Origin of the sequence: Pantoea sp. B270, assembly GCF_018726825.1 — a bacterium.
GTDB classification, from domain to species: Bacteria; Pseudomonadota; Gammaproteobacteria; order Enterobacterales; family Enterobacteriaceae; genus Pantoea; species Pantoea dispersa.
On record NZ_JAHCSX010000001.1, the window covers coordinates 1419253 to 2341998 of the forward strand.

Consider the following 922746-nt stretch of genomic DNA (forward strand, 5'->3'; position numbering starts at 1 on the left):
ACACGGTGTCGCCGCTGATACGGGTGTGCAGGTTAGATAATTTATTCTGTTTATATTTAAGCGTAATTGATTTCCCTGGTGCCGGACTCAGTTATTGATGTGGATAAGGCCACGCATGATCGAGGCCGGTTGATGACAGGATGCCGGTGACGGCCAGCCAGGCGATCACCAGCGCGAAGACAATAATTGCTGTAATTTCAATTGATTTAATCAAATGACGCTTAGCCATAAATACCCCTTCTCAGTTCAGGTGTTTGTACACGCTTCTCTGAAGATAAGATGTTACCGGTAAAGCGCAAGCGTTGATCACATCATGAAACATAAAGCACAGCTTATTGATTATTTGCGGCGCGAAAATTTGGCATAGCCGTTTGCCCGTCTGCTGGCGTCCTGGTGCATCAGGGTTTTTCGTGGGGTGAGTGATGTGATCATTCAGACGCTGCGAGCACCGGGCTAAGCGCATCCGTTGCCGCTAACCCATTTTTGTGACGCACAATATCCGCCATGATTGCCAGCGCGATCTCCGCCGGGGTTTTGCTACCGATATCCAGCCCAACCGGTGCGTGAATGCGCTGCAACTGCGCTGGCGTCAGCTCCGCAATCGCGCTCAGGCGCGCTTTGCGTTTGGCGCTGTTGCGCTGCGAGCCCATCGCACCGAGATAAAATGCCGGCAGATTGACCGCTTCCATCATGGTGAGATCGTCAATACGCGCATCATGGGTCAGCGAGAGGATCGCCGTGGCGGCATGGCAGCCCTCGCGTTCCAGATACACCGCCGGAAACTGCTGCACCAGTTTGACGTCCGGCGCCAGTTCGGCCGCCATATTGCTCAGCACCTCTTCACGGTGTTCACAGACGATGGTTTCGAATCCCAGCGCCAGCGCGAAGTTGGCACAGTACACGGCGACGCTGGAGAGTCCGGCAAGGATCAGGCGCGGCGCGGCACTCAGGGTCAGAACGATTTCACCGTCAGTGACCTGGGTGCGGGTGCGACGGGTATAAGGCGCCGGTTCGAGCGCGTGACACGGCTGCGGCAGCGTCAGACGTTTGGTGATGGCACGCGCGCCGGTCAGCGCATCCTCCAGCTGCTGTAAATAGCGCAGCGTGGCGGCACCTGCAGGCAACCGTTCGACCAGAATATCCAGTACGCCGCCGCACGGAAGCGCGCGGTCAGGTGTGTCGCCCCCCTCACCGTAGCGCACCAGTTGACTGGCGGCAGAGAACGCCTGCTGCTGAACGCGGGTGATAAAATTCTCCTCGACGCAGCCGCCGGAAAGGGAACCGCTGTAGCGCCCATCGACGCGAATCACCATCATCGCGCCCGGCGGGCGCGGCGATGATCCGTACGTGCTGAGCACGGTACACAGCCACACCGGCTGCGCTTCCGCCCACTGCTGCGCCATCCTTACCACCTGCACATCAAGAGAGTGCATGACTTTCTCCGCTCATCGTTTCCGCCCTTTTTCTTCCCGTAAGCATAGCAATGAAAAACCCGGCCGCAGCCGGGTTGAGATTAGCTATTTTTTCAAGGTTAACTGTAAGCATGCAGCGTACGCTGGCACAGTGCCGAGCGAACGCAGTCGTCTTTACCGAAACGCACCACGCCAATCATCTCATCCTCTTCGAAGCGCGCCAGCGCATCGGCAAGGCCAGATTTGACGCTGGCGGGCAGGTCGCACTGGGTGACATCACCGTTGACAATGACCGTGACGTTTTCGCCCAGGCGGGTCAGGAACATCTTCATCTGCGCAGCGGTGACGTTTTGCGCCTCATCCAGAATCACCACCGCATTCTCAAAGGTACGTCCGCGCATATAAGCGAAGGGCGCGATCTCTACCTTGGCGATTTCGGGTCGCAGGCAGTACTGCATAAAGGAAGCGCCGAGACGTTTAACCAGAACGTCGTAAACCGGTCGGAAATAGGGAGCGAATTTCTCGGAGATGTCTCCTGGCAGGAAACCGAGATCTTCATCCGCCTGTAAAACCGGGCGCGTCACAATGATCCTTTCGATGTCCTTATTGATCAGGGCCTCGGCTGCTTTCGCAGCGCTAATCCAGGTTTTACCGCAGCCAGCTTCACCGGTCGCGAATATCAGCTGTTTCGTTTCTATGGCGTTAAGATAGTGCGCCTGAGCATCGTTTCTGGCCTCAATTGGTGACCGGTCACGCACATCGCGCGCCATGCCAATTGCATCCAGCCCACCCATCTGCACCAGCGAAGTGACCGATTCTTCTTCACGCTGACGATGACTGCGAGAGTCACTGCGAAGCACTCGGCGGGCTTCACGACGCGCTTTGATCACTGCTTTCTGTCTTCCCATAGTGGCACCTTACAGTTGGTTTCATTTATCGCGGCGGATCACCCGCGGCGATGATTTGAACGCTTTAGAGGTTTTGTTGGCTTCCTTGTAAGCCGTATCGAGCCAGTGAGAAAAGTGTGCAACAACGCCGAAACGCTGCCGCGCACCGGTAAACATCGGAAAAGAATTCGAAGGCGATAAAAGAAAAGTGAAGAGGATTCTCACGCGGGAGGCAATCCCCCACAGCGTACTGCGCTAGCTGAAGTGTATTTAACTGTCCGTATAAGGACCGGGCCATGCGCGAACTCCAGTGGACTTAGCCACACAACTGACAACGCTATGACTAAAGTTCATCATATTTCCGCCGATTTGCAACACTATTTTTACTTTACGGCAAAGAAAACCCGCGTGGCGCTGCATCAGCCCGGTGCGCTTAAATTAAATTAATATTAATATTCAGTAAGATAGGTAATTCAGCACTTAACAAACTGTTTCAGAAAATTCGGACATGACAGCGAGACAGGAGAAATTTAAGGCGGGCTTAACAGCAGCGCCTGGCACCGCGAACGGCGGACAAGCGCTGTACATTAATTAATCAGACTTCGAGCAACGGCTGCCCCAGATAATGATTTTTGTCCGCCACGCCGGGCAAAACAAAAAAGTATCCGCCGCCGATGGGACGAATATATTCTTCCAGCGCTTCGCCGTTGAGTCGTTTCTGCACGGTAATAAAGCCTTTGCTTAAATCGTGCTGATAACAGACGAACAGCAGCCCCATATCCAGCTGCCCTGCCCCGGTAATCCCCGAGGAATAGCTGTAGCCGCGCCGCAGCATCAGGCTGCTGTCGGTTTGCGGCGTGCGCGGATTGGCGAGCCGGATATGCGCATCCAGCGCAATAATTTCGCCGTCCGGATCGCCGGCGTAATCCGGCACGTCGTGCTCGTGCTGCATCCCCAGCGGCGCGCCGGACAACTTCTCACGACCAAAAATGGTTTGCTGCTCGCCCAGCGGCGTGCGGTCCCACATTTCAACGTGAAAACGGATGATGCGCACCGCCTGATAGCTGCCGCCGTGCGTCCACGCCGGTTCCTGCTGTTCCGGTGTCACCCACAACAGCTGGTCCATCAACTGCGCATTGTGGGTATCCGGATTGGCGGTGCCATCTTTGAAACCCAGCAGGTTGATCGGCGTTTCGCGCCCTTTGCTGCGTGCAGCGTGATCGGCGATAAAGCCGTCGCGCCGCCAGCGCACCGCCAGCAGATCCGGCGTGTGCTTGATGATATCGCGCAGCGCGTGAATCACCGTATCCTGGGTATTGGCGCAGATCTGAATCAGCAGGTCGCCATGACACTGCGCGGCGTCGAGCGAATCGTTGGGAAAGCGTGTCATCGTCTGCAGCTGGCTGGGTTTATGCGCGGCCAGCCCGAAGCGCTCGTCGAACAGTGAATGCCCCACCGACAGCGTCAGGGTCAGGTTATCGGGCGCAATGTCCGCACCCAGGATGCCGGAGTCGAGCGGCGGCAGCTGCGGATTGGGCACCGCCGGCGCCGGTCCGCCCTGGGTGAGAAAGGCAAAGCGCTGCGTCAGCAGCCGCAGCAGGCGTTCCAGTTCGGCTTTATCACTGGCCAGCACATCAAACGCCACCAGCATCATAGATGCCTGCTGCGGCGTCAGGATGCCGGCCTGATGAGCGCCGTAAAACGGTTGCGCCTGCTGGCGCGCATCGGGTGCAACCGTGCCGGGTGAGAAACTCTCTGCCGCGCTGGCGGCATGGAACGGACAGCCGCCGCCCAGTGCCGCCGCGCCACCCAGCATGCCCAATCCCTGTAACAGACGACGACGCGACGGTTGCGCCGCGTCATTTTTTTTACTCATGATTAATCAAGACCTAAAGTGCCGCGCAGCAGGGAGAGATCTTCCGCCAGCGTGGTGATGGGCCCTTTCAGCGCATTACGGTCGCTGGTGGTCAGCTTTTCATAGGAGGCAAAACCGTCTTTGGTACGGTATTTGCTGAGAATGCCATCCACCTTCTTAAAGTTCGCGTCCACTTTCGCCAGCAGCTGCGGATTGGCTTTTTGCAGCAGAGGACGCAGCAGATCAACGATTTTCTGTGCGCCGTCGATGTTGGCCTGAAAATCGGACAGATCGGTACGGCTGTAGCGATCTTCCTCACCGGAGATTTTGCTGGACGCCACCTCTTCAACCAGGCCCGCCGCGCCACCAACCACTTTCGCCGGCGGGAAGGCCAGCTCGCTGACGCGGGTTTGCAGATCCTGCACATCCTTATACAGCTGGTCAGCAAATGCGTCCGCGCCTTTGGTGGTGTTGTCGGCGAACAGCAGTTTTTCCAGCCGGTGGAAGCCGGTAAATTTCGGATCTTCCGCTTTTTTCTCGAAGTCATCTTCACGCGCGTCAATACTGCCGTCGAGGTCAGAGAACAGTTCGGCAATCGGCTCGATGCGCTCGTAGTGCACGCGCGTCGGCGCATACAGCGCTTTGGCTTTTTCCACGTCACCGGCTTTTACCGCGTCGGTAAAGGCTTTGGTGCCGGCCACCAGCGCTCTCACTTCTGCCATCACGTAGACTTTGTAATCGGCAATCGGCCCGACCAGCTGCAGCACGTCTGGCTTGCCGGTGCTGGCTTTTTGGCTGTCACCGCTGACCACCAGCTTGCCTTTCGGATTAGTGAGCAGGCCGCAGGTCATGTCATATTCACCCGCTTCCAGGTTGGCGGTGAGCTTCTGGCTGAAGCCGGGCGCGATGTTTTCGCGCTCCTCCACCACCATCACGCCTTTGAGGATTTCCCACTCCAGCGCTTTCTGGCTGCTGTTTTTGATGATGAACTGGGTTTTACCGGCCTGCACGTTGAGCGACATCGGCTCGCACTGCTTGTCAGTGACCGTCACCGTGACCTGCGGTACGGCAGCGGCAGAAGCGGCACCGGACAGCGCCAGCATGGAGAGCAACAGCGCCTTACGGCGGAAGCGAATCGTCATAGTCATATCCCTGTTACATGAAGGTACAGGCGCACGCGCGCCTGAGAAAAGTTAGCGCACCGACCGTGCGGCGCTGGGTGCCGGACGCGCCGGGAAGAAAAACAGCAGCAGCGCCGGGATCAGATAAATCAGCCATACCGCGACTTCGCTGACGCTCGGCGCTTCCTGATAACCCAGAATGCCTTCCAGCAGCGTGCCAAAGATCGAATGGGTAGAGAGCGTGTTGCTGAAGTCAAACGCGGTCGCCTGGAAGTGGTTCCACAGTCCCGCCTCGTGGAAGGCGCGGATCGCCCCCGCCGCCAGTCCGGCCGCCACCAGCAGGATGAACAGGCTGGTCCAGCGGAAGAAGTGCGCCATGTTAAGACGCACGCCGCCGTAGTAAATCAGCATGCCCAGCACGATGGCGGTCGCCAGACCCAGCACCGCGCCAATCGGTGGCGCATAGCCGACATCCTGGGTGAAGGCCGCCAGCAGAAAAAACACCGACTCCAGCCCTTCACGCGCCACGGCGAGAAACACCATCAGCACCAGCGGCAACCCGCTGCCGCCCGGCTTCTGCAGCGCCTGATCGACGGATTTTTCCAGCGTGGCTTTGATATTGCGCGACACCTTGCGCATCCAGAACACCATCGAGGTGAGGATCACCACGGCAATCACCGCCACGATGCCCTCGAACAGCTCCTGCTGTTTCTGCGGGAATTCACCGGTGGTTTCGTTGATGAAAATACCGAGCGCGAGGCACAGCGCCGCAGCGATAAACACGCCAGCCCACATCGCGGGGAACCACTGGCTGCGCTGCGTGCGTTTGAGATAGCTGGCAATCAGGCTGACGATGAGCGCTGCCTCGAGACCTTCGCGCAGCATAATGAGAAAGGGAACGAACATCACCAACCTCTTGAATGTTAAGGAGGGTAAACCTTAGGTAAAAATACGTAAAGTGCGAACGATATCGATTATCATTATCGCGGATGAAAATACAAGTCACCGCGCGAAATTAATTTTGCTTTTGCGGGTCAGGTAGCGATGCGGGAAAGTCAGGGCGGAGTGACAAATTGCGCGATAAATCGTGCGCAGAGGACGAGACATGAAAACTGCGGGGAACACGGCACACGCGCTCCCCGCTTTACTCAGGCCAACACCGTTATTTGGTGTTGTATTCCGCTTCGGCGGCATCGAAACGCTGCTGCGCTTCAGCCGACGGTTCGCGGCCGGCCAGGCTCACCACGACAATCGCGATGCTGGCGAACAGGAAGCCCGGGATGATTTCATACAGATTGAGCCAGGCGTACTGCTTCCAGATCAGCACCGTGGCGGCACCGATAATCATGCCGGCCAGCGCGCCGTTGCGCGTCATGCGCTTCCAGCACACGCCGAACAGCACCACCGGACCGAATGCAGCACCAAAGCCTGCCCAGGCGTAGCTCACCAGGCCGAGCACGCGGTTCTCCGGGTTGGAGGCCAGCGCAATCGACACCAGCGCAATCACCAGCACCATTAAACGGCCAACCCATACCAGCTCTTTCTGGCTGGCATTTTTACGCAGAAACCCTTTATACAGATCCTCAGTCAGCGCGCTCGAGCACACCAGCAACTGACAGCTCAGGGTCGACATCACCGCCGCCAGAATGGCCGACAGCAGAATACCGGCGATCCACGGGTTGAACAGAATGCGCGCCAGTTCGATAAACACGCGCTCGCCGTTTTCGCTTACGCCCGCCGCCTGCTCCGGATGGTTCTGGAAATAGGCGATACCGAAGAAGCCCACCGCAACAGCACCGGCCAGGCACAGGATCATCCAGGCCATGCCGATGCGGCGCGCGGTGCGAATAGAACGGTGCGAGTCTGCGGCCATGAAGCGCGCCAGAATGTGCGGCTGGCCGAAGTAGCCAAGGCCCCAGCCGAGCAGTGAAATCACCGCCACGAAGTTGAGGCCCTTCAGCATATCGAGGTTTTCCAGGCTTTTCGCTTCAATCACCGCCAGCGAATCATCCAGTCCGCCGACGGCGATAATCACAATCACCGGCGTCAGGATCAGGGCAAAAATCATCAGGCTGGCCTGCACGGTATCGGTCCAGCTCACCGCCAGGAAGCCACCCACCAGCGTATAAAGAATGGTTGCTGCCGCGCCGGCCCACAGCGCGGTTTCATAACTCATGCCGAAAGTGCTTTCAAACAGGCGCGCACCCGCAACGACGCCCGAGGCACAATAAATGGTGAAGAAGATCAGGATTACCAGTGCCGAGATGACGCGCAGAATTTTGCTGTGGTCTTCGAAGCGGCTGGTGAAAAAGTCCGGCAGGGTTAAGGCGTTATTGTGATGCTCGGTCTGCACACGCAGGCGACCCGCAACAATTTTCCAGTTCAGCCACGCGCCAATCGTCAGGCCGATGGCAATCCAGCTCTCAGAGATCCCGGAGAGAAAAATCGCGCCCGGCAGTCCCATCAGCAGCCAGCCGCTCATGTCCGAGGCCCCGGCCGACAGCGCGGTCACCACGCTGCCCAGGCTGCGACCGCCCAGTATATAGTCGTCAAAATTTTTGGTTGAGCGGTACGCGATAAAACCAATCAACACCATCCCGAGGATGTAAATGATAAATGTCACCAGCATCGGTGTACTTACTGTCATCTGTCTCTCCACTTATTATTTGATCTCTTAAGAGAAATCTTTTTTCCTGAGTTACCGGAACGGGATAACGTCAGGGCTTTACCGCATCCAGAGAAAGCGATTTCTCATAAGGCGCGGTATCCTGCCGCAAAGGTGCGACGCGCACAATGCATTTAACACAGCTGTTACCTGGGTTTCACCTGGCTTTGCATTTTTCATGCTCACAGGTTGCGCCTGTTCACATTTTAAGTTGCACCTGATGTCAACCAGGATGCGTTTTGTTGCGGTGGGTTGCAACTCTGGCGAGATTCTTGCAGCAAGTTCTGTGCCGCTTTTGCTGCGTTAACAAAAAAGCCGGTTAAAAACGTGCAACCGAGGTCACATTTAACACGGTTGCACAAAGTTGCAACATGAGTGATAGTGCAGCCCACGCTGAAGTTGATTCACACTTTGAGGACGAGGAAATCATGGGAACCACCACCATGGGGGTGAAGCTGGATGAAGCCACCCGCGATCGCATTAAACTGGCGGCGCAAAAGATTGACCGCACGCCACACTGGCTGATCAAGCAGGCAATTTTTAACTATCTCGGCCAGCTGGAAGCGGGAGAAACGCTGGCGGAGATCCCGCTGCAGCTGAATGATGCCGCAGACGATGAGCGTGTGCCGGAAGAGAGCTTCCAGCCTTTCCTCGACTTCGCCGAACACATTTTGCCGCAGTCGGTCAGCCGCTCGGCCATCACCGCCGCGTGGCGTCGTCCGGAGACCGATGCGGTGCCGATGCTGCTGGAACAGGCGCGTCTCCCTGCCCCGCTGGCAGAGAAAACCCACCAGCTGGCATACAGCCTGGCGGACAAGCTACGGCACCAAAAAGGGGCAACCGGACGCGCCGGTATGGTGCAAAGCCTGCTGCAGGAGTTCTCGCTCTCGTCTCAGGAAGGCGTAGCGCTGATGTGTCTGGCGGAAGCGCTACTGCGTATTCCTGACAAGCCCACCCGCGATGCGCTGATCCGCGATAAAATCAGCAACGGCAACTGGCAGTCCCATCTGGGCCGCAGCCCGTCGATGTTCGTCAACGCCGCCACCTGGGGCCTGCTGTTTACCGGTCGTCTGGTCTCTACGCACAATGAAGCTAACCTGTCTAAATCGCTGAACCGCATCATCGGCAAGAGCGGCGAACCGCTGATCCGCAAAGGCGTGGATATGGCGATGCGCCTGATGGGCGAACAGTTCGTCACCGGCGAAACCATCGCCGAGGCGCTGGCCAACGCGCGCAAGCTGGAAGAGAAAGGCTTCCGCTATTCGTATGACATGCTGGGTGAAGCGGCACTCACCGCCAGCGATGCCAAAGCCTATCTTATTTCCTATCAGCAGGCGATTCACGCCATTGGTAAAGCCTCCAACGGACGCGGCATTTATGAAGGTCCGGGCATTTCCATCAAGCTGTCGGCGCTGCATCCGCGCTACAGCCGCGCGCAGTATGAGCGGGTGATGGAAGAGCTTTATCCGATCCTGAAATCGCTGACGCTGCTGGCGCGCTCGTATGACATCGGCATCAACATCGATGCCGAAGAAGCCGATCGCCTGGAGCTGTCGCTCGATCTGCTGGAAAAACTCTGTTTTGAGCCGGAGCTGGAAGGCTGGAACGGCATCGGTTTCGTGATTCAGGCTTATCAGAAGCGCTGCCCGTTTGTGATTGATGCGCTGGTGGATCTGGCGCAGCGCAGCCGCCGTCGTCTGATGATCCGTCTGGTGAAAGGCGCTTACTGGGATAGCGAAATCAAGCGCGCGCAGATGGAAGGCCTCGAAGGCTATCCGGTTTACACCCGCAAGGTGTATACCGACATCTCCTACCTCGCCTGTGCGCGTAAACTGCTGGCGGTGCCTAACCTGATTTATCCGCAGTTTGCTACCCACAACGCCCACACGCTGGCGGCGATCTACCAACTGGCGGGCAACAACTACTATCCTGGCCAGTACGAATTCCAGTGCCTGCACGGCATGGGCGAACCGCTGTACGAGCAGGTGGTGGGCAAAGTGGCCGACGGCAAGCTGAATCGGCCGTGCCGGATTTATGCGCCGGTCGGTACCCACGAAACGCTGCTGGCCTACCTGGTGCGTCGCCTGCTGGAAAACGGCGCCAATACCTCGTTCGTCAACCGCATCGCTGACAACACGCTGCCGATTGACGAGCTGGTGGCCGACCCGGTGGCTGCGGTGGAGAAAATGGGGGTCGCAGAAGGCGCAATTGGTCTGCCGCATCCGAAGATCCCGCTGCCGCGCGATCTGTATGGCGACAAGCGTGTTAACTCTGCCGGTCTGGATCTGGCCAACGAACACCGCCTGGCGTCGCTCTCCAGCGCCCTGCTCTCCAGCGCCAGCCAGCCGTGGCAGGCTCAGCCGATCATTGATGGCGAGCTGGGTAGCGGCAGCAGCCGCGCGGTGATCAACCCGGCCACGCCGGCGGATATCGTCGGCAGCGTGCGGGAAGCCACTCCTGAAGAAGTCTCCTGTGCGCTGGATGGCGCGGTGAATGCCGGACCAATCTGGTTCGCCACGCCGCCGCAGGAGCGCGCCGCGATCCTCGAACGTGCCGCTCAGACAATGGAAGACCAGATGCAGCAACTGATTGGTTTGCTGGTGCGTGAGGCGGGTAAAACCTACAACAACGCCATTGCCGAAGTGCGCGAAGCGGTGGACTTCCTCTACTACTACGCCGGCATGGTGCGTGACGATTTCGATAACGAAACCCATCGCCCGCTCGGTCCGGTAGTGTGCATCAGCCCGTGGAACTTCCCGCTGGCGATCTTCACCGGCCAGATTGCCGCCGCCCTGGCGGCCGGCAACAGCGTGCTGGCAAAACCCGCCGAGCAGACGCCGCTGATTGCCGCGCAGGCGGTGCAGATCATGCTGGATGCCGGCGTACCGGCCGGCGTGCTGCAACTGCTGCCCGGTCAGGGCGAAACGGTGGGTGCGCAGCTGACCGGTGACGAGCGGGTGCGCGGCGTGATGTTCACCGGCTCAACCGCAGTCGCCACCCTGCTGCAGCGCAACCTGGCTGGCCGCCTCGATCCGCAGGGTCGCCCGACGCCGCTGATCGCCGAGACCGGCGGCATGAACGCCATGATCGTCGACTCTTCAGCGCTCACCGAACAGGTGGTGGTGGATATCGTGGCGTCCGCGTTTGACAGCGCCGGCCAGCGCTGCTCGGCGCTGCGTCTGCTGTGTATCCAGGACGATGTGGCGGACCACACGCTGAAGATGCTGCGTGGTGCCATGGCCGAATGCCGCATGGGCAATCCGGAGCGTCTGTCGACCGACGTCGGTCCGGTGATCGATGCTGAAGCCAAAGCCAACATCGAGCGTCATATTCAGGCGATGCGCAATAAAGGCTTTACCGTGTATCAGGCGGTGCAGGAGCATCCGCAGGACAGCAAAGAGTGGCATAGCGGCACCTTTATCAAACCGACGCTGATTGAGCTCGATCAGGTCAGCGATCTGGATAAAGAGGTGTTCGGTCCGGTGCTGCACGTGGTGCGCTTTGCGCGCAACAACCTGCCGCAGCTGATTGAGCAGATTAATGCCTCGGGCTATGGCCTGACGCTTGGCGTGCATACCCGTATCGATGAAACCATTGCGCAGGTGACGGCCGGGGCGAAAGTCGGCAACCTGTACGTTAACCGTAACATGGTCGGCGCGGTGGTCGGCGTACAGCCGTTCGGCGGCGAAGGCCTGTCGGGCACCGGTCCGAAAGCCGGCGGTCCGCTCTATCTTTACCGCCTGCTGGCCCATCGTCCGGACGGCGCCCTGCGCATCACCTTTGATCGTCAGGATGCCGAACGTCCGGTGGACAGCAGCGTGCGCACCTCGCTGCTGAGCGCGCATCAGGCATTGCAGAGCTGGGCACAGGATAAGCCGGAACTGCTGGCGCTGTGTCAGCGTTACGATGCGCTGAGCCAGGCCGGAACCGTGCGACTGCTGCCAGGCCCGACCGGTGAGCGCAACACCTTTACGCTGCTGCCGCGCAATCGGGTGCTGTGTATCGCAGATAACCAGCAGGATGCGCTGATTCAGCTGGCGACGGTCACCAGCGTCGGTAGCCAGGCACTGTGGCAGGATGACGAGCTGCACCGGACGCTGCGCCAGTCGCTGCCGGCCGCGGTGCAGGCGCGCATCACGCTGGCGAAAGATGTGCTGGCGGCGGAGTTTGATGCGGTGATCTATCACGGCGATGCCGATCAACTGCGCAGCCTGTGCGAACAGATTGCCGCCCGCGAAGGCGCGATTGTGTCAGTGCAGGGCTTTGCCCGCGGCGAGACCAATCTGCTACTGGAACGTCTGCTGATTGAGCGCTCGCTGAGCGTCAATACCGCGGCCGCCGGCGGCAACGCCAGCCTGATGACCATTGGTTAAGTAAAGCAGAATCGCCATGGATGGCGTAATGGAGATCGGTGAAGGACACCGCAAGTTGCAACAAGGCCGTAGCGGCGCCATTCATTGTGCGATGAATCGCGCTGCTACGAAACGTGCCCTCGTTTTTGTACCACTTTAAACCTTACCAGCGAACATCACGCCACCGACTTACTGCGTTTCAAACCAATCAGCGTCGGGAACACAAACAGCGACTGCCCCAGCCCGCGGTTGGTCAGCGACCACACCGCCACCGAACACAGCGAACAGATGCCGACAATTGCCAGCGGATAGAAGCACGCCCACAGCAGCGCAAACCACGCCTGCTCAAACAGATGATGGCGCTGCGCAAACAGAATCGCCGACATGCCGAAGAACTCAATAAAAATGCGGTGGATAACGTAGATCTGCAGCGTGTTGCGGCCAATCCAGTTGAAGTAACGCATGCTGAAGTGCGCGTTGAGCCAGCGGCATGCCGCCACGCTCACCAGCACCGCGATGATGCACATGAACAGGCTCTTATCGAGGCCAAAAATCACGTGCAGGCCGGACAGTGCGGCCAGCGCGGCCCACGGCAGAAGGTTCTCGCGGCGCAGCTGACTCAGGCGCAACATCAGCGGGCTCCAGAACGCGCCCAGCAGGAAGAACAGGAAATACTGTGCCACGCTCTGCGGTCCCCAGTAGGGAATGATCTTCTCCACCGCCAGATAATTCAGCACCACCGCCGCCACCAGCAGCGCCACTTTGTGCTGACGGAAGATTTTGGCGCACAGGAAGTAGATCGCCAGACCGTACAGGTACCACGAGGTGCTCATCGCCAGGAAGGTCAGCTTAAGGAACTCCAGCAGCGAACCGGCGTAAGCCGCGTTGAGGTTCTGCGAGATACGCTGGCCGGTGATTTCAGTCGAAATGCCGACAATCGACCACCACTGAATAAAGCCCCACAGCACGTAGAGATAGAACAGATTGGTAATGCGGCTGGTAAATACCTGTTTCCACGGCCGGTTGAGAATGCCGTTGGTGGCAAGCAGGCCGGAGACGAAGAAAAAGGCGGGCATACGCAGCGGTGATAACACCGTATTAAACTGTACCCATATTTCCGCCGGGATCCAGCCGGCGCTGAGATATTTAACCGTGCCTTCAAAGCCGGGTAATACGGTGTGATACAGTACCACCAGCAATATGCACACTCCTTTCAGGGTATTCACCCATGCAATATCTTCTTTCCTGGCGTTATTCATATTTTTTGACTCCTGCTGCGGTGTAGGTCTTAAAGGAGAAGAATGGAAAAACAGGCAGTGAAGCCTTTATGGTTATTCAACGATTATTCAACAAGCAGCAGGGGCTGACTCTAGCGAAACTCCTAAAATTTTTTCGCTGGTCCTGATATAACAATACTTTACAGTACCAGAGATAAATTGACCGCCCGGCGGGTTAGCCATGAATAGCTGTTATTTAAGCATTCATGGCATAATTTGACGGTGCGCCGCGCACGTAATGCCGCGCGGAAATTAAGAACATTCCGCAGCGAAGTAAACCAGCATTAATTATATCGCCGGAAAATAAATTTATTAATGCGTCAAAAAGGTAAGCGCGGTATTTAATATTTTGCTAGATGGAAAATAATTCGGGCCAGCGAACCGGCCCGGAGAGATTATTGATTGAGAAACTTGTCGAGAAATTGCCGGGTGCGTGCCTGCTGCGGATTGCTGAACAGCGCTTTAGCCGGGCCCTGCTCCACGATACGCCCCTGATCCATAAAGATGGCGCGATCGGCGACGTCGCGCGCGAAGCTCATCTCATGCGTGACGATCACCATAGTGCGTTTCTCCTGCGCCAGCGCGCGGATGGTGCTGAGCACCTCGCCCACCAGTTCAGGATCCAGCGCCGAGGTTGGCTCATCGAACAGAATCACCTGCGGACGCATCGCCAGCGCCCGGGCAATTGCGACGCGCTGCTGCTGACCGCCGGAAAGCCGGCGCGGGAAACTCTCTTCCTTACCGTGCAGACCGACCTTCTCCAGCAGCGTGCGCGCGCGCGCAATGGCTTCCGCCTTCGCTTCGCCTTTGACGATCACCGGCCCTTCAATGATGTTCTCCAGCACCGAACGGTGCGGGAACAGATTGAAGTTCTGGAACACAAAGCCGACCTGCTGGCGCAGCTGCCGCACTTTATCCTTCTGCTTGTGCAGGCCGAGGCTGGCGTCGATGCTGATGTCACCGACTTTGACCTGGCCGCTTTCCGGCACTTCCAGCAGATTAATACTGCGCAGCAGCGTGGTTTTGCCCGAGCCGCTCGGACCGATGATCGCCACCACTTCGCCGGGCGCGACATCGAGGTCGATACCGTGCAGCACCGTCTGGCCGTGAAACTGTTTCACCAGCTGACGGACTTCAATTGCACTCATCTTGCCTCCCGATCCTGACGATTGACGTGCGCTTCCAGCCGGTTTTGCAGCGCCGACAGCACCGTGGCCATCACCCAGTAAATCAGCGAAGCCGCCAGATACATGGTGAACACTTCCAGCGTGCGCGAGGTGATCAGCTGCGCCTGCCGGAACAGCTCCGGCACCTGAATGGTGGCCGCCAGCGAAGTATCTTTCACCAGGCTGATAAAGCTGTTACCGAGCGGCGGCAGCGCGGTACGCGCCGCCTGCGGCAGAATAACGCGACGCAGCGTCTGCCACGGCGTCATGCCGATACTGGCGGCCGCTTCCCACTGACCGCGCTCAATAGCCGCAATCGCACCACGCAGCGATTCCGAGGCATAGGCCGCGGTGTTGAGCGACAAACCAATCATCGCCGATGGAATCGGGTCGAGCTCAATGCCAAACTGCGGCAGACCGTAGTAGATCATAAACAGCTGGGCAATCAGCGGCGTGCCGCGAAAGATCGACACATAAAAACGCGCCAGCCAGTTAACCGGCCAGAAGCGTGACAGGCGCATCAGCGCCAGCACGAAGCCGAGTATCAGGCCGAAGAACATCCCGCCGATACTCAGCTGCAGCGTGAACAGCGCGCCTTTCAGCAGAAAAGGTGCTGAATCCAGCACCAGCTGTAAACTTTCCTGCATTATTTCGTGACGTCCGCGCCGAACCACTTCTCAGACAGCTTGCTCAGCGAGCCATCTTTCTGCATGTCGGCGATGGCACCATCAATCGCTTTCAGCAGCGATTCATTGCCTTTGCGCAGCGCCACGCCCGCTTCCAGACGGGAGAACGCCGGGCCAGCCACCGCCATGGTATTGCCGGTTTTTTTCACCAGATCCAGCGCGGCTAAGCGGTCAACCAGAATGGCATCAACGCGGCCTGAACGCAGATCCTGATATTTGGTTGGGTCATCGTCATAGGTACGGATATCGACGCCTTTGACGTTGTCGCGCAGCCACTGCTCATAGTTAGAACCGAGACCCACGCCGACTTTCTTGCCGGACAGATCTTCCGGTTTGGTGATAGAGCCCGCGTTCTTCTTCAGCGTCAGCGCCTGCACACCGGAGATGGTGTACGGCGTGGAGAAGTCATACTTCTTCTTGCGCTCGTCGGAGATGGTCACCTGGTTGATCACCACGTCGATACGTTTGGAATCCAGCGAGGCCAGCATACCGTCCCATTTGGTCGGTTTGAGATCCGCTTTCACGCCGAGGTGTTTTGCCAGCTCCTGGGCAAACTCGACTTCAAAACCGGTCAGCTTGCCGTTTTCATCCTGGAAGCTGAACGGCGGATAGGTGCCTTCCAGCCCGACGCGCAGCTCACCTTTGCTCTTGACCTGCGCCAGCAAATCTTCTGCCGCAAAGCTTTTTACGTTCACGCCCGCCACCAGTGCGACCGCCATCATTCCCATCACCAGCTGGCGACGAATCGGAGAGAAAGCCATGTTTACCCCATTATTGTGATGTGTTGTGTGCTTATGGTTAATTAACGCTCATTTTGGGCGCGGCGCTTTATCTCGCAATAAAGGGTGCCGCTCCGGCATGTGCTCTTTGTAATAACCGCTGGATTATAAACCTTTTTTTGCTGCTGTCTCATACCGAAGGATGATAAGCAAATAACGCCGGTGCGCCGCCGGTATGCACAAACAGCAGCGGCCCTTCCCGGCGGAAACGGTTCTGGCTGATGCCATCGATCAGACCCGCCATCGCTTTGCCGGTGTAGACCGGGTCGAGCATAATGCCCTCAAGCCGCGCCAGCAGGCGCACCGCTTCCATGCCTTCGTCATTGGGTTCGCCGTAGCGCGGCGCAAAATAGTCATCCCACAGGGTTACCGGCGCACGTGCTTCCAGCTCCAGCTGCTGTGCCAGCGCGCTGCGAATGCGCTCCACCACCGGCAGCTGCGCCTCGACCTTGCGCGACACCGTCACGCCCACCAGCTCGCTATTCGGCAGCAGCTGTTCCAGACCGACCGCCAGCCCGGCATGCGTCCCGGCACTGCCCGACGCCACCACCACCGCAGCGAAATCCACCACGCCTTCGCTTTGATGGGCGATCTCCTGCGCGCATTCGACGTAGCCGAGCGCGCCAAGCGCATTCGAGCCGCCCACCGGCACAATGTAAGGCCGGAAGCCCTGCGCTTCCAGCCGTTCTGCCTGCTCTGCCAGCTGCTGCGGCGGATTGTGCAGCGCATCAACCATCACGACCTCGACATCCATCAGGTCCAGCAGCAGGCGGTTGCCGTTGCTCAGGTAGTTGGCGGCGTCGGTGCCAATCGGGTTCTCCAGTAGCGCCACGCACTTCAGGCCCAGGCGCGCCGCCACGGCTGCCGTCTGGCGCACGTGGTTGGACTGGATCGCGCCGGCGGTCAGCAGCACATCGGCGCCTTTCCGCAGCGCATCGGCCGCGAGAAACTCCAGTTTACGCAGCTTGTTACCGCCCAGCGCCACCGGCGTGACGTCATCACGTTTAATAAAGATATCGCGTCCGAGGTAATCAGACAGGCGTGGCAAATGCTCTAACGGCGTCGGTGCGCCAAGCAGTTCAAGACGGGGAAACTGGTGCAGAAGATGTAAGGACAATGCAGCCTCCATTCGGGCAATGTGCAGTTATCCCTACAGTGTTGCAGAAGATGAGAAAAGTCGCATCCGGAATTGATCGCGACGCGCCCCGGTTGCTGGCATGCTCACCAGTAACCGGGGCTGAATCACCCTTAGCCGCGCTGCCAGCCTAAGAACTGGTCATATTTGCGCAGTGCAATACGGTAGTTATTGTTGCCCGCATCGGGCAGATCGTTTTGCAGACACTCATGCCAGCTGTTGCCCCGTAACCTTTCTGCCGGGAAATTTTTCGCTTTCAGCATGTCATCAAGACGACGCAGACGCACCACATATTCACGAATGGTACTGTGACTCATCTCGGTCTGCTCAAACAGATATTGTTTGAACGCCATGATATCGAAGTAATTCGGATGGGTATTACAAAAAATATCGCTGCAGAAACGGCACAGCGCCGTCAGTTCCGGCTGGAGTTTCATCCATACCTGATCGTCAATCATCTGGTCCATGCGTGCGATGGCCTCTTTATTGATGATCTGGCCGCGGAACACTAACGCCATACGGTCTAAAACTTTGCCACAGTGTGAACAGTTGCTTTGGCTGTGTTTGTAGTCTTTAAGGTAGCGACTTAACGGTCTGGCTTTAACTTTGGCTCCCATTGCTGAGTCCCCGGTTTTTTTATTTTTGGTTCCCCAGGAACTGAGTCTGTTAGCGCGCTCCCGTCAAACGGGCCCGCAGGCGTTTGATCGCCTGACTGTGCAACTGGCTGACGCGGGATTCCCCCACTTCCAGCACCGCGCCAATCTCTTTCAGGTTCAGTTCTTCCTGGTAGTACAGTGTGAGCACCAATTTTTCGCGTTCAGGCAACGCCTCAATCGCTTCAATCACGCGTTCACGCAGGTTTCCTTCCATTAACTGATGCAACGGGTTGGCTTCCTCATGCCCCTCCGTGACCAGTTCCGCACTGTCGCCGTGTTCTTCCCGATACTCGTCGTACGAGAAAAGCTGGCTGTTATTGGTATCCAGCAGAATCTGCCGGTACTCTTCCAGCGAAACATTCAACCGCTCAGCCACTTCCTGCTCGGTAGCCGCGCGCCCCAACGCTTGCTCTACCTGATGCATAGCGCCGGCCACCTCGCGCGCATTACGACGTACGCTGCGTGGTGCCCAGTCGCGGCTGCGCAGCTCATCCAGCATTGCGCCCCGGATACGCTGCACGGCGTAGGTGGTAAAGGCGGTGCCCTGCAGCGCGTCATAGCGCTCCACGGCATTCAGTAAGCCAATACCACCGGCCTGCAGCAGATCGTCAAGCTCAACGCTGGCTGGCAAACGCACCTGCAGGCGCAGCGCTTCATGCCGCACCAGAGGAACGTAGCGCTGCCAGAGCGAATGTTTATCCATCACGCCATCGGCGGTATAGAGATCGTTCACGTTGACTACCCTGCGTTAATAAAGTTATCGGCATGATTATCCAATTCTGTAGCGGTTTCGATTGGCAGAATAGGCAGGCAAAAGCGAGGTTATTTCAAATTTGTTATGGATGGCGGTGGATCGCACCGCCATTGTGCGCATGTTCAGCGCAGATTACGCAGCCGCTGCCTTGTGCCAGGCGGGACGGCGTCCCACAGCGCACAGGTTTTACCCTCAAGCGCCTGATAAAAAGGGCTAATGGACTCGTCGCATTCCAGCGCGGAATTAAACAGCACCTGACCGGTTTCTGCGTCAATGCTAATCATTTTGTTGATAAACAGCCGCTGCAGGTCGCTGCGCAGGAACAGGCCGTTGTCGACGCTGTTATCCGCCAGAAAGCCCTCTTCATTCTCCTGGGTGTCGATATGGCAGGCTTCCACCCACGGCCAGCTGTGGCGCTCGGTTAAGCGCGTGCCGGTAATAATGCAGGCACCATAGCGCGCCTTCACCGCCGCGCTGAACTCCGCCTGGCTGGCGCGCTGGAACACTTTTGCCTTGACGCGCCGCCCCACTTCAGTACCCGGCATCACCGCGCTGGGCATTTTCTGCTGCGGCGTGCTGAGCACCACTAAGAACTGGATCTTGCGCGACAGCGGGAAACAGGGATGCGCCTGCGGATCGAACAGCTGCCAGTACTCATCCTCTTCGGTCTGACGCATCAGCACCAGCTTGAAACCGCGGCTGTTGAGCAGGTTTTGCGCTTCCGCCGAGCGGGGATCGAGCATCGCATACACCCGGGTTTCGCCGATCACTTTCCAGCGTCCGCTTTTACGCGCTTCATCGTTACGACGAAAATAGAGAAACGCCTGCTGGTTTTTAAGGTAATGCTCGAAGCGGCGCAGGTAGTTTTTGCGCTCGTTATCGTCGGAGACGAACAGCAGATCCTCCAGCGGACTGTTCAGCTCCTCCTGCGCAAACAGTGCGCGGATCACCAGGTTGCGGTAGCTGGTTGACGGGCTGAGCAACCCGCGGGCGGTGAGCTCCTTCTCATCAGGATGCTGCTGCGCATAGCGCAGCGCGATCTCATCGAAGGTCAGTTGCTCACCCGGTAACAAGTCATAATTGAAGCGCATAAACACCCCAGAAACAGGAAAAATAGAGCGTAAAAATTGGAATGATTCTGAAGAGGGTTATCGGCAGTTCTGACCCAGGCTGTAACAGGATGGTTACTTTTTTGAGGTTATGATGCGCAAGGGGAAATCGTCTGCCGCACAAGAGCCCAATTTGATTTAGCTCAGCAGGAATGCCCACGCGCTGCTTTTCTCTCCTTCCGCTTATCCCCGGCAATGCCCGCTTTTTTATCGGTTATTCGCGCCATAAATTATTCCTGCGCGCTCGTATGCTCACAGCATGACTCTGTGGAGAGCAGAGACGCGTAATAAGGAAGGCAATGATGAAAGGTATAGTGCTGGCGGGCGGGACAGGTTCCCGCCTGCATCCTGTAACCTGCGGCGTATCGAAGCAGCTGTTACCGGTTTATGACAAACCGATGATTTACTATCCACTTTCGGTGCTGATGCTGGCAGGCATTCGTGACATCCTGGTGATTACTACCGCTGAAGATCTGGCGGGATTCCAGCGTTTGCTGGGCGACGGCAGCCATTTCGGCGTCAATCTGCAGTTCGCGGTGCAGCCATCGCCCGATGGCCTGGCGCAGGCGTTTATCATCGGTGAGTCTTTTATTGCCGGTGAGCGCTGCGCATTAGTGCTGGGCGATAACATTTTCTTTGGGCAAAGCTTTGGTAAAAAGCTCGAAGACGTTGTTGCGCGGCCTCAGGGCGCTACGGTATTTGGCTATCAGGTGATGGACCCCGAGCGCTTCGGCGTGGTGGAGTTTGATAAGCAGTTCCGCGCGCTTTCCATTGAAGAAAAACCGCCACAGCCAAAATCGAACTATGCCGTCACCGGCCTCTATTTTTACGATAAAAACGTCTGCGCCATGGCGCGGGAAGTTCGCCCTTCTCCCCGCGGCGAGCTGGAAATTACCACCCTCAATCAGATGTATCTCGACGATGGGTTGCTCAACGTCGAAGTGCTGGGACGTGGCTTTGCCTGGCTCGACACCGGTACCCATGAGAGCTTACTCGAAGCGTCACACTTCATTCATACCATTGAAAAGCGCCAGGGCTTCAAAATTGCCTGTCTGGAAGAGATCGCCTGGCGCAAGTGCTGGATCGGCAGCGAGTCGCTGCTGAAGCGCGCCGCCTATCTCGGCAAAACGCAGTATGGTCACTATCTGAAGATGCTGGTGGAGGAGTGAGATGGAGGTCATCACCACGAAAATTGCTGATGTCAAAATTATCCAGCCTAAAGTGTTTGGCGATGCCCGCGGCTTCTTCCTCGAAACCTTTGAGAAGCGGCGTTATCAGCAACTGCTGGATATCGACCTGGATTTTGTGCAGGACAACTACTCCCGTTCGGCGCGTAACGTGCTGCGCGGGCTGCATTTTCAGAAAACCCAGCCGCAAGGCAAACTGGTGCGCGTGGTACGCGGCGCGGTATTTGACGTTGCCGTCGATATCCGTGCGGATTCGCCCACCTTTGGCCAATGGACCGGGCTGGAGCTGTCTGAGGAGAACAAAACCCAGTTGTGGATCCCGCCGGGTCTGGCACACGGTTTTGTGGTGCTCTCCGAGGTCGCTGACTTCGAATACAAATGTACTGATTACTATAACCCACAGGATGAAGCCTGCCTGATGTGGAATGACGCTGAAGTTGCGGTGCAATGGCCGGTAGCGACGCCTCTGCTATCGGTAAAAGATCAACAAGGACTCTCCCTGCAGGAGTTAGTGCAATGCGCGTTTTGTTAACCGGTGCTTATGGCCAGCTTGGCCGTTGTTTACTGGATCGGGTGCCGGCAGAGTGGATCCTGCTGGCCTGTGGCTCTGCCGAGTTAGATATTACCGACCGCCCGGCGGTGGAACGGGTGGTGAAGAAATTCCGTCCCGATGTGATCATCAATGCCGCCGCATATACCGCGGTCGACAAGGCTGAAACCGACCGTATCCGCGCCATGAAGGTCAACGCCATCGGCCCGGAAAATCTCGCCATCGCCGCTCACCAGCAGGGCGCCCGCTTGATTCATCTCTCCACCGATTACGTGTTTGATGGCAGTAAAAAAACGCCTTACACCGAAAGCGATCTGCCCTGCCCGATTAATTTCTACGGCCTGAGCAAATGGGAGGGTGAGAAACGCGTATTCTCCGTGCTGCCGGACGCCGTAGTGATTCGCACCTCATGGGTGTTCAGTGAGTACGGTGCAAACTTTGTCAAAACCATGCTGCGGCTGGCGGAAACCCGCAGCGAAATCAGCGTGGTGAACGATCAGTGCGGCTGCCCGACCTATGCCGGCGATCTGGCACAGGCGATTATCACCCTGGCATCCCGCGCGGAAGCCGCCGGCGTTTATCACTACTGTGGCGATGTGGCGGTCAGCTGGTGCGAATTCGCCCAGGCGATTTTTGTGGCCGCGCAGCGGGATGTGCTGGTGAAAGGGATTGGCAGTGCGCAATATCCGATGGCGGCGGCAAGGCCGGCAAACAGCGAACTGGATACCGCGCGGATAGCGGCGCTGGGGGTTGAGGCATCGGACTGGCAAAACCGCGTGCAATCCGCCTGCTTAGCCGGTGATTCAGCCATCGTTCAGCCCGTTCCTGACATCACCGCCCTGCAATAAATATAAAACAAGGCGTCTCAGACGCCTTGTTATTATCCCACCAGAGGTAACGCGCGGCTCGTTAGCTTTTGCTCAGCCAGGCGGTGAATGATTTGCACAATATTGTCAACTTCGGCCAATGCTAAGCCAGGATAGACCGGCAAACATAACACGCGCTGAGACATTTGTTGTGCAATCGGTAAGGCCGCTTCATCAGCGCTAGGTAATCCACGATACATCGGGAAACTGGTGATCAGCGGATAGAAATAACGGCGGGCAATAATGTTGTGCTCACGCAGATGGGCATAAAGCTCATCACGACTCAGCGGAAAATCTTCCGTTACCATCACCGGCAAATAAGAATAATTCCATTCAACATCAGCCGGAATATGCGGCAGCGCAATGCCATCGATCTCCGCGAGCAAATCATAATAGTGCGCCTGAATACGCGCCCGCTCCGCTAATGCCTGGTCGATGTGCTTTAACTGCAGCAGGCCAAAGGCCGATTGCACCTCGTTCATTTTGCCGTTAATGCCGGTCGCCACAATGGTGGTTTCATCTGCAAAGCCAAAATTCTTCAGGTAATCGATGCGCTTTTTGGTTTTAGCATCCGGGCAAATAATTGCGCCACCTTCAATGGTATTGAAAACCTTCGTTGCGTGAAAACTTAAAATCGATAAGTCACCATAATTCAAAATGCTGTTGCCGTTTTTACGTACGCCAAAGGCGTGAGCCGCATCGTAAATGACTTTCAGCCCGTACAGGTCAGCGATGCGCTGAATATTCTCCACGTCGCACGGATTGCCGTAGCAGTGCACCGGCATAATGGCTGTGGTTCGCGGTGTAATGGCCTGCTCTATTTTGGAGGCATCGATATTACAGCTTATCGGGTCGATATCGACAAACACCGGGGTTAACCCATTCCACAACAGAGAATGCGAGGTGGCGACAAAAGAATAAGGTGTAGTGATGACTTCACCGGTAATACGCAGCGCCTGCAGCGCAGTCAGCAACGCCAGCGTGCCGTTGGTAAATAAGCAGAGATGCTCAACACCTAAATAGCGTGCCAGCTCCTGTTCAAGTTGCTGATGGAAGGGCCCGCCGTTGGTCAGGACTTTATTCTGCCAGATCTGTTCAAGGTAAGGCATGAACTCTTCCAGCGGTGGCATAAGTGGGCTGGTTACATACACAGGTTTATTATTCATAATCGTTCACCTCAGCAGAGTGCCTTTTCACACCAACTCACCTTTGAAGGTTGATAGCCGGGTCATTCCCTGCAGAACAGGTATTCGCCTCAGCCAGCGATGAGACGGTGCATGACCGCAGAGTGTGGTGTTATCCAGATAGATTGAAACTGCATTGACCTGCTGCGGTGCAGCAGGTCAAAAATTAACGCTTCAGCGTCCAGGCTTGTGACCAGCTTTGCAGGTTCTCGCCTTCCAGCATCCAGTCCTGGCGAATTTCCTGCTGCAGCCTGGCGCCCATTTGGGCACTCGCTGCGGGGTCCAGCAGATGCATATTGATGGCGTCCACCCAGTCTTTGTGGCGGTTCTTCACGCGCGTGACGGTTAAATCACCGCGATAACACGCCACATCACTGCAAATCACCGGAATGCCGCAGGCACCATATTCCATCAGGCGCAGATTACTTTTACAGGTGTTGAAAAAGTTATCTTCGACAGGCGCTAACGCGAGGTCGAGATTAAGCGAAGCCAGTTTGGCCGGATAACGCTCAATTTCTACACCGTGGTGATATTCATGAATAAAAGGCCGCAGCTTTGGCGGGCACATGCCAAAAAACACCCATTCCACGTCATTAGCAAAATGGCGCACCACATCGACAATCATTTCCAGATCGCCGGTATGACTGGAGCCCCCGGCCCAGCCAACGCGTGGTTTTTTCCCCTGATTGCGCAGCGACTGCAGCTTGCCCCACCAGTCATGCGAAAGACGGTTTTTACGCACCACAATATCGTGGTGCATATCCGCGAACGCTTCAGCTAAGGGTTCGGTGGATACGACAAAGCGATCCATATAACTCAGGCTGCGCCGCATCAGTTTTTTAACATCGTTGCCAAACTGTGAGCGATGATGATTTTTGAGCGGAATATTGGGCAGGTAGTCGTCGAGCTCATAAATTTTGAACGCCTGCGTATGCTTACTGACTTTCTCCAGCCATTCATGGAACTCCGCATCAATCCGGCGCTGGAAAATCAGGCTATCGGGCGCGAAGCGATTGAGCTCGGCAACATTAATCAGCGTGGAGGAGAGTTTGCCATCCACCAGGCCGGCCTCACGCATCGCCTCATAGGGCTTGATGATGCGATAGTAACCACAACCGGCAAAATCAGCCATGAAAGGCATAACCACCGGCAAAGGCCGCCACGAAAGCGGACGCCATGTCAGTTCGCTGTCGGAGGACACGCTAAAGTTGATGTTATTGAGCGTCAGGTTGGGGTTATACGCCGGATCCTGGGTCACGATGGCCTGCCATTTCTGCAGCTGACGATCTTCTTCCTGGCTTCGACTCTGCGTGTCGATCGTCAGTTCAGGATTAACCTGCCGCAGCATACGCACGTACGGTGTCCAGACCGTCATCAACCCGGCTTCGCGCACGCGCAGACAGAAGTCGACATCGTCGAAATGCTGCAGCGTCTCATCCAGACCCTCAACGGCGCGAAACACCTCGGTACGCACCATCATCAGATCGCCTGACACCGCGCTGTAGTTCTGGTCGGCTTGCAAACGCGCCATGTGTCCCGCGGTTTCATGGCTCTCACCGTAGAACGGCTCACCCACCAGACCGTTAATCCCCAGCACATAACCGGCGTGGCGTACCTGGCCATTTGCGTAGATTTGCCGGGCGCCAACAATAGCGACTTCCGGACGTTGTGCATGGTTAAGCAGGTTTTCCAGCCAGCTGCTATCAAGCATGGCTAAATCGCTACTCAGCAGCAGCAGGTAATCGCCTCTGGCCACAGCGGCGGCGGCATTGACCATTCTGGCGCGATGAAAACCGCCCTCAATCTGCAATGTGCGAATGCGTGCCGGGTCGATCTCAGCGATACCGCGCAGCCATTCGTCCTGGGCGGCGTTTCCGCCCTGAGCAGAAACAAGGAGCAATTCATAATTCTGTGAGGTGGTTTTTTCCATCAGCGAGGTGACACAACTCACCAGGTTCGCCAGGTGATTACTCACCAGGACGATGATGGAAACCGGGGCCGACTGCGGGTGACCATAATGCAGCTGATAAACATTGTGTGGGCTCAGGCTGACTTCGGCCTGTGCGTAGCCGCGGTGCTGCAGGTGGGTGCGGATGAGGGCGCGCTCTTCATCCACCGGCTGTCGTAATGAAGCGGTCTGCACTAACGGCTCAGCCAGATGCCCAATCACATTAAAAGGCTGGCTTTCGATGGTGCGCAGAATCATGTCCAGTTCAAAACAGCCCGGCCAGTGCGTGGCAAACCCACCAGTCTGTTGCAAAAATTCGCGGCGGAACAGCCAGTGGCAGGCCATTCTCGATGGGTTACTGAGCAGCAGGTCAAGGTTAAAGTCAGGGCGGAAGGATGCGCCAACCGGACGGCCATTGACCGGATACACCTCATCGGCATAAATCAACTGGCAATGACCGACCTCGGGCAGCACCGTTCCCAGCGCCTGCAAACCTGAGGTATACAGCTGACTGCCGGCCCGTAATACTATCAGCCAGTCGAAATGTCCCTCTTTGGTCAGCGTGTTGAGCGCAGCGACTACCTGATTGTCGCGCACATCAATACGCTGCACAGAGGCAGGGATAAACGATTGATACGGTGCCGCCAGCACCACCGGCAGCAGGCTCAGACCGGCCACGGCGACATCCAGACTGGCCTGTGTCAGCAGCCACTCGGTGTCAGTCGCGTCGCGCACATCAATCACCACGGCAATACGTGCGACCGGCTGACTGGCAAGATGCTGTGCAATCAGCTGTTGTTCGATGGGCCGCAGCGTGCGTTGACGGAACCACTCGGCAAAATGGCTCTCTACCCGCGCATTCTGCAGCGCCGTTGTCAGGTCAAACGGCTGGAAGTCCTGCTGGCTGCGCAGCGTGGCGTGACGAATCCAGCCCTGCGGCAGCTGCTCATCATACCAGCCCAGTTTTTTGATCTCTTCCGGAAAGCGCTGGTGAGACTGACTGGCTATATTGCCATCGAGGCGCGCTTCCTGACTGGTTTGCTCACGCGAGATACGAATCTGCGCCAGCACCTGCGGTAAATAGACCAGATGACCATGACGTAACAAGCGCAGGTAAATCACCAGATCGGCAATGAACGGTAACCCTTCATCGATCAACGCATGCAGCTCGCGCGGCTCCTCCACCAGCTTGTGCAGCGCCGCGCTGCGCACTAATACGGCACTGGGTTCACCGATAAAGTTGTTCAGGAAATCAGCCTGCCAGCGGGCCATATCCTGACCATGAAAAATCGTGTCTTCTAATACCGGCGATACGCTGTAAATCTCGTCTGCCATCGCCTTACCGACGGAATCAATGCGATTACGTCTGGCTGTCGCCATCACCGCTTGGGGTACCTGCGACAGCGCCGTGACTAATTGCGACACGGCCTGCGGCAGAAGTACATCATCATCATAAATGAATTTTACGTATTCGCCTTTGGCGCGACGTATTGCCTGACTGAGGTTGGCGATTTCGCCTAATGCGGGATGATGATGCTGGTAATAGATGGGAAATTTACTGTTTACCTGATACGCACTGACAATATCCTCGATTTTTGCATCAGGACAATCATCGCCAATGATGATTTCACAATGAGGGTAATCCTGTGCTAATGCACTTTTCAGCGCCAGTTCAAACCAGGTGGCTTTATAAGCAGGGATGATTATGCTTACCAGTGCGTTCGCGTTCATTGTCGGTTGTATCCTCAGCCTCGGCGATAACTCACGTCTGTGTGACGTCTCTTTCAGCTCAGAATACGCGGCGTGCCCGGAAACAATCGCGCCATTATCCAGTAAAAAAGCGGTTAATCCCGCCCATAAAAAAGGCCCCCAGTTGGGGGCCTGATCTGCGTATGAAAGAATTAACGCAGCAGAGACAGCATGGTCTGAGGCACCTGGTTGGCCTGCGCCAGCACCGAAGAACCCGCCTGCTGCAGGATCTGCGCGCGCGACATGTTCGACACTTCTGTCGCGTAGTCAGAATCCTGAATACGGCTGCGCGCAGCTGACAGGTTGTTCACGGTGTTGTTCAGGTTGGTGATGGTTGACTCAAAGCGGTTCTGTGAGGCACCCAGCAGGCTGCGCTGTGAGTCAACAGATTTGATGGCCGCATCGATGTCTGCCAGTGGCGTGGTGCCGGACGCTGCGCCAGACGCGCCGCCGGTGACTGCGCCTTTCAGCACGTCAAAACCAACGGCTTCAGTAGAGCGCGCGGTACCGTTAACGGTATCGCCTGAGGTCATCGCACGGGTGTTCAGTGCGGTGCCGCTGGTGCCCGCTTTCGCCAGGTTGTAACCATCGCTGGAGCTGATGGTGATAGCGATGGTTTCGCCATCTTTTGAACCCACCTGGAAGCTGTAGTCGGTAGAGCCGGAACCGGTGTTCAGCACTTTGATGCCGTTGAAGTCGGTCTGCGACGTTACGCGGTTGATCTCTTCCATACGCTGGTTAACTTCAGCCTGGATGGAGTCGATGTCTGAGGCAGAGTTCGAGCTGTTCTGCGCCTGTACGGTCAGGTCACGTACACGCTGCAGGTTGTTGTTGATCTCGGACAGCGCGCCTTCAGCGGTCTGAGCCAGTGAGATACCGTCGTTGGCGTTACGGGCAGCAACGGTCAGGCCGTTGATGTTAGAGGTGAAGCGGTTAGCAATCGCCTGACCTGCAGCGTCATCTTTTGCGCTGTTAATACGCAGACCAGAAGAGAGACGCTCAATAGCGGTACCCAGAGAAGCCTGAGACTTGGACAGGTTGTTCTGAGTCGTCAGCGACAATGTGTTGGTATTAATCACTGCCATAGCAAGTTTCCTTTATTAAGAGAGATAATTCAGCCCTTCAGGCCTGCGGTTCAACACCGTATTAAAGTTATCGACAGGCTGCGCAAAAACTTCACTCTTTTTAATATTGATTTTGTCGTCTTTGCTGACAAAAAATAGATGTTAATAATCAGAAAATTAGCAACGCCGCTGTGGCTACTCTCTTCCGGAAATAAAAAAAAACGGAGCCAGCTGGCTCCGTTGAAGGCTGCGTGTTTGCGATTAACGCAGCAGAGACAGCATGGTCTGTGGCACCTGGTTGGCCTGCGCCAGCACCGAAGAACCTGCCTGCTGCAGGATCTGCGCGCGCGACATGTTCGACACTTCTGTCGCGTAGTCAGAATCCTGAATACGGCTGCGCGCAGCTGACAGGTTGTTCACGGTGTTGTTCAGGTTGGTGATGGTTGACTCAAAGCGGTTCTGTGAGGCACCCAGCAGGCTGCGCTGTGAGTCAACAGATTTGATGGCCGCATCGATGTCTGCCAGTGGCGTGGTGCCGGACGCTGCGCCAGACGCGCCGCCGGTGACTGCGCCTTTCAGCACGTCAAAACCAACGGCTTCAGTAGAGCGCGCGGTACCGTTAACGGTATCGCCTGAGGTCATCGCACGGGTGTTCAGTGCGGTGCCGCTGGTGCCCGCTTTCGCCAGGTTGTAACCATCGCTGGAGCTGATGGTGATAGCGATGGTTTCGCCATCTTTTGAACCCACCTGGAAGCTGTAGTCGGTAGAGCCGGAACCGGTGTTCAGCACTTTGATGCCGTTGAAGTCGGTCTGCGACGTTACGCGGTTGATCTCTTCCATACGCTGGTTAACTTCAGCCTGGATGGAGTCGATGTCTGAGGCAGAGTTCGAGCTGTTCTGCGCCTGTACGGTCAGGTCACGTACACGCTGCAGGTTGTTGTTGATCTCGGACAGCGCGCCTTCAGCGGTCTGAGCCAGTGAGATACCGTCGTTGGCGTTACGGGCAGCAACGGTCAGGCCGTTGATGTTAGAGGTGAAGCGGTTAGCAATCGCCTGACCTGCAGCATCATCTTTGGCGCTGTTAATACGCAGACCAGAAGAGAGACGCTCAATAGCGGTACCCAGAGAAGCCTGTGACTTGGACAGGTTGTTCTGCGTGGTCAGCGACAAGGTGTTAGTGTTAATGACTGCCATGATGTTTATTCCTTAACTGATGATGAATTCAGGTCGAAAACCCGTGGCGTTCTCGCCGTCGCCAAAATTTATCGGCAGCCGCTGCGTAAGCTTTAATGATGATTTCATTAAAATTAAGCGGTAAGTAACGATCGAAGAAAATCTCAGCAGCAGAAATAAAAAAGGGCCCCATGCGGGGCCCGGTCTGTGCGCGAGAGAATTAACGCAGCAGAGACAGCATGGTCTGTGGCACCTGGTTGGCCTGTGCCAGCACCGAAGAACCTGCCTGCTGCAGGATCTGCGCGCGCGACATGTTCGACACTTCTGTCGCGTAGTCAGAATCCTGAATACGGCTGCGCGCAGCTGACAGGTTGTTCACGGTGTTGTTCAGGTTGGTGATGGTTGACTCAAAGCGGTTCTGTGAGGCACCCAGCAGGCTGCGCTGTGAGTCAACAGATTTGATGGCCGCATCGATGTCTGCCAGTGGCGTGGTGCCGGACGCTGCGCCAGACGCGCCGCCGGTGACTGCGCCTTTCAGCACGTCAAAACCAACGGCTTCAGTAGAGCGCGCGGTACCGTTAACGGTATCGCCTGAGGTCATCGCACGGGTGTTCAGTGCGGTGCCGCTGGTGCCCGCTTTCGCCAGGTTGTAACCATCGCTGGAGCTGATGGTGATAGCGATGGTTTCGCCATCTTTTGAACCCACCTGGAAGCTGTAGTCGGTAGAGCCGGAACCGGTGTTCAGCACTTTGATGCCGTTGAAGTCGGTCTGCGACGTTACGCGGTTGATCTCTTCCATACGCTGGTTAACTTCAGCCTGGATGGAGTCGATGTCTGAGGCAGAGTTCGAGCTGTTCTGCGCCTGTACGGTCAGGTCACGTACACGCTGCAGGTTGTTGTTGATCTCGGACAGCGCGCCTTCAGCGGTCTGAGCCAGTGAGATACCGTCGTTGGCGTTACGGGCAGCAACGGTCAGGCCGTTGATGTTAGAGGTGAAGCGGTTAGCAATCGCCTGACCTGCAGCATCATCTTTGGCGCTGTTAATACGCAGACCAGAAGAGAGACGCTCAATAGCGGTACCCAGAGAAGCCTGTGACTTGGACAGGTTGTTTTGCGTGGTCAGCGACAATGTGTTGGTATTGATAACGGCCATGATAAATTCCTTGAGTCAATGAGTTGAGATTCTATCGGGCTTTTGGCCCGAGGCCATTCAGCTTGCTTTGGTTATCGTCGGTGCCTGAGAAAACCTTAGCTATTTTTTTAAACCCCGAAAACAGGCCCTTATCCCTTCTTTATTTGCCTCATTGTTTTTTTATATTTTGTCTAATATTTTTCCGCTCACTGCCGATACCCTCCTCAGTGATTATCCACCTATAAAGGATTACAACATGGCAAGTGTAAGTAACCTCAATGCTGGTAATAGCCTGGGTTTGAGCGATCTGTATGACCAGCTTGAAACGGCAGAAAAAGCCAACCTGACGCCAATTACAAATCAGCAAACCTCTTATAAAGCCAAGCTGACAGCATGGGGCGTCGTGCAAACGGCACTGGCGAAAGTCCAGACAGCTGCCGCAGCGCTCAAAGACACATCTGCAATTGCCTCAACAAAAGTCAGCAGCACCAACACCGCGTTCACCGCCACGCTGGCCAATGATGCGGCGGCCGGTAACTTTTCGGTAGAAGTCACCCAACTGGCTAAAGCGCAGTCGCTGCTGTCGAAAAGCGCGACCAGTAAAGATGGCGATTTAGGCGATTCCAGCCTCGCCTCGCGCACCATCACCATTACGCAACCGGGTCAGAAAGACCCAATGACCATCACGCTGAGCAAAGATCAAACCAGCCTGACGGACATTAAAGATGCGATTAACAAACAGCAGGGCAGCGTTACCGCCAGTATTATCAAGTCCGATGACAATACCTATTATCTGGCCCTGACCTCGCGTGATACCGGCACCACCAACGAGATGACGGTTTCTACCGATGACAGCGCCCTGGCGCAGTACATTGGTTTTACCAAAGGTGGCAGCAGCAATGGTATGACGGAGCAGGTGGAAGCAGCCGATGCCAAACTGAGCATCAATGGCGTCGCCATCACCCGCAGCAGCAACACCATTACTGATGCGCCGGAAGGCGTCACGCTGAACCTGACTAAAACCAACACTGGCAGCCCGGAAACCTTATCCGTCACCAAGGATAATGCGCCGATGATCGCCGCGGTGCAGGCTTACGTTGACGCGTACAACTCGCTGCAGACCACCATCAGTAACCAGACCAAATACACCGCCGTGGATCAGGGCAGTACCTCGCAGGACTCCAGCAATGGCGATCTGTTAGGTGATGGCACGCTGCGTAACATTCAGACCAGCCTGCGCTCCAAGCTGTCCACCAGTGCCCAGAGCGGCGGCAGTATTTCTCTGCTGTCACAGATCGGCATTACCCAGGATGTGAATGGCAAGCTGACCGTCGACAGCACCAAACTGAACAAAGCGCTGGATGAAAAATCGGCGGATGTGGTCAGTTTCCTGTCCGGTGACGGCAAAACCACCGGCTTTGCGACGCAAACCAGTAACTATCTGGATCAGATTTTAGGCAGCAATGGCTCTGTACAGAACGCCACTGATGGCATCAATAAAACGCTGAAAAAACTGTCTGACGATTACGATCGGGTAAACGCACAGATTACCGCCACTATGGCGCGCTACAAGACCCAGTTCACGAACCTGAATACGCTGGTCTCATCCATGACCCAGACCCAGAACTATCTGACGCAGCAGTTCGCGAACATGAGCAGTTAACAGGAGTTAAATATGTACGCTAAATCGGGAACGCAGGCCTACGCACAGGTCGGTCTGGAAAGTGCCGTGTTAAGCGCCAGCCCACATCAGCTGGTGGTTTTATTGTTTGATGGCGCGCTCAGCGCCATGAAGAAAGCCACCATTCTGATGGATCAGGGCGACATTCCCGGTAAAGGCCAGGCGCTGTCGAAAGCCATTAATATCATTACTAATGGCTTACGCGCCGGGCTGAATCATGAAGCCGGTGGAGAGATTTCTGCCAATCTGGATAATCTTTACGAATACATGACCCGCCGTCTGCTGGAAGCCAACCTGCACAACGATCCGGCAGCGATTGCGGAAGTCGAGCGCTTGCTGAGCAACATTGCCGACGCGTGGAAACAAATTGGTCCTCACGCCGTTCAGGAAGCGTAACCATGACTTCAGATAACGACCTGCTGCAGGGGTATCAGCGTTTGCTCAGCCTGAGTAATCAGATGTTGAAACAGGCGCGCCAGGGGCACTGGGATGATTTAGTGGCCAATGAGGCAGTTTACGTGAGCAGCGTTACGCTCGTAGCGCGCGACCGTGATACCTCCGCCCTGCCTGCTGCGCTGCGTGTCCAGTTACGGCCTATGCTGAAGCAGGTGATGGACAATGAGCTTGAGATTAAGCAGTTGATGGCGACCCGCATGGAAGAACTGCGTTCGCTGGTCCAGCAAACCACGCAGCAACAGAAAGTCACCAACGCGTATGGTCGTTTTTCCAGTCAGGTGCTTTATCCCAGCGATTTATAATCCTCTCTGTCAGGGAGACGCTGTTCTCCCTGGATTCTTACCGCCCCCGCCATGCTAAGCGTTTAATTACCCCCTTAAACTGAGCCTTATTACCGCCTTGAATGATGGCAACTGTGGCACATTTAACGCAGACCTTTTCAGCCTTGCCGGCTGTATTCTCTCTTTATAAGGCAACGACATGCTCGATATCGCGGATTTAAAAGTTTTTTTTCAGGAGCCTGAAATACAGCAGCTCATCGATGACACCTGGGATAAGGTCGGTGATGCTCTGGCACAGGCGCAGGCAGAATTACCGGCAGAGCTGGCCATGGCGCGCCGTGAACTCTCTTTCCATAGCCATGTAAAATGCCTGGGTTATCTTTGCTGGTTACTCGAGCATAATAATGTGGCGGGTGACATCATTGAAATCGGCGTGTGGAAAGGGAAATCGACGGCTTTCATGAATGAAATTTGCCAGCATAAACGTCGCATTATCAGCATCGATCCCATGGAGCTGGCAAATCAGGAAAGTGAGCTGCGCTTTTATCACGAAAAGCTGTTTCCCCAGGTTAATCTCATCCGTGGCTACTCTGAATTAAGTATTGAGCGAGTGCAGGCCCTTAATCCGCGCACCGTATTACTGCATATTGACGGTGGACACGAAGGCCGCCATGTATTGCTCGATTTCCTGTTATATTCGCCCACCCTGGTGCAAGGCGGCTTTATCGTCTTTGACGATTATCGCGATCACCAGTATTCACCGCAGGTCGGTCCTGCTGTGGATTTATTACGCGCGGGTGGCTATTTTAATGGTTTCGATGTGATTGGCAGTTTGCCCGGCTTTGAAAACAGCTATTTATTGCAGAAGCGATAACCGTTCCAGCCTGATGAAATGTCCTCTCCCGCAGCCGGGAGAGGAAGAAAAGCATTTCAGCTCTGTCCTTTATTTCTCTGCCGTGACCGGCCTGAGAATCTGCGGCTCAATATCCTGAATCACCGCGTCGCCAGGACGCTTTGCCACTTCGTCCAGCGCCTGCTGGCACTCGACGGTTGGGCGATCCACTTTACGCAGCGTCAGGCCATCGTAGTGCAGTTCACCGTTCTCCAGCGAGAGCGGCATCACGCGCGCCTGACGGTTAACGTTAACCCAGTCATCATCCAGGCGCGTCAGCTTGCCCGGTTTGGCAATCACCCGCTGCCACTGGCGGCAGTCGAGGGTAGTGCCATCAGCGCTGACGATCAGGCTGGCCATAGCCTCGCTGCTGATCAGCTTGCTCTGCGGTCCCATCGTCTGCCAGTTACCCTGCAGTTCCAGCGGTGCCGGGGTTTTTACCGCTTCGTCATAACTGTTGATTTGCGCACAGCCGCTCAGCGCCAGCGCGGCCAGTACCATCCACTTTTTCATCTTCGGTCCCTACACTCGCATCAATGGCGGCTACGTTATAATGTTTTCCCGGCGTGACGCAAGGTATCTGCGGTGGAATCCCCCTTCTCTTTCTCCGGCGCCCTCAAGCTGTTCAACTCTTCGCCGATAACCTGTTGTGAAGTCTAAAGCACCTGCACCCATAACAATATTGACGACTTACTCACCCTGGTTTCGGAGAACGCTGTTATGCGATTGACCCTTCGTGCACGTCTGGCTGCGATTGTCAGCCTGCTGTGCCTGTTACTGATTATTGCTGCCGTCTGGGGAATTATCGGCCTGCGCGCTGCCGATCAGCGCGCGCAGAATGCCTATCAGAACGAGTTGCTCCCGCTGCAATACTCTTCACGCCTGTACCGCATGGTGCAGGAGCAATCCGCTACCCTGTTCGATGCGCTGCGCTACTGGACCGACAGCAGTGAAGTAGAAAAACGCCTGGCGCGCATTGCGCAGTACGGTCAGCAAATCAACGCCGATCGCCATACCTGGCAGCAGCTGGCGTTTGATGCGCAGACCAAACCGCTCAGCCAGCGCTTCCTGACCCATCTCGACGGCTGGCAGGGTGCGCTGCACGAAGCCGGTGAGCTGCTGAAAGGCGGTAACCCGTCCGCCGCACTGGTGGTCATCGAAACCCGCCTGCGCAGCGGTAGCCAGTTGCTGCAACAGGACATTGACCAGCTGGATACGCTGATGCGGCAGCATGCGCAGACGGCCTGGCAGCAGGGCAACCGCGACTACCTGCTGGCACGCAATAGCCTGATCGCCATCCTGCTGTTGGGTCTGAGTCTGGCGCTGGTCTCCGGCTGGCTGCTGATCCGCTCGATTAACCGTTCCATCGCCCAGGCGCGCGAACTGGCGGATGCCATTGCCGGCGGCGAGCTCAATCACCGTATCGGTACGGTAACGCGCGATGAGATGGGTGAACTGATGCAGGCGCTGCTGCGCATGGATGTGCGGCTGGCGGAGATCGTGCGCGAGGTGGGCGAAAGTGCCCATGCACTGAGCGATGCGGCACGGCAGATGGCGGATGGCAACGACGATCTGTCGGAGCGCACCCACGCGCAGGCCAGTTCGCTGGAGCAGACTGCGGCCAGTATGGAGCAGATGACCGCCACGGTGAAACACAACGCGGACAACGCCGCACAGGCCAACGAGCTGGCAAGCGATGTGCGCCATCAGGCCGAGCGCGGCAGCGGTGTACTGCGCGACGCGGTAAGTGCGATGGAGGAGATTGAATCCTCCAGCAAGCGCATCGCGGATATCAACCGCGTAATTGATGAAATCGCCTTCCAGACCAACCTGCTGGCGCTCAATGCGGCGGTGGAAGCGGCGCGCGCCGGGGAACAGGGACGCGGCTTCGCGGTGGTGGCGTCAGAGGTGCGACAGCTGGCGCAGCGTTCGGCCGGTGCAGCACAAGAGATCAAAGCGCTAATCGATGCCAGCGTGGGTAAAGTCGAAGCCGGCAGCGCGCTGGTGCAGCGCTCTGGCGAGATGCTCAACGACATCAACCACGGCGTGGCGCGCATGGTGGATATCGTTGGTGAGATCGCTGTGGCCAGCCGCCAGCAATCCAGCGGCATTGAGCAGGTGAACACCGCAGTAATCCAGATGGACGGCGCCACCCAGCAGAATGCATCGCTGGTGCAGCAGGCCAGCGCGGCCAGCCAGACGGTGAGCCAGCATGCCGGTTTGCTGGTGGAAAAAATGGCGTTCTTCCGCCTGCAGCAGCCATAAGGAGCCGCCATGAAGCGTACCATAATTGCGCTGCTGGCCGCGCTGCCGCTGCTCAGCCAGGCCGCCACCACGCTCAATATCGCCACCATTGCCAATGGTGACATGACTATCATGCAGCAGCTGTCGAGCCGTTACGAACAGCAGCATCCGGACGTGAAACTGCAGTGGCACGTGATGGATGATGGCGCCCTGCGCCAGGCGGTGCTGGCAGCCATGAACAGCGGTGACGCAAAATTTGATGTGATTACCGTGGGTACCTATGAAGCGCCGCTGTGGGGTAAAAAAGGCTGGCTGGCGCCGCTTAATAACCTGCCGCCAGAGTATGACAGCGACGATCTGCTGACGCCGGTGCGCAAAGCACTGTCCTGGCAGCAAACGCTGTACGCGCTACCGTTTTACGGGGAAAGCAGCATGACCTATTACCGCAAAGATCTGTTTGCGGCGAAAGGGCTGACCATGCCGGACGATCCCGACTGGACCGACATCAAAAATTTCGCGGCGAAACTCACCGATCCTCAGCACGGTATCTATGGCCTGTGCCTGCGCGGCCAGCCCGGCTGGGGCGATAACGTGGCCCTGCTCACCACCATGGCCAACGCCTATGGTGCGCAGTGGTTTGACGATCGCTGGCAGCCGACGCTGAATTCGCCAGAGTGGCGTGAGGTATTGACCGATTATCTGGCGATGGTGAAACAGGACGGTCCGCCGGATACGGCCAGCAATAGCTTTGGCCAGATCCTGCGTCTCACCGCACAGGGAAAATGCGCGATGTGGATCGACAGTACCGTCGCCGCCGGGCTGCTGATTAACCCGCAGATCTCGCTGGTAGCGGACAAGCTGGCGTTTGCGCCGGCGCCGGGCGGCATTACGCGCAACGGCTCGCACTGGCTGTGGTCGTGGGCGCTGGCAGTACCGGCTAACTCACCGCAGCGCGCCGCCGCCGTGGACTTCATCAGCTGGGCGACCTCGCGGCAGTATATTCAGCAGGTCGCGGATACCGTCGGCTGGGGAGCGGTGCCACCCGGCAGCCGCAACTCAACCTACCAGCAGCCAAACTACCAGAGCCTGGCGCCTTACGCCGCTCAGGTGCGCAGCGCGATTGAATCCGCCACCGTCGATCAACCGACATTGAACACCGTACCTTACACCGGTGTGCAGTACGTCAGCATTGCTGGCTTTGATCAGATGGGTAACGCCGTCGGGCAGAATCTGGCGGCGCTGCTGCAGGGCAAGCTGACGGTGGACCAAACGCTGGAAAAAAATCAGCAGGACGTGACGCGCCTGCAAGCCGCACAGCAGTAAACATTCGGGGTTCCTGACAAGTCGCCGTGTGCGGGTTACACTAACGCGCAATTTGACCGGCAGGAACCCCCGAATGAAAACCCCTGAAGAGTATTACGCCCTGGCCCGCAGCCTGTTTTTCACCGCCCACCCTGATTTTCAGTCCGCGCTGGATGAACTGAGTGAGAGTGATGCGGGCGCCGCCAATATGTCCCTGCGTGAACTGCGCGCGTGGCACGCCGAGCGCATTTATGCCGCGTTTCTGCGTCAGAAGAAGCTCGACGGCATGCTGTTCTCCATCCAGCTGGCGGAACCGGATAAAGCAGTTGCTGCACAAGCGATTGAAACCTATCTGAAATCTCACGCGGAAGCGTTAGGTATGACGTGGGAAGAGTTCTGTATTAAGAACGAGTTATAAGCGATGCACTGATAAAAAGGCGATCGGAGAGAAATTTCCGGGGAAAAAGTTGTACAAGATGGAAAAAGTTGTATAACTTATTACTCACGACGACTGTCGTCGATTGTCCTTGAACGAAAGGTGCTATTGCACCGCCTCTGGAGGTGTTGCTGGATTTCCACCTCCAGAGGTTCGATTTTTTGCGTGCGCCCTCTGCTTTTACCCGCTTTACTCCCCTGTCGTTGCATCTTTACGCCGCGCTGTTTCACCCGTATGAAAATAATTGCCGCCCTGCCGCTTGTCACTGGTTTTATTTACAGTAATATGACGCTCCCACTTTGATTACTGGAATGCCCTGATGTTTGTGGAGCTGATTTACGACAAGCGCAACGTAGCCGGTTTACCGGGCGCGCGCGAAATGATTTTGCAGGAGCTGGAGAAACGCGTGCAGCGCGTCTTTCCGGATCTGGAGGTGCGGGTTAAGCCGATGGAGCGAAACGCCATCGAAACCGATATGAGTAAAAACGACAAGGCGACGATTGCGCGTATTGTTGAAGAGATGTTCGATGAAGCCGAGATGTGGCTGGTGGCCGATTAGGCCACCAGCAGCCGCGCTTAGCTTTCCTGCTCGCTGTGATTGATGTCGATTTCCAGATCCTGAATCGCCTGATCGATATCATCCAGCAGCTGTCCCTGCTTGTTGATCAGCGCATCAAAACGCGTGGCGTACTCTTTATCCTTATACTCCCCGGCATCAAAGGCCAGCCAGTGGCTGGAAAGCGTCTCAGTGTTGGTCTGCGCATAGTGACGCATCTCTTTTAGCTGTGAGGTGACATCACGCAGGTAGTCAGTTTTGGTTTTGATTGCCTCTGTATCACTCATGCTATTTTCCTTTTTGCTGATAAAGCCAGTTAAAATAACGCCTGAGCAATTAAAGTTAGCAGATAATAGCGAAGCCGCCTGCAGAATTATCTTAACTTACTCTCCATTCCTGGCTGATTGCGATGAATTGACGTCAGATTTAGCGCTTTTCTTCCGCTACAGACTGTTGCCTTCGCACCTATAATGGCACACCAGCCCCGATCATCCGGAGAATGCACTGTGTCGACAGAACCTTTCAATCCTGGTTATTACACCGAACATGAGCTGAACAGCTTCGGCTTTAAACACGTCGGCAGGCAGGTCATGGTGGCAAAAAACTGCACCATTATTGGCCTGCAAAATATCACTCTTGGCGATCACGTGCGCATCGACGGATTCTCGACCCTCGTGGCTGCCGGCGATGGGTATCTGACGCTTGGCTCCTACATTCATATTGGCGGTTACTGCGCCGTACTGGCGGGTGCCGGTGTGGAAATGGCGGATTTTTCGGGGCTTTCGCAGGGCGTAAAAATCTACTCGAAAAGTGATGACTACAGTGGGGAATTCATGACCAATCCCACCGTGCCTGCCCACCTGACCGGCGTCACCTCGGGGAAAGTGGTGCTGGGCCGACATGTCATCGTCGGTTCGCAATCCATTATTATGCCGGGCCTTACGCTGGCAGAGGGAACCGCAGTAGGCGCCAATTCACTGATAACGCGCGATACCGAAGCGTGGTCGATCTACTTCGGCTCGCCCGCTAAAAAGATTAACAGCCGGCAGCGAAACCCGCTGGAACTGGAAAAGCAGATCTCGCGACCGAACGGGTGATCAGGGCATCCCTGCCCGTCTGAATTACAGATACTTCTTCGCCAGCGCAATAAGTTCATCCTTCGCGGCGCTGCCCAGCTTCAGCACACCCTGTTCAACAAAGCTGAAGGCCTGGACAAAGTCCTTCACCCCGGCGCTGATATCCTGCGCCACCGCATCGCTGGCGGCGGTCGCAGCAGCCGGCGCGTCGGGGACAGCAACCGGTGCGGCGGCCTGCGCATTGCGCACGCCAGGCGTGGCTGCCGCCGAGGCGCCTGCGCTGGCCGAGCCGTTCGCCAGCGTATCCTGCGTTGCCAGCTGCTGATCGAGATCGACCGGAGCATCCGCATGAAACGGTTGCTCAGCGCTGGCGGGCGCTGCCGGTTGCGCAGCTGGCGTTGCGGCTGCCGGCGGCGTTGCTGGCTGGGCAACGCTATCAGTTGCGCTGTCAGCGGCAGCTGGCGCGCTGGCCGTTTCGTTGGCAAAACTCTCCAGCGGTGACAATTCCTGTTGCGCCGCAGCGCTGGTTGGGTTGATGACAGTTTGATCGCTCATAATTTTCTCCTTATTGCTAAATAAAGACCGCAGTTGCTGCAAACGGACTGCGATCCGCTCAGTAATACGCATCAGGTCCTCCTTAGCGCCGCGGCTGTGGCGCGGTTTGCTGACCGGCCGGCGGCGTGGAGGGCGTTGAGGTGTGGCTGGTGCTGCGCGGCGGCTGGGCATCCAGCTTTTTCTGCAGCTCAACCAGCTGGCTGGTCAGTTCGGCGACCTTTGCTTCGCGTCGATCGGAGATCGCCCGGTACTGCTGGCGAATCTCCTCCACGCGCCGGTTGGCGTCGTTATTAACGTAAAGAAACAGAATGGTCATCGCCACACACAGCAGCGATAACAGCATCAGCAGGCCACCCAGCATCAGATGACGGCGGTGGCTTCGCACCAGCAGTTCACTGTTTATCTGCACCATCGCGGTTCTCCTCCAGAGTGGTGATCAATTGATTAATCTGGCTGCGAAACTTATCGCTGTGCTCGGCTTCGGTGGTCGCCAGCAGGATACCGAGTGCGTTCTTAATCAAACGCAGATCGGTCTCCAGCGATGAGATACGCCGCAGGTTTTTGTCGTGACGGATACGCAGTTCATCGTTTTCCTGGCGCATCAGCGCATGGCTCTCCTTGAGAAGCAGCACCTGCTCTTTGTAGCTGGTGATGATCTCGCCGCCCGCGCGATTGCTGGTGACGATAGACGCGATCCCCGCCATCAGGGGTTTCCAGAACACCGCTGCCGCGCCACCGCCAAGCAGCAGTGCGCCTACGCTGGTGACCAAACTACTCTCCATGCCCTACCTCTCTCACCTGGCGAGGGTTAGCCGGACACCCCGCTGACCTCCCTCGCCAGTATCACGGCCAGCGGCATATTTAAGTTTACTTTAAATAATGATTTTAAGTATACTTAAGTCAAGCCTGGAGGAGTTGTCAAGATGATGAAAAAAGAATCTGGTGGTGAGCGCATTCGCCAGCGCCGTAAGGCACTGAAATTAACCCAGCAGGCGCTGGCCAATGGCATTGGCGTGTCGCACGTTGCGGTTTCGCAGTGGGAGAAAGAAGAGACGGTGCCGCGCGGTGAGCATCTGCTGCGGCTGGCGGAGTTGCTGCAGTGTAGCGCGGCGTGGATTATTGATGGCGACGGCCAGCCGTTTGCCAGTACGCACGCTTCCCCCGCTCTCACTGCCGTGCCGCTGGTCACGCTGGTGCAGGCCGCGGACTGGCTGAATGAGCAGCGACTGCAGTGGCAGCAGCAGGCTGTCCGCTTTCTTTACAGTGACGAAGCACTGAGCGACGGTGCGCTGGCGGTAACGCTGGAAGATGACGCCATGAACCCGGCGTATCGCGCCGGCGACCGGTTGATCTTTGATCCGCAACGCGTGCCCCAGCCGGGTGATGTGGTGCTGGCGCGGGTAGATGACGCCGCGATGGTGCGAATTATTCGGATGCACGACGAGCAAATTTTCTCGTTACGGCCGCTGAACGAAGATTTTCCCGTGCAGCAGAGTCAGAAAAGTACGCTGGAACTGATTGGCACGCTGGTGGAAATGCGGCGGCGCGGCAGCCGCTGAAGCAGCAAAAAACCCGCCACGCGGCGGGTCAAATCCAACAAAGACTACGGCAAAAATCACAACGTGTCGGTGAGATGATCGACGATCACCCTTCCCTCGGGATCGGTTTGCGTTATACGGTAACTAACGCGATAAGAGCGACGGTTACTCAGTTTATCGAACAGCGCCACGCTGCCCTTTTGCTCACCGTTGGCACCGACAATGTGCCATTCGGTGACATCTTCCTGTCCACGGTTGTGCAGGCGTAACAAGCTCTGCTCAACTAAACGATCGCTTTCATCAATCTTCAAATAATCACGCAACATATTTATCACCTCCGGTTAACCCGGCTAACGATACGCTTTTCATTTATCCTTTCAATCGAATTTATTTATCGTTAACCTCGCTGGCCAGCGGTTGAGTAAAAATTCCCCCTGGCGTGAGCCGCCAGCCGCTTCGGTTAAGTGGAATTTAATAAAATAGTTAACGATTACGCGTCTCAGCGCTGGACAGATCCTGCCGTCTGGCTGTTAATGTAAGGCAAAATAACGATAGCGCCGGACAATCTCATGCTGACTACCATCCTTTACCGCAGCCATCTCTATGATCACGTTCCCATCAAAACGCTGGAGGATATGGTTGGCAAAGCCAATAAGAAAAACGAAGTTTCAGATGTCACCGGCATTCTGTTATTTGATGGACGGCATTTCTTCCAGCTGCTTGAAGGGCCCGATCAGGCCGTTCAGGGCATTTACGACCGTATCTGCCGCGACGCCCGCCATCACAATCTGGTGGAACTGATGCATGACTTCGCGCCAGCCCGGCGCTTTGGTAACGTCGGAATGGAGCTGTTTGACCTGCGCGAGCACGACAAATCCAGCGTACTGCAGGCGGTGCTGGATAAAGGCACGTCGCGTTACCAGCTGACCTATGACGACCGTGCACTGCAGTTCCTGCGCACCTTCGTTGAGGCGCGGGAAAAAGAGAACTATTTCGAGATCCCGCCGGCGAATACCTGGGAATTTATTACTGATGCGGAAAGCCAGCGTCAGCTGGAGAGTCTGCAACACTATGTACAGGATTGCCGGTTTGCGTTTCAGCCGATTGTTGATCCCTTCTCGCGGCGTATTACGGCCTATGAAGCGCTGATTCGCACGCCGGACGGCGGTTCACCGCAGGAGTACTTCTCTGCGTTTGGCGGCGATGCGATTTACCACGCCGATATTCAGTCCAAGAGTCTGGCCTTCAACCTGGCGAAAAATCTCGGCCTCGGCGAGCAGACGCTGACCATCAATCTGCTGCCGATGTCGCTGGTCACCGTCCCGAATGCGGTGGATTTCCTGCTACAGGAAATCGCGGCCAACGGTCTGGTACCGGAGCAGATCGTGGTGGAAGTGACGGAGAATGAAATCATCTCGCGTGCTGAAGAATTTACGGCAGAAGTAAGAAAACTTAAGGCGGCCGGTATCAGCCTGGCGCTGGATGACTTTGGTGCCGGGTTTGCGGGGTTGTCGCTGCTGTCTAAATTCCAGCCGGATAAGATCAAAATCGATCGGGAAATCATCAGTGACGTGCACAAAAGCGGCCCAAAACAGGCGATTGTGCATGCCATTATTAAGTGCTGCGCTTCGCTGGAGATCGCGGTGATTGCTGAAGGCGTGGAGAAAGCAGAGGAGTGGATGTGGCTGGAAGCGGTGGGTGTCAGTCAGTTCCAGGGCTATCTGTTTGCCCGTCCGCAGTTTAATGGTTTTCCGGCGGTGGCCTGGCCGGAGATCAAGTAACTGCACACGCTGACCGCCGTGATTACGGCGGTCACGCGCCTAACACTCAGTCTCGCGTGCCGGTTCCTCCAGCCGTTCACTGAGCACCACGTATTTCATCAGCTCAAACGTGCGCTGCGTCATTGGCACCGCGCTGCACGGGCGAAACCAGCCAAACTGCTTCTGGTACAGCCACACTTCCGGATAACGCTCGCCATCTTTAATCCAGTAATAACCATCATTCATAGGTTTGCCCAGCGGCCTGCGCCGCGAATCAGACATTCATGCGTGCCTGATAAAGTGATACGCCCTCTGGCGTAATGAGTAACCCTGCTTGCATGAAAGCTTACTCCAGCTAAATACTGTAGCAGAGAATAGAGGCAATTGTGCATTTCACGCTGGGCTTATTCAGGCAGGAAACGAGACGCGAAGAGAATAAATGCCCCTAAGCTAAGGGGCGAAACAAACAGGCAACTAAACGTCCGTGTTTCGGCAATGGAGTGGAGTACGACAGACACAGGTTTCAGGAAGCGATATCGTCAGGCGTGCGCTGAATAATAAGTTCCAGTGCCTGGCGATAAATATCCAGCTGAACCACGTCATGTTCAGACTCTAATCGCTCCAGCAGCGCCAGAATAATATCTTTATTGCTCACACGCAGTTTCACCGCCGCCAGCTGTTTGTAAATCAGCGCGATGACCTCTTTTTCACTGGCATATTCTGAACCCGCGTGCTGGAAATATTCTGACAATTGAGACTCTGCTGACGCCAATGCATTCTGTTCCATAACAAGCCTCATCGGGTGAGCTGCAGTGCAAACTGCAGTGATTAATCGGTTACTCAGGTTAAATTTTTGAATCAGCACAGGTAAAAAAGCAGCCTCTGAAAGTGGAAATCCACAACACCTTCAGAGGCGATGCAAAGCATCATTCGTTACGTGTGACTGACTGCCACAAGCGAGAAGTTATACAAAGATGGAAAACTTGTACAACAATTTAGTTAGCATTTCGTGTGGTCAGAGGAGATTTGCACAATAATTTCGCCATTCTCTTCAACAATAAATCACCATTTTCGCAGGAAAAATCATGCAGTTAACCTGAATAAAATATCAGACGCTGTGCTAAGCCTCTCTTTCTGCTCAACAAAATTATTTTTACTCCTTGCTGACGCGTGCACTTCTATACAGCCCCCATAAACTTGTACAACTTTGCAAAACTGTACAATTTAGCCGTTCTGCGTGTAGAGTGTGAAAACGATTACGGTCGCCAGAAACGGCCAGCGATCAGCTAAAATTCATCACAACAAAACCCCTGCTGGAGAGAAAGATGAAACAACACGAAACCAACAAGGAGCGTAAAAACGAGGGCGAGGTACACAAGGGTTTACCGGAAGCCGCGCCGCATGCAGGTAATGCTTATGAGGAAGATGATCATCCAGCCCATGATGATGCTCGTGAGCACGGCGAAATCCCGCGTACACGCGATGACAGTCAGGATGACAAAAAAGATCCTTATCAGGATCAGTAAAATACCTTCGATGATATCTGGACCGACCCACCGGATGTTATTTTCGTGGCCGCTGACTGCTGGCGTTAATAAGCGAAGCGGCAACCGAGATTGATCATTGAGTTTAATTAAGACATTATTTTGCGGAAATTAGAGAAGGCGTGCCTTCATTCATTTCTGGAGAGCACTGATGGATACGGGTTTTTACTGGGTAGGCAGCAGCACAACTGAGCCTGAGGTATGGTACTGGGATGCTGGACGCGGTTTTTATCGCCCGATGGAGCCGATACCGCTTTCTCTGCCTCGTTTTAAATCTGCAGGTTTTAAACTTCTCAGTGGCAAACTGATGCCACCGGAAGAGGTGCAATCTGCTTAGGTTTTCGTCTGCAGGTGAGAATATTGTCAGTTACGCTGTTAAGCGCAGCGTAGCTGAACTATATTCCTGTGAGGAGGACATGATAATGCAGGAAGGATTTTATTGGGTGCAGCGCGGCGCAGAACAGCCAGAAGTCTGGTTTTTCTCAACCAGTGGAGAAGGTGCCTGGTTTGAACCCACCAAAAACGATGCCATCAGCAAGCAACGCTTCGCTGAACAGGGCTACAGGACGATCAGCGAAAAACTGTCACTGCCCTGACCCTGACGAAACCGCCTCTCTCAGGCGGTTTTTTATTGCGCGCCGCTAGACCTGCATGCTCATGATCTCGCTGTAGGCATTCACCAGCTTGTTACGCACCTGAATCCCCATCTGCATCGAAATCGACGATTTCTGCAGATCGACCATCACATCATTCAACTGGATGCCCGGTTTACCCAGCTCAAAATCCTGCGCCTGACTGCGCGCAGCGGTCTGGGTGGCGCTGATTTTATCCAGCGCGGCTTTCATGATGGCACCAAAATCGAGCTGACTGGCGGACTCGGTCGGTTTGCCACTGGCCTGCAGTGACGTCAGCTGCAGCTGCTGCAGTACGCCATCTATTGCCTGAATTGACATTGCCTGTACCTCATAGATGAAGGGTTCTTTTTTTCACGGAGGAAAAGTTAACACACTGTCAATAGGACAAAGGCGCTAAATGACTGCAAAAAACCCGGCTTATCCAGCCATCGAAGTGACACGATTCATCAAATAATGCCAGGCATTAGATTGGAATTTCATTTTTTCCCCTACCCCGTCGGCCAGCTACACGGCATCAACGGGCGGGGATGCGTATCAGGGAGTCAGTTTTGTCACCTACATACACCCGGTCAATTATGTCAGGCAGGAATTGGTCATGAATGCGAGTGCAGCCGCCACACAGGATACAGCAAAGAAAGGCTTTAATGACCTTCTCGCCCGCCTGCGCGCAAATCCGCGTATTCCATTAATCGTTGCTGCCGCGGCCGCTATCGCCGTGGTTCTGGCGCTGGTGCTGTGGGCCAAAGCGCCCGACTATCGCGTTCTCTATAACAACCTCTCTGATGAGGATGGCGGCGCGATTGTTACCCAGCTCACCCAAATGAACATCCCTTACCAGTTCGCTGAAAACGGCGGCGCCCTGATGGTGCCCGCCGATAAAGTGCATGAGCTGCGTCTGCGCCTTGCCCAGCAGGGACTGCCGAAAGGAGGTTCGGTAGGCTTTGAGCTGATGGATAAAGAGAAGTTTGGTATCAGCCAGTTCAGTGAGCAGATTAACTACCAGCGTGCGCTGGAAGGTGAGCTGGCGCGCACCATCGAAACGCTCGGACCGGTGAAGAGCGCGCGCGTGCATCTGGCGATGCCAAAACCGACGCTGTTCGTGCGCGAGCAAAAATCTCCGTCTGCCTCAGTAACGCTGAACCTGCAACCGGGCCGTGCGCTGGATGAAGGCCAGATTCAGGCGATTCAGCACATGGTCTCCAGCAGCGTGGCCGGTCTGCCACCAGGCAATGTGACCGTGGTCGATCAGGCGGGTCGCCTGCTGACGCGCTCCGACAGCGAAGGCCGCGATCTTAACGATGCCCAGCTGAAATACGCCTCCGAAGTGGAAGCACGCTATCAGCAGCGCATTGAAGCCATTCTGAATCCGATTCTCGGTCAGGGTAATGTGCATGCGCAGGTGACCGCGCAGATTAACTTTGACCGCAGCGAGCAGACGGACGAGAAGTACCAGCCGAATGCGAACCCGAATAACACGGCGATTCGCTCACGCCAGACCAGCACCAGCGATCAGAACGGCAGCCCGTATCCGGGTGGCGTACCGGGTGCGCTGTCGAATCAGCCTGCGCCGGCCAATACCGCGCCGGTCACCAACCCGCAGCAGCAGAACAATAACAACGCTAACGGTCAGCAGAACAACAACAACGCGCAGAATGCCGGCACCTCGACCAGCACCGCGCAGAGCAGCGGCCCGAGCAGCTCCAGTCGCAACGACACGGTGAACTACGAGCTGGATCGCACCATTCGTCACACCAAACTCAACGTTGGTGACGTGCAGCGCCTGTCGGTCGCCGTGGTGGTCAACTACCGCGATGACGGCAAAGGCAAAGCGGTGGCGCTGAACGATCAGCAGATCAAGCAGATTGAAGATCTGACCCGCGAAGCGATGGGCTATTCGCAAACGCGTGGCGACAGCGTCAACGTGGTGAACTCGCAGTTTAACACTACCGAACCAACCGGCGGCGACCTGCCCTTCTGGCAGCAGCAGTCGTTCTTTGATCAGCTGATGACCGCCGGTCGCTGGCTGCTGGTGGCACTGGTTGCCTTCATCCTCTATCGCAAAATGGTGCGTCCGCAACTGCTGCGTAAACGTGAAGCCGAGAAAGCCGCCGCCGAAGCCGCCGCTGCCCGTGCTGCCGCCCGTGAAGAAGAAGCCGCTTACAGCGTCCAGATCAATAAAGACGAGCTGGACCAGGAGCGCAAATCTAACAACCGCATGAGCGCCGAGGTGATGAGCCAGCGCATCCGCGATATGTCTGAAAACGATCCGCGCGTTGTGGCGCTGGTTATCCGCGAATGGATGAGTAACGAACTATGAGTCTGACCGGTACTGAAAAGAGCGCCATTCTGATGATGACCATTGGCGAAGAGCGTGCGGCGGAGGTGTTTAAACACCTCAACCAGCGTGAGGTACAGCACCTCAGCGCCGCGATGGCCAGCATGAAACAGATTTCGCACAAGCAGCTGACCGAAGTGCTGCGCGAGTTCGAAACCGATGCCGAACAGTTTGCTGCGCTAAGCCTCAACTCCAACGACTACCTGCGTTCGGTGTTGATCAAGGCGCTGGGTGAAGAGCGCGCCTCCAGCCTGCTGGAAGATATCCTCGAAACGCGCGAAACCACCAGCGGCATGGAAACCCTCAACTTTATGGAACCGCAGGCGGCAGCGGATCTGATCCGCGACGAGCACCCGCAGATTATCGCCACCATTCTGGTGCACCTGAAGCGCGGCCAGGCGGCGGATATTCTGGCGCTGTTCGACGAGCGTCTGCGCCACGATGTGATGCTGCGTATCGCCACCTTCGGCGGCGTACAGCCGGCGGCGCTGGCAGAGCTGACCGAAGTGCTCAACGGCCTGCTGGATGGCACCAACCTCAAGCGCGCGAAGATGGGCGGCGTGAGAACCGCAGCGGAAATCATCAACCTGATGAAAACCCAGCAGGAAGAAGCGGTTATCGAAGCAGTACGCGACTTCGATGGCGAGCTGGCACAGAAGATCATCGACGAGATGTTCCTGTTCGAAAACCTGGTGGAAGTGGACGACCGCAGCATCCAGCGCCTGCTGCAGGAAGTGGAGTCCGAGCAACTGCTGATTGCCCTGAAAGGCGCCGAGCAGCCGCTGCGCGAGAAATTCCTCAAAAACATGTCGGCGCGCGCCGCCGATATCCTGCGCGACGACCTCGCCAACCGTGGCCCGGTGCGTATGTCCGCGGTGGAGAACGAACAGAAAGCGATCCTGCTTATCGTGCGCCGTCTGGCGGAAGCAGGCGAGATGGTAATTGGTGGTGGCGAGGAAACCTATGTCTGACGCCTTTTCCGCCCGTGCATGGCAGCGCTGGCAGCCTGATGATTTAGGCGCGCCGCAGCCGCCCGAGCCTGAACTGCTGCTGGCAGAGGAGCCGGACAGCGACCTCGTGCTGAGCGAGGAAGATGAACAGCAGCAGCAGCTGGAACGTCTGCAGCAGCAGATGCGTAAAGATGCGCAGACGCAGGGCTACAGCGAAGGTTATCAGAAAGGCTTCGCCGAAGCGCAGCAAAACGGCTATGACGCCGGGTTCCAGCAGGGACTGGCCGATGCCCAGCAGCAGCAGGCTCCGTTACAGGCGCGTATGCAGCAGCTGGTCACCGAGTTTCATCACACGCTGGAAGCGCTGGATAGCGTGATTGCGTCGCGCCTGATGCAGCTGGCGCTGGAAGCGGCGCGCACGGTGATTGGCCAGGCAACGCAGGTGGATGGCAGCGCCCTGCTGCGCCAGATCCAGCAGCTGATTCAGCAGGAGCCGATGTTCAGCGGCAAACCGCAGCTGCGCGTGCACCCGGACGATCTGCAGCGCGTTGAGCAGACGCTGGGCCCAACGCTCGATTTACATGGCTGGCGGTTGCTGGCCGACAGTTCGCTGCATCCCGGCGGCTGTAAACTCAGCGCCGAAGACGGCGATCTGGATGCCAGCGTCGCCACGCGCTGGCAGGAGCTGTGCCGTCTGGCGGCACCGGGAGCATTCTGATGACGTCACGCCTTTCGCGCTGGCTGGGCGCGCTCGACAGTTTTGAAGACCGCATCAGTCAGGTGCAGACGGTGCGCCGCTATGGCCGCCTGACGCGCGCCACCGGTCTGGTGCTGGAAGCCACCGGCCTGCAGCTGCCGCTGGGCGCCACCTGCATTATTGAGCGCCACGACAACGGCACAATTACCGAAGTGGAAAGCGAAGTGGTCGGCTTCAACGGCCAGAAACTGTTTCTGATGCCGCTGGAAGAGGTCGATGGCATTCTGCCCGGCGCGCGCGTGTATGCCCGCGTGCACGGCGATCACAGCGGTAAACAGCTGCTGCTGGGGCCGGAGCTACTCGGCCGCGTGCTGGACGGCAGCGGCAAACCGCTGGATGGCCTGCCCGCGCCGGAAACCGGCTACCGCGCGCCGCTGATCACCGCACCGTTCAACCCGCTGCAGCGTACGCCGATCCACGATGTGCTGGATACCGGCGTGCGGGCGATCAACGCCCTGCTCACCGTGGGCCGCGGCCAGCGTATGGGGCTGTTTGCCGGCTCCGGCGTGGGGAAATCGGTGCTGCTCGGCATGATGGCGCGTTATACCAAAGCCGACGTCATCGTGGTGGGCCTGATTGGTGAACGTGGCCGCGAAGTTAAAGAGTTTATCGAAAACATTCTTGGCGCCGAAGGGCGCGCGCGCTCGGTGGTGATCGCCGCGCCGGCCGACGTTTCGCCGCTGTTGCGTATGCAGGGGGCCGCTTATGCCACGCGCATCGCCGAAGATTTCCGCGATCGCGGTCAGCACGTGCTGCTGATCATGGACTCCCTCACCCGCTACGCCATGGCGCAGCGTGAGATCGCGCTGGCGATCGGCGAGCCGCCGGCCACCAAAGGCTATCCGCCATCGGTGTTCGCTAAGCTGCCGGCGCTGGTAGAACGCGCCGGCAACGGCATTCACGGCGGCGGTTCAATTACCGCGTTCTATACCGTACTGACCGAAGGCGACGACCAGCAGGACCCGATTGCCGACTCGGCGCGCGCCATTCTCGACGGCCACATTGTGCTGTCGCGTCGCCTGGCCGAGGCCGGTCACTATCCGGCCATTGATATTGAAGCGTCGATCAGCCGTGCCATGACCGCGCTGATTGATGAAACCCACTATGCGCGCGTGCGCCAGTTCAAGCAGTTGCTCTCCAGCTTTCAGCGTAACCGCGATCTGGTGAGCGTCGGCGCTTATGCCGCAGGCAGCGATCCGATGCTGGACCGGGCCATTAAGCTCTATCCACAGATGGAAGCTTTCCTGCAGCAGGGCATTTTTGAACGCAGCGATTATGACGATGCCTGCCTGCACCTGCAGGCGATGTTCGGCTAACGCCGCCCGACTTGAGGTAACGCGATGAAGACAGCCAATGCGATTGATACGCTGCGCGACCTGGCGGAGCAGGATCTGGAACAGGCGGTGATCCACCTCGGCGACATGCGTCGCGGTCAGCAGCAGGCCGATCAGCAGCTCAGCATGCTGCTCGATTACCAGGATGAGTACCGTAATAAGCTCAATCAGGATATGTCCGGCGGCATCGCCAGCACGCGCTGGAGCAATTATCACCAGTTTATTCAGACGCTGGAAAAAGCCATCGAACAGCATCGCCAGCAGCTTAATCAGTGGAACCAGCGGCTGGAACAGGCGCTGAGCAACTGGCGTGAAAAGCATAAAAAGCTGAATGCCTATCAGACGCTGATTACCCGCGCGGAAGAGAACGCATTACGACAGGAAAGCCGTCTCGATCAGAAACGGATGGATGAATTTGCCCAACGGGCCGCATTGAGGAAAGGCGAATGAACACGCTGCCAACACTGCTGACACAGCTTGCCAAAACCGGCAAAGCACAACCTTCAGCGGCAGTGGACAATCTGTCCGCTGCTGACACCCTGCCGCAGGGATTTATTACCGAGCTGGGCAACCGCCTGCTGACGCTGGTTAAGCAGCAGGGGAATGGCGCGCAATCCGCTGATCTGGCGGCAGAAATTGACGCGAAAAACGTCACAAAAGCGTCATTAAGCGCCCTGCTGCAGGCACTGGACAAACCAGAGGCGTTAAACGCACTTTTACAGCCGGAAAACACTAAAGCCGGGCTGAAATCAGCCGATGATAATGACAAGCGCGCAGCAAGTTCGTTAACTGCCAGCGACTTACAGAATGTGCAGGCGCTGTTTGCCATGTTGCCAGCGATGGTTGAAAACCGCAGCAGCCCGCCAGCGGATAACAGCACCACGCTGGAGACCCGGGGTGAGGCGCGCACCAGCCTAAACGCTGCGTTACTTAACAGTTCGCTGCAAAGTGCGCTGAAAGAGGAACAGGCGAAGCCGGATGGCCAGCCATCTAAAGGCAGCGATGCGCTGACCAGCCTGACCGGTGTCAGCCATAGCCCGGTGCAGAGCGCGGCCGCCAGCGGCACGCCGGCCAGCAACAGCGGTATGACGCTGGATGAGAGTTTTCAGCAGGTGCTGAGCACGCTGAGCAAACCGGAAGAGCGGCGCGAGATGCTCAGCAGCCATGACAGCAGCGCGCCGGCCATCAGCAGCCCGCTGAGCAGTACCAGTCCGCTGGTCAGCACCACGGCCAGCACCAGCAGCGCGCCTTCCACGCCGATGCTGAATGCGCAGCTGGGCAGCAACGAGTGGCAGCAGGCGCTGAGTCAGCAGATTGTGATGTTCAGCCGTAACGGCCAGCAGAACGCCGAATTACGTCTGCATCCGGAAGACCTCGGCGCGATACAGATCAGCCTGACGCTGGATAAAGATCAGGCACAGTTAACAATGGTTTCCAGCCACAGCCATGTGAGGGCCGCGCTGGAAGCGGCGCTCCCACAGCTGCGTACGGCGCTGGCGGAGAGCGGCATTAACCTGGGACAGAGTAACGTCAACAGCGACGCCTTCGCACAGGGCCAGAGTTATCAGGGCCAGCAGGAAGGACGTCGCGACGGCCAGTACGGCAGCTTTACCCTCTCCCAGGACAGTGACAACGAGATAACGCCTATTGCCGTCCCGGCAGCCCTCCAGGCGCGCGCGACCGGCAACGGCGCTGTCGATATCTTTGCCTGACAGCGACTAAACGCTGAAGGTAAGCGTAAAACCCGCGTCTTTTCTTCCCATTGTTTGACTTAAGACGCGGGATAATCTGTCCAGGTAAGCCGAGAGGCTTGCCCATAATTCACAGGAAGTAACTGCAAACATGTCTGATAACGCGAAAGCTAAAGGCCGCAAACGTTCATTACTAATTCCGGTGTTACTGATTGTAACGCTGGCCGCTTGCAGCGTGGCAGGCTATGCAGTCTGGCGAATGATGAATAAACACGAGGGTGACAAGCCGGAGGCTGCCAAAGTGGAGCCGCCGCCCGCCCCGGTATTTTTTGCAATGGATACGTTTACGGTTAACCTGGTCAATCCCGACAACGATCCCGATCGCGTGCTGTACGTAGGCTTTACCCTGCGTCTGCCGGATGAGGATACCCGTCGTCGGCTGAATGACTACCTGCCTGAGGTGCGCAGCCGTTTGCTGCTGCTGCTTTCACGTCAGAGCGCCAGCGCGCTGGCAACCGAGCAAGGCAAACAGGCCCTGGTTGAACAGATCAAACAGGTGCTGGCGCCACCGCTGGTAAAAGGTCAACCTGCGCAGGTAGTCAGTGACGTGCTGTTTACCGCCTTCATTTTGAGGTGACTTAATGGGCGATAGCATTCTCTCCCAGGCTGAGATTGACGCGCTGCTCAATGGCGACAGTGACAGTGCGGAAGTAGAGAACAGTTCCAAAGGGGCCGATGGCGATATCCGCCCCTATGATCCCAATACCCAGCGTCGCGTGGTACGCGAGCGTCTGCAGGCGCTGGAGATCATCAATGAGCGTTTTGCCCGTCATTTCCGTATGGCGCTGTTCAACCTGCTGCGCCGCAGCCCGGATATCAGCGTTGGGGCAATCAAGATTCAGCCGTACCATGAGTTTGCCCGCAACCTGCCGGTGCCAACCAACCTGAACCTGATTCACCTGCAGCCGCTGCGGGGGACTGCGCTGGTGGTGTTCTCGCCGAGCCTGGTGTTTATCGCCGTGGATAACCTGTTTGGCGGCGACGGTCGTTTTCCGACCAAAGTGGAAGGCCGTGAGTTCACCCACACCGAGCAGCGCGTGATTCGCCGCATGCTCAAGCTGGCGCTGGAAGGCTACAGCGACGCATGGAAAGCCATTTATCCGCTGGAAGTGGAATACGTGCGTTCTGAAATGCAGGTGAAGTTCACCAACATCACCACCTCACCGAACGATATCGTGGTCAACACGCCGTTCCAGGTGGAGATTGGCAACCTGGTGGGTGAGTTCAATATCTGTATTCCGTTTTCGATGATTGAGCCGCTGCGCGAGCTGCTGGTCAATCCACCGCTGGAGAACTCGCGTCAGGAAGATAACCACTGGCGCGACAATCTGGTGAAACAGGTGCAGCACTCGGAGCTGGAGCTGATTGCCCACTTCGCTGAAACGTCGCTGCGTCTGTCCCGTATTTTGCAACTGAAACCTGGTGACGTCCTGCCCATTGAGAAGCCGGACCGCATCATTGCCCACGTCGACGGCGTACCGGTACTGACGAGCCAGTATGGCACGCTCAACGGCCAGTATGCGCTGCGTGTAGAACATCTGATTAACCCGATTTTGAATTCGCTGAATGAGGAACAGCCCAATGAGTGACAGCAAAAAACCGTCCGATGATATCTCTGCGGACGATCTGTGGGCTGAAGCGATGAACGAGCAGGCGGCGACCAGCAGTGCGGCGGAGCCAGGCGATAACGTATTTAAGTCGCTTGAGGCCAGCGCCGCCAGCGGCTCGCTGCAGGACATCGATCTGATCATGGATATCCCGGTCAAACTGACCGTGGAACTGGGCCGTACCAAGATGACCATTAAAGAGCTGCTGCGCCTGACGCAGGGTTCGGTGGTGGCGCTTGATGGCCTGGCCGGCGAGCCGCTGGACATCCTGATCAACGGCTATCTGATCGCGCAGGGTGAAGTGGTGGTGGTGAACGACAAATATGGCGTGCGCATCACCGACATTATTACCCCGTCCGAACGTATGCGTCGTCTGAGCCGCTAATCATGTTAAAAAACGCGCAAACCGTTCAGCCCGCTCACGCCCAGCCGGTGGTGTCCACCAGTTCAGTCGTTGGGCAAGTCAGCAGCGTGCTGGCGGTGATCGTGCTGCTGATTCTGGCCTGCGGCTGGCTGGCGAAACGCCTCGGCTTTGCGCCGAAAGCGGTGAGCGGCCAGGCGCTGAAAGTCAGCGCCAGCGTGCAGGTTGGCCGTCAGGAGCGGGTGGTGATTGTTGATACCGCCGATGCGCGTTTAGTGCTGGGGGTCACCGGTCAGCAGATCACCCATCTGCACTCGCTGCCGCCGCTGCCACCGGAAGCGTCCCTGCCCGTCAGCGCGGCGCCGCAGGATTTTCGTCAGCTGTTTCAGAACCTGGTTAAACGTCCCGGAAAACCCCAATGATGCGTCGATTGCTCCCTCTTCTGCCGCTGCTGATGCTGCTGGCACCGGCTGCCCATGCGCAGCTGCCGGGTTTGATCAGCCAGCCGCTGGCCAATGGCGGCCAGAGCTGGTCGCTGCCGGTGCAAACGCTGGTCTTCATTACCTCGCTGACCTTTATTCCGGCGGTGTTGCTGATGATGACCAGTTTCACCCGCATCATTATTGTGTTTGGTCTGCTGCGTAACGCACTGGGCACGCCGTCCGCGCCGCCGAATCAGGTGATGCTGGGTCTCGCGCTGTTCCTGACCTTCTTTATCATGGCGCCGACCTTCGACAAGATTTACACCGATGCCTATCTGCCGTTCAGCCAGGACAAAATCAGCATGGACGTGGCGATCGACAAAGGTGCCCAGCCGCTGCGTGAGTTCATGCTGCGCCAGACGCGCGAAGCCGACCTGGCCCTATTCGCCCGTCTCGCCAACAGCGCGCCGATTCAGGGTCCGGAAGCGGTGCCGATGCGCATTCTGCTGCCCGCCTATGTCACCAGCGAGCTGAAAACCGCTTTCCAGATTGGTTTCACCGTTTTTATACCTTTTCTGATCATCGACCTGGTGGTCGCCAGCGTACTGATGGCGCTGGGGATGATGATGGTGCCGCCGGCCACGATTTCGCTGCCGTTTAAGCTGATGCTGTTCGTGCTGGTGGATGGCTGGCAGCTGCTGGTGGGATCGCTGGCGCAAAGTTTTTACTCCTGAGTGGCTTTCCGCCCTCACCTTTCTCTCGACAGGAGCGCAACATGACACCGGAATCGGTAATGGTAATGGGCCAGGAAGCGATGCGTATCGCCCTGATGATGGCCGCTCCGCTGCTGCTGGTGGCGATGGTGAGCGGTTTGCTGATCAGTATTCTGCAGGCGGCAACGCAGATTAACGAACAGACACTGTCGTTTATCCCGAAAATTCTTGCCGTTGCGGCCACTGCCGTGGTGGCCGGACCGTGGATGCTCAACCTGATGCTGGACTACATCCGTACCCTGTTCAGCAACCTGCCTTATATCATCGGCTAATGGTCACCCTCGACAGCAGCCAGCTGGTGCAGTGGGTGGCGCAATTCTTCTGGCCGATGGTGCGTTTGCTGGCGCTATTTGCCAGCGCGCCGCTACTGAATGAACGTTCGATTCCAAAACGGGTCAAAATTGGACTGGCGGTAGTCACCACCTGGATTCTGATGCCGCTGCTGCCGCCGGTCGAAGTGACGCTGTTTACCCCGGCCGGTTTCTGGATGCTGGTGCAGCAGCTGCTGATTGGCGTGGGGATTGGTCTGACCATGCAGCTGGCTTTTTCTGCCGTGCGGCTGGCCGGTGAGATGATTGGTCTGCAGATGGGTCTCTCTTTTGCCACCCTGCTCGACCCGAACAGCCGGATCAACATGCCGCTGCTGGCCCGTTTTCTCGACATGCTGGCGATGCTGCTGTTCCTGACCTTCAACGGTCACCTGTGGTTGATCTCGTTACTGGTGGACAGTTTTCACACGTTGCCGATTAACGATCAGCCACTCAACGCCAACGCCTTCATGGCGCTGACCAAAGCCGCCAGCTTAATTTTCCTTAATGGCATGATGTTAGCGCTACCCCTAATAATTCTGCTCCTCACGCTAAACCTGGCACTAGGTTTGTTAAACCGCGTTTCACCTCAGCTGTCGGTTTTCGCCATCGGCTTCCCAATCACCTTAACGGTAGGGATCCTGAGTCTGGGTATGATGATGCCGTTGCTTGCACCTTTCTGTGAACATCTGTTCGGTGAAGTCTTTGATTTACTCGCGCAGTTTGTATCAGAACTTTCCCCTGCCCGTTGATTAACGATACTGTTAACCTTCTTATACGATAGTTAAGTAATCAAAAACATTCTGTGCATTTTTCGAACCATATTTTTCAGAAATCAACTGAGGATATTCTGATAAATGCGCATTTATGGTGAAAATTATTCTTATTAAACGGCGCTTCGCGTATTTTAGTCAGACGATTCCTAAGCCGGTTAAGCCGGTGAATCGGTTGATAAAATGCTCAAAGGGCTGTTTTTAAACAAAAAAAATATTACAGCGATTTTTCTTGTCTAAATCCCTTTTTTCCGGCATTGTCAACACTCGCTGAAACGTCACACTTTCGCGATTCAAATGTTTTTAAGAATTGTCCTATCAGATTTGTCTGTGACTTGCGCGATAGTGACAGGGCTCTCAAAACAGAGCGAAAGAAACACATAAACCAAATTCCCGGCGATTCCCACTATCGCGGGGACAAGCGTGACGTGGAAGTAACACAATAAACTTCGCAGAACGGGTCAGGGACGAGTCAAGATGGCGCAGGAATGCATTACGCCAGTCTGCCGAGCAGAATAAAAAAGTGTCTTTGGAAATCTCTCTCGTACCGCAAACGCGTATTCATCGTTGATTTAAACGGATAACAAATTGGTGAGGGTCGCTATAATGCCAACGATTATTATGGATTCATGTAACTACACACGCCTGGGTTTGTCAGACTATATGTCGGCAAAAGGAGTCAAAAAGAAAAATATTACTTCCGTGTCTGACATCGAACAATTGCAACAACGGTGTGAGCAATTAAAACCGGGCGTAGTATTTATTAACGAAGAATGCTTTATTCACGAATCCGATTCCAGCGATCGCATTCGTTCTATTATCATGCAGCATCCGGATACGCTATTCTTTATTTTTATGGCGATCTCGAATATCCATTTTGAGGAATACCTCTACGTTCGTAAGAACCTGATTATTACGTCAAAATCGATAAAAACATCGACGCTGGACTCCCTGCTGGGCACCTACCTGCAAAAGAAACTCAATGCGTCACCACGCATTTCTGCCGGGCTGGATATTCATCCACTGACATTGAGCCAGACTGAATCGAATATGCTGAAGATGTGGATGTCAGGTCATGACACCATTCAGATTTCGGATAAGATGCAAATCAAAGCGAAAACTGTTTCGTCACATAAAGGCAATATTAAACGCAAAATTAAAACGCATAATAAACAGGTTATTTATCATGTGGTGCGCCTGACAGATAATGTTACCTCGGGCATTTATGTCAACGTGCGATAATTTCACCTTACGATAATACGCTTTGTGGTCAAGGCCAGTCCCCGCGACTGGCCTTGATTATTTTTGAGCGTTTTGCGAGCGCGATCCCACTTCCCCGCTAAGCCTTTATCCCCTGCTGCCGATGCTTGTTTTCAGAACCCCTTACCACTATGAGAGCAAGGAAATGAAAACAGCATCGATAGATGAGCAACATAAGCTCAGCATCTGGCAAAACCTACGCCTGATGCCTCTGTTCAGCATGATCTTTGGTGGCATTCTGCTGCTTTTTGCCCTGTGCATTGGACTCGCCAGCTACTTTCTGATTCAGAGTAATAATTCCCTCAATGACGCCACCGATGAGATTCAGGTGCGCATGGGCATTTCTAACAGCTCAAACCATCTGCGAACCGCACGCCTTAATGTACTGCAGTCGGGCGCGGCGGCGCGCATCGGTGAAATGGATGGCTATCGTGCCGATCTGGCGCGCACCGAAACGCGCATTAAGCAGGCGCGCGAAGGCTTCAAAATTTATATGGATCGCAAAATGAAGACGCCGGCTGACCTGGCGCTCGACGGTCCGCTCACCACCAGCTTCAACGCCTATATTGATAAAGGCCTGAAGCCGATGATCGAGTCGGCGAAACAGGGCAGCTTTGAAGGGATTGTCGCGCAGGAGACCGATGTCACCCGCAAGCTGGATGATGCCTATAATGCCGTGCTGCTGAAGGCGATTAAGATCCGCACCGAGCGCGCCGAAGCGATTAACGCCGAAGCGGCGCATCAGTCGCGCGTCGGTTTTATCGCGATGGCTGCGGCTTTTGCCGCCGCGCTGCTGCTGGTGCTGCTCACCTTCGTGTTCCTGCGCCGCGTGGTGATCAATCCGCTGCGCCTGTCGGTGGGTCGCATTGAGCGCATCGCGCAGGGCGATCTCACCGCCCCCGAGCAGGCCTATGGTCGCAACGAAATTGGCAGCCTGCTGCACAACCTGCAGCTGATGCAGGCGTCGCTGGTGCGCACCGTTGGCACCGTCCGTGAAGGCGCGGTGGCGATTTATCAGGGTTCCAGCGAGATCTCCGCAGGTAATACCGATCTGTCATCACGCACCGAGCAACAGGCTTCTGCGCTGGAGCAGACTGCCGCCAGCATGGAGCAGCTCACCGCCACGGTGAAGCAGAACGCCGAAAACGCCCATCACGCCAGCCAGCTGGCCGCCGATGCGTCAGGCAAAGCGCGCAGCGGTGGTGAACTGGTGAGCGGCGTGGTGAAAACCATGAATAACATCTCCGGCAGCTCGAAGAAAATTGCCGAGATTACCAATGTCATTAACAGTATCGCCTTCCAGACCAATATCCTGGCGCTCAACGCCGCAGTGGAAGCCGCACGCGCCGGCGAACAGGGCCGTGGCTTCGCCGTGGTCGCCAGTGAAGTGCGCAATCTGGCGCAGCGCAGTGCGCAGGCGGCGAAAGAGATTGAGTCGCTGATTGCCGAGTCGGTGGATTTGATCAGTAACGGCTCGCATCAGGTCGGCGAAGCCGGCAGCACCATGGGCGAGATTGTCGAGGCGGTGCGCCGCGTTACCGACATTATGGCCGAGATTGCGGCAGCGTCTGATGAGCAGAGCCGTGGTATTCAGCAGGTCAGCCTGGCGGTGACCGAGATGGATAACGTGACGCAGCAGAACGCTTCGCTGGTGGAGGAAGCCTCTTCAGCCGCGGCTTCGCTGGAAGATCAGGCCGGTAAACTGACGCAGGCGGTGGCGGTGTTCCGCCTGAATGATACGCCAGCCTCGCTGGTTGCTGCTGCGCCGCAGCCAGCGCTAAAAGCGCCAGCGCTCGCTCCACGTCCGACACTGGCTGCAGCGGGTAATGATAACTGGGAGACGTTTTAAGAGGAGTGAGGTGGGGTGCGGTATTTTTCCCTCACCCCATCCCTCTCCCGCTTGCGGGAGAGGGGGCCGTCCGTGCGGCGATTAAATATCGTCTTCACTTAACGCCATGCAAACAATGTATTTTAATCATCCACACTGAACGGTTCCCTCTCCCGCGAGCAGGAGCACTGAACGGTTCCCTCTCCCGCAAGCGGGAGAGGGTTAGGGTGAGGGTAATCTAATCGCAAAACCACACTACCCTTCCCCCGCATACGGCTCAACAAACACGCCTTCGGCGTGATCGCTCTCATTAAAGAACCAGATCCCCAGCGGATAATCCTCCAGCGCCACCAGATACATGGTGCCCTCATTAAAGCCTTCCACAGCCAGCACAGTACCGACGCGACGTGGGCCGCCGTCGGTTCTTACCGTTACCCGGTCATTGACCTTCATTGATTTCTCTCCAGAAACAGTCCTGCGCATAGTGTAACGGAAGATAGTCAGCGCTGCCTGATCGCGATCAGCGTCGGGCGATTACCCACACCGCATGCACGATGCCGGGGATGTAACCACACAGCGTCAGCAGAATGTTGAGCCAGAAGGCGCCGCCAAAGCCGACCTGTAAAAACACGCCCAGCGGTGGCAACAGAATGGCAATAATGATCCGAATTAAATCCATACTAACTCCCTGATAACCATAATAATCAACCAGCTGTAAGCATAGCTGCTTTACGCCAGAATGGGGAATGCAGCGGGTAAAGAAGTGTCAAAGCCGGGCTTTTCACTTTCTTAACGTTTCCCGGAAAGACTTTTGACGCGGCACCCTCGTACACTTGTCAGCACTGCACCAACCCCAAAGGGGCAGTCAACCTAAAAGTAACAAGGATTTTTGCCCGCGCAGCGCGGGCTTTTTTTTGCCCGTTTCCCGTCCACGTCCCTCGCCCGCTGTCACCGTCTATACTTGTCAGGAATCCGTTTGCCTCCGGGAGGCTGTCATGGCTACAGCAAAAGAGTACAGCGATAACGTGCAGCGCGAAGTGAACATCGACGTGGACGCGCTGCTGGAAGCGATTCAGAAAAAAACGTCAGGCGAAGTGCAGGAGTTTATGCAGGCTGAAGATGCACACCGCGTGAAGGTGAATGGCGAAGCGTTTGACTCCTACACCGAACTGGCCGAGGCGTTTGAACTTGATATTCGTGATTTCACCATCACCGAAGTGAACCGCTGAAATCGATTTCAAAAAAAGACCCGGCACGCTGGCCGGGTTGAAAAAAATAAATTCGTTACACCAGGAAAATCTTAACACCGCTTCAGAGTACGCCTTAGCTGAAGTAAGACAAGTCTCAATTCTGCACGCAATTCGAACAAATCTGCATAATCATGCACTGCTGTTACCGAAAACATCGCGCTACGGCTGACATTCTGCATGCACAAAACGTGCAGCCGCTTCGGTATCCGGGCGGTGTTTTAAGAATTATCCTGGATAGTGGCCGCGCCGGCGGCAAGGAAAAGTGTGATCGTGATTACGCTATTATACTGATTACACGTCGCTTTACGGATGCCTTTGGGCGTAAGGAGTGTATTGATGATCCCGTTAGATTCCTCCCTGCTGATCGTGACCGATCTCGATGGTTCGCTGCTCGATCATCATGACTATAACTGGCAGGCCGCCAGCGAGTGGCTGGCGCGTCTTAAGCAGCAACAGATTCCGCTGGTGATTTGTTCGAGTAAAACCGCGGCCGAAATTATTCCGCTGCAGAAGCGGCTGGGCATCGCCGGTGCGCCCTTTATCGCGGAAAACGGCGCCCGCGTCGCCTTCGGCAGGGAAGCGCAAATCGCCGAAGAACCCGGTGCCGATTATCTTGCGCTCTGTGCCACGCTCAGCACCCTGCAGGCGGATTTTCGCTTCACCGGCTTTCATGACTTTAGCGACGCAGAAGTGGCCCGTTTCACCGGCCTGACGCTGACGGAAGCCAGCCAGAGCCGACTGCGCGATGCGTCTGAAGTTATCGTATGGCGCGATGATGAAACGCGGCTCGACGCCTTCCGCGCGGCGCTGGCCGGGCATCAGCTGGCCCTAACGCAGGGCGGACGTTTCTGGCACGTGATGCCGGCGGGCAGCGGTAAAGGCGTGGCGCTGGAACAGTTATTGCAGCAGTTGCAGCAGCAGGAAGGCACGAAGCGCACCACGATTGGTCTGGGCGATGGCCCTAACGATGCGCCGATGCTGGAGCGCGTCGATTATGCCGTGGTGATTAAAGGTTTCAGTAAAAACCCGGTGGTGCTGCAACGCAGCGATCATCATAACGTTTACCACACCGCACACGTTGGCCCTGAGGGCTGGCGCGAAGGTCTGGATTACTTTCTTGCCCAACCTGAATAACGGCAGCTGACCAGAAGGATGAGACGATGAGTGATTTTTACCAGAACGGCGTAATTACCAACTTTCATAATCTCACCCACCGCAGCGTGGAGTCGCTGGAAAAAGAGATGGTGCGCTTTGCGCGCAAGCGCAAAATGGGGCTGATTCTGCCCTCGCTGTTTTCCGAGCTGGAAGGCCCGGCGCTGGATAATATTGTCAATGAACTGGCGAAAGTGCCCTATCTGGAGGAGATTGTGATTGGCCTCGATCGTGCCGATCGCGATCAGTTTCTCTTCGCGCGCGAATTTTTCTCGCGCCTGCCGCAGCGCCACCGCATTTTGTGGAACGATGGCCCGCGGCTGAAAGCGCTGGACGCCGAGCTGGATAAAGAGGGCCTGTCGCCCAGCCAGCCCGGCAAGGGGCGCAACGTGTGGTTCTGCACCGGCTACACGCTGGCCTCCGACCGCTCGCAGTGCGTGGCGCTGCATGACTGCGATATCGTGACCTATGAGCGCGGCATGCTGGCACGTCTGCTCTATCCGCTGGCCAACCCGGCCTTTCAGTATGAATTCTGCAAAGGTTTCTATGCGCGCGTTGCGGACGGCAAACTTAATGGCCGCGTCGGGCGTCTGCTGGTGGGCCCGCTGCTGCGCTCGCTGCAGAAAGTCTACGGCCATTCGGAGTATCTCGACTATCTCACCAGTTTCCGCTATCCGCTGTCCGGCGAGTTTGCCATGCGCACCCACGTGCTGAACGGCATTAAAATTCCTGGCGACTGGGGGCTGGAGATTGGCGTGCTGTCAGAGATTTATCGCAATTACACCACGCGGCAGACCTGCCAGGTGGAAATCGCGGACAACTACGATCATAAGCATCAGCCGCTTGCGGAAGAGGACGGCACCGGTGGCCTGAAACGCATGAGTAACGATATCGTGCAGTCGCTGCTGCGTAAGCTGGCGACAATGGGCGTGCCGCTCACCAGCGACTCGTTCCGCGTGCTGAAAGCCACCTATTATCGCAACGCGCTGGACATGATGGAGATCTACAACCACGAAGCCACCATGAACGGACTGAAGTTTGATCAGCACATTGAAGAAGCGGCGGTCGAGATGTTCACCCAGGCGATTCTCGACGCCGGCCAGTCGTTCATCGAGCGGCCAAACGAGAAACCGTTTATCCCCAGCTGGAGCCGCGTGCAGTCGGCGTTCCCTGATATCCTGCAGCGCATCTACCAGGCGGTAGAAGAGGATAACGAGGGCAAAGTCTAACCGGCCGCGCACACCCGATTGCGACCGCCGCTTTTCGCCAGATACAGGCGGCGGTCCGCTACCGCCTGCAGACTTTCTGCATGGTAACTGCCCTGCTCAGTACTGCAGCTGACACCTTCCGACAACGTAACGCTAAAGGTGGTGCTGGCGTTGACCAGAATGGTTTTGGCCGCCAGCCGGCTGCGGATACGCTCCGCCACGCCCTGCGCCTCAGCCAGCGTGGTGTGCGGCAGCACGATACAAAACTCCTCGCCGCCGATGCGTCCGGCCACGTCGTAAGGGCGCAGCGTATGTTTGATGACGCCGGCCACGCGCATTAGCGCCTGATCGCCCGCGTGATGGCCCCAGCTATCATTGACCTTTTTGAAATGATCGATATCGAGCTGGATCACCGCCAGCGGCTGTTGCTGCTGTTCGCAGCGCCGCGCCAGCGCGATAAACTGGTCGAAAAAGGCGCTGCGATTAAGCAGGCGCGTCAGGCCGTCATAGTTAGCGCGCCAGGCCAGTCGCGCCGAGAGATCCTCCAGCCGCCGTACCAGGCGGAAAATCACCTGATGCGCCAGCGCCAGTAACAGCACGAACAGCAGCCACATGCCCAACAGAAACAGCGCTACCCGCCCCAGCTCCTGCGCCAGCCCCTGGCGCAGGCTCTGCACGTTGATTAGCCAGGCATCGACATTTTTTAACTTAACCCAGCTGGCCAGCTGACTGCCCAACCACAGTGTTCCGGCCGGCTGCTGGTGAATCGCCTGTATCAGCTGGCCGCGCTGCGCGGGGGTCAATGCCACATCGTGCGGTGCCGGCAGCCGGGTGATCTCGTTGAGAGCGCGATCTTCGAGCACCAGCTTGCCCTGCAGCACGCTGTGACGCGACTGGTGCAGCAATGCATTTATTCGCTGCTGGGTGAAGTCCATCGACAACACGCCGTACCAGTGCTGATGGGCGATCACCGGTGCGCTCACCGTCAGCATCAACCCTTCGTTGAACTCCCCCTGATAGGCTTCGGTCCAGTGCCATCGCGTCTGCGCCGCCCGGCCCGGCTGCTGGTCGCGAAAATAGGGTCGCTGCGTCATGGTGGCGTAACTTTGCGCCAGCTCCTGCGCGTCGCGCGGCGGACGTGAGCTGATGTAATAGCCCGCGCGCGAGGTGTACCAGAAGCGTGAATGAAAGTCCTGCGCCTCATCGCTGAACTGCATGATAAAGCTGAACTCCAGCGCAGCGCGCAGCTCGGGCAGCAGATAAGTATCATCGCGCTGCAGCAGCGCATCACGCTGCAGCCATTCGTCGCTGACGCCGTTAATCGGCATGCTGCGCAGGTTAGCGATTTGCAACTGCCACACCGGCTGATGGCGCAACTGCTGAAAACGCTGCAGGGCGTGCTGACCATAATCGGCATTCAGCGGGTGCGTCAGCGCGTAGCTGAGCATCCGCTGATAGTAATTAAGCTCGTCCAGACTCTCCTGAAAGCGGCTGTCGAGGCTGCGCTGGATCTCCGACAGCTGGGCGCGCTGCCGCTGCTGATAATTATTTTTTAATTCCAGCGCTTCATGGACGGTGAGAAAAAGTGAAAATAGAAAGACCGCCAGAAAACAGAGATGCACGCGCAGCGCAGGCGTCATGCGGCGTGATGACAGTGGCGAGATTGGCATCAGTAGCCAGGCTCCGGATAACAACGAATTGAAGAAGTGTAGTCAGGCGGGAAAAAGGCGTACAGGCAGAGATCAGGAAAAACGTGAAAAGTGACAATGACATCGGGACGGCGCGCTGACCGTCCCGGGGGACTCAGCTGGCCAGCTGGCGCGCGGCCGACAGATGCGTCAGCTCATCACTGCGGAACGCTTCGCGGCGTACACTGTAGCCATCATACCAACGACACTCTACCATTCCGCTGGCATAGCCGGTCACCACCATGGTGGGTCCGCCCTGTTTGTGCTGAACTTCGTCACTGATTGCAAAGGTCATACCGCGTCCTCCCTTCTCACCGTTGAATGAACGGATTAAGGTATAGCAGCTGTGCGCGTTTTTTGCCTATAGGATATTGCTATTACTGTGACAAATTCGGAATAAGCAGTGAAAAATGCCGTAAATAAACAAAGCCGATAAAAGTTATTATCGGCTTTGAACGATTTTCCCGGGTGGAAAATCAGATTTTGCAACCTTCGCAGTCGGCTTCGTCGCTGATATCCGCCGGCACTTCGCTGGCTTTTTCTGCCGCTTTGGCTTCCGCCTGCTCCAGCTGTGCATCGATATCAAATTCAAACATATCGTCGTTCATCATCGTTCTCCTGACCCGTGATTAGAAATTTCCTGCGCTTTATACCGATTTACCGCGCAGCTTCGCAACCAGATTTACCACTAACAGCACAATCGACCCAACGATAAAGCCCAGCACCAGATTCGCGCCGTTGCTCAGCAGCATGGAAACCACGCCCGGGAAGCCGCTGCTGTACTCTTCAATGGCATGATGCAGCGGCGCGATACCGTGCACGATAATACCGCCGCCCACCAGGAACATCGCGACGGTGCCAACCACCGACAGGATTTTCATCAGCCACGGTGCCAGCGCCAGCAGCGCGCCGCCGGTGGCCTGCGCCAGCGTGGAAGACTTCTCACGCAGCCAGTAGCCGAGATCGTCAATCTTAACGATCATCGCCACAATACCGTACACGCCGATGGTCACCAGAATGGCAATACCGGCGAGGATTAACACCTGGTTGAGCAGCGGCGCATCCGAAACGATGCCCAGGGTAATCGCCACAATTTCGGCCGACAGAATGAAGTCGGTGCGCACTGCGCCTTTCACCTTATCTTTTTCGAACTGGCGCGGGTCCTGCTGCGCCAGATTATCCAGGCGCTTTTGCCGCGCTTCCGGGCTCTTCTCCGCTTTGTCGTGGTGCAGGCTGTGCAGCACTTTTTCCACCCCTTCAAAGCACAGATAGGCGCCGCCAATCATCAGCAGCGGCGTAATCAGCCAGGGCGCAAACGCGGAGATCAGCAGCGCCAGCGGCACCAGGATCAGTTTGTTGATAAACGAGCCTTTCGCCACGCCCCACACCACCGGGAGCTCACGATTGGCCTTCACGCCCGTCACCTGCTGTGCATTGAGCGACAGGTCATCGCCCAGCACGCCGGCGGTCTTTTTTGCCGCCACTTTGCCCATGACGGAAATGTCGTCGAGCAGCGTGGCAATATCATCCAGAAGAGTCAGTAAGCTGGTTCCTGCCAAAATGTCATTCCTTATTCCGGTTCGTGATCCTGACAACAGGGGCACCGCTCAATCGCCGTCACCGTCATATCGGCGATGCCCGCACAGTCCCATTCGACGCGTAACGTTTTCCCGTGCAGATCGTCGGCGTGCAGATACTTGCTCACCGGACTTTCTGTCATGCCGCTTATCTCCTCGGTGGCCACCAGCGTATCGTCCAGGTAAATGCGCGCCGTGGCATGCGCATTGACCATGCGCTCATCGCGCAGTTGATACAGGCGTCTGACCGTCAGTTTGATGCTGCTCATGGTGGTATTCCGCGTCCCAGAGAAAACGCTGATCTAAACTGTTATGGCAGGTAAAAGCAATCACCCTGCCTTAATCCGCCCGATAGTGATGCAATCCCTGATGATCGATCTCGCTGCTGTGCGTGGCAGCCAGCAGCCACTCTTCCAGCCGCTCCACCAGCGCCTCATCTTCCAGCCGCAGTTTGCCGCGCAGCGCGCATTCCCAGACGATCAGCACCTTCCAGCCACTTTCCTGCAGCTGCTGCACATAGCGCCGGTCACGCTCCACGTTACTGTTGATTTTGCCGCTCCAGAATTCGGTACGCGTGGCAGGCATTTTGAACAGATAACAGTGGTGACGATGCCAGAAACAGCCGTGCACAAAGATAATGGCTTTGTGCTGCGGCAGCACAAAATCCGGCCGACCCGGCAGCGCTTTGTCCTGTACACGAAAGCTAAAGCCGCGATCTTTCAGCAGCAGCGCAATACGCTGCTCAATCGCCGTATCCTGATTGCGAATGGCGCGCATATTTTTGCGGCGAATATCATGCGAGTGGACGTCTGCCATGGCGTCTCCTTTTTTCCGGGCTTCTTCAACTTTAGCGCGTTGAGGCAAAAGCGAAAGTTTGTGCGAAGCAGATTGCGAGACGCTGCGCAGCCATCGTTAATTTCCACGCCGCGCCAGGAGTGGTAGCATAGCCACTTCACTGTTAAGGAAAAACGCATGCTTGCACTCGATCCCGCCGCGACGGCTTCGCCCTCCCCGCACTCCGCTGATGATGACGCCACCGCGTTACTGCTGCAGGTACTGGATATCTACGCGGCCCGCGATCTGGTGGTCATCCTGAGCGAGGCCGGCGGCCGCGACTGGAGTATCACGCAGCTTAACCGTATTCGCGCGGGAAAAAGTGCCGCGCCCGCGCTGTCCGCGGCGGAGGTTGCCCGTTTGCAGGCACTGCTGCCGTCGCGACCGGCGCATTATGACAATCCCCGCTTTCAGTTTATCGATCTGTTTGCCGGCATCGGGGGTATTCGCCGCGGCTTTGAGCAGATTGGTGGCCAGTGCGTATTCACCAGCGAGTGGAATAAAGAAGCGGTGCGCACCTATAAAGCTAATCACTACAGCGATCCCGCCCGGCATCAGTTCAACAGTGATATCCGGCTGATTACCCAGCCGGCCGGTTTGCCGGATGAGCAGGCGATTTATCAGCATATCGATAAGACGATTCCCGACCATCAGGTGCTGCTGGCCGGCTTTCCCTGTCAGCCCTTTTCGCTGGCCGGCGTCAGTAAGAAGAATGCGCTGGGTCGCGCGCACGGTTTTGAATGTGAAGCCCAGGGCACGCTGTTTTTTGATGTGGCGCGCATCCTCGCCGCCAAAAAACCGCCGTTTTTCGTGCTGGAGAATGTGAAGAACCTCAAGAGCCATGATAAAGGCCGCACCTTTGCCATTATTATGGCCACGCTGGATGAGCTGGGTTACGACGTCGCTGACGCGGCTGACGACTTATCGCCGGATGCCAAAGTGGTCGATGCGCGTCACTTCCTGCCACAGCACCGCGAGCGCATCGTGCTGGTGGGGATCCGGCGCGATACCGGCCTGAGCGAGGGTTTTTCGCTGCGCGCGCTGGCGGCGCTCTATCCGCCTGAAGTTCCGCCGCTGCACAGCCTGCTGGAGCCGCAGCCGGCGGCAAAATATACCCTGTCGCCCACGCTGTGGCACTATCTGTACCAGTATGCGAAGAAGCATAAAGCCAAAGGCAACGGTTTTGGCTTTGGCCTCAACGATCCGCGCAATCCGCACTGCTGCGTGCGCACGCTGTCAGCACGCTACTATAAAGACGGGTCGGAAATCCTGATCGATCGCGGCTGGGATCACGCGCTGGGCGAGCAGGATTTTCAGCAGGCCGCGAACATGGCGCGCCGCCCGCGCCGCCTGACGCCGCGTGAATGTGCCCGCCTGATGGGCTTTGAAGCGCCGGGCGAAGCGCGCTTCCGCATTCCGGTCTCCGACACACAAGCCTACAAACAGTTTGGTAACTCGGTGGTGGTACCGGTGTTCGCCGCCGTAGCGAAACTGCTGCTGCCGCTGATTGAGCAGCACGCGCGTCAGCGCCGCTGAAAACGCAGCCGCGCTTCACGCCCCGGTTTTCCGCCCCGCAATTTGCTTTAATAACGCGCGATGTGCTGTTTTGCCGCCCATCGCGCGCACTGTCACCGGACTGTCACGCATCAAACCAATACTGCGTTTTATTTTTTGCGGAGCTGTTTGATGTCTCTCCTGTCTGTAATCTCCCTGCCGCTGCGGCTGCGACCTCGTTTTACTCTGCGTCTGCCCGTCTGGCTCTCCAGCCTGCGCAGCCAGTTCATGCTGTTTATTGTGCTGTTTTGTCTGCTGCAGTTTGCCGGGGTGCTGCTGCTAAACCAGCATGTGAATCAGACGCAACACTCATTGCAGCAGGCCAGCCAGCTGCGCGAACGGCTGGCCCTGCTGGATAAAGCACGCATTGAGTTACTCACCGCCAGCGACAACAGCCATCGTGCCGGTATTTATCTGATGCAGGACCAGCAAAGCGGTTCGGTCGACAGCTGGAAAAGCCTGGCGGCGGCAGCCACTACCTCATTGCAGCAGGCGCAGCAGCTGTTTGCTGCCTATCAGGCGAAAAGCGATAGCCCGCTGGCACAGGGCTTCGTGCTACTGGCCGGCGGGCTGCAGGAGCAGCTGAAAGGGCTGGCAGCCAATGATATCAACGCATTTTTTATGGTGCCGATGCAGGCTTTCCAGCAGCAGTTCAACGATGCCTGGTTTAGCGAAATTGAACAGGCCAATCAGCAGCTCGGCAGCGTCAACCAGCATTCGCTCAGCACGCTCAAGCAGAGCCGCAATCTGGCGCTGGCGATTGCCGCGTTATTAATGGCGCTGCTGCTGCTGGCCGCCGCGCTGCTGATGCGCGGCGTGTTGCTGCCGCTGCGTCACGCCAACGCCCAGCTGGCACAAATCGCGACGGGCGATCTGGTCGCCAGCCCGGCACCGACGCGCCGTCAGTCGCTGGAAACGCGCCAGCTGCTCCAGTCCATCGATACCATGCGTCAGGGTTTGCAGCAGATCGTAAGCGACATTACGACGGTAGCAACCCGGGTGGCGGCCGGCGCTGACGAGATGCAGCAGCATAATCAGCAGGTGATGCAGCAGCATCAGGCGCAAAATGCCAGCTTCCATCATCTGTCGCAGCGGCTGCATCGCGTGTCAGAAGAGGTGGAAAAAGGTGCACACTTCTCGCAACAGGCGACGCACGACGCGCAGTCCGCGGATGCGCTGATGCGTCACTGCGCCCATGAAGTCGACAATATGGAACACCAGATGCAGCAGATCGTCGCGGCCGCCGGCGATATCGCTGGCATCGTCGGCATGCTGGACAGCCTGTCGATGCAGACGCGTCTGCTGTCGCTTAATGCGGCGATAGAATCTGCGCATGCTGGCGCTTACGGGCGCAGTTTTTCGGTCGTCGCCAAAGAGATGGGATTGCTGTCGCAGCAGAGCGGCGCTTCCACGCGGCAGATCGACGGTTTAATCCAGCACACGCAGCAGCACGTACAGGATGGCTTTGCGAAGGTGCAGGCGCTGGAAGTGCTGTTTGCGCGGATTGGCCAGGCGGTATCCGGCGTGGTCAGCCAGCTCAATGAGCTACAGGATAACAGTACGGCGCAGAGCCATCGCGTGAGCAAAATTGCCCGGGAAGTGGTGGAAATGAGTCTTCAGCTCCAGCAAAACGAAGCCCTGACTGATCAGCAGGTGCAGGCAGCGGCGCAGCTGAGTGAACTTTCAGCGCGACTGACGCAGCGCGCGCAGCAGTTCCGCGTTAGCTAAGGTGCAGAAAGAAAAAACCCGTCAGCGACGGGTTTTGGTGTTATTTCTTTTTCTTGCTTTTCTTCAGCAGTGCACGCACCTGCTTCAGCTCGGCGGTGCTCAGTTGATCGCCCGCCTCTTCGGTATGCAGGCTGTCGACGGCCGGTGGCTCAACGGCATCTAAACTGGCCTGCAGGCGGTTAACGATCTCCTGGCTCATGGAGATTTGGTTATCAGCGGCTAACTGTTTAATGTGCTCTTTCAGCGCCGGGTCAATTTTAATGGTTAAGTTAACGGTCTCGGTCATCTTCACACTCCCTCTTGATTTACAACAACGTAGCGGAAGCAGATGAAAGTTAACAGACTGTCATAAAAATTTAATATTGTGCCGGTATGGGACTGAAATCGCGTAACACGGACTCATCAATATCGGTCAGATTGCCCTGCAGTTCGGCGCACAGCTTCGCCATATAGCGGACGAGAAAATCGGCGTTGTGTTCCGCCAGCAGACGGCCGGTTTCCGTCTGCATGGTCTGCGGCAGGCTCAGCAGTTTCTTCTGGAAATGATCCAGCGTCCACTTTACGTCATCCAGTTCACGATCTTTACCCAGCGGATCGTCGCTGTCGAACAACGGCCGTCCCAGCGCACCTGCGGTATAGAAAACGCGCGCAAGGCCAATCGCGCCTAATGATTCGAGACGATCGGCATCCTGAACGATCTTCGCTTCTAACGTTTTTGGCGTAATGCGGGCGCTGAAACTGTGGGCCTGCACCGCATGCGCCACGCTGTCCAGCAGCGCTGAGGGGAAGTCCGGAAAATCCTGTTGCAGAATGCGGCGCGTCTCTTCCGCCGCGTAAGTCGAAGCCAGATGGCGTTCCGGATGGTTTTTCGGCAGGTTCACCACATCGTGAAAATAGCAGGCGGTCAGCACCACCAGCGGATCGGCATTGGTGTTTTGCATAATGCGGGCCGCGCTCATCCAGACGCGGCGCAGGTGCGCGATATCATGGGCTTTATCATCGTGCAGCCAGTTCAGCTGCAGCCAGCTTTCGTAACGGTGTTGCCAATGGGTCAGTGACATCGTGCTTCTCCTGTTATTGCTATTATTTCGCACCGGGTACGGCTTGCGTCTCATCATAGCGGCCCGGTGATGACACTTTCTTTACACCCTTACCGGATGTCCAGCGCAAAAAAATGCGATCCCGATCATGTTATAGCGCTGTTAAAGCCGCTTGCCCAGCCGCGATACCGTTTTCAGTATTTCCTTAACCTGTTTTAGTTAAGCCACTCTGTTTAATTTCGGTGATGCATTTCCCGCTGGGTGAATTTTCAGCATCGCCAAAGGTCCAGTTTAGCCTGTCGCAACCCCAGCATTAAAACGCCCCTTTGCATAGCGACATAATCTGAAAAGATTCCCATTGCGACCGTTATAACGTACTGTATAGGGGAAATTTACGGCTCTCACCTGTACCCGGAGCCTTCGTCAGCACACTGTTTGCTTATGAGCCATTTTTAATACCGGAAGCGGCAGTTATTGCCCGATAATAAGGCGACAAATTATTAAGCAAATTGATTCAAACCCATTATGCTAATGCTCTCATCCGAGGATACGGATGTTTCGTCGAAGTTCTCCGGGTACGTGATACAACATGAGGTACATAATGAAAGAACGGCCGATTCTTTTTTCCGAACAGCGGGTGCGCGCCCTGCTGGTTGGCCAGCAAACTCAGACCCGGCGCATTATGAAAACTCAGGCGTTTGGCCCGGGACAGGATCATCATGAAGGCGTGCACGCGTTTGATGTCAGCGCTAACCATCTGCATGGCTATAAGCTGATGTCGATGGCGGACATTGGTGCGCAGTGCCCGTTTGGCCAGGTCGGCGATCGCCTGTGGGTGCGTGAAACCTGGCGGGGTCCGATTGTGCCTGAGGCGCAGCTGGCGGAATACGAGCGCGATCCGCTGCCGTTCCGCAATCCGGCATTTTGCCAGTATCGCGCCGACAGCCATGAACTTGGACAACAGGAAGAAAATCAGCAGGTCGCCGAGCAGTTTGGCTGGCAGACCGCCATCCATATGCCGCGCTGGGCCAGCCGCATCGATCTGGAAATCACGGCGGTACGCGCGGAGAAAATTCAGGACATCAGCGAAGACGACATCATGGCGGAAGGCGTGCAGACCGATTCGCACTTCCTCAATAATTTCTTCACTATGAACATGAATTCCGAATCGCCGAAAGAAGCTTACCGCAAGGCGTGGCAGAAGCAGTACGGCGCCACCAGCTGGGAGGTGAATCCCTGGGTCTGGGTCATCGCATTCCAGCGTGTGGAGCGTGAAGGCTAACCGTTTGCCCTCTTCCGCACAGAAGAGGGCGTCATCTTTTGCGCGATTCAGTGAATCATCAGCCCTTGCCCCCTCGCCGGCGGCACAGCGCGCCCCTTTCCCACCTTGCCAGTTTGCAATCCCTGTCACAGACAAATCCGCCGCTAACAGGTTGAATAAGCGGCTTTGATTCCACGCTGGCAATTTATCGTCTGCCGCGTCAGGATATGATTTCCGCCCTGCAGAGTGAGTGACGCAATGATCAAATGGCCGTGGCGTGCACAAAAAGATGCTGCCGTGACTGCCCTGCCCTGGCAACAGGCGCTGGGGCAGCCGATCTTTTCTCTGCTGAACAGCGACGAACAGCAGGCGCTGGTAGCGCTGGCGCAACGCTTCCTGCTGCAGAAAAAAATCACTCCGCTGCAGGGTCTGGAACTCAGCGAACTGCGTCTGGCTCGCCTGTCGTTGCTGTTTTGCCTGCCGGTATTAAAGCTGGGTCTGGAATGGCTCGACGGCTTCCACGAAGTGCTGATCTACCCGGAGCCGTTCAGCGTTGACGATCGCTGGGAGGACGACAGCGGCCTGGTGCACCACGCGCCGGCCGTGCATGCCGGCCAGAGCTGGACGCAGGGACCGGTGGTGCTGAACGCGCTGGACATCCAGGACTCGTATGATCTCTCTGGTTACAACCTGGTGATCCACGAAGTAGCGCACAAGCTCGACGCGCGCGGCAGCGGTTACACCAGCGGCATCCCGGCCATCGCGCTGCGCGATGTGGCCAGCTGGGAGAAAGATTTACTGCAGGCGATGGCCGAGATTGAAGCGGAAGTGGATCTGGTGGGTGAACAGGCCGCGACCCTCGATCCTTATGCCGCCAGCGATCCGGCGGAATGTTTTGCCGTGCTGTCGGAGTACTTTTTCAGCGCCCCGGACCTGCTCGCCAGCCGTTTTCCGGCCATGTATCGCCACCTGCAGCAGTTTTACCATCAGGATCCGCTGGCGCGTCTGGCGCAGCAGGCACCGGAATCTGCTTAAATCACGATCGCTTTGTCGCTTTGCTAGCCAGTTGAATACAAATGTGTTTTTAGCGGTTGACACCCACAGGGGCTGCCATTAATATTCGCCTCGTTCCAACGATTCCTCTGTAGTTCAGTCGGTAGAACGGCGGACTGTTAATCCGTATGTCACTGGTTCGAGTCCAGTCAGAGGAGCCAATTTCCTGTTTTCATGCATCCTTGCGAATCATTATATGATGTTGGTTCAACAGGTTAGCGTGAAAACTCTTCCCGGTGCATTTTGATTTTACCCTCCGCATCGGGAAAAATTGGTGGTCAAATCTGGGGTCAGGTTAGTTCGATAATGGAGTGACCCCCATATGTCCCTTACCGACGCGAAAATCCGCACTCTCAAGCCTTCTGATAAACCCTTTAAAGTCTCCGATTCCCACGGTCTGTATCTGCTGGTCAAGCCGGGTGGCTCACGTCACTGGTATCTCAAGTACCGTATTAACGGTAAAGAATCCCGCATTGCGCTGGGTGCCTATCCTGCCGTCTCCCTCTCTGATGCGCGACAGCAGCGTGAAGGTGTCCGTAAAATGCTGGCGCTGAACATCAACCCGGTACAGCAGCGGGCTGCTGAACGTGGCTCACGAACACCGGATAAAGCTTTTAAAAACGTGGCGCTGGCGTGGCATAAAACTAACCGGAAATGGTCGCAGAACACCGCTGACCGTCTGCTTGCCAGCCTGAACAATCACATCTTTCCGGTTATCGGGAACCTGCCTGTATCAGAACTTAAACCCCGTCATTTCATTGACCTGCTGAAAGGGATCGAGGAAAAAGGTCTGCTGGAAGTTGCGTCCCGCACGCGGCAGCACTTGAGTAACATAATGCGCCATGCGGTCCATCAGGGGTTAATCGATACTAACCCGGCAGCAAACCTTGGCGGCGTGACCACACCTCCTGTCAGACGGCACTATCCTGCCCTGCCACTGGAGCGGCTGCCTGAACTGCTTGAACGTATTGAGGCATATCATCAGGGCCGCGGACTTACCCGACTTGCCGTCCTGCTGATGCTGCATGTGTTCATTCGCTCCAGTGAACTGCGTTTCGCCCGCTGGTCAGAGATTGATTTCACAAACCGGGTCTGGACGATACCCGCGACGCGAGAACCCATTATTGGCGTGCGTTATTCCGAGCGCGGGGCCAAAATGCGAATGCCGCATATCGTCCCCCTCTCAGAACATGTCATCGCCATTCTGAAACAGATTAAAGATATCACCGGTAATAATGAACTGGTCTTCCCCGGCGACCATAACCCGTATAAGCCAATGTGTGAAAACACGGTCAACAAGGCATTGCGGGTGATGGGCTACGACACAAAAAAGGATATCTGTGGCCACGGCTTTCGGGCGATGGCATGCAGTGCGCTGATGGAATCGGGTTTATGGTCAAAGGACGCAGTAGAACGCCAGATGAGTCATCAGGAGCGCAATACCGTGCGCATGGCTTATATTCACAAGGCAGAACATCTGGAAGCCCGCAAGGCGATGATGCAGTGGTGGTCCGATTATCTGGATATATGCCGTGAAGCCTACGTTCCACCATATTTCCTTATCAGAAAATAAAGCATTACGCCAGATAGTTCATGAATTATCTGGCGTAACAAATCAACCCCATATCGGCGTCAATTGATATGGTTTTTTTTAGTTTAAATCCCATGACTGCGAAGGAGTAATGACTCCTGTAAGGTATTTGCCTTTGAAAAAGGCTATTGCGGATGTTCTCTACAGAACATTCCATAGTCTTAAAACGGCCGACAAAGGAAAACTCTAAGAAATGCAGATCAGGCTCCTGACGTATCGAACACGCTGCTGGTTTAGGGCGAGAAGGTACTCGGCTATTAACTTGACGTGAACATTACTGTGTTTGCTTCCCAGCCCCACTCATTCTCCCGGTAAAACCGGAATGTTATCAAGACTGATTAAATAGCAAATAAAAACAACTTTCTCGTGAAAGATTGCATTCACTTTAACGGAATTGAAAACATCACACGCAAAATATCATGTAACTTTCATGGTTTCATGTGATAAGCTAACTCATGTCCCTTGTAAAGTTACATGAGTTTATCTTTCCGATGCGAGTTTGCAACGTCTTATGGTGCGCACACATCACAAAGTAACGCAGGTAAACGCTGTGACATGTAGGGGCCAACAAACAACTTAACTTTACCTTTATAACCACATGATTTTTGGAATGATTTATGACTGTATCGTTCAAACTTCGCATGTTGTGCTTAACCGGTACACTGGCTGTCATCGGGCTGTTCCTTTCAAAACAGAGCGTCATACCCGGCGCGTATGCACTTGAGACATCAAACTTTAAAACGGTGCGAACTACGTCCGCAGTTGTTCATACGGTAAACGACTGGGTCGAATTCTCGGGAAAACTGGAAGCCACCGATGAGGTCACTGTACGTTCAAAAGTTACAGGCTCGATTGTGGATGTTAAGTTCAGGGATGGTCAGTTGGTCAGGAAAGGCGATATTTTATTTATTATCGATCCAGCCCCTTATAAGACTGAACTGGCCCGGGCTCGTGCAGCATACGCGCAGGCAAAAGCGAAGCAGGACTTGGCATTGCTGGATCTGTCCCGGGGTAAAAAACTTATCGGGACCCATGCTATCTCACAGCGCGATTATGACGTTCTAAACAATGCCGCCCGGGAATCGAAAGCAGCCAGGGAGATTGCCGAAGCTGAGGTCGAGAGCGCCAGGCTCAGCGAAAGCTATACCCGGATCACCGCACCGGTAACTGGCCGTATTTCCAGAGCAGAACTGACAGTCGGTAATCTGGTCGCAGCCGGTATTGACAGTCCGGTTCTTGCATCCATTGTTGCTCTTGATCCCTTGTATGTCGCTTTTAATGCGGATGAACGAACCTATCTTAATTATATCGACAAGCTTTCAAATAAAGACAAACCTGAAGTGCTGGTAGGACTGGCCGATGAAAAAGATTATCCACATAAAGCCATTCTTCATTCTGTGGATAATCATCTCAGTACTGAAACCGGCACTATCAGGATGCGCGCACTTCTTGATAATCCAACATCAAGGTTGCTTCCCGGTTTACAGGCTCGGGTCAGACTCCAGGCAAGCAAATCTTATACAGCAGTAATGATTGACCAGACACTGATCCGCACCGACCAGGACAGACGCTATGTGCTGGTAGTCGGAAACAGTGACAAAGTTGAATATCGCCCCCTCGAACTGGGAAACAGACAGGGGAAACTGATTGTTGTGAAAAAAGGCCTCAATAAGGGTGACAGAGTTATTTCCGGTGGGGCGCAGTTGGTCGGTCCCGGTGAAACAGTCATTGTCAGCAAAGACGAATCCCCTTCTTCAAAATCCCGGGAAGGAAATAAGTCATCATGAAAGTATCAAAATTCTTTATCGACAGGCCGGTTTTTGCTGGAGTACTGTCTGCGTTGTTCATTCTGGCAGGGATTATCGCCATATTTCGTCTGCCGGTATCGGAATACCCACCGGTTGTCCCCCCATCCGTTATCGTTCATGCCCAGTATCCTGGAGCCAATGCCACCACGATTGCACAGACGGTTGCAGCTCCAATAGAGGAAACTGTGAACGGTGTAGAGAATATGCTGTATATGCAGTCACTTTCAAATGAGGATGGCAATCTCTATCTGACAGTGACCTTCAAACTGGGCACAGATCCCGATCAGGCTCAACAATGGGTGCAGAACCGGGTGTCGCAGGCTCTGCCCCGGTTACCTGAAGATGTCCAGCGACTGGGTGTCACAACGAATAAAAGCTCGCCGAATATCACACTTGCCGTTCATATGATATCGCCTGATGGCAGATATAACGATAATTACATCAGTAATTACGCCATACGTAACATCAAAGACCAGCTCTCGCGTATTGAGGGAGTTGGCCAAGTATCAGTATGGGGCCCCGGTGGTTACGCGATGCGAATCTGGCTTAATCCTGATGCTATGGCTGCTCGCGGACTGACGACATCAGATGTCGCCTCTGCTATCCGTGAACAAAACGCCCAGTCACCAGTGGGAAGCGTTGGCGCAGCCCCTATGGCGGAAGAAACACCGTTACAGTTGTCAGTTAATGCCAGCGGTCGGCTTAAAACGGCTGAAGAATTTGGCAACATTGTGCTTCATGCCCGACAGGATACCAGAACGACATTATTGAAAGATGTCGCCCGTATTGAACTGGCCGCTGAAAATTATGCCATGCGTACTTACCTGGATAAAAAGCCTGCGGTAGCGCTGGCCATACAGGAGTCTCCGGACGCAAATGCTCTGGAAATTGCCTCACGGGTAAGTCGCACAATGGAAGAGCTGAAAAAACAGTTCCCCGAAGGACTGGATTACCAGATAGTTTACAATCCAACCAAATCAGTCAGGGCGGGTATAGAAGCTGTGCTTCATACTCTTTTTGAGGCCATACTCCTCGTGGTACTGGTTGTTTTTCTTTTCCTCCAGACCTGGCGCGCCTCAGTCATTCCTCTGCTGGCTGTTCCCGTTTCGATAACCGGCACAATGGCATTTCTGTACCTCTTTGGGTTTTCAATCAATGCCCTGAGCCTTTTTGGCCTCGTCCTGGCTATTGGCATTGTTGTTGATGATGCCATTGTGGTTGTTGAAAATGTAGAAAGAAACATAGAAAGAGGCATGACGCCATATCATGCCGCCTGCAAGGCTATGCAGGAAGTCAGTAGTCCCATTATTGCGATTGCGCTGACGCTGAGTGCCGTATTTGTTCCGCTGGCTTTTATGAGTGGCCTGACCGGGAGGTTTTATCAGCAGTTTGCAGTGACAATAGCAGTTTCAACGATTATCTCCGCTATTAACTCCCTTACGCTCTCACCGGCTCTCTCTGCCATGCTGCTGAAGCCACGTGATTCAGACAGCGACTGGCTTACGCGCATTATGCATCGTAGTTGTGGACGGTTCTTTACGGTTTTCAACCGCCTGTTCAACAGTAGTGCCAGGCGATATGAAAAAGGTGTTGGCGCGCTTGGCCAGCGCAAGATTCTGATTATGGTGATTTATGGCATTCTGCTGGCAATCACGCTGTTCCTGGGCAGGTCTGTTCCCGGGGGTTTTATCCCTGCTCAGGATAAGGAATACCTTATCAGTTTTGTGCAGCTTCCTGCTGGCGCATCATTGTCCAGAACAGACCGGGTACTGGAAAAAATGAATGAAATAGCACGAAGTGAGCCAGGAGTATCTTCCACATCTTCTTATGCTGGATTGTCTGTAAACGGCACCACCACAAGCCCTGGTTCCGGTCTGACATTTGTCCTCCTCAAGCCTTTTGAGCAACGGCCAGGCATCAGCGCAGATGATGTTGCCGCCTCTCTGAATGCCAGATATCGGTCACTTCCCGGCGCAGATTTTGCGGCCGTTTTCCCGGCACCACCCGTTATGGGTCTGGGTTCCCTGGGGGGATTCAAATTGCAGCTTGAAGACAGAGGAAATATCGGTTACGACGGAATGGCCGAAGTACTTCGACGCTTTCAGGCAGAAGCAGCTAAATCACCTGTGCTGACGCCACTTTTTTCAACGTACCAGAATAATTTTCCACAAATTAATGTCGATATTGACCGTAATCGCGCCAAACAACTTGGGGTGAACATCAGTGATATCACTGAGACATTACAAACCTATCTTGGCTCATATTACGTAAATGATTTCAATATAATAGGTCGTGTATATCAGGTAAGAATGCAGGCTGACGCAGAGTTCAGGGCAACCCCGGAGGATATACTGAAACTACAGACCCGAAATGCCGATGGCAATATGGTACCGCTGTCTGCCATAGCCCGTATTGAGCCGACACACGGTCCTGAGCTGGTTACCCGTTATAATGGTTTTACAGCGGTCGATCTTAGTGGCGCGCCTGCTCCGGGCTATTCTTCAAGTCAGGCGATGGAAGAGATTGAACGTATAGCAAAGAAAACGCTACCACCCGGCGTAGAGTATGAGTGGACAGACCTGACCTACCAGCAAATTCTTGCAGGCAACAGTGCCGTCTGGATTTTCCCACTCTGTGTATTCCTGGTATTCCTGGTGCTGGCTGCCCAGTATGAAAGCCTTACGCTCCCTTTGGCTGTCATTATGATTGTTCCAATGAGTATCCTTTCTGCACTTACCGGGGTGTGGCTGACTCATGGGGACAATAATATCTTTACGCAAATTGGATTTATCGTCCTGGTCGGGCTCGCATCTAAAAATGCCATTCTTATCGTTGAATTTGCCCGTGAACTTGAGCTTTCAGGTAAGTCTGCCTTTAACGCGGTGAAAGAGGCATGCCGTCTCAGGCTGCGTCCAATTCTGATGACCTCACTGGCTTTCATCATGGGTGTAATCCCCCTGATGGTATCGCATGGAGCAGGCGCTGAGATGCGTCAGGCTATCGGGATATCAGTATTCTCTGGAATGCTTGGCGTCACCCTTTTTGGCTTGTTTATGACCCCCGTGTTCTACCTGTTAGCCCGACAAATATCAGGGAAACCACTGCACTCGGCCTCATTACCGGACGCGCCTGAGGAACGGCCGGTAACAGAACAGGCTTCAGACTAAAAATTCATGATGACCTTTCAACAGCCGGACACTATATGATGCCCGGCTGTTGAATTTATTTATGTTTAAGGACTTCCGGCACAAGCCTGTCAAGAGTAAGTTCAGCAAAGCGGTTCGTAATCAGACATCTCGCCTCTTCAAGCGTATCACTTATTTCATTGTTAACTGCATCCTCTATCTGGCATTTGTCATGCTCAGTCGCCCAGCCTATTGAAAAAAGTTCAGTGCTGCCAATAGCGTGGAAAACCTGAAGGAGAGTGATGTCTCCGAGAGGTTTCTGGAGTGTCCAGCCACCTCCATGCCCTTTTTCAGAATGAATGATACCCGCCTGTTTGAGCCCCTGGAAAAGGCGTCTGACCACAACCGGATTCGTATTAATCATCAAGGCTATATCTTCGGAGGTAACGGGATCGCGGATTTTATCCATATGTATCAGCACGTGTAATGCACGGGACAGCCGGTGGTCTTTTCTCATTTTTAATCCTGTTTGCTGCGGAATTTCTTATGAAACTTTCGTTGTTGCATAAGTGGTGGGATATCATGTATCTTATACTATTACATGATATCCATACAGAGAGTATTTTTATGTCATTCGAAAATGTGTCAGAACAGTTATGGGTCTGCCTCGTCATTGCACTGATGTCCAGTTGCATTTCAATCACCGTCACACAGCAGGAAATGTTTCGCCCGTTGCGTGAATGGATGGTCAAAAAAAATGCCATGATAGGCTACCTTTTCAGTTGTTTTTATTGTTTTAGTCACTGGGTGGTTTTTGCCGGTGTTGCAATTTACAGGCCCGTTCTTGTCCATTCAGGCTTCTGGTTAATTGACCTTGCGGTTACGGCATTCTTTACCATCGGTTTAACGGCCATGTTCAGCGGGATCATTCTGAAAGTGATGAGAAACGCTATCGCCAAAGCAATTGAAGAAAAAGAAATGAAAGACAAGCTGGGTTTGTAAATCGAACGGAGCCTGAAAATCTGGTGATGAAAGCAGGACGGGTAGCCCGGTAATCTGCGCATATAAATGGCACTACTGCTTTACGCTTTCGCACCAGGTTTTGCGATGTCTTCCACGCAGTTCACAGAGGTACGGGTACATACTGGTTCTGGCTGCCGGTGTTGATGTGCCGGCAGGTGTAGCTGACATTTTTGTTACGAACGAAAATCCCACAGGTTATTCAGATAATCTTCATATCAGCATGAACTGTTAGCGTCCTGGCGTCTCAGTCGGGTTTACAGTGAACGTTTGCGCATGAATATCGACAGTTGCAAATTAGTGTGTCGACGTCGCTGCTTCGAGTTGCGCAGGTTCCATCAGTGCGAATGCTGTGCGCATTTTGCGCGTCTCCTCTCCGGGGCTGCGACCAAACAGTCTTTTGAACTCCCGATTGAACTGCGACGCACTTTCGTAGCCGACCCGCGCTGCTGCCCCTGCTGCAGTAACGTTGTCCCGTATCATCATCAGTCGCGCCTGATGAAGACGCACTGACTTGATGTACTGGATGGGAGAAGTCGCCGCAACGGCTTTGAAATGCGCATGAAAGGCCGGTACGCTCAGGCCAGCTTCGTGCGCAAGTGAAGCCACATCCAGTGGCCGGGCGTAATCGAGGTGGATACGCCGTAACGTACGCGCGATACGTCCAAAGTTGCCATGACAGGCCAGCGCAGCACGAATGGCTCCGCCCTGTTCACCCAGCAGAACACGAAAAATCAGCTCCCGCACAATCCCCGGCCCCAGAACCCGCGCTTCAAGTGGTGAAAATAATACCTTCAGAAGACGAACTGTCGTATCTGCCAGCGTGTCGTCAAGTGGTGTGGAGACAATGCCAACGGGTGAACCTGATGCAGTGGCATGGTGATCGACAGCCATAACCAGGTCTGCCACAGCTGTCATATCCAGACGAATGGACACAGCAAGCAAAGGCTCTGCCGGACTGGCATCTGTCTCGCTTGAAAATGGCAGAGGTACTGACAGCACCAGATAGTGCAATGGGTCGTAGTGGTAAACCCTGTCGGCCAGGTAACCTCTTTTGTGCCCCTGACAGACAATAACAATGCCTGGTTCGTACAACACGGGGGTACGCCCCAACGCGCCGTCAGCACGCATCAGACGCACGCCATCCAGCAACGTACGGGTGTGACCTTCATGAGGGGCGAGCTGGCAAATCATCGCCGCCATTTCGGACTGTTGAGATATGGAGGGCAATATTTCTGGCATACAGCAGACCTGCTAACTGAATTTAATGATTATATTTTCACTCCCTGCATGCTTAAAAATCAATAAAGAAAATAGGATTAGGCAATGATGCAAGAGTGTCAGGCCTGTCGTCGTATGTGCCCTCTCTTTATGATACCTGCCTGTTTGATATTCCCATGACATTCCCTGTCCCCCCCGGTGACAGGCAAGGAGGAGTGATGAAAACAGTGGTATCAGAAACGTCTAAGGTGGTCGTTCTTACCGGTGCCAGTAGTGGTATAGGTGAGGCCACAGCCCGTCATCTTTCCCGGAAGGGGCATCATTTGTTTATCGGTGCCAGACGTATTGAAAAACTGACCGCACTGGCGACAGAGTTGTGGGCAAGGGGGGGTAATGTTGATGCCATGGCAATTGACGTTACGCGACCAGAAGATTTGCAACGCATCGCAGCCAGGGCGCTGGAGAAGCACGGACGCATTGACGTTCTCATAAATAACGCTGGCGTTATGCCACTCTCACCGCTGGCAGCGTTGAAGGTCGAAGAGTGGAGCCGCATGCTGGATGTCAATGTTCGGGGCGTTCTGCACGGAATAGCCGCCGTCCTGCCGATAATGCAGGAGCAGGGTTATGGCCACATCATTAATATTGCCTCCATAGGCGCGTATACGGTCTCGCCCACAGCCGCTGTCTATTGCGCCAGCAAGTTTGCCGTGCGCGCTATTTCTGACGGACTGCGACAGGAGACCGACGCGATCCGGGTGACGCTGGTCAGCCCGGGAGTGGTTGAGTCAGAACTTGCCGATCATATTACGGACGAAACCGCCGGGGCTGCCATGCGCGAATTCCGGCGCATCGCCTTACCTCCAGAGCCCGTGGCGCAGGCAATCGCCTATACCATCGAACAATCCGCTGACGTTGATATCAGCGAACTCATCGTCCGCCCTGTGGCCAGTCCTCATTAACCGTAAGCATGTTTTCATTTATTCAGGAGTGTTCATGTCAGAGTCAGGCTCTTTTTCCAGGGCTATGCCCTTTGCAGGCCGTGTTGCGATCGTCACCGGTGCCGCCAGCGGTATCGGCCTGGCGACCGTCGAACTGTTGCACCGCCAGGGCGCTCGTATTGTCGCAGTTGGCCGGGGGGATAATGTCAATGCGCTGGCACGTGAAGGCATTGTCCCAGTTGTCGCCGACGTGACTCAGGAAGCCAGTGCGGAACTGGCCGTGCGGACTGCAACAGAACAGTTCGGTCGCCTCGACGTCTTAATCAACAACGCTGGCATCATCATCAACCAGCCGGTGGCAGAAATGACGCTCAGGGAATGGAACCAGGTCATGGCTGTTAATGCCACTGGCGCATTCCTTTTCTCAAGGGAAGCCATGCGCCCAATGATGGCGGCAAAATCGGGTGCAATTGTTAATATTGGTTCTTACGCCTGTTATCAGTCTTTTCCCGGTATCGCCGCCTATGCAGCTTCCAAGGGGGCGCTGGCACAGTTAACCCGTACACTCGCGCTGGAAGCTATCACTCACGGTATTCGTGTTAATGCAGTCGGCTCCGGAGATGCGGTGACAAACATCACGAATACAATCCAGCCCGACGGGCAGGCATATCTGGCAGAGCATGGTCGTAAAGCGCCTGTTGGTCGTGCAGCCCACCCCGATGAAATCGCAGAAGTCGCCGCCTTTCTGGCGTCAGACAGGGCCAGTTACATTGTCGGCGCAGTGGTTATGGCCGACGGTGGCATGAGTGTCGCCATTCAGTGATGCAATTCATTTTTCAACAACAGGAGTCTTCATCAATGCAACAACAAACCTCCCCTGCAAAAGTCTGGTTTATCACCGGCGCTGCTCGTGGTATTGGCCTTTCGCTGGCACGCCAGTTACTGGCGCGAGGCGATGCCGTAGCCGCAACCTCCCGCACCCTGACCAGTCTGCGTCAGGCATTCGGCGACGATAACGCGCGACTGCTGGCGCTGGAGGTGGACCTGGTGAACGAAGCCAGCGTTCAAAAAGCCATCGACAGCACCATTGCCGCCTTCGGGCGCATTGACTGTGTGGTCAACAACGCAGGCTACGGCCAGCAGGGCACCATTGAAGCATTAACTGACAGCGAATTGCGTCGCAATTTCGATGTTAATGTGTTTGCTCCCCTGCATGTACTGCGCCATGCCCTGCCGCATATGCGTACGCGGCGCAGCGGCCATATCTTCAACGTGGCGTCGATCGTGGGCTTTCAGGGCGGTTACGCGGGCTGGGGCAGCTATGTCGCCAGCAAATTCGCACTGGCCGGTCTGACCGAAACCCTGGCGGCCGAACTGGCCGAGCTGAACATCAGAGCCACAGTGGTCTATCCTGGACCGGTGCGCACCGGGTTCCTGTCGAAGGAGACGCTGGTCGTGGCCCAGCGCACAATCGCTGATTATACCGAAGCTCAGGCCTCGCTGGACCTCCATCTGAACGGTCTGGACGGCAAACAGGCGGGCAATCCTGATAAAGTCGCTTCTCTGATACTGCAGGCGGCCAGTGCTGACGCCCCACCCGTGCATCTTTTTGCAGGTAAGATTGCTAACACCCTTGCTGAACAAAAAATGCATGCAGTGAGTCAGGACCTTGATGTCTGGCGAAGAGCGTCAGACGCCACGGATTTTGAAGAGTAATAACCCATTCTCCGGGGACATGTGAACCACACGGTCCCTGATTTTCTTTCTGGAGGATATCTCATGCATGACAGCCTGCCTGCGGAAAAAGCGTACCGTATTCTTGAAGCTGGTCCCGTTATTCTGGTGTCCACGAGGGGGACAGATGGCCGAACGAATCTGATGACCGCAGGTTTCCACATGATGATGCAGCATGCCCCACCGCTGGTCGGTGTTATTATCGGCCCCTGGGATTACAGCTATCAGGCGCTGTCAGATACCGGGGAATGTGTTCTGGCTGTACCGCCAGCCGGGATGGCAAAGGCCGTTGTGGACATCGGTAATTGCTCGGGAGAAACAGACGACAAATTTGCGCGTTTCGGCCTGACCCCCGTTGCCGCGCAATCGGTCAGTGCGCCTCTGGTAGATGAATGCGTGGCTAACCTGGAGTGCAGAGTGGTGGATGACCGACAGGTGCGTCGCTATAACCTGTGGGTGCTGGAAGTTCGGCGGATTTGGCTTGACAGCGCATGGCAGGAACTGCGCCTGCTCCACCATCAGGGTGATGGCCGTTTCAGTGTCGACGGAGAGACGCTTGACCTCAGTGACAGGATGGTAAAATGGCGCGACCTGATGAACTGAATTTTTACTAGTGCTTGTTGGTAATACATTACCGGCAAAAGCCGGTAATGTATTACCATGAAAAAGGACGCCGGTCTTGTGATCCATCCCGTAGCAGGATCTGACGGCCAACAGAATGAAAATGTACGCTAAAAAAGTTAACTCTCTTTTTACTTTACTGACGATTATCCAGGTGACTTAACATCGTTCTGCTCCAGTCATAAAAAGCGCGAACTGACGGTGGTATATATCGGCTATAGGGGTATACCAGGGATAGCGGTAATTCAGAGGTGCTGTTCTCCAGACAGGAGACCAGTTCCCCGCTTTGCAGGTATGGCGTAGCCAGATAACTGGCGACACGGATCAACCCAACCCCCTGTATCCCGGCCTGAATATATGCATCGGTATCGTCAACGATTAGCGCCTCTCTCATACGGATCGCCCGCTCCCCATCATCAAGGGTAAAAAACCATTCAGTTGTGCGTCCGGTGCGGTGATTCAGATAGCCAACCGCGTGATGCTTTTCCAGTTCATCCAGTTTTTGCGGCTTGTCGAAAGCATCAATATAAGACGGCGCGGCCAGAACGACCCAGGTAAAACCAGGCAGTGGGCGGGCAACCAGGGTTGTTGAATCTTCGATCCTGCCAGTACGGATCACGCAGTCATACCCTTCCCTGATGATATCCTCAACATTATCGCTTGAGCACAGCATCACTTCCAGCCCGGGGTACTGGCGGAGAAACGACGGGAGCCCGGGGATAATGCAATGTCGGGCGAGGGAATGGGGCATCCCCACTTTGAAACGGCCTCCTGGCTGCTCAGATCGTGCGGGAAAAGACGACTCCATGGCGGCAATATCCGTCAGGATCCTTTTGCATTCGTCGTAGTAGCGCTGGCCCTCCGCCGTGATGCTGAGTTTGCGGGTAGTACGCTGCAAAAGCTGGATACCAAGCCAGGACTCCAGCTCCCGGATAACCCTGGAAACCGTAGAGCGTGGCAGGCCAAGCACTTCTGCCGCTCTTGCAAAGCCATGCGAGTCCACCACGCTGACATAGACCTGCATTGCTCCCAGTTTATCCATCCCGTCCTCTCTTGCCTGTACACGTCTATTATCCCATAACAGCGAATAGTCTAACCCGGTTCCGTGATCTTATCGAAGGTCCATCGCTGCCTTACTCTTACTCCCACTCAATGAACAAGTCTAACAGCGTATAAGGAACCAATATGGCAGAGCATAAATTACACTCAGGTGAAAAAGTACTGGTCCTGGGTGCCGGACAACTCGGGGCGGCTGTACTGCAGCATCTGCTCCCGGCAGTCACTCAGCGCGAGGGCACTGTGTGCGTTATCGTTTCGCCTCGTGCCTGGGATGAACAAGGTCAACTGAGAGCTTCCACGCATCAAAAATATGTGGATGCCGGTGCAAAATTAATCCCTCTGGATATCGCCGCCTGCACAACGGACTCCCTGAAGGATCAATTTAAAGAGTTTGATACCGTTATCAATTGCATGGGGTTTGTTGCAGGCGCTGGTACTCAGATAAAAATCACCCGCGCAGTGCTGGAAGCCGGAGTTAACCGCTACTTTCCATGGCAGTTTGGTGTTAACTACGATGTCGTTGGCAAAGGAAGCGGCCAGCCGGTCTGGGACGAACAGTATGATGTAAGAACCCTACTGCGAGAACAACACAATACCGAATGGATCATTATCTCCACCGGTATGTTTACCAGCTTTCTCTTCGAGCCTGCATTCGATGTGGTGAATTTATCCGAACGGACTATCAATGCGCTGGGGGGATGGGACACACAGGTTACAGTAACTTCTCCGGAAGATATCGGCCGACTCACCACCGACATTTATCTACATCAACCGCGTATTGCCAACGAAGTAGTGTTTGTTGCAGGAGAAACGACTTCCTATGGTGAACTGGCAGAAACGGTCGAGCGAGTGACACAACAAACCTTTGCAAAAAAGGTTCTGACCCTGCCAACCTTGCTGGAGGAATTACAGGCCAACCCGGATGACCAGATGCTTCGCTATCGTGCGGCCTTCGCCCGAGGAGACGGTATGTGGTGGCCGATGAACGACACCTGGAACGTGCAGAACAATATTCCCACGCAGAATATCGCAGCCTGGCTTAAGTCATCCATTTAATTATTAATCAAGGGATTATCAATGAAAACTACCATGACGTTGTTATTCGTCTCTATAGTCCTGCCTTTTTCAGTCTGTGCTCAAACCGTGACGGCAACAGGCGATACGGAGCAGACGGAAGAAAAAAATTCGCCAGCAGGCTGACAGGGATTATAAAATCACCGAAGCCCGCATGGGAAATAAAGTATATATCACAGCAGAAAAAGTCCTGCCGGAATAAATAGTTCTGGGTGAAACAGCCCCTTGAATTTACCAGGTATGGCTGTCGACGCAGTCAAGGATATTTATATCGTATTACATACTGGAGGTTTTTATTTTGATTCGTCAATAAATTTATAAAGTATAACGGGTGGGTAACTGAGAGTTTTACCGTACGTGTCAGGTAAAACTCCCCCACCATCATGTACAGCAACTCCAGTCTCCCCCCCTGCAGCAGTACTTGCGGATACCTAGTTCAGAAAATTGCGAATGACTTACACACCCGGCATATCTGAATGACCTGTTCTGAATGCCTGGGGACTGCTTGCAGGCAGATATCATTGCGTAACTAAAAAAGTCACATAAGATTTTGTCCTAAATAAAATCAGGATGTAAGGTGCCTGTTAAACAAAATAATGATTTAATGGAAACCAAATAATGTTTAGTTCTGTAATCTGATAATTTATAATAATTTGTACGGTTGTGAAATTTAAAAATTACCGTCAGGTAGAGAGGCGAGTAACTGGCGTGGCTACTCACCTCACACCCGATATATGAATACTACAGGATACTGATAGTATTTTTCTCGTGGCTCAAATTTTCAGCCAATTAAGTCCTGCAACTCACTGACCGTATTGTGGCTTGAGTACCTGTCAAGCAGACCAAACAACGGGTCCCATTCATGGATTTCAAGTTTAGCGATGAGACCTTCACGAGCAAAAGGGTCCGCACTGATCATGGACTGGACTTCATCGCGCGTCTCAGCCCTGAAAATAAGAAATCCCGCCCGCAGCGGCGTGTTTTTGAGCGGACCGGACGCTAACAGTTTGCCCTGTTCTATCAGACCTTTCAGATAAATCACATGCTCGCGCACAAAGGTATTCCACCCGGTGCCATCCGGATGGTCCATTCTGACAATATAAATGTGCATCGTTTTTGCTGTCCTGTTCATGAGACAAAAAATAAGCATAATAAGTATTAGCAGTTTTTAAAATTCGCCAATATTGAGTTCTGAAACAACCAGGAGTAGCGAATGCTGGATAAACTTACCGGAATGCGGGCCTTCGTTGTTGTGGTTCAGACAGGCTCTTTTGTTGCGGCCGCAGACCGGCTCGATATGTCGCCTCAGATGGTGGCCCGCCATATCGCCACACTTGAGAAGCAGCTTGAAACGCGCCTGCTTAACCGAACGACGCGCAGGCAAAGCCTGACGCCGGCAGGCTCGCTGTACTACAGGCGGTGTGAAACAATTTTACAAGCCATCAACAGTGCAGAACGGGAAGCAAGCAGTTCGAGTGCGATTCTTGCAGGTACGCTACGGCTGAATGCGCCGGTAACATTCGGCCGTTATGTCTTAGTGGATTTTTTGAGCATATTTCTTGAGCGTTATCCGCAAATGCGTATTGAACTTATTCTTTCTGATGACGTTATTAATCCTGCTTCAGAAGATTTTGACCTGGTGATACGCATCGGCGAGCTTGATAAGAAACTCAGACTTGCGGCAAAACCGTTGCCTGCGTACCGATTTATTGCATGCGCTGCTCCTCAATACCTGGCAAAGTACGGTCATCCAGAACAACCTTCTGATCTGAAACATCATGAGTGTCTGGTTTTTGCACCTTGGTCTGCGGGATTAAGCCATTACTGGCCTTTTTCCAGCAGTGAGGGATATGCGGAAGTGATGGTAAACTCTCGTCTGGCTATTAACGACTGGGGAGCAATCCTTGAGGCGGCATTAAGAGGTACTGGCTTGCTATTTGGTTATGAAAAGGGACTTGAACGATTTATTAAAATGGGAAAACTCGTTCCTGTTCTGGAAGATTTTAATATTCCTCCTCGGGAAATGCATTTATTGTATGACCCTTCTCGGGCTAACGAAAACCGGTATAAAGTTTTTATTGACGAATTGTATGAACATCTTAGCTAATTATTCCGCCAAGCCTTTTAATAACAGCAATCTCACTTAGGCATCACTGCTGTCAGTCAATTTCACTGCAGATGCGCAATAGCCTATCTCATTGGGTTATTTATTTTGCCATTAGGAACGAACATTCACCTAAAAGCTGAGATGAAATTTCTTTTTTATTTAAGACACCTGACTTGTCTTGAAGTAAGGCTATCTCCTCTGTTCAGGTGGTTAAATTCAATCTGCCATTACAAAACCAGCATAACGGTGTTAGAAGTGAGGGATTTTTGAAGTGCCCCCCTCCCTGGACATTCTCAGAATGGGCAGTACCTGCAATTTTATCCGTTGGAACAGACATCTGACTTAAACCGGATTCGTATTGATCATCAAGGATATATCTTCAGAGGTAACGGCACCTTGAATTGTATACATATGAATCATTACAAGTAATCCCAGAGTAGCCGGTTGACATTCCCGTTGTTAATACTCGATTGCTGCACTTTCACTTATGACACTTTTGTTGTTGCATAAGAATCTTGTTTTCATGTATCTTATATCATTACATGAAGGTTTTATGAGGGGTACATACTATGTCATTCGATAACGTTTTAGAGCAGTTCTGGGTTTGCATGGTACTAGCGCTGATGTCCAGTTGTACTTCAATCACCGTCACGCAACAGGAAATGTTCCGTCTTTTGCGAGAACGAATGGTCAAGATAAATGCCATGACAGGTTGTCTCCTCAGTTGCTTTTATTGTTTCAGTCACTGGGTGGTTTTAGTGGGTATGGCAATCTACAGGCCTGTTCTCCTTAATTCAGGATTTTGGTTAGTTGACCTCGCTGTTACTGTTTTCTTTACCATCGGTTTAACGTCCATATTCAGAGGTATTATTCTACTGATGATGAGAAATGCCATTGCCAAGGCGATTGAAGAAAAGGACATGAAAGACAACTTTGTTTATAGCATGTACAACACCATACGATATATTTTTCTTCGCAAGGATCGCCACCTCTGCGCCAGGTATGTTGAGTAATTAATAATAAATTGCTTTCACGCCAGTCTATAAACTCTTTTTTCCGCATCATCAGCGACGTCAGTATAGGCTTACTGCCGATGCTGAAATTCAATAGCTGCGTGACGATTTGGGATAAATGAGATCTGATACGTTTGGCATATATAATAATCTCCAACCCTATTTCATCTTAGAATGCTCTGAGTCAGTTTACATTATCGCTATATTCGCATGGAGTATTTCTTTGATTCTGGCAAAAGTAAAAATCAAAGACTGGACATATATCATTCAAATTAATAACCAACATACAGTATGAATGTTGTCAGCTTTTTCCCGTGTTTCTAAGGCGCGACCGGTCCCTCTTAAATATCATCCAAACGAGGTTTATTACGTGGAAACTCTTATTAATTGAACTTGAACTAGCATGCCTGAAGTAAGAGCACTGAGTAATGTTAACAGCATTTAAACCAAGTACCATTACCTTGCAATACAAGTGGAGCTTCATTATGAAAAAAGAAAATAATCGCACTGACATTAAATACCCGATGACTGAGTGGTTAACTATACCTGAAGCCATACAACTGGCTCAACACAAATTGAAGTTTAGATTAACAAAAAGTGATATCTACAAGAATGCGCTGAGAGGAAATATCATCCTTTCCATTTATTTTCAGTCACCTATTACATTAAGAAAAATTCAAAAATTAAAAAATAAATTAAAATTTAGACCTATAGAAAACTCATTAACCTCCCGCCTTTGCGCCCTCGAAAAAAAAGCTTTATCGAAGAAAACAATCTGATACTCAGCACAGAAGGAAGATATTTACGCACTGCGAAAAGAATTATAGATACCAGCCTGGCTGGGTATGAATATGTTCTTGTACAACGTCTACTATCACAATCACTTAAAATCCCAGCGCCGATAACTGGAGCTAATGAATTCAATTATGGGCTGACGGTTACTATTTCAGGAGAAATATATCAAATATTTATAAATTCCACATGGAATGAAAGAATACGACAACAAACAGCGTTGCTCCCCGAAGATATCATTCTGGATATTTCCGAAAAAATATCCCATATTGAAGTAAACAACACGCTGAGAAAAGCGTACTTTCCACTCTATAATTTACCTACTGATGCATGTTTTGTTATACGCCATTCAGAACTTGGAAAGCTTATAAACATCCCAACCAAGTCATTGGCCGTTAAACCCCGTATTTCAACGCCTCTATCACGTCTTTTCTGGCTTGCCTGTTATCATAATGAGGATATAAGGCCTTTACTTCGACAACCTTATAAACTCTTATCCATCTTCGAGCAATGGGCCTCAGACGATGGCATCACAGATCGACTCAGCGGAGACACACTAAAAACCGCGCTAGAACGAGGCTCCCCAGTTTCACCATCATCTAAGATAGCATGATATTTATCATGCTAAAGTTTAAATCCGTATTAAGGATAATAGCCTCCTTGATATGGATTTATTAACTTCCATCCTAATCTTTCCTGTGCTTCTTTTGAGAACGCCGGGCGTCCACCGGTTATTTAACCACAGGAGAAAACAATGACAGCACATCAGCTATTACGCCTGAAGCAAGTTGAAGAAAAAACTGGCCTGAAACGCTCTCAGATTTACCTGTATATGAAAAATGGAACCTTTCCACGTTCAATAAAAATTGGCCCGGCCAGTGTGGCCTGGCTCGAATCGGAAATTGATGAATGGATCAGCCTTAAATTGGCCGGACGTTCAATCAGTTAAAAATGTCCGTTTATTTGCTCAACTTTTCCATATAGATTGAGGAGATAACAGAATGATTCCATTAATTAATTACACCATCTTAACTGATGCGTTGCACGCTCTGAAAGTTGGGGATATTCGTCACTGCGAGTCCCTCGGATTCACTTTCGACGAAATGAATGCTCTTAATGAGTTATCACTCGATGAACTGTTTGCTGTCAGCCGGGCGGCGGCTCCCTTTGTTTCGGTCAGTGTCCGCCATGATGTTCTGCATCATTTACTGGCGCAGGCCCGACAGGAATACCGACAACAGCAGCAGATTAACCGGGCTATCCGGCTGGGCGGTTCTATCGCGTTGCTCAACCACTACTTTGGCCTGACGTCTAATGATGTCTGCCTTCGCCGACGGTTGCTGGGTGTCAGCGTGCCATATGGACGTACACCTGAGCCGGATGAAGAGACAGATGCCGAGATCTGGCGGCAATGGCAGAAGTGCCGGATGGAAAACCTTGAATCCCCCGACGCGCTGATGGCCATTATGCAGGTTACTGAACTCTTGCTACCAAGGTTCCTGGGACTGTCACTCACCATGGTATGGAGACGTATCACGCTTTGTGAAAAGGAAGTTGCCGCTAACAGGAGGGCACCCCATGCCGGATGAGATCGATCGCGATCAGGAATTTAATGAGCAGCGCCTGGAGGAGATGATTGAACATAGTCGTTTTAAGCCGGGGTCGACACCATCATTATTTCACTGTCGTGTATGTGGTAAACCCATTCCAGAAAAGCGACGGCAAGCACTGCCGGGTGTAACCACCTGTACGGAATGTCAGGAAAAACTTGAACGTAGTAGCCGCTGACAGGATAAAAAAGACGTGTAGAGATGTTATATCTCTGCACGTCTTTATTATTCACGGTGAATGTTAATACAACTCTCTCGTGTTTTTTAAATCCTCATTATTCTCACTGCATCTTAAATACTCCACTATTTTTCTCTCTTCTTTTTGTTTTGAGTTTCTCATTTATATCCCTCACCAGATATTCGAATCTGAGAACGCCATTACAGCATAGTCGCCCCTATGGACATTAATTCGTCCTGACAGGGTATTGCTCTTTAACAAAATGGATCGGGCTGTCACGTAACCACAATTCAGGGTGCCGCTGAATGTTCTCGCTGACCCGTTAAAACCGGAATGCAGAACCGGGATGTGACTGGTTTATTCCATTTACTGTTTTTGATCAAAGGAAATTCCATGAGAAAACCCACTTATCACGTTTTTGTTACCCAGGAAAGTCAGCCCGATTCTCAGGGCGAAAAAAACACGTACTGGACAAAAGCTGGTGTGGCCTTCGCACATAACGGCAAGCCCGGTCTGAATATCGTTTTGATACCCGGTATTGCCGTCTCCGGCAGGCTGGTGCTACTTGAACCGAGAGAAGAAAGTGACATTTCACAGGATGCCTCTGCCGCTTAATCCATTTTCTCTTCCTCTCCTCCGGCGGCGTATTTTTCTATAAGCCGCCGGTCTCTCTGTTACGAGGCCAGCATGCTTTCCACCACTGCCTTTCTGGCACTGGCGGTGCAGTGCGCCGCCAGTATTCACCCTTCCACGTCGCTTGATGTCGCACGGGTCGAATCCGGTTTCCACCCTTACGCCATTGCTGAAATCCTGCCAGACAGCCGGGGCGTGATTTCACATTTCCCCACGAGCCTGCCGGAGGCGATCCGCCTCACCAGACAGCTGGCGACACAGGAGCGACGCTATTCGGTCGGCCTGATGCAAATAACCAGTACTAATTTCCGCCATTACGGCGTCACGGCCAGCGACCTGCTTAACCCTTGTATCAATCTGTCGGTATTTGAGCGCATTCTCGCCGACTGTTACCGGCGCGGCGGCACCCTGAAACGGGCGCTCAGTTGTTACTACTCCGGCAACTTTGAAACCGGCCAGCGACCGGAATCCGCCTTTAACCGGACCAGCTACGTGCAGCGCATTGGCTATGTCGTCCCGTCCACCCGGGAAGACCGGCAGCGTGACCCTGACCGGAACGCGCAACCGCCTGTCCGTTATCCCGCCGTTGTGCTGCGTGGCGAGCCTGCCGGTGCCACTGCGCCGGTCCTGACTTCCCTGCATTATCCCGGTTCCGTCATTCGCGGCGCTATCCCTGTTATCCCTGTTATCCCTGATGAGGAGAAATGATCATGCGTAAATGCCGTTACTCCGTTGTTGCTTCCGTGCTGCTGCCTGCCCCGCTGCTGGCGGCAGACAGCGGATTTAACAAGGCCAATGAGACACTGAGCAATACCTCGACCGGCCTGCTGGGACTGGCCGCTGTCACTATCACACTGGCGACCATGTGGGTGGGCTACAAGGTGCTGTTCGACGGCAAGAGCCTGCACGACATGCGTAACGTCATCATCGGCGCGATCCTGATTGTCGGCGCGTCCGGCTTCGGTGCCTACTGGGCGTCATAAGCGAGGTAACGATGGCTACGCTGAATAAAGCACTCACGCGGCCTGCCGCCATTATGGGTATTCCTCTTGTGCCGTTCGTTCTCGTCAGCGGGGCCATCGTCCTGCTGGCGGTCTATGTCAGCTATTACCTGGCACTGTTGCTGATCCCGGCCTGGGCGGAAATGAAAAATAAAGCCCGAAAGGACATTCATTATTTCAGTCTGCTCTGGCTTGCGTTTAAAACCCGTGGACGACTTTTCACCAATACCCATTTTGGCGCGAATGCCCTTCTGGCGAATCAGTACGATAATGTTGATGTCTCGGAGTTTATTCAGAAAATGAAATTAAACGAGCGTATTACGCTGGATAAATATATTCCGTATTCCTCCCATATTCACCCTCACATCATCAGAAACCGTCACCGTGATTTTATTGCCACCTGGGAGCTGGGCGGCACAGTCTTTGAATGTGAAGACGAACATCACCTGACCCTGATGGCCACACATCTGAACAATATTATCCGCTCGTATGAAGGTCTGCCGGTAACATTTTATATTCACCGGCTCCGTGAAAAATACCATGATGCTTTTGAAGCCTGTTCGGGTATTCCCTTTTCCGATGACGTGACCCGGCGGTATTACCAGCCGGTAAAAGAAAAACCGTTCTGGCGGCACAGGCTGTTTTTCACCGTCTGCTACGCACCGTTCTCTCAGATCGAGAAGAAAACAATGAAAGCGCAGTCGCACGGTAAACGCCAGCCAGTTCTGGATGACGCGCTCAAAATCATGCTGGAATACCGTGAAGCACTGGGATCCTCATTATCCCGCTACATGGCAACGCCGCTGGGGATATATGAAGAAAACGGGCGGGTGTATTCCTCGCAACTGGCGTTCTTCCACCGCCTGATCACCGGACAGTGGCAGAAGGTGGCCGTAACGCGCTCGCCGTTTTATGAAACATTAAGCACGCCGGACGTGTTTTTCACCACCGACACCGGTGAATGCCAGACGGTCAGCGGTTCCCGCTTCTTCCGCAGCCTGGAGATTAAGGATTATTCCCCGGAAACCCATACCGGTATGCTGGATGCGCTGCTGTACGCCGAAAGCGAGTATGTTCTGACGCAGTCCTTTACCTGTATGGCACGGGATGAGGCGCAGAATCATATCCGGCTGGCGGAAAAACGGCTTAACTCCACGGACGACGACGCGATTTCCCAGCGCGAAGAGTTGATTGTCCTGCGCGACCTGCTTCAGTCCGGACATGTGTCGTGCGGTAAATTCCACTTTTCCCTGCTGATCTCCTCAGACAATGCCGGACAGGTGGTGAAGGACACTAACGTTCTGGCCCAACCCTTCGCCGATCTTGGTATTATGACGACGCTCTCCACCCTGTCACTGCCCGCCGCATATCTGGCGCAACTGCCGGGAGTCTATACGCTGCGTCCCCGACTGGTGGCCGTCAGCAGCCAGAATTTTGCCGATATGGCCTGCCTGCATAACTTCCATCCCCACAAACGCAGCGGTAATCCGTGGAGGGAAGCCATCGCCATCCTCACATCTCCCGGCGGTGGCGGGTATTACCTGAACCTGCACGACAGCCAGGCCGGACGGGATGACACCGGTGAGAAAACGCCGGGGAATGCGGCAATTATCGGGAAAACCGGCTCCGGCAAAACCCTGCTGATGACCATCATGCAACAACTGATGCAGAAGTACCGCAACCCGGCGTCGTTTGCGCCTTCTGCCACCATCAAACGGCTGACCACGGTGTATTTCGATAAGGACCGGGCGGCGGAGATGGCGATCCGTCAGATGGGTGGACGATACTTCCGCATCCGTACCGGCGAGCCCACCGGCTTCAACCCGTTTGCGCTGGAGCCAATCCGCCGTAACATCAGTTTCATCAAACGGCTGGTGCGCATGCTGTGCCGCCGCAACGGGAAGCCGCTCGATCCGCGCGATGAGGAGCGGATCAGTGCCGCCGTTGACACCATCATGCTGGACTACCCGCCGGAGTACCGCCGGTTCGGGATCACCCGGCTGCTGGAAGTGCTGCCGGAGCCGCCGACTGCAGATGCCCGCACAAACGGGCTGCGTATTCGCCTGAAACAGTGGGCGCAGGGGGGCGAGTTCGGCTGGGTGTTTGATAACGAGGCCGATACTTTCACCATCAGCGATGTCGATAACTTTGGTATCGACGGCACCGAATTTCTGGATGATGACGATATTCGCGGCCCCGTGACCTTTTACCTGCTGTACCGTGTGACCAGTCTTCTGGACGGTCGCCGCCTGGTGATGTTTATGGATGAGTTCTGGCGCTGGCTGGCCGATATCGAATTTTCCCGCTTCTCGCTCAATATGCTGAAAGTCATCCGCAAGCTGAACGGTATCTTCGTCCCGGCAACACAGTCACCGGATGAAATCGTCAGACACCCCATCGCCCCGGCGATTATTGAGCAGTGCGGTACACAGATTTACCTCGCCAACCCGAAAGCCAGCCATGCGGATTACGTGGAGAAAATGAAAGTGCCGGAAAGTGTTTATGACACGGTCAGAAACCTTGATCCGGGCGAGCATTATATGGTCATCCTGAAAACACCGTTACAGGCCGGAGAAACCCGCCCGTTTGTGGCAATGGCGAGAATGGATCTGTCCGGACTGGGTAAACTCACCCGGCTTCTCAGCGGCAGTGAGGACAACCTGAAAATATTCGATGCCATTTATCAGGACGGTATGCGACCTGATGAATGGAAAAACGCTTTCCTTGAGCGGGCCATCTGACAGTAGACCGGAGGTAATATTAATGCGTACCCGGGATCACCTTCTGGCATTATCGTTATTTTTCTCAACGCAGACATTCAGCGCCGGAATACCGGTTTTCGACGCTGTGCAGAATACCGAATCCATTAATCAGTGGATACAAAAACTACAACAATGGGAGGATACAGTTACCCATTATAAAAGTGAACTTGATGCATATAAGAAGCAACTGGCTACCGCAACCGGCGTGCGGGATATTCAGGGTTTTCTCAGCGATGCCCGAAGCCTGAAAACCGATATTGATAAACTCCGTAAGAGCGGTATTTCACTGGATGATCTGCTGACCACGCAGAACAGTTCATATTCTTCTGAACTGCAAAACCTTTACAATAAATACAAATCGTTCAGCGTATGCAGCGAGGAACAGGAAGGAATAAAATCTCAGGCCCTGGCCGACAGTTGTAAACAGATGATCCTCAATCAGGCAATGGCGATTGAGAATACCACTGGCGTTGAAAACAGGATCAACAGCACACTCAGCGACATATCAGACTTATCTGATCGTATATCGAATGCGCAGGACTCGAAAGAGTCTCAGGATCTGGCTAACGCCATCGCGGCGAAAAGCGTACAGTTAAATGCGCTGACGAATCAGTGGGAGATGTCTGTCAGACAGGCTGAACAGCGAACGACATTGCTGGAACAGCAAAGACAGAAAGCCTTTGAACAGCAGCAACTGACGGCACCTGTTGCTGACCTTAATAATTTATAAGGAGGTTATCCGTGCTCAGATCTTTATTCACCTTATGCACACTCTCAGGCGTGATATTACTGTCCGGCTGCAAGGAAACCAAATCCGAAGCCTGGTATAAGCAGCATCCTGACGAAACTTATGCGGTTTATACGCAATGCCTGAAGGATGGCGAGGCAAGCGATAACTGCGAATTTGCCCACCGGGCAGCACTTATGTTTGCACAGGAAGGCCAGCCCGGGGTTAAGGAGAAATTCGGGGCGATATTTCAGCAGGAAGCTGAAAAAAGAAATGCAGTGACACAGTAATTTCTCCTCCAGCGAAACAGGGAATCCTCTCTGTTTTCTATTTCCTTTCTTTATATATCAGGTGAGGCACCATGTCCGGTGGTATTTTTGTTGGTATGGACAAAAACATCATGGATGGACTGAATTCCGTACTGGAAGGTCAGTCTTCCACTTACGGCACGATGATCAGCGTCATCATCGTCAGCTCTTTTACCCTATTTATACTGTTTCGCGGTTATCAGACGCTGGCTGGCAAACTCCGGACCCCGGTTGAAGATGTCGCCTGGGATGTGGGGCGAATGTTGCTGATCACCACCTTTGCGTTAAACCGGGATGGCTGGCTGGATATGGCGGTAGCGGCTATCCAGGGACTCAAAGACGGTATCAGCGGCGATGATAACGTCTGGGCGCTGCTCGATACCGTCTGGGAAAAGGCACAGGCGCTGGGGCAAAAGTTATTTAATATGGACACCTCAACTTACGTCAAACTGAATGGTGGCCTTGCCGAAGTCCTGGTATGGGGCGGCTCTATTGTCCTGCTGATGGCAGCCACCTTTGTGAACCTGCTCGCCGAAATCACCATCCTGTTAATGACCACCACGGCGCCGCTCTTTATTTTCTGCCTGTTGTACGGTTTTCTTAAACCGATGTTTGATAACTGGCTGAAAACGATTTTCGCGGCAATATTAACGATCATGTTTTCTGCTTTATCCATCCGTATTGCCATTAATTACCTGAATAAAATACTGGATGCAGCAACAAAAACATCTGCTGAAACTAATATGGTCACGCTGGCGGCGCAGTGCCTGCTGGCCGGGGTCGCGGCGGGTGTGGTGGTCTGGTTTTCCGCGAAGCTCGCCAGCGCACTCAGCGGGGCCGCCGTACAGGCGGTGCTACAGGGGGCAGCCATGAGTGGTCTGAGCGGACTGGCGAATAAATCCGCCGACCTCACCGGTCCGGGTGTAAAGGGTGGTGCCCGCCTGGCTGCGAAAGGCGGCATGGCCGTCGCCGCTTCGACCGGCAGGCTCACCGGCGCAGGCGCGGGTAAAACCGTGAGCGCCTGGCAAAAACGCGCCGCCGCCATCGAAAGTATGAAACGCCTGAACCGGCAGCGTCACCGTTAATCCTCCCGTCTCTTAATTTCCTTTCCCCGTCACGCCGTGGCCTGCGCCACCGGTGCGGCATTCCTGCATCCATACGATAAGGGGCTTCCATGAAATTCAGCATCATCCTTCTGATGCTGTGCGCGCTCACGGGCTGCGCACGGCATCAGGGCGACCTTCCGCCGGTATCCGGCGAACCCGCACCAGTGAATTCCCCCGCCATCATTCAGGAGCTGACTCGCCATGTCTGATATTCAGAACATTGTTAATGTTTCCCGCTCTTTTGAATCCATCCTGCTGGAAAAGGAGGAGCGTTCCCGAAAAACCGCCTGGCGGGTGGCCGCTGCCGGACTGATTCTGGCCGCCATGGCGATTGCGACCATTATTATTCTGCTGCCGCTTAAAACCACCGACACTGAATTATGGTCAGTGGATAAACAGACCGGGCGCTATGAATATATGACCCGCGTGAAGGAGCGGGATATTTCTTCTGAAAAGGCACTGGCGCATTCATTGGCAGCACACTATGTCAGACTCCGCGAGGGATATAATTATTTCTCCCTTCAGCGTGATTATGACGACGTGCAGTTATTTAACAGCGACAGCGTGAACCGGGACTATCTGGACGGGTTTAACGGCGACCAGGCACCGGACGTGATTTTTAATAAGGCAGAATATGTCGTTTATATCGCCATTATTTCCAATGTACATGCGCCTGCCACCGGGCCGGATAATCTGGCAACACTGCGTATTAAGCGCACAATTCGCCGTATTGCTGATAATTCCGTGAAAACGGATGTGTGGAATATCCGCCTCACATACCGCTACGTCCCGCACCGGCAACTGACCGACAGCCAGCGCGAAGTGAACCCACTGGGCTTTATCGTCACCAGCTACCAGCGCGACAAAGAGCTGAGGGGGGAATGATGCTGAAACACATTCTGCTCCTCACGGGTTTACTGGCGTCATGCGTGGCATGGAGCGCGGCGACACCGCGCGGCAGCGCGTATGACAGCCGGATGCAGAACGTCATGTACAACAGCCAGAACGCCACGGTCGTCAGTACCCGCCCCGGCTACGTCACCATGCTGGTGTTTGACGATGATGAAACCGTTATCGATGCGCAGGCTGGTTTTCCCAGAGGCTGGACCGTGACGAAAAGCGACAACCGGGTGGGCATCAGCCCCAACCCGATTACCCAGCCGGTCACGGATGCCAGCGGCAACACCGTCAGCCAGGTGTTTCTGCCGACAGAGAAAGACTGGAAAACCAACCTCTTCGTGGTGACTTCGAAGCGCGATTACAGCCTGGAGCTGAACGTACTGGACCGCGACTCGCCCGCGCAGGCGTTCGTTATCCGTTACCACTATCCCGATGAGCTGCGGAAAAAATCAGCCGCTGCCAGCGCCACCCGCCAGCAACGGCAGCAGGAAGAACTGGACCGGCAGCGGATAGCGGCGGCATTCCGGCAACCGGGCTCGCCGCGCAACTGGCGTTACAGCAAGCGGGTGGCCGCCGGTTCAGCCTTTATCGCCCCGGATTTTGCCTGGGATGACGGTCGTTTTGCGTATATAGGTTTTTCCCCCACGAAAACCCTGCCTTCCGTCTTCCGGGTGGTGAACGGCCAGGAGCAGGCGGTCACGCCCGGAACGGTTAAACGGGGCAACTACACCGTGGTGGTGGTTCCGGCATCGCCGCAGCTGATTCTGCGTTACGGCACCTCGGTGGTGGGGATCGAAAACGACGGATTCGGGCGTATCCCACTGGCCAACAGTGACACCGTTTCGCCGTCCGTTACGCTGGAGGCAAAATGACCGACAAATCTTTCCCGGACGAACCGGAAAAAACCATCTCAGAACGGGAAGAAGAAGCCCGCGAACGCGCCCGCGCGGCAATGGCATATCAGGAGCCGGAGCAGAAAACGCCGCCCGGCCAACCGGAAGTGACCCGTTTCCGTAAGACGTCCGGTCACCGTACGCTGATCGTCAGCCTGCTGAGTCTGGTCCTGGTCATCGCGCTGGCATCCGGTGGCGATCGTCTTCTCAGCGCCCTGAAAAGGGGTGATGAGAAAGAATCTGACACCGCACCGCCGCCCTCCTCCGGGGCGGTGCAGCAGGAGCGTAAGGATCTGGGCATGGACAGTAACCCGTTTGGCCTGTTCGGGACAGGGAGGCACGAAAGCGCAGGCCCTGCCAGTCAGAGCGCCCCGGCCACTCCAGCTCTGCCGCCAAGGCCGACCGCCCTGAACAAGGCGGCAGCACTGGCAAACGGGCTGAACAGCGGCGGTACAACGGCTGGCGGCAATGCCCACACGTCCCGTCGTGAACCGCGTAACAGCGCAGGAACGTCAGACAGCCCGCCAGCCTCCACGGCGTACACATCCTGTCAGTCAGTACTGGTCAGAGGGGTGGATGGCCGCCTGCGCTGCCCGGATCCCGCCATACCGGAAACCGCATCGGATACGGCCAACAGCGACAATCCGGGCGTAGCCCGTGTCACTGGCGTCAGGCGGCTGGGCCTTGACCCCGATCTCTATATCCCGGTGGATCGCTATATTCCCTGTTCGATGATGCGGCGCTTCGTATCCGATGTTGGCGGTCATATCTCCTGCCTGATCGGTGAGAATGTCTGGAGCGCCAGTAACCATGTGAAGCTGATCCCGGCAGGAACGGTCGCCCGTGGCGTCTACCGCACCGGCGCACTGCAACACGGGCGCAGCCGGATGTCTGTGCTGTGGACGGAGCTGCGCACGCCGGAGCCCGGCAGCCTGCAAATCCCGCTCACCGATACGCAGGCCACCGGCCCGCTCGGTGAGGCAGGGATCGCAGGCTGGATCGACAGCCATTTCTGGGAGCGTTTCGGCAATGCCCTGATGCTCAGTACCGTGCAGGACGTGGCGGCAGCGGCATCAGATGCCGCGCCGGGTAAAGACCGCAATACCGACTATACCGAAAACACCCGCGCCGCCACGGCGGAAATGGCGAAAACGACGCTGGAAAACAGCATCAGTATCCCGCCCACGATGTACCTGAACCAGGGCGACGTGATCGGCATCATGACCGGCACGGATATTGATTTTTCCTCTGTTTATCAACTACGGCTGAAAAAGAAATGGTATGAGCGCTGAAAACCTGTCACTGGATTTTATGAAAAATCAGCTGTTCGGTGATTATCTGCCAGTCGAAGGGCTGACCGAAATCGCGATTAACCGACCGGGGGAACTGCACACCAAAATAAAGGGGGCATGGCAGCAGCGTGAATCCCCGGTCACGCTGCGTCAGTGTTACGCCTTTGCCAGAGCACTGGCGTCCTGGCATGACGATAATATTGACGATACGTCACCGATACTGTCGGCCACGCTCGAATCCGGCGAACGTATTCAGACGATTATTCCCCCGGCCTGTGAGCGTAATACGGTATCCATTACGTTACGCAAACCCTCGTTTGAGCAGATAAATCATCCGTCATGGATTGATGCAGGATTTTATCAGCGCGTGGCCGGTCAGGAAAAAACGGAAAGCCAGGATGATGCACTGATCCGGCTATATCACAGCGGGGATATTCCCCGTTTTATGGAAAAGGCGGTGGAATACGGCAAAACGATTTTTATTGTGGGTGAAACCGGCTCCGGCAAAACAACCTATATGAAAACGCTGCTGCATTATATTCCGCTGCATCTCCGGCTGGTAACGATTGAGGATAATCCCGAAATCCGTTTTTATCACCATGCCAATTATGTGCATCTTTTTTACCCTGCGGATCCCGGGGATAATGCTATTGTCACGCCCGGCAGGCTGATCCGTGCTAATTATCGAATGAACCCTGACCGGATATTACTGGCGGAAATTCGTGGGCGGGAAGCGTGGGACGCGCTGAAAATTGTCGGCTCCGGGCATGAAGGGTTAATAACCTCCCTGCATGCGGGCAGCCCGGAAGAATGTATTGAAGGCATCATTGACCGCTGCTATGAAAACCCGGACTGCCGGAACATTCCTTTTGATGTGCTGTTACGCAAGGTACTTAAAAGCATCGATGTCATCGTCAGCATTGATATACACGGCGATGTGCGACGGATGCGTGATATTTACTTTAAGCCAGTCCATTTAAATAGTATGAAAGAGGCTCTCAGAAAATAACTCCGGCAAACAATCTCACCCCAAAATACGTAACCTTTCATTAATCATAACGGTGGCTGAAATGAAAAAAACAATATTCTCCGTAGTAATACTCGGCGTTATGGCGTCATGTCCAACATCTGTACTGGCTGCTGATGCCTGCGAAGTGGTGTTATGTATGTACGGTAAAGCAACCGGGAATGGCGGCAGCAGTGAATGTCACACCGCTGAACGGGCATTTTTTAATATCGTAAAAAAGAACAGGCATGGTTTTCTGCCTGACCATACGGCTGATGCCAGAAAATTTTTTTTACTTGAATGTGATTCGGCAGACCCGGCGGCTATCCGTCAGATCATCAGTAAATATGGCCGCGTTCGTGGTTAATACTGGCGAGACGGCACAGAGCATGACGGTTTTCAGGTTTTTACGGCTTCTGTTTTTCGCGGATTAAGGAGCGAAGAAACAGGGGCCGTAAAAATGAGGCAGCGGACAGAAATATTTTCGCGGGTTAAGGAGCGAAAATAATTCAGGCACCGCGCCTCACCTGCAAACAGCCGCGCCCACGCGGATTTTGCAGGCCGGGGGGAGCCGGATAAATTTCGCCGCCCCGGCGAGCGAAAAGCTGTCGCCCACGACAGCGGTTTACCCGGGGGGCACAGCCCCGCACACCGTCGCGGCTAAGTCTCCGGCCAAAAGCCGGTAGCGTGGCGCGACCACCCTCTTTAAAGGTCAGCTTCCCTTTTATTCCCGCTGCGAGGAACGAGCAAAGGGAAGAAAAAGGCGAAAGCGACCGTCTTAAAGGGGGTGGTCGCGCGTAGCGGGCGACGGTGTGCCGCCTTTGCCCCTGGGGGTTTTGACGCGGCGTCCAGCCACGACATTACCCCCATGCGACAGGCAATAAGGGCGTCCAGCCCGCATGTACTGACGCACACCGTTTCGTGCAGGGAAGCATGCTTTCCTGCATATGGCCGCGCAGCGGCCACCTTCTTTGCCCCATACGCTCGCCCCACGTTTTCGCCCGACACCGTGGGGCGAACTGATGGGGCGATGTCATGGGGCGAATCGCTGACGAAGGAGGCATCATGATTTTAAATAAGCTTGCCGCTTCACTGTCGCCGATAGTGAACGGGATGCTGGCACTGCTCGCTTTTGTGCAACAGCAACAACTGATGCTGGCGTTATTAGCGGGGCTGACGATGCCGTTTTTTGTATCAATGAAAAGCGATGAACGGCAGAAAGCTCCACTCTGGAAAAAGCTGATTATTGCTTTTTCCCTGCTGTGTTTTCTCTCCGGTACACTGGCTCCGATAGTTATCGGATCCTTTCAGTGGCTGTATAACATCAGACTCACCAGTGATAATTCAGCACTGGCGTGGTCAGTACGGATTGCTTTCACTATTACCGGGATTATTTTTCATATTATGCTTCGCCGGGTATTAACGCCGGAGCTGGACAGGATAAAGAAACGCCTTGTTAAAAAGACCACCCTTGAACGGGAATTACGTACTGATGTCCGCACCGTAAAATCCCTTTTGCCGGAAACACTGCATTATGACCCGCTGCATTATATCGACCTGAGTAAAGGGCTATTTATCGGCATGGACAGGGAGAACGAACCAATGTATCTCCCGTTAAAAGACTGGCAGAAACAGCACGCGGATATTATCGGCACCACCGGAGCCGGTAAAGGGGTTGCCACCGGGATATTGCTTTATCAAAGTATTTTGGCCGGTGAAGGTGTGTTTGTTATGGACCCCAAGGATGATGAATGGGCACCCCACCTTTACCGCAAAGCCTGCGAGGATGCAGGCAAACCTTTTGCCCTGATTGACCTGCGTAAAACCCAATACCAGTTAAACCTCATTGAAGAGATCACCGCCGATGAACTGGAAGAGCTTTTTGTTGCCGGTTTCAGCCTGGCAGAGAAAGGTCAGGAGTCGGACTTTTATCGCATTGATGACCGAAAAGCCGCCCGTATGGCCGCACAATTTGTCAGTGATAACACATCTGCAACAATCCGTGATGTTTATAACGGTGACTACGTTCAGAGCATCGCCGAAAAAATCAAAGCCTTTTTCGGTAAGATTGAGGAACTGGCCTTACTCAATGCCATTAATTCACCGGAGGGTTTTTCACTCAAAAAAATATTTGATGAAGGTGGCTGCTGTTATGTTATCGGGTCCATGCGAAACAGCAAAATTATTACCGCCCAGCGCATGCTGCTGGTTCGCCTTTACCAGCTGGCAGAAAGGCGCGATCGAGTAACAGACGTCCCCCGCCCCATTGCTATTTATCTTTCCGAACTGAAATACCATTTATCCAGGCCAGCGCTGGAAGGTTTAGGCGCGGCGCGGGATAAAGGCGTACACATTATTATGGACCACCAGTCCATCGCCGATTTAAAAGACTGCCCGGCAGATTTGAAAGGTGACGCCGTTGTCGGTGCGGTCGTTGAAAATGCCAAATTCAAACTGGTTTACCGGGTTATGGACCCGGATACAGCGGACTGGGTAGCGAGAATGTCAGGCACGATCCTGGTGGATGACGAACTCCGTAAGGCCAAGACGGATAATATGCTGACGGAAACCATCGACAGTGAGCGCACAATCCGCCAGGCCGAACGTTTCTTTATTGACAGCAATATGATCCTGAACCTCCCCGATTTTGTCAGCTTTATCTTTACGACAAAAACGCAACCTTCTGCATCATTAATTTCACCGATAAAGATCAGAAAGCGTCAGCTAAAAATCTTCTCGGTTTCCCCTGATATTACCGCATCGGCGGCACCGGTGAAAATCGCACTGGATTTTGACGAGGATGATAAACCATCCATACAGGATGTAATGACAACGCACCCGGGTCTTTTCTTCAACGAAAGCGAAGTCAAACCGGCAGAGCCCCAACCTGATGAGGGAGAACACCTGTCCCCGCTGGATTTTTAAGGAGCGGTTATGCTGATTTCGACATATCAAGAGCGCCAGACACGCAACAGAGAAAAAATAAAACAACTGCTGAACTTCCTGAAAGAAGAAACCTACAGCGATTTCAAAACGCTGATGCTGCTATTTGGTTTCCGGGATCATAAATCGCTTTATTCGCTGCTGGCAAAAACTGAGCAAATGGGGTTAATCCAGAAGCATGTGCTTGAATCACGAACAATGAAGATTTCATTATGGGGGATCACCAGCGACGGGCTGGCGGTGGTGTTAACCCCGAATGATAAAATCTTTCCTGCGCGGTTTGAACCATCAAAAATCACCGGCTGGACGCTGGAGCACCATCTTGATAATCAGGCCGCCAGACTTATTCTGGAGAAGAAAGGCGCTTCGGGATGGATTAACGGCGACCGGGCCACCTTTCTCAGCCAGTATCAGGTAAAACATCGCCCGGACGGATTACTGACGCTGCCCGACGGTAACGTTATTGCCATTGAAACCGAGCGCCGCCTGAAAACCCGAGCCCGGTATCAGTCGATCATGGCAAGCCACCTGCTGGCCCGTACCCGCAAGCAGTGGATTTACGTTTTTTATGTTGTACCCGATCCACAGAAGAAGCGTGCACTTGAACTGCTGTTTGACAGCATCAGGCATGTCATCATCAACCATCAGCACGTCCCGCTGGAAGAACGCCACCGCCGGGTGTTTCGCATTTATAACCTTAATGAACTGAAACGCCTGTCATTAGACAGCTATACGTAAGCTTTTACACAGGCCATCATGGTGGCCTCACCGGCCTGGCGGCGATACCGCCAGGCCAGAAATTATTTATTCCACTGCGAGGCGCAGACTGTTCGGTACTCGCTGTGCTGCGTTCCGCCTCAGTCTGCGCCTTGCAGCGTTGCCGGTTAAAAACCATGTAACCGCATTCCCTTGCGGTTGTCCGGCTCCGGCCTCAGAGTTTATCCATCAGATAACGATGTGCTTTAGAGGCTGCGCTGGTCGCTTTGAAAATATAACGCTTGTCGTTTTTCAGCGCTTTCAGCCAGGAAGCAATATAGCTTTCATGTTGTACCTCTCCCTCAATCCCCAGATCCGCCATCAGAAAGGCACTTCCCAGCTCCGCCACCAGTTCTTCTTCTGCATAATCAGCACTGCCAAACTTCCCTTTCATTTCACGGCCCAGACGTTTTTTGCCACCACTCCAGTGAACCAGCTCATGCAGGCCGGTAGCGTAGAAATTCGCCGCATCAGAAAACAGATGGCGCTCCGGTAGCCAGACTTCATCTGTTGATGGGCTGAAAAAAGCATTTTGTCCTTTCTCGATGATGTTTGCGCCGCTCTTCCTTAACAAATTTTCAGCCTGCGGTAACGGGTCAAATGTCGCTTCCGGGCTGACCGTTTCCGTTGTCAGGGGCAAACCGTCGATTTGCTGAACGTTAAATACGGTGAAGGTTTTCAGCATCGGGATTTGGTCGATTTCTCCGGCGTCGTTTTCCTTCTCAAGTGTGGTGTAGAAAATAGCTGTTGTGCCATGCTCACCCTTGCGAACCTGTCCACCAGTTGCCTGTGCCTGTTTGTAAGTCACCCAGCGGGAATCGCTGAAACCTTGTTTAGATGCGCTGCACCATAACAGCATGATATTAATACCGCTATAGACTGTTCCGGTTGTGTAATTGGATGGCAGACCAGACATGCCGGATACACGCTGCCAAGGGCAGGACCAGGGTTTAACACCGGCTTCCAGTGCTGCAATGATGTTGTCGGTAACGGTCTGATAAATATCCTTTCTGGTTTTAGAAAATTTCGTTTTTGAGGAGCCTGACGGGTCCAGCGGGGATACGCTGGTCGCCGCTGCGGTGTTAGGGGCGCTTGTCCGGGGGTTAAGCAGGGAAATTGTCATGGTTTTTTCTCCGTCAGTGTGTGATTTTCGTCTTCGTATCGCCTGACGGTTCGCTTTCCCGGCATCGTTCTGTCCTGCAAGGGCGCAGCATGCGTGCCATTTACCCTTGCGGGACGGGTTGTGTTGGGAAACGATTAACAGGAAGCCGATACAGGAACGAAAAGCGCACAGGAGAAAAAACTTGCCCCTGCATATCCGGGCGTAGCGCCCTTGCTCCGCAGAAGTGAAATGGTTTTATTTTTTTGAGGGTATAGCGGTTTATTGAATTTAGGCATAAGGTAATTTTGTCGGGGCCACCCAAAACTGATCTTTGCTTCAAGATTTACCAGAAATTTTTTGTTGCATCCGGTTTAATTACAATCGCTGAAATTTCCTATGAGTGTAAGGCCACCTAGGCTCGCTAATGACTATACCCTTTAACAACTCTCTTTAAGGGCTGTATGGGATTAATGGCAGAATGGCTACCGTATTATTAACAACAAGTGGGTTCGCTTATCAATTCAATGGATAACTTGTACTGAGGGAGGAAGTAGAATGAAGCTTGAAGCAATTCGGTTATCTGGTTTCCAGTCTTTTGGCAAAGAACCAACTGAACTAAGCTTGGAAGATGTGACCTATCTCATTGGTCCTAATGGATCAGGTAAAACAGCAGCACTTCAGGCTTTATGCCGACTTTTTGCGTTTGATCCAACATTGCGTCGTGTCCAGCGAACAGATTTCCATGTCCCTTTTGATGAGGATGAATTTCCTCCTGAGAGACAGTTGTGGATTGAAGCTGACTTTCTGTTTCACGAACTTGCGGAGGACGAGGATAACAGTACTGTGGCTCCTTATTTTGGTCACATGCGACTTGATGAGCCAGAAGGTATTCCACGTGTGCGTTTTCGCCTCACTGCTACTATGGGAATAGATGGGGATATAGAAGAAAACTTAGTATATGTTTTGGATGTCAGTCCTGATAGCTCACCTCAAACCACAGCTCAAGTAACCAGGGCAGAGCGTAATAATATTCAAGTTCACTACTTACCAGCCAGACGGGACCCTGCAGACCATATTGCTTACGGTGCTAACGCTTTACTCGGACGTTTGCTCCGTGCTGTTCGTTGGGATGATGAACGTAATACGATTAGAGGATTAACCAACCAGATAAGCGACAGCCTAGCAGCTAATCCCTCCATCAATGCTTTCAGTGAAAGTTTGAAATTAACTTGGGCAACCCTACACAAAGGTAAATTTTTCTCAGATCCTAAAATTACATTTGTGGCTTCGGAGATTGAAGCATTGCTACGCCATTTATCGGTTTCATTTACTCCCGGCCATGATGGCTCGCTTGTCGATTTTTCTCGGTTGAGCGATGGTCAAAAATCGATGCTTTACCTTTCTCTTGTTCTATCATCTCAAGCGATCGGTAGAGCTGTTCTCGCAGAGGAAGATGTTACATTTGATCCCGACAAGTTGCGCCCTCCGATTTTTACGCTGGTCGCAGTGGAAGAACCAGAGAATAGCCTTTCTCCCCATTACCTGGGACGTATCGTCAGTGCCTTGAATACCATGGCAAAAAATATTGATGCTCAAGCCTTAATTGCTAATCATGCACCATCAATGTTACGAAGAGTTGATCCTAAATTTATACGTTATCTACGACTTACTGAGGAAAGAAAAACACGAATTACGTGTATCAAATTGCCCCCTAAAACAGATGAAGCACATAAATTTGTGAGAGAGGCTGTACAAGCATTCCCTGAGATCTATTTCTCACGCTTGGTTGTGCTTGGTGAAGGAGATAGTGAAGGAATCGTACTGCCTCGTTTGCTCCAAGTTAAAGGCACTCCTGTGGATGAATCAGCTATTACGGTAGCACCGTTAGGTGGCAGGCATGTAAATCATTTCTGGCGGTTGCTTTCAGCACTGCAGATTCCCTATCTGACTTTGCTTGATCTGGATGTAGCTCGGTATGGCGCTGGATGGGGGCGAATTAAATACGTTAACGATCAGCTTGCAACATTTGAGCCGGAGAAAGTACTTCCTACAGAATGGAAAATTACAAAATGGAATGATGAAACTACGCCAATAAGAACTCACCATTTTTTTAATAAAGGCACTCAAGACATTTTCAAAGAACTTGAAAACCGATCTGTGTTTTTTTCCTTTCCTATGGATTTGGACTTTACCATGTTGCTAGCTTATCCCGAAGCTTATGGAGTTGAAAAAGAGGAGCCGGATGAGTCAACAATAAAAGCAGTGCTTGGCAAAAGCTATAACAATATTTCTCAATATAGCGTAGATGAACAGAGTTTTTTCGCTACATATCATCTACGTTTTAAATTAGGTAGTAAGCCCGCCGCACACATTGATGCTCTAGCGAAACTAAGCGACAAAAAATTAATTGCGAATATGCCAGAGTCGCTTAATAGACTAGTTGATGCCGTTATTGCCAAACTTGGAGAATTACCTGAATGATTCCTATTGAAGCATGGCAACCCGCAGATGGATTAACGCTGGAACCAAATGCAAAACGAGCAGCAAAAGCCCGCAAACGTTGCTTAGCTCTTACCGCTGGACCGGGCGCAGGTAAAACTGAAATGCTTGCGCAGCGGGCAGATTTCCTGTTACGGACAGGGACATGTCGGTATCCGAAGCGGATTCTCGCTATCTCCTTCAAGGTTGATGCTAGTAGAAATCTAAAAGAGCGCGTCGAACGGCGCTGTGGTGCAGACCTTGCCTCCCGTTTCGATAGTTATACTTTCCATGCATTTGCCAAGCGAATAATTGATCGCTTTAGACCAGTACTGAAAGGAAGAGAGGCATTAGATTCAGACTATACGATCGTTGATAAGAAAATCAGTATTTCTCGTTCCCAAATCGAATTTAGTGATCTTGTTCCGTTGGCTATTAAAATATTGCAAAACTCAAAAATTGCTCGTAATTCTATTCGTCAGACTTACAGCGATATTTTCCTTGATGAATTTCAGGATTGTACAAATTTGCAATATGAATTGGTTAAACTTGCTTTTCTAGGGACTAAAATCCGGCTTACTGCAGTAGGTGATACCAAGCAAAAAATCATGGGTTGGGCGGGAGCGATGGATGGTATATTCCAAACATTTACTGATGATTTCAATGCAGTTCCACTTAACATGTACCGTAATTTCCGGTCAAAGCCACAATTGCTGCGAGTACAAAACGAAATAATTCGTCGGCTTGATCTTGCATCTGTCATGCCAGATGAACAATTTAATGGTGACGAAGGTGAGATTCATGTCGAGAGTTTCAGAAACAGTCAAGAAGAAGCCATTTATTTGGCAAATATTATTAATGACTGGATTAATAAAGAAGGATTGGCACCAACAGAAATTGCCGTCTTAGTTTCTAAGCAGTTAGATCTCTATGCTGACCACCTAATGATGGAGCTGGAATTACGAGGAATTCCATATCGAAACGAGCAGCAAATGCAGGATATTACTGTTGAGCCAGTTGCACGTTTAATCGTAGATTATCTTTCATGCCTCTATGGAAAGCGTGAACCCAAGGCTTGGATCCGTCTGATGAATCAGCTGATTCCTTTTGCTGATGAAGAAGTACAGTCCTGTGCGCGAAAGGACCTTGATCGTTTGTTAAAAAAACAGCGCAAAGAAGCAACTAGTGCTGAACAGCTTGATTCACCTTTTTCTTGTTGGTGGAAGTTTGTAAAGGAGTTTTTAAAACATATTGGCACTGATACAATCGTAGCCCTATCACCTGATTACGAATCACACAAGCGTCTACAGGAAGTTTTTCGTGATACCAAAGCAAAGATTGAAGAGTTGCTTGAAATTGAATCAGATTTGCCACAAGCTCTTGGACGGTTTACGGATGACCAAGCAGTCAGAATTTTAACCATTCACAAAAGCAAAGGGCTTGAGTTCGATTCTGTAATTATAATGGCGGTGGAAAACGAGATTTTCTTTGGTAACCAAGATGAGAATCGATGTGCATTCTTCGTTGGTGTTTCACGGACGAAGAGACGATTATTTTTAACTCATGCTGCACAGCGTGAACGGCCTGCTAATGCCAAACGTTGGGAAGTCCATCGAACTGTTCAATCCGAATATATTGGTTATGTTACACCATTTATTAAACGGTAATAATTAGCAGCGTTCAACTATTTGTTAAACGCCGTAGTAATTTTGAAAAGACCACTCTCCTCCTCACAGAAAGGTCATGAATAATTACTTAGCTCTACTATATAAAATTAGATCAGCGCTAAGTAAGATTCATATGGTATATAGCAATATACTCGCTACTATGCATAAAGTTACAAATAATATTTATTTTTTAATCATCATCCCTCGTTTCTCTTACAGCCAATTGAATGTTTTTATACTCAGATCTTAGAGAGTCATATTGGGAAGAATCCAATAACTTTCCAGAATTTAATGTAATAACATTGGCATCATGTTTAAATTCATTTAATGCATTATTCTCCATTGCACACAGTATTATCTGATAATCCTCTGGGATACTGCGCATTAGTTCTTTGATGACGGTTTCATAACGATGCCCCGCCTGTTCTTGCTGGTTGGGTGTATCAATGACGAAAGGAGGCACTATGCAAGTTTTAGCACTATGTATTTGTTGCAGTACGGAGAGTTGATAAGCAAGCAATCCCCTGGCAGCCTCAGCAGCACCGCCACCAAGTAACTGTTTATAATCAGTAGGTGATTTCACTTTGCTAAGATTTACTCCTGTTGAACCTAGTGCTTCAATATTTCCCAATAGCTTTGACATAAAAGAAGAATTCAGTTCTTCCTTATCCTTGTTTGAAAGAAGTTTTCTCTGATCTTTTTTCAATTCGGCGACAGAGTTATTGGCTTTGCTGATTTTAAGATCTTCATTATCAATTTTAACTTGAATACTTCTTGAGACCTTTTCTTTCGAAATAGCATCAATTACTTGTGTAATGAGTGTTTTTTCGCCCGCATTGTCATCGGTGAGATACTTCTTATTAATTCTTTCAATTTCATTAGTAGCAAATTGAGCTACCTCATTTAACTCAAATAATGAGGATCTAAGCGCCTCTATTTCTGATGCTATTGAGTTTGCCTCGTCAAGTAGCGAATCCTTCTCTGAAAGAAGCAATGCTCTGTTAGTCAGTGAGTTATCGTGAAGAGTACCACACAATGGGCACTCTAAATGATCTGTCGGTATAGACTCGACCGCAAACTTATAATCTTCTTCGAGTTCGTTTGCAGAACTGGTGGCTAATTCATACTGTTTTTCGAGATCATATATATTTGAGGTAATCGTAGCCTGAGCATCATAAAGCCTCCTTTGGTAATCGATAAACTCTTGAAGCTCAGTATTTATCTCTTTCTGAATTTCGCTAAATTTCTCATTATCTAATGCTATGGTGATATCAGCAGAATTATCAACTATGACGTCAACTGCGCTTTGAAATTTTTCTATTTTTGCTGTTGATTCTTTTTTTACCTCACTATATTCATAAATTTCTTCTTCTAATTCAAAATGTTCTGGTTTCAGATAGCCAGTAAAATACTTTATTAACGATTTTTTCCAGTTGGCATACTGACCTAAGTTTTCAAATGAATCCCAAGGTGAACTCCAGCTTTTTATCTGATCAATATAGAATGGTAAAAAATAATATGCTGGCGGAGGAGTCTCTAATTTCCCATCAGTCCGATTAGGAAGCTTCATTTTAAAGTTAACAAGATCTGATAGGTCTTGTGAAAAATCACCAGTTATATGTGTGTATCTTTTCGCTTCACCATCGATAGCGCCCAAAATTATTGAGTGGCTTCCACGGCAAGAAAAATATTCTTTATTATTTATAGTGAAATATAATATCGATTTAATGTCATTTGATTTCCATTCTTCGTCGATAACTGGATCGCATCCTAGCGACCATAGTAAACTCTTGGCTAGAGTGGACTTGCCGATACTGTTATCTTCTCCTGTAATTAGATTCAATCTCTTCGGGAACGTGAACTGATTCGCAAGTCTTTTCGAATCTGATATCAGAACCAATCGTTGAAATTGCAAGCTTTTCATTTTTCTTGTTCCTTAAATTTCTAATTAATAATTTATAATGTTCTTTTGTTATTTTTATATTATTCATGCATCACCTTCAAAAAACAGTAAATTATCTCGCAAAGTATATCATCATCTTCTGGGATTTGGCTTTCAATATTCAGTTCTTTAGCTTTCATAACAACTGCCTTAATGTAATCGCTTGTTTCAGTATAGTCTTCTTCCGGAACATTACTGAGCGCCTGTTGAGCTATTCTCATTATATTCATATCAAAAGCTGAAGCATACCCGACTCTACGTAAGTAAATTTGTTTTATTTTTTTTACCATCTTTCGATATGTTAAGGTATTCCATTTCATATCGCTTTTAGCTAAATACTCAAAGTCTTTCTCAAAGTCTTCAAATTTTGGACTCGTTGTATTTACAGCTATGACATCTTTTACCGTATGAGATGTGAGAGACTTATCCTCTACCATTTTCTCCCACATAGTAAAGTCGTAAGTATTCTGTCCTTTGCGATGAATCTCGTCGATAATTGCCCTATAAATATTGACAGCATTACAATGACTATTTGGAAATATTTCATTTACTAATTCAGCAAATCTGGCAATAACGAATTCTTCTTGATTTTCTAACTTTATTTTTGGAATGATGAACTTTAGATTTTCTGGAAAAATATCTATCCCAAGCTCGGACTTTAATTTCCCAGTTAAGCCCGATAGACAATCCACGCTAAGATCACCCGAAGTTATAATATCTAACTTTAACTTATTATCTTTCTGATCAAATGAGAAGCCACTAGAGGATACAAGACCTATTTCCGTAATACGTGTTTCATACTCAGTGCCTATACATGAGCTTAATAGTTTTCCTAGAATGGAGTTCTTAAGTCCCTCTGCACCTTTTACTCGTTTAGTTAAAGAGTCAACAGTGAAGGAATTCCCAGTATTTTTCACTTGAAAAAATTCAAATTTCGCCGAACTGCCAAACAATGAGTCTGCGATAACGACATCCTCATGATATTCAATTAATAATGCATAGTCTGCATTGGATTTATGTTTTTCAATTATTCTGCATAAAGCCCAATGATATTGGAAATTATATTTTCCAAATGTAGTTGCTCCTGAAGTTTCTCTCTGAGCATGACCTAAAATATTACTTTCCATTGATAAGTCCATCCTTCTAGTGGAGATGACTCGGCTCACCATTAATATTTCTTATCAATTTAATTTATGAAGGACACAAAGTCTATCAGATCATGCTTTTTAGCCCCTTCCACAGTAGATCCATCACATGGATAGAGTGCAGCCCATCAGATGCAACCTTGGGCGTTTCAATTTTCTTCCCTTGCGACCCTTTGAGTTACTAGGTTTTTATACAGTACTTTAAACAGAACGAGGGTATCAAATAGTATGGTATGAATCAGCTAACCTCAACAAATACACAGAGTAATGTGCGCTTGTCGCCACTGCTGTGTTAAGGATGCTAATCTGGGTATGCAGGGAAATTGTCATGATGTTTTCTCCGTTATATAGTGTGATTTTGTCTTCGTATTGCCTGATAGTTCACCTTCCTGACATTGTTCTGTCGTACAAGTGCACATAACGCCTGTCATTAATCCTAGCGGGACGGGTTGTGTTAGGAAACGATCAGCCGTAAGCCTAAAATTGAACGAAAAGATCACAGGAGACCCCAATGCAACATTGTTTGTATGGGCGCCTCTTGCGCGTCTAAAACAACAGGTTTTTTGACAGTGTTTCTTTTCATCAGTTTTAGGTGATCTGATGGTCTTTACCTGTGAATATGTTTGATAAGTATCACTCTTATTGAAAAAATTTTTTCAACCGTACGAAGCTCGCTGACAAAAACTAGGCTGTAAGGTATGCTGAATCTTAAAGCAGCTCGTGCCTTAATTTTTCTAACTGAATGGGGGAGTTCATGAAAAACTACTATACCATTGTTAAATCTGGCGCTGATTGGCGAATATTGTCGGCCAAAAATGAAAAGATAGCTACCAGTCAAAATTACAGGACACAAAAAGATGCTATAGAGGCAGCAAGAAATTTAATTAAGAATGGAGGGATTGTGTCCATTCATTCTGCAGATGGAAAAATACGTGATGTCATTAGCCAGAACAGCGAAAATTGGAACATTAAAAGGGCAAATACTAGCAACAGAATAGCTAAGAAAGAGATATTTAAAATCCTTGCTGACAACTTAGAAAAAAACAAGGCGTAAGTATGAGCTATGAGACTAATGTTTTTATAAACTGCCCATTTGACGATGCTTACACTGATTTTATTGATGCAGCATTGTTTGCAGTTTACCGTTGTAATTTTAAACCTCGATGCGCATTGGAAATAAATGACGCTGGTGATCAACGGCTCGATAAAATAAATCGCATAATCAAGGATTGTAAAATTGGAATCCATGACATATCTAGAACTGAATTAGATCACGTCAATAATTTGCCTAGATTTAACATGCCATTGGAACTAGGGTTATTTCTTGGTGCTAAAAAATTTGGCTCGAGTAAAAATCAAAAAAGCAAACTAGCAATTATTGTCGACAATGAAAAATATCGATATCAAAAATATATTTCAGATATTTCAGGACAAGACATTATGTCACATGACAATAGCCCTGAAAAATTCATAAAAATCATAAGGGACTGTTTATCCTCATACAGAATCGTTCAGAGAATCCCATCTGCAGCAATAATTATTGAAGACTACCGTAGATTCTTAGGAATTAAGCCAGCGCTGTGTGCTCAACTACAACTAGTTGAGCATGAGCTTACTTTTAATGATAAAACCAGCATTATTGAATGTTACATAGAGTTTTATGCAGCAGCAGCATAACTCTAAACAGGGGCAATCAATCCATATGCCCCTTAATGAAACATGAATAACAGCATTGCCTCCGAGATAAATGAAGATAGCCGGTTGTACTAATGGATTAAAATATCAGAATTTATATTCCTCTAATAAGGCCATTCGATATATTGTAATAACGCCAATAATAAATTATTCGTTTTAGCGTTTACTTACCCTCCCACCGCCACGATTCGACATCCACTACCCGGTCGAAGAAAGATCGCGAAGACGTCAATATCATGAGCCGCTCGATTGCCTTTGCCTCTATAGTCAATCAGAGCATTACATCCAAGACGTCTAAATACCTCTACAATGGCCTCCTGATAAACTCGCCAGTCCGTATAGCTCATGCAACTCTCCTATGGGGAGGCTATTTTTTTGTGTGTGCCATCCAGCTTGCGATGAATAAGCGAAACCAACGTAAGGATGTCCAGCGCATCCAGTTCAGACATGGGCCAATTCTTCTTAGGCGCATGGGCTAGTGGATTGCGCACAGCGCCGAATAGACCAATCAGTAGATTCGCAAAACCTTTCTGTTCGCTCTTTTCTGAGTCGGTGGTAAGCGATCCCAAAGTCAGAACAGGTTGTTGTCCGGTAAATGCCTTGTTCACCAAGTCAGCACCATCACCGCTCAACCCGGACAACTGACGAATACGTTCCGCAACCCCCTTCGTCGCCTCGAAGACGGCATGAAAATAGTTTTCGTCAAGAAGTTCGGCACGGCAATAGTTCAAAACTTCCGCATGCACAGCACGGCTTTCGAGTGCAGCCTTAAGTCGCCCGGCGCGGGCTCGAGCAGAATCCAGAGTCGTTACTTTAGCGGCGCTCGCGACCTTACCATCCTCACGGATATAAAAACCGGAAAAAGCCAGGACAACATTGAGTTCATCACGTCGCCAGGCAAACACCGATGGATCACGGGCATAATTAACCGGGTTCATCGCACGGTTAATGAACATAATAAGATGGTTGCCGACCTGATACTGGTTCTGCGCACCTGCGAGCGCATTAAACAGACGTTTCCACTTTGTCATTCCTGGCGATGTGTCAGCAACTTTAATTTCTTGTAGCAGTCGCTCGATCTGCGACCCACTCAAGCCACGTTCGGTATCAGCAAGGACGCGACAGGCGGCCTCAAGGTGCTGAGAGTTGAATGATGGAATACGTATCATGAATTATCTTTCTATCACCTCTCAGACCCACTCGAGCGCCGTGATGATCGATTGCCCTTCGGTGCCGACCTCCACAAACAGAGCGTGCTCGTAACCAAGCTGCTGCTTATAACCTCGAAGTTTTAGTAGATCGATCTCTCTATCTACGCGACTCGTTGATTTTTTGAACTCCAAGACCAAATGATTCTGTCGTGTACCTCGCCGATGCACGATCACATCAGGAAATACTGTCTTTGCCTCAACGTCTTCGCTGTCTGGATAAAGTTCCAAATGTCTGAGCCGTTTAGGGTCAATGCTGTCCCGGTTGTATTCGCAATCTACAGTCCAACCGGGGAAACATTGTTGGAGGTACATCGCAAAGCGAAAGGTAATCGACCGTTCGTTAGCATCGATACCGAGAAGATCATGATCAATGAATAGTAGCTCGGATAATGCATGTGACACAGCTTCGCCTGGTGCATATTGGTTGAGGTAGTGAATTTGTTCCGGGGTCAGTGCCATCATCACATTCGCATACTTAAGAAATTATATTGGGCTTTCAAGAAGAATGAGTACGCTGTAGGTTCCATTTTTCATTGCCTAACTAAGGCTCACACTGAAGGAAGTATACACTGATTGAAACGTCGTGAGGATTCTCTGTCTCGCGTCGTCTAGCTCGTCAGCCACGCGTTGCGTGAGCGTAAACGTGGGGCAATCGGGCTGACCACATCCACAAGGTCTGATTTCCCCTTCCTTAAGCCGAGTTACGAAGATGCGCCGCAGTTGGTCGACCTGACGAACCACTTTTCCCATCACTGTCTGGATGCGTTGATTTTTGAGATGGTGGATCGAAGGAATGCGCCTGATCTCGACGCCCTCACGCGTTCTCCACAAACCTGTATTTAGTGCGCCAATGGTATCTTCGATTGCCTTCTGAAAAGCAGGGAGAGAACTTTCTTGTTGAAACGGTGTGCGAAATGCTGGCCGGTCAAATACGGCAGCCATCAGTTGCAGAACATCGGCGTCGGAAAGGTCGGGAAAATCATCCGTGAATTTTTGAATATCAGCTTCAACATCAGGAAACTCGACGCCCTGGACAAAACGGTGCAGCAGATATTCAGCACGAAGACGCAAGTTTTCTTCGAACTCTACGCCCGACCATATCGTTACATGCCTGACGCCCAAGGAAGCTGCTGCTTGCTCGATGCGCGTTCTGCCAGCATCCGAGACCGCACCACGAGAGACGAACTTAAAGACGTCTGGGACACTGCCAGTTGCTTTAATCGACTTACTCATGTCGCTCTTGGCTTTTGCCAGTGTCAATGTGTCTCGGTTCGCGCATTGGATGATGGTCTTACGTGCTGGCTGGTCATCAAATGGTTCAATACCCGAGATATCTCGCCCTTGATCACCTCCTGATTGACCGTGCCAAATCAGATCATGCCAACCCGCGCGCAGGTGGTATGCAAAAACTAGGCGCTCGAACTGGATACCACTGTAGTCCTCAAAATGAACCGGAGAAACCGTTATCGTCGCCATACTCGCTCCTTTTCTGTTGCTATTAGTCTTCGGTAAACCTTACTACGTCCCTGTGAATTTCCGCCGTTACCCAATGAAAAGCACCAAATATTGATGGCAAACCTTGCTTCGCCAAATGCCCACGGAGTTTGAAATGCAGAATAACTTATTAGTAAACTGGACGCGACAGCAGCACTGTAGCTCGCGCACAAAACAAATCTCCGGATCGAGTGTCCTTAACGACCTGTCTCAATTAATCAAAAACGGCGTTCTGCTATTTCTTAACACAATCCGTCGCCAAGAGCTGAGGCAGATTGAGATTGGCCTTGTAGCCAAAACGACTATCTACGAGATGGGTGCGGAAGTGAATTTCCGCCTCGCTTTAATCTGACGCTACGATGCGTTGTGCGGGACCTGGCCGAGATGGAAGAATGACTCAAAGTGCTCAAGTAAGCCCCTCGTGTCAACATCTGAAAGCCAAAAGTCCGTCTAAAAATATGTAGATGATGCTACCCACTGATTGACTGTGTTTACCAAACAAATTTAGGGAAAAGACAAAGTCTATTAATTAGTTTGACTGCTCCGCGTTGAGTGACACATTACGCCGTTAGCAACGCCTACTGCGGGCACAAAGCGGCCAGTCCTGTTGGCTGTCAGATCCGCTATGAGCAAAAAGTGGAAGCTCATAATTGTTCTCACCTCCGATGGTGCAATACGTAACTTACAGCGCGATAATCTGCAACGAGCCGATCGCTTGGTTCTGCCCTTGGATTAATTTATAATGATTGATATTCACTTTGAATTTTGAAGACATTATACCGCTTGTAATTTCATAGCATAGTTGATGACAGATGATATTCCTGATGGTTTAATTAAGTGATTGCCAACAGTTTAAAAGAGGAATTATGGGCACGGAAATTTCACTTAAGGTTTCAGGTGCAACGCTAGATTGGAGTAAAAATAGCTTAGGTGTTGATCATGGTGCATTGTTCCAGTCAACCGACCACATAATGATACCTCAGCACGAACGCTATGATCTCGAAGAAACCGATGAAATTGATGAAGAAAGACGCCTTCAGTGGACCGTACTCAGGAAGCCTCTTGCAGCAGTAGCTGAACGGGTTGAGTTACTTGGTTTTTCTCTTACTGCTATTCGTGCGGAATATGAAAATCTTGTAAAGCATGAGGTTTATCAAAGAAACGAAATGATTGAAGCCTATCCCGATAATTGGGAACCTTTAGAAAATCTTTTTAGTTTTGATGAGTTTCTGGGCTTACTTAAGAGCTATGATCTGGGGGAGTTAAACGATAAAGATATCGACTTTGATAATTCAAAAAAAACAGAGAATGATAATTTCATTTTGAAGTTATTCCCTAACGACATTTTAAAAAGAATTCCTCTCTATGATCCTTATAACAACTTTTACTGGTCAGAAAAAACAGCGTTTTTCAGTGTCATAAACATACTTCATCCATACTCTATGATCAAACTTTTAAGTGAAAACAAACATAATCTTAGTGAGTATGTCGAGTGGGACTATGGGGAAATAGTCGCTAACGGATGGGTTCACATTAACCAAATAAAAACTGAAATTAACCGTGAAAATTCTTTTCTCATAGCAACTGAAGGTTCCTCGGACTCACATATATTACAAAAGGCATTTAAGCTAATTAAGCCTAGCGTTTGTGAATTTTTTCGTTTCATCGATGTAACATCTGGCCATCCATTCCCCGGCACTGGGGGATTATCAAAGTTTGCTGAGGGATTAGTAAAAATTGATGTACAGAACCAAATCATTTTTGTACTCGACAATGATAGTGAAGGGGTTGAAGCTTTCAAGAAAATCATAAAGATGAAGCTTCCTCATAATATGAGTTGCATATGTCTTCCGAATCTTAAGGAGTTTGAAAGTTTCCCTACTTGTGGCCCAGACGGCCTAACCTTATCCAATATTAATGGAACTGCTGCCGCTATAGAGTGTTACTTGGATTTAACATATAGTGAATATGACTCATACACTGTTAGATGGACTAACTATAAAAAAGAGACCGGGATGTATCAAGGCGCACTTGAATTTAAAGAGTATTACGCAAAAAGATATCTTGATACATCAGAAGCTAAGCTTATCGAAAGTAAATATGACACCTCCAAACTTGAGGCTTTGCTTAATGCGATCATTGATGCTTGTTCCAAATTATCTGGAGCAATACGTATTGAAAAAATAAAGAGTCACTATCCAAATATATGGACTGAAGAAAAAGTTTAACTCCATTGAATTATTTTTAACAACCTGAAAATAATATTGTGTATCACGTCATTCAAATATTACAATACGGCATATTGGGTGTCCGTTTCTGGCACAGAACAGACAGCCCTTATAGATGTGACAATAGTAGCGATCACCAAATGCACGAGACCGCTCTAATCAGTTTTATTTAATCAGTTTTGATTGGTGGTCATTCTGGTGGTCTTGACAGGGAGAGTTTTCAGGTTTAGCTTATTTATTAGCCAGTTACTGGCAAAGGCGATCCCAGTCAGAGGAGCCAGATTTAAAGAAGCCCGCTCAGGGAAACCTGAGCGGGCTTTTTGTTATTGCGTGACGGCTAAACTTCCGTCCAGCCGCGCAGCAGGTTGTGGTACATATTCAGCAGCGACAGCAGTTCTTCGCTGTCACCGTGGCGCGCTTTCAGGCTCTGAATGTTGCGGTCCAGTTCAAACAGCATCGCGCGCTGCTTATCATCGCGCACCATCGACTGAATCCATAAAAACGAGGCGACCCGCGCGCCGCGCGTGACCGGCGTGACGCAGTGCAGGCTGCTGGAGGGATAAAGCACCAGGTCGCCGGCCGGCAGTTTTACGCGGTGCTGACCGTAAGTATCCTCGATCACCAGTTCCCCGCCCTCGTAACTGTCGGGTTCACACAGAAACAGTGTGGCGGAGAGATCGGTACGCATCCAGCCGGCCGCGCCATTGTGGCGTACCGCACCATCAACATGAAAACCGTAGGTTTCCCCCTGCTGATAACGGTTAAACAGCGGCGCAGAAAGCGTGCGCGGCAGCGCGGCGGCAAAGAATAGCGGATGGCTATTCAGTGCCTGAAGCACTGTAGCCTGCAGCCGATCATAGAGTGGCGTGCCGGTGTCAATCTGCTGGTTATTTTTTACGGTCGCGCCCTGGCTGCCGACCGTCGCCCGTCCGTCAACCCAGTCAGCCTGCTGCAGCTGTGCGGTAAAGTGCGCCAGCTGTTCAGCGTTAAGCACGGCAGGAATGTGATACATCATCGCGGAGTTCTCGCCATTAAGCGTGGAGCGCGAACGCCCCACGGTTGACCATCAGAAATGCACGTTAGCCGTCAACAGGAAGGTACGCGGCTCGCCCGGATGATAGCGGTAGCCACTCTTGTTGATCGATGCCACATAGTTGGTATCAAACAGGTTATACACGTTGAGCTGCAGGTCGAGGTTATTGTTGACCTTATACCCAAGCTTCGCGTCAGCCACCCAGTAGCCTTCGGTGTGATCCGGCGTGCCCACGGCCCCATCGCTGCCGCGACGCAGGCTGCCAACGTAACGTGCGCCCGCGCCCACCGACAACGCATCAGTGGCCTGATAGTTGGTCCACAGCGTAAAGGCGTGCTTCGGCGTATAGGCCAGCGCAGATGAGCCATCCTGCGCCACGCTGGCACCTTCACGCACCGACGCGTGCTGCATGGTGTAACCGGCAATGATTTCCCAGTCCGGCGTTATGTTGCCGGTTGCTGAGAGTTCATAGCCTTCCACGCGCTTCTTGCCGGTTTGCGAGTAAGTGCCGTCATCATTGGCATCGACCTCATTTTCGATGTCGGTGCGGAACAGCGCGGCGTTCAGCAGCAGCCGCTTGTCCAGCACCTGCCACTTGGTGCCCACTTCGCTGGATTTGGCCTTCTGCGGTTTAAAATCGGTACGGTTGGCGCTGTTGCCGCTGCCACCCGCCGCCAGCGCGAAGCTGCTGCCACCCGGCGGCTGCTGGGAAATGGCGTAGTTCACATACAGGTTGCCCTGTTCGGTCAGACGATAGAGCGCCCCCGCTTTCCAGTTCACCAGATTGCCGGATTTCGCCGTGTCCACCGTGGTCACCGGCGTATTACGCGCCACGCCCGCCGGACAAGCCAGCGCGCCGCGTCCGGTGCCGCCACAGGCCGTCGCGCTGTCGTACTCGGTATGGTAGTTGTCGAGACGAATGCCGCCGTTCAGCTCAAAGTCAGAGGTAATCGCCAGCGTATCAAATGCATAGATGCCAAACGTGTCAGTCTGCCCGTTAGCGTTCGCACCGTTGCGGTCCAGACCGCCAATCGAAATGCTGCTGATGGGATGGTAGATATTCACCGCAGGTGGGGTCAGCGCGTTGACGCCATAGGTGGTCTGGTTTTCACGTGTGAACTCTACGCCCGCACTCACATCATGCCCGACGGAACCAGTGGCAAATTTCGAGGTGATATTGGTCTGGTTGGTGAGAATACGGTTGCTGATATCTTTGGTGTTTGCCAGGCGCGACCAGCGCCAGCTGCCAACATCGTTCGGGTTGGGCGCAGTAATGTTACTGGCTCCGCCCATCACCGCCGTCAGCAGATACTCCTGCTTCACCCGCGACCAGCGCGTGGTGTTGCGCAACGTGGTGTTATCGCTCAAATCGTGTTCAAAGCGCAGCGTGGCACTGTCGGTGGTCGATTTATCGAAATCAGAATCGGTGCCGTAGTAGTTGCTGGTGGCGACCTTGCCGGAATTGTTCAGCGCAGCATACGCGGCAGACGGTGCCGAATAGCCTGGCAGACCAACGGTCGGAATACCGCCGTCCGGTGTGTTGTTCTGGTGGACGTGCAAATAGTTGACGTACAGCCGCGTTGCGGTGTCCAGTCCCAGCGCCAGCGAAGGCGCGACGCCATAACGCTCGTTCTGGATGTTGTCACGCGCCGCATCATGGGTTTTCTCACCCATCAGGTTAAGGCGGAACGCCGCATTGTCGTTGATTGCCTGGTTGTAATCGAGCGTGCCGCGGCGCATCCACGCGCTGCCGGCGCTGACTGACGCGTCAAGCCCGGTGTCCAGCCGCGGTTGTTTGCTGATCATATTGATCGAGCCGGATGGTGCGCTGCGACCATAGTCGGTGCCGGAAGGCCCCTTCATCACTTCCACCTGCTGCGTGTTGAAGGTGTCACGCGTGACGCTGGCGATGTCGCGAATGCCATCCACGTAAATGCTGTTAGAGGTATCGACACCGCGCATGTACACCGCATCGCCGGTGGTTGAGCTGCCGTTTTCCCCGGCATAAAACGCCCCGACGCCCGGCACGTTTTTCAGCGCGTCGGTCAGATTGGTGACGCCCTGATCTTTAATAACCTGATCCGGAATCACCGTCATGGTGCGGGTGGTATCCACCAGCGGACGGGTAAATTTGGGATCGGCCGAGGCATTTGGCGCGTACAGCGAAGGCGTGCGCGCTTCAACCACTAATGTATCATCAGATTTTTTGCCGGAGTTATCGGCACCCAGCGCCGCAGCCGGCGAAATACCAATACAAAGCCCGGTGAACAGGGTCAGCGAATTGAAGCTACCAAACGGCAGCTGGCGATTTTTATCCATGTTAAAAGGTGAGTTTCTTATCGTTATTAACGCACTCATTGTCTTAACCGTACCTGCCATTCAGGCATAGCACTGAATCAACACGGTTTTCCCAGACAACACCTAAATGATAACGCAAATGGTTATCATTTACCTTTATATTCTTACACGCACGCTGCCGCTTGGGAATACTTTTCTTTACGTTAAAATTACGAAATCAATACAATTGAACAAACCGGCGGGAGGTTACGGCAATTTTTTCATCAGGCGGGCAAACAGCATAAAAAAACCCGCTCGGCGTGAGCGGGTTTTTAGTCTGGCGTGCACAGTTCATTCCAGTAGCAATAGCGCATGCGCTGGTGGCGGCGGTTATCGTTCATAGTAGCGATACACGGAAGGATGAAACTCCACGCCGTACAGCTGGCTGATCGGGATCAGCAGATCGATATGCTCACCGGGGTCGAATTCGCGCCCGTCAGGGGTGGCGGCTTTGCTGGCTGCCAGACGCGCCAGCCACTGCTGCAGGATCTTCTTCATTGTCAGCTTCTCCAAAAAAGGTTAACGCTGACAGTAAACCCCAGCCTGGACGTGGAACCAAACGACAAGTTATGCGTTGGATTACTGCATTTTGCATATCGGGGTGGTAAAGGTGGCTGCGCCATGACGGTCACCCTGAAGAGTGACCTTACGGGCTGGCAATGCCGCACGCTGTTTGCCTGATAGTCCCTGTGTCACCCCCGGCTTCCAAAGTCATCCCCCGCGAACCACAACCTAAATGAGAAGCATTGGCGGCCCGGGCGGGCCGCCAGACCTGTCATGCACGCGCCTCTTTCAGCAACTGCTGAATCACCCTCTCCTGCTCTTCATAGTTGCCTTCACCAAACGCGGTGTAGCGCAGCTGGCCGTGTGCATCGAAGATGTAGTGCGCGGGCCAGTACTGATTACCAAAACGGTTCCAGATGCTGTAATTGTTATCCGCCACTACGGTGTAGGGCAGCTGCCAGCGCGTAATCGCGCGCTTCAGCGCCTTTTCATCGCGCTCCCACGGGTACTCCGGCGTGTGCACACCCACAACGACCAGCCCGTCACGTTGGTACTTACTGGCCCAGTCGCGCACGTATGGCAGCGTATGCTGGCAGTTAATACAATCCCAGGTCCAGAAATCGACCAGTACCACTTTGCCCTTTAACGTGGCAGGCGTCACCGGCGCCCCGTTCAGCCACGCCGTGCCCCCCTCCAGCGACGGCAAGGCGCTGCTGGTTTGCGGCAGGCTAACCGGCTCCAGGCGCACTTTGGGTGCCGGCGTGGTCAGCCACTGGCTCAGCTGCTGCTCCAGCTTCAGGGCAAAAGCGGGCGCTGCCTGCAGCTGGCTCTGTGAGCCGGTAACAATCACGCCCACCGAGGCAAGCATCAGCACGCCCGCCGCCTGACGCAGCCGCGCACTCATCGCCAGCCCCGGGCGCAGTCGCGCCACCAGCGATCGTCCGGCGAAATAGAGCAGCGCCAGCATCAGCGCGGCACCGCTGCCATACGCCAGCAGCAACACGCCAACCGACAGGGGATGATCGCCCACGACGGCCAGGCTGAGGATCGCACCCAGCACCGGTCCGGCACAGGGCGACCACAGCAGACCGGTTGCCAGGCCCGCCAGCAGCGCGGCGAGCACCTCGCTACGTCGCTGGCTGGCATCGTTGAGGCGATTACCCAGCGCGACAAACGGCCGGGTGACGCGTTGGGCGATACGCGTGGAGATTAACGTCAGTGCGGCTATCGCCAGGAACAGCAGCGCCAGGTCGCGACCAATGCTGGTGACCTGACTGACCCAGTGGCTGGTAAGCGATACCAGCAGCGCCACCAGCGTGAACATCAGGACCATGCCGCTCAGCAGCGCCAGCAGCTGTCCGCGTCGGCCGCGGACGCTGGCAAATACAAAAGGAATAATCGGTAAGGTACAGGGGCTGAGCAGCGTCAGCATCCCGGCGAGAAAAGCGATAAGCAGTGTCATAAGGAACCTCATACGGTGGATAAACGTCTGCGCGTCCGGCAGTACGTCTATTACATCCACCGCATGTGTTCATGCTGTGTCGGGGAAACGCCGTTTTGTCGGGTTATGTGTGTAGCGGGCAGGCAGATACATCAGGTTACACATCCTGCTGCTGCAGGATGATGCACGCTTCCAGCCCTCCAGCTGCCCGGTTACGCAACTGCAGGCTACCCGCCATCTGGCTCACCAGCTGGGTGGCGATCGCCAGGCCGAGCCCGGTCCCGCCGGTGTGGCGATTGCGTGAACTCTCCACGCGGTAGAAGGGCTCCAGCACCGCCTGTAACGCTTCCTCCGGAATGCCGGGCCCGTTATCACGCACCCGAATCTCTACGCTGTCACCCTGGGGTGAACAGAGTTCAACCTCCGCTTCGCCGCCAAACTTAAGCGCATTGTCGATCAGGTTGGTCATGATGCGCCGGAGTGCCTGCGGCCGCACGGCGAAGGTGTCATGGCCGGTGCACGGCACAAAGTTCACCGCTTTACCGACATCCTGATAGTCACAGACTACGCTATCCAGCAGCGCGTTGAGGCTGACGCTCTGGCGCTTCTCCTCCAGCACTTCCGATGAGCGTGCATAGGCGATGCCCTCGCGCACCAGGCGGCTCATGTTATCGAGATCGCTCAGTAGTTTGTCGCGCAGCTCAGGCTGCTCCGCCATCTCCACTCGCAGCTTCATGCGCGTGATCGGGGTTTGCAGATCGTGGGAGATGGCCGCGAGGATTTGCGCACGCGCTTTGAGGTGATCCTGAATCCGCAGCTGCATAGCGTTAAACGCACGCGCCGCCTGCTGCACTTCATCCGGGCCATTCTCTGCCATCAGCTGTGCGTGGCTGGCGGCCGGTTTGAGCGCATCCACCGCCTGGGTAAAGCGCACAAACGGCCGCACTACCTGCCGCACCGCCAGCCATGCGCAGCACAGCAACAGCAGCAGCTGACCCATTAGTACCAGCGGCAGCCAGCGCGCAATCGCCGGCATGCGCGGCCAGAGATTGAGCGTGAGCGGCGCGCCGTCATGCAGCGTCAGATGCACCTGAATATGCTCCCGCGGCCCCGGAATCGCATGAATGCTCATCTGATAGCGCCCGCCAAGCGTCTCCTGCAGTGAGCGTACCGCGTCGCGCGTGCGCCAGCTGGAGGGATACGGCCCCGCTTCGCCCGGCGACAGACTGTAGCGATAGTTGCCGCGCGCCAGCTTCGCCAGCCAGCCCGGACGCTCGTCCGCCGGCAGACGATCGAGGATTGCCACGCTGGTCGCCACATCGTACTCCAGGTTGCCCAGCATCACGCTTTTAGCGCTGCTCATGCGCTCAATCAGCAGGCTTGCCAGCGTGAGAGTATTTGCCAGCAGCAGCCCGCCCAACACGATAATCAGCAGGCGTGACAGCAGCGATCGCGGCCATAGCCTCATTGATGCGCCTCTTTGATCACCACCGTGCTCGCCAGTACGTAACCTTCGCTGCGGACCGTTTTGATGTAGGCCGGTTCACGGGCATCTTCGCGTAACCGCTGGCGCAGCCGGCTAACCAGCAGATCGATCGAGCGTTCAAACAGCTCTGCGTCGCGGCCCTGCGTCAGGTTGAGCAGCTGATCGCGATTCAGCACGCGCTGCGGATGGTCGAGAAACACGCGCAGCAGGCGGTACTCTGCGCCACTCAGCGCCACAATCACGCCGTCGCTATCCAGCAGGTGGCGCGCGGAGGTATCCAGCTGCCACTCGCCAAAGGCAATGATGCGGCCGGCCCCGGTAATATGTAAATTTGGCGGCAGCGCCCGGGTACGGCGCAGGATCGCTTTGATGCGCGCCAGCAGCTCACGCGCGACAAAGGGTTTGATCAGGTAATCATCCGCCCCCATCTCCAGCCCGAGAATGCGATCGGTCTCTTCGCTGCGGGCAGTAAGCATCAGTACCGGCAGGTTCTGCCGGGGATCGCTGCGCAGCTGACGGCACAGCGTCAGGCCATCATCACCCGGCATCATGATATCCAGCACCACCAGATCCACCAGGCTGCTGCTCAGCACGGCGCGCATCTCGCGGCCATTGGCCGCACCAGTGGCGCGGTAACCGGACTTAATCAGATAGTCGGTTATCAGTTCGCGGATATCCCGGTCATCATCCACCACCAGAATGTGATCAACGTGCTCCAAAACAGCCTCCTGTCAGCCGCTTATGCAAAAAAGACCGGCACGCGATGGCCGGTCAGGGTCGTGAATTACTCCGCTACAGTGCGGCCGCATCCTCAACGGCTTGCACAAACGCCTGCGGTGCTTCCGCTGGCGGATTGTGTCCGATATTGCCCGTGAAGGTGCGATGCTGGTACCTGGCGCTGAACCTGGTGCGGTACGTCTCCGGTGCCGGGTGCGGCGCCCCGTTATTATCCCCTTCGATGGTGATGGTGGGGACGCGAATTGTCGGTAACGTGGCTAATGTTTTCTCATAAGCGGCATATTTTTGCTCGCCTTTTTCCAGGCCCAGGCGCCAGCGGTAGTTGCTGATAGTGATCGCCACCTGATCCGCATTATCCAGCGCTTTGGCGCTCTGGTTAAAGGTGGCATCGCTGAATTTCCAGCCGGGCGATGCCTGCTGCCAGATCAGTTTCGCAAAGTCGTGTGTATGGGCGGCATACCCCTGCTGACCGCGCTCAGTGGCGAAATAGAACTGATACCACCACTGCTGTTCGGCCTGTGGCGGCAGCGGTTTTTTACCCAGCTGCTGGCTACTGATCAGATAGCCGCTGACCGACACCAGCGATTTTACCCGTTCTGGCCATAGCGCCGCGACGATGTCCGCGGTGCGTGCGCCCCAGTCAAAGCCGCCCAGCACGGCCTGTTTGATATTGAGCGCATCCATCAGCGCCACGACGTCCGCTGCCATTGCCGAAGGCTGACCGTTACGCGGCGTTTTATCCGACAGGAAGCGCGTGCTGCCGAAGCCGCGCAGATACGGCACGATCACCCGATACCCTTTTGCCGCCAGCGCCGGTGCCACCTGAGCATAGCTCTGGATATCGTACGGCCAGCCGTGCAGCAGGATCACCGCCTGACCATCACGCGGACCGATGTCCACATAGCCTGTGTTCAGTACGCCCGCATTGATCTGCTGAACGTGGCTGAAGTCAGCGGCGTAATCGTGTGAGGCCGGGGTGGCGGCAAACGCGGTGCCTGCCGCCGTGAGAACCAGCGTTGCCAACAGAGTCTGACGTAACAGTGTTTTCATAATTTATCTCCGGGTAATCAGTGCGGTGCAATCTGTACGGGCACGTTAAAGGTGATGGTTTTGCTGTCGATTGGTTTATGCGTAGGATCGGCAAGAATGATGGTGACCTTGTGCGGCCCGACAGGCAGACCGACCAGAATCACCGGCTCACCGCTGGTGTCCGCCCAGTGCCACGGGTTGTCATCCACGATGACGTGAATGTGGCCGATGCGCGGCGTGATTTTCAGCGCTTCCTGGCCAAACACGGGCTCGATGCGCAGATTTTCTGCCCGGTACTGGATAAACACCGCGCCCTTGCGCAGCGGTCCGGCCAGCGGCGCATCCACAATTAATCGCGCAGGCGGCTGGGGATGATCCAGTGGCGCCACGGCCGCCGGGCCGAGCACGTCAGCAGCGCTCAGTCGCTCCGCCCAGGCGCAGGTCGCAGAGGCGCCCATCAGTAACGTTGAAATAAACAGTCGGGTTAACATCGTGGTATCTCCATGCATTCGGTTGATGCGTACAGAAGACCACGGCGATGTATAGCGGATATGTACAGACTGGCGGGTTATGCAACGGCGTGTGTGCTGTGTGGCGGGAGATACAGTGTGATACAAATTGATGTTTACCCCGCCCGGGGGAAAATCAAAGCAGGATTTTCACAGCCCCGGGGCGGGGAAATTAATGAGATAAGCGGCCCTTCGTCGTGGAAATAATTCGTCCGCCTTAATCACGCAGGCGGCGAAATGATATGGCGCGCAAAGCGGCACGCGCGAGAGCTTCGCTCGAATCAATTAACGTCATTTCCTGCCAGATCGCGCTGTGTTTTAGCAAACTCAACTCTGTGCAAGCCAGAATAATGTGCGTAGCACCCTGTTGCTTCCAGCTATTTACGGCGTCCGCTAACTGCCGCATTGAGAGTTCAGACACGCTTTTTGTGGCTTTTATCTCGTTAATGCAGCGTGTCACTAGCTGTTGGGTGGATGCAGCGACATTAACGATCTCGGCGTGCTGTTGCGTAAGCGCATCCTGATACAGCCTGCTCTGGTACAACATTTGCGAACCGAGCACAACGACCCGCTTGCCCTGAGGCGCAATATGCTCAAGTGTGGCATCAATAATCGCGCTGAATCATCGCAGCTGGATGTATAACCGCCACGACGAAGGCAAGCTTTGTGTACTGTATTGCCCGGCCCGCCTGCGTATGCGTGGCAAGGCGCACAGTTGTCGCATCACGTTCGAATTCACGAAAGCGCTGAGTTAGGTTGCCAGCGGAAAGGCAGCGGTCAGTCCGAAAATAGCCGTGTGGCTCGAAGCGGGGCCGGGTATGGCAGGCATAGGGTGCGATCTGTTTTTGCTGGCCCAATAATCCGATCATAAAACCCTGTGCCTGTCTTTACTTGTGGGGATTCCTCAGCCCTGTGGGCCACTGCTCTTCGCGAGCATTTTGCGGTAATTGTTCAGCCATTTGCCGCTGGTTAAACGCCACCAGAAACTGATACCGCGCACCGTCCAGTCGAGGAACATGCCGAGCCAGACGCCAGTCACTCCCATGCCCAGCACAATGCCGAGCAGATAACCGGCCACCACGCGCGCGCCCCACATACTGAACATCGACACATACATGGTGTACCGTGCGTCGCGCGCGCCTTTTAGCCCGGCCGGCAGCACCCAGGAGGCGGTCCAGATAGGCATAAAGGCGGCATTCAGCCAGATCAGGTGTTTGGTTACCTCAATCACCTGCGGATCGCGGGTATAGAATCGCGCCAGCGTGCCCGCCAGCGGCACGGTGATAAACGCCAGCGTGCATAGCCCAATCATCGCCAGCCAGAATACGTGCTTGATCTGCCGCTCCGCCTGCATCACCTGATTTTTCCCCAGCCGCCTGCCGGTGATAATGGTCGACGCCGAACCCAGCGCGTTGCCCGGCAGGTTGATCAGCGTGGCGATGGAGAAGGCAATGAAGTTACCGGCGATCTCATTGGTGCCCATGCCAGCGACAAAAATCTGCGTCAGCAGTTTACCGCCGTTGAACAGCACTGATTCGATACTGGCCGGTACGCCAATCCCCAACACTTCCATCAGGATGTTGCGATCCCAGCGGCGGAAATAGCTGGCCAGCGTAATTTTCAGCGCCGGGCTGATGCCGCGATACAGCACGTAAATGGCCGCCGCCGCGCCGATATAGCGTGAAATGGTTAATCCCAGCCCGGCACCGACAAATCCCATCCCTTCCCAACCGAGCGCACCGTAGATCAGCACGCTACTGATGATGATATTCAGGATATTCATGCCGCCGTTAATCAGCATCGGAATTTTAGTGTTGCCGGCACCGCGCAACGCGCCGCTGCCTATCAGCGCAATCGCCGCCGCCGGATAGCTCCACGCGGAGGTTTGCAGATAGCTGAGTGCCAGTTCTTTGACCTGCGGCTCGGCGTTACCGGCGATCACATCCACGATCAGATGTCCCCAGAACTCGATGGCAATGACCAGCACAAACGCCAGCACCGTCATCAGGCCCAGCGACTGCCGCGTCGCCGCACGCGCACGCTTGCCGTTGCGTTTGGCCAGGCTGAACGCCACCACCACCGTGGTACCGAGATCGATGGCGGCAAAAAAGGAGATGATCACCATGTTGAAGCTGTCGGCCAGCCCCACGCCCGCCATCGCCTCTTTGCCCAGCCAGCTCACCAGAAAGGTACTGAGAACCCCCATCAGCATCACGCACAGGTTCTCAATAAAGATGGGCACCGCCAGTGGGGTGATTTCACGCCACAACAGCGTGCGATAAGCACGGCGTTTGGGATACCACGCCGTGTTTCTGATCGCCCGCATTACTGCTACGCCAGGATTTTGCAAGGGAGTACCAAATCACTTTGGTTAAGAAGTAGAGTAATAATGATGATAGGCTGCTAACGATTATGCAAAGTGTTTCCCGTCACCATTTAATCATTATTACAAACTTTTTGCTGACTCCCCGCCCGCGCCGACGCTGCCGCCCAGATAGGCGCTGCGCACCTCTTCGTTGTGCAACAGTTCGCTGCCGCTGCCGCTCAGACGAATTTCGCCATTGACCATCACATAACCGCGATCCGCCAGTTGCAGCGCGTGGCGCGCGTTCTGCTCCACCAGAAACAGGGTCATGCCCTGCTGCGTCAGCTCGCGCAGGATGCTGAAAATCTGCTTTACCACCAGCGGGGCCAGTCCAAGGCTGGGTTCATCCAGCAGCAGCAGACGCGGCCGGCTCATCAGCGCGCGGGCGATCGCCAGCATTTGCTGCTCGCCGCCGGAGAGCGTCATTGCCCGCTGTTTCCGCCGCTCCAGCAGGCGTGGAAACAGCGTGTACATGCGTTCTTTATCCTGCTTCATGTAGCGCTCGCCGATGGCGATGGTGCCCATCAGCAGGTTCTCTTCTACCGTCATATCCGGAAAGATGCGCCGTCCTTCCGGCGCCTGGGCAATACCGCTGGCGGCGATAAAATGGGTCGACCGCTGGCTGATGGCTTCTCCGCGCAGGCGAATTTCACCGCTGGCAATGCGCGGCTGACCAAAAATCGACATCAGCAGCGTGGATTTTCCCGCACCGTTGGCTCCAATCAGCGCCACGGTTTCCCCTTCCGCCACGGTCAGCGACACCTGCTTCAGCGCCTGCACCGGGCCGTAAAACACATCCACCTGTTCAAACGCCAGCATTGCTTCAGCCATGCTCGCTCTCCTCTTCCACGCCGAGATAAGCGGCGATCACCTTCGCATCGTGTCGAATCTGCTGCGGCGTGCCCTGGGCGATCACGTCACCGTGATCCAGTACGACGATGTGATCGGAAATGCGCATCACCATCGGCATATCGTGTTCAATCAACAGCACGCTGATGCGGTGATCGGCGCGCAGCTGATGCAGAATCTGGCTCAGCGCCTCGGTTTCGACCGGATTAAGCCCCGCTGCGGGCTCATCCAGGCAGATCAGTTCCGGCCGGGTGCACATGGCGCGCGCAATCTCCAGCCGGCGCTGCTGGCCGTAAGAGAGCGTACCGGCCAGCCGGTTGGCACTGCTGACCAGATCAACACGCTCCAGCCAGTAAAAAGCGCGATCGAGCGCGCGACTTTCCGCCGCACGATAACCGCGGGTATTGAGAATGCCGGCCAGCAGCTGACGGTTGACCTGCATATGCTGCGCCACCAGCAGGTTCTCCACCACCGACATCTCGCGAAACAGGCGGATGTTCTGAAAGGTGCGCGCCAGACCGGCGCGGTTGACCAGATGTGCGCCGCCAAACATCTTGTACCAGATACGCGAGCCCAGCCGCGCCGGCCGCAGCCAGTCACCCGGCTGAATCTTCTGGCCCAGCACCTGGATCACATCGGTGCTGCGCTGATGGGCATTGAGCACAATGCGCCCGCCGCTGGCGCGATAAAATCCCGTCAGACAGTTAAATACCGTGGTTTTGCCCGCGCCGTTGGGGCCAATCAGCGCGGTGACCGAGCCGCGCTCTACGCGCAGGCTGACATCATTCAGCGCTTTGATGCCGCCAAAGCGCATCATCAGGTTATCCACCTGCAGGATGGCATCACTCATGGCGTACCCCTTTTCTCAGCGGCACCCCGACGCGCGCGGTGCGTACCAGGCCGCGCGGACGCCAGATCATCATCAGCACCATCAACATGCCAAACAGCAGCACGCGGTACTCGGCAAAACTGCGCAGCAGCTCGGGCGCCACCGTCAGCACAAACGCGGCCAGCACTACGCCGAGCGTCGAGCCCATTCCGCCCAGCACCACGATGGCCAGAATCAGTGCGGACTCAAAAAATGTAAACGAGGTGGGATTAACGAACCCCTGATAACTGGCGAAAAATACCCCGGCAATACCGGCGGTTGAGGCGCCGAGCATAAAGGCCGACAGCTTCACCAGCACGTGATTCAGCCCCATGGCGCGACAGGCGATTTCATCTTCACGCAACGCTTCCCACGCCCGGCCAATCGGCATGCGCGTCAGCCGGTGCTTGATAAACAGCACCAGCAGCACTACCAGCACCAGCACTACGTAGATAAAGATGAATTTCATGTTGGGGTTGTAATCGAGATGCAGAAACTGGTGGTACGGTATGCCGCCCTCTTTTGCCCGGCGGGCGAATTCAAGGCCGAGAAAGGTCGGTGACGGCACCGAGACGCCGTTCGGGCCCCCGGTGAACGACAGCCAGTTGTTCAGCACCAGCCGGATAATTTCACCGAAGCCGAGCGTGACGATAGCCAGATAGTCACCGTGCATGCGCAGCACAGGAAAGCCGAGCAGCGCACCGGCCAATGCCGCCAGCAGCGCAGCGATGGGGATCATGCTCCAGAAACCCAGCCCGAGATATTGATAGCCCAGCGCCAGCCCGTAGGCACCAATGGCGTAAAATGCCACGTAGCCCAGATCGAGCAGCCCGGCGAGGCCGACCACGATATTAAGCCCGAGTCCCAACAGCACGTAGATTAGCCCGAGAATCGCCACCGTCAGCAGATACTTGCTGGAGAGAAACGGAAACGCCAGAGCCACAACCAGCAGCAGCGGTATTATCCAGCGCAGGCGCGAGCGGTAACCGGGTTCACGCACGTATACGCCGTCATCGTTGCCCTCAAACTTGCGCAGAAAACGGCGCCCCACGGCGGTATGCAGAAACAGCCCCAGCAGCAAACGTCCTGCCATCACCACCGCCACCAGCAGCGCCACGCGCCGCGGCGACAGCGTAAAACTGTAGCCGCTGAGCACCACGCCCACTACCGGACCGAACACCACCAGCGCGACGGCACCGGCCAGCAGCGTGTCGAGCAGCACCTGACGGATGCCGCTTGTTTGCGTCATTGCATTCATTCTGGCTTCCTCACACTTTGGCGACCAGCGGCCGGCCCAGCAGTCCCTGCGGACGGAAGATTAAAATCACCACCAGCAGCGAAAACGAGAACACATCTTTGTAATCGGAGTTCACCAGCCCGGCGAACTGCGCTTCGGCCACGCCCAGCAGCAAACCGCCCAGCATCGCACCGGGCAGCGAACCGATGCCCCCCAGCACCGCCGCGGTGAAGGCTTTGATGCCGATAATGAAGCCGGCGTAGAAATCAAACGTGCCGTAGTTCATGGTAACCAGTACCCCGGCCAGCCCGGCCATCGCCGCGCCGATGACAAACACCAGCGAAATCACCCGGTCGGTATTGATACCGAGAATCGACGCCATGCGCCGATCCTGCTGGACCGCACGGCAGATACGGCCCAGTCTGGTGTACTGGATAATCCAGGTCAGCAGCGCCATCCCGCACAGCGCCGCCACCAGGATAAACACTTTGGTCCAGGTGATTTGCACCACGCCGCCGTCGATCTCCATACGCAGCACGCCACTGAGCAAGGTGGGAATGCCCTGCTGATTCGGTCCCTGACTAAGCTGCACATAGTTTTGCAGGATCAGCGACATGCCAATGGCAGAGATCAGCGGTGCCAGCCGGGTGGAATTGCGCAGCGGGCGATAGGCAATGCGCTCAATGGCCCAGCCGTAAGCGGCGGTGACCACGATGGTGAACAACAGCGTGCCAAAGATCAGCAGTGGAAAGGAGTGAATGCCAAAGTAGCTGAGCAGCGCCAGCCCGATCGCACACAGATAGGCGGAGATCATGTACACCTCGCCGTGGGCGAAGTTGATCATGCCGATAATGCCGTAAACCATGGTGTAGCCGATAGCGATCAGCCCGTAGACCGCGCCCAGCGTCAGGCCGTTAATCAGCTGCTGTATAAAGAAGGCGTCCATATTGTCTCTCGCAGGTGGAAGGCGTGCACAGGACACGCTCAGATGCGAACGGCCCCGCTGCGCGCGGGGCCGCAGAGCGAATTACAGCTGGTGATATTTGCCTTTGTCATCCCACTGATAGACCACGTAATCCGAGACTTTAAGGTCGCCTTTTTCGTCCCACGCCTTCTTGCCCATCACGGTGTCAACGCTGTTGGCCTTCAGCCAGTCGCTGGCTTTGGCATTGTCTTTACCTGCCGCTTTGTAGGCGGCGGCCAGAGCCTGAATGGAGGCGTAGGCGTACAGCGTATACCCTTCCGGCTCAAAACCGCTGGCGCGGAATTTTTCAATCACCGCTTTGCCATCCGCGATGGTGCGCGGGTCATTGCCGAAGGTCATGTACACGCCTTTAGTGAACTGCGGACCGCCGGCGGCAGTCACCAGTTCTTCCGTCACGATGCAGTCGCCGGAGAAGAAAGCCGCATTGACGCCCTGCTCACGCATCTGCCGCACCAGCGGACCGGCCTCCGGATGGCAGCCACCGAAATAGACCACATCCGGTTTCACCGCGCCGATTTTGGTGACCAGCGCGTTGAAGTCTTTTTCACCGCGCGACAGCCCTTCATACAGCACCTCTTTCACACCGCGCTTCTCCAGCGCCGCTTTGGTGGCATCGGCCAGCCCCTGACCGTAGGTGTCTTTGTCGTGGATCACCGCCACTTTCTTCGCTTTCAGCGTATCGAGAATATAGTTAGCGGCAATTGTCCCCTGCTGGTCATCCCGCCCGCACATGCGGAACAGGGTTTTCATGCCGCGCTCGGTGATTTGTGGATTGGTTGAACCGGGCGTAATCGCCAGTACGCCCGCCTCGTCGTACACCTCGGAGGCGGGCATGGTCGAGGATGAGCAGAAATGGCCCACCACCGCCATCACTTTGTCCTGATCCACCAGCCGGTTGGCAACGGCCACCGCCTGCTTGGGTTCGCAGGCGTCATCGCCCTGCACCAGCACAATTTTTTCACCGTTTATGCCGCCCGCCGCGTTAATGTCCGCCGCGGCCTGGCTGGCACCCTTCCAGTATTGCGTACCGTAGGTGGCATTCGGTCCGGTAAACGGACCGGCCACGCCAATCGTTATATCAGCCTGCGCGTAGAACGCCATGCTTAAACAACCTGCCATCACCACCTTCAATGGGTGTTTTATGAATTTCAAAGACATGCTTTCAATCCTCAACGGGTCAGGAACGGAGCCATACCACGGCCTGGGAGAAATCAATCTGAAACACTTCGAGAGCAGTGTGGTCAGCGCGACCACGGTTGAAATTTAAGCAAAAAGCTCGCCAGAGAAGACAATCGGTGACAATTTTTTTGCAGCGGCATCGCAGCCGGGCGGAAAACGTGCGATGTGGCCTCCCTGCACCTGATAAACATAGCCAGCCTTTTGCCGCCTACCAGCACCGTGATGGTGCAGAATGCGGTCGATCACAGATTCTTCATCGTGATGAGAGGTTTATCCGCTATGCTCTGGTCAAATCGGTCCAAATTGCTGAAGGAGAATCTATGAATACGCAACGGAACGGATTGACCACCGAACAGGCGCTGGATCAACTGGAGCGTCTGTATGACGACGCGGTTGAAGCGCTGCGCAACGCCATTCGCACGTTTACCGCCAGCGGCACACTGCCGGACGCCGGGCTGCGCCAGCAGGGGCTGTTTGTCTATCCGGAGCTGCGCATCACCTGGCAGGGTGAAGGCCCGCAGCAAAATCGCACCCGCGCCTGGGGACGTTTTACCCACACCGGCCGCTACAGCACGACCATCACGCGCCCGGCGCTGCTGCGTCACTATCTCAGCGAACAGCTGCAGATGATCGAAAAAGAGTACGACGTGCTGATTGAAGTGTGTCCGTCACAGCAGGAAATCCCTTATCCCTATGTGATTGATGGCTCCGACCTGTCGCTGGACCGCTCCATGAGCGCCAGTATTGCGCGCCATTTCCCGACGACCGAGCTGTCGCAGATTGGCGATGAAACCGCTGATGGCCTGTTCAACGCCGACGCGCTGTTCCCGCTGTCGCATTTCGACGCGCTGCGCACCGATTTCTCCCTGGCGCGCCTGCGTCACTACACCGGCACCGCGGTAGAACACTTCCAGCCGTTTGTGCTGTTCACCAACTACACGCGCTACGTCGATGAGTTTGTGCGCTGGGCGATTGAGCAGGTGCAGGACCCCAGCACGCCATACGACAGTCTCGCCTGCGCCGGCGATGTGGTGATCACGGCGGAAACGCAGGACCCAACGGCGATGATGTCGGATCTGGCGTGGAAGAAGCATCAGATGCCCGCCTGGCATTTAACCTCGCCCAATCGTCGCGGCATCACGCTGGTGAATATTGGCGTCGGCCCGTCGAACGCCAAAACCATCTGCGACCACCTCGCGGTGGTGCGCCCACATGCGTGGCTGATGATTGGTCACTGCGGTGGCCTGCGTGAAAGCCAGAGCATCGGCGATTACGTGCTGGCGCACGCCTATCTGCGTGACGACCACGTGCTGGACAGCGTATTACCGCCGGATATCCCGATCCCGAGCATTGCGGAGGTGCAGCGTGCCCTATACGACGCCACCAAAGCGGTCAGCGGTATGCCCGGCGAAGAGGTGAAGCAGCGCCTGCGCACCGGTACGGTTGTCACCACGGACGACCGCAACTGGGAGCTGCGCTACTCCGCATCTGCGTTACGCTTCAACCTGAGCCGCGCGGTGGCGGTGGATATGGAGAGCGCCACCATTGCCGCACAGGGCTATCGTTTCCGCGTACCGTACGGCACCCTGCTGTGCGTCTCGGATAAACCGCTGCACGGTGAAATCAAGCTGCCCGGCCAGGCCAACCGTTTTTATGAGGGCGCGATCTCGGAACATCTGCAGATTGGCATCTGCGCCGTTGAGCTGCTGCGCGCCGAGGGTGACAAACTGCACTCCAGGAAACTACGCACCTTCAACGAACCGCCCTTCCGCTAAATCCGCTGTTCCGGCCCATGGACGGGCCGGATTTCTGCTGGCAACCTTAAATTTTCAGCACCGCCACTTTTACAAACCATGCCAGTACGGCGAGGATAGCCGGCAACATGAGGGTCCAGATCAGTCTGTCATTTAACCGTTCGAACTTTTTATCGATACGCTTCTCCACCTGACCGATCTCATTCATCAGTTGATTGCACATCAGCCCCTGTTCGGTACGCACGCGTTCCACGTCCGCTCTGGTGGCAAAATTTTCAAAACGCGCGGTCAGGACCGCGATATCCTGCTGTAACAGCTGAGTGGTGTTCGCCAGCTGTTCCACGTGTTGGGTTAATCGTACCATTAGCGGTGCTCCCTGATTTCTTAACGCCAGAAGGCGAGGCGGCAACCGATGCGGCAGCGTGCAAACGGGATAATCCATTATCTTGTCCTTCTTCAGCAACCTTGTGTCATCGCCTCACTACACCGCTATTTAAGCAGAGCGGCAGCGATTAAACATTCCACGATCCCGCCACTGCAGGCAAAAAATTTGCGCATGGCAGAATTTACGGAGAGACAGTAAACAACAGGCCTGAAAGAGAAAAGTGGGGACGGGCAGGAATTGCGAGACATCACGCAAACAATGATTGCGCGAATGTAACAACTTACACGGAAGCCCGGGCGGGCTTCCGTTATACAGCATCAGGCACTCAGCCAGCCGAGTTTAATCACAAACAGAATCGACAGAATCACCAGCGCCGCATTGACCTCTTTGGTGCGGCCACTCAGCAGTTTCACCACCGTCCAGGTAATAAAACCAAAGGCGATACCGTTGGCGATCGAGTAAGTCAGCGGCATGGTCAGCGCGGTCACGGTGACCGGTGCCGCCGTGGTGACATCTTTCCAGTCAATTTCTGCCAGACCGGAAGCCATCAGCACCGCGACGAACAGCAGCGCTGGCGCCGTGGCGTAGACCGGCACGCTACCCGCCAGTGGCGAGAAGAACAGGCTGAGCAGGAACAGAATGGCGACCACAATCGCCGTCAGACCGGTACGACCGCCGGCGCTGACGCCCGCAGCGGACTCCACATAGCTGGTGGTGGTTGAGGTACCCAGCAGTGAACCGAACAGCGCAGCGGCGCTATCGGCGATCAGCGCACGGCCCATTTTCGGCACGTTGCCCTGCTCATCGGCCAGACCGGCGCGTTTCGTCACGCCCAGCAGCGTGCCGGTGTTATCAAACACATCGACAAACAGGAACGCAAAGATCACGCTCACCAGGCCAACGTTGAACGCGCCGGCGATATCCAGCTGCATAAAGGTCGGCGCAATCGACGGCGGCGCAGAGAACACGCCCGCGAACGGCGTCAGGCCAATGCCCATCGAGATAAAGGTAACAACCAGAATGCCGATCAGTACGGCTCCGGTCACGCGACGCGCTTCCAGCACCACAATGATAAAGAAGCCAAGCAGCGCCAGCAGCGGACCCGGTTTGGTCAGGTCGCCCAGACCGACCAGCGTAGCCGGGTTATCCACCACGATGCCCGCTCCTTCCAGCGCAATCAGTGCGAGGAACAGGCCAATGCCTGCTGCAATCCCGGCACGCAGCGGCAGCGGAATGCTGGCGATAATCCATTCGCGAATTTTAAAAATCGACAGCGCAAAGAAGATCACCGCCGAAAGGAACACCGCACCCAGCGCGATCTGCCAGGTGTAGCCCATATGCAGCACCACGGTGTAGGTGAAGAAGGCGTTCAGGCCCATGCCCGGTGCCAGCGCGATCGGATAGTTAGCGATCAGGCCCATCAGAATCGAACCGATGGCCGCGGCCAGACAGGTGGCAACAAACACCGAGCCTTTATCCATACCGGTCGCCCCGAGGATGCTGGGGTTCACAAACAGGATGTAGGCCATTGCCAGAAAGGTCGTGATACCGGCAATGATTTCGGTGCGCACCGTGGTGTGGTGAGCTTTTAACTTAAAAAGTTTTTCTAACATCATCATCTCTCATCAGCGGAGACGGCCCGCAGGCCTGCTCTCTCTTGCCAAGGCGTTTTCCCGCTATTCCGCGCGTGATGGCTAAGCTGACGCGGAAAAAGTGAGGAAAATTATTTTTTTATGCCGACGTTTTGCCACCGCTGGCAGCAGAACGTCGTGTGCTATCCCCTGTCCACATAGCAATTGCTATGCCACTCCCTGACGCAATCGTTTCCGTTTCAGCGTGCCGTTGCGGCTAAGAAAATTCTGAACCAGAACGAGGCGCGATTATGGTGCATTGCACCACCTGCGCGCAAACGTTTTCCCGCCGTGCGCAGCCGGGGGTGAAATATTGCGGTAACGCACGCTTTCACACTCTGCCAGGCGATGGCGCTCACGTTTCTGCTGCGCGTTTCAGCAGCTTAAAAACGCCGGGTTACACTGCGTTTAACCCTTTCGCAACAAAAGAGGCAGTGCAATGAAGCCCGCGATTCTGGTCGTTGATGATGATCGTGCCATCTGCGAATTGCTGCACGATGTGCTGAGCGAACATGTGTTTACCGTTTATAGCTGTCATCAGGGGCGCGACGCCCTGGCGCTGCTGGCGCAGCATCCGGAAATCTCCCTGGTGATGCTGGATATGATGCTGCCCGATACCAACGGCCTGCTGGTATTACAGCAGATGCAGCGTCAGCGCCCTGAACTGCTGGTGATCATGCTGACCGGCATGGGATCGGAAGCCGATATGGTGGTTGGACTGGAGATGGGTGCCGACGACTATATCGCCAAACCCTTTAATCCCCGCGTGGTGGTGGCGCGGGCCCGTGCGGCGCTACGCCGCTGCGGGCGACTGGCGCAGCCGGAAACGGTGATTGATGAGGGCTGGCAGTTTAATGGCTGGCGGCTGGATGATGTGCGTTGTCAGCTGTTCAATCCAAAGCGTGAAAGCGTGCCGCTCACTCAGGGCGAATACAGTCTGCTGCGCGCGCTGGTCGGCCACGCGCGTAAAGTCCTGACGCGCGACCAGCTGCTGGAGCTGACCCACAGCGAGAGCCTCGACGTGTTCGATCGCACCATTGATGTGCTGATTATGCGCCTCAGACGCAAAATCGAGGCTAATCCGCATCAGCCGATCCTGATCCGCACCATTCGCGGACTGGGCTATGTTTTTTCCGCCGATGTGATGCGTCCGTCCGCCGCGGCGCGCGAAACGCAAATCGCCTGATCCATCCAGCGCTGCATCTCGCTCAGTGGCCGGATGCCGTCCAGCGCGTTGGCCGCATGCAGATTAAAGCTGGCGCAGGTATGGGCCAGCTTTAACGTCTGCTGCAGGCTGTAGTTTTGATGGCTGGCGTACAGCACGCCGGCGCAGAAGGCATCGCCCGCCCCGACGCTGCCAACAATCTCCTCTGCCGCTAAGCACCAGGCGGGCTGCCACAGGCCGTCGCCCTCGGGCTGCTGGCCCCAGGCGCCTTCCGGTGCATGAATCACCACGCGCTGGCGCACACCCTGCGCCAGCAGCCAGCGTGCCGCCGCAGCAAACGCCGCCGGTGACGCCAGCGTACCACTGCTGCGCAGCTCGATGCCGGTGAGCGCCTGCGCTTCCAGTTCGTTAATCACCAGATAATCGAGCCAGCGCAGTGCCGGCTTCACCAGCGCCTGATACTCGCCGGCGCGCGAAACCAGATCGAGCGAAGTGAGATAACCGCGCTGCTGCATCTCCGCCAGCAGCCGGGCGCTGCGGGTACCGTACTGCGCATCGGGCTGGTCGAGCTTATCCAGTAACAGCAGATAGCCGAGGTGGAAGATGCGGTGCGCGGTGGCGAGGTGAGCGAAGTGCGCCACATCGAGCTGCGCATTAGCCCCGCGCGCGTGAAAAAAGGTGCGCTGACCGTCCGGCGCGGTCATCACCTGCGTCATCGCCGTGGCTGCCGCACCGGTACGCTGTACGTGCTGACGATCCACATGATGTTCATCCAGCAGCTGCAGCAGGTAATCGCCGTCGCTGTCCTCGCCCAGCATCCCCACGGCGGCCAGCGGCAGATCGACCTGCATGCGCGCCAGGGTAAACAGCACATTCAGTGCCGCACCGCCGCTGCATTTCTCGCTGTGGCTAATCTCGGCCAGCCAGCCCTGTTCTGGCCAGTGGCTGATGCGCTGCACGTGATCCACCAGCATATTACCCGCCGCCAGAATGCCGTTGCGTGCTGCCATGTCAGGCCCTCCCGGCGCTGCCAAACACCTGCATCTGCTGGGCCACAACGCTGGCGATGTCGCGTTCAACCGCCATTAACAGTTCGGCGAACGAGTCGTAGCGCGCGTCGCGCTGGGTGATTTGCGTTTCAATCGCCCCGAGCGCCGCCTGCGACATACCGGTGTAGAAGTTGATTTTGTGGATGCCGAGGCTGATGGCGCGGCGGAAATCGGCGTCGCTGATGCCGGAACCACCGTGCAGCACCAGCGGAATGCCGGCCGCTGCGCGAATCGCCGCCAGACGGTCAAAATCCAGCTTTGGCTCGCCTTTGTATTTGCCGTGCGCGTTGCCGATGGCCACTGCGAGGCAGTCGATGCCGGTTGCCTGGACAAATTCCGCCGCCAGCGCCGGGTCGGTGAATTTATTGCTGTCCGCTTCACCAAACAGCGCGCCCCCCTCATCGCCGCCCACGGCGCCCAGCTCAGCCTCGACCGAAATGCCCAGCGCGTGGCACATCTTCACCACTTCCCGCGTCTGGCGAATGTTCTCGTCATAGCTCAGGGTTGAACCATCGAACATTACCGAGGTGAAGCCGAGGCGAATTGCCCGCATCACCGCATCAAAATGCAGGCCGTGATCGAGGTTGAGCACCACCGGGATGGCGTGCAGCGCCGCTTCGGCACGGATAGCGGCGATCAGCGGTTCCAGGCTGACGTATTTAAAATGCACCTCGGCAATGTTGATGATAAACGGCGAACGCTGCTGCTCCGCCGCATGGAACAGCGCGCGCAGAAAGTGGGTGTCGAGAACGTTGAACGCGCCGAGCGCGTAACCGTGCTGCTGCGCATGGGCGAGGCCCTGCGCCAGAGAGATCAGTGCCATGGAACACTCCTGTTATGCCAGCCAGCGGTGATATTCGTTACACAGCAGCCAGCGCGGCGCTTCATCCTCATCAATCGGATTAAAGCGCGCCAGCGGGGTAAGAAAGACGTTGTCGTGCTCATCGTCATTGGGCATGGAGACTTCGCCCACCAGCACATCGCCGTAGCCGGTTTCGCCCCAGAAGCTGTGCCAGACACCGGGCAGTAACGTGACGCTCTCGCCGGGTGACAGCCGCAGTTGGGAACCGGCGGCATGGGTCTGGCAGATGCCATCCAGCGTGACCTGTACCGGCGAATCCGCCAGCCGATCGCCGTCGCGATTGTGCAGCGTGACAATCAGGTTGCCACCGCCGCGGTTGATAATGTCTTCCATTTTTTGCGGATGATAATGCATCGGCGTCACCTGCCCTTCGCGCACGTGCATGATCTTCTCCGCATACGGTTTGCCCCACGGTTGTCCACCGCGTGAACCGTTGCGCAGGGTAAACAGCGTCAGGCCGGTCTGGCTGAAATCATCGGCACCAAAACTGGTGACATCCCAGCCGAGGTGCAGCGCCAGTAGTTCGGCAGCGGCTGAGGTGTCCAGCGCGCGCCACTGGCTGAGACCGTAATCGGCCCACGGCGGCAGATGCACATCCTGCCGCAGAAAGAATTCACGGGTCAGTTGCAAAATCGCGTTAACTTCGGAACGTTGCATAGCTGCGTCTCCGGCGGGCGTCGCGGCGCGCAGTGTGCATCGCGACGCCCGTGTGGCTTATTTCACCGTCCAGCCTTTGTAGCTGCTGACATTGTTACGATCGATCAGCGTTACCGGAATCAGCACCGGCTTATCCGGCGCTGGCTTGCCCTGCAGGATGTCATAGCCAATCTCAACCGCTTTGGCCGCCATCACCTGCGGATCCTGGGCAGGTGTCGCGACAAACAGCGAGCCTTTGCGCTTCAGCGCCTCTTCGCCGTCTGGCGATCCATCGACGCCGACGATAAAGAATTCGCTACGCTGCGCCTGCTTCGCCGCCAGATCGGCACCGATAGCGGTAGGATCGTTGATGGCGAACACGGCATCAATCTTCGGATTGGCCGACAGCAGGCCGGTCATCACTTCCAGTCCGCCTTCGCGACTGCCTTTGGCGTTCTGGTTGTAAGAGAGCAGTTTGATATCCGGGTGGGTTTTCAGCTCATTCATGCAGCCTTCCACGCGGTTCTGCACCGCTGACACCGGTGGTCCGTTGATGATGACCACGTTGCCTTTGGCTTTCAGGCGGTCGGAGATGTATTTACAGGCCATGGCCCCGGCCTGGGTGTTGTCAGAGGTGATGGTGGCATTGGCACCGTCCGCAGCCACGTCCACCGCCACTACCACGATGCCGGCATCACGCGCACGCTTCACCGCCGGCGCGATGCCTTTGGAGTCGGCGGCGTTGAGGATGATCATGTCCACTTTAGCGGCAATGAAGTTGTCAATCTGCGCTACCTGCTGGCCAAGATCATAGCCGCTGGAGACCAGCGTCACGTTGACCTTATCGCCCGCCAGCTGACGCGCCTTGAGCTCCGCCCCTTTGGTGATCTGGACGAAGAACGGGTTAGCCAGATCGCCCACCGTCACGCCGATGGATTTCAGTTCTTTGGCCTGCACAAATGGCGCACTGAACAGCGTCGCGGCCAGCAGTCCGGTGATAATCGGATTAAAACGCATAGTCGATGTTCTCCTGCTTTTTTGGTTTTATGCCCTGATTGCCTTTGCCCTCACCCTGGCCCTCTCCCGCCCGCGGAAGAGTGAACCGTTCAGCATGGTGTTCAGGTGAAGCACTTTTTTTCTAAATCTTCTCTCCGGACAGCCCCCTCTCCCGCAAGCAGGAGAGGGAACCGTTCTGCGTGGTGTTCAGGTGAAGCACGTTAGTTACCTCTTCTCTCCGGACAGCCCCCTCTCCCGCAAGCGGGAGAGGGTTGGGGTGAGGGCCAAAGCCAGCGGCCGCCCCTCACCCCACGTGATGCCGCGTACGGTACTTATCGATCAGCACCGCAATGATGATCACCCCGCCCTTAATCACCAGCTGCCAGAAGTACGACACGCCCATCAGCGTCATGCCGTTGTTCAGCGTGGCGATAATCAGCGCGCCAATCAGCGTGCCGGTAATGGTGCCAATGCCGCCGACAAAGCTGGTCCCGCCCAGAATCACCGCGGCGATCGCGTCCAGCTCATAGCCCACGCCGAGGTTGCCGTTAGCGCTGTACAAACGCGATGCGCTCATCAGGCCACCCAGCCCGGACAGCAGGCCGCTCATGGCGTAGACGAACACCAGTACCGCGCCGACTTTAATACCGGTCAGGCGCGCTGCCTGCATGTTGCCGCCCACCGCATAGATATGCACGCCAAGCGTGGTGCGGCGCAAAATAAACCAGCACAGCGCAATCACCGCAAAGGCAATGATAATCAGCCACGGGATCGGGCCGAGATAACCGTTGCCTATCCACTCAAAGTTGATATCCGAGTTAATCACCGTGGTGCCGTTAGCCAGCAGATAGGCCGCCCCGCGCAGCGCGGTATAGGTGCCCAGCGTGACGATAAACGGCGGCAGGCCCGCCCAGGCGACCAGAATGCCGTTGAACAGCCCCATGATCAGCCCGGCTCCGAGCGCGGCGGGGATGGTCAGCCCGGCAAACGCCGGATCGAGCGACACCACCATCGCCACCACCGCCGTGGTGCCCAGCATTGAGCCAACCGACAGGTCAATACCGCCGGTGAGAATGACAAACGTCATGCCCGCCGCCAGCACAATGTTGATGGAGGCCTGACGCGTGATATTCAGCAGGTTAGCTTCGGTAAAAAAGTTCGGGGCGACAAAGCCAAATACCGCCACGATCAGGATCAGAATCGGCAAGATACCCACGGTTTGCAGCAGGTCACTCATCAACGCACGTTTTAGCGTTGGACTTTTTACGCGTGCGGTTTCACTGGTCATTCCCGTCTCCTCAGGCCTGGACCGGCTGCGCGCCGGTGGCCAGTGTCATTATGTTTTCCTGGCTAATCTGCTCGCCGCTCAGCTCGCCGGCGATGGTGCCTTCGCGCATCACGTACACCCGGTCGCTCATGCCCACCACTTCCGGCAGCTCGCTGGAGATCATCAAAATCGCCACGCCCTGCTGCGCCATCTGGTTCATCATGCGGTAGATTTCACTCTTGGCGCCGACATCTACGCCGCGCGTCGGCTCATCCAGAATCAGGATGCGCGGCGCTATCGATACCCAGCGCGAAATCAGCAGCTTCTGCTGGTTGCCGCCGGATAAACCGCCAGCGCGCACCTGGGCGTGCGGCACGCGGATATTCAGCGATTGAATCGCCTCGCTGGCGATTTTCTGCCCTTTGCGCCGGTTAAGCAGGCCGTAGCTGGCATCACGCTCAAGTGTGGCCATCACGATGTTTTCCTGCGCCGCCAGTTCCAGAAACAGCCCCTGCTCTTTGCGGTTTTCGGTCAGGAAACCGATGCCGCGCGCAATGGCGTCTCGCGGCGAGTGAATCTGCACTTTTTCCCCGTCGATCCAGATTTCCCCGCCGGCTGGCTGATGCACGCCAAAAATCAGCTGCGCCAGCTCGCTGCGGCCGGCGCCGACCAGCCCGGCTAGCCCGACAATCTCCCCGGCACGGACCGCCAGGCTGCTGGGATGCACTTTGCGGTTGTCGGTCAGATGATTTACCGCCAGGCGGATTTCGCCGAAGGTAATGACGCGGTCTTTGTTGAACAGATCGCTGAGCGGACGGCCAACCATCATGCGCACCAGTTCGCTGGCGTTCAGCTGTTCGCGCGTCAGGCTGCCAACGTACTGGCCGTCGCGCAGCACGCTGACGCGATCGGAGAGTTCATACACTTCTGCCATGCGGTGGCTGATGTAGATGATCGCCATGCCTTCGCTGCGCAGGCGTTTGATCAGCGCAAACAGCTGTTCGGTTTCGCGATTCGAGAGCGCTGCGGTGGGTTCGTCCATCACCAGGATGCGGCTGTTGCGATGCAGCGCGCGGGCAATTTCCACCTGCTGCTGCTCGGCGATGCTCAGGCGGCTCACCAGATCGGTGGCGCTGAACTGCGCGCCAAGGCGGTTAATCACCTGCTGCGCTTCTTCCGCCATCTGGCGACGCTTCACCAGCCCGCCACGGGAAATCTCACTGCCGAGAAAGATGTTTTCCGCCACCGTCAGATTCGGTGCCAGGTTGATTTCCTGATAAATCAGGGTGATCCCTGCCGCCAGCGCCTCTTTCGGGCCCCTGATGGCGTAGGGTTGACCATCGATAAGAATTTCCCCGCTGCTGGCGGTATACGCGCCGGCCAGAATCTTCATTAAGGTACTTTTACCGGCACCGTTTTCGCCCATCAGCGCGTGCACTTCACCCGGCCAGACCGTCAGGTCGACGCCTTTCAGCGCATAGAAGCTGCCGAAGCGCCGGGTAATTGCCCGCATTTCTAATATCGGTGTCGCCGCCATCTTCAGGCTCCTGCTGCCAGTGGATAGCCGCGAGTTAAGCAACGCCAGATAAATGGAAAATGTCAGACGCCGTTCATATTTGTCATATTGCGCTCCGGCCGCGCTTCTATACTCGCCGGAGTTGAGCGGTAAGGAGCGGCAGCAATGAGTCACAGTCTGCACTGGCACGCCGGCGCGCGCGGGCGCCTGCTGATGTTTAACCTGCTGGTGGTGAGCGTTACGCTGGCGGTGAGCCTGGTGGCTATTTTCGGTTTTCGCCACGCCGGTCACATTCAGGAGCAGGCGCAGGCACAAACGCTGGCCGATATGAACGGCAGCCTGGCGCTGGCGCGTGATACGGCCAATGTTGCCATCGCCGCGGTGCGGCTGGCGCAGGTGGTGGGCGCGCTCGAATACCAGAGCGAATCGGCGCGTCTGCAACAGACCCAGCAGGCGCTGCAGCAGTCGCTGAGTCAGCTGGCCAGCGCGCCGCTGGCCGCACAGCAGCCGGCGCTGCTGGCACGCATCCGCGAGCGCAGCCAGATGCTGGAGCAAAGCATCAGCCAGCTGCTGCTGGAGGGGCATCAGCGCCATTTACAGCGTAACGTGATGCTCAGCGGCCTGTGGCAGGCGCAGCTGCTGCTCAACCGTATCGACCTGCTGGCCAGCGACGATGCGTTTCTGCCGCTGCGCCAGCAGACGGCCGCGCTGTTAACCGTGGCAATTCAGTCCGCCACGCCGCAGGCCGCAGTGCAACAGCTCAACAGCGTGCTACCGATCTGGTCTGCGCTGCCGCTGCAGGGCGTGCTGGCGATGCAGCGCGCGCGGCTGGTCAGCACCAGCCAGCAGCTGCTGCCGGTGGCCGGTCAGCTGGAGCAGAGTGACATCGCCATCGCCTACGCCACGTATCGCATCAAGGCGCTGGTGGCGATGCTCAACGAAGACATCACCCACTACGTTCAGCTGGTAGCGCAGCAGAGCGATGCGCGCAGCGCCACCGCCCATCAGGAACTGGATTCAATCATCGGTTTCATCGGTCTGTTTATGCTACTGGCGCTGCTGATTACCGGTTACGCCGGTTACTACATCTACCGCAATCTTGGCTCCAGCCTTACCGCCATCGCGCACGCCATGACGCGGCTGGCGCAGGGGGAGAAAAGCGTCAGCGTGCCCGGCCTGGCAAGGCGCGATGAGCTGGGCGATCTGGCGCGCGCCTTTAACGTGTTCGCCCGCAACACCGCTTCGCTGGCGCACACCTCGCAGCTGCTGAAAGAGAAAAGCAACCAGCTGGAATCGACCTTCCTCGCCATGCGCGACGGCTTCGCGCTGTTTGATAACAGCGGTCAGCTGGTGGTGTGGAACGCGCAGTACGCCGAACTGCTGGGCTTCGCGCCGCGCGAGCTGCATCGCGGCATGCACTATCAGCGTTTGCTCGATCGCGTCGATGTGCAGCTCAGCAGCCTGCACGACGCGCAGGAAGTCAGGTTGCCGGATGGCCGCACGCTGGAACTGCGCTTCAGCCCGGTGCCGCGGCGCGGCATGGTCAACACAGTGCTGGAGCGCACCTCGCGTAAGGCGCTGGAAGCGGCACTGCTGCACAGCCAGAAGATGAAAGCGGTCGGTCAGCTGACTGGCGGCCTGGCGCACGATTTCAATAATTTGCTGGCGGTGATCATCGGCAGCCTGGCGCTGACCGTCGATCAGCTACCGCCCGGCACGCTGGCCAGCCGCATTGAGCGCGCGCGGCTGGCCGCCGATCGTGCCGCTCAGCTGACGCAGCGTCTGCTGGCCTTCTCACGCAAGCAGGCGCTTTATCCGCGTGCCGTTGCGGTGGTGGAGCTGGTGGAAAACCTGCAGTCGCTGCTGCAGCACTCCCTGCTGCCCGGCCAGCATCTGGTGGTGGATGCGCAGCGCCCCGGCTGGCCGGCGTGGATTGATGCCGGTCAGCTGGAGAACGCCCTGATGAATCTGGTGGTGAACGCGCGCGATGCCATGGAGCGCCAGAGCGGCGAGATCCGCCTGCGCATCTGGAATCAGCGAATTCAGGAGGCTGATGGCAAGCGCGACCGCGTCACCATTGAAGTGATTGACCACGGCTGCGGCATGTCCGCCGAGGTGCGGGAACAGGTGTTTGAACCCTTCTTTACCACCAAAGCCACCGGCAGCGGCAGCGGGCTGGGGCTGTCGATGGTGTACGGATTTGTGCGCCAGTCCGGCGGACAGATCGAACTGGAGACCGCGCCGGGCCAGGGCACCACGGTGCGTCTGCTGCTGCCGCGCGCGCCGGAAGCCGCGCAGCCGCTGGTGAGCGCGCCGGTGCTGACGCCGCGCGCCAGCCGCGATCGCCTGATACTGGTGCTGGATGACGAGCCGGCGGTGCGCCAGACGCTGTGCGAACATCTGCATCAGCTGGGTTATCTGACGCTGGAGTGTGCTGACGGCGAGAGCGCGTTGACGCTGCTGCGCCAGACGCCGGATATCGATCTGCTGATCAGTGACCTGATGCTGCCGGGTGCCCTGAACGGTGCGGATGTGATTCGTCAGGCGCAGCAGCAGTGGCCACAACTGGCCACCCTGCTGATCAGCGGTCAGGATCTGCGCCAGACGCCGGTGACGCTACCGCTGTGTGAACGGCTGGCGAAACCCTGGCAGCAGGCGCAGCTGGTGCAGGCGCTGGAGCGCGCCTGGCAGCGCAGTGAACGGCTCAGTCGCGCGCGGCAGGCTGCCACAGCGGCACCCCTTTCCCGGTGATGTAGCGTTTACGCAGCCGGCTGGAGATGGCGTCCATCACCATCACGACTACCACCAGAATCACGGTGAGGAACATCACCACATCCCAGTTCCAAAGGCGCATGTTTTCGGCGTAGACCAGCCCGACGCCACCGGCGCCGACAAAGCCGAGCACCGCGGCCGAGCGGGTGTTGGACTCAATCTGATACAGACTCAGCGCGAGAAAGGTGGGAAACGATTGGGTAAAAATGCCGTAACGGTGTTTTTGCAGGCTGTTGGCCCCCACTGCGCTCAGGCCGCGACTGGGTGAGCGTTCAACCGCTTCATGCCCTTCGGCATACAGCTTGCCCAGCAGGCCGATGTCCTGCATCACAATCGCCAGCACCCCGGCCAGCGGCCCCATGCCTACCGCCCGCACGAAGATCAATCCCCAGATGGCCATGTCGATGCCGCGCAGCACATCCAGCAGCCGGCGCACCAGCAGCGATATTGGCCGCGTCATCGGATCGTGCATCACATTGCGCGCCGCCAGAAAGGAGACCGGCAGCGCGATGACGGTGGCGGTGAGCGTGCCGGCAAACACGATAGCCAGCGTGATGCCGACCTGCGAGAAATAGTAGCCAAACGGCCAGTTGACGAAATCCTGCCAGACGAACATGCGCAGGAAATAGCGTCCGAGCTGCTGGCAGCCGATGACAAAGCGCTGCCAGTCGATGCCGAACACGCTGAAGAAGAACAGATAGTAGAGCACCAGCGCCAGTGCAATCAGCGCGATGCGCCGCAGATAACGGTTTTGCGCGGCAAACAGTGCAGCATGCTGCTGTTTCAGTTTCGCCACGTCGGGCGCTAAGGCGATCATTTTAAGTCTCCTTCTACCACACGGCGGCGCAGCCAGCCGGATAGCGTATCCAGCAGCGACACCACCACGATGATCAGCAGCAGCGTCATGCTGACCTGATCGTAGCGATCCAGTTTGATGTTGGTCATCAGCTCCTGACCGATGCCGCCGGCGCCCACCAGCCCGAGGATGGTGGAGGAGCGGAAGTTAATTTCCAGCCGCATAAAGCTGTAGGAGAGAAAGGTCGGTTTCACCTGCGGCCAGAAGGCGAAGCGCATACGCTGCAGCTTGCTGGCACCACAGGCGGCGAGACCGCGCACCGGTTTATCGGAGGCGCTCTCAATCGATTCGTAGAACAGTTTGGTCAGACTGCCGATGGTGTGCAGCGCCAGCGCCAGAAAGCCGGGGATGGCACCGATGCCGAACGCCATCACGAACATTACCGCCCATGCCAGCTCCGGCATGGTGCGCAGGAAGGCAACAAAGGCGCGAATCGCCATGCGCAGGCTGCGCGGCGTCTGGGTGTTATCGGCGGCGAAAAACGCCAGCACGGCGGCTATCAGCACTGCAATCAGGGTGGAGGACAGCGCCAGCTGCAGGGTTTCCCAGATCAGCGGCAGCTGAAAGTGCAGGCGATAGCCCCAGTAAGCCAGCGAACCTTCGGTTTTGACGTCCGCGAACAGCAGCGGCAGGTGCAGCACCGGCAGCGTCGCGCCGATGTAATCAAAGAAGTGGGGCAGCGATTGCCAGACCGTGACCAGGTTGAATTCCGCCACGTTGCCGGCCGCGAGATAAAGCGCCACCAGCAGCAGCGACCACAGCAGCGTGTCGCGCTTTTGCTGGCGGCGGATACGTTGGTAGTAGTGTTCGAAATCGGTCAAGGGAGAGATCCTTTGTTGATGGCGAGGGATTGCCCTCACCCTAACCCTCTCCCGCCAGCGGGAGAGGGAATTGTCCGGCAGAATGATGCAGGCTCGTGCGGCCCCTCTCCCGCCAGCGGCGAGGGAATTGTCCGGTAGCTCGTGCGGCCCCCTCTCCCCCCGGGAGAGGGCTGGGGTGAGGGAAATACCGCACAAAGCCACCCGCTCGTTACCCGCGTGCACCCTTCATCAGGTCGCGCTTCATATCGATGATATTCTGGTAATCCGCGACGCTGGCGGCGCCGATGTGCTGGGCACCGCCCACCGCTTTAACAAAGCAGCTGTGATCTTCTTTATCCAGCTTTTTGATCGCGGCCACCACTTTCGCTTTGAAGTCAGCGGGCAGGTTATTACTCACCAGAATCGGGCCGTTAGGAATCAGCGGCGACTGCCAGATGATGCGGATCTGCTTCATCAGATCCGGGTGATCCATACGAATCAGACGACCAAAGGCCCCCGAGGTATAGCCACTGTTGTAATCGCCAATCAGCGACGTCCAGGTCACCGCGCCGTCGAACTGGCCGTTCAGCACGCCGAGGATGTCCTGCTCGTGACCACCGGAAAACGTCACGCTGGAGAAGGTGTTGTTGTACTTATCATCCACCGTACCGCCAAACTCTTTCTTAAAGGCCTGATTCGGCATCAGGAAGCCGGAGGTGGAATCCGGATCGGCCATGCCAAACGATTTACCTTTCAGATCATCCAGCTTCTTATACGGGCTGTCGGCTTTGACGATCACCACCGAGTGGTAGCCTTTCGAGCCATCTTTGTCGTCCACCACGATACCGACGATATCCACGGCCTTCGGGTTTTGCAGATAGACCGAGGCATAAGACGCCGGCGACATGCTCAGCACCATATCGATCTTGTTGCCCAGCAGCCCCTGAATCACGCCGGCATAGTCAGACGAGTTGCGCAGCTGCGTATCCACGCCCAGCTCTTTGTCGAAGAAGGTTTTCACACACTGGTTATCGCCAATCTGCTGGGTGGCGTTCTGCCCGCCCAGAATTCCCAGGTTCAGCTGTTTCGGTGCATCCGCTGCGTTAACGCCAAAAGCCATCAGAGCGCCTGTCAGTAAAGCTAAAGCAGTCAGTTTCATTGTGAGATTTTCTCTTGCCGTGGGAGTTAGTGGAGCTGGTTAATTTCGTCGCCGTACAGCGCATGCAGCAGGCTGTCGGTCAACTGAGCAGGATGGCCGTCAAACAGCACTTTGCCGCGCTGGATGCCGATCACCCGGGTGCAATACTGCTGCACCAGTTCAATCGAGTGCAGGTTGACCATCACGCTGATGCCCTGCTCGCTCACCTGGCGCAGCACATCCATGATGCGTTTGGTATTTTTGGGATCGAGCGAGGCCACCGGCTCGTCGGCCAGCAGGATTTTCGGGCGCTGCATCAGCGCGCGGCAGATGGCGACGCGCTGCATCTGGCCGCCGGACAGATTCTCCGCCCGCTGCAGCGCCTGCGGCAGCATGTTCATCCACTGCAGCAGTTCAATGGCCTGCGCACGGTCGGTGTCGGAGAAGATTTTGAAAAAGGATTTCAGCGTTGAGGTCTGGCTGAGCCGGCCCAGCAGCACGTTGGTCAGCACGTCGAGGCGCGGCACCAGGCAGAAGTCCTGAAAGATCATGCCGCACTCGCTGCGCCATTCGCGCATCTGCCGGCTGTTGAGCGTCACCACATCGCGGTCCGCCTCGCCGTGACGCATGCTGAGAATCGCGCCTTCGCTGCTGGCAATGGTGCCGTTCAGCATATGCAGCAGGGTCGATTTGCCTGCGCCCGAGCGGCCGATTACCGCCACCAGCTCGCCCGCATGCAGATCGAAACTGACATCATCCAGCACGCGGTTATCACCGAAGGCTTTGCACAGCCCCTGCACCGACAGCACCTTGTCGCCATGGCGCTGGGCAGGATGTGCATTGTCGACGACGGTTTTGAGTAGTGCCTGTGCCATGTTGCGCTCCATCTCTTCTGAGGTGTTGATTGCCCGTTATTACGGACACTGGCGATGAAGGTCTGATGACAGAACCATGATTAAACGGTGACAGCGTCGCGCAAACCGACAGCAATCTGCTGGCCATCGAACGGTACGCTGACGTTTTCCGGTAACCCATTGTCCAGCAACCAGTTATCCATCTCATGTGACAGGTGCACCAGCCATGCCTGGCGCGGAGCCAGCCGGGCCACGATGTCCAGTGCGCGGGTAACGTCGTTGTGATTACCCACCGCGGCGCGCGGCGCATCGTTGCAGTCGATCACCAGCTGATCGAGCGGCTGGCCCTGCAGGAAATCGGCGGTGTCCGGCGGCAAACCACAGGTGTCGCACAGCCACGCCAGCCGCGTGCCATGCCAGTCGAACAGGTAGCCGTAAGTCAGCCGCGAATGCTGCAGTGGCAGCGCCGTCACCTGCAGGCTGCCGAAGCTGTGCGCGACAAAAGGCGTCAGCGCCGGGCGAAACGCCAGCAGGCCGGGATGCTTAAACAGATCGTCGCAGCCCTTTTCATCCGGTGGCGCCCACACCGGAATCGACGCGCCCCGGCCCCAGCGCAGACTGAACAGGCCGGCCACGTGATCCATGTGGAAATGCGTCAGCAGAATGCGGCTCAGCTCACCGGGCTGGAAGCGCTGATGCAGATCGGGCAGACCGGCATCGAGCAGGATGCGCTCGCGACCGGTGTCGATCAGCGCGCTGGTGGCGTGACGCGCATAGCGTGGCTGCTGCCGGGCGCGTTCACAGGCGCGACAGTCGCAGCCGAACAGCGGCGCGGCCTGCACGCCGCCCGTACCGAGAAAGGTCAGATTCATGGCGGATGCTCCAGTAACTGGCGCAGCTGATGGAGCGTGTCGATCAGCGCGCCGTCGTTGTTGAGCGCGTGGCAGTGGGCGGGCAGCGGTTCTGCTGCGCGCGCCAGCCGTCGCTGAATGTCGGCTTCACTTTCGCGTCCGCGCTGGCGCAGCCGTGCCGCCAGCACGGCCGGCGAGACCTGCAGTACCAGCGGCAGCAGCTGCTCGCCGTAGTGCTGGCGCACGACTGGCAGATGCAGACGTGAACCGTTGACCAGCACGTTGAGACCGCGCGCCAGCCAGTGGTCAATCTCCTCGCCGAGCGCGTAGCTCAGGCCGTGTGCGCGCCAGCTGATGGCAAACAGGCCGAGCGCTTCACGCCGGCGGAATTCGGCTTCGCTTAGCGCCACGTGGTTTTCACCGCCGGCATCGGCCGGTCGCGTGATATAGCGATGGGCAATCACCAGCTTGTCCGGCGGCGCCTCGCGCAGCGCGTTCAGCAGGCTGTCTTTACCCGAGCCCGAGGGCCCGGTCAGCCAGATGAGGCGCGCCATCAGAACACCAGCCTGCCCTGTGACCAGACGTGGCGAATGTGCACATGACCGTGATCGGTGTGTGCCAGCACCAGATCGGCGCGCAGCCCTTCCGCAATCGTGCCGCGATCGTGCAGGCCAATCGCCTGTGCCGGGTTACGCGTGACCAGCGCCGCCGCCTGCGGTAGCGTCAGCGCATTACGCTCGTCGGCCACCAGGCGGAATACCGCATCCAGCAGGCTGGCCGGATAGTAATCTGACGAGAGGATGTCCAGCAGGCCGTGGCTGGCCAGCTGCCACGCCGCGACATTGCCGGAGTGCGATCCGCCGCGCACGATATTTGGCGCGCCCATCAGCACCCGCATGCCGCAGTCGCGCGAGGCGCGTGCCGCTTCCAGCGTGGTGGGAAACTCGGCAATGGCGCTGCCCACCGCGTGTGACTCCGCGACATGCGCCGCCGTGGCATCATCGTGGCTGGCAACCGGAATACCGCGCGCCTGGCACAGGCCAGCGATGGCGTTGCGGTTCGGCGTGGAGAATTCGGCAGCCAGCGCCAGCTGTTCGCGCTCAAACTGATCCATCTGCTCATCGTTGAGCTGATATTTGCCCTGATAGTAGGTGCGGTACATCTCCAGCGATGCATACTGGCGCTGGCCGGGTGAATGATCCATCAGCGACACCAGCGACAGCTCCGGGGTGCTCATCAGCGCTTCAAACAGCGGCAGCGTGGTGTGGTGCGGCAGCTCACAGCGCAGGTGCAGCTGGTGGTCGGCGCGGTTGATGCCCTTGCGGTTGCTGTCCTGAATCGCCGTAATCATTTTGCTCAGGTTTTCGAGGCGATGACCGCCGTCGCGCACGTCACCGACGCCGATGGCGTCCAGCACCGTAGTGATGCCGCTGGCGACCATCAGTGCATCGTGACTGCTCATCGCCGAATGCGCCGGCCAGTCGACTTTGGGCCGTGGCGTAAAGAATTTATCGAGATTGTCGGTATGCAGTTCGACCAGCCCCGGCAGCAAAAACGCGTTTCCGCCGTCCAGCGCGCCCGGCTGCTGACTGCCGCTGTCGCTGAAGCTGGCGATCCGGCCACCGCGCATCTCCAGCGATCCGCTGACGACCTCATTTTCCAGCACCAGCCGGACATTATTCACGATCATGCCTGTTCTCCTGTGTGCAGCGGCTGCATGACGTGCAGGCGGTCGGCCACCCGGGCGCGCACCGCTTCGTCATGGAAAATACCTACGATAGCGGCCCCGCGGGCGCGCGCCTGTTCAATCAGCTCCACCACCGCCGCGCTGTTAGCGCTGTCGAGTGACGCTGTGGGTTCATCCAGCAGCAGCACCGGATAGTCAGCGATAAAGCCGCGTGCGATGTTGACGCGCTGCTGTTCCCCGCCGGAGAAGGTCGAGGGGGCCAGCGACCACAGGCGCTGCGGCACGTTAAGACGCGTCAGCAGTTCGCGGGCGCGCTGTTCACAGCGGGCGCGTTCGACGCCGCGCTCCAGCAGCGGCTGCATGACAATCTCCAGCGTCGGTACGCGCGGAATCACGCGCAGAAACTGGCTGACCCAGCCGACGGTGTCACGGCGGATCGCCAGCATCTGACGCGCCGGTGCCTGTGCCAGATCGACCCACTGGCCGTGATGCTGCAGCCAGATGTGACCGCTGTTGGCCTGATAGTTACCGTACAGCGCACGCAGCAGCGTGGATTTACCGCTGCCGGAGCGCCCGTGCAGCACCACGCATTCGCCGGCGGCCACTTCAAGGCTGGCGTGCTGCAGCACCGGCAGCTCGGCGCTGTTCTGGTTGTGCAGCACAAAGGTTTTGCTGAGATTCTCTACGCGCAAAATGGGTTGCATGTTGATGTCCTGAATGTTTTGACCACTGATCCCCGCAGCACGGTCGCCATACGGGTGACAGACCTGTAGGGTGCGCATTAATGCGCACCGCCAGCGCCGCACGGTCGCCATGCGGGTGACAGCCCTGTAGGGTGCGCATTAATGCGCACTGCCAGTGTGTACTATGCCAGCACCGATGAAACCAGCAGCTGGGTGTACGGATGGTGCGGATCGTCAAGTACCCGGTCGGTGAGCCCGCTCTCCACCACTTTGCCCTGCTTCATTACCAGCAGGCGGTGCGCCAGCAGACGCGCGACGCCCAGATCGTGGGTGACGATAATCACCGCCAGATTCAGTTCGCGTACCAGCGTGCGCAGCAGATCCAGCAGGCGCGCCTGCACCGAGACATCCAGCCCGCCGGTCGGCTCATCCATAAACACCAGCGTCGGCTGCGTCACCAGGTTGCGCGCAATCTGCAAACGCTGCTGCATGCCGCCGGAAAAGGTGGTGGGCAGATCGTCGATGCGGTTGGCCGGGATCTCAACGTCCTGCAGCCAGCGCAGCGCCTCGTTGCGGATGTCGCCATAATGCCGCTGTCCAATCGCCATCAGGCGTTCGCCGATGTTGCCGCCCGCCGTCACCTGCGGACGCAGCCCGTCCAGCGGATGCTGATGCACCACGCCCCACTCGGTGCGCAGCAGCCGGCGACGATCGCTCTCGCTCAGCTGATACAGATCGCGGCCGCGATAAAGAATGTTGCCCTGCTGGGGTGCCAGACGCGCCGACAGGCTGCGCAGCAGCGTGGTTTTCCCCGAGCCGGATTCACCGACAATCCCCAGCACCTCTCCGGGATAGAGCGCAAAACTGACGTCTTCAAAACCTTTGCCCGGCGCGTAGAGGTGCGTAAGGTTATTGACCGCGAGCAGCGGCTGTTCACTGTGCATGCTGTTGTTCCTGCTGCTGGTGGCAAAAATCGGTATCGGAGCAGACAAACATGCGCGTACCGGCATCATCCATCACCACTTCGTCGAGATAGCTGTGGCGCGAACCGCACAGCGCACAGGGTTGTTCCCAGCTCTGCACGCTGAACGGGTGATCGTCGAAATCAAGACTTTCCACTTTGGTGTAGGGCGGCAGCGCATAAATGCGTTTTTCACGTCCGGCACCAAACAGCTGCAGTGCCGGCATCATGTGCATCTTCGGGTTGTCGAATTTGGGAATCGGCGACGGATCCATCACGTAGCGATCGTTAACCTTCACCGGATAGGCATAGGTGGTGGCGATATGGCCGTAGCGGGCAATATCTTCATACAGCTTGACCTGCATGATGCCGTACTCCTCCAGCGCGTGCATGGTGCGGGTTTCCGTCTCACGCGGCTCAATAAAGCGCAGCGGCTCCGGGATCGGCACCTGGAAAATCAGCACCTGATCCTCTTCAAGCGGCGTCTCCGGAATGCGGTGCCGCGTCTGGATCAGCGTGGCGTCTTTGGTGGCTTCGGTGGTTGCCGCCCCGCTGACACGCTGGAAGAAGCGCCGGATAGAGACCGCGTTGGTGGTGTCATCCGCGCCCTGATCGATCACTTTCAGCACGTCGCTGTCGCCTATAATGCTGGCGGTGATCTGGATGCCGCCAGTGCCCCAGCCATACGGCATCGGCATTTCGCGGCCGGCAAACGGCACCTGATAGCCAGGGATCGCGACCGCTTTCAGAATGGCGCGGCGGATGGTGCGTTTGGTCTGCTCATCCAGGTAGCCGTTGTTGTAGCCGGTTAACTCACTCATCATTCTGCTCCTGATGCTGTTGGCGCAGCCGCTGCAGCAGCTCCAGCTCCGCCTGGAAATCCACGTAGTGCGGCAGTTTCAGGTGCGAGACAAAGCCGGCGGCTTCGACGTTATCGGCGTGCGACAGTACGAACTCTTCGTCCTGCGCCGGCCCGGCAATGCGCTCCTGATACTCGGATGCCTGCAGCGCACGGTCCACCAGCGCCATCGCCATCGCCTTGCGCTCTGCGCGCCCGAACACCAGGCCGTAGCCGCGGGTAAAATGCGGCGCGCTGTCGCCCTGGGTGGTGAAGCCGTTGACCATTTCGCATTCGGTCAGCAGGATCTCGCCGATTTCAATCTCAAAACCCAGCTCTTCGGGGCAGATCGACACGCTGAGATAGCCGGTGCGGATTTCACCGGCAAACGGATGGTTGCGGCCATAGCCGCGCTGGGTCGAATAGCCAAGCGCCAGCAGAAACCCCTCGTCGCCGCGCACCAGTTGCTGTAAGCGGGCAGCGCGTGACGCCGGATAACCGGGCGGCTGGCGCGTGATGTCGCACGGCTCGCTGCCGTCATCCTCTTCACGCGCTGCCAGCCCTTCACGCGTCATCATGCTGAATACGTGCGGACAGCGCTGCGCCAGCGCCTGATCGTCACGCGCGGCGGCCGGCGTTTCGCCGTTGGCCAGCAGGGTAAAATCCAGCAGGCGGTGGCTGTAGTCATAGGTCGGGCCCAGCACCTGGCCACCGGGCAGATCTTTGTAAACTGCCGAGATGCGGCGCTCGATGCGCATTTCCGCGGTTTCCAGCGCCAGGCTGTCCGCGAGGCGCGGCAGCGTGGTGCGGTAGGCGCGCAGCAGGAAAATCGCCTCGACCAAATCACCACTGGCCTGTTTGATGGCTAAGGCCGCCAGCTGTGTGTCATAGATGCCGCCTTCGGTCATCACCCGGTCCACCGCCAGCCCCAGCTGTTGCGCCACCTGGTCGCAGCCCAGCTCCGCGACGCTGCGGTCGCCACGGCGCAGATCGGCCTGTAGCTGATGGGCGCTGGCAATCGCCTTTTCGCCCCCTTTCACGGCTACGTACATCAGCACACCTCCACGTCGGTGGTGCGTGGCAGCGCCATCATCGCTTCACCGCAGGTGAAAATCAGATCTACCCCCTGCGGGAACGGATGCGGGCGCTCACGCAGATAGGTCAGAATGGCGGCCGGCAGTTGCGGCGCGATGGCGCGCGGCTCACGCAGGCCGGGCCCGGAGAGGCGCAGCGTCAGCCCGCCGTTGAGCGACGGCACTTCGACAATCAGCGTGGTGCTCTTCTCAGGGGACAGATTGTCACCGGCGGCGAAGCAGGCGGGATCGGGATTGGCCGCCGCGTGGGTCAGCGCAAACGGGGCATCGCGCTCATCGACAATCGGTACGCCGGTGTGAAAGCGCAGGTTGCTGCGCAGGATATCGCTGTCCACGCGGCGATCCAGCCACAGCGCGCTCTCCTGATCGACCAGCGTCAGCAGCACCGCCGTTGCTGCCGGGGAGAGATCGCCCCAGCCCTGCGCCAGCGGCAGCGAGACCATCACGCCCGGCTCGCTCATCGCTTTGAGAATGCGGCGGAAGGCGCGCTGGGCGTCGGCAACCGGATGGTTAAAACTTGCCAGTAATGTCATTCGTTATCTCCGCGAACCAGCGTAAAGAAATCCACTTTGGAGCTGGCGATTTCCCGCGCGCGCAGCTGGCGCTGCTCTTCACGCAGTGCCGCCAGCGGGGCAATAATTTTTTCCTGCAGCAGCGCCTGGGTTTCCGGCTGTTGCAGCAGCGCATCAATCAGCGCGCAGCGTTCGGCATGCGCCTTATCGCGCCCCAGCACATAGCTAAAACCCAGCGTGCCGTCGTGCAGTCTGATCACCGCGCGGGTGACGGTGGCATCGCCCATGACGAAGCGTTTCCCGCTGCCGCCCATGCGCGCCTGCAGACGGGTTAAACCGGTTTCCGCCGGGCGCAGGCGCTCGAAGGCGGGTGTAAGCTGTAGCGACTGCCAGTGGCTGGCCAGCGCGCTGGCTTCACTGTGCGCCAGCACCGAAAGCCAGTGCTGACGGGCGGTTTGCTGTTTCATTGGTGCTCCAGGGTGAGTTCAATCATGTCGCCACGCGTCAGGCTGACGGAGTACTCCGCCACCTGACCGTCCGGCTGTGTATTCAGGGTGCGCACGCACAGCAGCGGCGCGTGCAGCGTAATCTCCAGCTGTTTGCACTCTTTGGCCTGTGCGCGGCGGGTACTGATGCGGGTCTGACGGCGACTCAGCTGCAGGCCGAGCTGCTGCTGCATGAAGTCGTGCAGGGAACCGTGCTGGAACGTCTGCAGCGCCGGCCACCAGCGCAGGTCGGCCAGATAGTGATTGATCACGCACACCGGCACGCCGTTGACGCGGCGCAGGGTGCGTAAGTGAATGACGCTGGCACCCTCGTCACTGCCCAGCGCGGCGGCCACGTCACTGCTGGCTGGACGCAGTACCGCCAGCAGCCGTTCGCTGGTGGGATGACTGCCCTGCTCCAGCAGGTTCTGGCTAAAGCGCGCCTGGGCATGCAGCGGGTAGTCGTACGGGCGCATCAGCACCAGGATGCCGACGCCATGGCGCCGCTGCAGCAGGCCTTTGTTCACCAGCTCATCTACCGCCCGGCGCAGCGTGTGGCGATTGACGGCATAGTGATCGGCCAGCTGCTGTTCAGACGGCAGATAATCGCCGCAGCGATAGCGCTCCTGCAGCGCCTGCTCCAGCTGGGCGGCAACCGCCTGATAGACAGTGGTCGGATGTCTGGATATCTCCATCACGCTCAATACCTCATTCGCTTCAGGTTGAGGGGCGCAGCGGAAGAGGCTGCGGAATGGCGACTACAGTGCGGGAGACAGATGACAGTGCCGTGACGGCTCAGTGACGTGCGGATGAATTTGCTTTAAGGCAGCAGGATGGCAGCCAGACGGCAACCAATTCAATAAAATCCACTTAACTGTTACCTTTGTGACTATGCGCAAAAAAATCGCCTGCAGTTTCACGCCTTTAACGCTTCCCTTACCTGATGCAGGCTGCGTAAATTCTGCTAATTTAATCAGTAAGCCCTGCCCGGAGCGCGAAACCTTAAAATGATAAACACCTTCAAACTTTCGCACGGTTTTCGCCGCAATTTTTTGCGCGAAGTGATCCTGCCGCTGGTGGCGATTTTACTGCTGACTTTTCTCGGTGCCGGTTTCGGCCTGTTCTGGAGCACCTCGGCCACCAACCATGAGGCGCGCGAGCAGCAGCAGCGGATGATCGTCGCCTCGTTCAATCAGAGTCTGAGTGAACATCTGCGCCAGCTGCGCAGCCTGACACGCTGGTCCCCGCTCGCCGATCAACTGGCGCAGCCGCAGCCGGACAGCGACTGGCTGAATCAAAACGTCGGTAGCTGGCTGTACGATATGTTTGATCATCAGCTGATTGTGCTGCTTGACCGCACCAATCAGCCGACCGCCGTGTGGCGCAACGGCCAGCCGGTGGCGGATCTGCGCATCGGCCCGTATCTGCGCGATCTGTTGCAGACGCCACTGGTGCAAAGCAGTGATGAGGTACCCGGTCCGGCCGACCGCGCGGATTTTGTGCGCATCGGCCAGCGTGCGGCAGCGCTGGCGGTGGGCGATATCAGCAGCACGCGCGAGGCCGGGCGCTACCGGCTGGTGAGTATTAAGTTTCTTGATGATGGCTATCTGCGCAACCTGTCTGAACGCAGCCAGCTGCGGCAGCTCTTTTTTAGCGATGGCGTACCGCAGAACGAACACAAAGCGCGCTATCCGCTGACCTCGCGTCAGGGCGATATCGTCGGCTACCTCAGCTGGGATCCGGACAAGCCGGGCGCGCAGATGTTGCGTACCCTCGGCCCTTCCACGCTGATTTCGGTGCTGCTGATCACCCTGCTGTGTCTGTTTATGGTGCGGCGCATCTGGACTTCCTCGCTCGATTTATCGCAGTCGCTGCTGAAGCTCGGGGCCAGCGAGGCGCAGGCGCAGCATCTGGCGTTTCACGATGTGCTGACCGGGCTGCCGAACCGGGCGCTGGTTGAAGATCGGCTGACTCAGGCACTGGCCGCCGCGACCCGTCACGACCAGCGCGTGGCGTTGCTGCTGCTGGATCTGGATCGCTTCAAAATCATTAACGATACCTGGGGCCATCACGCCGGCGATGACCTGATTATCGAGGTGGCGCGCCGCCTGAGTCACCTGGTGCGCGCCAGCGATACCGTCGGGCGTATTGGCGGCGATGAATTTATCATCGTGATGCCGGAGGTTGAGAATATCGGTCAGGTGCAGGCGCTGGCGCAGCGCATCATCGCCGCGCTGGGCGAGCCGTATCAGCTGGTGGGCAACGAGCTATGGGTTGGCGTCAGCATTGGCCTGGCGCTGGCACCCCGCGATGGCATTGACCGGCTGGAGCTGATGCGCAAAGCCGACATAGCGCTATACGAGGCGAAAAATGGCGGACGCGGTCAGTATCGCCAGTTTGAAAAGGTGATGGATGAATCGCTGCGCACGCGCCAGCAGATAGCGGCGGATCTGCGTCAGGCGCTGGTTAATTACGACGGTCTGGCGGTGTGGTATCAGCCGCTGATGGAGATCAGCGGCCAGCAGATTGTCGGACTGGAAGCGCTGCTGCGCTGGCATCATCCGCAGCGCGGCGATGTGTCGCCTGCCGACTTTATCGCCATCGCCGAAGAGACCGGCATGATTATTCCGCTGGGCGAATGGGTGCTGCGCGATGCCTGCAAAACCGCCCTGAAGTTACCGCAGGTGATTGTGGCGGTGAACGTTTCGCCGGTGCAGTTCCGCGCCAGCGGGTTTGTCGAACGCATGATTGAGATTGTGCAGTCGGAAGGTGCCGATCCGCAGCGGCTGGAGCTGGAAATCACCGAAGGCGTGTTGATTGAGGATGAACACGAAGCGCGCAACAGTATCATCGCGCTGCGCGACGCCGGGTTCCGTATCGCGCTGGATGATTTCGGCACCGGTTATTCGAGCCTGAATTATCTCAGCACGTTTCCGGTCGACAAGATTAAAATCGACCGGTCGTTTACCCAGTCGCTGGGCATGGCGGAGAACTCCACCGCAATTGTTGAATCCGTGGTGCGCCTCGGCCACGCCATGGGCCTGACCGTCACCGCCGAAGGCGTCGAAACCGAGGGCCAGAAAAACGCGCTGGCCGATGCCGGGTGTAATGAACTGCAGGGATATTTGTTCAGCCGGGCGGTGCCGTTGAGCGAGATTGAGCGGATGGTGTGAGGGGAGTACGGCGTTCAATTCGTTTGTTTTTGTCCTGGTGCGCATAAATGCGCACCCTACAAAATCTTGTACCGTCCTGTGGGTTTGCCATTTACGGCGACCAAACACAACCCCGCGCCGTTCGATGGGGTCGCCATTTATGACGACCTGGTAAAAACCCGCACTCATCTAAAATTATCCTGGTGCGCATAAATGCGCACCCTACAAAACCTTGTACCGTCCTGTGGGTTTGCCATTTACGGCGACCAAATAAAACCCTGCGCCGTTCGATGGGGTCGCCATTTATGACGACCTGGTAAAAACCCGCACTCATCTAAAATTATCCTGGTGCGCATAAATGCGCACCCTACAAAACCTTTTACCGTCCTGTGGTTTTGCCATTTACGACGACCAAACACAATCCCTACCCTGTAGGGTCGCCATTTATGGCGACCTGGTAAAAACCCGCACTCATCTAAAAATAACCCATTCATCGCACTCTGAATATCTGGAATGTAACTCCCAACGTTCCCCTCTTCTAATGGCTTTCCGCAAATAAAAGGAGCACATTCTTTTTGCACAAGGAGGTCATAATGAAAAATCGCCAATATCCCCGCCTGAAGCATTATAATTATCGTTCGGCAGGCGCCTATTTTTTAACGCTGGTGTGTCATCAGCGTCGCTCCTTATTTGGCGATATACATCATGGCATAATGATAGCCTCGCCTTTAGGGAATATCGTTATCTCCGCCTGGAACGAGGTTCCGCGCCGGACGCGTTTCGCCACGCTTGATACATTTGCGCTGATGCCCAATCACTTCCATGCCATCCTGTGGTTACAGGAACGTAATGAACGATCCATCAATCAAATAATTAATTTGTTTAAAGGCGGCGTCACGCGCCAGGCAGGGTATCAAATCTGGCAACGCAGCTTCTACGATCGCGTTATCCGCAATGAAAACGAATTACTGCATATACGGCAATATATTATAGATAATGCAAAACAGTGGGAATCAGACCGATTGTATATTTCAGGTGCGCATTAACGCGCACCCTACAGTGAAACAGTAAATATGTAGCCCGGCGTTATCCCGGGCATAAACAGGACAGCGCGCTAACCCTTGCTGTGCAGCAACTGGCTGGCGGTGTCGCTAATCACCTGCGCCATGCCGCGGTCGCCCTTCGCCATTGACGACATAAAAGCTTTGGCCTGCTTAAGTGTGATATGCGGCGGCAGCGGGGCCACTTCCGGATCGGTTTTCACCTCCAGCACTACCGGTCGGGTGGCGCTGAGCGCCTGCTGCCACGCCGCCGCCAGATCCTCCGGCCGGTCGACATAGATGCCCTGCAAACCGAGGCTGTCGGCAAAGCGCGCATACTGCACATCCGGCAGCTGCTGCGAAGCTTCAAAGCGTGGATTGCCTTCCATTACCCGCTGTTCCCAGGTGACCTGATTGAGATCCTGATTATTGAACACGCAGACAATCAGGCGCGGATCGGCCCACTGCTGCCAGTATTTCTGAATGGTGATCAGCTCGGCCAGGTTGTTCATCTGCATCGCCCCGTCGCCCACCAGCGCCACCACTGGCTGAGTGGGAAAGGCAAATTTCGCGGCGATGGCAAACGGGACGGCGGCCCCCATACAAGCCAGCCCACCCGACAGCGTGGCGCGCTGGCCCTGCTTCACCCGATAATCGCGCGCAAACCAGTTGGCGCAGGAGCCCGAGTCCGAGGTGACAATAGCATCTTCCGGCAGCTGCGGGGACATCTCCCACACCACGCGCTGCGGATTGACCGGGTTGGCGGGCGCCATGGCGCGCTGTTCCATCAACGCCCACCAGTCGCGCACCTGCACCGCGATCGCCTCCTGCCAGTGGCGATCCGCTTTATGGGTCAGTAACGGTAACAGCGCGCGCAGGGTCTCTGCCGCGTCGCCGTGCAGGTTGACCTCGCACGGATAGCGCAGCCCCAGCATCGCCGGATCGATATCGATTTGTACCGCGCGCACTTTGCCTTCCGGCGGCAGAAATTCGGTCCACGGAAAACCGCTGCCAATCATCAGTAAAGTGTCGCAGTTCTGCATCAGCTCCCACGACGGTTTGGTACCGAGCAGGCCGATCGAACCGGTGACGAAAGGCGCATCGTCCGGCAGCACGTCTTTGCCCAGCAGCGCTTTGGCCACGCCCGCGCCGAGCACATTGGCAATCTGCACCACTTCAACCGCAGCACCGCGCGCACCAGCACCAATCAGTACCGCAACTTTTTTGCCGGCGTTAAGTACCTCAGCGGCACGGCGCAAATCCTCGTCGTAGGGCACAATCTTCGGCCGCTGATAGCCCGGCCCGGAATGGGTAAATCCGTGCGCATGCTGCGGTGGCTGCCAGTTCTCATCCTGCAGATCTTTCGGCAGGATGATCACCGCGACGCCGTTCTGCGCTTTGGCAATGCGCACGCCGCGATCGATCAGATGCTGAACCTGCGCCGGGGCTGCCGCTTCCTGCACAAAGTTCGCCACATCGGCGAAGATGCGGTCTAAATTCATCTCCTGCTGGTAGCTGGCACCGCGCGCGGTGGTTTCCGCCTGGCCAGCAATCGCCAGCACCGGCGCGTGATCCATTTTGGCATCATACAGGCCGGTCAGCAGATGGGTGGCACCGGGGCCGCCGGTCGACAGACAGACGCCGAGCTCACCGGTAAATTTGGCGTGACCGGCAGCCATAAAAGCCGCCATCTCTTCATGTCGCACCTGAATAAATTCGATGCCTGCACCGGCTTTATTGGCCCGCTGGATAGCGCCCAGCACGCCGTTGATGCCATCGCCCGGATAGCCATAAATGCGCGTGACGCCCCATGCCTGCAGGCGTTCAACAAAGAAATCGCTGGTTTTCTTGCTCATGACGGGCTCTCCCTTAGACGTTTGCAATAAACGTTAAGGGTAGCCGACGAAATGGAATGTGACAGATTACGCCTGTTCGGCGACGTTCGCCGCGTCTGGCTTAGAAATCACCGCCGTTACGCTTAGTTAACCCAGCGCAGGCGAGGCCAGCGCAAAGGTCTGAGGCCCGTTCGGTGCCGCCCGCCACGCTGTGCCGTGTACCATCGCGAAAGGCGCATCGACCTGCGCCAGCCCAAGGTTGAGCAGCCACGCGCCGAGCCGGGCATCGGGCGTGTCCAGCCGGACAAACTGCTGCGTCAGATCCTGCATCAGCTGCGACACCAGCGCCTGCGCCGCCGCAACATCGTCAGCAATCACCGGGCCGATGGTCCAGCCGTGCCCAAAGCGGCGGCGACTGGCAAACCCCTGCAACCTGCCCTGTGCATCCTGCAGCACCACGCTTTGCGCCAGCAGCTGCTGGTGCAGACGCGTTCGCCGCAGCCCGTTCGCCTGATAATCCAGTGCGTCGATGGCGGCGGCATCCGCCTCAACGGCCGGCCGCAGCGTCAGGCCATCCGGTACGATTACCGCAGGCTGCTGCGCCAGCGCGCGCGTCTGGTGCTGCGCCACGCGATCGCAGGCCTGGAAGCCGAGCTTCTCATACAGCACCTGCCCCATATCGGTGGCGTGCAGCCGCACGTTGCAGCCGGAGAATTTTTCCAGCATTGCCTGCATCACCTGGCGGCCAATACCGCGTCCGCGCGCCTGTTCGCTCACAATCACCAGACCAATAGTGGCGGCATCCGCTCCCCAGCGCCAGCCAATCGCCCCGCCGAGATAGTCGCCCTGCGCCTCAACCACCACGCCTTCACCCAGGGCGATGAGCTGCTGCCAGTCTTCGCGGCGGTGCGCCCAGCCCAGTTGCTGAGTCAGGCGATAACCCGCTTCGGCGTCCGCGAGGGTCATGGCGCGCAATATCGTATTCATTCTGTTCTCCCTGAGAGGCGTTCTGCCCGCCAGCTTGCCACGTCCGTTTGGGGAAGCAAATAAAAAAGGCCCGCACCGGGCCAGAGAGGAAACTCAGATTTGGAAATCGATGGCGGGTTCGTCGTCGGTTTCGTAAGAGAGCGCCTGCCGTTTGATCTCTTCCAGTGACAGGTTAGCGTTACACAGTTCAAGGAACTGCCAGACGTAGTTGCGCTGGAGCTGGCCGCGCTTCAGCCCGAGCCACACGGTGTTGGCATCAAACAGATGGTGAGCATCGATCTTCACCAGGTCTTCGCCATCGTAAATATCGCACGCCTGATCGGCGAGGATACCGACGCCCAGCCCGAGTTCGACATAGGTTTTCACTACGTCAGAATCCTGCGCGCTGAGCACGATATCCGGGCGGAGGCCAGCAGCCTGGAAGGCGCGGTCCACGCGCGAGCGACCGGTAATCCCCTGACGATAGGTGATCAGCGGATGGCGGCTGAGGCTGGCGAGCGTGACCGGCTGATTCGCCAGCAGCTCGTGATCGTGCGGTACCAGCAGCGAGTGGTGCCAGCTGAACCACGGGAACGCCGCCAGGCTGGTGTTATTCACCAGCTGCTCCGAGGCTATGCCGACATCGGCCTCACCGGCCAGCAGCATGGCGACGATCTCCTGCGGTGAACCCTGATTGAGTTCCAGCCGCACGTTGGGATAGAGCTGGCGAAACGCTTTGATGACGCGCGGCAGGCTATAGCGCGCCTGGGTGTGCGTGGTGGCGATGGTCAGCACGCCGCTGGTCTCATTGGTAAACACATCCGCAAGGCGGCGCACTTTGCCGGCCTCATCGAGGATGCGTTCAGCAATGGTCAGCAGCGCTTTGCCCGGTTCGGTCATGCCTAACAGCCGCTTGCCACGACGAATGAAGATTTCCACGCCCAGTTCATCTTCCAGATCGCGAATATGCCGGCTCACCCCCGATTGCGAGGTAAACAACGTATTGGCGACTTCTGTCAGGTTGAATTCGCAACGGGCCGCTTCGCGTATAATTTTAAGTTGCTGGAAATTCACACCCTTTTCTCCTGTTTCCTGCCCCTGTTTCGTCCATGTTATGAAGTTGGTGTGATTGCAACAAATAATAAAAAACGGTGTGTTATGCGGAATAGTAATAAGCATGAGGTTGGGGATGGGTGCGCTTTGCCGCCCTCACCCCGGCCCTCTCCCATAGGGAGAGGGAGCGGATCGCGCGATATTCAGATGGCGTGCCGGGATGGATGGCTGCGCCAGACGGTTCCCTCTCCCGCAGGCGGGAGAGGGTTAGGGTGAGGGAAAAAACCTCTCTCTATCAACCCACTAACATCAGCTCGCGCTCCTCCACCATCGGCTTGTTCAGCAGCGACAGCAGGATGTTTTTTACCGCCTGCGCCGATGGCGACAGCGGCAGGCGCGCTGAGACGTTCAGCGACAGCGGCAGATTCAGCGACGGACTGTTAATGCGTGCCATCCACGCATGCGTTGAACTCACCAGCGCGCGTGCCGCCGATTCCGGCAGTACGGTAACGCCCATGCCGCTCGACACCGCCGCGGTTAAAGTTGAGATCGACTCAATTTCACCGATGATTTTCGCACTCAGGCGACGCAGCGAGAACGCTTCGTCCACGCGTTTGCGCACGGCGCTGTAGTCACGCGGCAGGAACAGGTTCATCTGCGCCACGTCAGCCAGATCCACCGTAGCACCCGGACAGGCCGTCGCCCCTACCAGATACAGCTCCTCTTTCATCAGCGGAATGCTGTTGATACCGGCAGTCGGCGCGCGATCGTACAGCACGGCCATATCCAACTGGCCATTCATCACTTTCTCATTGAGTGAAGTGCCGCTGTTCTCGTGCAGATAGACCAGCACATCAGGATATTGCTCGCGCACCGTTTGCAGCAGCGGCATGGTGAGCGAAGAGGCCGCCGTGCCCGGCGCGAGGCCAATCGATACCTGACCATTGAGCGCCTGGCCAGCGTTGATCACCGCTGTCTGCGCCTGTTCGCACTGGCGCAGGATGGTGCGTGCGTGAGCATAAAGAATTTTACCGGCTTCGGTTGGCGTTACGCCGCGCTTGGTGCGGATCAGCAACTGCTGGTCGAGTTCGTTCTCCAGCGTCGCCACCTGTTGGCTGAGTGCAGGTTGTGCGATATGCAGGACTTCTGCTGCCTGCGTCAGGCTGCCGATATCGACGATTTTTACAAAGTATTTCAGTCGTCTTAAGTTCATATTGCCTCCGTCACGGATCCCCGAATGCCCAAATGATGAGTTCTCAGCCTGCTGGCTTGTAACAAAGAAATTGCAATATGCAGGCCAGGTTTGATCTTTACCCGGCGGGCACTGACCAGAATTTTCCTAACGAACGGGAAAATAAGCGTTTCTGATTACCCCGAATGGGTTAATAAGTGCCGCACATGACCCATAACGTTTATCCGCTGGTGATGACGCACCCTGATGGTGCAACATTTGCGAGGCAGATGTGCAAAAAAGTGATGACTGCGCGTGCTGCTGTGGTGCAAAACGGGCAGAAAATGCACGGATTGCGGGGGCAGAAAGGAGAATAAAGAGAAATTGCGCGGTGGCTATCAGTGGGAAAACTTATTGTGTCTGACGATGCCGGCAGCCCGGCAGCGTGCAATTACCGCCTTCACCCTGCTCCTCTCCCGGAAGAGAGGAGCAGAACGGGTTAGCGTTTTTTGCGGTTGCGGTGCATATCGATTGAAACCGCTGCGACGATGATCATCCCTTTGATGATGTCCTGCACGTAGGCATCGACGCCAACAAAGGTAAAGCCACTTTTGATTAAACCGAGGATCACTGCGCCGATCAGCGTGCCGGTAATCCGCCCGACGCCGCCCATCAGGCTGCTGCCGCCGATAACTGCGGCGGCGATGGCGTCGAGTTCATACGCCATGCCCATGCTCGACTGGCCGCTGCTGACGCGTGCCGCCAGCACCACTCCCGCCAGACCCGAGAGCGCCCCGGCGATGGTATACACGATGATCAGGTATTTATTAACGTTGATGCCCGATACTTTGGCGGAGGTCATGTTGCCGCCAATCGCATAGACATATTTGCCGTAGCGGGTGTGTTTGAGTGCGATGTGGAACAGGAAGGCGACCACCAGGAAGATAATCACCGGCATCGCGCCCTGACCGATGGAGGTGAAACCGTCCGACAGGAAGCTGATCGGGTTACCCTGGGTATAATATTGTGCCAGACCGCGCGCCGACACCATCATACCGAGCGTAGCGATAAACGGCGGAATGCCGGTTTTGGTGATGAGCACACCGTTGACCACGCCGCACAGCAGGCCGACGCCGATGCCGGCGACGATCGGGATGGCGGCGGGCAGATTGACCAGTGACGGATACATCGGCGACAGGCTGTCAGACGTCTGCGCCAGGCTGGCGGCAACCACCGCCGTCAGGGCGATAACCGAACCGGACGACAGGTCGATACCGGTAGTAATAATGACCTGGGTGACGCCGACGGCGATAATACCGATGATCGCTACCTGCAGCACAATCAGCACTAAACGGTTGGTGTTGAGCAGAAATGACTGGTCACGCACGTACCAGCCGGCTATTTCAAAAATCAGCGCAATGCCTAACATCACGACAAAGATGCCGGTGTCTTTCGGCAGTTTATGGCGCAGATTGCCGAAGAAAGAACTCTGTTCGGTGGCCTGCGGGGCCGTTACTTTTACGTTACTCATAGGGGTCTCGTGCCTCACTCGGATGCCAACGACAAAATGGTTTCCTGGTCGGCCTCTTCTTTATCGAGGATGCCGGTTATACGTCCGCCGTGCATCACCATCACCCGGTCGCTCATGCCGAGAATCTCCGGCAGCTCAGAGGACACCATGATGATGGCCACGCCACGGTTAGCCAGTTCACTGATCAGGCGGTAGATTTCGGCTTTAGCGCCAACATCAATGCCGCGGGTTGGTTCATCGAGGATCAGAATCTTCGGTTGCGCCAGCAGCCAGCGCGCAATCAGCACCTTCTGCTGGTTACCGCCACTGAGGTTATTGATGATCTGATCCATGGTCGGCGTTTTAATATTGAGTTTGCGGATCTGCTCCATGCAGTCCTGCGCCATCTTCATGTGGCTAACGAAACCGCTTTTGCCGATGTAATCGGGCATATTGACGATGCTCATGTTCTCCAGCACTGACAACACGAGAAACAGCCCGGACTTTTTACGGTCTTCGGTGAGAAATGCCATGCCCTTCTCAATCGCCGTTGAGGGCGAATCGATTTTCACCGGCACACCATCAATCAGCACTTCACCGCTGTCGAAGCTTTCCATGCCGAACAGGCTCTCCATCACCTCGCTGCGTCCGGCACCCACCAGCCCGGCCACGCCGAGGATCTCGCCTTTGCGCACGCTGAAGCTGACATCGGTAAAGCGATCTTTGCAGGTCAGATTGCGCACCGTCAGCACTTCTTCGCCGATGGCACTGTTGAATTTAGGGAACAGCTGCGTCAGTTCGCGTCCCACCATCTGGGTGATCAGCGACTGACGGGTAAAGGCGGTGGTGCTGTTGCTGCCGACCCAGGTGCCGTCGCGGAAGATGCTGATCTCATCGGTGATGGCAAAAATTTCATCCATTTTATGGCTGATATAGATGATGGCTTTGCCCTGGGCACGCAGGTCGCGGATGATGGTGAACAGATGCGCCACTTCGGTTTCCGTCAGCGCCGAGGTCGGTTCATCCATAATCACGATGTCGGAGTTCCACGACACCGCTTTGGCAATTTCCACCATCTGCTGGGACGCAATGCTGAGCTCGCCGACCAGCCGATCGGCTTTCAGACGGATATTAAGTTTGTTAAGCAGTTCCTGCGTCTGCTGATTGAGCTTGCCGTGATCGACAAAGCCGTATTTCATCGGTTCACGACCGAGCCAGATATTCTCCGCCACGGTCATGTAAGGCACCAGATTCAGCTCCTGGTGAATCATGGAAATGCCGGAACGCAGCGCGTCCATGGTGTCCTGAAACTGCACTGGCTCCCCTTTAATGCGGATAGTGCCCTTATCGGGACGATACATCCCGATAAGGCATTTCATTAAAGTGGATTTGCCCGCGCCATTTTCACCCATCAGGGCATGTACCGACCCCGGCTTAATACGCAGTGAGACATTGTCGAGTGCCTTCACTCCGGGGAAGAACTTGCTGATGCCTTCGGCTTCAAGCGCAAAAGCGGTCATACATCACCTCCGTACGGCTTAAGGGGGAGCGATTATTTCTGGTTACGGTTTTCGAACTGCGCCATGTTGTCTTTGGTGATCAGCTGGTAAGGGATGTTGATGATTTTTTCCACTTTTTCGCCGTTCGCCAGTTTCACCGCAGTCTGTACGGCACCTTCGCCCTGACCTTTCGCATCCTGGAATACAGTGGCAACCATTTTGCCATTCTTCAGCATTTGCAGCGCATCAGGCGTACCGTCCACGCCGGCAATCAGGATGTGGTTCGGGTTTTTACCCAGCGCCTGCAGCGCACCAATCGCCATTTCATCGTTGTTTGAGGCAATGGCCTGGATATCGTCACCGGCGGTCATCCAGTTGCTCACCACGTCTACCGCATCGTTACGCGTAAACTTCGCGGTTTGCTTCTGTACCACCTTAATGCCCGGATATTTGGCGACCACCGCTTCGACGCCTTTAGTACGGTCACGGGTTGATTCGTTCGCCAGGTCGCCCATCAGGATCGCCACGTTGCCTTTGCCGTTCATCGCTTTGGCCAGTGCTTCCATCTGCAGACGGCCCGCCAGTTCAGAGTCGGAGCCGACGTACGCCATCTTGTCGGTCAGCTGACCCGCCGGTTTGCGGTTGACAAATACCAGTGGAATACCGGCTTTGGTCGCGGCATCCATGATCGGTTTCACCGCGTTAGTATCGACCGGGTTAACGACGATGGCGTCGACGCCCTGGCCGATGAAGTTTTGTACCTGCTGCAGCTGCTGAGAGACGTCGCCTTTGGCATCTTCCACCTGGCCTTTCACGTTGTCTTTTTGCATCTCTTTTTGCATGGCTGTGCGCAGGATAGTGAGGAAGTTGTCATCAAACAGCGCCATAGAAACGCCCAGCTGGATATCTTTTGCCATCACAGCGGCAGGTAACATGCAAGCTAACAGGGAAGTCACTAACGCTTTTTTGAATTTCATAGGTAACCCTTCTTATTTGTTAACGTGCTCAGGTTGGCTGAGTGCGCGAATGAAAAATATCTTTTACATTCACTCAACGTCGCTGGCGTTTTTTTTCTGTTCGTAGAGGTAAGGCTTCTGGTCTGACGCTATCGGTACCGTGCTGCTCCTTTTTTCAACATCTTCCTTATCAATATGTTACTTTCGCAAGAAGCGTTGAGCGGACAAAACTCGTTTCGGGCGTGATGATAAGCAGTTCATTTGTTTCATCATCTCTTCTTTTGAAATTTTCATCATAAAAGCACTGAAACGATTGTTTTAAAATCGGCAAATAACAAAACTTTGACACGCATCTAACATCTCAAAGGAAATGCGTTTAAAGTGAGATCTTGCTGGCAGTTTGAAATCTGCCCATTCAAGGCAGAAAAGCAGCAATCCGCTGCTTTTACGCGCACTTAAACCAGAAGTGTGCGATCGGGCTTTGACAACGGGGATCGGCATCGCTAATATTCGCCTCGTTCCAACGATTCCTCTGTAGTTCAGTCGGTAGAACGGCGGACTGTTAATCCGTATGTCACTGGTTCGAGTCCAGTCAGAGGAGCCAGATTCAAAGAAGCCCGCTCAGGGAAACCTGAGCGGGCTTTTTGTTGTGGTGAGTTTGCTGGGCGATGGAGGGTGATACGGGCCGCTAAATCAAACCCGCCGGACTGATGTCAGCCAGCCCTTTATTTTATAACGTTTTGCCCAGGCAAATGGCCTCTTCCCGGCCGCGGTAGGGTCCGTAATTTTCTCTCTGCCGGTAACCCTGCCTGATATAAAAATCCACGGCGCGCTGATTAACATGCCGGGTTTCCAGCCACAGTTCACGATATCCCAACGTTTTTGCCGCGGCTTCCAGAGCGCTGAGCAAGGCGCAGCCGATGCCCGGCAAACTGCGGTCGGAGAACATCCTTTTCAGTTCAGCGATCCCGGCAGCCACCGGCCGTAACGCGCCGCAGCCGACGGCCGTGCCCTGCGCATCTCTCGCGATCACCCACAACGCGCCTTCACCCTGAAAGGTGTCAACGCTGGCGCGGCTGTTTCCGCCATCGCCAGTGATAGCCGCAAGCTCTGCGGAGAGTTTTTCAATCAGACACTGTGATTCCGCCGAGCGCGGGTCTGCGTGTTCAATCTTTACCATCGTGATACCTGTATTAAAGGAGGCTGCTGTGGCGCTATGGTGTTACGCTAATCTGAAGTAACGTTCCAGATCCTGCAGTAACCCCGGATGCGAAGGTTGCCAGCCGGTACGCTGCCGGGTTAATTGTCCTGATGCACGCATATCCATGCTAACAAACAGCGCCAGCCAGCCAAAGTGGGCACTGGCTTCTTCGCGGGTCAGTTGCACGACAGGAACACCCAGGCCCGCTCCGATGCCTGCGGCAATGTTGCGCAATGAAATGCCCTGTTCCGCAACGGCATGGTAACGCTGGCCAGGCAGCGCTTTCTCAAGCACTGTCCGATAAAGTGAGGCGACATCAGCAACATGCGCCGCAGCCCATTGATTGTTTCCCTCTTCCACATAGGCTGAAACGCCTTTTTCTCGCGCCAGCTGGATTAACGCTGAGACGAACCCCTGCTTTACCTCGTTATGCACTTGTGGCAACCGGATAATGGAAACATTGACGCCACTTTCTGCGACCTGGGCTGCTGCTATTTCGGTCGATTTGCGCGGATTTTGCGTCGATGGGTCGAAAAAATCCTCGCTGGCAAGCTGACCCGGTGCGCGACTGCCCATGGCAGCAACTGAAGTGATAAGTAAAGGTCGCGTCGAATCCAGTAACCCCTTACCTAAGGCTGCAATTGCCTGAGTTTCCTGCATTGCCGTGTCCTGTGGGTGAGCAAAAGCGTGGTCATAAGCGCAGTGGATCACCGCATCAGCGGCGCGGGCACCCACGGTCAGACTCAGAAGGTTCTTCAGTTCGCCCCGGTGCGCGTCCGCGCCAATACGATTGAGACGCTGAACAGTCTGCTCCGAACGAGCCAGTCCGGTGACATGATGGCCCGCCTGAATCAGCTCAGCGGCGATCGCCATACCGATAAACCCGCTTGCACCTGTTATGAACACTTTCATTACAATCCCCTTATCGATGGTCTGGGACAACAACGTCCCGGTAATAAGCAGATTAAAATATGAATAATGGTACGGTCTCTGCTATAACGAGGTAATTTTATGCAGATCGTACGGAATTTTATGGATCCACTTTCCGAAGTGCTTACTCTGCTCAGATTGCAGGGGGCTATCTCAGGCGGTTTTCCAGTGGAAGCACAGACCGCGCTGGTGTTTGCGCCTCATCAGGGCATCAAATGCTACTGTGTCGTGGAAGGTAGCTGCTGGGTAGCGGTTGACGGAATCCAGCAGCCTCTGTTACTGGAAACCGGCGACTGTGTATTTCTCACCTCTGGCAAATCCTTTAGTCTGGCCACCCATCCCGCGGCTAAAAGACAGCCTTTTGTACCGCCCGACAGCGAAACGGGCGCGCTGACGCAGGTCGCGCCCGATCAGGGTGCTTTTATTCTCGGCGGTCGATATACCTTCGATAGCGCACTGGCAGATATCCTGCTGCAGGCTCTGCCCGCGATTATTCCTGTCAGGCAGGGTACGGGAACCAACATTATGCGCAGTGCGATGGAATGCCTGAGAGAGGAGATACAAACTTCGCAGCCAGGCAGCGCTTTACTCTCGCAGCAACTGGTGCAGATCATGCTGGTGCAGGCGCTCAGGGTATTTCTTCAGCAGCAAGGTGAAGAGCGTATTGGCTGGCTATTTGCCCTTTGCGATCCCCAACTCAAAGCCGCACTAAATTTAATGCATGCCGATCCCGCGTCCCCGTGGACGTTACAGGAACTTGCCCATCGGACGGGGATGTCGCGTACGGTATTCGCGAAAAAATTTAAATCCCGGGTGGGGATGACGCCGATGCGTTACCTGTCGAGATGGCGAATGCTGCTGGCAGGCGAGCGCCTGAGAAACTCGCGCGAACCTATTTCGCAGATTTCATTTTCTGCCGGATATGATACGGAAAGCGCATTTGGACGCGCGTTTAAAAAAGAGTGGGGATGCTCTCCGCGAGAGCATCGTCAACAGCAACAAAACGCCACGTTGTGAGTAGATATTGCACTATCAGGCTTAATTATTTTGCCCCGCGAGGCGATCGTTAAACGCCTGATAAAAGGCAGTATAATCTCCGCGAGCGGCAAAGCGCTGAGGTTTAACCCTTTCAACCAGCACCTCGGCAGTGTCCGGCTGTTCCTGCAATATTTGCAGCGTTTCCTGCATATACTCCGCCAACGGCATCGCTGCCGGATTCGTTGCGTGCTGCCTGCCCATTAATTCAGTTTGTACCAGCGGCGGAACCAGTTCCGTTACCTGAATGGCGGTATCACGCAATTGATAGCGCAGACTCTGCGTCCAGGAGTGAATTGCCGCTTTGGTGGCACAATACGCAGGGGTAAGCGACAGGGGCACAAAGGCGAGACCGGAAGAAACGGTCAGAATAGCGGCGTGGGGTTGCGCCAGAAAATGTTCAATTAGCGCAGCCGTTAAGCGAATCGGCCCTAATAAATTGGTGGTGATTTCTGCTTCAGCCACAGTAACGTCACCCCTTTTCAGATCTTCCCTGCGCATGATGCCGGCGTTATGGATCACCACATTCAGTGCCGGCCAGCGCTGAATGACAGTTTGCGCACCGCTGAGAATTGCATCATGACTATCCATATCCATTACGATGGCGTGCATGCCAGGATTGGCTGCGATAGTTTCATCCAGTACCTCTTTTCGCCTGCCAGCAATAATAACCTGATTACCTGCAGCCAAAAGCGCTTCAGCCATAGCACGTCCTATGCCTGAACCGCCGCCGGTGATCAAAATGGTGTTACCGGTTAATTCCATAAAACTCTCCTTAACGTGCAATTAACGATCCGAACGGATATTTGCGATGCGATAAGGAGAGTATATTCAGGTTGCTGATCGGCTACTCTTCAGAAGGTACGTAATACTATGCTGAGAATACCTGCCTGACATGAAAATGTGCCCCGCGCAGAGGAAACGGAAAGATTCCGTTTACCGCCTGTCAATGCGCTGTACCAGCCGATCGCCGAGCCACTGGATACCGCACACCAGCACGATCAGTACGGCGATCACCGCCACCATCACCGCCGTGTCAAAACGCTGATAACCGTAGCGAATTGCCAGATCGCCCAGACCGCCCGCCCCGATGGCACCCGCCATTGCCGAGGCGCCGATCAGCGCCACCAGCGTGACGACAAAACCGGAAAGAATGCCCGGCAGCGCTTCAGGAATCAGCACCTCCCAGACAATACGTAATTTGCTGGCGCCCATGGCACGCACTGCATCAATCAGCCCGCGATCGACATCGCGCAGTGAGACTTCCGCTACCCGGGCAAAATAGGGCGTGGCGGTGATCGATAACGGCACAATTGCGGCCCAGGTGCCCAAAGAGGTGCCGACCAGCAGACGGGTAAAGGGAATCAGCGCCACCAGCAGAATAATGAACGGCAGCGAGCGAAAGCCGTTGATCACTACGCCCAGCAGGCGGTTGATGCTCCGGTTTTCAGCAATGCCGCCGGGGCTGGTGGTCACCAGAATCAGTCCCAGCGGTAACCCGGCCAGCAGCGAAAACAGGCCGGCCACCGCCGTCATCAGCAGCGTTTCACCCAACGCACTGAGCAGTAAATCAATCATCACTGGCGACATAACCGACCAACTCCACCTGTGCCTGCTGCGCACGCAGCCAGCTGAGAACCTGATACTCATCGGCAGCGTTGGCGGCCGGGAGCGCAATAAAGAAACGCACTACCGCGTAGTGCTGAATGTGGTCGATGCCCCCCTGCAGCAGGCGAAATTTACCCGGCAGAGCGCTGGCAAACTGCGTCAGCAAATCCCCCTGCGCCGCCACGCCAGCAAAGTGAACGCTATAGATCGCCTCACCTTCACGCTGTTCGCTGAGCCGCGCTGCGAGATTCTCCGGCAGCTGCGGCAGCAGCCCGCGCAGCAGCGTGCGCGTCAGCGCGGATTGCGGATGGGCGAACACCTGCCACACCGGGCCCTGCTCGACAATCTCCCCGGCGTCGATGACGGCCACGCGATGCGCCACGGATTTGATCACCTCCATCTCATGCGTGATCAGCAGAATGGTGATACCAAGCTGCTGATTGAGCGATTTCAGCAGCGCGAGAATCGAGCGGGTGGTTTCCGGATCGAGCGCCGACGTGGCTTCGTCACACAGCAGCAGCGCCGGGCTGGCGGCCAGCGCGCGGGCAATGCCGACGCGCTGTTTTTGTCCACCGGAGAGCGCCGCCGGATAGTGTCCGGCCTTGTCGCTCAACCCCACCAGCGCCAGCAGTTCCGCTACGCGCTGGTTGCGCTGTGCCTTTTCCATGCCAGCTATTTTCAGCGGCAGCGCCACATTCTGCGCCACGGTTTTTGCCGACAGCAGATTGAAGTGCTGAAACACCATGCCAACGCGACTGCGCACCGCCTGCAGCTGCTGTTCTGACAGACCGGTAATACGCCGCCCTTCAATCTCGATTACGCCTTCGTCGGGCTGCTCCAGCCCGTTGAGACAGCGAATCAGCGTCGATTTTCCGGCGCCGCTGCGCCCAATCAGGCCAAGGATTTCGCCTTTTTGCACCGTCAGTGAGACATTGCGCAGCGCCTGTGTCTGGCCGAAACGGCGCGACACGCCCTGCAAACGCACCACGTTGCTGTGCTGCGCCACGCGATCGCGTACCTGAGCCTCTTCGATCACGCCGCGCGCCACGGCGGTCAGGGGCACGGTGGCCTCGGAAAATAGCGTCATGGATGGGTTCCTTACCAGGCGGTTTCGCCCGTGCCTTTGTAGACCTTGTCAAACACCGTTTTGACGGCATCGTTCTGGTACGATGCCACCAGGGTTTTCACCCACGGGGCGCTGGCGTTCTCTTTTTTCACCGCGATAAAGTTGTTGTATGGATTGTCTTTCACCGGCTCCTGCGCGATACGATCCGCCGCGGTCAGACCGCTTTTCAGCGCCCAGTCGGTATTGACCACTGCCGCATCGAGATCCGGCACCGAGCGACCAATGATGCCGGAATCCAGCTCTTTGATTTTCAGGTGATGGGGATTGTCAGTGATGTCGGCCGTGGTCGCGGCAATGCCGACGCCCGGTTTGAGTTTGATCAGCCCCTGTTGCTGCAGCAGCACCAGACCGCGTGCCTCGTTCGACGGATCGTTAGGCACGCCGATTACCGCTCCGTCTTTCAGAGCGGCGGCGCTTTTCACTTTCTTCGAATAGAGACCGATCGGCCAGACGGCGGTATCGCCGACGCGCACGATATCGTAATGATTGACCTTGATTTGATTATTCAGGAACGGCTGATGCTGGAAGGCATTGGCATCCACTTCACCATTCTGTAACGCTTCGTTGGGCTGATTATAATCATTGAAAATCACGGTTTTCACCGTCAGCCCTTTCGCGGCGGCCTGCTTTATTACTTCACGCCAGACGTCTTCGTCCTCGCCGCTCATGATGCCGACCTTCACCGCGGTTTTATCCGCCGCCTGCACCACTGAAAACGGCGCGAACACGCTGCCGGCAACCAGTAACGCGCCGACGGTTAACAACAATTTATTTTTGGCTGATACAAAGCGTGTGTGCATAAATTATTTCCTGAGTGTTATTATTACGCGAGTCAAAATAAGCTGCCGTGATCGACAGATACGCGCAGTATACGCAGTTGCTTATTCCAGCATTATGATTTATCCGGGAATGCTATTCCTGAAATGAATAAAGCCATGCCGCCGCTCATCGCGCCAAAAGGCCCCGGGCGGCTGTGCTACCATGCCTGTTTGATTGACCGTTATTGAGCGCTATGTCGGATACCACACCCAAACGTAAAAATGACCCGGAAGGGTTGAAAAAACGCATCCTCGCGGGTGCGCTGCAAACCTTCGCCGAATACGGTATGCAGGGCGCGCGAATGGAGCAGATTGCTGAACTGGCACAGACCACCAAGCGCATGGTGGTGTATCACTTCATCAACAAAGAGAAGCTGTATATTGAGGTGCTGGAGCAGGTGTATCAGGCGATCCGCCAGCATGAAACCGGCCTGAATCTTACTACGCTGGAGCCGGAAGAGGCGATGATCAAACTGGTGGAAGCCAGTTTTGACTATCACGTCACGCATCCCGATTTTATGCGCCTGGTGTGTACAGAAAACCTGCTGCGCGGGCGTTACATCATGCAGTCGGATCGCATCAAAGCGATGAACAAAAGTACCCTCGATTTGCTGGATGACATCCTGTCCCGCGGCCAGCGTCAGGGCATCTTTATCGATGGCCTGGATACCGTGGACGTACACCGCCTGCTCAGCAGTATTTGTGTGCATCACGTCTCCAACCGCTACACCTTCCACACGCTGTTTACCCCCCACGACAGTGAAGAGGACAGTATTCGCCGCAACCGTCAGCTGGCGGTGACGGCCACGCTGCGTTATATCCGCAAAGCCCCGTAATCTGCGGGTTCGCTGTGATGGTCTACGCTTGATCAAATAAACGGGACCGTGACAGACCTCAGATTAAGGAACGCTGTAGTGAAGAAAGATGCTCTCCTCTATCCGTTACGCAACACGCAACATACCGATGACACGCCTGCGCTCTGGAACTGGGCGCAGAATTCGGTAGTTGGCCAGCGCCAGCAGTTGCATCAGCCGCGCAGTGAAGCTGAGTTGCAACAGCTGTTGCGTGACTCGCACGGCAAAGTGCGCGTGCTCGGCAGCCGTTTGTCGCCCGGTCGCATGCTGTGCGTACAGCCGCAGGACGTACTGCTGGATCTCAGTGCGCTGCACGGCATCCTCGCTCAGGATGAAGAGAGCATCACGTTTGCCGCGGGCACGCCGCTGCAGCAGGTGTATGACAGCCTGACAAAGATGGATCGCATGCTCGCCTCCTCGCCCGGCGTGATAGCGGTGCAGACGCTGGCCGGCGCGCTGGCAACCGGCACCCACGGTCAGGGCCTGGCACAGAGTTCGCTGGCGGACGAAGCGCTGCATATCCGCATGGTGCTGGCCGATGGCAGCGTGCGCGAGTTTCAGCGCGGTGACGCCGATTTCCCGGCGGCGATGGTGTCACTTGGCGCGCTCGGCATCGTCACCGCCATTACCTTGCGCACTCAGCCATTTCGCCTGTTTACCTGCCATAAATTCGCCGCGTCTGCCGATTCACTGGAGCAGGATTTGCTGACGTGGAATGAGCAGCACGAACTCAGCAAAGCCTGGTGGTTTGTCGATGACAACCTGATGCATGTCTGGAACGCCGATGTCGCCAGTGCGGAAGACAGCCAGGCATGGTACGACCATCAGCGCGAGGTGATTGAGCACGGCGATCAGGCCGACAGCAGCCTGAACGACACCATCGATCAGACGCTGGAACACATGCATCGCGACACGCAGATTCACGGCAAAGGCGGCAAACAGTTCCGTACCGTCACCCGCTTCCGTGATTTCACCGACATCAGCGGCGATATCTACCAGCTGTTTTGTCGTGGCATTGCCGTACCGCAGATCAACGTTGAGATTGGCGTGCCGCTGGCCAAAACGCCGGAAATTATCAGCAAGATCAAAGCCTGGTACGCACAGAATCGTCCGCACATGCACTATCCCATCATCCTGCGCTGCACCGGCGCTTCACAGGCGTGGATGAGCCCGGCGCATCAGCAGCCGACCTGCTTTTTTGGTTTCGTGGTGTATTACGCGGATGACGGCTCACTGTCGCAGGACGGACTGCATTTCCTCACCGAAGTGGAAAAATTGCTGGCGGCAGAAGGCGGACGTCCGCACTGGGGTAAATATTACGATCCGCAGCGCTATCAGTGGCGCGCCATCTATCCGCAGTGGGATGCGTTTCGTGCAGTGCGTGAACAGCTGGATCCGACGCACCGCTTTAGCAATGACTATGTCACGGCTTTGTTTGATTGAGTTTGATGGGGAGAATCTATGTACGCCTGGGTAACGCTGTTAACGCAGCCGGAATATTATGTCGGGGTGAAAGCGCTGCATCGCTCACTCAAACGCAGCGAAACGCGCTGGCCGCTGATTGTGATGGTCACCGATGCCATCGACCTGAACATGCGCGAAGCATTACAGGCGCTGGGCTGCGTGATCCATCCGGTCCAGCCGCTGATGCCGGACGCCGCGCTGGAGCAGCATTATGCCTCGGCACAGTTTGGTGAAGTATGGAGCAAGCTGCGCGCCTGGGAGCTGACCGGCTGCGAGCGCGTGGTGTTTCTTGATGCCGATATGCTGGTGCTGCGCAACATGGATGAGCTATTTACCCTCGACCTCGGCAAGCATGCGCTGGCGGCCTGTCACGCCTGCCGCTGCAATCCGAATCAAATCGCCAGCTATCCTGACAGCTGGCAGCCGGAGCATTGTCACTACACCTGGCAGGCGCGCGGTGAAACGCCTCCCGCCGATCTTGATAACTATCTCAACGGCGGCTTTCTGGTGCTGCAGCCGGATCAGGCGGTTTTCGACTGGCTGCAGCAGAAAGTGGCTGAGATTGGCGACCTGCGCCGCTATCCGTTCTCCGAACAGGATTTGCTCAATGAGGTGTTTGCCGGACGCTGGCTGCCGCTGCCGTACATTTATAACGCGCTGAAAACCCTGCCGTTCCAGCATGCCGGCTTATGGCATGACGATGAGGTGAAGAATCTGCACTACATTCTCGCCAAGCCGTGGAAACGCGACCTGAACCAGCCAGAGGCGCAGCGCGACCGTTATTACGCGCTGGATAAGCTGTGGTGGGAATTGGGCGCGGATTAATGGCTGGTCGCGGCGCGATTTATCGGGCAATAGTTGGTCGCCATAAATGGCGACCCTACAGAATCTAAAACGGGTCAAAGCCTTTGCTGAATTTCCCAGGGTGCGCATTTATGCGCACCTGGTAACGGCGCGATTTATCGCGCAATGGGTTGGTCGCCATAAATGGCGACCCTACAGGGTTGAATGCGGGTTACAAGGTCTGGGTGCGTTCGTGAAGGACGCGTTGTCGCAATCAATGGCAACCCTACAGAATCTAATACGCGTCAAAAGACCTTGCCGCATTTCGTAGGGTGCGCATTTATGCGCACCTGGTCGCGGCGCGATTTATCGCGCAATAGTTGTCCGCCATGAATGGCGACCCTACAGGGTTGAATGCGGGTTACAAGGTCTGGATGCATTCATGGCGGGCGCGTTGGTAGCCATCAATGGCGACCCTGCAGAATCTGATACATGTCAAAAGACCTTGCCGCGTTTCCCAGGGTGCGCATTAATGCGCAGCTGGTGGCGGCGCGCTTTATCGCGCAATGGTTGGTCGCCGCAAAAACTGCCAGCGTTTCGCCCTTCCTGCTTCAGCGCGTTTTTGCAATGCGCTCCAGCGCAACCTGCGCCAGAAATCCTGAACGGGTTTTAAATTCTGGATGCGTCGCTACGCAACGGTCGATGCGATCAATCAGTAACTTCGGCAGAGTGACATTGATTTTTTCCGAGCCGCCCAGAATTCGGGTCACATCAACATCCACCAGCACCCACACGTAACCAGCAAACTCCGCCGATTTCATCAGCGATTTAAGGTCCGAGACCGCCGGAATATCCTGGCCGAGTTCAACCATTAACTCCAGATGACCGGTAATCGCCTCTTTGGCGTTTTTTACGGCCTCTTCCAGCGTATCTCCCGCGGAAAAGCAGCCGGGTAAATCCGGCACCGTAACGCCGTACGCGGTGGTTTCATCTCCCGCTTCGATTGCGATGGGGTAAAACATAAGTGTGCCTCTTGCAAATTAATGGACGGTCAATCCGGCCTGTTTTCTGATACTTTTTACCGTTTTAATCGGCAAATCCTTTTTTGGATGCGGTATCGTGACCAGGCCTTTTTTCGTCGGATGGACAAAATGATGGTGGCTACCGTTAATTCGTATCAGCTCCCAGCCGTCGGCTTTGATTTCGGCCATTAGCGATCGGCTATCCATGCGCGTGTCCTGCTACGCCCTGAAAGCAATAAAATAACCCCAATAACCCTAAAATGCAACAGTCAGAGTTATTGGGGTTATTAAATTTCAATAATGGTGCGCTTCCCTGCGCACTGTCGCTTAACGCCAGCCGAGCTCTGGCGCGACGTGGGTCAGAATGCTGTCGATTACGTGCGCACAATAATCCACGCCAAGCTGATTAGGGATGGTCAGTAACAGGGTATCGGCTTCCGCAATCGCTTCATCCTGTGCCAGCTGTTTGATCAGCTGCTCCGGCTCTGCGGCATAGCTACGCCCAAAGATGGCGCGGGTTTTCTCATCGAGGAACCCGACGGAATCCTGCTCCTGTCCGCCGCGACCAAAGTAAGCGCGGTCGGTGTCGTTCATCAGGGCAAAAATACTGCGGCTGACCGACACGCGCGGCGCACGCTGATGCCCTGCCGCCTGCCAGGCTTCTTTATAGGCGCGAATCTGCTTCGCCTGCTGCACATGGAACGGTTCGCCGGTCTCGTCATCCTTGAGCGTCGAACTCTGCAAATTCATCCCCAGCTGGGCCGCCCAGATCGATGTGGCATTCGAGCCGGAACCCCACCAGATACGCTCGCGCAGGCCTTCGGAATACGGCTCGAGGCGCAGCAGCCCCGGGGGATTCGGGAACATCGGCTGCGGATTGGGTTTGGCAAACCCTTCGCCACGCAGCACTTCCAGCAGCTCTTCGGTGTGACGACGTCCCATATCCGCATCGGTTTCCCCTTCGCGCGGATTAAAGCCAAAGTAGCGGTAGCCTTCAATCACCTGCTCCGGCGAGCCACGGCTCAGGCCGAGCTGCAAACGGCCGTTGGCGATCAGGTCCGCTGCCCCGGCGTCTTCCGCCATATACAGCGGATTTTCGTAACGCATGTCGATCACACCGGTACCAATCTCGATGCGGCTGGTTTTGGCACCGACTGCCGCCAGCAGCGGAAACGGTGAACTCAGCTGGCGGGCAAAGTGGTGTACGCGGAAATAGGCACCGTCGGCACCCAGTTCTTCGGCGGCAACGGCCAGGTCAATCGACTGCAGCAGCACATCCTGCGCCGAACGGGTGGCCGAGTGTGGTGACGGGGTCCAGTGACCGAAAGATAAAAAGCCAATTTTTTTCATGCTAAATGCTCCTCGCGGGCCAGAACGGCGCCGGCGTCATCAATCAGAATTCGATGAGGTAAGGTTACGCCTGTGCGAAGAGGACTGATAGCCAATAGTTTTCGCGCGCTTCTTCAACTTTTTTGCATAACAAAGCAATTTTCCGTCTTTGTGTTTATCACGCGTATCGCGCATCGTGAGCGCATCTTTTCCCGTCTCGCTGACTGAATACATGAACATGGTCAAAGGAACCTCCGCCTACCTCAGTGCGCAACAGCGCGAAGTGGTGCATCAACTGGCGCGCAGCTGGCTATGGCGCAGCGAATTGCCGACCTGGCTGTTAATCATTACCGTTTATAGCGGCTGGTTCGCCAGCGTACTGTACTGGCAAACGCTGGGCCTGCCCCTCGCCACACTGCTGCTGATTTTGTTCACCACCTGGTATTTGTCGCTGCAGCATGAGCTGATTCATGGCCATCCGACGCGCCTGCCGCGCCTTAATCAGCTGTTTGGCATGCTGCCGCTGGCGGTGTGGTATCCGTATGGTCTCTACCGGGATTCGCACCTGGCACATCACCGCAACCACACCCTGACCGATCCGCATGATGATCCGGAAACCTATTATCTGTCGCCGGGGCACTGGGCTCGGCTCAAACCCTGGCAACAGCGCGTTATACATCTGCGCAACACCTTTCCGGGACGTCTGCTGCTGGGACCGCTGCTGGATATCCTCGCCACGCTGCGCGCGCTGACGCAAAGCGTGGTGCAGCGCGACGTGCCGGCGGCGATGATGTGGCTGGTGCATCTGCTACTGCTGGCCGGGCTGTTTTACTGGCTCAGCCTGCACGGCTTTTCCCCGCTGTGGCTGGTGCTGGCGGTGAGCTATCCGGCGCTGATGCTGACCAAGGTGCGCTCATTTTACGAACATCGTGCCGATGAGGCGCCGCTGGCGCGCTCGGTGAATAACGAAGCGGCCTGGCCATGGCGCCTGCTATTCCTGAATCTCAACTATCATTCTGTACATCACGATCTGCCCGGTTTACCCTGGTACGGTCTGCGCAAAGTCTATTTGCTCTACCGCGACGGCTACTATCAGCGTAATCAGGGTTTTCGCGTTGCCGGTTACGGCGAATGGATGAAGCGCTTCTGGCGTCAGCCGATCGACGTTAACGCCCACCCGGGACACCACAAGGACGCACAGAATGCACATCATCTCTTTACCGATGTACGACATCGACCACCCGAGCACGCTGGCCATGACCTCAGTGCTGACGCGGCTGCTGGCGAAGCGCGGCGTGCAGGCTGAGGTGCAGTGGCACGACGACCTGCTGCCACACTGGCGTGATGACAATCTGCTGCTGAGTCAGACCTGCGGCTACCCGCTGGTCGCGCTATTGCCTGACGTGCAACTGGTGGGCACGTTTCAGTCCAATGCGCCTGGCTGCCATGATCTGCGCTATCGCAGCTGGCTGGTGGCACGGCAGGAAGATGAGAACCTGAGCCTCGCCGATTTCCGCGGCCGACGCGCAGTGTGCAACAGCAATGACTCACACTCCGGATACAATTCGCTGCGCTACGTGGTCGCGCCGCTGGCCCAGGACGGCAAATTCTTCGCCACTACCCGGTTCAGCGGCAGCCACCGCCAGTCGCTGGCCGCGCTGCGCGCCGGACAGGCCGACCTCGCCGCGATTGATTGCATCACCTGGGCGCTGCTACGCAAATACCGGCCGCAGGAGCTGCAGGGCTTAGCCATTATCGGTGAAACCCCGCTGTGTGCCGCGCTGCCGCTGATAACCTCGGCGAAAACCGACAGTTTGCTGCTGGAAAAGCTGCGCAGCACGCTGTTTGAGCTGGCCAATGTGGAGGACTACAAGGATATGATGAAGGCCAACCTGCTGGCGGGCTTTTCTGTGCCGCAGCGCGACTGGTTTGACGAGGTTAAACGCTGGGAAGATGACGCCGCCGCGCTGGGCGTGACGGCGCTGTAAATAAAGCACTAACCGGCGGCATCCCTGCCGCCAGCGGACTTACTGTGCGCGAGCCGCGATAATCGCCTCCGCGACGTTACGCGGTGCTTCGGCGTAGTGGGCAAACTCCATGCTGTACGTGGCGCGGCCCTGCGACATCGAGCGTAGCGTGGTGGCGTAGCCAAACATCTCGGCCAGCGGCACTTCAGCACGGATAATGCGCGCGCCGAAACGCTCGTCCATGCCCTGCAGCGTGCCGCGCCGGGATGACAAATCGCCCATCACGCCGCCGGCATACTCTTCCGGCGTCTCCACTTCCACCTGCATCACCGGTTCAAGTATCACCGGATCGGCCTGCTTCGCTGCCGCTTTGAAGCCAAAGATCGCCGCCATGCGGAACGCCATCTCGGACGAGTCAACGTCGTGATAAGAGCCAAACGTCAGCGTAGCTTTGATGTCGACCACCGGATAACCGGCCAGCACGCCGCTGTTGAGCGCTTCGCGAATGCCCTTCTCCACTGAAGGAATGAATTCGCGCGGCACCACGCCGCCTTTGGTCGCATCTTCAAAGGCGAAACCGCTTCCGGCCGCCTGCGGCTCCAGCGTCAGCACCACGTGACCATACTGGCCCTTACCGCCCGACTGACGCACAAATTTCCCTTCCACCTCGCGCACCGTTTTGCGGATGGTTTCGCGGTAGGTTACCTGCGGCCGGCCAATATTGGCTTCCACGCCAAACTCGCGTTTCAGACGATCGACGATGATCTCCAGATGCAGTTCACCCATGCCGGAGATGATGGTCTGACCGGACTCCTCATCGGTGTGCAGCCGGAACGACGGATCCTCTGCCGCCAGCCGCTGCAGCGCCAGCCCCATTTTTTCCTGATCGCCTTTGGTCTTCGGCTCAATCGACAGCGAAATCACCGGATCGGGAAACTCCATGCGCTCCAGCGTGATTACCGCATTAGGATCGCACAGCGTTTCGCCGGTGGTGACCTCTTTCAGCCCGACGCAGGCGGCAATATCGCCGGCGCGGATCTCATCAATTTCGATGCGATCGTTAGCCTGCATCTGCACGATGCGGCCAATGCGCTCTTTACGCCCTTTTACCGCGTTCCACACGCTGTCACCTTTGCGCAGCACGCCAGAATAGACGCGCACAAAGGTCAGCTGACCGACGTAAGGATCGCTCATCAGCTTGAACGCCAGCGCCGAGAAAGGTTCCTCATCGTCAGCATGGCGTTCGTCGTGTTCGCCGCGCTCGTTGATGCCGGCGACCGGTGGCACGTCGAGCGGGGAAGGCATCAGTTCGATGACCGCATCGAGCATGCGCTGCACCCCTTTGTTTTTAAACGCGCTGCCGCACAGCATCGGCTGGATTTCGCCCGCCAGCGTGCGCTGCCGCAGCCCGGCAATCACCTCGTCTTCACTGAGATCGCCCTGCTCCAGATAGCGATCCATCAGCGCTTCGCTGGCTTCTGCCGCTGCTGCCACCATGTTTTCCCGCCACTCCGCCGCCTGCGCCTGCAGCACGTCTGGAATCGGCGCATAGCTAAAGCTCATGCCCTGGCTGGCATCGTCCCAGTAGATGGCGCGCATTTTGTTGAGATCGATGACCCCGCTGAACTGCTCTTCAGCGCCGATGGGAATGACAATCGGCACCGGATGCGCCTGCAGGCGATCTTTCATCATCTGCACCACGCGGAAAAAGTCCGCGCCCTGGCGGTCCATCTTGTTGACGAACGCAATGCGCGGCACGTGGTATTTATTCGCCTGCCGCCACACGGTTTCTGACTGCGGCTGAACGCCACCGACCGCGTCGTACACCATCACGGCACCATCCAGCACGCGCATTGAGCGTTCCACTTCAATGGTGAAGTCAACGTGTCCGGGAGTATCAATGATGTTGATACGGTGCGGCGTAAAACTGCCGTCCATGCCCGGCCAGTAGCAGCTGACCGCCGCCGAGGTGATGGTAATGCCGCGCTCCTGCTCCTGCGCCATCCAGTCGGTGGTTGCCGCGCCATCGTGCACTTCACCCAGCTTGTGGCTCATTCCGGTGTAAAACAGGATGCGCTCAGTGGTGGTGGTTTTACCGGCATCGATGTGCGCGGAGATGCCGATGTTGCGATAACGTTCGATGGGGAGGGGTCGGGGCATGATGCGTCCTTAGTCTGTTGACGAAAAAAACCGGCAGGCACCATTGCCCGCCGCTGTGCCCCAGCATAAACCCATTGTACGAATGAATACGAACAGTTTGAGCTTTTTTTGCTCATCGCTGAGATTGTCACGGTTTTCCGCATTTGCGGTGTGGCGCAGTGACGCGCAGCGCTTTAAGGTAAGGCTTTCATGCTTAACGGGAAAACAGTCCATGCGTATTCTGATTGTGGGAGCCGGTGCCACCGGCGGGTACTTTGGCGCGCGCCTGGCGCAGGCCGGCCGTGATGTGACCTTTCTGGTGCGCGAGCGCCGGCAGCAGCAGCTGCAACAGACCGGACTGGTGCTGCAAACGCCGGAAGGCAGCACGGTGCTGCAACCGCAGCTGGCGCTGGCCTCGACGCTGACCGGTGATTACGATCTGATTATCCTGACGGTGAAAAGCTTTGCGCTGGAACAGGCGATGGAAGATATCGCCCCGGCGGTTGGCGCGCAGACGCTGATCATGCCGATCCTCAATGGTATGCGTCACATTGATACGCTGCGCGCACGTTTCGGTGACAAGGTGATTGGCGGGCTGTGTAAGATTCACGCCACGCTGGGCGAGCACGGCGAAGTGATGCAGCTGTCGCCGCTGCACGTGCTTTACTACGGCGCGCTGGACGGCAACAACGATGCCCGTCTGGCGCGCGTGGATGCCGCGCTGCGTGATGCGCAATTTGATAGCGTGTTCGCCGATAACATTATCAGTGAGCTGTGGGAGAAGTGGCTACTGCTGAGCACGCTGGGTGCCGTGTGTTGTGTGGCGCGCGGCAATACGCAGCACATCCTGCGTTCAGCCGGTGGTGAAGCGCTGTTACAGGGCATTTTCGCCGAGGTGCTGGCGGTGATCACCGCCGATGGCTACCAACAGCGTCCGGCCGTGACGGCGAAGATTTATGAGACGCTGAACAATCCTGAGGCAGCGATGACCTCATCCATGTACCGCGATTTAACCCAGGGCTACGATATCGAAGCCGATCAGATCATCGGCGATTTGCTGGTGCGCGGCGCGCGCCATGCGGTGGCGACGCCGCTGCTGAACGCGGTGTATGTGAATTTGCAGGTGTATTTGCAGACGCGGTGATCGGTCCGGTGCGTGGCGTGCCTGGTGCGCATGAATGCCCCCCTACGGCCCGGTACGCGGTAATAACCTGGTGCGCATAAATGCGCACCCTACGATACTGTAGGGTCGCCATTCATGGCGACCGATATCACGCCGGAACCACCGGATTCACCCTAATCTCGGGAACGGGCTCAACCCAACCGCGACTGCACGCCGGGCAGCTGCATCAGGCGCTGCCAGGCTGCTTCGACCGCGTCGGGTACATCAACGTGCCCGAAGAACCCCTTGCCGTTCGGGCCGTAGCCGCTGGCGTCGTCACGCAGGCGCTGCACCTCGCCCATCAGCAGCGACAGGAAACGCTCCACTGACCACAACCCCTGCGGCGGCGCGCCAACGATGCGCAGCATGCCCGCATCCATCATCACCTGCGGCACAAACACCGGCCAGCTGATGAATTCCGGCGCATGCTCGCGATCGCGCCACTGCCAGCGGAAGGTTTCCCAGCTGCGGCGCTGCATCAACGGATCCTGCACCAGCAGCACGCGCTGCGGCTGCCACTGCTGCTCATCCAGCAGGCGCTGGCTCAGGGCGGCGTTTTCGCCACAGTTGCGTGAGGCGGTTTCCAGCAGCAGCTGATCGTCAGGCAGCTCAGCGAACACGCGCGCCATCTCGCCCAGCAGCTGCGCTTCGCCCTTGCCGGCGGTGTCGATCTGGCGATAGAGCGGATGGCTGGCAATCATCGCGGCCAGCAGCGCGGTTGAATGACCGATGCCGCCGCTGATCAGCAACGGCAGCTGATATTTCTTCGCCAGCGCAATTACCGCTTCGACGTTCGGCAGCACCGCATGTCCGGCAAGTATGGCTAAATCGACCTCCAGCGTACCGTCCTTTGGCAGCTGATCGAGCGCCAGCCAGGCGGCAATGGTGTTGATATCCTGAATTTGATGGTCATTGAGCTGCATCACTTTCTCCTTGCGTTATCACTGGCAGTGTAACGCCTTAATACCGCGACGGCAGGGAAAAATTTGCTACACTCGCCGCATTCTCATCAGGAGGGATCAATGACAGCGCGTTCCGTAACGCTTGACGATGTCGCCCGGCTGGCTGGCGTCTCCTATCAAACGGTTTCCCGGGTGCTGAACCATTCGGCGCAGGTATCACCCCGCACCCGCGCACGGGTGGAAGCCGCGATGCAGCAGCTCAGCTACGTGCCAAACCGGGTCGCGCAGCAGCTGGCCGGCAAGGCCACGCGCACGCTCGGGCTGGCGACCAGCGATCTGGCGCTGATGGCGCCGGCGCAGATTGCTTCGGCGATTCAGCAGCGCGCGGCGGCGCAGGGCTATCATCTGGTGATCGCCATGGCCAATGCCACCAGCCACGCGCAGGACACGGTGCATGAATTGCTGGCGCAGCGCGTCGATGCTCTGCTGATCAACCTGCCGCTGGATGCCGCGCAGGCGGCGCAGATTCAGCAGCAGTGCGGCAGCAAACCGACGCTGTTTCTGGATGTGGAGCGCAGCGCTGCCGTGGCGCAGTGTCAGTACCGGAGCACCAGCGGTGCGCAGCAGGCGGTGGATCATCTGGTGGCGCTCGGCCACCGGCAGATTGGCGTGCTGAACGGGCCTGTCAGCTCCGCGTCAGCGCGGGCGCGATTTAGCGCCTGGCAACAGGCGCTGGCGCGTCATCAGCTGGTGCCGGACTGCGTACTGAGCGGCGACTGGAGCGCAGCGTCCGGCTACCAGGCGCTGCTGACCCGGCTGCCCGACCAGCTGCCGCAGGCGCTGCTGGTGGCCAACGATCAAATGGCGCTGGGGGCGATGCGCGCGCTGCATCAGCATGGCGTACGAATTCCGGCGGAGATGTCGATCATCGGTTACGACGATACGGCGGAGAGCGCGTGGTATCAGCCACCGCTGACCACGGTGCGCCAGGATTTACAGCAGTTAGGCACGGTGAGTGTCGATCGTCTGCTGGCGCAGCTGGAGGGAGAGATGCCGGACAGTCAGCCGCTGGAGACCGAGCTGGTCCTGCGCGCCACCACGGCGGCACCGTTGCAGCAGCAGGTGGATGTGGCGGAGATTGCGCAGCAGTTACAGCAGCTGGCGCGGGCATTAAAAAGGTCGCCGTAAAGGGCGACCCTGGAGCAAAACGCGGCTATCAAGCCTGTTAAGCTTACTGCCCTTTCGGTTCGCCCATCGCTTTGAGCTTTTTCGACAGCTCGCGACGCTCTTTCGACAGATCGGCGTTTTTGATGATGTACTCATCTACGCGATCTTCATAATCCACGCGCATGCTGGCGATGATTTCCTGAATCGCTTCCACGCTCATACCAGGTTTGATGTACTCGCTCAGGTTGTCCAGCAGCAACACACGTTTCTGGTTATCACGGATTTTCTTTTCGTTGTCCGTAATTTCGCGCTGCAGTTTGTTTTTACGACGAAACATACGCACAAACTCCAGTACGTCCTGAAATGATTGCTTGGCATTTTCCATGTTGGCACCTTTCTTGTGGCCTGCCGCGGCAGGCAAAATAGTCATAAACCGGGAAGACATTTAGCTTAGCGGCTTATAAGCCGGGTTCGCAATTTTCACCGCTAAATTCGGACTGGCACTTATCTTAGCGCAAAGAAAGGGCAATTCGCACTAAGTCATTGCCTGAGAAAACTATTTGCGCAGCGCCAGACGCACCAGGTCTGTCATGCGCTCCAGCTGACGCGCCTGCTCCAGACTCAGCCAGACGTAACCGTAAATCGCGGTGGTCTCCAGCCGCGCGCTGCCGTTGGCGATCAGCGCTTCCAGCTCCTGGGTGATGGCTTCCAGCTCGTGGCTGTTGGCAATCACCTGTTCAGTCTCGCCTTTCACCATCAGCGCCGCCAGCGCGTTCAGGGTGTTCTCGGTCATCTGCTGCGTGCGGCGCAGCGTCGGCGCGTTAAGCAGAATCAGATGGCTTTCGCGCGACGCCCACCAGGCTTCAATCTGCATCTGCATGGTGTTAACCATATTACGGTTAATGGTCTGAATGGCTTCAAACACCGATTTAGGGATGCGCGTCTCTTTGCTCGCCGGCTCCAGCAGCGCGCGCATTTTGATCACGCTGGTGAGCAGCTTCTGGAAGCGCGGATTGAGGCGCGGCTTCTCCACCAGATTGGCAGAAAAGCCAGCGTGATGAATCTTCGCCATGTTGATAAAGGCGTCCGACAGCTGAATGCGCCAGTGGGTATAGGCGCGCTGCGCCCAGATGGCACTGAACAGCAAGGCCATCAGCGAGCCGAGAATCACATCGCCGCCGCGCCACAGCGCCACGGTGAAATCGCCGGCCGGCGCGCCGACCACCACGCCAAGCGTGATGCCGATCAGCAGCGCCATATACGGGTGTTTGCCCAGCGTCAGATAGCCGCAGACGATCATCACGATAAAGCACCACACCAGCATCAGCGGCAGTGACAGCAGCTCCAGCTTCAGCGCGATCAGCCCTGATATCAGCCCGGCAAAGGTACCGCTGATGCGCTGCACCACGCGCGGCAAAACGTTGCCCCAGGTGGAGATCGGTCCCATCACCACCACCAGCGTGATTAGCGGCCAGGTACCTTCCGGAATATCGGTCAGACGGACAAACAGAAAGCACAGCACAAAGGCGATAGCGATGCGTACGCCGTGCACGGCGCGGTAGTGGCGGTAAAACCAGAACTCAATCGGAGAGATGGGCTTGTCAGCGCGTAACATGGTGGTCCGGGTGCGGTAAAAATTTGCGCGCTATGTTACCCTGGCACAGCACGAACATTGAGGGGCTGGCGCAACTTTTTGCGCAATAATACAACTGCGCTACATCTTGTTTTCTCATTGCTCACAAGGATGTAACGCAGCGGTTGCTTATTGCCCGACGGCTTACAGTTTCTGTTTCACGTAATCGCTGATGCGCGTGATGATGCCTGCTTCATCGACCGACTGCAGCGCGTACAGCGGATAGCTGGCCAGCTGCTTGTCTTTATCCAGCACCTGAATTTCGCCCACCTGCTCGCCGGCTTTGAGTGGCGCTTCGAGGTCTTTACGATTGATCACATACTTCGCCATCACGTTCGACACTTCGCTGCGCGGCAGTGACAGATAGATATCTTCGGTGGTACCGACGTCCACTTTGTGCGGGTTGCCGTACCAGACGTTTTCGCTGCCGATCTTTTTCCCGGCGTGGAACAGCTGCACGGTGTCGAAGTTGTTCTGTCCCCACACCAGCAGTTTACGCGCCTGCTCTTCACGTCCCTTCGAACTTTTCCCGCCCATGATCACCGCAATCAGACGATGGCGACCGACAATGTTCGAGGCGACGATGTTGAACCCGGCGCTCTCGGTGTGGCCGGTTTTCATGCCGTCGACGTGCAGATTCTGATCCCACAGCAGACCGTTACGGTTGTTCTGGGTAATGCCGTTGAAGCTGAGGGTTTTCTCGCTGTACATGGCGTAGAAATCCTGCTCACCGTTGATGATGGCGCGCGACAGCACCGCCAGATCGCGCGCGGTGGTGTGCTGCCCCGGCGCATCGAGACCGTGCACGGTTTCGAAGTGGGTGTGCGTCAGGCCGAGTTTCTGCACGTAGCTGTTCATCATGTTGACGAAGCTCTCCTGGCTGCCGGCCACATAGTCGGCCAGCGCCACGCAGGCGTCGTTGCCGGAATCGATGATCACGCCGCGCATCAGGTCGCGCACGGTGACTTTATCGCCCGGCTTAAGAAACATCAGCGACGAGCCTTTAAACACCGGATTGCCGGCGGCCCACGCATCTTTGCCTACCGTGACCACATCGTCGCGGGTGATTTTCTTCTGATCGACCGCGCGGTCGACGACATAACCAGTCATCAGTTTGGTCAGGCTGGCCGGGTTGCGCTCCGCGTCCGGATTGCCCGCGGTGAGGATCTGCCCGGTGGTGGCGTCCATCAGCACCCAGGACGCGGCATCAATGGCCGGCGGCGTCAGGGGAAACGGCATGCTGTCATCCGCGTGCGCCAGCGATGCCCAAACAATCATTCCAGATACAGTTACCAACAGACGCCTTTTCAACACTTCTTCCTCAACATCAAATAAATGAATTTACCGCCGCACGTTTTACGGCAAATAGCGCTTTGATATCTGAATAAATTGAAAAAAAGTATGAACCGCGGACAAATGCTGCGCGCCCGCTCGCAGCGATGGCGATCGAGGTTGTGCTGTACCGGGCTGACGACTATTCTGTGCGTTGATTTTCCATAGCCAGGATAACGCCGTGCCCGCCTCTGAGTTCACTTTTCTGTTCCACGATTATGAAACCTTCGGCAAAAGCCCGTCGCTGGATCGTCCGGCGCAATTTGCAGGCCTGCGCACCGACAAAGCCTTTAACGCCGTGGGCGAACCGCAGGTGTTTTACTGCCAGCTCGCGGACGATTACCTGCCGCAGCCGGAAGCGGTAATGATCACCGGTATCACGCCGCAGGTGGCCAACGCGCGCGGCGTGCCGGAAGTGGAGTTTGCTCAGCGCATTCACGCGCTGTTCAGCGAACCGCAGACCTGTGTGATCGGTTACAACAACGTGCGCTTCGATGACGAAGTGACGCGCAATATCTTCTACCGCAACTTTATCGACCCGTATGGCTGGAGCTGGCAGAACGGCAATTCGCGCTGGGATCTGCTCGACGTGATGCGCGCCTGCTATGCGCTGCGCCCGGAGGGCATCGTCTGGCCGGAGAACGACGACGGTTTTCCGAGCTTTAAGCTGGAGCATCTCACCCAGGCTAACGGCGTGGCACACGAACAGGCGCACGATGCGATGTCCGATGTGTACGCCACGCTGGCGATGGCAAAGCTGGTGCAGGAGAAGCAGCCGAAGCTGTTTGAGTTTCTGTTTACCCATCGCAACAAGCAGAAACTGATGACGCTGATTGATATTCCGCAGATGAAGCCGCTGGTGCACGTTTCCGGCATGTTCGGCGCAGCGCGCGGTAATACCAGCTGGATTGTGCCGCTGGCATGGCATCCGGATAACAAAAACGCGCTGATCGTGGCCGATCTGGCCGGCGACATGACGCCGCTGCTGACGCTGTCGCCGGATGAGTTGCGCGAGCGGCTGTATACGCGACACAGCGATCTGGGCGATTTGCCGGCGGTGCCGATCAAGCTGGTGCACATCAATAAGTGCCCGGTTCTGGCTCCGGCCAATACATTGCGCCCGGAAGATGCCGAACGACTGGGTATCGATCGTCAGCACTGTCTGGCGAATCTGGCCCTGCTGCGCCAGCATGCCGAAGTGCGGGAAAATGTGGTGACGCTGTTTGCCGAAGCGGAGCCGTTCACGCCATCGGAGGATGTCGATGCGCAGCTGTATGACGGCTTCTTCAGCGACGCCGATCGCGCCGGCATGAACATCCTGCGCCAGACGCCGCCGCAGAACCTGCCTGCGCTGGATTTGACCTTTGAGGATAAGCGTATCGCGAAGCTGCTGTTCCGCTATCGCGCCCGCAACTTCCCCGGCACGCTGGATGATAAAGAGCAGCAGCGCTGGCTGCAGCATCGCCGCGAGCAGCTTAATGCGGAGCGGGTACAGGCGTTTTTGCTGGAGCTGGAGTCGCTGGCCAGTTTGCATGAGGGCGATGCAGAGAAGATGGCGCAGCTGAAAGCGCTGTATTTGTATGCGCAGGAGCTGGTTTCGTAGCAGGGTTTCGTGCGGGCTGATGCCCTCACCCCGGTGCTCTCCTGCGGGGAGAGGAGTAGTGCGTTTTGGTGCAGCTACCAGGCTGATACCTGACACACGCTCGGGCGGTTACCTCCCCCGCGGGCGGGAGAGGGTTAGGGTGAGGGAAAAGCCTTACACCTCTTCGCTAAACTGCGGTACCGGATTGCGGAACGTGCGGGTCACAAACGCCAGGTAAACAATACCAATCGCCGCCCACACCAGGCCGAGCACCATTGAGGTCTCTTCCAGGTTGATCCACAGCGCACCCACCGTCAGCGCACCCATAATAGGCAGCACCAGATAGTTGAGGTGATCTTTCAGCGTCTTATTACGCTTCTCACGAATCCAGAACTGGGCAATCACCGACAGGTTCACAAAGGTGAACGCCACCAGCGCACCGAAGTTAATCAGCGCCGTTGCGGTGACCAGGTCGAAGTTGATCGCCAGCAGCGCTACCGCACCAACCAGCAGCACGTTCAGCGACGGCGTGCGGAATTTCGGATGCACGAAGCCAAAGAAACGCTGCGGGAACACACCGTCACGGCCCATCACGTACATCAGACGCGAAACGCCGGCGTGTGCCGCCATGCCACTGGCCAGCACCGTCACCACCGAGAAAATCAGAATGCCGATCTGCAGCGCTTTACCCGCCACGAACAGCATGATTTCCGGCTGTGAAGAGTCCGGATTCTGGAAACGCGAGATATCCGGGAAGTACAGCTGCAGGAAGTACGAGACGCCAATAAAGATCACCCCACCAATCAGCGCGGTCAGGAAAATCGCGCGTGGAATGGTGCGCTCGGCATCTTTGGTCTCTTCCGACAGCGAGCTGATACCGTCAAAGCCAAGGAACGAGAAGCACAGAATGGTTGCACCGGTAATCATTGGTACCACCTGCGCATTTTCCGACCAGAACGGCTTCGTGCTGGTCAGCGTACCGGCGCCAATACCGTGTGCCACACCATACACCACCATACCGGTGATCACTGCCATCACCACTACCTGCAGCACCACAATGACGCTGTTGAAGTTGGCCACGGTTTTGATCCCACGCAGGTTGGAGATGGTCATAAACGCCACCAGCAGCACCACGAAAATCCACGACGGAATGCCCGGCACCAGCGACTCAAAGTAGCTTTTCGCCAGCAGGATGTTGATCATCGGCATGAACAGATAGTCCAGCAGTGATGACCAGCCCACCATAAAGCCGACGTGCGGACTGATAGCCTTCTGAGCATAGGTGTAAGCGGAGCCCGCAGATGGGAAGCGGCGTACCAGCTTGCCGTAGCTCACGGCAGTAAACAGTATCGCGATCAGCGCGAAAGCATAAGCGGTGGCGACGTGACCGTCGGTGAGGCCTGACACGATGCCGAAGGTATCAAACAGGGTCATTGGCTGCATATACGCCAGGCCCATCATGACGACCGGGATCAGAGTCAGAGATTTTTTCAGATGTGCACGCTGTGGTGCGGCAGAGGTATTAAGCGACATTGTTCAGGCCCCCTACAGCAACAACTGAGTTCAGTTGTACCACAGGGATACTGCGCAATGTGCTGCAGTGAGAAGTGATATTAGTGTTTGCGATTGTCGCCGCGCCATAATCATCACGGAAGCGAGAACCAGCCTGCGCTGGTGCAATTGTAAACAGTCCCATCTTTGTTCCTCAAATCTCACGCACAAGCGTGTTTCAGTGTCTATCTATCCGGATGCGTGTCCGGCCTCGTTCATGTAGTGAAAGCACCATGCAAAAAAATAACCGACGTAATAAGCGTCGGTTATGTTTTGTCTTTTGCAGGGCGCGTATTTTGCCCCAACTTAGGCCATCGACACAAGATGTTGGATCAATTCTTCTGTCGGTCAGGCGTTCTTTAACATCCAGTCAATTTCCGTGGCGGTGATCAGCCGTTCAAACTCGCGCAGCTCATACTGTTTGCAGCTGTGCCACACGCCGCTGAAACGCTCGCCGAGCAGCTTTTGCAGCGGATAGCTGTTTTCAAACTCATACAGCGCATCGCTCTGGCGAATCGGCAGTTCCAGCCCTTCCGCCTCGTGGCCATTGCCCTTCACCGGATGCGGTAAGGGTAGCTGATTATCCAGACCGTGCAAGATACCGGCAATAATTGCTGACACCACCAGATACGGATTGGCATCGGCGCCCGCCACACGGTACTCGACGCGATGGTTTTCTACATCGCCGCAGGGAATGCGCAGCGCCACCGTGCGGTTATTGTGTCCCCATGACGCCTGTAGCGGCACAAACGCCTCCGGCAGGAAACGGCGAAACGCGTTGACGTTAGGCGCCAGCAGCGCCATTGATGCCGGCATCAGATCGATCATGCCAGCCAGCGCGCGCTTCAGCAGCGGCGAATCGCTGCCATCATCCAGCGCAAAGGCGTTGTGGTCGGCGGCATCCAGCATACTGATGTGTACGTGCATGCCGCTGCCCGCATACTCCTCATACGGCTTGGCCATAAACGTGGCGGTCATGCCGTGATTCTCCGCCACCTGACGCACCAGCCGCTTCAGCAGAATGGCGTCGTCGCAGGCTTTGAGGATATCGCGCGTATGGTGCAGGTTGATTTCGAACTGGCCCGGCGAGGCTTCCGCCAGCGCGCCGTCGGCGGGGATATTCTGCAGTTTCGCCAGCGCGTCGATATCGTGCAGTACGTCGGCGAAATGGTCGAGATTATCCAGCGAATAGACCTGACTCTGCATGTTTCGTTCTTCACTACCCGGCGCACACGGCGGCTGAATATAGCCTTCGGCATCGCGCTTTTTGTCCACCAGATAGAACTCCAGCTCTACCGCTACCACCGGAAACAGACCGCGATTGCGCAGCTGTTGCCACAGCCGGTTCAGCACGTTTCGGGGTTCAACGTCAAAGGGAGTGCCATCTTGGTCGCACATGGTCAGCAGCAGCTGGGCGATGCGTTGCGGGTCAGAGGCGGAAGGAATTAAGGTCCCGGGGACCGGTATGCAGAGGTTATCAGGTTCGCCGAGCGCCTGTCCGAGGCCGGCTTCCTCGACGGTGTTGCCGAGAATGTCCATGGCGAAAACCGAGGCCGGAAAGTAACACCCTTTTTCCAGCTTAGCTAACGCGGAGACGGGAATGCGTTTACCGCGAAATACCCCGTTGAGATCGTTTAACAGAATATCGACATACTGCGTTTCCGGATGGCGTTCCAGCCAGGTTTTCACCTCCAGCTGGAACGCGCTGGTTCGTTTTTCTTCACTGTGTCGCGTGAAGTCTTCTACTTCCACGAGGTTCGTCATCTTCCCACCCGCCCTATACCGTTTAAGATGGTTTGCACATGCTCAAAATAACAGCCACACCTCTAACATAGCTCTAACGCAAATGGTGTGCAAATGTAACAATTCTGTTTGAAGAACAACCAGACGGTTGCTAGATTGACAATATATTGCACACTTTTTCTACTTAGCGCGCAAAACCGGCGAAAATATTGAACAGCAGCGTGGAGACGTAATGGGCATTATTTTTGACAAGCCTTTGATTGGCGTAGTGATGTGCCAGAACCCCATCGGCAACCACGTTGGGCAGACCGTGCATAACAAATACCTCGACGCCGTGGTGCTGGCTGGTGGCGTGCCGCTGCCTTTGCCGCATCAGTTAATGCACGCGCCGCAGCTATTAGAAAACAGTATGACGCTGCTGGACGGCATTTTGCTCACCGGCAGCCCAAGCAATATTGAACCCTGGCATTACGGTGAAGAGGGTCATGAGGCGCATGCCGATCCGTCGCGTGACCGCTTATCCTTTGCGCTTATCACCCACGCCAGCGGGAAAAAGATGCCGATGCTGGGCATCTGCCGCGGTTTGCAGGAGCTGGTGGTTGCCAACGGCGGCGCGCTGCATCGCCAGCTGCATCAGACGCACCTGTTTCAGGAGCACCGCGAAGATGACAGCCAGCCGCTGGAGCAGCAGTACGCGCCGGCGCATCTGGTGCAGCCAGAACCCGATGGCCTGCTGAGCCAGTTGCTCGACAGCGCTGCCGCGTTCGCGGTCAATTCGCTGCACGGCCAGGGCATCCGCGAGCCGGGTCCGCAGTTACGCATTGAAGCCCGCGCGCCGGATGGCCTGATCGAAGCCGTCAGCCTGCGCCAGCATCCGTTTGCGCTGGCGGTGCAATGGCATCCGGAGTGGCAATCCGATCGCGATCCGGTCTCGCGCCGTTTATTCGAGGCCTTTATCCACGCCGCAGCACGTTATCACAAGGAAAAGCAGCCATGAATGATGCCACTCTGGCGCCCGGACGACGCTTATCGCAAATCCGGCAGGAGTTGGGATTGTCTCAGCGTCGCGTCGCTGAGTTGTCAGGTTTAACACACAGCGCTATCAGCACCATTGAGCAGGATAAAGTCAGCCCGGCAGTCAGCACGTTACAAAAGCTACTCAAAGTGTATGGGCTGTCGCTGTCGGAGTTTTTCTCGGAGCCGAAAGTGAATGCCACGCCGCGCATCATCGTACGCCCGGATGATTGCGTTGAGATCGGCAGCCTCGGTGTTTCTTTACAGCTGATTGATAACGGTGCGGCGAAGCGCGCGCTGGCCATGCTGCTGGAGCGCTACGAGCCGGGGGCCAGCACCGGTGAAAAGCTGCGCCATCCCGGTGAAGAGACCGGCACGGTGCTGGAGGGGGAAATCACTCTGGTGGTGAACGGTCAGAGTTATCACCTAAACCGCGGCGAAAGCTACGTGATTGATACCGGTTTGCCGCACAGTTTTACCAATACGTCAGATCAGCCGTGTCGCATTGTCAGCGCGCATACGCCCGCCAATTTCTGAGTTCACGCGCTACAGGAGGTTATGATGCACCACGTGCAAAGTTATTACGCCGCGACCGCCAACGCGCACGCGCCGTGGCCGCAGCTGCAGGAGAGCATTCAGTGTGACGTCTGCATCATCGGCGGCGGGTTTACCGGGCTCTCTTCCGCGCTGTTTCTCACCGAAGCCGGTTACGATGTGGTGGTGCTGGAAGCGGCCCGCGTCGGCTTTGGCGCCAGCGGCCGCAACGGCGGCCAGGTGGTGAATTCTTACAGCCGCGATGTCGATGTGATTGAGCAGCGCTACGGCAAACAGACTGCGCAGATGCTGGGCAGCATGATGTTCGAAGGGGCGGAGATTATCCGCGACCGTATCGATCGTTACGCCATCGCCTGCGACTATCGCCCCGGCGGCATTTTCGCAGCGCTCAATCAGCGCCAGATGGGGCATCTGCGCAGCCAGCAGGCCAGCTGGGCACGCTACGGCAATAGCGATCTGGAGCTGCTGGACGAGCGCGGCATCCGCCGTGAAGTGGCCACCGACCGTTACGTCGGCGGCCTGCTGGACCGGCGCGGCGGCCATCTGCACCCGCTCAATCTGGCGTTAGGTGAAGCCGAGGCGATTCGCCGGCACGGCGGCCGTATTTATGAGCAGTCGGCGGCGCTGGCAGTGACCTACGGCGCACCCAACCGGGTCAAAACCGCACAGGGTGAAGTCAGTGCCACCTTTGTGATTTTTGCCGGCAACGCCTATCTGCCGTCGCAACTGGAACCGCGACTGGGGCGCAAAAGCATGCCGTGCGGCTCGCAGATCGTCACCACCGAGCCGCTGAGCCGCGATCAGGCGCTGGGGCTGATGCCCAATAACCACTGCGTAGAAGATTGCAATTATCTGCTGGATTACTTCCGCCTGACTGCCGACAACCGCCTGCTGTACGGCGGCGGCGTGGTGTACGGCGCGCGCGAACCGGAAGACATCGAGGCGTTGATCCGGCCCAAGCTGCTGCGCACCTTTCCGCAGCTGCGCGACGTGAAGATCAGCCATCGCTGGAGCGGTAACTTCCTGCTCACGCTGTCGCGCATGCCGCAGTTTGGTCAGCTGGAGAAGAATGTGTTCTTTATGCAGGGCGATAGCGGACATGGCGTGACCTGTACGCACCTCTCCGGCAAGCTGATTGCCGAAGTGCTGCGCGGCCATGCAGAGCGGTTTGATGCGTTTGCAAAGCTGCCGCACCTGCCGTTTCCCGGCGGAAGACGCTTTAAGGTGCCACTGACGGCGATGGGCGCGGCCTGGTATGCGTTAAGGGATCGGCTGGGGGTTTAGGTGGGTGCGGTTTGCTGCCCTCACCCCGGCCCTCTCCCACGGGGAGAGGGAGAAGGACGGTGCGTTCATCTGCAGGGAGAGGGAGAAGGACGGTGCGTTCATCTGTATGGAGAAGGAGAATGGCCGTGAGATCATCTGTCTGAGGTTAATGCTGCCGTTTGTCAAAATGACGAAACCAGCGAAATAAACGCTCGGGCGGTTCCCTCTCCCGCGGGCGGGAGAGGGTTAGGGTGAGGGCAACCCCGCACCGCCCCTACTCCAGCGGCATCTTCATCGGGTCATCGTAGCTGTACTCAAACCCCAGCTCGTGACAAATCTTCGAACCGTCAATCACCTTGCCGCTGGCGCGCACCGGCTCGGCAACAAACGTCGGTGGCACCAGGCCTAACTGCTTCGACACGCTCGGGTAAAAGCTATCGCGTGATGGATGTTTCGGGGCGCACAGGTTGTAAACGTGCCCGCCTTTTGGCGTTTGCAGCAGCAGCACAATCGCGTCGACCACATCATCAAGATGCACCAGGTTCACCGCGTGCGCGCCGTTTTCCAGGTTGGTTTTACCGGCGAGGAAACGCCCCGGATGACGATTCGGGCCGACCAGTCCGGCGAGACGCACGATATCCACGCTGGTGCCCGGCAGGTCATGCAGCCAGTTTTCCAGCTCCACCAGCGTTTTGCCTGCCACCGTCTCCGGCTGCAGCGCACTGCTCTCTTTTCTCACGCCGTCGCCGCTGCCGTATACCGAGGTAGAGCTGGTAAAGATGATGCGCGGCACTTTATTCGCCAGCGCGGTATCGACCACGTTCTGCACCGCCTGCATGTAATCTTCGCCGCCCTGCACGGTGCGGCTGGCGGGCAGCGTCACCACCAGCGCATCCACCGCCATCAGCGCGGCCAAATCGTCTGCTTCACACTCCAGCTCCGGTGACAGCACCAGCTGAAACGCATCAATACCACAGCGGCGCGCCGCATCGACGCCATCCGGTGAAGTTTTGCTGCCGGTCACCTGCCAGCCGCGCGCTGACAGCGCCATCGCCAGCGGCATTCCCAGCCATCCCAGACCTACAATCGCCACCTTTTTCATATCGACTCCTGCTCTCCCGCGCTAAGACACCCCATCTTAGTGCCAGCGCGCCAGCCAGACCAGCGCAAACTGTTGCCGAAGGTTGCGAAAACTGACGTTAAAAAAGGGTTGCCAAGCGCCGCCATCTTCGTTAGGTTAATCAGCACGCAAATGAATACTCATTCAGCAACGGAATTTTTTATGACACGCGTTCAGTTCAACCACCATCATCACCATCACCCTGACTAGTCTTTCAGGCGATGTGTGCTGGAAGACGTTTAGGATCTTCCAGTGGTGCGAGCGCAAAGAGAGCCCCCGGAAGATCATCTTCCGGGGGTTTTTTTATGGGCGAACGCAACCCAAGACGCTTCAGACAGGATTGAATAAGAGGACAGGAACCATGTTAGATAACACCCGTTTACGCATAGCTATGCAGAAATCTGGCCGTTTGAGTGATGAATCACGCGAACTGCTGGCACGCTGCGGTATTAAAATTAACCTTCAGCAGCAGCGTCTGATTGCGTTTGCGGAGAACATGCCAATCGACATCCTGCGCGTGCGCGATGACGATATCCCTGGCCTGGTGATGGATGGCGTGGTCGACCTCGGTATCGTTGGCGAAAACGTGCTGGAAGAGGAGCTGCTGACGCGCCGCGCGCAGGGCGAAGACCCGCGTTACTTTACGCTGCGTCGCCTCGATTTCGGCGGTTGCCGCCTGTCACTGGCAATGCCAGTCGATGCCGAGTACACCGGTCCGCAATGCCTGAATAATGCCCGTATCGCCACATCTTACCCGCACCTGCTGAAGAAATACCTTGATAAACAAGGCATCGCGTTTAAATCCTGCCTGCTGAACGGTTCCGTTGAAGTGGCACCGCGCGCCGGTCTGGCCGATGCCATTTGCGACCTGGTGTCTACCGGCGCCACGCTGGAAGCTAACGGCCTGCGTGAAGTTGAAGTGATCTACCGCTCTAAAGCGGTGCTGATTCAGCGCGATGGCGAACTGCCAGCGGCGAAACAGCAGCTGGTGGATACGCTGATGACGCGTATTCAGGGCGTGATTAAAGCGCGTGAATCCAAATACATCATGCTGCACGCGCCGAGCGAGCGGCTGGAAGAAGTCATCGCCCTGCTGCCGGGTGCCGAGCGCCCTACCGTGCTGCCCCTGGCCGGTGAAGTGAGCCGCGTGGCGATGCACATGGTGAGCAGCGAAACGCTGTTCTGGGAAACCATGGAAAAACTGAAGGCGCTTGGCGCCAGTTCGATCCTCGTGCTGCCAATTGAAAAAATGCTGGAGTAACCGATGAGCGCAATCATGCAACCTATCGACTGGCAGGCGTGTAGTGCCGAACAGCAGCAGGCGCTGCTGCAGCGTCCGGCAATCTCGGCATCGGCCAGCATCAGCGCCACCGTGCAGGACGTGCTGGTGCAGGTTAAACAGCAGGGCGACGCGGCACTGCGGGCGTTCAGCGCGCGCTTCGACAAAGCCCAGGTGGAGAATCTGCGCGTGTCCGCCGCTGAGATGCAGGCGGCCGGCGAGCGGCTGAGCGACAACTTAAAACAGGCGATGGCAGACGCCATGGCGAATATCGAAACCTTCCACAATGCGCAGATTCTGCCGCCGGTGGACGTGGAAACCCAGCCGGGCGTGCGCTGCCAGCAGATCACCCGTCCGGTGAAGTCGGTCGGGCTGTACATTCCCGGCGGCTCCGCGCCGCTGTTCTCCACCGTGCTGATGCTGGCAACGCCGGCACGCATTGCCGGCTGCGGCCGCGTGGTGCTGTGCTCGCCGCCGCCAATTGCCGATGAAATTCTCTACGCGGCGCAGCTATGCGGCGTGCAGGAAGTGTTTCAGGTCGGCGGCGCGCAGGCGATTGCTGCCCTCGCCTTCGGCACAGAAAGCGTGCCGAAAGTAGACAAGATTTTTGGCCCGGGCAACGCGTACGTGACCGAAGCGAAACGCCAGGTCAGCCAGCGTCTCGACGGCGCGGCGATCGACATGCCTGCCGGTCCGTCTGAAGTGCTGGTGATTGCGGACGAAGGCGCGACGCCGGCGTTTGTCGCCTCCGATTTGCTGTCGCAGGCCGAACACGGTCCGGATTCTCAGGTGATTCTGCTGACGCCTTCACGGCAGCTGGCCGAAGGCGTGGCGCTGGCGGTTGAACAACAGCTGGCGCAGCTGCCGCGCGCCGCCACCGCACGTCAGGCGCTGGAGAGCAGCCGCCTGATTGTGGCGCAGGATCTGGCGCAGTGCGTGGAAATCTCCAATCAGTACGGCCCGGAGCACCTGATTATTCAGACGCGCCAGCCGCGCGCGCTGGTTGAGGAGATCACCAGCGCCGGTTCGGTGTTCCTCGGCGACTGGTCGCCGGAATCCGCCGGTGATTATGCCTCCGGCACTAACCACGTGCTGCCGACCTATGGCTACACCGCGACCTGCTCCAGCCTTGGGCTGGCCGATTTCCAGAAACGCATGACGGTCCAGGAGCTGACGCCGCAGGGCTTCCTCAACCTCGCCGCCACCATTGAAACCCTCGCCGCCGCGGAACAGCTGGACGCGCACAAAAATGCCGTGACCCTGCGCGTCGCAGCCCTGAAGGAGCAAGCATGAGCAACAACGTTGAAGATTTAGCCCGCGCCAACGTGCGCGCGCTGACGCCCTATCAGTCTGCTCGTCGCCTCGGTGGCAACGGTGACGTATGGCTGAATGCGAACGAATTTCCGCTGCCGGTGCCGTTTGAACTGTCGCAGCAGACGTTGAACCGCTATCCGGAGTGCCAGCCCAAATTAGTCATTTCGCGCTACGCCGCCTATGCCGGCGTCCAGCCGGAGCAGGTGCTGGTGAGCCGCGGGGCGGATGAAGGGATTGAGCTGTTGATGCGCGCCTTCTGCGAGCCGGGCAAAGACGCCATTCTGTTCTGCCCGCCGACCTACGGCATGTACAGCGTCAGCGCCGAAACCATCGGCATTGAGTACCGCACCGTGCCGGCACTGGACAACTGGCAGCTCAACCTGCCCGCCATCGCGGACCAGCTGGACGGCGTGAAAGTGGTGTACATGTGCAGCCCGAACAACCCGACCGGCAATCTGATTAATCAGGATGACATTCGCCAGCTGCTGGCGATGACCGCCGGCAAAGCGCTGGTGGTCGCCGACGAAGCCTATATTGAGTTCTGCCCGCAAGCAACGCTGGCCGGCTGGCTGCAGGAGTTCCCGCATCTGGTGATTCTGCGCACGTTGTCGAAAGCCTTTGCGCTGGCTGGCCTGCGCTGCGGCTTTACGCTGGCCAACAAGCCGGTGATCGATCTGCTGCTGAAAGTGATTGCACCTTACCCGCTGGCGACGCCGGTGGCCGACGTGGCGGCGCAGGCGCTGAGCGAGCAAGGCATCGCGCTGATGCGTCAGCACGCGCAGCAGCTTAACGACAACCGCGCCTGGCTGTGCGAACAGCTGCCGCAGCTGAGCGTCGTGCAGCAGGTTTTCCCGAGCGAAACCAACTATATTCTGGCGCGCTTCACCGACTCGCCAAAAGTGTTTAAAACGCTGTGGGATCAGGGCATTATTCTGCGCGACCAAAACAAAAACCCTGGCCTGGCGGGATGTCTGCGCATCTCCATCGGCACCCGTGAAGAGTGCGAGCGCCTGATCGCCGCGCTGCAAGCCTTATCTGTGGAGCAAGCATGAGTCAGAAGATCCTTTTTATCGACCGCGATGGCACCCTCATCTCTGAGCCGCCGACGGATTTTCAGGTGGACCGTATGGAGAAGCTGGCGTTTGAGAAGAACGCCATCCCGGCCCTGCTGGCGCTGCAGGAGGCGGGTTATCAGCTGGTGATGATCACCAACCAGGACGGCCTGGGCACTGAACGTTTCCCGCAGGCCGATTTTGACGGCCCGCACAACCTGATGATGCAGATCCTGCGCTCACAGGGCGTGAACTTCAGCGACATCCTGATCTGCCCGCATCTGCCGGAAGAGAACTGCGACTGCCGCAAGCCAAAGACCAAAATGGTCGAAGCCTGGCTGGCCGACGGCGCGCTGGATACCGCCAACAGCTATGTGATTGGCGACCGTCTGACCGACATCCAGCTGGCGCAGAACATGGGCATTCAGGGCCTGCGCTACGGCGCGGAAGGCGAAGACTGGGACGCGATTCAGGCGCGCCTGACCAAACGCGATCGTCACGCGCTGGTGAACCGCAACACCAAAGAGACGCAGATCAAAGTGGAAGTGTGGCTGGATCGCGAAGGTGGCAGCAAAATCAACACCGGCGTCGGCTTCTTTGATCACATGCTGGATCAGATCGCCGTGCACGGCGGCTTCCGCATGAACATCGAGGTGAAAGGCGACCTGTATATCGACGATCACCACACGGTAGAAGACACCGGCCTGGCGCTGGGCGAAGCGCTGCTGAAGGCGCTGGGCGACAAGCGCGGCATCGGCCGCTTCGGCTTCGTGCTGCCAATGGATGAGTGCCTGGCGCGCTGTGCGCTGGATATCTCCGGCCGTCCGCACCTCGAATACAAAGCCGAGTTCAGCTACCAGCGCGTTGGCGACCTGAGCACCGAAATGGTCGAGCACTTCTTCCGCTCGCTGTCGTACGCCATGATGAGCACGCTGCACCTGAAAACCAAAGGCCGCAACGATCATCACCGCGTGGAAAGCCTGTTCAAAGCCTTTGGCCGCACGCTGCGTCAGGCGATTCGCGTTGAGGGCAACACCCTGCCGAGCTCGAAAGGAGTGCTGTAATGAACGTGGTGATTCTTGATACCGGCTGCGCCAACCTCTCTTCAGTTAAGTGGGCGATTGAGCGCCTCGGCTACACGCCCGCAGTGAGCCGCGATCCGGACGTGGTGCTGCGCGCCGACAAACTGTTTCTGCCCGGCGTCGGTACCGCGCGGGCGGCGATGGACCAGCTGCAGGAGCGCGATCTGATCGAGCTGGTGAAAGCCTGCACCCAGCCGGTGCTCGGCATCTGTCTCGGCATGCAGCTGCTCGGACGCGGCAGCGATGAGAACGGCGGCGTCAGCACGCTGGGCATCGTTGATGAGCCGGTATCGCTGATGGATACCCGGGGTTTACCGCTGCCGCACATGGGCTGGAACCAGATCACCGCGCAGGCCGGCAATCACCTGTTCCGCAACATTCCGGACGGCAGCTATTTCTACTTTGTGCACAGCTACGCCATGCCGGTGAATGCCGCCACCATCGCCCAGTGCGACTATGGCCTGCCGTTCACCGCCGCCCTGCAGAAAGATAACTTCTTCGGCGTGCAGTTCCACCCGGAGCGCTCGGGTAAAGCCGGCGCGCAGCTGCTGAAAAACTTCCTGGAGATGTGATGATTATCCCCGCATTAGATTTGATCGACGGCAAAGTGGTACGCCTGCATCAGGGCGACTACGGCCAGCAGCGCGATTACGGCAACGATCCCCTGCCGCGCCTGCAGGATTATGAACGCCAGGGCGCGGAAGTGTTACATCTGGTGGATTTGACCGGGGCGAAAGATCCGGCAAAGCGCCAGATCCCGCTGCTGACCACGCTTTTACGCGGCGTCAGCGTGCCGGTACAGGTTGGCGGCGGTATCCGTCATCGTGACGATGTGGCCGCCCTGCTGGCAGCCGGCGCCACGCGCGTGGTGGTTGGCTCCACCGCAGTCAAGCAGCCGGAAGAAGTGAAAGGCTGGTTCAGCGAATTTGGTGCCGACGCCATTGTGCTGGCGCTTGACGTGCGCATTGACGCCAGCAATCGCAAAGAAGTGGCGATCAGCGGCTGGCAGGAAGCGGCAGGCGTGACGCTGGAAGAGGTGATTGGCTGGTATCAGCCGGTGGGCCTGAAACATGTGCTGTGCACTGATATTTCGCGTGACGGCACGCTGAGCGGTTCCAATGTGGCGCTGTATCAGGAAGTATCCCAGGCGTTTCCTGACATCGCGTTCCAGTCTTCCGGCGGCATCGGTTCACTGGACGATATCGCTGCCCTGCGCGGCAGCGGTGCACAGGGTGTGATTGTCGGTCGCGCCCTGCTGGAAGATAAATTTACGGTAGCGGAGGCAATTGCATGCTGGCAAAACGGATAATCCCCTGTCTGGATGTGCGTGACGGGCAAGTAGTGAAAGGCGTGCAGTTCCGCAACCACGAAATCATTGGCGACATCGTCCCGCTGGCGCAGCGCTATGCCCAGGAAGGCGCTGACGAACTGGTGTTTTACGATATCACCGCCTCTTCCGACGGCCGCGTGGTGGATAAAAGCTGGGTATCGCGCGTGGCGGAAGTGATCGATATTCCGTTCTGCGTCGCCGGGGGCATCAAAACCCCGGAAGATGCGGCGCGCATTCTGCAGTTTGGCGCAGATAAGATCTCCATCAACTCACCGGCGCTGGCCGATCCAACGCTGATTACCCGGCTGGCGGACCGCTTCGGCGTGCAGTGCATCGTGGTGGGCATCGATACCTGGTTTGATGAAGCCAGCGGCAAGTATCACGTCAATCAGTATACCGGCGACGAAGCGCGCACCCGCGTTACCCAGTGGGAAACGCTGGACTGGGTAGAGGAAGTGCAGAAGCTGGGCGCTGGCGAGATCGTACTGAATATGATGAATCAGGACGGCGTGCGTAACGGCTACGACCTGGTGCAGCTGAAGAAGGTGCGTGACGTGTGTAAGGTGCCGCTGATCGCCTCCGGCGGCGCAGGAACCATGGCGCACTTCCTCGAAGCCTTTGAGCAGGCAAACGTCGACGGCGCGCTGGCGGCTTCGGTGTTTCACAAACAAATTATCAATATCGGCGAGTTGAAAAACTTCCTGATCGACAACGGTGTGGAGATTCGCGCGTGTTAACTGCAGAACAACTGGCCAGACTGGACTGGGCCAAAACCGCGGGCATGATGCCCGTCATCGTCCAGCACAACGTCTCCGGCGAAGTGCTGATGCACGGTTATATGAACGAGGACGCGCTGCACAAGACGCTGGCCGACGGCAACGTCACCTTCTTCTCCCGCACCAAAAACCGTTTATGGACCAAAGGTGAAACGTCGGGTCACTTCCTCAAAGTGGTCAGCATCACGCCGGATTGCGATAACGACACGCTGCTGGTGCTGGCCAATCCGATTGGCCCCACCTGCCATCTCGGTACCTCGAGCTGCTTTTCGCCTGCCGCACCGGACTGGACGTTCCTGTATCAGCTGGAGCAACTGCTGGCCTCGCGTAAAAGCGCCGATCCGGCCAGCTCCTATACGGCGAAGCTGTACGCCAGCGGCACCAAGCGCATTGCACAGAAGGTGGGAGAAGAAGGTGTTGAGACCGCGCTGGCCGCTACCGTCAATGACCGCCACGAACTGACCAACGAAGCCTCCGATCTGCTGTACCATCTGCTGGTGCTGCTGCAGGATCAGGAGCTGGACCTCAGCACCATCATCAACAACCTGCGCGCACGCCATAAGTAACAATTGTGCGCCATGCTGCTCAATACGGGCTTTCTGGCTCGATTTTGAGCAGCATACTTCGCAAAAGAGTGCGATCAATTGCGCTTCATCAGAATGGAAACCCTCATGACCACGCATGAAAAACTGCTCGCCCTGCTCGATCAGCATAACGCCCGTTACCGACTCATGGAGCATGAAGCGACCGGAAAGTGTGAAGCTGTGGCCGCGATTCGTGGCACGGAAGTGGGACAAGGTGCCAAAGCGCTGGTGTGTCACGTCAAGGGCAACGGCATCAAACAGCATGTGCTGGCGGTGCTACCGGCCGACCAGCAGGCCGACCTGAGTAAAGTGGCAGCCGCCGTGGGTGGCCGTCGCGCCTCGCTGGCCTCGCCGGCTGAGGTGGATGCGCTGACCGGCTGCGTATTTGGCGCGATTCCGCCGTTTAGCTTTCATGCGGATTTACAGCTGGTGGTCGACCCGCTGCTGTTCGAGCGCTACGACGAAATTGCCTTTAACGCCGGGCTGCTGGAGAAGTCGGTGGTACTGCAGGTGGAGGATTACCGCGCACTGCATAATGGTAACGTGATGAAAATAATACTCTAATTGCCATACACCACGCTGAGCGGTACTCTCGATGACTTATCATCACGACAAAAGAAGACCGCAACTATGGCAAGTTCCCGTTTTACCGCCCGTCTGCGCCAGACGCTGGCACTGGCTGTGCTGGCAGGCTGCGCGTTCGGCGCTCAGGCAAAAATCGATCAGGTGCGTTTCGCCGTTGATCCTACCTATCCCCCTTTTGAATCCAAAACGCCGCAGGGCAAGCTGGTCGGGTTTGACATCGACCTCGGCAATGCGCTGTGCACGCAGATGCAGGCCAAATGCGTGTGGGTCGAGAGCCAGTTCGACGGCATGATCCCGGCGCTGAAGGCGCGTAAGTTTGACGCCATTCTGTCGGATATGGGTATCACCGAAGAGCGTCTGAAGCAGATCGACTTCACCGTGCCGCTGTATGACACCCACACCCAGCTGATTGCGCGTAAAGGCTCCGGCCTGCTGCCCACTGCGGAATCGCTGAAAGGCAAAACCGTGGGCGTGGAACAGGGCACCGTGCAGGAGCGCTACGCGCTGGCAAAATGGCAGCCGCACGGCGTGAACGTGGTGCCATATGGCGATCAGGCACAGGTCGAGAGCGACCTGATTTCCGGACGCCTTGACGTGGTGTTCACCGATGCCGCACAGGCCGCAAACGGCTTCCTGAAACATCCGCAGGGCAAAGATTTCGAGCTGGCTGGCCCGATTGTGCAGGATCCGATTATCGGCCCTGGCACCGCCATCGGCCTGCGCAAAGGCGACACCGAATTAAAAACCGCGCTGGACAACGCCTTCGCGGAGATCAAAAAGAACGGTACCTTTGATACCTTGCAGAAGAAGTATTTTGCGACGGATATCTCTATTAAGCCGTGATCGATGGGGCGGCGCATTTGCCGCCCTTTTTCCAGCAGAACTATAATTCCCTTCATCAATTTCATGCGGCGCGGCCACGAGCGTGCCCCAGACACAGGACATCGACTGCGTTATGCAACAACAACATCATCCTTTGTTAAGCGCGACGCTGGGCACCCAGCGGGAAATTGTCAGCTTCCACTTCGGCACCGACTCACAGCAGCGGGTATATATTCAGGCGGCGCTGCACGGCGATGAACTGCCGGGCATGGCGGTGGCGTGGTATCTCAAGCAGAAGCTACTGGCGCTGGAGTCGGCGGGCAAGCTGAAAGCCAAAATCACTTTGGTGCCGGTCGCGAATCCGCTCGCACTGGGTCAGCACTGGCACGGCACTCACCTCGGACGTTTTCATACTCTTTCTGGTCAGGATTTTAACCGTCGCTTCCCGGCGCTGGGCGATACGCTGGCGGCAGAACTGGCGGGCTCGCTGACACAGAGTGAATATGAAAACAAACGACTGATTCGCGACGCCATCGATCGTCACTACCGCGACCGCATCGCCAAAAGCGAACTGGAGGCCCAGCGCTTCACCCTGATGCGCATGGCCAGCCAGGCAGACCTGATGATTGACCTGCACTGCGACTGGGATGCCTTGCCGCATCTTTACACCACACCGCACGCCTGGCCGGAGATTGAGCCGCTGGCGCGCTGGCTTGGCAGTGAAGTGCAGCTACTGGCGCAGATCTCCGGCGGAGAGCCCTTTGATGAGGCCTGCTGCGAACCCTGGCTGACACTAGCTGAGCGTTTTGGCAAGGACTACCCGATGCCGCGCGGCCTGCTGCCGGTGACGCTGGAACTGCGCGGCGTAGCCGATGTATCGCCGGAACAGGCGGAGAAGGATGCGGATGCAATTATCAATGCGCTGATTGAAGGGGGATATATTGCCGGAGAAACCGGAGACTCCCCTGCCCTGATCCATGCACCAACCCAGCTGGCAGGCTGTGAGTACATCCACGCACCTCACTCCGGACTACTGCTGAACCGCAGAAAATTAGGTGAGTGGGTTAAAGCGGGCGAAGTGGTGGCGGAGATTGTCGACCCGCTCAATGACTACGTGACACCGCTGGTGGCTGAGTTTGGCGGCGTGCTGTATGCACGAAACCTGACCAAGTTTGTCACGGCTGGGATGCTGGTGGTGAGGCTGGCGGGGGAAAATGCGGGACGCAGAGGGGATTTGCTGGTATAGGAAAAAAACGGCCTATTTAAAGGCCGTTAAAGATTAATGTTTTATAGATACTTCCTGTAAAGAAAGTCCTAACATTCTGTTATCCGTACCAAGACCTAACTCAGCTGGAGATTTAGCGTCCTTTACAAACAACTCTATCTTTTGGACCTTCTGAGAATGATCGATTGGAATTAAAACAATCGAAGCATCATTGGTTTTGGATGTAACTTCCTCTGTAACAATCTGATTATTTTGTGAAGTTTTAAACTCTATATCAACCGAATTTCTTACGTTTGATAATAAAACATTATATTTAAGCACATAAAAATTCGATGAGTCATTTGGCACTGGAAGTTGTAAAACTGCCTTATCTTTTGACCAAACATGACCCGGTTCTCTATAATACCATCCATCATCAAGTACAAAGTCAAGATTGAAATCTGTATCATTTATAACAAAAGGATAATGGATGTTTTCGGAGTTAAGATATTCGGTATATTTCTTTTCATCTAAACTAATAACAGCATAGTAATCTCTTTCTTTAACATTGAAGAATGGAATCTCATCTAATTTATAAATTAAAGACGAATAATTCTTTTTTATAACAGCGGGACACTTGAAATCCAGATCATTTTTAAGTGAAATCCGCTTTTCTGATGATAAAGGCAGTAGTGTATCCTCAGGGCATTCCCAATAATGGGCAGACCATAACATGTTAACAAAAGGAATTATGATATAATCAACGTCTTTATTTAATAACAACTGAGTTATATAAGGAATTTGAGCGTCAGAAACTGCTCCTTGTAGATTGAGCATAACCGGCGGCCAATGCAATTTAGCCACATCTAAATTCTTATCACCACCAATATTAAAGGTTTTGAAATTAGAATAAGGCGCTAAATAATTAGCAAAGAAATCATTATTCCATGGAATGAATGCCACTCGAGACGAACGATCGATATCAATTTTAAGATTGTCGACCATTTTCTTGTTAATATCCGCTACGGATAAAAAATTAGCTCTTCCATAGTTCCAGGCCTTAGATAAATGAGGAAGAAATAGAGCGACCAGTAGAATTGAAAATATATATTGCCTCTTTTTACTTACTCTTACCAACATACTTAAAGTTAGGACCCAAAAGCAAAAGGATGCTAAAGCGATCCACCTATATGAGGCTCGCATAACATTGAAGCCAGGAAGGTATTGCGATATAAAAGAATTACCAGTTGGAGCTAATGCATACTTCTCAGGCATTAGCATAGTATTAGCCATATCAGATGGCGCGATGTAATTATCAGGTTTAAATGAGAAAAGCTTTATCGATGGTCCTGGTGCCATATAAACAGAAAAAACACCCAAAATAAAAACACAATAAAACCAGATACTTTTTCTCTTGTTTTGATACCATCCAATTACACCTAACAATAAAAATGGCAAAATAAAGCTCGTATTCCATACTGAGGCATCACCAAAAAATTGTGATGCTGTTCGATGTTTCGATAAAGCTAATAGATCATAAAACCAAAACACACCTTGAGTAGGAATAAATAAAAAGCTTAAATCTAACCCCCAACCTCTAAAAAAATCTAAAGACTCTGGCTGATATGAACTTTTCCCTATGAAACAGGAATAAAGAAGGTAAGCACAGCAAAAAGCCACTAAATATCCAATTAATTTCTTGAGAAAGAATGATTTTTTATTGGCTGATTGAAGGAATGAGAATAAAGCTATTGCAGATGCTGCTACCGCAAACATGATAAAAGTATAGCCATCCATAAAAACGGATATAATTACAGAACTTAGAAAGGCTAAAAACTTTAATGAAAGCTGACTGAAATCATATTCAGATGCCTGAAAGAAAACATAGGTTATCCAACAATAAAATGGAATGAGAGCTATTCCAAGCATCAACATCGAATAGCCTGAGTGGCGTCCGATAACTGGTGTGATAAGCCAAAGTAATGAAAAAATAGATGCAATATTTTGGCTTGCATGAAATAACCTACTGATTTTATAGCATCCTAAGAATGCCAAGCCAATATATAAAGCAAAAACTAAGCTATAAGCAGCCTCGGGCAAAATGCCGAACTTAATTAACCAACTTAATGGTAAAACAGCGGATAATCCAAATGCGATAGCGGCAGGGTGTGGGAACCCTATATCATAAGCATATAAATTGAAAAAACCTTCGTTAGATAGAGATTTCGCATAACCCATAGCCCACAGCGCCTGTCCCATTGTAGGCAGTGATAAAAAAGGTATAACATTGTTGATTATTAATGCCAATAATAAGCATATTGTACAGAAAACAAAATTCCCAGAAGAGAATTTAACATCACCAACCATCATCTTAGTTGATTCTCCGAATATAAAAAGAAATAGTATAAAAAAACACATCACCTAACACAGTGACTATCCTGGAGATCAATACTGTTAAAATTATAATATCCTTATCGTATAATCCGCCCAATAAGTAAATAAGCACAACCTCTCTAATCCCCATTCCTGCCGGAGCTCCAGGGGTGACCAATCCTATTAACCAGGCTGTAACAAAGGCTGCAGGCACGAAAAAGAGGAAATGCATTTTACTAAAATCAAGAAAACCCTGTTCACTTACAATGCAAATAAGGAAATAAAAGATAAATCCTGACAAGGTTAGAAATATAACTTGCTGTATAAAAGCTTTACCTAACAACTCATTAAAAAAAACAGATAAAAAGTAATAGAAAACGACTGTTGTTACTAAAAAAACAGGCAAAGATAATACTGTCGCTATTTCAGGAAGATTAAAATAAGCGGGGGCTGCAATTATCAGAAAAACTGCTCCACTTATTGCTAACAAACCAAGCTCCCAAACAGTGGACTTAGCAAGGGCTACTCCTGATACGCCATCTTTCAAACCTAATGCCTGACGGCCTGCCAAATGAAATATATTGCCGGGTATATATTTTCCAATTTGGGCTAGACCATAAGTTGAAATTGCCCACTTAAGCTTTTTCTCAGAACCAGACATTGCCAAAATGTTTTTCCAGGCGCATCCTAACAATAGACTACCAAGTCCATAAAGAACAACCAGTATCAACACAATGAAAACATGCTTCAAATTAAAAAACGACAAGCTTTCACTTGTAAGATAGCTATTCAAACGCAATGCTACAAAGATAATGCTCAGTATTGCAATAAGGCCACCAATAAAATTCAACGCTTTTGCGTAATTTTTTTTATTAGCACTTACACTTGTGCTATTGTTTACAGGTATTTTACCGTTCATCTCATCCACACCCTAATAAAATACCGAATCACTCTTTTTCATCATGTAATATCTTATTTGTCTTAACACGAATATCTTCTAATAATTTCCGGTTGGCGGATAACAAATCAGCCAAAAATGAGACTAATATCGTTTGGAATCCCATCATGATTAAAATGGCGGAAAGAATCAGCGACTGAATATGCCCTTCACCATCACGGAAAAAGTAAAAATATAAATATCTTATACTAATCAAAACCCCGACTGACATCAATAAAGAACCAATTGTTAAAAAGAATCTGAATGGTCTATAGATGACAAATATTCTTATAATAGTAAATATACTTCTTTGAATATATGAGGGAATACTTTTTACTAGCCTTGATGGGCGAAGGTCATCATTAACGTCAACAGGTACAGAGCAGATTGAAATATCTTTTTGTCCCGCCTGAATTATGGTTTCTAATGTGTAAGTATATTCGCTAAAAACGATCAATTTCTGTGCAGCGCTTCGGCTTATTGCTCGAAACCCACTAGGTGCGTCAGGAATATTTGTTTTACTTGCTCCCCTTACAACCCAACTACCCAATTTTTGCAGAAACTTTTTTGCAGGTGAAAAATGTTCAATGGTTGCTATTGGTCTGGCACCGATAACCATTTCAGCTTTTTTTTCAAGAATTGGAGTTACTAAATCAGGAATATTATCAGCATTGTATTGATTATCTGCATCAGTGTTAATTATTACATCAGCACCTAATTTTAGACAGTTATCTATACCCGTCATAAAAGCTACTGCTAATCCTTTATTACCCATATGTTGAACAATATGATCAACACCGCATTCCTTAGCGACTTCAACAGTATTGTCCGTACTGCCATCATCAATTATAAGCCATTCGACTTTATCAAACCCCTTGACATGACGGGGTAACGCTGCCAAAGCAATTGCTAAAGTTCCAGCCTCATTGAAACATGGCATTTGAATAATAAGTTTCACTTTTTAAATCCCGAGATAATTTAATTGAATAATAAAAGAAAACAAAAAATCCCAGCAAGCTGGGATTTTTTACTAAAGATAAATGATCAAACTAGCCATTCAGTATGGAACACACCGTCTTTATCAATACGCTTATAAGTGTGCGCACCAAAATAGTCGCGCTGCGCCTGAATCAGGTTGGCAGGCAGCACTTCTGAGCGATAGCTATCGTAGTATGCAATTGCCGCTGAGAAGGTTGGCGTTGGAATACCGTTCTGGATGGCATAAGAGACAACATCACGCAGCGCCTGCTGATATTCATCAGCGATGTTTTTGAAGTAGGGATCCAGCAACAGGTTTGCGATGTTAGCATCGGTCGCATAAGCATCAGTAATTTTCTGCAGGAACTGTGCACGGATGATGCAACCAGCACGGAAGATCTTCGCGATTTCACCGTAATGCAGATCCCAGTTGTTCTCTTCTGAAGCCGCACGCAGCTGAGAGAAGCCCTGAGCATAAGAAACGATCTTACCCAGATACAATGCACGGCGCACTTTCTCAATGAACTCAGCTTTGTCACCGGTGAAGGCTTGCGCCTGAGGGCCGCTCAGCACTTTAGAAGCTGCAACACGCTGTGACTTGAGTGAAGAGAGGTAACGAGCAAATACTGACTCAGTGATCAGAGAAAGTGGCTCGCCAAGGTCCAGGGAGCTCTGGCTGGTCCATTTACCAGTACCTTTGTTGGCTGCCTCATCCAGAATCACATCAACCAGGTATTTACCGTCTTCATCTTTTTTGGTGAAGATATCTTTGGTGATGTCGATCAGGTAGCTGCTCAGCTCACCGTTGTTCCAGTCAGTGAAGGTTTTAGCCAGCTCTTCATTATTCAGACCGAGTGCGCCTTTCAGTAAAGCATATGCTTCTGCAATCAGCTGCATATCGCCATACTCGATACCGTTGTGAACCATCTTCACATAGTGACCAGCACCGTCCGGACCGATGTAAGTAACGCAGGCTTCACCGTCTTCTGCACGCGCAGCAATTTTATCCAGAATTGGCGCTACCAGTTCATACGCTTCTTTCTGACCGCCAGGCATGATCGATGGGCCTTTCAGTGCGCCCTCTTCGCCGCCGGAGACACCGGTACCGATGAAGTTGAAGCCCTGATCAGACAGTTCTTTATTACGACGGATAGTGTCTTTATAGAAGGTGTTACCACCATCAATCAGAATGTCGCCCTTATCGAGGTGTGGCGTCAGTGAAGCGATGGTTTTATCTGTCGCTTCGCCTGCCTGTACCATCAGAAGGATGCGGCGGGGTTTTTCTAACGACTCGACAAATTCTTCCACGGAGTAATAAGGAGCAAGTTTTTTGCCCTGATTTTCAGCGATAACTTCATCAGTCTTTTCACGTGAACGGTTAAAGATTGAGACTGTGTAACCGCGGCTTTCGATGTTAAGAGCAAGGTTGCGCCCCATCACTGCCATACCTACAACGCCGATCTGTTGCTTGGACATTACATACTCCTGTCTGTGGTCTCGCTAGGTGTTACCAGTAACACCATTCAGTAAGTGACCAATATGTTAACTCATGAGAGGTGATAAGAGGTAATTATTGATGCTTTTTGAGAAATGCAGCGAGTGATAAAATTTACTTATTTAACAGAGACATATATAAACCTGCATAACTTTCAATCATCTTGTCCGCTGTAAAAAGTTTTTCGAATCGTTGTTGAGCAGCCTGGCCAAAGGTATGAGCCTTCTCTGGGTTGAACCAGATCTCATCCATAGCTTCGCGTAAAGCCCTGGGGTCTGAAGGCGGGACAACCAGACCGGTAAGACCGTCAATATTGATGAAAGTAGTACCGGTTCCAATTTCGCTTGAAATCAGTGGTTTTGAGTACAAAGCCCCTTCAAGCAAAGAAATACCAAAAGCTTCTGAACGAAGATGTGAAGGAAAAACTAAGCAAGTGCAAAGCTGTAATAACGCAGATTTATCGTCATCCTGTAATGCACCAAGGAAATGAATATTGTCGATACCCAACGATTGGGCTTGCGCTTTCAGTTCAGATTCGATGGGTCCCGCACCAACAATGACAACAGGATAATCACTACCAGCGACAGCATCGATGAGTATGTGAAGCCCTTTATAGTAACGAAAAGTCCCAATGAAAAGAAAAAAGCCGTTAGGGAATCGCTGGGACCACTTTTCTAATACCTGGGGATCATTGTTTTGATAAAAACTTTCATTCAGACCATAGGGAATGACCTTAACTTTATCTTTAAATTTTTGCAGAATCGGGCTACTTTCGACATAATTTGGTGATGCAGCAACAATGCAATCTACACTGGAAAGGAACCTATTCATCAATGGTGTATAAAGTTTTAGCAAAGCCTTTTGTTTAACAATATCGGAATGATAGCTTACGATCGATGGCTTTTTTGTAAAATTTGAGAAATGCAGGACATCCATAAACGGATAGGGAAAATGATAATGAATAATGTCTGCCTGTGTTGCTAGCTTTTTAAACTCAGCAATAGCAGTAAATGAAATTGGCGTAGAAGCATACTCAAATAATGTTTTAACACGATGAATAGTATGATGATCCAACATTGAAATAGCATCATCAAAATCAGGACTATGCGTAAAAACCGTTGATTGGATATTTTCTTTCACACCGCCTTCAGCGAGCTGATAAATAACTTGCTCAATCCCACCAAAAGTATCCGGGTAATATGTTTTATAGCAGTGAAGGACTTTTATCATATTAATTTAGAAACCTGATCATACGCTTCTATCGTTTTATCGGCACAGAATGACCACGAATAATTTTGGGCTTGACTAAGACCAACCTGGATCATTTTCTGTTTCAACTCCTCATCATTAATCATCATTTTCAGATAATGCGTGAGCAATTCTATGTCTTCCGGTTCATGCATTAGCGCGGCATCTCCAACAACTTCAGGTAATGACGTTGCATTTGAACAAATAACGGGAGTGCCAGATGACATAGCCTCCAAAACTGGTAATCCAAACCCTTCATAAATCGAAGGAAAGAGGAAACTGTTAGCAGCACTAAAGAGCATGGGTAAATCGTTACCTGGCACAAAGCCTAAATATTTCAACCAGCCTTCCCGCTCGCCTTTATCAAAAAGACGAAAGAGCTCTTCATTTTCCCAGCCTTTATATCCGCTAATAACGAGCGGGAAATTGTTCTTCTCTTGTAATGACAAGCGATCATATGCACGTAGAAGCGTTAAAATATTTTTTCTGGGTTCGATTGTACCAGTATAAAGAAAGAAGCGACGCCATTTTAAATGATACTTATCCAATACTGCGTGAACATCCTCTTGAGTTCGCGAATGAAATTGGTGATTACACGCCAATGGTGCAACTGAAATTTTCTTCTCATCCAGCGAAAAAAATTCCATCAACTCATTTTTTGTATAATACGAATCCGTTATCAATACCGAAGCACGCTTTACAGTGTTACGCAACTCTTTCTGCATGAGATGTACTCTCCCAGCAGGATGGAACTGTGGCCAATGAAATACTGACAGATCGTGAAAAGTCGCAACGCAATTTTTAACACGCGGAGGGAGATAATAATTAGGACTATGGTAAATGTATTCTTTGAATTTTTTAAGTGCCCGGGACTTTAAATGAGGAAAAACAAGGCGATAAACTTCACTAACTATTTTGCTTTTTTGTAACTCTCGCTTAAGCGACTGAACGGATTGCGAAGATTCACTTGCAACCGCCAATGAATCTCTTATTCTTGTTCCATGCAAAAAAGTAAGTGAAAGTTTATCTTCCCGTTGCTGAAGTTGTTTCGCCAGTTCAAAAGCATAACGCCCGATACCCGTTAAAGGGTATTTTATGCAATCCGTCGAGAAAACAACCTCTAGCTTTTTGTTTCCAGCATCCATTTCAGAGTTTCCCTAAGTGGTACTTTTTGCATTTCATGGCCAATCAGACTATTCAGCAACGAAATATCACCGCACAACTCTTTGATTTCATTTGGTCTAACAAATCCAGGATTTACCTCAATGGTTATGGAGTGACCGGTAATATCTTCACAAAGGCTAATAACATCTCTAAGTGAATGCATCTCTCCAGTAGCAACATTGACCACTTCCCCAAAAGCTTTACACTTTAGTAATTCAGCATAGCATTTTACTAAATCTCGTACATCTGAGAAGTCACGCCATACATCTATATTACCAAGTTCAATAACGTCTTTGCGTTCGCGGAAATGTTTGACAATTTTAGGAATTAAAAAATTCTCAGCTTGCCCTACTCCCGTATAGTTAAAAGGACGGGTAATAATTAATGGCAACTTATCTTTAAACAGGTTAGCCATGTATTCCATAGCAAGTTTGCTAACGGCATAATCATTGGCAGGATTCGGAAGCGTTGATTCATCAAGCTTACCAGCAATATTATTTCCATAAACGTTTGCGCTACTTGCCACTAATACGGCTTCGGGCTTTTTCTTTGTTTCTGTTAACGCAGATAGCAAGTTGCGCGTGCCGGAAAGGTTGACATCATAGAATGCGTTCGGATTTGAGTGACCAACAAAAGCAATTGCTGCCAAATGAACGACCACATCGGGACTTATACAATCTACTGCGTTTTTAACTTGAATATTATCTGTGAGATCTACTTGAAAATAGTTATCGATATTATCCGAGGAAGCTGAACCCAGGCCATAAACATCATATCCAGCAGCGGAAAGTTCCGCTGCCATATAATGGCCGGTAAAGCCCTTGATCCCGGTGATCAATGCTTTTTTGCCATTAGTCATATTAGAAAGAGAATCCTTGTTCGTTACGGCGAAGGTCTTCTTTAACCATCATAGCACATAACTCTTCAAGAGTAGTTTTAGGTTCCCATCCAAGAATATCCTTAGCACGCTGGGGATTACCGATCAGTAATTCAACTTCGGCTGGACGGTAGAATTTCGGATTCACTTTTACAACAACTTTATTTGTTGCCACGTCAATTGCCACTTCCTGTTCGTCTTTACCTTCGAAACGTAATTCAATACCAGCAGCTTTAAATGCCATCGATACGAAGTCACGTACAGTTTCTGTTCGGTTGGTAGCAAGTACAAAGGTATCCGGTTCATCTGCCTGAAGCATCAACCACATTCCTTCTACATACTCTTTAGCAAAGCCCCAGTCGCGTTTCGCATCAAGGTTGCCCAGTTCAAGTACATCAAGCTTACCAAGTTTGATTTTTGCAACTGAATCAGTGATTTTGCGAGTAACAAATTCCTGACCACGCAGCGGGGATTCATGGTTAAACAAAATTCCGCTTGAAGCAAAAATGTTATAGCTTTCACGGTAGTTAATCGTCATCCAGTGCGCATACAACTTAGCCACGCCATATGGGCTTCTTGGATAGAATGGTGTGTCTTCTTTTTGAGGGATAGCCTGAACTTTCCCAAACATTTCGGACGTAGAAGCCTGATAGAACCGAATTGATGGATTAACAATTCGGATGGCTTCAAGCAAATTTACAGGGCCTACACCTGTTATTTCGGCAGTCGTCAATGGTTGTTCGAATGAGACACCAACAAAGCTCTGAGCCGCTAAGTTGTAAACTTCAGTTGCACCGCTAGTTTGAAGAAGGCGAATACTTGCTGATAGATCAGTCAAATCATATTCGATCAGATGCAAGCTTGGGTTGTTTTTAATTCCCAACTCTTCAATACGCCAGAAGTTCACGGAGCTAGTACGACGATATGTGCCATAAACTGTATAATTTTTCTGTAAGAGAAGCTCTGCAAGATAAGCACCATCTTGTCCAGTGATACCAGTTACGATTGCAACCTTGTTACTCATAAGAAATTCCACTTTTTTGGTTAAACATAAATACAGTTTTACTTTACTAATATAGATTCAGCGGTATCAGACCATTTGGTCGAACTATATTCTTTACTGATTCTTAACTCTTTCTGCCTTATAACATCCGGATTTTCAATAAGATACTTAATATTATTTGACCATGCGGGCACATCCCAGGGATCCACATAATCGAGCAAATCCCCAGCGATTTCTGGGATAGATGCTGCTGAAGAAGCCAGGCAGTATTTTCCAAACGCTAAACTCTCAGCAACAGGCAATCCCCAACCTTCATATAATGACGGATAAACTGTAAACCAACAATTTTTATAGAGCAGTGTTAATTCTGGATCGGAAACATTATTCAATTGAATAATATTACCTTTCACCCTTGGATCCAGATTCAAATCGGTAATAAAATCATTCATACCCCAACCTGGCATGCCAACAAATACAAGTAATGGCAGATCATGGACCTTGCTATCCACTAGTCTTGTATAGGCTTTATATAATACCTCATGATTCTTTCTTCTTTCAATCGTAGAAACAAATAATAAATATTTTTTGCCCAATAAAAATTGTACTTCATTAGAGATTTCTGGTTGCGTATCAACTTCACTAATTTCACAACCTAACTTAACGATAGTTAACTTTGGGATAGGCGTTCCAAGTTGCTCTAACAATTCTTTCAAATCATCCCTGGAGCATTTAGAAATACAAAATATTTCATCGGCACACCAGGCAACATCGGAAAAATAATGTGAAAATTTTCCAGCAACGTCCCCCACACAAAGATGAGGTAATTTTACAGGAATCACATCGTAACAGAAAAGCTTAACTTTAAGATTAAGTTCTTTTTTTAATCTATATAAATACTGAAAATCTTTTTGATCCCAATCCAGTCCCATTGATATGTATTCATCACCTTGGCTAAAAGGTGAATTCACATTATCAGAAGCCCTATGTCCAAGCTGCTGAACGTTTACGGGAGTTGCATTAGGTTTTAACAACTGCTGTAAAGCTAACTTTGCATATCTTAAGGAAGCTAACAAACTACTAGCCGCAATACGCCGTGGCAGAAGATAGTTTAAAACTCTTCTCTGTAAGCTCGTTGGTAACTTACGAATTAAATTAAGAATGAAACTTTTGAATTTTGCTTTATAATTAATCGTTGACGGTCCCGGCTGAGCAATTAAAGTTTCTTTCTTTTTAATATGTCCATTTATCCGCTTGATTGTTTCTTCGACAACTCCTTTCTCTACCTCATAATAACCTTTTGATGGATTATATGCGCAGAATTTAACAGAGGCTGATGAATTCATCTTTAAGGCATACGTGGCGCATTCAACTTCTGTTCTGACAATACCAACAGCAGATCTATGCCATCCTAAAATTGTTGTGACATCAATCCAAGTATTATGCATTTAGACTAGCCTCATATTCTTTTTCCACCTCGAGAATCAAACTATCCAATGATTTGTCCCATGTTAACTTTTCTAAGCTGGAAAGCTCTTTGGAATCTAAAATTGGTGAAATTCTTGTCAAAACTTGCCTGGTTGCTGAAAAGAATTCTTCAGGATTATTAATAATATTGATACGAGAGCTATCACAAAATTCTTCGAAACCTCTAAAAGCTGATAGAGTGCCTATTACTGGCTTGCCTGAGTAAAGAGCTTCAGCGGTTTTGAGATTTGAACCACCACCATGTTCAATAGGTAAAAAATATGCATGTGCTCTATTCTTAACTTCCGCTAAGTCATCATCATCTAACACATACAAAAACTCTAGACGGCTGATATTAATGCTAGCCCATTTCGATTTTAAAACTTCTTTATAAATATGTTCACAAACACTACCAGCAATAACAAGCTTACTATCAGGCGGAATACAAGCTAAACTCTCCCCAATAATTTTATTAAAACTGGTAAAGTTAGGTGGATGAGCACTGGCAACATAGAGCATCCATGGGGATTTAGGTAATTTACTTTCCCATTTACTGGTCAAAGTATCCGTTTTCCATGGTTCAATACCATTTGCTGCTAACGTAATGGATTCACGGCCCCAACCTTGCATAGACTTAACATCATTTTTTGTCACCGCAGCTACTACATCTGCTTCATGTACGGCTCTCATTTCCAGATGCTTGATGTCTTCAATTACATCGTCTCGGTCTGCAATATTATATTGTTCTAATATATCATTCTTTAATAAAAACTCTATATTTTGAGAACCAAAAACTACGATCGAGTTTTTATATTTTGGAATGCTCTTTATTTTTTCGACCAGATTCCAGAGCCAACATTGTTCAACGTGAATTACGTCAATTTCTGTCGGGAGGTTAGCTAAAATTTTACTGAACCCTCCTTCATCTGAAGTAGCATATGCGCCAGTTAAAAGATCATTAATTAGTGGAACGTGTCGTCCCTTGTAAGATCTAAATAAGGAATCAACAGGAAATGGGATATCATAGGGACCAAGTTCGTCACCCAAAAAACTTTCTTCCTCATATACTGCGATGGACCTAGTCTTCCAACCATTTCGCTCGAACTTCTTGACTAACTGGCTAAGTCTGATCTGACCGCCATGTCTTGGTTTGGCAAATGGATAAGTGCTCAAAAAAAGGATGTTTTTCATTATATTTATTTCCTTCTTAAAAATGCTGAAACACGTCTAAAAGGAGATGTTAGCTTCCATGAGTGGCTGCTGTAAACTTCACTCAATTTATTTTTCAAGATCATATTTTCATCCAAAAAAATACGCAACTCTTCATTCTTGTCTACTAAAAGCTCATTCAGAGAGCTAACCTCGTCATTCATTACTTGAAGATTATCTTGAAGCTCCGCGATAACTTCTTTATTCAAATGTTCAGCATAAGTAATAAATTCGTCAAAAACATTAGGTGGATTTTTAAAATTAGGAAGTAATTCCTCATGCTCTTTGCTAATATAAAATCTATTCAAACCATCAAAGTATGAAAATATATAATCGTTAGCAAGCAATATCTCTTCCCAACTAGTATGACTTTCATTTTGTGAGTTTGGTGCTGTCGATTCAATAACAAGAATCCAGGGTCGATACTTTGACCAATCGTTACTCATTACGACTTGCTCTTCAACTCCTTCAACATCAATTTTTAGAAAATGTATATCAGTAATATTAGCTGGCAACGATTCTTCGATTGTTTGTTTAAGAGTTTTTACTGGCGTTTTTCTCCAAACGCCCTTAAATCCATTTAACTCATGTTGCTCGACAACACTTTTATCCAGTGTCGCCCACCCTCTAATATCAGATTCCCAAATATCTAATTCGCTTGTGCAATTTGATATAGCACAGTTCAGATTTATATCTCGTTCTCTATTTTCAACTAATGCATCGTAATGTTTTTTGAGTGGTTCTATATTTATCCCACTCCATCCATTTAGGTAAAAAAGATTGGTAACAGAATCGATTAGCGGGTCATTAGCACCAATATCAATATAGAATCCATTAGTTATATCTTTTAAAGAACGCCACAACATCACGTCTTCAAAGTTTTGAGCGAAACTTACTATCGGCATTTCAATTTATCTCTATATCTGGATCAATCCATGCGCATCCGGCAAAGTGTGGTTTATTAATGTTAATGATGTTAAAAACCATCGCCAAGTCTCGCCACTCGTAATTGTTAACTAAGTGAGTATCCGTACTGACTAATGCTGTTTGAATTGAGTAGCTACCAGGACCTAAGTTAGCGTTAAATCTAATGTTAAACACATACTCTGACCCTTTTCTAGCCTCAATTATGGCTTGTTTTTTTAAGTCAGTATTGGTTCCGTATATTACTTGTCCCAGTCTGTCTTTAATACCGTAACCCAACACAAGTCTCGGCAGATTTTCATTAACAACCACTGTTATTTTGAGTGTAACAGCTTCACCTACATCGATAAATTCAATGCTGTCTCCTTTCTGATTTAATATCCGAATATCTTTGACGGTTGCTTCTCCACTGCCCGATACAGTTTGGATACTACCATCAGCAAGCTCAACTTGTTCTATTTTCTGATTCTGTTTATCAGCCAACAGAGCATTATAGTAATCCATTACAGACTCAGGATCCCCTTCCATCTCCAGCTTGCCCCTGTTTAACAAGATGGCTTTATCACAAATACTCTGGATGGATTGTTTATCATGCGAAACTATAAGGAGAGTCGTGCCTGCACGACTGAATTCTCTGATTCTATTGAAGCTTTTATGCTGAAAATAAGCATCACCAACAGAGAGTGCTTCATCAACAATAAGAATATCTGGTCTAACAGCTGTAGCGACTGAAAAAGCTAGTCTCATTTGCATCCCGCTCGAATACACTCGAACAGGCTGATCTATATATGCTCCGATCTCTGCAAACTCCTCTATCCCCGGCATCAGCTGATAAATTTCTTCAAGACTAAATCCTAAAAGCTGTCCAGACATAATTACATTTTGTCTACCTGTAAAATCTGGATGGAATCCCATCCCTAATTCCAGCATAGCTGCAACCCTACCTTCTAAACTAATTTTTCCAGTAGTTGGTTGCGTGGTACCAGTAATCATTTTTAGAAGTGTGCTTTTACCTGCGCCGTTAATCCCTATAATACCCAGCGCTTCTCCAGGATGGACCTCGAAGGAAATATTTTCTAATACCCATTTTAGCTTATGGCGTTTTCTTTTACCTGGTAGAAACCATTCCGCTAAACGACTCCACCTTGTGGGATACTGCTTATATGCTTTTCCAACATTATTAACTGTTATCTTACCCATTACAATTCATCCACCATTTCACCGGAATGCTTGCGAAACAACTTCAAGCCAATTACGCATAGAATAATCCCGATAAATAACGTAGGTATTAACTGGTGCAGTTGAGGCGATTCGCTTTTGACTAGAATATTCTGCGCTGCAGTAATTACTCCATACATGGGATTGTATGATAGGTATTGCTGAGCCTTAGCAGGCAATATGTCTGCAGGATATATGATCGGAGTTAGCCAGAACCAAAACTGGAGAGCTATTCCGAAAAATTGCCCAACATCTCGAAAAAAAACATTCAATACACCTAATGTGATACCCAAGCCAATTGCAAAGACCATTAATACTAAAAGCACTGGAATTAAGTAAAAATAACTTAACCCCGGAAAGTTGCCAGAAACCAACAAAAATAGTGTAAATAAGCTAAAAACTATTGAGAAGTTTAATAAAGCATTACATATAATTGTCACTGGCAAACATAAGCGCGGAAAGCTAATTTTTTTAAGTAGATTAGCATATTCAAGGAATACATTCTGACCTCTACCAACGACTTCAGCGAAAAGCCCCCAAGTCAAAATACCGGAGCAAAGGTAAATGCTATAGCCAAAGCTATTAGTAACTCCAGGCATCCTCGAATGCATCACTTGAGAAAATATAACTGTGTAAACCACTATCATGGATAGTGGGTTAAGTATATTCCACAGCGCACCTAATAGTGAGTTTTGATATTTCGCTTGAAATTCTCGCTTAACATTACCTAAAACGAACCCACGATAACCCCATAAGGATTTAAAAAGAGATAGATTCATTCCTGCGCCTTAATTAAATAAGAGATAGCCTCAAGCTTTTCTTTCACTAAACCATCATTTGATCTTGATTCAACGTTCAATCTTAGTAATGGCTCAGTATTTGATGTTCTAACATTGAATCTCCAATCAGTAAATTCAAAGCTCAAGCCATCAATAGTATCTGATTTAAAAGCATCCAGTCCAAATTCACTTTTTAAATTTTCAAGGATTTTTTTTGCATCATTAACTTTATAGTTAATCTCGCCACTGCACGGAAATGCTTTCATACGTTCCGCAACCAGTTCAGACAGCGTCATTCCTTTCACCGCCAGCAACTCTGCTACCAGCAGCCACGGAATCATTCCGCTATCGCAATAAGCAAAATCACGGAAGTAATGATGTGCGCTCATTTCGCCGCCGTACACAGCATCTTCTTCACGCATGCGCTCTTTAATAAACGCATGACCTGTTTTAGACATAACAGGTATGCCACCCGCTTTAGTGACGACGTCGATGGTGTTCCAGGTCAAACGGGGATCGTGAATGATCTTCGCGCCAGGCTCTTTTTTGAGGAACGCTTCGGCCAGCAGGCCAACAATGTAATAACCTTCGATGAACTCTGCATTCTCGTCAAACAGGAAGCAGCGATCAAAGTCGCCATCAAATGCGATGCCCATGTCGGCTTTGTTCGCTTTCACCGCATCGGAGGTATCTTTCCGGCACTCTGGCAGTAAGGGATTAGGAATACCATTCGGGAAGTTGCCATTCGCTTCATGGTGAACTTTAACGAAGGTGACCGGTGCATTCGCCTGCCGGAAGCGCTTTTCGATCTCATCGATAACATGACCGGCAGCGCCATTACCCGAGTTGATGACCAGCGTCATGGCTTTGGTGAAATTTGCCAGATCAATGTAGCCCATCAGGTGATCGACATAGGCATCCAATACCGAAATCTGTTTATAGCTGCCACGCTTCGCTGCATCGACCGGCGCAAAATCGTTAGCTTCAGCCAGACGCTGAACATCACGTAAGCCTGTATCGCCACTGATAGGACGGGAACCTTCACGCACCAGCTTCATGCCGTTATAGTTCATCGGATTATGGCTTGCCGTCACTTCGATGCCACCATCAATGCCTAAATGGAAGGTGGCGAAATAAATCTCTTCCGTGCCGCTTAAGCCGATATCAAGTACATTGGTACCCGCATCCATTAAACCATTGGCCAGGGCCATTTTCAGGCTTTCGCTGGTCAGCCGAACATCGCCGCCCACAACAATCGTTTCCGGCTTTAAAAATTCGCCATAAGCGCGACCAATACGATATGCAATTTCTTCATTTAATTCCGCGCCAAGCTCACCGCGAATGTCATAAGCTTTAAAACAGGTCAATGCTGCCATGATCTCGTCTGTCCTTACTTACTTGCAAATTGTTCTTTAATCAGAATTAAATCGTCATCGCCCAGATAGGAGCCTGACTGAATTTCCAGCAGCTCTAACGGAATCTTGCCTGGATTTTCTAACGTGTGCTGATGGCCAATCGGAATAAAGGTCGATTGGTTTTCCGTCAACAATAAGGTTTTATCCTGAATAGTCACTTTGGCAGTGCCGGATAAGATCACCCAGTGTTCAGTTCGGTGATAATGCATCTGTAATTCGAAACGTTCACCCGGTTTAACGGTGATACGATTTACATTAAAACGGCCGGTATTGACCACCAGATCGCAGCGTCCCCATGGCCAGTAAGTTTCACGATGACGACGATATTCCGTACGGCATTCGCTCTTCAGGAACTCCACCACGCGTTTGACGTCCTGAACCTGATCTTTGCGCGCCACCAGCACGGCATCTTTGGTGTTAACAATCACCAGATTTTCCACGCCGATAGCTGCCACTAACTGATCTTCGCTGTTGATGTAGCAATTTTTAGTGTTGTGCAGGAAGGTATCGCCTTTCAGCGAGTTACCGGCTGCATCTTTTTCATTCACTTCCCACAGCGCGGACCAGGATCCGACATCGCTCCAGCCCGCATCCAGCGGCACCACGACGGCTGCGTCCGTTTGCTCCATCACGGCATAATCAACTGACTCATCCGGGCAGGCAATGAAATCGTCTTTATCAATGCTGATGAAGTCGTTACCTTCTGCCACGTTCGCCATGGCACGGCGGCAGGCATCCAGGATATCTGGACGGAATTTTTCCAGTTCCTGCAGATAACGTTTGGCGCGGAACATAAACATCCCGCTGTTCCAGTAATATTCACCGGAAGCCAGATAATCCTGAGCCGTTTTCAGGTTAGGCTTTTCCACAAAACGCTGCACGCTAAACGGCGCATGTTCATCACCCGCCAGCTGCTCACCGCGATGAATATAGCCGTAACCGGTTTCAGGTCCGGTGGGCACGATGCCGAAGGTGACCAGATGCCCCTGCTTGGCATATTTCGTTGCGGTGGTGATGGCCTGGTGGAATGCCGCGCGGTTCTCAATGACATGGTCGGCGGCTAACACTAACAGCACCGGATCATCGCCTTGCTCAATCGCGTTAATCGCTGCCAGAGCAATCGCTGGCGCCGTGTTGCGACCAACCGGCTCAAGAATGATGTTATGGGAAAGTTTGTTGATCTGACGAAGTTGTTCAGCGACGAGGAAACGGTGCTCTTCGTTGCAGATGACCAGTGGAGCTCGCGCTTCAACACCGGTCAGGCGGTTGACAGTCTCCTGCAGCATCGAGTGCTGTCCATGCAAGCTGATGAACTGTTTTGGATACAATTCACGTGAAAGGGGCCACAAACGACTGCCGGTTCCTCCGGCCATGATTACGGGAAGTAACATTCCACAACCTCTAATGTGTCTTTTAGACTGCTCTATCATTTCCAGCGGGACAATTTTTCAGCAAAACAAAAAATAGCCACGCTACCGCCCTTGGCTTGCAGCAACCAATATGCTGTGTAACAAGTCAATCCTGTGCTTTCCGTCTCGGCTAATTATGGTCAATATTGCAGCATCAACCGCTTTGTCTGAGACCATCGCAAATAATACATTTTGTGCTGCCGAATTAACATGGTTATTGTCCGATGCCAGCGCGACGAATCTTAATTTTCTTTCACCGGTGCGTTTATCGCCAAGCTACTGAGCCGGAAAGAATATAGCTGGCGATTCGCAGAATGAAAGGCTGTAACGAGGTTTCACTAAATCAATATGATGAGCTGTGACGTTGATGCATTAGTCTGGTGCTGATTAGGATTTTTCTGCATCCCGCAAATGAATGCCTGACCAAAAAAACATCAAAGTAAATTATTTGCCCATAAAAAAACCCGGCATATGCCGGGTTTTTACTCATTACCTGCTTAATCACTTAAACCCATTCGGGTTCTTCGACTGCCAGTTCCAGGTATCGCGCATCATCGCATCGATACCGCGCGTGACGCGCCAGTCGAGCTCTTTGTTGGCCAGGCTGGCATCCGCCCAGAACGCTGGCAGATCGCCGTCGCGGCGCGGTTTGAACTCGAACGGAATCTGTTTACCGGATGCCTGCTCAAACGCCTTGATCATCTCCAGCACTGAGAAGCCTTTGCCGCCGCCGAGGTTGTAAGCTTTGTAGCCTTCAACTTTTGGCAGGTGATCCAGCGCTTTCAGATGCCCTTCCGCCAGGTCGACGACGTGAATGTAGTCGCGCTGGCAGGTGCCATCTGGCGTCGCATAGTCATCGCCAAATACGCCCAGCTTCTCCAGACGCCCAATCGCCACCTGCGCAATGTACGGCAGCAGGTTGTTCGGAATACCGGTTGGGTCTTCGCCAATCTCTCCGGATTCATGCGCGCCGACCGGGTTGAAGTAGCGCAGCGCGATGGCTTTGAAGTTCGGCTCGGCTTTGGCGAAGTCGCGCATCACGAACTCAATCATCAGCTTGGAGGTGCCGTACGGACTGGTGGTGCCACCAATCGGCGTCGTTTCAACGTACGGAACCGGTGCGTCAGCGCCATATACGGTGGCGGATGAGCTGAAGATAAAGTTCCACACGCCAGCGGCGCGCATCTCTTCCAGCAGCACCACGGTCCCGGCGACATTGTTTTCGTAATATTCCAGCGGCATGCGCGTGGATTCGCCTACCGCTTTCAGCGCGGCGAAGTGGATGACGGCTGAGATGTCATTGCTGGCAAACAGATCGCGCAGGCAGGCGCGGTCGCGGATATCGCCTTCAACGAAGACCGCTTTCTTACCAGCCAGCTTCTCAACGCGATTGATTGCTTCGCGCGAGGCATTGCAAAGGTTATCCAGGACTACAACGTCGTCGCCGCGCTCTAACAGCGCCAGCACCGTATGGGAGCCGATGTACCCTGCTCCGCCCGTTACCAAAATAGCCATGTGTACTCCTTTAAAACCGCGCAACCTGCGCGGCGGGGAAAGAGATTATTTTGCCAGAATTTTTTGGATTGCTTCGCGGAAATCGCGGCCCTGGGTGTTGTTGCGCAGACCGTAAGAGACGAAGGCCTGCATGTAGCCGAGTTTACGACCGCAGTCGAAGCTGGTGCCGGTCAGCAGCTGGGCATCAACCGGTTTTTTCTGGCTCAGGGAGGCGATGGCATCGGTCAGCTGGATACGGCCCCAGGCACCTGGCTCCGTGCGCTCCAGTTCACCCCAGATATCCGCAGAAAGCACGTAACGGCCCACGGCGGTCAGGTCTGAGTTCAGCTCGGACGGATGCTCAGGTTTTTCCACGAAGTTGGTGATGGTGCTGATATCGCCCGGGTTATCCAGCGGCTGCTCGGTGGTCAGCACGCCATACTCAGACAGGTCTTCGCCCGGCATGTGTTTCGCCAGAACCTGGCTGCGGCCGGTCTCTTCGAAGCGTGCCACCATCGCGGCAAGGTTGTAACGCAGGTGGTCAGCGGTGGAGTCATCCAGCAGCACGTCTGGCAGTACCACCACAAATGGGTTGTCGCCAATCATCGGACGGGCGCACAGTACCGAGTGGCCAAGACCCAGCGGGTTCGCCTGACGCACGTTCATGATAGTCACGCCCGGCGGGCAGATTGACTGCACTTCGCTCAGCAGCTGGCGTTTCACGCGCGCTTCTAGCAACGCTTCCAGCTCGTAGGTGGTATCGAAGTGGTTTTCCACTGCATTTTTGGAAGCATGGGTGACCAGCACAATCTCCTTGATGCCCGCCGCCACGCACTCGTCGACAATGTACTGAATCATTGGTTTATCGACGATAGGCAGCATCTCTTTCGGAATGGCTTTAGTCGCAGGGAGCATATGCATACCGAGACCCGCAACCGGGATTACTGCTTTAAGCTTGGTCATATTTATTCCATTTCATGAAGTGAATACGTGGGGTCGATTATGCAAGATCGGCCGATTGAGCAAGTATAATCTTTATCTGAAAAACCGGCACTAACTCTCTGTCAACACATAAAAAATCGTCAAAAAGTCCATCTGCCAGTCAGCGATGAGGTGGGAAAAAAAAGCGGCTAAATGGCTGAAAAACAGTGGAAGGCAGAGTGCAAGGCGATAACTAGTGAGGCCAGTGATTGTTGAGCGTTCAGACCGGCATTGCGGAAACATCATTGGGGCGAAGATGGAAGCGTATTTTTGGAAGGTCGCCATGAATGGCGCCCCTACAGGATCACAGCAGGTTTTTGTAGGGTGCGCATTGATGCGCACCGGCGGTTGCACGTCAGTCACCGATCACATCTGATGATGCCGGGCGGTCGCCGTTGCCAACGACCACTCCCGTCATCACCGCTTACAGCCAGCCCTCAAACCACTCGGGCATCACGAACAGGTTGAAATGATTCACCAGCAGCATCAGGCCGACAAACACCACCGACACCGACACCCACTGGCGCGCATACGGCATAAAGCGGATGCCAATCACCGGTTTGATGAAGAACGGATGCGCGAAGGCGGAGATCAGTACCTGTGAAATCGACAGCGTCAGCGCCACGTAAATCACGTTCGGCCAGATCCACGTAGTGGCCAGCACCACCACCACCACCAGGCTGGCGACGATATTCCAGTAGAACTCGACGTTGGTGCGTCCGTTCGCCTGGGAGATCGCGCCGGTCAGGCCGCCCATCGGGCGCAGCATACCGAACAGCAGCATCAGCGGGATCAGGTGATACACCTGCTCGTGCGAAGCGCCGTACAGCACACGCACAATCACCGGAGAGAGAATACCAATCGCCAGGTACATCGCACTGCTGAACAGCATGATGACGAAGGTGCCTTTGAGGAACAGTTTTTTCAGCTGCTCGGGATCGTGCTGCTTCTCGGCGAAGCGCGGCAGCGCCAGGCGGTTAATCACCGGCGACACCAACTTCAGCGGCTGCAGAATCAGCTCTTTCGCCAGCGAGTAAATCCCCAGCATCTCGGCACCCATCACTTTACCGACGATCAGCGCATCGGCCTGAGTGCGCAGCTGGTTAATGGTCTGCGAACCCAACTGATAGATACCGTAACGCACCGCGCTGACAAAGGTTTTGCCGTCGAACTCCCAGGTTGGCCGCCACGACTTCTCGCCAAAGTAGATCATGCAGAGAATGCGCGTGAAGGCGTTGATGAACAGCCCGAGAATCGCCGCCGCCACCGTCAGCGAGGTGAAATAGAGCATCGCCACCGTACACAGGAAGGCAAACAGCTTGGTGCCCATCTCAATCTTCGCCAGCGTCACCATGCGTTTGGTTTTCACATAGTGCGCCTGATACTGCGACAGGTGACCGAGCACGAGGAAGTTGAGGCTGGTGAGCATAATCAGCGCCGTCAGCTCCGGCAGATGGTAGAACCACGCCACCGGCCAGGCGATGGCCAGCATGATCAGACCGGTACAGAAGCTCAGCGAGACGTTAACCCAGTAAATGGTGCTCTGCTCACGACGTGTAATCTCCTGACGATGCACGATGTAGCTGCTCATGCCCATGTCCTGCAGCACGGTAGCTACCGCCAGAATGGCGTTGATGATCGCCAGCAAACCCAGCTCGTGCGCTTCCAGCTTGCGCGCCAGCACCGCCAGCTGCAGCACCTGCAGCAGCGCGGCAAAGCAGGTGCTGCCAAACAGCCACACCGCCTGTTTTTTTAATCCACTCACACCATGCGCTCCAGAATTTTCGCCAGCTCACCGTAAGCGATGTGCTGATTGAACTCGGTTTCCACTTTATGGCGCGCTGCGGCCACCACCGGCGCAACGTCAACGTCACCGCGCGACAGGCGCAGCAGCGTGTCCGCCAGCTCATCGGCATCATTTTCCGACACCAGCCAGCCGCTGACGTTATTCTGAATCAGCTCCGGGATGCCGCTGTGGTAGGTGGACACCACCGGTAAGCCGACCGCCATCGCTTCCATCAGCGCCACCGGAATGCCTTCCATATCGCCATCGGCGGCAGTTTTCGACGGCAGCAGGAAGATGTCAGCCTCGCTCAGCGCCTGACGAATCTCCTCCTGCGGCTTGAAGCCCGGCATGGTCACCATGTCTTCCAGGCCGGCACGCGCGATGTGCTCGCGCATCATGCCGTCCTGCTCGCCGTTACCAATGATGGTGAACTGGAACTGACCGCCGTTATCGCGCAGGATTTCACTGGCTTTGACCGCCACGTCCAGCCCTTTTTTCTCGGTCAGGCGCGCCACCGAAACGATGCGCAGCGGTTTGTGGAACGCGTCGCGTGGCTGGAAGTTAAACTTCTCCGGCTCGATGCCCATACGCGTGACGTGCACTTTCTCGCGCGGACAGCCCATCTCAATCAGCTTGTTCTCCCACAGATGGCTGATCGGCAGCATCAGTTCGCTCTGTCTGAACAGGTTGATGTAATCCTGTTTGTGCTCTTCAAGAATGTGGCGACGCGAGATGTCCGCACCGTGGAACACCGTCGCCTGCTTGCCCTTCAGTACCCCCAGCTCGCGCAGTTTATTCGCCAGCGCACCGGCATAGCCGAAGTGCACCAGGAACACATCGGCGGTAAAGGTCTGCCGGGCATTGGCGACAATGGCTGGCAGCAGCAGCTTTTTCGCCTGCGCACCGTAGCGGCCAACGTTAAGCGACTTCAGCAGCGCCGGTTTGGCGATTTTCGGCAGCATCAGCCCGATGCGCTGGGTCAGTTTGTCGAGGTTTGATACCTTCTCTTCCGGCAGCAGATAGTGGGTTTTCGCCGCCAGATTGTACTCATCGAACGCGGCATGACGGTTGATCATGTCGCCCGGAAACACCGAGATGATCTCGACGTCATAGCCGGCATCGATGAAATGCGTCACCTGATTGAGGACAAACGTCTCAGAGGCAACCGGAAAACGCATGGTGAAAAAGGTTAGCTTCATCACTTACCCCAGGACGTTGAGAATTTCTTCGGTGATGCGGTTGCCGATTTCACGCTCCTGCGCCACCGCGGTGTTCACTTTTTGCTTCACGTTGTCGTAGTCCGCCAGCACCGTCTGCACTTTGTCGATCAGCGAGCCGTCCATCAGGCTCTGCACGTCGGTGGCCATCTGCGGCAGACCCAGCTGGTTCATCACGCCGAGCGATTTGTGCTCGTAGTTGATGGCCACGGCTGGCGTGCCGAAGTTCATGGAGATGATTGCCGAGTGCAGGCGCGTGCCGATGGTGAGATGGCAGTGGCTGAGCAGGATGCCGAGCTCCAGGTCGTTGAATTCGTCCATGATCACATGGTAGTGCTCCGGCTGCTCAACGTGGTCGCGCAGCGTCAGCGCCACCATACGGTCATCTTTGGCATAGCTGTCAATGCCGGTACAGGTGGAGAACGCCACCACCTGATAGCCTTCGGCGATCATGGCGTTGATCACCCGGCCAAACGCGGCTTCGTACTCTTTCTGCGTGACGCCAAGACGTTTGTCGAACGGTGCCAGCTCACGCACGGTGATAGCGATGGTTTTGCGCGACTGAATGATGTTCTGCCAGTGCAGCAGGTTGTGGCTCGGATTTTCCACTTCGCGTGCCTGCACCAGGAACGCGGTGTCCACGCCCTTCTTCACCCGGCTGGTGGTCACGCCATCCTGCTTCAGGCGATCGAGGCTGACCTCTTCGCGCAGCACCAGGCTGTCGACGCGGTCAAACACAAAGTTTGCCAGCGCATTGACGCGCGGGTTTTCGAACGGGCCCACCGAGTGACCGATCATGTGCAGCGGCTTCTTCGCCATCAGCGCGCACAGCGCGTGATCAAACTGGGTAACGCCGTACAGATCGACGAAGAACGAGCCGCCGACCTGAATGATGGCGTCATATTTCGCCAGGCTGCGGGTGAATTCCGCCAGATGCGGCGGCACCGAGAAGGATTTATACACGCCACCTTTGCCAAGGTGCGCCATCATGATGTCCGGCATCAGACGGTTGGCGACTTTGCGCTTCAGGCTGCTGACCAGCCCTTTTGGCGCCTTACTGTTGTGCAGAAACAGCGAATCCTGCTGGATGTGCTGCTGCAGTAAATATCCGGAGCTGGTTGGATAGCGGCTGATGACATCGATATCCAGATCCCCACGCGCGGCCTGCAATGAATCAATCAGTCCACGTAAAATCGCGCCATCCCCACGATTTCCACAGGTATGGTTACCCACCAATAAAATCTTCATAAAAACTCCAGATAAATTTTTGTAATTTTTTACAAGCCGCCAGTTCCATACTGGCTAAGTGAACTCTGTAAGAAAAAACTGCTAATGGGCCAGCGGCCCGAAATTAACGACTGCCTGTTGTGACGTAATTGATACCTGCGACAGGTGTTACATGCGCGATAAATCGCGCCGCTACAGACTGTGCAAAGGGTCAGTGCAGAAATCTCCTCTGCACAAACCGTAGCGGCGCAATTTATTGCGCTTTGCCCGTCCTCGCTCGGTGCCGTTGTGGCCTCCGCGATAAATTGCACCGTTACCTGCGTTAAATCCTCACGACTTCAGCGCAAAATACGGCAGCGCCACCTGCTCGCCGTTGATCACCACTGAAACAAACCCCTTCGGCTGGCGCGTATCCACCTGTTCGGGCTTCAGCGCGCGCGACGCCAGCAGCAAATCGCCCTGCTCATTGCCGCCGATGCCGGCTTTACCGTTGTGCAGGCTAAACCGCTGCGGGGCCGGCTGGCTGCCGCTGGTCGGACTGCCCTGCGCCATGGTGGCGTCAACGCGCGCACAGCGGCCGGTGAGGAACCGGTCTTTGGCGGTGCTCTTAATCAGCACCACCGCCGTCGGCGTCCAGCCCGCCAGTTTGACGAACACTTTGCTATCGGTATCGCTGCGTGCATCGACGCGCACCTCCAGCACCGGCGAACTGCCTTCCGCGGACCAGCTGGCTTCCGCCTTGCTGGTTTTGCGCTGCAGATGAATCACCGCGCGGCCGCCGGTCTGTTTACCGCCCATCACATCGAGCAGCGGCTGCTTGTCGCTGCCGTTGCTGAACTGCGACTGACCAAACAGCTCGATCTCCCAGCTGTCACCCACGGTGGGCGAGTAAAAATTCCCCAGCTCGAACCAGGTGGCCTGATTGGTGTTGTTGGTCAGACGGAAACGCGATGTGATGTAGTTGTATTTCAGGCTGCCGTCGATGGCCACGCCGTAAGACTCTACCCGCGTTGAGCCCATCTCCCAGATATTCAGCCAGCGCTCGCCTTCCAGCGAGTTATCGATCCAGCTGCCAGACTGCAGATTGGTCTGGCGCATGTTAAGGCGGGAATTGCGCGCGTTCAGCGGGTTTTTGCAATCTTCCAGGCTCAGCGCATCAATGATCCACTGGCCGTTCGAGATATCGCCGGGGTGCTCGCTGTGCTCAATCCAGCCGTTATGAATGATCGACTGGCTGCAGCGCGGCAGGTTAAGTACCATGCCGCCGGTACAGCGCTGGGCGTTGAAGTTCGACAGCTCAATCGCCGTACTGTGGTCCCATGCACCCTGCTTCTGTCCGGACCAGCTGGCTTTGATCACGTCACCGGTACAGGTGTCGGCGTACCACTGGTCGATTTTGCAGTCCAGCGTATCCAGCAGGCTGATCGAGGTGCCGCCGACGCGGTTGAAGCGCAGGCAGGCACCGCGGAAGAACTGGCCGCCCGGACAGGTGTTGCGGAACAGCCCCTGTTTGTTTGGCCGCTTGTCGTTCTGACCGTTGAAGATCAGGTTGGAGATTTCGGTCCAGCGCGCATTCACCTGGAACAGGAATTCGGAACGACCGTCAGATACCAGCGTGGTCGCCGGGAAATAGCCGAAGTTAACCATCGCACCGGAAATGCGGAAGAAGCGCTGCTGCTGATCGCCAAAGTCACAGCCGGTCACGAAGAAGGTGCCTGCCGGGAACTGCACGCAGATCTGCTGGTTAGCCTTGAGCGACCACTGATACATGGCTTTGATCGCCGGTGCCGTATCGGTTTTGCCATCGGCGATGGCGCCGAAGTCAAACAGCGTCAGACGGTTGAAATCTTCCACCACGCGGCGCCAGTAGAACCCGTTGCCGCTGAAAATCACGCCGCCATCATCTTCGCCTTCGCCATACACGCCGACGAACTCGCCGCCGCCCACTTCCAGCCCTTCGTGCCAGCTTTTCAGCTTGATTTTCGCTCCGGCAAACAGCGGTCGGGTTTTACGCAGCTCTTCCACCGACGGTATTTCGCCGATCAGCTGATAGCCGTTCGGCTGCGCCAGGCGCTGGCTGAAGTTGCTGGCGTTCGGGCGCGACACGTCGCTGATGGAAAACAGCGTATTGCCCTGGTTATCTTCCACTACCATCGAGTGCGCGGGATTGGCAATTAACGCGGCATTATCGTGAATAAACTGGGCAAAGTTGCCTTTATTGAGCGCAATGGGCTGGCTCACCTGGGACACCTTACCGCTAGCGTCGCGCAGATACACCGGAATCTGGTTGCCGGCCTGGCTGGCATCTTTGCCTGCTGCGCCAATCCACAGTTTGCCCTCAAAATTCTGCCAGAACTGCGGTGGCATGGTATAGACGTTTTCCGGCGTCAGAATTGGCACATCGCCCGGCGGGACGCTGGAGGCGTCAACCGCTTTCAGCGCCGGCTGACCACTTTTGGCGGCGTAACTGGAAAACACGCTCACCGACAGCGCGGCAACAATGGAGGAGGCTGCAGTTTGCAAGACTTCTCTTCTTTTCATGCTAACAATCCCGTGGTCATGGAGCCGCATGGCGGCCGAAAAGGTATCCCCGAGGCACGATAAAAGTGGTTACACCAGCGCCAGCCAGCTCTGTTTGATCTGATTACCGTCAAACTTCAGCGCCGTCTCTTTGGTCTTTTCGCTCATGGCAAAGAACAGGCGATCGTCGCTGGCCAGCTGCTCCATGCGCGCCAGGAAAGTGGCTTTGTCGTTCATTGGCACCAGGAAGCCATCTTCGCCGTGGTTGATGATCTCCTGCGGTCCGGTCGGACAGTCATAGGCCACCACCGGCAGCGACCAGGATTTGGCTTCCAGCAGTACCAGCGGCAGTCCTTCATAACGTGAGGTCATCAGCGCCATGTCGCTGTCGCGGTAGTAATCATTGATATTGCTGACTTTGCCGACAAAGTTAACGCTGCCGGTGATGCCCAGCGCCGCGGCCTGATCGTGCAGCTGCTGGCGCAGTTCGCCGTCACCGGCGATCACCAGCTTCCACTCCGGGTGTTTTTTGCTGAAGTCGGCCCAGATATCCAGCAGCAGGTCAAAGCCCTTCTGGTTATCGAGGCGGCCTACCGCCAGCGCCTGACGGCTGCGCGTCTTGCGCTGCCAGGATTTGTACACTACCGGATTAGGAATTTGCTGGCTGGGGATATGCCAGCGGGTGAAGACCTGATGGTCTTTGTCAGTCAGCACGATCACCTGATCGTAGTAGCGCAGCAGCAGCCACTTCAGCAGTTTGATCGGCTTGCTGAACGAGTTAATAGCGATGTGCTCGCAGGCGTAGGCTTTGAAGGTTTTTTTCTTCATTGCCATCAGGTTCCAGAAGGCAAACATCACGCTCAGGCGCCCCATACTGATCAGGAATACGCTGTCGAAGCCCTCCTGATGGATACGCGCCACGGCACTTTTAATCGGGTTGCTGTGGCCTTCGAAGCTGACAATCTCTTTCACCCGCTCAAACGGGTAAAAGGTTTTGCCGTGCCCTTCCAGCGAGTAAATGGTGACGGCATGCTCCTCACCGAGGCACTCCGACATGAAGTTGCAGATGTTCTCCGTGCCTGCGTAGGAGTAGGCATCCTTAATAACCAAAACAATCTTTTTCATCTGATACTTTTCACCTCAAATTGCTCAAATCCAGACCCAAGTCATTTGCGTTGCCGCAAGGCGGCAAGTGCGTTCATTCCCGGGAGCTTACTCAGGTAAGTGACCGGGATGGACGTGCGCAGCCAACGTAGCGGCAGCGCGAAGGACACAGGGTCTTAGCGATGTTTAAGGGTGAAAAGAACCCCATTCACCATATACCAGCCGTAATAGTAATAGATTTTTAAAGGATTGTTTTTATAGATAATTCTTAATAATTCGAGGTGCCATTTCGCCGCTTTATTTTTGTTACGCGACAGCGAATCGCCCAGCTCGTAGTAGTTGACCAGCGTCTTCTGGATCACCCGGGCTTGTTTGTAGCGGAGGAACAGCTCATAGAGGAACAGGAAGTCTTCATGGCCTTTACGCTGGAAGAAGATGCCCTGTGGCGGACGACGGAAACACACCGAGGAGAAGCAGACGCGATACTGCTTCTTCACGAAGTTTTCCTGCTGCAGATAAGGTTTGTGGTAGTTGATGTCGTGATCGGCGGTTTTGGTTTTGTAGTGATAATGGGTGATCACGAAGTCGTCGCCGGCGGCCAGCGCCGCGGCCTGCTCGGCCAGTTTCTCCGCGTACCATTCGTCATCGCTGTCGAGAAACGCAATGATCTCCTCTTTGGCCGCGCGCAGGCCCACGTTGCGCGTTTCCGCCGCGCCGAGGTTGACCTCGTTGCTGAGGATAGTGATGCGCGCGTCCTGGCAGTGCTCGCGCACAAAAGCGAGTGAATCATCGGTGGATTTATCATTGACCAGGTAGAGATGCCAGTCGCTGTAGGTCTGATTCACGATCGACTCAACCGCACGCAGCACGGTGTTGCGCGCGTTGTACATCGGCATCACGATACCGATGGTGCCAACATGATTTGTCATTTGTATACCCGGAGTGTCAGGAACCGAAAAAATGCTCCCGCTGCGGGAGCAAGTGAAAGTCATAAATCGATCAGGAAACCGCTCTTCGCCCCGTGAAGCGCGACTTCAGCTTATCGACCAGGCGATTGATGAAGTAGGCGCGGTTATCACGGTTGGTGAGGAAGAAGTAGCGCGCAAAACTGACGCTGGCCAGCAGCGAATTGCCATCCATTTTGTAGCGCAGCGGCAGCTTGAACGCTTTGTAGGTATGGATATCGCGCGCCGTCAGGTGCGGCTTCATGGTGTCGAGCCAGAAGAAGGAGTACTTCACCGACTCGCCTTTGTGTTTGGAACCAAATTTGGTCACCAGATGGTAGGTCGCCAGCGGTTTGGCGATCATCACAAATTCATAGCCCATGCGGTCGGCGCGGATACAGAAGTCATAATCCTGATGGCGAATATAGCGCGCATCAAACTGGATTCTGGCGGCATCTTCGCGTTTCAGCACGATGGTACTGGTCTGGATAAAGCCGTAACAGCCAAACAGGTACTCCGCCACGGTCTCGTTTTTACCCGGCGGCTGCATCGGCATCACTTTGAGGAAGCTGCCGTCCTGATGAATATTGACCTGGCTGAAGATGACATAGCGCGATTTACCCTGCGCTTCCAGCTTGCGGATGGTATCGCACACTTCCAGCAGCTTGTCCGCGTGCCACTCGTCGTCGGCGTCGAGGAAGCTGATGAAGTCGCCCTGCGCCAGTTCAATACCTTTGTTGCGCGCGCCGGCGCCGTTGAGTTTGACCTCAGACAGCTCCAGTTTGATGTCCAGATCCTGATAGCGCTCGCCGCGCACCACCTGCGCCAGTTCCGCGGCATCAGCGGATTTGTCATCCACGATAATGACTTCAAAGTTGCGATAGGTTTGCGCTTTGACGCAATCCAGCGTCGTGACAATCGATTTCGACGCGTTATAAGCGGGAATTACAATTGAGAAGCGGATGTCCTGCATTGCCAGCACCTCTTAAACAGCTGTTCCAGATTCAACGGTAACGCGAGCGGCCTGTAGAAAGGAATCGGCTTTGTTCTGAAAAATCATGCCGTTAGTATTCTTTTTCAATAAGACTTTTCGTACCGTCACGGAAATACCTAAGATTGTGCTGTGTGTATGTTGGGTGGTGCAAAACGCACCGAAAAAATCGTTATTATGTTCGCGGTATCAATTTCACCGCCGCAGTTTTATGCGTTTAATCACCGCACGTTCCGTAGCGGCGCAATTTATTGCGCGATAAATCGCGCCGCTACAATACTCTGCGGTGTATCCGCATGTTTTGCAGAGGCACAAGGCATGGCGCTTAGCCAGAGACGCGCCATAAAAAGGGGCGGAAAATCCGCCCCCGATAGTGCTTAGCTTTTGCTCTCTTTGCCGTATTCGTAGTTGTAATAGTCGTAGCCATAACCATAGGCATTCGACGCTTTACGGACCACGGCGTTGAGGATGACGCCTTTAATCTCGATACCGTTTTGGGCGAAGCGCTTGTAGCTGACATCCAGCTCTTTGGTGGTGTTGGTTTCGAAACGCGCCACCATCAGCGAGGTACCGGCCAGCTTACCGATGATGGAAGCGTCGGTCACAGCCAGAATCGGCGGCGTATCGATCAGCACCAGGTCATAGTTCTTGCTCGCCCAGTCCAGCAGCTCCTGCATGCGACGATGCATCAGCAACTCAGACGGGTTCGGTGGCACCTGACCGCGCGGCAGGAAGTCAAAACCGTACACGCCCTTCTGAATCATCGCCGGCGAGAACTCGCTCTTGCCCGACAGCACGTTAGACAGGCCAGTCTTGTTGTCCGCACCCAGCAGCTCGTGGGTATAGCCGCGACGCATGTCACCATCGATGAACAGCACGCGCTGACCTGCTTTGGATACCAGCGTCGCCAGGTTGGCACAGATAAAGGTTTTACCAATACCCGGGCTGGCACCGGTGATCATCAGGATGTTGTTTTTCGCTTCCATCATGGCGAAGTGCAGGCTGGTACGGAGGCTACGAATCGCTTCGATGGAGAGGTCAGTCGGGTTACCCAGCGCCAGCAGCGTGTTGTGCGGATCCGACTTCTCTTTGCTGCCGCGTCGCGCCAGCGCTTCGGTGTCTTTCTTACGCTGCCACTCGGAGAGCGGTACGCTGGCGTAGACGTTCATGCCCAGCTCTTCCAGCTGCTCCGGGTTGTCGATACCGTGGTGGAACAGCGCTTTCAGCAGCACCAGACCAACCGACAGCATCAGACCAACAATCAGACCCGCGACAATAATCAGCAGCTTCTTCGGTGCCACCGGGCTGGTGCTGGTTTCGGCACGGTCGATGATGCGCACATCACCCACGGTGCTGGCCTTGCTGATGCCCAGTTCCTGTTGACGGTTCAGCAGCTGCATGTAGATTTCCTGACCGGCCTGCACGTCACGCGTCAGACGCAGAATCTCCTGCTGGGTCTGCGGCATGGCCGAGATTTTCTTGTTCAGCTGCGCCTGTTCCGCTTCCAGCGTTTTGCGTTTTTCCAGCAGCGCGCGGTAGGTCGGGTGGTCTTTGGTGAACAGCTGGGAAACTTCGGCTTCACGGAAGGTCAGCTCGTTCAGCTGGCTCTGGACGCTAACGGACGAGTCGAGCGCCGATTTGGCTTCCAGTGACATGTCGACCGACTCGTTCTGACGACGGAAGGTGTTCAGCTTGTCTTCCGCATCATCCAGTTTGGCACGCACGTTAGGCAGCTGGGTGCGCAGGAATTCGAGGCTCTTCTCTGCCTGCTCAGACTTGCGCTCAACGTTCTGCAGCAGATAGTTGTTGACGATCTGGTTCAGCACGCGGCTCGCCTGCTCCTGATCTTCATCCTGGAACTCCAGGCCCAGCACGCCGGTGGTTTTGCCTTTGTCAGCGACGGTCAACGCGCCGAGTACGGTTTTAATCGCCTGCAGGTCGCTCAGCTTGGTGACGCTGAAGCTGGTGCCTTCGTCAGCCTGAATGCCGCTCACCAGCATGGTGACGTCGCCATGCTGCTCCAGCTGACCGACGCGGCCTTTGAACAGCTCGTCGCCGTCTTTGCTCACGGTATAGGTCTGCGGACCGGTGACTTCCAGCTCAACGGTACGTTTGTCGATGCTGCGCGGAATTTCCAGGCGTGAAATGGCAATCTGCGCCGGCTTGTTGCCCATCAGGCGCGACAGACCTTTACCGATTACCGGGAAGTAGTTTTGCTGAATGACCGTGTCCAGACCGAGGTCGTTAACGGTTTTACCAATCACCATGCGGGATTCGATGATTTGAATCTCGGTGTCTGATGCTGGCGTGGTCGGAATCACATCCTGTAATTCGTTCAGCACCGAAGCGGTGTTTTTCTGCTCCACCTGCACCATAGCGTCCGCGCTATAGATTGGCGTAGCAAACAGTGTGTAGAGCGTTGCCATCAGCATAAAGAAAGCGGTGACCGCCACGATGATCCAGCGATGATCGATCAGCTGTCCCACAAGATGCGCCAGATCCCATCCATTCGAATCTTCTTTTGGCGCAGTCATAACCTTGTTTTTGATATTCATGGATATTCCCAACTATCGGCTTAGTACGTTAACCCATTTCTGGGTAGCGTTTTCCAGTAACCCGTAAACCTCTTCAAAGGCCTCACGGCTTTTTTTGTACGGATCCGCAATTTCCTGTTGGTTAAGCCAGTGGCCCAGCAGCATGGTCTTCCCCCGCGCGGCCGGATCGATGCGATTCACCTGCTCAACGTGGCGCTTCTCCATTACCAGAATCAGGTCAAAGTCACGGCACATGCTGGCCGTTAACTGCTGAGCCTCATGACCGTCCAGCGAAACGCCATGTTCAGCGGCGACGGCGCTGGCCGTCTTATCCGCCGGGTGGCCCTTCAGGGCGCCAAGACCGGCTGAGGCGATACGGGTATGCGGAAGTGCGCGTTTAAACAGACGCTCCCCGGTGGGGGAGCGGCAAATGTTGCCGACGCAGACGACTAACACTGACTTAATCATGGTAAAACCTTAGTCCGACCAGTTGCGGAAACGCAGCGCTGCGGAGCTTGCATCGTCGATACCCACGATGGTCGGCAGCAGTCCGGAAATCACGCGGTTCCAGCGGGTGATTGGTGTTGCGGTGACGTAGACAATGTCGTACGGCTCCAGTTGGAATTCGGTGCCCATCACCATCGACGCCGCATCTTTGGTGTTCAGCTGATAGATGTTGGCGATCTTGGTGCGGTTAGCACCGCGAATCGGACGAATGACGAATACGCCGGTGGCGTCAGAGGTGGTTTGATCCATGCCCTGTGCGTTACCCAGCGCTTCAGCCAGCGTCATGCCGCTGCGGTCCATCTTCAGCGTGGTCTGCTGTTTCACTTCGCCCATTACGAAGATCTTCAGATCGTCGTTACGCGGTACGTAAAGGATATCGCCCGGATAGAGCAGATGGTTCTGGCTCAGGTCGCCGTTTTGCATCAGCGCCTGCAGCGAAATGCGCTGCTCGCGGCCGTTGTGCGTCAGCACCACGTTGCGCCAGTCGGCGTCAGCGGCAAGGCCACCCGCGGCGTTCACCGCATCCAGCACGGTCAGCGGCACGTTGGTGATTGGCTGCTGGCCGGAGGTGGTGACCGAACCAGTCACGTAGGCTTTCTGCGAACGGAACGCGGCCACGTTGACATCCACCTGCGGACTTTCAATGAACTGCGCCAGACGACGCGCGATTTCACTGCGGATTTCCGTCACGGTGCGGCCTGCAACGCGCACTTTACCGATGTACGGATAGAAGATGGTACCGTCTGCCTGCACCCAGTTACCGGTGTCGCTGGCGCTACGGTACTGACCGGCCGGCGTGGTCAGCTCAGGGTGATCCCATACGGTGACGTTCAGTACGTCGCCGATGCCAACGCGGTATTGATAGCTCTGAATCTCGTTCTGCAGCAGCGGGTTAGCCTGAGCAACCAGCGGCTTCGGACGCATCTGTTCAACCAGACGCGGCGTCAGAGGGAAGACGTTAACGTATTTGTCGATGTCAAAATTGCTATCCTGTTGCTCAATGACATCTTTTCCGCTAGTGGAAAGGTGCGAACCTGGTTCGATGGTGCACCCGGAGAGGAAAGTCGCGGATACCAGTAACGGTATCAATTTAGTTTTCATTATCATCTGGTTCTTCGCTATCAGTTAATGATTGATAGAGGCGAAAACGCCGCTGTGTAAGCGTCTAACAAAAATAAAGGCAAGGAATTAAACACTGAAACTGAGGTTCATTATCATTAGCTCCCTGGTTTATGTTGTCATCCTGATTGCAGACGACTTCAATTAAAGTGGGTTATCGTTAAGCGGCTTAATAACCCGCTCTGTTCGGGCTCGATAATGGCAGTTATCAGTTACAGACACTCCCAGCACCGGCAGTTATCAGGCGGGAACGTTATTTCGTCCCCTGCCCTTGCTGTCTATCAATAAGCGCCGTCGCGTTTGAGTACCACGCCGACCGTCTTAAACAGAATCGCGATGTCATTCCACAGCGACCAGTTTTTGACATACCACGAATCGAAATAGACGCGCGTCTCATAGTCAACGTCGTTACGACCGCTGACCTGCCACAATCCCGTCATGCCTGGCTTTGCCATCAGGTAATAATCAACATCACCGGCATAACGGCAGAGTTCATCTTCAATCACCGGGCGCGGGCCAACGAGGCTCATGTCACCGCGCACAACGTTCCACAGCTGCGGCAACTCATCCAGACTGGTTTTACGGATGAAATGACCGACTTTGGTAATACGTGGATCGTTTTTCAGTTTGAAATCTTTGTCCCACTCGGCGCGGGCTACCGGGTCGGTGCGCAGCACCTCTTCCAGCACCTCTTTCGAGTTAATCACCATGGAGCGGAACTTCAGGCATTTGAACTTGCGGCCATTGAGACCCACACGTTCGTGACCGTAAATCGGTGGTCCGCCATCACGGCCAACCATGAAGCCGAGTACCAGCAGCGCAGGTGACAGCGCGATGATGATGCTGAGCGCGCCGACGATATCAAATGCCCGCTTCAGGACACGCGAGGTGCGTTTCGCCAGGTTGTTATTCACACGCAGAATCATCACTTCATGGCTGAAGATGTAAGCCATATCGGTGCCGTACAGCGGTACGCCGCGCAACGTCGGGATAACCGAGACCGAGCGACAGTTATGCATCGCCAGCATTTTCAGCCAGCGGTCGCGGTGCTGACTCTGCTCAAACTCAACCGCGACGATGAACTGGGTTTCGCTGTTGGTCAGCTGCCACAGCTCCTGCTCGTTATGCAGCACCGGTACACCGGAGATGCTGGCCTGCGGGCAGCTGCCATCGACGTCAAAGAAGGCGATCACATCAAAGCCCATCACCTCTTCGCTCTGCAGCGCCTGCCAGGCTTCCTGCGCGTTACGGTTGCTGCCAATAATAATGGTTTGCTTTTTCCACATACCGAAATGATTCAGTACGCGTTTGGAAATAGCGCGCGCCAGCGGAATCAGCACCAGCGCTAAAATCCACGTTAATACCCAGACAAAACGGGACATCTGCCATTGTGATAATGCTGAAATTGACAAATCGATGACAGAGAAAATGAGAACGGTACGAAAGATCTCTTTCAGCTCAAACCAGAAGGGTTTGCGATAGGTATAATGACGCAGGCGAACCCAGAACCAGCCTGTACAAATTAAGGACAGGCAGACATGGGTGGCGATTTTTAAGTTGAGGTCTTTTTCAGAAATATCTGCCAGTGGAGAATCGGCGAACGAATTAATCAGCGCGAGTGCAATAAACAATGCCGCGTTGAAACAAATTAAATCCGAGCACGCCAGTAAAATTTTTGTCAGAAGACTTTTATATGTAAATTCATTATCGCGCATATTTGACTCTTTTATTTTATTTCCCTTAATCCCTAACGCCTAAGCCTGAGTAATTAATGAGCGATGCACTAACTAAACCAGCGAGACAAACTGCGGCGAACTCCCCGGCATTTAGGCCAATTCTCTTTCCAGTTAAGCAAGAAAATTGTGATAAATACCAACAGATTAGTCTGACTTCCTTTTGCCGCAAGGCCAGACAATTCTTAACCTGTGAAAACCACATCAGGCACGCTACCGCCCTTGGCTGTCGCTGCCAATACCGCTTACAACACCCTATTTTTTGTCCGCGCTTTGTCGCCACGCCGGGAAATACCCGCCTTAACCCGTGCACGATCACAATTCACAACATTAAGAAGCTAAACAGCGCGCTATTAACAACATTGGCGCAGACATTAACTAACACGTTGCTATACTAGTTATTACTGGCTTGTTTACAAGTAGGCCCCGTCTTCCCTGCACTATTTTAGGAAAAAGACTACCAGCCATAAGTATTGATGCCAGCACCGCCAGGCAATTTCACGCCAAATTTCAGAATAATTCGATACCCGTCTTCAGATTAGTCGCATTAAAAATGTACGCTTTTGCCGCCGGATAAGAATAAATAGTGGTCTTCATCCACACAGGATGTTTATCCATACTTTTCACTTATCGCCCGGCTGAACAAGGTAAGATTAATCCTAATAAGCCGCCAGCCCGCGACATCCGCGCGGCCGGGGCGTATTTGTACCCTGTCTGACGATTAACTATCATCAGACTAAGCTCATTTTTAGACATTATGGTGATGAAAGTATGTGGGAGTGGATCATCGATCCGTCGCTCTGGGCAGGATTAGTCACGCTAATCGTTCTTGAGCTGGTGCTGGGTATTGATAACCTGGTTTTCATTGCCATTTTGGTGGAGAAGCTGCCGCCGACGCTGCGCGACCGCGCGCGGGTGTTCGGCCTGCTGCTGGCGCTGGTATCACGGCTGGTGCTGCTGGCGTCGCTGTCGTGGCTGGTTACGCTGACCCAACCGCTGTTCACCCTCTTCCAGCACAGCTTCAGCGCACGCGACCTGCTGCTGCTGGGCGGCGGTATCTTCCTGTTGTTTAAAGCCACCACCGAACTGAACGCCCGGCTGGAGGGCAGCGACGAGGAATCGGGTCAAAATAACAGCGGTGCTAAATTCTGGCCGGTGGTGGCGCAAATCGTGGTGCTGGACGCCATCTTTTCACTTGATGCCGTCATTACCGCCGTCGGTATGGTCAACGACCTGCCGGTGATGATGATCGCCGTGACCATCGCCATCCTGTTAATGCTGCTGGCCAGCAAGCCGCTGACGCGCTTCGTTAACGGCCATCCTACCATTGTGATTCTCTGCCTGAGCTTTCTGCTGATGATCGGCTTTAGTCTGGTGGCAGAGGGTTTCGGCTTCGTCATTCCGAAAGGCTATCTGTACGCGGCCATTGGCTTCTCGATTGTGATTGAGATCTTTAATCAGCTGGCGCTATTTAATCGCCGCCGTTTTCTTACCGCCGGACGACCGCTGCGCCAGCGCACCGCCGAAGCCGTGCTGCGCATTTTGCGCGGTGAAGCGCAGCGCGCCGATCTGGATGCCGACACGGCATCGCTGCTAAGCGATAACCAGGGCGCAGCGCTGTTTAACCGTCAGGAGCGGCGCATGATCATGCGCGTGCTGGGCCTGGGTCAGCGCCAAATTAACAGCATCATGACGTCACGCCATGACGTCGAGCATATTGATCTGAGCGAAGATCCACAGTCGATCATGGATAAACTCGACCGCAACCAGCATACGCGCCTGCTGATCACCGAACAGGGGCGCGAGCCGCTGGGCGTGGTGCATGTGATTGATCTGCTGCATCAGTCGCTGCACAGTAAATCGCTGGATTTGCGTGCGCTGATTCGCCAGCCGCTGGTGTTTCCCGAGCGCGTCACCCTGCTGCAGGCGCTGGAGCAGTTTCGCCATGCGCGCACCCATTTTGCCTTTGTGGTGGATGAGTTTGGTTCGGTAGAAGGCGTGGTGACGCTGAGCGACGTGATGGAGACCATCGCCGGCAACCTGCCCAATGAAGGGGAAGAGATTGATGCCCGTTACGATATTCAGCCCGCAGAGCATGGCGGCTGGATCGCCAACGGCCATATGCCGCTGGAAGATTTAGCGCTGTATGTGGCACTGCCGCTCGACGAGAGGCGCAATTACCATACGCTGGCGGGATTGCTGATGGATAGCCTGCAGCACGTACCGGCCGAAGGTGAGGAGTTGCGCGTCGGGGATTATCTGCTGCGCACCCTGCAGGTGGAGAACCATCGGGTGCAAAAAGTCGAGATTGTGCCGGTCGCGCCCGCACCGTTTATTTAACCCGGTGCCGGGGCGTGATTTATCGCGTGTTGCTTAGCTGGTCGCCATAAATGGCGACCCTACAAGGAAAGCATCGGTTTTTTGTAGGGTGCGCATTCATGCGCACCGGCATCGGGTTTTATTGCCGCGGTGCAGACTTCTGGCTATCCAGCCACTGATTAAGGCGCGTTTTGGCTTCGCCCTGCAACTGCTGGCGCACCACGTCATCCACCGGCAGCGAATACTGCAGATTGCCCCAGCTGCCGTACATGCGCAGCGGAATCGGCTGGCCGTTGAGTACTTTCGCCAGCCGGTCGTCGCCCTGCCAGCCGCGCAGAATCATATTAATGGTGACATCCAGCTGCTGCTTCACCACATCCACGTTGCCGTGGGTTTGCAGCGCCAGCCGGCTGCTGCCGCCCTGCAGATCCGGCAGCGTGACGTTGCCCTGCTTCAGGCTGATGCGCCCGCTTAACTGTTCAATTCCCTGATCATCCGGCTGATCGTTACTGACGCGATTGCTGACGCGCGCCACGGCGCGGCGCACCATCTGCTGTAAATTCAGCTGCGCCAGCTGCAGATTAGTCGCTTCCAGTTCTGAATTGCCCTGCCAGTTCTGTTTCGCCTCCGCCACGCTCAGCCCGGCACCGCTGATGTCGCCCTTGAGCGAGACCGTGCCCTGCAGCGAAGCCGGCAGTTCCAGCGCTTTAAGCAGCGGCGCGATGGCAATGCTGCTCAGCTCCGGCTGAAACGCCACCTGCGTGACCGGCTGACGGATATCCACCGAGCCGGGAATGGAAAAGTGGCCGTCACCAAATTTGCCCTGCAGCTTGTTGAGCGTCAGCAGCCCGCGCTGATTGCGGGCGTCAATTTGCAGATTGCTGAGCGTCAGACCGCGCCACACGCTGCTGTCAGCGTCGAGCGTCAGCTGTAAATCCATGCTGTTGAGCGGCGAGTCGGCATTATTGTGCGCGCGCGGCTCAGCGATCACCGGCGTGCGCATCACGTTAGCCTGCTGCGTGGTGCTGTTATCGCTGGCGGGCGCGCTGGCCATCAGGTTATCCAGATTGAGCGAGGTCGCGTGCAGCGCGAGGTTGAGCTGCTGCGGCAGGGCCAGCCGGCCCTCAGCGCTGCCGTCGAGGGCGCTGTCATTCGCGGTTAACTGCAGCTTGTTCAGCGCAAACTGCTGCTGGTCGCCATCCCACTGCGCCTGCCCGCTCAGCGTCCCTTTAATGCCCTGCGGCGGCAGGTTCGCGCCGTCCAGCGTGTAATCCAGCTCATCCAGCTGGCCGCTGATACGGTGCGGATAGTGCGCCACGTCCATCTGCCCTTTCAGGTTCAGGCTGAGATTGCGCTGATTGCGCGACACGCGTGTCGCCAGCTCAACGCTGGCCTGCCGGTTATCGTCCTGATTCAGATTGAGGTTGAGATCGCGGAAGTTGTACTCGTCACCGCCCGGCTGCTGCCAGATGAGCAGGCTATCGGCGATGCGCAGTTTACTGATGTTAAAGGTCCAGCCATTGCTGGCGGCGATGGCCGGTTCACTGTCGCCAGGCTCAATCGGCGCGCCCTGCGGTTTCTGCACCGCGCTGTCCGGCGTGGCGCGAATAATCGCGTTTTTCAGCATCACCTGGCTGACGCTCAGCTGATGCGACAGCAGCGGCCACAGATTGACGTCCAGACGCATATTATCGGCGGTCACCATCGGCTGGCTGGCGCCGGGCGCGGTCAGGCTCATGCGGCCCGCCAGAATGCTGAGCTGCGGCCAGACGTGCCAGCGCAGGTCGCCGCTCACTTCAAGCTGATAACCACTGCGCTGTTTTACCTGCTGTACCATATAGGTACGAAAGTCGTTGGGATTGACCAGCAACACCAGTGCCGTCATGCCCGCTACGACCACCACTAACAGGATGGCCAGCGTGGTTATCAGTCTTCTCATTGCATCCTCATCACCGTCAGATTTCAGGCCGCTGGCGCGAAATCACTCCAGGAGAAACGTTAGTCTTTATCAATACGGCTGGCGTCAGCGCCCTGCTGCCCGCGATATTTGGCGTCTTCGCGGCGATTGTAAGGACGCGCCGCCGGCCCGGACAGCGGTTCAAAGCTCAGTGCGCCAATCAGCATGCCGGGACGCAGCGCCAGCGGCAGCTTACCGGAGTTGTAAAACTCCAGCACGATGCGGCCCTGCCAGCCCGGATCGATACGGTGCGCGGTAACGTGCACCATCAGCCCGAGGCGCGCCAGCGACGAACGGCCATCCAGCCAGCCCACCAGATCGTCGGGAATGGTGACGGATTCCAGCGTTACCGCCAGCGCCAGTTCGCCCGGATGCAGAAAGAACGCTTCGCCTTCCGGCAGCACGATCTCATCGCTCATCACGCGATCCAGCGCCGCGCTCACTTCGTGTTTTGGACCACTCAAATCAATAAACGGTGCGGTGTGGCCGCTAAAAGTGCGGAACTGGTTACCGAGGCGCACATCCACGGTAGCACCGTTGATGCGCTCAACCGGCGGACGGGGATCGATGGCCAGCTTGCCGCTGTCCAGCCAGCTTTCAATATCGCGATCGCATAATCTCATCGCAGAAACTCCATGATTTAAGTGTAGCGAAAGGTGGTCAGGTTGTGACAAACCGTTCGCGTCACGTCCATCCGGACGCACGGTGTCCCGCTCCGGTCACGCTGAACCGGACGGGCGTCGTCAAAGATACTGGTTAATTTTGGCCTTGAGGATATCAATGGCGATGCGGTTTTTACCACCGCGCGGCACAATGATGTCGGCATACTGCTTGGAAGGCTCAATAAACTGCAGGAACATCGGGCGTACGGTCTTTTGGTACTGGCTCATCACCGAGTCCATCGAGCGCCCGCGTTCGTTGACGTCGCGCTTCATACGGCGCATCAGGCAGATATCCAGCGGGGTATCAACGAAGATCGAGAAGTTAAGCTCCTGGCGCAGCCGTGCATCGGTCAGCAGCAGAATTCCTTCCAGAATAATTACTTTCTTCGGCTTCAGGTGAATACACTCGTCGGTGCGGGTGTGCTCAACGTAGCTGTAAACCGGCAGGTCGATATCTTCGCCGGCCTTCAGTGCGCGCAGATGCTGCAGCAGCAAATCGTGGTCCATCGCGCTCGGATGGTCGTAGTTGGTTTTCACCCTCTCTTCCATGGTGAGGTGGCTTTGATCTTTATAGTAGGCATCTTCGGGGATCACACCGATATGCTCGTCACCGACCTGGTCACGGATTTCACGATAGAGCGTGCTGGCAATAAGACTTTTTCCGGATGCGGATGCACCTGCAATGCCAACGATCACGCACTGATGAGACTTGTCAGTCATACTTTTTTAAGACCTGATAACTGGAGCCGGTTTCTGTCTGCACAAAAACAGGCCGATTGAGAGGGTTAGTTGGCGGCAATTATAGGGATTTCACCGGGTTGATGCCAGTGAAAACCGGCGCGCCGCCTTTTCAGACTATCCCGTTTTGCAGCCAGCGGCTTAATCGATACACTGTTTCTCTACCCGCCGTGTGACTGGCGGGAGCCCGATAGTCGTTGCAAGGAAAAGTATGAGCTGGAGAACCCTGACCTATTTCGGCGACAGTATGTTGCTGATCCCCACTGCGGTGATCATCGCCCTGGTGCTGCCGTGGAAAAGCGACAACCGTCGCACCGTCTTGTACTGGCTGCTGGCGTTTGGCCTGGCGGGCCTGCTGGTCAGCATCTCGAAAATTATGTTTCTCGGCTTCGGCATTGGCAGCGCGCGTTATAACTTTACCGGTTTCAGCGGCCATAGCGCGATGTCAGCGACGCTGTGGCCGGTGATGATGTGGCTGATTTCCGGCCGCTGGCCTACGTTCTGGCGCGCCCTGACTATCGGTATCGGCTATCTGATTCCGTTGATGGTGGGATTATCGCGCCTGGTGATCCATGCGCACTCGGTAAGTGAAGTGCTGGCCGGACTGATGCTGGGCTTTACCCTGAGCAGCGCGTTCCTGCTGAGCCAGCGCCGCACCGCGCTGAAGGGGTTTAGCGTGGTGCAGGTGGCGGTGGCATTTCTGATTCCGCTGTTGCTGATGGGCCACGGCCGCGTCGCCACCACCCAGCAGTTCCTCGAGCGTTTTTCCGCTGACCTCGCCGGGCTGGAAAAGCCCTTCACCCGCGCCGATTTGTTCCGCTGAGTGTGTTGTACACCTGGTCGCCATGAATGGCGCCCCTACAACAGTTCTGGTGCAGGATGCCAACACCCTAAACCATTCACCGTCTTTGTAGGGTGCGCATTCATGCGCACCTGGTTTCGCTGAGTGCATTGTACAACCTGGTCGCCATGAATTGCGCCCCTGCGACAGTTCTGTTGCAGGATGCCGACCCCCTAAACCGTTCACCGTTTTTGTCGGGTGCGCATTCATGCGCACCTGGATGCAGGCCGCAAAAAAACATTTCCGCACAAAGATATCTGACAGATGTGCTAGCATGGATTAAGAGATTGACTGGCGCATTTTTCTTCGAGTAATCAATGCGCGCTGCTGGATTCGTGCATGACTCTTGAGATAGTAACCTCGCAGGATAATCCGCAAAAAAAGTGGCTCAGCGCCCTGCTGCTTTGCGCGCTGGCATTTTTACTGACGCTGTTCTGTCTGGAACTGATTGTCGTCAGCGGCCGCATTTCCCCGCTCTGGTACTCCACCGCGTTAATGACCGTCGTGGTGTTCCGCGCACCCTCGCGACAGGTACCGCTGCTGCTGGCCAGCTGCGTGCTCGGCACGGCGCTGGCCAATCTGCTGGTGATCGGCCCGGCCCTGAGCAATGTCAAATTCGCCATCCTTAATATGGTGCAGGCCATCCTCGGCGGGCTGATGCTGCGCGCGCTGCTGGACCGCAAAGCCCCGCTCAACTCACTGGCCGACTGGATACGCTTTGCGCTGGCTGCGGGCCTGATCGCGCCGCTGCTGGGCGGCGTCGTGGCGCTATGGATGCTGCACGTTGACGGCCACGCCTCGTTGCCGTTTTTCTCCACCTGGGTGATCTCTGAAGTGATTGGCGTGCTGGCCTTCGGTCCGGTGCTGCTGCTGTGGCCTGATAAACCGCTGCGCCAGCTGATCACGCCGGAACGTCAGCTGGAGACGCTGCTCACGCTGATCGTCACGCTGCTGGCCAGCTATCTGGCGCTGCGCTTCCTGCCGTGGCCGTTTACCTTTATCGTGGTGATTCTGTTCTGGTGCGCGGTGCGCCTGCCCAAATTCGAAGCCTTTCTGCTGTTTTTCCTCAACGCCAGCTTTATCTCGCTGCTGCTGGCGCTCGACTGGGTCAACCTGGCGCGCAACGATCTGCTGCTCGGCCAGGTCAGCACCTGGCTGCCGTTTCTGCTGGTGCTGCTGCCGAGCCACGTAATGTCGCTGGTGATGGATGCCTTCCAGCGTGAAAAGCACCACATCAGCGAAAGCGAAACCCGCTTCCGCAACGCCATGGAGTATTCCGCCATCGGCATGGCGCTGGTATCGCCGGAAGGCGGCTGGCAACAGGTCAACCAGTCGCTGTGCCGCACGCTGGGCTTCGCGGCGGAGGAGCTGAAAAAACTCACCTTCCAGCAGATCACCCATCCGGACGATCTCAACAGCGACCTGCAACAGCTGGAGCGGCTGATCGCCGGTGAGATCCTGACCTATACGCTGGAGAAGCGCTATTTCCGCAAAGATGGCGAGATCGTCTGGGCGCGCCTCACGGTCTCGATGGTGCGTGATGCGCAGCTGCACCCGCTCTACTTTATCGCGCAGATTGTGGATATCTCCGAGCTGAAGCAGAGCGAGCAGGTCAACCAGCGGCTGATGGAGCGCATCACGCTGGCCAACGAAGCGGGCGGCATCGGCGTGTGGGAGTGGAACCTGCTAAACGGCGAGATGTTATGGGACAAGCGCATGTACGAGTTATTCGCGCTGGAGCCGCACCGGGTGCCGAGCTACGACCTGTGGCTGCATCTGGTCGATGTTCAGGAACGTGAAGCGGCCGCGCTCACCATTCAGCAGGCGATTGAACGCCGCAGCGCCTTTCAGCTGGAGTACCGCATCAATCTGCCGCAGGGCGTGCGCTACGTGCGCTCCGAGGCCAATAGCATCATCAGCAAGGACGGGCAGATCGAACGCATGCTCGGCATTTGCCAGGACATTACTTCGCTGCGCACGCTGAATGAAGCGCTGTTCCAGGAGAAGGAACGCATGGCGATCACCCTCGACTCGATCGGTGAAGCGGTGATTTGTACTGACGATGAGATGCGGGTGACCTTCATGAATCCGGTGGCCGAGACGCTGAGCGGCTGGCCGCAGGCGAAAGCGGCTGGCGTGGCGCTGAGCGAACTGCTGACGATTACGCGTGGTGCGCAGGGGCCGCGCGTGGAGAATCTGTTGCTGTGCAGCCTGCCCGCCAGCAAAACCACACCGGACCTGGAAGAGGAGCTGGTGTTGCATACGCCGGATGGTGCCCAGGTCGAGATTCACTACAGCATCACGCCGCTGAAAACCCTGACCGGCAGCGACATTGGTGCCGTAATGGTCATTCATGACGTCAGCGAGTCGCGCCGCATGATGAAACGCCTGAGCTACAGCGCCTCTCACGATATGCTGACGCGTTTGCCGAACCGTCACAGCTTTGAACAGCAGCTGAAGCGACTGGTGAATGACGCCGCCGCGCATCACAGCGAGCACGTGCTGGTGTTTATCGATCTGGATAAGTTTAAAGCGGTCAACGATACCGCCGGCCATGCCGCTGGCGATGCGCTGCTGCGCGCACTGGCCGATCTCATGCAACAGCACCTGCGCAATAGCGATGTGCTGGCGCGCCTCGGCGGTGACGAATTTGGCCTGCTGCTGCCCTACAGCAATGTTGACCAGGTGCGCGAGGTGGTGCAGGGCATCGTCAGCGCGGTGCATGACTTTACCTTTATCTGGCAGGACCGGCCGTATCACGTCGGCGCCAGCGCCGGTATCACGCAAATCGATCAGCATAACTGCATCAGCAATGTGGTGATGTCGCAGGCCGATGTTGCCTGTTACAGCGCCAAACACGCCGGGCGCGGCCAGTATCAGGTTTACCAGGAAGTTCAGGGATAAACTGCGGCGCTGCCCATTGCCAGCCCGCGTTGGCTGCGCTAAAGTCGCCCCCTTTTTTCTGGCATGGGGGATACAATGTTTATCGGATTCGACTACGGCACGGCTAACTGTTCCATCGCGGTAACGGATAGCGGCACACCGCGGTTACTGACACTGGAAAACGGTCAGCGCCTGCTTCCCTCCATGATTTGCGCGCCCACGCGCGAAGCCATCAGTGAATGGCTGCACCGCCATCATCAGGTCCCCACGCCAGACAGCGAAAGCACCGCGCTGCTGCAGCGCGCGCTGCGTTATAACCGCGAAGAGGATATCGAGGTAACGCCTGCCAGCGTGCAGTTTGGTCTGACCGCGCTGCAGCACTATATGGTTGATCCGGAAGAGGTGTGGTTCGTCAAATCGCCGAAGTCGTTCCTCGGCGCCAGTGGCCTGAAACCCCAGCAGATCGCCTTCTTCGAAGATCTGGTGTGCGCCATGATGCTGCACATTCGCCAGCAGGGTGAAACCCAGCTCGATCAACCGATTGACCAGGCCGTGATTGGCCGGCCAATCAACTTCCAGGGACTGGGCGGTGAAGACGCCAACCAGCAGGCGCAGGGCATTCTGCTGCGTGCCGCACAGCGTGCCGGGTTCCGCGACGTCGAGTTTCAGTTCGAGCCGGTTGCCGCCGGTCTGGAGTTTGAAGCCACGCTGCAGCAGGAGACACGCGTGCTGGTGGTGGATATCGGCGGCGGAACCACCGACTGCTCCATGCTGCTGATGGGTCCGCAGTGGCGTAATCAGTCCGATCGCCGTGCCAGCCTGCTTGGCCACAGCGGCTGCCGCGTCGGCGGTAACGACCTCGATATCATGCTGGCGTTCAAAACGCTGATGCCGCTGCTGGGTCTGGGCGGTAACACGCTGAAGGGCACTGCCCTGCCCGCCCTGCCGTGGTGGAACGCGGTGGCGATTAACGATGTGCCGGCACAAAGCGACTTCTACTCGGCCGCCAGCGGTAAGCTGCTGCGCGATCTGGTGCGTGATGCCGAACAGGGCGATAAAGTCGCACATCTGCTGAAAGTTTGGCAGCAGAAGCTGAGCTACCGGCTGGTGCGCGCGGCGGAAGAGAGCAAGATTGCGCTCTCCGATCAGCGCGAGACCGCAGCCTCGCTGGCGTTTATTGCGCAAACGCTGCAGGCGGAGATCAGCGCCGCGCAGCTGGAAGAGGCGATCAATCAGCCGCTGGCGCGCATTCTTGAGCAGGTGCAGCTGGCGCTGGCCAGTTGTGACACCCGTCCGGAGGTGATTTACCTCACCGGCGGCAGCGCCCGTTCGCCGATCCTGCGCGCCGCGCTGCAGCAGGCACTGCCCGACACGCCCATCGCCAGCGGCGATGATTTCGGCTCGGTCACCGCCGGCCTGGCGCGCTGGGCCGAAGTGATGTTTAGATAATTCCCTCTCCCGCTTGCGGGAGAGGGTTAGGGTGAGGGCCAGATAGCTCTGTGCGATTTTCCCCTCACCCTGCCCTCTCCCAAAGGGAGAGGGAAAAGTCACACATTCTGCCAGATTAGAAATTCACGTTCGCACTGATCCCACCCACAAACGCATCTTTCACTTCGCTTACCGCACCCGGTGCCACCACGTATTGCAGGTTTGGACGCAGCTGCAGCCATTTGGTCAGCTGCGCATTGTAATAAACCTCGTAGTTGTACTCGGAACCATCCTGAATCGGCAGATAGGTTGGGCTGTCGAAATCAGTTTCGCCGTTGGCATCATTCTGCTGACGCAGCGAACGGGTATACGCGCTGTTGACGTGAATACGCGCCGCGCCGACGCCAATCTCATCCTGCGGACGCGCATCAAACGGCCCTTTCCAGGTAAAGCTGATCGACTGATAGTTGTCGGTTTTCGAGGTTTTGTGATCGTTCATCACTGCCTGCACCGTCACGCCGAGGCCACGGCTGGCATCGCCGCCCTGTGCGGTCAGCTGCTGCTGTAACAGCACGTAGCCGCCGTAGGCGTGGTCCTTGCTCTGATAAGCGCCATCGCGCCAGCTGCCGTAGTTATCGCCGTTGGCCGACGAGTAGTAGTAACCAATGCGGTAGTTACCCGGCAGGTTGGCCGGGCCGAAGGTCGGTTTCCAGCCCAGTTCCACCGGCACCAGGTTGCCTTCGGAGTTGCTGGTATCCAGACGGAAACCGTCACCGCGATCGTAGTTGGCACTGTTCTGGTTGTAGAAGCCCACCTGGAAGAACACTTCCGGCGTAAAGTTAACCTTCACGCGGCCGCCCCACTGGGAAACCGGCCAGTTAAACCAGCGGTCGCCGCGCCAGTTACCCGCCTGGCCGCTGCCGAATGCGAGGTTCTGGAACTTGCTGTCGAAGTTGTCGAAATCTTCCCCGACGGTGACGCGACCGGCTTTCAGGTTGACGGTGTTATCAAACAGCCCTTTGCTGAGCCAGAACTGCGTCAGACGCCAGGTCTGGCCACGTCCGTACACTTCCTGCACCGATGACAGCATGCCGGTACGGCGGTCTGCCACCTGATCGGAGATATTGCGACCGTTACGGTCGGTAATGGTCATCTGGAACTGCGCATCCTGCCAGTCGAGCAGTTTTTGCAGGTCAAGATTCAGGCCAAACGCCCACTGATCGCTGTAGCGCATCGAGGTGTTGGTATCGGCACCGCCGCCCAGGTTCGAGGCACTCTCCATGGTGTAGTTAACGTCGAACTTCACGCCGTCGTTTTCCAGCTGCGTTCGGTTACCGCCCCAGTCGCCAAACATATAGGGGGAATCGTAGCTGAACGCATCGGCTGCCACCGCCGACGCACTCAACATAGCAAACATCAGGGTGCCCGCTGCCAGGCGAGGCATATGCTGCACTGCTTTTTTTCTGTTCATGATGATTATTCTTCTGTGAATTTCCGGAGAGGAACGGGCAGAGAATAATGCTGAGGTTATGTCAATTTTTGCAAATCTGTGCGCAGTGAGTGCAAAGGTGACAGTGACTTAACGCAATTGTGACAGCGATCGATGAATGGATATCTTCTGGAGGAAAAAGGCATTTTTTGCGTGGCGAAAAAATTATTACGTGACGGGACGTCGCAGCGTCCCGCTTCGCGTTACGGCTTGCTGGCGCTGGCCAGCTCTTCAATTTCCTGCTTGCTGAGCTCCAGCTCGGTGGCTTTCACCAGCTCATCCAGCTGCTGCAGTGAGGTGGCACTGACAATCGGTGCCGTGATGCTCGGTCGCGCAATCTGCCACGCCAGCGCCACCTGGGTAGCAGAGGCGTCGTGCGAGGCCGCGACATCTTCCAGCGCTTCAATGATGCGCTTACCGCGATCGTTGAGGTATTTTTCTACAATGCCCTGGCCGCGCGCGCTTTTGCTGGCGTCTTCCGGCTTTTTGTATTTCCCGCTCAGGAAACCGCTGGCCAGCGAGTAGTAGTTAATCACACCGAGACCGTTTTTCACCGCCACCTGCTCCAGTCCGCTTTCATACTCCTGACGATCGTACAGGTTGTACTCCGGCTGCAGTGTTTCATAGCGCGCCAGTCCCTCCTGCTTACTGATGTCGAGCGCTTCCTGCAGGCGCTGCGCGCTGTAGTTGGACGCACCAATAGCCCGCACTTTGCCCTCTTTGATCAGCGAGTCGAAGGCTTTCAGCGTCTCCACCAGCGGCGTGCTGTCGTCATCACGGTGCGCCTGGTACAGATCGATGACATCCGTCTGCAGGCGGCGCAGCGAATCTTCCACGGCCTGGCGGATATAGGCCGGTTTCAGCCCGGTTTTCTCCGGCGTCAGCTCCATGCCTACCTTGGTGGCGAGCACGATACTGTCGCGCTTACCGCTTTTTTTCAGCCATTTACCGATGATGGTTTCCGATTCACCGCCGGCGTTGCCCGGCGCCCAGCGTGAGTAAACGTCTGCGGTATCAATGAAGAACAGCCCCTTTTCCACCAGCGCGTCGAGCAGTGAAAACGAGGTTTTTTCATCGACGGTCCAGCCAAAAACGTTGCCGCCAAACGTCAGCAGCGGCACGCTGATACCGCTGTCGCCCAGCTGACGGGTTTTGTGTTGACGCATGTGATCCTCCTTAGTGAAACGAGACTGGTCTGTCATTCAGCTTAGCAAAGGAAAAAGTCACGCTTATGCGTATTGCTGCCAAAATATTTACTGAATATGAATACTTAGCGTGCCCGGGGCGATATTCTTAATTCCTTCAATTTTTGCCCGGCCCGGGCGACTACAATCATTTCGTTTGCGCCGCGGTTCGTTTGCGCGCGCATGTGGGGAAAACGAAACCGCCGGAGAGCACACAGAGCAATGAATAAACGATTAAAAACAGGCCTGATTAGCGTGGTGGTGCTGGCTGCGCTGGCGGGCGCTTACTACTGGTGGCAGCATCCGGCCGAGCCTGCGCAGGCTACCCAGGCTGATGGCCAGCCGCATCACGGACGCGGTGGCAACAACAGCGGCGGACGCCGTCCGCTGGCACCGGTGCAGGCCGCAACCGCGACTACCGAAAGCGTGCCCTATTACCTCAGCGGACTCGGCACCGTCACCGCGGCCAATACCGTTACGGTGCGCAGTCGGGTCGATGGCCAGCTGATGGCGCTGCACTTCACGGAAGGTCAGCAGGTGGAGGCCGGCGCGCTGCTGGCAGAAATCGATCCCCGCCCATGGCAGGTAGCGCTCACCCAGGCGCAGGGCCAGCTGGCCAAAGATCAGGCGACGCTGGCTAACGCGCGCCGCGACCTCAGCCGTTATGAAAAGCTGGCGAAAACCTCGCTGGTGTCGCAGCAGGAGCTGGATACCCAGCGCTCGCTGGTCAGTGAAACCCTCGGCACCATCAAAGCCGACGAAGGCAATGTGGCCAGCGCGCAGCTCAATCTGACCTACAGCCGCATCACCGCGCCGATCGCCGGACGCGTCGGGCTGAAGCAGGTGGATGTCGGCAACTACATTACCGCCGGCGATACCAATGGTCTGGTGGTGATCACCCAGACGCACCCGATTGACGTGGTGTTCAGCGTCGCCGAGAACAACATCAGTCAGATCCTGAAAGCCCAGAAAAGCGGCCAGCCGCTGCCGGTTGAAGCCTGGGATCGCAGCAATAAAACCCTGCTGACCACGGGTGCGCTGCTGAGCATTGATAACCAGATCGACGTCACCACCGGCACCATTAAACTCAAGGCGCGCTTCAGCAATCAGGACGACGCCCTGTTTCCCAATCAGTTTGTTAATGCCCGGCTGAAGGTGGATACGCTGCAAAACGCGGTGGTGATCCCGACTGCCGCGCTGCAAATGAGCAACGACGGCCACTTTGTCTGGGTGGTGAACAGCGATAACAAAGTGAGTAAGAAACGCGTCACCGCCGGGCTGCAGGATAGCCAGAAAGTGGTGATTGATGCCGGGCTGCAGGCCGGTCAGCGCGTGGTCACCGACGGTCTCGACCGCCTGACCGAAGGCGCCACGGTGGAGATTGTCGCCGCACAGAGTACCGCCACGCACAGCACGCGCGCGGCGCAACCGGCTCGCGGAGAACGTCAATAATGCAGGTGATGCCTCCCGACGCCAGCGGCGGCCCGTCACGCCAGTTTATTCTGCGCCCGGTGGCCACCACGCTGCTGATGATCGCGATTTTGCTGGCCGGCGTACTGGGCTATCGCTTCCTGCCAGTTTCCGCGCTGCCGGAAGTCGATTACCCGACCATCCAGGTCGTCACGCTCTATCCCGGCGCCAGCCCGGATGTGGTGACCTCGTCGATTACCGCGCCGCTCGAGCGCCAGTTCGGGCAGATGTCCGGCCTGAAGCAAATGGCGTCGCAAAGCTCCGGCGGTGCCTCGGTGATTACGCTGCAGTTCCAGCTGACGCTGGCGCTCGACGTTGCCGAACAGGAAGTGCAGGCGGCGATCAACTCTGCCACTAACCTGCTGCCTAACGATCTGCCGAATCCGCCGGTGTACAGCAAAGTCAATCCGGCCGATCCGCCAATCATGACGCTGGCCGTTACCACCACCAGCATGCCGCTGACGCAGGTGCAGGATATGGTGGAGACGCGGGTGGCGCAGAAGATTTCCCAGGTCTCCGGCGTCGGTCTGGTCACGCTCTCCGGCGGCCAGCGTCCGGCGGTGCGGGTGAAGATGAACGCACAGGCGCTGGCGGCCCTCGGCCTCACCAGCGAGACGGTGCGCACCGCCATCAGCAACGCCAACGTCAATTCGGCGAAAGGCAGCCTTGATGGTCCAACGCGCTCCATCACGCTGTCGGCCAATGACCAGATGACCTCCGCGGAGGATTACCGCAAGCTGATCGTCAGCTATAGCAACGGCGCGCCGGTGCGGCTGGGCGACGTCGCCACGGTTGAACAGGGCGCAGAAAACAGCTGGCTGGGCGCCTGGGCCAACCGACAGCCGGCGATTGTGCTGAACGTGCAGCGCCAGCCGGGTGCCAATATTATCGCCACCGCTGACAGCATCCGCGCGCTGCTGCCGTCGCTGACCGCCACGCTGCCGAAGTCGGTTGACGTCAAACTGCTCACCGATCGCACCACCAACATTCGCGCCTCGGTAGCGGATACTCAGCATGAGCTGATGCTGGCCATCGGGCTGGTGGTGATGATCATCTATCTGTTTCTGCGTAATGTCCCGGCCACCATTATTCCGGCGGTCGCGGTGCCGCTGTCGCTGGTCGGCACCTTTGCCGCCATGTATTTTCTCGGCTTTTCGATCAATAACCTGACGCTGATGGCGCTGACCATCGCCACCGGCTTTGTGGTCGATGACGCCATCGTGGTAATCGAGAACATCTCGCGCTACATCGAAAAAGGCGAAAAGCCGATGACCGCCGCGCTGAAAGGTGCCGGTGAGATTGGCTTCACCATTATCTCCCTCACCTTCTCGCTGATCGCGGTGCTGATTCCGCTGCTGTTCATGGGCGATGTGATTGGCCGTTTGTTCCGCGAGTTCGCCGTGACGCTGGCGGTGGCGATTCTGATCTCGGCGGTGGTCTCGCTGACGCTGACGCCGATGATGTGCGCGCGTATGCTGAGCGCCGAATCGCTGCGCAGGCAGAACCGCTTCTCCCGCGCCAGCGAGGCGATGTTCGATAAGGTGATTGCCGGCTATGGCCGCTGGCTGACGCGCGTGCTGCGCCATCCGTGGCTGACGCTGTCGGTGGCGCTTGGCACGCTGCTGCTGACGGTGCTGCTTTGGGTGGTGATTCCGAAGGGCTTCTTCCCGCAGCAGGACAACGGCATCATTCAGGGCACGCTGCAGGCGCCGCAGTCGGTCTCTTACGCCAGTATGGCGCAGCGCACCCGCGACGTGGCGTCGATGATTATGAAAGATCCGGCGGTGCAGAGCCTGACCTCGTTCGTCGGCGTGGATGGCACCAACGCGGCGCTTAACAGCGCGCGGCTGCAAATTAACCTGAAACCGCTGGACCAGCGTGATGATCGTATTCCGGCAGTGCAGCAGCGGCTGCAGCAGGCGATTGATCGCCTGCCCGGCGTGTCGCTGTGGCTGCAGCCGGTACAGGACCTGACCATTGATACCCAGGCGAGCCGCACGCCGTACCAGTTTACCCTGCAGTCAGGTTCGCTGGAGTCGCTGGGCAGCTGGGTGCCGAAACTGCTGGCACAGCTCAACACCTTGCCACAGCTGCGCAATGTCAGCAGCGACTGGCAGGATCAGGGGCTGGAAGCCTTTGTGCGCGTCGATCGCGACAGCGCCAGCCGGCTCGGCATCAGCATGGCCGACATTGATAACGCGCTGTACAACGCCTTTGGCCAGCGCCTGATCTCAACGATTTACACTCAGGCCAATCAGTATCGCGTGGTGCTGGAGCAGGACAACACGCAAACCCCCGGTCTCGCCAGCCTCGACGCGATTCGCCTGAACAGCAGCGACGGCGGCAGCGTGCCGCTCAGCGCCATCGCGCAAGTCGAAGAGCGCCACGCTGCGCTGAGCATTAATCATCTCGACCAGTTCCCGTCGGCCACCTTCTCGTTTGACGTGGCGCACGGCTACTCGCTCGGCGATGCGCTGCAGGCGATCACCACGGCAGAAGATCAGGTCGGCATGCCGGCAGAGATGATGACGCAGTTCCAGGGCAGCACGCTGGCGTTTGAAGCGGCGCTGACCAGCACCATCTGGCTGATCGTCGCGGCGGTAGTGGCGATGTATATCGTGCTCGGCGTGCTGTATGAGAGCTTCATCCACCCGATTACCATTCTGTCGACGCTGCCCACCGCCGGCGTTGGCGCGCTGCTGGCGCTGATGCTGAGCGGCAACGAGCTGGATATCATCGCCATCATCGGCATCATTTTGCTGATCGGTATCGTGAAGAAGAACGCCATCATGATGATCGACTTCGCGCTGGCCGCCGAGCGTGAACAGGGCATGGCGCCGCGTGAGGCGATCTATCAGGCCTGTCTGCTGCGCTTCCGGCCGATTCTGATGACCACGCTGGCGGCGCTGCTTGGCGCGCTGCCGCTGATGCTCAGCACCGGCGTCGGCGCGGAGCTGCGTCGTCCGCTCGGCATCGCCATGGTCGGTGGCCTGGTGCTGAGCCAGGTGCTGACGCTGTTTACCACCCCGGTGATCTATCTGCTGTTTGATCGCCTTGCCCATGCCACGCGCCGGCGTCTGAAAGGCACGGAGGCGCAGTCGTGAAGTTTTTCGCCCTGTTTATCCATCGGCCGGTTGCCACCACGCTGCTGACGCTGGCGATTGCGCTGGCGGGCATTCTTGGCTTCCGTCTGCTGCCGGTGGCGCCGCTGCCGCAGCTGGATTTCCCGGTGATTCTGATCTCGGCCTCGCTGCCCGGCGCGTCGCCGGAAACCATGGCGGCCTCGGTCGCCACGCCGCTGGAGCGCTCGCTGGGCCGCATTGCCGGCGTCAGTGAAATGACCTCCACCAGCTCGCTGGGCAGCACGCGCATCATCCTGGTGTTTGATTTCGACCGCGACATCAACGGCGCGGCGCGCGACGTGCAGGCGGCGATCAATGCCGCCCAGAGCCTGCTGCCGACCGGCATGCCCAATCGTCCAACCTACCGCAAAGCCAACCCGTCCGATGCGCCGATCATGATCCTCACCATGACCTCGGATATTTATAATCCCGGTCAGCTGTATGATTACGCGTCGACGCAACTGGCGCAGAAGCTGTCGCAGATTGATGGCGTTGGCGATGTCACGGTGGGCGGCAGTTCGCTGCCGGCGGTGCGCGTCGACCTCAATCCGCAGGCGCTGTTTAATCAGGGCGTGTCGCTGGATGCGGTGCGCACCGCCATCAGCAACGCCAACCAGCGCCGTCCGCAGGGCGCCATCGACGATACCCAGCAGCGCTGGCAGGTACGGACCAACGATGAGCTGCAAACCGCCAGCGTCTACCAGCCGCTGGTGGTGCACTACAACAACGGCGCGGCGGTGCGGCTGAGCGATGTGGCGAACGTGCAGGATTCGGTGCAGGACGTGCGCAACGCCGGGATGACCAACGGCAAACCGGCGGTGCTGCTGGTGGTGCGCAAGTCGCCGGACGCCAACATTATTGATACCGTCGACCGCATCCGGGCGGAAATGCCGGAGCTGCATGAGGTGATCCCGGCGGCTATCGACCTGCAAATCGCCCAGGACCGCTCGCCCACTATCCGCGCCTCGCTGCACGAAGTGGAGCAGTCGCTGGTGATCGCCGTGGCGCTGGTAATTCTGGTGGTGTTTTTCTTCCTGCGCGACGGCCGCGCCACGCTGATTCCGGCGGCGGCGGTACCGGTGTCGCTGATTGGTACCTTCGCCGCCATGTACCTGTGCGGTTTCAGCCTGAATAACCTGTCGCTGATGGCGCTGACCATCGCCACCGGCTTTGTAGTGGATGACGCCATCGTGGTGCTGGAGAACATCGCGCGTCACGTCGAAGCTGGGATGAAGCCGCTGCAGGCGGCACTCACCGGGGTGCGCGAGGTGGGCTTTACCGTGCTGTCGATGAGCCTGTCGCTGATTGCGGTGTTCCTGCCGCTGCTGATGATTGGCGGTATTATTGGCCGCTTCTTCTCGGAGTTTGCCATCACGCTGTCGGTGGCGATTCTTATCTCGCTGTTTATCTCCATCACCCTGACGCCGATGATGTGCGCGTATCTGCTGAAACCGCAGGCGAAGCGCAGCCAGCCGCGCACACGTGGTTTTGGCCGCGTGCTGCTGGCGGTGCAGCAGGGCTATGCGCGCTCGCTGGGCTGGGTGCTGAACCACGCGATCTGGGTGCTGTTGCTGCTGCTCGGCACCGTCGGGCTGACCATCTGGCTGTTTATCACCATCCCGAAAACCTTTATGCCCGAGCAGGATACCGGCCGTCTCAACGGCTTTATCTCCGCCGATCAGAGCATTTCGTTTCAGGCGATGCGCGGCAAGCTGCAGGATTTCATGAACATCATCAAGGCTGACCCGGCGGTCGATAACGTCACCGGCTTCACCGGCGGCTCGCGCACCAACAGCGGCTCGATGTTTGTGTCACTCAAGCCGCTGTCAGAACGCAGCGAAAGCGCGCAGGAAGTGATCGCCCGCCTGCGTGTGAAGCTGGCGAAAGAACCGGGTGCCAACCTCTACCTCAATGCGGTGCAGGATATTCGCGTCGGCGGACGCGAATCGAACGCCAGCTACCAGTACAGCCTGCTGTCGGATAACCTCGCCGATTTACGTGAGTGGGAGCCGAAAATCCGCCAGGCGTTTGCCGCGCTGCCAGAGCTGGCCGATGTGAACTCGGATCAGCAGGACAACGGCAGCGAAATGGCGCTGACTTACGATCGCGAAAGTATGGCGCGCCTCGGCATCGACGTGTCGGCGGCCAATGCGCTGCTAAATAACGCTTTCGGCCAGCGGCAAATCTCCACCATCTACCAGCCACTGAATCAGTACAAAGTGGTGATGGAAGTGGATCCGCGCTATACCCAGGATGTCAGCGCGCTGGATCAGATGTTCGTGATCAACAGCGACGGCAAAGCGATTCCGCTGAGCTGGTTTGCCAAATGGCAGCCGGCCAACGCGCCGCTGTCGGTCAACCATCAGGGGCTGTCGGCGGCCTCGACCATCTCGTTTAACCTGCCAGAAGGGGTCTCGCTGTCGCAGGCATCGGAGGCCATTGACCGCACCATCACGGCGATTGGCGTGCCGTCCAGCGTGCGCGGCAGCTTTGCCGGCACCGCGCAGGTATTTCAGGATTCGCAGTCGAACCAGCTGTGGCTGATGCTGGCGGCGATTGCTGCGGTGTATATCGTGCTCGGCATTCTGTATGAGAGCTACGTGCATCCCCTGACGATTCTCTCTACCCTGCCCTCGGCGGGCGTCGGCGCGCTGCTGGCGCTGCAGCTGTTTAATACGCCGTTCAGCCTGATTGCGCTGATCGGCATCCTGCTGCTGATCGGTATCGTGAAAAAGAACGCCATCATGATGGTGGATTTCGCGCTGGAGGCGGAGCGCAACGGCAATCTGTCGGCGCGCGACGCCATTTTCCAGGCGTGCCAGCTGCGTTTCCGCCCGATTCTGATGACCACGCTGGCGGCGCTGTTTGGTGCGCTACCGCTGGTGCTGACCAGCGGGGACGGCGCGGAGCTGCGCCAGCCGCTGGGCATCACCATTGCCGGTGGGCTGGTGATGAGCCAGCTGCTGACGCTGTACACCACACCGGTGGTGTACCTGATGATGGATAAACTGCGCCGTCGGAAAAAGCAGCCGCGGTTGATAACGGAGCCATAACGTCATACCTGCACTAAGCGTAGCGGCGCAATTCAACGCGCGATAAATCGCGCCGCTACGCGACCTGCGGTTGATGAAACTGTTAACACGGGATGAGCATGAACGCACAAACCGCCACTGTCCGCTGGCAACTGTGGATTGTGGCCTTCGGCTTTTTTATGCAGACGCTGGATACCACGATCGTGAACACCGCGATACCGGCGATGGCCCACGATCTCAACGTCAGCCCGCTGCATATGCACTCGGTGATTGTCTCCTACGTGCTCACCGTGGCGGTCACGCTGCCGCTCAGCGGCTGGCTGGCGGACCGCTTTGGCGTGCGCAACATCTTCTTCTGCGCCATCGTGCTGTTCAGCCTCGGTTCGCTGCTGTGTGCCTTCGCCACCTCACTCGACCAGCTGGTGATGGCGCGCGTGGTCCAGGGCATTGGCGGCGCGATGATGGTGCCGGTCGGCCGGCTGACGGTGATGAAGATCGTGCCGCGTGAGCAGTACATGTCGGCCATGACCTTTGTCACCCTGCCCGGCCAGATTGGCCCGCTGCTCGGCCCGGCGCTGGGCGGCATTCTGGTGGAGTATGCCAGCTGGCACTGGATCTTCCTGATTAACATTCCGGTCGGCATCATCGGTGCCATTGCCACGCTGCTGCTGATGCCGAACTACACCATGCAGACGCGACGCTTTGACTTCCTCGGTTTTGTGCTGCTGGCGGTGGGCATGGCTACGCTGACGCTGGCGCTCGACGGCCAGCGCAGCGCCGGCGGCTCGCCGCTGCTGCTGTGTCTGCTGATTTTGCTGGGGGTGTTTTCCCTGCTGTTCTACCTGATGCACGGCCGCAACAACGATAACGCGCTGTTTAGCCTGAAGCTGTTTGATAACCGCATTTACGCCATCGGCCTGCTCGGCAGCTTCACCGGCCGCATCGGCAGCGGCATGCTGCCGTTCATGACGCCGATTTTTCTGCAGGTGGGCCTCGGCTTTAGTCCGTTCCACGCCGGGCTGATGATGATCCCGATGGTGCTGGGCAACATGGGCATCAAACGCGTGGTGGTGCGCATTGTAAATCTGTTTGGCTATCGTAACGCGCTGGTGGGCGGCACGCTGGCGCTGGCGCTGGTGGTGCTGCTGTTTCCCGTGGTGGCGCTGCTCGGCTGGATCTGGCTGCTGCCCGTGGTGCTGCTGTTGCAGGGCATGGTCAATGCCATCCGCTTCTCATCCATGAATACCCTGACGCTGAAAGAGCTGCCGGACGAGCTGGCCTCGAGCGGTAACAGCCTGCTGTCGATGATCATGCAGCTGTCGATGAGTATCGGCGTCACCGTGGCCGGTCTGCTGCTCGGCGCTTTCGGCCATGGCGCGGTGAGCGACAGCGCCGCGACCCATCAAACCTTTATGTACACCTATTTGTGCATGGCGCTGGTGATTGCGCTGCCGGCGCTGGTGTTCTGGCGCGTACCCGCCGATGTGAGTAAAAACGTGGACCTGAGAGGCAGGAGAAAAGGATGAAGCAGCCGGTAAAACTCGGCATCAGCGCCAAACTGTTTATGGCGATTTTTTCCACCTGCATGCTGGTGATCATCACCATGCACTGGGGCGTGCGCCTCAGCTTTGAGCATGGCTTTGTCGATTACATCAAAAAGGGCAATGAGCAGCGCCTGACGCTGCTGAGCGATGCGCTGGCCGATCAATACGAACAGCACGGTAGCTGGGATTTTTTGCGTAACAACGACCGGCTGATTTTCACCATTCTGCGCTCGCTGGAACAGAATCCCGGCAGCGGCACTCAGCTGCCGCCGCACGGCTGGCGCACCCAGTTCTGGATTATCGATCAGCAGTACAAAATATTGTCCGGCCCGCGCTCGCCGGTGCCGCCGGAAGGCTCGCGCCGCAATATTACCACCAGCAACGGCAAGATTGTTGGCTGGGTGATTGCGTCGCCCGCCGAGCGGCTGACGCGCAGCACCGATATCAACTTTGACCATCAGCAGCGTCAGACCAGCTGGCTGATTGTCGGCCTCACCACGCTGCTGGCCGCACTGGTCACCTGGCTGCTGGCGCGCGGCCTGCTGGCGCCGGTGAAACGGCTGGTGGACGGCACCCATCAGCTGGCGGCGGGCAAATTTACCACCCGGGTGGAGGTCGGCAGCAGCGACGAAATTGGTCAGCTGGCGCGCGACTTCAACCAGCTGGCGCGCTCGCTGGAGAAAAACGAGAGCAACCGGCGCGCCTTTATGGCCGATATTTCCCATGAGCTGCGTACGCCGCTGGCGATTTTGCGCGGTGAGCTGGAGGCGATGCAGGATGGCGTGCGCAAGCTGACGCCCGACGCCATCAGTTCGCTGCAGAGCGAAGTCGCGCTGCTGACCCAGCTGGTGGAAGACCTGCACCAGCTGTCGCTCTCCGACGCGGGCGCCCTCGCCTACCGCAAACAGCCGGTGGATCTGGTCAGTCTGCTGGAGGTAGTGGCGGGCAGTTTTGGCGAACGCTATCGCAGCCGGGGGTTGACGCTCAGCCTGATGCTGCCGGCGCAGGCCAGCAGCTTTGGCGATCCGGACCGGCTGATGCAGCTGTTTACTAACCTGCTGGAAAACAGCCTGCGCTACACCGATGCCGGCGGCACGGTGCAGCTCAGTATGCAGCTCAGCGGCGAGCAGTGGCAGCTGCAGTTTGCCGACAGCGCACCGGGCGTCGAGCGCCAGCAGCAGGCGCAGCTGTTTGAGCGCTTCTTCCGCGCCGAAAGCTCGCGCAATCGCGCCAGCGGCGGCTCCGGGCTCGGTCTGGCGATCTGCAAGAATATTGTTGAGGCGCATGACGGCAGCATTAATGCGGCCGACTCTGATTTAGGTGGGCTGAAAATCACGCTAAACTTGCCGTATGTTCCTCACTAGACACCCTTTATGAGCACGGAAAATAGCGATCCCCTGATTCTTGTTGTGGAAGACGAACCCAAACTGGCGCAGCTGATGATTGATTATCTGCAGGCGTCAAACTACCGCACGCACCACCTCGCCGATGGCAACGCGGTACTGAGTTACGTGCAGCAAACGCCGCCGGACCTGATGCTGCTGGATTTGATGCTGCCGGGCCGTGACGGCCTGACGCTGTGTCGGGAAATCCGCCGCTTCTCTGAGCTGCCGATTATCATGGTGACCGCACGCACGGAAGAGATCGATCGCCTGCTCGGGCTGGAGATTGGCGCTGACGACTATATCTGCAAACCCTTTAGCCCGCGTGAAGTGGTGGCGCGGGTGAAAACCATTCTGCGCCGGGTGAAACGTTCGCCAGAAGAGGCGCAGCTGGCCTCGCATCTGCTGATCGACGAAGGGCGTTTCCAGGCCAGCTGGCGCGAACAGCCGCTGGAGCTGACGCCCGCCGAGTTCCGCCTGCTGAAAACGCTGGCGCTGGAGCCGGGCAAAGTGTTTTCGCGCGAGCAACTTTTGAACCATCTGTATGACGACTATCGCGTGGTCACCGATCGCACCATTGACAGCCACATCAAGAACCTGCGGCGCAAGCTGGAGAACCTTGATGCCGAACAGCCGTTTATTCGCGCCGTGTACGGCATGGGATATCGCTGGGAAGCGGATGTTGGCCGCCTGCTGTAACCGCTTAGATTGATCCAGGTCAATTTACATCGGGAGTCGCCCTGCCTACAATTCCCCACCTTTTGCAGGGCCGCCTGACGCGGCCGCTGCACGTGCCATCCGTGATGGCATGCTGACCTGACATCAGTGAGAACTCCCCATGCTTAAACCCGAACTGCTTTCGCCGGCAGGCACGCTGAAAAATATGCGTTACGCCTTTGCCTACGGCGCCGACGCGGTGTATGCCGGCCAGCCGCGCTACAGCCTGCGCGTGCGCAATAACGAATTCACCCATGAAAACCTCGCCAAAGGCATCAGCGAGGCGCACGCGCTCGGCAAGAAGTTTTACGTGGTGGTGAACATTGCCCCGCACAACGCCAAGCTGAAAACCTTTATCCGCGATCTGACGCCGGTGGTTGAGATGCAGCCGGATGCGCTTATCATGTCCGATCCCGGCCTGATCATGCTGGTGCGCGAAGCCTTCCCGCAGATGCCGATTCACCTGTCGGTGCAGGCTAACGCGGTGAACTGGGCCACGGTGAAGTTCTGGCAGCAGATGGGGCTGACGCGCGTGATTCTGTCACGCGAGCTGTCGCTGGAGGAGATCGCCGAAATTCGCCAGCAGGTACCGGAGATGGAGATCGAAATCTTTGTCCACGGCGCGCTGTGCATGGCCTACTCCGGCCGCTGCCTGCTCTCTGGCTATCTGAATAAGCGCGATCCCAATCAGGGCACCTGTACCAACGCCTGCCGCTGGGAATATAACGTGGCCGAAGGCCAGCAGGATGAGGTCGGCAACATTGTTGGCTTCCATCAGCCGGTTGCGGTGCAGCCCGCGACGCTCGGCGTCGGTCAGCCCACCGACCGGGTATTCCTGCTGGAAGAGAAGATGAAGCCAGGCGAGGTGATGAGCGCGTTCGAAGATGAGCACGGCACCTACATCATGAACTCGAAAGATCTGCGCGCGGTGGCGCACGTCGAACGCCTGAGCCAGATGGGCGTGCATTCGCTGAAAATTGAGGGCCGCACCAAATCGTTCTACTACTGCGCGCGCACCGCGCAGGTGTACCGCCGCGCAATCGACGACGCGGCCGCCGGCAAACCTTTCGATCCGGCACTGCTGGAGACGCTGGAAGGGCTGGCGCATCGCGGCTATACCGAAGGTTTTTTGCGTCGCCACACCCATGACAGCTATCAAAACTACGAGCAGGGTTTTTCCATTTCGGAGCGTCAGCAGTTTGTCGGTGAATTTACCGGTGAACGGCGCGGTACGTGGGCGCAGGTGGCGGTGAAGAACAAGTTCATGCTGGGCGATAGCGTAGAGATCATGACGCCGGACGGCAATCTCAACTGCACGCTGCAGGCGATGCAGAATGACAAGGGCGCCGCGGTTGAGGTGGCTCCGGGAGATGGTCATCGCGTCTGGATCAGCGTGCCGGAGGGGGTCGATCTGGCCTATGCGCTGCTGCTGCGCAATTTTACCGACGGTAACAGCACTTACGATCCGCACGGTAAAAATCGCACTAAATGAAAAGAAAACGGCGAAGTTAGAACACGATCACAGACCGCCGCTTCGCCGCGCTTTAGAATCGCGCCTGCTGCTAACGAGTAACAACAAACAGCAGGTAATACCAGGAACCACCTCATTCACCCGCCCGGCTCCCCCGTGCGGGTTTTCTTTTTTTCATCGTTCGCCGATAAAGTTCCCGCCGCAGCTATGCTATAACCACAGCTCTGTCTTACTCATCAGGGAAGCGATAATGCAAAATAAACCCCTCACTTTGCTGATTTTGAATGGAAAAGGCGCAGGCAATGAAGAGTTGCGTGCCGCCGTGAATACCCTGCGCGACGAAGGCTTTAACCTGGCGGTGCGTGTGACCTGGGAAAAAGGCGACGGTGACCGCTACGTGCAGGAAGCGCTGCAGCTGCAGGCGGAAACCGTGGTGGCTGGCGGCGGCGATGGCACCATCAATGAGATTGCCACCGCGCTGGCCGCCCTGCCGCCAGCGCAGCGGCCGGTGCTGGGGATTTTACCGCTTGGCACCGCCAACGATTTTGCTACCAGCGCCGGTATCCCGGCAGAAATGGAAGCGGCACTGCGGCTGGCGGTGCTGGGCAAAGCCACGGCCATCGATCTGGCGCGGGTGAACGGCGACCGTTACTTTATCAACATGGCGACCGGCGGTTTTGGCACGCGCATCACTACGGAAACGCCGGAGAAACTGAAATCGGCGCTGGGCGGCGTCTCCTATTTTATTCATGGCCTGATGCGCGTTGATGCGCTGAAGCCGGACAGCTGCGAAATCAGCGGACCGGGCTTTCACTGGCAGGGTGACGCGCTGGTGATTGGCATTGGCAATGGCCGTCAGGCCGGTGGCGGACAGCGGTTGTGTCCGGAAGCGCTGATCAACGACGGACAACTTAATCTCAGCATCGTAACCGCCCAGGAGCTACTGCCAACGCTGCTGCACTCGCTGACGCGCGACGATGAAAACCCGAACATTGTCGCGGCACAGCTGACGTCACTGACCATCCGTTCACCGCATGAGATGACCTTTAACCTCGACGGCGAGCCGCTGTCCGGCAGTGAGTTTGTGATTGAGGTGCAGCCCGGCGCGTTGAGCTGCCGCCTGCCGCCGCAGTGTGCGTTGCTGGCGTAATCTTTGGAAAATTTCTGCATTATCCCGGTGCGCATAAATGCGCACCCTAAGAGGCTCGCCATCCCTGCACGCACCGTGTAGGGTCGCCATTCATGGCGACCGGTTACGTGCGTCTGCGGCTGACGCTCTGCATCACACCTTCATCCAGCGGCGCTCCACGGCGGAAATCGCCACCGCTTCCAGCACCTTCTGCACCTGCAGCCCTTCGGCAAAATCCGGCCACATGCGATCGCCGGCGGCGATGCCGTTGATCAGATCGCGAATCTCGACCGTTTTCTGATCGTTAAAACCGATGCCGTGGCCGGCCGAGACGCAGAAGCTGGCGTAATCGGGGTGCGCCGGACCGGTGAGAATGGTTTTAAAGCCCTGGCGACCGGCCGGATCGTCGTGCAGATACAGTTCCAGCTCAGCCATGCGCTCCTGCGTGTAGCGCAGCGTGCCTTTGGTGCCGGTCACCACATAAGTCAGCCCCATCTTGCTGCCGCAGGCGATGCGCGAGGTTTCAATCACGCCGTGCGCGCCATTTTTAAAGCGCAGCAGCGCGCTGGCCTGATCTTCATTTTCCACCGGCAGCATACGTGACGGCGCCTTCGGATCTGGTCGCTGTTTGATCACCGTCATCATGTCACCGCTCACCTCATCAATATCACCGACCAGATAGTGCGCCATGTTGACGATATGCGCCGCCAGATCGCCAAGCGCGCCGAGACCGGCCAGCGCTTTCTGGCAGTGCCAGTCGAGCGGCGTCTCCGCGCGCGCCAGGTAATCTTCGTTATGGGTGCCGTAAAAGTGCACCACCTCGCCGATCTCACCGCGCGCGATAATCTCCCGCGCCAGCTGGCTGGTTGGGTTTTTCATGTAGTTGAAGCCCACCAGGGTTTTCACTCCCGCCTGCTCTGCCGCCTGCACCATCTCTTCGGCATCGGCCACCGAGAGCGACAGTGGCTTTTCGGAGTAGACGTGCTTGCCGTGGCGAATCGCCTCCAGCGCCATCTCTTTGTGCAGGAAATTGGGCGCGCAGATATCGACCACGTCGATGTGCGGATCGCGCACCAGCTCGCGCCAGTCGCCCGTCGAACGGGCAAAGCCAAACGTCGCCGCCTGCTGCGCCGCCAGCGCCGGATTCACCTCTGCCAGCATCTCGCGCACAATCTCACCCTTCAGGGTGAACACCGTGGGTGCCTGCGCATAGGCAATCGCGTGACAACGCCCAATATATCCACTGCCAATCATACCGATTCTGACTTTGTTCATGCTGCACCTGCGGTTCACGGGGATGAGTTTCACGGAATATATGTTTCGTTTTGGGCGGCGACAACGGCGAAATGAAATATCTGTGATCATACATGCGAGGTATCTGACAGAAGCGACAAATCAGAATGTAATTTTGCATAGCATTGGTGACATCTCTCACAATCAGGCGCAGTGCTGGCGCTAATTCGCGCCATCGCGCGGGCCCGCGTCGGGCAATTGACGCTTTATTCAGCAGTCAGAAAAAATTGTGAAAAAGAGCTTTGACAAGCCACAGCCTGCCCGATAATATGCGCCCCGTTCCAAACGATTCCTCTGTAGTTCAGTCGGTAGAACGGCGGACTGTTAATCCGTATGTCACTGGTTCGAGTCCAGTCAGAGGAGCCAGATTTAGAAAAGCCTGCTTTTACAGCAGGCTTTTTGCTTTTCTGCGTTCTGACGTTTAGATACCGCCATACCACTCATAGCCGCGATCTTCCCAGTAGCCGCCGCGTCCGCCCCAAAGCTGGGCAAACGAATCCACCACTTTAATTTCCATCAGATACTTGGCGTGCTTGTAACCGAGCTGGCGCTCGACCCGGAGACGCAGCGGCGCGCCGTGCGCGACCGGTAACGGCTGATCGTTCATACGGTAGGCCAGCAACGTTTGCGGATGCCACGCATCCTGCAGATCGATACTTTCGTAGTAGCGCCCGCTGCCGTCCAGCGTCTGCTCCAGCTCGTCGGCACACAGGAACACTACGTAGCGGGCACCTGGCCGCAGGCGCGCCGCATCCAGCACCAGTCCGAGCGGTACGCCCTGCCATTTGCCAATCGCGCTCCAGCCCTCCACGCAGTCGTGCCGGGTAATCTGTGTGCGACTGGGGAACCGCTGCAGATCGCTGAGCGATAAACTCAGCGGCTGTTGCACCAGCCCGGTAACGCGCAGCCGCCAGTCGGCAAACCCGTTCGCCAGCAAACGCGCATATTCGTCGGAGTCGGGCATTTGCGTGCCGTTGGCGCGAAACAGCGGCGAAATATCGGCCTCGCTGAACTCCGGTGCCAGTCGCTGGCCGCCCAGCAGGCGCTGGCTGGCACGCGTCAGCCGCTCGGTCTGATTGAGCCAGCCGCTGACCGTGTCGTTTTGCGTCAGTTGATCGCAACCGCTCAGCAGCGCCGCGCCGGCGCCGGACAGCGCGCCCAGCAGCAGGCGGCGACGCGACAGCTCGATTTTCATGATGGGGTATCCTCTTTATCGATCGCGTAACGTCCGGTGATCATCGAACGCAGGTTATTGAACACGCCTGACACCAGCACCATCACTACATGCACCAGCACAAACAGCACCAGCAGCGTGGCGGTGACAAAGTGCACCGTGCGCGCCGTGGGACGGCCGCCAAACAGATCGGGTAAAAACGGCAGTGCCGCATCCAGCGCTGGCGACAGGGTTAATCCACTGAGCAGCATCAGCGGCAGCAGTATGAAGATCACCAGCAGATAGCTGAGTTTCTGCAGCGCGTTATAGCGCCGCGCCGCTTCACCGCGGGCAAAGCGTAGCCGGGCGTGGTCGCAAATCTCCTGCCACAAATGACGGGCGCCCAGTTGCTGACGGTCGGGCAACAGATCGCGGCGAAAGTGCCGGTGCCAGAAACCGTGCAGCAGATAAATCACGCCGTTGAACAGCAGCAGCCAGGCAAAAAAGAAGTGCCAGTGGCGACCGGCTCCCAAATCCTGCCACGACGGCAGCGTCAGCCAGCCGGGGAAGGCGCGCGCCGTCAGCGTCCCCTCCAGCTTCGAGACACCGAGCACGCCGGTGGTATTCAGTTGCAGCGAGCCGAGCCGGACAAATCCCTGCTGCTGACGATTGCCGATTTCAAACACCGGCTGCTCATGGTCCGCGCCATACAGGCCGACATACAGACGCGGATGCGCATTAAAGATTTGCAGTCCGCTCATCAGCAGAACGGCAAAACACAGGGCGTTGACCCAGTGCGTCACGCGCACCAGCAGTGAATGACGACGGATTAGCGTTTTACTGCGGGAAGGTGAAGGCTGTTGCATCATCGAGCCCCTTACCAGCCAGGCGAGGCCTGGCTGGAGCCGGATTACATCGGCGGCACTACGCCGTTTTTGCCGACAATGACATTGCCTGCGGTGAGCTTACCGTCGGCGCCCTTCTCGGCCGGAACAAACACCGTGGTGCCGGGTTTCAGGTCATCCGGGGTGGCCGCCGCCAGCGTCACCACCGGCGTACCGGCCGGAATGGCAATTTTTTTCTGATGGCCGTGGTAGCTCACCGTCACTTCACTGTTATCCACCGAAGTGACGCTATTGGCGACTGTGGCGTTGGTCATTGAGCTGCCCGGCTTCAGATCCCAGCTAAAGTTGCCCTCGCCTGCGCCTTTCAGCTGCGCCGGGAAAATCAGCACTTCGAGCGCGCCATCACCGCCGCCCGCTTTCGGCAGCGAGGCAATGCCTACGTAATCGCCCTTTTTAATGTCGCTGATGCTGGCCTTCGCCACCGCGGACACCATCGCGCCTGGCTTCATGGCCACGCTGACCTCCGATCCTTCGCGTGACTTGATAGTGAGCTGCTGCCCGTTTACCGATTCAACAACGCCACGTACCTGCACTTTTTGCCCTGCCATCTCTGCCGCCATCGCCGGCGACAGCGTGGCGCCGGCCAGCAGTGAACCGGCAATCAGCAGTGAAAGGCGTTTGTAATGTGATAAGACCGTCATGGAGTGTTCCTTTTGATGATAAGCGCTGCCTCAGCGGCAGCCCTGTGCCTGAAATCATTCAACCTGAAGCGCAATAACATTGCGGCAAAAGGCGCTGGAAAACAAACCTACTAGTTGGTAGATTAAAAAACAAGATAATTTTTCACCCTGTACTTTGTCATGTCATTATTTTGTCTTAGCCTGAGCCTCGCGCAGATCCAGCGCCTGGGTTGAACATTGGGAGCATCAGTATGGAAATGCAGTTACGATCGGCCACGTTAGCGCTGCTGATTTGCAGCTGTTCCGCCGCCGCGGCAGAACTCAGCAGTCCTTCGCCGGGCCAGCTTATTAACACGCGTTTGTCTTACATGAAGGATGTGGCGGGTTATAAAGCGCAGCATCATCAGCCGATTGAAGATTTGGGTCAGGAGCGTAAGGTGCTGGACAAAGCCCTGGCGGAAGCGCGTCAGCTGGGCCTGGACGATGCCACGGTGCAGCCGTTTATTCAGGCACAGATGGATGTGGCGAAAGCGGTGCAGTATCGCTATCGCGCCGACTGGCTGGCGACGCCGGAGCCGCACTGGCAGCCGCGTCCGCTGGACGAGGTGCGCAAAAGCATTGGTCATTACAGCGACGCGATTCTGACGCAGCTTGCCGCGCAGTTGAAACAGGGCGCGACGCTGCAGGCACCGCAAAAGGCCGAATTTATGCGCGACATTCAGCAGCGCAACGTGTCATCGCAGGATAAAGAGCTATTGTGGCGCACGCTCAGCGCGGTAACGCTACGGCAGCCGTGATGTTGCACGGCGAGCGTGCCGTCGATCGCAGCAGGCCTGTCATTTTACTGCGTTTATTCCGGTCGCCCTGAATGGCGACCCTGTAAACCAGGTAACGACTTTACAGGATGTGCAGTGATGCGCACCGCAACGCCATTCTGAAACTTCGCTTTGCAACTACCCCATCCGCTCTGTGATTGCGTTCACAACTCTGCAACAGCAACTTGTATGGTAGTATTATTGCGCGTATTTTTTCGTCATTACTGTCGCGTTATTACTGGTGTGCCGCGCCTTCAGGCCACCAGCCAGGAGTGAATGATGAAAAGTGTGGTGATTGAACAACCGGGTAAACTGCTGCTGGCCGAGCGCGCGCTGCCACAGCCCGCCGCTGATGAAGTACGGGTAAAAGTGAAATTTGCCAGCATCTGTGGCTCTGACGTGCACATCTGGCACGGTCACAATCCATTTGCCCGCTATCCGCGCGTCATCGGCCATGAGTTCTTCGGCGTGATTGACGCGGTCGGACAGGACGTTGATGCCAGTCGGCTGGGCGAGCGCGTGGCGGTCGATCCGGTGGTGAGCTGCGGCCACTGCTATCCCTGCTCCGTTGGCCGTCCTAATGTCTGTCAGTCACTGCAGGTGATTGGCGTCCACCGCGACGGCGGCTTCAGCGAGTATGCGGTGGCGCCAGCCAAAAATGCCCATCGCCTGCCGGCGAGCATTCCCGACCAACTCGCCAGCCTGGTTGAGCCCTTCACCATTGCCGCGAATATCACGGCGTTCCTCAAACCGCAGCCACAGGATGTGGCGCTGATTTACGGTGCCGGTCCGATGGGGCTGACCGCCATTCAGGTGCTGAAAGGCGTGTACGGCGTACAGCAGGTGCTGGTGGTGGACCGCCTGCCAGAGCGGCTGGCGCTGGCGCAGCAAAACGGTGCCGATCGCCTGTATAACAACAGCGAGATCCCGCTGGCGGCGCAGCTGGAAGGCGTTCAGCCGACGCTGATTATTGACGCCGCCTGCCATCCGGCGATCCTCGCTGAAGCGGCTGCGCTGGCCTCGCCGGCGGCGCGTATCGGCCTGCTCGGGTTTTCTGCTGAGCCGTGCAGCCTGACGCAGCAGGCGTTGACCAGCAAAGAGCTGTCGCTGTTTACCTCGCGCCTGAACAGCAACCGCTTCCCGCAGGTGATTGCGTGGCTGGAACAGGGGCTGATCCAGCCAGAGAAACTGGTTACCCACTATTTCCCGCTGGCGCAGATCGAGCGCGCCATGACGCTGTTTGAACAAGACCCGCGCACCTGCTGCAAAGTGATCCTGCAAATGGATTGAGTGAGGCGCCACACCAGATGTCCCTGATGCCGGTGCGTACCCGCCGGCCACAACAATAATCCCCTGCATAAATCAGGCGCAGCGCCGCGGTCATCAAGGTCATCTCCCCGTGACGCTGCAGCCTGAAGAAGAACAGGGAAACGGAGTTTCTATGCTGAAGAATCTACGCTGGACCCTCGTACTGCTGCTGTTCCTGGTGTATATGATCAATTACCTCGATCGTATTGCCCTGTCGCTCACCGTGCCGCTGGTGGAAAAAGATCTGATGATCAATGCCGAGCAGTTCGGCCTGATCTTCGGCAGCTTCTTCTTCGGCTACGCGCTGTTCAACTTTATTGGCGGTTTAGCCACCGATAAATTCGGCCCGACGATTGTGCTCGGCACCGCCGTCGGCATGTGGTCACTGTTCTGCGGCATGACCGCGCTGGCGACCGGTTTCTGGTCAATGATGATTCTGCGCGTGCTGTTCGGCATGGCGGAAGGTCCGATTTGCGCCTCGGCCAACAAAGCCATCAACGGCTGGTTCCCGAAAAAGCAGGCCGCCACCGCCATGGGCCTGCTGAGTGCCGGTTCCCCGCTCGGCGGCGCGGTCGCCGGGCCGATTGTCGGCTACCTGGCGCTCTCCTTCGGCTGGCGTCCGGCGTTTGTGGTGATCTGCCTGATTGGTCTGGTGTGGATGGCGCTGTGGTTCTTCTTCGCCGCCGATAATCCGGCGCGCAGTAAGCGCGTCTCGGCGCAGGAGCGCGCGCTGGTAGAGAAACTGAAAGCGGAAGAGCCGGCAGATATCATCGACGCGGACGGCAAAGCGCACGGCATGGGCTACTATCTGCGTCAGCCGATTATCCTCGTTACCGCGTTCGCCTTCTTCTGCTACAACTACATTCTGTTCTTCTTCCTGAGCTGGTTCCCGGCCTATCTGGTGCAGGCGCACGGGCTGGATATCAAAGCCATGAGCATCACTACCATGATCCCGTGGATTGTCGGCTTCGTTGGCCTGGCGCTGGGCGGCTGGATTTCCGATAAAATCTTTAATATCACCGGTAAGCTGCTGCTATCGCGCAAGATTGTGCTGGTAGTGTCGCTGCTGGCGGCAGCGATATGTGTGGCGCTGGCGGGCACCATCAAAGAGGTGAATTCAGCGGTGATCATGATGTCGATCTCCATCTTCTTCCTCTACATCACCGGTGCCATTTACTGGGCGATTATTCAGGATGTGGTGCACAAGAGCCGCGTCGGCAGCATCAGCGGCTTTATCCACCTTATTGGCAGCCTGTCCGGCATTATCGGCCCGATCGTTACCGGCTTCATCGTGCAGCACACCGGCAAATTTGACAGCGCCTTTGTGCTGGCGGGTGTGGTGGCGGCCCTTGGTGCGCTGCTGGTGCTGTTTGTGATTCGCAGCCCAAAAGCCAGCGACAAACCGGTTTCCGTTTAATCGAATGACTCTGCCGGGGCGCCGCGCGCCCCGTTTGCCACAAGGATTATGCATGTTACAACCCGATCGCCTTCCCGCTGACGTACAGCGCCCCCGTTACGACCGCAGCCAGCTGAAAACCCGCATGGTGCACATCGGTTTTGGTGCCTTTCACCGCGCGCATCAGGCGCTGGCCACTGACCAACTGGCGCAGCACGGCAGCGACTGGGGCTACTGCGAAGTGAATCTCAACAGCGGCGCGCTGATCGCCGCTCTGCGCCAGCAGGATTTGCTGTACAGCGTGACCGAAATGGCCGACGACAGCCTGCACACGCGCATTGTTGGCGTAATTACCCAGGCGCTGCACGCGAAAAGTGACGGTATTGAGGCGGTGATTGAAGCGATGAGCCAGCCGGAAATCGCCATCGTGTCGATGACGGTCACGGAAAAAGGCTACTGTTCGCTGCCGTCGAGCGGCCAGCTCGACCTGACGCATCCGGACATCGTGCACGATGTGGCGCACCCTGACGCGCCGCGCTCGCTGCCCGGCGTGATCCTGGCGGCGATTGAACGCCGTCGCCAGCGCGATCTGCCGCCGTTTAGCGTGATGTCGTGTGACAACATGCCGGAGAACGGCCACGTTACGCGCAATGTGATAACCCAGCTGGCGCAGCGTCGCAGCCCGGCGCTGGCGGATTACATTCAGACCCACCTCACCTTTCCCTCAACCATGGTGGATCGCATCGTACCGGCGATGACCGATGAGGCTTTCGCGACGCTGGAAGCGCGGCTGGGCAGTCGCGATCCGGTGGCGGTGGAGGCCGAACCTTTTTTCCAGTGGGTAATTGAAGATAACTTCGTCAGCGGCCGCCCGGCGTGGGAACAGGCCGGTGCAGAGCTGGTGCGTGATGTGCTGCCGTATGAAGAGATGAAGCTGCGCATGCTCAACGGCAGCCACTCGTTCCTGGCTTATCTCGGCTACCTGGCCGGGTATCAGCACATCAGCGATTGCATGGCCGATGCCAATTTTCGTCAGGCGGCGCGCGCGCTGATGCTGCAGGATCAGGCACCCACGCTGCGCACGCAGGATGTCGATTTGGTCGCCTATGCCGACTCGCTGATCGCCCGTTACGAAAACCGGGCGATTAAACATCGCACTTATCAAATCGCCACCGATGGTACCCAGAAGCTGCCACAGCGCCTGCTGGATAGCGTGCGCTGGCATCTGCGTAACGGGACGGCCTGTGATTATCTGCTGCTGGGCGTAGCAGGCTGGATGCGCTATATCAGCGGCGTCGATGAGCAGGGTGCGGCGATTGAGATTCGCGATCCGCTCAGCGCACAGCTGGCCAGCATTGTTGCCAATAGCGAGGATGGCCCGCAGCGCGTTGAGGCCTTACTGCGCCTGCAGGCGGTGTTCGGCGACGATTTACGTTATCACTCAGTGTTTGTTACGCGGCTTACCGAGCTGTATCAGCAGCTGCGGCTTACCGGTGCACGCGCCACGGTGCAGGCGCTGGTCACAGAAGGCTAAGCCGCCTGCACAAATGTGTAGCGCAGACGCAGCGTGCTGATTAGACTGACGCTTTCTCATCGGGCTGGCGGCGGCCAGCCGTAATACGGATATTGCTGCATGTCGATTGCCTATACCATAACCACCAGCGAACCGGTAAATCAGCAGATTTATCGCTATCTGCGGAAGGATATCGTGACCTGCGTGATCCATCCGGGCTCGCTGCTGTCGGAGAAAGAAGTGTCGGCGCGCTTCAACGTGTCGCGGCAGCCGGTGCGGGAAGCCTTCATCAAACTGGCGGAAGCCGGTCTGGTGCAGGTTCTGCCGCAGCGCGGCACCTTCGTGCGCAAAATCTCCGCCCAGCGCGTGGCCGACGGCCGTTTCATCCGTGAAGCGGTGGAGATCGCCGTGGTTCGCCGCGCCGCGCTGGAGATCGCTGCCACCGGACTGATGGCGCTGGAACACAATCTGCAGCTGCAGCGTCTGGCAGCGGAACGCCACGACAGCCAGGCGTTTCTGGCGCTCGACGATGAGTTTCACCGGTTGATTGCCGAAGGCATTGACTGTCTGCTGGCGTGGGAAACGGTGGAGAACATTAAAGCGACGATGGACCGCGTGCGCTTTCTGACGCTAAGCGAAGTGTCGCCGCCGGAGAGCCTGATTCAGCAGCACGAAGAGATTTTTGCCGCGCTGAAAGCGCAAGATGCCGATGCGGCGGAGAAGGCGATGCGGCGACATCTGCAGGAGATGATTCTGACCATCACGCCGATTGCTGAGCGCAACAGCGAATGGTTTGAAGGGCCGTAGTGCTGTGGGGTGAGCTTGCGGTGGGGTGCGGTGCGGTGCGGTTTGATACGGTGCGGTGTGATGCCCTCACCCCGGCCCTCTCCCACCGGGAGAGGGAGCTGTTCCAGCTAGTCTTCAATAATTAACTCTGAAAACCGCACATTTCTGTCCCCTCTCCCGCCTGCGGGAGAGGGCTAGGGTGAGGGGGAAAAAGCCCCTCACACCATCAGGCAATCGTCACATCCTTTGCCAGATACACATCCTGCACCGCATTAATCAGCGCCACGCCCTCTTTCAGCGACTTCTTAAACGCCTTGCGCCCGAGAATCAGCCCCATGCCGCCGGCGCGTTTGTTGATCACCGCCGTACGCACCGACTCTGCCACATCGGTCGCACCGGCTGAAGCACCGCCGGAGTTAATCAGCCCGGCGCGGCCCATGTAGCAGTTGGCCAGCTGGTAGCGCACCAGATCGATCGGATTCTCACTGGTCAGCTTGCTGTACACGCGCTCATCGGTGTGACCAAACTTCACCGCGTTATAACCGCCGTTATTCTCCGCCATTTTCTGCTTCACAATGTCGGCACCAATGGTGGCCGCCAGATGGTTAGCCTGACCGGTTAAATCGGCGCTGGCGTGATAATCCACCCCATCCTTCTTGAAATCGTTGTTGCGCAGATAAGCCCACAGCACCGTCACCATGCCCAGCTCGTGCGCGCGCTCGAAGGCCGCTGCAATTTCCTCGATCTGCCGGCGCGACTGCTCAGAACCAAAATAGATGGTGGCGCCGACCGCAACCGCGCCCATGTTGAACGCCTGCTCGACGCTGGCGTACAGCGTCTGGTCATACTGCGTGGGATAGCTCAGGGTTTCGTTATGGTTCAGCTTGACCATAAACGGAATGCGGTGCGCGTAGCGACGTGACACGGAGGCCAGCACGCCATAGGTTGATGCCACACAGTTACAGCCGGCTTCAATCGCCAGCTCGACGATATTCTTCGGGTCGAAATAGGCTGGATTGGCAGCGAACGAGGCGCCAGCAGAGTGTTCCACGCCCTGATCCACCGGCAGAATCGACAGATAGCCGGTACCCGCCAGACGGCCGGTGTTGTAGAGCGTCTGCATATTGCGCAGTACCGCAGGAGAACGATTGTTATCAATCATCACGCGATCGACATAATCCGCGCCCGGCAAATAAAGGCTGTCCGCTGGAATGGTCATGCAGCGATGTTGAAGAAGCGTATCCGCCTCTTTACCCAATAACTGTACGATGTCCGTCATGTTCGCTCCTGATAAATGGCTGGAAAAGAACCGGCACCTGCCGATTCGCCCCCACAGCCTGGACCGAAACGCGCCAGGCTGGCAAATTGCTGACTCCATTTTTCAGACGGATACGCAGTGAAAAAACGGCAATCTGGCGTTACGCCCTACCACCACTGATGGAAATGATGCACCGGCCCAATGCCGTGGCCGACCTCGAGCGAATCGGCGTGCAGCAGCGCCTGCTGCAGCCAGGCCTTGGCCTCCGCTACGGTGCCCGCCCAGTCCGCATGGCGCGGTCGCAATGCCGCCAGCGCCGCCGACAGCGTGCAGCCGGTGCCGTGCGTATGACGGGTGTTAACGCGCGGCGCGGTAAAGCGCTGGCGGCCGGCACGAGTGATCAGCCAGTCCGGGCTTTCCGCATCGCTGAGATGACCGCCCTTCATCAGCACCGCTTCACAGCCCAGCTCCAGCAGCGCATCGCCCTGCTGCAGCATAGTCGCTTCGTCCTGCGCCATGCGGCAACCCAGCAGCGCCGCGGCTTCCGGCAGGTTGGGTGTGATCAGCGATACCTGCGGCAGCAGCCGTTCACGAATGCTGGCTACCGCATCGGGCGACAGCAGCGCATCGCCGCTTTTGGCAATCATCACCGTATCCAGCACCACAAACGGCAGGCTGGCGCGTTTCAGCTTCTCTGCCACCACCTCGACGATCGCCGTCTCCGCCAGCATACCGATTTTGGCGGCGTCAATGCGCACGTCGTTCAGCACCGAGTCGAGCTGCGCCGCAACAAATGCCGGTTCGATGCGATACACCGACTGCACGCCGCGGGTGTTCTGTGCCACCAGCGCGGTAATCACGCTGGTGCCGTACGCGCCGAGCGCCGAAAACGCTTTCAGATCGGCCTGGATACCTGCGCCGCCGCTGGGGTCGGTGCCAGCAATAGTCAGGGCATTAATGCGTTTCATGCCGCCACCTCCAGCGTCCAGAGCGCATCGAGAAAAGCGGCGACGAAGCTGCCCGGCCCTGCCACGCTGCGCGCGGCCTGCTCACCGGCCAGCGACATCAAGCGGCAGGCCGCTGCCACGTGCTGGATACGCTCGCCCGGCAGGCTGCTGCACGCCGCGACTACGGCGGATAGCGCACAACCGGTGCCGACCACGCGCGTCATCAGCGGGCTGCCGCCGGGAATCGCCAGCGTATGGCGGCCATCGGTGACGTAATCGACTTCGCCGGTTACCGCAACGATAGTCGTGCAGCGTTGCGCCAGCTGCTGCGCGGCGTTCAGTGCGGCATCGGCCTGATGCACGCTATCCACACCGCGTCCGCCCGTGGCCTGGTGGGCTAAGGCGAGAATCTCTGAAGCGTTGCCGCGAATGGCCGCCGGTCGCAGGCTCAGCAGCTGCTGACAGAATTCCGTACGCAGGGTTAGCGCGCCTACCGCCACCGGATCGAGCGTCCACGGTGTGCCGGCCTGGTTAGCGGCCTGTACCGCCGCCAGCATCGCATCGCGGCGCTCACGGGTTAAGGTACCGACGTTGATCAGCAGCGCATCGGCAAAACCGGCAAACTGCGCCGCTTCATCGCCATCAATCACCATCGCGGGCGAAGCCTGCAGTGCCAGCAGCACGTTGGCGGTAAAAGTTTGCACCACGTCGTTGGTCATACAGTGCACCAGCGGTGCCTGCTGCCGCAGCAGTTGCAGAGAGTGCGCGAGTTGCGCCGGGGAAAGAGGGTCAGGCTGTGTCATAAGGCTCCCAACCGGCAATCAGGAAGGCGAATGCGGTCAGGCATCTGACTTCCCTACGCTGGCATTATCCAGATCAGGTATTACGGGTATTTCTCAGCCTTCACAAAGAAGGGCACCCCGAGTCATGCACGTCCGTGTCAGACGTGCCTTCACAGCATAAAGGGTCAGCTTAAAGTTGTAAATCCTGCGGCAGGGGCACTTTTTTTTGCCGGACAACGATAAGCAAAAATACGTGCGCCATCAATTTTCATAATTTTTTGATCATCAGGAAAATATAAACAATTCGACGGAGATCAATTTTCCCAAAAGCCCTAAAATTCATCAGGATAGTTAATTTAATCTGCCGGGGCAGTATGCGGGAAATAAACAGAAGAAAGCGCGCAACTTGATTAATATCAAACCGGCCGGCGGCGTAACACGGCCTAATTCCCTTCCGGATTTGAAGACCGCTGTTTCACCTTCACCCGGAATCGCTAATGACTTTATTCAGTTTTCTTCCGCACGCGCATCACTGGCACAATATCACCATTTCCCGTCAAGGCGCCGTTGCACCCGGCGGCCGTTACCGGTACTCCACGTACCTCGAAGCCGAATGCAAACGCTGCGGCGAGCGCATCCATAAAATTTATTATCGCGATATCAGCGATGAACAGGCGCGTCGCTGGCTGGGATAAAAAAAAGCCCCGCAACACAGGTTGCAGGGCGCTTGCGTGGCTATCGCAAAACTTATTCAGCCGGTTTGGTGCGGATCAGGTAATCAAACGCGCTCAGTGACGCTTTGGCCCCTTCCCCGCTGGCAATGATAATCTGCTTGTACGGCACCGTGGTGCAGTCGCCGGCGGCAAATACGCCTTTCAGGCTGGTTTCGCCTTTGGCGTCGATCAGGATCTCGCCCATGCGGTTGCGCTCTACCGCGCCTTCCAGCCAGTTGGTGTTGGGCAGCAGGCCAATCTGTACGAAGATACCGCTCAGCGCCAGTTCGTGGCTGGTCTGGTTATTGCGGTCGATGTACGTCAGACCGGTAACTTTACTGCCGTCGCCTTTCACTTCGGTAGTCTGCGCGTTGAGGATCACATCGACATTTTTCAGGCTGCGCAGTTTATCCTGCAGCACTTTATCGGCGCGCATTTCGCTGGCGAACTCCAGCAGCGTAACGTGCTCGACAATACCGGCCAGATCGATGGCCGCTTCAACGCCGGAGTTACCGCCGCCGATCACCGCCGTGCGTTTGCCTTTAAACAGCGGGCCGTCACAGTGCGGGCAGTAGGTCACACCTTTGGTGCGATACTGCTCTTCGCCTGGAACGCCCATGTTGCGCCAGCGTGCGCCGGTAGCAATGATGATGCTGCGTGATTTCAGCACTGCGCCGGAAGCGGTTTCGATGGCGTGCAGACCGCCCTCTTTCGCTGCCGGAATCAGCTTGATGGCGCTCTGGGTGTCGATCACGTCAACGTCATAGTCATTAACGTGCGCACGCAGGGAACCGGCGAGCTTCGCCCCTTCGGTTTTCGGCACGGAGATGTAGTTTTCAATGTCAACGGTGTCCAGCACCTGGCCGCCAAAGCGCTCGCCCATCAGTCCGGTACGAATACCTTTACGCGCCGAGTAGATGGCCGCCGCAGCGCCCGCCGGGCCGCTGCCGACGATCAGCACTTCATAGGCGTCACGCTTGTTCAGCTCTTCAGCCGCACGCTTATCCGCGTTGGTGTCTACCTTACCGACGATTTCTGCCAGGCTCATGCGCCCCTGACCGAACTCTTTGCCGTTGAGGTAAACCGCCGGCACGCCCATGACGTTGCGTTCGGTGATCTCGTTCTGGAACATGCCACCGTCGATGGCGGTATGACGGATGCGCGGGTTGAGCACCGCCATCAGGTTCAGCGCCTGTACCACGTCAGGACAGTTGTGGCACGACAGAGAATAATAGGTTTCGAAATGCAGGTCGCTGTCCAGCGCAACAACCTGATCCAGCAGGCTCTGCGCCTCTTTCGACGGATGTCCACCGGTCTGCAGCAGTGCCAGCACCAGTGAGGTAAATTCGTGGCCCATTGGCGAACCGGCAAAGCGCGGACCGCTGTGGCTGCCTGGGTTAGTAATCAGGAATGATGGCTTACGTACCGGTTGCTCGTTCTCTTCACGGAAGCTGACTTTATCAGACAGACTCGCGATATCGGTCAGCAGAGTACGGATCTCTGCGGATTTTGCGCCATCGTCCAGTGTGGCAATCAACTCAACCGGTTTCGTTAGTTTCTCAAGATAGGCCTTGAGCTGGGTTTTTAAATTGGTGTCGAGCATAGTGAGTTCCTGTGAAGAAAATCGGGTGCCGCAGCACCCGATGGAAGAAAGATCAAAGGGCGTAGGTGACTTAGATTTTGCCAACCAGGTCCAGTGATGGAGCCAGCGTTGCGTCGCCTTCTTTCCATTTAGCCGGGCAAACTTCACCTGGGTGAGAAGCCACGTACTGAGCCGCTTTCACTTTACGCAGCAGGTCAGACGCGTCACGGCCGATGCCTTCTGCAGTGATTTCGATGGCCTGGATGATGCCTTCCGGGTCAACGATGAAAGTACCGCGGTCAGCCAGACCTTCTGCTTCACGCATGATTTCGAAGTTACGGGTCAGAGCACCGGTCGGGTCGCCGATCATCGCGTACTGGATTTTCGCAATGGTGTCTGAAGAACCGTGCCAGGCTTTGTGGGTAAAGTGCGTGTCAGTTGAAACGGAGTAGATGTCTACGCCCAGTTTCTGGAACTCTTCGTAGTGGTCTGCCACGTCACCCAGTTCAGTCGGGCATACAAAGGTGAAGTCAGCCGGGTAGAAGAAGAAAACACTCCATTTACCTTCAACGTCTTTCTCGGTTACGTCGATGAATTCGCCGTTTTTGAATGCAGCGTTTTTGAACGGTTTGATTTTGGTATTGATGATAGACATGGGTGACCTCCGTTAAAAAGATGTGATGCAGGCTACATAATTTTCGGGCCAACTTCTAATATGCAGACGTTATCAATCAGATAATCAAAAGCTATCAAAGTGCCGACGCCAGATTTGATGCGGCTTGCCGCGGCATTCTACACAGAAAAGCCGCAGAGTTAACAGGCTTTATCTTTGCGCGCGGCAACTGCTATTTTTTTATAAACATTCAATCATCTTTGCTGCACGATTCAACTGCGTGCGCAACGCCGCTAAAAAACGTGCCCGCTTACTCGTCATGGAGTCTGGAAGTGAAAATTCGTCTTTTTGAAGAAGCCGACCGCCCTTTTCTACGCACGCTGTATCTCGCGGCGCGCCGTCATAACTGGACATGGCTGGCCGGCGACGACTGGCAGCTGGAAGATTTCGACGCGATTATTCCCGGTGAAACGGTACTGGTGGCGGAGGTCGACGGCCACCGCGCAGGCTTTGCCGGCGTGATGGATAACGATAATTTTCTGCACAGTTTGTATGTTGATCCGGCCTTTCAGGGCCAGGGCGTCGGCAGTGCGCTGCTGAACGCGGTGCAGCAGCGTTTTACCTCCACCGGCGCGCTGAAATGTCTGCTACAGAACGAAGCGGCGCTGCAGTTTTATCAGCAGCACGGCTGGCAGCGCGAAGCGCTGGGAGAGAGCGAACAGGGCCAATACGTGTTGATGCACCTGCCGCTGGCGTCGCGCACCAGCGGCAGCTAAGGCTTAAACCGCGCGGAAGGCGATGTCGCCCGGAATCACCTCACCCTGCCAGTAAAGCTGGGCGGCAACCCGGCCCGCAAGTTCACGATACAGCGCGGTGAATTCACTCTCCGGACGGCGAATCACGGTCGGTTCACCGTCGTCGAGATCTTCGCGCAGATTAATGTGCAGCGGCAGCTGAGCCAGCAGGCGGGTGTGATAATCCTCAGCCAGCTTCTGCGCACCGCCAGTACCAAAAATCGGCTCGTGATGGCCGCATTCGCTGCAGATGTGCATGCTCATGTTTTCCACCACACCCAGCACCGGCACGCTGACTTTTTCGAACATCACCATGCCCTTGCGCGCATCAATCAGCGCAATGTCCTGCGGCGTGGTCACCACCAGCGCGCCGGTCACCGGCACGTTCTGCGCCAGCGTCAGCTGAATGTCACCGGTGCCCGGCGGCATATCCAGAATCAGGTAATCGAGATCCGGCCACAGCGTTTCGTTCAGCAGCTGCATCAGCGCCTTGCTGGCCATCGGTCCGCGCCACACCATGGCGTTATCGTCGGTCACCAGATAGCCGATAGAGTTAGTTGCCAGACCGTGCGCCATGATCGGCGCCATGTGCGTGCCATCCGGCGAGGTGGGACGCTGCTTTTCGGTGCCGAGCATGTCCGGGATCGACGGACCGTAAATATCCGCATCAAGAATACCGACGCGCGCGCCTTCGGCCGCCAGCGCCAGCGCCATATTCACGGCGGTGCTGGATTTGCCCACGCCACCTTTACCGGAGCTGACGGCGACGATGTTTTTCACCCCGTTGACGCCCGGCTGATTTTTCACGCGTTTCAGGGTGGCGATGTCATGACGCAGCCGCCAGTCGATGGCGCGCGTGTTGGTCAGGCGCAGCAATTCCGCGCTGGTCTGGGCTTTCAGCGCCTCAAACGCGCTGGCCCAGGCAAATGGCATCACCAGTTCAATGTGCAGCTTGTCGTCGAGCAGCGCCACATGGCGCAGCGCTTTGAGGGTAGTCAGATTGTGTTGCAGCGTCGGATGCTCAAACTCGCTCAGCACGCCGATAACCACGGCGCGCAACGCTTCAGGTGAATGATGGTCCCGGGATTGTGCGGTCATCCCAACTCCTTATTTAGTCATGACGCCAGACGATGGCGGTGCGCCATCAATCATATCAGATAGGCGCTAAAAGTGACGTGGCCGAGCTGCTGTGTTTACGCCAGAGGGTGCTTCGGTTAACATCTAAGCCCGATTTTTTATTCACGGAATGCTACGCAAATTATGACTCAAGTCGCTAAAAAACTACTGGTAACGTGCGCCCTGCCGTACGCAAACGGCTCTATCCACTTAGGTCACATGCTTGAACACATTCAGGCTGACGTGTGGGTCCGTTACCAGCGAATGCGTGGCAATCAGGTGTTCTTCATCTGTGCGGACGACGCCCACGGCACGCCGATCATGCTGAAAGCCCAGCAGTTGGGTATCGCGCCGGAGCAGATGATTGCGGAAATGAAGCAGGAGCATGAGACCGATTTCGCAGGTTTCAACATCAGCTATGACAATTATCACTCCACGCACGGCGACGAAAACCGCCAGCTGTCTGAGCTGATTTACACGCGCCTGAAAGAGAACGGTTTCATTAAAAACCGCACCATTTCGCAGCTGTACGATCCGGAAAAAGGCATGTTCCTGCCTGACCGCTTCGTCAAAGGCACCTGTCCGAAATGTAAATCGCCCGATCAGTACGGCGATAACTGCGAAGTGTGCGGCGCGACCTACAGCCCGACCGAGCTGATTGAGCCGAAATCGGTGGTGTCAGGTGCGACGCCGGTGATGCGCGATTCTGAACACTTCTTCTTCGATCTGCCATCCTTCAGCGCGATGCTGCAGGCGTGGACGCGCTCCGGTGCGCTGCAGGAGCAGGTGGCGAACAAGATGCAGGAGTGGTTTGAAGCCGGTCTGCAACAGTGGGATATCTCCCGCGATGCGCCGTACTTCGGCTTCGAAATCCCTGGTGCGCCGGGCAAATACTTCTACGTCTGGCTGGATGCGCCTATCGGCTACATGGGGTCGTTTAAGAACCTGTGCGACAAACGCGGCGACATCGATTTCGACGAGTTCTGGAAGAAAGATTCCAGCACCGAGCTGTATCACTTCATCGGCAAAGACATCGTCTATTTCCACAGCCTGTTCTGGCCAGCGATGCTGGAAGGCAGCAATTTCCGCAAGCCGACCAACCTGTTTGTGCATGGTTATGTCACGGTGAACGGCGCGAAGATGTCGAAATCGCGCGGTACCTTCATCAAAGCCAGCACCTGGCTGCAGCATCTTGATGCCGACAGCCTGCGCTACTACTACGCGGCCAAGCTCTCTTCGCGCATCGACGATATTGACCTTAATCTGGAAGATTTCGTCCAGCGCGTGAACGCTGACATCGTTAATAAAGTGGTGAACCTCGCCTCACGCAACGCCGGCTTTATCACCAAACGCTTTAACGGCCAGCTGGCAAGCGAACTGGCGGATCCGGCGCTGTATCAGACCTTTGTTGATGCGTCAGAGAAGATTGGTGAAGCCTGGGCCAGCCGCGAATACAACCGTGCGATCCGCGAGATCATGGCGCTGGCCGACCTGGCCAACCGCTACGTTGACGAGCAGGCACCGTGGGTGGTGGCGAAACAGGAAGGCCGCGATGCCGACCTGCAGGCGATTTGCTCAATGGGTATCAACCTGTTCCGCGTGCTGATGACCTGGCTGAAGCCGGTGCTGCCGTCGCTGAGCGAGCGCACAGAAGCCTTCCTGCAAAGCGAACTGAGCTGGGATGGCATTGCGCAGCCGCTGCTCAACCACAACGTAGCGCCGTTTAAAGCGCTGTATGGTCGTATTGAGATGGCAAAAGTGGAGGCGCTGATTGCGGCTTCGAAAGAGGACGCAGCGGCGGCGAACCAGCCGGCGGCAAGCGGTCCACTGGCCGATGCACCGATTGGCGAGACCATCACCATTGATGACTTCGCCAAAGTCGACATGCGCGTGGCGCTGATCGAGCAGGCTGAGCTGGTAGAAGGTTCCGATAAGCTACTGCGTCTGCAGCTGGATCTGGGTGGCGAGAAGCGCCAGATTTTCTCTGGCATTCGCGCCGCTTATCCGGATCCGTCGGTGCTGGTGGGCAAGATGACCATCATCGTCGCCAACCTGGCTCCGCGCAAAATGCGTTTCGGCGTGTCCGAAGGCATGGTGCTGTCTGCCGGGCCTGGCGGCAAAGACCTGTTTGTGCTGTCAGTGGATAGCGGTGCCCAGCCGGGTATGCCGGTTAAGTAAGGGTAGGTGCGCGCTGGCCCTCACCCTAACCCTCTCCCGCCTGCGGGAGAGGGAACCGCTGAGTGCGGGGTTTGGGTTCAGAGCCAGGCCTGCACCTCGTTCGATTGCCTCCCTCTCCCGCTTTTGCCGGTGGGACCGAACAGCGCACGTTGTTAACCTTGTATCAAACCTGCACATAGCAAAATCCCGCACAAGACTACCCCCTCTCCCGCCTGCGGGAGAGGGCTGGGGTGAGGGGAAAACCGCACCGCGCTCATCGCGCTAACATCAGACAGCGATAAATCTCCGCCATCACCACCTCAAACTCATTAAACTCCTGATGATTCCAGAAGCGCAGCTTTGTGCTGACAGTGGATAGCGGTGCCCAGCCGGGTATGCCGGTGAAGTAAAGGTCAGTGCGCGCTGGCCCTCACCCTACCCCTCTCCCGCTTACGGGAGAGGGAACCGTTAAGTGCGGGGTCTGGGTTCAGAGCCAGGCCTGCACATAGCAAAACACCGCACAAGACTACCCCCTCTCCCGCCTGCGAGAGAGGGAACCGCTGAGTGCGGGCTCTGGGTTCAGAGCCAGGCCTGCACCTCGTTCGCTTGTCTCATTCTCCCGCATTGAAAGGGCCGAACAGCGCACGTTGTTACCCATGTATCAAACCTGCACATAGCAAAACCCCGCGCAAGACTACCCCCTCTCCCGCCTGCGGGAGAGGGCTGGGGTGAGGGGAAAACCGCACCGCGCTCATCGCGCCAGCATCAGACAGCGATAGATCTCCGTCATCACCGCCTCGAACTCATTAAACACCTGATGATTCCAGAAGCGAATAACGCGCCAGCCGCAGCACCGTAAATACGCCGTGCGCCGGGCATCGTAAGCCTGCTCTTCAGGCATATTGTGCTGTCCGCCATCTATTTCCACGATCAGCGATTGCTCAACGCAGGCAAAATCAACGATGTACCCTCCTACTGGATGCTGGCGGCGAAACTTCGCGCCACACACATTTCGGTTGCGTAAATAGCGCCATAGTTTTTGCTCCGCTTGCGGCATCGCCTTTCGCAGCGCGCGCTGCGGTTGCACGGTGTGGTTCATCGCTGCTCCTTCGCTCTGGCAACCAGCTTACGCCGCTTTACTCAGCTTCAAAGCAGAGGTGTTGAAATCCTGAATCTGCATTCCAGTGTGATCGCTAGCACGCTAAGCGCTTAATGCGTATGATGAAGCGCCACGAAAACAGGAGCCTGACATGCCCACCGTGCTATCTGCCTGCTGGCGCTATCTGCGCGCCTTTGCCATTGTCTATGCCGCGCTGTATGCCGGCAACGGCCTTGCTGCCCTGCTGCCATTTACCATTCCCGGCAGCATCCTTGGCATGCTGTTACTGTTTGCCCTGCTGGCGCTGCAGATTATCCCGGTAACGTGGGTGAAACCCGGCTGTCAGCTGTTGATCCGCTACATGGCGCTGCTGTTTGTGCCGATCAGCGTTGGCGTGATGGGCTACACCGATATCCTCAGCGCACAGTTTGGCCCGATTGTCGTCTCCTGCATGGTCAGCACCCTGCTGGTATTACTGATTGTCGGCCTGAGCGCCGAGCGCCTGCAGCGTCCGAAGGAGTCCGGCCATGAGTGACGCCTGGTGGTCACTGCCGCTTACCGTGGTGGCGTATCTGCTGGCACGCCGTCTGGCAGCCAGAATTAACCTCTCCATTGTCAATCCACTGCTGGTGGCCATGGCGATCATTATTCCACTGCTGCTGCTGACGCACCTGCCCTACGCGCGCTATTTCGCTGGCAGCGCGCTGCTTAATCAGCTGCTGCAGCCCGCCGTGGTGGCGCTGGCGCTGCCGCTGTATGAGCAGATGCACCAGATTCGCGCGCGCTGGAAAACCATTATCAGCGTCTGCTTTATCGGCAGCATTACCGCCATGGTGTCCGGCACGGCGATCGCGCTGTGGATGGGGGCGACTCCGGAAATCGCAGCCACCATCCTGCCGAAGTCGGTGACCACGCCCATCGCCATGGCAGTGTCGAGCTCGCTACACGGTATTCCCGCCATCAGCGCCATTTGTGTATTGATTGCTGGCGTGCTGGGCGCGGTGTTTGGTCACATGCTGCTGAATCTGTTTAAAGTGCGCAGCAAGTCCTCACGCGGGCTGGCGATTGGCAACGCGTCACATGCGCTCGGCACCGCGCGCGCCGCGGAGATTGACTATCAGGAAGGCGCCTTCAGCTCACTGGCGCTGGTAATCTGCGGCATCATCACCTCGTTACTGGCGCCTTTCATTTTTCCTTTGCTGATGCGCTTACTGGGGTAAAACTTGCGAGAGATCTCGCAAAGTTGAAACAAGCCAATCAGCTTGCATTGTCATAGCGACATGGATCACATATAAACCTTGAGGCGGCGCTTCGCCGCTGACGAGTTAATGAGGCCATAACATCATGCATGCACGATTCACTTCCGCTTTCTCTGCCCTGCCCGCTACGCTGCAGAGCGCGCTTCAGCCGCTGCTGGACGCCGCTGATTTTCACGGCGTGCTGCGACCGCAGGAGGTGACTCAGCTGCAACAGGCAACCGGTCTGGATGATGATGCGCTGGCACTCGCACTGCTGCCGATTGCCGCCTGTTGTGCCGTGGCACCGGTTTCGCACTTTAACGTGGGCGCTATTGCGCGCGGCATCAGTGGCCACTGGTACTTCGGTGCCAACATGGAGTTTTTACATGCGCCATTGCAGCAAACGGTCCACGCCGAGCAGAGCGCAGTCACGCATGCCTGGCTGCGGGGCGAAGCGCAGCTGGCGACTATTACCGTCAACTACACGCCGTGCGGACACTGCCGCCAGTTTATGAATGAACTCAATAGCGGTACGGCGATTCGCATCAGCCTGCCGGGCCGCGCGGTCAGCACGCTGGCCGACTATTTACCCGATGCCTTTGGCCCGGCCGATCTCAATATCAGTGAACGGCTGCTGACGCCGGTCGACCACGGTTTCCTGCCGCAGGGCGATGCGCTGCAGCAGGCCGCGATTGATGCCGCCAGCCGCAGCCATGCACCTTACAGCCAGAGTTATAGCGGCGTGGCGTTGCAGAGCCGCAGCGGCCAGATTTACCCCGGGCGCTATGCCGAAAATGCCGCTTTCAACCCGAGCCTGCCGCCATTACAGGCCGCGTTGATTCTGATGAATATGCACAACGAAGCGCTGGAGGAGATTCAGCAGGCAGTGCTGGCAGAAAGCGCCGACGCCACGCTGAGCCAGTTTGATGCCACGCGCACCACCCTCGCCGCGCTCGGCTGCAGCAATTTCTCAGTTACTTTAGTTTCGAAACCAACAGTTTAGTGATCCTTTTACCGCTTTTGTGACCTTCTATTAACAAAAGCTGTACATCTGCAGGAATTTTCATAGGATCGGGCGCCAGAACTTCACAATAAACGGGTCTGGCGTTACCTTCTTGCTGGCGACACGTCAGAAAACACTGCAACCGGAGCAAACACTGCATGGAACTCGAGTACGAAAGTAAACGTCCGCTGTATATTCCTTACGCGGGTCCGATCCTGCTGGAATTTCCGCTGTTGAACAAAGGCAGCGCCTTCTCGCTGGAAGAACGTAACGAATTTAACCTCAATGGCCTGCTGCCAGACGCCGTAGAAACCATCGAAGAGCAGGCCGAGCGCGCCTGGCGTCAGTTCCTGGACTTCAAAAACAATAACGACAAGCACGTCTACCTGCGCAACATCCAGGACACCAACGAAACGCTATTCTATCGCCTGCTTGACAACCACCTGGAAGAGATGATGCCGATCATCTACACCCCAACGGTTGGCGCGGCCTGCGAGCACTTCTCAGAAATCTACCGTCGCGCGCGCGGGGTGTTTATCTCCTATAACAACCGCGACCGCATTGAAGACATGCTGCAAAACGCCACCAAGCAGAATGTCAAAGTCATCGTGGTCACCGACGGCGAGCGTATTCTCGGCCTCGGCGACCTGGGCATTGGCGGCATGGGCATTCCTATCGGTAAGCTGTCGCTGTACACCGCGTGCGGTGGCATCAGCCCGGCCTACACCCTGCCGGTGGTGCTGGATGTCGGCACCAATAATCAGCAACTGCTGAACGATCCGCTCTACATGGGCTGGCGCCATCCGCGCATTACCGGCGAAGAGTACGAAGCCTTCGTTGATGAATTCATTCAGGCGGTGAAGCGCCGCTGGCCAAACGTGCTGCTGCAGTTTGAAGATTTCGCGCAGAAAAACGCCATGCCGCTGCTGGAGCGTTACCGCGATGAGATCTGCTGCTTCAATGATGATATTCAGGGCACGGCCGCTGTCACGGTGGGCACGCTGATCGCCGCCAGCCGCGCTGCAGGCAGCCGTCTGTGCGAGCAGAAAGTGGTGTTCCTCGGTGCCGGTTCCGCCGGCTGCGGTATCGCCGAACAGATCGTCGCACAGATGAAATCTGAAGGCCTGAGCGATGATGAAGCGCGCGCGCGCGTGATGATGGTAGACCGTTTCGGCCTGCTCACTGACAAATTGCCTAACCTGCTCGATTTCCAGAGCAAGCTGGTGCAGAAGAGCGACAATCTGAAAGACTGGGACGTCACCAGCGATTCGATTTCACTGCTCGACGTGGTGCGCAATGCCCGGCCGGATATCCTGATCGGCGTTTCCGGCCAGCCGGGACTGTTCACCGAAGAGATCATTCGCGAGATGCACAAGCACTGCAAACGCCCGATCGTGATGCCGCTCTCGAACCCGACCTCACGTGTGGAAGCGACCCCGGCAGATATTATCGCCTGGACCGACGGTGACGCGCTGGTCGCCACCGGCAGCCCGTTTGCACCGGTCACCTGGAAAGGCAAAACCTACCCGATTGCCCAGTGCAACAACTCCTATATCTTCCCGGGTATCGGTCTCGGCGTGATCGCTGCCGGCGCCACCCGCGTAACGGATTCGATGCTGATGACCGCCAGCCGCGCGCTGGCTGACTGCTCACCGCTGGTTAACGACGGTGAAGGTCCGGTGCTGCCAGAGATTAAGGACATCCAGGGCGTCTCCAAAGTGATCGCCATTGAAGTGGGCAAAGCGGCGCAGCTGGCGGGCGTGGCAGTGGTCACCTCCGAGGACGTACTGTCGAAAGCCATCAACAACAACTTCTGGCTGCCGCAGTATCGTCACTACCGCCGTACCTCGATTTAATTGCAGACCGACGCTGCCGCACGCTTCAGGTGCGGCAGCGCTTAAAAAAACGTCAGCCGACCGGCGCGAACTTGCTTAGCCGTGCCGCCTCAAGTAGCCTTGACCCATCTGAATTTTCGTCAACCGAGTGCCCGTGCGCATACTTAAACGCGTTTTCTTTGGTCTGTTTATCATCATCTTACTGGTGATGGCGACCGCGCTCGGCCTCGATCGCTGGATTAGCTGGCGAACCGCGCCGTTTATTTATGAAGATGTCGCTTCGCTGCCGCATCGCCAGGTCGGCGTGGTGTTGGGCACCGCCAAGTATTACCGCACCGGCGTCATCAATCAGTATTACCTGTATCGCATTCAGGGCGCGCTCAACGCTTACAACAGCGGCAAGGTGAATTATCTGCTGCTGAGCGGCGATAATGCGCTGCAGAGCTACAACGAGCCGATGACCATGCGACGCGATTTAATCAAAGCCGGCGTCGATCCCTCAGACATTGTGCTGGATTATGCCGGTTTCCGTACGCTGGATTCGATTGTGCGCACGCGTAAAGTCTTCGACACCAACGACTTTATCATTATTACCCAGCGCTTCCACTGTGAACGCGCGCTGTATATCGCCCAGCATCTGGGCATTCAGGCGCAGTGCTACGCCGTGCCGTCGCCCAAGAATATGCTGTCGGTGCGGTTCCGCGAGGTGGGTGCGCGCCTCGGTGCGCTGGCGGATCTCTATCTGATGAAGCGCGAGCCGCGTTTCCTTGGCCCGCTGGTGCCGATTCCGGCGGTGCATGAAGTGCCGGAAGATGCGCAGAGCTACCCGGCGGTCACACCGGAACAGTTGCTTGAGCTGGAAGAGAAGCTGCGGAAATAATCGGCGAGAGGCCAGCAGCCGGATCTGACGTTGGCGAGTTAAGCAGGATCGCGGCGATGCTGCCGGTGCGCATCAATGCGCACCCTACAAAATAGCGGCAATCCCTGCAAGTCTCACCGCTATTCTCAATGTGCAACAAAAACAACAAGGGCCGCGTTGCCGCAGCCCTGATGGTTAAACTTGTTCTCTGCTATTTCTTACGTGCGTATTTCAGCGAATCAAGCGCCACGGCGAAGATGATGATGCCGCCCTTGATGATGTACTGCCAGTACGGGTTCACGCCGATGTAGGTCAGACCGTAGTTGATGACGGTGAAGATGATCACACCGGTCACCACACCCGCGACGGTACCTACCCCGCCGGCGAACGACACGCCGCCCACCACGCAGGCTGCAATCGCATCCAGCTCATACATAAAGCCGAGGTTGTTAGTGGCGCTGCCGATACGGCCCGCTTCCAGCATCCCGCCGAAGGCATAGAACACGCCGGACAGCGCATACACCAGGATCAGGTTAAGCGGAACGTTAACGCCAGAGACTTTCGCCGCTTCCGGGTTACCGCCGATAGCAAAAATGTTTTTGCCGAAGCGGGTTTTATTCCACAGGATCCAGACGAACACGATGGCGATAATCGCATAGAAGGTGATGAACGACAGCTTGAAGTCGCCGAAGCGCAGGAAGCCCTGGGCAAACTTCGAGAAGCCAGCGTCAAAACCGGCAATCGGTGAAGCGCCCACGAAGTCGTAGTACAGCGAGTTGATGCCGTAAACGATGATCATGGTGCCCAGCGTGGTGATAAACGGCGTCACCTTCAGGTAAGCGATGATCACGCCGTTAACCAGACCAATCACGCCACCGATGATGCACACGGTCAGAATCACCAGCGGAATCGGCACGGTTTCCAGATGCGGGAACACCTTATTGGCGTTATCCATCGACTGCAGCAGCGTTGCTGCCACCACCGCCGCCAGACCCACCTGGCGACCCGCCGACAGGTCAGTGCCTTGGGTCACGATCAGACCGGCTACGCCGAGGGCGATAATAATACGGACCGATGACTGAGTCAGAATGTTACTCAGGTTCATCAGGCTTAAAAAGGTCGGATCCTGGAAAATAATAATCGCCAGCAGTACCAACAGGACAACATAAATGCCGCCCTCTTTTAACCAGGTTAGCGCATTCTTTTTAGTAGTCGCTTTCATGTTAAAGCCCTTGCTTCATTAAAGGTGTAATGACGCTAAACGCAGGATTTCATTCTGCGAGGTCGTTTTAGTATCGACAATGCCCGCTACCTGACCATTACTCATTACCAAAATACGGTCGGTAATGCCCAGCAGCTCTGGCATTTCAGAAGAGATAATAATGATGCCCTTTTCTTTTTTCGCCAGCTCCGAGATCAGCTGATAAATCTCGAATTTAGCGCCGACGTCAATACCGCGCGTCGGTTCATCAAGCATCAGTATTTCCGGCTGCGTCAATAACCAGCGACCAATAATGACTTTTTGCTGGTTACCGCCGGAGAGCGATCCAATTTGGGTATGATGGCCGGGTGTTTTCACCCGCATGGCATCAATGACCCACTGGGTATCGCTTTTCATGCGTTTATTATCCAGCAGACCCATACTGGATTTATATTTCTTGATATTGGAAATGAGCGAGTTAAAACCAATATCCAGGTAGGCATAAATCCCGGTGGAACGCCGCTCTTCCGTCACCAGCGCAAAACCATGGTTGATGGCTTCGTTGGCGCTGTGGTTATTAATCGCTTTACCGTGCAGTTTGATGGTGCCGCCCGACTTCTCACGGATACCAAATAAGGTTTCCACAATGTCAGTACGCTTGGCGCCCACCAGGCCGGCAATCCCCAGAATCTCGCCTTTGTGCAGGTCAAACGAGATATCACGGATCGATGGCTGGCGCAGCGAGGTCAGGTTGCGCACCTCAAGAATCACTTCACCCGGCACGTTAGTTTTGTCCGGGAAGCGCTGGTTGAGCGAACGGCCGACCATCATGGCGATGATCTTGTCCATGTCCAGCCCTTCCAGCGGCTGAGTGGCAATCCACTGGCCGTCACGCAGAATGGTGATCTCATCGCACAGCTGGAAAATCTCTTCCATTTTATGCGAAATATAAACAATACCGCAGCCGCGATCTTTCAGCTTACGGATAATGGTGAACAGGTGGTTAACTTCTTTTTCGGTCAGCGATGATGTGGGCTCATCCATAATGACGATTTTCGCGTCATAGGAAAACGCCTTGGCGATTTCAATCATCTGCATTTGTGATACTGAAAGCGTCGCGACTTTATCGCGCGGATCGATATCAATATCTAATTCATCAAAGATCGCTTTGGTATCACGATACATTTTATCCTGATCGACAAACGGACCTTTGCGCGGATAGCGCCCCAGCCACATGTTGTCCATTACGTTGCGCTGCAGCACCAGATTTAATTCCTGATGCACCATTGAAACGCCATTTTCCAGCGCCTCTTTGGAGGATTTGTAATCTATTTCCTCACCCTGAAACAGGATGCTCCCCGTATCCTTTTTATAAATCCCAAACAGGCATTTTAATAAAGTGGATTTACCGGCGCCGTTTTCACCCATTAAGGCATGGACGGAGTGCGGCCGCACTTTTAAATTCACATTATCTAAGGCTTTCACCCCTGGAAATGATTTCGAGACATTCGTCATCTCCAGCAGATATTCTCGCTGTGTGGTCGGATTCTCACTGGCCATAATTTACCTGGCTAAAAAAAGCGTTGGTCAGATGCAATAAGGCGCGGCAGAAAAGCCGCGCCCGGGACGAATTACTTCACAAACTGCGACAGGTTTTCTTTATCAACCGGTACGTACGGTACGCGTACTACTTTGCCATCCATCTTGAAGTTAGTACCTGCGGTTGGCTCTTTGCCATTGGCCAGGTTATTAGCAATGTCCAGCGTGGCTTTCGCCTGGTTTTCCGCATCGTTCAGCACGGTACCGGCCATCGCACCGGATTTCACCAGCGCCAGCGCTTCTGGCAGGGCGTCAACACCAAACACCGGAATGCTGGTTTTGTTGTGCGCCTTCAGCGCTTCAACCGCACCCATCGCCATCGCATCGTTGTTCGCGATGATTACTTCAATTTTGTTGGCGTTCGGGCCAGACAGCCAGGCATCCACTTTGTCTTTCGCCTGCGCGGTATCCCACATTGCAGTATCCATCGCCAGCTGCTGGGTTTTGATGCCGTCTTTGTTCAGGGTTTCGATGACGTATTTGGTACGTGCTTCGGCATCCGGATGGCCCGGTTCACCTTTCAGCAGCACGAACTGAATCTGACCGTCTTTGTTCAGATCCCAGGCTGGCGTAGCTTTCCAGTGTTTCTCGATCAGCTCACCCTGCTTGATGCCGGACTCTTTGGAGTCGGTACCGACATAGTAAGCTTTGTCGTAGCTGGCCAGCACTTTCGCGTTAGGCTCTTTGTTGAAGAACACCACCGGCACGTCGTTCGAGCGCGCTTTGTCGATCACCACTGCCGCAGCAGCCGGATCCACCAGGTTGATGGCCAGCGCTTTCACGCCTTTCGCCATCAGCACGTCAATCTGGTCGTTCTGTTTGGATTGGTCGTTCTGTGAGTCGTTCATCAGCAGCTGAATGCCGCCAACGGCTTTCGCCTCTTTTTCGATGTCCTTGCGCACCATCGACATGAAGTTGTCGTCATATTTATAAATTGTCACGCCAATGCGGGTATCGGCGGCGTGCGCAGTTGCACCAAACATCATGCTGGCAACCAGTGCTGTGAGCGTGAAAACCTTCTTATTCATGGTATCTCCGGTTTTTTTATGCAGGGTATTTCATCGCGCCGTATTGCCTGCGGGCAGACAGCGCAGTCGGTTGAAACGCTATTTTTTATGGGGCAGGCGCTGCTACCAAGCCGGACCACCATCGCTATCCTGACTTCCCTGTAGGTAAACGCTTCCTGAAGTGTGTTGTGAACCATTTCAATCGGCTACTGAAACCAGACCGGGGAAGGAAAGCCCGGCGTTACATAATGTTTCAGTCCGGTAAGACGCTGCCATCATAGTGAGCGCCATGTTAATTAACTGTGAATACAATCACAGATTGGAAACGGTTACACGGCGCTATCGCCTGAATTAGTGACCGACTCCACAATTTGCCGCTGCGCCACCGAATGGCGCCGCACCAGCGTAGGCATGAAGCAGTGCGCGGCGTGCGGATCGAGCGTGCCTGCTGCGCCCTGCAGGGCCAGCTCAGTCGCCAGTTTCGCCATAGAAACAATGGGATAGCGCACCGTGGTCAGTTGCGGGTCGGTGTAACGGGAAATGGGAATGTCATCGAAGCCGATGACAGAGAAATGCTGCGGTACCTGAATACCATTATCTTTCAGCGCGGTGAGTGCACCGGCCGCCATGCCATCGTTATAGGAGAACACCGCAGTGAGGTGCAGATTACGCCCCAGCAGCTCCACCATCGCGGCTTCACCGCCCTGCATGTCCGGTTCGGCATGCGCAATCCAGCCCTCCGGCGGGCGGATGCCCTGCTCCGCCAGTGCCTGCAGCCAGCCGTCGCGGCGCTGAGCCACGTCCTCAATCGGATGGCTGGAGCTGAGGTAACCAATGCGCTGATGGCCCTGCTGTAACAGCATGCGCGTCGCTACCTGCGCCCCGGTAACATTGTCGAGGCAGACGCAGCGGTGCTCGTAACCGGGAATAGTACGATTAATCAGTACCATACCGGGAACCTGATCCATAAACTGCGCCAGTTCCGCGTCTGTAAGCGTTTTCGCGTGCACCACCAGCGCGTTGCAGCGCTGGCGGATCAGCACCTCAATGGCATGACGTTCTTTCTCTTCCTGATGCCACGAATTGCTGATGAGCACATGCTTGTGCATGCGCTGCGCCACGGTATCCACCGCTTTAACCAGCGCACCAAAGAAGGGATCGGAAACGTCCATGACCACCACGCCGATGGTATCGCTCACCTGGGTAGCCAGCGCCTGCGCGTTGGCATTCGGCCGGTAGCCGAGCGATTCTACCGCCTGCAGCACGGCTTCGCGGGTATCAGAGGTGACTGCACTGCTGTTATTGAGCACCCGCGACACGGTGGCAACGGAAACCCCGGCCTGACGGGCGACATCACGAATCGTTATCATGCAGTTGTTCCACAGAGGAGAAAATGCGCGACTGGCGCGTAACGGCGCTATTCTGTCAGGGCATCGGAAACAGCTGCGTGAATTACGTCACACGGATGAAAACGGTTACATACAATTATGCAACCTTTGTGATGAACATCATTATCTGCCGGCGGACGCGTTATCCGCTTTTCCGGCGGCGAGCTGCGTCAGCCGGCGCCAGAGCCACTCCATCGGTCCCTGCGGGAAGACGCGCAGCCACAGCACGGAGAACAGAATATTGACCAGCCAGATGGCCGGTACAAAAGCCAGTAGCTGCAGGCGGTCAAATTTGAGGAACAGATCGAAGCGGTAGAACAGCGTGGTGCAGATCAGCGTCTGCAGCAGATAATTGCTCAGCGCCATGCGCCCGACGCACTGAATGGCGTAACTGAACCGCGTGGCGGCGATGGCCGGCCAGTAACCAAGACAGAGCGCAGCGTAGCCAAGGCTGATAAACGGACTGGCGAGATCGCGTGGCACCTGCAGGAAAAAGCCGCTCCAGCGAAATTCCCACTGTAGCAGCCACTGCGCCAGCACGCCGGGTATGGCAATCAGCCAGCCGATGGTCAGTAACAGCGCCGCCGCGCGTCGGTAGTGTTGCAGACTAAACTGGCCGCTCAGCCAGCCGCTGCGCATCAGCGCGGCACCGATCAGCATCAGCCCGGCCAGCTGCCAGCCATACTGCGAAGCCAGCGCCATCAGGCCGGATGACAGGTGTTCGAGGCGATTCTGCACCGCTTCCCAGCCACCGACCAGTTTCCAGTAGCTCTCATACTCCAGATCTGCCGCGCCCGGCAGCCACGAACGCGTCGGCTGCGGACTGGAGATGACGCCAAACACCAGCAGCACGGCACAGCCCACCAGATAGAGCAGCACGCCGGTATGTAATAGCGCCCGCTCCGACGGCACGTCACGCAGCATGCGCCAGACAATCAACCCAATCAGGCCATAATCCAGCAGGATGTCGCCTTCCCACAGGAACACCGCGTGGATGAACCCGATGAAGACCAGCAGCGTTAAGCGTGAGGAGATCCAGCGGCTGCCGCGCGGCACCTGCAGGGCCAGTCCGGCACCAAACAGCAGCGCAAACAGCGTCAGGAATTTTAGCTGCGCCAGACCATCCATGATTGCCCAGGTCCAGGCATCAGAAACGGAGGCTTCACCCTGCCAGGCCGGATTGAGATAGGCCGCCGAGGGCAGACCAAAGCCGACGATATTCAGCAGCAATATGCCGAGAATGGCGCAACCACGAATGAAATCCAGCGCGAGATAGCGTTGCATCGAGTGCCCTGACGGTGAGAGGAACACGGGCGACAACGACGCCGCCCGCGCTGCTTAGCTGTGGCGTACCGCGCGCAGAAACTCCTGACGCGTGTTCTGGCTCGATTTGAACAATCCGCCGAGTGAAGTGGTGGTGGTCGCGCTGGTCGCATCTTTGACGCCGCGCGCTTTCACGCAGTAGTGCACCGCATCGATCGACACCGCCACGTTATTGGTGCCCAGCAGGGTTTGCAGCGCCACCAGCACCTGCTGGGTTAAACGCTCCTGCACCTGCGGACGCTGGGCGAAGAACTGTACGATACGATTAATCTTCGACAGGCCAATCACCTTGTCTTTAGGGATATAGGCCACGGTGGCTTTGCCGTCGATGATCACGAAGTGGTGTTCACAGGTGCTGGTCAGGGTGATATCACGCACGGTGACCATTTCATCCACCTTCATCTTGTTTTCGATGACGGTGATTTTCGGGAAGTTGGCGTAATCCAGACCTGAAAAGATTTCGTCGACGTACATCCTGGCGATGCGGTGCGGCGTCTCCATCAGGCTGTCGTCTTCCAGGTCCAGATTCAGCAGCTGCATAATCTGGGTCATGTGGCCGGCGATCTCGCGCTTGCGTGACGCGTCGTCCATGTCGCGCACCGGGGCGCGTAATGGCGTTTCCAGGCCACGCGCCAGCAGTGCTTCGTGAACCAGGGCGGCTTCCTGACTTAAGGTGCTCATCGTACTCTTCTCCGGCAGGTGATGCGCCCGCAGGTCTGCGCCTGCGGGGGAAATTCTGAGCGCGTATTGTGAAACACAATGCGCGCTTAATCCAGCAATCAATCCGATTGGAAATGAAAGCGTTTCAGGTGGGCGATCGCCGCATCACCAGCGCCCCCGCCAGCAGCAAACCACCGCCGGCCACCCACAGCGCCGGATCGAGCCGGTGCCACAGCAGGCTGGAAATCCAGGACAGCAGCGGCCCACCGAGCTGTCCGATGGCATAACCGGTCGTGAGCAGGCCGGCGAGATAGCGCGCGTGGTGCGGCGCCAGCTCCCGGCTGTACTGCAGCGACAGCTGCACCACGCAGAGAAAGCCGCCGCCAATCAGCAGCGCCGCCAGCAACAGACCGTTGATGCCCGGCAGTACGATGGCGGCGATCACGCCCAGCGCCTGCGCCCACAGCACCAGCGCCAGCCGCCGATGGCTGCTGCCCCAGTGGCGCGTCACGATCCCCAGCACGATGCCGATCACCGCCGCCCCGCCAAACACCGGCCAGACAAACTGCGCAAAAGCGCTATCAGGGAAGCGCGCCGCCGCCATTTGCGACAGGAAGGTGGCGGGCAGAATATAGCCAAAGCCAGCGAGGCTGTAGCTGAGGATCAGGCGCTTCAGGTCACGCGTCAGCAGCAGCGGTGCGGCGGCCTGTTGCGGACGATGCAGCTGTCCGCTGCGCGGCAGGAAACGCGCAATCGCGGCAATTAGCAGAAGCGCCAGCACACCATATGCCGCCCAGGCAAACGCCGCGCTCACGCCGCTGGCGTGCAGCAGTACCGCCAGCATGCCGCTGATGAAGATGCCGGTGCCGGGACCGGCAAACACCGCTGCCGACAGGCCCGGCCGGCCGTGATGCAGCAGTTGCTCATTGCTCCATGCTGCCACCAGCACCATTGCCCAGCCGCTGGCGACGCCGATCAGAAAACGCACCACCGCATGCAGCCACGGCCCGCTGATACAGGCGGACAGCAACGTCAGCGCGACGGCACCCCAGACACCCAGCTGCAGCCGCCACTCCACGCGCCGCTGCGCGCGCATCGCGTCAAACGATCCGGCCAGATAACCGAGATAGTTCAGCGCCGCGACCAGGCTGGCGCTGGCGAGCGTGAGCTGATCGTCGTGAATCATCAGCGGCACCTGCGGGGTAAACGCAAATCGCCCAATCCCCATTGCAACCACTAAACTTAAAAACGCGCTAAGCGCGACTCGCCACGCCATTCTGACTCCGGATCGATTGGATTATCACTTGTCAGCAGCATGCATGACGTTTAGACTCACGAAAAGTGAATAATATTAACCAAGTTGTTTACGAGAAGAGAATATGGATTTAGTACAGCTCCGCATGTTCTGTTCCGTGGCCGAAACCGGCTCACTGGCGCGCGCCGCCGAAATGCTGCATCGCGTGCCGTCTAATCTCACCACGCGACTGCGACAGCTGGAAGAAGAAATCGGCGTCGATCTGTTTATTCGTGAGAAGCAGCGCATTCGTTTGTCGCCGATGGGCCACAATTTCCTCAATTATGCGCAGCGTATTCTGGCATTGAGCGACGAGGCGCTGAACATGGCGCGCGCCGGTGAACCCGGTGGTAACTTTGCCTTCGGTTCGATGGAGAGCACCGCCGCCACCCGCCTGCCGGGATTGCTGGCCGCCTATCATCAGCGCTTCCCCAACGTCGCGCTGTCGCTGGTGACCGGCACCTCAGGCGATATCATCGATAAAGTGCGCGCCGGCACGCTGGCGGCGGCGCTGGTGGACGGTCCGGCCAGTCATGACGACCTGAATGGCTGCATCGCCTTTCGTGAAGAGATGGTGCTGATCACCAGCCTCGAACACGCGCCGATTCACAGCGCCCGCGATACGCAGGGCGATACGCTGTTTGCCTTTGGCAACAGCTGCTCGTACCGCACCCGGCTGGAGTCCTGGTATCGCGACAGCCAGAGCGCACCGCACAGCGTTATGGAGATTCAGTCTTATCACGCCATGGTCGCCTGCGTAGCCGGTGGTGGCGGCGTGGCAATGATTCCCGCCTCGGTGCTGGCGCAGATGCCGGCCCGCGCGCGCGTGCAGCAGCACAGCCTGCCGCCGACCTGGCGCGACACGGCCACCTGGCTGATGTGGCGCCGCGACGCCTTTACGCCCAACGTTGAGGCGCTGAAGTATCTGATTATTGAAATGTTTGATGACCGCCCGCTCAACGATGAACTGCTGCATCCGCTGCAGGCCGCTGAGTAAGCGTTATTTTTTATCCAATCACGACATCACAGGAAGAGGGATTGCATGAACATGATTAAAACCCGCGCGGCCGTGGCCTGGGCTGCTGGCGAACCGCTGAAGATTGAAGAAGTGGATCTGATGCCGCCACAGAAAGGGGAAGTGCTGGTGCGCATCGTTGCCACCGGCGTGTGCCATACCGATGCTTACACCCTGTCAGGTAAAGATCCGGAAGGCGTATTCCCGGCGATCCTCGGTCACGAAGGTGGCGGCGTGGTTGAAGCGGTGGGCGAAGGCGTTACCAGCGTGGCGGTCGGCGATCACGTGATCCCGCTGTACACGCCAGAGTGCGGCAAGTGTAAATTCTGTCTCTCCGGCAAAACCAACCTGTGTCAGGCAATCCGCACCACGCAGGGCAAAGGGCTGATGCCCGACGGCACCACCCGCTTCTTCAAAGACGGCAAGCCAATCTTCCATTACATGGGCACCTCGACCTTCTCTGAGTACACCGTCGTACCGGAAATCTCCCTGGCGAAAATCAGCAAAGAAGCGCCGCTGGAAGAAGTGTGCCTGCTCGGCTGTGGCGTAACCACCGGCATGGGCGCGGTGATGAATACCGCCAAAGTGAAAGAAGGCGACACCGTGGCGATTTTCGGCCTCGGCGGTATTGGCCTGTCGGCGATCATTGGGGCGAAAATGGCGAAGGCCGGTCGCATCATCGGTATTGATATCAATACCAGCAAGTTTGACCTGGCGCGCAAACTGGGCGCGACCGACCTGGTTAATCCGAAAGATTTTTCCAAGCCAATTCAGGAGGTTATCGTCGAGATGACCGACGGCGGCGTGGACTTCTCGTTTGAGTGTATCGGTAACGTCAACGTGATGCGCTCCGCGCTGGAGTGCTGCCATAAAGGCTGGGGCGAATCAGTGATTATCGGCGTTGCCGGTGCCGGCGAAGAGATTTCTACCCGGCCGTTCCAGCTGGTTACCGGTCGCGTATGGCGCGGGTCGGCGTTTGGCGGCGTGAAAGGACGCACTCAGCTGCCAGGCATCGTGCAGGATTACCTCGACGGTAAGTTTGCGCTGAATGATTTCATCACCCACACCATGCCGCTGGAAGAGATCAACGAGGCATTTGAGCTGATGCATGAAGGCAAATCGATCCGTTCCGTGGTGCATTTTAATAAGTAAGCAGGAGGCGACATGGCATCCACTCTGGAGCTGCTGGAAGAACACCGTATTTTTGGCGGCTGGCAGCAGCGCTGGCGTCATCAGTCGGCCGTGCTCAACTGCCCGATGACGTTCAGCATTTTTCTGCCACCGCCGCGCGACGACGCGCCGCCGCCGGTGGTGTGGTTTCTCGCCGGGCTGACCTGCAACGATGAGAACTTCACCACCAAAGCCGGTGCGCAGCGCGTGGCGGCCGAACTCGGTCTGGTGCTGATTATGCCGGACACCAGTCCGCGCGGCGATGCAGTGGCCAATGACAGCGGGTACGATCTGGGCCAGGGTGCCGGGTTTTATCTCAACGCCACGCAGCAACCGTGGGCGGCACATTATCGCATGTTCGATTATCTCAGCGAGGAGCTGCCGGCACTGGTGGCGGATAACTTCAAGCTGAGCGATCGCCAGTCGGTAATGGGGCATTCGATGGGCGGCCACGGCGCGCTGGTGCTGGCGCTGCGCCTCGGCGGGCGCTTTGCGTCGGCGTCCGCGTTTGCGCCAATCGTCAATCCGACCGAAGTGCCGTGGGGACAGAAAGCCTTTGCCGCCTATCTGGGCGACGATCGCCAGACGTGGCGCGAGTGGGATAGCTGCCTGCTGATGCAGAACGCTGAACATCGCCTGCCGGTGCTGATCGATCAGGGCGATAGCGATCAGTTCCTCGCCGATCAGCTACGCCCGGAGCGGCTGGAAGCAGTGGCGCGCGAGCAGAACTTCCCGCTGGAGCTGCGTATCCAGCCGGGGTATGACCACAGCTACTTCTTTATCGCCAGCTTTGTGGAGGACCATCTGCGGTTCCACGCGCAGCATTTACTGGCGTAGTGCACTTTTCTGCCCCTCTGATGCTGAGGGGCAGAACGTGTCTGGCGTCAGGCCAGCGATTCCGCCACCAGCCCATCAATCATTACCTGCGGCATGCCCTGTGAGCAGTGCTCAATGCGGCCGCGCACGCCATACACCTGCGCCAGCGTCTCCGGCGTAATCACCTGCGACGGCACACCGTCGGCCAGCAGTTGCCCCTGCTTCAGCATCAGCGCGTGATCGGCATGACGCAGCGCGATATTGATGTCATGCACCACCACCACCGTCACCATGTTGCGCAGCCGGGTTTCGCGCCGCACCAAATCCATCACGTGGAACTGATAATTCAAATCCAGCGCGCTGAGCGGTTCATCCAGCAGCAGCAGTTCCGGACGGCGAATCAGCGACTGCGCCAGCCCGACCAGCTGCTTCTGGCCACCGGACAGCTGATCGAGATAACGCATCGCCAGGTGGGCAATGCCCAGCTGCTCCAGCAGGTGCATGATTTCCGCTTCACTGGCGGCGCTGTGTAATCCACCGGAGGCACGCTGCGCCACGATGATCGACTCCAGCACGTGCAGATGCACACCGGCTGGCAGCGTCTGCGGCAGATAGACCACGCGCTGCGCGCGCCGGGCAAACGGCTGGCTCATCAGCTCTTCACCGTTGAGCCACAGCTCGCCCTGCCCTTTGCTCAGACCGGCCAGCGCGCGCAGCAGCGTCGATTTGCCGCAGCCGTTGGGCCCCAGCAGCACGGTGATTTTGCCGCGTGGCAGCTGCGTGACATTGAGATCGTCGATGACGTTCCGCTTCGGGTAACCGGCGTAAAAGTGGCTGACGCGTAAGCCCTGCTCCATCACACTGTCCCCCGATGCCGCAGAATAATGCTGAGAAAGAACGGCACGCCCACCAGCGAGGTGACGATGCCGACCGGAATGATGACGCCGGGGATGAGGTTTTTCGAGGCCACCGACGCCAGCGACAGCACCAGCGCGCCGGTCAGCGCACTGGCCGGCAGATAGTAGCGGTGATCTTCACCAAACATCATGCGCGCAATGTGCGGCGCGACCAGGCCGATAAAGCCGATCGGGCCGACGAATGCCACCGCCAGCGCTGAGAGAATGCTGATGCGCAACAGCGTCGCCAGCCGCAGACGCCGCACATCAATGCCGAAGCTCACCGCGCGATCTTCACCCAGGCGCAGCGCCGTGAGTTTCCAGCTGCTGAGCATCGAGAACGGCAGCAGGATGGCAAAGGCGGCGCTCAGCACGCCCAGTTTTTCCCATGAGGCACGCGCCAGACTGCCCATGGTCCAGAACACCAGGCCCTGCAGCGTATCTTCGCTGGCGATGAACTGCATCATCGAAACCAGGGCGTTAAAGGTGAACACCAGCGCGATGCCAAACAGCACCACGCCGGAGGTTGAGACTTTGGTCCAGCGCGTGATGCCATCCAGCATCAGCGCGGCAAACAAGGCGAAGACAAAGGCATTGGCGGAGATCAGCCACTGGTCCGGCACGCCGGGAATACCGATGCCGAGAATGATTGCCAGCGCGGCACCAAACGCCGCTGCCGACGAGACGCCGAGCGTAAACGGGCTGGCCAGCGGGTTATTGAGGATGGTCTGCATTTCAGCGCCGGCGAGGCCGAGTGAGAAGCCGACCACCACCGCCATCAGCGCATACGGCAGACGGATGTCCCAGACGATCACGCGCGTGCCGGCGTCCACCGCTGCGGGATGGAGCAGCGTTTGCCACAGCGTGTCGAGCGTCAGGCCGGCCGGGCCAAGGGTGAAATCGAGGATAACTGAAGCGAGGATCGCCAGCACCAGCACACCAATCAGCAGCAGTCGCTGACGCAGAACCTGACGATAACGGGTCAGGGTATCGGCTTCGGTGCCATGTTCCGCCACCAGCGCGGAGTCCGTACTACGCATTGTTCTACCTGTTTCCTGTCGCCTTATAACGGCTGCCACAATAGAGCAGGTGATAATAATTATCAATGCTGTCTCTGTAACAAAGCCCGAATGGTTTGCGCCAGGTTTGCATAGCGTAATAAATCGCAAAAAAAACGCGGCCGGGGCCGCGTTGTCATGCATTACTGCCTGTTTGCCAGCGCAATAAATTGCGCCGCTACAGAGGGTTGCACCGGTTTGTAGCGGCGCGATTCATCGCGCAAAAACGCCTTCAGGCCGCGTTGTCAGGCATTACTGCTTAAAGGAAGGGAATTCCATCTCGCTGTATTTCACGAAGCGGGTGCCGCGCGTCAGCTTATAGCCCAGCCAGATCACCAGGAACAGCGGAATGCCGATATAGGTTGCGGCTACGCCGTACCAGTCGATGCGATCGGCGAGGAATGCCTGATAATTCTGCCCCAGCGTAATGATCAGACACAGCGCGAACGCAAACATCGGACCCAGGGGGAAGAAGCCGGAGCGGTAAGGCAGATCGGCCAGATTCAGCCCCTGCGCCACATAGCCGCGGCGAAAGCGATAATGGCTGATAGCAATGCCGAGCCAGGCGATAAAGCCGGTCATCCCTGACGTATTCAGCAGCCACAGGTACACTTCCTGATTGCCAAATTTCGAGGTCAGGAAGCACAGCGCTGCCACCACCGTGGTCGCCAGCAGGGCATTGCGCGGTACGCCACCTTTCGACAGTTTCGCAAAAATGCGCGGTGCCTTGCCTTCCTGCGCCAGGTTAAACAGCATACGCGTTGAGGCGTACATGCCGGAGTTACCCGCCGACAGCACCGCCGTCAGGATCACCGCGTTCATCACCGCCGCCGCGGACAGCAGACCGGCATTCTGGAACACCAGCGTGAACGGGCTGACGCTGATATCGGTGACATCGTTATGCAACAGCTGCGGATCGGTATACGGCAGAATCAGGCTGATGATCAGGATCGCGAACACATAGAACAGCAGAATGCGCCAGAACACCTGGCGCACCGCGCGCGGGATATTCTTCGCCGGGTCTTCTGATTCACCGGCGGCAATTCCGATCAGTTCGGTGCCCTGGAAGGAGAAGCCGACAATCATCGCCACGCCAATCATCGCCGCAAACCCGCCGGCAAACGGCGCATCTCCCACCGTCCAGTTATGCCAGCCAGCATTTTCCGCGCCACGCAGAATGCCGGTAATCATCAGCACACCGACCACAATAAAGATGATGACGGTGGCGACTTTGATCAGTGAGAACCAGTATTCCGCCTCGCCGAAGCCTTTGACCGAAATGTAGTTGAGCAGGAACATCAGACCGAGGAACAGCGCGCTCCAGATCCAGCCTGGCGTGTCCGGGAACCAGTAGTTCATCACCAGCTGTGAGGCGACGAGGTCAACGGCGATGGTCACCGCCCAGTTGTACCAGTAGTTCCAGCCCAGCGCGAAGCCGAAGCCCTCTTCGACATATTTAGCGCCGTAGGTGGCAAAGGAACCGGAGACCGGCATAAACGCCGCCAGTTCGCCGAGGCTGGTCATCAGGAAGTAGACCATCAGGCCGATCAGCGCGTAGGAGAGTAACGCACCGCCAGGACCCGCCTGAGAGATAGTGGCACCCGAGGCGACAAACAGGCCGGTGCCGATGGAACCGCCAATGGCGATCATGGTGAGATGGCGCGCTTTTAATTCACGGCGCAGCCCAGGTTGTTGTGTTGTTTTTGAGTCATTATGCATGTGTAAACGCTATGCTGGATAAAAATAAGGCGCGATTGTAGCAGCAAAGCCTGCACTGTATAGCATTCGCCTCGGGTTATTAGTTACCTTCATAATCGGCCGGGAATTATTAGCCACAGCACAGGGGAGACTGCGGCTATTCCCGGCAATAGGCGAGAAAGCGGCTCAGCGCTTTCGACAGATGTTTCTGCCGGTGATGGATGCGATACAGGGCGCGCGTCAGGCGCGGCAGCGGCACCGGCACTTCCGTCAGCGTGCCCGCCTCCAGCAAATCGGTAATCACCCGGCGCGATAAGCAGCTGATGCCCATGCCGTGGCGCACCGCGTGTTTAATCGCCTCCGAGTTGCCCAACTCCATCCCCAGCTGAAACTGCGGCAGGTGCGACAGCAGCAGGTAATCGACAATCTCACGCGTACCGGAACCGCGCTCGCGCAGGATCCACGGCGCAGCGGCCAGCGTCTCCAGCGTCACCGGCTGCCGTAACAGCGGCGCATCCGGCGCGGCGAACACCACCAGTTCATCTTCCAGCCACGGTTCGCTGATGATATCCGGCTCATGGCACGGCCCTTCAATCAGGCCAATGTCGACGCGAAAATCGGCCACCGCATTGATGGCGTCCTGGCTGTTGCCAACGCTCAGCTCCAGCGGCAGCATGGGAAAATCGCGGCGATACGCGGCGATCATCCCCGGCAGCAGATAGTTGCCGATGGTGCTGCTGGCAAACAGGCGAATCGCTCCGTTGTCCTCTTTAAACAGCTGTTCGATCTCAATCGCCTGCTCCAGCAGCCCGACCGCACGCGGATAGAGCAGCCGGCCGTGCTCGTTGAGCACCAGCCGTTTGCCGACGCGGTCAAACAGCTGTACGCCGAGCTGACTTTCCAGATCGGCCAGAGCCGCGCTGACCGCCGACTGCGACAGCGCCAGCACCTGTGAGGCCTGCGTGGTGGAGCCGCTTTTCAGCACCTCGGTAAACACTTCAATCTGACGCAGCGTAATGTGCATGCGTGCTCCTTACATGGCGTACCGCTTCACCAGATAGATCACCACCGCCAGCCAGATCAGCAGCATCAGAATCAGGCCGCTCCAGCTGACGATCTTTTTGCCGCGCGCCCGTTGCACCTCGGCGCGTTCGGCGCTGCTGATGCGCACGTCGCGCGGCAGCAGACGCAGCAGGATCATCACGCCAAGCGGGATGATAATCGCGTCATCCAGCAGGCCAATAATCGGGATGAAGTCCGGAATCAGATCGATGGGGCTGAGCGCATAAGCGACGATGCCAAACGCCAGCAGCTTAAACCACCACGGCGTACGCGGATCGCGACAGGCAAACCACAGCGTCAGCACGTCCCGTTTGATGAGCTTCGCCCAGCGGCGCAAGCGCATGAACATTGTTGCCCTTCCTTATCACTTATTCCGGTTGATTATAAATATATTATCAATTTCACTTTTAAGCCAGCCAGGCGCACGCTAAAGCCTCACTGAGGAGAAGCGTATTATGGCTGAACTAAGCGTCAACAAAACCCCTTTTCATGTTCATCGCTGGCTGCCGGGACTGCTGCTGACCGCCGCCATCGCCGCAGGTGCCGCGTGGCTGGCCAGTCAGCCGTGGCTGGCGGGCGCGGGATTCGGCGCGCTGACGCTGGCCATCATTATCGGCATCGTGCTGGGTAATAGCCTATATCCCCGCGTTGCGACCCCGTGCGACAGTGGGGTGCTGCTGGCCAAACAGCGACTGCTGCGACTCGGCATCATTCTTTACGGCTTCCGCATCACCGTGCAGCAGATCGCCGATGTCGGCGTCAGCGGCGTGCTGATTGATGTGCTGGTGCTAAGCTCAACCTTTCTGATCACCTGCCTGATCGGCATCCGTGTACTGAAAATGGATCGCGAAACCGTGTGGCTGATTGGTGCCGGCAGCAGCATCTGCGGTGCGGCAGCGGTGCTGGCAAGTGAACCGGTGATCAAAGCCGCACCGTCGAAAGTGGCGGTCGCGGTGGCCACCGTGGTGCTGTTTGGCACCGTCGGCATTGTGCTGTACCCGTTTCTCTGGACGCTGCTGCCGCAGGTCAGCGCGCAGCACTTTGGCGTCTTTACCGGCTCGACGCTACACGAAGTGGCGCAGGTGGTGGCGGCTGGCCATGCGATGGGCGCGGAAACGGAGAACACGGCGGTGATCGCCAAGATGCTGCGGGTGATGATGCTGGCACCGTTTCTGCTAATCCTCGGCAGCTGGCTGCAGCGCCAGCGCAGCCACCAGCGTCAGGCACAGCAGCCGATCCGCTTTCCGTGGTTTGCCCTGTTGTTTATTGTGGTGGCGCTGTTTAACTCGCTGCACCTGCTGCCACCGCCGGTGGTGTCGGGACTGAATCAGCTGGCGAATCTGCTGCTGGCGATGGCGATGGCGGCGCTGGGCTTAACCACCCGTTTCGGCGCGCTGAAGCAGGCGGGCGTCAAACCGCTGCTGCTTGGTCTGCTGATGTTTATCTGGCTGATTCTTGGCGGCGGCGCACTGAATGTGCTGGTGCAACATTTCATGGCGTAAGCGCATCCGCTATCATGGGCGTTTTGCATCAGCAATCGCCCATTCAGGAGAGCGGCATGAAATATATCGGCGCACACGTAAGCGCATCCGGCGGCGTAGACCAGGCAGTGATCCGGGCCCATGAAATCGAAGCCACAGCCTTTGCGCTGTTCACTAAAAATCAGCGCCAGTGGAAAGCCGCGCCGCTCTCTGCGCAGGTGATCGACGCTTTTAAAACCGCCTGCGATCAATACAACTTTAGCGCCGCGCAAATCCTGCCGCACGACAGCTATCTGATTAACCTCGGTCACCCGGTGATGGACGCGCTGGAGAAATCGCGCGAGGCGTTTATCGATGAGATGCAGCGCGCCGAACAGCTTGGTCTGACGCTGCTCAACTTCCATCCCGGCAGCCACCTGCAGCAGATTGATGAAGATGCCTGCCTGAAGCGCATCGCCGAGTCGATCAACATTGCGCTGGATAAAACCCACAACGTGGTAGCGGTGATTGAGAATACCGCCGGTCAGGGCAGCAACCTCGGTTTCCGCTTTGAACACCTCGCGGCGATTATTGACCACGTCGAGGATAAGTCGCGCGTCGGCGTATGCATCGACACCTGCCATGCCTTCGCTGGCGGATATGATTTACGCAGCGAAGCCGCCTGTGAAGCTACCTTTGCCGAGTTTGAGCGCGTGGTGGGCTTTCAGTATCTGCGCGGTATGCACCTTAACGATGCCAAAAGCACGCTCGGCAGCCGCGTGGATCGCCATCACAGCCTCGGCGAGGGCAACATTGGCAAGACCGCGTTTAGCTGGCTGATGAAGGATGCGCGTTTTGACGGTATCCCGATGATTCTCGAAACCATCAATCCGGATATCTGGAAGGATGAAATTGCCTGGCTGAAGGCCGAGCAGCAGGCGTAACGGGTTTCACCGGGGCCTGTCGCCAATAAAAAAAGGGAGCCGCGGCTCCCTTTGTTGTTCCTGGCTGCCGTTACGCGGCTTTAACCAGTTCCTCTTCCGGACGTTTCAGAATCGCATAGCCCAGACCCGCAATCAGCGTACCAATCACAATCGCCAGCAGGTAACCCAGTACCGGCGTAATGGCGCCTGGAATCAGCAGGACGAACAGCCCGCCGTGCGGCGCCATCAGTTTGGCACCCATCGCCATGGAGATCGCACCGGTCACTGCGCCACCCACGATACAGCATGGCAACACGCGCATCGGATCACGCGCCGCAAACGGAATGGCACCTTCGGAGATAAAGCACAGGCCGAGTACCAGCGCGGCTTTACCGCCCTCCTGCTGACCTTTATTGAACTTACGACGCGCTACCAGCGTTGCCAGCCCCATCGCCAGCGGTGGCACCATACCGGCCGCCATGATCGCGGCCATCGGCGCGTAGGTTTGCGAACTCAGCAGACCGACACCAAACGCGTAAGCCACTTTGTTCACCGGACCGCCCATGTCGGTACACATCATGCCGCCCAGAATCGCGCCCAGCAGGACCGCGTTAGCAGTGCCCATGTTCGCCAGCCAGCTGGTCAGGCCGCTCATGATGCCGGCAACCGGTTTGCCTACCACGTAAATCATCAGCAGGCCGGTAATCAGACTGGCCACCAGCGGAATGATCAGAATCGGCTTCAGCGCTTCCATACTTTGCGGCAGCTTCACTTTGCTGCTCAGTAGTTTCGCGGCGTAACCGGCGATGAAACCGGCGATAATGCCGCCAAGGAAACCGGCGTTGATGCTGGTGGCAATCATGCCGCCAATCAGACCCGGCGTCAGGCCCGGACGGTCAGCAATCGAGAAGGCGATAAAGCCCGCCAGCACCGGCACCATCAGCGCAAAGGCGCTGCCGCCACCGATCTGCATCAGCGCCGCGGCTAAGGTGCCCTGCTCTTTAAACGCGGTAATCCCAAAGGCGAATGACAGCGCAATGCTCAGACCGCCGGCGACCACCATCGGCAGCATATAAGATACGCCGGTCAGCAGATGCCGATAGGCACCGGCTTTCTCTTTGCTGTCGCTCTGGCTGGCTGCCGCCTGGTTGCCGGAAGGCTGCCAGACTTTGGCTTCCGCCTGCGCTTTATCCAGCTCCTGTGCGGTTTTCTTCAGCGCCAGACTGGTGGAGGTGCGGTACATCGGCTTGCCGGCAAATTTCGCCAGGTCAACGTCGATATCCGCCGCAACGATCACCAGATCGGCCGCAGCCACTTCTTCCGGGGTGATCGGGTTGCCAGCGCCGACTGAGCCGCGGGTTTCCACTTTTACCCACCAGCCGCGCTTACTGGCTTCCGCCTCAATCGCCTCGGCTGCCATGAAGGTGTGCGCCACGCCGGTCGGACAGGCGGTGACGGCCACAATACGTTTCTGCCCGGTGCTCTGCGCCGGTGCACTTGCCGCCGGGGTTGCCGCAGCCGGCTGCCACGGTTGCGCCGCATCTTTAGCCAGCGCCAGCGCCGCCTGCGGATCGCGCAGCGCCTGCTGCACGTCCACGAGGGCAACGGACTTGCCGGCGAGCTGCGCGTTGTCGGTAACCTGCTGGCCAATCACCAGCACCAGTTCGGCGTCCGCGGCGCTGTCGACCAGCGTCAGTCCCGCCTGCCCTGCCGCCGCCTGCAGACGTTCCGAGGCTAAATGGCCTGATGCCAGGCCGAGTGACGAATCTTTTATCAGCAGCGTTTTCATTATCGCTCTCCTGCTGTTAGTTAACGGGTTGTAAGTCGACGCGCGCCATCATCGCGGCCAACTGGGTACGATCGGTCACGCCGACGTTGCTCTGGCTGACGGCCATGGCCGCCACCGCCGTCGCCAGACGCAGCGTGTGTTCACTGGATTCCCGCATCAGCAGGCCATAAATCAGGCCGCCAACCATCGAATCTCCGGCGCCTACGGTGCTGACCACTTCACACGCAGGCGGTTTGGCGATCCATTCGCCAGAGGCATTGACCCACAGCGCGCCTTCCGCACCGAGGGAGATCACCACGTGGGCAATGCCCTGCTCGCGCAGCTGGTGCGCGGCGTCAATCACATCCTGCAGCGTCGGCAGCTTGCGGCCGGCCCAGATCTCCAGCTCGCGGCGATTGGGTTTTACCAGCCACGGTGCCGCTTTCAGACCGGCCACCAGCGCTTCACGGCTGCTGTCAAAAATGATGCATGGGCAGTGGGTGCGCAGATCGCTCATCCATTTGGTGAACGCGTCCGGCGCAACGCCGGCTGGCAGGCTGCCGCTGACGCACACCATATCGAACTGGCCCAGCCAGGTCAGCGAGTCGGCGGTGAAGCGGTCCCAGTCCTGTGGCGTGACGTCAAAGCCCGAGAAATTGAGGTCGGTGACGTCGCCGTCTTTTTCCGTTAGCTTAACGTTAATGCGGGTACGGCCCTGCACCACCTGAAAACGGTTAGCGATGCCGAGTTCGCTGAACAGCTGCTGAAAGCCGTCCTGATTCTCTTTGCCGAGGAAGCCGCCGACGGTGACGTCGATACCGAGATCTTTCAGCACTTTGGCGACATTGATGCCTTTACCCGCAGCGTGCAGCCCGGTGGTTTTGACCAGGTTAACTTCGCCGCGCTCGATCTCCGGCGTGTAGCCGACCAGATCGTACGCCGGGTTCAGGGTGATAGTGGCAACGCGACGACTCATGCTGCCCCCTCGCCCAGACCGCTATTAATGGCTTCTTCGATAGCGTGCAGTGCCTGCTGCGCATCGTCACCGCTGGCGGTGAAACGCAGACGATGGCCTTTCTTCACGCCCAGCGCGACCACCTTCATCAGACTGCGCCCATTAGCCGGCTTACCGCTGCCGTCGAGATTGGTCACGGTGATATCACTGTTGAACTGCTTGATCACGCTCACCAGCGCGGTGCCCGGACGCGCATGCAGACCGTGCTCGTTGCGGATGGTGAATTCCGCGGTTAAGACGTCCGCAGCTTCATCAACTTCGCTGGTCAGCAGCGCGAGAATACCTGCCGCGTCCGCCTTCAGAAGGCGTTCAGCCTGCTTGTTCAGCAGCAGATTGCTGAGGTAGCCCAGCACCTCAAGCGGGCGCTGATCGGTGGCGGCGACCGTCAGCAGCAGCGCTACCGGTTCGCCCTGATGTGTCAGCGGCGTCGCGCTGCGGCTCACTGCCACCGCGCTGTTGAGGTTGCCGTGCGTGCTGTCGCTCAGCCAGATGCCCTGACCGAGGCTGAGCGGCGCGTGCGAGACAACGTCCGCGACAAAGCTGGCGTCAACGGCACCGGCCGCCTGCAGACGACCGGCGTTCAGCGCCTGCAGCGTCATCAGATCGCTGGCGGCCACGTCAGTGGCGATCAGCGACGTATCGAACTGGAATTCAGCGGCCTGCTTTTCACCCATCAGCAGCGCGCGCAGCTCTTCAGCAGAGGCAGATTTCAGCTGCTCCGCGATGCTGTCATCGCTTAATACGTGGGTCAGCTGGCGCAGCAGCGCGAGGTGCTCGTCAGATTTGGCGGCAATGCCGATGGCGACGTACGCTGTCTGGCCATCACCCCAGTCCACGCCCTGCGGGAACTGATAAACCTGCACGCCGGTTTTCAGCACCAGATCGCGGGTATCGGTGGTGCCGTGCGGAATGGCGATGCCGTTGCCGAGAAAAGTGGTGGTTTGCTGTTCGCGCGCCAGCATGCCGTCGACGTAGCCTTCGGCCACATTTCCGGCCGCGGTAAGCGCAGCGGCAACCTGACGAATGGCCTGTTCTTTATCGGACGCGCTGGCGCCGGTGTGAATGGCCTGAACTTCGAGCTGGAACATATTTCTCCTCGCTTGCTGAAAGTGAATCGTTTCAGCCTGATGGCGAAAAAATACGCTGTGCGACACGGACTTAGCCGGGAGGACAACGCTGAAACGTTTCAGGGAATATGGTACAGCACCCGATTACAGGCAAGAAAATGCGCAATCGGCGTAGCAGATTTTTGATGCTCCGCACACTTCGCGGCGGATTTAGGATTTTTCACAGCGGGCGCGCTGACGCGTTGCTGTAACGCGGCGCCTGTGACGATCGTGCTGTTCAGCTCGCGTCAGCTTAAACTCAGGGCGCGGTATCCGCTTCCAGCTGCAGCAGGTAGATCATGGCGTCGGCACGGCTGTTGCCGCACATCTCCGCCTGTGGCTGTAAACCGGCACACACCGCCGGACGCAGCGGCGAACCAAAGATTTTGCAGCGCTGCTGTTCGTCAAGCTGAACGCAGCGGGTATTGGCCGGTTTGCCGTCAGGCATACCCGGAATGGGGGAAGAGATGGAGGGGGCTGTGCAGCAGGCACCGCACTGGTCTCGACATAACATCATGCGCTCCTGCAAAGATTAGCGGCCGACAATAGCAGTCTGCACCGCGGAATTCTATGCGCGACCAACAATTTTCACCGGCCTCACTTGCCTGTTTTTCACCGCGCGAGTAAGTTGGCGCGCATCTACCTGGTTATAGCGAGTCAAGCATTATGCCAAAGGCAAACGAAATCAAAAAAGGAATGGCCGTCACCTGGAACGGTAAACTGTTGCTGGTGAAGGATATCGATGTCCAGAGCCCAAGCGCGCGCGGTGCCGCCACGCTGTACAAGATGCGTTTCACCGATGTGCGCACCGGCCTGAAAGTTGAAGAGCGCTTCAAGGGTGACGACATTATTGATGCCATCCAGCTCAGCCGCCGCGCGGTGACCTTCTCATACATCGACGGCGACGAATACGTGTTTATGGATGACGAAGATTACACGCCGTACAGCTTTAAAAAAGATCAGATCGAAGAAGAGCTGCTGTTTATTCCGGAAGGCGGTATTCCCGGTATCCAGGTGCTCACCATGGATGGTCAGGTGCTGGCGCTGGAACTGCCGCAGACGGTAGACATGGAGATTGTTGATACCTCACCTGGCATCAAAGGGGCATCCGCCAGCGCACGCACCAAACCGGCGGGCATGAGCACCGGGCTGTCGATTCAGGTGCCGGAGTACCTGAGCAATGGCGATCGCATCCGTATCCATATTGCCGAGCGTCGTTATATGGGACGCGCCGATTAAGCGCACGATTTTCTCCGGCGGCGGTTGATTGTTATAGTATAACAACAGCCTGCGCGCCGGATGCGGTTGTCCGGCGCGGCTATTTTAACGGAGTAAATCATGACGCGCGTGAACCTGATTACCGGTTTTCTCGGTAGCGGTAAAACCACCACCCTGTTACATCTGCTGGCGCACAAACCGGCCAATGAAAAGTGGGCCATTCTGGTCAACGAGTTTGGCGAGATCGGCATTGACGGCGCCCTGCTCGCCGACCGCGGCGCCACGCTGAAAGAGATCCCCGGCGGCTGCATGTGCTGTGTTAACGGCCTGCCGCTGCAGGTTGGGCTGAATATGCTGCTGAAGCAGACTCAGCCGGACCGCCTGATTATCGAACCCACCGGCCTTGGCCATCCCAAACAGTTACTGAATATGCTGCGCGCAGCGGTATATCAGCCGTGGATCCGCGTGGACGCCACGCTGACGCTGCTCGATCCGCGTCAGTTAGCCGATACGCGCGTCACGGAGAATGAAAACTTTCGCGACCAGCTGATCGCCGCAGACATCATCATCGCCAACAAGAGCGACAAATGGGATGCGGAAGATCGTCAGCGGCTGGCGAGCTGGCAGCAGCAGCATTTGGGCGACCGTCAACTGGTGGAAGCCAGCTGGGGCAACATTGATCCGGCGTTGCTGAGTCAGCCGGCATTGGCGGATCGTGCGGTACCCGATGCCGCGCATCATCATCATTCGTCACGCCCGCAGGGGCTGGCGGCGCTGAAACTGGAAGGCGAAGCGCGCTGGCGTCGTGCGTTAAATGAAGGTCAGGGCTATGCTTCCTGTGGCTGGATTTTCGATGGTGACACGGTGTTCGATACCATTCCGGCTTTAGAGTGGGCGCGGCTTGCGCCGGTGGATCGCGTGAAAGGCGTGCTGCGTACCGCTGACGGTCTGGTCAGCATTAACCGTCAGGGCGAAGACCTGTTCATCGAAACGCGCCCGGTCACGCCGCCGGATAGCCGTATCGAATTGATCCACCATCAGGCCGCCGACTGGAATGCCTTGCAGACTGCCCTGTTGAAGATTCGTTTAAATTAGCTGCGGTAGGTTTGCCCGTTATTTTTTTTCTTTTTGAGTTACTTTTATGCGCACTTCTCGTTTGATCACCATCCTGCTGCTGAATGCGCTGGGTGTGATGCTATTTATGTCGTGGTATCTGCCGCCGGAGCACGGGTTCTGGTTCGCTCTCGACAAAGGCATCTTTTTTGGCTTTAACGACCAGATGGTCGACCATCACGGCTTTGCGCTGCTGGTGGCGATTACCAATTTCCGCGGTTTTGACGCGGTGTCACTGCTGGCGATGGGCCTGCTCTATCTGTGGTTCTGGCGCCGCGAAACGCCGCAGGGCCGACGTCGTATGCTGGCGATTGGTATCACCATGCTGCTGACGGCGGTGATTCTTAACCAGCTGGGCCACCTGCTGCCGGTTAAGCATGCCAGCCCGACGCTGTTCTTTGATAACGTGCATCGCGTCAGTGAACTGACCGGCATTCCGGCAAAAGATGCATCCCGAGACAGCTTCCCCGGCGACCACGGCATGATGCTGATTATCTTCGCCTGCTTTATGTGGCGCTATTTCGGCTTCCGCGCCTTCCTGATGGGCCTGCTGATTGTGGTGCTCTTTTCCCTGCCGCGCGTAATGGCAGGCGCACACTGGTTTACCGATATCGCGGTTGGTTCGCTGTCGGTGGTGCTGGTGGGCCTGAGCTGGTGGTTATTAACACCGGCCAGCGACAAACTGGTGAACTGGCTCTATCGTTCGCTGCCCGGAAAATATAAACCCCAGGCGTAATAGTTTAGCGCGGGCGATTATTCACTGTTTTTAAGATCGCCTGCGCTTATTTAATCCTGCAATAAATTATTAGCAAACTAAGCGTTTTCTGATAAAAGAAAAACCTATGCGTCAAATCGTCTGACAATGGCGTTATTCCTGGCCTGTCCAGTCAGAACCCTCTTAAAATCTCCCTTAGCGCCAGAATTAGCCGCTGTTCCTGCCGTTAATTGACGCTTAAATCGCTACCAGTTGTTGATAAAGTAACCGTTGTGTTACAGATTGATTTCACATCAAAAAAACCTATAAAAATTTATATAAAAGCACTCGCCACGCGGTCTGTAATCGGTTAACCTCAACTCCGATTACTACCGTGCAGCATAAAATTCGGTACCTTAAGCAACAAAAATGTGTGCATTAACACATTTTAGTAATTAAGGAATTGTCTTAGAGGGTCGCACTTATTAATCTCAACCCGTTTTGTCATCTGGCTGGCGACATTCTGTCGTAAGGACATCGAAGGAAAACACGTACAATGGTCAAGTCTCAACCAATTCTGAGATACCTCAGGCGGATTATTCCCGCAGTAGCATTAGCAACCCTCTTATCGGCATGTAGCAGTACCCATAACGGTCAGAACGCGAATAACGAGAATCATGAAGTTAACAACCAGAATGGTTTTTTACTTCAGGCGTCTCAGGACGAATTTGAACAAATGGTGCAGAACGTGGACGTTAAGTCCCGCATCATGGAGCAGTACAGTGACTGGAAAGGTGTGCGTTATCGCTTAGGCGGCGACACCAAACGCGGCATTGACTGTTCTGCTTTTGTTCAGCGCACCTTTCGCGAACAGTTTGGTTTAGAGCTGCCGCGTTCCACATCGGAACAGCAGGACAGCGGTAAAGAGATTTCACGCAGTAAACTGCGTCCGGGTGATTTAGTGCTGTTCCGCGCCGGCTCCACCGGTCGCCATGTCGGCATCTATCTCGGCAACGACAATTTTGTACACGCGTCTACCAGCAGCGGCGTGATGATTTCCAGCCTTAACGACAGTTACTGGAAAAACCGCTACCGCGAAGCGCGTCGGGTACTGGCAAAAAACCCCAGTTAACCCCCTTCCTTCCTGATGTTCTCAGCCAGAGAATCTGAAAACGCTGCCCCGGCAGCGTTTTTTTTCGTCTGCGGTTGCTTAAGCCAAATCCATGGCGGAAAAAGTAATTGTGAATCAAAAATATAACGAGACTTTTCGCGCAGCCTCGTTATATTCTCGTTGCCTTGAACCAGCACAGTTGTATGCGTTTTTATAATAAAAAGGGCAAGATCAGGGGAACCAACTCCATGCCACTGTCGGGGACGTTAAATCGTCATGCCAGCTACTCGCGGCGCATCGCCTGGAGTAGCGTAATTATTGGGGTCGCGTTTTTTATCCTGTTTGTCACCGTCCTGCTCACGCTGACCTGGCAAAAACGCGTCCAGCAACACCAGCAGCTGCTGGCTCACAGCCGTGACGATCTGCAACAGGTGATGTCAACCCTGGTCGAGAGCCTTTATCCACTGCAGCAATACACTCAACTCAGCTGCAACAGCGTCAACCGTGAGCTGACCTCTCGCGCCGCCTTTGCCGGCAACATTCGCGCTATATTACTGGTACGCGACGGCAACGCTTACTGCTCTTCGGCTACCGGCGCATTTCTGCTGGCCGCCAGCGCCATTTCACCCGATTCAGAGCTGGAGCGCGACCGTGACGTCCGCCTGCTGCCCGGCACACCGCTGCAGCCCGCCAAACCAGCGCTGGCGCTGTGGCTGAAAAGTCCGGGAGCGAGCGAAACCGGCATCCTCGCCACCATGAACCTCAGCATGACGCCTTACCAGCTGCTGGCCTCTTACCATCCCGAAATCACGCGCATGGCGCTGGTGGCAGGCGACAGCGCGCTGCTCAGCGGCACCAGCCAGGTAGTGCGCAGCCGCGATCTGCCGCCTGCCCTCACCGACCTGACGCTTGATGACGGCAGCATGCGCTTTGTGCTTTACGGCAGCACGCTGGCCTCACGCGATTACACGCTGGCGTTGCTGACCGGCCTGCTGCTGGCGCTGCTGGTTGCCGCAATCAGCTGGCTGCTGCTGTCGCTGCATCAGCGACCGGGACGTGAAATCCTGCTCGGCATCCGGCGCGGTCAGTTTCACGTTGAGTATCAGCCGCTGGTGACGGCACACAACGGCAAACCCTATGGCGTTGAAGCGCTGCTGCGCTGGACTCACCCGGTTGAAGGCATGATCCCCCCCGATGTATTTATCAGCCACGCCGAAGCGCAAAACCTGATTATTCCTCTGACCCAACATCTGTTCAGCCTGGTAGCGCGCGACGCGCGTTTTCTCTGTCAGCAACTGCCGCGCGGCACCCGTCTCAGTCTGAATATGTCACCGCAGCATCTGGCATCGGCCAGTTTTCGCCGCGACGTGCAGGCGTGGATCGCCAGTATGCCCGCCGATCATTTTAACTATGTATTTGAAATCACCGAGCGCACCATGGTGCGGGAGAAGAACGCCGGCGAAATCTTCGCCTGGCTGCATGAACACAATTTCAAGATTGCCATCGATGATTTTGGCACTGGCCATAGCGCGCTGATCTATCTGGAAAAATATCCGTTCGACTACCTGAAAATCGATCGCGGCTTTGTGCAGAGTATCGGCACCGAAACCGTAACCTCGCCGGTGCTTGACACCGTGTTGCTGCTGGCAAAGAAACTCAACCTGAAAACCGTGGCGGAAGGGGTGGAAACCGGCGACCAGGCGGCCTGGCTGGTTAACCGGGGCGTCACGCATCTGCAGGGGTATCTGTTTAGCCGCCCGCTGCGTCCGGAAAAGCTGATCAGCTACTATCAGAGCCAGGCCAGTTTGGGTTAACGTCACGTACCGCGCATGAAACTGCTACCATACAGTGCGGATTACCACAGGAGAGCGCCCCACTTATGCTGCTTCGTCTTGCCACAGCACTACTGATGTGCAGCGCCATTGCGCCGGTGCACGCGGTCACTATCCATGAAAGCTATGCCTTTGCGAAGCTGGGCGAACCGAAATACGCGGTCAACTTCAGCCATTATGATTACGCCAATCCGGCGGCGCCAAAAGGCGGCAAGATCACCCTCGCCGTGGTAGGCACTTACGACAACTTCAACCGCTATGCGTCGCGCGGCAACCCCGGTATCGGCACTGACACGCTGTACGACGGCCTGTTTACCACCTCAGACGATGAGCCCGGCAGCTACTATCCGCTGATCGCCGAATCAGCACGCTATCCCAGCGATTATCACTGGATGGAGGTGTCGATCAATCCGCACGCGCAGTTTCAGGACGGTACGCCGATCACCGCACAGGATGTCGCCTTCACCTTCAGCAAATTCATGACCGAAGGCGTGCCGCAGTTTCGCGTGGCGTTTCGTGGCGTGCAGGTGAAAGCGCTGAACCGGCTGACGGTGCGCATTGAGATGCCCAAACCAGATAAAGACCTGGTGCTGAGCTGGATCACGCTGCCGGTGCTGCCGGAAAAATTCTGGCAGAACAAAAAATTCAATGAGCCGATTGGCTATCCGCCGCTCGCCAGCGGGCCTTACCGCGTCACTTCGTACAAATCCGGCCAGTTCATCCAATATAGCCGGGTGAAGAACTACTGGGCGGCCGATCTGCCGGTGAACCGCGGTCGCTTTAATTTTGATACCCTGCGCTACGACTACTATCTTGATGACAACGTGGCTTTTGAAGCGTTTAAGGCCGGTGCCTATGACCTGCGCGAGGAGAGTTCGGCGAAGAAATGGGCCACACAATATCGCGGGCGCAACTTCATCAGCCACGCCATTGTGAAAGCCACCACGCCGAATGACGTCGCCACCGACACGCGCTGGCTGGCGTTCAATAACGAGAAAGCCTTGTTTGCCGACCGCCGCGTGCGCGAGGCGCTAACGCTGGCGTTTGATTTTGAGTGGATGAACAAAGCGCTGTTCTACGGCGCTTACAAGCGGACCGACAGCTACTTCCAGAACACCGCTTACGCCGCCAAAGGCTATCCTGACGCCGATCAGCTGGTCCTGCTCGCGCCCTACAAGGCGCAGCTGCCTGCCGAAGTCTTTAACAATGCCTACGCGCCGCCGCACTCTGACGGTAGCGGCTTTGACCGCAACAATCTGCTGCGGGCGATGGCGCTGCTGAAGCAGGCCGGCTGGCAGATCAAAAATCAGCAGCTGGTGAACGTGAAAACCGGCCAGCCGTTTCAGTTTGAACTGTTGCTGCGCAGCGGTTCTCTGAACGACTGGGCGCTGCCGTTCCAGCACAGCCTGGCACGGCTTGGCATTACGATGACGCTACGTCAGGTGGACAGTTCGCAATATCTGCGCCGGCTGCGCGAAGGCGATTACGACATGATCCCGTCGCTTTATCAGGCGATGCCGTGGCCCTCCACCAGCCTGCAGTATGTCTGGCAATCGGATTACATCAGCTCCTCGTGGAACACCGCGCGGGTAAAAGATCCGCTGGTCGACCATTTCGTGCAGCAGATCGTGGCGCATCAGGGCGATGAGAAAGCGCTGCTGCCGCTCGGTCAGGCGCTGGATCGCCTGCTGCTGTGGAACGCCTACATGATTCCGATGTGGTACAACGCCGAGCAGCGGCTGGCTTGGTGGGACAAGTTTTCCCATCCGCAGATTAAACCGGCGTTTGCAACCGGGCTGGAAAACTGGTGGTACGATGTGAACAAAGCCGGTCGTTTACCGGCCGATCGACGCTGAGGAGAGCGGTTTGGGTGCTTATTTCCTGCGCAGGCTGTTGCTGATTATTCCCACGCTGTGGGCCATCATCACCCTGAATTTCTTTATCGTACAGATTGCGCCGGGCGGTCCGGTTGATCAGGCGCTGGCCAACATCCAGTTTGGTCATAGTACCGGTCTGCCTGGCAGCGGCGGCAGTGACAGCGGCGCGCGCGGTGCGCTGGTGCGCGACAATCCCGGCGACAGCCAGTACCGCGGCGCGCGCGGGCTGGATCCGGAAGTGGTGGCAGAAATAACCCATCGCTACGGCTTCGATAAGCCACTGCTGCAGCGCTATGGCGAAATGCTGTGGAATTACCTGCGTTTTGACTTTGGCGACAGCCTGTTTCGTAACGCCTCGGTGCTGCAATTGATTAAAGAGAGCCTGCCGGTGTCGATCAGCCTCGGGTTGTGGAGCACGCTGATCATCTATCTGGTGTCGATTCCGCTGGGCATCAAAAAAGCGGTGCGCAACGGCAGTGCGTTTGATATCTGGAGCAGCATCTTTATTATCATCGGCTACTCTATTCCGGCGTTTTTGTTTGCCATCATGCTGATTGTTCTGTTTGCCGGCGGCAGCTATCTCGACTGGTTCCCGCTCCGTGGCCTCACTTCGCCGCAGTTTGACACGCTGCCGTGGTACAGCAAAATCAGCGATTACCTGTGGCATATCACCCTGCCGGTGCTGGCTACGGTAATTGGCGGCTTTGCCACCCTGACCATGCTGACGAAAAATTCGTTCCTTGATGAGGTGCGCAAACAGTACGTGGTCACGGCGCGCGCCAAGGGTCTGGATGAGAAGCGCATCCTGTACGGCCACGTGTTTCGCAACGCCATGCTGCTGGTGATCGCCGGGTTTCCCGCCACCTTTATCAGTATGTTTTTCACCAGCTCGGTGCTGATTGAGGTGATGTTCTCACTTAACGGCATGGGGCTGCTCGGCTATGATGCCACCATTCAGCGCGACTATCCGGTGATGTTCGGCACGCTGTATATCTTTACGCTGATTGGCCTGCTGATGAATATTCTCAGCGATCTGACCTATACGCTGGTCGATCCACGCATTGATTTTGAGGGCCGCTGATGCGTTTATCTCCCGTTAACCAGCAGCGCTGGCAGCGCTTTCGTCACAACCGGCGCGGCTACTGGTCGCTGTGGCTGTTTCTGCTCATTTTTGTGCTGTCGCTGGGCGCGGAATTATTAGCCAATGACAAACCGCTGCTGGTGCATTACCAGCAGCGCTGGTACGCACCGCTGCTGTTTAACTACAGCGAGAGCGATTTTGGCGGCCAGTTTGCCACGGCGGCCGATTACCAGGATCCGTGGCTGAAGCAACGTATTGACCAGCAGGGCTGGGCGCTGTGGGCTCCCATCCGCTTCAGCGACAGCACCATTCATTTCGCCACCGACGTGCCCTTCCCGTCACCGCCGTCCGCGCAAAACTGGCTGGGTACCGATGCTGACGGTGGCGATGTACTGGCGCGTCTGCTGTACGGCACGCGCATCTCGCTGCTGTTCGGTTTGCTGTTAACGCTGTTCTCCAGCGTGATTGGCATTGTGGTGGGTGCCCTGCAGGGCTACTTTGGCGGCCGCGTTGACCTCATCGGCCAGCGATTGATTGAAGTGTGGTCCGGCATGCCGACGCTGTTCATGCTGATTCTGCTCTCCAGCGTGATTCAGCCCAATTTCTGGTGGCTGTTACTGCTGACAGTGATCTTCGGCTGGATGAGCCTGGTGAGCGTCGTGCGCGCCGAGTTCCTGCGCACGCGTAACTTTGACTATATCCGCGCCGCACGCGCGCTGGGCGTGAGCGATAGCCGCATCATGCTGCGCCACATGTTGCCCAACGCCATGGTTGCCACGCTCACCTTTCTGCCGTTTATCCTGTGCGGTTCGATCACCACGTTGACCTCACTGGATTTTCTCGGCTTCGGCCTGCCGGTGGGCTCGCCGTCGCTGGGCGAACTGCTGCTGCAGGGAAAAAACAATTTACAGGCACCTTGGCTTGGCCTTTCCGGCTTCTTCGCCCTCGCCCTGCTGCTGTCGCTGCTGATTTTTATCGGTGAAGCGGTGCGCGATGCCTTTGATCCGAGCCGGGGGCGCTAAATGAGTTTGTTAACGGTGAATCATCTGGCGGTAGCGTTCGGGCCGCGCCGCGTGGTGGAAGATATCTCGCTGCGCATCGACGCCGGCGAAACGCTGGCGCTGGTGGGAGAATCGGGATCGGGCAAGAGCGTGACGGCGCTGTCGATTATGCGTCTGCTGCCGCAGCCGCCGGTGAGTTATCCGCAGGGCGAGATCCTGTTTGACGGGCGCGATGTGTTACAGGCCAGCGAACGTGAGATGCGCGGGCTGCGTGGCAACCAGATGGCGATGATTTTTCAGGAGCCGATGGTGTCACTCAATCCGCTGCACAGCGTGGAAAAGCAGCTGTATGAAGTGCTGTCGCTGCACCGTGGCATGCGGCGTGAAGCGGCGCGCGCTGAGATTCTCAGCTGCCTCGATCGCGTAGGCATTCGCCGGGCCGCGACGCGCCTGCAGGATTTTCCGCACCAGCTGTCCGGCGGCGAGCGCCAGCGCGTGATGATCGCCATGGCCTTGCTGACGCAGCCCAAACTGCTGATTGCCGATGAGCCTACTACGGCGCTGGACGTCACGGTGCAGGCACAGATTTTACAGCTGCTGCGCGAACTGCAGCGTGAACTGAACATGGGCATGCTGTTCATTACCCACAACCTGAACATTGTGCGTCAGCTGGCCCACAGCGTGACGGTGATGCGCAACGGCCGCGAGGTGGAACACAACCGCTGTGACGCACTGTTTCGCCAGCCACAGCAGCCTTATACGCGCGAGCTGCTGGCCGCCGAGCCGGACGGCGCGCCGGTACCGCTGATCGACGCGCCGCCGATGTTGCAGGTAACTAATTTGCAGGTGGGTTTCCCAATTCGCCGTGGACTGCTGAAGCGCACCGTGGCGGAAAAAACTGCGCTACACAATCTCAGTTTTACCCTGCGGCGCGGCGAAAGCCTCGGGTTAGTCGGCGAATCCGGGTCAGGCAAAAGCACCACCGGCCTGGCGCTGCTGCGCCTGATTGCTGCGCGCGGCGAGATCTGGTTCGACGGCCAGCCGCTGCATCAGCTGAGCGCGAAGCAGCTACTGCCGCTGCGCCAGCGCATTCAGGTGGTGTTTCAGGATCCCAACTCTTCACTCAATCCGCGCATGACGGTACAGCAGGTGATTGCCGAAGGGCTGGCGGTGCACCAGCCGCAGCTCAGCGCTGCCGAACAGGAAGCCAGAGTCATTGCGGTGATGGAAGAGGTTGGCCTGGAGGCAGCGAGCCGCAGCCGCTACCCGGCGGAATTCTCTGGCGGTCAGCGCCAGCGTATCGCCATTGCCCGCGCGCTGATCCTGCAGCCGCAGCTGATCGTGCTGGATGAACCCACCTCGTCGCTGGACCGCTCGGTGCAAAAGCAGCTCCTTACCCTGCTGCGCCGTTTACAGCAGCAGCATCAGCTGGCGTATCTGTTTATCAGTCACGATTTGCAGGTGGTGCGCGCGCTGTGTCATCAGCTGGTGGTGTTGCGCCAGGGTGAAGTGGTGGAACAGGGTGAATGCGAAGCGCTGTTTAACGCACCGGCTACGGCGTATACGCGTCAGCTGCTGGCCTCCGCGCAGGGCGAAACCTTATCTCAGTGACCGTCAAAGGTTTCAGCAATCGCCACGCCCTGATTTTTCAGGCAGCAGTTAGTGGCGCTCTCGTCGCCGCGCTGAATCAGCAAACACGGCTGCCCTTCACATTCGGCAATTTTGCACTCGACCTGAATCTGCGCCAGCGTTTCCTGTAGCTGCTGCAGGATCTCCAGCGCCGGATGGCCATCATGGCTCAGCAGGCGCAGCGCGACCAGATCCCCGTCATGCGCGCCGTTCGCTGCTTCCTGGCGTTCAATGGCGCCGGCATGTTCCAGCGACCAGCGGTAAAGTTGTGGTAAACGATGCACAACCGAGAGTTGCAGCATAGTGTTTCGGTTCCCAGAGACAGTAACGTTATTCACAACGGACGGCTTCATCGCGGTGAATCCCCACCTGGCAAGCTCAGCATACGGACGTCAAGGATAGCCTTCTCGTTTTAAGCACAAAGCGTGATGCAACTTTATTATTTGCGAGCTTTCTCGCATTTATGCCTATGTTTACCGCGTTACGCGGCGCTTAACAATCATTTTAGACGCAATGTCGTTACTTTTTTATCAATTAATTTTCACAATATAGAAACATTAAGCAGAGCGAGAGTGCGGAGAGGGGCAAATCAGGAGGTGAAATAACAGCAGGCTAAGCATAGACCCGCCGCCATCACGCGGTGTGGCGCGGACGGGCGGCGTAGCTGAACAGCACGATTGAGACGGTAGCGCACAGCGCGATGGTGGCGACCATCGGCCAGGCGCTGTTGACGCTGACCAGCGACAGCAGCGCGCCAACCAGCGCACCGACGCCAAAGCGCAGCGTACCGGCCAGCGAGGATGCGGTGCCGGCCATATGGGGAAATTCGTCGAGGATCACCGCCATCGCATTGGAGGAGACGGTCGATACGCAGCCAATGAACATAGCCACGCCAAACACCAGCGGCAGGAAACCGAGGTTGAGCGCGCTGACAATCAGCAGCCAGATGCCCATGGCAAACTGAATCAGCAGACCGAGGCGGAACATCGCCAGCGGTCCGAAACGGCGCACCGCGCGGCTGTTAATCAGCGTCATGACAAACAGAAACACCACATTGAGGCCAAAGTAGTAGCCGAAATTTTGCGGCGACACATGGTTCACTTCAATGTAAACAAACGGCCCGGCGTTAAGAAAGGTAAACAGCCCGGCAAACGAGAAGCCGCTTGCCAGCATATAGCTGAAGGCGCGTTTGTGCCGCACCAGCGCGACAAAATTGCTCAGCGTGGTGCGCAGGTGAAAACGCTGCCGCTGCTCGGGCTTAAGCGTTTCGCGGATCTGCGTTACCACCAGCACGGTGGTAATCAGTGCGGCCATTGCCAGCGTCCAGAAGATGGCGTGCCAGTTCCACAGCAGCAGCAGCCAGCCGCCGATGATCGGGGCCAGCAGCGGCGCAATGGTGGTGATCAGCATGACAAACGACATCATGCGCGAGAAATCTTCTTTCGAATAACTGTCGCGCATCAGGGCGTTAATTACCACGCTGGCCGCGGCGGCGGAGAGCCCGTGCAGGAAACGCATCAGAATCAGCTGGTCAATGGATTGCGACAGCGCACAGGCTGCCGCCGCGCAGGCAAAAATCAGCGTGCCAAGCACAATCACCGGTTTACGTCCGTAGCTGTCCGCCAGCGGGCCATACACCAGCTGACCAATGGCGAAGCCGAGGATGTAGAGATTCAGCGTCATCTGTACGCTGCCGGCCGACACCGCGAATTCACGGGCGATTTGCGGCATTGCCGGCAGATACATATCAATGGAGAGCGGCATCAGCATCGCCAGCAATCCCAGAATCACCACTAATCCCACCGGTGAATTTTTTTCCTTACGCACCGCTGTCTCCCGCTATTTGCGCTGTTTCAGTTCGTCCGGCAGGCCGATGCTGTTGATTTCCGCCTCGGTCAGTTCACGGTATTCGCCTTCACCGAGCTCCTCATCCAGCACAATCTCACCGATGCTTTCGCGATGCAGCGCCGTGACGTGGTTGCCCATCGCCGCAAACATACGTTTCACCTGGTGATAGCGCCCTTCACTGAGGGTGAGGCGCGCGGCTTTCTCATCGAGGATTTCCAGCTGCGCCGGTTTGGTCAGATCTTTCTCGTTGTGCAGCTGAATGCCGGCAGCAAATTTTTCGATCAGCCCCGCGTCAAGCGGCTGCTCCAGTTCCACCAGGTAGGTTTTCTCCAGGTGATGGCGCGGAGAGGTAATGCGATGCGACCACTGACCATCATCGGTCAGCAGCACCAGCCCGGTGGTATCAATATCCAGCCGCCCTGCCGCGTGCAGTTTGAACGCCGCCGGCTCCTCAATGAAATAGAGAATGGTGGGATGATCCGGATCGTCGGTGGAGCAGACATAGCCCTGCGGTTTATTCAGCATGAAATAGCGCGGGCCCTGCTGCACCGTCAGCGGATTGCCGTCGTACTCTACGGCATCGTCCGGCAGGACTTTATACGCGGTGTCGCGCACCACTTCGCCATTGATAGTGATCTTTCTGCCACGTATTTCACGGCCGGCGATGGCACGGCTAACTTCCAGTTGCTGAGATATGAATTTGTCGAGTCGCATGAATTCGCTTTTTTGCCTGTTACTGCGGAGGGGAACTGAAACGGCGTTTGCCCGGTAAATCATTTACAGCGTAGCGCGGCGGCCACGGCATAATTGAGCGCAGGGTTAACCGTTGAAAAAGTGTGGGCAGTATAGCCTGAACCTTCGCCTGCTAATAGTGCCGATCCTGCGTTTCAGCCACTTTCATGGCATAATGCGCGTCCGTTCCAGAAAAAGCCGGTTCCCATGTCGTTTACCCTGCGCCCCTATCAGCAAGAAGCCGTTGATGCCACCGTTGCCCATTTTCGCCGCCACGCCACGCCAGCGGTGATTGTGCTGCCAACCGGCGCCGGCAAAAGCCTGGTGATCGCCGAACTGGCGCGGCTGGCGCGCGGTCGCGTGCTGGTGCTGGCTCACGTCAAAGAACTGGTGGAGCAGAACCACAGTAAATATCAGGCGTATGGCCTGCAGGCGGACATCTTCGCCGCGGGCCTGCAGCGCAAGCAGAGCGACGGTAAAGTGGTGTTCGGCAGCGTGCAATCAGTGGCGCGCAATCTGGCCAGTTTTGACAGCGCCTTTTCGCTGGTGATCGTCGATGAGTGCCATCGCATCAGCGACAACGAAGAGAGCCAGTATCAGCAACTGTTCGCCCATCTGCGCCAGCACAATCCGCAGCTGCGTCTGCTGGGGCTGACCGCCACGCCATTCCGCCTGGGCAAAGGCTGGATTTACCAGTACCACTATCACGGCATGGTGCGCGGCGATGATAATGCGCTGTTCCGCGACTGCATCTACGAATTGCCGCTGCGCTATATGATCAAACATGGCTTTCTGGTGCCGCCCGAGCGGCTGGATATGCCGGTGGTGCAGTATGATTTCAGTCGGCTGATCCCGCAGAATAATGGCCTGTTCAGTGAGGCCGATCTTAACCGCGAACTGAAACAGCAGCAGCGCGTCACGCCGCAGATCATGCGACAGATCATCGAGTTCGCTGAGACGCGCCGCGGCGTGATGGTATTTGCCGCAACCGTTGAACACGCGCGGGAAATTCTCAGCCTGCTGCCGGAAAACAGTGCGCTGGTATCGGCGGAAACCCCGGTGAAGGAGCGTGACCGGCTGATTCAGCAGTTCAAAGCGCAGCAGCTTAAGTTTCTGGTTAACGTGGCGGTGCTGACCACCGGCTTTGACGCGCCACACGTCGATTTGATCGCCATTCTGCGCCCGACCGAATCGGTCAGCCTGTATCAGCAAATTGTCGGTCGCGGATTGCGGCTGGCACCGGGCAAAACCGACTGCCTGCTCCTTGATTACGCCGGAAACCCGCACGATCTCTTTACGCCCGAAGTCGGCGCACCGAAAGGCGCCAGCGATAACCAGCCGGTACAGGTGTTTTGTCCGGCCTGCGGCTTTGCGAATACCTTCTGGGGCAAGGCGACCGAAGATGGCCACGTCATTGAGCACTTTGGCCGCCGCTGTCAGGGCGTGCTCGACGATGACGAGGGCCATCGCGCGCAGTGCGACTACCGTTTCCGCTTTAAAAGCTGCCCGGACTGCGGTGCAGAAAATGATATCGCCGCGCGTCGCTGCCAGCAGTGCGACAAGGTGCTGGTCGACCCCGATGATATGCTGAAAGCGGCGCTGAAGCTGAAAGACGCGCGCGTACTGCGCTGCAGTGGTATGACGCTGGCGCACGGACGCGATGATAAAGGCGAATGGCTGCAAGCCACCTATTTTGATGAGGATGGCACCAGCGTCAGCGAGCGCTTTCGCCTGCGCACTCCGGCGCAGCGCACCGCCTTTGAGCAGCTGTTTATGCGGCCACATCAGCGTGCGCCCGGCGTGGAGCTCGGCTGGCAGACCGCCGCTGATGTGGTGGCGCTGCAGCCGCTGCTGCGCCATCCCGATTTTGTGGTGGCGCGCGCCAAAGGCCACTTCTGGCAGGTGCGGGAAAAAATGTTCGATTATCAGGGACGCTATCGCCGCGCTAACGAGCTGCGCTAAGCGGCGGAATCATTTGCCCCGCTGTGGCAATCCGGCTATAATGCCGCCCGCTTTTGCATCCGTAAAAGCGTATTGAATAACCGTCCTGTTGCTGGGTCGCCTGTAGCAGGAACTATAGAAGAGATCTTAAGATGTTCACTATTAATGCAGAAGTACGTAAAGAGCAGGGTAAGGGTGCGAGCCGCCGCCTGCGCGCAGCGAACAAATTCCCGGCCATCATCTATGGCGGTAAAGACGCTGCGGTTTCTATCGAACTGGACCACGACTCTGTGATGAACATGCAGGCTAAGCCTGAGTTCTACAGCGACGTGCTGACTCTGGTTGTTGACGGTAAAGAAACCAAAGTTAAAGTTCAGGCTGTTCAGCGTCACCCGTTCAAGCCAAAACTGCACCACATCGACTTCGTTCGCGCTTAATCGCTAACGGGTTGACGAAAAAACGCCGCATCTGCGGCGTTTTTTTATGGCGCAAATCCGGCGATCACTGACCGCCGGTACGACGCTGCAGCTGATCGCGCAGATTCGGCGGCGTGCCTTTGATGGTCAGCGTATCGGTGGCCGGATCCCAGAAAATGCGCTCGCCCAGCAGCATGGCATCAAAGTTAAGCGTTAATCCCCCGCCGCTACCGGCAAATTTCGTCAGCTGACGCAGGGTGCTGCGGTCGGCCGGGAAATGTTCCTCCAGTTCATAACCCTGTTCCTGGGTAAATGCCTGAAAGGTTTTTTCGCCCAGTGGCGGCAGCTCGCTGGAGAGATCTTCCAGCGCAATCTCCTCGCCCGCCTGCAGCTGTTCATTGCAGTAGCTGTAAACCTGCTGGCGATAGTTCTGGCGCTCATTTTTATCCAGGCTGGACTCGGCACAGTAATCATCTACCGCCTGCAGCAGCCCGCGGTTCTGTGCTTTGGTGTCCAGACCGACGCTGGCGCCGAGGAAATCCATGAAGAAATCGGCCACTTTACGCCCCACGCGTCCGCGCAGGAAGGTCAGGTAGCGCGTGGATTCCGGATTGGTTTCCCACTCGGTGAGATCGATACGCGCCACGATATCGGCATGATTGATGTCCAGATAGTGCGTGCTGCTGATGTCGAGTTGCTCGTTAACGCGCATGCTCGACTGGCTGTTCAGCACCGCCACCAGCAGATACTCCACCGCCAGATAGCGATAGTGCAGAAACAGCACCACACCGCCTTCGGCGAACGGGTATTTGCTCAGCTCGTCGCGCAGGCGTCCGGTAGCCGCACGGCTGAACGCCAGGAAGTCATCCTGCCCTTTGCGGCAGTTGCGCAGCGCTTCCGCCAGCTCGCTGTCTTCATTAAACAGGCCGTAAGCCTTGCTTTTGGCGCTATAGACGCGGTGTAACTCTTCCGCCATCTCTTCCACCGCCTGCGTGGCAGGTAACAGGGTATCGCGCAGCACCAGTTCCAGCTGGTTTTCATCACGTTTGACTAACTGATGCAGGGCAATCTGGTCGATATCCAGACTCATGGTAGACTCTCCTTTTGGCTCAGGCGCGTATTCAAACACCGCCCGCAGCCGCTTTCAACTGCGCGCACAAACTGATCGTTCTGCTTGCGATAAAATTGCGGAAAAAAGTGCGTTGTTACGGTAATATACCGCGTTTTCACACTTGATTAGTCGACGATATGCCACAATCATCCCGTTACAGCGACGCGCGCGTCGAACAGCTTCTCGCGCAGCTGGCGCAGGTTCTTGAAAAAGACAAAGCGCCAACCGATCTTTCCCTGATGGTGTTGGGGAACATGGTGACCAATTTGATCAACACCGACATCGCACCGGCCCAGCGCCGCAGCCTCGCCCGCTCGTTTGCGGAAGCGCTGCAGTCTTCCGTGCGCGATGACAACGCCCACTAAATTGCAGATTTGACCTCATAAATATGGTAACCAACCGGCAGCGCTACCGTGAAAAAGTCTCCCAGATGATCAGCTGGGGGCACTGGTTTGCCCTGTTTAATATTCTGTTTGCGCTTATTTTAGGCAGCCGCTACCTGTTGGTCGCCGACTGGCCCTCTTCCCTCGCCGGCCGTATTTATGCGTTTACCAGCTGGATTGGCCATTTCAGCTTTATCGTGTTTGCCGCTTATCTGCTGATTATCTTCCCGCTGACCTTTGTCGCCATGTCGCAGCGGTTGCTGCGCGTGCTCTCCGCCGTGGTCGCCACGGCCGGGCTGACGCTGATTATGGTCGACAGCGCGGTGTTCAACCGTTTCCATCTGCACCTCAATCCGGTGGTGTGGGAACTGGTGGTCAACCCCGATCAAAGCGAGATGGCGCGCGACTGGCAGCTGATGTTTATCAGCGTACCGCTGATTTTCCTGGTTGAGATGCTATTTGCCACCTGGAGCTGGCAAAAGCTGCGCAGCCTGAACCGGCGTTCGTTTGGCAAGCCGCTGGCCGCGCTGTTTATCAGCGCCTTCTTTGCCAGTCATCTGCTGTATATCTGGGCAGACGCCAACTTCTACCGGCCGATTACCATGCAGCGTGCCAACCTGCCGCTCTCCTATCCGATGACCGCACGGCGTTTTCTGGAGCGACACGGCCTGCTGGATGCGCAGGAGTATCAGCGCCGTCTGGTGCAACAGGGCGATCCGGAAGCGCTGTCGGTACAGTATCCACTCAGCGATATTACGTTCCGCGATGGCGGAACGCGTCACAACCTGCTGATTCTGACGGTGGACGGCCTGAACAATGCCACGGTGGATAAAGCGCTGCCGTCGCTTAATCAGTTCGCCAGTGAAAATGTGCGCTTTACCCAGCATTACAGCGCCGGACTGCAGCCGGAAAAAGGCCTGTTTGGCCTGTTCTACGGTATCTCCTCCAGCTACATGGACGGCGTACTGGCGGCGCGCATGCCCTCTGCCCTGCTCGGCGCGCTGAACAGCCAGGGTTATCAGTTCGGCCTGTTCTCTTCCGATGGCTTTAGCCAGCCGCTGTACCGTCAGGCGCTGCTGGCGGATTACAGCCTGCCGCAGGCCGACACCCAGCCCAACAGCACCACGGTGACGCAGTGGCAGAACTGGCTCAATGGTCAGAAAGGCGGCGCGCCCTGGTTCTCATGGATCGCGCTCAACGGCGTGACGGTAACCGGCGACAGCACCAAAGCGCGCCAGCGCAGCTATATGCGCCAGGCAACAGGCGTGGATGAACAAATCGCGACGGTGCTGCATACGCTGCAGCAGAATGATGCGCTGAAGAATACCGTGGTGGTGATCACGGCGCAGCGCGCCATTACCTTCGACAACAGCGATAATCCGGGCAACCGCGCGACGCTGCAGGTACCGCTGGTGGTGCACTGGCCGAATACACCGGCGCAGAGCATCGATCGCCTGACCGATCAGCAGGATGTGATGACCACGCTGATGCAGCGCCTGCTGCACGTGCGCACCAATCCGGTTAACTATTCACAGGGTGAAGATCTGTTTGCCGCGCAGCGCAGCCATAACTGGGTCGCCAGCAGTGAAGATGGCAAACTGGTGGTGACTACGCCAACGGTGACGCTGGTGCTCAGCAACAACGGTAACTACAGCGCGTACGATGCCCAGGGCAAAGAGCTGAAAGATCATAAACCTCAGCTGGCGCTGCTGTTGCAGGTTCTGACGGAAGAGAAACGGTTCACGGCAAACTGATTAATTATGAGGCAGTTAAGCTGCCGGCATATTGCAATCGCCAACGGAACCAGTAGTATAACCCTCCACGTTCGGCACGTAGCGCAGCCTGGTAGCGCACTGTCATGGGGTGTCAGGGGTCGGAGGTTCAAATCCTCTCGTGCCGACCAAAATCCCAAAGAAAAGCAGCCACTTACGGCTGCTTTTTTATTGCCTGCATTTTGCGAGGGTTAAACCCGGCGCGCCCCGAGCGCGGTGGTTTTCAGCGCGCGGACTGCCACGCGTCTACGGGTTAAACGTTAGCGGAACTTCCGTCTCGCAGGGTTGCACCAGAATCAGCGGGCATTTCTTCACCTTACATGCCTGCGAATAAGCCAGCTCGCACACTTCGCAGATATCGCGCACTTCCGACTCATATTCATACTCCATGAAGTAGCGAAACGTACCGCTGCGCGTGTCGCTGCGCCAGAAGCGTTGCGGTTCGAGGATTTCATCCAGCTGCCTGAAGGTCAGGGCTGAGGGGTTGTGAAAACCCACTCTTACACGATATTTAGTCATGCCCTGATAATTATCGAGATTTGGCCGCGTTGCCAGCCGGAAACAATTCTCGCTGGGATAGGGAAAATCTTTGCTAACGCTGGCACATCGGGCGCCGCAACCCGATCCGTAACGGTTGCGGCGCAGAGGGAAGGCTTTGACCGTCAGCGCTGGATTTTCAATTCATCATCCCAGCGGTCTGCCGCCGCGTTTGCGGGATCGTGATCCTGCAGCAAAAACTCGCCGTTTTGCTGGGCGATCTGCTCACCGGTATCGGTAATCGCGTTTTGAATAAACACCTTTGCCTGCGCGCCATTCACAAAGGTGAGCTGATGGAAGGCGGTTTTGTTACCCCAGTCTTTTGACGGCGTTGAAATATAGCGGATGGTGTAACTCTGGTCCTCAACGCTGCCCTGCATCACGTAGAGGCCATAATGATTTTCGCCCTGCGACAGGATTTTATACACCCCGTTGCTGTAGTAATAAATCACCGCATCCGGGAACGGCTTTTCATCATAGAGTTTGCGGTAGTGCAGTTTATGCACAAAGGTGGGTTTGCCGGGCACCATTTCAATATTGCCCTGCGCATTCTGGAAGCTGAGATCTGCTGCCTGTGCAGCGCCTACGCTCATGCAACCCAGTAACATTATGCCAGCCAGTTTTTGCATCGTTCGCTCCTTAGCCTCTTTCGTCAGCCACCAGCATCTTACGCCCACGCTTCACCTCAGTTAAACGAAGCGGCTATTGGTGTGTGATGAGCTTCATAATACAGCCACCACAGGAAGGATAGAGATGGAAAATGACCGCGTCATTACCGAGCCAGACGCGGCTATTCGTCACCACTGCGACAGACACTGACCTTACTGTTCAGGGTGCTAAATCCTGCAGCATAATCTTGCATCACACTTCATTCATGCTGCAAATCAGGTACTTAACTGAAGTCAGCAAAGCCGATCGGGATCACGTTTTTACTGATTTGTGACAGCAATTCATTAAAGTGAAACAAAAATGTCACAGATTTCCCCTACCCTAAAGCTCCCGTTTATTTGATGGAATCTCGTTATGGTCATCAAAGCAAAAAATCTGCAGGATGCGGAAGAACTCCTGCACTCAGGCATCAGCAAAGTGGAGCTGGCGTATGATATTGGCAGCGATGATTTCTTCCGCCTGGCGAGCCACTGGTGTGACCGTGGTGCACGCATTACCAAAGGCCACCACCATTTTGTGGTGCAGATGAAGAGCTTCGCTATCCCGCCAAATCGCTAACCCGCAGCAGCCTTTTCGGCTTGCTCTGCCCGCGGCTGACTGGTAAAACACGCTTTTCCATCAGCCGTTACTCGTTATGTTCTCAGCCGAAACGCCCCTGCCGCTTCCCGCTTGTGGTTTTATCACCGCCGCTGGCCACACCGCTGAATCGCTGTCGCTGGCGTGGTGCCGCTTTGATCGGCAACAGTGGCACGCCGCTTTACCTGCGCAGTGGCAACTGCCGCTGCCGTCTGCACTACAGCAGGCAGCCAGCAAACGCAAAATTGAATATCTCGCCAGCCGCTGGCTGGTGCGGCAACAGCTGGCGCAGCTGGGAATCACTGATTTTGTGCTGCACAACGCGCCGGATCGCTCACCGTGCTGGCCGGCAGGCATCCGCGCTTCGCTGTCACACAGCCATGACTGCGTGGTGATGGCCGCGACGCGCGAGGCATTGTATGTGGGCATTGATGTTGAGCAGGTGATGGCAGAGCAAACCGCGCAGGACACGGCGGAACTGCTGATGAACGCGCAGGAGCGCGCGCTGCTTGAGGGCCAGCCGCTGCCCTTTGCGCAGGCGGCAACGCTGCTGTTTTCGCTGAAAGAGGGTCTTTATAAGGCGCTATGGCCGCGGCTGCATCAGCCCATGGCGTTTCATCAGGCTGCGCTGATCGAGCTCGACCTGCCGCAGCAGCGCGCCAGGCTGCAGCTGTGTCAGGATTTCAGCGCGGAATTTACCCGCAGCACCGTGCTGGACGCACGCTTCTGGCTGCAGCCGGCGCGCGTGGTCACACTGCTCACTCACCCGGCCTGAACGCAATAAAAAACCGGCGCGGAATGAGCCCGGGCCGGTGACAACACAAGACGACAGAAGTGTTCCAGGGAGGCAGAGACGAGGATCTCTGCTGCCATTCACTGTATCCCGCTGACAACGTCCTGCCCAATAAGGGTTTTTGCTAAGCTTTGCCGCCAGCCGTCAATGGCCGGTATCGGTGCGTTTGACGGCGTCCAGCGTGGCCATTTCGCGCTCGCGGCCGGTCAGCTCGCTTAACTGCCCATCGCGCATTTCCAGCAGCCGATCGGCATGAATAAAGTAGTGATCGTCATGGCTGATGGCGAACACGGTTTTGCCGGACGCCTGAAGCCACGGCAGCAGCTCGCGGTAGAAGATGCGGCGGAAGTGCGGGTCCTGATCGGCCGCCCACTCATCGAGCAGCAGGATATCGCGCTCCTCTGCCGCCGCCAGCAGCAGAGCAAGCCGCTTGCTCTGCCCTTTCGACAGCTGCAGGTTGAGTACCCGGTTGCCTTCCAGCTTCAGCTTGTCCTGCATTTTCAGCCGTTCCAGCCACTGCTGCACCAGCGCCGGATTAGCCGGCTCACCACCGCGACGAATCAAACGGTCAAACAGGTGCACGTCAGTGAACACCGCCGAGAAGTGCTGGCGATAAGCATCAAGGTTATGCCAGTCCACCTCGTTACCGTCCAGCAGCAGGCGGCCTGAATGCGGCTGATACAGGCCGGTCAGCAGCATCGCCAGCGTGGATTTACCGCTGCCGTTACCGCCAATCAGAAACACCAGTTCTCCGCGGCGCAGCGTCAGGTTGATCGGCCCGACGGCAAAACCGTGCTCGCCATAATGGAAACAGACGTCGCGCAGCTCCAGCGTCTGCCAGTCGCTCACCGTCGGCAGCGCGTTGAAACCGGCGCTATAGGGGGCCAGATCGAAGGTATTAATTTTCCGCAACGCCACCTGTGCGCTGAGCAGCGTCGGCAGCGCGCCTACTGCCGCCAGCAGCGGCGTGCGCAGGAACAGCAGCGTCAGCGAATAGGTCGCGGCGACAGCGGTATTGGCCCAGCCCAGACCGTTGGCCATGAAGAACACAATACCAATCGCGCCGAGCATCATAATGTTCGACCAGTTCACCGCGCTGAGATGGAAGGTATCGGCGCGCACAATGTGACGACGAGAATCCGTGGCATTTTCCTGATACACGGTGTCGTAAATCAGCCGGGCGCGCTCGCGGTTAAGCTGCAGCTCTTTGCGCCCTTCAATGATGGTCTGAAAATCGCGGTACAGCTCGTCCTCGATGTCGCGCAGCTTCGCCATGTGCTGATAAACACGCGACACCAGCAGCCAGCCGCCGATCAGCGTCACCACCAGCCACAGCGTGGTGATCAACAGCATTTGCGGTGACAGCCACGCCAGATAGATCGCGGAACCCAGCGTAATAATGATGCCCTGAATCAGCTCCGGCAGGCGCACAAACGCGATAGTGATGGCACGCACGTCGCTGGTCAGGCCGGCCAGCAGCTGAGCGTTACCAATCTGCTCAATGCGTTCAACCCGGGTATCCAGAATACGCTTGATAAACTCACCGCGCAGCCGCCAGACAAAATGGTGGCCGAGCTGAGTCAGCGCCAGCTGCGACGCCAGCGTCACCGCCATCAGCAGAAACAGCTGGGCGAGAAAGCCCGGCAGCACGGTGAGCGAGGTATTGACTGCCACGATCAGTTCATTATTGATGTAGGCGATCAGCCCGATACCCAGCGCGGCGCTGAGCAGCGTCAGCACAATCACGCCAATAAACGGCCAGCGGTACTGGCGAAAAACAACCTGAAGCAATGCCATTAAAAATTATCCAGAGGTCAACCAGGCAGCCTGCAGTTTAATGGCGCTTCGGGTGAAGGCAAGAATAATTCTCATCCGTTTTACGGTTACTGGGCGCGGCGGAATGTCAGGTTGTAACGGAACGCGCCAGCCTGCGGATGGATGCCCGCTTTTAGCGGCAAAATGCCGTGATAGCGCAGGCGCGACGGACCGCCCCACACCACGATATCGCCGTGCTCCAGCAGCACGCGCTGCGTTGCATCGCCACGCTCGAAACCGCCAAACTGAAAAACGGCCGGCAGGCCAAGCGACACCGAGACAATCGGCTGGCGTAAGTCTTTCTCATCCTTATCCTGATGCAGCGTCAGTTTGGCACCGGGCTCATAGCGATTAATCAGGCAGGCATCCGGATTGAAACCGGCAAAGCCGGCCTCCTGCGCGGTCTGCTGCGCCAGCGTGCGGAACAGCGCGGGCATCGGCGGCCATTTACGGCCGCTGCTGACATCCTGTTCGGTGTACTGGTAACCGCGCGAATCGGTCGACCAGCCAAAATCACCGCAGTTGGTCATGGCGACTGACATGCGATGTCCACCCGGCGTGATGCGATGGGCAAACGGGTTAAGGGCCGCGACGTCATGAATCGCCGCCAGCAGCGCATCGGCCTGCTCGCGCGCCCGGCGACGCAGAATCACCGCGCCCTCGGCCAGCGGCTCCTGCCATGGCGCGTCTTCACTAAATAGATCCAGCACAGTTACCTCCTGTCAGGTCAGGGCTGATCGATAAGAAACGATTTAAACTGTGGCGACATCCAGTGGCTGAAACCGTCGCCCTGCTTCGTAATCAGATACACCGCCAGATGCTGTTTCAGCGCCAGCGCTTTGGCACGCTCGGTGCCGAGCACCATCAGCCCGGTGTCCCAGCCGTCGGCTTCCAGCGCGGTGGTGGCAATCACCGTGGCTGAGACCAGCCGGTGATCGATGGGTCGGCCGCTGGCCGGATCGATCACGTGCGAGATGCGTTTGCCATCCAGTTCATAATAGTTGCGATAGCTGCCGGAGGTGCTGATTCCGTGCCCCTGCAGATCGACGCGTGCCTCCACCGCGTTCTCGCGATCGGTCGGTTTCTGGATGGCTACCCGCCACGGCTGCTGGCTGGCATTCAGGCCGCGACTCAGCACCGCCCCGCCCACCGACACCAGATAATTAGTGATGCCCTGCTGCTCCATCAGTCGCGCCAGGTGATCGGTGGCGTAGCCTTCGCCCATGGTGGAGAGATCAACATACAGGCCAGGCAGATCTTTTTGCAGCCACTGGCCGTTCACCGTTTCAATCACGCGCAGGTGCTGCAGGCCGGTCTGCGCTTTGGCGGCGGCGATGGCGGCATCCGATGGTGTATGCGCCGGCTGCTGCGCCGGGCCAAAGCCCCACAGATTCACCAGCGGTCCGACGGTAATGTCCATCGCGCCGCCGGTCAGCTGACCGATGCGCAGCGCGCGGGTGACGATATCGGCCATATCGGCACTGACCGGCTGGGGATCCTGCCCCTGATACTGGTTGAAGCGCGACAGCACCGAGTCCTTTTTCCAGGTAGAGAGTTCGCCATCGTCGCGATCGAGCTGCTGCTGAATCGCCTGCTGCAGCGCGGCCTTACGCTGAGCATCCACGCCCGCCAGACTCACGCGCCACACCGTTCCCATGGTTTTGCCTTCCAGCACCAGCGCCTGCTGCGCCGTTTTTTGCTCGCACCCGCTCAGCAGCAGTGCTACCATGCCTGTCAGCAGAATGTTCTGAAAATTCATCAATTCCTCGTCTGTAACTCATTACTACAGCCTATTACAAAGCATAACTCGCTTGTAAAACCATCTAAAGCTGCTTGAAGTTGATCGCTGGCTGGCACAGCATACTGCGTTCCTGCACGAGAATCCTTACAGGAGCGACAGATGATTTATATGATTCTTGCTACTACCGCCGGGTTATTTGCTTACGGAAGCTTCCGTTGCTGGCAGCACTATCGCCACCGCCTGATTCAGCACTATCCGTCGCGCCGACGTTAAGGCATTGCACCAGCGTCGTGCATCCTGCACCGCTTCAGCGCTGGCGCAGTGTAACAAAGCGGCCGCGGGGCGCGTGGCGCTGAGAGCGGTGGCATGGCATGAATTGTGCAGCGTTGATGGTGGGTTGAACATCAGCGAGGTGCAAGATGAGTAAGGCAACAGAACAACAGGATAAATGGCAGCGCTGGCTGAGCTTTTCCGCCTTTACGCTGGCGGGCGTGGCGCTGGAAGGCAGCCTGCCACCTGCCACTACATCCCCGCAGCAGGCGGCAAAGGCCAGACGCTGGCGCAACGCGCCGTAAATTACAGACCCAGCTCGCTCAGGCCCGGATGATCGTCCGGGCGTCTGCCAGCCGGCCAGTGAAACAGCCGCGCTTCAGCGCTGATCGGCAAATCGTTGATGCAGGCGAAGCGCTGAATCATCAGACCATCGGCACCAAAGTGCCAGTTTTCATTGCCGTAGCTGCGGAACCAGTTGCCGCTGTCATCGCGCCACTCATAGGCAAAACGCACCGCCAGCTTATCGTGGTGCCACGCCCACAACTCTTTAATCAACCGATAATCCAGCTCGCGGGCCCATTTACGCTGCAGAAAGGTCACGACGTCCGCGCGGCCGTTAACGAATTCGCTGCGATTGCGCTAGCGGGTATCTTCACTGTAAACCTGCGACACGCGCTGCGGATCGCAGCTGTTCCAGGCATCTTCCGCCATACGCACTTTTTCTAAGGCACTTTGATGATCGAACGGGGGAATGAGCATTTTTTATCTCCTGATGATGTAGACAGGTCTGTCTACTTGATTCATCCTGCCGTATGTAGACAATTCTGTCTACCCTCGTAAACAGGAATTTTTTCTTATGCTCGCACCCCTGCTGTTTGATGCCAGCGCCAGCGCGCGTGACCGCATCCTGCTCAGCGCGCAACAGCTGTTTTATGCGCAAGGCATCCGTGCTACCGGCATCGATAAAGTGATTGCCGCGGCTGGCGTGACCAAAGTGACTTTCTACCGCCACTTTCCGGCCAAAAATGACTTAATTCTGGCGTTTCTGCAGCAGCGCCATCAGCGCTGGATGAGCGGCTTTCGCAGCGCGCTGGCGCAGCAGCCTGCCATCAACGTGGCGCTGCCGGCTGCGTTACTGAGCTGGTTTCAGGAGGAGGATTTCCGCGGCTGTGCGTTTATTAATAGCGCGGCAGAACTGGCTGATACCCTGCCGGAAGCGAGCGCCCTGATTCGCCAGCACAAGCGGGAGATGGCGGCCGCCATTGCCGAAAGACTCAGCACGGCGCAGCAGGATAAAACCGGGCAGATCGTGTTGCTGGTGGATGGCGCAATCGTGCAGGTTCAGATGGGGGAAGCGGCGCAGCAGGTGACGGCAACGCTGCAGGCGGCGCTGAACGCGCTGCTGGAGAGCAGAGCGTGACCCGCAGGCCACGCTCTCCGGCTTAGAACTGGTAAACCAGGCCCAGCGCAACGATGTCGTCGGTGTTGATACCGGCCGCATCGGTGAAGTTGTTGTCGTCCAGCAGGTTGATCTGGTAATCAACATAGGTCGACATGTTTTTGTTGAAGTAATAGGTCGCACCCACGTCGACATATTTTTTCAGGTTCTGGCTGCCGTAACCTTCGATATCGCTGCCGCGTGAGGAGACGAAGGCCAGCGACGGACGCAGACCGAAGTCAAACTGATACTGTGCCACCAGTTCCCAGTTGTCCGCTTTGTTGGCATAGCCGTACGCAGCGGAATCCACCGCGCCGAAGCGGGTTGCGTTGTAAGAACGGGTGTACATTGCCGCCAGATACACGTTGTTAGCGTCATATTTCAGACCGCCGGTGTAGGCTTCGGCTTTATCACCGCGACCGAGAATGCCTGGCGCGTTGCCGTTCTGATTGTTGGTACGGTCAGACTGGAACATCGCCGCACCCAGACCGAAGCCGGAGCCCAGATCATAGGTGGTGCTCAGACCCCAGCCGTCGCCGTTCTCACCCAGGACATCACGACCGGAAGAGGATTCGGTTGGGTTGTCGTTTTTGCCTTGATACTGCACGGCAAAGTTCCAGCCATCCACCAGGCCGAAGAAGTTGCTGTTGCGGTAAGTCGCCAGGCCGTTGCTGCGCTGGAACATGAAGTTGTCCGCGCCGTAGGTGTCACCACCAAACTCCGGCAGCACGTCAGTCCAGGCGCCGATGTCATACAGTACGCCGTAGTTACGGCCGTAGTCGAACGAGCCCGCATCACCGAATTTCAGACCGGCGAAGCCGACACGGGTGTAGCTGTTAGCGGTACCCTGCGATTCTGCGGTGTTCAGCGCTGCCTGGTACTCCCACTGACCGTAGCCGGTCAGCTGGTCGGTCACCTGAGTTTCACCTTTAAAACCAAAACGCAGGTAAGACTGGTCACCGTCCTGGCCATCGTTGTCCGAGAAATAGTGCAGGCCGTCTACTTTGCCGTAGAGGTCTAATTTGTTGCCATCTTTGTTATAAATTTCAGCTGCGCTTGCTGAGCCTGCCACCAGCAATGCAGGAATCATCAGGGAGAGAACGCGACGTTTCATTTTATTACCCTCTGTAATGTGCCTTTTATATGTGCCACTGCTAACTGAATGCTTAAAAATTCAGCCGGCAAGCCATTGTTATTTTATGGAGAGCAATAATCTATCACGAAAATGATACTAAATTTCCGAAAGTGTTTCATTGTATTAAATAGTTATTTCTAAATGTAAATTTCGCGGAACTAATAATCAGCACACATCGGCAAAAAATATCGCACTAATTGATAAACCGAATTTTATTCATTTAAATACATAGGGATAAGATGAGATAAGCTGCCGCACTGAATGATAAAACTTAACGCCACTCAGCGCATACAATTACTACCGCTATCATCATTTATTTCATTATTACCTTCATTCACCCCGAATGAGAGATTTACCCTAATTCCCGCCGGACATGATTGTCCGGCATTTTTTTGCCTGCCATTTTTCTTCCGCTCTGTAATTTTATGTAAACCTGTTTACTGAGGTTAAATTAACCGCCACTCAGGACGCCATTATTTGTTCGTTTTCGCACTTTTTGTTCATTACTTAGCCATGATTGCGCAATGTTAATTTCCGGGCGTAATAAAGTTACACAAAAATATAGCCGATGCGTTTGTCCAACCGTTTGCGGAATATTCTTTACCACTATTCAGTAAGTTAGCGTTGCCGCAGTAATCGATTTTCACCCCAACTTAAGCCAAATTTTCACTGAATCTGTCGGTTTACTAAGAGCCAGAGAGCTTATGAAGTCCAGGAAATGTCTGGAAAAGCGCAGCGCCTGGCAAAAGATCGGTAATATGCTGTTTTCTGGCGACCATTTTTGCCCTGCTCTTCGCCTTCATTGAGCGGTGCCGCGCCAGCTTTAATGCTAAACTTCGTCGCTCGAACGACTTATGACAACGACACCTTTATGACAGCACTGGACGCCGCACAGCCCAACAAATTGCATCAGCGTGTCAATCTGGGAACACGCCTCGTTTTTCTCATCGCCGGTTTAAGCATGTCTGCCTGGGCGCCGCTGGTGCCGTTTGCCAGCCAGCGTCTCCAGCTGACGGGCGCGTCGCTGGGCGGCCTGCTGCTGTGTCTGGGCATTGGTTCACTGGCGGCAATGCCGGTGACCGGTGCGCTGGTGGCACGCTTTGGCTGCCGCCGCGTTATGCTGTGCTCCACGCTGGTGATACTGGCAGTACTGCCGCTGCTGGCGACGCTGGATGTGATGTGGTTGATGGCCGCCACGCTGATGGTGTTCGGTGCCGGGCTCGGCATGCTGGATGTGGCCATGAATGTACAGGCGGTTGAGGTTGAGAAAGCGGCGGCCAAGCCGATGATGTCCGGTTTCCACGGTTTCTTCAGCCTTGGCGGTATTCTCGGCGCCGGCGCGGTCAGCCTGTTACTTGGTGCGGGTCTGACACCGCTGCAGGCAGTCGGCGTTATCATGCTGCTGATGGTGCTGCTGTTGCTGCGCAGCCTGCCGACGCTGATGACAGAGCGCCTGCATCAGCCCGATCAACCCTGGCTGGTGATCCCGCGCGGCTGGGTCGCCTTCCTCGGTTGCCTGTGCTTTATTCTGTTCCTTGCGGAAGGCGCGGTACTCGACTGGAGCGCCCTGCTGCTGCTGCAAAGCCCGGGCATGAGCGTGGCGCACGCCGGTCTGGGTTACGCCATCTTCTCCATCGCCATGACCATAGGTCGTCTGACGGGCGATAAAGTGATTCAGCGCTTTGGCCGCTATCCGGTGATGCTGACCGGTGCGCTGGCAGCGGCAGCCGGCATGACGCTGGCGGTGCTGCTGCCGTGGCCGCAGGCGGCGCTGCTGGCCTTTTTGCTGGTGGGCTTTGGCCTGGCCAATACCGTGCCGATGCTGTTTAATGCCGCCGGTAATCAACAGGATATGCCGGCCAATCTGGCGATTTCCGCCATGACAACGCTCGGCTATGCGGGTATTCTTTCAGGCCCGGCTTTAATCGGCTTTATTTCCCAGTGGCTCAGCCTGAGCGGCGCGTTTTTACTTATCGCCCTGCTGCTGCTGGCGGTTGCCGCCAGCGCCCGGCTGGTCGCGCGTTAATTGCAGGATCCTGAGACACCTATGCTGCCTTATAAATTTCCGCTGACCTCCGGCAACGTAACGCGCTTTTTCGTGGTGTTTAACCTGGTGCTGTTTCTCGCGCTCGGCGCCATGGTGCATAACAGTGTGAATGCGTGGATCATGGAAAAGCGCTACGCCATGACCGACCTGGCGCGCGCGATGCAAAAACGCATTGATGCTTACCGCTTTGCCACCTGGCAAATCTATGAAAATCTCGCCACCAGCGCCGCAGGTTCTACGCCGAACAGCAGCCTGCAGGAGACGCGCCTGCGCCCGGATGTTTACTATCTGGAGAAAACCCGCCGCAAGACCGAAGCGCTGATTTTTGGCTCGCACGACAGCAGCACGCTGGATATGACGCTGCGCATGTCCAATTATCTCGATACGCTGTGGGGCGCTGAAAATCCGGCGTGGTCGATGTACTTCCTCAATGGTCAGGACAACAGCCTGATCATGATCTCGACCCTGCCGCTCAAGGATATGGCGACGCGCTATAAAGAGAGCGCGATCAATACGCTGGTGGACAGCCGCCGCGCCGAAATGCTGCAGCAGGCCAATGCGCTCGACGAACGCGAAAGCTTCTCGCCGCTGCGCCACTTTGCCTGGCAGAACGATCACTACTTCACGCTGCGCACCACGTTTAACCAGCCAGGTCATTTAGCCACGGTGGTGGCGTTCGATCTGCCGGTTAACGATTTGATTCCACGCAGTATGCCGCTGGAGAATTTCCAGCTGCGCCAGGATGCCAGCCAGCCCGGCAGCGCCACCAGCGATGATGCCAGCAGCGAAAGCACCGCGGTGACGCTGGTTAACCCGAACCTGGAGATTGCCGCCACGCTGCCCAGCACCTCGCTCCAGCTGGTGTACCGGGTGCCGCTCGCCAGCCTGGCGATGGATACCCTGCACAACCTGATGTGGCCGCTGCTGATCAACCTGTTGCTGTTCCTGCTGTCTATTGCCGGCATTACGCTGCTGCGCCAGCAGTCGCTGCGACCGAATGAGAACCAGAGCGCTGAGCTTGATTCGCTGCGTATGCTGAATGAGGAGATCGTCGCCAGCCTGCCGGTCGGGCTGCTGGTGTATGACTTTGGCACCAATCGCACGCTGCTGAGCAACAAAATCGCTGAGCATCTGCTGCCGCACCTCAATCTGCAGAAGATCATCAATATGTCCGATCAGCATCAGGGCGTGCTGCAGGCTACCATTAACAATGAAGTGTATGAGATTCGCCACGCGCGCAGCATGCTGTCGCCGCACACCCAGCTGTTTATGATGCGCGATCAGGATCGCGAGCTGCTGGTGAATAAGAAGCTGCAAAAAGCGCAGCAGGTGCTGGATCGCAACCACCAGATGCGCCAGCAGCTGATGCAGAATCTTGGCCATGCGCTTAATCGTCCGCTGCAGAGCATGGTGACGCAGCTGGTGCAGCTCAGCCAGCGCGATGACGACGAGAGCGTGCTGGATCTGCTGGATGAGAGCCAGGGTCTGGCGCGGCTGGTGGACGATATCGTCCTGCTCAACCGGCTGGAAGCCCACGACTGGTCGCCGGATGCGGGCGTGTTTAACCTGCAGGATCTGCTGGATGAGATTGCGCTGGAGAGCCTGCCGCTGCTGCGGCGCAAAGGGCTGACGCTGGTGGTCAACAATCAGCTGGCCAACGACGAGATGCGCTTTGGCGATCGCCGCGCGCTGCGTAAAGTCCTGACCACGCTGATGCACTACGCGCTCACCACCACGCAGTGGGGCAAGATTTCCCTCGATATCAAAGCCAGCGACAGCAAAGTCAACAGCGTGCTGTTCCAGCTGGTGGATACCGGCTCAGGCCTGACCGGCGACGAGCTGGCCAACGTCGATTTCCCTTACCTCGGCGAAACCACGCAGGATCGTTACGGTCAGGCGTCCGGCATGGCGTTTTTCCTGTGTAAGCAGCTGTGCAAACAGATGGGCGGCCAGCTGGAGATTATCGCCAAACCGGATATCGGCACGCGCTATAACATTCAGCTGCCGCTGGCGCTGGAGCAGCAGAGCGAGCAGGAAGAGAAACTGCTGGAAGGCGTGACGGCGCTGGTGGATATCGCGGTCGAAGACGTACACAAAATTGTCTGCCGCCACCTCGAGAACTGGGGGGCAAATTGCCTGACCTCGGATGAGCGCTTGTCCGGGCAGGAGCATGATGTGCTGGTGACGGACGATCCGGCACGCCTGCACGGCTGGGCGCTGTTGCTGGCGGGCGACGAAATGGGGCATCACGCCCTCAACGACCAGCAATTCCGGGTCAATTTCAATCTCAGCAATGCGCTGCTTGATGCGCTGCTGGCCCTGATTGAGAAGCAACTGGCTCACGATTCGATAGAGGAGAGCGACGACGATGAGGCTGCCACGCCGCTGCTGAGCGGCGGCTATTTCCAGCTGTTTACGGAGACAGTACCGCCAGATGTGAAGAGACTGTATACTGAGTCGGCGGAGAAGGACTATCCCTCGCTTGCTCAGACAGCGCATCGCCTGAAAGGCGTGTTTGCCATGCTCAATTTACTGCCGGGTAAACAGCTTTGTGAAGAGTTAGAACAGCACATTAAACTGTGCGACGATTTAACCATTAAAAATACCACCAGTGAAATTGACGCGTACGTCAACCAACTGCTGCAGCAAGGTAACCAATAAGATGAATAACCTGAATGTAATTATTGCCGATGACCATCCAATCGTTCTGTTCGGTATCCGTAAATCTCTGGAGCAGATCGAATGGGTGAATGTGGTAGGTGAGTTTGAAGACTCAACAGCACTGATCAATAGCTTGTCCAAACTGGATGCCAACGTCCTGATTACCGATCTGTCGATGCCGGGCGAAAAATACGGCGACGGCATCACGCTGATCAAGTACATCAAGCGTCACTATCCGGATCTCTCCATTATTGTTCTGACCATGAACAATAACCCGGCGATCCTGAGCGCGGTACTGGATCTGGATATCGAAGGCATCGTGCTGAAACAGGGTGCACCAACTGACCTGCCAAAAGCGCTGGCAGCCCTGCAGAAAGGCAAAAAGTACACGCCGGAAAGCGTGGCCAAACTGCTGGAGAAAATCAGCGCCGGCGGCTACGGCGACAAACGTCTGTCACCGAAAGAGAGCGAAGTGCTGCGTCTGTTCGCCGAAGGCTTCCTCGTCACCGAGATCGCCAAGAAGCTGAACCGCAGTATCAAAACCATCAGTAGCCAGAAGAAATCAGCAATGATGAAGCTGGGCGTGGATAACGATATCGCGCTGCTGAACTACCTCTCTTCCGTCAGCGCCACTCAGGTCGACAAAGAGTAATCCCTGCGGCGGTGCTTCGGCACCGCCTCTCCTCTGCCCTGCTTATCCTTCCCGGCTTTTGCGAACACGTTCGGCATACAGCGCCAGCGTGGTTTTCAGCACATCCAGCGTCACCGGTTTTGACAGGCAATTATCCATGCCGGCATCCATACAGCGCTGTTTCTCTTCCGCCAGTGCGTTAGCGGTCACTCCAATCACCGGGAAAGCATGCCCCAGCTGGCGCAGACGCTGCGTCAGCCGGTAGCCGTCCATGTTTGGCATGTTGACGTCGCTCAGCACGATATCGATATGGTTACGGCTGAGCACGTTGAGCGCATCCACGCCGTCCTGCGCCGTTTTGGTCTGATAGCCCAGTGTGCCAAGCTGTTCAGACAGCAGCATGCGGTTAATCGGATGGTCATCAACGATCAGCACCATGATGTCTTCATAGCTGGAGGCCTGCTGCGGCACCGGCAGTTCCAGCGTGGTCGCCGTTTCACTGTCGATGGCAATGCGATAAATCCGACCCAGCAGCAGCGGCAGATCGTGCAGCGTCGCGCTGCTGTGCACCCACTGTCCCGGCGTGGTTTCCTGCGGCATATCGATGTGTTCACCGCAGATACGGATGCGCGCGCGTACCGTCTGCGCTGGCGCGTCGTGGTGATCGCAGATCATCACATCGTCCGCCCCAGCCCGCCCCTGATAGTGCGCAACCTGGATGCCCTGCTGCTGAAGCAGACGCAGCAGGAAGGCCGCCAGATAGTCGTTGCGCAGATCGAGCCAGATGGCTTTTTCCTGCAGACCATCCAGCAGCGGCGGCGCGGGTTGCTGTCCGGCGTAGATCGGAATACGCACCACGAACTGGCTGCCCATGCCCGGTTCAGAGTCGACTTCGATGTCGCCATCCATCATGTTGATGAGCTTTTCACAGATCGCCAGTCCCAGCCCGGTGCCCTGGAAATTACGCTGCACGCCGGAGCCGACCTGGAAGAACGGGTCGAACAGGCGCGTGATCTCTTTCGCCGGGATTCCCACGCCGGTGTCGCGCACGCGAAACGCCAGATACCCCTCTTTGACATAGGCGTGCAGGATAATGCAGCCGGTATGGGTGAACTTGATGGCGTTGTTCAGCAGGTTGGAGATCACCTGCTGCAGGCGCAGCGGATCGCCATCCAGCGCCAGCGGTACATCATTCTCGATGAACACATACAGCGTCAGGCGCTTGCGCACCACCAGCGACAGGTAGTTGCTGGCAATATGGTTGACCACCTCACGCGGCGAGAAGGGACGCAGCTCAATCTTCAGCTGCTCGGACTCGATCTTCGAGAAGTCGAGAATATCGCTGATGATTTTCAGCAACAGGCTGGATGAGTTGTTCATCGCCGTGACCAGCGAATCCACGCCCTTCGGCAGCGATTTAGTCTGCAGCAGATCGAGGTTACCGATAATGCCGTACAGCGGCGTACGCAGTTCGTGACTGACGGTAGCAAGGAACATCGATTTGGACTGGCTGGCCTGCTCGGCGGCGTGCGCCATCTCCTGCAGCGACTGCTCCATGCGCACGCGCGCCGAGACGTCGACCAGCACGCAAATCGCCACGTTCTCGTTGCGGTAGCGCGAATGCACAAAGCTGATTTGCAGGTTAGTGTTACTGCCGGTCAGCATATCGACAAAATTAACCTGCTGGCCGCCGATGATTTCGTTCAGCCGCAGGCGATCTTCCTGCGTCAACAGCGTCAGATAGTTATGCGCCAGTTCATTACTGAGGATGTTGGTGCCATCGCTGGTACGTAAAATACAGATGCCGACCGGCGCTGACGCGACAATCTTGCGGTTGAACTGCTCGTGCTCCTCCAGCCGGTGAGCGTTATCTTCCGCCGGCAGGAACATGCGGCGTTCAAACACCCACGCCAGGGTAAACAGAATCAGCGCGCTGAGGATATTGAGCAGCAGCGCGTTGATCAGCATCAGCTTGAGCTGATCCATCAGCACATCGGTCGACAGCGACCACACCACATTGAGGCTGGACGGCGGCAGCGGCTTTTTCAGCACCAGCTGACGATAGCCGTCAAGATAACCAAACCAGGTGCTGTTATCCGGCAGATCGTCCAGCGAATAACCGGGTCCGCCGCGTCGTGAGCTGATCAGCGGGCGATAGTTTTCATCGGTGATGGTGGCCACCAGCGGCAGCCCGCCGGGCTGAATAAATTCATCCAGGCGAATGTTCTGTTCCACGCCGAGCAGCGCCTGCAGTTTGTTGGCGACGTAAACCGGCACCACCATGTAGAAGTTGCCGATGCCTGGCTGGCTGCTGTTGGTAATCCAGTACATTGGATTACGCCGCTCTTCCTCGTTGCCGCTGCGGTAGTGCAGCACGTTTTCGCGCAGCGCCTTCAGGCTGCGTTCGCGATCGACCGGATTATTGTTGCCAATGGTGAAGTCTGCCAGGCACTGATTTTCGCCGCCGATAAAGAACACCCGATTGAGTTCATAGGCTGAGGCAAAATTGCTTTTCCAGTAGTTAATGAAATAGCTCAGGGAATCGAGCGAGTTACGCCAGGTGTTGCTCATTGACGTGCAGTCACCGTCGGTAAACAGCGGCGTAAACTGCGGCTGCGTGCTTTTACCGCCCGGCATGCCGTTGAGCATATCCAGCCCGTTGACGCTGCTGCTCAGGCGATTCTCAGTGATGTACTTCAGCTCGCGCATCACATCCGCTGAGTGGCGCACATACCATTCGGCCTGACCATAATTGGTGGCAAACTCCTGGCGCACCGCGTTCTCTTTCTCGTGCAGCACATTGATGATGTAGAAAGTGGTCAACAGTGCACCCAGCGACCAGAGCAGCAGTGCCAGCGCACGAAACAGGTAGCGCGAGATGCGAAGCGTGGTGCGAAAGGAGACGAGATATTTCAAAAGAGACTCACTGGCGGCAAGGGTTATCGGGACGTTGAAAAGTTCTCATACACTAGCTTTATCAGGGCGAAAAAGCCAGTTGGCACGCGACTTTGGGAGTGAAAGTCAGACAAAAAAACGGCAGGTCGGTTGCCCTGACCTGCCGTTTGTGACAGACAATGAACGGTTACTCTTCGTCGTCTGTTTCCGGTGCGTCGTCACTGTCGACTTCCGGCGCGATATCGTCTTCGCCTTCTGCCACGCTGCCGTCGATGGCGTCGAGTTCTTCCTCTTCCACCGGTTCAGCGACGCGCTGCAGGCCGACCACGTTTTCATCTTCCGCGGTACGAATCAGGATCACGCCCTGCGTATTACGGCCCACCACGCTGACTTCCGACACGCGGGTACGCACCAGCGTGCCGGCATCGGTGATCATCATGATCTGATCGCTATCTACCACCTGTACCGCGCCAACCACTGGCCCGTTACGCTCGGTGACTTTAATCGAGATCACGCCCTGCGTGGCGCGCGATTTGGTCGGATACTCGCTGTTAGCAGTACGCTTGCCGTAGCCGTTCTGCGTTACGGTGAGAATCGCGCCCTCTTCACGTGGCACAATCAGCGACACCACTTTGTCGCCTTCTGCCAGCCTGATGCCGCGTACGCCCGAAGCCGAACGGCCCATGGCGCGCACCGCGCTCTCCGCGAAGCGCACCACTTTACCGGCGGCAGAGAACAGCATCGCTTCGTCGTTACCGTTGGTCAGCGCCACGCCAATCAGCTCATCGTCTTCACGCAGGTTGATGGCAATGATGCCGGCACTGCGCGGACGGCTGAACTCCTGCAGCGCAGTTTTCTTCACGGTACCGTCTGCGGTCGCCATGAAGATGTTGAAGCCTTCGGTGTATTCGCGCACTGGCAGAATCGCGGTGATACGCTCGTTGGCTTCCAGCGGCAGCAGGTTGACGATTGGACGACCGCGCGCGCCACGGCTGGCTTCCGGCAGCTGATAGACCTTCATCCAGTAGAGGCGGCCACGGCTGGAGAAGCACAGAATGGTGTCGTGGGTGTTGGCCACCAGCAGACGATCGATAAAGTCTTCTTCTTTAATGCGCGCCGCCGATTTGCCCTTACCGCCGCGACGCTGGGCTTCATAGTCTGACAGCGGCTGGTATTTGACGTAGCCCTGATGCGACAGGGTGACCACCACATCTTCCTGGTTAATCAGGTCTTCGATGTTGATGTCAGCGCTGTTAGCGGTGATTTCCGTACGGCGCGCATCACCAAACTGATCGCGCATCGCCACCAGCTCTTCACGGATCACTTCCATCAGGCGCTCGGCGCTCTGCAGGATGTGAATCAGTTCGGCGATCTGGTCCAGCAGCTCTTTGTACTCGTCGAGCAGTTTTTCATGCTCAAGGCCGGTCAGTTTCTGCAGACGCAGATCAAGAATGGCCTGTGCCTGCTGCTCGGTCAGGTAGTAGCGACCGTCGCGAATACCGAACTCCGCTTCCAGCCACTCCGGACGCGCGGCGTCGTCACCGGCACGTTCCAGCATGGCGGCGACGTTGCCTAGATCCCACGACTGCGCCAGCAGGCCGCTTTTCGCTTCGGCTGGCGTCGGAGCCCGACGAATCAGCTCGATAATCGGATCGATGTTGGCCAGCGCAATCGCAAGACCTTCAAGGATGTGCGCACGATCGCGCGCTTTACGCAGTTCGAAGATGGTACGACGCGTCACCACTTCACGGCGGTGGCGAACGAAGGCTTCAATGATCTCCTTCAGCGTCATGATCTTCGGCTGGCCCTGATGCAGGGCAACCATGTTGATGCCGAAAGAGACCTGCAGCTGCGTCAGCGAGTAGAGGTTGTTGAGCACCACTTCGCCGACCGCATCGCGTTTCACTTCAATGACGATACGCATGCCGTCTTTGTCAGATTCGTCACGCAGGCCGCTGATGCCCTCAACGCGCTTCTCTTTCACCAGCTCGGCAATTTTCTCGATCAGGCGCGCTTTGTTCACCTGATACGGGATTTCATTGACGATGATGGTTTCACGACCGGTTTTGGCGTCGGTTTCGATCTCGCCGCGCGCGCGGATGTAAATTTTACCGCGCCCGGTGCGGTAGGCTTCTTCAATGCCACGACGACCGTTGATAAAGGCGGCGGTCGGGAAATCCGGCCCGGTAATGTGCTCCATCAGCCCTTCGACGCTGATGTTTTCATCTTCGATAAACGCCAGACAGCCGTTGATCACTTCCGTCAGGTTGTGAGGCGGAATGTTGGTCGCCATGCCGACGGCAATACCGGAGGAGCCGTTGATCAGCAGGTTAGGAATTTTGGTCGGCAGGACTTCTGGGATCTGCTCGGTGCCGTCATAGTTCGGCACAAAGTCGACCGTCTCTTTTTCCAGGTCAGCCAGCAGTTCAGAGGAGATCTTCGCCATGCGCACTTCGGTATAACGCATCGCTGCGGCGGAGTCGCCGTCGACCGAACCGAAGTTACCCTGACCGTCGACCAGCATGTAGCGCAGGGAGAACGGCTGGGCCATGCGCACGATACTTTCGTACACAGCGGAGTCACCGTGTGGGTGATATTTACCGATAACGTCACCGACCACACGGGCAGATTTTTTATAGGGTTTGTTCCAGTCGTTACCCAGTTCGCTCATGGCAAAAAGCACACGGCGATGCACCGGCTTCAGGCCATCACGTACATCGGGTAAGGCTCGGCCAACGATGACCGACATGGCGTAATCGAGGTAGGAGTTTTTCAACTCTTCTTCGATATTGACCGGTGTAATTTCTCTCGCAAGGTCGCTCATGGAGCCGCTATCCCTCTACATAATCCCGGATTTTAAAGGTGCGAAAGTATATCACATCGCTTGCGTGCGGTGAACGTAAAGCAGGGTTTTGTGGCGCTTTTCCTTTGCGCTGAGAGATGCCTCGCAGGGTTTATGCGTTTATACTGGTGGCATATTTTGTCAGGAGTCATGATTCAATGAATGAACAACCGCAGGAAAGCCGCCAGAACGTCGACCACGCCGAAATTGCTAAGTTTGAGGCGGTTGCATCACGCTGGTGGGATTTAGAGGGTGAATTTAAGCCGTTGCACCGCATTAATCCCCTGCGTCTTGGCTGGATTGCCCAGCACAGCCATGGGCTGTTCGGTAAGAAAGTGCTGGATGTCGGCTGCGGCGGCGGCATTCTCGCCGAGAGCATGGCGCGTGAAGGGGCGGAAGTCACCGGTCTGGATATGGGCGCCGAGCCGCTGGAGATCGCGCGTCTGCACGCGCTGGAGAGCGGTGTGAGCGTCAATTACGTGCAGCAGACGGTTGAAGCGCATGCGGCCAGCCATGCCGGTCAGTACGACGTGGTAACCTGTATGGAGATGCTGGAACACGTGCCGGATCCGCGTTCCGTGGTGCTGGCCTGCGCGCAGCTGGTGAAACCGGGCGGCGAGGTGTTTTTCTCCACCATCAACCGTAACCCTAAAGCCTGGTTGCTGGCGGTGTTTGGCGCTGAATACGTGCTGCGCATGGTGCCGCGCGGTACCCATGACGTGAAAAAATTTATTCGTCCTGCCGAGCTGCTGAACTGGGTGGATGAGACCGCCCTGCGTGAACGCAATATGACTGGCCTGCACTACAATCCGCTGACTAACCAGTTCCGCCTTGGCCGCGGGGTGGACGTCAATTATATGGTGCATACCCACCGTCAGGCGTAAACGACCTGTTTCGCCTGCCTGCCCGTGGGCAGCGCTGTTGTAGCGGCGCGATGTATTACGCGAAAAATCGCGCCGCTATGGAATCTACGACCAGCAATTTACTCAACTGAACGGCATAACGCTCTACAAACTGCCAGTCCTCCTTTCACTTCCGACCGCACCCGGTTTATCACGCGCTGGCCCTATCCAGATCAATTTCCTTTTAGACGCTGCGATGCGCTTTTTGTAAGGTGAAAAGGTCATAAAAAATTCATAAGCAAACGCAGATAAGTTCGCTGCTGACGGAGCGGCGCGGGCTTTTTTCGCCTGGGAAATTTCCCGAATCGCAGCGGTTGAGCAATAAACACGCGCTCGATCAAAAATTGAAAAAAAACCTGTTATCCGTTGACACCAGGTGCAGGCCTTGTGGCGTGGGGATCCAGGATTTTCGCCACCCCCCAGGGCGTAAAATTTTGTGAAAATCAACTCTTGTGATGATCCGATTGCTGACTAGAATACTCACCATATTGTTGTTCAAACTTTCCGCACCCCCTATATATAGTGTTTATCCACAGGCTTACTCACAATGAGCCGCCTGTGAATAGACGGGGGATAATTTTGTATTTCATGGACAGGTAAACACGCGACATGAACCAAAGTCTGCTCGTTACGAAACGCGATGGCCGCCAGGAGCGCATCGACCTCGATAAGATTCACCGGGTGCTGGACTGGGCAGCTGAAGGGCTGAACAATGTCTCCGTCTCGCAGGTTGAGTTGCGTTCGCACATCCAGTTTTACGATGGCATCAAAACCTCGGACATTCACGAGACCATCATCAAAGCGGCTGCCGATTTGATCTCCCGTGACGCGCCTGATTACCAGTACCTGGCCGCGCGTCTGGCGATCTTCCACCTGCGTAAAAAAGCGTACGGTCAGTTTGAGCCACCGAAGCTGTACGACCAGGTAGTAAAAATGGTCGAGATGGGTAAATACGATCGCCATCTGCTGGAAGACTACAGCACCGAAGAGTTCGAGCAGATGGACGGCTTCATCGACCACTGGCGCGACATGAACTTCTCCTACGCGGCAGTGAAGCAGCTGGAAGGCAAATATCTGGTGCAGAACCGCGTCAGCGGTGAAATCTACGAGAGCGCCCAGTTCCTGTATATTCTGGTCGCCGCCTGCCTGTTCTCCGGCTATCCGCGCGATACGCGCATGGATTACATCAAGCGTTTCTACGATGCGATCTCCACGTTCAAGATCTCGCTGCCTACACCTATCATGTCCGGCGTGCGCACTCCGACCCGTCAGTTCAGCTCCTGCGTACTGATCGAATGCGGCGACAGCCTGGATTCCATTAACGCCACCTCCAGCGCTATTGTGAAATATGTGTCACAGCGTGCCGGCATCGGTATCAACGCGGGTCGCATTCGTGCGCTCGGCAGCCCGATCCGCGGTGGTGAAGCGTTCCACACCGGCTGTATCCCATTCTATAAGCACTTCCAGACGGCGGTGAAATCCTGCTCGCAGGGCGGCGTGCGCGGCGGTGCGGCAACGCTGTTCTACCCGATGTGGCATCTGGAAGTGGAAAGCCTGCTGGTGTTGAAAAACAACCGCGGCGTCGAAGGCAACCGCGTACGTCATATGGATTACGGCGTGCAGATCAACAAGCTGATGTACACCCGCCTGCTGAAAGGCGAAGACATCACTCTGTTCAGCCCGTCCGACGTGCCAGGCCTGTATGACGCGTTCTTCGCCGATCAGGATGAGTTTGAGCGTCTGTATACCAAATATGAGAAGGACGACAGCATCCGCAAGCAGCGCGTGAAAGCCGTCGACCTGTTCTCGCTGATGATGCAGGAACGTGCCTCAACCGGCCGTATCTACGTGCAGAACGTTGACCACTGCAACACCCACAGCCCGTTCGATCCGGCCATTGCGCCAGTGCGTCAGTCTAACCTGTGCCTGGAAATTGCGCTGCCGACCAAACCGCTGGAAGACGTCAACGACGAAAGCGGCGAGATCGCGCTGTGCACCCTGTCCGCCTTTAACCTCGGTGCGATTGAAAGCCTGGACGATCTGGAAGAGCTGGCGACGCTGGCAGTACGCGCGCTGGATGCCCTGCTCGATTACCAGGATTACCCGATCCCGGCGGCAAAACGCGGTGCGATGGGCCGTCGTACCCTGGGTATTGGCGTGATCAACTATGCCTATTACCTGGCGAAACACGGTGTGCGCTACTCCGACGGTAGCGCCAACAACCTGACGCACAAAACCTTTGAAGCCATTCAGTACTGGCTGCTGAAAGCCTCCAACGAGCTGGCGAAAGAGCAAGGTGCCTGCCCGTGGTTTAAAGAGACCACTTATTCGCAGGGCATTCTGCCGATCGATACCTATAAAAAGGATCTCGACAGCGTATGTAATGAGCCGCTGCACCTTGACTGGGAAGCGCTGCGTGAGTCGATTAAAACCCACGGCCTGCGCAACTCCACGCTGTCTGCACTGATGCCGTCTGAGACCTCTTCGCAGATTTCGAACGCCACCAACGGTATCGAGCCGCCGCGCGGTCACATCAGTATCAAAGCGTCGAAAGACGGGATTCTGCGCCAGGTAGTACCGGAGTATGAGCGTCTGAAAGATCAGTACGAACTGCTGTGGGAGATGCCATCAAACGACGGCTATCTGCAGCTGGTTGGCGTGATGCAGAAGTTTATCGATCAGGCGATTTCATCGAACACCAACTACGATCCAGGCCGTTTCGCCAATGGCAAAGTGCCGATGAAACAGCTGCTGAAAGATCTGCTGACCGCGTACAAATTTGGCGTGAAGACCCTGTACTACCAAAACACCCGTGACGGTGCCGAGGATGCGCAGGACGATCTGGCGCCGTCTATTCAGGACGATGGCTGCGAAAGCGGCGCCTGTAAAATTTGATCGAAAGGCGCCTGCGGGCGCCTTATCGTGTCTGGGCCAGCAGCGGCTGGCCCGTTTCACTTTTGGACTTAGTCATGGCTTACACTACTTTCTCACAGAACAAAAATGACCAGCTGAAAGAGCCGATGTTCTTCGGCCAGTCAGTGAACGTTGCCCGTTTCGACCAGCAGAAATACGACATCTTTGAGAAGCTGATCGAGAAGCAGCTCTCTTTCTTCTGGCGTCCGGAAGAGGTTGACGTCTCGCGCGATCGCATCGACTATCAGGCGCTGCCGGAGCACGAGAAGCACATCTTCATCAGTAACCTGAAGTATCAGACGCTGCTGGATTCCATTCAGGGCCGCAGCCCGAACGTGGCGCTGCTGCCGCTGATCTCGATTCCCGAGCTGGAAACCTGGGTGGAAACCTGGGCGTTCTCCGAGACCATCCACTCACGCTCGTACACCCACATCATCCGTAATATCGTCAATGATCCGTCACTGGTCTTTGATGACATCGTGACTAACGAGCAGATTCTGGCGCGCGCGCAGGATATCTCGAAGTATTACGATGATTTGATCGAGATGACTAACTACTGGCATCTGCTGGGTGAAGGCACGCATCAGGTGGCGGGCAAGAGCGTGACCGTGAATCTGCGTGCGCTGAAGAAGCAGCTGTATATCTGCCTGATGAGCGTTAACGCGCTGGAAGCGATTCGCTTCTACGTCAGCTTTGCCTGCTCCTTCGCCTTCGCCGAGCGCGAACTGATGGAAGGCAACGCCAAGATTATTCGTCTGATCGCCCGTGACGAAGCGCTGCACCTGACCGGCACTCAGCATATGCTGAATCTGATGCGTACCGGTGAAGACGATCCTGAAATGAAAGAGATCGCCGCTGAGTGCCGCGACGAGTGCTTCGACCTGTTTAAGAAAGCGGCCGAGCAGGAAAAAGAGTGGGCTGAGTATCTGTTCAGCGGCGGCTCAATGATTGGTCTGAACAAGGACATTCTGTGCCAATACATTGAGTACATCACCAATATCCGCATGCAGGCGGTGGGTCTTGATCTGCCGTTCCAGACGCGTTCGAACCCGATTCCATGGATTAACTCGTGGCTGGTGTCAGATAACGTGCAGGTGGCGCCGCAGGAAGTTGAAGTGAGCTCCTATCTGGTGGGTCAGATCGACTCCGAAGTGGGCGAAGACGACTTCAACGATTTCCAGCTGTAAGCATGAGCCGTTCCGTGGTCATTCTGCGCAGCTCCGGCTCCCGGCTGGAGTGCGCAGACGAACACCCTAATCTGCTGACGACGCTGGAAGCACACAATGTGTGTGTCGAGTTTCAATGTCGCGAAGGCTACTGCGGCTCCTGCCGCATGCGTCTGCTGAAAGGCGAAGTGGATTATGCGGAAACCCCACTGGCGTTTATTCAGCAGGGCGAGATTCTGCCCTGCTGTTGTAAGGCCAGAGGGGAGATTGAGATCGAGCTGTAACCTGCCTGCAGTACTGCTGAATCCCTTTTATCGCGTTAAGATCCCGCATGGTCAGAGGGGGAACTGAGCACGCCGGAACGGCAAAACCCGCTCCCTGCGGGCCTCGACACGCGGCATCCCTGCCGCGTGACGTCCGGCTAAGCCCAGCTTCCCCCTCTTCCCTTTCAATTCTGGTGCTGCTGTAACAGGCACCCGACAACAGCGACCACCGAATCCAGCAGGGCGTGGGAGGCATAGCCGCTTGCAGCAGCCTCCGCGCCATGGATGGCGCGGCGGCAGGCCCCAGGGAAGGGTTTATGCCGGTGCGGCAAGCGGCTATGCCTCTCACGACGCGGCACCCAACACAAAGCGATGCTGATCCCATAGCATCAGCAATCACAAGCCTGAAAACGTTAGCTCTTCACCGTCTCCAGGACATCAATCCAGCCGTGACCGGTACTGACTTCACTGCCGTGCAGCCAGCGGCGCAGCATATTCATCGCCATCATCGCTACCACTTTCTGCCGGGTTTCCAGATTGTGCCGCCCGTGGGTAAATTTCACCCGCTGGCCCCAGCTGGCTTCCGGGGTATGCAGCGCAATCGACACTTCCCCTTCCTGCAGATCGCCAACCGACAAGGCCAGCACCGTGCCCTGCTGAGCGGCCAACTGACGCGTGCGCGTAACCTGCGCTTCCAGCGACTCCTCACGTGCCGGCAGCAGCTCAGCGGCGCTAAGCGGCACCTGCGCGGCGGCCAGCTGCCAGTGCAGCAACCCGGCCGTGTATTGTTCGCTCAGAGCAAGGCGGAAGCCGCGATCGTGCAGTTCTCGCGCCAGCACGGCCGGCAGCCCTTCAAAGCCTTCAAAAATGGTGCACTCGGCCAGCAGTAACTTAACCTGCTGCCACACCTGCTCCATCGCCACGCGCTGGCTGGCCGGGCCGGTCAGTTTGATCTCAATGATGGGCATCGACGAACGGTAGCCCATCACTACGCCTTCCGGCAGCGGCAGCGGTTCAAGCTCCGCGGCGATATCGCTCTCGCCGCGACCAAAGGTGGTCAGACGCAGGCACAGCGGGGGTTCTGGCAACGTAAAACGCGCCTTAAGACGCGGAATAATCTGCTGCTCAACCATCACTTTGAATTCTGACGGCACGCCGGGCGTAAAGAAAATCCAGCAGCGATTAAGCTGCAGGGCAAACCCACAGGCGGTGCCGACCGGGTTATCGATCAATTCGGCATTGGCCGGAATCTCCGCCTGCTTGCGATTACTGGGTGCCATGAGCCGCCCGCGGCTGGCAAACCAGGCTTCCATCTTCTCCAGCCACGCCTGTTGCAGCACCAGTTCGCTGCCGCTGGCGGTGGCCGCTGCCTGGGCGCTGAGATCGTCGCTGGTCGGCCCAAGACCGCCGTTCACGATCAGCACGTCGGCAATCTGACTGCGGCTCTGTAGCGCTTCAACCAGCGAGCTCATCGCATCGCCGACCGTGCTGCGACTGGTCATCGGCAGACCGTGCTGAAACAGCACATCGGCCAGCCACGAGGCGTTGGTATCGACAATCTGCCCATGTAACACTTCATCGCCCGTTGAGAGCATTTCGACACGTATCACGATCTCTTCTCCTTATCCCTGTGGCTTTCACTGTAGGGAGCGCGCAGGCGAAACACAATCGCCGCCGGTGCGAAATAGCGGGTTAATCGCGATGCGGAAAGGAAACAGCGGGAAAGCAGGAATCGGGCGCGACGAACATCGCGCCCACGGGGATTAACGGCGCGCCAGCAGCAGGCCAACAAACAGACCGGCAGCCGCACCGATACCAATGCCCTGCCACGGTTTTTCATGCACGTAATCGTCGGCACGATACGCTGCCTGTTTGGCACGATAGTAATAGCTGTCGGACGCCTGGCTCACGCGATTCTTCACGTCTTCCAGCGCCTGCTCGGCTTTCTGCTTCAGTTCGATATATTTCTGGTCCGCCGGATCGCCCGAGGAGCGCAGCACTTCTTCCAGCGTTTCCGTCAGCAGCGCCAGATCGTCATCAAGACGGGTTTCAAATTGATCGGTAGATGACATGTTCACAATCCTCCATGTTTAAATGCGGTGTCGATTAACTATAGTCATAAATTGCGTTTTTGCGCCGCGCCGTCATCCGCTGACTGCGCTTTTTGCCGCGCTGAACGCAAAGTTATGTCATCCGGGGCGTTGCACGCGGAATTGTGCTTCGTTTATTTGATTAATCTGATAAATTTTCAGCGGACTGAATTTTTTATTTTCGCCACTGTCGTAACCCCCTGTAGCCTGACGCTAAATGTCTTGCGACAGCCTCAATACACCCGAGCAGCTAAGGAAAAGATTTCCGGCATGAATCGTAGAAAATTTATGAAAGCGTCCATGGCCCTCTCTGCCGTTAGCGGCATGACCGGGCTCTCCTCGCTGTTTGCGCAGTCCGCCTGGGCCGATGATGGCATCGCCGACGGAACCGCCGTGCGCTTCGATTTCGATGTGCTGAAAAAGAAAGCCGCGGCGCTGGCCAAACAGCCCTGGGGCGGCGCGCCCGGCCCCCTGCCCGCGACCCTGGCCAATCTGACACCGCAGGCGTATAACGAAATTCAGTACGACGCTAACCACTCACTGTGGAACAACATCGCCGACCGCGAGCTGGATGTGCAGTTCTTCCACGTTGGCATGGGCTTTAAGCGCCGCATTCGCATGTTCTCCGTGGACGCCGCCAGCCGCGAGGCGCGGGAAATCCACTTCCGTCCGGAACTGTTTAATTATCACAACGCCAACGTGGATACCCAGCAGCTGGTGGGTAAAACCGACCTCGGCTTTGCCGGTTTCCGCGCTTTTAAAAAGCCGGAGCTGGCGCGACGCGACATCGTTTCTTTCCTCGGTGCCAGCTACTTCCGCGCGGTAGATGAAACCTACCAATATGGCCTGTCAGCCCGTGGCGTCGCGGTTAACACCTTCAGCAATGGCCAGGAAGAGTTTCCCGACTTCACCGCCTTCTGGTTCGAGACGCCAAAAGCTGAAGACACCACCTTTGTGGTGTATGCACTGCTGGACGGGGCCAGCGTCACCGGTGCCTACAAGTTCACCATTCACTGCGAAGAAAAACGCGTGGTGATGGAGGTGGAAAACCACCTGTTTGCGCGCAACGAGATTCGTCAGCTCGGTATTGCGCCAATGACCAGCATGTTCAGCTGCGGCACCAATGAGCGCCGCATGTGCAATACCTATCATCCGCAGATTCATGACTCCGATCGCCTGGCGATGTGGAGCGGCAGCGGCGAGTGGATTGCCCGTCCGCTGAATAACCCGCAGCGCCTGCAGTTTAATGCCTATCAGGATGAAAACCCACGCGGCTTCGGTCTGCTGCAGCTGAATCATGATTTCAAAGATTATCAGGACGTGATTGGCTGGTATGACAAACGCCCCAGCCTGTGGGTGGAGCCGATCGGTAAATGGGGTAAAGGCGCCATCAACCTGATGGAGATCCCGACGACCGGGGAAACGCTGGATAACATCGTCTGCTTCTGGCAGCCGGCCGAGCCGGTCAAGGCTGGCAGCGAATTTAATTTCCAGTACAAACTCTACTGGAGCCAGCTGCCGCCAGTCCGCAGCGGTCTGGCCCGCGTTGACGCCACGCGCACCGGTATTGGTGGCTTCCCGGAAGGCTGGGCACCGGGCGAACACTTCCCGGACCAGTGGTGCCGCCGCTTTGCTATCGATTTCATTGGCGGCGACCTGCAGGCGGCCGCGCCGAAAGGTATCGAACCGGTGATCACCGTGTCGTCCGGCACCTTCAAACAGGTGGAGATTCTCTACGTCGAACCGCTGAAAGGTTACCGTATCCTGTTTGACTGGTATCCGAACAGCGACTCAACCAAACCGGTGGATATGCGCCTGTTCCTGCGCACCAAAGATGAGACGCTGAGCGAAACCTGGCTGTATCAGTACTTCCCGCCACCGCCCGATCAGCGCAAGTACACCGACGACCGGCAGATGACGCCGGGCTAACCTGCACGGCGAGGCCAACACCTCGCCGTTAGTTTTTCTGCATGCCGACGTGCGGAATATTATCTTCCAGATAAACGTCCGTGACCGCCCGGAAGCCCAGGCGACCATAAAAGCCTTCCAGATGCGCCTGCGCGGACAGATACACCGCCCGCTGCGGCCAGTGCTGTTCGCAGCTGTTCAGCGCCTGCTCCATCAGCCGATAGCCCAGTTTCAGGCCGCGCGCCTCTTCCGACACAATCACCCGACCAATGGTCACCGGCGAGGAAGCCAGCGCGGGCGTCAGCAGACGCGCATACGCCAGCAGTTTGCCATCAAGAAAGCCCAGCAGATGGCGGTTATCGGCCGTCAAATCCTGGCCATCTATGTCCTGATACGGACAGGCCTGTTCGACGATAAACACCTGATTGCGCAGCGCCAGCACGGTATACAGCTGCTGCGCGGTCAGTTCACTGTGGTGGCAATCAAGCCATTGCATATCCATCGTGCTTCCTTGTCTGAGCGAAAAAAGTGATCTTCACAGCCTATCACAGCGCATGCGCTAAACGCAGTGGGCAGCACGTAACAGGGGCTGACACGCGGAGCTATGTGATCAAACTCTCAAATTGCAGGCAAAAAAAATCAGGCCCGCAGGCCTGATTGTGAAGATGACGCACTGTTTACATCAGCGGCTGAGCCAGCTGCACCAGCGTGATGAGCGGCTGCGGATAAACACCGAGCAGCAACACGAGGATGGCGGAGATCAGCACCACCACACCACCTGCGGTGAACGCCCAGTTGGCCGGGGTATCGCGGGTGTGCAGTTCCGGCGGGCTGAGGTACAGGCTCACCGTAACGCGCAGGTAGTAATACAGACCAATGGCGCTACCGGCGACAACCGCCGCGGTCAGCCACCACAGATGCGCGTTAACACCGGACGCGATGACGTAAAACTTACCGATAAAGCCCAGCGTCATCGGGATACCGGCCAGCGACAGCATCATCACCGTCATCACGGCGGAGAGAATCGGACGATGCCAGAACAGACCGCGATACGAGTAAAGCGTATCGGCATCCGGACCACGGTACGGGCTCGACATCAGGCTGACTACACCGAAGGCGCCGAGGCTGCTGAACAGGTAACCGGCCAGATAGACGCCGGCGGTTTCCAGCGACAGCTGATGGGTTTTCACCGCAATCAGCGCCACCAGCAGATAGCCAAGATGCGCGATAGATGAATAGCCGAGCAGACGCTTGATGTTGCTCTGCGAAATCGCCATCAGGTTACCGAACAGGATCGAGACGAAGGCAATCACACCCAGCACGGTGCGCACCGCTTCACTGTCGGTTACCGGTGCGTACATGAACAGACGCATGATGACCGCAAAGATAGCGATTTTGCTGGCGGTGGCGAGGAAGGTCGAGACCGGAGCCGGCGCGCCCTGATAAACGTCTGGCGTCCACAGATGGAACGGCACCAGCGACAGCTTGAAGCCAAGACCGATGATCATCATGCCCAGCCCTACCAGCAGCAGCGGCTGCTGAATCATGCTGTCATTCAGGCTTTTGCCGAGCTGCACAAAGCTCAGGCTGCCGGAATCGGCGTAGACCAGCGCAATACCGAAGATCAGGAATGAAGAAGCCGCAGCCGACAGAATCATGTACTTCAGCGCCGCTTCCAGCGAGCGCTTCTGACGGAAGGCGTAGCCGATGAGACCAAACAGCGGCAGCGACAGCAGTTCAATACCGATGAACAGTGCCGCCAGATGGTTGGCGCTGGCCAGTACGATTCCGCCCAGCGCCGCGATCAGCACCAGCAGATAGAACTCATCTTTGTTGTCCGGGAAACCGGCCAGCCACGGATAAGCAAAGGTGCAGGTTGCCAGACTCGCCAGCATCACCAGCGCGGTATAGAACATCGAATAGCCATCCACGCGCAGCAGCGGCGTGACATCCATGGCGCCCACGTGGCCCACAAACCACAGCGACAGCAGCGCGAGGTTAAGACCGATGACCGTCAGCGTGGCATTAACAAAGTGGTTGCGTCGCCACGCAATGGACAGCATCACAACCACCACCGTCAATCCGACGATTAACAGCGGTAGCAACGCGATCAATTGTTGAGGAGTTATTGTCATGGCGAATTACGGCCTTGTAGTTGAAATTGAAGCGGTAAACCACTGCTGAATATTGCTCATCGCAGCATGGGACGTGTCGAGGATTGGCTGCGGATAAACGCCCAGCAGCACCAGCAGCACGACCAGTACACCGATGGTCAGGAATTCGCGCGGCGACATTCCAGCCAGCGGCTCTTTTGATTTGGCTTCGCCGTAGTAAGCGCGCTGCATCATGATCAGCGAGTACACCGAGGCAAATACCAGGCCGAAGGTGGCAATCACGATAATCAACGGCACCACCTGATAGCTGCCGGTCAGAATCATGAACTCACCCACAAAGTTACCGGTGCCCGGCATACCGAGGTTAGCCACGGCAAAGAACAGCGACAGGCCCGGAATCCACTTGATGCGCGACCACAGGCCGCCCATCTGGCGCATGTCACGGGTATGCAGACGTTCATACAGCTGACCGCACAGGATGAACAGCGCCGCGGCCGACAGGCCGTGCGCAATCATCTGCACCACCGCGCCCTGGAACGCCAGCTGGCTGCCGGTGTAGATGGCAATCAGCACGAAGCCCATGTGCGAAATCGAGGTGTAGGCGATCAGGCGTTTGATATCGGTCTGCGAGAACGCCATCCAGGCGCCGTAGAAGATACCGATGATGCCGAGCCACATGGCGATCGGTGCGAACTCCGCCGACGCATTCGGGAACAGCGGCAGGCTAAAACGCAGCAGGCCGTAAGCCGCAGTTTTCAGCAGGATACCGGCAAGGTCAACCGAACCAGCGGTCGGTGCCTGGCTGTGGGCATCCGGCAGCCAGCCGTGCAGCGGCACCACCGGCATTTTCACCGCAAAGGCGATGAAGAAGCCGAGCATCAGCAGATACTCAACGGTGTGTGACATTGGCGTTTTCAGCAGCTCTTCATAGCTGAACGTCCAGACGCCAGTGGCGTTGTAGTGCACAAACACCAGCGCCAGAATGGCAATCAGCATCACCAGACCTGACGCCTGGGTATAGATGAAGAATTTGGTTGCCGCGCTGATACGGGTTTTCCCGTCAGACGCTTTGTGACCCCAGAGCGCGATGAGGAAGTACATCGGCACCAGCATCATTTCCCAGAAAAAGAAGAACAGGAACATGTCGATGGCGAGGAACACGCCGATCACGCCGCCGAGAATCCACATCAGGTTGAGGTGGAAGAAGCCCTGATACTTTTCGATTTCATTCCACGAGCAGAGAACCGCCATCAGACCCAGCAGGCCGGTCAGCACCACCATCAGCAGCGACAGGCCATCCAGCGCCAGATGGAAATTAATGCCAAAGCGTGGGATCCACGACACCAGGAAAGTCGACTGCCACTGCGGCAGGCCCGCAGCCTGCGTCAGCGAATAGCCGCCCTGCAGCCACAGCTGCAGGCCCAGCGCCAGCGTCAGCCCCATGGTGATCAGGGCAATCCAGCGCGGCACCTTCGCGCCAAGGCGCTCAGCCAGCCAGCAAAGCAAGCCCCCAACAAAGGGTATAATTATTAGCCAAGGTAATAACACGGCGTACATTCCCTATTTTCGTCTTCGTTCAGGCTATCGGACGCGCCTGTTTCGCCTCGCCCGCGCGGGCAACGTTCACGTATTACTACGCGCCGGTTGCTGCGCTGACGAACACCAAACTGACTGCGTTGATCTCACCCGTGCATCAGACAATTTTGAACATTCTTACGTGGGGCGCTAAACCATCGCGCGCCCCGCTCATCAATCGTTAAATCACCAGCATCAGCGCCAGCACCACCACGGCACCGACGCTCATCGACGCGATATACCAGCGCAGATAGCCGTTCTCACTCACCACCAGACCTTTATTACCGATGCGCGACAGCAGCGCCGGCAGGTTCATCAGTGAATTGAGCGGATCGCGCTGCAGCAGCCAGGCAATGCCAAGGTACGGTTTAACAAATACCTTGTCGTACAGCCAGTCGAAGCCCCAGGCCGCAAACCACCAGGTGCCGAAGAAACGGCCCGGCGCGCTGTTGGCGATGCGGGTGACCAGCTGACGTTTGCCCAGCCACAGCGCGGCGGCAATCAGGATTCCGATAATCGCCACGGCACCCGAGGTGATTTCCAGCGCCACTTTGCCGGTTTCACCAAACTCGTTCTGTGGCAGCACGCCCGCCAGCGGAGGCGTAATCAGCGCGCCAACGAAGGTCGAGAGTACCAGCAGCACAATCAGCGGCAGATGATGCGTAATGCCTTTACCGGCATGCGCATGAATTTTCTCTTCGCCGTGGAACACGATGAAGATCATGCGGAAGGTGTAGATTGAGGTAAGGAATGCACCCACCAGACCGGCGACCATCAGATTGATGTGACCGTTAGCCAGCGCACCGAACAGAATCTCGTCCTTACTGTAGAAGCCGGCGGTAATCAGCGGCAGCGCGGCCAGCGCGGCACCGCCCACCAGGAAGCAGACATACACCAGCGGGATGCTCTTACGCAGACCGCCCATTTTGAAAATGTTCTGCTCGTGATGACAGGCCAGAATCACGGAACCGGAAGAGAGGAACAGCAGCGCCTTGAAGAACGCATGGGTCATCAGGTGGAAAATCGCGGCGTCCCACGCCTGTACGCCCAGCGCCAGGAACATGTAGCCGATCTGACTCATGGTGGAGTAAGCCAGCACGCGTTTGATGTCGGTCTGCACCAGCGCGGCGAAGCCCGCCAGCACCAGCGTAATCGCACCAACGATACCCACCAGATGCAGCACTTCCGGCGTCAGCAGGAACAGACCGTGGGTGCGGGCAATCAGATAGACGCCTGCGGTTACCATGGTGGCAGCGTGGATCAGCGCGGAGACCGGCGTCGGACCGGCCATCGCATCGGCCAGCCACGTCTGCAGCGGCAGCTGAGCCGATTTACCCACGGCACCGCCCAGCAGCATCAGCGTCGCCCACTGCAGCATGTGGTTGTCCGCCGCGAAGTGCGCCGGGGCCAGCTCCATCAGCTCGCGGAAGTTCAGCGTACCCAGCTCGTTGTAGAGAATGAACAACGCAAAGGCGAGGAACACGTCACCGACACGGGTGATGATGAAGGCTTTCATCGCCGCTTTGCCGTTTTCCGGATTGCTGTAGTAGAAGCCAATCAGCAGGTAGGAACACAGCCCTACCCCTTCCCAGCCAAGGTACATCAGCATCAGGTTATCGGCCAGCACCAGCACCACCATGCTCGCGATGAACAGGTTGGTGTAGGCGAAGAAGCGTGAATAGCCCTCTTCACCGCGCATGTACCAGGAAGCGAACATGTGGATGAAAAAGCCGACGCCGGTAACCACCGACAGCATGGTCAGCGACAGACCGTCCAGCACCAGGTTCACTTTGATGTCAAAGTTACCCACGTGCATCCAGGTCCACAGCGCCTGGGTAAATGGCTGCTGGCCGTGACTGAAGAAGTCCACACCCACAAATACGGTGGTCAGCGCCGCAAGGCCCACTGAACCCATCCCCACCGCAGCCGACAGGTTCTCCGACCAGCGACCACGGGAAAACGCTAATAGCAGGAAGCCAATCAGCGGAAATAATACGGTTAAATAGAGAAGATTCATCCGCGCATCTCGCTCACTGTGTCAATGTTCAGCGTCTGACGACGACGATAGAGCTGGAGCAGCAGCGCCAGACCAATACTGGCTTCCGCCGCCGCGAGGCTGATTGCCAGGATGTACATCACCTGGCCGTCGGCTTGTCCCCAGTAGCTGCCTGCCACCACCAGCGCCAGCGCCGCGGCGTTGATCATGATCTCCAGACCGATCAGCATAAACAGCAGGTTGCGGCGCAGTACCAGCGAGGTCAGGCCGAGAACAAACAGCACAGCAGCCAGAATCAGGCCGTGTTGTAACGGGATCATGCGTGCTCCTCCTTATTGGCCGCCGCGTCTGACACGCGGTTGCTCAGCACTTCGCCCTGACGATCTTCACGTCCGATATGGAACGCCACCACCAGACCGGCCAGCAGCAGCATTGACGCCAGCTCAACCGCCAGAACATACGGGCCAAACAGACTGATGCCCACCGCTTTGGCATCGATGACGGTGCCATCAATACCCTGGTCGGTTGCGGTCAGGATGGCGTAGATCATCACCACCAGCAGCAGCAGCGAGACAATGCCCGGACCGATCCACAGCGACGGCTTCAGCCATTCGCGCTCCTGATCCTGCTGGGTTTTACCCAGGTTGAGCATCATCACCACGAACACAAACAGCACCATGATGGCACCGGCATAGACGATGATCTCCAGCGCACCGGCAAAATAGGCACCCATGGAGAAGAACACGCCGGCAATCGACAGCAGCGAAACAATCAGGTACAGCAGCGCATGTACCGGATTGGTGTGGGTGATGACGCGCAATGTCGTCAGCACCGCCACCAGTCCGCAAAGATAAAACGCAAATTCCATACCTGGCTCCTTAAGGTAATAAGCCTTTAACGTCGATCGGTTTGGCTTCGTTTTCCGCGTCGCCTTTGTCTTTACCGTCGATCGCCATACCTGCCATGCGGTAGAAGTTGTACTCCGGATATTTACCCGGGCCGGAAATCAGCAGGTCTTCCTTCTCATACACCAGATCCTGACGCTTGAACTCACCGAGTTCGAAGTCCGGCGTCAGCTGAATCGCGGTGGTCGGGCACGCTTCTTCACATAAACCACAGAAGATGCAGCGCGAGAAGTTGATGCGGAAAAATTCCGGATACCAGCGGCCATCCTGCATCTCCGCTTTCTGCAGCGAAATACAGCCGACCGGGCAGGCAACGGCGCACAGGTTACAGGCCACGCAGCGCTCTTCGCCGTCCGGATCGCGCGTCAGCACGATACGGCCACGGTAGCGCGGCGGCAGATAAACCGGCTCTTCCGGATACATCTGGGTTTCGCGCTTGGCGAAGGCATGCATGCCAATCATCCAGATACTGCGCACTGTCGTGCCGAAGCCAACGACAATATCTTTTAAAGTCATCTCAAAACCCCTTACTGCGCGTTGTACAGAATCACTGCGGCAGTGGCCAGCAGGTTCAATAACGTCAACGGCAGACATACTTTCCAGCCGAACGACAGCACCTGGTCATAGCGTGGACGCGGCAGCGCAGCACGAATCAGGATAAACATCACCATAAAGAACGCCGTTTTCAGGGCGAACCAGATGAACGGCGGCAGGAACGGACCGTGCCAGCCACCGAAGAACAGGGTGACGATCAGCGCCGATACGGTAGTAATGGCCACGTACTCACCGACAAAGAACAGGCCGAACTTCATCCCGGCATATTCGATGTGGTAACCGTCGGCCAGTTCCTGCTCCGCTTCCGGCTGGTCAAACGGATGACGGTGGCATACCGCGACACCGGCAATACAGAAGGTCACGAAGCCAAAGAACTGCGGGATGATGTTCCACAGGTGCGTCTGGCTCTCAACGATGGCGTTCAGGTTAAAGGAACCCGCCTGCGCCACCACGCCCATCAGTGACAGGCCGAGGAACACTTCGTAGCTCAGGGTCTGCGCGGAGGCACGCATTGCACCGAGCAGCGAGTATTTGTTGTTACTCGACCAGCCCGCGAACAGTACGGCGTATACCGCCAGACCCGCCATCATCAGGAAGAACAGCAGACCGATGTTCAGATCGGTGACCATCCAGCTCGGCGAAACCGGCACAATCGCAAACGCCAGCAGCAGCGAAACGAAGGCGATGACCGGTGCCAGGGTAAAGATGAAGCGATCGGTAAACGGCGGAACCCAGTCCTCTTTAAAGAACATTTTGATCATGTCCGCTGCCAGCTGCAGCGAGCCGCCCCAGCCTACGCGGTTCGGTCCATAACGGTTCTGCCACAGGCCGAGCAGACGACGCTCGGCAAAGCTCATGAAGGCACCACAGGCCACCACCACCAACAGGATCACAATGGCTTTCACCACCTGCAGGATGATGTCAATAACGTCCGGTGTCAGCCAGCTCATTGCGCTGCCTCCTGCAGTTTGTCAATTTGCGCACCCGCGAGGAACGGCGGTACACCCGGCATGCCGAGCGGCAGACCCACCTGCCCCGCCTGCAGTGCCGCAGAGAAGCGCACCGGCAGACGCAGCGTTTCACCGGCGCAAACCAGCTCCACGGACGCACCGTTATTAACGCCCAGCTTCTCAGCATCTGCCGGGTTGATCACCAGCGTGGCCGCTGCCATGCGTTTCTGGAAGGTTGGCGAACGCTGAGTCATCTCTTCACTACCAAACAGCTGATAGTAAGGTGCCACGCGATACTGACTGCCGCCCACGAAGCGTGCCGGAACCTGGCTGAACCAGTCCAGTGCACTTTCGCTGGCTTCAAACAGACGCACGCCCGGATCGCCATGACGCAGTTTACCGCCCACTTCCGCCTGGAACTTGTTCCACGCCTGCGGTGAGTTCCAGCCTGGTGCCCAGGCAAAAGGAATCTGCGAACGCGGTGCCGACGGCTGGTTGTTACCTTCCATGGAGAAGGCAAACATAGTGTCTTTATCCTGCGGCTGACGCGGTTCGTGCACGCTGATGTTGGCGCGCGCGGCGGTACGGCCACTGGCACGATGCGGTGAACGCGCCAGTTTCTGACCACGGATGCGGAAGCTGGCGTCCGGCGCCGCGTCCTTAATCCCTTTCAGCTGCGGCAGCGCCACAATCGCGGCATCAATCACGTGATCGAGCTGCGTCCAGTCAATCTGGCGGCTCTCTACAGCGCTGTGCAGCGAATGCAGCCAGCGCCAGCTCTCCAGCATCACCACGCTATCGTCGTAATAGGCCGGATCGTAAACCTGGAAGAAGCGCTGGGCGCGACCTTCATGGTTGATGGAGGTGCCGTCGCTCTCGGCAAAGCTGGCGGTGGAGAGCACCAGACCGGCTTTCTCCAGCGTGGCGGTACGTTGATGGTCAACCACAATCACGTGCGCGGTGTTGTGCAGTGCCGCATCGACGGTGGCTTTCGGCGCGTGACGGTAGAGATCGTTCTCCAGCACCACCAGCGCTTCCGCTTCGCCTTTATCCAGCTGCTCCAGCGCGCTGTCCAGCGACTTGCCGCCCATCAGGCCAAGACCAAAGCTGTTGGCCGCGCCGGCGAGGAAGGTGATACCGACGTCGGCACCGCGCGCTTTCAGCGCTTTAGCCACGTTGGCTGCCGCTTCAATCATTGCCGTGCTGCCCGAGTGGGTGCCGGAAATGATCAGCGGTTTTTTCGCGCCGGCCAGCGCCTGAACCACCACGTCCAGCTTGCCGTTCAGGCTGCTGTCAAAATCGCTAACCGCCGGTGCGCTGTCATCCAGCGCGTGCGCGATGGCGAAGCCCAGGCGGGCCTGATCTTCCACCGGTGCGCGATAGCTCCACGCGGCGATATCATCGAGACGGGTTTCATCAACGTTAGTGACAAACAGCGGATGTTTGGCGTGCTGACCAATGTTGAGGATGGCGGCGATCTGCCAGTCAGCGACTTTCTGAGCGGCGGCCATTTCGCGTGCTTTGCCTTTAACGGCCTGACGCACCGACAGCGCCACGCGGGCACCGACCTGAGTCAGATCTTCACCCAGCACCAGTACGGCGTCATAGCTTTCAATTTCACGCAGCGATGGCGTGTAGATGCCGCCCTGCTGCAGTACTTTCAGCATCAGCTCAACCCGCGCCTGCTCAGCTGCCGGCATACCGGTTGAGAAGTTTTCTGCGCCCACCAGTTCGCGCAGCGCGAAGTTGCTTTCGATACTGGCGCGTGGCGAACCGATACCGATCACCTTCTTCGCCTGACGCAGGATATCCGCGGCGGCATTAACCGCCTGTTCTGCGTTCAGCGTGATACGGTCAGTGCCGCGCAGCTGTTCCGGATGACGCGGACGATCTTTACGGTTCACGTAGCCATAGCCGAAACGGCCACGGTCGCACAGGAAGTAGTGGTTCACCGATCCGTTGTAGCGGTTTTCGATACGACGCAGCTCGCCATAGCGCTCGCCCGGGCTGGTGTTACAACCCACGCTGCACTGCTGGCAGATGCTCGGCGCAAACTGCATATCCCACTTACGGTTATAGCGTTCAGAGTGGGTTTTATCGGTGAACACGCCGGTCGGGCAGATTTCTACCAGGTTACCGGAGAATTCGCTCTCCAGCGTGCCATCTTCCGGACGGCCAAAGTAGACGTTGTCATGCGCGCCGTACACGCCAAGATCTTTGCCATCGGCGTAATCTTTGTAGTAGCGCACGCAGCGGTAACAGGCGATACAGCGGTTCATCTCATGCGAGATAAACGGCCCGAGATCCTGATTCTGATGGGTACGCTTGGTAAAACGGTAGCGACGGAAGCTGTGTCCCGTCATTACCGTCATATCCTGCAGGTGACAGTTACCGCCCTCTTCGCACACCGGACAGTCGTGCGGGTGGTTGGTCATCAGCCACTCCACCACGCTTTCACGAAACTCTTTCGCTTCGCCATCGTCGATGGAGATAAAGGTGCCGTCAGACGCAGGCGTCATGCAGGACATGACGAGGCGACCACGGGTATCTTCGGCATTCTGGAATTGCTTCACCGCGCACTGGCGGCAGGCTCCCACGCTTCCCAGCGCCGGATGCCAGCAAAAATAAGGAATATCAAGGCCCAGAGACAGACACGCCTGCAGCAGGTTGTCCGCTCCGTTCACATCATATTCTTTACCGTCTACATGGATTGTAGCCATAGTGAACATGCTTCCGTAAGGCTCGTCCGCAGACGAGCGTTAAACATCTAATTCCTGCCCCGCAGCCTCAGGCCCGGGCGATTCCGTGTACGACGGCGGCTTACCAGCGCGCTTTCAGCAGGTTAGGCTGAATCCCGCCAATAGCGCGGGTATTGCCAAACACCTGCGGCGCAATGCCAGCTTCAAACTCGTCACGGAAATATTTAATCGCGCTCTGCAGTGGCTCAACGGCACCCGGTGCGTGGGCGCAGAACGTCTTGCCCGGACCGAGCTGGCGGCACAGCTGCAGCAGGGTTTCGATATCCCCCGGCTGGCCTTTTTTCTGCTCCAGCGCACGCAGGATCTTCACGCTCCACGGCAGACCATCACGGCACGGCGTACACCAGCCGCACGACTCGCGCGCAAAGAACTCTTCGAGGTTGCGTACCAGCGACACCATATTGATTTCGTGGTCGACCGCCATCGCCAGCGCGGTACCCAGACGGCTGCCGGCTTTGCCGATGCTGGCAAATTCCATCGGCAGGTCGAGGTGCTGCTCGGTCAGAAAGTCGGTACCGGCTCCGCCCGGCTGCCAGGCTTTGAACTTCAGGCCATCGCGCATTCCGCCGGCATAATCCTCGAGGATTTCACGCGCGGTGGTACCAAACGGCAGCTCCCACACGCCCGGATTTTTCACCCGACCGGAGAAGCCCATCATCTTGGTGCCGGTGTCTTCACTGCTGGAGATGTTTTTGTACCACTCCACGCCATTCAGGAAGATCGCCGGCACGTTGGACAGCGTTTCAACGTTGTTGACGCAGGTCGGTTTGCCCCAGACGCCGGCACTGGCCGGGAACGGCGGCTTGGAGCGCGGGTTAGCGCGGCGCCCTTCAAGCGAGTTGATCAGCGCGGTCTCTTCGCCGCAGATATAGCGGCCCGCACCGGTGTGAACAAACAGTTCGAAATCGAAGCCGGTACCAAGAATGTTTTTGCCGAGATAGCCCGCGGCAGTGGCTTCGGCAATCGCACGACGCAGATTTTCCGCGGCTTCGATGTATTCACCGCGCAGGAAGATGTAGCCACGGTAGGCTTTCAGCGCAAACGCACTGATCAGCATGCCTTCCACCAGCTGGTGCGGCAACTGCTCCATCAGCAGGCGGTCTTTATAAGTGCCAGGTTCCATCTCATCGGCGTTACACAGCAGGTAACGGATGTTCATGGATTCATCTTTGGGCATCAGGCTCCATTTCAGGCCGGTGCTGAAGCCCGCACCGCCGCGCCCTTTCAGGCCGGAATCCTTCACTGCAGCGACGATCTCGTCCTGGCTCATGCCCTTCAGCGCTTTATCGGCGCCAACGTAGCCGTTTTTACTGCGGTATTCATCGAACCATACCGGCTGTTTGTCGTCACGCAGACGCCAGGTCAGCGGATGGGTTTCCGCAGTACGAATGATCTGTTTAATGGTCATTGATACTGCTCCAGCAGGTTGGCGATGCCTTCCGGCGTCAGGTGAACGTGGGTATCTTCATCCACCATCATGGTCGGGCCTTTGTCACAGTTGCCGAGGCAGCAGGTTGGCAGCAGCGTAAAGCGGCCATCCGGCGTGGTTTGTCCCGGCTTAATGTTCAGGTTCTGCTCCAGCGCCGCCTGAATGCCCTGGTAACCGGTGATGTGGCACACCACGCTGTCGCAGTAGCGAATCACGTGGCGGCCAACCGGCGTACGGTAGATCTGGCTGTAAAACGTCGCCACACCTTCTACGTCGCTGGCCGGAATGCCCAGTACCTCAGCAATCGCGTTGATGGCACCGTCCGGCACCCAGCCGCGCTGCTTCTGCACGATCTTCAGCGCTTCAATCGACGCCGCGCGCGCATCTTCGTAGTGATGTTTTTCATGCTCAATAGCGTGGTGCTCGGCCTCGCTCAGCACAAAGACCTCAGTCGGGTCGATGGTTTGAATGGCAATTTTTTGATCGTGCATAATTAGCGGTCCACGTCTGACATAACAAAATCGATACTACCGAGGTACACGATCAGGTCGGATACCAGGCTGCCGCGGATCACCGAAGGGATCTGCTGCAGATGCGGGAAGCTCGGCGTACGCACGCGGGTGCGGTAGCTCATGGTGCTGCCATCGCTGGTCAGGTAGTAGCTGTTAATCCCCTTCGTCGCTTCAATCATCTGGAACGATTCGTTGGCCGGCATTACCGGGCCCCACGAAACCTGCAGGAAGTGCGTGATCAGGGTTTCAATGTGCTGCAGCGTGCGCTCTTTCGGTGGCGGCGTGGTCAGCGGATGATCGGCCTTAAACGGCCCTTCCGGCATGTTTTTCAGACACTGCTCAAGGATACGCAGCGACTGCCACATCTCTTCCATCTTCAGCTGCACGCGGGTGTAAGCGTCGCTGATGCCGGCGCCGACCGGCACCTCGAAGTCGAAGTTTTCATAGCCGGAATAGGGACGCCATTTACGCACGTCGAAATCCAGACCGGTGGCGCGCAGACCGGCACCGGTGGTGCCCCACGCCAGCGCTTCGTCCATGTTATAAGCGGCCACGCCCTGCGAACGGCCCATCAGTACGGTGTTGCGCAGCGCAGCTTTGTCGTACTCTTTCAGACGCTTCGGCATCCAGTCGAGGAACTCGCGCAGCAGACGTTCCCAGCCTTTCGGCAGATCGTGCGCCACACCGCCGATGCGGAACCACGCCGGGTGCATACGGAAACCGGTGATCGCTTCCACTACGTCATAGATTTTCTGACGGTCGGTAAAGGCAAAGAACACCGGCGTCATGGCACCGACGTCCTGAATAAAGGTGGAGATGTACAGCAGGTGGCTGTTGATACGGAACAGCTCTGACAGCATCACGCGAATCACATTCACGCGATCCGGCACGGTGATGCCCGCCAGCTTTTCCACCGCCAGTACGTACGGCATTTCGTTTACGCAACCGCCGAGGTACTCGATACGGTCGGTATATGGAATATAGCTGTGCCACGACTGACGCTCGCCCATCTTCTCCGCGCCGCGATGGTGGTAACCCACGTCCGGCACGCAGTCGACGATCTCTTCGCCATCCAGCTGCAGAATGATGCGGAAGGCACCGTGCGCTGAAGGGTGGTTCGGACCGAGGTTGAGGAACATGAAGTCCTCATTGGTGGTGCCACGCTTCATGCCCCAGTCTTCCGGCTTGAAGGTCAGTGACTCCATCTCCAGATCTTCTTTCTGCTTAGTCAGCGTGAAAGGATCGAACTCAGTGGCGCGCGCCGGGTAGTCTTTACGCAGCGGGTGCCCTTCCCAGGTCTGCGGCATCATGATGCGCGTCAGGTGCGGGTGGCCGTTGAAGGTGATACCAAACATCTCCCAGGTTTCGCGTTCGTACCAGTTGGCATTAGCGAAAATTTTGGTGATGGTGGGCACATTCAGATCGTTTTCAGACAGCGCCACCTTGAGCATGATGTCGCGGTTGCGTTCAATCGACAGCAAGTGATAGAAAACGGAAAAATCCGCGGCGGGCAGACCGGCGCGGTGAGTACGTAAACGCTCATCGAAACCGTGCAGGTCATAGAGCATGACGTACGGCTTCGGCAGCTTACGCAGGAATTCAATGATTTCCAGTAGCTGTTCACGCTTCACCCAGACGACCGGAATGCCGGTGCGGGTGGCCTGAACGGTAAAGGCATCCGGCCCAAAACGGTTACGCAGCTCGCCGATCACCGGATCATCCAGGTGATCCCGGGTTTGCCATGCAGGCTGAGCGAGATCTTGCGTGGTTAAATCTGTCATACGTTACTCACCATTCCGGCCTGTAATCAGGCACTCAAAAGAAGGCGTCAGGATGGCGGCACACACTACGTTGTCATTATCTGCTGCGGCCGTGGCTCCATCCGTGTACGGGGTGCTTAAACTTCGTCTGGGGTTCTCAGGTTGGTGACGGCAATACGCTCACCACGCTTTCTTTCACGCTCAGACTGCATATTGGCGCGATACACGCCCTGATCGCCAACCACCCACGAGAGTGGACGACGTTCTTTGCCGATGGACTCACGCAGCAGCAGCAGCGCCTGCATGTAAGCTTCCGGACGTGGCGGACAACCCGGGATATACACATCAACCGGCAGGAATTTATCCACACCCTGCACCACCGAATAGATGTCATACATGCCGCCGGAATTGGCGCAGGCCCCCATCGAAATCACCCATTTTGGTTCCAGCATCTGATCATACAAACGCTGAATCACCGGCGCCATTTTGGTAAACGGCGTACCGGCGATCACCATAAAGTCAGCCTGACGTGGCGAGGCGCGCATTACTTCCGCACCGAAACGCGCCACATCATGTACTGCGGTGAATGACGTGGTCATTTCCACGTAGCAACAGGAAAGGCCGAAGTTATACGGCCAGAGAGAGTTTTTACGACCCCAGTTCACCATGTCATGCAGGGCGTGCTCGAGCTTGCCCATATAGACGCTGCGATGAACGTGCTGCTCCAGAGGATCGGTAACAATCTCCTGTTTCTGCAGGGGATAACGGTCGTTATCGCCCCCGTTCGGGTCTACGCGTGTCAGCGTGTAGTCCATCTTATTGCCTCGCTTTTACTGCTTATGAGGGTTGGTGTGACTGTGGCTGACCGGGCTCGATTTGACGACTACGCGACGACGCGCAGGCGCCCAATCCAGCGCACCGATGCGCACCAGATAAACCAGGCCTGCCAGGAGCACCAAAATGAAAATTGCGGCTTCGACAAAGCCGACCCAGCCGCTTTCGCGAATGGAGGTCGACCATGCGTATAGATAGAGGGCTTCGACGTCGAAAATGACGAAAAACATCGCAACCAGATAGAATTTTGCCGAGAGGCGGATATGGGTATCACCGACGGATTCGATACCGGATTCAAACGGCGTGTCTTTATGGCGCGCGCGTGCACGTCCACCTAACAACCAGCCACCGGTTAACATAAAGGCACACAGGCCAAACGCGATAACAATGAAAACAATAAACGCCCAGTGATGAGCGATGACTTCTGTGGTTGTTGACATACTCTTTGCTTACTCATCAAAAGTGGCGATGGCATCCTGCACTGTCGCAGCAAACACACCACATCGATTCAAGGGAAGGATAAAAAACCTTATAAACTTTGCTGTCTTTATCAATTAAGCAGCAATTTTATGGGGTTTTTTACTCCTTTCTATAACCTTTTGTCAACTTTGACAAAAGTATCCAAACATTAATTTACACCCGCATCATATTATTAACATATGCACCCTTGAGCGCCAGCTAAATCGCTTCAGTTTGTACGGTTAATTTCAGTGTAGCGGGTATTCACATGCATGGATCGTGCGTTTAACAATCATAGTTTGACAGGTCTTGCGCGGATTTCCCCCCCCTTATCGGGGGTATTTTTTTGATCCAGAACACATATTGACGTTTTTTGCTGGAAAAACCGGCAGGCGGTCTGACGAAAGACGGAGATAAAGTTGGCACGAAATGATAAATAAATTCCGCGCAGGATGAAAACGAAACACATTTCACTTTTCAGGAAGTTAGTGAAATTATCAGGTGCTAATCGTGCTAAAAAAGCGGAAATAACCGCCATAAAAAAAGCCTTAGCTGATTTTCATCAGGCTAAGGCTCTTTTCTCTAACTTTTAACAATTATCTGGCATGCCGGTTGTGACGGATTACCAGTAACGGTCAACCTTACTCTTCATCATCCAGCAGCAGCGTACCGTCCGGATTCGCGCTCAGATTGTAAGGATCGTTAGTGGACTGCATCGCGTTGAAGATGGCCAGTGCCAGCTCATTATCGCTGTCCGGATTACGGCACAGCAGATATTGCGTATCCGGTAGCACCGGCAGGCCTTCTGCCGCCCCCATCACGCGCAACTCCGGGCTCATCATTTCAACCGGACGCGCGGTGACACCCAGCCCCGCTTTTACCGCCGCACGTACCGCCGCCAGCGTGGAAGCCACGTAGGAGATACGCCACGGGATACCCGCTTCGTTGAGATGATCGATCGCCATGTCACGGTACGGGCTTGGCTCATCCAGCAGCACCAGCGGAATGGCTTCACCGCGCTGGAAAATGTAATCTGCCGCGCAGTACCACAGCGTTGGCGAGGTGCGCAGCACCTGGTAGGTGAAGTTACCCGGACTGGAGGTGGTCACCACCAGATCCACTTCGCCCTGGTTCAGCATCTCCATCATAAACGGATTACGCTTCACGCGGACGTCGATTGCCAGTTTCGGATACACTGACGTTACGCGGTTAAGCAGAAACGGCAGAATGGTATCAGAGGTATCGTCAGACGCGCCAATCGTCAGCACGCCCTGGATATTGCTGTACATTAAAGAAGTGCAGGCTTCATCGTTGAAACGCAGGATCTTCCTGGCGTAGCCAAGCAGCTGAATGCCATGCTCAGTCAGCAATTTATTACGTCCATGTCTGGCAAACAGCTCTTTACCTACCAATTGTTCCAGACGTTGCATCTGCTGGCTTACGGCTGATTGCGTTCTGCATACTGCTGCAGCGGCGGCTGCAAAGGTATTCAGGTCAGCAACGGCGACAAAAGTACGCAGCAGATCGAGGTCGAGATTCAGTATCGGACGATTTGCATTAGTCATGTTATTTCTTCACTTATAAGATTTTTTGAAACTACTACCCTGGTGTATTACCATACTTATCAAAGAGATAAGTGGTAATGGTGCTTAATGATCGCCCTGTGTGAAGGCGCTCATGAAAAAATCGAGTCAGGCGGATGCCGACGAACACATCACCGCAAAACGGGCAATGGCGTCGTAAAAGTCAGAACAACTTCCTGGGCCAGGGACGTCAGTAGAACGTTGCTGGAAGCTGTGTAGTTGCCTGGTTTCCCGCCAAACTGTCCTGCGGGGCAAAAAGGAATAACATCTTGTTATGCTGATGCGAAGCGATAAAGTGCATCAAATAATAAATTATACTTAATCATTTTTACGCTATAAATGGAAATGTTTTTGTTCAAAACATCGTAATTTTTGACCAAAAGCCATTTCCGGCACATCCTGCCACAACGCTGCTGATTTTTTAACCCGCCTGGTTCTTAAACTGAATGATAAGCGTTAAAGTGACAGCGTAAATGCTATTTAAGCCGCTGCCACGCGGTTTTATCCCCGGCTGACGGGGCCTGGTTTCAACCGCTTCGCAAAGCAAATAACCATCGTCATCGCCTCATGCCAGATAGTGCTTAATCATTGCTGCACATTTTTTCGGCATCTAACAAGATTCCTTTAACTATTTCATCAAGTCGCTAACCATTCCTCAGACCGCAGTTAAATGAAAAATTGCTGAATGGCGCGGCGCGCGGCTGGATATCCCGGTTTACAGGCGACCCGATCAGCGCAAGCATTTAATGTTGGCTCCTGCCATTTTAATAGATAATTAAACCAGTTTTAATAGTTAAAAATGCGTTTCGCGCCACTGAATCCGGCAAAGCCTGGCTATCGCGCCAAAACCCAGCGCTGCCCTTCTTTTGTTACGGTGAGAGGAGTAAATTGAGCAGGTTTGATTTTAGTGGCAGGTTAAAAGGACTCTGCCCATTAAGGCGGTAACGATGAATTTTCAAATTGATAAATCCGGCAAGCTGGAAAATGTCTGTTACGACATTCGTGGCCCGGTACTGAAAGAAGCTAAACGTCTCGAAGAAGAAGGCAACAAAGTTCTCAAACTCAACATCGGCAACCCTGCCCCGTTTGGTTTTGAAGCCCCTGATGAAATCCTGGTAGACGTGATTCGTAACCTGCCGGGCGCGCAAGGCTATTGCGACTCGAAAGGCCTCTATTCAGCACGTAAAGCCATCATGCAGCACTACCAGGCGCGCGACATGCGCGACGTTACGGTAGAAGATATCTATATTGGCAACGGTGTGTCTGAACTGATCGTGCAGGCAATGCAGGCGCTGCTGAACACCGGCGATGAGATGCTGGTGCCCGCGCCAGATTATCCGCTGTGGACGGCGGCGGTTTCGCTGTCGAGCGGCAAAGCGGTGCACTATCTGTGCGACGAATCCGCGGGCTGGTTCCCGGATCTGGATGATATCCGCAGCAAAATCACGCCGCGTACCCGCGGGATCGTGATCATCAACCCCAACAACCCGACCGGTGCGGTGTACAGCAAAGAGCTGCTGCTGGAGATTGTGGAGATCGCCCGCCAGCATAACCTGATCATCTTCGCCGACGAGATCTACGACAAGATTCTGTATGACGAAGCCCAGCATCATTCGATTGCCGCGCTGGCACCGGATCTGCTGACCGTGACCTTCAACGGGCTGTCCAAAACCTACCGCGTGGCCGGTTTCCGCCAGGGCTGGATGGTACTGAACGGACCGAAGAAGCACGCCAAAGGCTATATCGAAGGTCTGGAGATGCTGGCCTCGATGCGTCTGTGCGCTAACGTGCCGGCACAGCATGCCATTCAGACTGCGCTGGGCGGCTATCAGAGCATCAGCGAGTTTATCGCGCCGGGTGGACGGCTGTTCGAGCAGCGCCAGCGCGCCTGGGAACTGATTAACGATATTCCCGGCGTCAGCTGCGTGAAGCCGCAGGGCGCGCTCTATATGTTCCCGCGCATCGATGCGAAGAAATTCAACATCATGGACGACCAGAAAATGGTGCTGGATTTCCTGCTGCAGGAAAAAGTGCTGCTGGTGCAGGGCACTGCCTTTAACTGGCCGTGGCCGGATCACGTGCGCATCGTTACCCTGCCGCGCGTGGACGACCTCGAGATGGCGATCAACAAGTTTGGTCGCTTCCTGCAAGGCTATCGCCAGTAATCTGTGACGCGTATACTGTTTGACTTTCGGGGAGCCGCACAAGCTCCCCGCCGTGCAACAGGAACCGTCCATGACCCGTAGCCACTTTTTCGCCCACCTCTCCCGCCTGAAACTCATCAACCGCTGGCCGCTGATGCGCAATGTGCGCACGGAAAATGTCTCCGAGCACAGTCTGCAGGTCGCCATGGTGGCGCATGCGCTGGCCATCATTAAAAACAAAAAATTTAACGGCAATCTGAATGCCGATCGCATCGCCATGCTGGCGCTGTATCACGATGCCAGCGAAGTGCTGACCGGCGACCTGCCCACGCCGGTGAAGTACTACAACGCGCAGATTGCCCATGAATACAAGAAGATTGAAAAGATTGCGCAGCACAAGCTGATTGAGATGCTGCCGCCTGAGTTGCAGGACGCGTATCGTCCGCTACTGGATGAGCACCTGCATAGCGAGAGCGAGCAGGCGGTGGTGAAACAGGCTGATGCGCTGTGCGCCTACCTTAAGTGCCTTGAAGAACTGTCGGCCGGCAACAACGAGTTTCTGCTGGCCAAAGCTCGTCTGGAGAAGACGCTGGCGCAGCGGCGATCGCCGGAGATGGATTACTTCGTTGAAGTCTTCATCCCCAGCTTCAGCCTGTCGCTGGATGAAATTTCTCAGGATACGCCGCTGTAACCTGCGCCGCTCAGCGTAGGCTGTTTCAGGCGCGGAGCGTCACGCTGAAATAACCGTCCGGCTGTTTACTGATGTGCAGCGGCTGCAGATTTTCCACCTGCAGCGCGACTTCACTCAGGCGTGGCGCATCGGCCGGCGGATTGACCGCCACCACGGCGCTGCCCGCTTCCAGCCCGGCGATAATGCCCGCCGGTGCATCTTCCACCACCACGCATTCTGGCGCAGAAAGCCCGAGCCGCTCAGCACCCAGCAAATAAGGTTCAGGATTGGGCTTACCGAATTTAATGTCCTCGGCGGTAATAAATACCTCCGGCAGCGGTAAGCCGGCCGCTTTGTGGCGGGCGTGCGCCACCGGGATCGATCCCGAGGTCACAATCGCCCAGGGAATGTCGAGTGCGTTCAGGGTAGCCAGCAACGCGTGGGCACCGGCAATCGCCTGCACGCCTGCCGTGTCTTCTGCTTCCAGCTGCTCCAGCCAGCGAAATTCGGCCTGGATCGCCGCTTCAGACTGGCCCGCCATAAAGTGGCGCAGCGAGTTGATCGCCGGTTTGCCGTGAATGTAGTCCAGCACCTGCTGCGCGGCCAGGCCGTGGCGCGCGCCCCAGCTTGACCAGGCGCGATTCACGGCCGGCAGTGAATCCACCAGCGTCCCGTCTAAATCAAACAGAAAACCCCTGTACTTCACACGTTGCTCCTTATTCAGGCATTGAGGATTTGCGCGATCTCATTCTCGCTGAGGTGATACTGACGCGGACAAGTGTGCCACACCGCCAGCATGCGTTGGTATTTTTCCCACATCGGGGTTTGCGCATTGAAGCCGTGGGTGCCGGAATCGAAATGGGTATAGCGCCCTTCCACATTAACCATAAAGCGCACATAGCCGAGGTAACGCGCTTCGGTGGCCGCGTCGAAGCCGAGAAACGCCAGGCGACGCTCTTCAATGTTGCACGGCGCTTTGTGATTGGACCAGGAAACATGCAGCGCATGATGCATTTCCATAATGTCGATCAGCGTACGGCAGGTCGCCTCGCTCAGCTCGCCGAACTCTTTGTCCAGCTCGCGCAATTGCAGTCCATAGCCGCGTTCAATAATGGTCTGATAGCGGCGATAGCGCTCGGCGTTATCCGGCTCAAGCATCGCCATCATCTGGTATTGATTAGAAAGAATCAGTCGCTGTGCATGGGTCATTTCCATGGTTTACTCCCGGGCCGCAGGGCCGCTTAAGATTTAAACAATGCAGAAATGATTACACAACGAAAGCGATGCGTGTATGTCCGCATCACTATTCTTTGATTTGAACCGGGATTGGGCGCAAATTCTCTGGCAGAGAAAAGCGCCATTTGATCAAAGATCGTCGAGGAAAGTACGGTCGAGCTGCTTAAAAGCACGCTTGAGCACATCCGCCAGCGCCTGGTAAGTCGGCTTGCCGTCGACGGGGGCAATGGCCTGTCCGGCCTCTTCCAGTTTGGCGCGCACTTCGTGGAACCAGTGCAGCAGCGTTGGCGGCAGCGGCGTGACGGAACGTTTACCCAGCCACCATAATCCCTGCATCGGCAGGCTACAGGCAAACAGCGCGGTGGCAATCGCCGGACCGAGCTGCCCGCCGAGCGCGATTTGCCACGTCAGCGTAAAAATGGCCAGCGGTGGCATAAAGCGAATCGCAAAGCGGGTTGCCGTCACCACACGGTTCTCAGGAAACACCGGCGCCAGACGTTTGTCGGCGGGCCAGGTTTTCATGTAGTGCTGGCCGCGCTGAAATAAGCCGAACCAGCCTGGATTGCCTGCGTCATTCGCCATGGTAGACCTCAACTATTACTGCAACATTTAAAAAAATTTTATAACTACACAACTTTACGTGACATCCTTCAAAAGATTTTGTCTTTGCGGGTCACAGTGGGTATTCTGACGCCGTTTTTGCAACATTACCGGAAGCCGCAGCTCAATAAAAGAGCGCGCTGGAGCCATGTTTCGCTTCGTGGATTTCAAAAATCTGCGTAAAATTACCGAAATTTTTTGCGTGTCGTTTCTTTTTTGACTAGCGCATGATGTTAATCATTAATCTACCAGCTTTCATAGGCTACGCTGTTAGTCTGATTGCGTTATTTTTAGCCACTATTTAACAAAATAGGTACTTCCATGTCGACGAAGTTAGTACTGGTCCTCAACTGCGGCAGCTCCTCTCTTAAGTTTGCCATTCTCAATCCAGCCAGCGGTGACGAATACCTTTCCGGTCTGGCGGAGTGTTTCCACCTGCCGGAAGCGCGCATCAAGTGGAAACTGGACGGCAGCAAACAGGAAGCCCCGCTCGGCGCGGGCGCAGCGCACAGCGAAGCGCTGAACTTCATCGTTAAAACTATTCTGGCACAAAAACCAGAGCTTTCGGCACAAATCGCTGCAATCGGCCATCGTATCGTTCACGGCGGCGAGCAGCTGACGCAATCGGTGGTGATTGACGAGTCCGTCATTCAGGGCATCAAAGACGCGTCGTCCTTCGCGCCACTGCACAATCCGGCGCACCTGATCGGTATCGACGAAGCCATGAAAAACTTCCCGCACCTGTCGGATAAAAATGTCGCCGTTTTCGACACCGCCTTCCATCAGACTATGCCGGAAGAGTCCTATCTCTATGCCCTGCCGTACAACCTGTATAAAGAGCACGGCGTGCGCCGCTACGGCGCGCACGGCACCAGTCACTACTATGTGACGCAGGAAGCCGCCAAAATGCTGAACAAGCCGGTCAGCGAGCTGAACATCATCACCTGCCATCTCGGCAACGGCGGTTCTGTGGCGGCCATCCGTAACGGCCAGTGCGTAGATACCTCAATGGGTCTGACGCCGCTGGAAGGTCTGGTGATGGGCACCCGCAGCGGTGACATCGATCCGGCTATCGTCTTCTTCCTGCACGATACGCTGGGCATGAGCGTGGATGCGATCAACAAACTGCTGACCAAAGAGTCCGGCCTGCTCGGCCTGACCGAAGTCACCAGCGACTGCCGTTACGTGGAAGATAACTACGCCACCAAAGACGATGCCAAACGTGCGATGGATGTGTTCTGTCACCGCCTGGCGAAGTACATCGGCAGCTACACCGCACTGATGGAAGGCCGTCTGGATGCGGTGGTGTTTACCGGCGGTATCGGTGAAAACGCGGCGATGGTGCGTGAGCTGGCGCTGGACAAACTGGGTCTGCTTGGCTTCGAGGTTGACCACGAGCGCAACCTGGCTGCACGCTTCGGCAAGTCCGGCTTCATCAATAAAGAAGGTACCCGCCCGGCGGTGGTGATTCCAACCAATGAAGAGTGGGTCATCGCCCAGGACGCCGCGCGCCTCACCGCGTAATGTTTCTCTCCGTCAGCTTCGGCTGACGGTGTTGTTTTTGACACCCTGTAACACCGCGAGGTTTCTATAGTGTCACGTACAATTATGCTTATTCCTACCGGCACCAGCGTCGGCCTGACCAGCGTCAGCCTTGGCGTGATTCGTGCCATGGAGCGCAAAGGCGTGCGCCTGAGCGTGTTCAAACCGATCGCCCAGCCGCGCGCTGGCGGCGATGCGCCAGACCAGACCACCACCATCATTCGCAAAAACTCCGCTATTCCGGCCGCGGTTCCGCTGCCAATGTCTCGCGTTGAGTCGCTGCTGGGTTCTAACCAGCAGGATGTGCTGATGGAAGAGATCATCGCCAACTACCACGCCAACGCCAAAGATGCGGAAGTGGTGCTGGTGGAAGGCCTGGTTCCGACGCGCAAACATCAGTTTGCCTCGGCGCTGAACTATGAAATTGCCAAAACGCTGAACGCGGAGATCGTCTTCGTCATGTCGCTGGGTAACGACTCACCGGCACAGCTGAAAGAGCGCATCGAACTGACGCAGAGCAGCTTCGGCGGCAGCAAAAACAAAAACATCACCGGCGTCATCATCAACAAACTCAACGCGCCAGTGGATGAGCAGGGCCGTACCCGTCCGGATCTGTCAGAAATTTTCGACGACTCCTCGAAAGCCAGTATCGCCAACATCGATCCTAAGCAACTGTTCGCCAACAGCCCGCTGCCGGTGCTGGGCTGCGTGCCGTGGAGCTTTGATCTGATCGCGACGCGCGCCATTGATATGTGCCGCCATCTCAACGCGGAGATCATCAACGAAGGTGAAATCCACACGCGTCGCGTCAAATCCGTCACCTTCTGCGCGCGCAGCATCCCGCATATGCTGGAGCACTTCCGTCCGGGCTCGCTACTGGTGACCTCAGCCGACCGTCCTGACGTGCTGGTGGCGGCCTGTCTGGCGGCGATGAACGGCATCGAAATTGGTGCGGTGCTGCTGACCGGCGGCTATCAGATTGAAGCGCCGATTGCCCGTCTGTGCGAACGCGCCTTCCAGACCGGCCTGCCGGTGTTCATGGTAAAAACCAACACCTGGCAAACCTCGCTCAGCCTGCAGAGCTTTAACCTGGAAGTGCCGGCTGACGACACGCAGCGCATCGAAAAAGTGCAGGAGTATGTGGCCGGCTTTATCAATGCTGACTGGGTTGAATCGCTGACCGCCACATCCGAACGCAGCCGTCGTCTGTCACCGCCGGCATTCCGCTATCAGCTCACCGAACTGGCGCGTAAAGCCGGCAAGCGCATCGTCCTGCCGGAAGGCGACGAACCGCGTACCGTTAAAGCGGCGGCGATTTGTGCCGAGCGCGGCATCGCCACCTGTGTGCTGCTGGGCAATCCGGATGAGATTCAGCGCGTGGCCGCAGCGCAGGGCGTTGAGCTCGGCAAAGGCATTGAAATTGTCGATCCGCAGGTGGTGCGTGACAACTACGTGCCGCGCCTGGTTGAGCTGCGTAAGAGCAAAGGCATGACCGAAGTGGTCGCGCAGGAGCAGCTGGAAGATAACGTGGTGCTGGGCACCATGATGCTGGAAAGCGGCGAAGTTGACGGTCTGGTCTCGGGCGCGGTTCACACCACCGCCAACACCATTCGTCCGCCGTTGCAGCTGATCAAAACCGCGCCGAACAGCTCGCTGGTCTCCTCGGTATTCTTCATGCTGCTGCCAGAGCAGGTGCTGGTGTACGGTGACTGCGCCATCAACCCGGATCCTAATCCGGAACAGCTGGCCGAGATCGCGATTCAGTCCGCCGACTCCGCCAAAGCCTTCGGCATCGATCCACGCGTAGCGATGATCTCCTACTCTACCGGTAACTCCGGTGCCGGTAGCGACGTGGAGAAAGTGCGTGAAGCAACGCGCATTGCGCAGGAAAAACGCCCGGATCTGGTGATCGACGGCCCGCTGCAGTACGACGCCGCGATCATGGAAGACGTCGCCAAGTCTAAAGCACCGAACTCAGCGGTGGCCGGACGTGCGACGGTATTTATCTTCCCGGATCTCAACACCGGTAACACCACTTACAAAGCGGTGCAGCGTTCTGCCGACCTGATCTCCATCGGGCCGATGCTGCAGGGCATGCGCAAACCGGTTAACGACCTGTCACGCGGTGCGCTGGTCGATGATATTGTCTACACCATTGCGCTGACGGCGATTCAGTCGCAGCAGGCTGAAGGCTAATCCCCTTCCCCGCTCCGCATCAGCACGCCCGCCCGGGCGTGCTTTTTTTTATCCTGCGCCACAACCCTGCCCGTATAAACGCACTGGCAAAATCCCGCCTGCGCGCTAACACTGATTACACTCTCCCGCGACTTACGAGGTCAGCAATGAGCAACAGTGATGTGCACAGCCGTCGGTTACAGGCCACGCCGCGTGGTGTGGGCGTGATGTGTGATTTCTTTGCGGCGAAAGCCGAAAACGCCACGCTGTGGGACCAGCAGGGGCGCGAATATATTGATTTCGCCGCCGGCATTGCGGTGCTCAATACCGGCCACCGGCATCCCAAAGTGCTGGCGGCGGTACAGCAGCAGCTGACGTGCTTCACCCATACCGCGTTTCAAATCGTGCCGTATGAGAACTACATTCACCTTGCGGAGCGTCTGAATGCGCTGGTGCCGATTGAAGGCGCTGTGAAAACCACCTTCTTCTCTACCGGCGCCGAGGCGGTTGAGAACGCGGTGAAAATCGCGCGCGCAGCCACCGGCCGCCCGGGGATTATCGCCTTCAGCGGCGCGTTCCACGGTCGCACCAATATGACCATGGCGCTGACCGGCAAAGTGCTGCCTTACAAAACCGGCTTCGGCCCGTTTGCCAGCCCGGTGTTTCACGCGCGCTACCCCAATGCGCTGCATAACGTCAGCGTGCACGATGCGCTCGACAGTCTGGAGACGATTTTCCGCAGCGATATCGCGCCACAGCAGGTGGCGGCCATCATCTTTGAACCGGTTCAGGGCGAAGGCGGATTCTATGTCGCGCCGCCAGAGTTTGTGACGGCGCTGCGCCAGCTGTGCGATCGCCACGGCATCCTGCTGATCGCCGATGAAGTACAGAGCGGTTTTGCGCGCACCGGCAGGCTGTTTGCCAGCGAATATTATGAGGTGCAGCCGGATCTGATCACACTGGCGAAAAGTCTGGCAGGCGGGTTTCCGCTGTCGGCGGTGAGCGGCCGGGCCGCGGTGATGGATGCACCGGAGCCGGGCGGTCTGGGCGGCACTTATGCTGGCCATCCGCCGGCAATTGCCGCCGCGCATGCGGTGCTGGATATTATCAGTGAGGAAAACTTGTGCGAGCGTGCGCAATGGCTCGGTACGCAGCTGGCGGAAGCGTTGAACGGCGCCGGCTGCCGTGCGCTGGCCGAGGTACGCGGTTATGGCTCGATGATGGCGGCGGAATTCCATGACGCCAGCGGCCGGCCCTCGGCGGAGATCGCCAAAGCGATTCAGCAGCAGGCGCTGGCCGAAGGATTGATTCTGCTGACCTGCGGCGTGCACAGCAACGTGATCCGCTTTCTTTATCCGCTAACCATTCCGGACGCCCAGTTCAGTACGGCGCTGAACATTCTCACCCGTATTCTCAGCCAGCATTAAACACAAAAGGCACCCTTAGGGTGCCTTAATGCGGAAGCGCAGGAATCAGGCTTCGCTGCTTTGCTTACTGCGCACCGCGTCACTGTTGCGGCTCAGCCACAGCGACAGGGCTTTGAGTGAATCATCGGTGAATTCATCACAGCGGGCGGTGATCTCTTCCGGCGTCATCCAGAACACTTCATCCACTTCCTCTTCCTGCATGGCAAACGGACCGTGCGACACGCAGCTGAACAGTCCACCCCATACGCGGCAGTGCTGATCTTCGAAGTAGAATTTGCCGTGCTCGGCGAACGGGACATCAGCGATGCCGAGCTCCTCTTCCGCTTCACGACGGGCGGATTCCAGCAGGTCTTCACCGCTTTGCACCACGCCGCCCGCAGTGGCATCCAGCATACCCGGCATAAAATCTTTGCTCTCGGTACGGCGTTGCACCAGAATCTTGCCCATGCCGTCGTGCACCACAATATAGGTAGCGCGATGGCGCAGACATTGCGCACGCATCTGCGCACGGCTGGCCTGCGCAATCACTTCGTTTTCTTCGCTAACGATATCCACCCACTCGATACCGTCACCTGCCGTTTGATCCACCATCCGGTAACCCTTTCTCTGTTTTCGGCGTGCCCAGCACGCGCCTGTTTGCGATGCTTTATTAGAATGAGCGCTAAGGTAAAGCGTTCTTTTCGCCGCCGCAAGGTTTTAGCGTGCTTTACCCGACTCGGCCAGCCACAGCTGCACCGAGGCGCGCTGCCACTGGAATTCTGCATAGTGCTGCAGCTTCACCGGCAGCGGATCGCCGTGCAGCGCCAGCCGGTTAATCATCACCGCCAGGTCGGTGTCGGCAATCGACCACTCGCCAAACAGGTTCTGCTGGCCGTCCGGCAGCAGGCGCTGCACCGCGGCAATCAGTTTACTGGCGGCCTGTTCGCCAGCGGGCGTGAGCGGAGCAAAGCGTTCAGCAGCGAACAGCACTTCAGTGGGCCGCTCCGTGCGCAGCGCCAGTAAATCGCTGCGCAGCCATGCCTGCACTTCGCGCGCGTGAGCACGTTTTTCGCGATCGCGCGGATAGAGGCGCTCAAACTCCGGCGCCGGAAAACGCTCTTCGAGATATTCGGCGATGGCCGAGGATTCATTCAGGCTGACATCATCAATTTGCAGCGTGGGCACACGGCAGGTCAGCGACAGGCCGCGGTATTCCTCATCAAGCTGTGCATTGCGCGACAGGTCAACGCGCCTGACCGTAAAGGGAATGCCCTTCTCGGTAAGCGCAACATAAACTGACATGGCATACGGGCTAAAAAAACAGGAATCGGACCACAACGTAATGGCGGGATAGTTCATCAGCTGCCTCGGCTAAGCGTCAGGTGTGCATCATGTTTACCGATTTTTGCCGGCTAAGGCAATGGCGCGCTGGTCCGATGTTTTGCCGCAGGACCACGGCAAACTGGCGGTTTTTCATCATAAGCGTAAGCGCTGTCACGCCGCAGCGGCACTTCTCTTCTATGCTCAATTCAGAGCAGATAATTAATGACAGGGAGACTAAACATGCACCTGCTTATTACCGGTGGTACCGGCTTGATAGGTCGCCATTTAATTCCGCGCCTGCTGCAGCTGGGCCATCAGGTGAATGTGGTAACGCGTGACGTGGTGGCCGCGCGGGAAAAACTTGATGCGCGCGTGATGCTGTGGTCGGGCATTAACCAGCAGTCCGATCTCAATGCTATTGACGGCGTCATCAATCTGGCGGGAGAACCGATTGCCGACAAGCGCTGGACCGAGCAGCAGAAGCAGCGCCTGTGCGAAAGCCGCTGGCAAATCACTGAACAGATCGTCTCGCTGATCCACGCCAGCAGCAATCCGCCGCGCCTGTTGATTTCCGGCTCGGCCACCGGCTTTTATGGTGATACCGGCGATGTGGTGGTGACCGAGGACGATCCGGGCCACGAGGAGTTTACCCACACCCTGTGCGCCCGCTGGGAGCAGCTGGCGCTGAAGGCGCAAAGCGAGCGCACCCGCGTGTGCCTGCTGCGCACCGGCGTGGTGCTGGCGCGCGAGGGTGGCGCGCTGAGCAAAATGAAGCTGCCGTTCAAACTTGGCGTCGGCGGACCGATTGGCAGCGGCAAACAGTACCTGCCATGGATCCATGTGGACGATCTGGTCAACGCCATCCTGTGGTTGATCGATAACGATCAGTTGCAGGGCCCGTTCAACATGGTGGCGCCTTACGCGGTGCGCAACGAGCAGTTCGCCGCCACGCTGGGCGAGGTGATGCACCGTCCGGCCTTTATGCGCACCCCGGCCAGCGCCATCAAACTGATGATGGGAGAATCCGCCGTGCTGGTGCTGGGCGGGCAGCACGTGCTGCCGAAACGGCTGGAGGAGTCCGGCTTTGGTTTCCGCTGGTACGATTTACAGGAAGCGCTGCAGGATGTCGCCGGCTGATGCGTCTCCGCTCAGGCTTACCGCGGCGCCACGGCGGGCGTGAGGCAAAGCTGCTGCAGAAAACGCGCCGTTAACGGTCGGGTATCCTGCCTGCGCCAGACGGCATACAGCACAATCTCCAGCGCCAGCTCTGGCACGGGCAGCAGGATGACATTATCCGGAACGATGCGCGCCAGGCTGTGCTGGATCAGGGTGAAACCCAGCCCGGCTTCAACGCAGGCAAGCGCGGCCAGCGGACCATTCACTTCAAAACGAATATCCGGCTGAAAGCCGGCGCGCTGGCAGGCTGCCAGCAATCGCGCCCGCGCGGCAGGGTTGAGATTTTCCTGGTCGGCAATCCACGCCCGGCCGTGCAAATCAGCCGCCACGGGTGCGGTCAGCGCACTGGACGCCGGCATCGCCAGCAGCAACGGTTCGGTCGCGATCTTCTTATGCACAAAATCCGCGTCATCGTGCGGCAGCGTATGCACAATGGCAATATCGATCGCCCCCGCCTCTAACCGGGCAATTTGCTGTGCGGAACGTAACGCATGCAGCCGGACATCAATGCCCGCCCCCGGTGCCAGCCGCGCCAGTGCCGCGGGCAGCAGGCGCGAGTGAATAGCCGCCTCCACATATCCAATATCCAGCCGCCCGACGTCACCCTGCTGCAGATGCTGCGCATACTCTTTTAGCCGTTCGTGATGCTGCAAAAAGGGCGTCACCTCGGTGAGAAAGCGCTTACCCTCATCCGTCAGGCGCAGGCGTTTCTTTTCACGGTGAAACAGCACCATCCCCAGTTCGCTTTCCAGCTGTTGAATTTGCCGGCTAAGCGGTGACGGCGAAATATGTAACCGTTCCGCAGCCTGACCAATATGCTCCAGCGCCGCCACAGTGGCAAAGGCGCGCAAAATTTTTATGTCCATGACAATCCGGGTCTCAACTCTGTCAAAAATGACACTGGTCACCTTAACGGTGTTAACGTCATTATCGCGCTGACAGCCACTGACGCGGCATTATCATCGCGCAAATCCGCCGCGAAAATTGCCGCGTTATTTTGTTTAACGTGAACGAATAAATTAGCGCACTGAGATCATTATGAGCCAGGCAATATTTTCACACACCACAGGGAAATACCAGGTCAGCGCCATCAGCGACGGCACTATGCAAGCCAGTCTGAGTTTATTAACGGATATCCACCACGACGATGCGGTCGATCTGCAACGTCAGGCAGGCATAGCACAGCCGGGCGACATCCATGTGTTTTGTTATCTGATCCGCGGTCAGGGACGCGTGATTCTGGTGGATACCGGGATGGGAAAACGCGATGCGCAGAGCGGCAAATTACTGCCTCATCTGCAGCTGGCCGGGGTAACGCCGGACGACATCGATACCCTGTTATTAACCCATGCGCACCCCGATCATATTGGCGGCTTGCTGGACAGCGCGGGTCAGCCGGTCTTTCGCCATGCCCGGCTCTGCCTCAGCCACAGCGAAGCCGCCTTCTGGCAGGATGATGCGGCGATCAGCCAGCTGAGTGAACGCGCGCAGTTAAACGCGGCGCTGGTGCGGCGCACGCTGCAGGCTTATGGCCCGCGGCTGCAGCTGATGACGGATGAGGAGATCAGCCCGGGAATCCGTGCGCTGGCGTTGCCCGGTCATACCCCGGGACATTGCGGGTTTCGCATTGATTCAGACGGCGAGCGTTTATTGATCTGGGGTGATATTGTGCATTACCCGCCTGTACAGCTGGCCTGCCCGCAGGTTTCCATCGCCTTCGATATCGATCCCGTCATGGCCAGCGAGACGCGCCAGCGTATTTTGCAGCAGGTGGCAGCGGAAAATACGGTGATTGCCGGCATGCATTTTGGCGCGTCTGGCTTTGCCAGAATCGTGGCGTTAGAGAACGGCGGTTATACGGCCAGCTATGTGTCAGCGAGTGACGATGGCGAAGCGAGTGAGCCATGACCGACTAGCAGGCGGATTGACGGTGTCATTACACCTGCCCCTCCGCCTGTTATCACTCACGCCTGTTTCGGCTGGCCGTTCGACGCCGTCAGACCGCCATCGACCGGCAGGTTAACGCCGGTGATATAACGCGCGTCGTCGCTGGCGATGAAAGCAATCGCGCTGGCGATATCTTCCGGTTCACCGGCGCGGCCCAGCGGAATACGGTCATAGAAGCGTGCAAGCAGCGCCTCATCGTTTTTCATCTCTTCGGTGAGATCGGTGAAGGTAAAGCCGGGACAAACGGCGTTAACGCGCACGCCGTCCGTGCCATAATCCATCGCCAGCGCGCGGGTAAAATTGGTCACCGCGCCCTTGGCGGCGTTGTAGACACTCATGCCCCAGTCGCCGCCCAGTCCGGATACCGACGAGGTATTCACCACGTTGCCTTTACTGTTGAGCAGCGCGGGCATAAAGAAGTGGGTGCAGTAAAATACACCGTCGAGGTCAGTGCTCATCAGCGACTTCCAGTCCGCTATCGACACTTCGTGAATTTTGCCCTGCACGATGCTGCCGGCGTTGTTCACCAGCACATCCACGCGCCCATACTGGCGCTGCACCTGCTCTGCCAGCTGTTTAACCTGATCCGCATCGCCGACGTCGCAGGGTGCCACCAGATGATTCTCGCCGCTCAGCGTGCTCAGCACCTGTTCCAGCTTGTCGCGGGTTCTGCCCACCAGCACCACCTGTGCGCCTTCACTGGCGAAACGCTGCGCCGCTGCGGCACCAATGCCGGATCCGGCTCCGGTAATCACCACCACTTTATCTGCAAAGCGCGACATATTTCCTCCTGGTTATTTCGTGGTTGAAACGGTTAAGCCTGGCAGCCATCGCGCTGAGTTCAAGCGAAGCCTGCAGATTTAACGTAGCGCTTAGTTCAGGAAATAACCGGCGGATTATCAAATAGTGCACTTTTTTGTGCGGTTATTGGTCGCCACCACCCAGCCCGTCTACAGTTAACATTCGCCATAAAAATTTACAAAAACTGAAGATTCCGGACCGCTGTGCCGCCGCGCACGCCGGCCGGTTACGCCTTATCTTGTTACTCTGTCTGGAAGCGATAATGAAAAAACGAGCCAAAACCCTGCCCGGTGTCACACGACGCCAGGTCCTGACCTGGTCGACGCTGGGCGTTGCCGCTGGCGTCACCCGCGCCGCCGATGCCGTCTCCCTCAAGGGCGCTCCCGGCTGGACACCCTTCGCCGATAACCCACCAGAACAGTTCCAGGCTCAGGGCTGGCTGTTCTTCACCGATGAAGAAGCGCGCACCGTAGAAGCCATGGTTGACCGCATTATTCCGGCGGACGAGCTGAGCGTGGGCGGCAAAGAAGCCGGCTGCGCTGTCTTTATCGACCGCCAGCTGCACGGCTTTTATGGCACCTTCGAACGCCTCTACATGCAGGGCCCGTTTCAGCAGGGCACCACCGAGCAGGGCGACCAGTCGCCGCTGGTGCCGCAACAGCGCTATCGCCAGGGGCTGGCGGCGCTCAACCGCTACGTGCAGCAAACCTCGCAAAAGAACTTTGTCGATCTGACGCCAGCGCAGCAGGACGCGCTGCTGGCAGACATGGAGGCCGGAAAGGTGCATTTCAGCGGCTTTGATGCGCAGTCGCTGTTTCTTGAGGTGCTGAACAACACCATGGAAGGTTTCTTTGCCGATCCGATCTACGGCGGCAACAAAGACATGGTGTCGTGGAAGATGCTGGGCTTTCCCGGCGCGCGCTACGACTATCGCGAATACATTGAGCGCCATAACGAAAATCTAGGCTTAGAGCCGATCAGCATTGCGCAATGGAAAGCACGGGGATAAGCGATGAAAAAATTACCGAAAACCGATGTGGTGGTGATTGGTCTCGGCTGGGCCGGATCGATTATCGCCAATGAACTGGCCGACGAAGGTCTGGAAGTGATCGGCATTGAGCGCGGCCCGTGGCGCGACACCGCGCGCGACTTCAATATTGGCACCGTCACCGACGAGTTGCGCTACGTGATGCGCGAAGAGCTGATGCTGCGTACGCGGCAGAACACCTGCACCATGCGCAACAATCCGTCGCAAACCGCCCTGCCGATGCGCACCTGGGGCTCGTCCATCCGGGCAACGGCACCGGCGGCGCGGGCAATCACTGGGCTGGCATTACCTTTCGCTTTCAGCCGGAAGAGTTTCGCCTGAAAAGCCACCTGACCGAACGCTACGGTGCCAGTGCCATTCCGGATGAGCTGGTGCTGCAGGACTGGGGCACCAGCTGGGAAGAGATGGAGCCGCACTACATGCAGTTTGAGCGCGTGGCCGGCACCTCGGGTTACGCCGGTAATATTCAGGGACAGAAACGGGCGGGCGGCAATCCGTTCGAAGGTGCCCGTTCGGCCGACTATCCGACGCCGCCGCTGCGCCAGCCCTATGGTCCGACGCTGTTTGCCGAAGCAGCAAAAAATCTCGGCTACCAGCCGTTTCCGGTGCCCTCCTCGCTGGTCTCCGAGGCGTACACCAATCCCTATGGCGTCACCATGGGTCCCTGCACCTTCTGCGGCTTCTGCACCAACTACGGCTGCGCCAACTACTCGAAAGCCAGCGCCATCACCACCGTGCTGCCGGCGCTGATGCGCAAAGAGAACTTTACCGCGTATACCAACTGCGAAGTGCTGGAAGTGCTGACCGATGCCAGCGGCAAACAGGCCACCGGTGTCACCTACATTGATTCCTCCGGCGATAAGTGGGAACAGCCAGCCGATCTGGTGATCGTCGCCGCCTTTACCTTTGAAAACGTGCGCCTGATGCTGCTCTCCGGCATTGGCCAGGCTTATGATCCGGTCACCAATAAAGGCACCACCGGTCGCAATTACGCCTACCAGACCGCCAACGGCGTCACGCTGTTTTTTGACAACAAAAACTTTAACCCGTTTATCGGTGCCGGCGCGGTGGGCATGGGCATTGATGAATTTAATAATGATAATTTTGACCACAGCGGTCTGGGCTTCTTCGGCGGCGGCAGCATCCGCGTGACGCCCATCGGCTCGGCACCGATTGGCTACCGGCCGCTGCCGCCCAACACGCCCAAATGGGGCTCGAAGTGGAAACGCGCGCTGAAAGATAACTACCTCAGCACCATGTCGATTGGCTGCGAGGCCAGCAGCTACACCACGCGCACCAACTATCTGTCGCTGGATCCCAACTACAAAGATCCGCACGGCCGGCCGCTGCTGCGCATTACCTTCGACTTTGCGGCGAACGATCTGAAAATGGCGCAGTACTGCACGGGTAAAGTGGCGGAAATCGCTAAATCGATGAACCCGCGCGAGATGATTGTCAAACCGATGACCGGCCACTGGAGCAGCGTGCCGTATCAGTCGTCGCACGTGGTTGGCGGCTTTATCATGGGCAGCGATCCCTCAACCAGCTCGGTCAATAAACATCTGCAGGTGTGGGATGTACCGAACCTGTTCGTGGTGGGCGCGTCAGCCTTTCCGCAAAACCCGGGCTATAACCCGACCGGCACCGTCGGCGCGCTGGCATTCAAAGCGGCGCATGCGATTCGTCACTACTATCTGCAACGTCCCGGGGAGATGATTACCGCATGAAAACACGCCTCTCTCTGTGCGCTGCCGCGCTGCTGCTCACCAGCTTTGTGTCTCACGCCCAGCCGGAATACGATCAGTACGCGCGCGGCAGCTATATCGCCACGCTGGCGGACTGCACCGCCTGCCACACCGCCGATCCGCAGCAGCCGTTTGCCGGGGGCGTCAGGTTGCAGACGCCGTTTGGTACGCTGGTCGGCGCTAACATCACGCCGGACCGCGAAACCGGCATCGGCAACTGGCGCTATGAAGATTTCCGCCGCGCCATGACCGAGGGTATCGGCCACGGCGGCAAGCGGCTGTACGGCGCGATGCCGTTCACCGCGTACACCAAAATGTCGGATAAGGATCTGCAGGATTTGTGGGCATGGATGCAGACGCTGCAGCCGATACACAACCCGGTCGAGACCAATCAGCTGCCCTTCCCTTTCAACATCCGTACCAGCCTGATGGTGTGGAACTGGATCAACTTTGACCAGGGCGCGTTCCAGCCGGACGCCCGTCAATCCGCCCAGTGGAATCGCGGTGCGTATCTGGTGCAGGGCGCGGGCCACTGCGGCACCTGCCACACGCCGAAAAACCTGCTCGGCGGCGATAAAAACGGCGCGTTCCTGCGTGGTGAAGTGGTCGAAGGCTGGATGGCGCCGGATATCACCGCGAACCCGCACAGCGGGCTGGGCAAATGGAGCCAGCAGGATATCGTCAGCTACCTGCGTACCGGCGTGAACCGTTTCGATATCGCTTCCGGTCCGATGGCCGACGCGGTGCGTCACTCCACGCAGCACTGGCGCGATGAAGATCTGCAGGCGGTGGCGGTGTACCTGAAAAGCGGGGAATCGCGTGATGAGAAAGCGCCCGCCGCACTTGCCGCGACGGACGATCGCATGAAGCTGGGCGCGCAAATCTATGCGGCGAAGTGTTCAGCCTGCCACAGCCCGGGCGGTCGCGGTGAGAAGAATATCTTCCCGCAGCTGGCGGACAATCCGTTGCTCAATCAGGAGGATGCTACCTCGCTGATTCGGGTGGTCGCCGCCGGCAGTCGCGGTGTCGATACTGATGCCCGCCCCACGGCACCGGCAATGCCGGCCTTTGCCGGCACGCTGGGTGATGAGGAGATCGCCGCAGTGGTGAGCTACATCCGCAACAGCTGGGGAAATGCCGCCGCACCGGTCAGCGCTGACGACGTGAAGAAAGTGAAACAGAAGCTGGAATAGCGCCGTGTCAGCACCGGCAGCGGCGGCTGCCGGTGCGACAGGCTCAGCTTTAGCTGCGCTGCTGCACCACCGACGACTTCACCGCTGACGCTTCCCGCGTGTGTCCCGGCTGCGGCACACGGATAATAAAGGTCAGCACGCCGGCGAATAGGTAGAGCGCGGTATAGGCCCACACCACCCCGACGATATCGAAGAACGGCAGCAGCAGCGAGGCAATCGCCGGGGCAACAAAGTTACTCAGCCCGGCCGACAGATTGTAAATCGATACCGCTGCGCCCTTATGATGCGGTTCCAGCGTCGGGAACACCGCGGTCATTGGCACAAAGGCAGCGACAAAGATCCCCAGCATGATCGCCGGAATCAGCGCCACCCAGAAGTTATGCCCGGCATACAGCGGCAGGTAGTAAAACGCCAGGCTGGAGATCGCCATACCGAGACAGCCGAACCAGCGCACCTGACGGATCCAGCCCAGCTTCTCACCGGTAATGCCCCAGAAAATATTGGTAAAGATGGTGACGAAGAAAAACACCGCCCAAATCTGCAGCCATTCGGAGATGGTAAAGCCGAGCCGATCGACAAACAGCAGCGGCATGATGATGGCAAAACCGAACAGCGACAGCGTATTGATGATGCGGATCAGGCAGGCATAAAACACATGCTGGTTGGTGAACAGAATGGTTACGGCACGCGACATCTCCGTCATCTTATCGCGCAGCGGCAGATTAACGCGGGAACGGTCCACCGGCACGTTGCGCAGGCTGAAGTAGGCCAGCACGCCGCCGCACGCCACCCAGACAATCGCCAGCCATAAGGTGCCGGTTTCGCCCAGCATCGGGATGGTCAGGCTCGGCAGATAGCTGCCCACCACGCCAATCCCCACTGAGTACATCGCCCAGAACCAGCCGGTGGCGGCGGCCAGCTTGTCACGCGGCAGCACCTGCACCAGCATCATCATGAACGAGTAGATAAACAGCGGATAGGCCAGTCCGCGAATACCGTAGAACAGTACCATCAGCGGATAGTTACGCAGCCCGAGCCCCAGCGACATAAACAGCGCATGCATGACGATCCACAGCACAAAGCCAATCATCATGGCGCGCTGCGGCGTAATCAGCTCCGCCACCACGCCGGAGGCCCACGCCGCCAGCGCGGCGGCCAGGCCGTAAAACGTAAACACTACCGCCGACTGGGCCGGCGAAAAGCCCATGTCAGTGATGTGGCGCGAGAGAAACGCCATTTCGAAGCCGTCGCCGGCCATGAAAATGGCGATCGCCAGAAAGCCCCAGAACATCTTTTTCGGTAAGCCAAACCAGTATGCGTTCGATTGCATGACAATCTTCCTTCCGTTCGCTAATCCGATCAGGCAGGCAGCAACGCGCGCGCCTGCTGTTGTTGTACATAGAGTTCACGGAACAGGCGCAGCCGCTGCTGCAGCACGGCCCCGCGCGCCGCATCGGGCTGATAGCGCGCCTGCACCGGCGGCTTCAGGCACACGTCGGCTTCGCTGCCGCCGTCGGCCAGCCACGCCAGTCGCGCCGCACCCAGCGCGCCGGAGGCGCTGGCCGGATGGGTCACTATCGGCAGCTGCAGCACGTCGGCAATCAGCTGCGCCCACAGCGTGCTGCGCGCGCCGCCGCCGGTCAGGCTGCACTGCTGAATCTGCTGCTGCGTATCGCCCAGCACCGCCAGACCATCCGCCAGGCCAAACGCCACGCCCTCAATCACCGCATAGCCGAGCAGCGCGCGCGGCGTTTCGTGGCGTAAATGGAAAAATGCTCCGGTCGCCTGCGGATCGTTATGCGGCGTGCGTTCACCAGAGAGATACGGCAGAAACAGCGGTGCCTGACGCAGCTGTTCCGCACTGAGCTGTGCCATCTCGTCCATCAGCTGGCTTTCGGTGACCGACAGCAGATTGCACAGCCAGCGCAGACAGCTGGCGGCGCTGAGCATCACGCTCATCTGGTGCCAGCGTCCCGGCAGCGCATGGCAGAAAGCGTGCACGCCGGATTGCGGATCGGCGCGCAGCCGATCGTTAACCACAAAAATCACGCCCGACGTGCCGAGCGAGATAAAGGCATCGCCCGCATTAACCGCACCGACGCCCACCGCCGACGCGGCATTATCACCGCCGCCGCCGGCCACGCTCACCGTGGCGGCTAAACCCCATTCGCTGGCCAGATCGGCGCGCAGCGTGGCGCTGACCGCGCTGCCCTCAACCAGTTCGGGCATCTGTGCGCGCGTCAGCCCGCTAATTGCCAGCAGTGCGTCAGACCAGTCGCGCTGCGCCACGTCGAGCCACAGCGTACCGGCGGCGTCCGACGGCTCGCTGACAAAGCGCCCGGTCAGACGCCAGCGCAGGTAGTCCTTCGGCAGCAACACCTTGTCGATGCGGCGGAAGATTTCGGGCTCATGTTTCGCCACCCAGTGCAGTTTCGGCGCGGTAAAGCCGGGCATAATCAGGTTGGCGGCGATTTCCATCATCTGCGGATGCTGCTGGCGCAGCGCATCACACTGCGCCGCGCTGCGCGTGTCGTTCCACAATATGCACGGCCGCAGCACCTCACCGGCGGCATCCAGCAGCACGGCGCCGTGCATCTGACCGGAGAGACCGATGGCGCGAATTGCGGCCCACGCGTCCGGCGCCTGCTGGCGCAGCCCGGCGATCGCCTGACCACACGCCTGCCACCAGCGCTCGGGATCCTGCTCCGCCCAGTGCGGATGCGGACGCTGCACGCTGAGCGTGGCGTGATTCGACGCCACAATCTCGCCCTGCGGGTTAACAATCAGCGCTTTGAGTTCAGAGGTGCCAATATCAATGCCGAGATACATGCTGTGCGCTCCTTACACCGTCGCCGGCTGCAGCAGTTGCTGCTCAATGGCGTCTACGCTGTGCGTCACCAGCGCATGAAAAGCGCGGTCATCGGCCAGTTCGGCAAACAGCGCGCGGTCGCTGAGGAAGGTTTGTAGCGCATTATCGCCGCTCAGCTGCTGGCGCAGCGCGTCAGCATTGAGCACGCCATCCTGATAGGCATACGGCAGCTGGTTGCTGGCCCAGCGTTGCAGGAACAGGTAGAACAGCGCCGGCAGCACGGCGGTAGCGGTCGGTTCTGCGCCGCGCTGATAGCATTCGCGCAGCGTCGGCGTCACCATGCCGGGAATCTTCGACAGTCCATCGGCACCAACGCGCTGGTTGGTGTCTTTGATGTAGGGATTGCTAAAGCGCGCCAGCACCACATCGCGGTAATCCGCCAGATCGAGCGGGCTGGGCGACAGTGACGGGATCACGTCCTGCGTGATGTAGTCGTACGCCAGCTGATAAATCGCAGGCTGACGCGTGCTGTCATCAATGTAGTCATGGCCGGTGAGCGTGCCGGCCCAGGCAATCGCCGCGTGCGTGGCGTTGAGGATGCGGATTTTCGCCTCTTCCCACGGCAGCACCGACGCCACCAGCTCCACGCCCACCTTTTCCATCGCCGGGCGTCCGGCGATGAAATCATCCTCAATCACCCACTGGATAAACGATTCCGCCATCACCGCCGCGCCATCGTCTTTGCCGGTGGCCGCTTTGACGCGTTCGGCAACATCCGGCGTGGGGCGCGGCGTGATGCGATCCACCATGGTGTTTGGCGAAGTGGTGTTATCGCGCACCCAGCTGGCCAGCACACTGTCGCCCTGCGCGGCGAGAAACGCCAGCATGCCGTGACGGAAACGTTCGCCGTTGTGACGCAGGTTGTCGCAGTTGAGCAGCGTGACCGGCGCACCGCCGCTGGCCACGCGCTGGCGCAGAATGCGGGTCAGCGCGCCGTAAATAGTGCGCGCCTCACCACGGAGATCGGCCTGGATATCCGCCTGGCTGAGATCGAGTTCATGCGCCGGCGTCAGGTAGTAACCCGCTTCGGTCACGGTAAAACCGATCACTTTTGTCTCAGCGCTGGCGCCCTGTGCCACCAGCGCACTGATCTCCGCGTCCCACGGCAGGATGGTGCGCAGCGAAGTGATGGTTTCATACGCGCGCTCGCCCTCCGGCGTCACGGTTTCCAGCACGTACTCGCCGTTTTGCGCCTGCAGCTGATCAAGCAGCGCTACCGCATCGCCGCGGATGTTGCCGAGCGCGATGCTCCAGCTGTCATCGCCCTGCTGGCGCAGCTGGTGCAGATACCACGCCTGATGCGCGCGGTGAAAAGAGCCTGCACCGATATGCATCCACACTGATTTCGTCGTCATAGTCGCCTCAAAATAAACATTTGCCACAATTCAGGGCATTTGCCCGATGAGGCGTAGCATAGTCGCCGGCGGGGCGATCGTTCTGCGAGATCCATCACATTTAATACTTTTGCTCTTTTTTAGGGCTTTTGCTCAGTTAACGCTTCAGGGGCAAGACGCGATAAACTGACGCATCGGAGTTTGACGGAACAAGGCGATGAGCAGAGAAGAGAAGAAGCAGGAGCTGGCGGCGCGGGCAGCGTGGATGTATTACGTGGCAGGCGTCACGCAGCAGGAGATTGCGCGCGCGCTGGGCTTATCGCGGCAGGTGGCGCAGCGGCTGGTTTCCAGCGCGCGTGAATTGGGCATGGTCAGCGTGAAGATCGACCATCCGGTCACGCACTGCCTGCATCTGGCGCGCGAGATCGAACAAAAGTTTGGTCTGACGCTGTGCCGCGTGGTGCCGTCAGCCGGGCTGGATGATGAGGCGATTCAGCAAATGCTGGCGGTGGAAGGCGCGGCGGTGATGGCGCAGTTTATCAACGAAGAGACCCCGCAGGTATTTGGCATCGGTTCCGGCAAAACGCTGCGCTCAATGATTGATGCGCTGCCGTGGGTTGAACGGCCACAGCATCAGTGTGTGTCGATGATCGGCGCGATTGCGCGTGACGATTCCGGTACCCGCTACGACGTACCGCTGAAAATGGCGGAGAAGATGCAGGGCAAATATTTCTTCATTCCGGCGCCGCTGTATGCTGACACGCCGCAGGATAAGACGATGTGGGTGCAGCATCAGGTCTATCAGCGCGTCACCCAGCGTGCGCTGCAGGCGAACGTGGCGTTTGTCGGCATTGGCGAAGTGATGCCGGGCTGCCCGCTCAATGCCGAAGGCTTTATCACCGATGCGCAGGTAGAAGCGCTCAACGCGCGCGGCGTGGTGGGTGAAATGCTGGGGCATTTTTTCAATCAGCAGGGAGAGCGGGTGTACGGCGAAACCGATGAGCTGCTGACCAGCGTACTGCTGGAGAGCCAGACGCAGCGCAATATCATCGGCTTTGCCGGCAGCGCGCGCAAATACGCAGCGATTCACGCCGCGCTGCACGGCGGCTGGATCTCCGGGCTGGTGACGGATGAAGACACCGCGCTGAAACTGCTGCATGATTAATTAAAAATTTCTGTGATTCGTCGCGGCGCGATGTATCGCGCGGATTCAACCGCCGCATCGCCGGGAAACGCGCAATACATTGCGCCGCAACGGTTCAGAAACCTATTTCAACGATCCCTTCAAAAACTGCTGCAGGCGCGGACTTTTCGGGTTGCCGAACAGTTCGTCTGGCGCGCCCTGCTCTTCGATTTTGCCCTGATGCAGAAAAATCACGTGGCTGGATACGTGACGGGCGAACTCCATCTCGTGCGTCACTACCACCATGGTTTTGCCCTCTTCGGCCAGCTTCTGCATGATGCGCAGCACTTCGCCTACCAGCTCCGGATCGAGCGCCGAGGTGGGTTCGTCAAACAGCAACACTTCCGGCTCCATCGCCAGCGCGCGGGCAATCGAGACACGCTGCTGCTGGCCGCCTGACAGATGCACCGGGTATTTGGCACGCGCGCGCGCATCAATACCGACTTTATCGAGGTATTTAATTGCCCGCTCGCGCGCTTCGGCTTTGCTCAGCCCCAGCACCTGAATCGGTGCTTCAGTAACGTTATCCAGCACCGTCATGTGGCTCCACAAATTGAAGTGCTGGAACACCATAGTCAGCCGGGTACGAAGAGAACGCAGCTGCTCCTTGTTGGCCACTTTCAGCTGGCCATCGGTGTCGCGCACCAGGTTTATCGCCTCGTTGTTAACCGCGATGGTGCCTTCACTCGGCTTTTCGAGGAAGTTGATGCAGCGTAAAAAGGTACTTTTCCCGGAACCGGACGAGCCAATAATGCTGATCACATCGCCGGCGTTGGCCTGCAGCGACACGCCCTTCAGAACTTCATGTTCACCGTAACGCTTATGCAGTTCGGTAACGCTTAATTTATTTTCAGCCATAGTCATACTCAGTGCGACGAAGAGGGTTTCACATGCGCGAGGAAGCGGCGCTCCGCAAGGCGGAACAGGCTAATCAGCACGTAAGAGATAATCAGGTACAGCACCGCAGCGATGCCGAACGCGGTGAACGGCTGATAGGTCGCCGAGTTGATATCGCGCGCGATTTTTAGCAAATCCGGCACGGTGGCGGTGAACGCCAGCGCGGTGGAGTGCAGCATCAGAATCACTTCATTGCTGTAGGCGGGCAGCGCGGTGCGCAGCGCCGACGGCAGAATGATGCAGCGGTAAAGTTTAAACGGCGAGAAACCATAGGCGCGCGCGGCTTCGATTTCACCGTGTGGCACGGCGCGAATGGCACCGGCAAAAATCTCGGTGGTATAAGCACAGGTGTTCAGGGTAAATGCCAGCAGCGTACAGTTCAGGCCACTGCGGAAGAAGGCGTTCAGCAGCTCGGAGCCTTTCACCACCTCCAGCGTGTACATGCCGGAATAGAACACCAGCAGCTGCACATACAGCGGCGTGCCGCGAAACACATAGGTAAACAGCCACACCGGCGTGGAGATATAGCGATTTGGCGAGACGCGCGCGATGGCCAGCAGCACCGCAAGGCTGCCGCCAATCACCACGGACAGAATCAGCAGCCACAGCGTGATGGCCACGCCGGTAAAACGGTAACCGTCGGTCCAGAGCAGTTGTTTCCAGTACTCCTGAATAATCTCGATCATAACTCTGCCCTTTTCACCCCTACCGAGTAGCGACGTTCAAGCCACCACAGCACGCCGTTGGACAGCGTGGTAAACACCAGATAAATCACCCCGGCAACAATCGCAAAGTAGAACGGTTGCCAGGTACTTTTGCCGGCCAGCTGCGTAGCTTTTACCACATCTTCAAGGCCGAGCAGCGACACCAGCGCGGTGGCTTTGAGGATCACCTGCCAGTTGTTGCCGATGCCGGGCAGCGCAAAGCGCATCATCGCCGGGAACAGAATGCGACGGAAAGTTTGCGAGCCGGTAAAGCCGAAGGCGGTGGCGGCTTCAATCTGCCCTTTCGGCACCGCGAGAAACGCGCCACGGAAGGTTTCAGTGAAGTAAGCACCGTAGATGAAGCCGAGCGTAATAATACCGGCCACCATCGGGTCGATATCAAACTGCGCCATGCCGAGCGCATCGGTCACGGCGTTAAGGGCAATCTGCAGACCGTAAAAGATCAGCAGCATCAGCACCAGGTCGGGCACGCCACGGATTAGCGTGGTGTAGCCTTCAAAAATCATCGCCAGCGGGCGATTGCGGGAGAGTTTGGCGCCGGCCCCTATCAGGCCCAGCACCACGGCCAGCACCACCGAGCTGAGCGCCAGCTCAAGGGTCACCAGCGTGCCTTTGAGAATTACTTCAGAATAGCCATACAACATGGGTTCGATCCTGTCGTGAGGGAAATAAACAAACGCTGTCCAACAACACACGGACAGTCCTGACCAGGATGTGAATCACGGAAGGATGGTGGCAAGCGTATGAACTCCGGGAGTTTACATAAGTAAGCGCCCGGAGTGAATAGTTATGACCCCGTTAGCGTGACTCAATACACCCGTTCAGGAACAGGAGTCTTAATCGCCGTAAACATTGAAATCAAAGTACTTCTTCGCAATCTTGTCGTAGGTACCGTCTTTGCGCATGTCGTTAAAGGCTTTGTCGATGGCAGCTTTCAGATCGGCGTCATCTTTACGCAGGCCCATACCGGTGCCGACGCCAAAGATTTTGTCATCTTTCACCGCCGGACCGGCGAACGCGTAGTTTTTCCCGACCGGCTGCTTAAGGAAGCCTTCGCTCGCCTGCACCTCATCCTGGAACGCCGCATCAATACGACCAGCGTTCAGGTCCTGATACACCAGATCCTGGTTGGCATACGGCGTGACGGTCACCCCTTTTGGCCGCCAGTATTCATTGGCGTAGGTTTCCTGCGTGGTGCCCTGCAGCAGGCCGATGTTTTTGCCCTTCAGCGACTCAATGGTCGGCTGCAGTTTAGACCCCTTCGGCGCCACTAAACGCGCGTTCGCTGCATACAGTTTTTCCGAGAAGGCGATCTCTTCCTGACGTTTCTCGGTGATCGAGAGTGAAGAGATGATGGCGTCGATCTTCTTCGCTTTCAGCGACGGGATCAGCGCATCGAAATCACTTTCCACATAAGTACATTTGGTCTTGATACGCTTACAGATCTCGTTGGCCAGGTCGATATCAAAGCCAACCAGCTGGCCCTGCGCGTTCTTGGACTCAAACGGCGGGTAAGTTGGATCGGTCCCGATGCGCAGCGACTGCGGTACCGCTGCGAACACGCTCGCAGCGCCGGACATAGCCAGCATCAGAGAAAGAGCCAGAACTCGCTTTTTCATAGGTAACCCTCAAGTGAAGTGCTTATTGTTATGTGGTGCGTGATGTGTTTGCGCTGAATGTTTTGCAGGTTTCATGCCAGTTGTGCAAATCGGCGAAACTGTGCGCAGGCGCACTAAATACCGCGTCCATCTGGGACGCAAGCACTTAGTTTGTGAGGGAAATATAACAGCGGTGTGAGGAAGAAAAAGTGAGATTGTTAACTTTTGGTGCACAAGATGCACGAACAGTGATCGGCCCCGCGCTTTTGCACGCATTCAGTGCATTATTGCACCATCATGCACCCTGCCAGCGGGTAAACAGATCTTCCGGCAGCTCGATATCAAACTGATCCAGCACGCGGTTGACCGTCTGATCAATCAAATCGTCGATGCGCTGCGGGCGGTGATAAAACGCCGGCACCGGCGGCATAATCAGCGCCCCAAGCTCGGCGGCGGTGGTCATCATGCGCAGATGACCGAGATGCAGCGGGGTTTCCCGCACGCACAGCACCAGCCGGCGCTGCTCTTTCAGCACCACGTCGGCGGCGCGCGTCAGCAGACTGTCGCTGTAGCTGTGCACAATGCCCGACAGGGTCTTCATGGAACATGGCAGAATTGCCATACCCAGCGTTTTGAACGAGCCGGACGAGATGCTGGCGGCGATATCGCGCACATCGTGCACCACATCGGCCAGTGCCTGCACGTCACGCAGGCTGTAATCGGTCTCCAGCGCCAGCGTCTGCCGCGCCGCCGGGCTCATCACCAGATGGGTTTCCACTTCGGCTAACGGTTGCAGCACCTGCAGCATACGCACGCCGTAGATCGCGCCGCTGGCGCCGGAAATACCAATGATGAGTCGTTTCATAATTCAGCCTTGCTGCAAAAGAGTGCGCCAATAATAGCCGCTCCGCCGCCATAAATACAAAAACAAACAGGGCGGGATTGCGCCCGCCCTGTTTCGTCTGCCTGAGACTGACCTTAACCTTCGTTATGCAGTTCCAGGTTTTCCACTTCGTTCTGACGCGCAATCGCTTTGGCATCGTCGTTACGCAGGGACTGCAGATATTCCAGATACTGCAGGTCAACGTCTTTGGTGACGTAGATGCCGTTGAACACTGAGCATTCGAACTGGGCAATATCCGGGTTCTCTTCACGCACCGCGTCGATCAGATCCTGCAGATCCTGGAAAATCAGCGCATCGGCTTTAATCAGCTGACGAATCTCTTCCACTTCACGGCCGTGCGCAATCAGCTCGGTAGCGCTCGGCATATCGATGCCGTAGACGTTAGGGAAGCGGATTTCCGGTGCCGCCGACGCCAGATAGACGCGCTTCGCGCCCGCTTCACGCGCCATCTCGATAATCTGCTCAGAGGTGGTGCCGCGCACAATCGAGTCATCCACCAGCAGCACGTTTTTATCGCGGAACTCAGCGCGGTTAGCGTTGAGCTTACGGCGCACCGCACTGCGGCGCAGCTGCTGGCCCGGCATAATAAAGGTACGGCCCACGTAGCGGTTTTTCACAAAACCCTGGCGGTACGGCTTATCAAGAATACGGGCGATCTCCAGCGCGGTATCGGTCGAGGTTTCCGGAATCGGGATCACCACGTCAATATCAAGATCTTCCCACTCGCGGGCAATTTTCTCGCCCAGCTTGGTGCCCATGCGCACGCGTGCGCTGTAGACGGAGATCTTGTCGAGGAACGAGTCCGGACGCGCAAAGTAAACGTACTCGAACAGGCACGGATTGCTTTTCGGGTTCTCTGCGCACTGGCGCGTCGAGAGCTGACCCTGCTCGGTGATGTACACCGCTTCGCCTGGCGCAACGTCACGAATAAATTCGAAGCCGAGCGTATCCAGCGCCACGCTCTCTGAGGCCACCATGTATTCGGTGCGGCCATCGGCCAGCTCACGCTTGCCCAGTACCAGCGGACGGATACCGTTAGGATCGCGGAACGCAACCATGCCGTGACCGATAATCATCGCCACCACGGCGTAAGCACCGCGCACCTGCTGATGCACTGCCGCCACGGCAGCAAAAATGTTGTCAGCTTCCAGCGGATAGTGCTGAAAACGATCCAGCTCCTGAGCAAAGATGTTGAGCAGGATTTCGGAATCTGAGGTGGTATTAACATGACGGCGACCGACTTCGAACAGCTGCTTGCGCAGTTCATGGGCGTTGGTCAGGTTACCGTTGTGAGCCAGCGTGATGCCGTACGGCGAGTTCACGTAGAAGGGCTGCGCTTCAGAGGCGCTGGAGCTGCCGGCAGTCGGATAACGCACGTGGCCGATACCCATATTTCCCTGCAAACGCTGCATGTGGCGCGCTTCAAACACGTCGCTGACCAGGCCATTGGCCTTACGCAGACGGAAGCAGTTCAGCGCATCGATGGTACAAATGCCGGCGGCATCCTGCCCGCGGTGCTGCAGCACCGTTAACGCGTCATAGATCGACTGGTTTACTGGCATAAAACCGGTGATACCAACAATACCGCACATGTTGTCATTTCCTCATTAGCCGCACTCCCGGTGTTACCGGGGTAAAAAACTCGACGTGCTTTTCAGGTAATCGAAAAACCACCTGATGATGTAACTGAACTGGGGAATGAGTTGAGACTGTTGCCAGTCCGGACTTTTTGAAAAGCCGGTGAATGTATCAAGGAAGAAGAGAATGGCGGATACAATCAGCACGCCACGCAACGCCCCGAAACAGACCCCCAACACCCTGTCGGTTCCCGACAAGCCGGTTTTCTCAACCAGCGAGCCGATCACATAGTTCACGATGGCACCCACAATCAGGGTGGCAACGAATAACACCGCGATGGCGATGCCGTTGCGAACCAGTTCGTCGTCAAAACCTGTAAACCAGACTGCAAGGTAGGCGTAGTAATGACTGGCGACAAAAAACGCGCATCCCCAGGTAACAAGAGATAAGGCTTCCCGGACAAACCCGCGAATCAGGCTGACCAGAGCCGAAAAACCAACTACCGCAATAATGACGTAATCAATCCAGATCATGAACGCTTCCAGTACAGTGCATTTGCACCCCTGCATCCAGTTCGGGGCGCATTCTAACAGAAAAAGAAAACGTTTGCGTAGGGTTTTCCGGTTCTGTCCCGAGAAAAAGGGCGATGAAAAAAACTTTCCTCGCCCTTGTTGATGTCAGCCATTTAACCTGCTGATATTCCATAAATTTTCAGTAACGCTTCGCTAAAAAACACGCCAAAAGCCGCGCCTGTTTCTGCTATCGGCGCGGCTTATCAGTTGATCAGCGTGTGCTGTACGGCTTCACAACGCCGCCGAGGCCGGAGATGCCTTTCAGCTCGCCGAGTGCGCCCTGCAGTTTCGCTTTGGACGCATCCGGCCCCACGTAAATACGGGTGATCTGCCCCTGCACCGGCGTCGACGGCACGGTAAAGGCGCGATAGCCGGAGAGCCGCAGCTGCGCCACGATCTCATTCACTTTGGCAGCGTTCTTCAGCGCGCCGAGCTGTACCACATACGCCTGTCCTGCTGGCGCGGCCGGCTCGCTCTGCTTCGGCGTTTCCGCCGCTTTAGGCTGCTCTGTAGTTTTTGGCTGTTCTGTCGCTTTCGGTTGTTCTGCCGGCTTCGGTTTCGGCTGCTCCACCGGTTTAGGCTTCGGCTGCTCGACCGGCTTCGGCTTCACCTGCTCAACCGGCTTCTGCTGCTGATGCACCGGCGGCGGCGTCACTACGCTGGGCTGGCTGTTCTGCACTGGCTGCGTGCTGCCGCTGGCGGCACTGCTCTGCGTTGCGCTGCTGGCGGGCGCCTGCTGCGCCGCGCTCGCACCTTCTGGCGGCTGCGACGGCAGCGGCTGCGTCACCGGCGGCACCATTTCGCTATCCTGCTGATCGTCAGGCTTTGGCACCAGCGGAATCGCCGCGAACTCCTCTTTATAATGCTTTTTCTTACCGTCCAGCAGACCCGGTAACACGATGACGCCAATCGCCACCAGAATCACCGTGCCCACTAAACGATTCTGAAACTTACTTGCCACTGCCGTTCTCCGCTGCCATCGATTGCATTACCTGCGCCACGGTGTGGAACGAGCCGCACACCAGAATCACATCGTCAGGCTGAGCCTGCTGCCGCGCCGCCTGCCACGCGGCTTCAACGCTCTGCCAGGCGCTGCCGCCCTGCAGATGCGCCATCAGCTCATCAGCGGACGCGCCGCGCGGGCCGTCGAGCGGCGCGCAATACCAGCGGTTGACCTGCGGCGCCAGCGCGGCCAGCGTCCCGGCGATATCCTTGTCGTGCAGCATGCCAACCACCGCATGCACCGTGCCGTGTGCCGGCAGCTCAGCGAGACGTGAAGCCAGATAATAAGCCGCATGCGGATTGTGTGCCACATCAAGGATCACGCGCGGCGCGGTGCTGACTGTCTGGAAACGCCCCGGCAGAATCGCCAGCGGCAGATGCTGACGAATCAGCGCCTCGCTCACCGTCAGGCCGGAAGCGCGCAGCGCCGCAATGGCGGTGGCCGCGTTAGGGAGCGGCACCTGGGGCAGCGGCAGATCGCGCAGTTCACCCTGGGCATCCTGCAGCGTCCAGCTGTCGCCCTCGCGCTGCCACTGCCAGTCGCGGTTAATTTGTAACAGCTGCGCGCCCTTCTCCGTGGCCACCTGAGCAATGGTGTCGGGCATATCGGCCTCGCCGACCACCGCCGGTTTACCGCCGCGGAATACGCCGGCCTTCTCGCGGCCAATGCTGGCGCGATCCGGCCCCAGCCAGTCGGTGTGGTCCAGAGCAATGCTGGTGATCACCGCCACGTCGGCGTCGACAATGTTCGTCGCATCCAGCCGGCCGCCCAGCCCCACTTCCAGAATCACGACGTCCAGCTGCGCTTCACGGAACAGATTAAGCGCGGACAGCGTGCCAAACTCAAAGTAGGTGAGCGAAATATCGCCGCGTCCGGCCTCGATGGCGGCAAAGCTGGCACTGTGCCGGGCTTCATCCAGCTCTGCACCCTGCACGCGCACGCGTTCGGTGTAACGCACCAGATGCGGCGAGCTGTAGACGCCAACGCGATAGCCTGCGGCCATTAGCAGGGTTTCCAGCGTACGGCAGGTGGTGCCTTTGCCGTTGGTGCCGGCGACGGTGAAGACAAACGGAGCGGGTTTTAGCAGGTCGAGGCGTGCGGCGACGCGCTGAATACGGTCCAGGCCCAGATCGATAGCCTGAGAATGCAGATGCTCAAGATAATGAAGCCACGTGGCCAGAGGCGACGTGGCTTGCGGGAGGTGAAGAGTGTCCATGTGCCCTGTTAGCTCTTTACGATGTGGTGCATGAATAAAAAGGCGCATCACTCTGCGCCTTTCGGTTGCCTGTCAGGCTTCGTTGCTCTCCGGCTCAGCCGCAGTCGGGCGATCACCATCCTGCAGCGGTGCCGGCAGGTTCATCATTTTCGCCAGCAGGCTGGCCAGCTTAAAGCGCATTTCCGGACGACGGATGATCATGTCGATCGCGCCTTTTTCGATCAGGAACTCACTGCGCTGGAAGCCCGGCGGCAGCTTTTCACGTACCGTCTGTTCAATTACGCGTGGGCCGGCAAAGCCGATCAGCGCTTTTGGCTCTGCGACGTTTAAATCGCCCAGCATCGCGAAGCTGGCGGAGACGCCACCCATGGTCGGGTCAGTCAGTACCGAAATATACGGCAGACCGCGCTCCTGCATTTTTGCCAGCGCCGCACTGGTTTTCGCCATCTGCATCAGCGACTGCAGCGCTTCCTGCATACGCGCACCGCCAGAGGCGGAGAAGCAGATCAGTGGGCAGTTGTCTTCCAGCGCCTGCTCAACCGCACGCACGAAACGGGCGCCGACCACCGAGCCCATTGAGCCGCCCATAAAGGAGAACTCAAACGCGGCAGCCACCACCGGCATACCGTGCAGCTGGCCTTTCATTACCACCAGCGCATCTTTCTCGCCGGTCTCTTTCTGTGCCGCAACCAGACGATCTTTGTACTTCTTCGAGTCGCGGAACTTGAGCAGGTCTTTCGGTTCCAGCTCGCTACCCAGCTCTGTCATCGAACCTTCATCCATCAGGCTATGCAGACGCTCGCGCGCGTGCATACGCATGTGGTGGTCGCACTTCGGGCAGACTTCAAGGTTGCGCTCCAGCTCGGCGCGGTACAGCACCTGACCACAGCTATCGCATTTGGTCCACACCCCTTCCGGGATGCTGGCTTTGCGCGAAGGCGTGGTAGTGCTTTTATTCAGTATGCGTTCAATCCAGCTCATTGATGACCTTTCTGTTTAATGCTGACCTGGTCCAGTCTTGTCGTTACTGCTGAAATCACCTTCAGCAGGCCGTAAATGTCGCTCATTAAACCACAACCCGTTCACGCTGTGGATAAAAATCTGGTAACAGGCTTACTGCGACTTGTGCTGACGCGCCTGGCGGCGGTGACGCCACACTTCAATCACGCCTGGCAGTACCGAGACAATGATGATGCCGACAATCAGCAACTTAAGGTTTTCCTGCACCACCGGCAGGTCACCAAACAGGTAACCGGCATAGGAGAATAGCAGGACCCACAGCAGCGCGCCTGTCACGTTAAAGAGCGCGAAGTGGCGATAAGACATGTGTCCCATTCCCGCCACAAAGGGGGCAAAGGTTCGCACGATTGGCACAAAGCGCGCAAGTATAATGGTTTTGCCGCCGTGGCGATCGTAAAACGCGTGGGTTTTGTCGAGGTAGCTGCGGCGGAAAATTTTCGAGTTCGGGTTACTGAACAGCTTCTCGCCAAACAGCCGGCCAATGGTGTAGTTAACCGCGTCGCCGAGGATCGCGGCAATCACCAGCAGCGTCACCATCAGATGCACGTTGAGGTCGTTGCCCGGCAGCGCCGCCAGCGCACCGGCGACGAACAGCAGCGAATCACCCGGCAGGAACGGCGTAACCACCAGCCCGGTTTCACAGAACAGAATCAGGAACAAAATGGCGTAAATCCAGATGCCGTACTGCGCCACCAGCTCGGCCAGATGCACGTCAATGTGCAGAATGAAATCGACGATAAAGTGGATAAACTCCATAACAGCTAACTCCCTGACACTTTCCGATTAAAATGAATCCGCGAGGAACAACGGTCCCAGCGCAGGCTGAGGTAACGCAAACTGAGCAGGGTAATCCACCGCCACCAGATACAGCCCTTCGGCTTTCGCCGTTGCCGCCGCCAGCGTACGATCTTTTGCCGCCAGCAGCGTGGCCATCCACGTTTCCGGCTGATTGCCGCAGCCAATCTCCAGCAGACTGCCGACGATATTGCGCACCATGTGATGCACAAAGGCGTTGGCTTTGATATCGACAATCACGTACGGCCCCAGGCGCGTGACGTTGAGATGCATCACGTTGCGCCACGGCGTGCGCGACTGGCACTGCACCGCACGGAACGAGGTAAAATCGTTCTCACCCAGTAAAGCCTGGGCGGCGCGGTGCATCTTTTCCGCATCCAGCGGATGGTAAAAATGGGTAATGCCGTTACCGAGAATTGCCGGGCGCAGCCGCTGGTTGTAGATCACGTAGCGATAACGGCGCGCGGTGGCGCTGAAGCGCGCGTGAAAGCTTTCCGGCACCGCTTTCACCCAGCGCACCGCAATATCGTCCGGCAGGTTGGCGTTCACGCCCAGCGTCCAGGCGCTGTCGGCACGCGAGGAGGTGGTCTCAAAATGCACCACCTGGCCGGTGCCGTGCACGCCCGCGTCGGTGCGTCCGGCGCAAAACACGTTCACCGGGTGATTGGCCACTTTCGCCAGTGCTTTTTCCAGCTTTTCCTGCACGCTGCGTACTTCATTCTGGCGCTGCCAGCCGTAGTAACGGCTGCCGTCATACTCAATGCCGAGCGCCAGCTTAAACGGGGTCGCGTCTTCCAGCATTAATACAGATACTCCTGCACCAGCTTCTCTGCGGTTTTCACCGCCATCAGCGCGCCGCCGAAGCGGATGTTGTCGGCCACCGACCAGAACTGCAGCAGCTCCGGGATGCCGTAGTCGTTGCGCACGCTGCCAATGCTCAGGGCTTCACTGCCGGAGGCGTCGCTGACCGGCGTCGGGTAATCACCGTCGTCGCTCAGGCTGATATCGTCGGCGCGCGCCAGTTCGTCACGCGCTTCCTCCGCCGACAGCGGCCGCAGGTTTTCGATATAGACGATCTGCGCGTTGCCGTAGAACACCGGCGCCTGCACGCTGCTCACCGCAATCGGTAATCCTTCATCCTGCAGCACTTTACGCACCTGATCGACCAGTCGGCGCTCGCTCGCCACGCTGCCGGCACTGTCCGCCTGCTGCGGCAGCAGGTTGAACGCCAGCTGGCGGCCAAAATAGTGCTCATCGGCCGGTACGCCGTTCAGCAGCCGCGCGCTCTCACCGGCCAGTCCATCAACTGCTGCTTTACCGTGGCTGGAGACCGACACCAGATTGGTCACCTGCAGACGGCCTAAACCGGCGGTATCCACCAGCGGTTTGATGGCGCTTAACAGCTGGCTCACCAGCGCATCGGCCACGGTAATGATGTTGCGATTACGGTAATCCGCCAGCACCTGTGGATTGACATCCGGCACCACCAGTGGCACGTCCGGCTCCAGCGCGAACAGGTCGCTGCTGTCGATTACCAGGCAACCCTGGCTGGCGGCTTCTTCGGCATAACGCGCCGACGCCTCGCGACCGGCGGTAAAGAACGCCAGCTGCGCCTGCGACCAGTCAAATTCCGCCGCGTCCTGCACGCGCAGCGAGCGGCCATCAAAACGCACGCTCTCTCCGGCGCTGTTTTCACTCGCCAGCAGATATAACTCACCAACCGGGAACTGGCGTTCCGCCAGCAGTTCCAGTACAGCGTTCCCTACTGCGCCTGTCGCGCCCAGTAGCGCAATATTCCAGCCGTCAGACATGTTGGTTTACTCCAGACAATGACATAAAAAAGAGAGGCGATGACATGCATCGCCCATTAATTCAGAAAAATCAGAGATTAGTGATTCGCCCGCAGCGTGGCGCTGAAGCCAAGCTGATTGAGCAGCGCCGCGCTCTCCGCCTCATCACAGATCACCTGCAGCGAAGACCACTCGCGGCGCTCGACATACTGCTTGCGCAGGCGATCAAATTCGCCCGGCTGCGCGGCCACTTTGCGCAGCGGCGCATCGTCGCGGCGCACATCATACACCAGATGTACCAGGCGTTTCAGCGTCGGCTGATCGAGCTTGCCGTGCAGCGTAAGGATGCCAAACTCGGGGCGCGGCAGCAGCGTGTCCAGCGCCACCTGCTGCGGCTGACCAATAAATTCGCTCCACGCCTCAAACACCTGAGTGGTGCCGCGCGCTTTCCCTTCAAGGGTATAACCGGCGATATGCGCAGTGGCGATATCGACCTTGTCCAGCAGATCGAGGTTGAGATCCGGCTCCGGTTCCCACACGTCCAGCACCACGCTGAGATCGTTACGCAGCCGGAGCACCTCCAGCAGCGCGGCGTTATCCACCACCGGACCCCGGCAGGCATTGATCAGAATGGTGTTGGGGCGCAGCGCCATCAGCAGTGCGGCATCGGCCAGATGCCAGCTTTTATAGCGGCCATCTTTAAACAGCGGCGTGTGAAAGGTCAGGATATCGGCCTGTGCCACCAGCGCGTCGAGCGAGTGAAAATCTTCGTCATCGCCGCGATCGGCGCGCGGCGGATCGCACAGCAGGGTTTTTACTCCCCACGCGGCGAGGCGTTTAGCCAGCCGTCCGCCCACGTTACCGACGCCGACGATGCCCACGGTGCGATCGCGCAGATCAAAGCCGTCGCGTTCGGCCAGCAGCAGCAGCGCGGAGAACACGTACTCCACCACCGCAATCGCGTTACAGCCCGGCGCGGCCGAGAAGCCGATCCCGGCCGCCGCCAGCGAGGCATCATCGACATGATCGGTGCCGGCAGTGGCGGTGCCGACAAACTTCACCGGCGTGCCGGCCAGCAGCGCGGCATCCACTTTGGTGACGGAGCGCACCATCAGCGCGCTGGCATCCTGCAGTTCGGCTGCCGGCAGCGGGCGGCCCGGCACCGCCACCACCTCTCCGGTGCGGCTGAACAGTTCACGGGCGTAGGGCATATTTTCATCGACGAGAATTTTCACGGCGGCGGTCCTGTCTGCTTGAAATAAACGGGGCATATCATGGCACAAAGCCGGGGATTAACCTAACCGACTGCGATAGCGATCCGGCGTGGTGCCCGCCTGCTGCTGAAACATCACGATCAGCGCGGAGGCGGAACTGTAACCCAGCTCGTGGGCGATGCCCTGCACGCTGCAGCCCTGCTCCAGCAGCGCAATTGCGCGCAAAAAGCGTAAACGCTGGCGCCACTCGCTGAATGACATCTGCAGCTGCTGCTGACAGCGCCGCGCCAGCGTACGCTCGGTGGTAAATACGCGCTTCGCCCATTGTGCCAGCGTGGTGTTATCACCCGGGTTCTCTTCCAGCGCGCGCAAAATCGGCGCGAGGAATTTATCGTCGGACATCGGCAGATAGCTGGTGTTCACCGGTGCAAGACGCAGCCGATCAATCAGCACTTCGCACAGCCGCCAGTCGGCGTCGCTCTGCGGCTGCTCCAGCGCGCGGCGGGCAAAATCATTCATGATGGCGTGCACGATGGCGTCCACGCTCAGCAGGCAGGCTTTCTCTGGCATGCCGGCGCATAAATCCGCGGCAAGGTTAAAGGTGCGAAACTGCGCCTGGCAGTGGTTGTAGCTGCTGTGGCGCTGGCCCGGCGGGATCCAGATCGGCATCTCGGCCGGCGTCAGCAGCCGCTCGCCCTCCACTTCCATCTCCAGCACGTGGCTGGTGACAAATATCGCCTGGCCCCAGTCGTGCTGGTGCGGCAGGTATTCGGTTTTGGCGTTGGTTTGCTCATAGCGCATGAAAAAACGCAGCAGCGGCGCGTCGCGCGGTGGCTGATATTCAACCTGAAGATTCATTCTGTCCGGTCACTAACGAATTTTGTCCGATTTTAACTATCTACTTTAAACCGGTCAAACGTAAGCTAGTCGCGATTCACATTCGGAGCCGTACTATGAACTTATTGTTACCGCTGGTGGCGGTGCTGATCTGGTCGATCAACACCATCGTCAGCAAGCTGTCAGCCGGCAGCATCGATCCTGCTGCCATCTCTTTTTACCGCTGGTTGCTGGCGCTGCTGGTGCTTACGCCCTTCTGCCTGCCGGGCGTATGGCGCCATCGTCACACCATCAAAACCCAGCTGTGGCGCTTACTGGTGCTGGGCCTGCTCGGCATGGTGCTGTACCAGAGCCTCGCCTATTATGCGGCACACAGCGTTTCGGCGGTGATGATGGGGATTCTTGGTGCCACCATTCCGCTGCTGACCATCCTGCTCAGCCTGGTGGTACTGCGCCTTGCGCCGACGCGCGGCATTCTGATTGGCGGCCTGCTGTCGTTTGCCGGGCTGGTGTGGCTGGTGAGCGCCGGCAACCCGGCGCAGCTGCTGAGCCAGCGCCTCGGCAACGGCGAGCTGATGATGCTGGCGGCCTCAACTTCCTACGCGCTGTACGGCGTACTGACGAAGCGCTGGGCAATCCCGCTGCCGACGTGGCAAAGCCTGTACGTGCAAATCTTCTTCGGCGTGCTGTTGCTGCTGCCCGGCTTCTGGCACGCGCCGGAGGTGGCGCTGAACGCCGACAATATTCCGCTGGTGCTGTTCGCCGGGCTGTTTGCCTCGATTGTGGCGCCGTTCCTGTGGATCCTTGGCGTGCAGCGCCTCGGCGCCAGCACCACCAGTATTTTCATGAACTTCGTGCCGGTGTTTACCGCCATCATTGCCGTGCTGTTCCTGCACGAACAGTTGCATGCTTACCACTGGATTGGCGGCGGTCTGACGCTGGTCGGGGTGATTCTGGCGCAGCGGCTGAAAACCCCGCTGCGTAAAGCGCGCGTGATGGCTCCGCCGATCAGCGAAAGCTAACCGTCACCCGCAGTCCGCCCAGCTGCGGGCTGCGGTCCAGCTGCAGCTGAGCGCCGTGCCAGGCGCAGATATCCTGCACCAGCGCCAGTCCGATGCCCGCGCCGGGCTGGCTGGCGTGATCGAGCCGGCCAAACGGCTGCAGCGCCTGCCGCTGCTGATCCGCCGCGATGCCCGGCCCGCTGTCTTCAATCTCCAGCACCTTTTGCCGCAGCCGCGCGGTCACCGTACCGCCGTGTGGCGTGTATTTGATGGCGTTGTCCAGCAGATTGGCGCACAGCTCGGCCAGCAACAGCGCATCGCCCTGCACCTGGCTCGCCGCCTGCTCTTCAAAGCCCAGGTCGATCTGTTTACGCCGCGCCGCCGCATAACCGCTAAAACAGGCCTGCTGCACGATGTCGCTCAGGTTGACCTCACTGAAAGGCTTGTCTTCGCCGTGACGCGCCTTGATTTGCGCCAGCTGTAGCAGGCGATCGGTGAGCTGAACGGTGTCGTCCAGCGTGTGGCGCATGCCCTGCAGGCTTTCGCGCCACTGCTGCGGGTCGTCGCTGCTGAGCGCGACGCCAACCTGGGTTTTCAGGATGGTGAGCGGCGTGCGCAGCTGGTGCGACACATCGGCGCTAAAGCGTTCCTGCCGCGCCAGAAGCCCGCGCAGCCGCTCCAGATGGCGGTTGAAGGCGACGATCAGCGGCTGCAGTTCGGACCACGGCAGCAGCGACGGCAGCGGCGTCAGTTCGCCCGGCGCGCGGCGCAGCATCATGCGTGACAGCCGGCGCAGCGGGCGCAGCACTTTACGCAGCAGCAGCCCGGCCAGCAGCAGCGTGATCAGCACCAGAAAACTCTGGCTGATCAGCGCGGTGCGCAGCAGACTGTCGGCAAAGGCGTGGCGTGAGTTAAGCGTTTCCGCCACCAGCACCAGCGCCATGCCCTGCACGCCTTCCTCGTTCACCGGCTGCCACAGCGCGGCCACGCGAATCGGCTGCTTGCGGTAGTGCGCATCGTAGAAATGCACCAGCGCCGGGTAGACATCGGACAGCGGCGCGTTGCCCGGCACCAGCGGTAAATCCGGGTAGCCGGACAGCGTGTGCCCTTCAGGCGAAATCACCTGGTAGAACAGCTGATCGTTCATGTTGCGCTCAAAGCTGTCCAGCACCACCCACGGCACATCCACCTCCAGCCGCTGATGACGTACCACCAGCCGCTCGGCCACGGTGCGCGCCGAGGCCAGCAGCGAGCGATCGTAGGCTTGATTTGCCGCCTGCAGCGCGCTCTGATAGTGGGTGTAGACCGATAATCCCCACAGCAGCAGCAGCGGCGCGCCCAGCCATGCCAGCAATTCGCCGCGCAGCGAGTGAATCAGTCGCACGGCTGAACCTCGAGGCTGTAACCGAGCCCGCGCAGCGTAACGATTGCCACGTCGCTGCCCGCCAGCTTTTTGCGTACCCGATGCACATACAGCTCAATGCTCTCCGGGCTGGCCTCATCCGCCAGCGTGAAGGTCTGCTCGTACAGATGCTGGCGCGACACCGGCCGCCCCGGACGCTGCATCAGCGTCGATAGCACGCTGGCCTCGCGCGGCGTCAGCGGCAGCGGTTTGTGATTCAGCAGAAAATAGCCTTCCGCATCGCGCTCCAGCTGGCCGAGGCTTTGCGTCTGCGTTGCCTGCCCCTGGCTGCGGCGCAGCAGCGCGCGCAGCCGCGCGTCCAGCTCGTCCAGCTCAAACGGTTTAGTGAGGTAATCATCGGCGCCGGCATTCAGTCCCTGCACGCGCTGCTGCAGCGCGCTTTGTGCGGTGAGCAGCAGCACCGGCACGTGTTGCCCGCGCCGGCGCAGGCGCGCCAGCACCGCCAGGCCATCGAGCCGCGGCAGCGACACGTCCAGCACCACCAGCGCATAGTCTTCGCTTTGCAGCACATGGTCCGCCGCCACCCCGTCGGCCACCCAGTCCACGGCGAAGCCTTTTTGCGTCAGCGCTTTCTGCAGCCAGTTGGCCAGCTCCACGGTATCTTCCACCAGTAAGAGACGCATATCACATCCTGTTAGTTTTGCCGATGGCTGAAAGGTAAATGAAAGGTTGCTGTTTTAACAATTCAGCAACCCCGAATGTTCGGTGGCAATCACACTCTGGAAGAAACAATGGAGCGACAGATGAAAAAAACAATGCGCACCGCCTTTGCCACAACCCTGCTGGCTTTTTCCCTCGCGGCGGCTCAGGCCGCAGCACCCGAGCGAACCGAATGTATCGCCCCGGCCAAACCCGGCGGCGGTTTTGATCTGACCTGTAAACTGATCCAGGTTTCCTTGCAGGAAACCGGGCAGATCACCACGCCGATGCGCGTAACCTACATGCCCGGTGGCGTCGGTGCCGTGGCCTATAACGCCATCATTGCGCAGCGGCCCGCCGAAGCAGGCACGCTGGTGGCCTTCTCCGGCGGGTCGCTGCTGAACCTGTCGCAGGGCAAGTTTGGGCGGTATTCGGTGGATGATGTGAAGTGGCTGGCGGCCGTCGGCACCGACTACGGCATGGTGGCGGTGCGTGCCGATGCACCGTGGAAAACGCTGGGCGAGTTGCTGGCGGCGATGAAGAACGATCCGACCAAAGTGGTGGTTGGTGCCGGCGCCTCCATCGGCAGCCAGGACTGGATGAAAACGGCGCTGCTGGCGCGGGAAGCCGGTATCGATCCGCGCAAAATGCGCTATGTGGCGTTCGAAGGCGGCGGCGAACCGGTCACCGCGCTGCTTGGCAATCACATCCAGGTGGTATCAGGCGACATGAGCGAAATGGTGCCTCATCTGCAAAGCGGCAAGATGCGCGTGCTGGCCGTGATGAGCGATAAACGTTTGCCGGGCGAACTGGCTGACATCCCGACCGCCAAAGAGCAGGGCTTTAACGTCGAGTGGCCGATCATTCGCGGCTATTACCTCGGCCCTAAAGTCAGCGACGCCGATTATCAGTGGTGGGAACAGGCGTTTAAAAAACTGGTCACCACCAAAGAGTTTCAGCAGCAGCGCGATCTGCGCGGCCTGTTTGAGTTCAACCTGTTCGGGAGCGAGCTGGACGCCTACGTTAAGAAACAGGTGGCTGACTATCGCGAACAGGCGAAATCCTTCGGCCTGGCGAAATAACGGAGGCGCACATGAGCGATCGTATTTTTGCTGCCGTCTGGCTGGTGCTGTGCCTGGCCGGACTGTTTATCGGCTGGCAGATTCAGAGCGAGTACAGCTACGAGCCGGTTGGCCCGCGCCCTTTCCCGCTGCTGCTGCTCGGGCTGATGGCGATCTGCGCAGTGATGATGCTGCTGCGCAAGCCGGACAGCGTGCAGTGGCCGGTGGCCTCAACGCTGAAAAAGCTGCTGGCGCTGTGCGTGATGCTAATCGTCTATGGCTGGCTTTTTGAGCGTCTTGGTTTTGCCCTGTGTACCACGCTGCTGACCTTTGGCATCGGCATGCTGTTTGGTGCGCGCTGGTGGGCGGCGGCGCTCTCCGGCGCGGTAATGGGCATTTCACTGTTCTACGCCTTCGATCATCTGCTGGATGTCACCCTGCCCTTCGGCAGCTGGCTGAGCTAACGGGAGTCACTTATGGATACCTGGTCTTTTCTGATGCAGGGCTTCGCCGTCGCCATGACGCCGGAAAACCTGATGATTGCCCTGATAGGCTGCTTTATCGGCACCATCGTCGGCCTGCTGCCGGGGCTTGGGCCGATTAACGGCGTCGCGATTCTGATGCCGCTGGCGTTTGCGCTGCACTTACCGGCGGAATCCGCGCTGATCCTGCTGGCAACGGTGTATATCGGCTGCGAATATGGCGGGCGCATCTCGTCGATTCTGCTCAACGTGCCGGGGGATGCCGGGGCGATCATGACGGCGCTGGATGGCTATCCGATGGCGCAGCAGGGTAAAGCCGGCGTGGCGCTGTCGATCTCGGCGGTCAGCTCGTTTATCGGCTCGACCATTGCCATCATCGGCATCATTCTGTTTGCGCCAATCCTCGCCAACTGGTCGCTGGCGTTTGGTCCGGCAGAGTACTTCGCGCTGATGGTGTTCGCCATTGCCTGCCTCGGCAGCATGATGAGCCACAACCCGCTGAAGTCATTCCTCGCTGCGCTGATTGGCCTCGGCATGGCGACGGTGGGCGTTGATGCCAACACCGGCGTCTATCGCTTTACCTTTGACAGCGTGCATCTCTCGGACGGCATCCAGTTTGTGGTGGTGGTCATCGGCCTGTTCTCGGTGAGCGAAATTCTGCTGATGCTGGAGTCCACCAGCAGCGGCCAGAAGATGGTGCGCGCCAGCGGCCGCATGCTGTTCAATATGAAAGAGGCGGCACAGGCCACCGGCGCGACGCTGCGCGCTTCGTTCATTGGCTTCTTTGTCGGCGTGCTGCCAGGTGCCGGTGCCACCATCGCCAGCGCCATTGCCTATATGAGTGAGAAGAAAATCAGCGGCAGCGATCAGTTTGGCAAGGGTGACATTCGCGGCGTGGCAGCGCCGGAGGCCGCGAACAACGCCTCAGCCTGCGGATCGTTTATCCCGATGCTGACGCTGGGCATTCCCGGCTCCGGCACCACGGCGGTGATGGTCGGCGCGCTGACGCTGTATAACATCACGCCCGGTCCGGCGATGTTTACCGAGCAGCCGGACATCGTCTGGGGGCTGATCGCCGCGCTGCTGATCGGTAACGTGATGCTGCTGATCATGAACATCCCGATGATCAACATCTTTGCACGCATGCTGACCATTCCGCTGTGGTTCCTGGTACCGGCAATTGCCGCGATTTCGGCGGTGGGCGTGTATGCGGTGCACAGCACTACGTTTGACCTGCTGCTGATGGTCGGGCTGGGCATTTTCGGCTATATCCTGCGTAAGATGGATTTCCCGATGTCGCCGCTGATTCTCGGCTTTGTGCTGGGCGAAATGCTGGAGCAAAACCTGCGCCGCGCGCTGTCAATCAGTAACGGCAACCTGCCAATTCTGTGGGAAAGCCTGATCTGTAAAGTGCTGCTGGTGCTGGCTGTCGCCGTGCTGATGGTGCCGCCGCTGTGGAAGCGCTGGCGTCGCAAGCGCATGAAGCTGGCCGCCGCCGAATAAATCCGTGTCTTATTGTTTTTCTCCCTGCCGCCCCCGTGGATTTCCCGGGGGCTTTTGCTATCATGTGCCATCGTTTTTCCGGCGCACCCGGATCTGACTCGTTTTCAAGGATTCCGCCATGCAACCTCTCAGCGGTCCCGGTGTGCCCGCGGGCGATCGTTCCTCTGTTAACCCGGCTAACGGCACCGGCCGCCCCGGCGCGGCACTGGGCGATCAGCCGCTCTCCCCGGCCCAGCGCACCACGCTGGAACGCCTGATCGTCCGTATCATGTCACTCAGCACGCTGAAAGCGCCCGAACTGTGGGCTGGCATACGCCACGAAGTAGGCGTGAAAAATGACGCCGAACTGCAGTCGCGCCATTTTCCGGCGGCGGAGCAGCATCTCAACAGCCGTCTGACGCAGGTGCAGAACAGCCACGCCACGCGTCAGCTGTTGCAGCAGCTGCTGGAAAAGCTGCCTCAGGGCAACAATCGCCAGGCGGTAAGCGACTTTATCCGTCAGCAATTTAACCAGACGGTGTTGAGTGCGCTGAGCCAGGATCAGCTGCGTCAGGTGCTGACCATGTTGCAGAACGGCCAGATGGCTATCCCGCAGCCGCAGCAGACGCGCACCACCGATCGCACCCTGCTGCCTGCCGAGCAGCAAGCGCTTAACCAGCAGGTCACGCGCCTTGCCGCCACGACCGGAGAATCGCCGGTAAAAGTGCTGGCCGACACGCTGAAACTGGTCAATCTGAAGAGCGGCGACCCGGTTCCGTCACGCCACTTCCCGCTGCTGACGCAGTTTTTGCAGGTGCGCCAGACGCTGAGCCAGCACAGCGCGCCGACGCTGCAGCTGCTGGAAAGCTCGCTCAAACAGCCGCTGAGCCACGACGAGCAGCGCATGCTGGAGGATTACAGCCTGCAGCGCTTCCAGGCCACGCCGCAGACGTTGCTGACTCCGGCGCAGAGTCAGGATCTGCTGATGCTGCTGTTCAGCCGCCGCGCCGAGCGCAACAGCGAAACGCCGCTGGCCGACAGCGAGCTGCGTCCGCAGCCAATCTGGGCACCGTTTGTCGAAATTCTGCCGCGTCCACTGGCGCAGCGCCCGGCGCTAACGCTGGTGCTCGGCCTGGCGCTGTTCTTCTTTTTGCTCTGGCTGCTGCTGTAGTTAAGCCATCGCTCTCAGCAGCCGCACTCCGCCGCGGGTGCCGCGGCGGGCCACTCGCCTGCCGCCGCGCCCCACGCCATCGGGTGGCCGTCGCGCTTCCAGAAATCCAGCCCGCCAATCAGCTCTTTAACCTGAAACCCCAGCTCAGCCAGCTTTAGCGCCGCTTTGGTCGAACCGTTGCAGCCGATGCCGTCGCAGTAAGTCACATAGACGCGGTGACGATCGAGCTGCGCGGTGCTGGCCGCATCCATCTCGCGATGCGGCAACGACAGCGCGCCGCAGATATGTCCGGCCTGATACGCGTCGCGGCTGCGGGCATCAATCACCACAATCTGCGTGACGCCCTGCGCCAAATCCGCCGCCAGATCCCAGGCATCGGTGTAATAGCTGAGTTTGTGCTGCAAATAAGCCACGCTGTGCTGCGGGCTGGCGGGCGGATAAAACAAAACGGCTGACATGGCATTCTCCTGTTGTGATGTCCCTGCAGTGTACGGCAAAGTGGTCTGCATCCTGATACCACTTTGACCGGAATGATAAGACCATTATGCACCACGCCTTTTTGCCGCTGTTTCGCCATCAGACGCAGGGCGGTTTACGTCAGCGGCTGTGCGCCACGCTGCGCCAGGCCATTGTCAGCGGCCATTTGCGCTTCGGGCAGAAGCTGCCTTCGAGCCGCCAGCTGGCTGCCGATCTGGCGCTGTCACGCGTGACGGTTGAAGCCGCTTACAGCCAGCTGGAGAGCGAAGGCTACGTGCAGCGGCACAGCGGACGCGGCACCTTCGTCGCTATCGCCCTGCCGCCACCGGCGGAAAAGGCGACAGCGCAGCGCGCACCGCGCTTTTCGCAGCGCGGCACGCAGGTGCTGGCGACCGGTGGCTGCCAGGATCCCCCTTTTCCCCTTGCCTTTGCCGCCGGATCACCGGAACTGCGCGCGTTTCCGCACCGCCAGTGGCAGCGGCTGAGCCACAGCGTACAGCGCGCGCTGGGCAGTCAGGTGATGGGCTATGGCGATCCGCTCGGTTATGCGCCGCTGCGCCAGGCGGTGGCGGATTATCTGGCGCTGTCGCGCGGCGTGCGCTGTACGGCTGAGCAGGTCATCATGCTCACCAGTTCACAGCAGGCGCTGCAGCTGCTGGCGCTGATGTTTCTGGATGCAGAGGATGAAGTGTGGCTGGAGGAGCCGGGCTACCGTGGCGCACGGAACGCCTTTCTCGCCGCCGGTGCCCGCTGCCGTGCCATGCCGCTGGACGATCAGGGCGCGCTGCCACTCAGCGGCCGGGCGCAACTGGTGTATCTGACGCCCGGCCACCAGTATCCGACCGGCACACCGATGAGCCTCGCGCGGCGGCTGCAGTGGCTGGCGTGGGCTCGTCAGCACGATAGCTGGCTGATCGAGGATGACTACGACAGTGAATTTCACTATGACGGTCGCCCGGCGCCGGCGCTGCAGGGCATGGAAGCCGATAGCCGGGTTATCAGCCTGGGGACCTTTTCCAAAACCCTGTTTCCATCGCTGCGACTGGCGTGGATGATGGTGCCCGCGGCGCTGGTGACGGCGCTGGGTCGCGCACGCAGCGTACTGGACGGCCATAGCGCCCTGCTGCCGCAGGCGATCACCGCCGAATTTATCCAGCAAGGCTATTTCGCCAGCCACCTGCGGCTGATGCGTCAGCTCTATCATAGCCGGCGCGATCGGCTGCTGGCGCAGCTGGAACAGCATCTGCAGCCGTGGCTGCGGCCGCTGCCGGCAACAGGCGGGTTGCAATTGACGGTTGAGTTATTACAGGGAGATGAGGCGCGGCTCACGCAACAGGCGCAGGCCGACGGTCTGCTGCTGCCGCCGCTGTCACCCCTTTACGCCGGCGCATCGCCACAGCAGGGCTGGATACTCGGCTTTGCGGCGTTGACACCCGGCGAAATTGACCGCGCCTGCGCGAAGCTGGTAAGGCTGCTGGCAACCTGAATCCGTCAGCGACAAAAACAACAAAGGCCGGATTAACCGGCCTTTGAGCATTAGCGTAAGCGTTACGCCTGGTATTTACGCAGGGTCAGCGTGGCGTTGGTGCCACCGAAGCCGAAGCTGTTGGACATCACCGTGGTCAGCGCTTTTTCGGTTGGCTGCGTCACAATGTTCATGCCCTTCGCTGCGTCATCCAGCTGTTCCACGTTAATGCTTGGCGCGATGAAGCTGTGCTCCAGCATCAGCAGGGTGTAAATCGCTTCCTGCACGCCTGCCGCACCCAGCGAGTGACCGGTCATGGCTTTGGTCGCGGAGATGTATGGCGTGTTGTCACCAAACACTTCGCGAATTGCGCCCAGCTCTTTCACGTCGCCGACTGGCGTTGACGTGCCGTGGGTGTTGAGGTAGTCGATTGGCGTATCCAGACCCTGCATCGCCATCTTCATGCAACGCACCGCGCCTTCGCCTGACGGTGCCACCATGTCAGCGCCGTCAGAGGTTGCGCCGTAGCCGACGATCTCGGCGTAGATGTGGGCACCACGCGCCAGCGCATGCTCCAGCTCTTCCACCACCACCATACCGCCGCCACCGGCGATCACGAAACCGTCACGGCTGGCATCGTAAGTACGCGACGCTTTTTCCGGGGTTTCGTTGTATTTCGTCGAGAGCGCGCCCATGGCGTCGAACTCACAGGCCATTTCCCAGCTCAGCTCTTCGCCGCCGCCAGCAAATACCACATCCTGTTTGCCCAGCTGAATCTGCTCTACCGCGTTACCGATGCAGTGTGCCGAGGTGGCGCACGCCGAGCTGATGGAGTAGTTGACGCCGTGGATTTTGAACGGCGTGGCCAGGCAGGCAGAGACGCCGGACGCCATCGCTTTGGTCACTACGTATGGGCCAACGCCTTTCAGGCCGCGCGGGCCACGCATCGCGTCGGCACCGAACACCTGATAACGCGGGGAACCGCCACCGGAACCGGCAATCAGACCGACGCGCGGGTTGTTCTGGTACTGCTCATCCGTCAGGCCGGAATCTTTGATTGCTTCTGCCATCGACAGATAGGCATAGATTGAGGCATCACTCATGAAACGCACGATTTTGCGATCGATGAGCCCGTTAGTGTCCAGTTTGACGTTACCCCATACATGGCTGCGCATGCCGGCATCTTTCATCTCTTCGGAGAAAGTGATTCCGGAACGGCCTTCACGCAGGGAAGCCAGCACTTCCTGCTGGTTATTACCAATACTGGAAACGATACCCAGGCCAGTAATCACTGCACGTTTCATTCAATAGTCCTCATTCCACTTCTTTTGGATTGACGTGCACTCTAGCTTACAGTTGTACGCCGAACAAGTCCGATCAGCCATTTCCTTTTGTAAATTTGCGTCATGTGACGCCACTCGCTAAAATCGCGCCACTGCCTGAAAAATGAGCCTTTCCCGTGAAGTTATCCCCGGTTGAACACGCGCAATTAAACTGGAACGATCAGGGTACACCTGTTTCCCGAGCGTTCGACGACGTCTATTTCTCCAACGACAACGGACTGGAGGAGACGCGCTATGTGTTCCTCGACGGTAACCATCTTCCGCAGCGATTTGCCGCACATCCGCGCGATCTGTTCATCGTTGCCGAGAGCGGTTTTGGCACCGGACTCAACTTTCTTACCCTGTGGCAGGCGTTCGATCGCTTCCGCGCCGCCCATCCGCAAGCCGGCTTGCGCCGCCTGCACTTCATCAGCTGCGAAAAATACCCGCTGACCCACGCCGATCTGGTGAGCGCGCACTCGCACTGGCCGGAACTGGCCCCGTGGGCCGGACAGCTACAGCAGCAGTGGCCGCTGGCCCTGCCCGGCTGTCAGCGCCTGCTGTTCAATGGCGGCGAGGTGACGCTGGATCTGTGGCTGGGTGATATTAACGCGCTGATTGATACTTTTGATGACAGCCTCAACGGCCAGGTTGACGCGTGGTTTTTAGATGGCTTCGCGCCGGCGAAAAACCCGGAGATGTGGACGCCTTCGCTGTTCGCCGCCATGGCGCGGCTGGCGCGGCCCGGCGGCACCTTCGCCACCTTTACTTCGGCGGGCTTTGTGCGGCGGGGCTTACAGCAGGCCGGGTTCAGCGTGGCGAAGCGCAAAGGCTTCGGCCACAAGCGTGAAATGCTGACCGGCTTGCTGGACAGCGCCCCCGGGCAGCTAGCGGCTCAGCCGTGGTATGCGCGTCCGCAGGCAGCCAGCCGCGAGGTGGCGCTGATTGGCGGCGGTGTGGCCAGCGCGGTGCTGGCGCTGGCGCTGCTGCGGCGTGGCTGGCAGGTTACGCTGTACTGCGCCGATGCCGCCCCGGCGCTCGGCGCATCGGGTAATCGTCAGGGCGCGCTCTATCCGCTGCTTAACCAGCACGATCCGGCGCTCGCCACTTTTTTCCCGGCGGCATTCAGCTTTGCCCGTCGCCTGTACGATGCGCTGCCGGTGATGTTCGAACATCAGTGGAGCGGCGTGCTGCAGCTCGGCTGGGATGCCAAAAGCGCGGAGAAGATCGCGCAGATGCTGAGCATGGATCTGCCGCACGAGCTGGCGCACGGCGTCAGCCCGCAGCAGGCGCAACAGCTGGCCGGCGTCGATCTCGACTGCGGCGGTATTTTCTATCCGCAGGGCGGCTGGCTGTCGCCGTCACAGCTCACCAGCAATCTGCTGGAGTATGCCCAGACTCAGGGACTGCGCATGCACTGGCTGCATCGCGTGACGCAACTGGTCCGCCAGCAGGCAGGCTGGACGCTGCAGTTCGCCCAACAGCCTGCGGTAAGCCATCAGCAGGTGGTGCTGGCCAACGGCCATGCGCTGCAGGCGATCGGGCAAAGCCGCGATTTGCCGGTGTATGCGGTGGCCGGTCAGGTCAGCCATGTTCCAACCAACGCGGCGCTGAACCCGCTGCGCACCGTGCTGTGTTACGACGGCTATCTCACCCCGGTCAGCCCGAACTTTGCCACGCACTGCATCGGTGCCAGCTACCATCGCGGTGAAACGGCAACCGCTTTCCGCGCCGACGATCAGCAGGAGAATCGCCAGCGGCTGATTAACTGTCTGCCGCAGGTTAGCTGGCCGACGCAGGTTGACGTCAGCGCTGATGAAGCGCGCAGCGGCGTGCGCTGCGCCACGCGCGATCACCTGCCGATGAGCGGCAGCGTGCCGGATTACGCGGCGACGCTCAGTGAGTATGCGGATTTACCGGCGCAGCGCGCGCGCGGCGAGCAGATTGCGGAAGCGCCGGTGCATCCCGGCCTGTTCGTGCTCGGCGCACTGGGCTCGCGCGGATTGTGCAGCGCGCCGCTGGCAGCAGAAGTGCTGGCGGCGCAAATGAGCGGCGAGCCGCAGCCGCTGGACAGCAGCACGCTGGCGGCGCTGCATCCCAACCGTTACTGGGTGCGCAAATTGCTGAAAGGGAAAAAGGCAGGACGCTAAAGCGCGGGGCGAGCGATCGCCCCGGCCAGTCAGGCAGTGAGGCGCGCCTGGGTAAACAGGTTATCCCACATGCCCACTACCAGCGCCTGGTCGCGCGGCGACAGCTCACCGGCGGCGATGGCGTTTTGCAGGCTGTTGGTGACCTGAATTTGCAGCGCTTCCGGCGTGTGTTCGCCGCTCTGCTCAATTTCCGCTACTGCCAGCGTCAGATGGCCACGCAGATAACCGCTGGCAAACAGTTCGTCGTCGCTGGCGTGTTCGACCATATCGTCAATAAGCGCCAGAATGCGGGACTCGAATTCTACGATCATCTTCTCATCATCCTTCATTTATCGGAGTGCGGCTCACAGATCTTCCGGCCACGGAAACTGTGCCGCCGTCAGTGCAGGCGTACCATAATAGCTGGCTAACGCATCAATAAAGCGCGCCGGACGCGCCGGAATGCCGTGCTGCAGATAATGCATCACCTGCGCATGCACCTTGCGCTGAAACGCGATGCGATCCGGTTCACAATCGCCGTCGAGATTGTCACAGCTGACGTTGAAGGGAAAGCCGGCTGCCACACAGAACAGCCACTCCAGCGCCTGCGGCTTAATCTCCACCGCTTCAAACTGGCCCTGCGTTTGCGCATCGCGCCCGTCCGGGCAGTACCAGTAACCAAAATCCACCAGCTTACGCCGCGCTTCACCGGCAATGCACCAGTGCGAAATTTCGTGCAGCGCGCTGGCGTAAAAGCCATGGGCAAACACCACGCGGTGCCACGGTGAGGTGTCATCCGCTGGAAGATAAATAGGTTCATCATCGCCTTTAATTAGACGCGTCTGAAAATCGTCAGCAAAGCAGCCGTCAAAAATCTCCACCAGCTGCTGATAATGGTGCTCTTTACTCATAATATTTTAATCTTTAAACAAACCGCCGCCATTGTCGCACTGGCGGCCGGTTTTGACGAGTGCGGATTACAGTGCGGCAAACCAGGCGAGAATGACACTGCCGTGGCTGTCCCACAACAGCTTAGCGCTCATGACGGCAGACACCGTCACCACCATCGGGCGAATCAGCTTCTGACCGCGGCTCAGCACCAGCCTGGCGCCGAGGCGTGCGCCAATAAACGCCCCCAGCAGCATAATCACGCCGGTGCCCCACACCACCTTGCCGCCGAACATAAAGAACAGCAGACTGGCGAAGTTAGAGGTGAAATTTAGGATTTTGGCGTGGGCGGTGGCTTTCGCCAGATTGAAGCCGCAAAGCGTGACGAAGGCCAGCGCATAAAATGAGCCGGCACCCGGGCCGAAGAAGCCATCGTAAAAGCCGACGCAGCCGCCGCCCACCAGCGCAAACGCCAGGCCATGCAGGCGCTGCTCGCGATCGGCCTCGCCAAGACGTGGCATCAGCAGGAACCACAGCCCGATGCTGATCAGCAGCAGCGGCAGTATCTGGCGCAGTATCTCAGCCTGAATATGCTGAATCAGCAGCGTTCCGCCTATCGCGCCGAGAAAGGTCATGGCGATATTCAGCCGCTGCTCGCGCAGTTTCACCGCGCCGCGCCGCACAAAATAGAGGCTGGCCGAGAAGGAGCCGCCGACCGATTGCAGCTTGTTGGTCGCCAGCGCCTGCGCCGGCGAAAGACCGGCCGCCAGCAGCGACGGCACGGTCAGCAGACCGCCACCGCCGGCGATGGAATCAATAAAGGCCGCCAGCACCGCGACCAGAAACAGCACGCCAAGTACCACCGGGCTGACAACAAACAGATCCATCTCAGGTTCCTACAATAGATGCTTATCAAGTAACGCCTGGCAGGAAGGCGGCAACGGTGGCGGCGACTTCTTCACCGGCGGCGTAGTGCCTGGCTTCTTCGGCAGGAACCAGCTTTCCAGCTCTGCGCCGCAGCCATCGCCCGGCGGCGGTGGCGCCTGATCTTCACACTCCAGGCTGCCCGGCGGACAGCGCAGGCGCACGTGCATGTGTGCCCGGTGGGCGAACCACGGCCGCACTTTGTTGAGCCACGCACGATCGCTACCGGCATCGGCACAAAGCTGCTTTTTAATCGCCGGATTGACGAAGATGCGCGTGACGTCGTCATCTTTCGCCGCCAGCTTGATCAGGCTGTCGATCTGCGGCTGCCAGTGACGCGCGATCACCTGGCGGTCGTCCGGCCCAACCAGATCGAGCGGCTGCGGCTTCAGCAGCTGCTGTGCCGTCCAGCGGCTCTGCGGCAGCTGCAGCCAGATATCCACGTCGAGGCCGGTCTGATGGCTGGCGTGGCCGCTGCTGAAACGTCCGCCGGCGGCCATGCCCATATCACCAATCAGCACCTGGCCCAGCTGCAGCTGATGCACCTGGGTGCTGAGGCGCTGGATAAAGGCGATCAGGTCCGGGTGGCCGTAATAGCGGCGCTGATCCTGACGCATCACCTGATAGTTGGGCGAGTTGAGCGGCAGCTGCTGCGCCCCGACGATACAGCCGTTGGCAAAACTGCCGATGGACTGCGGGCTGCCGGCAATCGGTTGATGGATTTGCTGCCACGGCGTGGCAGCCAGGCTGGCCGCACTGCACAGCAGCGCGGCAAGGGAGAGAAGCAGGCGGCGTATCATGCGGCTTACCAGCGCGGGACGCTGCTGTTGACGTCAGCGTTCTGCCCACGCTGGCGCAGCAGGTGATCCATCAGCACAATCGCCATCATCGCTTCCGCGATCGGTACCGCGCGGATGCCAACACAGGGATCGTGACGGCCTTTGGTGATCATCTCCACTTCCGCGCCGTCGCGGGTGATGGTGTTGCCCGGCACGGTGATGCTGGAAGTGGGCTTCATCGCCAGGTTGGCGCTGATGGTCTGACCGCTGCTGATCCCGCCGAGAATGCCGCCGGCATGGTTGCTTTGAAAACCGTTGCTGCGGATTTCATCACGGTGCTGACTGCCGCGCTGGTTGATTACCGCGAAACCATCACCGATCTCCACGCCTTTCACCGCGTTAATGCTCATCAGCGCGTGCGCCAGGTCGGCGTCAAGGCGATCGAACACCGGCTCACCGAGGCCCGGCGGCACGTTTTCGGCCATCACCGTGACTTTGGCACCGATGGAGTCGCCCTCTTTTTTCAGCGCGCGCATCAGTTCGTCCAGCGCATCGAGTTGGTCGGCATCGGGGCAGAAAAACGGGTTATCTTCCACGATACTCCAGTCTTTCAGTTCGCAGGCGATGTCGCCAATCTGCGCCAGATAACCGCGCACCACGATGCCGTGCTTCATCTGCAGATACTTTTTAGCAATGGCACCGGCCGCCACGCGCATGGCGGTTTCGCGGGCCGAGGATCGGCCGCCGCCGCGATAGTCGCGCAGGCCATATTTTTGCTCGTAGGTGTAATCCGCATGGCCGGGACGGAACAGATCTTTAATCGCGCTGTAATCCTGCGAACGCTGGTCGGTGTTTTCAATCAGCAGACCGATGGAAGTGCCGGTGGTGACACCTTCAAACACGCCGGACAATATCTTCACCTGATCCGGTTCGCGACGCTGGGTGGTATAGCGCGAAGTGCCGGGACGACGGCGGTCAAGATCGTGCTGAATATCGGCTTCGGTCAGCGGGATGCCGGGCGGCACACCATCAACAATGCAGCCAAGCGCAATACCGTGCGACTCGCCAAAGGTGGTAACGCGAAAAAGTTGTCCGATGCTGTTTCCGGCCATGGGGGTTCCTTGTTGCGATGTTGCGGGCGAGCGCTCGCCCCGATTTTTAGTCTTTATAGAATGAGAAGTGCGACTGCGCTGCGACGATTTGATCGCGCGTCAGCATGAACACGCCGTCACCGCCGTTATCAAACTCCAGCCAGGTAAAAGGCACGTCCGGATACTGCTCCATCATGTGCACCATGCTGTTACCGACTTCGCAAATCAGCACGCCCTGCTCGCTGAGGTAGTCCGGCGCGCAGGCCAGGATGCGGCGCACCAGCTTCAGGCCGTCGCTGCCCGCGGCCAGACCGAGCTCCGGCTCGTGGCGATATTCGTTCGGCAGGTCGTCCATGTCTTCGGCATCGACGTACGGCGGGTTGGTGACGATCAGGTCATATTTAACCTGCGGCAGATTGCGGAACAGATCGGCGCGAATCGGCGTGACGTGATGCAGCAGACCGTGCTCTTCAATATTCTGTTCAGCCACGGCCAGCGCGTCGGTGGAGATATCGACGGCATCCACTTCCGCTTCCGGGAAGGCGTACGCACAGGCGATGGCGATGCAGCCGCTGCCGGTGCACATGTCGAGAATATGGCGCGGCGCACCGTCGATCAGGCCGGCAAAGCGGTTTTCGATCAGCTCGCCAATCGGTGAACGCGGCACCAGCACGCGCTCATCGACGTAGAATTCATGGCCGCAGAACCAGGCTTTGTTGGTGAGATAGGCCACCGGAATGCGCTCGTTAACGCGACGGATCACGCGTTCCACGATGCGGTGACGTTCGCTGGCGGTCAGACGCGCGTGGCGCATGTCTTCCGGAATATCCAGCGGCAGCCACAGCGTCGGCAGCACCAGTTGGACCGCTTCGTCCCAGGGATTGTCCGTGCCGTGGCCGTACCAGATGCCCGCCGCCGAAAAGCGGCTTACTGCCCAGCGCAGCATATCCTGAATGGTGTGCAGTTCGTTCACTGCCTCATCGACGAAAATCTTGTCCACGTAGCCCTCCGCAGGCCATAAAATCAATCGGCCGATAGTGTGCCATGAAGCCGGGCAGAATTCAGCGCAGCGAGGTGAAAAAGCTGACATTTGTTGACGCTTAGCGGTAAGGTAACGGCCAGACACCCGCCATTTCTGATGATTCACTGAGACATGAGTAAAAAGACGCCGCTAAGCCAGGACGACCAGGCGCTGTTCCGCCAGCTAATGAGCGGTACGCGCCAGCTGAAACAGGATACGATCGTGCACAAACCGGCAGTGAAAAGCCGTGAAGTGCCGCTGAAGCGGCTGCTGTCTGAGCAGGCCGATAACAGCCATTATTTCTCCGATGAGTTTCAGCCGCTGCTCTCCAGCGACGGACCAACGCGCTACGTACGCGCCGACGTCAGCCATTACGAGCTGAAAAAATTACGCCGTGGCGATTACACGCCAGAGATTTTTCTCGATCTGCACGGGTTAACCCAGCTCCAGGCGAAACAGGAACTCGGCGCGCTGATTGCCGCCTGCCGCCGCGAGCATATTTTCTGTGCCAGCGTGATGACCGGCCACGGCAAGCACATTCTCAAGCAGCAAACCCCGCTGTGGCTGGCACAGCATCCGCACGTGATGGCGTTTCACCAGGCACCCAAACTGTTTGGCGGCGACGCCGCGCTGCTGGTGTTGATTGAAGTCGAAGAGTGGCAGCCGCCGGAATTACCCTGACCGGCAAAGGGACAGCGAGTGGGAAATAAAGTGATCTCTATTATTCCCCAAAATAATTCAGGTTGCAGCAAGGCGGCAAGGGAATGAATCCCCGGGAGCTTATGCGAAGAAGTGCCTGGGATGAAATGACTTAGCCAACGCAGTTGCGGTTTGAGCGCACATCATTCCCCAAAATAATTCAGGTTGCAGCAAGGCGGCAAGGAAATGAATCCCCAGGAGCTTACATCAGTAAGTGACTGGGGTGAAATGACGCAGCCAACGCAGCTGCGGCCTGAAGTATGAAGGGGAATTACATGGCTTTGGCTAATTTGGCCGGACTCACCTGCCACGCCAGCTTGCCTTCACAGGCGTCGGCATCAAACTCCACGCAGGCAATGGCGGAGGTGGCGAACATCGGTGGCGCTTCCTGCGGGCAGAGTTCGGAAACCAGATAGCCGACCAGCGGCAGATGCGAAATCACCAGCACCGCGTGCGCACCCTGCACTGCCAGCGCCTGTAAATGGCAGGCGACCATGCCCGGATCGCCGCCTGGCGTCAGTTCTGGCAGCACTTCCTGCCCTTCAGGCAGTTTCAGCGCTTCACGTACCGTGGCGAGCGTTTGCCCGGCGCGCAGATAAGGGCTGACCAGCACCTTATCGATTCCCGGCGTCTGACCATTCAGCCAGCTCGCCATCTGACGTGATTCGTCGCAGCCACACAGGGTGAGAGGACGAACCGCATCACTCGCTGCTTCCAGAGCTGCGTCGCCGTGACGCATGATAAAAACTTGCATAAAGCACCGCTGTTGTTTGTCGATATCGCCGGGTACCACAGCACCAGACGCTTCATTCTGCGAATGAACGCTGTGTTTTACCCCAATGGCTTGAGTATAGTCAACCGGTTGTTTATTAAATAAGCACATCTCAGAATGGTGCCGCGCCAGGCACTGCGCGGCCCCGATTCTAACCCGCTGAATCCGTGCGGCTATTCATGAATGTGCAGAAGTGTAAAAATTCGTTTTCCCTTCTGACATTGCCACTAACGCGTCACAGGGCGTAAAACGCTCGCCATATTGCTGCATTAATGTACGTAATGTATTGACGATCTCGCCCGCACCACGCTGGTCAATATAGCGGAACGGCCCGCCGAGAAACGGCGGAAACCCGATGCCAAACACTGCCGCGATGTCGCCGTCGCGGGCGCTGCGGATCACCGCTTCGTCGAGACAACGTACCGCCTCGTTAAGCATCAGCATCACACAGCGCGTGGCGATCTGCTGCTCGCTCTGTTTCGCCTGGGGTTTTAACTGCAGCAGGCGGTACAGACTGGCATCGGCCTGACGTTTGCGCGGCCAGCGCGTGCGCTGATAATCATAAAAACCTTTCTGGTTTTTGCGCCCTTTGCGATCGTCGGCCAGGATAGCGCTCACCGCCTGCGGCGCGCTGAAGCGTGAACCGTAGGCCTGTTCGAGAATCGGGCTGATTTTGCTGCCGACATCAATACCGACTTCATCCAGCAGCTGCAGCGGGCCGACCGGGAAACCAAATTTCACCAGTGCGCTATCAATGTGTTCAATGGGCTCGCCCTCCAGCAGACAGCGCATGGCTTCATTTATATAGGGCGCGAGAATGCGGTTAACATAAAAGCCGGGACGGTCGGCGACCACCACGGCGGTTTTGCCCTGACGACGCGCCAGATCCACCGTGGTTGCCAGCGTCTGTGCTGAAGTGCCGCTATGCGGAATCACCTCGACCAGCGGCATCTTGTCTACCGGGCTGAAGAAGTGCAGGCCGATAACATTCTCCGGGCGCTGCGCGCCGGCGGCGATCTGCGCAATCGGCAGCGAGGAGGTGTTAGACGCAAAGATAGTGTGCGGCTGACAGTGTTCTTCAATCTCGGCCACCATTTGCTGCTTCAGCGCCAGATCCTCAAACACCGCTTCGATCACCAGATCGCGCTGGCGGAAGCCCTGATAATCGGTGCCGCCGCTGATGCGCGCCATCTGCTGCTGGCGTTCCGCCGGCTTGAGCTGGCGCCGTTTTACCTTTTTGCTCAGCAAATCCCAGCTGTACTGCAGCGCGTGGTTAACGCCGTTAAGGTTGATATCGCGGATTCGCACCGGCAGACCGGCTTTCAGCGCGGTGACGCTGGCAATCCCACCGCCCATCAGCCCGCCGCCCAGCACGCCAATCTGCTGCAGCGGGCGCGGCGGCGCATCCGCCATCGGCTCTTTCTTCAGGGCGGTGGACGCAAAAAACAGGCTGCGCAGTGCGGCCGACTGCGCGGTCATCGCCAGCTCGCCAAACGCACGCGCTTCCGCGGCGTGACCGGCGGCGCTGCCCTGCTCCAGCCCGATGCGCACCACCTGCAAAATGCGGTCGGTGGCCGGATAGTTACCGTGGGTTTTACCATCGGTCTGGCGTTTGGCCAGCGTAAACAGCAGCGGACGCGCCAGCGGCCCCTGCAGCAGGCGATCGCGGCGCGACAGGCTGCGTGCGGCGTGCTTTCCTTTATGTACACGTGCCACGGCGGTTGCCAGCAGAATCGCCTGCGGTACGGCATCATCCACCAGGCCAAGCTTTAGCGCCTGCTTAGCGCGCAGCTGTTTGCCGCTGAGGATCAGCGGCAGCGCCTGCTGCACACCTATCAGACGCGGCAACCGCTGGGTGCCGCCGGAACCGGGCAGCAGGCCGAGCTGCACCTCCGGCAGGCCGAGACGGGTTTTCTCATCCAGCGAGCAGATGCGCGCATCGCAGGCCAGCGCCAGCTCCAGCCCGCCGCCAAGACAGGCTCCGTGAATGGCGGCGACCACCGGGAACGGCAGCGCGGCGATCTCCGCCATTACTTCCTGTCCCTGCCGCGCCAGCGCTTCAGCCTGCTGCGCCGTTTCACAACTGGCGATCATGCTGATGTCCGCACCGGCGACGAAGTTGTCGCGTTTGCCCGAAATCAGCACGATGCCCGCCAGCTGCGCATCGCTGCGCGCCTCCGCCAGCACCGCGCGGATTTGCGACACAAACTCCGCTTTCAGGGTGTTCATCTTTTCGCCCGGCACATCAATGGTGATCACCGCAACGTGATCCGGACGCATCTGTAAATGGAATGCAGATTCGCTCATTATTCGGCCTCCAGAACCATCGCGCTGCCCAATCCGCCAGCGGCACAGGCGGTTACCAGCCCTAAGCCACCGCCGCGCCGCCGTAATTCATGCAGCGTCTGGGTGATCATGCGCGCGCCGGTGGCGGCGAACGGATGGCCGTAGGCGATGGATCCGCCCAGCACGTTGAAACGCGTCTCGTCGACTTCGCCCAGCGCGCGATCGCGCTTCAGCACCTCGCGCGCAAAACGTTCATCGTTAAATAGTTTGAGGTTAGCCAGCGTCTGCGCGGCAAAGGCTTCATGCATGTCGATCAGCGTCAGATCGCCCAGGGTAATGCCGGCGCGATCCAGCGCCAGCGGTGATGCATAAGCCGGTCCGAGCAACATGTCCTGCCAGACATCAATCGCGGCAAACGCATAGCTGCGCAGGTAACCGAGCGGTGTAATGCCCAGCTCACGCGCGCGCCCTTCGCGCATCAGAATCAGCGCCGCCGCGCCATCGGTCAGCGGCGTGCTGTTGGCCGCGGTGACCGAGCCGTGGCGACGGTCAAACGCCGGACGCAGCTTTGCATAATCCGCCGCACTGGCGTTAAAGCGAATGTTGTTGTCCTGCTCAATCGGTGCTTTCCACGGCGGCACAAATGCCGGCATCACTTCCTGCGCCAGCACGCCGGATTGCCAGGCCTGGGCCGCACGCTGGTGCGAGCGCAGCGCCAGCGCGTCCTGCTGCTCACGCGTAATACCGTGCGTTTTGGCCATCTGCTCGGCGGTGTCGCCCATGCGTAAACCGGTGGAGTATTCCGCCACTGCCGGCGGCACCGGCAACAGATCGCGTGGGCGCAGGCGGCGTAAGATGTGTAATTTTTTGCTCAGGGTGCGGGCTTTGTTGAGATCAACCAGCGCGCGCGCCAGCGTTTTGCTGACGCCAATCGGCAGCACCGAGGAGGAGTCAGCGCCACCGGCAATACCTGCATCAATGGTCCCGGCCATCAGGCTTTCCGCCACGTTGGCCACCGCCTGAAAACTGGTGGCGCAGGCGCGGCTCACGCTGTAGGCATCGGTGTGCACGCTCAGTCCGCTGCTTAGCACGATTTCACGCGCGATATTGGGGGCTTCCGGCATCTGCACCACCTGGCCGAACACCAGCTGATCGATCACCTCCACCGGCAATTCGCTGCGCGCCATTAATTCGCTGACCACCATGCGCCCCAGCTCCAGCGCCGGAATGCCATGAAAGTCGCTTGCCTGGCGGGCAAACGGGGTGCGTAATCCGTGGGTAATGGCGATACGTTCGCCCTGACGCGTCAGCAGCGGCTGCGCTTTGCTCATTGCACTCACCTGTAATTTACGACCTGAGCATCATTGCCCAACAGGTCTGACCTGATCATCAGTGTTAACCAGGTGTTGCTAAGTCGCCAATAACAGAAGAAAAAAAGTGCGAGGAGTAACACGAAAAAGAGGCAACGCTGCCGAAAAAGCGGGTCGGCAGCGGCGGGATTAGCGTAAGCCGAGCTGGAAAATCAGGGTTTCGGCCTGGCAGGCAAAGGTGAAATCGACGTCCAGGCGCACGCCGTCTGCTTCGTCGGTAAAGCGCGAATGAATCTCGCACGGATCGGACTCGACCTGGCGCGCTTTGGCGCTCAGCTCGGCCAGCATTGCTTCAGCCGCCTGACGGTCAGCAAACACGCCTGACCAGCTGGCGCTGCAATCGGTATTGTCCATCACGGTGCCCACGTCAACGCAGCAGCAGGCTGCCGTTTCGTTCGCACTACAGTTTCTAATGGCATCAGTCATGTTTTTCTCCTGACGATAAATCAACACTATCGGATCATTTTCTGCTGCAAAGTGTACGCCGGATGCTACGTCGCGGCTATCTTCCGCCCGCTAAGTGACGAATATCACACTAAAATTTGATCCAAAACAAATTTGACTCGCTATGCTGGAGCAGAACCGCAAGGATTTTGTTAAGCAGATCTGATTTTATCGATCAAAGCAGAAATATTTTAAAAACAATATTGCAACAAATACACAGGTCGGACCTATACTCGTCGCACTGGTCTGATATGTGTCTGTATCGTCAGTCCCTACAATCCGCCGTCCTTTGTTACGCGACGTAACTACGTTTAATAATAATTTAGATGAGGTTGTGGTCATGAACCATAAGAACCTGTTTGCAAAGTCAGCTGTGGCAGCTGCAGTGGCGCTCGTCTCTTCTCACGTCTACGCCGCAGGCTTTCAACTTAACGAATTCTCAGCAATCGGCCTGGGCCGCGCCTATTCCGGTGAAGGCGCCATGGGTGATACCGCCGCCTCTGCCAGCCGTAACCCAGCCACCATGGCCCTGATGGACCGCCCTTCTTTCTCTATCGGTGCCGTCTATATCGACCCGGAAGTGGATATCAGCGGTAACAGCCCGACCGGCAACAGCCTCAACGCCAGCAATATTGCGCCAAACCAGTGGATCCCGAACATCCATTATGTGCATCCGATTAACGATCAGTGGTGGATTGGCGCCTCGGCCACCTCGAACTACGGTCTGGCCACCGAATTTAATAACGGCTACACCGCGGGCGGCTTCGGTGGCAAAACCGATCTGATGACCGGCAACTTCAACCTCAGCACCGCTTATCGTTTAAATGATAACTTCAGCTTCGGCGTCGGCTTTGACGCGGTGTACGCCAAAGCGAAAATTGAGCGCTACGCCGGTGAAGCCGGTGCCCGCGCCGGTCTGCCGGCCGATACCCAGGTCGCGCACCTGAAAGGTGACGAATGGGGCTACGGCTGGAACGCCGGTATCCTGTATGAAGTGGATAAAAACAACCGCTTCGGCTTCACCTATCGTTCCAAAGTGAAGATCGATTTCGACGGCGACTATAAGAGCAATATCCCGCGCGCCTTCAACGGCACGCCGCAGGCGATTGCGCTGGGTCTGCCGTATGGTACCAGCGGCGCCACTATTCCAGGTTCGCTGACGCTGAACCTGCCGGAAATGTGGGAAGTGTCCGGCTGGCATAAAGTGGCGCCACAGTGGGCGGTGCACTACAGCCTCGCCTATACCAGCTGGAGCCAGTTCCAGGAGCTGAAAGCCACCGGCAGCAACGGCCAGACGCTGTTCTATAAAGATGAAGGCTACCGTGATGCATATCGCATCGCGTTAGGTACCACTTACAACTACGACGATAACTGGACGTTCCGTACCGGTATCGCGTTTGATGACAGCCCGGTGCCGGCGGATAAACGCTCTATCTCGATTCCGGATCAGGATCGCCTGTGGCTGAGCGCCGGTGCGTCTTACGCCTTCACGCCGGATGCGTCGGTTGATGTCGGGGTTTCCTATATGCACGGTCAGCACGTGACGGTGAAAGAAGGTCCTTATACCTTTAATTCCGAAGGTAAGGCCTGGCTGTACGGCGCTAACTTTAACTACAAGTTCTGATAATCAGTGCAGCGGCCCATGCGGGTCGCCAGCTGAAAACAAAACGGCGACCTGTTGGTCGCCGTTGTCATTTATTGAGAGTCGATATCTTTTAAATCGTCCTGAATCGCGCTGGCGTTCGGGTTCTCCTCCGGCTTCAGCTTGCCGCCGCTGGCGAGGAAATCGTTACGCTGGAAATAGGTGTTGCGGATAAAGGCGTACGGATCCTGCTGCTGTCTGAGCAGGCCGTCGGAATCAAGCAGCTGCGCGCGCGTTTCCACCCCTTCCAGCGTCCATTTACCGATCGACATCGGCCAGGTAAGCCAGCTCAGTACCGGATAAAGCGTATCGACGTAGTCGCCGCCATCCTGACGCACGGTAAAGCTGCCGTAACCTGGCAGCACCACGTACGGACCGTAGCCAACACCATAACGGCCCAGCGTGCTGCCAAAGTGGTGCGGTACTTCACGCGCCAGCTGGGGATTGGCTTTGCCGGCGACGTCGATGAAACCGCCGAGTCCGAGCACGGTATTCAGGAAGAAACGGGTAAAGTGAATGCCCGCCTGACGCGGCTCGCCGACCAGAATCGAGTTCACCATGCTGGCCGGTTCATCAAGGTTACCGAGGAAGTTGCTCAGCCCGGTACGAGCCGGCACCGGCACGTAATCACGCCAGGCAACCGCCACCGGGCGCACCACATAGGGATCCAGCACGTTGTAGTTGAAGTTAAACATCGTGCGGTTGAACCCTTCGAGCGGATCGCTGCGCTGCGCAGGCGTCGTCTCGTCGGCCGGTTTGGAACTGGCACATCCCACCAGCAGTAAACTGGCCAGCGCCAGGCCGGTCAGGCGATTATTCATTCTTCTCTCCCTGTGCAGATAAAAGGTGTATCGCTTCAGGGCTGCTGCTGATTGACCTCAACAGCCATCGGCTGGTGACCATCCCAGGGGGTGACCGCGCTTAAACCAAACCAGTCGCCGGACTGCGGATTAGCACTACCATCGCGCGAAATGCGCACCCTGACCTGCACCTGATGCTGCGCCGAAAGCAGGCGATCCGGCATCATGGCGTTGCTGTCATCCAGCGTAAGCGATAGCGGGAAGTGGCTGAGCGGTAAACGCTTTACAGCCACAGGCACCGGTGAAACACCGTCAGACACAGAAATATACAACACTCCGCCCGGCGGTAACATTTTTTCTGCCTCTGGCGTTAAGCTCACCGTCAATGCCAGCTGGCTATTTTGCTGTCCCGCGTCGGTTTTCGCTTGTTCAATGCTGCGCTCTATCATGGTAATGCGTCGATCGCCGGCCGGCAGCAGCTTCAGCATCACCTGCCAAGCGCCAATCGCTTCGCCATACTGCTGCTGCTCAAAGGCATTGAACGCCAGCAGACTGAGGGTGCGCACGTTGCTGTGGTCGCGCTTCAGCAGGTCTTTCAGCAGCATATTGGCCTGGCGGTTATCCTGCGGATCGCTGGAGCGCGTCAGCACTTCGGCATAATCCTGCTGCAGTTCAAGGTTGTCCGGCGCCAGCTGCAAAGCGTGCTCAAAGGCCTGGCTGGCATCGGTGGCATTGTTCAGCACCATGCCGAGGCGGCCCAGCATCGCCCAGTCATTGAGGTTTTGCGGATCGTTTTGTAGCGAGGTGCGCAGGCCGAGCTGTAGACGCGCCAGCTCTTCCATGGTCAGCGGCTGCGCATTGGGATCCATCACCCGCGCGCGCAGCGCCGGGTACTCCTGCTGCACGCTCTGCCAGCCCGCCAGCTGGGCGAGGCCACCGGTTTTCAGATAAACGCCCACCGACACCAGCACCAGCACGATCACGCCCGGCAGCAGTACCCAGCGGCTGCTGTGATGCGCGCGTGCCGCCGCGTCGCCCGGCACGTCGGTCAGCAGCGTTTGCTGCAGTTCGCGCACCATCTCCGGACGTTCACTGACCACGCCCTCGGCTTCATCATGCTCCAGCTCGCGCAGGCGCTGCTGATAAAAATCGGTGTTCAGGCGATCGCGATCGCCGCTGCTGGCCTGACGCTGCCGCCAGCCGGCACCGACAAACAGCGCCGTCGCCGCCGCCAGTAAAATAATCAGGGTAATCCAGAATCCAGTCATTACGGCTTCCCGTCACGCTTCAGAATCGCCGCAAGGCGCTGTTGTTCATCGTCATCCAGCTCGCTGCGCGCGTTGCCGCGTCGGCTGCGCAGAATAATAATCAGCCCGCCGAGCACCACAAACAGCGCCGGCCCAACCCACAGAATCAGCGTCGACGGCGTCACCGGCGGTTCATAAGTGACGAAGTTGCCATAACGCGCCACCATGTAATCAACGATCTGCTGGCGGCTCTGGCCCTGCTTCATCAGCTCATACACTTTTAGCCGCATGTCGGCGGCAATCATCGCGTTGGAGTCGGCAATACTGTTGTTCTGGCACTTCGGGCAGCGCAGCGATGCGGTGAGCTCGCGATACTGCTCCTCCTGCTGGACCGAATCGAACTGATAAGTATCGATCGCGGCCCACAGGCTGGTGCTCAGCAGCAGACCCGCGAGCAACATAAGCAGCTGTTTCATACGCCGGCCTCCTTGCTGTATTTCTGCCACAGCGGCTTCAGCTCTTCATTCCACACCCGGTCGTTCATGTCGCCGGCGTGGCGGTAACGGATAATGCCGTGGCCGTCGATCAGGAAGGTCTCCGGCGCGCCGTAGACGCCGAGATCCAGACCGAGCATGCCGTCGCCGTCATACAGGCTCAGCGCATACGGATTGCCGAGCGTGTTAAGCCAGGTGACGGCTTTGCTGCGGTCGTCTTTGTAGTTGAGGCCAACCACGCGGATGCCCTGCTCCGCCAGTGTGTTGAGATATTGATGTTCGGCGCGGCAGGTCGGGCACCAGGTGGCCCAGACATTCAGCAGCAACGGTTTGCCATCGGTCAGCACCTGCTGGTTATAGATTTTACCCGGCTGATCCAGCGCTTCGAGTTTAAACACCGGCACCGGTTTACCGATCAGCGCCGATTCGAGGCGCGTAGGATCGTCACCGCTGGCGTTGCGCGTCAGCTGCCACAGCAGCGCTGCCGCCAGCAGCAGAAACAGGACTAAAGGAATAAACAGGATCTTTTTATTCATGCCAGTTCCTCGCGCTGTGCTTTTTTGCGCGAGCGATAGCGCGGATCGAGCAGGCACAGCAGGCCGCCCACCGCCATAAACACGCCGCCGAACCAGATCCAGCGCACAAAGGGTTTGTAATAAATACGCACCGCCCAGGAACCGTCATCCAACTCTTCGCCCAGCGCCGCGTAGAGATCGCGCGTGAAGCCGCCGCTGATCGCCGCTTCCGTCATCATGGTGCGCGCTGCGGTATAGAAGCGCTTCTCTGCATGCAGCACCGCTTCTGGCTTACCGTTGCGTGTGACATCGATAATCGCCACGCCGCCGCTGTAGTTGGGGCCCTGCAGATTGTGCACGTCACGGAAAATAAAGTGATAGTTGTGGATATCCACGCTGTCGCCGGCCTTCATGCGCACGTCACGCTCAACGCTGTATTGGGTGCTGAAGGCAATGCCCACCACCGTCACCGCCACGCCAAGATGGCCCAGCACCATGCCCCAATGGCTGCGCGACAGATGGCGCAATCCCGCCAGGAAACGGTGCCGATGGGTAGCGCGTTCGTGCAGCTCCATCAGCGTCAGCAGGATCACCCAGATGGCCATCAGCAGCCCAATCACCGTCATCGCTTCGATGCGATCCTGCAACAGCCACGGCAGCACGATCGACAGGATCAGCGTCACCAGCAGACCGACGCCGAGCCGCTTCCACAGCTTTTGCGGCTCATCGCGGCGCCAGCGCACCAGCGGCCCGATGCCGAGCATCAGCGCGAACGGTGCCATCAGCCAGGTGAACATGGTATTGAAGAACGGCTCGCCAACCGAAATGCTGCCCAGCCCGAGCTGTTTATGCACCAGCGGCAGCAGCGTACCGAGCAGCACCACCAGCATTGCGGCAATCAGCAGCACGTTGTTGCCGAGCAGAAAGGATTCGCGCGACCAGGCTTCGCTCTGCACGCGGCTGCGCACCTGGCCCCCTTTCAGAGCGTACAGCAGCAGCGAACTGCCGATGACAATCACCAGGAAGGCGAGGATAAACATACCGCGCGCCGGATCGGAGGCGAACGAGTGCACCGACACCAGCACGCCGGAGCGCACCAGGAAGGTGCCCAGCAGGCTTAATGAGAACGCGGTAATCGCCAGCAGCACCGTCCATGACTTAAAGCTGCCGCGTTTTTCTGTCACCGCCAGTGAGTGCATCAGCGCAGTACCGGCCAGCCATGGCATAAAGGACGCGTTTTCGACCGGATCCCAGAACCACCAGCCGCCCCAGCCGAGTTCGTAATACGCCCACGCGGAACCGAGCACGATACCAATAGTCAGAAATACCCATGCCGCAGTGGTCCACGGACGTGACCAGCGCGCCCAGGCGGTATCCAGCCGGCCTGCCATCAGCGACGCAATGGCAAAGGCAAACGCCACCGAGAAGCCAACATAGCCCATATAGAGCAGCGGCGGATGGAAGATCAGCCCGATATCCTGCAGCATCGGGTTGAGGTCGCGCCCATCAATCGGGAAGTTCGGCAGCGTGCGGGTAAACGGATTCGAGGTGAGGATGATGAACAACAGGAAGCCGAGGTTGATCATCCCCATCACCGCCAGCACGCGCGCCAGCGCATCCTGCGGCATGCCGCGGCTGAAAATCGCCACCGCTAATGTCCAGGTGCTGAGCAGCAGTACCCATAGCAGCAGCGATCCTTCATGCGCGCCCCAGGTGGCGGCGATGCGGTAATACACCGGCAGCAGCGAATTGGAGTTGGTGGCAACGTAGCCGACGGTAAAATCGTTGACCACAAACGCGTGCACCAGCACGAGGAACGCGGCGGCGATGCACAGGAACATGCCCCAGGTGAGCGGACGCGCCAGCGCCATCAGCCGGCCATCCTGACGCGCTGCGGCCCACAGCGGATAAATACTCAATAACAGCGCTAAGCCCAGCGCCAGACACAGCAGAAAGCTGCCAATTTCCGGCATCATGATTGCGTACCCGCCTGCTGATAGGCCGCTGCCGGTCCGTTATGATTCTTCTTCATTGCGTCCTGAATTTCCGGCGGCGTGTACTTCTCATCGTGCTTCGCCAGCACCTCTTTGGCGTTGACCAGATTGCCGTCTTCCAGCACGCCCTGCGCCACCACGCCCTGCCCTTCACGGAACAGATCCGGCAGAATGCCTTCGTAGCTGACGCTGACCACGCCGTTGGCATCATACAGTTTGAACGACACCGCCAGCGTTTTCGGATCGCGTTTGACGCTACCGGGCATCACCATGCCGCCGACGCGCAGGCGCTGTCCGGCCTCCGGCTTCTGGTGATCCTCACCTTTGCCGTACAGAATTTCACTCGGGGTGTAGAACAGGTCGATGTTGGAACGCAGCGCGTACATCACCAGCGACGTGGCAAGGCCTAAGCCCACCAGCACCGCCACCACCACATACAGGCGGTTACGACGACGGATATTCACACGGACTCTCCTGCTGCTTCACTGGCAGCTTGTTTAGCTTTTGCCGCGCGGATGCGGCGCTCGCGGGACTGACGCTGGCGAATCTCTGCCAGCAGGCGGCGACGGAACAACACGGTGTGCAGCACCAGACCGATCAGCGGAATCAGCGTAAAACACACGGCCAGCCAGACGTAAAAGGCATAGCCGCCCATAGCGAAAAACTCGCTCCACGATGAGAAGGCAGGCGTCATGCTTTGCGTCCTCCCTGCGCCACGTCAATCGCCCACGGGCGGTGACGCTCGGTAAACAGAATCAGATTGCGCAGACGCATCAGGGTGAGCGCACCAAACACCAGCAGATAGCCGAGAATCGACCAGCGCAGCGGCGTGCGCATGCTGGGATCGATCGCCTGTTGCAGAATGCCCGACGAGCCCTGATGCAGCGTGTTCCACCACTGCACGGAGAAGTGAATAATCGGCAGGTTAACCACGCCGACCAGAATCAGGATGCCGGCCGCGCGTCCGGCGGTGCGGCGATCGTCGAAAGAGTGATAGAGCGCAATCACGCCCATATAGAGGAACAGCAGCACCAGTTCAGAAGTCAGACGCGCATCCCAAATCCACCAGGTGCCCCACATCGGCTTGCCCCACGCCGAGCCGGTCACCAGTGCGATAAAGGTAAACACCGCACCAACTGGCGCCATCGCGGCAGCCGCCAGATCGGCCATTTTCATCTGCCACACCAGGCCGATGAAGGCGGCGATGGCCATCGAGGCATAGACGCCCATCGACCACATCGCCGCCGGCACGTGAATGTACATGATGCGGAAGCTGTTGCCCTGCTGATAATCCGCCGGCGCAAAGCCGAATCCCCAAATCCAGCCGAGCAGCAACGCACCGACGCCCAGGATTGCGAACCAGGGAATCAAGCGACCGCATAGCTGGTAAAGCCGCTCAGGCTTTGCCCACTGGTGTAACCATTTCCACATTGACATTGCTCACACTAAACAAGAATTCGGATGGCGACCTCTCTGCCGGAGGCCCGCCTTAATGCAGACTGATGCGCAGCGCGGCAGCGGTCGCAAACGGCGACAGCGTGGCGCTGACCGCCAGCATGGCGCCGAGGATCGCCAGATAACCGCCGATCGGTAACCCCTGACCGGCCGCATCAATCGCCGCGCTGGCAAAAATCAGTACCGGTATCGACAGCGGCAACACCAGTAAACTCAGCAATACGCCGCCGCGCCGCAGCCCGACGGTCAGGCCGGTGCCAATCGCACCGAGAAAACTCAGGGTTGGCGTGCCGATTAGCAGCGTCAGCGCCATTGCCCGCCAGCCAGCAAAATCCAGCGACAGCAGCAACGCCGCCAGCGGTGAGAGTAAAATCAGCGGCAGCCCGGTAATCAGCCAGTGCGCAATCACTTTGCCCAGCACGGTGATTGGCAGCGGCGTCGGCAGCAACAGCAGCTGCTCCAGCGATCCATCAAGAAAGTCGTCGCGAAACAGCCGCTCCAGCGCCAGCAGCGATGCCAGCAGCGCGGCTACCCAGGCGACGCCAGGCGCGATGCGCGCCAGCTGCTGCGGCTCAGGGCCAATGCCTAACGGGAACAGCGTAATCACAATCAGAAAAAACCACAGCGGATTAACCACTTCCGAGCCGCTGCGAAAGGCAATCTTTAACTCACGCTGAATAACCCGGCCAAGCATCACGCCCACTCCGATGTAAGACGAATTTTGCGCACGCGCGCCTGGCTGTCCGGCAGGTCCTGATGGGTCGTCAGAATCACCACGCCACCGTTATCGGCATGATCGGCAAAGCGCGCCATTAATTTTTCCACGCCGTGTTTGTCGATGGCGGTCAGCGGCTCATCCAGAATCCACACCGGAGCCGGGCTGAGCCACAGTCGCGCCAGCGCCACGCGCCGCTGCTGCCCGGCAGAAAGCTGTGCCACCGGCACCTCTTCATAACCCAGCAGATTGACCTGCTCCAGCGCGTCATACAGCGTGTCTTCGCTGCGATCGCCGTGCCAGAAATGCAGATTCTCCCGCGGCGACAGCACCGATTTCACGCCCGGATGATGGCCGAGATACAACAGGTTTTGCTGCCATATTTCGCGCTGCCGGCGAATCGACTGCTGTTGCCAGCGTACTTCGCCCTGCTCTGGCCGGCTTAACCCGGCCAGCAGTCGCAACAGTGAAGTTTTGCCTGCGCCGTTAGGCCCTTCGATTTGCACCACATCGCCCGCCTGCACCTGAAAACTCAGTCCGTGGAACAGGGTTCGCTCATCGCGAACGCAGGCGAGATTAATCACTTCGAGCATAGAAGGGAGATTCATAGCAATAAATGAGGCGGGAATAATACCACACTCAAACCAGGGGCCGAAGTCTGTGCGCAAGCTCCCCCTTCCCCCAAATGGGGTATTCATGCGCATCAGATCAAGAAAGCGCTCAAAAAACCACCTTTGCTAATCTCTTGTTACTCTTAATTTGAATCTTTGTAACATTTCGCCCTTGCTAAAAGCGTCTACGCTTATTACGCACTGGCATTATCACCGGGAGAAAAAATGAAGCCATCGCCATCAAATAGCACGCATGACAATGACGTGGACAGTGAAGAAAAAGAACAGGGAACGGATATTGAAGTGGACGAAGACGCCCTGCCCTCGCGGGCTGCGGCGATCCATGAAGAGATTCGACAGGATGGGGAAAAGGAGCTGGAACGCGACGGCATGGCGCTGCTGTGGTCAGCGATTGCCGCCGGCTTATCGATGGGTGCCTCGCTGATGGCGAAAGGCATTTTCCAGGTGCACCTCGCTGGCGTGCCCGGCGCCTATCTGCTGGAGAATCTCGGCTACACCTTTGGTTTTGTCATCGTGATTATGGCGCGCCAGCAGCTGTTTACTGAGAATACCGTCACCGCCGTGCTGCCGGTGATGCATAAACCTACCGGCGGCAATTTTATGCTGCTGCTGCGGCTGTGGAGCGTCGTGCTGATCGGCAATTTGATTGGTACCGCGCTGGGCGCGCTGGCGTTTAATCATATGCCGATTTTCGATGACGCCACGCGCCAGGCCTTCACCGCCATCAGCGAAAAAGTGATGGAGCACACGCCGGGTGAAATGTTTGCCAACGCAGTGATTTCGGGCTGGATCATCGCCACCATGGTGTGGATGTTTCCTTATGCTGGCGGCGCCAAAATTGTGGTGATTGTGATGATGACCTGGCTGGTGGCGCTGGGCGATCTGGCACACATTGTGGTCGGTTCGGTTGAAGTGCTGTATCTGGTGTTTGCCGGCACGCTGCCGTGGCAGGAGTTTTTGTGGCCGTTTGCACTGCCCACCCTGCTGGGCAACATCACCGGCGGTACACTGATTTTTGCCCTGATCAGTCACGCGCAGATCCGTAACGATATGAGCGAAGCGGCCAAAGCCAAAGCGCGAGCCGAACAGAAGCGTAAAGAGAGGCAGGAAAAGCAGAAAGATCAGGAAAAAGCGTGATCGTCACCGCCTGATTGCTGACACTTTGAGCAAACAGGCGGCCTACGGTTAAAATCCCCTGCACGGTGCGCTATACTGCGCGCCGCATGTCTCCTTAGTTAAATGGATATAACGAGCCCCTCCTAAGGGCTAGTTGCAGGTTCGATTCCTGCAGGGGACACCAAATGCTAGTCTCTCAACGTATCTCAAAGTCTACTTTACCCATTCCATTCAGTCAGTTAACTCATCTTGATAGTCCACCTGCGTCTCCAGCGGGCTCACAAAATCCACAGTGTCATGTTGGTACAATTGTTGGTATGTTTGGTTCGATAATGCAGATACCATCAGTCGGGGATTTTTACTATGCCGCTCACTGAGTTAAAGGTAAGAAATGCTAAGGCTGCTGTGAAGCCGGTCAAAATGACAGACGGTAATGGTATGCATCTTTTGATTACCCCACACGGTTCCAAATACTGGCGTTTTCAATATCGCTTTGGTAGCAAACAAAAGATTCTTGCTCTCGGTGTTTATCCTGAGGTCACGTTATCGGAAGCCCGGCGCAGAAGAGACGAAGCAAGGCAACTCGTGGCAAATGGCGTTGATCCAAGTGAAAAACGCAAAGCTGATAAGGTCGAGATCAAAGGGCTGCTGACATTTGAAAAGGTTGCACGAGACTGGCATTCCAGTAACAGAACCTGGTCGGAAAACCACAGAACTACTGTGTTAAGCAGTCTTGAAAGTCATTTATTCCCTATTATTGGCAATCGTAATATCACAGAACTCAAAACCCGTGACTTACTGATTCCACTAAAAAGGGCTGAAGCAACAGGTCACCTCGAACTCGCTTCACGTCTTCAACAACGCATAACTGCGATCATGAGATATGCTGTCCACAATGCATTGATTGAGCAAAATCCTGCCTATGACCTCGCTGGTGCTGTAATTTCTAAAAAAAGTATTCACCGCCCTGCCCTTTCTTTAGAACGGCTACCAGAGCTCATGCAACGCATTGAAGCTTACAGAGGCAAAGGCATAACACAGATTGCGACCCAGCTTACACTCCTGACATTTGTACGTTCGAGTGAATTAAGATTTGCACGTTGGTCAGAAGTAGATTTCAAAAACTCACTATGGACTATACCCGCAGAGCGAGAAGCACTCACTGGGGTTAGATATTCAGCAAGAGGTGCAAAAATGAAAAGCCCTCATCTGGTGCCTTTAAGTAAACAAGCTAAAAAATTGTTGTTACAGCTACATGCAATCAGTGGTGGCAAAGACCTCATGTTCATCGGATTTAGTAATGACGACAAACCGATTAGTGAAAACACCGTCAACAAAGCCCTTAGAACCATGGGATACAATACCCAAACTGAAGTTTGTGGGCATGGTTTTAGGACTATGGCTTGCAGTGCACTGATTGAATCTGGGCTTTGGTCAAGAGACGCTGTAGAGCGACAAATGAGCCATCAAGAGCGTAACAGCGTTAGGGCAGCTTACATTCATAAAGCACAGCATTTGGAAGAGCGAAAACTGATGTTGCAGTGGTGGGCTGACTATCTGGAAGCTTGTAAAGAAGAAGCACAAACACCTTTTTACTTCTCAAAAAAATCCCATTCTACAGGGACGTAATTTTTTGTGGATAGTTTTTAATTAATAAGCATAAAACACTTAGAGTTACTAAATTCTAATTCAGACAGTTATTCTTCCTGCACCATAAAATACATCAAAAAGGTCAGGATATTTTTCTTCTTTTCCAAATATCAACTCATGTCTTACCTGCTGGTGCAGATTTATAACCATAGATTCAAAGCTTGGATAGTTTATATTCAAATCTCTCGAAGCCTTACTTTTTAAATTGTTAGCTAATTCAATTGCTGTTTGGTTCATTGAGAGCGATAAATTTAGTGCTGCAACACCAGCTGCTACCGCGCAAGCTCCGCTTGTGCCTTTAAAATTATGCGTATATTTCTTCAGGTCTGCGGAGAGCGTAGTAAGACCTAAGTTTTTAATTTCTCCATTTGAAGAATAGGCATCATGTGATGGAGCACAAAGATCAATGCCAGGTCCAAAACAAGAATAAGATGCTTTCCCATAAAAAGGGCTAATAGCTGATACAACTAATACATTGCTGAGAGCACTTAGATTATTGCTAAAATGAGATGAAAACTTCAGTTCACCATTAATATTTTGTGAGTATACTATCTTCTTATCCCCGTCATAGTTAATAGGGCAATTACTATTACCAGCTGACCACAAAAAAAGCACGCCTTTACCTCTTCTCCCTCCTTGAGAGGATAAAGAAGAGATCAAATCAATACTTTCATTATTAAGAATAAAATCAGGAAGCTTTGACCATGTATTTACGAATATATCAATTTTATCCGAGAGAGCCTTAACAAACTGCTGAAATCCAGATTGGTTTATGATAAATCTGTTATCGTAAGGCCATCGGATCGGTAAAATCTTTACCGTAGGGGCAATACCTACAGGAAGGCTATTGCTCAATGGCCCAGCTATCAGACCACAAATTGCCGTTCCGTGCTTGAATTTATCAGAGAAAACTCTATCAGCTTTCGATTTGTCTTTAGTAATATTAAGCTTACCGTTTTCAATGTAAGTAAATGCTTCAATATTATCTGAGTAATCATTACTAAAATTGTCAATCAAACACCCATCATCAGCTACTGCAACAACTATGTCACTATCACCAAAAGACTGATTTGAATTCCAATAATATTCAGCATTAACTGAACATAAAGAGCGTGATGTAAAAGAGGGATGCTTACCATGCAAGTGCCATTGGTGATCATAAAGAAGATTATCTTTTAAAAGAGAATTAAGGGCATCAAATGATTTCACTGAGCATCCTCCAGAGATACAGTTTCATTTTCCCAATGCTGTTTATATTCTTTACAACTTATCAAAAGTTCATGGTGCTTCCCTTCCGCGAATACACTACCATTTTTTATGAAAATCACTTTATCCATATCATTAATGATATCAACACTATGAGATATACATATTACTGTTTTATTCGAAAAAAAGTTTTTGAGATTTTCCAAAACTTTCGCTTTGGTATTTGGATCTAATGCTGAAGTTACTTCATCAAGTAAGAGAACATTATGTTTTTTAATTAAGCCACGAGCTATATTTAACCTCTGCAATTGCCCACCCGACAAAGTAGAACCTTTATTCCCAATTTTTGTATTTAAAAGAGAGGTGAAACTTTCTTTTTCATTCATAAGGTCTTGCAAACAAACCGAACTCAGAACATGCTCAATTTCATTAATAGATAAGCTTTCCTTAGAAGTGCAAATATTATACAAAACCGTATCATCAAAGAAATTTGCGTCCTGAGATACATATGAAATGTTCTCTCTTAGACTTGAGGTATTGAAATCATCCAATTCAGATGTATTAATCAATATAGAGCCATGACTTTCATAATCATATAAACCTAACAATAACTTTAAAATAGTTGATTTCCCACACCCTGTAGCACCGACTAAACCTACCTTTTCTCCTTTTTTAATTTTGAAGTTAATTTCTTTCAGGACCAACTTTTCGCCGTGTTTCATTGAGACGTTTTTAAACTCAATCAATTCGATATTATTTAGACAGTGACAACCTTCTTTTTCTTTTTCATTCTTTATCAGTGTGTTTAAGCTTGTATTGAATAAAGCATATGCACGAAACAAGGCAGTAAATTGGTCCATTAATGTCGAAAAAAGTCCCTCTAGCTTAAATATCAATGCGTACACAACAGCCACTTCACCTGAAGAAATACCTTTTGAAATCCATAGAAACAAGATCATCAGTGTTATGATAGCCATTATGAGTGAACTTGTAATAATCATTATCGTCTCTGATCTCGTAATTGACCTTAAATACAAAGCAGATTTATTTATAAAATCCTTTAGTGAAACCACTATCCTGTTAGATTCATTTACATCATTGTATTTAGAAAATAACTTCAGAGTTAAAACGTTATTGAAACTATCGCTAATTACTCCATTGACGTTCACGGATTGATTTGCCGACTCACGAGCTAGTTGTTTTGTTTTAGGAACATAAACTTTAGCAATAAAGAAAATCGCGAGCATCCACGTGAAAATTGGAGCAAGCAAATACAGGTTAATCGACGCCATAACAGAGAAGGAGAATATAAAAAAAGCGGTTGTAACCCAAATATTCTGGAAGAACAGAGAAGACATTTCATTGACAGCCTGACCAGCCTGCCAAATAGAAGATGTTATTTTACCAGGATTATTACTGTCAAAAAAAGCCATCTTATTTTTCAAGGTTTCTTTGTAGAGCTGAACTCGAACTAATGCACTTAATTTCGAGTAAACTGCTTGATTTATTGTTAGTAAATTTAAGCACCTTAATAGAGGCCTAATAAACAAAAGCATTGCCAAGAAAAGAATAATAAAAATTTGGTTATCGCTTAATGCTTTAATGATAGTATCGCGATCCCGACTAACCTCACTAATCAGATCAACAAGCTTTCCTGAAGAGTGAATTATAAAAACCTCACAACCAGAACATAATAAACCAAGTATGAAAAGTGAAGAAGCTAAAATCTTATGATCTAATGCAAGTTTAAGTAACACTCTTACAGAATTCTTTTCTTTTAGAAAACCATTATCCTCTTCAAATGGCTTAATAAAGCTCTCGAATTTTTTTAAAATAGAAGTTAGCATTTTCTATCCTTATTTAAGCAACAGCGCATAAGCGCTGTTGCTTATCCCTATTGATAATTAAGACCTCATTTAGAAGTGTCCACCAACACCCGGTCCGCCACCACCAGCGCCTACGGCACAGCAAAGAAACTCAAAATTACCTTCTTCATCTTCAGGATGTTTTGAAATAAAAGTAATTTCAACATCTTCATCCTCTACACTAATACTGTTTTCACTTTGATGCAATTTCGAATCAAGACTCATTTTACTCTCCTTTGATTGGAAAAAACACTACTCACACATCATTCCGCCAGAGACTGCTGTACTCCAAATTTTAGCAATTCCCTGGTGATATGACATATCGGGCCATGTTCAGCTATGCCATCCTTATCATAACGAGCAGATAAGCATCCTGATGCACAACTCCATCTGGCAAAACATTTAGAACAATCACTAAATGAAGTGTTGTTAATTTGTCTTAAAGCGTTAACTTTTTTCACATCAAATTTAAAATTATTATCTTTGAATGTTCCAACATGGAATAAATCATAACCTTCATTTTCACTACGACTATATCGGTGACAACCTGCTACCTCCCCTTTTGGAGTAACAGCAAATTCTACGTTACAAAAACGACCACCTCTGCGATCTACATTACCCATTAATTTGTTTGTGACATTAATGCCATTTTTTTTAGCTAAAAAATAGGCTTCTTTAAATTGATCTATGAACTCTTGTTGTTTAGGTTTTGAAAGTTCACTATCTGTAGCTCGGCCAATCTCAGCCATTGGTTCCATGCGAACTTCCTTGGCTGATGTATAGTCCCTTATGTATTCGACCATTTCAACTAAACGTCCTGTTGATTCGCTAGATAAAGTTGTCCTAAAATGATATGGAACTCCATGCTTCGTTAATAACTCGCTTGTTCTAAGTAGCGCTTTTTGTGAACTTTTTCCATTCGGGAAAGAACGGTTCAATTGAAGGTCGGGTAATACGTCAAATGATAAAGTTACAAAGTCGATATTTTTTTTGAGCCACTTTGCCTTTTCATCATTGATCAACACTCCATTAGTTATTAATCTGATATAAGTATTCACGCCAGCCTCGTCCGCTTTATACTTGATGTAATTATTTATCCATACAATCAATTCCCATTCCGTTGTAGGTTCTCCCCCTCCAAGGTATCTGAACTCTGCGGTGTTACTTGAGATTGATTTTGCATTTTCAATAGCAATGTCAACAGCCTTTTTAGCTATTTCTTTGCTCATTGCTTCACTCTTCTCACCTGTCGCCCTGGCATAACAGTAGTTACAAGCCAGATTACATGTTTCAGTAAGCAGCAAAGTGGCCTCAAACGGCTTAAAATCTTCAAGATCTTCTATTACAGGTAACGGCTTAATATTTTCTCCAATAACATTCCACTTGGACAGTTTTTTTATTATCGGATGATTTATTTCTTCAGCATTCAGATTAACATGATTTGTAAGCTTTTCAATTAATGGTAAAGATGCCTTACTACTTTTAAACGCTATACCTCTTAAAGGCAAATGTGAGTATATAAGCCCATCATCTCCTTCAAAGTGATACATAGGTGTATTCAATACTTTATGCTCCGATGAACTCATAACTCACCTCACTTTATTTAAAGTAATATAGTTTTTAATTTCTCTTCAAGTTCTACTTCTAAGTTAATTTCGTGCGCATTTCCTTTATCAAGAAAATTTGAGTGCCTTTTATTAAGAAGTCGATGCAAGTGGTAGTGAGATGGTTTCTTGATTAAGATTAATTTCATTCCATCGGGAAATTCAACACCACAGTGTCTTGTTTCATTCGCATACTTATCTGAAACTAATTTGGATTTATGGAATTTAAGGTTTAACTCTTTCTTCCAGACTCTTATATGTGGATTAATTAGCTTCTTGCCATACATGTCTTTGTACATTTTTGAATTTACAATATAAGACGAAGTAGAATTCAATGTATAGCATTCAGTCATTACGGCTTGGTGTTCAGCATAATCTGTGCAGATTTTCTCATAGAAAGAAAGATCATAAACATCATCCGCATCATGTTGCATAACCCAATCAACATCTTTTTTGTACAAAATGTCTAAGGCAGCATTGCGAGCTGATATCTGATCATAACCCCCATCTCGGATCGAAGTTTCATAACCAGAACCATAGTTCCCACATTTAACTTCGAACTTATGCGAAAAACACTCTGATGATTCCAAAAAGGCATAATTTTGATTTATGTTTTCGTTATCAGTGATCAGAATAAGAATGTTAGAAACAAATTCAGAGCGTGCTGCAAAAGATAGTGTTTTAAAAGCCAGCAATAGCTCATCACTACTGACCGTGCAAAAAATCCCTACAGAACACCTATACTTAGCTTGCTTACAATATGCTGGATCAGTATTAATGATGTGTTCACTCACTACGCACCTCCATGGAATTCCAAGAAGCTAACTCATCAGTAACGTGAAAGGTTAAAATCAACCTAACACTACTTTTGTGAAGTTATATTCATCAGAAATGTTTCAGAATAGGCGGTTAGTATGTAAGTTTGTTAATTTTATGTTGCGTGTAAAACTTTGCATTAGCTCTGGACTATATGAAAATATCACTATTTATGGATGGACTCCCAACCATGAAACAGAACTTTCAACTACAAATATCACTTTTATTTATTAACTAAATGGCTTTTCCATATTAATAAGTTACATTTATTAAAATCTTAATACTCCTCTATATTTTGCTAATAATTCAAAAAAATATATTTATCATGCTAATTATACATGTGTTAGTAATCAAGAATTTCGTTTCTATATTTGAATGAAGTTTCCAGATTATTGCTCACATGTGAGTGAAAATTCACATCATGCCGTCTCATACGAGATGTGTTGTCCAGTCAAAACAATGAATGTCTTTTTGTATCCATAACCGCAGCTCTCGCTGGGCTTCTCCTTGGGCTTGATATAGGTATTATCTAAAGTGCCCTGCCACTCTGGGAGCTGCGATAGGAGCAATCTGTAACGGCTGGGTTTCAAATCGACTGGGAAGAAAGTACAGCCTTATGGCTGGAGCCATACTCTTCATAATGGGTTCCCTTGGATCAGCCTTCGCCACAAGTGTTGAAGCTCTGCTTACATTCAGGGTTTTACTCGGGCTGGCCGTTGGTATCGCCTCCTATACCGCCCCACTCTATCTGTCAGAGATGGCAACAGAGAATGTTCGTGGAAAAATGATCAGCCTTTATCAGCTCATGATCACCTTTGGTATTGTCGTAGCTTTCCTGTCGGATACAGCATTCAGTTACAGTGTCAATTGGCGGGCAATGCTGGGTGTTCTCGCTATACCAGCAGTTGTTCTTTTCGTCATGGTTATTTTCCTTCCTAACAGTCCCCGCTGGCTTCCAAGGGCCTGCACGTTGAGGCGGAAAAAGTTCTGCGAATGCTTCGTGATACCTCAAAAAAGCCAGACAGGAACTCAACGAGATAAGGGAAAGCCTTCGTATGAAGCAGGGAGGATTTGCTCTTTTCTGGCAAAACGGGAATGTGAGACGCGCCGTCTACCTTGGTATGTTGCTTCAGGGTATTCAGCAGTTTACGGGCATGAATATCATCATGTATTACGCTCCTCAGATTTTCAAAATGGCTGGCTTCAAGAGCACTCAGGAGCAGATGGTTGCAACCATAGTAGTTGGCCTGACCTTCATGTTTGCTACCTTCATTGCGGTCTTCACAGTTGATAAAACGGGAAGGAAGCCAATCCTTAAAATTGGATTCAGTGTAATGGCATTCGCCACTATGGTTCTGGGCTACTGCCTCATGAAAGCGGGTCAGGAAAATATCAGTTCCGGTCTGTCATGGGTGTCAGTGGGTATGACAATGTTGTGTATAGGTGGCTATGCCATGAGTGCTGCCCCGGTGGTCTGGATACTGTGTTCAGGGATACAGCCTCTGAAATGCCGGGACTTCGGGATTACCTGCTCAACGACTACTAACTGGGTTGCCAACATGATATTCGGAGCAACCTTCCTGTCACTTCTGGGAAGTATTGAGCCTGCAGGAACGTTCTGGCTGTATACCGGCTTCAACCTGATCTTTATCGGGATAACTTTTCTCCTGATTCCCGAAACCAAAGGAGTCACTCTTAAGCATATCGAAAAGAATCTTATGTCTGGCAAGAAGCTACGTGATTTAGGTCAATAAATTTCATTTTTTAATAAAAGCCAGTAAATAGTGACTGGCTTTTTTTGCATTGAACCATGGCTCATAGTGCATTAATTGAATCCGTACTTTGGTTAAGACACCCTGTAGAGAGACAAATAAGCCATCAAGAGCGCAATAGCGTTTGGGAAGCTTACATCCATAAACCAGAATATTTAGAAGAGCGAAACTCATGTTGCAATGGTGGGCTGACTATCTGGAAGCCTGTAGGGTGAGAACGCTAACGCCCTAAAACTTTTCTAAAAAAGCTATGCATTAATTCCTAAAATCACTTGGGTTAAAATGGGCCTACCCCTAATGATTCGAACATTCTGATTAGCTTCATATTTCATTATCATTTTATGTGTTCTATTGAAATACCCCCCTTAAAACATCTTTAATACTAGGCAGTTAAAATTCAGTGTATTGTTAAAAACACTAATATTTTATATATTAGTGTTAAAATAAAATAATCTTATATCATGCAAGATAAAGACTCAGAAGAATTACTGATCATTTGAATTTTTTTGGCGATGTGCACGGAAGCGTTCTTCAAAAAAAACCATTATACCAGGATAGTGCTTCCTATTAAGCGAGTAATTGTGATTACCTAATTTAGGGAAAACATAAGCATAGTTAGCATTTTTCATAGAGTTCTCAGAAAAAATATGATGGCCGCTTAACCAATCGTTGACAGCTTTCTCTACTTTTTCAGGACATACCTCAGTATCACCAACCTCTTCGTTAAGAACTTCATTTACTGGTATATAGGGAACAATAAATGTTACAGCAAATCGACGATACGCTTCCTTTTTACTCAAGTCTCCAGAATCCTCCCAAGCCCTTCGCATCGCACGAGCAATATAAGTATTGCCATCGGAACGAGACCCAATAGACTGCACAGTTTGCTTTGCTTCAATTGCAAAACTACTGTTTGGGGACTGAACAAACAAATCACAACGACCATGGCGCAGAGACCCGCTATCAACCCCAGGTACAAGAGTGCGGTAACGCTTCATCGTAGAAAACTCTTCCAAAGCGAGCCAATTTTTCAGCGTCCATGCGGCTCCAGCCAAAACACTTAGCGAAGCCCTTTCATTATACCACCATGGGTTATCGTACTCATTAGTTGAGGTATAACGTATGATGGCATTAATCCAAGCATTTAGAAGGTTTTGTAACTCATCATCACTTTTATAAACCTGAATTGCTTTAATAGTTTTCACTTATTTTAAGCCTTGCATCTAAAAATTAACGATAATTTTATTATTTAAAAAACCAAAATCGATATAAAATATTATTTATATGGTTAACTAAAGGTCAATAAGTAACCACCTCTTCTTGTGGAATTTTGAAATGCAAGCTTTATGGCTTAACTGACGACAAAACGTGAAAGTTGTGTGCTGCCACCTCAGCTAAAAAAATAAAAATCGGGATACTCATATACTGGGAAAGGCCTCCAGGAAGATTACCAAAATATTTTTCAGGAAGAGTATTTTTATTAAATCACTAAGATAACTGGATTCAATGCGATAACAAAGTTGATTTTAACGATTTCTTTCGGACCACTACATTTACATATTCGTAGGCATAACTCACTCCTGAAGGAAAAAATCAATCTAAGAAAAGAACATAACCTTGATCGATAAATAATAAGTTAGGCCTTTGTTAAAAAAATCCACATAATCATCAAAATTTTTATTATACTTTAAACAAAAAAAGCCCCGCAAGGCTTTTAATAGTTACTAGTTAGAAATTACTAAGGTTTGGAATTTTTACTAGGTTTTACCTTTGGGTTATTTCCCGGAGTTTTTTTGTTATCACGTTGACGCTGATCAGGTTGTCCTGTTGAATCAGCAATTCGTTTCGGACCAGGCTTAAGTGCCATAGAAATTCTCCTGTGAATGTTTGAAAAGGAACCCTTCTGTTCAAAATATGATCAATAGTTGGCTATATCAAGAGATCTTTTGACAAACTGATAGGGATTTGATCAAGGTCTAATTTTTAAGAGTTCATAGCAAGATGAACATAGATACAACTAATGCTAAATCTCGTTCTGACCGAGATACTTTCTGAGTGTCGTATTGCTTGGCTGGAGGGTTACACTCGAATCCAGCCGGGTTTAGACACATAATCTGAGTAGTGAATAAACATTACTGGAGTCATACGTAAATCGCTTCAAGCACTATTAACAGTATTTAAAAGTCACCCATCATAATTCTATAATAAAATCAAGTGCTTGTGCAGATTAACTTTAGTTATATCTGGAAACCAGTTCTTGGTAGCCACCTAAAGCATTCAATAGATTACCTAATAATGTACCTGTACCTACATTAGGCATAAAATTTTCTAAGCCCAACCAAACCTTTTTCACAACGTTATGCTGTGTGGGTATAAATTACCTGCAACTGGGCTACCTATTTACTGACCTTTAAAGCACCAAAGCATCAATCTTACTTATATCAAACTCCTTTCACCTTAACTATGGCTTTAACGGCCTTATTTAAGCACATGATTTTTAAGAAGTAAAAAATAACAACCAATATTAATTAGAAAATTCTTAATTTTCACGCTGAAACATTCTAATATGTACAGAAAAATTGCAGTGATTTAAAGCTATTAGCATAACTCACTGATTAACTGATAAATTTTCAATTCAAGGTTATGCGTAATGGACGAAATTGAAGGCTCGCTTTACAAAAACTCCAATCTGTCACTCAGCCAGAAACTTGAAAAGTCGCGAGCAGAGTTACTCGATCTGACAGCTAGAAATCGTTTACTTAACATACCAAAATCAAAGACTACAAAATTTTTGGAAGTAGTTAATGAAAGATCTGACATTTTGTTCAAGATGCTTTTTGAAGAAGGCAAGCCGTTCACTTTTCTTCATGGTCGAGAAGATAAAAAAACAGATGAAAGCAATGAGAACAGTGAGACAGACTCAGAGTCCGAAGATATTATTTTCTTAGATGACTCCGAAACCAACCACAATGATACAAAACTCCAGACCAAGCTCACGCCAAAGACATTACAAAAAAAGTTATTAGATTTATATTATGACTCAAAGACCCTTGAAGAAGAACAAGGCGTAAACATCCTGTTTCTATCGCTAGGATCGCTTAAATGGATAGATCCTAATAACAAAGCAAACATACGGCATGCCCCTCTTTTATTGTTGCCAATTGAATTAATGCGAGCTAAAGCAGGAGAACGCTTTAAAATTAAAGTCAGGGATGAGGACATCATTAGCAACCTGTCGCTTGAGACATTCCTCAGCCGTGTTCACCAAATCACCCTACCTCCCCTGAGTATCGATGAAGATTTTTCTTTAACGAACTACTTCGCAGAGATAAAACAAGCTGTATCATTGAAAGAAAGCTGGGAAGTATTAGAAAATGAAGTCAATCTAGGTCTGTTCTCCTACGCTAAATTTATGATGTATACAGATTTAGATCCTGATAACTGGCCTTCAGATTCAAAGATCACAGATCAGGAATCAATAAAGTGTCTTTTAGAAACAGGCTTCTCTGGTGGAGAGTTAATCTCTGACGACATTGTAATTGACTCAGTCATCCCCCCACGAGAAATGCTTCATATTTTGGACAGTGATAGCTCACAGACTCTTGCCATTCACGAAGTACGTAATGGTAAAAGCTTGGTTATTCAGGGTCCTCCAGGAACTGGTAAATCTCAGACAATCGCAAACATCATAGCTTCAGCTGTAGCAGACGGTAAAAAAGTATTGTTTGTAGCTGAAAAGATGGCGGCCCTTGAAGTAGTTAAGCGCAGACTTGATCAGGCGGGTGTTGGAGATGCTTGTTTAGAGCTACATAGCAATAAAACCAACAAAAGAGCATTCCTTGAAGAACTGAAGCGAGTCTGGGAACTCGGTTCACCTCGGGGAGAATTTCCAGATACATTAGTCAATAATCTCACAGAAAGCCGAGATATCCTCAACAATCACCCGGCAAGAATTCATAAAACGTACATGCCATCTGGCTTAACGCCATACAAGGTTATGGCGCAACTGGTACGTCTCAGACAATCAGGTTTTGATCCTAATGATTATAAGCTTAGCGGTTATGAATCATGGAGTAACGACGATTTCGCCAAAAGACATGCACTTATTGATGAATTAATTGAGAGGATAAGTGATATTGGCATTCCTGATTCGCACCCATGGAATGGTATCGATAGAACTGAGATACTTCCTAGTGAAGTTGAAAGACTCACTGCCTCATTAACGAACCTGAAGTCTGAACTTTCAGATTCTATTGAAGAGTCTATCAATCTTTCTAAACTTACCAATGAAGCCTATCATATAGGCTCATTAAAAGAGTTACAGGAATTCATTCTAATAGCTGAATTAATTAACTCAGCGCCTAATTTATCACCTGAATCATTAAGTTCGCCATTATGGGCCACTTCTAAAGATGAGACAAAGACGTTAATTGAAACTGGATTCTCATTTAAAGAGCTCTACAGCAAGCTTAAAAAAGAATTACATGCAGATAAATTCAACACCGAGGTCGCCAGCCTTTCAGAAGACTATCGTAAATTACCTATAGATATTAATATTAATGCTTTTACTACTGCCTATAAACTGAAGACACTTACACCTAAAATATTAAAAGAGTCTTCAAGATTACAGCAGGAGTTGGGTTCTAAAATCGGATTCTCGACTTTAAGTGAGATTGAAAGTCTTATTGAGTTGGGTGAAAGTATTACTCAAGCTCCAAATGTGAGTCCAGAAGCATTCATTGCCACTGTCTGGGAAGGTGGTATTGAAAAAGCGGCAAGTCTGGTTGCAGATATTAAACAGCTTAGTATTTATAAAGAAAAAATCAATCTCATCTTTGTTGAAAAGGCATGGGAAACAGATGTAGAAAGCACACGAAACAGCCTTGAAAACAACACTGGCGCTTTTAAATTCCTTAATAGCGAATGGCGAAAGTCGAAAAAGCTTACCCTTTCATTGATAAATGATAAAGGTTTGACGATCCCTCAGCAGGTTGAGTACCTCGATCTGTTGATAAAAGCACAGAAGTTGAGAAAATCCATCATTGATTTGAATGAGTTCGGACAGTCTGCATTTAGTTCAGACTGGCGAGGTGAGAATAGCGATAGTGAATTGCTGAAATCACTTGTCGAATGGATGCGTACCTTACGTGGTATTAACTCTGAAGCCCGAATAATTGCAAGTCGCCTCTCCAACAAAGACGCCTTAGCATATCAAGTGAGTCAGCTTAAAAAACTCACCCATGAAGTTTTAGATGAAAGCCGTATTCTTTGGGATTCATTGGGAGCTACGCCAGAAGAGTATTTTGATAACTATTATTCCGTTAAAAGCATTCCACTGGAATCACTCCTTGTAAAGTCTGATGTGCTAAGCACTATGGACTCCGCGTATAAATATGTTTTCATCAAAGATGATTATTCTGTTTCTGATCGTATTGAATTGTTGAATTTGTTATCAAGCGCTCAGCAAAAACTCAACATTATCCATACTTTCGATAATTTAGCTCAGTCAACCATGTATCCATTATGGTTGAAAGAAAACAGTAACTGGGATCTGTTACTTCAAGCTCACTCATGGATTGAATTAAATAACGACCTAAGAATCTTAGCGTCTAAAATAGATGACAGACAGGGTTTAGTTGATAAATCACGAAGCTTGAGTGAGTCTATTCAAGCGCAGTTTGCCAAACTCACATCAGTGTTTACTTCGCTTAGATCTTCCTATGGATCAATTTTCAAAAATGAAAATATTCATGAAATACTATTTAATCCAGTCTATGACAAGATTACTCTTTGGATAGATAATTCTGAACAACTTTCAAAATGGGTTGCCTGGCAAAACCGTGTAGAGCTGGCGAGAACATTTGGTATTTATCCATTAATCTCCGATTTGAGTAGTGGAGTTCTTTCCCCTGAACGTTTAGCGGGTACTTTTGACAGAACTTATTTCGACTCAATTCTGTCTGTAATGGTCAAAGATGAGCCAGAACTGGCTCGTTTTGATGGTGATTTGCATTCAAGAAGAGTAGCAAGCTTCGCTGAAATGGATCTGCGAAGAATAAAAGCTTCGAGTTTTGAAGTTGTAAGAGCTCACCACAGAGCAATTCCCTCTAAAGTTGGCGTAGGCCCTGTGGGTGTACTGCGGGGTGAGATGGCACGCAAACGTGGCCATATGGCGATTCGACAGCTCATGACAAAAGCTGGTGCAGCTATTCAGGCCTTAAAGCCAGTTATGATGATGAGCCCTCTGTCAGTTGCCCAGTTTTTAGTACCAGGTAAGCAGTCGTTTGATTTACTGGTAATGGATGAAGCCAGTCAGATCCAACCTGTAGATGCATTAGGAGCTATTGCACGAAGTAAGCAGATGGTCGTTGTCGGAGACGAACGTCAGTTACCTCCAACTTCTTTCTTCGCCAAAATGACAGGTTCCGCAGATGAGCAGGATGATGACGAGTCAGCACAAGTGGCGGACATTGAGAGCATACTTGGACTTTTTGTTGCCAGAGGGTTGCCTCAAAAAATGCTTCGCTGGCATTACAGAAGCCGCCACCAGTCATTGATTGCTGTGTCAAATAGCCAGTTTTATGAAAACAAACTTTTTATAGTTCCCAGCCCCTATACACAAGAAGCAGGTATGGGCCTAAGTTTCCATAAAGTTGAAGATGGCGTATTCGAATCTGGAAGCAATGCAAACGAAGCAAAACGCGTAGCAACAGCAATTCTCGAACATGCAAGAAGCCATCCTCATTTATCTTTAGGTGTTGCTACCTTTTCTGTTACCCAGAGAAAGCGTATTCAGGACGAGCTTGAAGTGCTTCGCAGGTTGAACCCTGAGTTCGAGGACTTTTTCTATGCACACCCAAGCGAACCGTTTTTTGTAAAAAACCTTGAAAACATTCAGGGTGACGAACGCGACGTCATTATCATTTCTGTTGGATATGCCAGAAATCCACAAAACTACATGGCAATGAGATTTGGTCCTCTTGGAGCAGAGGGTGGTGAAAGACGCCTGAACGTTCTTATCAGTCGAGCCAAAAGGCGTTGCGAAGTTTATGCCTCAATCACTGATGAAGATATCGATCTTGAAAGGGCTAAGGGTAGAGGTGTATTCGCTTTTAAACTTTTCCTGCAATATGCAAGAACAGGACGCTTGTCAGTTGCAGAACAAAGTGGCCGTTCAATGGACAGTGTGTTCGAAGAACAGGTTGCAAATGCTCTGCAAAAAGAAGGCTTCCAGGTCCACCCTCAAGTTGGCATTGCAGGTTTCTTTATTGATTTAGCCATTGCCGACCCTGATATGCCAGGCCGCTACCTTATCGGGATTGAATGCGATGGTATGACTTACCACTCTTCCCGTTCTTCGAGAGAAAGAGATCGCTTACGTCAGGCAGTGCTTGAGGATCATGGTTGGATCATTCACAGAATTTGGAGCACGGATTGGTTCCAGCGCCCCGAAGAGCAACTACAGAAAACCCTCTCTGCTATTCAGGCGGCTAAGAAAGAGCTCGAAAATCGTTCTGAAACTTCTCTATCCCGGTCAAGAGCTGTGCCTGTCGAAATAGTGACAGTTGAAAGAGAGACCGTCACAGAGATTGGTCTTGAGACAATTGAAGGCAGTTTCAATGAAGCTGTGGCATATGTTGAGGCGGTTCCTGACGTTGACACAAGATTCCAGATTCATGAAACCCCAGTTGGCGTGCTCGCTAAGATAGTTGAGCAAATTGTTCTTGTGGAAGCCCCAATACATGTGAATGAAGTTATCACTCGTGTCAGGTCAGCATGGGGTTTACAACGTGCAGGGGCCCGTATTGAAGCCATTGTTAAAGATGCAATAAAAATTACAACCTCAAATTCCTCATTCTGCCTAGAAGATGACTTTTTATACAACGATAGTCTTTCAATCACATTGAGAGACAGAACGAATGTTAAATCAGCAGGATTAAGAAAGTCGGAAAACATATCTAATAAGGAAATGGAGGCAGGAATTATTGAGATTATCAATAAAAGCTTCGGTGCTACCCAAGACGAGTTGGTCAATTCTGTATCAAGGGCCATGGGCTTCAAGGCTACAAGTGGTACTTTAAAGGGAATTATCACATCCGTTATTCAAAAAATGGAAAGCGAGCAAAAAATAATTTACAAAGAACCAATGTTTTACATCCCATAATTTCATAATTGAGAGGCTAGCTAAGCTAGCCTCAATGGAGAAAAAAATGGCAAAAAATATTTCACTAGCTCTACTCACATATTTTATTTTCTTGGTTTTATTTACGCTGATTTATGCGGCATCTAAATACGTCAGCCCTGAATATTTTATAGTAGCCACCCCTGTGATTAGTTCGCTATTGCTATCTGGACTTTATTTATCCTTCTATCTTAGAAGAAATAATGGTAAAGACAGGACTAAGTCCATGAAACCAGCAAACGACACACTATTGTTTGCTTCAGCCGCAGTAGTAAGCTTTTCCTCTTTTGCAGCTGAATTTTCTTTGCATCCTTTTGTGCAAATGAATAACTTTTTGGTAGCAAATCCGCAGATTTATCTTTTGATAAAACTTATATTAGTAACATCTGCATTCGTAAAAGTATTTATAGCAATCATGGAAACAGCGAGGGAAATTTAGTCTCCCTCCTCAACCAAACTTAATGCTATTAAAAAAGGCAAAATAACGCCCAATATCACAAGTCCCCCAAAGGAAGCTTCATGTAATGAACTACCTTTGGGGGAAACAGAGAATATTAAAGTAGTAATGACCATAAATACGATATAAGCCGTGCATTCTTTATTGTATTTTTTTATTTTTTTCATAGCACCTCCTTTTTATTTATGAATAACATTTAACTCCCAAATGTCAATGGTGTAATTTTAATTTTTTTAAAGTTAAGCAAGGGCTAACTCAGCGAAGCTGAGTAGCCTTGCTTTTTCTGCTCTTCGATTGCAAAAGGTAGGTCAACCCCAAACCGTTGACATAACTCAGCTATCGGATATAAATGAATTAGGCATAAGGATTATGCTTATATTTAGAAAAGGAGTTCCTATGAATAAAATATATCACCCTCCCCTCGCAAAGAATCTACGTATTCATTGCGTCAGCGTCAGACTCAATAACTCAGAGCTAAATATTTTAGATCAAGAACGTAAGCAACACGCTAAGGGCGAGTGGCTTCGCATGTGCCTTTTAAAAACTCAACCTCCTGTCGTTCCAGAGATCAACAGAGCGGCATGGAAAATATTTGGCGAGATAAATCACAGGCTCAATGAGATTGTTAACCACCTCAACGCAAAGCAGTCATGTAATCCTCTTACCAAGACTGAACTGTTCGCCGTAAAGCGACAAATTAGTGAGCTTCGTTCTCGCCTCCTTACCGCTGATCTATGGAGTATCCCCTCTAATGAAGGGCATGCAGAAGATCATACGAGGTAAGAGCTTCGCAGGAGTTGTTCTATACGCCTTAAAGCCTGAAACTCACCATAAAACTGACCCGGTGGTCATAGGGGGGAACATGCTGGGAGAGTCAGCAACTGAGTTGATAGCTGCGTTCAGCGCTTCTGCTTCACTTCGGACTGACGTTGCAAAACCGGTGTGGCACAACTCGCTTCGCCTACCTATTGGTGAATCACTCACGACAAAACAATGGGTGTCATTTGCTGACGATTACATGTCGTGTATGGGATTTAGCGATACACACCTGCGCTGCTATGTCATACATGACGACGAGGCCGGCCAGCACATTCATATCATTGCGTGCAGAGTGGATCTTATTGGAGGAAAACTTTATCTCGGCAGGAATGAAAACTTGATCAGTACGCGAGTGATTCAGGAGCTTGAGTTGACTCATAACCTGACCAGAACCAAGGGCCCCTCTCCTTCACATAGCACTTCCCCTGTCAGAGAGCGCAAGAAGCTATCACGTGGCGAGCAACAGAAGGAGAAGCGTGAAGGTCAGCCAACGCCTAAAACGTTTCTGCAGCATACGATTGATGAGTTACTTCTAACTGCCAATGATATTCCTCGCTTCATTGAAGCACTTCGCGAGCACGGCATAACGCCGGTTCCTAATATTGCTACCTCTGGCCGCATGAATGGTTTCTCATTTGAATATGCAGGAATTGCGTTCAAAGCTTCCCAACTGGGAAAGTCTTACTCGTGGGCCAACCTGCAAGCGAAGCTCCGCTACGAACCTGAACGTGACAACCCTTTACTATATGCCTTAAAAGCTTCAGCCATAGGAGGTAATAAGACGAGTAATTTAGAGATAGAAGCTACTAAGGTAGCTATTACACCGTCATTACCAGCTGCTTTAGAATCCGAACTTACGTCTCCTCCTATGTATGAACATGGAGTTGGAGCGTCAGAGACACCCGAAGCGCAAACTCCCCCCAGCATTACACGTATGGCATGCGAGCAAACCAGCAGTGCTGACTACTTCATGACAAGAATATTAGAGTGGCTATTGAGCATTCCTTACCTGGCCGCTTTTGCAGACCTGCTCAAAAAGGCAGGTAAGACGTTTCTCCACCAAAAATCCTCATTTTCGACAATTCAAACAGTTCTCTCAGCTGAGCCTGAGTTATCTGTTTTACCAGATAACAACCAAGTTCTAACCGAACGCATAAAAGTGCCCTTTCTATAACCGCCTGCCTCAACACAATTTTCAAGCCTAAGTCCTTATTTGAACAAATAATTGATCGTTTTTACAGATCGATAAATCACATATGATAGCCAATACCTATCAAACTAGGATCATCGATCGGTACAAGTGATTTGCTTAAGTTTTGAACTCGTTCAAAAATGCGTAGTAAAAGCAGTTACCAATCAGCTAGTTATGAATCACATAACGTCAAAGGTATATAAAATGGACACAGCGGCTTTGATTAGTCAGAAAGTACGTAAACCTTCTTTCTTTCGTTCTATCAGGTTATGGATTGTTGTACTGGTGATTGTCTGGATACTGACTGATTCAAACCCCAAGGACACTGCAGGGTTCCTGTTCATGTGGACATTACCTGCCTTCTTCTTACTCCTTACGGCATATGTGTCATATACACATAAAAGGGCAAACGCCTCCACTGTCGACCTGCTGAACGTCAATGACAATGGATTGTGGAGCCATGAATTTCAGAACACCAAAATGACCATTGATACGAATCGTGAGTTGTTAACTCTCGAGGCAGGTAAGCGTAAAAAGGCTTACAAGTTCAGTGACGTCAAAGGCTGGCGATACCACCTGGCTAATGGAGGGGAAATCGTAGCTCTTGATTTAGTCGGTATGGCGGGGGCTAAAGGTCACAACAACCTTACTCGCCTTAAAAACTTTGAGAACTCTGGATTCTTTATCCAAGTCAGAGACATTGAATGCCCGGAGTGGCAGATCAAATTTCACCCTCGTAAAGGCCGGTTTCACCATGAACGAGGGATCCGGGATACAGAAATGCAGTTGAAGCAGTGGTGTGAGATTTTTGACCAGACCCTCAACAAATCCACAGCAACACAATGATCACTCATAGCAAATAAGGGATTAAGAAATGAATAAAATTTCAGCAATTGCAGTTGTTTTTTTGGCAGCATTACTCACAGGTTGCGATAGCGAACCCTCATCTTCCGAAATCCAGAAAGCTATGCAGGAAAACATTGAGCACACAAACCAGCAAGCCAGACAGCGGTTCGGTGAAAACAGCAAAGACATGCTCACGACTCTGAACAAAGCTGAGAAGGTTTCCTGTAAAGAGTCTGAGGCAAAAGGGACATATCTTTGCAAAGTGGATACTGATATAACACTACCAATGATGGGCGAGAAACAAACCGTAGCTGAATTCAAATTCACGAAAAATGAAGGTAACTGGAAAGTATCACCTTAATTGAATCCAATAATTAACAAGCTCATTTTCCAACGAAATTTCAAAGCACATATTTTATGCGCAAGTGTTAGCACCAGGGAACCATTCAAAAAAATAAAAAACCAGAAGCCTTTCAAAGGTCTTTCCGGTTTGTATAGGGCTTAGGTATTGAGTTACAATCAGACTATCTTAAGACAAATGAATGACGCTTATTATGAACAAAATGCAAATCGAAGAAATGCTTGTAAAAGAGGGGTTTACGCCAAAAGAAGTCTCTGTGATACGTCAGCATGCTGAGAAAGACGGTTATCCTTATCCCTGGCTCCTTTCACAGTTAAAGAAAAGATTCATAGTTGCAATGATATTAATAGCAATCCTTCTCGCAGGACTCATTTATACTATTCGCAGTGGTACACAAGAAAACCTTGTTTCGTATTCGATCACGCTTGTAGCAGGTTTCGTTATTTTATATATATTCGTACCTTTGAAACCTGCATTTAAAGCCTACAGATTCATGAAAAAGCATGGTCACTCTTTGTAAGTGTCAGAGATTGACTTTATGGCTGAAGCGTCATTATAGACTTCAATGAATAGCTCTTTTCTGCTCATTTCCTTAATCCCGCGAACGTAGTCGGTATTAAGAAAATAGTAGAGCCGCCAGGCCTCAGGTTTTTGTACCAGACGCACGATGCCATAGAGAGACAGTGCCAGGTCCATTGAACTGTATGCTAACTGCCCAACCCTCTGATCGAACCCCAAAAACTCAGCTGTTGCTACATAACCCTGTTTGAGTAACCCAACACTATCAGTTTTGCCATACACCAGGTTCTCAACAGACTCCTGAAAGCCGTTGAGTCCATGCAGAACCAACATTCCCCCAAAGGCAGAACCTATGATTGTCCCTGACGCAAGGGAAGCACCGATCACTGATACACCGGCTATTACCTGCATACCGCTCAGCACTACCCCAACGCCATTAATCACATAGCCCCACAAATCTCCATTCCTGACCAACTGCACCGAAGCATGAACCGCAGCTGTTCCTGCTCTTAGCATTCTGTCCTGAATCGTAAGGTACTCATTTTCCTTTTTGAGATTCTGGATGCATTCCTGGCATTGATCATCAGTGGAGCCAGAACGGATAACGTTAAGCTGAGCGTTAACGAAAGCCTTAACGTTATCCTGGAACTGTAACCTATTAAATCCGTCTTTAAGGTAGATGTGAGAAAGGTGATTAGCATTGCTTAGCAGCTGATTTGCCTCAGCATGAGCCATAGTCAGAAAGTAATCCTTGAATCGATCTGGTTTCCAGTAGTCCATGACTGTGCCTTTATGTCATTATACGTATCATTAAGTTTATTTAATCAGATTACCCTTCTCAGGGAAAGAAAAAGGACCAGTCATGAGTACAGACCTCTTCCTAAAAATTGATGGAATTACAGGTGAATCACCGGACAGTAACCATAAGGGCTGGATTGCTATTGAATCTTTCACATGGGGCGCGAACCAGCCAGGGAACATGTCAGTTGGAGGCGGAGGTGGTGCTGGAAAAGTTCAGTACCGCGATCTCTCGATTCAGGCCCTGATAGACAAAGCAACTCCAGCTATAATGCGCTATGTCTCTAACGGCAAGCATATTGGTAAGGTAGAGCTATCGGTATGTAAGGCCGGAGGGAGTCAAATCGAGTATTGCCGCATTACGCTTGAAGACGTTCTTATCACCAATGTGATTTTTAATGGTACTACTAACCGTGACCTGATAGGAGTCTCATATCAGTTCCAGGCATCAAAAGTTAAAACACAGTATTGGGAACAGTCAGCGAACGGCGGCAAAGGTGCTGAAACTCAGTCAGGTTGGGATATTAAAGGCAACAAAGAATTTTAAAGTCTCAATGATGTTGGCGTTTAAGTGACCTGCCCCCAAGATTAGATACAAGGCTCAGTTAGTAATGTCGGATCCTTCACTCTCAGAATTACCCTTTCTCCAGCCCGCTACAAATTCAGACGGCGTCTGATAATTCAGCGTGGAGTGTGAGCGACATTCGTTATAATCCTGACGCCATTCACTGATGGTTTTCCTGACATGGCTGATGTTGCTAAACCAGTGTTCATTCAGGCATTCATCGCGAAAGCGTCCGTTAAAACTCTCAATAAATCCGTTCTGTGTCGGTTTACCGGGCTGAATAAGCTGCAGCTCCACGCAATGCTCAAAGGCCCACTGGTCAGGTGCTCTACAGCTAAACTCCGGCCCCTAGTCAGTTCTTATCGTAGCCGGATAGCCGCGAAACAGCGCAATACTGTCCAGAATACGCGTGACCTGCACGCCTGAAATCCCATAGGCAACAGTGACAGTCAGGCATTCCTTTGTGAAGTCATCGACGCAGGTAAGGCACTTGAGCCTGTGACCGCTGGCCAGTGCATCCATGACGAAATCCTTTGACCAGGTCATGTTGGGCACCGCCGGGCGGAGCAGCGGCAGACGTTCTGTTGCGAGCCCTTTACGACGACGTCTGCGTTTAACGCCCAGCCCGTTCAGATGATAAAGGCGGTACACGCGCTTGTGATTAACCAGAAGCCCTTCACGGCGCAGTAACTGCCATATGCGGCGGTAGCCAAAACGCCTGCGCTCCAGTGCCAGTTCAGTAATGCGCCCTGATAAATGGGCATCAGCCGCCGGACGCTGAGCGTCATAGCGGCAGGTCGACAGGGACAAACCTGTGAGTCTGCAGGCGCGACGTTGCGACAGACCGGTCGCATCACACATCAACACCACGACTTCGCGCTTCTGGTCTGTCGACAGTACTTTCGACCCAGAGCCACCTGAAGCGCCTCCTTATCCAGCATGGCCTCGGCGAGCAGCTTCCTGAGTCTGGCGTTCTCTTCCTCAAGGGACTTCAGGCGCTTAACCTCAGGCACCTCCATGCCGCCATACTTTTTACGCCAGGTGTAAAATGTGGCGTCGGAAATGGCGTGCTTACGGCAGAGTTCCCGGGCAGAAACTCCGGCTTCAGCCTCGCGGAGAATACTGATGATCTATTTGTCGGAAAAACGCTTCTTCATGGGGATGTCCTCATGTGGTTTATGAAGACATTACTAACACCGCGGTGTATTAATCAAAGGGAGCAGGTCAAAATGTATGATTTAAGCCCCTAAAAGCGAAAGGGGCTCAGATGGACATTGCTACGTTATTCAGTTATTAATATTCAATATTGAAAATGAACTTAAATGCACGGTAGCCAAATTACTAATTAGTTGCTAACAACTTGTTTAATATCCATCAGCCGAGGCAAAAGCATACGCATGTCATGTAGAGGGATCATATTGGGGCCGTCACTAAGTGCAGTTGCTGGAGACGGATGTGTCTCCATAAAAATACCATCGACACCGATTGCAGCTGCAGCTTTGGCCAGACCTGGTGCATATTGAGCATCTCCTCCTGAAGATGTCCCTTGCGCGCCGGGTCTTTGTACCGAATGTGTTGCGTCAAAAACAAAAGGATAGGGGCAAGCCAAAAGTTGTTGCATTGCACGGAAGTCATTAATCAGATAATTGTATCCAAAACTAGAACCGCGCTCGCAAATCATAAAATTCTTGTTTCCAAAACTTTCAATCTTATTTACTACTTGTAGCATTTCCTGCGGGCTAAGGAACTGGCCTTTTTTAATATTCAGGGCTTTACCATAGCTCGCGACTTTTCTGAGGAATTCAGTCTGGCGAACCAAAAATGCAGGGGTTTGCAGAATATCGACAACGTCGACAATTTCGTCGATATTTGTCGACTCATGTACATCACTCAATATATTGAAATCATAGGTAGATTTAACTTCCTCAAGTATGCGAAGCGCTTCATCCAATGGAAGTCCTGTGAAGCTATCGAGAGAAGTACGGTTTGCTTTCTTAAAGCTAGCTTTAAAAATGATATCAAAACCATAGGCATTTTTAAGTGTAGCCAGAACATCTGCGACCTGGAGAGTTATATCTCTTGATTCGACCACGCAAGGACCAAGGATGAAGAAAAGGTCACTTTTTCGTTTGAATGAATTGATATCATGAAGGTTAAGCATTTATTAAACTCCTAAAAAAAACTGATAAATAGAGATAGAACTTTGTATTGCTGAGAAATCAACCGCTCCGTAAATCTTAGTCTTCTCTTCACTGTATACTTTTGAAGACATTGCTTTATCAAGCAACCCTTTGACTTCAAAACATTCAGGATCCCTATATTTGTAATAGGCACTATATTCATCTTTTTTTTCAAAAGGATACATATCTCTAATTACTTTACCAATCCTCTCTTGAAATAATTCTTTATCATCCAGAATCAGAACTGCTGTTCTAATCTTGTCATGGTAGTTCTCATAAAGTTGCTTCAACTGACTATAGGCTTGATTAAATACTTGATGGTTTATGGCCTTCTTGTTCCCAAAGGATTTCTCCCATGATAAAAAACATGAATGAGGTTCTCTGAGACAAAAAATAATTAAAGCATCTGCGTAGTCATCAGGAACCAAAATTTTGGCTATTGGATCAATATTAACCTCCTCAATGAAATAAGGGCCTAGTGCTTCTTTAGCAACAAAGAAAGGAGAATCCCCCATGACAGATAAAAGATCATTATCCGGGGCATCTTCTGCAAGTTTTTTGCGAACATCATTTTTACAGATTTGAAAGTAACCATCATATTGATCATTAGACAAAGCATTAAGTACAAAAGTTGTGCCCGACCGACATGGTCCTAAAATTATTATTTTTCTATACATCAGATATCAACTCCAGAATACGAAATTTTAGGGTATTTAATTGAGAGTATTGCCATTTCATTTCAACAGAATTAATTCTACTGGAAAAATTTGTAAAAGAGGTATTATCTGAGTCAATTGACAGACCAAGCCATTTGGGACGTTGTTCATCATTAGGACTTAAACATTGTTCACTTATAATAGATTGTAAATTTTCTAGGGTTGAAGGCGTAGAATTTGGAAAGATAATTTTACTAATCTCTACCGGAAAAGTTTGTATTTTATCATATCCAAAAAGTGATGAAGGAGAGATAATCTCTTTATCCTTTTCACAAGGATCTTTGATTATTCTCAGTTCCTCGAACCAGGAACATGCATAAAAAACGTTATTTCTACAAATAATGGGCAATCGGTCATTTGATATAAAAGTTGCACCTTCAATATTGAGCGCCTCTAATAAACATGTTGTTTTACCCATACCTTTAGAACCTACAAAACAAATAGCCTTCCCTTTATAATTAAATGATGAAGCATGAAGAACAAAACCACCACTATTTTCTACATTTGTCACAATCAATTGTTTTATTACTCGTTGTAAATCTCGCAATAAAGTATCGTAAGTGAGATAGTAGATGTCAATATTATTGTTTTCAATATCAAAAATGGTTCCATTTATAGGGTTAAAAATGACCCTGCCTTGTGCTTTTTTATGCATATACCCAGATGAGAAGTCAGATATATAGTTATCTTGTTTTGCGATAAAAAAATCAACACGGTCAGCATGCTCAAGATTAAAATTTGATTTCTCGTTAATAAGTGAAATTGAATAGTCTGCTATAATATCAGCATCCTGAATCACAGAGAAAAACGGCTTAAGGCATTGCTCAAAAATCATCATAAAGTCATCAAATTCACCCGCCCCCCTGAAATTAAAAGTAATATAAATAGTATTACAATAACAAAGGTTAATTTTTCTCGATTTTATATTTTTCAAGATACACCTCATTTTTATTTAAAAACTCATTTATAGTGGAGTGTGGACAACCGATTTCTCCTGCGATTATCGGCAAACCAATAAATACATCGATAGAGTGATTTAGAACTAATCGCACTTCCGCATGTACACTTGATTTCTCGCCCATAAGATACAGAAGAATATCTACAATTGACTTTGCACACGACATTGCTAGGGAATTTTTCAAAGAATGGAAACGTTGTATTTTCCACCATTTCAACTGTTCTATTCTATTTAAATCACAATAGAGCAAGTAATCGAAATTCCTCTCCAAATATCTGTTTTGCTTCAGTCGGGTAAGTTGATAACCAGCATGCTCCACAAATCCATCAAAGAATATATAATCAGATGTGTTGTAATGACATTGCTCAAAAATATTATGTGCACCTATAACATAACTAACAGCATCATTCTGATAATGAGCCCGACAGAAATCATTTTGCACTCCGACTCCATATACGTAACAGTGCGTTTCCTGTTCAATATAAGCACCTAATTGAGTGCACGGATTAGAAACTAAAATAATATCCTTACCAGTAAAAAATTGAATGTAATCCTGAATTAGACCTTTATTAATTTCATACAAACTATCTTTATTGGAGCCGCTATCAGTACTTCTTCCGCAAATAAAAATTATAACATCTGCATCATGTAAGACTTTCTTATCCAAAGAAACAGATACATTATTCGTCAGGCAATCTTGGATGCAGGCACTGATACGCGAAGCCTGGCTAAAATCCCTGGCAAAATAGGTAACTGGGAACGAGGCTATCGCTGAAATGTTAAATATCAGATTTTGTCCTACTTTACCGCATCCTCCAATAACAACAATATTATTCTTTTCTCCTCTACCTTCCCGTAAGAACATATTTCCCCCTGCTCAATAATAAGTATATAAAGAAAAATAAGATTGAAAGCAAACAGATTGAATTAATTATAAAAACAGTAGTAACGCTTACTGACACAGTTATAATTAATAGGGAAACTGTTGATATTATTCCTCCTATCATAAGACTGTTGATATAATTAACACTTTCTTTTTGAGTCCTTCCAGGCATAAGACGCATCGATATCTGAGAAAACAATCCATAATGCATTCCCTCCAGAAAAGCAGAAACTTCAAATGACAATGAATTCTCACTAAGGTAATAACTGACATGAGCAATGATCCCTAGACATATGCACAGTATTAAAGTTTTTAGAGAGGTAATATTTGCTAAATATGCCTCCATTACATAAGCTGAAATTATCTCAGAAAAACATTTTATTGCAAAAACTAAACCAGGCAAATAAGTTTGAAGCTGATAATTTTTGATGATAATTAATGGCATCGCCTGTTTAGCAAGAGCATTTGTCGCTGAGATTAATATAACAACTATATAAAAATTATTAATGGCACTCTCATCTTTTTCTTTTAATGTAAATGCACCGGCAGCTTCCTCTTGTATACTACCTACATTATGGTTCCTGCTTAGGATAACAAAACTAACTACCAACCATATAATAGCTATGAATAAGTCGATCCTCGGCAAAAAATCATATCCGAGATTATCTATAATGAAAAACGAAAGTGCTGGCCCAATTAGCCAACCTATAGAGGTTGCTATTCGAGCATAGCTTTTTTCCCCTGTTGGTATTATCTTATTGCTTAGATAATAGGCCGAAGATAAGTGACCATTTGCAATGGGTAATAATAACAGTGCAAAAAATATCTTTGCCCATAAGGGTAATAATAACAGCATAATTAAATCCAACAGGACAAGGGCTATTGGATGAATTAACATAACTTTCTGTGAAAATAAATTCTTGGTAAAGATTTTTAATTTTATTTTCCCTGTAGAAATAGTGAGGATTAAAAAAAGAAGATTATAAATTGCAAACCAATAATCATTGTAGCCAGAATAAACTGCGATCAGATAGCTCATTGTAGCGGCGATCATACTGACTGCAATAACACCATTTACAATCAGGATGTAAATTAACAGTCTCACATGCGGATCCTTACGCTCACGATTTCATGATCTGACAGTGGATTACCTGCTGCATCAGTGGCCGGCAGTGTCATAGCATCGGCAGCAAAAAGCTTGTGCAGAAAAAGCCAGTCAACTTTCTTGAAAGGTGGCTTTGGAAAGCCATTCGGTAGTTGCCTGCGTGTATGCCGCAACGTATTACTGTTATGCCAGTCAAAGCCTTCCTGCTCTAACTCTTTAAATATTGGTTCATGGCTTGCAAGCGCTTCAATACTCAAAGTCTCCAAAACAGGAGGAAGTTCAGAAGTATTAAAGTCCCCGCCTAGAATTACAGGTTTTTTAGCATAATAGCGCGACAGATGGTGAAGGATCTGTTTCATACAATGCAGCCGCTCATTCGCGTTAGTTAGACATTCAAAATGACTGACTACAGTCACCAATGAAGTATCCTCATATTCAATTTCACAGAATAATGCGCAGCGCGCGCCATCGCGGTCGCTGTGCCAGTCCAATCCCTTCCATAAACCTTTTTGTTCAAAACGAATCATTGTGGAAGCAATAATTTTTCTCTTTGAAAGGATAACGTTACAGTGCAGAGATTCATTGTTTTTCATCAATCTGCACTCTTGCATTTCAGTTTGGTTTCCATGTCCATGCTCAATAAACTCAACAACGTAACAACAGTCCATTTCGAGGTTTTCGGCAAGATTTTTGATTGTATTGATATTACCTGATCGAGCCATTCCAACATCAAGCTCACAAGCTAAAATAAGGTCAGGGTTAATATCTTTCACCCGTTGGCATAGTAATTCTATTTGTTTACCACGCTCCATATTCCAAGCAATAACTTTTAATTCCCGGGATGTCCTAGGATGCGTTAATGCATTGATAACATAAATGCTCGATAAAATCTCATCTAGGCAGTATTCCATTTGGCCTTCGTCCCCATTAGTTTTTTATTAAAACGAGAAGAATTTTTTTCAATGAGCCTGGATATATCTCTAAGTGAAGAAATATTGATTAAAATGGGTTGTAAACCATCCAACAAGAAACTTTCATTGCTAACATTCAGTGTGTGCTGTTCACATTCTAATCGCGGATTTTCAGTATGAGAGATATCAACCGAAAAAATATCCGCAATGACAGCCGCAATCTGATTTATACTTTTTGTCTCAGCTATTTGATTTCTCACTTCAACACGACCAGTAATAGGTTTGTGTTTTTCTATTGCTAATCTGATGCAATTAACAGTATCCTGTATATTAATAAAAGCGCGGGTTTGCTCCCCTTTTCCGTACACTGTCAAATTTTCGTGATTGGTTGCCTGAACTAAAAATCGGTTTAAAACCGTACCGAATTCGCCATCATAATCAAACCGGTTAACAAGGTCTTCATGCATACTTGTTTCTAAAGTATCTCCTCCCCAGACAATACCTTGATGCAAATCAGTAATGTCGAGGCCGTAATACTTAGCATAGAAGTTAAACAGGTTACTATCCATAACCTTTGTCAGGTGATAAATAGAGCCAGGATCAGTAGGGGCAAATACCTCTTTGCTTATCCGACCATCCTTGCCTTCGATTTCAACGTCTATATAGCCTTCTGGTATATCGTACCCGAGATTATTGTAACCATAAACGCCAACAGACCCCAAATGGATAAAATGCACCTTCTTATTCATACGTACGAGAAGAGATAGCAAATTATTTGTGCCAGTCACGTTATTTGTCACTGTATACCGATTGGTCTCAGAAGTGAGCATTGAATAAGGTGCAGAGCGCTGCTCAGCAAAATGTATAATCACGTCTGGTTGAATATCATTTAGCAATCGCTCTATTTCATTAACTTCATTACAAACGTCGAGTTGTATAAAATTAATTTCCTTACCAGTTAGCTCAAACCATTTATTTAAACGCTGATCTATTGATTTCACATCAGTAAGAGACCCACTTGAGAGATTGTCGTCAATTTGGCGACGCGAGAAATTATCTACTATAGTGACATCATTACCATCCTGAGATAATGCTAAAGAAGTCGGCCAGCCGCAAAAGCCATCCCCACCAAAAACAATTATTTTTTTCATTTCTCACTCCAGTTATTTTAAATATATCCTAATAATTTTGGGTAAAAATCACCTAGGTCATACTCTCGTCTAGACAACAGACTTTCTCTATAAATATTAATTTGACTTGTCGGAACAAAATCCTCACCTAACATTTTATTAGCATGTGATAAGCAATAATAAAATGGTGCATGAAAGTTATACTTACAACTTAGAGAAAACAATTTTTCCCAATTAATTTTTTTACTCACTAATATTCTCATTCCATCTACATATGCGCATATCGTTGGATCATTATAGATTTGCGTCACAGAATAAGCACGACCGAACAATAAGCAAAGATACACCTCAGGGGAAAGTCCAATGTATTCCACCTCCTCTATTTTGCTTATCACGGTTCCTGCCCAAATATCATCTTCATCAAAGCCAGCGGCTATCGACTGATGGAGGTCAATATATGTAATCAGTATAGGTTCACCAGAATCATAAATTTTTGTATATTTCTCGAGTATAGTTTTATAACTTTTCAGTTCATTTACACGAGTGAATGCAACATATGGATGGGTTTCATGGTGATTGTTAATTACCCATTCAAGCTCATTTTTCGGGATTTCAGTTATGTGCAATTCATGTTGATTTAGTGCCGTATTACGGTCAATATCACCTTGTCTGAAGCCCAATGCTTTAATCACTGCATCAGCTTTTAACAACTGACTTCTTTTAATCAGAGGGTCCACATCACTGATAAAACGAGTTCCAGAAGCATTTGGATAATTGTAGATAAAATCAATACCCTTGTAGGGCATAACATCAATTTCGTTTTCTTTTAATGCTGTGAATACTGGTATTAGTTTTTCAATGCGAACATTTGTAATAACTGTCATTGCCCGATACAACAATTCAGTCTCTGGGAAACGTTTTCTCGTATCAGAATCCGCCATTGACCAGAAAGATAACATCTTTCTTCCATGTAAAAACTTTGTTATTTCTAATTGTGAACAATCATTTAAATTATCCCTAATAAAACTATCATATAAAAATGACGCATAGTTGTTAGCTTTTTCATTGTTAAGCGAACGTAAACCCAAGTATAGTGCAAAAATATTTTTTACTGCTGGCCGGGATGTTTTATAGGTTAATGTCATAATCATATATCTTCTTCTTGTTGTTAAGGCTTTTACAAAGCTCTTCAATACTTCCAAAGATAGCCATATCCATTGTAATGTTTCCAATTGGATATCCACTAAAACCTACATTCTGGTGAATACTTTCAGCTTTTATAAAAAACTCTGAATATGTTGCCCCTAATTTCGCCCCACCAATAATTTCGAGTTGATGTAAAACAATCACCCGCTTTTTTTTTGTATGTGGAGGCAAGATTCCATCAATAATCATTCATTTATCCTCTTGCAGTAACAGTTACGTGAAATTAGTTCGAAATTATTTCAATTTGATTAAGTTTTAATTTCCGTAAAATGACAAATAATTTCAAATTTTCTTATTGCACCTCCAAATCTCTTATCAACTGCATTTTTACTGGTATGAAGTAAAATCAATAATTATTTTCAGTAAAATTAACAAACCATTGGCATTACTTTAAAACATTTTATAATAAAGATTTACCCAGTGCTGCTGAGTTTTTTTTGAAACGATATAACAAATTCTTTTCGCCTGACTCAGGCTAACTCCCAACAGCAGAATCCGATGCACAGATGTGGCACTAACCTATATCTGTTGCATCCCTTTTTTTCCTCTGGATGCACTATTTTTTCCTGGGTGGATTCGCAACAACTGTAAGAATGTGTGTGAGGGGAAACAAGCGGCCTGTAACAACAATGACCCGTAGAGCTCTTTTGACCAGCTTCCGCTATGGACGCAAGGTTTCATCGTCGGCTGGATCCAAAAGGAGGCATGCAGTAGTGGTCAACAAAAACTGGCCACGGCTTTAGAGTTTTTCCAGAACAATCTTTCTGATTCATTCGGCGTCTAACCATCATTATATTGATGGGGTCTGAGCAGACTGTAATATCCTGTGATGTAATTCGTTATTGCAGTGCTGGCTTGGCTAAAATTCGTATAGCCATTATCCGGTACCCACTCTGTTTTTAGGCTTCTGAAGAACCGTTTCATTGGGCTGTTATCCCAGCAATTTCCCCGGCGATTCAGACTTTACGTTATTTGATATCTCCATAGTAACTGCCTGAAATTCCTGCTGGTATAGTGACTGCCTTGATCCGAGTGATACAGTAAATTAGCCGGTTTTCCCCGTGCTTCCCAGGCCATCGACAGGGCTTTACCTGTCAGTGCTGAATCAGGGGAAAATGACATCGCCCAGCCAACCGGTTTACGGGAAAAAAAATCGAGTACTGCAACCAGATAAGCCCAGCGTTTTCCCGTCCATATTTAAGTCACATCACCGCACCAGGCCTGATTAGGCTCGATAACAGCAAACTGGCGATCCAGATAATTAGGGATCTCAGTGTTTTCCTTATACGCCTTCTTTTAACGATAGCCAGGTTGCTGACAGCTAATAATATTGAGCGCTTTCATCAGCTTTGTTGCCCGCCAGCGGCTCAGTTTTATACCTCTGGTGGTGACCATCGCGGCAATGCTTCGCGCTACTGCTGAGCCGTTACTTTCGCGATAAACTTCACGCACAAGGCTCAGTAATGCCATTCTCGTGGCGTCAGGCTTCCTGGGTTGCCGCCAGTATTTATAATTGCTGCGATGAACACCAAACACGTTGCACACAATGGCAACAGGAAATCGCGCCCTGAGTATCTTAACTAATGAGAATTGTTCAGGGAGTCTGACGTCAAGAGCGCGGTAGCCTTTTTTAATATATCCCTCTCCATTTCAACGGGTTGAAGTCTTTTCTTTAGCTCACGTATTTCAATCTGCTCAGGTGTCATGTGTGAAGCAGTGGGTGATTTTCCCGCTCGCTCTTCTTTCAGTTGTCGAACCCATTTTTCCATTGTGGATTTACCGACGTTCATTGCCGTAGCAGCGGCGGCAACGGTGTAATGCTAATCGAGTACAAGCTGGGCAGCTTCGAGGCTAAAATTGTGTCTGTTACGTCCGGTCATAATGTCACCTGTTTTGACTGTGAGGTGATGATATCACCTCTATTCAGGTGGCCAAATTCAGTGTGCCACTACTAATCCAAGTAGGGCTGGTAGCTCTTACCGTGGGTAAAGATAGCCGTGTCGCTGTACCTGCAGTCTGTGCGGTCATGACTGTATTACCCGTCCTTCAGCTTGGCGCTACGCCCGTAGTGATCGATACAGATGGCGACTCCTTCTGCTTTGATCCCGAACAGCTGGAGTCCGAACTTAACAATGATCTGGCAGCCATCATCGCCTGTGGTATGTGGGGTAATTTAGGCACTTCCGAAACTATGCTTTTCCTTTCTAAACGTTTAAATGTCCCATTGCTGGGAGATGCAGCACAGTCTTTCGGAGCCTCAACTCCTTACGGGAAGGAAGGTCTTAAGGACACGTAGGTTGCTTCAGTACCCATGAATATAAACTGCTCGCAACAGGAGAAGGCGGTTTCGTATCAACAAATGATACGGATCAGGCTAAGCGCCTTCGCGCCTTTATAAGCCTGGGCTTTGACGGGAATGGATATGGCAATCAGTTCGGTGTGAACTATAAACTGTCAGGTTATCAGGCTATCGCGGATCAGCATTCGCTGACAGGGCTGGATAATTACCTATCGTCTCGCGAGGCGCTATGCTCAGTATGGCTCGAATCACTCTCATTGCTTCCGCAGCTAAAATCTTTACAAGTTGCAGATAACGGTAAGTAGCGCTCTATGCATGTGCTATGCAGTTCAATGATAATACTGACGGGCTGTGCTTTGCGGCTGAATTAGCTGCCCGTGGCCTGCTTACCGATCCGTAGCGCTATGAACTGAAACCAATCATCTGCTATCCGGTTTTCGCAGAGTATCATCCTGGAAATGATAAACTGCCTAACGCGATGAAATTTATTCGTCGTCTACTTATCCTGCCTGTACATGATAATATACACTTAGCAGATATCGCAGAAGCCTCAAGATTGGTATCTAGTTTGATAAAAGACTGATATTTTCCGCCAGGATAGACTTCTTCATTAGAGACTAACTTGGCAATGAACAGTCAATGTAATAATTGCCAACCAAATATTTAAAGGCGCACTTTTCTTGGTTTTTCTAAAATAAATAATAATGTCATCGCTAATTAATAAAAAACCGCGCTCATTTAAAAACTTCAGCATCTAGCTTTGTGCTGATAAATATATAAAACCCATATCGTTCAGCGTGCTGTCTTTTATAAAAAACGTCTTAAATTATATAAAGAATCAGATATATAATATAATTTTAAATTCTTCTTTTCTTTCTCTTTCTTGCAGCAACGACCTGATTCAGTAGTACAGCTTTCTCAAACTTTACCCTTTCCTCACGATAAATATTCTCCGCCTCTTCTTCGTTATCAATGACGTAATGAATCATAAAGCGAAAGAAAAAAGTGATCTCGTGCTCATAGCCGAGATGCTGAATGATTCTTGGAGAATTTGATTTAAGAGCGTTTGAAAGCATAGATATGATCGTAAAACGATCTGCAAGATCTGTTTTAGATTGTGGAAGGTAGTACTTAATGTAATAGCCGACACAGAATAGCCAGATATAGCGAATTATCTTGTCCTGTGCAAAACCTGATTTTTTTAATCTCTCAATGAACATTTGTAAAAGAAAAAGTAATTTTTCTTCCCTTGAAAGAGCGTCTGTATTTTTCATAGATTGCGTCCTTGCAAAATTGATCAACCACTCCTTGGTTGTATATACAAGATAACATATAATTTAAATTGCGCAATATCTGCGCAACTAAATATTTAATCAGCATTGGTTTCCCTGTCTATCTTGGGCAGACCATTATTAAGTTGTTCAAAACTGATTCCGTGATTTATAGCATTAAACTGCCATACAACAAACCTCTCTTCCAGACTCCTGAGCTCTTCTGCCAGTATTTTATTTTTTAGTTCAAGATTCCTGATGCGCTGTGAGGCAACTTTCAAATTAGCTGGCCGTTTTTCTTCATCATTACCAGACTTAATATTTTTCTTCTTAATATTGAAAGCCATGACAATATCTTTGTGAAGCCCCAGTGACTGACGGGTTGGTCGCTTACCAATCAGAGGTTCAAGCCTGTCACAAAGATATTCCCATGAAAGCTTACCTGACTTCTCACTCTCCCAACCTGCTATTGTGTTTTTAATTATGCTGATGTCTTTATTATCCAGATGTTTAGCCATATGACTCTCCTTTTAATTATGATTTGTCCTTTCATTTCCAATCAGTTCATTTCTGCTCGCGCCTGTGAGATTTTTCATATGTGTAAAATCATCACCCTCCAGTCTTACCAGCGCCCCGTCCTCAAGATTTTTGCTTTTGAGTAACACTATCAAATCCAGAAGTCTTGCTTGCGTTTTTTCGTGATAGGCCGCCCACTTGTCAGCCCCGTACTCCTCCTCTTCCATGTCAACTTTTGCCTTTTCAAGAAGCTGCTCTGTGTATGCCGCAGTAGCTTCCAGCCTGCCTAGCGAGTCTTTGTCCCCTTTCACGCACATATGATTGCTGCAATTGATACAGTCCCTGAACTTCGTACACGGAGAGATTACGTAGTCATGAGTGCAGTAGCCGAACTCTGTCACGTGAATGGCTGCGTGGCCTGTATCTTTGACATTAATACGCCATGAAGGGTTTGCTATAGCTCGTGGAGTGGTGTTTTCTGGTTTAATGCCGATATTCTGCACGTTATGCTTAACTGACTCCCGAACCTTCTCTTCCTGGCTGACGTGGTTATAGGTTCTGTTTTGTGTTTCCCTCACTCGTCCTGACCACTTGGCTAGTTCAAAATCGCCAAGGCCACCACGTTGTGCAATTGTATTGAGTAAGTGCCTTGCCTGGTGACTTCTGAGGGAAAGGCTGTTCCCATTTGCCCCTCTGTATCCGTGCCTGTCAAAAATTGTTGTAATAGAGTGAGTCCGGCGATATTCAGTGCTTCCCAGGTTGGCGCTAACCATAGAGGCAGTTGGTCTGAAAAGAGATCTTTGCGTTGTTAAACTTACACTGAGCTGATACCGGAACAGAAGACATAGTGCGTTGCTGTATCGGACGTTCTTTTCTTTATCGTACCAGGGGAAGTCTGGGTAAAGCTCACGGCCCTGACCAGAAATCTCAATCTCTCTGGCATATGTCCGGGCGTTTTCTGAAAGAGTCCTCAGCCTCCTGATAGCTATCTCAGCAACCGGAACCATGACTTCTGGAATCCACTTCACATTTCCACCAAAGCCTTTTTCTGAATAGAATCTCAGCCCGTACCTCAGCTTTCCTTCCCTGTCCGCCTCACGGATTTCACAATCCGCAGGGAGCGTCAGGATTTCGGTTACTCTGGAAGGCGCGCACATGAGCAACGCAAAGACGGAGCTTATGAACACGTCCATTTCTGAAAGCTGATCGTCTGGAAGTGCGAAGATTTCAGCGATAGCATTCAATGACTCTTCGTCAGGTAACTTTGCCTCACGGGCCTCTTGTGCAGTTTTAGTGAGCCTGTGGCTTGCTTCCGGCGCTTTTAGCGGGCTCTTCCAGAGAAGTGACTGCGTGATCAGGAATTCTTTTTCTCTGAGAAATGAAACCAGTCCTTCCATTACTCTGCCGCAGGCGTGCGCTACTGCTTTGGTATATGTGCTTTTTAAGGTAACAACGCACTGGTCCAGAACTGTGAGGTTAACGTACTGAATATGACTCCGCCCATTGACCTGCAAGAGGGCTGCCTCAAGTGTTCTGAAAACGATATTCAGACGCTGATTGATTTTCTTGCCTCCATTCATGTAGTGGTAAAGGACATAGCTTTTAGCGAACTCAATAAAATTCTTGTCTAATGGCTCATTTACAATAACAGAGCTTTTTTTAACGCCTTTGACAGGGGTTTTAGTAAAAAGGAAAACTTTTGTCCAGTTAACCTCCTCCCAGCTCACAAGGTCGTTTTCATTGAGAGTGAACCGACAGTAGCTCACAAAATCATCTATTTTTTGCGCACAATATTTTTCCCTGCGCGTTTCGAGCACTCTTAATTTATCATTTTTGATATTATCCATTTAACACCTCCGGGTTTGTTTTGATTTCTTTGCACTTATTTATCACCTCTGATACTGCAATAATTGTTCTATCAAGTATTTGTATAGTTATAGGATCAGCCACTATGCACTGAATCCTGTTACGCTCATCGAGTAAATATTCGAGTAATTTTTCATGCGGCCCTTCAACAAAAGGTCTGAAATGCATGCAGGTGTAACAGGGTATGGGCACACATGCTGTGCAGGATTTGCAACTGGCGCATTGCCCTGACTTTTCACCAGTATTGATTCTGATGTTGCCACCGGGATATTTATCCTCACTTTTGTTAATCAGCACTCCCTGAAACATCTTTGCGTAGTAACCAAGCTCAGTGGAAACGGCATCTTCGATTCTATTTAAACTATCTGGACCTGACTGAACATAAATGCCTGTATACATTAAAGTGGAATGATCAAGTAATTCGCCTATGACGACTTCTCCGTAGCCCTCTCTTGCGAGCCGTGTACCTAACGTATAGCGAAACCGCCGGGCATTCATATTTATTACTTCACGCGTCCTTTCCGAGATTACGTTCTCTGTTGTAGCTATTCTTTTGAGCGTTTGAGTACACTTTATCGCATAGGCATGAAGTCTGTCTGAGGAAAGAATCTCATGTAGATTCTCACAATCAACAATCGCTTCAAGCCTTTCCTGACAGACAAACAATGGTAATTCTAATATCTCTCTTTCAGAGAGCTTTCTGCCAAGCTGCTTGCTAAAAGCCTCAGAAACAATACGAGCCTGCTCTTTAAATATGTTGAATAATTCATCAGTAATTCTGAATCGCCTGAATGACGCTCTATACTTCTCACCTTGCTTTATTCTGGGGATATTTATATAGCATTCGTTTATGGCTCTTTCTTTTATGATATCTTTCGTTTTTATCTGTGTGATTTGTAAACTTCTTCTGCCCGTGTGAATAGTGATTAAAGCCATTGCCAGATCAGAATAGGATATTGTACCCTTCTGGTATGCACGTGAGACGGCATCGTAAAAGTTATCGAATTCCATGTCTGTCAGAGGCCCCTGATAAGGGTCTCGTCTTTTAACAACTTCCCCCTTTTTATTGTCTTTTATCGTCCAGTTATCAACGAGGTCTACACAATTTTTGGTAATCCCCTCAAAACCTAGTTCATACCATTTTTTGATTAGGATTCTGAGGCAAATGAGATCCTGATTCGAGAACTTATCACTTGATTTTGTTGTTAGCATTACAGCTTCGTCAATTGAATCAAAGCTCATAAACGAAATAAATTTCATGAAAACCCTGTTAATTTGCTTAACAGAACCGGGGCTAATTTCTTCTGCGAAATATTTCAGTGTATTCACATAACCGAACTGGAGGTTATCTGGCAACCTTTTATTTACCTCACCCACATTCAATTTTATATTTCTACTTAACTCCCAGAATTCGTCATCCAATCCAAATGTGTAACTTTCATTTTTTGCATGAAAGATATCTCGATGCGCATTCAGAAAATTTAATTTATTCATAAGACACCCCACTGCGCTTTTGGAAAATAACTTTCTGAACTGCCAAGGCTGCTTCCTCTGATTTTGAAACGACAAACCGTCTATTGTACGTTTGTGCTGTTCCAGAACCCGGCTCCCAACCCATATGGTTGGAACGCATTTTCTCTTGCATCTCTTCACTCACATACTCGGTACTTTCATCCATCAGTTTCGAAAATAAATAGTTCCAGGTGTGTCTGAACTTATGTCCAGTCAACTGGCTTAAACCTGAGTCAATGCTTCTCAGTCTGTAAATTATCTTATGGTATGAAGGAACAGACAAAGGATCGCCGCGTGTCTCTCCTTCTTTGTGCGTAATAAAAAGGTATCCATGCTTTTTCTTTTTGATGTTGGCTTTTCTTTCCCCTGTAATATAAGAATGGAGAAGTCTGGTAAGTTCGTCAGACATGGGTAAATTTCTTTCAAGTGTTTTTACGAGAGGCTGATTGACTCTTGTGTCCTCAATACTGTCAGCCCTCCTTCTTATGAAAAGCATTTGCGCTGCAAAATCAATATCTTCTACTCTCAGGTTCAATAACTCGCCACATCTTATTCCTAGCGAATGTAATATCATGACTATAAGCTGATTTCTCAGGCGAACTTTCTTGTCGAATGGATTGAATTCACATTGAGGATCAATAACAGAACGAAGGATATCCAGATCTTCTTCTTCAATTGTTTTATAGACGTTGCCTTCTGAATTTCTGTATTTTATCTTCGGCCTTCTGGCTTTTATCTTTTTCACAAAGTAGAAAATTTCCCTGTAGCCGTCGCCAATATTTTTGATAGTTAGCTGACACAACCATTCGAGATATTTTGCTATGGTCGTAAGCCGTATGTACTTTGTCGCACTGCATACCCCAGGATGATCATCTTTGATATTAATCACTTTCGCAGTTCTCATCCTCTTCCCGACAAAATCCCGCAGAAGATCAATTTCGTTGTTATCCAGAAATCTTGCTGTTTGAATTCGCTCTTCAATGTCTATGTTGCGTATAAAAAGAAACCGATAAAAAAGTGCGATACACCCTGCCTGTGTCTCAATTGTTTTTATCGATTCACTACTGTTTCTCAGTTGTGTAGTAATAAATAAACATGGATAAAATACCGGAATACCTGTCTTCTTGTTTTTTATAATGCAATAGCGCTCACCATTTTTCATCTTAAACGTTTTAATACCAAATCTTTCCATAAACTCTCCTTTTTTTCAGTTAAATTCTTTGCAAAACAGGTATAGGTTAAATATTCAAAAACAATGACCTACAATAATTTTGCAAGAATATTTTATTAATATACCGCTTAATAACTGTCAATAAAGGATGGCACTAAATATTCTTTCCAAATGTTAATAAGGTATATATTAGTTATATTCTATTTACCTGATACCTTAAAAAGACTCCACGCAGCTTGATATAACTGACTTCATATTATCTTCGTAAAGAATTTTGCAAAATTTAAGCTGTTTTGGCTCTTAATTCTTTCCATATTTATCGACAAGTTCAACGGCATTCATTTTAAATAACACAACTGTTTAACTAGTCAATAGTTGCTTTTATTTTATAATTAGTTATATATAAATAAAAAATTATGGAGAGCCTATGATTGACATTAAAAACAACCTGGAAATTATGTGGATATACTTTCTTGAAAATGAAAATGAAATCTTGCAAGAATTACATGAATCATCTTCCTTCGAATTCTACGAACGCTACCTATTGGAGTTATCAGCAAGGGAGTTCCTTGATTTCTTCCAATATTTATTAGACTACAAAATCGATAATAATCTTGATGATAAACATTCAATATCTCAGCTCATTAGCTATGGCTTTGATCAAAAACCCACTCTCGACGGAGAACCAAAATTTGAAAACTTTCAGTCTATTCAATCACGTGTTGCCGATCTTAGAAGCGAACATTTAACCCAAAGGATTAAAAATGAACAGCAACTATTGGGTTCCAATATTGAACAACTAGCAGAAACCATAAAAAAGCAAGATAGGTTGTAATTCATTTATATGAAGGGCCATGCATATGATACATGGCCCCATTCCTATCACTGTTAAATTAACCATATAAAAATACGATTTATTTAAAATAATCTTACAGCTTAAAATCTTTGAATTCATGTTCAGATTTAAACAAAAGGATCATTTTGGCCAGATTCTCAACATCTTCTTTCTGCTTAAACAAAGTCATCCATATTGAAAAGACTGCGTACTGTAATTTAAACTCAAATTCAAAAATAGTAGATACTGCACTCTTTATATTTCCTGAGAGATATTCCCCTAACCAGAAAGCAATGCTTTTAGAAAATTCATCATTACACATGGCTGTAACTGCATCATGGTCGAATCTTTTATCAAATGATTCTTTTTTCATAGACTTAAAATATTTATTAGTACTAATAAAATCGTTCAGTTTCATATTAAACCCCTCTTAAATGGTTTCGTTTCGTGATTTAGAAATTAACATCTCAATCCATTCATCAATCTCACCCTCAATAAACGCCACCGCACGAGAGCCAATCTTGATAGGTTGAGGAAATTGCTTGTTCCTAATAAGCTTATAAATCCATGACTTGCTATATCCTGTTTTATTTATTACCGCACTTAAGCGAATGAGTTTTATATTTGAAATGTTCATGCTGTCGCTCTCTCTTCTGTTTCGATGAGAGCTACATTACCAGGTGGAAGATTAGGAGGGTGAGTGTGGCTCGTGACAACGGAGCCACTGGAGGCTGGGTCAGTTGGAATCCGAGAGTTTCATGACGTCTGAAACTCTCATATTTTTAAGGTGGGGGTTTCGATTTATGAAGAAGTTGAATTGGCGAACGAAATCAATGGTTGCTGCTTTCATAGCCAGTGGTCTATCGGCGTCTTTGATATGGTAATTAAGACGGATAACTGCCTCGTCGTCTTCATCTGTGTACAGCAGTCTGGAAAGCCGCTCGTCTGAAACGCGCAGCTCATACATCTTTGCCCATAAAAGAACATCGAGCATTGCGATGAGACGATAAGAGATAATCTTCTTGATTGTGCCGTAGCCGAAGCGCACAGCCCCTGACTCGTCAGCTTCAATCCCCTTCACGCGTCTCCATTGCGGAAGAGCTGACTTGATAGACTCTGCAATCTCATCGTCTGTACCACTGGCAAGGTCTATTTCTAAAAGGACGGTTCTCTCACATACCGCTGACATAACCGTAGATACATAGGCTTCATGGTGGGGAAGGTTTACGCAGTACTCGTCACTACCTTGCTCCCAGGAGAACAGATTGACCCGGAGACCCGTTACACTAAGTTGAGCAAGTCGGCTTATGTCTGTGATGAAGATATGCGGTGGGCTTTGAAGAGTTTGATCATCTTGCATGTAGTTAAGCTGCTCGGGATCGAAGAGGAAAGGCTTCCCATTGAAGATCTGTCTCATATACCCACCGAGGCCGATCTTTTCTTCTTCTGTGGGCCAGGGTTTAAAGAGCAAGGCCCTTGCCCACAGCTCATGATAGAGACAGTTAAGCGTGGTCTCTTCGAACTTTCTATAGCTAGAAATGTTCAGCCAGGATTTGACTGCTTTGGTATCTTCTGTTGACCAGTTTTTCAAAGCTAACTCCTTCACGATTTCTCCATGAAAAGAGTATAATCAACACTGTTCAATCAACGTTATAAAGCTGTTTTGAGGAAAGAAGCTTTTGTTGGTATCTTTGTTGGTACAAATGATTCTAAATCATATTTTTCGCTTAAAATAAGTCACTTAACTGTAAGTTCGATTCCTGCAGGGGACACCAGTAACAGCTCTTCTGCTTTGGTTTACCGCTTCGTTTATTGGTCCTCTCCCTCTGCCACCCCAATGCTGTTTTTCATCTGCCACAAGGTGTAAATCTGCGATCGCAGGTGCTGTTCAAGCTGGCGGATAAGCTGTTGCCGCTGGGGCGCACTGGCTGGTAGCGAGTGAATTTGCCGCAATTGTTCCTCAATGGGCTCAGCCTGCTGAAAACGGGTCATCAAGCCAAATACCGAGGACTTCAGCTCACTCACTGTGATGTATTTGCCTTTTTGCTCATCCAGTCCATTCAGACGCTCGCTTAACTGCGCCAGCTTCATCATCCCCTGATGCCAGGCCGCAAGGTTTTGCGCTGGCAACGTGCTGGCCTCAAGCTGATGCAGCCACCGTGCTGATAAAGAACCCGCCTGTTCCGGCCACAGCGCCTGCGCCTGCTCCACCAGCTGCTGGCCATACGCAATATTCCAGTCGGGCGCGAGTTGCTCCAGGCGAGATAACTGCTGCTGCGTGTCGGCGACCAAGGCTGATGGTATGGACGTCCGCTGCCGCAGCACATCCCGCTGCTGTGGCGTGAGTGTGGCGGGCACAGGACCCAGCGATGCCACCAGCTGAGCCTGCAGCGGATCGGGCCGGTGCAGATATTGCCAGCCGCCCACCGCGACCACGCTGATAAGCAGCATGGTAAACATCCCGGCACTGAAAAATTGCCACTTATTACGACGGGCCAGCGCCGCTGTCTGCACCTTTATCTTCGGCTGATGTTGCTGCTGCGCGACATAAATCCATCTGGCGTTATGCGGAGTTTTCGTTTCATGCGGGAGTGCGGATATCGCCCCGTTATCTATCGTGGTGCCGGGCAAGATGTCGCTGGTCATACCGTCACGGCTTTCCAGCCTGGCAGCACTGTTGTGCATCAGAGCACGCAACGTATCAAGCTGGCTAAGATGTTTAAGCTCCAGCCGCTGTAACACGGTCCCCAGGCGGGTAAGCAGTTGTTCAGCACGATAAAGCTGACTCAGATCGTCATAATTCAGGGAAAGGGTGCGCATCTGCTGCTGCACGCGCTGGCTCAGGCTGGTGAGAATATCCATGCGCGCATGAATCGGTTGCGGCCACAGCGCCCCCCACTGATGGCTCACCAACGCTTCCACTAGCGCCAGACCTTCATTCAATCCGACCAGGCCGCCGGCATCGGTGAACGCACGGAAAGGTAGTAATCCGCCCCTTCGCGCAGACGGGAGTCATGCAGACGGGCCTGCCAGACGTGCAGCCGGGCATCGTGCTCAAGCTCAATCGCCACCACCCGCGACGGCAGGCTGGCTTCCAGTAGATCGCCCAGTAAGTCAAACAGCGGCGGGAAGACGTTATTCAGCTGTTCATGCTGCCAGACCGGAATAGCACTGACCTGGTGTTCCAGCGAGAAAGTCAGCAGGCTGCCCGCAAGCCGCGCCAGTTCCGGGTACAAACGCTCCGGTGGGCTTTGCAGGTTACGCTGAAACTGGCCGAGCACCGGTTCTGCGCTGTTCAGAGCATTAAGCAGCCAGAACAACGACACATCAGCCACGGCAAAGTCGGCCATGCGCTCGTTACTTTCACGTCGCATGGCCATCAGTCGACTCAGACGGGCACGCAGTTGCGTCATCAATTGTTCCAGCTGGGTTACCAGCCAGCGGCTGCCCTGCAGAGCCAGCAGTGGCGGAAGCCAGGTTTCATCGAGTGCCCAGCTCCCCTGTGAATCCTGCTGCAGACGGGCGACCGGACAGGTCAGATAATCACTGTTGTTCTGATGGGCAAAACGCAGCGTCAGCTCTGGCTGCATCACTGCAATCTGCCGGGTATCATCGCCAAAGGTGTTGCGGACATCCCGCCAGCGCTGGCGATAACGCACAGGGCGCTCGGCCACCTCATCGGGTTTAAGGCAGTTGCCGCCATTTGCCCGCAGCAGCGGAAGCGCCAGCACCACTACCACGTCCTGTGATTCGCCCTCAAGCATCAGCACCGGCGGCAGGTCATCGGCGTTATCGGTGTCGATAAGCGTGCCATCGGGAAAACGGATGTGCAGATGACGGGCCTGCAGGCGGCCCAGCTTCAGTGCATCAGGTTCGAAGGTGGCAGCAATCATCCCCCAGGGATGGCAGAGGCCCAGCCGGGCGATGCATTCCGCAGACCAGGCCGCATAGGCGACCTGTTGCTGGAAGTGCTGGGGAGAGACCATAACGCCCCTGCCCCATAACGGTTGTTCCGTTTTCATTGGCTTCCTGCCTTCGCTTACGATTTCGCCTTCGGCATCTGGGAAACCAGTGACAGGTTGACGTCCATGCCCTCCACCTGGAAGTGTGGAATGGCGTACAGCCTGACGCGGAAGAAGCCCGGGTTGTCGTCGATATCTTCCACTACCACCTTCGCGTCGCGCAGCGGGTGAGAAGCCTGCAGCTCATCGCCCGGATCGGTCATTTCGGTCACAAGACTGCGCACCCAGGTGTTTAACTCCAGTTCCAGCAGACGCCGATCCTTGGTGGTGCCGATGTTTTCACGCTGAATCAGCTTCAGATAATGCGCGATACGCGACAGCAGGAAGATATACGGCAGACGGGCGTTAATGCGGCTGTTGGCGGTGGCATCCGCAGTGTCATACAGCGCAGGTTTCTGGGTGGAGTTGGCTGAGAAGAAGCAGCTGTAGTCGCGGTTTTTGTAGTAGGACAGCGGAATGAAACCGAGATTGGCGAACTCGAATTCGCGGGTTTCCGGGATCATTACCTCACTCGGGATCTTCACCTGATTACCGGTGCCCAAATCGTACAGATGAATCGGCAGATCCTGCACCGCACCACCGGCCTGTGGACCACGGATTTGCACACACCAGCCATTGTTAATGAAGCTGCGCACCATGTTGGATGCGAAAGCAAACGAGGCGTTGGTCCACAGGTATTTGTCGTGATCCGGACCTTTGACTTCTTCAACGTAATTGAAGCTGCGCACCGGTACGGTGTCCGGGCCATACGGCAGGCGACCCAGTACACGCGGCATCACCAGACCGATGTAGCGCGAATCGTCCGTCTCGCGGAAGGATTTCCACTTGATGTATTCAGCGCGGTCAAAATAGTTACCGATATCTTTGATAGCCGCTACGTCTTCCATTGAATCTTTGAGGAAGAATTGCGGGCCGGCAGAGCCGATAAACGGCATATGCGCCGCAGCAGACACTTTTGAAATATTGCGCAGCAGGGCAACATCCTGCGCAGACGCATCAAACTCATAAGCGGAAATCAGCGCCGCAATCGGCTCGCCGCCTGGTGTGTCATACTCATCAATGTAGGTGTGTTTATACAGGCCGCTCTGGATAATTTCCGGGCTGTCTTCAAAGTCCTGACGCAGGTCTTCTTTTGACATATCCAGCAGTTCGACTTTCACGTTCTGGCGGAAATCGGTTTTGTCGACAAGGGATTTCACACCGCGCCACAGGCTCTCCACTGCCTGGAACTCTTCGCTGTGCATTACCGCATCCAGCTGACGACTGATCTGGTGATCCAGTGCGGCGATATGATGGTCAATCAGGTTTTTGTCGAGTTTTTCAACTTTTGCGCCTGATTTTTTCAGGCACTCCAGAAATACCTGCATGCCGGCGGTTAAACGCTCATCCGCAGTTGCATCCGACATCGCCTGCGCATCCTGCCAGATATCCAGCGCGCTCAGTTCAGAAACCGGGTTGAGATTGATTTTTTCAAACAGGGTGGCATAAACCCCACCGGCTGCCGGACGCTCCAGCACCACGCTCTCGCCACCCGTCGCATTCTCATTATTTACAGACATCAGCATCTTCCTTATTAATCCGTTAAATCATCGTGATGGTTATGGGTGTTTTGGTGCCAGGGTTGAGAGCTCAGCGCGCAGTTCTGCGCTTAACGCCGGGTCCAGCAGAATTTTTTCCAGCTCTTTTCGGAAGGCCTGGTTATCCAGCAGGTTGGCTTTTAAATCACGCAGTAAATTACGCATGGAAAGCATGGCCTTCAGCTGAGGTATTTGCCGGGAGACCTGTTCCGGAGAGAAATCTTTCATGCTCTGGAAAGTCAGACTGATGCTGTCTTCGCTGCCGTCATCGGCCAGCGTATTTTTAACGGCAACCGTGACTTTGGGCGAATATTCGGAAAGCACTGCGTCAAAGTTATTTTTATTCAGATTAACTTTGGCTCGCTCTGATAATGGTGCGGACGCCTGACCATGACTGAAGTCGCCCGCCACCAGTAATTTCAGCGGAAGCTCGGTTTTCTTGCTTGCGCCCCCGGTATGCAGGTCAAGTTTTAAGTTAATACGTGCCTTTGGCACTTCATTCTGGAAACTATCTGCCATTTCATCATCCCTCTGTTTATCTCAGCGCACATTTTTCGCGCCATACTACTTTAGAGGTAACAACAGAGCAATGATCGACAAAAAAGCAAATGAACAGATCTTTAAGCTACAAAAGTGACAGCCATAAGCCATTAACACTAAAAAATACAGATCATTGTCACCTGAAACCAGCTAAAAAAACTGGCAAAGACATTAAAGGCCGCACATTAATGCCAATAAAAAATAAAGTTGTGGATTAATATTAACAAAGCGTGAATTTGTTGATTCAGGTCAAAATAAAAAATCCGCCAAAAACAATCACACCATCAAGAAAGAAATGACATAAAAAGATAAAAATTGCGGATAGCAGCAGTGCGGAATTTCATACAGGAGGGTAATGAGATGAAGTAAAGATTTCAGGTAAAACAGAGCGCACTTAAGCCCCGTGCTACATCCGTTCAACGTAATCGTATAAATCATCACCCATGCGGGAAATTTCGTATAAATAACGTTCGGGAGCGACCAGAGGGAATCAATCAGGATAGCGTGGTTCACGACATAATGACGTACGCGATAAATCGCGCCGCTGCTAATTCAGTAATCTATTCCTCACAAACTTCATTCCAACTGCCCCGTCAGCGCTGACGCCATGCCGAGGGTGCCATACCGTGCAGCTGGCGGAAGCGGTTGCTGAAATGGCTGGAGGAGTGGAAACCGCAGCGCAGGGCAATCTCGGTGAGCGACAGCGTGCTGAATTGCAGCAGCTGCTGCGCGGCTTCCATACGGCGGCGCATCACATACTGGTGTGGCGCTTCGCCGGTGCTGCTGCGGAACATACGTGCAAAATGGTATTCGCTGAGCGCCGCCTCTGCCGCCAGTTGGGCCAGCGTTAACGGCTGATCCAGCTGCGTATCGATCAGCGCCAGCACGCGGCGCAATACCGCCGGCGCCAGTCCGCCGCGCACCTGCGGCAGCTGCCACTGTACCTGACTGTAGCGCTGCAGCAGATGGGTCATCAGCAGTGTTGAGGCGCTGCTCAGCATCAGCTGGTTGGCCGGCTGCTGCCAGTCGGCGCTCAGCAGAAAATGGCGATACAGCTGGGTGATGCGATCATCGTCGGCAAAAATCTTCTCATGCAGGTTAAGCTGCGCCGGACTGCGATCCCACACCTGCTCACCGAGGTGACGCAAATGCGCATCGGTGCAGTAGAGGTGCACGAAGGATAAATCCGCGCGCAGATCCCAGGTCGACTCGGTGCCAGACGGCATCAGGCAAAAGCGATCCGGCGCGCCGCCGTTGCGCCAGCCGTGCGGCGTTTTGTGCCAGGTATCGTAACCGTCAGCCACATAAAGGCTAAGCGTATGGTGATCGCTGAGGTTAGTCACGCGATCGCCACTGTTGAACCACGCCGCCAGCCGAATGCCGCCGCTCAGCTGCACGCTATCGCGCAGCTGCGCTTTGTGACGCTGAAGCATAGTAAACGTCTGATATTCCGGCATGGTCTGACATCGCTCTCTGGGTTGATGTCTGTAGTTTACTCAACTGACCGGACAGAAAACAGGCCAATGCCGGACCAGGCGGGAAAAAGCGCAAGAATTTGCAAGTGCTGCGCAAAGCCATGCAAGCCGCGCTCCTGTCACTCAGGCACACTGCGAGCCTGATTCCGCCGGAGAGTTTCTGATGAACCTGATGTTATACCTCGCGGTGGTGCTGATTTGGGGCACCACCTGGATTGCGATTTTTCTGCAGCAGCAGGCCGCCGATACGCCGGTACTGGTGGCGGTATTCTGGCGCTTCCTGTTCGCCTCGTTGACCATGCTGGTGCTTCTCCGGCTGCTGAAACGTCTGCGTACGCTGGATGCGCGTGACCACCTGTTTTGTCTGTTACAGGGCGGCTGCGTATTTGGTTTTAATTTTGTCTGCTTTTACCATGCGGCAGCGATGATCAGCACCGGACTGGAGTCGGTGATTTTTTCGATGGCGGTGCTGTATAACGCGCTCAACAGCTGGATCTTTTTCCGCCAGCGTCCGCCTTTCCGCCTGCTGCCCGCCGCCGCGCTGGGTCTAGGCGGGATTGTTGCGTTGTTCTGGCAGGATATTCAGTCAGCCCATTTTGCGCCGCAGCTGCTGTGGGGCGTGGGACTGAGCGCGCTGGGCACGCTCGGTTTCTCCTTTGGCAATATGATTTCTACCCGCCATCAGCGTCGTCAGCGCGACGTGCTGACCACCAACAGCTACGCCATGCTGTACGGTGCGCTGATCATGGCCGTGCTGGCGCTGGTGAATGGCGACGCGCTGGCACCGGCACTCAATCTGCAGTGGCTGGGGGCAATGAGTTATCTGGCTTTGTTTGGCTCGGTGCTGGGCTTTGGTGCCTACTTCACGCTGGTGGGGCGCATCGGTGCCAGTCAGGCGGCTTACAGCACCCTGCTGTTTCCGCTGGTGGCACTGACGCTTTCGACGCTGTATGAAGGCTATCAGTGGCATAGCAATGCTATCGTCGGGCTGGTGATGATTCTGGCAGGGAACATGGTGATGTTCGTGCGCTGGCCGTCTCATCGCCGGTTACGTCTGGCGTGAAGCAAGAGCGGGCATGACGCCCGCTCTGTCACTCCTCTAGCGCCAGCCCCCGACGCCGATGTTGAGCTGGTGAGGTTGGTTAATGGCTTTTCTGGCAATCCAGTAAAGCAGAACGCGTTCATCATCTCTGTCGCGGTCGGCCATCGCCAGTAATTTCAGCGACAGGGTGGACCTGGTCACAGGCTGCTGTTCATCGCTTAACTCGATAACCGCCTGACCGATGATGCAGCAAACCTCATCCCCGCTGGATACGGATTCATATGCCCGGTCTTTCATATTTCCTCCTGTTGAATGAACTTTAAGCCTGGCAAAGTTCCTGCGTTTTGCCGCGCAGATGCTGCGCTTAAAACACCCTGTTACACATGCTCACCTGTCGCAATGCCTGTTCATGTGACGACATCCGCGCTGCGCTTAAGCAAAGGCGCAATGCCATTCATACCGTTTTCACAGCATTTCATTCCGTCTCCCGCTCCGTTCACGCCCGTCCGCACCACCCGCGCCCGCGTGAGGCTTATTATCGCTGCAGATTCCGTATTCCCGGATGGGAGAGAGAAAAATGACAACAGCCGTTACCCCTAATCATCAGCGTGTCCGTATCCTTACCCTCGCAGGCACCATCATTACCCAGTTCGCGCTCGGCTCGGTTTATACCTGGAGCCTGTTTAATGGCCAGCTGGCACAGAAACTGGATGCGCCGGTCAGCCAGGTGGCTTTTTCCTTTGGTCTGCTCAGCCTCGGTCTGGCGATTGCCTCCTCGCTGGCCGGCAAGCTGCAGGAGCGCTTTGGCGTGCGCAACGTCACTATCGGTGCAGGCATTCTGATGGCGATTGGCTTCTGGCTGACCGCCCATGCTGACAACCTGATGATGCTGTACCTGAGCGCCGGCATTCTGGTCGGGCTGGCCGATGGTGCGGGTTATCTGATGACGCTCTCTAACTGCGTGAAGTGGTTTCCGGAGCGCAAAGGGCTGATTTCGGCCTGTTCGATCGGCGCTTACGGCCTCGGCAGTCTCGGCTTTAAATTCATCTGTGGCGCACTGCTTAGCACTCAGGGGCTGGAAAATACCTTTGTGATTTGGGGTGTGCTGGCGATGACGATGATTATTGCCGGGGCCCTGATGATGCGCGATGCGCCGCTACAGCAGGCCGGTTCACGTCAGCAGCAGGCGGCACAGGAGTTCACGCTGGCGCAGTCGGTGCGCCTGCCGCAGTACTGGATGCTGGCACTGATGTTCCTGACGGCCTGCATGAGTGGTTTGTATGTGATTGGCGTCGCGAAAGACATTGGTGAAGGCCTGGTGCACCTGAGTACGCAAACGGCGGCCAATGCGGTGACGATAATTGCCATTGCAAACCTGAGCGGACGACTGATTCTCGGCGTGCTGTCGGACAAAATGGCGCGCATCCGGGTCATTTCGCTGGCACAGCTGGTTTCGCTGAGCGGCATGAGCATCCTGCTGTTCACCCACATGAATGAAACCACCTTCTTCCTGTCGCTGGCCTGCGTGGCGTTCAGCTTTGGCGGCACCATCACCGTCTTTCCGTCACTGGTCAGCGATTTCTTCGGCCTCAACAACCTGACCAAAAACTATGGCCTGATCTATCTCGGCTTCGGCATCGGTAGCGTGCTTGGCTCGCTGGTGGCTTCGGTGTTCGGCGGCTTCACCGTGACCTTCAGTCTGATTATGACACTGCTGGTGATCTCGCTGGTGCTGTCGCTCAGTATCCGTCTGCCAAATCGTCAAAACCTGGCCTCGCCGGTACTGCATAATTAATTCACCACCCTGCCGTGTAATTGCACGGCAGGCTTTTTACTGATGACCACAGAATTGATCACGCGTTGAGAATGACTGTTATTTAACCTTGCATTTCAGAGTAATCGGGTTATTATCAGGCGCTATTCAGCTTATTCCGATTGGTTTATTTCCCGCCCTGTCACTTTTAGCTTTTAATTGACATATCTGGTAATAATTACGGAAATAACTCTACATTCACTGCATCTTCACTCCACTTTTCCCGGTTAATCTGGCCTCATTGGAAAAGAGGAGGACTCTCCATGAAGAAGTTAATAAAAGTCGCTTCGGTGGTGGCGATTATGACCATGCTAAGCGGGTGTATTATCGAGCACGACCATGGACGCGGTCCCGGCTGGGGCCACGGGCACGGCGGCGGCTGGCATCACGGCCATGGCGGCTATCGTCACTGGTAATTGGGCAAAGCACACACAGCACATAATAAAAAATGAATAAAGAAAGGGCGGGAATCAATCCCGCCCTTATTTTTTAGCTTTTCACCGCGTAATTACATTGATACCAGACTTTCTTCAGGCCAGGCAAATTGCTGTCCTGCGCCGGAAGCGATTCGACTTTATCGAAGCCGCGCTGGTTACAGTAATTCGCCAGATCAAGTTCCAGCGCATCTTTATCCAGCTTCTGTGGATCGTAACGATACTGTACGGTATTTGAACGGGCATCTTCATCTACGCGCTCAAAACCCCCGGGTTTGCTGACACTACAGCCGGCCAGCATAAAAAGCGCTAACGCGCTAATAAGCATTTTATTCATTAGGGTGTCCTCATCAGACGTTGCAGTGTAAAAGGCAACGCCACACGCCTCTATAGGAAAAAGACGCGAAATGTCCGATTAATGCAAAGCTTTCGCCAATCAAATCAATAAAACCAAACGGTTTTCCTTATCACATCAGCAGTGAGAAGATGACTTCAGACAAAACGAAGTCTGCACCACACCAGGTGATACCCACAAAAAGACATACTGAAAGTGACCTTTATGCCCGTGCTGAGCGGGCTTTTTTTCGCCCGTTATCCGGTAAGGCTGACCATCTTACGCAAAAGATTGGCCGCTTGTTTGTCCGGCAATGCGAGAATTCCGCTGTAAAGATCAATCGACATCGCGCACATCGTGCCGCGATCCACCGCCGTATCCGCCGGCATATTCAGCTGCTGCAGCTTATCGCCCCACTTGCCATACAGTTTTTCCACCACGCGCTGCAGATCGCGCTGCGCCTGAGGCTGATCCACCGCCAGCTCATCGCCGGTACTGTTTTGCAACAGTGCCTCGAGCGCTTCACCATCGCGCTGATTAAGCTCCGGCGACAGCACCTGTTGCAGATTGACGCCACCGCTGACCTGCGGATAGAGGAAACGGAAGCAGCGCTGCGTATCCTGCTGCTGCAGCGCCTGCATCTCCTGCACCGAAACGCGGATGTAGTTGATGATCGCCGCATCGCTGGCGCGCGCCATGCGCTGATTCACCAAATCCATCAGCCAGCCGCGCATATCGCCCAGCGCCTGCTCCGCAGGTACGCCCTCTGCCAGCTTGTGCTGCAACTCGCGATTGAGCAGTTGCCACAGCGCCGGCTCCTGCACTTTCAGCACGCGATAACCCGGCGCGTCGCTCAGTTGGATAGCCACCTGCGCCGCCAGCGCCTCGCGCTCCTGACGCGGATGCAGCCAGCTAAACCACAGCAGATTAGCCAGCAGCACAGGCAGCAAAAACAGCAGGACACCCTGCCAGACGCGCAACGCGGTGGTGCGCAGCAGTATCACGATGATGATCGCCAGCAGCACAAAAGCGGCCAGCGTGAGCGGGAAAAGCGAGAACATGGAGCGACATTAATCCTTGCGAACGTCAATTAAAACCGGACAGCTGGCGCGTTCAATCACTGCTGCGCTTACCGAGCCTTTCAGCAGACGGTTGAGCGGCGACAGGTGACGACGGCCCATTATAATCATACTGGCGTGCAACGCCTCAGACTGCGCCACAATGGTTTCTGCCGCTTCACCGGCCAGAATCAGCCCGCGTGCGTCAATGCCAGCGCGCAGCAGCGGTGCCAGCGCATGGCGTACCACCATTTCAGCCGTGTTTTGTTCATCCTGCGCCACGACAAAATCGTCCGGGTCTTCCCCGGCGTCGATCTCAATCGGCTGATTGCACGACGAATAAGCCGGATCGACACAGCACAGCACGGTGACCTGCGCCTGTTGCGCCAGCGCCTGTTCAATGGTCAGGGCGATCACTTTTTCCGCCACCGGTGAGTTATCAATGGCCATCAGCAAGGTTTTCATCAGTCGGTTATCCTTCCGCAGCAGTTATTTTGCCAATTTCGCGAATCAGCGCCTCTTTACACTTTATCAGCGCTGTCCGGTAATGCGCTTCCTGGCGGTGAAAACGTGCGGTCGGCACCAGCAGTGAGATCGAGAAGCGCCCGAACAGCGTATCAATCGCGACCGCCATGGTGGAAATGCCCTCCAGCGTTTCGCCGCGATCGATAGCCAGTCCGCTGGCGCGCACCTCCGCAATCAGCGTCAGCAACTGCGGCAGCGTTTTTACCGTCATTTCCGTCAGTTCCGCATAGGCTTCGCCGACCATTACCCGCACATCTTCGTCGCTCTCCAGCGCCAGCAGCGCCCGGCCACCGGACGTACTGTAGAGTGGCAGATTCAGGCCGATGTGTGGCACCACGCGCAGCTCACGCGTCGCCACCACGTAATGGACAATCGCCAGCTGCGTCCCGCTGGCTCGCGCCAGCGATACCGTTTCATTGATTTCCGCCGAGAGTTGTTCGAGGAACGGCCGGACAATTTCCACCACGTCACTGTGCACGCTGGAGATCAGCTTCAGCAACGCCGGACCGAGGCGCAGTCCGCCTGCCCCGCCGCTGCGCACCAGCTGCGCGCTATCCAGCGCCGCCACGATGCGCTGCACCGTCGAGCGCGGCAGATCGACCACCTGCGCAATTTCACCCAGACTCATGCCGCCCGGATGCTCACCGAGCGCATTTAAAATTTTTGCCGCACGCGCAATGACCTGAATGCCACCCGCTTTTTCATCCTCACGGCTTGAGGGAGGTTCTACCATGATACGTTCCTTTTTGGCCTGCCCTACTTTAGCGCGAACGATCGCACTTTTACACCCTGTATCACATTGCAATACACCATATCGAAATGTAAGATGCGAGCTGTATCACATCGCAATACACCGCATCAACCAATAACGAGACACCTGCTATGAATGCCCAGCCCGTCGCGGCACCGGCACCGCATCCTTTTACCCTGCGCCTCGCGCTGGGGCTGGTGGGGGTGCTGATCGCCGCACTGACCTCCGGATTAAACGATCGCGTTACCGACATCGCGCTGGCCGATATCCGTGCCGCAGTCGGCATTAGCTACGATGACGGCAGCTGGATTATTTCGGCTTATCAGGCAGCGGAAGTCGCCGCGATGATGATTGCACCGTGGTTCGCCGTCACCTTTTCGCTGCGCCGCTTCGCGCTGGCGGTGTCGGCCGGTTTCATGATGTGCGGTGTCCTGCTGCCCTTTATGCCCACGGCCCCGCTATTTATTGCGCTGCGCGTGGTGCAGGGACTGTTTGGCGGCGCCCTGCCGCCGCTGCTGATGACGGTGGCGCTGCGCTTTCTGCCACCGCCGATCAAACTTTATGGGCTGAGTGCTTACGCCCTCACCGCCACGTTTGGCCCGAATCTGGCGGCGTCGCTGGCGGCGTTCTGGACCGATGACGTCAGCTGGATGTTTGTGTTCTGGCAGGTGGTGCCGGCCATGCTGATCGCCATGCTGCTGATCGGCTGGGGTCTGCCGCAGGATCCGCTGCGCACTGAGCGATTTAAACAGATTGACCTGTTCGGCATGCTGAGCGGCTGCTCGGGCATGGCGCTGCTGATTCTGGCGCTGACGCAGGGTGAGCGTCTCGACTGGCTCAGCTCGCCGCTGTTTGTCGCCCTATTATTCAGCGCGCTGGCGTTGCTGATTGTGTTCTTTATTAATGAATGGTTTCACCCGCTGCCGCTGTTTAAGTTGCAGATGCTGCGCCGGCGTAATTTGTCGCACGGTTTGCTGGCGCTGGCGGGTGTACTGATTCTGGCGCTGTCCGGTTCGGCGCTGCCGTCGGCCTATTTTGGTCAGGTGGAGGGGTTTCGCACGCTGCAGTTCGCGCCGCTGGCGTTGACCATCGGCCTGCCGCAGTTGCTGATTGCACCGCTGGTCGCCAGCCTGCTGAATATCCGCTGGATTGACTGCCGCTGGGTGCTGAGCGCCGGTGTGCTGCTGCTGGCGACCGCCTGCCTGCTCGGCATGCAGATCACCACCGACTGGGCGCGGCAAAACTTCTGGCTGATGCAGATCTTGCAGGCGTTTGGTCAGCCGATGGTGATTCTGCCGGTGCTGATGAGCGCCACCAGCGTGGTCGCGCCGCCGGAAGGGCCGTTCGCCTCCGCCATGTTCAATACCGTACGCGGCTTTGCCAGCATTGCCGCCAGCACGCTGGTGGAGTGGTTTATCAGCCATCGTGAGCAGTTTCACTCCAGCGTGCTGGTCGATCAGGCTGCCAGTCGCAGCTGGCTGATGACCGCAGCGGATAGCCAGCAGGCCAGCAGCAGCCTGCCGCTGTTGGCCGACGGCAGCGCCAGCAGCAGCCTGCCGCTGTTGGCCGACGGCAGCGCCAGCAGCGCGGCCAATCTCAGCGGCTTCGCCACCCTGCTGAAGCATCAGGCCATGGTGCTGAGCCTGAGCGATGCGTATCTGATGCTGATCGCCTTCGCTGCCGGGCTGTTAGTGCTGACGCTGTGCCTGGCGAAACGCGTCTGGCCACCGCAAACCCTGATTCAACCTGTTACCAAAACTCCGGAATAACTGTTATGCACGCTTTTGCTATGAAACGAACAATCTTGCTGAGCGCCCTGCTGCTGGTTTTGCTGGCGATGGCGTTCTGGCTGTGGTCAGCCATGACCGGCAACGACCATCGCACTGATGATGCCTGGGTGAATGCCGATTACACGCTGGTGGCCCCGAAGGTGTCCGGCTATATCGCCCACGTCAACGTGCAGGATAACCAGCGCGTGCGGGCTGGTGACGTGCTGGCGACGCTCGACGACCGCGACTATCGCGTGGCGCTGGAGACCGCGCGGGCGAATTTGCAGGTCAGCGACGCCAAACGGCTGAGCGCGCAGGCGCAGCTCGACCAGCAGCAGTCCACCATTGCCGAGGCCCGCGCCACGCTGGCCGCCAGTCAGGCATCGGCGCAGTATGCCGGGCAGAGCGCGGCGCGCTACAACCAGCTGTACAAGAGCGGCACCATAGCCGCTGACGATCAGCAGAAAGCCAGCTCAACCCAGCGTTCCGCCGCCGCCACGGTGCGCCAGAGCGCAGCAGCGCTGGCGGCGGCCCAACAGCAGGTGAAGGTGCTTGAGGCCGCGCTGCGTCAGGCGGAGGCTGATGTCGCGGCGGCGCAGGCCAGCGTCGACCAGGCCGGGTTGAATCTCTCTTATACGCGTATTATTGCGCCGGTGGATGGCATGGTGGGTCAGCGTTCGGTGCGCGTGGGAGCCTGGGTCAGCGCGGGTACGCGTCTGCTGGCCGTGGTGCCGCTACAGCAGACTTACATCACCGCCAATTATCTGGAGACGCAGCTGGCGGATGTGCGCCCGGGCCAGAGAGTGGTGGTGAAGATTGATGCATTGCCCGGCAAGACCTTCACCGGTCACGTTGACAGTATTGCGCCCGCTACCGGCGCCACGTTTTCCGCGATTGCCCCCGATAACGCCACCGGCAACTACACTAAAGTGGTTCAACGTTTGCCGGTGAAAATTGTGCTGGATCCGCATCAGAGCGATCTGGCGCAATTACGTGTCGGCATGTCGGCGATTCCGCAGATTGAGACCCGATGAAAATGTGAGCAACTTCTCAGAAGTGACCTATTTATTTTCGGATCGATTCCGCGTAAATTAGCGCTCGATCCTGTTTCGGGGCAGCCCGGAGCGACCTGAGTAGAAAGCGTGTAGCGATGATGAACTCCACCTTTCTCTTATTCTGTTCGGGTTACGCTGGTTTGGGATCGCCATCATTGTAACCGCTCAGAGGAGTTGTTTTGTGAAATACGCCTTGATGGGAATCTCTTTCTTCGTCTTACTTTGGGTCGGCACCTTCGTGCTGATGCTGTAAAGACGCCAGCCGGGGCGACCGCTCAGTCGCCCCGATTTGTAGTTACTCTGCTTCTTCCACCGCTTTTACCGTTCCCGGCAAAATACCGTCGGCGCGGAACATCGCTTTAATGCCACGCACCGCCTGACGAATACGATCGCTGTTTTCAATCAGGGCAAAACGCACGTGGGTATCGCCGTAGTCACCAAAGCCAATGCCCGGCGAGACGCACACTTTCGCCTCCTGCAGCAGCCGTTTGGCGAATTCGAGCGAGCCCAGATGCGCGTAATGGTCGGGGATTTTCGCCCAGACGTACATGGACGCTTTCGGCAGATCGACCATCCAGCCCGCCTCATGCAGCCCTTTCACCAGTACATCGCGCCGGCGTTTATACTGCTCGGCGATATCACGCACGCACTGCTGATCGCCCTCCAGTGCCGCAATCGCCGCCACCTGCAGCGGTGTGAAGGTGCCGTAGTCGTGATAGCTTTTGATGCGTGCCAGTGCCGCCACCAGCTCTTTGTTGCCGACCATAAAGCCGATGCGCCAGCCTGCCATGTTGTAGCTTTTTGACAGGGTAAAGAATTCCACCGCCACATCGCGCGCGCCCGGCACCTGCATAATCGAGGGCGCTTTCCAGCCATCATAGGTGATGTCAGCGTAGGCCAGATCGTGGATGACCAGCACGTTGTACTGTTTCGCCAGCGCGATGACGCGCTCGAAGAAGTCCAGCTCCACGCACTGCGATGTCGGGTTGGACGGAAAGCCGAGGATCATCATCTTCGGTTTCGGGTAGCTTTCGCGGATGGCGCGTTCCAGCTCATTGAAGAAATCGACGCCCGCAACCAGCGGCACCGAGCGCACCTGCGCGCCGGCGATCACCGCACCGTAGATGTGAATCGGGTAGCTGGGATTAGGCACCAGCACGGTGTCACCGTGATCAAGCGTCGCCAGCATCAGGTGCGCCAGGCCCTCTTTCGAGCCGATGGTAACGATGGCTTCGGACTCCGGATCGATATCCACCTGGTAACGCTCGGCGTACCAGCGCGAAATGGCGCGGCGCAGGCGCGGAATCCCTTTGGAGGTAGAGTAGCCGTGCGTGTCTTCACGCTGTGCCACCTGACAGAGCTTTTCCACGATGTGCGGCGGTGTCGCGCCATCGGGGTTGCCCATGGAGAAATCGATGATGTCTTCGCCGCGCCGGCGCGCAGCCATCTTCAATTCAGCCGTGATGTTAAATACATAGGGGGGCAGACGTTCAATACGCGAGAAACGACGGGGTGTGCTGTTATCAGCCATGATGTCCTCTGGATTACGTTAGCGCCCGGACCATCCGAGCGACGCTGGTCACTGCGGTGACCGAAACAAGAACATAACGCGCTGATAACAATATTGTCGAGGGGGAACGGCAAATTTTCTTAGCCTGCTTCGTTTAAGCGCCCAAACACCCAATCGTTTACCCACTGACCGTTGAGGCGGTAGTTATCGCGCAGCGTGCCTTCCAGCGCGAAACCGTTCTTTTCCAGAATGCGCCGCGACGGCCAGTTGCCCTCAATCACCAGCGCTTTGAGTTTGTGGAAGTCGGCCTGCAGCAGGAACGTGCACAATGCCTGCAACGCTTCGCTGCCGTAGCCCTGACCGGTACAGGCGTGGCGCAGCATGTAACCCACTTCGGCCTGACGATACGGATGCCACTCGGCGCTGCAGCCAAACAGACCAATCGCTTCACCGCTGTCGCGCAGGCGCGCCACCAGGCACAGCATGTGAAAACTGCTGGGTTGCCACGGTGCCAGCCGCTCGTTAAAGCGCTGGCGGATGTCGTTTTCATCGGGGATCTCGCTCACCCAGGTCATGGTCGCGGCATCTTCATGAACCGCTTTGAAAATCTGCCAGTCTTCCGGCTGTAACCGGCTGAGGGACAAACGAGGGGTGAGTAATTGCATGGCCACGCTCCGCTGTTGTGCTTACGGCAACATAGCAAACCGCATCCGTGACAACCAGTGAACGCTGCACGCTTTCAGCAATCCTCTTTTTGGCACTCAGGATTTCCTCTTTTCAGGTTTCATAGCGGATAATTTGCCTTGCCTCCCTTCAGGGGCGGGTGTTACGGGCGGATCTGGTCGCCATAAATGGCGCCCCTACGGTGTGTCAGTGGCCAATTTTACACGGCGCGCATCTTCGCTTCGTATCTGGTCGCCATAAATGGCGCCCCTGCAGTGCATCTGCGGTCCTGTAGGGTGCGCATTGATGCGCACCGGCAGTGCGCACCTTCATATCTGGTCGCCATAAATGGCGCCCCTGCGGTGCATCTACGTGTTTACAGGGTGCGCATTGATGCGCACCGGCAGCGCGCACCTTAAAAATTGATCCAGGCTATGAGAAACGTCTGCAGCTTGCCGGGACGCTGGCGGATCGCGATCACATTTTTTATCATGTCCGCAACCTTGCCTGCTCCGGAGAACACCGTGCCTTCCCATTTCGACATGCTGCTGGCGGTGTTTGACCGCGCCGCGCTGATGCTGATCTGCCTGTTCTTCCTGACCCGCACCCGCGTATTTCGTCAGCTACTGCAAAAAGATGAACACTCAATCGGCGAAAAAGCCGTGGTGACCGCCATCTTCTCGCTGTTTGCGCTGTTCAGCACCTGGTCCGGCATCAACGTTGACGGCTCACTGCTCAACGTCCGGGTGATTGCGGTCATGGCAGGCGGCATTCTGTTCGGGCCGTGGGTCGGCATTGCAACCGGTGTGATTGCCGGCGTGCACCGCTTCCTGATTGATATCGACGGCATCACCTCGGTGCCCTGTCTGATTACCAGCATCATCGCCGGTATCGCCGCCGGTGCCATCAACCGCTTCGTCAGCAAAGAGCAGCGCTGGCGCGCCGGCATCCTTGGCGGCATGCTGTGTGAAAGCCTGACCATGCTGCTGATCGTGCTGTGGGCGAAACCGATGTCACTCGGTTTAACCATCGTGTCGGAAATTGCGCTGCCGATGATTCTCGGCGCGTCGAGCATTGGTTTGATTGTGCTGCTGGTGCAGAGCGTCGAAGGGGAAAAGGAGGCGATTGCCGCGCGTCAGGCCAAACTGGCGCTGGAGATTGCCAACAAAACCCTGCCGCTGTTTCGTCAGGTTAATAGCGACTCGCTGCGCAAAGTTTGCGCCATCATTCGCAGCGACATCCATGCCGATGCGGTGGCGATCACTAACACCAAACAGATTCTGGCTTACGTCGGCTACGGCGAGCAGAACTACCACAACGGCGACGACGGCATCAGTCCGACCACCGCGCAGGCGATCGCCAGCGGAAAAATTATCATTAAGAATAATGATGAGGCACACCGCACCAAAGACATTCACTCGATGCTGGTGATTCCCCTTTGGGAAAAAGGGGAAGTGACCGGCACGCTGAAAATCTACTATCGCCGCGCCCATCGTATTACCGGCTCACTGAAAGAGATGGCGGTCGGTCTGTCGCAAATCATCTCGACGCAGCTGGAAGTCTCGCGTGCCGAGCAGTTACGCGAGATGGCCAATAAAGCGGAACTGCGCGCGCTGCAAAGCAAAATCAACCCGCACTTCCTGTTTAACGCGCTGAATGCCATCTCCTCATCGATTCGCCTGAATCCGGACACGGCGCGCCAGCTGGTGATTAACCTGTCGCGCTACCTGCGTTACAACCTGGAACTCAACGATGACGAACTCATCGACATCAAAAAAGAGTTGTGGCAGGTGAAGGATTACATCGCCATTGAGCAGGCGCGGTTTGGCGACAAGCTGTCGATGATTTACGACATCGACGAAGATCTGCACTTTTCGCTGCCCAGCCTGCTGATTCAGCCGCTGGTGGAGAACGCCATCGTGCACGGTATTCAGCCCTGTCGCGGCAAAGGCGTGGTCACGCTAAGCGTGAAAGATCTGGGCGATCGCGTCCGCGTGGCGGTGCGCGATACCGGTGCCGGCATCAGCGAAGAGGTGGTCAGCCGGGTGGCGCGCAACGAAATGCCGGGCAACAAAATTGGCCTGCTGAATGTGCATCACCGGGTGAAACTGCTGTCCGGCCACGGCTTAACCATAACCCGTCATCAGCCCGGTACGGAAATCGCCTTTACCCTCAGCAAAAGTGGTCAGCGGCTGTCCGGCCCGCTCACCCCGTTAGCGGAAACCTCAGCGTGAAAGCCATTATTGTCGAAGACGAATTCCTGGCGCAGCAGGAGCTAAGCTGGATGATCCAGCAGCATAGCCAGATCAGCATCGAAGCCTGCTTTGATGATGGGCTGGAAGTGCTGAAGTATCTGCAGACTCATCGGGTGGACGTGATTTTTCTCGATATCAACATCCCGTCGCTGGACGGCATGTTGCTGGCGCAGAACATCAACCAGTTTATCCATAAGCCGCTGATTGTGTTTATCACCGCGTGGAAAGAGCACGCGGTCGAGGCCTTCGAACTGCAGGCGTTTGACTACATCCTCAAGCCGTATCACGAGTCGCGCATCATCACCATGCTGAACAAGCTGGAGGCCAGCGCGCAACAGCAGCAGGCGCAGCAGCACAATCCGGCAGCCAGCACGCCGCAAACGGTGAATTTAGTTAAAGATGAGCGCATTATCGTGACCGATATCAACGATATCTATTACGTTGAAGCGCATGAGAAGCTGACGTTTGTCTACACGCGGCGCGAAGCCTATGTGATGTCGATGGCGATCAGCGAGTTTTGCAGCCGTTTGCCTGAGTCGATGTTCTTTCGCTGCCACCGTTCCTACTGCGTGAATCTGAGCAAGATTGGCGAGATCGAACCGTGGTTTAACAACACCTATCTGGTGAAGCTGCGCGATATGGATGCGCAGGTGCCGGTGAGTCGCAGCAAGGTGAAGGCGTTTCGCCAGCTGATGCATCTTTGAAGGCGAACGGCACGGGAAGCCGTTCGCCCGTCAGATTACAGCACGCGCCCCAGCGCCTGGCGCAGATGGGCACCGGCGCCAAGCAGGCCCGGCTGGTCGTGAGTAATCATGTAGACCGGGATATCAACGAGGTAATCGCGGAAGCGGCCTTTGTCTTCGAACGCCGCGCGGAAGCCGGACGCTTTAAAGAACTCGAGGAAGCGTGGCACGATACCACCGGCAATGTAGACGCCGCCAAAGGTGCCGAGGTTCAGCGCCAGGTTGCCGCCAAACCGTCCCATGATGACGCAGAACAGTGTCAGCGCGCGGCGGCAGTCAATGCAGCTATCCTGCAGTGCCCGCTCGGTGACATCTTTTGGCTTGAGGTTTTCCGGCTCGCGCTGATCGGATTTCACAATCGCGCGATACAGGTTAACCAGTCCGGAACCCGACAGCACGCGCTCGGCAGAAACGTGACCCAGTTCGGCGCGCAGCACTTCGAGAATCGCGTCCTCTTCTTCGCTGTTTGGCGCGAAGTCAACGTGACCGCCCTCACCCGGCAGGCTGACCCAGCGCTTATCAACGTGCACCAGATGGCTGACGCCGAGCCCGGTGCCAGCACCGTAGATGGCAATCGGTTTATCCTGCACCGGCGATTTGCCGCCGAACTGCAGGACGTCCTGCGCCGTCAGCATCGGAATCGCCATGGAAACCGCGGTGAAATCGTTAATGATTTCAAGCGTAGTAAAGCCCAGACTTTCCTTCATCTGACGCGTTGAGAAGGCCCAGTCATGGTTGGTCATCTCCACCCAGTCGCCGGTGATCGGACAGGCGATGGCGATGCAGCCGTCGGTAATGTCCTGTTTTTGCTCATCCAGATAGTGACGGATAACTGCTTCAAGGTTGTCGTAGTCTGATGTTGAGAATGTTTTGGCCTGGGAGATGGCGCCGGTCTCCACCTCACACAAGGCGAGACGAGCGTTAGTGCCGCCCACATCGCCGACCAGGGCGTATTTTGTCATTCTTCTGCTGCTCCGCTTGGGTCATAAACAAGTGCAGGACACTATAAAAGCCTGCCAATAAAACAACAACGCTCACCTTGCACGATGAGCGTTGGTCATTCAGTGCGACGCACAGCCTGACTGTCGCCAGCCCAACTGTACAGAGGCAACTGTCCTAAACTTTGTGGCTATTGCGCTGGTGCAGCGCCGCCGTGACGGTGCGCAGCAGCGGCGGCAAATCCTGTTTCTCCATCACCACCTCAATCAGTGACAGGCAACGCGCCTCGCTGAGCAGCGCCATCACGGCGTCGAGCTGCGCCGTTTCACTGATGCGCCAGCTCTGCGCCGCACAATTCAGGCTCATCGCCTGCGGCAGCGCGGTCCAGTTCCACTGCGCGATGTCGTTGTAGCGCTGTTCCGCTCCATGGATCGCGCGTTCGACAGTGTATCCCTCATTATTCAGCAGAAAAATGATCGGGCTTAAGCCGTCGCGCTGGATCGATCCCAGTTCCTGAATGGTCAGCTGCGCCGATCCATCGCCGATGATCAGAATGACGCGGCGGTCGGGCTGCGCCGTCTGGGCACCAAAGGTGGCGGGTAAAGTATAGCCAATGGAACCCCATAAAGGTTGTACCAGCAGCTGCGCATCATGCGGTAAACGCAGCGCGGCAGCGCCAAACGCCGCCGTGCCCTGATCGGCAAGGATAATATCACCGGGCTGCAGGAAACGCTGCATCGCCTGCCAGAAAGCCTGCTGACTGATTACGGCGGCAGCAGCGGGCGGTGCATCGTCCGGCATGTCGGCCACGCCCGTGGCCCAGTGCGCGCAGTGGCGCTGATAAACCGGCAGCAGCGCGGCCAGCGCCTGCGCCATGCTCAGCGGTGCGAAGGTTTCTCCGGCGACGCTGGCATGAAACGGCTGCAGATCAATCACCCGCTGCGCCGACAGCTGCTGGGTAAACCCGGCGGTCAGGGTGTCGGTAAAACGCACGCCGACGCACAGGGTGACATCGGTATCTTCAATTGCCGCGCGCACGGTTTCGCGGCTGCCGCTGGCGGCGTAGGTGCCGACGAAGCCCGGTTGCTGCTCATCCAGCACGCCCTTGCCCATCAGTAGCGTCGCAGCCGGAATGGCGCGCAGCGCACGCAGCTCAGCCAGCGGTGCCTGCAGCTGCCAGCGGGCAGCGAGAAAATCGGCCAGCAGCGCCACGCGCTGCGCCGGTGCCAGCAGGTGTTCCGCCGCTGCGGCAAACGCCTGCGCCACGTCGCGGTTTTCAGCCGGTGCCGGGCTGGCGCTGGCTGACGGCAGCGTTACCGTGGCGGCGGCGACATCCACCGCCAGCAGCAGATAGCCCGGACGGTGCTGCTGCAGCGCGCCAGCGATGACCCGATCAATTTCAGCCACGGCGTTGTCGGCGCTCAGCACCGCGCTGGCGGCACTGACTTCCTGGGCCATGCGCAGAAAATGGCCAAAATCGCCGTCGCCGAGCGAATGATGCACGCAGTCGCCCTGCTGCTGGGCGTGGCTGGCGGGAGCGCCGACGATGTGAATCACCGGCACATATTCGGCGTAGCTGCCGGCGATGCCGTTAATCGCACTAAGTTCACCGACGCCAAAGGTGGTCAGCAGCGCGGCCGCGCCGTTGCAGCGACCGTAACCATCGGCCGCATAGGCGGCATTGAGTTCATTAGCGCAGCCGACCCAGGTAATGCCGGGATGGTCAATGACGCTGTCGAGAAATTGCAGGTTGTAGTCGCCGGGTACGCCGAACAGATGGCGGATACCCGCCTGGTGCAAACGATGCAGTAAATAGTCGCCAACGTTAAGAGTGTTCATCGACCGCTCCTGTGAGGGGGAATGATCAGGAGTATTAGCGATGTGGCTGAACTGGCGAGATTTTCACCATCATCGCGCTGTCATGCATGGCAAGCATTCGTTACGACGACAGAAAATTCTGTAAGTTGCGATCTTTGCCGCGTTACGGCGCAGTGTAAACGCATACACTGCTATGCTGATGCCACTTTCTCCCACCTGAGACAGGAACGCTGCATGAGTACTTTTCCCCACGCCGAACGTTATCACCAGATGCAGTATCGCCGCAGCGGCCGCAGCGGCCTGAAGCTGCCGGCGATTTCGCTGGGTCTATGGCACAACTTTGGCGACAGCACGCGCGTCGACAACAGCCGCGCGCTGCTGCGTCACGCATTTGATCGCGGTATTACCCATTTTGATCTGGCCAATAACTACGGGCCGCCGCCCGGTTCTGCGGAGAGCAACTTTGGCCGCATTCTGCGCGAAGATTTTCACGGCCTGCGCGACGAGCTGGTGATCTCCACCAAAGCGGGTTACACCATGTGGGACGGTCCGTACGGCGACTGGGGCTCACGCAAGTACCTGATTTCCAGCCTCGATCAAAGCCTGAAGCGCATGGGGCTGGAGTACGTGGATATCTTTTATCACCATCGTCCGGATCCGGAAACGCCGCTGGAAGAGACCATGCGCGCGCTCGATCAGGTGGTGCGTCAGGGTAAAGCGCTGTACGCGGCGATTTCGAACTACCCGGCGGATAAAGCCGCCGCCGCTATCGCCATGCTGCGCGATCTCGGCACCCCCTGCCTGATCCACCAGCCGCGCTATTCGATGTTCGAACGCACGCCGGAACAGGGTCTGCTGGACGTGCTGGGTGACAATGGCGTCGGCTGTATTGCTTTTTCACCACTGGCCGGTGGCGTGCTGACCGACCGCTATCTGCAGGGCATTCCGCAGGATTCGCGCATCGCCAGCGGCAGCAAATTCCTCAACGAAAACCAGCTGACGCCAGAGAAGATGGCGAAAGTGCAGCAGCTGCAGGCGCTGGCGCATCAGCGCGGTCAAAAGCTGGCGCAAATGGCGCTGCGCTGGGTGCTGCGCGACACGCGCGTCACGTCGGTGCTGATTGGCGCCAGTAAAACCGCGCAGATTGACGATGCCGTCGACATGCTGAGCCAGCCTGAATTAACCGCGGACGAGATCGCTGCCATTGAGCAAATTCTGGTGTAACCGTTTACCCGCCCGGAATTTTCCGGGCGCTGTCTTTAGCAGAAAACGCTGCACAACCTTTCGCTGACACTTTTTCAGACTAAATCTCAAGGCGTGTCTGGTCCGATATGGCACACTAGCGCCACGGTAGCCTCGATGCTATCGATGAGGAGAAAGTATGAAACGTGCAATTTTGTTTGCCGCTTTGCTGGCAACGTTATCCCCTCTGGCGCTGCACACAGCTGAAGCCAGTAGCGCTACCATCAATCTGGCCCCTGGCGTCACGCTGCATCTCGGCGATCGCGATCGTCGCGGCTACTACTGGGACGGTGGTCGCTGGCGTGAACCGCGCTGGTGGCACGATCGCTATCAGTACAACGATCATCGCTGGTGGCGTCACGAAGAGTGGAAACGCCACCGTGCCTGGGAGCGTGAACGTGAGCGCCGCTGGCACGAGCGCGAACGTCGCGAACACTGGCGTCACGATCACCGGCACGACCGCCACGACCATCATCACCATTAAAAAAAATCCCGGCGCAGACGCAGCCGGGATTTTTTTATTCAGTCATTTGTTTACCAGCCGAGCGCTTCGCCCACCAGCAAATAGATATTCAGCGCCACCACCAGCACCACAATCAGCCGACCGGCATTTTGCATCAGGCGTGAGTTCACCAGTTCATCGCCCATGATGTCACGGTTCCCGGTGAACGACAGCAGCGGAATCAGCGCCAGCGCAATACCGAAGCTCAGCAGCACCTGGCTCATCACCAGAATGCGCGTCGGATCCCAGCCCGCCCAGATAACAATAAAGGACGGCAGCATAGTAATGGTACGACGGAACCACAGCGGAATGTGGAAGCGGATAAAGCCCTGCATCACCACCTGGCCGGCCAGCGTGCCCACCACGGTAGAAGAGAGGCCGGCCGCTACCAGACTCAGCCCGAACACAATCGCCGCCGCGTGACCCAGCAGCGGCTGCAGCGTCAGATAGGCCTGGTCGAGATCGACAATGCTGGTGTGACCGCTAAAGTGAAACGCGGCCGCTGCGGTGGCCATCATCGCCAGGTTAACGAAACCGGCAATGGTCATGGCGATCGCCACGTCGAGCTTGGTGGAGGAGTAGCGCTCCGCCTTGCTGCCTTTATTACCGTACTGCGTCAGCGCCGAGTGCAGATAAATGACGTGCGGCATAATGGTCGCGCCCAGTACGCCAGCCGCGAGGAATACCGCGTCCGAAGTAGGCAGGCTCGGCAGCGCCATGCCCACCACCAGATCGCTGACGCGCGGCTGCGAGAAGAACAGCTCAACGATATAAGCGGCGGCGACAAACAGCAGCAGCCCGCCAATCACCAGCTCCAGCGGCTTCTGTCCACGGTTTTGCAGCATCAGGATCAGGAACGTGGCGATACCGGTTAACACCGCGCCCTGCAGTAGCGAGATGCCGAGCAGCAGCTTAAAGCCGAGCGCAGCCCCGATGAATTCCGCCAGATCGGTGGCCATGGCGATAATCTCCGCCTGTACCCAGTAGAACCACACCGCCGGGCGCGGGAAGCGATCGCGAATATGCTCGGCGAGGTTTTTACCGGTGGCAATACCCAGCTTGGCAGACATCAGCTGGATCAACATCGCCATAATGTTGGCCCATACCACCACCCACAGCAGTTTGTAGCCGTACGCGGCCCCCGCCTGGATGTTGGTGGCAAAGTTGCCGGGATCGATATAACCAATGGCCGCGATGAAGGCCGGTCCCAGCAGCGCGAGCTTGATCTTTCTGGCTCCGCGAGCGGCGCGCTCGGCGGTGCGACTTTCTGACATAGTTTTGACCCTGTCCTAACGCTTGTCTGACCCATCCAGCTTACGGGGCATTCAAGGCAAGTGAAATTTGGTTATAGTTATCGCATTGATAGATGGTGCTATAAAGTATAGCCATTGCTATACCACAAGGTAAAGTTAGCGCTTGCTAAAAATTATGCAACAGGTTTCACTCTACTCCCGGGTCAAATTATAGACAATCTCTTTGTGGATATTTCTTGTGATCGATTTGTAAACAGGTTGTGAGCGGTGAGACTAATCCGAGAAATAAAGCGATACCGAATACTTATATTGTGGTTTTGATCTCGTTTTTAAGTAACGCGTTACATAGAATACGCAGCAAAATACAACCCTCCTCAAATTTGGAGCCGATATGTCCCATATTTTGCACTTCCTTTTAGCATTGGTGGTGGTAGCCGTGCTGGCGTTACTCGTCAGTCACGATCGTAAGAGTATCCGGATTCGCTATATCGTTCAGCTGCTGGTGATTGAAGTGCTGCTGGCGTGGTTCTTCCTTAACTCCGAAGCAGGCCTCGGTTTTGTTAAAGGTTTCGCCGGGCTGTTTGATCATCTGCTCAAATATGCAGCAGAAGGCACCAATTTCGTGTTCGGTAACATGAACGAGAAAGGTCTGGCCTTCTTCTTCCTCAATGTTTTGTGCCCTATCGTCTTCATCTCAGCCCTGATCGGTATTTTGCAGCATTTCCGCATCCTGCCGTGGGTGATTCGCGCTATCGGTACCGTGCTGTCGAAGATCAACGGCATGGGCAAACTGGAATCCTTTAACGCCGTCAGCTCTCTGATTCTGGGACAGTCAGAAAACTTTATCGCCTATAAGGATATCCTCGGCAAAATGTCACAGCGCCGCATGTACACCATGGCAGCCACCGCGATGTCGACGGTGTCGATGTCGATTGTCGGTGCCTACATGACGATGCTGCAGCCAAAGTACGTGGTAGCCGCGCTGGTGCTCAACATGTTCAGTACCTTTATCGTGCTGTCGCTGATTAACCCGTACCGCGTGGACAGCGAAGAAGACCTGCAGCTGCAGGATCTGCATAAAGGTCAGAGCTTCTTTGAGATGCTGGGTGAATACATTCTGGCCGGTTTTAAGGTAGCGATTATCGTTGCGGCGATGCTGATTGGCTTTATCGCGCTGATCTCCGGCCTCAACGCGCTGTTTGATACCATCTTTGGTATCAGCTTCCAGGGCGTGCTCGGCTATGTGTTTTATCCGTTTGCCTGGGTAATGGGCGTGCCATCCAGCGAAGCGCTGCAGGTGGGCAGCATCATGGCGACCAAGCTGGTTTCTAACGAGTTCGTTGCAATGATGGACCTGCAGAAAATCGCCGGTCAGCTGTCGCCGCATGCGGAAGGCATTCTGTCGGTGTTCCTGGTCTCCTTCGCCAACTTCTCCTCCATCGGCATTGTCGCAGGCGCGATCAAAGGTCTGCATGAAGAGCAGGGTAACGTGGTATCACGTTTCGGCCTGAAACTGCTGTACGGCTCGACGCTGGTGAGCGTGCTCTCCGCCGCCATCGCCGGTCTGGTGCTGGGCTTCTGATCTACAGGGCGGGCTGCGGCTCGCCCTTCTCTTCTTTTATATACCTAAGCGTTATATCCCGCGCCAGTCAGCCTGCCGCCGCGTCACGCCCTGCTTCACCGTTTCCCGCAAACCCTTTGCACAATATCGAATTTCCGTTGTTGCCGTCTGCGCCCGTAGCTTTTCCTTCTGACCTCACCTCAGGAGAATCGCATGAGCATTCAGTTCCTTGGCATGATTGGCCACCGGCTTGCCTCAGAAATCATTCCCGCATCCGGCACGTTGTTCGATAAAGATTACATCGCCCGCTTTGCCCGCGCCCATGAAGCGGCCGGCTTCGACCGCATCCTTGTCGGCTACTGGTCCGATCAACCCGATGGCTTTCTGGTCACCGCTCACGCAGCGGCGCATACCCAGAAGATTAAATTCCTGCTGGCGCACCGTCCGGGGTTTGTCGCGCCCACGCTGGCGGCCCGCAAGCTGGCTTCGCTCGACCATCTCACCGACGGCCGCCTGGCCGTGCACATTATCAGCGGCGGCAGCGACAGCGAACAGCGCCGCGACGGTGATTTTCTCAGCAAGGCTGAACGCTATGCGCGCACCGACGAATTTCTCAGCGTGCTGAAACAGAGCCTCGAATCGCCACAGCCTTACGATCATCAGGGCCGGTTTTACCAGGCTGAGCAGGCTTTCTCTGCCATCAAACCGCTGCAACATAAGCTGCCGATCTATTTCGGCGGATCGTCACCGGAGGCGATTGACGTGGCGGCGCAGCATGCCGATGTCTTCGCGCTGTGGGGCGAACCGTTAAAAGGCGCGGCCGAGACGGTACGTAATGTGCGTGCGGCGGCGGCCGCGCAGGGGCGCCAGATTGCGTTTAACATCTCCTTCCGGCCTATTCTGGGTAACACCGAAAAAGAAGCCTGGGAGCGCGCCGAACATATCCGCGCCACCGCAGAGAAGCAGCTGGCGGAGACCGGCTATACCTTTGGTTTGCCGAAGCCGCAGAGTGTCGGTGCGCAGCGTCTGCTGGCGGCGGCGCATGAGAGCGAACGCCACGACAAAGTGCTGTGGACCGGCGTGGCAAAACTGGTGCAGGGCGGCTACAACTCCACCGCGCTGGTCGGCACGCCGGATCAGGTTTCTGAGGCGCTGCTGGATTATTATCGCCTCGGTATTCATAGCGTGCTGATCCGCGGATTTGACCCGCTGAATGACGCGGTGGAATACGGCCGTGAGCTGCTGCCGCTGACGCGTGAAAAAGTGGCTGCGCTCAGCGCAACTGAAAAAAGGAGCGCCTGATGCGTCTCGCCGCTCTGTTTGCCGGTGTTGCGCTGGCCCTCGCGTCACTCCAGCCGCTGCTGGCGGCCGATAAAGTCACGCTGCGCCTCGGCGATGTGAAAGGCGATCGTTTTGCCGCCCTGAAAGCCTCGGGCGAACTGAACAATCTGCCTTACGATCTTAAGCTCACCGCCTTTGACTCCGGCGCGCCGGTGCAGGAAGCGCTCAATGCCGGGGCGCTCGACGTTGGCTTTACCGGTGATTTGCCGTTTCTGTTTGTCTATGCGGCAGGCGCGCCGGTGAAAGCCGTGGGTGCCTGGCAGAATAACCCGGACAGCATCGCCCTGCTGACCCGCCCCGACGCCGGCATTCACCGGCTGCAGGATTTGAAAGGTAAGCAGATCGCGGTCAACCGCGGCGGCTGGGGACACTATCTGCTGCTGGGCTTGCTGGAGCGCGCTGGCCTGACGCCGCAGGATGTCACGCTGCGCTTCCTCGGACCGGTGGATGGTCGCGCGGCGCTGACGTCCGGTGCGGTCGCGGCCTGGGCGCCGTGGGAGCCTTATATTGCCACCTCGACCGCCATCGACGGCACGGTGCGCGTGCCGGACGGCGGGGGTAAAGGCATTATGTCCGGTTACTCCTACGCGCTGGCCCGCAATGAAGCGTTGCAGGACGCCGGCAAGCGGGAAGCGATTGCCGACCTGCTGGCGCGACTGGCGAAGGCGCAAATCTGGGCGCAACACCATCCGCAGGAATTCGCCGGCGTGCTGAGCCAAACCCTGAATATGCCCCCCGCCATTACCCGCAGCTGGATTGACGATGCGCGCATCCGCCCGCTGGTGTTTGACACGCACCTGATTGCCACGCTGCAGAAATCCGCCGACTTTTTCCATCGTTATCAGGTGTTGCCAAAACAGGTCGATGTCAGCCAGGCGTTTGACTTCAGCCTGTCCGCCGCCGCTAACCGCATCGCCCAGCACGCGCCGGGAGACAAATCATGAGTGATTATCAGCACCATCGCCTGCGCACCTTCGTCGCCCGGCTGGCCACCCTGCTCGACAGCCAGCCGGACGAAGCGACCATTTTGCGGCAGGGCAGCGGCTGGCTGGCCGAACTGATTCGCCACGATGACTGGCTGGATGAGGCGTTTACCCAGCCCCATCCGCAGCACTATCAGCAATATCTGCTGTATGCCGATGCGCAGCAGCGCTTTTCCGTGGTGAGTTTTGTCTGGGGGCCGGGTCAGCAGACGCCGATTCACGATCACCGCGTCTGGGGCCTGATTGGCATGCTGCGCGGCGCCGAGATTTCACAATCGTGGCAGCCGGGCCCGCACGGTTTACAGGCAGAAGGTGCGCCGGTGCGGCTTGAACCCGGCAACGTGGAGGCGGTGTCGCCAACGGTCGGTGATATCCATCGCGTCAGCAACGCCTTTGACGATCGCGTCTCCGTCAGTATCCACGTGTATGGCGCGAATATCGGCGCGGTTGAGCGCGCGGTCTACACCGCCGACGGCCACGAAAAACGCTTTATTTCCGGCTACAGCAACCGTTATCTACCTAACATTTGGGACCTTTCACATGACTAAACCGGTTTTCCCGTTTCGCCAGGCGGCGGAACTGCTGACAGCGCTGCGTCAGCAACAGGAAGTAGCGATCATTGACGTACGCGATGAGGCGCTGTTTGCCACCGGGCACCCGCTGTTTGCCGTCAACATTCCGCTGTCAAAGCTGGAGCTGGAGCTGCTGGACCGCATTCCCCAACGTCACACCGCCATTACGCTGTATGACAACGGCGAAGGCCTGGCGCAGACCGCTGCTGAACGTCTCGCCGCGCTGGGTTATCAGCAGGTCACGCTACTGGCCGATGATTTAGCCGGCTGGCAGGCGGCTGGCGGCGAGCTGTTTATCGATGTTAATTCACCCAGCAAAGCGTTTGGCGAACTGGTGGAACATCATGCCCGCACGCCTTCGCTCTCCGCCGATGAGGTACAGGCGCTGATTAGCGATGATGCCGACGTGGTGGTGCTGGATGCGCGGCGCTTCGATGAATATCACACCATGAGCATTCCGGGCGCCACCAGCGTACCGGGCGGCGAACTGGTGCTGCGCGTGCGCGATTTAGCCCCCTCACCGCGCACCACGGTGATTGTGAATTGCGCCGGACGCACGCGCAGCATTATTGGCACGCAGTCGCTGGTCAATGCCGGTATTCGTAATCCGGTATTCGCGCTGCGCAACGGCACCATTGGCTGGACGCTGGCCGGTCATGCGCTGGAGCATGGGCAGAGCCGCCGCTATGGCAACGCCAGCGAAACCGCGCAACGTCAGGCCGCGAGCCAGGCACGCGCCATTGCCGATCGCGCTGGTGTGACACGCATTCCTCTGGCGACGCTGACGCGCTGGCAGCAGGAAGCACGCACCACCTACCTGTTCGACGTGCGTGATGCCGAAGAGTACGCCGCCGGTCATCTGCCGGGCAGCCGCCACGTGGCGGGCGGCCAGCTGGTACAGGAGACCGATCATTACGCCAGCGTGCGCGGTGCGCGTATCGTGCTGGTGGATGATGACGGTGTCCGCGCCAATATGACCGGCTCCTGGCTGGCGCAGCTTGGCTGGCAGGTGGCGGTGCTTGACGCGTTGCAGGCCAGCGATTTCAGCGCTGTCGGTAGCTGGCAGCCGCAGGTCGCGCCGGTTGCTGCGCCGGAATCGATCTCACCCGCGCAGCTGGCCGAGTGGCTGGCGGCTGGCGACACGCAGGTGCTGGATTTCACCACGCTCGCCAATTACCGCAACAGCCATATTCCCGGGGCGGCCTGGCTGCTGCGTTCCACCCTGCAGCAGCAGGGCAAGGCACTACTGCCCGATGCTGGCCGCTATGTGCTGACCTGCGGCAGCAGTCTGCTGGCCAGCTATGCCGTGGAGCAAATTGCCACGCTGACCGGCAAACCGGTGCGGGTGCTGGCGGGAGGCAATGCAGCCTGGCGCGCCGCCGGTCTGCCCACCGAACAGGGCGAGCAGCGCCTGCTCTCGCCGCCCATCGATCGTTATCGCCGCCCGTACGAAGGCACCGATATTGAACCGGACGTGATGCAGGCCTATCTCGACTGGGAATATGGTCTGGTGGCGCAACTGGATCGCGACGGTACCCACGGTTTTCGCGTGCTGCAGCTGCAGCCACAGGCCGTGACGGTTTAACACGGAAAGGCGCTGCAGGTCAGCGCCATTGCGCGCAGCCAGTCGGCGAATACAACGTCACACTGCGCAAACGGGCAGTATTATTATCGGGTTTTAAGTACGTTTGTTCTGAACGAACAGAGAATTGGTGGAGATAAGCGGGATCGAACCGCTGACCTCTTGCATGCCATGCAAGCGCTCTCCCAGCTGAGCTATACCCCCACATCTGGAATTCGTTTTTTCAGTGCAAACCGTTGGGAGCGGTTTGGTGGAGCTAAGCGGGATCGAACCGCTGACCTCTTGCATGCCATGCAAGCGCTCTCCCAGCTGAGCTATAGCCCCGTACCGAAAAAACCGCCGAGTTACCTCGACGGACGGCATAATATGAGACCGCTGTTTGAGTGTCAACGGCAAATTCTCGTTCTGCGTGCGATCGCTGAAAAAGGCGGCAACCCTGTGTCGCCGTGGCTTTTTTTTCAGCGCAGCGTGTGCTCGACATCCCTGCCCTCAGCCGTTATCTCAACGCCGCCTCAACGGTGCGCCACGCCGAGGTTAACTTTAGGTTAAAGATGTTAGCGTCAGGCTTGTTTTCGTTAATGGTGCGTGTAAAACTTAGCGCGCTAATTAACCGGTTAGCCGTCCAGGGTATTCACTCGCTAACCGGCCAGCACGTCCTCCTTGTTTAATAAAAGAAAAGTGAACTATGTCGCTGCATACACCTAAAGAGATCGCGCAACTGGCGATTCAGGCCGGCGTGGCTAAAAGCCGTCTGCCGGTTTCCACCTTATTAATTCTTGGCTTTATGGCTGGCGCGTTTATCGCCACCGGCTTCCTGCTCGATCTGCACGTTATTAACCAGCTGCCTGCTGAATGGGGCTCGTTTGCCGGCTTCCTCGGTGCGGCGGTATTCCCGGTCGGACTGATTCTGACCGTGCTGGCGGGTGGCGAGTTGCTGACCGGCAACATGATGACGCTGCCCATTGCCTGGTTCGCGCGCCGCATTAGCGGTTTCAGCGTGCTGCGTAACTGGTTTTGGGTCACCATCGCCAATTTTATTGGCAGCGTTGCGGTAGCATGGTTCTTCGGCCATCTGCTCGGCATGACCGAAGGCGACTATCTGAAGAAAACCGTGGCGATCGCCCATGCCAAAGTGAACGCCGATTTCATGCACGCGTTCATCTCCGGCATCGGCTGCAACTGGCTGGTGTGCCTGGCGGTGTGGCTGGCCTTCGCCAGTAAAGATATGGTCGGCAAAATCTTCGGCATGTGGTTCCCGGTGATGGCCTTCGTGGCAATCGGTTTCCAGCACGTGGTGGCCAACATGTTTATCGTGCCTGCCGCAATTTTTGCCGGTCAGATGAGCTGGGCAGAATTTGCACCTAACGTGGTTGCGGTATTTTTAGGCAATGGTGTGGGCGGTGCGATCTTTGTCGGCCTCACCTATTTCCTCGCCTTCCGTCCGGCACAGGCGGCGGTCAGCGAAGCACAGTAAACCGATTTTGCCTTTTGTCGCACAGCAAAAGGCATTTTCTGCCTTGATTACTTTTCCCCGTAACGTTTTGTTGTAATATGTAGAGCTAATGTATTTAACAGGGACAGCATCGTGAAAAAGGAATGGCTCACTCCCGAAGAGCTCGCGCTGGAAACGGGCTACAGTCGGCAGACGGTGAATAAATGGATCAAGCGTGAAAACTGGACGACCACGCCCAAGCCCGGTGTACAGGGCGGTAAGGCGCGATTAATCCACATTGATGAGCGTGTCAAAAGCTTCATTCAGTCCACCCGCCATGCAAACGAACCGGCGGCGAATTACGGCGCTCAGCAAAATACGTTACCTGCGTTATTAATAAATTCTGTCCAGCAAATGACGGCCACCGAACAGGAACAACTGGCGGCGCTGTTATTGCGGGAAGGGATCAGGGGCGTATTACAGCGGTTAGGAATCCAGGAAGAATAGAAAAGCCGGAAGCAGTGAGATGCTTCCGGCTTTTTTGTTGCCTGCCTTATCACAGCAGCCTGACAGGCCGCTGTTCAGCTCAATCAGGCCTGTGCTTCACGCTCCGCGATAAACGCCAGTGCTTTTTCGATACGCGCCACGCTGCGGCTGCGGCCGATGGCTTCCACCGTCACGTCGAGCCCAGGCGACTGGCCGGCACCGGTTACGGCAACGCGCAGCGGCATACCAACTTTGCCCATGCCGAGCTCAAGTTCATCCGCAGCAGCCTGAATGGCGTGATGCACGTTTTCCGCATTCCAGTCGCTGTCGCTGATGGCCGCCAGCTTGTCGCGCACCACTTCCAGCGGCTGACGCGCCACCGGACGCAGATGCTTTTTCGCTGCATCCGCATCAAACGCGTCAAACTCTTCATAGAAGTAGCGGCAGGACGCGGCGATTTCGACCAGCGTTTTGCAGCGCTCACCCAGTAGCGTCACCAGCTTCGCCAGCTCCGGTCCGGTGCGGGTATCGATGTTCTGCTGCTCGATGTGCCACTGCAGCTGGGTCGCGACATATTCCGGCGGCAGCGTATTAATGTAATGGTGGTTGAGCCACTGCAGTTTCTCGGTGTTGAAGGCGCTAGCCGACTTGCTCACCGCATCGAGGGTGAACAGCTCGGTCATTTCCGCCACGCTGAAAATCTCCTGATCGCCATGTGACCAGCCGAGGCGCACCAGATAATTAAGCAGCGCTTCCGGCAGGTAGCCGTCGTCGCGATACTGCATGACGCCCACTGCGCCGTGACGCTTGGACAGCTTTTTACCGTCATCGCCAAGGATCATGGATACGTGCGCATAAGTTGGCACTTCCGCACCAATCGCTTTCAGGATGTTGATCTGACGCGGCGTGTTGTTGATATGGTCTTCACCACGAATAACGTGCGTGATGCCCATATCCCAGTCGTCGACCACCACACAGAAGTTGTAGGTCGGTGAACCGTCGGTACGGCGGATGATCAGATCATCCAGTTCCTGGTTGCTGAATTCGATCGGACCACGAATCTGATCGTCAAAAATTACCGAACCGTCCTGCGGGTTGCGGAAGCGCACCACGCACGGCTCATCGGCAGCATGATGTTCATGGCTGTCGCGGCAGCGGCCGTCATAACGGGGCTTCTCGCCTTTTTCCATCTGCTCTTCACGCAGCGCGTCCAGACGCTCTTTCGAGCAATAGCATTTATAAGCAGTACCGGCTTCCAGCATTTCGTCGATAACGTCGTTATAACGGTCGAAACGTTTGGTCTGGTAGTACGGGCCCTCATCCCAGTCGAGATTCAGCCAGTTCATCCCATCCATAATGGCTTCGATCGCTTCCGGCGTGGAGCGCTCCAGGTCGGTATCTTCGATACGCAGGACGAATTCGCCCTGGTTATGGCGAGCATAAAGCCATGAGTAAAGCGCAGTACGCGCACCACCGACGTGCAGGTAGCCCGTCGGGCTGGGTGCGAAGCGAGTTTTGATTTTCATTCAGCATTGCCTTAAATGCGCAGGTTTCGTTGTCTGGATGACAAAAAAACGGGTTAACGCGGAAAAACAGTGCGCATATTCTAGCAGGTGAGGCTGATTCCTCAATCACTGTCACGCTGGCGGCGCGGGCAGAAGTGCGTTTTTCTGCTAATAAAACCAGCACATTGGCTAAAAGCGCTGCATGATGTCTAAATTTAAAGCGAACGCACATTTATGTTTTAAAAAGCGTTGACTCACTTCGAAGGATCCCTATAATGCGACTCCACACAGCGGGGGTGATTAGCTCAGTTGGTAGAGCATCTCCCTTACAAGGAGGGGGTCGGCGGTTCGAGCCCGTCATCACCCACCACTCTTAATGAGATGGCCCGCAGTGAATAAGAGATAAGATATGGGTGATTAGCTCAGTTGGTAGAGCATCTCCCTTACAAGGAGGGGGTCGGCGGTTCGAGCCCGTCATCACCCACCATATCTTAGTCAGATGACACTCTTGTTAAGCAGTACCGAAGTGGGTGATTAGCTCAGTTGGTAGAGCATCTCCCTTACAAGGAGGGGGTCGGCGGTTCGAGCCCGTCATCACCCACCACTTCGGGTCGTTAGCTCAGTTGGTAGAGCAGTTGACTTTTAATCAATTGGTCGCAGGTTCGAATCCTGCACGACCCACCAAATTCAGGAAAAAGCGCCCTCAGGGCGCTTTTTTCGTTTCTGTGCGCCGATGCTGAACGTGCAGGATGAGAACCTGCTGCAGGTTCGACTGAATCGCCGGGAGCGATTCAGGCTGATGCGCCAGCATTACCCGCAGGGCGAGGCCCCGGATGGGCCGAGGCATATCCTGCACGACCCACCAAATTCAGGAAAAAGCGCCCTCAGGGCGCTTTTTTCGTTTCTTCACATCCCACTCCCCAGGCTGCCAGTTAAGCTGTAACTGCATTCAATCAAAGTTGCACATGTGGTAGCGGCGCAATTTATTGCGCGATGAATCGCGCCGCTACGAATAGTGTGCGATTTGCGATTGCCTTACCTGACCGCGCTTACGTTCTCAGGGCACTTTTTCGCTTCACCTGTGAAGAAAGAACCCGCTCTGCCTGAGGCCGTGCCCGCTCTATCCCCTCCCGCCCTCGTTCCTGACGAAACCTTTTCGCAAATTTGACACTTTCTACTCTCAAGCCGCAGCGGCTGCGTTCCGATAACGAAAGGGCACATTTGCAAGGAGAACGTTATGACCACCATTTCGACCAATACCAATATTGGCAGCAGCAGTACTTCGGGATCCGGAAGCGCATCCGGCAGTAGCGATAGCGCCTCGAAAATCGCCAGCCTGACCAAACAAATCGCCAGCCTGAACGATGAACTGAAAGACATCGCGAAGGACAAAAGCCTGACCGAGAAGCAAAGAAAGGATAAGCAGGAGACGATTAACGCGCAGATTCAGCTGCTGCAGGCGCAAATCCAGCAGTTGCAGAAGCAGGAAAAGGAGAAAGCGGAGCAGAAGCAGGAGAAACAGGAGGTTACTGCAGTGAAAGCGGATGGCATCAACCGCCCAACCGACAGCAACCAACTTGACGTTTATGTTTAAAACGCCGGATTAAGCGCGCGATCCTGCGTCAGCAGCGCCGCCTGCTGACGCACTTCCTGCCAGATAGCCTCCGCTGCCGGGGTGAGTGACCGGTTTTTGCGTTTAATCAGCATCAGGCTGCGATTGATCTCCGGATAGAGCCGGCGCACCGTCAGCTTACGACCAGACGGCAGCGGCAGCGCCAGTGCCGGTAAGATACTGATGCCAATGCCCGCTTCCACCATCGGATAAAGCGTGGCTGGATGGCCAATCTCCTGCACCACCTGCACGTTCAGCGCCAGCCGCTGCAATGCGGCATCGACCAGCAATCGGCTGCCCGACGCGTAATCCTGCAGCACCATAGCGCGACCAGCCAGCATTGACCACTGGGCCTGCGGCACCTGCGCCAGCGCATCATCCTGATGGCACAACAGTAAAAACGGCTCCTGCAGAATCTCCTCGCTATCGAAATCCGCATCCTGCAGCGGACCGATGACGATGCCAAAATCGACTTCCGCATTGCGCACGCTCTGCAATACCCACTGCTGCACGCGGTCGTGCAGAATCACCCGAATGTCGGGGTAGCGCAGCTGGCTGCTGGCCAGACATTGCGGCATCAGATGCGCCGAGGGCGTCTGGCTGGCCGCCACGCGCACCGTGCCGCTGCGCTGCTCGCCATAGCTGCGCACATCGAGCAGCGTGGTATTGAGCTCCTCCAGCAGTCGTTCCAGCCGCGTTGCCAGTTGCTGTCCGGCTTCACTCAGTAGCACCTCGCGCGTGGTGCGATCCAGCAGCCGTACGCCCATCTCCGCTTCCAGCTCTTTAATACTGTGACTGACAGCCGACTGGCTCAGCCCAATCGCCTGCCCTGCCTGGCTGAAACTGCCGTGCTGCGCCACCGCCACAAAGGTGCGCAACTGTCGTAAGGTGTAATTCATCGATTGTGCTCATAGATTAATGCAATAAATCAATTTTATTTCTAAACGCGTCTGACGCACAATCAGCAGCATCATTTATTACATTTAAGCGGATTGTAACAATGGGCTTTTTACGACTTGATCCGATGATGGTCAAACTCATCATCACCGTGCTGCTGGCCAGCTTCTTTCCGGCCAAGGGCGGGTTTGTCGATTTCTTCGAATACCTGACCACCGCGGCCATCGCCCTGCTGTTCTTCATGCACGGTGCCAAACTGTCGCGTGAGAAGATTATCGCCGGCAGCAGCCACTGGCGACTGCATCTGTGGATTATGTGCAGTACCTTCGTGATTTTCCCGATCCTTGGCCTGCTGCTGGTGTGGTGGCATCCGGTTAACGTCGGCGCGGAGATTTACACCGGTTTCCTCTACCTGTGTATCCTGCCGGCGACGGTGCAGTCCGCGATTGCTTTCACCTCCATGGCGGGCGGTAACGTTGCCGCGGCGGTGTGTGCTGCCTCCGCCTCCAGTCTGCTCGGCGTCTTTATTTCGCCGCTGCTGGTTAACCTGGTGATGAATGTGCACAGCGATGCGCCGGGCAACGGTCTGGAGCAGATTGGTAAAATCATGCTGCAGCTGCTGGTGCCCTTTGTGCTGGGCCACCTGGCACGCCGCTGGATTGGTGGCTGGGTGGAGAAGCATCGCAGCCTGATTGGCAAAACCGATCAAACCTCGATTCTGCTGGTGGTCTATTCGGCGTTCAGTGAAGCGGTGGTTAACGGCATCTGGCATCGCGTCGGCGTTGATACCCTGCTGTGGATTCTGGCTGGCAGCCTGCTGATTCTGTTCGTCGCACTGGCGATCAACCTTGGCGCTTCCCGGCTGTTTGGCTTTAGCCGTGCGGATGAGATTGTGGTGCTGTTTTGCGGCTCGAAAAAGAGCCTGGCAAACGGTGTACCAATGGCCAACATCCTGTTCCCGGCCAGCGCAGTGGGGATTATTGTCCTGCCGCTGATGATCTTCCATCAGGTCCAGCTGATGGTGTGCTCGTTCATTGCCCAGCGCTATAAAGCCGGCAATGAGAAGAAGCTGGCGAAGCAACAGATTGAAGCGCAGAAGTCATAAAACATCAGGCCCGCAATTGCGGGCCTGTCACTTATTCACTGCGCTTGAGCGGTTTAACTAAGCCCTGTAAGCCTTCGATTTTGATCGCCAGCGTCAGCTGCATCAGCTCACCCAGTTTGCCGGCGGGAAACTCATTTTTACGCGCAAACCACAGCAGATACTCTTCCGGCACATCGATCAGCATCCGCCCTTTGTATTTGCCAAACGGCATCGCGGTATTGGCAATCTCAACCAGCTGCTGCTTATCCATCTCAGGCGCCCAGTAACCGAATCATTTCGGCTTCATCGATCACCGCAATCCCCAGCTCCTGCGCTTTTGCCAGCTTGGAACCGGCGGCCTCACCGGCGATCAGCAGATCGGTTTTTTTCGATACGCTGCCGCTGACTTTGGCCCCCAGCGCCGTCAGCCGCGCTTTGGCATCGTCACGGTTCATCTGCGACAGCGAGCCAGTCAGTACCACGGTTTTTCCGGCAAACGGGCTGTCGATCTCTTCGGCTTTGACCACTACCACCGCCGGCCAGTGCACGCCCACCTCCTCCGTCAGCTGGCGGATCACTTCACGGTTGCTCTCCTCTTCCATGAAGTTGCGCACGTGCGCTGCCACCACTTTGCCGACGTCCTGTACCGCGATTAGCGCATCGAGATCGGCGTTCATGACCTTTTCCAGCTCGCCAAAGTGGTTCGCCAGGTTGGCCGCCGTCGCCTCGCCCACTTCGCGGATGCCGAGCGCATACAGGAAGCGCGGCAGCGTGGTGAATTTGGCTTTTTCCAGCGCATCCACCACGTTTTGCGCCGATTTGGGCCCCATGCGGTCCAGTCCGGTCAGCTTGCCGGCGGTGAGACGGAACAGGTCGGCCGGGGTTTTGACGTACTCTTTTTCCACCAGCTGGTCGATGATTTTATCGCCCATGCCGTCCACGTCCATCGCACGGCGTGAGACAAAGTGCTTCAGCGCTTCTTTACGCTGCGCGCCGCAAATCAGCCCGCCGGTACAGCGCGTTACGGCTTCGCCTTCCACACGCTCTACGTCAGAGCCGCAAACCGGACAGTGGCTGGGAAACACAATCTCGCGCGCATCCGCCGGACGCTCAGATTCCACCACGTTAACCACCTGCGGAATCACGTCACCGGCGCGACGAATCACCACTTTGTCACCGATACGTAGCCCCAGCCGGGCGATTTCATCGGCGTTGTGCAGCGTTGCATTACTGACTATCACGCCCGCGACCTGCACCGGTTCGAGGCGCGCCACCGGCGTAATCGCGCCGGTACGTCCAACCTGAAACTCGACGTCGCGCACGATCGTCATCTGCTCCTGCGCCGGGAACTTGAATGCCACCGCCCAGCGCGGTGCGCGCGCCACAAAGCCCAACTGCTCCTGCAGCGCCTGCGAGTCGACTTTGATCACCACGCCGTCAATATCAAAGCCGAGTGACGGACGGTCCTGCTCAACCTGGCGATAAAACGCCAGCACTTCATCCGCGGTGTGCACCAGGCGAATCCGCTCGCTGACCGGTAATCCCCAGGCCTTAAACTGTTGCAGACGCTGCCAGTGGCTGGCAGGCATTTCGCCGCCCTCCAGCAGGCCAAAGCCGTAGCAGAAGAAGGTCAGCGGACGTTTCGCGGTGATACGCGGATCGAGCTGGCGCAGCGAGCCGGCCGCCGCATTACGCGGGTTGGCAAACACTTTGCCGCCGGTGCGTCGTGCTTCCTCATTCAGCTTCTCAAAGCCGCTTTCGGTCATGAATACTTCGCCGCGCACTTCTACCCGCGCCGGAATATTGTCGCCGTGCAGGCGCAGCGGAATGGCGTGAATGGTGCGCACGTTCGCCGTGATGTTTTCACCGGTGGTGCCATCGCCGCGCGTGGCGGCACGCACCAGCAGGCCGTTTTCATACAGTAAACTTACTGCCAGACCATCCAGCTTCAGCTCGCAGCAATAGGTGAGATCATCAGTGCTTTTCAGGCGATCCTGCACGCGCTTATTGAAGGCAAGAAATCCGGCTTCATCAAAGGTGTTATCGAGCGACAGCATCGGCACTTCGTGGCGCACCTGTTCAAAGGTGGCAAGCGGTGCCGCGCCCACGCGCTGGGTGGGAGAATCCGGGGTGATTAAATCGGGATGCGCGCTCTCCAGCTCACGCAGTTCGCGCATCAATCGGTCATATTCTGCATCCGGGATTTCCGGCGTATCCATCACGTGATAGAGGTATTCGTGGTGGCGTAACGTGGTGCGCAGCGCGGTGATCTGCTCCTGAACCGATGTCATATTCTCTCGTCCGATAAAAAACCCCCGGCAAGCGGGGGTTATTTAGTTAAAGGGTGATACTGCTGGCGGCGCTTAGCCAATAACCTCGCGGATGCGTGCTTTATACGTTTCCAGCTTTTGTGGTGTCATCATGCGACGCTCATCATCCAGCACCACGCCACCGACATCATCGGCGATGCGCTGTGCCGATTGCAGCATCAGCTTAAAGTTCTGATTGGCGTCACCGTAGGACGGCACCATCATAAAGATCGAGACGCCGGGCGTGGTGAAATCGCCCATTTCATCCGGATTGAACGAACCCGGTTTAACCATGTTTGCCAGGCTGAACAGCACCGGACCGCTGCCGGCCGGGCTGAGATGGCGATGGAAAATGTTCATTTCACCAAACTGGAAGCCGGCCTGCAGAATGCCCTGCAGCAGCGCTTCACCGTTCAGTGCGCCACCGGCATGCGCGGCAACGTGCAACACCAGCACCGCTTCTTTTTTACTACCCGGCGCAGCGGGCTGCGGTTGCGGTTGCGGTGCAGCTTCCTGCACAGGCGCAGGTTCAGGTTGTTTAACCTCAGGCTCGGCGGCAGTAAACTCCGGAGCCGGCTGGGTGACGGACAGCGGTTCATTATCCAGCAGCGGATCGGCCTGAATCGGTTGTGGCTGCGGCACAGGCTGCGCCACCGGCGCCTGCGGTTGTGGCGCAGGTGCAGGCTGACGTACCGGCGCATCGTCCAGCAGCGGATCGCCGCTTAACGGCGTTTCCTGGCGTGGGAACGGCTGACGCACCGGTTCCGGCGCACGCGGAGCAGCAGGTTTGGTGACCGGCGCATCGAACTGTGGCTCGTCTTCGGCATCACGCTGACGACGCACGCGTACTTCGCCGACGCCATCGTCTTCGCTGTTCAGCAGATCATCGTCATCCGCTTCTTCACGCTGTTTCAGACGTTTGTGCGGGCGATCGCGAAACACGGAAGAGCGCTCTTTACGGCTGGTCCACAGTCCGTGAAGAAGCAGCGCTATTATGGCGATCGCGCCAACAACGATTAATATCAGACGCAAATCCTGCATCATTGTATTCTCTGTTGTTCCAATACCTTGCCACCACGGCAAACTTTATCCTCTAACTGTATTTGCCCAGCTACACAAGTGCAAGTCTGTGCAGTATTTTCTGACAAATAAGATAGCTGCCCCACGCTTTTTTGCTGTTTTTTCGCGCAAAGTGCGCCTGTCACCGATAAAAAGCCAGGTTATGATGTTGGCGCCGCTACATAAAGGAGAAAGGCTCGCTATGCCCGCTGAGAATTCGGTCTCATCCATGAATGGTATTCATTATTTTGCCCAGGGCTGGAAACTGGTGCGTCTGCCCGGTATCCGCCGCTACGTCATCATCCCGCTGCTGGTAAACATTGTGCTGCTGGGCGGTGCGTTTATCTGGCTGTTTCAGCGCCTCGGCCAGTGGATTCCACAGCTGATGTCGCACGTGCCGGACTGGCTGCAGTGGCTGAGCTATCTGCTGTGGCCGCTGTCGGTAATTTCGATTGTACTGGTATTCAGCTATTTCTTCTCCACCATCGCCAACTGGATTGCCGCGCCATTTTGCGGCCTGTTGGCGGAGCAGCTGGAAGGACGTCTGACCGGAAAACCCCTGCCGGACAGTGGCTGGCTCGGCATGATGAAAGACATCCCGCGCATCATGAAGCGCGAGTTACAGAAGCTCGGCTACTATTTGCCGCGCGCACTGGGCCTGCTGCTGCTCTATTTTATCCCCGGCTTTGGCCAGACCGTGGCGCCGGTGTTGTGGTTTCTGTTTAGCGCCTGGATGCTATCGATACAATATTGCGACTATCCGTTCGACAACCACAAAGTCAGTTTTCCTCAGATGCGTAACGCGCTGCGTCAGCATAAAACCGCCAATATGCAGTTTGGCGCGCTGGTCAGTCTGTTCACCATGATTCCGATCCTCAATCTCGCCATCATGCCGGTCGCGGTATGCGGCGCGACCGCCATGTGGGTCGATCGCTACCGCAGCCAGCATGCGCGTCATCTATAATGCATCAAAAAGCCTTATGCATTTTTGCATCAGGCTTATGGTCGCAGGCTATATAGATATACGATTTCTTTCCTTCCGCCGGGGGTCAGAACAGGTATGCTCTGAGGGTTCCCAATATTTCATACAGTTAAGGACGGGCTATGAGTAAGATCTATGAAGACAACTCTCTGACAATTGGTCATACGCCGCTGGTTCGACTGAACCGCATCGGTAATGGACGCATTCTGGCGAAGGTCGAGTCGCGTAACCCGAGCTTCAGCGTTAAATGCCGTATCGGTGCCAATATGATTTGGGACGCAGAAAAACGCGGTATTCTGAAACCGGGCGTTGAGCTGGTAGAGCCAACCAGCGGCAACACCGGCATTGCGCTGGCCTATGTCGCCGCTGCGCGCGGCTACAAGCTGACGCTGACCATGCCTGAGACCATGTCGATTGAACGTCGCAAGCTGCTGAAAGCGCTGGGCGCCAATCTGGTGCTGACCGAAGGGTCAAAAGGCATGAAGGGTGCCATCGCCAGGGCAGAAGAGATTGTTGCCAGCGATCCGGACAAATATGTGCTGCTGCAGCAGTTCAGCAACCCAGCTAACCCGGAGATTCACGAGAAGACCACTGGCCCGGAGATCTGGGAAGACACTGACGGCGCCGTAGATGTCTTCATTGCCGGCGTGGGCACCGGCGGTACGCTGACCGGCGTGAGCCGCTACATCAAGAACACCAAAGGCAAGCAGGATTTGATCACCGTGGCTGTTGAGCCTACGGATTCCCCGGTCATCGCGCAGGCGCTGGCGGGAGAAGAGATCAAACCGGGTCCGCATAAGATTCAGGGCATCGGTGCCGGTTTTATTCCGGGTAACCTTGACCTGAAACTGATTGACCGCGTGGTGGCCATCACCAATGAAGAAGCGATCAGCACCGCGCGTCAGCTGATGGAAGAGGAAGGCATTCTGGCCGGTATCTCTTCCGGTGCAGCGGTGGCGGCTGCCCTTAAGCTGCAGGAAGATGAAGCCTTCGCCAATAAAAATATTGTGGTGATTCTGCCCTCTTCCGGCGAACGCTATCTCAGTACCGCACTGTTTGCCGATCTGTTCACCGAAAAAGAGCTGCAACAGTAAACGCCAGAGTCTGAAAATGATGAAAAAAGCACCCAAATGGGTGCTTTTTTGTGGCGCAGATCTCACTTTTACCACCGGGCAGATTGATTTCAGTGATGCGGCTCTGGTATTTAAGCAGCCAATTATTTCGGTGCCTGAAATTAATCTGCCTTTGAAGTGGATCAAGCTGAATCGATTTACTGATTTGGTGAAACGGCGAATCACGGCATAATCAACAGAGTGACGTATTGCAGCAGTTTTGATCCGTCATCGAAAAAATGACTTTTTCATTCAAGCGCATTTTTTGGTCAGCGTGATGCCGTACCAGCGCACCTACACAGGCTAAAGTTACGGCTCCAGGCTAGACTTTAGATCCATAACACCAAACCTGATAAAGTTGGGGAAATAGAATGTTCCAGCAAGAAGTTACCATTACCGCACCTAACGGCCTCCATACCCGTCCTGCAGCTCAGTTCGTGAAAGAAGCGAAGGCTTTCCAGTCTGAAATCACTGTTACTTCTAACGGCAAATCTGCCAGCGCGAAAAGCCTGTTCAAACTGCAGACTCTGGGTCTGACTCAGGGTACGGTTGTTACGCTTTCTGCAGAAGGTGAAGACGAGCAGCAGGCGGTTGAGCATCTGGTCAAACTGATGGCTGAACTGGAGTAATTCCGTTCCGGCAAGCCATTAAACCGACTCCTTTGCCCCATTGAGTGCAATTATGTTGATCGCGGACAACCTGTCCGCGTTATTGCTTCCTTAGAGTACTGCTCCGCGACAGTGGCAACGCATTGGGTCAATGAGCCATCGTGATTAAAAGGTAGGGTTATGATTTCAGGCATTTTAGCATCACCGGGTATCGCTTTCGGCAAAGCACTGCTGTTGAAGGAAGACGAGATCGTCATCAGCCGTAAAAAGATTACTGACGACCAGGTTGAGCAGGAAGTTCAGCGCTTCCTCGACGGTCGCAGCAAAGCAGCCGGGCAGCTTGAAGCCATCCGTGTGAAAGCCGGTGAAACCTTCGGTGAAGAGAAAGCGGCGATCTTTGAAGGTCACATCATGCTGCTCGAAGACGAAGAGCTTGAGCAGGAAATCATCGACCTGATTAAAAAAGATCACGTAACCGCTGACGCCGCTGCCCACTCTGTGGTTGACGGCCAGGCGAAAGCGCTGGAAGAGCTCGACGACGAATATCTGAAAGAGCGCGCGGCTGACGTACGAGACATCGGCAAGCGTCTGCTGCAGAACATTCTGGGTCTGCATATCGTTGACCTGAGCGCCATTGCTGACGAATCCATTCTGGTGGCGAAAGATCTGACGCCATCTGAAACCGCACAGCTGAACCTGAAAAAGGTGCTGGGCTTTATTACCGATCTGGGTGGCCGTACTTCCCACACCTCGATCATGGCGCGTTCGCTGGAGCTGCCTGCGATCGTCGGCACCGGCAACGTGACCGCTACCGTGAAAAACGGTGATTTCCTGATTATCGATGGCGTGAACAACAAGATTTACGTCAATCCGACCGACGACGTGCAGGAAGAGCTGAAAGCGATTCAGACGCAGTATCTGTCTGAGAAGCACGAGCTGGCGAAACTGAAAGATCTGCCAGCGATTACGCTGGACGGCCATCAGGTTGAAGTGTGCGCCAACATCGGTACCGTGCGTGATGTCGCCGGTGCTGAGCGCAACGGCGCGGAAGGTGTTGGTCTTTACCGTACTGAATTCCTGTTCATGGACCGCGATTCGCTGCCAAGCGAAGAAGAGCAGTTCCAGGCTTACAAAGCCGTGGCGGAAGCGATGGGTTCCCAGGCCGTGATCGTGCGCACCATGGACATCGGCGGCGACAAAGATCTGCCGTACATGAACCTGCCAAAAGAAGAGAACCCGTTCCTCGGCTGGCGTGCGATTCGTATCGCTATGGACCGCAAAGAGATTCTGCATGCCCAGCTGCGCGCCATTCTGCGTGCGTCTTCCTTCGGCAAACTGCGCATCATGTTCCCGATGATCATTTCGGTTGAAGAAGTGCGCTTCCTGAAGGCTGAGCTGGAGATGCTGAAGGCACAACTGCGTGAAGAAGGTAAAGCCTTTGATGAGTCCATTGAAGTGGGCATCATGGTGGAAACCCCGGCTTCCGCAGTGATTGCCCGCCATCTGGCGAAAGAAGTCGACTTCTTTAGTATTGGGACAAATGACCTGACGCAGTATACTCTGGCGGTCGATCGTGGTAATGATTTGATTTCACACCTCTATAACCCAATGACGCCATCTGTACTGGGCCTCATCAAGCAAGTGATCGACGCATCACATGCCGAAGGGAAATGGACCGGCATGTGTGGTGAGCTGGCTGGTGATGAACGTGCTACACTACTGTTACTGGGAATGGGGCTGGACGAATTCAGCATGAGTGCCATTTCAATCCCAAGCATCAAGAAGATCATTCGCAATACCAATTTCGAAGATGCGAAGGCACTGGCAGAGCAGGCTCTGGCTCAACCCACAGCGGAAGATTTGATGAACCTGGTGAACAAGTTCATCAAAGAAAAAACGCTCTGCTGATCCACGAGACGCTGGCCCCAAATTACTGCTTAGGAGAAGATCATGGGTTTGTTTTCTAAACTTTTTGGCGATAAATCAGAGAGCGCGTCAGGGACTATCGATATCGTTGCGCCTCTGTCAGGCGAAATCGTGAATATCGAAGACGTACCTGATGTGGTATTCGCAGAGAAAATCGTCGGTGATGGTATCGCCATCAAACCTACTGGCAACAAAATGGTTGCACCAGTGGATGGCACTATCGGCAAGATTTTCGAAACCAACCACGCGTTTTCTATCGAGTCTGATAACGGCATCGAACTGTTCGTGCACTTCGGTATCGACACGGTAGAACTGAAAGGTGAAGGCTTCAAACGCATCGCTGAAGAAGGCCAGAAAGTGAAAAAAGGCGATGTGGTGATCGAGTTTGATCTGCCGCTGCTGGAAGAGAAAGCTAAATCCACGCTGACCCCGGTCGTGATCTCGAATATGGATGAGATCAAAGACCTGGTGAAACTCTCCGGTCAGGTTACCGTGGGCGAAACGCCGGTTATCCGCATCAGGAAGTAAACCGCGCTGATTGCGTGAAAACGGCACCCAATGGGTGCCGTTTTTGTTTGCTTCACACGCTGATGAATGATTTGCAGGCGAGCGCTTCTGGCAAAGCGCACCGTGCCTGTTTGAGGGCAGGACGACCGGGCAGAGGAGCAAAGCGTCCCGCGCCATGGATGGCGCGGGCCGAGGCCCAGGGACGGTTTATGCCGTCTTTGCGATCTGTCTGGTCGTCCTGACCGCCTGCGCCTGACGTGATGATTTACGCCTGCTTCCAGCGCGGCAGCCGCAGCGTCACTTCCAGCCCGCCTTCCGGACGGTTCACCGCCTGAACTTCGCCGTGATGGGCCAGAACCACTTTGCGCACGATCGACAGCCCCAGCCCGTAGCCTTTGCCCATTAGCGGTGAATTCACCCGAACGAACGGATCGAAGATACTCGACAGCTTCTCATCATCCACGCCCGGCCCCTGATCGCGCACGCGAATTGCCAGCCACTGATTCTCCGCCTGCAACTGCACGCTGATATGCTGCCCCTGATGCGAGAAACGCAGCGCGTTGCGCAGCACATTCTCCACGCCGCGGCGGATCAGCTCAGCATTACCGCGCACGGTGTAATCCGCGTTCTCATCCACCAGAAAATCTACGTGCACACCGGGGATCTGCGCTTCGTAGCGCACATCGGTTACCACCGCATGCAGCAGACCGGTCAGGTCAAAATACTGCTCGCCAGGCATGCTCTCATGCTCAGCGCGCGACAGCGTCAGCAGTTCGCCGATCATCTTATCCAGACGGCGCGCCTCCTCGTCGATGCGATTCAGTGAGGAGGCTACCGACTCCGGCGTCTGACGCGCCAGACCGGTGGCTAACTGCAGGCGCGCCAGCGGGGAGCGCAGCTCGTGGGAGATATCGTGCAGCAGCTCCTCGCGCGCTTTCACCAGCGTATCCAGCCGCTCCACCATCGCATCAAAATCCTGGGCCACAATCGACAGCTCATCATGGCGTCGACGCATCACCGGATAGAGCCGCACCGACAAATCACCGCGCGACACGCGGGCAAACCCCTCCCGCAGCTGACGCATTGGTCGCGTCAGGTTCCACGCCAGCAGCAGACTGAACAGCAGCCCCAGCGCGCCGGCAAAGGTAAACATCGGCTCGGGGATATTCAGAATACGACGCGGGCCTCCGCCGCCCATTGAACTGTCTTCGCGCAGTCCTTTGACGTCATAGCGCAGTTCGTACTCTTTACCGTCAGCGCCCTTCACCCAGCGCACAATCACCTGCGGAAACGGCCCGTGAAACGGCTGATTAAAGGTCTCCGGCGGCGCATTGTCCGGCGTAGTGGCCGGTCTGGCGTGCTGAATCACCGAGAAAAACTGGCGATCGTTCGGCTCCCAGTCGGCCATCATATCGTCAAGCGAGCTGGGGCCGCCGCGCTCCAGTACCGACACCGCCGAAGCCATTTGCAGATTAACGATTCGACGTACCGCCACAATCTCCGGCGGCTCGTGACGGTTTCCTGACAAGGTAAAGCCCAGCCACAGCAGCTGGCTGATAATCACAAACACAATCCAGAAGCCCAGCAGGATCTTCCAGAACATGCGACCACGGTAGCTGTGTTTCATCGAATGCGATAACCAATGCTGCGCACGGTTTCAATATTCACGCTGTCTGCGGTCAGCGCAGCCAGCTTCTGGCGGATGTTGCTGATGTGCACATCCACGCTGCGATCGTAAGCTTCACGCGGTCGGCCCAGCCCCTTCTCCGACAGCTCATCTTTGGACACCACGCGGTCCGGTGCGCGCAGCAGCAGATCCAGCAGATTGAACTCAGACGCGGTGAGATCAAAAGCTTTGCCCTGCCACTCCGTGATACGCGTGGCCGGGTTCAGGCTGAGATCGCCCCAGCGCAGGACCTCTTTCTTGTCCGGCACCGGTGCCTGATCTTCAAAGCGACGCAGCACCGCGCGCAGACGCGCCACCAGCTCGCGCGGATAGCAGGGTTTGGGCACGTAGTCATCCGCGCCCATCTCCAGGCCGATAACGCGGTCGATATTGTCGCCCTTCGCCGTCAGCATAATCACCGGCAGGCGGCTGTTCTGCCGCACCTGACGCAGCACATCAATACCGCTCATATCCGGCAGCATGATGTCGAGAATCATCGCGGTGTAGTGTCCGGATAACGCCCCTTCAATCCCGGCGCTGCCGGTCAGCACCAGCTGGGTTTCAAAACCTTCGGCAATCAGGTACTGGCTCAGCATGGTGCCAAGTTCAACATCATCATCAACAAGCAGGATTTTCATCTTTTTCTCTCGTACAAAATTGCCGCTATTTTGTCCTGAGTGCCGCGGGAAAGCAGCCAGTTTTACGCGATCCTTACAGTGACCGCGTCAGAACATGCTTAGGGAGACTATAGACAAAAATGGCCCGTACGCCGCGTCACAGGGCGCACGAAGCCAGAAACAGGCGGGGGGAACTAGCGGTGAAAAACACCGGTGGAAAGATAGCGATCGCCGCGATCGCAGACAATGGCGACAATCACACTGCCCGGCTGCGCCGTCGCAATGCGCAATGCGCCAGCCACTGACCCACCTGAACTGACGCCGCAGAAAATGCCTTCGCGCTGCGCCAGCGCGCGCATGGTCTCTTCCGCCTCCTGCTGCGCCATATCTATCACTTCATCCACCAGTTCCGGACGAAAAATCCCCGGCAGATAGGCCGCCGGCCAGCGACGAATACCGGGAATACTGCTGCCCTCCTGCGGCTGCAAACCAATCACTTTCACCGCCGGAGCAAACTCTTTCAGATAGCGCCCGACGCCGCTGATGGTGCCGGTGGTGCCCATGCTGGAGACAAAATGTGTCATACGACCGTGGCTTTGCTGCCAGATCTCCGGACCGGTGGTGAGATAATGGCCGAGCGGGTTGTCGGGATTATTAAACTGATCCAGCACTTTGCCTTCACCGCGCTGCGCCATGGCCTGCGCCAGATCGCGTGCGCCCTCCATGCCCTGCTCGCGGGTCACCAAAACCAGCTCAGCCCCGTAGGCGCGCATCGCATCCTGACGCTCCTGGCTCATGTTCTCCGGCATCAGCAGGCGTAACCGGTAGCCTTTCAGCGCGGCAATCATCGCCAGCGCAATGCCGGTATTGCCGCTGGTGGCTTCGATCAGGGTGTCGCCGGGCTGGATTTCACCCCGCAACTCAGCGTGGTGGATCATCGACCAGGCCGCGCGATCTTTCACCGAACCTGCCGGATTGTTGCCTTCCAGCTTGAGCCAGATTTCGCTGCCGTTATCCGGCGTCAGGCGCTGCAACTTAATCAGCGGCGTATTGCCGATGGTGTTTTCCAGAGTGGTCACGGTGTCATTCCAGCCGAAAGGAGTACAAATAAATCGGGCGGGAAAATCCCGCCCGAAGGAGTGACAAAAATATCAGGCGCTTTCGGCAAAGGCAACCGGTCGCAGCGGCGTGGTGCCCTGGTAGATACGTGCCTGTTGCAGACCAACAAACAGCCGTTCGCCGCGGATCGGCGCCGTCTGTTCACCGGCGAATACCACCGAGATTGGCTCGCTTTGCCAGCCGACGGGCTGAACCACCAGCTGCCAGAAGTGGCCACGCGGACTGATTTCCAGCACCTGCACCGGTAACGGCGTCTCCAGGCTACTCTGGCGTGACACGTCCACTTCCCACGGACGCAGGAACAGCTCCACGTCGCCCTGATGCGCTGGCGTATAGCCCAGCGGCCAGCGATGCGCGCCCACATGGAACTGCGAGCCGTGCACTCCGCCGTCAAAGCGGTTCACTTCGCCGAGGAACTCCAGCACGAAGCGGGTCGCGGGCTCACGCCACACGTCATCCGGTGCGCCCACCTGCTCAATATTGCCCTGACTCATTACCACCACGCTATCCGCCACTTCCATCGCTTCTTCCTGGTCGTGGGTCACAAACACGCTGGTAAATTTCAGCTCTTCATGCAGCTGACGCAGCCAGCGGCGTAGCTCTTTACGCACCTGGGCATCCAGCGCGCCAAAGGGTTCGTCCAGCAGCAGAATCTGCGGCTCAACCGCCAGCGCACGCGCCAGCGCCACGCGCTGTTTCTGTCCACCGGAGAGCTGAGCCGGGTAACGGTTGGCCAGATGTGCCAGCTGTACCATCTCCAGCAGACGGGTAACGCGCTGCTTAATTTCGGCGCTGTTCGGACGCTCGCGGCGCGGCAGCACCGTCAGACCAAAGGCGATGTTGTCGAACACCGTCATATGGCGGAACAGCGCATAGTGCTGAAACACAAAGCCGACCTGACGATCGCGTGCGTGCGTGCGGCTGACGTCTTTGCCATGAAAATGGATCTGCCCGCTGTTCTGGTGCTCCAGCCCGGCGATAATGCGCAGCAGCGTGGTTTTACCTGAACCGGACGGTCCGAGCAGCGCCACCATCTTGCCGGAAGGAATATCCAGAGAGATATCGTTCAGCACCGGCGTGCGGCCAAATGCTTTATTAATGTGTTTAATCTCAATGCTCATGATTTTCCTCCTGTTGGCGCTTCTGCTGATGCTCTAATCGCCACTGCACCACGCTTTTCAGAAACAGCGTCACAATTGCCATCAGGGTTAGCAGCGCGGCGGCGGTAAAAGCGCCCACGGTGTTGTAATCCTGATGCAGTAATTCCACCTGTAAAGGTAAGGTATAGGTTTCGCCGCGAATCGAGCCGGACACTACCGATACCGCACCAAATTCGCCGATGGCGCGCGCGTTGGTCAGTACCACGCCGTACAGCAGCGCCCAGCGGATATTTGGCAGCGTCACGCGGCGGAACATCTGCCAGCCAGACGCGCCCAGCAGCACGGCGGCTTCATCTTCGTGGCTGCCCTGGCTCAGCATCACCGGCACCAGCTCGCGCACCACAAACGGACAGGTAACGAAAATCGTCGCCAGCACCATACCCGGCCAGGCAAACATCACCTGGATGTTGTGCGCATCAAGCCAGCCGCCAGCCGGGCCGTTCACGCCCCAGAACAGCAGATACATCAGACCGGCCACCACCGGCGACACGGCAAACGGAATATCAAACAGCGTCAGCAGCAGCTGGCGACCGGGGAAAGTGAAGCGCGTCACCAGCCAGGCCAGCAGCGTGCCGAACACCAGGTTTACCGGCACGGTAATCAGCGCCACCAGCACCGTCAGCCAGATAGCATGCAGCATGTCACCATCCTGCAGGTTGCTAAAAGCCTTGCCGATGCCCTGTCCCAGCGCCTCCCAGAAGATGGAGATCATCGGCACCACCAGCAGGCCAATCGATACCAGCACGCCAATGCCGATCAGCAGCCATTTGCCCCAGTTCACCGGCTGACGCTCGGCATGATTGATCTGTGAAATCTCAGCCATCAGTGACCTCCCAGACGGCGGCCAAAGCGGCTCTGCAGAGTGTTAATCGCAAACAGCAGCAGCAACGACGCCGCGAGGATCACCGAAGCGATGGCGCTGGCGGCCGGATAATCAAACTCCTGCAGGCGAACAAAAATCATCAGCGAGGTCACTTCAGTTTTCCAGGCGATGTTACCGGCGATAAAGATCACCGCGCCAAATTCACCGAGGCTGCGGGTAAACGACAGCGCGGTCCCGGCCAGCAGCGCCGGCGCGACTTCCGGCAGCACCACGCGCCGGAAACTCTGCCACGGCGTGGCACCGAGGGTTTCCGCCGCTTCCTCATACTCCGGGCCTAACTCTTCCAGCACCGGCTGCACGGTACGCACCACAAACGGAATGCTGGTGAACGCCATCGCCACCGCGATACCGAGCCAGGTGTAAGACACTTTGATATCAAAATGCGCCAGCCACTGACCGTACCAGCCGTTAACCGAAAACAGTCCGGCCAGCGTCAGGCCGGCCACCGCCGTCGGCAGCGCAAACGGCAGGTCCATCAGGCCATCCAGCAGCGTACGGCCGGGAAAGCGATAGCGGGTCAGAATCCACGCCATCAGCATGCCAAACACCGCGTTAAACAGCGAGGCCACGCCCGCTGACAGCAGCGTGACTTTATACGCCGCCACCAGTTGCGGATTGCTGATCACCTGCCAGTACTGCGCCAGCGTCATCTGCGACAACTGCATGATCAGCGCGCTGATCGGCAGCAGCAGAATCAGGCAGGTAAACAGCAGGCTGGTGCCGAGGCTGAGACCAAAACCGGGCAGAACGCGTTTCTGTGCAGAAGCCAACATCAGCCGCGCCCCGCTGCCAGTAATTTATCCAGCTCACCGCCGCTGGCGAAGTGGGTTTTCATCACCTGCGGCCAGCCGCCAAACGCGTCATTAACATTGAACAGCGCAGTCTGCGGGAAGCGATCTTTCTGCTCCGCCATCAGCTGCGGGTTATTCACGCGATAGTAAAAGCCGGTGATGATTTTCTGCGCCTGCGGCGTGTAGAGGTAGTTAAGATAGGCTTTCGCCGCTTCCGCCGTGCCGTTGTGTTCGACGTTCTTATCGACCCACGCGACCGGGAATTCAGCGAGAATATTGGTTTTCGGCACAATCACTTCGTATTGGTCTTTACCGTACTGGTTACGGATATTGTTCACTTCCGATTCAAAGCTGATCAGCACATCACCCAGGCCGCGCTCGGCAAAGGTGGTGGTGGCACCACGGCCGCCGGTATCGAACACTTCAACGTTTTTCAGGAACCTGGTCATAAACGCTTCGGTTTTGGCCTGGTCTTTGCCGTCCGCCTGGTCGGCAGCGCCCCACGCGGCCAGATAGGTGTAACGGCCGTTACCGGAGGTTTTCGGATTCGGGAAAATCAGCTTCACGTTATCGCGCGCCAGATCGGCCCAGTCGTGAATCTGCTTTGGATTCCCCTTGCGCACCAGGAAGGCCATGGTGGAATAAAACGGTGAGCTGCTGTTGGGCAGACGACTCTGCCAGTCGGCCGGGATCAGGTTGCCTTTGTCGTGCAGCACCTGCACATCGGTCACCTGATTATAGGTCACGACATCGGCACGCAGCCCCTGCAGAATGGCCAGCGCCTGTTTTGAGGAGCCCGCATGTGACTGTTTAATGGTCAGCTTGTCGTCAGGGTGCGCCGCGTCCCACTGCTGTTCAAACGGCGCATTCAGGGCAACAAACAGTTCACGTGACACATCGTAAGAGCTATTGAGCAGCTCTGTTGCCTGTGCCGCGCCCGCTAAACTCAGCGACAGCGCTATACCGCCAAGCCATTTTTTCGAAACCGAACGTGTCATGCTGCACCCTGAGAAATGGAGTTCGAGCCTATGCCATTAGATGCTGTCAGTGTATTTATAACTCTGGCGAAAGCTGTAACGGTTTTATATATCGTTTAGGGATTTCAAAGTCTAAAAAGGCATAAGCCAGCGGCAGAGTTTATGCGCAGGGCGGGATTAACTGAGCCGCGTCAAGCGGAGATGTGGTGCGCACGGCGGCGCACCGGTAAAACGCTGGGAATTAACGTGACAGCGCCTGCAGCGCCGTCAGCGAAGGGGCAAAGAAGTAGCTGCCGCTCACCGGTTTGGTGAACCGTAACATGGCATCCATCTTGCCGTCGCGCTCGCCAAACATGCTCAGCAGCTGCTGCTCAATGTTATACAGGCGATGACAGTACGAAATAAAATAGAGGCCATGGCGACCGCTGGCGGTGCCGTACGGCAGGCTCTGGCGCAGAATCTTCAGGCCTTTGCCCGCTTCTTTCAAATCCACGCGGCTCAGGTGCGACGTCGCCAGCCGCTGATCGCCCGGCAGCTCTTCATTGTCCTGTTTGGTGCGGCCAATAATCGCTTCCTGCTTATCAATCGCCAGCCGGTTGAACTGCGGCAGGTTGTGCTCCCAGCGCTGGGTAAACACGTAGCTGCCGCCGGCATCCGGGCCGTCAGCAATGATCGCCACCTGCTGGCGCGCCTCGCCCTGCGGATTTTCGGTACCATCAACAAAACCGGAAAGATCGCGATCTTCGACCCAGCGGAAACCGTGCGTCTCTTCTTCAATGGCGACCGCGCCGGCAAACGCCGTCAGCGCCGCCTGCGCCAGCGAAAAGTTCACGTCGTGACGCAGTGACTGAATATGGATCAACAGATCGCGCTGCGTCGCCGGTGCGGCACCTTTGCCGAGCGGCGTGAAAGCTTTGAGTTCGGGAGCTGAGTCGGTGCCCTGCAGATCGCGCCACAGCGCATCACCAAAGGCGATGACCGCACCGAGACCGGCGTCCGGGAATTGCTGCTGTAGCGCAGCCAGCTGTTGCAGAAAGGCGTGGCAACCCTGGCGCAGCGCAGCGAGGTCGCCGGTGGCGCGGGCTTCCAGCCAAATGGCGAAACGGCGGTGCTCCAGCAGGATTCCGCTCTGAAACTGAGACATGACAATGCTCTCCGGCATAAAAGTTAACGGCGTTTTTTCGCCGGTATCATACCGGAAAGCCCTGCGCAGAAGATGCGTTAACGCAATTTTTTCGCCAGTTAACGCTGCCAGACGATCTTACTGATTTTCCAGCTTTTTAACGTATCATCTGACGGCATCAGCCCGGTCGGACCGTGCCACTCGCCGCTGTAGATATAGGCGATATGCTGACTACCCGGCGCGCGGCACTCAACATCGCGCACATCCAGCCCGGCAACCATTTTGCAATTATCAAACGCTTTGCTGAATTTATCGCTGAACGCATCACCGATTTTACTGCCGTCGGCGCTGCGCGCATCGCTATCGAGCACTTCAATGCGCTCGACGCTACGCTGGCCATTAATCACCAGCTTAACCTTACCGTCATCCAGCGCCTGCCAGAAATCCACTACCTGCCCGTTCTGCGTGCGCATGCCCTGACGCAGCTGATAATCATTGTTCAGCGCGGCGCTAATGGCGGACTCCGACATTGCCGTGTTGCTGTTCAGCCCGGCGACGCCCTGCTCGGTGACGGTGAGCGAACTGCCAAACCAGCTGAACGGATTGAGCGCCGACCAGTGATAGCTGAGCGGATTGTACCAGTGACTTTCGCTGGTGCTGGCAGGGGAAGAGGAACCGGAACTGGCGCAACCGGCCAGCACCAGGGCGCTGACCAGCAGGGCGGGACGAACAACTTTCATGCAAACTCCTTTCTTTTGTGCCGACTGGCTTGCCTGTTGGAGTCGCAAACCGGCAAAAAGTTTATTCGCTGTGCTGCATGGCGGGCAGAAACCCGGCCGCGCGCCGCGTGGAATCAATATTCACGGTCTTCAATCAGGCGTTTGCCCAGCAGCAGCGAGTCGACCGGCTCGTAATCCAGCTTCTCGTAGAAAGCCACCACCTGATCGTTCTCTTCGCGCACCATCAGATGGATTTTCGGGCAGCCGCGCGCAATCAGCTTTTTCTCCAGCCTGTTCATCAGCGCATTGGCAAATCCCCGGCCCTGATAATCAGGATGCACCGCCAGATAGTAGGCGGAGCCGCGATGACCATCGTAGCCGCCCATCAGCGTGCCCACGACCTCGCCGCCTACTTCAGCCACCAGAAACAGCTCCGGGTCATGGTTCATTTTGCGTTCGATGTCGAGTTCCGGATCGTTCCACGGCCGTAACAGATCGCAACGCTCCCAGAGCGTAATGACTTCTTCAAAATCTTCCTGGCGGAAGGAGCGGATTTCCATCGGCGTTACCCTGCAATGAGGCACAATTCGCTGATTATCACGCATTCTTTGCCAGGCGCAACCCTCGCAGGGCGCAACGGCTGAAAAAAACGGCTAAATAGCGATTCGCGGCCTGAAATACAAAGTAATGTCCTGAAATGGTTCGGCAGTCGCCGCCGGACGGCGCTTAAGCTATAACACGGGGCAGGTTTACTCTCAGGGACATGTTAATGAACAAGATTTCACTGTTGCGGCGCCTGACCAATCGCCGCCAGCTGATCCTCTCCGGCCTGGCGCTGGCGGTGCTGTCGCCGCGCGCGGTCCAGGCGCAGGAAACGCGCGCGGCAGTGCCCGTCAGCGCACGCCATACACCGCCGAAACCGGCCACCAGCGGCAAGCGCATCGTGATGATCGATCCCGGTCACGGCGGCATTGATTCTGGCGCGGTGGGTCAGGAAGGCTCAGAAGAGAAGCACATCGTACTGGAGATCGCCAACACCGTGCGTACGCTGCTGCAGAACCACCCGAAGGTGGAAGTGCGGCTGACGCGCGACAGCGACCACTTCATTCCGCTCTACCAGCGCGTGGAGATTGCGCATCAGCACGGCGCCAACCTGTTTATGTCGATTCACGCCGACGGCTACACCAGCCCGGAAGCCAACGGGGCATCCGTGTTTGCCCTCTCCAATCGCGGTGCCAGCAGCGCCATGGCGCGCTATATGTCGCAGCGCGAAAACGACGCCGATAAAGTGGGCGGCGCGGCGGTGCAGGAAAAAGATAATTATCTTAACCAGATCCTGTTCGACCTGGTGCAGACCGATACCATCCGCAACAGCCTGACGCTGGGTAAACACGTGCTGGATCAGATTCGCCCGGTGCATCACCTGCACAGCCAGCACACCGAGCAGGCGGCGTTCGCGGTGCTAAAATCCCCGTCCATTCCGTCGGTGCTGGTGGAAACCTCGTTTATCACCAACCCGCGTGAAGAGCAGCTGTTGGGCACCACGGCGTTTCGCCAGAAAATTGCCCGGGCGATTGCTGACGGTATCGTCAATTACTTTGATGAGTACGATCGTCGCCAGGCCTGATAGCGTTTTGTGCTAGAATCGCGGCAAATTTTTGCAATGAGTGAGCCATGAGCAATCCCGATATTTCGCGCGTCAAAGCCTATCTGCTGGCGCTGCAGGATGACATTTGCGCCGGTCTGGCGGCGGAAGACGGCAGCGCCAGCTTTGCCGAAGACACCTGGCAACGCCCCGGCGGCGGCGGCGGACGCAGCCGCGTGCTGCGTAATGGCAAGGTGTTCGAGCAGGCTGGGGTTAATTTCTCCCATGTGTATGGCGAGCAGATGCCCGCGTCAGCCACCGCGCACCGCCCGGAGCTGGCAGGTCGCAGCTTCGAAGCGATGGGCGTGTCGCTGGTGGTACACCCGGAAAATCCGTATGTGCCAACCAGCCACGCCAACGTGCGCTTTTTCATTGCCGAAAAGCCGGGCGCCGATCCGGTCTGGTGGTTTGGTGGCGGTTTCGATCTCACTCCTTACTACGGTTTCACAGAGGATGCCCGGCACTGGCATCAGACCGCGTTCGATCTGTGCCAGCCGTTTGGCGATGATGTCTATGCGCGCTACAAAAAGTGGTGTGACGACTACTTCTACCTGAAACACCGCAACGAGCAGCGCGGCATTGGCGGCCTGTTTTTTGATGATTTGAATACGCCGGATTTTGACCACTGCTTTGATTTCATGCAGGCGGTCGGCAACGGCTTCTTGCAGGCCTACCAGCCGATTGTAGCGAAGCGCAAAGAACTGGCTTGGGGCGAGCGCGAGCGTCAGTTCCAGCTTTACCGCCGTGGCCGCTACGTTGAGTTCAATCTGGTGTGGGATCGCGGCACGCTGTTCGGTTTGCAGACCGGCGGTCGCACCGAATCGATTCTGATGTCGATGCCGCCGCTGGTGCGCTGGGAATATGATTATCAACCCGCCGACGACTCCCCGGAAGCCGCGCTGACCCGCGATTTCCTGCCGGTGCAGGACTGGCTGGGGCTGGAAAAATAAGCCAGGTGCGCATTCATGCGCACCCTGCGGAATAACCCGATAAAACGCGCCCCCGTAGGGTCGCCCTTCAGGGCGACCGGGTATCAGGCCAGCTTGCCGCTCACAACGGCTCGGTCTGCGCCTCCACCACCGCCAGCGCCACCATGTTAACAATGCGTCGCACCGAGGCGATGCGCGTCAGCACATGCACCGGCTTGCGGATGCCCATCAGTACCGGCCCCACCGTCACCCCTTCCGAACAGGACACGCGCAGCAGGTTGTAGCTGATGCGTGCGGCCTCAACGTTCGGCATGATCAGCAGATTGGCGGTACCTTTCAGCGGGCTGTCCGGCATCAGCTCGCGACGAATACTCTCCACCAGCGCTGCATCGCCGTGCATCTCGCCGTCAATCTCCAGCTCTGGCGCTCGCTGCTGAATCAGCGCCAGCGCCTCGCGCATCTTCCGCGCGCCGGGTGCGTTCGAAGTGCCGAAACTGGAGTGCGACAGCAGCGCCACGCGCGGTTCGATGCCGAAACGCCGCACGGTTTCTGCCGCCAGCAGCGTGATATCCGCCAGCTGCTCAGCGCTGGGATCCTCATTCACATAGGTATCGGCAATAAAGGTGTTACCGCTCGGCAGCAGCAGCGCGTTCATCGCCCCGGCGACCTTGACGTCATCGCGGAAGCCAAACACCTTCTCCACCACGTCATAATGTTCACGGTAGTCGCCGATGGTACCGCAAATCATCGCGTCCGCTTCGCCACGATGCACCATGATGGCGCCGATCAGCGTGGGATTGCCAATCACCGCGCGCTGGGCGGTTTCCGGCGTGACGCCGCGCCGCTTCATCAGCTGATAATATTCATTCCAGTACTCCTTAAAGCGCGGGTCGGATTCGTTGTTCACAATCTCAAAATCACGCCCGGCTTCGATTTTCAGCCCCTGCTTCTGCAAACGCATGGCAATCACGTTGGGACGACCAATCAGTATCGGCTTCGCCAGCCCGAGCGACACCAGCTCCTGAGTGGCGTGCAGCACCCGCACCTCTTCGCCTTCCGCCAGCACCACGCGCTGCGGCGCTTTGCGCGCCTGCGAGAAGATCGGCTTCATGAACAGATTGGTTTTATACACGAACTCGGTGAGCTGCTCGCGGTAGGCGTCAAAGTCAGCAATCGGTCGCGTCGCCACGCCGGAATCCATCGCCGCTCTGGCGACGGCCGGGGCTATCTGCACAATCAAACGCGGATCGAACGGTTTGGGAATCAGGTATTCCGGGCCAAAGCTCAGATCCTGATCGTCGTAAGCGGACGCTACCACGTCGCTCTGTTCCGCCTGCGCCAGAGCGGCAATCGCATGTACCGCCGCCAGCTTCATCTCTTCGTTGATGGCGGTGGCACCCACGTCCAGCGCGCCGCGGAAGATGAACGGGAAGCACAGCACGTTATTCACCTGATTGGGGAAATCCGAGCGCCCGGTGCAGATAATCGCATCCGGCCGCACCTGCTTCGCCAGCGGCGGCATAATCTCCGGCTCCGGATTGGCCAGCGCCAGAATCAGCGGATTTGGTGCCATCTTCTGCACCATCTCTGGCGTCAGCGCTTTCGGACCGGAGCAGCCGAGAAAAATATCCGCGCCGCCAATTACCTCATCCAGCGTGCGCGCCCCGCTATCTTCCACGGCATAGGCGGCTTTGGTCGGCGTCATGTCCGCTTCGCGATCGCGGTAAATCACCCCTTTTGAATCACACACCACGATATTTTTCTGCTGCATGCCAAGCGCCACCAGCAGATTGAGGCAGGCAATGGCTGACGCGCCGGCGCCCGACACCACCAGCCGCACGTCGGCAATCGCCTTATTCACGATGCTCAGGCCGTTAAGCACTGCCGCGGTACAGATGATGGCGGTGCCGTGCTGATCGTCATGAAACACCGGAATCTGCATGCGCTGCCGCAGCTGCTGCTCAATGTAAAAACACTCCGGCGCTTTAATGTCCTCAAGGTTGATGCCGCCGAACGTCGGTTCCAGCGCGGCGATCACCTCAATCAGCTTATCCGGGTCGTGCTCGTCGATTTCGATGTCGAACACATCAATGCCGGCAAACTTTTTGAACAGCACGCCCTTGCCTTCCATCACTGGCTTGCCGGCCAGCGCGCCAATATTACCAAGCCCCAGCACCGCCGTGCCGTTGGAGATCACCGCCACCAGATTGCCGCGCGCGGTGTATTTGTGCGCGGCCAGCGGATCGGCGGCAATTTCCAGACAGGGTGCCGCCACACCGGGGGAATAGGCCAGTGCCAGATCGCGCTGCGTCGCCAGCGGCTTAGTGGGTGACACCTGAATTTTTCCGGGGGTGGGATATTGGTGAAAATCGAGCGCGCTTTGCTTCAGTTGATCGTCCATCAGACATCCTTTTGCACGGCTGAAAAGCCCTCAGTATAAGAACGCGCGGCGCAAAAGAGGGTGAAGGCGCTCAAAGAACGCACAGTCGCCAGGGCACGGATTGCCACGGCTTCGCCTGCGGCTTTGGGACAGCCTGCTATGCTTAAGGGTGGCAAAACGCTGAGCTGAACCGATCAGGCAGGCCTGACTATCAGAAACGCGCCCCGACGTCACAATCAGAGAAAACGCATTTTCTTCATCCGGCGTCTGTTGCACTGTGTGGAACCTCCCTTGCCCGATAAGGGCGCACCTAAGACGATGACTGCCCGGGTGCCTGTTTTGCCCACATTATTGCTAATCAAGGAGTTAAGCGATGAACCAGCTAGATGCATTAAAACAGTTCACCACCGTGGTGGCGGACAGCGGCGATATCGAATCCATTCGCCATTACCATCCGGAAGATGCCACCACTAACCCATCCCTGATCCTCAAAGCTGCCGGCCTCGACGCTTACAAACACCTGATTGATGACGCCATTGAGTACGCGAAAAAACAGGGCGGCAGCAAAGAGACGCAAATCATCAACGCCAGCGATAAAGTGGCGATCAACCTCGGTATGGAAATTCTGAAAAGCGTACCGGGCCGTGTTTCGACCGAAGTGGATGCGCGCCTCTCTTTCGATCGTGGCATGTGTGTGACCAAAGCGGAGAAACTGGTCCGCCTGTATGAAGAGAACGGCATCGACCGCTCACGTATTCTGATCAAACTGGCGTCCACCTGGGAAGGCATCAAAGCGGCGGAAGAGCTGGAGAAGAACGGCATCAACTGTAACCTGACGCTGCTGTTCTCCTTCGCCCAGGCGCGCGCCTGTGCCGAAGCCGGCGTGTTCCTGATTTCGCCGTTTGTCGGCCGAATCTACGACTGGTACAACACGCGCAAACCGCTCGACCCGTATGTGGTCGACGAAGACCCGGGCGTTAAATCGGTGCGTCGTATTTACGACTACTACAAAAAGCACCGTTACAACACTGTCATCATGGGTGCCAGCTTCCGTAAAGTGGAGCAGATTGTGGCGCTGGCCGGCTGCGATCGCCTGACCATCTCCCCGAACCTGCTGGAAGAACTGGCCAACAGCGAAGCGCCGGTGGAGCGCAAACTGGAGCCATCAACCGAGGGCTTCCACCAGCCGGCACCGCTCTCCGAAGCGGAGTTCCGCTGGGAGCATAACCAGGATGCGATGGCCGTGGAGAAACTGTCCGACGGTATCCGCCAGTTTGCCGTCGACCAGCAGAAGCTGGAAGACGTGCTGGCCGCCCGCCTGTAATCCTGAACTCACCTTCTGCCGGACGGGTTGCGGCCCGTCCGCTTTTGCCCAATTACAAGGGAGAACCCTATGTCTTCACGCAGAGAGTTGGCTAACGCGATCCGCGCCCTGAGCATGGATGCGGTACAAAAAGCAAATTCCGGCCACCCAGGTATGCCGATGGGCATGGCTGATATCGCCGAAGTGCTGTGGCGCGACTTCCTGAAGCACAACCCGACCAACCCGGCCTGGGCGGATCGCGATCGCTTCATTCTGTCTAACGGGCACGGCTCGATGCTGCTGTATAGCCTGCTGCATCTCACCGGCTATGATCTGCCGCTGGAAGAGCTGAAAAACTTCCGCCAGCTGCACTCAAAAACGCCGGGCCACCCGGAAATTGGCTATACGCCGGGCGTTGAAACCACCACCGGCCCGCTCGGCCAGGGGCTGGCCAACGCCGTTGGTCTGGCGATTGCCGAGCGCACGCTGGCGGCCCAGTTCAACCAGCCGGGCCACGATATCGTCGACCACTTTACCTATGTATTTATGGGCGACGGCTGTCTGATGGAAGGCATCTCGCACGAAGTCTGTTCGCTGGCCGGCACGCTGGGCCTCGGCAAACTGATTGGCTTCTACGATCACAACGGTATCTCCATCGACGGCGAAACCGAAGGCTGGTTTACCGACGACACCCACAAGCGTTTTGAAGCTTATAACTGGCACGTGGTGGGCAGCGCCGAAGGCATCGACGGCCACGATCCGGACGCCATCGCGGCGGCCATCAAAGAAGCGCAAAGCGTCACCGACAAGCCTTCGCTGATTATCTGCCGCACGGTGATCGGCTTTGGCTCGCCAAACAAGGCCGGCAAAGAGGAGTCGCACGGGGCCGCGCTGGGCGAAGAAGAAGTGGCGCTGACGCGTAAACAGCTCGGCTGGAACTACGGTCCGTTCGAAATCCCGCAGGATATTTATCAGCAGTGGGATGCCAGAGAAGCCGGGGCCGCGCAGGAGAAATCCTGGGAAGAGAAGTTCACGGCTTATCAGCAAGCGCATCCGCAGCTGGCAGACGAATTCAGCCGCCGCCTGAAGGGCGAAATGCCGGCTGACTGGGAAAACAAAACCAGCCAGTTCATTCGCGATCTGCAGGCTAACCCGCAGAAAATCGCCAGCCGCAAAGCTTCACAGAACACGCTGGAAGCCTTCGGTAAACTGCTGCCAGAGTTCCTCGGCGGTTCCGCCGACCTCGCGCCCAGCAACCTCACTATCTGGTCCGGCTCGAAGCCGATCAAAGAGGATCACGCCGGTAACTACATTCATTACGGCGTACGCGAATTTGGCATGACGGCCATTGCCAACGGTATCGCGCATCACGGTGGCTTTGTGCCTTATACCGCCACCTTCCTGATGTTCGTCGAATACGCGCGTAACGCAGCGCGCATGGCCGCCCTGATGAAAGCGCGCCAGATTATGGTCTACACCCACGACTCAATTGGTCTGGGCGAAGATGGCCCGACGCACCAGCCGGTTGAACAGCTGGCCAGCCTGCGCGTGACGCCAAACTTCAGCACCTGGCGACCATGCGATCAGGTCGAGACCGCCGTGGCATGGAAAGCGGCGATTGAGCGCCATCACGGTCCGACCGCGCTGATTCTGTCGCGTCAGAACCTGCTGCAGCCGGAGCGCAGCGCGCAACAGGTAGAGAACATCGCGCGCGGTGGCTACATTCTTAAGGATTGTGACGGCACGCCGGACGTCATCCTGATTGCCACCGGTTCCGAAGTGGAGATCACGCTGGGCGCCGAAGCGAAACTCAGCGCCGACGGCCACAAGGTGCGCGTGGTGTCGCTGCCGAGCACTGACGTGTTTGATAAACAGGACGTGGCCTATCGTGAATCGGTGCTGCCTTCCACCGTGCGCGCGCGCGTGGCGGTTGAAGCCGGTATTGCCGACTACTGGTACAAATACGTCGGCATCGACGGCAAAATTGTCGGCATGACCACCTTCGGCGAATCGGCGCCAGCCGGCAAGCTGTTCCCGGCCTTTGGCTTTACCGTCGAGAACGTGGTGAGCCACGCCGAATCGCTGCTTAAACCTGCCTGAGTGTCTGGCCCTTTCCCGCTGCCGGGAGAGGGCCGTTTTATTTCACAGCCTGATACAGAAAAAAATCCGCCCCGCCCCCTTCCCGCTTTGCGCAAACTGATTACTATAGGTTTTCCTCCGATTCCTATAGCGGACGCTTTCCCGTTGAAAAAACGTACTCCTTTTTTACTGGCCTTAATGGTTGCCGTGCTGCCCTTTACCAGCGCGGCGCAGGTATCGCCCGATCCGCTGCTGGCCTCGCAGATTGTTGATCGCTATGCCGAGCATATTTTCTATGGCAGTGGTGCAACCGGCATGGCGCTGGTGGCAATTGACGGTAACCAGCGCGTGTTCGCCAGCTTTGGCGAAACCCGTCCCGGCAATAATGTGCGCCCACAGCAGGACTCACTGATCCGTATCGCCTCGCTGAGCAAACTGATGACCAGCGAAGTGATGGTAAAGATGGCTGAGCGCGGCCAGATTCGCCTTGACGATCCACTGAGCAAATACGCGCCGCCAGGTGCCCGCGTACCGACTTACAACGGCCAGCCGATTCGGCTGATCAATCTCGCCACCCACACCAGCAGCCTGCCGCGCGAGCAGCCGGGCGGCAAACCGCATCGTCCGGTGTTTGTCTGGCCAACCAAAGCGGATCGCTGGCAGTGGCTGCGCGGTGCGCAGCTAAAAGCCGCGCCAGGCACGCAGGCAGCCTATTCCAACCTCGCCTTCGATCTGCTGGGCGACGCGCTGGCCAAAGCCGCCGGTATGCCTTATCCGGCACTGCTGCAGCAGCTGGTGACGCGTCCGCTCGGCATGAAGGACACCACTTTCACGCCATCACCGGACCAGTGTCAGCGCCTGATGATTGCCGAAAAAGGGGCCAGCCCGTGCAATAACACGCTGGCAGCCATCGGCAGCGGCGGCGTGTATTCCACGCCGGACGATATGGGACGCTGGATGCAGCAGTTCCTCAACTCGGCGGTGAATCACCGCACGCCGCAGATCGATCGGCTGCAAACGCTGATTTATCGCCGCGACCAGCTGACCAAAGTGGAAGGCATGGACGTGCCAGGACGCGCCGACGCGCTGGGCATGGGCTGGGTTTACATGGCACCGAAGGCGGGCCATCCGGGCATCATTCAGAAAACCGGCGGCGGCGGCGGCTTCATCACCTACATGGCGATGGTGCCACAGCACAACGTCGGCGTATTTGTGGTGGTGACGCGCTCGCCGCTGACCCGCTTCACCCCGATGAGCGATGGCGTCAACAACATGCTGGCTGAGCTGGTGGGCAACCAGACGGGCTCACCGATGATGATCGGCAATATCCGCTAAGCCTTTGACAGCTGATGTCATGTCACCGTAGCCAAAGCGTGAGTTATGACGAGCAGTTACTGCGACCCCTCCCCTAAATCATTCGTGCTGCAGGAAGGCGGCAAGGATGGGCATCCCCGGGAGCTTACTCAGGTAAGTGACCGGGGTGAACAGCCGCAGCCAACGCCCCTGCAGTGCGAAGGATGACGGGGATTACTGAGTGACCCAGAGGGTGGGCCAGTCATCACTACTATGCCAGGCGTCACAAGTCTTCTCCTCCGCATACTCCGCCAGTACGAAAGCATTACCATCAAACTGCCAGCGTGTGGCCACACCGCAGTCGCCCAGACCGCGCCCTTTACTGAAGGTATACAGCTGGCCGTTACTGGCATCGAACTCGGCGTTCATCAGCTCCAGCTGATTATCAGTGCGCGACGGTGGGGTAAACGGCAGGTTGAGCGTGATGCCGCGCGATACATACGGCTGGCTGCGCGTGACTTCAAACGCCAGATCGATCACATTGTAGGCCCCGGTTTCGCAGCTTATCAGCAGCAGCGCTTTGCTGTCGGTGAGTGGCGCAACGCTGACTTCCCGCCGCAGCGGATCGAGCGAGCAGTTATCGGTATTGACGCGCCAGGTTCCGTAATCGATCAGGCCGGTGGTTTCCTGCTGCGTCAGCGGCGCGGGTGCGGGCAGCGCTGCCGGCAGCTGCGGAATTGAGGGCGGCGGTGGCACATCCCACTGCACGCGATCACCGCGCTTTACCCAGGCGCTGGCACCGTTAACCCGCCCCTGCACGTCATCCATCAGCAGCAGCGCCGCTTTCATACCGCGCAGCGGAATACTGGCGCTGGCTTTATAGGTGAGCTGTAAATTGCTGGCATCCAGCGTCTGGGCGAGAAATTCGTCGATGGCGATGGCGTTGCTGGTGGCCAGATGATGCGGCTCCACCGTCCAGTGTTTGAGGTCCGGATTGAGGCGGCGCTGGTCGAGCAGCAGGTTGTCTTTTAGCGCCGCGCCCGGCAATGCACCGCTATAGGCGCTGCCGTAATCAATGCGCAGCAGTGGCCGATCGTTGACCCCGGCGTGACGTGAAATCGTCATCACCAGGCCATTATCGCCAGGAAAACTGCGTGCCACGCAGAACGCCGCGTTGTTGCAGGTGATCTGCCAGTCGGAAAACGACTTTTGCAGCGGCTCGGCCTGTACGCTGGCGATCAGCAGAAAGGGCAATAAAAGCAGCGACTTCATCCAATACGACATGAAAAAAAACGATCCCCGATTCCTGGAAAGAAAATGATAGCGCAATGCATGCGCGGTCATCAGGCCGAAACTGTGAAGTGGCCTGAAAAGCGAAGTTAACTGCTGAAAAAGCCGTCGCCTTATCGGCGATCTGTGTGGAATAGCGCAACAGCTCCATCATCCGGTGCGGCTGATTTCTGCTCAATCGGATTCGTCGGACAATTTTTACCCCCTTCACAAAACGGTCAAATACACACAAACGGTCATAAGCGGTCATGCTATGGTGCGGGCACGGCGTCACTGCGGTGCGCGGTCTCTTCCATTCCCGCGCGTAATAACGCGCATTTATGTGAATGCGATCACTCAAATTTGAAATAAAGAGATCTCATTTACATAAAAACCTTAATACAAATCACCCTAACGTTGCCGGACCTTTTGAGCGCTGCGGACTCGTGCCCAGTCCACATTTTCCTGTTCCGGCATCCAGTAATTTATAGCCATCGGAGGGAAGTCATGTTGCCGATTGAAAGACAGCAGCGAATTATTGACGAGCTTAATTTAAATGGTCGGGTCATTGTCGCTGAATTAGTCACGCTGTGTCAGGTTTCGCAGGAAACCATTCGCCGTGATTTAACGCAGCTGGAGAAACGTGGCGTATTACAGCGCAGTCACGGTGGTGCAGTACCAGCCAAACGACAGGCCGCCAACATTCAGGGAAATACACGCGGTATTAACGAGTATGAATTATCTTTTCGCCAGCGCATGAATGAAAACGTCGAGGCCAAGATGGCGATAGCCAAACGGGCACTCGATTTTATCAGCCCCGGTGATTGTTTATTACTCGACAGTAGTACCACCTGCTGGTATCTGGCACGACAGCTACCGGATATTGAATTAACGGTGTTAACCAATTCTATCAGAATCGTCCAGACCCTTGCAGCGCGCGGCAGTATCCGCACCATCTGCCTGGGTGGAGAATATTCTGACCGTTATGAAGATTTCCACGGCGTCGTCGCAGAGCAGCCGCTACGGGAATTTCAGATCAATAAGATCTTTTTTTCCTGCAGCAGTTTGGGCAATGACGGTTATTTACGCGAAGGTAACGAAAACAACGCACATTTAAAACAGCAAATGTTGTTAGCGGCAGAAAGAAAACATCTGCTGCTGGACGGCAGTAAATTTCTGCGCCCCTCATTCGCGCGTATTTGTCATTACCGCGATGTGGATTTTCTCATCACTGACCAATTAAAAGACAAAGAGCTGGAACAAGAACTGGCGTGGAACGGCGTCAATATTATTGATTGCTCGCAACGCAGCCATTCGATGCAGCTAATAAAAAATTAATCCGGAGTCTTTATGAAAAAACATCTTATCGCCTGTTCTCTGCTTGCCCTGTTTGCCGCCGCTGGCGCGCAGGCCGCTGACAAAATCCGCATGGGCATCGTGGTAAAAATTGGCGGTATTCCGTGGTTCAACGCCATGGAAGCGGGCATCAAAAGTGAAGCGGCAAAACGCGGCATCGACGCGTGGATGGTCGGGCCAACCGCCGCTGACCCGGCGCTGCAGGTGCGCGCGATTGAAGATTTGATTGCGCAGAAGGTCGATATCATCGGCGTGGTGCCAAACGACCCGAAAGTGCTTGAGCCAGTGCTTAAGCGCGCGCGTGAAGCCGGGATCATGGTGATTACTCACGAATCGCCCGGCCAGAAAGACGCCAACTGGGATTTCGAGCTGGTCGATGCGACGACCCACGGCATCAACCATATGAAAGCACTGGCGAAATGCATGCATGAAGAAGGCAAATACGCCATGTATGTCGGCAGCCTGACGGTGCCATTGCATCAGGAGTGGACCGACGCCGCGCTCAACTACCAGAAACAGCACTATCCGAAGATGCAGCTGGTGACCGACAAGTTCGGCGTCGGCGAATCGCTGGATGACTCCATCCGCACCACCAACGAGCTGATGTCTAAATACCCGGATCTGAAAGGCATTATGGCCTTTGGTTCTCAGGGACCGATTGGCGCCGGCCGCGCGGTCATGAACCGCAACAAGATCGATCAGGTGTGCGTCATCGGTGCCTTCAGCCCGGGCCAGGGTGCGTCGCTGGTACAGCGCGGTGCTATCAAGGGCGGCTATATCTGGAATCCGCAGACCGCCGGTGAAGTATTTGTGCGTATCGCCGACATGATGGAGAAAAAAGAGCCGATCACCGACGGCATGACCATTGAAGGGCTGGGCAAAGTGAAGGTGGATGAGGCGACGCACACCATTCTCGGTAACAACACCGAAAGTCTCGATAAAGAGAACCTGCCAAAACTGGTGAAAATGGGGCTGTAACATGCAAGAGGTCACTCCACAGACGCTGATTGCGCTCGACAACCTGTCGAAAACATTTGGTGGCAACCGCGCACTGAGCGATATCTCGCTGACCCTGCTGGCCGGCGAAGTGCACTGTCTCGCTGGCACCAACGGCTGTGGCAAGAGCACCTTAATTAAAGTCATTTCCGGGGTGCACGCCCCGGACAGTGGCAGCCGCATCACCCTCGGCGACGGCCAGAGTTTCCCGCGTCTGACCACCCGTCAGGCGCGCGACTTCGGTATCCAGGTGATTTACCAGGATCTGTCGCTGTTCCCCAATTTGAGCGTGGCGGAGAACATCGCCTTTGAGCATAACCTCAACGGGTTGCTCGGCTGGCACCGTCAGGCCCGGCTGCGTGACACCGCGCGCGGCATTATTGATGAGCTGAAGTTTGACCTTGATCTGAATGAGAAAGTTGCCGCGCTGTCGATTGCCCAGCGCCAGCAGGTGGCGATTTGCCGCGCGCTGGTGGCCGATGCACGACTGGTGATCATGGACGAACCCACCGCGTCGCTGACGCGTACCGAGGTCAATCAGCTGCTGCGTACCGTGCGCTATCTGAAAGACAAAAACATCTGCGTGGTGTTTGTCAGTCACCGGCTGGATGAAGTGCTGGAGATTTCGGATCGCGTGACGGTGATCCGCGACGGCCGCAAGATGGGCTGCTGGCCAGCCAGAGAGATGACGCCGCATCACCTGACCGAACTGATGACCGGCCTGAAGCTCGACTACCAGTTAAAAGCGCCAACGCGCAACGCCGATCGGGCGATTCTCGAGGTGGAGAAGCTGACGCGCGCCGGTCAGTATCATGACGTCAATTTCAAACTCTACGCCGGTGAAGTGCTGGGCCTGTGCGGCCTGCTCGGCTCCGGCCGCACCGAACTGGCGCTGTCGCTGTTTGGCATGACCAAACCGGACAGCGGCAAAATCTGGCTCGACAGCAAGCCGGTGCGTTTTCGCGGGCACGAAGACGCCATCAAAGCCGGCATCGGCTACGTTTCGGAAGATCGTCTGACGCTCGGCCTGGTGCAGCAGCAGTCGGTGGCCGACAACATGGTGCTGCCGATCCTCGATAAGCTGCAAAACCGTTTCCACCTGATCGACGAATACCGCAAGAACAAGCTGATCCTGCAGTGGATTCAGCAGCTCGGCGTGCGCGTGGCCGATCCCAACCTGGCGATCTCTACCCTGTCCGGCGGCAACCAGCAAAAAATCGTGCTGGCGAAATGGGTGCTGACCCAGCCGCGCATTCTGATCCTCGACTCGCCGACCGTCGGCGTGGATGTCGGCGCCAAGGCCAGCATCTATCAGCTGATCCACGAGCTGGCGAAAGAGGGACTGTCGATCATCCTGATTTCCGACGAAGTGCCGGAGGTCTGGTACAACTGCGACCGCATTCTGCACTTCCGCGACGGCACCATCCATGCCGAATACCAACCCGATACCGTGGCGCAGGAACAGCTGGCGGAGGTGATTAATGCCTGATTTCTCTCGTTTACGTCCGCACTCCAGCCAGGGCTGGCTCGCCTGGGTGCTGCTGGCTTTCATGGTGTTCTTCTCGCTGGCCAGCGATCAGTTCCTGACGGTGCAGAACCTGCTGGATCTGGCGGAAAGCTATGCCGTTACCGGCATTTTCGCCCTCGGCCTGTTTGTGGTGCTGGTGACCGGCGGTATCGATATCTCCTTCGCCGCCGTGGCGTCAGTGGTGCAATACCTGATCGCCTCGCTGTTTGTGCAGTTCCAGTTTGATAACGCGCTGCTCAGCATTCTGCTGGCTATCGTCTGCGGCACGCTGTTTGGCGTGATCAACGCCCTGCTGATCACCTCGCTGCGCGTGGTGTCGATCATCATCACCATCAGCATGCAGTCGCTGCTGTTTGGTCTGCTGATGTGGGTTACCGGCGGCAAAAGCCTCTACTCACTGCCGGACTGGTGGATCACCCTGCGCAGCGTGCTGCCGTTTAGCGTACAGGGCAACAGTTTTCAGATTGGCTTACCGCTGGCGATCATGCTGGTGATTGCCGCCCTCACCGCGCTGCTGCTCAACAAAACCAATCTGGGCCGTCAGCTGTATGCGGTGGGCGGCGATGCGGAATCGGCGCGGCGCATTGGCATCCGCGTGGGATTGATTCACGTGTTTGCCTACGGCTGGCTCGGGGCGATGGCGGCGATTGGCGGGCTGGTGCAGGTGTACCGCATGGGTGAAGTAGTGCCGAACGCGCTGGTCGGCGGTGAGCTGGATGTGCTGGCTGCGACGGTGCTGGGCGGTGCCAGCCTGATGGGCGGCAAAGGCACGGTCAGCGGCACGCTGATGGGCGTATTCCTGATCGCCATCCTGAAAAACGGCCTCAACCTGATCGGCGTCTCCAACTACTTCATGAACATTGTGGTCGGCGGCACGATTATGGTGGCGATTGCCGTCACCCACTACAAAAAACGTAAAGAAACCGACGTCAGTTTCGTCTGACGGGAGGAGCCATCACCATGAAATCTCTCTCTGCGCTGCGGCCGGACGGCACCAACATCGGCCTGATGCTGTTGATTGCGCTGGCGCTGGCCACCTTCAGCGTCATGCTGCCGGGCCGCTTTCTCACCGACTCGACCTTTATGAGCATGGCGTTTCAGCTGCCGGAGCTCGGCCTGTTAACGCTGGCGATGTTTATCGCCATCCTCAGCGGCGGCCTGAATCTCGCCATCATCGCCACCGCCAACCTGACGGCGCTGTTCATCGCCTGGACCCTGATGAGCGCCCTGCCCGCGGATGCCGGTACCGGTCAGCAGCTGCTGTGGCTGTTTATCGCCATCGTCGGCGCGATGGTGATTGCCGCCGTGATTGGCGTAATCACCGGCGTGATGGTAACGCGCATCGGCGCACACCCGATTCTGGTGACGCTGGCCACCATGATGACGCTCAACGGCATCGGCATCTGGCTGACCAAAGGTGCGGCGGTGAGCGGTATGCCGCCGGTGGTGCAGTCGCTCGGCTCAGACACGCTGCTGGGCATGCCGCTGCCGCTGTGGGTATTCCTGGTTGCCGCCGCGCTGCTGGCGCTGTTCCTCGGTAAAACCCGCGCCGGCAAATGCATCTACATGGGCGGCAGCAACATCAACGCCACCTGGTTCAGCGGCATCAATACCCACCGTATGGTGATGCTGGTGTACGTCATCTCCAGCCTGCTGTGCGTGCTGGCCGGCCTGATCATGATGGCGCGCTTTAACTCGGCGCGCATGGGTTACGGCGATGCCTACCTGCTGCTGACCGTACTGGCCATCATTCTCGGCGGCACCGATCCCAACGGCGGTTTTGGCCGCGTGACCGGCGTGGTGCTGGCGCTGATTGCGCTGCAGGTGCTCTCCACCGGCTTCAACCTGATGAACATCAGCCAGCACGTCAGTCTGGCGATGTGGGGTGCCGTGCTGGTGGTGGTGCTGGCCTTCAAACAACTCAAAGCACGCTTTAACGATCACCGTGCCGTCAGGCTCAGCAAGCTGGCCGCGGCGCTTAATCCTCTGACCGAAAAAAAGGAAGTATGATGCGTATTCAAGTCTCCCCGTCGTTGATGTGTATGAATCTGATGGAGATCAAGCACCAGCTGGCCGTGCTGGACTCCCGCGCTGACTTCCTGCACATCGACATCATGGACGGTCACTACGTTAAAAACATCACCCTGTCGCCGTTCTTTATTGAGCAGATCCGCCCGCATACCCAGGTGGCGATCGATGTGCATCTGATGGTGGAAGAGCCGACCGACTTTATTGAAGCGGTGGCCAACGCCGGCGCCGATTACATTTGCCCGCACGCTGAAACCATCAATCGTGATGCGTTCCGCGTTATCAACCTGATTCGCAGCTACGGCAAAAAAGTGGGCGTGGTGCTCAACCCGGCCACGCCGGTCTCCTTTATCCATCATTACATTCATCTGCTGGATAAAATCACCGTGATGACGGTGGATCCTGGCTATGCCGGTCAGCCGTTTATTCCGGAGATGGTGCAGAAGGTGCAGGAGCTGAAGGCGCTGAAACAGGCGCACGGCCACCGCTACCTGATTGAGATTGACGGTTCCTGTAATACGCGCACCTACAACACGCTGGTCGGTGCCGGTGCCGAAGTGCTGATTGTTGGCACCTCCGGCCTGTTTAACATTCACGAAGATCTCGCCACCGCGTGGAACATGATGCGTGAGAGCATTGATGAAGCGCAGGGCCTGGCGCAGGTGTCGGCATGACAACACGCTGGCTCGGTATCGACATTGGCGGCACCGGCACTCGTCTGCAGTTGATGGAGTCAGGCCGCATCTGGAGCAGCTTTCGTAAAGTGCCCACCGCCAGCTGGGCGCAACAGCCCGATGCGCTGGCCGCACTCGGGCAGCTGATTGCGGAAACGCTGGAGCAGCAGCCAGTCAGCGGTGTGATGCTCGGCCTGCCGGGTATTCTCAGCCGCGATCGCCAGCAGGTGATTTCCCTGCCGTTCATTCAGGCGCTCGATCATCAGCCGGTAGCGGCGCTGCTGAGTGAACGACTGGGCGTGCCGGTGGCGATGGATAAAGACGTTAACCATCTGATGCTGTGGGATTTAATGCAGCTGGAGCAGCTGCCGGAAAATGCGGTAGGTCTGTATCCTGGCACCGGCATGGGCAACAGCCTGTGGATCAACGGCCGCTTCTACCATGGTCAGCATGGCGGAGCTGGTGAACTCGGCCACGTGCCGGTGGCCGGTAACGCGCTGCCCTGCCCGTGCGGCAACCACGGCTGCGCGGAAACCGTGACCTCCGGCCACTGGTTGAGCCACTGGGCGCAGGCCAATGCGGCGCAAACGCCGATGTCGGCGCTGTTTACCCATCATGGTTCTGACCCGGCGCTGCAGGCGTTTGTGCAGCGGCTGGCACAGCTGATCGCCACCGAGATGAACATTCTCGATCCGGAGTACCTGATTCTGGGCGGCGGCGTGCTGGCGATGGCAGATTTCCCGCTGGCGCAGCTGCGCAGCCAGATTCAGCAGCATTTACGGCCGCCGGCCACGCGGGATGGTTTGAAAATCATCTTCAGTCAATCCACCGATCACACCGGCTGTCGCGGCGCCTGCCTGGCCGCAGAACGGCTGTTCAGGAGCGCGCAATGAAAGGAAAAGTGTGTGTGTTTGGCTCGTTCAACCTCGACGTGGTCGCGGTGATGAACCGTTTCCCTCTGCCGGGCGAATCGCTCACGGCGCACAACAGCATGATGGGGCCCGGCGGCAAAGGAGCCAACCAGGCCACCGCCGCGCTGCGCGCCGGGGCGCGCGTGCACTATATCGGCAAGGTGGGTAATGACGATTTTGGCACGTTTGCCCGCCGCCATCTGGAGAAGACCGGTTTCGACGCCATTACGCTGTTCACCTGTAAAGAGAAACCCACCGGCAACGCGCTGATTTACGTGGCGGGCGATGATGCCGAGAACATGATATCGGTCTATCCCGGCGCAAATACCACCGTGACCGCGGCCGAAGTGGCGCGCTGTCAGCCCACCGTGGCTGCCGCCGATATTCTGCTGGTGCAACTGGAGAACAACCTCAGCGCCATTCAGCGCATGATCGACAACGCGCGTGCCGGCGGCACGTTTGTCATTCTGAATCCGGCACCGTGGCAGAAAGTCAGCGATGCGCTGCTGGCTAAGGTGGATCTGTTAACGCCCAACAGCACCGAAGCGATGCAGCTGAGCGGGATAAAAGTGACCGATTTTGCCAGCGCGCAGCGCGCCGCCGAAGTGCTGCACCGTAAGGGCTCGCGTCAGGTGATTATTACGCTTGGCACCGCGGGCGCACTGCTTTCCAGCGCGGAGCAGCAGCTGCGTATTCCGCTGTTTCCTGCCCAGCCGCTCGACACCACTGGCGCCGGCGATGCCTTCAACGGGGCGCTGGCGGCGCGCCTGGCGTCCGGCGATGCGTTACCGCAGGCGGCGCTGTTTGCAGCGGCGTTTGCCTCGCTGTGCGTCGAGCGTTCCGGCGCGGCCAATTCTATGCCCTCCTACGCCGAAGCGCTGGCGCGCATGCAGGCCCATCCGGAGTGTGAAGTGACGCCGTTAAATGCCCCGGAAACAACGCACATGGCATAGTGGCGCAATGCATTGCGCCCCGGCATCGGCAGAGTCGGCATTCGTGCCGGCCCTGTGAATTACCGCCGCGGTTATGCCTGCAACCAGCCCATCAGCTGCGCATAGTGCAGTAACATAATGGTTTTGCCGTCGCGAATGCGCCCCTCTTTCACCATCGCCAGCGCCTGAGGAAACGGCAGCTCGAGTACGGTGATCTCTTCATCTTCCACGCCACCGCCGTCGTTAGCGCGCTGCGCATCGCTGTATTCAGCGGCGAAAAAGTGCAGCAATTCCGTTACGCCGCCCGGCGACATGTAGGCCTCAAACAGCTTTTCGACCTTGCCGACCTGATAGCCGGTCTCTTCCACCGCTTCTTTACGGATGCAATCTTCCGGCGTGTCGTTATCCAGCAGTCCGGCGCAGGTTTCAATCAGCTCACCGCTGGCGTTGTCATTAACATAGGTCGCGATGCGGAACTGACGAATCAGCACCACGCTGTTTTTTTCACGGTTGTAGAGCAGGATGGTGGCGCCGTTGCCGCGATCGTAGACTTCACGTTTGTGACGTACCACGTCGCCGTTGCTGCGGGTGAGTTCGTAGGTGTAGTTGCGCAGAATGAAATAATTATCAGACAGCAACTTATCTTTGATGATGTTGATCTTTAACGACATAGCCGCTCCACTGCGTAGCTGAGGGAGCCTGAGATAATAGGCCGAAGCCGCAGGGAAAACTATCTGAATTGTGGAGCAGGTTGCCCGCGATGGCGTGAGGCTGTCAGTTGAGCATTACGCCTCTTCAACGCTCATGATACGTGTCGTAGCGGCGCCATCATTGAGCATCCGGGCGGCGGTGCAGTGATTAACTTAGCGCGATAAATCGCGCCGCTACAATATGCGAAGGATGAGGGTGCAGAAATAAAATGCCGCACGAATCGTAGAGGCGCCATTCATTGCGCATCCGGGCAGCTGTGCAGTGATTAACTTAGCGCGATAAATCGCGCCGCTACGATGTTGTGTGGTTTGCGGCGGTATCAACCGGTCGGCACGAAAACCCTGATACCGCACCGGCAGGCGCGGCCAGGGCCATTATTAAAAACCGTTTGGCTGGTCTTTCATATCCGGCAGATGGTGGGCAATGCCTTTGTGGCAGTCGATACAGGTCTGTCCGTCCTGCACCGCTTTGCTGTGCATTTTGGCGGCGACCGTTTTCTGCGCGGTGAAGTCCATGTAGTCGAAGTTGTGACAGTTACGACACTCCTGCGAATTGTTGTTCTTCATCCGGCGCCACTCGTTCTGCGCCAGCTCGATACGCGTCTCTTCAAACTTCTGCGGCGTATCAATCAGGCCAAAGATCTTGGCGTACACCTCTTTACTCGCCTGGATCTTACGAATCATCTTCGGCCCCCACTCGTGCGGCACGTGACAATCCGGGCAGGTGGCGCGCACGCCGCTGCGGTTGTTGTAGTGCACCGTCTGCATATATTCCTGATAGACGTTGTTGCGCATTTCGTGACAGCCAATACAGAACTGCTCGCGGTTGGTCATCTCCATCGCGGTGTTAAAACCACCCCAGAAGATGATGCCGCCAGCAAAACCAAGAATCAGCAGCGTGCCGAGCGCCAGACGGCTGGGGCGTCGCCACCAGCGCCAGATACGTAAAAGTTTCTGTTTCATCGTCACCTCACTGCCCAAAGCCGTCAGCCGGCTTAAAGGTGTTTTCCACCACCGGTTTAGCATCGGTCTGCGGCACGTGACACTGCAGGCAGAAGTAGCGACGCGGCGATACCGTGCTGCTCACCACGCCGTCGCGGTCGGTAAAGTGCGTCGGACTGACGCGCGGCGCGCCGGTGGTCAGATAGCTCTGGGTGCCGTGACACTGCAGGCAGCGGTTCACGTTCTTCGTCACCTGGTAGCCCTCCACGCTGTGCGGGATCACCGGCGGCTGATTAACATAGTTCAGCGGCTTGCGGCTCTGCTCTTTGGGCTGATGAATGGTGCCCTGCTGCGTTGCCGTCACTTCCGGTGACTGATTGAGATCGACGCCGTTATTAGCGTACACCACGCCGCCCAGCATCAGGGCGGCGGCGGTTACAAGAGTGATAAAAGGTTTCATTGCATCCTGCCTCAGATTTTCACCAGCTTAACGGCGCATTTTTTGTAATCGGTCTGCTTCGACAGCGGATCGGTGGCGTCCAGCGTGATGTTGTTGGCCAGCACGCCGGCATCGAAGAACGGCATAAATACCAGCCCCTGCGGCGGCTGATTACGCCCGCGCGTTTCCACGGTGGCGAGGGTTTCGCCACGACGCGATACCACGCGCACCTTCTCACCGCGACGGAAGCCGCGATCTTTGGCGTCCAGCGGATGGATATACAGCAGCGCCTGCGGCACCGCGCGGTGCAGTTCCGGCACGCGGCGCGTCATGGTGCCAGTGTGCCAGTGCTCCAGCACGCGACCGGTGCAGAACCACAGGTCATATTCGGCATCCGGCGCTTCCGCTGGCGGCTCGTACGGCAGGGCAAAAATGGTGGCTTTGCCGTCCGGCTTACCGTAAAAACGTACCCCCTCACCGGCTTTCACGTAGCTGTCGAAACCTTCACGATAGCGCCAGCGCGTCTCTTTGCCGTCCACTACCGGCCAGCGCAGACCGCGCGCCTCGTGATAAGTATCGAACGGTGCGAGATCGTGACCGTGGCCGCGGCCAAAGCTGGCATACTCCTCGAACAGGCCTTTCTGAATATAGAAGCCGAACTCACGCGCTTCATCGTTGAGGCGATCGTCGGCCACTTCGCTCAGCGGGAACTGATTCACCTGGCCGTTGGCATACAGCACGTCGTACAGGGTTTTGCCTTTCAGCTCAGGCTGCTGAGCAATCAGCGCCTCTGGCCACACGTCCTCAACGCGGAAGCGTTTGGCAAAGGTCACCAGCTGCCACAGATCCGATTTCGCCTCGCCCGGCGCTTTCACCTGCTGATGCCAGAACTGGGTACGGCGCTCGGCGTTGCCGTAGGCGCCCTCTTTCTCTACCCACATCGCCGTTGGCAGAATCAGGTCGGCAGACAGGGCGCTGACGGTCGGATACGGGTCGGATACCACCACAAAGTTGCGTGCATCGCGCCAGCCCGGCATGCGCTCCTGCGTCAGGTTCGGCCCGGCCTGCATGTTGTTGTTACACATCACCCAGTAGGCATTCAGCTTGCCGTCTTTCAGCGCGCGATCCTGCGCCACGGCGTGCAGACCGACTTTGGCTGGCACCGTGCCCTGCGGCAGCTTCCACAGTTTTTCAGCTAAAGCGCGGTGTTTGTCATTGTTCACCACCATGTCGGCTGGCAGACGGTGCGCAAACGTGCCCACTTCACGCGCGGTGCCACAGGCCGATGGCTGGCCGGTGAGCGAGAACGGTCCGGTGCCCGGACGGGAAATCTTGCCGGTCAGCAGGTGGATGTTGTAGCACAGGTTGTTCGCCCACACGCCGCGCGTATGCTGGTTAAAGCCCATGGTCCAGTAAGAGACCACCTTGACGTTCGGATCGGCGTACAGCTCCGCCAGCGCGATCAGCTGATCCTGTTCCACGCCGCTCATGGCGCTGGCTTTTTCCACCGTGTATTCCGCGACAAATTGCGCATACTCATCGAAGCTGATCGGCGTCGACTCGCCGTTGTCCGGATTTTTCGCCGCCGCCTGCAGCGGATTGGTCGGGCGCAAACCGTAGCCGATATCAGTCACGCCTTTACGCAGCGTGACGTGATTCTGCAGGAAGGTTTTATCGACTTTGTTGTTCTGAATGATGTAGTTAGCGATGAAGTTGAGGATCGCCAGATCGCTCTGCGGCGTGAAGACGATGGCGTTATCGGCCAGCTCGAAGCTGCGGTGGCGATAGGTCGACAGCACCGCCACTTTGACGTTGTCATTGCTGAGACGACGCGCGGTCAGGCGTGACCAGAGAATCGGGTGCATCTCGGCCATGTTCGATCCCCACAGCACAAACGCATCGGCCTGCTCAATGTCATCGTAACAGCCCATCGGTTCGTCCATGCCGAAGGTGCGCATAAAGCCCACCACCGCAGACGCCATGCAGTGGCGCGCGTTCGGATCGAGGTTGTTGGTGCGGAAGCCGGCTTTCATCAGCTTTGATGCGGCGTAACCTTCCCACACGGTCCACTGGCCGGAGCCAAACATGCCGACCGATTCCGGGCCGTTGGCTTTCAGCGCCGCCTTAAACTTCGCTTCCATGATGTCGAACGCCTGATCCCAGCTTACCGGGGTGAACTCGCCGTTCTTATCAAATTTGCCGTCGGTCATGCGCAGCAGCGGCTGGGTCAGACGATCTTTGCCGTACATGATCTTCGGCAGGAAGTAGCCTTTGATGCAGTTCAGACCGCGATTAACCTCCGCCTGCGGATCGCCCTGCGAGGCGACCACGCGGCCATTCTGCGTGCCGACCAGCACGCCACAGCCGGTGCCGCAAAACCGGCACGGCGCTTTTTCCCAGCGAATCGGCTCAGCCAGGCTGGTGGCCGCTTTGGTCACGGTCGGAATGGTGAGACCGGCAGCCGTTGCAGCAGCAGCCGCCGCATTGGCCTTCATAAAATCACGACGACTCAGGTTCATGATGCTTCCTTACAGGGTTCTTCAATTTCGTCTTGCTGGTGATAAACCAGCGATACCGCCAGCACATCCGGGATGTTGCGGGTGGCTTCAATGTTGCTCAGCAGCGTGGCGCTGTCGGCCGCGCCCAGCGTTAGCGCCAGCGTGCCGCGTGCGGCATCTTCTGCCGCAATGTCGCTATCGGCAAAGTTCAGTAGCGCCTGCCGCACCGCCGCGATCGCGGTCGGACGTGCCTGAATCACCAGGCCGCATACGTGCCAGCTGTCGTTATTCGTCATGATGCAGTCCTGTGGCTGAGACCGGACACGGCGCGATACAGGCGCCACAGCCGGTGCAGTGTTGCGGAAGGATTTCCGGCTGGCCGATGCCGTTGGGCATCAGGCGAAAACGGATCGCCTGCTGCTCACAACTCTCCTGGCAGCTGCGACAGTTAACGCCAAGAAAAGCGATACAGCGGCTGTCGATGCGGATGCGCCGGCTAAAAGGTTCAGTGTCGCGCGGCTGAAACAGCGGCTGCGGGCAGACGTCGGCACAGGCGGCGCAAAAGGTGCATTCCCCCTGCAGAAAGTCGAGCTGCGGCGCTTCGCCAGCGGCGATGCGGATAATGCCGCTCTCGCAGGCTTGTACGCAGCGGGCGCAGCCGTCACAGCCGCTCTCTCCCCGCCACCACGGCAACGCGATACCGCCGGCAGGCATGACGCGCTGCCCGGTAAAGAGTTCACGTCGCGACAGCGCCATCGGCTCACCTCAATGCGGGGATGTAGAGATGGTGCGTAAAATAACCTGAGGTTATGAAGGGCTATATCACCCGAAAGGTGTAATTCCCGATGCGGGATCAAGAGAAGGAGAATTGCAATAAAAACGGGGGCCGACTGGCCCCCGCAGGTGAGCATCGCTGCGATTAACGCGCGTTGTCTTCCGCCAGTTTAGGCGCCGCATCATCCTGATCGTCATGATGATGCTCGTGCTCTTTCATCGCTTCCGCCTGCACGCGCTTACGCACGCCAAACCAGCCGAGCACCAGCAGCACGGCAATCAGCGGAATTGAAGCAATGGTGTAAGTGCCGTTCGGGTAGTCAAACGCCATCAGCACCAGCACGCTCACCAGGAACAGCAGCGTCAGCCACGAGGTAACCGGCGCCCACGGCAGCTTGAAGCTGACATCTTCCGCTTTGCCCTCTTTGATGGCTTTGCGCAGACGCATCTGGCACACCACGATGAACGCCCACGAGGAGATAATCCCCAGCGACGCCACGTTCAGGACGATCTCAAACACCTGCGACGGAACGTAGTAGTTGAGCACCACGCCGATCACGTACACGCCGATGGTCACCAGGATACCGGCGTACGGCACCTGCTGCTTACTCATCTTCGACATGAACTGCGGCGCCGACCCGCCCATCGACATTGAACGCAGAATACGTCCGGTAGAGTACAGGCCCGAGTTCAGGCTCGACAGCGCCGCGCTCAGCACCACGATGTTCATCACGCTGCCAATGTAGGGCACGCCCAGTTTGGAGAAGAAGGTGACGAACGGGCTTTGTCCGGCCTGATAGGCGTTCCACGGCAGCAGCAGTACCAGCAGCACCACGGAACCCACATAGAACAGGCCGATACGCCAGATCACGCTGTTGATGGCTTTCGGCAGCATGGTTTTCGGGTCTTTACACTCGCCCGCCGCCGTGCCCACCAGCTCAATCGAGGCGAAGGCAAACACCACGCCCTGTACCAGCACCAGCGCCGGCAGCAGACCGTGCGGGAATAGCCCGCCGTTGTCGGTGATCAGATGGAAGCCTGTGGTGTTGCCGTCCAGCGGTTTACCGCTGCCGAGGAACACCACGCCGACAATCAGGAACACCACGATGGCCAGCACTTTCACCAGCGCGAACCAGAATTCCATCTCGGCGAACCATTTCACGCCGATCATGTTCATGGTGCCGACAATCGCCAGCGCGCCCAGCGCAAATACCCACTGCGGCACATCACCAAACGCGCCCCAGTAATGCATGTAAAGCGCCACCGCGGTGATATCGACGATACCGGTCATCGCCCAGTTAACGAAATACATCCAGCCCGCGACGTAGGACGCTTTTTCCCCGAGGAATTCACGCGCGTACGAAACAAAGCTGCCGCTGGAAGGGCGATGCAACACCAGCTCGCCCAACGCACGGAGAATAAAGAAGGAGAAGATACCGCACACCAGATACACCAGTGCCAGTGCCGGACCGGCCATCTGCAGACGCGCGCCGGCACCGAGGAACAGACCGGTACCGATAGCGCCGCCAATGGCGATCATTTGTACCTGACGGTTACCCATTGCTTTTTGGTAACCCGTGTCGTGAGAGTTAAGCCAGCGCCTTCTCGCAGCACGCTGTTCGGCTGGCGTTTTTTTAGTAGATTTCATAGCTTTCCTGTTTGTCCTGTCCATCAATCACCGCGTAACCAATCGATTGCGCCGGGCAGTGCGAAATGGGGTAAAACCGGCCCCTGAGCGGCGGAACGATGCCGCGCGGCGAGCCGGGAAATTACGGCGATGAATCCTACCCGTTCTGCATGAACGAAGCAAAATATACTGGCTGACTGCACGGGTTGATTTGTAATAATCCGTCGCGACGCACAAAAAAACCGGCCAGTGGGGTGGCCGGTAATCGGTGGCTACAGGAAAAAACTACCAGAGGGGAATAATGAAGGGCATTAACGGTAAATCTCGGCGCTGCCGCTCCACATGCTGGAATCGCCCGGATTCTGCATGCCGATGACGCGATAGTGGCTGGCGCCCATCTCTTCCGCTTTCTGCGACAGCTGACGGGTGGCGTCATCCAGCGAACCGCGCACGCCGCTCACCGAAACGGTGCCGCTGCTTTGCAGGTCCTGGGTTTGTGCCTCGCTCAACGGCGAGGCGGCAAAGGTAGTAAACGATGCGCTGGCAAGCAGTGCAGCAGTCATTACGGCATAACGTGTCTTCATGAGGTGCTCCTGTTGTCGTGCGGGAAAAGGGTTACGCGTCAAAGTATCGGCGAGCCATTGCAAACCAGGCTGCGCGGGCGGTAAAAGCGTTCAATATTTCGCCAGCCAAACGCGACTAATCCAGGGAAACGTAAAACGTGGTGAGTTTCTCTGGTAAAAGTAACCAGATGTGTCAATTTCGCGCTCGCACCCGCGCTGCGGCTGACTTATAATCCCCCGCTCTTGTAAGGGTTATTATTGTGATAGTGAAACGTCCCGTTACCCGCACCATTGCCCGCGCGCTCAGCGCGATTGTGCTGCTGTCGCTGTTAACCACCGGCCTGGCGCTGATGACGCTCTCCAGCAGTTTGCGCGATGCCGAAGCGGTGAATGTCGCCGGCTCGCTGCGCATGCAAATCTACCGGCTGGCGTGGGACAGCACGCGCGATCCGCAGCAGCTGGCGCACCATATGCAGCAATATCAGCAGACGCTGGAGTCACCGGCGCTGCAACATCTGGAGCGTCCGTGGGTGCCGATTGAAGTCAGCAGCCGCTACCGCTATCTGCGCGACAGCTGGCCGGTACTGCAGGAGACGCTGCAGCCGGCGCGGGCGCAGGTGTACCAGCAGCGCGTGGCGGGCTACGTCAGTGAGATTGACCGCTTCGTGCTGGCGGTGCAGCACTACGCCGAGCTGAAAATGCATCTGGTGGCCGCCAGCAGCCTGTTCGGCTTTCTGGCGATTGTCGCGCTGGCGCTGTGGAGCATTGGCTTTATTCGCCGCAACGTGGTGCGTCCGCTCGATTCGCTGGTCACCGCCAGTCAATACGTCGAGCAGGCCAACTTCAGTTTTCCGCCGCTTTCCGTGCATCAGCCCAACGAGCTGGGCGTGCTGGCGCAGGCGTTTACCACCATGGCGGAGCGGCTGCATTCGCACTATCGCCTGCTGGAGTGCGCGGTGCGCAATAAAACCGAAGATTTAACCCAGGCCAACCGCACGCTGTCGCTGCTGTATGAAAGCTCGCAGATTCTCACCGGCAGCCCGCTCAATCCCGAGCTGTTCCAGGGCCTGCTGCGGCTGGTGCAGCGACGGGAAGCGCTGGAGGTGCTGCAAATCGCCAGCGAGGATATCGCCTTCCAGGCCGGCGTGCCCGCCGACGATCTCAGCTGGCAGCGGCTGCCGCTGCAGCAGGAGGAGCAGCGCCTCGGCGAACTGTGCTGGCAAACCCGCCGCGCGCCGCCGGCCGATGAGCTGATGCACAGTCTGGCCAACATGCTGGCGCGTGCACTGTGGATCTGGCAGACGCAGAAGCAGTATCAGCAGATGCTGCTGATTGAAGAGCGCGCCACCATTGCGCGCGAGCTGCACGATTCGCTGGCGCAGTCGCTCTCTTTTCTGCGTATCCAGCTGACGCTGCTGCGGCGTAATGTCGATAGCAGCCAGCCGCAGGCACAGGCGATCATCGCCGATTTTGATCGCGCGCTGGCCGAGGCCTATCAGCAGCTGCGCGAGCTGCTCACCACCTTCCGCCTGAGCATTGAACAGGCCGATTTAGTGCAGGCGATGCAGGCGATGATCGCCCCGCTGCAGGAGCAGTCGCAGGCGGCGATTACCTTTGACTATCAGCCTGGCCTGCAAACGCTGGATGCCCAGCAGCAGGTGCACGTGCTGCAGATTGCGCGCGAGGCGCTGCTCAATGCAATTCGTCACGCGCAGGCGCAGCAGATTCAGATTCGCTATCAGCGTGTCGCTGATGATGAGCACCTGCTGACCATCGAAGATGACGGTTGCGGTATCAACAGCGTGGAAGAGCCGCCGGGCCACTACGGGCTGACCATCATGGCCGAGCGCGCGACGCGTCTCGCCGGCAGCTTACTGATTACCCCGCAGGCGCAGGGCACCTGCGTCACGCTGCGTTTTCCCGCCCGCCCCGCGCACCGGCTGGCTTAACGCATTACACTTAGCAAATGGATTGAAACTCTGGAGAACCTATGGCTCACCCTTCCCTGTCTATTATGATCGTTGACGATCATCCGCTGATGCGTCGCGGTATCCGCCAGTTGCTGGCGCTGGAACCGCGTCTGGAAGTGGTGGCTGAGGCGAATAACGGTACCGAAGCACTGGCCGAAGCGCGCCGTCTGGCACCGGATGTGATTCTGCTCGATCTGAATATGAAGGGCATGTCCGGGCTGGATACGCTGAAAGCGCTGCGCCACGAGGGCGTCGCGGCACGCATTCTGGTACTGACAGTGTCCGACGCGCGCAGCGATATTTACGCCATGGTGGATGCCGGTGCCGATGGCTATCTGCTTAAAGACAGCGAACCGGAACTGCTGCTGGCGCAGGTAATGCGCGGCGCACAGGGCGAGAACGTGTTCAGCGAGGTGGTGGCAGAATATCTGGCGACCCGCCAGCCCAGCGCTAATCCGTTCAGACAGCTGACCGAGCGCGAGCTGGATGTGTTGCAGGAAGTGGCGCGCGGCTTATCCAACAAAGAGATTGCCGCCACGCTGCATATTTCGGAAGAAACGGTAAAGGTGCACATCCGCAACCTGCTGCGTAAGCTCGACGTCCGTTCCCGCGTTGCGGCAACGGTGCTGTGGCTGGAGAGTCGCAATGTGTGAGTGCGCACATAAAGCTGCTGCGACTTTTACACTTTCTCCATAATTTATCCACGATTCCCTAATTTGCCCCGCGTACAGTAAGCAGCAGCCGGAGTTTTCAGGATCGCCCTTGCACTCCGCCAGCGTGAAGCGCAGCGTGCGACACGCTTTTACTAATAACAAGTACAAAGTACGCAGCTGAGGAGTGTCGGTTTCATGTCGAACTTTTTTATCGACCGCCCCATTTTTGCCTGGGTGCTGGCTATTTTGCTGTGCCTGTGTGGCACGCTGGCCATTATCTCGCTGCCGGTGGAACAGTATCCGGATCTCGCGCCGCCTAACGTGCGCATCACCGCCAACTATCCCGGCGCATCCGCGCAGACGCTGGAAAACACCGTCACCCAGGTTATCGAGCAGAATATGACGGGGATCGATAACCTGATGTACATGTCCTCGAACAGCAGCAACACCGGCCAGGCGCAGATCACCCTCACCTTTACCGCCGGCACTAACCCGGATGAAGCGCGGCAACAGGTACAGAATCAGCTGCAGAGCGCGCTGCGCAAACTGCCGGCGGCGGTGCAGTCGCAGGGCGTCACGGTAAACAAAACCGGCGACAGCAACATTCTGATGATCGCCTTTGTCTCCACCGACGGCAGCATGGATAAACAGGATATTGCCGATTACGTTGCCAGTAACATTCAGGATCCGCTCAGCCGCATCGACGGCGTCGGCCAGGTCGATGCCTACGGCTCGCAATACGCCATGCGCATCTGGCTCGATCCCAACAAGCTGATTAACTACGCGCTAACCACCGACGATGTGGTCAGCGCCATCGAATCGCAGAACACCCAGGTGGCGGTCGGCCAGGTCGGCGGGTTGCCGTCGGTGGACAAACAGGCGCTGAACGCTACGGTTAACGCCCAGTCAATGCTACAGACGCCCGCGCAGTTTCGCGCCATTACGCTGAAAACCAACACCGACGGTTCAGTGGTGACGCTCGGCGACGTGGCCACCATTGCCATGGGCGCCGAAAAGTATGACTTTCTGAGCCGCTATAACGGCCAGCCGGCCTCCGGTCTCGGCATCAAGCTGGCCTCCGGCGCTAACGAGATGAACACCGACAAGCTGGTGCGCGCCCGTATTGCCGAACTGGTGCAATACTTCCCGCACGGGCTGGAAGCCAAAGTGGCGTTTGAAACCACGCCGTTCGTCAAAGCCTCCATTAAGGACGTGGTGAAAACGCTGCTGGAAGCGATCCTGCTGGTGTTTCTGGTGATGTACCTGTTCCTGCAAAACTTCCGCGCCACGTTGATCCCCACCATTGCTGTGCCGGTGGTGCTGCTCGGTACCTTTGCGGTGCTGTACGCCTGCGGCTTCAGTATTAACACCCTGACCATGTTCGCCATGGTGCTGGCCATCGGGCTGCTGGTGGATGATGCTATCGTGGTGGTGGAAAACGTTGAGCGCATCATGAGCGAAGAGGGATTATCGCCGCGGGCCGCCACGCGTAAATCGATGGGGCAGATTCAGGGTGCGCTGGTGGGCATCGCGCTGGTGCTGTCCGCGGTGTTTGTGCCGATGGCGTTCTTTGGCGGCACCGTGGGCGCTATCTATCGCCAGTTCTCCATCACCATTGTCTCGGCGATGGTGCTGTCGGTGCTGGTGGCGATGATTCTGACGCCCGCGCTGTGCTCCACGCTGCTCAAACCGCTGGCGCAGGGCCAGCACCATGGCCGGCGCGGCTTTTTCGGCTGGTTTAACCGTCACTTCAATGCCAGCGCCGAACGCTACGAGCGCGGCGTGGCGCGCATTCTGCTGAAGAGCGGCCGCTGGCTGCTGCTCTACCTGGCGATTATCGGCGTGATGGCATTCCTGTTTATTCGTCTGCCTACCTCCTTCCTGCCGCTGGAAGATCGCGGCGTATTTCTTACTCAGGTACAACTGCCGCCGGGCTCGACGCTGCAGCAAACCTCGCAGGTGGTGGCAAAGGTTGAGGATTATTACCTGACTGCCGAAAAGGACAATGTGCTGTCGGTGTTCTCCACCATCGGTGCCGGTCCGGGCGGTAACGGACAAAACGTGGCGCGCCTGTTTGTGCGTCTGAAGGACTGGGAGCAGCGGCCAGGTCGCGATCGCACCTCGTTTGCCATCATCGATCGCGCCACCGCAGCCTTCAAAAAGATCAAAGAGGCACGCGTCATCGCCAGCAGTCCACCGGCGATCACCGGCATGGGCAGCTCCTCCGGCTTTGATATGGAGTTGCAGGATCACGGCGGCATCGGGCATACCGAGCTGATGGCGATGCGCGATCGGCTGCTGGCGCTGGCCGACAACAATCCGGCGCTGTCGCGCGTGCGCCACAACGGGCTCGACGACAGCCCGCAGCTGCAGATTGATGTCGACCAGCGCAAAGCGCAGGCGCTCGGCGTGTCGCTGGATACCATCAACGACACCCTGACCACCGCCTGGGGCTCAACCTACGTGAATGATTTTCTCGATCGCGGCCGCGTGAAGAAGGTCTACGTCCAGGCCGCACCGGAATTCCGCATGCTGCCAGGCGACATTAACAAATGGTATGTGCGCAACAACAGTGGCGGCATGGTGCCGTTCTCCGCTTTCGCCACCAGCCACTGGGAGACCGGTTCACCGCGTCTTGAACGCTATAACGGCTATTCGTCGCTGGAGATTGTCGGCGAGGCGGCTAACGGCGTCAGCAGCGGCACGGCGATGGATGAGATGGAGAAACTGGTGGCGCAGCTGCCGCTCGGCGTTGGCTTCCAGTGGACCGGTGCCTCCTATCAGGAGCGTCTCTCCGGCTCGCAGGCGCCGGCGCTGTATGCGATTTCGCTGCTGGTGGTGTTCCTGTGCCTCGCGGCGCTGTACGAGAGCTGGTCGATTCCGTTCTCGGTGATGCTGGTGGTGCCGCTGGGCGTGGTGGGCGCGCTGGTCGCCACCTGGCTGCGCGGACTGGAGAATGACGTCTACTTTCAGGTCGGGCTGCTGACGGTGATTGGCCTGTCGGCGAAGAATGCGATCCTGATCGTCGAGTTCGCCAATGAGATCAACAGCAAAGGGCGTGAGCTGCTGGAATCGACGCTGGAGGCATCGCGGCAGCGCCTGCGGCCGATTCTGATGACGTCGCTGGCCTTTATTTTCGGCGTGCTGCCGATGGCGATCAGCAGCGGTGCCGGTTCCGGCAGCCAGCATGCGGTCGGTACGGGCGTGATGGGCGGCATGATCTCCGCCACGGTGCTGGCGATCTTCTTTGTGCCGCTGTTCTTTGTGCTGGTGCGCCGCCGCTTCCCGCTGCGGGCAAAGCCGCACGACTGAGGCTAACTCCGGGCAAATAAAAAGCCGCCATGATGAATGGCGGCTTTATTGATGTATGCGGTAAGAATAACAGCAAGTTGGGAAGTGCCCTGCTTTTCTCTTCACGAATTACTTACGTAACATCGCTTCGATAAATTCTTTCCAGTTCCCCAGTTCGTGTTCAACCATAAAACCCTCTCTTCTTGTAGTGGCGATTTTACGCCGTTTTTTTCTACAGGTGAATACGTTTCCACCTCTCATCACTATCGGCAACTACCGCAGAAAGCTTGAATTTGCCGAAACTGCGGACTGACGCACATTTCAGCAACCTGTTAATGCGACTCATAAAAGCGCGGACTTAATCCGCCAGGCCCGTTTTTACCGCCTAAGATAATTCTTAGATCGCTAATGATGCCGCAGGCGACAATTTCGCAGGTAAGTGAAAGCGTTTACTGGCCCTGATTAGCGGCGTTTATTGGCGTCGCGGCGAGATGAAAAACAGCGCTGCTGCGCGTCTGACCTCACAGCCCACGGCGCGCTATGGTAAACTCGCGCTTTATTTAACACAGGACGGGAATACGCGATGACAGCGCAGTGGGTGATGTACGGAATTAAGAATTGCGACACCATAAAAAAAGCACGCAACTATTTGAGCACTTCCGGCATCGACTTTCATTTTCATGATTATCGCGCTGACGGGCTGGATGCGGCGCTGCTGCAATCCTTTATCGACCAGCTGGGGTATGACGTGCTGCTGAACACGCGCGGCACCACCTGGCGTCAGTTGCCGGAAGCGGAACGCGATGCCATCCGCGATGCGGCCAGCGCCAAAGCGCTGATGCTGGCGCACCCGGCGCTGATCAAACGTCCGGTGCTGGCGGCGCCAGACGGTACATTGCTGGTGGGTTTCAAAGAACCCGTTTATCACGCCTTTATCCAGGAGAAGTCATAACATGTTCTGTCCGGTCATTGAGCTGGCTCAGCAGCTTATTCGTCGCCCCTCGCTTAGTCCGGATGACGCCGGTTGCCAGGCCATGTTAATTGCGCGCCTGGAGGCGATTGGTTTCCACGTCGAGCCGATGCACATTGGCGATACGCTTAACTTCTGGGCCACGCGCGGCCAGGGCGAAACGCTGGCCTTTGCCGGGCACACCGATGTGGTGCCGCCGGGCGATGCCAACCGCTGGATCAGCCCGCCGTTTGAACCTTCGATTCGCGACGGCATGCTGTTTGGCCGTGGCGCCGCGGACATGAAAGGCTCGCTGGCGGCGATGGTGGTGGCGGCCGAGCGCTTCGTTGCTGCCCATCCCAATCATGCTGGCCGGCTGGCGTTTCTCATCACTTCCGATGAAGAAGCCAGCGCCGTCAACGGTACGGTAAAAGTGGTTGAGCGCCTGATGGCGCGCAATGAACGCATGGATTACTGCCTCGTCGGTGAACCGTCGAGCACCGAAGTGGTCGGCGACGTGGTGAAGAATGGTCGTCGCGGCTCGATGACCGCCAATCTGACCATTCACGGCGTGCAGGGCCACGTGGCTTATCCGCATCTGGCTGATAACCCGGTACATCGTGCAATGCCAGCGCTCAACGAGCTGGTGGCGACCAAATGGGATCAGGGCAATGAGTTCTTCCCGCCCACCAGCATGCAGATCGCCAACGTGCAGGCCGGCACCGGCAGTAACAATGTGATTCCCGGCGAGTTTTTCGTGCAGTTTAACTTCCGCTTCAGCACCGAACTGACCGATCAGATGATCAAAGATCGCGTGGCGGCGCTGCTCGATCGCCACCAGCTGCGCTATACGCTGGAGTGGAATGTGTCCGGTCAGCCATTCCTGACTTCACGCGGCAAGCTGGTGGATGCGGTCGTCAACGCCGTGGCGCACTATAATGAGATCAAGCCGCAGCTGTTAACCACCGGCGGCACCTCTGACGGGCGCTTTATTGCCCGCATGGGCGCACAGGTGGTGGAGCTCGGCCCGGTGAATGCCACTATTCATAAGATCAATGAGTGCGTGAAAGCCTCGGATTTGCAGCTGCTGAGCCGGATGTATCAGCGCATTATGGAACAGCTGATCGCCTGATGGCACCTTGAAGGAGAAACCTCATGGAATGGTTAAAAGAGTACTGGTGGGTGATTGTGATTCTGCTGATGGTGGGCGTGCTGATGAACGTCTATAAAGACCTGAAGCGCATCGATCATAAAAAATATATGGATAACAAACCGGATCTGCCACCGCATCGCGATTTCAACGATAAGTGGGACGATGACGACGACTGGCCGAAAAAGAAGTAGTCGCCGCCGATCGTTTAGCGTACAAGGTCGCCCTGCACGGCGACCTTTGTTTTATGGCGCGCCGGTCTCATACCATCATCACCACATCGTCGTCGCCCGGCTTCGCCCCGCTCAGCGCCTCATCGAAATAGCGGCGCGGCACGGTATAGCGCAGGTGGTTCAGCGCCAGCTGCATGCTGCGTTCATCAATTGCGTGCGGCAGGTCGTCAACGATATCCAGCGTCACATCGCCGCCCAGCGCGGTTAAGCGCTGCATCGCCGCTTCCGCATGCTGCATCGGCACCTGCTCGTCATAATCGCCGTGAATCAGGTGGATAGTGTTGCGCGTGCTGGCCTGCTCCGGCAGCGTGACGTAGCGGCCGCTAAAGGCCACCACGCGTCCCGCCAGATCCGGCTGGGCTTTTACGCCTTCCAGCACCATGGTGCCGCCCTGCGAAAAACCGACCAGCGCGGTGGCTTCCGGCCGCACGCCGCTCTGCTGCTGCCAGTGACGCACCGACTCGACAAAGGACGGCATCACCGCATCCACGCCCTGCTGCTGCGAGCGGTCGTGTTCCGGTATCTCGGCATACCACTGGCGGCCCTGCGGCGCGCTGGCCGGATAAGGCGCGCCCACCGACACCACCTGCGCCTGCGGAAACGCCTGCGCGAACCAGCTGCCAATCTGCGCCATCGAATCGGGGTTGTCGTTCACGCCGTGATACAGCAAAAACAGCTGCGCGGCGTTATCTGGTTGCTGAACAATTACATATCGTAGTGCCATAACGTCCTCCTCAAATCACTATACGCCGCTGACGGCAAAGTGATATTGGGAAAATTTGAATGAGATAATGGATTTATTGCAATGTGCCGAGGCGCTGCTGCCAGTGCTGCGCGGCGGCGGCATCCAGCGTGGTGAGTGCGTCAGCCGCCTCCGCGCGCAACCTGAGCATCAGCGCTTTACGCCCGCTCACGCCGGCCAGCCGTGCCGCTTCACTCAGCGTTTGTTTTTGTTGCAGTATGGCACACAGCAAGGGTGGCGATGCGACACCAGCCAGCCGCTGCAGCACCGGATAGCTGGCTTCAAACGGCCGCTGCGCCCAGGCAAACGCGGCCAGCAGCGGCCAGTCGTCGGCGCTGAGAGATTGATGGTCGGTGGACGACAGGGTCAGCGGCACCGCGATCAGCTTTTGCAGCCACGGCCAGTCGCGCGCCAGACGCTGCGCGGCGCGCTGCTGCAGGGCTTCACCGGCAGGCGTCAGCGCACAAATCGCCATCGCCGCATAGCAACCGCTGCTGGCTTCGCGCTGTGAACCGATACGCACCAGCGTAAAGCCGCAGGCGCGCCAGAACTGCCACAGCGCTGCGGTGTAGCCAAAGCTCACCGACAGATAGTCCGCGCCCTGCGCCTGCTGCCGCGCCGTCGCCACCAGCGCGCGACCGATGCCGCGCTGGCGCTGCGCGGCCTGCACGGCGATGCGGCTGATGCGCAGCGAACGTAACGTCGCCGCTTCAGTAAAACCGGCATGTGCCGCCAATGACTGCGCCACCAGATTGCCGCGCGGACGACGTAAGCCAGCCCATACCGCCTGCGCCAGCGCAGCATCCAGTCCGCCCTCTTCCACCAGCCACAGCGCGCCGGTGACCTGCTGTGGCTGCCCGGCCAGCCAGAAATGCATGCCGGGCGCATCCAGCATACGTCGCAGATCGAGCGGCGAGGTGCGATAGTGGGCGCTCGCCAGCAGACGATAGCCGGCCTGTAAGGCGTCGGCGTGCTGCGTGGGCGTAGCGGCAAAAATCGCTGTCTGCGCGGGTGCGTCGCAGGCTTCGGCCTCAGCAAACAGCAGCGCCGCACTCAGCCACTGCTCCAGCGGATCCTGCGCCGACCAGCGCAGCGGCTCATCCAGCTGGAAATAGCGCACCTGCGGCAGCGTGGCGCAAAAGCGCAGCATGAAACCGCGCCCGGTACCTTCGTAGCCCTGCACCGTGGTGGTCAGCAGAACGCGTGGAAAACGCTGCACCAGCTGCTGTAACAGCGGCGCGGGGATCGCCGCGGCCTCATCCACAATCAGCCATTCTGCCAGCGGCTGAGCCTCCTGCGGCTGAGCGAGAATCGCATCCGGGGCCATAAATCTAAACTGCTCAGCGGCGAACTGCGCCAGCACCTCCGTCGCGGCTTTGGCTGGCGCCGTCACCAGCGCGCTTTGCGTCTGGCGCGCCAGCATCCCCGCCAGCGCCGATTTGCCGCGACCGCGCGGGGCGATGCTCACCGCGACACCGGGTGGCATGGCGCACAGCTGGCGGACAATCTGCGCCTGCTGCTCGGGGGCGCGACACTGCCACGGCGCGAAGGGCTGCGCCGCCGGCAGGCGTGGCGTCTGGTGTTGACGCAGCAGCATCACCTGCGCATCCTGCAGGATATGCTGTTGCAGATGGTGGATGAAATGCGGCGTGGCGATGGGCTGGTCGACATCGGCCCAGCGCAGGCTGTCGCGATCGGGCTGCGCCGGCCAGGCGTTCCAGTCAGGCGTCAGTAACAGCAGCCAGCTGCCGGCCCGCAGCGTCCCGGCCAGCGCAGCGAACGCTTCCGCGTGAAAGCCGTGGCGCGCATCAAAAATGGCATGCCGGAATTCCCGGCCCAGCAGGGTACGCAGCGCCGCAGGCGCGACGCGCTGCGGGAAGTCATCGCTGTCGCTGACCGTTAACCAGTCACCGGGCAGCGCGGCCTGCCATGTGGCCGCCTCCTGGCGCGCCCAGCCGGCCTCACCGGCAATCACGCACAGACGGCGGATACCGGCTTGCTGCATCGCCGCCGTCAGTTCAGCGTGCAACATCAGTTACTGGCGAAGGTGTTGCACTGGCCCGGATTGCCGCTGTCAAAACCGCGTTTGAACCAGGTGTAGCGCTGCTGAGAAGTGCCGTGAGTGAAGCTGTCCGGCACTACGCGCCCCTGACTTTGCTGCTGCAGACGATCGTCGCCAATCGCCTCGGCGGCGTTCAGCGCTTCCTGTAAATCGCCCACCTCAAGAATGTTCTCCTGCTGCATGTAATGGCCCCAGACGCCAGCAAAGCAGTCCGCCTGCAGCTCCATCTTCACCGACAGCTGGTTCACCTGCGCCTGCGTGGCGCCCTGCTGCATCTGGCGCACTTTCGGTTCGATACCCAGCAGTTTCTGCACGTGATGCCCCACTTCGTGGGCGATGACGTAACCCTGGGCAAAATCCCCCCCGGCCCCGAGTTTGGTTTTCATGTCGTCATAGAAGGAGAGATCGATATACACCGTTTGATCGGCCGGGCAGTAGAACGGCCCCATTGCCGACTGGCCGGTGCCGCAGTTAGTGCGCGTCGCACCGCGATACATCACCAGCTTTGGCGGCGCGTATTGTTTGCCCATCTGCTGGAACAGTTTGCCCCAGGTATCTTCGGTGGTGGCGAGGATCACCGAGGTGAATTTGGCCGCCTCGTTATCCTGCGCCGAATTGACCTGACGCTGCTGCTGTTGCGACACCGGAGCGCCGCCTTCCAGCAGCGCGGTGAGGTCGTAGCCGTAATAGCCAGCGACCGCGACCACAATCAGCAGAATAATGCCGCCCTTGCCGCGCGGCAGACGAATCTGGCGTCCGCCAGAACTAAAACCCGGCGAATCGCCGCGACGATCTTCCACATTGTCGCTTTCACGACGCCCTTGCCAGCGCATGGCCTGCTCCTGTTATCAATGAATTTTGCATGATTTTAGTTGGCGGCAGAGGTTAGTACCAGCAATGCGATGCCAGCGGAACGAGATTGCGTGCAGGGCGCAGCGTGAAGGCCGTAAACAGACAATAAAAAAGGCCGCCAGCCAGGGCGACCTTCATGCGCTGAAAGGTTTGCGTCTGTTATACCGTGACGCACACCGGCAGAAGCTTAGTCCAGTTTGACACCCAGACGGTGTGCCACTTCTTCGTACGCTTCGATCAGGCCGCCGAGGCTCTGGCGGAAACGGTCTTTGTCCATCTTGTCCATGGTCTCTTTGTCCCACAGACGCGCGCCGTCTGGCGAGAATTCGTCGCCCAGCGTCACTTCACCTTTGAACAGACCGAACTCCAGCTTGAAGTCCACCAGAATCAGACCGGCATCATCAAACAGTTTGCTCAGCACTTCGTTGGCTTTGAAGGTCAGTTCCTGCATGCGCGCCAGGTTAGCTTTGCTCACCCAGCCAAAGGTTTCGCAGTACGATTCGTTGACCATCGGGTCGTGTTTGGCGTCATCTTTCAGGAAGAGATCAAACAGCGGTGGATTGAGCAGCATGCCCTCTTCCACGCCCAGACGTTTCACCAGCGATCCGGCCGCCCGGTTGCGCACCACGCACTCTACCGGCACCATCTCCAGCTTTTTCACCAGCGCTTCGTTATCAGAAAGCAGCGCTTCCATCTGGGTCGGAATGCCCGCTTCCTGCAGTTTGGTCATGATGAAATGGTTGAACTTGTTGTTCACCATGCCTTTACGATCAAACTGCTCGATTCGTGCACCGTCTCCTGCTGACGTATCGTTGCGGAATTCAAGTACCAGCAGATCCGGATTGTCGGTGCTGTATACGGTTTTCGCTTTACCGCGATACAACTCAGCTCGCTTTTGCATCTTGTTAACTCCAAACATGAAAGAACCCGTGTTCAGCGGTGTTTCACCGCGCGATGACTGCCTGACGCAATCGTTTACCTCGCCGGGCGCTATTATGCCAAAACCAAAACAAAAAGGCCGGAGAATCTCCGGCCTTTATTGCATTTATTTGTTCAGTGCGCCCTGCAGGACCGCCACCAGCGCATCATTCTGCGCCTGGGTGAGTACGTGTCCTTTCGGATCGATGAACTGCAGGCTGCTGCGGTTATCGAGATCGCCCACCTGCAACTTGTAGTCGCCGTTTGGCAGTTCCGGATCTTTCGCGCCGATGGCGTCAAACGCGCTGCTGCCCGGCTGCTTGTAGGTCACTTTCAGACTGCCCTGCGAGCGGTTGTCATCGGTAACTTCCATGCCCATACGCTTCAGCGCCGCCGGCAGACGCTGCCAGGTGACGTTAAACGGTGAGCGCAGCACCAGCAGTGGCAGGCCGGTGTCGTCCGCGCCGCTCTGGACATCAATCTGTCCGCTGGCACGTCCGGCAGCCGCATCCTGGCTGGCGGTATCGATCTTATCCAGACCGGTGCTGATGTCATTCAGCATCTGACCGGTATAGCGCTGAACCTGGACCGGCGTGGTAACCGTCTGGCCCTGCTGCTGCAGTTCCAGCAGACGTACGGTCAGCACCTGCTGATAGCCCTGGTTCTGCACGCTGATCTGGTAACGGCCGCGATACTGGTTATCTTCGTCAGCACGGTTCCACTGCACCCAGTCGGTGGTGAGCTGCTGCGCCGCATCATCACGCTGGGCAACCGGGAATTTGTACGACTGCACCACGTTCACCACCTGCGACCAGATGGAGCCACGGCTGCTGTCAACCGCCAGCACGCCGGTGTTACCGGTGAACTGCGCGCGGGTGCCGTTCATCAGCGCCAGCGGCTGCGCCGGTGGACGGATGTCGAGTTCTTTACCCAGCGCGCCTTTCGCCACGCTGTGCGGCACATCGTAATCACCATTCTGCAGCGGCAGAATCATGCCCGCCGGGGCTTTTAAATCATGCAGTTCAGGCGCCTGCAGGTAAGATTCATCACCGCTGACCTGGCGCTTATAACGCTGATCGCTGGAACAAGCTGTTAGCAGCATCAGGGTGGAGAGGCCCACCACGGTTGCCAGCGTCGAGCGCTTAACTGAATAACTCATTGATTCTCCCTAAATTATCGCAGACCCGCCTGGATCAGCGCCTGCGCGGTTTTCGCCTGACCGGCTTCGGTCAGCGGCGTCATCGGCAAGCGCAGCGTGTCATCGGCGATTAATCCTAGCTGTTTCGCGGCCCATTTCACCGGGATAGGATTCGGTTCACAGAAAAGCGTCTGGTGCAGGTGCATCAGACGCTGATTCAGGCGACGCGCTTCGGCAAATTTGCCCTCTTGTGCCAGCGCACAGAGTTCAACCATTTCACGTGCTGCAATGTTAGCCGTGACCGAAATAACGCCTTTGCCGCCCAGTTGCATGGAGTCCAGCGCTGTCGCGTCATCACCGCTGACAATAATGAACTCATCTCCAACCAGCTGTTGGATCTGCGAAATACGCGATAAGTTCCCGGTGGCCTCTTTGATTCCGATAATATTTTTGATTTCAGCCAGGCGGGCAACGGTTTCCGGCAGCATGTCACAGCCGGTACGTGACGGGACGTTATACAGCATCTGTGGCAGATCGGTGCTTTCGGCGATCGCTTTGAAGTGCTGGTACAGACCTTCCTGCGTCGGACGGTTGTAGTAGGGGGTCACGGTGAGGCAGCCGACCACGCCGGTGCCGGTGAAGCGTTTTGTCAGAGAGATCCCTTCGGCGGTAGCATTCGCGCCGGTCCCGGCAATCACGGGAATGCGGCCATCGGCCAGCTCCAGGGTTTGCATCACCACATCGCCATGCTCTTCATGGCTGAGGGTCGCGGATTCGCCGGTGGTGCCAACAGAAACAATCGCCGCCGTACCGCTGGCGACATGATAATCAATCAGTTTTTTCAGACTTGCGCGGCAGACATCACCTTTTTCATTCAAAGGCGTAATGAGCGCAACAATACTTCCGGTGAACATGGGCTATCCCCTCGACAAACAAGTGCCTCATGTTACGTTTTCCGCCGAAAGAAAAGCAAGCGAGCCACGCCATTACCGCGCTTGTCAGCAGTTTTTTTTATGTTTACCTTATGGTTATTAGCGAACGTACAGGAAACGCCATTTTGCCGCAGTCACAGCCGCACCATCTGGTGATCACCGCTCTGGGCGTTGATCGTCCGGGTATCGTCAATACTATTACCCGCCACGTCAGCAGCTGCGGTTGCAATATTGAAGACAGCCGCCTGGCGATGCTGGGCGACGAGTTTACCTTTATTATGCTGCTCTCCGGCAGCTGGAACGCCATTACCCTGATTGAATCGACCCTGCCGATGAAGGGTGCCGAGCTGGAGCTGCTGATCGTGATGAAGCGCACCAACGCGCGCGTGACGCCGCCGATGCCCGCTACCGTCTGGGTACAGGTAGAAGTGCCGGACTCACCGCATATCATCGAACGCTTCACCGATCTGTTCGATAAACATCAGATGAACATCGCCGAGCTGGTGTCGCGCATTACGCCCGCCCAGGACGACGAGCCGCCGGTGCTCTATATTCAGATGACCGCGCACAGCCCGGCGAATCATGCCAGCGCACCGTTTGAGCAGGCTTTCCATCGGCTGTGCGAAGAACTGCATGCACAAGGTTCAATTCGCCTCTATAGTGTCACCGACGACGCGCACAGCGCCGTCTGAATCAGGCTCCGGGTTATTCCGCCACACACTCTGCCGCGCCGGCATACCGTGTAGTGAAATAACCCTGAGGTAAACTCCACCTGGCGCTTTTGCCGCTGATGGTGTATTACCCACAGCATGAAGAAAAAAATGGAGAGTTGTGATGAATCCACTGAAAGCCGGTGACACCGCACCGAAATTTAGCTTGCCCGATCAGGATGGCGAACAAGTAAATTTGGCCGACTTCCAGGGACAGCGCGTTTTGGTCTATTTCTACCCGAAAGCCATGACGCCGGGCTGCACCACGCAGGCCTGCGGTCTGCGCGATAACATGGATGATTTAAAGAAGGCGGGCGTGGAAGTGCTGGGCATCAGCACCGACAAGCCGGAAAAACTGTCTCGCTTTGTCGAGAAAGAACTACTCAACTTCACCCTTTTGTCGGATGAAGATCATCAGGTTTGCGAGCAGTTTGGCGTCTGGGGTGAGAAAACCTTTATGGGGAAAACCTACGACGGCATTCACCGCATCAGCTTCCTGATTGGCGGCGATGGCAAAGTGGAGAAGGTGTTCGACGATTTTAAAACCTCGAACCACCACGATATCGTGCTCGATTACCTGAAATCAGCCTGATTACCAACGGGTGCCCGCCAGGCACCCGTTTTTTTATCCTGCTGTGACGCTGCGCGATTAATAGCGCGAAACCGTGCTGGCCAGCGCTTCCTGCCCGGCAATCACCACGCAGTTACGTCCGGCGTTTTTCGCCTGATATAGCGCATCATCGGCCTGCTTCAGAATCTGCTCCTGACTGCTGTGCGTCGGCTGCCAGCTGGCGATACCAATCGAAATCGTAATCTGCCCGACCGGATCAATCCAGCCGCCGGCAATGCTGGTGCGCACGCGCTCCGCAATCACCCGCGCTTCATCAGGGGCGGTGGCGGGTAGCAGCATCAGAAACTCTTCGCCGCCGTTCCGGCACACCACGTCGGTTTGACGCGCGCTCTGGCGCAGCGTGCGCGCCACCTGTTTGATCACCTCGTCGCCAACATCATGACCGAAGTTATCATTCACCCGTTTGAAATGGTCAATATCCAGCGCCAGCACGGCAAACGGCTGCTGCATGGTATCGAAATAGTCGAGCACCGCGCTCAGGCCGCGGCGATTGAGCAGGCTGGTCATAGGATCGCTCTGCACCTCTGACTTAAGCCGGCCGATTTTATCCTGCACCAGACCAATACCGGTGAGCAGCGCGCGCTTCACCTGTGCCGCTTCAAAGTACCAGGCGCGGATCACGCCAATTTCCCCGGAAACGCCCTGGGTATCCATCTGGCTGGCTTTGCGCGCCAGCTGCCACAGTGGCAAGGCAATCAGCCGGGCCAGAATCACCGCCACCAGCAGTGTCAGCAGCGCAAACGGCACCGAATTCTTCAGCACCTGGAGCAGCAGCCCGGAGAGCGGTGCCAGCGTGACGTTTGTCGGCTTGAGCGCCACCACCATCCAGCCGGTGGTGGGCACCACAGCGTAGCCCGCCAGCTTCGCCGTACCCTCTTCCGTCAGCTGAACTTCGCCATTGCTGTGCTCCTGGCGCTGACGATCGCTGACGATGCCCGGCACGTTTTTGCCAATCAGCTGATTGTTCTGGTGATACAGCACGCGGTTTTCGCGATCCAGCACGTAAACATGGGTGCCGTCACGATAGTACTGCTCGCCGAGCAGCACGTTGAGAATGCTCTTTTTCTTCAGATAAATAGTGCCGCCGACGTAGCCAAGATAGCGCCCATCGGTGCTCCACACCGGCCAGGAAACAAACACCAGCAGGTTATTGGTGGCAGAAATGGTGGGCCGGCTGACCATCGGCTGGCGCTGCGCCAGCGCTTCGCGCGAAGACTGGCTGGTGAGCTGCATGCCTTTCAGCATCAGCGATTCCGGCGAAATGGCTTTAATCACGCCGTTGCTGTCGACAATCGCCACCGAGTTGAAGCTGCTGGTCTGTTCGCGCAGTCGGTTCACTTCCTGCTGCAGCAGTTCGGGATTATCGAAATCTTTACCCAGCTGATTGGCGCTGTAGTGCAGCTGCGACTGCGCCAGCTGGAAAAACACTTCGGTGGTGGCCGCCAGTTTGGTGGCGTAAGCGCGATTGGCTTCGAGGGTGCTTTCGATCAGCACCATGCGCTGTACGCGCCAGGTGGCGTACAGCGTATTAGCCAGTGTGATGACGATACTGGTGATCGCCAGCAGCGCAATCAGCGTGCGCAGATCAGTTTTTGGCCGGATGCGCGTTAACATGGCGCAACCGCCCTGGTGAGTAGCTTCATAAGTTAGCGTGCCTGACTATCTTGTTATAATTGGAGGTGTTTACCCTGGTGAGGTAACAGACAATTGTACACCTCTGAGCCAAATTGACTACGACGCAGACCCTCAGGAACGCTTTTTTATTGTGCTATTACTGGTGCTAATCAATTAAACCCTGCGCATCGTAAAACGGCCACGGTCCTGGATAATCGCCGATCGCGCACAGATGCGTAGTCATCCCCTGCTGCGGCTGCCAGCGATGCAGCAGAAAACCGGGCGGTTCCAGCACAAAGCTCGCCGGACCGTGGTCACGCAAATCCAGTGCCACCTGATGCGACACACCAGGCGCCACGCAGGCCAGCGTGCCGGCAAAACGCGCCTGCACCGAGCGGTGCAGGTGACCGCTCAACACCCGTTCCACCTGGGGATGCTGACCAACGATGGCAGCCAGCGCCGCCGGATTGCGCAGCGGCTGCCGATCCATATGGCCAATGCCGCTCAGGAACGGCGGATGATGCAGCAGCACCAGCGTCGGCAAATCAGGCTCACGCGCCAGCTGCTCTGCCAGCCATTGCAGCTGTGCGTCATCGACGTAGCCCCACGGCTGATGCGGTACGCTGGAGTCGAGCGCCAGCAGCTGCAGATGATTCACGCGTATCTGCCAGTTGAGCGTTTCGCCGTGCTGCAGGTAATGATGCTCAGGAAACGCGGCGCGCAGTTGCTGGCGATCGTCGTGATTGCCCGGCATCAGCAGGAACGGCAGCTGCAGATGGCGCAGCGCCTCGCGCAGCGTCTGGTACTCTTCCGCAGTGCCAAAATCCACCAGGTCGCCGGTAATCACCACCGTATCCGGTCGCGGCACCAGCTGATTCAGCGTGTCGATCACCCGCAGCAGCGCAGCATGCGTATCCACTTTTTTATAGGAGAGACGGCCATGGGCCTTGATGTGTAAATCGCTGATTTGCGCAATCAGCGTCATTGCGTCAGTCACAACAGCTCCTTATCAGGCAGAAAAGTGCAGCGCGGCATCCTGCGCCAGCGTCCAGCTTACCGGCTGGCCGGCATGCCAGGCTTCGCGCGCGTGGCGATCAACCTGGATCGGCGCCGCCAGCCCGATATCAATGCTCAGCCGCTGCGCTGCGCCGAGAAAGGTGGTGCCGAGGATAAAACCAGGGCGTGCGTAGCGCTGGTCCGCCGCCAGCAGCACATCCTCCGGGCGGCAGAAATGCTGCGGATTACCGCGCGCATCGACCCCGACACAGTTAATCGCGCCGACAAAATCCGCGACAAACTGTGACGCCGGGCGCTGGTAAATATTTTGCGGCGTATCGATCTGCACCAGACGTCCCTGCTCCATCACCGCAATGCGATCGCCCAGCGCCATCGCTTCCTGCTGATCGTGCGTGACGTAGACGGCGGTGATCGCCAGCTGTTTCAGCAGCGCGCCAATCTCCAGCCGCAGCCGGTCGCGCAGGCGCGCATCCAGCGCCGCCAGCGGCTCATCAAACAGCAGCACCTTCGGACGCGCCGCCAGCGCACGAGCCAGCGCTACGCGCTGCTTTTGACCGCCCGACAGCTTGTCGATGCTGCGCTGCGCCAGCGCGCTGAGATCCACCAGGGCCAGCATCTCCTGCACGCGCGCGTCGCGTTCGGCGCGCCCCACGCCCTGCACTTTCAGGCCGTAAGCGACGTTCTGCGCTACGTTGAGATGGGGAAACAGCGCGTAGTTCTGGAACACCATGCCCACGTTGCGTTTCTCAATCGGCAGCGCTGTCACGTTACGATCGTCGAACCACACTTCGCCGCCGTCGTCACAGCGCTCCAGGCCACTGATGATGCGCAGCGTGGTGGTTTTGCCACAGCCGGACGGACCGAGCAGCACCAGGGTTTCGCCAGGCTGCACCGTCAGATCGAGCGGCTGCAGCGCCAGCTGGTGATTAAAGTGCCGCGCACAGTGGCGCAGCGTAACGGTTACGGCCGCAGGGTTCATGCCGCCTCCTTATTAGCACGCGTGAGCGTACGGTTGAGCCAGTGATTGACCGCGTTGAGCATCAGCAGCAGCGGCAGAATCAGCAGAATAAAGATCAGCGTGTAGGCCGATCCCATTTCCAGTCGCATTGAGGCATAGCTGTCTGCCAGCCCCACCGGCAGCGTCTTTGTCAGCGGCGTATGCAGCATCCAGGTGATGTTGAACTCACCCACCGACAGGGTGATCACCATAAACGCTCCGGCGAGGATGCCGTTGCGACAGTTGGGCACCACCACGGTAAAAAAGCGCTGCCACAGGCTGGCACCGAGACTGGCTGCCGCCTCTTCCAGCCGCGGCATCTCCACCGCCTGCATTACCGCCAGCACCGGGCGCAGCATAAACGGCAAGGTAAACAGCACGTGACCGATCAGAATGAACAGCCAGCTATCGCGCAGGCCGGAGAACTGGCCGTACAGCAGGATGATGCCCAGCGCGGTGGCGAGGCCCGGCAGCGCGACCGGCAGCATCAGGCACTCTTCGATGCGCGCCGCCCAGCGCCGCGGCGCTTTTAGCAATCCCCACGCTGCCGGCACGCCGATCAGCAGCGTGATCAGCAGGCAGGCCAGCGCAATCAGCAGCGACAGCCAGAAGGTGTCGGCGTAAAGCTGCCACACCTGGGTCACCCACTTCAGCGTCAGGCCGCTGCGCAGGCCGGTAAAATAGTTGTTGGTCACGCCGGCCAGCATCGACAGCACCACCGGCACGATCATGAACAGGGCGGTGAGCACGGTGACCAGCAGTTGCAGGCTGAACAGTCCGCGACGTCTCATGTCACCTCCTGATGGGCCAGTCGGCGCGCCAGCATCAGTGCCAGCCAGGCGACGCCGCCCATCACCACCGACAGCGCGGCGGCGGTGGCGAAATTGGCGTAGTTGGTGAATTCGCCGTAAATGGTCAGCGGCAGCACCGCCAGATCGGTGCCCAGGGTAAACGCGGTACCGAACGCACCCATGCTGGTAGCAAAACAGAGCGCGCCGGTGGAGAGCAGCGCCGGCTGCAGTCCCGGCACAATCACATCCCAGGTGATGCGCCACTGACTGGCGCCCAGCGAACGCGCCGCCTCTTCGAGAGAACGGTCGAGTTTTTCACTCGCCGCCACCAGCGTGATGATGGCGCGCGGCAGTGAAAAATAGAGATAGCCAATAAACAGGCCGGTAAACGAATAGGCCAGCATCCAGCGCTCGTGGAACAGCGCCAGGCTGATTTGCGCCAGCAGTCCCTGACGGCCCGCCAGCATCACCACCAGAAATCCCACCACCACGCCCGGAAAGGCCAGCGGAAACGTCAGCAGCGCCAGCAGCGTGCTGCGTCCGCTGAAGCGCTGGCGTGCCAGAAAGCAGCCGACTGTCGCGGCGATGGCCAGCGTCACCAGCGTGACGGCGAGCGACAGCAGCACGGTGTTCAGCAGGCTGAGCAGGTAGTGCGGCTGGGTCAGTACCGTCCAGTAGCCGCTGTGCCGGGTGCTGCGGTCGTCCTGCATTGCCATCTGCAGCAGACGGACAAACGGCAGCAGCCAGAATGCGCAGAAGAACAGCAGCGCCGGCAGCGTCAGCCATAGCCAGCGGCTGCCGGCCAGGCGCGGTGTCCGGCGGCACGAAGCCGCCAGGGTCTCGGTCATCGCCATCAGCGAATCTCACTCAGATAGCGCGCCGAGAAGGCTTTCTGCGCTGCCGCCATCTGCTGATAGTCAACGGTTTGCGCACGCGCATAGTCGCTGTCCGGCAGGAAATATTTCTTCGCTTCTGCGCTCATGGCGCCGGTGCGCACCGGGCGCAGGAACGCGCTGGCCCAGATGGCCTGCCCTTTGTCTGACAGTACATAGTCGATCACTTTTTTGCCGTTCGCCGCGTGCGGTGCATTCTTCACCAGGCTAATGACGTACGGCACCGTTACCGTGCCCTCTTTGGGAATAACAAAGGCGACGTTAGCGTGATCTTTGTAGCGGGCGCGGTAAGCATTGAAGTCATAGTCGAGCAGAATCGGGATCTCGCCGGAAATCAGGCGCGCATACGCGGTCTGCTTAGGCACGATAGGCTGATTCGTCTGCAGCTTTTTGAACCAGTTCAGCGCCGGCGTGAAGTCCTGCATGTTGCCGCCCTTCGCCTGGTTGACCGCCACCGCCGCCACGTAACCGACAAAGGCGCTGGCCGGATCGAGATAACCAATCATGCCTTTGTATTCCGGCTTCAGCAGGTCGTCCCAGGATTGCGGCACCGGCGCGCCGCCCAGCGCATCGACGTTGACCATAAAGCCCATGGTGCCCGAGTGCAGCGCCACCCATTTGCCGTTGCTGTCTTTCATGCCGGCAGGAATGTCATCCCAGTGCGCCGGTTTGTAACTGGCGACCACGCCGGCGCTGTCCGCCTGAATGCCGAAGCTGACGCCGTAATAGACCACGTCGGCCACCGGATTGCCCTGCTCCGCCACCAGCTGCGCCAGCGCCTGGCCGGAGTTTTTGTTGTCCTGCGGCACCTGAATGCCGGTGTCTCTGGCAATCGCTTTGAGCTGAGTGCCCCAGTCGGCCCACTCGGGCGGACAGTTGTAACAGATGGCGGTTTCCGCCGCCTGCGTCAGGCTGGTAAACAACGCGCTGGCGCTGAGCGCGATGGCGCCGGCGTAAATTTTTACTTTTTTATGCAGCATCATGAGGTTCCCTGGTGGTGGCAATAAACGCGGGGGCAGCAACACTCTCACCGCTCCGCAACTGATGTGGCAGCACGCGGGTGCCGCGGCTGACGTTATGCAACAACATATCGATGGCGCAGGCGCCGAGCCGTTCGGCGGGCTGCGCTACGCTGGCCAGCGACGGGGCCATTTGTGCCCCCATCGCAATCCCGTCAAAGCCCATCACCGCCAGCTGCTGTGGCACAGGCACGCCCGCGCGCGCCGCCGCGCCAATCAGGCTGATGGCCAGCAGGTCGTTGGTGCAGATCACGGCGCTGAGCGGGGTGGCACCGCCGAGCATCGGGGCCAGCAGCGTAAAGTCGGATTGGGTGTGGCTGGCCATCTCAATCACCGGCAGCGCCGTCAGGCCCGCGTGCTGCATGGCGTCGCAATAGCCCTGATAGCGCAGGCGTGCACGGTCTGACTGCAGCATCGGTCCGGCGACCATGGCAATGCGGCGATGACCAAGCGCCAGCAGTTGTGCGGTGGCTTCGCGCATCGCCTGGCGGTTATCCACGCACACCGCCGGCCAGTGGCTGTGCTGCGGCACGTTATGCGCCAGCACAAACGGCAGGCCAGCCGCCTGCAGCGTGCTGAGCACCGCGCTGTTATCCGCGTCGGCCACCGTCAGGACCAGGCCCGCCACGCGCTGGCGCAGCATATGTTCAACGATGGCGGCTTCGCGCTCGGGCTGGTAATCGCTGGTGGCCACCAGCAGGCCATAGCCGGCGTCGCGCGCCTGGCGCTCCATCGCCTGTAACTGGCAGGAGAAGATCGGGTTAAGCAGCGAGGGCAGCAGCACGCCGAAGGTGGTGGAGTGCTGCGTGCGCAGCTGGCGCGCGATGTGGTTAGGACGAAAGCCGAGCTGCTCCGACGCCGCCAGCACTCTCTCCAGCGTGTCGCGCCGCAGCAGATGGGGATCGGAAAAGGCGCGCGCGGCCGTGGCGCGTGAAACGCCTGCCAGCTTTGCCACCGTGAGTAAATCGGACATGTTCGCCTCGTAAAGTGCCGATGAGATCGATCTCATTGGCGCCTAAACTAACGGCGAACTGTGACAGTGACATCGCGAAGGGATGACGAAAAGATGACAGCAGCCTGCACTGCTGTCGGCAGGATTACAGCATCAGGAAGGCGTACCCTTCATTTTGCAGCGACGCGACGGTGGTGCCGCTGGAGAGCGTATGCGTGACGCGGGTATCAATCCAGTCGCGCTCCAGCTGATGGAAGGCCACCGACTGGTCGCAAATGGTCACTTTCACCCCGGCTTTCTTCAGCTCATCAATCAGCTTCAGGTTAGGGTTATCGCTGCCGTATGCTTTACGGAACTGATCGTTATTGAGCGCGGCCGGCACCGCATCGCTGTTGATCGACACCACAAAGTTGAGCTGATTAAGCGGCACGCCGGCCGCGTAATAGAGGTTAGTGACGCGTGCCACGCGCTCAAGGCCGAGGTTCGGCTGATGGATATCCCCTTCGCTGCGGTTGATCTGAAACACAATCTTATTGCTCAGCCCGGGCGTGTTGGCCGGGTTGTAATCCGGCGTGTTAACAAAGTGAATTTTACCGTAACCGGCAATCGCCGGCGTGCTCCAGAAATCCGCCGGTTCGGTTTTCTGGTCAGCGAATTTGCCGCTGACTTTATCCACCAGTTCCGGCAGCTGCAGCACATTTCCGCCGACAAAGCCCGCCAGCGCGGCGATAACTATATAGGATGCTGGACGCATGACACTTCTCCTTAACCAAAGACGCGATTACATCTGTAAAAAGGCATAGCCCTGATTTTCCAGCGTCGACACCGTGGTCGGGCTGGATAATGCATGAATCACCGACCGGTCGATCCAGTCGCGCGGATAGTGATGGAACGCCACCGACTGATCGCACACCGAGACTTTGACGCCCAGCTTGTTCAGCGCGCCAATCAGCGCGAGGTTGGGGTTATCGACGCCGTAAAACTGCTTAAAATGCGCGTTATCCAGCGTGGCGGGCGTGGCATCGCCGGTCATCGACACCACAAACTGCAGCTGTTCGGCCGGTACGCCAGCGGCGATGTACAGATTGACCACGCGCGCCACGCGCTCCAGCCCGAGGTTAGGCCGTTTGATATCGCCTTCATTGCGGGTCAGCTGGAACACCACTTTGTTGCTCAGCCCCACCGCCGGTTTAAACGCGGCGTCGGCTTCATAATGAATTTTGCCGTAGCCCGCGACCGCCGGCGTGCTCCAGAACCCGTCCGGATCGGCAGGTTCAGCGGAAAAATGGCCCGCGATACGCTGATACAGGTCATCGCTTTTGATTACGGCGGCACCGACCATCTCACCCACGATGGCAATCAGGGCATAGGAAACAACAGAACGCATAGAAACTCTCCGGCATGCACTGCGCGTTAATTCACAGTCCGTTTGAAAAAGTGCTTTATCTATACCACAGCGCGCGGCGGGCAAAACGCCTGTACTGGCGGGCTGTCCGGCGTTTGGCTGCCAGCAGAAATCATTGCGCCAGCTGATTGAATAAGGCTGTTAATTGAGCTGTGCAGGCGAGTTGAAAAATAGCTGGCCGGAAAAACCAGCAGTCACCAGGGAAAGGGATGCACAGCAGATGACAGCGCCTCATCGTGTGGGTTAATGCTGTCATCGCGCGCCGCCAGTTGACCAGTGAGCAAAACCTGACCATTCATTTCTGGGCTGGTGATGCACGGCCAGAGCAGCACGATAAAAATCACTGATGGATAAAGCGGGCCAACCGTGGGATTTCAGGCGTGTTTTTCAGAGTAAACCTGGAAAAAACCATGCCAGCTTCAATTATTTTGAGCAACTTTACGTAACTTTAATTTCATCAGTGCGCTGCGCCTTTTTATGTTGCCTTTTCGCTATTCAATTTTTTGCTACAAATTTCGCGTCAGTCAGCCATTCTTTGCCATCACGTCAATGTGACGGCGGCATTTGCTTGTATCCTCACTGTGGTTAAGATAGAGCCGCGGCAGAAAAGGAAACGCCGCCACAGAACATTGGCATGACTTTCCTGTCCAATGGCAGGAGACTTTTACAGGATCAAGGCATGTTTAACCGGTTGAAAAAATCAGTGCTGGCGGCCCTTATTCCTGCGCTGCTGCTCACGCCTGCGGTCGGTGTCCGCGCCGATCTGAGCGACAATTTGCCCGACATGGGCACCACGGCAGGCTCCACGCTTTCCATTAATCAGGAGCTGCAGATTGGCGACTTCTACGTGCGCCAGCTGCGCGCCAGCGCGCCACTGATCAACGATCCGCTGCTTAATCAGTACATCAATGAACTCGGCCAGCGGCTGGTGGCACACGCCCATTCAGTGCGCACGCCGTTTCACTTTTTCCTGATTCAAAATGACGAGCTCAACGCTTTCGCCTTCTTTGGCGGCAATGTGGTGCTGCACTCGTCGCTGTTCCGCTATACCGATAACGAAAGCCAGCTGGCGTCGGTGATGGCGCACGAAATTTCGCACGTGACGCAGCGCCATCTGGCGCGCGCCATGGAAGAGCAAAAGCGCAGCGCCCCGCTCACCTGGGTCGGCGCGCTGGGTTCGATTCTGCTGGCGCTGGCCAGCCCGCAGGCCGGGATGGCGGCACTGACCGGTACGCTGGCTGGTACGCAGCAGGGTATTATCAGCTTTACCCAGGGCAACGAGCAGGAAGCAGATCGCATCGGCATTCAGGTGCTGCAGCGCGCCGGTTTCGATCCGCAGGCGATGCCCGCGTTTCTGCAAAAGCTGGCCGATCAAAGCCGCTTCTCGTCAAAACCACCGGAAATTCTGCTTACGCACCCGCTGCCCGATAGCCGCCTGGCCGACGCGCGTAACCGCGCCAACCAGATGCGCCCGGTGGTGGTGCAGTCGTCGCAGGATTTCTATATGGCGAAGGTGCGCGCGCTGGGTATGTACGCCACCGGCCGCAATCAGCTGACTGACGATTTGCTGAATGAGTACGCCAAAGGCAACACGCGGGAACAGCAGGCGGCGCAGTACGGCAAAGCGGTACAGTTCCTGCAGGCGAAAGATTTTGCCAACGCGAAAAAGATCATCGCGCCGCTGCTGGCGAAGCAGCCGGATAACCTGTGGTTCCTTGATATCATGACCGATATCGACATCGGTCTGAACCAGCCGCAGCAGGCCATCAGCATGCTGAACGCCGCCCGCGGCAGCCAGACCAATCCGGTGCTGCAGCTTAACCTGGCGAACGCCTACGTCGAGGCGAAGCAGCCGGCCAACGCCAGCCGCATCCTTAACCGCTACACCTTTGCGCACCCTGACGATCTCAACGCATGGGATTTACTGGCGCAGGCTTCAGCCGCGCAGGGGCTGAGCGATGAGGAGCTTTCGGCACGGGCGGAGAGTCTGGCGCTGAACGGCCAGCTCGATCAGGCCATCACCACCCTGAGCAGCGCCAGCGCCCAGGTGCCGCTCGGCAGCCTGAAGCAGGCGCGTTACGATGCGCGTATCGACCAGTTCCGCGAGTTACAGCGGCGTTTTAAGCAGTATGCAAAAGGGTAAATAGCCGGTTACGCGGGTGGATGGCCGGCAGGATTTCGGTGCGCATCAATGCGCACCCTACGGTCGACAGATAAACCCTTTCATCTATTCGCAGGGTGCATATTGATGCGCACCAGCAGTTATTCGTAGGGTGCGCATTCATGCGCACCTGGCAACAATGGATTACGCAGGATAAAAAAACATGGTCCGTATTTATCACAATCCGCGCTGCAGCAAGAGCCGCGAAACCCTCGCGCTACTACAGCAACAGGGCATTGAACCGCAGGTGGTGCTGTATCTCGACACGCCGCCGGACATCGATTCGCTGAAAACGCTGCTGCAACAGCTCGGCATGCACAGTGCGCGCGAGCTAATGCGCCGTGGCGAGGAAATCTATAAAACGCTGGGGTTGGCCAGTAACGATCTCAGCGAACAACAGTTGTTACAGGCGATGGTGGAGCATCCAAAACTGATCGAGCGGCCGATTGTGATTCAGGGCGACCGCGCCCGCATTGGTCGTCCGCCGGAAGCGGTGCTGGAGATTCTCTAAAGCCCCAGCGCCTCTTTCACGAAGGGAATGGTCAGCTTGCGCTGTGCGCTGATCGAGGCGCGATCGAGGCGATCAAGCGTGTCAAACAGCGTGCGCATTTCGCGGTCGAGGCGTTTCAGCAGGAAACGCCCAACGTCTTCCGGCAGCTCAAAGCCGCGCAGGCCAGCACGCAACTGCATCGCCTGCAGTTTGTCCTCGTCGGACAGCGGCTGTAAGCGGTAAATTTGTCCCCAGTCGAGACGTGACGCCAGATCCGGCAGGCCCAGATTGAGCTGACGCGGAGGGCGATCGCCGGTGATCAGCAGGCGGGTTTTGCCGGTTTCCAGAATACGGTTGTAGAGATCGAAGATCGCCATCTCCCACTCGGCTTCGCCGGCGATGCACTCAATATTATCAATGCACACCAGCGCCAGATTCTCCATGCCTTCCAGCACTTCCGGCACGAACCAGGTGCGCTTATCGAGCGGCACGTAACCCACCGCTTCGCCGCGCGCGGACATTTTGGCGCAGGCTGCGTGCAGCAAATGGCTGCGGCCGCCGCCTTCGCGCGACCAGAAGTAGAGATAGCTGCCGTGCTGTTGCGCCAGCGCGCCCTGCAGCGCCGCCAGCAGTGACGGATTTTCCCCCGGCCAGAAACTGGCAAAGGTTTCATCATCGGGTAGATAGAGTGGCAGTGAAAGCTGTGCCGGCGTGTTCAGAAGTACCTCAACGGATGAGCGGGCAGAAAACCGGGCAAGTTTATCACGATCCTCCGCAGAGATGAACCGGGCTTCCCTGCCCGCAGGATCCTTTAAAGCTCGCGTTTTTCTTCCGCGTCCAGCACCACTTCTTCCGGATGTAACAGACTGATTACCCGGAAAATCAGCGCCAGGCCAACGCCGACGATGGTGGCCAGCGCCATGCCCTTCAGCTCGGCGGCGCCCACGTGCACCTTCGCGCCACTGACGCCAATGATCAGGATCACCGAGGTAAGGATCAGATTCTGCGCTTTGTTGTAGTCAACTTTGGATTCAATCAGCACGCGAATACCGGAAGCGCCAATCACGCCATACAGCAGCAGCGACACCCCGCCCATCACCGGTACCGGGATCGCCTGAATCGCGGCCGCCAGTTTACCGACGCAGGAGAGCAGAATGGCGAAGATCGCCGCACCGCCGATCACCCAGGTGCTATAAACGCGGGTGATCGCCATGACGCCAATGTTTTCACCATAGGTGGTATTCGGCGTGGAACCAAAGAAGCCGGAGATCATGGTCGACAGGCCGTTGGCGAACATCGAGCGATGCAGACCCGGATCGCGAATCAGATCCTTCTTCACGATGTTGGCGGTCACCACCAAATGGCCCACGTGCTCGGCAATTACCACCAGCGCTGCGGGCAGGATGGTCAGCATCGCGGCCCACTCAAAGCGCGGCGTATAGAAGGTCGGCAGCGCAAACCACGGCGCGTTTTCCACTGCGCTCCAGTCAACGATACCCATTGCCGACGACAGCGCGTAGCCGACCAGCACGCCAATCAGGATTGGGATAATGGCGAAGAAACCACGGAACAGCACCGAGCCAAACACCGTCACCGCCAGCGTCACCAGCGAAATAATGATGGTTTTACTGTCCGCTGTAGTGCCGTCAGCGGGCAGCAGCCCGGCCATATTCGCCGCCACGCCAGCCAGTTCGAGACCGATAACCGCCACGATGGCACCCATCGCCGCCGGTGGAAACATGACATCGAGCCAGCCGGTGCCGGCCTTCTTCACAATCAGCGCCACAATGCAGAACAGCGCGCCGCACAGGATAAAGCCGCCGAGCGCCACTTCATAACCGAGCGGCAGCAGCAGCAACACCGGCGAGATAAAGGCAAAGCTGGAGCCAAGATAGGCCGGGATTTTGCCTTTACAGATAAATAGATACAGCAGCGTGCCGACGCCGTTGAACAGCAACACGGTCGCCGGGTTGATGTGGAACAGAATCGGCACCAGCACGGTGGCGCCGAACATGGCGAACAGGTGCTGCAGGCTGAGCGGAATGGTTTGCAACAGTGGCGGGCGTTCACTAACGCCAATGGCTCTGCGAGTCATCATTTATCCCCTATACGTTTATTTTTATGCTCGTTCGTCAACACCGCACCTTATCGTAGTGCGCAATTGATTGCGCCTTGTCCGGATGGGCACCATAGCTTGCCCGGCATCAGCGCGATAAATCGCGCCGCTACAAAATGTGCATCCTGTCGATACGGTGTCTGACTGAACGGTATTTTTGCCAAAAAAAAGCCGACTCTCTGGCCGGCTGGTTTATTTATTTGGTTCCGAAAATCTTGTCGCCGGCGTCGCCGAGGCCCGGGATAATGTACCCCTTCTCGTTCAGGCCCTGATCGATTGACGCGGTGTACAGCTCAACGTCCGGATGCGCTTTCTCCAGCGCGGCAATGCCTTCCGGCGCGGCCACCAGCACCAGCACTTTAATGCTGTTGCAGCCGGCTTTCTTCAGCAGATCGATGGTAGCGATCATCGAGCCGCCGGTTGCCAGCATCGGGTCAACCACCAGCGCCATACGCTCTTCGATGTTTGACACCAGCTTCTGGAAGTAAGGCACCGGCTCCAGCGTCTCTTCGTCACGGTAAACGCCCACCACGCTGATGCGCGCGCTCGGTACGTGTTCCAGCACACCTTCCATCATGCCAAGGCCAGCACGCAGAATCGGGACGACGGTAATTTTTTTGCCTTTGATTTGATCGACGTCGACCGGACCGTTCCAGCCTTCAATGGTCACGCGCTCGGTTTCGAGATCGGCGGTGGCTTCATAGGTCAGTAAGCTGCCCACTTCCGAGGCCAGCTCGCGGAAGCGCTTGGTGCTGATATCATGCTCACGCATCAGGCCCAGTTTATGTTTGACCAGCGGGTGTCTGACTTCCACGATCTTCATGATTATTCTCCCGGAATTGAGTTGAGCTAAAAAAAAATCGCCGGATTATACCGCCTTTTTACCGCCGCGCCACCGGTGATTGGTCAGGTAACGTGCACAAATCGCCTGAGAATAAGGATTAGCGAAAAATCAGCACGCTGCAAAGGTGCCCTGAGATGGGACTCGCAAACGTTTGCCTGCGCTGGTAGAATTGCCGCGCTTAATTTTTGCCACCAACCGCAATCGCGTGGGGATTCCGCAGTGACCGACAAAACCTCTCTCAGCTACAAAGACGCCGGTGTTGATATTGATGCTGGTAACGATCTGGTTGACCGTATTAAAGGCGTAGTAAAGAAAACCCGCCGCCCGGAAGTGATGGGTGGACTGGGTGGCTTTGGCGCGCTGTGTGCGCTGCCGCAGAAATACCGCGAGCCGGTGCTGGTCTCCGGAACTGATGGCGTCGGCACCAAGCTGCGTCTGGCGATGGATCTCAAACGCCACGACAGCATCGGCATCGATCTGGTCGCGATGTGCGTGAACGATCTGGTGGTACAGGGCGCTGAGCCGCTGTTCTTCCTCGACTATTACGCCACCGGCAAGCTGGATGTGGATACCGCCTCCGCGGTGATCACCGGTATCGCCGAAGGCTGTCTGCAGTCGGGCTGTGCGCTGGTCGGCGGTGAAACCGCTGAGATGCCGGGCATGTATCACGGCGAAGATTACGACGTGGCCGGTTTCTGCGTCGGCGTGGTGGAAAAGTCCGAGATCATCGACGGCAGCAAAGTGCAGGATGGCGACGTGCTGATCGCGCTGGGCTCCAGCGGTCCGCACTCTAACGGCTACTCGCTGGTGCGTAAAATTCTTGAAGTCAGCCAGACCGATCCCACCACCAAACAGCTGGAAGGCAAACCGCTGGCCGATCACCTGCTGGCGCCGACCCGCATCTACGTGAAAAATATCCTTAGCCTGATTGAGCAGGTGGACGTGCACGCCATTGCCCACCTGACCGGCGGCGGCTTCTGGGAAAACATTCCGCGCGTCCTGCCGGATAACACCCAGGCGGTGATTGACGAGAAAAGCTGGCAGTGGCCGGCGGTATTCAGCTGGCTGCAGCAGGCCGGTAACGTCAGCCGTCACGAGATGTACCGCACCTTTAACTGCGGCGTGGGCATGGTGATTGCGCTGAGCCCGGCCGATGCCGACAAAGCGGTACAGCTGATGACCGCGGCTGGCGAGCAGGCGTGGAAAATTGGCGTGATTAACGCGTCAGATGCTGAAGAGCGTGTGGTTATTAACCCATGAAGAAACTGGTTGTACTGATCTCCGGCAACGGCAGCAATCTTCAGTCCATCCTCGACGCCTGCGAGAGCGGGCGTATCAACGGCAGCGTGGCTGCCGTTTTCAGTAATAAAGCCTCGGCCTATGGTCTGACGCGTGCGCAGCAGGCCAGCGTGCCTGCTCACGCGCTGTCCGCGCAGGATTTCGCCGATCGCGACGCCTTTGACCGCCAGTTGATGCAGCAGATCGACGCTTATGCACCTGATCTGGTGGTGCTGGCCGGTTATATGCGCATTCTGAGCCCGGCGTTTGTCGCGCACTATCACGATCGTCTGCTGAATATTCATCCGTCGCTGCTGCCGAAATATCCCGGTTTGCATACGCATCGCCAGGCGCTGGCGAACGGTGACGCGGAACACGGTACGTCGGTGCATTTTGTGACTGACGAGCTGGACGGTGGACCGATCATTCTGCAGGCGCGTGTGCCGGTATTTGCTGACGATGACGAAGCTGAGATCAGCGCCCGCGTGCAGCATCAGGAGCACGCGATTTATCCGCTGGTGATCAGCTGGTTTGTCGAAGGACGCTTGCAGATGCGCGCGGGCAAAGCGTGGTTAGATGGCGAACCGCTGCCGCCGGAAGGTTATGCGCACGATTGATTGACCAGGTGCGCATGAATGCGCACCCTACGGGGCATCTCGTGAGATCGCCATTCACGGCGACCACGTGAACAACGCCCCTCTCTATCCAAACCGGCCGGTAATATAATCCTCGGTGCGCCGCGCCTGCGGTGCGGTGAAAATCCGGTCGGTTTCATCAAACTCCACCAGCTGCCCGTTATGCATAAACGCGGTGTAATCGGATACGCGCGCTGCCTGCTGCATGTTGTGCGTCACCAGCACCAGCGTGAAATGCTGCTTCAGCGTGGTCATCAACTCTTCAATCACCAGCGTCGAGATCGGATCCAGCGCCGAGGTGGGTTCATCCAGCAGCAGCACTTCCGGCTCGATGGCGATGGCGCGCGCAATCACCAGACGCTGCTGCTGACCGCTCGACAGCGTCAGCGCATTCTGCCCCAGCTGATCTTTCACTTCGCCCCACAGCGCCGCCGCCCGCAGCGCGCGCTCGCAGGCCTCATTCAGCACGCGACGATCGCGCACGCCCTGCAAACGCAGACCGTAAACCACATTCTCATAGATCGACTTGGGAAACGGATTGGGACGCTGGAACACCATGCCGATGCGCCGCCGCAACGCCGGCAGATCCTGGTTCGCCTGCATCACCGCGTGGCTATCGAGCAGAATCTCACCTTCGATGCGGCAGCCATCAATGACGTCGTTCATGCGATTGAAGCAGCGCAGCAGCGTCGATTTACCGCAGCCGGAGGGCCCAATCAGCGCCGTGATGCGATGCTTCGGGATCTGCAAATCAATGTTATTCAGCGCCTGGCGTTCGCCGTACCACAGCGACAGCTGATTAACGGTGAGCGCAATAGCGTAATCGGGCGTCATGTGTAAACCTTTTTAGTGCGTCATTAACCGGTAGCGCTCGCGCAGGCGATGGCGCAGCACCATCGCCAGCAGATTGAGCGACAGAATGATCGCCACCAGCAGCAGTGCCGTGGCATACACCAGCGGTCGGTCGGCGTCGATGTTCGGGCTCTGGAAAGCCAGATCGTAAATCTGAAAACCGAGATGCATAAATTTGCGGTCAAGATGCATGTAAGGAAACACCGCATCGACCGGCAGCTCTGGCACCATTTTGACCACGCCCACCAACATCAGCGGTGCGGTTTCGCCGGCGGCGCGCGCCACCGCCAGAATCAGGCCGGTGAGCATTGCCGGTACCGCCAGCGGCAGCACCACGCGCCACAGGGTTTCTGCCTGGGTTGCGCCCAGCGCCAGCGAGCCCTGACGCAGATTGTCCGGAATACGCGACAGCCCCTCTTCGGTGGCGACGATCACTACCGGCAGCGTCAGCAGCGCCAGCGTCAGCGCCGCCCACAGCAGGCCGGGCGTGCCGAAGGTAGGATTGGGCAGCGAGCGGGAGAAGAACAGCTGATCGAGGGTGCCGCCAATCAGCCAGACAAAAAAGCCGAGGCCAAACACGCCATACACAATCGACGGCACGCCAGCCAGATTCACCACCGCAATGCGCACCAGCCGGGTGAGTGCGTTGCGCCCGGCGTATTCGTGCAGCCAGACGGCGGCCACCACGCCCAGCGGCATGACAATCACTGACATCAGCAGCACCATCAAAACAGTGCCGAAAATCGCCGGCAGCGCGCCATTTTCACTGCCGCCCGAGGTGGGCGAGTCACTGACAAACTGCCAGATCTGACTGAGGAAATGCCCGATTTTCTGCCCGATGCTCAGGCTGTTTGGATACCAGGCGGCCACCACCTGCGCCAGCGGAATCAGATGATCGTCGCCCTGCACGTCGCGCAGCACCAGCGTATCGCGCTGGCTTTCATGCTGCAGATGCGCCAGCTGCTGCGCCAGCGCGCCGAAGCGTTTATGCAGCGCCGCGCTGTTGGCATCCAGTTCTGACTGATCCTGCAGGCTGAAGTGACCACCGCGCCGCTGCTCGTCAGCCTGCTGTTGCAGACTCTCCAGCTGCGCGTTAAGGCGCGCCATCTCGATACGCCGGATGTTGCTCGCCTGGCGCAGCTGCTCATGCACCTGCTTCAGCCGCTGCTGCAGCAGTGCATCGCGGTCGCGCGCGGTCAGCACCTCGTTGTCTTCACGCAGCTCCACCAGCCAGCCGTAGGCATTGCCGCCACTGCGTCGCTGTAGCACCAGCGCCTCTGCCGGGCGTCGGGTTTGCGCTTCGCCCTGACTGACGATGACGCGGAAATCCGGCGCGGCAAAATCGCGGTTGCCGGTTTTCACTACATAGCGCCAGCGATCGCCCTGCTGCTGGCGATCCAGCGTTTCACCCAGCACCATCAGCGGTGCCCCCTGCGGCGGCTGGAACTGATACTGATCGACCGGCTGCGGCCAGAACGCCCTGACGCCCTGCCAGCCCAGCAGGCCGATTAATAAGGTAAATGCCAGCAGGCAGACGGCGACCGCACCGGCAGTCAGCCAGCGCCAGCGATCGTTTTGACGCAGCGCGCTCATGCCTGCCCCTCATGCTGACTGTAGCGCTGGCGCAGCCGCTGACGAATCAGTTCCGCCACGGTGTTGATCGCCAGCGTGAATATCAGCAGCAGCAACGCACTGAGAAACAGGATGCGATAATGGGCGCTGCCCGCCGCGGCTTCCGGCATTTCAATGGCGATATTGGCCGACAGCGCGCGCAGCCCGGCAAACAGTCCGCCTTCGCTCACCGGCGTGTTGCCGGTGGCCATCAGTACGATCATGGTTTCGCCCACCGCACGGCCAAAGCCGATCATCAATGCAGCAAAAATACCTGCCGACGCGCCCGGCAGCACCACGCGCGTCAGGGTTTGCCACGGTGTCGCGCCCAGCGCCAGCGAGCCCTGCCCCAGCGCCACCGGCACGCTAAACAGCGCATCTTCCGCCAGGGTAAAGATCAGCGGCACCAGCGCAAAGCCCATCGCCAGCGCCGCCACCAGCAGGTTACGCTGCTCATAGTGCGCCAGCTGTTCGCCCATCTGCGGCCACCACAGTGTCGGCAGCCACAGCGTCAGTAACGTCACCAGTAACAGCAGCGGCATCAGCAGCAGCACTTCAAAACCGGGCCGCCGCCAGCGCGCCGGCAAACGCGGACTGAGCACGCCGCACAGCAGCAGCGTGGCGGCCAGCACCAGCGGCAGCAGCATCACGCTGGGCAGCGCGCGACTGATGTGCGGCGCCAGCCACACGCCAGCGATCAGGCCAATCACCACGCTTGGCAACGCGCCCATCATTTCAATGCCCGGCTTGACCCAGCGGCGCAGGCCCGGCGACATAAACCATGCGGTATACATCGCCGCCGCCAGCGCCAGCGGCGTAGCAAACAGCAGCGCCAGCGACGCTGCTTTCAGCGTGCCGATCACCAGCGGCATCAGGCTGAATTTGGCCTGATAGCTGTCGCCGGCGGCGGTGGACTGCCATACCCAGTCCGGCTGCGGATAGTTTTCATACCAGATTTTCTGCCACAGATTGCGCCAGCTGAAATCGGGCCACGGATTATCCAGCGCGAACTGCTGCCACTGTCCGGCACGCTCGACGATCAGGCTATCGCCGCGCGGAGACAACGCCAGCGCGCTGATGCCCGCGGCCAGCTGGCGCGTGAAAATCGGGCCCGCCTGCTTGCTGGCGAACAGGCGCACCACGCCCTGCGCGTCAAAGCTGGCAAAAACGCGCCGCTGCGCCTCAGGCACGATACCGAGCACACCCGCGCTGTGCGTGAAGGTGTGAATCTGCTGCAGCCGTGGCCCGTGGTCGCCGGTGATGGCAAACCATTGCTGAATGCCACGCGCATCCTGAATCAGTAAGCTGCGCCCGCCAGCCAGCAGTTGCAGGCTGCGCGGTTGCTGAGTCAGCGTCTGGGTTTCCCGCAGCTGCGCGCCCTGCGGCGTAATCTGCCACACCCGCAACAGCCGTCCGGCACTGGTGTACAGCAGCGTGCCGTCCGGCGACAACCGCATCAGGTCGGCCTGCTCACCGGGCAATACAATCAGGTCGACGCGTTTCTGGCCGGCAAAGGTCAGCAGGCTGATACCGGCCGGCGTTTGCGCGGCGATGCGCCACTGGTGATCGCCCGGCACTGCCAGCGCCATCTGGCTGACCGCGCCCTGCGGCAGATGCAGCGGCCGATCGCCCAGCGGGAAATACCATTCACCGTGCTGGCCGTGGATGAGCGGTTGCATCAGCAACAGATCGCCCTGCAAATTGAGCAATACGCTGCTGCCGTTGCTGCTGGTCACCGCCGCCTGCGGCTGCCCGTTCAGCGCCAGCGCGTCGCCCGCTGGCTGGCCGTCGAGCGGAATAAAACGTGCCTCGTTGCGGCTGATGCGCCAGCCGAGCTGGCCTTCGCTGCCTAGCGCCAGCGCCGGGGCTTTGTCCCACAGCTGCTGACTGAGCGTCGGCTGCATGCCCGGCGCGCTGAACAGCGGCATCACCACCCAGATCAGCCAGAAGAACAGCAGCAGCATCAGCAGTAAAATTCCCACACCGCAGGCCGTGACGATGCGGCGCACGAACTGATCGATGGCGCGTCGACGACGGTCACTAAAGTGGACAGGAATACGATTTATGCTCATGCAGGCCAGAGTTACCCTTGAAGTTATGCCGCTATGTTGCCCGTAGCTGATTGATAAGACAACTGTTGAGGTTGGACAAGGCTGCCATACTCTCGCCATAATGGTGGAGGACACTGAGCGGAACCGCAATTATGCGTTAATTCCGCCGGACATTCCGTCCAGCAACAGCATCACGGAGTCAGAATGGGTCAGGAAAAGCTGTATATAGAAAAAGAACTAAGCTGGTTAACCTTTAACGAACGCGTGCTGCAGGAAGCCGCTGATAAAAGCAATCCGCTCATTGAGCGCATGCGTTTTCTCGGCATCTATTCCAATAACCTGGAAGAGTTTTACAAAGTGCGCTTTGCCGATCTCAAGCGCCGCATTCTGATTGGCGAAGAACAGGGGACGCCCACCACCCTGCGCCATTTGCTGAAAAAGATTCAGCTGCGGGTACAGAAATCGGATCAGGAGTTCGATGCGCTGTATAACGATCTGCTGCTGGAAATGGCGCGCAACCAGATTTTCCTGATCAACGAGCGCCAGCTGTCACCCAATCAGCAGGAGTGGCTACGCTACTACTTTAAGCATCAGCTGCGCCAGCACGTCACGCCAATTCTGATCAACCACGACACCGACCTGATTGAGTTCCTGAAAGACGATTACACCTATCTGGCGGTAGAGATTATCCGCGGCGAAGAAATCCGTTACGCCCTGCTGGAGATCCCGTCCGATAAAGTGCCGCGCTTTGTGAATCTGCCGGCAGAATCGCCGCGCCGTCGCAAACCCATGATTCTGCTGGATAACATTCTGCGCTACTGCCTTGATGAGATTTTCAAAGGCTTCTTTGATTACGACGCGCTGAACGCCTATTCAATGAAAATGACGCGCGACGCCGAGTACGATCTGGTCACGGAGATGGAATCCAGCCTGCTGGAGCTGATGTCCTCCAGCCTGAAACAGCGCCTGACCGCCGAGCCGGTGCGCTTTGTCTATCAGCGCGATATGCCCGATGCGATGGTGGAAATGCTGCGCCATAAGCTGTCGATCTCCAGCTACGACTCGATTGTGCCGGGCGGCCGTTATCATAACTTCAAAGATTTCATCGGCTTCCCGAACGTGGGTAAAGCCAATCTGGAAAATCGTCCGCTGCCGCAGATTCGTCATATCGGTTTTGATGGCTTCCGCAACGGCTTTGATGCCATCCGCAACCGCGATGTGCTGCTTTACTATCCGTACCACACCTTTGAGCACGTGCTGGAGCTGCTGCGTCAGGCGTCGTTTGACCCGAACGTGCTGGCCATCAAGATCAACATTTACCGCGTGGCCAAGAATTCGCGCATTATGGATGCGATGATCCACGCCGCCTACAACGGTAAAAAGGTCACGGTGGTGGTCGAGCTGCAGGCGCGCTTTGATGAAGAAGCCAACATTCGCTGGGCGAAGCGGCTGACCGAAGCGGGCGTGCATGTGATCTTCTCGGCGCCCGGCCTGAAGATTCACGCCAAGCTGTTCCTGATCTCCCGCCGCGAGGGCGAAGAAGTGGTGCGTTACGCCCACATTGGTACCGGCAACTTCAACGAAAAAACCGCGCGTATTTACACTGACTACTCGCTGCTGACCGCCGATGCGCGCATCACCAACGAAGTCCGGCGCGTATTTAACTTTATCGAAAACCCGTATCGCCCGGTAACGTTCGAACACCTGATGGTGTCGCCGCAAAACTCGCGCGCCATGCTGTATCAGCTGATTGATAACGAGATTGCCAACGCGCAGCAGGGCAATCCTTCCGGCATTACGCTGAAAATCAACAACCTGGTAGACAATGGTCTGGTGGATCGGCTGTATGCCGCCTCGTCGGCCGGCGTGAAGATCAACCTGCTGGTGCGCGGCATGTGCTCGCTGATCCCCGATTTGCCGGGCATCAGTGAAAATATTCGCATCAGCAGTATCGTTGACCGCTACCTTGAGCACGACCGCGTCTATATTTTTGAAAGCGGCGGCGATAAAAAAGTATTCCTGTCGTCGGCGGACTGGATGACGCGCAATATCGATTATCGTATCGAAGTGGCGGTGTCGGTGCTCGATCCGCGCCTGAAACAGCGCATACTGGATATCATTGCCATTCTGTTAAGTGATACGGTAAAAGCCCGCATCGTAGACAAAGAATTGAGTAACCGTTATGTTCCGCGCGGCAATCGCAAGAAGGTGCGCTCGCAGCTGGCGATTTACGATTACATCAAGAAACTGGAACAACCCGAATAACGCCTATGCCAATCTCCCATAAAAGTACGCCGAAACCGCAGGAATTCGCCGCCATCGATCTCGGCTCGAACAGCTTCCACATGGTGATTGCCCGTGTGGTGGATGGTGCCATGCAGGTGCTGGGACGCCTGAAACAGCGCGTGCACCTCGCCGACGGGCTGGATGCGCAAAATCGCCTGAGCGAAGAGGCGATGGAGCGCGGGCTGAGCTGCCTGGCGCTATTTGCCGAGCGCCTGCAGGGGTTCAGTGCCGCCAACGTCACCATCGTCGGTACGCACACGCTGCGCATCGCGTCCAACGCGGAAGAGTTTCTGCAGCGCGCTGCGGAGGTCATCCCTTATCCGATCGAGGTGATTTCCGGCAATGAAGAGGCGCGCCTGATCTTTATGGGCGTTGAGCACACGCAGCCGGAGAAAGGCCGCAAGCTGGTGATTGATATCGGCGGCGGTTCAACCGAGCTGGTGATCGGCGAAGATTTTGAGCCGCAGCTGGTGGAGAGTCGCCGCATGGGCTGCGTCAGCTTCGCCAACCTCTACTTCCCGAAAGGCGAGATTAGCCAGGAGAATTTCCGCCGCGCCCGACTGGCCGCCGCGCAAAAGCTGGAAACGCTGGCGTGGCAATACCGTCTGCAGGGCTGGCAGTATGCGCTGGGCGCGTCCGGCAGTATCAAAGCGGCCTGTGAAGTGCTGCTGGCGATGGGCGAGAAAGAGAAGCGCGTGACGCCGGAAAACCTCGACATGCTGGTGAGCGAAGTGCTGAAGCACAAATCCTTTGCTGCCCTGAGCCTGCCGGGCCTGTCGGACGAGCGCAAGGCAGTGTTTGTACCGGGGCTGGCGATTCTGTGTGGCGTGTTTGACGCGCTGGCCATTCGCGAGCTGCGCCTGTCGGATGGCGCGCTGCGTGAAGGCGTGCTGTATGAGATGGAGGGCCGCTTCCGCCATCAGGATATCCGCAGCCGCACCGCGCAGAGCCTGGCAAATCATTACGCCATCGACAGCGACCAGGCACGCCGCGTGCTGGAAACCACCGAGCAGCTGTACAGCCAGTGGCTGGAGCAGAACCCGAAGCTGGCAAATCCCCAGCTGACGGCGCTAATGAAGTGGGCAGCGCTGCTGCATGAAGTCGGGCTGACCATCAACCACAGCGGTATGCAGCGCCATTCGGCCTACATCCTGCAGAACTCCAATATGCCGGGCTTTAATCAGGATCAACAGATGCTGCTGGCCACGCTGGTACGCTTCCACCGTAAAGCGGTGAAGCAGGATGAGATGCCGCGTTTCACCTTGTTTAAAAAGAAACAATTCCTGCCGATGATCTTCCTGCTGCGGCTCGGCACCCTGCTGAACAATCAGCGTCAGGCCACCACGCGCCCCGACACGCTGAAGCTGAGCACCGACGATGGTCACTGGACGCTGACCTTCCCGGCCGGTTTCCTCAGCCAGAACACGCTGGTTCAGCTGGATCTGGAGCGGGAGCAGGCTTACTGGAATGACGTCACCGGCTGGAAACTGATGCTGGAAGAGGAGTAACGCGGGCTTCAGGCCCGCAATCGCACTATGACAACACGCCCCGATAACTATTTTGCGGAGAAATACGGTCTGACGCCGCCCCACTCCGAAGTGCTGGCCGCGCTGCCAAAACTGGCAGTGGGTAACGCGCTGGACCTCGGCTGCGGCCAGGGCCGCAACAGCCTGCTGCTTAATCAGCACGGTTTTGCGGTGACCGCCTGGGACAACAATCCGCAGAGTCTGGAACGCCTTAACAGCATCATCGCGGAAGAGCAGCTGCAGCAGATACATACCGAACAGTGCAACCTGAATCAGGTGCGCTTCAACGGTGATTATCAGTTTGTGTTTTCCACCGTGGTGATGATGTTCCTGCAGCCGGCGACCATCCCGCAGCTGATCGCCGATATGCAGGCCAGCACGCGCAAGTACGGTTACAACCTGATTGTGGCGGCGATGAGCACCGACGATTATCCCAACACGCAAAACTTCCCGTTTACCTTTAAATCGGGCGAACTGAGCCATTATTTTCGTAACTGGCACATCGTGAAGTACAACGAAGAGGTCGGTGAACTGCATCGCCGCGATGAACACGGTCAGCGCATTAAGTATCGCTTCGCTACCCTGCTGGCGCAGAAAGCCAGCTACTGATGGCTGGCATCATGATGGTCCGGTCGCCATGAATGGCGACCCTACAACGGATTAATGCGGTTGGTGAAAGTATGCGAGTTTCGGTCGCCATCAATGGCGTAATGCCGTTCGGTGACGAAAACGCAACCCGCACCCTATCGTAGCGGCGCGATTCATCGCGCAATAAATTGCGCCGCTACGAAAATTGCCTCTTTTTAAATAAAATCAAAGGTTAACTGGCAAGCGTTACATCATGCGGCTTTCGGTCGTCATAAATGACGCCCCTGCTGAGTCGATGACGCACGCTTCGCCCGCCGGCTGATATCGATCAAAGCAACCTTAACCTTTTCTGCTCATTTTTCACGCAGCGGTTGACCTCCCGGTCGGGTTGTGACTAAATGTTGCCACCGCCCAGCCGGGCTTTGACAGGAACCACCCCGCGTGAATAGCGCCATCTCTGCACGAAGACGTCCCAAAACCGGTACCATGACCCGCATTGTTTTGCTGATCAGTTTCTTTATTTTGGTTGGCCGTCTGATTTTCATTATTCCCGGTGCCATCGAGCATCATCAGCAAAAGAAAGCCGCACCTGAACCGGTCACACTGAGCACCAGCGAGACGCGCTAAGGAATTTGCGGGTCATCGTCGCTCTGCCATCACATTGTCCGCCGCGGCAATGCTGCTTGTTACGCCCACTTTACCCGCAACGCGCTACACTTTGACCTGACTTTACAGACACAAAGGACGCGTTATGTCTGCTTCGCACGCACAACAACTATCAGAAACCCGCCAGCGAATTCTGCACCTTCTGCTCAGCGAGCACGATTTAGTCGATGTGCTGCTGGATAAATCCGTCGACCTCAATGCCACCGAACTGCGCAAAATCACCGGCTGGCGTCAGCAGCTGGAGCATGAACTGCCGCAGCTGCACGCGGCCGACCTGGCGGACATTCTCGAAGCGCTGCCGGAAGAGGAGCGTCTGGCGCTATGGCGGCTGGTGCCCTACGAACAGCGCGGTCGCGTGCTGGTGGAGGCCTCCGAAACCGTATGGGCCAGCCTGACGGAAGAGATGACCGACCGCGAAATCCTTCGCGCCATCGAGCCGCTGGATATTGACGATCAGGTCTATCTGGCGCGTTACCTGCCGCGCGATCTCACCGGCCGCCTGCTCACCACGCTCGATCCCAGCCTGCGCGCCCGGCTGCTGGACGTGATTGAGCTGGATCGCGATCGCGTCGGCCAGGTGATGGACTTCAATATCCTGACCGTGCGCTCAGACGTGACGCTGGCGACGGTGCAACGCTTTCTGCGCAAGCGCAAAAGCATGCCGGACGGCACCGATAAAATCTTTATCACCGACGAACACAATCAGCTGCTGGGTGAACTGGCGCTGACCGATATCCTGCTCAACAAACCTAAAACGCTGGTGGCCGAGGTGATGAACGCGCGCCCCACCACTTTCCAGCTGGATGACAAAGCGGAAGAGGCCGCCAGCGCCTTCGAACGCTATAACCTGATCTCTGCTGCGGTGACCGATGCCAAAGGCAAGCTGATTGGCCGTATCACCGTGGAAGATGTCATTGACCTGGTGAACGAAGAGAACGAAAGCAACATCCGTAAGATGGGCGGCATCAGCCAGGGTGAAGACGTGTTTGCACCGGTGCGCAAAGCGGTAAGAAAGCGCTGGACCTGGCTGGCCGTCAACCTGTGTACGGCATTTATCGCCTCGCGCGTCATTGGCCTGTTTGAGGACACCATTTCGCAGCTGGTGGCGCTGGCCACGCTGATGCCGATTGTCGCCGGCATTGGCGGTAACACCGGCAATCAGACCATCACCATGATCGTGCGCGCGCTGGCGCTGCATCAGGTTGAACCCGGCAACTTTTCGTTTCTGATTGCGCGTGAACTCGGCGTGGCGCTGCTTAACGGCCTGTTCTGGGGCGGCATCATGGGCGGCGTAACCTGGCTGATGTACGACAATCTGCAACTGGGCGGCGTGATGATGCTGGCGATGGTGCTGAATCTGCTGCTGGCGGCGCTGATGGGCGTGCTGATTCCGCTGATTATGACCAAACTCAAACGCGACCCGGCGGTCGGCTCCAGCGTACTGATCACCGCCATCACCGATACCGGCGGCTTCTTTATCTTCCTCGGTCTGGCCACGCTGTTTCTGCTGCACGGCCACTAAAGCGCAGCTACAATCAGCGTTGATCCCTAATCAGCTGGAGAGCAGTGATGTTTAACGTGGATGATTTTGTGCAGGCGAAAACCGGTGGTCCAAAAATGCAGGTGCTGCGCGTTGCGGGCGATACGCTGTGGTGCGCACGCGTTGACGATCCGATCAAAAAAGAGATCGAGGTGAAGGCCGACAGCGTCAATCTCTATCATGAAGACGGGGATTTCGGCGTCTGTTAACGGCTGCGAGCCCGCGCCGCCCGCGAACCGATGCTGTCGCGGCGCGGCGCTGTTTCAGGGCTTATCCTTCTGTAAATTATCCTGCCCCACCCCGCCGATAAACGGCAGCCGCAGACGCAGCGGGGTGAAATCCAGCCCCAGATTCAGTCCCAGCACATTCACCTCCACGCCCTCTTCCGCACCCAGCGTGACGCCCAGCACGCCGAGCAGCGACAGCTGCACGCCGCGCCCGGATGGCGGCAGGCCAAGCGGATGCAGCAGCGAACGGAAATCCTTACCGATGGCATTGGCGGGCAAATCGAGCTTCAGCGCCGGCACTTCACGGCCAATGTGAGCGAGGAAGGTGTTGCTGTTGGGGCCCGGCCACGCATGATAGGTGTTGGGCCACGGATAGGATTGAATCGCCGCTTCAATCTGCGGGATCATCGCCTGCGCAGCCGCACCGCGATGTGACACCAGCAAACGCGGACGCGCACCGTACCAGTAGCCGTCCGGCAGATTGCTGTTGCGCCGCACTTTATCGCCGCTGCCCCAGCTGATCACCTCATAGCGGTTGTAGCGGGTTTCTCCGGCGCGCTTAAAGATAATCCACGGATGTACGGCCACCGCACCTTTCCAGCCGTAGGTCGGCGCAGCATACACCTGCACAATCGCCTCACTGGCGAAGCGCTGCGGATCCGGTGCCAGCCCGGCCGAATCACGCCGCGCCGTCGCCCAGCCACCGCGTTCGGTGGTGAACTCACCGCTGCGCGTCGCCTGCGCCAGGCTGGCCGCCAGCGACAGTAACACCACACAGAGAAAAGAGAGTAAAACAGCTTTAACAGGCAACATGCATGGACATCCCGGTGGTGAAAAAACGCTCCCGCCATGATGCGCCGAAACGGCAGCGTCTGTATTCACCAACTATGCGGTGGACAAAAAATGCGTTGCGGTGCCCGGTCAGCTGATTTTTCCTTAGTCAGGCAGGGCGATACCACTGATATCGGCGCATATCGCCAGCAACTGCTGCTGTAGCCGTGGATTGCGCGCCTGCGGATTAGCCGCCAGCGCCTGACGGTGATAAAAATACTCCCCGCTGACGCGCGCCTCATCGGCGGTGGCTAACCACACCTGGGTACGATGCGCCTGATCAAGATCGTCGGGTGCCCCGGCACCGCCCATTTTGGTCGGCACCCAGCCAGGCTCCAGCGCGTTGCTGTATACCTGCGGCCAGCGCCGGGCGATGGCAAACGCCAGTATGGCATCATGCAGTTTACTCTCAGCATAAGCCTGTGAAGCGTGCCAGCGCCGCCGCTGCCACAAAATATCATCCAGGTTAGCTTCGGCATGATGATGCATGCCGGAGCTGAGGTAAATCAGCCGCTGCGGCCGTTCAATCAGCGCCGTAAGAATATAGGGTGCCAGCGTGTTGATGGCGAACAGATGCGGCAGGCCATCTGCGGTTAACTGATAAGGCTCGCGATAGCCAACCGCCACGTTGTGGATCACCGCATCAAATCTGCCGAGCGCATTAACCTGCTGCGCCACACTGCGGGCGCCGGCGATGGTTATCATGTCGCCGCTGACCACGGCTTCAGCCTGCGGTAGCGCTTCCTGCGCGGCGCGGGCACGCGCGGCGTTGCGTCCGTGCAGCACCACCTGATGGCCCTGCTCAACCAGCAGTTCAGCCGCCATCAGCCCGAGGCCGGTGGATGAACCGGAAATAAAAATACGTGACATGGAAAACTCCTTAAGCGTGAAGTGAAGCGGCGCGCGATGTCAGCGCCAGCAGCGCACCGAGCAGCGCACAGGCCGCACCAAACAGATAGACGGCGGCATAGCTGAAGTGGCTGGCGATGGCACCGGCAATCGGTCCGGAAATACCATAAGCGATGTCGAGAAAAGCAACGAAGGCGCCCATGGCGCTGCCGCGACTGGCCGGCGGCACGCGCTTCAGCGCTTCCACGCCGAGGGCGGGAAAGATCAGCGCACAGCCAAGACCGGTAATCAGAGCGCCGGTGAGTGCCAGCGTTTCGTCAGGCGCAAACCACAGCAGCATCTGCCCCAGCGCCTCCACCAGCAGTGAATAAGCCGCCACGCGGTAGCCACCAATGCGATCCGGCAGATGTCCCAGCACCAGGCGCACGGCGATAAAACCAACGCCAAACGCGGTCATCACCCAGCCGGCGAGCTGCCAGTGACGCGCGGCGAAGTAGAGCGAGGCGAAGGCCGTCAGGCCGGCCAGTCCGACGCCCTGCAGCATCAGGCCACAGCCTTCACGCCAGATGCGGCCAATCACCCGATAGAACGGCAAACGTGTTCCCCCGACCACGCGATAACCGCTGGCAGCCGTGGCGATGAGCGCCGCCAGCAGCGGAGCCGCGATGCAGGCCAGCATCGCCGCCGCTAAGCCGACATGCTGATACAGCATCATGCCGGCAGGGGCACCGAGCGACAGCGCAGCAAACATGGCGATACCGGTCCAGGACATCGACAGACCGGCACGCTGTGGCCCGACCGAGGCGATTGACCAGGCCACGCAGCCGGTGACGAACTGGCTTTCGCCCATACCCGCCGCCAGCCGTCCGGCAATCACCAGCGCCAGACTGACCGCCGGTGAAAAGCCCGGCAGCGCGGCCAGCCAGTAGAGCACGCCAGCCAGCGCACACACCGCCGCGCCCTGCAGCGCCGAGCGCTTACCGCCAACGCGATCGGTCAGTTGACCGGCGTAACCGCGCGTCAGCACGGTGGCAACAAACTGTATCCCGATCACCAGCCCGACCCACAGGTTGCTGAAACCGAGATGCTGATGGATAAACAGCGGGATTACCGGCAGCGGCAAGCCGACCGCCAGATAACCGCAAAACAGCGCGGCAATCACGCCGGTCGCCGGTCGCGACAAATGCGCAGCTTCAGCCTGCGCGCTTAATGCAGACATAACAGCCTCCATAAATGAACAGACAGCGCGGCAGGCCGCCGCGCTGCGGAAAATCAGGCAAACAAAGGATGGTGATAGCCGCTGGCATTCAGCAGATAGTCGCGCGAAGCGGTGATTTCCGCGTTCAGCTGTGCCACATCGACGTTGAGCAACTGACCATGACGTTTACGCAGTTCACCCGCCACCATCACGGTATCAACATCGGCGCGTTGCACCGCCTGCACCACCGTTGCCGTCACGCTGGTCAGCGGGAAAACGCCGATACCATCGGTGCGCAGCATAATAACGTCAGCCTGTTTACCTGGCGTGAGCGTGCCCGTTTGCTGCTCCAGCCCGGCCGCACGCGCACCGTTAATCGTTGCCGACCGCAGTACGGCTTCCACGCTAATCGGTGCCGGTACGTCGCTTTCGCCCCGGAAGCGGCGATAGCGCATCGCTGAGCGCTGCTGGTTAAACAGCGCCTGCATTTCACCGAACAGATCGCTGCCGAAGGCGGTATCGAGATCGATACCGAGCGCCGGCGTCATTCCGCGATCGACCGCCTGCTGCCAGGCAAAGCTGTCGTCGTCGAAACCAAACAGCGCATCCGAACGCGGATTCACGGTAATGTTGACGCCCGCGTCCGCCAGCTGCTGCCAGGTGTGCGCCGGTACGCGCGTACAGTGGTTGAAAATGTTGTGCGGACCCAGCAAGCCGGGTTCGGCAAACTCCGCCGGCAGCTGCGCCAGGTCACCAATAAACTCGGTGAGAATGCGCATATCCAGCTCGCGCGCCACGCGCCACCACGCCAGGTTGAGCTGGCCAAACAGGCCAACCTGCACGCGACTGCCGGCGTGGTTCCAGCGGCTGGCGAGACGGGCCAGATCGCCCGGCAGATGATCGCTGGAAGCCTGCTTATCCATTGCTGCGCCAACCATGTGCAGCGCACGAATACCGCTCTCCTGCAGCGCGTCGAGCGCCGCATCGGTATGCGCCGGACTGCGTGAACTGTGGCAGGCATCAATCACCGTGGTGATGCCGGCATCCAGGCAAGCCAGCGCGGTCAGCCGGGTGCTGAGGTACATATCCAGCGGACGGTAATGCGCGCCGAGCGTTTCTGCCACCACATCGATATAGACAAACAGGTCGTCAACGTTGGGCATCAGGCGGCGCATCGCGCCCAGCCACATATGGTGATGCGCATCTACCAGGCCCGGCATCACGATATGGCCGCGGGCATCAATCACCTGCGCATCGTCGGCGGAAAGGTTTTCCCCCACGGCGGCAATACGATCGTCCTCAATCAGCACATCGCCACAGACGAGGTCGGGCACGCTGGCGTCCAGCGTCAGGATAGTGCCGCCTTTAAAAAGGGTGCGCCGTACAGTCATAACATTCTCCTCAAAAGGGATCAGGAATCCGGCGGTCAGTGCCGGTCGCGTTTCGGGGCACACAATAAGTTGCAGCGCATTTTTGATAAAGGTAGGCTCAGGCAAATGATCTTTGCTAAAAATCAAAGATGGAGAACAGGATGAGTTTTGATGGCCGACTATTATCCGGCATGAGCGTGCTGGCAGCCGTGGTTGAAGCCGGCAGCTTCAGCCGCGCCGGCGAAGTGCTGGGGTTGTCCGCCTCGGGCGTTAGCCGGGCGATTTCGCGACTGGAACAGCGTCTCGGCGTGCGCCTGCTGGATCGCACCACCCGCACCCTGCATCTCACCAGCGAAGGCGCCAGCCTGTATGAGCGGGCGGCGCCGCATCTGGAAGGGATTGAAGAAGCAGCAAACTACGTCTCCGGCGCCGCCGTGACGGTGCGCGGTACACTGCGCGTGAGCCTCAATCCGCTGTTTTCCCGCTATGTGCTGGCGGCAAAGCTGCCGCTGCTGCGTGCCCGTTATCCGCATCTGGAACTGACGATTTTGCAGCAGCCCGATGTGGGCGATTTGGTAGCAGAAGGTATTGATGTTGCGGTGCGTTTCGGGCCACAGCCGCCGTCCACCATGACCTCACGCCTGCTGTTACAAACGCGCGTCCTGACGGTGGCCGCCCCGGACTATCTGGTACGCTGTGGTCGCCCGACGCAGCCGCAGCAGCTGACTGAGCACAATTGTCTGCAATACATCGATCCGCGCAGCAATAAGCCCTTTAGCTGGGAGTTTCATCGTGGCACGCAGCGGCTGACGGTCGCCACCCACGGCCATCTGACCACCACCGATCCGGATTTAATGGTACAGGCGTGCGTCGGCGGTGCCGGCGTAGCCCAGGTGCTGGCACTGAGCGTGCAACATCTGATCGCCAGCGGTGAACTGGTCGAACTTTTCCCCGACTGGCCTGACGAAACCTATCCGCTGTTTATCACCCGGCCTTCGCGCCGTCTGGCCCCGGCGGCGGTGGAGGCATTTCTCGGGTTCTGCCTGGAGATTTGTGCGGAACAGCACTGACGCAAATTACCGATTAGCCTCAGCGCGTGTTTGCCGGTAATAGCCCACCAGCTGAAGGATGAAGGTGAGGGTCGCGAGTAAAAATAGTATCCCACCCAGGGGAATGGTGCCGAGCAGGAACCAGCCCATGACGCCTAATTCATACAGCAATTGGCCGCGATCTTCTCCCAGGATGTAACAGGGATGCACGTTGCCTTCGTCCAGCTGGCAGCCTGCCAGACTGGCGACATATCCGGCGCCCATCGCGCAGATCAGCGGCAGAAACGCGAGAAAAGCCGTACCGCACAGCATCGCAAGATAGAGAATGATGATGGATGTCAGCGAGCGTTTGCCAGGTGGTGCGCGCTTGCCCGCGGCTCTGAAATTAAACAGCACGTTTCCTCCTGAAGCCTCTGCCGTTAACGCCAGATTATTAACATATCCTTATCCCCTGCGACAAACCGGTAAACAAACGCCCGCGGGGTAGCGGGCGCATTTTTACTGCGACATGACGCCAGGCGTTAAGGGTTGGCGCGGATAATCACTTTGCCGCGTGCATGGCCGGTCGCCACCTTCTCCAGCGCTGAGCGCGCATCATCCAGCGAAAAGATAGCGTCGGTGATGACCTGTAACTGCCCGGCCTGGAACAGGCTGCTCGCCCGGGCAAGATACGGCGTCGCGCTGGCGAAGAAGACAAACTCGCCGTGCTGGCCGCCGACGGGCGTGATGCCAAACTCCACCAGCGTGGCAATGCGCCCGCCGGCGCGCAGCACGGACCAGGAGCGGCTCAGCGTTTCGCCGCCGACGCTGTCTATCACCAGGTCGATATCGCGCGTTGCTGCAAAGTCCTGCGTGCGGTAGTCAATCACCTCATCGGCGCCCAGACTGGTCACCAGCGCGTGGTTTTTCGCCGACGCCGTGGCGATGACATAAGCGCCCGCCTGATGCGCCAGCTGGACGGCCATGCTGCCGACGCCACCCGCTGCGGCGTGAATCAGCACGCGCTCGCCACGCTGCAGCTGGCCCACATCGAACAGCGCCTGCTGCGCGGAGCCAAACGCGGTAGGCAGCGCCGCGGCCTGTTCGGCGCTCATCGCTGCCGGGACAAGGCATACGTCATCGGCGGCGATTACCAGGCTTTGGGCAAAAGCCCCGCCTGCACCCGGTGGCGTGCGCCCGAATACGCGATCGCCCACGTTTAAATGGCTCACGCGCTCGCCAGCTGCCGTAATCACGCCGCAGAAATCCATGCCCGGCACGTAAGGCAGGTCCACCGGGAAAACCTGCTGCATATGCCCTGAGATGATTTTCACATCCAGCGGATTAACGCTCGCCGCTTCAACCTGCACCGTCACCTCATCCGGACTGGCGGCGCGAAGTTGACGTTCACCGATCGTCAGCACATCGGCGGTGCCAAACGTATCAATCAATGCTGCTTTCATTATCAACTCTCCGGTCTGATTCAGGCTTGTGGCGGAAACTGGCCAAGCTGGAGGAACAGGCCAAACCAATCCTCCATGTGCCAGGTGGTGATCAGACGGCCGTCCTCCAGCGCATGGAACTCATGCAGACGGAAGCTCACTTTCTTACCAGTCGGCGCGATACCGAAAATTTCGCCGAGATGGGTGCCGCTGATTTCCGCCCGCGCCGCGATGCGGCCAGGCTCCTGAATCATGTCATGCACCACGATCTGCACGTCCGGAAAAGCCTGCGCCAGCATGCGAATGATCGGCTTGATGCCTTCCGACCCGGGCGCCTGTCCCGGCGCCAGCGGAATGTCTTCCCATGACGGAGCCAGCACGCTATCGACCAGATCGGGGTTGTTGTCGCTGAAGGCCTGATAGAGCGTCTCTACCGCCTGTCGTTCAATTTTTAGCCGTTGTACGTATTCTGCTGCTGGATTCATCGTTATTCACTTTCAGGTGAGGGTTGGTTGTGGAATTTTGCGCAGCGCCCTACAATTCGTCCAACAAATATTCAATATGAGTGATTATTTGCCGTATGGATTTTCATGGCATCGATCTCAATCTGTTAGTGGCTTTTGACGCGCTGATGAACGAGCGCAACGTCACGCGTGCGGCAACCCAGGTGGGCGTCAGCCAGCCGGCGATGAGCGCCGCTTTGTCGCGATTACGCACCCTGTTCGGTGACCCGCTGTTCATGCGCAGCGCGGAGGGTTTACTGCCAACCGCGCGTGCGCGCGATCTGTCCGGCCCCATCGCCGGGGCGTTGCGCCAGCTCGAAGCGACGCTGGTGGCAAAGCCCGCGTTTGCAGCGGAAAAAGCGCAAATAAACTTCAAACTGGGCGTGTCGGAGTATCCGGCTTTCGTGTTGCTGCCTTCGTTAATGCAGGCGCTACAGGACGTCGCCCCCGGCGTGTCATTGAATGTGCAGGCGTTTACCAACCGCGATCACGCGGTCGATTTGTTAGATGCCGGCGCGATTGATGTCGCCATCGGCGTCATGCCTACCCATAACGATAGCCGCATCATCTCCCGGCCAGTATTGCGCGATGAATTCGTCACCATCGTCGCCAGCAACCATCCGGCGGCCAGACGCGGCATGGACATGGAGAGCTACCTGGCGCTGCCGCATATTCTGGTCTCGCCGGAAGGTGAACTGTACGGCCTGGTTGATCAGGTGCTGGCGCAGCAGGGTAAAAAGCGCCGGCTGGGGCTGACGGTCCAGCAGATGTTTACGGTGCCGTCTATCGTGGCGCAAACCCACATGACGGCGACCGTGATGAAGCGCGTGGCGCTGCATGCGCAGGCCAGTCGCCAGCTGGTGCTGTTCCCTCCACCGCTGTCGTTGCCCGAAATGGTGTTCAACCTGATCTGGCACCGGCGCAGCGACGCGCATCCCGCCCAGCAGTGGTTCAGGGAATTTATTGAACAACAGGCGGCGCGGCTGTAGGCGCTGTATCTGAATTCTGCGCGGATCGGGCGATGCGAAAGATGGCAGGATAAAAAAAGCTCGCAGTTACGCGGGCTTTGAGGCTTCAGGTGCTGGCGGTTGGCTGAGTGGGTGTTACTCCCACTCAAATATCAATAGGGAAAGCAAACCATTACTTTGAAACAACTTAAACACTACCTGTCCTTCAATGCCATAAAGAATACATTTTTAAAAATGTGGATATAGTCGCAAAATGGTCTTCGTAATGTGACAAGTTGAAGCTTGTTGTCGGCCCGTTTCGCCGAAGGCGAAATTTCGCATAGTAGGTCTAAGAGCTGGAACAAGTAGAGTACAGTCTTTCGACAGACCCAATTTACCTGATAACTATGCAACCCAAAAATAAGTTGCCTTACTGTCGCCCCTGCCAGATTGATACTCCTTTACGGCAGGTCAGCGGCAAGTTCTAACGCTTCCATAAAGTCTAACAATTTAGTGTCGTCAGTAGCCGCACTAATCTGCTGAACTTGACCACGAAGTTTGCCCATTGCGGCAGAAAATCGCGGGTTGGCACTTTCCGAAAGGATTCTTCCCGAGGACTTTTTCAGTAGCTCAACACAAAGATGTCGTCCTTGAGGAGTCAAGCCAACGTAAATGCTGACCGATGCGCCATTCGTCTCCAAGTGAAGATATCTGACATGGGAGTCATAATCATGGAAACGGGCATGAAAAAAACTGTTGCAGCTTTTTTTATTGATGTATCCCCTACGATTTGTTGGCCAGTTTGACCAGTTGGCTTTGCTTTTGACGTGGTTACAGTCGAAGCATGCCACTGCAAGGTTACGGTAAGTGAAGGTGTAATGCCCGTAAACGTTTTTGGGTAGGATGTGCTCAATAGGCCGCGCATAGGCTATTCCACCAAGCCGTCGTCGACAGTAACAGCAGCGTTCAGACTGCAGAGCAACAAGGTGGTCGCGAAGTGCTGATATGACATCAACCCCTGACCATTTTTTTTTTGCTCGCAACGGTAAATGTAGCATTACGAATGGCGGACCAGGATCCGGCTCTACTTGACGCGACTTTTTTCCATGAACGATAGAAAGCTCGAGCCTCGATTGAGGTCAGCACGTTCATCCCGAAATCTATCTCAGCCGTTACCAGTTGGTCCATGATCTTGCCTCCTCAGTCGGATCAGAGCTAGTCAATTCCCCTATCGCTATCGTAGCTCTCCGAATGAGTTCAAGGTGCAGCGCTGGTACATCGGAGCCAAGTGCCGGGACAGCTCTAACTACTTTCTCTTCCATTTGCCGTAATTCATCCAAGACCCTTGGCAACTTTTCAGTTCGCTCCGTGTTGGCAAACTCGATTGCCATCGAAACCAACTCAGCGCAGCGTTCGTGAACTTCTCGGTTGTTCCCTGTGTAAGTATCGAACCCTTGAAAAAGGACTCGCTCGACACTGCTCGCAGCTTGCTCATCAATTGCTTCTAGCACACCGCCATCTGCCATAAATCGGAATGTATCGCTGCCATGCGAGGTAGAAATTAGAATCGGTGAGTGCGTAGCAATGACAATCTGGCAATTGAAATCCCGACTGATTGTCTGAAAGACCGATGGCAGTGCTCGTTGCCAAGCGACGTGCAAACTTGTCTCAGGTTCATCGACCATGAAGACAACGCCAGGCTTCGCGTATTCAACAAGCCTTGCCGTCAGAAGCAGTAGCTGCTGTTCACCTGTACTAAGGTGATCAAATGGGACAATCGTATTTTCATGGGTCTTGCGAAAACCCAATTTCCACCCCTTCATATTGACTGGAATATCATCTCTACCGAGTTCTCGCATTGATTCAAGGATATCGGAAGTGGCGGCCTCCGGCAGGAGGTAATGCTGACCTGCGAAGGACAGTTGCTCCAAGACCCTATTCACCACTATAACTTTGGCGCGATCCGCGTGGATAGAAACCATCAGTTCAGCTAACTTACGCCCAAGCCTATGTGGCTGTGTGGATCTCGCACTGGTACGCGAACCTAAGTAGATGTAGTCAGAATTTGTACCCATTTTGGTCTCAAATCTGTCGCTGGTTGCGGAAGCAATAGCACGCACGGGCCGCCCTGAAGTAACATAGGTTTTAGCAAGCTGACGTAAGAGCATGCTCTTTCCCGCACCATTGTTTCCGATGACGTATATGCAGCGTGCTTGTTCTCGTTCTTCCAACAGCTTATAAACAGGAGAACCATCTAGCAGATCGCTTGTGACCATGGATTGGCGTTCGGTAATCCAATGACCAGGATTTAGTACAATATGCTCGTCTTCCAGGATTTCTTCTGGCATCACGTAACGAAAAAAACCTGGTATCTCACCTGAATTTGACCTGAACATCTTCCTAGCGCGATTTAATAGTCCCTCTCCCAAAAAGTAGTCATTACTTTGTCGGGATTTTCCATCAGTCATCATTTTCCGCATAAACGGAATGCTTAGAAATCGCGCTAAACGGTCGAGAGGTTCGTCTCTTAGCCCGTCTACAGCACGACCGTCCATCAGCAAAACTGGTTCGTCTAAGCTTAATTGCCCGGTTGCCATAATTAACATGGAAAGCCGTGCAGAACCAGAAACCCTAACAGGTAGCTCCAATACACCTATCACTTGCTTACGCCGTAACAGATTATGACGAATTTCGGCACGCCAACCCCTGCCTCTTAAATCAGCCGAGGGAAGTACTACGATCGTCACACGTTGAGCATAATTACTGCCAAGAAACCACTGTGCGAAATTAAGACCATCTGAATTAGAGGGTAGGCAACTTTCATACGGATCTCTTCTTTTGCGATTGCGAGTTGGCCAAGCAATTTTAAAGGTTGTGCCGACATAGTCCCAAGCATAGTTAGCTCCCTGCTCTGGGACGAAATGATATCGAACCTCATAAGCACGAAGACGGAGACAGACCTCGAATAGATGGGGCTTAAGAGCATCAGACAATGCGTATTTTTCAGTTGCACTAAAATCGCTCAGTTTAATCCCGAGTTCACCAGTTGTCATAGTATTCAAGTCAACAGCTACGTGACCTTGGATTGGCCAGCCGCGTGCAAAATGAGCGACGAAGTTTTCAACCTTCTGAGCCCAATGATTAGAGTAACGGAGAACACTCAAACTTTTGACAAGATAATCCAATCGCTTCAAAGAAATCTCACGACTGACGCTACTATATATAATGAAGTGAAATAGTTCATCCAGCCAGTGTTGAGGCAAGCGCCTCCATTCTAGCGCTGTTCCATCGTCATCGCCAAGTTCTAACCACTCGATAGCGCGAATTCTGGCGGTTGTTAAACCATCAGTAGTTTTTATATCGTCCAGTGACCAAGGAAGAGATAAAAAATTTTCATTCAATTCAGTGAATAACATAAACACAGCTAACTTGAGCACCGTTGATGGCGTTTGATTTGATATGTTACGCCCCATTGACAAAATATGCTTTTCAAAGCGAGCCGCGTCGATGTCGCGTTCGTCTATATTTTCCATATTGTAGTAAAACCCCCTGCTATCTTAAATTATTGAAATAGATATCTCTGGAAGCTACATTGCTCGTTTTATATAACCCCGCGGCTAACATGGACCCGATTTAAGTTATAACTTCTGTTAATCATAGGAATTCGCCAAGCTAGCATCTTGCTGTAAGTCGCCGCAACCGAAATAAAGAACCATGGAGGTATTATCATCACTCCGCAAATCCGCAGGAAAATTATATACTGGCATCCTGAACGAGTTCTAGCGGTCCTATATGCGGCTTTTCTGGATAAAACGTCGACCTACCCCTATAGAATGAAAAATTACAACGCATTGGCGAGAATAACATAATGATAAAGCACGACGACAGACTAATACCTTTAAAGCGCCAATCACAATTAGGGTGATGGCCTAGCCATGAGTGAGCATTCTGGTAAAATCCACGTAAGACTTCGCCTATAAGCGCTCGATTCAAGCCCAACATTATGTAGAGGGGTTTCAATTATGGCGTTAAACCAATTTCGCCCGACGAAGTCGCTTATATAAAATAAATAAATGCCATTAACAACCAAAAATACATTATTAACGGCATTACTTTATTTAATCAAAATAAAATTTTAATAAAAATTTTATTCCCACTCAATCGTCGCAGGCGGTTTACCTGAAATGTCATAAACCACGCGTGAAATGCCGTTCACTTCGTTGATGATGCGGTTGGAGACGCGGCCGAGGAAGTCGTACGGCAGGTGCGCCCAGTGGGCCGTCATGAAGTCGATGGTTTCGACAGCACGCAGGGAAACCACCCAGTCGTATTTACGCCCATCGCCCATCACGCCGACGGAGCGCACCGGCAGGAACACGGTAAAGGCCTGGCTGACTTTGTTGTACAGATCGGCTTTGCGCAGCTCTTCGATAAAGATGGCATCGGCACGGCGCAGCAGGTCGCAGTACTCTTTCTTCACTTCACCCAGTACGCGCACGCCCAGACCAGGGCCCGGGAAGGGATGGCGGTACAGCATGTCGTAAGGCAGGCCGAGTTCCAGACCGATTTTACGCACTTCATCTTTGAACAGCTCTTTCAGCGGCTCAACCAGGCCCATCTTCATCTCTTTCGGCAAACCGCCCACGTTGTGGTGCGATTTGATCACGTGCGCTTTACCGGTAGCTGAAGCCGCCGACTCAATCACGTCCGGATAGATGGTGCCCTGCGCCAGCCATTTCACGTCGGTCAGCTTCAGTGCTTCTTCGTCGAACACTTCCACGAACACGCGGCCGATGATCTTACGTTTGGCTTCCGGATCGTTCTCGCCCGCCAGCGCGTCGAGGAAGCGCCCTTCTGCCGCAACGTGCACGATGTTCAGACCAAAGTGGTCGCCGAACATGTCCATCACCTGCTCAGCTTCATTCAGACGCAGCAGTCCGTTATCGACGAACACACAGGTCAGGCGCTCGCCAATCGCGCGGTGCAGCAGCATCGCGGTCACGGATGAGTCCACGCCGCCGGACAGGCCGAGAATCACACGGTCTTCACCCACCTGCTCACGGATGCGCTCTACCGCATCTTCGATGATTTTGGCTGGCGTCCACAGCGCTTCACAGCCGCAGATGTCGCGCACAAAACGCTCCAGCATGCGCAGGCCCTGACGGGTGTGCGTCACTTCCGGATGGAACTGCACGCCGTAGAAACGCTTCTCTTCGTTGGCCATGATGGCAAACGGGCAGCTTTCGGTGCTGGCAACCGTCACGAAGTCTGCCGGGATCGCCGTGACTTTGTCACCGTGGCTCATCCACACGTCGAGCAGCGGTTTGCCCGCCGCGCTGATGGCATCTTCGATATCACGCACCAGCGCGCTCGGGGTTGTCACTTCAACCTGCGCATAACCAAATTCACGCTCGTTCGAGCCTTCAACCTTACCGCCCAGCTGCATCGCCATGGTCTGCATGCCATAGCACACGCCCAGCACCGGCACACCGGCGTTGAACACATATTCCGGCGCGCGCGGGCTGTTGTGCTCGGTGGTGCTTTCCGGACCACCGGACAGGATGATGCCGTTCGGGTTGAACTGGCGGATTTGCTCTTCGGTGACATCCCACGCCCAGAGTTCGCAGTAGACGCCCAGCTCACGCACGCGGCGCGCGACCAGCTGCGTATACTGAGAACCAAAATCGAGGATCAAAATACGATGTTTATGAATATTTTCAGTCGTCATTGAGGCGTTTCCATTGGGATGGACTTAATAATAAAAGCGCCCGGCTGGAGCCGGGCGGGAAATCTTACGGGATTATGAACCCATGCGGTAGTTCGGTGACTCTTTGGTGATGGTCACATCGTGCACGTGACTTTCGTTGATGCCGGCGCCGCTGATGCGCACGAACTCGGCTTTGGTGCGCAGATCGTCGATGGTCGGGCAACCGGTCAGGCCCATGCAGGAGCGCAGGCCGCCCATCTGCTGGTGCACGATCTCTTTCAGGCGGCCTTTATAGGCAACGCGCCCTTCGATACCTTCCGGCACCAGTTTGTCGGCGGCGTTATCGCTCTGGAAGTAGCGGTCAGACGAGCCTTTGGACATCGCGCCCAGTGAACCCATCCCGCGGTAGGATTTGAACGCACGGCCCTGGTAGAGCTCGATTTCGCCCGGCGATTCTTCGGTACCGGCCAGCATGGAGCCAACCATTACCGCCGACGCACCCGCAGCGATGGCTTTGGCGATGTCGCCAGAGAAACGGATACCGCCGTCAGCGATGACCGGAATACCGGTACCTTCCAGCGCTTCAACCGCGTCGGATACCGCCGTAATCTGCGGTACGCCAACGCCGGTAACGATACGGGTAGTACAGATGGAGCCCGGGCCAATGCCCACTTTCACCGCGCTCACGCCCGCGTTAGCCAGCGCCAGTGCGCCTGCACCGGTCGCCACGTTGCCGCCGATGATTTCGAGGTCCGGATATTTTGCGCGGGTTTCACGGATACGCTGCAGCACGCCTTCAGAGTGGCCGTGCGAGGAGTCGATCAGCAGCACGTCAACGCCCGCAGCGACCAGCGCATCAACGCGCTCTTCGTTGCCGGCACCGGCACCCACCGCGGCACCGACGCGCAGACGACCCTGCGCATCTTTACAGGCGTTAGGTTTACGCTCGGCTTTCTGGAAATCTTTAACGGTAATCATGCCCAGCAGGTGGAAGCTGTCGTCAACAACCAGCGCTTTCTCGACGCGTTTTTCGTGCATTTTCTGCAGCACGACTTCACGCGCTTCACCCTCTTTCACCGTCACCAGGCGCTCTTTCGGCGTCATAACCGCGGTCACCGGCAGCGTCATATCGGTCACGAAGCGCACGTCACGACCGGTAATGATGCCCACCAGCTCGTTGTCGGCGTTAACCACCGGGTAACCGGCGAAGCCGTTACGTTCGGTCAGCTCTTTCACCTCGGCCAGCGTGGTGGTTGGCAGCACGGTCTGTGGCTCCGTTACGACGCCGCTTTCGTGTTTTTTCACCTTGCGAACTTCATCCGCCTGGCGCTCAATCGACATGTTTTTGTGGATAAAGCCCAGACCGCCTTCCTGCGCCAGCGCAATCGCCAGACCGGCTTCGGTCACGGTGTCCATCGCTGCAGACAGCATAGGAATGTTGAGACGGATGTTTTTGGTCAGCTGGGTGCTGAGATCGGCCGTGTTGGGTAAAACAGTGGAGTGAGCGGGAACGAGCAGGACGTCGTCAAATGTGAGGGCTTCTTTCGCGATTCTTAACATTGCAATATCTCCACCTGGGGCGTTTAAAACAGATAAAATATTGCCGCGGCATTATACAGGCCGAAATCGGTTGCCTCCAGTGTTTTTTCGGAAAAAGTCTTGATCCTCCGGGGCAGGCATGTAGTATCGGTTAATTAACCCTCTGATTTGAAATTTGATCCTCATCACATGTCGCTACCGCCAACCGCCAATATTTTTACTGTCAGCCGCCTGAACACCACGGTGCGCCAACTGCTGGAAAATGAAATGGGCCAGGTGTGGCTCAGCGCTGAAATTTCCAATTTCACTCAGCCCGCTTCCGGTCACTGGTACTTCACCCTGAAGGACGATGGCGCGCAGGTGCGCTGTGCCATGTTCCGCAACAGCAATCGACGCGTCAGCTTTCGCCCGCAGCACGGTCAGCAGGTGCTGGTGCGTGCCAGCATCACGCTGTATGAGCCGCGCGGCGACTATCAGTTGATTATCGAAAGCATGCATCCGGCCGGTGAAGGGCTGCTGCAGCAACAGTTTGAGCAGCTGAAAGCCCGGCTGGCGGCGGAGGGCCTGTTCGACCAGCAGTTTAAACAACCGCTGCCGGAGCCGGCGCGCCAGGTGGGTGTGATCACCTCCGCCACCGGCGCGGCATTGCACGATGTGCTGCGCGTGCTGCATCGCCGCGATCCCTCGCTGCCGGTGGTGATCTATCCGACGGCAGTGCAAGGCGTTGATGCGCCCGCCGCCATCGTGCGCGCCATCGAGCTGGCCAACCAGCGTGACGAGTGCGACGTGCTGATTGTCGGGCGCGGCGGCGGTTCACTGGAAGATCTGTGGAGCTTCAACGACGAGCGCGTGGCGCGGGCCATCTTTGCCAGCCGCCTGCCGATCGTCAGCGCCGTTGGGCATGAAACCGATGTCACCATCGCCGACTTTGTTGCCGATCTGCGCGCGCCGACGCCTTCTGCCGCTGCCGAACTGGTGAGCCGCAACCAGATCGAGCTGCTGCGCCGTTTGCAGTCTCAGCAGCAGCGCATGGAGATGGCGATGGACTATTACGTGGCGCAGCAGCAGCGCCGCTTCACCCGGCTGCAGCATCGTCTGCAACAGCAGCATCCGCAGCTGCGCCTGGCACGCCAGCAAACCACGCTGATTCAACTGCAGCGTCGTCTGCAGGAAGCGGCCGATCAGCGGCTGCGCCTGGCGCATCGCCAGCAGGATCGCCTGCTGCAGCGCCTGCAATCCCAGCAGCCGCAGGGACGAATTCTGCGCGCTCAGCAGCAGTTACAGCAGTGGCACTACCGGCTGCAACAGGGCATGGAAAAACAGCTCAATCACAGCCGGCAGCGTTTTGGTACGCTGGCAGCACAGCTGGAAGGCGTAAGTCCGCTGGCGACGCTGGCGCGCGGCTTTAGCGTCACCACCGATGCTCAGGGCCAGGTGGTGAAAAAGACCCGTCAGCTGCATACCGGCGATCTGCTGCGTACCCGGCTGGATGATGGCTGGGTGGAGAGTCAGGTGACGGCGTTACAACCACAGAAGACGCGCAGCCGTAAGGCGTGATAATCTTTTCAGCCGCATAAATGGTTGATAAAACCCCGTAAATCGCGCGTACTGCAGACGCAGCGGCGCGCGATTGATAAGCGGGTCTATACTTTCTGACATACCCATCCGTCAGGGAGTCCGACATGCCTTACAGCGTTATTCCTCCGTACATTCTGCGAAACATCATCGATAACTGTTCCGGCGCACAGCAGGATTACGCGCGGCGCACCCTCACCCACGTGCAACAGCTGATGGCGGAACATCCTCACACCACCAGCGCAGCCAGCACCGCGCAGCCCGGCAGTGTTTTGCGCGCTATCTACGATGCGGGTAATACGCAAAATCTGCCCGGCACCTTGATCCGTGAGGAGGGCCAGCCCGGTAACGGTGACGTCGCCGCCGACGAAGCGTGGAACTATCTCGGCATCACCTATGATTTCTACTGGCAGATCTACCAGCGCAACTCGCTGGACAACAAAGGCCTGAAACTGGATGGCACCGTGCATTACGGCAGGGAATACCAGAACGCCTTCTGGAATGGCCAGCAGATGGTATTTGGCGACGGCGACGGTGAGATCTTCAATCGCTTTACCATTGCCATTGATGTGGTCGCGCACGAGCTGACGCACGGCGTGACCGAAACCGAAGCCGGGCTGATTTACTTTCAGCAGGCGGGTGCGCTCAACGAATCGATGTCCGATGTGTTTGGCTCGCTGGTGAAGCAGTATCACCTCAGGCAAAGCGCCGATCAGGCCGACTGGATCATCGGCGAAGGGCTGCTGGCGGCAGGTATTAAGGGCAGCGGCCTGCGCTCGATGTCCGCGCCCGGTACCGCCTATGACGATCCGCTGCTCGGCAAAGATCCGCAGCCTGCCGATATGGATCACTATATCGACACGCGCGAAGACAACGGCGGCGTGCATCTTAACTCCGGCATTCCTAATCGCGCCTTCTATCTGGCGGCGACCGCGCTGGGCGGCTTTGCCTGGGAACGGGCCGGTCAGGCATGGTACGACACGCTGTGCGATAAGGAATTGCCGCAGGATGCCGACTTCAGCACCTTTGCGCGCTTTACCGTACAGCATGCCGCAAAACGTTTTGATAATACGGTGGCACAGGCGATCCAGTCCGCGTGGCACGAGGTAGGTGTAAGGTGAATATTCAGCTGACCGATGACTCCATCATTGAGCTGGCGCGTGAAGGCGGCATTGCATTTATCCCCGGCCTGCGCAGCGAGCGGCGATTTGCGCTGGCGCAGTTGCCGGAACCGCAGAAGCAGCGCGTGTGCAACGTGCTGGAGCAGGCGCTGCCGCTCGGCGAGCCGGAGGAACAGGCCGCCAGCATCGGTCGTGGCGACCAGCGCTATTTCCGCATCCAGATAAGCTACGCGACCCACCGCGAAGCCGGAACGATTGTGATCCTGATTCCGGAAAACGTTGCGCCTCCTGAACTGCAGGCGCTGTGGCGCGACGGCGAAGAATAACTTAGACAGTTCCCAGAGCATCGCCGTAACTAACTGACTATACTGGATAACGTGGCTAGCTAGTCCACATCAAAGAAAATACCCTTAGATGAGGTCTCTGCTATGACACAAACCAAGCAACGAGGCGGTGCCGGGAACTTTGCAGAGGACCCGGAGCGCGCCAGGGAAGCCGGTAGCGCGGGCGGCAAAGTCAGTGGGGGCAATTTCAGGAACGATCCTGAGAGAGCCAGGGAAGCTGGAAGAAAAGGAGGTCAAAAAAGCCGTCGCCCCTCTAAGCAGAAGTAAGTAAGGATCCTTACAGGAAGGAGTACGCCACGGACGGTTAATAAAAAAGGCCGACATCATGATGTCGGCCTTTCTTTTACTGCGGCTTACTTGCTGTCGGCCAGCGCGTAAGCAATCACGTAATCACCGCGATCCGGCGACTGACGCGCACCGCCTGCGGAGATCAGGATGTACTGTTTGCCGGTTTTCGGCGAAACATAACTGATCGGTCCGCCCTGGCTGCCCACCGGCAGACGTGCTTTCCACACTTCTTTACCGGTTGAGCTGTCGAAGGCGCGCAGGTAGTAATCCTGGGTGCCGGCAATAAATACCAGACCGCCCTGCGTTGCCAGCGTACCGCCCAGCGTCGGCATACCGACCGGCATCTGCGCATGCATTTTGATACCAAACGGACCGGTATCCTGCACCGTACCCACCGGCACCTGCCACACAATCTGACGGGTCTTCATGTCGATGGCCGACAGCGTACCGAACGGCGGAGCCTGGCATGGAATGCCCAGCGGCGACATGAAGCGGTTTTTGTTTACTGCGTACGGCGTGCCTTTCAGCGGTACCGCACCCATGCCGGTGTTGATGGCTTCACCGCCGTTGCTGGCAGCCGATTTGGTGGTGTCCTGCGGAATCATCTGCACCCACAGGCCAAGGCGCATATCGTTGACGAACATGTACTGGTTGTTCGGATCGAACGAGATGCTGCCCCAGTTCATGCCACCGAGCGAGCCCGGGAAGCTGAGCGAAACATCGGTGTCCGGCACGGTGAACAGGCCGTCATAACGCATGCCTTTAAAGGCAATACGGCAAGCCAGCTGGTCAAACGGCGTGGCGCCCCACATGTCTGACTCGGTCAGTTTCTGATTGCCAATGTTTGGCATTTCTACCGAGTGCGGCTGAGTTTTGGTGTACTGCTCGTTCGGGATATGGCCCTGCGGCATCGGCAACTCTTCAACTTTGGTCAAAGGTTTGCCGGTCAGGCGATCCAGCACCCAGATCATGCCGGTTTTCCCGCCGATCACCACCGCAGGTTTGGTGGTGCCGTCCTTCATCGGGAAGTCCACCAGGCTCGGCTGCATTGGCAGGTCGAAGTCCCACAGGTCATTGTGGACCGTCTGATACACCCACTTCTCTTTACCGGTGGTGGCATCCAGCGCCAGCACCGACGCACCATATTTGTGATCCAGCGCGGTACGGTTGGCACCCCACAGGTCCACCGACGAGCTGCCCATCGGCAGGAACACGGTGTTCATCGCCGGATCGTAAGAGATTGGCGCCCATGAGTTTGGCGTGCTGCGGGTGTAATCCTGACCCGGCATCAGCACGGCATTCGGATCTTCATTGCCCGGGTCAAACGCCCAGCGCATCTGGCCGGTGATGACGTCGAAGCCACGCAGAACGCCGCCAGGCATGTCTGTCTGGACGTTATCCGCGACGCGACCGCCCACCACGACCGTGGTGCCCGCTACCTGCGGCGGCGAGGTCAGCTGATACTGCGGGTCCGGCGCGCTGCCAAGACCTTGCTTCAGATCGACCACGCCGTGGTTGCCGAAGTTTTCACACAGCTCGCCGTTATCGGCGTTGATGGCAATCAGACGTGCATCGATGGTGTTCATCAGGATGCGACGCTGGCAGCTATCGCCCGCCGTCAGCGTTACCGCTGGCACCGGCGTGGAGCCCGGCTGCGTTGGCTGCTGTACCGGTTTGGTGGCATCAAAGTACGCCAGACCACGGCAGCGGTTCCACACCTGCGCCTGCGCATTGATTTCGCGCTTCCAGATCTGCTTACCGCTGTCGGCTTCCACCGCAATCACATTGTTGTGCGGCGTACACAGATACAGGGTATTACCCACCTGCAGTGGCGTTTCCTGATCTTCTGCACCGTTACCGGTCGGGCTGATCGGCGTGTCGCCGGTATGGAACGTCCAGGCAACCTGCAAGTCTTTCACGTTGTCGCGGGTAATCTGGTCGATAGCGGCAAAACGGTCACCCTGCGGCGTACGGCCGTAGCTGCTCCAGTCCTGCTGCGGTTTGCTTTTATCTACCGGGATCAACGGCAGCTGCTTGCCGGTGAAGGCCACGGTCGGATGCGGCTGGAACATCTGGACAAAGGTGACCACCATACCAACGGCAATCACTGCTGACAGCGCATACGAAAGCTTCGCCAGCGAGGCCTTGCCTTCACGCTTACGCAGCGCCGGCCAGGTAATAAACGCCAGCACCATCAGGCCGGCCGGCACCATCAGGCGCGACACCAGCGGCCAGAACTGCCAGCCAGCATCGTACAGCGCCCAAATCAGCGTACCGGCGAAGACCAGAATAAACAGCGTAACCGCCGAGGATTTACGGCGAAAGAACTGAATCGCCGACAGTAACATGACGATACCGGCAATGAGGAAGTACCAGCTGCCGCCCAGGGCCACCAGTTTACCGCCACCGATCGCGAAGAACAGGCCGATCGCCAGCAGGACCAGCCCGAATAACACGGACCAGAGACTCAACCCTTTACCGGGACGAGCGGAATTTTCTGCCATAACACAAACTCTCCTGAAAAAATAACGCGTGGCGGCCGGAATGCGGGAGCAGCCGGTCAATGTCTTCCTGACTGAGCAGGGACAGGAAGTTATCCGTTACGCTTTATTTTATATCTGTTGGTACGGGAGCTACGCCCGTTATGCAGCGCTTGTGAGCGAGGCCGCAGGATCAATATCCGCTGGCATTGCCGACAAGGCGGGCAGGATTGTACCATCCGGTACAATTAAAAGTGAACATCCATAACGTGGTAGTTACTGGGCAATAGCATTTTTGCTACAAACGCAGCGCGAAGCGAGCAGCCAGCGCCACTTCGCGCTATCGCAAACCCTCATTCCATGACGTCTTCCGGGCGATAATGCACGCGCCTGCTGGAGATCAGGCCGTGACCGTGGGTACAGAAATAATCTATGGCACCGCACGCTTTTAGCACCTGCAGCGGCTGCTGGCAGTCGGGACAGCAGGCCAGCGCGGTGAAATGACGCTGGCAGTGCGGGCAATCGAAGCGTTGTTCGCTGTAAGTGAGCGGTTGCTGACAGTGAGGGCATGGGGTGAGCATGATGACTCCGGAATCGTGGCTGAGGATCGTGATAAACCGGATGTTACGCCAAAAAAAGAGGGCCCATCCGGGCCCTCATCATGTTTAGCGTTTGTTTTTCTTCAGATGCGATATCAGACGCTTACGCTTACGCTGCTGGGTTGGCGTCAGCAGGTTGCGTTTGCCCGCATACGGGTTATCACCCTCTTTAAACTGGATGCGAATCGGCGTTCCCATCACGTTCAGCGAGCGGCGGAAGTAGTTCATCAGGTAACGCTTGTAGGAATCCGGCAGATCCTTCACCTGATTACCGTGAATCACCACAATCGGCGGGTTATAACCACCGGCATGCGCATATTTGAGTTTCACGCGGCGGCCACGCACCAGCGGCGGCTGATGGTCATCAGCAGCCATGTTCATGATACGTGTCAGCATGGAGGTATTTACGCGTTTGGTCGAGCAGTCGTACGCTTCGGTCACGGATTCGAACAGGTTGCCCACGCCGCTGCCGTGCAGTGCCGAGATAAAGTGCACGCGCGCGAAGTCGATAAAGCCGAGACGGAAGTCCAGCGTCTCTTTCACTTCATCTTTAATCTCCTGCGACAGGCCATCCCACTTGTTGACCACAATCACCAGTGAGCGCCCACTATTCAGGATAAAGCCGAGCAGCGACAGGTCCTGATCGGAAATGCCCGCGCGCGCGTCAATCACCAGCATCACCACGTTGGCATCTTCAATCGCCTGCAGCGTTTTGATGACGGAGAATTTTTCCACCGTATCAGTGATTTTGCCGCGCTTACGCACGCCCGCGGTATCAATCAGAATGTACTCGCGGTCATCACGCTCCATCGGAATGTAGATGCTGTCACGCGTGGTGCCCGGCATGTCGTACACCACCACACGGTCTTCACCGAGGATACGGTTGGTGAGCGTTGACTTACCTACGTTCGGACGCCCGACAATCGCCAGTTTGATCGGCAGACCGGTCGGATCGAAGGCTTCTTCCTCTTCTTCCTCCAGCGCTTCACCGTTCTCTTCGGCGGCTAACGCGGCCCAGTAGGCTTCGTTTTCGTCCTCTTCGCTGACTTCCCGCGGCGCGATGTCATCCATCCACGGCAGCAGCGCGGTTTCCAGCAGGCTGGTGACGCCACGACCGTGCGACGCGGCAATCGGGTGAATCTCACCCAGGCCGAGCGCGTAGAAGTCCAGCACCGCAGCATCCGGATCGAGACCGTCAGTTTTGTTGGCAACGAGGAATGTCGCTTTATCGCGCGAACGCAGATGATTGGCGATCTGCTGATCCGCAGGCATGACGCCAGCGCGCGCATCGACTAAAAATAGCACCACATCGGCCTCTTCAATCGCCAGCAGCGACTGCTCCGCCATGCGGTTTTCCACGCCTTCCTCGGTGCCATCAATACCGCCGGTATCGATAACAATAAATTCGCGCCCTTCCACTTCGGCGCGACCATATTTGCGATCGCGAGTCAGTCCAGGGAAATCGGCCACTAACGCATCACGTGTGCGCGTTAAGCGGTTAAACAGCGTGGATTTCCCCACATTGGGACGCCCAACCAGCGCGACCACAGGTACCATAACACTTGCCTCAGTTTTAAAAATAAATCGCCCGAATGGCGTGATTATAACGGCATTTGCCGTCAGGTTCAGGCCGCAGGCGCCAAGAATATCATGCCTGACTAAAAACAGAACGGCCCCTGACGAATCAGGAGCCGTATCAATGCGTGCGAAACGCTGCCCGTCGGGCCATCGCCTTAACGGGTGATGGCGTAGACCTCACCGCCTTTCGCCTGGATCAGCAGCTTGTCACCGGCCACGACTGGCTCGGTCTGGAAGCCATCGCTGTCCAGTTTCTGCTGCGCCACGAAGCGGCCGTCCAGGGTGTTGATCCAGTGCACATAGCCTTCGCTATCGGCGACCACCAGGTAACCGTTGAACAGCACCGGCGACGTCAGGTTACGGTGCAGCAGATCGCTCTGACGCCAGATCGCCACGCCGCCATCGGCGTTGAGCGCAATCACGCGGTCATCCTGATCCACCAGATAGATGCGACCGGCATCGACGATCAGATCTTTGACGCCGCCGATTTCACGCTTCCACAGAATCTGACCGGAACGCAGATCCAGCGCCGTCAGGTTACCGTTGTAGGCCAGCGCATAAACCACGCCATTGACGATCACCGGCGTGGTGTCGACATCGTTAAGACGATCGATCTCGGTCGCACCGCTTGGCTGGGAGATACGCTGCTGCCAGATCAGCTGGCCCTGGTTCATGATCACCGCGCTGACGCGACCGTTATCACCGCCAACAATCGCGCCACCGAACGCCACCGCAGGCGCCGATTCACCGCGCAGCGACAGCGCTGGCATATCCAGGTTCACGCTCCATTTCACCGCGCCGCTGCTCTGATCGAGCCCCTGCAGCATACCGTTGCTGGTGTGAATCAATACCAGACCATCGCTGACCACCGGACGCGACAGCGCTTCGCCAGCCACTTTGGTCTGCCAGGCAATGCTGCCGTCGCTGCTGTTCAGGGCAAATACCTGTCCCCGCTCGCTACCGATGTAGAGGCGATCGCCATTGGCCGTAATACCGCCAGACAGCAGTGCCGAAATGTTTTTCGAGAAGAAGCCGGTCTTCTCAGAGAGGTTCACTTTCCACTTCTCTTTGCCGTTGCTGGCGTCGAGCGCTTTCACGATACCGAAGCGGTCGGCGGCATACACGGTGCCGTCCTGCCAGGCGGGATGCAGATTGGAGTAGAAATCACCCACGCCGTCACCGACCGAGGTGCTCCACGCGGTTTCCGGCGTGAACTGGTTTTCAACCTTCGGCAGCGGGGCCATTTTCACTACATCTTCTTCGCCGCTGAACAGCGAGCAACCGCTGAGCAGAGTGACTGACATCAGCCCTGGCAGCAGGTATTTACGTAATTCCATGTGCGCTCTCTTGACTGGCTTAACTTAAGTTATTCATCTTCATCTGCAGCATCTGCTTCAGCGCAGGAGATGCCTGCGATTCCGCACCTTTGCTCCAGGCATCACGGGCGCCCTGCTTATCGCCTTTGCTCAGCAGTGCTTCGCCACGAATGTCCGCCACAATAGCTGTCCAGCCATCACCCTTCACATTGTTCAGGGTAGTAAGGGCGGCATCGGCCTGATTTTGCTGCAGTTGAATGCGTGCCAGACGCAGGTTGATCACCGCCTGCAGATTGGCATCTTTGGTGTCTTTCAGCCCGCTCTGTAACAGCGTGATGGCTTTGTCTAACTGATTGGCGGCAACGTACTGTTTAGCCAGATCCAGCGCGGCCAGCGCACCGTAGGTGTTGTTGTTCTCGCTGGCGAAGCTGGCGACCGCTTCCAGCGTCTGCGGCTTGTCTGCCTGCATGGCGCTGGTCAGCTGCTGATACTGCGCCGACGCGGCTTTGTCCGCTCCTTCCTGATGGCTGCTCCAGAAACGCCAGCCACCCAGCGCAGCGATACCGACGATAACCCCGACCGCCAGTGCTTTGCCATTATTGGCAAAGAAGCGACGCAGCGCATCAACCTGTTCGTTTTCGTTGCTGTAAACTTCCACGCAATCCCTCTCCTTAAAATGCCTGTTGCAGTGCTGCGCTTACTGCAGCAGCGTGTGCAGCGTCGCGGCGGCGTCGCTCTGCGCCAGCGTCTGCTGATCGCCGGTGCGCAGGTCTTTAATCACCACCTGGCCCGCTTTCACTTCGTCTTCGCCCAGCACCAGCGCAATGCGTGCGCCCCACTTGTCTGCACGGGCAAACTGCTTTTTGAAGTTACCGCCGCCGAAGTTGGTCATCAGCTTCAGCGCCGGGTCGGCATCACGCAGTTTTTCCGCCAGTTGCATCGCGGCGGACTGCACGCCCTGCCCCGAAGCGATAACATAGACATCAACAATGCGCGTCGGTTCAAATTCCGGATTCACCGCCTGCACCAGCAGCACCAGACGCTCGAGCCCCATGGCAAAACCGACCGCCGGCGTCGCGCGGCCGCCCAGTTGCTCCACCAGACCATCATAGCGACCGCCGCCGCACACGGTGCCCTGCGAGCCGAGGCTGCTGGTCACCCATTCGAACACGGTGCGGTTGTAGTAGTCGAGGCCGCGTACCAGGCGCTGATTGATGCGGTATTTGATGCCGGCATCGTCGAGCAGCGCGCACAGGCCGCTGAAGTGTTCACGTGACTCCTCGTCGAGGAATTCACCCAGCGTCGGCGCGTCGTTAAGCAGCGTCTGAATATCCGGATTTTTGCTGTCCAGCACGCGCAGCGGATTGGTATACATGCGGCGTTTGCAATCTTCGTCCAGCACCTCTTTATGCTGTTCGAGGAAGGCCACCAGCGCGCTGCGGTAGTTGGCGCGCGCGTCCAGTGAACCGATGGAGTTCAGCTCCAGCTCAACGTGGTCAGCAATACCCAGCGCTTTCCACCAGCGATGGGTCAGCATGATCAGCTCGGCGTCCACGTCCGGCCCCTGCAGGCCAAACACTTCGACACCCATCTGGTGGAACTGGCGATAGCGCCCCTTCTGCGGACGCTCGTAGCGGAACATCGGACCGATGTACCACAGGCGCTGCTCCTGATTGTACAGCAGACCATGTTCTATACCGGCGCGCACGCAGCCTGCGGTGCCTTCCGGACGCAGCGTCAGGCTCTCGCCGTTGCGGTCTTCAAAGGTGTACATCTCTTTTTCAACCACGTCGGTGACTTCACCGATCGCGCGGCTGAACAGTGGGGTTTGCTCGACGATTGGCAGACGGATTTCACTGTAGCCGTAGCTGGCCAGCACCTGCTTCAGGGTGCCCTCAATACGCTGCCAGATGGCGGTATCTGCCGGCAGGTAATCGTTCATCCCGCGAATCGCTTGAATATTCTTCGCCACGTTAGAATCTCTTAATACAAAAAAACCTGTCCGGCATCATACCTTATGAGGATGAAACCGCACAGGTTCAATCACAACTGGCGTGCGCCGGGCGCACACCTTCCTTTATTTTTCCAACTGCTGCACGTTGATGCGACGGCTCTCGTCCAGCATGGTGGCTTTTGCACGGATGCGCGCTTCCAGCTGATCGATCATGTCATTGTTGTCGAGGCGATCGCGCTGGCGCACGCCATCTTCGTAGAAACCGCTCTTCTTGTTGCCGCCGGTGACGCCGAGCGTCGAGACCGTGGCTTCGCCGGGACCGTTCACCACGCAGCCAATGATCGAGACGTCCATCGGCGTGATGATGTCTTCCAGCCGCTCTTCCAGCGCGTTCACCGTGCCAATGACGTCAAACTCCTGGCGCGAACAGGTCGGGCAGGCGATGAAGTTGATGCCGCGTGAGCGGATGCGCAGTGATTTCAGGATGTCGTAGCCGACTTTGACCTCTTCAACCGGGTCGGCGGCCAGCGAAATGCGCAGCGTATCGCCAATCCCTTCCGCCAGCAGCAGACCAAGGCCGATCGCTGATTTCACCGCTCCCGCACGCGCGCCACCGGCTTCGGTGATGCCAAGGTGCAATGGCTGATCAATGGCTTTTGCCAGCAGACGGTAAGATTCCACCGCCAGGAACACATCGGAGGCTTTGACGCTCACTTTGAACTGGTCAAAGTTGAGGCGATCGAGGTGATCAACATGACGCATCGCGGATTCGAGCAGCGCCTGCGGCGTTGGCTCACCGTATTTTTCCTGCAGATCTTTTTCCAGCGAACCGGCGTTAACGCCGATACGGATCGGAATATTGTGGTCACGGGCGCAGTCCACTACCTGGCGAATACGCTCGTTGTTACCGATGTTGCCCGGGTTAATGCGCAGGCAATCGACGCCGTACTCGGCCACTTTCAGAGCGATGCGGTAGTCAAAGTGAATGTCCGCTACCAGCGGCACGTTGACCTGCTGCTTAATCAGTTTGAAGGCTTCCGCCGCATCCATGGTGGGCACGGACACACGCACGATATCCACGCCGACGCGCTCCAGCTGACGGATCTGATTCACCGTAGCTTCGACGTCCGTGGTACGGGTGTTGGTCATTGACTGAACGGCGATAGGCGCGCCATCGCCAACCGGCACCTTGCCGACGTAAATACGTGTAGATTTGCGACGGATAATGGGTGCTTCGTTATGCATATTCTCTCTCCACAATTACCCGGAAAGCGCGCTGCGCGTTATTGCGCACCCAGCGTCAGACGGGCAACCTGGTTATTACGGATAAAACGACTTAAATCAACGGGCTGATTCTGATATTGCACTTCAACCGCACCCGGAGCGCCAATTTTCAGACGATACGGAGCAGTGCCGGACAGGCTGAGTTTACCGCCGCTACGTTGCAATCCGCTGAACAGCTTCTTACCGGTCGCATCGGTGACTTCCAGCCAGCAGTCAGCTTTGAAGTTCATCACTACGGCGTTAGGATCGCCCGCAGACTGGCTGACGGCAGCGGTACCGGTTGGCATTGAGCCTGCCGGCACGCTGTTGGCCGGCGCCGGTGAGGTGGCCGCTGGCGGTGCGTTATCAATCGGCGCCTGGCTCGGCGACACCACCGCGTTGTCGCTGCTGGTTGCCGTGTTGCTGCTGGTCGCTGCTGGCGCAGTATTAGTGCTGCCAGCGTTGTCTGGCGTGCTGACCGCACCGGCACCGGTGTCAATCGGCGTACCGGCCGCGTTAGTGTCGCTGTCGGAAGTGCTGTCCGTGCTGTTGTCACCCAGCGGAATCGACTGGCTGTTGTCGCTGCTGCTGCCGTTCTGGTCAGCCATCGACACCAGATCCGCCTGCGAGGCTTTATGGTTCTGCCACCACCAGGCGCCTGTCAGGCCGACCACCACGAAAATCACCAGCCAGGTGAAGATCATCAACCAGCCGTCACGCTTTTTACGACGCTTACCCAGTGAGAAGCTCTGCATCGGCTCAATTTTCGCCGCACGCACCGGAGCCTGCTTCGCCATCATCGGCAGCAGGTCATCTTCAGGTACATGCACCAGACGCGCATAAGAGCGAATGTAGCCGCGCAGGAAGGTCGAGGCCAAATCCGCCGGGGATTTATCCTCTTCAATATCACGCACGGTAGAAAGTTTCAGGCACAGGCGCTCAGCGACGTTTTGCTGGGTCAGCCCCATCTGCTCACGGGCCAGACGCAGGCGTTCACCTGTGGAATGTACTGCAGAATTCTCTTGAGTGGCTTCAGTATTCATTAGCTAAATAACGCTGGTACTGTATCGATTGTGGAAAACTTCGCGCCAACCGGTCGCCATAACGTGTAACGTCAGCAGCGTTTCCCTGTTGCGCGGCGAAACGTATCTGTAACCCCAGACTCTCTGCCGTTGCCGGCAAATGCTGATGGTAAACTTCTAAAAGCAGCGGCACTGAAGCCCACTGCTGCTGTTCAAGCCGTCGTTCCACTTCCGTCAGCAGCATACTGCCCTGCTCCGGTGCGGCATCCAGCGCGAGATCGAACTGCTGGCGCGCGGCGCGATCCTCTCCCGCCTGCAGGTAACAATAGCCCGAAAACAGCAGGGCATCCTGAGCGGCATCGCTGTGCTGCGCTTCAGTTGCCAGCTTAAACTGTTGATGCGCTTCGTCATACTGCCTCAAACCGCAGAGAAACGCACCGTAATTGTTAGCCACATAACCATTCAGCGGCGCTAACTGCTGCGCGCGCTGGTAGTAATGGCGCGTCCGGGCGTTATTCTGCTGTGCCTGCGCGACGCGCGCAAGCGCCAGCGGCACCCGGTAATCGCGCGGCGCGGCCTGCTGCGCGCGCAGCAAATTGCGCTGCGCCGCGGCATAATCCTTCACCGCCAGATAGTGCAATCCCAGCTGCAGCCGGATATCGGCCGCGCCGTGCCGCGCCGGTGCTTCGACACACCCGGTTACAACAAAGCCGGCCAGCAGCGCGGCGGGTAATCCTTTACGCATCTTAGTCTCTCCCTGTCAGTTCAGCGCAGAGACTGCCATGCCTGACGCCCGATGCGTAGCAGCGGGCGCGATCTTTCAGAGCGCCTTCACAGAGATGGCTTCACCGGCCATTTTTTTACGCAGCGTACGCTTGGTGCGGTCGATAACATCGCCCGCCAGCTGACCACAGGCGGCATCAATGTCGTCGCCGCGCGTTTTACGCACGATGGTGGTGAAACCGTACTCCATCAGCACTTTGGAGAAGCGGTCAATACGGCTGTTCGAGCTGCGGCCATACGGCGCGCCCGGGAAGGGGTTCCACGGAATCAGGTTGATCTTGCACGGCGTCTCTTTCAGCAGCGCCGCCAGCTCATGCGCATGTTCGGTGCTGTCGTTGACGTGATCCAGCATCACGTACTCAATCGTCACGCGGCCCTGATTGGCGTTGGATTTGCCAATGTAGCGCTTCACCGCCGCCAGGAAGGCTTCGATGTTGTACTTTTTGTTGATTGGCACGATGTCATCGCGGATGGTGTCATTCGGTGCGTGCAGCGAAATCGCCAGCGCCACGTCGATCATATCGCCGAGCTTGTCCAGCGCCGGCACTACGCCCGAGGTCGACAGCGTCACGCGACGTTTGGAGAGGCCGAAACCGAAGTCATCCAGCATGATCTCCATCGCCGGTACCACGTTGGTAAGGTTGAGCAGCGGCTCGCCCATGCCCATCATGACCACGTTGGTGATCGGACGCTGGCCGGTCACTTTAGCGGCACCGATAATTTTTGCCGCGCGCCATACCTGACCGATGATTTCAGACACGCGCAGGTTACGGTTAAAGCCCTGCTGCGCGGTCGAACAGAATTTACACTCCAGCGCACAGCCTACCTGCGAGGAGACGCACAGCGTGGCGCGGTCGGCTTCCGGGATATACACGGTTTCCACCAGCTGATCGCCGACGCGAATCGCCCACTTGATGGTGCCATCGCTGGAGCGCATCTCTTCCGCCACTTCCGGCGCACGAATTTCAGCGCGCTGCATCAGCTTGCCACGCAGCACTTTATTGATGTCTGTCATCTGCTCGAAATCATCGCAGCAGTAGTGGTACATCCACTTCATGACCTGATCGGCACGGAACGGTTTTTCGCCCATCTCAACAAAGAATTCGCGCATCTGCTGACGGTTAAGATCCAGCAGGTTAATTTTTTCGTTTTTCGGGGAAACAACCACGGGGGAAGCGGACGACGGCGTCACAATCTGTTCGGACATAATGTTCTCTGGCCTCGTTGTTACACGTTACGGCTCTGGTTAAGAATAGGAAAAAAACAGCGCCCTCGCTGAGCCAGGCTCAACAAGGGCGCATAATTGTACTACATCTGCTGCGTGATGCCAGGGGAACGTCTTAGCCACCGGTTACAAGGTGTAAAGACGCCTGTCCGCATCCGCTACCGCGCACTTAGCGGGTACGTGGGCAGACTTCGTTTTCTGCGAAGAAGTAAGCGATTTCGCGTGCCGCAGATTCTGCAGAGTCAGAACCGTGGGTGGCGTTTTCGGTGAAGCTGTCTGCGTAGTCAGCACGCAGCGTACCGGCCAGCGCGTTGTCCGGGTTAGTTGCACCCATCAGATCGCGGTGACGCTGGATAGCGTTTTCGCCTTCCAGAACAGATACCACAACCGGGCCAGAAGTCATGAACTCAACCAGACCATCAAAGAACGGACGGCCTTTGTGCTCCGCGTAGAAGCCTTCAGCCTGCTCTTTGGTCAGGTGCAGCATTTTCGCACCAACGATTTTGAAGCCAGCGCTTTCGAAACGGTTGTAGATAGCACCAATCACGTTCTTAGCGACGGCGTTTGGTTTGATGATGGAGAAAGTGCGTTCGATTGCCATGATTACCTCTGATTAGCATCCTGAAGAAACCGGGAACCCGCTCCCGGTAAGAAAACGCGCCGATTATAGGGAGATCGGCGCGCCTTGCCTATGAGTGAAGAGAGGAATTATTGAAAATAATTGATTTCTGTCGGGGCAAACACGCAAAAAATATGCCATAGCGCTGCGTTTAGCCACGCGTGAAGGACACCGAAGCCAGCTGCCCGGCCTCATCCATCACCACCAACTGATAACGACCGGGCTCGCGCAGCACCAGCGAGGCGCTGTTTTTTCCCGCCGCCAGTTCCACCGGCTGCCCGTTTAAAAACCACCAGCGCTGCGTACCCTGCCCGCCCTGCACCGCCACCGGCAGCAGCAATACGACCTTACCGGGCAGCGGCTGCACGCGCTGGCCATTGATCACGCCGGTCACCAGCAGCGGCGCGCTGTCCCCCTGATTCAGCGGCGGACAGGTCGCATCCACTGGCGGCAGGCGCTGCGCCCGCCGTTCGCCCGGTGGCAGCCATGGCTCGAGCGGCAGCGGCCACATCACGCGTTCCCGGCTTTGCGCATCCGGACAATCCGCCGCCACGCGCAGCCCTTTGCTGTTTTGCCAGAAGCGCTGGCGTAAGCCATTGACGCCCTCCTGACCCGGCGCCAGCAACGTTGGCGGCACGGTCTGATTCAGCACCCAGCTGTAACGCCGCTGCCGGCAGTTCTCGTCGCCGGCGGGCAACGGCTGGCCGCCGGGCCAGCAGATACTGACGGCGCTGACCGTTGCCGGGCGCGGATCGCCGGGCACGCCGCGCGCCGGCAGGTGTCCCGCCAGCAGGTGATTAACCTGCTGCATCACCGGCACCGCCGACGCGTAACCGAACTGGCCGGCAACCGGTGTGGCATCCGGCCTGCCCACCCAGACGCCAATCAGATAGCGTGGCGTGATACCGACGCTCCAGGCATCGCGATAGCCGTAGCTGGTGCCGGTTTTCCACGCCAGCGACACGATATCGGCAACCGCCCCGCTGGCGGCAGGCTGCGCCTCACCGGCGAGGATGCGGCGCACAATCCACGCCGCGCCGGGCGACAGTAACGGGCGCTGCAGCAGCGGCTGCTGCGGCAGCCAGCGCAGCTGCGCAGCATTACCGTGGCGGGCAAAGGCGCTGTAGGCGGCGACAATGTCGTCCAGCCGCGCGCCGGTGCCGCCCAGCACCAGCGACAGATTCGGTTCACCGCCCGCCGGAAAACGCAGATTCAGGCCGACGTTGCGCAGCCGCGCGGCGACGTTTTTCGGTCCAAGCGCCTCCAGCAGCTGTACCGCCGGCAGGTTGAGCGAACGCTGCAGCGCTTCGCTGGCGCTGACCGGGCCGTGAAAGCCACTGTCGAAATTGCCGGGACGATAGTCGCCAAAGCGGCGTGGCACATCCTGCAGCAGCGATTCGCCATGAATCAGGCCATCATCCAGCGCCATGCCGTAGACGAACGGCTTGAGCAGCGATCCCGGCGAACGCACGCTGGCAATCATATCCACATGACCAAAGCGGCTGTCGTCATTGAAAGACACCGAGCCGACGTAGCCGCGCACCTTCATGGTGCTGTGGTCGACAACCAGCAGTGCCAGCGAGGTGCGCGGCGGCAGCCGGGTTTGCAGCGACGCAGCGAGGTTCTCCAGTTCGCGCTGCAGCGACACATCCAGCGTCGAGGTAATTTTGCTGTCGGGCGACAGCGACAGCAGCCGGCGCGCCAGCAGCGGTGCCAGCTGCGGCAGCTGACGCGGCGGCAGCCACACCGGCTCCTGTTTGATTTCGGCGACGGTCTGCGCCGGCCACACCTGATACTGCGCCAGCCGGTCCAGCACTTTATTGCGGGCAGCTTCAGCGCGCTGCGGCCAGCGGTCCGGGCGCAAACGGCTGGGTGCCTGCGGCAGCACCGCCAGCAGCGCCGCCTCGCCGCGGGTAAGCTGCGAGGCCGGTTTGCCCAGCCACATCCAGCTGGCGGCGCCGACGCCCTCAACCGTGCCGCCAAACGGGGCGCGGTTGAGATACAGCGTGAGGATCTCGCGCTTCGACAGATGCCACTCCAGCTGCAGCGCGCGCCACGCCTGCACCAGTTTGCCACGCAGGGTACGCGGCTGCGGATCAATCAGCCGCGCCACCTGCATAGTCAGCGTGCTGCCGCCGGAGACAATGCCGTGCTGCAGCAGGTTTTGCCCGACGGCGCGCACTATCGCCAGCGGATTAATGCCGGGATGGTGCCAGAACCAGCGGTCTTCGTAGGTCAGCAGCGCCTCAATATAGGCCGGTGACACCTCGTCCAGCGTCACCGGATAGCGCCACACGCCCTGTCGATCGGCAAAGCGCCACAGCGGCGTGCCATCTTCCGCTACCACCACCCGCGCCGGCTGTAACTGGCGCAGCGGCAGCGGATCGAGCCGGTCCAGCAGCCATACTGCGCCCACCAGCAGCAGTAACAGCAGCGCCAGCCCGCACAGGCGTCGGTGGCCCAGCGTCACGGGCGCTTAACGCACATGAACTTTTTCCGGCGTGGTGCCGATGGCGCGCCACGCGGGCACATACATCGACTCCACCTGCGGTGGCGGCAGACGATAACTGCCTGGCGTCACCGCACGCGCCAGATACAGCAGCGTACCGGGCGTGTAGCCATCCAGCGCCAGCGCCGCGACAAAGCGGTCGTCGCGGAACTCAAGATGTTTGATGTTGGCCTGCTGCATGTCCATCATGCTCTCTTTCAGCGCATCGGCACTGTCACCCAGGCTGGCGCTGCTGTCGCTCAGGTTTTGATTTTCCAGCTCCAGTCCAGCCGGCAGCAGATCCACCACCAGCGCATCGCTGACGCGCTGACTGGCACCCACCTTCAGCCGCACCACCAGCAGCTCACCGCTCTTAAGGTTATTGAGATCGGCCGGTTTGCCGTCCAGGGTGAAGTATTCGCGACTGATGCTGAGCACGTTGCTGACCGGTGACGGCGCAGTGCGCGGATAGCCGACCACATTGAGCGTACCGTACAGCGGCGACGGCGTGTCGCTGGTCACCGTCAGGCCCTGCTGCAACTGCTGCGCGCTCAGTCCGAGACTCAGCGGCCGATTGCTGCGCATCGGCCGGTCCTGCAGCGTGGCCTGCCAGGTCTCACCCTGATGCTGCTGCAGCGTCCGCGCGGCGAGGAACAGCGCATTGTTCTCCTGCGTAGAGAACCAGCGCTGCCCGTGCAGCGTTTGCGCCAGTTCAATTAGCAATGGCCCCTGCTGCGCCGGCAGCAGCTGATTTTCCGTCAGCAGCGCCAGCGTTAGCGCGCGGTCACGCAGCGGACTGCCGTAATCGCCCAGCCACATGTCAGGCTGGCGTTGCAGCGCGATGCCCTGCATCAGCGCCAGCTGGGCGCGCTGCGTATCGCCCATCTGCTGTAGCGCCACGCCAAGCTGCACCAGCGCCAGTCCGGACTTCGCCTGGGCGCGTTGGTTATACAGCGCCCGCAGCGCGCCGAGCGGCGCCTGCTGCTGACGCGCCAGCACCAGCCCCGCATAGGCCTGCACGCTAAAACGCAGCGCATCGGCATTGCTACTCCAGCTGGTTTCGATTTGCGCCGGATCCTGCAAATAACGCAGCAGGCGCTGGTCGGCGCGATTAATCACGCCCTCCGGCACGCTGTAGCCCGCTTCGCTGGCGCGCAGCAGGAAGTCAGTGACGTAAGCGGTGAGCCAGAACTCCTCGCTGCTCTCTTTGCTCCACAGGCCAAAGCTGCCGTTACCGCGCTGCATGCCGGCCAGGCGCGCAATGCCGGTGTCAATTGCCGCGCGGCGCGCCTCATCACTGCTGGTTTTGATGCCCATCGCGCTGAGCTGGGCGTGATTAGTGAAGAGTGAAGGCCAGATGCCGCTGGCGGTCTGCTCCAGACAGCCATAGGGATAAGCGTAAAGCTGGCTGATGTAGCTGGCGATATTCAGCGGCGGCTGAGAACTCAGCGACAGCTGGCCACTCAGCGTGCTGGCCTGCAGGCCGTTGAAAGCGCTCGCCATCACCTGCCAGCGCTGCCCGCTGTTCATTACGTTATCGAAACTCAGGGTTTGCGCCGGATAAGCCGGACGCACACCAATCTTCCAGCGGCGCACGCTCGGTGCCAGCGTCTCGTTCGGCAGGCTCAGCCCCGAAACGGTCACCTGCACGTCGCCTTCACCAAAACCGTCCTGCGCTTTAACCGGAATCGCCAGCGTGGTTCGCGCCCCCTTCGCCAGCTGCACCCTGGCCGGGATTTGGCCGTTGAGTGCAATCAAGCCGCTGGCGTTAACCGCGACGTTCAACGTTTGAGGTTGATCGGTAAGGTTGGTCAAATCCAGCGCCAGTGTTGATTGATCGCCGCTGGCAAGAAAGCGCGGCGTCGCCAGTTCGCTTACCAGCGGTGCGGCGACCACCATTTTACGATCCGCCGCGCCGAAACTGTCTTCGCTCCACACCTGCGCCATCAGCCGCAGCTCGCCGTTGAAGGCCGGTACCGGCAATTCCAGCGTGCCCTCGCCGCTGGCATCCAGCGTCACCGGTTGCAGCTGCTGCGCCACAATCTGCGCCTCGGTGACCGGCTTTTTACCGCCGCGCGACAGCGCATCGGCATCATCCCCGTCACCGCCAAAACGCAGCGCCGCCAGTTTGCCACCGCCCTCAATCAACTGTCCGAACACGTCATACTGATCGGCGTTGTAGCGCTTGCGGCCAAAGAAGCCGTTCCACGGATCGGGGGTGGCATAGTCGGTAATGCTCAGCACGCCGCTGTCCACCGCCGACAGCAACACCTGCACCTGCTGCGGCAGCGTACCGCCCTCACGGCGGGCTTTAACCTTGACTTGCACGGTTTGTTCCGGCCGAATCCTGTCCGGTGCCTCAAGCGCCAGCGTCAGGCGGCGCGCGGCGGTTGCCATTGGCAGATGCAACAAGCCGACCGCGCGTTTTGGCGTGGTGCCGTTCGCTTTGTCGCCGTCGCGCACCACAATCGCGCTGAGATAGAGATCGTGGCGTTTCCACTCCGCACTGACTGGCACATCAATGGTTGCGCCGCCCGCCGGCACATCCAGCGGTTGCCACCACAAGGTGCCGCTGCTCGACTCCACCAGCAGATAGCCTTTGCCGGCCGCCGGGGATTCCACCGTGACACGCGCGGTGTCGCCGGGTTGATAGGCGGCTTTGTCGATCTTCAGTTTGACCTGATCCGGACGCAGCGCGCCGGTGCCGTTAGTGTTGTCCTGCCACCAGTAACCAGCCTGGAAACGCACGCTGCTGACGATGTTGTCACCGGCATGCACTTCAAGACGATAGGTGCCCCACTCTACCGGGAAGCTGACTTTCTGGCTGCCGCCCGCCGCAATGCTGATGCGCTGCTGCTCTTCCTGCAGATCTTTTTCATCGTAACGTGACTGCCAGCCTTCGCTGTCGGAGAAGCTCCAGAAGTAGTCGCGACGTTCGTGGATCAATCGCACATCAAGATCCTGCGCCGCCAGCTTTTCGCCCTGCGCATTGGCGTATACCACGTCAAATTCGGCGAGGCTGTTTTCCGGTACGGTTGGCTCGTCGTTATAACGATCGGTGCGATAGTCGTACACCGATTCGCTGTTAAACAACGGACGTATGCCCGGCAGCGCGGCCGCAGGCCAGATCGCTTGCGTGGCGCGGCGCGTTACCGGACGACCGCCGGTCTCCAGCAGGCTGGCCTGCAAAATCAGGTTGAGCGGAGAGTGGCTCTCCGCCCAGCTGCTTTCGACCTTAAGCTGCAGCCTGCCGCTGTCGTCCAGCTTTTCATCCACATCATCAAGGCTACGTTTCAGTTCCTCCGTGATGTCGCCAAATTGGTAACCTGGCAACGCAGCGACCGCTTCACGCGCCGGACGCAGGAACAGCTGGCCCTGTAGTTCGTTGCCTGCCGCTGGTGCGCCATACAAATAGCGACCTTCAACATCAAAGGTGACGTCGGCATCTGGCGACAGGGGCTGAGTGTTGCTTTTAAGCGACAGCGCCATCCGTTCGGGCAGGAAATCTTCTACATTGAACGGCCAGCTGCGCGGCTGGTTGTCGCCGCTGTTAATACGCAGCGTCCATTTACCGGTCATCGCCGAGGCCGGTAAGGCAAAACGTTGTTGATAAACGCCGTTCTCTGGCTGCCAGACGAAGGTTTGTGCCACTTCACCATTCGGCTGCACCACTTCAGCTTTCACCGGCTGCGGCGGCAGTGGTTTGCCATCGGCATCGCGCAGCAGCGCATTAACGATCACCGTTTCGCCGGGGCGATAGAGATCGCGCGGGCCAAAAATGAAGAACTGCTTGTCGTAGCCTTGCGGACCATCAATCGGGAATTCGGCGAGATCCAGCGCCGGGCGATTAAGGTCGATGAGCGAAGTCTGGCCTTTACTGGTCGCCAGCAGCAGCTTGCCTTTGGCGTTAGCCGCTAAACGCAGATGACCCTCGCTGTCGCTGCTGCCGCTCGCCAGCTGTTGGCCTTTTTCATCCAGTAGCTGCACGCTGACATACGCCAGCGGATCGCCACTGGCGAGGCTTTGTGTAAACAGTTCCAGTTGGGTGGGAAAACGGTGCAGCGACAGACCAATGTCGCTCAGGGTGAACAGTGTCGCCGGTTGCGTGTAGTTGTAGGTGCCGGCCTGTTTCATCACCGCCAGATAGACACCCGGCTGTTTCAGCGCCGCGACGTCGCCGAGCGGCAGCTGCATTTTTTCCCGCGTATTGCGTGCCGGGTTGAGATCGAAGCGGCCGCTGTAAACCAGATCGGCGTTTTTCAGCAGATCGCGCGATTCCCAGTACGACAAATTGTTGCCGTAATTCCACTGGGCGAGAAAATCCGCCAGCGAGGCATTTTTCACCCGGAAGAAATCAACATCGATCTGGTTAACGTTGAGCGCCAGCACCGGCAGTCCCTGCGCCAGGCGCAGCGGCAGCAGCGAGCCACGACTGGCGAAACCGACCATCGGCTGGATGTCGCGCGTGGTGAGTGTCTGGCTGAATGGGCTGGCTAAGGCACTGCCATCCGCGGCCTTCAGGCCGGCATTGACGGTGACGGTGAGCTTGCGCGCCGGCTGCGGATGGCGGAAGCGCAGCACTTTGCCGTTCTGCGCCAGCTCCCAGCCTCCGTCGACCTTGCCGCTGCTGTCATCGGTGAGGCTGATCCAGTGGTTGAAATCCTGCTGACCGTCGAGCGCGCGGTTAAAGGTCAGTACCAGCGCCGCCGCGCCGTCCAGCTGCAGCTCGGACAGGTCGATCACCGCGAGATCGCGTGTCGCGGCCTGCGGCGCAGGCGTATCAGCCGCCTGCAGCGACGGCTGCGCGCCGCCCAGTAATGCGCCGCCGAGCAGCACGCTGAACAGCAGTCGTTTTACACATCTTGCCATGGTAATTCCCTCACCAGCCCCAAAAGGTTAAACGTGTTGTGCTGCGCAATTTCACATCAAGCCGCCAACTTTAGCAATGTTACCCTTGAGATAGCCTTCACATTCCCGGACACTGGGCCTTTGCCGCTGATGGAGAAGAGGTTGCTATGACAGCCATGTTTGTGTCCGCTGATTGGTTGAATGAACATTACCACGAAGAGCGTTTGCAGGTGCTGGATGCCCGCATGCTGCCGCCAGGTCAGGAAGCGGTGCGCGATATCACGGCGGAGTATCTGGCCGGGCATCTGCCGGATGCGCCTTTTTTCAACATCGAAGCGCTGTCCGATCACACCAGCCCGTATCCGCATATGATGCCGCGCGCAGAGACCTTTGCCGTGGCGATGCGCGAGCTGGGCATCAGCCAGGATAAGCATCTGGTGGTGTACGACGAAGGCAATCTGTTTTCCGCGCCGCGCGCCTGGTGGATGCTGCGCGCCTTTGGCTGTGAGCAGGTGTCGATTCTGGCGGGCGGCCTGCAGGGCTGGAAAGCCGCTGGCTTCAGCCTGGCTACCGGTCCGGTTGATTTGCCTGAGGGCGAGTTCGACGCGCAGTACGACAGCAGCCAGGTGAAGCGCCTGACCGATGTCCTGCTGATCAGCCACGAGGGCGGCGCGCAGATTGTCGATGCGCGCGCGGCCAACCGTTTCAATGCCGAAGTGGATGAGCCGCGTCCCGGCCTGCTGCGCGGCCATATCCCGCACAGCCTGAATATGCCGTGGAACGATCTGGTGGCCAACGGTGAGCTGAAACCGGCCGCCGAACTGCGCGATCTGTTTGCAAAGGCAGGCATTAAGCTGGATCAGCCGATTGTCGCCAGCTGCGGCTCCGGCGTGACGGCGGTGGTGGTGATTCTGGCGCTTACCGCGCTGGGCGTGCGTGATGTGACGCTGTACGACGGTTCGTGGGGAGAATGGGGCAGCCGCGACGATTTACCGATTGAGAAATAAGTGTATCCGGTCGCCGTAAGGTGCGCGTTGTCGGATGTTGTGCACATTTATCCGGTCGCCGTAAGGTGCGCGTTGTCGGATGTTACACACATTTATCCGGTCGCCGTAAACGGCGACCCTACGTGTAGGGTGCGCATTTATGCGCACCTGGTAGCATCGGTGCGATTTACTGGCGCACTGATGCGCACCGGCACTAAATAATCCGCTGGCTGCCTTTGAAATCGCGCAGGAAACTGCCCCAGCGGCGCTCATAAAACGGCGTAATGTGCGCGGTGAAGAAATGGCTGACACCCTGCTCATTACTGACCACTTCACAGATATCAATTGGCGCGTCATCGGGCAGCGTATCAGTCGCCACGCTGCCGGCCGCCTGAATAATCGCATCAATATCGCTGTCGGCTTCAATCCCAATCAACAGATTCGCCTGTTCATCGGCACGCTCACGAATGCTGGCAACGTAGGCGCGACGCACCTGTTTGTATTTCGCAAACAGCTGGGTCAGCGAATCGATCATCTGCGCTGGCGGCTCGGCCACTTCGGACAGCAGCAATGCATGACCGCCCTCCAGCACCGTTTGCTGGCTCAGCGCACTGCCCTCCTCGCCCAGCAGATGCGCGATCTCGCCGGGTGAAAACTCTTTGCCGGCCGGCAGTTTCGGATTGAGGAACAGCGTTTCGCCCAGCGTCATTTCAAACAGCGTGCGCGTCGGTAAACGCAGGTACGGCTGCTCACCCTGAATGGCTTCGCTCATCGCTGCTTCTGAGGTAAAGAAAGGGATCACGCTGCCGCCGCCCTCTTTCTCCCAGTGCTGTAATTCTACCGGTGAGGTGGCATCAAACTGCTCCGCGGGACTTTCGCCCGGCACCCAGACATCGGCCTCCAGCAATAGCTGAAAAAATTCCGGACGGTGCGCAGGCTCGGTGGCTGCCAGTTTCAGCACCTCTTCAAGACGGTTACTCATAAGGGATAGGCTTCCAAAAAAGACGGCAGGTTGCAGCCTGCCGTTGTCGGGATTATTTCAGTAACAGATTGGCAATGGTCCGCACGCCAAGGCCTGTCGCACCGGCGGACCACTGATCCACCGCGCTTTTGCGATAGGTCGCGGAGCAGTCAATGTGCAGCCAGCCCTGCTGATAGTTGCTGACGAACCATGAGAGGAACGCCGCCGCGCTGCTGGCGCCCGCTGCATGTGCCGCGCTGGCGATGTTATTCAGATCGGCAAAGTTGGACGGCAGATGGTTGCGGTGGAACTCGGCCAGCGGCAGACGCCAGAAGGCTTCGTTCTCGCTGGTGGCACTGCCCAGCAGCGACTCCGCCAGCACGTCGTCAAAGGTAAACAGCGCATGGTAATCGTTGCCCAGCGCGGTTTTCGCGGCACCGGTCAGCGTGGCCGCATCAATCAGCAGCTGCGGGCGCTGTTCGCTGGCGTCGATCAGTCCATCGGCCAGTACCAGACGCCCTTCGGCGTCGGTGTTCATCACTTCTACGGATTTCCCGTTGCGATAGCGGATGATGTCGCCAAGGCGGAACGCGTTGCCGCTCACCATGTTATCGGCGCAGCACAGGAACAGCTTCACGCGCTTATCCAGGCCGCGCGCAATCGCCAGCGCCAGCGCACCGGTTACCGTTGCTGCGCCGCCCATATCGGATTTCATCGAATCCATGAACGCGCTCTGCTTCAGGCTATAACCACCGGTATCAAAGGTGATGCCTTTGCCCACCAGGCAGGCGTAAACCGGTGTGCTGTCGTCGCCGCCGGGGTTGAAGTCCAGCGTCAGCAGCACCGGCGGACGCGTCGAGCCGCGGCCTACGGTATGAATTCCGGCATAGCCCTGCTCACGCAGATCCTCACCTTTGATGATGCGATAGCTCACCGCGTCACCGCCTACTTCGCTGATCAGATCGATGGCACTGTGCGCCAACTGCTCCGGACTGAGATCTTCCGCAGGCAGGTTGATGGTGTCGCGCACCCAGTCAACGATCTTCAGGCGCCGATCGAATTCGGCCTGATCGGCCTCACTCAGCGTCGGCCATTCGACCTGACGCTGGCCTTTCGGGCTGCGGAAACCCTGCCAGAACGCCCAGCATTTCTCCAGATCCCAGCCTTCGCCGCTCAGCGCGACGTGGCGGATGCCCTGGCCGTCCAGCTTGCGTCCGGCACGTTGAATGCTCATCAGCGCATCGGCACCGGTCAGGTGAACGGTCATGCCACTTTCATTGCTGCTCAGCAAGGCTTTCTCGCCCCAGCGCGCGTCGGCGGCCTGGGAGCTGAGCGTAATCGTCATGGGTTGTGTTGTCATCGCGTGGCTCCGTTTGCGTTTGTTATCCCTGCGCACTGACCGGCGCAGGGCGAAAATTTAGCGGGAAGTGGCCGGCGTCAGCGCCCGTAAGCGCGTTACCGCCTTATGTACCACCCCGATGGCATAATCGATCTCTTCCTGCGTGGTAAAACGACCCAGCGAAAAGCGCAGCGAGCTGTAAGCCAGCTGCTGATCCACGCCCATGGCGCGCAGAACGTAGGAAGGTTCAAGGCTGGCAGAAGTACAGGCGGATCCCGACGACAGCGCCAGATCTTTCAGCGCCATGATCAGCGATTCGCCATCGACGTGGGCAAAACTGATATTGAGGATATTCGGCGCGCCCTGTTCGAGTGAACCGTTGAGCTGTACGTCGCTTAGCGTGCTGATGCCCTGCCACAGACGATGGCGCAGCGTAGCCAGGCGCGCGCTCTCGTCCGCCATCTCTTCGCGCGCGATGCGATAGGCTTCGCCCATGCCGACAATCTGGTGCACCGGCAAGGTCCCCGAACGCATGCCGCGCTCGTGACCACCGCCGTGCATCTGCGCGTCGATCTGCAGTTTTGGTTTACGCCGCACCCACAGCGCGCCGATGCCTTTCGGCCCGTACAGTTTGTGCGCTGAGAACGACATCAAATCCACCGGCAGCGCGCTGACGTCGAGCGGCAGTTTGCCCACGCTTTGCGTGGCGTCCACGTGGAACAGGATGTCGCGCGCGTGACACAGGGCGCCCAGCGCGGCGATGTCCTGAATCACGCCGGTTTCATTATTGACGTGCATCAGCGACACCAGCACGGTGTCGTCGCGCAGTGCCGCTTCCAGCATCGCAGGCGTGACGATGCCGTCCGCGCCGGGCTGCAGAAAGGTGACGTCAAAGCCTTCGCGCGCCAGCTGGGCACAGCTGTCGAGCACCGCTTTGTGTTCGGTCTGACTGGTGATGATGTGTTTACCGCGCGCCTGATGCTGCTGCGCCGCGCCTTTGAGCGCCAGGTTATCGGCTTCGGTGGCACCGGAGGTAAACACGATTTCGCGTGGATCGGCGTTGATCAGTTCGGCAACCTGGTTGCGCGCCACGTCAACGGCCTCTTCAGCCTGCCAGCCAAAACGGTGGGAACGGGAAGCGGGGTTACCGAAAGTGCCATCCAAAGTGAGGAACTGCATCATTTTGCTGGCGACACGCGGATCCGCAGGCGTTGTCGCTGCGTAATCCAGGTAGATCGGTAATTTCATTGCGCTAAAACTCCGTATAAAAAATCATACGTCTTTATAGCACGATTCAGCCTCTCCTGGGTTAACAGCAGAGGCTGAACGGGAGAGGATCAGGCGCGCAGATTGACGTTGATGGTTTCCTGCACGCGATGCTGCTGGAAGCGACGGTTATCAACGCTGTTCTGGCGATCGGCCACGTCGAGGATCTCCTGGTTATTCACCAGTTCCGCCAGCGTGATGTTGTTGAGGAAATCGCTGATGCGCTCGCTCAGGTCGCGCCACAGAACGTGGGTCAGGCAGCGCTCGCCGCCCTGGCAACCCTCTTTACCCTGGCATTTGGTGGCGTCAACGGATTCGTCCACCGCGGTGATCACCGCACCAACTGCAATCGCGCCGGCGTCTTTGCCTAACAGATAACCGCCGCCCGGACCCCGCACGCTGGCCACCAGACCGTGCTTACGCAGACGCGAGAATAACTGCTCCAGATAGGAGAGCGAAATGCCCTGACGCTCTGAAATATCGGCCAGCGGTACCGGGCCCTCGTGCGAGTGCAGGGCAACGTCCAGCATAGCGGTTACGGCATAACGTCCTTTGGATGTCAGTCTCATAGCATACAACCTCGTAAGCGTCCGCCAGCGAGTCGGCGGGTTATCTGAAGAATGGAGGCCAGTCTGACATTCCCGAGTATTTTGGTCAACTATTTAACCGAGTATTTCGCTCAACTATTTAACCTGGTGTTTTACTCAACTATTACCCTTGTCGTTTTTGGGTTTTTCAAACGACGACAGCATGCCGCGCAGAATGTTGAGTTCGTCGCGCTCCGGACGCGCACGGGTATAGAGGCGACGCAGTTTGCTCATCACCTGGCTCGGTGTGCCCTGGCGGATAAAGCCGCTGTTCAGCATCATCTGCTCGATGTGCTGATAGAAGCGCTCCAGATCGTCAACCAGCGGATACGGTGAGGCTTCATACTGCGGCTGCGGACTGGCTTTCTCCTGCGCGTCCAGCCACGCCATGCGCACTTCATAGGCAATAATCTGCACCGCCATCGCCAGGTTGAGCGAGCTGTACTCCGGGTTGGCCTGAATGGCGACATGATAGTGGCACTTCTGCAGCTCTTCGTTGGTCAGGCCCACGCGCTCGCGGCCAAACACCAGCGCCACCGGCGCCTGCTGGCCCTCTTCCACGCTTTTGATGCCGCATTCACGCGAGTCAAGCATCGGCCACGGCAGCGAGCGCGAGCGGGCGCTGGTCCCCACCACCAGGCTACAGCCGGCAATCGCCTCATCCAGCGTATCGACGATCTTCGCCTCACCGATCACATCGCTGGCACCGGCAGCCAGTGAAATAGCCTGCGAGTCCGGTTTCACCAGCGGATTGACCAGATACAGGTTGCTTAAGCCCATGGTTTTCATGGCGCGGGCAACGGAACCCATGTTGCCGGTGTGCGAGGTTTCTACCAGTACGATTCGGATATTTTGCAGCATAATAGATAGCGATAAGGAAATGATGGCGCGCATCCTAACATAAAAGCAGGACATTTGCTGAACACCCTGATATACTCCGCGCCGTTTTCACCCCGTTCTTTAACATCCAGTGAGAGATACCGATGCATCCGATGCTCAACATCGCCGTGCGCGCAGCGCGCAAGGCCGGAAATTTAATTGCCAAGAATTATGAAACCCCGGACGCCGTCGAAGCCAGCCAGAAAGGCAGCAACGACTTCGTTACCAATGTTGACCGCGACGCAGAACGTCTGATTGTCGAAGTGATTCGCAAGTCCTACCCGCAACACACCATCATCACCGAAGAAAGCGGTGAGCTGGCGGGCGACGATCAGGATGTTCAATGGGTAATCGATCCCCTGGATGGCACCACCAACTTCATCAAACGTCTGCCCCACTTTGCTGTTTCTATCGCCGTGCGCATCAAAGGCCGCACCGAAGTGGCGGTGGTTTACGATCCAATGCGTAACGAACTGTTCACCGCGGTACGCGGTCAGGGCGCGCAGCTTAACGGCTATCGCCTGCGCGGCAGCACGGCGCGTGACCTCGACGGCACTATTCTGGCTACCGGCTTCCCGTTCAAGCTGAAGCAGCACGCCACGCCATTCATCAACATCGTGGCAAAACTGTTTACCCAGTGCGCTGATTTCCGCCGTACCGGCTCTGCTGCGCTGGATTTGGCCTATGTGGCCGCAGGTCGCGTTGACGGTTTCTTTGAGATTGGCCTGAAGCCATGGGATTTCGCTGCCGGTGAACTGCTGGTGCGTGAAGCGGGCGGTCTGGTGACCGATTTCACCGGTAACCACGGCTATATGCTGTCTGGCAACCTGGTGGCCGGTAACCCGCGTGTGGTGAAGGCGATGCTGGCCAGCATGCGCGAAGAACTGAGCGAAGCGCTGAAGCGCTAAGCAAAAAAAAGGCGGCTAAATCAGCCGCCTTTTTTATTACCGACTTTGTTACCGACGCTCGTGGGTTAACACGGTGCGCGGCTGGGTACGCCGACCGACACCGCCGAGGACCGCCGCCAGCACCGCCTCGATCAGCATCATGAAGAAGGCAAACCAGCTGGCTTTCGCCGTTGCCGCCGCGGCTTTCTCTGCGGCTTCACGCGCTTTCTGCTCCGCTTCCTGCTTCAGCTGCTGATATTTCTGCATCGCCTGTTGATAGCTCTGCTCAGTCTGATTAACGATCTGCTCCGCTTCCTGATCGCTTTTTCCGGTCCGCGCTTTAATAATGTTTTTCAGCGCATCACGGTCTGCAGCCTGCAGCGTATCGGCATGACGACTCAGTACACCACGGATCCAATTGGCAATATCATTGTCGGCATTCTGTGGATTCTGTGCCGTTTGTTTCGCCTGGTTTTGCGCATTATTCGCTTCGCTATTTACATCCTGCTGTAAATTTTCCGGCTGCAGTTCCGGTTTGCCGGTCTGACGCAGCGTGGTTTGCAATTCATTTTGCAAATCATCCAGGTTGATATTATTTTCCTGCAGCTTCTCTTTCGCCATATTGGTCACCGATGGCGCTACCGCAGAAATACCGTTACCCAGGGCATTAAAACCGGAGCCTAAAATATTAAAGGCGCCGCCGATAATACCGCTGGCAAGTGAAAACGCCAGCCACAGCGTAATCAGGGTACTGACACCAAACATCAGCAGACCGTGCAGCGCACCTTCGCGCTGAGCCAGCCGTCCGGCAACGTAGCTACCGACCGCCAGCGCAATCAGCATGCTGGCCCCGGTCCAAATCAGCGCCCCGGTCCCCAGGTGTTCCAGCGGATTTTGTTCCTGCTGGGGATCGATGGTCGTGGCGCCGATCGCGGTTCCCAGCAGCCCCAGTAAAATATGAATGATTAATGCCGCAATCACCCCTGCAAATACGGCACTCCAGGAAATGCGTTTCAACGGTAAACCGCCGTGCGTTTCCACCACCGTTTCCGTGCTGCCATTATTAGTCCAGGTTTCAGGCATATTTATTTCCTCACAAACATTGACGATAAAGAGTAACGCATATAAGAGCACACCCTGTCCTTTTTGATATTATCTAGCGTAGACAGAGAAAACTCTTTTCACCAGATCGTCGGGCAAGAGAAATTAAAGTCTGCGTCGCGGGCAAAAAAAAACGCAGCATATTCAGGGAACATGCTGCGCTTATTTTTTAAAGCGTATTAATTAAAAAGGACGCAGACCGCCACCGAAGCCGGGCGTAGCACTGTGCCATAAAATAAAGCCGGCCAGCAGCAACAGCAGGCTGCCAGCCAGCATCACGGACGGCAACAACCACTGCGCAGTCCCTCTGCTGCTGACCCTGCCGAGGCGCACCGCCAGCACGCGCGAGCGCTGCACCAGCAAACCCAGCAGCGACACGGTGAGCGCGGTGCCCAGCGCCATGGTCAGCGCCGAGGCCACGCCCCAGCCATACACGCCAATCACTTTGGCAAACAACAGCATCATAATGGCACCGGAACAGGGCCGCAGCCCCATGGACAGCACCACCAGCGCCTGGGTTTTGCCGCTCACCGCACCGGCCAGCTGTTGCGCGCTCGGCAGGTGGGCATGACCGCAGCCGCAGTCAGCATGATGCTGATGATGTGGCCGTACCGCGCGAATCTGGAGCCCGGTCGCCGGACGGAACGCGCGGCGTAACCCCTGCAGCGCGCGCCAGCCCACCCAGACGCCGAGCGCCATCACCAGCAAATAGCTACCTTTCTCCAGCCAGTAACTGGTGAGATGCAGCTGGCGCGACGAGGTTTGCAGCACCACCAGCATCAGCGTCACCAGAGCAATCGCCACCGCGCCCTGCAACAGCGCCGCCAGCAGCGTCAGCTTCATGCTGGTTTTCAGCTGCGCCGGGTGGGTAGCGAGAAAGGTGCTGATCACCACTTTGCCGTGGCCCGGCCCCAGCGCATGCAGCACGCCATAGGCAAGGCTGAACAGCATCAGCGTGACACCGGCCTGCTGCGGCTGCTGCGCCACCTGTTGCAGGAGCTGCGTCATCTCACGGTGCAGCACCTTCTGCCACAGTACGCTTTGCAGCAGAATTTGCGGCCAGTGCAGCCACAGCAACGCGCCTGCGGTAATCAGCAGCGCAGCCAGCAGCCACAGCGGCCACCAGCGACGGGAAGCGCCAGGCAGTGAAATTAACGACATGTCAGGGTTACCGTCTGGGCAAACTGCTGGCCGAGATCCATATCTTCGGGCGGTGCGTCAGCTTTATCCAGCGACAGCGCGTACTGTTTTAGCGAGTCATCCGGTTTGGGCGTGTGTAAGTCAAACTGGCAATGGGCTTTCACGGTCTCATCCATGGTGATGGCTTGCGGATTGTCATAATACATATCAACAAAGTAACTGGGATCGAAGGTCTGGATGCGGTATTGCCTGGCGCTTAACGACTGCGGTTCGCCGAACGGCACAATGAACTCCAGCACCGCTTTATTGCCCTTGCGCGACAGCTGATACTCCTGCGGCAGGTTGAGAAATTTCACCCGATTTTTATCCTGCCACACTTCGGTAAAATAGTGCTGGCCCAGCACATTGGCCATTACCTGTGCCGCCAGCTTTTTCCACACCACCTCGCCGGGTTTGGCGTTGCCGGCATCGTACAGCAGATCGGCGGAGGTGATTTCATCCATGGTCCATACCATCTTCATCGCGCTGAGATGATCGTCCTTACCGATCAGTTCGGTCTGCATATCAATAAAGCTGTGTGGATGCGCCCACACGGCGCCGCTGAACAACAGCGTAAAGCTAACGAGCGCAATTTTCATATGTTATAAAGTAACAAATTTTAAAGTCAGAAGGATACCGGGCCAGAAAAAACTGTGACCCGCCCTGAAGCTCTGAACAAAAGTCATGACAAAGGCCAGGGTCAGCGCGTGGAGTTGGCTATTCTTAGCTGAAAAATGACCTGCGGATAACACGATTGATGAGTTCAGCGCATTCTACTGCTCCCCTCTTCAGCCGCGCCCAGCGTCGTTGCCATCTGCTGTTGCTGCTGTTTCTGCCTGCTCCCGCGTTAACGCTTGAAAAGCTCTGCCAGTTGAATGGCGTGGACCCTGTTGTCGCCCGACAGGATATCGCGGATGTCGGAGATGAGATACAGCGCTTTCACCAGCTGGAATTACACCAGATGGTGGATGGCAGCTTTCGCATTCATGGCACGGAACTGGACCGGCGTCTGTGCCTGCTGCACTGGCTGCGCCGCGCGCTGCGCCTGTCGCAGGATTTCGTCTGCACGCATTTTGCGCCGGCACTGCGCCAGCGGCTGAAGGTGCTGAAAATTGAGAAAGCGCTGTGGGATGAAACCAATCTGCAGGCGCTGATCCAGCACTGCAGCCTGCGGCTGGCGCGCGATTTCACGCCGCGCGACCGGCTGTTTCTGCAAATCTTCATGAAATATGCGCTGTGTCAGCGTCAGACGGCGCTGTTCAGCGAGCGCCAGCGCGCCTGGCTGGCTGCGAAGATTGAACGCAGCGCAGCGGATGACGTGATCCATCACTGGCAGAAACGTTGCCATCTGGCACCGGACGTCAGCGAAACCGATTTCTGGACGCTGCTGTTCAGCCTGATTCACGCGCCAGACGGCAGCCAGCTGGCGGACAGTCAGGCACACAAGCTGATGGCTGCGGTGGAAGCGCTGATTGCCCGCTTTGAGCAACTGGCGCAGACGCGCATCAAAAATCAGCAGCAGCTTAAGCTGCAGCTCTATACTCACCTGGCGCAGGCGCTGGATCGTAGCCACTTTGCCATCGGCATTGATAACAGCGTGGCGCTGGACGTGGCGCGTCTCTATCCGCGCCTGCTGCGCACCACGGCGCGCGCGCTGCAGCACTTCAGCAGCGATTTCGGCACGCAGTTTAGCGCAGAAGAAGTGAGCCTGGTGGCGGTGCAGTTTGGTGGCTGGCTGATGCAGGAGAGCGCGCTACAGGAGAAACAGGTGCTGTTACTGACCGGCGCTGACGCGGCGCTGGAACAGCTGCTGGAGCAGCAGCTGCGGGAAATGATGCTGTTGCCGATCAATATTACCTATCAGGATATGCTGCACTTTCAGCGTGAAGGCGCACCGCGCGATGTGGCGCTGGTGGTGACGCCCTACGCCACCGCCCTGCCGCTCTATTCGCCGCCGCTGATCCACGCTGAGCTGCCGCTGAGCGATCACCAGCAGCAGCGCATTCGTCAGCTGCTGGAGTCTTAAGCCGCGCGTGGCCGCAGGAACAGCGCCGGCAGCGCCACCAGCGCCATGACCCAGAACAGCTGGCCGTGCAGGTGGGTAAACAGCACGCCGCACACCATCGTCATCACCGCGATGCCGCCGCCCATTGCCAGCGCCGAATAGAGCGACTGCAGACGAATCACCTCTGCGCCTTTGCGCGCGGCAATAAAGCGCATCGCCGCCAGATGGCAGACGGTAAAGCTGCCGCAGTGCAGAATCTGCGCCACAATCAACAGCGGTAGCGCTGTGCTGGCACCCAGCAGCGTCCAGCGCACCAGCGCGCACACGCCGGACAGCAGTAGCAGATCGCGCGCGCTCCAGCGGCGAAACAGCCGGTTACTCAGGGCAAAAATCACGATTTCGGCCACCACGCCCAGCGACCACAGGTAGCCCACGACCGACGCGGAATACCCCGCTTCCTGCCACCAGATGGCGCTGAAGCTGTAATACGCGGCGTGCGCGCCCTGCATCAGCGTTACGCACAGCATGAAACGCCAGACACTGTTCTCGCGCAGCAGGTCACGCCACGCCGCCCAGCCACCGCTCGCGCCCTGGCGTAGCTCACCCTGCGGTCGGGTTTGTGGCGGCAGCAGCATGCCGGACAGCATCGCCAGCGCACCGACGCTCAACAGCAGCAGAATCACCTGCGATGACCAGGCGCTGACCAGCATACCGGTAAGCGCCGAGCTGATAACAAACGCCAGCGAGCCCCACAGCCGTACCGGACCATAGGCCAGCCCGATTTGCTGCGTCCAGGTGGCCGCCAGCGCATCACTCAGCGGCACCAGCGGCGAGAAGAACAGGTTAAAACCAATCATCACCAGCAGCAGCCATAGCCACTGACCGCCCAGCCAGAAACCGAGCGCGAACAGACAGGTCGCCAGCGCCAGCAGGCGCAGCGCAACAATCAGCTGCGCTGGATTTTTCACCTGCGAAGCAATCAACAGGCTGCCGGCAAAGCGCGCCACCATGCCACAGCCGAGCAGCAGGCCAATTTTTTCCGCATCCAGCCCGTTGCCTTTCAGCCACACGCTCCAGAACGGCAGATAGATGCCATAGCAGAAAAAGTAGGTAAAGTAGCTCAGTCCCAGCCACCTGGCCGATCCGATGGTCATGTTTCCTCCTGTTGACGCTCCGCCGTGCGCGGAATGGCCGTTACTTTCTCAAAGCCGCCTGCGAAAGGGAATAAAAAAAGGATGGCTTGCGCCATCCTTCTTCACACTGCGGGTTTAGCGCTTATCAGGCATAAACCGGCAGACGGGCACAGATATCCAGCACTTTCTGTTTGGTGCGCTCGATAGTGGCTTCGTCGTTGATGTTGTCGAGAACGTCAGCGATCCAGCCCGCCAGTTCGCGCACTTCCGCTTCTTTGAAGCCGCGACGGGTCACTGCTGGCGTACCGATACGCACACCGGAGGTCACAAACGGGCTCTTCGGATCGTTAGGTACGCTGTTTTTGTTCACGGTGATGTTAGCGCGGCCCAGAGCGGCATCCGCCTCTTTACCGGTCAGACCTTTGCTCACCAGATCGATCAGGAACAGGTGGTTGTAAGTACCGCCTGAGACGATGTTGTAACCGCGCTCCAGCAGCACTTCCACCATCGCTTTGGCGTTCTTCGCGACCTGCTGCTGATAAGCCTTGAACTCCGGCTCCATGGCTTCTTTGAACGCGACGGCTTTACCGGCGATAACATGCATCAGTGGGCCGCCCTGACCACCCGGGAACACCGCGGAGTTCAGTTTCTTGTACAGCTCTTCGTCGCCGTTTTTCGCCAGGATCAGGCCACCGCGCGGGCCGGCCAGCGTTTTGTGCGTGGTCGAGGTCACGATGTGCGCGTGCGGTACCGGGTTCGGATACACATCAGCAGCGATCAGACCGGCAACGTGGGCCATATCAACAAACAGCCAGGCGCCGATGCTGTCGGCGATTTCACGCATTTTGGCCCAGTCGCACACGCCAGAGTAAGCAGAGAAGCCGCCCACGATCATTTTTGGCTTGTGGGTCTGCGCCAGTTCGGCCAGCTCTTCGTAATTGATTTTGCCGGTTTCATCGATGCCGTAAGGGATAACGTTGTACAGCTTACCGGACAGGTTGACCGGCGAACCGTGGGTCAGGTGACCACCGTGTGCCAGGTTCATGCCCAGAATGGTGTCGCCCGGCTGCAGCAGCGCGGTGTACACCGCGAAGTTAGCCTGGGAGCCGGAGTGCGGCTGCACGTTAGCGTAATCCGCGCCGAACAGCGCTTTGGCGCGATCGATCGCCAGCTGCTCAACGATATCCACATATTCACATCCGCCGTAGTAGCGTTTGCCCGGATAGCCTTCGGCATATTTGTTGGTGAGCTGTGAACCTTGCGCCTGCATAACGCGTGGGCTGGTGTAGTTTTCCGAAGCAATCAGTTCAATGTGCTCTTCCTGACGCACCTTCTCCTGCTCCATAGCCTGCCACAACTCGGCATCATAATCGGCAATGTTCATATCACGCTTTAACATCCGCATCTCCTGACTCAGCAACTTTTTAACGGCAGTTTAAGCCCCGGCTAAGGGGCGAAGGCCAACAGTGTAAACGGTTTTGCCAGGGGACGGTAGCGCCAATCCCCTCTTTTTACGCAAACGATTGGCAAGGCGCTGGCACGGGATTTTTACGCTTTTTAGCCGGGGAAGAAAACCGGATATTTGTTCATCAGCAGCGGGAAAATTTTTCAGCTTTGCGCGCCCGCCAGCAGATTGGCACTCGTCACCCCAGACAAAACGGGGGATTTACAGTGCGCGGCAACAGGCATAACATGCATTTAAAATACATGTTTAAAAATACCCTGAGGATCAGCCTATGCTTGACGCGCAAACCATCGCCACCGTGAAATCTACCCTGCCCGCGATTGCTCAACTCGGCCCGCAGCTGACCGGTCACTTTTATCAGCGGATGCTGACGCAGCATCCCGAGCTGAAGAACGTGTTTAACATGAACAACCAGCGCAGCGGCAATCAGCGTGAAGCGCTGTTTAACGCGATCTGCGCGTACGGCAGCAACCTGCAAAACCTCGCGGTGCTGCTGCCGGCAGTGGAGAAAATTGCGCAGAAGCATGCCAGCCTGAATATTCAGCCGGCGCAGTACGCGATTGTCGGGGAAAACCTGCTGGCGACGATTAAAGAGCTGCTCAATCCAGGCGATGAAGTACTGGCGGCGTGGGGCAAAGCCTATGGCGTGCTGGCTGAGGTGTTTATCCAGCGTGAAGCAGCGATTTACCGTGCGTCGGAAGAAAAGGTCGGCGGCTGGCGCGGCGCGCGCGATTTTCGTATCCGTGCGATTACCGCGCAGAGCTCGGTGATCAAAAGCATTGAGCTGGTGCCGAATGATGGAGAGCCGGTGGCGGGCTTCCTGCCCGGTCAGTATCTGACCCTCAGTCTGCGCCCGGCGGACAGCGACTACATTCAGCACCGCCAGTATTCGCTGACGCATCTGCCGGATGGAAAAGCCTATCGCATTGCGGTGAAACACGAAGCGCAGGGCAGCATCTCCGGCTGGCTGCATCAGCATGCGAAGGTCGGCGATATCGTGCAGTGCGCCGCGCCGGCCGGGGATTTCTTCCTGCAGGCAGCGGCGCAGACGCCGGTGACGCTGATCTCAGCCGGCGTCGGGCAAACACCGCTGTTAGCCATGCTGGCCAGCCTGGCGGAGCAGCAGCATCCGGCCGCGGTATGCTGGCTGCACGCCGCCGAAAACGGCGCGCAGCACGCGTTTGCTGATGAGGTCGCGGCGCTGGGTGCGCAACTGCCGCGCTTTAGCCGCCACGTCTGGTATCGCCAGCCGCAAGCTGATGACGCGGGACGTTACGACGCGCAGGGTCTGATGGATTTAGCCACCGTCTCAACCGCACTGACCCAGCCCGAGGGTGAGTTCTGGATTTGCGGCCCGCTGGCATTCATGCAGTTTGTTGCGCGCCAGCTGACCGACGCCGGCATCAGCGCCGAGCGCATTCACTACGAGGTGTTCGGTCCGCACAAAGTGCTGTAAAGGAAAAAGCCTGCACGCGGCAGGCTTTGTGTCTGGTGAGGAGCGAAGGGCTCAGATGGCCTCTTCGTCTTCCTCGCCGGTACGAATACGTACGACGCGCGCCACGTCAAAGACAAAGATTTTGCCGTCGCCGATTTTACCGGTCTGCGCGGTTTTCATGATGGTCTCTACGCAGGTATCGACGATATCATCGCCCACCACCATCTCGATTTTCACTTTTGGCAGAAAATCGACCATGTATTCGGCACCGCGATACAGCTCGGTGTGGCCTTTCTGACGTCCGAAGCCTTTCACTTCGCTGACCGTCATCCCGGTGATGCCCACTTCTGCTAAGGCTTCACGCACATCATCGAGTTTGAATGGTTTGATAATTGCATCGATCTTTTTCATCACAGATCCTTTTTTCGCTCCCTCCATGATGGACGGGTAACTATGAGTATAAGTGTTCCTGACGCTGCCGCAGCAAGCTACTCTTTAAATTCGCTGGCGTCCAGTTCGTGGCGCGACAGCAGCTTATAAAACTCGGTACGGTTGCGTCCAGCCAGACGCGCCGCATGCGTCACATTACCTTTGGTCATCTGCAGCAGTTTGCGCAGATAGTTAAGCTCAAACTGGTTGCGTGCTTCGACAAAGGTCGGTAGCGCCGTGTTCTCGCCAGCCAGCGCCTGCTCTACCAGCGCGTCACCAATTACCGGCGACGTAGTAAGCGCCACGCACTGCTCAATCACGTTAACCAGCTGGCGCACATTTCCCGGCCAGCTGGCACTCACCAGCCGTTTCATCGCATCGACCGAGAAGCTGCGCACAAACGGTTTGTGGCGATCGGCCGACTGGCGCAGCAGATGGTTGGCCAGCAGCGGGATGTCTTCGGCGCGTTCGTGCAGTGCCGGGATCCTGAGATTCACCACGTTGAGACGATAGTAGAGATCTTCGCGGAAGCTTTTCTTCTCCATCGCCTTCGGCAGATCGCGGTGCGTGGCAGAGATGATGCGCACGTTGATGTCGAGATCGCGGTTGCTGCCCAGCGGACGCACTTTGCGCTCCTGCAGCACGCGGAGAAGTTTTACCTGCAGCGCCTGCGGCATGTCGCCAATCTCATCGAGAAACAGCGTGCCGCCTTCCGCCGCCTGAAACAGCCCTTCGCGCGCACTTACGGCACCGGTGAAGGCGCCTTTGGCGTGGCCAAACAGCTCGGACTCCAGCAGTTGTTCCGGCAGCGCGCCGCAGTTGATGGCAACGAAAGGTTTGCCGGCGCGCGGACTGGCAGCATGAATCGCCTGCGCCAGTACCTCTTTGCCGGTTCCGCTCTGGCCGTTAATTAATATACTGACGTCAGATTGCGCCACCATGTGCGCCTGCTCCAGCAGCCGCAGCATCAGCGGATTACGCGTGACGATCGCTTCGCGCCAGCCGTCATCGCTGACCGGCGCGCGCTGCGCCAGTGCTTCGTCAATCGCTTTGTATAGCGCATCGCGATCGACCGGTTTGGTCAGAAAGCTGAACACGCCCTGCTGCGTGGCGGCTACCGCGTCCGGAATCGAGCCGTGCGCGGTCAGGATGATGACCGGCAGTCCGGTATGGCGCTTCTGGATTTCAGCAAACAGCGCCAGGCCATCCATTTCATCCATGCGCAGATCGCTGATCACCAAATCGACTTTCTCTTTCTGCAGATGACGCAGGGCTTCCGGCCCGCTGGCCGCGGTCGCTACCTGATAGCCTTCACTGCTGAGACGTATACCGAGCAGCTTGAGTAAGCCCGGATCGTCATCCACCAGCAGTAAGCGTGCGGCCTGTTTCATGGTTACTGCTCCTCGCTTTGGGCATCGCTGGCACCGTGTGTGCTGTCGCCGCTGTCCGGCGCTTTGCGCGATGACAGCTGACGCTCGATGTCAGTCAGTCGCTGCAATTTACGCTGGGTATCGTCCAGCGTTTGCCGCAGTTGCGTTTGCTGCTGACGCAGGCGATCCAGTTCGGCGTCATTGCTTTGCTGCAGCGCGGCGTAGCGGCCGCGCGCCTCGCTCAGCTCCAGCTGCGCGGCCTGGTTACTGCGCCACAGCTGCAGCAGCGGACGCACCGCCGCCGGATAATCCGCGCTATAGCTGTCGAGCGTATCAACGTACTGACGGCGCTCCACCGGCGTCACGTTGCCGTTCGCCAGCAGGATGCCCTGCTTGAAGGCGCGCGCCCAGTTCTGTACCGGCCAGCGCCGCGCTTCTGCCCGCGCTTCGGCCGCCGACAGCCGCTCACCGCAGTCGATAGCGCGCTGCCAGTAAAGTGGATTGCTCATGGCCGCCGGTGCTTCAATCTGCCAGACATTCTGGCAATCGGTGGCCAGATAATCCGCCAGGCGCACGTCCGGCTCCGGCAGGTTCACCGCACCGCGCGGCGTACTGCTCTGGGGTGGCGCCTGACAGGCGCTCAGGCCGATGGCGATCAGTGCGCCGACGAGAAATCGGCTGGATGTGAGTTTCATTAATCAGGCATTCCCGGCGCTGGTAGTCAAAATGATACGAAAACAGACGTCCGCGTCCGTGCGCGTGACCAACTGCAAATCACCCTGCATCCTGCGCAGGCAATCTTTGGCGATGCTTAATCCCAGCCCGCTGCCTTTCACCGGCCCTTTGCGCTGCTGGCTCCCCTGATAAAAGGGCTCAAAGATCATCGCCTGCTCTTCAGCCGGAATCGGCGTGCCGGTGTTCGCCACCTCAATCCACACCTGGTTGCCCTTCTGCTGGCTCTGCAGCCAGATGTTACCGGATTCGCTACCGTAGTTCACGGCGTTCGAGTAGAGGTTATCAATCACCCGCTGCAACAGCGTCGGTTCCGCCAGACAATAGCGGGCCTGCAGATCGATATGCGTATGCATCTGGCGCGCGCTGGCGGGCAGTGAGTGCACCCTGACGACGCTATCAATGATAGCGTCAATCGCCACCGGTTCCAGCCGCAGCGGGCTGTCCGCCAGCCGGCGATTGTAGTCGAGCAACTGTTCAATCAGCCGCTGCAGATGACGGCTGCTGGTGTCGAGAATGGCGACAACTTCCTGCTGCTCTGCATTGAGCGGGCCGGCAACCTGATCGGCCAGCAGTTCGGTGCCTTCGCGCAGGCTGGCCAGCGGCGTTTTGAGTTCGTGCGACAGGTGGCGCAGAAACTCATGCCGCTGTGCTTCCAGCCAGCTAAGACGTTCGCTAAGCCAGACTATGCGCTGTCCCAGCGAGCGAATTTCGCGTGGCCCGCGAAAACTGACGCTATTGCCCAGCGTTTTCCCCTCGCCCAGCCGGTTAATCATGCGTTCGACGCGCTTAACCGGGCCGATAATCATGCCGGTGAACAGCAGTACCAGCACCAGACTGATTAAAAACAGTATCAGCGCCTGCCAGCCAAAAAACTGGCCGCGATCGGCAATTTCGCGCTGCAGCTGCAGGCCGCGTGAAAACACCACTTCACGCGTGGCCTGCACCATGCGGGTGTTGGCGGCGGAGAATGCCTCCAGCGCGCTCGCCGCCGGTGCCAGCAGATTGCCGTTATCACACTGCAGCTTTTCCAGCTGCGGCAGCGCGCTCTGCAATATTTTGAACGTTGGCAAATCGGGCAGGCTGGCGGCATGGCTGCTGAGCATCTGGCCGTAGCGGCTCCACTGCGTTTGATACAGGCGTGCCAGACTGGCATCGCCCAGCACGCAATACTGGCGATAGCTACGCTCCAGCTCCAGCGCCGTACGCGCCATCGCCTCACTGCGACGCACGTCGGTAAAGGTGTTGCGGTTGGTGTCCGCCGCCTGATTACTCAATGCTGAAAGGCTTTCCCATGCCTGCCATGCCAGCACCAGCAGCGGCAGCAGCACCAGCAGAAAGGCCATTAAAACCAGTTGCCGCAGGGATCGGGGAAACAGACGCCATCTCTTCACAACCGCGCTTCCTTTGAGGTGAGTTGCAGGCATGCTAGCGAAGTCCGGCAAGGTTAGAAAGGCTGAAAACGAAAACGGCAGGCCTTTTGGCCTGCCGTGAGAGCGACGCCGCAGCATCGCCTGCAAAATAGGTGGAGCCTAACTCAACGTTGCGTCCGGTGCTTGATAACGTTGCAAAGCAAGCGATTATCGGTTGGGTGGACGGCAGGCTCCGTTTGGTGCGTCATTCGATATTTTATGAGCTCAACCGCAGTGCGGGGCAATCATAGACAGGAGAATGAGCAACGTAATGAGTATAGCAACTATCGTGCCAGAAAATAAATAGCCTTGTTAATCAGCATACTGCCAGCTCAGAGAGGGAATTAACGACGCTTTCGGACCGGCTGGTCTGGAAAAAGTGTCGCCGATTAGCAACGGCATTAACGCGCTAACTTCGTGCCCATAAAAAACAATGATTTAAATGTCACCTTTTAGCGACAACTCAGTCGTGGGATTGTCGTCATTTTCCGACATGCCACAGATGTCAGGGAATCACAGCGGATCGAGAGCAGTGCCCACGCAACAAAAAATAAAAAAGGCCGCGTTGAGCGGCCTTGGCACGGTGCCCGTGAATGGGCACCGGTAAGAGACAGGATTCAGGTTTAACCCAGCTGCTTGCGCGCGTTGCGGAAAATGCGCATCCACGGGCTGTCTTCGCCCCACTCCGCCGGGTGCCACGAATTGCTGACGGTGCGGAACACGCGCTCCGGATGCGGCATCATAATGGTGACGCGCCCGCTTTCGTTGGTCACGGCGGTGATGCCGTTCGGTGAGCCGTTCGGGTTCGCCGGATAGGTCTCGGTGACCTTGCCGAAGTTATCGACGAAGCGCAGCGCCACCAGCCCTTTCGCTTCCAGCTCAGCCAGATGCGCACCGTCACGCACTTCAACAAAACCTTCACCGTGCGAGACGGCAATCGGCATGCGAGAACCGACCATGCCGTCCAGCAGCAGTGACGGGCTGGCGGCCACTTCCACCAGGCTGAAGCGTGCTTCAAAGCGCTCGGACTGGTTACGCACAAAGCGTGGCCACAGCTCGCTGCCCGGAATCAGTTCACGCAGATTCGACATCATCTGGCAACCGTTACACACGCCCAGCGCCAGCGTCTGCGGACGATGGAAGAAGTTTTCAAACTCGTCACGCACGCGGCTGTTGAACAGAATCGATTTCGCCCAGCCTTCGCCCGCACCCAACACGTCGCCGTAGGAGAAGCCGCCACAGGCGACCAGCGCGTGGAACTCCTCCAGACCACGACGGCCCGCCAGCAGATCGCTCATGTGTACGTCAACCGCGGTAAAGCCTGCGCGGTGGAAGGCAGCGGCCATCTCAACGTGCGAGTTCACGCCCTGCTCGCGCAGCACGGCAACGCGCGGACGCGCGCCGGTGGCGATCATCGGTGCCGCCACATCCTCTTCCGGACGGAAGGTCAGCTGCACGTTCAGGCCAGGATCGTTATCGTCTTTCTTCGCTTCATGTTCCTGATCGGCACAGGCCGGGTTATCGCGCAGGCGCTGCATCTGCCAGGTGGTTTCAGCCCACCAGGTACGCAGGGTGGTACGGCTTTCGCTGTACACCGCGCTGTCGCCGGAGCGGATAACAAAACGGTCACCCGGCAGCGCTTTACCGATGACGTGAACATTGCTGCTCAGACCGTGATCGGCAAACACTTTTTCCACGGCCGCGCGGTCGGCAGCGTTAATCTGCAGTACGGCGCCCAGCTCTTCCGTAAACAGTGCTGCCAGCGCATCGCTGCCCAGCGCGGCGATATCCGCCTCAATACCGCAGTGGCCGGTGAAGGCCATTTCAGCCAGCGTGACCAGCAGACCGCCATCCGAGCGGTCGTGGTAAGCCAGCAGTTTCTGCTCGCTTACCAGCGTCTGAATTGCATTGAAGAAGCCAGCCAGCTGCGCGGCATCGCGCACGTCGGCCGGTTTGTCGCCCAGCTGGCGATACACCTGCGACAGCGCCGTAGCGCCGAGGGTGTTGGCACCGTTGCCGAGGTCCACCAGCAGCAGCAGGTTGTCGCCTTCCGGCTGCAGCTGTGGCGTCACGGTACGACGCACATCTTCAACGCGTGCAAAAGCCGTAATGACCAGCGACAGCGGCGAAGTCATTTCGCGCTGTTCAGTGCCCTGCTGCCAGCGGGTTTTCATCGACATGGAGTCTTTACCCACCGGAATGGTGATCCCCAGCGCCGGGCACAGCTCTTCGCCCACCGCTTTTACCGCGGCGTACAGGCCAGCGTCTTCGCCCGGGTGACCGGCTGCAGCCATCCAGTTTGCCGACAGCTTCACGCGCTTCAGTGAACCGATCGCGGTCGCGGCCAGGTTGGTCAGCGCTTCGCCCACCGCCAGGCGGCCGGACGCAGCGAAATCAAGCAGCGCTACCGGCGCACGTTCGCCCATGGCAAACGCTTCACCGTGGTAGCTGTCAAGGCTGGCGGTGGTCACGGCGCAGTTCGCCACCGGGATCTGCCACGGCCCGACCATCTGATCGCGCGCCACCATGCCGGTTACGCTGCGGTCACCGATGGTCACCAGGAAGGTTTTTTCCGCCACGGTTGGCAGATGCAGCACGCGGTTTACCGCATCGGCAATGGTAATGCCGTCCCGCACCAGCGCGTCACCTTTCGCCTGCTGGCTGGCCACGTCGCGCGTCATTTTTGGCGTTTTACCCAGCAGCACGTCGAGCGGCATGTCGATCGGTTTGTTATCGAAATGGCTGTCGGCAAGGTTCAGGTGCTGCTCTTCGGTCGCTTCACCAATCACCGCGTACGGCGCACGTTCGCGCTGGCACAGTTCATCGAACAGCGCCAGTTTGTCCGGCGCAACCGCCAGCACATAACGCTCCTGCGACTCGTTACACCACACTTCCAGCGGGCTCATGCCTGGCTCATCGCTAAGGATGTCGCGCAGGTTGAAGTTGCCGCCGCGGCCACCGTCGCTCACCAGCTCCGGCATGGCGTTAGACAGGCCACCGGCACCGACGTCGTGAATAAACAGAATCGGGTTGGCTTCGCCCAGCTGCCAGCAGCGGTCAATCACTTCCTGACAGCGACGCTCCATCTCCGGGTTGTCACGCTGCACCGAGGCGAAGTCGAGATCGGCATCCGACTGGCCGGACGCCATCGAGGACGCCGCGCCGCCGCCAAGGCCGATATTCATCGCCGGACCGCCCAGCACGATCAGCTTCGCGCCAACCACGATCTCTCCCTTCTGCACGTGATCGGCGCGGATGTTACCAATGCCGCCGGCCAGCATGATCGGCTTGTGATAGCCGCGCAGCTCAACGCCGTTATGGCTGTTGACCTGCTCTTCATAAGTACGGAAATAGCCGTTCAGCGCCGGGCGACCAAATTCGTTGTTAAACGCGGCGCCGCCTAACGGGCCTTCGGTCATGATATCCAGCGCGGTAACAATGCGATCCGGCTTGCCGAAATCCTCTTCCCACGGCTGTTCAAAGCCGGGAATACGCAGGTTGGAAACCGAGAAGCCGACCAGACCCGCTTTCGGCTTCGCGCCGCGTCCGGTGGCACCTTCGTCACGGATTTCCCCGCCGGAACCGGTGGCGGCACCTGGCCATGGCGAAATGGCCGTCGGGTGGTTGTGGGTTTCTACCTTCATCAGGATATGCGCGGCTTCCTGATGGAACTCGTATTCGCCCTGCTGCGCATCCGCGTAGAAACGCCCGACCTCGGAGCCTTCCATCACCGCGGCATTGTCTTTATATGCCGACAGGACGTGTTCCGGATGCTGCTCAAAGGTGTTTTTAACCATTTTAAACAGCGACTTTGGCTGTTTTTCGCCGTCGATAATCCAGTCGGCGTTGAAAATCTTGTGACGACAGTGCTCAGAGTTCGCCTGAGCGAACATATAGAGCTCGATGTCGTTCGGATTGCGGCCCAGTCTGGTGAAGGCATCGAGCAGGTAATCAATTTCGTCATCGGCCAGCGCCAGGCCGAGCGTGCGGTTAGCCTGCTCCAGCGCCTCGCGCCCTCCGCCCAGCACGTCTACGCTTTTCAGCGGCTGCGGCTCATGATGCGCGAACAGCTGTTCTGCCGCGCTGAGCTCCGTGAACACGGTTTCCATCATGCGGTCGTGCAGCAGGCTGGCCAGCTGCTGCCACTGCGCGTCAGTCAGCTGCGGTGCCTGTACATAGAAGGCCAGACCGCGCTCCAGGCGCAATACCTGTGGCAGGTCGCAGTTGTGGGCGATATCGGTGGCTTTCGATGACCAGGGAGAAATGGTGCCGGGACGCGGCGTCACCAGCAACAGACGCCCTTGTGGCGCATGTTCGGCGAGAGAAGGGCCGTATTTCAGCAGACGCTGCAGGCGGGCTTGCTGTTCCGCGCTGAGCGGTGCGCTGACATCGGCGAAATGGACGTACTCGGCGTAAATATCACTCACCGGCAGATGAGCGTCCTGAAAGCGGGTCAGCAGTTTGTTTACACGAAATGCCGACAGAGCGGGCGAACCACGCAGAATTTCCATCATTAAAGATCTCTCGTCTTCGAAGCGCCGGGCGACGCTTCATGGGGCGCAACAGGGAAAACGGGCGGTATTATAGAGAAATGGCACGGGTTACGAAACCGTTTGCGCAGAAAAACTGAGCCTCAGGATTTGCCTGAATTTTGCGCAAATCTTGCTATATAAGTTGCCCTGCTGCGCTTTGTTGCGCAAAATGCCCCTCGCTCTGGGAGTGCAAAACAACATAAATACTGCCTTTAAAAGACAGAGGCCTGTGAGCCATTACGAGACAACTATTTGAAACGCCTGAAATTAAATTATCTGTTTATCGGTCTGATCACCGTGCTGCTTGCGCTGGCGCTGTGGCCGTCCATCCCCTGGTACGGGGGCGGAAAAGACGCGTTATCACAGATCAAATCGCGGGGAGTGTTGCGCATCAGTACCGTCAACTCGCCGCTGACTTACTACACCATCAATAATGCACCAGCCGGTATGGACTACGAGCTGGCGAAGCGCTTCGCCGATTATCTTGGCGTGAAGCTGGAAGTCACGGTGCGGCCCAACCTCGGCGACCTGTTTGACGATCTCGACGACGGCAAAGCCGACCTGCTGGCTGCCGGGCTGATCTACAACAGCGAGCGCCTCAGCCGTTATCAGAGTGGCCCGAGCTACTATTCCGTGTCGCAGCAGCTGGTGTATCGCATCGACAAGCCGCGGCCCAAAAACCTTGGTGATCTGAAAGGCCGGCTGATTGTGCAGTCCGGTTCGGCCTATCTGTCAACGTTACGTTCCGCCAAAGCGGACAGCTATCCCGATCTCGACTGGGCCATTTCCACCGATATGGGCCAGAAAGCGCTGCTGGAAGCGGTTGCCGACGGCAAGCTCGACTATACCGTGGGAGATTCGGTGACCATCGGCCTGCTGCAGCGTATCCATCCACAGCTGGCGGTGGCGTTTGATATTACCGATGAAGAGCCGGTGACCTGGTATCTGCCACGTAACGATGACGATAGCCTGAACGCCGCCATGCTCGACTTCTACAGTCAGATGGGGGAAGAAGGCACTATGGCGCGGCTGGAAGAGAAGTATCTCGGCCACGTCGGCACCTTTGATTATGTCGATACCCGCACCTTCCTGCGGGCGATTGATAACACGCTGCCGGATATCAAGCCGCTGTTTGAGAAGTACGCGTCCAGTATCGACTGGCGCCTGCTGGCGGCGATTTCCTACCAGGAGTCGCACTGGAATCCGCAGGCGACCTCGCCCACCGGCGTGCGCGGCATGATGATGCTGACGCGCAATACCGCTGACAGCCTCGACGTGAACGATCGTCTCGATCCGGAACAGAGCATTCGCGGCGGCAGCGAATATCTGCGGCGCATGATGGAAAAAGTGCCGGAGACCATTCCGGAAGATGAACGCATCTGGTTTGCGCTGGCGGCCTATAACATGGGCTACGCACATATGCTGGATGCACGCCGGCTGACCCTCAAACAGGGTGGCAATCCGGACAGCTGGGCCGACGTTAAGCTGCGCCTGCCGATGCTGAGCCAGAAGCGCTATTACGCGCAGACCACTTACGGCTATGCGCGCGGCCACGAAGCTTATAACTACGTTGAGAACATCCGTAAGTATCAGATCAGCCTGGTAGGCTATCTGCAGGAGCAGGAGAAACGGCTGGCGCAGCAGTCGGCGCTGGAAGCGGAACTCGGTGCCGGTTATCCGGCTGTCGAACCGAAGATTGCGATGAACTAATCGGCGCGCAGCGCCTGCCGCTGCGCACGTTTCTGTTCCCGCCGCATGCGGAAAAAGTCGCTCAGCAGCGTGGCGCACTCCTCGGCCAGCACGCCATGCGCAATCTCGATCTGATGATTCATGCCCGGATGGCCGATCACATCCAGCAGCGAACCGGCGGCACCGGTTTTCTCATCCTTCGCACCATAGACCAGACGGGTAATCCGGCTGTGCACCATGGCACCGGCGCACATCACGCACGGCTCCAGCGTCACGTATAAGGTGGTGTCGAGCAGCCGGTAGTTATCAATCACTTTTCCGCCCTGACGCAGCGCCATAATCTCGGCATGCGCGGTGGGATCGCACTGGCTAATCGGCCGGTTCCAGCCCTCGCCAATCACTCTGTCGCCCTGCACCAGCACCGCACCGACCGGCACTTCGCCCTGCTCCCACGCACGCCGCGCCAGTTCAAGCGCGTGGCGCATCCAGTATTCATCAGTTTGTGGGTTCAACGGGCAACTCCTGCGGATTAACAAGGCGGCGCATTATAGACGGAATCCAGCTGCGATTCACTCCAGCTGTTGCAGTTCACCGCGCGGCGTCACGCGCCAGCGATGCTGGCAGAAAAACAGCAGCGGGTTATCCTGCTTGCTGTCGCTGTAGCCGCTGTACAGCTGTAGCGGCGTACCGATTTTTTCCTCGAGCTGCGCCACTTTTTCATGGCCGAGACAGCGCATGGCTAATACCCGGCCACCACGGCCCGGCTTCATCTGGCTGGCGATCAGCTTCACGCGCGGCAGAAACGCGGAATCAAAATAGACCTGCTCCACCAGCGACTGCGGCGAGCCGGTAATCAGCCAGACATCGGCGTCTTCACTGCTGAGGTAGTCAGTCAGCCGCTGCTGCACCACCGGAAACGCGGTAACGCGCTCGCGAAACCAGCGGGCAAATTCGGCCTCACGCTGGCGCAGCGTGGCCTCACGATGGCCAAAGGTGATAGCCCACAGCAGCAGGCTCATCGGCCAGCGCGCGGCGCGGCCCTTTATCAGCATACCCATGCCGATGACCGGCAGCAGCGGCACCACCAGCACCAGATTGAGCGGCTGGCGGCGCAGCAGATAACGCATAAATGTGCCAAACATATCCTGCTGATGCAGCGTGCCGTCCAGGTCAAAAAATACCACGCGGCGATGCGAACCCTTTGTCAAACCCGACTCCTTTTTCTAAACGCGGCGATACCTGCTCTACAGTGTAGCCAGCATCGCGCGCCGGGGCGAAAGCTGTCATTTTTAATTCCAGTGGCTACAATGCCATTTGAATAGTTTATTCTCTGCGTCGGCGCGATGTCATCTGACATTCCTGGCCAGACATTTCCTTCCGCGAGCGGCTAAGCTGTGTGCGGGACTATGGATTAAGGATCGGACATGAGTTCATTGCTGCGAATTCGCCAGCTCTACCCACGCCTGGCGCTGAACGAGCGTCGGCTGGCGGATTTTTTGCTGTCGCAGCCTGATCGGGCACGGCATCTGAGTTCACAAAAACTGGCGGAAGAGTCAGGCGTCAGCCAGTCGAGCGTGGTGAAGTTCGCCCAGAAACTGGGTTACAAAGGCTTTCCGGCGCTGAAGCTGGCGCTGAGTGAGTCGCTGGCCGACCGAGATGCCATCACCGTGCACAACCACATTCTGAGTGACGATCCGCTCAAAGTCGTCGGCGAAAAACTGCTGACAGAAAAAATTTCGGCGATTCGCGCCACGCTGGATATCAACAGCGAAGAGAAACTCACGGAAACGCTGCAGCTGCTGAAAAACGCCAACCGTATTCTGCTGGTCGGCATTGGCGCCTCCGGGCTGGTAGCGAAAGATTTTTCGTGGAAGCTGATGAAGATTGGCATCAACGCCGTCGCCGAGCAGGACATGCACGCGCTGCTGGCCAGCGTTCAGGCGATGGCACCCGGCGATGTGCTGCTGGCAATCTCCTACACCGGCGAACGTCGCGAGATCAACCTCGCGGCGCAGGAAGCGGCGGCGATTGGCGCCGATGTGCTGGCGTTCACCGGCTTTACCCCGAATTCGCTGCAGCAGTGCGCCACGGTCTGCCTGTACACCGTCGCCGAGGAGCAGAGCACGCGCAGCGCGGCCATCTCCTCCACCAGCGCCCAGCTGGCGCTGACCGATCTGCTGTTTATGGCGCTGGTGCAGAACGATCCGGAACGCGCCTCCAGCCATATTCGTCACAGCGAGGAGCTGGTGAAAAAGCTGGTCTGATTGCCCCATGCTCAGGATATTCCCCACCCTGCCTTAGCCCGAAATTGATCATCGGGCGGGGCAATGGTTTTGTTGCCTGTCGCTATCCTTGTTTTGGCCCGATTAAACGCATTTTCAGCATCGGGCTTGCAGGATAATTTCCGATGTATATGATCAGGGCAAATTTACTCATCTCTCTCGTCATGCTGAAACTTATTTCCCGTTATGCAGGAATTGGCGTTATCAACACCGCGATTCACTGGACGGTGTTTGCGCTTATTCTCAAGCTGTTCGAGTCAGGCCAGGCTATGGCAAACTTTGGTGCATTCTGCGTTGCGGTGACGTTTTCTTTTTTTGCTAATGCCCGCTGGACCTTCTCTTCTGCAGCCACGCCCTTGCGTTACCTGCTTTATGTCAGCTTTATGGGAGGCATGGCGGCGCTGGTTGGCTGGATGGCCGACGCCTGCACGCTTTCCCCGGTGATTACCCTGATACTCTTTTCCTTTATTAGCCTGGGTTGCGGCTTCATCTACTCTAATTACATCGTTTTCAGGGAAGTAAAATGAAATTGTCTCTCGTCGTGCCCGTCTTCAATGAAGAGGAAACCATTCCGCTCTTTTATCAGGCGGTTCGTCATGAATTAGCCGGCTATCAGGTGGAAATTGTTTTTATCAATGATGGCAGTAGCGATGGCAGCGAAAACATCATCAATGCCCTGGCCATCTCGGATCCGCTGGTCATTGCGCTGTCATTCACCCGCAATTTCGGCAAAGAGCCCGCGTTGTTTGCCGGACTGGAGCATGCCACCGGCGACGCGGTTATCCCGATTGATGTTGATCTGCAGGATCCCATCGCCGTTATCCATCAACTGGTTGAACGCTGGCAAGCGGGTGCCGATGTGGTTTTGGCTAAACGGAAAGATCGCAGTGCCGATGGGCATGTAAAACGTAAAACAGCCGAGTGGTTTTATCACTTTCACAACCAAATCAGCTCGCCGAAAATAGAGGAAAACGTTGGCGATTTTCGTCTGCTATCGCGCGAGACGGTAGAACATATAAAAAGCCTGCCGGAAAGGAATCTGTTCATGAAGGGCATTTTATCCTGGGTTGGCGGTAAAACAGCGATTGTGGAATATGATCGGGCTGAACGCGTCACAGGGGTGTCGAAATTTAATGGCTGGAAATTGTGGAATCTGGCGTTAGAAGGATTAACCAGTTTTTCAACCTTCCCCTTACGCATCTGGAGTTACATCGGCGGTAGCGTCGCTTTACTCTCCTTTCTTTATGGATTCTGGATGATCATCGATAAACTGCTCTGGGGCAATCCGGTGGCGGGTTACCCTTCGTTGCTGGTTTCCATTCTTTTTTTGGGTGGAGTGCAACTTATCGGCATCGGTGTTCTGGGCGAATATATTGGCCGAATCTACATTGAGTCCAAACAAAGACCACGCTACGTTATTAAGAGCAGGAAATGAAAAAAACAGTTTTAGATCGTAACCCATTCATGCTGTATCTCATACTGGCTGTCGCTTTACTGATCGGCTACAGCCCGGTTTATTTATCAACATACGGATTTTCCGACGACTGGTTCTATTTATACGCATCCACTACCGATGCATTCAGTATTTTCAAATGGGATATCTTATCGGGCCGACCTTTCTATGGTGCTATACGCTATTTCTTCGCTTTCCTGATCGATGACGTGCAGGATTTGACGTATCTCAGGGTGCTTTCTTTATTCAGTCTGATTTTACTGGGCGGGTACATCATCCGTTTCCTTGAGCGTCGCAGCATTTTCGCCAGCGCGGTCCAGCGTCTGACGTTTGCCACGTTGATTTGTTTGCTGCCTTCATTTCAGGTTTTTGTCGGCTGGACAGTCTGCTTTCCTTATGTCCTGTCCGTGCTGCTGGCGGGCATCAGTTACTCAACGCTGGCGGAAAACAAAGGCCTGGGCCGGGTGCTACTGTCGGCTATTTGCCTGACGCTTTCCTTTGCGATTTACCAACCCGCAGCCATGAGCTTTTTATTCTTTGCCCTGCTCGATCTGGGCATGACCCGGAATAATTATCAGCGCAGCGCGGTGATCAAGCTGATGTTGATGCTGGGATTTGGCATGGTGATGGCACTGGTACTGGCGAAAGTTCTGCCGCTCGTGCTGTTCAATGAAGTACTGGCCAGAACCAATATCACCTTAGCGCCGCTGAAAAAAATCACCTGGTTTATCGCTGAGCCGCTCAGAAATGCGCTGTGCAACTTTGATACCGGGCGCTCGATTGTCAGTATTATCATCTCCTGCTCACTGATCATCGTGGGCATTGTGAAGGCACCCGATTTCAAACCGCGTAAAGCTTTTCTGTTCCTGTTTTTCCTGCTGGCGGCGGGCATTCCTAATCTTTTGGTGAGTGAGGACTGGGCAGCCTATCGCACGGTTATCGCGCTGTCGTTAATCACTACCTCAGCCTTCATTGCTGGCTTATTCGTGATCTTTAATAAGCTGAAGATAACTACTTCTGCCAGTATCGTTTGCCTCGTCATTGCGGTGCTCTCATGCATGCTGAATATTCAGAAGGGCTTTTCTACGCCTCAGCAGCGCGAGTATCAGTTGTTAAGCAGCGCAATCACAGAGAGCGTGCCTGCAGAATACTCTGGCCAGCTTTATTATCGTATCGATAGCGACAACTTACCGACTATCGCAAAATCCAAAAAATACGATGAGTTCGGTTCGCTTTCGCTGGGTATGCCATGGTCCTTTGCCGGTATGGCCGACGCGATTAAAAAAGAGCACGCGATGAAGTTTTCGTTGCCAAAGGCGCCCGTAATCTACGGCAGCGATCAATGTCCAGGTGACTGTATGACACTGGATGCTACCCACGTGCTGGCACCGGGAAAATAAAGACAGCCCCGCTATTATGTCGCTAACCACGCCAACGGCTCTGCTTACCGTGGCGTGGTTTTCTGGCTATGGCGCGACATCATCACATCGGTTAGCAGCAGCCAAGTCGCTACCTTCTGCTGGCGGCTTTATACTACGCTAAGTCATTTTTTGAACGCCACCCGGCGTGATAATATGCGTACCGCTCAGGGGATCGCCCCGCTGGTTTACGCCTGCATCGATTGAAAAATCACACTGCAAAGCGCTATTTCAGCAGGCGTTTTGCGCCGGAGAGCGGAACTAACCATGAAAAATGCAATGAAAACAAGCAACTGATGAGCTTATGCCATGGCACTGATAATTACTGAGCGCTGCATTAACTGCGACATGTGCGAGCCTGAGTGCCCGAACCAGGCGATTAGCATGGGTGAATCGATCTATCAGATCGACGCTGACCGCTGCACTGAGTGCGTGGGTCATTATGATGAGCCGACCTGTCAGAGCGTCTGCCCGATTGATAACACTATTCTTTCAGACCCACAGCACGTGGAAAGTCGCGACGCGCTGTGGGAGAAATTTGTGCTGCTGCACGCTTAATCTTCGATAATCACCGTGGCGCAGGCGTAGTGGCGCTCGTCGGCCAGCGTGACGTGCACATGCTGCACGCCCAGCTGGCTGGCAATCACTTTGGCCTGTTCAAAGAAGCGCAGGCCAGGCTTCCCCAGCGCATCGTTGTACACTTCAAACTGATTGAACGCTAAACCACCGCGAATGCCGGTGCCGAAGGCTTTTGCCGCCGCCTCTTTCACCGCAAAACGTTTGGCGAGGAAGCGCACCGGCTGCTGATGCGCCTGATACTGCTGCCACTCAGCTTCGCTCAGCACGCGGCGCGCCAGGCGATCGCCGGAGCGTTCAATTACGCCGGCGATACGCTCGATCTCGACGATATCGCTGCCCAGCCCCAGAATGGCCATTAGCGGCGCGCTTCCCGCATCAGCGCTTTCATATCGCTGACCGCTGCTGCAAGACCGCTGAACAGCGCACGACCGATAATCGCGTGACCAATGTTCAGCTCATGCATTTCCGGCAGGGCAGCAATCGGCTGGACGTTGTGATACGTCAGACCGTGTCCAGCATTGACCTTCAGGCCGCGGCTGGCGGCAAAGGTCGCAGCGCTGGCGATACGCGCCAGTTCGGCATCGCGCGCCAGCCCTTCCGGTGCTTCAGCATAGGCGCCAGTATGGATTTCAATGTAAGGCGCACCGCTGGCGACCGCCGCTTCAATCTGGCGCTGATCGGCATCAATAAACAGCGACACCAGAATGCCCGCCTCGCTCAGCTGTTTGACTGCCGCGTTGACCTTGTCCTGCTGACCGGCCACATCAAGGCCGCCTTCGGTCGTCACTTCCTGACGCTTTTCCGGCACCAGGCAGACAAAATGCGGTTTGATGTCGCAGGCGATGCCGACCATTTCGTCGGTGACCGCCATCTCAAGATTCATGCGGGTATGAATGGTGTCGCGTAGGATCCGCACGTCGCGATCGGTGATGTGACGGCGATCTTCACGCAGGTGCACGGTAATGCCGTCTGCGCCCGCCTGCTCCGCGACAAACGCGGCCTGTACCGGATCAGGATAGTTTGTGCCACGTGCGTTACGTACGGTGGCAATGTGATCGATGTTGACCCCTAACAGCAACTCAGCCATGACAATCCTTAAATGTGTTCAGTATGTTTGCAGTGTAACGCGCGGAGCCTGTCAGGTGCATCACCCGCGCTCGTCGTTTGCCACGTTCGGTCGTTTTTTCGGCACAAACTGACGGAACAGCTCCTGGCTCTTCAGCGGCTTACCGCCCAGATAAGGTTTCAGCGCCATACGCGTGAAGCGTTTGGCGGCACGCAGCGTGTCGGCGTCGGGAAATTCGCGCTCCCACAGCGCGCGCAGCTGGCGACCGGTGAAACTGCGCTGATTGACCACCAGACTGGCGATAAAGCCTTTCTCTTCGCGATAGCTGTAGGTCATGCCGTCGTCGACCGCCTCGCCGCTGCCGGCGCAGTGCAGAAAGTCGACGCCGTAGCCCAGGTGGCCAAGCAGTGCCAGCTCAAAACGGCGCAGCGCTGGCTCGGGCGAACCGTTGGCCGCCGCCAGCGTCTGGATACAGGAGAGATAATCGAAGAACAGTTCGGAGAAGGGAATTTCCTGCTCCAGCACCCGCGACAGCAGCTCGTTAACATACAGGCCGCAGTAGAGCGTGATGCCGCTGAGCGGCAGCGCCAGCGACACCGCTTCGGCGTTACGCAGGGTTTTGACTTCGCCACGGCCACCCCAGCGCACCAGTAGCGGTGTGAAGGGTTGCAGTGCGCCTTTAAGCTGGGAACGGCGCGAGCGTGCGCCCTTGGCAAGGACGCGGACGCGTCCCTGACTTTCGCTGAACAGATCGAGCAGCAGGCTGGTTTCGCTGTAAGGGCGACTATGCAGCACAAAGGCGCGTTGCCAGCCTTCCATCAATTAGTCGTCTGTATAACCCAGGCTGCGCAGCGCACGTTCGTCGTCCGCCCAGCCCGATTTCACTTTAACCCACAGCTCGAGATGGACTTTCGCCTCGAACATCTCTTCCATGTCTTTACGCGCTTCGATACCGATGGTTTTGATTTTGGCACCTTTGTTGCCAATCACCATCTTCTTCTGCCCTTCGCGCTCGACCAGAATCAAACCGTTGATGTCATAGCCGCCGCGCTCGTTAGAGACGAACTGCTCGATCTCCACGGTAACCGAATACGGTAACTCGGCGCCAAGGAAGCGCATAAGTTTTTCACGGATGATTTCTGAAGCCATGAAACGCTGCGAGCGATCGGTGATGTAGTCTTCCGGGAAGTGGTGATCCGACAGCGGCAGGCGCTTGCGGGCAATTTCCGCAATCGCATCCACGTTTTTACCGGTTTCGGCGGAGATCGGCACGATCTCAAGGAAGTTCATCTGCTGGCTGAGGAACTGCAGGTGCGGCAGCAGGATGCTTTTATCCTGGATGTTGTCGACTTTGTTTACCGCCAGCACCACCGGCACTTTGCCGTCACGCAGCTTGTTCAGCACCATCTCATCGTCAGGCGTCCAGCGCGTGCCTTCCACCACAAAAATTACCAGCTCAACGTCACCGATGGAGCTGCTGGCAGCACGGTTCATCAGGCGGTTGATCGCCCGCTTCTCTTCCATGTGCAGGCCGGGTGTATCCACGTAGATCGCCTGATAAGCGCCTTCGGTATGAATACCCATGATGCGGTGGCGCGTGGTTTGCGGCTTGCGCGAGGTGATCGACACCTTCTGCCCCAGCAGCTGGTTCAGTAAGGTGGATTTGCCGACGTTAGGCCGGCCGACAATCGCGATAAAGCCGCTGTATGTTTCGAGTTCGCTCATTCGGGTCCTGATTGGGCAGCCTCACTGCTGAGGCTGCGAAATGACAATTTATTCGAGGCCGAGCTTGATTAACGCCTGTTCGGCGGCGGCCTGCTCTGCTTTACGGCGGCTCGAGCCCACGCCCACCACCGGTTCAGCCATCCCACTCACCTGACAGTGAATGGTAAATTCCTGATCGTGCGCTTCGCCACGCACCTGTACCACCAGATAAGACGGCAGCGGCAGATGACGGCCCTGCAGATACTCCTGCAGGCGCGTTTTCGGATCTTTTTGCTTATCGCCCGGGCTGATCTGCTCAAGGCGATTCTGATACCAGTCGAGAATCAGCTTCTCGACCGTCTGAATATTGCTGTCGAGGAAGATGCCGCCGATCAGCGCCTCTACGGTATCCGCGAGGATGGATTCCCGGCGGAACCCGCCGCTTTTCAGCTCGCCCGGCCCCAGACGCAGACATTCGCCCAGCTCAAACTCGCGCGCCATTTCGGCCAGCGTGTTGCCGCGTACCAGCGTGGCACGCATGCGGCTCATGTCGCCTTCGTCCACGCGCGGGAAGCGGTGATACAGCGCGTTGGCAATCACATAGCTGAGGATAGAATCGCCAAGAAATTCAAGACGCTCGTTATGTTTGCTGCTGGCGCTGCGGTGAGTCAGAGCCTGCTGCAGTAATTCCGGATGAGTAAAAGTGTAGCCCAGTTTGCGCTGCAGCTTGTTAATGAGGATGGGGTTCATGCGATTCCAGTTGTTCTGTGCGTCTGTGACTCTGCATACCAAACAGGGCTGAAGGTCCAGCACGTTCTGTTTGGTGTGCAGTGGCTCCCTGACTCGCAGGAAGCCAACCGTTTTTAAATCAGTGAATACCGCCAATGCGACTCAGTCGCACGCCGGTCGGCCACTGTCCTTCCTGTTTCTCAAAGCTCATCCAGATAGCAACCGCTTTGCCGACCAGATTCTTCTCGGGCACAAAGCCCCAGTAGCGGCTGTCGGCGCTGTTATCACGGTTATCGCCCATCATGAAGTATTGCCCCTGCGGCACAATCCACGTGGCCTGCGGCTGACCCGGCTGCTGATAATACATGCTCGCCTGGCTCTGCGCTTCGTTCACCAGCAGGATATCGTGCGTGACGTTGCCCAGTGTCTCTTTGCGCGTGCCAAGACGCAGGCCGCCCCGCAGCGTTTCGCCCTGCGGCACCTGGTAGAAACCGTTGCCGGTTTCGTTACCATCAAAGCCGCTGAAGGTCTGGATGAAATCGCTCGGCTCAATGTTGGTATAGGTCACCGGCAGCGCCGTGTCACACTTGCCCGTGCCGCAGCCTGGGTTGATGGTCAGCGTTTTGCTGTAAGGATCAAACACCACTTTGTCGCCCGGCAGACCGATCACGCGCTTGATGTAATCCACGCTCGGATCCTTCGGGTATTTGAACACCGCGACATCTCCGCGCTGCGGATGGCCGGTCGGGATCAGCGTGGTTTGCGTGATCGGATCTTTGATGCCGTAAGCAAATTTCTCCACCAGGATGAAGTCGCCAATCAGCAGCGTCGGCATCATCGAGCCAGAAGGGATCTGAAACGGTTCGAAGATAAACGAGCGCACGATCAGTACCACCGCCAGCACCGGGAACACCGACGCTGCGGTTTCAACCCAGCCTGGCTGCGCGGCCACTTTGGCCAGCGTTTTGCTGTCGAGCGAATTACCTGCCTGAGCCTGTGCCGCCGCCTGCTTTGCCCGGCGCGCCGGGGCCCACTTAAAGCGATCGATACACCAGATGATGCCGGTTAACAGAGTGGCAATCACCAGAATCAGGGCGAACATGTTAGCCATTAAAGTTCCTTATTTGCTGTCTTTACCGACATGCAGAATGGCAAGGAATGCTTCCTGCGGCAGCTCAACGTTGCCGACCTGCTTCATTCGCTTCTTACCTTCTTTCTGCTTCTGCAACAGCTTTTTCTTACGGCTGACGTCACCGCCATAGCATTTCGCCAGGACGTTTTTACGCAGCTGTTTCACTGTTGAGCGAGCGATAATGTGGTTGCCGATTGCTGCCTGAATCGCAATATCGAACTGCTGGCGCGGGATCAGATCTTTCATCTTCTCCACCAGCTCGCGGCCACGATACTGTGAGTTATCACGGTGCGTAATCAGCGCCAGCGCATCAACGCGTTCTGAGTTAATCAGGACGTCGACGCGCACCATGTCAGAGGTCTGGAAACGTTTGAAGTTATAGTCCAGCGACGCATAGCCGCGCGACGTTGATTTCAGACGGTCGAAGAAGTCGAGTACCACTTCCGCCATCGGAATCCCATAGGTCAGCGCAACCTGTTTGCCGTGGTAAACCATGTTAGTCTGCACACCGCGTTTTTCGATACACAGCGTAATGACGTTGCCCAGAAACTCCTGCGGCAGCAGCATATGACACTCAGCGATCGGTTCGCGCAGTTCAGCAATATTATTCAGCGGCGGCAGCTTCGATGGGCTGTCGACGTACACCACTTCTCCGTCAGTGGTTTCCACTTCGTACACAACCGTTGGCGCGGTGGTGATCAGGTCGAGATCGTATTCACGCTCCAGACGCTCCTGGATGATCTCCATGTGCAGCAGGCCGAGGAAGCCACAGCGGAAGCCAAAGCCCAGCGCGGTGGAACTCTCTGGCTCATAGAACAGCGAGGCGTCGTTCAGGCTCAGCTTGCCTAATGCATCACGGAAAGCTTCGTAGTCGTCAGAGCTTACCGGGAACAGACCGGCATACACCTGCGGCTTCACTTTTTTGAAGCCCGGCAGCGCTTTATCCGCAGGGTTGCGCTGCAGCGTCAGGGTATCGCCCACCGGGGCGCCGAGGATGTCTTTGATGGCGCACACCAGCCAGCCTACCTCGCCACACTTCAGCTCGGTACGGTCAATTTGTTTTGGCGTGAAAATGCCGAGACGGTCAGCGTTGTACACCTGGCCGGTACTCATTACCTTGACTTTATCGCCTTTACGCAGCGTGCCGTTTTTAATACGGATCAGCGACACCACACCGAGGTAGTTATCAAACCAGGAGTCGATGATCAGTGCCTGCAGCGGGCCTTCCGCATCACCTTCCGGCGGCGGAATATCCCGCACCAGACGCTCCAGCACATCCGGTACGCCGACGCCGGTTTTCGCCGAGCAACGCACCGCATCCGCGGCGTCAATGCCGACGATATCTTCAATCTCTTCCGCCACGCGCTCCGGGTCGGCCGCAGGCAGGTCGATTTTGTTCAGTACCGGTACCACTTCCAGATCCATTTCCATGGCGGTGTAGCAGTTCGCCAGGGTCTGTGCTTCAACGCCCTGACCTGCATCAACCACCAGCAATGCCCCTTCACAGGCCGCCAGCGAGCGGGAAACTTCATAAGAGAAGTCAACATGGCCTGGGGTATCGATAAAATTGAGCTGGTAAGTTTCACCGTTTGGCGCGTGGTAATCGAGCGTAACGCTCTGCGCTTTAATGGTGATGCCGCGCTCGCGCTCCAGATCCATCGAATCCAGAACCTGCGCCGCCATCTCACGATCGCTCAGGCCACCGCAAATCTGAATCAAACGGTCAGAGAGCGTTGATTTGCCGTGGTCAATGTGAGCGATAATGGAGAAATTTCGTATGTGCTTCATTTATATGAATATCTTCACGTAGAAAATCAGTTGAAAACGTGAGCACAGACACATTCAGGCAAGTGAGCTTTACCCGGAACCCTGTCAGCCTCATTAATGACGACGCATATTACACTGTTAACGCCGCGCGTTAAAGAATGGAACTGCGGGGAATCGCAACAGAATTCAGCGATTAAGACGAAATGAAAAGGCCGCGCAATACGCGGCCTGAACGGGGATCAACTATGGTTTTCCACCCGTAGCGCATCAGGCGGGAGCGCAACGCTGAGAATCACCGGCTGGAACGCTTCGCGATCGCCAAACCGGCTGGAAACCCCTTTGGCAACAATAAAGCCGCCAACGCCACCCAGCAGCGCACCGCAGGCCGCCGCCAGGTCGCTGTGGAACAGCATCTGGAACAGGCCCGCGACCAGGAACAGACCAAACAGTGGCGTCATATACACCAGCAGCGCAGAACCGAGCAGGCTGGTTTCGCGAATGCCCAGCTCAATACGCTGGCCCGGCTGCAGCGGCTCCGGACTGGCGATGGTCATTACATGGGCGTTTTTCGGTCCCAGCTGGTTGAGCGCATGGCTGCCGCAGCCTTTGCGCGCTGAACAACTGTTACAGGAGGTTTTCGCTTCCGAATGCAGAGTTGCGACGCCCTCTTTCCATGCCACTACGGTGGCCCATTCTCTCATCATTTTGTGGCACCTGAATCTATGCTGTCCGCGATACGTTTGGCGGTGGTCGGCGGCAATTCGCCTACCACGGTAATTTCACGATTATCGCGCACTTCGGTCTGTACCGTACGACGCCCAGTGCGCAATGACTGTGGCGAACTGCTTTTATCGGCAGGCGTGATGTTGATAGCGAAGCTGAACAAGCCATCGCTGTACAGACGGGATTCTACGGTTTTGTTCATCGCCGGAATATCACGCCGGCTTTGCGAAATCAGCTTCATACCGGCCGGCAGCCAGCCAGGTTGCCAGCTGAGCTGCACTTTGTCGCCCGCCGGTAACGATAGCGACGGCGGCAGATTGGCTTTTTCCAGCCCCTGCATCAGATTGCGCACGCCTTCATCAACGGCAAAACTGATGACGCGGAACTGCTCCAGCGTCTCACCGTCGCGATCCAGCAAATCAATCCGCAGCGGCAATTTGGTATCGACGTCCAGCCACACCACGTAGCTGTAACGCGTGCCGTCTCGCGACACGATGCGCACCACTTCGCACATCTGATCGGCCATGCGGGAACGCCCTACCGGAATAAAATCGTAGGCATCGCCGAGGCGTGAGAAGTCAGCGAACATCAGCGCCGGCAGCGCATCAATAATGTGGTTGCCCGGCAGCGAGAACGGATCGAGACCCGGTTCGAAATAGCTGATGTCGTTGCCGCGCTGGATCACCTCACGGCGCGGTCCGTCCATCTGTAATAGCTGGGCGAATACGCGATTGTCGATAACCGCATGGCGGTAACGCAGGGATTCAATGCCCAGACGTGAGACATTGATATAGGCGAATTCGTAGTTGAGGTTCTGGCTGGCCTGCTCCATCTGCTGTAACAACGCCCCGGACGCAGATGTCTGCGCCGGGGCGGTAGATGACCAAAGCAGGCTGCCTGCCAGCAGGCTAACGGCACACCAAAGCTGCTTCATTACTGCTGTTGAGTTCCTAACGACTGAGTTCCGGGAACGTTAGCCTGCGCCTGTTGCGGCGCATTGCTTTCAAACTGCACCTGATCGGCATGCAGACGGCGTTGCAGTTCGTAATCCTGCAGCATGGCATTCACGCGGCGACGCTGCTCCTGCACCTGCTGATTTGAGCTGTTGGTGTCAAAAGCATCAGACGGCACGCCCAGGCTGACCGGTGACGCTTTACCCATCATCGGTAAGGTATTAAAGGCTGGTGCATCCGACGTTTCCGTCGCGCTGCCCGCTGGTGAGCTGTTGTAGTGCTGCACACCGACGATCACCGCCAGCGACACACAGGCCGCCACACCGATCTGCGTGACCTGAGCAACCCAGCCGCCACCGCGACGCCAGAACGGCATTTTCTGCCAGCGCGACGGCTCCGGCTGTGCTTCCGGGATCAACGAAGTCACTTTGCGCACCGGCTCGTTTTCGATCGCGGCAGCAACGCGTGCGGAGATATCAAAATGCAGCACTTCGCCCACATCGCCCCGCAGGGTGTCGCGGATCAGATGGTAGCTCTCCCAGCTTTTTTGTAGATCTGCATCCTTCGATAACGACGCCAGCAGCTCGTTATCTAAAGTTTCACCATCCATTAAAGCGGAAAGTTTTTCTTTCTGCATGTTTTGGTACCCTTCCAGTAGCCGTTATCACTGACGTTGGATAAGCGGTTGAACTTTATTATCAATGGCTTCCCGGGCCCGGAAGATACGTGAACGTACGGTACCTACCGGACAATCCATGATGGCGGCGATCTCTTCGTAACTCAGACCATCCAGTTCCCGCAGGGTGATGGCCATACGCAGATCTTCAGGCAACGCCTCAATCGTCCGAAAAACAATTTGTTTCAGTTCGTCTGACAACATTAAGTTCTCAGGGTTCGAAATTTCTTTTAGCGCACCTGCACTTTCGAAATTTTCCGCGTCAATCGCGTCCACATCGCTGGACGGCGGCCGGCGCCCCTGAGCCACCAGATAATTCTTCGCGGTGTTGACCGCAATGCGGTACAGCCACGTGTAAAAGGCGCTATCACCCCGGAACGACTCCAGTGCGCGATACGCTTTAATGAAAGATTCCTGAACCACATCAGGCACATCGCCTGACGGGACATAACGTGAAACCAGGCTCGCCACTTTATGCTGGTATCGGATCACCAGTAAATTAAATGACTTTTGATCTCCTTTCTGAACCCGCTCAACGAGAACCTGATCCGTTAACTGCTCGCTCATCCGAGGTAATGTCTCCCCAAATCTCTTTTATGCGTAAGTGAACTGCCAGCACATCTCATTTATTGTGAGCAAGCATGCGCTTAGAGTCCCGTTCTGGCCTGAAGTTCACCACGACCTGATATTATCTGTACCGGTGCCCTGACATCGTTGTTGTTGATGGTCTTTCAGTGTAGCGACTTACCGCACTGGTGGTGTCGTTGGCGGCACCGATAATCGCTGGCAGAGTACCCTATGACGCCGCATTTTTCACCTTTATTCCCTGAATTTTCAGCGTGTTTGGTATAAAAAACACTAATCGCTTATTTTCAGACATAACTTACTGAAATCGCATTACAATCTGATTATTGCGTCGAATTATCCCGCGTTTTTTGTTCAAAATACTTCACACCAGCGGCGTCCGGGCTTATGCTCGGGGGACCTTTTGTTTAGTAAATTAAACATCATGAACCCCATTCCCGATCATAGCTGTGATGTACTGATTGTCGGCAGCGGCGCGGCCGGTTTATCTCTGGCGCTGCGGCTGGCACCGCACTATCAGGTAACGGTGCTGAGTAAAGCGCAGATTAGCGAAGGCTCCACGCTGTATGCGCAGGGCGGGATTGCGGCGGTGTTTGATGAGAACGACAGCATTGAATCGCACGTCGAAGATACGCTGATTGCCGGCGCAGGCCTGTGCGATCGCGAGACGGTCAATTTTATCGCCAGCAATGCGCGCCCGTGCGTACAGTGGCTGATCGATAACGGCGTAGCGTTTGATCGCGAGCCCCAGGATAACGGTAACGCGCGCTATCACCTGACGCGCGAAGGCGGTCACAGCCATCGCCGTATCTTACACAGCGCCGACGCCACCGGGCGCGCGGTCGAAACCACGCTGGTCAGCCAGGCGCTCAGCCATCCCAATATTCGCGTTATTGAGCGCGCCAACGCGGTGGATTTAATCCTTTCTGATAAAATTGGCCTGCCCGGAACGCGGCGCGTGGTGGGCGCGTGGATCTGGAATCGCAATCGCGAACAGGTTGAAACCTGCCGCGCCCGCAGCGTGGTGCTGGCCACTGGCGGTGCGGCGAAGGTATATCAGTACACCACTAATCCGGATGTCGCTTCCGGCGACGGCATCGCGATGGCGTGGCGCGCCGGCTGCCGGGTGGCCAATCTGGAGTTCAATCAGTTTCACCCTACCTGCCTGTTTCATCCGCAGGCGCAAAACTTTTTGCTGACCGAAGCGCTGCGCGGCGAAGGCGCCTGGCTACTGCGCCCGGACGGTTCGCGCTTTATGCCGGATTTCGATGCGCGCGCCGAACTGGCACCGCGCGATATCGTGGCGCGCGCTATCGATCACGAAATGAAGCGCCTGGGCGTCGACTGCATGTATCTCGACATCAGCCACCAGCCGGCCAGCTTTGTGCGCGCCCACTTTCCGATGATCTGTGACAAGCTGCTGACGTTTGGCCTCGATCTGACACAGCAGCCGATTCCGATTGTGCCCGCCGCGCATTACACCTGCGGCGGCGTGATGGTGGATCAGCATGGTCGCACCGATGTCGACGGGCTGTATGCGATTGGTGAGGTCAGCTACACCGGCCTGCACGGCGCTAACCGCATGGCATCGAATTCGCTGCTTGAGTGTCTGGTGTATGGCTGGTCGGCGGCCGAAGATATTGTGCGCCGTCTGCCGCAGATGCACGCCGTCGATCACCTGCCGGCGTGGGATGAAAGCCGCGTCGACGATGCCGATGAACGGGTGGTGATTCAGCACAACTGGCATGAGCTGCGGCTGTTAATGTGGGATTACATGGGCATCGTGCGTACCACCAAGCGGCTGGAGCGCGCCCTGCGCCGCATCACGCTGCTGCAGCAGGAGATAGATGAATACTATGCGCATTTTCGCCTCTCCAACAATCTGCTGGAGCTGCGCAATCTGGTACAGGTGGCAGAGCTGATGGTGCGCTGTGCGCTGGCGCGCAAAGAGAGCCGCGGGCTGCACTTCACCCGCGACTATCCGCATATGCTGCCCGAGGCACAGCCAACGGTGCTGCAGCCGGTAGCCTAGCGGAACAGATAGAAATCGGTTACCAGGCTCAGCCAGTCCGCCGAATAGCTTTTATCCTCATCACGAATGGCGAGACGCTCCTGCACGAGTTCGCCTGCGGCAGGTGAAAAGCCCAGCACCAGCCGGTTCGGCGGTCGCTGCGCGTAAGGTGCCACATCATAGCGATAGCGTAGATGCCAGCCTTCGGCGCGCGCCAGTGCAATCAGGTTTTCGCCAGCATCCGCGGGCAGCACCACGCAAAACAGCCCCTCTTCTTCAATCAGCTGTGCCGCACAGCGCAGCAGGGTGGGATGATCAAGCGTTGCCGTGCTGCGCGCGGTATCGCGCTCGACGCTGGCCGAGGCCATGCCCGGCGTGAAAAACGGCGGATTACTGACAATCAGCGAGTAGCGTTTTTCTGCCTGCTCACTCCAGCTGACGATGTCCTGCGCGTGTACCGCGATACGATGCGCCCACGGCGACGCGGCGACGTTCTCCTGCGCCTGCGCGGCGGCGCTGCGCTCCAGTTCAACGGCATCAATACTGACGTCATCCGGCGTGCGCTGCGCCAGCATCAGCGCTATCAGACCGCTGCCGCAGCCGATATCCAGTATGCGCCGTACGCCTGCCACCGGCGCCCAGGCCCCGAGCAGCACCCCATCGGTGCCGACCTTCATGGCACAGCGATCGTGCGCGACAAAAAATTGCTTAAACGTGAATCCATCTTTTCTTAACATCGCCCGCGCTGGCGGTTGCGGCTGAGACATGCTTAACGACCATTGAATTTGCTCCTGCCGGAAGTGTAACGTGGTCGCGAAGTGAATTCACCTTCACCTGTGCAACACAAACAGATGAAGATTGTGGCTGAACTGTCTATAATCAGCGCCCCAAACTGAGGTAGACCATGACCGTAACCACATTCTCCGAACTCGAACTCGACGAAAGCCTGCTGGAAGCCCTGCAGGATAAAGGCTTCACGCGCCCGACTGCCATTCAGGCTGAGGCCATTCCTGCCGCGCTGGAAGGCCGTGACGTTCTGGGTTCGGCACCAACCGGAACGGGGAAAACCGCAGCCTACCTGCTGCCCGCTTTACAGCACCTGCTCGATTTCCCGCGTAAAAAATCAGGGCCGCCGCGCATTCTGATCCTCACGCCGACGCGTGAACTGGCGATGCAGGTTGCCGACCAGGCGCGCGAGCTGGCCAAACATACCCATCTCGATATCGCCACCATCACCGGCGGCGTGGCCTATATGAACCACGCGGAAGTGTTCAGTGAAAATCAGGACATCGTGGTCGCGACCACCGGCCGCCTGCTGCAGTACATCAAAGAAGAGAACTTTGACTGCCGCGCGGTAGAAACGCTGATTCTGGACGAAGCCGACCGCATGCTGGACATGGGCTTTGCGCAGGATATCGAGACCATTGCCGGTGAAACGCGCTGGCGCAAACAGACGCTGCTGTTCTCGGCCACGCTGGAAGGCGACAATATCAAAGATTTCGCCGAGCGCCTGCTGAACGATCCGGTAGCGATTGAAGCTGATCCAAGCAAAAGCGAGCGCAAAAAGATTCAGCAGTGGTATTACCGCGCCGACAACCTTGAGCACAAAACCAAACTGCTGGTGCATCTGCTGAAGCAGCCGGAAGTGAAGCGCGCCATCGTGTTCGTGCGCAAACGTGAGCGCCTGCATGAGCTGGTGACCTGGATGCACGAAGCCGGCCTGCGCAGCAGCTACCTCGAAGGCGAAATGGTACAGGCTAACCGTAACGAAGCGATCAAACGCCTGAATGACGGTCGCGTTAACGTGCTGGTCGCGACCGATGTCGCCGCGCGCGGTATCGACATTGATAACGTCACCCACGTCATCAACTATGACTTACCGCGCACCGCCGATGTTTATCTGCACCGCATTGGCCGTACCGGCCGCGCCGGACGCAAAGGTACCGCGATCTCGCTGGTAGAGGCACATGACCATCCGCTGCTGGGTAAAATCAGCCGCTACGTCAACGAGCCACTTAAATCGCGCGTAATCGATGAGCTGCGTCCGGAAACGCGAGCACCGAGTGCTAAAGTCACCGGTAAACCGTCGAAAAAGGCGCTTGAGAAGCGCAAAGAGAAGAAAGCGAAAGAAGAAGAGAAACCGCGCGTGAAGAAACGTCACCGCGATACTAAAAATATCGGTAAACGCCGCAAGCCAAGCGGCAGCAGCACACCGGAGAGCGGTGCGGAATAAAACAGCATCGCGGCAATTAAATCGCCTCCCTGAGGCGATTTTTTGCTTTCTGGCCTGCTGAAATCGCACTTTCGCGGCGTAAAATCCCTCAGTCTGCCCTCTTCGCTCTTTAGGAAATAAAAAAAGCCGCGCCAGTAAGCACCGGCGCGGCCTGTATTGCTGTGTGCGTTTTCGTCAGCCGATCAATTACAGGCTTTCGGTAAAAGTACGGGTGATAACGTCACGCTGCTGTTCTGGCGTCAGCGCGTTAAAGCGCACCGCATAGCCCGACACGCGAATGGTCAGCTGCGGATATTTTTCCGGATGCTTCACCGCATCTTCCAGCGTTTCACGGCGCAGCACGTTTACGTTGAGGTGCTGACCGCCTTCAACGCGCACCTGCGGTTTCTGCTCCAGTGGAATTTCACGGTAAGCAATCTCGCCAAGGTCGCTGACTGCAACAACCTGATCTTCCGTGAAATCACCTTTTGCGCACAGGCAGCGGGCTTCGGCTTTCTCATTGTCCAGCAGCCAGAACGAGTTCAGCAGCTGCGGATTTTGTGCCTGAGTAATTTGAATACCGGTAATCATAGAGGCCTCCAGGGCTTAGCGCTGCGGCAGGAGCACAGCGCGGTTCTTCGGGTTATGTGATGCTCTGGTATATCACCGCGCAGACCGGCTCGTTTTGACCTGTATCAATTTCGTCCGGCCAGAATTTTTGCTTTCAACTTAATAAATTGATTTATAACAATTTTTTATCATTAAATTTTTCTGCAATTGTTCAACTTATTTTTACCCTTCTGCTGCCCCGCCGGACACGCTAAGCTAAAGGTATCAATTTGCAGGGAGTCAATGATGGCTGAGAAGCTGACCTGGCACGATGTGCTGGCTGAAGAGAAAGAAAAACCTTACTTCGTGGAAACGCTGAAAGCGGTAGCTGAAGAGCGAGCAGCGGGCGTGACGGTCTATCCGCCGCAAAAGGACGTGTTCAACGCGTTCCGTCTCACCGAACTGGGCGATATCAAAGTGGTAATCCTCGGCCAGGATCCGTACCACGGCCCGAATCAGGCGCATGGCCTGGCGTTCTCGGTCCTGCCGGGCGTGGCCATTCCGCCGTCGCTGCTGAATATGTACAAAGAGCTGGAACAGGACATTCCTGGCTTTCAGCGTCCGCAGCACGGATTTCTTGAAAGCTGGGCGAAACAGGGTGTGCTGCTGCTGAATACGGTGTTAACCGTGGAAGCTGGCAAAGCGCATTCGCACGCGCGTTTCGGCTGGGAAACCTTCACCGACAATGTGATCAGCGCCATCAACACCCATCGCGAAGGGGTGATTTTCCTGCTGTGGGGATCGCACGCGCAGAAGAAAGGCAGCATTATTGATGCGCAGCGTCATCACGTATTGAAAGCACCGCATCCTTCGCCGCTTTCGGCGCATCGCGGCTTTTTTGGCTGTCAGCATTTTTCCAAAGCCAATGCGCTGCTGAGCCAGGCTGGCCAGACGCCCATTGACTGGACGCCGGTGCTGCCCTGAAAACACAAACGGCCGCATCAGCGGCCGTTGTTACACGGGAGCGGCTTAGCCTTTGGCTTTTGATACCGCAACCATCGCCGGACGCAGCAGGCGACCGTTGAGGGTATAACCGCGCTGCATCACCATCAGCACATGGTTTGGCGCCACTTCTTCAGACTCCATCATCGACATCGCCTGATGCACATCCGGGTTGAACGGCACATTAGTTTCGCCCACCACTTCCACGCCGAACTTGCGCACCGCACCCAGCAGTGATTTCAGCGTCAGCTCGATGCCTTCAATCATCGAAGCCAGCTCGGTGTTCTCTTTATCCGCCACTTCCAGCGCGCGCTCCAGGCTATCAATCACCGGCAGCAGTTCGTTGGCAAACTTTTCCAGCGCAAACTTGTGCGCTTTTTCCACGTCCATTTCGGCGCGGCGACGGATATTTTCAATCTCAGCCTGCGCGCGCAGCTGGGCGTCACGCACGCCACCCTGCGCCTGCGCTAATTCCGCTTCCAGCTGGGCGATACGCTCATCACGCGGATCCACCTCAGTTGCTGTCTCCGCTTCCGGCTGCTGTTGTTCCTGTTGAATTTCGTCTGAGACTTGCTCGTTTGGGGTGTTCTGTTCTTTACTACTCATGAATTTCTCCGCGTTTTGCACATTCATCTCGCTGGTTGGCTTATTATGGGGATCAGTTTGACGGTTTCAAGTGAACCCATCACATTGCCTGGCCGTTTTGGCTTATGAGGAACACCCGCTAAATGAACAAACACTTTAACTGCATTGGGATCGTCGGCCATCCGCGCCATCCCACTGCGTTAACCACCCATGAAATGCTCTGGCGCTGGCTGACTGACAAAGGCTATGACGTGATCGTGGAACAGCAAATCGCCCGCGAGCTGAACCTGCAGGATGTGCGTACCGGCAGCCTGGCGGATATCGGCCAGTATGCCGATCTGGCGGTGGTGGTCGGCGGCGATGGCAACATGCTGGGCGCCGCGCGCGTGCTGGCTCGTTACGACATCAAGGTGATTGGCATCAACCGCGGCAATCTCGGCTTCCTCACGGACCTCGATCCGGATAACGCGCAGCAGCAGCTGGATGACGTGCTGCAGGGCGATTATTTCGTGGAAAGCCGCTTTTTGCTGGAAGCGCAGGTATGCAAAGAAGAGTGTTCGCCGCGCATCGGCAGCGCCATCAATGAAGTGGTGCTGCATCCGGGCAAAGTGGCGCACATGATTGAATTTGAAGTCTATATCGACGAAGTGTTCGCCTTTTCCCAGCGCTCGGACGGGCTGATTATCTCCACGCCAACCGGTTCAACCGCCTATTCGCTTTCGGCGGGCGGGCCGATATTAACGCCGTCACTTGATGCGATTGCGCTGGTGCCGATGTTCCCGCACACGCTGTCGGCGCGTCCGCTGGTGATCAACAGTAGCAGCACCATTCGCCTGCGTTTTTCCTCGCTGCGCAGCGACCTGGAGATCAGCTGTGACAGCCAGATCGCCCTGCCGATTCAGGAAGGAGAAGATGTGCTGATTCGCCGCAGCGCCAATCACCTCAATTTAATTCATCCAAAAAATTATAATTATTTTAATACTTTAAGCTCAAAACTCGGATGGTCAAAAAAATTATTCTGAAAAGGCCTGCCGGCTACTTTACTGGATAAAAAACCAGTTTATACTGTATGAAAAACCATATCTGTTTTTACATACAGGTGATTGTATGCTGGCACAACTGACCATCAGTAATTTTGCAATCGTTCGTGAACTGGAGATCGACTTTCATCGTGGCATGACAGCGATCACCGGCGAAACCGGCGCAGGGAAATCCATCGCGATTGATGCGCTGGGCCTGTGCCTTGGCGGCCGTGCTGAAGCAGACATGGTGCGTCAGGGGGCCAGCCGCGCGGATATCTGCGCACGCTTCCAGCTGAAAGCGTCACCCTCTGCCCAGCGCTGGCTGGTGGAGAACCAGCTCGACGACGGCAACGAATGTCTGTTGCGCCGCGTGATCAGTGCCGATGGCCGTTCACGTGGCTTTATCAACGGCACGTCCGTACCGCTGTCGCAGCTGCGCGAACTCGGTCAGTTACTGATTCAAATCCACGGTCAGCATGCGCATCAGCTGCTGCTTAAAACCGATCACCAGAAACACCTGCTGGATGCCTACGCCGCGCACGACGATCGGCTGGCGGAGATGCGTCAGCACTATCAGCGCTGGCACCACAGCTGCCGCGCGCTGGCACAGCATCAGCAGCTGTCGCAGGAGCGTGAAGCCCGCCGCGAACTGCTGCAGTATCAGCTGAAAGAACTCAACGAGTTTGCGCCGCAGCCAGGCGAGTTTGAGCAGATTGATGAAGAGTACAAGCGCCTGGCGAACAGCGGTCAGCTGCTGTCCACCAGCCAGCAGGCGCTGCAAATTCTTGCCGACAGTGATGACACCAACCTGCAAAGCCTGCTCTACAGCGCGCGTAATATGCTGAGTGAGCTGGTCTCGCTGGACGATAAAGTCAGCGGCGTATTTAACCTGCTGGAAGAAGCCGCGATTCAGCTGAGTGAAGCCAGCGATGAGCTGCGCCACTACTGTGAACGGCTCGACCTCGATCCTAATCGCCTGTACGAGCTGGAGCAGCGTTTGTCGCGGCAGATTGCGCTGGCGCGTAAGCACCATGTTTCACCGGAAGCGCTGCCGGTGCTGTATCAGCAGCTGCTGGATGAAGCGGAACAGCTGTCGCAGCAGGAGAGCGATCAGGAAAGCCTGCAGAGCGACGTCGTGGCTCATCATCAGGCCGCGCTGGCCTGTGCCGAAGCCCTGCATCAGCAACGCGTTGCCTCGGCGCAGGAGCTGAGCCAGCTGATTACGCAAAGCATGCGCACCCTTGCCATGCCGCACGGTGAATTTGCCATTATGCTGGAATTTAATGCCGATCAGCTGACGGCCGAAGGTGCCAGCCGTATTGATTTCCGGGTCACCACCAATCCGGGCCAGCCGCTGCAGCCGCTGGGTAAAGTGGCCTCAGGGGGTGAACTGTCACGTATTGCGCTGGCGATTCAGGTGATCACCGCACAGAAAATGGAAACTCCGGCGATGATTTTCGATGAGGTAGACGTCGGCATCAGCGGTCCGACGGCCGCTGTCGTTGGCCAGATGCTGCGCCAGTTGGGCGAATCGACTCAGGTAATGTGCGTAACTCACCTGCCGCAGGTGGCGGGCTGTGGTCATCAGCACTTCTTCGTCAGCAAAGAGACCGACGGTGCGATGACCGAAACCCACATGCAGCCGCTGGATAAGCGTGCGCGTCTGCAGGAACTGGCGCGCCTGCTTGGCGGCAGCGAAGTAACACGCAACACGCTGGCGAACGCAAAAGAACTTTTAGCAGCCTGACACCGCACTTTTTTGCGGCCTGGTGGTCATATGCTTGCTCTGTAGAGGTTTCCAATAGCTCAAAGGTTTATTATCATCGGCAGTCATATCGCCATAATAAAGCCTGCCGTATGCAGAGTTCAGAATTTGATGGCAACAAAACTGCCTGATGAAAGGCGTTTGGCCCCAGAAAAGGAATGTATAGATGCGCTGTAAAACGCTGACTGCCGCGGCAGTGGTAATGTTGATGATGACCGCCGGATGTTCCACCCTTGAGCGCGTTGTGTATCGTCCGGATATCAATCAGGGAAATTACCTGGTCGCCAACGACGTTTCGAAGATTCACACCGGCATGACGCAGCAGCAGGTTGCTTACACGCTCGGTACGCCGATGATGCACGACCCGTTTGGCAGCAACGTCTGGTATTACGTTTTCCGTCAGGAGCCAGGCCATGAGAGCGTGAAGCAGCAGACGCTGACGCTGACCTTCGACAGCAACGGTACGCTGACTAACATCGACAACAAACCGCGCCTCACCGGCACTGAAGACTGAGTGAGCCGCAACAAAAAAGGCGCCTGAGCGCCTTTTTTAATGCCTGTACACTTACTTTTTCGTTGCCGCGCGCTCTGCCCGCTGCCGGCGCATTTCTTTTGGATCGGCAATCAGCGGGCGATAAATCTCGACCCGATCGCCATCCTGCAACGTATCGCTCAGCTTGACCGGACGGCTGAAAATGCCGACCTTGTTGCTGCTCAGGTCGATATCTTTGCGCAGCGTCAGCAGTCCGGATGCCTGAATCGCCTGCTCAACCGTGGCGCCCTCTTCCAGGCTTACCTCACGCAGATACTGTTTATCCGGTAGCGCGTACACCACTTCAACGCTGATGTCAGCCACGGTAAACCTCTTTGGCGCGCTGAGTAAACGCCTGCACCATGCTGTTGGCCAGCTCTTTGAAAATGCGGCCAAACGCCATCTCGACCAGCATGTTGGTGAACTCAAAGTCGAGGCTGAGCTCAACCTTGCAGGCATCGTCGCCGAGCGAGATAAATTTCCAGCCACCGGTCAGCTTGCGGAACGGCCCATCGACCAGCTGCATATGAATGCTCTGGTTATCGGTCAGGGTGTTACGCGTGGTAAAAGTTTTACTGATGCCGGCTTTGGAGACATCCACCGCGGCGGTCATCTGGTTACCGCTGTTATCCAGCACGCGGCTGCCGGTACAGCCCGGAAGAAATTCAGGATAAGCATCCACATCATTCACGAGCCGGTACATCTGCTCAGCGCTATACGGGACCAGCGCTGAACGGCTAATCTGGGCCATAATGGTTCCTGTTGGTCACAAAACCGTTGAATTATACCATTTTAAGCTACTAAACAAAAATTCACGCCTTTGCCAGCTGTGCTAAAATAGTGTGTTTTTTACCGCCCCGCAGGACAGGGGATGCGCCCACAGACTGAGTGATGTAGACTACGCCGCACTATGACAAAGAAAAAAGCTCACAAACCCGGTTCAGCCACTATTGCCCTCAACAAACGCGCTCGCCATGAATACTTCATTGAAGAGGAGTTCGAGGCCGGCATGGCGTTGCAAGGATGGGAAGTCAAATCACTGCGCGCCGGTAAAGCCAACATCAGCGACAGCTATATTTTGCTGCGCGATGGCGAAGCCTATCTGTTCGGTTCCACTTTTCAGCCGCTGGCGGTGGCATCAAGCCACGTGGTGTGCGATCCCACGCGCAACCGCAAGCTGCTGTTGAACCAGCGCGAATTGGACTCCCTGTACGGTCGTGTTAACCGCGAAGGTTACACCGTGGTTGCGCTGTCGCTGTACTGGAAAAACGCCTGGGCCAAGCTGAAGATTGGTGTGGCACGCGGTAAGAAAGAACACGACAAGCGCGCGGACATTAAAGATCGCGAGTGGAAGATGGACAAAGCACGAATTATGAAGAATGCCAGCCGTTAACCACTGGAATCTTTTATAATTTTTTGCTAGAGTAAGAAGTCTTGGGGCTGATTCTGGATTCGACGGGATTCGCGAAACCCAAGGTGCATGCCGAGGTGCGGTAGGCCTCGCTAAAAAACCGCAAAAAAATAGTCGCAAACGACGAAAACTACGCTTTAGCAGCTTAATAACCTGCTTAGAGCCCTCTCTCCCTAGCCTCCGCTCTTAGGACGGGGATCAAGAGAGGTCAAACCTAAAAGAGATCGCGTGGATGCCCTGCCTGGGGTTGAAGCGTTAAAACTAATCAGGCTAGTTTGTTAGTGGCGTGTCTGTCCGCAGCTGGCAAGCGAATGTAAAGACCAGACTAAGCATGTAGTACCGAGGATGTAGGAATTTCGGACGCGGGTTCAACTCCCGCCAGCTCCACCAAAATTCTCCATCGGTGATTACCAGAGTCATCCGATGAAGTCCTGAGAGCCCGCATGGCGCAAGCCCTGCGGGCTTTTTTGTGCCTGTAATCTTCCGGGATAACCCACCTGAATTCTGAATAATTAGGTATAGGTTTAGTATACACATTGGCGTTAGAAAAAATGTGCACCAGCTTGAACGTAATAACTCATCCACAAGGCGAATCTGATAGCGCCACGCATGGGGGAACAATCCCGCCGCCTGACTGGCTTCCGTATTGGCATGTTTGATATGGCCACCGGCACGTTTAGTTCGCACAGCGTCCGGGCGAAAAACCTCGCAGGCTTTCCGGCGCTCATTGACGCGGTCAGCCGGGCACAATCACGACAAGCAGGAGCGTATCCTCGCGGAATTATTGATGGTGCTGGCAAACCGCTATGACTGGCAGATGTTTCTTGAACTCACCGGCCCCGGCGGCAGCGGTAAAAGCGTCATGGCCTCGATAGCCACTCTGCTTGCCGGAAAAGACAATACCACGTCAGCCACCATCGAAACGCTGGAATCCTCACGCGAGCGCGCCAGCGTGGTAGGTTTCTCGCTCATTATCCTGCCTGACCAGGAAAATGGAGCGGCGATGGCGCAGGCATTAAGGCGATTACCGGCGGCGATGCGGTGGCAATCGACCCGAAATATCGCGATGCCTATTCAACGCATATCCCGGCAGTGATATTGGCGGTAAATAACAATCCGATGCGTTTCAGCGATCGCAGCGTTGGCGTTTCACGTCGTCGGGTAATTCTGACGTTCCCGGAAGTGATTCCGGCGAAAGAGCGCGATCCACAGCTGCTGGACAAAATCAGCGCCGAGCTGGCCGTTATTGTTCATCATCTGATGCAGCGCTTCGCGTCACCTGACAAAGCGCGTGAACTTTTACAGGCGCAGCAATCATCCGGCGAAGCGCTGGAGATAAAACGACAGGCTGATCCGCTGGTCGATTTCTGCGGCTACTTAATGCCACTGAGCACGCCGAACGGGCTGTTTATCGGCAACGCCAATATTCGACCGATTAACTCGAAGCGCTATCTCTATCATGCGTATCTGTCATTTATGGAATCACGCGGCCATCAGCACCCGCTCAGCCTGACAGCCTTCGGCCAGGCAGTGCCACAGACGCTTAAAGAGTATGAGCGAGTGCTACTCAAGCGCCGTACCAATAACGGCATACAAACAAATCTTACGTTACATGAGGACAGCGAAGCAGATTGGTTGCCAGCGTGCAGCCCCTTATAAATCGTCTCAAATAAACCGACTTACGCCGGTTTTTATTTTTGATAAAATTTTTCATGTCAGCCAAGGTCAACTATGATTAAGAAACGTTCATAAAGATGCCGCTTGCGATGTATCTATTTCCATATTCACCAACAAAAATTAATGAACAGACCGTAGTGAGGGTGTTCAGTTATGTCTAAAACTCAAACGAAAACTCAGAATACTTTTGGACACTGCATATAAGGATATGATATTAATAGTATAGAGCATATAAAGGAGAGAGCATGGAGAGCTATACATTTGAATTAAAAAATAATGTATTTGGATACTTTCAGAAAGAAGGTGATGATTGTTATATATATATTGACACCGGAATCTATTCTAAAACTCATTATTACAAATGGAATGATTGGCTGCGAGGTGAAAATAACTATTATGAGACATTTCCTGACGCAATCAGTAATGACCAGATTGCAAAAGCAATTGGTTATTTTTCTTGGCATCAAGCTTATGATTACTGCCCATATTATCCAATAGTGATTAATCAATCCAAAAAAACTGAAAGTGGTATGTTTTCCCCTCGGATAAACCGAGGAGAACCTAATCTATTCAGCTATCATTATGCCAACACTCCAATGCTTGATGAAATTCGTGCCTTTAGTAACATCTGCGACTCATTAAATGAGCTTTTTAACTACATAGATCCTGACACTCTTAATTTAAATTGCTTTGGAAGCAAAGTAAGAGAGATTTTAATTATTGCATGCACTGAGGTTGAATATTTACTCCAAAACTTTCTTGTGGATAACAAATACCCTTCAACTACCAGATTTAGTACCAATGATTACATAAAATCTCTAAATCCTCTAAAATTAAACAACTACTCAACAAAAATCACCTTCTATCCACAATTGCAAGAATGGTCTCCTTTTAGCGGCTGGGATATTACACAACCGACTAAAAGTATATCTTGGTATGATGCATACAATGCCGTCAAACATAACCGTGGTATTAATAGACATAAAGCATCACTTAAATCCGTAATAAATTCTGTTGCTGCCATTCATATTTTACTCGAGGCGCAATATGGACGAGAAACATTCAACAACCCCATACAGTCTAATTTTTCAAGTATTTTCAAAACAGTTCAGCGCCCTGCTTTTTCAGTTGATGAACTTCAATGCCCAATAATGAGCCAATCTGAGATGACATGGAGTAGTAAACAATATTTATTTCTGTAATGGGATGTTCATGCTTTGGCCGCAGAGGTTAGATGCGGCTAACGCCAGATCAACTATGAACGAAAAGCGGGCATACATTAAAGTTTAAATCAATTACTCCTACCGCTAATGGAGTAAGGCATAAAAAATTTCTGAATTGGATTCTTCCGTTGCAATTGGCAAAAAACAATAAGGAATGAATATAATTATGTGGACGTTAGATGACCTGCGCAGATTGGATAAAAAATATGCTGAGGAAGGTGTTCACGTTCATCAGAGACCTCTAAGCGCCGCATTTGATATACTTGGAACAGATTTCAGCTTTGGTCTTTTGAGTAATCCTGAGGTTCAACACATCGTAGATGCTTATATTGCCATGATGCCTGAAGTCGAAACAAGCTGGCCTGGTGCAGGAATAGGTCTGATTGCATCCATGGATCAAGTGAAAAAAACAACCTTCCCTGTCATATTCGGGGATAACCAGTTAGAAGTCTGGCAAATAGCAGGTTTCATTAGTAATGAGGAATGGTGGGAGTGGTGTAGGAGAGATCGAGCAATCGCAGCAGATGTATCTTTTGCTATTGCTGATATTCATGATTTTACCATGGGACTAAATGAAGTAGAAAATTGCGACTCAGAGGCATTAACACTGTGGCAGATGTCCCGATCCAATCTCGAAGATATGGCAAATACATTACCTAATAGCTTTAGTCATGATTCAGTTATCCAACCTATCTGTTTGGTAGCAGAGCTCTCCCTCAAAGCTGCTTTAGTTTGGAGCGGGATCGATTTGAATGCTTTAAAAGGAAAAAATGGTCATAATCTGGATTATTTAGCAAAAACATTGATGGATAAAATACCCCATCGTGATGATAGAAAAATTAAAGCGGTTATAGATAACCTTCCGCATTATGTCGCCAGCCGCTATAAGCCAGCGGGGCTTAAGCGTCTTCAGGTTGTTCGATTGGCTCTAGGAGTTCAGTTTATTGCAGCATCTACTTTACGTAGAATAACCACCTTAGACTTAGCTATCCATATGGAGTCGGGAGAATTTCCAGGCTCACGTCCAGAGTTCACTATTTGAGTGCAAATAACCAGTATTATTCTTAACGTCATGCCTTAAGGTTCACCGAAAAAATCTCACGAGCCAAACATTTTAATTGATTGCTCGTGAAACTTTATATCTTGATTCAACCGCACAGATGGCTAGGATGTTATAATAGCCCTGACTGGTGCAAGGAAATATAGCATGCCATTTATCATGGTTCATAGAGTCAGCGTCTTGTATTGCGTCGTCTTCATTCATTTCTTCAAGAGATAAATAATAACGTTCAGTCAAGTAATGCTCGTTTGCTATGCTCATGTGTAAACATCCATTATCTCGTAACCCTCTCTAACTTATTTTAAATAAAGAACTGTAAATAATTTCAACACTCATAACCTTACTACTTGTGGTTTATTTCCCATCCATATGGATTTACAAGTCAATTTTGGTACAAAGCTAACCATTGCCAGCATGCAGAACCTCAAAACATACATTACGCATACCGGCTTCTGCCGATTTTGATCATCTCGATTAAGATCGATCACCCTAAGTGCACACTAATGTACATCCGGCCTCACCCCCTTCACTACCTAATGCCATGAATTTAATAAACAAAATACCAAAGTGAACAGTGTGAACACTTTTCCCTAAAATCATTTTATTTTGGATCTAGCGCGGGGAATTCGTTATCCTTGCCGTGCCGCTCCGGGATGTGAGATCTAATAATTGGTACACGTTTAGGTACACGGAACAAACTTGAATTAGATAAAAACATCTAAATACATGAGCTTGCGATTTTTGTTCAGATTCCGCCAGCCCACCAAAATTCTCCATCGGTGATTACCAGAGTCATCCGATGAAGTCCTAAGAGCCCGCATGGCGCCCTGCGGGCTTTTTGTGTCTGTAATCTTCCGAGATGATCTGACCTGCTCCACGTTGATTAATACACCGCGATGTTAGTAATGTCTTCATAAGCAACATAAGGACATCTCCATGAAGAAGCGTTTTGTTCATATTGAGCCTTCAATTCATACAATTTCTGACGAATATCTTTAGTCGAGTATGGAATACATATTCCCCACTCAAAAATCTGATACTCGCCGGTTTCTTTAAACAAATCATCATTCTTTTTTGGAAACATTTCTCTTTTAATGTTCTCAAGCCCATCCTACTGCATTAAGTATGTTATAATATCAGCTAAGCCTCCAATTTTTAGATTATTGATAAATCCCGAAGAATTTTTTACGCATCAATATTCATTAATAAGTTTTTTCTTTTTGTGTCACCCACTCCTCCACATTAAAATCAGTCGGATATTTTCACTTACAAACCTCTTATCAAAATTATATTTTTTGCCAATAAGCAAGAGCTAACTCAGAGATGCTCCGCTTCTCTAAGTTGCCTTGCTTTTTGCTGCTCTATGATTGGAAAAGAAAGATTTAAAACCTGGAACCTTAACTTTCTAACTCCTATTTCAAATTGGATGTAATTAATTACTATATGAATAGAGAGCTTTTGTATGCCAATACGAAACCTCTATGATTTACAAATCAATCGATGTAAAATTATTACTCCTTCGTTTAACATGGAATAAAAAAATGGGAAAATTTGCGGATTTTAATATCAAAAACAATACCGAAAACACTAATATTAGCCAAAGCAATAGTGGTGGTTATAATGTTCAAAATACTCAGGTCATAAATAATCGAACCATTAATAATCATTATACAAAGCAAAATTCTAATGGTGATGGTGATGCAGGTGCCTTTATGGCGGGAGCGGCCATTTTAACTGTAGGAATAGGATTTGTTATCTGGTCATTTTTTACACATTATCAGGAAATATATCCCATTTTAAAAACAGGTGCTTTATTCTCTCCTATATTATCGATAATTGGGATTATAGCTTTGGTTCTTAGGGAAGAGGTTGAGACAACAGATTTTGTCAGATTTATTTTCTTAGTCTTAGCTGGAGGTTCTGTTTTTTTATTAAATGAATATCTGAATATAAATGTCCCACAAGAAATTATAGATTTATCAAAACAAGCCGTATCAGTTTCAGGTTTTTGGAACGGATTAAACGAATATGGTAAAAATCTTTCTTTGTCGTTGATATCTTCTAGTATCTTGATTGGCGCATCAATAATATTGATAATATTCTCAGCGTTCAGAGAATTATCATACTCCTTAGCTAACAAAAATATGTCTGGATTTTGGTTTGCAAGCCTTAAATTAACTAATTTATTCCGTGCTCAAGCCCTTGGTAATGGTGGAATCATAACTCTAATCTTGGCACTAACTTTTTTAACATTAAATGGATATGTATTCCATTTTGAATGGAACTAGTTTAAAAAGGGCCTTTTGGCCCTTGTTTCTAATAAAAACTGAAGCTTACAGCTTGTTGAGATATTCATCTCTACTTTCTTTTTTATTATTTGGATTTATCACATTAACTAATTACCCTACCTTTATTTATTCGCCTGTTCTCATTCAATTCGAAAAAAAATATCAAGTCACGCTTAACATTGACAAACGATAATTATTTACTATAACAAGATAGAAAGTTAGTTAATTACATTAAAGGCATGACATATATAAGGAGTTTATATGGCAAATACAAAATCGCAGTTTTGAACACTAAGGATGCAAAACATTCAACCTCGAAGTGTAACTTACTACCACAGGAATTACGAATTCATTGTGTTAGTGTTCGTCTTAATAATGCTGAATTGGCCAAGCTTAATACATTGAGGGAGCATTATCCAAAAGGAGAGTGGCTTCGTATGGCTTCCCGTCAAAAGTTACCTCCTATTATACCTGCGATTAATACCAAAGCCTGGAAAGCTTTAACTGACATATCAAAAAAACTAAATCGAATTGCGATCCATATCGATGGTAAGAGCAAAGATAGCCAGCTTACTCATACAGAGCTCGCCGTGAAGCCGGACTGGCCTTCCCTCCCCTAAAGAAGCTCTACAACAGATACTTGATAAGTTTGGCAGATACACCTGATCTTTTAACATTTATCAAGAGGCTGGAAGAAACTTAAATATATTGGACGGCTAACATTGCTTCTACCGGTAAGATGAACGGCTTCTCATTCTCTTACCGCGATATAGCTTTCAAAGCTTCGCAGTTAGGCAAGGGTTACTCTTAGTAACCGTCTTAACTATAACCCCAGCCACTTAGAAGCTCTTCTGAACTGCCCACAGCATTTGGTACAACCGTAATTAGTCATGCCCTACCCTCCACTCTCTGAATAATCCCCTCTCCATCCCGCTGCAAATTCAGACGGCACCAGATAATTCAGCGTGGGGTTCAGACAACACCCACTAAAACCCTCACACCACTCTCTGATAGCTTTCCCGGCCCCCCTATCAAAAATATTTCCTTCAAATCGTCGGAGCATTTTCATCGCTGGCGCGAAGCGCTGCCAGATCGGCTTGCTGACCGAATATCCCCCAGTTTACTTCTTCGATTTCCTTTATCACCACATAGACAGGCGCGACCGAAGTGCCTGACGGACGACGATCCAGAATTGCGGTTGCTCCCTCAATCAACTTCTTCTTTGCTTCTTCATCCAGGCCACCTTTGATGACATATATCTGGAGGGACACAACCGGCAACCATGCGGGTTTATCTCCCATAAAGACGGCATCAGAAGAGTATTCGGCAAAGTAGGTCCATACCGTACTACGAACCAGAGGGGAGTCTGGCAGCGCCTCGCAATTAAGTCCTAACTGCGTCAGATCTCTGGCAACCCGTTGACGCTCAGCCGCATTAAAGGTACCTGCTGGCGCATGAATGATCATTTTAGGCATCAAATACCTCTCATTGCATCAGGGGAACAGGATGGATTCCGCACCGGGCGGAATCCATCATCAGGCAACTAAATTGACTGCCCGCCGGAGACTTCAATGCGCTGACCGGTGACCCAGCGGTTGTCCGGTCCCAGCAGGCTGGCAATCATCGGACCGATGTCATCAGGCAGGCCCACGCGACCCAGCGCGGTCATGCCAGCAAACGCCTGGTTGTAATCGGGGATGTCACGCACCGCACCACCCAGGAAGTCGGTCTCAATCGCTCCCGGGGCCACGGTATTCACGGTGATGCCGCGGCTGCCCAGTTCTTTCGCCATATACACGGAGAGTATTTCAACGGCGCCCTTGGCAGCCGAGTAGGCCGAGAAACCCGGAAACGACACGCGGGTCAGCCCCGAGGAGAAGTTGACGATGCGTCCGCCATCGACCAGCAGCGGCAGCAGCGACTGCGTCAGAAAAAACACCCCTTTGACGTGTACGTTAAATAACGCGTCAAACTGCTCTTCCGTGGTTGCGGTGAAGTCGGCCATTTCCCCATGCCCGGCGTTGTTGATCAGATGGTCGAACGTTTCGCGTCCCCAGTCACCTTTCAGGATATTGCGCACAGCGGCGACGAAACCCGGAAAGGACGATACGTTGCTGGTGTCCAGTTGCAGCGCAACGGCCTTACGGCCAAGCGCCTGAATTTCATTCACCACGGCGTCCGCCGCCTCTTTACCAGTACGATAAGTCACGATGACATCACCACCATGGCGGGCAATGCTCAGTGCGGTATTACGGCCAAGACCCCGGCTGGCGCCAGTTACAAGAGAAAGGGTTGTCATGAAATATCTCCTCAATAATGGGAGAGTGATTCTAACAATCGACAAACTTTCAGGGTTGCCCAATAATTTTTAATTATTGCCTGATTATTTTTATATTTTTATTTTATTCCGTATTTACTAGAATGGCTGCACCGTAAATTTTTATTTTATTGCCTGATAATATGAAAAAGCGTGATCACTCGTATGAGGAACGCACTGCACGGGACGATGAATTCAACTCTGCCGGGAGGATGGCGGCTTTGCTGCAGGCGGCACGACACTACGCTGATGAACACCACAACGGAGCGGGGGTTGCCGCAACGCCAGTTGATGGGGTGTTCATTCTGCGCGAGACCGCGCCTACCGCGTTGCAATTCGCGATCACTAAACCGTTGATCGCAATGGTGTTGCAAGGCAGTAAACGCGTGACCATGGGCAGCGATCGTTTTGATTTCGGCGCGGGGGAATCCCTGCTGATCACCATGGACGTGCCAACCGTGAGTCAGGTTATCAGCGCCAGTGCCGACACCCCTTATTATTCTCTGGTCGTGGAACTGGATGCGGCGGTGATTAGTGAACTGATGGCAAACATGGTCGGGCTGGAGGCTGCCACGGATTTGCCCGTCAGCATTGATCAGATTGAAGAAGATATGGCAGAAGCCGCTTTGCGCCTGCTGAACATGCTCAGCAGACCGCGCGCGCTCGCCGTGCTGGGCAGCCAGTTGGTGCGGGAGTTACATTACTGGCTATTGTCAGGACGACACGGCAGCGCGCTGCGCGCCCTCGGCAGCACTGACAGCCATGCCCGGCGGATTGCACGGGCAGTCGCGATCATTCGGGCCAATTATGCGCAACCGCTGCGCATGAAAACCCTCGCTGACGCCGCCGGTATGAGCCTCTCGGTATTTCATACGCATTTCCGCCATGTCACCACGCTCACCCCACTGCAATTTCAGAAACAGCTACGCCTGCTTGAAGCACGAAGACTGATGCTGACGGAAGGGACAGCCATCGGTATTGCTGCCAATGCGGTGGGATATGAGAGCGTGACGCAGTTTACCCGTGAATATTCACGACTGTTTGGTTCACCGCCAGCCCGAAATATTAGGGAAACCCGCGCACTCGAGCGTTCAGCCCTGTCCGTTGAGCCGATAAGGCAATAAATTATTCGAGTCTGTCGCTGCCGGGACGTACATCCTGGCGGGTGACATCTGATCACCCGAACGACGCTGACTGCTTTACCCTCAGTCAGCCGTAACAAACGACAGCTCGCGAAAGCGCCTCTCCCTGCTGCGCATTTATGCCAGAAATTCCCACAGAAACGGTATATTCACTTACAGTTTATTCCTAATGCCCTGCGTTGCGCTCTGTGCCACTCTTAACTACGCTCATAACACTTATGATGCTTAATGAGGGAATATATTATGAAAAAGACGATTATTGCGTTATCCGCCATTCTTCTGACTTCTACGGCGTTTGCCGCCACACACGCAACCGATGAAACCGTCGCTGACGCCAAAGCGGGCGCCAACACGGCGAAAGAGAAACTGCATCAGGCGCAGCATCAGGGTGAAGAGCAGCAGCTCAAAGCCAAACATGCTGCCGAAGGCAAAAGCGATAGCCTGACCAGCAAAGCGAGCGAAAACTCGCAGAAAGCCTGGAACAGCACCAAAGAAGGTACTGAAAAAGGTTGGGACGCCACCAAAGAAGGCGCGCAGAAAGGCTGGAACAAAACCAAAGAAGGTGCCAGCGATCTGAAGAAGAAAGTCTCTGAGTAATTTCTTCTAAAGTAGACAGCGATTGCTCTGCATTCATTTAAATCAAAATGCCAGGTGCTTAGCGCCAGGCATTTTTTTAAGCATTAATGAGGAGCAGGTAAAGACAAATTGGACACGAATTCCAAAGCTAAAGAGTCCCTTTCACTAAAGTATTTTGCCGCTCGTTCCGTCAACCATACTTCATGGAAATGCCTTCTAAAATCATCTAGATATTCAATTGGATATAGTCTTGCAGAGACTTTGCGCCCATCTGGATATTCATGTTCGTAAGAAGGAAAGCTTGCTGGTTCTACATTTCTATTTTCACGTAACCATTTGCAAAAAAGTTTTCCTTCAGAAATATCAGGAACAAGATTATCTGGTAATGTATAGCCAGCCTCTTCCAGTGGGGCAATTAAGCTTAAAGTCATCTCATTCAACATTGAAAAATGGGTATATGGGATCTTAGCTCGATTTTTTGTATACCTTACTATATGTGCAGGTAAAGCTCCTGTCGCTTTATATCCAGTTCTTGTATAGATGAACTCTTTTAGAGATTGAGTCGCTAAATTTCTAAAGTTTCCGCGCGCAATTTCTGCATCAGAGCGACTTTCAAAAGCATAGTACTCGAGAACAGCCATGCAATTATCGGCAGGAATAGCATGGTAAGTTGTACCTTTTACTTTTATTGCTGAATGTAAATCATTTTCAGGGTTCCCTCCATTTCGCGAGATAATTTGACTTATGGCTACTCCTCGCGGGAGCAAACGTTGATTCTGCCAATCGTTCACCATTGTAATTATATTACTACGAGCAGTACCGCAAATAAATGCCAACCCGCTAGCTGTTAAATAAGGCGTACCATCACTCATCACCCCCATCTCAAAACCATCAGCCTCAGACTGATGCCTGACAGGCACTAAGGGAATACTGATTTGCTGTTGCATAATATTGTCCTAAACAAAAAAAATTAGCATCTTTTTGATAAAAATATCAAAAAGCTCTCATAAACCGTTAAAAGGCACTTTACTACGCTGATGTTATTTATATTCATTTGGAGACATTTGGATTTGTCATAATATATCGCGTTATTGTGTTATCACATAAGCTTTGCTAAAGTCAATTGAGATCAATTCAAGGAGACAGGGATGGACACCTCACTTTTACAAGTTCTGGATCAGCAGGGACATGAGCGTTTTCAGTCGGAAATCAATGCGCTGCAGGGAGATGTTGCAGCAGCGGCGACACGTTTATCAATTGATCCCCGCCTACGCCTTGAATATTCACGGTTGATCAAAGAGATGGCTAATGATCTTACAACAAAAGTGAATGCTGGTTTAATCAACTGGGAGCAGGCGGCACGGGAAGCTCATGACACCCGTAACTTAATAATGGAAATGATCCGTTCAAGGAGCACTCCATTAGGCAGAGCAATGGCTGAACGACTTAAGCTGACAGGTAAGAGTTTGAATGAATTGGTAGCAAAAAAAACTATTCAAATTTTTGGTCCACATGCGAATTTTAACAATATTTCAATCAGCCAGCAAAATCAGGTATATGCAGCCATTGTAGAATCTGCGGGAAAGTCAAATCCTCAAGTTAACCTGAAAATGATGCGGCTTTCTCGTGTAGCAAAAGGGTTGGTTGTTCTCTCAATTGCTATATCAATTTACGAGATTTATGAATCTGATGACAAAGTTTCCGAAACCGGGAGACAGATAGCGATTAATGGAGCAGGAGTTTTAGGGGCGGCAGCGGGTGGAGCAGTAGCAGGTCTCGCCTGCGGACCGGGTGCGCCGATATGTGTGATGATCGGTGGTTTCGCAGGAGCTGCTCTCGCGGCATGGCAAATGGGATGGATTTGGCGCTGATGCAAATAGTTAATGATGTATCTTTGGTTGAGGTGCAACACGCAACGGACCGCGAACAGGCGAAATCAGAGGTATTACTCAGCGGTAGTTCTACCGGCATAATCATCCCCGGAAAAATCCTTGAGGCAGCAGTCAAAGTTACTGATAACCGCTATATCCTGTTTGTCACGGATGACGTGCTCTACGAGGAATCACTAACGATTGTGCTGATTGATTCCTCTCAGGGCATTCAGGAAATTGTCACTATTGGCAATGAGTATAACTCCGGCACATTTGAGCAATTGCACATCAGTGACCATTCACTTCAGTTTCGTTTTATCGGTGATTATATCTGGAGCCTGACACTGGAAGATTCACCGAAATTCCAGCTGCCATTTTTCAGCGATCCGAAAGGCGTGTCCCGCAGTAAAGCATTTACCCGATTCATGAACATCACGGCTTTACCCGCGTGATAAACACGAACTCATTACCCCAAAAGGCCGCGATGCGGCCTTTTTTGTGCCTGCCAGCAACCGGATTGATACAAAACGCTGCGATCCCGCTCCTGGATTCGGGCAAATTCCTAATCAGTGATTGATTAATAAGCAGGCTGCGCGAATAGTAAGCGAACCGGCCATCGGGTGCCGGCACAAGGAGAAAGCACATGGGATATTACGTACTGAGAAAAAGTGATACAGCATTGTCGCAGAAATACTGGTTTGTGCTTAAAGCCAGCAACGGCGAAACCATTGCCACCAGCGAGATGTACAGCTCAAAACAGGCGGCGGAAAATGGCATCCGCTCGGTGCAGCAGAACGGTGCGTCAACCACTATTCACGACGAGACCTGACTTCGCGCAGCCTGCGCAGTGATGCGCGAAGGTGGGTCATTGACCCTGCAAGCGGCGCAATGTATTACGCGATGAATCGCGCCGCTAAGCATCCCCGGCGAACGGGTACCACGCAGCGCCACAGGCCCCCTCCCTGAAACGCCACCGACGCTTTGCATCGGCCGGCCTTTGCCCCTACACTTGCCGCATCGCCCTTAACCATTAATTAACTTTATGTCCGATACATTTCAACGCCAGCCGCTGCCCTTGCCCAACGGCCACAATAAAGTGCTGCTGCACTCCTGCTGCGCTCCCTGCTCGGGAGAAGTGATGGAAGCGATGCTGGCTTCCGGCATCGATTACACCATCTTCTTCTACAACCCGAACATCCATCCGCTGAAAGAGTACGAGCTGCGCAAAGAGGAGAACATCCGCTTTGCCGAGCAGTTTGGCGTGCCTTTTGTTGATGCCGATTACGACAAAGACAACTGGTTCGAGCGCGCGCGTGGCATGGAGTGGGAGCCGGAGCGCGGCGTGCGCTGCACCATGTGTTTCGACATGCGCTTCGAGCGCACCGCGCTGTACGCGCATGAACACGGCTTCCCGGTGATCACCAGTTCACTCGGCATTTCGCGCTGGAAGAATATGCAGCAAATCAACGATTGCGGCGTACGCGCGGCGGCGCGCTATCCGGATATGCTGTACTGGGAGTTTAACTGGCGTAAAGGTGGCGGTTCGTCGCGCATGATTGAGATCAGCAAGCGCGAGCGCTTCTATCAGCAGGAATATTGCGGCTGCATCTATTCGCTGCGCGATACCAACCGCCACCGCGTAGCAAGCGGTCGCGAACGTATCGAAATCGGCGTGCAGTACTATTCGCCGGATGAGTAAGAAAAAAACCTGCTGGCGCTAACCAGCAGGCTAAGCATTACCAGTTCAGCAGCTGGCCGCGGTAATCCACGTAATGATGGCCGCCACGCCCGCTAAACTGCTGCAGTTGCGTGACCATGCCCTGCGCGCTCTCGGTGACGGTGATATCCGCGCCCTCACCGCCCATATCCGTTTTTACCCAGCCCGGATGCAGTGACAGCAGCGTGCTGCCCTGCTGGTGCATCTGCGTCGCCAGCGTGCGGCTCAGCATATTCAGCGCCGCTTTGCTGGCTGAGTAGAACGGCATCGCCGCGTCACGGTTCTCGTTGAGGCTGGCGAGACGCGACGTGGTCAGGCCCAGCACGCTCTGTTTATCGCGCAGCAGCGGCAGCAGGCTCTCCGCCAGGCGCACCGGCGCCACCGCATTGGTGAAGAACAGCTCGCTGAGCTGCACATCGTCCACGTCGCGCAGCTGTGACGCGTGCGGACCAAGAATCCCGGCGTTAATCAGGATGCAATCAAAGGGTGCGTCGCCGAGCTGCCGGACCAGCGCGTCACGCTGCGCGCCATCGGTGATATCCAGCGCCAGCCACTGCAGCTGCGGATGCTGAAACGAAACCGCCGTGGAACGGTAGGTGGCGGTCACCTGCCAGCCCGCCTGCAGTAGTTGCTGCACCACGGCCAGGCCAATGCCTTTTGACGCCCCAATAATCAATGCTCGCTGTTGTTGGCTCATCTGTCTCTCGCTGGTTGGTGTGCCACGAAAAAGGGCAGGATACCCTGCCCTGTTGTCCTTACCGGAACACTAACGTTAGCACGACGATGACCACCATAATTATCAGCAGGTGGCACACCGTTTTATCCAGGTTGCGTTGCTTCATCGCGCCTCCTGCACTCAGAACCACTGGCCAAAGCGCTTGATGTACAGCGTTTTCATGCCCTGCGCCACCAGGCAGTAGCCGAGCAGCGTGGCCAGCAGCCACGGGAAATAGCTCCATGGCAGCGGCACCAGGCCGACCATCGCGCCGAGCGGCGAGAACGGCAGAAGAATGCCGGCAATCATTACGCAGGCGGTGGTCAGCAGCACCGGCAGCGCCGCGCGGCTCTGGATAAACGGAATTTTGCGCGTGCGCAGCATGTGCACCACCAGCGTCTGCGACAGCAGCCCTTCAACAAACCAGCCGGACTGGAACAATGACTGCATCGCTGGGGAATTCGCCGCGAACACGTACCACATCAGCGCAAAGGTGGTGATGTCAAAAATTGACGACGTTGGCCCAATCCACAGCATAAAGCGTTTGATGTTGCGCGCGTCCCATTTGCGTGGTTTGCGCAGGAACTCGCGATCCATTTTGTCCCACGGCAGCGCCAGCTGTGACAGATCGTACATCAGGTTCTGAATCAGCAGATGAATCGCCAGCATCGGCAGGAACGGGATGAACGCGCTCGCCACCAGCACTGAGAACACATTGCCGAAGTTCGAACTGGCGGTCATGTTCAGGTACTTGATGATGTTGCCGAACGTCTCGCGCCCCTTCATCACGCCCTCTTCCAGCACCATTAAATCCTTTTCCAGCAGGATGATGTCAGAAGACTCTTTGGCGATGTCCGCCGCGCTGTCGACCGAGATCCCCACATCGGCGTCACGCAGCGCCGGCGCATCATTAATGCCGTCACCGAGAAAACCCACCGTATGGCCCTGCTGCTGCAGCGCACGCAGAATGCGTGACTTCTGCAGCGGCGTCAGTTTGGCAAACACCGAGCTGCGCGCCGCGGCCTGCGCCAGCTGCTCATCGCTCATCGCCGCAATCGCCTCGCCGGTGAGGATCTCGCCACAGTCGATGCCCACCTGCTGGCAGATGCGCGCCGTCACTACCGGATTATCGCCGGTCAGCACTTTGACCGTTACGCCGTTCTCGTTCAGTGCGGTAATCGCCTTCGCCGCGCTTTCCTTCGGCGGATCGAGGAAGGTCAGCAGCCCTTCGATGGTCAGCCCCTGCTCATCCGCGACGCTCAGCGCCTGTTGCAGACCCGGCTCCGCCAGCGCGCGGCTGGCCACCAGCAGCACGCGGAAGCCCTGTTGATTGTACTGATGCGCCAGCGCCAGCAGCTCCGCACGACGGGTTTCATTGAGCGGCTGAATCAGTTTGCCTTCGCGTTCGGCGCTGGCAATGCTCAGCATCTCCTCGACCGCGCCCTTACAGATCAGCATCTGCTGGTTGAGGCGGCGGTCACGCACCACCACTGAAACGCGACGACGCACAAAATCAAACGGCAGCTCATCCACTTTGCTGTAGTAGTCGCTCATGTCCGCGCTGATGCGTCCTTTGCCGTAACGCAGGATGGCGCGGTCCATCAGGTTAGGCGTGCCGCTCTGGTAATGGCTGTTGAGCCAGCTCAGCATCAGGACGCGCGAGTTCTCTACCCCGGCACAGTCGAGATGGTGCTCGAGGATAATGTTGTCCTGCGTCAGCGTGCCGGTTTTGTCGGTACACAAAATGTCCATGGCGCCGAGGTTCTGGATCGCGTTCAGGCGTTTGACGATCACTTTTCGGCGCGACATGGCAATCGCCCCTTTGGCCAGATTCGAGCTGACAATCATCGGCAGCATTTCCGGCGTCAGTCCCACCGCCACCGCCAGCGCGAACAGCGAAGCATCCAGCCAGTCGCCTTTGGTCAGGCCGTTAATCAGCAGCACCACCGGCACCATCACCAGCATGAAGCGAATCAGCAGCCAGCTGACGCTGTTGACGCCGCGATCGAAAGCGGTTTGTGTGCGGTTACCAACAATCGATTTCGCCAGGCTGCCGAAGTAAGTTTCCCCGCCGGTCGCCACCACCACCGCTTTGGCGCTGCCGCTGGAGACGTTAGTGCCCATCAGGCATACGCTGCCCAGCTCCAGCAGCGATGCATCTTTGTCGCTGGCGCTGGCCTGCTTGCTGGCTACGTGGCCGGTGACATCATATTTCTCCACCGGCAGCGATTCGCCGGTCAGAATCGCCTGGCTGATAAACAGATCGCGTGAGTCGAGCAGCCGCACATCGGCGGGTACCAGATCGCCCGCCGAGAGATAGATGATATCGCCAGGCACCAGGCTGGTGATATCCACTTCCTGTTTCTGCGGCGCCTGCTGTACCGATTCCCGGCGCAGCACGGTGGCGGTGGTGCGTACCATCGATTTCAGCGCCTGTGCCGCTTTGTTGGTGCGAAACTCCTGCCAGAAGCGCAGCAAACCGCTGAGCGTTACCATCGTCACAATGATGATGACACCGGTCAGGTCGGTCTCCTCGCCATGGCGCAGCGGCATCCAGTAGTCGGTGAAAAAGCTCACCAGCGCCAGCGCCAGCAGCACATAAATGAACGGATTATTGAAAGCCTGAATCAGCTGCACCAGCGCCGGTGGCGCTTTATCATGCTCCACCTGATTGCGACCATAAATCTGCAGCCGCGCTTCCGCTTCGCGTTCGACCAGCCCCAGCGCATCGCTGCGCAGGCGCAGCAGCGTTTCATCGGCGGTAAAAGCGGCTTCGTCTTCAATCAGATAGCGTGCGGTTTTCTGACGTGCCGGACGCACGGTGTTCCAGGCTTTTTTTTCCTGGTTGAGTTTCATGTCAGTCATGATGACACTCCTCGTTTATTTTTTTACGGCAATAACGATCCCTGCGCGCCAGGCGCACAAGTCGAAAAATTAATTGTCACGGCGTGACCGGATTAAATTAAAAATAACCTGTCGGGAATTTCCATATTACCTCCCGGAAATAATGGGCGAAGAAAGTCGCTCGCTGAATAACGAGTGAAATAACATAACCACGGATAACGCTGCGCGCAGCAGCAGCCTGAAGCGGCTTAACGCGCAGGGAAGCTCAGCACGCTGAAGATCAGCGCGCGCATCGAGGCGGAGGGAAAAGTGCGTTTAAAATCATGTGCATGATGCTATTCCCACGGGCTTCAGCCCGTTGTGGTGTCATTATCAGGGAACAATCATCAGAAACAGGTGAGGATTGCTGCCCGCCATGTTGGCAAGCAGCGACAAAAGAATTCGCGCGTCAGCTTGCCTTGTATTGCCATCGATAAGGGTGACTGTCCAACTGAATTCTCCTGTTTGAAGTTGCGGCTATTATAGGAGGGCGAAAAGCGAAGTAAAGTTAATTATCCTGGGGTTCAGGTTGATTTAATTTTCGTTGCGATTTGGTTGATAATGCGTGCGGGAATAAGGTGCGTCAGATTAATCCGATCGCGTTACGCCCTCTTGCTTATAACTGAAGCGCACCGCTTAGAACCTTACGGCATATGCATAGCCATAAATTGACTATTCTTCACTGTAGCGCTCTCGTAAACTCGCGTTACTTTTTTAAGGCAAGGAAACAACATGAAAAAAATTATTCCCTCACTGCTGGCGCTGTCGCTGGTAGCCGCCTTCTCCGCGCAGGCCGCCACGCCGAAAGATACGCTGGTGATTGCGCAGTCTACGGATGATGCGGACAGCTTTGATCCGGCCCAGGGCTTTGAACTGACCACGGTGCAAGCGTTCACTAACATTTATCAGCGCCTGGTGCAGTCCGATCCGGCCAATCCAACCGATCTCAAGCCAACGCTGGCGACGTCGTGGCAGCCGGGCAGTGATAACCGCAGCCTGACGTTTGCGCTGCGCAAAGACGCGAAATTCGCCAGCGGTAACCCGCTGCGCCCGGAAGATGTCATCTTCTCGCTGGGCCGCGTGGTGAAACTCAACCTCGATCCATCCTTTATTCTGACCCAACTCGGCTGGAACAAAGACAACGTCGACAGCTTCCTGAAAAAGGTCGATGAAGACCACGTGCAGATTAGCTGGAGCGCCAACGTCAGCCCGGCCTATGTACTGAGCCTGCTGTCCGCGCCGGTCTCCTCGATCGTTGATGAAAAAACCGCGCAGGCCAACGCCAAAAACGGTGATTTCGGTCACGCGTGGCTCGGCACCCACTCGGCCGGCAGCGGCCCGTTCCAGATTCGCAAAGTGGTGCTGCATGAAGCGATACTGCTCAGCGCCAACCCGACCTCACCGGCCGGTGCACCGAAGCTGAAAAACATTCTGATCAAAAACGTGCCGGAGCCGGCCGCGCGCCGTTTGCTGCTGGAACAAGGCGATGTCGATATCGCGCGTAACCTCGGTGCTGACCAGATCGCTGCGCTGAAGGGCAAAGCCGGCGTGAAGACCGAAGCGATTCCGATGGCGTCGCTCTACTACATTCAGTTCAACGTCGGTGCCAATCCGGTACTGAAGAACCCGGCGCTGTGGGAAGCAGCACGCTACCTGTTCGACTATAAAGGTATCGCCAATGACTTGCTGAAAGGCCAGTTTGAAGTGCACCAGACCTTCCTGCCGAAGGGTTTCCTCGGTGCGCTGAACGACACGCCTTACAGCTACGATCCAGAGAAAGCCAAAGCGATTCTGCAGAAGGCCGGTCTGACCAACGTCAGCTTTAAGCTCTCAACCAGCAATCAGCCGCCGTACCTTGATATCGCGCAGGCACTGCAGGGCAGCTTCGCCAAAGGCGGCGTGAAGGTGGAAGTGCAGCCGGGCTTAAGCTCTGAAGTGTCTACCCGCGTGAAGGCACATCAGTATGAAGCTACGCTCAACGCCTGGGGCGCGGATTATTTCGACCCGAACACCAACGCCGCGTCCTTCGCATACAACCCGGAAGATGGCAGCAAAACCATTGCTTACCGTTCAGACTGGCACATCCCGGAGCTGAGCAAACAGACGCTGGCGGCGACGGCTGAAGCCGACAGCAACAAGCGCGTTGCGCTTTATCAGGCGATGCAGCGCGAAGTGCTGAAGAACTCGCCGTACGTGATTGGCCTGCAGGCGCGTAACCTGATTGCGCTGCGCGACAATCTGCAGGGCTATGTGCAGGGGATCAACCCGGACATGGTGTATTACGCGCAGGTTTCGAAGTAATGGCAGCGTCAGCGTCATCGGCCGGGTTCGCCCGGCCACTCTGGCAGCGCTTCAGCCGCCTCGTCACCAGCCTGCTGTCGCTGCTGGTGACGCTGGTGGGTTTGTTAGCGTTTACTTTCATGCTGTCGCACCTGTCGCCGGTCGACCCGGTGCAGCAAATCGCCGGCGATCACGCCAGCGAAGCCACCTATGCTCAGGTGCGTCACGATCTCGGGCTGGATCAGCCGGTACTGGTACAGTTCTGGCGCTATATCAGCCATCTGGCGCAGGGCAATCTCGGCCTGTCGCATCTGACCAATCAGCCGGTCAGCGCCGACCTGATGCGCACCTTCCCCGCCACGCTTGAGCTGGCGACCTGTTCGATGATTTTCGCTGCGGTGTTCGGCGTGACGCTCGCGCTGCTGGCGGCGTGGAAACCGGGCAGCGTCATTGATAACGTGGCGCGCTTTATCTCGCTGCTGGGCTACTCGGTGCCGGTGTTCTGGCTCGGCCTGCTAGGCCTGCTGCTGTTTTACGCCGTGCTGCACTGGTCCGCCGGTCCGGGCCAGCTGGATGATATCTGGATTTATACCCTCGAACCGAAGACCGGCTTTGTACTGATTGATAGCTGGCTCTCCGGCGATGCGGAAATGTTTCGCAACGCGATTGCCCATCTGTGGCTGCCGGTGGTGATTCTCGGCCTGCTGGCGATGGCAGGCATTACGCGCCTGCTGCGCGCGGCACTGCTGGAAGAGAGCAGCAAAGAGTATGTGGTGCTGGCGCGCGCGAAAGGCGCTGGCCGGGCGCGCATTCTGCTGCGTCATATTTTCCCCAACGTGCTGGGCACGCTGATCACCGTTATCGCCCTCTCCTACGCCACGCTGCTGGAAGGGTCCGTGCTGACGGAAACCGTATTCGCCTGGCCGGGCGTCGGTCGCTATATGACCAACGCGCTGTTTTCCGCGGATGTTCCGGCGATTCTCGGCGCTACGTTGCTGATTGGCAGCTGCTTTATCCTGCTCAATGCCGTGGCCGACGCCCTCACCTGGTTAACCGATCCGAGAACCCGATGACTCAACAACTTCATGAACTGGAAACCGTGCGCCCGCGCCGGCGCCGGGCGCGTATCACTTCGCTGACCATCGGCCTGACGCTGGTGATCGTGCTGGTGGCCATGGCGCTGCTGGCGCCGCTGCTGGCGCCGTTTGATCCTAACGCGCAGGTGATTGAACAGCGTCTGCTGGCGCCGTCGGCGCTGCACTGGTTCGGCACCGACGGCTTCGGCCGCGATTTATTGTCGCGCGTGATTTACGGCGCACGTCCGACGCTGCTGCTGGTGTCGCTGATTCTGGTGCTGACCATCCCGGTTGGCCTGTTAGTCGGCATCACCGCCGGCTACGTCGGCGGCTGGACCGAACGCGTGCTGATGCGCATCACCGATATTTTCCTGTCGCTGCCCAACCTGGTGATTGCGCTGGCGCTGGTGGCAATGCTGGGCCCGGGCCTGATGAACGGTGCGCTGGCACTGGCGCTCACCAGCTGGCCGCCGTTTGCCCGGCAGGCACGCGCGGAAACCCTGGCATTGCGCCGCAGCGATTACCTCGCCGCCGCGCGCATGCAGGGCATTACCGGCCTGCGCCTGATGTTTGGCCACATTCTGCCGCTCTGCCTGCCGACCGCCGTGGTGCGTGCCGCGCTGAGCCTCGGCGGGATTATTCTTTCTGCCGCCGGTCTGGGCTTCCTCGGCATGGGCGTGCAGCCGCCAACCGCCGAATGGGGCTCGATGGTAGCAGAAGGCAGTAAAGTGATTTTCGACCAATGGTGGGTGGCGGCAGCGCCCGGCGCAGCCATTCTGTTCGCCAGCCTGGCGTTTAACCTCACAGGCGACGGCCTGCGTGACCGACTGGATACCCGCCATGCCAAATGATCTGTTAATTGATGCGCAGGGGCTGACGATTCGCAGCCACGACGCGCTGCTGGTGGATAACATCAGCTTTACCCTTGGCCGCGAACGCGTGGCGCTGGTCGGTGAATCCGGCTCGGGCAAATCCCTGACCGCGCGTGCGCTGATGGGCCTGCTGTCGCCCGCGCTGCAACTGCAGGCTGACCGGCTGCAGGTGGCGGGCGCAGACGCCCTGCACCTGCGCGAGCGCGACTGGATCGGCCTGCGCGGCGGCAAAGTGGCGATGGTCATGCAGGACCCGAAATACGCGCTCAACCCGACGCGCACCATTGGCTGGCAGGTTGAAGAGCCGCTGGTGTTGCACCGCAAGCTGAGCCGTGCCGAGCGCAAAGAGAAAGTGTGCGAGATGCTGGACGCGGTGGGCCTGCCCGATCCGCGCCAGCTGATGAAGCGCTATCCGCATCAGCTCTCCGGCGGCATGGGTCAGCGCGTGATGCTGGCGATCGCGCTGATTACCGATCCCGATCTGCTGATTGCCGATGAGCCAACCTCGGCGCTCGATCACGCCATGCGCGATCAGGTGCTGGCGCTGATTCGTCGCCTGGTGGAGCAGCGCAATATGGGCCTGCTGCTGATCAGTCACGATCTGCAACAGGTCTCCGAGCACTGTCAGCGGGTGATGGTGATGTACAAAGGCCGCCTGCTGGACACGCTGCCGGCGGCGCAGCTGTCGGACGCCAGCCATCCTTATACCCGCACGCTGTGGGCCTGCCGTCCGGGTAAAGCCACGCACGGCGAACGCCTGCCGGTGCTGGATCGCGCGGCGCTGGAGAAGATACATGATTGAATTAGCCAACCTGAGTGTCTCGCACAAACAGGGTTATGAACTGCGCACCGTGGTGCACGATGTGAACCTGCAGGTGGCGGCCGGCGAATGTTTCGGTCTGGTGGGGCCTTCCGGCTGCGGTAAATCGTCGCTGCTGTGGGTAATGGCCGGACTGAATCCGCACTGGCGCGGCCAGATGACGCTGGCGAATACCGCCGTGCAGCCGGGCAAACCCTTTACCGGCCAGCTGCGGCGCGATGTGCAGATGGTGTTTCAGGATCCCTACGCTTCGCTGCATCCGCGCCACCGGCTGCGCCGCACGCTGGCGGAACCGCTTAAGCTGCTGCGACGCGATAACATCGACGATCGCATCAACGCGGGCTTCCGCCATGTCGGTCTGGATCCGGCGCTGGCGGATCGCTATCCGCATCAGCTGTCCGGCGGACAGCGTCAGCGCGTGGCCATCGTGCGCGCCCTGCTGCTGGAGCCAAAGATCCTGCTGCTGGATGAGCCGACATCGGCGCTGGATATGTCTGTGCAGGCCGAGATCCTGAATCTGCTTAACGATCTCAAACAGAATGATGGCCTGACGATGGTGCTGGTCAGCCACGATCCTGACGTGATCGATCATATGTGCGATCGCGCCGCGCGCATGGCGCAGGGCCGGATTGTTGGTTAGCATGGCATGAGCGCAACGCGGCGCGCTTTATCCCGAAGGTAGATTGCGCCGCTGCCCAACAGCCATTCAGTCATCTAAAGGAACACCGTATGACGGTAAAATTACGTCCGCTGGAGCGGGAAGATCTGCACTTTGTCCATCAGCTGGATAACAATGCCAGCGTGATGCGCTACTGGTTTGAAGAGCCGTACGAAGCGTTTGTGGAGCTTTCTGACCTGTATGACAAGCACATCCACGATCAGACCGAGCGGCGCTTTGTGGTGGAACACGACGGGCAAAAAGCCGGGCTGGTCGAGCTGGTGGAGATCAACCACGTGCATCGCCGGGCGGAGTTTCAGATCATCATCGACCCGGCGCATCAGGGCAAGGGCTTAGCCAGCAGAGCGGCAAAGCTGGCGATGGATTACGGCTTTTCGGTGCTCAATCTCTACAAGCTGTATCTGATTGTCGATCAGGAGAACGAGAAGGCGATTCATATCTACACCAAGCTCGGTTTCGAGGTGGAAGGCGTGCTGAAGCACGAGTTTTTCATCAACGGCGAGTACCGCAACACCATCCGCATGTGCATTTTCCAGCAGCAGTACCTGGCGCAGCATAAATCCGGTAATGCGATGGTGAAACCTACCGCGCAATAAGTCAGTGCCCGTTATGAAACGGTGCGCCTGAAGGCGCACCCTACGAAAAACGGTGAAACGCACCACGTGAGTGTGGTTCAGGTCTGTAGGGTCGCGATTTATGGCGACCTGGCGTTGTCTCGGCAATATGAATGCGAAGGCCCATCTGCCTGTAGGGTCGCCATTCATGGCGACCAGGCATCATGACAGCGCGTTATCCGCCGCGCGCGCCGACCACGTTGAGATGCGGCTGCGGGTGCGCTGGCTTCAGGTCATACATGCCGCCATAAAACGGATCGACCACCAGCCAGCCGGGGAAACCGAGCAGCGGAATATTGCCCAGCACGTACCACAGGTTGGCGCTGGCCTCGATGGGCAGCGTCAGCGGTACATAGCCCGGACTCTCCAGCATCACCTGATAATGTTTCTTACCGAAATAGGTGCCGTTGGATTTCGCCAGATCCACCGTCTGCGGCGTATAGCCCTGCGCCACCGCGCGGCCGGTTTCATCCTGCACGGTGAAACGCGCGCCCTGAGGCACAGAGTCAATTTTTACCGGTTGCGTTTCGGTGCCGACAATGGTGGCACAGCCGCTCAGCAGCAGCGCACAGGCGGGAAGAAGATGTCGCAGGTTCATAGCAGGTCCGCTTCAGAATCAGAAAGGACAGTCTAAACTGCCCTCTCTGCCTTTTCACTCGCCTCAATCGCGCTATCAGTGGCGCTTTTCTGCGCTTTATTACGGTTGACAACAGGCGGCAATCGCCGCGATATCCTGCGGCGTGGTGCGGCAGCAGCCGCCAATCAGCCGTGCGCCCGCCTGTTGCCACTCGGGGAACTTATCGTGCAGCGTGCAGCCAGACGGCGCCGAGTGCCAGCTTTTGCTGACCGCATCATACTGCTCGCCGGAGTTAGGATAGACCAGCAGCGGCTTGTCCGTCAGCGCCTGTAGCGTTTGCAGCGCCGGCGTCACGCTCTCCAGCGCCACGCAGTTAAGGCCGACAGCGACAACCTGCGGCGCGGCATTGATGACTTCCGCCACCTTGCTCAGCGGCGTACCGTCACTCAGGTGTTGCGCATCGCGCAGCGTGAAGGAGAACCACGCGCTGCTGTGCGGAAACTCCGCCAGCAGGCTAATCAGCGCCTGAATTTCACCAAACGACGGCAGCGTTTCACACGCCAGCAAATCCACGCCCGCCTCCAGCAGCGCCGCCACGCGCGGACGGTGGAAATCTTTCATTTCGGCAGCCGGCAAGGCGTAGTCGCCGCGATATTCCGCGCCGTTGGCCAGATAAGCGCCATAAGGACCGACCGATCCGGCCACCAGCAACGGTGCCTCGCTGCCAGAAGCAGCACGATAATCGTCGCGCGCCCGCTGGGCCAGCGCCACGCTCTGGCGGATCAGCGCGCTGGCCTGGCCGCTATCCAGTCCGCGGGCGGCGAAGCCCAGCGGCGTCGCCTGATAGCTGGCGGTGATCGCCACGTTAGCGCCGGCGGCGAAATAGTCATAGTGCACCTGATAAATCAGCTCGGGATTTTCCATCAGCACTTTGGCTGACCACAGCGTATCGGCCAGATTACAGCCGCGCGCCTCCAGCTCTGTCGCCAGCGCGCCATCCAGAATCAGGGTATCAGTGTGAGTCAGGGCCGCAGCGATGGGGTTACGCGACATCATCGGTCTCCTTAACGTTGAAATCGTGTTGGCGTTTTTGCGTCAGATAATAAGCAGCGTAGCAGAACAGTACAAAAGGAATGCCGCACCATAGCGCGATGCGCTGTGACGGGTCAAAGGCCAGCCCGATACACGCCAGCAGACACAGGGTAAATCCGAGGATCGGCACCAGCGGATAGAACGGGGCGCGGTACGCCAGCTGCTGCGGCGCATTGCCCGCCTGCAGATAGCGACGACGGAACATGTAGTGTGAGGCGCAAATGCTCAGCCACACCGCCACCACGGCAAAGCCGGAAATCGCTGACAGTGCCACAAACACCGTATCCGGGGCGATCACGCTGGAAAACAGCGCCAGCAGGCCGCCGAGCATACTCACGGTGATGGCCAGCTGCGGAATGCCGCGCCGGTTGACCCGGGCAAAGCAGCGCGGCAGCGTGTTTTCATTGGCCAGCGACCACAGCATCCGTCCTGAGGCGTACAGTCCGGAGTTTGCCGCTGACAGGATCGCGGTGAGGATCACGAAGTTGAAAATATCCGCCGCGTACGGGATGCCGATCTTTTCGAACACCAGTACGAACGGACTTTTAACGATGCCCGCCTGATCCATAGGGATCAGCGCGGCCAGCACAAAGACCGTGCCGATAAAGAAGATGATCAGGCGCGCCACGGTGGTGCGAATCGCCAGCGGCAGCGCTTTCTGCGGCTGCTCGGTTTCACCCGCCGCAATGCCGATCAGCTCGGTCCCGGAGAAGGCAAAATTCACCGCCACCATGGTCATCAGAATCGGCAGCGTACCGTGCGGTAGCCAGCCGGAAGCCGTCAGGTTGTGTAATCCCGCTGCCGCGCTGCCGTCTTTCATCGGGATGAACCCCAGCATCGCCGCCGCGCCCAGCACGATAAAGGCAATGATGGTGATCACTTTAATGATGGAGAACCAGAACTCTCCTTCGGCAAAGAAGCGCGTCGAGACACTATTCAGCAGATAAATGGCGACACAGAACACCAGGCACCACAGCCACACCGGCACCGTCGGGAACCAGTACTGCATGCAGAAACCGGCGGCGGTCAGGCTGGAGCCGAGCGCCACCGTCCAGGTGAGCCAGTAGAGCCAGGCCACGGTGTAACCGGTCGCCGGACTGAGGTAGCGCGCGGCGTAGACGTGAAACGCACCGGTTTCCGGCATCGCTACCGCCAGTTCGCCAAGACACACCATCACCAGCCATACCACCAGCGCACCAATCAGATAGGCCAGCAGCGTGCCCGCTGCGCCGGTGGTGGAGATGATGTAGCCGGTGTTGAAAAACAACCCGGTACCAATCACGCCGCCGAGCGACAGCATCACAAGATGCCGCACCTTCATGCTGCGCTTGAAGTTTGCCTGCGAAGGCGTCGGTTCAGTTTGCATTCTTTATATCCATATGGACGTCTAAACTTCTATATGGACACAGAGTTATACGCATCCGCGCGGCAATTTGCAACGTGGGAAAGGGTAAGGATTGGGAAAGCGTGTGCGGCCCCGCCGCGACGGGGCACACCAGTCAGGCGCCGAAGACGCCCTGCAGATAACGCTCAAGCGCCATGCGCGAGCTAAAACCGTGGGGAATACCGTAGTGTTCCTGCGAATCCCCCATCAGGTAGAGAGGGAACTGCGTGTAGTGGTCGCAGGTTTTCATCTCTGATGCGGGTTCAGCGAAGTGCTGACTTTTTTCTTTCAGGGTGGGATGAATGATCAACGCTGTGCGCCCCATGCGGGCTTCGCGATTCACATAGACATAGTTTTCGCCACGGCGATAACCATAAGTTTTGGGTGTCAGGACGTCCATTTCGAATCCTGCTTTTTCCAGTACGCGCGCTACCTCATCCGGACGTAAATACATGCTTGCTCCTCTCTTCTCACAGCCCCGCAACCTTACATCAGCACGACAGCACAGGACATTCGGAATTTCCCTAAAGCCTGGCACACGGCTGCGTTTAGTCACGTTTCGTCTACACTTAGTATTACGTTTTAAGTCAAAGGGAGCGAAAAATGTTTAATCGAACCAGCAAAAACGATGACATTGATATCAATCAGGATGTAAACGAACTGGCCGATTCGCTGGAAGCCTTACTGAAATCTTACGGCAGCGAAGCCAAAGATGAAGTGGATAGCGCACGCAGCCAGGCGCAGGCCCTGCTGAAACAGACGCGCGCTAAACTCAACGGCAGTGGCAACCGCGTGACTCAGGCCGCGCGCGATGCGGGTTATCAGGTGGATGCTTACGTGCATGACAAACCGTGGTACGGCGTGGGTGTCGGTGCCGCCGTCGGTCTGGTGCTGGGCGCACTGCTGATGTCACGCCGCTAAATCACTAAGAAATCATCAGGAGCCTCGCGTATGCGGGGCTTTTTTTTGCGCGTCACTCCGCATTAGCGCGCCGATCCGGTTGCTGTCAGGCTGGTTAAAATTGCCGCAAAACCCTTTACAAAAATTTTTTCCCTGCGCCAGGGCGCACCATCGCTGGCATTCGCCCTAATCCGACTGCTTAAATCACAAAACCCTATATCTGGTGGGCTTGACCACCAATACCACTACATCTAGTATTCAACACATCAACTCGCTACCAGATGTCAGCAGGGACGACGTTCGCAGCAAAAGGGTTTTTGCTTCGTATCTCGCAACCTGACCATAACCAGAGGGAAATACGAATCATGCGCATTATTATTTACACTAAGAGCCAGTGTGTCCAGTGTGACGCGACCAAAAATGCCATGGATCGCAGTGGCATCGACTATCAGCTGATTAACCTCGATAGCCAGCCGGAAGCCATCGATCAGCTCAAATCGCTTGGCTATCGCCAGGTGCCCGTGGTGATGACGCACAACGACCACTGGAGCGGCTTCCGTCCCGACAAAATCGCCGGCCTGCGCCAGCTCGCTGCCGTCGGGGGATAAAGCGATGTTTCCACTGGTCTATTTTTCCAGCCAGTCGGAAAACACGCACCGGTTTATCACCCGTCTCGGCCTGCCTGCGCGGCGTATTCCGCTCGACGCCACGCAGCGCCTGCACATCGACCAGCCCTATATTTTAGTGGTGCCGAGCTACGGCGGCGGCAGCGCGCGTGGAGCAGTGCCGAAACAGGTGATTCAGTTCCTCAATGATGACGCCAACCGGCGCGGTATCCGCGGTGTGATTGCTGCGGGCAATCGCAACTTTGGCGCGGGCTTCTGCCTGGCGGGCGACATCATTGCGCAGAAATGTCAGGTTCCCTATCTCTACCGCTTTGAGCTGATGGGAACCGCCGACGATATTGCCCATGTTAAAGCGGGAGTGACCCAATTTTGGCAACGACAGACACCCTGAACAGCACACAGCTGGACTACCACGCGCTCAACGCGATGCTGAACCTGTATGACGCGGATGGCCGCATCCAGTTCAGCAAAGATCATGAAGCCACACGCCAGTTCTTCCTGCAGCACGTCCAGCCGAACAGCGTGCCATTCGACTCGCACGGCGAGCGTCTGCGCTATCTGGTGGCCGAAGGCTATTATGAAGCCGGGGTGCTGAACCAGTACGATTTCGCCTTCCTGTGCCAGCTGCATGAAGAGGCTGACGCCTGGGGCTTCCGTTTTCACACCTTCCTCGGTGCGTGGAAGTTTTATACCAGCTATACGCTGAAAACCTTCGACGGCAAACGCTATCTGGAAACCTTTGAGCAGCGCGCCTGCATGGTGGCGCTGACGCTGGCGCGCGGTAATGAAACGCTGGCGCGGGAACTGCTGGCCGAGATGCTGAGCGGTCGCTTCCAGCCGGCTACGCCGACCTTCCTCAACTGCGGTAAACAGCAGCGCGGCGAGCTGGTCTCCTGTTTTCTGCTGCGCATTGAAGACAATATGGAGTCGATTGGCCGCGCGGTGAACTCGGCGCTGCAGCTGTCGAAGCGCGGTGGCGGCGTGGCGTTTCTGCTCTCCAACCTGCGTGAATCCGGCGCGCCGATCAAGCGCATTGAAAATCAGTCGTCCGGCGTAATTCCGGTGATGAAGATGCTGGAAGATGCATTCTCCTACGCCAATCAGCTTGGTGCGCGTCAGGGCGCGGGCGCGGTGTGGCTGAATGCGCACCATCCGGATATCCTGCGCTTCCTCGATACCAAACGTGAAAACGCTGACGAGAAGATCCGTATCAAAACGCTGTCGCTCGGCGTGGTGATTCCGGATATCACCTTCCAGCTGGCCAGAGAGAACCGCGATATGGCGCTGTTTTCGCCTTACGACGTTGAGCGTATTTACGGCAAGGCGTTTGCTGATATCAGTATCAGCGAACATTACGAGGCGATGCTGGCCGACGATCGCATCCGTAAAACCTTCATCAAGCCGCGCGACTTCTTCCAGATGCTGGCGGAAATTCAGTTTGAGTCCGGCTATCCCTACATCATGTATGAGGACAGCGTGAACCGCAGCAACCCGATTGCCGGTCGCATCAACATGAGTAACCTGTGTTCGGAGATCCTGCAGGTTAACAGCGCCAGCGAGTATCACGACGACCTGAGCTATCGCCGCGTCGGCAAAGATATCTCCTGTAACCTCGGCTCCCTGAACATCGCCCACGCCATGGACTCGCGCAATCTGGCGCAAACCGTGGAAGTGGCGGTGCGTGCGCTGACGGCGGTTTCCGAGATGAGTGACATCACCTCCGTGCCGTCGGTGGCGGAAGGCAATCGCCGTTCGCACGCTATCGGTCTCGGGCAGATGAACCTGCACGGCTATCTGGCGCGTGAGGGTATGGCTTACGGTTCGCCAGAGGCGCTGGATTTCACCAACCTCTATTTCTACTGCGTGACGTATCACGCCCTGCGCACCTCCAACCTGCTGGCGCAGGAGCGCGGCACGAGTTTTGACGGCTTTGCGCAGTCGCAGTACGCCAGCGGTGCCTATTTCGACAAATATACCGAACACAGCTGGCAGCCGCGCACTGCCCGGGTGGCGCAGATTTTTGCCGATGCCGGCATCGCCCTGCCCGACCAGGCGGACTGGCAGGCGCTGCGTGCGTCGGTGATGCAGCACGGTTTGTATAACCAGAACCTGCAGGCGATTCCGCCGACCGGTTCCATCTCTTACATCAACCACGCCACGTCGAGCATCCACCCGATTGTGTCGCGCATTGAGATCCGTAAAGAGGGCAAAACCGGCCGCGTGTATTACCCGGCTCCGTTTATGACCAATGACAACCTTGAGCTGTATCAGGATGCTTACCAGATTGGTCCCGAAGCGATTATTGATACTTACGCCGAAGCCACCCGGCACGTCGATCAGGGCCTGTCGCTGACGCTGTTTTTCCGCGATGACGTCACGACGCGCGATATCAACAAAGCGCAGATCTACGCCTGGAAGAAAGGCATCAAAACCCTCTATTACATTCGACTGCGTCAGATGGCGCTACAAGGCACGGAGGTACAGGGCTGCGTTTCCTGTGCACTGTGATGATGACTATGCAACTTAAACAGATTCAGGCGATTAACTGGAACCGCATTCAGGACGAGAAAGATCTCGAAGTGTGGAACCGTCTTACCAGCAACTTCTGGCTGCCGGAGAAGGTGCCGCTGTCCAACGATCTGCCGGCATGGCAGTCGCTCGACCCGCAGCAGCAGCAGCTGACGATTCGGGTGTTTACCGGTCTGACGCTGCTCGACACCATTCAGAACGTCATTGGCGCACCGGGACTGATGGAAGATGCGCTGACGCCGCACGAAGAGGCGGTGCTGTCGAACATCAGCTTTATGGAAGCGGTTCACGCGCGCTCTTACAGTTCGATCTTCTCCACGCTGTGTAACACCGCCGACGTGGATGCCGCCTACCGCTGGAGTGAGGAGAATACCGCCCTGCAGAACAAGGCGAAAATCGTGCTGGATCACTACCGCGCCAGCGATCCGCTGAAGAAGAAAATCGCCAGCGTCTTTCTGGAGTCGTTCCTGTTTTACTCCGGCTTCTGGCTGCCGATGTACTGGTCAAGCCGCGGCAAGCTGACCAATACCGCCGATCTGATTCGGCTGATTATCCGTGATGAAGCGGTGCATGGTTATTACATCGGCTATAAGTACCAGAAAGCGCTGGAAACCGTTGACGATGCGCGCCGCGCTGAGCTGCAGCAGTTCGCCATCGATTTACTGCTGGCGCTGTATGAAAACGAGGTGGTGTACACCGAAGCGCTGTATGCCGACGTGGGCTGGGCCGAAGAGGTGAAAACCTTCCTGCATTACAATGCCAACAAGGCGCTGATGAACCTGGGTTACGAAGCGCTGTTCCCGGCGGAGCTGACGGCGGTGAATCCGGCGATTCTGTCGGCGCTGTCGCCCAACGCCGATGAAAACCACGATTTCTTTTCGGGTTCCGGTTCATCGTATGTGATGGGCAAAGCGGTTGAAACCGAGGACGAGGACTGGAATTTTTAGTCGTGTGCGGTACGCGGTAAAGGGTTGCGCATTTGCACTGTAAGCGGTGCGCATCAATGCGCACCCAACGGTGGGGGTAATCATGCCCTACGGCAGTTATGTTGATGCATGTGTAGGGTCGGCATTCATGCCGACCGGAACGCGCCCCCTAGTGGTAATATTGATGCATCCACAGGGTCGGCATTTATGTCGACCAGGTTAATTTCATACCGATCCCACCACGTTCTGCCCCTTCATTTTTCTTTCCTGAATTCTCGTCGTCATCCCAGAATAACGTTAATTTCGCGCATGATTATTTTACCTATTTAGCGCCATTCATCGTCGGAATATTTCGCCTGACTAAGCGTGATTTATCCGCCTTCCGGCAATAATTCTGGCCGAAACCGGTTTAATTTCACAAAAAATTCAGAAAAAATTTACCCCGTCTCATCCCTTGCAGGCACTGGAATTAGCCACTGTCGCGCCATACGTGTCACGCCAGATATTTCCGTCAAGGGTTGTCAGATAATCTCACTATGCTACGGTATAGGCGCTTAAATTTACGCAGGGTACAACAAGAAATAGTCAGACATTTAACCAGGAATTTCATTACTGCATGGCAATTAAACTCGAAGTAAAGAATTTATATAAGGTATTTGGCGATCATCCCGAAAAGGCATTTAAGCTGATTGAAAAAGGCGAGAGTAAAGAGAGTATTCTGGCGAAAACCGGCCTCTCACTCGGCGTCAAAAATGCCAGTCTGGCCATTGAAGAAGGCGAGATCTTTGTCATCATGGGGCTGTCCGGCTCCGGCAAGTCCACTATGGTTCGCCTTCTCAATCGTCTGATCGAGCCGACACGCGGCCAGGTGATTATTGATGGCGTCGATATTGCCAAAATATCTGACGCAGAATTGCGTGATGTGCGCAGAAATAAAATCAGCATGGTATTCCAGTCATTCGCACTGATGCCGCACATGACGGTGCTAAATAATACCGCGTTCGGCATGGAATTAGCTGGCGTGGCGCTGCAGGAGCGGCAGGAAAAAGCGCTCGACGCGCTGCGTCAGGTCGGACTGGAAAATTATGCTCACGCCTGGCCCGATGAACTCTCCGGCGGAATGCGTCAGCGTGTTGGATTAGCCCGCGCACTGGCGATTAATCCGGATATATTGCTAATGGACGAAGCCTTTTCCGCACTTGATCCATTAATTCGCACGGAAATGCAGGATGAACTGGTAAAACTGCAGGCGAAACATCAGCGCACCATCGTGTTTATTTCCCACGATCTGGATGAAGCGATGCGTATTGGCGACCGCATCGCCATCATGCAGGGCGGCGAAGTGGTGCAGGTCGGCACGCCGGATGAAATCCTCAATAATCCGGCCAACGATTATGTGCGCACCTTCTTCCGCGGCGTGGATATCAGTCACGTCTTTAGCGCCAAAGATATTGCCCGCCGCAGTGCCGGCGCGCTGATTCGTAAAGCCGCCGGTTTCGGTCCGCGGTCGGCGATCAAACTGCTACAGGATGAAGACCGCGAATATGGCTACGTGCTGGAGAAACAGAAATTCATCGGCGTCGTCTCCACTGACTCGCTGAAAGCGGCACTCGCCGCAGGTGAAGGGCTGGATAACGCCCTGCTCGACGCACCGCTGGCGGTTCCTGCCGATACCTCGCTTAACGATTTGCTCTCTCACGTCGCGCAGGCGCCCTGTGCGGTGCCGGTGATCGGCGAAGATCAGCAGTACGTCGGTATCATTTCCAAAAGCACGCTGTTACGCGCTTTAGATCGTGAAGGAGCCCAGCCATGAGTGCACAAAACGCCAATCCATGGGAAAGCGCCAGCCAGACCAGCGCACCACCCGCCACCAGCAACGCCGCCGCAGCCAGCAGCGATCCGTGGTCCGCGACAGGTAGCAGCACACCGGCTGACAGTAGCACCAGCGCCGCCGATGCCTGGGGCAACGCCGCCGGCAGTACATCGGATGCCGCCAGCAGTGGTGGACACGATGCCGTCAGCAGCGCCGCCAGCAGCAGCGACTGGCTGAGCAGCGCACCGGCCGCGGCGCCGGAGCACTTCAGCCTGCTGGATCCGTTCCACACCACGCTGATTCCGCTGGATCGCTGGGTCACCGAAGGCATCGACTGGGTAGTTACCCACTTCCGCCCGCTGTTTCAGGGCATTCGCGTGCCGGTGGATTATATCCTCAGCGCTTTCCAGCAACTGCTGATGGGCCTGCCTGCGCCAGTGGCGATTGTCGTGTTTGCGCTGATTGCCTGGCAGATTGCCAGCCCGGCGATGGGCCTCGCCACGCTGATATCGCTGGTGCTGATTGGCATGATCGGTGCCTGGTCCCAGGCGATGGTGACGCTGGCGCTGGTGCTCACCGCCCTGCTGTTCTGCGTACTGATTGGCCTGCCGCTTGGCATCTGGCTGGCGCGCAGTGAGCGCGCGGCGCGCATCGTGCGGCCCCTGCTGGATGCGATGCAAACCACGCCAGCGTTCGTCTATCTGGTGCCCATCGTCATGCTGTTTGGTATCGGCAACGTGCCGGGCGTGGTGGTGACGATTATCTTTGCCCTGCCGCCGGTAGTACGTCTCACCATACTCGGTATTAAGCAGGTGCCGGCTGACCTGATCGAAGCCAGTGAATCTTTCGGTGCCAGCCCGCGCCAGATGCTGTTCAAGGTCCAGCTGCCGCTGGCGATGCCGACCATTATGGCCGGTGTCAATCAGACGCTGATGCTGGCGCTGTCGATGGTAGTCATCGCCTCGATGATTGCCGTTGGCGGTCTGGGCCAGATGGTGCTGCGCGGTATTGGCCGTCTCGATATGGGTCTCGCCAGCGTGGGCGGGGTCGGTATCGTGATCCTAGCCATCATTCTCGACCGCCTGACACAGTCAGTAGGTCGCGACAGCCGCAGCCGTGGCAGCCGCCACTGGTACAGCAGCGGGCCGCTGGGTTTGTTGCTGCGTCCATTCAGTAAAAAAGCCTGATTTCTTTGGGCGGCCCGCTGCGGTCGCCCGTCTCCGACGTCACACGTAAAATAAGGAATGACTATGCGCAAGACAGCTCTATTCGCCGCCGTCCTGACCACGGTTGCCGCGACGCACGTGTCCGCCGCCGACCTTCCGGGCAAAGGCATTACCGTTAAACCGGCTCAGAGTACCATTTCCGAAGAGACCTTTCAGACGCTGCTGGTGAGCCGCGCGCTGGAAAAGCTGGGCTACACCGTTGAGAAGCCGAGTGAAGTGGATTACAACGTGGCTTACACCACCATTGCCGGCGGTGATGCCACGTTTATCGCCACCAACTGGCAACCGCTGCATGACGACATGTATAAAGCCGCCGGCGGTGATAATAAATTTTATCGCCAGGGCACCTACGTCAGCGGTGCCGCCCAGGGTTATCTGATCGACAAGAAAACCGCCGATCAGTATCACATCACCAACATCGAGCAGCTGAAAGATCCGAAGCTGGCCAGACTGTTTGATACCAATGGCGATGGCAAAGCAGACCTGACCGGCTGTACGCCTGGCTGGGGCTGTGAGGCGGTGATTAACCATCAGATTGAAGCCTACAAACTGAGCGATACCGTGGTACACAACCAGGGTAACTACTCGGCGATGATTGCCGACACCATTACGCGCTTCAAACAGGGTAAACCGATTCTCTATTACACCTGGACGCCATATTGGGTCAGCGACGTGCTGAAGCCGGGTAAAGATGTGGTGTGGCTGCAGGTGCCGTTCTCCTCACTGCCAGGCGCGCAGAGCAAAGTGGATACCAGACTGGCCAACGGCGCTAACTATGGCTTCCCGGTGAACACCATGCATATCGTGGCCAACAAAGCATGGACGGAGAAGAATCCGGCGGCGGCAAAACTGTTTGCTGAAATGAAGCTGCCGATTGGCGACATCAATGCCGAGAACGCCGCGATGCATGCCGGTCACGCCTCAGAAGCGGACATCAACAGCCACGTTGACGGCTGGATCAAAGCTCATCAGGCGGAATTTGATAAATGGGTCAGCGACGCCATGGCGGCGGCGAAATAAGCCCACGCGGCACCCCGTCTCAGCCACGTGGTGCCGCCATTTTCCGCCCTCCCGCCCCGTCAGTAAGCGAAGCGTGCGCTATAGCGCACTGGTACGTCCTGTTAATTAACACAACATTGAAATAATTTTTTGGGTTACTATTACCCACATATGATTATTTACCCGCTTTTCCCACCAGCTATGTCTCCTTTCCGCCGCCCGCATTGGGTCTGTCGCGCCAGGATGAGTCTGCGTTATCGATGGCATTCACCCTGCCACGTGCCGGTTATACGGCAGACGACGAACGGAATTCATCACGCCGCTGGTGCTGGCGCGTTACCCGGACTAACCGGTGCCTTGTCGATTAACCCATTGATTTACTCAGGCAAAGCCAGCCGGGAAAAGTGTTTAGAAAACGTAAAGATCAATGCAAAGTGGTGAGCGATACTGTTCATTAATGATTGGCTTTGTTATGGTTAGCCACACAGTTATTCACCTAGGTTATTTTTACTCGCGAAATTATTCAATCCACTGAAGGTTTCGCTTAGCGAATTGATGACGATGGCGGCTTTGTCTGCAAAGCGGCTGGTCAGGGCGCAGAGCCCAGGGTTATGGACCGACCTGGAACGCCAGGTGCTGACAGTGTGACGGTGCAAACAATCACAGGCGGAAAATATGACTACGCTTAATCTGTCACCCTCATTATTATATTTGTTGCAACTAAGAGGTTTTTAATGGAAAGCTCGTTTACTCCCATTGAGCAGATGCTAAACATCCGTGCTAATCGCCACAAAGATTTTCCGCTGCAGGAGATCATCCTGACCCGTCTGTGCATGCACATGCAGGGTAAGCTGCTGGATAATCGCAACAAAATGTTGAAGGCGCAGGGAATTAACGAAACTTTATTCATGGCGCTGATTACGCTGGACGCGCAGGAAAACCAGAGCATTCAGCCTTCTGAGCTGAGCTCGGCGCTGGGTTCTTCCCGCACCAACGCGACGCGCATCGCGGATGAACTGGAAAAGCGCGGCTGGATCGAGCGTCGTGAGAGCGACAACGATCGCCGTTGCCTGCACCTGCACCTGACGGAAAAAGGTAATGAATTCTTACGTCAGCTGCTGCCACCACAGCATCAGAGCCTGCAGTATCTGTGGTCCTCGCTGACTGATACCGAGCAGGAGCAGCTGGAAGCCATCACGCGTAAGTTGCTTAACCGTCTCGATAAAATGGACGAAGATCAGGTTATCGCTTCCCTGTCGCGTTAATAGCAAGAACTGCGACACAATCACCCACCGAAATCGCTATTTTAATCCCCTTTTATCCGGCCAGCGTTGCAAACGCTGGCTTTTTCGACTCGGGCGACCGTGTTGATGGATCAACACATCCCGACTAAATGGCAAACGTGGAGAACGACATGAGTGCGACAGCGGAAGCTCAAAGCCCGCAACAGCCCGCGAACAAAAAGAAGAAGCGCAAAGGTGCGCTGATCCTGCTGGCTATCGTGTTTATCGTGATTGGTGTGGGTTATCTGGCTTACTGGTATCTGGTGCTGCGCCACTTCCAGGAAACCGATGACGCCTACGTGGCAGGCAACCAGGTGCAGGTGATGGCCCAGGTTTCCGGCAGCGTGAATAAAGTGTGGTTCGAGGATACGGATCGGGTGAAAAAAGGCGACATTCTGGTGTCGCTGGATAAAACCGATGCGCAGCAGGCATTCGAGAAAGCGCAGACCGCGCTGGCCACCAGCGTGCGCCAGACGCACCAGCTGATGATCAACGGCAAACAGTATCAGGCTACCATCAAGCTGCAACAGACCGCGCTGGATCAGGCCGAATCCGACCTGAAACGTCGCGAGCCGCTCGGTGCCGCCAATCTGATTGGTCGCGAAGAGCTGCAGCACGCGCGTGATGCCGTGGCCACGGCGAAAGCTCAGCTGGACGTGGCGATTCAGCAGTACAACGCGAACCAGGCGATGATCCTGAATACCGACCTCGAAAACCAGCCGGCGGTAAAACAGAGCGCCGCTGAGCTGCGCGATGCCTGGCTGGCGCTGCAGCGCACCGACATCCGCAGCCCGATGGACGGCTATGTCTCGCGTCGCAGCGTGCAGGTCGGTTCACAGATCTCCACCAGCACACCGCTGCTGGCGGTGGTGCCGGCCACCAACCTGTGGGTTGACGCCAACTTTAAAGAGACGCAGCTGGCAGGCGTGCGCATCGGTCAGCCCGCCACGGTCATCAGTGATATCTACGGCGATGATGTGGAGTATCACGGCAAAGTGGTTGGTCTGGATATGGGCACCGGTAGCGCCTTCTCGCTGCTGCCAGCGCAGAACGCCACCGGTAACTGGATCAAAGTGGTACAGCGCCTGCCGGTGCGTATCGAACTCGATCCGCAGCAAGTGGCGCAACATCCGCTGCGTATCGGCCTGTCCACGCTGGTGAAAGTAGATACCCAGAATAAAGATGGCGCCGCGCTGGCCAGCAATGTCCGCACCCAGGCCGCGTATGAAAGTAACGCGCTGGCAATCGACCTTGCGCCGGTTAACCAGCTGATCGCTGACATTGTCCGTGCCAACGCGCAATAACCTCGCGGGAGGCTGTTATGGCACAAAAGCCGCTTGAAGGTGCGCCGTTAGTTCTGATGACCATCGCCCTGTCGCTGGCGACGTTCATGCAGGTACTCGACTCCACCATCGCTAACGTGGCGATCCCGACCATCGCCGGTAACCTTGGGGCGTCCAACTCGCAGGGCACCTGGGTGATCACCTCGTTCGGGGTGGCGAATGCTATCTCGATCCCGATCACCGGCTGGCTGGCAAAGCGCGTCGGTGAAGTGAAGCTGTTCACATGGTCGACCATTCTGTTCGCGCTGGCCTCATGGGCGTGCGGCATGTCCGAAAGCCTGGAGATGCTGATCTTCTTCCGCGTGATTCAGGGCGTGGTGGCCGGTCCGCTGATTCCGCTGTCGCAAAGTTTGCTGCTGAACAACTACCCGCCGGCCAAGCGCAGCGTGGCGCTGTCGCTGTGGGCGATGACGGTGATCGTTGCGCCGATCTGCGGTCCGATTCTCGGCGGCTGGATCAGTGATAACTATCACTGGGGCTGGATCTTCTTCATCAACGTGCCAATTGGCGTGGTGGTGGTGATGCTGACGCTGCAAACCCTGCGTGGGCGCGAAACCAAAACTGAGATCCGCCCGATCGATATGGTCGGTCTGGTGCTGCTGGTGGTGGGGATTGGTTCTCTGCAGGTGATGCTTGACCGCGGTAAAGAACTCGACTGGTTTGGCTCAACCGAAATCATCGTGCTGACGGTGGTCGCGGTGGTGTCGCTGGCCGTGCTGCTGGTGTGGGAGCTGACCGACGATCACCCGATTGTCGATTTGTCGCTATTTAAGAAGCGAAATTTCACCATCGGCTGTCTGTCGATCAGTCTGGCTTACATGCTGTACTTCGGCTCGATCGTCCTGCTGCCGCAGTTGCTCCAGGAGGTATACGGCTATACCGCCACCTGGGCTGGACTGGCATCGGCGCCGGTGGGGATCATTCCGGTGATTCTGTCGCCGATTATTGGCCGCTTCGCCCATAAGCTGGACATGCGGCGGCTGGTAACCTTTAGTTTTATCATGTACGCGGTGTGCTTCTACTGGCGTGCGTATACGTTTGAGCCGGGGATGGATTTCGGTGCCTCCGCGTGGCCGCAGTTTATCCAGGGGTTCGCGGTGGCCTGCTTCTTTATGCCGCTGACCACCATTACGCTGTCCGGCTTGCCGCCAGAGCGTATGGCGGCGGCCTCCAGCCTGTCGAACTTTGTGCGTACGCTGGCGGGTTCAATCGGAACGTCGATCACCACCACCATGTGGACAGACCGCGAATCGATGCACCACAGCTACCTGTCGGAATCGGTTAATCCATTCAATCCGAATTCGCAGCAAATGTATGACCAGCTGCAAAGCATGGGTATGACGCAGCAGCAGGCGTCGGCTTATATCGCCCAGCAAATTACTAATCAGGGCCTGATTATCTCGGCTAACGAGATCTTCTGGGCATCGGCGGGGGTGTTTCTGGTCCTGCTGGTTCTGGTGTGGTTTGCCCGACCGCCGTTTGGCGCGGGCGGTGGCGGCGGTGGCGCGCACTGAGTGACAGAAACAAAAACGGGCCACAGCGGCCCGTTTTTTTATTTATGCGTTCTGACGCCACCACTCGGCGAGCAGGATACCGGTCGCGACCGAAACGTTGAGGCTTTCAACATTGCCGGTACCGCCAATCGACAGGCTGATATCGCCCTGCTGGAATGCGCTGTCTGACAGACCTTCACGCTCCTGACCCAGCACCAGTACCATTTTGGCTGGCAGCGCCGCCTGCGCCAGCGGCGTACCGGCGTGGCTGGATGTGGTCACGATGGTGTAACCGGCTTTGCGGAACGCTTCCAGACCCGCAGCAAAGCTTTCACCGCTGATCGCCTGAACGTGCTCTGCACCACCTTCAGCCGTGCGAACTGCGGCACCCGACTCCAGCAGCGAGGCATCATTGACCAGCAAACCTTTGACGCCAAAGTGCGCGCAGCTGCGCATGATACCGCCAAGGTTGTGCGGGTTGCTGACATCTTCCAGCGCCAGTACGCAGTCTTTGCTCTGCGCCTGCTGCAGCCATTCCGCCACCGGCATGCCCATGCGCTTCTTAATAATGAAGCACACGCCGCCGTGGTGTTCAGTCCCGGACGCTTTCGCCAGCTCGGCGTCGTCCACCACGTGATAGGCTTTGCGGTTTGCTGCCAGCCAGCGCAGGGTTTCGCGGAAGCGCGGCGTGACGCTTTGCACAAACCAGGCACGGACGATGCTTTCGGGACGGCTCTGGAACAGCGCCTGGCAGGCGTTTTCGCCGTACACGCGCGTCTCTTCCTGACGCTGACGGCGAATCAGTTCCGGGTCGATAACCGGCTTGCTGCTGGCCGCTTCGTCACCCGCATCCGCTTCAGCGGCGACAGGCGGACGTGACACGGTGCGCCACGGTGAATCACTGAAGCCACGATCGTCCCGATCGCTGCGACGACCGCGCGCGCTATCGTCACGCGGACCACGCGAACGCCCGGCATCATCGCCACGGGCGGTGCGCGGACGACCGCTCTCTTCATTATTACGGGTGCTGCGAGGACCAGAGCGACGATTCTCTTCCTGGCGCGCAGCAGGACGGCCGCCTTTGCCGGTACGGGGATTTGGCTTCTGACCGCCCTCCTCATCACGTACGTACATCACTTTTACCTTGCCGCTTTTGCCTTTAAATTCGTCGTTCATCTGTTCCTCCAGCATTGAGAGCGCGAAGATTACCTGATGTGTCGGCGCTTAGCTATCAACTATTGAACCTATTGCTTAATCCAGATTGAGCATAGCATTCAACCTTTTCATAATGTTCACCAATCCTAAGATTTACAGGTCCGGTTTGAGGTGACGATGAATACTGTATGTGCCTCCTGTCAGGCAACTAACCGCGTTCCCGAGGAACGTCTGGCCGACGGAGCCAAATGCGGTCGCTGCGGCGATGCGCTGTTTAGCGGTGAAGTGGTGAATGCCACGGCGGCCACGCTGGATAAATACCTGCAGGACGATCTGCCGGTCGTGGTCGACTTCTGGGCGCCATGGTGCGGCCCGTGCGTGAACTTCGCGCCGGTGTTTAAAGACGTCGCCGACGAGCGGCGCGGCAAAGTGCGCTTCGTGAAAGTGAACACTGAGGCGGAACCTGCGCTCAGCACGCGTTTTCGCATCCGCAGCATCCCAACCATTATGCTGTTCAAAAACGGTGAGATGGTGGACATGCTGAACGGTGCGATGCCGAAAGCGCCATTCAACGAATGGCTCGACGAATCACTCTAATCCCCCAGGGCCAGCCACGCGCTGGCCTTGTTTTTGCCCTTCTATTACACTGGCGTTTTTCCCTGTCCGCGATGCTATGTCTGAAAATGCCGTTCTGCGCCTGCGTGCGCAGCGTTTAGCGCGTGCCACGCGCCCGTTTCTCGCCCGAGGCAACCGCGTGCTGCGCTGTCAGCGCTGCCTGCTGCCGCATAAAAACTGTCTGTGCGCGACCCTGCAGCCGCAACAGGCGCGCAGCCGGTTTTGCCTGGTGATGTTTGATACTGAACCAATGAAACCCAGTAATACCGGCCGGCTGATTGCCGACATTCTGCCGGAAACCCAGGCCTTTGGCTGGTCACGCACCGAACCCGACGCCGCGCTGCTGGCGGCGGTGCAGACGGCGGATTATCAGCCGATGGTGGTGTTTCCCGGTGCCTACGCCGATGCCGATCGCCAGGTGCTGACCACTCCACCCACCGGCGGCAAACCCCCGCTATTTATTATGCTCGACGGTACCTGGACCGAAGCGCGCAAAATGTTCCGCAAAAGCCCGTGGCTGGATAGCTTTCCGGTGATGTCACTGAATGTGGCGACACCGTCGCGCTACACGCTGCGCGAAGCTCATGCGCCGGGCCAGCACTGCACCGCCGAAGTGGCCGCCGCGCTGCTGGAACAGGCAGGTGATGTCCCGGCGGCGCAGGCGTTGCAGCAGCACTTTGAACGCTTCCGTCAGGCCTATCTGGCTGGCAAACCCCACCATCCGATACACGCGCAAACAGACAATTTCTGAAGCTGGCTCGCAGCCTGACATCGACAAATCGGCAACCGGCGTAAAAGCGTTTACAATCATGCCAATCCCGAGAGCAGGAGCGAATGATGAGCCAACGTGGACTGGAAGCGCTGTTACGACCGAAATCAATTGCGGTGCTGGGTGCGTCGATAAAACCGGGCCGCGCTGGCTATCTGATGATGCGCAACCTGCTGGCGGGCGGCTTTGGCGGTCCGGTGTTGCCGGTCACGCCCAAATACAAGGCGGTCAGTGGCGTGCTGGCCTGGCCGGACGTGGCCAGCCTGCCCTTCGCCCCCGACCTGGCGATTATCTGCACCCACGCCAGACGCAACCTGGAACTGTTACAGCAGCTGGGAGAAAAAGGCTGTAAAGCCTGCATTATTCTCTCCGCGCCGGCCAGCCAGCTGGAGGCACTGAAAGCCTGTGCCAGCCAGTGGCAGATGCGCCTGCTGGGCCCCAACAGTCTGGGCCTGTTAGCCCCCTGGCAGGGGCTGAATGCCAGCTTCTCACCGGTACCGATTGCGAAAGGACGCATCGCCTTTATTTCGCAATCGGCGGCGGTTTCCAACACCATTCTCGACTGGGCGCAACAGCGCAACCTGGGCTTTTCGTGGTTTATCGCCTTGGGCGACAGCCTGGATATTGATGTCGACGACCTGCTGGATTTTCTTGCACGCGATGGCAAAACCAGCGCCATTTTGCTCTACCTGGAACACCTGAGCGACGCCCGGCGCTTCGTTTCTGCCTCGCGTAGCGCAGCGCGTAATAAACCGATTCTGGTGATCAAAAGCGGTCGCAGCCATCAGGCACAGGCGATGATCGGCACCGCCAGCGGGCTGGATGCCGCCTGGGATGCCGCCATTCAGCGCGCCGGTCTGCTGCGCGTGCAGGACACGCATGAGCTGTTTTCCGCCGTGGAGTCGCTCAGCCACATGCGCCCGCTGCGCGGTGAGCGCCTGATGATTATCAGCAACGGCGCCGCCCCGGCAGCGCTGGCGTTAGATGAACTCTATGCGCGTAACGGCAAGCTGGCGACGCTGGATGAGCCCACGCTGCAGGCGCTGGCGGCCCTGCTGCCGGAGGGCATCGGGCGCGGTAATCCGCTGGATTTGAAAGATCATGCGACGCCCGCGCTGTACGTGGCCTGCGTAACACAGCTGCTCGACAGCCATGAACTGGATGCACTGATGATCATCCATTCACCCAGCGCCGTCTCTCCGGCCAGTGAAACCGCCGCGCAGATTATTGCGGCGGTGGCCGCGCATCCGCGGGGTAAGCAGGTGACGCTGCTGACCAACTGGTGCGGGGAACACTCTTCGCAGGAAGCCCGCCGCGCATTCACCCAGGCCGGCATTCCGACCTGGCGCACGCCAGAAGGCACGGTGACGGCATTCATGCACCAGGTTGAGTATCGGCGTAACCAGAAACAGCTACGCGAAACGCCAGCGCTGCCGCTGGGCCTGACGCAAAACAGCGCCGAGGCACATCAGCTGCTGCAACAGGCACTGGATAGCGGCATTACCACGCTGGATACGCACGAGGTGCAGCCCATACTACAGGCTTACGGGCTGGCAACGCTGCCAACGTGGATCGCCAGCGACAGCCAGTCTGCCGCTAAGATTGCCGACCAGATTGGTTATCCGGTGGCGCTCAAGCTGCGCTCGCCGGATATTGCGCATAAGTCGGATGTACAGGGCGTGATGCTCTATCTGCGCAGCGCGGCAGAAGTTGAACAGGCAGCAGACGCCATCTTCGATCGCGTGCGTGAAACGCATCCGCAGGCGCGCATTGACGGTCTGCTGGTACAAAGTATGGCGAACCGCGCCGGTGCGCAGGAGTTGCGGGTGGTGGTTGAGCATGACCCGCTGTTTGGCCCTATCATCATGCTGGGCGAAGGCGGTGTGGAGTGGCAACCGGACAAGCAGGCCGCCGTGGCGTTGCCGCCGCTGAATATGACGCTGGCGCGCTATCTGGTGATTCAGGCACTGAAGAGCGGCAAAGTGCGCAGCCGCAGCGCACTGCGACCGCTGGACATCACCGGTCTGAGTCAGCTGCTGGTGCAGGTATCAAACCTGGTGGTCGACTGTCCGGAGATTCAGCGGCTGGATATTCATCCGCTGCTGGCATCCGACAATACCTTTACCTTGCTGGACGTGACGCTGCAGCTGGCTCCGTTTCATGGCGACAGTGAGGCGCGGCTGGCGATTCGTCCCTATCCGCACCATCTGGAAGAGCAGGTGCAGCTTAAAGATGGCCAGCGCTGCCTGTTTCGCCCGATTCTACCGGAGGATGAACCGCAGCTACGTGCCTTCATCGCCCAGGTCACCAAAAAAGACCTTTACTATCGCTACTTCAGTGAGATCAATGAGTTTACCCACGACGATTTGGCGAACATGACGCAGATCGATTATGACCGGGAGATGGCGATTGTCGCAGTACGCCAGCATAACGGTGCTGATGAGATCATCGGCGTGACGCGCGCCATCTCCGATGCTGACAATATTGATGCAGAATTTTCGGTATTGGTGCGTTCCGACCTCAAGGGTCTGGGCATGGGCAGACGGCTGCTGGAAAAGATGATTCGCTATACGCGCGATCACGGCCTGCAACAATTGAACGGTATCACCATGCCGCACAATACCGGCATGATTACCCTGGCGCGAAAACTCAATTTTCGTGTGAATATTCAACTGGATGATGGCATTGTCAGCCTGAATTTACCGCTGGCTGACACCGGTGACCTGGCTGTAGAGAAAGGTAAAAATCCTCCTTAACCGGCCGGTTGATGTTATTATTTACCGTTAGGATCATGATTTGATGGCAAAAGGCCATACAATGAACAGAGAAGAAGTGCACTGTGATGTTGTCTAAATTCAAACGCAATAAACACCAACAACACCTCGCACAGCTGCCTAAACTGTCACAGTCCGTGTCGGATGTGACCACGCTTTACTCGCCCGCCGAGTTTCGTGAAACCCTGCTGACGAAAATCGCTACGGCAGAAAAACGCATCTGCATCGCCGCGCTGTATCTGGAAAATGATGACGGCGGACGCAGCATCATGCAGGCGCTGTATGCAGCGCGTCAGGCGCGCCCGGAACTGGATGTCAGCATTCTGGTGGACTGGCATCGTGCGCAGCGCGGCCGTATCGGTGCCGCGCGCGGCCTGACGAACGCCGACTGGTATTGCGAAATGGCGGCGCAGCATCCCGATATCGCGATTCCGGTGTATGGCATTCCGGTGAACACCCGTGAAGCGCTCGGTGTGCTGCATCTGAAAGGCTTTATCATTGACGATACGCTGCTCTACAGCGGTGCCAGCCTGAACGATGTTTATCTGCATCAGCATGACAAATACCGTTATGACCGTTATCAGCTGATCCGTAATCCGCAGCTGGCGGACACCATGTTTCAGTGGATTGGTGAGAATCTCACACATTCTGAGGCCGTTAACCGTCTCGACCAGGCCGAACGTCCCTCCAGCCCGGAAATTAAGAATGAAACCCGCCAGTTTCGCCAGGAGCTGCGCAGCTTCAATTATCAGTTTACCGGTGACGCTGGCAACGAATCACTGGCCGTCACGCCGCTGGTCGGGCTGGGTAAACGTAGCCTGCTGAACAAAACCATCTTCCATTTAATGCCCTGCGCCGAGCGTAAGCTCACGCTGTGCACGCCGTACTTTAACCTGCCGGCCATTCTGGTGCGCAATCTGATCCAGCTGCTGCGTCAGGGCAAAGAGGTTGAGATCATCGTCGGCGATAAAACCGCCAACGATTTCTACATTCCGCCACACGAGCCGTTCAAGATTATCGGTGCGCTGCCCTATCTGTATGAAATCAACCTGCGTCGCTTCCTCAGCCGGTTGCAGTATTACGTCAATAACGGCCAGCTGACGGTACGTTTGTGGAAAGATGGCGACAACAGTTATCACCTGAAAGGCATCTGGGTTGATGACGAATGGATGATGATCACCGGTAATAACCTCAATCCGCGCGCCTGGCGACTCGATCTGGAAAATGCGGTGCTGATTCACGATCCGCTCAACCAGCTGGCAGAGCAGCGCGATAAGGAACTGGCGCTGATCCGTCAGCACACCACGGTGGTGAAACATTTCCGCGAGCTGGAGAGCATCTCTGATTATCCGGCAAAGGTGCGTAAGCTGATTCGCCGTCTGCGTCGCATCCGTATCGACCGCCTTATTAGCCGTCTGCTGTAGCCGATGCGTGCGCTCATCCTCTGTGCGGTATTACTGTGTAGCGGATGTGCGCATGTGGCGCAGGACAGCTGGACCGGCCAGGATAAGGCACAACACTTTTTCTCCTCTGCCGCTCTGGCTGCCGCGGGCAGCGAGATCTCTCAGCATCAACATCAGGGCCACGGGCAGAATCTGCGCTTCGGCCTGCTCTTTTCGCTGAGCTTCGGCGTAGCCAAAGAAGCCTGGGACAGCCGCCATGTCGGGAGCGGCTGGAGCTGGAAAGATCTTAGCTGGGATGTCGCCGGTGCGGCCAGCGGCATTGCCCTGTGGAACCTGAGCCAGTAATCACAGCGCAATCCCCTTGCCTTTGCGGTGCAGCATCAGTGATACCAGAAATGCCAGCGCGCCCATTGCCGAGACATACCAGAAGAAGGTGGTTTCGATGCCGTGCTTCTTCAGTAACAGCGCCACGTACTCGGCCGAACCGCCAAAGATAGCGTTAGCTACCGCATAGGAAAGCCCCACGCCCAGTGCACGCACTTCCGGCGGGAACATCTCCGCTTTAAGGATGCCGCTGATGGCGGTGTAGAAACTGGTAATAATCAGCGCCAGCATCACCAGCACGAACGCCAGCCCGCTACTTTGCACATTCTGCAGCAACATCAAAATCGGCACGGTACAGATAGCCGCGCCAGCGCCGAAGATCATCATTGATGCCCGCCGGCCAATCTTATCTGACAGCGCGCCCACAATTGGCTGAATCAGCATGAATACCAGCAACGCGCCGGTCATCAACGCACTGGCGCTGCGCGCATCCATACCCGCCGTGTTCACCAGATATTTCTGCATGTAGGTTGTGAAGGTATAGAAGCTCAGCGATCCGCCGGCGGTAAAGCCAAGCACCATCAGGAAGGCGCGCGAATGGTTACGCAGCAGGCCAAGGATGCTGCCGGCATCGCGATGTTCCCGGTGCTTTTTCTCGGAGGTTTCATTCAGTGAGCGACGCAACCACAGAGCGACCACGGCCAGAACCGCGCCAAGAAAGAACGGGATACGCCAGCCCCAGCTGCGCAGCGCTTCATCACTGAGGATTTGTTGCAGCACCACGACCGTCAGCACGGCTAACAGCTGACCGCCAATCAGTGTGACGTACTGGAACGACGCGTAGAAGCCTTTGCGCCCTTCCAGTGCCACCTCACTCATGTAGGTAGCGCTGGTACCATATTCACCGCCCACCGATAAGCCCTGAAACATGCGCGCCAGCAGTAAAATCACCGGTGCCGCAATGCCTATTTCGCCATAGCCGGGTAAACAGGCGATGACCAGAGAACCAAAACACATCATGCATACCGAGATAAGCATCGAACTTTTTCGGCCGTGACGGTCCGCGATGTAGCCGAATAGCCAGCCACCGATGGGACGCATTAAGAAGCCCGCCGCAAACACGCCGGCCGTTTGCAGCAGCTGGGTAGTGGTGTCGCCGGCCGGGAAAAATACATGAGCAAAATAGAGCGAGAAGAACGAGTAGACGTAGAAATCAAACCATTCGACCAGATTGCCGGACGACGCGCCGACAATGGCCCAGATGCGTTGTTTACTGACGGCTGCCGCTTCCGGCTGGGCCGATTTTTGTTGTAAGTCGGTCATCTTTTACCTCATTTCCTTGCGAAGAACATCGCTAAAGCAATGAGTAAAGCAGCTGTAGGCCGTACGGGGGAATCAGAGCCCGTTCAGGATGACAAAATGTGACAGAGCTGGAGTTTTAGGGAGAGATTTTGCAGGGGGTGAAGTGGATTTAGCGATCGCCAGACGTAAAAAAGCCCCGGACTCTCGTTCGGGGCTTCTTCACTGGTTTGATGCCTGGCAGTTCCCTACTCTCGCATGGGGAGGCCCCACACTACCATCGGCGCTACGGCGTTTCACTTCTGAGTTCGGCATGGGGTCAGGTGGGACCACCGCGCTGTTGCCGCCAGGCAAATTCTTTGTGCGCGAAACGAATCTTTTTCACTGATGCCGCGTTGCCCGTCCTCGCGCTACTCAGTCACATACTTCTGTATGCTCCCTCGTACCGTCTCGTCCGGCGCCTTGCCTCAGCGCAAAATCTTTCGTTTCCGCTAATTTTTCCGTCACAAGCTGAAAATTCTTTCGGTCTCTCGGACCAAAACGCCTCTGGCGTTGTAAGGTTAAGCCTCACGGGTCATTAGTACCGGTTAGCTCAACGCATCGCTGCGCTTACACACCCGGCCTATCAACGTCGTCGTCTTCAACGTCCCTTCAGGACCCTCAAGGGGTCAGGGAGAACTCATCTCGGGGCAAGTTTCGTGCTTAGATGCTTTCAGCACTTATCTCTTCCGCACTTAGCTACCGGGCAGTGCCATTGGCATGACAACCCGAACACCAGCGGTGCGTTCACTCCGGTCCTCTCGTACTAGGAGCAACCCCCCTCAATTCTCCAGCGCCCACGGCAGATAGGGACCGAACTGTCTCACGACGTTCTAAACCCAGCTCGCGTACCACTTTAAACGGCGAACAGCCGTACCCTTGGGACCTACTTCAGCCCCAGGATGTGATGAGCCGACATCGAGGTGCCAAACACCGCCGTCGATATGAACTCTTGGGCGGTATCAGCCTGTTATCCCCGGAGTACCTTTTATCCGTTGAGCGATGGCCCTTCCATTCAGAACCACCGGATCACTATGACCTGCTTTCGCACCTGCTCGAGCCGTCACTCTCGCAGTCAAGCTGGCTTATGCCATTGCACTAACCTCCTGATGTCCGACCAGGATTAGCCAACCTTCGTGCTCCTCCGTTACGCTTTGGGAGGAGACCGCCCCAGTCAAACTACCCACCAGACACTGTCCGCAGCCCGGATTACGGGCCTACGTTAGAACATCAAACATTAAAGGGTGGTATTTCAAGGTTGGCTCCACGCAGACTGGCGTCCACGCTTCAAAGCCTCCCACCTATCCTACACATCAAGGCTCAATGTTCAGTGTCAAGCTATAGTAAAGGTTCACGGGGTCTTTCCGTCTTGCCGCGGGTACACTGCATCTTCACAGCGATTTCAATTTCACTGAGTCTCGGGTGGAGACAGCCTGGCCATCATTACGCCATTCGTGCAGGTCGGAACTTACCCGACAAGGAATTTCGCTACCTTAGGACCGTTATAGTTACGGCCGCCGTTTACCGGGGCTTCGATCAAGAGCTTCTCCTTGCGGATAACCCCATCAATTAACCTTCCGGCACCGGGCAGGCGTCACACCGTATACGTCCACTTTCGTGTTTGCACAGTGCTGTGTTTTTAATAAACAGTTGCAGCCAGCTGGTATCTTCGACTGGCCTCGGCTCCGGGAGCAAGTCCCTTCACCTACGCGCCAGCGTGCCTTCTCCCGAAGTTACGGCACCATTTTGCCTAGTTCCTTCACCCGAGTTCTCTCAAGCGCCTTGGTATTCTCTACCTGACCACCTGTGTCGGTTTGGGGTACGATTTCGTGTTACCTGGAGCTTAGAGGCTTTTCCTGGAAGCAGGGCATCAGTTACTTCACCGCCGTAGCGGCTCGTCATCACGCCTCAGTGTTAAAGAAGACCGGATTTGCCTGGTCTTCACACCTGCACGCTTAAACCGGGACAACCGTCGCCCGGATAACCTAGCCTTCTCCGTCCCCCCTTCGCAGTAACACCAAGTACAGGAATATTAACCTGTTTCCCATCGACTACGCTTTTCAGCCTCGCCTTAGGGGTCGACTCACCCTGCCCCGATTAACGTTGGACAGGAACCCTTGGTCTTCCGGCGAGCGGGCTTTTCACCCGCTTTATCGTTACTTATGTCAGCATTCGCACTTCTGATACCTCCAGCATGCCTCACAGCACACCTTCAGCGGCTTACAGAACGCTCCCCTACCCAACAACACATAGTGTCGCTGCCGCAGCTTCGGTGCATGGTTTAGCCCCGTTACATCTTCCGCGCAGGCCGACTCGACCAGTGAGCTATTACGCTTTCTTTAAATGATGGCTGCTTCTAAGCCAACATCCTGGCTGTCTGTGCCTTCCCACATCGTTTCCCACTTAACCATGACTTTGGGACCTTAGCTGGCGGTCTGGGTTGTTTCCCTCTTCACGACGGACGTTAGCACCCGCCGTGTGTCTCCCGTGATAACATTCTCCGGTATTCGCAGTTTGCATCGGGTTGGTAAGCCGGGATGGCCCCCTAGCCGAAACAGTGCTCTACCCCCGGAGATGAGTTCACGAGGCGCTACCTAAATAGCTTTCGGGGAGAACCAGCTATCTCCCGGTTTGATTGGCCTTTCACCCCCAGCCACAAGTCATCCGCTAATTTTTCAACATTAGTCGGTTCGGTCCTCCAGTTAGTGTTACCCAACCTTCAACCTGCCCATGGCTAGATCACCGGGTTTCGGGTCTATACCCTGCAACTTAACGCCCAATTAAGACTCGGTTTCCCTTCGGCTCCCCTATGCGGTTAACCTTGCTACAGAATATAAGTCGCTGACCCATTATACAAAAGGTACGCAGTCACACCCTGAAGGTGCTCCCACTGCTTGTACGTACACGGTTTCAGGTTCTGTTTCACTCCCCTCGCCGGGGTTCTTTTCGCCTTTCCCTCACGGTACTGGTTCACTATCGGTCAGTCAGGAGTATTTAGCCTTGGAGGATGGTCCCCCCATGTTCAGACAGGATACCACGTGTCCCGCCCTACTCGTCGGACTCACAACCTGTGCATCTTCGTGTACGGGGCTGTCACCCGGTATCGCGCGACTTTCCAGACGCTTCCACTGATGCACAAGCTGATTCAGGTCCTGGGCTGCTCCCCGTTCGCTCGCCGCTACTGGGGGAATCTCGGTTGATTTCTTTTCCTCGGGGTACTTAGATGTTTCAGTTCCCCCGGTTCGCCTCGTTTGACTATGTATTCATCAAACGATGATGCACAGAGTGCACCGGGTTTCCCCATTCGGACATCGACGGCTGTAGCGGTTCATATCACCTTACCGTCGCTTTTCGCAGATTAGCACGTCCTTCATCGCCTCTGACTGCCAGGGCATCCACCGTGTACGCTTAGTCGCTTAACCTCACAACCCACAGGCGTTTTGCAACGCTGCAGACTGCAAGCATTTGAGAGACTCGAACGCATCGTAAATTTCATTCTTATTACGGAGAATGAACACGACGCGTCGTTTCAAATTTTCAGCTTGTTCCGGATTGTTAAAGAGCAAATACTTCGCAGCACACCGTCGCCGGTATACTCTGAAGTAAGTTTCAGTACTGTAATGGTGGAGCTAAGCGGGATCGAACCGCTGACCTCCTGCGTGCAAGGCAGGCGCTCTCCCAGCTGAGCTATAGCCCCATACAGTCACTGCAGAGACCATCTACATCCACTCACCAGGAGTCACGTTTCTCACACGGGAAATGTGATTTCGTCTCAGGCAAGGCATGTTTTCGCGAAGCATAGTGAACTATGCGAGCCGGAAACATAACGCGGCATGAGAAGAAATCTGGTAGGCCTGAGTGGACTTGAACCACCGACCTCACCCTTATCAGGGGTGCGCTCTAACCACCTGAGCTACAAGCCTGCAGGCGTTTTACGCTCTTCTCTAAGTTCATCAGACAATCTGTGTGAGCACTTCGCGGGAAAGTATCTTCAGGTAAGGAGGTGATCCAACCGCAGGTTCCCCTACGGTTACCTTGTTACGACTTCACCCCAGTCATGAATCACAAAGTGGTAAGCGCCCTCCCGAAGGTTAAGCTACCTACTTCTTTTGCAACCCACTCCCATGGTGTGACGGGCGGTGTGTACAAGGCCCGGGAACGTATTCACCGTAGCATTCTGATCTACGATTACTAGCGATTCCGACTTCATGGAGTCGAGTTGCAGACTCCAATCCGGACTACGACGCACTTTATGAGGTCCGCTTGCTCTCGCGAGGTCGCTTCTCTTTGTATGCGCCATTGTAGCACGTGTGTAGCCCTGGCCGTAAGGGCCATGATGACTTGACGTCATCCCCACCTTCCTCCGGTTTATCACCGGCAGTCTCCTTTGAGTTCCCGGCCGAGCCGCTGGCAACAAAGGATAAGGGTTGCGCTCGTTGCGGGACTTAACCCAACATTTCACAACACGAGCTGACGACAGCCATGCAGCACCTGTCTCAGAGTTCCCGAAGGCACCAAAGCATCTCTGCTAAGTTCTCTGGATGTCAAGGCCAGGTAAGGTTCTTCGCGTTGCATCGAATTAAACCACATGCTCCACCGCTTGTGCGGGCCCCCGTCAATTCATTTGAGTTTTAACCTTGCGGCCGTACTCCCCAGGCGGTCGACTTAACGCGTTAGCTCCGGAAGCCACGCCTCAAGGGCACAACCTCCAAGTCGACATCGTTTACGGCGTGGACTACCAGGGTATCTAATCCTGTTTGCTCCCCACGCTTTCGCACCTGAGCGTCAGTCTTCGTCCAGGGGGCCGCCTTCGCCACCGGTATTCCTCCAGATCTCTACGCATTTCACCGCTACACCTGGAATTCTACCCCCCTCTACGAGACTCAAGCCTGCCAGTTTCAAATGCAGTTCCCAGGTTAAGCCCGGGGATTTCACATCTGACTTAACAGACCGCCTGCGTGCGCTTTACGCCCAGTAATTCCGATTAACGCTTGCACCCTCCGTATTACCGCGGCTGCTGGCACGGAGTTAGCCGGTGCTTCTTCTGCGGGTAACGTCAATCGGCGAGGTTATTAACCTCACCGCCTTCCTCCCCGCTGAAAGTACTTTACAACCCGAAGGCCTTCTTCATACACGCGGCATGGCTGCATCAGGCTTGCGCCCATTGTGCAATATTCCCCACTGCTGCCTCCCGTAGGAGTCTGGACCGTGTCTCAGTTCCAGTGTGGCTGGTCATCCTCTCAGACCAGCTAGGGATCGTCGCCTAGGTGAGCCATTACCCCACCTACTAGCTAATCCCATCTGGGCACATCCGATGGTGTGAGGCCCGAAGGTCCCCCACTTTGGTCTTGCGACGTTATGCGGTATTAGCTACCGTTTCCAGTAGTTATCCCCCTCCATCGGGCAGTTTCCCAGACATTACTCACCCGTCCGCCACTCGCCACCCAAAGAGCAAGCTCTTCTGTGCTGCCGTTCGACTTGCATGTGTTAGGCCTGCCGCCAGCGTTCAATCTGAGCCATGATCAAACTCTTCAATTTAAAGTTTGATTTGCTGCAACGAGTGCAGCGATGCTCTGTGAATTAAACTTCGTAATGAATTACGTGTTCACTCAGCAAAGACTTGATATTTTTTAAAGCCCGTAGGCTTGTGATATCAATCCTGCGAGTGCCCACACAGATTGTCTGATAAATTGTTAAAGAGCGGTGCGACGCGGCGTTCGGCCTGCTGTCGCGAGGTGGCGTATATTACGCTTTCCTCCTTCAGAGTCAAACACTTTTTTCAGCGTTTTTCTCCGGCGGGGTGAATCGCTTCACGCCCTGCTGAGCCGTCTGCGTTGCCGCTTTGCCGTCTCAGTGGTGGCGCATTATAGGGATCCGGATTTTTTGCACAACCCCTTTTTTCGATCTTTTTAATCGACTGGCGAGTTTTCACTCTTTTCGCTGCGATCGCGAGCGATCCGCGCAAAAATCAGCTTGTTTACCCGCACCGGAAGCCGCAGGCTAGCGGGAAACATCAGAAAAGGAGAAATAGAATGTCTGTAGCCCTGCGCCCTTATAAGCAACATATTCCTCATGCCGGCGAGCGTGTGATGGTGGATAGCAGCAGCGTGGTCGTTGGCGAAGTCGAGCTGGCTGATGATGTCAGCATCTGGCCACTGGTAGCAATCCGCGGTGACGTGAATAAAGTGGTGATTGGTAAACGCAGCAATATCCAGGATGGCAGCGTGCTGCACGTTACGCATAAATCCAGCAGTAATCCCGATGGCTTTCCATTGATCATCGGTGAAGACGTGACGGTGGGCCATAAAGCAATGCTGCACGGCTGCACCATTGGCAACCGCGTGCTGGTGGGTATGGGCTCGATCCTGCTGGATGGCGCGATCGTCGAAGATGAGGTGATGATTGGCGCCGGCAGCCTGGTGCCACCCGGTAAACGCCTGCAAAGCGGCTATCTCTATTTAGGCAGCCCGGTGAAGCAGATCCGGCCACTAACCGAAGCGGAAATAGCCGGACTGCTTTACTCCGCTAACAATTATGTCGGCTGGAAAGATGAATATCTGACTCAGGGCAGCCACAGCCAGCCCTGATCGTCGGCCTGCTCCGCCCGGAGCAGCTGCTCGGCCTCTTCCTCCAGATCCCAGCGATGCGCGCTAAACAGCGCCATCGCCTCTCCGGCACCAAAACGTTGCTGCAGCGCCGGCAGCGATATTGCGCAGGTCAGTCCCATACCATTCACTAAGACCGGGAACAGCACCGCCTGCCGGACTGCGTCCCAGCTTTCCCGATCGGGAAACTGGATAGCCTGATTCATGCCTGCATCGCCTGTTTAAGTTGATCGATGACCGGCGCGATCTCCGGCATAACGCCATGCCACAGCTGAAACGCATGCGCCGCCTGACCCACCAGCATGCCGAGTCCATCCGCCAGCTGCTGTGTGCCGTGCTGCTGGCACCACGCCAGAAATGGCGTCAGCCCCTGCTGATAAAACATGTCGTAACAGCGCACCTGCGCATCAATCAGCGTAACCGGCAGCGGCGGCACGTCGCCCGCTACGCCGCTGGAGGTGGCATTGATGATCAGATCAAAACGATCGCCGGCCAGTTGATCAAAACTCATCGCCTGGATCGCCCCACTGTGCTGGAAAAGCTCAGCCAGCTGTTGCGCGCGTTCTGCCGTGCGGTTAACCACCACCAGCGCGCAGCCCGTCGAGAGCAGCGGCAGGATCACCCCACGCGCCGCGCCGCCCGCACCCACCAGCAGAATGCGATCGCCCGGCCGGATCAGCTGCAGCCGTTGCAGATCGCTCAGCAGGCCGATGCCGTCCGTGTTATCACCCAGAATCGAACCATCGGCTCTCTTCTTTAAGGTATTTACCGCGCCGGATAATGCCGCGCGTTCGCTGAGCTCATCCGCGAATTCCCATGCCTGCTGTTTAAACGGCAGCGTAACATTGGCGCCTTTGCCACCAGCCGCAAAAAATGCCTCTATCGCCTGCGGGAACCCTTCCAGCGGTGCGCAGATGCGTCCGTAAGGATGTTCAATACCGGTCTGCTCAGCAAAAGCGGCGTGAATAAACGGAGATTTGCTGTGGGCGATGGGATGACCAAAAACGGCATACTTTTCCATAATCAGCCCTGACGAATGAGTTCACCGCTAATAGCATCGCGGATTTCAGAAGGATTCAGGCGACCGCCGGTGGCCGCCTGCAACACCGGAAACTGCGAGCCAAACTGCTCTGCCACTTCGGCGGCGCTGCGGCACGGCGGCTGACCGGTTAAATTCGCGCTGGTTGAGACCAGCGGCTTACCAAATCCGCGACACAGCGCCTGGACCTGCGGATGATCGCTGACGCGAATCGCCAGCGAATCAAAGCGGCCGGTTAACCAGCGCGGCGTATGCGGCGAAGCAGGCACCACATAGGTGACCGGACCCGGCCAGCTGGCAAACATACGTTCGCGCTGCAGCACGGTGAGTTCGCGATCGGCAATATAAGGCTCGAGCTGCGCATAATCAGCGGCGATCAGGATCAGCCCCTTTTCCACCGGACGCTGTTTCAGTGCCAGCAGGGCCATCACCGCGCTTTCGCTGTCCGGATCGCAGCCAAGGCCGAATACGGCTTCGGTAGGGTAAGCAATCACTTGCTGTTGCTGAAGTTGTTCGATGCAGAAGTCGAGGCTTCCGGGTGCATGCTGGCTCTGGTTCATGATCACTCTTCATCCTGGGCGATGGGCTTACCGCAGCGTTTGCTGGCGCAGAAGCGCTTCATGCCCTGTGCGGTTTTCTTTTCTAATAATAACGGGAACTGGCAATGGGGGCAGACACCTTCCAGCGGCGTGGCGTTGATCGCGAACTGGCAGTCGGGATAACGGTCGCAGGCATGGAAGGTTTTGCCATAGCGTGAACGGCGCTGCACCAGCTTGCCGCTGGCGCACTGCGGGCAGGCAATTGCGGTTTCGTCCGGCTTATCGATGGTTTCCGTGTAATCACACTCCGGATAGTGGCTACAGCCGACAAACATGCCGAATCGCCCCTGGCGCAGCACTTTGTCCGCACCACACTGCGGGCAGGCATGGCCTTCCAGCACTTTGACAATATGGCCATCACCCTGGCTTTTCAGCGGGCGAATATAGTCGCAGGTTGGATAATTCACACAGCCGAGAAAAGGCCCGTGTTTGCCGGCACGTATCACTAATTCTGCCCCGCAGGCGGGGCAGGGATCGTGTTTACGCACGGTAAATAGTGCTGGTTTACTCATATTACCGAATGCATTAATCGCAAATTAATGCAGCATACCTTCATTGACGTCGAATAACAGTTCTTCCATCTGCTGATAGGCATTTTCACACCCGGGGATGTTAAACAGCACCATCAGCACCACCCATTTGAGATCTTCCAGATCGAATTCCAGCGTATCAAGCGCCATAACCCGTTCGATGACCATTTCGCGCGTTTCCATATTCAGCACCTGGATTTGCTCCAGGAACAGAATAAAACCACGACACTCGGCATCTAAACGCTGGCTCTCTTCTTCCGTGTAGATTCGCATGGAGAGCGGATCGTTAGCCAGCAACACTGGCGCGACCAGACCATCCTGATAATCCGCTAACCGCTCAAGCCAATTCAACGCATTGTAGATATCTTCGCGATGAAAACCGGCATCGGTTAAGTCATCGGTCAATTTATCCTGGTCAACGCGCATTTCAGCCTCGTTGTGGATATACGTCTCAAACAAGTACATAAGTACGTCGAACATGGCATGCCCTCCTCAATCGGACATAGCCGCCGGGTACAGCTGCGATCCATCCTGCTAACTCCAGCTCCAGCAATTGCGCTGCGATAACTGGCACAGGTTGGCCGGCACGTTCAGCGACGACGTCAACAGGTGTAACCTCATCACCTACGTTAGCCAACACGCTGGGAAATGGCAATGGCACATCATCACTGAGTTGTGAATATATTGTTTCTGAGATGCTGGCCGGCAACCATTGCAGGGCAGAATGCAAATCCTCAAGGATATTGTTGGGATGCGCCACCAGCAGCGCACCCTGCTGAATCAGCCAGTGCGTGCCTTCACAGCCAGGATTACCCAGCGCGCCAGGCAGCGCATACACGTTACGGTTTTGTTCCAGCGCATACCGCGCCGTCACCAGCGAGCCACTCTTCAGTGACGCTTCAACCACCAGCACGCCATGACTCAGGCCACTGATAATACGATTACGCCGCGGGAAATTTACCGCATGGGGCGCCATCGACAGCGGCAGTTCTGAAACCAGCGCGCCGCCGCTGGCGATGATCTCTTGTGCCAGCGGCTGATGGCTTTTCGGATAGAGATGATTCAGCCCGCTGCCCAGCACGGCCAGAGTTTTGCCCTGCACTTCCAGCGCGGCACGATGCGCCACGCCATCAATACCGCGCGCCAGCCCGCTGGTGATGGTCAAACCGCTTAGCGCCAGCTGCTGGGTAAACCAGCTGCCCCATTCTCTGCCATACGGCGAACAGTGACGACTGCCGACCACCGCCAGTTGCGGTGTCGCGAGTGCAGAGAGGTCACCCGCTATATAAAGGGCAGCCGGATAGCGGCTGATTTCCCGCAGCCGGGCGGGATAATGTGCGTCGCTGCAGGCGATCAGATGATGTTGCGCCTGTTGCAGCCAGCGCTGCGTTGTTTCCAGCTGCCGTGGACAGAGGGCGAGAAACTGTTGCCGCTGCGTGTCGTCCAGACCGTGCTGCTGCAGCCACGCGTCGTCAACGTGGCTGGCGGCCAGAAGCGCCATGATGAACTGACGGGCGCGCTCACCGCTTAAACCCCAGACGTAAGTCAGCCTGATAATCCTTTCACTGCGTTCCATGCTGCGCTCCCTGTCAGCCGTGCTCTGATGCGGCACAATGCTGTCAATCAGGCCCCAAAAAGTCTACAATATGAGGCAGTAATCTTTTCTTTAACGCATACAGATCTGGATATTTATGTCAGTTTTGCAGGTATTACATTTCCCTGACGATCGCCTTCGCAAAATTGCTGCACCCGTTGCGGCTGTGAATGCTGACGTTCAGCGTATTGTCGACGATATGTTTGAGACCATGTACGCCGAAGAAGGCATTGGTCTGGCGGCGACGCAGGTGGATATTCACCAGCGCATCATCGTGATTGATGTTTCTGAAAGCCGCGAAGAGCGCCTGGTGCTGATTAACCCGGAGCTGCTGGAAAAAAGCGGCGAAACCAGTATCGAAGAGGGTTGCCTGTCGATCCCGGAACAGCGGGCGTTTGTGCCGCGTGCCGAGCGGGTCAAAGTGCGCGCGCTGAATCGCGACGGTAACAGCTTCGAGCTGGAAACCGACGGTCTGCTGGCGATCTGCATCCAGCATGAGATCGACCATCTCGACGGTAAACTGTTTATTGATTATCTGTCGCCGCTGAAGCGTCAGCGTATTAAACAGAAACTGGAAAAACTGGCCCGCCAGAATGCGCGCGCATCCTGAGAGCGAACAGAAGGTTGAACTGTGTCTGCACCGTTAAAAATCATCTTTGCCGGTACTCCTGACTTCGCAGCGCGTCATCTCGACGCGCTGCTTGCTTCTGAGCATCAGGTGGTTGGCGTCTTTACTCAGCCCGACCGCCCTGCCGGACGTGGCAACAAACTCACGCCGGGCCCGGTAAAAGTGCTGGCTCAGGCGCATGATATTCCCGTGTTTCAGCCAAAGTCCCTGAAGCCGGAAGAGAATCAGCAGCTGGTTGCCGGGCTACAGGCCGATGTGATGGTGGTCGTCGCTTATGGTCTGATCCTGCCTCAGGCGGTGCTGACGATGCCGCGCCTTGGCTGCATCAACGTACACGGCTCGCTGCTGCCGCGCTGGCGCGGTGCGGCGCCGATTCAGCGCTCACTGTGGGCCGGCGATAACGAAACCGGTGTGACCATCATGCAGATGGACGTGGGTCTGGATACCGGCGATATGCTGCACAAAATAACCTGCCCGATTAATGCCGACGATACCAGCGCATCGCTGTACGACAAGCTGGCGCAGCTGGGTCCGCAGGGGATGCTGACCACGCTCAGTCTGCTGGCCGCCGGCAGCGCACAGCCCGAAGTGCAGGATGAGACCCTGGTAACTTACGCGGAAAAGCTCAGTAAAGAAGAGGCACGTCTTGACTGGTCGCTCTCTGCTGTTCAGCTGGAACGGTGCATTCGCGCCTTCAATCCGTGGCCGGTGAGTTATTTCCTTATCGACGATCAGCCGGTCAAAGTCTGGCAGGCCAGCGTGTTACCGCACCGCAGCGCCCAGCCGGGAGAAATTCTGCAGGCTGACAAACACGGCATCCAGATCGCGACCGCTGACGGCGTGCTGAATCTGCTCTCACTGCAGCCTGCCGGCAAAAAAGCCATGGCGGCGCAGGATCTGCTCAATTCGCGTCGTGAATGGTTTACACCCGGCACCGTTCTGGCCTGATTCTCCAGCCCGGTTTCCGCCGGGCTTTTTGTTTGATGAATGAATATGAAAAAAGCGACCAACCTGCGCAGCCTTGCCGCGCAACTGATTGAACGCGTGGTGGATAAAGGGGAATCGCTGAGCGCGATTCTGCCCGCTGCGCAAAAAACGCTGGCAAACAACGATGGCGCGCTGCTGCAGGAGTTGTGTTTTGGCGTGACGCGCACGCTGCCGCAGCTGGAAGCGTTGATTAATAAGCTGATGGCGCGGCCGTTAACCGGCAAACAGCGCGTGCTGCACTATCTGATCATGGTGGGCCTGTATCAGCTGCTGTATACCCGCGTTCCGCCGCACGCCGCGCTGGCCGAAACCGTGGCCGGGGCTGAAGCACTGAAGCGGGCAAATCTGAAAGGCTTGCTCAACGGCGTGCTGCGTCAGTTTCAGCGTCAGCGGGACGCACTGCTGGCGGAGGTCAATCAGGGCCCGCAGCGTTACTGGCATCCGGGCTGGCTGCTGAAACGGTTGCAGACCGCGTGGCCGGAGCAGTGGCAGCAGATTGTGGAAGCAAACAATCAGCGACCGCCAATGTGGCTGCGCGTGAATCGTCAGCATCACAGCCGTGACGCCTGGCTGGCGTTATTAACCCAGCAGAATCAAAATGCGTTTAGTGCTGACGCGCCGGATGCGCTGCGTCTTGAAGCACCGGCTCCGGTCAGTCAGCTGCCAGGCTTTGAGCAGGGCTGGGTGACGGTGCAGGATCTCTCTGCTCAGCGTTGCGCCCTGCTGCTGGCGCCGGAAAACGGCGAAACCATTCTCGACCTGTGCGCTGCGCCCGGCGGCAAAACCACCCATATTCTCGAAATTGCGCCGCAGGCCCGCGTGATGGCGGTGGATATCGATGCGCAGCGCCTGTCGCGCGTGACGGAAAACCTGCAGCGTCTGGGGATGCAGGCTGACGTGCGTCAGGGCGATGGCCGCACGCCAGCGGCCTGGTGCGACGAGCAGCAATTCGACCGCATCTTGCTGGATGCGCCCTGCTCGGCCACCGGCGTTATTCGACGCCATCCGGATATCAAATGGCTACGCCGCGATCGCGATATCGACGAACTCGCCGCGCTACAGCGTGAGATTCTGGCGGCCATCTGGCCTCGCCTGAAATCGGGCGGTACGCTGCTTTATGCCACCTGCTCAGTGCTGCCGCAGGAGAACCAGCAGCAGATCGATGCTTTCCTCGCGACGCATGACGATGCGGTGCCGCAGGCACTGCCACATGGGCAACTTAACGGCTGGCAGGTTTTCCCTGCCATCAATGGCGGCGACGGTTTCTTCTACGCTAAGCTGATGAAAAAATAGTGCAGCGCACAGTGACAAGAGCAACGTATCCATGAAAATTATTATCCTCGGCGCCGGCCAGGTGGGCGGCACGCTCGCTGAAAACCTGGTGGGCGAAAACAATGACATCACCGTGGTTGATAGCGATCCCTCACGCTTACGCGTGCTGCAGGATAAGTTTGACCTGCGCGTGGTGCAGGGCCATGGTTCGCACCCGCGCGTGTTGCGTGAAGCCGGCGCCGAAGATGCGGATATGCTGGTGGCGGTGACCAGCTCTGACGAAACCAACATGATTGCCTGTCAGATTGCTTACTCGCTGTTTAACACGCCAAACCGCATTGCCCGTATCCGCGCCGCCGATTATCTGCGCGATGCGGAAAAGCTGTTTGTGCCGGAAGCGGTGCCCATCGACCATTTGATCTCGCCTGAACAGCTGGTGATCGACAACATCTATCGGCTGATTCAGTACCCTGGCGCGTTACAGGTGGTGAATTTTGCCGAGGGCAAAGTCAGCCTGGCAGTGGTCAAAGCCTATTACGGCGGACCGCTGGTGGGCAATCCGCTGTCGATCCTGCGTGAGCACATGCCGCATATCGATACCCGCGTAGCCGCCATTTTTCGTCAGGATCGCCCGATCCGCCCGCAGGGATCGACGATCGTCGAAGCTGGCGATGAAGTGTTTTTTATTGCCGCCAGTCAGCATATTCGTGCGGTGATGAGCGAGATGCAGCGGCTCGAAAAGCCCTATAAACGCATTATGCTGGTCGGCGGCGGTAATATCGGCTTTGGCCTGGCGCAGCGGCTGGAAAAGCAGTACAGCGTTAAGCTGATTGAGCGTAATCAGCAGCGCGCGGCTGAACTGGCTGAACATCTGCAGGATACCATCGTGTTCTATGGCGATGCCTCGGATCAGGAACTGCTGGCAGAAGAGCATGTCGATCAGGTCGATCTGTTTATCGCCGTCACTAACGACGATGAAGCCAATATCATGTCAGCAATGCTGGCCAAAAAAATGGGCGCGAAAAAAGTGATGGTGCTGATCCAGCGTCGCGCCTATGTCGATCTGGTGCAGGGCAGCGTGATCGACATTGCGATCTCTCCGCAGCAGGCCACAATTTCTGCGCTGCTTGGCCACGTGCGCAAAGCCGATATTGTCGGCGTCTCTTCACTGCGCCGCGGTATTGCGGAAGCCATCGAGGCCATTGCCCACGGTGATGAAACCACTTCGCGCGTGGTCGGCCGCCTGATTGAAGATATTAAACTGCCGCCGGGCACAATTATCGGCGCGGTGGTGCGTGGTGATGACGTGATCATCGCCAATGATAATGTGCGTATTGAGCAAGGCGACCACGTGATCATGTTCCTCACCGACAAAAAGTTTGTGCCGGACGTTGAGCGTCTGTTCCAGCCGAGCCCGTTCTTCCTGTAACGCGTTGTGATTGGGCTGAAGTGAGAGTGGTGTTTAATCCATTGTTATAATGGCAATTACACGAAGGTTTGTTAGACTTTAGCCATTGGCCAAGGCAAGGAGATAACAATGAGTTTATTCAAAGAGTTTCGTGATTTTGCGATGCGTGGCAACGTGGTGGACCTGGCGGTCGGTGTGATCATCGGTGCTGCGTTCGGTAAGATCGTATCGTCACTGGTTGCGAACATCATTATGCCACCGCTCGGTTTACTGATTGGCGGCGTCGACTTTAAGCAGTTTAAATGGGTACTCAAGCCAGCAGAAGGCGATATCCCAGCGGTGGTGATGGAATACGGTAACTTTATTCAGACGGTATTTGATTTCATCATCGTGGCGTTTGCTATCTTCATTGCCATCAAAGTAATGAATAAACTGTATAAAAAGAAAGAAGTGGAAAAACCAGCGCCTAAACCGACTAATGAAGAAGTGCTGCTGACCGAGATTCGCGACCTGCTTAAGCAACAAAATAATAAAGTGTGATGAATAAAAGCCGCCTGTTCAGGCGGCTTTTTTGTCACTAAAGCAGAAGGCCAGAGGTAAACACTGTTGCTTACCGCTGGCCTCCTGATTCGCTCCCTTCGCGTGTTTATCTTTACGCCGGTAGCTGCCTTTCCCCTTCTGATTGCGCTCAACTCGCTGGCGATACAGCGGATCGTGTAACAGGGCTTCCAGGGCGTTATCGTTAATTTTGCCTTTTCGATGCTGATAGTGACTCATATCGTCCTCCGGTTAGTAATGGCGCAACTATAGTCCCTGCGCGCCAGAATTCAATCCTTACTACAACAAATTTCAGGATGCGGATCTTCGCCGGTTTCCAGTGCCTCGAGGATCGAACAACAGGCGCTACTGTGCCGGTCGCCACAACAGGTTTCCGCCAGCCGTTGCAGTGAGCGCTGAATGGTTTGCAGTTCGCCAATCATACTGTTCACCTCATCCAGCCGTTTCGCCACGATCGCTTTTGACTCTTCACAGGTGTGATGCTCTGGATCAATACGGATCGACAGCAGGTCGCGGATCGATTCCAGGCTGAAACCAAGCTGCCGGCCGTAACGGATAAAACGCAGGCGCTGCAGATCGTTATCGCTGTACAGGCGGAAGCCGCCCTCGGTGCGTACCTCATGATCCATCATCTGCTGCTTTTCATAAAAGCGGATGGTGTCCGGCGTCACGTCCGCCAGTTTTGCCAGCTGGCCAATGCGATACATACTATTTCTCCTGCTGTAACCGCTGACCGATCGCCGGGCGGTATTCGCCACGCAGAAAATCGGTGCTCATGCCGGCCTGCTGCAGTTTCATCTCCAGCAATGTCAGGCGCTTGGCCAGTTCGCGCGCCTCGTTGTCATCAGGATCGAGTTCGCGAAGCAAATCGCTCAGTGCCAGCGCGTCGCGGCGCATCTCAAGTTCCGGTGGGAGATAGCCGGCGTTTTTCAGCAGTCGCCAGGCACTGCGCAATTCCGCCGGCACACCACTGTCATCGTCCAGCGTGAGCGGCGCACCCTCACCAGGCAGATTGCTCAGCTCACCCTTTCCCTGCGCGGCGCGGATGTGTTGCTCAGCCAGCTGATCGATAAGCCACATAGAAACCTCCTGCAAGCATGTCTGCCAACAGCATAGCGAATGGAGGGGAAATGGGAAGAAATGACAGGCAATAAAAAACCCGCCGAAGCGGGTTTTTTACGTTACTGCAAATTACTCTGCAGCAGCTTCTGCTTGAGCTTCTGGACGATCAACCAGCTCGATGTAAGCCATCGGAGCGTTGTCACCAGCACGGAAGCCACACTTCAGAATACGAGTGTAACCACCGGCACGGCTCGCGAAACGCGGGCCCAGCTCGTTAAACAGTTTTGCCACGATCTCGTTATCACGAGTACGGGCGAATGCCAGACGACGATTAGCTACGCTGTCGGTCTTGGCAAGAGTAATCAGCGGCTCAACTACGCGACGCAGCTCTTTGGCTTTCGGCAGAGTCGTCTTAATGATCTCATGACGAACCAGAGAACCAGCCATGTTGCGGAACATAGCCTGACGATGGCTGCTGTTGCGGTTCAGTTGACGACCACTCTTACGATGGCGCATGACCTTATCCTTCTCAGTGAAACCTTAACCTGCGATCCGGTTATTCATCAGCAATGCTTGCCGGTGGCCAGTTTTCCAGGCGCATGCCCAGAGACAGACCACGTGATGCGAGCACGTCTTTAATCTCGGTAAGAGATTTTTTACCCAGGTTAGGCGTTTTAAGCAGCTCAACCTCGGTACGCTGTACCAGATCACCGATGTAGTGGATAGCTTCTGCCTTGAGGCAGTTAGCAGAGCGGACAGTCAATTCCAGATCGTCAACAGGGCGCAGCAGGATCGGATCGAATTCTGGTTTCTCTTCTTTGACTTCCGGCTGACGTACATCACGTAAGTCAACGAAAGCTTCCAGTTGTTCTGCCAGGATGGTTGCCGCACGACGAATCGCCTCTTCAGGATCGATTGTGCCGTTGGTTTCCATTTCGATGACCAGCTTGTCCAGGTCGGTGCGCTGTTCTACACGCGCTGCTTCAACATTGTAGGCGATACGGTCTACAGGGCTGTAGCAAGCGTCAACCAACAGACGGCCGATTGGGCGCTCATCTTCTTCCGAATGAATTCGGGCAGAAGCCGGCACATAACCACGACCACGCTGAACTTTGATACGCATGCTAATAGACGCGTTTTCATCGGTCAGATGGCAGATCACATGCTGCGGCTTGACGATTTCGACATCACCGTCGTGGGTAATGTCGGCTGCAGTCACAGGGCCAATGCCAGATTTATTCAGCGTAAGAATGACTTCATCTTTACCCTGAACTCTTACCGCCAGCCCTTTCAGATTGAGCAGGATTTCCAGGATATCTTCCTGTACGCCCTCTTTGGTGGAGTACTCGTGCAGCACGCCATCAATCTCAACCTCGGTCACCGCGCAACCCGGCATGGAAGAAAGCAGAATACGGCGCAGTGCGTTACCAAGAGTATGGCCAAAGCCACGCTCTAACGGCTCAAGGGTCACCTTGGCGTGCGTCGAACTCACTTGCTCGATATCTACCAGGCGCGGTTTTAGAAACTCTGTCACAGAACCCTGCATTGTGTCCTCTCTTTGGTACTAAGCTTTACTTAGAGTAAAGCTCGACGATCAGGTGTTCGTTAATGTCCGCAGACAGATCGGTACGCTCAGGAATACGCTTGAACACACCTTCCATCTTAGTCGCATCAACTTCCAGCCAGGTTGGCTTTTCACGCTGCTCAGCCAGCTCCAGAGCGGCCTTCACGCGAGATTGCTTTTTGGCTTTCTCACGGATGCTTACGACATCATTCGGAGATACCTGATAAGAAGCGATGTTAACAACGCGACCGTTTACCATTACAGATTTGTGGCTAACCAGCTGACGTGCTTCTGCACGAGTGGCACCAAAGCCCATACGGTAAACTACGTTATCCAGACGACCTTCCAGCAGAGCTAACAGGTTTTCACCGGTGTTGCCTTTCAGACGCGCTGCTTCTTTATAGTAGTTACGGAACTGACGCTCCAGCACGCCGTAGATACGACGAACTTTTTGCTTTTCACGTAACTGGCCGCCGTAATCAGACAGACGCGGTTTACGCGCACCATGCTGACCAGGGGCTTGTTCAATTTTGCACTTGGAATCAATCGCGCGAACGCCAGACTTAAGGAATAAGTCAGTGCCCTCACGACGGCTCAGCTTGAGCTTAGGACCCAAATATCTTGCCATTTTCTTTCTCCAACTAACCTAAAAAACGGAACGTTAAACGCGACGTTTTTTCGGCGGACGACAACCGTTGTGAGGGATCGGAGTCACATCAGTAATATTAGTGATGCGGAAACCAGCGGCGTTCAGAGCACGAATAGTAGATTCGCGGCCTGGACCCGGACCCTTAACCATAACTTCCAGGTTCTTAATACCGTAATCTTTCACGGCTTCTGCACAGCGCTCTGCAGCGACCTGAGCAGCAAACGGAGTAGATTTACGTGAACCGCGGAAACCGGAACCACCGGCGGTTGCCCAACCCAGTGCGTTACCCTGACGATCAGTAATAGTAACGATGGTGTTGTTAAAAGACGCATGGACATGAGCCACGCCATCTGAGACTTGTTTTCTTACACGCTTACGTGCACGAACTGGTGCCTTTGCCATTATTTACTCACCCCGATTATTTCTTGATCGGTTTACGCGGACCCTTACGGGTACGTGCGTTGGTCTTAGTACGCTGACCGCGCACCGGCAGACCACGACGATGGCGTAAACCACGGTAGCAACCAAGGTCCATCAGACGCTTGATGCTCAGGGTGATTTCACGGCGCAGATCACCTTCAACAACGAATTTACCAACTGCTTCACGCAGCTGATCAATTTGTTCTTCAGACAGCTCACTGATCTTAACATTTTCGGCGATGCCCGTTTCAGCACAGATGGCTTTAGAACGGGTTTTGCCGATACCGAAGATCGAAGTTAATGCGATAACGGTATGTTTTTGATCAGGAATGTTAATGCCTGCTATACGGGCCACTATGCACTCCTATAATTAAATAAATGCGTACCATGCTGAAAAGCCCGTTTTCAGGATACTCAAATGGAAACGCATCGACATACAAAAGATTGGCTGGCTAATCTAGCCAGCTCAACCCGACTTTGCAAGAAAAATATGTGACTTAATCAGCCCTGGCGCTGTTTATGCTTAGGCTCGGAGCTGCAGATCACACGTACGACACCGTCGCGACGAATGATTTTGCAGTTACGACATAATTTCTTGACGGAAGCACGAACTTTCATTTTTACTCTCCGTAACTTCTCAAGCTACTGAATTAACGGCCATAGCCTTTCAGGTTAGCTTTCTTCAATGCAGACTCGTACTGACTGGACATCATCAGAGTTTGCACTTGAGCCATAAAGTCCATGATGACAACCACTACAATCAGCAGCGAGGTGCCGCCAAAGTAGAAGGGAACCTTCATGGCATCACGCATGAACTCCGGGATCAGGCAGATAAAAGTAATATACAGTGCGCCGATTAAGGTCAGACGTGTCATTACTTTATCGATGTACTTCGCCGTTTGCTCTCCCGGACGAATTCCCGGTACGAATGCACCAGACTTCTTCAGGTTATCTGCTGTTTCACGCGGGTTGAAAACCAACGCCGTGTAGAAGAAACAGAAGAAGATGATTGCAGTCGCATAGAGTAGCACATAAAGCGGCTGTCCTGGCTGCAAATACAGCGAAATTGTTGTCAGCCAGTTCCAACCGGTACCGCCCCCGAACCAGGATGCTATCGTCGCCGGGAACAGGATAATGCTGGAAGCAAAGATGGCTGGGATTACGCCCGCCATGTTCACTTTCAACGGTAAATGTGTGCTCTGTGCAGCATATACACGACGACCTTGCTGACGTTTAGCGTAGTTAACCACAATGCGGCGCTGGCCACGCTCAACGAAAATAACAAAGAACGTCACTGCAAATACAAGAACTGCAACCAACAGCAACAGAAGGAAGTGCAGGTCGCCTTGCCGCGCTTGCTCGATGGTATGGCCAATGGCCGGCGGTAAACCCGCAACAATACCCGCGAAGATAATGATCGAAATACCGTTACCGATACCTCGTTCAGTAATCTGTTCGCCCAGCCACATCAGGAACATGGTTCCGGTAACCAGACTTACAACAGCGGTAAAGTAGAAAGCAAAGCCTGGATTTAATACCAGGCCCTGCATTCCAGGCATATTCGGCAGACCGGTAGCAATACCGATCGACTGGAATATAGCCAGAACCAGTGTGCCGTAGCGAGTGTACTGGCTGATCTTACGACGACCAGCTTCACCCTCTTTCTTAATCTCGGCCAACGCGGGATGAACCACCGTCAGCAGCTGGATAATAATAGAGGCCGAAATATACGGCATAATACCCAGCGCGAAGATTGAGGCACGACTGAGAGCACCACCAGAGAACATGTTAAACATTTCAATGATGGTGCCACGCTGTTGCTCAAGCAGTTTGGCAAGTACAGTGGCATCGATACCGGGGATTGGAATAAAAGAGCCAATACGGAAGACAATCAGTGCACCGATTACAAACAACAGTCTGCGCTTCAGTTCACCAAAGCCACCTTTGGCACTTTGAAAATCTAATCCCGGTTGCTTTGCCATCTGCTACTTATTCCTCGATTTTACCGCCAGCAGCTTCGATTGCAGCACGAGCACCTTTGGTGACACGCAGACCACGAATCGTAACAGGTGCAGATACTTCACCAGACAGGATCACTTTCGCGAACTCAATCTGTACACCGATGATGTTAGCTGCTTTCAGCGTGTTCAGGTCGACGATACCGCCTTCCACTTTCGCCAGATCAGACAGACGCACTTCTGCAGTCACGAATGATTTGCGCGAGGTGAAGCCGAACTTCGGCAGACGACGGTACAGAGGCATCTGACCACCCTCGAAACCACGACGTACGCCACCGCCAGAACGAGACTTCTGACCTTTGTGACCACGACCGCCGGTTTTACCGAGGCCAGAACCGATACCACGGCCCAGACGCTTGGAAGCGTGTTTAGACCCTTCGGCCGGAGACAGAGTGTTTAAACGCATCTCTTACTCCTCCACTTTCAGCATGTAAGAAATCGCGTTGATCATACCGCGTACAGCTGGCGTGTCTTCACGCTCAACGGTGTGACCAATACGACGCAGACCCAGACCAACCAGAGTGGCTTTGTGCTTAGGCAGGCGGCCGATTGAGCTACGGGTTTGTGTAATTTTGATTGTCTTAGCCATCGTGATTACCCCAGAATTTCTTCAACGGATTTACCACGCTTGGCAGCAACCATATCCGGAGACTTCATATTGCCCAGGCCGTCGATAGTTGCACGAACCACGTTGATCGGGTTGGTGGAACCATAGGCTTTAGCCAGAACGTTATGAACTCCAGCGACTTCCAGAACGGCGCGCATTGCACCGCCGGCGATGATACCGGTACCTTCAGAAGCCGGCTGCATGAACACACGAGAACCCGTGTGCGCACCTTTAACCGGGTGCTGCAGGGTGCCGTGAGTCAGCGCGACATTAACCATATTGCGACGAGCTTTTTCCATCGCTTTCTGGATCGCTGCTGGAACTTCACGCGCTTTACCGTAACCAAAACCAACGCGGCCGTTACCATCACCCACTACAGTCAGAGCGGTGAAGGAGAAAATACGACCACCTTTCACAGTTTTAGAGACACGGTTTACCGCGATCAGTTTTTCCTGCAGGTCGCCAGCTTGTTTCTCGATGTGTGCCATCTTAGACCTCTACCTTAGAACTGAAGGCCAGCTTCACGAGCAGCATCTGCAAGTGCCTGGACGCGACCATGATATTGGAAACCGGAACGGTCGAAAGAAACATCTTTGATGCCTTTTTCGATAGCGCGCTCAGCCAGAGCTTTACCTACAGCTGCAGCGGCGTCTTTGTTACCGGTATACTTCAGTTGTTCAGCGATAGCTTTTTCTACAGTAGAAGCAGCAACCAGAACTTCGGAACCGTTCGGGGCGATTACCTGTGCGTAAATGTGACGCGGGGTACGATGTACCACCAGGCGAGTAGCACCCAGCTCTTTGAGCTTGCGACGTGCACGGGTCGCACGACGGATACGAGCAGATTTCTTATCCATAGTGTTACCTTACTTCTTCTTAGCCTCTTTGGTACGCACGACTTCGTCGGCGTAACGAACACCCTTGCCTTTGTAAGGCTCAGGACGACGGTAGGCGCGCAGATCAGCTGCAACCTGACCAATCAGCTGTTTATCAGCGCCTTTCAGCACGATCTCAGTCTGAGTTGGACATTCAGCAGTGATGCCGGCCGGCAGTGCATGGTCAACCGGGTGAGAGAAGCCCAGGGCCAGACTCACAGAGTTGCCTTTAACAGCTGCACGATAACCAACACCAACCAGTTGCAGCTTCTTGGTGAAGCCTTCGGTAACACCGATAACCATGCCGTTCAGCAGCGCACGTGCAGTACCTGCCTGTGCCCAACCATCCGCATAACCTTCGCGTGGAGCGAAAGTCAGGGCGTTGTCTGCATGCTTAACTTCTACAGCACTGTTGATAGTACGAGTCAGCTCGCCGTTTTTGCCTTTGATCGAAACTTCCTGACCGTTGAGTTTTACCTCTACGCCGGCAGGAACAACGACAGGTGCTTTTGCAACACGAGACATTTTATCCTCCGATTACGCTACGTAGCAGATAATTTCGCCACCAAGACCAGCCTGGCGCGCTGCACGATCAGTCATGACACCTTTAGAGGTAGAAATTACAGCAATGCCCAGACCGGCCATAACTTTTGGCAGCTCATCTTTTTTCTTATAGATGCGCAGACCTGGACGGCTAACACGCTGAATGCTTTCTACAACAGCTTTACCCTGGAAGTACTTAAGAGTCAGTTCCAGTTCCGGCTTGATGTCGCCTTCGATTTTAAAATCTTGAATATAGCCTTCTTCCTTCAGCACGTTGGCAATTGCCACTTTCAGCTTGGAGGAAGGCATAGAGACCGCAACTTTGTTCGCGGCCTGACCGTTACGGATACGGGTCAGCATATCCGCGATCGGATCTTGCATGCTCATCTGTGTTACTCCCGTGATTCAAATGGTGACAATTACCAGCTAGCCTTTTTCAGACCCGGGATTTCACCGCGCATTGCGGCTTCACGGACCTTGATACGGCTCAACCCAAACTTCCGCAGGAAACCGTGCGGACGACCTGTCTGACGGCAGCGGTTACGCTGACGTGAAGGGCTGGAATCACGCGGCAGACTCTGCAGCTTGAGAACGGCGTTCCAACGGTCTTCGTCGGATGCGTTCACATCAGAAATGATCGCTTTCAGTTCAGCGCGTTTTGCGAAGAACTTGTCTGCTAATTTCACACGCTTAACTTCGCGTGCTTTCATAGATTGCTTAGCCATTAAGTAACCCTACCTTACTTGCGGAACGGGAAGTCAAAGGCAGCCAGCAGAGCACGGCCTTCATCATCAGATTTCGCAGTAGTGGTAATGGTGATATCCAAACCACGAACGCGATCGACTTTGTCGTAGTCGATTTCTGGGAAGATGATCTGCTCACGAACGCCCATGCTGTAGTTACCACGACCGTCGAAAGACTTCGCGGACAGACCACGGAAGTCACGGATACGCGGTACAGCAATAGTGATCAGACGCTCAAAGAACTCCCACATGCGCTCGCCACGCAGAGTTACTTTACAGCCGATCGGATAGCCCTGACGGATTTTGAAGCCTGCAACTGATTTGCGTGCTTTGGTGATCAGCGGTTTTTGACCGGAGATTGCTGCCAGGTCAGCTGCTGCGTTATCCAGCAGTTTCTTGTCAGCGATCGCTTCACCAACACCCATGTTCAGGGTGATCTTCTCGACCCGAGGGACTTGCATGACAGAATTGTAGCCAAACTCTGTCATGAGTTTCTGGACTACTTCGTCTTTGTAGTAATCATGCAGTTTCGCCATCGTACTACTCCAAATTACTTGATAGTTTCGCTGTTAGACTTGAAGAAACGGACTTTTTTACCGTCTTCGAATCTAAAGCCTACACGGTCAGCCTTGCCGGTTGCCGCATTGAAGATTGCAACGTTAGAAACCTGAATAGCAGCTTCTTTTTCAACGATGCCGCCTGGTTGGTTCAGAGCCGGAACCGGCTTCTGGTGTTTCTTAACCAGGTTGATACCTTCAACGATGACCTTACCAGAAGTCAGGACATTCTTTACTTTACCGCGTTTACCTTTGTCTTTACCGGTAAGCACGATAACTTCGTCGTTACGACGGATTTTCGCTGCCATTGTTCGCTCCTTAGAGTACTTCTGGTGCCAGAGAGATAATTTTCATGAACTTTTCAGTACGAAGTTCACGAGTTACCGGCCCAAAAATACGCGTTCCGATAGGCTGCTCGCTGTTATTGTTCAGAATAACGCATGCATTACCATCGAAGCGAATGACAGAACCGTCCGGGCGACGAACACCCTTCCTGGTGCGCACCACTACCGCTTTCAGGACATCACCTTTTTTCACCTTGCCACGCGGAATTGCTTCCTTGATGGTCACTTTGATGATATCGCCGACGCCTGCGTAGCGACGGTGCGAGCCACCCAGAACCTTGATACACATTACGCGACGTGCACCGGAGTTGTCGGCGACGTTCAGCATAGTCTGTTCTTGGATCATTTTAGTGCTCCGCTAATGTCAACTACTACTTCGGGACCCAAACCTCAGGTCGTTAAAAAGCCCCATAATTGAGGGCGCGGCATTATAACACCGGTTCTCGCAGATGGGTAGAAAAAATGAACGGCTCCATAGAGCCGTTCATTTTGTTTTTAGAGGAAGCGGATTCTATTACAGAATCGCTTTCTCTACAACGCGAACCAGAGTCCAGGACTTAGTCTTGGACAGTGGACGGGTTTCGCGGATTTCAACCACGTCACCAATACCACACTCGTTGTTCTCGTCATGGATGTGCAGCTTAGTCGTACGCTTAATGAATTTACCGTAGATCGGGTGCTTCACGAAACGCTCGATAGCAACAACAGCAGATTTCTGCATTTTGTCACTAACAACACGACCCTGCAGAGTACGGATTTTATCGGTCATTACGCCGCCTTCTCAGTCAGTAAAGTCTTAACGCGTGCAACATCACGGCGAACTTGCTTCAGCAGATGGGTCTGCTGCAGCTGGCCAGATGCTGCCTGCATGCGCAGGTTAAACTGCTCGCGCAGGAGGTTAAGCAGCTCAGTGTTCAGCTCTTCAACGCTTTTTTCACGCAGCTCAGTTGCTTTCATTACATCACCGTCTTAGTTACAAAGGTGGTTTTGATAGGCAGTTTTGCTGCTGCCAGCTTGAATGCTTCACGGGCCAGCTCTTCCGGTACACCGTCCATTTCATACAGGACTTTACCAGGCTGGATCAGGGCAACCCAATACTCCACGTTACCCTTACCTTTACCCATACGCACTTCCAGCGGCTTCTCGGTGATTGGTTTGTCCGGGAATACACGGATCCAAATCTTACCTTGACGCTTAACTGCACGGGTCATAGCACGACGTGCTGCTTCGATCTGACGAGCAGTCAGACGACCACGGCCAACAGCTTTCAGACCGAAAGTACCGAAGCTAACATCCGTACCCTGCGCCAGACCGCGGTTACGGCCTTTGTGCACTTTACGGAATTTCGTACGCTTTGGTTGTAACATCAGCGACTCTCCTTACTTACGGCCTTTACGCTGCTGCTTTTTAGGTTGAGCAGCCGGTTCCGGTTGTTCAACAGCAGCCATACCACCCAGGATCTCACCTTTGAAGATCCATACCTTAACGCCGATTACACCATAAGTGGTGTGCGCTTCAGAGGTGTTGTAGTCAATGTCAGCACGCAGAGTGTGCAGCGGTACACGACCTTCACGGTACCATTCGGTACGTGCGATCTCAGCACCGCCCAGACGGCCGCTAACTTCAACTTTGATACCTTTAGCGCCCAGACGCATTGCGTTCTGTACAGCACGCTTCATCGCACGACGGAACATCACACGACGCTCCAGCTGTGAAGTGATGCTGTCAGCAACCAGTTTTGCGTCCAGTTCCGGTTTACGGACTTCGGCGATATTGATCTGTGCAGGAACGCCAGCGATGTTCGCTACGACCGTGCGCAGTTTTTCAACGTCTTCACCTTTTTTACCGATAACGATACCCGGGCGAGCGGTGTGAATGGTCACACGGATGCTCTTAGCCGGACGCTCGATAACGATGCGAGATACAGACGCTTTTGCCAGTTCTTTGTTCAGGAACTGACGTACTTTAAAGTCGCTGTCCAGGTTGTCAGCGAATTCTTTGGTGTTCGCAAACCAGGTAGAGTTCCATGGTTTTACAATACCCAGGCGAATACCATTAGGATGTACTTTCTGACCCATTGCTAGTCTCCAGAGTCTCAGCGATCGGACACAACCACAGTAATGTGGCTGGTGCGCTTCAGGATGCGATCTGCACGACCTTTAGCACGCGGCATAATGCGCTTCATGCTAGGGCCTTCATCTACGAAAATTTTCGCAACTTTCAGATCGTCGATATCAGCGCCATCGTTGTGTTCGGCGTTAGCAATGGCAGATTCCAGGACTTTCTTAACCAGTACAGCCGCTTTCTTGTTGGTGTAAGTCAGAATATCCAGAGCCTGCGACACTTTCTTACCGCGAATCAGGTCAGCAACAAGGCGAACCTTCTGAGCAGAAGAACGAGCATGGCGATGTTGAGCAATAGTTTCCATCTCTTCCTCCTACTTATTTCTTCTTGGCTTTCTTATCAGCAGCGTGGCCGCGATAAGTACGTGTCGGTGCAAATTCACCCAGCTTGTGGCCGACCATTTCGTCGGAAACAAAGACAGGAACGTGCTGACGACCATTATGGACAGCGATGGTCAAACCGATCATGTTAGGGAAGATCGTTGAACGACGGGACCAAGTGCGCAGGGGCTTCTTGTCACCGCTTTCCACCGCTTTCTCTACCTTCTTCAGCAAGTGCAGGTCAATAAAAGGACCTTTCTTGAGAGAACGTGGCATGGCTTATCCTCTAAAATTATTTGCTACGGCGACGTACGATAAATTTATCAGTACGCTTGTTGCTACGGGTCTTCTTACCTTTGGTCTGAACGCCCCACGGAGTTACCGGGTGCTTACCAAAGTTACGACCTTCACCACCACCGTGCGGGTGATCGACTGGGTTCATCGCAGTACCGCGAACGGTAGGACGAACACCACGCCAACGGGTTGCACCGGCTTTACCCAGAACGCGCAGCATGTGCTCAGCGTTACCGACTTCGCCCAGGGTTGCGCGGCAGTCAGCTTCGACTTTACGCATTTCGCCTGAACGCAGACGCAGGGTAACGTAGGAACCTTCACGCGCAACGATCTGCACGTAAGCACCAGCAGAACGGGCAATCTGACCGCCTTTACCTGGTTTCATTTCTACGTTATGCACGGTTGAACCAACCGGGATGTTACGCATCGGCAGGGTGTTACCTGCTTTGATCGCAGCATCAACGCCAGACTGAATCTGGTCGCCAGCTTTCAGGCCTTTAGGGGCCAGGATGTAACGGCGCTCGCCATCTTTGTACAGAACCAGTGCGATGTTCGCAGAACGGTTCGGATCGTACTCAAGACGCTCAACAACTGCCGGGATACCATCTTTGTTGCGTTTGAAGTCAACAATACGGTAAGCCTGCTTGTGACCACCACCGATATGACGGGTAGTGATACGACCATTGTTGTTACGACCACCGGATTTGCTGTTTTTTTCAACCAGCGCGGCAAAAGGCTTGCCTTTGTGCAGCTCAGGGTTCACCACTTTAACAACGTGACGACGACCCGGAGATGTCGGTTTACATTTAACAACTGCCATTGTCTTTCTCCTCCGACTTACTCAGCGCCGCCGACGAAGTCCAGGTTCTGGCCTTCTTTCAGGGTGACGTAAGCTTTTTTCCAGTCGCTACGACGACCGATACGCTGTCCGTGACGCTTAACTTTACCCTTAACAACCAGGGTGTTTACGTCTTTCACTTCTACTTCGAACAGTTTCTCAACAGCAGCAACGATCTCTGCTTTGGTCGCGTCTTTGGCAACTTTGAGAACGATGGTATTGGTTTTTTCCATCGCGGTTGATGCTTTTTCAGATACGTGCGGCGCGCGCAGTACTTTCAGCAGACGTTCTTCACGGATCATGCCAGCATCTCCTCAACTTGCTTAACTGCTTCTGCAGTCATAACGACTTTGTCGAAGGCGATCAGGCTAACTGGGTCGATACCCGCTGCATCACGCACGTCAACCTTGTACAGGTTACGCGCAGCCAGGAACAGATTCTCATCCAGTTCACCGGTGATGATCAGCACGTCTTCCAGCGCCATGTCTTTCAGTTTCTGTACCAGCAGCTTAGTTTTAGGCGCTTCAACAGAGAACGACTCGACAACGATCAGACGGTCCTGACGTACCAGCTCGGACAGGATGCTTTTCAGCGCGCCGCGGTACATCTTTTTGTTAACTTTTTGACTGTGGTCCTGTGGACGCGCAGCGAAGGTCACGCCACCTGAACGCCAGATCGGGCTCTTGATAGAACCTGAACGCGCACGGCCGGTGCCTTTCTGACGCCATGGCTTTTTGCCTGAACCAGTTACTTCAGCACGAGTTTTCTGCGCGCGAGTACCCTGACGAGCACCTGCAGCGTAAGCAACAACAACCTGGTGAACCAGCGCTTCGTTGAAATCACGACCGAAGGTAGTTTCGGAAACAGTCAGCGCGCTCTGCGCGTCTTTCAGTACTAATTCCATTGCTATCCCCTTACGCCTTCACAGCTGGTTTAACAATCAGGTCGCTGCCGGTTGCACCCGGGACAGCACCTTTGACCAGCAGCAGGTTGCGCTCAGCGTCAACACGTACTACTTCCAGGCTCTGAACGGTTACGCGCTCATTACCCAGCTGACCAGCCATTTTCTTGCCTTTGAACACTTTGCCCGGAGTCTGGTTCTGACCGATAGAACCCGGAACGCGGTGAGACAAGGAGTTACCGTGTGTAGCGTCCTGGGTACGGAAGTTCCAGCGCTTAACGGTACCTGCGAAACCTTTACCTTTAGAGGTACCGGTAACGTCTACTTTTTTAACGTCAGCGAAAATTTCAACACTGATGCTCTGGCCAACAGAGTATTCTTCACCTTCGGTGCGGAATTCCCACAGACCACGGCCGGCTTCAACGCCAGCTTTAGCAAAATGACCTGCTTCCGGCTTACCAACACGGTTTGCTTTTTTCGCACCGGTGGTAACCTGGATCGCCTGGTAACCATCGTTTTCCAGACCTTTGACCTGGGTAACGCGGTTTGCTTCAACTTCGATTACGGTTACTGGGATTGAAACGCCTTCTTCAGTGAAGATGCGCGTCATGCCCACTTTTTTACCGACTAAACCAATCATTGTATCAACCTCTCAATCGCTCGATGACCTGATTAACCCAGGCTGATCTGCACGTCAACACCGGCAGCCAGATCCAGACGCATCAGAGCATCAACGGTTTTTTCAGTTGGCTCAACGATGTCTACCAGACGCTTGTGAGTGCGGATTTCGTACTGATCACGCGCATCTTTGTTAACGTGCGGAGAGATCAGAACGGTGAAGCGCTCTTTGCGAGTCGGCAGCGGGATCGGACCACGTACCTGCGCACCAGTGCGCTTGGCAGTCTCGACGATTTCCGCGGTTGATTGATCGATCAGGCGATGATCAAACGCTTTAAGACGGATACGGATTCTTTGGTTCGACATGAGACCAAGGCTCCAAACATTTTATAAACGAAAAAAATTACTACCCGCACCCATTACGATTGATGGGGGAGTGTAATCGTTCAGCATATAACTCCCCAATCGGGAGTATTGTCAGGCGATACACTAATCGCTATCGCCTGCGATTCTGCTCGAATCGCGCCACACCAATATCGGCAGGCCCGCGCATTATACGCAAATCTGTTCAGGAAGCAACCCATGCTGCGTTTTTAACCGCAAAAGCGCGCGCCGGTAAAAAAGCCCGCACGGGGCGGGCTGCAATCAACAGGTGGAACGGCACGGCAAACGCTACTTATCGCCCTCTTCTTTCAGCTGGGCCTGCAGATAGTTTTGCAGACCCAATTTCTGAATCAGGTCGAGCTCAGTTTCCAGCCAGTCGATATGGTGCTCTTCATCCGCCAGAATCTCGATCATCATGTCGCGGCTGACGTAATCATGCACTTTATCGGCGTACGCAATCGCTTCGCGTAAGTCTTTCGCCCCTTCCAGTTCGAGCGTCAGGTCCGACTGCAGCATTTCCGGCACGTCTTCACCGATGCGCAGCCGGCCGAGATCCTGCAGATTAGGAATGCCTTCGAGAAACAAAATGCGTTCGATGTACTTGTCCGCATGTTTCATTTCATCAATGGATTCATGGTATTCAACATCGTTGAGGCGGATTAAGCCCCAGTTTTTGAACATGCGCGCATGTAGAAAGTACTGGTTGATTGCAACCAGTTCATTTCCCAGCAATTTATTGAGGTGAGTAATGATTTTGCCGTCGCCCTTCATTTTGCTTCCTCCGCTTGCAGATAAATAGAGCGTAGATGCGGATAAAAAGAAGTCAAAAAAACGCGACAGTTTTTGGGGTTATTCAGGCGAAGCGGATGCGCAGTTACGCTATCTCTTTGTAAAGCGGTACGTTTTGCATTTCATCATCCATAATCTCGCGCGCCACGCGAATACACTTGCCGCACTGCTTGCCGATAGGCACCAGCTGGCGCAGTTGCTGAATCGATTTGGGTTGATAACGGCGGACAACTTCACGCAGGGTTCGGTCGCTTACGGCATTACACAGACAGACGTACATTTACAGCCCACTCCAGTACAATTTCTGATCAAAGTGTAAATGAGAATGGTTTTTATTTCAACGTAGCTTTTGTGTGGGATTAGGCGTGCCGGTCAATGCAAAGCAAAAAAAAAGAGCACCGAAGTGCTCTTTTTCATGCTGCGGTGGCAACCGGAGTTACCACCGTTATTAACGCAATTAAGCGAGAACTTCAGCAACAACGCCCGCGCCAACGGTACGGCCGCCTTCGCGGATTGCGAAGCGCAGACCCTGGTCCATCGCGATTGGGTGGATCAGCTCAACGGTCATTTTGATGTTGTCGCCTGGCATTACCATCTCAACGCCTTCTGGCAGTTCGATGTTGCCGGTCACATCAGTAGTACGGAAGTAGAACTGTGGACGGTAGCCTTTGAAGAACGGAGTATGACGGCCGCCTTCGTCTTTAGACAGTACGTACACTTCTGATACAAACTTGGTGTGTGGCTTGATGGTGCCTGGCTTAGCCAGAACCTGACCACGCTGGATCTCTTCACGCTTGATACCGCGCAGCAGAACACCACAGTTCTCGCCTGCCTGACCCTGGTCCAGCAGTTTGCGGAACATTTCAACACCGGTACAGGTAGATTTAGCAGTCGCTTTGATACCTACGATTTCTACTTCGTCGCCCACTTTCACGATGCCGCGCTCAACACGACCGGTAACAACGGTACCACGGCCAGAGATTGAGAATACGTCTTCGATTGGCAGCAGGAACGGCAGATCGATAGCACGTACTGGATCTGGAATGTAAGTATCCAGGTGACCAGCCAGCTCAACGACTTTCGCTTCCCACTCAGCGTCGCCTTCCAGCGCTTTCAGCGCAGAACCGCGTACGATTGGGGTATCGTCGCCTGGGAAGTCGTACTGAGACAGCAGATCGCGCACTTCCATCTCAACCAGTTCCAGCAGCTCTTCGTCATCAACCATGTCGCACTTGTTCAGGAACACGATGATGTAAGGAACGCCAACCTGACGACCCAGCAGGATGTGCTCACGGGTCTGAGGCATTGGGCCATCAGTCGCCGCAACAACCAGGATCGCGCCGTCCATCTGCGCAGCACCGGTGATCATGTTTTTCACATAGTCGGCGTGGCCTGGGCAGTCAACGTGTGCGTAGTGACGGGTCGGGGTTTCATATTCAACGTGAGAGGTGTTGATGGTGATACCACGAGCCTTCTCTTCTGGCGCGTTATCGATCTGATCGAATGCACGAGCCTGGCCGCCGTAGGTTTTAGCCAGAACGGTGGTGATGGCTGCAGTCAGGGTGGTTTTACCGTGGTCAACGTGACCGATGGTGCCCACGTTTACGTGCAGTTTGTTACGTTGAAATTGCTCTTTCGCCATGGCGATAATCCTTACGTTATGCCTTCATCAGTGATGAAGGCATCAGTTCACAATTTTTAAACCGTAGCCTTATTTGCTACGAGCTTCAATAACGGCCTGAGCGACGTTGTTCGGCGCATCATCGTACTTCAGGAACTCCATGGAGTAAGAAGCACGGCCTTTGGTCAGAGAACGCAACTGAGTCGCGTATCCGAACATTTCAGACAGCGGAACTTCAGCGTGAATCTGAACGCCAGTTGCGTTAGATTCCTGACCTTTCAGCATACCACGACGGCGGCTCAGGTCACCGATAACGTCACCGGTGTTCTCTTCTGGGGTTTCTACTTCAACCTTCATGATTGGCTCAAGCAGAACCGGCTGTGCTTTCTTAAAGCCATCTTTGAAGGCGATAGAAGCGGCCAGTTTAAACGCCAGCTCAGAGGAGTCAACGTCATGGTAAGAACCGAAGTGCAGACGCACGCCCAGATCAACTACCGGGTAACCGGCCAGTGGACCAGACTTCAGCTGCTCCTGGATACCTTTATCAACCGCAGGGATGTATTCACCAGGAATCACACCACCTTTGATATCGTTGACAAATTCGTAGCCTTTCGGATTCGAACCCGGCTCCAGTGGGTACATGTCGATAACAACATGACCGTACTGACCACGACCACCAGACTGCTTGGCGTGTTTACCTTCGATATCGGTAACTTTAGAGCGAATCGCTTCGCGGTAAGCAACCTGAGGTTTACCGACGTTCGCTTCAACGTTGAATTCACGCTTCATGCGGTCAACGATGATGTCGAGGTGCAGCTCACCCATACCAGCGATGATGGTCTGGTTAGACTCTTCGTCAGTCCATACGCGGAATGACGGGTCTTCTTTCGCCAGACGACCCAGAGCCAGACCCATTTTTTCCTGGTCAGCTTTGGTTTTCGGCTCAACGGCGATAGAAATTACCGGCTCAGGGAATTCCATACGCTCCAGAATGATCGGGTTAGATGGATCACACAGGGTATCACCGGTGATCACGTCTTTCAGACCGATTGCTGCAGCGATGTCGCCTGCGCGAACTTCGCTGATCTCTTCACGTTTGTTGGCGTGCATCTGAACGATACGACCGAAACGCTCACGTGCAGATTTCACGGAGTTCAGTACGGTATCGCCCGAGTTAACCACACCCGAGTAAACGCGGAAGAAGGTCAGGTTACCTACGAACGGGTCGTTGGCAATTTTGAACGCCAGCGCAGAGAACGGCTCGTCGTCAGTTGCGTGACGCTCAGCCGGGGTATCTTTACCGTCGTCCAGGATACCGTTGATCGCCGGAACGTCAGTTGGTGCTGGCAGATATTCAACCACCGCATCCAGCATCGCCTGAACACCTTTGTTCTTAAATGCAGAACCACAGGTCACGAGGATGATCTCGTTGTTCAGTACGCGCTTACGCAGAGCAGATTTGATCTCTTCTTCAGACAGTTCTTCACCGCTAAAGAATTTCTCCATCAGCTCTTCAGAAGCTTCAGCAGCTGCTTCAATCAGCTTGCCACGCCACTCTTCAGCCAGTTCCTGCAACTCAGCACGGATATCTTCGTAAACGAAGGTAGTACCCTGATCGGCGTCGTTCCAGTTGATCTCTTTCATCTTGATCAGGTCAACAACACCGGTGAAGTTCTCTTCTGCGCCGATAGCCAGCTGCAGTGGAACCGGAGTCGCGCCCAGACGTGATTCGATCTGACCAACAACTTTCAGGAAGTTCGCACCCATACGGTCCATTTTGTTAACGAACGCGATACGTGGAACTTTATATTTGTTTGCCTGACGCCATACGGTTTCAGACTGCGGCTGCACGCCACCTACTGCACAGTAAACCATTACTGCGCCGTCGAGCACACGCATAGAACGTTCTACTTCGATGGTGAAGTCAACGTGTCCCGGGGTGTCGATGATGTTGATGCGGTGCGGCTCAAACTGCTTCGCCATACCTGACCAGAACGCAGTGGTCGCTGCAGAGGTGATGGTAATACCACGCTCCTGCTCCTGCGCCATCCAGTCCATGGTTGCAGCGCCATCGTGCACTTCACCGATTTTGTGGTTAACACCGGTGTAGAACAGGATACGCTCGGTGGTAGTGGTTTTACCGGCGTCAATGTGTGCGCTGATACCGATGTTACGGTAGCGCGCAATGGGTGTTGTACGAGCCATTTGATTCCTCTGATTCTCGGACGTTCAATGTAAGTCGACCCCAGCGGGTTGGCTGAATGAGCGCCCGCTGGTTTAACAACAACTACGTGGCGATTACCAGCGGTAGTGTGCGAACGCCTTGTTGGCTTCAGCCATACGGTGAACGTCTTCACGTTTCTTCACTGCAGTACCTTTGTTTTCTGCAGCGTCAGAAAGTTCGTTCGCCAGGCGGAGAGCCATCGATTTATCACCGCGTTTACGAGCAGCTTCTACGATCCAACGCATTGCCAGGGCATTACGACGAACCGGACGGACTTCAACTGGAACCTGGTAGGTTGAACCACCAACGCGACGTGACTTAACTTCGACAGTCGGACGTACGTTTTCGAGTGCAACTTCGAAAGCTTCCAGACCATCTTTACCAGCACGTTGAGCCAGGGTATCAAGTGCGGTATAGACGATTGATTCAGCAGTAGATTTTTTACCATCTACCATCAGGATATTTACAAATTTAGCCAGCAGCTCTGATCCGAACTTAGGATCCGGCAGAATTTTACGCTGACCAATGACGCGACGACGTGGCATGGAAATACTCCGTTGTTAATTCAGGATTGTCCAAAACTCTACGAGTTTATTTTGACATTAAAGTTAAAACGTTTGGCCTTACTTAACGGAGAACCATTAAGCCTTTGGCTTCTTCACGCCGTACTTGGAGCGAGCCTGCTTACGGTCTTTAACACCTGAGCAGTCCAGCGCGCCACGAACGGTGTGGTAACGCACACCTGGCAGGTCTTTTACACGACCGCCACGGATCAGGATCACGGAGTGCTCCTGCAGGTTATGACCTTCACCGCCGATGTAGGAGGTGACTTCAAAACCGTTAGTCAAACGCACACGGCAGACTTTACGCAGTGCGGAGTTTGGTTTTTTCGGGGTAGTGGTGTAAACACGAGTACAAACACCACGTTTTTGCGGGCAAGCTTCCAGCGCCGGCACGTTGCTTTTAGCAACCTGACGAACGCGTGGTTTGCGAACCAGCTGGTTAACTGTTGCCATTAAATAGCTCCTGGATTTAGCTTTTGCTTCGTAAACACGTAATAAATCGCCTCGTATTACTACGAGGAGGCAGAATTTTAGGGCTGTGCCCATAGGGTGTCAAGAAATAACCAGGTTTTACCCTTCACCAGGCCACTTGTTGTGGGTGCTTCGTCGTCAGCGTAACGAAACCAGTATAGTTCAGACGCGACACATTGGTCGAAATTTGCGCAGTCAGCCCGCGCGCCATCACGTCTTCTTCTAATACCCACAGCGTGGCGGGCGACGCCAGCAGCTGCTGCAGCTTCTGACTGCCTGCCAGCGCGGCCGTCACACCATCCTGTAACAGCAGCACGTCATCGCCCTCCTGCAACAGCAGCAGCAGGCTATCGAAATCGCATTGCCAGGGAGAGTGCAGCAGGGTGTAGAGCATGGTCAGTTCTCAGAAACGGAGGATACGGTCATAAGTTGCCAGCGTCTGGCGCAGCGCGGCAGGTTCCAGCAGCTGCGCATCCAGCACGCGCGCTGCCGTGAGACTCTGGCCACGTGCCAGCAGAGACGCCTGACAGATATAGCAGCGATCGATGTCGTATAGCGCCAGCACGCCAAAGGTCGCAATATAGTCACGCGCCAGAATCAGCGCCGGCTGCTGATCGCGGTTGAGCTGCAGCACGCCGTCGCCAATAAAGAACAGGCCGATGTCCTCGCTCAGCGCGCCGGTCGCCAGCACGGCATCCAGCCCTTCCCGGCCAGCACTGCTGCCGTGCGGAGCCTGCGTAAACAGAAACGCCACGCGGTTCATCAGAACTGCACCAGGCGATCGCAGCTCAGCGCGGCTTCCGCCAGCGCGCCCAGGCCGCTAAGAGTAAATCCGGGCTGCAGATTGCTGCCCGCCAGCTGCAGGCGTGCCGCCTCCTGCGCATCGGTCACGCCGCGCCGCAACGCGGCTGCCACACAGATATTCAGCGCCGCGCCACTGTTGTCGCGCAGCTGCTGCCAGGCGCGCACCATGTCCACTTCATCGCTGGCCGGCGCGCTGAGCTGGTTAGCATTCAGCACGCCTTCGCGGTAAAAGAACACGCTTTCCAGCTGATGTCCCTGCGCCAGCAGCGCACGGGCAAACAGCAGCGCGCTACTGGCGTGCTGTGTGCCGTAAGCCGGCCCGGTCACCAGCAGCGTGTAGCGCATTAGCGATCCTGCCCCTGCAGATCGCCACTCTTAAACTGGCGGATATACAGATACACGGTGTGCTTAGAAATATTGAGGCGATCGGCCACCTGGTTAATGGCGTCCTTGATATCGAAAATGCCCTTCTCGTACAGATTGAGGACGATCTGGCGATTCTTGGCGTTATTCGACACGTTGCGATCGGCGCTCACCTCTTCAATAGTGAACTCCAGCGTCTGGGTGACCAGATCCTCTACCGAGCTGGCAAAGTTGACGTTGGAATCCACCTGCTGCGTCTCCGGCGGCATGAAAGTCGACATAATCTGCGAAAACGGTACGTCCAGGTTCATATTGATGCACAGCAGGCCAATCACCCGCTGCTGCCGGTTACGAATCGCAATGGTTACCGACTTCATCAGCACGCCACTTTTGGCCCGGGTGAAGTAGGCGCGCGACACATTGCTCTCCGCGCCGTGCATATCATGCAGCATGCGCAGCGCCAGATCGGTAATCGGGGAACCCACTTTGCGGCCGGTATGTTCGCCGTTGGCGATACGCACGGCGGAGCATTTAAGATCTTCCAGAGAGTGCAGCACGATTTCGCAGTGCGAGCCAATCAGCATCGCCAGACCGTCGACCACCGCTTCGTAGGATTTAAGAATATCGTAGTCTGCTTGTTCGAACGGACGCTGCTCCAGTAAATCGAAGTCAGTCAGTTCGCCGGGATTGAATGGATTAGACATCGAAGACATTACCCTAAATGGCTGGAGCCTGTCTCGACAGCATTGGGGCAGACTCATCTTATGATCATTGTGCAGGCGCTAGTCTGGCAAATGTCGCCGTTTTTAGCCAGAGCTTTACTCATCGCGCCGCAAATTCAGGATGAGCGAAAACAAAACCGCCGCCCGAAGGCGGCGGTGCAAGTCAGCTTACTGCGCTTTCTTGTCAGCAGCGGCCGGAGCCTGCGCTTTCTCATCGGCTTTCGGCGCCGGCTTGATGTCGAGCAGCTCAACATCGAACACCAGCGTTGAGTTGGCCGGAATACCCGGTACGCCGTTTTTGCCGTAAGCCAGGTTCGGTGGGATCACCAGCTTGATCTTACCGCCTTTCTTCACGTGCTTCAGACCTTCGGTCCAGCCCGGGATTACGCCGTCCAGACGGAACGACAGCGGCTCGCCGCGCGTGTAAGAGTTGTCGAACTCGGTGCCGTCAATCAGCGTACCTTTGTAGTTAACCACCACGGTATCGCTGTCTTTCGGGGTTTCACCGCTGCCCTCTTTCTCTACCTGATACAGCAGGCCAGATTCGGTTTTCTTCACGCCCTTCTCTTTGGCGAACTTGTCCGCGTAAGCGGTGCCTTTGTCAGCATTCTCTTTCGCGTCTTTTTCCATCTTCGCCTGAGCGGCCCCTTTCACGCGGCCTTCAAACGCCTGCAGCGTCTGCTCAATCTCTTCGTCAGACAGCTTGCTCTTGCCGCCAAACGCATCCTGAACACCGGCAATCAGCTGGTCTTTGTCCAGTTTGATACCCAGTTTCTCCTGCTCCTTCAGAGAGTTGTCCATGTAGCGACCCAGGGAGGCGCCCAGCGCATAGGCTGACTGCTGGTCTTCGTTTTTGAAGGCAGCATTTTTCGGCGCCTGTGGCGCAGCCTGCGCTGCGTCAGCCGGTGCCGCAGTGGTTTCTGCTGCCATTGCCAGCGGTGCATTCAGCGCGACGGCCATGGTGGTAGCTAACAATGTGACTTTAAACAGTGATTTCATCCTTTCTCCAAAACCGAAGCTTCAAAACCTCGGGAATCATTGCGGACAGTGGCCCACACTATAACTTTACGTGGCAGTGGCGAACACTCCCACAGTGTAATTACCCGGTCAACCTCCGACCTTTTTTGCTTCAGGAAGTTTCATCAGAGATATAGGCGCAACGCGGGAATTCAATGCATACGCCAGACCGAAGGTGAAATATCAGGTGATTCTGACACGAAAGACCGTAGAATCACGCCCGACAAGATCAACGCGCAGCACCGTGACAGGAGGAGTGATGATGCAACAACCAGAATGGGATCAACGCCTTGAGGCGCTGGAGAGCAAGCTGGCTTTCCAGGAACATACCATTGAGCAGCTCAATCAGACGGTGGTTCAGCACGAGCTGGAAATGAGTAAACTGCGTGAGCAGGTGCGTCTGCTGGTGGATAAAGTGAAGGCCGCCGCCCCGTCCATAGTCGCTTCGCAAGCGGAAGAGACCCCGCCGCCGCACTATTAATGTCGCGCGCTTTGCTGCCCAATAAAAAGGCCACCCGCAGGTGGCCTTTTTACGCTTAGTGGTTGCAGCCGCAACCACCGTGGCCGCCGCAGCCGCCATGACCGTGCTCATGATCGTGACCATGGTCGTGGTCATGATGATGGCCGTCAGCGCCATGAACGTGGCCGTGAGCGATCTCTTCTTCCGTGGCTTCACGGATAGCGACCACTTCCACATTGAAGTTCAGGTTCTGACCCGCCAGCATGTGGTTACCATCAACCACCACGTGCTCATCTTCCACTTCGGTGATCTCGACCGGCACCGGGCCCTGGTCGGTTTCTGCCAGGAAGCGCATGCCAACCTGCAGCTCGTCAACGCCCATGAACACGTCTTTTGGTACACGCTGCACCAGGTTGTCATCGTACTGGCCGTACGCGTCGTTTGCCGGGATATGCACGTCAAACTTGTCGCCGACCGCGTGATTTTCCAGCGCTTTTTCCAGACCAGAAATCAGGGAACCATGACCGTGCAGATAATCCAACGGCGCACTCACCGGTGACTCGTCAACCAACACACCGTCTTCGGTACGAACCTGATACGCCAGGCTCACCACCAGGTCTTTTGCTACTTTCATGATATCTCCTAACCGTTGAGAACAAAGAATCCCGTCTCATTGGTCTATTCTCGCGTGCAATAACCAACCAGAAAGGTTCAGTACTGAGGATGCCAACAGTGCTGTTGGACCATACTGCTCAGCGTTAATGGCGCCGATTGTAGCGGAATTCAATACCGCTGTAAGGCTAAGCTTAAAAAAAGCTGCGCCATCGCGCTACTCCGGATGAAAAATGCCAATCACTTGCTCAGTGCTGCGAACCTGATCGCGCGCCTGCTTGTCCGCCTCACGCATCTGGTGGCCGCACTTCACGCACTCCACCACATCGACATTGTTTTCACGCCACATCGCCAGCGTGTCTTTCTCCTGACAGTGCGGACAAACCGCACCGGCAATAAAACGTTTACGCATAGTCTTTCCTGCCCGTCATCAGAACGGATACGTTAAGTGTAGCCTTACTCATCATCCCAGCCGTCAAACTGCCGTTTTTCATGCTGCATTTCACGCTGGAAAATGTCCTCCAGCTCGCGTCGCGCCTCACGCACGCGTGAAACCTGCACGCTGTCGTCGTGGCTCGGCACCAGTTCACGCAGCATGCGCATATCCAGCCGGCGGAAGTGCTGCTGCGCGCGCTGCGCCTGATGCGGATGCATGCCCAGCGATATCAGCGCTTTGCGGCCTAACTCCAGCGCGCTGGAGAAGGTTTCACGCGAGAACAGCGTGACGCCCGCCTGCAGCAGCTCATGCGCCTCGACACGACCGCGCGCCCGCGCCAGAATCTCCAGCTGCGGGAAGTGCTGCTGGCACAAGTGCACGATGGTCATCGAATCTTCCGGATCGTTACAGGTGATGACGATCGACTGCGCATTCTCCGCCCCGGCGGCACGCAGCAGCTCGAGCTCGGTGGCATCGCCATAGTAAACCTTGTAGCCATATTTGCGCATCAGGCTGACCGCCGAGATATCGCGCTCCAGCACGGTGATGCGCTTGTTGTTGGCCATCAGCAAACGCCCGACCACCTGACCAAAACGGCCAAAGCCCACCACAATCACCTGAGGCTGATCGTCCTCGACAAACGGCTTTTCGCCGTCCTCTTCCGGTTCGTTGAAGCGGCGCGCCAGAATCTTATCCACGCCCTGCATCAGCAGCGGCGTGGTCATCATCGACAGCGTCACCGTGACCAGCAGCAGCGGCAGTTGATCGCCACTGAACAGTTTTGCCGACGACGCCGCCGAAAACAGCACGAAAGCGAATTCACCGCCCTGACTCAGCACGCCGGCAAACTGCAGACGTTCCGAACTGCGCAGACCATAAATGCGCGCCAGCACATAGAGCACCAGCGTTTTCACCGCCACCAGCAGCACCACGCCGATCAGAATTTCGAAGATGTGGGTATAAAGCACGCCGAGGTTGAGCGCCATGCCCACCGAAATAAAGAACAGCCCGAGCAGCAGCCCTTTAAACGGTTCAATGGCCACTTCCAGTTCGTGGCGATACTCACTCTCTGCCAGCAGAATACCGGCGATGAACGTCCCCAGCGCCATCGACAGGCCCAGCGCATCCATAAACAGCGCCGAACCGAGCACCAGCAGCAGCGAGGCGGCGGTAAACACTTCCCGCACGCCGGACGCGGCGATGAACCGGAAAATCGGCCGCAGCAGATAGCGTCCGCCCACCAGCATACCGGCGAATGCCAGCACCTTCATGCCCACCTTGAGCCAGTCGACATGGCCACTGTCGCTGCCGGCCAGCAGCGGCACCAGCGCCAGCGCCGGAATCACCGCCAGGTCCTGGAACAGCAGCACCGAGAAGCCCAGCTGGCCCGCTTCGCTGCGGTTCATGCCTTTGTCGCGCATCAGCTGCAGCGCCATGGCGGTCGAGGACATCGCCAGGCCAATACCGCCAATCACCGCGGCCTGCCAGCTGAAGTCGGTCAGCCACAGCAGCACGCCGAGAATCGCTGCCGATACCAGCACCTGCGCGGCACCGACGCCAAAAATAGAGCGCCGCAGCGCCCACAGCTTGGCCGGGTTCAGCTCCAGCCCGATGATGAACATCAGGAACACCACGCCAAGCTCCGAGAAGTGCAGAATCTCGTCCACATCGCTGATGAAGCCCAGCCCCCACGGGCCGATGGCGATACCGGCCAGCAGATAGCCCAGCACCGCACCAATGCCGAGCCGGGCGGCAATCGGCACCACCAGCACCGCCGCCACCAGATAAATCACGCCGGCGGTGAGTAACGTTTCGCCTTGCATCACACTCCTCCGTTCGGCAGCGGTGACGCCAGCCAGTCGCCATAGGCGCGCGCAAAATTGCGCAGCACCTCGGGTGTCTGACGACGCGCCCAGTAAATCACCATCGGCGTCAGCCAGTGCATGCGACACATCTGCGCCGTCAGCTCAAACGGTCGCATAATGTCGCTCATCGGGTAACGATTGAGACCGCTGTGGTGATACGCCGTCTCCGGCTCACCGGTGGTCACCACGCTGCGCCAGTATTTACCTTCCAGCGCATTACCGTCCTGACCGCTGGCAAAGCCGCGCGACAGCACGCGATCCAGCCACTCTTTCAGCAGTGCCGGACAGCTATAGGTATAAAGTGGATGCTGAAACACCACGATTTGATGGTCGCGCAGCAGTTGCTGCTCGTAATGAATATCAATAAAGAAATCCGGATAGTGGGCGTATAAATCGTGCACCGTGACGTGGTCCAGTTCCATAGCCGACTGCAGCAAAACCCGATTAGCAATCGAATCCTGTGATTCCGGATGGGCGTAAAGCAGCAATATTTTGGGCGGCTGCGACATCGTTCCCCTCCAAAGCGTCGTCACCGCGGCGGAATTCCGCTACCATGCTCGACGCAACAAACATTATCGAATTATGTTGCCGATAAATTAACATATTCTGACGATACGGCGCTTATGATTGTCTTTTCCGCATTACAAATCCGTCGCGGCACCAATGTGCTGCTGGATAACGCAACGGCCACCATTAACCCGGGGCAAAAAGTCGGCCTGGTGGGTAAAAACGGCTGCGGTAAATCCACGCTGCTGTCACTGCTGAAGGGTGAAATCAGCAGCGATGCCGGCAACGTCACCTTTCCCGGCAACTGGGCACTGGCATGGGTGAATCAGGAAACCCCGGCGCTGAGTAAAGCCGCGCTGGAATATGTTATCGACGGCGACCGCGAATATCGTCAGCTCGAATCCGAATTAGCGGCAGCTAATGCGCGCGACGATGGCAACGCCATTGCGCTGCTGCACGGCAAGCTGGACGCTATTCAGGCGTGGAGCATACACGCACGCGCCGCCAGTCTGCTGCACGGATTGGGCTTCAGCCAGGAACAATTAATGCGGCCGGTGAGCGATTTCTCCGGCGGCTGGCGCATGCGTCTCAACCTTGCTCAGGCACTGGTATGCCGTTCCGACCTGCTGCTGCTCGATGAACCGACCAACCACCTCGATCTCGACGCGGTGATCTGGCTGGAGCGCTGGCTGAAGAGCTATACCGGCACGCTGATCCTGATCTCGCACGACCGCGACTTCCTCGACCCGGTGGTGGACAAAATCATCCATATCGAACAGCAGACGATGTTCGAATACACCGGCAACTACAGCTCGTTCGAGCGTCAGCGCGTAGCCAAACTGGCGCAGCAGCAGGCGCTGTACCAGAGCCAGCAGGAAAAAGTCACCCACCTGCAAAAGTACATCGATCGCTTCCGCGCGCAGGCCACCAAAGCCAAACAGGCGCAGAGCCGCATCAAGATGCTGGAGCGCATGGAGCTGATTGCCCCGGCGCACGTCGATAACCCGTTCAGCTTCAGCTTCCGCGCGCCAGAAAGCCTGCCTAACCCGATCCTGAAAATGGAGCAGGTTTCGGCGGGTTACGGTGAGCGGGTGATTCTTGATGCCATCAAACTCAACCTGGTGCCGGGTTCACGCATCGGCCTGCTGGGGCGTAACGGTGCCGGTAAATCCACGCTGATCAAACTGCTGGCGGGCGAGCTGGAGCCGCTGGCGGGCAAGGTGGGGCTGGCGAAAGGGATCAAGCTGGGTTACTTCGCGCAGCATCAGCTTGAGTATCTGCGCGCCGATGAGTCGCCGCTGCAGCATCTGGCGCGCATCGCCCCGAAAACGCTGGAGCAGCAGCTGCGTGACTACCTGGGCGGCTTTGGTTTTCAGGGCGATAAAGTCAGCGAAGCCACCGAGCGTTTCTCCGGCGGCGAGAAAGCGCGGCTGGTGCTGGCGCTGATCGTCTGGCAGCGGCCGAATCTGCTGCTGCTCGACGAACCGACCAACCACCTCGATTTGGATATGCGCCAGGCGCTGACCGAAGCGCTGATCGACTTTGAAGGCGCACTGGTGGTGGTGTCGCACGATCGTCATCTTCTGCGTTCGACCACCGACGATCTTTACCTGGTGCACGACCGCAAAGTGGATGTGTTCGAGGGCGATCTGGATGATTATCAGCAGTGGCTGAGCGACCTGCAGAAGCAGGAAACGCAGCAGGATGCCGCGCCAAAGCAGGACAACGCCAACAGCGCGCAGTCCCGCAAAGATCAGAAGCGCCGCGACGCCGAGCTGCGCGCGCAGACGCAGCCGCTGCGCAAAGAGATCGAAAAGCTGGAGAAGCAGATGGCCAAATGGCAGACGCAGCTCAGCGAAGCCGAAGCACAGCTGGCCGACAGCGCCATTTACGAGCAAAACCGTAAGGCCGATTTAACCGCCGCCCTGCAGCGCCAGGCGGAGAGCAAATCGGCGCTGGAAGAGGTCGAAATGGCGTGGCTGGAGGCGCAGGAGCAGCTGGAGCAGATGCTCGCGGGGTAAAGGTGCGCGATGATGCCCTCACCCTGACCCTCTCCCATAGGGAGAGGGAATAAACCTTACTCCCGCGCTGGAACAACCTCCTCCCACGGGAGAGGGAACAAACCTTAGTCCGCCTTACCTGCTACGCACCGTCGGCCCCCTCTCCCGCTGGCGGGAGAGGGGTGGGGTGAGGGCAATCAACGCTCCGAAATCACACCGGCACATCCCCTAACACCGTCGCGCGATGCATCACGCGCCGCGCCGGATAATAATCCGCGTTGGCATAATGCTGCGTCACGCGGTTATCCCAGATTGCCACGTCATTCGGCTGCCAGCGCCAGCGCACCTGAAACTCCGGCTTGGTGGCGTGCGCAAACAGATAGCCCAGCAGCGCCTCGCTCTCCTTCTCGCTTACGCCCAGCAGCCTGGTGGTAAAACCTTCATTAACAAACAGCGCCTTGCGTCCACTCACCGGATGGGTGCGGATCACCGGATGCTGCACCGGCGGATGCTTCGCCACGGCCTGCTGCCAGCGCTGATGCTCCTCTTCCGTCTTACGGTACTTATACTCCTGGAACGATTTCTTAAAGTCGTGCTCCGCCTGCAGGCCACTCAGCAGCTGTTTGAACGGCTCTGACAGCGCCTCGTAAGCGGCAATTCCGCTGGTCCACAGCGTATCGCCACCGCTCTCCGGCAGCAGCTTTGAGGCCAGAATAGCGATCGCCGGCGGCGTCTGAATAAAGGTGACGTCGGTATGCCAGTTATCGTTGTCCGGCGGATTATCCTGATGCGTATCCAGCACGATAATCTCTTCCACGCCTTCGGCATGCGGATAAACCGGATGAATGTGCAGATCGCCGAAGCGGATCGCCAGCGCGCGCTGCTGCTCCGGCGTAATGCGCTGATCGCGCAGAAACAGCACCTGATGACGCAGCAGACCGTGGTAAAGCTGCTCAAACTGCGCGTCACTCAGCGGACGGCTGAGATCGACATCGCTGACCTGCGCCCCGATATACGGACCCAGCGCGGTAAAATTCACTCGTTCGTTCATTGCTGTTCTCCATTCCAGGGCGTCAGTCGGCGCTGTAGCGCACGTAAACCCAGTTCTAAATTAAAGGCAATCAGGGCGATCACCGCGATGCCCGCCAGCACCACATCGGTGGCGAGAAACTCCCCAGCCGACTGCACCATAAAGCCCAGTCCGCGCGTCGCGGCAATCAGTTCAGCCGCCACCAGCGTGGACCAGCCCACACCAAGACCGATGCGCAGACCGGTGAGAATCTCCGGCAACGCACCGGGCAGAATGACAAAACGCAGCAGCTGCCAGCGCGTCGCCCCCAGCGCCTGAGCGGCACGGATCCGCACCTGCTGCGTATTCTTCACGCCGGCCAGGGTGGATAAAGTCACCGGCGCGAAAATTGCCAGATAAATCAGTAAAATCTTTGAGGTTTCGCCAATGCCAAACCAAATCACCATCAGCGGCAAATAGGCCAGCGGCGGTACCGGTCGATAGAGTTCAATCAGCGGATCGAGCAGCCCGCGCACCGCCGGGCTAAGCCCCATGGCAATGCCCACCGGAATGCCGATCAGCGCGGCAAAGAACAGCGCCACCAGCATGCGCGTCAGGCTGGCACCAAGGTGCTGCCATAGCGTGGCATCCATAAAGCCCTGCGGACCAGCAATAACCAGCAGCTTATGCAGCACCTGCTGTGGTGGCGGCAGAAACAAGGGCGCAATCAGCCCCAGCGCGGTCACGCCCCACCACAGCAGCAGCAGCACGGCCACGCTCAGCAGGCTCAGCGACAGCTGGCGGGAAAAGGGCCAGCGCAGGCGAAGAACGCGGGACGTCCGGCGCTTGTCATCAATAACGGCACTCATACAAACGCCTCCCGCTGCGCGAACACCTGGTTCAGGACATACTCACGTCGTTCGATAAATGCCGGATCGGATTTGATGCTGCGGCACGGCTCGCCCGCGGCGAAGCGCTGGCCAAAGTCGAGCTTCAGGCGTTCCACTACGCGACCCGGACCCGGCGACAGCAGCACCAGTTCGCTGGCGAGAAAGACGGCTTCTTCGATGTCATGGGTGATCAGCAGAATCTGCTTGCCGGTATCGCGCCATAACGTCAGCAGCAGCGTCTGCATCTGCTCGCGCGTGAAGGCATCCAGCGCACCGAACGGCTCATCTAACAGCAGCAGCTGCGGATCAGCGGCCAGCGCACGGGCAATCCCCACGCGCTGACGCTGACCCCCAGAGAGCTGCCAGATAAAACGCTTTTCTGCGCCCTCGAGCCCGACCTTACGGATCAGACGGCGGGCGATCGCGTGCCGTTCAGCTTTTGCCATGCCCGCCAGCTGCAGGCCAAACGCCACGTTATCGATGACGTTACGCCACGGCAGTAGCCCTTCGTTCTGAAAGACCACGCCGCGCTCTGCGCCCGGTCCGCGTACCGGCTTGCCATCCAGCGTGATACTGCCGGACTCCAGCGGCAGAAAGCCGGCGATCAAGTTCAGCAGCGTGGTTTTGCCACAGCCGGACGGCCCCAGCACCACCAGTAATTCGCGGCTGGCCAGCTGCAGATTGATATCCTGCAGCGCCGGTTGCCCGGCGTAACGTGCGTTGAGATGGGTGATGCTGAGCATAAGGCCTCCGTTATTTGGCTAAGGGGGCAACAAAGCGCGTGGTGACAAAGCTGCTGTAGTCACTGGCGGCATCCGGCACTTTGCCCTGCTCTTTCAAAAACTGTGCGGTGTCGACAATCGCCTTGTTGACCGGTTTGCCCAGCTGTTCCACCTGCTGCTGCGCCGTCAGGTAGGTATTGCCTTTCACCAGTCCGGGGACGTCACTTTCCGGCACGCCGCTCAGGCGCGACAGCTTGCTGAGGTTATCCGGCTGCTGCAGCCACTGTTCCGGGTTGGCGATATAGGCCTGCTGCGCGGCAATCGCGCTACGGGCGAAAGCGGTGACCACTTCAGGATGCTGCCGGGCAAAATCCTTGCGCACCACCCAGACGTCGAGGGTCGGTGAGCCCCACTGCCCGACCTGCGACGAGTCGGTCAGCACCTTGCCGTCTTTCTCCAGTTCATTGACGGCGGGTGCCCAGACATAGGCGCCGTCGATATCACCGCGCTGCCAGGCAGCAATGATCGCCGGCGGCTGCAGATTAACCAGTTGCACCTGGGTGGGTTTGATGCCCCAGTGTTTCAGCGCGGCCAGCAGGCTGTAATGGGTGGTGGAGATGAAGGGAACGGCAATGCGTTTGCCGATCAAATCTTTGGGTGAGCTGATGCCTTTTTTCACCACCAGCGCTTCAGAATTGCCCAGCTGTGAAGCCAGCAGGAAAGCTTCAATCGGCAGCTGCTGCGTGGCGGCCACCGCCAGCGGGCTGGAACCAATGTTGCCAATTTGCACATCGCCCGAGGCTAACGCACGCAGGACGCTGGCGCCGCTGTCGAATTTGCGCCAGTCAACCGTGGCACCGCTCTCTTTGGCAAAGGTATTGTCAGCCTGCGCCACTTTGGCCGGTTCCGCCGACGTCTGATAAGCCACGGTCACATTGACCGCCTGCGCCTGAAAGGTCATCAGCGCTAACGCAGCTGCTACCGCGCTTATTGTTTTGGTTACTGCCATTATCATGCACCCCAATGTTGAGTCGTGACGGCAGTGTCGCCAGCAGCAATGATTTCATAAAGGAATTAAAAATTATCCCTAATAAAAATCGGTTCTTAGATCAACATCAGGTAACGCTATGCAAAAAGTGCAAATACAAAACCGCTGGTGCGGAACAAATATGTCAGGCGCTCACATGCCGACTGTGGTATTGATCTCGTCTTGATTTTTTCCCCTTTTACAGCGGTACTGGCCTCCATGTCGATTGAGAAAGTTGCGCGCCTCGCGGGCGTGTCGAAAGCCACGGTTTCACGGGTGTTAAACCAGCATCCTGGCGTCCGCCCAGATACGCGTAAACGGGTGCTGGCCGCCATTAATGTGTGCGAATACCAGCCCAACCTGCTGGCGCGCCAGCTGCGTACCGCGCAAAGCAACATGTTGCTGGTGCTGATTTCCGATATCACCAATCCGTTCTGTTCACGGGTGGTGCAGGGCATCGAGGCGGAGGCCGAAGCGCACGGCTATCACATCCTGTTATGTAATTCCGCCTCACAGCTGCGGCGCGAAACCGCCTATCTGGCGCTGCTGGCCGGCAAAGTGGTGGATGGGGTGATCACCATGGACGCCGCGGCCTGCCTGCAGGGACTGAAAGAGTTAATTGGTGATGCGCCGTGGGTGCAGTGTGCGGAGTACGATCCCTCGGTGAACGCCTCCAGCGTCACCATCGATAACCGTCAGGCGGCCTATGACACGGTGCATTATCTGGCCGGCAAAGGGCGTCAGCGCATTGCGCTGGTCAACTGTGATATGCGCTATCTCTATTCGCACCAGCGCGAAAGCGGCTATCGCGACGCCATCACGCAGCTGGGGCTTGACTGGCACGGCGTCGCTTACGCCAGCGATATCTCCTGCGAAGCGGGCAGCGCGGCGCTGCGCGAACTGCTAACACAGCCAGAGCGGCCGGATGCGGTGTTTGCGGTATCAGACGTGCTGGCGGTTGGCGTGATTCACGCTGCTCTGGAGGCCGGACTGCGCGTGCCAGAGGATCTGGCGGTGGTCGGCTTTGACGGCATTCCGTTCACCAGCAGCATCAACCCGCCGCTGACCACCATTGCCCAGCCGATGAACCAGATGGGTGCGCGCAGCGTGCAGCTGCTGCTGGCGCGCATCCGTCAGCGCCAGGCGGCCGTGGTGCATGAAGTACTGCCGTGGACGCGCATTGAGCGCGCCTCCAGCTGACTCAGTGCCAGATCAACAGCACGCAGGCTGCGGTCAGCGCACCCATGGCGAGGTTGAAGATTTTCCACGCGCGCGGGCTGCGCAGCAGGCGGCCAATCAGCGAGCCGAAACCCATCCAGATCACGCCGGAAACCACGTTCACCAGCGCCATACCGATGCTGATCGCCACCACGGAATGCAGATAGGCGCTGCCGGCAAGGCTAAAGCTGGCGACCGCACCCAGCGCCATCAGCCAGGCTTTCGGGTTGATCAGTTGCAGTAACCCGCCCTGCCAGAAAGGCATCTGCTTCACGCTGGCATCGTCGGTCTCCAGCGTTTCGTATTCGGCGGTGGCAATTTTCCACGCCAGCCACAGCAGGTAGAGGCTACCGGCCACTTTCAGTACCAGATGCAGTGAGGGATAGAGCAGAATCAGGCTGCCGATGCCAAACGCCACCATCAGCAACATCACCTGCATGCCAATCATGATACCAATCAGCAGTGGAAAGGTGCGCAGGAAGCCAAAATTAGCACCTGAGGCGGTAAGTAACATATTATTGGGCCCTGGCGTGATGGCCGCGACCCAGAGAAAGCCCAGCATTGATAAAAAAAGACTCAGTTCCATGTATATTCGGGTGCTCCTCACCCAGAAAAGCGAACAACCCATCGAAGCTATCAGCGAGTTATGCATCAGACAAGTACTATCCCAGGCTATTTTGATCGCCCGAGCGGCGAGCGCTTTACCCCGCTGCGCGGCTTCGGCAATGCGCATCTGCAAACGCTGCTGCCGCGCCTGCTGCGCCGCCGCGTCACGCTGCGCCCGCACTGGCAGCGCCTCGATCTGCCGGACGGCGACTTCGTCGATCTGGCGTGGAGCGAAGATCCGGCACAGGCACGTCACAAGCCGCGCATGGTGCTGTTCCACGGGCTGGAAGGCAGTTTCCGCAGCCCGTATGCGCATGGGCTGATGCAGGCGTGTCAGGCGCGCGGCTGGCTGGCGGTGATCATGCACTTCCGCGGCTGCAGCGGCGAGCCCAACCGTCTGCAGCGCATCTATCACTCCGGTGAAACTGAAGATGCGACCTATTTTCTGCACTGGCTGCAGCGCGAATGGGGCACGGTGCCGACGGCGGCGGTCGGCGTTTCGCTCGGCGGCAATATGCTGGCCTGTCTGCTGGGGCTGCAGGGCACGTCGGCCCCGCTGGATGCCGCGGTCGCCATTTCCGCGCCGCTGGCGCTGGAGCCGTGCAGCCAGAAGCTGGACGTGGGCTTTTCACGCTTTTATCAGCACTACCTGCTGACCCAGCTGAAGAAAAACGCCACGCGCAAACTGCGCGCCTGGCCGGGCACGCTGCCGGTCGATCTGACGCAGCTGCGCGCCTTTCGCCGGCTGCGCGAGTTTGATGATGCGATTACCGCCCGCGCGCACGGGTTTATTGATGCGCGCGACTATTATCAGCGCGCCAGCGCCATGCCATTGCTGACCGGCGTGCGCAAGCCGCTGCTGATCATCCATGCTAAAGACGATCCCTTCATGACCGATGCGGTGATCCCGCAGCCGCAGCAGTTGTCTGCCACAATTGAGTATCAGCTGACGCAGCAAGGCGGTCACGTCGGCTTCGTGGGCGGCAGCCTGCTGCGACCCAAAATGTGGCTGGAGCAGCGCGTGCCGGACTGGCTCTCAACTTATCTGGATATGTAACTGTGATTATTCCCTGGCAAGAACTCGACCCGACAACGCTGGAAAACCTGATAGAAAGTTTTGTGCTGCGTGAAGGCACCGATTATGGCGAGCAGGAGCGCAGCCTGACGCAGAAAGTGGCCGACGTGCGCCGCCAGCTTGAGCAGGGCGAAGTGGTACTGGTGTGGTCAGAATTGCATGAATCGGTCAATATTATGCCGCGGCGGGAATTTCGCGGCTGATGCGTCAGGCGGCAATTCGTGGTAACAATGCTCATCGCCGGACTTCACAGGGAGCGCTGTTATGTCAGCCAGGCATCCAGTCATAGCCGTTACCGGTTCCAGCGGCGCCGGAACCACCACCACCAGTCTCGCCTTCCGTAAAATTTTCCAGCAGCTGGATCTGCACGCGGCGGAAGTAGAAGGCGACAGTTTCCATCGCTATACCCGTCCGGAAATGGACATGGCGATTCGTAAGGCGCGCGACCTCGGGCGTCACATCAGCTACTTTGGTCCGGAAGCCAACGACTTCGGCCTGCTGGAGCAGACTTTCCGCGACTATGGTCAGAGCGGACTCGGCCAGTCGCGCAAATATCTGCACACCTACGATGAAGCGGTGCCGTGGAATCAGGTGCCGGGCACCTTTACACCGTGGCAGCCGCTGCCGGAAAACACCGATGTGCTGTTCTATGAAGGCCTGCACGGCGGCGTGGTGACGCAGCAACATAACGTGGCGGAACATGTCGATCTGCTGGTTGGCGTGGTACCGATTGTTAATCTGGAGTGGATTCAGAAACTGGTGCGCGACACCAGCGAGCGCGGCCATTCGCGCGAAGCGGTGATGGATTCGGTGGTGCGTTCGATGGAAGACTACATCAACTACATCACGCCGCAGTTTTCCCGCACGCACCTCAACTTCCAGCGCGTGCCGACCGTGGATACCTCGAACCCGTTTGCCGCGCGCGAGATCCCGTCGCTGGATGAGAGCTTTGTGGTGATCCATTTTCGCGGCCTGGAGGGCATCGCTTTTCCTTATCTACTGGCGATGATCCAGGGCTCGTTTATTTCCCACATGAATACGCTGGTGGTGCCGGGCGGCAAGATGGGACTGGCGATGGAGTTGATCATGACGCCGCTGGTGCAGCGGTTGATTGAAGGAAAACGTATTGAATAGCGCAGGCTAACGCGCCAGTTTCGGCGAAAGGAACTGAGATCGGGAGCGCAGGGCCGCGCTCCCGGCTGGATTACAGCTCCACCACTTCGTAGCTGTGCGTTATCTCGACGCCCTTGCCCAGCATGATCGCCACCGAGCAGTACTTCTCCGCGGACAGATCCACCGCGCGCGCTACCGCTTTATCGCTCAGCGCTTTGCCGCTGACAATAAAATGCAGATTGATATGCGTAAAAATGCGTGGCGCTTCTTCGCGGCGTTCCGAGGTCAGTTTGACTTCACAATCGGCGACATCGTTGCGCCCCTTTTGCAGAATCGACACCACGTCAATCGCGCTGCAGCCGCCCGCAGCCATCAACACCATCTCCATCGGGCTGGGCGCTTTATCACCGGAATTGCCGTCCATTAATACCTGATGACCGGATGAGGATTCTCCGAGAAAGGTCAGCCCTTCCACCCATTTCACTCGTGCCTGCATTATTCTTTCTCCTGAAGCGGCGGTTTTGCCGCCAGAGTACGCTTTCACCTGACAAACAGCAATGCAGACGCATCCCCCACCTGCTGAAGCGAGACAACAGGAGACAGGTTGCAAAAGCTATGCTACAAACAGTGCTGAAAATATTTTCGTCACGAAAGACGAAAGCGGGACGAATCAAAAGCATCGCTTACGAATCCACCCCCGAATAACTGTCCCTCACGGGAAACGCTGGACGATTTCACCGCCTGACAGGGAAAACTGCCCCCTGTATTTTGGGCACGATTACAACAGAGGATAATAGCGAATGGTTCTCGGCAAACCGCAAACAGACCCTACACTCGAATGGTTCCTGTCCCATTGCCATATTCACAAATATCCATCCAAAAGCACCCTCATCCATCAGGGTGAGAAAGCGGAAACGCTGTACTACATCGTGAAAGGTTCCGTCGCGGTACTGATTAAAGATGAAGAAGGCAAAGAGATGATTCTCTCCTACCTCAATCAGGGGGATTTCATCGGTGAGCTCGGCCTGTTTGAAGAGGGCCAGGAGCGTAGCGCCTGGGTACGTGCGAAAACCGCCTGCGAAGTGGCTGAAATTTCCTACAAAAAATTCCGTCAGCTGATTCAGGTCAATCCGGATATTTTAATGCGCCTGTCGGCGCAGATGGCGCGTCGCCTGCAGGTTACATCTGAAAAAGTCGGCAACCTTGCCTTCCTCGATGTGACCGGCCGTATCGCGCAAACGCTGCTCAACCTGGCGAAACAGCCTGATGCCATGACCCACCCGGACGGTATGCAGATTAAAATCACCCGTCAGGAGATTGGTCAGATCGTGGGCTGCTCACGCGAAACCGTGGGTCGTATCCTGAAAATGCTGGAAGATCAGAACCTGATCTCCGCACACGGCAAAACCATCGTCGTTTACGGCACCCGCTGATTTCTTCTCACCCACGGCGTGATGGCAACATCGCGCCGTTTCTGTTTACGATGAGCTGATGTGGCGTCGAATCATCTATCATCCGGAAGTTAACTATGCGCTGCGGCAAACGCTGGTGCTGTGCCTGCCTGTGGCGCTCGGCTGGCTGTTTGGCGATCTGCAAAAAGGGCTGCTGTTCTCCCTGGTGCCGGCCTGCTGCAACATCGCCGGTCTGGATACGCCACACAAGCGGTTCTTCAAACGGCTGATTGTCGGCGGCGCACTGTTCGCCAGCGGCAGTTTTCTGATTCAGTACCTCACGGCTTACGCTGTGCCGCTGCCGCTGATTCTGCTGGTGTTACCGCTGCTGGTGGGCGTGACCGGCGAAATCAGCCCGCTGCATGGTCGTTTACTGCCCGGCACGCTGATCGCCGCCATCTTTACCTTAAGCCTCGTCGGCCGTATGCCGATGTGGGTCCCGCCGCTACTGTATATTGGCGGGACGCTGTGGTACGGGCTGTTTAACTGGTTCTGGTTCTGGCTGTGGAAAGAGCAGCCGATGCGCGAGACCCTTAGCCTGCTGTACCGCGAGCTGGCCGATTACTGCGACGCCAAATACACCCTGCTGACGCAGCTGACCGATCCGGAAAAAGCGCTGCCGCCGCTACTGGCGCGCCAGCAGAAAGCGGTCGATCTGATCACCACCTGTTATCAGCAGATGCATATGCTGTCCGCCAGCCGTGATAACAGCCACAAACGCCTGACGCGCGCCTTTCAGGTTGCGCTCGATCTGCAGGAGCACATCTCGGTCAGCCTGCACCAGCCGGAAGAGGTGCAAAAGCTGGTGGAGCAGAGCCACGCCGAGGCGGTGATCCGCTGGAACGCGAAAATCATTTCGGCACGGCTGCGTGTGCTGGCCGATGCCATTCTCTATCACCAGCTGCCGGAACGCTTCCACATGGAGAAGCCGCTCGGCGCGCTGGAGAAAATTGCCCGGCAGCACCCGGATAATCCGGTCGGTAATTTCTGCCTCTACCATTTCAGCCGCATTGCGCGCGTGCTGCGCACGCAGAAGCCGCTGTATACCCGCGACCTGATGGCCGATCGCCAGCGCCGCCTGCCGCTGTTGCCGGCGCTGCGCAGCTACCTGTCGCTAAAATCTGCCGCGCTGCGGACGGCGGCGCGCTTTGCGGTGATGCTGATGTTCGGCAGCGCGCTGGCGCTGTTCTTCAATATTCCCAAGCCTTACTGGATTCTGATGACCATCATGTTTGTCAGCCAGAACGGCTACAGCGCCACGCGCGTTCGCATTCAGCACCGGGCACTCGGCACCTTCGCCGGCTTGCTGATTGCCGCGGCGTCGCTGCGCTTTGCCGTACCGGAGTCGATTGCCCTGCTGACCATGCTGGTCATCACGCTCGCCAGCTATCTGATCACGCGTAAATATTATGGCTGGTCGATGATTGGCTTTACGGTGACGGCGGTGTATTCGCTGCAGCTGCTGTCGCTGAACGGCGCACAGTTCCTGCTGCCACGCATGATGGATACGCTGATGGGCTGCCTGATTGCCTTCGCGGGCATGATCTGGCTATGGCCGCAGTGGCAGAGCGGGCTGCTGCGCAATAACGCGCACGACGCGCTGGAGGCGTATCAGGAGGCGCTGCGCCTGCTGCTCGGTCCGGAGCAGGCGCCGGAGAAGCTGGCGTATCAGCGCGTCAAGGTTAACCAGGCGCACAACGCGCTGTTTAACTCGCTCAACCAGGCGTCTACCGAACCGGGCTTTAACTTCCAGTATCTGAAAGATATGCGCCTGTGGGTGACTCACAGCCAGTTTATCGTCGAGCACATCAACGCCATGACCATTCTGGCGCGCGAGCACACCATGCTGACGCCAAAGCTGGCGGAGCGCTACTTGCAGTCCTGTGAAATCGCGCTGCAGCGCTGTCAGCAGCGGCTGGCTTACGACGGGCCGGGCAACGACAGCAATATTCTGGAAGCGCCGGAGAATCTGAATGAGGGGCCGGTGACGATTGTCGAACAGCATGTGAAGCGCATTCTGCAGCACCTCAATGTGATGCACACCATTTCTTCACTGGCGTGGAGCCAGCGCCCGCATCACGGCCGCTGGCTCAGCGTGCTGAAACCAAAAGGTTAGTTCAGGACTTTTGCGATCGCCCGGGCGAAGCGCGCCATGCCTTCTGCGATATCGGTCGGCTCAATCACCAGCGACGGCACAAAGCGAATCACATCGCTGCCGGCGGTCAGTACCATCAGGCCTTCAGCGGCGGAAGCGTTGAGGATATCGCGCGCTTTGCTGGCGTGCTGCGCGTTAAGTACGGCACCCAGCAGCAGCCCTTTGCCCCGAATTTCACTCAAGATGTCGAACTGCTGATTGATCTTCTGCAGCGCCGAGACAAACTGCTCACGGCGTGCGTCAACACCATTCAGAACCTCGGGCGTATTGATGATATCCAGCGCGGTTTCGGCAATCGCACAGGCCAGCGGGTTGCCGCCGTAGGTGGTGCCGTGCACGCCTGGCGCCATCACCGAGGCGATTTCATGGGTGGTCAGCATCGCGCTCACCGGGAAACCGCCGCCCAGCGCTTTAGCGGTGGTGATGATATCTGGCTTGATACCATAGTGTTCGTAAGCAAACAGCTTACCGCTGCGGCCCATGCCGCTCTGCACTTCATCCAGCACCAGCAGCGCGTTGTGCTGATCGCACAGCGCACGCAATCCCTGCATGAATTCCGGCGTTGCCGGCATCACGCCGCCTTCCCCCTGAATCGGCTCCACCACAATCGCGCAGGTGTGGTCGTCAATCACCGCTTTCACCGCGGCCAGATCGTTAAACGGCACATGGACGATATCCGCCGGCTTCGGACCAAAGCCATCGGAGTATTTCGGCTGACCGCCCACCGAGACGGTGAACAGCGTGCGGCCGTGGAAGGCGTTGTGGAAAGCGATAATTTTGCTTTTGAACGGGCTGTGCTTTTTGCAGGCGTAGTAGCGCGCCAGTTTGAACGCCGCTTCGTTCGCTTCGGCACCGGAGTTGCCGAAGAATACCCGCTCGGCGAAGGTCGCCGCGATCAGTTTACTGGCGAGGCGCAGCGCCGGCTCATTGGTGAACACGTTACTGGTGTGCCACAGGGTTTCGCCCTGGCTTTTCAGCGTTTCCACCAGCGCCGGATGACAATGGCCCAGCGCGGTGACCGCGATACCACCGGAGAAGTCGATATACTCTTTGCCCTGCTGATCCCACACGCGGCTGCCTTTGCCTTTGACCGGCACAAACTGCGCAGGTGCATAAACAGGCAAAATAACGTTATCGAACGTTTCCCGGCTTACCGCTAGATTTTCCGCTGCCATTGATGACCTCATCGGGTTATTTGTTGAGCTGATGTGAAATTATAATCACAAAATATGCATAAAAAATCATGCAATGGCAAACGGAAGTTACGTATTGAGGAAATTCGCCAGCAGCTGATGCCCCTGCTCGCTGAGAATACTCTCCGGATGGAACTGCACGCCCTCCAGCGGCAGCGTACGATGGCGGAAGCCCATGATCTCATCGGCAACGCCGTCGCGCAGGCTCCAGGCGGTGACTTCAAACTCCGGCGGCAGCGTGTCGCGCGCCACAGTCAGCGAGTGATAGCGCGTGACGGTTAGCGGATTATTCAGGTTGCGGAACACGCCCTGGCCGGTATGCTGCACCGCAGAGGTTTTGCCGTGCATCACCTGGCGCGCGCGCACCACCTGCGCGCCGTAGGCCTGGGCGATAGCCTGATGGCCCAGGCATACACCGAGAACCGGCAACCGTCCGGCAAAGTGGCGAATGGCTTCGAGCGAAATGCCGGATTGATCCGGCGTACAGGGGCCCGGCGAGATCACCAGATGACTCAGCGGCAGCGCTGTCATCTCTTCCAGCGTCATCGCATCGTTGCGCACCACGCGCACCTGCGCGCCCAGTTCACAAAAGTACTGGTAGAGATTCCAGGTAAAGGAGTCGTAGTTATCAATTAGCAGCAGCATAATGCCCTCAGGCCAGTAAAACCGCCGCTATTCTACGCATTTTAACGCGCCGGACTCACCACTTTCGCAAACTGCGCGTTGAGCGGCGCGAGATCGCCGCCGACGCCGGCGATGATGGCCTGGTGCCAGCTTTCAGGCTCCAGCGTATCCCAGTTCAACAGATAGCCCGCGTGCAGCGCCAGCTGTTCGAAAAAGATGCGCTGTGCCCGCCCGTTACCGGCACGGAACGGATGCAGGACGTAGATTTCACAGTAGTAGTGCGCGATGCGTGCCACGAAGGTCTGCAGGTCGAGGTCGCACAGGCCCTCTTCCTCCTCCAGTGCGCTCATCAGCGCATTGCCCTCGTTCTCGATGTACTCACAGTGGCAATAGGGCGTGTCGTCGCGCCAGATGTCGATAGTACGCAGTTCGCCGGCCCAGCTGTAGATATCCTGAAACAGCGTGCGGTGAATGTGGCGCAGGTGCGGCAGGCCAGGCGTGGCCGGTCCGAGCGCCAGCGTGGCCAGCCGCGCCGCGCTGAATGCCAGCTCGGCTTTACGCAGCTGCGCCACGTCGTGAATTTCCAGCAGGTTTTTCAGCACGTCATCGTTGTGCCACAAATAGGGATCGCGCACCGCCAGGCTGTTATCCGCCATATTGCCTCCTCAGCGATGCCAGACGATCGTCCGCCTGGGCGCTCTCGACGGCAGGTTCATTCAGCGTATAACCGGCCAGTTTGCAGCTGGCCTGATAATTGGCCGCACGGGTTTGCTGCCACAACGTGATTTTCTGTTTTTCGGTGAGTTTGCTGCTCATAGCGCCTCCGGCAAGCAGGATGTGCCCTAAGTATAAGAGCAAATTTCAGCTTTGCCGGAGCGCGGCAGACGGCGCCACCCAGGGGTGGCGCGCAGAGGGATTACGGCAGGACTTTCGCGGAAGTGATAACAATCGGTTTTGACGGCACATTCTGGTATGGCCCGACATCTTTGGTCGGCACCTGGGCGATCTTGTCGATCACATCCATGCCTTTCACTACTTTACCAAACACCGCATAGCCGAAGTCGCGCTGGCCATGGTCAAGAAAAGCGTTGTCCGCCACGTTCAGGAAGAACTGGCTGGTCGCGCTGTCTTTCTCAGCGGTACGCGCCATGGAAATGGTGCCACGCAGGTTGCGCAGGCCGTTATCCGCTTCGTTTTTGATCGGCGCGTTGGTCTGCTTCTGCTGCATATCCGCCGTGAAACCGCCGCCCTGAATCATGAAACCCGGGATCACACGATGGAAAATGGTGTTGTTGTAGAAGCCGTTATTCACGTAATCCACAAAGTTTTTTACTGAAACCGGGGCTTTCTGATTATCCAGTTCAAGTTCGATATTGCCCGCAGAGGTGGTGAGCAGCACGTGCGTATCCCCTTTCGCCGCCAGAGCCGAAGCAGATACAGAAGAGAGCGCTAACAGGGCAACCGCCGCTGTCAAAGTACGTTTAAGCATGAAAGATTCCTTACCTTGGAGAGCAAGCTCAAAAACGAGATTGATTGTAAAGAGCATGTAATACAAGAGCCAGCGTTTTACCTATATTTACGCTGATATTGCTATCGTCATACTTTTCCCGTCGCGCAATCATTTGCGTGACGAAAATCACACTATTAATGAAATATTTCTCGCACGTTTCACTGCTTGTTTATTACGATCACAGATCCATTTACAATTCATGACACTTTTTGCCACGTCGGCGCATCACAGGTTCAGAACATGACAAACCGTAATCGCATTGGCCTTACCTGGATCAGCTTTTTCTCCTATGCGCTCACCGGCGCACTGGTGATCGTTACCGGTATGGTGCTGGATAATATTGCCCAGTATTTCCAGCTGCCCATCTCAGAGATGAGCAACACCTTCACTTTCCTTAACGCCGGTATTCTGGCGGCGGTGTTCCTGAACGCCTGGCTGATGGTGATTGTGCCACTCAAGCGCCAGCTGATCTTTGGCTTTGTGCTGATGATCCTCGCCGTGGCCGGGCTGATGACCAGCCATAACCTCACGGTGTTCTCGCTGTGCATGTTCGTGCTCGGCGTGGTCAGCGGTATCACCATGTCGATCGGCACCTTCCTGATTACCCATCTGTACGATGGTCGCCAGCGCGGTTCCCGTCTGCTGTTTACCGACTCGTTCTTTAGCATGGCCGGCACCATCTTCCCGATTATCGCGGGCATTCTGCTGGCGCGCGCGCTGCCGTGGTACTGGGTTTACGCCTGCATTGGCGTGATCTACGTGGCGATCTTCATCCTGACGCTGATGGTCGAGTTCCCGGTACTGAAGAGCGAAGCCGCGGTGCAGGGCGGCGAAAAAGAGAAGTGGGGCATCGGCGTGCTGTTCCTGTCGATCGCGGCACTGTGCTACATCCTCGGCCAGCTCGGCTTCATCTCCTGGGTACCGGAATACGCCACCAAATCAATGGGCATGGATATCGCCGCCGCCGGTCAGCTGGTCGGTAACTTCTGGACCGCCTATATGGTCGGCATGTGGGCGTTCAGCTTCCTGCTGCGCTTCTTCGACCTGCAACGCATTCTGGTGGTGCTGGCGCTGCTGGCCACCGGCCTGATGTTCTGGTTCGTGAAAACCACCGATGCCAGCATGCTGCACTGGATCATTATGTCGCTTGGCTTCTTCTCCAGCGCCATTTACACCACCATCATCACGCTGGGCTCGCTGCAGACCAAAGCGTCATCGCCGAAGCTGGTGAACTTCATCCTCACCTGCGGCACCGTCGGCACCATGCTGACCTTCGTGGTCACCGGCCCGATCGTGGCCAAAGGCGGTGCCCACGCGGCGCTGTCCACCGCGAACGCGCTGTACGCGGTGGTGTTTGTGATGTGTGTGCTGCTCGGCTTTGTCACCAAACATCGCCAGCACGCTCACCAGACTGCCTGATCCTCGAGCGGCGCGAAGTCTCGCGCCGCTATTCCCCTTCCCGCTCCCTTAACGCCGGAACGTCACCGCTTCGCTAGCGCCGAGATAAATTTCACTGCTTGCCGGCTGTGTGGCCGCCACCAGCACGCCCTTAAGCAGCGAATAGCGCACCGGCACCTGACGGCGCAGCGCATCGAACCCGTTATCAGCAGGCAAAATAATCAGGCTGGCCGCGTTGCCTACCTGCACGCCATAATCCGCCAGCTGCATGGTTTTGGCACTGTTGTGCGTGATGAGTTGCAGACCGCTGTCGATCTGCTCATAGCCCATCAGCTGACAGACGTGCAGCCCCATGTGCAGCACCTGCAGCATGCTGGCGGTGCCGAGCGGATACCAGGGATCGAACACATCATCATGGCCGAAGCAGACGTTGATACCCGCCTCCAGCAGCTCTTTCACCCGCGTCACGCCGCGCCGTTTCGGGTAGCTGTCAAAGCGTCCCTGCAGATGAATATTCACCAGCGGATTGGCGACAAAGTTAATCTGCGACAGCTTCAGCAGGCGGAACAGCCGCGAGGTATACGCGTTATTGTACGAATGCATCGCCGTGGTGTGGCTGGCGGTGACGCGCGCGCCCATGCCCTCGCGGTGCGCCAGCGCCGCCACGGTTTCGACAAAGCGTGACTGCTCATCATCAATCTCGTCACAGTGCACGTCCACCAGCCGGTCATAGCGCTGCGCCAGCGCAAATGCCTTGTGCAGCGATTCGACGCCATATTCGCGGGTAAATTCATAATGCGGGATCGCGCCCACCACATCGGCACCAAGGCGCAGCGCCTCTTCCAGCAGCGCTTCGCCGTTGGGATAAGAGAGAATGCCCTCCTGCGGAAAGGCCACGATCTGGATATCGATCCACGGCGCCATCTCCGCTTTCACCTCCAGCATCGCGGTTAAGGCGGTCAGCGTGGGATCGGACACATCCACGTGGGTACGCACGTGCTGAATGCCGTTGGCAATTTGCCACTTCAGCGTCTGCCGCGCGCGCTGCTTCACATCCTCATGGCTGAGCAGCGCCTTGCGTTCAGCCCAGCGCTCAATGCCTTCAAACAGCGTGCCGGACTGATTCCACGCCGGTTCGCCGGCGGTTTGCGTAGTGTCGAGATGAATATGCGGCTCGATAAACGGCGCGCTCGCCAGGCCACCGGCGGCATCCAGCGCATCCGGCTGGGCGGCCGTCTGCGGCGGCTGCGGAATGATGGCGCTGATGTTGCCGTGGCGAATTTCGATCTGCCATAAACCCGGTTGGCCTGCCAGGCGCAGGTTGTTTATCCACTTAAACGCTTGCTGGGTCATATCCTTCTCCGCTGAAAACGCAACATCTTAAGCTAGCACGAAAAACGGCCGCGCCGCTGGCAACTTTTCTGCCGCCATTGGGTAATTTTCAACCAAATAAAAGACTTAGATAAAAACGCGTAAAATCAGCAACATACCTCTAAATGGGTATATAAAGCCGCAGTTGATGTACGTCAATAAGCGCCAGAAACAGCGCGCTAAGGTAGGCGCAGATCCCGCAAATTTTGAGGCAAGCATGAGCAAGCACAGTGTCGTTATTATTGGCAACGGCATGGTTGGCCACCGCTTTATCGAAGAACTGATCGACAAAGCCGCCCCTGAGCAGTTCGCGATAACCGTTTTCTGTGAAGAGCCCCGCGTCGCCTATGACCGCGTCCATCTCTCCGCCTATTTTTCCCACCACACCGCCGAAGAACTCTCACTGGTGCGCGAAGGCTACTACGAAAAGCATCAGGTCAATCTGCTGCTCGGCGAGCGCGCCATTACCCTCAACCGTGAGGAAAAGCTGATTCACTCCAACACCGGTCGTGCGGTGCATTACGACACGCTGATTCTGGCCACCGGTTCTTATCCGTGGATCCCGCCGATCGCCGGCGCGGAGGGCAGCGACTGCTTTGTCTATCGCACCATCGAAGATCTCAACGCCATTGAAGCCTGCGCGCGCCGCAGCAAACGCGGTGCGGTGATTGGCGGCGGTCTGCTCGGACTGGAAGCGGCGGGCGCGCTGAAAAATCTCGGCATTGAAACGCACGTGATTGAGTTTGCGCCGGTGCTGATGGCGGAACAACTGGATACGCAGGGCGGCGAACAGCTGCGGCGTAAGATCGAACAGATGGGCGTGCAGGTCCATACCGGCAAAAATACCCGGCAGATTGTGCATCACGCTAAGGGCGGTAAAACGCTGGAGTTCGCCGATGGCAGCGCGCTCGACGTCGACTTCATCGTGTTCTCCACCGGCATTCGTCCGCAGGATAAGCTGGCGCAACAATGCGGCCTGGCGCTCGGCCAGCGCGGTGGCGTTGCCATCAACGATCGCTGCCAGACCAGCGATGCGGCGATCTACGCGATTGGGGAATGCGCCGCCTGGCAGGATCGGATTTACGGTCTGGTGGCGCCGGGCTACAAAATGGCGCAGGTCGCCAGCGATGCGCTGGTTGGGCGTGACAGCGTCTTTGCCGGTGCCGATATGAGCGCCAAACTCAAGCTGCTGGGCGTGGACGTCGGCGGCATTGGCGATGCGCATGGCCGCACGCCGGGCGCGCGCAGTTACATCTGGCTCGATGAACAGCAGCACGTATATAAGCGCCTGATCGTCAGCGAAGACAACAAAACTCTGCTCGGCGCGGTGCTGGTGGGCGACACCAGCGACTACGGCAATCTGCTGCAGCTGGCGCTCAATCACATCCCCTTACCGGAAAACCCGGCGCTGCTGATTCTGCCGGCGGGCAGCGGCGAAAAACCGGCACTGGGCGTCGATTCGCTGCCGGACAGCGCGCAAATCTGCTCCTGCTTTGACGTCAGCAAAGGCGATATCGTTAACGCGGTGCAGGCGGGTTGCCACACCGTGGCGGCGCTGAAAGCCGAAACCCGCGCCGGTACCGGTTGCGGCGGCTGCATCCCGTTGATTACGCAGGTGCTGAACGCTGAGCTGAGCCGTCAGGGCATCGAAGTCAATCATCACCTGTGCGAGCATTTCGCCTATTCGCGCCAGGAGCTGTATCACCTGATCCGCGTGGAGGAGATCAAGTCGTTTGACGCGCTGCTGGCGAAGTATGGCCAGGGTTACGGCTGTGAAGTGTGTAAACCGACCGTCGGATCGCTGCTGGCCTCCTGCTGGAACGAATACATCCTCAAGCCGCAGCATACGCCGCTGCAGGACAGCAACGATCTCTATCTCGGCAACATCCAGAAAGATGGTACCTACTCGGTGATTCCGCGCACCGCCGGCGGTGAAATCACGCCGCAGGGGCTGATGACGTTGGGCGAAGTGGCGCGGCAATACAACCTTTACACCAAAATCACCGGCTCACAGCGCATCGGCCTGTTTGGGGCGCAGCGCGACGACCTGCCGGCGATCTGGTCACAGCTGATTGCCGCCGGCTTTGAAACCGGACAGGCTTATGCCAAAGCGCTGCGCATGGCGAAAACCTGCGTCGGCAGCAGCTGGTGCCGCTATGGCGTTGGCGACAGCCTCGGCTTCGGCATTGAGCTGGAAAACCGCTACAAAGGCATCCGCACGCCGCACAAGATGAAGTTTGGCGTCTCTGGCTGTACCCGTGAATGCGCCGAAGCGCAGGGCAAAGATGTCGGCGTCATCGCCACCGAAAAAGGCTGGAACCTGTACGTGTGCGGCAACGGCGGCATGAAACCGCGCCACGCCGATCTGCTGGCGGCTGACCTCGACCGCGACACGCTGCTGCAGTATCTCGACCGCTTCATGATGTTTTACATCCGCACCGGCGACCGCCTGCAGCGCACTTCGCTGTGGCTGGAGAGCATGGACGGCGGCATCGACTATCTGCGCAGCGTGATTATCGACGACCGGCTCGGCCTTAACGCTCAGCTGGAGCAGGAGCTGACGCGTCTGCGCGCTGATGTTCGCTGTGAATGGACCGCCACGGTTAACGACCCGCAGCAACAGGCGCACTTCGCCACGTTTATTAACAGCCCGCAGCGCGACCCGCTGGTGCAGCACGTCAGTGAACGCGAGCAGCATCGCCCGGCGCGTCCGGCGGAGCGCATCGCTATTACCCTGATCGAGGAGGCTGACGCATGAGCCAGTGGTACACCGTGTGTGAACTCACACAAATCCTGCCCGCTACCGGCGTGTGCGCGCTGGTTAACGGCCAGCAGATCGCCATCTTTCGCCCGCGCGACGATGCGCAGCTGTACGCTCTGAGCAACATCGACCCGTTTGCTGAAGCCAGCGTGTTATCGCGCGGCCTGATCGCCGAACACCAGCACACGCTGTGGGTCGCCAGCCCGCTGAAAAAACAGCGTTTTCGCCTGAGCGATGGCGTTTGTCTGGAAGATGAAAGCCGCTCGGTGGCGAGCTATGCGGTGCGCGTCAGCAACGGCCAGGTCGAAGTCTGCGCCTGACAGAATTCCTTCACTTTATGAGACGTCACTATGTTTTCTGACACCCTGAACACCTGCGCCGCCAATGCGGCGCGCATTGTACGCACCGCGCAGCACAGCCCGCTGGCCTTCTGGATTGGATCGGCGATGGCCGGCGCTTACGTTGGCCTGGCGATCATCCTGATCTTCACCCTCGGTAACCTGGCGGACCCGGCATATCGTCCACTGCTGATGGGCGCCACCTTCGGTATTGCCCTGACGCTGGTGATCATCGCCGGTTCCGAGCTGTTTACCGGTCATACCATGTTCCTCACCGTGGGCGTCAAAGCCGGCACCATCAGCCACGGCCAGATGTGGTGCGTGCTGCCGCAAACCTGGTTGGGTAACCTGATCGGCTCAGTGTTTGTCGCCCTGCTCTACTACTACGCCGCTGGTGCGCTGCTGCCGAACGCCGGCTCGCTGATCCACAGCGTAGCGCTGGCAAAAACCACGCAGACGGCGATGGCGCTGTTCTTTAAAGGCGCGCTGTGCAACTGGCTGGTGTGTCTGGCGATCTGGATGGCGGTGCGCAGCGAAGGGGCCGCGAAGTTCATCGCTATCTGGTGGTGCCTGCTGGCGTTTATCGCCTCCGGTTACGAGCACTCCATCGCCAACATGACGGTATTTGCGCTGTCGTGGTTTGGTCAGCACAGCGCCGACCTGACGCTGCGCGGCATCGGCCACAACCTGCTGTGGGTGACGCTCGGCAATATGTTCTCTGGCATGGTGCTGATGGGCCTCGGCTACTGGTATGCCACGCCGCAGGCGCAGCGCCCGCAGACGCAAGCCCAGGCTTCGCCGCTGAAATCGGTATAATCCCTTCCACAGCCCGCACCGTGCGGGCTTTTTTTCAGGATTCGTTATGGATTACTTTCCGCTGTTTTGTCGGCTGCAAGGCAAGCGTTGTTTACTGGTTGGCGCAGGCGATGTGGCTGAACGCAAAGCGCGTTTGCTGCTGGAGGCCGGCGCAGAGCTGTACGTCGGCGCGCGGGATTTTTCTCCGGCGTTTCAGCTGTGGGCTCAACAGGGAAAAGTGACGTTACTGCACGGCGCATTCACCGATGACTGGCTGGATGAATGCTGGCTGGCGATTGCGGCCACCAGCGATGATGCCGTCAATCAGCGGGTGGCTGACGCCGCCGAACAGCGCCGCCTCTTCTGTAACCTGGTGGATGCGCCGCAGCAGGCCAGCGCCATTATGCCGTCGATCATCGACCGCTCGCCGCTGATGATCGCCGTCTCTTCCGGAGGCCGCGCGCCGGTGCTGGCGCGTCTGCTGCGTGAGAAGCTGGAGGCGATGCTGCCCCAGCATCTCGGCGAACTGGCTGCGCTGGCGGGCTCACTGCGCGAGCGCGTGAAGCAGCATTTTAGCGCCATGGCGCCACGCCGCGCCTTCTGGGAGCGCTTCTTTACCAGCGATCGGCTGGCCCAAACGCTGGCCAACGGCGATCGGGCACGCGCTGCCGCACAGGTCGATGCCTTGTTTGCGGCGCCGCTGACGCAGCAGGGCGAAGTCGTGCTGGTCGGCGCCGGGCCGGGTGATGCCGGTCTGCTAACGCTGAAAGGGTTGCAGGCTATCCAGCAGGCTGATGTGGTGGTGTATGACCGGCTGGTATCGGAGCCGATTCTTAATCTGGTGCGGCGCGATGCCGAACGCCTCTTCGTGGGTAAACAGGCGGGCCATCACTGCGTGCCGCAGGAACAAATCAACCAGTTGCTGCTGGAGCAGGCGCAGCGCGGCAAGCGTGTGGTGCGTCTCAAGGGCGGCGATCCCTTTATTTTTGGCCGCGGCGGCGAAGAGCTGGAGGTGCTGGCGCAGCATAACATCCCGTTCAGCGTGGTGCCGGGCATCACCGCCGCCTCCGGCTGTGCCGCCTACAGCGGTATTCCCCTCACCCACCGCGACCATGCCCAGAGCGTGCGCTTCGTCACCGGCCATCTGCAGCAGCACGGCGAAATGGAGTGGGGCAAACTGGCGGCGGAGCAGCAGACGCTGGTGTTTTATATGGGCCTCAGCCAGGCGGCCGACATTCAGCAGCAGCTGTTACGGCACGGGATGGACGCAGCGATGCCGGTGGCTATCGTGCAGCACGGCACCACGCCGCAGCAGCGCGTCGCCTGCGCCACGCTGCAGGAGCTGGCAACGCTGGCACAGCAGTTTGCCAGTCCGGCGTTGATCATTGTGGGCCGCGTGGTCAGCCTGCGCACGCAGCTGCGCTGGTTCTGATGCGGTAAAATACTGTACAGCGCTGCGCTTTGCCGCCAGACTGAGCAGCCAAATCAATCACAAGGAGTTTCCATGCGCATTATTTCTCTGGCCGCGGCGCTGCTGATGCCGCTGAGCGCGGCGGTGAGTGCCGCCCCGGTAACGTGGTCATCGGTCACGGGCGAATGGCAGGTGGTTGCCGTGACGCCGAAAAAGGAGAACGGCCAGATTTACATCAAAAACGATCCGCAGTTTATGGGCGCGCGCGTGGCGTTTAAACCCAATGCGATTAGCTGGACGCGCGGTACTGCCGAACGCGGCATCAATCCGGCGACCGACAATTGCCAGGGAAAACCGCGCCTGAGCGCCGCCAGCGGGGCCGGACAGGATCGTGATTTCAGCTTTCGCTATGGCTTCAACGTGCACTGTGGCAATCAGGCGTGGGGACCGGCACCGGGCGCGGTACTGAGCGTGCTGGCCGACGGCAATGCGCGGCTATTCTGGGATGGCGCAGAGCTGACGCTGCATCGGGTGAAGTAAAGCCTGCGGGGCGCGTAGTGCTGCGCCCCGGCAAACCGGCTTATGGCTGCGCCACGAAGCCTACGGCGTCATACACTTTCTTCAGCGTTTCCTGGGCATGCGCACGGGCTTTCGCTGCGCCATCGCGCATCACCTGGTTGAGGAACGCTTCGTCATTGCGGAAACGATGATAGCGCTCCTGCAGCTCAGTCAGCATCTCAGACACAGCATCTGCCACCGCGCCTTTCAGGTGACCATACATTTTGCCTTCGAACTCCTGCTCCAGCTGCGCAATCGACTTACCGGTCACGCCTGACAGGATATCCAGCAGGTTAGACACGCCCGCTTTCTCTTTGATGTCGTAACGCACCACCGGCGGCTCTTCCGAGTCGGTCACTGCGCGCTTGATCTTCTTCACCACCGATTTGGTGTCTTCCAGCAGACCAATCACGTTGTTGCGGTTGTCATCGGATTTCGACATCTTCTTCGTCGGCTCCAGCAGCGACATCACGCGCGCGCCGGACTTCGGAATAAACGGCTCAGGAATTTTAAACACGTCGCCGTACAGCGCATTGAAGCGCGCGGCGATATCGCGGCTCAGCTCAAGGTGCTGCTTCTGATCTTCGCCGACCGGTACCTGGTTAGTCTGATACAGCAGAATATCGGCCGCCATCAGCACCGGATAATCGAACAGGCCGGCGTTGATGTTCTCTTCGTAACGTGCCGATTTGTCCTTGAACTGCGTCATGCGGCTCAGTTCGCCGAAGTAGGCGTAGCAGTTCAGTACCCAGCTCAGCTGGGCGTGCTCCGGTACGTGCGACTGCACGAAGATGGTGCTTTTTTCCGGATCGATACCGCAGGCAAGGTACAGCGCCAGCGTATCCAGCGTGGCTTTGCGCAGCGCGGCCGGGTCCTGACGAACGGTGATGGCGTGCAGATCGACGATGCAGTAAATGCAGTGGAAATCATCCTGCATCTGCACCCACTGACGCAGCGCACCCATGTAGTTGCCAATGGTCAGTTCACCGGAAGGCTGGGCGCCGCTGAAAACGATGGGTTTGCTCATGTTATGTCCTGATAATCACAGCCCGAGAACGGGCAAAAGTTCGCTAAAAGTATCGAGAGTTAAATCGGGCTGGCTGGTGGCAATCGGCTCACCGTAGTTGTAGCCGAAGGTCATCGCAACGTTTGGCACGCCCGCCGCCTGGGCAGCGAGAATATCATTGCGCGAATCACCGACAAACAGCAATTGTCCTGGAAGCACGCCGAAACGGCCGAGAACGAGGAAAATCGCCGCCGGATGTGGTTTTTTCACCACCACATCGTCGCCGCCGATGATCAGAGAAAAGTAGTCGGCAATGCCGAGCGACTGCAGCAGCGGAGCAACAAACGGTGTAGGTTTGTTGGTGACGATGGCCAGCGGCAGACCGCTGGCGTGCAGCGCGGCCAGCGTCTCCTGCACCTGTGGAAACAGCGTACTGCCGGCTTCCACCGTTGCGGCGTAATGTTTGTCGAACAGCGCACGCGCGTCGCGCTGCTCGTCGGCCTGCGGCTCACGGCCCAGCGCCCAGCTGAGCGCCCGCGCCATCATGATGTCCGCACCGTTGCCAATCCAGGTTGAGACGCGCTCAACGCCCGCAGGCGGCAGCTGCAAATCGGCCAGCGCCAGATCGATCGCCTGTGCCAGGCCTGGCGCGCTGTGCACCAGCGTGCCATCGAGATCGAACGCCAGCGCGCGGATATCAGTGAAATGAGCCATTAACTTTCTCCAGTTCGCTGCGCATCTCATCGATCACCTTCTTGTAATCCGGATGACCGAAGATCGCCGAGCCCGCAACAAACATATCAGCCCCGGCCGCCGCGATCTGACCGATGTTATCGATCTTCACGCCGCCATCCACTTCCAGACGGATTTGGTAACCGCTCTGGTCAATGCGACGACGCGCTTCGCGCAGTTTATCCAGCGTGCCTGGAATAAAGGACTGGCCGCCGAAGCCGGGGTTGACCGACATCAGCAGAATGATGTCGAGCTTATCCATCACGTAATCGAGATAGCTGAGCGGCGTTGCCGGATTGAACACCAGACCGGCTTTACAGCCGTGCTCTTTGATCAGCTGCAGCGTACGGTCAACGTGCTCGCTGGCTTCGGGATGGAAAGTAATGAAGCTGGCACCCGCTTTGGCGAATTCCGGAATCAGCGCATCGACCGGTTTGACCATCAGATGCACATCGATGGGCGCGGTGATGCCGTAATCGCGCAGCGCTTTCAGCACCATTGGCCCCATGGTCAGATTGGGAACATAGTGGTTGTCCATCACATCGAAATGCACCACGTCGCCACCCGCTTCCAGCGCTTTAGCGGTATCTTCGCCCAGGCGGGCAAAATCAGCGGCAAGGATTGATGGGGCCAGTAAAAATTGTTTCATCCGAATCTCCCAATTTTGTGCGCCAGCCGGAGCTGGCGTGATGCGTTGGTCGCGGACGAAACAGGCTAGCGGAAAAGCGCCAGCAGTTCGTCAACCTGAGTGCGACCACTTATGCTTCGGCTGATGGAACGCCGGGCTTTAACTACGTGTAAATCCGCATGCTGATACCACTCGCGCGTCAGCAGGGTATCGTGGTTTGAAATCAGTACCGGGATGCGGCTCTCCTGCGCCAGCTTACTGGCCAGTTCCGCCAGATGCTGCTGCTCGCGCAGGCTAAAGCTGTTGGTGTGGTAAGCGGTAAAATTAGCCGTCGCCGACAGCGGCGCGTAAGGCGGATCGCAATAAACCACTGAGCCTGTAGGGGCGTTGCCCAGAGTAACATCGTACGATTCACAGACAAAGGTGGCTTTTTGCGCGCGCTCGGCGAACCATAACAGTTCGGCTTCCGGGAAGTACGGCTTACGATAGCGACCAAAGGGCACATTAAATTCACCGCGCAGATTGTAACGGCACAGGCCGTTGTAACCATGGCGGTTGAGATAAAGAAACAGCACGGCGCGCTGATAGGTATCCGTGCTGGCGTTGAACGCCGTACGCTGGGCGTAATAGGTTTCCGCCGTATTGCCGTTGGCGCTGAACAGCTGGCGCGCGTCTTCAATAAACGAAGCGGTGCGCGTTTTGACGATATTGTAGAGATTGATCAGATCACCGTTGATGTCCGCCAGGTGATAACGGTCATAATCGGTGTTGAGGAATACGGAACCGGCGCCGACAAAAGGTTCGATTAAACAATCACCTTGTGGCAGATGACGACGGATATCGTCAAGCAGCGGGTATTTCCCTCCGGCCCATTTCAGGAAAGCGCGATTTTTCTTCATGCTGTCGTGGCTATTACATCTTAATTATTGGCTGTGGCGAAACCGACAGCAGATCTGCGCTTAGAACGGGGCCGCAGCAGCGCGGCCCCACATCACTTACTGGCTCTCTTTCTTCACCTGGCTGAGCGGTTTAACCCACGGGTTCGCCGCACGCACTTCCGCCGGCAGTGAAGCTACTGCACGTTTGGCTTCGGCCGGTGTGGCATAAGCGCCGCTCACCAGCACGTACCACGGCTGGCCGTTACGCGTGGTTTTATACACGTGATAACCGCTCAGATTCTGTTTCTTCGCCCAGGCGTTCAGGCTCGCTTCTTTCGACGCACCGCTCAGCTGCAGCGTGTAGTTGCCGCCCGATGGCAGCGACTTGCTGGCACCGCCACTGCTGGCCGGTGCGCTGTTGTGCGCGGTGGTGGTGTGCGTTTTGTTCTCTTTCACTGCGGCCGGTTTGCTGGCAGCCGGGGTTCTGTGGCTGCTGCTGGCACCGAGGCTGCGCGGTGGCGTCTCAGCGCGTACCGCCGACGGCGTGACCGCTTTGCCGGCGCTGCCGCTGACCGTTGCCGGTGCGGTAGGCAGCGAACTGTTGCCCTGTGCGCCCTGCGCCGCGGCATCAACGGAACCCTGCTGATTGTTCAGCGCGGTATTGAGATCGCCCGGCAGCGTTACGCGCTGCTGGTTGGCCGGTGTGTCAACCGGTGCTGCCTGAGTCGGCGTGGAGGAGACAGACGGCATGGAGATTGACTGACCGTCACTGCCGGCAGGTGCGGCGTTACCGGCGGTATTCTGCGGCGCACTGCCCTCAGCCGACGGCGTGGCATTCTGCTGGCCGCTCATGGTGGTTGAACCTGACAGGTCGATATTCTTTTCACTGCCGCCGCCAGCCGGTGCCGCGCTACCGGTGCTGGCGCTGTTGCTGGCCGGTTTCTTCTCGTCCGGGCCGGTCAGCGCGGAGCCAATGCCCAGCACCAGAATCAGCAGCACCAGAATGCCGATGCCCATCATCATATGCTGACGGGAAACCGGTACTTTCGCTTTCGGCGCAGAAGACGATTTGCGAGGCCGCGTGGGACGGCGGTCACTGGCGTCAGGTTTTAACTCGTCTTCCGGTTTGAACTCATCCATTTAGCCTCCTCCGTAAAACGGCACGCTTCCCACGTGCCGCATCACTGCTCACTGTTCCCCGCCGGACAGCAGCCCGACGTAGTCCGGGGATAATCAAGATACTTTGCAATCGTTAATCGCAGCCAGCACCATATCATGCGCCACGCCGCCACGCACTTCGGAGCGGCCAATAGCGAGAGGCAGCACCAGACGCAGCTCGCCGCCGAGCACTTTTTTATCGCGCATCATGTGCGGCAGATAGGCTTCTGCCGTCATGCTGGCCGGGCCGTTAACCGGCAGGCCAGCACGCTGCAGCAGCGCAATAATGCGGTCAGTATCGGCAGCGCTGAACTGACCCAGACGCTCAGCGGTGCGCGCCGCCATCACCATGCCCGCCGCGACCGCTTCACCGTGCAACCAGTTGCCGTAACCCATATGCGCTTCAATCGCATGGCCAAAGGTATGACCGAGATTGAGCAGCGCACGCAGGCCGGTTTCACGCTCGTCGGCCGCCACCACGTCGGCTTTCAGCTCGCAGCAGCGGCGAATGCAGTAAGCCATGGCGGTGTTATCCAGCGCCAGCAGCGCATCAAGATTCTGCTCCAGCCACTGGAAAAACTCACCGTCGAGAATGATGCCGTATTTGATCACTTCCGCCAGACCGGAGGCCAGCTCGCGCGGCGGCAGCGTGGTGAGGCAGTCGGTATCCACGATCACCGAAGCCGGCTGGTAGAAAGCACCGATCATGTTTTTACCGAGGGGATGGTTCACCGCAGTCTTGCCCCCGACCGAGGAGTCAACCTGCGACAGCAAGGTGGTCGGCACCTGAATAAAGCGTACGCCGCGCTGGTAGCTGGCAGCAGCAAAGCCGGTCAGATCGCCAATCACGCCACCGCCCAGCGCAATCAGCGTGGTGTCACGGCCGTGCGGCTTCTGCAGTAGCGCGGTGAAAACCTCGTCCATCACCGCCAGCGTTTTGTACTGCTCACCGTCGGGCAGAATCACCTGATCCACTTTCACCCCGGCGTTGCTCAGCAGCGTCGCGAGTTTGTCCAGATAGATCGGTGCCAGCGTCTGATTCGTCACCAGCATGGCATTGTCGCCGGCTTTCAGCGGCCAAAAAGAAGCCGGATCGTTAAACAGTCCGGCAGCGATGGTGATGGGGTAACTGCGATCCCCCAGTGAGACAGTGATCTTCTCCATGATGACCGATACCTATTGCTGAGCCCTCAGGGTGCTGGATTAATTTTTTTCCAGCATGTTGATGATCTGATTGGCGACAACTTTTGCACTTTGATCGTCAGTGCGAATGGTGACGTCAGCGATCTCTTCATAAAGCGGATTACGTTCGCCAGCCAGCGCTTCCAGTACTTCGCGCGGCGGTTCGTCAACCTGCAGCAGCGGACGCTTTTTATCACGCTGAGTGCGGGCAAGTTGCTTTTCGATGGTGGTTTCGAGGTAGACGACCACACCGCGGGCGGAGAGACGATTACGGGTTTCACGGGATTTGACGGAGCCGCCACCGGTCGCCAGGACAATGCCCTGTTTCTCGGTCAGCTCGTTGATGATTTTCTCTTCACGATCGCGAAAACCGGCTTCGCCTTCCACATCAAATACCCAGCCTACATCCGCTCCGGTACGTCGCTCAATTTCCTGATCGGAATCGAAAAATTCCATATTGAGTTGCTGAGCTAACTGACGACCAATAGTGCTTTTGCCGGCACCCATCGGCCCAACCAGAAAGATATTGCGTTTCTCTGCCATTTTGTCGGTATTACTAAGAATTCGTTGATGATACCCCGCGTTCAGCACATTGCTGGCGGGACAGGAACTGAGACCTCATGAGCGTTAGCAAGAGTCAGACGGAAAATTATCTCAACACTCATGGCCGTTTGGCAACCGAATAAATTGCCCCCGGCGACCTTCAAACAGGACCGGTCTGTGGTTCGCGAGACGGTAACGCTCTTCCTTTTTTGCCATCCTTGTGCGCGCTACAGGTGCGCTGGCTGGGCCTGTCGCTCCCGACAGCTTACCTGCGTAAACTGTGGAATAGGTGCCGTTGCTGAAGTCCTGTACCACCCAAAATTCGGGCATATTTCTTTCGATGTCAGTATCGCTTGTCACTGACACCCGCCGGAAGGTTATCCTGCCGCGTTCCGTTACACCGTTTTAAAATCGCTAAACCTTGTATGCTAATTCCTGCCCTGCGTCAACGCAGTTGGTCATATGGAGCGAATTTTCCGCTTTATCCGGCGGTAAGCGCTGCTTCCCTGACCAGTCGCGGCGTGATGAAGATCACCAGCTCACGTTTTTTGCGCTCGTCGGTCTGCTGACGAAACAGACTGCCAAGCAGCGGCACCTCGCCCAGCCACGGCACGCGCTTTTCGCCCTGGGTGCGCTGCTGCTGGAAAATACCGCCCAGCGCCAGCGTTTCCCCATCGCGCAGCGTCACCTGGGTGGCGATTTCCTGCTTATCAATGCTCAGTACCTGACTTTCCCCCATCGTCAGGCTGCGACCCGGCATATTCTGGCTCAGCCGCAGCCTGAGCTGAATACGCCCGTTGCCCAATACCACTGGCGTCACCTCCATGCCGAGCACCGCCTCTTTAAATTCAATCGCCGTCGCGCCGCTGTTGCCGGATTTCACCTCGTACGGGATTTCGGTGCCCTGTTTGATGGTGGCGGTCTGCTGGTGCGAGGTAAACAGCCGCGGGCTGGCGATGATTTCGATCTGGTTCTCCTGTTCCAGTGCGCTCAGCTCCAGGTTAAGCAGTTCGCCGCTCATCTGTCCGAGCGTAACGCCGGTGCGTATCGCCGGGTTGCTCACCGCCAGCGGCATCAGCAGTTGCGGATTGCGCAGCGCCCCGGTGACAACATCGCCGGACGCGGTGCTCCAGCTGACGCCCAGCTCGCGCAGATGCTCTTCATTGATGGTGACAATGTGCGCTGACAGCTCAACCTGCTCCAGCGGCAGATCCAGCGCCTGCAGCCAGCGCTCGGTATCGCGCAGCGCCTGCGCGCTGTCCCGCAGCAACAGGCTGTTGGTACGGCTATCCACCGTCACGCTGCCGCGCGGCGTCATCAGCGAGCGTTCCGCCTGCAGGCTGCGGTAGACATCGCTGGCGCTGGCGTAGTGCAGCGTGACGGTGCGCTGCTCAAGCGGCACCTGCAGCTGCTTCTCTTCACGCTCCGCCTGTGCCTGCTGTGCCTGTCGCTGCTGCCAGCTCTCCGGATAGACCAGCAGCACACCCTCCTCCTGGATCACCGTGAGTTTCGCCAGCCGCGTGACCAGCGCCAGTGCGCGCTCCCAGCCGACGTTATCGAGTCGCAGCGACAGCCGCCCCTCCACGCCCGGCGCGATCAGCAGGTTGGTTTGCTGATAGTCAGCCAGCGCCTGCAGAATGCGCTCGACCGGCGCATCATCAAATACCAGGCTCAGGGGCTGATCAGCGGCGTGCAGCGGACTGCTCAGCGCCAGCCACAGCAGCAGCATCATCCTTTTCATAAAATCCTCCTTTTATTACCCATGTGATGTGCTGCGGCGGACAGCTCTGCGTGACGCTCAGTACCAGCGTATGTGCACTGAGCTGGGTCACCTGCCACGGTGCCACCGGAAAAGCAGCCGGTGCGCTCAGCCGCTGACGTTTGCCCTGCGGTGAAACCAGCCAGGCCACAAAGTGCGGCGCGCGACCAATGATGCCCTGTAAGCGCCAGCCCTGCGGTACGGCAGCGGGTGCCTGACAATGGCTGGCAGCCAGCGGCTGGAACGGATCGCGCGCCAGCGCCCAGCTGCTGCACAGCAGTAACACCAGTGCGCTACTCCGCATCGTCACTCTCCAGCCAGAATTCGCTGTGTAACACGCCCTGCTCCGCCTGCAGCTGAAAACGCTGTGGCACCGCTAACGCCGTCGCAGCCAGCCCGCTGAACAGCGGCAGAAACTGCGGCCAGCTCAGGCGCAGCGCCAGCTGCTGTGGCTGACTGTCCGGATGCCAGGCCTCGAGCTGATTGCCGCGCGCTGCCACCAGTTGCTCTAACGATACGGACGCCGCCGTTGCCGCTGGCTGCAGCGTTGCGATCTCCGTCTGAAGCTGTCCGATGGCCGGTCGCGCGTCCAGCTGCTGCTGACGTTGCTGGTGCTGCTGCGCCAGTTGTGACAGCTGCTGTTGCAGCGTGCTGAATTGCTGCTGTTGCGGACGCAGCAGCAGTAGCCACGCCAGCCCGAGTAGCAGCAGCGCCAGCAGCTGCAGGCTGGCTATCCGCCACGTCAGTGCCAGCTGCAGCCAGCGCTGGATGAGCTCATTCATCGGTCGCCTCCTGCAGCCGGGCGCGCAGCGCGAAGCGGTAATCTCCCTGCGCCTGACGCTGTACGCTGCCCTGCTTCACCGCCGCAAACAGCGGCTGCGTCTGCAGCTGCTGGCGGAACGCGCTGACATCAGCCAGGCTTTGCGCCAGACCGTCCAGCACCAGTTGCCCCTGTCGCCGCTCCACGCGACTCAGCCACAGCGTCTCCGGCATCAGTGCGGGCAGTTGCTGCCAGAACTGCTGCCAGCGTTGATGCTGCTGCAGCCGCTGTTGCTGCGCCTGCTGCCTGCGTAACAGATCATCCCGCTGCGCCATCAGCGTTTGCTGTTGCGCCAGCCGCTGCTGTATCTGCTGGAGCTGCATGGTCATATCGGCCTGCTGCCGGGCTGCCTGCTGGAGCCGCTGTTCAGCGCGCCACCACAGCAGCAGCGTGAGTAACAGCGTTACCAGCAGCACGACAACCAGCAACGCCACGCTGTGCTGGCGGCGTAGCAGCAACTGCTGTGCCCGCCACGGGAGCAAATTGACCGCCAGCATCAGTAATCCTCCGGACGTAGCGCCAGGCCTAGCGCAATCGCCAGCGCGCCCGCCTCTGCCGGTAGCGGCGGTTGCAGATAGTGCAACAGCGCCAGCGGCTTGCAGCGCTGTACTTCCGCCTCCGGCAACGCCTGCGGTGAGGTGCAGAACACCGTTTGTGCCTGGGGAAAGGTGTCACGCAGATGAGCGAGCGTCAGGGGTTCGGTCGCCGCGCCGCAGGCGCTATTTTCGCCGGCCAGCGTCCACAGCCAGTGGTCGCTGAGCGGATGGATCAGCAGCTGATGCGGGCGCAGCGGAACGCGCATGGCGATCTGCGTCAGTGCCAGACTGCTCAGCTCAAACACGTCGGGGCGCAGTCCGGCCTGCTGCAGCGGCGCCAGCCACTGGGCGATGACGTCGCGGCGCGCGGCGGTGACGTGCAGCTGGCTGGCGCTGCCGCCCAGCCGGTAATCCAGCGACAGCGAGGCGGCTTCGACCGGGAACAGGCGTGATGCGGACGCGTTAACGTAGCGGCTGAGCGCCGGCTCGCGCAGTGAGGTTTGCGGCAACGGCAGCGTACGCTGCAGCACCAGCTGCGGCGGCAGGCCAACGCGCAGTGAGTAGCGCCTGGGTAAATGACGTTGCCAGCGCACCAACATCTCCTGTAACACTGGCGAGGTTTGCAACACGCCGTTGCGTAACGTATCGTGCGGCAGCGGCTGCTGCCACCAGTGTCGCAGCTGCCATCCGTGACGGCGTCGTTCAATGCCAAGGGCGCAGAGTTGCCCGTTCTGGATGTCCAGTCCAATTTGCCAGCGCTGAAAAGCCATGCGCGCGATCTCCTTATCGTTACAGGGAAAAGGATGATTACCCGCATTGCATGAAGATTGACGGGTATATCAAAGCGTCAGGCTTGCCTTTATACTACCGCGCGATTGTTTATAAACTGCCCAAACGCCAACAGATGGGAATTCTCAGGTGAAGTTCGTAAAGTATTTATTGATCCTTGCAGTGTGTTGCATTTTGCTGGGAGCCGGCACGGTTTATGGTTTGTACAAATACATAGAGCCGCAGCTGCCTGATGTGAACACATTGAAAGATGTGCGCCTGCAAACCCCGATGCAGGTTTACAGCGCGGATGGCGAGCTGATCGCCCAGTACGGTGAAAAGCGCCGTATCCCGCTCACCCTGCAACAGATGCCGCCTGAGCTAATCAAAGCGTTTATCGCCACCGAAGACAGCCGCTTTTATGAGCATCACGGCGTCGATCCGGTGGGGATTTTCCGCGCCGCCAGCATCGCGCTGGTCTCCGGCCACGCCTCGCAGGGCGCCAGTACCATTACGCAGCAGCTGGCGCGTAACTTCTTCCTCAGCCCTGAACGCACGCTGATGCGTAAAATCAAGGAAGCCTTCCTGGCGATTCGCATCGAGCAGTTGCTGAGTAAGGATGAAATCCTTGAGCTGTATCTGAATAAAATCTATCTCGGCTATCGCGCTTACGGCGTCGGTGCGGCGGCGCAGGTGTACTTCGGTAAACCGGTCGATCAGCTGTCGCTGAGTGAGATGGCGATGATCGCCGGCCTGCCGAAAGCGCCGTCGACCTTTAACCCGCTCTATTCACACGCCCGTGCGCTGGCGCGCCGTAATGTGGTGCTGGCTCGCATGCTGGATCAGAACTACATCACGCAGCAGCAGTATAACGACGCGCGCAACACGCCGCTGACCGCCAGCTATCACGGCCCGGAAATTGCCTTCTCTGCACCGTATCTCACCGAGTTAGTGCGTCAGGAGATGGTGAAACGCTACGGCGACAGCGCCTATGACGATGGCTACAAGGTGTATACCACCGTGACCCGCCATCTGCAGGAAGCCGCACAGCAGGCGGTGCGTAACAACGTGATGGCGTACGATATGCGTCACGGCTATCGCGGTCCGACCAACGTGCTGTGGAAAGTGGGTGAAGCCAGCTGGGATCACACCCGCATCGTCAATACGCTGAAAAATCTGCCGGTCTACGGTCCGCTGAATGCCGCCGTAGTCACCAGCGCCAGCGCCGACGAAGCCACCGCCATGCTAAAAGATGGCAGCAGCGTTTCGCTGACCTTAGCCGGCGTGCGCTGGGCGCGTCCGTATAAATCCGACACTCTGCAGGGCCCGACGCCGCGCAGCGTCACTCAGGTGCTGCAGGCTGGCCAGCAGATTTGGGTACGTAAAGTCGGGGATGCATGGTGGCTGGGACAGGTGCCGCTGGTGAACTCGGCGCTGGTGTCGCTTAATCCGGAAGACGGTGCGGTACGCGCGCTGGTGGGCGGTTTTGACTTCAACCAGAGTATGTTCAACCGCGCCACCCAGGCGCTGCGTCAGGTCGGCTCGAACATCAAGCCGTTCCTGTATACCGCCGCCATGGACCGCGGCCTGACGCTGGCCTCCATCCTCAACGACGTGCCGATTTCACGCTGGGATGCCGGTGCCGGCGCAGACTGGCGACCAAAAAACTCGCCGCCGACTTATGCGGGTCCGATTCGTTTACGCCAGGGGCTGGGTGAGTCGAAAAACGTGGTGATGGTGCGCGCGATGCGTGCCATGGGCGTTGATTACGCCGCTGAGTATCTGCAGCGCTTTGGCTTCCCGGCGCAGAACATTATCCATACCGAGTCGCTGGCACTGGGCGCCGCATCCTTCACGCCAATGCAGGTGGCGCGCGGCTATGCGGTGATGGCCAACGGCGGCTTCCTGGTTGATCCTTACTTCATCGCCAAGATTGAGAACGAACAGGGCGGCGTGATTTTCCAGGCGCAGCCGAAGATCGCCTGCCCGCAGTGCAATCTGCCGGTGATCTATGGCGACACCAAAAAGTCGGTGGCGCTGAATGAAGAGAGCGTGGAAAACGTTGCCACCTCGAATCAGCAGCAGAATCAGACCGTGCCGCAGCCCGAGCTGGAGCAGGTACCGGCGCAGCCGCAGCCGGCCGGCGATCAGCAGTATGCACCGCACGTGATCAACACGCCGCTGGCGTTCCTGATCAAGAGCGCGCTGAACTCTAACATCTTCGGTGAACCGGGCTGGATGGGAACCGGCTGGCGTGCCGGCCGCGATCTGAAGCGTAACGATATCGGCGGCAAAACCGGTACCACCAACAGTTCCAAAGACGCCTGGTTCTCCGGTTATGGTCCGGGCGTGGTGACGTCGGTGTGGATTGGCTTCGATGATTCGCGCGCGCTGGGTCGCACCACGGTATCGGGTGCGATACCGGATCAGATCTCCGGCTACGAAGGCGGCGCGAAGAGTGCGCAGCCGGCATGGGATGATTACATGAAAGTGGCGCTGGATGGTGTGCCGGTGCAGCCGCTGACACCGCCGGACGGCGTGGTGACGGTGACCATTGACCGCAGCACCGGCAAGCTGGCCAACGGTGGCGGCAACACCCGTCAGGAGTACTTCATTAACGGCACCCAGCCGACCGAATATTCGGTGCATGATGTGGGCACCACCATCATGGACAACGGTGAAAGCCACGAACTGTTTTGATCAAAAAAGCCGGGGGAAATCCCCGGCTTTTTGTTTTTACCCCGTGCGACTTTCCGCGCCTTTTATTGCGCCGCCAGGTGTCCTCAATAACTCAACCGCCCCTGCTTCACCAGCCACTCACGCACCATGAACAGCGCGCTGACGTTACGCGCCTCGCGAAAATCCGGCTCTTCCAGCAGCGCCAGCAGATTGCTGAGCGGCCAGCGGCGTACAATCAGCGGCTCCGGCTCATCCCCTTCCAGCTTCTCTTCGTACAACCCTTCAGCTACCACGATATTCATCTTGCTGGAGAAATAGGACGGCGCCATGGTGAGTTTGCCCAGCGCTTCCAGCTGATGCGCGCCAAAGCCCACTTCTTCTTTCAGCTCACGGTTGGCGGCTTCAAAAGCGCTTTCACCAGGATCGATTAAACCCTTCGGGAAGCCCAGCTCATAGGTTTCCAGTCCGACGGCGTACTCCTGGATCAGAATCACGTCATCGCCAATGATCGGCACAATCATCACCGCTTCACGATCGGAGGGCTTCATGCGCTCATAGACGCGACGCGCACCGTTGCTGAAGGCGAGATCAACCGCTTCGATGGTAAACAGGCGGGAGCGGGCCACCGCTTCCACGTTGAGGATGTCAGGTTTTTTCAGGGGAGTGGTCATATCAGCCTCAAACTTAGCACAGCCTTGTGAAACGCGATGACGTCAGCATACCGAAGCCCGCGGCATTGTGCGACACGCAGCACGGGTCAATCATGGTGACATACATTTGCCCGCTGCCGCTAACAACTTCTTGTTATCTGCACAGTAAGATTTTCACAATAAGTCAACGGGGTAGCAGCAAATTCGGATAATACCGATGTTTAATTGAGGGACTTGTGAGTACCATCCCGTTAAGGAATAATCTAACAAATTTATAATACAATGATTTTGCGCGGTATTTTGTTTCATTTGCCTCTTGTCAGAATGACTTCTGCTCGCCAAAATTGACTCGTATTGCAGGTTTTACCGGGAGCACATCGTAAACGTGACGGCAGTTTTTTGGCTGGATTGAGCAAAGCATGAGCACTCTTATCGTCATTCTGGCTGTCATGCTGGCCTGTTCGTTAGTGGCCGGAATCGGCTACTGGTACGCTATGCGGCATCGTCCGCCGTTGGCGAAACCACTGCCGTTTATCAGTCCGCCCTGCCGTAAACTCACCGATGAAGAACGCGCTGCCGTTGAGAAGTATATTGCGTCGCTGGGTAAAGCGCGTCAGCACAGCAGTGGGCGATCGACCCGATCGTCACGGGAACCCGAAGCGCTGGCGCTGACCGCACAGAGCAATAATGTTTATCCCGTTACCCGCTCCATCACCCGTTACGGCCTCTCCACTGACGATCCCCACAAATGGCGCTACTACCTGGATGAAGTCGAGGTGCATCTGCCGCCGCTGTGGGAGCAGTACATCGCTGAAGAAAACTACGTCGAGCTGATCCGCACCCAGACCCTGCCGCTGGTGATCTCGCTCAACGGCCACTCGCTGGTGAACTATGCGGTGGAACAACCGGCGCTGCCGCCGCTGGTGCGGCCAATGTCGACCAACGCTTCGATTCGTAAAGAGGAGAGCGAAAACGTCGAGCTGCTGCAGGTGCGCAAAGAGTCGCCGGAAGAGTATCAGCTGTCGCGCGCCGACGGCACGCGTGAAGCGAGCGCTATTTGCTGCGCCTTCCTGCTGTTTTTCCTCAGCCTGGTGCTGCCCGGCAGCCTGATGCTGTGGATTGCGCTGCCCGCCGGCGCGATCGTCGCTGTCAGCCTGTGGTTTATGTACCGATTCCCCGGTGAAAAAGGGCTGCGCGATGTGCACTGTCTGCGCGGCGCACCGAAGCGCTGGGGCCTGTTTGGCGAATCCAACCAGGAGCAGAGCAACATCTCGCTCGGCATCATCGACTTAATCTATCCGGCACACTGGCAGCCTTATGTGGCGCACGACCTGGGCCAGGTGACGGATGTGGATATCTACCTGAATCGTCAGGTGGTACGCCAGGGGCGCTTCCTGTCGCTGCAGGATGAAGTCCGCAACTTCCCGGTACAGCGCTGGCGTAAAAACCTGGTGCTGGCGTGCGGTTCGCTGCTGGTGCTGGTGATGCTGGTGAGCTGGATTCCGCTCAGCATGCCGATCAAACTCAGCCTCGCCTGGCTGAAAGGCACCGAAAGTGTGGAAGTGAACAGCGTCGATAAACTCACTGCCCTGCCGCTGCACATTGGCGATAGCCTGAAAGTGAACGGCACCGGCATGTGCTCGGTTCCGGGCAATTACCAGAGCAACCGCAGCTACGGCTACATGCCGTTCGACTGCTCGGCGATTTACTGGAACAACGCTGCGCCGCTGCCGCTGCCGCAGTCCGACATCATCGACAAAGCCGCCGCGCTGCTGGAGACCACCACGCAGCAGCTGCATCCGGAAACCAACACCGACCCGAAACTTAACCCGCAGCTGGCGTCGGCGATCCAGAAATCAGGCATGATCCTGCTGGATGATTTCTCCGATCTGGTGTTGAAAACCCAGCAGCTGTGCAGCCAGCAGCAGGACTGCGTGCGCCTGAAAAATGCGCTGGTTAACCTCGGTAACGCCAAAGACTGGGATACGCTGATTCACCGTGCGGATTCCGGCAAGCTCAACGGCATGAACGTGCTGCTGCGTCCGGTTAGCGCCGAAGCGCTGGAGAATCTGGTGAACACCGCCACCTCGACCTTCTTCTCGCGGGAGACGCGTCGCGCGGCGGAAACCCTTAACAGCCCGCCGCCGGGCGGATTCCTGATCATTAGCGATGAAGGCCGGCAGATGGTGAACCAGCCGCAGCCGTCGGTGGCGCTGTTCGATCTCGACGCTCCTTCACAGTGGCACGAACTGCAGCGCCTGTCCGGCATGCTGCTGCACACACCGTTTGCCGCCAGCGGTATCATTACCAGCATTACCACCGATGCCAACGGCACGCGCCATATCGCCCTGCACAACGAGCCCGACGCCATGGCGCAGTGGCGCTATCTCGGCACCGCGCTGCTGATGCTGGTGCTGATTGTCAGCGCCGTCAGCAACGGCCTGCTGGCGCTGCGCCGCATCCACCGCAACCGCCTGCGTATGGCGCAGATTCAGCAGTATTACGACAAGTGCTTTAACCACAACCTCAGCACTATGCAGAGCGTGCGCTCGCTGTTCTGACCCTCCGCCTTCTGTGCTACCCTGTCGCCCTGTTTTTCAGGGCGGAAAACAAAATGCCGATTACGCTTAAGGGATTGGCGATGGATCGGCAGCCCGCAACGGCACCTCGCCCTTGATTTATCACGTTGTACCCATACCTTTGGGTATCCGGCACCGGCCCGATCCATCTTTCCGGCGTCATGCGACCGTGTGCGACCGATCGCCACACGGCGCGACGCAGCGTAACAGCAGGAGCCGCAATGAAAGAGAAAACCAGTGAAGGCGTCCGCCTTGATAAATGGCTGTGGGCCGCGCGCTTCTATAAAACCCGCGCGCTGGCTCGCGACATGATTGAAGGCGGCAAAGTGCATTACAACGGCCAGCGCAGCAAACCGGGCAAAGTGGTCGAACTGCAGGCCGAGCTGACGCTGCGTCAGGGCAACGATGAGCGCACGGTAATCATTACCGCCATCGGCGACCAGCGGCGTCCGGCCAGCGAAGCGCAGCAGATGTACGCGGAGACGGCCGCCAGCATCGAAAAGCGCGAAAAGAACGCGCTGGCGCGCAAAATGAATGCCCTGACCATGCCGCATCCCGATCGCCGCCCGGATAAAAAAGAGCGCCGCGATCTGCTGAAATTTAAATTGTCGGGCGATGAATAACTCGCGCCCCCACGAGAGAAACCTTATGTCTGTTCAAGATCAACTGCATCGTTACCTGTTTGAAAACGTCGCCGTGCGCGGCGAGCTGGTCAACGCATCTCAAACCTGGCGCGACATCGTGCAGAACCACGACTACGCCGAGCCGGTCAAAACGCTGCTGGGCGAACTGCTGGTCGCCACCAGCCTGCTCACCGCTACGCTGAAATTTGACGGCGATATCACCGTGCAGCTGCAGGGCGATGGCCCGCTGAGCATGGCGGTGATCAACGGGAATAATCGCCAGGAGCTGCGCGGCGTGGCGCGGCTGAAAGAGGATGCGGAGATCGCCGTAGGCAGCAGCCTGAAGCAGATGGTGGGTAACGGCTATCTGGTGATCACCATTTCGCCTGAGAAAGGCGAGCGCTATCAGGGCGTGGTCGGCCTGGAAGCCGATACGCTGGCGGGCTGTCTGGAAGATTACTTCATGCGTTCCGAGCAGCTGCCAACCCGCCTGTTCATTCGCACCAGCGAGAAAGGCGCAGCCGGTATTCTGCTGCAGGTGCTTCCCGCGCAGGAGCCCAACCTGGATGACTTCAACCATCTGGCCACGTTAACCGAAACCGTGAAGAGCGAAGAGCTGATTGAGCTGCCCGCTACTGACGTACTGTGGCGTCTCTATCATCAGGAAGAAGCCACGGTTTACGATCCGGCGCCGGTCAGTTTCAAATGCACCTGCTCGCGCGAACGTTGCGGTGAAGTGCTGAAAACGCTGCCGCCAGAGGAAGTGGATGAGATTCTGGTCGAAGACGGCAAAATTGATATGCACTGCGACTATTGCGGCACGCACTATGTGTACGACGCAGTGGATATTGCTGCTATTCGTAACGCTCCCTCCGGCAATAGCGATCAACTGCATTAATCAGCAAACGGGCGGTGACGCCGCCCGTATTTTCCGCCGGCGTAGCGCTATGATTTTTCACGGAAATTAACTAATTTACGCTAACTTTAGTTTCATAAGTGGCAGATTTCTCTACTTGTCACGTTCCAGCTCGCATTTTTAACTCTCTTCACTTTTCCACCTCGCTCAGACGTGTACACTGCGCGCGATCTGCCCTGTGCGGCTATGCGCAGCAGGACGCAGAAACCCTCATAAAAAATGCCATGAAGTACCGATTTAAGGAGCAGTCACATGCGCGTTAACGGCCTGACATCGCAAGACCTCGAAACGCTCGGAATTAGCGGCACCACCGAGGTGGTGTACAACCCTGATTACGCCACGTTATTTCAGGAAGAAACCCGCCCGGAGCTGGAAGGTTACGCGCGCGGCACCCTGACGCAGAGCGGTGCCATTGCCGTGGATACCGGCATCTTCACCGGACGTTCGCCGAAAGATAAATACATCGTGCGGGATGACACCACGCGTGACACGCTGTGGTGGAACGATGTTGGCAACGGCAAGAACGACAACCAGCCGCTGTCACAGGAAACCTGGCAGGCGCTGAAAGATCGCTGCACGCAACAGCTTTCCGGCAAGCGTCTGTTTGTGATTGACGCCTTCTGCGGCGCCAACCCGGACACCCGCCTCAGCGTGCGTTTCGTGATGGAAGTGGCGTGGCAGGCGCATTTCGTCAAAAACATGTTTATCCGTCCGACTGAAGCCGAACTGGCTGAGTTTACGCCGGATTTCGTGGTGATGAACGCGGCGCAGTGCACCAATCCGGACTGGCTGGCGCAGGGGCTGCATTCCGAGAATTTTGTCGCCTTTAACCTGACCGAACGCATGCAGCTGATCGGCGGTACCTGGTACGGCGGCGAGATGAAAAAAGGCCTGTTCGCCATCATGAACTATCTGTTGCCGCTGAAGGGTATCGCCTCGATGCACTGCTCGGCCAACGTCGGCAAAGCGGGCGACGTGGCGGTGTTCTTTGGCCTGTCCGGTACCGGTAAAACCACCCTCTCTACCGATCCGGATCGTCAGCTGATCGGCGACGATGAGCACGGCTGGGACGACGACGGCGTCTTTAACTTCGAAGGCGGCTGCTACGCCAAAACCATCAATCTGTCAGAGCAGGCCGAGCCGGAGATTTACCGCGCGATTCGCCGCGATGCGCTGCTGGAGAACGTGGTGGTGCGCGCCGACGGCACGGTCGATTACGCCGACGCCAGCAAGACGGAAAACACCCGCGTGTCTTACCCGATCGAGCACATCGAAAACATCGTGCAGCCGGTGTCGAAAGCGGGCCATGCGAAGAAGGTCATCTTCCTGACCGCCGATGCCTTTGGCGTACTGCCACCGGTTTCGCGTCTGACGCCGGAGCAAACCCAGTACCACTTCCTGTCCGGCTTTACCGCCAAGCTGGCTGGCACCGAGCGCGGTGTGACGCAGCCCACCCCAACCTTCTCCGCCTGTTTTGGCGCGGCGTTCCTGACGCTGCATCCAACGCAGTACTCGGATGTGCTGGTGAAACGTATGCAGGCGTCCGGCGCGCAGGCCTATCTGGTGAATACCGGCTGGAACGGCAGCGGCAAGCGCATTTCGCTGAAAGACACGCGCGCTATCATCAACGCGATTCTGGCCGGTGAGCTGGATGAAGCGGAGACCGTGACGCTGCCGGTGTTTAATCTGCAGGTGCCCACCACGCTGGCACAGGTGGACGATGCCATTCTCGATCCGCGCCGCAGCTGGCCTGACGCCGCCGCCTGGCAGCAGGCTGCCGAAGCGCTGGCGCAGCGCTTTATCACCAATTTCGAGAAGTACACCGATAACGATGCCGGTAAGGCGCTGGTGCAGGCCGGCCCGCAGCTGTGAAGTAGCCCAGCCGCCACAACGGCGGCTTAGCGATGGCACATTTCGTCGCGGCGCGATTTATCGCGTATGCCTGCAGCGGTAATATCGCTGATGGATGCGCAATAGATTGCGCCGCTACGGTTGGTGCGGAAATTTAACTAACGTTACTGCTTACTGCCGTCGTGGCGCTGTTTTCCGGGATCGGTAACCACGCGCGGATACGTAATCCGCCGCGTTCGCTGTCGCCAATCTCCAGCGATCCGTCATGCGCATCGATAATACGCTGCACAATCGCCAGGCCCAGACCGGTGCCGCTGGTGCTGCGCGCGCTGTCGCCACGCACAAACGGCTGGAACAGATGCTGTAACTGATCCGGCTTAATGCCCGGACCATCATCCTCCACCTGGAACCACGCGCGATTCAATTCCTGACCGCTGCTGACCTTGATCCAGCCGTTACCGTAACGCGCCGCGTTAACCACCAGATTCGCCACCGCGCGTTTAATCGACAGCGGATTAATATCCAGCATCAGCTCCGCGTCCATCACCGCATTCTCAATCTCGCGCTCGTAGCCGCTCTCCGCCGCCACCACTTCACCCAGCACGCTATTCAGATCGGCGCGCTCGGTTTGCATCTCCTGCCCGGTGCGCAGGTAATCGATGAACTGCTCGATGATGGCGTTGCACTCTTCGATATCTTTGTTGATCGACTCGGCCAGGTAGCCATCTTCCTCGCCCATCATCTCGGTGGCGAGACGGATGCGCGTCAGCGGCGTGCGTAAATCATGGCTGACGCCGGCCATCAGCAGCGTACGGTCATCGGCCAGCTGCTTCACGCCCGCCGCCATCTGGTTGAAGGCGCGCGTCACCGAACGCACTTCCGAAGCACCGTATTCGCGCAGCGGTGGCGGAATAATGCCTTTCCCCACCTGCAACGCAGCGTGTTCAAGATCGACTAAGGGTCGGTTTTGTATTCGGATAAACAGCCAGGCGCCGCCAATCGCCAGCAGCATAATCGCCAGGGTATAGCGGAACAGCGGTGAGAAGTCGCCCTGATGGATTTCGGTCAGCGGCACGCGCACCCAGATATCCGGTGACAGCCAGGTTTTCAGCCAGACCACCGGCGAGTTTTTGTTAACCTCAACCCGCACGTCGGTCGGCCCGCCCAGCTGCTGAGCCATCTGTTCACTGAGGAATTCATAATGCTGCGCCCAGCGCAGTCCGCTCTCTTCCGCCGCCGCGTTGGTGTACAACGAGATGCCCAGCTCACGATAAATTTCGCGCCGGAAGGCCGGCGGCACTTCCAGCTGCGTACCATCCTCCAGCTGCAGCCGATCGGTCATCAGCATACGCACTTCGTAGGCGAGGACTTTGTTGAACTGCTGCAGGCTGGGAAGAATGGCGAAATTGAGCACCACCAGGTAGGTCGTTACCAGGCTGACGAACAGCAAGGTAACGATCAACAACAGGGTGCGGGCAAACGAACTGCGGGGTGAGAAGCGCAATCGCCTCATGCTTTACTGCCGTCCGGAACGAACACGTAGCCAAGGCCCCAGACGGTCTGGATGTAGCGCGGATGCGCCGGATCTTCCTCGACCATGCGGCGCAGACGAGAGATCTGCACGTCGATAGAACGTTCCATCGCACTGTACTCACGCCCGCGCGCCAGGTTCATCAGCTTATCGCGCGACAGCGGCTCACGCGGATGGCTCACCAGCGCTTTCAGCACGGCAAACTCTCCGCTGGTCAGCGGCATCGGCTCATCTTCACGGAACATTTCACGCGTGCCGAGGTTCAGTTTGAACTTACCGAAGGCGATGACCGCTTCTTCCTGCGACGGCGCGCCCGGCAGCTCATTGGCCTGACGACGCAGCACGGCACGAATTCGCGCCAGCAGCTCACGCGGGTTGAACGGTTTTGGAATGTAGTCATCGGCGCCGATTTCCAGCCCCACGATACGATCGACCTCTTCACCTTTCGCGGTGACCATAATGATCGGCATCGGGTTACTCTGGCTACGCAGACGACGGCAAATTGACAGGCCATCTTCGCCCGGCAGCATTAAATCCAGCACCATTAAATGGAATGATTCGCGGGTCAGCAGACGATCCATCTGCTCGGCGTTGGCGACGCTGCGCACCTGAAAGCCCTGTTCGGTGAGATAGCGTTCGAGCAGTGCGCGCAGACGCATATCATCATCGACGACCAGAATTTTGTAGTTCTCTTGCATGTTCAACTCCCAAAGGCGCCATTGCCTGAGCCGATATTGTGTAAAAAAGATGCCCGTCTGTGACAGTCATTATTGGTTTATATTCTAGCCGAAATTGTTACAAAGCATATTAAACAGCAGCTTATCTTTAATTTTAACCGCGAACTGCGGCTCCGCTCGCGCTTTTCTGACTGATTTTGACGCCGTTTAGCGCTTGTCTGAAAATCAGCGGCGTTTTCTGCCGGCGAGTGGTCCAGCCGGGCCGTCCCGCTTCCGCCGTCAGGCGGGGCGCGCCATTTGGCTTAAGTTTCGCCTGCAGGATAAGCCAGCGGCCGCGCTCAGTAGCATAAAATATCGCGTTTTCGCCGCTGACTGCGTATCCGCGCTCGGAACAGTGCCAGTGCGCGCGCAAAATAAGGCCAGCGTTAAATAAAGTGATTTAAATCAGTCAGTAAACTCCCCTTTCCTCTGCGCAAATGATCTCCGACACTGCATCGGTACCTGCTTACTGAGTTCATGTGGAGAAGAAAGATGAAAAAAACCGTTGTTCTGCTGAGCGCTCTGGTACTCACCAGCCTCACACAGGTTCAGGCCGCTACGCCAGCGGGCGAAGCCGCCGGCGCACAGGCGTCGACCACGGCCAAAGGTAATTCCGATGCTATCGGCATCGGTGCGGTGGGTGCCCTGCTCGGCGTCGCGCTGGCCACCATGGGCGGCGGCGATCACGGCGGCAGCAGCACCTCAACGACCACGGCGACCACGCCGGGCAAATAACGTTTATCTGGCGCGGCAAGGCTGCGGCGCTTCCCCCTCTTATACTGCCAGCCCTTTCGCCAGCGGAGAATAAGTTGCGCCCCGGCTTGTTTCACCAGGCCATTACTCTCCGCCTCTTTTTTCCTCACTTTCCGTGACGTACTCAATGCGGTTCACAAACCACACCTTCTGCCCTTCCGGCGTGTTTACCGTCACCTCGTCATCCACCTCTTTTTTGATCAGCGCGCGCGCCATCGGCGAGTCGATGGAGATGTACTCTTTCACCGTATCGCCATAGATCTCGTCCGGTCCGACGATGCGAAAACGCTTCACGTCGCCCTGCTCATTCTCCACTTCCACCCAGGCACCGAAGAACACTTTGCCCTCCTGCTGCGGCGCATAATCAACAATTTTCAGCTCGGCGAGACATTTACGCAGATAGCGCACGCGCCGATCGATCTGGCGCAGCAGGCGCTTGTTATAGGTGTAATCAGCGTTTTCAGAGCGATCGCCCAGGCTGGCGGCCCAGGAGACAATGCGGGTGATTTCCGGCCGCTTCTCATTCCACAGATGGTCGTGCTCAGCACGCAGCTTGTTATAGCCTTCGCGGGTAATCAGTTGGGTTTTCATCGCTTCACTCGTGGTTACAGCCCTGTTCACTGCACAGAGGCTATCACAAAGCCTTACCTGCCCGGACAGGCACCCAGCGTCTTTTTCATCAGGCGCACATAATCGGCGACCAGGCCGGGCGTCCAGGTCATGATTTCTGCCCGTTCGCGCAGCACGCAGGCGCCCCAGAATGCCGGCTGCAGCAGCAGCGCAAACACCTGCTGCAGCCGCTGGCCGTAATAGCCTTCAAACGCCACGTCCAGCGCATCCACCACGGTGGTCGAACAGTTTTTTGCCGTCAGATTATACAGGCTGTCACCACGGTTGGCCTGCCAGTAGCTGGCGAGCGCCTGCCCGTTGTAGTGCTGAAAACTGAAGGTTAAATCCGGGCTGCGCCAGTCGGCAATCTCTGCCGCCAGCGAGGGGAGAAAACGGCCGGGGCGATCGTTAATCTGTCCGGCCAGCAGCAGACGCGGCAGCTCGTGCGGTTGCGGATCGATCTCCTGCTGCGGATAAAGGCTGATGTAGCCGCGCTCGCCAAAGCTCAGTGCCGCGTGGCCGGTACAAAAGTGCCCTTCACCGTTAATCACGCCGATGTAACGGTCAATCACATAGCGCTTCGGCTGTTGACTGGCTTCAGACTGCGCCTGCCAGACGTGGACACAGAGAGGAAATGCCGCGGCGACCGGCGGAAAGCGGGCCTGCTGCCACGGCCGGAGCCGCGCGATATGACGATGGCCGCGACAAAACCACGGCAGCAGCGTAACGGACTGACCCGCCGGCAGGCGCTGCCACTGGCGCCAGACGCGCCACACCGTCAGGCTGAACGACAGCAGCAACAGCACCAGCCAGCTGCCCAGCAACAGGCAGGTATGCAGGTTGTCATTGAAAAACAGCACCACGCTGAGCACCATCTCGCCGCAGCCCAGCATAAAATGTCGCACCCAGCGCTGGCGCTGAATCAGCGCCGCGCTCAGGCAGCGAAACAGGCCGTTAAACAACAGGCAGATTTCCATCACCGTCAGCAGCAGTTTCTTCAGTTGCCTTTCATCACCGTGCCACAGCGCGCCGGCCAGCAGCGTGCCGACAAAAATCAGGGAAAACAGCAGATTAAGCCAGCGCTGCAGCGACACCTCGCCGCTCAGCAGGTTAAACAGCAGCGACAGCGACAGTAAGAGCGCCAGCACCTGTAGCGACAGATTGATATGCCCATCGACCAGCACGTCCGCCACGATCATGCCGGCCAGCAGCACGCCGCACAGCGCCAGGCCATAAATCAGCAGACGATAACGCACCAGCAGCTCGCGTCCGGCCAGCAGCAGCAGTAATTTGATCATTGCTTCACCCTCCTTCCGTGGTTTGCCACGGATTATAGGGCAGAGGCGGGGCGAGCCTGGCAGCAACCGGCACGCCATTGCGTTGGGGTTTAACACATAGGTGGCTAAGTTTCTCTGAGTTGCGCGCTGCATTCAGAAAAAGACGGATTCACCGGTCAGCGGCTGGCAATTTGCGGCCTCAGTCCGTATAACTGTCCCCTATTTCTAACCCTGTGTAAGCAAGACAGTTACTGATGATGAAAGATTCGCTGAGCCAGATTATCGCAGGTGAGCTGAAGGCACGCGCCGACCAGGTTGACGCCGCCATTCGCTTGCTGGACGAAGGGAACACCGTGCCGTTTATCGCACGTTACCGTAAGGAAGTGACCGGCGGGCTGGATGATACCCAGCTGCGTACGCTGGAGAGCCGTCTCGGCTATCTGCGTGAGCTGGAGGAACGCCGCCAGTCGATTCTGAAATCCATTGATGACCAGGGCAAACTGACGCCGGAATTAGCCACTGCTATCAACGGCACGCTGAACAAAACCGAGCTGGAAGATCTCTATCTGCCTTATAAGCAGAAGCGCCGCACGCGCGGGCAGATCGCTATCGAAGCCGGGCTGGAACCGCTGGCAGAGACGCTGTGGAACGATGCGTCTCAGGATCCCGAGCAGCTGGCAGCGCGTTATGTCGACGCGGACAAAGGCGTCGCCGATGTGCGCGCCGCGCTGGATGGCGCACGCTATATCCTGATGGAGCGCTTCGCCGAAGACGCCACGCTGCTGGCGAAAGTACGTGAATACCTGTGGAAGAACGCCCATCTGGTTGCGCGCGTGGTGGAAGGCAAAGAGGAAGAAGGCGCTAAATTCCGCGACTACTTCGATCATCACGAAGCGCTGAGCAGCGTGCCGTCGCACCGCGCGCTGGCCATGTTCCGTGGCCGTAACGAAGGCGTTTTACAGCTGTCGCTCAACGCCGATCCGCAGTTTGATGAAGCGCCGCGCGAAAGCTACGGTGAAACGCTGATCGCCGACCACCTTGGCCTGCGCCTGAACAACGCACCGGCCGACAGCTGGCGCAAAGCCGTGGTCAGCTGGACCTGGCGCATCAAGGTCCTGCTGCACCTCGAAACCGAACTGATGGGCACCATCCGCGAACGGGCGGAAGACGAAGCGATCAACGTGTTTGCCCGTAATCTGCACGATCTGCTGATGGCGGCACCCGCCGGCATGCGCGCCACCATGGGTCTCGATCCTGGCCTGCGCACCGGGGTCAAAGTGGCGGTGGTCGATGCCACCGGCAAGCTGGTCGCGACCGATACCATCTATCCGCATACCGGCCAGGCGGCCAAAGCCGCGACCTCGGTGGCGGCACTGTGCGCGAAACATCAGGTTGAACTGGTGGCGATCGGCAACGGCACCGCTTCACGTGAAACCGAGCGTTTCTTCCTCGACGTACAGAAGCAGTTCCCGCAAATCAAAGCGCAAAAAGTGATTGTCAGTGAGGCCGGAGCATCGGTCTATTCCGCTTCCGAACTGGCGGCGCAGGAGTTCCCCGATCTCGACGTTTCGCTGCGCGGTGCGGTGTCTATCGCCCGTCGTCTGCAGGATCCGCTGGCAGAGCTGGTCAAAATTGACCCGAAATCGATTGGCGTTGGCCAGTATCAGCACGATGTCAGCCAGAGCCAGCTGGCGAAAAAACTCGATGCGGTGGTGGAAGATTGTGTGAACGCCGTGGGCGTCGATCTGAATACCGCTTCGGTGGCGCTGCTGACGCGCGTCGCCGGTCTGACGCGCATGATGGCGCAGAACATTGTCAGCTGGCGTGACGAAAACGGCCGTTTCCAGAACCGCCAGCAGCTGCTGAAGGTGAGCCGCCTTGGGCCGAAAGCCTTTGAACAGTGCGCCGGCTTCCTGCGCATCAACCACGGCGATAATCCGCTGGATGCCTCAACGGTGCATCCGGAAGCCTATCCGCTGGTGGAGCGCATTCTCGCCGCCACGGAACAGGCGCTGAATGAACTGATGGGCAATCCGGGTAGCCTGCGCGACCTGAATGCGCGCGACTTCACCGATGAGCGTTTCGGGCTGCCGACCGTCACCGATATCATCAAAGAGCTGGAGAAACCGGGCCGTGATCCGCGTCCGGAGTTCAAAACCGCGCAGTTTGCCGAAGGCGTGGAGACGCTCAACGACCTGCTGCCGGGCATGGTGCTGGAAGGTGCAGTGACCAACGTGACCAACTTCGGCGCGTTCGTCGATATCGGCGTGCATCAGGACGGCCTGGTGCATATCTCTTCGCTGTCGGACAAATTCGTAGACGATCCGCATCAGGTGGTGAAAGCCGGCGATATCGTCAAAGTGAAGGTGATGGAAGTCGATCTGCAGCGTAAGCGTATCGCGCTGACCATGCGTCTGGATGAGCAGCCGGGTGAAAGCAACGCGCGCAGCGGCGGCAACCGTGGCGCAGGCAAAGAGGCCGCGCGGCCGGCCGCCGGTGCCAAAGGCCGCGGCAAACCTGCCAGCGCCAGCGTCGGTAACAGTGCGATGGGCGATGCGCTGGCGGCCGCCTTTGGGAAGAAACGCTAAGCGGCGCGCGAGTACAGGAGGTTGATAAATTGTCCTGGCGGACTACGCTGAAAAAACCGTGTGAAAAAATGACCTTCCGCGTAACCCGGCGATCCGATGGACATTATCAACTTCCTGCTCGATGAGATTTATGAAGGTAGCTTCCCCGTCGCGGCGCGCGAGCGCCTGCTTTCGCACATCCGCGCGGCGCGCGACACGGTAAAGCTGCCGCGTAAAGCGCACTGGGATGAAAAAGACGTGGTGCTGATCAGTTACGCCGACCAGTTCCGCGAACCCGAGCAGCCCACGCTCGCCAGCTTTACGCGCTTTTATCAGCAGCATCTGCAGTCCACCTTTAGCCTGGTGCATCTGCTGCCATTTTTCCCCTACTCGTCCGACGATGGCTTCTCGGTTATCGATTACCACAAAGTGAACCCGATTTGCGGTGACTGGCAGCACATCACGGCGCTGCACAGCGAAACCCGGCTGATGTTCGATTTCGTCTGTAACCACATGTCGGCGCACAGCGCGTGGTTTCGCCACTTTCTGGCGCAGGATGCCGGCTGGGACGACTTCTTTATCAGCATGCCGCCCGCCACCGATCTCAGTGCCGTGACGCGCCCGCGCACCTCACCGCTGCTGACGCCGTTTACCCTCGCTAACGGCGACACGCGCTTTATCTGGACCACCTTCAGCGCCGACCAAATCGATCTCAACTTCGCCAATCCGCAGGTGCTGATCCGCATGGTGGGCGTGCTGCTGGATTATCTCAACAAAGGCGCGGATTACGTGCGGCTGGACGCGGTGGGCTACATGTGGAAAACGCCGGGCACACGCTGTATCCATCTGACCAAAACCCATCAGCTGGTGAAGCTGTTTCGCTCCATCGCCAACGAAGTCGCGCCGGGTACGGTGATCGTGACCGAAACCAACGTGCCGCATCAGGATAACATCAGCTATTTCGGCAACGGCCACGACGAAGCGCAGATGGTTTACCAGTTTTCGCTGCCGCCGCTGGTGCTGCACGCCATTCACTCCGGCTCGGCGCGCGCGCTGCGCCAGTGGGCCAGCACGCTTGAGCCCGGGAATGGCGGCACCACCTTCTTTAATTTTCTCGCCTCGCACGACGGCATTGGCCTCAATCCGGCACGCGGAATTTTGTCGGAAGTGGAGATTGTGGCGCTGGTGCGTGAACTGGCGCTGGAGGGCGCGCTGGTCTCCTATAAAAACAACCCGGACGGCAGCACCAGCCCGTATGAAATCAACGTAACGTATCTGGATGCGCTCAATCACCAGACCGACGATGACGAGACGCGCCTGCGTCGCTTCCTGCTGGCGCACGCGATTCTGCTGGCCTTTCCCGGCGTGCCCGCCATCTATATTCAAAGTATTCTCGGCTCGCGCAATGACAACGAAGGCGTGCGCGCTGCCGGGCACAACCGCGCCATCAACCGTGAGAAGTACAGCCTGCGCGATATCGAACAGCAAATCAGCGGCGGCAACCCGTTGCGTCAGCAGGTGTTTGAGCGGCTTAGCGCGCTGATTCAGCTGCGCACCCGTCAGCCGGCGTTCCATCCGGACAATCCGATGACGCTGCTGGAGAGCGACAACGCGGTGCTGCTGCTGCGCCGTCACGCCGCGGACAGCGACGAAGGGTTACTGTGCGTGTTCAATCTCAGCAGCCGCGAGATCAGCACCACGCTGCCGCAGGCGCGCCCTTTTCAGGATGTGATCAGCGGGCAGCGCGTGGATGGCAGCCAGCCGCTGGTGCTGGCCGCCTGGCAGTTTATGTGGCTGCGTGGATGAACTGCTGCACCTGCTGGCAGAACGCCTCCGGGTGCGAAATAAACGGCGCGTGCGCGGCCTTCGCGATGACAACCGACTGCGAATGCGGCCAGCGCGCATCCAGCTGCGGCGCAATGCGGCGCGGCACCAGGCCATCCAGCGCGCCATAAATACGCAGGAACGGCAGCGTCAGCCCATCCAGTGCGCTGCGCAAATCATCGTGGCGCAGAATGTTCAATCCCCCTTCCAGTACCGCCACCGACGGCATTGGCTGCGACAGTACTACCTCTTTCAGCTGGCGCGCATCCTGGCGCGCATTTTCCGTCCCCATGGTTTGCAGCGCGAGAAAACGCTCCACCGTGCGCTGGAAATCGCTGCTCAATTGCTGCTGGAACGTTGCCAGCGTCTCAGGCTGGATGCCCGGCCATTCATCCCGGGCGGTAAAGCACGGCGACGACGCCACGCTGATCAATGCCGCCACGCGATCGGGCTGGCTCAGCGCCAGCTGGCTGGCCACTAAGCCGCCCAGCGACCAGCCGAGCAGCACGGCGCGCGCTGGCAACTGCGGTAATAGCTGCTGCGCCATCTGCGCCAGGCTCAGCGGCCCAAATCCCTGGCTGCGGCCAAATCCCGGCAGGTCCACCAGGTGCAGACGAAAATGCGGGCTGAGTCGCGGAACAATGTGTTGCCACACTTCGGCGTTCAGTCCCCAGCCGTGCAGCAGCACAAGATCGCGATCGCCTGTGCCTGTGGTGTGCCAGTAAAGCGAACTCATCGGTTACACTCCCGAAAAGTGAAAAGGAGGTCGCTATGCTAGCAATCCCGGCCCTGTGTTGGCTATGCCGTCTGCCGCTGCGTATCGCCCGGCACGGCCTGTGCAGCGTATGTCTGCGTCAGCTACCGGCGCTGCCGGCGCTCTGTCCCTGCTGCGGACTGCCGGCCAGCGGCGATCAGCCGTGCGGACGCTGTCTGCGCCGGCCGCCGCCGTGGCACGCTCTTACTTGCGTGAGTGATTATGTGCCGCCGCTGAACGAATGGGTGCAGCAGCTCAAATTCTCGCGCGCAACCGCACTCAGGGTGATGCTGGCGCGGCTGCTTTTGTTAAAATTATTAACAAAGCGCCGCCAGCAGCCGTTGCCGCGTATCGATTTGGTGCTGAGCGTGCCGCTGCATCGCCGCCGCGCCTGGCAGCGCGGGTATAATCAGGCCGCGCTGCTGGCTAAACCGCTGGCGCGCTGGCTCGGTTGTGAATACCGCGAAGGTCTGCGCCGGGTGCGACACGGTGCGGTGCAGCATGTGCTCAGCGCCCGCGCCCGGAAAAGCAATCTGCGTGGCGCGTTTCGCCTTGAAATGGCGGTGCGCGGATGCCACATCCTGCTTATCGATGATGTGGTGACCACCGGCAGCACGGTGGGGGAAATCAGCCGCTTATTACTGGCGCAGGGCGCGGCCAGCGTACACATAGGATGCCTGTGCCGTACCTTGTAGAGCGTCGGCGTTGGGCGTATTATAACCAGGTATTTTAGTCAACTATTGAGCAATCGCCATGATCCGTATTACTGATACTGCGCAAGAGCACTTCGCAAAACTGCTGTCAAAACAGGAAGATGGCACCCAGATTCGCGTATTCGTTATTAACCCGGGTACGCCAACCGCCGAGTGCGGCGTCTCCTACTGCCCGCCGGACGCGGTCGAAGCCACCGATACCGAACTGAAGTTCGACAAGCTGTCTGCCTATGTTGATGAGCTGAGCGCGCCGTACCTCGAAGATGCGGAAATCGACTTCGTGACCGATAACCTCGGCTCACAGCTCACGCTGAAAGCGCCGAACGCTAAGATGCGTAAAGTGTCGGACGATGCGCCGATGGTTGAGCGCGTGGAGTATCTGCTGCAGGCGCAGATCAACCCGCAGCTGGCCAGCCACGGCGGTCGCGTCTCGCTGATGGAGATCACCGACGAAGGCTACGCCATTCTGCAGTTCGGCGGCGGCTGTAACGGTTGCTCGATGATTGACGTGACGCTGAAAGACGGCATCGAGAAAGAGCTGCTGGCCGCCTTCCCTGAGCTGAAAGGCGTGCGCGATCTCACCGAGCATCAGCGCGGCGAGCACTCCTACTACTGATAGAAGATGCGGCAGCCACCCCGGCTGCCGCGTGTTTTACGGCTTCTTACGCCCTTCATTGACGATCGCCAGCAGCTGCTGCACTTTCCGGTAACTAAACAACTTCTCCAATGGTACGCGCAGTTTGCGCCGCCAGTTGGGGTATTCGGCTACCGTGCCCGGCACGTTGACCGGCGTCTCCATTCCCAGCCAGTCCTCCGGCTGCAGCCCCAGCAGGGCGCTGTCGGTGTACGCCAGAAAGCGGTGCACGCCCTGATTCAGCGCAGGCGTCAGACGCTGGCCGGCGCGGTTTTTGCTGCGCGTATCAATGGCTTGCGCCTCGCTCAGGGCGTTCAGCAACGCGGTTCTCTGCCCATCGCGTTCCGCGATGGCCGCCTTCAGCATGCTGCGTTTAGTAAACAGCCCCAGCTGCTCGCGCAACTGCAGATCGGCGGCATGCCAGAATCCGCTCAGCGTCGGCAAATCATGGGTACTGGCGCTGGCAATCGACTGGCGCGGATAGGCTGCCGGTGGCCGGAACTGCCCGTCCTCCCCGCACTCGAACATCAGCACCTTCCACGAAAAAATGCCGCGGTCGCGCAGCAGGCTGACGATCTCCTGCGGCACGGTGCCGAGATCTTCACCGATCACCATGCAGCGCTGACGCTGACTCTCCAGCGCAAGGATCGCCAGCAGGTCGTGCACCGGATAGGCGACATACGCGCCTTTATCGGCACTTTCGCCATAGGGAATCCACCACAAACGCAGTAGCGCCATAACGTGATCGATGCGCAGCGCCCCGCAATCGCGCATATTGGCGCGCAGCAGATCGATAAACGGCTGATAGCCCCGCGCGCGCAGTACATGTGGATCGAGCGGCGGCAGCGCCCAGTTCTGCCCGAGCGGGCCAAGCGGATCCGGCGGTGCGCCCACCGACGCGCCCAGCTTATACAGCTGCGGATCCTGCCAGGTTTCCGCGCTGTGCTGTGCCACGCCAACCGCCAAATCGCGATATAACCCGACCGCCATCCCCAGCTGCTGGCTACGCTGCCAGCAGGCGGCGAACTGCTGCTGCGCCAGCCACTGCAGCCAGCTCCAGAACAGAATGTCGTCCTCATGCTGCGCGCACCATTGCTGCACCTCCGGCTGCTGCGCCTGCTGCCAGCCTGACGGCCACTTTTCCCAGCCCCACTCATCGGGATGCTGCTGGCTGCGCGCCGCTACGATGGCGTCAAACGCCGCCTGATAACGCAGCGCATCGCCGCCTTCAGCCAGAAACTGCTGAAACGCCGGCTGCCGGGTCAGCTGCGGCTGTGCGTGCTGCCAGGCAAAACGCAGCGCAGTCAGCTTGAGCGTCGTCACCGCGCGATAATCGACAAACGCTGCGCTGCGCGCCTGTTTTAGCGCTTTGCGCGTTGGCGCGCTGTGCCACCAGCGCTGGGCGGCGTCACTTTGGGTGAATTCGTCGATTTGATTGATGTCGATGTACAGCACGTTGAGCCAGCGGCGCGAGCTCGGGCTGTACGGGCTGACGTGATCCGGCTGCGCCGGATAGAGCGCATGCAGCGGGTTGAGACCGATGAAATCTCCGCCGTGAGCGGCGACCTGCTCCAGCATCTGCATCAGATCGCCAAAGTCGCCGATGCCCCAGTTACGCGCCGAGCGCAGCGTATAGAGCTGCACCAGCGCGCCCCAGCGCTTCTCCCCCTGCGCCAGCGCTGGCGGCAGATAACAGCGCGCCGGTGCGATGATAATGCGCGTCTGCCACTGCTGGCGTGAAGTGCTCAGCGTGAGCTGATGGTAGCCCTCGGGCAGTTCTGCCGGCAGCGCCAGGCTTTCTCCCGCGCTCAGCGTGCCGTCATAGTGCTGCCCCTGCTCGCTCACCAGCTGCCAGCGGTAGTCGTCGCTGCCCTGCGGCGTCAGTTCAGGCAGTCCGGGCGGCGTTAACACCAGCACCGGCGGCAGCGGTGGCGCGCTGCCCGTCGGGGCGTCCATCAGCGCCATCAGCGCGCGTTTGGTGTCGTCGCTGATGGTCTGTGACTCACCTTTATTGTTGATAAAACTCAGTGCGATACCGGCATCCCGTGCAGCCTGATCCAGTTTCTTCATGGCCATGTTGTCTCCTTCGTTGCCGTGCGCACATTACGCATGCAGCGTCATTTTCCGGCGGCTCAGCGCGCCGCCTGCCAGATACGCTGTTGATAATCGCGAATCGAACGATCGGCACTGAAGCGGCCGGTATGCGCCGTGTTGAGAATCGCCGCTTTGGTCCACGCTTCCGGATCGCGCCACAGCGCTTCGACGCGCTGCTGCGCCGCGATATAAGCGGCGAAATCGGCCAGCACCAGCCACGGATCGCCCTGTTTGCTCAGGCTCTCCAGCAGCGGCGCAAATACCTGCCGGTCGCCGTCGCTGAATTTGCCCTTTTCCAGCTCCTTCAGCAAACCGTCGAGATAGCGATCGTGCTTGCGCAGTTTCTTCGGACTGTAACCGTCGGCCTTCAGTGCTTTTACCTCATCCACCGTGTTGCCGAAGATAAAGATATTTTTCTCACCGACCGCCTCGGCAATCTCCACGTTAGCCCCGTCCAGCGTGCCAATGGTCAGCGCGCCGTTGAGCGCCAGCTTCATGTTGCCGGTACCGGAGGCTTCGTAACCGGCCGTGGAGATCTGCTCCGAGAGATCGGCTGCCGGAATCATCAGCTCGGCGGCGGTAATCCGGTAATCCGGCACAAACACCACCTTCAGGCGATCGCCCACCAGCGGGTCGTTGTTGATCACCTCCGCGACTTTATTGATGGCACAGATGATGTTTTTTGCCAGCAAATAGCCGGGCGCCGCCTTGGCGCCAAACAGAAAGACGCGCGGCACGAAGTCGGGATTGTCCGGGTTATCGCGCAGCTGGCGATAGCAGTGCAGGATGTGCAGCAGACTGAGATGCTGGCGTTTGTATTCGTGCAGGCGCTTGATCTGCACATCAAACAGCGCGTCAGGATTGATATCGATGCCGGTCACGCGTTTGATGTACACCGTCAGCCGCAGTTTGTTTTGCTGCTTGATGGTGCGGAACTGCTGGCGAAAGCTTTTCTTCTTCGCCAGCGGCGCCAGCCATTCCAGCGCGTCGAGATCGTTGGCCCACTCCACCTGCAGGCTGTCGTCAATCAGCGCGGACAGCAGGGGGTTGCACTGCTTCAGCCAGCGCCGCGGTGTAATGCCGTTGGTGACGTTATGAAACTTGTGCGGCCACAGCTGGTGATATTCCGGGAACAGATCGTTAACCACCAGCTGCGAGTGCAGCGCTGCCACACCGTTGACGGCGAAACAGCTCACCACGCACAGATTGGCCATGCGCACTTCGCCGTCGCTCACCACCGCCAGCTTGTGCCAGAGGGCACTGTCGTTCGGCCAGCGCTGTTTGACCTGCTGCTTCAGCTGGCGATTGATCTGTTTGATGATTTGCAGATGGCGCGGCAGCAGTTCGCGCAGCAGGCTCGCCGGCCAGCGCTCCAGCGCCTCCGGCATTAGCGTATGGTTGGTATACGCAAAGGTGCGGCTGGTAATGTGCCAGGCGTCGTCCCAGCTCAGGCCATGCTCATCCAGCAGCAGACGCAGCAGCTCCGGAATAGCGATGGTGGGATGGGTATCGTTGAGCTGAATCACTTCGAAATCCGGCAGCGTATGCAGCGCACGGCCCGCCAGCCGGTGACGACGCAGTATGTCGCTCACCGCGCAGGCGCACTGGAAATACTGCTGCATCAGCCGCAGACGTTTACCTGGCGCATGGTTGTCATTGGGATAGAGCACTTTGGTCAGCTTGTCGGCTTCAATGCCCGGCTGCTCCGCCTGCAGGAATTTCCCGGCGTTAAACAGCGTCAGGTCAAACGGCTGCGCACTGGTGGCTTGCCACAGGCGCAGCGGCAGCGTGATGCCGTTGCGATAGCCGATTACCGGCAGATCCCAGGCCTGGCCGATCAGCTGCTGTGCCGGACGCCACTCGACGCTGCCGTCGTCGCGCTTTTTGACCTTACCGCCCAGCCCCACCGGCACATCCAGCGCCGCGTTGTGGCGGAACCACGGATAGCGATCGCGCTGCCAGTCATCCGGCGCTTCGTGCTGCTGTCCGGCCACGAACGACTGACGAAACAGGCCGTACTGATAGTTGAGGCCGTGCCCCATCGCCGGCTGGCCGACCGTCGCCATCGCATCCATGTAGCAGGCCGCGAGCCGTCCCAGTCCGCCGTTGCCCAGCGCCGGATCGACCTCCTCCTCCAGCAGTTCATTCAGCTCAACCTCGTGCTCTGCCAGCGCGGCAGCCACCTCGTTATACCAGCCGAGATTGAGCAGGTTGTTACCGGTCAACCGGCCGGGCAGAAACTCCATCGAGAGATAATTAACGTGGCGCTGAGCGCTTTTCGGCGGCACGGGCGGCTGTGCGGCGAGCAGTTCCATCAGCGCCCGGCTGAGCGCCTGCCACCATTGATGCGGCGTCATCTGCCGGGCGGAAGTCAGTCCGAGCTGCTGCCACTGGCGGGTCAGCGCGGCGTCAAAGCGGGTTTTATTGAATTTTAGCGGCGACATAGTGCATCCCTTTGCATCCGAAACGGTAAACACGGGCAAGCGCAAATCTGAAAGAGTAAGTTAAGCCGCGGACGCTGAAAAAAGCGACAGGGAAATGAAGATGCAGTGAAAAAAGGCGTGCCGCTGCGGCCTGGTCGCCATCAATGGCGACCCCACAATAAGCGCGATGACCTGGTGCCTCACAGGGTGCGCATTGATGCGCACCTGGGAAATCAGCACAGCTCCAGATGGACTTCGTGCTGTTCAATCACCTTCAGTACGCTTAACGGCGGGGTTTGATCGGTATACAGGTAATCAATCAGGCTCATGTTGCCAAGGTTAACCATGGCGTTACGGCCAAACTTCGAGTGATCCACCACCAGCATCACGCAGCGCGAGTTCTCGATAATAGCGCGTTTGGTGCGCACTTCGTGATAGTCGAACTCCAGCAGCGAACCGTCCATATCAATACCGCTGATGCCGAGAATGCCGTAATCGAGCCGGAACTGAGAGATAAAATCGAGCGTGGCTTCCCCCATGATACCACCGTCGCGCGTGCGCACTTCACCGCCGGCGATGATCACGCGGAAATCCGGCTTGCCCATCAGCAAAATCGCCACGTTGAGGTTGTTGGTGACAATACGCAGATTGTTGTGGTTGAGCAGCGCATGCGCCACCGCTTCCGGCGTGGTGCCGATATCAATAAACAGCGTGGCGCCGTCCGGGATCTGGCTCGCCACGCGCTCGGCGATGCGTGCCTTTTCCGCCGACCACATCATTTTGCGATCCTGCCACGCGGTGTTTTCCGAGCTGGAAGGCAGCGCTGCGCCGCCGTGATGACGCTGAATTTTGTTTTGATCGGCCAGATCGTTCAGATCGCGCCGGATAGTCTGCGGGCTGACCTCAAAGTGATCCACCAGCTCTTCCGTACTGACATACCCCTGACGCCGGACCAGATCGATAATGGCGTCATGACGTTGCGTCTGCTTCACATCTCTCTCCTCGGCTCAAGGCCGTGTTCTTTTTATCCTGCTGCTAGCGACGTGCGCGTTTGCGCGTATCAACGAACGCCATTGCCAGCCCCACCAGCAAACCGGTGACGTGCGCAGCGTTCGCGATCGACAGGCCAAAGGCGCCGTACCAGCCAATCACCAGCCATACAATAGCGAAGCCAATCAGGCCGCGCTCGAGATAAATGCCACTTTCGGGATCGCGCTCGCCGCGCAGCCAGCAGTAGCCCATCAGCGCATAGACCACGCCGGACAGCCCGCCAAACAGCACGCCGCTGAACTTCGCCTGCATCCAGCCGCTCAGCAGCGCTGAAATCAGCATGATAACGAACAGCTTGCCGCTGCCGAGGCGCTTCTCTACCGCACCACCGAGATACCACCACCACATCAGGTTGAACAGAATGTGCAGCAGCGAGAAGTGCAGCAGCGCGTGGCTGAACCAGCGCCACACCTGAAAATACTGGGAGGAATCCGCCGGCCAGGCCAGCCAGCCGAGTACCACATCGTCGCCGACAATCTGCATCAGGATAAACACCGCCACGCAGGCGATCATGATGGTCAGCGTGAGCGGGCCCGCGCGTTCGCGAATGTTTGCCCAGATATTGCCACGCTCATAACGCAGACCGCTGTCGGTGGTACCGCTGTGCCAGCTCGCCGCCTGGTAGCGTGGATGGTTGGGATCGCGCACGAACTGCGCGAGTTCGTTTTCGACCATCTCCAGCTTGCTGTCGTCATCCAGCACAATGACATAGTGGCTTTCGCGCTCAATACGCAGCGTGACGCCGCGCGTCGCCATGTAATCGACAAACGCCTGCGCCATACGCGGCTGGTTAAACTGGGTGATGCGCATCATGCGGTGCTCTCCTTCCTTTAATCGGTCAATCAGAGGCTGCCGATGGCGACCTGCGTCGGAAACGCCGCGCGCCAGGCATCAAAACCGCCGTCGATGCTGTAGACGTCGCTAAAGCCCTGGCTTAACAGGAACTGCGCCGCGCCTTTACTGCTGTTGCCGTGATAGCACATCACCAGCACCGGCTGGTCGTGCCGGGCGCCGGCAATGAACGTCGCCAGGTTGTCATTGGTCAGATGTTGCGCACCGGTGGCATGGCCCATGGCGAAGCTTTGCGGATCGCGGATGTCTACCAGTTGCGCTCCCTGTGCCAGATGCTCGTTAGCCTGCAGGACGTTAATACACTCGAAGGTTTCCATGGGTCTCTCATTACCTCGTCATCATTTGGCGTTAGTTTACCCTGATAAGCCGCCGCTATAACCTGACAAATCCTGTGGATATGTGATTTTTTTCCTGCCGAAATGTTAGCTATATCACGCAAGAATGTTTTTATTGAGTTAAGCGCTGGCGTCAATGTTGGTTTCCGATTATTATTACGCTCGAAAACGAACATTTTAGAACTATTCCGAACATCGGAGGAGATGACGTGGAAACCAAAGACCTGATCGTGATCGGCGGCGGCATCAACGGTGCCGGCATTGCAGTGGATGCTGCAGGACGCGGCCTGTCAGTGCTGATGCTGGAGGCGCGGGATTTGGCCTGTGCAACCTCCTCTGCCAGTTCCAAGCTGATTCACGGTGGCCTGCGCTATCTGGAACATTACGAATTCCGTCTGGTGGGCGAAGCGCTGGCCGAACGTGAAGTGCTGCTGAAAATGGCGCCGCACATCGCCTTCCCGATGCGTTTCCGTCTGCCACACCGCCCGCATCTGCGTCCGGCGTGGATGATCCGCATGGGCCTGTTTATGTACGATCGCCTCGGTAAGCGCACTACGCTGCCAGGCAGTAAAGGTCTGCGTTTTGGCGCGGAATCGGCCCTGAAGCCTGAAATTACGCGCGGTTTCGAATATTCCGACTGCTGGGTGGACGATGCGCGCATGGTGGTGCTTAACGCGCAGGAAGTGGTGAAACAGGGCGGCGAAGTGCGCACCCGCACCCGCGTAACCCGCGCCTGGCGTGAAGCCGGTCTGTGGATGGTGGAAGCGGAAGACGTCGATACCGGCAAGACCTACACCTGGCGCGCCAAAGGGCTGGTTAACGCTGCCGGTCCCTGGGTGAAGCAGTTCTTTGACGATGGCCTGAAGCTGAAATCGCCGTACGGTATTCGCCTGATCAAAGGCAGCCATATCGTGGTGCCGCGCGTGCACACCGAGAAGCAGGCTTACATTCTGCAGAACGAAGATAACCGTATCGTGTTTGTGATTCCGTGGATGGATGAGTTTTCAATCATCGGTACCACCGACGTCGAATACAAAGGCGATCCGAAAAATGTCAAAATCGATGACAATGAAATCAGCTATCTGCTGAAGGTTTATAACGCGCACTTTAAAAAGCAGCTGACCAGCGACGATATCGTCTGGACCTACTCCGGCGTGCGTCCGCTGTGCGATGATGAATCCGATTCACCGCAGGCGATCACCCGTGATTACACGCTGGACGTGCACGATGACAACGGTCAGGCACCGCTGCTGTCCGTGTTCGGCGGCAAGCTGACCACCTATCGCAAGCTGGCGGAGCATGCGCTGGAGAAACTGGCGAAATACTACCCTGATGCCGGTCCGGCGTGGACCAAAAACGCCGTGCTGCCAGGCGGTGATTTCTCCGGTACGCGTGAAGATTACGCTGCCAGCCTGCGCCGTCGCTATCCGTTCATCAGCGAAGGCATGGCGCGTCACTTCGCCCGCACCTACGGCAGCCGTACTGAAGTGCTGCTGGAAGGCGCGAAGAGCCGTGAAGATCTGGGTGAAAACTTTGGCCACGAATTCTATGAAGCCGAACTGCGTTACCTGGTGAAACACGAGTGGGTGCGCGAGCTGGACGACGCCATCTGGCGCCGTACCAAACAGGGTATGTGGCTGAGCGAAGCCGAACAGGCGCGCATCCGCGACTGGCTGGCGGAAAATGGCCAGAAACCGGCGCTGTCGCTGGCTTCCTAATCGCCTTAAGCATTGTCCTCAACCCCGCCACCGCGCGGGGTTTTTATTTTTTCTCTTTTTGTGTCGGCGAGAGGTTATTCACACAAGGCACTGCACCAGATCAATTCTCACCGCTCCGCTTACTGACTAAATAATCCGCGACTGGATTAACGGACTCGTCAGTGACAGGGAGCATCACGCATGGCTTTAGCAACTTTTCCGCTCAATATCTTCACCACACAGCGCATGTTTAATGACTATGGCGCTGACGATATGCGCTACGGCGATATCTGTGAACGCCGGATGAAAAACGAATTCGGCCTCACCCACATTTCCAATGTGGTCGACCCATGGAACATGACGCGGCTGCATCCCTTCCATAATCCCCAGTCGCGCTTTGCTGGTGCTTATGAGAAACCTGGCGAAAAGCTTTCACCGCTGGAGTGCGCCAGGCTGCTGTTTGCTGAGATGCAAACCACGTCATTACCTTTCGCGCTTGTTGGCCCGCAACGTTTCCTGATAAATAAGATGCTGGAGCATTTTATGCGCTCCAGCGGCCTGCCGTTTCGGGATTTGTCGCTGGATATGGCATATCGGGACAAAATTATGAACGACAGAAGCATAAACAGTACACACAAAGCCATAATTGATACGCTCAATGTTAATATTGATTATGGTATCAAAGGCCTGCCATTGAAAAATATAGGTGATATTAATTCTGCCATTAATAACTCGATCCTGCCAAAGTTCGATTCATTAATTATGGATAAAATAAATGGTCTAGGCATTACTGTTCATGATGTTTATGCTACCAAAATTGACATATTGAGTCTTGACGTTAATGGTGCGCGCTGGAGGGCAAAAATGCGCTTCAGCGGACAGGATCATTTCGGTCTGGATACGCATGATATTCACAAGCATAAATTCAGACAATTTCAGTTTTTTAAGATATGGTTCACCTTACAACGTTATGATAAATTTGGCTTTCGTCCTTTTCTGACGAACATGGATGCTGTGATAGATATTGAAGGCGGCCGTTAATGAACAGGAAGACATGGGCAGGATTAATTCTGCTTATTGCATTAGCCAGTGGCATATATTGCTACCTGAACTTCAGGGAAGTTAACGTCATTGACGTTCACCAGGATTACTATTCTGCATCAATTATCGTCGATCACCTGCCTTATTCTGACGACGAAAAAATAAGGTGGTGGTTGAGTCACCAGCAGCAAATAACATTAAAATACAATATTAAAGCCTTTAATGAAAATGGCTCCATTACCTATTATTTTTATGCATTAGGTGAGGGATATCAGCCATTAGAAAAAAAGGACCGCATTTGCTTTAAGCAAATTCAACCCCCTGCTAATTGCCTTGATAAAAATTTACTGATGAAAATTCAGCGGACGCAGGATGGTGGCGTGATGTTCTCACTGAATTCAGGAAATTACACAGTGAATAAAGACAACGAAATGAGTCAATTGCAGAGGAGCAATTGATACATAGCGCGATAAATCGCGCCGCTACAGTGTGTGCGGTCGATAATGACGAAAGTCACTGCCGCATTTACCGTAGCGGCGCAATTCATTGCGCTAATTAACACGCTAACTTACAGCCCGGCATTGTCACGAATATATTTACGGGCTTTCACTGCATATTCGAATGGGTTAGCGATGGCCGGATCCTGTTCCGCTTCAACCTTACACAGTGAATAAAGACAATGAAATGAGTCGATTGCAGAAGAGCAATTGATACATAGCGCGATAAATCGCGCCGCTACAGTGTGTGCGATCGATAATGACGAAGGTCACTACCGAATTTATCGTAGCGGCGCAATTCATTGCGCTAACTGACCGTCAATCTTACAACCCGGCATTGTCACGAATATATTTACGGGCTTTTACTGCATATTCGAATGGGTTAGCGATGGCCGGATCCTGCTCCGCTTCGACGACCATCCAGCCTTTATAGCCGTAATCATCGAGGATTTTGAATACCGGTTTGAAATCGATCACGCCATCGCCTGGTACGGTGAAGGTGCCTTTTTTCACTCCGTCGAGGAACGACAGCGAGTTTGCGCGCACCTCTGCCACCACGGTGTCACGCACATCCTTCAGATGCACGTGGAAAATACGCGGCAGATGTTGGGTCAGCACATCCAGCATCACCTGCTGTGATCCTTCGGAGTAGTAAATGTGGCCGGTGTCGTACAGCAGACCGACGTTATCGTTGGTCATTGCCATAAAACGGTCGATCTCGGCTGGCGTCTGAATGCCGGTGCCCATGTGATGATGCAGTGTCACGCGCATCCCTTTCTGCGCCGCGATCTCCGCCAGTTCGTTGTAACCTTCTGCCGTCAGGCGCCACTCTTCGTCTGTGAAAACCGGCTTCTGCTCCAGCACCGGCAGCGACGTGCCCTGAATGCTTTTGCTCTGTTCCGAGCAGCCAATCACGCGCGCGCCCATGGCGTGCAGGAAGTTCATGTGGTTGATGAACTGATCGATGGTTTTCGCTTTGTCACCGTTGGCAAAAAAGGTACTAAACCAGGCGTTACAAATCTGCATACCGCGGATATCCAGCATCGGCTTCAGCACCGCCGGATCGCGCGGATACTTGCTGCCCACTTCGCTGCCGGTGAAACCCGCCAGCGCCATCTCGCTGACCGTTTGCTGGAAAGTATTTTCGCTACCGAGTTCCGGCATGTCGTCGTTGGTCCAGCCAATCGGCGCAATCGCCAGTTTGACGTTCTCTTGGTTCATTTTCAGCTCCCTGATACAGAGAGGCAGCGGTAATCCGCTGCCGTGGATAGGTTTAGCGCACGCGCCTGATTATTTCTGGTAAAACGCCGGGCGCGGCGGCATGGCAACGGGCTCAATCACGCCGCTGGTTTGCGCCTTCAGGCAGGCATCGGCAGCCACCGAGGCGGCAAAGCCATCCCAGGCAGAAGGCCCGCTCAGCTGGCCCGCTTTCACATCATTGATAAACGCCTGCAGCTCAACGTCGTAGGCGTCGATAAAGCGATCTTTCCAGTCGGTCAGCAGCGCGTTGCCAAGGCGGGCATCTTTGCGCATTTGAATGGCCGACGGCTCCGGCAGTCTGGCGATGCCCTCTTCGCCCACCACTTCACACTGAATGTCATAGCCGTACGCGCAGTTCACAAAGATCTCCACATCGATGCGGATGCCCTTCTGCGTTTCAAACAGTACGATCTGCGGATCTTTCAGCTTCGCGTGTGACTTTGAGGTCGTGCGCGGGAACACCACCTGCACGCTTTTGTAATCGTCCTCGGTCAGCCAGCGCAGGACATCCAGCTCGTGAATCAGGGTGTTGGTAATAGCCATGTCGGTGGTGTAATTCTCGCCGACGCTCTGATTACGGTGTGCGCAGTGCAGCATCAGCGGCTCGCCGATGTCACCGTCGGTGATCACCTTTTTCAGCGCGCGATAGCCGGCATCATACGGGCGCATAAAGCCCACCTGCACCAGACGTTTGCCGTGCGCGATCTCGGCGTCGACAATGCGACGGCAGCCCTCCGCGCTCAGTGCCAGCGGCTTCTCGCAGAACACCGGTTTCCCGGCGGCAATCGCGGCCAGCGTGAACTCTTCATGCGTCGGGTCCCACGAGGTCACCAGCACGGCATCCACTTCCGGCGAGTTAATCACCTGATGACCATCCTGATACACCTCGGCCTGAATATTCAGCCGCTGCAGCGCCGCGCGCGCACCTTCCACATTGATGTCTGAAACCGCCACCACTTTTGCGCCCTGCAGCACGTTGTTGCAGCGACGAATATGTTCCTGACCAATTGCGCCGGTACCGATTACACCGAGTTTGAGCGTCATAATTACACCTGTAGAGTCGGATAAGTAGGGTAAAACGGGCCGGGCAGCGCCGGCCTGAAAAGGGTTAGTACTTACGCGCCTGTTGAATATGCTGATTGAGCTTGTCGGCCACCTGCTGCGTCCGCTCTGAGGTGGAAGCCTGCGCCACGCCGACGTGCCACCAGCTGAAGTATTTGTGCACCATGGTTTTCGGCAGCACTTTGATGTCAATCAGGGTCGAAACCGTCTGCTGCTGCGCATCTTCCAGCGCCGCTTTCAGCTGCTCCAGCGTGGTGACACGGTAGGTTTTACAGCCGTAGCCGGCGGCTATCGCCGCGAAATCAACCGGCACGAAGCCGCCATCCAGCTTGCCGCCCTGCGGATTACGGAAGCGGAACTCGGTGTTGAAACTGTCCATGCCGTGTTCCATCTGCAGGTTGTTAATGCAGCCATTGGTCATGTTATCCAGCAGGATGACGTTGATTTTCGCCCCTTCCTGAATCGAAGTGACCAGTTCGGAGTGCAGCATCATGAATGAGCCGTCACCCACCATGGCGTAGACTTCGCGCTGCGGCTGAGCCAGCTTCACGCCCAGCGCGGCATTCACTTCGTAACCCATGCACGAGTAGCCGTACTCAACGTGATACGCGTTGTAGTCTTTGGTGCGCCATACGCGCTGCAGGTCACCCGGCAGACTGCCGGCGGCGGCGACAATCACCGCATCCTTTGGCAGTTGTTCGTTTAAGGTGCCCAGCACGCTGCTCTGCGTCAGCACCGACTTTGTCAAACGCTCAAACTCGGCGAACAGCGCGGTGCGATCGATGTGGTCAGCGATTTCCGGAATAAAGTCGTCGGTGTTGAAAGTGGCGGCGTACACGCGCTGCGTCTCTTTCAGCAGCTTGCTCTGCGCCTGTTCAATCTGGCCACCCCAGTGATTCTCAAAGCCGTTCAGTCCGGCTTCCAGCGCGGTTAATCCTTCGCGTGCATCCGCCAGCAGTTGCACGCCATCCAGCTTGTAGCTGTCGAAGTTGTTGACGTTAATGTTGAGGTAGCTGATTTCCGGATGCTGGAAGATCCATTTTGAAGCCGTGGTGAAATCGGTATAGCGCGTACCAATACCGATCACCAGATCGGCCTCTTTGGCCAGCAGGTTCGCCGCCAGACAGCCGGTTTCACCCACGCCGCCCACGTTCAGCGGATGGTCGGAAACGATGGTGCCTTTGCCGGCCTGCGTTTCGGCAAACGGAATATTGAAACGCTCGGCAAAGCTCAGCAGCGCCTGACCGGCATCGGAGTATTTCACGCCGCCACCCACTACAATCAGCGGCTTGTGCTTACGCGCAATCAATGCCAGCGCCGCGTCCAGCTGGGCCGCCGTCGGCAGACGCCGGTCAAGCAAGTGCACGCGTTTCTGGAAGAAGTATTCCGGGAAATCCCAGGCTTCGCCCTGCACATCCTGCGGCAGCGCCAGCGTTACCGCCCCGGTTTCCGCCGGATCGGTCAGCACGCGCAGCGCATTGATACAGGCGGTCATCAACTGCTCCGGACGGCTCACGCGGTCCCAGTATTTACTCACTGCGCGGAAGGCATCGTTGGTGCTGATGCTGAGATCGTGACTCTGCTCGATCTGCTGCAGCACCGGGTCCGGCTGGCGCGTGGCGAACACATCGCCCGGCAGCAACAGCAGTGGAATCCGGTTGGCTGTTGCCGTGGCTGCCGCGGTAATCATGTTGGCGGCACCCGGTCCGACGGAAGAGGTACAGGCAATGATTTGACGGCGCAGCGACTGCCGGGCAAAACCGATGGCAGCGTGCGCCATACCCTGCTCGTTACGGCCCTGATACACCTGTAAATCGCCGCTGTCCTGCTCCAGCGCCTGGCCGAGGCCGAGCACATTGCCGTGGCCGAAAATAGCAAAGATGCCGTGCACGAATTTGGTTTCAACGCCGTCAACGTTCAGGTACTGGTTATCCAGAAATTTCACCAGCGCCTGTGCGGTAGTCAGTCTGATAGTGCCCATATGCTTCTTCCTTTACATGTGGTACCCGCTCAGGGGGTACGACGCGGTTCGGGTCGGCGGTGAAAACGCGCCCGACGCTAAGTGAAACGTGTGGCGATTATAAACAAATGTTTTTTCCATTAAACCTGATTACAGAAGAAACATTTCATTTTGCGATGAAGATCAAATTCGGCGCTGAAACGCAGGCGATGACGGGACGGGATGACAGCAAAGTGAAACAGCCTGCTGTGCCTCAGCCATCATAACGAAATTTCATTTCACGTCAGCAGCTTCCTCTCATCCGTCATCATTTCCTGCGAGCTGGCTCACAAGCCAGAGCACCCGCGAAACGGGCAAGCCGTAAAGGAGGGGAAAGGCAGCGGCACCAGAGTTTTACCTGGCTCACAAAATCGCGATGGATGTTTCATTTCATATTGTGTTTGGAATTTTTATTCCTCATACTGCCCACATAGCCAGTCAGGCACCCTGAGACCCCGGAAGCATTGCGCTTGATAGTGGGCGGCAGCGCCCGCCGTGTCTGCTTATCACAGAAGGAAACCATCAGTATGAGTACACAACAGAAGCGGCTTGATGTGATTTGTATTGGACGCATCGCCGTCGATCTTTACGGCCAGCAAATTGGCTCGCGCCTGGAAGATATGACCAGCTTTAACAAATACCTCGGCGGCTCTTCCGGCAACGTAGCTTATGGCACCGCGATCCAGGGGCTGAAGTCGGCGATGCTGGCGCGCGTCGGTGACGAACACAATGGCCGCTTCCTGCGTGAAGAGCTGCAGCGCGTGGGCTGCAATACTGACGGGCTGATCACCGATAAGCAGCGCCTGACCGGGCTGGTGATTCTCGGCATCAAAGACGAAGAGACCTTTCCGCTGATTTTCTATCGCGACAACTGTGCGGATATGGGGCTGGTTCCCGAGGACATTCGCGAAGAGTTCATTACCTCGTCCCGCGCCGTGGCGATAACCGGCACCCACCTGTCGCATCCGGACACGCGGGCGGCGGTGCTGAAAGCGCTGGATATCGCCCGGCGCAACGGTCTGCGTACCGCGCTGGATATCGATTATCGCCCGGTGCTATGGGGTCTGACCTCACTGGGTGACGGTGAAACGCGTTTCATTGAGTCCGGCCAGGTGACGCAGCAGCTACAGGAAGTGGTGCACTATTTCGATCTGATCGTCGGAACGGAAGAAGAGTTCCATATCGCCGGTGGCAGTACCGATACGCTGACCGCGCTGAAAAATGTGCGTAAGGCCAGCAGTGCCACGTTGGTCTGCAAACGCGGGCCGCTGGGTTGTGTGGTGTTTGAGGGCGAGATTCCTGATAGCTGGGAACAGACGCGCCTGCACAGCGGCGTGCGCGTTGAGGTGCTCAACGTACTGGGCGCCGGCGATGCGTTTATGTCGGGCCTGCTGCGCGGCTGGCTCAACGATGAGAGCTGGGAGCAGGCGTGCCGCTACGCCAACGCCTGTGGCGCGCTGGTGGTATCCCGTCACGGTTGTGCGCCGGCGATGCCAACGAAAGAGGAACTGGACGATTTCCTCAGCCGCGATAAGGCGGTGAAACGCCCGGATCTGGACGCGCGCCTCAATCATCTGCATCGCGTTACCACGCGTAAGCAGCAGTGGCCGGAGCTGAATGTGTTCGCCTTTGACCACCGTAAACAGCTGGCCGATATGGCGCGCGAAGCGGGTGTCAGCGAGGAGCGCATTCCGCAGCTGAAACTGCTGCTGCTGCAGGCGGCACAGGAGGCGGCTAATGAAGCCGGTCTCAATGAGAAGAGTGGCATCCTGGCGGATACCACGTACGGCCAGAAAGCGCTCAACGCCATCACCGGCAAGCACTGGTGGATTGGGCGGCCCATCGAGCTGCCGAGCTCACGACCACTGCGTCTTGAGCACGGCAATATTGGCTCTCAGCTGGTGGATTGGCCGGCCGAACACGTCGTCAAATGCCTGGTGTTTTACCATCCCCATGACAGTGCTGAACTGCGTAAAGAGCAGGACGAGCTGGTTCTTGACGTGTGGCGCAGCTGTAACAAAAGCGGGCACGAGTTGCTGCTGGAAGTGATTCTGCCGGAGAGCAACCCGGACCGTAACGAGTCCTACTATTACGACATGCTGAGCCACTTCTATAGCCTGGGCGTGCAGCCGGACTGGTGGAAGCTACCACCGCTGACGGCGGAGAGCTGGCAGGCGATCGGCGAGCTGATTGAGCAGCAGGATCCGCACTGTCGCGGCATTCTGTTACTCGGCCTTGATGCGCCGGAAGAGAAGCTGAAAGCCGGCTTCGCCGCCGCCGCGCAGGCCACGTGGGTGAAAGGTTTTGCCGTGGGTCGCACCATTTTTGGCCAGCCGTCACGCCAGTGGCTGAAAGGTGAGCTGGATGATAAGGCGCTGATTGAGACCGTGAAAGGCAATTATCTGCGCCTGATTGGCTACTGGCGCGCCGCGCGCGGCTGACGCATTTGAAGAGGATGTACTGAGAAGCGGCCTGACGGGCCGCTTTTTAGTGTGTTGCGCGCGGATGCCCTCACCCCCGCCCTCTCCCACCGGGAGAGGGCGCCGTTCAGGCAGGTCGTTAAGCATTGTACCAGTCCTGTCAGACCGGTCAGACCGCTCCGGACTGTTCCCTCTCCCGCCTGCGGGAGAGGGTTAGGGTGAGGGAGCCGTTCAGGCAGGTCGTTAAGCATTGTACCAGCCCTGTCAGACCGATCAGACCGCTCCGGACTGTCCCCTCTCCCGCCTGCGGGAGAGGGTTAGGGTGAGGGCAAGCCCTCAACCCCCTGAGTTTTGTGAGGCAATTCATAAACCGATGAAATAGCCTTCACGATAGCGTCAAACAAATGAAATTTTCCATCCATCTGGTACTATAGCGCTCATTATCCAGCCATATTTCCTTTTCTGACGGGCCGAAGTAATGACCAATAACCCAACGCAATTAACCTTGTTACAGGACGATATCCGTCGTCGCTACGAGACGCTGAGTAAACGCCTGAAGCAGGTGGCTCGTTATATCCTTGATAACAGCAACAGCATCGCGTTTGATACCGTCGCCTCTATCGCCCAGCAGGCGGATGTTCCGCCCTCCACGCTGATCCGCTTCGCCAACGCGTTCGGCTTTAGCGGCTTCAACGAAATGAAACAGGTCTTTCGTCAGCACCTGATGGAAGAGACCGTGAACTATACCGAACGGGCGCGCCTGTTCCGCCAGACAGCCACAGACGACAGCGCCAGCTCACCGGAGAGCCCGGTGGAGATCCTCAACGTCTTTACCATGGTCAACAGCCAGGCGCTGCAGCAGCTGGCGATGCAGGTGAATCCCGACCAGCTGAACAAAGCGGTGAAAATGCTCAACGAGGCGGAGAACATCTACATCATCGGTCTGCGCCGCTCGTTCAGCGTGGCCTCGTATCTGGTGTATGCGCTGCGCCATCTGGAGCGTCGCGCTTTTCTGATTGATGGCCTGGGCGGCATGTTCACTGAACAGCTCAGCATGGTGAATCCGAAAGACGTGGTCATCGCTATCAGCTACTCGCCGTATGCGCGTGAAGCGGTGGAACTGGTGGAGCTGGGTGCTAAACGTGGCGCGCATCAGATCGCCATCACCGACAGCCAGGTCAGCCCGCTGGCGGCGTTCAGCGATGTCTGTTTTGTGGTGCGCGAAGCGCAGGTGGATGGCTTCCGCTCGCAGGTGGCCTCGCTGTGCCTGGCGCAAACCCTGGCGGTGTCGCTGGCACTGAATAACAGCAGCAACGAATAAACCTCAGGTACCGAATAGAAAAAAGGCAGCCAGATGGCTGCCTTTTTTTATCTGTGCGCATCAGTGAATGCGTGTGCCGTTTAACCTGGTGCGCATCAATGCGCACCCTACGGCTGTGCACGTTTATATGCTTGCGTGCGCCGTTTAACCTGGTGCGCATTTCCTGCAACCGCGCGGAGACCCGATTAACGGCGCGGATACTGCTCGCTGTTCACCCAGGCGTGATCCTTCTCCCAGGTAAATTTCCACAGCCGTACCGGCCCGGCCATCACGTTCAGATAATAATTATCGTAACCGGCCAGCGTCGCCACCGGATGATACCCGCGCGGCACCGTCACCACATCGCGGTTATACGGGGCCATACACTCGTCGAGCGAACGGTCGTCGGTGTAGACGCGCTGCATGGCGAAACCGGGCTCGGGGTCGAAACGGTGATAATAGGTCTCTTCCAGATAGGTTTCGTCCGGGCTGTCCTTCTCATCATGCTTGTGGCTGGGATACGAACTGGTCGCGCCCTCGTCGGTATACACCTCGACCACCAGCAGGCTGTCGGCCGGTTGATTATCCGGCAGAATGTTATGCACCAGGCGCTGATTGCGCCCTTTGCCACGGTGCTCCACGCCTACATCCTGCGGTGCAATCAGCCGTGCGGGCAGATTGCCACTGCCCGGCGCACTGCATACCGCCAGTTCCAGATCGCTGTCGGCAGTGACTTCAACCTCATCATGATGCGGCACGTAAACCGAGTAAGGCGGCGTGCGCTCAAACGGCGACAGGCGCTTACCGATGCCAGGGAATTCTGCGTCGCGGGTTTTCACCGACGCCAGACCGGCCACCAGCACCAGGCACAGCTCTCTCTCGCCGCTGCTTAACCGCAGCGTCTGGCCCTTTTTCAGCAGATAAGCGTCAAAGCCCACATATTCCCAGCCGGCGCTCTCAGGCGTCACGTGCTGGATACGCCCGTGGCTGTCCGGCTGCTGCACTTTTGAAATCAGTGACATCCTGTTTCTCCTGTTGCGCGACATTAACCCAGCGTTGGCATGCTGAATTCAGAAACGGTCTGCTGACCGCTTGGCCAGCGCACGGTTGCCGTTTTCATGCGGGTGTAGAAACGCACCCCGTCCGGACCGTGCACGTTGAGCGCACCAAACACCGAACGCTTCCAGCCGCCAAAGCTGTGGAACGCCATCGGCACGGGCACCGGCACATTGACACCCACCATGCCCGCTTCCACGTTGTGCACAAATTCACGGGCGGTGTGGCCGTTGCTGGTGAAGATGGCGCTGCCATTACCAAATTCGTGGCTATTTACCAGCTGCAGCGCGCTGTCGAAGTCGCTGGCGCGCATGATGCTCAGCACCGGTCCGAAAATCTCTTCGCGCCAAATCACCATCTCCGGCGTGACGTTATCGAACAGCGTACCGCCAACGTAGTAGCCCTCTTCATGGCCCGCGACTTTCACGCCGCGTCCGTCAACCACCAGCGTCGCGCCTTCCTGCTCACCTTTGTCGATGTAGCCCAGCACTTTCTTCTGGTGCGCAGCGGATACCACCGGCCCCATTTCATTCTCTTCGGCACCCTGCTGCATGCCCGGACCTACGCGCAGCGCTTTGATCAGCGGCGTCAGGCGCGAAATCAGTTTGTCGGCTGTATCGTCGCCAACCGCCACCACCACCGGCAGCGCCATGCAGCGTTCCCCGGCAGAACCGAAAGCACCGCCCATGATGGCGTTCACGGTGGCATCCAGATCAGCATCCGGCATCACAATGGCGTGGTTTTTCGCGGCGCCGAAGGCCTGCACGCGTTTGCCATGCGCGCTGGCGGTTTTGTAGATGTGCTCGGCCACGCCGGACGAGCCGACGAAGCTGACCGCCGCGATGCGCGGATCTTTATACAGCTGCTCGGCGTCTTCGTTTGAGGAGTGCACCACGTTGAACACGCCATCCGGCAGCCCCGCTTCTTTCAGCAGTTCAGCCATGCGTACCGAGGCAGAAGGATCGAGCGCCGGCGGCTTCAGCACAAAGGTATTACCGCACGCCAGCGCGATGGGGAACATCCACAGCGGCACCATCGCCGGGAAGTTGAACGGCGTAATGCCCGCGACCACGCCCACCGGCTGCATCAGCGAATAGCTGTCAACGCCGGAACCGACGTTCGGTGAGTTTTCCCCTTTGATCAGGTGCGGAATGCCGCAGGCAAATTCGATCACCTCGATGCCGCGCGTCAGCTCACCCAGCGCATCGGACCAGACTTTACCGTGCTCAGAAACAATCAGCGCCGCCAGTTCATCGCGATGTTTTTCCATCAGCGCTTTGAAGTTGAACATGACGCGGGCACGACGCAGCGGCGCCGTTTTCGACCATTCCGGAAACGCCGCATGGGCGACCTCAATGGCCTGCGCCACTTCTGCCGCCGTGCTTTGCGTCAGTTCGCGGATCACTTTGCCGGTCGCCGGATCGTAGACCGGAATGGTTTCGTTGCTGGCGCTGTGCGTGATTTTGCCGCCGATAAAGTTTCCTACGATAGTCATGTCGTTGCCTCTTTGATGTGTAAGGTCCCTGCAGGCCGCGGGTCAGTCTGGGTCGCGCCCGATCAGGCAATACGGAAAGCGTGCTATGAAGCTATTACAGTGAAATAAATTTTTCAAATAGTTCTTTTTGGAAAATTTGCTTTTAGCGGCCTGGATCGCATTTTTCCGCCAGCGTCAGCGGACTGGCGCAAAGTGCGGGCCTGATGACAATGCCGATGCGGCCTTCACCCGTAATCAGCAGCAGTGAGATTAGCAGGACGATCAGTCAGCGAGAGGGTCAGTGCCGGAGCGTGGCTGGATGAAACGAAATATGAAATTTTTGCGAGGCAGATCCAATATCCGTTATTTCATAATTCAATTAAAACGAAATAAATGTTTTCTTTGCAGCATCTGCAGACAATGCGATGTGAAACGAACCCTTATCTGTGTCTTAGCGACACGCTTTTGTTAGTGTTGGCCTCGGTCGGAGGCCTTTTTTTCACCTGTTCCCCCATCCGATGCGTGATTGCCGCAGCGGATTGCCCGGTGCGCATCAATGCGCACCCTACGGTGCTGGCGACGTCGATTACCCGGTGTGCATCAATGCGCACCCTGCGGTGTTGACCCCGTCGATTGCCCGGTGCGCATCAATGCGCACCCTGCGGTGTTGGCCCCGTCGATTGCCCGGTGCGCATCAATGCGCGCTCTGTCATGCTGTAGGGGCGCCATTTATGGCGACCTGGACGCCGCGTCCCCGGCTGGCATCCCAGCCTGACGCTTGATCATCCGCAGGGTACAAAGCAGCGCAAATCCCACCAGCAGCGCAGTCAGCAGATAAACCAGCTGTACACCGGCGAAGCTCATGATAAAACCCGCGATCGGACCGGTGATGCCGAGCGACAGATCCATAAACGCGGTGTAAGTGGCCAGCGCGCTGCCCTGGTTCTGCTGCGGCACCACTTTGACTGCGACCACGCCAATCGCCGGGAACACCAGCGAGAAACCGGCGCCGGTGAGAAAAGCGCCGAACTTCGCCATCCACGGATCGAACGCGCCCGCCACCAGCAGCAGGCCAATCGCCTCGACGGCAAAACACAGGCTGGCGACGCGCAGTCCGCCGAGTTTATTAATGGCGTTGGGAAACAGCAGGCGCATGCCGACGAACGCAGCGCTGAACAGCGTCAGCGCGAAGGCGGCACCATCCCAGCCCTGCTCCTGATAAAACAGGGTGATAAAGGTGGCGATCACGCCAAAGCCCGCCGAGCCCATCGCCAGCAGCAGGCCAAAACCGTACACCTTCCCGAGCACCGCGCGGAACGGCAGCGGTTTGGCCTTGCTGCCTTTCACCGGCGCACGGGGCAGCGCCAGCACTATCGCCAGCACGCTGATGGCGATAATCACGCTGGAGAGCAGCAGCAGGCCGCCGCTGCGAAAGATCATCACCCCAAGCGGTGCACCAATCGCCATTGCGCCATAGGTGACAATGCCGTTCCAGGAGATCACCCGGCCAATATGCAGCGAGCCGACTTTCGCCACGCCCCACAGCGAGGTGCCGGTGCCACAGAAACTCTGCCCGACGCCGAGCAGCACGCGCCCGAGGCACAGCAGTGCCAGGCTGAGCACCTCCTGCTCCTCTATCAGCGCCGACAGCAAAATACACAGTCCGCTCACCAGGCTGCCAAACAGCCCAAGCACCACCACTTTTTTGGGTCCCCAGCTGTCGGCATAGCGACCGGCATGCGGACGGCTCAGCAGCGTGGCGACATATTGCAGGCTGATCACCACGCCGGCCCAGAAAGCGCTGTAGCCCAGGCCGTCATGGACAAAGCCCGGCAGCACCGCCAGCGGCAGGCCAATGGTCAGATAGGTGGCGAAGTTGAACTTCACGATGGAGAGAATCTGTAAATTCAGACGAAAGCGGCTGTATTCGGCCGCGGCGGGCTGGTCAGGCATGAGTGATTGCGCTCGTGTTTGACGGAATTTTTATAGCTGAAGCTTCACTATACGCCTTTTCTCGCCGTGCGCACCGTCGATTAGCGGCGGGCTGATGGCGGTATCTCCGGCGGTGCTTATCGGGTTCGCTTCGCTTACTCCTAAACAAACAATTACTTACTGGCGTTCAACTACACTTTCCACAGCGAACCACCATTCAGGAGAGGGAATGAACGAAAAGCCACAGGAGAAAATTGGCCAGAACATCCTGGTCAAGCTGGCGATGTTAGTGATTATTCTGGCGGGCATTCGTGCCGCGTCAGATATTCTGGTGCCCTTCTTACTCGCCAGCTTCCTGGCGATTGTGCTTAATCCGCTGGTGACCCTGCTGATGCGCCGGGGTCTGCGGCGCGGCGTGGCGATCTCGCTGGTGATCACGGTGATCTTCATTGTGATGCTGCTGCTGGTCGGGGTGCTGGCCAGTTCGGTAAGCGAGTTCAGCGATACCTATCCACAAATCCGCAGCCTGCTGGAACAGAAGCTGACGGTGCTGCAGCATTTCGCCGCACAGTTTCATATCAATATCTCCACCAGCGCACTGGCGGCACGGCTCGATCCCAATGTGATTATGAACATGGCCACCACGCTGCTGGCGCAGTTCTCCGGTGCCATGACCAATGTGGTGCTGTTGATTCTGACCGTGGTGTTCATGCTGTTTGAGGTGCACCATCTGCCGTACAAATTGCGCAATGCGATGATGAATCCGCAGATCCGCATCGCCGGATTGCACAAAGCGCTAAAGGGCGTCACGCACTATCTGGCACTGAAAACGCTGGTCAGTCTGATTACCGGGCTGGCGGTGTGGCTGGTGCTGATGCTGCTGGACGTCAAATTTGCGCTGTTCTGGGGCGTTGTCGCCTTTATCCTCAATTTTATCCCCAATATCGGCCCGATTATCGCCGGTGTGCCGCCGTTTATTCAGGCGCTGGTGCTGAATGATGTGTATGACGCCGTGCTGGTGGCGGCGCTGTTCAGTGCCATTCACATGGTGTTTGGCAATATGCTGGAACCGCGCCTGATGGGACGTGGGCTGGGGCTGTCAACGCTGGTGGTGTTTCTGTCGCTGATTTTCTGGGGCTGGCTGCTCGGTCCGGTCGGGATGCTGCTGTCGGTGCCGCTGACCAGCGTCACCAAAATCCTGATGGAAACCACGCCGGGCGGCAGCCGGCTGGCGATAATGCTGGGTAATGGCCGCCCCAAACCTCGCCTGCGCGTCAAAGCTAACCGGCCCGCGCCGCGCCCGTAACGTCTTACCACGCCACGATGCCAGACAATCGGTATTTGCCGATCGTCTGGCAGCTTCCCTGCGCAGTGACGCCACCGCCGTATGGCGTCAGCGCGCATCGCCATGCCTGATGATTCTGGCGCAACACTCTTACTCATCTCGTGCCACAGGCTTTTTCCTGCCGGGAAATGCCAGTAACGGCAAAACATTGTCAATAAACGCAAAGCGCGAACCATAATTGACTTGTATCAGATTGGTGGAAAATCAAAACGCTAACATGCACGGCCGCGGGAAAGTGTTATGCTGCTGACGCCGTAACGCGCTCCCTGAATGCTGCTTAAACCGACCGAGGAAAGTCTGGTGCCTCTGCAAAAACGACAACGCGATTTTGGCTGGCTGTTGATTGTCTGTGCCGGGTTATTACCGCTGGTGCTGGGCATATTTTGCACAGCCATTGAGGCGCGCCATACGGTCAGCCAGCAGCAAATTGCCACCGCCAATGCCCTGCTGACGCAGGCAGAAAAGATGAGCGACAGCGCCTGGGACATGGTGACCCGCCTGCGTCAGTACCAGAATCGTCGCTGCGCCGATATTGATGAAGATTTGCAGCGCGCCGGCACCCTTAATGCCTATTTCCGCTCGATTGGCACCCTGCAGGGCAGCGAAATCACCTGCTCGTCGGCTTACGGGCTGCAGCACGACACGCTGGCCGGGATGATGATGCAGTCGCCGCCGGTGACCGGCAAAGCCTGGTGGAGCCTGTCGATTCGCGGCACCTCCGGCGTACCGGATCGCCCGGCGGTGATTTTCGTGCGTCACCTGCCGGACAGCAGCGGTTTCTGGGCGGTGATTGATGGCCAGTATCTGATGGACTTCATGCGCGCCATCGGCGAGTCGAACCGTTATCAGATGAGCCTGCGCTTCAACGGCGGCAGCCCCATCGCCAGCGGTCCGGACGACCAGCCAGAGCTGCTGTACCTCAGCAGCGCCAACTATCAGGCGGAGTCCAGCCGCTATCCAATCAGCGTCAGCGTGACGGTACCCGCCGCCGAGCTGATCAAAGCCTGGCGTCAGGCGCTGCTTATTTTCCTGCCAATGGCCGCCATCTTTTCGATTTTGCTGATGGTGCTGACCGCCAACTGGCTGCGCCGCCGCCTCTCATGGGCGGATGAAATTCGCCGGGCGATACGCAACCGTGAGTTCACGGTGCACTATCAGCCGGTGTACAGCACCGGGATTCAGCGCTGCACCGGTGCGGAAGCGCTGATGCGCTGGCAGCGGCCCAACGGCGAAATGATCCGCCCGGACATCTTCATCAGCCATGCCGAAGCGGAAGGCATGATCGTGCCGCTGACCCAGCATCTGCTGGCGATGATGGCGGAAGATATCCAGAGCTGGCAGGTTGAACCGGGCTTCCACATTGGCTTTAACCTCGCAGCTGAGCATCTGCAACACCCCGATTTTGTGCAGGACATGATGCGTTTTGCCCGCAACATCCGTGACAAACAGATGCTGATCACGCTGGAGCTTACCGAGCGCAGCCTGATCGAGGACGGCGACGCGGTGTCGCGCAAGCTGCGCTATCTGCAGTCGCACGGCATGAAGGTGGCGATTGACGACTTCGGCACCGGCCACTGTGCGCTCTCCTATCTGATGACCTTCCCGCTCGATTACCTGAAGATTGACCGCGGCTTTATCAACGCCATTGAAGGACTGGAGATCGAAACCCCGGTGCTGGATGCCATCATCAATCTGTGCCACAAGCTGCAGCTCGAGGTACTGGGTGAAGGGGTAGAAACCGCGTTGCAATTTCAGTATCTGCAGCAGCGTGGCGTGGTATTTATTCAGGGCTATTATTACGCCCGTCCGATGGACAATAACCAGCTTCGCGCCTGGCTTAATCAGCAGGGGCGCCAACCGCTTCCCGTTGAGGACCACCATGAGCCTGAACTGCATCATTCTTGATGATTATCAAAATGTTGCCCTGTCGCTGGCCGACTGGGCATCGCTGCAACCGCAGGTACAAACTACCGCGCTGCACCGCCACTACGCCGACGAAGATGAACTGGTCGCTCACATCGCGCACGCCGACATTCTGGTGGTGATGCGCGAACGCACCCCGCTCAGCGCCCGGCTGATAGGCCGCCTGCCCAATCTGAAGCTGATTGTCACCTCCGGTATGCGCAATGCCTCAATCGATCTGCACGCCTGTGCCGAACGGCTGATTGCGGTGTGCGGCACCGCCAGTAGCAGCGCGGCGCCGCTGGAACTGAGCTGGGGGCTGCTGCTCGGTCTGGCACGCCATATCCCGGCGGAGAGCCAGGCGCTGCGCAGCAACGGTGCGTGGCAGCATACGCTGGGCATGGCGCTGCACGGCAAAACCCTCGGCCTGCTTGGGCTGGGCAAGATTGGCGGTGAGATGGCTAACGTGGCGCGCGCCTTTGGCATGCGCGTGTGCGCCTGGAGCCAGAACCTGAGCGAAGCACGCGCAGCGGCGTGCGGCGCAGAGAAGATGGCTTCGCTGCCGGCGCTGCTCAGGGCGAGCGATGTGGTATCGATTCATCTGGTGCTGAGTGAGCGCACCCGTCATCTGCTGGACGACGCGGCGCTGGCGCACATGAATTCGGGCGCGCTGCTGATTAACACCTCGCGCGCCGGGATTGTCGATCAGCAGGCGATGATCAGCGCACTGCAGTCTGGTCAGCTGGCGGGCGCCGGGCTGGATGTCTTTGAACAGGAGCCGCTACCGGCCGATCATCCGCTGCGTCAGCTGCCGAACGTGCTGGCGACGCCGCATCTGGGCTATGTCGCCGACACCAATTACCGCACCTACTTCAGCGAGGCGGTGGAAGATATTGCTGGCTGGCTGCACGGCGCGCCGCTGCGCTCGCTGCTTTAAGCCCCCGGCGCGTCGACAGCACCGGGGTTAGCTGTGGCAGTACAGGCGCGGCAGCCCGGCATAATTAATCATCTGGTCGCCATTGGGCAGCTGGTACATCTGGTAATAATCGTTATTGCCCTCGCGCGCTGGCGAAAACACGATCTGCGCCGCCAGTGCGGGCGGTACGGTGTCGTCTGCCAGGATACGTACGTTGCGCGTGGTGCTAAGCATGAAATCGCCCTGGCGGCGCCAGGTGGTATCGGATACGCGATGCAGGCGATAGTGGCGATCGCGTACCGTGACGGTGCCGGTCAGCGTTGAGCTGCCGCTGCCGTCCGCCTTAAAGCGCGTGCGAATGGTGGCATCAATCGCGCCAGCCGGCGCGCCTTCATGATCAATACGATACGGTACTTCACACCACTCCGGCACCGGTTCTGCCGGCCGCAGCAGCAGCGCCAGAGCCCACGGCAGCACAAAGGCCAGCACCACTGCCGTGGTGATTATCGCTTTACGCATCGGGTATCTCCTGCGCTGACACCATCCATGAAATACATTCGTTGTCCTTCTGCGCGATCGGTTTGGCGCACAGGAAGGTGCTGGAAAAGAGTCGGGTGCGCACCGGGTTGATATACACCATCGGCGGCGCTGAGCCATCCGGCAGGCGCGGCTGCCACTGCCGATAGCGCCGCAGCGCGTCCTGCACCACCCACGAATCGGCTTTCAGATGGCTGGGGATAAACACCTGGCTGTTCTGGATGCGCAGCAGCGGTCGGAAATCCAGCGCATCGTGCTGCACCGGCGCGAACATCTGGCGTGCCAGCAGCGCCAGCGCGACATTCACCAGCAGCAGCGCAACGATTACCCAGCGCAGCACAGGCCGCTTCTTCTTTACGCTGGCCGGCGCGGGCGCCGGTTGCGGACTGACCACCGCTGCCGCTGGCGTAGCCATCGGCTCATCGCTCAGCGGCGCCACATCGACCTGATCGGCCAGCACGCAGCCAATCAGCGGCACCTGATGCACCAGCGGACCCGGCGCGTGTGCCAGCTGTGCCTGCTGATTGATGGCGGCAATGGTGGCCGTCAGACGTTCGGCGAACGGTGTGTCGCTGGGGACGCGCTGGAACAGCGCATGCAGGGTCTGGTTGCGCACCAGTTTGCCATCCGCATCAATCACGCGCCGCAGAATGGCGGTTTGCAGCGGCGTCAGTGCCACGCGGTGCGCGGGCGACTGCACCGGAAAGAGGACCTGCTGGTCAACGTCAAAACAGAGACTTTTTGCAAATAAAACAAAGCGTGCCATGCGGCGCCCGATCTCCGGCAGAGAAACTGGCGCAAGTATAGATATTTTCGCTCGCCCGCGCATCTGCGCTGCGGCCTGCGTCGCGATTCAGACAATTTTTTTGCCGCGATTGCGGACCAAAACGGCCATAGTTTTAGCCAAAAAATAGCCAGTTATTGGCGGAAACATGACAAATATCACATTTAAACGGTATACTCTGTCGCGGGATGCAATAATTACCTGAGTAATAATTGCTTTGGCAGGCCAGGGAAAAAACCACTTTCACGGCTATGCTTTAATTTTCTCAACGCCGCGGACTGAACGCTCCACCGAGTCCGCAGCGTTGAGGACTTTTTGAATTCCAATACAGGGTAACCTCATGAAATTACGTAGGAAGCGTGTAAAACCTATTGGGCTGGATGACGTCACGATTATCGATGACGCTCGTTTACGTAAGGCCATTACCGCCGCGTCACTCGGTAACGCGATGGAATGGTTCGATTTCGGTGTTTATGGCTTTGTGGCCTACGCGCTGGGTAAAGTGTTCTTCCCGGACGCCTCGCCAGGCGTGCAGATGATTGCCGCGCTCGGGACCTTCTCGGTGCCGTTCCTGATCCGTCCGCTGGGCGGCCTGTTCTTCGGCATGCTGGGCGATAAATACGGTCGCCAGAAAATCCTGTCGATTACCATTGTCATCATGTCGATCAGTACCTTCTGTATCGGCCTGATACCGTCTTACGCCTCGATTGGCATCTGGGCACCGATACTGCTGCTGCTGGCGAAAATGGCGCAGGGCTTCTCGGTGGGCGGGGAATATACCGGTGCGTCGATCTTCGTCGCCGAGTATTCGCCGGACCGTAAGCGCGGCTTCATGGGAAGCTGGCTGGACTTTGGTTCGATTGCCGGCTTCGTGCTGGGCGCGGGCGTAGTGGTGCTGATCTCAACGGTGATTGGCGAGCAGAAATTCCTCGACTGGGGCTGGCGTATTCCGTTCTTCCTCGCGCTGCCGCTGGGCATTATCGGCCTGTATCTGCGTCACGCACTGGAAGAGACGCCAGCGTTCCAGCAGCATGTCGATAAGCTGGAGCAAGGCGACCGCGAAGGTCTGCGCGACGGCCCAAAAGTGTCGTTTAAAGAGATTGCCAGCAAACACTGGAAAAGCCTGCTGGCCTGTATCGGTCTGGTGCTTGCCACCAACGTGACCTATTACATGCTGCTGACCTACATGCCGAGCTATCTGTCGCATAACCTGCACTACTCGGAAGATCACGGCGTGCTGATTATCATCGCCATCATGATGGGGATGCTGTTTGTGCAACCGGTGATGGGCATGCTGAGCGACCGCTTCGGCCGTCGTCCGTTCGTGATCGTCGGCAGTATCGCCCTGTTCTTCTGTGCGATTCCGGCCTTTATGCTGATCAACAGTAACGTACTGGGGCTGATTTTTGCCGGTCTGCTGCTGCTGGCGGTGATCCTCAACGCCTTCACCGGCGTGATGGCCTCGTCACTGCCGGCGATGTTCCCGACGCACATTCGCTACAGTGCGCTGGCCAGCGCCTTTAACATTTCGATTCTGATTGCCGGTCTGACGCCAACCGTGACCGCCTGGGCGGTGGAAGCCAGCAACAATCTGTATATGCCGGCTTACTACCTGATGGTGGTGGCGGTGGTCGGTCTGGTGACCGGTCTGTACATGAAAGAGACCGCCAACAAACCGCTGCGCGGCGCGACACCAGCGGCATCGGACCTCGAAGAAGCGCGTGAGATCCTGCAGGAGCATCACGACAACATCGAGCAGAAGATTGAAGATATTGATGAAGAGATTGCCCGCCTTGAGGCGAAGCGGAAAAACCTGGTGCAGCAGCACCCGGACATCAACGAGTAATCTGCCCTTTCACTCCCGCCACCTGGCGGGAGTTTTGTTTCTGCGGTTGCCGGGTGCGTGAGAATGTGTGTGCTGCGGTGAGGCTTCCAGGTGCGCATCAATGCGCACCCTACGGGTGTGCTGCGGGTTGGGATTCTGCTGATTCCCGGTGCGCATGAATGCGCACCCTACGGGTGTGCTGCGGGTTGGGATTCTGCTGATTCCCGGTGCGCATGAATGCGCACCCTACGGGTATGTTGCGGGTTGGGATTCTGCTGATTCCCGGTGTGCATCAATGCGTGCCCTGCGGGTGTACTGCGGGTTGTGATTCTGCGGTTGCCTGGTGCGCATGAATGCGCACCCTACGGGTAACGGCGGGTTGGGATTCGGCGGTTGCCGGGTGCGCTGTAGGGTCGGCATTCATGCCGACCGGCAACAACGCCCGGCCCGCACCGCACACAATCCTTCATGCTACCCGGCGAAAAGGGGTAAACTGTCGCCACTTTTTTCACCAGCATAAGTTAATCGAGCATGTCTGATTTCAATCTCATTCAGCGCCCAAGAAGACTGCGCAAAAGCGCGTCGATGCGCGAACTGTTCCAGGAATCCCACCTCAGCCTGAACGATCTGGCCCTGCCGATCTTCGTTGAAGAAGGCGTGGATGATTACGTGCCAATCAACGCCATGCCGGGCGTGATGCGCATTCCGGAAAAACGTCTGGCGTACGAAATCGAACGCATCGCCAAAGCCGGGATCCGTTCGGTCATGACCTTCGGTATCTCGCACCACACCGATGCCACCGGCAGCGATGCATGGAACGAAAACGGCCTCGTGGCGCGCATGTCGCGCATCTGCAAAGACACGGTGCCGGAAATGATTGTCATGTCCGATACCTGCTTCTGTGAATACACCAGCCACGGCCACTGCGGCGTGCTGTGCGATCACGGCGTCGACAACGACCAGACGCTGATTAACCTCGGCAAACAGGCGGTGGTTGCTGCGCAGGCCGGTGCCGACTTCATCGCGCCGTCAGCAGCAATGGATGGCCAGGTGAAAGCGATTCGCCAGGCGCTGGACGCGGCCGGTTTTACCGATACCGCTATCATGTCTTACTCCACCAAATTCGCCTCGTCGTTCTACGGCCCGTTCCGTGAAGCAGCGGGCACCGCGCTGAAAGGCGACCGCAAAACCTATCAGATGAACCCGATGAACCGCCGTGAAGCGATTCGCGAGTCGCTGATTGATGAAGCGGAAGGTGCAGATTCGCTGATGGTCAAACCGGCAGGCGCTTACCTCGATATTCTGCGTGATATCCGCGAGCGCACCACGCTGCCGCTGGCGGCTTACCAGGTGAGCGGTGAGTACGCGATGATTAAATTTGCCGCTCAGGCGGGCGCCATTGATGAACGTAATGTGGTGCTGGAGAGCTTAGGTGCCATTAAGCGTGCCGGTGCAGATCTCATTTTCAGCTATTTCGCCCTTGATCTTGCCGAGCAAAAAGTGCTCTGATCCTCTCGTTACGCTAAACAATCGCGGATTGCCGCGGTTGTTTAGTGCTCTCTGCCCCTGCGCGGGCACGACATCCGGTTTGCTGTAACACATCCATCATTAACAAGAGTTACGCGATGAAAGCACCTGCACTGCCCGCGGACGAATCACAGCGTCTGGCCCAGTTACGTGCGCTCAACATTCTGCACACACCCACAGAAGAGCGTTTTGACCGTTTAACCCGCCTTGCCCGACGTCTGTTTGACGTTCCGGTCGCGATGGTCAGTCTGCTGGAGAATGACTATCAATGGTTTAAATCCAGCGACGGTTTTGATCGGCCAACCACCGCGCGTAACATCTCTTTTTGCGGTCATACCATTCTGCAGGATGAGGTGATGGTGGTCGAGGACGCGCTGGCCGACACGCGCTTCAGCGATAATCCGCTGGTTACCGATGCAGACAATCCGGTGCGTTTCTACGCGGGCTATCCGCTGCGCACGCCGTCCGGCGCCAAAGTCGGTACGCTGTGCATCATCGATAACCATGCGCGCCAGTTTAACGCGGACGATCTGCACGCGCTGCGCGATCTGGCGGCCATGGCCGAAGCCGAGCTGGTAGCGTTTCAGGCCGCGACGTCCGATGAGCTAACGCAAATCACCAACCGGCGCGGCTTTATGACGCTGGGTCAGATGGCGCTGAATGAGTGTCAGCTGAAACAGCTGCCCGCCAGCCTGACGTTTCTCGATCTCGACGGTTTTAAGGCCATCAATGACCGGCATGGTCACCGCGAGGGCGACCGCGCGCTGATGGACTTTGCCGATGCCATGAAGGTGAGTTTTCGCCATGCCGATATCTTTGCCCGGCTCGGCGGTGATGAGTTTGTGGTGCTGCTGAACGGCATTCGTCAGGACGAGGCGGAAGCAACGCTGGCGCGCTTCGCCCACTATCTGCATAAACAGATGCAGGATCTGGAGCGGCGTTACACGCTGCAGTTTTCATCGGGCATCGTGGAATTTGATCCGCAGCAGCCGCAATCGCTGGAGCAGCTGCTGGAAAGCAGCGACGCACGCATGTACGCCGCCAAGTATCAGAAAAGGCAGCCGCGCAGATAGCCGCTCCTTAATGCGCCAGGTCGTCAATCAGCGTCTGATTAAACTTCGCTGGCGCTTCCATCTGCGGCGCGTGCCCCATGCCGGGGAACTCAATCAGCCGCGCGCCGGGAATCAGCCGTGCCACCTGTTTGCCCAGCACATTGTAATGGCCGAGCTGCGCTTTCACCGCCGGTGAAGCGATATCGCTGCCAATCGCCGTGGTATCGGCCGTGCCGATCATCAGCGTGGTCGGCACCTTCAGGTCTTTAAACTCGTAATAGACCGGCTGGGTGAAAATCATGTCGTAGATCAGCGCCGAGTTCCACGCCACTTTCTCATGCCCCGGTCCTTTATTCAGCCCGGCCAGCATTTGCACCCATTTGTCATATTCCGGCTTCCACTGGCCGCTGTAATAGGTGTGCTGCTCATATTTCTTAATGCCCGCCGCATCGAGCTTCAGCTCGCGCTGATACCACTGATCCACTGAGCGCCACGGCGCACCCTTCGCCTTCCAGTCCTCAAGGCCAATCGGATTGACCAGCACCAGCTTCTGCGTCTGCTGCGGATACATCAGTGCGTAACGCGTCGCCAGCATACCGCCGGTCGAGTGGCCAACGATCACCGCTTTCTCAACGCCGAGCTGCGCTAACAGCTGATGGGTGTTTTGCGCCAGCTGCTGGAAGCTGTACTGATAGCGGGCAGGTTTGGTGGAGGTGCAGAAACCAATCTGATCCGGCGCAATCACGCGATAGCCCTGCTGGCTCAGCGCGTTGATGGTGTCTTCCCAGGTGGCAGCGCAGAAGTTTTTACCGTGCATCAGCACCACTGTCTGACCGTTGGCCTGCTGCGCCGGCTTCACGTCCATATAGCCCATGCTGAGCGACTGCTGCTGGGAGGAGAAGGTAAAATGCTGCAGCGGATAAGGATAGTGAAATCCCTCCAGCTGCTCGCCATACACGGCCTCTGCGGCCTGCGCGCTGAGCGTGCCGCACAGCATCGCTGACGTCAGCGCTACGCTGAGTAACGGTTTTAATCGAAAACGAAACGTCATGTGACCTCTTCTGTACAGGGGAAAAACCCTCAGTCTGGCACGAAAACCGCCGGTGGATATTGATGCGCCGTGCCGCCGCCCGTCACACCTTTAACTGTTAAGCCGCGCAAAGCGATAACCCATTTGCGTTAATAATAACGGCCGTAATTACGGCAACTATTCAACATCATCACAACATGTCGGTGATTAATTTCACGATAAACAAGACCAGTCTTGATGACAATTAATAAAAAAGCCATTTCCTGATAAAACTTTACGTTACGCCAGTGCTTAAAAAGTTTAATTTAATTACACTGTGTCGAGTTATTGGAGGACCATAATGATGCAGCAAAAATACAACCAAGGGGTGATTGATTCGGTGACCGAATGGATTATGGCCAACCTGGATCAACGTTTGAGCATTGATGATATTGCACTGAAATCTGGCTATTCCAAATGGTATTTACAGAAACTGTTTGCCCGTTACCATAACGAAACGCTGGCGCGTTATATTCGCAAAAAGAAACTGATTTGTTGCGTGAACGAGCTGAAATTCAGCCGCACGCCGATTATCAGTCTGGCGGTTAAATACCATTTCGAAAGTCAGCAATCCTTTACCCGCTCGTTTAAACAGGTGATGGGCTGCACGCCGCTATTCTGCCGCAAACGCCAGCTGAGCGATGCTGCCGAAGCCCTGCTGCGTAATAGTGACGATCCCTGCGCGCTGTGTCGCAAAGTCGGGTTTAATCGCAGCGAGCAGGAAAAACAGGTTTGTAATCCGGTAAGCGAAAATAATGGGAAGTTTCCAGCGCGTATTAGCTGCGCGGTACGTTAATCACGTCTGATATTTCGGGAAAATATTTATAACCGCGTGAGTAGAAGCGGCGCGATTTATTGCGCTGATGTTCAGGTGCACCGTGCCTGTCCGGGCGGTGCGCAATAAATTCGGACCCTACAACCGTGCAATTACCTTGTTACGGTGCGCATAAATGCGCACCCTACAACCGTGCAATTATCCTGACACGGTGCGCATAAATGCGCACCCTACAACCGTGCAATTATCCTGTCGCGGTGCGCATAAATGCGCACTCTACAACCGTGCAATTATCCTGACACGGTGCGGATAAATGCGCATCTGACAAAACCGTGTAACGTTCCTGTAGGGTCGCCATTTATGGCGACCTTTCGGCATTGCAAACAGAAACACCCCCGGTTATTTTCCGGCCGGTGAAACCCTGTTATTCCTCAGCGCACCGGCTGGCCCGGCAGCAGCTTATCTGACATCAACTGGCGACAAACAAACGCGTCCTGCCGCGCCTGCTGCTGCTGTTGCGGCGACAAATCCTGCCATACCGTTTGCAGATGCTCCGCCAGCCCGGACTGGAAATGAATCTTCTGCAGCGCGTAATCCGAATTACCGCCTTCAATAATCTGCTGCATCGCCTGCGCGCTGTTATCGCGCCCGTCGTGGGTCAGCGTACAAAAGGTCGCGATGTAGTAAGCCTTGTCCTCATCGCTGTAATGCGGCATCAGCCACCAGACCAGCGCACTGATAACCAGCAGCAGCGGCAGCAGGAATTTGATTTTTAACATGGATTTATTGACCAGCTGAAAAAGAAACCGCCGCGATCTTAACAGATTCGCCGCGCCATGCCGCACGCCATTTTCAGGCTTTTCTCCGGCAGATTGAGACGAGGCTTAACGGGTGATACACCGATGTGCTTATAAAGTAGCCCGCTCAATTTTCCTCGTCATTCAGGGAATGAACATCATGAAAAAAAGCCAGCTGGCGCTGCTGATTGGTACCTTATGCCTTAGCGGTTCACCCTATGCCGGGATTATGCGCCATGACATTGACGTGCAGGAATACCGCGATTTTGCCGAAAACCGGGGCAAATATGCTATCAGTGCCACCGATATTCCCCTCTATCGCAAAGATGGCAGCTTTGACGGCTATGTACTGGACGTGCCGATGCCGGACTTCAGTATGGTCAGCGACGAGGGTTTCAGCTCATTTATCGCACCATCTTTTGTCACAGGCGCCAAACATATTCGATATGTCCTGTCGCTGAACTTAGGCAACAAAGCCAGGTTCGCGCCGACTTACCGCGGCATTAACTATAACGATGATCCTTCTAGAGATTTTCACTTGCCGCGGGTGAATAAGGTAATTGTTGAAAGCGCGCCTACCCCATATATCACCGAAGAAGACTTTCTGGCAAATCGCAGTCGTTATACCGTATATGCACGCCTGGGTGCCGGTTATCAGCAAATTGATGATCCCGAAACCGGTAAATTGATACCCATCGATGGGGCCTACGTCTATAACACTGGTGGAACCTTCAAACCCGAAGCCATTACAACTTTCTATCATTACTACATAAAGTGGCGAACCTTCGCGCCAGATAATCCGGCATTTTCTCCGTTGAGCATTGGTACCCGTCCGGGTGATAGCGGTAGTCCGATATTTGCCTGGGACAGTATCGACAAGCGCTGGATACAACTCGGCGTCCATTCTAACATTTATGGTGGTGGCACCACCTACAAGCATTTCGCTGGCAGTACCTTAATTAATGTGAAGTATGTGCAGGAGGTAATGGATTCCGTCAGGGATGCTGATGTTGAAGACAGCGGCGGCACTACCCTCGAATGGCGCGGTGACAGCATTACGCAGGATGGCAAAAGCTGGCAATGGCACGGGCTTGATCAGGCTCAGGCAGAAACCGCACCCGCCAGCGCCAGCAATGAACAGCTCAACGCCACCAAAGATCTGCGCTTCAACGGCGAAGGCGGCATCATCGAGCTGGCGCAGTCGGTCAATCTCGGTGCCGGCCGCCTGCATTTTTCCAATGACTACATCCTGCGCGGCGCAGGCGACAGCAACTTCAGCTGGGCTGGCGGCGGCGTAGAGGTCGACAAGGACAAAACCGTGCTGTGGCAGGTTAACGGCCTGCAGGATGATGCGCTGCACAAAATCGGCGCCGGCACGCTGCACGTTAACGCCAGCGGCATCAATCCCGGCGCGCTTAACGTTGGCGACGGCACGGTCATCCTCGACCAGCAGGCCGACGCGCAGGGGCGTAAACAGGCGTTCTCCACCGTCACCCTGTTCAGCGGCCGCCCGACCGTGGTACTCAACAGCGCCGATCAGTTAAGCACCGACAACATCCGCTTCGGCTATCGCGGCGGTACGCTAGACGTTAACGGCCTCGATTTGACCTTCGACGATATCCTGCACAACGACAGTGGCGCGCGCATCGTTAACCGCAGCCAGACGCTGGCGCATCTCGATCTCACCGGCGATAACCGCCTGTTCCTCGGCGAGCTGGGCGAAGCGGACTCACGCGATAACCTCAACGTGACCACCCATCAGCGCTGGCAGCTGGCCGGCGGCGCGCAGCTTAATCAGCTGGCGGTGGCCGACGGTGTGCTGACGCTGAGCGGCGAACAGGTGGAACACGCCGGGAAGGTGTTCTTTGCCAATGACTGGCAGGACAAAACGTATCACATCAACCAGCTGCAGGTGGCGCAGGACGCCGCGCTAACCGTCGCTGAGCACGCCCACGTTACCGGCGATATCACGCTGGCCGATGAGGCCACGCTTAACGTGCTGGGGCGATCCACGCTGGCCGGCGACATCAACCTGAGCGGCACCGCTTCCAGCCTGATTGCCGATATCGCGCAGTACGTCAGCACGCTGGGCGAGCTGGCTTCCACCATCAGCGCCAATATCAGTGGCCAGGGCCGCATAATTAAAAGCGGTGACGGCCGGCTGACGCTGAGCGGTGACGTCAGTAACCAGCAGGGCATTGAAGTGCAGCAGGGCGAGCTGGAAGTGAGCGGCCGGCTGCACACGCCGCTGAACATGGCCACCGGCACGCTGCTCTCCGGCGGCGGCGTCATCAATCATGCCAGCCTCGCCGATAACGTCACGCTGGCACCGGGCTGGAACAATGCGCCGGACAGCTGGTCAGCCATGCGCCTTGGCGATCTGCACCACGGGCGCGACACGGCGCTGGTGCTGAACTCCGCGTTCCGCAATAACGCCAGCGATCGCCTGCTGATCGATGGCGATCTGCAACAGCCGGACGATGCGCCGCTGTGGCTGACGGTAAAACCGCAGGCCAGCTGGATCGATAGCGATCGCAACCACAACGGCGCAGCGGATAACAATGAAGGTGTGTCGCTGGTGCAGGTCGGTGGCCAGGCGCACGCCGACAGCGTCCAGCTGGCCGGCAGCTATGTGGCGCGCGGCGCCTGGGCTTACGGTCTGTACGCCTTTGCACCGGGCCGCGCCAGTGGCGATGAGCGTCTGGTGGCGGGCGAAGGGGATCAGTTCTGGGATTACCGCCTGCAAAACATTCTGCTGGCGGAAGGGGATAACCGCGAACCTTACCTGCCGGAGCCGGAGCCTGAACCGCAGCCCGAGCCTGAACCGCAACCCGAGCCAGAACCGCAGCCGGAACCGGAAAATCCGCAGGTGCCGCAGCCAGAGCCAAAACCGGAGCCGGGCAAGGTGCGCGCGGCAGTGATTCCGCAGGTGCCGGCCTACATCTCGCTGCCTGCCGCCTTCCACAGCGTGACGCACAATCTGCAAGCGCTGTTCAGCAGCAGCGCGCAGCAGGCGGGCGCAGAGGGCCGTCCGGATCTGTTTGTGTCCGGCTACACCGGCGACGACCGCTATCACAGCGCGGGCGGCTTTATGGATTACGGCTACGATTTTCACAGCCGCTATCAGGGCTGGATGATTGGCAGCCGCTTCCCGCTGCAGTCCGCGCTGGCGCTGAGCGTCGGCGTCAATAAAGGCAACCTGAGCATCACGCCGGAAGCGCGCGACGGCAACAGTCACGCCCGCATCGATACGCTGGGCGCCAGTGCGCTACTGAGCTGGCAGCCCGATCAGGGTCTGCAGCTGGCCGTGCCGGCTGGCGTGATGCAGTATCGCGGCAGCGTCAGCACGGATCTGCGCGGTAACGTGACGCAGCTGAAAGCGCGCAGCGCAAACCTCGGGCTCGACAGCGGCTGGCGCTGGCAGTCCGGCGCGCATGCGCTAACGCCGGTGGCCGGTGTGAATGCGCAGTGGCTCGATATCAATGATTTCACCGACAGCGACGGCGCACAGGTGAGCTACGATAATCCGCTGCAATGGCAGCTCTCCGGCGGCGTAAAATACGACTTCCGCCTCAACGAGAAGCTGAAGCTGGGCGCGGAAACGCGCTACGTGCAGCGCATCAGCCAGCGCGATGGGGTGGCGATTGGTGACGGCCAGCAGGCGGCGCGCTTCGCCACCGGACGCGGCGGCAACAGCCTGCAGTACAGCGGTTACGCCGGCTGGCAGGTGCTGGATAATCTGGAGCTTAACACCCAGCTTCAGGGCCAGCAGCGCCTGACGCAGGAAGGCATCAGCGACTGGAATCTGCAGGCCGGTGTGAAAATCAGTTTTTAATCGCGGCTCTCATCACGCATCAGCCCGGGACATGTCTTACCGGGCTTTTTTATGCTTTTCTGAAAAAAAACCAGACAAAACTTAATTGCCACGTTAGTCGGTCGCTTTAGGTTTGCGATTCTCGCTATTTTCATCCATGGAAGAGAATATGAAACTTACCCCGCTGACGCTGGTGATCAGTACGTTCTGTTATAGCCTTCCTGCATTCGCTGATGAGCGCTACCCTGCATTTTCACCCTTACAAAATAATAACGTTAACGCTGCGAATATTCCGCATCCACCGGAATCCTTTCATGGTCCATCAACCCAGGAAATCCCTGAGCTGCCGCTGCTTGCGCAGGCCAGCCGCCAGACCGGCGAAGGGATTAAACAGCTTGGGAAAATGATCGCCCGCGGCTCGTGGTTTGATGAGATCAATCCGGCAACCTCGGGCCTGGTGAGAAGCAGCGTGCTGGCCGGCAATAACAGCCATCACTTGTGGTATTACCGGTTACAGACCATGGTCCTGACCGGGGAGAAAGATGAAGGATTGCCGAATATTAATAATCCCGGTGTCGTGGCTCCGATACCCGACCCCGGTAAAGGCGAAGCTGTCATATTGCCGCCGCCACCGCCGCCTGAGCCGGAACCGCCACAGCTTACACCCGCGCCACAAATCCCGACCTATCTCGCCCTGCCCAACATGCTGTATGCTCTCAACGACACCATGCAAACCCGCTTCCACTTCGCTGCCCGGCAGATGAGCCTGGATGATCATCACAACCTGTTTGTGTATGGCTATAGCGGCGGCGAGCGCTATCGCAGTGCGCAGGGTGATAGCGATGCCACCAGCCGCTATCAGGGCTGGATGCTGGGTGCACGCTGGACGCCAGAAGCGGAACAGAGCCCGCTGGCCTTCAGTGCGGGCGTGCATAAAGGCGTGATGACTATGCTGTCGGATACGCCGGCGGGGCGCAGCCAGCTGCGTATGCAAACCCAGGGCATTAATGCGCTGATTGGCATTCAGCCGCCTGAGGGCTGGCAGCTGGAGATACCGCTGGGGCTGACGCATTATCGCGGCACTTTACGCCATGAAACCCAGGGGGAAGTGGCGCGGATCAGCGCCGTTAGCGGAAATATCGGCGCAGAAGCGGGCTGGCGCTGGCAGCAGGATGCGCATAGCCTGATGCCGCTGGCCGCAGCCGGTGTGCAGTGGCTGCATATTGCGGATTTCACCGAGCAACAGGGTGCACAGGTGAACTATCAGCTGGCGCCGCAGTTCAGCCTGGCTGGCGGTGTGAAGTATGACTATCAGCCGCTGTCGTCAGTGAATCTTGGGCTGGACGCGCGTTATGTCTGGCACAGCGGCAGGCAGAATACGCTGGATGCCGGCGATATGCGCGGATTACCGATTGAGCGCGCCCGCCACAGCGCCCAGCTGGGCGGTTACGTCAGCTGGCAGCTGCATGAAAACGTGGAGGTCGGCACGCAGTTGCAGGTGCAGCAGCGGCTGGATCGCCCCGGCGTGAGCGACTGGAATGTGCTGAGTGGCGTGAAAGTGGCGTTTTAAATTAATAATAAGGAAAGGGGTGGTGAATGGCTGGCGATGGGTGGTTTGGTCGCCATAAATGGCGCCCCTACAACGATGCGGGACAGGTTTTGTCGTCAGGCGTATTCATGCGCATCTGTGGCAAGGTTGCACAGTACCGTAGGGTGCGCATTCATGCGCACCGGTGTGAATCGGTGGATAGATTCATGCACGTCTGTAATAAGGTTGTAGAGCATCGTAGGGTGCGCATTCATGCGCACCGGCGTGAAGATGAAAATGTTTGCTTTGATAAACGTCATTGCGCAATAAATTGCGCCGCTACCACTCGTGCGGTTATCAGCGGCATCACATGGAAGAGATATCTGCGCGAGAAATCGCGCCATCATGATTTATTGCGGATGCGATTTCTGCATTATCCAGTCGCACAAACCGTAGCGGCGCGATTTATCGCGCATTTCAATGACCGCACCGCGCCATCACGACGCCTGCAAATAATGCACTACCGACTGGTTCAGCGTATCCAGTTTCTCTTCCAGCAGGAGAAGCCCTTCGCGGATGACCTCCTGATCTTCAGCGCTTTGGCAGGCGCGCTCGATCTGCCCGCACAGATCATCGATCTCCCCGGCATAAATGATCTGCGCCGATCCGCCCAGCCGATGCAGCGATGAAGCCAGCGCCGGCCAGTCCTGCGCATCAAAATGGCGCCAGCACTGCTGCATATCGTTGCGGCTCTCCTCGCCGACCTTCTCCAGCATCTTCGCCACCATCGCATCGTCGTGATACACCATGGCGCGCAGCGATTCGAGCGACAGCAGCGAATCCAGCGCCGGCACTTCGGCGGCCGGTTCGTTGCTGCTCAGCAGCTCGGCCAGCTTGTCAATTTTCAGCGGCTTAAACAGGCAGGCGTTCATGCCCGCTTCCAGACAGCGCACGCGCACGTCCGATTGCGCATTCGCCGTCAGACCAAAAATTTTCACCGCGTTGCCACTGCGGCGCAGGGTCTGCGTCAGTTCGATGCCGCTCATGCCCGGCATATTGCAGTCGGTGATAATCAGATCGAACGCCTGATGCGCCAGCAGCGCCAGCGCCTCTTCGCCGCTGCTGGCTTCGCTGATCTGCTGACCCAGCTCGCTGAGCTGGCTTCGCAGCAGCAGGCGGTTGGCCGGATGGTCGTCGACCACCAGAATATTCAGCTGCGGCAGCGCACGGCTGCGCGCCACGCGGGTTTTCTCCAGCAGCTTGCGCGCCCGGCGTGCCGGCATCATCACGTTAAGCTGAATCAGCGTGCCGCGTCCCGGCTGGCTGTTGAGGTTCATGGTACCCTGCATCTTCTCCAGCAGCTGGGCGCTAATCACCAGACCAAGACCGGTGCCGGTCTGCTTGCGCCCCTCTTCGGTCTGGGCAAACGGCTGAAACAGTTTGGCCTGGTCGACAGCGCTGATGCCCACGCCGCTGTCTTCGATCTCAATTTCCAGCTCCAGCGAGCCATCTTCCCACTCATGGCCGATCACCCGCACTTCCACGCCGCCTTCGTGGGTAAACTTGATGGCGTTATTGATGTAATTGGCGATCACCTGGCGGAAGCGCGCGGCATCGATAAACACTTCCAGCCCCGGCGGCGTGTCGCTGTGGTAGTGCAGCGTCAGATTTTTGCCGCTGGCCATGCCGTCAAACAACCGCACCACCGGCAGCACCAGTTGCTCGGTGCTGACCCACTCCGGCATCAGCTCCAGCTGACCGCTCTCAATCTTGGCCATATCGAGGATATCGCCAATCAGCCCCAGCAGCGTGTTGGCCGACTCGTAGGCGATTTGAATGGCTTCGTTATCGCGCTGTTTGCGCCCTTCCAGCTCCAGCAGGCCGATGATGGCGCTGATCGGCGTGCGGATCTCATGGCTCATGGTGGCGAGGAACGAACTCTTGGCGCGGTTGGCTTCATCCGCCACCTTTTTCTCCGCCTGCAGCGCCAGCATCAGCAGTTCGTAGGCGGTAACATCCTGCCAGCCGCAAATCAGCCCGGTGATATTGCCCTGCGCATCGCGCTGCTCCTGCGCCCAGTGGTGCACCATGCGCGCTTCGCTGCCGTTTTCGATCTCAATTTCCAGATCCTGCGCGGTATCGCCCCACAAACTGTTGTGCGCCAGCGCCACCAGTTCCGGATCGTTGACCGCTTCCGGGCTCATCAGCGGATAGAGTTTGCTGATGAGCGGCGACAGCGGATGGCGCTGATCGTAAAGCGAAAAGCTCAGGCGCTGCGCGTCAACGCCGGCAAAAAAGCGCTGAAACGCGCCGTTAGCACTGACCACGTTCCAGTTGCGATCCAGCACGTAGACCGGCGTTGGCAGGCCATTCAGCAGCGCATCACGAAAGCGCAGTTCAGCCTGCAGGTCAGCTTCTGCGCGACGGCGATGCTTCACCTCTTTGCCGCGATAGTAAACCCACGCCAGACAGGCGATCAGCAGCAGCGCGGTCAGCAGAGAGATGGCGTAAAACTGCGCGCGGTACAGCTGCCAGGTGGTGCGCGTAGTCTGCGGTGTGCCCTGCCAGCGGCTGGCAATCAGCGAGATTTCGCTCGGCTGAATGTCGGCCAGCGCTTTATCAATAATGCTCAGCAGCTCCGGCTGATCGCGGCTGACGGCAAAGCTCAGCTCCACCGGCGGCAGCGCCAGACGCGACACGATCTTCAGCGGCTGCTGCGCGTAGCGCGCCAGTAACGTGTTCACGCTCAGCTGGTTATCGATCAGCCCGGCGACCTTGCCCTCCTGCAACAGTTGCAGCGCCAGGCTGGCGTTATCCACTTCAGAAAGCTGCAGCGTGGGGAAGCGATCCAGCAGCGCCTGACGCGCCGGATTGCCTTTGACGATACTGAGCTTCATGCCGGGATAGAGCGCCTGCGGCGCATCAGGCTGGTCCGGCACCAGCAGCACCAGCGGCACCTTCAGGTAAGGTCGGGTAAAGCGCACTGCCTCCTGATGGCCGCCATCCTGCGCCACCGCCGCCAGCATCGCTACCTGATGCTGCTCCAGCTGCTGTACGCCGTCACGCCACGAATACGCCGGCACCGGGCTGAAAAACAGTCCGGTGCGCAGCTGGATCAGATGCAGCAGATCGGCGCTAATGCCCTGAAATTCACCCTGCTCATCCAGCAGCGCCAGCGGTGCAGAGAACGGATTGAACGCCACTTTCACCTGCGCATGCTGCTGCAGCCACTGCTGCTCGCGCGGCGTCAGGCTGAGCGGATCCTGCAAACGCCAGACGTCCGGCCGCTGCGTCCACTGCCGCGAAATCAGCCGATGCTGTTCGCCGGGAATGGCGGCGATGGCGGCATTCAGCGCTTTCAACAGCGGCTGATTATCGGCTTTCACCACCAGACGGCTGCCGTACAGCGCGTCTTCCGGCAAAATCGCGGCCAGCGCCAGCTGATTGACATAGCTGCGCTCAATCAAAAACGTCGCCGCCTGCAGGCTGCCGAGCGCATAGTCCGCTTCGCCACTGGCCACCGCCTCCAGCGCCGCCTGGCTGAAGGGATAACGCACGATGGTGGCGTCAGGGAAATGCTGTTTAATTTCAGGATCTGTCAGGAAATCATCGCGCATCGCCAGGCGCAGCGGTGCGTCATAGGACACTGGCTGTGAGGCCCGCCGCTCGGTAGCAATCACCACCGGCCGATTGATCAAAAAGCTGTCTGTCGCACTGAAGGCCGCAGCGTCGCGCAATTCCCGGCCCGGTGAAGTAAACAGCGCATCCGCCGCGCCGCTTTTCACCGCCGCCTGCGCCGCCGCCTGACTGGGATAACGCACCATCACCGCCTGCACGCCAAGATTACGCGCCAGCAGTTGCAGATAATCGGCGTAAATCCCTTCCACGCTGTTGCCGCTGCCCGCTGCCTCCTGATAGATCAGGTAAGGCGGCAGCTCCGGTGTCCACACCGCGATGCGCAGCTCATGTTTAATGCGCAGCCAGCGCCACTCGTCACCGCTCAACTCAATATGCATCGGTGCCAGCTTTTCACGGCTGAACAACTGAAATATCTCGGGCTGCGGCTGGGCGGCCAGCAGCGGGCTCAACAGCAGCAGAAGCAGAGTGACCAGGCGCAGCATCGCTACTCCATATGATTACGATTGGCGAAGGCAAAGAGATCGCGCAGGCTTTTGCAGTGCAATTTCTCCAGCAAACGGCCTTTGTAAGTTGAAACGGTTTTATTGCTGAGATTCATGCGGTTAGCAATGCGCATGTTATCCAGCCCCTTCAACAGATAAGTGAACACCTGAAATTCCTGCGGTGACAGCGATTCCAGCAGCTGCTTATCGGAGTGGATGTAATTCTCTTCCGCCGGCACATTAATACCGGCCAGCGGGAAGTAACCATAGCCACTTTGCGCTGCACGAATTGCGGTGATGATTTCCGGCAAATTGTCCTTTTTACTGATAAAACCATTCGCTCCGCAGCGCACACTCTGTACCGCATAAAAGTTCTGATTCTTACCTGAGACGATAATAATAATACCCGGAAAACTCTTAGCACGCAGCGCTTTAACCACTTCGATGCCGTTCAGCGAGTGAATATCAATATCCATCACCACGATATCCGGATAATGCTGGTCGATTAGCTGCAGCGCTTCATAACCATCATCGGTTTCGGCGACCATGCTATGCCCTTCTTTTTCAAGAAGAAAGCTTACCGCCATGCGGGCCATAGGATGATCGTCGACGACAATAAATTTCGCCATGTTTTATTTCCTGACGTGACCTTAAAGAGAAAAGTTAATTACCTGACTATTAGACTAATAAATTCAACCCTGAATCAACCACAATCAAATAACAAAACGTAGGTCGCGTCCTACACACCACCGATGAACATTCCCATATCCCTGTGCGTAATTTAATCGTAAGATCTGACCATCGCGAATTAATTACTCTGCGAACAATATGA

General features: G+C 56.2%; 850 protein-coding genes, 13 tRNA genes, 3 rRNA genes, 2 other RNA genes, 16 pseudogenes, 1 riboswitch and 1 other annotated feature. Of the genes and pseudogenes, 365 read left to right on the forward strand and 519 right to left on the reverse strand.

Annotation, left to right across the window (positions count from 1 at the left end):
- Nucleotides 1-91: 91 nt before the first annotated feature.
- The 7 genes from KOL70_RS06885 to putP all read right to left on the reverse strand — a co-directional run bounded on the left by KOL70_RS06885 (nucleotide 92) and on the right by putP (nucleotide 7922).
- Nucleotides 92-229: a hypothetical protein gene (locus tag KOL70_RS06885; RefSeq protein WP_193718013.1), complete on the reverse strand. Its 138-nt coding sequence runs from the start codon at nucleotides 227-229 to the stop codon at nucleotides 92-94.
- A 199-nt stretch (nucleotides 230-428) separates the two neighbouring features.
- Nucleotides 429-1433, reverse strand: coding sequence for an XdhC family protein (locus KOL70_RS06890; protein ID WP_215480434.1), 1005 nt, complete (start codon nucleotides 1431-1433; stop codon nucleotides 429-431).
- Nucleotides 1434-1531: 98 nt separating this feature from the next.
- Complete coding sequence (phoH, locus tag KOL70_RS06895) at nucleotides 1532-2320, reverse strand: phosphate starvation-inducible protein PhoH (protein WP_021509913.1); 789 nt, start codon at nucleotides 2318-2320, stop codon at nucleotides 1532-1534.
- Nucleotides 2321-2894: 574 nt separating this feature from the next.
- Nucleotides 2895-4175: an iron uptake transporter deferrochelatase/peroxidase subunit gene (gene efeB / locus KOL70_RS06900; RefSeq protein ID WP_215480435.1), complete on the reverse strand. Its 1281-nt coding sequence runs from the start codon at nucleotides 4173-4175 to the stop codon at nucleotides 2895-2897.
- Nucleotides 4176-4177: 2 nt separating this feature from the next.
- Nucleotides 4178-5296 (reverse strand): iron uptake system protein EfeO, encoded by a 1119-nt coding sequence (efeO, locus tag KOL70_RS06905; protein ID WP_215480436.1) that lies wholly within the window; start codon nucleotides 5294-5296, stop codon nucleotides 4178-4180.
- 51 nt (nucleotides 5297-5347) lie between these two features.
- On the reverse strand, nucleotides 5348-6181 hold the full coding sequence (gene efeU / locus KOL70_RS06910) for an iron uptake transporter permease EfeU (RefSeq protein ID WP_021509909.1): 834 nt from the start codon (nucleotides 6179-6181) through the stop codon (nucleotides 5348-5350).
- 256 nt (nucleotides 6182-6437) lie between these two features.
- A complete protein-coding gene (gene putP, locus KOL70_RS06915) occupies nucleotides 6438-7922 on the reverse strand; it encodes a sodium/proline symporter PutP (RefSeq protein ID WP_215480437.1) in 1485 nt (494 codons plus the stop codon).
- A gap of 446 nt (nucleotides 7923-8368) precedes the next feature.
- On the opposite strand from putP, the gene putA reads away from it, so the two are divergent.
- The gene (gene putA, locus KOL70_RS06920; RefSeq protein WP_215480944.1) at nucleotides 8369-12313 is read left to right on the forward strand and encodes a trifunctional transcriptional regulator/proline dehydrogenase/L-glutamate gamma-semialdehyde dehydrogenase; all 3945 of its coding nucleotides are present in this window, start codon (nucleotides 8369-8371) and stop codon (nucleotides 12311-12313) included.
- Between the two features lie 155 nt (nucleotides 12314-12468).
- Here the strand turns inward: putA and KOL70_RS06925 are convergent, their stop codons facing one another.
- From KOL70_RS06925 to KOL70_RS06960, 8 genes are all read right to left on the reverse strand, one after another.
- The gene (locus tag KOL70_RS06925) at nucleotides 12469-13551 is read right to left on the reverse strand and encodes an acyltransferase family protein (protein ID WP_058774543.1); all 1083 of its coding nucleotides are present in this window, start codon (nucleotides 13549-13551) and stop codon (nucleotides 12469-12471) included.
- 413 nt (nucleotides 13552-13964) lie between these two features.
- Nucleotides 13965-14717, reverse strand: coding sequence for an L-cystine ABC transporter ATP-binding protein TcyN (tcyN, locus tag KOL70_RS06930; protein ID WP_021509905.1), 753 nt, complete (start codon nucleotides 14715-14717; stop codon nucleotides 13965-13967).
- On the reverse strand, nucleotides 14714-15382 hold the full coding sequence (gene tcyL / locus KOL70_RS06935) for a cystine ABC transporter permease (RefSeq protein ID WP_058757420.1): 669 nt from the start codon (nucleotides 15380-15382) through the stop codon (nucleotides 14714-14716). The genes tcyN and tcyL overlap by 4 nt, the downstream gene beginning before the upstream one ends.
- Nucleotides 15382-16182 (reverse strand): cystine ABC transporter substrate-binding protein, encoded by an 801-nt coding sequence (tcyJ, locus tag KOL70_RS06940; protein ID WP_021509903.1) that lies wholly within the window; start codon nucleotides 16180-16182, stop codon nucleotides 15382-15384. Before tcyJ ends, tcyL begins: the two co-directional genes overlap by 1 nt.
- A 148-nt stretch (nucleotides 16183-16330) precedes the next feature.
- Nucleotides 16331-17317, reverse strand: a complete 987-nt coding sequence (locus tag KOL70_RS06945) for a D-cysteine desulfhydrase (RefSeq protein WP_215480438.1) — start codon at nucleotides 17315-17317, stop codon at nucleotides 16331-16333.
- 131 nt (nucleotides 17318-17448) lie between these two features.
- Entirely contained in the window at nucleotides 17449-17952 is a 504-nt protein-coding gene (gene fliZ / locus KOL70_RS06950; protein WP_031280184.1) for a flagella biosynthesis regulatory protein FliZ, read from the reverse strand.
- A gap of 49 nt (nucleotides 17953-18001) precedes the next feature.
- Nucleotides 18002-18724, reverse strand: a complete 723-nt coding sequence (locus KOL70_RS06955) for an RNA polymerase sigma factor FliA (protein ID WP_021509900.1) — start codon at nucleotides 18722-18724, stop codon at nucleotides 18002-18004.
- Between the two features lie 143 nt (nucleotides 18725-18867).
- A complete protein-coding gene (locus KOL70_RS06960; RefSeq protein ID WP_021509899.1) occupies nucleotides 18868-19836 on the reverse strand; it encodes an HNH endonuclease signature motif containing protein in 969 nt (322 codons plus the stop codon).
- A gap of 320 nt (nucleotides 19837-20156) precedes the next feature.
- Here KOL70_RS06960 and rfbA point away from each other — a divergent pair, with 320 nt between their 5' ends.
- From rfbA to rfbD, 3 genes are read left to right on the forward strand one after another with little or no spacing between them, the layout of a single operon-like run.
- Complete coding sequence (rfbA, locus tag KOL70_RS06965) at nucleotides 20157-21023, forward strand: glucose-1-phosphate thymidylyltransferase RfbA (RefSeq protein WP_141495597.1); 867 nt, start codon at nucleotides 20157-20159, stop codon at nucleotides 21021-21023.
- Nucleotide 21024: 1 nt separating this feature from the next.
- Complete coding sequence (rfbC, locus tag KOL70_RS06970) at nucleotides 21025-21573, forward strand: dTDP-4-dehydrorhamnose 3,5-epimerase (RefSeq protein ID WP_058771168.1); 549 nt, start codon at nucleotides 21025-21027, stop codon at nucleotides 21571-21573.
- Entirely contained in the window at nucleotides 21558-22439 is an 882-nt protein-coding gene (gene rfbD, locus KOL70_RS06975) for a dTDP-4-dehydrorhamnose reductase (protein WP_215480439.1), read from the forward strand. Before rfbC ends, rfbD begins: the two co-directional genes overlap by 16 nt.
- Before the next feature lie 32 nt (nucleotides 22440-22471).
- Here the strand turns inward: rfbD and KOL70_RS06980 are convergent, their stop codons facing one another.
- The 5 genes from KOL70_RS06980 to KOL70_RS07000 all read right to left on the reverse strand — a co-directional run bounded on the left by KOL70_RS06980 (nucleotide 22472) and on the right by KOL70_RS07000 (nucleotide 30728).
- Nucleotides 22472-23623 carry a DegT/DnrJ/EryC1/StrS aminotransferase family protein gene (locus tag KOL70_RS06980; RefSeq protein WP_104188871.1) on the reverse strand — a complete coding sequence of 384 codons (1152 nt, stop codon included), beginning with the start codon at nucleotides 23621-23623 and terminating at the stop codon, nucleotides 22472-22474.
- Nucleotides 23624-23807: 184 nt separating this feature from the next.
- Nucleotides 23808-27320 carry a glycosyltransferase gene (locus tag KOL70_RS06985; protein ID WP_215480440.1) on the reverse strand — a complete coding sequence of 1171 codons (3513 nt, stop codon included), beginning with the start codon at nucleotides 27318-27320 and terminating at the stop codon, nucleotides 23808-23810.
- A gap of 170 nt (nucleotides 27321-27490) precedes the next feature.
- A complete protein-coding gene (locus KOL70_RS06990) occupies nucleotides 27491-28423 on the reverse strand; it encodes a flagellin (protein ID WP_058757414.1) in 933 nt (310 codons plus the stop codon).
- A gap of 240 nt (nucleotides 28424-28663) precedes the next feature.
- On the reverse strand, nucleotides 28664-29596 hold the full coding sequence (locus tag KOL70_RS06995; RefSeq protein ID WP_058757414.1) for a flagellin: 933 nt from the start codon (nucleotides 29594-29596) through the stop codon (nucleotides 28664-28666).
- A gap of 199 nt (nucleotides 29597-29795) precedes the next feature.
- Complete coding sequence (locus KOL70_RS07000) at nucleotides 29796-30728, reverse strand: flagellin (RefSeq protein ID WP_058757414.1); 933 nt, start codon at nucleotides 30726-30728, stop codon at nucleotides 29796-29798.
- Nucleotides 30729-30963: 235 nt separating this feature from the next.
- Between KOL70_RS07000 and fliD the strand changes: the two genes are divergently transcribed.
- The 4 genes from fliD to KOL70_RS07020 all read left to right on the forward strand — a co-directional run bounded on the left by fliD (nucleotide 30964) and on the right by KOL70_RS07020 (nucleotide 33999).
- Complete coding sequence (gene fliD, locus KOL70_RS07005) at nucleotides 30964-32370, forward strand: flagellar filament capping protein FliD (protein ID WP_021509890.1); 1407 nt, start codon at nucleotides 30964-30966, stop codon at nucleotides 32368-32370.
- Nucleotides 32371-32382: 12 nt separating this feature from the next.
- Nucleotides 32383-32784, forward strand: coding sequence for a flagellar export chaperone FliS (gene fliS / locus KOL70_RS07010; RefSeq protein ID WP_021509889.1), 402 nt, complete (start codon nucleotides 32383-32385; stop codon nucleotides 32782-32784).
- Between the two features lie 2 nt (nucleotides 32785-32786).
- Nucleotides 32787-33146: a flagella biosynthesis regulatory protein FliT gene (gene fliT / locus KOL70_RS07015; protein WP_058771163.1), complete on the forward strand. Its 360-nt coding sequence runs from the start codon at nucleotides 32787-32789 to the stop codon at nucleotides 33144-33146.
- A gap of 178 nt (nucleotides 33147-33324) precedes the next feature.
- Complete coding sequence (locus KOL70_RS07020) at nucleotides 33325-33999, forward strand: class I SAM-dependent methyltransferase (protein ID WP_058757411.1); 675 nt, start codon at nucleotides 33325-33327, stop codon at nucleotides 33997-33999.
- Nucleotides 34000-34068: 69 nt separating this feature from the next.
- Here KOL70_RS07020 and yedD read toward each other — a convergent pair whose 3' ends face one another.
- Entirely contained in the window at nucleotides 34069-34530 is a 462-nt protein-coding gene (gene yedD / locus KOL70_RS07025) for a lipoprotein YedD (protein WP_058757410.1), read from the reverse strand.
- Nucleotides 34531-34737: 207 nt separating this feature from the next.
- On the opposite strand from yedD, the gene KOL70_RS07030 reads away from it, so the two are divergent.
- The 4 genes from KOL70_RS07030 to KOL70_RS07045 all read left to right on the forward strand — a co-directional run bounded on the left by KOL70_RS07030 (nucleotide 34738) and on the right by KOL70_RS07045 (nucleotide 38558).
- Nucleotides 34738-36282 (forward strand): methyl-accepting chemotaxis protein, encoded by a 1545-nt coding sequence (locus KOL70_RS07030; RefSeq protein ID WP_058757409.1) that lies wholly within the window; start codon nucleotides 34738-34740, stop codon nucleotides 36280-36282.
- A 9-nt stretch (nucleotides 36283-36291) separates the two neighbouring features.
- Nucleotides 36292-37584: a sugar ABC transporter substrate-binding protein gene (locus KOL70_RS07035; RefSeq protein WP_215480441.1), complete on the forward strand. Its 1293-nt coding sequence runs from the start codon at nucleotides 36292-36294 to the stop codon at nucleotides 37582-37584.
- A gap of 73 nt (nucleotides 37585-37657) precedes the next feature.
- A complete protein-coding gene (locus KOL70_RS07040; protein ID WP_215480442.1) occupies nucleotides 37658-37981 on the forward strand; it encodes a DUF6388 family protein in 324 nt (107 codons plus the stop codon).
- Nucleotides 37982-38318: 337 nt separating this feature from the next.
- Entirely contained in the window at nucleotides 38319-38558 is a 240-nt protein-coding gene (locus tag KOL70_RS07045; protein WP_021509882.1) for a DinI-like family protein, read from the forward strand.
- 17 nt (nucleotides 38559-38575) lie between these two features.
- On the opposite strand, the gene KOL70_RS07050 is transcribed toward KOL70_RS07045, so the two are convergent.
- Nucleotides 38576-38842 (reverse strand): hypothetical protein, encoded by a 267-nt coding sequence (locus KOL70_RS07050; protein ID WP_215480443.1) that lies wholly within the window; start codon nucleotides 38840-38842, stop codon nucleotides 38576-38578.
- A 183-nt stretch (nucleotides 38843-39025) separates the two neighbouring features.
- Between KOL70_RS07050 and KOL70_RS07055 the strand changes: the two genes are divergently transcribed.
- On the forward strand, nucleotides 39026-39652 hold the full coding sequence (locus KOL70_RS07055; protein WP_215480444.1) for an acyltransferase: 627 nt from the start codon (nucleotides 39026-39028) through the stop codon (nucleotides 39650-39652).
- A 24-nt stretch (nucleotides 39653-39676) separates the two neighbouring features.
- Here KOL70_RS07055 and KOL70_RS07060 read toward each other — a convergent pair whose 3' ends face one another.
- The 3 genes from KOL70_RS07060 to KOL70_RS07070 all read right to left on the reverse strand — a co-directional run bounded on the left by KOL70_RS07060 (nucleotide 39677) and on the right by KOL70_RS07070 (nucleotide 40968).
- Nucleotides 39677-40186 carry a hypothetical protein gene (locus tag KOL70_RS07060; protein ID WP_152999265.1) on the reverse strand — a complete coding sequence of 170 codons (510 nt, stop codon included), beginning with the start codon at nucleotides 40184-40186 and terminating at the stop codon, nucleotides 39677-39679.
- 82 nt (nucleotides 40187-40268) lie between these two features.
- Entirely contained in the window at nucleotides 40269-40598 is a 330-nt protein-coding gene (locus KOL70_RS07065) for a hypothetical protein (RefSeq protein ID WP_248295873.1), read from the reverse strand.
- A complete protein-coding gene (locus tag KOL70_RS07070) occupies nucleotides 40579-40968 on the reverse strand; it encodes a hypothetical protein (RefSeq protein ID WP_031280179.1) in 390 nt (129 codons plus the stop codon). The genes KOL70_RS07065 and KOL70_RS07070 overlap by 20 nt, the downstream gene beginning before the upstream one ends.
- A 141-nt stretch (nucleotides 40969-41109) precedes the next feature.
- On the opposite strand from KOL70_RS07070, the gene KOL70_RS07075 reads away from it, so the two are divergent.
- On the forward strand, nucleotides 41110-41745 hold the full coding sequence (locus KOL70_RS07075; protein WP_215480445.1) for a S24 family peptidase: 636 nt from the start codon (nucleotides 41110-41112) through the stop codon (nucleotides 41743-41745).
- A gap of 56 nt (nucleotides 41746-41801) precedes the next feature.
- Here the strand turns inward: KOL70_RS07075 and KOL70_RS07080 are convergent, their stop codons facing one another.
- The gene (locus KOL70_RS07080) at nucleotides 41802-42050 is read right to left on the reverse strand and encodes a hypothetical protein (RefSeq protein WP_021509875.1); all 249 of its coding nucleotides are present in this window, start codon (nucleotides 42048-42050) and stop codon (nucleotides 41802-41804) included.
- Nucleotides 42051-42293: 243 nt separating this feature from the next.
- Between KOL70_RS07080 and KOL70_RS07085 the strand changes: the two genes are divergently transcribed.
- Entirely contained in the window at nucleotides 42294-43505 is a 1212-nt protein-coding gene (locus KOL70_RS07085) for a diguanylate phosphodiesterase (RefSeq protein WP_058757401.1), read from the forward strand.
- Between the two features lie 39 nt (nucleotides 43506-43544).
- Here KOL70_RS07085 and KOL70_RS07090 read toward each other — a convergent pair whose 3' ends face one another.
- Nucleotides 43545-43766: a hypothetical protein gene (locus KOL70_RS07090; RefSeq protein ID WP_021509873.1), complete on the reverse strand. Its 222-nt coding sequence runs from the start codon at nucleotides 43764-43766 to the stop codon at nucleotides 43545-43547.
- Between the two features lie 241 nt (nucleotides 43767-44007).
- Complete coding sequence (locus tag KOL70_RS07095; RefSeq protein WP_371824652.1) at nucleotides 44008-44349, reverse strand: biofilm/acid-resistance regulator YmgB/AriR; 342 nt, start codon at nucleotides 44347-44349, stop codon at nucleotides 44008-44010.
- A 460-nt stretch (nucleotides 44350-44809) separates the two neighbouring features.
- Here KOL70_RS07095 and KOL70_RS07100 point away from each other — a divergent pair, with 460 nt between their 5' ends.
- The 3 genes from KOL70_RS07100 to KOL70_RS07110 all read left to right on the forward strand — a co-directional run bounded on the left by KOL70_RS07100 (nucleotide 44810) and on the right by KOL70_RS07110 (nucleotide 45624).
- A complete protein-coding gene (locus KOL70_RS07100; protein ID WP_058757398.1) occupies nucleotides 44810-45010 on the forward strand; it encodes a hypothetical protein in 201 nt (66 codons plus the stop codon).
- 169 nt (nucleotides 45011-45179) lie between these two features.
- The gene (locus KOL70_RS07105; protein ID WP_058785645.1) at nucleotides 45180-45365 is read left to right on the forward strand and encodes a hypothetical protein; all 186 of its coding nucleotides are present in this window, start codon (nucleotides 45180-45182) and stop codon (nucleotides 45363-45365) included.
- An 85-nt stretch (nucleotides 45366-45450) separates the two neighbouring features.
- Nucleotides 45451-45624: a hypothetical protein gene (locus KOL70_RS07110; protein WP_158251397.1), complete on the forward strand. Its 174-nt coding sequence runs from the start codon at nucleotides 45451-45453 to the stop codon at nucleotides 45622-45624.
- A 45-nt stretch (nucleotides 45625-45669) separates the two neighbouring features.
- Here the strand turns inward: KOL70_RS07110 and fliE are convergent, their stop codons facing one another.
- Complete coding sequence (gene fliE, locus KOL70_RS07115) at nucleotides 45670-45981, reverse strand: flagellar hook-basal body complex protein FliE (protein WP_215480446.1); 312 nt, start codon at nucleotides 45979-45981, stop codon at nucleotides 45670-45672.
- Nucleotides 45982-46258: 277 nt separating this feature from the next.
- Here fliE and fliF point away from each other — a divergent pair, with 277 nt between their 5' ends.
- The 15 genes from fliF to KOL70_RS07190 all read left to right on the forward strand — a co-directional run bounded on the left by fliF (nucleotide 46259) and on the right by KOL70_RS07190 (nucleotide 60143).
- On the forward strand, nucleotides 46259-47980 hold the full coding sequence (gene fliF, locus KOL70_RS07120; protein ID WP_058771155.1) for a flagellar basal-body MS-ring/collar protein FliF: 1722 nt from the start codon (nucleotides 46259-46261) through the stop codon (nucleotides 47978-47980).
- Nucleotides 47977-48969, forward strand: coding sequence for a flagellar motor switch protein FliG (gene fliG / locus KOL70_RS07125; RefSeq protein ID WP_021509869.1), 993 nt, complete (start codon nucleotides 47977-47979; stop codon nucleotides 48967-48969). The genes fliF and fliG overlap by 4 nt, the downstream gene beginning before the upstream one ends.
- Nucleotides 48962-49666: a flagellar assembly protein FliH gene (gene fliH / locus KOL70_RS07130; RefSeq protein ID WP_021509868.1), complete on the forward strand. Its 705-nt coding sequence runs from the start codon at nucleotides 48962-48964 to the stop codon at nucleotides 49664-49666. The genes fliG and fliH overlap by 8 nt, the downstream gene beginning before the upstream one ends.
- A complete protein-coding gene (gene fliI, locus KOL70_RS07135; protein WP_058757395.1) occupies nucleotides 49666-51021 on the forward strand; it encodes a flagellar protein export ATPase FliI in 1356 nt (451 codons plus the stop codon). The genes fliH and fliI overlap by 1 nt, the downstream gene beginning before the upstream one ends.
- A 24-nt stretch (nucleotides 51022-51045) precedes the next feature.
- Entirely contained in the window at nucleotides 51046-51489 is a 444-nt protein-coding gene (gene fliJ, locus KOL70_RS07140) for a flagellar export protein FliJ (RefSeq protein WP_021509866.1), read from the forward strand.
- Nucleotides 51486-52751 carry a flagellar hook-length control protein FliK gene (locus tag KOL70_RS07145; RefSeq protein ID WP_215480447.1) on the forward strand — a complete coding sequence of 422 codons (1266 nt, stop codon included), beginning with the start codon at nucleotides 51486-51488 and terminating at the stop codon, nucleotides 52749-52751. Before fliJ ends, KOL70_RS07145 begins: the two co-directional genes overlap by 4 nt.
- A 130-nt stretch (nucleotides 52752-52881) precedes the next feature.
- Complete coding sequence (gene fliL, locus KOL70_RS07150; protein ID WP_021509864.1) at nucleotides 52882-53367, forward strand: flagellar basal body-associated protein FliL; 486 nt, start codon at nucleotides 52882-52884, stop codon at nucleotides 53365-53367.
- 4 nt (nucleotides 53368-53371) lie between these two features.
- Nucleotides 53372-54379, forward strand: a complete 1008-nt coding sequence (gene fliM, locus KOL70_RS07155; RefSeq protein WP_021509863.1) for a flagellar motor switch protein FliM — start codon at nucleotides 53372-53374, stop codon at nucleotides 54377-54379.
- Nucleotides 54372-54782: a flagellar motor switch protein FliN gene (fliN, locus tag KOL70_RS07160; protein ID WP_021509862.1), complete on the forward strand. Its 411-nt coding sequence runs from the start codon at nucleotides 54372-54374 to the stop codon at nucleotides 54780-54782. The genes fliM and fliN overlap by 8 nt, the downstream gene beginning before the upstream one ends.
- A gap of 2 nt (nucleotides 54783-54784) precedes the next feature.
- Nucleotides 54785-55180: a flagellar biosynthetic protein FliO gene (gene fliO, locus KOL70_RS07165; protein WP_215480448.1), complete on the forward strand. Its 396-nt coding sequence runs from the start codon at nucleotides 54785-54787 to the stop codon at nucleotides 55178-55180.
- Nucleotides 55180-55914 (forward strand): flagellar type III secretion system pore protein FliP, encoded by a 735-nt coding sequence (fliP, locus tag KOL70_RS07170; protein WP_031280176.1) that lies wholly within the window; start codon nucleotides 55180-55182, stop codon nucleotides 55912-55914. Before fliO ends, fliP begins: the two co-directional genes overlap by 1 nt.
- Before the next feature lie 41 nt (nucleotides 55915-55955).
- Nucleotides 55956-56225 carry a flagellar biosynthesis protein FliQ gene (gene fliQ, locus KOL70_RS07175; protein WP_010618647.1) on the forward strand — a complete coding sequence of 90 codons (270 nt, stop codon included), beginning with the start codon at nucleotides 55956-55958 and terminating at the stop codon, nucleotides 56223-56225.
- The gene (gene fliR, locus KOL70_RS07180; RefSeq protein ID WP_088516930.1) at nucleotides 56225-57013 is read left to right on the forward strand and encodes a flagellar biosynthetic protein FliR; all 789 of its coding nucleotides are present in this window, start codon (nucleotides 56225-56227) and stop codon (nucleotides 57011-57013) included. Before fliQ ends, fliR begins: the two co-directional genes overlap by 1 nt.
- A gap of 627 nt (nucleotides 57014-57640) precedes the next feature.
- Nucleotides 57641-58276 carry a transcriptional regulator RcsA gene (gene rcsA, locus KOL70_RS07185; protein WP_021509858.1) on the forward strand — a complete coding sequence of 212 codons (636 nt, stop codon included), beginning with the start codon at nucleotides 57641-57643 and terminating at the stop codon, nucleotides 58274-58276.
- A 163-nt stretch (nucleotides 58277-58439) separates the two neighbouring features.
- Nucleotides 58440-60143 (forward strand): methyl-accepting chemotaxis protein, encoded by a 1704-nt coding sequence (locus KOL70_RS07190; protein ID WP_021509857.1) that lies wholly within the window; start codon nucleotides 58440-58442, stop codon nucleotides 60141-60143.
- 234 nt (nucleotides 60144-60377) lie between these two features.
- Here the strand turns inward: KOL70_RS07190 and dsrB are convergent, their stop codons facing one another.
- Both dsrB and KOL70_RS07200 read right to left on the reverse strand, forming a co-directional pair.
- On the reverse strand, nucleotides 60378-60575 hold the full coding sequence (gene dsrB / locus KOL70_RS07195; RefSeq protein WP_215480449.1) for a protein DsrB: 198 nt from the start codon (nucleotides 60573-60575) through the stop codon (nucleotides 60378-60380).
- A gap of 67 nt (nucleotides 60576-60642) precedes the next feature.
- Entirely contained in the window at nucleotides 60643-60801 is a 159-nt protein-coding gene (locus tag KOL70_RS07200) for a YqaE/Pmp3 family membrane protein (protein WP_021509855.1), read from the reverse strand.
- Between the two features lie 316 nt (nucleotides 60802-61117).
- On the opposite strand from KOL70_RS07200, the gene KOL70_RS07205 reads away from it, so the two are divergent.
- The 3 genes from KOL70_RS07205 (at nucleotide 61118) to KOL70_RS07215 (ending at nucleotide 63753) form a co-directional block, all read left to right on the forward strand.
- Complete coding sequence (locus tag KOL70_RS07205; RefSeq protein ID WP_058757390.1) at nucleotides 61118-61351, forward strand: YodD family protein; 234 nt, start codon at nucleotides 61118-61120, stop codon at nucleotides 61349-61351.
- Nucleotides 61352-61708: 357 nt separating this feature from the next.
- A complete protein-coding gene (locus KOL70_RS07210; RefSeq protein ID WP_215480450.1) occupies nucleotides 61709-62506 on the forward strand; it encodes a mannosyl-3-phosphoglycerate phosphatase-related protein in 798 nt (265 codons plus the stop codon).
- Between the two features lie 26 nt (nucleotides 62507-62532).
- Entirely contained in the window at nucleotides 62533-63753 is a 1221-nt protein-coding gene (locus tag KOL70_RS07215; RefSeq protein WP_058757388.1) for a hypothetical protein, read from the forward strand.
- On the opposite strand, the gene dgcQ is transcribed toward KOL70_RS07215, so the two are convergent.
- The 6 genes from dgcQ to KOL70_RS07240 form a co-directional block, all read right to left on the reverse strand.
- Nucleotides 63750-65402 carry a cellulose biosynthesis regulator diguanylate cyclase DgcQ gene (gene dgcQ / locus KOL70_RS07220; RefSeq protein ID WP_215480451.1) on the reverse strand — a complete coding sequence of 551 codons (1653 nt, stop codon included), beginning with the start codon at nucleotides 65400-65402 and terminating at the stop codon, nucleotides 63750-63752. The genes KOL70_RS07215 and dgcQ overlap by 4 nt on opposite strands.
- A 133-nt stretch (nucleotides 65403-65535) precedes the next feature.
- A complete protein-coding gene (locus KOL70_RS07225) occupies nucleotides 65536-65715 on the reverse strand; it encodes a YodC family protein (RefSeq protein WP_010618657.1) in 180 nt (59 codons plus the stop codon).
- Nucleotides 65716-65896: 181 nt separating this feature from the next.
- Nucleotides 65897-66031, reverse strand: coding sequence for a hypothetical protein (locus tag KOL70_RS23750; RefSeq protein ID WP_254919505.1), 135 nt, complete (start codon nucleotides 66029-66031; stop codon nucleotides 65897-65899).
- 36 nt (nucleotides 66032-66067) lie between these two features.
- A complete protein-coding gene (locus KOL70_RS07230; RefSeq protein ID WP_058757386.1) occupies nucleotides 66068-66979 on the reverse strand; it encodes a DUF808 domain-containing protein in 912 nt (303 codons plus the stop codon).
- An 11-nt stretch (nucleotides 66980-66990) separates the two neighbouring features.
- On the reverse strand, nucleotides 66991-67266 hold the full coding sequence (locus KOL70_RS07235; RefSeq protein WP_021509848.1) for a hypothetical protein: 276 nt from the start codon (nucleotides 67264-67266) through the stop codon (nucleotides 66991-66993).
- Nucleotides 67267-67336: 70 nt separating this feature from the next.
- Nucleotides 67337-67813: a very short patch repair endonuclease gene (locus tag KOL70_RS07240; protein ID WP_152390714.1), complete on the reverse strand. Its 477-nt coding sequence runs from the start codon at nucleotides 67811-67813 to the stop codon at nucleotides 67337-67339.
- 156 nt (nucleotides 67814-67969) lie between these two features.
- On the opposite strand from KOL70_RS07240, the gene dcm reads away from it, so the two are divergent.
- Both dcm and KOL70_RS07250 read left to right on the forward strand, forming a co-directional pair.
- The gene (dcm, locus tag KOL70_RS07245) at nucleotides 67970-69367 is read left to right on the forward strand and encodes a DNA (cytosine-5-)-methyltransferase (protein ID WP_127834281.1); all 1398 of its coding nucleotides are present in this window, start codon (nucleotides 67970-67972) and stop codon (nucleotides 69365-69367) included.
- Nucleotides 69368-69517: 150 nt separating this feature from the next.
- Nucleotides 69518-71113 (forward strand): methyl-accepting chemotaxis protein, encoded by a 1596-nt coding sequence (locus KOL70_RS07250; protein ID WP_058774766.1) that lies wholly within the window; start codon nucleotides 69518-69520, stop codon nucleotides 71111-71113.
- Nucleotides 71114-71153: 40 nt separating this feature from the next.
- Here the strand turns inward: KOL70_RS07250 and KOL70_RS07255 are convergent, their stop codons facing one another.
- On the reverse strand, nucleotides 71154-71399 hold the full coding sequence (locus tag KOL70_RS07255; protein ID WP_215480452.1) for a hypothetical protein: 246 nt from the start codon (nucleotides 71397-71399) through the stop codon (nucleotides 71154-71156).
- Nucleotides 71400-71469: 70 nt separating this feature from the next.
- Nucleotides 71470-72174, reverse strand: coding sequence for a phosphohydrolase (locus tag KOL70_RS07260; protein WP_058757381.1), 705 nt, complete (start codon nucleotides 72172-72174; stop codon nucleotides 71470-71472).
- Between the two features lie 580 nt (nucleotides 72175-72754).
- Here KOL70_RS07260 and KOL70_RS07265 point away from each other — a divergent pair.
- From KOL70_RS07265 to KOL70_RS07290, 6 genes are all read left to right on the forward strand, one after another.
- Nucleotides 72755-73435 carry a hypothetical protein gene (locus KOL70_RS07265; protein WP_058771148.1) on the forward strand — a complete coding sequence of 227 codons (681 nt, stop codon included), beginning with the start codon at nucleotides 72755-72757 and terminating at the stop codon, nucleotides 73433-73435.
- A 237-nt stretch (nucleotides 73436-73672) separates the two neighbouring features.
- Nucleotides 73673-74449: a DgsA anti-repressor MtfA gene (gene mtfA, locus KOL70_RS07270; RefSeq protein ID WP_058771147.1), complete on the forward strand. Its 777-nt coding sequence runs from the start codon at nucleotides 73673-73675 to the stop codon at nucleotides 74447-74449.
- Nucleotides 74450-74552: 103 nt separating this feature from the next.
- Nucleotides 74553-74628: transfer RNA gene (locus KOL70_RS07275), tRNA-Asn, on the forward strand.
- 161 nt (nucleotides 74629-74789) lie between these two features.
- Entirely contained in the window at nucleotides 74790-76040 is a 1251-nt protein-coding gene (locus tag KOL70_RS07280; RefSeq protein ID WP_075324500.1) for an integrase arm-type DNA-binding domain-containing protein, read from the forward strand.
- A 635-nt stretch (nucleotides 76041-76675) separates the two neighbouring features.
- Nucleotides 76676-77845, forward strand: a complete 1170-nt coding sequence (locus KOL70_RS07285) for an efflux RND transporter periplasmic adaptor subunit (protein ID WP_135681397.1) — start codon at nucleotides 76676-76678, stop codon at nucleotides 77843-77845.
- Nucleotides 77842-81033: an efflux RND transporter permease subunit gene (locus KOL70_RS07290; protein ID WP_196357002.1), complete on the forward strand. Its 3192-nt coding sequence runs from the start codon at nucleotides 77842-77844 to the stop codon at nucleotides 81031-81033. Before KOL70_RS07285 ends, KOL70_RS07290 begins: the two co-directional genes overlap by 4 nt.
- A gap of 55 nt (nucleotides 81034-81088) precedes the next feature.
- Here the strand turns inward: KOL70_RS07290 and KOL70_RS07295 are convergent, their stop codons facing one another.
- Complete coding sequence (locus tag KOL70_RS07295) at nucleotides 81089-81508, reverse strand: Rrf2 family transcriptional regulator (protein ID WP_075324497.1); 420 nt, start codon at nucleotides 81506-81508, stop codon at nucleotides 81089-81091.
- 29 nt (nucleotides 81509-81537) lie between these two features.
- On the opposite strand from KOL70_RS07295, the gene KOL70_RS07300 reads away from it, so the two are divergent.
- Nucleotides 81538-81993, forward strand: a complete 456-nt coding sequence (locus KOL70_RS07300) for a hypothetical protein (protein ID WP_306344578.1) — start codon at nucleotides 81538-81540, stop codon at nucleotides 81991-81993.
- 315 nt (nucleotides 81994-82308) lie between these two features.
- On the opposite strand, the gene KOL70_RS07305 is transcribed toward KOL70_RS07300, so the two are convergent.
- A complete protein-coding gene (locus tag KOL70_RS07305; RefSeq protein WP_228258462.1) occupies nucleotides 82309-83253 on the reverse strand; it encodes an AraC family transcriptional regulator in 945 nt (314 codons plus the stop codon).
- 197 nt (nucleotides 83254-83450) lie between these two features.
- Here KOL70_RS07305 and KOL70_RS07310 point away from each other — a divergent pair, with 197 nt between their 5' ends.
- The 4 genes from KOL70_RS07310 to KOL70_RS07325 all read left to right on the forward strand — a co-directional run bounded on the left by KOL70_RS07310 (nucleotide 83451) and on the right by KOL70_RS07325 (nucleotide 86510).
- On the forward strand, nucleotides 83451-84194 hold the full coding sequence (locus KOL70_RS07310) for an SDR family oxidoreductase (RefSeq protein WP_215480453.1): 744 nt from the start codon (nucleotides 83451-83453) through the stop codon (nucleotides 84192-84194).
- Between the two features lie 34 nt (nucleotides 84195-84228).
- Nucleotides 84229-84996 (forward strand): SDR family NAD(P)-dependent oxidoreductase, encoded by a 768-nt coding sequence (locus KOL70_RS07315; protein WP_054176400.1) that lies wholly within the window; start codon nucleotides 84229-84231, stop codon nucleotides 84994-84996.
- A 35-nt stretch (nucleotides 84997-85031) separates the two neighbouring features.
- Entirely contained in the window at nucleotides 85032-85889 is an 858-nt protein-coding gene (locus KOL70_RS07320; RefSeq protein WP_075324494.1) for an SDR family oxidoreductase, read from the forward strand.
- A gap of 63 nt (nucleotides 85890-85952) precedes the next feature.
- Nucleotides 85953-86510 (forward strand): flavin reductase family protein, encoded by a 558-nt coding sequence (locus KOL70_RS07325; RefSeq protein WP_075324493.1) that lies wholly within the window; start codon nucleotides 85953-85955, stop codon nucleotides 86508-86510.
- Nucleotides 86511-86664: 154 nt separating this feature from the next.
- On the opposite strand, the gene KOL70_RS07330 is transcribed toward KOL70_RS07325, so the two are convergent.
- The gene (locus KOL70_RS07330) at nucleotides 86665-87570 is read right to left on the reverse strand and encodes a LysR family transcriptional regulator (RefSeq protein ID WP_215480454.1); all 906 of its coding nucleotides are present in this window, start codon (nucleotides 87568-87570) and stop codon (nucleotides 86665-86667) included.
- A gap of 143 nt (nucleotides 87571-87713) precedes the next feature.
- Between KOL70_RS07330 and KOL70_RS07335 the strand changes: the two genes are divergently transcribed.
- Entirely contained in the window at nucleotides 87714-88643 is a 930-nt protein-coding gene (locus tag KOL70_RS07335) for an aromatic alcohol reductase (protein WP_075324491.1), read from the forward strand.
- A 21-nt stretch (nucleotides 88644-88664) separates the two neighbouring features.
- Nucleotides 88665-88863: pseudogene (locus KOL70_RS23570) on the forward strand (DUF1471 domain-containing protein).
- A 579-nt stretch (nucleotides 88864-89442) separates the two neighbouring features.
- Here KOL70_RS23570 and KOL70_RS07340 read toward each other — a convergent pair.
- On the reverse strand, nucleotides 89443-89772 hold the full coding sequence (locus KOL70_RS07340) for a YciI family protein (RefSeq protein WP_075324490.1): 330 nt from the start codon (nucleotides 89770-89772) through the stop codon (nucleotides 89443-89445).
- Between the two features lie 102 nt (nucleotides 89773-89874).
- Here KOL70_RS07340 and KOL70_RS07345 point away from each other — a divergent pair, with 102 nt between their 5' ends.
- From KOL70_RS07345 to mobC, 21 genes and pseudogenes are all read left to right on the forward strand, one after another.
- Complete coding sequence (locus tag KOL70_RS07345) at nucleotides 89875-90768, forward strand: LysR family transcriptional regulator (protein WP_022065310.1); 894 nt, start codon at nucleotides 89875-89877, stop codon at nucleotides 90766-90768.
- 569 nt (nucleotides 90769-91337) lie between these two features.
- Entirely contained in the window at nucleotides 91338-91781 is a 444-nt protein-coding gene (locus KOL70_RS07350) for a hypothetical protein (RefSeq protein WP_135681391.1), read from the forward strand.
- 485 nt (nucleotides 91782-92266) lie between these two features.
- Nucleotides 92267-93186, forward strand: a pseudogene (locus KOL70_RS07355) (hypothetical protein).
- Between the two features lie 141 nt (nucleotides 93187-93327).
- Nucleotides 93328-93522: an AlpA family transcriptional regulator gene (locus KOL70_RS07360; RefSeq protein WP_020078417.1), complete on the forward strand. Its 195-nt coding sequence runs from the start codon at nucleotides 93328-93330 to the stop codon at nucleotides 93520-93522.
- A 52-nt stretch (nucleotides 93523-93574) separates the two neighbouring features.
- A complete protein-coding gene (locus KOL70_RS07365) occupies nucleotides 93575-94162 on the forward strand; it encodes a DUF2857 domain-containing protein (protein WP_075324488.1) in 588 nt (195 codons plus the stop codon).
- Nucleotides 94152-94361: a TraR/DksA family transcriptional regulator gene (locus KOL70_RS07370; RefSeq protein WP_038807496.1), complete on the forward strand. Its 210-nt coding sequence runs from the start codon at nucleotides 94152-94154 to the stop codon at nucleotides 94359-94361. The genes KOL70_RS07365 and KOL70_RS07370 overlap by 11 nt, the downstream gene beginning before the upstream one ends.
- Before the next feature lie 393 nt (nucleotides 94362-94754).
- Nucleotides 94755-94976 (forward strand): hypothetical protein, encoded by a 222-nt coding sequence (locus KOL70_RS07375; protein ID WP_215480455.1) that lies wholly within the window; start codon nucleotides 94755-94757, stop codon nucleotides 94974-94976.
- Nucleotides 94977-95048: 72 nt separating this feature from the next.
- Entirely contained in the window at nucleotides 95049-95702 is a 654-nt protein-coding gene (locus tag KOL70_RS07380) for a lytic transglycosylase domain-containing protein (protein ID WP_075324486.1), read from the forward strand.
- Complete coding sequence (locus KOL70_RS07385) at nucleotides 95699-95977, forward strand: TrbC/VirB2 family protein (RefSeq protein WP_075324485.1); 279 nt, start codon at nucleotides 95699-95701, stop codon at nucleotides 95975-95977. Before KOL70_RS07380 ends, KOL70_RS07385 begins: the two co-directional genes overlap by 4 nt.
- 11 nt (nucleotides 95978-95988) lie before the next feature.
- Nucleotides 95989-98736 (forward strand): VirB3 family type IV secretion system protein, encoded by a 2748-nt coding sequence (locus KOL70_RS07390; RefSeq protein ID WP_075324484.1) that lies wholly within the window; start codon nucleotides 95989-95991, stop codon nucleotides 98734-98736.
- Nucleotides 98737-98758: 22 nt separating this feature from the next.
- On the forward strand, nucleotides 98759-99487 hold the full coding sequence (locus KOL70_RS07395; protein WP_135681389.1) for a type IV secretion system protein: 729 nt from the start codon (nucleotides 98759-98761) through the stop codon (nucleotides 99485-99487).
- Nucleotides 99488-99498: 11 nt separating this feature from the next.
- A complete protein-coding gene (locus tag KOL70_RS07400; protein ID WP_064170455.1) occupies nucleotides 99499-99774 on the forward strand; it encodes an EexN family lipoprotein in 276 nt (91 codons plus the stop codon).
- 71 nt (nucleotides 99775-99845) lie between these two features.
- Nucleotides 99846-100877, forward strand: a complete 1032-nt coding sequence (locus KOL70_RS07405) for a type IV secretion system protein (RefSeq protein ID WP_075324482.1) — start codon at nucleotides 99846-99848, stop codon at nucleotides 100875-100877.
- A gap of 89 nt (nucleotides 100878-100966) precedes the next feature.
- Nucleotides 100967-101107, forward strand: coding sequence for a hypothetical protein (locus KOL70_RS07410; protein ID WP_038807504.1), 141 nt, complete (start codon nucleotides 100967-100969; stop codon nucleotides 101105-101107).
- The gene (locus tag KOL70_RS07415) at nucleotides 101100-101783 is read left to right on the forward strand and encodes a virB8 family protein (protein ID WP_038807505.1); all 684 of its coding nucleotides are present in this window, start codon (nucleotides 101100-101102) and stop codon (nucleotides 101781-101783) included. Before KOL70_RS07410 ends, KOL70_RS07415 begins: the two co-directional genes overlap by 8 nt.
- The gene (gene virB9 / locus KOL70_RS07420; RefSeq protein ID WP_210408841.1) at nucleotides 101780-102670 is read left to right on the forward strand and encodes a P-type conjugative transfer protein VirB9; all 891 of its coding nucleotides are present in this window, start codon (nucleotides 101780-101782) and stop codon (nucleotides 102668-102670) included. Before KOL70_RS07415 ends, virB9 begins: the two co-directional genes overlap by 4 nt.
- Complete coding sequence (virB10, locus tag KOL70_RS07425) at nucleotides 102667-103983, forward strand: VirB10/TraB/TrbI family type IV secretion system protein (RefSeq protein WP_075324481.1); 1317 nt, start codon at nucleotides 102667-102669, stop codon at nucleotides 103981-103983. Before virB9 ends, virB10 begins: the two co-directional genes overlap by 4 nt.
- A complete protein-coding gene (gene virB11, locus KOL70_RS07430; RefSeq protein ID WP_075324480.1) occupies nucleotides 103973-104992 on the forward strand; it encodes a P-type DNA transfer ATPase VirB11 in 1020 nt (339 codons plus the stop codon). Before virB10 ends, virB11 begins: the two co-directional genes overlap by 11 nt.
- Nucleotides 104993-105053: 61 nt before the next feature.
- Nucleotides 105054-105356, forward strand: a complete 303-nt coding sequence (locus KOL70_RS07435) for a TrbM/KikA/MpfK family conjugal transfer protein (RefSeq protein ID WP_075324479.1) — start codon at nucleotides 105054-105056, stop codon at nucleotides 105354-105356.
- A 698-nt stretch (nucleotides 105357-106054) separates the two neighbouring features.
- Nucleotides 106055-107914 carry a type IV secretory system conjugative DNA transfer family protein gene (locus KOL70_RS07440; RefSeq protein WP_135701683.1) on the forward strand — a complete coding sequence of 620 codons (1860 nt, stop codon included), beginning with the start codon at nucleotides 106055-106057 and terminating at the stop codon, nucleotides 107912-107914.
- A 9-nt stretch (nucleotides 107915-107923) separates the two neighbouring features.
- On the forward strand, nucleotides 107924-108670 hold the full coding sequence (mobC, locus tag KOL70_RS07445; protein ID WP_135701681.1) for a MobC family replication-relaxation protein: 747 nt from the start codon (nucleotides 107924-107926) through the stop codon (nucleotides 108668-108670).
- Between the two features lie 193 nt (nucleotides 108671-108863).
- On the opposite strand, the gene KOL70_RS07450 is transcribed toward mobC, so the two are convergent.
- Nucleotides 108864-109811, reverse strand: a complete 948-nt coding sequence (locus tag KOL70_RS07450; RefSeq protein ID WP_050310688.1) for an ArdC family protein — start codon at nucleotides 109809-109811, stop codon at nucleotides 108864-108866.
- A 534-nt stretch (nucleotides 109812-110345) separates the two neighbouring features.
- Between KOL70_RS07450 and KOL70_RS07455 the strand changes: the two genes are divergently transcribed.
- Complete coding sequence (locus tag KOL70_RS07455) at nucleotides 110346-112271, forward strand: ATP-dependent endonuclease (RefSeq protein ID WP_215480456.1); 1926 nt, start codon at nucleotides 110346-110348, stop codon at nucleotides 112269-112271.
- Entirely contained in the window at nucleotides 112268-113935 is a 1668-nt protein-coding gene (locus tag KOL70_RS07460; RefSeq protein WP_075324473.1) for a UvrD-helicase domain-containing protein, read from the forward strand. Before KOL70_RS07455 ends, KOL70_RS07460 begins: the two co-directional genes overlap by 4 nt.
- 190 nt (nucleotides 113936-114125) lie before the next feature.
- Here the strand turns inward: KOL70_RS07460 and KOL70_RS07465 are convergent, their stop codons facing one another.
- Together KOL70_RS07465 and KOL70_RS07470 are read right to left on the reverse strand one after the other, a co-directional pair.
- The gene (locus KOL70_RS07465) at nucleotides 114126-115859 is read right to left on the reverse strand and encodes a hypothetical protein (RefSeq protein WP_075324472.1); all 1734 of its coding nucleotides are present in this window, start codon (nucleotides 115857-115859) and stop codon (nucleotides 114126-114128) included.
- A 59-nt stretch (nucleotides 115860-115918) separates the two neighbouring features.
- On the reverse strand, nucleotides 115919-117004 hold the full coding sequence (locus KOL70_RS07470) for a DUF4297 domain-containing protein (protein WP_075324471.1): 1086 nt from the start codon (nucleotides 117002-117004) through the stop codon (nucleotides 115919-115921).
- A gap of 772 nt (nucleotides 117005-117776) precedes the next feature.
- Between KOL70_RS07470 and KOL70_RS07475 the strand changes: the two genes are divergently transcribed.
- Entirely contained in the window at nucleotides 117777-118076 is a 300-nt protein-coding gene (locus KOL70_RS07475) for a DUF2188 domain-containing protein (protein ID WP_050310681.1), read from the forward strand.
- A gap of 2 nt (nucleotides 118077-118078) precedes the next feature.
- Nucleotides 118079-118699 (forward strand): hypothetical protein, encoded by a 621-nt coding sequence (locus tag KOL70_RS07480; RefSeq protein ID WP_044784805.1) that lies wholly within the window; start codon nucleotides 118079-118081, stop codon nucleotides 118697-118699.
- A 209-nt stretch (nucleotides 118700-118908) separates the two neighbouring features.
- On the opposite strand, the pseudogene KOL70_RS07485 reads toward KOL70_RS07480, so the two are convergent.
- From KOL70_RS07485 to KOL70_RS07500, 4 genes and pseudogenes are all read right to left on the reverse strand, one after another.
- Nucleotides 118909-119064 (reverse strand): annotated as a pseudogene (locus KOL70_RS07485) (restriction endonuclease); the annotation flags it as partial.
- Nucleotides 119065-119073: 9 nt separating this feature from the next.
- A complete protein-coding gene (locus KOL70_RS07490; RefSeq protein ID WP_047063039.1) occupies nucleotides 119074-119886 on the reverse strand; it encodes a TIGR02391 family protein in 813 nt (270 codons plus the stop codon).
- Nucleotides 119887-119907: 21 nt separating this feature from the next.
- A complete protein-coding gene (locus KOL70_RS07495; protein ID WP_047063037.1) occupies nucleotides 119908-120387 on the reverse strand; it encodes a hypothetical protein in 480 nt (159 codons plus the stop codon).
- 78 nt (nucleotides 120388-120465) lie between these two features.
- Complete coding sequence (locus KOL70_RS07500) at nucleotides 120466-121404, reverse strand: hypothetical protein (RefSeq protein WP_075324470.1); 939 nt, start codon at nucleotides 121402-121404, stop codon at nucleotides 120466-120468.
- An 884-nt stretch (nucleotides 121405-122288) separates the two neighbouring features.
- Between KOL70_RS07500 and KOL70_RS07505 the strand changes: the two genes are divergently transcribed.
- A complete protein-coding gene (locus KOL70_RS07505) occupies nucleotides 122289-123650 on the forward strand; it encodes a HEPN/Toprim-associated domain-containing protein (RefSeq protein ID WP_075324469.1) in 1362 nt (453 codons plus the stop codon).
- 337 nt (nucleotides 123651-123987) lie between these two features.
- On the opposite strand, the gene ybiX is transcribed toward KOL70_RS07505, so the two are convergent.
- From ybiX to KOL70_RS07590, 17 genes are all read right to left on the reverse strand, one after another.
- The gene (gene ybiX, locus KOL70_RS07510; protein ID WP_058757376.1) at nucleotides 123988-124665 is read right to left on the reverse strand and encodes a PKHD-type hydroxylase YbiX; all 678 of its coding nucleotides are present in this window, start codon (nucleotides 124663-124665) and stop codon (nucleotides 123988-123990) included.
- Nucleotides 124666-124716: 51 nt separating this feature from the next.
- Complete coding sequence (locus tag KOL70_RS07515) at nucleotides 124717-127002, reverse strand: catecholate siderophore receptor Fiu (protein WP_305798602.1); 2286 nt, start codon at nucleotides 127000-127002, stop codon at nucleotides 124717-124719.
- A 348-nt stretch (nucleotides 127003-127350) separates the two neighbouring features.
- Nucleotides 127351-127518 carry a hypothetical protein gene (locus KOL70_RS07520; protein WP_021313248.1) on the reverse strand — a complete coding sequence of 56 codons (168 nt, stop codon included), beginning with the start codon at nucleotides 127516-127518 and terminating at the stop codon, nucleotides 127351-127353.
- Nucleotides 127519-127795: 277 nt separating this feature from the next.
- Nucleotides 127796-128986, reverse strand: coding sequence for a cytochrome c biogenesis protein/redoxin (locus KOL70_RS07525; RefSeq protein WP_215480458.1), 1191 nt, complete (start codon nucleotides 128984-128986; stop codon nucleotides 127796-127798).
- Between the two features lie 136 nt (nucleotides 128987-129122).
- On the reverse strand, nucleotides 129123-130433 hold the full coding sequence (locus KOL70_RS07530) for a HAMP domain-containing sensor histidine kinase (protein WP_215480459.1): 1311 nt from the start codon (nucleotides 130431-130433) through the stop codon (nucleotides 129123-129125).
- Nucleotides 130430-131170: a response regulator gene (locus tag KOL70_RS07535; RefSeq protein WP_021509836.1), complete on the reverse strand. Its 741-nt coding sequence runs from the start codon at nucleotides 131168-131170 to the stop codon at nucleotides 130430-130432. The genes KOL70_RS07530 and KOL70_RS07535 overlap by 4 nt, the downstream gene beginning before the upstream one ends.
- Nucleotides 131171-131243: 73 nt before the next feature.
- The gene (locus tag KOL70_RS07540; protein WP_215480460.1) at nucleotides 131244-132239 is read right to left on the reverse strand and encodes an alpha/beta fold hydrolase; all 996 of its coding nucleotides are present in this window, start codon (nucleotides 132237-132239) and stop codon (nucleotides 131244-131246) included.
- Between the two features lie 17 nt (nucleotides 132240-132256).
- Nucleotides 132257-132709, reverse strand: a complete 453-nt coding sequence (locus tag KOL70_RS07545) for a DUF6130 family protein (protein WP_159377232.1) — start codon at nucleotides 132707-132709, stop codon at nucleotides 132257-132259.
- A 235-nt stretch (nucleotides 132710-132944) separates the two neighbouring features.
- Nucleotides 132945-133289 (reverse strand): aspartate/glutamate racemase family protein, encoded by a 345-nt coding sequence (locus KOL70_RS07550; RefSeq protein WP_371824653.1) that lies wholly within the window; start codon nucleotides 133287-133289, stop codon nucleotides 132945-132947.
- A 43-nt stretch (nucleotides 133290-133332) separates the two neighbouring features.
- Nucleotides 133333-133596: a hypothetical protein gene (locus KOL70_RS07555; protein WP_215480461.1), complete on the reverse strand. Its 264-nt coding sequence runs from the start codon at nucleotides 133594-133596 to the stop codon at nucleotides 133333-133335.
- Between the two features lie 35 nt (nucleotides 133597-133631).
- Nucleotides 133632-135053 (reverse strand): EmmdR/YeeO family multidrug/toxin efflux MATE transporter, encoded by a 1422-nt coding sequence (locus KOL70_RS07560; RefSeq protein ID WP_215480462.1) that lies wholly within the window; start codon nucleotides 135051-135053, stop codon nucleotides 133632-133634.
- A gap of 120 nt (nucleotides 135054-135173) precedes the next feature.
- Nucleotides 135174-135923, reverse strand: coding sequence for an ABC transporter ATP-binding protein (locus tag KOL70_RS07565; protein ID WP_058771132.1), 750 nt, complete (start codon nucleotides 135921-135923; stop codon nucleotides 135174-135176).
- Nucleotides 135916-136791: an ABC transporter ATP-binding protein gene (locus KOL70_RS07570; protein WP_215480463.1), complete on the reverse strand. Its 876-nt coding sequence runs from the start codon at nucleotides 136789-136791 to the stop codon at nucleotides 135916-135918. Before KOL70_RS07570 ends, KOL70_RS07565 begins: the two co-directional genes overlap by 8 nt.
- Complete coding sequence (gene livM / locus KOL70_RS07575) at nucleotides 136784-138067, reverse strand: high-affinity branched-chain amino acid ABC transporter permease LivM (RefSeq protein WP_021509823.1); 1284 nt, start codon at nucleotides 138065-138067, stop codon at nucleotides 136784-136786. Before livM ends, KOL70_RS07570 begins: the two co-directional genes overlap by 8 nt.
- Before the next feature lie 10 nt (nucleotides 138068-138077).
- Nucleotides 138078-138992 carry a branched-chain amino acid ABC transporter permease LivH gene (locus tag KOL70_RS07580; protein ID WP_152390704.1) on the reverse strand — a complete coding sequence of 305 codons (915 nt, stop codon included), beginning with the start codon at nucleotides 138990-138992 and terminating at the stop codon, nucleotides 138078-138080.
- Nucleotides 138993-139073: 81 nt separating this feature from the next.
- Nucleotides 139074-140132 carry a branched-chain amino acid ABC transporter substrate-binding protein gene (locus KOL70_RS07585; protein WP_215480949.1) on the reverse strand — a complete coding sequence of 353 codons (1059 nt, stop codon included), beginning with the start codon at nucleotides 140130-140132 and terminating at the stop codon, nucleotides 139074-139076.
- Nucleotides 140133-140294: 162 nt separating this feature from the next.
- The gene (locus tag KOL70_RS07590) at nucleotides 140295-140456 is read right to left on the reverse strand and encodes a hypothetical protein (RefSeq protein WP_155519940.1); all 162 of its coding nucleotides are present in this window, start codon (nucleotides 140454-140456) and stop codon (nucleotides 140295-140297) included.
- A gap of 74 nt (nucleotides 140457-140530) precedes the next feature.
- On the opposite strand from KOL70_RS07590, the gene KOL70_RS07595 reads away from it, so the two are divergent.
- Nucleotides 140531-141985 (forward strand): AMP nucleosidase, encoded by a 1455-nt coding sequence (locus KOL70_RS07595; protein ID WP_215480464.1) that lies wholly within the window; start codon nucleotides 140531-140533, stop codon nucleotides 141983-141985.
- Nucleotides 141986-142031: 46 nt separating this feature from the next.
- On the opposite strand, the gene KOL70_RS07600 is transcribed toward KOL70_RS07595, so the two are convergent.
- Together KOL70_RS07600 and KOL70_RS07605 are read right to left on the reverse strand one after the other, a co-directional pair.
- The gene (locus KOL70_RS07600) at nucleotides 142032-142328 is read right to left on the reverse strand and encodes a hypothetical protein (protein ID WP_215480465.1); all 297 of its coding nucleotides are present in this window, start codon (nucleotides 142326-142328) and stop codon (nucleotides 142032-142034) included.
- 338 nt (nucleotides 142329-142666) lie between these two features.
- Complete coding sequence (locus KOL70_RS07605; RefSeq protein ID WP_021509817.1) at nucleotides 142667-143965, reverse strand: NCS2 family permease; 1299 nt, start codon at nucleotides 143963-143965, stop codon at nucleotides 142667-142669.
- A 454-nt stretch (nucleotides 143966-144419) separates the two neighbouring features.
- Between KOL70_RS07605 and KOL70_RS07610 the strand changes: the two genes are divergently transcribed.
- Nucleotides 144420-145166: a response regulator gene (locus tag KOL70_RS07610; protein ID WP_215480466.1), complete on the forward strand. Its 747-nt coding sequence runs from the start codon at nucleotides 144420-144422 to the stop codon at nucleotides 145164-145166.
- Here the strand turns inward: KOL70_RS07610 and KOL70_RS07615 are convergent.
- From KOL70_RS07615 to KOL70_RS07640, 6 genes are all read right to left on the reverse strand, one after another.
- The gene (locus tag KOL70_RS07615; protein WP_215480467.1) at nucleotides 145103-146155 is read right to left on the reverse strand and encodes a carbohydrate kinase family protein; all 1053 of its coding nucleotides are present in this window, start codon (nucleotides 146153-146155) and stop codon (nucleotides 145103-145105) included. The genes KOL70_RS07610 and KOL70_RS07615 overlap by 64 nt on opposite strands.
- Before the next feature lies 1 nt (nucleotide 146156).
- Nucleotides 146157-147017, reverse strand: a complete 861-nt coding sequence (locus KOL70_RS07620) for a ketose 1,6-bisphosphate aldolase (RefSeq protein ID WP_215480468.1) — start codon at nucleotides 147015-147017, stop codon at nucleotides 146157-146159.
- Between the two features lie 12 nt (nucleotides 147018-147029).
- Nucleotides 147030-147713, reverse strand: a complete 684-nt coding sequence (locus tag KOL70_RS07625) for a D-lyxose/D-mannose family sugar isomerase (protein ID WP_021509813.1) — start codon at nucleotides 147711-147713, stop codon at nucleotides 147030-147032.
- A gap of 57 nt (nucleotides 147714-147770) precedes the next feature.
- The gene (locus KOL70_RS07630; protein WP_058757358.1) at nucleotides 147771-148709 is read right to left on the reverse strand and encodes an ABC transporter substrate-binding protein; all 939 of its coding nucleotides are present in this window, start codon (nucleotides 148707-148709) and stop codon (nucleotides 147771-147773) included.
- Nucleotides 148710-148992: 283 nt separating this feature from the next.
- Nucleotides 148993-149976, reverse strand: a complete 984-nt coding sequence (locus tag KOL70_RS07635; protein WP_021509811.1) for a COG4158 family protein — start codon at nucleotides 149974-149976, stop codon at nucleotides 148993-148995.
- A gap of 10 nt (nucleotides 149977-149986) precedes the next feature.
- Complete coding sequence (locus tag KOL70_RS07640; protein ID WP_215480469.1) at nucleotides 149987-151492, reverse strand: sugar ABC transporter ATP-binding protein; 1506 nt, start codon at nucleotides 151490-151492, stop codon at nucleotides 149987-149989.
- A gap of 144 nt (nucleotides 151493-151636) precedes the next feature.
- Between KOL70_RS07640 and KOL70_RS07645 the strand changes: the two genes are divergently transcribed.
- On the forward strand, nucleotides 151637-154222 hold the full coding sequence (locus KOL70_RS07645) for an ATP-binding protein (protein ID WP_215480470.1): 2586 nt from the start codon (nucleotides 151637-151639) through the stop codon (nucleotides 154220-154222).
- On the opposite strand, the gene phnE (KOL70_RS07650) is transcribed toward KOL70_RS07645, so the two are convergent.
- The 14 genes from phnE (KOL70_RS07650) to phnF form a co-directional block, all read right to left on the reverse strand.
- Entirely contained in the window at nucleotides 154176-155060 is an 885-nt protein-coding gene (gene phnE / locus KOL70_RS07650) for a phosphonate ABC transporter, permease protein PhnE (RefSeq protein ID WP_215480471.1), read from the reverse strand. The genes KOL70_RS07645 and phnE (KOL70_RS07650) overlap by 47 nt on opposite strands.
- Complete coding sequence (gene phnE / locus KOL70_RS07655; RefSeq protein ID WP_215480472.1) at nucleotides 155057-155920, reverse strand: phosphonate ABC transporter, permease protein PhnE; 864 nt, start codon at nucleotides 155918-155920, stop codon at nucleotides 155057-155059. The genes phnE (KOL70_RS07650) and phnE (KOL70_RS07655) overlap by 4 nt, the downstream gene beginning before the upstream one ends.
- Nucleotides 155921-156128: 208 nt before the next feature.
- Nucleotides 156129-157058, reverse strand: coding sequence for a phosphonate ABC transporter substrate-binding protein (gene phnD / locus KOL70_RS07660; protein ID WP_058771122.1), 930 nt, complete (start codon nucleotides 157056-157058; stop codon nucleotides 156129-156131).
- A 26-nt stretch (nucleotides 157059-157084) separates the two neighbouring features.
- A complete protein-coding gene (gene phnC / locus KOL70_RS07665) occupies nucleotides 157085-157912 on the reverse strand; it encodes a phosphonate ABC transporter ATP-binding protein (RefSeq protein WP_021509805.1) in 828 nt (275 codons plus the stop codon).
- A gap of 80 nt (nucleotides 157913-157992) precedes the next feature.
- Nucleotides 157993-158763, reverse strand: a complete 771-nt coding sequence (gene phnP / locus KOL70_RS07670; protein WP_215480473.1) for a phosphonate metabolism protein PhnP — start codon at nucleotides 158761-158763, stop codon at nucleotides 157993-157995.
- Complete coding sequence (gene phnN, locus KOL70_RS07675) at nucleotides 158760-159296, reverse strand: ribose 1,5-bisphosphokinase (RefSeq protein ID WP_104188816.1); 537 nt, start codon at nucleotides 159294-159296, stop codon at nucleotides 158760-158762. Before phnN ends, phnP begins: the two co-directional genes overlap by 4 nt.
- Nucleotides 159296-160432: an alpha-D-ribose 1-methylphosphonate 5-triphosphate diphosphatase gene (gene phnM / locus KOL70_RS07680; protein ID WP_021509802.1), complete on the reverse strand. Its 1137-nt coding sequence runs from the start codon at nucleotides 160430-160432 to the stop codon at nucleotides 159296-159298. The genes phnN and phnM overlap by 1 nt, the downstream gene beginning before the upstream one ends.
- Nucleotides 160429-161133: a phosphonate C-P lyase system protein PhnL gene (gene phnL / locus KOL70_RS07685; RefSeq protein WP_021509801.1), complete on the reverse strand. Its 705-nt coding sequence runs from the start codon at nucleotides 161131-161133 to the stop codon at nucleotides 160429-160431. The genes phnM and phnL overlap by 4 nt, the downstream gene beginning before the upstream one ends.
- Before the next feature lie 161 nt (nucleotides 161134-161294).
- Nucleotides 161295-162056: a phosphonate C-P lyase system protein PhnK gene (phnK, locus tag KOL70_RS07690; protein WP_215480474.1), complete on the reverse strand. Its 762-nt coding sequence runs from the start codon at nucleotides 162054-162056 to the stop codon at nucleotides 161295-161297.
- On the reverse strand, nucleotides 162046-162894 hold the full coding sequence (locus KOL70_RS07695; RefSeq protein ID WP_021509799.1) for an alpha-D-ribose 1-methylphosphonate 5-phosphate C-P-lyase PhnJ: 849 nt from the start codon (nucleotides 162892-162894) through the stop codon (nucleotides 162046-162048). Before KOL70_RS07695 ends, phnK begins: the two co-directional genes overlap by 11 nt.
- Nucleotides 162887-163963 carry a carbon-phosphorus lyase complex subunit PhnI gene (locus tag KOL70_RS07700; RefSeq protein WP_215480475.1) on the reverse strand — a complete coding sequence of 359 codons (1077 nt, stop codon included), beginning with the start codon at nucleotides 163961-163963 and terminating at the stop codon, nucleotides 162887-162889. The genes KOL70_RS07695 and KOL70_RS07700 overlap by 8 nt, the downstream gene beginning before the upstream one ends.
- A complete protein-coding gene (gene phnH / locus KOL70_RS07705) occupies nucleotides 163963-164538 on the reverse strand; it encodes a phosphonate C-P lyase system protein PhnH (RefSeq protein ID WP_058774784.1) in 576 nt (191 codons plus the stop codon). Before phnH ends, KOL70_RS07700 begins: the two co-directional genes overlap by 1 nt.
- Nucleotides 164535-164984 carry a phosphonate C-P lyase system protein PhnG gene (phnG, locus tag KOL70_RS07710; protein ID WP_058757348.1) on the reverse strand — a complete coding sequence of 150 codons (450 nt, stop codon included), beginning with the start codon at nucleotides 164982-164984 and terminating at the stop codon, nucleotides 164535-164537. The genes phnH and phnG overlap by 4 nt, the downstream gene beginning before the upstream one ends.
- Nucleotides 164981-165697 (reverse strand): phosphonate metabolism transcriptional regulator PhnF, encoded by a 717-nt coding sequence (gene phnF, locus KOL70_RS07715; RefSeq protein ID WP_088518068.1) that lies wholly within the window; start codon nucleotides 165695-165697, stop codon nucleotides 164981-164983. Before phnF ends, phnG begins: the two co-directional genes overlap by 4 nt.
- A 312-nt stretch (nucleotides 165698-166009) precedes the next feature.
- Here phnF and KOL70_RS07720 point away from each other — a divergent pair, with 312 nt between their 5' ends.
- Together KOL70_RS07720 and KOL70_RS07725 are read left to right on the forward strand one after the other, a co-directional pair.
- Complete coding sequence (locus KOL70_RS07720; RefSeq protein ID WP_215480476.1) at nucleotides 166010-168175, forward strand: bifunctional diguanylate cyclase/phosphodiesterase; 2166 nt, start codon at nucleotides 166010-166012, stop codon at nucleotides 168173-168175.
- Between the two features lie 572 nt (nucleotides 168176-168747).
- Nucleotides 168748-169200 (forward strand): transposase, encoded by a 453-nt coding sequence (locus tag KOL70_RS07725; protein ID WP_104093155.1) that lies wholly within the window; start codon nucleotides 168748-168750, stop codon nucleotides 169198-169200.
- Between the two features lie 68 nt (nucleotides 169201-169268).
- On the opposite strand, the gene KOL70_RS07730 is transcribed toward KOL70_RS07725, so the two are convergent.
- From KOL70_RS07730 to nac, 4 genes are all read right to left on the reverse strand, one after another.
- A complete protein-coding gene (locus KOL70_RS07730) occupies nucleotides 169269-171050 on the reverse strand; it encodes a thiamine pyrophosphate-requiring protein (protein WP_215480477.1) in 1782 nt (593 codons plus the stop codon).
- Between the two features lie 126 nt (nucleotides 171051-171176).
- The gene (locus KOL70_RS07735; RefSeq protein ID WP_104093153.1) at nucleotides 171177-172016 is read right to left on the reverse strand and encodes a GNAT family N-acetyltransferase; all 840 of its coding nucleotides are present in this window, start codon (nucleotides 172014-172016) and stop codon (nucleotides 171177-171179) included.
- A gap of 93 nt (nucleotides 172017-172109) precedes the next feature.
- Nucleotides 172110-173069: an HTH-type transcriptional regulator Cbl gene (gene cbl, locus KOL70_RS07740; protein ID WP_021509789.1), complete on the reverse strand. Its 960-nt coding sequence runs from the start codon at nucleotides 173067-173069 to the stop codon at nucleotides 172110-172112.
- A 274-nt stretch (nucleotides 173070-173343) separates the two neighbouring features.
- Nucleotides 173344-174261, reverse strand: coding sequence for a nitrogen assimilation transcriptional regulator NAC (nac, locus tag KOL70_RS07745; RefSeq protein ID WP_058757341.1), 918 nt, complete (start codon nucleotides 174259-174261; stop codon nucleotides 173344-173346).
- Between the two features lie 185 nt (nucleotides 174262-174446).
- Between nac and KOL70_RS07750 the strand changes: the two genes are divergently transcribed.
- Nucleotides 174447-174596, forward strand: a complete 150-nt coding sequence (locus KOL70_RS07750; protein ID WP_166711554.1) for a hypothetical protein — start codon at nucleotides 174447-174449, stop codon at nucleotides 174594-174596.
- A gap of 122 nt (nucleotides 174597-174718) precedes the next feature.
- Here the strand turns inward: KOL70_RS07750 and KOL70_RS07755 are convergent, their stop codons facing one another.
- From KOL70_RS07755 to KOL70_RS07765, 3 genes are read right to left on the reverse strand one after another with little or no spacing between them, the layout of a single operon-like run.
- A complete protein-coding gene (locus KOL70_RS07755) occupies nucleotides 174719-175750 on the reverse strand; it encodes an ABC transporter permease (protein WP_058777949.1) in 1032 nt (343 codons plus the stop codon).
- Between the two features lie 14 nt (nucleotides 175751-175764).
- On the reverse strand, nucleotides 175765-177249 hold the full coding sequence (locus KOL70_RS07760; protein WP_021509786.1) for a sugar ABC transporter ATP-binding protein: 1485 nt from the start codon (nucleotides 177247-177249) through the stop codon (nucleotides 175765-175767).
- 32 nt (nucleotides 177250-177281) lie between these two features.
- Entirely contained in the window at nucleotides 177282-178205 is a 924-nt protein-coding gene (locus tag KOL70_RS07765; protein WP_058782055.1) for a sugar ABC transporter substrate-binding protein, read from the reverse strand.
- 507 nt (nucleotides 178206-178712) lie between these two features.
- Here KOL70_RS07765 and KOL70_RS07770 point away from each other — a divergent pair.
- Nucleotides 178713-178788: transfer RNA gene (locus KOL70_RS07770), tRNA-Asn, on the forward strand.
- Between the two features lie 126 nt (nucleotides 178789-178914).
- On the opposite strand, the gene KOL70_RS07775 is transcribed toward KOL70_RS07770, so the two are convergent.
- Together KOL70_RS07775 and KOL70_RS07780 are read right to left on the reverse strand one after the other, a co-directional pair.
- Nucleotides 178915-179364 carry a GNAT family N-acetyltransferase gene (locus KOL70_RS07775; protein WP_215480478.1) on the reverse strand — a complete coding sequence of 150 codons (450 nt, stop codon included), beginning with the start codon at nucleotides 179362-179364 and terminating at the stop codon, nucleotides 178915-178917.
- Between the two features lie 42 nt (nucleotides 179365-179406).
- On the reverse strand, nucleotides 179407-180297 hold the full coding sequence (locus KOL70_RS07780; protein WP_215480479.1) for an SDR family oxidoreductase: 891 nt from the start codon (nucleotides 180295-180297) through the stop codon (nucleotides 179407-179409).
- Nucleotides 180298-180417: 120 nt separating this feature from the next.
- Between KOL70_RS07780 and KOL70_RS07785 the strand changes: the two genes are divergently transcribed.
- Nucleotides 180418-181332, forward strand: coding sequence for an AraC family transcriptional regulator (locus KOL70_RS07785; RefSeq protein ID WP_215480480.1), 915 nt, complete (start codon nucleotides 180418-180420; stop codon nucleotides 181330-181332).
- Between the two features lie 21 nt (nucleotides 181333-181353).
- Here the strand turns inward: KOL70_RS07785 and KOL70_RS07790 are convergent, their stop codons facing one another.
- From KOL70_RS07790 to KOL70_RS07805, 4 genes are all read right to left on the reverse strand, one after another.
- Complete coding sequence (locus tag KOL70_RS07790; protein WP_136545775.1) at nucleotides 181354-182115, reverse strand: SDR family oxidoreductase; 762 nt, start codon at nucleotides 182113-182115, stop codon at nucleotides 181354-181356.
- A 171-nt stretch (nucleotides 182116-182286) separates the two neighbouring features.
- On the reverse strand, nucleotides 182287-182940 hold the full coding sequence (locus tag KOL70_RS07795) for a methionine ABC transporter permease (RefSeq protein ID WP_125310077.1): 654 nt from the start codon (nucleotides 182938-182940) through the stop codon (nucleotides 182287-182289).
- Complete coding sequence (locus KOL70_RS07800; RefSeq protein WP_166711546.1) at nucleotides 182921-184045, reverse strand: methionine ABC transporter ATP-binding protein; 1125 nt, start codon at nucleotides 184043-184045, stop codon at nucleotides 182921-182923. Before KOL70_RS07800 ends, KOL70_RS07795 begins: the two co-directional genes overlap by 20 nt.
- 11 nt (nucleotides 184046-184056) lie before the next feature.
- Nucleotides 184057-184884 carry a MetQ/NlpA family ABC transporter substrate-binding protein gene (locus KOL70_RS07805; RefSeq protein ID WP_211725440.1) on the reverse strand — a complete coding sequence of 276 codons (828 nt, stop codon included), beginning with the start codon at nucleotides 184882-184884 and terminating at the stop codon, nucleotides 184057-184059.
- 212 nt (nucleotides 184885-185096) lie between these two features.
- On the opposite strand from KOL70_RS07805, the gene KOL70_RS07810 reads away from it, so the two are divergent.
- The 3 genes from KOL70_RS07810 to KOL70_RS07820 all read left to right on the forward strand — a co-directional run bounded on the left by KOL70_RS07810 (nucleotide 185097) and on the right by KOL70_RS07820 (nucleotide 188045).
- Nucleotides 185097-185738 (forward strand): TetR family transcriptional regulator, encoded by a 642-nt coding sequence (locus KOL70_RS07810; RefSeq protein WP_125310083.1) that lies wholly within the window; start codon nucleotides 185097-185099, stop codon nucleotides 185736-185738.
- Nucleotides 185739-185816: 78 nt separating this feature from the next.
- A complete protein-coding gene (locus KOL70_RS07815) occupies nucleotides 185817-187199 on the forward strand; it encodes a D-arabinono-1,4-lactone oxidase (protein ID WP_215480481.1) in 1383 nt (460 codons plus the stop codon).
- 18 nt (nucleotides 187200-187217) lie between these two features.
- On the forward strand, nucleotides 187218-188045 hold the full coding sequence (locus tag KOL70_RS07820; RefSeq protein WP_215480482.1) for a glycosyltransferase family 8 protein: 828 nt from the start codon (nucleotides 187218-187220) through the stop codon (nucleotides 188043-188045).
- A gap of 569 nt (nucleotides 188046-188614) precedes the next feature.
- Here the strand turns inward: KOL70_RS07820 and KOL70_RS07825 are convergent.
- The 3 genes from KOL70_RS07825 to KOL70_RS07835 form a co-directional block, all read right to left on the reverse strand.
- Nucleotides 188615-189025 carry a type II toxin-antitoxin system HicB family antitoxin gene (locus KOL70_RS07825; protein ID WP_058781997.1) on the reverse strand — a complete coding sequence of 137 codons (411 nt, stop codon included), beginning with the start codon at nucleotides 189023-189025 and terminating at the stop codon, nucleotides 188615-188617.
- 18 nt (nucleotides 189026-189043) lie between these two features.
- Nucleotides 189044-189232, reverse strand: coding sequence for a type II toxin-antitoxin system HicA family toxin (locus KOL70_RS07830; protein ID WP_141495245.1), 189 nt, complete (start codon nucleotides 189230-189232; stop codon nucleotides 189044-189046).
- Nucleotides 189233-189352: 120 nt separating this feature from the next.
- Complete coding sequence (locus KOL70_RS07835) at nucleotides 189353-190375, reverse strand: LLM class flavin-dependent oxidoreductase (RefSeq protein WP_021509376.1); 1023 nt, start codon at nucleotides 190373-190375, stop codon at nucleotides 189353-189355.
- 217 nt (nucleotides 190376-190592) lie between these two features.
- On the opposite strand from KOL70_RS07835, the gene KOL70_RS07840 reads away from it, so the two are divergent.
- The gene (locus tag KOL70_RS07840) at nucleotides 190593-191660 is read left to right on the forward strand and encodes a fatty acid desaturase (protein ID WP_215480951.1); all 1068 of its coding nucleotides are present in this window, start codon (nucleotides 190593-190595) and stop codon (nucleotides 191658-191660) included.
- Nucleotides 191557-192342 (forward strand): phosphate/phosphite/phosphonate ABC transporter substrate-binding protein, encoded by a 786-nt coding sequence (locus KOL70_RS07845; RefSeq protein ID WP_254185834.1) that lies wholly within the window; start codon nucleotides 191557-191559, stop codon nucleotides 192340-192342. The genes KOL70_RS07840 and KOL70_RS07845 overlap by 104 nt, the downstream gene beginning before the upstream one ends.
- Before the next feature lie 39 nt (nucleotides 192343-192381).
- Here the strand turns inward: KOL70_RS07845 and fusA (KOL70_RS07850) are convergent, their stop codons facing one another.
- Nucleotides 192382-194481 carry an elongation factor G gene (gene fusA / locus KOL70_RS07850; protein WP_215480483.1) on the reverse strand — a complete coding sequence of 700 codons (2100 nt, stop codon included), beginning with the start codon at nucleotides 194479-194481 and terminating at the stop codon, nucleotides 192382-192384.
- Nucleotides 194482-194692: 211 nt separating this feature from the next.
- On the opposite strand from fusA (KOL70_RS07850), the gene KOL70_RS07855 reads away from it, so the two are divergent.
- Complete coding sequence (locus tag KOL70_RS07855) at nucleotides 194693-195604, forward strand: ketopantoate reductase family protein (protein WP_058771100.1); 912 nt, start codon at nucleotides 194693-194695, stop codon at nucleotides 195602-195604.
- 170 nt (nucleotides 195605-195774) lie between these two features.
- On the opposite strand, the gene KOL70_RS07860 is transcribed toward KOL70_RS07855, so the two are convergent.
- On the reverse strand, nucleotides 195775-196545 hold the full coding sequence (locus tag KOL70_RS07860; protein ID WP_058757325.1) for a YdcF family protein: 771 nt from the start codon (nucleotides 196543-196545) through the stop codon (nucleotides 195775-195777).
- A gap of 99 nt (nucleotides 196546-196644) precedes the next feature.
- Between KOL70_RS07860 and KOL70_RS07865 the strand changes: the two genes are divergently transcribed.
- A complete protein-coding gene (locus KOL70_RS07865; RefSeq protein WP_215480484.1) occupies nucleotides 196645-197712 on the forward strand; it encodes a LacI family DNA-binding transcriptional regulator in 1068 nt (355 codons plus the stop codon).
- 43 nt (nucleotides 197713-197755) lie between these two features.
- On the opposite strand, the gene tmaR is transcribed toward KOL70_RS07865, so the two are convergent.
- From tmaR to dacD, 3 genes are all read right to left on the reverse strand, one after another.
- Complete coding sequence (gene tmaR / locus KOL70_RS07870) at nucleotides 197756-198076, reverse strand: PTS system regulator TmaR (protein WP_021509369.1); 321 nt, start codon at nucleotides 198074-198076, stop codon at nucleotides 197756-197758.
- A 171-nt stretch (nucleotides 198077-198247) separates the two neighbouring features.
- A complete protein-coding gene (locus KOL70_RS07875; RefSeq protein ID WP_021509368.1) occupies nucleotides 198248-199306 on the reverse strand; it encodes an FUSC family protein in 1059 nt (352 codons plus the stop codon).
- A 162-nt stretch (nucleotides 199307-199468) separates the two neighbouring features.
- Complete coding sequence (dacD, locus tag KOL70_RS07880) at nucleotides 199469-200635, reverse strand: serine-type D-Ala-D-Ala carboxypeptidase DacD (RefSeq protein ID WP_031280074.1); 1167 nt, start codon at nucleotides 200633-200635, stop codon at nucleotides 199469-199471.
- A gap of 202 nt (nucleotides 200636-200837) precedes the next feature.
- Here dacD and sbcB point away from each other — a divergent pair, with 202 nt between their 5' ends.
- Complete coding sequence (sbcB, locus tag KOL70_RS07885) at nucleotides 200838-202259, forward strand: exodeoxyribonuclease I (RefSeq protein ID WP_058757323.1); 1422 nt, start codon at nucleotides 200838-200840, stop codon at nucleotides 202257-202259.
- A 153-nt stretch (nucleotides 202260-202412) separates the two neighbouring features.
- Here sbcB and KOL70_RS07890 read toward each other — a convergent pair whose 3' ends face one another.
- A complete protein-coding gene (locus KOL70_RS07890) occupies nucleotides 202413-203771 on the reverse strand; it encodes an APC family permease (RefSeq protein ID WP_058757322.1) in 1359 nt (452 codons plus the stop codon).
- 366 nt (nucleotides 203772-204137) lie between these two features.
- The gene (locus tag KOL70_RS07895; RefSeq protein ID WP_215480485.1) at nucleotides 204138-205553 is read right to left on the reverse strand and encodes a glutamine synthetase family protein; all 1416 of its coding nucleotides are present in this window, start codon (nucleotides 205551-205553) and stop codon (nucleotides 204138-204140) included.
- 211 nt (nucleotides 205554-205764) lie between these two features.
- On the opposite strand from KOL70_RS07895, the gene puuD reads away from it, so the two are divergent.
- From puuD to KOL70_RS07910, 3 genes are read left to right on the forward strand one after another with little or no spacing between them, the layout of a single operon-like run.
- On the forward strand, nucleotides 205765-206529 hold the full coding sequence (gene puuD, locus KOL70_RS07900; protein WP_215480486.1) for a gamma-glutamyl-gamma-aminobutyrate hydrolase: 765 nt from the start codon (nucleotides 205765-205767) through the stop codon (nucleotides 206527-206529).
- Nucleotides 206526-207083, forward strand: coding sequence for an HTH-type transcriptional regulator PuuR (gene puuR / locus KOL70_RS07905; RefSeq protein ID WP_031280073.1), 558 nt, complete (start codon nucleotides 206526-206528; stop codon nucleotides 207081-207083). Before puuD ends, puuR begins: the two co-directional genes overlap by 4 nt.
- Before the next feature lie 21 nt (nucleotides 207084-207104).
- Nucleotides 207105-208385, forward strand: a complete 1281-nt coding sequence (locus KOL70_RS07910) for an FAD-binding oxidoreductase (RefSeq protein WP_058771096.1) — start codon at nucleotides 207105-207107, stop codon at nucleotides 208383-208385.
- A 253-nt stretch (nucleotides 208386-208638) separates the two neighbouring features.
- Here the strand turns inward: KOL70_RS07910 and KOL70_RS07915 are convergent, their stop codons facing one another.
- The gene (locus tag KOL70_RS07915; protein ID WP_058757317.1) at nucleotides 208639-209466 is read right to left on the reverse strand and encodes an SDR family oxidoreductase; all 828 of its coding nucleotides are present in this window, start codon (nucleotides 209464-209466) and stop codon (nucleotides 208639-208641) included.
- Between the two features lie 180 nt (nucleotides 209467-209646).
- Between KOL70_RS07915 and hisL the strand changes: the two genes are divergently transcribed.
- From hisL to KOL70_RS07975, 12 genes are all read left to right on the forward strand, one after another.
- A complete protein-coding gene (gene hisL / locus KOL70_RS07920; RefSeq protein WP_100396937.1) occupies nucleotides 209647-209694 on the forward strand; it encodes a his operon leader peptide in 48 nt (15 codons plus the stop codon).
- Nucleotides 209670-209791, forward strand: a sequence feature (His leader region). Its footprint overlaps the gene before it by 25 nt.
- 54 nt (nucleotides 209792-209845) lie before the next feature.
- Nucleotides 209846-210745: an ATP phosphoribosyltransferase gene (gene hisG, locus KOL70_RS07925; RefSeq protein WP_031280070.1), complete on the forward strand. Its 900-nt coding sequence runs from the start codon at nucleotides 209846-209848 to the stop codon at nucleotides 210743-210745.
- Nucleotides 210746-210748: 3 nt separating this feature from the next.
- The gene (hisD, locus tag KOL70_RS07930) at nucleotides 210749-212056 is read left to right on the forward strand and encodes a histidinol dehydrogenase (RefSeq protein ID WP_059011598.1); all 1308 of its coding nucleotides are present in this window, start codon (nucleotides 210749-210751) and stop codon (nucleotides 212054-212056) included.
- Entirely contained in the window at nucleotides 212053-213129 is a 1077-nt protein-coding gene (gene hisC, locus KOL70_RS07935; RefSeq protein ID WP_021509355.1) for a histidinol-phosphate transaminase, read from the forward strand. The genes hisD and hisC overlap by 4 nt, the downstream gene beginning before the upstream one ends.
- Nucleotides 213126-214193, forward strand: coding sequence for a bifunctional histidinol-phosphatase/imidazoleglycerol-phosphate dehydratase HisB (hisB, locus tag KOL70_RS07940; protein WP_021509354.1), 1068 nt, complete (start codon nucleotides 213126-213128; stop codon nucleotides 214191-214193). Before hisC ends, hisB begins: the two co-directional genes overlap by 4 nt.
- Nucleotides 214193-214783, forward strand: coding sequence for an imidazole glycerol phosphate synthase subunit HisH (gene hisH, locus KOL70_RS07945; protein WP_088518040.1), 591 nt, complete (start codon nucleotides 214193-214195; stop codon nucleotides 214781-214783). The genes hisB and hisH overlap by 1 nt, the downstream gene beginning before the upstream one ends.
- Nucleotides 214783-215520, forward strand: a complete 738-nt coding sequence (gene hisA, locus KOL70_RS07950; protein WP_132466783.1) for a 1-(5-phosphoribosyl)-5-[(5-phosphoribosylamino)methylideneamino]imidazole-4-carboxamide isomerase — start codon at nucleotides 214783-214785, stop codon at nucleotides 215518-215520. Before hisH ends, hisA begins: the two co-directional genes overlap by 1 nt.
- Nucleotides 215502-216278, forward strand: a complete 777-nt coding sequence (hisF, locus tag KOL70_RS07955; RefSeq protein WP_021509351.1) for an imidazole glycerol phosphate synthase subunit HisF — start codon at nucleotides 215502-215504, stop codon at nucleotides 216276-216278. The genes hisA and hisF overlap by 19 nt, the downstream gene beginning before the upstream one ends.
- A complete protein-coding gene (hisIE, locus tag KOL70_RS07960) occupies nucleotides 216272-216883 on the forward strand; it encodes a bifunctional phosphoribosyl-AMP cyclohydrolase/phosphoribosyl-ATP diphosphatase HisIE (protein WP_021509350.1) in 612 nt (203 codons plus the stop codon). The genes hisF and hisIE overlap by 7 nt, the downstream gene beginning before the upstream one ends.
- 105 nt (nucleotides 216884-216988) lie before the next feature.
- Nucleotides 216989-217465 carry a YbaK/prolyl-tRNA synthetase associated domain-containing protein gene (locus tag KOL70_RS07965; protein ID WP_072209928.1) on the forward strand — a complete coding sequence of 159 codons (477 nt, stop codon included), beginning with the start codon at nucleotides 216989-216991 and terminating at the stop codon, nucleotides 217463-217465.
- A 66-nt stretch (nucleotides 217466-217531) separates the two neighbouring features.
- A complete protein-coding gene (locus tag KOL70_RS07970) occupies nucleotides 217532-218329 on the forward strand; it encodes an ABC transporter substrate-binding protein (protein WP_150058648.1) in 798 nt (265 codons plus the stop codon).
- 112 nt (nucleotides 218330-218441) lie between these two features.
- On the forward strand, nucleotides 218442-219554 hold the full coding sequence (locus tag KOL70_RS07975; protein ID WP_150058649.1) for a succinylglutamate desuccinylase/aspartoacylase family protein: 1113 nt from the start codon (nucleotides 218442-218444) through the stop codon (nucleotides 219552-219554).
- A 33-nt stretch (nucleotides 219555-219587) separates the two neighbouring features.
- Here the strand turns inward: KOL70_RS07975 and KOL70_RS07980 are convergent, their stop codons facing one another.
- From KOL70_RS07980 to wbaP, 28 genes are all read right to left on the reverse strand, one after another.
- Complete coding sequence (locus tag KOL70_RS07980) at nucleotides 219588-221882, reverse strand: hypothetical protein (RefSeq protein ID WP_215480487.1); 2295 nt, start codon at nucleotides 221880-221882, stop codon at nucleotides 219588-219590.
- Between the two features lies 1 nt (nucleotide 221883).
- Nucleotides 221884-222804, reverse strand: coding sequence for a hypothetical protein (locus tag KOL70_RS07985; RefSeq protein WP_146068683.1), 921 nt, complete (start codon nucleotides 222802-222804; stop codon nucleotides 221884-221886).
- 28 nt (nucleotides 222805-222832) lie between these two features.
- Nucleotides 222833-223780: a glycosyltransferase family 2 protein gene (locus tag KOL70_RS07990; RefSeq protein ID WP_088516586.1), complete on the reverse strand. Its 948-nt coding sequence runs from the start codon at nucleotides 223778-223780 to the stop codon at nucleotides 222833-222835.
- 86 nt (nucleotides 223781-223866) lie between these two features.
- Nucleotides 223867-225276: an NADP-dependent phosphogluconate dehydrogenase gene (gene gndA, locus KOL70_RS07995; protein WP_058757307.1), complete on the reverse strand. Its 1410-nt coding sequence runs from the start codon at nucleotides 225274-225276 to the stop codon at nucleotides 223867-223869.
- Between the two features lie 133 nt (nucleotides 225277-225409).
- Nucleotides 225410-226525 carry a glycosyltransferase family 4 protein gene (locus KOL70_RS08000; RefSeq protein WP_168715151.1) on the reverse strand — a complete coding sequence of 372 codons (1116 nt, stop codon included), beginning with the start codon at nucleotides 226523-226525 and terminating at the stop codon, nucleotides 225410-225412.
- On the reverse strand, nucleotides 226522-227688 hold the full coding sequence (locus KOL70_RS08005; protein ID WP_088516589.1) for a glycosyltransferase family 1 protein: 1167 nt from the start codon (nucleotides 227686-227688) through the stop codon (nucleotides 226522-226524). Before KOL70_RS08005 ends, KOL70_RS08000 begins: the two co-directional genes overlap by 4 nt.
- The gene (locus tag KOL70_RS08010) at nucleotides 227664-228566 is read right to left on the reverse strand and encodes a GDP-mannose 4,6-dehydratase (RefSeq protein ID WP_058757305.1); all 903 of its coding nucleotides are present in this window, start codon (nucleotides 228564-228566) and stop codon (nucleotides 227664-227666) included. Before KOL70_RS08010 ends, KOL70_RS08005 begins: the two co-directional genes overlap by 25 nt.
- A gap of 1 nt (nucleotide 228567) precedes the next feature.
- Nucleotides 228568-229608, reverse strand: coding sequence for a GDP-mannose 4,6-dehydratase (gene gmd, locus KOL70_RS08015; RefSeq protein ID WP_058757304.1), 1041 nt, complete (start codon nucleotides 229606-229608; stop codon nucleotides 228568-228570).
- A gap of 38 nt (nucleotides 229609-229646) precedes the next feature.
- On the reverse strand, nucleotides 229647-231032 hold the full coding sequence (locus KOL70_RS08020; RefSeq protein WP_104189692.1) for a glycosyltransferase family 1 protein: 1386 nt from the start codon (nucleotides 231030-231032) through the stop codon (nucleotides 229647-229649).
- Complete coding sequence (locus KOL70_RS08025; RefSeq protein WP_104189690.1) at nucleotides 231025-232242, reverse strand: glycosyltransferase; 1218 nt, start codon at nucleotides 232240-232242, stop codon at nucleotides 231025-231027. The genes KOL70_RS08020 and KOL70_RS08025 overlap by 8 nt, the downstream gene beginning before the upstream one ends.
- Nucleotides 232243-232247: 5 nt before the next feature.
- Nucleotides 232248-233165, reverse strand: a complete 918-nt coding sequence (locus KOL70_RS08030) for an FkbM family methyltransferase (RefSeq protein WP_088516593.1) — start codon at nucleotides 233163-233165, stop codon at nucleotides 232248-232250.
- Between the two features lies 1 nt (nucleotide 233166).
- Nucleotides 233167-234384, reverse strand: coding sequence for an ABC transporter ATP-binding protein (locus KOL70_RS08035; RefSeq protein WP_058757301.1), 1218 nt, complete (start codon nucleotides 234382-234384; stop codon nucleotides 233167-233169).
- Nucleotides 234384-235181, reverse strand: coding sequence for an ABC transporter permease (locus KOL70_RS08040; protein ID WP_058757300.1), 798 nt, complete (start codon nucleotides 235179-235181; stop codon nucleotides 234384-234386). The genes KOL70_RS08035 and KOL70_RS08040 overlap by 1 nt, the downstream gene beginning before the upstream one ends.
- Nucleotides 235178-236557, reverse strand: coding sequence for a phosphomannomutase CpsG (gene cpsG, locus KOL70_RS08045; protein ID WP_104189686.1), 1380 nt, complete (start codon nucleotides 236555-236557; stop codon nucleotides 235178-235180). The genes KOL70_RS08040 and cpsG overlap by 4 nt, the downstream gene beginning before the upstream one ends.
- A gap of 14 nt (nucleotides 236558-236571) precedes the next feature.
- Entirely contained in the window at nucleotides 236572-237987 is a 1416-nt protein-coding gene (locus KOL70_RS08050) for a mannose-1-phosphate guanylyltransferase/mannose-6-phosphate isomerase (protein WP_058757298.1), read from the reverse strand.
- Between the two features lie 519 nt (nucleotides 237988-238506).
- Complete coding sequence (galE, locus tag KOL70_RS08055) at nucleotides 238507-239520, reverse strand: UDP-glucose 4-epimerase GalE (protein ID WP_150058652.1); 1014 nt, start codon at nucleotides 239518-239520, stop codon at nucleotides 238507-238509.
- A 45-nt stretch (nucleotides 239521-239565) separates the two neighbouring features.
- On the reverse strand, nucleotides 239566-240462 hold the full coding sequence (gene galF, locus KOL70_RS08060; protein WP_021509335.1) for a UTP--glucose-1-phosphate uridylyltransferase GalF: 897 nt from the start codon (nucleotides 240460-240462) through the stop codon (nucleotides 239566-239568).
- A gap of 442 nt (nucleotides 240463-240904) precedes the next feature.
- Entirely contained in the window at nucleotides 240905-242245 is a 1341-nt protein-coding gene (locus KOL70_RS08065) for an MOP flippase family protein (RefSeq protein WP_021509334.1), read from the reverse strand.
- The gene (locus tag KOL70_RS08070; RefSeq protein WP_058775759.1) at nucleotides 242242-243465 is read right to left on the reverse strand and encodes a glycosyltransferase; all 1224 of its coding nucleotides are present in this window, start codon (nucleotides 243463-243465) and stop codon (nucleotides 242242-242244) included. Before KOL70_RS08070 ends, KOL70_RS08065 begins: the two co-directional genes overlap by 4 nt.
- Before the next feature lie 3 nt (nucleotides 243466-243468).
- Nucleotides 243469-244731, reverse strand: a complete 1263-nt coding sequence (gene wcaK, locus KOL70_RS08075; RefSeq protein WP_058757295.1) for a colanic acid biosynthesis pyruvyl transferase WcaK — start codon at nucleotides 244729-244731, stop codon at nucleotides 243469-243471.
- Between the two features lie 309 nt (nucleotides 244732-245040).
- Complete coding sequence (locus KOL70_RS08080) at nucleotides 245041-247251, reverse strand: phage tailspike protein (protein ID WP_215480488.1); 2211 nt, start codon at nucleotides 247249-247251, stop codon at nucleotides 245041-245043.
- Nucleotides 247252-247320: 69 nt separating this feature from the next.
- Nucleotides 247321-248355 (reverse strand): glycosyltransferase, encoded by a 1035-nt coding sequence (locus KOL70_RS08085; RefSeq protein WP_215480489.1) that lies wholly within the window; start codon nucleotides 248353-248355, stop codon nucleotides 247321-247323.
- Between the two features lie 155 nt (nucleotides 248356-248510).
- Nucleotides 248511-249263, reverse strand: coding sequence for a glycosyltransferase family 2 protein (locus KOL70_RS08090; protein ID WP_215480490.1), 753 nt, complete (start codon nucleotides 249261-249263; stop codon nucleotides 248511-248513).
- Between the two features lie 70 nt (nucleotides 249264-249333).
- A complete protein-coding gene (locus KOL70_RS08095) occupies nucleotides 249334-250251 on the reverse strand; it encodes a glycosyltransferase family 2 protein (RefSeq protein WP_058757292.1) in 918 nt (305 codons plus the stop codon).
- A 395-nt stretch (nucleotides 250252-250646) separates the two neighbouring features.
- Nucleotides 250647-252824, reverse strand: coding sequence for a tyrosine-protein kinase Wzc (gene wzc / locus KOL70_RS08100; RefSeq protein ID WP_021509327.1), 2178 nt, complete (start codon nucleotides 252822-252824; stop codon nucleotides 250647-250649).
- 12 nt (nucleotides 252825-252836) lie between these two features.
- Nucleotides 252837-253271, reverse strand: coding sequence for a protein-tyrosine-phosphatase (locus tag KOL70_RS08105; protein ID WP_021509326.1), 435 nt, complete (start codon nucleotides 253269-253271; stop codon nucleotides 252837-252839).
- A gap of 9 nt (nucleotides 253272-253280) precedes the next feature.
- Entirely contained in the window at nucleotides 253281-254411 is a 1131-nt protein-coding gene (locus KOL70_RS08110; RefSeq protein WP_031280061.1) for a polysaccharide export protein, read from the reverse strand.
- Between the two features lie 299 nt (nucleotides 254412-254710).
- Nucleotides 254711-256144: an undecaprenyl-phosphate galactose phosphotransferase WbaP gene (wbaP, locus tag KOL70_RS08115; RefSeq protein ID WP_058780355.1), complete on the reverse strand. Its 1434-nt coding sequence runs from the start codon at nucleotides 256142-256144 to the stop codon at nucleotides 254711-254713.
- Between the two features lie 789 nt (nucleotides 256145-256933).
- On the opposite strand from wbaP, the gene KOL70_RS08120 reads away from it, so the two are divergent.
- Entirely contained in the window at nucleotides 256934-258502 is a 1569-nt protein-coding gene (locus tag KOL70_RS08120) for a TerC family protein (protein WP_058757290.1), read from the forward strand.
- 118 nt (nucleotides 258503-258620) lie between these two features.
- Here KOL70_RS08120 and asmA read toward each other — a convergent pair whose 3' ends face one another.
- The 3 genes from asmA to udk all read right to left on the reverse strand — a co-directional run bounded on the left by asmA (nucleotide 258621) and on the right by udk (nucleotide 261820).
- A complete protein-coding gene (asmA, locus tag KOL70_RS08125) occupies nucleotides 258621-260420 on the reverse strand; it encodes an outer membrane assembly protein AsmA (protein WP_215480491.1) in 1800 nt (599 codons plus the stop codon).
- A gap of 59 nt (nucleotides 260421-260479) precedes the next feature.
- Nucleotides 260480-261061 (reverse strand): dCTP deaminase, encoded by a 582-nt coding sequence (gene dcd, locus KOL70_RS08130; protein ID WP_021509321.1) that lies wholly within the window; start codon nucleotides 261059-261061, stop codon nucleotides 260480-260482.
- Between the two features lie 120 nt (nucleotides 261062-261181).
- Complete coding sequence (gene udk, locus KOL70_RS08135; protein WP_010615887.1) at nucleotides 261182-261820, reverse strand: uridine kinase; 639 nt, start codon at nucleotides 261818-261820, stop codon at nucleotides 261182-261184.
- Between the two features lie 229 nt (nucleotides 261821-262049).
- Here udk and KOL70_RS08140 point away from each other — a divergent pair, with 229 nt between their 5' ends.
- The 3 genes from KOL70_RS08140 to yegD all read left to right on the forward strand — a co-directional run bounded on the left by KOL70_RS08140 (nucleotide 262050) and on the right by yegD (nucleotide 267011).
- Nucleotides 262050-262661 (forward strand): phosphatase PAP2 family protein, encoded by a 612-nt coding sequence (locus KOL70_RS08140; RefSeq protein WP_215480492.1) that lies wholly within the window; start codon nucleotides 262050-262052, stop codon nucleotides 262659-262661.
- 357 nt (nucleotides 262662-263018) lie between these two features.
- Complete coding sequence (locus tag KOL70_RS08145) at nucleotides 263019-265583, forward strand: diguanylate cyclase (protein ID WP_088516598.1); 2565 nt, start codon at nucleotides 263019-263021, stop codon at nucleotides 265581-265583.
- A gap of 75 nt (nucleotides 265584-265658) precedes the next feature.
- The gene (gene yegD / locus KOL70_RS08150; RefSeq protein WP_021509318.1) at nucleotides 265659-267011 is read left to right on the forward strand and encodes a molecular chaperone; all 1353 of its coding nucleotides are present in this window, start codon (nucleotides 265659-265661) and stop codon (nucleotides 267009-267011) included.
- Nucleotides 267012-267126: 115 nt separating this feature from the next.
- Here yegD and KOL70_RS08155 read toward each other — a convergent pair whose 3' ends face one another.
- Nucleotides 267127-268461 (reverse strand): carbohydrate porin, encoded by a 1335-nt coding sequence (locus KOL70_RS08155; RefSeq protein ID WP_021509317.1) that lies wholly within the window; start codon nucleotides 268459-268461, stop codon nucleotides 267127-267129.
- Between the two features lie 221 nt (nucleotides 268462-268682).
- Nucleotides 268683-269645, reverse strand: a complete 963-nt coding sequence (locus KOL70_RS08160; protein WP_021509316.1) for an aldo/keto reductase — start codon at nucleotides 269643-269645, stop codon at nucleotides 268683-268685.
- Between the two features lie 240 nt (nucleotides 269646-269885).
- On the opposite strand from KOL70_RS08160, the gene KOL70_RS08165 reads away from it, so the two are divergent.
- The 8 genes from KOL70_RS08165 (at nucleotide 269886) to yegS (ending at nucleotide 283551) form a co-directional block, all read left to right on the forward strand.
- A complete protein-coding gene (locus KOL70_RS08165; RefSeq protein ID WP_058780348.1) occupies nucleotides 269886-271115 on the forward strand; it encodes an MdtA/MuxA family multidrug efflux RND transporter periplasmic adaptor subunit in 1230 nt (409 codons plus the stop codon).
- Nucleotides 271115-274237: an MdtB/MuxB family multidrug efflux RND transporter permease subunit gene (locus KOL70_RS08170; protein ID WP_215480493.1), complete on the forward strand. Its 3123-nt coding sequence runs from the start codon at nucleotides 271115-271117 to the stop codon at nucleotides 274235-274237. Before KOL70_RS08165 ends, KOL70_RS08170 begins: the two co-directional genes overlap by 1 nt.
- Entirely contained in the window at nucleotides 274234-277308 is a 3075-nt protein-coding gene (gene mdtC / locus KOL70_RS08175; RefSeq protein ID WP_058757283.1) for a multidrug efflux RND transporter permease subunit MdtC, read from the forward strand. Before KOL70_RS08170 ends, mdtC begins: the two co-directional genes overlap by 4 nt.
- Before the next feature lie 98 nt (nucleotides 277309-277406).
- Entirely contained in the window at nucleotides 277407-278813 is a 1407-nt protein-coding gene (gene mdtD / locus KOL70_RS08180) for a multidrug transporter subunit MdtD (RefSeq protein ID WP_031280060.1), read from the forward strand.
- Nucleotides 278810-280195 carry a two-component system sensor histidine kinase BaeS gene (gene baeS / locus KOL70_RS08185; protein WP_058757282.1) on the forward strand — a complete coding sequence of 462 codons (1386 nt, stop codon included), beginning with the start codon at nucleotides 278810-278812 and terminating at the stop codon, nucleotides 280193-280195. Before mdtD ends, baeS begins: the two co-directional genes overlap by 4 nt.
- 9 nt (nucleotides 280196-280204) lie before the next feature.
- Nucleotides 280205-280912 carry a two-component system response regulator BaeR gene (baeR, locus tag KOL70_RS08190; RefSeq protein WP_031280058.1) on the forward strand — a complete coding sequence of 236 codons (708 nt, stop codon included), beginning with the start codon at nucleotides 280205-280207 and terminating at the stop codon, nucleotides 280910-280912.
- Nucleotides 280913-281051: 139 nt separating this feature from the next.
- On the forward strand, nucleotides 281052-282422 hold the full coding sequence (yegQ, locus tag KOL70_RS08195) for a tRNA 5-hydroxyuridine modification protein YegQ (RefSeq protein ID WP_211725201.1): 1371 nt from the start codon (nucleotides 281052-281054) through the stop codon (nucleotides 282420-282422).
- A gap of 229 nt (nucleotides 282423-282651) precedes the next feature.
- Entirely contained in the window at nucleotides 282652-283551 is a 900-nt protein-coding gene (gene yegS / locus KOL70_RS08200; RefSeq protein WP_058757280.1) for a lipid kinase YegS, read from the forward strand.
- 132 nt (nucleotides 283552-283683) lie between these two features.
- Here the strand turns inward: yegS and KOL70_RS08205 are convergent, their stop codons facing one another.
- Nucleotides 283684-284805 carry a Gfo/Idh/MocA family protein gene (locus KOL70_RS08205; protein WP_211725202.1) on the reverse strand — a complete coding sequence of 374 codons (1122 nt, stop codon included), beginning with the start codon at nucleotides 284803-284805 and terminating at the stop codon, nucleotides 283684-283686.
- Nucleotides 284806-285113: 308 nt separating this feature from the next.
- Between KOL70_RS08205 and KOL70_RS08210 the strand changes: the two genes are divergently transcribed.
- Nucleotides 285114-285189: transfer RNA gene (locus tag KOL70_RS08210), tRNA-Asn, on the forward strand.
- A 55-nt stretch (nucleotides 285190-285244) separates the two neighbouring features.
- Here the strand turns inward: KOL70_RS08210 and KOL70_RS08215 are convergent.
- The 3 genes from KOL70_RS08215 to KOL70_RS08225 are packed head-to-tail and all read right to left on the reverse strand — an operon-like array spanning nucleotide 285245 to nucleotide 287522.
- Nucleotides 285245-286018 (reverse strand): molybdopterin-binding protein, encoded by a 774-nt coding sequence (locus KOL70_RS08215; protein ID WP_021509306.1) that lies wholly within the window; start codon nucleotides 286016-286018, stop codon nucleotides 285245-285247.
- Complete coding sequence (locus KOL70_RS08220; RefSeq protein WP_058769953.1) at nucleotides 286015-286845, reverse strand: cytochrome b/b6 domain-containing protein; 831 nt, start codon at nucleotides 286843-286845, stop codon at nucleotides 286015-286017. The genes KOL70_RS08215 and KOL70_RS08220 overlap by 4 nt, the downstream gene beginning before the upstream one ends.
- A 41-nt stretch (nucleotides 286846-286886) precedes the next feature.
- Nucleotides 286887-287522, reverse strand: coding sequence for a hypothetical protein (locus KOL70_RS08225; RefSeq protein WP_058757276.1), 636 nt, complete (start codon nucleotides 287520-287522; stop codon nucleotides 286887-286889).
- Between the two features lie 230 nt (nucleotides 287523-287752).
- On the opposite strand from KOL70_RS08225, the gene KOL70_RS08230 reads away from it, so the two are divergent.
- The 5 genes from KOL70_RS08230 to KOL70_RS08250 all read left to right on the forward strand — a co-directional run bounded on the left by KOL70_RS08230 (nucleotide 287753) and on the right by KOL70_RS08250 (nucleotide 293340).
- Nucleotides 287753-288298, forward strand: coding sequence for a chorismate mutase (locus KOL70_RS08230; protein ID WP_150360795.1), 546 nt, complete (start codon nucleotides 287753-287755; stop codon nucleotides 288296-288298).
- A gap of 297 nt (nucleotides 288299-288595) precedes the next feature.
- The gene (locus KOL70_RS08235; RefSeq protein ID WP_136545888.1) at nucleotides 288596-289606 is read left to right on the forward strand and encodes a Zn-dependent oxidoreductase; all 1011 of its coding nucleotides are present in this window, start codon (nucleotides 288596-288598) and stop codon (nucleotides 289604-289606) included.
- A 151-nt stretch (nucleotides 289607-289757) separates the two neighbouring features.
- Nucleotides 289758-291041: an MFS transporter gene (locus KOL70_RS08240; protein ID WP_058757273.1), complete on the forward strand. Its 1284-nt coding sequence runs from the start codon at nucleotides 289758-289760 to the stop codon at nucleotides 291039-291041.
- A gap of 52 nt (nucleotides 291042-291093) precedes the next feature.
- Nucleotides 291094-292554, forward strand: a complete 1461-nt coding sequence (locus KOL70_RS08245) for a mannitol dehydrogenase family protein (protein WP_132465114.1) — start codon at nucleotides 291094-291096, stop codon at nucleotides 292552-292554.
- Nucleotides 292555-292653: 99 nt separating this feature from the next.
- A complete protein-coding gene (locus KOL70_RS08250) occupies nucleotides 292654-293340 on the forward strand; it encodes a GntR family transcriptional regulator (RefSeq protein WP_021509299.1) in 687 nt (228 codons plus the stop codon).
- A gap of 205 nt (nucleotides 293341-293545) precedes the next feature.
- On the opposite strand, the gene fbaB is transcribed toward KOL70_RS08250, so the two are convergent.
- The 3 genes from fbaB to thiM form a co-directional block, all read right to left on the reverse strand.
- Nucleotides 293546-294598, reverse strand: a complete 1053-nt coding sequence (gene fbaB / locus KOL70_RS08255; protein ID WP_058757271.1) for a class I fructose-bisphosphate aldolase — start codon at nucleotides 294596-294598, stop codon at nucleotides 293546-293548.
- Nucleotides 294599-294744: 146 nt separating this feature from the next.
- Entirely contained in the window at nucleotides 294745-295545 is an 801-nt protein-coding gene (gene thiD / locus KOL70_RS08260; RefSeq protein WP_215480494.1) for a bifunctional hydroxymethylpyrimidine kinase/phosphomethylpyrimidine kinase, read from the reverse strand.
- Nucleotides 295542-296327 (reverse strand): hydroxyethylthiazole kinase, encoded by a 786-nt coding sequence (gene thiM, locus KOL70_RS08265; protein ID WP_215480495.1) that lies wholly within the window; start codon nucleotides 296325-296327, stop codon nucleotides 295542-295544. Before thiM ends, thiD begins: the two co-directional genes overlap by 4 nt.
- 33 nt (nucleotides 296328-296360) lie before the next feature.
- Nucleotides 296361-296457, reverse strand: a riboswitch (TPP riboswitch).
- Nucleotides 296458-296803: 346 nt separating this feature from the next.
- Here thiM and KOL70_RS08270 point away from each other — a divergent pair.
- Nucleotides 296804-297001 (forward strand): hypothetical protein, encoded by a 198-nt coding sequence (locus KOL70_RS08270; RefSeq protein WP_021509295.1) that lies wholly within the window; start codon nucleotides 296804-296806, stop codon nucleotides 296999-297001.
- A 52-nt stretch (nucleotides 297002-297053) separates the two neighbouring features.
- Here the strand turns inward: KOL70_RS08270 and ahpF are convergent, their stop codons facing one another.
- A complete protein-coding gene (gene ahpF, locus KOL70_RS08275; protein ID WP_125309730.1) occupies nucleotides 297054-298622 on the reverse strand; it encodes an alkyl hydroperoxide reductase subunit F in 1569 nt (522 codons plus the stop codon).
- A 70-nt stretch (nucleotides 298623-298692) separates the two neighbouring features.
- A complete protein-coding gene (ahpC, locus tag KOL70_RS08280) occupies nucleotides 298693-299256 on the reverse strand; it encodes an alkyl hydroperoxide reductase subunit C (protein ID WP_010617942.1) in 564 nt (187 codons plus the stop codon).
- Nucleotides 299257-299546: 290 nt separating this feature from the next.
- Between ahpC and KOL70_RS08285 the strand changes: the two genes are divergently transcribed.
- Nucleotides 299547-299990, forward strand: a complete 444-nt coding sequence (locus tag KOL70_RS08285; protein WP_215480496.1) for a GNAT family N-acetyltransferase — start codon at nucleotides 299547-299549, stop codon at nucleotides 299988-299990.
- Between the two features lie 3 nt (nucleotides 299991-299993).
- On the opposite strand, the gene apbC is transcribed toward KOL70_RS08285, so the two are convergent.
- Nucleotides 299994-301106 carry an iron-sulfur cluster carrier protein ApbC gene (gene apbC, locus KOL70_RS08290; RefSeq protein ID WP_058757266.1) on the reverse strand — a complete coding sequence of 371 codons (1113 nt, stop codon included), beginning with the start codon at nucleotides 301104-301106 and terminating at the stop codon, nucleotides 299994-299996.
- A gap of 162 nt (nucleotides 301107-301268) precedes the next feature.
- Between apbC and metG the strand changes: the two genes are divergently transcribed.
- On the forward strand, nucleotides 301269-303302 hold the full coding sequence (metG, locus tag KOL70_RS08295; RefSeq protein WP_215480497.1) for a methionine--tRNA ligase: 2034 nt from the start codon (nucleotides 301269-301271) through the stop codon (nucleotides 303300-303302).
- Between the two features lie 730 nt (nucleotides 303303-304032).
- Here metG and KOL70_RS08300 read toward each other — a convergent pair.
- Nucleotides 304033-304380, reverse strand: coding sequence for an endonuclease domain-containing protein (locus tag KOL70_RS08300; RefSeq protein ID WP_104093093.1), 348 nt, complete (start codon nucleotides 304378-304380; stop codon nucleotides 304033-304035).
- A 151-nt stretch (nucleotides 304381-304531) separates the two neighbouring features.
- Between KOL70_RS08300 and KOL70_RS08305 the strand changes: the two genes are divergently transcribed.
- The 5 genes from KOL70_RS08305 (at nucleotide 304532) to sanA (ending at nucleotide 309336) form a co-directional block, all read left to right on the forward strand.
- The gene (locus KOL70_RS08305) at nucleotides 304532-304915 is read left to right on the forward strand and encodes a CidA/LrgA family protein (protein WP_021509289.1); all 384 of its coding nucleotides are present in this window, start codon (nucleotides 304532-304534) and stop codon (nucleotides 304913-304915) included.
- Complete coding sequence (locus tag KOL70_RS08310) at nucleotides 304908-305600, forward strand: CidB/LrgB family autolysis modulator (protein ID WP_104093092.1); 693 nt, start codon at nucleotides 304908-304910, stop codon at nucleotides 305598-305600. The genes KOL70_RS08305 and KOL70_RS08310 overlap by 8 nt, the downstream gene beginning before the upstream one ends.
- A gap of 124 nt (nucleotides 305601-305724) precedes the next feature.
- On the forward strand, nucleotides 305725-306621 hold the full coding sequence (cdd, locus tag KOL70_RS08315; RefSeq protein ID WP_058769940.1) for a cytidine deaminase: 897 nt from the start codon (nucleotides 305725-305727) through the stop codon (nucleotides 306619-306621).
- A gap of 158 nt (nucleotides 306622-306779) precedes the next feature.
- A complete protein-coding gene (locus KOL70_RS08320; RefSeq protein ID WP_215480498.1) occupies nucleotides 306780-308477 on the forward strand; it encodes an NAD-dependent malic enzyme in 1698 nt (565 codons plus the stop codon).
- 139 nt (nucleotides 308478-308616) lie between these two features.
- Nucleotides 308617-309336 (forward strand): outer membrane permeability protein SanA, encoded by a 720-nt coding sequence (gene sanA, locus KOL70_RS08325; RefSeq protein WP_104093252.1) that lies wholly within the window; start codon nucleotides 308617-308619, stop codon nucleotides 309334-309336.
- Between the two features lie 190 nt (nucleotides 309337-309526).
- On the opposite strand, the gene mglC is transcribed toward sanA, so the two are convergent.
- From mglC to KOL70_RS08360, 7 genes are all read right to left on the reverse strand, one after another.
- The gene (gene mglC / locus KOL70_RS08330; RefSeq protein WP_021509284.1) at nucleotides 309527-310537 is read right to left on the reverse strand and encodes a galactose/methyl galactoside ABC transporter permease MglC; all 1011 of its coding nucleotides are present in this window, start codon (nucleotides 310535-310537) and stop codon (nucleotides 309527-309529) included.
- A gap of 18 nt (nucleotides 310538-310555) precedes the next feature.
- Complete coding sequence (gene mglA, locus KOL70_RS08335; RefSeq protein WP_021509283.1) at nucleotides 310556-312076, reverse strand: galactose/methyl galactoside ABC transporter ATP-binding protein MglA; 1521 nt, start codon at nucleotides 312074-312076, stop codon at nucleotides 310556-310558.
- A 71-nt stretch (nucleotides 312077-312147) separates the two neighbouring features.
- Nucleotides 312148-313143, reverse strand: coding sequence for a galactose/glucose ABC transporter substrate-binding protein MglB (mglB, locus tag KOL70_RS08340; RefSeq protein ID WP_021509282.1), 996 nt, complete (start codon nucleotides 313141-313143; stop codon nucleotides 312148-312150).
- 308 nt (nucleotides 313144-313451) lie between these two features.
- Nucleotides 313452-314492 carry an HTH-type transcriptional regulator GalS gene (gene galS / locus KOL70_RS08345; RefSeq protein WP_058757261.1) on the reverse strand — a complete coding sequence of 347 codons (1041 nt, stop codon included), beginning with the start codon at nucleotides 314490-314492 and terminating at the stop codon, nucleotides 313452-313454.
- A gap of 141 nt (nucleotides 314493-314633) precedes the next feature.
- Nucleotides 314634-315794, reverse strand: coding sequence for a DUF418 domain-containing protein YeiB (gene yeiB / locus KOL70_RS08350; protein WP_058757260.1), 1161 nt, complete (start codon nucleotides 315792-315794; stop codon nucleotides 314634-314636).
- A gap of 54 nt (nucleotides 315795-315848) precedes the next feature.
- The gene (gene folE / locus KOL70_RS08355) at nucleotides 315849-316514 is read right to left on the reverse strand and encodes a GTP cyclohydrolase I FolE (protein ID WP_215480499.1); all 666 of its coding nucleotides are present in this window, start codon (nucleotides 316512-316514) and stop codon (nucleotides 315849-315851) included.
- Between the two features lie 124 nt (nucleotides 316515-316638).
- Nucleotides 316639-317769 (reverse strand): YbfB/YjiJ family MFS transporter, encoded by a 1131-nt coding sequence (locus KOL70_RS08360; RefSeq protein WP_127834345.1) that lies wholly within the window; start codon nucleotides 317767-317769, stop codon nucleotides 316639-316641.
- Nucleotides 317770-317872: 103 nt separating this feature from the next.
- Between KOL70_RS08360 and KOL70_RS08365 the strand changes: the two genes are divergently transcribed.
- From KOL70_RS08365 to fghA, 3 genes are read left to right on the forward strand one after another with little or no spacing between them, the layout of a single operon-like run.
- Entirely contained in the window at nucleotides 317873-318784 is a 912-nt protein-coding gene (locus KOL70_RS08365) for a LysR family transcriptional regulator (RefSeq protein WP_058757258.1), read from the forward strand.
- Between the two features lie 45 nt (nucleotides 318785-318829).
- Complete coding sequence (locus KOL70_RS08370) at nucleotides 318830-319954, forward strand: S-(hydroxymethyl)glutathione dehydrogenase/class III alcohol dehydrogenase (RefSeq protein WP_152390648.1); 1125 nt, start codon at nucleotides 318830-318832, stop codon at nucleotides 319952-319954.
- Nucleotides 319955-319966: 12 nt separating this feature from the next.
- Nucleotides 319967-320809: an S-formylglutathione hydrolase gene (gene fghA / locus KOL70_RS08375; RefSeq protein ID WP_021509275.1), complete on the forward strand. Its 843-nt coding sequence runs from the start codon at nucleotides 319967-319969 to the stop codon at nucleotides 320807-320809.
- A gap of 47 nt (nucleotides 320810-320856) precedes the next feature.
- Here fghA and KOL70_RS08380 read toward each other — a convergent pair whose 3' ends face one another.
- The 5 genes from KOL70_RS08380 to KOL70_RS08400 all read right to left on the reverse strand — a co-directional run bounded on the left by KOL70_RS08380 (nucleotide 320857) and on the right by KOL70_RS08400 (nucleotide 325851).
- Entirely contained in the window at nucleotides 320857-321645 is a 789-nt protein-coding gene (locus tag KOL70_RS08380) for an ABC transporter ATP-binding protein (RefSeq protein ID WP_021509274.1), read from the reverse strand.
- Nucleotides 321645-322724, reverse strand: coding sequence for an iron ABC transporter permease (locus KOL70_RS08385; protein WP_058757255.1), 1080 nt, complete (start codon nucleotides 322722-322724; stop codon nucleotides 321645-321647). Before KOL70_RS08385 ends, KOL70_RS08380 begins: the two co-directional genes overlap by 1 nt.
- A gap of 270 nt (nucleotides 322725-322994) precedes the next feature.
- Nucleotides 322995-324461 (reverse strand): amino acid permease, encoded by a 1467-nt coding sequence (locus KOL70_RS08390; RefSeq protein WP_021509272.1) that lies wholly within the window; start codon nucleotides 324459-324461, stop codon nucleotides 322995-322997.
- A 136-nt stretch (nucleotides 324462-324597) separates the two neighbouring features.
- Nucleotides 324598-325464 (reverse strand): DNA-binding transcriptional regulator YeiE, encoded by an 867-nt coding sequence (gene yieE, locus KOL70_RS08395; protein WP_215480500.1) that lies wholly within the window; start codon nucleotides 325462-325464, stop codon nucleotides 324598-324600.
- A 9-nt stretch (nucleotides 325465-325473) separates the two neighbouring features.
- Entirely contained in the window at nucleotides 325474-325851 is a 378-nt protein-coding gene (locus KOL70_RS08400) for a YkvA family protein (RefSeq protein WP_058757253.1), read from the reverse strand.
- A gap of 106 nt (nucleotides 325852-325957) precedes the next feature.
- Between KOL70_RS08400 and KOL70_RS08405 the strand changes: the two genes are divergently transcribed.
- Both KOL70_RS08405 and nfo read left to right on the forward strand, forming a co-directional pair.
- Entirely contained in the window at nucleotides 325958-327004 is a 1047-nt protein-coding gene (locus KOL70_RS08405; RefSeq protein WP_150361310.1) for a YeiH family putative sulfate export transporter, read from the forward strand.
- A 56-nt stretch (nucleotides 327005-327060) separates the two neighbouring features.
- Nucleotides 327061-327906: a deoxyribonuclease IV gene (nfo, locus tag KOL70_RS08410; protein ID WP_058775787.1), complete on the forward strand. Its 846-nt coding sequence runs from the start codon at nucleotides 327061-327063 to the stop codon at nucleotides 327904-327906.
- Nucleotides 327907-327976: 70 nt separating this feature from the next.
- Here the strand turns inward: nfo and fruA are convergent, their stop codons facing one another.
- The 4 genes from fruA to KOL70_RS08430 all read right to left on the reverse strand — a co-directional run bounded on the left by fruA (nucleotide 327977) and on the right by KOL70_RS08430 (nucleotide 332288).
- Nucleotides 327977-329674 (reverse strand): PTS fructose transporter subunit IIBC, encoded by a 1698-nt coding sequence (gene fruA, locus KOL70_RS08415; protein ID WP_215480501.1) that lies wholly within the window; start codon nucleotides 329672-329674, stop codon nucleotides 327977-327979.
- Between the two features lie 16 nt (nucleotides 329675-329690).
- Nucleotides 329691-330629: a 1-phosphofructokinase gene (gene fruK, locus KOL70_RS08420; RefSeq protein WP_021509266.1), complete on the reverse strand. Its 939-nt coding sequence runs from the start codon at nucleotides 330627-330629 to the stop codon at nucleotides 329691-329693.
- Complete coding sequence (fruB, locus tag KOL70_RS08425) at nucleotides 330626-331756, reverse strand: fused PTS fructose transporter subunit IIA/HPr protein (RefSeq protein ID WP_058769932.1); 1131 nt, start codon at nucleotides 331754-331756, stop codon at nucleotides 330626-330628. Before fruB ends, fruK begins: the two co-directional genes overlap by 4 nt.
- Nucleotides 331757-332033: 277 nt before the next feature.
- Nucleotides 332034-332288: a YkgJ family cysteine cluster protein gene (locus KOL70_RS08430; protein ID WP_058757250.1), complete on the reverse strand. Its 255-nt coding sequence runs from the start codon at nucleotides 332286-332288 to the stop codon at nucleotides 332034-332036.
- 152 nt (nucleotides 332289-332440) lie between these two features.
- Here KOL70_RS08430 and yeiP point away from each other — a divergent pair, with 152 nt between their 5' ends.
- The 9 genes from yeiP (at nucleotide 332441) to yejF (ending at nucleotide 343312) form a co-directional block, all read left to right on the forward strand.
- Nucleotides 332441-333013 (forward strand): elongation factor P-like protein YeiP, encoded by a 573-nt coding sequence (yeiP, locus tag KOL70_RS08435; RefSeq protein WP_031280049.1) that lies wholly within the window; start codon nucleotides 332441-332443, stop codon nucleotides 333011-333013.
- 99 nt (nucleotides 333014-333112) lie between these two features.
- Nucleotides 333113-334087 (forward strand): GTP-binding protein, encoded by a 975-nt coding sequence (locus KOL70_RS08440; RefSeq protein WP_058769931.1) that lies wholly within the window; start codon nucleotides 333113-333115, stop codon nucleotides 334085-334087.
- 46 nt (nucleotides 334088-334133) lie between these two features.
- A complete protein-coding gene (locus KOL70_RS08445) occupies nucleotides 334134-334841 on the forward strand; it encodes a phosphatase PAP2 family protein (RefSeq protein WP_031280048.1) in 708 nt (235 codons plus the stop codon).
- 514 nt (nucleotides 334842-335355) lie between these two features.
- Entirely contained in the window at nucleotides 335356-335931 is a 576-nt protein-coding gene (gene mepS, locus KOL70_RS08450) for a bifunctional murein DD-endopeptidase/murein LD-carboxypeptidase (protein ID WP_031280047.1), read from the forward strand.
- Between the two features lie 227 nt (nucleotides 335932-336158).
- Nucleotides 336159-337724 carry a cyclic di-GMP phosphodiesterase gene (locus KOL70_RS08455; protein ID WP_104093086.1) on the forward strand — a complete coding sequence of 522 codons (1566 nt, stop codon included), beginning with the start codon at nucleotides 336159-336161 and terminating at the stop codon, nucleotides 337722-337724.
- Between the two features lie 65 nt (nucleotides 337725-337789).
- The gene (locus KOL70_RS08460) at nucleotides 337790-339598 is read left to right on the forward strand and encodes an extracellular solute-binding protein (RefSeq protein ID WP_215480502.1); all 1809 of its coding nucleotides are present in this window, start codon (nucleotides 337790-337792) and stop codon (nucleotides 339596-339598) included.
- Nucleotides 339599-339608: 10 nt separating this feature from the next.
- Complete coding sequence (locus KOL70_RS08465) at nucleotides 339609-340700, forward strand: microcin C ABC transporter permease YejB (protein ID WP_059009158.1); 1092 nt, start codon at nucleotides 339609-339611, stop codon at nucleotides 340698-340700.
- Nucleotides 340700-341722 (forward strand): ABC transporter permease, encoded by a 1023-nt coding sequence (locus tag KOL70_RS08470; protein WP_215480503.1) that lies wholly within the window; start codon nucleotides 340700-340702, stop codon nucleotides 341720-341722. The genes KOL70_RS08465 and KOL70_RS08470 overlap by 1 nt, the downstream gene beginning before the upstream one ends.
- On the forward strand, nucleotides 341723-343312 hold the full coding sequence (gene yejF, locus KOL70_RS08475) for a microcin C ABC transporter ATP-binding protein YejF (protein ID WP_215480504.1): 1590 nt from the start codon (nucleotides 341723-341725) through the stop codon (nucleotides 343310-343312).
- On the opposite strand, the gene KOL70_RS08480 is transcribed toward yejF, so the two are convergent.
- The 3 genes from KOL70_RS08480 to rsuA all read right to left on the reverse strand — a co-directional run bounded on the left by KOL70_RS08480 (nucleotide 343306) and on the right by rsuA (nucleotide 345892).
- A complete protein-coding gene (locus KOL70_RS08480; protein WP_021509254.1) occupies nucleotides 343306-343632 on the reverse strand; it encodes a hypothetical protein in 327 nt (108 codons plus the stop codon). The two genes, yejF and KOL70_RS08480, sit on opposite strands and share 7 nt — an antisense overlap.
- A gap of 331 nt (nucleotides 343633-343963) precedes the next feature.
- Entirely contained in the window at nucleotides 343964-345157 is a 1194-nt protein-coding gene (locus tag KOL70_RS08485) for a Bcr/CflA family multidrug efflux MFS transporter (protein ID WP_058757243.1), read from the reverse strand.
- A gap of 12 nt (nucleotides 345158-345169) precedes the next feature.
- Nucleotides 345170-345892 (reverse strand): 16S rRNA pseudouridine(516) synthase RsuA, encoded by a 723-nt coding sequence (rsuA, locus tag KOL70_RS08490; protein ID WP_021509252.1) that lies wholly within the window; start codon nucleotides 345890-345892, stop codon nucleotides 345170-345172.
- A gap of 225 nt (nucleotides 345893-346117) precedes the next feature.
- Here rsuA and KOL70_RS08495 point away from each other — a divergent pair, with 225 nt between their 5' ends.
- Together KOL70_RS08495 and rplY are read left to right on the forward strand one after the other, a co-directional pair.
- A complete protein-coding gene (locus tag KOL70_RS08495; RefSeq protein ID WP_215480505.1) occupies nucleotides 346118-347872 on the forward strand; it encodes a DEAD/DEAH box helicase in 1755 nt (584 codons plus the stop codon).
- 131 nt (nucleotides 347873-348003) lie between these two features.
- Complete coding sequence (gene rplY / locus KOL70_RS08500; protein WP_058775794.1) at nucleotides 348004-348288, forward strand: 50S ribosomal protein L25; 285 nt, start codon at nucleotides 348004-348006, stop codon at nucleotides 348286-348288.
- 64 nt (nucleotides 348289-348352) lie between these two features.
- Here the strand turns inward: rplY and yejK are convergent, their stop codons facing one another.
- A complete protein-coding gene (gene yejK / locus KOL70_RS08505) occupies nucleotides 348353-349357 on the reverse strand; it encodes a nucleoid-associated protein YejK (RefSeq protein WP_021509250.1) in 1005 nt (334 codons plus the stop codon).
- Nucleotides 349358-349515: 158 nt separating this feature from the next.
- Between yejK and KOL70_RS08510 the strand changes: the two genes are divergently transcribed.
- From KOL70_RS08510 to KOL70_RS08520, 3 genes are all read left to right on the forward strand, one after another.
- On the forward strand, nucleotides 349516-349743 hold the full coding sequence (locus tag KOL70_RS08510; RefSeq protein WP_021509249.1) for a YejL family protein: 228 nt from the start codon (nucleotides 349516-349518) through the stop codon (nucleotides 349741-349743).
- A gap of 23 nt (nucleotides 349744-349766) precedes the next feature.
- Entirely contained in the window at nucleotides 349767-351515 is a 1749-nt protein-coding gene (gene yejM, locus KOL70_RS08515; RefSeq protein WP_021509248.1) for an LPS biosynthesis-modulating metalloenzyme YejM, read from the forward strand.
- Between the two features lie 72 nt (nucleotides 351516-351587).
- Nucleotides 351588-351664: transfer RNA gene (locus tag KOL70_RS08520), tRNA-Pro, on the forward strand.
- Between the two features lie 115 nt (nucleotides 351665-351779).
- Here KOL70_RS08520 and KOL70_RS08525 read toward each other — a convergent pair.
- Both KOL70_RS08525 and KOL70_RS08530 read right to left on the reverse strand, forming a co-directional pair.
- Nucleotides 351780-352052, reverse strand: coding sequence for a hypothetical protein (locus tag KOL70_RS08525; protein WP_058780313.1), 273 nt, complete (start codon nucleotides 352050-352052; stop codon nucleotides 351780-351782).
- A gap of 143 nt (nucleotides 352053-352195) precedes the next feature.
- A complete protein-coding gene (locus KOL70_RS08530) occupies nucleotides 352196-352699 on the reverse strand; it encodes a hypothetical protein (RefSeq protein ID WP_215480506.1) in 504 nt (167 codons plus the stop codon).
- Nucleotides 352700-353093: 394 nt separating this feature from the next.
- On the opposite strand from KOL70_RS08530, the gene KOL70_RS08535 reads away from it, so the two are divergent.
- Nucleotides 353094-353297 (forward strand): hypothetical protein, encoded by a 204-nt coding sequence (locus KOL70_RS08535; RefSeq protein WP_010618078.1) that lies wholly within the window; start codon nucleotides 353094-353096, stop codon nucleotides 353295-353297.
- Nucleotides 353298-353373: 76 nt separating this feature from the next.
- Complete coding sequence (locus tag KOL70_RS08540; protein WP_215480507.1) at nucleotides 353374-354090, forward strand: 4'-phosphopantetheinyl transferase; 717 nt, start codon at nucleotides 353374-353376, stop codon at nucleotides 354088-354090.
- A gap of 162 nt (nucleotides 354091-354252) precedes the next feature.
- Here the strand turns inward: KOL70_RS08540 and KOL70_RS08545 are convergent, their stop codons facing one another.
- From KOL70_RS08545 to apbE, 3 genes are all read right to left on the reverse strand, one after another.
- Nucleotides 354253-355905: a multidrug ABC transporter permease/ATP-binding protein gene (locus KOL70_RS08545; protein ID WP_215480508.1), complete on the reverse strand. Its 1653-nt coding sequence runs from the start codon at nucleotides 355903-355905 to the stop codon at nucleotides 354253-354255.
- Nucleotides 355906-355991: 86 nt separating this feature from the next.
- Nucleotides 355992-356633 (reverse strand): DNA oxidative demethylase AlkB, encoded by a 642-nt coding sequence (alkB, locus tag KOL70_RS08550; RefSeq protein WP_059009149.1) that lies wholly within the window; start codon nucleotides 356631-356633, stop codon nucleotides 355992-355994.
- A 17-nt stretch (nucleotides 356634-356650) separates the two neighbouring features.
- Nucleotides 356651-357682, reverse strand: coding sequence for an FAD:protein FMN transferase ApbE (apbE, locus tag KOL70_RS08555; RefSeq protein ID WP_088517034.1), 1032 nt, complete (start codon nucleotides 357680-357682; stop codon nucleotides 356651-356653).
- Between the two features lie 401 nt (nucleotides 357683-358083).
- On the opposite strand from apbE, the gene KOL70_RS08565 reads away from it, so the two are divergent.
- Complete coding sequence (locus KOL70_RS08565; protein WP_164861051.1) at nucleotides 358084-358239, forward strand: hypothetical protein; 156 nt, start codon at nucleotides 358084-358086, stop codon at nucleotides 358237-358239.
- A gap of 1 nt (nucleotide 358240) precedes the next feature.
- Here the strand turns inward: KOL70_RS08565 and KOL70_RS08570 are convergent.
- A pseudogene (locus KOL70_RS08570) lies at nucleotides 358241-358696 on the reverse strand (DUF1348 family protein).
- Nucleotides 358697-358793: 97 nt separating this feature from the next.
- Between KOL70_RS08570 and KOL70_RS08575 the strand changes: the two are divergent.
- On the forward strand, nucleotides 358794-359357 hold the full coding sequence (locus KOL70_RS08575) for a TetR/AcrR family transcriptional regulator (protein ID WP_058769916.1): 564 nt from the start codon (nucleotides 358794-358796) through the stop codon (nucleotides 359355-359357).
- A 22-nt stretch (nucleotides 359358-359379) separates the two neighbouring features.
- Here KOL70_RS08575 and ompC read toward each other — a convergent pair whose 3' ends face one another.
- Nucleotides 359380-360489, reverse strand: coding sequence for a porin OmpC (gene ompC, locus KOL70_RS08580; protein ID WP_031280043.1), 1110 nt, complete (start codon nucleotides 360487-360489; stop codon nucleotides 359380-359382).
- A gap of 892 nt (nucleotides 360490-361381) precedes the next feature.
- On the opposite strand from ompC, the gene KOL70_RS08585 reads away from it, so the two are divergent.
- Genes KOL70_RS08585 through rcsB form a run of 3 tightly spaced genes read left to right on the forward strand, consistent with a single transcriptional unit; the run spans nucleotide 361382 to nucleotide 365870 of the window.
- Nucleotides 361382-362536, forward strand: a complete 1155-nt coding sequence (locus KOL70_RS08585; protein WP_215480510.1) for an MFS transporter — start codon at nucleotides 361382-361384, stop codon at nucleotides 362534-362536.
- A gap of 24 nt (nucleotides 362537-362560) precedes the next feature.
- Nucleotides 362561-365218 carry a phosphotransferase RcsD gene (gene rcsD / locus KOL70_RS08590; protein WP_215480955.1) on the forward strand — a complete coding sequence of 886 codons (2658 nt, stop codon included), beginning with the start codon at nucleotides 362561-362563 and terminating at the stop codon, nucleotides 365216-365218.
- 1 nt (nucleotide 365219) lies between these two features.
- Nucleotides 365220-365870, forward strand: a complete 651-nt coding sequence (rcsB, locus tag KOL70_RS08595) for a response regulator transcription factor RcsB (protein WP_013509853.1) — start codon at nucleotides 365220-365222, stop codon at nucleotides 365868-365870.
- A gap of 42 nt (nucleotides 365871-365912) precedes the next feature.
- Here rcsB and rcsC read toward each other — a convergent pair whose 3' ends face one another.
- Nucleotides 365913-368765, reverse strand: a complete 2853-nt coding sequence (gene rcsC, locus KOL70_RS08600; protein ID WP_215480511.1) for a two-component system sensor histidine kinase RcsC — start codon at nucleotides 368763-368765, stop codon at nucleotides 365913-365915.
- Nucleotides 368766-368931: 166 nt separating this feature from the next.
- Nucleotides 368932-371568, reverse strand: coding sequence for a DNA topoisomerase (ATP-hydrolyzing) subunit A (gene gyrA, locus KOL70_RS08605; protein WP_215480512.1), 2637 nt, complete (start codon nucleotides 371566-371568; stop codon nucleotides 368932-368934).
- Between the two features lie 176 nt (nucleotides 371569-371744).
- On the opposite strand from gyrA, the gene ubiG reads away from it, so the two are divergent.
- From ubiG to yfaE, 4 genes are all read left to right on the forward strand, one after another.
- Nucleotides 371745-372470 (forward strand): bifunctional 2-polyprenyl-6-hydroxyphenol methylase/3-demethylubiquinol 3-O-methyltransferase UbiG, encoded by a 726-nt coding sequence (gene ubiG, locus KOL70_RS08610; RefSeq protein ID WP_021509232.1) that lies wholly within the window; start codon nucleotides 371745-371747, stop codon nucleotides 372468-372470.
- A 627-nt stretch (nucleotides 372471-373097) separates the two neighbouring features.
- Nucleotides 373098-375383 (forward strand): class 1a ribonucleoside-diphosphate reductase subunit alpha, encoded by a 2286-nt coding sequence (nrdA, locus tag KOL70_RS08615; protein WP_021509231.1) that lies wholly within the window; start codon nucleotides 373098-373100, stop codon nucleotides 375381-375383.
- A gap of 74 nt (nucleotides 375384-375457) precedes the next feature.
- On the forward strand, nucleotides 375458-376588 hold the full coding sequence (gene nrdB / locus KOL70_RS08620; protein ID WP_021509230.1) for a class Ia ribonucleoside-diphosphate reductase subunit beta: 1131 nt from the start codon (nucleotides 375458-375460) through the stop codon (nucleotides 376586-376588).
- 2 nt (nucleotides 376589-376590) lie between these two features.
- Nucleotides 376591-376851, forward strand: coding sequence for a class I ribonucleotide reductase maintenance protein YfaE (gene yfaE / locus KOL70_RS08625; protein ID WP_021509229.1), 261 nt, complete (start codon nucleotides 376591-376593; stop codon nucleotides 376849-376851).
- A 392-nt stretch (nucleotides 376852-377243) separates the two neighbouring features.
- Here yfaE and KOL70_RS08630 read toward each other — a convergent pair whose 3' ends face one another.
- Both KOL70_RS08630 and elaB read right to left on the reverse strand, forming a co-directional pair.
- A complete protein-coding gene (locus tag KOL70_RS08630) occupies nucleotides 377244-378440 on the reverse strand; it encodes a nicotinamide mononucleotide deamidase-related protein YfaY (RefSeq protein WP_215480513.1) in 1197 nt (398 codons plus the stop codon).
- A gap of 153 nt (nucleotides 378441-378593) precedes the next feature.
- Complete coding sequence (elaB, locus tag KOL70_RS08635) at nucleotides 378594-378902, reverse strand: stress response protein ElaB (RefSeq protein ID WP_021509227.1); 309 nt, start codon at nucleotides 378900-378902, stop codon at nucleotides 378594-378596.
- A 288-nt stretch (nucleotides 378903-379190) separates the two neighbouring features.
- Here elaB and KOL70_RS08640 point away from each other — a divergent pair, with 288 nt between their 5' ends.
- The gene (locus KOL70_RS08640; protein ID WP_031280040.1) at nucleotides 379191-380849 is read left to right on the forward strand and encodes a glucan biosynthesis protein D; all 1659 of its coding nucleotides are present in this window, start codon (nucleotides 379191-379193) and stop codon (nucleotides 380847-380849) included.
- A 28-nt stretch (nucleotides 380850-380877) separates the two neighbouring features.
- Here the strand turns inward: KOL70_RS08640 and KOL70_RS08645 are convergent, their stop codons facing one another.
- The 15 genes and pseudogenes from KOL70_RS08645 to lrhA all read right to left on the reverse strand — a co-directional run bounded on the left by KOL70_RS08645 (nucleotide 380878) and on the right by lrhA (nucleotide 398241).
- Entirely contained in the window at nucleotides 380878-381330 is a 453-nt protein-coding gene (locus tag KOL70_RS08645; RefSeq protein ID WP_021509225.1) for a GNAT family N-acetyltransferase, read from the reverse strand.
- A 175-nt stretch (nucleotides 381331-381505) separates the two neighbouring features.
- A complete protein-coding gene (gene nuoN, locus KOL70_RS08650; RefSeq protein ID WP_031280039.1) occupies nucleotides 381506-382963 on the reverse strand; it encodes an NADH-quinone oxidoreductase subunit NuoN in 1458 nt (485 codons plus the stop codon).
- 6 nt (nucleotides 382964-382969) lie between these two features.
- Nucleotides 382970-384490: an NADH-quinone oxidoreductase subunit M gene (gene nuoM / locus KOL70_RS08655; RefSeq protein WP_031280038.1), complete on the reverse strand. Its 1521-nt coding sequence runs from the start codon at nucleotides 384488-384490 to the stop codon at nucleotides 382970-382972.
- A gap of 208 nt (nucleotides 384491-384698) precedes the next feature.
- Nucleotides 384699-386534 (reverse strand): NADH-quinone oxidoreductase subunit L, encoded by a 1836-nt coding sequence (gene nuoL / locus KOL70_RS08660; protein ID WP_058775806.1) that lies wholly within the window; start codon nucleotides 386532-386534, stop codon nucleotides 384699-384701.
- Nucleotides 386531-386833, reverse strand: a complete 303-nt coding sequence (gene nuoK / locus KOL70_RS08665) for an NADH-quinone oxidoreductase subunit NuoK (protein ID WP_013509877.1) — start codon at nucleotides 386831-386833, stop codon at nucleotides 386531-386533. The genes nuoL and nuoK overlap by 4 nt, the downstream gene beginning before the upstream one ends.
- Entirely contained in the window at nucleotides 386830-387381 is a 552-nt protein-coding gene (gene nuoJ / locus KOL70_RS08670) for an NADH-quinone oxidoreductase subunit J (protein WP_021509221.1), read from the reverse strand. The genes nuoK and nuoJ overlap by 4 nt, the downstream gene beginning before the upstream one ends.
- Nucleotides 387382-387391: 10 nt before the next feature.
- Nucleotides 387392-387934, reverse strand: coding sequence for an NADH-quinone oxidoreductase subunit NuoI (gene nuoI / locus KOL70_RS08675; protein ID WP_021509220.1), 543 nt, complete (start codon nucleotides 387932-387934; stop codon nucleotides 387392-387394).
- An 11-nt stretch (nucleotides 387935-387945) separates the two neighbouring features.
- On the reverse strand, nucleotides 387946-388923 hold the full coding sequence (nuoH, locus tag KOL70_RS08680) for an NADH-quinone oxidoreductase subunit NuoH (protein ID WP_021509219.1): 978 nt from the start codon (nucleotides 388921-388923) through the stop codon (nucleotides 387946-387948).
- The gene (gene nuoG / locus KOL70_RS08685) at nucleotides 388920-391643 is read right to left on the reverse strand and encodes an NADH-quinone oxidoreductase subunit NuoG (RefSeq protein ID WP_215480514.1); all 2724 of its coding nucleotides are present in this window, start codon (nucleotides 391641-391643) and stop codon (nucleotides 388920-388922) included. Before nuoG ends, nuoH begins: the two co-directional genes overlap by 4 nt.
- A gap of 100 nt (nucleotides 391644-391743) precedes the next feature.
- A complete protein-coding gene (nuoF, locus tag KOL70_RS08690) occupies nucleotides 391744-393084 on the reverse strand; it encodes an NADH-quinone oxidoreductase subunit NuoF (protein WP_031280037.1) in 1341 nt (446 codons plus the stop codon).
- Between the two features lie 2 nt (nucleotides 393085-393086).
- Nucleotides 393087-393630 (reverse strand): annotated as a pseudogene (gene nuoE / locus KOL70_RS08695) (NADH-quinone oxidoreductase subunit NuoE).
- On the reverse strand, nucleotides 393605-395404 hold the full coding sequence (nuoC, locus tag KOL70_RS08700) for an NADH-quinone oxidoreductase subunit C/D (RefSeq protein WP_031280036.1): 1800 nt from the start codon (nucleotides 395402-395404) through the stop codon (nucleotides 393605-393607). The pseudogene nuoE and the gene nuoC overlap by 26 nt, the downstream one beginning before the upstream one ends.
- A gap of 116 nt (nucleotides 395405-395520) precedes the next feature.
- On the reverse strand, nucleotides 395521-396198 hold the full coding sequence (locus tag KOL70_RS08705) for an NADH-quinone oxidoreductase subunit B family protein (RefSeq protein ID WP_021509214.1): 678 nt from the start codon (nucleotides 396196-396198) through the stop codon (nucleotides 395521-395523).
- 15 nt (nucleotides 396199-396213) lie between these two features.
- Nucleotides 396214-396657: an NADH-quinone oxidoreductase subunit A gene (locus KOL70_RS08710; RefSeq protein ID WP_021509213.1), complete on the reverse strand. Its 444-nt coding sequence runs from the start codon at nucleotides 396655-396657 to the stop codon at nucleotides 396214-396216.
- Between the two features lie 660 nt (nucleotides 396658-397317).
- A complete protein-coding gene (lrhA, locus tag KOL70_RS08715; RefSeq protein WP_021509211.1) occupies nucleotides 397318-398241 on the reverse strand; it encodes a transcriptional regulator LrhA in 924 nt (307 codons plus the stop codon).
- A gap of 965 nt (nucleotides 398242-399206) precedes the next feature.
- Between lrhA and KOL70_RS08720 the strand changes: the two genes are divergently transcribed.
- Nucleotides 399207-400424, forward strand: coding sequence for a pyridoxal phosphate-dependent aminotransferase (locus KOL70_RS08720; RefSeq protein ID WP_215480515.1), 1218 nt, complete (start codon nucleotides 399207-399209; stop codon nucleotides 400422-400424).
- A 70-nt stretch (nucleotides 400425-400494) separates the two neighbouring features.
- Nucleotides 400495-401094, forward strand: coding sequence for a 5'-deoxynucleotidase (yfbR, locus tag KOL70_RS08725; protein WP_021509207.1), 600 nt, complete (start codon nucleotides 400495-400497; stop codon nucleotides 401092-401094).
- A gap of 25 nt (nucleotides 401095-401119) precedes the next feature.
- Here yfbR and KOL70_RS08730 read toward each other — a convergent pair whose 3' ends face one another.
- The 3 genes from KOL70_RS08730 to yfbV all read right to left on the reverse strand — a co-directional run bounded on the left by KOL70_RS08730 (nucleotide 401120) and on the right by yfbV (nucleotide 402891).
- Nucleotides 401120-401779: a sugar phosphatase gene (locus KOL70_RS08730; RefSeq protein ID WP_021509206.1), complete on the reverse strand. Its 660-nt coding sequence runs from the start codon at nucleotides 401777-401779 to the stop codon at nucleotides 401120-401122.
- A 14-nt stretch (nucleotides 401780-401793) separates the two neighbouring features.
- Complete coding sequence (locus KOL70_RS08735; protein WP_021509205.1) at nucleotides 401794-402288, reverse strand: YfbU family protein; 495 nt, start codon at nucleotides 402286-402288, stop codon at nucleotides 401794-401796.
- Between the two features lie 150 nt (nucleotides 402289-402438).
- Nucleotides 402439-402891: a terminus macrodomain insulation protein YfbV gene (gene yfbV / locus KOL70_RS08740; protein WP_021509204.1), complete on the reverse strand. Its 453-nt coding sequence runs from the start codon at nucleotides 402889-402891 to the stop codon at nucleotides 402439-402441.
- Nucleotides 402892-403230: 339 nt separating this feature from the next.
- Between yfbV and ackA the strand changes: the two genes are divergently transcribed.
- The 3 genes from ackA (at nucleotide 403231) to KOL70_RS08755 (ending at nucleotide 408053) form a co-directional block, all read left to right on the forward strand.
- Nucleotides 403231-404433, forward strand: coding sequence for an acetate kinase (gene ackA / locus KOL70_RS08745; RefSeq protein WP_021509203.1), 1203 nt, complete (start codon nucleotides 403231-403233; stop codon nucleotides 404431-404433).
- A gap of 69 nt (nucleotides 404434-404502) precedes the next feature.
- Nucleotides 404503-406647, forward strand: coding sequence for a phosphate acetyltransferase (pta, locus tag KOL70_RS08750; RefSeq protein ID WP_176428128.1), 2145 nt, complete (start codon nucleotides 404503-404505; stop codon nucleotides 406645-406647).
- A gap of 146 nt (nucleotides 406648-406793) precedes the next feature.
- Nucleotides 406794-408053, forward strand: coding sequence for a 4-aminobutyrate--2-oxoglutarate transaminase (locus KOL70_RS08755; RefSeq protein ID WP_058769908.1), 1260 nt, complete (start codon nucleotides 406794-406796; stop codon nucleotides 408051-408053).
- Between the two features lie 45 nt (nucleotides 408054-408098).
- Here the strand turns inward: KOL70_RS08755 and yfcD are convergent, their stop codons facing one another.
- Complete coding sequence (yfcD, locus tag KOL70_RS08760; RefSeq protein ID WP_021509200.1) at nucleotides 408099-408644, reverse strand: NUDIX hydrolase YfcD; 546 nt, start codon at nucleotides 408642-408644, stop codon at nucleotides 408099-408101.
- A 105-nt stretch (nucleotides 408645-408749) separates the two neighbouring features.
- Nucleotides 408750-409391 (reverse strand): glutathione transferase, encoded by a 642-nt coding sequence (gene yfcF, locus KOL70_RS08765; RefSeq protein ID WP_058758433.1) that lies wholly within the window; start codon nucleotides 409389-409391, stop codon nucleotides 408750-408752.
- A 204-nt stretch (nucleotides 409392-409595) separates the two neighbouring features.
- Between yfcF and KOL70_RS08770 the strand changes: the two genes are divergently transcribed.
- The gene (locus KOL70_RS08770; protein ID WP_215480516.1) at nucleotides 409596-410492 is read left to right on the forward strand and encodes a TIGR01777 family oxidoreductase; all 897 of its coding nucleotides are present in this window, start codon (nucleotides 409596-409598) and stop codon (nucleotides 410490-410492) included.
- Nucleotides 410493-410509: 17 nt separating this feature from the next.
- On the opposite strand, the gene KOL70_RS08775 is transcribed toward KOL70_RS08770, so the two are convergent.
- A complete protein-coding gene (locus KOL70_RS08775) occupies nucleotides 410510-411397 on the reverse strand; it encodes a LysR family transcriptional regulator (RefSeq protein ID WP_215480517.1) in 888 nt (295 codons plus the stop codon).
- Between the two features lie 172 nt (nucleotides 411398-411569).
- Between KOL70_RS08775 and KOL70_RS08780 the strand changes: the two genes are divergently transcribed.
- Nucleotides 411570-412439, forward strand: a complete 870-nt coding sequence (locus tag KOL70_RS08780) for an MBL fold metallo-hydrolase (protein ID WP_215480518.1) — start codon at nucleotides 411570-411572, stop codon at nucleotides 412437-412439.
- Nucleotides 412440-412495: 56 nt separating this feature from the next.
- On the opposite strand, the gene KOL70_RS08785 is transcribed toward KOL70_RS08780, so the two are convergent.
- Nucleotides 412496-413260: an SDR family NAD(P)-dependent oxidoreductase gene (locus KOL70_RS08785; RefSeq protein WP_215480519.1), complete on the reverse strand. Its 765-nt coding sequence runs from the start codon at nucleotides 413258-413260 to the stop codon at nucleotides 412496-412498.
- Between the two features lie 281 nt (nucleotides 413261-413541).
- Between KOL70_RS08785 and KOL70_RS08790 the strand changes: the two genes are divergently transcribed.
- From KOL70_RS08790 to KOL70_RS08800, 3 genes and pseudogenes are all read left to right on the forward strand, one after another.
- A complete protein-coding gene (locus KOL70_RS08790) occupies nucleotides 413542-414288 on the forward strand; it encodes a gluconate 2-dehydrogenase subunit 3 family protein (protein ID WP_215480520.1) in 747 nt (248 codons plus the stop codon).
- Between the two features lie 3 nt (nucleotides 414289-414291).
- A pseudogene (locus tag KOL70_RS08795) lies at nucleotides 414292-416054 on the forward strand (GMC family oxidoreductase).
- Nucleotides 416051-417265 carry a cytochrome c gene (locus tag KOL70_RS08800; RefSeq protein ID WP_058758428.1) on the forward strand — a complete coding sequence of 405 codons (1215 nt, stop codon included), beginning with the start codon at nucleotides 416051-416053 and terminating at the stop codon, nucleotides 417263-417265. The pseudogene KOL70_RS08795 and the gene KOL70_RS08800 overlap by 4 nt, the downstream one beginning before the upstream one ends.
- Nucleotides 417266-417314: 49 nt before the next feature.
- Here KOL70_RS08800 and KOL70_RS08805 read toward each other — a convergent pair whose 3' ends face one another.
- The 3 genes from KOL70_RS08805 to dalD are packed head-to-tail and all read right to left on the reverse strand — an operon-like array spanning nucleotide 417315 to nucleotide 421489.
- Nucleotides 417315-418595, reverse strand: coding sequence for an MFS transporter (locus KOL70_RS08805; protein ID WP_021509191.1), 1281 nt, complete (start codon nucleotides 418593-418595; stop codon nucleotides 417315-417317).
- Between the two features lie 29 nt (nucleotides 418596-418624).
- Nucleotides 418625-420094: a xylulokinase gene (gene xylB, locus KOL70_RS08810; protein WP_215480521.1), complete on the reverse strand. Its 1470-nt coding sequence runs from the start codon at nucleotides 420092-420094 to the stop codon at nucleotides 418625-418627.
- A gap of 12 nt (nucleotides 420095-420106) precedes the next feature.
- Entirely contained in the window at nucleotides 420107-421489 is a 1383-nt protein-coding gene (gene dalD / locus KOL70_RS08815; protein ID WP_215480522.1) for a D-arabinitol 4-dehydrogenase, read from the reverse strand.
- Nucleotides 421490-421685: 196 nt separating this feature from the next.
- On the opposite strand from dalD, the gene KOL70_RS08820 reads away from it, so the two are divergent.
- Complete coding sequence (locus KOL70_RS08820; RefSeq protein WP_215480523.1) at nucleotides 421686-422633, forward strand: sugar-binding transcriptional regulator; 948 nt, start codon at nucleotides 421686-421688, stop codon at nucleotides 422631-422633.
- 102 nt (nucleotides 422634-422735) lie between these two features.
- On the opposite strand, the gene hisP is transcribed toward KOL70_RS08820, so the two are convergent.
- From hisP to KOL70_RS08895, 15 genes are all read right to left on the reverse strand, one after another.
- On the reverse strand, nucleotides 422736-423509 hold the full coding sequence (hisP, locus tag KOL70_RS08825) for a histidine ABC transporter ATP-binding protein HisP (RefSeq protein ID WP_021509187.1): 774 nt from the start codon (nucleotides 423507-423509) through the stop codon (nucleotides 422736-422738).
- A gap of 8 nt (nucleotides 423510-423517) precedes the next feature.
- A complete protein-coding gene (locus KOL70_RS08830; RefSeq protein WP_021509186.1) occupies nucleotides 423518-424234 on the reverse strand; it encodes an ABC transporter permease in 717 nt (238 codons plus the stop codon).
- Nucleotides 424231-424917 carry a histidine ABC transporter permease HisQ gene (locus KOL70_RS08835; protein WP_021509185.1) on the reverse strand — a complete coding sequence of 229 codons (687 nt, stop codon included), beginning with the start codon at nucleotides 424915-424917 and terminating at the stop codon, nucleotides 424231-424233. The genes KOL70_RS08830 and KOL70_RS08835 overlap by 4 nt, the downstream gene beginning before the upstream one ends.
- A gap of 192 nt (nucleotides 424918-425109) precedes the next feature.
- The gene (gene argT / locus KOL70_RS08840) at nucleotides 425110-425892 is read right to left on the reverse strand and encodes a lysine/arginine/ornithine ABC transporter substrate-binding protein ArgT (protein ID WP_031280032.1); all 783 of its coding nucleotides are present in this window, start codon (nucleotides 425890-425892) and stop codon (nucleotides 425110-425112) included.
- 274 nt (nucleotides 425893-426166) lie between these two features.
- Nucleotides 426167-426736 (reverse strand): UbiX family flavin prenyltransferase, encoded by a 570-nt coding sequence (locus KOL70_RS08845; RefSeq protein WP_058769895.1) that lies wholly within the window; start codon nucleotides 426734-426736, stop codon nucleotides 426167-426169.
- Nucleotides 426737-426849: 113 nt separating this feature from the next.
- Complete coding sequence (gene purF / locus KOL70_RS08850) at nucleotides 426850-428367, reverse strand: amidophosphoribosyltransferase (RefSeq protein ID WP_021509182.1); 1518 nt, start codon at nucleotides 428365-428367, stop codon at nucleotides 426850-426852.
- A gap of 33 nt (nucleotides 428368-428400) precedes the next feature.
- Nucleotides 428401-428886, reverse strand: coding sequence for a colicin V production protein (gene cvpA, locus KOL70_RS08855; RefSeq protein ID WP_021509181.1), 486 nt, complete (start codon nucleotides 428884-428886; stop codon nucleotides 428401-428403).
- 250 nt (nucleotides 428887-429136) lie between these two features.
- Nucleotides 429137-429886 (reverse strand): cell division protein DedD, encoded by a 750-nt coding sequence (dedD, locus tag KOL70_RS08860; protein WP_215480524.1) that lies wholly within the window; start codon nucleotides 429884-429886, stop codon nucleotides 429137-429139.
- Nucleotides 429876-431144, reverse strand: a complete 1269-nt coding sequence (gene folC, locus KOL70_RS08865; RefSeq protein WP_215480525.1) for a bifunctional tetrahydrofolate synthase/dihydrofolate synthase — start codon at nucleotides 431142-431144, stop codon at nucleotides 429876-429878. The genes dedD and folC overlap by 11 nt, the downstream gene beginning before the upstream one ends.
- Nucleotides 431145-431216: 72 nt before the next feature.
- Nucleotides 431217-432125 carry an acetyl-CoA carboxylase, carboxyltransferase subunit beta gene (gene accD / locus KOL70_RS08870; RefSeq protein WP_021509178.1) on the reverse strand — a complete coding sequence of 303 codons (909 nt, stop codon included), beginning with the start codon at nucleotides 432123-432125 and terminating at the stop codon, nucleotides 431217-431219.
- Nucleotides 432126-432257: 132 nt separating this feature from the next.
- Nucleotides 432258-432920 (reverse strand): DedA family protein, encoded by a 663-nt coding sequence (locus tag KOL70_RS08875; protein ID WP_010617492.1) that lies wholly within the window; start codon nucleotides 432918-432920, stop codon nucleotides 432258-432260.
- A gap of 27 nt (nucleotides 432921-432947) precedes the next feature.
- Nucleotides 432948-433760: a tRNA pseudouridine(38-40) synthase TruA gene (gene truA, locus KOL70_RS08880; protein WP_058758421.1), complete on the reverse strand. Its 813-nt coding sequence runs from the start codon at nucleotides 433758-433760 to the stop codon at nucleotides 432948-432950.
- Nucleotides 433760-434770: an aspartate-semialdehyde dehydrogenase gene (locus KOL70_RS08885; protein WP_058775824.1), complete on the reverse strand. Its 1011-nt coding sequence runs from the start codon at nucleotides 434768-434770 to the stop codon at nucleotides 433760-433762. The genes truA and KOL70_RS08885 overlap by 1 nt, the downstream gene beginning before the upstream one ends.
- A 77-nt stretch (nucleotides 434771-434847) precedes the next feature.
- Nucleotides 434848-435984: a 4-phosphoerythronate dehydrogenase PdxB gene (gene pdxB, locus KOL70_RS08890; RefSeq protein ID WP_215480526.1), complete on the reverse strand. Its 1137-nt coding sequence runs from the start codon at nucleotides 435982-435984 to the stop codon at nucleotides 434848-434850.
- Nucleotides 435985-436041: 57 nt separating this feature from the next.
- A complete protein-coding gene (locus KOL70_RS08895; protein ID WP_021509174.1) occupies nucleotides 436042-436821 on the reverse strand; it encodes a helix-turn-helix domain-containing protein in 780 nt (259 codons plus the stop codon).
- Nucleotides 436822-436916: 95 nt separating this feature from the next.
- Between KOL70_RS08895 and KOL70_RS08900 the strand changes: the two genes are divergently transcribed.
- Nucleotides 436917-437822, forward strand: a complete 906-nt coding sequence (locus KOL70_RS08900) for a DMT family transporter (protein ID WP_215480527.1) — start codon at nucleotides 436917-436919, stop codon at nucleotides 437820-437822.
- Here the strand turns inward: KOL70_RS08900 and KOL70_RS08905 are convergent.
- Together KOL70_RS08905 and tctD are read right to left on the reverse strand one after the other, a co-directional pair.
- Nucleotides 437809-439185 carry a sensor histidine kinase gene (locus KOL70_RS08905; RefSeq protein ID WP_021509172.1) on the reverse strand — a complete coding sequence of 459 codons (1377 nt, stop codon included), beginning with the start codon at nucleotides 439183-439185 and terminating at the stop codon, nucleotides 437809-437811. The two genes, KOL70_RS08900 and KOL70_RS08905, sit on opposite strands and share 14 nt — an antisense overlap.
- A complete protein-coding gene (gene tctD / locus KOL70_RS08910; protein WP_021509171.1) occupies nucleotides 439176-439847 on the reverse strand; it encodes a transcriptional regulator TctD in 672 nt (223 codons plus the stop codon). Before tctD ends, KOL70_RS08905 begins: the two co-directional genes overlap by 10 nt.
- A gap of 132 nt (nucleotides 439848-439979) precedes the next feature.
- On the opposite strand from tctD, the gene KOL70_RS08915 reads away from it, so the two are divergent.
- The 4 genes from KOL70_RS08915 (at nucleotide 439980) to flk (ending at nucleotide 444059) form a co-directional block, all read left to right on the forward strand.
- Nucleotides 439980-440945 (forward strand): tripartite tricarboxylate transporter substrate binding protein, encoded by a 966-nt coding sequence (locus KOL70_RS08915; protein WP_241492952.1) that lies wholly within the window; start codon nucleotides 439980-439982, stop codon nucleotides 440943-440945.
- Between the two features lie 11 nt (nucleotides 440946-440956).
- Nucleotides 440957-441388, forward strand: coding sequence for a tripartite tricarboxylate transporter TctB family protein (locus tag KOL70_RS08920; protein WP_021509169.1), 432 nt, complete (start codon nucleotides 440957-440959; stop codon nucleotides 441386-441388).
- Nucleotides 441389-441400: 12 nt separating this feature from the next.
- Nucleotides 441401-442909 (forward strand): tripartite tricarboxylate transporter permease, encoded by a 1509-nt coding sequence (locus tag KOL70_RS08925; protein WP_021509168.1) that lies wholly within the window; start codon nucleotides 441401-441403, stop codon nucleotides 442907-442909.
- A 118-nt stretch (nucleotides 442910-443027) separates the two neighbouring features.
- Nucleotides 443028-444059, forward strand: a complete 1032-nt coding sequence (gene flk, locus KOL70_RS08930; protein WP_215480528.1) for a flagella biosynthesis regulator Flk — start codon at nucleotides 443028-443030, stop codon at nucleotides 444057-444059.
- 14 nt (nucleotides 444060-444073) lie between these two features.
- Here the strand turns inward: flk and KOL70_RS08935 are convergent, their stop codons facing one another.
- Nucleotides 444074-444517: a rhodanese-like domain-containing protein gene (locus KOL70_RS08935; protein WP_215480529.1), complete on the reverse strand. Its 444-nt coding sequence runs from the start codon at nucleotides 444515-444517 to the stop codon at nucleotides 444074-444076.
- A gap of 86 nt (nucleotides 444518-444603) precedes the next feature.
- On the opposite strand from KOL70_RS08935, the gene KOL70_RS08940 reads away from it, so the two are divergent.
- The gene (locus KOL70_RS08940; RefSeq protein WP_215480530.1) at nucleotides 444604-446022 is read left to right on the forward strand and encodes a PLP-dependent aminotransferase family protein; all 1419 of its coding nucleotides are present in this window, start codon (nucleotides 444604-444606) and stop codon (nucleotides 446020-446022) included.
- A gap of 62 nt (nucleotides 446023-446084) precedes the next feature.
- Here KOL70_RS08940 and fabB read toward each other — a convergent pair whose 3' ends face one another.
- The gene (fabB, locus tag KOL70_RS08945; RefSeq protein WP_021509164.1) at nucleotides 446085-447305 is read right to left on the reverse strand and encodes a beta-ketoacyl-ACP synthase I; all 1221 of its coding nucleotides are present in this window, start codon (nucleotides 447303-447305) and stop codon (nucleotides 446085-446087) included.
- A gap of 155 nt (nucleotides 447306-447460) precedes the next feature.
- Here fabB and mnmC point away from each other — a divergent pair, with 155 nt between their 5' ends.
- Nucleotides 447461-449473, forward strand: a complete 2013-nt coding sequence (mnmC, locus tag KOL70_RS08950) for a bifunctional tRNA (5-methylaminomethyl-2-thiouridine)(34)-methyltransferase MnmD/FAD-dependent 5-carboxymethylaminomethyl-2-thiouridine(34) oxidoreductase MnmC (RefSeq protein ID WP_215480531.1) — start codon at nucleotides 447461-447463, stop codon at nucleotides 449471-449473.
- 29 nt (nucleotides 449474-449502) lie between these two features.
- Here the strand turns inward: mnmC and KOL70_RS08955 are convergent, their stop codons facing one another.
- The 6 genes from KOL70_RS08955 to prmB form a co-directional block, all read right to left on the reverse strand.
- Nucleotides 449503-449784, reverse strand: coding sequence for a YfcL family protein (locus KOL70_RS08955; protein ID WP_010617478.1), 282 nt, complete (start codon nucleotides 449782-449784; stop codon nucleotides 449503-449505).
- A 33-nt stretch (nucleotides 449785-449817) separates the two neighbouring features.
- Complete coding sequence (locus tag KOL70_RS08960) at nucleotides 449818-450363, reverse strand: elongation factor P hydroxylase (RefSeq protein WP_021509161.1); 546 nt, start codon at nucleotides 450361-450363, stop codon at nucleotides 449818-449820.
- A 66-nt stretch (nucleotides 450364-450429) separates the two neighbouring features.
- Nucleotides 450430-451227: a sulfite exporter TauE/SafE family protein gene (locus KOL70_RS08965; protein WP_058758411.1), complete on the reverse strand. Its 798-nt coding sequence runs from the start codon at nucleotides 451225-451227 to the stop codon at nucleotides 450430-450432.
- Nucleotides 451228-451236: 9 nt separating this feature from the next.
- Nucleotides 451237-452064: a penicillin-insensitive murein endopeptidase gene (gene mepA, locus KOL70_RS08970; RefSeq protein ID WP_216864052.1), complete on the reverse strand. Its 828-nt coding sequence runs from the start codon at nucleotides 452062-452064 to the stop codon at nucleotides 451237-451239.
- A 5-nt stretch (nucleotides 452065-452069) separates the two neighbouring features.
- Nucleotides 452070-453155, reverse strand: coding sequence for a chorismate synthase (gene aroC, locus KOL70_RS08975; RefSeq protein WP_058758410.1), 1086 nt, complete (start codon nucleotides 453153-453155; stop codon nucleotides 452070-452072).
- Nucleotides 453156-453201: 46 nt separating this feature from the next.
- Nucleotides 453202-454134, reverse strand: a complete 933-nt coding sequence (prmB, locus tag KOL70_RS08980; RefSeq protein WP_021509157.1) for a 50S ribosomal protein L3 N(5)-glutamine methyltransferase — start codon at nucleotides 454132-454134, stop codon at nucleotides 453202-453204.
- A 153-nt stretch (nucleotides 454135-454287) separates the two neighbouring features.
- Between prmB and smrB the strand changes: the two genes are divergently transcribed.
- The gene (gene smrB / locus KOL70_RS08985; RefSeq protein WP_021509156.1) at nucleotides 454288-454836 is read left to right on the forward strand and encodes an endonuclease SmrB; all 549 of its coding nucleotides are present in this window, start codon (nucleotides 454288-454290) and stop codon (nucleotides 454834-454836) included.
- 289 nt (nucleotides 454837-455125) lie between these two features.
- Here smrB and sixA read toward each other — a convergent pair whose 3' ends face one another.
- From sixA to KOL70_RS09005, 4 genes are all read right to left on the reverse strand, one after another.
- Complete coding sequence (sixA, locus tag KOL70_RS08990; protein WP_021509155.1) at nucleotides 455126-455608, reverse strand: phosphohistidine phosphatase SixA; 483 nt, start codon at nucleotides 455606-455608, stop codon at nucleotides 455126-455128.
- 195 nt (nucleotides 455609-455803) lie between these two features.
- Nucleotides 455804-457933: a fatty acid oxidation complex subunit alpha FadJ gene (gene fadJ / locus KOL70_RS08995; RefSeq protein WP_215480532.1), complete on the reverse strand. Its 2130-nt coding sequence runs from the start codon at nucleotides 457931-457933 to the stop codon at nucleotides 455804-455806.
- Nucleotides 457933-459243: an acetyl-CoA C-acyltransferase FadI gene (fadI, locus tag KOL70_RS09000; RefSeq protein ID WP_058769880.1), complete on the reverse strand. Its 1311-nt coding sequence runs from the start codon at nucleotides 459241-459243 to the stop codon at nucleotides 457933-457935. Before fadI ends, fadJ begins: the two co-directional genes overlap by 1 nt.
- A 168-nt stretch (nucleotides 459244-459411) precedes the next feature.
- Nucleotides 459412-459708, reverse strand: coding sequence for a YfcZ/YiiS family protein (locus KOL70_RS09005; protein WP_021509152.1), 297 nt, complete (start codon nucleotides 459706-459708; stop codon nucleotides 459412-459414).
- 358 nt (nucleotides 459709-460066) lie between these two features.
- Here KOL70_RS09005 and fadL point away from each other — a divergent pair, with 358 nt between their 5' ends.
- Nucleotides 460067-461350: a long-chain fatty acid transporter FadL gene (gene fadL, locus KOL70_RS09010; protein ID WP_021509151.1), complete on the forward strand. Its 1284-nt coding sequence runs from the start codon at nucleotides 460067-460069 to the stop codon at nucleotides 461348-461350.
- A gap of 71 nt (nucleotides 461351-461421) precedes the next feature.
- On the opposite strand, the gene mlaA is transcribed toward fadL, so the two are convergent.
- Genes mlaA through ccmA form a run of 10 tightly spaced genes read right to left on the reverse strand, consistent with a single transcriptional unit; the run spans nucleotide 461422 to nucleotide 469181 of the window.
- On the reverse strand, nucleotides 461422-462189 hold the full coding sequence (mlaA, locus tag KOL70_RS09015) for a phospholipid-binding lipoprotein MlaA (RefSeq protein ID WP_215480533.1): 768 nt from the start codon (nucleotides 462187-462189) through the stop codon (nucleotides 461422-461424).
- A gap of 35 nt (nucleotides 462190-462224) precedes the next feature.
- Nucleotides 462225-463436: a c-type cytochrome biogenesis protein CcmI gene (ccmI, locus tag KOL70_RS09020; RefSeq protein ID WP_058769878.1), complete on the reverse strand. Its 1212-nt coding sequence runs from the start codon at nucleotides 463434-463436 to the stop codon at nucleotides 462225-462227.
- Nucleotides 463436-463891 carry a cytochrome c-type biogenesis protein gene (locus KOL70_RS09025; RefSeq protein ID WP_215480534.1) on the reverse strand — a complete coding sequence of 152 codons (456 nt, stop codon included), beginning with the start codon at nucleotides 463889-463891 and terminating at the stop codon, nucleotides 463436-463438. The genes ccmI and KOL70_RS09025 overlap by 1 nt, the downstream gene beginning before the upstream one ends.
- Nucleotides 463888-464445 (reverse strand): DsbE family thiol:disulfide interchange protein, encoded by a 558-nt coding sequence (locus KOL70_RS09030; protein WP_021509147.1) that lies wholly within the window; start codon nucleotides 464443-464445, stop codon nucleotides 463888-463890. Before KOL70_RS09030 ends, KOL70_RS09025 begins: the two co-directional genes overlap by 4 nt.
- The gene (locus KOL70_RS09035; protein WP_215480535.1) at nucleotides 464442-466400 is read right to left on the reverse strand and encodes a heme lyase CcmF/NrfE family subunit; all 1959 of its coding nucleotides are present in this window, start codon (nucleotides 466398-466400) and stop codon (nucleotides 464442-464444) included. The genes KOL70_RS09030 and KOL70_RS09035 overlap by 4 nt, the downstream gene beginning before the upstream one ends.
- Entirely contained in the window at nucleotides 466397-466882 is a 486-nt protein-coding gene (ccmE, locus tag KOL70_RS09040; RefSeq protein WP_021509145.1) for a cytochrome c maturation protein CcmE, read from the reverse strand. The genes KOL70_RS09035 and ccmE overlap by 4 nt, the downstream gene beginning before the upstream one ends.
- Nucleotides 466879-467112 carry a heme exporter protein CcmD gene (ccmD, locus tag KOL70_RS09045; protein WP_031280028.1) on the reverse strand — a complete coding sequence of 78 codons (234 nt, stop codon included), beginning with the start codon at nucleotides 467110-467112 and terminating at the stop codon, nucleotides 466879-466881. The genes ccmE and ccmD overlap by 4 nt, the downstream gene beginning before the upstream one ends.
- A complete protein-coding gene (locus KOL70_RS09050) occupies nucleotides 467109-467849 on the reverse strand; it encodes a heme ABC transporter permease (RefSeq protein ID WP_058782040.1) in 741 nt (246 codons plus the stop codon). Before KOL70_RS09050 ends, ccmD begins: the two co-directional genes overlap by 4 nt.
- Nucleotides 467850-467907: 58 nt before the next feature.
- Entirely contained in the window at nucleotides 467908-468567 is a 660-nt protein-coding gene (gene ccmB / locus KOL70_RS09055) for a heme exporter protein CcmB (RefSeq protein WP_215480959.1), read from the reverse strand.
- Complete coding sequence (gene ccmA / locus KOL70_RS09060) at nucleotides 468567-469181, reverse strand: cytochrome c biogenesis heme-transporting ATPase CcmA (RefSeq protein ID WP_058758403.1); 615 nt, start codon at nucleotides 469179-469181, stop codon at nucleotides 468567-468569. The genes ccmB and ccmA overlap by 1 nt, the downstream gene beginning before the upstream one ends.
- Nucleotides 469182-469424: 243 nt before the next feature.
- Between ccmA and KOL70_RS09065 the strand changes: the two genes are divergently transcribed.
- From KOL70_RS09065 to KOL70_RS09075, 3 genes are all read left to right on the forward strand, one after another.
- Entirely contained in the window at nucleotides 469425-470357 is a 933-nt protein-coding gene (locus tag KOL70_RS09065) for a formate/nitrite transporter family protein (protein ID WP_215480536.1), read from the forward strand.
- A gap of 88 nt (nucleotides 470358-470445) precedes the next feature.
- Nucleotides 470446-470520 (forward strand) — tRNA-Arg (locus tag KOL70_RS09070).
- 179 nt (nucleotides 470521-470699) lie between these two features.
- Nucleotides 470700-471965, forward strand: a complete 1266-nt coding sequence (locus KOL70_RS09075; protein WP_215480537.1) for an integrase arm-type DNA-binding domain-containing protein — start codon at nucleotides 470700-470702, stop codon at nucleotides 471963-471965.
- Nucleotides 471966-472025: 60 nt separating this feature from the next.
- Here the strand turns inward: KOL70_RS09075 and KOL70_RS09080 are convergent, their stop codons facing one another.
- From KOL70_RS09080 to KOL70_RS09100, 5 genes are all read right to left on the reverse strand, one after another.
- Complete coding sequence (locus KOL70_RS09080; protein ID WP_215480538.1) at nucleotides 472026-473195, reverse strand: S8 family serine peptidase; 1170 nt, start codon at nucleotides 473193-473195, stop codon at nucleotides 472026-472028.
- The gene (locus KOL70_RS09085) at nucleotides 473192-475039 is read right to left on the reverse strand and encodes an ABC transporter ATP-binding protein (RefSeq protein WP_215480539.1); all 1848 of its coding nucleotides are present in this window, start codon (nucleotides 475037-475039) and stop codon (nucleotides 473192-473194) included. Before KOL70_RS09085 ends, KOL70_RS09080 begins: the two co-directional genes overlap by 4 nt.
- A gap of 69 nt (nucleotides 475040-475108) precedes the next feature.
- Complete coding sequence (locus KOL70_RS09090) at nucleotides 475109-475282, reverse strand: hypothetical protein (RefSeq protein ID WP_215480540.1); 174 nt, start codon at nucleotides 475280-475282, stop codon at nucleotides 475109-475111.
- A gap of 38 nt (nucleotides 475283-475320) precedes the next feature.
- On the reverse strand, nucleotides 475321-476643 hold the full coding sequence (locus KOL70_RS09095; RefSeq protein ID WP_215480541.1) for a radical SAM/SPASM domain-containing protein: 1323 nt from the start codon (nucleotides 476641-476643) through the stop codon (nucleotides 475321-475323).
- A 17-nt stretch (nucleotides 476644-476660) separates the two neighbouring features.
- Complete coding sequence (locus KOL70_RS09100; protein ID WP_215480542.1) at nucleotides 476661-477455, reverse strand: hypothetical protein; 795 nt, start codon at nucleotides 477453-477455, stop codon at nucleotides 476661-476663.
- Nucleotides 477456-478021: 566 nt separating this feature from the next.
- On the opposite strand from KOL70_RS09100, the pseudogene KOL70_RS09105 reads away from it, so the two are divergent.
- Nucleotides 478022-479231 (forward strand): annotated as a pseudogene (locus KOL70_RS09105) (sugar porter family MFS transporter); the annotation flags it as partial.
- A gap of 53 nt (nucleotides 479232-479284) precedes the next feature.
- Nucleotides 479285-479481, forward strand: a pseudogene (locus KOL70_RS23575) (integrase); the annotation flags it as partial.
- A gap of 253 nt (nucleotides 479482-479734) precedes the next feature.
- On the opposite strand, the gene KOL70_RS09110 reads toward KOL70_RS23575, so the two are convergent.
- Nucleotides 479735-480454, reverse strand: a complete 720-nt coding sequence (locus KOL70_RS09110; RefSeq protein WP_197275994.1) for a hypothetical protein — start codon at nucleotides 480452-480454, stop codon at nucleotides 479735-479737.
- A 1445-nt stretch (nucleotides 480455-481899) separates the two neighbouring features.
- Here KOL70_RS09110 and KOL70_RS09115 point away from each other — a divergent pair.
- Complete coding sequence (locus KOL70_RS09115) at nucleotides 481900-487413, forward strand: DUF3320 domain-containing protein (protein WP_215480543.1); 5514 nt, start codon at nucleotides 481900-481902, stop codon at nucleotides 487411-487413.
- Between the two features lie 46 nt (nucleotides 487414-487459).
- The gene (locus KOL70_RS09120) at nucleotides 487460-487870 is read left to right on the forward strand and encodes a hypothetical protein (protein WP_215480544.1); all 411 of its coding nucleotides are present in this window, start codon (nucleotides 487460-487462) and stop codon (nucleotides 487868-487870) included.
- Here the strand turns inward: KOL70_RS09120 and KOL70_RS09125 are convergent.
- Complete coding sequence (locus KOL70_RS09125) at nucleotides 487867-488055, reverse strand: hypothetical protein (protein ID WP_215480545.1); 189 nt, start codon at nucleotides 488053-488055, stop codon at nucleotides 487867-487869. The two genes, KOL70_RS09120 and KOL70_RS09125, sit on opposite strands and share 4 nt — an antisense overlap.
- Before the next feature lie 229 nt (nucleotides 488056-488284).
- On the opposite strand from KOL70_RS09125, the gene KOL70_RS09130 reads away from it, so the two are divergent.
- The 5 genes from KOL70_RS09130 to KOL70_RS09150 all read left to right on the forward strand — a co-directional run bounded on the left by KOL70_RS09130 (nucleotide 488285) and on the right by KOL70_RS09150 (nucleotide 491626).
- Entirely contained in the window at nucleotides 488285-488671 is a 387-nt protein-coding gene (locus tag KOL70_RS09130; RefSeq protein ID WP_215480546.1) for a hypothetical protein, read from the forward strand.
- The gene (locus KOL70_RS09135; RefSeq protein ID WP_371824654.1) at nucleotides 488649-489881 is read left to right on the forward strand and encodes a relaxase/mobilization nuclease domain-containing protein; all 1233 of its coding nucleotides are present in this window, start codon (nucleotides 488649-488651) and stop codon (nucleotides 489879-489881) included. Before KOL70_RS09130 ends, KOL70_RS09135 begins: the two co-directional genes overlap by 23 nt.
- 222 nt (nucleotides 489882-490103) lie before the next feature.
- On the forward strand, nucleotides 490104-490745 hold the full coding sequence (locus tag KOL70_RS09140) for a DUF4755 domain-containing protein (RefSeq protein WP_215480547.1): 642 nt from the start codon (nucleotides 490104-490106) through the stop codon (nucleotides 490743-490745).
- A 28-nt stretch (nucleotides 490746-490773) separates the two neighbouring features.
- The gene (locus KOL70_RS09145; protein WP_215480548.1) at nucleotides 490774-491106 is read left to right on the forward strand and encodes a hypothetical protein; all 333 of its coding nucleotides are present in this window, start codon (nucleotides 490774-490776) and stop codon (nucleotides 491104-491106) included.
- A 193-nt stretch (nucleotides 491107-491299) separates the two neighbouring features.
- The gene (locus tag KOL70_RS09150; protein ID WP_148235575.1) at nucleotides 491300-491626 is read left to right on the forward strand and encodes a hypothetical protein; all 327 of its coding nucleotides are present in this window, start codon (nucleotides 491300-491302) and stop codon (nucleotides 491624-491626) included.
- On the opposite strand, the gene KOL70_RS09155 is transcribed toward KOL70_RS09150, so the two are convergent.
- A complete protein-coding gene (locus KOL70_RS09155; protein WP_215480549.1) occupies nucleotides 491614-492405 on the reverse strand; it encodes a DUF4225 domain-containing protein in 792 nt (263 codons plus the stop codon). The genes KOL70_RS09150 and KOL70_RS09155 overlap by 13 nt on opposite strands.
- 82 nt (nucleotides 492406-492487) lie before the next feature.
- Between KOL70_RS09155 and KOL70_RS09160 the strand changes: the two genes are divergently transcribed.
- The gene (locus KOL70_RS09160; protein WP_215480550.1) at nucleotides 492488-492970 is read left to right on the forward strand and encodes a type VI secretion system tube protein Hcp; all 483 of its coding nucleotides are present in this window, start codon (nucleotides 492488-492490) and stop codon (nucleotides 492968-492970) included.
- Nucleotides 492971-493024: 54 nt separating this feature from the next.
- Here KOL70_RS09160 and KOL70_RS09165 read toward each other — a convergent pair.
- From KOL70_RS09165 to KOL70_RS09215, 11 genes and pseudogenes are all read right to left on the reverse strand, one after another.
- Nucleotides 493025-494118: pseudogene (locus KOL70_RS09165) on the reverse strand (IS3 family transposase).
- Nucleotides 494119-494333: 215 nt separating this feature from the next.
- Nucleotides 494334-495149, reverse strand: a complete 816-nt coding sequence (kdsA, locus tag KOL70_RS09170; protein WP_115765220.1) for a 3-deoxy-8-phosphooctulonate synthase — start codon at nucleotides 495147-495149, stop codon at nucleotides 494334-494336.
- Nucleotides 495150-495152: 3 nt separating this feature from the next.
- Entirely contained in the window at nucleotides 495153-495845 is a 693-nt protein-coding gene (locus tag KOL70_RS09175) for a hypothetical protein (protein WP_215480551.1), read from the reverse strand.
- Nucleotides 495838-496818 (reverse strand): hypothetical protein, encoded by a 981-nt coding sequence (locus KOL70_RS09180; RefSeq protein ID WP_215480552.1) that lies wholly within the window; start codon nucleotides 496816-496818, stop codon nucleotides 495838-495840. Before KOL70_RS09180 ends, KOL70_RS09175 begins: the two co-directional genes overlap by 8 nt.
- On the reverse strand, nucleotides 496790-497707 hold the full coding sequence (locus KOL70_RS09185; RefSeq protein WP_215480553.1) for a hypothetical protein: 918 nt from the start codon (nucleotides 497705-497707) through the stop codon (nucleotides 496790-496792). Before KOL70_RS09185 ends, KOL70_RS09180 begins: the two co-directional genes overlap by 29 nt.
- Complete coding sequence (locus tag KOL70_RS09190; protein WP_215480554.1) at nucleotides 497688-498830, reverse strand: hypothetical protein; 1143 nt, start codon at nucleotides 498828-498830, stop codon at nucleotides 497688-497690. Before KOL70_RS09190 ends, KOL70_RS09185 begins: the two co-directional genes overlap by 20 nt.
- Complete coding sequence (locus KOL70_RS09195; protein WP_215480555.1) at nucleotides 498827-499741, reverse strand: endonuclease/exonuclease/phosphatase family protein; 915 nt, start codon at nucleotides 499739-499741, stop codon at nucleotides 498827-498829. The genes KOL70_RS09190 and KOL70_RS09195 overlap by 4 nt, the downstream gene beginning before the upstream one ends.
- Nucleotides 499726-500892: an NAD-dependent epimerase/dehydratase family protein gene (locus KOL70_RS09200; protein ID WP_215480556.1), complete on the reverse strand. Its 1167-nt coding sequence runs from the start codon at nucleotides 500890-500892 to the stop codon at nucleotides 499726-499728. Before KOL70_RS09200 ends, KOL70_RS09195 begins: the two co-directional genes overlap by 16 nt.
- 17 nt (nucleotides 500893-500909) lie before the next feature.
- The gene (locus KOL70_RS09205) at nucleotides 500910-502016 is read right to left on the reverse strand and encodes a nucleotidyltransferase family protein (protein WP_215480557.1); all 1107 of its coding nucleotides are present in this window, start codon (nucleotides 502014-502016) and stop codon (nucleotides 500910-500912) included.
- The gene (locus KOL70_RS09210) at nucleotides 502000-502266 is read right to left on the reverse strand and encodes a hypothetical protein (RefSeq protein WP_208002940.1); all 267 of its coding nucleotides are present in this window, start codon (nucleotides 502264-502266) and stop codon (nucleotides 502000-502002) included. The genes KOL70_RS09205 and KOL70_RS09210 overlap by 17 nt, the downstream gene beginning before the upstream one ends.
- A 528-nt stretch (nucleotides 502267-502794) precedes the next feature.
- Nucleotides 502795-503991: pseudogene (locus KOL70_RS09215) on the reverse strand (IS3 family transposase).
- A 28-nt stretch (nucleotides 503992-504019) separates the two neighbouring features.
- Between KOL70_RS09215 and KOL70_RS23790 the strand changes: the two are divergent.
- Together KOL70_RS23790 and KOL70_RS23795 are read left to right on the forward strand one after the other, a co-directional pair.
- Nucleotides 504020-504373, forward strand: a complete 354-nt coding sequence (locus KOL70_RS23790; RefSeq protein ID WP_371824655.1) for a DegT/DnrJ/EryC1/StrS family aminotransferase — start codon at nucleotides 504020-504022, stop codon at nucleotides 504371-504373.
- Between the two features lie 2 nt (nucleotides 504374-504375).
- Nucleotides 504376-504681, forward strand: a pseudogene (locus KOL70_RS23795) (DegT/DnrJ/EryC1/StrS family aminotransferase); the annotation flags it as partial.
- 552 nt (nucleotides 504682-505233) lie between these two features.
- Here the strand turns inward: KOL70_RS23795 and KOL70_RS09230 are convergent.
- The 5 genes from KOL70_RS09230 to KOL70_RS09250 all read right to left on the reverse strand — a co-directional run bounded on the left by KOL70_RS09230 (nucleotide 505234) and on the right by KOL70_RS09250 (nucleotide 510733).
- Nucleotides 505234-505650 (reverse strand): hypothetical protein, encoded by a 417-nt coding sequence (locus KOL70_RS09230; protein WP_215480559.1) that lies wholly within the window; start codon nucleotides 505648-505650, stop codon nucleotides 505234-505236.
- A gap of 95 nt (nucleotides 505651-505745) precedes the next feature.
- Nucleotides 505746-506165: a hypothetical protein gene (locus KOL70_RS09235; RefSeq protein WP_215480560.1), complete on the reverse strand. Its 420-nt coding sequence runs from the start codon at nucleotides 506163-506165 to the stop codon at nucleotides 505746-505748.
- A 12-nt stretch (nucleotides 506166-506177) separates the two neighbouring features.
- Entirely contained in the window at nucleotides 506178-508010 is a 1833-nt protein-coding gene (locus tag KOL70_RS09240; RefSeq protein ID WP_215480561.1) for an integrase, read from the reverse strand.
- Nucleotides 508003-509523 carry a site-specific integrase gene (locus KOL70_RS09245; RefSeq protein WP_215480562.1) on the reverse strand — a complete coding sequence of 507 codons (1521 nt, stop codon included), beginning with the start codon at nucleotides 509521-509523 and terminating at the stop codon, nucleotides 508003-508005. The genes KOL70_RS09240 and KOL70_RS09245 overlap by 8 nt, the downstream gene beginning before the upstream one ends.
- Nucleotides 509516-510733: a site-specific integrase gene (locus tag KOL70_RS09250; protein WP_115765329.1), complete on the reverse strand. Its 1218-nt coding sequence runs from the start codon at nucleotides 510731-510733 to the stop codon at nucleotides 509516-509518. The genes KOL70_RS09245 and KOL70_RS09250 overlap by 8 nt, the downstream gene beginning before the upstream one ends.
- 406 nt (nucleotides 510734-511139) lie before the next feature.
- Between KOL70_RS09250 and KOL70_RS09255 the strand changes: the two genes are divergently transcribed.
- Nucleotides 511140-511547: a hypothetical protein gene (locus tag KOL70_RS09255; protein WP_215480563.1), complete on the forward strand. Its 408-nt coding sequence runs from the start codon at nucleotides 511140-511142 to the stop codon at nucleotides 511545-511547.
- A 94-nt stretch (nucleotides 511548-511641) separates the two neighbouring features.
- Here the strand turns inward: KOL70_RS09255 and KOL70_RS09260 are convergent, their stop codons facing one another.
- The 8 genes and pseudogenes from KOL70_RS09260 to KOL70_RS09295 all read right to left on the reverse strand — a co-directional run bounded on the left by KOL70_RS09260 (nucleotide 511642) and on the right by KOL70_RS09295 (nucleotide 519143).
- Nucleotides 511642-511965, reverse strand: coding sequence for a hypothetical protein (locus tag KOL70_RS09260; protein ID WP_109650923.1), 324 nt, complete (start codon nucleotides 511963-511965; stop codon nucleotides 511642-511644).
- Nucleotides 511966-511977: 12 nt separating this feature from the next.
- Nucleotides 511978-512184: an AlpA family transcriptional regulator gene (locus KOL70_RS09265; RefSeq protein ID WP_050679705.1), complete on the reverse strand. Its 207-nt coding sequence runs from the start codon at nucleotides 512182-512184 to the stop codon at nucleotides 511978-511980.
- A 99-nt stretch (nucleotides 512185-512283) separates the two neighbouring features.
- A complete protein-coding gene (locus KOL70_RS09270) occupies nucleotides 512284-513138 on the reverse strand; it encodes a DUF6387 family protein (RefSeq protein WP_109651108.1) in 855 nt (284 codons plus the stop codon).
- Between the two features lie 218 nt (nucleotides 513139-513356).
- Complete coding sequence (locus KOL70_RS09275) at nucleotides 513357-514379, reverse strand: VasL domain-containing protein (RefSeq protein ID WP_371824656.1); 1023 nt, start codon at nucleotides 514377-514379, stop codon at nucleotides 513357-513359.
- 119 nt (nucleotides 514380-514498) lie between these two features.
- Nucleotides 514499-515569 (reverse strand): annotated as a pseudogene (gene tssK / locus KOL70_RS09280) (type VI secretion system baseplate subunit TssK); the annotation flags it as partial.
- Nucleotides 515570-515586: 17 nt separating this feature from the next.
- Nucleotides 515587-517134 carry a type VI secretion system contractile sheath large subunit gene (gene tssC / locus KOL70_RS09285; protein WP_031280019.1) on the reverse strand — a complete coding sequence of 516 codons (1548 nt, stop codon included), beginning with the start codon at nucleotides 517132-517134 and terminating at the stop codon, nucleotides 515587-515589.
- A gap of 33 nt (nucleotides 517135-517167) precedes the next feature.
- Nucleotides 517168-517665, reverse strand: coding sequence for a type VI secretion system contractile sheath small subunit (gene tssB, locus KOL70_RS09290; protein WP_215480564.1), 498 nt, complete (start codon nucleotides 517663-517665; stop codon nucleotides 517168-517170).
- A 614-nt stretch (nucleotides 517666-518279) separates the two neighbouring features.
- Entirely contained in the window at nucleotides 518280-519143 is an 864-nt protein-coding gene (locus tag KOL70_RS09295) for a helix-turn-helix domain-containing protein (protein ID WP_127834390.1), read from the reverse strand.
- 181 nt (nucleotides 519144-519324) lie between these two features.
- On the opposite strand from KOL70_RS09295, the gene KOL70_RS09300 reads away from it, so the two are divergent.
- Nucleotides 519325-520224 carry a DMT family transporter gene (locus KOL70_RS09300; RefSeq protein WP_215480565.1) on the forward strand — a complete coding sequence of 300 codons (900 nt, stop codon included), beginning with the start codon at nucleotides 519325-519327 and terminating at the stop codon, nucleotides 520222-520224.
- A 36-nt stretch (nucleotides 520225-520260) separates the two neighbouring features.
- Here the strand turns inward: KOL70_RS09300 and KOL70_RS09305 are convergent, their stop codons facing one another.
- The gene (locus KOL70_RS09305) at nucleotides 520261-520500 is read right to left on the reverse strand and encodes a hypothetical protein (RefSeq protein WP_021313687.1); all 240 of its coding nucleotides are present in this window, start codon (nucleotides 520498-520500) and stop codon (nucleotides 520261-520263) included.
- 280 nt (nucleotides 520501-520780) lie between these two features.
- Here KOL70_RS09305 and KOL70_RS09310 point away from each other — a divergent pair, with 280 nt between their 5' ends.
- Both KOL70_RS09310 and KOL70_RS09315 read left to right on the forward strand, forming a co-directional pair.
- On the forward strand, nucleotides 520781-521998 hold the full coding sequence (locus tag KOL70_RS09310; RefSeq protein ID WP_215480566.1) for an MFS transporter: 1218 nt from the start codon (nucleotides 520781-520783) through the stop codon (nucleotides 521996-521998).
- Between the two features lie 281 nt (nucleotides 521999-522279).
- Nucleotides 522280-522432: a hypothetical protein gene (locus KOL70_RS09315; protein ID WP_166711810.1), complete on the forward strand. Its 153-nt coding sequence runs from the start codon at nucleotides 522280-522282 to the stop codon at nucleotides 522430-522432.
- Between the two features lie 73 nt (nucleotides 522433-522505).
- On the opposite strand, the gene KOL70_RS09320 is transcribed toward KOL70_RS09315, so the two are convergent.
- From KOL70_RS09320 to KOL70_RS09335, 4 genes are all read right to left on the reverse strand, one after another.
- Nucleotides 522506-522787, reverse strand: a complete 282-nt coding sequence (locus KOL70_RS09320; RefSeq protein ID WP_021509105.1) for a membrane lipoprotein lipid attachment site-containing protein — start codon at nucleotides 522785-522787, stop codon at nucleotides 522506-522508.
- Nucleotides 522788-523041: 254 nt separating this feature from the next.
- Nucleotides 523042-523845: a hypothetical protein gene (locus KOL70_RS09325; protein WP_125311820.1), complete on the reverse strand. Its 804-nt coding sequence runs from the start codon at nucleotides 523843-523845 to the stop codon at nucleotides 523042-523044.
- Nucleotides 523846-523854: 9 nt separating this feature from the next.
- Complete coding sequence (locus tag KOL70_RS09330; protein ID WP_058758371.1) at nucleotides 523855-524307, reverse strand: universal stress protein; 453 nt, start codon at nucleotides 524305-524307, stop codon at nucleotides 523855-523857.
- Nucleotides 524308-524314: 7 nt separating this feature from the next.
- Nucleotides 524315-525100 carry an IclR family transcriptional regulator gene (locus tag KOL70_RS09335; protein ID WP_021509102.1) on the reverse strand — a complete coding sequence of 262 codons (786 nt, stop codon included), beginning with the start codon at nucleotides 525098-525100 and terminating at the stop codon, nucleotides 524315-524317.
- Nucleotides 525101-525249: 149 nt separating this feature from the next.
- Here KOL70_RS09335 and KOL70_RS09340 point away from each other — a divergent pair, with 149 nt between their 5' ends.
- The 3 genes from KOL70_RS09340 (at nucleotide 525250) to ypdK (ending at nucleotide 528195) form a co-directional block, all read left to right on the forward strand.
- Nucleotides 525250-526887, forward strand: coding sequence for an MFS transporter (locus KOL70_RS09340; protein WP_215480567.1), 1638 nt, complete (start codon nucleotides 525250-525252; stop codon nucleotides 526885-526887).
- Between the two features lie 5 nt (nucleotides 526888-526892).
- Entirely contained in the window at nucleotides 526893-527921 is a 1029-nt protein-coding gene (locus KOL70_RS09345; RefSeq protein ID WP_125311816.1) for an HlyD family secretion protein, read from the forward strand.
- 202 nt (nucleotides 527922-528123) lie between these two features.
- Nucleotides 528124-528195, forward strand: coding sequence for a membrane protein YpdK (ypdK, locus tag KOL70_RS09350; RefSeq protein WP_006120362.1), 72 nt, complete (start codon nucleotides 528124-528126; stop codon nucleotides 528193-528195).
- Nucleotides 528196-528237: 42 nt separating this feature from the next.
- On the opposite strand, the gene alaC is transcribed toward ypdK, so the two are convergent.
- Both alaC and KOL70_RS09360 read right to left on the reverse strand, forming a co-directional pair.
- Nucleotides 528238-529473, reverse strand: coding sequence for an alanine transaminase (gene alaC, locus KOL70_RS09355; RefSeq protein WP_059012156.1), 1236 nt, complete (start codon nucleotides 529471-529473; stop codon nucleotides 528238-528240).
- Between the two features lie 119 nt (nucleotides 529474-529592).
- A complete protein-coding gene (locus tag KOL70_RS09360) occupies nucleotides 529593-530117 on the reverse strand; it encodes a GNAT family N-acetyltransferase (RefSeq protein ID WP_031280018.1) in 525 nt (174 codons plus the stop codon).
- 540 nt (nucleotides 530118-530657) lie between these two features.
- Between KOL70_RS09360 and KOL70_RS09365 the strand changes: the two genes are divergently transcribed.
- Nucleotides 530658-532349 (forward strand): sensor histidine kinase, encoded by a 1692-nt coding sequence (locus KOL70_RS09365; RefSeq protein WP_305798613.1) that lies wholly within the window; start codon nucleotides 530658-530660, stop codon nucleotides 532347-532349.
- The gene (locus tag KOL70_RS09370) at nucleotides 532346-533074 is read left to right on the forward strand and encodes a LytTR family DNA-binding domain-containing protein (protein WP_058781786.1); all 729 of its coding nucleotides are present in this window, start codon (nucleotides 532346-532348) and stop codon (nucleotides 533072-533074) included. The genes KOL70_RS09365 and KOL70_RS09370 overlap by 4 nt, the downstream gene beginning before the upstream one ends.
- Before the next feature lie 35 nt (nucleotides 533075-533109).
- Here the strand turns inward: KOL70_RS09370 and glk are convergent, their stop codons facing one another.
- Both glk and KOL70_RS09380 read right to left on the reverse strand, forming a co-directional pair.
- Nucleotides 533110-534075 carry a glucokinase gene (gene glk, locus KOL70_RS09375; RefSeq protein WP_058781785.1) on the reverse strand — a complete coding sequence of 322 codons (966 nt, stop codon included), beginning with the start codon at nucleotides 534073-534075 and terminating at the stop codon, nucleotides 533110-533112.
- Nucleotides 534076-534229: 154 nt separating this feature from the next.
- On the reverse strand, nucleotides 534230-535891 hold the full coding sequence (locus tag KOL70_RS09380; RefSeq protein WP_104093029.1) for an alpha-keto acid decarboxylase family protein: 1662 nt from the start codon (nucleotides 535889-535891) through the stop codon (nucleotides 534230-534232).
- Nucleotides 535892-536104: 213 nt separating this feature from the next.
- Between KOL70_RS09380 and KOL70_RS09385 the strand changes: the two genes are divergently transcribed.
- The gene (locus tag KOL70_RS09385) at nucleotides 536105-537094 is read left to right on the forward strand and encodes an aldo/keto reductase (RefSeq protein WP_215480569.1); all 990 of its coding nucleotides are present in this window, start codon (nucleotides 536105-536107) and stop codon (nucleotides 537092-537094) included.
- Nucleotides 537095-537251: 157 nt separating this feature from the next.
- The gene (locus KOL70_RS09390; protein ID WP_059012163.1) at nucleotides 537252-537596 is read left to right on the forward strand and encodes a DUF2502 domain-containing protein; all 345 of its coding nucleotides are present in this window, start codon (nucleotides 537252-537254) and stop codon (nucleotides 537594-537596) included.
- 50 nt (nucleotides 537597-537646) lie between these two features.
- On the opposite strand, the gene KOL70_RS09395 is transcribed toward KOL70_RS09390, so the two are convergent.
- Nucleotides 537647-538888, reverse strand: coding sequence for an Nramp family divalent metal transporter (locus KOL70_RS09395; protein WP_021508247.1), 1242 nt, complete (start codon nucleotides 538886-538888; stop codon nucleotides 537647-537649).
- A 370-nt stretch (nucleotides 538889-539258) separates the two neighbouring features.
- Here KOL70_RS09395 and KOL70_RS09400 point away from each other — a divergent pair, with 370 nt between their 5' ends.
- The 5 genes from KOL70_RS09400 (at nucleotide 539259) to KOL70_RS09420 (ending at nucleotide 544909) form a co-directional block, all read left to right on the forward strand.
- Nucleotides 539259-540449 carry a NupC/NupG family nucleoside CNT transporter gene (locus tag KOL70_RS09400; RefSeq protein ID WP_031279840.1) on the forward strand — a complete coding sequence of 397 codons (1191 nt, stop codon included), beginning with the start codon at nucleotides 539259-539261 and terminating at the stop codon, nucleotides 540447-540449.
- 192 nt (nucleotides 540450-540641) lie between these two features.
- Nucleotides 540642-541730, forward strand: coding sequence for an LLM class flavin-dependent oxidoreductase (locus KOL70_RS09405; protein ID WP_215480570.1), 1089 nt, complete (start codon nucleotides 540642-540644; stop codon nucleotides 541728-541730).
- On the forward strand, nucleotides 541730-542713 hold the full coding sequence (locus tag KOL70_RS09410; protein ID WP_021508244.1) for an ABC transporter substrate-binding protein: 984 nt from the start codon (nucleotides 541730-541732) through the stop codon (nucleotides 542711-542713). The genes KOL70_RS09405 and KOL70_RS09410 overlap by 1 nt, the downstream gene beginning before the upstream one ends.
- The gene (locus KOL70_RS09415; RefSeq protein ID WP_059012166.1) at nucleotides 542710-543300 is read left to right on the forward strand and encodes a cysteine dioxygenase; all 591 of its coding nucleotides are present in this window, start codon (nucleotides 542710-542712) and stop codon (nucleotides 543298-543300) included. The genes KOL70_RS09410 and KOL70_RS09415 overlap by 4 nt, the downstream gene beginning before the upstream one ends.
- Nucleotides 543293-544909, forward strand: coding sequence for a rhodanese homology domain-containing protein (locus KOL70_RS09420; RefSeq protein WP_127834403.1), 1617 nt, complete (start codon nucleotides 543293-543295; stop codon nucleotides 544907-544909). Before KOL70_RS09415 ends, KOL70_RS09420 begins: the two co-directional genes overlap by 8 nt.
- Nucleotides 544910-545034: 125 nt before the next feature.
- Here the strand turns inward: KOL70_RS09420 and KOL70_RS09425 are convergent.
- Nucleotides 545035-545110: transfer RNA gene (locus KOL70_RS09425), tRNA-Ala, on the reverse strand.
- Between the two features lie 44 nt (nucleotides 545111-545154).
- Nucleotides 545155-545230 (reverse strand) — tRNA-Ala (locus KOL70_RS09430).
- 361 nt (nucleotides 545231-545591) lie between these two features.
- Between KOL70_RS09430 and KOL70_RS09435 the strand changes: the two genes are divergently transcribed.
- Both KOL70_RS09435 and KOL70_RS09440 read left to right on the forward strand, forming a co-directional pair.
- Nucleotides 545592-546380 (forward strand): formate/nitrite transporter family protein, encoded by a 789-nt coding sequence (locus tag KOL70_RS09435; protein ID WP_021508241.1) that lies wholly within the window; start codon nucleotides 545592-545594, stop codon nucleotides 546378-546380.
- 111 nt (nucleotides 546381-546491) lie between these two features.
- Nucleotides 546492-546845 carry a YfeC-like transcriptional regulator gene (locus KOL70_RS09440; RefSeq protein ID WP_058758359.1) on the forward strand — a complete coding sequence of 118 codons (354 nt, stop codon included), beginning with the start codon at nucleotides 546492-546494 and terminating at the stop codon, nucleotides 546843-546845.
- An 83-nt stretch (nucleotides 546846-546928) separates the two neighbouring features.
- Here KOL70_RS09440 and gltX read toward each other — a convergent pair whose 3' ends face one another.
- Nucleotides 546929-548350, reverse strand: a complete 1422-nt coding sequence (gltX, locus tag KOL70_RS09445; RefSeq protein WP_058776541.1) for a glutamate--tRNA ligase — start codon at nucleotides 548348-548350, stop codon at nucleotides 546929-546931.
- A 273-nt stretch (nucleotides 548351-548623) separates the two neighbouring features.
- Between gltX and KOL70_RS09450 the strand changes: the two genes are divergently transcribed.
- The 6 genes from KOL70_RS09450 (at nucleotide 548624) to KOL70_RS09475 (ending at nucleotide 549923) form a co-directional block, all read left to right on the forward strand.
- Nucleotides 548624-548699: transfer RNA gene (locus KOL70_RS09450), tRNA-Val, on the forward strand.
- Nucleotides 548700-548740: 41 nt separating this feature from the next.
- Nucleotides 548741-548816, forward strand: a tRNA-Val gene (locus KOL70_RS09455).
- A gap of 41 nt (nucleotides 548817-548857) precedes the next feature.
- Nucleotides 548858-548933: transfer RNA gene (locus KOL70_RS09460), tRNA-Val, on the forward strand.
- Nucleotides 548934-548937: 4 nt separating this feature from the next.
- Nucleotides 548938-549013 (forward strand) — tRNA-Lys (locus KOL70_RS09465).
- A 44-nt stretch (nucleotides 549014-549057) separates the two neighbouring features.
- Nucleotides 549058-549194, forward strand: a non-coding RNA gene (locus KOL70_RS09470) — RtT sRNA.
- Nucleotides 549195-549566: 372 nt separating this feature from the next.
- Nucleotides 549567-549923 (forward strand): FlxA-like family protein, encoded by a 357-nt coding sequence (locus KOL70_RS09475; protein ID WP_021508090.1) that lies wholly within the window; start codon nucleotides 549567-549569, stop codon nucleotides 549921-549923.
- On the opposite strand, the gene KOL70_RS09480 is transcribed toward KOL70_RS09475, so the two are convergent.
- Nucleotides 549920-550840: a LysR family transcriptional regulator gene (locus KOL70_RS09480; protein ID WP_021508089.1), complete on the reverse strand. Its 921-nt coding sequence runs from the start codon at nucleotides 550838-550840 to the stop codon at nucleotides 549920-549922. The genes KOL70_RS09475 and KOL70_RS09480 overlap by 4 nt on opposite strands.
- A 101-nt stretch (nucleotides 550841-550941) precedes the next feature.
- Here KOL70_RS09480 and KOL70_RS09485 point away from each other — a divergent pair, with 101 nt between their 5' ends.
- Nucleotides 550942-551943, forward strand: coding sequence for a bile acid:sodium symporter family protein (locus KOL70_RS09485; protein ID WP_021508088.1), 1002 nt, complete (start codon nucleotides 550942-550944; stop codon nucleotides 551941-551943).
- A 31-nt stretch (nucleotides 551944-551974) separates the two neighbouring features.
- On the opposite strand, the gene KOL70_RS09490 is transcribed toward KOL70_RS09485, so the two are convergent.
- The 3 genes from KOL70_RS09490 to zipA all read right to left on the reverse strand — a co-directional run bounded on the left by KOL70_RS09490 (nucleotide 551975) and on the right by zipA (nucleotide 555275).
- Nucleotides 551975-552193, reverse strand: a complete 219-nt coding sequence (locus tag KOL70_RS09490; protein WP_021508087.1) for a DUF3820 family protein — start codon at nucleotides 552191-552193, stop codon at nucleotides 551975-551977.
- A gap of 1 nt (nucleotide 552194) precedes the next feature.
- Nucleotides 552195-554213, reverse strand: a complete 2019-nt coding sequence (ligA, locus tag KOL70_RS09495) for an NAD-dependent DNA ligase LigA (protein ID WP_215480571.1) — start codon at nucleotides 554211-554213, stop codon at nucleotides 552195-552197.
- A 72-nt stretch (nucleotides 554214-554285) separates the two neighbouring features.
- Nucleotides 554286-555275: a cell division protein ZipA gene (gene zipA, locus KOL70_RS09500; protein WP_215480572.1), complete on the reverse strand. Its 990-nt coding sequence runs from the start codon at nucleotides 555273-555275 to the stop codon at nucleotides 554286-554288.
- A gap of 217 nt (nucleotides 555276-555492) precedes the next feature.
- On the opposite strand from zipA, the gene cysZ reads away from it, so the two are divergent.
- The 6 genes from cysZ (at nucleotide 555493) to crr (ending at nucleotide 560446) form a co-directional block, all read left to right on the forward strand.
- A complete protein-coding gene (gene cysZ, locus KOL70_RS09505; protein ID WP_127834407.1) occupies nucleotides 555493-556254 on the forward strand; it encodes a sulfate transporter CysZ in 762 nt (253 codons plus the stop codon).
- 140 nt (nucleotides 556255-556394) lie between these two features.
- Nucleotides 556395-557366 carry a cysteine synthase A gene (gene cysK, locus KOL70_RS09510; protein ID WP_215480573.1) on the forward strand — a complete coding sequence of 324 codons (972 nt, stop codon included), beginning with the start codon at nucleotides 556395-556397 and terminating at the stop codon, nucleotides 557364-557366.
- Nucleotides 557367-557382: 16 nt separating this feature from the next.
- Nucleotides 557383-557577: a hypothetical protein gene (locus KOL70_RS09515; protein WP_021508082.1), complete on the forward strand. Its 195-nt coding sequence runs from the start codon at nucleotides 557383-557385 to the stop codon at nucleotides 557575-557577.
- A 178-nt stretch (nucleotides 557578-557755) separates the two neighbouring features.
- Nucleotides 557756-558013: a phosphocarrier protein Hpr gene (gene ptsH / locus KOL70_RS09520; protein WP_007889063.1), complete on the forward strand. Its 258-nt coding sequence runs from the start codon at nucleotides 557756-557758 to the stop codon at nucleotides 558011-558013.
- Between the two features lie 159 nt (nucleotides 558014-558172).
- Nucleotides 558173-559900, forward strand: coding sequence for a phosphoenolpyruvate-protein phosphotransferase PtsI (ptsI, locus tag KOL70_RS09525; RefSeq protein ID WP_125309124.1), 1728 nt, complete (start codon nucleotides 558173-558175; stop codon nucleotides 559898-559900).
- A gap of 42 nt (nucleotides 559901-559942) precedes the next feature.
- Nucleotides 559943-560446 carry a PTS glucose transporter subunit IIA gene (gene crr / locus KOL70_RS09530; RefSeq protein WP_010617547.1) on the forward strand — a complete coding sequence of 168 codons (504 nt, stop codon included), beginning with the start codon at nucleotides 559943-559945 and terminating at the stop codon, nucleotides 560444-560446.
- Between the two features lie 244 nt (nucleotides 560447-560690).
- Here the strand turns inward: crr and KOL70_RS09535 are convergent, their stop codons facing one another.
- The 10 genes from KOL70_RS09535 to KOL70_RS09580 form a co-directional block, all read right to left on the reverse strand.
- A complete protein-coding gene (locus KOL70_RS09535) occupies nucleotides 560691-562052 on the reverse strand; it encodes an ATP-binding protein (protein WP_021508080.1) in 1362 nt (453 codons plus the stop codon).
- Complete coding sequence (locus KOL70_RS09540; RefSeq protein WP_021508079.1) at nucleotides 562049-562729, reverse strand: response regulator transcription factor; 681 nt, start codon at nucleotides 562727-562729, stop codon at nucleotides 562049-562051. The genes KOL70_RS09535 and KOL70_RS09540 overlap by 4 nt, the downstream gene beginning before the upstream one ends.
- A 173-nt stretch (nucleotides 562730-562902) precedes the next feature.
- Nucleotides 562903-563787 carry a cysteine synthase CysM gene (cysM, locus tag KOL70_RS09545; protein ID WP_215480574.1) on the reverse strand — a complete coding sequence of 295 codons (885 nt, stop codon included), beginning with the start codon at nucleotides 563785-563787 and terminating at the stop codon, nucleotides 562903-562905.
- Between the two features lie 72 nt (nucleotides 563788-563859).
- Nucleotides 563860-564948, reverse strand: coding sequence for a sulfate/thiosulfate ABC transporter ATP-binding protein CysA (gene cysA / locus KOL70_RS09550; RefSeq protein WP_215480575.1), 1089 nt, complete (start codon nucleotides 564946-564948; stop codon nucleotides 563860-563862).
- Nucleotides 564938-565810 (reverse strand): sulfate/thiosulfate ABC transporter permease CysW, encoded by an 873-nt coding sequence (gene cysW, locus KOL70_RS09555; RefSeq protein ID WP_104094123.1) that lies wholly within the window; start codon nucleotides 565808-565810, stop codon nucleotides 564938-564940. The genes cysA and cysW overlap by 11 nt, the downstream gene beginning before the upstream one ends.
- Nucleotides 565810-566643: a sulfate/thiosulfate ABC transporter permease CysT gene (cysT, locus tag KOL70_RS09560; RefSeq protein ID WP_021508075.1), complete on the reverse strand. Its 834-nt coding sequence runs from the start codon at nucleotides 566641-566643 to the stop codon at nucleotides 565810-565812. Before cysT ends, cysW begins: the two co-directional genes overlap by 1 nt.
- Nucleotides 566643-567659 carry a sulfate ABC transporter substrate-binding protein gene (locus KOL70_RS09565; RefSeq protein ID WP_141496617.1) on the reverse strand — a complete coding sequence of 339 codons (1017 nt, stop codon included), beginning with the start codon at nucleotides 567657-567659 and terminating at the stop codon, nucleotides 566643-566645. Before KOL70_RS09565 ends, cysT begins: the two co-directional genes overlap by 1 nt.
- A 220-nt stretch (nucleotides 567660-567879) precedes the next feature.
- Nucleotides 567880-568782, reverse strand: coding sequence for a Dyp-type peroxidase (locus tag KOL70_RS09570; RefSeq protein WP_215480576.1), 903 nt, complete (start codon nucleotides 568780-568782; stop codon nucleotides 567880-567882).
- Nucleotides 568783-568880: 98 nt separating this feature from the next.
- Nucleotides 568881-569501 (reverse strand): RpoE-regulated lipoprotein, encoded by a 621-nt coding sequence (locus KOL70_RS09575; protein WP_058758347.1) that lies wholly within the window; start codon nucleotides 569499-569501, stop codon nucleotides 568881-568883.
- 113 nt (nucleotides 569502-569614) lie between these two features.
- Entirely contained in the window at nucleotides 569615-570040 is a 426-nt protein-coding gene (locus tag KOL70_RS09580; RefSeq protein ID WP_021508071.1) for a GNAT family acetyltransferase, read from the reverse strand.
- Between the two features lie 209 nt (nucleotides 570041-570249).
- On the opposite strand from KOL70_RS09580, the gene amiA reads away from it, so the two are divergent.
- Both amiA and hemF read left to right on the forward strand, forming a co-directional pair.
- On the forward strand, nucleotides 570250-571107 hold the full coding sequence (gene amiA, locus KOL70_RS09585) for an N-acetylmuramoyl-L-alanine amidase AmiA (protein WP_021508070.1): 858 nt from the start codon (nucleotides 570250-570252) through the stop codon (nucleotides 571105-571107).
- A gap of 47 nt (nucleotides 571108-571154) precedes the next feature.
- Complete coding sequence (gene hemF / locus KOL70_RS09590) at nucleotides 571155-572075, forward strand: oxygen-dependent coproporphyrinogen oxidase (RefSeq protein WP_215480577.1); 921 nt, start codon at nucleotides 571155-571157, stop codon at nucleotides 572073-572075.
- A 100-nt stretch (nucleotides 572076-572175) separates the two neighbouring features.
- Here hemF and maeB read toward each other — a convergent pair whose 3' ends face one another.
- Nucleotides 572176-574455 (reverse strand): NADP-dependent oxaloacetate-decarboxylating malate dehydrogenase, encoded by a 2280-nt coding sequence (gene maeB, locus KOL70_RS09595; protein WP_058775684.1) that lies wholly within the window; start codon nucleotides 574453-574455, stop codon nucleotides 572176-572178.
- A 352-nt stretch (nucleotides 574456-574807) separates the two neighbouring features.
- Between maeB and tal the strand changes: the two genes are divergently transcribed.
- The 3 genes from tal (at nucleotide 574808) to ampH (ending at nucleotide 579151) form a co-directional block, all read left to right on the forward strand.
- The gene (tal, locus tag KOL70_RS09600; RefSeq protein WP_021508067.1) at nucleotides 574808-575758 is read left to right on the forward strand and encodes a transaldolase; all 951 of its coding nucleotides are present in this window, start codon (nucleotides 574808-574810) and stop codon (nucleotides 575756-575758) included.
- A gap of 69 nt (nucleotides 575759-575827) precedes the next feature.
- A complete protein-coding gene (gene tkt / locus KOL70_RS09605) occupies nucleotides 575828-577837 on the forward strand; it encodes a transketolase (RefSeq protein WP_031279807.1) in 2010 nt (669 codons plus the stop codon).
- Nucleotides 577838-577981: 144 nt separating this feature from the next.
- Nucleotides 577982-579151 (forward strand): D-alanyl-D-alanine-carboxypeptidase/endopeptidase AmpH, encoded by a 1170-nt coding sequence (gene ampH, locus KOL70_RS09610; protein WP_031279806.1) that lies wholly within the window; start codon nucleotides 577982-577984, stop codon nucleotides 579149-579151.
- A 192-nt stretch (nucleotides 579152-579343) separates the two neighbouring features.
- On the opposite strand, the gene KOL70_RS09615 is transcribed toward ampH, so the two are convergent.
- Together KOL70_RS09615 and KOL70_RS23580 are read right to left on the reverse strand one after the other, a co-directional pair.
- On the reverse strand, nucleotides 579344-580324 hold the full coding sequence (locus KOL70_RS09615) for a DUF1176 domain-containing protein (protein WP_254185859.1): 981 nt from the start codon (nucleotides 580322-580324) through the stop codon (nucleotides 579344-579346).
- Nucleotides 580245-580649 (reverse strand): hypothetical protein, encoded by a 405-nt coding sequence (locus KOL70_RS23580; protein WP_254185836.1) that lies wholly within the window; start codon nucleotides 580647-580649, stop codon nucleotides 580245-580247. The genes KOL70_RS09615 and KOL70_RS23580 overlap by 80 nt, the downstream gene beginning before the upstream one ends.
- A gap of 236 nt (nucleotides 580650-580885) precedes the next feature.
- Between KOL70_RS23580 and KOL70_RS09620 the strand changes: the two genes are divergently transcribed.
- From KOL70_RS09620 to rbsK, 8 genes are read left to right on the forward strand one after another with little or no spacing between them, the layout of a single operon-like run.
- Complete coding sequence (locus tag KOL70_RS09620) at nucleotides 580886-581716, forward strand: DeoR/GlpR family DNA-binding transcription regulator (protein ID WP_021508063.1); 831 nt, start codon at nucleotides 580886-580888, stop codon at nucleotides 581714-581716.
- Between the two features lie 12 nt (nucleotides 581717-581728).
- Nucleotides 581729-582712: a substrate-binding domain-containing protein gene (locus KOL70_RS09625; protein ID WP_215480579.1), complete on the forward strand. Its 984-nt coding sequence runs from the start codon at nucleotides 581729-581731 to the stop codon at nucleotides 582710-582712.
- Between the two features lies 1 nt (nucleotide 582713).
- Nucleotides 582714-584219: a sugar ABC transporter ATP-binding protein gene (locus KOL70_RS09630; protein WP_021508061.1), complete on the forward strand. Its 1506-nt coding sequence runs from the start codon at nucleotides 582714-582716 to the stop codon at nucleotides 584217-584219.
- Complete coding sequence (locus KOL70_RS09635) at nucleotides 584212-585201, forward strand: ABC transporter permease (RefSeq protein ID WP_021508060.1); 990 nt, start codon at nucleotides 584212-584214, stop codon at nucleotides 585199-585201. Before KOL70_RS09630 ends, KOL70_RS09635 begins: the two co-directional genes overlap by 8 nt.
- 17 nt (nucleotides 585202-585218) lie before the next feature.
- Complete coding sequence (locus tag KOL70_RS09640) at nucleotides 585219-586268, forward strand: ABC transporter permease (protein ID WP_021508059.1); 1050 nt, start codon at nucleotides 585219-585221, stop codon at nucleotides 586266-586268.
- Nucleotides 586268-586960: a D-allulose 6-phosphate 3-epimerase gene (alsE, locus tag KOL70_RS09645; protein ID WP_031279804.1), complete on the forward strand. Its 693-nt coding sequence runs from the start codon at nucleotides 586268-586270 to the stop codon at nucleotides 586958-586960. Before KOL70_RS09640 ends, alsE begins: the two co-directional genes overlap by 1 nt.
- Nucleotides 586957-587853: an allose kinase gene (gene alsK / locus KOL70_RS09650; RefSeq protein ID WP_132464807.1), complete on the forward strand. Its 897-nt coding sequence runs from the start codon at nucleotides 586957-586959 to the stop codon at nucleotides 587851-587853. The genes alsE and alsK overlap by 4 nt, the downstream gene beginning before the upstream one ends.
- Nucleotides 587850-588824, forward strand: coding sequence for a ribokinase (rbsK, locus tag KOL70_RS09655; protein WP_215480580.1), 975 nt, complete (start codon nucleotides 587850-587852; stop codon nucleotides 588822-588824). The genes alsK and rbsK overlap by 4 nt, the downstream gene beginning before the upstream one ends.
- Nucleotides 588825-588895: 71 nt before the next feature.
- Here rbsK and nudK read toward each other — a convergent pair whose 3' ends face one another.
- From nudK to KOL70_RS09695, 8 genes are all read right to left on the reverse strand, one after another.
- A complete protein-coding gene (gene nudK / locus KOL70_RS09660) occupies nucleotides 588896-589474 on the reverse strand; it encodes a GDP-mannose pyrophosphatase NudK (RefSeq protein WP_021508055.1) in 579 nt (192 codons plus the stop codon).
- A gap of 417 nt (nucleotides 589475-589891) precedes the next feature.
- Nucleotides 589892-590476, reverse strand: a complete 585-nt coding sequence (gene napC, locus KOL70_RS09665; RefSeq protein ID WP_058758337.1) for a cytochrome c-type protein NapC — start codon at nucleotides 590474-590476, stop codon at nucleotides 589892-589894.
- Nucleotides 590477-590483: 7 nt separating this feature from the next.
- On the reverse strand, nucleotides 590484-590915 hold the full coding sequence (gene napB / locus KOL70_RS09670) for a nitrate reductase cytochrome c-type subunit (RefSeq protein WP_021508053.1): 432 nt from the start codon (nucleotides 590913-590915) through the stop codon (nucleotides 590484-590486).
- 11 nt (nucleotides 590916-590926) lie between these two features.
- A complete protein-coding gene (gene napA / locus KOL70_RS09675) occupies nucleotides 590927-593413 on the reverse strand; it encodes a nitrate reductase catalytic subunit NapA (protein ID WP_059011691.1) in 2487 nt (828 codons plus the stop codon).
- Nucleotides 593410-593688 carry a chaperone NapD gene (locus KOL70_RS09680; protein ID WP_021508051.1) on the reverse strand — a complete coding sequence of 93 codons (279 nt, stop codon included), beginning with the start codon at nucleotides 593686-593688 and terminating at the stop codon, nucleotides 593410-593412. The genes napA and KOL70_RS09680 overlap by 4 nt, the downstream gene beginning before the upstream one ends.
- The gene (napF, locus tag KOL70_RS09685; RefSeq protein ID WP_021508050.1) at nucleotides 593678-594148 is read right to left on the reverse strand and encodes a ferredoxin-type protein NapF; all 471 of its coding nucleotides are present in this window, start codon (nucleotides 594146-594148) and stop codon (nucleotides 593678-593680) included. Before napF ends, KOL70_RS09680 begins: the two co-directional genes overlap by 11 nt.
- Nucleotides 594149-594311: 163 nt before the next feature.
- The gene (gene ansP, locus KOL70_RS09690; RefSeq protein ID WP_215480581.1) at nucleotides 594312-595814 is read right to left on the reverse strand and encodes an L-asparagine permease; all 1503 of its coding nucleotides are present in this window, start codon (nucleotides 595812-595814) and stop codon (nucleotides 594312-594314) included.
- 290 nt (nucleotides 595815-596104) lie between these two features.
- Nucleotides 596105-596377, reverse strand: a complete 273-nt coding sequence (locus tag KOL70_RS09695) for a DUF1471 domain-containing protein (RefSeq protein WP_058770823.1) — start codon at nucleotides 596375-596377, stop codon at nucleotides 596105-596107.
- Nucleotides 596378-596616: 239 nt separating this feature from the next.
- Here KOL70_RS09695 and narQ point away from each other — a divergent pair, with 239 nt between their 5' ends.
- The 3 genes from narQ (at nucleotide 596617) to acrD (ending at nucleotide 602291) form a co-directional block, all read left to right on the forward strand.
- Nucleotides 596617-598305 carry a nitrate/nitrite two-component system sensor histidine kinase NarQ gene (gene narQ / locus KOL70_RS09700; RefSeq protein WP_215480582.1) on the forward strand — a complete coding sequence of 563 codons (1689 nt, stop codon included), beginning with the start codon at nucleotides 596617-596619 and terminating at the stop codon, nucleotides 598303-598305.
- A gap of 41 nt (nucleotides 598306-598346) precedes the next feature.
- The gene (locus tag KOL70_RS09705) at nucleotides 598347-598979 is read left to right on the forward strand and encodes a response regulator (protein WP_058758331.1); all 633 of its coding nucleotides are present in this window, start codon (nucleotides 598347-598349) and stop codon (nucleotides 598977-598979) included.
- A 195-nt stretch (nucleotides 598980-599174) separates the two neighbouring features.
- Nucleotides 599175-602291, forward strand: a complete 3117-nt coding sequence (gene acrD, locus KOL70_RS09710) for a multidrug efflux RND transporter permease AcrD (RefSeq protein WP_215480583.1) — start codon at nucleotides 599175-599177, stop codon at nucleotides 602289-602291.
- Between the two features lie 108 nt (nucleotides 602292-602399).
- Here acrD and ypfM read toward each other — a convergent pair whose 3' ends face one another.
- A complete protein-coding gene (gene ypfM / locus KOL70_RS23800) occupies nucleotides 602400-602531 on the reverse strand; it encodes a protein YpfM (protein WP_369597198.1) in 132 nt (43 codons plus the stop codon).
- Between the two features lie 322 nt (nucleotides 602532-602853).
- On the opposite strand from ypfM, the gene KOL70_RS09720 reads away from it, so the two are divergent.
- The 3 genes from KOL70_RS09720 to KOL70_RS09730 are packed head-to-tail and all read left to right on the forward strand — an operon-like array spanning nucleotide 602854 to nucleotide 604563.
- Complete coding sequence (locus tag KOL70_RS09720; protein ID WP_021508043.1) at nucleotides 602854-603222, forward strand: ArsC family reductase; 369 nt, start codon at nucleotides 602854-602856, stop codon at nucleotides 603220-603222.
- A 1-nt stretch (nucleotide 603223) separates the two neighbouring features.
- Nucleotides 603224-604351, forward strand: a complete 1128-nt coding sequence (dapE, locus tag KOL70_RS09725; RefSeq protein WP_215480584.1) for a succinyl-diaminopimelate desuccinylase — start codon at nucleotides 603224-603226, stop codon at nucleotides 604349-604351.
- A 23-nt stretch (nucleotides 604352-604374) separates the two neighbouring features.
- Nucleotides 604375-604563, forward strand: a complete 189-nt coding sequence (locus KOL70_RS09730; RefSeq protein ID WP_021508042.1) for a YpfN family protein — start codon at nucleotides 604375-604377, stop codon at nucleotides 604561-604563.
- A 67-nt stretch (nucleotides 604564-604630) separates the two neighbouring features.
- On the opposite strand, the gene ypfH is transcribed toward KOL70_RS09730, so the two are convergent.
- The 6 genes from ypfH to dapA all read right to left on the reverse strand — a co-directional run bounded on the left by ypfH (nucleotide 604631) and on the right by dapA (nucleotide 611228).
- Nucleotides 604631-605326: an esterase gene (ypfH, locus tag KOL70_RS09735; protein WP_021508041.1), complete on the reverse strand. Its 696-nt coding sequence runs from the start codon at nucleotides 605324-605326 to the stop codon at nucleotides 604631-604633.
- Between the two features lie 73 nt (nucleotides 605327-605399).
- Nucleotides 605400-607376, reverse strand: coding sequence for a tRNA(Met) cytidine acetyltransferase TmcA (locus KOL70_RS09740; RefSeq protein WP_215480585.1), 1977 nt, complete (start codon nucleotides 607374-607376; stop codon nucleotides 605400-605402).
- On the reverse strand, nucleotides 607376-608239 hold the full coding sequence (locus KOL70_RS09745; protein WP_021506607.1) for a neutral zinc metallopeptidase: 864 nt from the start codon (nucleotides 608237-608239) through the stop codon (nucleotides 607376-607378). The genes KOL70_RS09740 and KOL70_RS09745 overlap by 1 nt, the downstream gene beginning before the upstream one ends.
- A gap of 206 nt (nucleotides 608240-608445) precedes the next feature.
- Nucleotides 608446-609159 carry a phosphoribosylaminoimidazolesuccinocarboxamide synthase gene (purC, locus tag KOL70_RS09750; protein WP_031279423.1) on the reverse strand — a complete coding sequence of 238 codons (714 nt, stop codon included), beginning with the start codon at nucleotides 609157-609159 and terminating at the stop codon, nucleotides 608446-608448.
- 144 nt (nucleotides 609160-609303) lie between these two features.
- A complete protein-coding gene (bamC, locus tag KOL70_RS09755) occupies nucleotides 609304-610335 on the reverse strand; it encodes an outer membrane protein assembly factor BamC (RefSeq protein WP_021506605.1) in 1032 nt (343 codons plus the stop codon).
- Between the two features lie 14 nt (nucleotides 610336-610349).
- On the reverse strand, nucleotides 610350-611228 hold the full coding sequence (gene dapA, locus KOL70_RS09760) for a 4-hydroxy-tetrahydrodipicolinate synthase (RefSeq protein ID WP_021506604.1): 879 nt from the start codon (nucleotides 611226-611228) through the stop codon (nucleotides 610350-610352).
- 143 nt (nucleotides 611229-611371) lie between these two features.
- On the opposite strand from dapA, the gene KOL70_RS09765 reads away from it, so the two are divergent.
- Both KOL70_RS09765 and bcp read left to right on the forward strand, forming a co-directional pair.
- Entirely contained in the window at nucleotides 611372-611938 is a 567-nt protein-coding gene (locus KOL70_RS09765; RefSeq protein WP_081049393.1) for a glycine cleavage system transcriptional repressor, read from the forward strand.
- 142 nt (nucleotides 611939-612080) lie between these two features.
- On the forward strand, nucleotides 612081-612548 hold the full coding sequence (bcp, locus tag KOL70_RS09770; protein WP_021506602.1) for a thioredoxin-dependent thiol peroxidase: 468 nt from the start codon (nucleotides 612081-612083) through the stop codon (nucleotides 612546-612548).
- Nucleotides 612549-612605: 57 nt separating this feature from the next.
- Here bcp and KOL70_RS09775 read toward each other — a convergent pair whose 3' ends face one another.
- The 9 genes from KOL70_RS09775 to KOL70_RS09815 all read right to left on the reverse strand — a co-directional run bounded on the left by KOL70_RS09775 (nucleotide 612606) and on the right by KOL70_RS09815 (nucleotide 621257).
- Nucleotides 612606-614201: a sensor domain-containing diguanylate cyclase gene (locus tag KOL70_RS09775; RefSeq protein ID WP_152390583.1), complete on the reverse strand. Its 1596-nt coding sequence runs from the start codon at nucleotides 614199-614201 to the stop codon at nucleotides 612606-612608.
- Nucleotides 614202-614367: 166 nt separating this feature from the next.
- On the reverse strand, nucleotides 614368-615186 hold the full coding sequence (locus KOL70_RS09780) for a phosphodiesterase (RefSeq protein WP_216864104.1): 819 nt from the start codon (nucleotides 615184-615186) through the stop codon (nucleotides 614368-614370).
- Nucleotides 615187-615210: 24 nt separating this feature from the next.
- On the reverse strand, nucleotides 615211-616197 hold the full coding sequence (locus tag KOL70_RS09785) for an ABC transporter ATP-binding protein (protein WP_058781756.1): 987 nt from the start codon (nucleotides 616195-616197) through the stop codon (nucleotides 615211-615213).
- Entirely contained in the window at nucleotides 616194-617006 is an 813-nt protein-coding gene (locus KOL70_RS09790) for an ABC transporter permease (RefSeq protein ID WP_058781755.1), read from the reverse strand. The genes KOL70_RS09785 and KOL70_RS09790 overlap by 4 nt, the downstream gene beginning before the upstream one ends.
- Complete coding sequence (locus KOL70_RS09795; RefSeq protein WP_058781754.1) at nucleotides 617003-617860, reverse strand: ABC transporter permease; 858 nt, start codon at nucleotides 617858-617860, stop codon at nucleotides 617003-617005. The genes KOL70_RS09790 and KOL70_RS09795 overlap by 4 nt, the downstream gene beginning before the upstream one ends.
- A complete protein-coding gene (locus KOL70_RS09800) occupies nucleotides 617860-618882 on the reverse strand; it encodes an ABC transporter substrate-binding protein (protein ID WP_058781753.1) in 1023 nt (340 codons plus the stop codon). Before KOL70_RS09800 ends, KOL70_RS09795 begins: the two co-directional genes overlap by 1 nt.
- Nucleotides 618869-619891 (reverse strand): substrate-binding domain-containing protein, encoded by a 1023-nt coding sequence (locus tag KOL70_RS09805; protein WP_021506595.1) that lies wholly within the window; start codon nucleotides 619889-619891, stop codon nucleotides 618869-618871. The genes KOL70_RS09800 and KOL70_RS09805 overlap by 14 nt, the downstream gene beginning before the upstream one ends.
- A gap of 124 nt (nucleotides 619892-620015) precedes the next feature.
- Nucleotides 620016-620624, reverse strand: coding sequence for a DsrE family protein (locus KOL70_RS09810; protein WP_021506594.1), 609 nt, complete (start codon nucleotides 620622-620624; stop codon nucleotides 620016-620018).
- A gap of 27 nt (nucleotides 620625-620651) precedes the next feature.
- Complete coding sequence (locus KOL70_RS09815) at nucleotides 620652-621257, reverse strand: DsrE family protein (protein ID WP_215480586.1); 606 nt, start codon at nucleotides 621255-621257, stop codon at nucleotides 620652-620654.
- Between the two features lie 697 nt (nucleotides 621258-621954).
- Between KOL70_RS09815 and KOL70_RS09820 the strand changes: the two genes are divergently transcribed.
- Together KOL70_RS09820 and arsC are read left to right on the forward strand one after the other, a co-directional pair.
- Entirely contained in the window at nucleotides 621955-623418 is a 1464-nt protein-coding gene (locus KOL70_RS09820; protein WP_058781752.1) for a M48 family metallopeptidase, read from the forward strand.
- A gap of 181 nt (nucleotides 623419-623599) precedes the next feature.
- Complete coding sequence (gene arsC / locus KOL70_RS09825) at nucleotides 623600-623947, forward strand: arsenate reductase (glutaredoxin) (RefSeq protein ID WP_058781751.1); 348 nt, start codon at nucleotides 623600-623602, stop codon at nucleotides 623945-623947.
- On the opposite strand, the gene hda is transcribed toward arsC, so the two are convergent.
- The 3 genes from hda to upp all read right to left on the reverse strand — a co-directional run bounded on the left by hda (nucleotide 623944) and on the right by upp (nucleotide 626865).
- Nucleotides 623944-624645, reverse strand: a complete 702-nt coding sequence (gene hda, locus KOL70_RS09830; protein WP_215480962.1) for a DnaA inactivator Hda — start codon at nucleotides 624643-624645, stop codon at nucleotides 623944-623946. The two genes, arsC and hda, sit on opposite strands and share 4 nt — an antisense overlap.
- 92 nt (nucleotides 624646-624737) lie before the next feature.
- Complete coding sequence (gene uraA, locus KOL70_RS09835) at nucleotides 624738-626021, reverse strand: uracil permease (RefSeq protein WP_058781750.1); 1284 nt, start codon at nucleotides 626019-626021, stop codon at nucleotides 624738-624740.
- 217 nt (nucleotides 626022-626238) lie between these two features.
- Nucleotides 626239-626865 (reverse strand): uracil phosphoribosyltransferase, encoded by a 627-nt coding sequence (upp, locus tag KOL70_RS09840; RefSeq protein WP_010617600.1) that lies wholly within the window; start codon nucleotides 626863-626865, stop codon nucleotides 626239-626241.
- Nucleotides 626866-627105: 240 nt separating this feature from the next.
- Here upp and purM point away from each other — a divergent pair, with 240 nt between their 5' ends.
- Nucleotides 627106-628146, forward strand: coding sequence for a phosphoribosylformylglycinamidine cyclo-ligase (gene purM / locus KOL70_RS09845; RefSeq protein WP_021506588.1), 1041 nt, complete (start codon nucleotides 627106-627108; stop codon nucleotides 628144-628146).
- Nucleotides 628143-628781 (forward strand): phosphoribosylglycinamide formyltransferase, encoded by a 639-nt coding sequence (gene purN, locus KOL70_RS09850; RefSeq protein WP_021506587.1) that lies wholly within the window; start codon nucleotides 628143-628145, stop codon nucleotides 628779-628781. The genes purM and purN overlap by 4 nt, the downstream gene beginning before the upstream one ends.
- An 84-nt stretch (nucleotides 628782-628865) precedes the next feature.
- Here the strand turns inward: purN and pstB are convergent, their stop codons facing one another.
- The 3 genes from pstB to KOL70_RS09865 are packed head-to-tail and all read right to left on the reverse strand — an operon-like array spanning nucleotide 628866 to nucleotide 633334.
- Entirely contained in the window at nucleotides 628866-629633 is a 768-nt protein-coding gene (gene pstB, locus KOL70_RS09855) for a phosphate ABC transporter ATP-binding protein PstB (protein WP_021506586.1), read from the reverse strand.
- Nucleotides 629634-629645: 12 nt separating this feature from the next.
- Nucleotides 629646-631244 (reverse strand): phosphate ABC transporter permease PstA, encoded by a 1599-nt coding sequence (pstA, locus tag KOL70_RS09860; protein WP_215480587.1) that lies wholly within the window; start codon nucleotides 631242-631244, stop codon nucleotides 629646-629648.
- Complete coding sequence (locus tag KOL70_RS09865; protein ID WP_215480588.1) at nucleotides 631241-633334, reverse strand: ABC transporter permease subunit; 2094 nt, start codon at nucleotides 633332-633334, stop codon at nucleotides 631241-631243. The genes pstA and KOL70_RS09865 overlap by 4 nt, the downstream gene beginning before the upstream one ends.
- 183 nt (nucleotides 633335-633517) lie before the next feature.
- Here KOL70_RS09865 and ppk1 point away from each other — a divergent pair, with 183 nt between their 5' ends.
- From ppk1 to KOL70_RS09895, 6 genes are all read left to right on the forward strand, one after another.
- Nucleotides 633518-635578, forward strand: coding sequence for a polyphosphate kinase 1 (gene ppk1, locus KOL70_RS09870; RefSeq protein ID WP_215480589.1), 2061 nt, complete (start codon nucleotides 633518-633520; stop codon nucleotides 635576-635578).
- A 5-nt stretch (nucleotides 635579-635583) separates the two neighbouring features.
- Nucleotides 635584-637107 carry an exopolyphosphatase gene (ppx, locus tag KOL70_RS09875; RefSeq protein WP_021506582.1) on the forward strand — a complete coding sequence of 508 codons (1524 nt, stop codon included), beginning with the start codon at nucleotides 635584-635586 and terminating at the stop codon, nucleotides 637105-637107.
- Nucleotides 637108-637134: 27 nt separating this feature from the next.
- Entirely contained in the window at nucleotides 637135-637734 is a 600-nt protein-coding gene (tehB, locus tag KOL70_RS09880) for a tellurite resistance methyltransferase TehB (RefSeq protein WP_215480590.1), read from the forward strand.
- 420 nt (nucleotides 637735-638154) lie between these two features.
- Nucleotides 638155-638340, forward strand: a complete 186-nt coding sequence (locus tag KOL70_RS09885) for a YfgG family protein (RefSeq protein WP_022548292.1) — start codon at nucleotides 638155-638157, stop codon at nucleotides 638338-638340.
- A gap of 124 nt (nucleotides 638341-638464) precedes the next feature.
- Nucleotides 638465-639901 (forward strand): magnesium transporter, encoded by a 1437-nt coding sequence (mgtE, locus tag KOL70_RS09890; RefSeq protein ID WP_215480591.1) that lies wholly within the window; start codon nucleotides 638465-638467, stop codon nucleotides 639899-639901.
- A 47-nt stretch (nucleotides 639902-639948) separates the two neighbouring features.
- Nucleotides 639949-640128, forward strand: a complete 180-nt coding sequence (locus KOL70_RS09895; protein ID WP_010617609.1) for a hypothetical protein — start codon at nucleotides 639949-639951, stop codon at nucleotides 640126-640128.
- A gap of 54 nt (nucleotides 640129-640182) precedes the next feature.
- On the opposite strand, the gene KOL70_RS09900 is transcribed toward KOL70_RS09895, so the two are convergent.
- From KOL70_RS09900 to KOL70_RS09915, 4 genes are all read right to left on the reverse strand, one after another.
- Entirely contained in the window at nucleotides 640183-640959 is a 777-nt protein-coding gene (locus KOL70_RS09900) for a DUF3750 domain-containing protein (RefSeq protein ID WP_215480592.1), read from the reverse strand.
- Between the two features lie 123 nt (nucleotides 640960-641082).
- On the reverse strand, nucleotides 641083-641847 hold the full coding sequence (locus KOL70_RS09905; RefSeq protein WP_215480593.1) for an SDR family NAD(P)-dependent oxidoreductase: 765 nt from the start codon (nucleotides 641845-641847) through the stop codon (nucleotides 641083-641085).
- A 10-nt stretch (nucleotides 641848-641857) separates the two neighbouring features.
- Nucleotides 641858-643045: an arabinose transporter gene (locus KOL70_RS23585; protein WP_072208956.1), complete on the reverse strand. Its 1188-nt coding sequence runs from the start codon at nucleotides 643043-643045 to the stop codon at nucleotides 641858-641860.
- A 53-nt stretch (nucleotides 643046-643098) separates the two neighbouring features.
- Complete coding sequence (locus KOL70_RS09915; RefSeq protein WP_215480594.1) at nucleotides 643099-644415, reverse strand: amidohydrolase family protein; 1317 nt, start codon at nucleotides 644413-644415, stop codon at nucleotides 643099-643101.
- 140 nt (nucleotides 644416-644555) lie between these two features.
- Here KOL70_RS09915 and KOL70_RS09920 point away from each other — a divergent pair, with 140 nt between their 5' ends.
- Nucleotides 644556-645464 carry a LysR family transcriptional regulator gene (locus tag KOL70_RS09920; protein ID WP_104094087.1) on the forward strand — a complete coding sequence of 303 codons (909 nt, stop codon included), beginning with the start codon at nucleotides 644556-644558 and terminating at the stop codon, nucleotides 645462-645464.
- Nucleotides 645465-645470: 6 nt separating this feature from the next.
- Here the strand turns inward: KOL70_RS09920 and KOL70_RS09925 are convergent, their stop codons facing one another.
- The 3 genes from KOL70_RS09925 to KOL70_RS09935 all read right to left on the reverse strand — a co-directional run bounded on the left by KOL70_RS09925 (nucleotide 645471) and on the right by KOL70_RS09935 (nucleotide 647349).
- Nucleotides 645471-645839, reverse strand: coding sequence for a hypothetical protein (locus KOL70_RS09925; RefSeq protein WP_215480595.1), 369 nt, complete (start codon nucleotides 645837-645839; stop codon nucleotides 645471-645473).
- 125 nt (nucleotides 645840-645964) lie between these two features.
- Entirely contained in the window at nucleotides 645965-646885 is a 921-nt protein-coding gene (locus KOL70_RS09930) for an NADP-dependent oxidoreductase (RefSeq protein WP_058781739.1), read from the reverse strand.
- Between the two features lie 20 nt (nucleotides 646886-646905).
- Nucleotides 646906-647349, reverse strand: a complete 444-nt coding sequence (locus KOL70_RS09935) for an ester cyclase (RefSeq protein WP_058781738.1) — start codon at nucleotides 647347-647349, stop codon at nucleotides 646906-646908.
- A gap of 95 nt (nucleotides 647350-647444) precedes the next feature.
- Between KOL70_RS09935 and KOL70_RS09940 the strand changes: the two genes are divergently transcribed.
- The gene (locus tag KOL70_RS09940; RefSeq protein WP_215480596.1) at nucleotides 647445-648356 is read left to right on the forward strand and encodes a LysR family transcriptional regulator; all 912 of its coding nucleotides are present in this window, start codon (nucleotides 647445-647447) and stop codon (nucleotides 648354-648356) included.
- Between the two features lie 419 nt (nucleotides 648357-648775).
- Here KOL70_RS09940 and KOL70_RS09945 read toward each other — a convergent pair whose 3' ends face one another.
- The 4 genes from KOL70_RS09945 to guaB form a co-directional block, all read right to left on the reverse strand.
- A complete protein-coding gene (locus KOL70_RS09945) occupies nucleotides 648776-649372 on the reverse strand; it encodes an HNH endonuclease (protein ID WP_215480597.1) in 597 nt (198 codons plus the stop codon).
- A gap of 114 nt (nucleotides 649373-649486) precedes the next feature.
- Nucleotides 649487-651847 carry an AAA family ATPase gene (locus tag KOL70_RS09950; RefSeq protein WP_215480598.1) on the reverse strand — a complete coding sequence of 787 codons (2361 nt, stop codon included), beginning with the start codon at nucleotides 651845-651847 and terminating at the stop codon, nucleotides 649487-649489.
- A gap of 614 nt (nucleotides 651848-652461) precedes the next feature.
- Nucleotides 652462-654042 (reverse strand): glutamine-hydrolyzing GMP synthase, encoded by a 1581-nt coding sequence (guaA, locus tag KOL70_RS09955; protein ID WP_021506569.1) that lies wholly within the window; start codon nucleotides 654040-654042, stop codon nucleotides 652462-652464.
- 72 nt (nucleotides 654043-654114) lie between these two features.
- Nucleotides 654115-655581 (reverse strand): IMP dehydrogenase, encoded by a 1467-nt coding sequence (gene guaB / locus KOL70_RS09960; RefSeq protein ID WP_021506568.1) that lies wholly within the window; start codon nucleotides 655579-655581, stop codon nucleotides 654115-654117.
- A gap of 168 nt (nucleotides 655582-655749) precedes the next feature.
- Here guaB and xseA point away from each other — a divergent pair, with 168 nt between their 5' ends.
- The 4 genes from xseA (at nucleotide 655750) to KOL70_RS09980 (ending at nucleotide 658867) form a co-directional block, all read left to right on the forward strand.
- Entirely contained in the window at nucleotides 655750-657117 is a 1368-nt protein-coding gene (gene xseA / locus KOL70_RS09965; RefSeq protein ID WP_215480599.1) for an exodeoxyribonuclease VII large subunit, read from the forward strand.
- 125 nt (nucleotides 657118-657242) lie between these two features.
- Entirely contained in the window at nucleotides 657243-658256 is a 1014-nt protein-coding gene (locus tag KOL70_RS09970; RefSeq protein WP_136548421.1) for a M4 family metallopeptidase, read from the forward strand.
- On the forward strand, nucleotides 658253-658582 hold the full coding sequence (locus KOL70_RS09975; RefSeq protein WP_150058764.1) for a protealysin inhibitor emfourin: 330 nt from the start codon (nucleotides 658253-658255) through the stop codon (nucleotides 658580-658582). The genes KOL70_RS09970 and KOL70_RS09975 overlap by 4 nt, the downstream gene beginning before the upstream one ends.
- A gap of 102 nt (nucleotides 658583-658684) precedes the next feature.
- Complete coding sequence (locus KOL70_RS09980) at nucleotides 658685-658867, forward strand: general stress protein (RefSeq protein WP_071813581.1); 183 nt, start codon at nucleotides 658685-658687, stop codon at nucleotides 658865-658867.
- An 86-nt stretch (nucleotides 658868-658953) separates the two neighbouring features.
- On the opposite strand, the gene KOL70_RS09985 is transcribed toward KOL70_RS09980, so the two are convergent.
- From KOL70_RS09985 to KOL70_RS10045, 13 genes are all read right to left on the reverse strand, one after another.
- Nucleotides 658954-661392 carry a glucose/quinate/shikimate family membrane-bound PQQ-dependent dehydrogenase gene (locus tag KOL70_RS09985; protein WP_215480600.1) on the reverse strand — a complete coding sequence of 813 codons (2439 nt, stop codon included), beginning with the start codon at nucleotides 661390-661392 and terminating at the stop codon, nucleotides 658954-658956.
- 329 nt (nucleotides 661393-661721) lie between these two features.
- Complete coding sequence (locus KOL70_RS09990) at nucleotides 661722-661949, reverse strand: zinc ribbon domain-containing protein (RefSeq protein ID WP_058758301.1); 228 nt, start codon at nucleotides 661947-661949, stop codon at nucleotides 661722-661724.
- An 84-nt stretch (nucleotides 661950-662033) separates the two neighbouring features.
- Nucleotides 662034-663524, reverse strand: coding sequence for a ribosome biogenesis GTPase Der (der, locus tag KOL70_RS09995; protein ID WP_021506563.1), 1491 nt, complete (start codon nucleotides 663522-663524; stop codon nucleotides 662034-662036).
- Between the two features lie 176 nt (nucleotides 663525-663700).
- Nucleotides 663701-664882 (reverse strand): outer membrane protein assembly factor BamB, encoded by a 1182-nt coding sequence (gene bamB / locus KOL70_RS10000; RefSeq protein ID WP_058758300.1) that lies wholly within the window; start codon nucleotides 664880-664882, stop codon nucleotides 663701-663703.
- A gap of 19 nt (nucleotides 664883-664901) precedes the next feature.
- Nucleotides 664902-665519 (reverse strand): YfgM family protein, encoded by a 618-nt coding sequence (locus KOL70_RS10005; protein WP_021506561.1) that lies wholly within the window; start codon nucleotides 665517-665519, stop codon nucleotides 664902-664904.
- Between the two features lie 39 nt (nucleotides 665520-665558).
- Complete coding sequence (gene hisS / locus KOL70_RS10010; protein ID WP_031279395.1) at nucleotides 665559-666833, reverse strand: histidine--tRNA ligase; 1275 nt, start codon at nucleotides 666831-666833, stop codon at nucleotides 665559-665561.
- A 105-nt stretch (nucleotides 666834-666938) separates the two neighbouring features.
- Nucleotides 666939-668060 carry a flavodoxin-dependent (E)-4-hydroxy-3-methylbut-2-enyl-diphosphate synthase gene (gene ispG, locus KOL70_RS10015; RefSeq protein ID WP_021506559.1) on the reverse strand — a complete coding sequence of 374 codons (1122 nt, stop codon included), beginning with the start codon at nucleotides 668058-668060 and terminating at the stop codon, nucleotides 666939-666941.
- Between the two features lie 38 nt (nucleotides 668061-668098).
- Nucleotides 668099-669121 carry a cytoskeleton protein RodZ gene (gene rodZ, locus KOL70_RS10020; RefSeq protein ID WP_215480601.1) on the reverse strand — a complete coding sequence of 341 codons (1023 nt, stop codon included), beginning with the start codon at nucleotides 669119-669121 and terminating at the stop codon, nucleotides 668099-668101.
- Nucleotides 669111-669845: a type IV pilus biogenesis/stability protein PilW gene (pilW, locus tag KOL70_RS10025; RefSeq protein WP_058770850.1), complete on the reverse strand. Its 735-nt coding sequence runs from the start codon at nucleotides 669843-669845 to the stop codon at nucleotides 669111-669113. Before pilW ends, rodZ begins: the two co-directional genes overlap by 11 nt.
- A gap of 75 nt (nucleotides 669846-669920) precedes the next feature.
- Nucleotides 669921-671090: a bifunctional tRNA (adenosine(37)-C2)-methyltransferase TrmG/ribosomal RNA large subunit methyltransferase RlmN gene (locus KOL70_RS10030; protein ID WP_021506556.1), complete on the reverse strand. Its 1170-nt coding sequence runs from the start codon at nucleotides 671088-671090 to the stop codon at nucleotides 669921-669923.
- A 187-nt stretch (nucleotides 671091-671277) separates the two neighbouring features.
- Nucleotides 671278-671709 carry a nucleoside-diphosphate kinase gene (ndk, locus tag KOL70_RS10035; protein WP_021506555.1) on the reverse strand — a complete coding sequence of 144 codons (432 nt, stop codon included), beginning with the start codon at nucleotides 671707-671709 and terminating at the stop codon, nucleotides 671278-671280.
- Nucleotides 671710-671878: 169 nt separating this feature from the next.
- Nucleotides 671879-674176 carry a peptidoglycan glycosyltransferase PbpC gene (pbpC, locus tag KOL70_RS10040; protein ID WP_254185861.1) on the reverse strand — a complete coding sequence of 766 codons (2298 nt, stop codon included), beginning with the start codon at nucleotides 674174-674176 and terminating at the stop codon, nucleotides 671879-671881.
- Nucleotides 674177-674203: 27 nt separating this feature from the next.
- A complete protein-coding gene (locus KOL70_RS10045) occupies nucleotides 674204-679084 on the reverse strand; it encodes an alpha-2-macroglobulin (RefSeq protein WP_215480603.1) in 4881 nt (1626 codons plus the stop codon).
- Between the two features lie 146 nt (nucleotides 679085-679230).
- Between KOL70_RS10045 and sseA the strand changes: the two genes are divergently transcribed.
- Entirely contained in the window at nucleotides 679231-680070 is an 840-nt protein-coding gene (gene sseA / locus KOL70_RS10050; RefSeq protein WP_058781731.1) for a 3-mercaptopyruvate sulfurtransferase, read from the forward strand.
- Between the two features lie 193 nt (nucleotides 680071-680263).
- Here sseA and sseB read toward each other — a convergent pair whose 3' ends face one another.
- The 5 genes from sseB to trmJ all read right to left on the reverse strand — a co-directional run bounded on the left by sseB (nucleotide 680264) and on the right by trmJ (nucleotide 685063).
- Nucleotides 680264-681031 carry an enhanced serine sensitivity protein SseB gene (sseB, locus tag KOL70_RS10055; RefSeq protein WP_058758294.1) on the reverse strand — a complete coding sequence of 256 codons (768 nt, stop codon included), beginning with the start codon at nucleotides 681029-681031 and terminating at the stop codon, nucleotides 680264-680266.
- Between the two features lie 52 nt (nucleotides 681032-681083).
- Complete coding sequence (gene pepB / locus KOL70_RS10060; RefSeq protein ID WP_058758293.1) at nucleotides 681084-682370, reverse strand: aminopeptidase PepB; 1287 nt, start codon at nucleotides 682368-682370, stop codon at nucleotides 681084-681086.
- 57 nt (nucleotides 682371-682427) lie between these two features.
- The gene (locus KOL70_RS10065; RefSeq protein ID WP_136545942.1) at nucleotides 682428-683597 is read right to left on the reverse strand and encodes an IscS subfamily cysteine desulfurase; all 1170 of its coding nucleotides are present in this window, start codon (nucleotides 683595-683597) and stop codon (nucleotides 682428-682430) included.
- 89 nt (nucleotides 683598-683686) lie between these two features.
- The gene (iscR, locus tag KOL70_RS10070) at nucleotides 683687-684184 is read right to left on the reverse strand and encodes a Fe-S cluster assembly transcriptional regulator IscR (RefSeq protein ID WP_031279392.1); all 498 of its coding nucleotides are present in this window, start codon (nucleotides 684182-684184) and stop codon (nucleotides 683687-683689) included.
- 135 nt (nucleotides 684185-684319) lie between these two features.
- A complete protein-coding gene (gene trmJ / locus KOL70_RS10075) occupies nucleotides 684320-685063 on the reverse strand; it encodes a tRNA (cytosine(32)/uridine(32)-2'-O)-methyltransferase TrmJ (protein ID WP_031279390.1) in 744 nt (247 codons plus the stop codon).
- Between the two features lie 122 nt (nucleotides 685064-685185).
- Between trmJ and suhB the strand changes: the two genes are divergently transcribed.
- A complete protein-coding gene (suhB, locus tag KOL70_RS10080; RefSeq protein WP_058758291.1) occupies nucleotides 685186-685989 on the forward strand; it encodes an inositol-1-monophosphatase in 804 nt (267 codons plus the stop codon).
- A 48-nt stretch (nucleotides 685990-686037) separates the two neighbouring features.
- On the opposite strand, the gene KOL70_RS10085 is transcribed toward suhB, so the two are convergent.
- The 3 genes from KOL70_RS10085 to KOL70_RS10095 all read right to left on the reverse strand — a co-directional run bounded on the left by KOL70_RS10085 (nucleotide 686038) and on the right by KOL70_RS10095 (nucleotide 688847).
- Nucleotides 686038-687051 (reverse strand): hypothetical protein, encoded by a 1014-nt coding sequence (locus tag KOL70_RS10085; RefSeq protein WP_215480604.1) that lies wholly within the window; start codon nucleotides 687049-687051, stop codon nucleotides 686038-686040.
- Between the two features lie 201 nt (nucleotides 687052-687252).
- Nucleotides 687253-688230 (reverse strand): nickel/cobalt transporter, encoded by a 978-nt coding sequence (locus KOL70_RS10090; protein ID WP_058758289.1) that lies wholly within the window; start codon nucleotides 688228-688230, stop codon nucleotides 687253-687255.
- Entirely contained in the window at nucleotides 688221-688847 is a 627-nt protein-coding gene (locus KOL70_RS10095) for a DUF1007 family protein (RefSeq protein ID WP_058758288.1), read from the reverse strand. The genes KOL70_RS10090 and KOL70_RS10095 overlap by 10 nt, the downstream gene beginning before the upstream one ends.
- A 158-nt stretch (nucleotides 688848-689005) precedes the next feature.
- On the opposite strand from KOL70_RS10095, the gene csiE reads away from it, so the two are divergent.
- Nucleotides 689006-690274: a stationary phase inducible protein CsiE gene (gene csiE, locus KOL70_RS10100; RefSeq protein WP_058770857.1), complete on the forward strand. Its 1269-nt coding sequence runs from the start codon at nucleotides 689006-689008 to the stop codon at nucleotides 690272-690274.
- On the opposite strand, the gene KOL70_RS10105 is transcribed toward csiE, so the two are convergent.
- Together KOL70_RS10105 and glyA are read right to left on the reverse strand one after the other, a co-directional pair.
- The gene (locus KOL70_RS10105) at nucleotides 690271-691407 is read right to left on the reverse strand and encodes a 3-phenylpropionate MFS transporter (RefSeq protein ID WP_127834447.1); all 1137 of its coding nucleotides are present in this window, start codon (nucleotides 691405-691407) and stop codon (nucleotides 690271-690273) included. The genes csiE and KOL70_RS10105 overlap by 4 nt on opposite strands.
- A gap of 124 nt (nucleotides 691408-691531) precedes the next feature.
- Nucleotides 691532-692785, reverse strand: a complete 1254-nt coding sequence (gene glyA, locus KOL70_RS10110; protein WP_021506540.1) for a serine hydroxymethyltransferase — start codon at nucleotides 692783-692785, stop codon at nucleotides 691532-691534.
- A 337-nt stretch (nucleotides 692786-693122) separates the two neighbouring features.
- Between glyA and hmpA the strand changes: the two genes are divergently transcribed.
- Nucleotides 693123-694307: an NO-inducible flavohemoprotein gene (gene hmpA / locus KOL70_RS10115; protein ID WP_215480605.1), complete on the forward strand. Its 1185-nt coding sequence runs from the start codon at nucleotides 693123-693125 to the stop codon at nucleotides 694305-694307.
- A gap of 51 nt (nucleotides 694308-694358) precedes the next feature.
- Here the strand turns inward: hmpA and glnB are convergent, their stop codons facing one another.
- From glnB to purL, 5 genes are all read right to left on the reverse strand, one after another.
- Complete coding sequence (gene glnB / locus KOL70_RS10120) at nucleotides 694359-694697, reverse strand: nitrogen regulatory protein P-II (protein ID WP_007886217.1); 339 nt, start codon at nucleotides 694695-694697, stop codon at nucleotides 694359-694361.
- 77 nt (nucleotides 694698-694774) lie between these two features.
- A complete protein-coding gene (gene glrR, locus KOL70_RS10125) occupies nucleotides 694775-696106 on the reverse strand; it encodes a two-component system response regulator GlrR (RefSeq protein ID WP_215480606.1) in 1332 nt (443 codons plus the stop codon).
- Between the two features lie 2 nt (nucleotides 696107-696108).
- Entirely contained in the window at nucleotides 696109-696780 is a 672-nt protein-coding gene (gene qseG, locus KOL70_RS10130) for a two-component system QseEF-associated lipoprotein QseG (RefSeq protein WP_021506537.1), read from the reverse strand.
- Between the two features lie 3 nt (nucleotides 696781-696783).
- The gene (locus KOL70_RS10135; protein WP_215480607.1) at nucleotides 696784-698211 is read right to left on the reverse strand and encodes a HAMP domain-containing sensor histidine kinase; all 1428 of its coding nucleotides are present in this window, start codon (nucleotides 698209-698211) and stop codon (nucleotides 696784-696786) included.
- Between the two features lie 641 nt (nucleotides 698212-698852).
- Nucleotides 698853-702743 (reverse strand): phosphoribosylformylglycinamidine synthase, encoded by a 3891-nt coding sequence (gene purL / locus KOL70_RS10140; protein WP_215480608.1) that lies wholly within the window; start codon nucleotides 702741-702743, stop codon nucleotides 698853-698855.
- A gap of 270 nt (nucleotides 702744-703013) precedes the next feature.
- Between purL and mltF the strand changes: the two genes are divergently transcribed.
- Entirely contained in the window at nucleotides 703014-704471 is a 1458-nt protein-coding gene (gene mltF / locus KOL70_RS10145) for a membrane-bound lytic murein transglycosylase MltF (protein ID WP_021506534.1), read from the forward strand.
- On the opposite strand, the gene tadA is transcribed toward mltF, so the two are convergent.
- A complete protein-coding gene (gene tadA / locus KOL70_RS10150) occupies nucleotides 704468-704962 on the reverse strand; it encodes a tRNA adenosine(34) deaminase TadA (protein WP_071813580.1) in 495 nt (164 codons plus the stop codon). The genes mltF and tadA overlap by 4 nt on opposite strands.
- Before the next feature lie 57 nt (nucleotides 704963-705019).
- Entirely contained in the window at nucleotides 705020-705658 is a 639-nt protein-coding gene (gene yfhb, locus KOL70_RS10155) for a phosphatidylglycerophosphatase C (protein WP_010618503.1), read from the reverse strand.
- Nucleotides 705659-705874: 216 nt separating this feature from the next.
- Between yfhb and KOL70_RS10160 the strand changes: the two genes are divergently transcribed.
- The 5 genes from KOL70_RS10160 (at nucleotide 705875) to KOL70_RS10180 (ending at nucleotide 710161) form a co-directional block, all read left to right on the forward strand.
- A complete protein-coding gene (locus KOL70_RS10160; RefSeq protein WP_021506531.1) occupies nucleotides 705875-706714 on the forward strand; it encodes a MurR/RpiR family transcriptional regulator in 840 nt (279 codons plus the stop codon).
- Between the two features lie 182 nt (nucleotides 706715-706896).
- Entirely contained in the window at nucleotides 706897-707259 is a 363-nt protein-coding gene (locus tag KOL70_RS10165) for a GtrA family protein (RefSeq protein ID WP_031279382.1), read from the forward strand.
- Nucleotides 707256-708167 (forward strand): glycosyltransferase family 2 protein, encoded by a 912-nt coding sequence (locus KOL70_RS10170; RefSeq protein WP_021506529.1) that lies wholly within the window; start codon nucleotides 707256-707258, stop codon nucleotides 708165-708167. Before KOL70_RS10165 ends, KOL70_RS10170 begins: the two co-directional genes overlap by 4 nt.
- On the forward strand, nucleotides 708164-709585 hold the full coding sequence (locus tag KOL70_RS10175) for a glucosyltransferase domain-containing protein (RefSeq protein ID WP_254185837.1): 1422 nt from the start codon (nucleotides 708164-708166) through the stop codon (nucleotides 709583-709585). The genes KOL70_RS10170 and KOL70_RS10175 overlap by 4 nt, the downstream gene beginning before the upstream one ends.
- 327 nt (nucleotides 709586-709912) lie before the next feature.
- Entirely contained in the window at nucleotides 709913-710161 is a 249-nt protein-coding gene (locus KOL70_RS10180; protein WP_010617759.1) for a YfhL family 4Fe-4S dicluster ferredoxin, read from the forward strand.
- On the opposite strand, the gene acpS is transcribed toward KOL70_RS10180, so the two are convergent.
- The 11 genes from acpS to rpoE form a co-directional block, all read right to left on the reverse strand.
- Nucleotides 710158-710538 (reverse strand): holo-ACP synthase, encoded by a 381-nt coding sequence (gene acpS / locus KOL70_RS10185; protein WP_010617758.1) that lies wholly within the window; start codon nucleotides 710536-710538, stop codon nucleotides 710158-710160. The genes KOL70_RS10180 and acpS overlap by 4 nt on opposite strands.
- Nucleotides 710538-711269: a pyridoxine 5'-phosphate synthase gene (gene pdxJ / locus KOL70_RS10190; protein ID WP_058770863.1), complete on the reverse strand. Its 732-nt coding sequence runs from the start codon at nucleotides 711267-711269 to the stop codon at nucleotides 710538-710540. The genes acpS and pdxJ overlap by 1 nt, the downstream gene beginning before the upstream one ends.
- 60 nt (nucleotides 711270-711329) lie before the next feature.
- A complete protein-coding gene (gene recO, locus KOL70_RS10195; protein WP_021506525.1) occupies nucleotides 711330-712067 on the reverse strand; it encodes a DNA repair protein RecO in 738 nt (245 codons plus the stop codon).
- A 3-nt stretch (nucleotides 712068-712070) separates the two neighbouring features.
- Complete coding sequence (gene era / locus KOL70_RS10200; protein ID WP_058758278.1) at nucleotides 712071-712973, reverse strand: GTPase Era; 903 nt, start codon at nucleotides 712971-712973, stop codon at nucleotides 712071-712073.
- A 48-nt stretch (nucleotides 712974-713021) separates the two neighbouring features.
- Nucleotides 713022-713702, reverse strand: a complete 681-nt coding sequence (rnc, locus tag KOL70_RS10205) for a ribonuclease III (protein WP_021506523.1) — start codon at nucleotides 713700-713702, stop codon at nucleotides 713022-713024.
- Between the two features lie 118 nt (nucleotides 713703-713820).
- Nucleotides 713821-714792, reverse strand: a complete 972-nt coding sequence (gene lepB / locus KOL70_RS10210; RefSeq protein WP_021506522.1) for a signal peptidase I — start codon at nucleotides 714790-714792, stop codon at nucleotides 713821-713823.
- 9 nt (nucleotides 714793-714801) lie between these two features.
- Nucleotides 714802-716601, reverse strand: a complete 1800-nt coding sequence (gene lepA, locus KOL70_RS10215) for a translation elongation factor 4 (RefSeq protein WP_215480609.1) — start codon at nucleotides 716599-716601, stop codon at nucleotides 714802-714804.
- A 218-nt stretch (nucleotides 716602-716819) separates the two neighbouring features.
- On the reverse strand, nucleotides 716820-717284 hold the full coding sequence (gene rseC / locus KOL70_RS10220) for a SoxR-reducing system protein RseC (RefSeq protein ID WP_152390554.1): 465 nt from the start codon (nucleotides 717282-717284) through the stop codon (nucleotides 716820-716822).
- Complete coding sequence (gene rseB, locus KOL70_RS10225; protein WP_031279374.1) at nucleotides 717281-718237, reverse strand: sigma-E factor regulatory protein RseB; 957 nt, start codon at nucleotides 718235-718237, stop codon at nucleotides 717281-717283. The genes rseC and rseB overlap by 4 nt, the downstream gene beginning before the upstream one ends.
- Nucleotides 718237-718893 (reverse strand): anti-sigma-E factor RseA, encoded by a 657-nt coding sequence (gene rseA, locus KOL70_RS10230; RefSeq protein ID WP_021506518.1) that lies wholly within the window; start codon nucleotides 718891-718893, stop codon nucleotides 718237-718239. The genes rseB and rseA overlap by 1 nt, the downstream gene beginning before the upstream one ends.
- Before the next feature lie 27 nt (nucleotides 718894-718920).
- On the reverse strand, nucleotides 718921-719499 hold the full coding sequence (gene rpoE, locus KOL70_RS10235) for an RNA polymerase sigma factor RpoE (protein WP_010617748.1): 579 nt from the start codon (nucleotides 719497-719499) through the stop codon (nucleotides 718921-718923).
- A 442-nt stretch (nucleotides 719500-719941) separates the two neighbouring features.
- On the opposite strand from rpoE, the gene nadB reads away from it, so the two are divergent.
- Nucleotides 719942-721549, forward strand: coding sequence for an L-aspartate oxidase (gene nadB / locus KOL70_RS10240; RefSeq protein WP_215480964.1), 1608 nt, complete (start codon nucleotides 719942-719944; stop codon nucleotides 721547-721549).
- Here nadB and KOL70_RS10245 read toward each other — a convergent pair.
- Nucleotides 721546-722295: a tRNA1(Val) (adenine(37)-N6)-methyltransferase gene (locus KOL70_RS10245; RefSeq protein WP_058770868.1), complete on the reverse strand. Its 750-nt coding sequence runs from the start codon at nucleotides 722293-722295 to the stop codon at nucleotides 721546-721548. The genes nadB and KOL70_RS10245 overlap by 4 nt on opposite strands.
- A 137-nt stretch (nucleotides 722296-722432) precedes the next feature.
- Between KOL70_RS10245 and srmB the strand changes: the two genes are divergently transcribed.
- The gene (srmB, locus tag KOL70_RS10250) at nucleotides 722433-723761 is read left to right on the forward strand and encodes an ATP-dependent RNA helicase SrmB (RefSeq protein ID WP_021506515.1); all 1329 of its coding nucleotides are present in this window, start codon (nucleotides 722433-722435) and stop codon (nucleotides 723759-723761) included.
- 186 nt (nucleotides 723762-723947) lie between these two features.
- On the opposite strand, the gene grcA is transcribed toward srmB, so the two are convergent.
- Nucleotides 723948-724331 (reverse strand): autonomous glycyl radical cofactor GrcA, encoded by a 384-nt coding sequence (gene grcA, locus KOL70_RS10255; RefSeq protein WP_021506514.1) that lies wholly within the window; start codon nucleotides 724329-724331, stop codon nucleotides 723948-723950.
- Nucleotides 724332-724595: 264 nt separating this feature from the next.
- Between grcA and ung the strand changes: the two genes are divergently transcribed.
- On the forward strand, nucleotides 724596-725273 hold the full coding sequence (gene ung, locus KOL70_RS10260; RefSeq protein ID WP_058775636.1) for a uracil-DNA glycosylase: 678 nt from the start codon (nucleotides 724596-724598) through the stop codon (nucleotides 725271-725273).
- 45 nt (nucleotides 725274-725318) lie between these two features.
- On the opposite strand, the gene grpE is transcribed toward ung, so the two are convergent.
- Nucleotides 725319-725897: a nucleotide exchange factor GrpE gene (grpE, locus tag KOL70_RS10265; protein ID WP_031279366.1), complete on the reverse strand. Its 579-nt coding sequence runs from the start codon at nucleotides 725895-725897 to the stop codon at nucleotides 725319-725321.
- Nucleotides 725898-726019: 122 nt separating this feature from the next.
- On the opposite strand from grpE, the gene nadK reads away from it, so the two are divergent.
- From nadK to bamE, 3 genes are all read left to right on the forward strand, one after another.
- Nucleotides 726020-726898 (forward strand): NAD(+) kinase, encoded by an 879-nt coding sequence (gene nadK / locus KOL70_RS10270; protein ID WP_058758272.1) that lies wholly within the window; start codon nucleotides 726020-726022, stop codon nucleotides 726896-726898.
- 85 nt (nucleotides 726899-726983) lie between these two features.
- Nucleotides 726984-728645 carry a DNA repair protein RecN gene (recN, locus tag KOL70_RS10275; RefSeq protein ID WP_021506510.1) on the forward strand — a complete coding sequence of 554 codons (1662 nt, stop codon included), beginning with the start codon at nucleotides 726984-726986 and terminating at the stop codon, nucleotides 728643-728645.
- A 184-nt stretch (nucleotides 728646-728829) separates the two neighbouring features.
- Complete coding sequence (gene bamE / locus KOL70_RS10280; RefSeq protein ID WP_021506509.1) at nucleotides 728830-729177, forward strand: outer membrane protein assembly factor BamE; 348 nt, start codon at nucleotides 728830-728832, stop codon at nucleotides 729175-729177.
- Nucleotides 729178-729228: 51 nt separating this feature from the next.
- Here the strand turns inward: bamE and KOL70_RS10285 are convergent, their stop codons facing one another.
- Nucleotides 729229-729519 carry an RnfH family protein gene (locus tag KOL70_RS10285; protein ID WP_021506508.1) on the reverse strand — a complete coding sequence of 97 codons (291 nt, stop codon included), beginning with the start codon at nucleotides 729517-729519 and terminating at the stop codon, nucleotides 729229-729231.
- Entirely contained in the window at nucleotides 729512-729946 is a 435-nt protein-coding gene (locus tag KOL70_RS10290) for a type II toxin-antitoxin system RatA family toxin (protein WP_021506507.1), read from the reverse strand. The genes KOL70_RS10285 and KOL70_RS10290 overlap by 8 nt, the downstream gene beginning before the upstream one ends.
- Nucleotides 729947-730105: 159 nt before the next feature.
- On the opposite strand from KOL70_RS10290, the gene smpB reads away from it, so the two are divergent.
- The 5 genes and pseudogenes from smpB to KOL70_RS10315 all read left to right on the forward strand — a co-directional run bounded on the left by smpB (nucleotide 730106) and on the right by KOL70_RS10315 (nucleotide 734548).
- On the forward strand, nucleotides 730106-730588 hold the full coding sequence (gene smpB / locus KOL70_RS10295) for an SsrA-binding protein SmpB (RefSeq protein ID WP_021506506.1): 483 nt from the start codon (nucleotides 730106-730108) through the stop codon (nucleotides 730586-730588).
- A gap of 43 nt (nucleotides 730589-730631) precedes the next feature.
- Nucleotides 730632-730996: a transfer-messenger RNA gene (gene ssrA / locus KOL70_RS10300) on the forward strand.
- Between the two features lie 186 nt (nucleotides 730997-731182).
- Nucleotides 731183-732265, forward strand: a pseudogene (locus KOL70_RS10305) (primase-like DNA-binding domain-containing protein); the annotation flags it as partial.
- 263 nt (nucleotides 732266-732528) lie between these two features.
- On the forward strand, nucleotides 732529-733485 hold the full coding sequence (locus tag KOL70_RS10310; protein WP_215480610.1) for a hypothetical protein: 957 nt from the start codon (nucleotides 732529-732531) through the stop codon (nucleotides 733483-733485).
- Between the two features lie 187 nt (nucleotides 733486-733672).
- Nucleotides 733673-734548 (forward strand): hypothetical protein, encoded by an 876-nt coding sequence (locus tag KOL70_RS10315; RefSeq protein ID WP_215480611.1) that lies wholly within the window; start codon nucleotides 733673-733675, stop codon nucleotides 734546-734548.
- A gap of 72 nt (nucleotides 734549-734620) precedes the next feature.
- Here the strand turns inward: KOL70_RS10315 and KOL70_RS10320 are convergent, their stop codons facing one another.
- On the reverse strand, nucleotides 734621-734827 hold the full coding sequence (locus tag KOL70_RS10320) for a hypothetical protein (protein WP_215480612.1): 207 nt from the start codon (nucleotides 734825-734827) through the stop codon (nucleotides 734621-734623).
- Between the two features lie 1220 nt (nucleotides 734828-736047).
- Between KOL70_RS10320 and KOL70_RS10325 the strand changes: the two genes are divergently transcribed.
- The 3 genes and pseudogenes from KOL70_RS10325 to KOL70_RS23595 form a co-directional block, all read left to right on the forward strand.
- Nucleotides 736048-736854 (forward strand): DUF2157 domain-containing protein, encoded by an 807-nt coding sequence (locus KOL70_RS10325; protein WP_254185838.1) that lies wholly within the window; start codon nucleotides 736048-736050, stop codon nucleotides 736852-736854.
- A gap of 261 nt (nucleotides 736855-737115) precedes the next feature.
- Nucleotides 737116-737450, forward strand: a pseudogene (locus tag KOL70_RS23590) (hypothetical protein); the annotation flags it as partial.
- A 1-nt stretch (nucleotide 737451) separates the two neighbouring features.
- A pseudogene (locus KOL70_RS23595) lies at nucleotides 737452-737705 on the forward strand (relaxase); the annotation flags it as partial.
- 195 nt (nucleotides 737706-737900) lie between these two features.
- Here the strand turns inward: KOL70_RS23595 and KOL70_RS10330 are convergent.
- Nucleotides 737901-738329, reverse strand: a complete 429-nt coding sequence (locus KOL70_RS10330; RefSeq protein WP_215480613.1) for a tautomerase family protein — start codon at nucleotides 738327-738329, stop codon at nucleotides 737901-737903.
- 68 nt (nucleotides 738330-738397) lie between these two features.
- A complete protein-coding gene (locus KOL70_RS10335) occupies nucleotides 738398-739153 on the reverse strand; it encodes an SDR family NAD(P)-dependent oxidoreductase (protein WP_058758256.1) in 756 nt (251 codons plus the stop codon).
- A 230-nt stretch (nucleotides 739154-739383) separates the two neighbouring features.
- On the opposite strand from KOL70_RS10335, the gene KOL70_RS10340 reads away from it, so the two are divergent.
- Both KOL70_RS10340 and KOL70_RS10345 read left to right on the forward strand, forming a co-directional pair.
- Complete coding sequence (locus KOL70_RS10340; RefSeq protein ID WP_215480968.1) at nucleotides 739384-740295, forward strand: AraC family transcriptional regulator; 912 nt, start codon at nucleotides 739384-739386, stop codon at nucleotides 740293-740295.
- A 261-nt stretch (nucleotides 740296-740556) separates the two neighbouring features.
- On the forward strand, nucleotides 740557-740910 hold the full coding sequence (locus KOL70_RS10345; RefSeq protein WP_021506488.1) for a hypothetical protein: 354 nt from the start codon (nucleotides 740557-740559) through the stop codon (nucleotides 740908-740910).
- Between the two features lie 83 nt (nucleotides 740911-740993).
- On the opposite strand, the gene KOL70_RS10350 is transcribed toward KOL70_RS10345, so the two are convergent.
- The gene (locus KOL70_RS10350) at nucleotides 740994-741836 is read right to left on the reverse strand and encodes a KilA-N domain-containing protein (protein WP_215480614.1); all 843 of its coding nucleotides are present in this window, start codon (nucleotides 741834-741836) and stop codon (nucleotides 740994-740996) included.
- Between the two features lie 201 nt (nucleotides 741837-742037).
- On the opposite strand from KOL70_RS10350, the gene KOL70_RS10355 reads away from it, so the two are divergent.
- From KOL70_RS10355 to KOL70_RS10370, 4 genes are all read left to right on the forward strand, one after another.
- On the forward strand, nucleotides 742038-742760 hold the full coding sequence (locus tag KOL70_RS10355; protein WP_215480615.1) for a hypothetical protein: 723 nt from the start codon (nucleotides 742038-742040) through the stop codon (nucleotides 742758-742760).
- Nucleotides 742733-743212, forward strand: coding sequence for a hypothetical protein (locus tag KOL70_RS10360; RefSeq protein ID WP_254185839.1), 480 nt, complete (start codon nucleotides 742733-742735; stop codon nucleotides 743210-743212). The genes KOL70_RS10355 and KOL70_RS10360 overlap by 28 nt, the downstream gene beginning before the upstream one ends.
- Nucleotides 743213-743403: 191 nt before the next feature.
- Entirely contained in the window at nucleotides 743404-743589 is a 186-nt protein-coding gene (locus tag KOL70_RS10365) for a YegP family protein (RefSeq protein WP_021506487.1), read from the forward strand.
- A gap of 213 nt (nucleotides 743590-743802) precedes the next feature.
- Nucleotides 743803-744459 carry an epoxyqueuosine reductase QueH gene (locus KOL70_RS10370; protein ID WP_031279356.1) on the forward strand — a complete coding sequence of 219 codons (657 nt, stop codon included), beginning with the start codon at nucleotides 743803-743805 and terminating at the stop codon, nucleotides 744457-744459.
- Nucleotides 744460-744496: 37 nt separating this feature from the next.
- Here the strand turns inward: KOL70_RS10370 and KOL70_RS10375 are convergent, their stop codons facing one another.
- Nucleotides 744497-745174, reverse strand: coding sequence for an SDR family oxidoreductase (locus KOL70_RS10375; protein WP_031279353.1), 678 nt, complete (start codon nucleotides 745172-745174; stop codon nucleotides 744497-744499).
- A 159-nt stretch (nucleotides 745175-745333) separates the two neighbouring features.
- Complete coding sequence (gene mgtA / locus KOL70_RS10380) at nucleotides 745334-748057, reverse strand: magnesium-translocating P-type ATPase (RefSeq protein ID WP_166712030.1); 2724 nt, start codon at nucleotides 748055-748057, stop codon at nucleotides 745334-745336.
- A 750-nt stretch (nucleotides 748058-748807) separates the two neighbouring features.
- Between mgtA and KOL70_RS10385 the strand changes: the two genes are divergently transcribed.
- The 6 genes from KOL70_RS10385 to speG all read left to right on the forward strand — a co-directional run bounded on the left by KOL70_RS10385 (nucleotide 748808) and on the right by speG (nucleotide 754398).
- Entirely contained in the window at nucleotides 748808-750376 is a 1569-nt protein-coding gene (locus KOL70_RS10385) for an ABC transporter substrate-binding protein (RefSeq protein ID WP_058776471.1), read from the forward strand.
- Nucleotides 750376-751428 (forward strand): ABC transporter permease, encoded by a 1053-nt coding sequence (locus KOL70_RS10390; protein WP_021506482.1) that lies wholly within the window; start codon nucleotides 750376-750378, stop codon nucleotides 751426-751428. The genes KOL70_RS10385 and KOL70_RS10390 overlap by 1 nt, the downstream gene beginning before the upstream one ends.
- Complete coding sequence (locus tag KOL70_RS10395) at nucleotides 751425-752282, forward strand: ABC transporter permease (protein ID WP_031279350.1); 858 nt, start codon at nucleotides 751425-751427, stop codon at nucleotides 752280-752282. Before KOL70_RS10390 ends, KOL70_RS10395 begins: the two co-directional genes overlap by 4 nt.
- Nucleotides 752272-753105 (forward strand): ABC transporter ATP-binding protein, encoded by an 834-nt coding sequence (locus KOL70_RS10400; RefSeq protein ID WP_215480616.1) that lies wholly within the window; start codon nucleotides 752272-752274, stop codon nucleotides 753103-753105. The genes KOL70_RS10395 and KOL70_RS10400 overlap by 11 nt, the downstream gene beginning before the upstream one ends.
- Entirely contained in the window at nucleotides 753098-753763 is a 666-nt protein-coding gene (locus tag KOL70_RS10405) for an ABC transporter ATP-binding protein (RefSeq protein WP_021506479.1), read from the forward strand. Before KOL70_RS10400 ends, KOL70_RS10405 begins: the two co-directional genes overlap by 8 nt.
- An 89-nt stretch (nucleotides 753764-753852) precedes the next feature.
- Complete coding sequence (gene speG, locus KOL70_RS10410) at nucleotides 753853-754398, forward strand: spermidine N1-acetyltransferase (protein ID WP_021506478.1); 546 nt, start codon at nucleotides 753853-753855, stop codon at nucleotides 754396-754398.
- A 193-nt stretch (nucleotides 754399-754591) separates the two neighbouring features.
- On the opposite strand, the gene KOL70_RS10415 is transcribed toward speG, so the two are convergent.
- From KOL70_RS10415 to KOL70_RS10430, 4 genes are all read right to left on the reverse strand, one after another.
- The gene (locus KOL70_RS10415) at nucleotides 754592-755014 is read right to left on the reverse strand and encodes a hypothetical protein (protein WP_058758247.1); all 423 of its coding nucleotides are present in this window, start codon (nucleotides 755012-755014) and stop codon (nucleotides 754592-754594) included.
- Between the two features lie 99 nt (nucleotides 755015-755113).
- On the reverse strand, nucleotides 755114-756046 hold the full coding sequence (mmuM, locus tag KOL70_RS10420) for a homocysteine S-methyltransferase (RefSeq protein ID WP_058770891.1): 933 nt from the start codon (nucleotides 756044-756046) through the stop codon (nucleotides 755114-755116).
- Entirely contained in the window at nucleotides 756036-757451 is a 1416-nt protein-coding gene (gene mmuP, locus KOL70_RS10425) for an S-methylmethionine permease (protein ID WP_215480617.1), read from the reverse strand. The genes mmuM and mmuP overlap by 11 nt, the downstream gene beginning before the upstream one ends.
- Nucleotides 757452-757584: 133 nt before the next feature.
- Complete coding sequence (locus KOL70_RS10430; protein ID WP_021506475.1) at nucleotides 757585-757923, reverse strand: DUF2002 family protein; 339 nt, start codon at nucleotides 757921-757923, stop codon at nucleotides 757585-757587.
- 149 nt (nucleotides 757924-758072) lie between these two features.
- Here KOL70_RS10430 and KOL70_RS10435 point away from each other — a divergent pair, with 149 nt between their 5' ends.
- The 11 genes from KOL70_RS10435 to emrB all read left to right on the forward strand — a co-directional run bounded on the left by KOL70_RS10435 (nucleotide 758073) and on the right by emrB (nucleotide 770628).
- Nucleotides 758073-758390 carry a DUF883 family protein gene (locus tag KOL70_RS10435; protein ID WP_021506474.1) on the forward strand — a complete coding sequence of 106 codons (318 nt, stop codon included), beginning with the start codon at nucleotides 758073-758075 and terminating at the stop codon, nucleotides 758388-758390.
- 344 nt (nucleotides 758391-758734) lie between these two features.
- Nucleotides 758735-758977 (forward strand): glutaredoxin-like protein NrdH, encoded by a 243-nt coding sequence (nrdH, locus tag KOL70_RS10440; RefSeq protein WP_021506473.1) that lies wholly within the window; start codon nucleotides 758735-758737, stop codon nucleotides 758975-758977.
- 4 nt (nucleotides 758978-758981) lie between these two features.
- Nucleotides 758982-759386, forward strand: a complete 405-nt coding sequence (gene nrdI, locus KOL70_RS10445; RefSeq protein ID WP_021506472.1) for a class Ib ribonucleoside-diphosphate reductase assembly flavoprotein NrdI — start codon at nucleotides 758982-758984, stop codon at nucleotides 759384-759386.
- A complete protein-coding gene (gene nrdE, locus KOL70_RS10450; protein WP_215480618.1) occupies nucleotides 759365-761503 on the forward strand; it encodes a class 1b ribonucleoside-diphosphate reductase subunit alpha in 2139 nt (712 codons plus the stop codon). The genes nrdI and nrdE overlap by 22 nt, the downstream gene beginning before the upstream one ends.
- 8 nt (nucleotides 761504-761511) lie before the next feature.
- Nucleotides 761512-762471, forward strand: coding sequence for a class 1b ribonucleoside-diphosphate reductase subunit beta (gene nrdF / locus KOL70_RS10455; RefSeq protein WP_058781804.1), 960 nt, complete (start codon nucleotides 761512-761514; stop codon nucleotides 762469-762471).
- A 595-nt stretch (nucleotides 762472-763066) separates the two neighbouring features.
- On the forward strand, nucleotides 763067-764263 hold the full coding sequence (proV, locus tag KOL70_RS10460; RefSeq protein ID WP_021506469.1) for a glycine betaine/L-proline ABC transporter ATP-binding protein ProV: 1197 nt from the start codon (nucleotides 763067-763069) through the stop codon (nucleotides 764261-764263).
- Entirely contained in the window at nucleotides 764260-765450 is a 1191-nt protein-coding gene (proW, locus tag KOL70_RS10465; protein WP_104094047.1) for a glycine betaine/L-proline ABC transporter permease ProW, read from the forward strand. The genes proV and proW overlap by 4 nt, the downstream gene beginning before the upstream one ends.
- A gap of 63 nt (nucleotides 765451-765513) precedes the next feature.
- Nucleotides 765514-766509, forward strand: a complete 996-nt coding sequence (proX, locus tag KOL70_RS10470; protein ID WP_104094046.1) for a glycine betaine/L-proline ABC transporter substrate-binding protein ProX — start codon at nucleotides 765514-765516, stop codon at nucleotides 766507-766509.
- 713 nt (nucleotides 766510-767222) lie between these two features.
- Nucleotides 767223-767753 (forward strand): transcriptional repressor MprA, encoded by a 531-nt coding sequence (gene mprA, locus KOL70_RS10475; protein ID WP_021506466.1) that lies wholly within the window; start codon nucleotides 767223-767225, stop codon nucleotides 767751-767753.
- A 149-nt stretch (nucleotides 767754-767902) separates the two neighbouring features.
- Nucleotides 767903-769075, forward strand: coding sequence for a multidrug efflux MFS transporter periplasmic adaptor subunit EmrA (emrA, locus tag KOL70_RS10480; RefSeq protein WP_058770894.1), 1173 nt, complete (start codon nucleotides 767903-767905; stop codon nucleotides 769073-769075).
- A gap of 17 nt (nucleotides 769076-769092) precedes the next feature.
- Nucleotides 769093-770628, forward strand: coding sequence for a multidrug efflux MFS transporter permease subunit EmrB (gene emrB, locus KOL70_RS10485; protein ID WP_021506464.1), 1536 nt, complete (start codon nucleotides 769093-769095; stop codon nucleotides 770626-770628).
- A gap of 42 nt (nucleotides 770629-770670) precedes the next feature.
- Here the strand turns inward: emrB and KOL70_RS10490 are convergent, their stop codons facing one another.
- On the reverse strand, nucleotides 770671-771783 hold the full coding sequence (locus KOL70_RS10490; RefSeq protein ID WP_141496556.1) for a tRNA/rRNA methyltransferase: 1113 nt from the start codon (nucleotides 771781-771783) through the stop codon (nucleotides 770671-770673).
- Between the two features lie 156 nt (nucleotides 771784-771939).
- On the opposite strand from KOL70_RS10490, the gene trxC reads away from it, so the two are divergent.
- The 5 genes from trxC (at nucleotide 771940) to KOL70_RS10520 (ending at nucleotide 777668) form a co-directional block, all read left to right on the forward strand.
- On the forward strand, nucleotides 771940-772359 hold the full coding sequence (gene trxC / locus KOL70_RS10495; protein WP_021313847.1) for a thioredoxin TrxC: 420 nt from the start codon (nucleotides 771940-771942) through the stop codon (nucleotides 772357-772359).
- Between the two features lie 76 nt (nucleotides 772360-772435).
- The gene (locus tag KOL70_RS10500) at nucleotides 772436-773128 is read left to right on the forward strand and encodes a tRNA-uridine aminocarboxypropyltransferase (protein ID WP_058758237.1); all 693 of its coding nucleotides are present in this window, start codon (nucleotides 772436-772438) and stop codon (nucleotides 773126-773128) included.
- An 86-nt stretch (nucleotides 773129-773214) separates the two neighbouring features.
- A complete protein-coding gene (locus tag KOL70_RS10505) occupies nucleotides 773215-775902 on the forward strand; it encodes a bifunctional acetate--CoA ligase family protein/GNAT family N-acetyltransferase (RefSeq protein WP_215480972.1) in 2688 nt (895 codons plus the stop codon).
- A gap of 83 nt (nucleotides 775903-775985) precedes the next feature.
- Complete coding sequence (gene pssA, locus KOL70_RS10515; protein ID WP_215480619.1) at nucleotides 775986-777344, forward strand: CDP-diacylglycerol--serine O-phosphatidyltransferase; 1359 nt, start codon at nucleotides 775986-775988, stop codon at nucleotides 777342-777344.
- A gap of 3 nt (nucleotides 777345-777347) precedes the next feature.
- Nucleotides 777348-777668, forward strand: coding sequence for a YfiM family lipoprotein (locus KOL70_RS10520; RefSeq protein ID WP_040679584.1), 321 nt, complete (start codon nucleotides 777348-777350; stop codon nucleotides 777666-777668).
- On the opposite strand, the gene KOL70_RS10525 is transcribed toward KOL70_RS10520, so the two are convergent.
- The 6 genes from KOL70_RS10525 to KOL70_RS10550 form a co-directional block, all read right to left on the reverse strand.
- Nucleotides 777669-778970, reverse strand: coding sequence for an MFS family transporter (locus tag KOL70_RS10525; protein ID WP_021506458.1), 1302 nt, complete (start codon nucleotides 778968-778970; stop codon nucleotides 777669-777671).
- A gap of 211 nt (nucleotides 778971-779181) precedes the next feature.
- Nucleotides 779182-779297: ribosomal RNA gene (gene rrf, locus KOL70_RS10530) — 5S ribosomal RNA — on the reverse strand.
- A 205-nt stretch (nucleotides 779298-779502) separates the two neighbouring features.
- Nucleotides 779503-782407, reverse strand: a 23S ribosomal RNA gene (locus KOL70_RS10535).
- A 199-nt stretch (nucleotides 782408-782606) separates the two neighbouring features.
- Nucleotides 782607-782682: transfer RNA gene (locus KOL70_RS10540), tRNA-Ala, on the reverse strand.
- A 149-nt stretch (nucleotides 782683-782831) separates the two neighbouring features.
- A tRNA-Ile gene (locus tag KOL70_RS10545) sits at nucleotides 782832-782908 on the reverse strand.
- A 73-nt stretch (nucleotides 782909-782981) separates the two neighbouring features.
- Nucleotides 782982-784523 (reverse strand): 16S ribosomal RNA (locus KOL70_RS10550).
- The 16S, 23S and 5S rRNA genes sit together here with 2 tRNA genes alongside, the layout of an rRNA operon.
- A gap of 494 nt (nucleotides 784524-785017) precedes the next feature.
- Here KOL70_RS10550 and KOL70_RS10555 point away from each other — a divergent pair.
- Nucleotides 785018-785572 carry a gamma carbonic anhydrase family protein gene (locus tag KOL70_RS10555; RefSeq protein ID WP_215480620.1) on the forward strand — a complete coding sequence of 185 codons (555 nt, stop codon included), beginning with the start codon at nucleotides 785018-785020 and terminating at the stop codon, nucleotides 785570-785572.
- On the opposite strand, the gene KOL70_RS10560 is transcribed toward KOL70_RS10555, so the two are convergent.
- The 6 genes from KOL70_RS10560 to dprA are packed head-to-tail and all read right to left on the reverse strand — an operon-like array spanning nucleotide 785548 to nucleotide 789334.
- Nucleotides 785548-785796, reverse strand: a complete 249-nt coding sequence (locus KOL70_RS10560) for a DUF1488 domain-containing protein (protein ID WP_058759902.1) — start codon at nucleotides 785794-785796, stop codon at nucleotides 785548-785550. The genes KOL70_RS10555 and KOL70_RS10560 overlap by 25 nt on opposite strands.
- The gene (gene aroE, locus KOL70_RS10565; RefSeq protein ID WP_215480621.1) at nucleotides 785793-786611 is read right to left on the reverse strand and encodes a shikimate dehydrogenase; all 819 of its coding nucleotides are present in this window, start codon (nucleotides 786609-786611) and stop codon (nucleotides 785793-785795) included. The genes KOL70_RS10560 and aroE overlap by 4 nt, the downstream gene beginning before the upstream one ends.
- A gap of 2 nt (nucleotides 786612-786613) precedes the next feature.
- Nucleotides 786614-787189 (reverse strand): L-threonylcarbamoyladenylate synthase type 1 TsaC, encoded by a 576-nt coding sequence (tsaC, locus tag KOL70_RS10570; protein ID WP_031279838.1) that lies wholly within the window; start codon nucleotides 787187-787189, stop codon nucleotides 786614-786616.
- Nucleotides 787190-787191: 2 nt separating this feature from the next.
- A complete protein-coding gene (locus KOL70_RS10575; RefSeq protein ID WP_215480622.1) occupies nucleotides 787192-787740 on the reverse strand; it encodes a type I DNA topoisomerase in 549 nt (182 codons plus the stop codon).
- 24 nt (nucleotides 787741-787764) lie between these two features.
- Complete coding sequence (smg, locus tag KOL70_RS10580) at nucleotides 787765-788238, reverse strand: DUF494 family protein Smg (RefSeq protein ID WP_031279836.1); 474 nt, start codon at nucleotides 788236-788238, stop codon at nucleotides 787765-787767.
- A complete protein-coding gene (gene dprA, locus KOL70_RS10585) occupies nucleotides 788210-789334 on the reverse strand; it encodes a DNA-protecting protein DprA (RefSeq protein ID WP_215480623.1) in 1125 nt (374 codons plus the stop codon). The genes smg and dprA overlap by 29 nt, the downstream gene beginning before the upstream one ends.
- 115 nt (nucleotides 789335-789449) lie before the next feature.
- Between dprA and def the strand changes: the two genes are divergently transcribed.
- From def to mscL, 5 genes are all read left to right on the forward strand, one after another.
- On the forward strand, nucleotides 789450-789962 hold the full coding sequence (def, locus tag KOL70_RS10590) for a peptide deformylase (protein ID WP_215480624.1): 513 nt from the start codon (nucleotides 789450-789452) through the stop codon (nucleotides 789960-789962).
- 21 nt (nucleotides 789963-789983) lie between these two features.
- Entirely contained in the window at nucleotides 789984-790928 is a 945-nt protein-coding gene (fmt, locus tag KOL70_RS10595; RefSeq protein WP_058759898.1) for a methionyl-tRNA formyltransferase, read from the forward strand.
- Nucleotides 790929-790973: 45 nt separating this feature from the next.
- On the forward strand, nucleotides 790974-792260 hold the full coding sequence (rsmB, locus tag KOL70_RS10600) for a 16S rRNA (cytosine(967)-C(5))-methyltransferase RsmB (RefSeq protein ID WP_215480625.1): 1287 nt from the start codon (nucleotides 790974-790976) through the stop codon (nucleotides 792258-792260).
- Between the two features lie 31 nt (nucleotides 792261-792291).
- Entirely contained in the window at nucleotides 792292-793668 is a 1377-nt protein-coding gene (gene trkA, locus KOL70_RS10605) for a Trk system potassium transporter TrkA (protein ID WP_021508228.1), read from the forward strand.
- Between the two features lie 108 nt (nucleotides 793669-793776).
- Nucleotides 793777-794187, forward strand: a complete 411-nt coding sequence (mscL, locus tag KOL70_RS10610) for a large-conductance mechanosensitive channel protein MscL (RefSeq protein WP_021508227.1) — start codon at nucleotides 793777-793779, stop codon at nucleotides 794185-794187.
- 18 nt (nucleotides 794188-794205) lie between these two features.
- Here mscL and KOL70_RS10615 read toward each other — a convergent pair whose 3' ends face one another.
- The 42 genes from KOL70_RS10615 to fkpA form a co-directional block, all read right to left on the reverse strand.
- Entirely contained in the window at nucleotides 794206-794424 is a 219-nt protein-coding gene (locus tag KOL70_RS10615; protein ID WP_021508226.1) for an alternative ribosome-rescue factor A, read from the reverse strand.
- Between the two features lie 50 nt (nucleotides 794425-794474).
- Entirely contained in the window at nucleotides 794475-794912 is a 438-nt protein-coding gene (gene zntR, locus KOL70_RS10620) for a Zn(2+)-responsive transcriptional regulator (protein WP_021508225.1), read from the reverse strand.
- A gap of 1 nt (nucleotide 794913) precedes the next feature.
- A complete protein-coding gene (locus KOL70_RS10625; protein WP_215480626.1) occupies nucleotides 794914-795285 on the reverse strand; it encodes a DUF1992 domain-containing protein in 372 nt (123 codons plus the stop codon).
- 111 nt (nucleotides 795286-795396) lie between these two features.
- Entirely contained in the window at nucleotides 795397-795783 is a 387-nt protein-coding gene (rplQ, locus tag KOL70_RS10630; RefSeq protein WP_003850180.1) for a 50S ribosomal protein L17, read from the reverse strand.
- Nucleotides 795784-795823: 40 nt separating this feature from the next.
- On the reverse strand, nucleotides 795824-796813 hold the full coding sequence (gene rpoA / locus KOL70_RS10635; protein ID WP_007891688.1) for a DNA-directed RNA polymerase subunit alpha: 990 nt from the start codon (nucleotides 796811-796813) through the stop codon (nucleotides 795824-795826).
- Nucleotides 796814-796838: 25 nt separating this feature from the next.
- Nucleotides 796839-797459, reverse strand: coding sequence for a 30S ribosomal protein S4 (gene rpsD, locus KOL70_RS10640; RefSeq protein WP_010618555.1), 621 nt, complete (start codon nucleotides 797457-797459; stop codon nucleotides 796839-796841).
- Nucleotides 797460-797492: 33 nt separating this feature from the next.
- On the reverse strand, nucleotides 797493-797882 hold the full coding sequence (gene rpsK / locus KOL70_RS10645) for a 30S ribosomal protein S11 (protein ID WP_004160563.1): 390 nt from the start codon (nucleotides 797880-797882) through the stop codon (nucleotides 797493-797495).
- 16 nt (nucleotides 797883-797898) lie between these two features.
- Nucleotides 797899-798255 (reverse strand): 30S ribosomal protein S13, encoded by a 357-nt coding sequence (rpsM, locus tag KOL70_RS10650; protein ID WP_021508223.1) that lies wholly within the window; start codon nucleotides 798253-798255, stop codon nucleotides 797899-797901.
- 146 nt (nucleotides 798256-798401) lie between these two features.
- Nucleotides 798402-798518 carry a 50S ribosomal protein L36 gene (rpmJ, locus tag KOL70_RS10655; protein WP_071813610.1) on the reverse strand — a complete coding sequence of 39 codons (117 nt, stop codon included), beginning with the start codon at nucleotides 798516-798518 and terminating at the stop codon, nucleotides 798402-798404.
- A gap of 32 nt (nucleotides 798519-798550) precedes the next feature.
- Nucleotides 798551-799882, reverse strand: a complete 1332-nt coding sequence (gene secY, locus KOL70_RS10660; RefSeq protein WP_021508222.1) for a preprotein translocase subunit SecY — start codon at nucleotides 799880-799882, stop codon at nucleotides 798551-798553.
- Between the two features lie 7 nt (nucleotides 799883-799889).
- Nucleotides 799890-800324 carry a 50S ribosomal protein L15 gene (gene rplO, locus KOL70_RS10665; RefSeq protein WP_021508221.1) on the reverse strand — a complete coding sequence of 145 codons (435 nt, stop codon included), beginning with the start codon at nucleotides 800322-800324 and terminating at the stop codon, nucleotides 799890-799892.
- Between the two features lie 3 nt (nucleotides 800325-800327).
- Complete coding sequence (gene rpmD, locus KOL70_RS10670; RefSeq protein ID WP_013510758.1) at nucleotides 800328-800507, reverse strand: 50S ribosomal protein L30; 180 nt, start codon at nucleotides 800505-800507, stop codon at nucleotides 800328-800330.
- 5 nt (nucleotides 800508-800512) lie between these two features.
- Nucleotides 800513-801013, reverse strand: coding sequence for a 30S ribosomal protein S5 (gene rpsE / locus KOL70_RS10675; RefSeq protein ID WP_010618560.1), 501 nt, complete (start codon nucleotides 801011-801013; stop codon nucleotides 800513-800515).
- A gap of 14 nt (nucleotides 801014-801027) precedes the next feature.
- On the reverse strand, nucleotides 801028-801381 hold the full coding sequence (gene rplR / locus KOL70_RS10680; RefSeq protein WP_013510760.1) for a 50S ribosomal protein L18: 354 nt from the start codon (nucleotides 801379-801381) through the stop codon (nucleotides 801028-801030).
- 9 nt (nucleotides 801382-801390) lie between these two features.
- Nucleotides 801391-801924: a 50S ribosomal protein L6 gene (gene rplF, locus KOL70_RS10685; protein ID WP_007891676.1), complete on the reverse strand. Its 534-nt coding sequence runs from the start codon at nucleotides 801922-801924 to the stop codon at nucleotides 801391-801393.
- A gap of 12 nt (nucleotides 801925-801936) precedes the next feature.
- Nucleotides 801937-802329: a 30S ribosomal protein S8 gene (gene rpsH / locus KOL70_RS10690; protein WP_021508220.1), complete on the reverse strand. Its 393-nt coding sequence runs from the start codon at nucleotides 802327-802329 to the stop codon at nucleotides 801937-801939.
- Between the two features lie 32 nt (nucleotides 802330-802361).
- Entirely contained in the window at nucleotides 802362-802667 is a 306-nt protein-coding gene (gene rpsN, locus KOL70_RS10695; protein ID WP_010618564.1) for a 30S ribosomal protein S14, read from the reverse strand.
- 14 nt (nucleotides 802668-802681) lie between these two features.
- Nucleotides 802682-803221, reverse strand: coding sequence for a 50S ribosomal protein L5 (gene rplE / locus KOL70_RS10700; protein ID WP_013510763.1), 540 nt, complete (start codon nucleotides 803219-803221; stop codon nucleotides 802682-802684).
- A gap of 14 nt (nucleotides 803222-803235) precedes the next feature.
- The gene (gene rplX / locus KOL70_RS10705) at nucleotides 803236-803550 is read right to left on the reverse strand and encodes a 50S ribosomal protein L24 (RefSeq protein ID WP_021508218.1); all 315 of its coding nucleotides are present in this window, start codon (nucleotides 803548-803550) and stop codon (nucleotides 803236-803238) included.
- Between the two features lie 10 nt (nucleotides 803551-803560).
- A complete protein-coding gene (rplN, locus tag KOL70_RS10710) occupies nucleotides 803561-803932 on the reverse strand; it encodes a 50S ribosomal protein L14 (RefSeq protein WP_006120590.1) in 372 nt (123 codons plus the stop codon).
- Between the two features lie 168 nt (nucleotides 803933-804100).
- Entirely contained in the window at nucleotides 804101-804355 is a 255-nt protein-coding gene (gene rpsQ, locus KOL70_RS10715; protein ID WP_010618568.1) for a 30S ribosomal protein S17, read from the reverse strand.
- On the reverse strand, nucleotides 804355-804543 hold the full coding sequence (rpmC, locus tag KOL70_RS10720) for a 50S ribosomal protein L29 (protein WP_021508217.1): 189 nt from the start codon (nucleotides 804541-804543) through the stop codon (nucleotides 804355-804357). Before rpmC ends, rpsQ begins: the two co-directional genes overlap by 1 nt.
- Entirely contained in the window at nucleotides 804543-804953 is a 411-nt protein-coding gene (rplP, locus tag KOL70_RS10725; protein WP_002438716.1) for a 50S ribosomal protein L16, read from the reverse strand. Before rplP ends, rpmC begins: the two co-directional genes overlap by 1 nt.
- Before the next feature lie 12 nt (nucleotides 804954-804965).
- Nucleotides 804966-805664: a 30S ribosomal protein S3 gene (gene rpsC, locus KOL70_RS10730; protein WP_021508216.1), complete on the reverse strand. Its 699-nt coding sequence runs from the start codon at nucleotides 805662-805664 to the stop codon at nucleotides 804966-804968.
- A gap of 17 nt (nucleotides 805665-805681) precedes the next feature.
- Complete coding sequence (gene rplV / locus KOL70_RS10735; RefSeq protein WP_007891659.1) at nucleotides 805682-806014, reverse strand: 50S ribosomal protein L22; 333 nt, start codon at nucleotides 806012-806014, stop codon at nucleotides 805682-805684.
- A 13-nt stretch (nucleotides 806015-806027) separates the two neighbouring features.
- The gene (gene rpsS / locus KOL70_RS10740) at nucleotides 806028-806306 is read right to left on the reverse strand and encodes a 30S ribosomal protein S19 (protein ID WP_001138115.1); all 279 of its coding nucleotides are present in this window, start codon (nucleotides 806304-806306) and stop codon (nucleotides 806028-806030) included.
- Nucleotides 806307-806322: 16 nt separating this feature from the next.
- A complete protein-coding gene (rplB, locus tag KOL70_RS10745) occupies nucleotides 806323-807144 on the reverse strand; it encodes a 50S ribosomal protein L2 (protein WP_010618573.1) in 822 nt (273 codons plus the stop codon).
- A 17-nt stretch (nucleotides 807145-807161) separates the two neighbouring features.
- Entirely contained in the window at nucleotides 807162-807464 is a 303-nt protein-coding gene (gene rplW, locus KOL70_RS10750; protein ID WP_010618574.1) for a 50S ribosomal protein L23, read from the reverse strand.
- Nucleotides 807461-808066 (reverse strand): 50S ribosomal protein L4, encoded by a 606-nt coding sequence (gene rplD / locus KOL70_RS10755; protein WP_021508215.1) that lies wholly within the window; start codon nucleotides 808064-808066, stop codon nucleotides 807461-807463. The genes rplW and rplD overlap by 4 nt, the downstream gene beginning before the upstream one ends.
- 10 nt (nucleotides 808067-808076) lie before the next feature.
- A complete protein-coding gene (gene rplC / locus KOL70_RS10760) occupies nucleotides 808077-808703 on the reverse strand; it encodes a 50S ribosomal protein L3 (protein WP_021508214.1) in 627 nt (208 codons plus the stop codon).
- A gap of 32 nt (nucleotides 808704-808735) precedes the next feature.
- Nucleotides 808736-809047: a 30S ribosomal protein S10 gene (gene rpsJ / locus KOL70_RS10765; RefSeq protein ID WP_006120582.1), complete on the reverse strand. Its 312-nt coding sequence runs from the start codon at nucleotides 809045-809047 to the stop codon at nucleotides 808736-808738.
- Between the two features lie 306 nt (nucleotides 809048-809353).
- On the reverse strand, nucleotides 809354-809836 hold the full coding sequence (bfr, locus tag KOL70_RS10770; RefSeq protein ID WP_021508213.1) for a bacterioferritin: 483 nt from the start codon (nucleotides 809834-809836) through the stop codon (nucleotides 809354-809356).
- Nucleotides 809837-809939: 103 nt separating this feature from the next.
- Nucleotides 809940-810134, reverse strand: a complete 195-nt coding sequence (bfd, locus tag KOL70_RS10775) for a bacterioferritin-associated ferredoxin (protein WP_021508212.1) — start codon at nucleotides 810132-810134, stop codon at nucleotides 809940-809942.
- 177 nt (nucleotides 810135-810311) lie between these two features.
- The gene (tuf, locus tag KOL70_RS10780) at nucleotides 810312-811496 is read right to left on the reverse strand and encodes an elongation factor Tu (protein ID WP_058770981.1); all 1185 of its coding nucleotides are present in this window, start codon (nucleotides 811494-811496) and stop codon (nucleotides 810312-810314) included.
- A gap of 69 nt (nucleotides 811497-811565) precedes the next feature.
- The gene (gene fusA / locus KOL70_RS10785; protein WP_021507461.1) at nucleotides 811566-813680 is read right to left on the reverse strand and encodes an elongation factor G; all 2115 of its coding nucleotides are present in this window, start codon (nucleotides 813678-813680) and stop codon (nucleotides 811566-811568) included.
- Nucleotides 813681-813773: 93 nt separating this feature from the next.
- Entirely contained in the window at nucleotides 813774-814244 is a 471-nt protein-coding gene (rpsG, locus tag KOL70_RS10790) for a 30S ribosomal protein S7 (RefSeq protein WP_007886246.1), read from the reverse strand.
- 96 nt (nucleotides 814245-814340) lie between these two features.
- A complete protein-coding gene (gene rpsL, locus KOL70_RS10795; RefSeq protein ID WP_010616440.1) occupies nucleotides 814341-814715 on the reverse strand; it encodes a 30S ribosomal protein S12 in 375 nt (124 codons plus the stop codon).
- Between the two features lie 124 nt (nucleotides 814716-814839).
- Nucleotides 814840-815127, reverse strand: a complete 288-nt coding sequence (gene tusB, locus KOL70_RS10800) for a sulfurtransferase complex subunit TusB (protein ID WP_021507460.1) — start codon at nucleotides 815125-815127, stop codon at nucleotides 814840-814842.
- A 9-nt stretch (nucleotides 815128-815136) separates the two neighbouring features.
- Nucleotides 815137-815496 carry a sulfurtransferase complex subunit TusC gene (gene tusC / locus KOL70_RS10805; RefSeq protein WP_215480627.1) on the reverse strand — a complete coding sequence of 120 codons (360 nt, stop codon included), beginning with the start codon at nucleotides 815494-815496 and terminating at the stop codon, nucleotides 815137-815139.
- On the reverse strand, nucleotides 815496-815882 hold the full coding sequence (gene tusD / locus KOL70_RS10810) for a sulfurtransferase complex subunit TusD (protein WP_215480628.1): 387 nt from the start codon (nucleotides 815880-815882) through the stop codon (nucleotides 815496-815498). Before tusD ends, tusC begins: the two co-directional genes overlap by 1 nt.
- Entirely contained in the window at nucleotides 815882-816604 is a 723-nt protein-coding gene (locus KOL70_RS10815; RefSeq protein WP_021507457.1) for a transcriptional regulator, read from the reverse strand. Before KOL70_RS10815 ends, tusD begins: the two co-directional genes overlap by 1 nt.
- A gap of 186 nt (nucleotides 816605-816790) precedes the next feature.
- On the reverse strand, nucleotides 816791-817621 hold the full coding sequence (gene fkpA / locus KOL70_RS10820; protein ID WP_021507456.1) for an FKBP-type peptidyl-prolyl cis-trans isomerase: 831 nt from the start codon (nucleotides 817619-817621) through the stop codon (nucleotides 816791-816793).
- 280 nt (nucleotides 817622-817901) lie between these two features.
- Here fkpA and KOL70_RS10825 point away from each other — a divergent pair, with 280 nt between their 5' ends.
- Nucleotides 817902-818120 (forward strand): SlyX family protein, encoded by a 219-nt coding sequence (locus KOL70_RS10825; protein WP_215480974.1) that lies wholly within the window; start codon nucleotides 817902-817904, stop codon nucleotides 818118-818120.
- A 55-nt stretch (nucleotides 818121-818175) separates the two neighbouring features.
- On the opposite strand, the gene slyD is transcribed toward KOL70_RS10825, so the two are convergent.
- The 4 genes from slyD to kefG form a co-directional block, all read right to left on the reverse strand.
- Nucleotides 818176-818733, reverse strand: a complete 558-nt coding sequence (gene slyD / locus KOL70_RS10830; RefSeq protein ID WP_215480629.1) for a peptidylprolyl isomerase — start codon at nucleotides 818731-818733, stop codon at nucleotides 818176-818178.
- Nucleotides 818734-818928: 195 nt separating this feature from the next.
- Nucleotides 818929-819123, reverse strand: a complete 195-nt coding sequence (locus tag KOL70_RS10835) for a YheV family putative zinc ribbon protein (RefSeq protein ID WP_021507453.1) — start codon at nucleotides 819121-819123, stop codon at nucleotides 818929-818931.
- A gap of 44 nt (nucleotides 819124-819167) precedes the next feature.
- Nucleotides 819168-820970, reverse strand: coding sequence for a glutathione-regulated potassium-efflux system protein KefB (gene kefB, locus KOL70_RS10840; RefSeq protein ID WP_088517944.1), 1803 nt, complete (start codon nucleotides 820968-820970; stop codon nucleotides 819168-819170).
- Nucleotides 820970-821521: a glutathione-regulated potassium-efflux system ancillary protein KefG gene (gene kefG, locus KOL70_RS10845; protein ID WP_021507451.1), complete on the reverse strand. Its 552-nt coding sequence runs from the start codon at nucleotides 821519-821521 to the stop codon at nucleotides 820970-820972. The genes kefB and kefG overlap by 1 nt, the downstream gene beginning before the upstream one ends.
- Nucleotides 821522-821635: 114 nt before the next feature.
- On the opposite strand from kefG, the gene KOL70_RS10850 reads away from it, so the two are divergent.
- Nucleotides 821636-823540, forward strand: a complete 1905-nt coding sequence (locus KOL70_RS10850) for an ABC transporter ATP-binding protein (protein WP_021507450.1) — start codon at nucleotides 821636-821638, stop codon at nucleotides 823538-823540.
- 190 nt (nucleotides 823541-823730) lie between these two features.
- Here KOL70_RS10850 and tauD read toward each other — a convergent pair whose 3' ends face one another.
- The 4 genes from tauD to tauA are packed head-to-tail and all read right to left on the reverse strand — an operon-like array spanning nucleotide 823731 to nucleotide 827149.
- Nucleotides 823731-824570 carry a taurine dioxygenase gene (gene tauD, locus KOL70_RS10855; protein WP_021507449.1) on the reverse strand — a complete coding sequence of 280 codons (840 nt, stop codon included), beginning with the start codon at nucleotides 824568-824570 and terminating at the stop codon, nucleotides 823731-823733.
- Complete coding sequence (gene tauC / locus KOL70_RS10860) at nucleotides 824567-825397, reverse strand: taurine ABC transporter permease TauC (protein WP_058780167.1); 831 nt, start codon at nucleotides 825395-825397, stop codon at nucleotides 824567-824569. Before tauC ends, tauD begins: the two co-directional genes overlap by 4 nt.
- Nucleotides 825394-826161 carry a taurine ABC transporter ATP-binding subunit gene (tauB, locus tag KOL70_RS10865; RefSeq protein ID WP_021507447.1) on the reverse strand — a complete coding sequence of 256 codons (768 nt, stop codon included), beginning with the start codon at nucleotides 826159-826161 and terminating at the stop codon, nucleotides 825394-825396. The genes tauC and tauB overlap by 4 nt, the downstream gene beginning before the upstream one ends.
- 10 nt (nucleotides 826162-826171) lie before the next feature.
- The gene (gene tauA / locus KOL70_RS10870; protein WP_031279690.1) at nucleotides 826172-827149 is read right to left on the reverse strand and encodes a taurine ABC transporter substrate-binding protein; all 978 of its coding nucleotides are present in this window, start codon (nucleotides 827147-827149) and stop codon (nucleotides 826172-826174) included.
- Nucleotides 827150-827386: 237 nt separating this feature from the next.
- Here tauA and KOL70_RS10875 point away from each other — a divergent pair, with 237 nt between their 5' ends.
- Entirely contained in the window at nucleotides 827387-828367 is a 981-nt protein-coding gene (locus KOL70_RS10875; protein ID WP_021507445.1) for a LacI family DNA-binding transcriptional regulator, read from the forward strand.
- Nucleotide 828368: 1 nt separating this feature from the next.
- Here KOL70_RS10875 and KOL70_RS10880 read toward each other — a convergent pair whose 3' ends face one another.
- Nucleotides 828369-828971 (reverse strand): LysE family translocator, encoded by a 603-nt coding sequence (locus KOL70_RS10880; RefSeq protein ID WP_031279689.1) that lies wholly within the window; start codon nucleotides 828969-828971, stop codon nucleotides 828369-828371.
- A 60-nt stretch (nucleotides 828972-829031) separates the two neighbouring features.
- Here KOL70_RS10880 and KOL70_RS10885 point away from each other — a divergent pair, with 60 nt between their 5' ends.
- From KOL70_RS10885 to KOL70_RS10895, 3 genes are all read left to right on the forward strand, one after another.
- A complete protein-coding gene (locus tag KOL70_RS10885) occupies nucleotides 829032-830048 on the forward strand; it encodes a hydrolase (RefSeq protein WP_058759291.1) in 1017 nt (338 codons plus the stop codon).
- Nucleotides 830049-830050: 2 nt separating this feature from the next.
- Nucleotides 830051-830269 carry a YheU family protein gene (locus KOL70_RS10890; RefSeq protein WP_021507442.1) on the forward strand — a complete coding sequence of 73 codons (219 nt, stop codon included), beginning with the start codon at nucleotides 830051-830053 and terminating at the stop codon, nucleotides 830267-830269.
- Nucleotides 830270-830330: 61 nt separating this feature from the next.
- On the forward strand, nucleotides 830331-831200 hold the full coding sequence (locus KOL70_RS10895) for a phosphoribulokinase (RefSeq protein ID WP_021507441.1): 870 nt from the start codon (nucleotides 830331-830333) through the stop codon (nucleotides 831198-831200).
- 70 nt (nucleotides 831201-831270) lie between these two features.
- On the opposite strand, the gene KOL70_RS10900 is transcribed toward KOL70_RS10895, so the two are convergent.
- A complete protein-coding gene (locus tag KOL70_RS10900) occupies nucleotides 831271-831675 on the reverse strand; it encodes an OsmC family protein (protein WP_021507440.1) in 405 nt (134 codons plus the stop codon).
- Nucleotides 831676-831979: 304 nt separating this feature from the next.
- Here KOL70_RS10900 and crp point away from each other — a divergent pair, with 304 nt between their 5' ends.
- On the forward strand, nucleotides 831980-832612 hold the full coding sequence (crp, locus tag KOL70_RS10905) for a cAMP-activated global transcriptional regulator CRP (RefSeq protein WP_000242755.1): 633 nt from the start codon (nucleotides 831980-831982) through the stop codon (nucleotides 832610-832612).
- Nucleotides 832613-832670: 58 nt separating this feature from the next.
- On the forward strand, nucleotides 832671-834746 hold the full coding sequence (locus KOL70_RS10910; RefSeq protein WP_021507439.1) for a YccS/YhfK family putative transporter: 2076 nt from the start codon (nucleotides 832671-832673) through the stop codon (nucleotides 834744-834746).
- On the opposite strand, the gene KOL70_RS10915 is transcribed toward KOL70_RS10910, so the two are convergent.
- The 5 genes from KOL70_RS10915 to ppiA all read right to left on the reverse strand — a co-directional run bounded on the left by KOL70_RS10915 (nucleotide 834743) and on the right by ppiA (nucleotide 838091).
- On the reverse strand, nucleotides 834743-835960 hold the full coding sequence (locus KOL70_RS10915; protein ID WP_215480630.1) for an aspartate aminotransferase family protein: 1218 nt from the start codon (nucleotides 835958-835960) through the stop codon (nucleotides 834743-834745). The genes KOL70_RS10910 and KOL70_RS10915 overlap by 4 nt on opposite strands.
- A gap of 87 nt (nucleotides 835961-836047) precedes the next feature.
- Nucleotides 836048-836623, reverse strand: a complete 576-nt coding sequence (locus KOL70_RS10920; protein ID WP_215480631.1) for an aminodeoxychorismate synthase component II — start codon at nucleotides 836621-836623, stop codon at nucleotides 836048-836050.
- A gap of 41 nt (nucleotides 836624-836664) precedes the next feature.
- Entirely contained in the window at nucleotides 836665-837258 is a 594-nt protein-coding gene (locus KOL70_RS10925) for a putative adenosine monophosphate-protein transferase Fic (RefSeq protein WP_215480632.1), read from the reverse strand.
- Nucleotides 837248-837418 (reverse strand): YhfG family protein, encoded by a 171-nt coding sequence (locus KOL70_RS10930; protein ID WP_021507436.1) that lies wholly within the window; start codon nucleotides 837416-837418, stop codon nucleotides 837248-837250. The genes KOL70_RS10925 and KOL70_RS10930 overlap by 11 nt, the downstream gene beginning before the upstream one ends.
- Nucleotides 837419-837518: 100 nt before the next feature.
- The gene (gene ppiA / locus KOL70_RS10935; protein WP_021507435.1) at nucleotides 837519-838091 is read right to left on the reverse strand and encodes a peptidylprolyl isomerase A; all 573 of its coding nucleotides are present in this window, start codon (nucleotides 838089-838091) and stop codon (nucleotides 837519-837521) included.
- Nucleotides 838092-838352: 261 nt separating this feature from the next.
- Between ppiA and tsgA the strand changes: the two genes are divergently transcribed.
- Nucleotides 838353-839531 (forward strand): MFS transporter TsgA, encoded by a 1179-nt coding sequence (gene tsgA / locus KOL70_RS10940; RefSeq protein WP_021507434.1) that lies wholly within the window; start codon nucleotides 838353-838355, stop codon nucleotides 839529-839531.
- Between the two features lie 48 nt (nucleotides 839532-839579).
- Here tsgA and KOL70_RS10945 read toward each other — a convergent pair whose 3' ends face one another.
- Nucleotides 839580-840863, reverse strand: coding sequence for a cytosine deaminase (locus KOL70_RS10945; protein ID WP_215480633.1), 1284 nt, complete (start codon nucleotides 840861-840863; stop codon nucleotides 839580-839582).
- 235 nt (nucleotides 840864-841098) lie between these two features.
- Here KOL70_RS10945 and nirB point away from each other — a divergent pair, with 235 nt between their 5' ends.
- From nirB to KOL70_RS10970, 5 genes are all read left to right on the forward strand, one after another.
- The gene (nirB, locus tag KOL70_RS10950) at nucleotides 841099-843639 is read left to right on the forward strand and encodes a nitrite reductase large subunit NirB (RefSeq protein WP_215480634.1); all 2541 of its coding nucleotides are present in this window, start codon (nucleotides 841099-841101) and stop codon (nucleotides 843637-843639) included.
- Nucleotides 843636-843962: a nitrite reductase small subunit NirD gene (gene nirD / locus KOL70_RS10955; RefSeq protein WP_021507431.1), complete on the forward strand. Its 327-nt coding sequence runs from the start codon at nucleotides 843636-843638 to the stop codon at nucleotides 843960-843962. The genes nirB and nirD overlap by 4 nt, the downstream gene beginning before the upstream one ends.
- Nucleotides 843963-843992: 30 nt before the next feature.
- The gene (gene nirC, locus KOL70_RS10960) at nucleotides 843993-844796 is read left to right on the forward strand and encodes a nitrite transporter NirC (RefSeq protein WP_021507430.1); all 804 of its coding nucleotides are present in this window, start codon (nucleotides 843993-843995) and stop codon (nucleotides 844794-844796) included.
- Between the two features lie 46 nt (nucleotides 844797-844842).
- Entirely contained in the window at nucleotides 844843-846207 is a 1365-nt protein-coding gene (gene cysG, locus KOL70_RS10965; RefSeq protein ID WP_215480635.1) for a siroheme synthase CysG, read from the forward strand.
- Nucleotides 846208-846279: 72 nt separating this feature from the next.
- Nucleotides 846280-846726 carry a hypothetical protein gene (locus KOL70_RS10970; RefSeq protein ID WP_215480636.1) on the forward strand — a complete coding sequence of 149 codons (447 nt, stop codon included), beginning with the start codon at nucleotides 846280-846282 and terminating at the stop codon, nucleotides 846724-846726.
- Between the two features lie 40 nt (nucleotides 846727-846766).
- Here KOL70_RS10970 and trpS read toward each other — a convergent pair whose 3' ends face one another.
- The 12 genes from trpS to pilM all read right to left on the reverse strand — a co-directional run bounded on the left by trpS (nucleotide 846767) and on the right by pilM (nucleotide 856756).
- A complete protein-coding gene (gene trpS / locus KOL70_RS10975) occupies nucleotides 846767-847771 on the reverse strand; it encodes a tryptophan--tRNA ligase (RefSeq protein WP_058770971.1) in 1005 nt (334 codons plus the stop codon).
- 15 nt (nucleotides 847772-847786) lie between these two features.
- Complete coding sequence (locus KOL70_RS10980; RefSeq protein WP_021507426.1) at nucleotides 847787-848464, reverse strand: phosphoglycolate phosphatase; 678 nt, start codon at nucleotides 848462-848464, stop codon at nucleotides 847787-847789.
- Nucleotides 848448-849131 (reverse strand): ribulose-phosphate 3-epimerase, encoded by a 684-nt coding sequence (gene rpe, locus KOL70_RS10985; RefSeq protein ID WP_021507425.1) that lies wholly within the window; start codon nucleotides 849129-849131, stop codon nucleotides 848448-848450. The genes KOL70_RS10980 and rpe overlap by 17 nt, the downstream gene beginning before the upstream one ends.
- A gap of 65 nt (nucleotides 849132-849196) precedes the next feature.
- Entirely contained in the window at nucleotides 849197-850009 is an 813-nt protein-coding gene (dam, locus tag KOL70_RS10990; protein WP_215480637.1) for an adenine-specific DNA-methyltransferase, read from the reverse strand.
- Nucleotides 850010-850105: 96 nt separating this feature from the next.
- Entirely contained in the window at nucleotides 850106-851128 is a 1023-nt protein-coding gene (locus KOL70_RS10995) for an SPOR domain-containing protein (protein WP_215480638.1), read from the reverse strand.
- A gap of 93 nt (nucleotides 851129-851221) precedes the next feature.
- Nucleotides 851222-852310, reverse strand: a complete 1089-nt coding sequence (aroB, locus tag KOL70_RS11000) for a 3-dehydroquinate synthase (protein WP_021507422.1) — start codon at nucleotides 852308-852310, stop codon at nucleotides 851222-851224.
- 39 nt (nucleotides 852311-852349) lie between these two features.
- Nucleotides 852350-852871 carry a shikimate kinase AroK gene (gene aroK, locus KOL70_RS11005; protein WP_010617392.1) on the reverse strand — a complete coding sequence of 174 codons (522 nt, stop codon included), beginning with the start codon at nucleotides 852869-852871 and terminating at the stop codon, nucleotides 852350-852352.
- Nucleotides 852872-853352: 481 nt separating this feature from the next.
- The gene (gene hofQ / locus KOL70_RS11010) at nucleotides 853353-854612 is read right to left on the reverse strand and encodes a DNA uptake porin HofQ (protein ID WP_215480639.1); all 1260 of its coding nucleotides are present in this window, start codon (nucleotides 854610-854612) and stop codon (nucleotides 853353-853355) included.
- Nucleotides 854554-854934 carry a HofP DNA utilization family protein gene (locus tag KOL70_RS11015; RefSeq protein WP_215480640.1) on the reverse strand — a complete coding sequence of 127 codons (381 nt, stop codon included), beginning with the start codon at nucleotides 854932-854934 and terminating at the stop codon, nucleotides 854554-854556. Before KOL70_RS11015 ends, hofQ begins: the two co-directional genes overlap by 59 nt.
- Nucleotides 854924-855412, reverse strand: coding sequence for a hypothetical protein (locus KOL70_RS11020; protein ID WP_150059656.1), 489 nt, complete (start codon nucleotides 855410-855412; stop codon nucleotides 854924-854926). The genes KOL70_RS11015 and KOL70_RS11020 overlap by 11 nt, the downstream gene beginning before the upstream one ends.
- Nucleotides 855405-855947 carry a PilN domain-containing protein gene (locus KOL70_RS11025; protein WP_058774995.1) on the reverse strand — a complete coding sequence of 181 codons (543 nt, stop codon included), beginning with the start codon at nucleotides 855945-855947 and terminating at the stop codon, nucleotides 855405-855407. The genes KOL70_RS11020 and KOL70_RS11025 overlap by 8 nt, the downstream gene beginning before the upstream one ends.
- Nucleotides 855947-856756, reverse strand: a complete 810-nt coding sequence (pilM, locus tag KOL70_RS11030; protein WP_058774994.1) for a type IV pilus biogenesis protein PilM — start codon at nucleotides 856754-856756, stop codon at nucleotides 855947-855949. The genes KOL70_RS11025 and pilM overlap by 1 nt, the downstream gene beginning before the upstream one ends.
- A gap of 148 nt (nucleotides 856757-856904) precedes the next feature.
- Here pilM and mrcA point away from each other — a divergent pair, with 148 nt between their 5' ends.
- A complete protein-coding gene (mrcA, locus tag KOL70_RS11035; RefSeq protein ID WP_031279687.1) occupies nucleotides 856905-859454 on the forward strand; it encodes a peptidoglycan glycosyltransferase/peptidoglycan DD-transpeptidase MrcA in 2550 nt (849 codons plus the stop codon).
- An 83-nt stretch (nucleotides 859455-859537) separates the two neighbouring features.
- Here mrcA and nudE read toward each other — a convergent pair whose 3' ends face one another.
- Nucleotides 859538-860104, reverse strand: a complete 567-nt coding sequence (gene nudE / locus KOL70_RS11040; RefSeq protein WP_021507415.1) for an ADP compounds hydrolase NudE — start codon at nucleotides 860102-860104, stop codon at nucleotides 859538-859540.
- A 398-nt stretch (nucleotides 860105-860502) separates the two neighbouring features.
- Here nudE and KOL70_RS11045 point away from each other — a divergent pair, with 398 nt between their 5' ends.
- The 4 genes from KOL70_RS11045 to pckA all read left to right on the forward strand — a co-directional run bounded on the left by KOL70_RS11045 (nucleotide 860503) and on the right by pckA (nucleotide 866073).
- Nucleotides 860503-862644, forward strand: coding sequence for an intracellular growth attenuator family protein (locus KOL70_RS11045; RefSeq protein WP_104094154.1), 2142 nt, complete (start codon nucleotides 860503-860505; stop codon nucleotides 862642-862644).
- A 239-nt stretch (nucleotides 862645-862883) separates the two neighbouring features.
- Nucleotides 862884-863285, forward strand: a complete 402-nt coding sequence (gene hslR, locus KOL70_RS11050; RefSeq protein ID WP_021507413.1) for a ribosome-associated heat shock protein Hsp15 — start codon at nucleotides 862884-862886, stop codon at nucleotides 863283-863285.
- Between the two features lie 25 nt (nucleotides 863286-863310).
- Nucleotides 863311-864183, forward strand: a complete 873-nt coding sequence (gene hslO, locus KOL70_RS11055; protein ID WP_150059651.1) for an Hsp33 family molecular chaperone HslO — start codon at nucleotides 863311-863313, stop codon at nucleotides 864181-864183.
- Between the two features lie 270 nt (nucleotides 864184-864453).
- Nucleotides 864454-866073 (forward strand): phosphoenolpyruvate carboxykinase (ATP), encoded by a 1620-nt coding sequence (pckA, locus tag KOL70_RS11060; protein ID WP_125309868.1) that lies wholly within the window; start codon nucleotides 864454-864456, stop codon nucleotides 866071-866073.
- Between the two features lie 133 nt (nucleotides 866074-866206).
- Here the strand turns inward: pckA and envZ are convergent, their stop codons facing one another.
- Both envZ and ompR read right to left on the reverse strand, forming a co-directional pair.
- Complete coding sequence (gene envZ, locus KOL70_RS11065; protein WP_031279686.1) at nucleotides 866207-867565, reverse strand: two-component system sensor histidine kinase EnvZ; 1359 nt, start codon at nucleotides 867563-867565, stop codon at nucleotides 866207-866209.
- Nucleotides 867562-868281, reverse strand: a complete 720-nt coding sequence (gene ompR, locus KOL70_RS11070) for a two-component system response regulator OmpR (RefSeq protein WP_001157751.1) — start codon at nucleotides 868279-868281, stop codon at nucleotides 867562-867564. Before ompR ends, envZ begins: the two co-directional genes overlap by 4 nt.
- Before the next feature lie 510 nt (nucleotides 868282-868791).
- On the opposite strand from ompR, the gene yjbE reads away from it, so the two are divergent.
- Complete coding sequence (gene yjbE / locus KOL70_RS11075) at nucleotides 868792-869034, forward strand: exopolysaccharide production protein YjbE (protein WP_021507409.1); 243 nt, start codon at nucleotides 868792-868794, stop codon at nucleotides 869032-869034.
- Nucleotides 869035-869136: 102 nt separating this feature from the next.
- On the opposite strand, the gene greB is transcribed toward yjbE, so the two are convergent.
- Nucleotides 869137-869643: a transcription elongation factor GreB gene (gene greB, locus KOL70_RS11080; RefSeq protein WP_021507408.1), complete on the reverse strand. Its 507-nt coding sequence runs from the start codon at nucleotides 869641-869643 to the stop codon at nucleotides 869137-869139.
- 53 nt (nucleotides 869644-869696) lie between these two features.
- Complete coding sequence (locus KOL70_RS11085; RefSeq protein ID WP_021507407.1) at nucleotides 869697-870959, reverse strand: hypothetical protein; 1263 nt, start codon at nucleotides 870957-870959, stop codon at nucleotides 869697-869699.
- Between the two features lie 236 nt (nucleotides 870960-871195).
- Between KOL70_RS11085 and KOL70_RS11090 the strand changes: the two genes are divergently transcribed.
- The gene (locus KOL70_RS11090; protein ID WP_104094206.1) at nucleotides 871196-873526 is read left to right on the forward strand and encodes a Tex family protein; all 2331 of its coding nucleotides are present in this window, start codon (nucleotides 871196-871198) and stop codon (nucleotides 873524-873526) included.
- Between the two features lie 96 nt (nucleotides 873527-873622).
- On the forward strand, nucleotides 873623-875311 hold the full coding sequence (locus KOL70_RS11095) for an alpha-amylase family glycosyl hydrolase (protein WP_215480641.1): 1689 nt from the start codon (nucleotides 873623-873625) through the stop codon (nucleotides 875309-875311).
- Here the strand turns inward: KOL70_RS11095 and bioH are convergent.
- Nucleotides 875292-876065 carry a pimeloyl-ACP methyl ester esterase BioH gene (gene bioH, locus KOL70_RS11100; RefSeq protein WP_021507404.1) on the reverse strand — a complete coding sequence of 258 codons (774 nt, stop codon included), beginning with the start codon at nucleotides 876063-876065 and terminating at the stop codon, nucleotides 875292-875294. The two genes, KOL70_RS11095 and bioH, sit on opposite strands and share 20 nt — an antisense overlap.
- Before the next feature lie 35 nt (nucleotides 876066-876100).
- On the opposite strand from bioH, the gene gntX reads away from it, so the two are divergent.
- Both gntX and nfuA read left to right on the forward strand, forming a co-directional pair.
- Nucleotides 876101-876778: a DNA utilization protein GntX gene (gntX, locus tag KOL70_RS11105; RefSeq protein WP_215480642.1), complete on the forward strand. Its 678-nt coding sequence runs from the start codon at nucleotides 876101-876103 to the stop codon at nucleotides 876776-876778.
- A gap of 58 nt (nucleotides 876779-876836) precedes the next feature.
- A complete protein-coding gene (gene nfuA, locus KOL70_RS11110) occupies nucleotides 876837-877412 on the forward strand; it encodes a Fe-S biogenesis protein NfuA (protein ID WP_021507402.1) in 576 nt (191 codons plus the stop codon).
- A gap of 36 nt (nucleotides 877413-877448) precedes the next feature.
- Here the strand turns inward: nfuA and malQ are convergent, their stop codons facing one another.
- From malQ to glpE, 5 genes are all read right to left on the reverse strand, one after another.
- Nucleotides 877449-879506 (reverse strand): 4-alpha-glucanotransferase, encoded by a 2058-nt coding sequence (gene malQ, locus KOL70_RS11115; RefSeq protein ID WP_215480643.1) that lies wholly within the window; start codon nucleotides 879504-879506, stop codon nucleotides 877449-877451.
- A 56-nt stretch (nucleotides 879507-879562) separates the two neighbouring features.
- Entirely contained in the window at nucleotides 879563-881968 is a 2406-nt protein-coding gene (gene malP, locus KOL70_RS11120; protein WP_150059645.1) for a maltodextrin phosphorylase, read from the reverse strand.
- Between the two features lie 212 nt (nucleotides 881969-882180).
- Nucleotides 882181-882939 carry a DeoR/GlpR family transcriptional regulator gene (locus tag KOL70_RS11125; RefSeq protein ID WP_058759319.1) on the reverse strand — a complete coding sequence of 253 codons (759 nt, stop codon included), beginning with the start codon at nucleotides 882937-882939 and terminating at the stop codon, nucleotides 882181-882183.
- Between the two features lie 43 nt (nucleotides 882940-882982).
- Nucleotides 882983-883807 carry a rhomboid family intramembrane serine protease GlpG gene (glpG, locus tag KOL70_RS11130; RefSeq protein WP_125309891.1) on the reverse strand — a complete coding sequence of 275 codons (825 nt, stop codon included), beginning with the start codon at nucleotides 883805-883807 and terminating at the stop codon, nucleotides 882983-882985.
- A gap of 32 nt (nucleotides 883808-883839) precedes the next feature.
- Complete coding sequence (gene glpE / locus KOL70_RS11135; RefSeq protein WP_058759320.1) at nucleotides 883840-884166, reverse strand: thiosulfate sulfurtransferase GlpE; 327 nt, start codon at nucleotides 884164-884166, stop codon at nucleotides 883840-883842.
- A gap of 227 nt (nucleotides 884167-884393) precedes the next feature.
- Between glpE and glpD the strand changes: the two genes are divergently transcribed.
- The 3 genes from glpD (at nucleotide 884394) to KOL70_RS11150 (ending at nucleotide 887380) form a co-directional block, all read left to right on the forward strand.
- Entirely contained in the window at nucleotides 884394-885902 is a 1509-nt protein-coding gene (gene glpD, locus KOL70_RS11140; protein WP_058759321.1) for a glycerol-3-phosphate dehydrogenase, read from the forward strand.
- Between the two features lie 180 nt (nucleotides 885903-886082).
- Nucleotides 886083-886922: a DUF3289 family protein gene (locus KOL70_RS11145; RefSeq protein WP_215480644.1), complete on the forward strand. Its 840-nt coding sequence runs from the start codon at nucleotides 886083-886085 to the stop codon at nucleotides 886920-886922.
- Nucleotides 886922-887380, forward strand: coding sequence for a DUF943 family protein (locus tag KOL70_RS11150; RefSeq protein WP_215480645.1), 459 nt, complete (start codon nucleotides 886922-886924; stop codon nucleotides 887378-887380). Before KOL70_RS11145 ends, KOL70_RS11150 begins: the two co-directional genes overlap by 1 nt.
- Nucleotides 887381-887490: 110 nt before the next feature.
- Here KOL70_RS11150 and KOL70_RS23600 read toward each other — a convergent pair.
- The 4 genes and pseudogenes from KOL70_RS23600 to iolD form a co-directional block, all read right to left on the reverse strand.
- Nucleotides 887491-887580: pseudogene (locus KOL70_RS23600) on the reverse strand (hypothetical protein); the annotation flags it as partial.
- Nucleotides 887581-887743: 163 nt separating this feature from the next.
- The gene (iolE, locus tag KOL70_RS11155; protein ID WP_215480646.1) at nucleotides 887744-888640 is read right to left on the reverse strand and encodes a myo-inosose-2 dehydratase; all 897 of its coding nucleotides are present in this window, start codon (nucleotides 888638-888640) and stop codon (nucleotides 887744-887746) included.
- A 69-nt stretch (nucleotides 888641-888709) separates the two neighbouring features.
- Entirely contained in the window at nucleotides 888710-889723 is a 1014-nt protein-coding gene (locus KOL70_RS11160; protein ID WP_215480647.1) for a Gfo/Idh/MocA family protein, read from the reverse strand.
- Between the two features lie 64 nt (nucleotides 889724-889787).
- Entirely contained in the window at nucleotides 889788-891722 is a 1935-nt protein-coding gene (gene iolD, locus KOL70_RS11165) for a 3D-(3,5/4)-trihydroxycyclohexane-1,2-dione acylhydrolase (decyclizing) (RefSeq protein WP_021507393.1), read from the reverse strand.
- Nucleotides 891723-891781: 59 nt separating this feature from the next.
- Between iolD and KOL70_RS11170 the strand changes: the two genes are divergently transcribed.
- The 3 genes from KOL70_RS11170 to KOL70_RS11180 all read left to right on the forward strand — a co-directional run bounded on the left by KOL70_RS11170 (nucleotide 891782) and on the right by KOL70_RS11180 (nucleotide 895481).
- Nucleotides 891782-891967, forward strand: a complete 186-nt coding sequence (locus KOL70_RS11170; RefSeq protein ID WP_215480648.1) for a hypothetical protein — start codon at nucleotides 891782-891784, stop codon at nucleotides 891965-891967.
- Between the two features lie 300 nt (nucleotides 891968-892267).
- Nucleotides 892268-894181, forward strand: coding sequence for a 5-dehydro-2-deoxygluconokinase (gene iolC / locus KOL70_RS11175; RefSeq protein WP_215480649.1), 1914 nt, complete (start codon nucleotides 892268-892270; stop codon nucleotides 894179-894181).
- Between the two features lie 457 nt (nucleotides 894182-894638).
- Entirely contained in the window at nucleotides 894639-895481 is an 843-nt protein-coding gene (locus tag KOL70_RS11180) for a MurR/RpiR family transcriptional regulator (RefSeq protein ID WP_088516544.1), read from the forward strand.
- 185 nt (nucleotides 895482-895666) lie between these two features.
- Here the strand turns inward: KOL70_RS11180 and iolB are convergent, their stop codons facing one another.
- The 3 genes from iolB to KOL70_RS11195 all read right to left on the reverse strand — a co-directional run bounded on the left by iolB (nucleotide 895667) and on the right by KOL70_RS11195 (nucleotide 899943).
- The gene (gene iolB / locus KOL70_RS11185) at nucleotides 895667-896482 is read right to left on the reverse strand and encodes a 5-deoxy-glucuronate isomerase (protein ID WP_058759327.1); all 816 of its coding nucleotides are present in this window, start codon (nucleotides 896480-896482) and stop codon (nucleotides 895667-895669) included.
- 23 nt (nucleotides 896483-896505) lie between these two features.
- Nucleotides 896506-898011, reverse strand: coding sequence for a CoA-acylating methylmalonate-semialdehyde dehydrogenase (locus KOL70_RS11190; RefSeq protein WP_021507389.1), 1506 nt, complete (start codon nucleotides 898009-898011; stop codon nucleotides 896506-896508).
- A 708-nt stretch (nucleotides 898012-898719) separates the two neighbouring features.
- Entirely contained in the window at nucleotides 898720-899943 is a 1224-nt protein-coding gene (locus tag KOL70_RS11195; RefSeq protein ID WP_058759329.1) for an MFS transporter, read from the reverse strand.
- Between the two features lie 208 nt (nucleotides 899944-900151).
- Here KOL70_RS11195 and KOL70_RS11200 point away from each other — a divergent pair, with 208 nt between their 5' ends.
- The 3 genes from KOL70_RS11200 (at nucleotide 900152) to KOL70_RS11210 (ending at nucleotide 904106) form a co-directional block, all read left to right on the forward strand.
- The gene (locus tag KOL70_RS11200; RefSeq protein ID WP_058759330.1) at nucleotides 900152-901228 is read left to right on the forward strand and encodes an AI-2E family transporter; all 1077 of its coding nucleotides are present in this window, start codon (nucleotides 900152-900154) and stop codon (nucleotides 901226-901228) included.
- Between the two features lie 339 nt (nucleotides 901229-901567).
- Nucleotides 901568-903172 (forward strand): EAL domain-containing protein, encoded by a 1605-nt coding sequence (locus KOL70_RS11205; protein WP_058770992.1) that lies wholly within the window; start codon nucleotides 901568-901570, stop codon nucleotides 903170-903172.
- Nucleotides 903147-904106, forward strand: a complete 960-nt coding sequence (locus KOL70_RS11210; RefSeq protein ID WP_215480650.1) for a D-2-hydroxyacid dehydrogenase family protein — start codon at nucleotides 903147-903149, stop codon at nucleotides 904104-904106. The genes KOL70_RS11205 and KOL70_RS11210 overlap by 26 nt, the downstream gene beginning before the upstream one ends.
- Nucleotides 904107-904133: 27 nt before the next feature.
- Here the strand turns inward: KOL70_RS11210 and KOL70_RS11215 are convergent, their stop codons facing one another.
- Both KOL70_RS11215 and KOL70_RS11220 read right to left on the reverse strand, forming a co-directional pair.
- Nucleotides 904134-904604: a hypothetical protein gene (locus KOL70_RS11215; protein ID WP_021508122.1), complete on the reverse strand. Its 471-nt coding sequence runs from the start codon at nucleotides 904602-904604 to the stop codon at nucleotides 904134-904136.
- A complete protein-coding gene (locus KOL70_RS11220; RefSeq protein ID WP_215480651.1) occupies nucleotides 904597-905388 on the reverse strand; it encodes a hypothetical protein in 792 nt (263 codons plus the stop codon). The genes KOL70_RS11215 and KOL70_RS11220 overlap by 8 nt, the downstream gene beginning before the upstream one ends.
- 358 nt (nucleotides 905389-905746) lie before the next feature.
- Here KOL70_RS11220 and proP point away from each other — a divergent pair, with 358 nt between their 5' ends.
- The 3 genes from proP (at nucleotide 905747) to KOL70_RS11235 (ending at nucleotide 909831) form a co-directional block, all read left to right on the forward strand.
- A complete protein-coding gene (gene proP, locus KOL70_RS11225) occupies nucleotides 905747-907252 on the forward strand; it encodes a glycine betaine/L-proline transporter ProP (RefSeq protein ID WP_058759333.1) in 1506 nt (501 codons plus the stop codon).
- 510 nt (nucleotides 907253-907762) lie between these two features.
- The gene (hemB, locus tag KOL70_RS11230) at nucleotides 907763-908740 is read left to right on the forward strand and encodes a porphobilinogen synthase (RefSeq protein ID WP_031279816.1); all 978 of its coding nucleotides are present in this window, start codon (nucleotides 907763-907765) and stop codon (nucleotides 908738-908740) included.
- 116 nt (nucleotides 908741-908856) lie between these two features.
- A complete protein-coding gene (locus KOL70_RS11235) occupies nucleotides 908857-909831 on the forward strand; it encodes a diguanylate cyclase (protein ID WP_215480652.1) in 975 nt (324 codons plus the stop codon).
- Between the two features lie 7 nt (nucleotides 909832-909838).
- Here KOL70_RS11235 and KOL70_RS11240 read toward each other — a convergent pair whose 3' ends face one another.
- Nucleotides 909839-910861, reverse strand: coding sequence for an alpha/beta fold hydrolase (locus tag KOL70_RS11240; protein WP_215480653.1), 1023 nt, complete (start codon nucleotides 910859-910861; stop codon nucleotides 909839-909841).
- Between the two features lie 319 nt (nucleotides 910862-911180).
- On the opposite strand from KOL70_RS11240, the gene KOL70_RS11245 reads away from it, so the two are divergent.
- On the forward strand, nucleotides 911181-911675 hold the full coding sequence (locus tag KOL70_RS11245; RefSeq protein ID WP_215480654.1) for a helix-turn-helix domain-containing protein: 495 nt from the start codon (nucleotides 911181-911183) through the stop codon (nucleotides 911673-911675).
- 410 nt (nucleotides 911676-912085) lie between these two features.
- Here KOL70_RS11245 and KOL70_RS11250 read toward each other — a convergent pair whose 3' ends face one another.
- Nucleotides 912086-912433: a hypothetical protein gene (locus KOL70_RS11250; RefSeq protein WP_088516543.1), complete on the reverse strand. Its 348-nt coding sequence runs from the start codon at nucleotides 912431-912433 to the stop codon at nucleotides 912086-912088.
- A gap of 178 nt (nucleotides 912434-912611) precedes the next feature.
- Between KOL70_RS11250 and KOL70_RS11255 the strand changes: the two genes are divergently transcribed.
- On the forward strand, nucleotides 912612-916286 hold the full coding sequence (locus KOL70_RS11255) for a S6 family peptidase (protein WP_215480655.1): 3675 nt from the start codon (nucleotides 912612-912614) through the stop codon (nucleotides 916284-916286).
- Between the two features lie 148 nt (nucleotides 916287-916434).
- A complete protein-coding gene (locus tag KOL70_RS11260) occupies nucleotides 916435-917835 on the forward strand; it encodes an autotransporter outer membrane beta-barrel domain-containing protein (protein WP_215480656.1) in 1401 nt (466 codons plus the stop codon).
- Between the two features lie 95 nt (nucleotides 917836-917930).
- On the opposite strand, the gene KOL70_RS11265 is transcribed toward KOL70_RS11260, so the two are convergent.
- From KOL70_RS11265 to KOL70_RS11275, 3 genes are all read right to left on the reverse strand, one after another.
- On the reverse strand, nucleotides 917931-918200 hold the full coding sequence (locus KOL70_RS11265) for a hypothetical protein (RefSeq protein ID WP_215480657.1): 270 nt from the start codon (nucleotides 918198-918200) through the stop codon (nucleotides 917931-917933).
- 90 nt (nucleotides 918201-918290) lie between these two features.
- Nucleotides 918291-921914 (reverse strand): response regulator, encoded by a 3624-nt coding sequence (locus KOL70_RS11270; protein ID WP_215480658.1) that lies wholly within the window; start codon nucleotides 921912-921914, stop codon nucleotides 918291-918293.
- Between the two features lie 2 nt (nucleotides 921915-921916).
- On the reverse strand, nucleotides 921917-922543 hold the full coding sequence (locus KOL70_RS11275) for a response regulator (RefSeq protein WP_215480659.1): 627 nt from the start codon (nucleotides 922541-922543) through the stop codon (nucleotides 921917-921919).
- Between the last annotated feature and the right edge of the window lie 203 nt (nucleotides 922544-922746).

Bases quoted from the DNA above. Each gene is read 5' to 3' on its own strand.
- KOL70_RS07285 (WP_135681397.1), top strand. From the start codon at position 76,676: ATGACTGTATCGTTCAAACTTCGCATGTTGTGCTTAACCGGTACACTG.
- KOL70_RS11190 (WP_021507389.1), bottom strand. From the start codon at position 898,011: ATGACTATCGTAGGAAACTTTATCGGCGGCAAAATCACGCACAGCGCC.
- KOL70_RS09240 (WP_215480561.1), bottom strand. From the start codon at position 508,010: ATGGATAATATCAAAAATGATAAATTAAGAGTGCTCGAAACGCGCAGG.
- rplD (WP_021508215.1), bottom strand. From the start codon at position 808,066: ATGGAATTAGTACTGAAAGACGCGCAGAGCGCGCTGACTGTTTCCGAA.
- KOL70_RS08380 (WP_021509274.1), bottom strand. From the start codon at position 321,645: ATGGAGCAGGGCTTACGCGTCAGCCACTTTTACGCCGGTTACCCGAAG.
- iscR (WP_031279392.1), bottom strand. From the start codon at position 684,184: ATGAGACTGACATCCAAAGGACGTTATGCCGTAACCGCTATGCTGGAC.
- KOL70_RS07410 (WP_038807504.1), top strand. From the start codon at position 100,967: ATGAAATTCAGCATCATCCTTCTGATGCTGTGCGCGCTCACGGGCTGC.
- KOL70_RS09805 (WP_021506595.1), bottom strand. From the start codon at position 619,891: ATGTCCGATTTACTCACGGTGGCAAAGCTGGCAGGCGTTTCACGCGCC.
- KOL70_RS09320 (WP_021509105.1), bottom strand. From the start codon at position 522,787: ATGAATAAAATGCTTATTAGCGCGTTAGCGCTTTTTATGCTGGCCGGC.
- KOL70_RS07775 (WP_215480478.1), bottom strand. From the start codon at position 179,364: ATGGTAAAGATTGAACACGCAGACCCGCGCTCGGCGGAATCACAGTGT.
- KOL70_RS08540 (WP_215480507.1), top strand. From the start codon at position 353,374: ATGTTCTCAGCCGAAACGCCCCTGCCGCTTCCCGCTTGTGGTTTTATC.
- KOL70_RS07505 (WP_075324469.1), top strand. From the start codon at position 122,289: ATGGGCACGGAAATTTCACTTAAGGTTTCAGGTGCAACGCTAGATTGG.
- KOL70_RS10045 (WP_215480603.1), bottom strand. From the start codon at position 679,084: ATGGCAAGATGTGTAAAACGACTGCTGTTCAGCGTGCTGCTCGGCGGC.
- yejF (WP_215480504.1), top strand. From the start codon at position 341,723: ATGAGTTTGTTAACGGTGAATCATCTGGCGGTAGCGTTCGGGCCGCGC.
- KOL70_RS11270 (WP_215480658.1), bottom strand. From the start codon at position 921,914: ATGCTGCGCCTGGTCACTCTGCTTCTGCTGCTGTTGAGCCCGCTGCTG.
- KOL70_RS07585 (WP_215480949.1), bottom strand. From the start codon at position 140,132: ATGGCGTTCTACGCGCAGGCTGATATAACGATTGGCGTGGCCGGTCCG.
- proW (WP_104094047.1), top strand. From the start codon at position 764,260: ATGAGTGCACAAAACGCCAATCCATGGGAAAGCGCCAGCCAGACCAGC.
- def (WP_215480624.1), top strand. From the start codon at position 789,450: ATGTCAGTTTTGCAGGTATTACATTTCCCTGACGATCGCCTTCGCAAA.
- KOL70_RS11210 (WP_215480650.1), top strand. From the start codon at position 903,147: ATGAGCCTGAACTGCATCATTCTTGATGATTATCAAAATGTTGCCCTG.
- pdxJ (WP_058770863.1), bottom strand. From the start codon at position 711,269: ATGGCTGAGTTGCTGTTAGGGGTCAACATCGATCACATTGCCACCGTA.
- kefG (WP_021507451.1), bottom strand. From the start codon at position 821,521: ATGTCGCAGCCGCCCAAAATATTGCTGCTTTACGCCCATCCGGAATCA.
- KOL70_RS07475 (WP_050310681.1), top strand. From the start codon at position 117,777: ATGAAAAACTACTATACCATTGTTAAATCTGGCGCTGATTGGCGAATA.
- putP (WP_215480437.1), bottom strand. From the start codon at position 7,922: ATGACAGTAAGTACACCGATGCTGGTGACATTTATCATTTACATCCTC.
- KOL70_RS10560 (WP_058759902.1), bottom strand. From the start codon at position 785,796: ATGAATCAGGCTATCCAGTTTCCCGATCGGGAAAGCTGGGACGCAGTC.
- mglC (WP_021509284.1), bottom strand. From the start codon at position 310,537: ATGAAAGCGACTACTAAAAAGAATGCGCTAACCTGGTTAAAAGAGGGC.
- KOL70_RS08165 (WP_058780348.1), top strand. From the start codon at position 269,886: ATGAATAAACGATTAAAAACAGGCCTGATTAGCGTGGTGGTGCTGGCT.
- KOL70_RS11265 (WP_215480657.1), bottom strand. From the start codon at position 918,200: ATGATGGCGCGATTTCTCGCGCAGATATCTCTTCCATGTGATGCCGCT.
- nrdI (WP_021506472.1), top strand. From the start codon at position 758,982: ATGTTTCCACTGGTCTATTTTTCCAGCCAGTCGGAAAACACGCACCGG.
- guaA (WP_021506569.1), bottom strand. From the start codon at position 654,042: ATGACGACTGAAAATATTCATAAACATCGTATTTTGATCCTCGATTTT.
- KOL70_RS09635 (WP_021508060.1), top strand. From the start codon at position 584,212: ATGCCTGATTTCTCTCGTTTACGTCCGCACTCCAGCCAGGGCTGGCTC.
- nadK (WP_058758272.1), top strand. From the start codon at position 726,020: ATGAACAAACACTTTAACTGCATTGGGATCGTCGGCCATCCGCGCCAT.
- KOL70_RS08875 (WP_010617492.1), bottom strand. From the start codon at position 432,920: ATGGAGTTTATCCACTTTATCGTCGATTTCATTCTGCACATTGACGTG.
- guaB (WP_021506568.1), bottom strand. From the start codon at position 655,581: ATGTTAAGAATCGCGAAAGAAGCCCTCACATTTGACGACGTCCTGCTC.
- KOL70_RS10850 (WP_021507450.1), top strand. From the start codon at position 821,636: ATGATTGTCTTTTCCGCATTACAAATCCGTCGCGGCACCAATGTGCTG.
- KOL70_RS07610 (WP_215480466.1), top strand. From the start codon at position 144,420: ATGAAGCCCGCGATTCTGGTCGTTGATGATGATCGTGCCATCTGCGAA.
- smg (WP_031279836.1), bottom strand. From the start codon at position 788,238: ATGTTCGACGTACTTATGTACTTGTTTGAGACGTATATCCACAACGAG.
- rpsG (WP_007886246.1), bottom strand. From the start codon at position 814,244: ATGCCACGTCGTCGCGTCATTGGTCAGCGTAAAATTCTGCCGGATCCT.
- rplX (WP_021508218.1), bottom strand. From the start codon at position 803,550: ATGGCAGCGAAAATCCGTCGTAACGACGAAGTTATCGTGCTTACCGGT.
- rplO (WP_021508221.1), bottom strand. From the start codon at position 800,324: ATGCGTTTAAACACTCTGTCTCCGGCCGAAGGGTCTAAACACGCTTCC.
- KOL70_RS10170 (WP_021506529.1), top strand. From the start codon at position 707,256: ATGAAATTGTCTCTCGTCGTGCCCGTCTTCAATGAAGAGGAAACCATT.
- nuoK (WP_013509877.1), bottom strand. From the start codon at position 386,833: ATGATCCCGTTACAACACGGCCTGATTCTGGCTGCTGTGCTGTTTGTT.
- KOL70_RS07225 (WP_010618657.1), bottom strand. From the start codon at position 65,715: ATGACCTTTGCAATCAGTGACGAAGTTCAGCACAAACAGGGCGGACCC.
- KOL70_RS08585 (WP_215480510.1), top strand. From the start codon at position 361,382: ATGACAGCACTGGACGCCGCACAGCCCAACAAATTGCATCAGCGTGTC.
- KOL70_RS09345 (WP_125311816.1), top strand. From the start codon at position 526,893: ATGCACGCTTTTGCTATGAAACGAACAATCTTGCTGAGCGCCCTGCTG.
- KOL70_RS08250 (WP_021509299.1), top strand. From the start codon at position 292,654: ATGTCGATTGCCTATACCATAACCACCAGCGAACCGGTAAATCAGCAG.
- KOL70_RS10525 (WP_021506458.1), bottom strand. From the start codon at position 778,970: ATGACCGACTTACAACAAAAATCGGCCCAGCCGGAAGCGGCAGCCGTC.
- fliZ (WP_031280184.1), bottom strand. From the start codon at position 17,952: ATGGGAGCCAAAGTTAAAGCCAGACCGTTAAGTCGCTACCTTAAAGAC.
- KOL70_RS09950 (WP_215480598.1), bottom strand. From the start codon at position 651,847: ATGGAAAATATAGACGAACGCGACATCGACGCGGCTCGCTTTGAAAAG.
- tauC (WP_058780167.1), bottom strand. From the start codon at position 825,397: ATGAGTGCCGTTATTGATGACAAGCGCCGGACGTCCCGCGTTCTTCGC.
- KOL70_RS10355 (WP_215480615.1), top strand. From the start codon at position 742,038: ATGGACACCTCACTTTTACAAGTTCTGGATCAGCAGGGACATGAGCGT.
- KOL70_RS11180 (WP_088516544.1), top strand. From the start codon at position 894,639: ATGACCAATAACCCAACGCAATTAACCTTGTTACAGGACGATATCCGT.
- KOL70_RS08820 (WP_215480523.1), top strand. From the start codon at position 421,686: ATGAGCAGAGAAGAGAAGAAGCAGGAGCTGGCGGCGCGGGCAGCGTGG.
- fliI (WP_058757395.1), top strand. From the start codon at position 49,666: ATGACGTCACGCCTTTCGCGCTGGCTGGGCGCGCTCGACAGTTTTGAA.
- proP (WP_058759333.1), top strand. From the start codon at position 905,747: ATGAAATTACGTAGGAAGCGTGTAAAACCTATTGGGCTGGATGACGTC.
- aroB (WP_021507422.1), bottom strand. From the start codon at position 852,310: ATGGAGAAGATCACTGTCTCACTGGGGGATCGCAGTTACCCCATCACC.
- KOL70_RS08050 (WP_058757298.1), bottom strand. From the start codon at position 237,987: ATGTTACTTCCCGTAATCATGGCCGGAGGAACCGGCAGTCGTTTGTGG.
- rseB (WP_031279374.1), bottom strand. From the start codon at position 718,237: ATGAAGCAGCTTTGGTGTGCCGTTAGCCTGCTGGCAGGCAGCCTGCTT.
- cysG (WP_215480635.1), top strand. From the start codon at position 844,843: ATGGATTACTTTCCGCTGTTTTGTCGGCTGCAAGGCAAGCGTTGTTTA.
- KOL70_RS08480 (WP_021509254.1), bottom strand. From the start codon at position 343,632: ATGCTGCAACTCTCGGTTGTGCATCGTTTACCACAACTTTACCGCTGG.
- rpe (WP_021507425.1), bottom strand. From the start codon at position 849,131: ATGAAACAATTTTTACTGGCCCCATCAATCCTTGCCGCTGATTTTGCC.
- KOL70_RS07385 (WP_075324485.1), top strand. From the start codon at position 95,699: ATGATCATGCGTAAATGCCGTTACTCCGTTGTTGCTTCCGTGCTGCTG.
- KOL70_RS07640 (WP_215480469.1), bottom strand. From the start codon at position 151,492: ATGGCGGCGACACCGATATTAGAAATGCGGGCAATTACCCGGCGCTTC.
- KOL70_RS09820 (WP_058781752.1), top strand. From the start codon at position 621,955: ATGTTTAACCGGTTGAAAAAATCAGTGCTGGCGGCCCTTATTCCTGCG.
- yfcF (WP_058758433.1), bottom strand. From the start codon at position 409,391: ATGAACTATCCCGCCATTACGTTGTGGTCCGATTCCTGTTTTTTTAGC.
- KOL70_RS11240 (WP_215480653.1), bottom strand. From the start codon at position 910,861: ATGACGTTTCGTTTTCGATTAAAACCGTTACTCAGCGTAGCGCTGACG.
- KOL70_RS09085 (WP_215480539.1), bottom strand. From the start codon at position 475,039: ATGCTAACTTCTATTTTAAAAAAATTCGAGAGCTTTATTAAGCCATTT.
- hisG (WP_031280070.1), top strand. From the start codon at position 209,846: ATGTTAGATAACACCCGTTTACGCATAGCTATGCAGAAATCTGGCCGT.
- KOL70_RS09695 (WP_058770823.1), bottom strand. From the start codon at position 596,377: ATGAAGACACGTTATGCCGTAATGACTGCTGCACTGCTTGCCAGCGCA.
- upp (WP_010617600.1), bottom strand. From the start codon at position 626,865: ATGAAGATCGTGGAAGTCAGACACCCGCTGGTCAAACATAAACTGGGC.
- KOL70_RS07555 (WP_215480461.1), bottom strand. From the start codon at position 133,596: ATGATCGGATTATTGGGCCAGCAAAAACAGATCGCACCCTATGCCTGC.
- KOL70_RS11020 (WP_150059656.1), bottom strand. From the start codon at position 855,412: ATGAATGAGCTCATCCAGCGCTGGCTGCAGCTGGCACTGACGTGGCGG.
- KOL70_RS07795 (WP_125310077.1), bottom strand. From the start codon at position 182,940: ATGTCGCCAGTGATGATTGATTTACTGCTCAGTGCGTTGGGTGAAACG.
- nuoN (WP_031280039.1), bottom strand. From the start codon at position 382,963: ATGACAATAACTCCTCAACAATTGATCGCGTTGCTACCGCTGTTAATC.
- gndA (WP_058757307.1), bottom strand. From the start codon at position 225,276: ATGTCCAAGCAACAGATCGGCGTTGTAGGTATGGCAGTGATGGGGCGC.
- KOL70_RS11090 (WP_104094206.1), top strand. From the start codon at position 871,196: ATGAAAGATTCGCTGAGCCAGATTATCGCAGGTGAGCTGAAGGCACGC.
- KOL70_RS09035 (WP_215480535.1), bottom strand. From the start codon at position 466,400: ATGATGCCGGAAATTGGCAGCTTTCTGCTGTGTCTGGCGCTGGGCTTA.
- KOL70_RS10895 (WP_021507441.1), top strand. From the start codon at position 830,331: ATGTCAGCCAGGCATCCAGTCATAGCCGTTACCGGTTCCAGCGGCGCC.
- KOL70_RS10615 (WP_021508226.1), bottom strand. From the start codon at position 794,424: ATGAGTCACTATCAGCATCGAAAAGGCAAAATTAACGATAACGCCCTG.
- KOL70_RS07440 (WP_135701683.1), top strand. From the start codon at position 106,055: ATGATTTTAAATAAGCTTGCCGCTTCACTGTCGCCGATAGTGAACGGG.
- der (WP_021506563.1), bottom strand. From the start codon at position 663,524: ATGGTACCTGTGGTCGCGCTGGTTGGGCGTCCCAATGTGGGGAAATCC.
- rpsL (WP_010616440.1), bottom strand. From the start codon at position 814,715: ATGGCAACAGTTAACCAGCTGGTTCGCAAACCACGCGTTCGTCAGGTT.
- KOL70_RS10385 (WP_058776471.1), top strand. From the start codon at position 748,808: ATGAAAAAAATTATTCCCTCACTGCTGGCGCTGTCGCTGGTAGCCGCC.
- galS (WP_058757261.1), bottom strand. From the start codon at position 314,492: ATGATAACGATTCGTGATGTCGCCCGTCAGGCCGGGGTTTCCGTTGCC.
- KOL70_RS10030 (WP_021506556.1), bottom strand. From the start codon at position 671,090: ATGTCCGAACAGATTGTGACGCCGTCGTCCGCTTCCCCCGTGGTTGTT.
- bfr (WP_021508213.1), bottom strand. From the start codon at position 809,836: ATGAAGGGCGACGGCAAAATCATTACTCACCTCAATAAATTGCTGGGA.
- dapE (WP_215480584.1), top strand. From the start codon at position 603,224: ATGTTCTGTCCGGTCATTGAGCTGGCTCAGCAGCTTATTCGTCGCCCC.
- fruA (WP_215480501.1), bottom strand. From the start codon at position 329,674: ATGAAAACGCTGCTGATAAAAGATTCGTCACTCGGCCTGGCATCAGGC.
- KOL70_RS06980 (WP_104188871.1), bottom strand. From the start codon at position 23,623: ATGAATAATAAACCTGTGTATGTAACCAGCCCACTTATGCCACCGCTG.
- nrdB (WP_021509230.1), top strand. From the start codon at position 375,458: ATGGCTTACACTACTTTCTCACAGAACAAAAATGACCAGCTGAAAGAG.
- hslR (WP_021507413.1), top strand. From the start codon at position 862,884: ATGAAAGAGAAAACCAGTGAAGGCGTCCGCCTTGATAAATGGCTGTGG.
- KOL70_RS07600 (WP_215480465.1), bottom strand. From the start codon at position 142,328: ATGGTACGATTAACCCAACACGTGGAACAGCTGGCGAACACCACTCAG.
- KOL70_RS09415 (WP_059012166.1), top strand. From the start codon at position 542,710: ATGAGTGATTATCAGCACCATCGCCTGCGCACCTTCGTCGCCCGGCTG.
- KOL70_RS07085 (WP_058757401.1), top strand. From the start codon at position 42,294: ATGCTGACTACCATCCTTTACCGCAGCCATCTCTATGATCACGTTCCC.
- cysK (WP_215480573.1), top strand. From the start codon at position 556,395: ATGAGTAAGATCTATGAAGACAACTCTCTGACAATTGGTCATACGCCG.
- KOL70_RS08215 (WP_021509306.1), bottom strand. From the start codon at position 286,018: ATGAAAATCGAGCTGTCGCGTCGCCGCCTGCTGCTGGGCGCGCTGTCC.
- KOL70_RS08535 (WP_010618078.1), top strand. From the start codon at position 353,094: ATGGTCATCAAAGCAAAAAATCTGCAGGATGCGGAAGAACTCCTGCAC.
- KOL70_RS08235 (WP_136545888.1), top strand. From the start codon at position 288,596: ATGAAAAGTGTGGTGATTGAACAACCGGGTAAACTGCTGCTGGCCGAG.
- KOL70_RS10360 (WP_254185839.1), top strand. From the start codon at position 742,733: ATGGCAAATGGGATGGATTTGGCGCTGATGCAAATAGTTAATGATGTA.
- KOL70_RS09210 (WP_208002940.1), bottom strand. From the start codon at position 502,266: ATGATTATTGATGGAATCTTGCCTCCACATACAAAAAAAAAGCGGGTG.
- KOL70_RS08040 (WP_058757300.1), bottom strand. From the start codon at position 235,181: ATGAATCTATCTCTTTTTAAATCCTTATGGGGTTATCGTGGGTTCGTT.
- KOL70_RS08110 (WP_031280061.1), bottom strand. From the start codon at position 254,411: ATGAAAACTAAATTGATACCGTTACTGGTATCCGCGACTTTCCTCTCC.
- ppk1 (WP_215480589.1), top strand. From the start codon at position 633,518: ATGGGTCAGGAAAAGCTGTATATAGAAAAAGAACTAAGCTGGTTAACC.
- KOL70_RS07415 (WP_038807505.1), top strand. From the start codon at position 101,100: ATGTCTGATATTCAGAACATTGTTAATGTTTCCCGCTCTTTTGAATCC.
- nuoC (WP_031280036.1), bottom strand. From the start codon at position 395,404: ATGACAGATTTAACCACGCAAGATCTCGCTCAGCCTGCATGGCAAACC.
- KOL70_RS08895 (WP_021509174.1), bottom strand. From the start codon at position 436,821: ATGAATCTTCAGGTTGAATATCAGCCACCGCGCGACGCGCCGCTGCTG.
- KOL70_RS09920 (WP_104094087.1), top strand. From the start codon at position 644,556: ATGAGTTTTGATGGCCGACTATTATCCGGCATGAGCGTGCTGGCAGCC.
- KOL70_RS09915 (WP_215480594.1), bottom strand. From the start codon at position 644,415: ATGACTGTACGGCGCACCCTTTTTAAAGGCGGCACTATCCTGACGCTG.
- secY (WP_021508222.1), bottom strand. From the start codon at position 799,882: ATGGCAAAGCAACCGGGATTAGATTTTCAAAGTGCCAAAGGTGGCTTT.
- KOL70_RS08220 (WP_058769953.1), bottom strand. From the start codon at position 286,845: ATGATGCAACAGCCTTCACCTTCCCGCAGTAAAACGCTAATCCGTCGT.
- phnN (WP_104188816.1), bottom strand. From the start codon at position 159,296: ATGGCGCGCCTCATCTGGCTGACCGGGCCCTCGGGCTCGGGTAAAGAC.
- KOL70_RS09435 (WP_021508241.1), top strand. From the start codon at position 545,592: ATGTCGCTGCATACACCTAAAGAGATCGCGCAACTGGCGATTCAGGCC.
- KOL70_RS07825 (WP_058781997.1), bottom strand. From the start codon at position 189,025: ATGTTTTACCCCATCGCAATCGAAGCGGGAGATGAAACCACCGCGTAC.
- phnD (WP_058771122.1), bottom strand. From the start codon at position 157,058: ATGAAACTGACTGCTTTAGCTTTACTGACAGGCGCTCTGATGGCTTTT.
- KOL70_RS07735 (WP_104093153.1), bottom strand. From the start codon at position 172,016: ATGAATACGATATTGCGCGCCATGACCCTCGCGGACGCCGAAGCGGGT.
- KOL70_RS08205 (WP_211725202.1), bottom strand. From the start codon at position 284,805: ATGAACAAAGTCAGAATCGGTATGATTGGCAGTGGATATATTGGGCGT.
- KOL70_RS08365 (WP_058757258.1), top strand. From the start codon at position 317,873: ATGGATTTAGTACAGCTCCGCATGTTCTGTTCCGTGGCCGAAACCGGC.
- rplR (WP_013510760.1), bottom strand. From the start codon at position 801,381: ATGGATAAGAAATCTGCTCGTATCCGTCGTGCGACCCGTGCACGTCGC.
- tcyJ (WP_021509903.1), bottom strand. From the start codon at position 16,182: ATGGCTTTCTCTCCGATTCGTCGCCAGCTGGTGATGGGAATGATGGCG.
- KOL70_RS09945 (WP_215480597.1), bottom strand. From the start codon at position 649,372: ATGCTACATTTACCGTTGCGAGCAAAAAAAAAATGGTCAGGGGTTGAT.
- KOL70_RS10490 (WP_141496556.1), bottom strand. From the start codon at position 771,783: ATGAACGACGAATTTAAAGGCAAAAGCGGCAAGGTAAAAGTGATGTAC.
- KOL70_RS08030 (WP_088516593.1), bottom strand. From the start codon at position 233,165: ATGCCGATAGTAAGTTTCGCTCAAAACTTTGAAGACGTGATGTTGTGG.
- KOL70_RS10815 (WP_021507457.1), bottom strand. From the start codon at position 816,604: ATGTCTAATCCATTCAATCCCGGCGAACTGACTGACTTCGATTTACTG.
- KOL70_RS09075 (WP_215480537.1), top strand. From the start codon at position 470,700: ATGCCGCTCACTGAGTTAAAGGTAAGAAATGCTAAGGCTGCTGTGAAG.
- ligA (WP_215480571.1), bottom strand. From the start codon at position 554,213: ATGACATCGGTTCAGGAGCAGATCACCGCGCTGCGCACCACGTTACGC.
- dprA (WP_215480623.1), bottom strand. From the start codon at position 789,334: ATGGAACGCAGTGAAAGGATTATCAGGCTGACTTACGTCTGGGGTTTA.
- ybiX (WP_058757376.1), bottom strand. From the start codon at position 124,665: ATGATGTATCACATTCCTGCCGTGCTTAACGCTGAACAGCTGGCGCAC.
- arsC (WP_058781751.1), top strand. From the start codon at position 623,600: ATGGTCCGTATTTATCACAATCCGCGCTGCAGCAAGAGCCGCGAAACC.
- KOL70_RS07320 (WP_075324494.1), top strand. From the start codon at position 85,032: ATGCAACAACAAACCTCCCCTGCAAAAGTCTGGTTTATCACCGGCGCT.
- KOL70_RS08000 (WP_168715151.1), bottom strand. From the start codon at position 226,525: ATGATAAAAGTCCTTCACTGCTATAAAACATATTACCCGGATACTTTT.
- glpG (WP_125309891.1), bottom strand. From the start codon at position 883,807: ATGCGCATCACCCAGTTTAACCAGCCGCGTATGGCGCAGGCGTTTGTC.
- KOL70_RS10915 (WP_215480630.1), bottom strand. From the start codon at position 835,960: ATGGCAGCGGAAAATCTAGCGGTAAGCCGGGAAACGTTCGATAACGTT.
- trkA (WP_021508228.1), top strand. From the start codon at position 792,292: ATGAAAATTATTATCCTCGGCGCCGGCCAGGTGGGCGGCACGCTCGCT.
- KOL70_RS07335 (WP_075324491.1), top strand. From the start codon at position 87,714: ATGGCAGAGCATAAATTACACTCAGGTGAAAAAGTACTGGTCCTGGGT.
- KOL70_RS09145 (WP_215480548.1), top strand. From the start codon at position 490,774: ATGAATAAAATTTCAGCAATTGCAGTTGTTTTTTTGGCAGCATTACTC.
- KOL70_RS10290 (WP_021506507.1), bottom strand. From the start codon at position 729,946: ATGGCCCAGATTAGCCGTTCAGCGCTGGTCCCGTATAGCGCTGAGCAG.
- yegD (WP_021509318.1), top strand. From the start codon at position 265,659: ATGTTTATCGGATTCGACTACGGCACGGCTAACTGTTCCATCGCGGTA.
- baeR (WP_031280058.1), top strand. From the start codon at position 280,205: ATGAGCACGGAAAATAGCGATCCCCTGATTCTTGTTGTGGAAGACGAA.
- KOL70_RS07450 (WP_050310688.1), bottom strand. From the start codon at position 109,811: ATGACAATTTCCCTGCTTAACCCCCGGACAAGCGCCCCTAACACCGCA.
- emrA (WP_058770894.1), top strand. From the start codon at position 767,903: ATGAGTGCGACAGCGGAAGCTCAAAGCCCGCAACAGCCCGCGAACAAA.
- rplV (WP_007891659.1), bottom strand. From the start codon at position 806,014: ATGGAAACTATTGCTCAACATCGCCATGCTCGTTCTTCTGCTCAGAAG.
- efeB (WP_215480435.1), bottom strand. From the start codon at position 4,175: ATGAGTAAAAAAAATGACGCGGCGCAACCGTCGCGTCGTCGTCTGTTA.
- KOL70_RS09005 (WP_021509152.1), bottom strand. From the start codon at position 459,708: ATGACTGATGCCATTAGAAACTGTAGTGCGAACGAAACGGCAGCCTGC.
- tsaC (WP_031279838.1), bottom strand. From the start codon at position 787,189: ATGAACCAGAGCCAGCATGCACCCGGAAGCCTCGACTTCTGCATCGAA.
- KOL70_RS08240 (WP_058757273.1), top strand. From the start codon at position 289,758: ATGCTGAAGAATCTACGCTGGACCCTCGTACTGCTGCTGTTCCTGGTG.
- KOL70_RS08090 (WP_215480490.1), bottom strand. From the start codon at position 249,263: ATGACAAATCATGTTGGCACCATCGGTATCGTGATGCCGATGTACAAC.
- KOL70_RS09390 (WP_059012163.1), top strand. From the start codon at position 537,252: ATGAAACGTGCAATTTTGTTTGCCGCTTTGCTGGCAACGTTATCCCCT.
- KOL70_RS11235 (WP_215480652.1), top strand. From the start codon at position 908,857: ATGAAAGCACCTGCACTGCCCGCGGACGAATCACAGCGTCTGGCCCAG.
- KOL70_RS10245 (WP_058770868.1), bottom strand. From the start codon at position 722,295: ATGTCTCAGCCGCAACCGCCAGCGCGGGCGATGTTAAGAAAAGATGGA.
- KOL70_RS08170 (WP_215480493.1), top strand. From the start codon at position 271,115: ATGCAGGTGATGCCTCCCGACGCCAGCGGCGGCCCGTCACGCCAGTTT.
- ppiA (WP_021507435.1), bottom strand. From the start codon at position 838,091: ATGCTTAAACGTACTTTGACAGCGGCGGTTGCCCTGTTAGCGCTCTCT.
- cysW (WP_104094123.1), bottom strand. From the start codon at position 565,810: ATGGCTGAGATTTCACAGATCAATCATGCCGAGCGTCAGCCGGTGAAC.
- KOL70_RS09970 (WP_136548421.1), top strand. From the start codon at position 657,243: ATGCCTTACAGCGTTATTCCTCCGTACATTCTGCGAAACATCATCGAT.
- nuoJ (WP_021509221.1), bottom strand. From the start codon at position 387,381: ATGGAATTTGCGTTTTATCTTTGCGGACTGGTGGCGGTGCTGACGACA.
- acrD (WP_215480583.1), top strand. From the start codon at position 599,175: ATGTCGAACTTTTTTATCGACCGCCCCATTTTTGCCTGGGTGCTGGCT.
- KOL70_RS08510 (WP_021509249.1), top strand. From the start codon at position 349,516: ATGCCACAATCATCCCGTTACAGCGACGCGCGCGTCGAACAGCTTCTC.
- KOL70_RS10555 (WP_215480620.1), top strand. From the start codon at position 785,018: ATGTCTGTAGCCCTGCGCCCTTATAAGCAACATATTCCTCATGCCGGC.
- aroK (WP_010617392.1), bottom strand. From the start codon at position 852,871: ATGGCAGAGAAACGCAATATCTTTCTGGTTGGGCCGATGGGTGCCGGC.
- KOL70_RS09800 (WP_058781753.1), bottom strand. From the start codon at position 618,882: ATGATGCTGCATAAAAAAGTAAAAATTTACGCCGGCGCCATCGCGCTC.
- KOL70_RS07470 (WP_075324471.1), bottom strand. From the start codon at position 117,004: ATGGAAAGTAATATTTTAGGTCATGCTCAGAGAGAAACTTCAGGAGCA.
- thiM (WP_215480495.1), bottom strand. From the start codon at position 296,327: ATGACACAGCCTGACCCTCTTTCCCCGGCGCAACTCGCGCACTCTCTG.
- uraA (WP_058781750.1), bottom strand. From the start codon at position 626,021: ATGACTCGCAGAGCCATTGGCGTTAGTGAACGCCCGCCACTGTTGCAA.
- qseG (WP_021506537.1), bottom strand. From the start codon at position 696,780: ATGAAACTCACATCCAGCCGATTTCTCGTCGGCGCACTGATCGCCATC.
- KOL70_RS09205 (WP_215480557.1), bottom strand. From the start codon at position 502,016: ATGACATTAACCTATAAAACATCCCGGCCAGCAGTAAAAAATATTTTT.
- nfo (WP_058775787.1), top strand. From the start codon at position 327,061: ATGAAATATATCGGCGCACACGTAAGCGCATCCGGCGGCGTAGACCAG.
- KOL70_RS09745 (WP_021506607.1), bottom strand. From the start codon at position 608,239: ATGCGCTGGCAAGGGCGTCGTGAAAGCGACAATGTGGAAGATCGTCGC.
- KOL70_RS07280 (WP_075324500.1), top strand. From the start codon at position 74,790: ATGTCCCTTACCGACGCGAAAATCCGCACTCTCAAGCCTTCTGATAAA.
- grcA (WP_021506514.1), bottom strand. From the start codon at position 724,331: ATGATTACCGGTATTCAAATTACTCAGGCACAAAATCCGCAGCTGCTG.
- ahpC (WP_010617942.1), bottom strand. From the start codon at position 299,256: ATGTCTATCATCAATACCAAAATCAAACCGTTCAAAAACGCTGCATTC.
- fabB (WP_021509164.1), bottom strand. From the start codon at position 447,305: ATGAAACGTGCAGTGATTACTGGCCTGGGTATCGTTTCCAGTATTGGT.
- KOL70_RS10925 (WP_215480632.1), bottom strand. From the start codon at position 837,258: ATGGCGGATAACAGCCTGGCGGTGCGCGATCCCTATTTGTGGCACAAC.
- fliJ (WP_021509866.1), top strand. From the start codon at position 51,046: ATGAAGACAGCCAATGCGATTGATACGCTGCGCGACCTGGCGGAGCAG.
- KOL70_RS07315 (WP_054176400.1), top strand. From the start codon at position 84,229: ATGTCAGAGTCAGGCTCTTTTTCCAGGGCTATGCCCTTTGCAGGCCGT.
- dsrB (WP_215480449.1), bottom strand. From the start codon at position 60,575: ATGAAGGTCAATGACCGGGTAACGGTAAGAACCGACGGCGGCCCACGT.
- KOL70_RS09810 (WP_021506594.1), bottom strand. From the start codon at position 620,624: ATGCGTCCAGCATCCTATATAGTTATCGCCGCGCTGGCGGGCTTTGTC.
- KOL70_RS07985 (WP_146068683.1), bottom strand. From the start codon at position 222,804: ATGAACGGTAAAATACCTGTAAACAATAGCACAAGTGTAAGTGCTAAT.
- KOL70_RS07215 (WP_058757388.1), top strand. From the start codon at position 62,533: ATGAGTGATTTTTACCAGAACGGCGTAATTACCAACTTTCATAATCTC.
- KOL70_RS07060 (WP_152999265.1), bottom strand. From the start codon at position 40,186: ATGAGCGATCAAACTGTCATCAACCCAACCAGCGCTGCGGCGCAACAG.
- nudK (WP_021508055.1), bottom strand. From the start codon at position 589,474: ATGTCGTTAAAGATCAACATCATCAAAGATAAGTTGCTGTCTGATAAT.
- KOL70_RS09740 (WP_215480585.1), bottom strand. From the start codon at position 607,376: ATGTTGCACGCTGAACTGACGGCGGCGATGCAGCAAGCCGGTATCCGC.
- KOL70_RS08155 (WP_021509317.1), bottom strand. From the start codon at position 268,461: ATGAACAGAAAAAAAGCAGTGCAGCATATGCCTCGCCTGGCAGCGGGC.
- nuoH (WP_021509219.1), bottom strand. From the start codon at position 388,923: ATGAGCTGGCTGACACCGGACGTTATTGACATCATCCTGCAGGTGGTG.
- KOL70_RS11150 (WP_215480645.1), top strand. From the start codon at position 886,922: ATGAACAGGAAGACATGGGCAGGATTAATTCTGCTTATTGCATTAGCC.
- mmuP (WP_215480617.1), bottom strand. From the start codon at position 757,451: ATGCAAACTGAACCGACGCCTTCGCAGGCAAACTTCAAGCGCAGCATG.
- KOL70_RS07065 (WP_248295873.1), bottom strand. From the start codon at position 40,598: ATGGTGCAGATAAACAGTGAACTGCTGGTGCGAAGCCACCGCCGTCAT.
- nrdA (WP_021509231.1), top strand. From the start codon at position 373,098: ATGAACCAAAGTCTGCTCGTTACGAAACGCGATGGCCGCCAGGAGCGC.
- KOL70_RS09155 (WP_215480549.1), bottom strand. From the start codon at position 492,405: ATGGACTACTGGAAACCAGATCGATTCAAGGATTACTTTCTGACTATG.
- phnK (WP_215480474.1), bottom strand. From the start codon at position 162,056: ATGCACAGTGAACAGCCGCTGCTCGCGGTCAATAACCTTACGCACCTC.
- tctD (WP_021509171.1), bottom strand. From the start codon at position 439,847: ATGCGTCTCTTACTGGTGGAAGATACCGTGGAGCTGGCCAACTGGCTG.
- gntX (WP_215480642.1), top strand. From the start codon at position 876,101: ATGCTAGCAATCCCGGCCCTGTGTTGGCTATGCCGTCTGCCGCTGCGT.
- KOL70_RS07380 (WP_075324486.1), top strand. From the start codon at position 95,049: ATGCTTTCCACCACTGCCTTTCTGGCACTGGCGGTGCAGTGCGCCGCC.
- hisA (WP_132466783.1), top strand. From the start codon at position 214,783: ATGATTATCCCCGCATTAGATTTGATCGACGGCAAAGTGGTACGCCTG.
- KOL70_RS07525 (WP_215480458.1), bottom strand. From the start codon at position 128,986: ATGACACTGCTTATCGCTTTTCTCGCCGGGATGCTGACGCTGCTCAGC.
- KOL70_RS10625 (WP_215480626.1), bottom strand. From the start codon at position 795,285: ATGTGGCTTATCGATCAGCTGGCTGAGCAACACATCCGCGCCGCGCAG.
- alaC (WP_059012156.1), bottom strand. From the start codon at position 529,473: ATGGCTGATAACAGCACACCCCGTCGTTTCTCGCGTATTGAACGTCTG.
- KOL70_RS10945 (WP_215480633.1), bottom strand. From the start codon at position 840,863: ATGACCCAGCAAGCGTTTAAGTGGATAAACAACCTGCGCCTGGCAGGC.
- proX (WP_104094046.1), top strand. From the start codon at position 765,514: ATGCGCAAGACAGCTCTATTCGCCGCCGTCCTGACCACGGTTGCCGCG.
- KOL70_RS07495 (WP_047063037.1), bottom strand. From the start codon at position 120,387: ATGGCACTGACCCCGGAACAAATTCACTACCTCAACCAATATGCACCA.
- rpsK (WP_004160563.1), bottom strand. From the start codon at position 797,882: ATGGCAAAGGCACCAGTTCGTGCACGTAAGCGTGTAAGAAAACAAGTC.
- KOL70_RS07975 (WP_150058649.1), top strand. From the start codon at position 218,442: ATGCAACAACAACATCATCCTTTGTTAAGCGCGACGCTGGGCACCCAG.
- KOL70_RS08805 (WP_021509191.1), bottom strand. From the start codon at position 418,595: ATGCAATCGAACGCATACTGGTTTGGCTTACCGAAAAAGATGTTCTGG.
- KOL70_RS07490 (WP_047063039.1), bottom strand. From the start codon at position 119,886: ATGATACGTATTCCATCATTCAACTCTCAGCACCTTGAGGCCGCCTGT.
- KOL70_RS07565 (WP_058771132.1), bottom strand. From the start codon at position 135,923: ATGGCTGAAGCAATGCTGGCGTTTGAACAGGTGGATGTGTTTTACGGC.
- KOL70_RS07750 (WP_166711554.1), top strand. From the start codon at position 174,447: ATGACCCATAACGTTTATCCGCTGGTGATGACGCACCCTGATGGTGCA.
- KOL70_RS09480 (WP_021508089.1), bottom strand. From the start codon at position 550,840: ATGAATTACACCTTACGACAGTTGCGCACCTTTGTGGCGGTGGCGCAG.
- KOL70_RS08530 (WP_215480506.1), bottom strand. From the start codon at position 352,699: ATGCAAAAACTGGCTGGCATAATGTTACTGGGTTGCATGAGCGTAGGC.
- trpS (WP_058770971.1), bottom strand. From the start codon at position 847,771: ATGAGCAAACCCATCGTTTTCAGCGGCGCCCAGCCTTCCGGTGAACTG.
- trmJ (WP_031279390.1), bottom strand. From the start codon at position 685,063: ATGCTGCAAAATATCCGAATCGTACTGGTAGAAACCTCGCACACCGGC.
- rfbA (WP_141495597.1), top strand. From the start codon at position 20,157: ATGAAAGGTATAGTGCTGGCGGGCGGGACAGGTTCCCGCCTGCATCCT.
- KOL70_RS09930 (WP_058781739.1), bottom strand. From the start codon at position 646,885: ATGAAAGCAGCATTGATTGATACGTTTGGCACCGCCGATGTGCTGACG.
- KOL70_RS09310 (WP_215480566.1), top strand. From the start codon at position 520,781: ATGACAACAGCCGTTACCCCTAATCATCAGCGTGTCCGTATCCTTACC.
- pckA (WP_125309868.1), top strand. From the start codon at position 864,454: ATGCGCGTTAACGGCCTGACATCGCAAGACCTCGAAACGCTCGGAATT.
- mprA (WP_021506466.1), top strand. From the start codon at position 767,223: ATGGAAAGCTCGTTTACTCCCATTGAGCAGATGCTAAACATCCGTGCT.
- rpsS (WP_001138115.1), bottom strand. From the start codon at position 806,306: ATGCCACGTTCTCTCAAGAAAGGTCCTTTTATTGACCTGCACTTGCTG.
- lrhA (WP_021509211.1), bottom strand. From the start codon at position 398,241: ATGACTAATGCAAATCGTCCGATACTGAATCTCGACCTCGATCTGCTG.
- gltX (WP_058776541.1), bottom strand. From the start codon at position 548,350: ATGAAAATCAAAACTCGCTTCGCACCCAGCCCGACGGGCTACCTGCAC.
- KOL70_RS11160 (WP_215480647.1), bottom strand. From the start codon at position 889,723: ATGACGCTCAAACTCGGTGTAATCGGTACCGGCGCAATTGGTCAGGAA.
- KOL70_RS07310 (WP_215480453.1), top strand. From the start codon at position 83,451: ATGAAAACAGTGGTATCAGAAACGTCTAAGGTGGTCGTTCTTACCGGT.
- hisB (WP_021509354.1), top strand. From the start codon at position 213,126: ATGAGTCAGAAGATCCTTTTTATCGACCGCGATGGCACCCTCATCTCT.
- KOL70_RS08390 (WP_021509272.1), bottom strand. From the start codon at position 324,461: ATGCATAATGACTCAAAAACAACACAACAACCTGGGCTGCGCCGTGAA.
- rodZ (WP_215480601.1), bottom strand. From the start codon at position 669,121: ATGAATACTGAAGCCACTCAAGAGAATTCTGCAGTACATTCCACAGGT.
- truA (WP_058758421.1), bottom strand. From the start codon at position 433,760: ATGCTGGAAGACGCGACCCCGTTTAAGCTGGCGCTCGGCATTGAGTAT.
- KOL70_RS09940 (WP_215480596.1), top strand. From the start codon at position 647,445: ATGGATTTTCATGGCATCGATCTCAATCTGTTAGTGGCTTTTGACGCG.
- KOL70_RS08830 (WP_021509186.1), bottom strand. From the start codon at position 424,234: ATGATCGAGATTATTCAGGAGTACTGGAAACAACTGCTCTGGACCGAC.
- KOL70_RS07105 (WP_058785645.1), top strand. From the start codon at position 45,180: ATGGATACGGGTTTTTACTGGGTAGGCAGCAGCACAACTGAGCCTGAG.
- asmA (WP_215480491.1), bottom strand. From the start codon at position 260,420: ATGAGAAGACTGATAACCACGCTGGCCATCCTGTTAGTGGTGGTCGTA.
- KOL70_RS09135 (WP_371824654.1), top strand. From the start codon at position 488,649: ATGCAGAAGATCATACGAGGTAAGAGCTTCGCAGGAGTTGTTCTATAC.
- KOL70_RS10180 (WP_010617759.1), top strand. From the start codon at position 709,913: ATGGCACTGATAATTACTGAGCGCTGCATTAACTGCGACATGTGCGAG.
- KOL70_RS09565 (WP_141496617.1), bottom strand. From the start codon at position 567,659: ATGACACGTTCGGTTTCGAAAAAATGGCTTGGCGGTATAGCGCTGTCG.
- ahpF (WP_125309730.1), bottom strand. From the start codon at position 298,622: ATGCTCGACACCAATTTAAAAACCCAGCTCAAGGCCTATCTTGAGAAA.
- KOL70_RS09175 (WP_215480551.1), bottom strand. From the start codon at position 495,845: ATGTATAGAAAAATAATAATTTTAGGACCATGTCGGTCGGGCACAACT.
- tuf (WP_058770981.1), bottom strand. From the start codon at position 811,496: ATGGCGAAAGAGCAATTTCAACGTAACAAACTGCACGTAAACGTGGGC.
- KOL70_RS07830 (WP_141495245.1), bottom strand. From the start codon at position 189,232: ATGGATAGCCGATCGCTAATGGCCGAAATCAAAGCCGACGGCTGGGAG.
- KOL70_RS07865 (WP_215480484.1), top strand. From the start codon at position 196,645: ATGACAGCGCGTTCCGTAACGCTTGACGATGTCGCCCGGCTGGCTGGC.
- virB11 (WP_075324480.1), top strand. From the start codon at position 103,973: ATGAGCGCTGAAAACCTGTCACTGGATTTTATGAAAAATCAGCTGTTC.
- nuoG (WP_215480514.1), bottom strand. From the start codon at position 391,643: ATGGCTACAATCCATGTAGACGGTAAAGAATATGATGTGAACGGAGCG.
- KOL70_RS06960 (WP_021509899.1), bottom strand. From the start codon at position 19,836: ATGCGCTTCAATTATGACTTGTTACCGGGTGAGCAACTGACCTTCGAT.
- ccmB (WP_215480959.1), bottom strand. From the start codon at position 468,567: ATGCTTGGCCGGGTTATTCAGCGTGAGTTAAAGATTGCCTTTCGCAGC.
- KOL70_RS09980 (WP_071813581.1), top strand. From the start codon at position 658,685: ATGACACAAACCAAGCAACGAGGCGGTGCCGGGAACTTTGCAGAGGAC.
- wbaP (WP_058780355.1), bottom strand. From the start codon at position 256,144: ATGCGCGATAATGAATTTACATATAAAAGTCTTCTGACAAAAATTTTA.
- ispG (WP_021506559.1), bottom strand. From the start codon at position 668,060: ATGCATAACGAAGCACCCATTATCCGTCGCAAATCTACACGTATTTAC.
- KOL70_RS09385 (WP_215480569.1), top strand. From the start codon at position 536,105: ATGAGTACTTTTCCCCACGCCGAACGTTATCACCAGATGCAGTATCGC.
- KOL70_RS10920 (WP_215480631.1), bottom strand. From the start codon at position 836,623: ATGCTGCTGCTAATTGATAACTACGACTCCTTTACCTGGAATCTCTAC.
- hofQ (WP_215480639.1), bottom strand. From the start codon at position 854,612: ATGAAAAGGATGATGCTGCTGCTGTGGCTGGCGCTGAGCAGTCCGCTG.
- KOL70_RS10980 (WP_021507426.1), bottom strand. From the start codon at position 848,464: ATGGCTCATTTCACTGATATCCGCGCGCTGGCGTTCGATCTCGATGGC.
- KOL70_RS11200 (WP_058759330.1), top strand. From the start codon at position 900,152: ATGAACGAAAAGCCACAGGAGAAAATTGGCCAGAACATCCTGGTCAAG.
- metG (WP_215480497.1), top strand. From the start codon at position 301,269: ATGACTCAAGTCGCTAAAAAACTACTGGTAACGTGCGCCCTGCCGTAC.
- malP (WP_150059645.1), bottom strand. From the start codon at position 881,968: ATGTCGCCGCTAAAATTCAATAAAACCCGCTTTGACGCCGCGCTGACC.
- KOL70_RS07820 (WP_215480482.1), top strand. From the start codon at position 187,218: ATGTACGCCTGGGTAACGCTGTTAACGCAGCCGGAATATTATGTCGGG.
- KOL70_RS07350 (WP_135681391.1), top strand. From the start codon at position 91,338: ATGTCATTCGATAACGTTTTAGAGCAGTTCTGGGTTTGCATGGTACTA.
- KOL70_RS10900 (WP_021507440.1), bottom strand. From the start codon at position 831,675: ATGCAGGCACGAGTGAAATGGGTGGAAGGGCTGACCTTTCTCGGAGAA.
- rpoE (WP_010617748.1), bottom strand. From the start codon at position 719,499: ATGAGCGAGCAGTTAACGGATCAGGTTCTCGTTGAGCGGGTTCAGAAA.
- envZ (WP_031279686.1), bottom strand. From the start codon at position 867,565: ATGAGGCGATTGCGCTTCTCACCCCGCAGTTCGTTTGCCCGCACCCTG.
- KOL70_RS07330 (WP_215480454.1), bottom strand. From the start codon at position 87,570: ATGGATAAACTGGGAGCAATGCAGGTCTATGTCAGCGTGGTGGACTCG.
- ccmD (WP_031280028.1), bottom strand. From the start codon at position 467,112: ATGACGCCTGCCTTCTCATCGTGGAGCGAGTTTTTCGCTATGGGCGGC.
- KOL70_RS09265 (WP_050679705.1), bottom strand. From the start codon at position 512,184: ATGAACATTTCAAATATAAAACTCATTCGCTTAAGTGCGGTAATAAAT.
- fliQ (WP_010618647.1), top strand. From the start codon at position 55,956: ATGACACCGGAATCGGTAATGGTAATGGGCCAGGAAGCGATGCGTATC.
- KOL70_RS10085 (WP_215480604.1), bottom strand. From the start codon at position 687,051: ATGCCTGAAACCTGGACTAATAATGGCAGCACGGAAACGGTGGTGGAA.
- sseA (WP_058781731.1), top strand. From the start codon at position 679,231: ATGACAGCCATGTTTGTGTCCGCTGATTGGTTGAATGAACATTACCAC.
- rcsB (WP_013509853.1), top strand. From the start codon at position 365,220: ATGAATAACCTGAATGTAATTATTGCCGATGACCATCCAATCGTTCTG.
- suhB (WP_058758291.1), top strand. From the start codon at position 685,186: ATGCATCCGATGCTCAACATCGCCGTGCGCGCAGCGCGCAAGGCCGGA.
- flk (WP_215480528.1), top strand. From the start codon at position 443,028: ATGCAACCTCTCAGCGGTCCCGGTGTGCCCGCGGGCGATCGTTCCTCT.
- putA (WP_215480944.1), top strand. From the start codon at position 8,369: ATGGGAACCACCACCATGGGGGTGAAGCTGGATGAAGCCACCCGCGAT.
- KOL70_RS09235 (WP_215480560.1), bottom strand. From the start codon at position 506,165: ATGGCTAAACATCTGGATAATAAAGACATCAGCATAATTAAAAACACA.
- KOL70_RS08960 (WP_021509161.1), bottom strand. From the start codon at position 450,363: ATGAGTAAAGAGCACCATTATCAGCAGCTGGTGGAGATTTTTGACGGC.
- yfaE (WP_021509229.1), top strand. From the start codon at position 376,591: ATGAGCCGTTCCGTGGTCATTCTGCGCAGCTCCGGCTCCCGGCTGGAG.
- KOL70_RS07080 (WP_021509875.1), bottom strand. From the start codon at position 42,050: ATGTTGCGTGATTATTTGAAGATTGATGAAAGCGATCGTTTAGTTGAG.
- KOL70_RS07050 (WP_215480443.1), bottom strand. From the start codon at position 38,842: ATGAGTGATACAGAGGCAATCAAAACCAAAACTGACTACCTGCGTGAT.
- KOL70_RS08020 (WP_104189692.1), bottom strand. From the start codon at position 231,032: ATGCATAATACTTGGATTGATGTCACAACAATTTTAGGATGGCATAGA.
- KOL70_RS09785 (WP_058781756.1), bottom strand. From the start codon at position 616,197: ATGAACCCTGCGGCCGTAACCGTTACGCTGCGCCACTGTGCGCGGCAC.
- KOL70_RS08120 (WP_058757290.1), top strand. From the start codon at position 256,934: ATGTGGGAGTGGATCATCGATCCGTCGCTCTGGGCAGGATTAGTCACG.
- rcsA (WP_021509858.1), top strand. From the start codon at position 57,641: ATGCCAACGATTATTATGGATTCATGTAACTACACACGCCTGGGTTTG.
- KOL70_RS08770 (WP_215480516.1), top strand. From the start codon at position 409,596: ATGCACCTGCTTATTACCGGTGGTACCGGCTTGATAGGTCGCCATTTA.
- KOL70_RS09050 (WP_058782040.1), bottom strand. From the start codon at position 467,849: ATGTGGAAATGGTTACACCAGTGGGCAAAGCCTGAGCGGCTTTACCAG.
- rsmB (WP_215480625.1), top strand. From the start codon at position 790,974: ATGAAAAAAGCGACCAACCTGCGCAGCCTTGCCGCGCAACTGATTGAA.
- KOL70_RS08940 (WP_215480530.1), top strand. From the start codon at position 444,604: ATGCACCACGCCTTTTTGCCGCTGTTTCGCCATCAGACGCAGGGCGGT.
- rplC (WP_021508214.1), bottom strand. From the start codon at position 808,703: ATGATTGGTTTAGTCGGTAAAAAAGTGGGCATGACGCGCATCTTCACT.
- KOL70_RS07635 (WP_021509811.1), bottom strand. From the start codon at position 149,976: ATGACCAGTGAAACCGCACGCGTAAAAAGTCCAACGCTAAAACGTGCG.
- sixA (WP_021509155.1), bottom strand. From the start codon at position 455,608: ATGCAAGTTTTTATCATGCGTCACGGCGACGCAGCTCTGGAAGCAGCG.
- KOL70_RS09905 (WP_215480593.1), bottom strand. From the start codon at position 641,847: ATGTCACGTATTTTTATTTCCGGTTCATCCACCGGCCTCGGGCTGATG.
- speG (WP_021506478.1), top strand. From the start codon at position 753,853: ATGACGGTAAAATTACGTCCGCTGGAGCGGGAAGATCTGCACTTTGTC.
- KOL70_RS07090 (WP_021509873.1), bottom strand. From the start codon at position 43,766: ATGTCTGATTCGCGGCGCAGGCCGCTGGGCAAACCTATGAATGATGGT.
- KOL70_RS09065 (WP_215480536.1), top strand. From the start codon at position 469,425: ATGAAGCCATCGCCATCAAATAGCACGCATGACAATGACGTGGACAGT.
- KOL70_RS09895 (WP_010617609.1), top strand. From the start codon at position 639,949: ATGTTTAACGTGGATGATTTTGTGCAGGCGAAAACCGGTGGTCCAAAA.
- tusC (WP_215480627.1), bottom strand. From the start codon at position 815,496: ATGAACCGCGTGGCGTTTCTGTTTACGCAGGCTCCGCACGGCAGCAGT.
- KOL70_RS09340 (WP_215480567.1), top strand. From the start codon at position 525,250: ATGAATGCCCAGCCCGTCGCGGCACCGGCACCGCATCCTTTTACCCTG.
- rseA (WP_021506518.1), bottom strand. From the start codon at position 718,893: ATGCAGAAAGAAAAACTTTCCGCTTTAATGGATGGTGAAACTTTAGAT.
- mgtA (WP_166712030.1), bottom strand. From the start codon at position 748,057: ATGACTGACATGAAACTCAACCAGGAAAAAAAAGCCTGGAACACCGTG.
- fliR (WP_088516930.1), top strand. From the start codon at position 56,225: ATGGTCACCCTCGACAGCAGCCAGCTGGTGCAGTGGGTGGCGCAATTC.
- KOL70_RS09395 (WP_021508247.1), bottom strand. From the start codon at position 538,888: ATGTCAGAAAGTCGCACCGCCGAGCGCGCCGCTCGCGGAGCCAGAAAG.
- KOL70_RS08900 (WP_215480527.1), top strand. From the start codon at position 436,917: ATGAACTTATTGTTACCGCTGGTGGCGGTGCTGATCTGGTCGATCAAC.
- proV (WP_021506469.1), top strand. From the start codon at position 763,067: ATGGCAATTAAACTCGAAGTAAAGAATTTATATAAGGTATTTGGCGAT.
- ptsH (WP_007889063.1), top strand. From the start codon at position 557,756: ATGTTCCAGCAAGAAGTTACCATTACCGCACCTAACGGCCTCCATACC.
- KOL70_RS07805 (WP_211725440.1), bottom strand. From the start codon at position 184,884: ATGCACACACGCTTTGTATCAGCCAAAAATAAATTGTTGTTAACCGTC.
- srmB (WP_021506515.1), top strand. From the start codon at position 722,433: ATGACCGTAACCACATTCTCCGAACTCGAACTCGACGAAAGCCTGCTG.
- KOL70_RS09420 (WP_127834403.1), top strand. From the start codon at position 543,293: ATGACTAAACCGGTTTTCCCGTTTCGCCAGGCGGCGGAACTGCTGACA.
- efeU (WP_021509909.1), bottom strand. From the start codon at position 6,181: ATGTTCGTTCCCTTTCTCATTATGCTGCGCGAAGGTCTCGAGGCAGCG.
- KOL70_RS09140 (WP_215480547.1), top strand. From the start codon at position 490,104: ATGGACACAGCGGCTTTGATTAGTCAGAAAGTACGTAAACCTTCTTTC.
- wcaK (WP_058757295.1), bottom strand. From the start codon at position 244,731: ATGAAGATTTTATTGGTGGGTAACCATACCTGTGGAAATCGTGGGGAT.
- slyD (WP_215480629.1), bottom strand. From the start codon at position 818,733: ATGAAAGTAGCAAAAGACCTGGTGGTGAGCCTGGCGTATCAGGTTCGT.
- KOL70_RS07375 (WP_215480455.1), top strand. From the start codon at position 94,755: ATGAGAAAACCCACTTATCACGTTTTTGTTACCCAGGAAAGTCAGCCC.
- fadJ (WP_215480532.1), bottom strand. From the start codon at position 457,933: ATGAGCGAATCTGCATTCCATTTACAGATGCGTCCGGATCACGTTGCG.
- bioH (WP_021507404.1), bottom strand. From the start codon at position 876,065: ATGAGTTCGCTTTACTGGCACACCACAGGCACAGGCGATCGCGATCTT.
- rplN (WP_006120590.1), bottom strand. From the start codon at position 803,932: ATGATCCAAGAACAGACTATGCTGAACGTCGCCGACAACTCCGGTGCA.
- hmpA (WP_215480605.1), top strand. From the start codon at position 693,123: ATGCTTGACGCGCAAACCATCGCCACCGTGAAATCTACCCTGCCCGCG.
- KOL70_RS07530 (WP_215480459.1), bottom strand. From the start codon at position 130,433: ATGAGGCTATGGCCGCGATCGCTGCTGTCACGCCTGCTGATTATCGTG.
- KOL70_RS08785 (WP_215480519.1), bottom strand. From the start codon at position 413,260: ATGTCGCGCTTTGCAGATAAAGTGGTGGTGATTACCGGAGCCGGATCC.
- KOL70_RS07625 (WP_021509813.1), bottom strand. From the start codon at position 147,713: ATGCAACGTTCCGAAGTTAACGCGATTTTGCAACTGACCCGTGAATTC.
- KOL70_RS08735 (WP_021509205.1), bottom strand. From the start codon at position 402,288: ATGGAAATGACCCATGCACAGCGACTGATTCTTTCTAATCAATACCAG.
- glnB (WP_007886217.1), bottom strand. From the start codon at position 694,697: ATGAAAAAGATCGATGCAATTATCAAACCATTCAAACTCGATGATGTG.
- KOL70_RS08455 (WP_104093086.1), top strand. From the start codon at position 336,159: ATGCCACTGTCGGGGACGTTAAATCGTCATGCCAGCTACTCGCGGCGC.
- tauD (WP_021507449.1), bottom strand. From the start codon at position 824,570: ATGAACGAACGAGTGAATTTTACCGCGCTGGGTCCGTATATCGGGGCG.
- KOL70_RS08140 (WP_215480492.1), top strand. From the start codon at position 262,050: ATGAGCTGGAGAACCCTGACCTATTTCGGCGACAGTATGTTGCTGATC.
- KOL70_RS07300 (WP_306344578.1), top strand. From the start codon at position 81,538: ATGAAACTTTCGTTGTTGCATAAGTGGTGGGATATCATGTATCTTATA.
- KOL70_RS08010 (WP_058757305.1), bottom strand. From the start codon at position 228,566: ATGACTAATGGCAAAAAAGCATTGATCACCGGGATCAAGGGCTTTACC.
- KOL70_RS07210 (WP_215480450.1), top strand. From the start codon at position 61,709: ATGATCCCGTTAGATTCCTCCCTGCTGATCGTGACCGATCTCGATGGT.
- KOL70_RS09620 (WP_021508063.1), top strand. From the start codon at position 580,886: ATGTTGCCGATTGAAAGACAGCAGCGAATTATTGACGAGCTTAATTTA.
- KOL70_RS07910 (WP_058771096.1), top strand. From the start codon at position 207,105: ATGATGCACCACGTGCAAAGTTATTACGCCGCGACCGCCAACGCGCAC.
- nirD (WP_021507431.1), top strand. From the start codon at position 843,636: ATGAGCCAGTGGTACACCGTGTGTGAACTCACACAAATCCTGCCCGCT.
- glyA (WP_021506540.1), bottom strand. From the start codon at position 692,785: ATGTTAAAGCGTGATATGAACATTGCCGATTATGATGCCGAGTTGTGG.
- fadL (WP_021509151.1), top strand. From the start codon at position 460,067: ATGAACCATAAGAACCTGTTTGCAAAGTCAGCTGTGGCAGCTGCAGTG.
- mdtD (WP_031280060.1), top strand. From the start codon at position 277,407: ATGAACGCACAAACCGCCACTGTCCGCTGGCAACTGTGGATTGTGGCC.
- nudE (WP_021507415.1), bottom strand. From the start codon at position 860,104: ATGACCACTCCCCTGAAAAAACCTGACATCCTCAACGTGGAAGCGGTG.
- KOL70_RS09315 (WP_166711810.1), top strand. From the start codon at position 522,280: ATGAAGAAGTTAATAAAAGTCGCTTCGGTGGTGGCGATTATGACCATG.
- yfbV (WP_021509204.1), bottom strand. From the start codon at position 402,891: ATGGCGAATGACGCAGGCAATCCAGGCTGGTTCGGCTTATTTCAGCGC.
- KOL70_RS07515 (WP_305798602.1), bottom strand. From the start codon at position 127,002: ATGGATAAAAATCGCCAGCTGCCGTTTGGTAGCTTCAATTCGCTGACC.
- hslO (WP_150059651.1), top strand. From the start codon at position 863,311: ATGTCTGTTCAAGATCAACTGCATCGTTACCTGTTTGAAAACGTCGCC.
- dcm (WP_127834281.1), top strand. From the start codon at position 67,970: ATGCTTGCACTCGATCCCGCCGCGACGGCTTCGCCCTCCCCGCACTCC.
- nirB (WP_215480634.1), top strand. From the start codon at position 841,099: ATGAGCAAGCACAGTGTCGTTATTATTGGCAACGGCATGGTTGGCCAC.
- KOL70_RS07075 (WP_215480445.1), top strand. From the start codon at position 41,110: ATGATGAAAAAAGAATCTGGTGGTGAGCGCATTCGCCAGCGCCGTAAG.
- KOL70_RS10090 (WP_058758289.1), bottom strand. From the start codon at position 688,230: ATGTCGTTAATTTCACTGCCTGGCGCTTCCCGTCGCTGGTGGCCGCTG.
- KOL70_RS10405 (WP_021506479.1), top strand. From the start codon at position 753,098: ATGATTGAATTAGCCAACCTGAGTGTCTCGCACAAACAGGGTTATGAA.
- fliT (WP_058771163.1), top strand. From the start codon at position 32,787: ATGACTTCAGATAACGACCTGCTGCAGGGGTATCAGCGTTTGCTCAGC.
- pepB (WP_058758293.1), bottom strand. From the start codon at position 682,370: ATGACAACACAACCCATGACGATTACGCTCAGCTCCCAGGCCGCCGAC.
- nirC (WP_021507430.1), top strand. From the start codon at position 843,993: ATGTTTTCTGACACCCTGAACACCTGCGCCGCCAATGCGGCGCGCATT.
- KOL70_RS07605 (WP_021509817.1), bottom strand. From the start codon at position 143,965: ATGATGTTAGAAAAACTTTTTAAGTTAAAAGCTCACCACACCACGGTG.
- ypfH (WP_021508041.1), bottom strand. From the start codon at position 605,326: ATGGCACTACGATATGTAATTGTTCAGCAACCAGATAACGCCGCGCAG.
- KOL70_RS07030 (WP_058757409.1), top strand. From the start codon at position 34,738: ATGCGATTGACCCTTCGTGCACGTCTGGCTGCGATTGTCAGCCTGCTG.
- KOL70_RS08360 (WP_127834345.1), bottom strand. From the start codon at position 317,769: ATGGCGTGGCGAGTCGCGCTTAGCGCGTTTTTAAGTTTAGTGGTTGCA.
- KOL70_RS08920 (WP_021509169.1), top strand. From the start codon at position 440,957: ATGAGCGATCGTATTTTTGCTGCCGTCTGGCTGGTGCTGTGCCTGGCC.
- rpmD (WP_013510758.1), bottom strand. From the start codon at position 800,507: ATGGCTAAGACAATCAAAATTACACAAACCCGTAGCTCAATCGGCCGC.
- KOL70_RS09490 (WP_021508087.1), bottom strand. From the start codon at position 552,193: ATGGATAAGCAGCAGCTGGTTGAGATTGCCAATACCGCGATGCCGTTT.
- KOL70_RS09900 (WP_215480592.1), bottom strand. From the start codon at position 640,959: ATGTTGCCTGTTAAAGCTGTTTTACTCTCTTTTCTCTGTGTGGTGTTA.
- fghA (WP_021509275.1), top strand. From the start codon at position 319,967: ATGGCATCCACTCTGGAGCTGCTGGAAGAACACCGTATTTTTGGCGGC.
- KOL70_RS10095 (WP_058758288.1), bottom strand. From the start codon at position 688,847: ATGAAAATTGCGCTCGTTAGCTTTACGCTGTTGTTCAGCGGCGCCGTG.
- KOL70_RS07325 (WP_075324493.1), top strand. From the start codon at position 85,953: ATGCATGACAGCCTGCCTGCGGAAAAAGCGTACCGTATTCTTGAAGCT.
- KOL70_RS08565 (WP_164861051.1), top strand. From the start codon at position 358,084: ATGAGTAAGGCAACAGAACAACAGGATAAATGGCAGCGCTGGCTGAGC.
- rpsN (WP_010618564.1), bottom strand. From the start codon at position 802,667: ATGGCTAAGCAATCTATGAAAGCACGCGAAGTTAAGCGTGTGAAATTA.
- KOL70_RS10430 (WP_021506475.1), bottom strand. From the start codon at position 757,923: ATGTATTTACGTCCGGATGAGGTAGCGCGCGTACTGGAAAAAGCAGGA.
- ubiG (WP_021509232.1), top strand. From the start codon at position 371,745: ATGAATGAACAACCGCAGGAAAGCCGCCAGAACGTCGACCACGCCGAA.
- mlaA (WP_215480533.1), bottom strand. From the start codon at position 462,189: ATGAATAATCGCCTGACCGGCCTGGCGCTGGCCAGTTTACTGCTGGTG.
- tsgA (WP_021507434.1), top strand. From the start codon at position 838,353: ATGACAAACCGTAATCGCATTGGCCTTACCTGGATCAGCTTTTTCTCC.
- KOL70_RS07875 (WP_021509368.1), bottom strand. From the start codon at position 199,306: ATGTTACGCGCTGACAAGCCCATCTCTCCGATTGAGTTCTGGTTTTAC.
- fliP (WP_031280176.1), top strand. From the start codon at position 55,180: ATGCGTCGATTGCTCCCTCTTCTGCCGCTGCTGATGCTGCTGGCACCG.
- tmaR (WP_021509369.1), bottom strand. From the start codon at position 198,076: ATGGAAAATGCCAAGCAATCATTTCAGGACGTACTGGAGTTTGTGCGT.
- alsE (WP_031279804.1), top strand. From the start codon at position 586,268: ATGCGTATTCAAGTCTCCCCGTCGTTGATGTGTATGAATCTGATGGAG.
- amiA (WP_021508070.1), top strand. From the start codon at position 570,250: ATGAACAAGATTTCACTGTTGCGGCGCCTGACCAATCGCCGCCAGCTG.
- KOL70_RS07970 (WP_150058648.1), top strand. From the start codon at position 217,532: ATGGCAAGTTCCCGTTTTACCGCCCGTCTGCGCCAGACGCTGGCACTG.
- dgcQ (WP_215480451.1), bottom strand. From the start codon at position 65,402: ATGCCAATCTCGCCACTGTCATCACGCCGCATGACGCCTGCGCTGCGC.
- KOL70_RS07860 (WP_058757325.1), bottom strand. From the start codon at position 196,545: ATGCAGCTCAATGACCATCAAATTCAGGATATCAACACCATTGCCGCC.
- KOL70_RS10995 (WP_215480638.1), bottom strand. From the start codon at position 851,128: ATGGATGAGTTCAAACCGGAAGACGAGTTAAAACCTGACGCCAGTGAC.
- KOL70_RS10970 (WP_215480636.1), top strand. From the start codon at position 846,280: ATGCGCATTATTTCTCTGGCCGCGGCGCTGCTGATGCCGCTGAGCGCG.
- fliH (WP_021509868.1), top strand. From the start codon at position 48,962: ATGTCTGACGCCTTTTCCGCCCGTGCATGGCAGCGCTGGCAGCCTGAT.
- KOL70_RS07190 (WP_021509857.1), top strand. From the start codon at position 58,440: ATGAAAACAGCATCGATAGATGAGCAACATAAGCTCAGCATCTGGCAA.
- KOL70_RS07290 (WP_196357002.1), top strand. From the start codon at position 77,842: ATGAAAGTATCAAAATTCTTTATCGACAGGCCGGTTTTTGCTGGAGTA.
- cpsG (WP_104189686.1), bottom strand. From the start codon at position 236,557: ATGGCAGCATTGACCTGTTTTAAAGCTTATGACATTCGCGGTGAGCTT.
- KOL70_RS06995 (WP_058757414.1), bottom strand. From the start codon at position 29,596: ATGGCAGTCATTAACACTAACACCTTGTCGCTGACCACGCAGAACAAC.
- fliE (WP_215480446.1), bottom strand. From the start codon at position 45,981: ATGTCAATTCAGGCAATAGATGGCGTACTGCAGCAGCTGCAGCTGACG.
- argT (WP_031280032.1), bottom strand. From the start codon at position 425,892: ATGAAAAAGCGAGTTCTGGCTCTTTCTCTGATGCTGGCTATGTCCGGC.
- KOL70_RS07720 (WP_215480476.1), top strand. From the start codon at position 166,010: ATGATAAACACCTTCAAACTTTCGCACGGTTTTCGCCGCAATTTTTTG.
- malQ (WP_215480643.1), bottom strand. From the start codon at position 879,506: ATGGCCATGAAGAAACTGGATCAGGCTGCACGGGATGCCGGTATCGCA.
- cdd (WP_058769940.1), top strand. From the start codon at position 305,725: ATGCATGCACGATTCACTTCCGCTTTCTCTGCCCTGCCCGCTACGCTG.
- fliL (WP_021509864.1), top strand. From the start codon at position 52,882: ATGTCTGATAACGCGAAAGCTAAAGGCCGCAAACGTTCATTACTAATT.
- KOL70_RS08005 (WP_088516589.1), bottom strand. From the start codon at position 227,688: ATGGATGCTGGAAACAAAAAGCTAGAGGTTGTTTTCTCGACGGATTGC.
- fliN (WP_021509862.1), top strand. From the start codon at position 54,372: ATGAGTGACAGCAAAAAACCGTCCGATGATATCTCTGCGGACGATCTG.
- KOL70_RS10575 (WP_215480622.1), bottom strand. From the start codon at position 787,740: ATGAGTAAACCAGCACTATTTACCGTGCGTAAACACGATCCCTGCCCC.
- KOL70_RS09360 (WP_031280018.1), bottom strand. From the start codon at position 530,117: ATGCAATTACTCACCCCTCGTTTGTCCCTCAGCCGGTTACAGCCGGAA.
- rplQ (WP_003850180.1), bottom strand. From the start codon at position 795,783: ATGCGCCATCGTAAGAGTGGTCGTCAACTGAACCGCAACAGCAGCCAT.
- xylB (WP_215480521.1), bottom strand. From the start codon at position 420,094: ATGTATCTCGGCATTGATATTGGCACCTCTGAACTCAAAGCGCTGATT.
- KOL70_RS08925 (WP_021509168.1), top strand. From the start codon at position 441,401: ATGGATACCTGGTCTTTTCTGATGCAGGGCTTCGCCGTCGCCATGACG.
- KOL70_RS07100 (WP_058757398.1), top strand. From the start codon at position 44,810: ATGAAACAACACGAAACCAACAAGGAGCGTAAAAACGAGGGCGAGGTA.
- KOL70_RS10435 (WP_021506474.1), top strand. From the start codon at position 758,073: ATGTTTAATCGAACCAGCAAAAACGATGACATTGATATCAATCAGGAT.
- virB9 (WP_210408841.1), top strand. From the start codon at position 101,780: ATGATGCTGAAACACATTCTGCTCCTCACGGGTTTACTGGCGTCATGC.
- glk (WP_058781785.1), bottom strand. From the start codon at position 534,075: ATGACAAAATACGCCCTGGTCGGCGATGTGGGCGGCACTAACGCTCGT.
- emrB (WP_021506464.1), top strand. From the start codon at position 769,093: ATGGCACAAAAGCCGCTTGAAGGTGCGCCGTTAGTTCTGATGACCATC.
- KOL70_RS07755 (WP_058777949.1), bottom strand. From the start codon at position 175,750: ATGAGTAACGTAAAAGTAACGGCCCCGCAGGCCACCGAACAGAGTTCT.
- KOL70_RS08025 (WP_104189690.1), bottom strand. From the start codon at position 232,242: ATGAAAAACATCCTTTTTTTGAGCACTTATCCATTTGCCAAACCAAGA.
- gmd (WP_058757304.1), bottom strand. From the start codon at position 229,608: ATGAGTAACAAGGTTGCAATCGTAACTGGTATCACTGGACAAGATGGT.
- iolD (WP_021507393.1), bottom strand. From the start codon at position 891,722: ATGGGCACTATCAGACTGACTACCGCACAGGCGCTGGTGAAATTTCTG.
- KOL70_RS09985 (WP_215480600.1), bottom strand. From the start codon at position 661,392: ATGGCAGAAAATTCCGCTCGTCCCGGTAAAGGGTTGAGTCTCTGGTCC.
- KOL70_RS07810 (WP_125310083.1), top strand. From the start codon at position 185,097: ATGTCGGATACCACACCCAAACGTAAAAATGACCCGGAAGGGTTGAAA.
- KOL70_RS07200 (WP_021509855.1), bottom strand. From the start codon at position 60,801: ATGGATTTAATTCGGATCATTATTGCCATTCTGTTGCCACCGCTGGGC.
- KOL70_RS10345 (WP_021506488.1), top strand. From the start codon at position 740,557: ATGAAAAAGACGATTATTGCGTTATCCGCCATTCTTCTGACTTCTACG.
- KOL70_RS07250 (WP_058774766.1), top strand. From the start codon at position 69,518: ATGTCTCTCCTGTCTGTAATCTCCCTGCCGCTGCGGCTGCGACCTCGT.
- rpmJ (WP_071813610.1), bottom strand. From the start codon at position 798,518: ATGAAAGTTCGTGCTTCCGTCAAGAAATTATGTCGTAACTGCAAAATC.
- KOL70_RS07620 (WP_215480468.1), bottom strand. From the start codon at position 147,017: ATGGCACTGATCTCTCTGGCGCAGGGCCTCGCCCATGCGCAGCAGCAC.
- pilW (WP_058770850.1), bottom strand. From the start codon at position 669,845: ATGCGTAAAGGATTACCCGCCGCGCTGCTGGCCGGCTTTGTTGTAACC.
- KOL70_RS08460 (WP_215480502.1), top strand. From the start codon at position 337,790: ATGCTGCTTCGTCTTGCCACAGCACTACTGATGTGCAGCGCCATTGCG.
- iolC (WP_215480649.1), top strand. From the start codon at position 892,268: ATGAGTACACAACAGAAGCGGCTTGATGTGATTTGTATTGGACGCATC.
- KOL70_RS08085 (WP_215480489.1), bottom strand. From the start codon at position 248,355: ATGAAAAAGATTGTTTTGGTTATTAAGGATGCCTACTCCTACGCAGGC.
- mglB (WP_021509282.1), bottom strand. From the start codon at position 313,143: ATGAATAAGAAGGTTTTCACGCTCACAGCACTGGTTGCCAGCATGATG.
- alsK (WP_132464807.1), top strand. From the start codon at position 586,957: ATGACAACACGCTGGCTCGGTATCGACATTGGCGGCACCGGCACTCGT.
- yejM (WP_021509248.1), top strand. From the start codon at position 349,767: ATGGTAACCAACCGGCAGCGCTACCGTGAAAAAGTCTCCCAGATGATC.
- mobC (WP_135701681.1), top strand. From the start codon at position 107,924: ATGCTGATTTCGACATATCAAGAGCGCCAGACACGCAACAGAGAAAAA.
- KOL70_RS07345 (WP_022065310.1), top strand. From the start codon at position 89,875: ATGCTGGATAAACTTACCGGAATGCGGGCCTTCGTTGTTGTGGTTCAG.
- KOL70_RS09125 (WP_215480545.1), bottom strand. From the start codon at position 488,055: ATGAAAAAAATAAAAAAATACAATAAAGAATGCACGGCTTATATCGTA.
- yegS (WP_058757280.1), top strand. From the start codon at position 282,652: ATGCAAAATAAACCCCTCACTTTGCTGATTTTGAATGGAAAAGGCGCA.
- rpoA (WP_007891688.1), bottom strand. From the start codon at position 796,813: ATGCAGGGTTCTGTGACAGAGTTTCTAAAACCGCGCCTGGTAGATATC.
- napF (WP_021508050.1), bottom strand. From the start codon at position 594,148: ATGGCGCTGTCGCGACGTGAACTCTTTACCGGGCAGCGCGTCATGCCT.
- rbsK (WP_215480580.1), top strand. From the start codon at position 587,850: ATGAAAGGAAAAGTGTGTGTGTTTGGCTCGTTCAACCTCGACGTGGTC.
- KOL70_RS09720 (WP_021508043.1), top strand. From the start codon at position 602,854: ATGACAGCGCAGTGGGTGATGTACGGAATTAAGAATTGCGACACCATA.
- KOL70_RS10320 (WP_215480612.1), bottom strand. From the start codon at position 734,827: ATGAGCATAGCAAACGAGCATTACTTGACTGAACGTTATTATTTATCT.
- rpsE (WP_010618560.1), bottom strand. From the start codon at position 801,013: ATGGCACACATCGAGAAACAAGCTGGCGACCTGCAGGAAAAACTGATC.
- KOL70_RS07725 (WP_104093155.1), top strand. From the start codon at position 168,748: ATGAAAAATCGCCAATATCCCCGCCTGAAGCATTATAATTATCGTTCG.
- rplE (WP_013510763.1), bottom strand. From the start codon at position 803,221: ATGGCGAAACTGCATGATTACTACAAAGACGAAGTAGTCCAGAAACTC.
- KOL70_RS09230 (WP_215480559.1), bottom strand. From the start codon at position 505,650: ATGAAAAATACAGACGCTCTTTCAAGGGAAGAAAAATTACTTTTTCTT.
- KOL70_RS07395 (WP_135681389.1), top strand. From the start codon at position 98,759: ATGCGTACCCGGGATCACCTTCTGGCATTATCGTTATTTTTCTCAACG.
- KOL70_RS08445 (WP_031280048.1), top strand. From the start codon at position 334,134: ATGCGCACTTCTCGTTTGATCACCATCCTGCTGCTGAATGCGCTGGGT.
- KOL70_RS08775 (WP_215480517.1), bottom strand. From the start codon at position 411,397: ATGGACATAAAAATTTTGCGCGCCTTTGCCACTGTGGCGGCGCTGGAG.
- kdsA (WP_115765220.1), bottom strand. From the start codon at position 495,149: ATGCTTAACCTTCATGATATCAATTCATTCAAACGAAAAAGTGACCTT.
- KOL70_RS09115 (WP_215480543.1), top strand. From the start codon at position 481,900: ATGGACGAAATTGAAGGCTCGCTTTACAAAAACTCCAATCTGTCACTC.
- KOL70_RS09515 (WP_021508082.1), top strand. From the start codon at position 557,383: ATGATGAAAAAAGCACCCAAATGGGTGCTTTTTTGTGGCGCAGATCTC.
- KOL70_RS23580 (WP_254185836.1), bottom strand. From the start codon at position 580,649: ATGACCGCTTATGACCGTTTGTGTGTATTTGACCGTTTTGTGAAGGGG.
- mgtE (WP_215480591.1), top strand. From the start codon at position 638,465: ATGTCTGCTTCGCACGCACAACAACTATCAGAAACCCGCCAGCGAATT.
- KOL70_RS10370 (WP_031279356.1), top strand. From the start codon at position 743,803: ATGTCCGATACATTTCAACGCCAGCCGCTGCCCTTGCCCAACGGCCAC.
- KOL70_RS07540 (WP_215480460.1), bottom strand. From the start codon at position 132,239: ATGAAAACACTGTTACGTCAGACTCTGTTGGCAACGCTGGTTCTCACG.
- KOL70_RS08800 (WP_058758428.1), top strand. From the start codon at position 416,051: ATGAAAACACGCCTCTCTCTGTGCGCTGCCGCGCTGCTGCTCACCAGC.
- tkt (WP_031279807.1), top strand. From the start codon at position 575,828: ATGTCTTCACGCAGAGAGTTGGCTAACGCGATCCGCGCCCTGAGCATG.
- rpsC (WP_021508216.1), bottom strand. From the start codon at position 805,664: ATGGGTCAGAAAGTACATCCTAATGGTATTCGCCTGGGTATTGTAAAA.
- acpS (WP_010617758.1), bottom strand. From the start codon at position 710,538: ATGGCCATTCTGGGGCTGGGCAGCGATATCGTCGAGATCGAGCGTATC.
- KOL70_RS08495 (WP_215480505.1), top strand. From the start codon at position 346,118: ATGTCGTTTACCCTGCGCCCCTATCAGCAAGAAGCCGTTGATGCCACC.
- KOL70_RS23750 (WP_254919505.1), bottom strand. From the start codon at position 66,031: ATGATGAACGACGATATGTTTGAATTTGATATCGATGCACAGCTGGAG.
- KOL70_RS08160 (WP_021509316.1), bottom strand. From the start codon at position 269,645: ATGCGTCAACACAAAACCCGTCAGCTGGGCGACAGCGGTATCAGCGTG.
- KOL70_RS08080 (WP_215480488.1), bottom strand. From the start codon at position 247,251: ATGAAAAGAAGAGAAGTCTTGCAAACTGCAGCCTCCTCCATTGTTGCC.
- KOL70_RS07800 (WP_166711546.1), bottom strand. From the start codon at position 184,045: ATGACGCTATTTTCCGAGGCCACCGTGCCCCTGACCGCCGTGGCGCGC.
- KOL70_RS08965 (WP_058758411.1), bottom strand. From the start codon at position 451,227: ATGGATCTGTTTGTTGTCAGCCCGGTGGTACTTGGCGTGCTGTTTCTG.
- yeiP (WP_031280049.1), top strand. From the start codon at position 332,441: ATGCCAAAGGCAAACGAAATCAAAAAAGGAATGGCCGTCACCTGGAAC.
- KOL70_RS07765 (WP_058782055.1), bottom strand. From the start codon at position 178,205: ATGAAATTCAAAAAAGCGTTAGTGACTTCCCTGTTAGCTTGCATGTTA.
- cysT (WP_021508075.1), bottom strand. From the start codon at position 566,643: ATGTTGGCTTCTGCACAGAAACGCGTTCTGCCCGGTTTTGGTCTCAGC.
- KOL70_RS09485 (WP_021508088.1), top strand. From the start codon at position 550,942: ATGGGCTTTTTACGACTTGATCCGATGATGGTCAAACTCATCATCACC.
- KOL70_RS09580 (WP_021508071.1), bottom strand. From the start codon at position 570,040: ATGGAAATCCGCTCCTTCCGCCAGGAAGATTTTGAAGAAGTCATTACG.
- KOL70_RS09535 (WP_021508080.1), bottom strand. From the start codon at position 562,052: ATGAAACACAGCTACCGTGGTCGCATGTTCTGGAAGATCCTGCTGGGC.
- napC (WP_058758337.1), bottom strand. From the start codon at position 590,476: ATGAAACAGAAACTTTTACGTATCTGGCGCTGGTGGCGACGCCCCAGC.
- folE (WP_215480499.1), bottom strand. From the start codon at position 316,514: ATGAGCACCTTAAGTCAGGAAGCCGCCCTGGTTCACGAAGCACTGCTG.
- thiD (WP_215480494.1), bottom strand. From the start codon at position 295,545: ATGAAACGCATTAATGCCCTGACTATTGCTGGCACCGACCCCAGCGGC.
- fliG (WP_021509869.1), top strand. From the start codon at position 47,977: ATGAGTCTGACCGGTACTGAAAAGAGCGCCATTCTGATGATGACCATT.
- KOL70_RS08070 (WP_058775759.1), bottom strand. From the start codon at position 243,465: ATGAAGCTAACCTTTTTCACCATGCGTTTTCCGGTTGCCTCTGAGACG.
- KOL70_RS07405 (WP_075324482.1), top strand. From the start codon at position 99,846: ATGTCCGGTGGTATTTTTGTTGGTATGGACAAAAACATCATGGATGGA.
- dam (WP_215480637.1), bottom strand. From the start codon at position 850,009: ATGAAGAAAAATCGCGCTTTCCTGAAATGGGCCGGAGGGAAATACCCG.
- KOL70_RS07965 (WP_072209928.1), top strand. From the start codon at position 216,989: ATGACCACGCATGAAAAACTGCTCGCCCTGCTCGATCAGCATAACGCC.
- bcp (WP_021506602.1), top strand. From the start codon at position 612,081: ATGAATCCACTGAAAGCCGGTGACACCGCACCGAAATTTAGCTTGCCC.
- nuoL (WP_058775806.1), bottom strand. From the start codon at position 386,534: ATGAATCTTCTCTATTTAACCGTATTATTTCCGCTGATTGGCTTCCTG.
- KOL70_RS11275 (WP_215480659.1), bottom strand. From the start codon at position 922,543: ATGGCGAAATTTATTGTCGTCGACGATCATCCTATGGCCCGCATGGCG.
- KOL70_RS07255 (WP_215480452.1), bottom strand. From the start codon at position 71,399: ATGACCGAGACCGTTAACTTAACCATTAAAATTGACCCGGCGCTGAAA.
- KOL70_RS07570 (WP_215480463.1), bottom strand. From the start codon at position 136,791: ATGAGTGATGCCATCCTGCAGGTGGATAACCTGATGATGCGCTTTGGC.
- tusD (WP_215480628.1), bottom strand. From the start codon at position 815,882: ATGCGCTACACGCTGCTGGTGACCGGGCCGGCTTACGGCACACAGCAC.
- tal (WP_021508067.1), top strand. From the start codon at position 574,808: ATGAACCAGCTAGATGCATTAAAACAGTTCACCACCGTGGTGGCGGAC.
- tehB (WP_215480590.1), top strand. From the start codon at position 637,135: ATGACAACACGCCCCGATAACTATTTTGCGGAGAAATACGGTCTGACG.
- rfbC (WP_058771168.1), top strand. From the start codon at position 21,025: ATGGAGGTCATCACCACGAAAATTGCTGATGTCAAAATTATCCAGCCT.
- rsuA (WP_021509252.1), bottom strand. From the start codon at position 345,892: ATGCGACTCGACAAATTCATATCTCAGCAACTGGAAGTTAGCCGTGCC.
- KOL70_RS11045 (WP_104094154.1), top strand. From the start codon at position 860,503: ATGAGCACTCTTATCGTCATTCTGGCTGTCATGCTGGCCTGTTCGTTA.
- KOL70_RS23585 (WP_072208956.1), bottom strand. From the start codon at position 643,045: ATGTCTGCATTAAGCGCGCAGGCTGAAGCTGCGCATTTGTCGCGACCG.
- ung (WP_058775636.1), top strand. From the start codon at position 724,596: ATGGCTGAGAAGCTGACCTGGCACGATGTGCTGGCTGAAGAGAAAGAA.
- phnE (WP_215480471.1), bottom strand. From the start codon at position 155,060: ATGATCGCCTTAGCGCCCGACGTGGCGAAACTGAAACAGCAGCATGCT.
- phnL (WP_021509801.1), bottom strand. From the start codon at position 161,133: ATGCAACCCATTTTGCGCGTAGAGAATCTCAGCAAAACCTTTGTGCTG.
- era (WP_058758278.1), bottom strand. From the start codon at position 712,973: ATGAGCGAACTCGAAACATACAGCGGCTTTATCGCGATTGTCGGCCGG.
- KOL70_RS07070 (WP_031280179.1), bottom strand. From the start codon at position 40,968: ATGGAGAGTAGTTTGGTCACCAGCGTAGGCGCACTGCTGCTTGGCGGT.
- gyrA (WP_215480512.1), bottom strand. From the start codon at position 371,568: ATGAGCGACCTTGCGAGAGAAATTACACCGGTCAATATCGAAGAAGAG.
- KOL70_RS10350 (WP_215480614.1), bottom strand. From the start codon at position 741,836: ATGCAACAGCAAATCAGTATTCCCTTAGTGCCTGTCAGGCATCAGTCT.
- ppx (WP_021506582.1), top strand. From the start codon at position 635,584: ATGCCAATCTCCCATAAAAGTACGCCGAAACCGCAGGAATTCGCCGCC.
- hisP (WP_021509187.1), bottom strand. From the start codon at position 423,509: ATGGCTGAAAATAAATTAAGCGTTACCGAACTGCATAAGCGTTACGGT.
- fusA (WP_215480483.1), bottom strand. From the start codon at position 194,481: ATGCCCCGACCCCTCCCCATCGAACGTTATCGCAACATCGGCATCTCC.
- glpE (WP_058759320.1), bottom strand. From the start codon at position 884,166: ATGGAAACCTTCGAGTGTATTAACGTCCTGCAGGCTAACGAGCATCTG.
- KOL70_RS09160 (WP_215480550.1), top strand. From the start codon at position 492,488: ATGAGTACAGACCTCTTCCTAAAAATTGATGGAATTACAGGTGAATCA.
- KOL70_RS06890 (WP_215480434.1), bottom strand. From the start codon at position 1,433: ATGCACTCTCTTGATGTGCAGGTGGTAAGGATGGCGCAGCAGTGGGCG.
- KOL70_RS09730 (WP_021508042.1), top strand. From the start codon at position 604,375: ATGGAATGGTTAAAAGAGTACTGGTGGGTGATTGTGATTCTGCTGATG.
- KOL70_RS08095 (WP_058757292.1), bottom strand. From the start codon at position 250,251: ATGCAGGACATCCGCTTCTCAATTGTAATTCCCGCTTATAACGCGTCG.
- yfcD (WP_021509200.1), bottom strand. From the start codon at position 408,644: ATGGTGGATCAAACGGCAGGTGACGGTATCGAGTGGGTGGATATCGTT.
- fliF (WP_058771155.1), top strand. From the start codon at position 46,259: ATGAATGCGAGTGCAGCCGCCACACAGGATACAGCAAAGAAAGGCTTT.
- rpmC (WP_021508217.1), bottom strand. From the start codon at position 804,543: ATGAAAGCAACTGAGCTGCGTGAAAAAAGCGTTGAAGAGCTGAACACT.
- KOL70_RS10160 (WP_021506531.1), top strand. From the start codon at position 705,875: ATGAGTTCATTGCTGCGAATTCGCCAGCTCTACCCACGCCTGGCGCTG.
- KOL70_RS07205 (WP_058757390.1), top strand. From the start codon at position 61,118: ATGGCTACAGCAAAAGAGTACAGCGATAACGTGCAGCGCGAAGTGAAC.
- KOL70_RS08885 (WP_058775824.1), bottom strand. From the start codon at position 434,770: ATGTCTGACGGCTGGAATATTGCGCTACTGGGCGCGACAGGCGCAGTA.
- baeS (WP_058757282.1), top strand. From the start codon at position 278,810: ATGAAGCAGCCGGTAAAACTCGGCATCAGCGCCAAACTGTTTATGGCG.
- KOL70_RS07370 (WP_038807496.1), top strand. From the start codon at position 94,152: ATGCCGGATGAGATCGATCGCGATCAGGAATTTAATGAGCAGCGCCTG.
- KOL70_RS07855 (WP_058771100.1), top strand. From the start codon at position 194,693: ATGCGTATTCTGATTGTGGGAGCCGGTGCCACCGGCGGGTACTTTGGC.
- purC (WP_031279423.1), bottom strand. From the start codon at position 609,159: ATGCAAAAGCGAGCTGAGTTGTATCGCGGTAAAGCGAAAACCGTATAC.
- KOL70_RS07780 (WP_215480479.1), bottom strand. From the start codon at position 180,297: ATGAAAGTGTTCATAACAGGTGCAAGCGGGTTTATCGGTATGGCGATC.
- KOL70_RS09200 (WP_215480556.1), bottom strand. From the start codon at position 500,892: ATGAAAAAAATAATTGTTTTTGGTGGGGATGGCTTTTGCGGCTGGCCG.
- KOL70_RS07730 (WP_215480477.1), bottom strand. From the start codon at position 171,050: ATGAGCAAGAAAACCAGCGATTTCTTTGTTGAACGCCTGCAGGCATGG.
- KOL70_RS06985 (WP_215480440.1), bottom strand. From the start codon at position 27,320: ATGAACGCGAACGCACTGGTAAGCATAATCATCCCTGCTTATAAAGCC.
- glrR (WP_215480606.1), bottom strand. From the start codon at position 696,106: ATGAAACAGGCCGCACGCTTACTGCTGGTGGATGACGATCCGGGCTTA.
- rplB (WP_010618573.1), bottom strand. From the start codon at position 807,144: ATGGCAGTTGTTAAATGTAAACCGACATCTCCGGGTCGTCGTCACGTT.
- KOL70_RS10825 (WP_215480974.1), top strand. From the start codon at position 817,902: ATGCAACAACCAGAATGGGATCAACGCCTTGAGGCGCTGGAGAGCAAG.
- KOL70_RS08845 (WP_058769895.1), bottom strand. From the start codon at position 426,736: ATGAAACGACTCATCATTGGTATTTCCGGCGCCAGCGGCGCGATCTAC.
- tssC (WP_031280019.1), bottom strand. From the start codon at position 517,134: ATGCTGATGTCTGTAAATAATGAGAATGCGACGGGTGGCGAGAGCGTG.
- KOL70_RS09250 (WP_115765329.1), bottom strand. From the start codon at position 510,733: ATGGAAAGATTTGGTATTAAAACGTTTAAGATGAAAAATGGTGAGCGC.
- KOL70_RS08790 (WP_215480520.1), top strand. From the start codon at position 413,542: ATGAAAAAACGAGCCAAAACCCTGCCCGGTGTCACACGACGCCAGGTC.
- KOL70_RS07645 (WP_215480470.1), top strand. From the start codon at position 151,637: ATGAGTCACAGTCTGCACTGGCACGCCGGCGCGCGCGGGCGCCTGCTG.
- apbC (WP_058757266.1), bottom strand. From the start codon at position 301,106: ATGACCGCACAATCCCGGGACCATCATTCACCTGAAGCGTTGCGCGCC.
- fruK (WP_021509266.1), bottom strand. From the start codon at position 330,629: ATGAGTCGTCGCGTTGCCACTATCACCCTGAACCCGGCGTACGATCTG.
- ansP (WP_215480581.1), bottom strand. From the start codon at position 595,814: ATGAAATCTACTAAAAAAACGCCAGCCGAACAGCGTGCTGCGAGAAGG.
- KOL70_RS07980 (WP_215480487.1), bottom strand. From the start codon at position 221,882: ATGATGGTTGGTGATGTTAAATTCTCTTCTGGGAATTTTGTTTTCTGT.
- KOL70_RS09775 (WP_152390583.1), bottom strand. From the start codon at position 614,201: ATGTTAACGCGCATCCGGCCAAAAACTGATCTGCGCACGCTGATTGCG.
- phnP (WP_215480473.1), bottom strand. From the start codon at position 158,763: ATGAATCTGACCTTTCTCGGTACGGGCGGCGTGCAGGCCGCGCCGCTG.
- galF (WP_021509335.1), bottom strand. From the start codon at position 240,462: ATGACCAAGCTTAAAGCAGTAATCCCGGTTGCGGGTCTCGGTATGCAT.
- KOL70_RS08400 (WP_058757253.1), bottom strand. From the start codon at position 325,851: ATGTTCATGCGCTTGCGCCGCTGGGCGAAGCTCATCAAACGGGACGTG.
- KOL70_RS11145 (WP_215480644.1), top strand. From the start codon at position 886,083: ATGGCTTTAGCAACTTTTCCGCTCAATATCTTCACCACACAGCGCATG.
- KOL70_RS09705 (WP_058758331.1), top strand. From the start codon at position 598,347: ATGGCTCACCCTTCCCTGTCTATTATGATCGTTGACGATCATCCGCTG.
- pstB (WP_021506586.1), bottom strand. From the start codon at position 629,633: ATGACGCCCGATTACGCTATTGCGCTCACCGTTAATCAGCTGTCGCTG.
- fliD (WP_021509890.1), top strand. From the start codon at position 30,964: ATGGCAAGTGTAAGTAACCTCAATGCTGGTAATAGCCTGGGTTTGAGC.
- KOL70_RS07390 (WP_075324484.1), top strand. From the start codon at position 95,989: ATGGCTACGCTGAATAAAGCACTCACGCGGCCTGCCGCCATTATGGGT.
- KOL70_RS07895 (WP_215480485.1), bottom strand. From the start codon at position 205,553: ATGACGAACCTCGTGGAAGTAGAAGACTTCACGCGACACAGTGAAGAA.
- KOL70_RS07695 (WP_021509799.1), bottom strand. From the start codon at position 162,894: ATGAGTGAGTTAACCGGCTACAACAACGGCTACCTGGATGAGCAGACC.
- KOL70_RS09335 (WP_021509102.1), bottom strand. From the start codon at position 525,100: ATGGTAGAACCTCCCTCAAGCCGTGAGGATGAAAAAGCGGGTGGCATT.
- ompR (WP_001157751.1), bottom strand. From the start codon at position 868,281: ATGCAAGAGAACTACAAAATTCTGGTCGTCGATGATGATATGCGTCTG.
- cvpA (WP_021509181.1), bottom strand. From the start codon at position 428,886: ATGATCTGGATTGATTACGTCATTATTGCGGTAGTTGGTTTTTCGGCT.
- nrdF (WP_058781804.1), top strand. From the start codon at position 761,512: ATGCAACTTAAACAGATTCAGGCGATTAACTGGAACCGCATTCAGGAC.
- fusA (WP_021507461.1), bottom strand. From the start codon at position 813,680: ATGGCTCGTACAACACCCATTGCGCGCTACCGTAACATCGGTATCAGC.
- KOL70_RS11015 (WP_215480640.1), bottom strand. From the start codon at position 854,934: ATGCGGAGTAGCGCACTGGTGTTACTGCTGTGCAGCAGCTGGGCGCTG.
- KOL70_RS07360 (WP_020078417.1), top strand. From the start codon at position 93,328: ATGACAGCACATCAGCTATTACGCCTGAAGCAAGTTGAAGAAAAAACT.
- fkpA (WP_021507456.1), bottom strand. From the start codon at position 817,621: ATGAAATCACTGTTTAAAGTCACATTGTTAGCTACCACCATGGCCGTC.
- KOL70_RS11025 (WP_058774995.1), bottom strand. From the start codon at position 855,947: ATGCTGGCGGTCAATTTGCTCCCGTGGCGGGCACAGCAGTTGCTGCTA.
- KOL70_RS08705 (WP_021509214.1), bottom strand. From the start codon at position 396,198: ATGGACTACACGCTGACACGCGTAGACCCGAACGGGGGCGATAACGAC.
- hisC (WP_021509355.1), top strand. From the start codon at position 212,053: ATGAGCAACAACGTTGAAGATTTAGCCCGCGCCAACGTGCGCGCGCTG.
- KOL70_RS07035 (WP_215480441.1), top strand. From the start codon at position 36,292: ATGAAGCGTACCATAATTGCGCTGCTGGCCGCGCTGCCGCTGCTCAGC.
- KOL70_RS07465 (WP_075324472.1), bottom strand. From the start codon at position 115,859: ATGAAAAGCTTGCAATTTCAACGATTGGTTCTGATATCAGATTCGAAA.
- mepA (WP_216864052.1), bottom strand. From the start codon at position 452,064: ATGATACGCCGCCTGCTTCTCTCCCTTGCCGCGCTGCTGTGCAGTGCG.
- yegQ (WP_211725201.1), top strand. From the start codon at position 281,052: ATGCTTAAACCCGAACTGCTTTCGCCGGCAGGCACGCTGAAAAATATG.
- KOL70_RS07295 (WP_075324497.1), bottom strand. From the start codon at position 81,508: ATGAGAAAAGACCACCGGCTGTCCCGTGCATTACACGTGCTGATACAT.
- bamB (WP_058758300.1), bottom strand. From the start codon at position 664,882: ATGGAATTACGTAAATACCTGCTGCCAGGGCTGATGTCAGTCACTCTG.
- nac (WP_058757341.1), bottom strand. From the start codon at position 174,261: ATGAACTTAAGACGACTGAAATACTTTGTAAAAATCGTCGATATCGGC.
- KOL70_RS11215 (WP_021508122.1), bottom strand. From the start codon at position 904,604: ATGCGTAAAGCGATAATCACCACGGCAGTGGTGCTGGCCTTTGTGCTG.
- KOL70_RS11245 (WP_215480654.1), top strand. From the start codon at position 911,181: ATGATGCAGCAAAAATACAACCAAGGGGTGATTGATTCGGTGACCGAA.
- ccmA (WP_058758403.1), bottom strand. From the start codon at position 469,181: ATGCTCGAAGTGATTAATCTCGCCTGCGTTCGCGATGAGCGAACCCTG.
- KOL70_RS10930 (WP_021507436.1), bottom strand. From the start codon at position 837,418: ATGAGCAGCAAACTCACCGAAAAACAGAAAATCACGTTGTGGCAGCAA.
- KOL70_RS08575 (WP_058769916.1), top strand. From the start codon at position 358,794: ATGCTCGCACCCCTGCTGTTTGATGCCAGCGCCAGCGCGCGTGACCGC.
- KOL70_RS07520 (WP_021313248.1), bottom strand. From the start codon at position 127,518: ATGAAGAAGATCCTGCAGCAGTGGCTGGCGCGTCTGGCAGCCAGCAAA.
- KOL70_RS10310 (WP_215480610.1), top strand. From the start codon at position 732,529: ATGGAGAGCTATACATTTGAATTAAAAAATAATGTATTTGGATACTTT.
- KOL70_RS09680 (WP_021508051.1), bottom strand. From the start codon at position 593,688: ATGACGAATAACGACAGCTGGCACGTATGCGGCCTGGTGATTCAGGCA.
- mepS (WP_031280047.1), top strand. From the start codon at position 335,356: ATGGTCAAGTCTCAACCAATTCTGAGATACCTCAGGCGGATTATTCCC.
- KOL70_RS07265 (WP_058771148.1), top strand. From the start codon at position 72,755: ATGAAAGAACGGCCGATTCTTTTTTCCGAACAGCGGGTGCGCGCCCTG.
- napB (WP_021508053.1), bottom strand. From the start codon at position 590,915: ATGAAACCTTTTATCACTCTTGTAACCGCCGCCGCCCTGATGCTGGGC.
- KOL70_RS08145 (WP_088516598.1), top strand. From the start codon at position 263,019: ATGACTCTTGAGATAGTAACCTCGCAGGATAATCCGCAAAAAAAGTGG.
- ccmI (WP_058769878.1), bottom strand. From the start codon at position 463,436: ATGACTGGATTCTGGATTACCCTGATTATTTTACTGGCGGCGGCGACG.
- KOL70_RS07835 (WP_021509376.1), bottom strand. From the start codon at position 190,375: ATGAAAAAAATTGGCTTTTTATCTTTCGGTCACTGGACCCCGTCACCA.
- KOL70_RS11195 (WP_058759329.1), bottom strand. From the start codon at position 899,943: ATGCCTGACCAGCCCGCCGCGGCCGAATACAGCCGCTTTCGTCTGAAT.
- rpsQ (WP_010618568.1), bottom strand. From the start codon at position 804,355: ATGACCGATAAAATCCGTACTCTGCAGGGTCGTGTTGTTAGTGACAAA.
- rpsD (WP_010618555.1), bottom strand. From the start codon at position 797,459: ATGGCAAGATATTTGGGTCCTAAGCTCAAGCTGAGCCGTCGTGAGGGC.
- KOL70_RS10340 (WP_215480968.1), top strand. From the start codon at position 739,384: ATGGCGGCTTTGCTGCAGGCGGCACGACACTACGCTGATGAACACCAC.
- lepB (WP_021506522.1), bottom strand. From the start codon at position 714,792: ATGGCTAACATGTTCGCCCTGATTCTGGTGATTGCCACTCTGTTAACC.
- KOL70_RS07845 (WP_254185834.1), top strand. From the start codon at position 191,557: ATGCACATCATCTCTTTACCGATGTACGACATCGACCACCCGAGCACG.
- wzc (WP_021509327.1), bottom strand. From the start codon at position 252,824: ATGAATATCAAAAACAAGGTTATGACTGCGCCAAAAGAAGATTCGAAT.
- zntR (WP_021508225.1), bottom strand. From the start codon at position 794,912: ATGTATCGCATTGGCCAGCTGGCAAAACTGGCGGACGTGACGCCGGAC.
- rplF (WP_007891676.1), bottom strand. From the start codon at position 801,924: ATGTCTCGTGTTGCAAAAGCACCTGTCGTTGTTCCTGCCGGCGTAGAG.
- purF (WP_021509182.1), bottom strand. From the start codon at position 428,367: ATGTGCGGTATTGTTGGTATCACCGGTTTTATGCCAGTAAACCAGTCG.
- rplW (WP_010618574.1), bottom strand. From the start codon at position 807,464: ATGATCCGTGAAGAACGTCTGCTGAAAGTACTGCGCGCGCCGCACGTA.
- KOL70_RS08405 (WP_150361310.1), top strand. From the start codon at position 325,958: ATGGCTGAACTAAGCGTCAACAAAACCCCTTTTCATGTTCATCGCTGG.
- KOL70_RS07630 (WP_058757358.1), bottom strand. From the start codon at position 148,709: ATGCGTTTTAATCCGATTATCACCGGACTGCTGGCCGCGACGCTGTTC.
- bfd (WP_021508212.1), bottom strand. From the start codon at position 810,134: ATGTACGTCTGTCTGTGTAATGCCGTAAGCGACCGAACCCTGCGTGAA.
- KOL70_RS11095 (WP_215480641.1), top strand. From the start codon at position 873,623: ATGGACATTATCAACTTCCTGCTCGATGAGATTTATGAAGGTAGCTTC.
- KOL70_RS10875 (WP_021507445.1), top strand. From the start codon at position 827,387: ATGTCGATTGAGAAAGTTGCGCGCCTCGCGGGCGTGTCGAAAGCCACG.
- tauA (WP_031279690.1), bottom strand. From the start codon at position 827,149: ATGGCAGTAACCAAAACAATAAGCGCGGTAGCAGCTGCGTTAGCGCTG.
- KOL70_RS08245 (WP_132465114.1), top strand. From the start codon at position 291,094: ATGTTACAACCCGATCGCCTTCCCGCTGACGTACAGCGCCCCCGTTAC.
- KOL70_RS09090 (WP_215480540.1), bottom strand. From the start codon at position 475,282: ATGAGTCTTGATTCGAAATTGCATCAAAGTGAAAACAGTATTAGTGTA.
- fruB (WP_058769932.1), bottom strand. From the start codon at position 331,756: ATGTTCCAGCTCGAAGTTCAGGCCATTCACACCGGCGCCAGCGCGTCC.
- KOL70_RS10375 (WP_031279353.1), bottom strand. From the start codon at position 745,174: ATGAGCCAACAACAGCGAGCATTGATTATTGGGGCGTCAAAAGGCATT.
- rseC (WP_152390554.1), bottom strand. From the start codon at position 717,284: ATGATGAGAGAATGGGCCACCGTAGTGGCATGGAAAGAGGGCGTCGCA.
- greB (WP_021507408.1), bottom strand. From the start codon at position 869,643: ATGAAAACCCAACTGATTACCCGCGAAGGCTATAACAAGCTGCGTGCT.
- KOL70_RS07235 (WP_021509848.1), bottom strand. From the start codon at position 67,266: ATGAGCAGCATCAAACTGACGGTCAGACGCCTGTATCAACTGCGCGAT.
- yedD (WP_058757410.1), bottom strand. From the start codon at position 34,530: ATGAAAAAGTGGATGGTACTGGCCGCGCTGGCGCTGAGCGGCTGTGCG.
- KOL70_RS10105 (WP_127834447.1), bottom strand. From the start codon at position 691,407: ATGACCATCGGATCGGCCAGGTGGCTGGGACTGAGCTACTTTACCTAC.
- KOL70_RS09625 (WP_215480579.1), top strand. From the start codon at position 581,729: ATGAAAAAACATCTTATCGCCTGTTCTCTGCTTGCCCTGTTTGCCGCC.
- KOL70_RS09185 (WP_215480553.1), bottom strand. From the start codon at position 497,707: ATGTTCTTACGGGAAGGTAGAGGAGAAAAGAATAATATTGTTGTTATT.
- accD (WP_021509178.1), bottom strand. From the start codon at position 432,125: ATGAGCTGGATTGAACGCATACTGAATAAAAGCACTACCACGCCTTCG.
- efeO (WP_215480436.1), bottom strand. From the start codon at position 5,296: ATGACGATTCGCTTCCGCCGTAAGGCGCTGTTGCTCTCCATGCTGGCG.
- hemF (WP_215480577.1), top strand. From the start codon at position 571,155: ATGAGCAATCCCGATATTTCGCGCGTCAAAGCCTATCTGCTGGCGCTG.
- KOL70_RS09195 (WP_215480555.1), bottom strand. From the start codon at position 499,741: ATGGAATACTGCCTAGATGAGATTTTATCGAGCATTTATGTTATCAAT.
- dcd (WP_021509321.1), bottom strand. From the start codon at position 261,061: ATGAGATTATGCGATCGCGATATTGAAAGCTGGCTGGACAGCGGCAAG.
- recN (WP_021506510.1), top strand. From the start codon at position 726,984: ATGCTGGCACAACTGACCATCAGTAATTTTGCAATCGTTCGTGAACTG.
- ndk (WP_021506555.1), bottom strand. From the start codon at position 671,709: ATGGCAATCGAACGCACTTTCTCCATCATCAAACCAAACGCCGTCGCT.
- KOL70_RS07500 (WP_075324470.1), bottom strand. From the start codon at position 121,404: ATGGCGACGATAACGGTTTCTCCGGTTCATTTTGAGGACTACAGTGGT.
- zipA (WP_215480572.1), bottom strand. From the start codon at position 555,275: ATGATGCAGGATTTGCGTCTGATATTAATCGTTGTTGGCGCGATCGCC.
- KOL70_RS08710 (WP_021509213.1), bottom strand. From the start codon at position 396,657: ATGTCAACAACCACAGAAGTCATCGCTCATCACTGGGCGTTTATTGTT.
- rpsJ (WP_006120582.1), bottom strand. From the start codon at position 809,047: ATGTCGAACCAAAGAATCCGTATCCGTCTTAAAGCGTTTGATCATCGC.
- KOL70_RS09575 (WP_058758347.1), bottom strand. From the start codon at position 569,501: ATGAAAGTTGTTCGTCCCGCCCTGCTGGTCAGCGCCCTGGTGCTGGCC.
- sseB (WP_058758294.1), bottom strand. From the start codon at position 681,031: ATGAGTAACCGTCTTGAAGAGGTGCTGAAACTGGCAGCCACCGAGCCT.
- nuoI (WP_021509220.1), bottom strand. From the start codon at position 387,934: ATGACTTTAAAAGATATTGTCGTTGGCTTCGGCACGACAGTGCGCAGT.
- KOL70_RS07560 (WP_215480462.1), bottom strand. From the start codon at position 135,053: ATGCGGGCGATCAGAAACACGGCGTGGTATCCCAAACGCCGTGCTTAT.
- KOL70_RS07890 (WP_058757322.1), bottom strand. From the start codon at position 203,771: ATGTCGCTTAATACCTCTGCCGCACCACAGCGTGCACATCTGAAAAAA.
- KOL70_RS06885 (WP_193718013.1), bottom strand. From the start codon at position 229: ATGGCTAAGCGTCATTTGATTAAATCAATTGAAATTACAGCAATTATT.
- tssB (WP_215480564.1), bottom strand. From the start codon at position 517,665: ATGGCAGATAGTTTCCAGAATGAAGTGCCAAAGGCACGTATTAACTTA.
- KOL70_RS09300 (WP_215480565.1), top strand. From the start codon at position 519,325: ATGAACCTGATGTTATACCTCGCGGTGGTGCTGATTTGGGGCACCACC.
- galE (WP_150058652.1), bottom strand. From the start codon at position 239,520: ATGGCTATTTTGGTAACGGGCGGAGCAGGGTACATCGGCTCCCATACG.
- KOL70_RS08300 (WP_104093093.1), bottom strand. From the start codon at position 304,380: ATGAACCACACCGTGCAACCGCAGCGCGCGCTGCGAAAGGCGATGCCG.
- KOL70_RS08270 (WP_021509295.1), top strand. From the start codon at position 296,804: ATGACTTTATTCAGTTTTCTTCCGCACGCGCATCACTGGCACAATATC.
- cysA (WP_215480575.1), bottom strand. From the start codon at position 564,948: ATGAGCATTGAGATTAAACACATTAATAAAGCATTTGGCCGCACGCCG.
- cysZ (WP_127834407.1), top strand. From the start codon at position 555,493: ATGCCCGCTGAGAATTCGGTCTCATCCATGAATGGTATTCATTATTTT.
- KOL70_RS09405 (WP_215480570.1), top strand. From the start codon at position 540,642: ATGAGCATTCAGTTCCTTGGCATGATTGGCCACCGGCTTGCCTCAGAA.
- KOL70_RS08935 (WP_215480529.1), bottom strand. From the start codon at position 444,517: ATGTCAGCCGTTTTGTTTTATCCGCCCGCCAGCCCGCAGCACAGCGTG.
- hemB (WP_031279816.1), top strand. From the start codon at position 907,763: ATGTCTGATTTCAATCTCATTCAGCGCCCAAGAAGACTGCGCAAAAGC.
- tcyL (WP_058757420.1), bottom strand. From the start codon at position 15,382: ATGCAGGAAAGTTTACAGCTGGTGCTGGATTCAGCACCTTTTCTGCTG.
- KOL70_RS07460 (WP_075324473.1), top strand. From the start codon at position 112,268: ATGATTCCTATTGAAGCATGGCAACCCGCAGATGGATTAACGCTGGAA.
- KOL70_RS09305 (WP_021313687.1), bottom strand. From the start codon at position 520,500: ATGAAAGACCGGGCATATGAATCCGTATCCAGCGGGGATGAGGTTTGC.
- KOL70_RS09025 (WP_215480534.1), bottom strand. From the start codon at position 463,891: ATGAAACAGCTGCTTATGTTGCTCGCGGGTCTGCTGCTGAGCACCAGC.
- lepA (WP_215480609.1), bottom strand. From the start codon at position 716,601: ATGAAGCACATACGAAATTTCTCCATTATCGCTCACATTGACCACGGC.
- KOL70_RS09790 (WP_058781755.1), bottom strand. From the start codon at position 617,006: ATGAGACGTCGCGGACTGTTCAGCCTGCAACTGCTGGTCACCGTGCTC.
- KOL70_RS07840 (WP_215480951.1), top strand. From the start codon at position 190,593: ATGGTCAAAGGAACCTCCGCCTACCTCAGTGCGCAACAGCGCGAAGTG.
- yjbE (WP_021507409.1), top strand. From the start codon at position 868,792: ATGAAAAAAACCGTTGTTCTGCTGAGCGCTCTGGTACTCACCAGCCTC.
- pilM (WP_058774994.1), bottom strand. From the start codon at position 856,756: ATGGCTTTTCAGCGCTGGCAAATTGGACTGGACATCCAGAACGGGCAA.
- KOL70_RS11085 (WP_021507407.1), bottom strand. From the start codon at position 870,959: ATGATCAAATTACTGCTGCTGCTGGCCGGACGCGAGCTGCTGGTGCGT.
- KOL70_RS08525 (WP_058780313.1), bottom strand. From the start codon at position 352,052: ATGACTAAATATCGTGTAAGAGTGGGTTTTCACAACCCCTCAGCCCTG.
- KOL70_RS07260 (WP_058757381.1), bottom strand. From the start codon at position 72,174: ATGTCACTGACCCATTGGCAACACCGTTACGAAAGCTGGCTGCAGCTG.
- KOL70_RS10415 (WP_058758247.1), bottom strand. From the start codon at position 755,014: ATGAACCTGCGACATCTTCTTCCCGCCTGTGCGCTGCTGCTGAGCGGC.
- KOL70_RS10315 (WP_215480611.1), top strand. From the start codon at position 733,673: ATGTGGACGTTAGATGACCTGCGCAGATTGGATAAAAAATATGCTGAG.
- KOL70_RS08835 (WP_021509185.1), bottom strand. From the start codon at position 424,917: ATGTTGTATGGCTATTCTGAAGTAATTCTCAAAGGCACGCTGGTGACC.
- KOL70_RS10395 (WP_031279350.1), top strand. From the start codon at position 751,425: ATGACTCAACAACTTCATGAACTGGAAACCGTGCGCCCGCGCCGGCGC.
- KOL70_RS08470 (WP_215480503.1), top strand. From the start codon at position 340,700: ATGCGTTTATCTCCCGTTAACCAGCAGCGCTGGCAGCGCTTTCGTCAC.
- KOL70_RS08955 (WP_010617478.1), bottom strand. From the start codon at position 449,784: ATGATCGTAGAATTCGAGTCCCGCATTCTGGCGCTTATTGACGATATG.
- nadB (WP_215480964.1), top strand. From the start codon at position 719,942: ATGAACCCCATTCCCGATCATAGCTGTGATGTACTGATTGTCGGCAGC.
- hisD (WP_059011598.1), top strand. From the start codon at position 210,749: ATGAGCGCAATCATGCAACCTATCGACTGGCAGGCGTGTAGTGCCGAA.
- tauB (WP_021507447.1), bottom strand. From the start codon at position 826,161: ATGCTCAGCATCACCCATCTCAACGCACGTTACGCCGGGCAACCGGCG.
- KOL70_RS07700 (WP_215480475.1), bottom strand. From the start codon at position 163,963: ATGTACGTAGCCGTGAAAGGGGGCGAAAAGGCGATTGCCAGCGCCCAT.
- KOL70_RS09780 (WP_216864104.1), bottom strand. From the start codon at position 615,186: ATGACGCTGATTGCGCAAATCAGCGATTTACACATCAAGGCCCATGGC.
- KOL70_RS07000 (WP_058757414.1), bottom strand. From the start codon at position 30,728: ATGGCCGTTATCAATACCAACACATTGTCGCTGACCACGCAAAACAAC.
- mglA (WP_021509283.1), bottom strand. From the start codon at position 312,076: ATGGCCAGTGAGAATCCGACCACACAGCGAGAATATCTGCTGGAGATG.
- fbaB (WP_058757271.1), bottom strand. From the start codon at position 294,598: ATGACGGACATCGTACAGTTATTGGGTAAAGAGGCGGATACGCTTCTT.
- KOL70_RS08640 (WP_031280040.1), top strand. From the start codon at position 379,191: ATGAATCGTAGAAAATTTATGAAAGCGTCCATGGCCCTCTCTGCCGTT.
- phoH (WP_021509913.1), bottom strand. From the start codon at position 2,320: ATGGGAAGACAGAAAGCAGTGATCAAAGCGCGTCGTGAAGCCCGCCGA.
- grpE (WP_031279366.1), bottom strand. From the start codon at position 725,897: ATGAGTAGTAAAGAACAGAACACCCCAAACGAGCAAGTCTCAGACGAA.
- KOL70_RS09365 (WP_305798613.1), top strand. From the start codon at position 530,658: ATGCTGCTGGCGGTGTTTGACCGCGCCGCGCTGATGCTGATCTGCCTG.
- KOL70_RS09990 (WP_058758301.1), bottom strand. From the start codon at position 661,949: ATGCTCACCCCATGCCCTCACTGTCAGCAACCGCTCACTTACAGCGAA.
- KOL70_RS08720 (WP_215480515.1), top strand. From the start codon at position 399,207: ATGAATTTTCAAATTGATAAATCCGGCAAGCTGGAAAATGTCTGTTAC.
- KOL70_RS10325 (WP_254185838.1), top strand. From the start codon at position 736,048: ATGATTTACAAATCAATCGATGTAAAATTATTACTCCTTCGTTTAACA.
- phnM (WP_021509802.1), bottom strand. From the start codon at position 160,432: ATGATCGTGAATAATGTCCGGCTGGTGCTGGAAAATGAGGTCGTCAGC.
- ompC (WP_031280043.1), bottom strand. From the start codon at position 360,489: ATGAAACGTCGCGTTCTCTCCCTGATGATTCCTGCATTGCTGGTGGCA.
- phnF (WP_088518068.1), bottom strand. From the start codon at position 165,697: ATGGAGATATCCAGACATCCGACCACTGTCTATCAGGCGGTTGCCGCC.
- hisH (WP_088518040.1), top strand. From the start codon at position 214,193: ATGAACGTGGTGATTCTTGATACCGGCTGCGCCAACCTCTCTTCAGTT.
- KOL70_RS09410 (WP_021508244.1), top strand. From the start codon at position 541,730: ATGCGTCTCGCCGCTCTGTTTGCCGGTGTTGCGCTGGCCCTCGCGTCA.
- KOL70_RS08310 (WP_104093092.1), top strand. From the start codon at position 304,908: ATGAGTGACGCCTGGTGGTCACTGCCGCTTACCGTGGTGGCGTATCTG.
- KOL70_RS07040 (WP_215480442.1), top strand. From the start codon at position 37,658: ATGAAAACCCCTGAAGAGTATTACGCCCTGGCCCGCAGCCTGTTTTTC.
- KOL70_RS10835 (WP_021507453.1), bottom strand. From the start codon at position 819,123: ATGCGTAAACGTTTTATTGCCGGTGCGGTTTGTCCGCACTGTCAGGAG.
- purL (WP_215480608.1), bottom strand. From the start codon at position 702,743: ATGATGGAAATTCTGCGTGGTTCGCCCGCTCTGTCGGCATTTCGTGTA.
- napA (WP_059011691.1), bottom strand. From the start codon at position 593,413: ATGAACCTGAGTCGTCGTGATTTTATGAAGGCCAATGCGGCGGCTGCT.
- KOL70_RS10165 (WP_031279382.1), top strand. From the start codon at position 706,897: ATGCTGAAACTTATTTCCCGTTATGCAGGAATTGGCGTTATCAACACC.
- xseA (WP_215480599.1), top strand. From the start codon at position 655,750: ATGTCGCTACCGCCAACCGCCAATATTTTTACTGTCAGCCGCCTGAAC.
- KOL70_RS07435 (WP_075324479.1), top strand. From the start codon at position 105,054: ATGAAAAAAACAATATTCTCCGTAGTAATACTCGGCGTTATGGCGTCA.
- KOL70_RS09245 (WP_215480562.1), bottom strand. From the start codon at position 509,523: ATGAATAAATTAAATTTTCTGAATGCGCATCGAGATATCTTTCATGCA.
- KOL70_RS07055 (WP_215480444.1), top strand. From the start codon at position 39,026: ATGGCACACCAGCCCCGATCATCCGGAGAATGCACTGTGTCGACAGAA.
- rplP (WP_002438716.1), bottom strand. From the start codon at position 804,953: ATGTTACAACCAAAGCGTACGAAATTCCGTAAAGTGCACAAAGGCCGT.
- phnC (WP_021509805.1), bottom strand. From the start codon at position 157,912: ATGGCACAGGCACTACTCAAAACCGTCGTCGACAATGCACATCCTGCC.
- KOL70_RS10330 (WP_215480613.1), bottom strand. From the start codon at position 738,329: ATGCCTAAAATGATCATTCATGCGCCAGCAGGTACCTTTAATGCGGCT.
- KOL70_RS10400 (WP_215480616.1), top strand. From the start codon at position 752,272: ATGCCAAATGATCTGTTAATTGATGCGCAGGGGCTGACGATTCGCAGC.
- bamC (WP_021506605.1), bottom strand. From the start codon at position 610,335: ATGAGTTATTCAGTTAAGCGCTCGACGCTGGCAACCGTGGTGGGCCTC.
- smrB (WP_021509156.1), top strand. From the start codon at position 454,288: ATGAGTAAAAAGACGCCGCTAAGCCAGGACGACCAGGCGCTGTTCCGC.
- trxC (WP_021313847.1), top strand. From the start codon at position 771,940: ATGAATACTGTATGTGCCTCCTGTCAGGCAACTAACCGCGTTCCCGAG.
- KOL70_RS07455 (WP_215480456.1), top strand. From the start codon at position 110,346: ATGAAGCTTGAAGCAATTCGGTTATCTGGTTTCCAGTCTTTTGGCAAA.
- fliO (WP_215480448.1), top strand. From the start codon at position 54,785: ATGTTAAAAAACGCGCAAACCGTTCAGCCCGCTCACGCCCAGCCGGTG.
- dalD (WP_215480522.1), bottom strand. From the start codon at position 421,489: ATGACGACGAAATCAGTGTGGATGCATATCGGTGCAGGCTCTTTTCAC.
- crr (WP_010617547.1), top strand. From the start codon at position 559,943: ATGGGTTTGTTTTCTAAACTTTTTGGCGATAAATCAGAGAGCGCGTCA.
- KOL70_RS08105 (WP_021509326.1), bottom strand. From the start codon at position 253,271: ATGATTAAGTCAGTGTTAGTCGTCTGCGTCGGCAACATTTGCCGCTCC.
- KOL70_RS07480 (WP_044784805.1), top strand. From the start codon at position 118,079: ATGAGCTATGAGACTAATGTTTTTATAAACTGCCCATTTGACGATGCT.
- KOL70_RS07305 (WP_228258462.1), bottom strand. From the start codon at position 83,253: ATGCCAGAAATATTGCCCTCCATATCTCAACAGTCCGAAATGGCGGCG.
- KOL70_RS07240 (WP_152390714.1), bottom strand. From the start codon at position 67,813: ATGGCAGACGTCCACTCGCATGATATTCGCCGCAAAAATATGCGCGCC.
- apbE (WP_088517034.1), bottom strand. From the start codon at position 357,682: ATGAATTTTCAGAACATTCTGCTGACAGGCATGGTAGCACTGCTGCTG.
- KOL70_RS07545 (WP_159377232.1), bottom strand. From the start codon at position 132,709: ATGTTAACCCGACTGTTTATTTCAACGTTACTGATGGGCGCCTCTGCG.
- KOL70_RS09295 (WP_127834390.1), bottom strand. From the start codon at position 519,143: ATGCCGGAATATCAGACGTTTACTATGCTTCAGCGTCACAAAGCGCAG.
- rnc (WP_021506523.1), bottom strand. From the start codon at position 713,702: ATGAACCCCATCCTCATTAACAAGCTGCAGCGCAAACTGGGCTACACT.
- KOL70_RS10880 (WP_031279689.1), bottom strand. From the start codon at position 828,971: ATGGAACTGAGTCTTTTTTTATCAATGCTGGGCTTTCTCTGGGTCGCG.
- KOL70_RS09130 (WP_215480546.1), top strand. From the start codon at position 488,285: ATGAATAAAATATATCACCCTCCCCTCGCAAAGAATCTACGTATTCAT.
- fliM (WP_021509863.1), top strand. From the start codon at position 53,372: ATGGGCGATAGCATTCTCTCCCAGGCTGAGATTGACGCGCTGCTCAAT.
- KOL70_RS07020 (WP_058757411.1), top strand. From the start codon at position 33,325: ATGCTCGATATCGCGGATTTAAAAGTTTTTTTTCAGGAGCCTGAAATA.
- folC (WP_215480525.1), bottom strand. From the start codon at position 431,144: ATGGACACTCTTCACCTCCCGCAAGCCACGTCGCCTCTGGCCACGTGG.
- fliS (WP_021509889.1), top strand. From the start codon at position 32,383: ATGTACGCTAAATCGGGAACGCAGGCCTACGCACAGGTCGGTCTGGAA.
- KOL70_RS07045 (WP_021509882.1), top strand. From the start codon at position 38,319: ATGTTTGTGGAGCTGATTTACGACAAGCGCAACGTAGCCGGTTTACCG.
- aroE (WP_215480621.1), bottom strand. From the start codon at position 786,611: ATGGAAAAGTATGCCGTTTTTGGTCATCCCATCGCCCACAGCAAATCT.
- recO (WP_021506525.1), bottom strand. From the start codon at position 712,067: ATGGAAGGCTGGCAACGCGCCTTTGTGCTGCATAGTCGCCCTTACAGC.
- KOL70_RS08915 (WP_241492952.1), top strand. From the start codon at position 439,980: ATGCGCACCGCCTTTGCCACAACCCTGCTGGCTTTTTCCCTCGCGGCG.
- dapA (WP_021506604.1), bottom strand. From the start codon at position 611,228: ATGTTCACCGGAAGTATTGTTGCGCTCATTACGCCTTTGAATGAAAAA.
- KOL70_RS11250 (WP_088516543.1), bottom strand. From the start codon at position 912,433: ATGTTAAAAATCAAATTCCTGCTGCCGCTGCTGCTGGTTATCAGTGCG.
- KOL70_RS09030 (WP_021509147.1), bottom strand. From the start codon at position 464,445: ATGAATAAAAAGATCCTGTTTATTCCTTTAGTCCTGTTTCTGCTGCTG.
- tcyN (WP_021509905.1), bottom strand. From the start codon at position 14,717: ATGAGTGCAATTGAAGTCCGTCAGCTGGTGAAACAGTTTCACGGCCAG.
- KOL70_RS09325 (WP_125311820.1), bottom strand. From the start codon at position 523,845: ATGTTCTCGCTTTTCCCGCTCACGCTGGCCGCTTTTGTGCTGCTGGCG.
- KOL70_RS07615 (WP_215480467.1), bottom strand. From the start codon at position 146,155: ATGGCAGCACGCAACGGCATTCTGGCGGCGGGTAATATGCTGGTGGAT.
- KOL70_RS09400 (WP_031279840.1), top strand. From the start codon at position 539,259: ATGTCCCATATTTTGCACTTCCTTTTAGCATTGGTGGTGGTAGCCGTG.
- pstA (WP_215480587.1), bottom strand. From the start codon at position 631,244: ATGAGCGCGCTGCGTCAAAACGATCGCTGGCGCTGGCTGACTGCCGGT.
- csiE (WP_058770857.1), top strand. From the start codon at position 689,006: ATGAGTTCAGCGCATTCTACTGCTCCCCTCTTCAGCCGCGCCCAGCGT.
- kefB (WP_088517944.1), bottom strand. From the start codon at position 820,970: ATGCAAGGCGAAACGTTACTCACCGCCGGCGTGATTTATCTGGTGGCG.
- KOL70_RS09630 (WP_021508061.1), top strand. From the start codon at position 582,714: ATGCAAGAGGTCACTCCACAGACGCTGATTGCGCTCGACAACCTGTCG.
- rfbD (WP_215480439.1), top strand. From the start codon at position 21,558: ATGCGCGTTTTGTTAACCGGTGCTTATGGCCAGCTTGGCCGTTGTTTA.
- KOL70_RS10065 (WP_136545942.1), bottom strand. From the start codon at position 683,597: ATGAAATTACCGATCTACCTGGATTACGCAGCGACAACGCCTGCGGAT.
- KOL70_RS07145 (WP_215480447.1), top strand. From the start codon at position 51,486: ATGAACACGCTGCCAACACTGCTGACACAGCTTGCCAAAACCGGCAAA.
- ptsI (WP_125309124.1), top strand. From the start codon at position 558,173: ATGATTTCAGGCATTTTAGCATCACCGGGTATCGCTTTCGGCAAAGCA.
- ypfM (WP_369597198.1), bottom strand. From the start codon at position 602,531: ATGAGAGGTGGAAACGTATTCACCTGTAGAAAAAAACGGCGTAAAATC.
- yeiB (WP_058757260.1), bottom strand. From the start codon at position 315,794: ATGCAACGCTATCTCGCGCTGGATTTCATTCGTGGTTGCGCCATTCTC.
- elaB (WP_021509227.1), bottom strand. From the start codon at position 378,902: ATGTCATCTACCGATCAATTTGAAACCCGTCTTGATGACGATCTGGCG.
- KOL70_RS09815 (WP_215480586.1), bottom strand. From the start codon at position 621,257: ATGCGTTCTGTTGTTTCCTATGCCCTGATTGCCATCGTGGGTGAGATG.
- KOL70_RS10505 (WP_215480972.1), top strand. From the start codon at position 773,215: ATGAGCCAACGTGGACTGGAAGCGCTGTTACGACCGAAATCAATTGCG.
- puuD (WP_215480486.1), top strand. From the start codon at position 205,765: ATGGGCATTATTTTTGACAAGCCTTTGATTGGCGTAGTGATGTGCCAG.
- iolB (WP_058759327.1), bottom strand. From the start codon at position 896,482: ATGTCACTGATTTCAAAAGTGCAGCAGCCGGACAGCCACGGGCGTATC.
- yfbR (WP_021509207.1), top strand. From the start codon at position 400,495: ATGACCCGTAGCCACTTTTTCGCCCACCTCTCCCGCCTGAAACTCATC.
- KOL70_RS07580 (WP_152390704.1), bottom strand. From the start codon at position 138,992: ATGGACGCCTTCTTTATACAGCAGCTGATTAACGGCCTGACGCTGGGC.
- fadI (WP_058769880.1), bottom strand. From the start codon at position 459,243: ATGAGCAAAGCGCAGCCGCTGCTGACGCGTCAGGGCGAACGTATCGCC.
- KOL70_RS08430 (WP_058757250.1), bottom strand. From the start codon at position 332,288: ATGTTATGTCGAGACCAGTGCGGTGCCTGCTGCACAGCCCCCTCCATC.
- KOL70_RS07785 (WP_215480480.1), top strand. From the start codon at position 180,418: ATGGATCCACTTTCCGAAGTGCTTACTCTGCTCAGATTGCAGGGGGCT.
- virB10 (WP_075324481.1), top strand. From the start codon at position 102,667: ATGACCGACAAATCTTTCCCGGACGAACCGGAAAAAACCATCTCAGAA.
- KOL70_RS09570 (WP_215480576.1), bottom strand. From the start codon at position 568,782: ATGTCTCAGTTTCAGAGCGGAATCCTGCTGGAGCACCGCCGTTTCGCC.
- KOL70_RS09150 (WP_148235575.1), top strand. From the start codon at position 491,300: ATGAACAAAATGCAAATCGAAGAAATGCTTGTAAAAGAGGGGTTTACG.
- mmuM (WP_058770891.1), bottom strand. From the start codon at position 756,046: ATGTCGCGTAACCCCATCGCTGCGGCCCTGACTCACACTGATACCCTG.
- KOL70_RS08545 (WP_215480508.1), bottom strand. From the start codon at position 355,905: ATGGCATTGCTTCAGGTTGTTTTTCGCCAGTACCGCTGGCCGTTTATT.
- KOL70_RS08320 (WP_215480498.1), top strand. From the start codon at position 306,780: ATGGAACTCGAGTACGAAAGTAAACGTCCGCTGTATATTCCTTACGCG.
- KOL70_RS10390 (WP_021506482.1), top strand. From the start codon at position 750,376: ATGGCAGCGTCAGCGTCATCGGCCGGGTTCGCCCGGCCACTCTGGCAG.
- KOL70_RS09380 (WP_104093029.1), bottom strand. From the start codon at position 535,891: ATGAACACTCTTAACGTTGGCGACTATTTACTGCATCGTTTGCACCAG.
- KOL70_RS09935 (WP_058781738.1), bottom strand. From the start codon at position 647,349: ATGAATCCAGCAGCAGAATACGTACAACGGCTAAAAATTGAACGACAG.
- nrdH (WP_021506473.1), top strand. From the start codon at position 758,735: ATGCGCATTATTATTTACACTAAGAGCCAGTGTGTCCAGTGTGACGCG.
- yieE (WP_215480500.1), bottom strand. From the start codon at position 325,464: ATGCACATTACGCTGCGTCAGATTGAAGTGTTTACCGAGGTGCTGAAA.
- KOL70_RS07760 (WP_021509786.1), bottom strand. From the start codon at position 177,249: ATGACCGCTTTTGCGCTTGAAGCCGAAGGCATCAGCAAGTTCTTCCCC.
- KOL70_RS08385 (WP_058757255.1), bottom strand. From the start codon at position 322,724: ATGCGTAGTACGGACTCCGCGCTGGTGGCGGAACATGGCACCGAAGCC.
- KOL70_RS10500 (WP_058758237.1), top strand. From the start codon at position 772,436: ATGTCTGAAAATGCCGTTCTGCGCCTGCGTGCGCAGCGTTTAGCGCGT.
- rpsH (WP_021508220.1), bottom strand. From the start codon at position 802,329: ATGAGCATGCAAGATCCGATCGCGGATATGCTGACCCGTATCCGTAAC.
- nfuA (WP_021507402.1), top strand. From the start codon at position 876,837: ATGATCCGTATTACTGATACTGCGCAAGAGCACTTCGCAAAACTGCTG.
- KOL70_RS10885 (WP_058759291.1), top strand. From the start codon at position 829,032: ATGCATCAGACAAGTACTATCCCAGGCTATTTTGATCGCCCGAGCGGC.
- KOL70_RS08370 (WP_152390648.1), top strand. From the start codon at position 318,830: ATGAACATGATTAAAACCCGCGCGGCCGTGGCCTGGGCTGCTGGCGAA.
- KOL70_RS09475 (WP_021508090.1), top strand. From the start codon at position 549,567: ATGACCACCATTTCGACCAATACCAATATTGGCAGCAGCAGTACTTCG.
- yejK (WP_021509250.1), bottom strand. From the start codon at position 349,357: ATGAGTCTGGATATCGACCAGATTGCCCTGCATCAGTTAGTCAAACGT.
- bamE (WP_021506509.1), top strand. From the start codon at position 728,830: ATGCGCTGTAAAACGCTGACTGCCGCGGCAGTGGTAATGTTGATGATG.
- KOL70_RS09640 (WP_021508059.1), top strand. From the start codon at position 585,219: ATGAAATCTCTCTCTGCGCTGCGGCCGGACGGCACCAACATCGGCCTG.
- KOL70_RS07595 (WP_215480464.1), top strand. From the start codon at position 140,531: ATGAATACGCAACGGAACGGATTGACCACCGAACAGGCGCTGGATCAA.
- mscL (WP_021508227.1), top strand. From the start codon at position 793,777: ATGAGTTTATTCAAAGAGTTTCGTGATTTTGCGATGCGTGGCAACGTG.
- KOL70_RS08035 (WP_058757301.1), bottom strand. From the start codon at position 234,384: ATGGGTAAGATAACAGTTAATAATGTTGGAAAAGCATATAAGCAGTAT.
- KOL70_RS09095 (WP_215480541.1), bottom strand. From the start codon at position 476,643: ATGAGTTCATCGGAGCATAAAGTATTGAATACACCTATGTATCACTTT.
- KOL70_RS06990 (WP_058757414.1), bottom strand. From the start codon at position 28,423: ATGGCAGTGATTAATACCAACACATTGTCGCTGACGACTCAGAACAAC.
- ackA (WP_021509203.1), top strand. From the start codon at position 403,231: ATGTCGACGAAGTTAGTACTGGTCCTCAACTGCGGCAGCTCCTCTCTT.
- KOL70_RS07915 (WP_058757317.1), bottom strand. From the start codon at position 209,466: ATGAAAAAGGTGGCGATTGTAGGTCTGGGATGGCTGGGAATGCCGCTG.
- phnH (WP_058774784.1), bottom strand. From the start codon at position 164,538: ATGACATTACTGGCAAGTTTTAACCATCCGGTTGCCGACGCCCAGCGC.
- KOL70_RS07110 (WP_158251397.1), top strand. From the start codon at position 45,451: ATGCAGGAAGGATTTTATTGGGTGCAGCGCGGCGCAGAACAGCCAGAA.
- KOL70_RS08645 (WP_021509225.1), bottom strand. From the start codon at position 381,330: ATGGATATGCAATGGCTTGATTGCCACCACAGTGAACTGACCGCGCAG.
- KOL70_RS10910 (WP_021507439.1), top strand. From the start codon at position 832,671: ATGTGGCGTCGAATCATCTATCATCCGGAAGTTAACTATGCGCTGCGG.
- aroC (WP_058758410.1), bottom strand. From the start codon at position 453,155: ATGGCCGGAAACAGCATCGGACAACTTTTTCGCGTTACCACCTTTGGC.
- KOL70_RS09260 (WP_109650923.1), bottom strand. From the start codon at position 511,965: ATGAAACTGAACGATTTTATTAGTACTAATAAATATTTTAAGTCTATG.
- KOL70_RS11260 (WP_215480656.1), top strand. From the start codon at position 916,435: ATGAAACTTACCCCGCTGACGCTGGTGATCAGTACGTTCTGTTATAGC.
- KOL70_RS09255 (WP_215480563.1), top strand. From the start codon at position 511,140: ATGATTGACATTAAAAACAACCTGGAAATTATGTGGATATACTTTCTT.
- KOL70_RS10365 (WP_021506487.1), top strand. From the start codon at position 743,404: ATGGGATATTACGTACTGAGAAAAAGTGATACAGCATTGTCGCAGAAA.
- KOL70_RS09795 (WP_058781754.1), bottom strand. From the start codon at position 617,860: ATGGCGATGACCGAGACCCTGGCGGCTTCGTGCCGCCGGACACCGCGC.
- puuR (WP_031280073.1), top strand. From the start codon at position 206,526: ATGAATGATGCCACTCTGGCGCCCGGACGACGCTTATCGCAAATCCGG.
- KOL70_RS09120 (WP_215480544.1), top strand. From the start codon at position 487,460: ATGGCAAAAAATATTTCACTAGCTCTACTCACATATTTTATTTTCTTG.
- KOL70_RS07365 (WP_075324488.1), top strand. From the start codon at position 93,575: ATGATTCCATTAATTAATTACACCATCTTAACTGATGCGTTGCACGCT.
- KOL70_RS09540 (WP_021508079.1), bottom strand. From the start codon at position 562,729: ATGAAAATCCTGCTTGTTGATGATGATGTTGAACTTGGCACCATGCTG.
- livM (WP_021509823.1), bottom strand. From the start codon at position 138,067: ATGAATGCAATGACGCAAACAAGCGGCATCCGTCAGGTGCTGCTCGAC.
- KOL70_RS08225 (WP_058757276.1), bottom strand. From the start codon at position 287,522: ATGACGGTCTTATCACATTACAAACGCCTTTCACTGCTGATTGCCGGT.
- KOL70_RS06925 (WP_058774543.1), bottom strand. From the start codon at position 13,551: ATGAATAACGCCAGGAAAGAAGATATTGCATGGGTGAATACCCTGAAA.
- KOL70_RS09865 (WP_215480588.1), bottom strand. From the start codon at position 633,334: ATGAGCATAAATCGTATTCCTGTCCACTTTAGTGACCGTCGTCGACGC.
- tusB (WP_021507460.1), bottom strand. From the start codon at position 815,127: ATGCTCTACACCCTGCTGCACTCTCCCTGGCAATGCGATTTCGATAGC.
- KOL70_RS08755 (WP_058769908.1), top strand. From the start codon at position 406,794: ATGAGCAACAGTGATGTGCACAGCCGTCGGTTACAGGCCACGCCGCGT.
- KOL70_RS07790 (WP_136545775.1), bottom strand. From the start codon at position 182,115: ATGGAATTAACCGGTAACACCATTTTGATCACCGGCGGCGGTTCAGGC.
- mtfA (WP_058771147.1), top strand. From the start codon at position 73,673: ATGATCAAATGGCCGTGGCGTGCACAAAAAGATGCTGCCGTGACTGCC.
- crp (WP_000242755.1), top strand. From the start codon at position 831,980: ATGGTTCTCGGCAAACCGCAAACAGACCCTACACTCGAATGGTTCCTG.
- KOL70_RS10175 (WP_254185837.1), top strand. From the start codon at position 708,164: ATGAAAAAAACAGTTTTAGATCGTAACCCATTCATGCTGTATCTCATA.
- KOL70_RS07340 (WP_075324490.1), bottom strand. From the start codon at position 89,772: ATGCACATTTATATTGTCAGAATGGACCATCCGGATGGCACCGGGTGG.
- KOL70_RS08780 (WP_215480518.1), top strand. From the start codon at position 411,570: ATGAGCCAGGCAATATTTTCACACACCACAGGGAAATACCAGGTCAGC.
- KOL70_RS08440 (WP_058769931.1), top strand. From the start codon at position 333,113: ATGACGCGCGTGAACCTGATTACCGGTTTTCTCGGTAGCGGTAAAACC.
- udk (WP_010615887.1), bottom strand. From the start codon at position 261,820: ATGACTGACAAGTCTCATCAGTGCGTGATCGTTGGCATTGCAGGTGCA.
- KOL70_RS11255 (WP_215480655.1), top strand. From the start codon at position 912,612: ATGAAAAAAAGCCAGCTGGCGCTGCTGATTGGTACCTTATGCCTTAGC.
- iolE (WP_215480646.1), bottom strand. From the start codon at position 888,640: ATGAACCAAGAGAACGTCAAACTGGCGATTGCGCCGATTGGCTGGACC.
- rplY (WP_058775794.1), top strand. From the start codon at position 348,004: ATGTTCACTATTAATGCAGAAGTACGTAAAGAGCAGGGTAAGGGTGCG.
- KOL70_RS11220 (WP_215480651.1), bottom strand. From the start codon at position 905,388: ATGGCACGCTTTGTTTTATTTGCAAAAAGTCTCTGTTTTGACGTTGAC.
- smpB (WP_021506506.1), top strand. From the start codon at position 730,106: ATGACAAAGAAAAAAGCTCACAAACCCGGTTCAGCCACTATTGCCCTC.
- hisF (WP_021509351.1), top strand. From the start codon at position 215,502: ATGCTGGCAAAACGGATAATCCCCTGTCTGGATGTGCGTGACGGGCAA.
- KOL70_RS08230 (WP_150360795.1), top strand. From the start codon at position 287,753: ATGGAAATGCAGTTACGATCGGCCACGTTAGCGCTGCTGATTTGCAGC.
- KOL70_RS08305 (WP_021509289.1), top strand. From the start codon at position 304,532: ATGCCCACCGTGCTATCTGCCTGCTGGCGCTATCTGCGCGCCTTTGCC.
- KOL70_RS10335 (WP_058758256.1), bottom strand. From the start codon at position 739,153: ATGACAACCCTTTCTCTTGTAACTGGCGCCAGCCGGGGTCTTGGCCGT.
- phnG (WP_058757348.1), bottom strand. From the start codon at position 164,984: ATGAAACAGCAAACCGCCCGTCAGCACTGGCTTTCGGTGCTGGCGCAC.
- purN (WP_021506587.1), top strand. From the start codon at position 628,143: ATGAAGAAACTGGTTGTACTGATCTCCGGCAACGGCAGCAATCTTCAG.
- KOL70_RS09330 (WP_058758371.1), bottom strand. From the start codon at position 524,307: ATGAAAACCTTGCTGATGGCCATTGATAACTCACCGGTGGCGGAAAAA.
- KOL70_RS10520 (WP_040679584.1), top strand. From the start codon at position 777,348: ATGCGTGCGCTCATCCTCTGTGCGGTATTACTGTGTAGCGGATGTGCG.
- maeB (WP_058775684.1), bottom strand. From the start codon at position 574,455: ATGGACGATCAACTGAAGCAAAGCGCGCTCGATTTTCACCAATATCCC.